Raw genomic sequence first — 901,753 nt, 5'->3', positions numbered from 1 at the left:
CGCAGCGGGAAGGTGATCGATTCGCCGCGGTCCCACGAGGAGTCGAACTGCTCGCCGGTCTCGAACTCGACGCCGACGTAGTGCACCTCGACGGTGCCGCCGGGCACCGCTTCCTTGCCTTCGCCCTCGACGAGGTCCTTGATCACGAGCTCGGTGGGCGCGGGGCCCTCCTGGAATTCGATCTCCGGCTTGGTCATTCGGCTATCCCCTTCGATAGGTTGCGTTGTCGCCAGTGACGGTGGTCGAGATCAGCGGGTGCCGATGTCGAGGTAGTCACGCTCACCGTAACCGGTGTAGATCTGGCGCGGGCGGCCGATCTTCAACGGCTCGGAGTGCATCTCGCGCCAGTGCGCGATCCAGCCCGGCAGGCGGCCCATGGCGAACAGCACGGTGAACATGCGGGTCGGGAAGCCCATGGCCCGGTAGATGACGCCGGTGTAGAAGTCGACGTTCGGGTACAGGCGGCGCGAGACGAAGTAGTCGTCGGTGAGGGCGGCCTCTTCGAGCTGCTTGGCGATGTCGAGCAGCTGGTCGTCGCCGCCGATCTTCGACAGGATCTTGTCGGCGGCCTGCTTGACCAGGGTCGCGCGCGGGTCGTAGTTGCGGTAGACGCGGTGCCCGAAGCCCATGAGCTTCACGCCGTCTTCCTTGTTCTTGACCTTGCGGATGAACTCCTTGACGTCGCCGCCGTTGGCCTTGATCTCGTCGAGCATCTCCAGCACGGCCTGGTTGGCGCCGCCGTGCAGCGGGCCCCACAGCGCGTTGATGCCTCCGGACACCGAGGTGAACAGGTTGGCGTCGGAGGAGCCGACGAGACGCACGGTCGAGGTGGAGCAGTTCTGCTCGTGGTCGGCGTGCAGGATCAGCAGCATGTCGAGCGCGGCGGCGATCTCCGGGTCGACCTCGTAGGGCTCGGCCGGGAAACCGAAGGTCATCCGCAGGAAGTTCTCGACCAGGCTCAGCGAGTTGTCCGGGTAGAGGAACGGCTGGCCGACCGACTTCTTGTACGAGTAGGCCGCGATGGTGGGCAGCTTGGCCAGCAGGCGGATGGTGGACAGCTCGACCTGCTCGGGGTCGCGCGGGTCCAGCGAGTCCTGGTAGTAGGCCGACAGCGCGTTGACCGCCGAGGACAGCACCGGCATCGGGTGCGCGTTGCGCGGGAAGCCGTCGAAGAACCGCTTGAGGTCCTCGTGCAGCAGCGTGTGGCGGCGGATGCGGTCGGTGAAGTCGTCGAGCTGGGCCTGGGTCGGCAGCTCGCCGTAGATGAGCAGGTAGCTGACCTCGATGAAGGTCGAGCGGCCCGCGAGCTGGTCGATCGGGTATCCGCGGTAGCGCAGGATGCCCGCTTCACCGTCGATGTAGGTGATGGCCGACTTGGTCGACGCGGTGTTCATGAAACCGGGGTCGTAGGTGACGTAACCGGTGCTGGACAGCAGCTTGCCGAGGTCGAGTCCGTTGTTGCCCTCGGCGGCCGTGGTGACCGTCATCGGGAACTCGCCGCCGGGGTACTGCAGTACCGCCTTGGCGTCCTCGGCGACGTTGGTGATGTTCTCAGCGGGCACGGAAGGATCCCTCTCAGGCTAGTTGAGATTCTCGCCGGGCCCTGAAACCCGGCGTGTAACCGTCAGCCCCGATGCGGTCGGCATACGGTGCGCTTGACGTAACGCTAGCTGTTGTTCGGGCGAGCTGAACAATCAGGGTTACCCTGCGGTGTTCTCACACCGGAGCCGATCGGCGGTGAGGTCTGCCGACCCGCCGTCGCGGTGGTCATCCGGTGGCGGCGCCGGAGTGCGCCCGGCTGACCTGGTACCGCACGAACGCGGGGAAGGCCAGCGCGGCCAGCACCACGCCGATCACCACCAGAACTCCACCACCGGCGGCAGCTACAGCGGTACCCAGGCTCGCTGCGGCGAAACCGTGGGCAACATCACCGATGCGCGGCCCACCTGCGACGACCACGATGAACACCCCCTGCAACCGGCCGCGCATCTCGTCGGTGGAGACATTGAGCAACATCGCCGTGCGCAGGGCGGCCGAGATCATGTCCACCGCGCCGCCCAGGGCCAGGAACGCCACCGCGATCCACAGCCACACCCCCAGCCCGAACAGGTGCCCGGTCAGCCCGACGGCCAGTCCGAACCCGACCATCGCCACGCCCCAGATCGCGATGCACACGATCACCGCCAGCCCCTGCCTGCGGATGCGCGGCACCCAGCCGGAGAACACCCCGCCCAGCACCGCGCCCGCCGAGATCGCGGCGAACAGCAGACCCAGCGCGACGCCGCCCTCGGCCGGGTCGTGGAAGGTCTCGTGCGCGATCTGCGGGAACAGCGCGCGGGGCATGCCGAAGACCATGGCGATGATGTCGACGACGAAGGAGGCCAGCAGGATGCGCTGGGCGGTGAGATAGCGGAACCCGTCGATCACCGTGCGCAGCCCGGCCCGGCGCTGGTCGCCGGTCGGCGGGAAGGACGGCAGCTTGCTCACCGCCCACAGCGTGGCGAGCAGGGCGATGGCGTCGAGCAGATACAGCGTGGGCAGGCCGAGCACCGGGATGAGCAGACCGGCCAGCACCGGACCGGCGATCATGCCGACGTTCTGCACCGTCATCGACAGCGAACTGGCCGCCGCGATCTGTTCCGGCGGCAGCATCCGCGCGATGGCGGCGCTGCGGGTGGGCTGGTTGACCGCGAAGAACGCCTGCTGCACCGCGAACAACCCCAGCACCAGCCACACATTGCTCATCCCCAGCGCGGCCTGCACCCAGAACGCGACGGCCGTGGCGCCGGTGCCCGCGGTGGTGATCACCAGCAGCGTGCGCCGGTCCATCACATCGGCCAGCGCCCCGCCCCACAGCCCGAACACCACCAGCGGCACCAGGCCGAACAGCCCGGCCAGGCCGACATAGCCGGAGCTGCCGGTGATCTGGAAGATCTGCTGCGGCACGGCGACCACCGAGAGCTGCGCGCCGACGACCGTGACGATATTGGTGGTCCAGAGCCTGCGATAGTCGCGATTGCGCAGGGGTTCGGTGTCGGCGAGCAGTTTCACTTACGGCACGTTAGCCAGTGCACCTGTAAACGTCCCACGATTTTTCTCGGTGAGATAGCCCACTCCCCGCCGCCGGTGGCGGTTATGCGGTGCGCTCGGACAGGCCAACGTCAGCCAGGAGGATCCCGGTCAGGTCGGTCGCGGGCGCGATGGTACCCTGCCATGAACTATCAGGTGTCATTACGGGGGCGATACGACGGAGATATTGCAGGCAGATCTTGATGCTCTGAGAAAAATGAGCGCAGCACTCGAGATACATGCAACTGCGATCGAGGGGATCGAGATAGCAACGGAGCTACTCATGCCAGGATCTCCGATCCAGGCAGCGGAAGCGATGGCTGAGCAAGCAGTCCTCGGCGCCTACCGCGCCATTTCGTCGAATGTGAGACGCATGGCCGAAGTAACACACATGAGCGCCACTTCGTACGAAGAAGTCGACGCATGGTTCGCGAATCAGGTTCGCACGCTCGATGGCGAAATCTGATGGCGACGATCAGTTACATCCGGGCTTGCCAACCGTCCACTATGGTCAATTATGGGTCGGACCTCGCGGCACAGAACAGCAGCTTTGTAAATTCAGTTGAACAGGTAGATCGCGATGTCGACTCAACGATGAACGGTTGGCAGGGAGACGCCGCGGCCGCAGCTTCGGGCCGTACCGTTGCGAGCAAGCTGGCTGCAACAAATATTGACGACGTTACGACACGGCTGGTTGGTCATTACCAGACCTTCGGAACCGAAATGGACGGATACCGAACCGCGCTTCTCGGGATTGTGGACAACGAGGCGGTACCCGCAGGAATGACAGTACCGGATGACGGATCAGTAATCGCACCAAAGGTTCCCGGTGCGCCGGCCAACCCTACCTCACTGATCATCCAGCGCCGGCTCGACGGACAGGCCGCAGGCTTTCAGACCCGCATCAAGGAACTCTTGCACAACTACGATGTCGCGGAGACAAAGGCAACCCAGGCCGTTCGACTGGAGGCGAGTGCCCTTCAGATCCTGACAAAGGCCCCCACCGCTCCGATCCCTGAGCCCCCTACATTTTCCATCGACGGCTTGACCTACAAGATCGGCGCACCAGAGAAGCCAAACCTTTCGACCGACAACGGATTTACTCCCGGCAACGCTACACCCGGAATTGGCGACTATATGTCGGCCGCCAAATGGAAAGCAATGCTCAATGCCGGCGAAATCGGACGATCCGACCTGGATGATGCAACCGCAGCCTACCGGCACTTCTGGGAAGGAGACGGGGCGGCTCTGGAAATCGACTACGAAGAAGCATACCGGGAAGATCCCAGCGTCAAGTCGGCCGTTGATGAAGAAATTACCCGGGCCGCGATGGCCGCAGACGCCTTCGTACGTGACGGAAACACAAACTTCCAGATCACGGGCACTGCCGCCGACGTCGGGGGCAAAGATGGCGGCTACCCAGAGACGGAGAATTGGCAGAAGACCATCGGCGCATACCAACAGTGGAGTCATTCAAATGTTCGAGTCGAGGGGGATCGAGTGGTCATGGATGTCACTGTCGAGGCGATGGACTACTACAACTTCAACAAGGGCGCCAACGACCTCGAAACTGGCGCACCGGACGATGAAAACGGACGATTCGCCGAACTGGGTTGGGCGAAAGATTTTGAGACCGGAGGGAAGTTGACTCGGACTGTATCCTGGGAAATCGGCCAACCGCCGTCGACGGCAACGGCGTTGGAAACCTCCGATCCCGAACGCAATCCAGGCAGAGAAGACCGCGCCGACAACCGCGACTCGAGCGGTGATCGGTTCCCCTCCGACAACAATTCCGATTCTGGAAGGCCGAGAAAATGACGGCGCGGCGACTGGTCTCGATCATCGCGATTGCACTGATGACGGTAGTTGGATGCTCGTCACCGGACTCGAACTCTGCCGACCAGAAAGACAAAATAAGGCACGACCCCGATCCGCTGACCAAACGGTTCCCCCTGATCGAAAACCCCACTTCGGTCAGCTGGATCACCTGGAACAATCAGGGCGGTCGCGCACCGGGACCGACAACCCATTGGATACAGGCAGTCGTAGAGTTGCAGCCTGAGGTGGCGAATGGTCTCAGAGCAAGCTTCAAACTCTCCATTTCGGAGCCAAATCAATTCGAATCGACAGTTCGCTCCAGCATTCCACCCGGACCTTACATGTCCGGGGCAGAATTCGATGAAGCATTCAGCAAAAACGGATGGAAAGTGGGTGTCCACCTGCAAGCCGATGGCAACATACTTCTGATCGATGCAGTCGATTGAGTTGGAGCTGCAAGTGATGCTTCCCCACAAGAACACCGAACTCGGCATGAAGGTCCGAAGGGCACAGGAACGCCTTGCCGATATTCGCGGCATCGGAACTTCCCGAAAAGTTCGCGTAGTTGTCGATGCCGAGAACAAACTGATCGATGTTTACGTTCCCGGGCTCGATTCGGATACCACAGATGCCATCATCGCAGCATACCGCGCCGCACTGGTCGATCAACAGCCAAAAGTAGCAGAAGCGACCAGCGAATTAATGGCCGACCCGCAATTCGAGACGGTGTCTGCTTTTGTCCAGGAGAGCTCGAACGCACCCGAATCCACATGGACAGAGGAAGACGACGACCGCTATTTCGAAGAGCGGAATAGGCGCGGATGGCGGAGCTGAATGCCCACGGCCTCGGATAGACCGGGACCGAGCTGCCGCAGTTCGCTCTCAGGGCTGTAGACGGACAACCGATACATTCGCCCCGTCGACGCGCACCACGATGCGATTGTGCAGGCGGCCGCGCCTGCCCTGCCAGAACTCCACCTCGTCGGGCCGCAGCAGGTAGCCGCCCCAGTGCGGGGGCACGGGGATGTCGTCCACGTCGGCGAAGCGGGCCGTGGTCTCGGCCAGCGCGCGGTCGAGATCGGCGCGCGAGGCGACCGGGCGCGACTGCTGGGAGGCCCAGGCGCCCAGCCGCGATTCGCGCGGACGCGCCTGCCAGTAGGCCAGCGTCACCTCGGCGGGCACGCGCTCGGTGCGCCCGCGCACATGCACCTGCCGGGCCAGCGAGGGCCAGACGAAGGTGGCCGCGGCGTAGGGGTCGGCGGCGAGCTGCTCGCCCTTGGCCGAGTCGTAGTTCGTATAGAAGGTGACGCCCTCGGGCGCCAGGCCCTTGCACAGCACGGTGCGCGCGACCGGGCGCGGCGCCGGGCCGGTCAGCGAGACGGTGGCCAGCACCATCGCGTTCGGTTCGGCCACGCCAAGGCTCCTGGCCTGGTCGATCCAGTTCCGCAGCAACGGTTCCCAGCCGCCCGCCACCCAGCTCTCGTCGAGATCGGCTTCGGTGGTGGGCACGGCCAGTGGGTCGCCGTAGTCGACGCGCATCGCGGCGAGATCGCCCGCGAGGGGTTCCGGGTCACGCATGGTCACAAACGCTACGCCGACCCCGCCGGTGGCCCTTGCCACGGCCGGGCGAGGGGCGGGGTTACCAGCGGGTATCCACAGGTCTATCGTTCAGGAAGATCGGCATTTCCCGGCAAGGAGAGTCACCATGACGGCCAGCGCGGTACCCCAGGATTTCGTCAGCGGATTGGAAGGCGTGGTGGCCTTCACCACCGATATCGCCGAGCCGGACAAGGACGGTGGCGCGCTGCGATATCGCGGCGTGGACATCGAGGATCTGGTCGCCAACCGCGTCACCTTCGGCGATGTCTGGGCCCTGCTGGTCGATGGTGCGTTCGGTCGCGGTCTGCCGCCCGCCGAACCCTTCCCGCTGCCGGTGCACACCGGTGACGTGCGCGTCGACGTGCAGGCCGGCCTGGCCATGCTCGCCCCGATCTGGGGCTACGAGCCGCTGCTCGACATCGACGACGAGACCGCCCGCGAGAACCTCGCCCGCGCCTCGGTGATGGCGCTGTCGTATGTGGCGCAGTCCGCGCGCGGCATCTACCAGCCCGCCGTCCCGCAGCGCAAGATCGACGAATGCACCACCGTCACCGAACGTTTCATGACCCGCTGGAAGGGTGACCCGGACCCGCGTCACACCGAGGCCATCGACGCCTACTGGGTCTCCGCCGCCGAGCACGGCATGAACGCCTCCACCTTCACCGCCCGCGTCATCGCCTCCACCGGCGCCGACGTGGCGGCCTCGCTGTCCGGCGCGATCGGCGCCATGTCCGGCCCGCTGCACGGCGGCGCCCCCGCCCGCGTGCTGCCGATGATCGAGGCCGTCGAGCAGTCCGGCGACGCCCGCGCCCTGGTCAAGGGCATCCTGGACCGCAAAGAGAAGCTGATGGGCTTCGGCCACCGCGTCTACCGCGCCGAGGACCCCCGCGCCCGCGTGCTGCGCGCCACCGCCCAGCGCCTCGACGCCCCCCGCTTCGAAGTCGCCGCCGCCCTCGAACAGGCCGCCCTCGCCGAACTCCGCGAACGCCGCCCCGACCGCGCCATCGAGACCAACGTCGAGTTCTGGGCCGCCGTCATCCTCGACTTCGCCGAAGTCCCCGCCCACATGATGCCCGCCATGTTCACCTGTGGCCGCACCGCAGGCTGGTGCGCCCACATCCTTGAACAGAAACAACTCGGCAAACTGGTCCGCCCCGCCGCCATCTACACCGGCCCGGGCCCCCGCACCCCCGAAGAAGTAGCCGGCTGGTCCACCATCGCCCGCTCCTGAATCACTGCACCCGAGTCGGTCCGGCCCGGTATCCCCGGCCGGACCGACTCGATTTCCCACCCGACCACCGAATCAGCATCCGCGCCGAGACCGACCAGTTCGCTGACCCGCGCAGGAGCACTTCGTGAACGCCCTGGGATCGACGACGGCGCACCGCCGTACCTCGCGACGAAGTACTGGCGGCTTTCGCCGGCCTGTCGGCGGCCGGCGAGGTAAGGGACGCCGACGCGGGCAGCGCTGTCGACGACTCGCTGTACGACCCTTACGATCGCGCCTACCAGCGTGGCGAATTCGCCCAGGAAGGCGAGTGATGGCCGAGGCTTCGCGCGGGTCGGCACCCCGATAATCTGATCTATATTCAGAGAATGGTGAAACTGGATCGGCGGACGGGGCGGGCGGGGGCGGAGATCGCGTTTGCCGATAGTGGGGGTGATGGGCCGGTTGTGGTCTTCACGCATGGTGCGGGGATGGATCACAGCATGTTCGATGCGCAGGTCGAGGCGTTGGCCGCGGGTGGGTATCGGGTGATCACGTGGGATCTGCGGGGGCATGGGGAGTCGGTGTTGGGGGCGGGGGTGCGGTTCGCCGGGGTGGATGCGGTGAGGGATCTGGCGGCGCTGATGGCGGAGTGTGGGGTCGGGCGGGCTGTGCTGGTGGGGCATTCGCTCGGGGGGAATATCGGGCAGGCTTTCGTGCGGGCGCACGGTGAGCGGGTGGCGGGGCTGGTGGTGCTGGATTCGGCGTGGAACGCGGGGCCGCTGACGTGGGGTGAGCGGGTCGCGTTGCGGGTGGCGGCGCCGTCGCTGGCGGTGGTTCCGGGGCGGGTGTTGCCGGGGGTGATGGCTCGGGCTTCGGCGATGGCGCCGGACGCGATCACCAGGGCCGAGGCGGTTTTCGCGCGGATGCCGAAGCGGGTGTTCCTGGATGTCTGGCGGGCGACGGTGTCGTTCGTCGAACCGGAGCCGGGGTATCGGTGTCCGGTGCCGCTGGCATTGATCCGGGGTGCGCGGGATCGGACGGGCAACATCGCGACCGCGATGCCGCGGTGGGCGCGGGCGGAAGGGGTTGCGGAGCAGGTGATTCCGGGAGCGGGCCATCTCGTCACCTGGGACGCGCCGGAGGAGACCTCTCGGGCGCTGCTGCGGACACTCGCGCACTGGGACCTGGCGTGCTGAGCCCGGAGCGGGAACAGTTCGTCAACGCCATGGGCGACACCCTGGCGACCTGGCACCTCCCCCGCGCGACCGGCCGCGTCTACGGCTATCTGCTCCTGCACAGCGCCCCGTCGACCTCCGAAGAACTGCGCGCCGACCTGTCCCTCAGCTCCGGCGCGGTCAGCACCGCCATCCGCGAACTGGTCTCCTGGGGCCTGGCCCACACCATTCCCAGCCCGGGCTCCCGCCGGCTACTCGTGGAAGCCGCGGGCGGCTTCGAGCAACTCCTCGCCGCCAGTCACGAACGCACCCGCGCCTTCATCCGCACCCTGCGCGCCGCCGAACCCCTCACCGACGACACCGCGACACGACGCCTCCGCGATGTCACCGCCCTGTTCACCACCTATGTCGACGCCGGAGAACGAGTCCTGCGCGAGCGTGCGCGGGAGTGAGGCTGTTGCCGAGACCCCGCGAGGGCGAGCAGGCGGTGTCAGCGCGGTTCGGGTCGCCGGTCCGGCCGGTCGGCGGACGCGCCTCGGGTGAGGGAAGCGAAGTCCAGGGCGACGGAGTCGCCCCGGTCGACGGTGAAGAAGGCGGCGTCGAGGCGGGTGCCCAGTTCTATGTAGCCGACGGCGGCCAGGGGCACGGGCTGGATCAGGCGGACTCGCCAGGGAGACGGTTCGTCCCAGGCGCGAAGCTCCAGGTCCAGGCGCAGGATGGGGTCGTCACGGCCGGTGTAGTCGGCGGCGACGGGGGCCACGGCCAGGACGGTCGCCTCGGCGCGGCGGCCGTTGGCGAGGATCTTCGCCGCCGCGCTGCGGCCGGATTCGGGGGCCTCGGGGACGAACAGGGCGACGCGTTCGCGGTCGCCCGGGTCGACCCGGCAGTCGACGAGGTCGCCGGGGCGCATCCAGGCGAGGTCCTGGCTACGCACGCGCTGGCGGACGCGGGTGTCGTAGGCGAGGCTGCCGGGGAGCTGGACGCGCACCGAGAAGCGGTATCCACCCTCCCCGCGCCGCGTGCGCACCGAGAGCACGGTCGCGCGCGCCGGCAGCCCTCTGATCAGCAGTTCCCGGCGTCCGGCCTCCGACAGCAGTCCGCGCCGCCGCCCGAATACCCAGGCACATCGGTCGAGCAGGGTCCTACCCGAGACGGCCACGGCGAGACTCATAGCGGAAGAGTAATGCGAATGCCGTTCACGCAAGGGCAAATTCCCCGCACCCGGCTGCTCAGCCCAGGGTGGTGATCCCGGCGAGGACGAGATCGATGCCCGCGAGGAACTGTTCGCGGTCGTCGTGGTCGGCCAGTTGCGCGGCGACCCGGTGGGCGAACGGATAGTCGGCGGGGTCCTGCTCCGTCCAGCGGGCGGCCACCGCGGCGAGGAAGGCGGACCGGTCGCCGCCGGGCACGGCGAGGCGGGCGTTGGCCGCGTTCTGCCCGGCGACGCCGAGGATGTAGTTCACCAGCGCGGAGGCGGCGAAGAACAGCGCCTTCTCCGGCACACCGAGACCCTCGAGCCGTCCGCCGATCCGCTCGTAGATCCGCAACACGGCGAGTTGACCCGGCGCCTGGCCCAGCTGGGTGCCGACCCACGGCCGGGCATCGATCGCGTCGAAGATCCCCAGCGCGACAGCGCGGATCGCCGCCGCGGGCTCCGCGTCCCCGACCGGGACGGCGAGCACCCGCGCGATCACATCGTCGGCGGCCGCGGCGAGCAGTTCGCCCTTGTCGGCCACATGCCAGTAGATCGCGCCGCTACCGGTTTCGAGGCGGGCCGCCAGCACGCGGAAGGTGAGCGCGCTCTCGCCCTCGGTGTCGAGGATCTCGACGGCGGTGTCGACGATGCGCTGTTTCGACAGCGCGTCGGCCCGCCGATTGGTCCGCTGACCTCTGGTCGCCATACCCCCATCTTGACACTGATGGAACGCTGTTCCAAACTGGAACGACGTTCCATACAGCTCAGGAAGGGATCCACCATGACAGTCACGATCATCGGAGCGGGCTTGGGCGGGCTCACCCTCGCCCGCGTCCTCCACGTCCACGGCATCTCCGCGACGGTCTACGAGGCCGAGACCTCCGCGGGTGCCCGCACCCAGGGCGGACAGCTCGACATCCACGAACACGACGGCCAGTTCGCTCTCGCGGCGGCCGGGCTCGTCGACGAGTTCCGCGCGATCATCCATCGGGGCGGCGCGGCCTCGCGGATCCTCGACCGGCACGGCGAGGTCCTGCTCGACGAGCCCGACGAGGACAGCAGGCCCGAGGTCCTGCGCGGCGACCTGCGCCGGATCCTGCTCGACTCGCTTCCCGCCGGAACCGTGCGGTGGGGCAAGAAGGTGACCGGCGTCGATCCGCTGGGCGGCGGACGGCACGAGGTGAGCTTCGCCGACGGCACGACCACGCGCACCGACCTGCTCGTCGGTGCCGACGGCGCCTGGTCGCGGATCCGTCCCCTGGTCTCGGCCGCGCGGCCCGAGTACACCGGCGCGATCTTCGTCGAGACCTACCTCCACGACGTCGACCGCAGGCACCCGGTCGCCGCCGCGACGGTCGGCCGGGGTGGCATGTTCGCGCTCGCGCCCGGCCAGGGCATCTCCGCGCACCGCGAGGCAGGCGCCGTCCTGCACACCTATGTCGAGCTGGCCCGCCCGGCGGACTGGATCGACGACATCGACTTCACCGACCCCGCCGCCGCGCTGGCCCGCGTCGCCGCCGAATTCGACGGCTGGGCCCCCGAGCTGGTCACCCTGATCACCGAAGGCGACACCCCGCCGGTCCCCCGCCCGATCCACGCCCTCCCGGCCGGGCACCGCTGGGATCATGTCCCCGGCGTGACGCTGCTCGGCGATGCCGCCCATCTGTCCCCACCGGCGGGCGACGGCGCGAATCTGGCCATGCTCGACGGCGCCGAACTCGCCCTGGCCCTCGTGGCGCACCCCGGCGACACCGAGGCCGCCCTCGCGGCCTACGAGGCCGCGCTGTTCCCACGCAGCGCGACCGCGGCGGTCGACGCGCACCACATCCTGGATCTGTGCCTGGGCGCGAGCGCGCCCGCCGGATTGGTCGAGTTCCTGAGCGGGGTCGGCTGAGCATGCCGGGTGGTCCGTCTCACAGGACCCCACCCACCACCACCACGGCAAACCCCCGACCACTAAACTCGCCCGCATGACCAGTGCGTTCCCGACGATTCCCGCCGACCTCAAGCCCGCCGACGGACGGTTCGGCTGTGGACCCTCCAAGGTCCGCCCGGAGCAGCTGCAGTCCCTGGTGACTGTGGGCGCCTCGGTGTTCGGCACCTCCCATCGCCAGAAGCCGGTCAAGGACGTGGTCGCGCGCGTTCGCAACGGCCTGCGTGAGCTGTTCTCGCTGCCCGAGGGCTACGAGGTCGTGCTCGGCAACGGTGGCACCACCGCGTTCTGGGACGCCGCCGCGTTCGGCCTGATCCGCGAGCGTTCGCTGCACCTGACCAACGGCGAGTTCTCCTCGAAGTTCGCCTCGGTCGCCAAGGGCAACCCGTTCATCGGTGACCCGATCGTCGTCTCGGCCGAGCCGGGCAGCGCGCCCGAGCCCGTGTCGGACCCGAGCGTCGACCTCATCGGCTGGGCCCACAACGAGACCTCGACCGGTGTGTCCATCCCGGTGTCGCGTCCGGCCGGTTCGGAGAACGCCCTGATCGCCATCGACGCCACCTCCGGCGCGGGCGGCCTGCCGGTGAACATCGCCGACTCCGACGTCTACTACTTCGCCCCGCAGAAGTGCTTCGCCGCCGACGGTGGCCTGTGGATCGCGATCATGAGCCCGGCCGCGCTGGCCCGCGTCGCCGAGATCAAGGAGTCGGGTCGCTGGACCCCGGAGTTCCTGTCGCTGCCGATCGCCATCGACAACTCCACCAAGGACCAGACCTACAACACCCCGGCGCTGGCCACCCTGCTGCTGTTCGCCGACCAGATCGAGTGGATGAACGCCAACGGCGGCCTGGACTGGACCGTCAAGCGCACGCTGGACTCGTCCTCGCGCCTGTACTCGTGGGCCGAGTCGAGCTCCTTCGCCACCCCGTACGTCACCGATCCGGCGCACCGCTCGCAGGTCGTCGGCACGATCGACTTCGACGACGCGGTCGACGCCGCCCAGGTCGCCAAGATCCTGCGTGCCAACGGCATCGTCGACACCGAGCCGTACCGCAAGCTGGGCCGCAACCAGCTGCGTGTCGGCATGTTCCCGGCCATCGATCCGGAAGATGTTTCGCAGCTGACCCGTTCGATCGACTGGGTCGTCGGCCAGCTCTGAGATAAGACCGCAATCAGCGCCGGTGCGCGGCGGAGAAATGGCTCCGCCACGCACCGGCGCTTTGCCATGTGTTCGCAATATTCGCATTCTCGAGCACCGCTAAATGATGTTGATCCATCACCAAAGTCCCTGCACAGGACCGGAATTCGGGTGGGGAGCCGATCAGATTAGCCGGAGCGGGAGCCCTCGTGCGCGATTTCGGTCGTGCGTGTCTGCTGCGGCGGGCAAGTAATGTGCACTACTGTCTAGGAAAGTGGGCGGTGTCGTAGCCGACGCGATAAGGAGGTAACGGTGCGTGAACTTCGAGTGATCGGGGTGACGCCCGACTCCACGCACATCGTGTGCAGCGACATCGAGTCCGGTACCAAGTTCCGGCTGCCCGCCGACGACAAGCTCCGCGCAGCGGCGCGCGGCGACCTCGCACGATTCGGCCAGATCGAGATCGAAACGGAGGCGTCTATGCGTCCTCGCGATATCCAGGCCCGTATTCGAGCCGGAGCGTCCGTCGAGCAGGTCCAGGCGGAATCCGGCATGCCGGCCACCAAAGTCGAACGTTTCGCCTACCCGGTGCTGCTCGAGCGTGCGCGCGCCGCCGAACTGGCGCAGAAGGCGCACCCGGTGCGGCCCGACGGCCCCGCGGTGGAAACGCTGCACGAGATCGTCACCGCGGCCTTCGCCGAGCGCGGCCACACCATCGAACAGGCCGAGTGGGACGCCTGGAAGGACGAGAAGGGTTTCTGGGTCGCGCAATTGCAGTGGCGGCACGGTCATTCCGAGATCGCCGCGCACTGGCGCTACCAGCCCGACGCGCACGGCGGCTCGGTCTCCCCGCTCGACGACCCGGCCAACGATCTGATCGACCCCGACTTCGGCCGAGCGTTGCGCGGGCTGGCCACCATCCTGCCCGAGCCGTCCACACCCGTCGTCGAGCCGCCGGTCCCGGTGGAACCGCGCCCGCGCGAACAGCTCTCGCCCACCGCGCGTCCGGCCGCCCGGCCGCAGCCGAAGTTCGACGAGTTCTACGAGCAGCGTCAGGTCGCCGCGGGCGGCGGCACGGCGGCGATCCCGGCCGCCCCGGTGCCCGCGGCGGCTCCCGCGCCCGTCCCGGCGGCAGCGGCCCCCGCGGCCGCGCCGGTGCCCGCGGTCCCGAGTCAGCCGGTGGCCCAGCAGGACAAGCCGACGGCCGACGAGCCGGTGCCGGTCGACACGCCCGCCCCGAAGCCCGCCCGCCCGAAGCGCGGCAAGGCTCCGATGCCGTCCTGGGAGGATGTCCTGCTGGGCGTCCGCAGCTCCGGCCACTAGCACCGCGGGTCCCGAGCCGGATTCCGGCACGGCGGGACAGGAGGTGGGTTCATGCGATCGGCTTCCACACTCTGGTACATCGACACCGCCGACCCGATGGCGGTGCTGAAAGAGGGCCCCGACCCCGATCCCGAGGCCGCCGCGGCCCTGGCCGGGCAGCTCTACAGCGAGCACGACGTGCGCCCGATCACGATCGGCACGCTCGAAGGCTGCGCGGCACCGGATCGCGACGAGGTCTACATCGGCTGCTATCCCGGCTTGACCGTGGTGTGCACGGCCGAGGCGGCCCTGGTGGAGCCGACGAAACTGCCGGATCTACTGGTGCGGCCGCTGGCCTCGGAGCACACCTTCCTGGTGTCGTTCGACGACCGGGTGCACTGGGGCGCGTTCGCGCAGTGGGAGCGTGGGGAGTTCCGGCGCTCGTTCAGCTCCACCCGGGTCGACATCCTCGAGAACGAGGGACTGCCGATGGTGTGGGAACGGCAGTACTGGGCCGGGGAGCATCCGGTGCCGTGGCGCGGGGCCGATCATCCGCAACCGCGCTCGCTGCCCTTCGACCCGCCGGAATTCGCCGACGCCGCCAACGACGAGTGGCTCGGTTTCCGCTATCTCGGGTCGGGCGAGGAGGAGCTGACCCCCGGCTCGCTGGCCGTGTGCGGCTTCACGCTGTACCCGAAGGGGCGCGCACCCGAGCCCGCGCCGCGACCCGCCGCCGAACCGCGCGCCAGGCACGGACTGTTCGGCTGGCTGCGCGGCGGCGACCGGGTGCGCTGATCACAGCAGGCCGCTGAGCTCGTCGACGAAGATCGCCAGCCAGCCGAGTACCAGGCCGACGGCCGCCCCCGCGAGCACCCAGCGCACCACCGGCGTGTACCGCCACCGCCACGCCGTCGGTGCCACCCCGAGCACCGCGACCGCGTTCACCGCGACGGCGAGCAGCGGATGCACCGCGGCCAGCGCGGTGCCGAAGGCGTACACCGCGACGGCGGCGAGCACGGCGACCAGCGCGATGACGGTGCACCCGGCCGCCCACGGCACCGAATCCGGTTGCGCGCGATAGGGACCGTCGGGCTTCACGAGGTGCGCACCCGCTCGTAGAAGGCCATCGCGGCGGCGGTGGCGACATTGAGCGAATCGGTCCCCGGCGACATGGGTATCCGGGCGCGCACATCGGTGGCGCGCATGGCCTCCTCGGTGAGCCCCGGGCCTTCGGCGCCGAGCAGCAGCGCCACCTTCTCCCCCGTCATGGCCGTGGCCAGGTTCACCGCCGACGGGTCGGGGGTCAGCGCGATGATCTGGAAGCCGCGCTCCCGCAACAGCTCCAGCCCGCCGGGCCAGGTCGGCAGGGTCGCGAACGGCACCCGCAGCACGTGGCCCATCGAGACCCGCACCGCCCGGCGATAGAGCGGGTCGGCCACCCGGTCGCCGAACAGCACCGCGTCCGCGCCGAGGCCCGCCGCGTTGCGGAACATCGAGCCGAGGTTCTCGTGGTCGTTGACGCCCTCGAGCACCGCCACCGTGCGCGCGCCGTCGAGCACGTCCTCGGGGGTGAGTTCGGCGGGCCGTGGCGCGACGGCGAGCACGCCACGATTGAGATGGAAGCCGACGATCTCGGCCATCACCTCGGCGCTGGCGCGGTAGTACGGGATGTCGCGGCCGGCGAGGTCATCGGCCAGCGCCTCGTGGCGTCTGGCGACACCGAGCAGCGCGCTGGGGGTGAAGCGGGAGCCGAGCATGCGCTGGACCACCACCACACCCTCGGCGATCACCAGGCCCTTGCGGCCGGGCAGGTCGGGTCTGCGATCGGCGGAGGACAGATCGCGGAAGTCGTCGACCCGGGGGTCGGCGGAATCGTCGATGTCTATCACTGCGGCCACGCGCTCATCCTGGCATGCTGGACACATGAAGGTCGTACAGTTGATCTTGAACATTCTCTGGGTGGTGCTGTGCGGCTTCTGGATGGCCCTGGGCTACCTGCTGGCGGCGATCATCTGCTTCATCCTGATCATCACCATCCCCTTCGGCGTCGCCTCGCTGCGCAACGCGGGCTACGTGCTGTGGCCGTTCGGGCGCACGGTGGTGAGCAAGCCGAGCGCGGGCGCGGGCTCGCTGATCGGCAATGTGATCTGGTTCGTCTTCGCGGGCTGGTGGCTGGCGCTGGGCCACATCACCACCAGCATCGCGCTGGCGATCACGATCATCGGCCTGCCCTTCGCCTGGGCCAATCTCAAGCTGGTGCCGCTGGCGCTGTTCCCCCTCGGACACGAGGTGGTCTCCTCCGACGACGCCCGCGCCCAGCTGTGATCACTCCGATCCGGCGACGATCTGGTTCATGATCGCGACCGCCTGATCCAGCACCGCGAGCTGCTGCGGATCGAGCACGGCCAGCTGCTCGGTCATCCACGCCTCGCGAGCGTGGGTCTCGTCGGCGATCAGCGCCCGGCCCGCGGAGGTGAGCGAGACGATGATCTGCCTGCCGTCGGTCGGGTGGGGACGGCGATCCACCAGTGCCAGGTCCGACAGCGAGGCGATGACGCGGGTCATCGACGGCGGTTGCACGCGTTCCTTGCCTGCCAGGGTGCCCGGTGTCATCGCGCCGTCGCGCGCCAGCGTGGCGAGTGCCGACAGCTGGGTGAGCGAGATCTGCGCGTCGGTACGGCGGCCGCGCAGGTGTCTCGTGAGCCGCACGATCGCCAGTGAGAGGTCACCGGCCAGGGCGCGGACGTCGGATGGCATTGTCACAGTGCAGAACTCTACGGTACGTCCGGCTGCCAGATCGGGTTTCACCCGGCTACTGTTTGGGTATGGAAGCCGGACGCGTCACCCCCGAGATTCCGCACCTGCCCCGATTCCTCGTCGACCCACGCCCGGTCGTGCTCGCCGGATTCGCCGCCTGGATCGTCGCCACCGTCCTGTCGTGGCTGGTCCCGACGCTGGCCGATGCCCGGCCGGTCTGCCTGATGGGACTCGCTGTCGGCGCGCTGGGCTCCTCGATCTTCCTCGCGCAGCGCCGGTCGGCCCGGCGCGGCGACAAGGGTGCCCAGGTCGGCCTGCAGACCGATTAGGCGCTGACCTGGAACTCCGCACTCGTCCCGACCACCGGCCGCAGGGTGCCGTCCGCTTGGAGAACGTCCACGTAGTGCACGAAGCGATGTAAACCCGGCTCGACAGATTCGGGGACATCCCAGGTGAATTTCGCGAGCGAGATCGCCGCCCCGCCCGAGCTCCAGTGGTACCGCACATCCCACTCGCCCTCGTTGGCCACCCGCACCCACTGCCCCGCACCCGTGCGGCGTTGCACCTCGAGGAAGGTGTCCCCGCGCCGCGGATTGTGCTTGGGATGGGCCGAGACGAACTCGACCGTCACCCGGTCACCGCGGCCGGTGTCGGCCGGTTGTTCGATGACGTCACCGAAATCCCGGCCCGGCGGGGTCGCGTCCGGACCGGGCACGGACGCGAAGTTCGGTTGCAGCGCGGAGACATCGCGCGGTGCCGGACCGCGCCCCAGCGCCGCGCCCGCCACGAACGCCTCGGCCACCCGGGTGAATTCCTGCACATAGCCACACAGGGTGTAGCGCCCGAACAGCGTCGAGGCTCCCTCGTACTGCTGGGCGTCGTACTCCTCCGGCGTCGTCACGTACTCGTGGTAGCTGTTGGCGTAACCCTGCAGCAGCACCTGTTCCACCGCGACACCGAGCACCGCGGCCACCGCGCGCCGCACCCGCAACCCGGCGACGATGGTGAACTCCGCGCCCGCCGCGGCCAGATACAGCTCACCGATCCGGACCAGCTGCACCGGAACCACATTCGGCACCCACGGCACCGGCGGCAGCAGCCCCAGCGGCGCGAAGATCGCCTTGGGCGCCTGCGCGTCGGCCAGCCAGGCCGGATGCGGATGGTCGATGCCGCCGAGGAAATCGACCATCGGGTTGCGCACGCCCTCCGGGATCGGCCCGCCGGGCAGGCCGGGGCCGTCCTCGACACTGCCCGCGGCCAGCGAGACACCCGCGGCGGCGGGCGAGGTGCGGCGCGGGGCACCGTCGGGAGTGAAGCGCCCGTCGACGGCCAGGTCGGCGAAGTCGACGTAACACAGCAGCGCACCGACCGCGCCGCTCATCGGGACCGCCTGTCCGGCAGCCGCTTTCGATGCCGCGTACTGACGTTCGCCGATGATGCGGGTGTTGGCGAACTCGTCGGTGGTCGGCCCGTCCCCCGGTCGCAGGTTCAGGTTCGGCGACATGTCACCGGCATTGGTCTGGGCGAAGGCGGCGATGTAGTCGGGCCTGCCGTCCAGGTGCCGCACGCCGTGTTCGAGCTGCTCGGCGGCGTAGCTGGCGTAACCCTTGTTGTCGGCGCTGATCAGGCGGTTGGCATTGGTCATCGAGGTGTTGTGGGTGGCGAACCAGGTGAGCGCGCCGACCTCGCGGCCCGCGCGCCGGAAGACCAGCGTCGTCACCGCCGGGTCGACGGCATCGGGGAACTCCGCGCGATCCTCGGCGGGATTGCGGTCGAAGGCCACCCGCGACCGGTTCATGCTCGCGTCGCGCAAGCGCGCGCGGCCCACCGCGATCGTGCCGGGCGCGTAGTCGGCGTCGGCGGCCACGATCGCCTCGACGATGCCGGCCACCTCCGCGTCGTAGACCTGCCGCTGGAATCCCAGGGTCGCCAGGGTGTAGGCGTAATCGTGCGCCGAACCGCCGCAACTCGCGTGGGTGTGGGTGGAGGTGAGTACGACATTGCGCTCGGTGTATCGATCACCGAAACGCTGTGCCAGTGCCAGCAGGACGCCACTGTGCACCGAACCGAACACCGCGCCGTTCTCCACCGCCACGTACGCGACGCGATTCTCACCGGAACCGATGACGAATGCCCGCGCGCGGGGACGCAGATGAATTCCGGCGGTGGTCTGCTCAAGTTGTGAATAGCCCATCATGCCGCATTCCGCGGCCGGTCCGGTGAGATCGGCGATCCCCGTTCCGAATTCGAACCCATCGCTTTTCGGATTTGCGCGGGCGGTGGGCGCGCCCGGCATCGACACGAGTGGCACGGCGGTGACACTCAGTGCCGACGCGGCGAGTACTGCGCGGCGGGACACGGACATCAGGCGACTCCTTCGCTACTTCCGCTCCGGAGAAAACCACATCAACTGGTCGCATGTCCAGGATTTCGGACGGATCGGCGAATTGACTGTTTGCGACGCGAGCGCTTAACTCGCACACGTGTCCTCCCGATTGAGCGTCGAAGAACGACGAGCCCACCTGATCGAGGCAGCGATCGGTCTCGCCGAGAAAAAGGGCGTCGCGGGCGTGACCACGCGCGATGTCGCCCAAGCGGCCGGCGTCTCGCTCGGAGTGGTGCATTACTGTTTCGAAAACAAGGACGCGCTGATGACCGAGCTGGTCAAAGCGCTCTCGATCGAATTGCGTGATTCGGTGGACGCCGAAGAGTCGGTGTGGGAAGACGTCGGGACCGGAAAAGAAGCGCTTCAGAAATTGGTGCGCCGCGCGCTGGAGCTGATGTGGCGCAACATCGAAGCCACTCCCGAACGTCAGCTGCTCACCTACGAGACCACCACCTATTCGCTGCGCGAAGGTGAGGCCACACCCGCCAAGATCGCCATCGCGCGCGACCAGTACGGGTTCAACGACAGCACCGTGGCCGATGTGCTCGACCACTGCCGCGAGGCCACCGAGACCACCTGGACCACCCCGGTCACCGAGCTGAGCCGGTTCAGCCTGGCCGTGATCGACGGGATCGTGCTGCGCTGGCTGGTCGACGACGACAGCGAGTCGGTACAGACCCAGCTCGACCTGCTCGCGGCCATGGTCGCCACGCACGCGAACTGAGTCAGCCGCGCGGCACCTGCACGTGCACCGCGCCGTCGGCGCTCCACCACGGCACCCGCACGGTGCCGGTGATCACGCCGCGCAGATGCACTTCCAGCGTCTCGTGCAGCACCAGGTCGCCGGAGGTGTCCGGCGGTGACCACAGCTGACGCAGCACCACCCCCAGCGGATCGGCCGCCCAGCTGGTCCGCCTGCCCGCCCCGAGGATCTCGGCGCTGACCTCCTCGGAGACCAGCGGCAGATCGAGCAGGGTGGCCAGGGCCTCGGCGGGCCCGCCCGCCACCAGCTGCCCGGCGGGCACCACCAGTCCGAAGCTGGGCTGATCCAGCACCATGGCCGTGCTCGCCGCGACGACCTCGCCCGACAGCGCGCGGACGTGGTCGGGCAGGTCGAGATCGCGCGGGTCGAGGGTGCCCTCGGCGACGGCGGCGGCCAGTCGCGTGTGGGTGCGGGCGACGACCTCGGGAGCCGGGGTGTTGGTGGGGTCGGCGAGGGCGTCGAGCAGTTCCTCGGCCAGCGCGGCCGACATCACCTCGGGCCGCACCAACAGCGGGCGCAGGGCGTCGAGGTCGCGGGCGTCGAAGCCCTCGGTGGGGAAAGCCGGGAGCAGACCGGCGAATTCGGTGTCGTCGGGGTGGCGCAGGCGGCCCAGCGCGATGCCGTCGAGGTGGGCGTGGCGGTGCAGCCACCAGGCCGTATAGCCGTCGCGGTCGGCGAGCAGGGCGCGGGTGCGCGGGTCGGCCAGCAGCAGGCGCAGGGCCGTGGCCCAGCGGTCGTCGTCGACCAGATCGAGATCTCGGACGGCGGTGAGCTCGCGCGGGTCCTCGGAAAGGCTGTCCCACCAGTCGTGTTCGTCGTCGAGGTCGTGATCGGGGCCCACCGGGTCGGGTTCGGTGAGGATCGCGAAGTCCCAGCCGACGCCGATCGCGCGCAGCGCCGCTTCGCCGTGCTCGGCGACGGTCGCGGCGGCCACGGTGCCGAACGGGGCGTCCTCGGCCAGCACGGTGGACAGCGGGGCGTCCGGGAGCAGCAGTTCGTCGGCGGGGCGCAGTTCGCCGGTGTCGTCGGGGAGTTCGAGCAGGCCGAGCCAGTGCGGCAGGTCGTGCGCGGCGGCGAACGGGGCCAGCTGGAGGACGGCGGCGACGGTGTCCGGGTCGGCCGGGTCCTGGTCGAGCAGGTCACGCAGCCCGGGGTCGGCGAGCAGGTCGTCGGCGGAGGCGCTGCGGGCGCCCAGCCGCGACAGCAGGGCGTGGGTGGCCTCCGGGTGCACCAGGCGGGCCCAGTGCACCGGCACGGCGACGGTGAGCTGGTCGTCGAGCACGACGGTGCGCGGGCCGGTCACCACCCGGCCGTCGGCCAGCGGGACGGCGAGGGCACCCAGCTCCTCGGCGATCCGGGAATCGGTGACGAAGGGTTCCAGCGCGGCGTAGAACCGTTGCCACCAGCGGGGTTCGCGATCCAGGCCGCTCGTCGTCTCGGCCAGGGCGGCGGGGCCGAGGCGGTGGACGTCGAGGGTGGAGAGTTTGTCCTGGTGCTCGCGGCCGGAGAGTTCCGGGATCAGCAGGGGGCCGGTGATGTCGGCGAGGAAGGGGGCCAGGTCCGGGGTGAGATCGGGGAAGACGGTCGCGCGGGTGGGGATGGCGAGGGCGGGGCGTCGCGGGTCGTCCGGTGTCGGCTCGTCGATCTCGCCCAGGGTTTCGCCGGATGCGCCGAGAGTGGTGTCCCAGTCGAGACCGCCCTGGTCCGGCGAGGTGTCGTGGCTCGCAGCGGTGGGGCAGATCGGGAGCCAGGGGTGGGTGCGGAGTTCGGTGATGATCGCTTCGCGCAGGAGGGTGTCGGCTTCGCTGCGGGGGAAGCCGGGGGCCGGGACCAGGGTGAGGCGGTCCTTCGGCGGGAGGGCGCGGGCGAAATCGGCATAGCCGGTGGCGATTTCGGCGAGGTGGGCGCCGGGGAGCAGGCGGCGGCGGTCGGGTTGCATGGGGATGTCGGCGACGAGCAGGGCCGGGAGGGAGAGTTCCTCGTCGGAGCGGGTGGGGGCGCGCAGGACGTCCGGGGCCGCCGGGGCCGGGCGGCCGTGGTGCAGTGGGAGCAGCCAGCGGGCGCGTTCGGTGCGGAATTGCCACCAGGTGCGGGTGTTTCCGGACGGGAGGGTGATGGACAGTTCGTCCAGCTCGCCGAGAGTGGTTACCGCGCTGGTGAATTCGTCTTCGTCGATGCGGATGCGCTGGAGGGCGGGCAGTTCCAGGAGCAGGTCGGGGGCTTCGGCGCGCATGGCGTCCAGGAGTGCGTCGGCGTCGATGCCGTCGCGCAGGTGGATGACGATCTCCGTGTCGAAACCCGCGGGCGGGGTGGTCGGGACGGGCCAGGCCAGGCGCAGCACCGGGGGTGCGAGGGCGGCCAGGTCATCCGGGACGGTGATCCCGTTGTCGTGCAAGGCGTTCAACGTGGCCGTCCGCGAGAAACGGAGGGACCCGGTGGTCGAGCGCACCTCGACCTCGTCGCCCACCGACCGCACCGCCGTGAACCCGACCCCGAACCGCCCGACCTGCGCGGCATCACCCTTGCCCGAGGCACGCAGGGCCGTCAGCGCGTGCACACCCGGGACATCCAGCGGCGCACCGGTATTCGCGATGTGCAGGCGCCCGTCGAGCACCCGCACACTCACCGCCCCGGCGACACCACCCTTGGCCGCGGCGTCGGCCGCGTTCTGCGCCAGCTCGGTGAGCAGCCGATCCCGGTAGCCCGCGGCCACCAGATCGCCCTCACTCGCAGAGTCCTCCCGCAACCGCGTCGGCGAATCCCGCCACGCGGCGAGCACACCACCCCGCAGCGCCGCCGTCCCGAACGGATCCCCCACTCCGTTCAGCGCGCCACCGGCGATCCGTGCTCCACCTCGACCGCGGGCACCTCGGCATCTCCGCCGACAGCATCGCGCGCGTCAGAACTCTGCTCGACGTGGTCGGCCTGGTCAGAGCCGGACTGATCAGGCTCGCCGGCAACCTGTCCGGACTCGGTGACCGCCTGTCCGGACTCGCCGGCAGCCGGGCTGGGATCGCCGGCATCTGCCGTCTGCGACTCCGCCGCCACGACCTCGGCGGCCGACTCGGGCGCGGCGCCTTCGGCCAGAGCCACCTGCTCGGCGGCAGCGGCTTCGACGGCTTCGGCCTCGGCGGTCTCCTGGTCGGTCAGCGACGGCTCGGCGGGAGCCTGCTCGCCCACCGACTGCGCCACGGCCACGCGCACCTGCACGTACTCCACCGCGTGATCGTCGAACGCCTCGTACCGGGGCGAACCGTTCCCGCTCGGCGCGACCACATCGGAGTGGGCGCCGCAGCCGTATTCGACGTGGACGACGTGTCCGTCCGCGCCCATCGCGTTGGCGCACACGCCGAAGGATTCGCGCAGCGCGCCGGCCAGGGGGACGTAGAAGCCGCACAGGCCGCAGGTGGAGGGGGCGGCCTTGGCCATCTCGGTGTCGGGGCCGTATTCGAGGTACCAGCGCTGGGCGGCGTCGACGCGGCCCTCCAGGCTGAGCACTTGGACACGGCCGAGGCCGACCTCGCGGGCGATGTCGTCGACGACGGGGTCGCCGGTGGCCACGTAGCCGGGAACCAGGCGCGGGTCGTCGGTGGGCGGGGCGAGCAGGTCGCCGGGGCCCAGGTCGCCGGGGCGCACGCGCTGTTCCCACGGGATGAAGTCGGGGGCGATGAGGGCGTCGGGGCCGGGCAGCAGCGCCGACTCGCTCACCGTCGCGGATTCCGCACCGGGCGGCGCGGCCACGACGACGGCCCACTGCCAGCCGCGGTAGCCGGGCAGGCTCGCCTCGAAGCGGTGGGTGGCCGCCGTCTCGTCTTCGGCGGTCACCCCCAGATGGACTCCGACCCCGTGGGGTTCGAGTTCGACGAGCGCTCGACGTGCGACTTCGGCCGCATCGGCCAGAACGGGACGCACGCCGGACTCCGAAACAGATACTGCGCTCACGGCATACATTTTGCCGTATGAAGTGCAATCGGAGTTCGTTGGCCGTCGTAGTGCTGGTCAGCCTGCTCGGCGTGGGGGCGTGTAGCGGTCCCGGCGACGGCGCGCCGCAGCGGCTGCGGGTGGAGGTGATCGGCTCGTCACCGCACGATCCACGGGCCTTCACCCAGGGGCTCGAGGTGGTCGACGGGGTCCGCTACGAAAGCACCGGCATGTGGGGCGTGTCGAGCGCGCGGGCCGCCGATCAGGCGACCGGTTCCGAGACCGCGCGGGTCGATCTGCCGGGCCGCCTGTTCGCCGAGGGGATGACCAAGGCGGGCGACATCGTCTGGCAGCTCACCTGGCAGGACGAGATCGCCATCGCCCGCGATCCGGTCACGCTGGCCGAGATCCGCCGGGTCGGTTACCCGGGCGAGGGGTGGGGCCTGTGCGCGCAGCCGGACCGGCTGATCATGTCCGACGGCACGCCGAAACTCACCTTCCGCGACCCGGTGACCTTCGCCGAGACCGGCTCGGTGACCCTGACCGGCTACCGCGACCCCAAACCCAACGAACTCGACTGCGCCGCCGACGGCACCGTCTACGCCAACAACTACCCGACCGACGAGATCCTGCGGATCGATCCCGGCACCGGCCGGGTGACCGGGGTGATCGAGGCCGGCGGGCTGCTCACCACCGAGGAACGCCAACGCACCGATGTGCTCAACGGCATCGCGCAGCTGCCGGGCACCGACCGCTTCCTGCTCACCGGCAAGTACTGGCCGCACCTTTTCGAGGTCCGTTTCGTCCCGAAATAGCACGCTGTGTCCGACACCGCCGCGCCGCGAGTGAACGCCTGTCGCCCGCGTGCGACAGAATTGGACTGTGACTACGCCCCGCGAACCATCCGGTCCCGACCGTGGTCGCCGGGACGGCACCGCCGCGGGCGCCCCGCCCGGCCGACACCCCGGCTTCGGGCAGTACCCGCCCCGCGCGGGCGACCCGGAACCGCGGCGCGCCCCGCGCAAGGTCTTCCCCCGCCCCGATCCCCCGACGGCCCGCTTCCGGGGCGGAGGCCGCGAGGACGACGCCCCCACCAGCGACTTCCGCAAGCCCGACCCGCGCCCGATCGATCCGGGCCCGCCGCGCACCCGCCCGCTCCCCCGGCCCGACGACGCGGCCGAGCCCGAGGAGATCCGGCAGCGCGTTCCGCGCAAGCTGACCGTCACCCGGGTCGCCGCCATGCGCAGCCGCGAACTCACCGAGCGCGGCATCGCCACCTTCCAGCGCGCCGCCAAGGCCGACGGCGCCGACCAGTCCGGCCTGACCGCGCTCACCTACGCCACGATGGCCAATTTCGCGCTCGACGCCGCGATCGCCGTCGCCCTGGCCAACACGCTGTTCTTCGCCAGCGCCACCGCCGAGTCGAAGGTGAAGGTGGCGCTGTATCTGCTGATCACCATCGCCCCCTTCGCGATCATCGCCCCGCTGATCGGGCCGCTGCTGGACCGGCTGCAACGCGGCCGCAGGCTGGCCCTGGCCACCACCTTCGGGTTGCGCGCGGGGTTCGCGGTGCTGCTCATCTTCAATATCGACACCTGGGGTCTGTATCCGCTGGCCCTGTGCATGATGGTCGGCTCGAAATCGTTCGCGGTGCTCAAGAGCGCGGTCACCCCGCGCGTGCTGCCACCCGATATCGACCTGGTCCGCACCAACTCCCGGCTGACCGTGTTCGGCCTGGTCGGCGGCACCATCGGCGCGGGCGCGCTGGCCGCGCTGGCCGCCCTGATCGCCGATTCCACCGGCGCGCTGATCTTCGCCGTCGCCATCGCGCTGACCGGCGCGTATCTGAGTCTGCGGATTCCGTCCTGGGTCGAGGTGACCGAGGGCGAGGTGCCCGCCACGCTGAGCTATCACGGGTCCGACGCGCGCACCGAGGTGCTCGATCCGGGCGAGCTGTCGGCCGTGCCGGCCAGGAAACGCCGTCAGCCGCTGGGGCGCGCGGTGGTCACCGGGCTGTGGGGCAACAGTTCCATCCGGGTGCTCACCGGTTTCCTGACCTTCTACATCGCCTTCGTCGCCAAGGGCTCGGGCGGCAGTCCCACCGAGCAGGCGGCGATGCTGGCCGCGGTCGGCGCGGCGGCGGGCTTCGGCAATTTCGGCGGCAATGCCACCGGCGCCCGGTTGCCGCTGGGCAGGCCGTCGCTGGTGGTGCTCGGCTGCACCGCCGCGTGCGCGGGAGTGGCGCTGTTCGCGGTGTTCACCGGCAATCTGTTCGGGGCCGTGTTCGCCGCGCTGGTGGCCTCGGCGGCCAGCGCGCTGGCCAAGGTCTCCCTCGACGCGGCCATCCAGGACGACCTGCCGCCGGAGTCGATCGCCTCCGGTTTCGGGCGTTCGGAGACGGTGCTGCAGCTGAGCTGGGTGGTCGGCGGCGCGGCCGGTGTGCTGCTGCCGATCGAGTTCTGGAAGGGTTTCGCGGTGATCAGTGTGGTGCTGGTGGCCGGGCTCGTGCAGACCTTCGCCAGCTACACCGGACATTCGCTGCTGCCGGGTCTGGGCGGAAACCGCCCGCAGCACGCCGAGCAGGAAGTACCGACAACCCATCCGTTCCGGGCAGGTCCCGGCACGGTTCCGCGAGGGACAGGAGACCCCATCCGGTGAGCAAGCTCAACGTTCGCACGACCCTGGCCCTGGCCGCGGCGGGCCTGCTGGCCGTCGCCGTGGTGACGGCCGTATGGGTCGGGATCGCGGCGTCGAAGGCACCCGCCTACCAGCCCCAGATCACCGCGTACGCCTACGGCGAGACCGTCACCGTGGAGCCGTTCATGTACTGCACGGTCCGGATGGAGGACTGCCGCTACGGCGAGACCACCCCGCTGACGGTGCCCTCGGGCCTGCCGGTGCAGCTCTCGCTGCCCGAAAAGATCTCCGGGTCGCCGTGGCTGATCCAGCTCATCTACCAGCGCCCCTCCGGCGAGCAGGTCGACCGCGTGCTGAGCTTCGCCGACTTCCCCGACGGCGCCCGCGCCATCACCGTCGACTCCCAGCCCGAACCCGACCTGCGCCTGGTCGGCATCGAGGTCCAGCTCCCGATCCTGGCCCGCGACACCGCGACCGGCCGCGAGACCTACATCCCGCACGCGGCCTGGTCGATCGTCACCCCGGAGCCGTGAGACAGCTCGGCCCCGGACAGCGGTCCGGGGCCGATTCGTCTCAGTGGTCGAGTTCGCGGGCGACCGCGCGCACGACCTCGGAGATGCGCTGGGAGAGCTTGCGATCCGGGTACTTGCCGCGGCGCAGGTCCGGCTGGACCTTCGTCTCGAGCAGCGTGATCATGTCCTCGACGAGGCCGTGCAGCTCGTCGGGCGACTTGCGCGGCCCGGCGTCCTTGCGGGCGGGCGCCGACGAGCGCTCACCGCGCACGCTGGGCGGCGCCTCGAGCAGCTTGAGGCTCAGCGCCTGCGGACCACGACGACCCGCGGCCATGCCGAACTCGACGCGCTGCCCGGGCTTGAGCCCTTCGACACCTTCGGGCAGCGCGGAGGAGCGGACGTAGACGTCCTCGCCCTCGTCTTGGGAAAGGAAGCCGAAGCCCTTTTCGACGTCGTACCACTTCACCCGGCCGGTCGGCACTGCGCTCACCCGTTCATCGTCATTCGGCACCCGAACCCCTGCGGTTCGAGTCGGTCCTGCGTTGTCGCGAAAAGAACGCGCCCCACAACATGGCGGGACGCGATGTGCTCAGAGTCTACCCCGGTGGCTATACCGCGAGCACATCAGTTTTACGGTGCACCAGTGACCAACTCACCTCGGCGTCGAAGCGATCGCCTGCTGCAACTGGCCGTCGCCCTGTTCGGGATCGGCATCCTGGCGGTGATCGGCATCTTCGTGTGGTCGATCGTGTCCGACAGCGAGCCGGGCCTGTGGCTGTACCTGCTCGCCATGCTCGCCCCGGTCGGTTTCCTGCTCGCACTGGTGTTCGCACTGTGGTCGGGACGCCGGGCCCGCTAAACATGTGACCTTCGTCACATAACAGCGGGATAACGAACTGAGCGTGCAACCGTCGCGAACACCCGGCGTGCCGACTACCAGCGCGGACGCCTCGGGGATCACCCTGAGACCACCCCGAGACACCCCGGAACCCGCCGGTTACCAAATAGTGACTTTCGCCGCTGGGCGTCGTACCGTTTCTGGCAGCCGGGGCAAACCCCGGAACCACCGGCCCGCCGCACCGAACCTCACCCCGCGGGTACCGGACCCCGATTGGAATCAGGGGTGAGGGCGGACCGGGAGACCTCTCAGTCCGGACCACATGCAGGTGCGCACGAGAGGAAGAAACCCGATATGAGTGGACGCCACCGCAAGCCGACTTCCACCGGGCGCACTGCTGCCAAGGTCGCCGTCACCGGCGCGATCTTCGGCACCGCAGCCGCGGCCCTCGCCGGAAACGCCAGCGCGGCCCCCGACTCCGACTGGGATCGCCTCGCGCAGTGTGAAGCCGGCGGCAACTGGGGTATCAACACCGGCAATGGCTACCAGGGCGGACTGCAGTTCTCCCCCTCCACCTGGAACGCACACGGTGGTGGCGAGTACGCCGCCACAGCCAACCAGGCCACCCGCGAACAGCAGATCGTGGTCGCCGAAAAGGTTCTCGCTTCCCAGGGTTGGGGTGCCTGGCCCTCCTGCTCGGCTCAGCTCGGCCTGAGCAGCGGCCCGACCGAGCGCATCGCGCCGTCGTCCCCGAGCTGGGTCCCCGAGGTCAGCGTCCCGCAGGTGCAGGACCCGAGCCAGGAAGTCTTCCAGGCCGTGGACCGCGCCCTCGAGGTCGTGCAGCAGCAGGGCATCGCCGTGCCCCAGCAGGCGCTCGACTTCGTCGCCAACGCCAAGGGTTCGCAGCTGGACCCGGCCGTGATCGACTTCTTCCAGGCGAACAAGGGCCTGCTGCCCTCCTGATCGCCCCCGCAGACAACAAGAGCCCGCATCCTCGAAGGATGCGGGCTCTTGTCTTTCCCGTCCGATTTACACCCGGTTGATGGTGGTCTGCGGGTGCACGTAGGGCAGCTGCGAGGCCGGGACGGGAAACTCGGTCTCCTCGCCGAAGGGCGAGAGGTTACCGGCGCGGGTCGACGACAGTTCGGTCACGGCGTGCTCGCCGTCGGCCACCTGCGGCCAGCCGTTGTCGACGTAGGGTTTCTTCGATTTGTTCACCACGGCCTCATTCTGGCACATGTGGCACCGGGCTCGATCGCGGCTGGCACAGCAGCTTCTCGGCCGCGAACGGTAAGCTTTATCCGATGATCGCGACGGACTCCCTCGCCGACTGGCTCGGTGCGCGTACCGACGCCCAGCTGGTGAAACTGCTGCAGTTGCGGCCCGATCTGGCGGTGCCGCTGCCCGCCTCGATGTCGGTGCTCGCGGTGCGCGCCCAGCAGCGCGCCTCGGTGCTGCGTGCCGCCGACGATCTGGACACGCTGGAGTTCGCGATCATCGAGGCGCTCGCCGCCAACGACGACGCCCGCACCATCGGCACCGCGCTCACCCCGCTCACCCGCGCGACCCTGCACGCGCAGCTCAAGGACCGGGTCACCAAGACCGCCTTCACCGCGGCGCTGACCAGGCTGCTCGACCGCGCGCTGGTCTGGCAGACCGGCGACGACCTGCACGTCACCCCGTCGGCGGTGGAGGCCCTGCCCTGGCCGCTGGGCGCCACCACCGCGCTGCCCGACGCGCTCACCGAACCCGAGGCGAATGCCGCGCTGGCGCAGGCGAGTCCGCCCGAGCGCGCGCTGCTGGAGAAACTGGCCACCACCGGCCCGCGCGGCCGCACCCGCGACGCCGCACCGGGCGCCCCCGCCGACCGTCCGGTGCAGCGGCTGCTGGCCGCGCGGCTGCTGCACCGGATCGACGACGAGACCGTGGAACTGCCGGTGACGGTGGGTCAGCTACTGCGCGGCGAACCCGTCACCGACCCGCACGCGCTGGCCCCGCCCAAGCCGTCACCGGTCAAGAATCCGCCCGCCGAGGTGAACGCGGTCGGCGCGGGCGAGGTGGGCGAGCTGCTGCGCGACTGCGCGGATCTACTCGAGGCACTGGGCAAGCTGCCCGCCCCCGCCCTGCGCGCGGGCGGGCTCGGCGTGCGCGAACTGCGCAGGCTGGCCAAGCAGACCGGCGTCGACGAACAGCGCACCGGCCTGCTGCTCGAGCTGCTCGCCGCGGCCAAGCTGGTCGAGAAGGGCCTGCCGGAGCCGCCACCGGATCTCGACACCACCGACGACTTCTGGGCCCCGACCCCCGCCGCCGACGCCTGGTCCGATGCTCCGCCCGCCACCCGCTGGGTGGTGCTCGCCCAGGCCTGGCTGGAACTGGACCGGATGCCGTGGATGATCGGCCTGCGCGACGCCGCCGACAAGCCGATCGCGGCCCTGTCGGCCGAGCTGCGGATTCCGCACGCCGTGCGCGACCGGCACGCGATCCTCGCGCTGCTGGCCGAGTTCCCCAGCGGCAGCGCCCTCACCCCCGCCGAGATCGGCAAGCTGCTGGCCTGGCGGATGCCCCGGCGGCGCAGGCACTTCCGGCTCGACGCGGTGACCGCGACGCTGGCCGAGGCCGCCACCGTGGGCCTGCTCGGGCGCGGTGCGCTGGATTCGGCGGCCCGCGCGCTGCTGCACGGCGCCGACACCAGCGTCGCCGACGCCGAGGCGGAGATGGCGGCCGCGCTGCCCGAACCGGTCGATCACGTGCTGGTGCAGGCGGATCTGACGGTGATCGCGCCCGGTCCGCTCGTCCCCGAACTGCACGGCCGGATCGCGCTGGTGGCCGATGTGGAATCGGCGGGGGCCGCCACGGTCTACCGGGTCGGTGACGCCTCGGTGCGCCGCGCGCTCGACGCGGGCCTGACCGCCGCCGAACTGCACGCCCTGTTCGCCACCCACTCGCGCACCCCGGTCCCGCAGTCGCTGACCTACCTCATCGACGATGTCGCCCGCCGCCACGGCCAGCTCCGCGCCGGGATGGCCCAGTCCTTCCTGCGCAGCGACGATCCCGCCCTGCTCGCCCAGGTCCTCGCCGCTCCGGTCGCCGAGACACTGGCCCTGCGCGCCATCGCCCCCACCGTCGCCATCGCCCAGGCCCCCCTCGGCGAACTCCTCGAGCAGCTGCGCGCGGCCGGTTTCGCCCCCGCGGGCGAGGATTCCGGCGGCGCCATCGTCGACCTGCGCCCACGCGGCGCCCGCATCGCCGTGCGCCCGCTGGCCCGCAGGCCCTATCGACCGAGCTCGCCCAGCGAGACCCAGCTGGCCCAGCTCGTCACCGAACTACGCGCGGGCGAGCGCGCCGCGGGCGCCCGCACAGGCCAGTCGGTCCGCAGCGACGGCACCCGCACCGGCACCGCCGCCACCCTCGCCCTGCTACAGCTGGCCGCCCGCGTCCGCCGCCCCGTCAACATCGCCTACGTCGATGCCCAGGGCGTAGCCACCCAACGCGTCGTGGAACCCCTCCGAGTCGGCAACGGCCAACTCGACGCCGTGGACCCCGTCACCGGCGCCACCCGCCACTTCACCCTCCACCGAATCGCCTCGGTAGCCCTCCTGGACTGAAGCCCCAAACACCCGACCACACTCCCAGCCACACCGCACACCCAGAATCCGCCATGACCGCACTCCCAACCCCGCACCCGCGACCCCGAGGAGCGGCGGCCACGAAGTGGCCGGTCGCGGCCGGGCCGCCGGTCAGGCGCCGTTGCGTACGCGACGAAGGAGCAAGCAACGGTGCCTGACCGGCGGCCCTTTGGGGCCGCGACCTCGAGCGCGCCAGCGCTCCAACAAACACAGCCCTGTACACAACCCCGGGCAAGTAAACCCCGGGTCCCGCCCCCCGAAAATCCCCTACGGCTTAGCCAAGCAGAACGTGGTCTTCGGGTCGGGGACGGTTCGGAACTGGGTGGCGTCGGCGCCGCAGAGCAGCTCGTCGGTCTCGCCGTCGATCCGCTTGACCACCTTGAACGACGCCTCCGGGGCCGTACAGGCGATCGACTCGGCCGGGCGCGTTCCCGCGTCCGTGTAGCACTGGCCTTCGGCGAAGTTCGGGGTCAGGCACAGTCCGGTCTTGGTGTCGCCGACGGTTCCGTTGAAGGTGGCCGCGTCGGCGTCGCAGTCCAGTGGCGCGGCGCCGGTGGAGGCGATGCGGTAGGCGGCGGCGCTCGACGAGCAGTCGGCGACGGTGGCCACCATCGCGTCGGCGGTGTTGTCGGTGACCTGCACGCACGAACCGGCCGCGACCGCACCGGCCGAGGTGGACGAGTCGTCACCGGAGGAGCAGGCCACGACCGCTCCGACCAGCGCGACCGTGGCGACGGGGGCGAACACGAGCCGTGCCAGCAGTCGCTTTCCTGGGATGAACACTGAAAACCTCACTCACCGAACGGTTCAGGCAGATATGACCGCCGGTGACGATACCCAAGGCCGCTACCATGGGGGAGATGAGCATCGACGATGCCGCGGCCGAGCTGTACGGGCTCGACCCCGGCGAGTTCGTCTCCACGCGCACCGAGCGCGCCGCCCAGGCCCGCGCGGACGGCGACCGCGAGCTCGCCGCCGCGATCACCGCCCTGCGCAAACCCACCGTCGCCGCCTGGACGGTGAACCTGCTGGCCCGCGACGCCCCCGCCGAGATCGCCGCCCTGCTCGACCTCGGTGACGCCCTGCGCGCGGCCCAGCGCCAGCTCTCCGGCACCGAGCTGCGCGCCCTGGGGACCCAGCGCCAGCAGGTGGTGAACGCGATGACCAAGCGCGCGGCAGAACTGTCCGCTGAGCACGGCCGCACCGCCACCGAACAGACCCTGCGCGAGGTCGGCCAGACCCTCACCGCAGCGCTCGCCGATCCGGAGGTGGCCGATCAGATCCGCACCGGGGTACTTCCGGCCACGGTCACCTACGAGGGTTTCGGTCCGGCGGGCCTGGTCGCGATCACGGGCGGGAAAGGTCGCACCGAGTCCGGCCGTTCCACCGGTAGTGGCAAGGCGGGCAGCAAAGCCGCCCGCCCCGAGAAACGGACCGGGGAGGAGATCGCCGCCGCCCGCCGCGCCGAGGCGCAACAGGAACTCGACGACGCCGAAGCCGGCCTCGAATCCGCCCGCGCCGACCGCGACGAAGCCGAATCCACCGCCGCTGAGGCGAAATCCGCTCTCGCCGCCGCCGATGACCGCGTCGCCCAGCTCCGCGCCGACCTCGAACACGCCGAACAGCAACGCCATTTCGCCCAGACCGCCGAGCACCGCGCCCGCGGCGAACTCACCGCCGCCCGAAGCCAGTTCGACAGGATGCGACGCTGGGCCGACCGGGCCCGCGCCCGCCTCGACGAATCCTGATCAGCCGCCCAGCGTGCCGGGGTACAGGAACGCGTCGCGCGGCGCCCGCGTGCCGTCCAGCCATTCGGCCAGGAAGTCCTTCAGCGGCATCGAGGTGCGTGTCTGCAGGAACTCCCGGAACTCCGGCATCGAGGCGTGCCCGTCGCGGTGGGCGGTGACGAAGTCCTTCAGGGCGGCGAAGAAGACGTCCTCGCCGATCAGCTTGCGCAGGGCGTGCAGGAACAGCGGCCCCCGGTAGTAGACCGAGGTGAACTCGTTGCCCACCCCGGGATCGGCCAGCGCGTACTCCCAGAACTCGGTGTCGTCGCGGTACTTGCCGACCGTCTCGCGGTATTTGGTGTCCACGTCGGCCCCGTCGATCCGTTCGATCCACAGGTAGTCGGCGGTGTAGCTGGCGAAGCATTCGTTGAGGCAGATGTCGGACCACTGCCGCACCGACATGGTGTCGCCCCACCACTGGTGGGCCAGTTCGTGCACCACGGTGTTGAGGTCGGTCCACGGCGCGTAGGTGGGCCGGGTCTGGGTTTCCAGCGAGAACGGGATCTCGGCGTCGACGTAGATGCCACCGGCGACCTCGAACGGGTAGGGCCCGTAGAGGTTTTCGAGGAAGTCGAGGATCTCCGGCACCCGTTGTTCGTCCTCGCGATTGTGCTCGGACTCCGGCGCGAAGGCGCTCAGCACGGGCGTGCCGTCGGGGCGCCGGTTCTCCAGGAAGGTGAAGTGGTCCACGGCCATCGTGGTGAGGTAGCCGATCACGGGCTGTCTGGTCTCCCAGGTGGTGAGCAGTTTCCCGTCGCGCACCTCGTGCCGGGTGCGCGCACCGGTGGACATCACCTCCCACCCGTCGGGCACCGAGGCACGCAGGGTGAAGGTCGCCTTGTCCAGGGGTGTGTCGTTGAGCGGATACCAGCTGCTCGCGCTGTGCGGCTGGCCCACGGCGAAGGCGCCGCCGCTGGGCGCGTAGGTCCAGCCCTCGCCCTCGGTGTCGGCCACCTCGCCCGCGTAGTCGACGACGATGCGCAGCGGCAGCCCGGCGGGCAGCGGCAGCAGCGGCGTCACCACCAGCTCGTGCTCACCCTCGCGCGCGAACCCGGCGGGCTGCCCGTTGACGGTCACCATCCGCACCTCGGGCCCCCGGAAGTCCAGATTGAACCGGGCCAGCGGCTGCACGGCCCTGGCCTCGATCCCGGCGGTGCCGCGCAGCTGATGGGTCGGCGGGTCGTAGTCGACCGCGAGATCGTAGTGGCTCACGTCGTAACCGCCGTTGCCGTCGAGCGGGTAGTACGGGTCGCCCACCCCGGGCGCGCCGATCAGCGCCGGGTCCGCCGCCGCCGGTCCCGTTCCCAGCACCAGCAGCGCGAACGCCGCGCACACCCCCGCCGGCCATCGCCTCGCACGGACGCTCTTCCCCGGTCCGGCCACGTCAGCCCAGGTCGTCGGGCAGCTGGTGGGGGTCGAGCAGGAGGCGTTTGGTGGCGGTGCGCTTGACGCGGGCGGCCAGGGCGAGGTTCTCGGCCAGCAGCCGCCATTCGATCTCGGTGATGGCGGCGGCCGCGCGGTCGATGACGTCCTGGTCGCGCGTCCCCCAGGCGATCGGCATCGCGGTGACGAGCTGCCAGCGCTCCCCCACCTGCCGGGGCGCGCGATCGGTGCGCACCGCGACCGCGGGCACCCGCTCACCCCGCCGCGGCGCGTGCCCGGGCAGCGCCCGCACCTTGCGGGTGATCAGCGCCCAGCTGCGCGTGGTGGCGGTGGGCTCGGCGATGTCGACCAGGGCGAGCAGCACGATCCCCGACGGCTCGGACTCGGTGACCACGGCGGGCACCAAAGGCCCGTCCTGGTACAGCTTTTCGATGCTGGAGCGGTGCGGCGTCCACAGCGCCACCCACAGCGCGATGATCGCGGCGAGCACACACACCACCGCCAGCAGATATCCCCAGGCCTGCCCGCTCCACACCAGCGCGACCGTGGCCGCGACGGCGAGTCCCGCCACGAGCAGGGCCAGCAGGCGCAGCCTGCGTAACCCGGTGAACGTCTCGTTGACCGCATGAGCGTGCTCTCGGTCGACCACGAATTCGAAGCGGCGCACAGTTGCCACCGTACCCCGCCCCGACCTGGGGATGAGCGCTACGCGCCGTCACCGATCGGCGGTCCGAGCAGATCATCGGCATCGGTGATGCGATACGCATACCCCTGTTCGGCCAGAAAACGCTGCCGGTGCGCGGCGTATTCGGCGTCGAGGGTGTCGCGGGCGACCACCGAGTAGAAATGCGCCTGTCCCCCATCCTGTTTGGGCCGCAGCAGCCTGCCCAGGCGCTGCGCCTCCTCCTGCCGCGAACCGAAGGTGCCCGAAACCTGCACCGCCACCGAGGCTTCCGGCAGATCGATGGAGAAGTTGGCCACCTTGCTCACCACCAGCACGGGGATCTCCCCGGACCGGAACGCGTCGAAGAGCGCCTCACGCTCCTTGTTCTTGGTCGCACCGGTGATGACCGGGGCGTTCAGGTCGATCCCGAGTTCCTCGAGCTGGTCGAGATAGGCGCCGATCACCAGCGTCGGCGCACCCTTGTGCCGCTCGAGAATCGACTCCACCACCGGGATCTTGGTGCGCGCGGTCGAGCACAGCTTGTAGCGCTCCTCCGGCTCGGCGGTCGCGTACGCCATCCGCTCGGCGTCGGTCAGGGTGACCCGCACCTCCACGCAGTCGGCGGGCGCGATCCAGCCCTGGGCCTCGATGTCCTTCCACGGCGCGTCGTAGCGCTTGGGGCCGATCAGCGAGAACACGTCGCCCTCGCGGCCGTCCTCACGCACCAGCGTGGCGGTGAGACCGAGCCTGCGCCGGGACTGCAGATCGGCGGTCATCCGGAAGACCGGCGCGGGCAGCAGATGCACCTCGTCGTAGATCACCAGGCCCCAGTCGCGGCTGTCGAACAGCTCCAGATGCTTGTACTCACCCTTGGACTTGCGGGTGATCACCTGATAGGTGGCGATGGTGACCGGCCGGATCTCCTTGCGCTCACCGGAGTACTCGCCGATCTCGTCCTCGGTCAGCGTGGTGCGCGCCAGCAGCTCACGCCGCCACTGCCTGCCCGCCACCGTATTGGTGACCAGGATCAACGTGGTCGCCTTGGCCTTGGCCATCGCGGCGGCCCCGACCATGGTCTTGCCCGCGCCACACGGCAGCACGACCACCCCCGACCCGCCCGCCCAGAACGAGTCGGCGGCCATCTCCTGATAGTCGCGCAGGTGCCACTTGCCCTCGGTGTAGTCCAGGCCGATGTCGTGCGCCTCACCGTCGACATAACCGGCCAGGTCCTCGGCGGGCCAGCCGATCTTGAGCAACATCTGCTTGATGTGACCGCGCTCGGACGGGTGCACGACGATCGTGTCGTCGTCGATGCGCGCACCCAGCATGGGCGCGATCTTCTTGTGCCGCAGCACTTCCTCGAGCACCGCGCGATCCAGGCTGACCAGGCACAACCCGTGCGCGGGATGCTTCACCAGCTGCAACCGGCCGTAGCGGCCCATGGTGTCGACGATGTCGACCAGCAGCGGCTGCGGCACCGCGTACCGCGAGAAACTCACCAGCGCGTCCACGACCTGCTCGGCATCGTGACCGGCCGCCCGCGCGTTCCACAGCGCCAGCGGCGTGATCCGGTAGGTGTGCACATGCTCGGGCGCGCGCTCGAGCTCGGCGAACGGCGCGATGGCCTGCCGTGCGTTGCCCGCCAGCTCGTGGTCGACCTCGAGCAGCAGGGTCTTGTCGCTCTGGACGATCAACGGCCCGTCGGTCACAACCTGCTCCTGTGTTTATTGGCGGCTGGTGCCGCGGGTTTTCGGCCCTGTGAGCCTCGCATCCGAGGGGCGATACTTCGGCTTCGCCGTTACGTCTCGCCCCTCGGATGCGAGGCGGCCGAAAACCGTGGTGGGTGCGTTGGGTGGGTACGTGAGGGCGGTGGTGGTTCCTTTTGCCGCCTTGTTCGATTGTACGGACTTGCACCGACACGACCTGGGGGTTCGTTTCGGGCGGACGCGGTGCCAGGCGGTCCAGCGGGTGGCGACTGGACCGCGACAGACCGGGCACGACCAGGTCAGACTCGGTGCATGTTGCAGACGACGGCGGTACTCGGGGTGGGCGCGGCCGCGCTCGGGATGGTGCTCACGCCGGGGCCGAACATGATGTATCTGGTGTCGCGGACGGTCGCGCAGGGGCGGCGGGCCGGGTTGATCTCGCTGGGCGGGGTGGCCGCCGGGTTCGGGGTGTATCTGCTGGCCGCCACGGCGGGGATCACCGCCGTGTTCGCCGTGGTGCCCGGCCTGTATCTGGCCGTGAAGCTGGCGGGTGCGGGCTATCTGCTCTGGCTGGCCTGGCAGGCATTGCGCCCGGGCGGAGTCTCGGTGTTCGCCCCGGCGGACCTGCCCCACGACCCGGCTCGCCGCCTGTTCACCATGGGCCTGGTCACCAACCTGCTCAACCCCAAGATCGCCATCATGTACATGGCCCTCATCCCCCAGTTCGTCGACCCGGCCCGCGGCGCCCTCTGGCTCCAGAGCCTGTCACTGGGCGCGGTCCAGATCACCGTCGCCCTCACCGTCAACGCCCTCATCGTCCTCACCGCCGCCACCCTCGCCGCCTTCCTCACCACCCGCCCCGGCTGGCTGCGCACCCAGCGCTACCTCATGGGCACCGCCCTGGGCACCATCGCCGTCCTGCTCGCCACCGACCGCACCCGCCCCACCCCGGCCTGACCCCTCGACCGCCACCCTCTCGGTTCGCCCGGTAGCGACGCCGCCCCGACGGGCATCAGGGCCCACCTGCTCACCCCGCCGCGATGCCGGACTACACCGGCGGCGGCACCCACCTGCTCACCCACTATGTCGCCATGTCGGCACGACCGGTGCGACGCGCCGGGGCGTGGGTGGCGGCGCGGTGACGCGGCGGGCGTGTCAGTCTGCTCGGGAGCCGGTGTGAAGGAGTGAGCGGTGAGTGGTGGCGTGCTGGTGACGGCGGTCTTGGCCGGGCCGTCGGTGACCGAGCTGGATTCGGCGGTGACGGCGGTGCATCGCGGTGGCGAGCTGATGGGGGTGATCTCGTTCGCGGCCTCGGGTGCGCTGGTCGCGGTGCGCAAACGCCTCGACCTGTTCGGGATAGCGGTGCTCGCCATCGCGACCGCGCTCGGCGGCGGCATCGTGCGCGACCTGCTCATCGGCCGCACCCCGCCCGCCGCGTTCACCGACCTCACCTACCTGTGCGCGGCCCTGCTCACCGCCCTGGTGCTGTTCTTCATCGCGCCCTCCCCGCGCCTGACCAAGGGCCCACTCGAGATCGCCGACGCCATCGGCCTCGGCCTGTTCTGCGTGACCGGCACGGTGATCGCCTACTCCGCCGACGTCGGCGCCCCCACCGCCGCGCTGCTCGGCATGACCACGGCCATCGGCGGCGGCGTCCTGCGTGACGTGCTCAGCGGCGAGGTCCCCAGCGTCCTACGTCCCGACCAGGACCTCTACGCCATCCCCGCCCTCTTCGGCGCCGCCACGACGGCCGCCCTGCTCCACTTCGACCTCTACCACGCCTGGACCGGCTTGCTCGCCGCCGCGGGCGCCATCGGCTTCCGCCTGCTCGCCCGCCACTACCAGTGGCACGCCCCCTTGGCCCGCCACGCCCGCGACTGACTCCGCCCGGCACCGTCCGCGCACGGCCGACTCAGCGACCCCACGCCCCGGAGCATCCCGCACCGAGGCGCGCGTGCTCAGCCGACCGCGATCCCCGCACGCAACCGCCGCACTCCCTCATCGATGGTCTCGTCGCGCTTGCTGAAGGTGAAGCGCACCAGGTGTTTCCAGTCCTCGGCATGATCGGCGAACACACTCACCGGCACCGCCGCGACCCCGAGCCGGGCCGGGAGCTCGCGGCAGAAGGCGAGGCCGTCGGTCGCGCCGAGCGGGCGGATGTCCGCGCACACGAAGTAGCCGCCGGAACTCGCGTGTACGCCGAACCCGGTGTCGCGCAGGGCAGCCGAGAGCCGCAGCCGCTTGTCGGAGAGCCCGTCACGCAGTGCCAGCACCCACTCGTGCTCAGCGGTGATCGCGTGCGCGACGGCGGGCTGGAACGGCCCGCCACCCACGAAGGTGAGGAACTGCTTGGCCGCGAGCACCCCGTCGAGCAGCGGCGCGGGCGCGCACACCCAGCCGATCTTCCACCCCGTCACATTGAAAGTCTTGGCCGCACTGGACACCACGACGGTGCGCTCCCGCATGCCCGGCAGCGTGGAGATACTGACGTGCTCCACACCGTCGTAGACGAGATGCTCGTAGACCTCGTCGGCCAGCACCAGCAGATCGTGTTCACATGCCAGCTCGGCGATGGCCGCCAGATCGTCGCGATCCAGCACCGATCCCGTCGGATTGTGCGGCGAATTCACCACCACCATGCGGGTTTTCGGAGTGATCGCGGCGCGCAGGCTGTCGCGGTCGAGCACGAAGCGGTCCCCGTCGGGCACCAGCCGGGCGGTGCGCCGCTGCGCCCCGGCCAGCGCGACCGAGGCGGCGTAGGAGTCGTAATAGGGCTCGATGAGTACCACCTCCTGCCCCGGCTCCACCAGCCCGAGCACCGCGGCACTGATCGCCTCGGTGGCTCCGACCGTCACCAGCACCTCGGTCGCCGGGTCGTAGGCGGTGCCGTAGCGGCGGGCCCGATCATCGGCGACGGCCTGGCGCAGGACCGGCATCCCGCGCCCCGGCGGGTACTGGTTGAGCCCGTCGGCGATGGCCGCGCGCGCCACCTCGAGCATGCCCGCGGGCCCGTCGGTATCCGGGAAGCCCTGGCCCAGATTGACCGCGTCGTGGCGCAGGGCCAGCTCGGTCATCTCGGCGAAGATCGTCGATCCGAACGGGCGCAAACGGGCGACAGTGGGTGTTTCCGGCGACATCCCCGCAGCGTATCCCACTTTTCCCCGACGTTGCCGAACGATAGCGAACACCTATGTTTCACAAACGTTTTACCCGTTTGACCTGCACTATTGTGCGTTGACCCAACCTCAGCTAGCCTCGCCGTGTTCTACCTCACACACCACATCGTGGTGGTATATCGAAAGGGGCTCCCTATGGCCTCACCCTTGCTCGACTTCATCGTGCACCCGGCCGCGTCGGAGGTCGCCGGTTCGGCACTGCAGTTCATCCACGATCATCTGATCGCCAACCCGATCGTCGACTACTTCACCGGTTCGGCGACCCCGGACAACAACATGGGTTCCTCGACAGGCGATTTCAACCTCGGCTCGTCGACCGGAAACCACAACTGGGGCTCCACCTACCCCTAGACCCGGCTGTGCGCGTCGGACCGGATCGCGCGGGTCCGGTCCGATGTCGCCGTCAGCGCAGCCGCGCGCCCGACAGCTTCGCCACATTGGCGAAATCATAAGCGGCCCAGATCTTTTCCTCGTGCACCGTGAAGCCGAGTACCCGTACCGGCCGCCCGAACGGCGAGTTCGGGTCGGTGAGCACGAGCCCCGATTGCCCGTTCACCGTGGCGGACCCCAGTTCCAGCGCCTGCTCGGCGAGATGCCTGCGCCACAGTCCCAGCGCCAGACGGGCGATCGTGTCCACTCCCGCGACGACATCCAGTGCCGTCTCGATGGTGCCGCCCGCGTCGCCCGCGAAGGTCGCCGCCGGATGCAGGCTCGCCGCGACCCCGTCGACATCACCCGCCGCCAGCGCGGCCAGGAAGCGCTGTACCGCCGCGTCGTGCACGTCATCGCTGGTGGGTGCCGGTGCCACGGCCCGCCGCCCGACCGCCAGGGCTTCCCCCACCGCCTCGCCCGGCATGTCGAGAATCGCGCCGATCTCCTCGATCGGCACACCGAACCCGTCGTGCAGCACCAGCGCGACCCGCTGCGGCGGGGTCAGCGCCTCGAGCGCCACCATCGCCGCCAGCCTGCACCGCACATCCCGCGCCACCGGATCCAGCGGCCCCACACCATCGCCGGTGACGATCGGCTCCGGAAGCCACTGCCCCACATAGCTTTCCCGGCGCACGGCCGCGCTGCGCAGATGATCGACACAGATCCGCGCGACGACTGTCGTGAGCCAGGCCCGCAGATCATCGATCTCCGACTGGTGCACCCCCGCCATCCGCAGCCAGCTCTCCTGCACGGCGTCCTCGGCGTCGCCGACGCTTCCGGTGAGCCGGTAGGCGACCGAAAGCAGATGCGCTCGATGCGATTCGAACAGGTCGGCGAGAAGTGGGGAAACCATCGCGGCCGATCCTACGGAGGACACCCCGCGCCTCCCCGACCACCCCGTGTGCCGCCCGATCAGTTCTCGCGGGCTCGGCGGGCGGTGCCTCGGTGGGGGACGACGGTGGTGGGGTCTTCGGGCCAGGCGTGTTTGGGGTAGCGGCCGCGGAGGTCGGCGCGGACCTGGGGCCAGCCGTTGCGCCAGAAGGACGGGAGGTCGGCGGTGACGGCGACGGGGCGCTGGGCCGGGGAGAGCAGGTGGAGCAGGAGGTTGGCGCGGCCGTCGGCGAGGGTGGGTGGGGTGGTCCAGCCGAAGATCTCCTGGACCTTGACCGCCAGGACGGGCTGGTCGGCGCTGTAGTCGAGGCGCACACGGCTGCCGGAGGGGACCTCGAGGCGTTCGGGGGCGAGCTCGTCCAGGCGGGCGGACTCCGGCCAGGGCAGCAGGCGGCGCAGGGCGGTGCCCGCGTCGATGCAGGTGAGATCGGCGCGGCGGCGCACGGTGGTGAGGTCGGGGGCGAGCCAGCGGTCGAGGTCGGCCAGGAGGGTGTCGTCGTCGACGGCGGGCCACGGGGCGCCGAGGGTGCGGTGCAGGAAGGCGAGACGTTCCCGCAGGCCGCGGGCGTCGTCGTCCCAGCGCAGGAGCTGGAGTCCCTCCGCGCGCAGGCCCTCGCGGACGGCGCGGTCCAGCGCTAACGGATCAGGTTGGCGCAGTGGCTTTTCCGACAGCACGATCGCCCCGAGCCGTTCCACCTGCCGGGCGACCACCGCACCGGATTCCCAGTGCACTTCCTCGGCCCGCGTCACCAACCCCGGCGCCGCCTCCCGCGCGAGATCCTCATCCGCGATGGCCGCCAACCGGATACGCCCTTCGGCCCGTCCCGGATCACGATCGGCCACCGCCACCGCCAGCCACTCCGCCTCGGCCAGCCCGGACCCCGGCGGCAAGGTCACCGCGGTACCGCCGGCCATGAGGTACGACGTCCCACCGGGCCGCCGCCGGGCCAACCGCTCCGGCTGCGCCAACGCGATCATCAACGCCGCGATCTCGTGCACCCCGCGCGCCGAATCCCCGGAAGCGGTCCGGCTCTCCGAGTGAGCGGTCCGGCTCTCCGAGTGAGCGGTCCGGCTCTCCGAGTGAGCGGTCCGGCTCTCCGAGTGCCCGGCAGGAACACCGCCCGACCTCACTGCGCCGACCGGTGTTCCAGCGTCCGCCGGAACGGAAGCGGCATTCGGCCCACTGTCCGCGCCGAGCAATCGGACCAGTCGTTGCGCCTCCTTGGTCCAGCGCGGCGGACGTTCGGAGCGCAGGGCGCGGAGGGCGGCGGCCGCGTCGGCGGTGTGGGCCAGGGAGTCGTCGTCCATCAGCACCACCATTTCGGCGGCGGCGCGAGGACCGACGTGGGCGGCGCCGTCGAGAAGAGCGCGGGCCAGGCGGGGATGCAGGCCGAGGGCGGACATGGCGCGCCCGCGGTCGGTGACGCGATCCGACGCGTCGAGGGCGCCGAGCGCGCGCAGGACGGCGCGACCCGCGGCCAGACCACCTTCGGGCGGTGCGTCCCACCAGGCCAGACCCGAACCGTCGGGCGTGCCCCAGCACGCCAATTCCAGTGCGAGCCGGGTGAGTTCGGCGGTACGGATCTCCGGCTCGGGATAGGCGGGCAGCGTCTGATGCTCGTATTCGGGCCAGCACCGCCAGGCCCGGCCGGGCGCCTCACGACCGGCCCGCCCCGCCCGCTGCTCGGCCACCGCCGCCGAAACCCGTACGGTCGCAAGCCCGGACAGCCCACGCCGATGATCGATCCGCGGCACCCGCGACAGACCCGAGTCCACCACGGCCCGCACCCCGGGCACGGTGAGACTGGATTCGGCCACCGCCGTGGACAAGACGACCCGCCGCCGCACCCCCGGCCGCAAGGCGGTGTCCTGCACCGAACTCCCCAGCCGCCCGTGCAGCGGCACCACATCGACACCATCGAGATCCCGCAACAACCCCGCCGTCCGATTGATCTCCCCGACACCGGGCAGGAACACCAGCACATCCCCCTCGGTACCGGCCAACGCGGCCCGCACACCCCGCGCCACCTGCGCCTCGACCCGCTCCCGCGTCAACGCCGGAAGATACTCCACCTCAACGGGATACGCCCGCCCCCGCACCTCGAGCACCGGACACCTCCCCGGCTCACCGGCCGACCCCACGTCCACCCCGCGTCCGCCCGCCACAGCCCTCGTCCCCGCCTGCACATCGGCGCCCTCCCCCGACCCGGCCGCGCTACCAGCGCCCTCGCCCGACCCAGCGGCGACCTCCCCCGACCTGGCCTGCACATCGGCGCCCTCCCCCGACCCGACCGCGCTACCAGCGCCCTCGCCCGACCCAGCGGCGACCTCCCCTGACCTGGCCTGCACATCGGCGCCCTTGTCCGACCCGACCGCTCTATCAGCGCCCCCACCAGACCCCGCCGACCCGTCAACGCCCTGCCCCGGTCCGACCTGCCCATCGACCTCGCCACCCTGCCCGAGCAGCGCGGCGAGACGCCCCGCCGCGACGGTGGCCGACGTGGCGAGTACCCGGAGATCCGGTCGCAGCCCGGACCGCGCGTCCAGCAGCAACGCCAGCAGTAGATCCGCGTCGAGGTGCCGCTCATGGCATTCGTCGAGCACCACCGTGCCGACTCCGGGCAGCTCCGGGTCCTGCTGCAATCGCCGCACGAGCAGCCCCGAGGTCACCACCTCGATCCGCGTTCGGGCTCCCACCTTGCGATCCCCGCGCACCGCGTAGCCGACGGTCTCGCCCACCCGTTCGCCGAGCAGCGCCGCCATCCGTGCCGCCGCGGCCCGCGCGGCCAGCCGACGCGGTTCGGCGACCACGATCCGCCCCTCGCTCGCGGCGGCCAGCGCCAAGGGCACCAGCGTCGTCTTCCCGGTCCCCGGCGGCGCGACCAGCACCGCGACCCCACGTCCGGCCAGCGTCTCGACGATCTCGTCCAGCGCGGGCCGCACCGGCAGATCGGGCAGTTCAGGCAGCTTCATCACCCACCAGTCTCCCCTGCTGCGCCGATGTCCTACTCGTCACCTCGGTGCCCCGGCCGGAAGAATCGCCGGGTCGCGAGATCGGCGGGGAGATACGCCTCGATCGCGACCTCCTCCAGCGCCACCTCGAAGGCCGCGCCGAGCGTGGTGACGGTATTGACGAAGCTGAGCTCGGCCCCTCGGAACGCGAGCCGGATGACCAGCGCGACCTCGGCGGGGTCCGGTGTCCCCGGCTCGGGCGTGGGCCCGTAGGCGACCAGTTCCTCGTGCAACGCGTGCAGCCGAGGATCACCACTGCGGGCGGCTTGGTGGGCGAGCCTGGGCAGCAGGTACGCACGCACTTCGTCCAGATTGCGAAGGCGGCGCGCGAGCCCGTCGGGGTGCAGACCCAGCCGCATCATATTGATCGGCGGACGCGTCAGCTCCGGGGCCGCACCCTCCAGGAAGACCTCCACCGCGCTGTTGGCCAGCACGAGGTTCCATCGCCGGTCCACCGCGAGCGCGGGATACGGTTCGTGGGCCAGCAGCACCTGCTGCACGGTCTCGCGCGCCCGCGCCAGATCCGGCCGGTCCAGCGGTCGCGCACGGAAGACCGGCGCGTGCCCGGCCGCCACCAGCAGCCGGTTGCGCTCACCGACCGGCACATCGAGCCGATCGGCCAGATGCAGCACCATCGCGCTGCTCGGCACGGTCCGCCCGGTCTCGACGAAACTGAGATGCCGCGCCGACACCTCCGCCGCGATGGCCAGATCCAGCTGACTCAACCCCCTGCGCCCGCGCCACTCCCGCAGTAGTTCACCGACCGATCGTTCCCGGGTCATCCCCCGAGTCTGCGCCGCCCCGCCCCCGGCAGCCACTACCCGGCGGGTAATCGACACACCCACCGCGCACCGGCGACAGTCACCCCATGACAACGAACAAGGACCTGGTAGTCGACGCCTTCCACCGCTTCGCCGCAGGCGACATCGAAGTCCTGCGCACCCTCCTGCACGCGGGCTTCATCGAACACAGCCCCGGAAACCCCAGCGGCCGAGACGCTTTCATCGACTTCATCCGCACCTCCCCCGTCGCGGCCGCCGACCTGACCCTCCACCGCGTCATCGCCGAAGCCGACCTCGTCGCCCTGCACTACCGGATGACACCCCACAACACCCCGAACCCCGTTGCCGTCGTGGACATCTGGCGACTGGAGAACAACCTGATCGTCGAACACTGGGACGTCGTCCAGCCCCTCCCCATCCCCGGCGATCACGACAGTCAGTGAAGCGCACCGGGGTTCAGGAACTGCCGACCCCACAACGCGGCCCGTTCTGCCTGAGTCAGCTGCGCCTCGTCGGCAGCATCCGCCCACCCTTGCCGGATGCTGTGGACGATCCCGTCCACGATCCCGAGGCCACGCGCGCGGGTGAGTCCATAGACGTGTGCGCAATCGACCAGAGCCGCGAGCCGACTCTCCCGCTCGCCGTCGAGGCCGTAGGCCAGCGCCTGGAAGGCGGTTTCACCGCTGCGGGGTATCGGAGAGAGGTCGTACGCCGGCGTCAGGGTCAACGTGCGCCCGTCCCAGAACGCGGCGTGGTTCCTGAGGTGGTCATCCGTATTCGAGATCGCCATGTTGAACGCGATACGCGCGTAGAGGTCGGCGCCTGCGTCGGTGCCGTGTTCACGCAAGCTCGCGAGCAGCATCGGGTAGGTGCCATAGCGCGCGGTCATCTCGCCGAGGCCGGACAGCGTCAACCCCGACACAACGCGAGCGCGCCGACCACCACCTGGTCGATCGAAGCGTTCGACCAACAGGACTCGTCGTCCGAGTGAGGAAACAACCTCGAAATCGGGCACTGTGATTCCAGCGCGGCGCGCCAGCGAGAGGGCAGCCGCCTCGGCAGGAACGACCGGAAAAGGATCCGACGATGTAGAGAACTTCGCGAGATACTCGCGCGAATCGCTCTTGATCAGAGCTTTGGGCCGGGCGCCGCCCATCGTTGTTCCATCGACGAGAGCTTCGGCCAAGGCGGGTGGCAGACTTTCTCCGGCTTCGACAACCTGCGCGGCGCGGTGCAGATCGTCGAGCGATGCGGTGTCCTCTCGCCCAGCGTATCGAGAGGAACTGGATTGGAAGTCGTTCGCACCGAATCGGTTCGATCCCGATCGAAGCAGGTAGGTCTGTTCGTCCAGTCGGGTGACATCGGCCTGATGCCCCCGTTCACCGGTGAGCGCATTGAGCAGGACTCGTCGACCCCAGGCATCGGGTGCGCCGTCACGAAGCGCGCCGGGCATCCCGAGATCCTCGGTCGGTGGGTACGCCGCGACGTCGAGGGGCAGCGTGGGCGACAAGCTCACCGCCTCCGGCCGCTCCAGGTATCGCCGACCGTATTCGAACCACAACCCGTCGGGACGACGGCGCAGTCGGCCTGCGGGGATGGGCTCCACCGCATCGGCCGTCCACGTCCAGACGTACACATCGTCAGAAGTCGAGGCCATCGTCGTCACCCTTCGTTCCGGCCGAGCGAACTCTCGCGGGCAGCAGGGCGAGGCGTTCCTCGCCGCGCAGCCGCATTCGGGTCAGTTCGGCCTGGTCGGTGACGCCGTACAACGCGACTCCGGAGATCACCGCGACGTTCAGCACGTTTCCGATCGATACCGCGGGCGATCCGGTTTCGATCGAGCTGACGGTACGCGCGGATACTCCAGCGGCAGCGGCGAGCTGGGCCGCGGTCCACCCTTTGGCGATCCGCGCCTGCCGCACCTGCTGACCGAGGACCTGGACCGCATCGGCCGCCGCGGGATGAAGTCCTATCCGCTGCCTGGGCATAACAAGACCCCTCACTCCACATGATGCAATACTTCGCATTTAATCGAGGATTTGCCTCAAAGTATTGCACATTCAGGGACGCAGGATCTCGGACACCGCCGGGGTTATGGCCTCGACATGACGATCGTTGTGGCCCCGGTGTTTTCCGGGGCCACTCGGCGGCGGTTCAGGCCTTGCGGCGGGCATCGACCGCGGCGGCGAGGCGGTCGAGTTGGGTGGCGGTGGTGGTCCAGTCGATGCAGGCGTCGGTGATGGACTGGCCGTAGGTGAGGTCGTCGGAGCGGCCGAGGGTGAGGTCCTGGCGGCCCGCGACGAGGAAGGACTCCAGCATCAGGCCGACGACGCCCTGTTCGCCGGCGGCCAGGCGGTCGGCGATGTCGGTGACCACGTCTACCTGGCGGTTGTGGTCCTTGTTGGAGTTGCCGTGGCTGGCGTCGACGACCAGGCGCTGGGGCAGCGAGGACTTCTCCAGGCGCAGCTTGGCCTCGGCGCAGGAGGCCGCGTCGAAGTTGGTGCCGTTGCTGCCGCCGCGCAGGATGACGTGGCAGTCGGGGTTGCCCGAGGTGCGGATCAGCGCGGAGCGGCCGTCGAGGTCGGTGCCGGGGAAGACGTGGCTGGCCGCGGCGGCGCGCACGCCGTCGACCGCGACCTGCACGTCACCGTCGGTGCCGTTCTTGATGCCGACCGGCATCGACAGCGCCGAGGACAGCTGGCGGTGCACCTGGCTGGCGGCGGTGCGGGCACCGATCGCGCCGTAGGAGACCAGGTCCGCGATGTACTGCGGGGTGATCGGGTCGAGGAACTCACACGCCACCGGCAGGCCGAGGGCGGTGATGTCGACGAGGACCTTGCGGCCGATGCCCAGACCGGTGTTCACGTCGAACGAGCCGTCCAGGTGCGGGTCGTTGATCAGGCCCTTCCAGCCCAGCGTGGTGCGCGGCTTCTCGAAGTAGACGCGCATCACCACGTGCAGCCGGTCGCTGAGCTCTTCGGCCTTGGCGGCCAGCTTGCGGGCGTAGTCCAGCGCGGCGGCCGGGTCGTGCACCGAGCACGGGCCGACGATCACCATCAGGCGGTCGTCGTCGCCGTTGAGCACGTCGACGGTGGCCTTGCGGCCCGCGCGCACGGTGTCGGCGAGCTCGTCGGTGATGGGGTGGACCAGGCGCACCTCAGCGGGTGAACGCAGCGGGCTCACGCTGAGGGTGCGCTGATCGTCCAGGTCGGAGTGGCGCGAATCGACATCAACTGCCGTTGTCATGGGAATCGTGGGTCCTTTTCGTTGGAAGGCCGACCCACGGAGTTCGCCACCCGTCGAGCCGGTCAGGTGTCCGGCTCGGGCGGAGGAAGTCAGCGCGCAGGGTCGCAGACCGGCCCACCCAGGGCCGGGTCGCTAAACCAGAAATATGCGCGCTGCATGTCAGGGACTCTACCACCGGCGAATCGGCGCAGTCCTGGACACGGTCTCCGGGAGTGTGGACGATCACACTCCCGGAGACCGCGTGGCTCTCCTCGGTCACGACGCGACGCGGGCCTTCGGCGCCGGTGACCGAGGAGGGGAAAGTGACTGCGCGAGTTGGGTTCAGCCCAGCTGACCGGGCACGTAGTGACCTGCCGGGGTGTGGGCGACGGCATTGAGCCGGTTCCAGGCATTGATCATCGCGATCGCGGCGATGAGGGCCGCGATCTGATCGTCGTCGTAGTGCTTGCGCACCTGCTGCCAGGTCTCGTCGGTGACCTTGCCGCCGTCGGCGACGCGGGTGGTCTCCTCGGTCAGCGCCAGCGCCGCCCGCTCGGCCTCGGTGAACACGTCGGCCTCGTGCCAGGCGGCGACCAGGTGCAGCCGCACCGAGGTCTCCCCGGCGTGGGCGGCGTCCTTGGTGTGCATGTCGACGCAGAAGCTGCAGCCGTTGATCTGCGAGGCCCGGATCTTCACCAGCTCGTGGGTCACCGCGGGCAGCGGCGAATCGTCGATCACCTTGGCCGCCATGCTCATTCGCTTGACGAAGCTGGCGGTGACCTTGTTGCCGTAGAGATCGAAGCGCGGTTCCATGTTGACTCCTTCGTCGTGTCCGTGGGGTTCACAGAGACGACGGAGCGGGACCGCGCCGTGTGACATCGCGTCAGGTGAGCCCGGTCACAGCAGGCCGCAGAGCTTCTCCGACAGCTCCCACAGCGCACCGGCCAGCCGCTGGTCGCGCGAGGCGGCCGAGCTCGACACCCGCTTCGGGTAACCCCGCAGCTCGAGCAGCCCGTCGGGACCGTAGAACGCGCCCGGCTCGATATCGGCGGTGGCGGCGAACAGCGTGGGCAGCGCGCCCTGCTCGGCGCTCTGGGCCAGCGTCCGGTTGCCCAGCCACATGAACCATTCCTGGATGGACTCGGTGTGTGACATGAGCTCGGTCGCGGCGTAGCCGGGGTGCGCGGCCACCGAGACCACCGCCGAGCCCTCGCCCGCGAGGCGGCGCTGCAGTTCGTAGGCGAAGCTCAGGTCGGCCAGCTTGGACTGGCCGTAGGCGAGCCAGCGGTCGTAGCGGCGCTGCTCCCAGTTCGGGTCGTCGAGGTTGATCCTGCCGATGCGGTGGGCATTGCTCGACACCGTCACCACGCGGTCGGTGATGCGGTCGAGCAGCAGGTTGGTGAGCGCGAAATGGCCCAGGTAGTTGGTGCCGAACTGCATCTCGAAGCCGTCGGAGGTGCGTTGCAGCGGCAGTGCCATCACGCCGGCGTTGTTGATGAGCACGTCGGCGCGCTCGATCGAGTCGGCGAAGGCGCGCACGGAGTTCAGGTTCGCCAGGTCGAGCGCGCGGACCTCGGTGTCACCGGGCATGCCCGCCGCGACCTGCTCGGCCTTGGCCGTATTGCGGCAGGCCAGGATCACCCGCGCACCCGCCGCGCTCAGTGCCCGGGCGGTGGCGGCACCGAGCCCGCTGTTGGCACCGGTGACGATGATCGTGCGGCCGGTCTGGTCGGGCATGTTCGCGGTAGTCCACTTGCTCACCCGCGGAATTCTAGTTACACCAGGCAAAAGCGCGAATCGGCAAGAGCCGGAGCGCAGTTCGCGCGAGGATCACGGTATCGACTCCTGCACGGCGGCGCTCTACGCTCGATGATATAGGGTTGCCTAACCTACGACGGACGCAAGTGAGGGCAGTACATGACGTCGACATCGGCCGCGGCAGACCTCCGCGAGGGCTATGTCCCGTTCCCGGCGGACGCCGCCCAGGAGTACCGGACTGCCGGTTACTGGTCCGGCCGCACCCTCGGTGACCTGCTGCGCGACTCCGCCGAGGCGAACCCCGCGCGCCCGGCCGTACTGGGCGACACCCCGCTGACCTACGCCGAGCTCGACGCCGCCGCCGACCGGATGGCGCACGGCCTGCTCGCCCTCGGCATCGCGCCCGGCGACCGCGTCATCGTGCAGCTGCCGAACATCCCCGAGTTCGCGACCGTGCTGTTCGGGCTGCTGCGGGCGGGCATCGTCCCCGTGCTCACCCTGCCCGCGCACCGCCGCGCCGAGATCGAGCACCTCACCGCGCTCTCGGGCGCCGTGGCCTACCTGATCCCGGACCGGCTCGGCGATTTCGACTATCGCGAGCTGGCCGAGACCGTGCGCGCGGCCGTGCCGAGCCTGCGCCATGTGCTCGTCGCGGGTGATCCCGGCGCTTTCACCGCGCTGGATTCGGTTCCCCGCGAAGGTGATTCGCTGCCTGTGGTCGATCCGTCCGAGATCGCGGTGATGCTGGTCTCCGGTGGCACCACCGGTCTGCCCAAGCTGATCGCGCGCACCCACGACGACTACGTCTACAACGCGACCGCCAGCGCCGAGGTGTGCGGCCTGACCGCCGAGGACGTCTACCTCGCGACCCTGCCCGCCGCCCACAACTTCCCGCTGGCCTGCCCCGGCATCCTGGGCACCGTGGCCACCGGCGGCGCGATCGCCTTCACCCTCGACCCGAGCCCCGAATCGGCCTTCGCCGCGATCGAACAGCACCGGGTGAGCGTCACCGCCGTGGTGCCGCCGCTGGCACAGCTGTGGAGCGCGGCGGTGGAATGGGAAGAGGCCGACCTGAGTTCGCTGCGCTTGCTCCAGGTGGGTGGCGCGCGGCTGGCCGAGGTCAATGCCCGCGACGTGGAGCCCGCGCTGCGCTGCACGCTGCAGCAGGTGTTCGGGATGGCCGAGGGGCTGCTCAACTTCACCCGCCTCGACGACTCCACCGAACTGGTGTGCACCACCCAGGGCCGCCCACTGTCCCCCGCCGACGAACTGCGCGTCGTCGACGCCGAGGGCAACGATGTGGCGCCCGGCGAGGAAGGCGAGCTGCTCACCCGCGGCCCCTACACGTTGCGCGGGTATTACCGTGCGCCCGAACACAATGCGCGCGCCTTCACTCCCGACGGCTTCTACCGCAGCGGCGACCTGGTGCGTCAGCTGCCCAGCGGGCACCTGGTGGTCAGCGGCCGGATCAAGGACGTGATCAACCGCGGCGGCGAGAACATCTCCTGCGACGAACTCGAGGAGCACCTGCTCGCCCACCCCGCCGTCCGTCACGCCGCCGCCGTCGGCCTGCCCGACGCGACCCTCGGCGAAAAGGTCTGCGTGGTCCTGGTCGTCACCGGCGACCTCCCCACCCTGGTCGAACTCAAGACCTTCCTCACCGACCGCGGCCTGGCCACCTACAAACTCCCCGACCTCGTCCGCCAGGCCGACGCCCTCCCGCTCACCGCCGTCGGCAAGATCGACAAGAAGGCCCTACGCGCCACGTCGTAGCCCTTGCGGCTCAGCCGGGCGGAAACCGCGAACCCACCGTGCGGTCGATCACAGGTGGGGGTCAGTTGTTTCCGTCGAGGAGGGGTCGGAGGGTGTGGGCGAAGGGTTCGGGCTGGCCGGGGTAGCCGGATTCGGGGCCGGTGAAGCCGCCGTGGTGGCTGGGGAACAGGACCGGCTGGTGGCCGAGCTGTTCGGCGATCGCGGTGGTGGTGCGGTGGGTGACGGTGCCTGTCGACTCTTCGCCGTAGCCCAGGACGATACGGGTGGGGGCGGTGGTGAGGGTGGGGATGTCGAGGACGTAGGCGAGGACGGGGCGGGAGCGCTCGGAGAGCAGGGGGTCCTCGCGGGTGCCGTCGTCTTCGGTGGGGAGGCCGAACATCGCGGGGTCGGGGGTGGGGGCGGCGAAGTAGGCGTCGGTGTATTCGCCCTGCCAGGAGGTCATGGCGATGAAGGCGGCCATGCCCGCGCCGAAGCCCTTGGCCGCGTAGGCGTCGCGATAGCCCTCGGCCGCGCGTTCGGCGGCCGCGGCGTCCGGGAGGGCGGTGAGCAGCGGGGGTTCGTGGGCGACCAGGGTGGTCACGTCGTCGGGGTGGGCGGTGACGAGCGCGAGCGCGACGATGGCGCCGCCGCTGCTGGCGAAGACCTGGACCGGGCCCGCGCCGAGCGCGTCGATGACGGCGTGCACGTCCTCGGCGTGGACGGCGGGGACATTGTCGACCTGCCCGTCGGTGCGAACACTGCGGCCGAGCCCGCGCGGGTCATAGGTGACCACCGTGCGGTCGGGGAAGTACGCGGCGAGCGCCGTGAAGCCACCGGCTTCCATCGGCAGCCCCACCATGAGCAGCGGCGGGCGCCCGTCGGCGGCCGGAAGCGGGCCGTGGACGTCGTAGGTGAGCGTGGCGCCGGGAACGTCGAGCTGGTGTGTGGTCATGTCCGTACCGACGGGACGGGCGCCGGAAACTCATCGGTCCCCGCGAAAGACGAACGGCGGCTCGCCAGGGAAGGGATGAGCCGCCGTTCTCGCCGGTTGGTTTCAGGCCTTGACCACGTAGGGAGCCACGCTGCCGAGCTTCTCGCAGGTCTCCTCGAATTCGCGTTCGGGGCGGGACTGGCCCACCACCCCGGCACCGGCGCGCAGCCACGCGCCCTCGCCGGTCTGGTAGACGGCACGCAGGACCAGGGTGGCCTCGAGGGCGCCGGTGGGCGAGATGCGAACCACCGCACCGGAATACAGGCCGCGGGGTTCGTGGTCGTTGCGGAAGACCGAGTCGACCCCGGCCCGCTTGGGGATGCCGGAGGCGGTGACCGAGGGGAACAGGACCTCGAGCGCGTCCCAGCTGGTGCGGTCGGGAGCCAGGGTGCCACGGACGGTGGAGGCCAGATGCTGGACGCTGCCGCGTTCGCGCACCGCCATGAAATCGGAGACGGCGGGCGTGCCGGGCACGGACACCGCGGTGATCTCGGCGAAGGAGGTCTGCACCGAGATGGCGTGCTCGACGATCTCTTTCGGGTCGGCCAGCAGATCGGCGCGCGCGGCGCCATCGGCTTCGGCGCCGAGCCCGAAGGCGCGGGTGCCCGCCAGCGGTTCGGTGGTGACCACGCGATCGTCGTCGACGGAGGCCACCAGCTCGGGACTGAAACCGGCCGCCTCCAGCCCGCCCAGGCGCAGCAGGAACGAGCGGGCGGGGGTGTTGTTGGCGCGGCCGAGCCGGTAGGTGGCGGGCACGTCGACCGCGAAAGGCAGCTCGACCTTGCGCGACAGAATCACCTTCTGATAGCTGCCGGAACGGATTTCGGCGACCGCGGTGGCGACCCGCTCCTGGTAGCCGGTGGGGTCGAGCCGCACGTCGACGGGGGTGGACTCGGGCAGCTCGGTGCCCTGCGACTCGGCGATCAGATCATGGATGTCGCAGGCCTCGGTGGGGGTGGCGCCGCTGATGCGCACACCGGCGGCGTCGATGCGCACCTCGATGCGCGGAATCATCAGGTTGACCAGGGGCGTGCGCTGGTTGAGGTGGTCGGTCGCGGACAGGGCGTAGGCGCAGAATTCGAAGCCGATCCAGCCGTAGGCGTGGCGACCGTCGAGCGGGAGTTCGGCGAGGGCGGCGTCGACGACTCCGGCGGGGCTGCCGGTCCACGCGCGCGCGGTGGTCTCCCCGTTCCAGTGCACGCGCAGTTCCCCGGCGTCGAGTTCGACCCCGCCCAGCGGGTCGGCCGCGAAGACCCACTCCCCTGGCTGCTCGTACATCACGTACTCACCGAATCGGTCAGCCGCGGCCAGCCGGGACATCGCTGCCGCTGGATCGGTCACATACTCCACCCGGATGGGCTGCTCCGTCGACGACAACGATCCTCCAAGGTAATGCTGACCTAACTTTGCCGAGTTAGGTTAGCATTACCTCGCGGGTTAGCCAGCTCCAAAATGGGTATTCTTCACCACTCCCTCACCGCGCAACGCGCTGTGGTCCAAGTTCGGTGCGCCGAGGCCGAACTGCGGCTTGAATGGAGGGATGATCGACAACGGTGGGCGGCGTGGCCGACGTTCAGGATCGTCCGCGGACTCGGTGGTCGCCCTGGTCGACGCGGCCTCGGGCGTGGAACGCGAAGTGATCGGCACCTGGATCGCCGAGGGCGGCCTCGGTGCCGAGATCGGCGCCACGGCGCCGGTGACCCAACTCGACATGGACGCCAAGGCCATCACCAAACGCCTCGTCGGCAGGCACGACGATCCGCTCGTGGTGCCGGTGCGGGTGCTGTGGCTGCCACCCGAGCGCGACGGCGTCCGCCGCGTCACCTTCGCCGACCTGGCCCTGCTGACCAACCCGCGCAAGCCCAACCGGCTGGTCCAGCGCAGGCTGCTGCGCACCGAACCCGACCGGCACCGGGTGCTGGTCGGCGCGCCCGCGCGGCTCAGCGAGCTGCGCGCCAACAACCCGGAGGCGGCCGCGCTGTTGCGCGCCGGGACGGCCGACCCGTTCGCCCGCGCGGTGGTGCGCGCGGCGGTGGTCGCGCTCGAACGCGCCGAACGCACCGTCATCGGCGATCGGTACAAGGTGCCCCAGCTGGTGGCCGAGGAGATCCTGGACTCCCCCGAATTCCAGCGCAAACTCGACTACATCGCCGAGGAGATCGGCTCCGAACCCGACCAGGTGTATCGCGGCGCGGAGAAGGCGCTGCGCGAACTGGTGGCCGCGCAGAGCAGGCTGGTCTCGGACCTGTTCACCCAGGCCATGCGGCCGGTGCACGCCTCGACCTGGAAGGTCGACACCGATCTGGGCGGCCTGGACGCGCTGCGCACCCTCAACCGCAAGTACCCACTGGTGTTCCTGCCCTCGCATCGCTCCTATGTGGACGCGTTCGTCCTCGGTGACGTGCTGGCCCGCAACGACTTTCCGCCCAATCACGTGATCGGCGGTGCGAATCTGAGCTTCTGGCCGATGGGCCCGATCGCCCGGCGCACCGGCACGGTGTTCATCCGCCGCAGTTTCGGCGACGACGAGGTGTACAAGGCTGTCGTCGAGGAGTACTTCGCCTATCTGCTGGCCAAGCGCTTCAATATGGAGTGGTACTTCGAGGGTGGGCGCACCCGCACCGGCAAGCTCCGGCCGCCCCGCTACGGGCTGCTCAATTATCTTGCCGCCGCGGTGCGTTCGCGCCGGGTGGAGGACGTGATGCTGGTGCCGGTGTCGATCACCTACGAGCGGCTCAACGAGCTGGGCGCGATCGCCAGCGAGCAGTCCGGCGGCACCAAGAAGGCCGAGGGCATCGGCTGGCTGGCCAGATATGTGCGCAGTCAACAGCATTCGGCGGGCCGGGTGTATGTGCGCTTCGGCGAACCGATCTCGGCGCGCGAAGGGCTCACCACCCACGGCGATCCCCTGGATCAGCGCCCGGTGACCATCCCGCTGCGCGACACCGCCTCCGGGGCCACCAGCCGTCCCGACGAGTCGGCGCTGGCGGAGGTGGAACGTAAAGCGGTGCAGCGCTTGGCCTTCGATATCGCGGTCGGCATCAACGAGGTCACGCCGATCACGGTGAACGCGCTGGTCACCCTCGCCCTGCTCGGTGTGCACGAGCGCGCGCTGACCCTCGGCGAGGTACGCACCGTACTCGATCCGGTCCTCGGGTACATCGACGCGCGCGGCCTGCCCAGCGGCGAACTGACCGCCCTGCGCGACGAGCAGGGGCTGCGGGTGGTGCTCGAACAGCTGGCCCTGGCCGGGGTGGTGACGGTGTATCGCGGTGGGCTGGAAGCGGTCTACGCGATCGAGCCGGGCGCGCATCTCGAGGCGGCGTTCTACCGCAACAGCGCGGTGCACTGGTTCGTCAATCGCGCCATTCTCGAACTGGCGGCGCTCACCGCGGTGGAGGCGCCCGGCGACGATCCGCTGCGCTCGGCGTGGAAGGCGGCCTTCGCGCTGCGCGATCTGCTCAAGTTCGAGTTCTTCTTCCCGGAACGCCAGGAATTCGCCGACCAGATCATCGCCGAGGTACGGCTGATCGTCCCGGAATGGGACGAGCACACCCCCGACGACCGCCTCGACCGCCAATTCCTCAACGCCCTCACCGATTCCGGCTTCGTGATGGCGCATCGCGTGCTGCGCTCGTTCTTCGACGCGCAATTGGTAGTGGCCGAAAGGCTCGTGGCACGACCCGCGGACGCGGTGATCGATCGCAAGGAATTCATCGACGAGTGCGTGGCCGTGGGTAAGCAGATGCTTTTGCAGCAGCGGCTGCACAGTGCGGAATCGGTGTCGTCGGAATTGTTCACCAGCGCATGGAAACTCGCGGAGAACCACAAACTGATCGCCCCCGCCACCGGCGACGCCGCCGCCGAATTGATCCAGCGGCGCGCGGAATTCGCCCAGCAGCTGCGTGATCTCGGTGAGCGGATCGCGCGGGCGGCCACCCTGGACCCGTCGAACCGGACGGCCCTGTGATGAGCACGCTCGAGGCGGCGGTGGCCGCGATCCGGTCGGGTCCGCAGGGCGCGCAGGTGATCGCCGCGTTCGATTTCGGGGGGACCGTGGTCGACGGGATGCCGCGCCGGGGGCTGGTCAGCCGGGTGGTGCGGCGTGGTGACGCCCGGCGCGCCGCGCTGCTGGGCGGTATCCGGCGCGGCGGTGGGGACGGCGACTACGGGCGCTTCCTGCAGGCCGTCGAGCGGACCTGGGCCGGGGTGCCCGAGGAGGAACTGGTCGCGCTGGGCCGCGACGCGTTCCGGAAGGAGATCTACGGGCGGCTGTTCCCGGAGGCGTGGCGGCTCGTCCGCGAACATCAGCTGGCCGGGCACACGGTGGTGCTGGTCAGCGAGCTGACGGTCTATCAGGTGGGCCCGGCGGCCGGGCGGCTCGGCATCGAACACGTGCTGTGCACGCGACCGGCCATCGAGGACGGCGTCCTGACCGGCCATCTCGACGGGCCGCCGCTGTGGCGTGCGGGGAAGGCCGGTGCCGTGCGCGAGTTCGCCGCGGGGCTCGGCGCCGAGGTGGGCTATGTCTACGCCGACAGCGCGACCGACCTGCCCCTGCTCGAGCTGGCGGCCGTCCCCACCGCCGTCGACCCCGATCCGGCGCTGGCCGAGCACGCGGCCGCCGCGGGCTGGGCGAGCCTCACCTTCCGCGCGCGCCGCGCCCCGCGCCCGATCGACTACCTGCGCACCGTGGCGGGCTTCGCCGCGCTGCTCGGCGGCGCGCTGACCGGAGTGCTGCGCAAGTCCTACACCCGCAGGCGCCGGGCCATGGCCGACGCGCTGCTGCACGACGCCACCACGGCGACCCTGCGCGCGATCGATGTCCGGCTGCGGGTGGTGGGCGCCGAGCACGCCCGCGCGCCACGGCCCGCGGTGTTCCTGTTCAACCATCAGAGCCAGTTCGACGTGATCATCGTGCCCAAGGTGCTCGACGGGGCGGTGACCGGCGTCGGCAAGAAGGAACTGGCCAAGCATCCGCTGTTCGGGCCGCTCATGCGGTTCGTCGGCGTCACCTTCATCGACCGCTCCGACACCGAGCGCGCCAAAGCCGCACTGGCCCCGGTGGTCTCGACCCTGCGCGAGGGGCTGTCCATCGCGGTAGCGCCCGAGGGCACCCGCTCGTACACGCCCGGGGTGGGGCCGTTCAAGAAGGGCGCGTTCCACATCGCCGTGCAGGCGGGCGTCCCGGTGATCCCGGTGGTGATCCGCAATGCCGGTGAGATCGCCTGGCGGGATTCGCCGATCGCGCGCGCGGGAATCGTGGATGTGGCGGTGCTGGCACCGATCGATGTGTCGGAGTGGGACCCGGCGGAGATGGACGACGAGGTCGAGGGCGTGCGTCGGCTCTACGAACACACGCTGCTGAACTGGCCACACGACTGACATCTGTGGTGCGCGGCGGCACCGGCGCCGCGCGGGTGGCGCGCGCAACTGGGTGAGCACGCCTGGCAGCTGTGTAGCCGCATCGGAATCGCCGACGACTGGGCGGCCGCACGGCGATGCGCGGCCGCCCAGCGGTCAACTGTCGAACAACTGCTGGCCCAAGTAGTGGCCTGGGCCGGGGACACCGGCGGGGATCGCGAAGACCGCCGATCCGATGGGGGTCGTCCATTCGTTGAGCGCGTCGAATTCCGCCAGTCGTCGCTGGACCGGCAGGAACTGGGTGTCGATATCGCGCTGGTAGGCGACGAACAGCAGGCCCGAATTCGACACCTGGCCGGGTGCCGGGGGCTCGTCGTAGTTGAAGCCGCGGCGCAGGAACCGTTCCCCGGCGTGGGTGTGCCGGGCGCGGGCGACGTGGGAGCCCGGTGGGATGACCGGGATGCCGTTGCGGTCGACCGCGGTCAGGTCCGGCTCGTCGTGCTCGGCGGTACCGGTGAGCGGGGCGCCGTCGGACACCCGGCGGCCGACGGTGAGTTCGCGGCCGTCGGCGTCGAGTTCGTCCCAGGTGTCGAGGTCCATGGCGATGCGCCGCAGGACCAGGCTCGTGCCGCCGGACAGCCAGGGTGTGGTCGCGCCGTCGTCCCAGATCAGCCGGTCGAAATCGGCCGGGGCGATGCCGACGGTGCCGTCGAGCTGGCCCATCAGGTTGCGCGGGGTCTGCCCGGGTGGGGCGTCCCGGAAACCGCGCTGCACCCAGCGCGTCCGCACCAGCGAGCGCACGTGCTTGGACAGCACGCGCGTCGCGTGGGCGACGGTGGTCGCCTCGTCGGCGCAGATCTGGAGGACCAGGTCGGCGCCGGTGTAGGCGGGGTCGAGACGGTCGATCGGGAAGGCCGGGAGCGGGCGTAACCAGGGCGGCCTGCGGTCCTCGACACCCGCGGCGGTGAACAGGCCGGGGCCGAAGCCGACGGTGATGGTCAGGCGGGCCGGTCTGGCCGCCAGTTCCGGTTCGGTGTCGGCCAGGGCCGGGCCGCCCCGGGTGAGGCGGTGGGCGTCGTCGGTCCAGATCCGGAGCAGGCCGATGATGTCGTCGCGGGTGACCTCCGGCGCGAGGTCGAAGCCCGCGAAGGTGACGTGGCCCGGCGGCGGGGTCGCGATACCGGCCTGGTGCGGGCCGTAGAACTCGACGACGTCAGCGGCCGGGTCGCGCTCCGGCTCGGCACGCGGGAGACCGGCCGCGCCCCAGCCGATTCCCGCCGCGCCGACCACACCCACCGCCGCCGCTCCCCCGCCGAGCAGACGCCGGCGGGACAGGCCCGGCTTCGGATCAGCCACCGTGGGCGGGGTTCTCGGCGCCCGGCACGTAATGCTCGTTGCCGCCGGCGAAATCGCGGATCTGGGCGGTGACCACGGAGGTGGAGCCGTCGGCGAAGGTGAGCGTGAGCGAGGTCTCCGCGCCGGTGCGCAGGGGTTGCAGCAGGTCCATGAACATGAGGTGCTCGGCGCCGGGGCGCAGGGTCACCGCGCCGTGGGCGGGGATGGTGATGCCGCCTTCCTTGGGGCGCATGGTCTTCGCGCCGGTGCTGTCGGGGACCACCTCGTGGATCTCCACCCGGGCCGAGGCGGGGCTGGTGGCGGCGACGAGGGTCACCGGTTCGTCGCCGGTGTTGGTGAGATCGCCGAAGGCGGCGGACATGCCGGAGTCGGCGGCCTTGATCCACTGGTCGCTCAGGGTGACCCTGTCGCTCTGGGCGGACGACGGCGCGGCGTCGGTACCGGTGCAGGCGGTGGCGAAGACAGCGAGGACGGACAGGGCGGTCGTGGCGCCGAGGCGGCGGGCGATGCGCGGGGTACGCGGGAACGCGGACACGGAAGATCTCCGATCGTGGGTGAGTGGACCCCGGACCGGTCGACACGGGAAATCGGTCGCCGGGAAGACGACCGGTGCCGATGCGGGTTGAGCGCCCGAAGCCGGACAGGCGGGGCGCTAAGCCGGGGTGAGGTGACGCGCGATACCGGGGACGCGCGGCGGGGCGCGCAGGCCGATGCCGGGATGCCGGAGAAGCCGGTGGAGGATCGCGCGGTCGTCGGCGCGGGGTGAGCGCGATGGCGCGGTCGGGGTGGCGAGGAAGCCGGTGAGGATGACGATCAGGCGGCGGACGCTGGTGATCGCGCGGCGGGCACCGGCTTCGGCGGCGCGGATGGCGAGGGCGCAGACCGGGACCGCGATGCCGTGCGCGAGCAGCATGGCCGCGGTGAGGTCGTGGTGGTGGGTGTGCCCGAGGGACAGGGCGGTGTGGCCGACGGCCTGGCCGCCGGTCAGCAGGGCCATGGTCGCGGCCGGTCCGGTGGCGCGGGGCAGCGCCGCGGCGACGACACCGATCAGGGCGCAGGCGGCCAGCAGCAGGGTGATCGCCGCACCGCTGGGCGCGGCACCCGCGCCGCCGAGTCCGTGGGCCAGGATCGCGACCGCACCGGCGGCAGCACCGACCGCGGCACCGCGCAGGTGCGCGGCCGGATCCGGGGGTGCGGGCACCCCGCCATGCTACGATCTCCTGTCGTAGTTGTCCGGCGCAGGTCCCTCACCAGCGTTTTCCGTTTTCCCGGAATCGAATTCGCGTACAACGCTTGACCTAAACCATTGTTCAGGTTGGATGCTCGTCTCACCACCGAATGAGGGAGAACATCATGACCACCATCGCCGCCACCGCCGACCGCACCCTGCCCGCCCTGAACCGGCCCGTCGCCGTGCTGGGTGGCGTGGTCGCCGCGGTCGTGCTGAATCTGATCGTCTGGGGCATCGGCGCCGCCGCGGGCGGATCGTTCGTCGTCACCGACGGGGACACGGTCAGCGATGTCGCACCGGGCGGGGTGGTGATCATGTCGGCCGTGCCGCTGCTGATCGGCCTGACCGCCGCGGTGCTGGTGTCCTACCTGTGGACCGGCGTGCTGCGGGTCGCCGAGGTCGTCGGCTCGGTGCTGGCCGTCGCGACCATCGGCCTGACGGTCGCCGCGGACTTCGACACCGCCTCCACCGTCGCGCTGTCGGTCATGCACGTGGTGCTGGTGCCGGTGATCGTGGTCGCGCTGGAAGGCGTGCGCCGCGGCATCGCCGCCCGCTGACCCCGGACACGACGAAGGGCCCCGCCGATCCGGCGGGGCCCTTTCGTGCGAACGCTCAGACCGAGCGGCCGAACAGCAGCTTCCACGGCATCAGCGCCGACTCGATCTGCACCTTGAAACTCATCTTCGAGGCACCCACGGTGCGCTCCTCGAACCGGATCGGCACCTCGGCGATCGTGTACCCCTTCTTGATCGCGCGGTAGTTCATCTCGACCTGGAACGAGTAGCCGTTGCTGCGGATCGAGGCCACGTCGATGGCGCGCAGGGTGTCGGCCTTCCACGCCTTGAAGCCCGCGGTGGCGTCCTTGACGCCCAGGCGCAGGATCAGGTTGACGTAGAAATTGGCCCAGGCCGAGAGGGCCTTGCGGTACCACTTCCACTCCTCGGCGGTCGAGCCGCCGGGCACGTAGCGCGAGCCCAGAACCACGCCGACATCCGGCGAGCTCAGCTTGTCGAGCATGGCCGGGATCACCTCGGCGGGGTGCGAGAGGTCGGCGTCCATCTGGATCACCACGTCGGCGCCGTCGGCGAGGGCCTGGGTGATGCCCGCGATGTAGGCGCGGCCGAGGCCGTCCTTCTCGGTGCGGTGCAGCACGCTCACCACGTTCGGCAGGTCGGCGGCCAGCTTGTCGGCCACCTCGCCGGTGCCGTCGGGTGAGTTGTCGTCCACCACCAGCACGTGCAGATCGGGGACCGGCAGCGCCGTCAGCCGCTCCACCGCCACCGGCAGATTTTCCCGCTCGTCGTAGGTCGGCACAACAACGGTAACCCTCAAGGGTCGCCCTCCCTGCTCACCTGGTAACGCCCGGCGACCCGGGTAACCGGGCGCCGCGGCATGTCATCGATTCGTTATGACGGTACTCGATCGACCTGACAGGAAACCGATCGGCCGGGCCGGGCCCTCACCACAGCCGCCCGGCGTGGACCAGCGCGTCCACCACCAGCGCGACACCGAACACCACGAAAAGCACCCGCACCACCGGCGGCCCGAAGCGGGTGATCCCCCGCACGAGCAGGCGGTACACCCGCCGCGCCCGCGGAGTCCGGCGCAGGGCCAGCGCCAGCACGATCAGCGGCAGCACCAGCGCGACCAGGCAGTACGCCGCCACGATCACCGGCCAGCCCAGCGGCAGTGGACGCTGCGCGGCCAGCAGCGCCAGCGCCGCCAGGTACGGCACCGAGGTGGGCACCTTGGCCAGCCCGAGGGTGAAGCCGACCACACCCATCAGCCACGGCCGCTCGCGCACCGGCCGCACCCAGCGACCGCCCGTGCGCGCGGTCGCGGTCACCGGCAGCGCCGCCACCCCGATCAGCCCCAGGCCGATCAGCAGTTCACCCCAGTACCGCAGCGTCGGGGTGAGCTCGAAGTCCAGCCAGCGGACCAGGAAATCGAGGCCGAGCACGGTGCACAGACCGAAGGCGAAGGAGACGGCGAAGACCCCGCCGATGAAACTGAGCACCCCGACCACCGGCGAGCGACGGGTCAGTCTCGCGTCGGCGACCACGGCGGTGGTGATGGCCACCAGCAGCACGTCGAGCGCGTCGAGGACGGCGAACCCGAGCAGCGTGATCAGCAGGACTCCCATGACTTGCGCGACCCTACTCGGCCCGACCCCGCCCACAACGGCCGCGACCTGGTTACGCTTTTCCTGGGAGCACCCGCGATCGTGAAGGGGAAGACCTCGTGGCAGAAATGTCTTTCGACCCGGCAGCGCTCGACGCCTATCAGCGTGCGGCAGCCCGGGTTTCCGAACTACTCGGCACAGCGGCAACCGACACCACCACCGCGGCGGGGGTCGATCTATCCGGATTAGGCGTGCTCGGGCGCGAATTCGCGGCCGCCTGGAGCAAGGCGGCGGGTGATCACGCCGCGACCCTGAGCACCGCGGGCAATCTGGTCAGCACCTACCAGGGCATCCTGGATCGCTTCGGCAGCGCGGTCGTCGGCATCGACACCGGACTGGCGGGCGACCTCGACGCCGTCGCGAGCGAGGTGGCGTGATGCGCACGAAATCGCTGGTCACCGAGAACACCCTGAGCACGATCACCCCCGCCGAGGCCGAGGCCAAGCTCGCGCCGGTGATCGCCCTGCTCGAGGTGCCGCTGCTGGAACTGCGGAAATCGCTGGGCACCAACACCTCCGCCGACCCCGATCCGTCGGTGGTCTCGGCACTGACCTCGGCCTCGAACGCGACCACCGCCACCGAGGACCCGCACCGCCTCGGCCTCTACGCGCTCGAGTCCACCGACACCGCGGCCCCGGCCACCCCGGCACTGCGCCAGACCGCGACGGAGGTCTCCGCGGCCGCCGACCGCGGCCAGCGGCTGAGCACCCTGCTCGGACAGGCACATTCGACCCAGGCCACCGCGGCCGCCAAGGTCGACGCGATCATCGCCGACTTCCGCGCCAAGGCCAAGGCCGCCGCACCGGCGGTGAACAGCAACAACCTCGACGCCATCGTCGAACTCGCCGAGGAGGCCATCACCGAGGCGGTCGGGGTGGTCGGCACCGCCAGCACCGACATGGACCAGTACACCCGCGACACCGAAGAGCTCACCAGCGATCTCGGCGGCACCAACGGGGTGACGGTCCCGCCCGGCGCCACCGAGGTCGCCCCCGGCGTCTACGTGCTCGGCACCGGCGGCACCTCGACCGGTGACTACAGCTTCGACGACGACACCGAGTCCACCGGCGACCCCGCCACCGATGCCCAGATCGCCTTGCAGAAGGCGCTGATCAGCGGCGGGGTGTCGCTGGGGACCGCGGCGATCGACGCGGGCGTGGAGTTCGGCACGCACCTGATCGACAAGATCGCCGAGGTCGCCATGTACGGCATCGACTCGGGCACCGAACTGGCCACCACCGGCATCGACACGCTGGCCGCGGGCGTCACCGGTGGCGACACCGCGACCGCCCCGGCGGGCACCACGCCGACCACACCCACGACCCCGTCGGGCAACGGCGGCAATTCCAGCACGCTGTTCGGCGGACTCGGCGGGACCAGCGACAAGCCGGCCACCGCCGCGCCGAGCACCCCCAGCAAGCCCGACACTCCGTCGACGGTCACGCCGACCACACCGGAGCCGTCCTACCAGGCACCCAAGACCGAGGTGCCGTTCCAGTCGCCGGGCAACAACCAGGCGCCCACCCAGCAGCCGGTGCAGGGCGGGGTGATCCCGCCCGCCGCCCGTCCCCAGCAGGATCAGGAGAGCGAACGGCCCGCCGCGCCCAAGCACGGCCAGCCGGGAGTCGTCCCGGCCCCGGCCTAGGAGGCGTGCGTGGACAACCCGTTCGGCGCGTACTTCACCTCACCGGACGCGCCACCGCCCGCCCGCCGCCGCCCGCAGGGCAAGCGACGGCGCAGGCGGCGGCGCGAGGCCGAGCCGCAGACGATCGGCACCACCCCGGAGACCTGGCCGCCGCCGGACCCGGAGCCGTTCGACGACCGGCCGGTCGCCACGCCCGTCCACGTCGAGCCGGTGTACCGCACCGACGCCGACGACGACGGGTTCACCGGCGACTGGAACGACTGGCACGACGACACCCCCGTCCCCGAGGCACCGGCGCGCCACGACGACGTGGACTGGAACGACTGGGCCACCACCACCGCCACCGAACAGAGCGGCGACCACGTCGAGATGCCGGTGCTGCCGCGGCTCAAGGACTTCGGCGGGGGCGGCACCGTCACCCGGCGGCCGCGCAAGTCCTTCGACGACGAACGCTACGACGATCCGCACGGGCGCGCGAAGGCCGCGGCGGTGATCAAGGGCGTGGTCGGCGCGCTGGTGTTCGTGGTCGCGCTCGGCCTGGCCGCCAATATCTTCCTCGGCCCCTCCGACAAGGCCGACTCCGCGAAACAGGCCGCGCTGGCGGGTGTTCCGGTGACCACGGCCGCCGAGGAGACCGTGGTCGCCCCGGCACCACCACATGCCGTGGACGGCTGCGAGTCCTTCCGCAGTTCCTCGATCACCATCAGCGCCGACCGTGGCGACACCGCGACCCCCCAGGGCGCGATCCTGGGTTTCGAATACAGCTACTACGTCGACCGTGACGCCGCCAAGGCCCGCGCCTACGTCACCGACAACGCCCATGTCGGCGACGAGGCCGCGCTGGCGGCGGGCATCGCCACCTTCCCGGCCGGGGTGAAGTACTGCATCCACATCACCCGCGCCGACACCACCGATCCGTCGGTGTGGAACGTCACCGTGCAGCAGCAGTGGCCCGGTGACACCGCCATCGAGAAGATCAACCAGACGATGCGTACCACCGAGGTCGCCCCCGGCCGCTACCGCATCACCAGCATCGATCACCGGAACTGAAGGACGCGAAAGGCCCCCACACCGGCATGGTGTGGGGGCCTTTCGTGGCGACCCTGACGGGACTCGAACCCGCGACCTCCGCCGTGACAGGGCGGCGCGCTAACCAACTGCGCCACAGGGCCTCGATGTAGTGCTGGTGCAGCGTACGCCAGGTGGGGCGTCGGGGCGTAATCGTGCTGGTCGGCTCGATAGTTGACACCCACGTCAAGTCCGATGACACTGTGATCGTGACCACACCGGGGGCTGAGTCGTCGAGGAATCCCGTGAAAGTGCTGATCGCCAATCGTGGTGAGATCGCCCTGCGCGTGCTGCGCACCGCCACCGAACTCGGGCTCGGCACCGTCGCGGTGTACGCCGAGGACGACGCGCTCACCCCGCACGTCCACCTGGCCGACGAGGCGTTCGCCCTGCCCGGCACCGGCGCCGCCGCCTACCTCGATCAGGACGCGATCCTGGCCGCCGCCAAGGAATCCGGCGCGCACCTGGTCCACCCGGGCTACGGCTTCCTCAGCGAGAACGCCGCCTTCGCGCGCGCCTGCGCGGCCGTGGGACTCGTCTTCGCCGGGCCCGATCCGGCGGCGCTGGACCTGTTCGGCGACAAATCCGCGGCCCGGCGCGCGGCGGTCGCCGCACAGGTGGCGGTGCTGCCCGCCACCGACGGACCCAGCGAGCTCGCCGAGATCCGCGCGTTCTTCGCCGCGCAGCCCGGCGGCGTCATGATCAAGGCGCTCGCCGGGGGCGGCGGGCGCGGGATGCGGATGGTGCGCGCGGCAGACGAACTCGACGACGCTTTCCGGCAGTGCGCCGCGGAGGCCCAGCTCGGTTTCGGCGATCCGGCCGTCTTCGCGGAGGCCCTGTTCGAGCACGCCCGGCACATCGAGGTGCAGATCGTGGCGGCCGACGGGGTGGCGCTCGCGGTGGGTGACCGGGATTGCAGTGTGCAGCGCCGTCAGCAGAAGCTGATCGAAATCGCTCCGGCCCAAGACCTTTCACCGGGGCTGCGCCGGGAGCTGCACGCCGCGGCGGCCCGGCTGTGCGCGAGTGTGGACTACCGGGGACTGGCCACGGTCGAATTCCTGGTCTCCGGCGGCGAATTCGTGTTCCTCGAGGTGAATCCGCGTATCCAGGTGGAACACACCGTCACCGAGGAGGTGACCGGGATCGATCTCGTCGCCGCGCAGCTCGCGCTCGCCCAGGGCGCCCGCCTCGACGACCTGGATCTGCCGCCCGGCGTCCGCGCCGAGGCCGGCGCCACCACCGGCGAACCCGCCGCGGCCGACGGCATCGCCATCCAGACCAGGGTGAACATGGAAGCACCGGCCGCCGACGGTTCCACCGTGCCCACCGCGGGCACCCTCGCCGCATTCGCCCCGCCCACCGGCCCCGGCGTGCGCGTGGACACCTTCGGCCGCCCCGGCCTCACCCCGAGCCCGCGCTACGACTCGCTGCTGGCCAAGGTGATCACCCGCACCCGCGGCCGGTCCTTCGCCGCCGCGGCGCGCAAGGCCGAGACCGCGCTGGCGGAGTTCACCGTCACCGGGCTCGGCACGAATATCGGGCTGCTGCGGAAAATCCTCGCCGACAGCACCTTCCGCTCCGGCACCGTCACCACCGGCTACCTCGCCGAACACCTGCCCGCACTGCTCGCCGGGACCGACCGGCCCGAGGTCACCGGTGCGGCCGTGGAGCTGTATCCGGGGCAGGAGGCCGTGCGCGCCCAGCTCGCGGGCACCGTGGTCGAGGTCGTCGGGGAGGACGTGGAGGTCGGCGCCGGGGCGCAACTGGTGGTGCTGGAGGCGATGAAGATGCAGCACGTGCTGGCCGCGCCGGTGGCCGCGCGGACCGTGCGGACGCTGGTCACGCCGGGTCAGGTGGTCTCCCCCGGCGACCCGCTGGTGATCATCGCCCACACCGGCGCCGACGACACCGGCGACGCCAGCGCCGACCTCGATCCCGGCAGGCCGCGCGCCGATGTCGAGGAGATCCTGGCCCGGCACCGGGTGACCCTCGACGAATCCCGGCCCGAGGCCGTCGCCAAACGACACCGCCTCGGCCGCCGCACCGCGCGCGAGAACATCGCCGACCTGGTCGACGACGGCAGCTTCGTCGAATACGGCGCGCTCACCATCGCCGCCCAGCGCAGCAGGCGCGCCGAGGACGACCTCATCGCCAACACCCCGGCCGACGGCCTGGTCACCGGCCTGGCCACCATCGGCGCCGACCGCTTCGGCCCGGCCGCCGAAGCCGTGGTGATCTCCTACGACTACTCCGTGCTCGCGGGCACCCAGGGCAAGAACAATCACGCCAAGACCGACCGCGCCTTCGACCTGGCCGCGCGCAAACGGATTCCGGTGGTGCTGTTCGCCGAAGGCGGCGGTGGCAGGCCGGGCGACACCGACTGGACCGGCATGGGCCTGGAGGTGCCCACCTTCCGCGCGCTGGGCGCGTTGCGCGGGCGGGTACCGCTGGTCGCGATCGTGTCGGGACGCTGTTTCGCGGGCAATGCCGCGCTGGCGGGCACCTGCGACGTGATCATCGCGACGCCCGACGCCAATCTCGGCATGGGCGGGCCCGCCATGATCGAGGGCGGCGGGCTGGGCGTGTACCGCCCGGAGGACATCGGCCCGATCGAGGTGCAGCGGCGCAACGGTGTGGTGGACCTGGCCGCGCGCGACGAGGCGCACGCGGTGGCACTGGCCAGGCAGTACCTCGGCTATTTCCAGGGCGCGGTGGACGAGTACGAGGAGCCGGACCCACGTCTGGCCCGGCACGTGGTACCGGAGAACCGCTTGCGCGCCTACGACATCCACCGCGCGATCGAGGCGATCGCCGATGTGGGCTCGGTACTGGAACTGCGCGCCGACTACGGCGTCGGGATCGTCACCGCGCTGATCCGGGTGCGCGGCGCGGCGTTCGGGCTGGTCGCCAACTCCAGTCATCATCTGGGCGGCGCGATCGATGCCGAGGCCGCCGACAAGATGGGCGATTTCCTCACGCTGTGCCAGTCGTTCGGGCTGCCGGTCGTCTCCCTGTGCGACACCCCGGGTTTCATGGTCGGGCCCGAGGCCGAGCGCACCGCCACCGTGCGCCGGTTCAGCAAGCTGTTCGTCCTCGGCGCCCAGCTCGACGTGCCCTTCGGCACGGTGATCCTGCGCAAGGGCTACGGGCTCGGCGCGATGGCCATGGCCGCCGGGCATCTGCGCGCGCCGGACTTCACCGTCGCCTGGCCGACCGGCGAGATCGGCCCGATGGGCCTGGAGGGCGCGGTGCGGCTGGGCTTCCGCAAGGAGCTCGAGGCGGTGGCCGATCCGGCCGAGCGCGAGACGCTCTTCGAGCAGCTGCTCACCCTGGCCTATCAGCAGGGCAAGGCACTCACCGCCGCGACCGGCTTCGAACTCGACGACGTGATCGACCCCGCGGCCACCCGTGACTGGATCGCCACCCTCCGCCGATAGTTGACGCTGACGTCAACTTCAAATAGGTTCGCTCCATGTCACTCTTCGAAGTCTCCGAACGGGCCGAGAAATACCGGGCTGACCTGCTCGATTTCATGGACAGCCACGTCTACCCGGCCGAGCCCGTCTACGCCGCGCAGATGCGCGAAGCAGGCGACCCGCACTTCCAGCCGCCGGTTCTCGAAGAGCTCAAGGCCGAGGCCAAGCGCCGCGGACTGTGGAATCTTTTCCACCCGCACCCCGGTCGTGGCCCCGGCCTGACCAACCTCGAGTACGCGCCGCTGGCCGAGATCATGGGTCGCAGTGTGCTCGCGCCGGAGGCGTGTAACTGCAACGCGCCCGACACCGGCAATATGGAAGTGCTCGAGCTGTTCGGCACCGAGGAGCACAAGCGCAAGTACCTCGAGCCGCTGCTCGACGGCACCATGGCCTCGGCCTTCGCGATGACCGAACCCGCCGTGGCCAGCGCTGATGCCACCAATATCGAGCTGTCGATGGTGCGTGACGGCGAGGAGTACGTGCTCAACGGCCGCAAGTGGTTCGCCAGCAACGCGCTGCATCCGCTGTGCCGGGTGCTCATCGTGATGGGCAAGACCGATCCCACCGCGGCCACCCACCGGCAGCAGTCGATGATGGTCGTCCCGATCGACGCGCCCGGTGTCACCGTGCTGCGTGGGCTGCCGGTCTTCGGCTACCAGGACCGCGAGGGCCACGCCGAGATCGATTTCGAGGACGTGCGGGTGCCGGTCACCGACGTGCTCAAAGGCGAGGGCGAGGGGTTCGCGATCAGCCAGGCGCGGCTGGGTCCGGGCCGTATCCACCACTGCATGCGCAGTATCGGCATGGCCGAGCGGGCGCTGGAACTGCTGTGCAAGCGGGCCCTGAGCCGCGAGACCTTCGGCAAGCCGATCGCCGCCAACGCCAATATCCGCGACTGGATCGCCGAAGCGCGCATCGACATCGAGATGATCCGGCTGCTCACGCTGAAGGCCGCGTATCTGATGGACACCGTGGGCAACAAGGAGGCGCGCACCGAGATCGCCGCGATCAAGGTGGCGGCGCCGAGCATCGCGCTGAAGATCGTCGACCGGGCCATCCAGGTGCACGGCGCCGCAGGCGTCACCGACGACTTCCCGCTGGCCATGGCCTGGGCGCACCTGCGCACCCTGCGTCTGGCCGACGGCCCCGACGAAGTGCACAAGCGCAGCATCGCGCACCAGGAACTGCGCAAGTACCAGGAGAAGAAGTGATGACCGGACTCGATCTCACCGGCCGCGCCGCCATCGTCACCGGCGCCTCGCGCGGCATCGGCCTGGCCACCGCCCAGGCCCTGGCCGCCGCGGGCGCCGACGTGGTGCTCACCTCGCGCACCCAGGAGTCCGCCGACGCGGCCGCCGCGCAGCTCGGCGGCACCGCACTGGGTGTCGGCGCGCACGCCGTCGACGAGGACGCCGCCCGCCGCTGCGTCGACCTCACCATGGAACGCTTCGGCCGCATCGACATCCTGGTGAACAACGCGGGCACCAACCCCGCCTTCGGCCCGGTGATCGACCAGGACCACGCGCGTTTCGCCAAGATCTTCGACGTGAACCTGTGGGCGCCGGTGCTGTGGACCTCGCTGGTCACCAAGGCGTGGATGGGCGAACACGGTGGGGCCGTGGTGAACACCAGCTCCATCGGCGGCTTCACCATGGAACCCGATATCGGGCTCTACAACGCCTCGAAGGCCGCGCTGATCCACCTGACCAAGCAACTGGCACTGGAACTCTCGCCGAAGATCCGGGTCAATGCCGTCGCGCCGGGTGTGGTGCGCACCAAGCTGGCCGAGGCGCTGTGGCGCGAGCACGAGCAGGCCGTGGCGGGCGCGACCGCGCTGGACCGGATCGGCGAGCCCGACGACATCGCCGCCGCCGTGGCCTTCCTGGTCTCCGACGCGGCGAGCTGGGTCACCGGCGAGACCATGGTGATCGACGGCGGTCAGAAGCTCGGCCACGCCGCGATGTTCCGGTCGGTGTCCGGTGGCTGATCTCACCGGGATCGACCCGGCCGTCATCGAGCGGTGGTTCACCGCGCTCGGCCTCGAACACGCGGCGCCGCTGCGGTTCGACCGCATCGGCCTGGGTCAATCGAATCTCACCTATCTGGTGCGCGACGGCGCCGACCGGCGCTGGGTGCTGCGGCGCCCGCCGCTGGGACACCTGCTGGCCTCGGCGCACGACGTGGTGCGCGAGGCCAGGATCATGGCCGCGCTCGCCCCGACCGACGTGCCCGTGCCCGCGGTGCTCGGCGTGCTCGACGACCCGGCGGTGTCGGAGGCGGCGCTGGTGCTGATGGAGTTCGTCGACGGACAGGTCCTCGACACCATGCCCGCCGTCGAGGCACTCACGCCCGCCCAGCGCGGCGCCGTCGCCGCCTCGCTGCCACGCACCCTGTCCCGCATCCACGCCGTCGACCTCGACACGGTGGGCCTGGCGGACCTGGCGAGCCACAAGCCTTACGCCGCACGCCAGCTCCGGCGCTGGGGCGGGCAGTGGGAGCAGTCCCGGACCAGGGACCTGCCCGAGATCGACGCGCTCACCCGCCGCCTGGCCGCCGCGATCCCCGAGCAGCGCGAGGTCACCCTCGTGCACGGAGATTTCCACCTGCGCAACGTGATCACCTCCCCCGTCACCGGCGAGGTCGTGGCCGCGCTGGACTGGGAACTGTCCACCCTCGGCGACCCGCTGGCCGACATGGGCAGCCTGCTCGCCTACTGGGTGGAACCCGGCGAGGACACCGGCGGCGATTTCCCCGCCTCGTCCCTGCCCGGCTTCCCCACCCGCGCCGAAATGTCTGCGACCTACCTGGACCTCACCGGCCGCGACCCCGCCGCCCTGCGCTACTGGCACACCCTGGGCCTGTGGAAACTCGCGATCATCGCCGAAGGCGTCCTGCGCCGCGCCCAGGACGACCCCCGCAACAGGGCCGCCGCGGGCACCCCCACCGTCGAACGCATCGACGCGGTGGTCCAGCAGGCCCTCACCGTCGCCGACGAAGCCGGCATCTGACCCACGAACGCAAAAATCCCCTCACCAGAATCTGGTGAGGGGATCGTGGTGGCCAGAGCCGGGATCGAACCGGCGACCTTCCGCTTTTCAGGCGGACGCTCGTACCAACTGAGCTACCTGGCCGCAGGCACCCATACTGAATGCCGAACGCGAAGCGCCGGAATGAATCCGGCGCTTACTTGCGACCCTGACGGGACTCGAACCCGCGACCTCCGCCGTGACAGGGCGGCGCGCTAACCAACTGCGCCACAGGGCCTTGCTGTACTGCTACACAGTCCGAAGACTGTACCCCCTACGGGATTCGAACCCGCGCTACCGCCTTGAAAGGGCGGCGTCCTAGGCCGCTAGACGAAGGGGGCTCGTCCCGGATCTCTCCGGACCGGCTTTCAACGTTTCCGTTGGGAGCTCGCATAGCTTATGACAGGTGTGCGCAGACTTCCAAATCGGCTGGTCAGGCGCCCAAACCGAGGTCGTCGAGGCGAGCCTGCGCACGCCACCCGTCGCTGCGGAAGCTCTGGATCCACAGCGGGGTCGCCATGGCCTCCACGATGACCTCGAGCACCTCGGCGAAGCGGCCGCGCAGATCGGCGGCCGAGCCGTTGGCGATCGGGTCGACCAGGTAGCGCTGGCCGGCCAGGGCCGCGGACAGGGTGCGGGTGAAGCGGTCGGGGTCGGCGTCGGCGCGCAGCTGGCCGTCGTCGATGGCACGCACCGCGAGCACGCGGGTGGCCCGGCCGACGATGCGCCCGCCGCCGTTGCCCGCGTCGCGGTGGAAATCGGGTTCGATCACCAGGCGGTACTCGGCCTGCACGATGGTGTCGTGCTCGAGCCGCAGGGCGATCTCGTCGACCATGCCGTGCAGCACGTCGAGCGGACCCAGATCGGCGCGTGCCAGCCAGCGCTCGGCACAGAACCGGTAGCGCTCGACCGCGGTCTCGAGGACCGCGCGCGCCAGATCTTCCTTGGAGTCGAAGTGGAAGTACATCGCCCCCTTGGTCGCCCGCGACCCCTCCAGAATGCGGTTGAGCGATGCCGCCGCGTATCCGCTCTTCCCGAACTCGACGGCCGCGGACTTGATTATCGCCGCGCGTGTCCGGCGTGCCCGCTCTTGCTGCCGTGCCATGCTCGAAACGCCTCCGAACGTTCGCTGACGCGAATAGTGGTTTGAATAGCCGGTACCCCACCGACTGGTATGGTTCGTCGGCCCGGGTGCGCCGCAGGGGGTGCACACTCGGGCTCCACTACCTGTGCGAACCGCCTCCTCCTGCGGTGCCGATTACCCCTTTGCCAGAAGTTCGCGTGCCCATCGCGATCACCCCGGCACCCGAACCCTCGATGAATTCCCCGGCCTGTCGCACCAGGCGTGTTCCGAAATTCACCAGGTGGTCACCGTACCCGTATTCGCGGGTCGACACGCGGCAAATGAGGCACCCGTCCGAACATCCGGACCGGATATCCACCACAGCAAACGGATAGCGACCGAATTGGTTACATCGGCTACCAATTCCACAGTGGCACAATCCGGTTGACCTGGCCTTCCGCCCTTCCGGGAACCCCCTGCAGTTCGCCGAAAGGTCGCGAGACCGGCACCCCTACCGGACCACCTCATCGACCGGACACTCCTAGCTCTTTCAAAGTTGTTGCCCGGCAACAGTATTCGATAACCCACCGAAACGGGAAGTCCGAACGTCGATGGGTACCAGCCGTTTACCGCCGATAGCGACACCCACCAGCGGCGTTACCGACCTCCGCCGGACACCACGCGACGGCACCGGGTACCGGTATTCGGCCCATCGCGGCACCGTCCGCTAGACTCCCCACCGCGCCCCTTTAGCTCAGTTGGTAGAGCTGGTGACTTTTAATCACTAGGTCGTAGGTTCGAGTCCTACAGGGGGCACCACACCGCGAGGTCCACGGATACCCTGGGCGCGACCCGGGCCTACCGGGCACCCTCTACCCAGGCGGAGCCGATGACCTCTTTCGATGATTTGCTCTCCCAAGTCCCCATCGCCCAGATCGCCGAGCAGCTCGGCGTCGACCAGGCGACCGCGACCACCGCCGTCCAGGCGACCCTGCCGACGCTGCTGGGCGGCCTGCAGGAGAACGCGGCCGCGCCCGAGGGCGCCGCGTCGCTGCTCGGGGCACTCGACAACCACGGCGGCCTCGTCGAAGGCGCGGGCGCGGTGGATCTGAACCAGGTCGACGTGGCCGACGGCGCGAAGATCGTCGACAACGTCTTCGGTGACCAGAAGAACACCGTCATCAGCGCGCTCGGCGCCACCGGCGAGACCGGCGGCAACGACCTGGTCGCCAAGCTGCTGCCGATCCTGGCCCCGATCGTGCTCGCCTACCTGGCCAAGCAGCTCACCGGCGGCGGGTCCGCACCCGCGCCACAGCCCCAGCCGCAGGCGGGCGGGGGCGGGCTCGGCGACCTGCTGGGCGGGCTGCTCGGCGGCGCGGGCTCCACCGGTGGACTCGGCGGGATGATCGGCGAGGCGCTGTCGAAGAACGCGGGCGCAGCGCTGGGCAGCGTGCTCGGCGGGCTGCTCGGCGGCAAGCGCTAACACCCTGCGGCCCGCAGCGATAGTCCCTACGCTGCGGGCCGTACACCTACACTCGTCAGCAAGACCAACCGGCATCTGCCGACGATGTGGCCGCGCACGACAATGTTTCGCATCACACCTACGGTGCCGTAAGGTATGGCCGCATCGCGACGTTCGACCGCAAGCACGACAGCGAAGGGTTTTTACATGGCAAGGGATCTGACTCAACTCGAACTGCTCACGGAGTTGGAGCCGGTTGCCGAGGAAAACGTCAACCGGCACCTGTCGCTGGCCAAGGAATGGCACCCGCACGACTACGTCCCGTGGGACGAGGGCCGCAACTTCGCGGCCATGGGTGGCATCGATTGGGATCCGGAGCAGTCCCAGCTCAGCGAGGTCGCCAAGGCGGCCATGATCACCAACCTGCTCACCGAGGACAATCTGCCCTCCTACCACCGTGAGATCGCCGAGAACTTCTCCCAGGACGGCGCCTGGGGAACCTGGGTCGGCCGCTGGACCGCCGAGGAGAACCGCCACGGCATCGTGATGCGCGATTACCTGGTGGTCACCCGTGGCGTGGATCCGGTCGCCCTGGAGAACGCCCGCATGATCCACATGACCAACGGCTTCGCCTCCCCCGCCGAGGTGGACGCGGGCTTCCTGCACTCGGTCGCCTACGTGACCTTCCAGGAGCTGGCCACCCGCGTGAGTCACCGCAACACCGGCAAGGTGTGCGACGACCCGATCGCCGACCGCATGCTGCAGCGCGTCGCCGCCGACGAGAACCTGCACATGATCTTCTACCGCAACCTCTGCGGCGCGGCGCTGGACCTGAGCCCCGACCAGGCGATCGAGGCCATCTCGCTGATCGTCGAGAACTTCCAGATGCCCGGCGCCGGGATGCCCAACTTCCGGCGCAACGGCGTGCTGATGGCCAAGCACGGCATCTACGACCTGCGTCAGCACCTCGAAGAGGTGGTGCAGCCGGTGCTCAAGAAGTGGAACGTCTTCGAGCGGACCGACTTCACCGCCCGCGGCGAGGCCACCCGCGAGCGCCTGGCCGGCTTCCTGGAGAAGCTGGGCGAGGACGTGCTGAAGTTCGAGGAGCAGCGCGACCGCATGCTGGCCCGCGAGGCCAAGAAGCGCGAACTGGCCGGCGTCTAGCCGGCACCGACGACGAACGCCGCCCGCCGAGTGATCGGCGGGCGGCGTTCGGTGTCGACGGGGGTTACTTCACCGGGAGCATGCCGTCGGTGCCGCCGCCGACATCGGTGATCTTCCAGTCCTGGCCCGCGTCCACGGTGATGGTGAACAGCACGGTGTTGCGCTGCGGGTCGGGATTCTGGGCATTGGTGGTGCTCACGTCGACGAAGGCGTCGACCTGGTAGACCTCGCCCTCGTGCGAGATCACCTTGGCGGTGATCGGGGTGGCGGCGGAGGTCCACTTCAACACGGCGAGGATCTGCTCGAGCTTGGGGCTGGCGGCGTCGAACTTGTCGGCGACCGGCTTGGCGGTGCCCGCCTTGAGGTTGGTGAGCCAGGCGTTGTAGTCCTGGTAGTTCACATTGCCCGAGCCGACGGCGTAGTCCAGGGCGATCTGCTCGGCCCTGGCGTCGTCGGCGGCCTGTGCGTCGCGGTCGGACAGTTCCGAGCGGGCGGAGCCGAGCAGGACGCCCAGGACGATGGCGATGATCGCGAGCACGGCGATCACGCCACCGCCGATCAGCGAGGAGACCCGCAGCGCGACGGTGCCCTTCTGCGGCTCGGTCGGCTCGGCCTTCTTCGTCAGGTCGGTGGCGCCTTCGGTGCTGTCGGGCATGGCTCGTCGCTTTCGATTACGGAGGTGTCGGCAGACACAGGCTACTGACGACCGACCCGAACCGGGACATCGCGTCCCAGGTAACTCGCGCCGTCGCGTTGCTCAGGACCAGCGCAAACCCGGGAAACCGGCGTCCGGGCGATATCGATCACACCCGCTGGTCTCAGGCATCGAAGCGCTCGGCGAGCCAGGCCAGCAGCGGGTCGGTGTCGGTGTGCAGCACGCCGAAGTGCGGGCTGATCGGGTTGGGCGCGGACTGCTCGTAGGTGACCTCGGTGATCCGGTCGGGGCCGTTGATCGCGCGCAGCTGGGCGACCAGCGCGGCCGTCCCGGCGGGGTTCACGCGCGGGTCGTCGGCACCCTGCACCACCCGCACCGGTGCCGCGATGGGCAGGGCGGGCTGGGTCGCGGTGAGCCGGGCGATGAGCTTCGCGAAATCCGGGCCGCCCAGCGCCTCCGGGCGCACGATCTCGGTGCCCCTGATGCCACCCCAGGAATCGGGCTCGCTCAGGCCCACCCGGCAGCGCGACTCGGTGTCGCGCAGGTACAACTCGTAGGCCCGGTCGGTGAAGATCGCGCGGGGGTCGATGCCCGGGTCGGCGGCGACCGCGCCGGTGACGAACAGCGGATGGAAGGCGAAGCCCTCGTTGGTCACCGGCGCCAGCAGGCTCGCCTGGAAACCGGCGGCGATGTTGTTGGCCGGCGCGGTGGCCACGGCGGTGACGAGTTCGAGCTCGGGGGTCCAGGTCGGCGCGTGATGGGCGGCGAACAACGCGGCCTGGCCACCCTGCGAATGACCGAAGGTCGCGAAACGCGCCGACAGCTCCGGATGCAGGGCGCGGGCGGCGCGGACGATGTCGAGCACGCCGCGCGCCTCGGACTCACCGAGCAGATACGGGTGCGGGCCGGGGGTGCCAAGCCCCTCGTAGTCGGTCATCACCACGGCGTAGCCCGCGCGCAGCAGCGCGTTGAGGACCGGCTGTGGGTCGGCGTTGAACGGGTGTGCCGGGGATTCGGCGGTATCGCGCGAGGGCGCGCACAGGTCGGCCGAGCCGAGCGTGCCGTGCGCCCAGCTCACCACCGGGTGGCCGGGCGCGGGTGTCCTCGGCAGGGCGATGATGCCGGAGACGGCGATCGGCTCGCCGTGCACCGATTCCGAGCGGTAGAGCACACGCTCGTTGACGGCGGCGTCGGCCAGGGCGGCGACGCCGGTCAGCGGGGCCGACCAGATCGGGTCACCGTGCTCACCGGCCGCGAACGCGGGCGGCTGATAGAACGCCTCGCCGTCCGGGGCGGCGAGCGCCGGGCCGCCCGCGGCGAACACCGCCGCCGCCACGGTGGCCGCGACCGCGGCCCGTCCACTGGTCGAATCGCTCATCTGTGACCCTTCTCCTACTCGGTGTGACGGACGGTACGCGGGTAATTTCGGGTGCTACCTCGGGCAATGAGACAATGGCGTGCGTGACTATCACGATGCCCCAGGCCCCCGCGGCGCTGCGGATCGGGCCGTACGCGGTCGATCCGCCGGTCGTGCTCGCACCGATGGCGGGCATCACCAATCTCGCGTTCCGCAAACTCTGCCGGGAATTCGGCAGCGACACCGCTATTTACGTCTGCGAGATGATTACCGCGCGGGCGGTGGTGGAGCGCAACGAGAAGACGCTGCACATGATGGCCTTCGACGCGAACGAGCATCCGCGCTCGATGCAGCTCTACGGCGTGGACCCCAAGACGCTCGGCGAAGCGGTGCGCATCGTGGTCGGCGAGGGCTGGGCCGATCACATCGATCTGAATCTGGGCTGCCCGGTCAAGAAGGTCACCCGGCTCGGTGGCGGCTCGGCGCTGCCCTACAAGCGCAGGCTCTTCGCCAATATCGTGCGCGAGATGGTCGCGGCGGCCGAACCGGCGGGCGTGCCGGTGACGTTCAAGTTCCGCATCGGCATCGACGACGACCACCACACCTACCTCGACACCGGCCGCATCGCCGAGGCCGAGGGCGCGGCCGCGGTCGCCCTGCACGCGCGCACCGCCGCCCAGCTGTACTCCGGTGCGGCCGACTGGTCGGCCATCGCCCGCCTCAAGGAGGCCGTCACCACCATCCCCGTGCTCGGCAACGGGGACATCTTCACCGCCGACGACGCGCTGAAGATGATGGCCGAGACCGGCTGCGACGGCGTCGTCGTCGGACGTGGCTGCCTGGGCCGCCCGTGGCTGTTCGCCGAACTCAGCGCCGCGCTGCGCGGCGAGCCGATCCCGGACGGGCCCACCCTCGGCCGGGTCGGCGAGATCCTGGTGCGCCACGCCACCCTGCTCGCCGAGCACGACGGCGAGGACAAGGCCATGCGCGACATCCGCAAGCACATGGCCTGGTACCTGATGGGCTTCCCGGTCGGCTCGCAGCTGCGGCGCAGCTTCGCGACCGTCTCCCGGCTGTCCCAGATCGAGGAGCTGGTGGCCCAGCTCGACCCGGACGTGCCCTTCCCCACCGACGCCCTCGGCCCCCGCGGCAGGCAGGGCTCCCCGCAGACCAAAGTGGTGCTGCCGGAGGGCTGGCTCGACGATCCCGAGGACGACACCGTGCCCACCGCGGCCGATGTGATGCACAGCGGAGGCTGAGCGCGAGCCAGGTCACGGGGGCAATGTCATCAGTGCGCAACGAGATCGCCAGCGGTTCGTTTGCGCACAGGAGTGGCCTCTCGTGGCGGAATCGTTATCATTGCGGACATCGTTCCTCTCCGGTCCGACCCGGAGCCGGACGATGACGCGCAGGCTGCGCCAGAGTGAGAAGTGAGGTTCGTTGGTGGGTGACGATCGGCGCGGGCGTACGCCCAGGTCCGGAGGTCGCGCCCCCTGGGAGCGCTACCCCACGGCAGAACCCACCGAGACCGAGAGCACCGGCAGGCGCTCCCGGCACGCCGACTCGGCCCCGGACTCCGGTTCCGCGCCGCTGACCGTGCAGGACCTCGTCGACCGCGTCGACAGCGAACGCACCAAACGCAGACGCCCGGCTCCCGCCCCCGAGGCCGCCCCCGCCTCCCGCGCGGGCCGCCGCGCCCGCGAACAGGCTCCCCGCCCCACCCCGCGCGCCGACATCGCGCCGCGCACCGATTCCTCCCCCGTCGCCGAGGACATCGCGGGCCGCACCGCCCCCTCCCCCGCCGACCGCACCGCGACCACCGCGCTGCCCGTCGGCGTGCGCAACGATCCGGGCGACCCGGTCACCGACATCCTGCCCGCCATCACCGACACGGCCGCGCCGCCCCAGCGGGCCAGGCCGGTCAAGACGGCGCCGCCCGCGCCACCCAAGCGGCCCGACGGGGACAAGCGCTCCGGTGCGGACGGGCATCGGCGCAGGCAGGCGCGGATGGCGGGACGCGTCTCGCTGACCTTCATGGCGGTGCTCGCCCTGGTGATCACCGGTGGCGGCTGGAGCTATCTGCAGGCGACCAACAGCGGCTTCACGCAGGTCTCGGCGCTGGACGGATCGACCGAGGACGTGCTCGACGGCGATCTGCAGCTGGGTGACGAGAACTACCTGATCATCGGCACCGACACCCGGGCGGGCGCCAACGCCGGCGTGGGCGCGGGCTCGATCGAGGACGCCGAGGGCGCGCGCGCCGACACGGTGATGCTGGTGCACGTCCCGAAGGACCGCTCGCGCGTGGTCGCGGTGTCGTTCCCCCGCGACCTGGACGTCTCCCGGCCCAAGTGCGAGGGCTGGGACAACGACAAGCCCGGGTACACGGGCGAGTTCTTCCAGCCCTTCATGGGCGACAAGCTCAATGCCGTCTACGCGCTCGGCGGCCCGAAGTGCCTGGTCGACGTCATCCGGAAGATGACCGGCCTGTCCATCGGCCACTTCATCGGTATCGACTTCGCCGGGTTCGAGGCCATGGTCGACAAGATCGGCGGCGTCGAGGTGTGCTCGACCAAACCGATCATCGACGGTGTGCTCGGCACGGTGCTGGAGTCGTCCGGCCGCCAGGTCATCAGTGGCCAGACCGCGCTGAACTACGTGCGCGCCAGGCATGTGATCGGCGAGGAACGCAGCGACTACGACCGCATCCATCGCCAGCAGCAATTCCTGTCCGCGTTGCTACGCGGAACGCTGTCGAACAAAGTGCTGCTCGACCCGGGCAAGCTGCAGGGCTCGGTGGAGGCCTTCCGCGAGCACACCTTCGTCGACGGGGTGAACACCCAGGACCTGATCCTGCTCGGCCGTTCGCTGCAGAAGGTGAGCGCGGGCGCGGTCACCTTCATCACCGCCCCGACCGCGGGCACGACCGCCTACGGCAACGAGATCCCGCGTGAGTCCGACATCAAGGCCATCTTCCGCGCGATCATCGACGACCAGCCGCTGCCCGGCGAGCAGACCGCCCCGCCGATCAGCTCGTCGAGCTCGGCTCCACCGACCGAGGCGCCCAAGATCTACGCGGTGAACCCCAGCTCGGTCTCGGTGCGGGTGTCCAACGGCTCCGGCCTGGGCGGTGTCGCCCAGCAGACGGCCAACCGGCTCGGCGCGCAGGGCTTCGGCATCTACCACGTCGGCAACTACGCCTTGGGCAGCAGCGACACCACCAAGGTGCGCTACTCCGCGGGCAACGAGGCCGAGGCCGCCACCGTCGCCAGCGCCATCCCCGGCGCCTCGATCGAGCGCGCCGACGACCTCGACGGCGGCATCGTCGACCTGATCCTCGGCTCGGATTTCGCCGGCACGGTCCGCACCCCCACCGCGGTCGGCTCCGAGATCACCGGTGCCGCTTCCGGTGAGCCGATCACCGCCGCCCCGGTGGCCCTGCCCTCGGACCTCGAGCACATGAACGCGGCCGACACCAGCTGCGATTGAGCAGCCGCGCAGCCATCCGCCATTAACCCGGCGTTGGGTGACAGCGCTGCTGGTACCCACTAGGGTCAGCTTTCATGCGTGTGATCTACAACGAGCAGATGGCCGATCTCGCCAACCTCCTCGGCGAGATGGCCGGTCTCGCCGGCCAGGCGATGGAACGGGCCACCCAGTCGCTGCTGCAGGCCGACCTCACGCTGGCCGAGCAGGTCATCGGGGAGCAGGACCGGATCTCGGTGATGATCAGCGAGGCCGAGGAGAAGGCCTTCGCGCTGCTGGCCTTGCAGGCGCCCGTCGCGGGCGATCTGCGGCAGGTGGTGAGCGCGATCCAGATCGTCAACGACGTGAACCGGATGGGCGCGCTGGCGCTGCACGTCGCCAAGGTGACCCGCCGCCGCCACCCCAACCACACGCTGCCGGAGTCGGTGAACGGCTACTTCGCCGAGATGGGCCGCATCGCGGTGAACATGGGCGCGGGCGCCAAGGAGGTGCTCGAGACGCGTGATCCCGAGCGTGCCGCCCAGCTCAACCAGGACGACGAGGCGATGGACGACCTGCACCGGCACCTTTTCACCCTGCTGATGGACCGCGAGTGGAAGTACGGCGTGGCCTCCGCCGTCGACGTCACCCTGCTGGGCCGCTACTACGAGCGCTTCGCCGACCACGCCGTCGAGATCGGCCGCCGGGTGATCTTCCTGGTCACCGGCGTGCTCCCCTCCGACGAGGACGTCGAGAACTAGGAACACGCAAAAGCCCCCGCACTCCTTCGAGGAGGCGGGGGCTTTCTCGTGGCCGGGGTTTTTCCTAGCCGAAGCGGCCGGAGATGTAGTCCTCTGTGGCGCGCTGGGTGGGGTTGGAGAAGATCTTCTCGGTGTCGTCGATCTCGATGAGCTTGCCGGGCTTGCCCTGGGCCTCGAGGTTGAAGAAACCGGTCTGGTCGCTCACGCGCGCGGCCTGCTGCATGTTGTGGGTGACGATGACGATCGTGAACTCTTTCTTGAGCTCGGTGATCAGGTCCTCGATCGCCAGGGTGGAGATCGGGTCCAGCGCCGAACACGGCTCGTCCATCAGCAGCACGTCGGGCGAGACCGCGATGGCGCGGGCGATGCACAGACGCTGCTGCTGACCACCGGAGAGGCCACCACCGGGCTTGTCGAGCCGGTCCTTGACCTCGTTCCACAGGTTCGCCCCGCGCAGCGAGCGCTCGGCGACCTCGTCGAGTTCCTTCTTGTTGCGCACGCCCTGCAACTTCAGCCCGGCCACCACGTTGTCCTTGATCGACATGGTGGGGAACGGGTTCGGGCGCTGGAACACCATGCCGATGGTGCGGCGCACGCCGACCGGGTCGATGGCCGAGCCGTAGATGTCCTCGCCGTCGAGCAGCACCGCGCCCTCGACGCGGGCGTTCGGGGTCACCTCGTGCATGCGGTTGAGCGAGCGCAGCACGGTGGACTTGCCGCAACCCGACGGACCGATGAAGGCGGTGACGCTGCGCGGCAGCACGGTCAGGTCCACGCTCGACACGGCGTGGAAGCTGCCGTAGTAGATGTTGAGATCTTTGACGTCGATCCGCTTGGCCATGGGAGTTGTCCGTTCGCTTCTATCGGTTGCGGGTGAGCAGCTTGTTGACGCCGGCGGCGGCCAGGTACAGCACCGCGATGATCAGGATCAGCGTGAGCGCCGCACCCCAGACTCGTTCGCGGCCCGCGGCCTCCGGGTTGGCCAGCTCCTGGTACATCATCAGCGGCAGCGAGGCCATATTGCCGTCGAAGATGTTCTGGTTGATCGACTTGCTGTAACCGACCAGCACCAGCACCGGCGCGGTCTCGCCCATCACGCGGGCGACCGAGAGCAGGATGCCGCTGATCATGCCGGGCGCGGCGGTCGGGACGACGATGCGCACGATGGTCTTCCACTTCGGCACACCGAGGGCGTAGGAGGCTTCGCGCAGCTCGTCGGGCACCAGCTTGAGCATCTCCTCGGTGCTGCGCACGACCACCGGCAGCATCAGCAGCACCAGCGCCAGCGAGACGGCGAAGGAGCTCTGCGGCATGCCGAGGGTGGCGATCCACAGCGCGAAGATGAACAGCGCGGCCACGATCGAGGGCACACCGGCGAGGATGTCGACCATGAAGGTGGTGACCTTGGCCAGCCGCCCGCGCCCGTATTCGACCAGGTAGACCGCGGCCATGATGCCCAGCGGCACCGCGATCACCGAGGCCATCGCCGACTGCACGATGGTGCCGTAGATGGCGTGGTACACACCGCCGCCGGTCTGGTCGGGCAGGATGCCCTTCTGCGAGTTGAACCACCAGTCCGCGGTGACGATCGCGGTGATGCCCTTGCTCACCACCAGCCACAGCACCCAGGCCAGCGGGATCAGCGCGATCACGAAGCAGGTGGTGACCAGGGCGGTGGCGAGGTTGTTCTTGATCCGCCTGCCGGTGCTGACGTGACGGAACGTCGGCGCCTTGACCGGCTTGTCGAGCAGCGTCGTGGTGGCCATCAGCCGTTCACCTTTCCGCCGGAGGCCAGGCGGGCCAGCGCGTTGACGACGAAGGTCAGCGCGAAGAGAACGAAGCCGGCGGCGATGTAGGCGCCGGTCGGCAGCGGGGAGCTGAACTCCGAGGCCGCCGAGGCGATCTTGGAGGCGAAGGTGTAGCCGCCGTCGAACAGCGACCAGTTCCCGGCCTGGCTGGCCGTGCGCAGCACCACCAGCACCGCGATGGTCTCACCGAGCGCGCGGCCCAGGCCGAGCATGGAACCGGCGATCACACCGCTGCGGCCGTAGGGCAGCACGGTCATCCGCACGACTTCCCACTTGGTGGCGCCGAGGGCCTGCGCGGCCTCGATGTGCGCGCGCGGGGTCAGCGCGAAGACCTCGCGCGCGACCGAGGTGATGATCGGCAGGATCATCACCGCCAGCACCACACCGGCGGTGAAGATGGTGCCGCCACCGGCGATCGAGACATTGCCGTCGGCGAAGAGGAAGAACCAGCCCAGCTTGTCGTTGAGGAAGTCCTGCACCGGCGCGATCTGCGGCGCCAGCACCAGGAAGCCCCACAGACCGAACACGATCGAGGGCACCGCGGCGAGCAGGTCGATCAGCATGGTGAACGGCTTGCTCAGCCGCGAGGGCGCGTAGTGCGTGAGGAACAGCGCGATGCCGACCCCGATCGGCACCGCGACGATCAGCGCGAACACCGAGCTCAGCACCGTCACCATGAACAGGTCACGGATGCCGAAGCGCAGGTTGTTCGCGTCACCGGTGGAGAACTCGGTGCTGGTGAAGAAGTTCGCCTCGTCGGCCATGAGCGAGGGGACCGCGCGGATCAGCAGGAACAACGCGATCAGCGCGATGGCGGCGACGATCGTCGCGCCCGCCGCGGTGGCCGTCCACCGAAAGATCGTCTCGGCGTCGATACGGCCGGTACGACCCGCAGCCGGGGTCTTGTCGGTTTTCGGTTCGGGCATAGTCGCAGTATCTCCGGCCGCCCGCGGGCCCGTCGAATTCGACGGGCCCGGCGCGGTCACCTCGGGGTGCATGGTCATGGCCGGCTCAGGCGATCAGGAGATGGCGTCGATCGCGGTGGTCAGCTTGGTCTTGAACGTCTCCGGCAGGGGCACGTAGCCCGCGTCGGCGAGTCCGCTCTGGCCGTTGGTGACGACCGAGGTCAGGAAGGCCTTGACGGCCTTGCTGGTGTCGGCGTCGGCGTACTTCGAGCAGACGATCTCGTAGGTCGCCATCATGATCGGGTACGCGCCCGCGGCGGTGGGCTTGTAGAACGAGCTGGTGTCGAGCACCAGGTCGTTGCCCTCGCCCTTGATCTTCACGCCGTCGATCGAGGCCGCGGCGGTCTCGGCCGACAGGGTGACCGGGTCCTTGCTCGCGGAGGTGATGATCTGCGCGATGGACAGGTTCTGCGCCTTGGCGAAGGACCACTCGTTGTAGGTGATCGAGTTCTTGGTGCTCTTGATGGCGGCCGAGGTGCCCTCGTTGCCCTTGGCACCCTCACCGACGCCGCCGTTGAAGGTCTTGCCGCCGCCCTTGCCCCACGCGCCGTCGGAGGCCGCGTCGAGGTAGAGCTGGAAGTTGTCGGTGGTGCCCGACTCGTCGGAGCGGAAGATCACGGCGATCTTCTCCGAGGGCAGCTTGGCGTTGGGGTTGAGCGCCTTGATCTCCGGGGCGTCCCAGGTGGCGACGGAGCCGTTGAACACCTTGGCGGCGGTCGGGCCGTCGAGCACGAGGTCGCTCACGCCGTCGACGTTGTAGGTGATGGCGATCGGGCCGAAGACGGTCGGCAGGTTCCAGGCCGGGGCGCCGCAGCGTTCCTGGGCCTTGGCGGGCTCGTCCTTCTTCGAGCTCAGCGGCGAGTCGGAGCCACCGAAATCGGTCTGCGCGCCGAGGAACTCGTTGACGCCCGCGCCCGAACCGGACGAGGTGTAGTTGAGGGTGAAGCCGTCGCAGTTGGTCTCGTACGCGGCGACGAAGCGCTCCATGGCGTTCTTCTGCGAGGAGGCGCCGGAGGCCTTGAGTGCCTGCTTGCCACCGCAGTCGATGCTGGTGTTGGCGACGGTGCCGCCCGCGGTGGTGTTGTCATCGCTGCCACAGGCGGCCAGGGTCATCGCGCCGACGGCGACGGCGCCGACCAGGGCGCTGGTGCGCTTGAAGTTCACTTTTCCTCCGACATTGCTGACAACTCGCTCGGTCCCTCACCGGCCCGGGCGAGTAGGGCGATGCGCGGCGCGGACAGCGCGCACATCAGGCGACGACTGTGCCGCCCAGAAGAAACGTAAGGTCGCACGGTTGACAGTTGGCCCGACGTGGATGAACGGAGAATGAACAGCCCGGCGCCAACAGGGTCACGGATGTGACGTTTGCCCTATTTTCACCGCGCGGTACCCGCTCAGCCGCGCGTTATTCAGCGTCGGCGCGGAATTCACCGTTGCTGTGAGGTGTCTCGCACCCTCAGGCGAGCGCGTAGGCGACATCCACATGCGCCGGGGCGAAGCCGAGTGTGGTGTAGGTGTGCACCGCGGCGGTGTTGTCGGCCTCGGTGTAGAGCAGCACCTCGGTGAGCCCGGTGTCGCGCAGGTACCGCAGACCGGCCAGGGTGAGCGATCGGCCCAGGCCACGGCCCTGCGCGGCGGGGTCGATGCCCACCACGTAGACCTCGCCCGCCGGGGCGGCGTCGGGGTGCGCCTTGGTCCAGTGGAAGCCGAGCAGGCGCTCGGGATCGGTGGCGTCGAAGGCCAGGAACAGCCCGGCCGGGTCGAACCAGGACTCGGCGCGGCGGGCGGCGATATCGCGTTCGGTCCAGCCGCCCTGTTCGGGGTGCCAGGCGAAGGCGGCGTTGTTCACGCGCAGCAGTTCGGCGTCGTCGGCGGGGCCCGCGTAGGTGCGCAGTTCCACGCCGTCCGGGACCGTCAGCTCGGGTAGCTCCGGAGTAGCCAGCGAGCGGCGCATCTGCCACAGCTCGCGGGCGGTGGCCAGGCCCAGACGGGCGGCGAGGGCCTTGGCGGCGGGCAGGTCACCGTGCGCCCAGACCCGCGCGCCCTCGCCCCCTTCGGCCAGCGCGGCACCGACGAGTTCGGCACCGATGCCCGCCCGGCGCGCGTCCGGGTCGACGGCCACCTCGGCCATCGCGGGGTGTTCGTCATGTGCCGCAACGAGATTCGCGTAGCCCACCAGTTCGCCGTCGCGCTCGGCCAGCAGCTGCCGGGTCGACGGGTCGGACTCGGCCAGCGAGAGCACCGCCTGTTCCGAGACCGGGGCGACCCCGTCGGCGGCCTTGGCCCGGCCGAGCAGGGCGCGCACCAGGGCGGCGGTGTCCTCGTCGATCCGATCGGTCCAGGTCAGATTTGCTGCGCCCACCTCGGCCGCCTCCTCACAGTCGCGCGCGACCACGGCCACGCCATCGCACCATCCAACACCAGCCCGGCCTCCGATACTCCCCGGCCGGCGAAGACGGACGGGTCTCGCGGCTACTTGGCGGTGCCGTTGCTGGCCGGGGTGAGCGAGTCGTCGCCGTCGATATCGTCGTCGGGGAAGCTCACCGAGTCGCCCTTGGCCGGGGTCCGGGCCGGGCGCACGGCCTTGTAGCCGACATTGCGCACGGTGCCGATGAGCGATTCGTACTCGCTGCCCAGCTTGGCGCGCAGGCGCCGCACGTGCACGTCGACGGTGCGGGTGCCGCCGAAGAAGTCGTAGCCCCACACCTCCTGCAGCAGCTGGGCGCGGGTGAAGACCCGGCCCGCGTGCTGGGCGAGGTACTTGAGCAGCTCGAATTCCTTGTAGGTGAGGTCGAGCGGGCGCCCGCGCAGCCGCGCGGTGTAGGTGCCCTCGTCGATCACCAGCTCACCCAGGGTGATCTTGCCCGTGTTCTCCGGGCTGGCCACGCCACCGTTGCGCCCGACCAGCAGACGCAGGCGCGCGTCGAGTTCGGCGGGGCCGGTGCCGGGCAGCAGGATGTCGTCCAGGCCCCAGTCGGCGTTGACGGCCACCAGGCCACCCTCGGTGAGCACCGCGACCACGGGCACCGAGGACCCGGTGCTGCCCAGCAGCCTGCACAGGCCGCGCGCGGCGGCCAGATCGGTCCTGGCGTCGACCAGGGCGACATCGGCGCTGCCTGCCTCCAGCAGCGAGGACACCTCGGTCGGCGCGGGGCGGACGTTGTGCGCCAGCAGCGCCAACGACGGCAGTACCGCGTCGGGGTTGGGGTCGGAGGTCAGTAGGAGCAGCTCCACCGGGCTCTCCTCCTATCTCGTGGCTCCGCGGACGACAGCAGCCGCGTAGCTACGTCGCCGAAACACAGGTCAGTCGTGTGCAACATTAGCGCCTGGCAGGCCATGACCTCGCACCATGTGCCCGACCCGATGTGTCGGCAGCGATAGAGTCACCCGCATGCGCAAGCTGATCATCGGGCTGCTGTGCCTGGCCGGGTTGGCGGTGGTGATCGATTTCGGCGCCGCCGCCTACACGGAATACGACGTGTCGCGGCAGCTGCGGGCCGGAGCCGAACTGTCGGCCGACCCCGAAGTGACCTTCCACGGTTTCCCCTTCGCCGCCCAGGCCCTCGGCGGCCGCTACGACAAGGTGACCCTGCGCGCGCGCAGCATGCGCCCGGACATCCCCGGCGAGATCGGCATGGAGGCCACCCTCAGCGGCCTGCACGCCCCGATCGGCCAGCTGCTCGACGGCGCGGCCCGCAATGTGCAGGTCGACTGGGTCGAGGCCAGCATGCGCATCGAGCCCACCGAACTGGGCAGGCTCTTCGGCATCCCCGACCTGCAGGTGCACACCCGCCCGGCCGACAAGTCCGACAGCACCGGCGGCTCGGGCGGTTCCGGCATGACCACCGCGGGCGCCCTCGTGCTCACCGGCACCCTGGCCACCGCGCCCAACGGCCGCGTCCTTGGCACCGGCGTCGTCCCGACCAGCACCAGCACCCGGGTCCCGGTGCAGGTGCAGGCCGATCTGCTGCTCGACGGCGACCAGGTCCGCATCCAGGCCACCGGCTTCTACCGCGACACCAGCGGCCCCACCGACACCACCACCACGACCAAGAACGAGATCCCCGAGGCCGATCAGGCGGCGGTGCTCGAGCGCTTCAGCCGTACGATCGATACCAAGGAGTTGCCGTTCGGTGTCACACCGACCGAGGTGTCGGCGCTCGGCGGCCAGATCGTCGTCGAGGGGATCGGCCGCAACGTGACCATCGACCTGGACCGATTGCAACGCAGATGATCGAACTCGCCATCCTCGCCGCCGTGGTGCTGGCCGCCGTCGCGGTCGGGCTGCTGCTGCGCCGCCGCCAGGGCGCCATCCGCCCGGCCACCCTCGACCCGCAGACCGCCCAGCGCGCCCGCCTGCTCGACGCGGCCGGGGTCACCGGTTCGGCGCCCGCGGTGCTGCACTTCTCGGCCGACAGGTGCGGCCCGTGCGACGCGGTCCGCCGCGTGGTCGCCGGGGTCACCGCCGACCTCTCGGATTCTCCGAACGCCCCGCGCGACATCGAGATCGACATCGACGCCGACCCCGCGCTGGCCCGTGAGCTCAATGTCCTGTCGCTGCCGACGACCTTCGTCTTCGACGCCGAGGGCAAGGAACGCTTCCGCATCTCCGGCGTCCCGAAGGCGGGCGATCTGCGCACCGCCCTGGAACCGCTGACGGTGTGATCCAGCTCCCGCTCGAGGGGGGCCGCGACATTTCCCGGGAAGACCGGGTAAACTACTTCTCGTGCAATCCGACCACGAGCTGATGCTCACCCGACGCCGCACAGTTGACCTGTGTCGCCTCGGTGGTTGTTGCTGCCTGTGCCGCTGATCGGTCGGCATCTCCGAGGAGATTCCTGACGCCGACCTATGTCCGCCGCGCGAGTGATCGTCTCGATCCCCCGGCGAACTGGCAGATCCGAAGTCAACTGACTCATCTCAGCGCAGGAGTTCGCACCCATGACCACCACTCTCGATTCCGCACCGCGCGTCGATGTCCGAGGGCCACGCTTCGTGGCCTGGGTGACCACCGGCGTGCTGGTCCTGGTGCTCGTCACCGCCGCCTTCTCCCCCGTCGCCGCCGCGATCCTGATCGGCCTGCAGGCCGTCGTGTTCGCGATCGGCGCGATCGGCGGCCCCGCCAAGCACCCCTACGGGCGGATCTACGCGGCGTTCGTGGCGCCGCGGCTGGGTCCGCCGACCGAGACCGAGCCCGTCCCGCCGCTGCGTTTCGCGCAGGGGCTGGGATTCGCGTTCGCCGGTCTCTCCCTGCTGGGCTTCGCGCTCGGCTCCCCGATCGTCGGCGCGGTGTTCGCCGGCTTCGCCCTGTTCGCGGCGTTCCTGAACGCGGCGTTCGGGGTCTGCCTGGGCTGCCAGATCTATCCGCTGGTGGCCCGCTTCCGCCGGCATCAAGCCCCGGCACCGAACTGATCCCCCGCAAGTCATCTCTGAAAGGAACAACATGGCTCGCTCCGATGTCCTGGTCTCCGTTGACTGGGCCGAAGAGAACCTCAACGCCCCCGGCGTCGTCTTCGTCGAGGTCGATGAGGACACCTCCGCCTACGAAGGTGGCCACATCGAAGGCGCGGTCCGCCTGGACTGGAAGACCGACCTGCAGGATCAGGTTCGTCGTGACTTCGTGAACCAGGAGCAGTTCTCCGACCTGCTCTCCGCGCGCGGCATCGGCAACGACGACACCGTCGTGCTGTACGGCGGCAACAACAACTGGTTCGCCGCCTACGCGTACTGGTACTTCAAGCTCTACGGCCACAACGACGTCAAGCTGCTCGACGGCGGCCGCAAGAAGTGGGAGCTCGACGGTCGTCCGCTCTCGCGTGACGCGGTCTCGCGCCCGGCCACCCAGTACAAGGCCGCCACCCCCGACACCTCGATCCGCGCGTTCCGCGACGAGGTCATCGCGGCCATCGGCACCAAGAACCTCGTCGACGTGCGTTCGCCCGACGAGTTCTCCGGCAAGATCCTCGCTCCCGCGCACCTGCCGCAGGAGCAGAGCCAGCGTCCCGGCCACATCCCGGGCGCGATCAACGTGCCGTGGAGCAAGGCGGCCAACGAGGACGGCACCTTCCGTTCCGATGCCGAGCTCGCCGAGCTCTACAAGGATGCGGGCCTGGACGGCGAGAAGGAGACCATCGCCTACTGCCGCATCGGCGAGCGTTCCTCGCACACCTGGTTCGTGCTGCAGGAGCTGCTCGGCCACCAGAACGTCAAGAACTACGACGGCAGCTGGACCGAATACGGTTCGCTCGTCGGTGCACCTATCGAGTTGGGAGCGTAAATCTATGTGTGCAGCACCTACCCAGGGTCAGGCCATCCCGGCCGGCGTCGACGTGGAGAAGGAGACGGTCATCACCGGCCGTGTCCTGAGCACCGACGGTCAGCCGGTGGGCGGCGCGTTCGTGCGTCTGCTCGACGGCAACGGTGATTTCACCGCCGAGGTCGTGGCCTCCGGCACCGGTGACTTCCGCTTCTTCGCCGCGCCGGGTTCGTGGACCCTGCGCGCGCTGTCCTCCTCGGGCAACGGCTCGGCCGAGGTCCGCCCCGAGGGCGCCGGCATCCACGCCGTGGACGTCGCGGTCGCCAAGTAGTACCGCCGCAAACGGCCCTGGTAGGTCTCCTACCAGGGCCGTTTGCGTATCCGTCGCCCGGACTGACTAGACTTCGGCTCGTGGTCTCATCTTCCGATCCGGCCGAGCAAGCCAGTGACGTGACCGACGCGGCCGCCCCGCGTCGCAGCGGTGACGAGGCAGTGAACGTCGCCGCCGAACGAGCCAAGGAAACCGGTGTCCGGAACATTTCCGTGCTGCCGGACCTGCCGCTGCCGCCCGACACCGCGAATCTGCGCGAGGGCCCCGACCTCAACCACGACATGCTGGCGCTGCTGCCGCTGGTCGGCGTGTGGCGCGGTGAGGGCGAGGGCAACCACCCCACCGACGGCGACTACCGCTTCGGCCAGCAGATCACCGTCTCCCACGACGGCGGCGACTACCTGGTCTGGGAATCGCAGACCTGGAAGCTCGACACCGAGGGTGCCTTCGTGGGCCCCGACCTGCGCGAGAGCGGCTTCTGGCGGGTCGGCACCGAGGGTGACGACGAGATGCTCGAACTGCTGCTCACCCACAGCTCCGGCATCGTGGAACTCTTCTACGGCACCGCCCGCACCCAGTCCTCCTGGGAACTGGCCACCGACGTGGTGATCCGCAGCCAGTCCGGCGCGGTCGTCGGCGGCGCCAAGCGCCTCTACGGCATCGTCGAGGGCGGCGACCTGGCCTACGTCGAGGAGCGAGTGGACGCCGACGGCACCCTCGAACCCCGCCTCTCCGCCCGCCTCCAGCGCTACATCGGCTGATTCCGGCCCGCGCGCTAGTTCTCGAGCGCGGTCAGGTCGATGTCCAGCGCGAACGGCACCTGGGTCGTCAATCGCTCGTGATAGATCCCCACGGGCAGGTAGCGCTCCGAAACCGGGTCCAGCTCGTAGGCGTAGACGATGACCTGGTCACCATCCCCGCGTTCCACGCGCCAGTAGTTCGGGATTCCCGCCTTCGCGTACTTGAACGGCTTGGTATCGCGATCGCGCTCCTCGGAGTCCGGCGAGACCACTTCTACGGCGACGACGACGTCCTCGGCGTAGTAGTGACTCTGCGGCTCATCCCGGACATAGGCCGCCGCGCTCACCACGAGCACATCGGGTTCCGGCATCTGCCGGTCGTTCAGTCGCACCGCCATTTCCCGGTCCGCGCGCACGCTGTCGGGGAGCTGCGCGCTCAGCTGCCCACGGAGCATGTCGACGACACGGCGATGCCACTTGCGCTGCGGGCTCACGAAGACCAATCCCCCATCGATCAACTCGGTGTGTTTCGGCAAGCCGCGCATCGCTAGAAACTTCTCCGCCGTGTACCCCCCTGGAGGCGCCAACCACGTAGGTGGCGCATCCGCATCGTCTACCTCCCCGGGTAGCGGCTCTGCGTTCATCCTCACATCGTAGCGACGTGTCACCGCTCCGAGCAGCATGTTTTCCTCCGGACATGGAGCGACCCCCGAGCCATTCGCGGGTTCCGGGGAACTCCGCGTCCCGGTCGGATGGGCCGGGGGCTCGGGGGTCGGGTGACTGCTTGGGATTCGCTCTCAGCGCACCGCTGGGGGTGATCCCACAGTGGGGCTGCTAGCGGGCAGCCACCTCACGCATCCGTTGAACATACATTCTTCAGACCACCTCCTCTCTTGTGTACCGATGAATCTAGCCGCGTGCGGCGAGGTGGGCAATTGATTTAATCGTGGCTCTGACCTGGGTGGATTCTCTCGGTCATGCGTTGCTGTGGGCCGTCGGTTCGATATGGACGGCGCCGGTGGCCGTCACCGTCACCACGGTGTCCGCGCGGTGATCGGCCGGGAGCTGGTGCGTGACCACGACGACGGTGCGCTCCGGACCCACCAGTCCGCTGTCCGCGTCGAGCAGCGCGCGCAGCAGCCGCTCCCCTTCGGCGGCGTCGAGATGCTCGGTCGGCTCGTCGAGCAGCAGGGTGTGCGCCGGGGCGACGAGGGCGCGCGCGAGCAGGATGCGCCGCCGCTGCCCACCGGAGACCGCGGCCGCACCCCCGGCGAGCGTCGTGTGCACGCCCTTCGGCAGCGATTCCAGCCACGACCCGAGTCCGACCGCGCGCAGGGCGTTCCCGGCGTCCTCCTCGGTGAGATCGCCCCGGGCCACACGCAGGTTCTCCAACAGCGAGGTGCCGAACAGGTGCGCGTCCTCGGCGAAGAACGTCACCCCCGCACGCGGTGTGTCGAACAACCCCGCCCACGCCATCAACAGAGTCGTCTTCCCGGCCCCACTGGGCCCGACCACGACCACCCGCCGCCCTTCCGGAAGGTCCACCACTGATCCGCCGGTAGCCACAGCGGCGCCACGCACCGGCCCCGCCATGGCGGCGGACTCACGCTCGGCAGCGGCAGCGCGGGTAGCCCCATCGGTAGCAGCGCGATCACGTGCGGTTGCGAGATCACGCGCGGCAGGGCTCGTGGGCGCGACCGTGTCCCGTTCGGCCTGTCGGAGGCGGTGGAGGGCGGCGCGGGAGATGGTGAGGGTGGTGGCCGCGGTGGGCAGGGCCGCGACGGCTTCGAAGGCCGACAACGGGACGAGGACCAGGATGGTGAGGGCCATGGGGGTCATACCGCCGGGGAGGCCGCCGGTGGGGCCATAGGCGGCGATGCCGACGAGGAGGGCGCCGAGCGTGCTGACACCGATGGACAGCGGGGTGGCCGCGGCGGCCCAGGCGCTGTGGGAGGCGGCCTTGTCCTCGGCTGCCACGGCCCGGCGTGATGCTTTGTCCGCCTGGTCGAGTGCCGCGTCCAGTCGTCCCGCGACCCGCAGTTCGGCGGCGTGATCGAGCACCGTCAGCGCCTCGGCGGTGAACTCACCGCGGTCCGCGCGCACCGCCCGCTCGGCCTCCCGCCCCGCCACCGCCGACAACCACGGCGCCAGCATCCCTGAAACCCCTAGCGCCACAGCCAGAATCACCGCGGCGAGCGGCGAGATGATCGCGATCAACCCCACAGCCGCCAGCGACAGCACCACCGCGACCGCCACCGGCACGAAGACCCGCACCACCACGGCACCGAGGTCGTCGATATCGGCGCCGACCCGAACCAGCACATCCCCGCGCCGCATCCCCACACCATCGCGCCGAGCACCCGACCGCTCCGAGGCGGTGCCGACCGCCAGACCGGCGCGCTCGGGATCACGCCACCACCAGATATCCGAATGTGCCAGCGCCCGATACACACTCGTCCGCGCCGAGGTCATCGCCCGCAACGCCACATCGTGAGTCGCCAACCGTTCCAGATACCGGCACAACCCCCGCGAGATCCCGAGCGCCCGCACCGCCACCACCGCGACACTGAGATCCAGCACCGGCGGCATCTGCCACGCCCGCGCGATCAACCACGCCGCCAGCGCCGCCAGCCCGAGCCCACTCCCGAGCGCCACCACCCCCCACGCGACCGCCACCGCCACCCGCCACGGCGACAACGCGAGCAACCCCCACATCTCCCGCACATCCCCCACCAACGCCCCACGCTCACGCCCGGCCACGAACCCCACCCCCATCGCTACCCTCGTCCGTCCCGTGCCCGTCCGCCACGGAGCCACCCGACAATCCCCGACCATCCACACCCTCGTCCGACTTGTGCGGGGCGCGAGCTGCTCCCGACCCATGCGCGATCTCCGCAGCACCACCCGACGCGCGAGCTCCTGTCGACCTTCGCCCGTCCAGCCCGTGAGATGCCACAGGAGCCTCACTCAGCGCGGGCATTTTTGTCGACGGCCGACTGTCGTCCATGGATTCCGGCGGACCAGCGTTCACCCGCACCACGACATCCGCCGCGGCCAGCACGGTCGGCCGGTGTCCGACGATCACCACTGTCGCTCCGCGCGCGGCGATGTCGCGTAGGGCGGTGAGGACGCCGTGTTCCGCGTCGGCGTCGAGGTGGGCTGTCGGTTCGTCGAGCAGCAGAATCGGGCGGTCGGCGGCGAGGACACGGGTGAGGGCGAGGCGCTGACGCTGGCCGAGGGACAGGCCGGTGCCGCCCTGGCCGACGACGGTGTCCCAGCGGTCGGGTAGCTCGTCCAGGACTCCATCGAAACCTGTGGCGGCACTGATCTTTTCGAGCTTCGACAAGTAGTCCGCGCCACCCTCGGCCGACCCGATACCGCCGACCCCGGCCCCCAGCAGCTCGACGTTCTCCCGCAAGGTCCCCGGCACCAGCACCGGACGCTGCGGCAACCAGGCGATCCGCCCCCACCAGTCCCCGGAATCGAGTTCGCGCACGTCCACACCGTCGACCCGAACGGACCCGCTATCGGGTTCGATCAGGCCCAGAATCGCTTGCAACGCAGTGGATTTACCGCTGCCGTTCGCCCCTGTCAGCACTGTCACGATGCCCGACGCCAGCTCGGCATCGAGCCGATCGGGCGCGACACCCGACCGTGCGCCCACCGTCAACCCGCGCAGCGTGATCGTGTGCCTTGGCCCGGATTCCGGGACCGACACACCCTGCGCCAGTTCAACGGATCGCACGGAAAGTCGCTCTCGCGCATCGCCACCCGATGCCGGGCCCGGTTCCAGCACCGCGAACGCCTTCTCCGCCGCCGCCATCCCGTCCTGCGCCGCGTGGAACTTCTCCCCCACCAGCCGCAGCGGCCAGTACACCTCCGGCGCCAGGATCAGCGCGACCAGCCCGGCATACAACGTCATGTCCCCGTACACCAGCCGCAACCCGATGGCGACGGCGATCAGCGCGACGCTCAGGGTCGCCAGGCTTTCCAGCACCATCGAGGACAGGAACGCGATCCGCAGCGCCTTCATGGTCCGCTGTCGCAGCGAATCACCCAGTGCCCGCACCTGATCCACCATGCTGGGCCCGGTGGGACCTTCGCGGCCCAGCGCGCGCAGGGTCGGCATCCCGGCGAACAGGTCGAGGATCTGATCGGAAAGCCGGGTGGTGGCGGCGAGGGTGGCTTCGGCGCGGCCCTGGGTGAGCAGGCCGATGAGGATCATGAAGATCGGGATGAGCGGCACGGTGATCACCGCGATCAGCGCCGAGGTCGGATCGTGGAAAGCGATGACCACCAGCACGATCGGTGGGACCAGGCAGGCCAGCAGCAGGGCGGGCAGGTAGCCGGTGAACCAGCCGCGCAGCCCGCTCAGACCGTTGCCGACGACGACCGCGATCTCGGTGCGCCGCGCGTCGAGCTCACGCGGCGGCAGTTCGGCCCCGGCCCGCAGCACGGCGTTCTCCAGTTCGGCCACCACCGTGCTGCCCGCCCGGTGCGCCAGCCGCGCCTGCCACCAGCTCGCCGCCGCCCGCACCGCCACGGCGATACCGAGCAGCACCAATTCGGTCGTCCACGAGGCGAACTCACGCTTACCGGGATCGGTGATCACCCCGGCCAGCACCCGCCCGAGCAGCAACGCCATCGCCACGATCGAGGCAGTGATCACCAACGCCAGCACCACCGCGATCACCAGATGCGGCCGAGCCGACCGCGCATACCGCCACAGCCGCGGATCGACGGGCTTGCGCCCACCCGCCCGACCAGCCCCTACCGCATCGGCCCGCGATGGCCCCACCACCCGGCGACCGGATCGCAGCGCCGGCTCGTCGACCGCTCGCCCCGTCGAGGAATCGGCGGCCGCATCGCCACGCGCCGGGCCCACCGGGGTCAGTCCTTACCGGTGAACGGCAGCCCGATCGGGGCCGGGATCTGTTCGACCCGGATCCGCTGACGGAACACCCAGTAGGTCCAGCCCTGGTAGATCAGCACGACCGGGGTCGCGATGAGGGCGGCCCAGCTCATCACCTTCAGGGTGTAGGGCGTGGAGGAGGCGTTGTAGACGGTGAGGTGGTAGAGCGGGTCGATGGTGGAGGGCAGCACGTTCGGGAACATGGAGCCGACGATGAGCACCGTCGCGCCGATCACCGTCAGCGTGGTGCCGACGAAGGCCCAGCCGTCGCGTCCGGTGAGGTTGGCCGCGGCGGCGAGCAGCAGACCGGCCACCGCGAGCCCCAGCATCGCCCAGGTCCAGCCGGTGCCGTAGGCGAGCTGGGTCCACAGGCCGAAGGCACCGACCACCACCGCGGTGGGTATCAGCAGCAGCCGGGCGACGCGCTCGGTGTCGGCGCGCACCTCACCCGCGGTCTTGAGGGTCAGGAAGATCGCGCCGTGCAGGGCGAACAGGGTCGCGGTGGCCAGGCCGCCGAGCAGCGCGTACGGGCTGAACAGGTCCCACACCGAGCCGACGATCTGCTTGCGCTCGTTCAGCGGCACCCCGCGCACCATGTTCGCGAACACCCAGCCCCAGGCCAGCGCGGGCACCCACGACCCGATCCCGATGCCGATATCGCACCACTTGCGCCACTTGGGATCGTTGATCTTGCCGCGGTACTCGATCGCGCAGACGCGCAGGATCAGCGCCACCAGCAACAGCAGCAGCGCCAGGTAGAACCCGGAGAACATGCTCGCGTACCACTCGGGGAAGGCCGCGAACAGCGCGCCGCCTGCGGTGATCAGCCACACCTCGTTACCGTCCCACACCGGGCCGATGGTGTTGAGCACCACACGCCTGCGGGTGTCGGAGCCCTTGCCCAGGATCGGCATGAGCATGCCGACGCCGAAGTCGAAGCCCTCCAGCACGAAATAGCCGGTGAACAGCACGCCGATCAGGACGAACCAGAATTCCTGCAGATTCACGGCGGGCTCCTAGTAGGCGAAGGACAGTTGTTCGACGGACGGCTCGTCCGGGGTGTCCGGCGCGGGCTTCGGCGTGTCCGGCCCGGCGACGACGTACCGGCGGATCAGGTAGAACCACACCACCGCCAGGGCACCGTAGAGCAGCGTGAACACGATCAGCGAGAACAGCACGGTGGTGGCGGAGTGTTCGGAGACCGCCTGCTGCACCGTCATCCGGATGTTCGGGTCACCGGTGGGATTGGGTACCACCGCCCACGGCTGACGCCCCATCTCGGTGAACACCCAGCCCGCGCTGTTGGCCAGGAACGGGGTGGGGATGGCGAGCAGGCTCAGCCAGGAGAACCACTTCTGGTCGGGCACGCGGCCACCGCGCGTCACCCAGAAACCGGCGAACACCAGCAGCATGGCACCGGCGGCGAGGCCGATCATGGCGCGGAAGGACCAGTAGGTGACGAACAGGTTGGGCCGGTAGTCACCGGGACCGTACTTGACGTTGTAGGTCTGCTGCAGGTCCTGCACACCCGCCAGCGTGACGTCGCTGAACTGCCCCTCGGCCAGGTACGGCAGCACATACGGCACCTTCAGCACGTGGATCACGCTGTCGCAGTTGTTGTGCGTGCCGACGGTGAGCACCGAGAAATCGGGGTCGGTCTCGGTGTGGCACAACGATTCCGCCGAGGCCATCTTCATCGGCTGCTGGTCGAACATGAGCTTGCCCTGGATGTCTCCGGTGAACACCAGCGCGATCCCGGCGAGCACGACCACCACCAGCGAGGCGCGGGCGGCCGGACGCCACATCGTGCGCGCCTCTTCGAGTTTCGCGGCGTCACCGCTGCGCGCGTTGCGTACCATCCACCAGCCCGCCACACCGGCGACGAACACCCCGGCGGTGAGGAACGCTCCCGCGACGACGTGCGGGAACGCCGCCAGCGTCGTGTTGTTGGTGAGCAGCGCGGTGATGCTCTCCAATTCGGCGCGCCCGGTCTCGGGGTTGTAGCGCGCGCCGACCGGATGCTGCATGAAGGAATTGGCGGCGACGATGAAGTACGCCGAGGCGTTCACGCCGAGCGCGACGATCCAGATCGTCGCCAGGTGAACGAGTTTCGGCAATCGCGTCCAGCCGAAGATCCACAGCCCGATGAAGGTGGACTCCATGAAGAAGGCGATGAGTGCTTCCAAAGCCAGTGGGGCGCCGAAGATGTCGCCGATGAAGCGCGAATATTCGCTCCAGTTCATACCGAACTGGAATTCCTGCACGATGCCGGTGGCCACGCCGAGGGCGAAGTTGATCAGGAAGAGTTTGCCGAAGAATTTCGTCAGCCGGTACCAGCGTTCGTTACCGGTGACCACCCAGGCGGTCTGCATCATCGCGATCAGTGGCGCCAGGCCGATGGTCAGTGGTACGAAGATGAAGTGGTAGACGGTCGTGATCCCGAATTGCCACCGGGAGACATCGAGCGTGTCCATCCGACCTCCAACTTCCACTACGACGACTTGTAGTAGATGTTACGCGGGGAACGGCGCTGATCAAGGGTGACGACGGACACGACGCCGAAACCCCGCAGGGGCACGCCCACCCGTGCCCCACGCACGGCTCACCAGTCGCCGATGGCACCCGGTCGTTCGATGCCCTGATCCACCAGGTCGATGATCTCCTGCGCGTTGTCCGGCGCCGACATACGCACCCCGTCCAGCTGATTCACCCGCGCGGCCAGCGTGATGCTCGACAGTAGCCAGATGCTGTCGCAGTCGAACAGGTCGGCGGTGAACAGCGACTGGTACTTGCACTCCCAGCCGGCCTTCTCCGCCACCGCGAACAGCGAGCGCTGCGTAACCCCCGGCAGCACACCGTTTTTCGCGGGCGGGGTGATCAGCTGCTTGTCGCGCGCGATCACCACCGTGGAGCGCGGGCCCTCGAGCACGCGGTGCTCGGTGCTGTGGAAGATCACGTCCTCGGCGCCCATCCGGCGGGCGAACCGCAGCGCGGCCATGTTCGTCGCGTACGACAGCGTCTTCGCGCCGAGCAGCTGCCAGGGCGCGGCCTGGGCCAGATCGATCGAGATGCCCCGCGCCAGCGACATCACCTTCACGCCCTCGGCGCGGGCGGTCGCGACACGTTCGGGGACCGGGGAGACGAGCACATACGCGGTGGGCTTCGGGTCCTCGGGCACCAGTTCCGAGCGCGGCGCGTCGAATTCCGCGTCCCGGCCGCGCGAGTAGACCAGCCGCAGCATGCCCTCTTCGTCGGCGCCCCACTCCTTGACCGCGAGCTTCACCGCCGAGCGCCATTTCGTCAGCCCCGGATCCGGCAGTTCCAGCGCCTGCGCGGAGCGGCGCAGCCTGGCGAGGTGGAATTCCAGCGCCATGGCGGTGCCGTTGCGGACCAGAATCGTTTCGAAAACCCCGTCGCCCCGCAGTGCTCCGATGTCGTCGGCATAAAGCAACGGCGCGTTCGCATCAGCGAACGCGCCGTCGAGTGTCACAAGTACCCGTTCTCCCATGTGACGAGCGTAGGCGTTATCGGTCCGTTATGCCTACGGCTGCCGGGAAACGGGCCTTCGGATCAGCCTGTCGCGATGCCCGCCTGCGGCACATGTCGGCGCACGCGCCTACAGTGGGTGTTGTGTCGCAGGTCGTCGCCCCCAGTCCTGTTCTCCATACTCCGGGTGCCGTCGCGGGCGCACCGGGCTCTCCCGACGCGGCGGTCGCCTGGCATTACGGCGATCCCTTCGGCGAGCAGAAGGCCGCGGTGCAGCGGGTCGCGGTCGTCGACCGGTCCCATCGCGGCGTGGCCACCATCACCGGCGCCGAGCGCCTGAGCTGGCTGCACACCATCACCAGCCAGCACATCGCCGCCCTGCCCGACGGACACAGCGCCGAGAACCTGGACCTCGACCTCAACGGCCGCGTCCAGCACCACTTCGTGCTCACCGACCTCGACGGCACCGCCTGGCTCGACACCGAGGCCGAGCGCGGCGCCGAGCTGTTGTCGTTCCTGCAGAAGATGGTGTTCTGGGCCGACGCCAAGCCGGTCGCCGCTCCCGATCACGCCGTGCTGAGCCTGCTGGGCCCGCAGGTGGACACCCTGCTGCCCGCGCTGGGCATCGACGCCCTGCCCGAGGTCTACCGGGCCGTGGCGCTGCCCGGTGGCGGGTTCCTGCGCCGGATGCCGTGGCCGGGCGAGCACTCCTTCGACCTGATCGTGCCGCGCGCGACCCTCGGTGACTGGTGGACGAGACTCACCGCCGCAGGCGCCCGGCCCGCGGGCATGTGGGCCTACGAGGCGCTGCGGGTGGCCGCCCTGCGCCCGCGCATCGGCCTGGACACCGACGAGCGCACCATCCCGCACGAGGCCCGCTGGATCGGCGGCGTCGACGAACACGGCGCGGTGCACCTGAACAAGGGCTGCTACCGCGGCCAGGAGACCGTCGCCCGGGTGCACAACCTGGGCAAGCCGCCGCGCAACCTGCTGCTGCTGCACCTCGACGGCTCCGCCGACGAACGGCCCGCCACCGGCGACGACATCACCGCGGGCGGCCGCACGGTCGGTCGCCTGGGCACCGTCATCGACCACTACGAACTCGGCCCGATCGCCCTGGCACTGGTCAAACGCTCGGTCCCCGCCGGCACCGAACTGGTCGCCGGATCGATGGCCGCCGCCATCGATCCCGACTCCGTCCCCGCCGACGACGGCGTACAGGCGGGCCGCGCCGCCGTCGACCGGCTGCGCGGGCGATGAGCGAGGACCTCCGGCGCGCCGACCACCCCGGGTCGGCGACTCCGGCGATCGGCCGTCCGTCTCAGCGGGTCGGTGACACCGGCCGGGTCGAGGCGGTCTGCGTGGTGCATGCCGACATCGAGGTACGCACCCGGGTCGGCCGCTCCGCGATCGACAAGCGACCGGTCGAGGGGCGCGTCCCGGTGCGAGCGCTCGGACTCGCGGGCGATCACGTCTGCGATGTCGAGCACCACGGCGGTGTCGATCAAGCCGTGTACGCCTACTCCGATGCCGACGCCGACCGCTGGGGCCACGAACTCGGCCGCACCCTGCCCGCGGGCTGGTTCGGCGAGAATCTGCGCCTGAGTGGGCTGCCGGTGAGCGACGCGGTACTCGGCGCGCACTGGGCGATCGGCGACACGCTGCTGGAGGTGAGCGCGCCCCGCGTCCCGTGCGCCGCGTTCCAGCAGTGGTCCGGTGAACGCCAGTGGGTCAAGCGCTTCACCCTCCAGTCCGACACCGGCTGCTACTTCCGGGTGCTCACCGAGGGCAGCATCGGCGCGGGCGACGAGGTGCGCGTGGTGCGCGTGCCCGAGCACGGCATCACCGTGCGTGACCTGTTCACCGGCGCCGACCACGCGCTGCTCGAACGCCTGCGCGCCGAGGAGCCGACCATCTCCGCCGACGTCCACATGCAGATCGACCGGCACACCAGGAGCAGGCGCGCGCTCGCGCAGGCAGGCGGAGGGGAGACGGCGTGAGTGTCGAACTGGTCGAAGTGGTGCGCTCCGGTTTCCGCGAGTGCGTGCACCGCGGTTCGGTCGTCGTCCTCGATCCCGACGGCACCCCCACTCTCGAGCTCGGCGAGGTCCACGGCCCGATCTTCCCGCGCTCGACCAACAAGCCGATGCAGGCGCTGACCCTGCTGCGCAACGGCTTCGACCCCGTCGACGACGCCGAACTCGCCATCACCACCGCCTCGCACTTCGGCGAGCCCGACCACGTCGCGCTGGTCCGCCGCCTGCTCGACCGCTTCGGCCAGACCGAGGCCGACCTGGCCTGTCCACCCGACCTCCCCTTCGAGGAGCAGGCCCGCGCGCTGGCCCGCACCGGCTCCGGCCCGAGCCCGCTGTACATGAACTGCTCGGGCAAACACGCGGCGATGCTGGCCACCTGCCTGATCAACGACTGGCCGCGCACCGGATATCTCGAGGTCGAGCACCCACTCCAGCAGGCGGTTCTCGCCACCGTCGCCGACGTCACCGGCGAACCCGAGACCGACCTGGGCATCGACGGCTGCGGCCTGCCGATCGTGCCCGTCTCGCTGATCAATCTGGCCCGCGCGTTCGCCGGTTTCACCACGGCCGAGCCCGGCACCGCGCCGCGCCGGATCGCCGATGCCGTGCGGGCGAATCCGCGAGTGATTTCGGGCACCAACGGCCCCGACCTGCTGGCCATGTCGAGCACCCCCGGACTCTTCTGCAAGATCGGTGCCGACGGTATGCACGCGGGCGCGCTGCCCGACGGACGCGCCTTCGCCTACAAGATCGACGACGGCCACGACCGGGCCAGGATGCCGCTGACGCTGGCGATTCTGCGCAGGCTCGGCGTCGACTGGACCGACGTCCATACCGAGCTCGCCGCCACCGCCGTCACCGGTGGCGATGCCAGAGTCGGTGTGATCCGCGCGATTCCGGGGGTGCTCTGAGACCGGGCGGTCACGGCGAAGAAGGGGCAAACGGTAGCGGTTCGGGAGTTCTTCACCCACTCCTGGGAGCGCGACCGTCTAACACACGCTAAAGTGTCTGTCAGGAAGAGTATTAATTCGAACGGGGCCGCCAACAAACCCCAGGCCGCCCCGCAGTGACGCGAGGGGGTCAGCCATGGGCCGTGGCCGGGCTAAGGCAAAGCAGACCAAAGTCGCACGTGAGCTCAAGTACAGCTCCGCGCCGACCGACTTCGCGAGCCTTCAGCGCGAGCTGTCGGATAGCACTCCGCTCTCACCACCGAGGAGCGGCGGAGTGATCTCCGATGAGCACGACGCAGACGAGTCGGCGTCCCGTTGGAACAACGAGGACGACGACTACGACAGCTGGCGCCGCTGACCGACCGTCGGTGAAGGGGGAGGCCATGCGCGGCCTCCCCCTTCAGCCGTTGTCACTCAGCGCGTCGGGCTCGCAGCAGTACGGCGAACATCCGAATAGACGACGAGCGTCCTGTGCACACACAGGACGCTCGTCGTGTTCGCCGCCTCGAGGCCCCGACCACCCCGAGCCGGGGGGTACCTACCCCTTCATCGGAGGGGTAGCCGATCCAGGCACAGCACAAACCCCGCAAACGCCGTGAGCCGGGTCGCGAAAGATCGCGACCCGGCTCAGCGCGTGACAGGGATCAGAACCGCGGGTGGTCGCCCAGCAGGATCGCGCGGGGCGCGTCGGCGTCGGCGGCCTTCTTGACCTGGCCCAGGGTCCAGCAGTCGATGTGGCGGGCGGTGAGCACCGCCAGCGCGCGGTCGGCGTCCTCGGGGGCGACGATCGCGACCATGCCGACGCCCATGTTGAACGTCTTCTCCATCTCGACCCGCTCGACGCGCCCGCGCTGGGCGATCAGCTTGAACACCGGCGCCGGGTTCCAGGTGCCACGGTCCAGCTCGGCGACCAGGCCGGCGGGCAGCACGCGCGCCAGGTTGGCGGCCAGGCCACCACCGGTGACGTGGGAGAAGGTGCGCACGTCGGTCTCGGCGATCAGCGCCAGGCAGTCCTTGGCGTAGATGCGGGTGGGCTCGAGCAGTTCCTCGCCCAGGGTGCGGCCGAACTCCTCGACGTAGCCGGTCAGCGACATACGGTCGATGTCGAGCAGGACCTTGCGGGCCAGGCTGTAGCCGTTGGAGTGCAGGCCCGAGGAGCCCATCGCGATGACGACATCGCCCGGGCGCACCCGGTCGGGGCCGAGCACCGAGTCGGCTTCCACGACGCCGACGCCGGTGGCGGACAGGTCGTAGTCGTCCGGGTCCATCAGGCCCGGGTGCTCGGCGGTCTCGCCACCCAGCAGCGCGCAGCCGGCCTTGATGCAGCCCTCGGCGATGCCGGAGACCAGCTCGGCAACCTTCTCCGGGACGACCTTGCCGATGGCGATGTAGTCCTGCAGGAACAGCGGCTCGGCGCCACAGACCACCAGGTCGTCGACGACCATGGCGACCAGGTCGAGGCCGACCGTGTCGTGCTTGTCCAGCGCCTGGGCGACGGCGATCTTGGTGCCGACGCCGTCGGTGGAGGCGGCCAGCAGCGGCTCGCGGTATCCGCCCTTGAGGGCGAACAGGCCGGCGAAGCCGCCGAGCCCACCCTGCACCTCGGGTCGGCTGGCCTTCTTCGCCAATGGTCCGAACAATTCGACGGCGCGGTCACCGGCTTCGATGTCCACGCCGGCCGCGGCGTAGGAAGCGCCGGCGCCGCTGGGGGTCTGTTCAGTCATTGTGGGGGAAAGCTCCAAACCGAATCGGCGGATAGATGCCTAGTAACTCTAAGTGATCCGCCCGTCCAGCTGTCGTGCGGCTCCTAGCTCATTGTTCCAGCTCCCCGGCGAATGTGGTGTCGCTCTCGCCCCGGCGTGCACGCTGCCGGACCGGGTCGGGAACCGGGACGGCCGCGACCAGGCGACGGGTGTAGGGGTCGACGGGGTGACGCAGGATCTGCTCGCGATCGCCCTGTTCGACACAGCGGCCCTCGCGCAGCACCACGATCCGGTCGGCCAGCTGGTCGACCACGGCCAGGTCGTGGCTGATGAACAGGCAGGCCCAGCCGCACTCGCGTTGCAGCTCGGCGAACAGTTCCAGCACCGCCGCCTGCACCGAGACATCCAGCGCGCTGGTCGGTTCGTCGGCCACCAGCAGGTCGGGGCCGAGGACCAGCGCCCTGGCCAGGCTGGCCCGCTGACGCTGCCCGCCGGACAGCTCGTGCGGATACCGTCGTTCGGTGCCCGCGGGCAGGCGCACGTCGTCGAGCAGTTGCCGCACCCGATCGCGGATGCCGGACCTGGTGCCCACCTTGTGCACGGCCAGCGGCTCGGCCACGCACTCGCCGATGGTCAGGCGCGGATTGAGCGAGCCCGCCGGGTCCTGGAACACGAACCCGAAGCGGCGCCGGATCGGGCGCAGCCTGCGCTGGGAGAGCGCGGCGATGTCCTGCCCGCGCACCAGCACCTGCCCGGCGCTCGGCCGCTGCAGGGCCGCGACGCAGCGCCCGATGGTCGACTTGCCCGACCCCGACTCCCCCACCAGCCCGAGCGTCTCCCCCGGCCGGATCACCAACCCCACCTCGTCCACCGCCCGGAACGCGGGCCGACCGAACGGCCCGGGGAACTCGACCACCAGATCGCGCACCTCGAGCACCGGCTCGGCCGCCGGATCGGGCACGGGCCGCTCGCCCGCCGCGCCCAGATGCGGGACCGCCGCCAGCAGCGCCCTGGTGTACTCGGCGCGCGGCGCGGCGAACAGTTCGTCCACCGGCGCCTCCTCGACCACCTCGCCGGCGCGCATCACCACCACCCGGTCGGCGAGGTCGGCGACCACGCCCATGTTGTGGGTGATCAGCACGATCGCGCTGCCCAGCCGGTCGCGCAGGTCGCGCAGCAGATCCAGGATCTCGGCCTGCACGGTGACGTCCAGTGCCGTGGTCGGCTCATCGGCGATGATCACCTTCGGCTCGCACGCGATGGCCACGGCGATCATCACCCGCTGCTTCTGCCCGCCGGAGAGCTGGTGCGGGTAGTAGTCCACCCGGTGTCGCGGATCGGGCAGGCCCACGGTGCCCAGCAGCTCGATCGCCCTGGCCCGCGCGGCCTTGCGGCCCATCCCGCTGTGCGCGCGCAGCGCCTCGGCGAGCTGGAACCCCACGGTGAACAGCGGGTCGAGCGCGCGGGCGGGCTCCTGGAAGATCATCGAGACCGCGCCGCCGCGCAACGCCGTCAGCTGACGTTCGGTCATCGCCGTCACCGCCCGGTCGCCGACGCGCACCAGCCCGCGCACCCGCGCGGTGTGCGGCAGCAGGCCGATCGCGGGGCGCGCGCTCACCGACTTGCCCGAGCCGGACTCCCCCACGATGGCGAGCACCTCGCCAGGGAACACCTCGTAGGACACTTCCCGCACCGCCTCGACCGGCCCACCGTCGGTGGCGAAGGTCACCGACAGCCCGTCCACCGACAGGGCGGGTGTGCGCGGCTCAGTCATCGGCCTGTTCCTTCTCCGTCGCGGTGGTGACGGCCCGCCGGGTGCGCAGCAGCGGATTCAGCGTCTCGTCGACGCTCTCGCCCACCAGCGTCATCCCGAGGACCACCAGCACGATGGCGGTGCCGGGGAAGATCGAGGTCCACCAGATCCCGTTGGACACGTCGTTGAGCGCCTTGTTCAGGTCATAGCCCCACTCGGCGGCCTGGGTGGGCTCGATGCCGAAGCCGAGGAACCCCAGCGCGGCCAGGGTGAGAATCGCGTCGGCGGCATTGATGGTGACGATCACCGGCAGCGACCCGGTGACATTGCCCAGGATGTGCCGGAACATGATCCGCGTCGTGGAGGCCCCGGTGACCCGCGCCGCGTCCACATACGGCTCGGTCTTCACCGCCACCGTCGCATTGCGCACCACCCGGAAGTACTGCGGCACATACACCACCGTGATGGCGATGGCCGCCGACAGCATCCCGCCCAGACTGCTCGACGTCCCGCCCGCCACCACGATCGAGACCACGATGGCCAGCAGCAGCGTGGGAAACGCGTAGATCGCGTCCATCACCACCACCAGCACCCGGTCCACCCAGCGCCCCACATACCCCGACAGCAAGCCGAGCGGCACACCGACCAGCAGCGACAGCGTCACCGCGACGACGATCACCAGCAGCGCGGTGCGCGCGCCGAACAGCACCCGCGAGAACACGTCCTCGCTGCGCACCGAGGTGCCGAACCAGTGCTGCGCCGAGGGCGGCTGCTGCGACACGAAAGCCACCCCGTCGGCATTGTTCTGGGCCAGCCCGTAGGGCGCGAGCAGCGGCGCGCACACCGCGACGAAGACGAACCCCGCCACCAGCACCAGCCCGGTGATCAGCGTGACCCGTTGCAGCCCGGCGGTCATCGACAGCATCCGCGCGCCCGGAATCCGGCGCCCGCCCATCAGAACCGCACCCTCGGGTCGATCAGCGCGACGACGGCGTCCACCACGAAACTCATCACCGCGACCAGCACCGCGATGAACGCCACGATCCCCTGCACCGCGATGAAGTCACGCGCCCGCAGGTACTCGGCGAGCTGGTAGCCCAGCCCCTTCCATTCGAAGGTGGTCTCGGTGAGGACCGCGCCGCCGAGCATCATCGCGACGCACATGCCCATCACCGTGACGATGGGGATCAGCGCGTTGCGCACCGCGTGGCGCCCGGTGACCACCCGCGCGGACAAGCCTCGCGCTCGCGCCGCCTCCACGAAATCGCTGCGCAGCGTCTGGATCAGGTTCACCCGCACGAGCCGCAGGAAGATGCCGCCGGTGAGCAGCCCGAGCGCGACGGCGGGCAGCACCGCGTGCTCGAGCACGTCCAGGACGTAGGACGGCTCCCCGTAGCGGATCGCGTCGACGATCAGGATGTTGGTCCGCGGCGAGACGTGCCGCAACGCCAGTTCCACCCCGGTACTGGCCCGCCCGCCCACCGGGAACCAGCCCAGCCACACCGAGAAGATCAGCTTGAGCAGCATCCCGACGAAGAACACCGGCGCCGCGTAGGCCAGCACCGCCGAGAACCGCAGCGCGGCATCGGCGGTCGAATCCCGATGTGTCGCCGCGTATCTGCCCAGCGGAACGCCCACCGCGAAGGCGATGAGCAGCCCCCAGAACACCAGCTCGAAGGTGGCGGCGCCGTAGATCACCACCACCTCGGCGATCTCCTGATTGTCCTGGGTGCGCCCGAAATCGCCGTGCAGGAAACCGGTCAGGTACTCCCAGTACTGGGTGAGGATCGGGCGGTTGAGCCCGGCGGCCTCCTTGCGCTGCTCGATCTGGTCCTGGGTCAGCCGCCCGCCCATGGCCGCGCTGATCGGGTCACCGATCACGCGCATGAGGAAGAACACCACGGTGACCAGCAGCCAGGCCGTCGGCAGGATCAGCAACAGCCGGACCAGCAGATACCGCGCCAGCGCGAGCTGCCGGGAATCGCTGCCGCGCAGCCCTTTCCGGCGCCGTACCCGCTCCGTTTCGGCGCTCACCGCGGCCTACTTGCTCAGGACGGTGAACCGGAACTTGAACGAACCGTCGAGGGTCTGGTCCACCCCCGAGACCGACGGCCGTGACACCGCGACCTGCTTGCCCGAGAGCAACGGCAGCGTCGGCAGGTGGTTCTGTGCCAGATCGGTCTGGAGTTTCTCGATCAGCGCGATGCGCTCGGCCCGATCGGGTTCGGTGGCCTCGGCGGTCAATTGCGCGGTGACACCGGCGTTCTCGAAGTGCGACTGCAGGAAGTTGTTCGGTCCGAAGAACGGCGTGAGGTAGTTGTCGGCGTCCGGGAAGTCGGGGAACCAGCCGAACTGGTAGAGCGGGTAGCCGTCGGCGGCGCGCTCCTTCTGATAGGTCACCCACTCGGTCGACTGCAGGTTCACCGTGAACAGCCCCGAGGCTTCGAGCTGCGACTTCACCGCCGCGTACTCCTCGGAGGAGCTGGAGCCGTAGTGGTCGGGGTTGTACTGCAGGTTCAGCGTCACCGGGGTGGACACGCCCGCGTCGGCCAGGAACTTCGCCGCCTTCGCCTTGTCGGGCCGCGCGCCGTAGAGCTGCTTCAACGGCTCGGCCGCACCCGTCATCCCCTGCGGCACATAGCCGTACGCGGGCTGATAGGTGCCCTTGTACACCGAGGTGGCCAGCGCCTCGCGATCCACCGAGGACGCCACCGCCTTGCGCACGGCCAGCTTCTGCTCGGGTGTCGCGCCCGGCATGGTGTTCATGTTGAAGACGATGTAGCGCAGTTCGCCGCCGGGCCCGTCGGTGACCTTCACCGACGAATCCGCGCGCAGCGAGTCGATATCGGTGGGCGTGAACGAGCGGTAGCCGACATCGATGGCACCGTTGCGCAGGTCGAGCTTGAGATTGTCGGAGGTCGCGTAGTACTTCATCGACACCGTCTCGGTGCGCGGGGTGCCGAGCACGCCCTGATAGCCCGGGTTCGCCTGGTACTCGACCAGCTTGTTCTTGTCGTAGCTGCTGATCGTGTACGGACCCGAATAACCCTTGGCGGCAACGACTTCGTCGTCGGTGGCGACGCGGTCGGCCGGGAACACCTTCTCGTCCACGATCGGTCCGGCCTGGGTCGGCAGGATGGTCGGGAAGGTCTGGTCGTCGGCGACCTTCAGCGTGAACGCGACGGTGAGATCGTCGACCACATCGGTTTTCGCGAGATTGCCCAGCAGCGAGGCAGGACCGTGCGGATCGTTGATCGCCACCATGCGGTCGAAGGAGAACTTGACACTGTTGGCGGTCAACGGATTTCCGTTGGCGAAGGTGAGCCCCGATTTGATCTTGCACGTATAGACCGTCGGAGCGGTGAACTCGCATTTCTCCGCCGCGTCGGGCTTCGGTGTGGTGTCACCTGGCGCGAAATTCAGCAGATACGAATAGATCTGGGTCTCCACCAGCAGCGAGCCGTTGTCGTAGGCGGCGGCCGGGTCCAGCGAGAAGATCTTGTCGGTGGTGCCCAGCACCAGCCCACCGGCACCATCGGTGCGACCCGAGCCGCATCCGGCGAGCGTGGCCGCGACCACGGCGGCGATTCCTACGGCGGCAACATATTTCTTCACCATCGGGCCCCGTTCTCGAACTGCGATTGAGGGGACCGTACCGGCGCCGCATTACCGCCCAGTTTCGAATGCGTCGATCGGCGGCCGGGATGCCATGAACAATTCTTACGTAATAATGTTGCGCCGCAATGTCATTCATTCGACACATGCGAAGGGCCGGTCAGGTTTATCCTGACCGGCCCTTCGACTGGGAAACCTACGGACGGCTCAACGCGTCGACGTTGACGTTCTCGCCCAGCAGCTTGGCTTCGGACTTACCCGAGAGCATCCCCTCGAGCACGTTCTTGCCGATCGCGGCCTCCTGCGGCAGCGCGATCGGGTAGTCGCCGGTGAAGCAGGCCGTGCACAGGCGCGAGGCGGGCTGCTCGGTGGCGGCGATCATGCCCTCGGTGCTGATGTAGCCGAGGCTGTCGGCGCCGATCGAGCGGCGCACGTTCTCCACCATGTCGGCGTAGCTGTCGTCGGAGCCGGTGCCGTTGGCGATCAGCTCCGCGCGCGAGGCGAAGTCGATGCCGTAGAAGCAGGGCCACTTCACCGGCGGCGAGGCGATGCGCACGTGGATCTCCAGCGCGCCCGCCTCGCGCAGCATGCGGATCAGCGCGCGCTGGGTGTTGCCGCGCACGATCGAGTCGTCGACCACGATCAGGCGCTTGCCGCGGATCACCTCGCGCAGCGGGTTGAGCTTGAGCCGGATACCCAGCTGACGGATCGTCTGGCTGGGCTGGATGAAGGTGCGGCCCACATAGGCGTTCTTCATCAGGCCCTGGCCGTAGGAGATGCCGGAGCCCTGCGCGTAACCGACGGCGGCGGGCGTGCCCGACTCGGGCACCGGGATCACCAGATCGGCCTCGATTGGATGTTCCTTGGCCAGCTTGCGACCGATCTCCACGCGGGTGGAGTGCACCGAGCGGCCGGAGATGGTCGTATCCGGACGCGCCAGGTACACGTACTCGAACACGCAGCCCTTGGGCTCGGGGTTGGCGAAGCGCATGGACCGCACGCCGTCGGCGTCGATGGCCAGCAGCTCACCCGGCTCGATCTCGCGCACGAACGCGGCGCCGACGATGTCGAGCGCGGCGGTCTCGGAGGCCACCACCCAGCCGCGGTCGAGGCGGCCCAGCACCAGCGGGCGCACACCGTGCGGGTCGCGCGCGGCGTAGAGGGTGTGCTCGTCCATGAAGGTCAGGCAGAACGCGCCGCGCAGTTGCGGCAGCAGCTCCATCGCGGCCTGCTCGATGCTCGAGTCGGCGGCGGCGTGCGCCAGCAGCGCGGTGACGATGTCGGAGTCGGAGGTGGCCCCGGTCATCTGCGGGCGGCCGTTGATCACGCCCGCGCCGATCAGCCCCAGCTCACGGGCGCGACCGGCCAGTTCGGCGGTGTTGACCAGGTTGCCGTTGTGGCCCAGCGCCAGGCCGGAACCGACGGCGGTGGTGCGGAAGATGGGCTGCGCGTTCTCCCAGGTGACCCCACCGGTGGTGGAGTAACGACAGTGCCCGACGGCGATGTGCCCCGGCATGGCGCCGAGGGTCTGCTCGTCGAACACCTGGGAGACCAGGCCGAGATCCTTGAAGACCAGGATCTGCGAGCCGTCGGAGACGGCGATACCGGCCGCCTCCTGGCCGCGATGCTGCAGCGCGTAGAGGCCGTAATAGGTGAGCTTGGCGACGTCCTCGTCCGGAGCCCAGACGCCGAAGACGCCACACTCCTCGCGGGGCTCGTTCTCGGGCTCGTCCGGAAGTGTGGATGTGCTGTCGATCGCGCGATCGGCGTGGGTCACCGTGTGCTCCCTGTTCGGGCGGGCTGGGGGCAGGTCTCATTCTACGGGTGAATCGGGCCTCGACGCGCACCACAGTGCAAACCCGGCGCAATCGACGGTGGTGATCACGCGAATTCCGGGGACACAGCTGTTACCGTGCCGATCGTGACCACCGATGGCAGTGCGCACGAACCAGCTGATTCCCCAGCGTCTCCCGTGGACAACACCGAATCGGTCGCGAAGGATTCCGATCCGGCGCGGAGCCGGAGAGCGACGTTGGACACACTCCGCATCCCACCGCGCCGCTGGCTCCGGATCGTGTTCGCGCCCACTGTCGTGCTCTCGATCGTGTTGTCCCTGCTCGGGGTGATGTACCTGGCCTACATCTCCGACCCGGAGGGAAATCTGCACGATTTCCCGATCGCGCTGGTCAACCAGGACGTCGGCGACACCATCGACGTCGACGGCCGCTCCCAGCAGGTGAACTTCGGCAAGCAGGTGGCCGAGGCGCTGGTGGCCGGGATGCCCGCCGACCAGATCGACCTGAAGGTCGTCGGGATCAGCGAGTCCGAGCGGCTGATGCGCAGCGCGCAGATCTACGGTGCCATCGTCATCCCCAGTGATTTCAGCAAACGGCTGGGCATTCTCGGCGTGGGCAGTGTGGTCGGCGGCGAGATCGAGCGCCCGATCATCACCGTGCAGACCAATCCCGGCATGGGCCCGTACTCCGCGGGCATCGTCACCCGCATCGGTGACCGCGCGATGAGCGAGGTGAACAACCAGGTCGGCCGCCAGCTCACCGCCCAGGTCCGCGACACCCTCGCCGCGACGCCGGAGGGCGCGCAGGCGCCGCAGATCTCCGGTGCCGCCCAGATCACGCTGTCCCAGCCGATCCACATCATCGAGCGGGACTGGCGACCGCTGGGCCAGGGCGCGGGCCTCGGCCTGACCGCTTTCTTCTACGCGCTGCTGATCCTGATGGCCGGGGTGGTCGGCGCGATGGCCATCCACACCATGGTCGACGCGCAACTGGGCTTCCAGCCCACCGAGTACGGCCCCTGGTACGTGCACTATCCACCCACGCCGATCTCGCGATTCCACACGCTGCTCATCAAATGGGGCGTGATGGTCTTCGTGGCGATCGTGGTCTCGCTGCTCTATCTGCTCGTCGCGAAGATCCTCGGCGTCGCCGGTCAGCAGCCGACCCAGCTGGTCCTGTTCTCGGTCCTTGCCCTCATCGCGGTCGGCTTCACCTGCATGGCCTCCCTCGCCGCCTTCGGCACCGCGGGCCTGCTCATCAACCTGGCCGTCTTCGTCATCCTCGGCCTGCCCTCCTCCAGCGGCACCGTCCCCATCCAGGCCACCCCCACCTACATCGCCTGGCTGGCCGAATTCGAACCGATGCACCAGGTCTACCTGGGCATGCGCTCGATCCTCTACTTCGAATCCGACTACACCGCCGGCCTCGGCCGAGGCATCTGGATGTCCCTCCTCGGCCTCCTCATCGCCCTCATCGGCGGCGTCGTCATCACCAAGTACTACGACTACAAGGGCCTCCACCGCGAAAACCTGGTCGACAAGAAGAAAACCGCGGCCTGACCTACCCGGTGCTCGGACGCACCGCGACGATCGGTAACCAACCCGCGATCTCCCGCGCCCGCAAGCCGGAAACCGACAGTGCTCCGGAGTCGACGGCGGTGTCGAAATCCAGGAGGCCGGTGGCCAGGAGCAGCCAGGTGCGGGGGTCGGTTTCGACGACGTTCGGCGGTGTTCCGCGCGTGTGGCGGGGGCCCTCGATGCACTGCACGGCCACGAACGGCGGCACCCGCACCTCCACCGAATGCCCCGGCGCACTCCCCGCCAACGCCCGAGCCGTCCCCTTGACCGCCGCTCCCAACTCCGCCCGCCCGGGCGCCGTCGCCTCGTCGTCCCGCAACCACCCCTGCACCGCCAACACCGCGGCCCGCACCTGCGCGGGGTCCACCACATTCCGTCCAGCCATGGCCGAAACGCTACCGACCGGCGGAGAGTGCGGGCCGCAGGCGACCTTGCTGCGGGTCGTAGCAGATCAGGCCGTGGGCTTTCGCCAGTCCGGCGACGAACGTCGACACCTCGTCGTGGTCGCCCCAGCGGATGTGGACGCTCAGCGATGAGCCGTCGGCGTCGCTGGTTGGCTGTTCGCCTTCCCAGATCATCAGGTCGAAACTCATGGGCGAGATTGCCCGGGGGCACCGACACGAGCGACAGCCGTCAGTCCAAGGGGCGGACGGTGAGGATCTGCTGGGCTACGCCGACGGGGCCGTGGTGGTCGTGGAGGACGGTGCTGGTGAGGCCCTGGCCGGTGTGGCCGAAGGTGACGGTGGTGTCGAGGCCGGTCCATGGGGTTTCGGGGCGGCGGTAGAGGTGGAGGGTGAGGTCGACGTTGGGGAACATCCACTTGGTGGGTTCCTGGCGGACGGCGATGCCGTTGGCGGTGTCGACCAGGGCGATGAAGGCGGCGACGGGGTCGACGGGCTCGCCGGCGACCAGGTCGACCCGGGTGCGCACCCACGCGGTGGTGCGGCCGGGCTGGGGTGTGCCAACGGGGCGGGTGTCCAGGGAGGCGATGTAGCCGCCGGTCCAGACCGAGGTCAGCGGCCAGGACGCGAGGGATTCCGGGGTGGGCAGGCGGTCGGGTTCGCCGCCGGCGACGCTGTCGGTGTCCTGTTCGCCGAGGAACCAGGCGCGGGCGCTGACGACCGCGCACCCGGCGATGCTGACGGTCGCCTCGACCAGTTCGATGGTGCGCCCGGGCCGCACGATCCGCACGTCGACGTCGAATTCCTCGAACCCGATCCGGCCCAGGATGTCGAAGCTGACCCGGCTCAAAGCCAGGGCGGGACGCTGCGCGCGAGCCCGCAGGATCTCGTGCACGACGAGGCCGCCGAGCGGGCTGAAGTGCTGCTCGTCGGGGTCCCATGCCCCACCCACGTGGACGGTCGGCGCGAACCGCCCCTCGCCGACGCGTACGAAATAGCTGGTCGCCTGTGTCTCCGTCACATTTCCCAACCTACGGGTCGAGTTTTGATCCTGCAAGTCGATCAATCTTCTGCACGGTCGACCAAGAGACCCGCTGGCTATGATCGGCCGATGACTACGGACGAGGCCGTCGCGTCCCCCGGCCGCGCGACACGGCGCCGCGACCGCCGCAAGGCGGAGATGATCGAGACGGCGCTGCAGATCCTGTCCACCAGCGGCTACCAGGGCATGCGCTTCGAAGACGTCGCCGAACGCTGCGATATCGCCAAAGCCACGCTGTACCACTACTTCCCGAGCAAGGACGCCCTCGTCTCCGCCGCGCTGGAGAAGCTCACCACCGACGTCCTGACCCATCTCGACGCCGCCCTCGACGCCGCCGCGGGCGAGTCCGCCACCACCCGCCTGCGCGCCCTGATCGGCGAGCAGCTGCGCGTACTCACCGTGCTGTATCCCGAGGTCGGCACCCTGTTCTCGTTCCCCGCCCCCTGGCCGGACGAGCACGCCGAAGCCATCAAGACCATGCGCCGCCGCCACGACCGGCTCTTCCGCGCGGTCGTCGACGCGGGGGTCGCCGCGGGCGAGTTCGACTGCCCCGACCCGGCGGTCGCCCTGCACTGTCTGCACGGCATCCTCAACCACGCCTCCATCTGGCTGCGGCCCGACGCCGACCCCGACGGGCACACCCGTACCGCTGTCATCGACGAATCCCTGCGGTTGTTCACCAGGTAAACCGCCTGGCGCGGGCGCGGCCGACCCGCGAGGATGGGGCGATGTCGACCCGTGAGCTGCTCGTCCTCGGTACGGCGGGGGCCGTGCCGACGCGCCGCCGCAACCACAATGGATACCTGCTGCGCTGGGACGGGCAGGGCGTCCTGTTCGATCCCGGTGAGGGCATCCAGCGGCAGATGTCGCTGGCGGGCGCGTCTGCGACCGAACTGCGCTGGGTGTGCGTCACCCATTTCCACGGCGACCATTCCCTCGGCGTCCCCGGCATCGTGCAGCGGCTGGGCCGCGACCGCGTTCCGCACGACGTGCACGCCGTGTTCCCTGCCGAGGGCGCCGAATACTGGCAGCGCCTGCGGTACGCGACCAGCTACCACGACGAGCCCTCCCTGGTGGAGCACCCGGTCAGCGGCGCCCGGGAAACGTTGCAGGGCAACGGTTTCACCATCACCGCGCTCCCGCTGGCGCACAGCATCCCCACCTACGGCTACCGCCTGGCCGAGCCGGACGGCCGCGCCCATCTACCGGCGAAACTGCGTGAGCACGGCATCACCGGCGCGGCGGTCCGTGAGCTGTCGGGCGAGCTGCTCGCCGAATGCACGACCCCCAAGCCCGGCCAGAAGTTCGCCTTCGTGATGGATACCGGCTTGTGCGACAACGTCTTCGCGCTCGCCGACGGCGTCGACCTGCTCGTCATCGAGTCCACCTTCCTCGACACCGAGACCGAACAGGCCGCCGAACGCGGACACCTCACCGCCCGCCAGGCAGGCGAGGTCGCCCGCGCGGCCGGAGTGAAAACCCTTGTCCTGACCCATTTCTCCGAGCGCTACACCGAATCCGACGACTCCTTGTTCCTGGAACAGGCAGGCTTCCCCGGCGCCGTCCTCGCCCACGACCTGGCCCGCGTCCCCCTGCCCGCCCGCCGATCCGGCCGCATCGCGCCGCCCGCGCACTAGGGTGGCCACCATACGAGGCGTGCCCGCCCTGATCGCGCTGTGCGCCCTGGCCACCGCCTGCCAGGCCCCCGACGACACCACCCCACCCGAACCGTCACCGCTGGTCGCCGCCTGCGCGGGTGACCAGCCGACCGGGCCACAGACCATCGCGGGCCCCGACCTCGCCCGCTTCGTCGCCGCCACCCCGCTGCCCCCGGATGTCCGCGTGGCGGGCGGCCAGCTGGCGTTCTCCCCGCAACAGGACGGGCTGGTCGACCTGTCCCTGGACCTCTGTCTGCCGGGCACCCCCGGCATCGACGAGCTGCGCGTGGTCGCCACCGCCCTGGCCCACGATCTCGCCGCCCACGAGCTGGGCGAACGCACCGCCGCGCTGTCGATCGCCTGCGTGTGCCCGCACGATCCCGCCACCGTCGCGGTGCGCGACCCGGCATTCCGGCAGCACCCCTGGGACGGCACGCCCTCACCGGAGGCCGAGCTCCTGACCTGGGAAATCGTGACCGGCTAGGCACGGAGACGCACAGAAGTCGTACATTCGTCCCATGAGTGTCCTCGATCCGGAACCGACGACGTTGCGGCTGCGCAGCAGCAGCGACGGGCTCACCCTCGCCGCCGACAGCTTCGGTCCCGACACCGGCCAGCTGGTCGTGATGCTGCACGGCGGCGGCCAGACCCGGCATTCCTGGAAGCGGACGGGTCGCGCGCTGGCGGCCGCCGGGATGCGGGTGGTCGCCGTCGACGCGCGCGGGCACGGCGACAGCGACTGGTCACCGGAGCGCGACTACTCCCGCACCGCCATGGTCGCCGACCTGCACTCAGTGCTCGCCCAGCTCGGCGCGACACCGGAAGCAGGCGCGGTGGTGGTCGGTGCCAGCATGGGCGGGATCACCGGCCTGCTCGCCACCGCCGACCCGGCCGGTTCCGCCATCCGCGCCCTGGTGCTGGTCGACATCGTGCCCCGCACACAGAACGCGGGCGTGGAGCGCGTGATGGACTTCCTCGGCAGGCACCGCGACGGCTTCGACACCCTCGAACAGGTCGCCGACGCCGTCGCCGCGTACATGCCGCACCGCCCGCGCCCGGACAACGCCGACGGCCTGCTGCGCAATCTGCGACAGCGCGACGGCCGCTGGTACTGGCACTGGGACCCGGACCTGATCAGCGATGTCGACGCGAACCCGCAGGACCGCGTCGCCGAGATGGAGGCCGCCGCCGAGGCGCTGACCATCCCGGTGCTGCTGGTGCGCGGCGGCAAGTCCGATGTGGTCAGCGACGAGGGCGCCGCGGCTTTCCTGGCCCTGGCCCCGCACGCCCGCATGGCCGAGATCGGCACCGCCGCCCACACCGCCGCGGGCGACGACAACGACGCCTTCACCGACGCCGTCGCCACCTTCGTCGCCACCGCCTGACCCGGCCTACCGCCGGTTCTCGATCCACCGCGCCGCCACCGGCGCCAGCGCTCCCCCGGCATTGATCGCCAGGTGCAGCAGCGCGGGCGCGGTGGCACTGCCGGACCGGCGCCGCAACCACCCGAAGACGAGCCCGGCGAGCGTGGTCGCCGCGACCGTCACCGCCACCGGGTCACCGGCCGCACGCGCCGGATGGACATGCCACACACCGAAATCGAGGGCGCCGACCACTGGGGCCGCCGGGCCGAGCTCGTCATCGAGGAGCGGGTCGAGCGTCCCACGGAAGACCGCCTCCTCCGCCAGCACCGTGCCGACGGGAATGTGCAGCGCGATCCATTCCAGCGTGGACGTCTCCGGCACCCGCTCGGCCACTTCGAGCGGCAACCGCCGTACTGCCGGAATCGACAGCGCCACAACATAACCGGCGATCACTGCGGCAGCTCCGCCCAGTCCCCAGCGAAACCCACTGGCCGACAGCCAATTCGGCCGCCCATCGAACACCCCGGAGTACAGCCCCGCGAAGGCGACATTGGCCGCCGTCCGTCCGCGCAACGGCAGTTCCAGCGCGGGGAGCACCCGATTGCTCCACAGCGGCGGAACGACCAGAGCGAGAACAGTTCTCGGCGCGCGCCACGCGCCCCGGACACCGCCCGTCACTTCACCTCCCGCTCGTAGACCTCCGCCGCTTCCAGCGCCGCCCGGATGCGGTCGACCTCCACCGCGCTCACGTCCGGCGGTGCCGCCACCGCGAGCCACCCGTCCAGCACCAGCGTCCCGTACCGGTGCCCGTGCCCGTCGACGACGCCTTGGGCATTGGTGAGATCGGCCGTGACCTGCCAGAACGTCACGAACGGCGCCCACCGCATCTGCGTCGACACATCGGTCCCGCGTGGTTCGCTCAGCCAGTCCGGCTGGGTGAAGATGAGGTCGGCCGACCACCACACGATGGGGTCGGAGGGGTGCTGGAGGTAGGCGATGCGCGGTGCGCGCCAGGTCTCGGGTGGACCGAGGTCGGTCGCGTCGTCGGCGAAGCGGACCACCAGCCCATCGGCGTACACCGGCTCCACCTGCGGCGATCCCGGATCACGGCGGTCGACGAACTGTTTCCACAGCCGGTTGGAGTTGGGCGGCCCCACCCACAGCGCGCCGTCGACCTTCTCGCGCAGATCACCGAGCCCGTCGAAGGCCTCCTCCGAGCCCTGCGAGCCCAGGCTCTCCCCGTAGACGAACAGTTTCGGCCGGTGTCCCTCCGGCTGGGCCAGCCACCGCTGGTACACCGCGTCGAACAGTTCGCGGCTCGCCGCGGCGGCCTTCTCCCGGTCGGACAGGAACGAGAGCACGCTGGGCAGATAGGAGTACTGGGTGGCCACGAGGGCGGTGTCGCCACCGTAGAGGTATTCGATCGCGCCGGCGGCCATCCCGTTGACCCACCCGGTCCCCGTGGTGGTGACCACGACCATGGCCTCACGCTCGAAAGCCTTGGTCCGGTCGAGTTCCGCGACGGCGAGTTGCGCGGCGGTCTGGTCCCCGTGCGTGGATTCCAGCCCCACATAGGCCCGGATCGGTTCGCGCGCAGGCTTTCCCGTCACCTCGGCGATGTCGTCGGCGCTCGGCCCGTTGGACACGAACCACCGGCCCTCGTAGCCGAGGGTCTGCCAGGCCGCCAGCGAGGCCGGGCTGCCGGAACGTTCGGGGCTCACCGGCCGCACCGCGTACGCGCTGTCGCGGTCGTTGCGCACACTGAACGCGGAGTTGGCGACGGCGAAGAACGCCCGCGAGGCCACACCGTTGAACAGTGTTGTCGCGAACACCACCAGCACCAGCGCCCCGGCGGCGGGCGCGAGCTCACGCGGCACCTTCACCCAGCGGTTGAGCTGACGCGCCAGCACCAGCACCAGCGTGCGCAGCGTGCGATAGGCGGCCACCACCGCGACGCCGACCGCCACACTGAGCAGCCCGGTGCGCAGGTAGGCGGGGGTGGTGGTCCCGGCCATCCCCATCAACGAGGTGATCTCGCGCTGCCAGCGCGCCGACTGGATGAGCATCAGCCCCGCGACCAGCACGCACGCGACCAGCACCGTCGCCTTGATGCCGTAGCGCAGCCGGTCCGAGGGGCTGGGGATCGGGATGCGCGCCCGCACCCACCGCCGGAAGATCCACTCCAGCACACAGCCGAGCCCGTAGCCGATCGCGGCGTTGATCCCGCTGATCAGGCCCTGGAACAGCCAGTCGCGCGGCACCAGCGAGGGGGTCACCGACAGGGCGAAGAACAGGGTCGCCAGCACCAGGCCCGGGTAGTTGAGGTCGATGACGTCCTCGGCGCGACGCAGCAACGCGGCGCCGCGCGCACGCAACGTCACGAGGGTCGAGCCTGCCGCAGACACTCCCCCAGTATGGCTGGCCGGGTTGGGCGCAGCAGGCTGTTGTGAGTGGCGGGTCGGTCACTTTCGGCGGCAACTACCCATCGCACTCGAGTAGTTTCACGCGCCCGCGCGAACAACCTGGTCAGCACACTTGTTCCCATGAGCACACCCAATGCCAAGCCGAAGAACACCTCGGCCTACATGGCCCAGGCCGCGATCGCGTTCGCCGTCAGCCTGTTCGGGACCGGCGCCGGAATCGCCTACCTGCCGCTGGACGGCTGGCAGCGCGCCTTCCTGGCGATGTCGGGCCTGTTCCTGGTGACCAGCTGCTTCACCCTCGCCAAGGTGGTGCGCGACCAGCAGGAGACCCAGTCGGTGATGACTCGACTGGACGAGGCGCGCATCGAACAGCTGATCGCCGAACACAATCCGTTCAAGTCGGTGTCGTGAGCGAACCGGGGCAGCCCCGATCGAGGGGTTCGGCGCTGCCCTGGTTCCTCACTTCAACTGCCGCTCGGTGGCCATCGACTCGATCAGATACGCCTTGATCCGCTCCGCCAATTCCGGCGTGTAGTCGGCGGGTTGGGCCACCGCGGCCCACGCGTCGGGCACCAGATTGCCGTAGTTGTGGCCGTGCCCGTCCGAAACCGTCTGCGCGCGGGGCAGATCCGCCGCGACCTGCCAGAACGTGACGATCGGATACCACGACATCGACGGCGACACATCGGGCCCGCGTTTCTCCCGCAGCCAGTCGGGCTGACCGAACAGCAGATCCGGTGACCACCACACCACCGGATCGGAGGCGTGCTGGAGATAGACGATGCGCGGATCGGTCCAGTTCGGTGACGGTTTCCCGAGCTGATCGGCACTGGCGGCGAAGCGCACCGACAGCCCGTCGGCGAAGGTCGGGGTGATCTCCTCGGTGCCGGGATCGCGGCGCCGCACGAACTCCGACCAGAGCCGGTTGGAGTTGGGCGGGCCAACCCAGAGCACGCCGTCGGTGCGGTTGCGGATGTCGGCCAGGCCGGAGAAGGCGCCCTCGGAGCCCTGCGAGCCGAGGCTCTCGCCGTAGACGAGCAGTTTGGGCCGGTTGTCCTCGGGCAGCGCCGACCAGCGCTCGTAGACCTTGTCGAAGAGCAGGCGGCCCATCGTCATCGACTTGTCGCGGTCGGACAGGAACGACAGCGCGCTGGGCAGATACGAGTACTGGGTGGCCACCAGCGCGGTGTCGCCGTGGAACATCAGCTCGATGGCCTCGGCGCTGGTCGTGTCGACCCAGCCGGTGCCGGTGGTGCTGATGACCACCAGGACCTCACGCTCGAAGGCCTTGGTCCGGTCGAGTTCGGCCACCGCCAGATCGGTCTGCGCCTCGAAACCGTCGGCCGACTCCAGGCCCGTGTACACCCGGATCGGTTCGCGGGCAGGCTTTCCGGTGACCTCCTCGATCGCCAGCGGCGTCGGCGCGTTGGCGACGAACCAGCGCCCCTCCGAACCCAGGGTGTCCCAGGCCGCGAGCGAGGCCGGGCTGCCGGAGCGTTCGGGCAGGGTCGGCTGGACCGCGTGCGCGGAGGTGTGGCTGTTGCGGGCGCCGAACGCCGAATTGGCCACGGTGAAAAAGGCTTTCGCCAACACACCATTGAACAGCAGCACCGCCGCGACGCCGACGATGAGGATGCCGAGCGGGCGGGCGAAGGAGGTGGGGATGCGCACCCACTGGTTCAGCCCGCGGCTCACCGCGCGGACCAGGCGCACGACCCCACGGGAGATCCAGATCAGCAGCCCGACCACCACGGCACCGAGCAGGGTGGTGCGCAGGTAGGCGGCCAGCGAGTCCGACACCGGTTCCATGCCCATGAGATCGGTGATCTCGCGCTGCCACCGCGCCGATTGCAGGGTGATCAGGATGGCGAACACCAGGCACACCAGCACGATCGCGGACTTCACCGCGAGCGCGGTCCAGCTCGGCCGCTTCGCCCAGAACGCCTTCGCCCGGTCCGGCCAGGTGATCCGCGGCAGGACCCAGCGCCGCCAGGCCCAGGCCAGCGCGCAGCCGAGGCCGTAACCGATGGTGGCGTTGATACCGCTGACCAGGCCCTGGAAGAACCAGCCGCGCGGCAGCAGCGAGGGCGTCATGGACCAGCCGTAGAACATGGTGGCCACGAGCAGACCGGTGTAGTTCGGGTGGAAGAACCGCTCCACCAGGTGGATCACCCGGAGCTTGCCGGAGACCGGTTCCGCGGGGGCTGCGGCCACCGCGGCGGGCGCCGAGCTCGCATCATCGATGGTCAAGCTCGACTCCTCATCGTCGGCTTACGTGTGCGCTCCGAACAGCTTAGGCAGCGTGCCCTCGAACGCCTCGCGCAATTCGGCGAGTGTCACCGAGAACTGGCCCTGCACCTCGACCGAATCCGAGCCCTGGTCGACCACGCCGATGCGCACCCACGGCAGCTGCCGCGCGTCGCACATCTTGGTGAAGCGGGTCTCCTCCGAGCGCGGCACCGCGACGAGCACGCGCCCGGCCGACTCGGAGAACAGCTGCACGAACGGGTCCGACCCCTCGGGAAGCACGATGCGGCAACCGGTTTCCCCGGCCAGCGCGGCCTCGACGACGGTCTGCGCCAGACCGCCCTCGGACAGGTCGTGCGCCGCGGAGATCATGCCGTCGCGCGAACCGGAGGTAAGGACCTCGGAAAGCAGCTGCTCGCGGGCGAAGTCGACCTTGGGCGGCACGCCACCGAGGTGGTCGTGCACGACCTGCGACCAGATCGAGCCGTCGAGCTCGTCGTGGGTCTCGCCCAGCAGGATCAGCGACTCGCCGGGCTCGAGGCCAAGGCCGGTGGGGATGCGGCGGTGCACGTCGTCGATCACGCCCAGCACGCCGACCACCGGGGTGGGCAGGATGGCGTCCTTGCCGGTCTGGTTGTAGAAGCTCACGTTGCCGCCGGTCACCGGAATGCCCAGCGCCGCACAGCCGTCCGCGAGACCGCGCACGGCCTGCTGGAACTGCCACATCACGCCCGGGTCCTCCGGCGAACCGAAGTTGAGGCAGTTGGTGACGGCCTTCGGGGTGGCGCCGGTGGTGGCGACATTGCGGAACGCCTCGGCCAGCGCCAGCTGCGCGCCGGTGTAGGGGTCGAGCTTGGTGTAGCGGCCCGAGGCGTCGGTGGCCAGGGCGATACCGCGGCCGGACTCCTCGTCGATGCGCACCACGCCGGCGTCGGCGTGCTCGGCGAGCACGGTGTTGCCGCGCACGTAGCGGTCGTACTGCTCGGTGATCCACTTGCGGCTGCACAGCTGCGGGCTGGCGATCATGGTGAGCAGGGTCTCGCGCAGCTCGTCGGCCGTCTTGGGCCGGGTGAGCGTCGCGGTGGTGTCGGCGATCAGCGCGTCCTGGGTGTCGGGACGCTGCACCGGGCGCTCGTAGACCGGGCCCTCGTGGGCGACGGTGCGCGGCGGCACGTCCACCACGGTCTCGCCGTGCCAGGAGATGACCAGGTGATCGCCGTCGGTGACCTCACCGATGACGGTGGCCAGCACGTCGTGACGCTTGCAGACGGCCATGAAGGCGTCCACGTTCTCGGGGGTGACCACCGCGCACATGCGCTCCTGCGACTCGCTCGACAGGATCTCGGCGGGGGTCATGTGCTTGGCGCGCAGCGGGACCTTGGTCAGGTCGATGTGCATACCGCCGTCACCGGCCGCGGCCAGTTCGGAGGTGGCGCACGACAGCCCGGCACCGCCGAGGTCCTGGATGCCGACGACCAGACCGGCCTTGTACAGGTCCAGACAGCACTCGATGAGCACCTTCTCGGTGAACGGGTCACCGACCTGCACGGCGGGCAGCTTCTTGCGGCCGGTGCCGGTCTCCTCGCCGGAGAAGGTGTCCGAGGCGAGCACGGACACGCCACCGATGCCGTCGAGGCCGGTGCGCGCGCCGAACAGGATGATCTTGTTGCCCGCGCCGGAGGCGAAGGCCAGGTGCAGGTCCTCCACGCGCATCGCACCCGCGCACAGCGCGTTGACCAGCGGGTTGCCCTGGTAGGAGGCGTCGAAGACGGTCTCGCCGCCGACATTCGGCAGGCCGAGGGAGTTGCCGTAGCCGCCGACGCCACGCACGACGCCGTCGACCACGCGGCGGGTGTCGGCCGCGTCGGCCGCGCCGAAGCGCAGCTGGTCCATCACCGCGATCGGGCGCGCGCCCATCGCCATGATGTCGCGCACGATGCCGCCGACGCCGGTGGCCGCGCCCTGGTACGGCTCGACGTAGGACGGGTGGTTGTGGCTCTCGACCTTGAAGGTGACCGCCCAGCCGTCACCGATGTCGACCACACCGGCGTTCTCGCCGATGCCGGCCAGCATCGAGGCCTTCATCTCGTCGGTGGTCGTCTGGCCGAAGTAGCGCAGATGAACCTTGGACGACTTGTACGAGCAGTGCTCGCTCCACATCACCGAGTACATCGCCAGTTCGGCGTCGGTGGGCCGACGGCCCAGAATCTCCTTGATGCGGGCGTACTCGTCGTCTTTGAGACCGAGTTCCTTGTACGGCTGCGGAGCATCCGGGGTGGCTGCGGCGGTGGCGACGGTGTCGACCTGCAGTGTCACGGGAGACCAGGGTCCTTTCGGCCGGGGGGAACTTGACTACGGAGTCTAATCGGCCCCGCACCTGCCGCTGCCGGAGGGCCCGGCGGATTCGAGCTGATCACACCCGCGCTTCGACCAGGCGCTGACCCGTTAGTCTGACGCCGTGAACGAAAGTCCGGGGGTTGCCGAGCAGGTCGAGCCGCCTGTTCCCGCGCGCGGGGCGGAATCGAGCGCCACTTCTTCCGGTCAGGACCGTCCGCCCGAGCCGCTGGATCCGGACCGCCAGCGCCGCTGGCTGGCCGCCGCCGTCGGGCTGTTCGTGTTCTCCGCGGCCGTCGCGCTGCTGGCGCACTGGTGGCACGGCTTCATCGACTTGCAGGTCTACCGCAACGGCGCGCGCGTGTGGCTCGACGGCGGCGATCTCTACGGCCCGATGCCCCCGGTCTACGGCCTCGGCCTGCCCTTCACCTATCCGCCGCTGGCGGCGATGTTCTTCGTGCCGCTGGCGCTGATGCCGCTGGTGGTGGCCGAGATCGTGGTGCTGGTGACCTCGCTGGTCAGCCTGGGCATCGCGCTGTGGCTGGCGCTGGTGCGGGTGCGCCCCGAACTCGACCGGATCTCGGTACTCACCGTGGTGATCGCCGGTCTCGGGCTGGCGCAATTCCTCGAACCGGTGCGCCAGACCTTCAACTTCGGCCAGATCAACCTGGTGCTGATGGCCGTGGTCGCCGTCGACGCGCTGGTCCGCAAGCCGTTCTGGCCGCGCGGCATGCTCATCGGCATCACCGTCTCGATCAAGCTCATTCCCGCCGGCTACCTGCTCTACTTCCTGCTGCGCCGCGACTGGAAGGCCGCGGCCACCCTGGTGGTCTCGGCGGCGGGCGCGGTGGGCATCGGCTTCCTGCTGTTCCCCAACGACTCGGTGCAGTACTGGTTCCACACCGTCACCGACACCGGCCGCATCGGCACCCCGTACTTCGCGGGCAACCAGTCGATCAAGGGCACGCTGTTCCGGCTCGGCCTCGACGAGACGATGGCCACCGGACTGTGGATCGCGCTGTCGGTGCTGACCGTCGGGCTGGCCGCGATCTGGATGGTGCGGCTCATCGACGCGGGCTCCGATGTGGCGGCGCTGCTGGTGAACGCCGCCGCGGTGCTGCTGGTCTCGCCGGTGTCGTGGTCGCACCACTGGGTGTGGGCGGCGCCCGCGCTGGTGATCGCGGTGGATCAGGCCACCCGGCGGCGCTCGCGCGGATTCACCGCCGTGGTGGCCCTGTTCACGCTGATGTTCATCGTCGGCCCGCAGTGGGTGCTGCCGCATTCCGAGGACAAGGAACTGGCCTGGAGCTGGTGGCAGCAGATCATCGGCAGCAGCTATGTGTGGGCCACGTTCGCGGTGATCGTGTACGCGGTGTGCACCTACCGGCCGAACAAGCCCGCGCTCGCGAGCGCCTGATCAGTCCAGCTCGACCGGGGTCAGGAAGGCCGCCAGCGCGGCCGCGTAGGCGGAAACATCCGCGGCCGCCATGAGTTCGCGGCAGGAGTGCATGGCCAGCTGCGGGGCGCCGATGTCGACGGTCGAGATGCCGGTGCGCGCCGCCGTCATCGGGCCGATGGTCGACCCGCACGGCAGATCGGCGCGATGCACGTAGCGCTGCAACGGCACCCCCGCCTGCGCACAGGCCAGCGCGAACGCGCCCGCGCCCGCCGCGTCGGTGGCGTAGCGCAGGTTCTGGTTGACCTTGAGCACCGGCCCACCGCCGATCTCGATGCGGTGCGCGGGCTCGTGCCGCTCGGGGTAGTTGGGGTGTGTGGCGTGCGCCATGTCGCCGGAGGCCACGATCGAACCGGCGAGGGCGGCGAGGTAATCCGCGCGACCACCGCCGCGCGAGAGCACGATCCGCTCCAGCACCGCGGGCAGCAGATCCGACTGGGCGCCCCGATCGGACTGGCTGCCCACCTCCTCGTGGTCGAACATCACCAGCACCGGTGACGCGGCGCCGGGTTCGTCGACGGCGGCCAGGAACGCCTGCAATCCGGCGTAGCAGGTGCCCTGGTTGTCCAGCCGGGGCGCGCTGACCAGGTCGTGCTCCCGGCCGACGATCGTGCTCGGCGCCAGGTCGTGGGTCATCAGTTCCCAGCCGAGCACATCGGCCCCGGCCACCCCGGCCCGTTCGGCGACGAAGTCCAGGAACGGCACTCCGGGTGCGCCGATGCCCCAGATGGCGTTGACGTGGCGCTGCGGGTCCAGCGTCACCCCGCGCCGGTCCTCGGACAGGTGGATGGCCAGCTGCGGCACCCGCAGGATGGGCTCGTCGATGCGCACCAGCAGATCGCGCATCCGGTCGCCCTCGCGCACACTCAGCCGCCCCGAGATGCCGAGTTCGCGATCGAGCCAGGAGTTGAGCCAGGCCCCGCCGTAGGGTTCGAGCCCGACCAGCTGCCAGCCCGCCGACGACAGGTCGGGATGCTGCTTGACCCGCAGGTTCGGGCTGTCGGTGTGCGCGCCGACCACCCGGAACGGATCGGTCGGCGCGGCGTCGAAATCGGCCCACGCGATCAGCGAACCCCCGCGCACCACATAGTGTTTGCCCCCGGCCGACTCCCACGGCTGCGCCTCCGGCAGCGGCGTGAACCCGTTGCCCTCGAGTTCGGCGGCCACCGTCGCGCACACGTGGAACGGCGACGGCGAGGCATCGATGAAGGCACACAGTCCGCTGGCAGTGGCCGCTGTCAGAGATACAGGCATGGGCCCGATCCTAGGGGCTAAGCCTCGGCGACGACCCCGAGCGCGGTGACGAGCTCGCCGTAGCGGCGGGCGCCGAGGCGGGTGCGCAGTTCCTCTTCGGCGGCCTGTTCCTCGGCCCTGATCTTGGCGACCAGGGTGGCGCCGAGGCTGCTCAGGCCGATGAGGATGCGCCTGCGGTCGTCGGTGGCGGCGACCCGGAAGATCAGCCCGCGTTCGGCGAGATTGTCGGCGTGCCGGGTGGCCGAGGACGGCGCCAGCCGCGCCTGGGTGGCCAGTTCCGACATGGTGATGCCCTCGTCGGTGGACAGCTGCGACAGGATCGCCCAGTGATCTGCCGAGAGATTGTCGGCGGTGAGCGCGGACTCCAGCCGCCGCACCCAGTTCCGCTCGGCACGGCGCAGCGCGGCATGCACTGTGGAATACCCACTTATGATGGACACCGAATGCTTTCCCACCTGCCGAAATATCCTTCGAACGACGCCGTTCGCACCAGTGGATAGAGTACCGAATGCCCACGTTCCACGAGAGCCGGGAGCAGACGATCGAGATTCTCTCGATCGTCCCGACTCAGGGTCCGGGTGGCATCATCGCCCCGTCGTGTACCGCCGCGATCTCCCTCGCGGTCGACGAGATCAACAGCGGCACCGGCATTCTCGGCCGCGAGATCCGGCTCACCACCCTCGACGGCGGCCGCCCGCCGCACGAGGTCGCCACCGAAGTGGAAGCGCTGCTCGCCACCGGCATGATCGGCGCGATCACCGGCTGGCACACCTCGGCGGTGCGCCGCGCGGTCGCGACCGCCACGGCCGGGCGCGTGCCCTACCTCTACGCGACCGATCACGAGGGGCTGCCCGACGAACGTCCCGGCGTGCTGCTGGTCGGCGAGCATCCCGATCACCAGACCGTGCCCGCCGCCGCCTGGATGGCCAGGGAACTGGGCGTGCGCCGCTGGGCGGTGATCGGCAACGACTACATCTGGCCGCGCCAGACCGTGCACGCGCTGCGCCGCGCACTGCCCTCCCCCGCCGACATCGTGCTCGAGCGCTACGTGCCGCTGGGGACCACCGATTTCCACGCCTTCCTTGACGAACCGGCGCTGCTGTTCGCCGACGCGGTGCTGGTGCTGATGGTCGGCGCCGACACGGCCCGCTTCAACCGGCAGTTCACCGCCACCGGCCTGCCCGCCGTGATGCCGCGCCTGAGCCCCGCCGTGGACGAGAACGTGCTGCTCAGCGCGGGCCCGAAGGCCAATGACAATCTCTACGTGGCCTCGGGCTTCTTCCTCGACGACCACACCGCCGACGGCCGCGACCGCCGCGCCCGCTACCGCAGGCACCAGGGCTCCTTCGCCCCCGCCCTGACCACCTTCAGCAATTCCGCCTACGAGGCAGTACACCTGCTCGGCGCCCTCGCCGACGCCGTCGGCACCCTCGACGTGGACACCCTCTCGGCCCACCTGGCCGACGGCATCACCCTCGACGGCCCGACCACCCGGCACGGCTTCACCGGCAATCAGGCCGTCGGCCCGGCCTTCCTGGCCAGAGCCGACGGCGTCGACTTCGACATCATCGACCGATTGGCCTGAATCAAGCGTTGATCAGGGTGTCCAGCACGGAGTAGAACATTCCCAGGCCGTCGTCGCTCGGGCCGGTGAGGGCCTCGGTGGCGTGCTCGGGGTGCGGCATCAGGCCAACGACGCGGCCGTTGGCCGAGGAGATGCCCGCGATCCCGCGCTGCGAACCGTTCGGGTTCTCGCCCGCGTAGCGGAACACCACGCGACCCTCACCCTCGAGCTCGTCGAGCACGGCCTGCGAGGCCTGGTAGCGGCCCTCACCCGACTTGAGCGGGATGAGGATCTGCGCGCCCTGCTCGTAGCGCGAGGTCCAGGCGGTGTTGTTCGCCTCGACCTGCAGCCACTCGTCGCGGCAGATGAAGTGCAGGCCCTCGTTGCGGGTGAGCGCGCCCGGCAGCAGCCCGGCCTCGCACAGCACCTGGAAGCCGTTGCAGATGCCGAGCACCGGCAGGCCCTGACCGGCCGCGCGCACGACCTCGCCCATCACCGGCGCGAACCGGGCGATGGCGCCGCAGCGCAGGTAGTCGCCGTAGGAGAAGCCGCCGGGCACGATCACCGCGTCGACACCCTTGATGTCGGCGTCGGCGTGCCACAGGCTCACCGCCTCGCCACCGGCCAGGCGCACCGCGCGGGCCGCGTCGACGTCGTCGAGCGTGCCAGGGAAAGTAATGACGCCGATACGCGCGCTCACGAGACCCGAACGACCTTCCAGTCCTCGATCACCGTGTTGGCCAGCAGCGCCTCGGCGATCTGCTCGAGCTCGGCGTCGGAGACACTCTCGTCCACCTCGAGCTCGAATCGCTTGCCCTGCCGCACATCCGAGATTCCGGCGAATCCCAGACGCGGGAGCGCGCCGACCACGGCCTGTCCCTGGGGGTCCAGGATCTCGGCCTTCGGCATGACCTCGACCACGACTCGTGCCACGCGTTGCTCCTCATGTGGTGTGGGGGTTTACTCCAGAAATCCTAGTTGACCCGGCCGTCGTGCCCACGTTCCGGGGTCGCGGCGGCTTAGCATCGGCTCTATGCGCATCGCCCACTTCGGTCATTCCTGCATCCTCGTGGAACTGCACGGTGTGAAGGTGCTGTTCGATCCCGGCACCTTCGCGCACGGCTTCGAGGGCATCACCGGACTGGACGCCATCGCGGTGACCCACCAGCATCCCGACCACATCGACCCCACCCGCATCGAAGCCCTGATCGAGGCCAACCCCACCGCCCGCCTGCTGTCGGACCCGCAGACCGCCCAGCAGCGCAGCGAGGGCTGGGAGCCGGTCTCGGCCGGGCAGGTGCTCGAGTTCGGTGACCTGCAGATCACCGGCGGTGGCGGACGTCACGCGGTGATCCACCCGGACATCCCGGTGATCGACAACACCGTCTTCCAGCTCGGCACCGCCGCCGACCCGGCCCAGCTCGTGCACCCCGGCGATTCGCTGTGGGTCCCGCCGGTGCCGGTCGGTGTCCTGGCCATCCCCGCGGTCGCCCCGTGGATGCGGATCTGGGACACCGTCGACTACCTGCGCGCCGTGAACCCCCGCACCGCCATCCCCATCCACCACGGGATCATCGACCCGGGCGCCCACGGCATCTACTTCGGCAGGCTCAGCGAGATGGCGCCAGCGGGCACCGAGTTCCGCGCCATCGCCCCCGAGGACCAGGCCCAATTCTGAGTCTCAGCGGTAGGTGCTGAGGAACAGCGCCTCGGCCAGGGCCATGTGCTCGATCTCGCTCGGGTCGACGCTCTCGTTGGGCGCGTGGATCAGGCACTTGGGCTCTTCCACGCCGATCAGCATGATCTCGGCCTTCGGGTAGGTGTCGGCGAAGACATTGCACAGCGGGATCGAGCCGCCCTGCCCCTCGGTGGTGACCGCGCGGCCGTAGGCGGCCTCCATCGCCGCGCCCATGGCGGCCCGGGCGGGCCCGTGCTCGGCGGCGGCGAAGGGTTCGCCGAGCGATTCGAGTTCGATGTCGAGCTGGGCGTTCCACGGCACGTGCGCGCGCAGGTGCTTGCTGAGCAGGTCGTAGGCCTGCTTCGGGTCGGTGCCGGGCGGGATGCGCAGGTTGAGCCGGGCCCGGGTGCTGGGCTGGATCGCCGCCGAGGAGCCGACCACCGCGGGCACGTCCATGCCGAGCACCGTCAGCGCGGGACGCGACCAGAGCATGTCGGAGACGGTGCCGCTGCCGACCAGGTCGACACCGTCGAGAACATCGGCGTCGGAACGGAAGTCGGCGTCGGGGTACTGCGCGCCGGTCCACTTCTGGTCGTTGGTGAGCCCGTCGATGGTGGTGTCGCCGTGTTCGTCGCGCAGGGTCGACAGCAGCTGGATCATCGCGGCCAGCGCGTCGGGGGCGGGGCCGCCGAACATGCCCGAATGCATCGGTCCCGCCAGGGTTTTCACGGTGAGCACCACATTCACCATGCCGCGCAGGGTCTGGGTGAAGGTGGGCACGCCGACGGCGAAGTTGCCGCAGTCGGCGACGAGGATGGCGTCGGCGGCCAGCAGGTCGGGGTTGGCGACGACGAACTTCTCCAGCCCGCCGGTGCCCTGCTCCTCGGAGCCCTCGGCGACCACCTTGATACCGATCGGGAAGTCCGGGCCGATGGCGCGCAGGGCGGTCAGGTGGGTGACGATATTGCCCTTGCAGTCGGCCGCGCCGCGCCCGTACCAGCGGCCGTTCTTCTCGGTCAGCGTCCAGACCGGGGTGTGCCAGGCGTCGTCACCGAGCGGCGGCTGCACGTCGTAGTGGCAGTACAGCAGCACCGTCGGGGTGCCCGCGGGGCCGGGCTTGTGCCCGATCACGGCCTTGCTGCCGTCCGGCGTCTCGTGCAGGCCGATCTCGGTGAGCCCGGCCGCGGCGAAGGCGTCGGCCACCCACTGCGCGGTCTGCTCGCAGCCCTCCGGCGGGAACTGGCGCGGATCGGCCACCGACTTGAACGAAACCAGCTGGGCCAGATCGTCTTTCGCCCGGTCCATCAGCCCGGAAATCCTGCTGCGCAGCTCTGTGTCGGTGGTCATCGATCACGCCTCACTTGGTGGTGTCGTCCAGTTTCAGGGTGTCCAGATGAGAAAGGTAGTCCGGCAGGCGATCCGGGCAGTAGACGGCGATGGTGAGCGCCACGGCCTTGACGGTGTCGTTGGGTCCGATCACCGGTCGCTGCCCCGGACCGGCCGCGCCGTTGGTGATCGAGGCCTGGTATTTCGCCTTGATCAGCGGTGAACTCGGGTCCTGGCAGACCGAACCGCCGTCCTCGCCGAGCGCGTCGGCGATCACCCGCGTCTCCGGAGCGGGCAGCCCGGCGGCGACCAGATTGTTGTGCAGCTGTTCGGCTTTGGCGTTGGCTTCGGTGCTCTCGCGGATGCCGCGGAAGGTGAGCAGCCCGATCAGCGCGAACACCACGAGCAGGACCGCAGCGGTGATGTAGATCCAGCGGCGCTTGTGGTCGGGAGCGTCTCCGGTCGTCATGCCTTCTCCCCTTCCGGGACGGCGCGTTTCCAGCTCTCACTGCGGTTTCGGTAGAACAGGTAGGGGATGAGCAGGCCGACGATGCCCATGCCACCGCCGACGATCAGCACATAGATCCACGGGCTGCCCGCGCCGAACTGGGAGGGCGGCACGAACCCGATGGCGAACGCCGCGATCGAGGACACCGCACCGAGCCCGCACAGCGCGAACAACATCGGTGCCCGATAGCCGCGCGGATGACCGGGGTTGTCGCGGCGCAGTTTGGCGGCCGCGGCGAACATCAGCACGTACATGATCAGATACACCTGCGTGGTGATCACCGACAGAATCCAGTACGCGCTGGAGACATTCGGGATGAAGGCGTAGAGCAGCGCGATGAATGTGGTGAACACGCCCTGCGCGACCAGCATGTTCTGCTGCACACCGTGTTTGTTCAGCTTGGTCAGGATCGGCGGCAGGTAGCCCTCGCTGCGCCCGATCAGCAACAGCCCCTTGGACGGTCCCGCCAGCCAGGTGAGCATGCCGCCCAGCGCCGCGGCCACCAGCGCGATGCCGACGATCGGGGTGAGGAAACCGATCCCGAAGTGGCTGAAGAAGCCGTCGAAGGCCTGCATCACGCCCGCGGTGAGACTCAGGCTGGCCGAGGGCACCACCCAGCTGATCGCCAGCGCGGGCAGGATGAAGATCACCAGTACCAGCCCCATCGCCAGGAACATCGCCTTGGGGAATTCCTTGGCCGGATTGCGCAGCGAGGAGACGTGCACCGCGTTCATCTCCATGCCCGCGTAGGACAGGAAATTGTTCACGATCAGCACCAGGCTGGCCAGACCGGTCCACGCGGGCAGCAGATGACCCGAATCCATCGGCGCCGCGGACGGATTTCCCTGCGCCAGGAACACCAGACCGAGCACCACCAGCACCGTGCCGGGAATGAGCGTGCCGATCACCAGGCCCATGCTCGACAATCCGGCCACCGTCTTGGTGCCCTGCGAGGACACATACACCCCGGCCCAGTAGACGGTGATGATCACGATCGCCACATACAACCCGTTGGACGCCAGCGAGGGATGGATGATGTAGGCGAAAGTGCTTGCCACATAGGCGAGCAGGCTCGGGTAGTAGAAGATTGTCATGGCGAACTGGCACCAGACGGCGAGAAAGCCGAGCGGTTTGTTCAGCCCCTCCCCGACCCATTTGTAGACCCCGCCCTCCCAGCCCGAGGCCAATTCCGCGGCGACCAGCGAGGTCGGCATGAGGAACAGGATCGCGGGAATGACGTAGAGGAATACGCACGCCAGACCGTAGACGGCCATGGTGGGTGCCGAGCGGAGGCTGGCCACCGAACTCGTGGTCATCAGCGCCAGGGTGACCCAGGACAGATATTTCGTCGTCGTCGCGGCTTTCGTCGCGGTGCCCGTCATCAGCGCTGCCTCCTGCTGTGTACCGCACAACCAAGGGAAACTCGCCCATGCATAGTAACTGCTGAGCATCCCGCCGGTAAGCTCGAAACGAGCGCTTATGCGATGAAATCGTGACCAGATCGACCCAGAGCAAACACCCGGCAGTGCACCCTCTCCCTGGAGGCAGACAGTGGCCGAGACTCCGGACCGCAATGACCTTTTCAGTCTTCCCGGTTTCACCCGTCCCGCCCCGCAGGGCGATTTCCCCACCCTGGAACTCACTCCCGACGTCGCCTACGAGATCGTGCACGACGAATTGATCCTCGACGGCGTCGCCCGGATGAACCTGGCGACCTTCTGCACCACCTGGATCGACGATCAGGCCCACCGGCTGATGGCCGAATCGGTGGACAAGAACATCGTCGACAAGGACGAATACCCACAGACCGCGGAATTGGAGAAACGCTGCGTGCGGATGCTCGCCGACCTGTGGCACGCCCCCGATCCGGCGACCACACTCGGCACCTCCACGACCGGTTCCAGCGAGGCCGCGATTCTGGGCGGTCTCGCCGCGAAATTCCGCTGGCGAGCGGCGGGCGGCACCGGCACGCCCAATCTGGTCTCTGGACCCGTCCAGGTCTGTTGGGAGAAATTCGGCAGATATTTCGATGTAGAACTACGTCAAGTTCCGCTGCGCGCCGACAATTACACCCTGCACCCCGACGACCTCGCGAAATACTGCGACGACAACACCATCGCGGTCGTCCCGACTTTCGGCCAGACCTTCACCGGCCTGTTCGAGGACGTCGCCGCCATCAGCACGGCCCTCGATCGCCTGCACGCCGCAGGCGGCCCCGATATCCCGATCCACGTCGACGCGGCCAGCGGCGGTTTCCTCGGCCCGTTCACCGCGCCGGACCTGGTGTGGGACTTCCGGATACCGCGCGTGAAATCCATCAATGCCTCCGGCCACAAGACCGGACTCGCGCCCCTCGGCGTCGGCTGGGCGATGTGGCGCGAGGCCGCGGATCTGCCGCGCGAGCTGGTCTTCGATGTGGACTATCTCGGCGGCAACATGCCCACCTTCAATCTCAATTTCTCCCGCCCCGGCGGCCAGGTGATCACGCAGTACTACGACTTCATCCGGCTCGGCCGCACCGGATACACCCGTGTGCAGTCCGCGATCTATCTCGTCGCCCGGCATTTCGCGCGGGGTCTGGCCGAGCTCGGGCCGTTCGAGCTGATCCACGCCGCCGAACCCGACCGTGGCATCACCGCGGTGGCCTGGAAGCTCACCGACGGCGCCGACTACAATCTCTACGACCTGTCCGACCGGCTGCGCGCCCGCGGCTGGCTCATCGCCGCCTACCCGCTGCCCGCCGACCGGCAGGACGAGACCATCATGCGGGCGGTCTTCCGGCACGGCTTCACCGTCGACATGGCCGAACTGCTGCTCGCCGATATCGGCCGCGGGCTGCGTCAGCTCGCCGACAACCCGTGGCGCACCCCGCTCACCAAGGAGCAGGCGGGCGGTTTCACCCACGACGCCGCCCCCGAAGTGCCCTGAAAGGCCACCGCCGCGCTCGATCGCCCACGCGCGCGGCGGTGGCGGTATCAGGCGGCCCGGACCGCCGGGAACGGCTCCCAGCGGTAGACCTCGCTGCGCGCACCGTGATACAGCGCCAGGTCGACCGCGTCGAGCATCGCCTGGCGCGGACCCGGCCGCTGCAACTGCGCGGCCGAGATCGCCAGCCGCAGCACCCCGCCGCGCCGGGCGGTGCGCGCCGCGCCCATCACCAGCGCCCGGCACCACCACGGTTCGGCCCGGAAACCCTCGCCGATCCCGTACACCCGCGCCCGCTGGACGGTGTCGCGTTCCAGATCGAGAATGCTGAACAGGCTCAGCGCGAGCCGGAAACCCACGTCCGGCAAGGCATCCAGCGCGCCCGCCGAAGCGTCCCAGCGCGGAGCCGCGAACAGCCGGGTGCGCAACTGCACCTGTTCCATCACCCGATCCGCCGCCGTGAGCCGCAGGGTGGCCTCGTGCCGGGGCAGACTCGCGAACTCCGCACGCCGCGTTTTGGTGGCCGCCTGGTCGTAGCCGTGCAGCACGATCGCGTCACCGTCGTGGCGCCTGCCCCGCAGCCAGGACTGCGTGGCGGGATCGTCGACGAGCCGGTACTTCCCCTTCAACCGGGGCGCCACCAGCAGCGACAGGCGCACCGCCCGCCGATCCATCTCCGCCGCGAACTCGATCGCGGCATCCCGGGTGGTGTCCCGGATCCCCGACACCGAAACGATCAGCTCAGCGTTCATGACCTGACGATGTCAGCCCGAGATGACACCCGCGTGCTGCCCCGATGACACCGCGACGAACAACTCACCACCCCTGCCAGTGCAGCACTTCCTCGCGCGGCACCCGGACCGCGGGCCGGAAATCCGTGCCGTGCGTGAAGGCCAGCGGCAGGAAGGCCGCCAGCATCACCTTGTCGTACGGCACGCCGAGGATCGCCGCGAGTTCCCGCTCCAGCGGCGCCTGCGCGGTGGTCCACACCGTGCCGAGCCCGCGAGCGCGCGCTGCCAGCATGAAGCTCCACACGGCGGGCAGGATCGAGCCCCAGGTCCCCGCCTGGATCTCCACCGAGGCGCGATCGGTACGCCCCTCGACCGCCGGGATCACGAAGGCGGGCACCCGGTGGATATTGTCGGCCAGGTAGCGCAGACCGTCGAAAACCTTTGCGGTGGAACGCGGATCGACCCGCATCCGCTCGTGATCCCTGGCCGTCAGCGGCGCCGCCTCACCCAGCGTCAATGCCCGCCGGAAGATGTCGGCGAGCTCGCGCCTGCGCCGCGCCTCGGTGACGACGAGGAAGTGCCAGCGCTGCCGATTGCGCCCGGTCGGCGCCTGCGTGGCCAGGTCGACGCACTCCTCGATCAGTTCACGCGGCACCGGCCGGTCGAAATCGAGCCGCTTGCGCACCGCCCGCGTAGTGGACAACAGCTGGTCGGGGGTCAGATCGAGGGTCATGCGCTCTCCTGGATGGACGAAGCAGATCATCTGCTGACAGATCATCTGCACTCAGATGAATCCGACCGTAGAGGCACCACCGTCTGCCGTCAAACGATCTGCGCACAGATGATTCAATGGACGCACCCGATCGAGGAGGCTCCATGTCGACCTACTTCCCCCGCCTCGCCGCCGAACGCCCCGATATCGCCCTGTGCCGCGCCTCGTCCGCCGTCGCCCGCGCGGGCGAAGCGCACGCGACCGCCCAGGGCCTCGGCGTCGGCCAGCACCTCGTCCTCAAGATGCTGGCCGAGGTCGGCCCCTGCTCCCAGCAACAGCTCGCGGTGGAACTGCGCATCGACCGCAGCGTGATGGTCAACGTCTGCGACGACCTCGAACAGTCGGGCTACGTCCGGCGCGAACGCAACCCACAGGACCGCCGCTCCTACGCCGTCACCCTCACCGAGGCCGGCCGCGATCGCCTACGCCTGGCCGAGGCCGTCACCCCCACCTTCCTCGATGACGCGTTCGCCGCGCTCACGGCGGACGAACGCGCGCAACTCACCACCCTGCTCGGCAAGCTCCTCGCCCGGATCACTTGACCCACGAGTTGTCGCTCACCCCTATGCGTCCGCCAGGCCGACCTTGTCCAGTACCCAGGCGTACTCGAAGCCGACTTCCTTCCACTTCTCGTAGCGCCCGCTCACGCCGCCGTGGCCCGCGGTCATCTCGGTCTTGAGGAGCAGTTCGCTGTCGCCGGTCTTGGTGGCGCGCAGCTTGGCGACCCACTTGGCCGGTTCCACGTAGAGCACGCGGGTGTCGTTGAGGCTGGTGATGGCGAGGATGGCCGGGTAGTCCTTGGCCTCGACGTTCTCGTAGGGCGAGTACGACTTCATGTACTCGTAGACGTCCTTGTCCGCCAACGGGTTTCCCCACTCGTCCCATTCGATCACCGTCAGCGGCAGCGACGGGTCGAGGATGGAGGTGAGCGGGTCGACGAAGGGCACGTTGGCGAGGATGCCGGTGAACAGCTCCGGTGCCAGGTTGGCGACCGCGCCCATCAGCAGGCCGCCCGCGCTGCCGCCGTCGGCGATGAGCCGGTCGGCGGCGGTGGCACCGGTGTCGATGAGATGCTGTGCGCAGGAGACGAAGTCGGTGAAGGTGTTCTTCTTCCGCAGCGTCTTGCCGTGCTCGTACCAGAGCCTGCCCATCTCACCGCCGCCGCGCACGTGCGCCACCGCGAACACCATGCCGCGATCCAGCAGCGACAGCCGCGATACCGAGAACGACGGGTCGATGCTGGCCTCGTAGGAGCCGTAACCGTAGAGCAGCATCGGCTTCGGGCCCTCGGGCAGCCCGCGGCGCTTGATGATCGAGATCGGGATGCGGGTGCCGTCGTGCGCGACCGCCCAATCCCGGTGCTGCTCGTAGTCGTTCGCGTCGTAGCCACCCAGCACCGGCTGCTCCTTGCGCAGCAGCAGCTCACCGGTGGCGGGCACATAGTCGAACACCTGCATGGGGGTGATGAACGAGGTGACGCCCACCCGCAGCGTCGGCTGCTCCCACTCCGGGCTCGAACCCGCACCGGCGGCGAACAATTCGAGGCCGAAGTCGAGTTCGGTGAGCTCGCCGTAACCGTCGGCGGTCAGCGGCCAGACCGAGATGCGCGGTAGCGCGTCGCGCCGGTAGCCGAGCACCAGGTGATCGGCGAAGGCGTCGATGTCCTCGAGCCGGACGTCTTCGCGATGCCCGATCAACAGCGTCATGGCGGACGGGTCGGTGGCGGGCGCCTCGGCGAGGACGAAGTTCTCCGCCTTCACGCCGTCGACCACGTCGTTGTGCAGGATCAGGAACCGGTCCTCGCCGCCGATCACCGCGTGCTCGGCCGAGTACTCCACGCCCTCGCGCCGCTCGAGCAGCACCCGGAACTCGCCCTCGGGATTGTCGGACTCCAGCACCCAGCCCTCGGTGGTGATCTTGGAACCGAGCCAGATCATCAGGTACTTCTCGGAGCGGGTGGCGCCCACACTGACCCAGTAGCGCTCGTCGGGCTCGTGGAAGACCGTCACGTCGGCGTCGGAACCGGTGCCGATGCGGTGACGCCACACGGTGTCGGGGCGCCACGACTCGTCGACGGTCTGATAGAAGATGTGCGTACCGTCCAGCGACCAGGTCGCCCCCGGCGCCGCGCCGGCGACCTCGTCGGGCAGCAGCTCACCGGTGGTCAGGTCCTTGATCCGCAGGGTGTAGCGCTCGTCGCCGGTGCTGTCGACGGAGTAGGCCAGCAGCTTGCCGTCGTGGCTGAGCGAGAACGCGCCGAGCGCGAAGAAGTCCAGGCCCTCGGCCAGGACATTGCTGTCGAGCAGCACTTCCTCGCCCTCGATGACGGTGTCCACCTCGAGCTGCGGCGGGGTCCACGCGTCGATGCCCTCGGCGTTCGCGTCGATAGGACAGCGGCAGTGCACGCCGTACTGCTTGCCCTCGAAGCTGCGCGAGTAGTACCAGTACTCGCCGAGCCGGGTCGGCACCGAGAGATCGGTCTCCTGGGTGCGCGCCTTGATCTCGTCGAAGATCTTGTCCCGCAGCGGCTGCAACTGGCCGGTGCGCGCCTCGGTGTAGGCGTTCTCGGCCTCCAGATGCGCGATGACCTCGGGGGATTCCTTGTCCCGGAGCCACTCGTACTCGTCGACGAACGTATCGCCGTGATGCACCCGTTCGGTGGGCACCGTCTTCGCGATCGGCGCCGACACCGACTCAACATTCTCGCCAGCCATGCGCTCCACCGTAGCCGCCGCACTCCCGCGCGGCCCGGCAACTCACCCGGTCACCGGGCCCGCGGAAGAATCTCAGGCGCCCAGCGCCGGGCCGATGACCGGCCAGGAGGCGTGCAGCGCGTCCTGCCAGTACGACCAGGAGTGCGTCCCGACCGGGTGGTAGTCGATCCTGGCGCCGATGCCCGCGACGCGCAGCCGCTGATCGAAGGCGACCATGCAGGTGTTGACGCCCAGTTCGATCGGACCACCGAGGAAGATGTTCTCCGCCAGCTGCGGCTTGATCTCGGCCTCGTGCGGGCCGGGGATGCCGGTACCGGTGGACAGATACAGCGCCTTGCCGCGCAGCCCGTCGACCATCAGGGCCGGGTCGTGCGCCGCCCATTCCGGGCTGCCGGGCGCACCCCACATGTTCACCGGATTCCCGCCGCGATTGGCGATCGAGAACATGATCGCCGCGGCCGCCATCGCGCTGTCGGGGCACGCGCTGTACCCGGCGACGGCCCGGTAGAGCCCGGGATGCCGGGCGGCCAGGATGTAGGCCGCGTTCCCGCCCATCGACAGGCCGCCGATGCCGTTGACGCCGTTGCCGTTGAACTGGCCGTCGATCAGCCCTGGCAGTTCCTGGGTGAGGAAGGTTTCCCACTTGTACCGACCGAACCGCGGGTCGTCGGCGATCCAGTCGGTGTAGTAGCTGGCCTGCCCGCCCATCGGCAGCACCACGTTGACGTTCTTGCCGCGGAAGAAGGCCTCGGCGTCGGTGGCGTTGGTCCAGGTGCTCTGGCCGATGCCCGGGTCGAGTCCGTCGAGCAGGTAGTACGTGCCACGCGAACCGCCGCCGGCCGGGTGCAGGACCTGGAGGTCGACATTGCGTCCCATCGCCGGCGAGGTGACCGTGATGGCTGTGCGGGTGGGGCTGAGCTCGTTCACCCCGACGATCTGCGCCGCACCGGCGGGCGCGGGGTGCACCACCGCCGGTCCGATCAACGCGATGGCGAAAGCCAGCACTGAAGCAGCAACACCTGTACGACGCACGTCCCACCCTCCATTACCGCATGCCAATGACAGTCCAAGGTAACCCATGAGTGGGGGAAGTCACAGCATTCGGCGTTTCGGGCGTTTCTTCAGCAAACTTCACGGTTTGCAATGACCGGTTCGCCCGAAAATGCAGGTCAGCGGGTGAGAGCGCCGCGAATCGAGCCCGCCAGATAGTCGAGATCGGCGCGGGCGGGCGAACTCGGGCGCGCCCGCAACCCGAACCCGTCACCGGGGCGGCGCGGGATCACGTGCAGGTGCACATGGAAGATCTCCTGCCCGGCCGTGACGCCGTCGGCGAGAAAGAAATTCACCCCGTCGGCGGCGACCTCGCTGTCGCGCAGGGCCGCGGCGATGCGCTGGCCGACCTGGAAGAGCTTGCCGCCCAACGCCGGATCGAGATCGGCCAGACTCGGCGCGACCACCTTGGGCACCACCAGCACATGGCCGGGTGTCACGGGCCGGATGTCCATGAACGCCAAGACATCATCGTCCTCGTAGACGTTGGACGACGGCGCCCGCCCCGCGATGATGTCGGAAAAGATCGTGTACGGATTCACAGTGTTATTTTGCGGCTGGCGCCGCGGGTTTGCGGCCCTGACGGGCCTCGATTCTTCCCTCCTCCGCTCAGTCGCTGCGCTCCTTCGCTCCGTCAGTCCAGAATCGAGGCGGGCCGCAAACCGAACGCAGACTCCCTACAAGATCGGCGACGGCGTGTAGCGCGCGGCCTCCGGGTTGGCCTCGACCAGCTTCTGCACCTGCGCCACCACCTCGGACACCTGGTCCGTGGCCGCGCCGATGAACGCCGACTTGTCGGCCAGCGCCGCGTCGAGTCCGGCGCGGTCCAGCGGCATCCGGTCGTCGGCGGCCAGGCGGTCCAGCAGGTCGGGCTCGCGGCCCTGCTCGCGCATGGCCAGCGCCACCGCGACGGCGTGCTCCTTGATGACCTCGTGCGCGGTCTCGCGTCCGACGCCCGCGCGCACCGCCGCCATCAGGATGCGGGTGGTGGCCAGGAACGGCAGGTACCGGTCGAGCTCACGGGAGACCACCGCCGGGTAGGCGCCGAACTCGGCGAGCACGGTCAGGAAGGTCTCCATCATGCCGTCGATGGCGAAGAAGGCGTCCGGCAGCGCGACGCGGCGCACCACCGAGCAGAACACGTCACCCTCGTTCCACTGCGCGCCCGACAGCTCGGCCGCCATCGAGGCGTACCCGCGCAGCACCACCTGCAGGCCGTTGACGCGCTCGCAGGAGCGGGTGTTCATCTTGTGCGGCATGGCCGAGGAGCCCACCTGACCCGGCTGGAAACCCTCGGTGACCAGCTCGTGCCCGGCCATCAGCCGGATGGTGTGCGCGAACGACGACGGCCCGGCACCCAGCTGCACCAGCGCGGAGAGCACATCGAAGTCCAGCGACCGCGGATACACCTGGCCGACGCTGGTGAACACCGAGGCGAAGCCGAGATGGGTGGCCACCTGCTGCTCGAGCGCGGCGAGCTTGCCCGCGTCACCGTCGAGCAGGTCGAGCATGTCCTGGGCGGTGCCCATCGGGCCCTTGATGCCGCGCAGCGGGTAGCGGTCGATCAGCTCGCGCAGCCGGGTGAGCGCGACGAGCACCTCGTCGGCGGCGGAGGCGAAGCGCTTGCCCAGCGTGGTGGCCTGCGCGGCGACATTGTGCGAGCGTCCGGCCATCACCAGCGTCTGGTACTCGGCGGCCCGTTCGGCCAGCCGCGCCGCGATGGCGATGCCGTGCTTGTAGACGTGCTCGAGCGACAGCCGCACCTGCAGCTGCTCGACGTTCTCGGTGAGGTCGCGGCTCGTCATGCCCTTGTGCACGTGCTCGTGCCCGGCCAGCGCGTTGAACTCCTCGATGCGCGCCTTGACGTCGTGGCGGGTCACCCGCTCGCGCTCGGCGATCGAGGCCAGATCCACGTGGTCGATGACCCGCTCGTAGTCCTCGATCACCCCCGCCGGAACCTCGATCCCCAGCTCACTCTGGGCCCGCAGCACCTCCAGCCACAGCCGGCGCTCGAGCACGATCTTGTTCTCGGGCGACCAGAGCGCGACGAGCTCCGGGCTGGCGTATCGGGTGGCGAGGACATTCGGGACGCGGGTCACGAACACTCAGTCTAGTTGGCGCACCCGCTCGGGTTGCTGGGGCATCAGGTTCGGGACCACGGGCGGGGCGACGATGTCAATCATCTCCAGCAGGCCGGCCCTGGCGGGGCGGCGGGGCTCGGATTGTCCTTCGATCAGGGCGCCGACCACCGCGCTGTCGACCACGGCGACCAGGCGGCGCAACTGCTCGGGGCGCACCACTCGGTCGGAGCGGCGCAGCACGTCGGCGAGCAGGTCTTCGAGCTGGGTGCGTAGTCGGAGCTGGACCTCACGTAACTCGGGGTGACGGGCGGAGGCGACGGACCGCTCGTAGCGGGCGATGAGCTGACCGCGCGCGTCGAGGTCGCTGTCGTCGGGGCCGACGAGCAGATCCAGCACCAGGTCGACGGTCGCCTCGGCACCGCGCCTGCGGTGGCTCACCTCGCCGACGCGGCGGCGCATGGCGTCGAGTTCGATCGCGCCGCTGAACTCGACGGCGCGGGCGATCAGATCTTCCAGGGACTCGAAGTAGTAGGTGGTCGAGGCGAGCGGAAGATCGGCCCGCGACGCCACCGACCGATGTCGCACCGCATCGAAGCCACCTTCGAGCAAGAGTTCAGCCGCCGCCGCCACCAGTGCCTGGCGACGTCGTTCGCCTTTGGGGGTCGTTGCGGTGGTCACCGTGCCATCGTGCCAGTCATCATCAGTTCAACCGTGCGCAATCGTCATCGGGGAAACGCTGGGAAATCGGGATAACTGATTTTTACCGCATCCTGGCACCGAAGTGTTCGTACTAGGGAAAGTTGTTGTCGCACATCACTGTTGACAGATGAACTGGTCAGTACTTCAGGAAGCGTCCCAACCGGTCCAGCGCTGCGGCGATGTCGTCGGTGGCGCCGGCGAAGGAGAACCGGACTGTTCGGTCGCCGTGCACGGTGTCGAAATCGAGGCCGGGTGCCAGCGCGACGCCCGTCTCGGCGAGCACCTCGGCGCACCAGGCGCGCGAATCGTCGGTCAGGTGCGTGATGTCGGCATAGGCGTAGAAGGCGCCGTCGGCGGGGGCGAGATCGGTGATGCCGAGCGCGGGCAGGCCCTCGAGCAGCAGCGCGCGGTTGGCGGCGTAGCGGCGCACGTGCCCGTCGAGCTCGTCCTTGGCCTCGGGCCCGAACGCGTGCACCGCCGCGTACTGGGAGATGGCGGGCGGGCACACGGTCATATTCGAGGCCAGGCGTTGCAGCGCCGGACGCAGATCGGCCGGGGCCAGCATCCAGCCCAGCCGCCAGCCGGTCATCGAGAAGTACTTCGACACCGACCCGATCACCACCGCGTCGCGGGAGAACTCCCAGGCCGAGGCGGTCGGCGTGCTCGCGCCGTAGGTGATGCCGTGGTAGATCTCGTCGGAGATCAGCAGCGTGCCGTGTTGTTCGCACCAGCGTGCCAGCGCGGCGAGTTCGGCCGGGTCGATCATCGTTCCGGTGGGATTGGCGGGGCTCGCGACCACCAGACCCGCGGGCGGTTCCGGCAGCGCTTCGAGCATGTCGACGGTCGGCTGGAAGCGGGTCTGCGGGCCGCAGTCGAGCTCGACGACACGACAACCCAGCGCCGTCAGCGTGTTGCGGTAGGCGGGGTAGCCGGGCCGGGCGACCACCACGGTGTCGCCCGCGTCGAAGGCCGCCAGGAAGATCAGCGTGAACGCGCCGGAGGACCCGGTCGTCACCACCACTTCGTCCGGGTGCACGTCGTAGCCGTAGGTCTCGCTGTGGTGCCCCGCGATGGCCTCGCGCAACGGCAGGATGCCGAAGGTCTCGGTGTAGCCGAGCAACTCGTGGTCGATGGCGGCCCTGGTGGCCCGCAGCACCGGCGCGGGGGCCTGGGTGGAGGGCTGTCCCGCGGCCAGGACCAGCACATCTCCGTGCGACCTGGCGCGTTCGGCTGCCGCTTTCCACACATCCATCACGTAGAAAGGGGGAATGGTCGACCGGCGCGATTCTCTGGACACTCGACAGACGGTAGAGCACCCGATTGCGCACGTTCACAGATATGGTCGGCACAATGGCTTCGACAGCGAACACGCAGCCACCGACACGGCCGGTCCGGCCGCGTCGGGAACGGGGCGCGGGGGCAGTATGCGGACATCGACGGTGAGCGCGCGGATGCGGGGCGGTGCCCGGTGAAGCCGCTGTCACGCACGCGGCGCCGGACCGCGACCGACGAGGCGCCGACCGTGCAGTCCCCGTCGACCGACGCCTCCTCGACCCGGACCGAGGCCGAACCGCCGGCGCCGTCGGCCGACCCATCCACATCCGTGCACAGCGGTCCCTCGACGCCGCCGTCCGCGACCTCCGTCGCAGGCAGGAAGCCCACCGGCCGTCCACCCCAGGCCATGGTCAACGGCCGCCTCCTCCCCGCGAACTGGCGGACCGAGCAAGCCGCGAAACCCGGTGTCACGGAACGATTCTCCACCTGGGCCGCCAGGTACCCCATCGTCGGCGAAGTCGCCGGTGAGCTGCGCAGCGGCGAAGTCCGCAAGGTGTTCTGGCAGCGGCCCCGGGCCACCGCCGAAGCGCTGTGGTCACGCAGGCCGAGCCCGGAGCGACTGCGGCACCTCGTGATCGAGCGCCGCGTGCTGATCGCCGGAATCGCCGCCGTGGCGCTGTTCGCCGCCGCCGACGGACACCTCGGCGGCGGCCTCGCCCAGCACCCACCACAGCCCGGCGAGGCTCAGCGCGTCGCCATCGCCTATCCCCCGCAGGTCCCGCCGAACCCGCAGTCGGCGGCCCGCATGCTCGCCGCCATCGCCAAGGGCGAGAAGCGCCGCGAGGCGGGCGTGGTCGCCGCCGCCACCCTGGCCACCCTCGAGCGCGCCAAAGCCGAGGCGGCGGCCGCGGCGTCGGGCGAATGGCAGCCGTGGATGGGTGACCGCGCACCGGTGGTGCCGGGCGTGCTGGTCCCCGGCTCCACCCCGTCGACCGGCGGTTTCAGCCTGCCCGCCAAGGGCGCGTTCACCTCGGGTTTCGGTTCCCGCTGGGGCACCATGCACCGCGGCATCGATATCGCCGCCCCCATCGGCAGCCCGATCTACGCGGTCGCCGACGGCACCGTCATCGAGGCGGGCCCCGCACAGGGCTTCGGCCTGTGGGTCCGCATCAAACACGACGACGGCACCATCAGCATCTACGGCCACATGTACGACTTCTTCGTCTCCCCCGGCGAACGCGTCCCCGCGGGCATGCAGATCGCCCGCATCGGCAACCGCGGCGACTCCACCGGCCCGCACCTGCACTTCGAGATCGTGCAGAACGGTCAGCACGTCGACCCCCAGGCCTGGCTGGCCGTGCACGGACTCAGCCTGACCTAGGGGTCGCGCGGGGGTACTACTTCGCGCGCTCCGGCACGACGACCTCGGTCGCGCCGATATCGGTGCGGAAGTGGCTGCCGGGCAGCTTGATCTGCGCCAGCCGCGCATAGGCGCGCTCGCGGGCCTCGGCCAGATCGGCACCGACGCCGACCACGTTGAGCACGCGCCCGCCCGCCGACACCAGCGCCTTGTCCTCGCGCAGCGCGGTGCCCGCGTGCATCACCAGGGTCTCGCCCTCGAGCGCGCTGTCCTCGGCGCCGCTGATCACATCGCCGGTGCGCGGCCGGGCCGGGTAGTTCTCGGCGGCCAGCACCACGGTGATCGCCGCGCCGTCCTTCCAGCGCGGCGGCTCGACCTCGGCCAGGCGGCCGGTGGCGGTGGCGTGCAGCAGCTCGGCGAAGGGGCTGTCGAGCAGGGCCAGCACGGCCTGGGTCTCGGGATCGCCGAAGCGGCAGTTGAATTCGACCACCGCCGGGCCGTTGGTCCCGATCGCCAGCCCCGCGTACAGCAGACCGGAGAACGCGCTGCCCCGGCGGACCAGTTCGGCCGCAACGGGTTTCACCACGTCCTCGACGATCTCGGTGAGCGTCTCGGCGGGCAGCCACGGCAGCGGCGTGTAGGCGCCCATGCCGCCGGTGTTGGGCCCGGAGTCGCCGTCGCCGACGCGCTTGTGGTCCTGCGCGGGCAGCAACGGCACCACGGTCTCGCCGTCGACCAGGCAGAACAGCGACACCTCCGGCCCGTCCAGGAACGACTCCAGCAGCACCGGATGTCCCTGTTCGAGCAGCTCGGCGCCGTGCTCGCGCGCGGCCGCGCGATCGGCGGTCACCACCACGCCCTTGCCCGCGGCCAGGCCGTCGTCCTTGACCACCCAGGTCGGGCCGAAGCGGTCCAGGGCGGCGTCGAGCTCGGCGGGGCTGTCCACGATCTCGCTGTGCGCGGTCCGCACGCCCGCGGCGGCCATCACGTCCTTGGCGAACGCCTTGGACCCTTCGATCCGCGCCGCGTCGGCCGAGGGACCGAACACCGGGAACCCGGCCGCGCGCACCGCGTCGGCGATCCCGAGCACCAGCGGCACCTCCGGCCCGATCACCACCAGGTCGGCGGACACCTCCGCGGCCAGCGCCACCACGGCCTCGGCCGAGCACGGATCGACCGCGCGCAGCTCGGCGTGCTGACCGATCCCCGGGTTGCCGGGGGCCGCGATCACCGCCGTCACCGAGGGATCCCGGCGCAGCGCCAGGACGAGGGCATGTTCACGGGCTCCGGAACCGATGACGAGTACGCGCACGCAGACAGATTAATCGAGCACAATGGAGCCAAGAGTCATCGGGGCGAAGGGGACACCATCATGGGACTGCTCGACGGAATGATGGGCAACGCGGGTCGCGTGGACCCCGCTGCCGCACAACAGGAATACGCGAAACTGTTCGGCCAGGGCGAGCAGGTCTACTCGGCGTTCCTGCTGGTCCGCGACGCGATGCTGTTCACCAACCGCCGCCTGATCATGGTCGACAAGCAGGGTGTCACCGGCCGCAAGGTGAGCTATCACAGCATCCCGTACCGCTCGATCACCCGCTTCGCCGTGGAGACCGCGGGCACCTTCGACCTCGACGCCGAGCTCTACATCTGGGTCGGCAGCAGCCAGGAACCGCTCAAGCAGCGCTTCAACCGTCAGGTCGACATCTACGAGGTGCAGGGCATCCTGTCCCACTTCGTCGCCATCTGACGCATGGTCGCCCGCTGACTCAGCGCCGCGCCGCCCGCATCGCCGCCACGGCCAGCAGCACCGCCAGCAGCCAGAGCACCGCACCCATCGGAACCGCCGGAAACCACGGCCCGATGCCGTCCGGGAACTCCGCCGCGCGCGGTACCAGCAGCCCGAGCAGCACTTGGGCGAGCACACTCACCGCCGCCAGCGCCGGCCACCAGCCCGGCCGCACGCGCCGCACCCACCACGCCGCCGCGAGCGCGGGCGCGGCCATCAGCACCGCCGTCAACGGAACCACCCAGGCCAGCTGGGTGACGACCGGCAGCGTGACAGTCGTCAACTGCACCACCCACACCACGACCACGAGCGCCGGAACCACCACGAACCCCAGCCCCAGCCACCTGCGAATCCACCGGTCCAGCCCCGTACCCACCTGCACCACAGCCGGTTCCTCCCCGCCTGGGCAAGAGCTAGGCTCGCCCGTATGGCATCCGTTTTCAGCGCGATCATCGCAGGCCAGCTGCCCGGGCGGTTCGTCTGGTCCGACGACGAGTTCGTCGGCTTCCTCACCATCGCCCCCGTCACCCAGGGCCACACCCTCATCGTGCCCCGCGCCGAACTCGACCAGTGGCAGGACATCGACCCCGAGGTCATGGCCCGCATGACCGGCGTCGCCCAGAAGGTCGGCCAGGCCGTCCGCACCGCCTTCGACGCCCCCCGCGCCGGCCTCCTCATCGCCGGCCTCGAGGTCCCCCACCTGCACACCCACGTCTTCCCCGCCTACACCATGGGCGACTTCGACATCTCCGGCGCCAACCCCTCCCCCACCCCCGAATCCCTCGACGAAGCCCAAACCAAGATCAAGTCCGCCCTCCGAGACCTGGGCCACGCAGCCAACGTCCCCGACTGACCCTCCATCCCGAGGGAACCGAATCGTCGGCCGATGCGTCTATAGAGATCGAGTGGGTGTTGTGCGGAACAAGGAGACAATGATGCGACTGGTCGGCTTGGCGGCCGCGAGCTGCGCGGTGCTCGCGCTCGTGGGGTGCTCGAAGGAGGTCGACGGGCAGCCGGAAGCGAGCGGGGCTCCGTTGACCAAGGAGCAGTTGTTCGATCCGTGCGCTACCCCGGACAGTGTGCTGTTGGCGGCGGGCGCCGATCCTGCGTCCAAGGACGACAATCCATTCTCGGTGGAGCGGGCGGAGTGGAAGGGATGCAGTTGGCGAGCCGATGGCTACTATCTCAACTTCCACTCAACTACCAAGACTATTCAAGACTTCCGCGCGAACGACTACCTGCATGACTTCCGCGACATTACTGTCGGAACCCGACCAGCCCTGCAATACCTCATGGGCGACAGGAAGCCAGTCGACCAGTGCGCCATCGCGTTCGACACCAGCAAGGGGACGGTGTCATTGACAGCCGCACTGTTCGTGGCCGACAAGTCAGGAACCGACCCGTGTCCGCTTGTGAATACTGCAGCAACGAAGTTCTTGGAAATCATCCCCGAGTAGCTGATCACTGTGCATAGAAGAGAGAGATCTCAGTAATGGCTCAGAACGAGATGGCCGACAAATTCAAAACCCTGGCTGGCGAGGCTTCCTCGGGGCAGTTGATAATCGAGTACGCCGCGGCTACGCAATGCGCGAATCTGTGCGATGCATATATTGCCGACCTCACCGATCTCTCCAACCGCACTCGACAGATGGTGTTCGTCGGTTCATTTGGCGACCTGGAATCCTCGAAAGCACTCGGCAAGAAGTTCGTCGACTTGGCCGAAGGCGGCGAGGGAACAGGGTCCTACCTCGACGCCGCCACTAAGCATATCGAGATCCTCACCCAGATGGCCGACATGTACCGCAAAGCGGGCGCGGCATACCAGAACTGCGACGAGGCAACACAACTCGCCATCAAGCAACAGACCAATAAGCTCGACTGATTTCGGGGGGAGCGACATGTCGTTCACAAGTTTCATCATCGGCCTCGCCAATCCGAGTACGACCGCCAGCACGCTGGCGAACCGTGTTGGTTCTCTATTCGACACCGATGTCGAACAGACCGATACGGAGCGAAAGGCGCAGGAAGACGGCAACAACGACCGTACACGAATCTATGCCGACAATAAGGCTCTGGCCAACGGATTCAACGGTGAGTACACCGCACCCGTCGTCCCGCAGGTGATGGAAGACTTCACCGATATGTCGCATTCGCGAATCATGGCGTATGTCGAATCGATTGATGTCGAGGCGCTGGGAACGAGCATCAATGGTTGGACCAAACTGGCTGAGGACACCGGCACCAAGGGCCAGAACTTCCATGACAACATTCAGAAGGAAATGGAGCGCGGGTGGTCGGGAAGCGCGGCCAACCAGGCGCTGGCCAGTACCAGGAGCTACCTCGCCGACGTAGACAAAGTCGAACAAGCTGCGCGGTTGATCGCGAACAAAATGGAAGAGGCCCGGTCCGGACTCCAGCAGGTCAAGTACTCCGTACCCCACGAGTCCGATGACCAGAGCAAATCCAAGCTGGGCATCGTCGCCTCCGTCCTTTCTCCGGGCACCGGACTGGTCATCGACGCGGCGAGCAACGCGCGCTCGGAGGCCGCCCAGAACGCCGCCCGCGAAGTCATGAAGACCGTCTACAAGCCGGTAGCCGAGCAATCCGACACCCAGGTCCCCAAGGTGCCCTTGCCGGTCGACCCCTCCTCCGACAAACCGGACGACGGCAAGAACAAGCCCACCGGCAACCAGAACGACAACAACAACAGCAACAATCAAAACGGCACCAAGCCGACCACCACCAACCCCACCACCGAGGACCCGACGACCGAGGACCCCACCACCGAGGACCCCTCGACCGACGACCCGAGCGACGACGACACCACCGACGACGACACGAACCCGTCGACCACCCAGCCCGACACCACCCCGGAAACCCCCACCACCACCAACCCGGGCACCACTCCCGCCGGCACCACCCCGAGTGGCCTCACCCCCGGCGGCGGCAGCCCCGGTGGCAGCCCGGGCGGCGGCAGCCCTGGCGGCACTCCCGGCGGCACCCCCGGCACCCCGACCGCAGGCACCCCGGGCTCCCCGAACGCGGCGGGCGCCGCAGGCACCGCGGGCACGGCAGGCGGCCGCAACGGCATGACGGGTATGGGCGGCATGGGCGCCCCCGGCGGACGCGGCGGCGGCAAGGACGACGAGAACGAGCACTCGGCCCCCGACTACCTGCGCGGCGTGCACGAGGAACTCCTCGGCCCCGACCGCCTGCACGTCCCGCCTGTGATCGGTGGCGACGCATGACCGACTCCTGGGAGCTGACCCCGTTCGAGTTCTGGGTCGCCTGGGAAACGCTCGGCCGCGACCGCATGCCGTGGCCGCTCACGTTCACCTCCGGCGTGGAAACCCAGGTCGAGTTCGACCAGCAGTGCCGCCGTGCCGCCGATTCCCTGATCGCCAAGATCGGCACCGACGAGTCGCTCTATCACGCCCTGCACGCCCTGGCCCATCCCGACCTGCGCGTGGAACTGTTCGGCCACCGCTTCGACGGCCGCACCCGGATGATCCGCGCGTGCGGCGCCACCGAGTCCAACACCGGTGTCGTCGCCGCCCAGATCCCCGCCGAGGAATACGGCAAGGGCGGCAACATCCTGATCTACCTGCGCTCGTCCTCGGCCGTGGTGAACCGCCTGATCGGCATCCTCCCCAAGGTCCCCCCGGGCACCACCGGCGGCTTCAACGTCCACCGCGACGAACTCACCGCCACCCCCGACCCCTACGCCCGCCACCGCTCCCCCGGCGAACAAGCCAAAACCTTCCTCACCCGCCCCTTCCGCACCTACGCAGAATTCCGCGTAGACACCGGCCCCGCCCTCGACGGCTGGAAAGAAGGCGGCACCCGCCTCCAGATAATCGACTACACCGACGACGGCCGCTACCTCATCCACGAGGAAGAACGAGTCCGAGCCACCCCCACCACCCCCGACCACCTAGCCACCGAACTCCAATCCCTCATAGACAACGCCACCCGCCCCACCACCCAATCAACCTGGTACTGAACCACATCCAGCACCACCGACCGAGGAGCGCACCATGCCCTCCTCGGTCACCTACGCCGCTGTTTGCCACAGTGCGCTGACCGGAACGGCAAGCATTTTCAGGCCTGCTTTGACCTCGATGCCTACCACTTCGCCTCTGCGGTTCTCCAGTACGGCATCGACTTCGACCTGGTCGCGTGTGCGGTAGTGGAACAACTCGACCTCTTCGTCGGACCAGCTCAATTGCCGGGCGATCTCCATCAGAACGAAGCCCTCGAGAAGCCCGCCGAGCTGTCCCGATGGCCGTCGCAGACTCCGTGCGTCCGCGCCGATCTGGTGTGCCGCGATCCCAGAGTCGACAAAGGCGAGTTTCGTACTGGTTGATCTGCCGCAGTTGAGCTGGTTGATCTGCCGCACCTGGTACCAGCAACCCGCCGTCACGAACAACACACCATGCAGAAGAAGGAGACATTTCATGCGCCTGGCCGTGACAAGCCGCGCAGTACCTACTCAGGCGGACTGCCCGAAAGTAGTCGGCTGATGAAGCAGCGCATCCTTGCCATCCTGATCACCTGCGCCTTCGGCCTCTGCCTCGGCGCCGCGACCCTCATGGCGCTGAGCCAGCCGATCAATGTGGTGGCCTATTGGGCTGGGTATGGCGACCCCGTGCAGGTGGTGATAACCGAAGGGTCTTCGGGGTGGAGCTGGGGTCGCAGCGATCCTGGCGAGGGGCGAACAGTGCTCGGGGACAGCATGGTTCGGCTCTACGACGTCAGCGTGGGCGAGACGGTCACCGCTCGTGCGCGTCTGATCAATATCGGCACCGAACCGTACCTGTATCACAGCTCCCTCAATGCGGCCGCAGACCTCGTCTGGCTCATCCCCACCATCCTTTTCGGCGCCCCCTTCGCCCTGCTGATCCTCGCGGTCGTCGCACCGAGCCGCGTCCACCACATCACGCGACGACTCCAGGCCTACAACGAACGAAAGCGCTGACCGACACACACGAATCCTGCTCATACCCTGCGGATTCGAGTCATCACCGGTCCAGATCGCAACGTGCCGAAGCAGTTTGCCGATCTGTTACCAGAGGTGTACCGTCGCGAACACAGAACGGCCCCCGGGAGTGCTACCAACACTCTCCGAGGGCCTGGGTACGAAACAGCATGCACCTGCTCGCACCGTAGGGGACACCCTACCTTGCAACGCCTCGGCGTCTCGCCCTGCCGAGCCGACGTCCTTGATGCCAGGAGTGAACACTCCCGAGCTCGGACGACCGCGCTGTCTCGTCCCAGGCCCCGGCGGGCTGCTCGATGGTCGTCACCGACGAGCCCGACCAGGGGGATCCACCAACACCCCACTACCCAGCCGTCTGCGAGTACCACCGTCGTACGCCTCGCACGTACGCACCGTGTCGGCTCGGGCGTGCACACCTTCGACACGGTCCAACCCAGCCACGCGTCCCCTACGACGCGGGGCCAGAAGTGTTGGCCGAGAGGGTCTATCGGGGCATGGCGATCGGGAGTCCGGGGCAGGGGGTTACGACACCGGCACCCCTGGGTGCTCCGATTCTCTCCTGGAGCCCTGCCCTGACGTCCGGACCGGATGACGGTTTCAGTTCGTCTACCTGGTGGTTTACGAATTCCGCAAGGAACCGGCACTGCCTGGCTTCCTAGCCTCGTCTCATGATCACAAGCATCTCGACCGCAAAGACTTTGGTGGCCATCGGGACTGCCGCGTTCACCGCGCTCGGTGGTGGGTTCGCCTCGGCCGACATCGGCATGGACACCTACGTCGACGAGGACTACCCCGACTCGTGCCTGGTGCTCCAGAATCACGCCGGGAGCGACGCCGAAGTCCGGCTCAACTACCCCATTCACGGGGGTAGCTGGACCGTGGCCCACGACGAGGTCTTCCATCTCGCCGACGATGGCTACCCGGTGATGTCACCGACTGGTGCCTGGAGCGTTCAGGTGAACCCGCCCGCCCAATTCATCTGGAATTTCGACCCCGGCTTGAACACCGGCCTGGGTTGCAACGGGTCGTGGGTTCTCACCTTCGCCTGATCGCCCGAAACCCCTGTCGGGATTTGTCCACAGTTACCGACAGGGGTTGGGATCAATGGTGTATGGCCTCGCCCAGCCGAGGCAGGAGCGAACGCTTCCAGCCCCGTTCCATCGCGTTGCGCAGCATTCTCTGCCTGCGGTTGGTGATGTCGAAGCCCGTTTGGGTGAGCAACAGGCGGGTGCCGCGGCCCTGCGGGATGAGGGACCAGTCGACAGTCCAGCATTCCGGGTGTTCGGTGCGCAGGTAGCGCCAGGTGTAGGTGAGCTGGTGGAACGAGCGCACCGCCAGGACTTCGCAGTGGATCTCCTGGCCGGGCTCCTCCGGGATCGCGAAGTGGAACCGGGCGCCGACGACCGCCACGAATCCGATCGGACGGAACAGCCAGCGCGCCAGCAGATCCGGGTCTGTCAGTGCGCGCCACACCTCCTCCGGATGTTGCGGGAAGAAGTTGCCGAGTTCGATCGCAGCGGGGTCCGACTGCGCGTCAGCGATCAATTGTCCTGCCCTTCCCGATATTTCGCCTCCATCTCGGCGGCGAGTTGTGGCTGCTCGGCTTCCATCTTCTGCACGTAGACGACCACGTCGCCGACGGTGCGCAGTGCCGACAGGTCCTCGTCGGGGATCTTCACGCTGTACTTGTCCTCGAGCTGCACGGCGATCTCCACCAGCGACAGCGAGTCGATATCCAGGTCCTCGATGAAGGACTTCTCCACCGTCACCTCATCGGCCTCGATACCCGTCACTTCCTCGACGATCTCGGCGATGCCCGCGACGATCTGTTCTTCTGTAGTTGCCATGGATCAATACGCTAAAAGCTCCACCGGGGTGGAGGTGCAAGGAATTGTGATGGACGACACACGCGTGAGCATCGGCGAATTGGCGCGCCGCTGTGGTCTCACGGTGCGCACGATCCGGTTCTATTGCGACGAGGGAATCCTGGAATCGCATCGCAGTGCGGGTGGACACCGCCTTTTCGACGCCGACAGCGCCACCGAACGACTACTGCTGATCCGCCGCCTGCGCACCCTCGGGCTCGGCCTGGAATCGATCACCGCTGTGCTGCACGGCGATCGTTCGCTGGAGGAGGCAATCGTCGCCGAAACCGCCAGTGTCGATGCGGAATTCGCGTCGCTGGCATGGCGCCGCGCCTCCTTGCGCGCCGTCACCGCCGCCCCGGCATCCCAACGCACCGCGCGACTGACCCTGCTCGCCGCAGCCCAAGACGGCGCCGCCGCCCACGATCACCTGGTGCGTTTCTGGCGCCGCATCCTCACCCCCATACCCCGGCACGACATCGACCGGTACGTGTCCTGGAACATCCCCGAGCCGCCCATCGACCCCTCCGTCGACGACATCGTCGCCTACGCCGAATTGGCCTCCCTCGCCGCAGATCCCAGCATGCAGAGCACACTGAAGCGCCATGTCTGGCGAACCCGACCCGAACTCGTCCGCGATCCGCGAACCCTCTACGACGAGATCGGCGAAATCATGGACGATGTCGTCACCCGCATCACGCAGAACGTAACCCCTCATCACGGCAGAGAACTCGACCACTTCGTCACCGCCCACGCCAACGCCCGAAACCTCCCGGACTCCCCGGAATTCCGAACCCAACTACTCGCCGACACCACCGACCCCCGAATCCACCGATACTGGTCCCTGACAGAACAATTGCTCGCACCACGCATCACAGTCGGCCGGGCCCTCCACTGGATCCACGACGCACTGGGTGCACAACTTGTTCGGCCACACTCGGCTGATCGGCGATATTCAGGAGGGTGACGGGCCCTGCCAGGGCTCGCATGGCTCGCGTGGGTCGGTGTGGCGGAGGGAGGCTGTCCAGCCGTCGGTCGATTCGCCGCGTTGGGTGATGATTCTCGGGGCGGTGCCGTCGTAGCGGAAACCGTTTCGCCACACTGTTTTACGGCTCGCCCAGTTGCCGACGACCGCGCGCCAGTACATGACTTCGATTTCTTGCGCGAAGGCGTGGTCGAGGGCCAAGGCGACCGCGCGCGTCATCAGGCCCTCCCCGCGCGCGGCGGGGTGCAGGCCGAAGCCGATCGAGGCGGTGCCGGAACCGTCCGGGCGGTAGTCGACGGAACCGCAGAAGTCGAGACGTTCCGTGCTGATCGCCCAGGTGCGCAGGGCTGTCGGCGACGGTGATTCCCAGTCGCGGGCGGTGCGCTCCAGGAAGTCCTCGGCGTCCGCACGGCCGTAGGGGGACGGCACGGTGGTGAACCGCAGCATCGCGGCGTCGCGGCACTGTTCGACCATGGCGTCGAGATCCGTCGGCCGGTGCGCGCGGAGGGTCACCACGCCGTCGGTGAGGACGGGGACGTCATCGGGGAAGCGGGTCATGGGGATATGGCAACAGGAACCCGGGCGCGCCGCAATCCAATTCCCGGCGGCGGAACGCGGTGTTCAGAAGTATTGCGCCAGGCGGGTTGTCAGGTCGGTCAGCCCCTGCTCGTCGACGCGTGGGCCGTCGGGCCAGGAGTCGATGTCGAACCAGTGGGTTTCGGGTGGGGTGCCTGTGGGGCGGGCGAAGACGTGCTGGTGGAAGTGGGGGACGCTGCGGCCGACGATCGCGGAGAAGACGGATTCGGGGGCGAGTTCGGCGCGTAGGGCGGTGGCGGCTCGGTGTGCCGCGCGGCCGACGGCGGCGGCCTCGTCGTCGGTGAGGTCGGCGAGGGTGGGTGCGTGGCGGAGGGTTTCGATGAACAGGTAGCCGGGGCGGGGTGCCGCCTGGTCCAAGGGACGGTGGGTGACCAGCACCAGGTCGTCGGCGAAAATCACCGGTCCGACCAGTGGCCCGATGCCTTGATGCTTGTCGCAGATCGGGCACGGGGCAGGCACGATCGCGAGGGTAACAGCGATGTGGTCAGGTCGCTGGTCAGCACTTTGTCGCGTACCGCCGCCAGGCCCACCAGCACTACGTGCTCCGCCCGGAGCCGGGAGCTCAACCGCCCCTCACACCACATACGTGATCGCCGCTACCACCGACAGGGCCAGCATGCCGAGGCAGTTGATCCAGAATTCGGAGCCGAGGAAGCGGGCGCGGTAGTGGGCGTAGGCGGCGCAGAGGAAATAGGCGATCACGCCGATCGCGGTGGCCAATCCGACGCCGGGGTATTTCAGGCCGGCGAGCAGGCCGGCGGTGGCTGCCAGTTTGATGGCGATCAGGGTCCACCACCAGTCGCGGGGGAAGCCGACGCCGTCGAGGCATTGCTGGATGAACTTCGGTGGACGCACGGACATGAGGGCGTCGGCGAACAGGGAGAGCGCGAGTAGCGCTGGTAGCCACCAGGGTTCTGGAGCGTGGATCATCGGGTGCCTTTCGGGTGCGTGATGACGAATTCGATGGTCTCTCGGAGTTGGACGGCCGCCTCGGGCATCGCGATGGCACCGGAGGAGGCGGTCATCAGCAGGCCGAGGTAGGCGAGATAGATGGTTCGGGCGCCGCGGGCGACCTGGTCGGGGGGCAGCGCTGTTCGGGCGAGTACGGCTTCGAGTTCGCCGAGCAGGGCCTGCGCGAGGTCTCGGAAGATCACCGACTCGTGGTTTCCGCGGACGAGGATCGCCAGGTACTCGCGGGAGAGCTCGGAGTCGAGCGCGAAATATCCGACGAAGGGTCCGAACAGTTGCAGGACGTCCTCGGCGGTCGCGGTCGTCGTCGCGGGTGCGGGTTCGGTGTGCCTGTTGTCGTGGACCGACGTGATCCAGTTCTCGAAGATCGCGACGAGCAGCGCGTCCTTGTCCCCGGCCGCCATGACGGTCCCGGTGCTCACGTCCGCTTCGGCGGCGATCTGCCGAATGGTGGTCGCCTTGAAGCCTTGGGCGCGGAAGAGCCGATCGGCTGCCGCCAAGACCTTCTGCCGCGTCGCCGCCTGCTGCTCCGACCGCGACTGAACGCGTTCATTGAACATGTTCAGTAGAATACATCGTGGTTGATCACCGCCGCAACAGGGCGCCGCAGAAACCGGCGGAAGGCACGAAAAAAGGCCCTGACCTGAGGTCAGAGCCTTTTTCTTATTGAGCCCCCTGTCAGGATTGAACTGACGACCTTCGCTTTACAAGAGCGGTGCTCTACCACTGAGCTAAGGAGGCGGGGTTCTAGCTGGGGCCCCGGAGGGCAGCGACCATCATAACCGGGCGCGGCGGCCGCGGGCATCGGTAGTGCCGCGCGGCCGGCGCGCTCGGTGTGCGGTCCCGGCGCAGTATCGGAAAGTTACTGCTCAGGACTGGGCGCGGGCCGCATCGTCGGCGGCCATCGCGTCGCGCAGGCTCTTGGGACGCATATCGGTCCAGTTCTTCTCGACGTACTCGACGCACGCGGCCCGGCTCTCTTCGCCGAACACGACACGCCAACCCGCCGGGACCTCCGCGAACGCGGGCCACAGGGAGTGCTGCTCTTCATCGTTGACCAGAACGAAGAAGCGGCCGTCCTCGTCGTCGAAGGGGTTGGTGCTCAATTTCACCTCACTGGATACTGGCGCTGTGTACGGGATCGCACCGGGTGCGAACCCCGGGCGTTGTGTCGACCCTAGCAAGGGAGACGTTACGTCTGGGCGGTTACCTCGGGCAGTGTCCGTTTCCGCCCGGCCGCCGGGTTCAGCCCGCGAAGAAGTCGAGGAGGATCTTGTTGACCGCCTCGGGCCGTTCCAGGTAGCCGTAGTGGCCGGTGTCGGGGATCTCCTGGTACCTGGCGCCGGGGATGGCCTCGGCCACCTCACGCGACAGGTACGGCGGGATCATCCTGTCATCGGCGAAGCCGATTGCCAAGCACGGCACCGTGATCGCGCGGTAGGCGGCCACCCGGTCGAACTCGTGGTCCATCGCCCGCTGGGCGCGGATACCGGGGGTGGCGGGGCCGCCGGTGAACTCGAACAGGTCCAGCCAGTCGCGCGCGGCGTTGGTGTCTGCCATGGTCGCCGGCGACAGGTTCATCACCGCGGTGAGGGCGGCCTCGAACTTGGCGGGCAGTTGCACACCGGCGGCGTCGAGGTCCTGCTCACCGGCCGAGAGGGTCTTCTGGAACTGGTCGAGACGGCCGTGACCGGCCATGAACACGGCCTTGCGGACCAGGTCGGGGCGGGCCAGCGCCAGTTCCTGGGCCACCCGCGCGCCCATCGAGGTGCCCGCGACCAGGGCGGGGCCCTCGCCGAGGAGCTCGATCAGCGCGGCGGTGTCGGCGACCAGCTCCTCGATCCGGATGCCGTCGCCGCCCTCGTAGGAGGGCGCGATGCCGCGGTTGTCGAAGGTGCACACCCGGTAGCCGGCGGCGACCAGCGCGGGCACCTGGTGCAGCTCCCACACCCGGCCGGGCGAGCCGGTGCCCATGATCAACACCACCAGCGGACCGCCACCGGCGACATCGGTGCCCTTGGTACGGTCGCCCTTGACCTGATAGTTCAGTGCGATGCCGTTCACCGTGGCCACTGGCATGAAACAAACCTCTCTGGGGAGTTGAGCTGTCCGGCACCACGGTAACGGGACAACGACGACACGGCACCGGGGCGGGGTGATCGGGCCGGGAGTTCATCGGCCGTCCACGGGAGCCCGATAGTATTGACTACTCGCACGCGAAGCGTTTGGAAACCGGGAGGACGAACCATTATGGCCGCGAAGAGCAGCGCCAACGACATCGCCGACGACGAGCTCGAGCCGCTGGCCGACGAGACCGCTCGCCAGGCACAGCGTGTCGTCGCGGCTTACGCCGAAGACGCCGACGAGTGCCGGATGCTGCTGTCGATGCTCGGCATCGGCCCCAGCTGACCCCACCCGGCGACCACAACCTCAAAGCGGGACCCTGCGACGCGCAAAGGATGCGTGAGTGGACAAGATGATCGACGACCAGTCCAACAACCGTCCGTCCGAGAACAGCGAATCCGTCGCGCCCGCCCCGAGCGGGTCGGGCTCGGGTTTCGTGGTCGTCGCCAACCGGCTGCCGGTCGACCTCGAGCGTCTGCCCGACGGGACGACCAGATGGAAGCGCAGCCCCGGCGGTCTGGTGACCGCGCTGGAGCCGGTGCTGCGCAGCAACAAGGGGGCCTGGGTCGGCTGGGCCGGGGTACCCGATGTCGAGGTCGAGCCGATCATCGAGGACGGGCTGGAACTGCATCCGGTGCCGTTGTCGGCGCAGGAGGTCGAGGACTACTACGAGGGGTTCTCCAACGGCACGCTGTGGCCGCTGTATCACGACGTGATCGTGCGGCCGGTCTACGACCGGTCGTGGTGGGCGGCCTATGTCGAGGTCAACCGCCGTTTCGCCGAGGAGACGGCGAAGGTGGCCGCCGAGGGGGCGACGGTCTGGGTGCAGGACTACCAGCTGCAGCTGGTACCCAAGATGCTGCGGATGCTGCGGCCCGATCTGACCATCGGATTCTTCCTGCACATCCCGTTCCCGCCGGTCGAGCTGTTCATGCAGATGCCGTGGCGCACCGAGATCATCGAGGGGCTGCTCGGCGCGGATCTGATCGGCTTCCATCTGCCCGGGGGCGCGCAGAACTTCCTCTACCTGGCCCGCAGGCTGGCCGGTCAGCCCACCTCGCGCGGCAATGTGGGCGTGCGGTCCAAGCTGGGCGTGGTGCAGGTCGGCTTCCGGACGGTGCGGGTGGGCGCGTTCCCCATCTCGATCGACTCCGCCGATCTGGACGAACTCTCGCGTCGGCGGTCGGTGCGCGAACGCGCGGCCAAGATCCGCGCCGAGCTGGGCAATCCCAAGAACATCATGCTCGGCGTCGACCGGCTGGACTACACCAAGGGCATCGACATCCGGCTCAACGCGCTGCAGGAGCTGCTCGAGGAGGGCCGGGTCGACCCGGCCGACACCGTGATGGTGCAGCTGGCCACCCCCAGCCGCGAGCGCGTGCAGAGCTACATCAAGATGCGCGGCGACATCGAACGCCAGGTGGGCCGGATCAACGGCGAGTTCGCCCGGGTGGGCTACCCGGTGGTGCACTACCTGCACCGGCCGATCCCCCGCGACGAGCTGATCGCGTTCTTCGTGGCCGCCGACGTCATGCTGGTGACCCCGCTGCGCGACGGCATGAACCTGGTGGCCAAGGAGTACGTGGCCTGCCACAGCGACCTCAACGGCGCGCTGGTGCTCAGCGAGTTCACCGGCGCGTCGGCCGAGCTGCGCCAGTCCTACCTGTGCAATCCGCACGATCTGGACAGCGTGAAGGACGCCATCATCGGCGCCCTCGACGACGAGCGGGACACCCGCCGCCGCCGGATGCGCTCGATGCGCCGCCAGGTGCTCACCCACGATGTGGACCGCTGGGCGCGCGCCTTCCTCGACGCGCTGTCGCAGGGCAATGTCGCCGGGTCCGCGCTGCTCAGCGACGAGGACGTGTACCCCGACTCGCCGAACTGAGCGGCACACAGCGACCTCACAGCGTCGGTCCAGCCACTTCCCAGCGTGGTGGTGGAGCATGAACCCATGAGTGGTGTGCCGCCGGAACCCGAGGCCCGGGTGCTCGTCGTCGACGACGAACCGATGATCGTGGAACTGCTGTCGGTGAGTCTGCGGTTCCAGGGCTTCGAGGTGGCCACGGCCGCCGACGGCGCCGAGGCGCTGGACCGGGCGCGCACGTTCCGCCCGCAGGCGCTGATCGTCGACGTGATGATGCCCGGGATGGACGGCTTCGGCCTGTTGCGCAGGCTGCGCAGCGACGGCATCGACGCGCCGGTGCTGTTCCTGACCGCCCGCGACGACGTGGACGACAAGATCACCGGGCTCACCCTGGGCGCCGACGACTACGTCACCAAGCCGTTCAGCCTCGAAGAGGTGGTCGCGCGGCTGCGGGTGATCCTGCGCCGCGCGGGCCAGGCGAAGCCGGAGCGGACCAGCACCCGGCTGCGCTTCGCCGATATCGAACTCGACGACGACACGCACGAGGTGTGGAAGGCGGGCGAGCCGGTGGCGCTCTCGCCCACCGAGTTCACGCTGCTGCGCTATTTCATGGTCAACGCGGGCAGCGTGCTGAGCAAACCGCGCATCCTGGATCACGTGTGGCGCTACGACTTCGGTGGCGAGGTGGGCGTGGTGGAGACCTATGTGTCGTATCTGCGCAAGAAGGTCGACACCGGCGAGCAGCGGCTGATCCACACCCTGCGCGGGGTCGGCTATGTGATGCGGGAGAAGTGAGCACCGGGCTGCGCGCCCGTCTCGCGGCGATTCCGCTGCGGGTGACACTGGTGCTGATGCTGGTGCTGCTGGCCGGGATCGGTTTGGTGGCTTCGGGTTTCGTGGTGACCACCGCGACGGAGAACTCGCTGCGCAACCGCACCGATCAGCAGCTGGCCGACGCGGCGATCGAATGGGAACGCCGGATGAGTGTGCCCGCGCCGCCGACACCACCGCAGAACACCGGCGGCCAGCCGCCGAGCCGGTACTACCTGCGCGCCGAAAGGCTCGACGGCAGCAAGACATTGGTGCTCGACCACGTGTTCGGCACCGACGCGGAACCCGAGCTGCCCGATCCCCCGGTGACGAAACCGGTGACCGTGGGCTCGACCGGCGAGTCCACCGAGCAGTGGCGGGTGCTCACCGTGCGCGGGCACAGCTCGCAGGCGACGGTGGCGCTGCCGCTCACCGAGAACATCGACACCGTGCGCGATCTCGTCGTCGTCCAGCTGATCGTGGGCGCCCTGGTGCTCACCGCGCTGGCGGTGGCCGCGTATTTCGTGGTGCGCGGCAGCCTGCGACCGCTGCGGCGGGTGGAGGCGACCGCGGCGGCCATCGCCGAGGGGCAGCTGCATCGCCGGGTTCCGGTGCGCGGCAACGACACCGAGGTCGACCGGCTGTCGCGCTCGCTCAACAGCATGCTCACCCAGATCCAGCAGGCCTTCGCCGCGACCGAGGCGTCCGAGACCGCGGCGCGCGAATCCGAGTCGCGGATGCGGCGATTCGTCGCCGATGCCAGTCACGAGCTGCGCACCCCGCTCACCACCATCCGCGGCTTCGCCGAGCTCTACCGCCAGGGTGCCACCGGCGACCCGGCGATGTTCATGAACCGCATCGAACACGAGGCCCAGCGGATGGGTCTGCTGGTGGAGGACCTGCTCATGCTGGCCCGGCTGGACGCCCAGCGCCCCGTCGACCTGCGTCCGGTGGACCTGCTCGCCCTCGCAGGCGACGCCGTGCACAGCGCCCGCGCGATCCATGCCGCCGAGGGCGCGCACCGCCCCACCACCCTCGAAATAGCCGACGGCACCGGCACTCTGGAGATCCTCGGCGACGACCACCGCCTGCGCCAGGTACTCACCAACCTGCTCGACAACGCCCGCACCCACACCCCCGACGGCACCGCGATCACCGTCCGCCTCACCCCCGCCGAGGACGAGGTACTCCTCGAAGTGGCCGACACCGGCCCCGGCCTGCCCCCCGAGGACGCCGCCCGGATCTTCGAGCGCTTCTACCGCACCGACGCCTCCCGCGCCCGCACCAGCGGCGGCACCGGCCTCGGATTGTCCATCGTCTCGGCCCTGGTCGCCGCCCACGGTGGCACGGTCGAGGTCACCAGCGAGCCGGGCGTGGGCACCACCTTCACCGTCCACCTCCCCCGCACCGAGTCTTGAGACAGGCGGAAGGTTCAGCCCTCAACGCCGCTGAAGGCAACCGAGAACAATCCACCGCCTCCGACAACACCGAACACCTGTGACCAGACGACCGCGACAGGGGCCGAGGTTATCGCGTGGATGTTCACGACGGGGACGCAATACCGAAGCTGCCGCCACATTCCGACACAATGCCATTGCATTGCCTGAGGCCGAGCACCGCATGACCGCGGTCACAGACACTCCTGGGCCGGTAGACCGGTCGCGCGATCGCAGCCCGACTGATTAGTCTCCTGTGAGCATCGACACCGTCGGCCGATGGAACCGAATCGCGTCGACTCCCGTCCAAACCATCATGATCGCCAAACACCAGAGTACCGGCGCATGACAAGCCAACCCGGTTCGACCAGCACCGACTTCGCCCTCGTTCCAGACGAGGTCAGCGATGCAGGACGTTACCTTCAGCAGGTTGCCGATACCCTTGTCAGCGGGCTCGCCTCCCTCGACACCGATATCACGGCACTGTTGTCCACTTGGAGTGGCGTTTCCGCCGATTCATTCAGTGCAGGATGGACCGAGACCAAACAGGGCGCCGACACTGTTCTCGAAGCCCTCGCCGACATGGCCGAACTGCTCGGTGTCACGAGCACGACACTCGATGACCAGGACCATTCATGGGCGGCAGACACCTCCTCCCTGTCTGGATCTCTCGACCTACCGGGACTCTGATGGTCGAGAACGCGCAACCATTTCGCGTCGATCTCGACGAACTCGAACAGATCATCGCCCGAGTGTCCGGATTCGTCGGTTTCCTCAACGACAGCCTCGACGGACTGCAGCGGAGGGTGTCGACCGTCCAACAGAATTGGAACGGCGATGCCGCAGATGCCCAGGCCGAAGCATTCCGTGAGTGGCACACCGGTGCAACCGATGTCGCCGACGGAATCGCGGTCATGCGGCAGGCCGCCGTGGACGCTCACGGCAGGTACCACGCCGCCATAGCTGCGAACCTCGCCATGCTGGGCAGGGCGTAACCGCCGATGACAACCCTGGTAGTCGACCCCACGGTATACTCACTAGCCGGGGCTTCCATGCACTCCTATGCCACCGAGTATCAGCGCGTCTACTCCGCACGGATCGCAGCCCTCAGTGGCACCGCCAATATGGGCGGCAACGTCGGCGAGTCCAAAGCGTGGGCAACTTCCTACGATTCGACTGTCATGACTGCGATGAGCATGACCGAGTTGCTCATCACCGCGATGGGGAACTACGCCAATATCCTGCGCGAGCTCGGCTACAACCACGCCTTGGCCGACTATGTCGCAGGCACCGGTCGGCTCGAACCGACCAAACCCACCCAACTGGCCCCGGCATGGGCCCCATGCCTCGTACCGCCACCATCCGCGGGTGGTCCGGGCAGTGGCCTGTTCGACGACGTCGGATTCGCGGTGTCGGCGCTCGAGGACTTCGGCGTTTCGATACCCGATGGCGAACCGCACGATCTCCTGACCGCCGCAGATACCTGGGACAAATTCGGCTCCGAGTCAGGAGTAGGCAATCTGCCAATCCTTCTGGATCAGCTCGCGAAGACCTTCGAACGCGAAACCGCACCAGACGCAGCGCTTGTTGACGACGACATCCGCGAACTGAAGAAGACTGCGGAAGGAGTCCTGACCCTCTACAACGATCTCGCCAAGTCCTGCCGCGAGCACCGTGCCGCAATACTGGAGTTCCGAACACAGCTCGGCCAGCTGCTGGTTGATCTCGCGAAGGACCTCGCCCAAGAAATCGCAGAAACAGTCCTCCTCACCGTCATCGCGGGCGCCTTGACAGCCGGATTCGGCGGCGCCGCCATCGCGGCTGCCAAGGCAGGCAAGCTCGCGCTGAAGATGCAGCAGTACGTCAACCGTGTCCTCGACGCCAAACGTACAGCCAAATTCGTCGAGAAAGTCGCCCAGACCGGCGATGATCTCGAAGCCAGACGTGCCGCAACTCAGCAGATCGCCGACCTTCTCGCGCAACGCATGGCCGATATCGCCAAGGCAGCGCGAGACAAGCTCAAGGGCTCCCTCGATTACGCGCTCGACAAGGAGGCGATGGGTCACGTCTTCGTGCCGAAGCATAAACTGGATAATCTCGTGAAGTCACTGGGCGGCGAAGAAGCGACGATGACCAAGATCATCGAGAACGTTCAGGGCGTTCCCGACGGTGTATACAATGCCTCGAATCCTCTGGTGCGCACAATCAACGGTGAGACCGTTCATATCCGTGGCGCGATGATCGATGGCGTGTTCAAAATCGGCACCGCCTACATTCCCTGACCACAGCGCAATACCGCAGGAGAACGATGAGCAGCACACCCATTCAGCCGCGCCCGCTGAGCGACCTCGAGTCCGCAGTCGTCACCAAGATGCTGTCGGCCGGTGGAGCGGGCGCCGACGAACTCCTCGCACAGATCCCACATTCGCGGGTTGTTGCGACGTGGGGTGTCGGGTCTCCCAGCATCGACCTGGCTGTGCAGCCTGGAGCTGTGCAGACAGCCTGGTCCGCAGATGGGATCTTCGCCAACGGAGCCGTCACCGACTGCAGCGGGTCCCCGGTCGGCGAGATCATTCTGTGGGTGGAGAAAGGCCTGCTGAGCAGCATCGAGTACGCCTGGTATACCGACGAGCGTCCGCGCACCCTTCCTGAACCTGCCCGGATCGAAGTGCTCTGACAGCGAGGTGCGTCGAGATCAGACCGGGGTGACCTGGGAGACCAGCCAGCGGTCGCCGGACTTGTCCAGGGAGACCCGGACCCGGCTGCCCGAGGTGGTGCCGTCGGGGGTGTCCTTGCTGGTGGTGAGCTGGTTCAGGTAGAGCAGGACGACGGCGTGGTCGGGGTCGGCGTCGACGATGCCCTCGGCCTGGGTGGTGGCCTTGACGGTGAGCTGCTTCTCCTTGGCACCGGGGGCGATGGCCTCGGTGATCAGCTTCAGGTAGTCCGAGCGGAAGGACTCGGTCAGGCCCTCGGCGGCCTTGGTCAGCTCGGTGTCGACGGTGGCGGGTTCGTAGGTGAACATGGCGCTCACCGTGTGGCTCGCCGTGCTCATGGCATCGGAGCGGGCCTGCTCGGTGCGGTCGTGCTGCCAGAGCTGGTAGCCGCTGACGCCGAGCACGGCCGCGGCGATCAGGCCGACGAACGCGAGACTTCCGAAGACGATCTTCATGCTCTGGCTCATCCGACGAACTCCACCTTCGACACGGTCATCCCGGTGTCGGCGTTCGACACGGTGACGCGGAACCGGTACTGACGCGACTGCGGTTCGGGCGAACCGTTGTTGCTCACCGTCTGCTTGGCGGCCACGAGCACCTGGGCCGAGTCCGCGTCGGCGGTGACGATGCCCGACTCGACGACCTCGCCGGTGGAGACCACATTGGCCTGCTTGACGATGTCCATGAACGGGTCGACGCGGCCGTCGAACTCGGTCTTGAAGTCGCCGGAGGCCACCGCGAGGATGCGGTCGATGTCCTCCTTGGCCGATCCGGCGCGGATGGTGGTCAGGTTGAGTACGGCCTGGCGGGCGGTCTCGGTGTACTGGGCGCGCAGGTCGTCGTTGTGGTCGACGCGGTAGGCGGTGTAGGCGGTGAAGCCCGCGCCGCCGGCGAGGCCGAGGACGAGCAGAACGGCGGCGGCCAGGGCGAGGACGCGACCGACCGAAGTCGCGGAGTCGCTGCCGACCGGTGCGGTCGCATCGCGCTCGATGTCCGCGTCGAGCCGCGCGGTGTCGGTCTCGAGCCGCACGGTGTCCTCGGCCGGCGGCACCGAAGCGGCGGCGATCTTCGCCGTGGCCTCAGTCTTGGCCGGGGCGTCGGCGAGCTTGTCCGTCTTGTCGACCACCGCCGTCGAAGTGACCCGCACCGTCGGGTCGACATCCGCGGCCAGTGATGCGGTTTCGCTCTTACCGAGTGTGACCGTGGCAGCCGTGGCATCCTCGACCGGCGGGCCCGCCGAGCGGGCGGCCCGCCTGCGCGGGCGGCGGTTGTCGTTGTCGTTCATCGTTGCTGCTCCTCCAACATCGCCTGCCAGCTGGCCGGGACCGTGCCCGAACCGTCCGTGGCGATATCACCTTGGCGGTAGGTACGTCCGTCGGTGCCCAGATAGCTGCCTGTCGACGGATCATAGGGGCGCGCTGCGGCGGGGGTCACACCACCCGTCGATGCGCCTGCCGGTGCCGAGGCCGGGGCGACCGGCTGAACCGGGCCGAACGGCGGATTGTTGCCCTCGGGCACGAACCCGGTGCGGCACAGCTCGGGCGTGGGCGCCCGCACCCCGGGCACCTCCATGCACGGGGTGTTGCGGATGCCGCGCACGGCGATGTTGGAGTCCTGCGGCACCTTGCAGTACAGCCCCGGCGGCGTGTCCATCGGGGTCAGATCGCTGGGCTGACGCCACTGGTCGGCGGGCAGGAAGCCGGTGGTGCAGGCCGGGGGGTCGTTGAGCACGGTCATGAAGTCGACCATGACGCCGTACTGGATCGGGCCGCGAATCGCGGTGCGCAGCGCGGCGATCAGCGGCGGGAACACGACAAGAAGCTGTTCGACGCTGGCGTTGTAGGTCACGCCGACCTGGCCGATACTCACCAGATTGCTGGCCAGCAGTGGCAGCGTCGGACGCAGGTCCTGGAACTGCTGGTTCACGGTCTCCATCGCGGAGGGGCTGTTGTTCAACAGGTTTCGCAGGGCGGGGTCGTGTTCGCGCAGCTGATCGGTGACGGTCGCCAGATCCGCTGTCCAGGAACGGATGTCGTCGGCGGAGCGGGTCTGGGTGTCCAGCAGCGGGCCGATCTGGTCGAGCAGCTTCTTGGTCGGTTCGATGTCGTCTTCGGCCTGCTGGATCAGCAGTGCCGCCGAGTCGATGAACCGCTGCAGGTCGGGCCCGGCGCCGTTGAAGGCGTAGAAGGCCTCGTCGATGACCTGCTTGAGGCGGGTGTCGGCGACGGTGGCCAGCAGTTTGTCGGCCTGGTCGAGCATCGCGCCGACGTCCTGGGGCAGGTGGGTGCGCTGCACGGGGATCACCGAGCCGTCGCGCAGGTGGCCGTCGGCGGGTTGTTCGCTGGGCACCAGGTCGACGTACTGTTCGCCGATCGCCGACACACTGCGCACCCACGCGCTGGAATCGGCGGGCACCTTGTAGTCGCTGTCGATCGACAGATCCGCCTCGACGCCTGCCGGGGTGAGCCGCACGGCCTCGACCTTGCCGATGTTCTGGCCGCGGTAGGAGACATTGGCGGTGGGATAGAGCCCGCCGGTGGCCTCGAGCTGCACGGTGACCGCGTACCGGCCGATGCCGAGCATCGCGGGCACCTGCAGGTAGGTACCGCCCATCACGACGAGACCGACCACGGTGAGCACCGCGAAGATCACGAGCTGGGCTCGCACGAACCGGGTGAGCTTCATCGACCCGCCCCTTCCTGGCCGGGCAGCGGCGCGGTGATACCGGGGATGGCGGGCAGGCCGGGGATCGGCGGCAGCCCGGGCACGTTCAGCGCGGGCGCGGGGGCGGGCGGTGCCGCGAAGGGCGCGGTGGCCGGGTCGCCCGCGTCGGTCGCGGTCGAGGGCGCGAACGAGCCGACCACACCCTCGACCCCGCCGAAGCGGCCACCGAGCGGGGTGCCGGTGAGCCAGTTGCTGTCGAGGCGGCTGGCGGTGAGGTCGAAGGTGATGAACAGGTTCATGTAGTCGCCCATGATGGCGTTGTCGATGTTCTTGATGGGGAACGGGAACGTCGGCAGGATGCCCATCGCCTGGACCAGGTTGTTGCCGGTGTCGGCCAGGGTCTTCAGCACCGGGCCGAGGCTGCGCAGGTTGGCGACGAGGTCGTCGCCGCTGGTCTTGATGAGCCGCTCGCTGACATCACCGAGTTCACCCAGCGCGGTGATCGCGTTGGTGATGTTCGCCGACCGGTCGGCCAGCGCCGTGAGGGCCGGATGGATCTGCTCGATCGCCTGCGCGATCACATCCTTCTGCCCGGCGAGCTTGCCCGCGAGCTGGTCCAGGCCCTCCATGGCCGCGATGATGCTGCCGGTCTGGCGTTCCAGGCCGGTGGTCAGCTCGTTGAGCTGCGGGAGCAGGTCGGCGATCTCGGCCTCGCGGCCGCCGAGCATCGCGTTGAGCTCGGTGGTGATGGTCTCTAGCTGCGCGATGCCGCCGCCGTTGAGCACCACCGACAGCGACGACAGCACCTGCTCGGTGGTCGGGTACGCCCCGGCCCGGTCCAGCGGGATGACATCCCCGCCGCGCAACTGCCCCACCGGCTCGACGGTGGTCGGCGCGGACAGCTCGAGATGGTTGCTGCCCAGCAGACTGGTCTGGCCGATCTTGGCGACCGCGTTGGCGGGCAGGTGGACATCGGGATTGAGCGAGACCGTCACCAGCGCGTGCCAGCCCTCGACCTCGATCCCGGTGACATTGCCGACCTCGACGTCGTCCACCCGCACCGGCGAATTGCGGGTCAGGGTGGTGACATTGGGCATCTGGATCCGCACCGTGTACGAACCGGGCCCGCGGCCCTCGGAGCCGGGCATCGGCAGGGAGTTGAGTCCGTCGAACTGACAGCCGGTGGTCCCGAGTGTCACGGCGACGCCGAGGGCGAGCCCGGCGAATGCGCGCCTCATCGCTGTCCTCCTGGAACGGCAAGCCCGGCAAGACCTTCGGGCACGGTGATCGGGGCGACGGCGGGCGTCTGGTTCCGCGGGGCCTGCCCGGCCAGGCTCGGCGGGCTGTACTTCAGCTGGTCGGGGAAGGCCGTGACACCGCTGGCCGGGTTGGTCATGATGGGCACGTAATTCATTGCCAGCGAACTGATCACCGGTGCCAGGAACTCCGCGCACAGGTCAGCGGACTTGTCCGAGTTGTTGTTCTCGAGCGCGCGGATCGAACCACACAGGAAGCTCAGCGGATTGGCCGTGTTGTTCAGCGCGACCGCGCCGGTCAGCGAGCCCTGGGCGGGCTTGTAGAGCTGGTAGAAGTTCACCATCGCGGTCGGGCCGGAGTGCAGCACCCGTTCGATCTCGGGCCGCTTGTCCACCAGCGTCTGGGTGACATCGGCGAGCCGCTCGACACCCTCGGTCAGTTCGCCACCGGTGCCGTCGAGGAAGCGCTTCACATCGGCCAGCGCCACGTCCAGGCTGTCGAGCCCGTTGCCGAGGTCTTCCGACGCTCCGGCCAGCACCGAGGACACCGAGGACAGCCGGCCGCTGAACTGCACGATCTGCTCATTGCTCGCCGAGAGCACCTCGACGAAGTGCTGCAGGTTGCGGATGGTGCCGAACAGGTCGGTGCGGCCGTCGGAGAGGGTGGTCAGGGTCGCGGACAGTTCGCGCAGGGTGTCGCGGAACTTCTGGCCGTTGCCGTCGAGGTTGTCGGCGGCGGTGTCGACGAAGCGGCCGAAGGAGCCCTTCTCGTCGTCACCGACCGGGCCCAGCGCCGTGGAGAGCTTGGTCAGTTCGGCCTTGATCTCGTCCCATTCCACCGGCACCGCGGTGCGCGCGAGCGGGATCTGCGCGCCGTCGGCCAGTTTCGGGCCGCCGGAGTAGGCGGGGGCGAGCTGCACGAACCGGGCCGAGACCAGCGAGGGCGCGATGATCACCGCGCGCGCGTCGGCGGGCAGGTCGACATCGTCGTCGATGCTCATGCGCACCTGCACCTGGCCCTGACCGGGTTCGATCGAGTCGATGCTGCCGACGGTGACCCCGAGGACACGCACCTCGTCGCCTTCGTAGAGCCCGGTGGTCGAGGTGAACGCGGCGGTCACCGTGTTCTTCCCGCCGCCGGTGAGGAGGTAGACGCCGAGCGCGACCAGTGCCGCGATCACCACCACCGCCACCGCGATCGTCCAGCGCGGCAGTCCGCGCACCTGCTGGGTGAAGCTCATCGCGGCGGATCCTCCTCGGCGGGAGCGATGTAGGGCGTTCTCGGGTTGGTGAAGATGTCGATCAGGTCCTGGGGCACCTGTTCGGGCCAGACCAGCGCGTCGACGAGTGGACGCAGCTCGGTACTGGTCGCGTTCACCACGTAGGCGTTGAACCACGGGCCGTTGCCGACCTGCTCGCCCAGCGCCGCGGCGTAGGGACCGAGGCCGTCCAGGGCGTCGCGCAGGTTCTGCTCGTTGCGCTGGAGCAGGCCGAGCACCGAGTTGAGGCGGTCGAGCACCGGCCGCATCTGTGGTTCGTTGTCGGCGACCAGGCCCGAGAGCTGCCTGGCCACATCGTCGACGTAGACCACGAGCTGGTTGATCGCGGCCCGGCGCCGGTCGAGCTCGCCGAGCAGTTCGTTGCCGTCGAGCAGCAGCGTGTTGAGCTGGGTGCTGCGGTCGGCCAGGATCTTGGTGACGTTCTGCGCCCTGGCCAGCAGATCGGTGAGCGCCTGGTCGCGGGTGTTGATACTGCGCGACAGGGCGGTGACGCCGTCGAGCGCGTTGCGCAGCGGGCCGGGGGTGTCGGCGAAGGCGGCCGAGAGGGTGTCGAGGGTCTGGTCCACCTGGTCCAGGTCCAGGTCCCGCACGGTGCCGCCGAGATCGCTGAGCGCCTCGTTGAGCGAGTAGGGCGAGGTGGTGCGCTCGACCGGGATGGTGTCGGCGGTGCCGATGGCGCCGGGCCCGGCGGGCACCACGTCCAGGGACTTGCGCCCGAGCACCGTGTTGGTCTTGATCGCGGCGGTCGTCTTCTCCCCCAGCACGATCGACTCGTCGAGATCGAACTTCACCAGCACCTTGTCGCCGTCGAGCGAGACCTGCCGCACCTCGCCCGAGCGCACGCCGGCCACGTGCACCGGGTCGCCCGGCACCAGCCCGCCCGCGTCGACGAACTTCGCGGTGAAGGTCGCGCCGGAGCGGATGAACGGCAGCTCGGTGAACTGCAGCGTGGCCAGCGAGATCGTCACCGCCAGCACGATGCCGACGATGCCGATCGTCGCGGCCGAGGACTTGTTCTCATTCATTGGGCGTGCACCTTCCGGTCGCCTGCAGACCCGGCATGTGAACCTCCATCGGCTGGCCGTCGGGGCCGCTGACCAGGATGTTCGTACCGCAGATGTACAGCTGCAGGAACGAGCCGTAGGCGCCGATCCGGATGAGCTTCTTGTAGGTCTCGGGCAGCTTGCCGAGCACCCAGTCGAGGTGGTCGGAGCCCTCGTCGAGGTTGGTGGCCAGGCGGCCGGTCTGTTCGATGGTGTTGCGCAGATCCGGGCGCGCCGTCACCAGCAGGTCGTTGAGTTCCTGTGTCGCACCGGCGATACGCGGTAGCGCGGCGCCGATCGGGTCGCGCTGGGCCGACAGGTCACTGACCAGCCGCTGCAATTCGTCGATGGTGGTGGCGAACTGGTCGCCCCGGTCGTCGATGGTGGCCAGCACGGTGTTCAGGTTGTCGATCACGCTGCCGATCAGCGCGTCGCGATCCGAGAGCGTCTTGGCGAAGTTGCCACCGCTGTTGAGCAGCGAGACCAGCGTGCCGCCCTGGCCCTGGAAGATCTGCAGCAGCGCCTCGGTGAGGTCGTTGACCTGGGTCGGGTCGAGTCCGCGCAGCAGCGGTTTGAAGCCGCCGAGCAGCAGGTCGAGATCCAGTGCGGGCGAGGTCTGTTCGAGGCCGATGGTGTCGCCGTCGGAGAGCCGCCGGGCCGAGCCCGGCCCTTCCAGCAGTTCCAGGTAGCGATCGCCGACGAGGTTCTCGTACTTGATCGTGGCGCGGGTGCTGGCCAGCACGGCGTACTTGCTGTCGACGTCGAACTCGACGTGCGCGTGGTTGTCGTCACCGACCTTCACCGAACTCACCGACCCCACCGGCACCCCCGCGATGCGCACTTTCGCACCGGGCAGCATGCCCGAGGAGCTGGTGAACACGGCCTGGTAGCCGGTCTCGCGGGAGAAGCGCGCCTGGCTCAGCACGATCGCCAGACCGGCGAACACCAGCGTCATCACCACGGTGAAGATCCCCAGCTTGACGGTCGTCCCCGTGTTCCTCACCGCGTCACTCCCGGCATTCCGTCCAGCAGGAGCTGGAAAACCCTTGGCAGACCGTTGAATTCGTGCGAGGTGTTCGGGGTGTACGGCGCGCCCTGGCTGGTGTCGGTCACCACGTAGTCCGAATGGCTGTTGGGCACCCGGTCGACCACGCCCTCGCAGTGCGGGCCACCGGTGGCGTTCACCTTCGGCAGGTCGTCGGGGTAGGAGTACGGCTTGGCGCCGAGCATGAAGCTGGCGTTCATGCCGACACCGGGCAGCCTGCCGCCCATCATCTCCTCGGCGATCGGCATCAGCGGGCCGAGGCCGTCGATGATGCAGCCCAGCGCGGGCGCGTAGTCGAACAGCAGGCCGGTGGTCGGGCGCAGCAGATCCAGCGCGGTCACCAGATCGTGCTCGTTCTCGCGCAGCACCGAGCCGACCGTGTCGGACAGCCCGATCACGTTCACCAGCACGTTGTCGAGCTGGCCCTGCATCTCGGCGATGGTCTGCGAGGTGACCGTCGCGTTGTCGACGGTGCGCAGCAGCGGGTCGGTGACCTCGCTGTAGAGATCGGTCACCGCGGCGGTCTTGTCCAGGTCCGACTGCAGCGTGGGCAGGTACGGATTGAGTTCGCGCAGATAGCGATCCGAGCGCACCAGCAGGTCGCCCATCTTGTCGCCGCGGCCCTCGAGCGCGGTGCCCAGCGCGGTCAGCGTGGCATTGAGCTTCTCCGGCTCGACCTGGGCGAGCACGTCGGACAGGTGCTGGAACAGGGTGTTGAACTCGACGGTCACCGAGCTCGCGGCGACCGTGGAGCCGGGTGCGAGCGAGGTCGTGGCCGGCTGCTCGGGGACGATGAAGTTCACGTACTTGGCGCCGAAGACCGTGGTCGAGCGGATGTCGACACCGGCGTTGGCGGGCACCAGCTTCAGCTGGTCGGGGTCGACCTCGAGGCGCAGCTGGGCGCCGTCGTCGTGCAGGGAGATGTCGGCGACCCGGCCGATCTCGACACCGCGCACCTTCACCTTGGCGTCGGGGTCGAGCACGAGGCCCGAGCGGGGCGCGTCGATCAGCACCGTGGCGGTGTTGGTGAAGGCACCCTGGAACAGGGCGATCGCGAGCGAGGCGCCCGCGACGAGCAGGCCGACCAGCGCGAGCGCGGCGAGCTTGCGCCCGAGCCCGCCCTGCAGTGCGGCAACGATCCGTGAGGTGTCCATCGCGCTATCCCGAGAGGTGGAAGTTGCCGGAGGTGCCGTAGATGGCCAGCGAGATCAGCAGGGTCACCGTGACCACCGCGACCAGCGAGGCCCGCACCGCGTTGCCGACCGCGATCCCGACGCCGACCGGACCACCCGCGGCGGTGAAGCCGAAGTAGGTGTGGATCAGCATCACCGCCAGCGCCATCACGATCGCCTGCGCGAACGACCAGAGGATGTCGCTGGGGATCAGGAAGGTGGAGAAGTAGTGGTCGTAGACGCCCGCGGACTGGCCGTAGATGACCACGGTGGCGAAGCGGCTGGCCAGGAAGGAGGCGATCACGGCGAGCGCGTAGAGCGGCACGATCGCGATCATGCCCGCCAGCACCCTGGTACCGACCAGGAACGGCACCGGCCGGATGGCCATCGATTCCAGCGCGTCGATCTCCTCGGCCACCCGCATGGCGCCGAGCTGGGCGGTCGCGCCCGCGCCGATGGTGGCGGCCAGGCCGATGCCGGAGATCACCGGCGCGGCGATGCGCACATTGATGAAGGCGGCGAAGAAGCCGGTCAGCGCCTCGACACCGATATTGCCGAGCGAGCTGTAGCCCTGCACCGCGATGGTGCCGCCTGCCATCAGCGTCAGGAACCCGACGATGACGACGGTGCCGCCGATGACGGCCAGCGCGCCACTGCCCATGCTGATCTCGGCGATGAGCCGGATGGTCTCGGTGCGGTAGTGCACCAGCGCGCGGGGCACCGAGGCGAGCGCCTTGACGAAGAAGATCGCCTTGTCGCCCAGGGAATCCACGGATTTCGAGGCCCGCTCGAAACGGCGGACCGTGCGCGGGAACTTACTGCGAACAATGAATGCCATCGTGGTCACCGCACCGTGAATTTCAGGCCGATCGCGGTGACCACGACGTTCACCACGAAAAGGGCCATGAAGGCGAATACCACTGTTTGGTTCACCGCGTCACCGACACTCTTGGGCCCGCCTTTCACCTGCAATCCCAGATAGCAGGCGACCATTCCGGCGATCAGGCCGAACAGGCCGGCCTTGATCTCGGAGATGATCAGTTCGGGCAGATTCGTCAGCAGCGGAATGCCGTTGACGAACGCGCCGGGATTCACGCCCTGCAGAAAGACCGAGAAGGCGAAGCCGCCGACGATACCGACCGTGCACACCAGACTGTTGAGCATCAGCGCCACGAACATCGAGGCGAGCACGCGCGGCACGACGAGCCGGGCGACCGGGTCGATGCCGAGCACCTTCATCGCGTCGATCTCCTCGCGGATGGTGCGCGCGCCCAGGTCGGCGCAGATCGCGGTGGCGCCCGCGCCCGCCACGATCAGCACCGTGACGATCGGCCCGACCTGGGTGACGGCGCCGAAGGCGGCGGCCGCACCGCTGAGGTCGGCGGCGCCGATCTCGCGCAACAGGATGTTGAGGGTGAACACCACCAGCACCGTGAACGGAATCGCGACCAGCAGTGTCGGCACGATGGAGACGCGGGCGACGAACCAGGACTGGTCGACGAATTCGCGCCATTGGAAGGGTCGGCGGAAGGTGGACCGAGCCACTTCCGCGCCGAGTTCGAAGAATCCGCCGACCGCCCGCAACGGGACAGCAAGGAGGTCGTTCATGCGGATTCCTCCTTGTTCGACGGGCGGACCGATATGCCCGCGCACCCGTACTTCACCGCCACCCCGATCTGAAGACTGCCCAAAGACTAGAACACGTTCCCGCTAATGTCTGCCGTTTGAGGAGACTCAGACCAGGACATTTTCTGGTATTTCGGATCCAAAACTGAAACGAATGCTGATCGAACTCACCCGGCCTCCTGTGAGGTGCCACACACCCCGACGCTCATGTCTACCAACACCTGGACCGCCGTACAACAGGACTCAGGTCAATGTTTCGTCGCGGCGCGTGGCGAGCCAACATCCGGCAAATCGCCGGTGCGCGGATCAGCCCAGATCGCGGAGGGCGCGAGCCGAGAAGGTGTGGTCGGCGGGACGCTCTGCGAAGTAGCCCGCCAGCGTGGCGGCCAGGTCGGCCTCGGACCACTCGGCGCCGGCCGCGTCGAAGCGCTGCTCGACCGTCGGTGCAGCCATGAGCGCCACCATCGGTCCGTAGACGACGAACACCTGGCCGTTGACCGCCTCGGCGGCGGGCGAGGCGAGGTAGGCCACCAGCTTGGCCACATGCTCGGGGGCCAGCGGGTCGACCGTGCCCTCGGGCGCGGAGTCGAAGACCGCCTCGGTCATCGCCGTCCTGGCCCGCGGGCAGATGGCATTGGCGCGCACGCCGTAGCGCGCGAGGCCGCGGGCCGCGGTGAGCGTGAGAGCGGTGATACCCGCCTTGGCGGCGCCGTAGTTGGCCTGCCCCTCCGGACCGAGCAGACCCGCCTCGGAGGAGGTGTTGATCAGGCTGCCGTAGACCGGCGCACCCGCCGCCTTGGAGGCCGCGCGCCAGTAGGCACCGGCATTGCGCGAGAGCAGGAAGTGCCCGCGCAGGTGCACCGCGATCACCGCGTCCCAGTCCTCGTCGGACATGTTGAACAGCATGCGATCACGGGTGATGCCCGCATTGTTCACCACGATGTCGAGGCCACCGAGGGCGTCCTGCGCGGTCGCGATCAGGGCGTCGGCGGTGGACCGCTCGGCGATCGAGCCGCCGACGAACTCGGCCTTGCCGCCGAGCTCGCGGATCGCGGCGATGGTCTCGGCGGCGGCGTCCTCGGTGAGGTCGTTGACGACCACCGCCGCGCCCGCCGCGGCCAGCGCGAGAGCTTCGGCCCGGCCGAGTCCCGCGCCGGCGCCGGTCACGATGGCGACCCGGCCCTCCAGTGAAGTCTGCATCACACTCATCGGGCCGACTTTAGAACGTGTTTCACTATCCGACAAGAGGCGATCACGCCAACCGCAACGCGGCCTTGGGACACTGCGCCACGGCCTCCTCCGCGTCGGCGACGCGATCGTCGGCCACGTCACCCTCGAGCACGTGCAGGTTGTCGTCGTCATCGAGTTCAAACATGTCAGGGGCGATTCCGACGCAGACGCCGTTCGCTTCGCACCGGTCGAAATCGACGATGATCTTCATGAGAGCTTCCTTCCACGCGGTCTCGGCGACACTAACCCGGGCTGTGGGTCCCGCGGAGCGGAACGGCCACCGATTCACTGTCAATACTGGAACATGTTCCAGTTGATATGCAATGATCGGTTTCGGCGGGGCTCATCCCCTGCGTCCCGCCACCCACTGTTTGGCCGCGAGAGACCGAGGTAGCAAGCATGCGCGTCGCGTATACGCCGCAGCAGGAAGAACTCCGCGCCGAGCTGCGCGAGTATTTCGGCAAGCTGATGACGCCGGAGCGGCGCAAGGCGCTGAGCCTGCAGACCGGCGAATACGGCGAGGGCGATGTCTATCGCGAGGTCGTGCGGCAGATGGGCCGCGACGGCTGGCTCACGCTGAGCTGGCCGAAGGAATACGGCGGCCAGGACCGCACCACGATGGATCAGCTGATTTTCGTCGAGGAAGCCGCCATCGCCGGCGCCCCGGTCCCCTTCCTCACCCTGAACTCGGTCGCGCCGACGATCATGCAGTACGGCACCGAGGAGCAGAAGAAGTTCTTCCTGCCCAAGATCGCCTCGGGCGAACTGCATTTCGCCATCGGCTACTCCGAGCCGGGCGCGGGCACCGACCTGGCCTCGCTGCGCACCTCGGCCGTGCGCGACGGCGACGACTTCGTGATCAACGGCCAGAAGATGTGGACCAGCCTCATCGCCTACGCCGACTACATCTGGCTGGCCGTGCGCACCGACCCGTCGGCCAAGAAGCACAAGGGCATCACGATGTTCATCGTGCCCACCGACACCGCGGGCTTCTCCTGGACCCCGGTGCACACCATGGCCGGGCCCGACACCTCCGCCACCTACTACCAGGACGTGCGGGTGCCCGCCTCGGCCATGGTCGGCCCGGAGAACGGCGGCTGGTCGCTGATCACCAACCAGCTCAACCACGAGCGCGTCGCGCTCACCTCGGCCGGACCGCTCTCGCTGGCGGTGAACCAGACCGTGGAGTGGGCCAAGAAGACCATCGGCCCCGACGGCCTGCGCGTCATCGACCAGGAATGGGTGCGGCTGAACCTGGCCCGCGTGTACGCCAAGGTCGAATACCTCAAACTGCTGAACTGGGAGATCGCCAGCCGCGCCGACCAGGGCGGAGAGGCGGCGCCCAAGCCGTGGGACGCCTCGGCCTGCAAGATCTACGGCACCGAGCTGTCCACCGAGGCCTATCGCCTGCTCATGGAGGTCGTCGGCGCGCACGGCTACCTGCGTCAGGACTCCCCCGGCGCCGCGATGCTGGGCAGGCTCGAGCGGATGCACCGGGCCGCGCTGATCCTCACCTTCGGCGGCGGCACCAACGAGGTGCAGCGCGACATCATCGCCATGACCGCCCTGCGCCAGCCCGCCTCCGCCCGCTGATCGACGAAAGCCGGTATCCCCTCATGGATTTCACTCCCACCGAAGCCCAGCTCGACCTCGCCCGGCTGACCGGCGATATCTGCGCCAAGCTCGTCACCGCCGACCGCCTGCGCGAACTCGACACCGCGGGCCGTTTCGACGAGCAGCTGTGGAAGGCGCTCGCCGACGCGGGCGTGCTGGCCGCCGCCCTGCCGGAAGACCTGGGCGGCAGCGATTTCGGCGCACTGGAACAGACCGCGATCCTGCGCGAACTCGGCAAGTCCGTGGCCGCGGTGCCGGTGCTGTGGTCGGTGGTCGTGGCCGCCGACGCGCTGGCCCGCTTCGGTGACGCCGATCAGCGCGCCCTGGCGGCTCGCGCGGGCACCGGCGAGATCGTGCTCACCGCCGCACTGGCCGAACCGCTGCACGCCACCACCGACGCGCCGGGCATCGCGGCCACCGAGGCCGACGGCTGGACCCTCACCGGCACCGCGACCACCGTCGCCGTCGCCGACCGTGCCGAGCGAATCCTGGTGCCCGCCCTGGTTTCCGGGCAGACCGCGGTGTTCGTGGTCGACCCCGCGCACGCCTCGGTGACCCGCACCGCCCAGCAGGTGGTCGACCTCGCGCCGGAGTTCCTCGTCGAGTTCTCGAACACCCCCGCCGAGCTGCTCGGCACCCTCGACACCGGCGCCGAAGTCCTGTCCCGGCTGCGCGAGCAGGCCTGGCTGGGCCTGTCGGCCCTGCAACTGGGCACCCTGGAGCGGGCGCTGGAACTCACCGCCGAGCACACCCGCACCCGCGAACAGTTCGGCAAGCCGCTGGGCTCGTTCCAGGCTGTCGCCCAGCGCCTTTCGGACGCCTACATCGATATCGGCGGCCTGCGCCTGGCCGTCACCCAGGCCGCCTGGCGCGTCACCGAGGGCCTGCCCGCCACCGAGGCCGTCCACATCGCCAAGTTCTGGGCCGCCGAAGCGGGCCACAGGGTCGCCCACACCGTCATCCACATCCACGGCGGCCTCGGCATCGACCGCGACCACATCGTCCACAACTACTTCACCGCCGCCAAACACCACGAATTCGCCCTCGGCGGCGCCACCCCCCACCTCCTCGCCTTGGGCGCAGAACTGGCGAGTTAGCTACACCCGCACACGAAAGCGGACGCAGTGGGCGTTATCGAGCGAAGCGGACGAGTTCCTTCGCGATGGCCGACACGTCGAGCTGTCCCTGACACACAGCGAGCACGAACTCCTCAGCGCGGTCCACGTCGAATGTCTCGTCGAGCGGGGCTCCATTGAGGTGCAGGAACACCCAGGTCGCATACCAGGCAAGGCGCTTGTTCCCGTCGACCAGGCCGTGATTGCGGGCGAGCGATTCCATCAGCGCTGCGGCCTTCTGCCACATGTCGGGATAGGCGTCCTGCCCGAAAACGCTCGACTGGGGCCGCGCCGATGCGGAATCGAGCAGCCCGTAGTCGCGGACATCCGGGGTGCCGAGCCGCTTGGCCAAGCTCAGCAGCTCCGACAACGTCAGATACTGCATCAGGCAAGCCTCCGGTTCAGCTCTTCACTGACCCGGAGCACATGATCTGCCGCCTCGTTGAACAATCGCGCCCGCTCGTTGATCGCCGCGACAACCGCATCGTGCGCGAACTGCTGCATACTCCGCCCTTCGGCTTCGGCGCGCTGCCTGAGCGCATCCAGTTCCTCATCGGTGAATCGCACGTTGAGACCAGCCATGCCCCGATGGTACCGCGTGGTACCAGTCGGTTCTACAGGTTTTGTCCAGCATCACCGATAGCACCCGAAGGCTCGGCGGTCAGGTAGCGCTGGATGGTCGGGGCTATGTCGGTGATGATGGCTTCGGGGCGCATTTCGACCACCGGGGGTAGGCGCAGGATGTAGCGGCACAGGGCTATACCCAGGAGCTGGGTGGCGATGAGGCCCGCGCGGCGGGGGGCGTCGGTGGGGTCGCCGACGCGGAGGACGGCGGGCAGGACCTGCTCGGCGAAGATGGCGCGGACGCGGTCGGCGACGGCGTCGTCGGTGATGGCCGTGCGGAGCAGGATGAGCAGGACCGGGTTGTCGCTGCCCTCCCAGATCGTCAGGAAGCGCCGGATCAGGCGCTTGCCCAGGGTGTCCGGTGACGCGGTGGTGAGATCGGGCAGGTCGAGGTCGATCCGCACGGCCGCCGCGAACAGGCCGTCCTTGCTGCCGAAGTACCGCATGACCATGGACGGGTCGATTTCCGCGTCGGCGGCGATGGCGCGGATGGTGGCCTTGGCGTAGCCGTCGGCGGCGAAGCGCGCGCGGGCCGCGTCGAGGATGACGGCTTTGGTGGCGTCGGAGCGACGCACCGGAGGGTTCGGCGTCTTCATGCCAACAAGTGTAGGCCAACAACTGTTGACTGCTGCCACCAGCAGGTCTACCGTTATGCCTACAAGCGTTGGCAAACAAGCGTTGACCAGGAGTCGCAGATGTCCGCCACCCAGCTCCCCGCCTTCACCTCCGTCGTCATCGTCGGCGCGGGCCCGGCCGGGCTCACCGCCGCGATCGTGCTCGCCGAGGCCGGCATCGACCACGTCCTCATCGATCGGCTGGGCGAGGGCGCGAACACCTCGCGCGCCGCCGTGGTGCATGCCAGGACTCTCGAAGTTCTCGCGGAACTGGGTCTGGCGGACGAGCTCGTGGCACAGGGCATCAAGGTGCCCACCTTCAAGATCCACGACGGTCCGAAGACCTTGGCCACCATCGGTTTCGGTGATCTGCCGACGGAATTCCCCTACACACTGATGATTCCGCAGGATGTCACCGAGGCGGTGCTGCTCGAGCGCCTGCACCGGGCGGGTGGCACGGTCCACCGGCCCTACACGATGACCGGGCTGACCGACGAGAACGGCAGCGTCACCGTCGAATACACCGATGCCGACGGAACTCCGGGCACCATCACCGCCGCGTATGTGATCGGCGCCGACGGGATGCACAGCGTGGTGCGCGAGCAGGCGGGCATCGGGTTCACCGGCGACACCTACCCGGCCTCGTTCGTCCTGGCCGACGTGCGGATGAGCTGGCCCACCCCGCGTACCGAAGTGTCCCTGCATCTTTCGCCCGAGGGTGTCACCGTGGTGGCTCCGCTGCCCGATCCCGCACAGGAACGCTACCGCGTGGTCGCCACCGTGGACGACGCTCCCGAACACCCGTCACGCACCGACATCCAGCGGCTGCTCGACGCCCGCGGCCCCGGCGGCGAGGTCCGGGTCGACGAGGTGCTGTGGAGCTCGCGTTTCCGCGTGCACCACCGCGTGGCCGAGCGGTACCGCGCGGGCCGCGTCCTGCTCGCGGGTGATGCCGCGCATGTGCACAGCCCGGCGGGCGGTCAAGGTATGAACACCGGCATCCAGGATGCCGCCGCGCTCGCGGGCCTGCTGGCGAAAGTGGTCGCGGGCGAGCCGGATTCGCTGCTCGACAGCTACGAGACCGTCCGCAGGCCGATCGCCCTGGACGTCGTCGCCTTCACCGACCGCATGACCCGCATGGCCACCCTCCGCTCGGCCCCCGCCCGCACGGCCCGCAACACCGCCCTGCGCCTGCTCACCCGCATCCCCACCATCCGCACCACCCTCGCCCACCGGCTCGCCGAACTCAGCACTCGCTAGGGAGCCGGTCGTGACGGCATCGACCGATGCGTGGTGATCAACGCGAATCGGCCCGCCCGGTGACACCGGGCGGGCCGTTCGGTGGTGGGACTACGCGGAACCCGCGTCGGCGTGCTCGTCGGCAGGCCGCTCGTCGGTCTGCGCCTTGGCCCAGCGGTAGTCGGGCTTGCCCGCGGGCGAGCGCTTGATCTCGTCGACGAACCACAGGCTGCGCGGCTGCTTGTAGGAGGCGATCTCCTGGGTGAGCACCGGCTTCAGGTCGGCCAGCGTCGGCCGCTTGCCGTCGCGACACTGCACCACCGCGACCACCCGCTGACCCCAGCGCGCGTCCTCGACCCCGACCACGAGCGCGTCGAAGACGTCCGGATGCGCCTTGAGCGCGCCCTCGACCTCCTCGGGGTAGATCTTCTCGCCGCCGCTGTTGATGCTCACCGAACCACGGCCGAGCATGGTGACCGTGCCGTCCTCCTCGACGCGCGCGTAGTCGCCGGGGATCGCGTAGCGCACCCCGTGGAACTCCTTGAACGTCGCGGCCGACTTGACCTCGTCCTTGTAGTAGCCCAGCGGGATGTGCCCGCTGCGCGCGAGCAGACCGATCACGCCCGAACCGGGCTCGACCGGATTGCCCTGCTCGTCGAGCACCTGGGTGGCCGCGTCGATCTTCACCCGCGGGCCGCCGGTGTGGGTGGCGCCCTTGGCGACCAGCGACAGACCACCGAAACCGGTCTCCGAGGAGCCGATGGAATCGGAGATCATCCGGTTGGGCAGCAGCTCGAGGAACTTGTCCTTGAGCGGCGGCGAGAACAGCGCCGCGCTGCTGGCCAGCACGTAGAGCGTCGAAAGATCGTAGGGCTCACCGGTATCCGGGTTGCCCTGCTCGAGCGCGTCGAGCATCGGCTGCGCCATCGCGTCGCCGGTGATGAAGATCAGGTTGATGCCGTGCTTGTCGACGGCCTGCCAGACCCCGTGCCCGCTGAACTCGGGGATCATCACGGCCTTGCCGCCGCCGAAGAGGCTGTGGAAGGTGGCCCACTGCGAGCCGCCGTGGATCATCGGCGGGATCGGGAAGCGCACCATCTGCGGGTTGGCCGCACCGACCTTGGCCAGCTCCCACTCGTCCTTGACGTATTCGCCGGTGACGAAGTTGATGCCGGCGCCGAGCACCCGCCACACGTCCTCGTGCCGCCACATCACGCCCTTGGGCAGGCCGGTGGTGCCGCCGGTGTAGAGCATGTAGATGTCGTCGGGCGAGCGCTCGCCGAAGTCGCGCTCACCCGAGGACGCGGCCAGGGCGGCTTCGTACTCGATGACGCCGGGCGGGGTCGGGCCGTCGGTGCCGTCCTCGACGACGACCAGCGTCTTCAGGCCGGGCACCTTGGCCCGCACGGCGTCGACCTTGTCGGCGTAGCGGCGCTCGAAGATCAGCGCGGCCATGTCCGAGTTCTCGAAGATGTGCAGTAACTCGTTCTCGACGTAGCGGTAGTTGACGTTGATCATCACCGCCCGCGCCTTGAAGATCGCGACCATCGCTTCGACGGCCTCGACGGTGTTGCGGGAGTAGATTCCGACTTTGTCGCCGGGACGCACGCCCTGTTCTTGCAGGTAGTGGGCCAGCTTGTTGGCCCGCTCCTCCAGTTCGGCATAGGTCGACTCACGATGCTCGCCGACCAGCACGATCCGGTCGGGCATCAGGTCGACGGCGTGTTCGACGAGATCGGCTATGTTGTAGCTCACAAAGTCAAAAATAGAACGTGTTACTGTTTCTGACAAGGTTTCGGCGAGACTCGCCCGCGAGTCCGCGACGTGGAGGAGAATTCGGATGGCCCACTGCCTGGTCGAGAAGCGCGACCATGTCCTCATCGTGACCATGAACCGGCCGGAGGCGCGCAATGCCCTCTCGGGCGAGATGATGGCGATCATGCGCGATGCCTGGGACCAGGTCGACAGCGATCCCGAGATCCGCGTCGCCATCCTGACCGGCGCGGGTGGGGCCTTCTGCGCGGGCATGGATCTGAAGGCGATGAGCTCGCAGCATCCGGGCGACACCGCCGCGGGCGGCAGCTGGGACCCGGCCTACCTGCCCGCGCTGCTGAAGGGCCGGCGACTGTCCAAGCCGCTGATCGCCGCGGTCGAGGGCCCGGCCATCGCCGGTGGTACCGAGATCCTGCAGGGCACCGATCTGCGCGTCGCCGGGGAAAGTGCCAAATTCGGTGTCTCCGAGGCCCGCTGGGGCCTGTTCCCGCTGGGGGGTTCCGCGGTGCGCCTGGCGCGGCAGATCCCGTACACCGTGGCCGCCGATCTGCTGCTGACCGGGCGGCACATCACCGCGGCGGAGGCCAAGGAGATCGGCCTGATCGGACACGTGGTCCCCGACGGGACCGCCCTCGACAAGGCCATGGCGCTGGCGGGCCAGATCGCCGACAACGGCCCGCTCGCCGTCCAGGCGATGCTGCGCACACTGCGCGAAACCGAGGCGATGCCGGAGAACGAGGCGTTCCCCATCGAGGCGAAGATCGGCATCGAGGTGTTCCGATCAGCCGACGCCAAGGAAGGCCCGCGCGCCTTCGCCGAAAAGCGCAAGCCGAACTTCACCGGCTCCTGAACGGCCGCGAGGGCGCCGGGCCGACCGCCCTGCGCCCTCGTCGACAAGGCAGATCTCAGCCCGGGTAGTTCATGTAGAAGGGCTCCCACTGGTGGCCGTCGGGGTCGAGGAAGGTGCGGCCGTGCATGCCGACCTCGGCTTCCTGGGCGCGCTTGTCGTCGTTGGTCTGTTCGGTGGCACCGGCGGCGACGGCTGCGTCTGTGAGGGAGTCGACCTCGGCGGCGCTGGCCAGCGAGAGCGCGTAGCCCGCGGCAGCGGTGTTGACGGTGTCGGCGATCGGGCGGGTGCTGAAGGTCGAGAAGAACGGCTTGGTCAGCAGCATCAGGCAGATGTTGTCGTCGATGACGATGCACGACGCGTTCTGATCGGTGAAATCCTCGTTCACCTTCCAGCCGAGGGCCTCGTAGAAGCTCTTGGAGCGGTCGAGGTCGGCGACGGGGAGGTTGATGAAGATCATCTTGCTGCTCATGGGTATCGGCCTTTCGGGCGTCGTTGCGGTCTCGAACATGTAGACGCGGCGCCCCCGGCGGATTAATCGGTCACCCGTGAAATCGGCGGAATCCGCCGCCGATCGTTTTCGCCCCTGTCGGCTGTCGGACCCCTGTGGCATCGTGAGGAACTATGAGCGACGCCACAACCGCCACCACCGGCCCCGACCCCGCTGTGCTGGCCGAATTCGAATCCCACCGGCGCGAGTTGTGCGCGTACGCCTACCGCATGCTCGGCTCCTCCTTCGAGGCCGAGGACGCCGTGCAGGAGACCTTCACCCGCGCCTGGCGCTCCTACGATTCGTTCGAGGGCCGCGCGAGTCTGCGTTCGTGGCTGTACAAGATCGCCACCAATATCTGTCTGGACATGCTCGATCGCCCACAGAGCCGGGCCAGACCGATGGATCTCAACGGGCCCGGCCGCCCCGATTCCCCGCTGCCCGCCCCGCAGCCCGATTACGTGTGGATCGAACCGATCCCCAACGGCCTGGCCTTCGGTGCCGACCCGGCCGAGCACGCCTCCACCAAGGACACGCTGCGCCTGGCCTTCGTCGCGGCCTGCCAGCATCTGCCCGCCACCCAGCGCGCGATCCTGATCATGCGCGAGGTGCTGCGTTTCTCCGCGAGCGAGACCGCCGAGGCGCTGATGATGTCGCCCGCGTCGGTGAACTCCGCGCTGCAACGCGCGCGAGCGACCATGTCGAAGGTGCAGCCCTCCACCGGCGACGGGTTCGACGAGTCCGATCCCGGCCAGCGCAAGCTCATCGACGATTTCGTGCAGGCGTTCGAGGCCTACGACATGGACGCGCTCACCACGCTGCTGAAAGCCGATGTGGCGCTGTCGATGCCGCCGTTCGAGCTGTGGATCTCCGGGCCGGAGAACGTGGCCGCGTTCATGCTCGGCACCGGCAGCGCCTGCCGCGATTCGCGGATGGTGCCGCTGGCCGGCGCCAACGGGCTGCCCGCCTTCGGCCACTACAAGCCGAGCGAGGAGCCGGGCGTCTGGGTGCCGTGGTCGATCACGGTGCTCGAACTCGACGGCGACACCATCGCCGGACTCAACTTCTTCCTCGACACCGAGCGGCTGTTCCCGCTGTTCGGCCTCGCACCCGAGTGGCGCGAGGCCGTCTAGCGGCGCCGGTCAGAGCAGGCGGCGCTTGTACAGCTTGCCGTTGGGATCACGCGGCAGCTCCGCGCGGTATTCCACCGTGCGGGGCAGCTTGTACTTGGCGAGCTGGCCCGCCGCGAACTCGATCAGCTCCGCGGTGAGCGCATCGTCGCCGTCGGCGCCCTCCACCGGCTGCACGAACGCCTTCACCTGCTGACCCCAATCCGGGTCGGGCACACCGAGAACCGCCACATCGGCCACCTTCGGGTGGCTCATCAGCACGCCCTCGATCTCGGCGGGGTAGATGTTGACGCCACCGGACAGGATCAGGTCCGAGCGCCGGTCGCACAGGTAGAGGTAGCCGTCCTCGTCGAGGTAGCCGATGTCGCCCACGGTGAACAGGTCACCGACGCGCGCCTCCTCGGTCTTCTCCTTGGCGTGGTGGTACTCGAAGCTGGAGGCGCCCATCTTCATGTAGACCAGGCCCTCCTTGCCCGCGGGCAGCTCGGAACCGTCGGTCTCGTCGAGGATCTTGATCACCGACCACGGCCACGCCTTGCCCACCGAGCCGGGCTTGCGCAGCCAGTCGGTGCCGTTGATGACCGTGCCGCCGCCCTCGGTCGCGGCGTAGTACTCGGTGACGACCGGGCCCCACCAGTCGAGCATCTGCCGTTTGGTCTGCTGCGGGCACGGCGCGGCGCCGTGCACCATGCTGCGCAGCGAGGACACGTCGTAGCGGGCGCGCACGTCCTCGGGCAGGGCCAGCAGCCGGTGGAACTGGGTGGGCACCATGTGGCTGTGGGTCACCTTGTGGCGCTCGATCAGGGCGAGCATGTCCTCGGCGGTCCACCGGTCCATCAGCACCAGCTTGTGGCCGAGCTGGATGGAGATGGTCGAGAAGTTGAGCACGGCGGTGTGGTAGAGCGGCGAACCGCAGATGTGCACGTGATCGTCGTAGGGGGCCAGCTCGAACAGGCTGAAGAACGACTTGTTCGGCGCCGGAACCACATCCGGGTCCGCCCCGGTGAGCGGGCGGCGCACGCCCTTGGGCCGCCCGGTGGTGCCCGAGGTGTAGAGCATCGGGGCGCCCACCGAGCGCTCGTCGGGCCGGCCGGTGTCGGCGGCGCCGAGCCACGAGACCGGCCGGAAGCCCGGGACCGTGCCCACGGCGAAGCGGGCGTCGGCCGGCAGTTCGGCCAGGTCGGCGGCCTCGGCGGCGGTCGCGGCGAAGCGCTCGCTGGCCAGGAAGGCCGCCGCCTCGCTGTCACCGAGGATGTAGGCGATCTCCGGCGCGGTGAGGTGCCAGTTCACCGCGACGATGTAGAGACCGGCCTGGTAGGCGGCGAAGTACGCGGCGATGGCCTCGACGCCGTTGTGCAGCATGCTGACGACGACGTCCCCGGTCCGCAAGCCGATCCCGCGTAGCCCGTTGGCGTAGCGGTTGGCCAGGGTGGCCAATTCTCGATAGCTGATCTCGGTGCCGTCCGGGTCGACGACGGCGATCCGCTCGGGATCGGCCGCGGCGATATTCCACAGTCCGAGGACTTCCGTTGTCTGCTGGCTGCTCATCTCATCGAATTTAGAACGTGTTCTACCGTTCGACAAGGGGTGCGATGCGGCGCAGTTGATCCGCGTCGGACACCGAGATCAGCATCATCGTCACGCCGGCGTCCTCCCATTCCTTCAACCGGGTCCGCACGTGGGCCTCGTCGCCGAAGATGGCGGTGTCGGTGATCAGCTCGTCTGGCACCGCGGCGGCGGCCTCGGCCTTGCGACCCGCCTGGAACAGCGCCGAGATCTCGTCGACTTCCTTGCCGTAGCCCATCCGTTTGTAGACCTGGGCGTGGAAGTTCAGCTCGGGCGCGCCCATGCCACCGATGTAGAGCGAGGTGATCCAGCGCATCCGCTCGATCTCGCCCGCGGGGTCGTCGGTGACGACCACCTGCGCGCTCGCCGCGATCTCGAAATCGGCTCTACCGCGCCGCGCACCCGCACGCGCGAAGCCCTCGTCGAGCCACTCGTTGTACATCCCGGCCAGCCGCGGGGCGTAGTAGATCGCGAGCCAGCCGTCCGCGATCTCGGCGGTCTGGGCCACGTTCTTCGGACCCTCCGCACCCAGCCAGATCGGCAGGTCCGCGCGCAGCGGATGCACGATCGGCTTGAGCGGTTTGCCCAGGCCGGTGGCGCCGGGGCCGGCGTAGGGCAGGCCGTAGTGCTTGCCGTCGGAGGTCACCGGCGCCTCGCGGGCCAGCACCTTGCGCACGATGTCGACGTACTCCCTGGTGCGCGCCAGCGGCTGGGCGAAGGGCTGGCCGTACCAGCCCTCGACCACCTGCGGTCCGGAGACGCCGAGGCCGAGGATGGCCCGGCCGCCGCTGAGGTGGTCCAGCGTCAGCGCGGCCATGGCGGTCGCGGTGGGGGTGCGCGCCGACAGCTGCGCCACGGAGGTGCCCAGCCGCATCCGGCTGGTGTCGGAGCCGTACCACGCCAGCGGCGTGAAGGCGTCCGAGCCCCAGGACTCGGCGGCGAAGACGGCGTCGAATCCGGTCTCCTCCGCGGCCGCGATCAATTCCCGCGTATCGGCGGGCGGCTGCGCGCCCCAATATCCGAGTTGCAAGCCAAAGCGCATTTGCCTGTCCTTCCTGGAATATCCGGCTCTTGCCACCGTCACTAGAACCTGTTCTACTCGATATCGTGACTCTGGGGAACACCGAAGTACTCTCCGCACCGCTGCGGATGAAATTCGACTACACCCGCTCCACCGGTCCGACCATCGGGCGCTTCCTCACGGAACTGCGCGCCGGCAAGGTCGTCGGGGTGCGGAGTTCCGACGGGCGCGTGATCGTGCCGCCCGCGGAATTCGATCCGAAGACGGCGGAACCGCTGACGGAATTCGTCGACGTCTCCGATGTCGGCACGGTGCAGACCTGGTCCTGGGTGGCCGAGCCGTTGCCCGCCATGCCGTTCGACCGGCCCTTCGCCTACGCGCTGATCAAGCTCGACGGCGCGGACACCGCCATCCTGCACGCGGTGGATGTGGCGAGCCCCGCCGACATCTCGACCGGCATGCGCGTGCGGGCCCGCTGGGCCGCCGAGCGCACCGGCGACATCCACGACATCGCGGCCTTCGAGCCGGGTGAGACGTCTGCTCCGGCGACGGCTTCCACCGCCGAGGCGGAGCCGGTCACCGGCATCGTGACCCCCGTCGACTACTCGGTCCAGCACACCGCCGCGCCGCAGGAAGCCGTCTTCCTGAAGGGCCTGATGGAGGGCAAGCTGCTCGGCGCCCGCGCCAAGCTGGACGGCAAGGTGTACTTCCCGCCGCGCGGCGCCGACCCACGTGACGGCTCGCCGACCGACGACTTCGTCGAGGTGTCCGACAAGGGCATCGTGACCACCTTCTGCATCGTGAACGTGCCGTTCCTCGGCCAGCGTCTGAAGCCGCCGTACGTGGCCGCGTACGTGCTGCTCGACGGCGCCGACATCCCCTTCCTGCACCTGGTGCTCGGCGTCGACGCCAACGAGGTCCGGATGGGTATGCGGGTCGAGGCCGTGTGGAAGCCGCGCGAGGAGTGGGGCCTGTCGATGGCCAATATCGACCACTTCCGGCCGACCGGCGAGCCCGACGCCGACTACGACTCGTTCGCGCACCACCTGTAGAGAGGCGCTGAAACACTGTGACCAACACAGCAACCGACATCGCGGTGGTGGGCTTCGCCCACGCACCGCACGTGCCGGAGACCTTCGGCACCACCAACGGCGTCGAGATGCTCGCGCCCTGCTTCCACGAGATCTACGAGAAGCTCGGCATCGGCGTCGCGGACATCGACTTCTGGTGCTCCGGATCCTCGGACTACCTCGCCGGGCGCGCGTTCTCGTTCATCTCCGCCATCGACTCGATCGGCGCGGTGCCGCCGATCAACGAGTCGCACGTGGAGATGGACGCGGCCTGGGCGCTGTACGAGGCGTGGGTGAAACTCCGCTCCGGACAAGCGCGGACGGCGCTGGTCTACGGTTTCGGCAAGTCCTCGGCCGGTACCCTGCGCCAGATCCTGGGTCTGCAGACCGACCCGTACCTGGTCGCGCCGCTGGGCGTCGACTCGCTGTCGCTGGCGGGCCTGCAGGCCCGCGCCGGCCTGGACGCCGGTGTCTGGACCGAGGCCGAGATGGCCGCGGTGGCCGCCCGCACCAGCGGCGGTGACATCGACAAGCTCTTGGCCGCACCGAAGCTCAACGACCCGCTGCGCGCCCACGACATCGCCCCCATCACCGACGGCGCGGCCGCGGTCGTGCTGGCCGTGGGCGACCGGGCCCGCGAACTGTGCGAGCGCCCGGCCTGGCTGACCGGCATGGCGCACTACATCGACTCCCCCGTTCTGGGTGCGCGCGACCTGACTGTGTCGGCGTCCGCCGCCAAGGCCGCGAACGCCGTCACCGGCGGTGACGCGGGCGGTTTCGACCTCGCCGAGCTGCACGCGCAGTTCACCCACGAGGAGCTGATCCTGAAGCAGGCCATCGGCCTGAACACCGACACCCGGATCAACCCGTCCGGCGGCCCGCTCTCGGGCAACCCCATGTTCGCGGCCGGGCTGGAGCGCATCGGCTTCGCCGCCCGCGAGATCATCAACGGCACCGCGAACCGCGCACTGGCGCATGCCGCCAGCGGGCCCGCGTTGCAGCAGAACCTGGTGGCTACCCTGGAGGCACGTTCATGAGCTACGCAGCTGCCGTCCTCGGCACCGGTCAGACCCATCACGTGACCAAACGGTCCGATGTCTCGATGGCCGGAATGATCCGCGAGGCCGTCGATCGGGCGCTCACGGACTCCGGCCTGACCATGGCCGATATCGACGCCGTGATCATCGGCAAGGCCCCCGACTTCTTCGAGGGCTCCATGATGCCGGAGCTGTTCCTCGCCGACGCCCTCGGCGCCACCGGAAAACCGATGCTCCGCGTGCACACCGCCGGTTCCGTCGGCGGCTCGACCGCCATTGTCGCGACCAACCAGGTGCAGGCGGGAGTGCATCGCCGCGTGCTGGCCGTGGCGTGGGAGAAGCAGTCGGAGTCCAACGCCATGTGGGCGCTGTCGAGCCCGGTGCCGTTCACCATGCCGGTCGGCGCAGGCGCGGGCGGCTACTTCGCCCCGCACGTGCGCGCCTACATCCGCCGCTCCAACGCCCCGCTGCACGTGGGCGCGATGGTCGCGGTGAAGGATCGCCGCAACGGCGCGCGCAACCCATTCGCCCATCTGCACCAGCCCGATATCACCGTGGAATCGGTCATGGCGTCCCAAATGCTGTGGGATCCCATTCGTTTCGACGAGACCTGCCCGTCCTCGGACGGCGCCTGCGCCATCGTGATCGGTGACGAGGACGCGGCCAGGGCCGTGGAAGCGCAGGGCAAGAAGGTGGCGTGGGTGCACGGCACCGCCATGCGAACCGAGCCGCTCGCCTACGCGGGCCGCGACCAGGTGAGCCCGCAGGCAGGCCAGGCCGCCGCGGCGGCGCTGTGGCAGCAGGCCGGGATCACCGACCCGCTGGAAGAGATCGACGCGGCCGAGATCTACGTCCCCTTCTCCTGGTTCGAGCCGATGTGGCTGGAGAACCTGGGTTTCACGCCCGAGGGCGAAGGCTGGAAGCTCACCGACGCGGGCGAGACGGCCATCGGCGGGAAGCTGCCGGTCAACCCATCGGGCGGCGTACTGTCGTCCAACCCGATCGGCGCGTCCGGCATGATCCGCTTCGCCGAGGCGGCCAAGCAGGTCATGGGCCGCGCGGGCGACTACCAGGTGGACAACGCGCGCAAGGCGTTCGGCCACGCGTACGGCGGTGGCTCCCAGTACTTCTCGATGTGGGTCGTCGGTAGCGAGCGTCTGTCATGAAATTCACCGTCGGCGTCGCGCTGAGCCCGCTGGACCAGCTCACCGAGCTGGCCAAGACGGCCGAGGAATGCGGATTCACCTCCATCGGCCTGCCCGACTCGCTGTTCTACATGAAGTCGCAGGCCGCCGACTACCCCTACACCCCCGACGGCAGCCGCTTCTGGGGTCCGGACACCCCGTGGGTCGATCCGCTGATCGCCGCGGCATCCATGGCCGCGGTGACCACCGACCTGCGCTTCTACACCAATGTCCTCAAGCTGGGCTCGCGCAATCCGCTGCTGCTGGCCCGCCAGGTGGGCTCGATCGCCAACATGTCGAACAATCGCTTCGGCTTCGGCGTCGGGATCGGCTGGGCACCCGAGGAATTCGAGTGGTGCGGGGTGCCCTACGAGCGCCGTGGCGCCCGAGTGGACGAGATGATCGAGGTGATCAAGCTCGTCCTCGACGGTGGCATGGTCGAATTCCACGGCGAGTTCTACGATTTCGAGTCGCTGCAGATGAGTCCGGCGCCGAGCGAGCCGGTGCCGTTCTACGTCGGCGGGCACACCGGTCCGGCGCTGCGCCGGGCGGCCCGCATCGGTGACGGCTGGACCTCGGCGATGATGAAGTTCGAGCAGTTGCAGACCACCATCGCGAAGCTCACCGAACTGCGCGCCGAATACGGCCGCACCGAGGTGCCCTTCGAGATCCAGGCCGTCTGCATCGACCGCTACGGCCGCGCCGGCTACCAGGACCTGGCCGACGCCGGTGTCACCGACACCATCGTGGTCCCCTGGCTGATGGACGGCATCGGCTTCGACGGCGAGCTGGCCGCCAAGCAGGACTCGCTGCGCCGCTTCGCCGAGAAGTACATCGCCGATCCGATCGTGGCGGTGGCGGGATGAGCCTCGACCGTTCCGCGCGCGCCGCGGGCCTGTCCTCCCAGGCCGCGGTGCGCGCCAAGGACAAGGACGCCTGGGTCGCGCTGTTCGCCGCCGACGGCATCGTCGAGGACCCGGTCGGCCCTTCGGGTTTCGATCCGGAGGGCGTCGGCCATCGCGGTCACACGGCGATCGCCGCCTTCTGGGACAAGGCCATCGCGGCCACCGAGTCGATCGAGTTCCTGTTCGAGGACTCCTTCGCCTGCGGCGACGAGATCGCTTTCACCGGCATGATCCGCACCACCATGGCGGGCCATGTCATCGACGCCGAGGGCGTGTTCACCTACAAGGTCGACGCCGACGGCAAGATCGCCGCGCTGCGCGCGTTCTGGGAAGTCGACCGGGCGATGGGCACCGCGCGCGCCGTGTCCTGATCAACCCGCACAACGTGATCGGCCCCGATACCTTTCGAGGTATCGGGGCCGATTCGCGTTGCGGTGGTCAGTGGGCGACCGGGCAGCCCTTGGTCTGGTAGTCGACCGGCAGTTCCTTGATGCCGTTGAGCCAGCCCGAACGCAGGCGCTTCGGGTCGCCCATCTTGGTGATGTCGGGCAGGTGGTCGGCGATGGCGTTGAAGATCAGATCGACCTCGAGGCGGGCCAGGTTCGCGCCGACGCAGAAGTGGGCACCGGTGCCACCGAAGGCCAGGTGCTGGTTGTCCTTGCGCATGATGTCGAACTTCTCCGGATGCTCGAAGACGTCCTCGTCGAAATTGGCCGAGCAGTACAGCATCACCAGCCGCTGGCCCTTCTTGATCTGCACGCCGCCGAGTTCGGTGTCCTCGAGCGCGGTGCGCTGGAAGGAGGTCACCGGGGTGGCCCAGCGGATGATCTCGTCGACGGCGCTGGCCGGGCGTTCCTTCTTGAAGAGTTCCCACTGGTCGGGGTTCTCCATGAACGCGATCATGCCGTGGCTGATGGCATTGCGGGTGGTCTCGTTGCCCGCGACGGCCAGCAGGATGACGAAGAAGCCGAACTCCTCGGGAGTGAGCGCCTCACCGTCGACATCGGCCTCGATCAGCGTGGTCACCAGGTCGTCGGCCGGACAGGCTTTGCGCGCCTCGGCCATCTGGTACGAGTAGCCCAGCAGCTCCATCGACGCCTTGACCGGGTCGATGTCGACATTGTCGGGGTCGTCGTAGCCGGTCATGTCGTTGGACCACTCGAAGACCTTCATCCGGTCCTCCTGCGGCACCCCGATCAGCTCGGCGATCGCCTGCAGCGGCAGTTCGCAGGCCACCTGGGTGACGAAGTCGCCCGTGCCCGCCTCGGCCGCGGCCTTGACGATGCGCTCGGCGCGCGCGGACAGCTCGGCGCGCAGGCCGTTGACCGCGCGCGGGGTGAAACCCTTGGCGATCAGCTTGCGCAGCTTGGTGTGCTCCGGGGCGTCCTTGTTGAGGATGACGAAGCGCTGCAGTTCGATCTGCTCGCGCTGGATGTCGTCGTTGAAGCGCGGGATCGCGGTGTTCTCGTAGGTGGAGAACACGTCGCTGCGCCGCGACACCTCTTTGACGTCGGCGTGCTTGCTCACCACCCAGAAGCCGTCGTCGTGGAAGCCACCGACCTCCGGCGACTGCGCGTTCCACCAGATCGGGGCCGAGCGGCGCAGCTCGGCGAATTCCTCCACCGGGACACGCTCGGCGTAGATGTCCGGGTCGGTGACGTCGAACCCGTCGGGCAGGTTCGGCAGGGTACCCGTGGCTTCGTTGCGCGGATCTACCACCAGATGTCTCCTTCGACAAACTGAAACACGTTCTACAATCATTCAAGCACAGGGGTTGCCGGTACGGAAGAACCTCGCGGTTTTACTCTGGGCTACAGAACAGAACTTGTTGCAGTTACGAGGGAGAATCAGATGGGCACACCCGTGATCGTGGAGGCCGTTCGCACCCCGATCGGCAAGCGTCGGGGGCAGCTTTCGGGACTGCACGCGGTAGAACTGCTCGGCCTGGCCCAGCGCGGCCTGCTCGACCGGGCGGGCCTGGACCCGGCCGAGGTCGAGCAGGTGATCGGCGGCTGCGTCACCCAGGTCGGCGAGCAGGGCAACAATGTCACCCGCACGGCCTGGCTGCACGCGGGCCTGCCCTGGCAGACCGGCGCGACCACCGTCGACGCCCAGTGCGGCTCGGCCCAGCAGGCCAACCACCTCATCGCGGGCCTGATCGCCACCGGCGCGATCGATGTCGGCGTGGCCTGTGGCGTCGAGGCCATGAGCCGGGTGCCGCTGGGCGCCAATGTGCCGAAGGAGGCGGGCGCGCGCCGCCCGGCCAGCTGGTCGATCGACATGCCCGACCAGTTCGGCGCGGCCGAGCGGATCGCCCGCAGGCGCGGCATCACCCGCGCCGATGTGGACCAGTTCGGTTTGCGCTCACAGCAATTGGCCGCACAGGCCTGGACCGAGGGCCGGTTCGATCGCGAGGTGCTGCCGGTCTCGGCGCCCGTGCTGGATTCCGAAGGACAGCCCACCGGCGAGAAGGTGGAGGTCACCCGGGACGGCGGCCTGCGCGCGACCACCCTGGAGGGCCTGTCGGCACTGAAGCCGGTGGTCGAGGACGGCATCCACACCGCGGGCACCTCCTCGCAGATCTCCGACGGCGCCGCGGCCGTGCTGCTGATGGACGAAACCGTCGCGCGCCGTAAGGGTCTGCGCCCGCGCGCCCGCATCCACACCCAGGTGCTCGTCGGCGCCGAGCCGGAGTTCCACCTCGACGGACCGGTGCAGGCGTGCACCCGGCTGCTGGAACGCTCGGGAATGTCGATTTCGGATATCGATGTTTTCGAGATCAACGAAGCATTCGCTTCGGTCGCCCTTTCCTGGGCCGCTGTACACAAGCCGGACATGTCTCGGGTAAATGTCAACGGCGGTGCGATCGCAATCGGGCATCCGGTCGGCTCCACCGGCTCGCGCCTGATCACGACCGCGCTACACGAACTGGAGCGGACCGGCGCCGGCACCGCCATGGTGCTCATGTGCGCAGGCGGGGCCCTGTCCACCGGCACGATCATCGAGCGCCTGTAGACTGCTCTCACCGAAACCGGGCGCCCAGGTTGAACATTCATCCCAGGGCGCCCGGAACGTGTCGTACGCCACACAATCAAGGGGGCCGGGGGGACGATGACATATCAGCTATCTTTGAGCTACCATGAGTCCATGGTGGAAGACCCCTGCGACGGGCACGAACTCGGACACCCCACGGCTCCACAAGAGTCGTTGGCGTGGCCCGCAAACGCGACCGCCGCCGCCCCTGCACGCAGGTGAGCGCCGGAAATCGCAGAGAAATCCCGAATCAGGCGTAGGTTTTCAGTTACTGAGCCGCTAATATCAATGATACGTATCCGAGATAACGACTGTTAGTACAGTGAAGGGAATTGGGCGGCTCACAATGGCTGATTTCGCGGCGCGGCTGAACAAGCTGTTCGAAACCGTGCATCCCCCGGGGCGCAAGCCGCATACCAACGCAGAGGTTGCGGCTGCGCTGACTGCCTCCGGGCATCCGATCTCGAAGCCGTATCTCTCGCAGTTGCGGTCGGGACAACGAACCAACCCGTCCGACGAGACGGTGGCCGCCCTGGCGAAGTTCTTCAAGGTCAAGCCTGACTACTTCTTCAACGACATCTACGCGGCCAAGATCGACCACGACCTGGAGCTGCTCGCGCAGTTGCAGGGCTACGGGCTGCGTCGACTGTCCAGCAGGGCATTCGACCTCTCCGAAGAATCACAGAATCTGCTCACCTCCATGGCGGAGAAGCTTCGGGCGAGCGAAGGTTTGCCCGAAATTCCGCCGGATGGAACGGAATAGGATCCACACGGCGGTCGGCCTGACGCACCTGATGGTGTCCTGGGACCGGCCGGAGAAGATCGGATACGCACAGAGAACGGGCCTGAGACGGTGCAACCCACCAGCTCAGGCCCGTTCTCTGTGACATTTGCCGCTGGTGCCGCGGTTCTCGGCAGTGGGCGAGTCAGCCTCGGGCGGCGGTGGCTTTCGGGGCGGGGCCCGCGGCGGCGGCGACTTCCTCGTACTTGGTCGCGAGGGCGAGGACCCAGCCGCGGGGGCTGACGCCGGGGGGTGGGGCGATCCAGCGGGCGTCGACGAACAGGTCACCCAGGGGGTTGCGGGCCCACTCGGCCACGACGGCGGCCCGCTCGGGGACCGAGTCCGGGGGTTCGCCCGCCGCCGGGATGACGATGCCGCTGCCGGAGAGCAGATACAGCGCGTCCATCACCTGCGCGACGTGGTCGGAGGCCTTGAGCTGGGCGGATGTCGCGTTCTGCTCGGGCGCCACCACCTCGGGGAACCGGCCGACCATCAGCTTGTGCAGCGGCCGGATGCGGCGCAGCAGCACCCGCGCCCGCCACCACAGCTCGATGACGATCGACACCGCGCCCAGCGAGATCAGCAGGCTCGCGATCTCCCACGCGGCCCAGCCCCACAGCGGCTCACCGGGCGGCGGCGGCACCGCGCCCTGCAATGCGCGACCCGCGTTGGCGACCGCGAGGATGGCGACCAAAGCCGTTCCCGCCGTGTAGATCGCGATGCCACGACCCAGGGTGGTCCAGTCCAGATTGCGCAGACCGGTGGTGACGATGAAGACCGCGCCCAGCGCGACCACGATCCAGCCGAAGGTGAACGACCAGGCCAGCGTGATCGCGATCGCCAGCGCGCCGATGCCGTAGACCACCATCGCCACCTGGCGCAGATTGCGCCGCGACACCACCGGCCAGGCCGCCGAGGCGACCACCGAGGTGGCGGTGGTGAACAGGATCCACGCCGAGACCACGATGCCGGTGGACAACCAGCCGTTGTGCACACCGCCGGGCAGCAGGTTGTCGACGGCGACCGCGATATCGGGAATGGCGACGGTCGCGGCGAGCGCGACCGCGGCCACCGCGACGACGATGGCGACGCGGGCCGTCGTGGCCGGCTTCACCAGCACGCGTCCCACTCGCGCACCCGCGGCAACCCAGACCAGCAGGGCTGTCAACCAGAGTGTCATCCGAGTGCCTCATCGAATCGAAGGACCGAGACGCCTGCGCCCCGGTTGTTGAACACGCGCAGGCGGGTCATCAGCATGGCCGCGAAGGTCTCGGCCTCCCATTCGGCGAGGTCGTCGGAGCCGTCTTCGACGATCTGCGCGTGCGCGCGCTGGCTGAGCATGTAGGCGATCAGGTCGTCGCTGACCTCGAGCGTGGTCTCCACGGTCGGGGCGCCCTCGTGGTCGAACACGATGTGGCCCAGTTCGTGGGCGAGGGTGTGGTCGCGGCTGGGCAGGGCATCGGCGAGCACGATGATGTCGCGTTCGGGATAGAACCGGCGCTGCCCGCACACACCCGGCCCCAGCTGCGCGCTGGTGATCTCGATCTCGCGGTCACGTTCCAGCGAGACCGCCGCCACCACCTCGTCGAGGGTGGTCGCGTCGGAGTCGGCGGCCACCGCGCAGACCGCGTCGACGGCGGCGGCCACGCGGCGGTAGGACCGGGAGGTGCTCTGGGTCTTGCTCCTGCTCATCGAAGATCCCCTCACGACCTCGGTCCGAAGAACTCGGCACGCGCCGCGTTCACCCGCGCCTGGGCGGCCGCGGCACCTTGGAAACTCACTGCGCCCGAACCGGTTCCGGCCAGGGTGAGCGCGATCAGACCACCGATCACCGACAGCAGCTTCGGCTCGGGCAGGCCGCTGTTGTCACTGGTGGGGACGAACTCGTGGTTGGGCTTGGCGGCCGGAGCGGGAGCGGCGGCGGGTGGCGCGGCAGGGGCAGGCGCCTCCGCCGCGGGCGGCGCTGCTGCCGGAACCGGCGCTGCCACAGCGATATTCGGTGCCGCGATCGAGGGCACGTCCGGGGCGGGCGGGATGGCGATCGACGGTAAGGCGGGGGCGGCCGGGGGCGTGGGCAGCGGGATCAGCAGCAGGAGCAGGGGGCTGGCCGAGCCGACCGCCGCGGAGCCCACGGCGGCGGAACCGGTCGCCGCCGAACCCGCACCGGCGGAACCGACCGCGGCCGAGCCGATCCCGGCGGAACCCACTGCGGCGGAACCTGTTCCGAGGACCGCCGAGCCGAGGCCGAGGGCGGCGGAGCCGGTGCCCGCGGCGGCCGAACCGACCGCGGCCGAGCCCGTCCCGAGCACCGCGGCGGCGCCCGCCGAACCGGTGGCGAGCACGCCCGCCGCACCGGCGGACCCCGTGGCCAGCACCGCGCCGACACCGGCCGAACCGGTGCCGAGGACCGCGGCGATGCCCGCCGAGCCCGTCCCGAGGACGGCGCCGACCCCGGCCGAGCCGGTGCCGAGCAGGATGCCGAGGCCCGCCGAGCCCGTGCCGAGGGCCAGACCCGCCGCGGCGGAACCGGCGCCTGCAGCGGAGCCGACGGCGGCCGAGCCGGAGGCGGAACCGGAGCCCGCTACTTCCCTGGTGGGGATGTCCTGATCGGACTGGCCCGGGATGGAGAGCGGCTGCCATTCGTCTTCGGCGACCGGGGCGCCCGCCGGGTTGCTGCCGGGCTGTCCACCGCCGGAGCCACTGGGCACACCGGGGCTGCCGTTGTCCTGGCCCAGCCCGTTGCCGCTGTCCTCGCCCTGGCCCTGGCCCTGGCCCTGGCCGGGAGTCTGGTCGGCGGCGGGGCACTTGTCGGCCGGGCCGCCGTGCCCGCAGCTGTCACGCTGACGCTCCCCCGGCGCACCGGGCAGGGTCAGTTCGGCGTGCTCTCCGGCGTCCTGACCGTTGTCGCCGCTGCTCCCCGTCCCACTGCTGCCACTTCCTGGCGCCTGGGCGGCGGGGGTGGACGGACTGCCGGGGGCGGCGACAGCGACCGCGGGCCCGAGTAGCGCACAACCTGCCAGCACACTCGCGGCGGCAAATACGCGCAACATGCGACCAACGGCCATGCGCTTGTCATCCCCTTCGTTCCCGGCGCAGCATTACCCCCGGTCGCGATTCATGCCGGGATCGACGAACAGTAGCCCATAGTAAACCCACCGCCGCTCCCCCGCAGAGGAGAGCAAAAGTCGTACAGCCCCCTGAACGCGCGTGAAATGGCAAAAGCACAGGTCCCGGGAGATTCCCGGGACCTGTGCCACAAAGTTTGCTATGCGCCGTAAACCGGCTCCGGCGCTACGCTCTTCTCGATCAGTTCGGCCACCACCGGACCCAGTTCGGCGGGGTTCCAGCGGGCGCCGCGGTCGACGGGCGCACCGTGACGCCAGCCCTGCGCGAGCGCCACCTTCCCGCCCTCGACCTCGAACATCCGCCCGGTCACCCCGGCCGACTCGGTACTGCCGAGCCACACCACCAGCGGGGAGATGTTCTCCGGGGCCATGGCGTCGAAGCCGGAATCCGGGGCGGCCATGGTGTCGGCGAAGACGGTCTCGGTCATCCGGGTGCGGGCGGCGGGCGCGATCGCGTTGACGGTCACCCCGTAGCGGCCGAACTCCGCCGACGCGGTGAGCGTGAGCCCGGCGATGCCCGCCTTGGCGGCGCCGTAGTTGCCCTGACCGACGCTGCCCTGCAGACCGGCACCGGAGCTGGTGTTGATCACCCGGGCGTCGACCGGCCGACCGGCCTTCGACTCCGCTCGCCAGTACTCCGCGGCGTGACGCATGGTGGCGAAGTGGCCTTTGAGGTGCACGCGCACCACCGCGTCCCATTCGTCCTCGCCGAGATTCACCAGCATCCGGTCCCGTACGAACCCGGCGTTGTTGACCAGCACATCCAGCCCACCGAAGGTGTCGACGGCCTGGCGGACGAGCCTGCGCGCGCCCTCCCAGTCGGCCACGTCGTCGTAGTTGGCCACCGCCTCGCCACCGGCCGCGACGATCTCGTCGACGACCTGCTGCGCCGGCGTCTCGGCGGTCTCGGCGCCGTCGAGGGCGGTACCGACATCGTTGACCACCACCCGGGCACCCGCCGCGGCGAACGCGAGCGCGTGCGCGCGACCGATCCCCCGTCCCGCGCCGGTGACGATGACCGTGCGGCCTGCGCAGATCTGCTGGTCGTCCATGTTCAAGACTCCTGTGTTCGTGCTTGTGACTCAGTGATTGGTGGTGGCGGCGTCCAGGAAGGCCGGGCGTTCGCCGCCGCCGTGGACGAGCAGGGTGGCCCCGCTGACGTGGGCGGCCAGCGGGGAGGCCAGGAAGAGGGCGGCATTGCCGACATCGGCCGGGGCGGCCAGCCTGCCCAGCGGGACGGTGCGGGCGACCGCGGCCACCCCGTCGGCGTCGCCGTAGTGCAGGTGGCTGAGCTCGGTCTCCACCGGACCGACGACCACGGAGTTCACCCGCACCCTGGGCGCCCATTCGACGGCCAGCGAGCCGGTGAGGTTGTCCAGTCCGGCCTTGGCGGCGCCGTAGGCGGCCGTTCCGGGCGAGGGCCGGTGCCCGCTGACGCTGGTGATCATCACGATCGAGCCGCCCGCGTCCTGCTTCTGCATCACCGCGTTGGCGTGCTGGGCGATGAGCAGCGGCGCGAGCAGGTTCAGCTCGACGATCTTGGCGTGGAACTTCGGGCTCGCGGCCTCGGCGAGGGCGAAGGGGGCGCCGCCCGCGTTGTTCACCACGTGGTCGATGCGGCCGTGGGTGGCCACGATCCGGTCGAACATCGCGGCCACGGCGTCGGGATCGCGCACATCGCAGCTGTGGTGTTCGGTCCCGCCGATCGGTTCGTCGGCGGGCCTGCGCGCGCAGGTCAGCACGGTCGCGCCCGCGGCGAGGAAGGCCCGGCTGATTCCCGCGCCGACGCCGCGGACCCCACCCGTCACCAGAACGATCTGCTCGGAAAGGTCGATTTCTACAGCCACCGTGTTAACCTACCAAGCAATTGCTTGCTTTGTCTCGGGTTCGCCGGGGCGCGCACGATGGGACACCGCGATGGGGATCAACCGTCACACCGAGACCGAGGGCGTCGAAGTCGTCACAGTCGACTATCCGCCGGTCAACGCACTGCCCTCCGACGGCTGGTTCGCGCTGGCCGAGGCCGTCCGGGCGGCCGGGCGCGATCCGGCGACCCGGGTGGTCGTGTTGCGCGCGGAGGGGCGGGGCTTCAACGCCGGCGTCGACATCAAGGAGATGAACGCCGACACCGGCCACACCGCGCTGATCCGGGCCAACCACGGCTGCTTCGACGCCTTCGCCGCGGTCTACGACTGCGAGGTGCCGGTGGTCACCGCGGTCAACGGCTTCTGTCTGGGCGGCGGCATCGGCCTGGTCGGCAACTCCGACGTGATCGTCGCCTCCGACGACGCCACCTTCGGCCTGCCCGAGGTCGACCGGGGCGCGCTCGGCGCGGCCACCCACCTGGCCCGGCTGGTCCCCCAGCATCTGATGCGGACCATGTTCTACACCGCGGGCAAGCTCACCGCCCAGCAACTGCACCACTACGGCTCGGTGTATCAGGTGGTGCCGCGCGCCGAACTCGACGCCGCGGCCATGGAGGTCGCCGAGAACATCGCGAACAAGGACGGCCGCGTGATCCGCGCCGCCAAGCGCGCGCTCAACGGCATCGATGTGCAGGACGTGCACCGGTCCTACCGCTACGAGCAGGGTTTCACGATGGAGCTGAACCTCGCCGGGGTCGCCGACGAGATCAGGGCGCGTTTCGACGACGATCTCGCCGCGCAGAAGAAGGAGAAGTAATCGCCATGCGCGACAAGAGGATGACGCTCGACGAGGTGGTCGGCGAGCTGCGCAGCGGCATGACCATCGGCATCGGGGGCTGGGGTTCCCGGCGCAAGCCGATGGCGCTGGTGCGCGCGCTGCTGCGCTCGGATATCACCGACCTGACCGTGGTCACCTACGGCGGGCCCGATCTGGGTCTGCTGTGCTCGGCGGGCAAGGTCCGCAAGGCGTACTACGGGTTCGTCTCGCTGGATTCGGCGCCGTTCTACGACCCGTGGTTCGCCAAGGCGCGCACCTCCGGCGCGATCACCGTGCGCGAGATGGACGAGGGCATGGTCAAGTGCGGCCTGCAGGCGGCCGCCGCCCGGCTGCCGTTCCTGCCGATCCGCGCGGGCCTCGGTTCCTCGGTGCTCGACTTCTGGGAGGGCGAGCTGAAGACCGTCCGGTCCCCCTACCCCGCCGCCGACGGCCGGACCGAGACGCTGGTCGCCATGCCCGCGCTGAATCTCGACGCCGCCTTCGTGCACCTGGACCTGGCCGACAAGCACGGCAACGCGGCCTACACCGGCGTCGACCCGTACTTCGACGACCTCTACTGCCTGGCCGCCGAACGCCGCTACGTCACCGCCGATCGCCTGGTGGAGACCGAGGAACTGGTGAAAGCCGTTCCGCAGCAGGCGATCATTCTCAACCGGATGCTGGTCGACGGCGTGGTGGAGGCACCCGGTGGCGCGCACTTCACCTTCGCAGGCAGCTATGGGCGCGACGAGAAGTTCCAGAAGCACTACGTCGCCGCCGCGGCCACCGACGAGTCGTGGGCCGAGTTCAAGGCGCGCTATCTCGATGTCTCCGAGGCCGAATACCAGGCCGCCGTCCACGCTTTCGCCGAGGAGCAGAAATGAAAGTGACCCGTGCCGAAGTCTGCGTCGTCGCCGCCGCGGAGATCTTCCGTGGGGCGGGTGAGATCATGGCCAGCCCCATGTCGACGGTCACCACCATCGGCGCGCGCCTGGCCCGGCTCACCTTCGAGCCCGATCTGCTGCTGTCCGATGGTGAGGCGCTGTTCTTCGCCGAGGTCCCTGCGATCGGCGCGAAGGCCCCTGTGGAGGGCTGGATTCCGTTCTCCAAGGTGTTCGACGTGGTCGCCTCCGGCCGCCGTCACGTGGTGATGGGCGCCAATCAGCTCGACCGGTTCGGCAATCAGAACCTCTCGGCCTTCGGCCCGCTCCAGCAGCCGACCCGGCAGATGTTCGGTGTGCGCGGCGCGCCGGGCAACACCATCAACCACGCGACCAGCTACTTCGTGCCCCGGCACAACAAGCGGGTCTTCGTCGACCAGGTCGACATCATCTCCGGAATCGGTTACGACCGCGTCGATCCCGACAACCCCGCCTTCCGCTTCCACCACCTGCACCGCGTAGTGAGCAACCTGGGCGTGTTCGACTTCGGCGGCCCCGACCACACCCTGCGCGCCCTGTCGCTGCATCCGGGAGTGAGTGCCGACGAGGTCGCCGAGAACACCTCGTTCGCGGTGGCCGGGCTGGACACCGTGGGCGAGACCCGGCTGCCCACCGAGGACGAGCTGCGCATCATCCGAACCGTGCTCGACCCCAAGGGTTTCCGGGAGAAGGAAGTGGCGGCATGAGTCGGCTTCGCACTCCGCTCACCGAGCTGGTCGGGATCGAGCATCCGGTCGTGCAAACCGGTATGGGCTGGGTCGCCGGGCCGCGCCTGGTCGCGGCCACCGCCAATGCGGGCGGTCTCGGCATTCTGGCCTCGGCCACGATGACCTTCGAGGAACTCGAGGCGGCGATCGCCAAGACCAAGTCGCTCACCGACAAGCCCTTCGGCGTGAACATCCGCGCCGACGCGACCGATGCCACCGAGCGCATCGACCTGCTCATCCGCGAGCAGGTCAAAGTGGCTTCCTTCGCGCTGGCGCCCAAGCAGGACCTCATCGCCGAGCTCAAAGACGCTGGCGTGGTGGTGATTCCGTCGATCGGCGCGGCCAAGCACGCGGTGAAGGTGGCGTCCTGGGGTGCCGACGCGGTGATCGTGCAGGGCGGCGAAGGCGGCGGGCACACCGGTCCGGTCGCCACCACGCTGCTGCTGCCCTCGGTCCTCGACGCCGTCGACATCCCCGTGATCGCGGCGGGCGGCTTCTTCGACGGACGCGGCCTGGCGGCGGCGCTGAGCTACGGCGCGGCCGGGGTCGCCATGGGCACCCGCTTCCTGCTCACCCAGGAGAGCACCGTGCCCGAGGCCGTGAAGCGGGAATACCTCGCGCGCGGTCTCCAGGACACGGTGGTCTCGGTGAAGGTCGACGGCATGCCGCACCGGATGCTCAACACCGAACTGGTCGACAAGCTGGAGCACTCCGGCGGCTGGCGCGGCCTGTCGGCGGCGGTCGGCAACGCGGCCAAGTTCAAGTCCATGACCGGCATGAAGTGGTCGACGCTGGTGCGCGACGGGCTGGCCATGCGCAAGACCAAGGACCTGAGCTGGTCGCAGGTCGTGATGGCGGCCAACTCGGCCATGCTCACCAAGGCCGGGCTGGTCGAGGGCCGCACCGACGCGGGCGTGCTGCCCGCGGGCCAGGTCACCGGAATCATCGACAGCCTGCCGACCGTGGCCGAGCTGGTCGAGCGGATCGTCGCCGACGCGGTGGCCCGCATCGAGTCGGTCGCGGCGCTGACCAGCGAACCCGCCGTCGACCAGCACTGAGAGGCGGGGGCGGTCTCACCCGCCCCGCTCAGGCGACCCGACATCGCCTGGGCACCCCGACCTGCCGTTGATCCGGCGAACCGACGCCGCCTCCCGCACCGACGGACGAGCCACCGTCCGCGGGAGGTGGCCGAGCACCGGGCAGGGTGCGCACCCACGAAGTGCGCATCCGGTCCGGTGTTTCTCGTTCCGGCGCCGGTAACGACGACGTTCTAGAATGTGATGTATATCACGTAAGGGTGGGCCCGCGGGGCTCACCGAGACATCGACCGGCGCGGAGGCCTGTCAGCAGTCGGGGGCGTAGTCCCCCACGCTGATGGGAGGTTGTGATGAGGGCGCTCGTCAGAAGGGCGATGGTGAGCACGTCGGCGGCGGCGCTGCTCGGCGCGGGCGTGGTGCTGGGTGTGGCACCCGCGCAGGCGCAGTGGCAGCCGGGCTGCGCGGCGTATCCGGTGAACAACACCGCGGCGTACTCGCAGTGTTACTGGCCCACCCGCCATCAGGTGCGCATCGAATGCAGGAATTCGTGGGGCTGGTTCGGCAGCCCGTGGGGCACCTACCAGCGGTGGGGAAACGTGGCGTGGGACGGCCAGCAGTCCTGGGCTCGCTGTGATTTCCCGGGCACGCTGGTGCGATGGGAGGTCGTGAACCCCTGGTGGTGATCCGGGTCGACCGCGGGGTGTGTCACCGGCATGCCCCGCACTCAGCGCGGGCGGACCTCGACGCGGTTGTCGTGGAACACCGCGCCGCCCGCGTAGTCGGCATCGCGTTCGGCGATGGTGGCGTTGACGGTCGCGCCGCCGGTGAACTTGGCCCAGCGGCCCTTGGTGGTCGCGGCGACGCCGGGGCGGACGCGGTCGGAGATCTCGGCGACGGCCTCGAAGGAACCACGCTCGTTGAGCACCACGACCGGTGTGCCATCCGCGATTCCGCGTGAGGCCGCGTCGTCGGGATGTAAGGCGATCCGGGATTCGCCCGCGCGGCGGCGGAGTTCGGGGTTGGAGCCGAAGGTGGTGTTGAGGAAGTAGTGGGAGGCGGCCGAGATCAGGACGAGGCCGGGACCGGTGTCGCCGGGCGGGGTGAAGCCGGGGAGGGGATCGTGGCCGGCGAGCTCGGCTCTGGCCGAGACGAATTGGAGCTTGCCCGCGGGAACGGGGCCCGGCTCGATCTTGAGGTAACCGTCGGCCCGGAGACGATCGAGGTCGTAGCCCTTCAACAATTGCCGCATCAGTTCTTCGTCGGAGTCGTAGAGCGCGGGCTCGGTTAGACCCAGCCGTCGCGACAGCCGCCGGAAAGTCTCTGTCGTGGACAGGCATTCGCCCGGCGGCTCGACGGCGGGTTCGTTCCAGACCAGGTACAGGTGGCCGTACCCGGCGAGCACATCGAGGTGCTCGGGCTGCATGGTGGCGGGCAGGACGATGTCGGCGTAGTCGACGGTGTCGGTCGAGAAGTGTTCCAGGACAACGGTGAACAGGTCGTCGCGGGACAGGCCCTCGATCACGCGGCGCTGGTCGGGATTGGAGCCGACCGGGTTGGCCGCGATCACGAACAGGGCTTTGACCGGTGGTCCCTCGGCTTCCAGCAGGGTCTCGCCGAGCCGGGTCATCGACAGGGTCCGCACGGGGTGCGGGAGCAGGTCGTCGCGGATCAGCGCCTCGAGATCGACCCGGAAGTGCCCGCTGGTCGAATAGTGCAGTCCCCCACCGGGAATCGCCCAGTCGCCGGTGACGCCGGGCAGGCAGGCGAGCAGCCGCAGCGCCATCCCGCCGCCCGCGTGCCGCTGCATACCCTGGGAGGCACGGATGGCGGTCGGGCGGGTGCGGGCGATCCGTTCGCCGAGGCCGACGATCTGTTCCTCGCTGAGGCCGGTGATCGCCGCGACGCGGGCGGGCGGGTACTCGGCGATGCGCTCGCGGAACTCGGGCCAGCCCTCGGTGTGCTCGGCCAGGTAGGCGTCGTCCTGGGCGCCCAGCGAGACGATGACGTGCAGCAGGCCCAGCGCCAGGGCCGCGTCGGTGCCGGGCAGCGGCGCCAGGTGCTCGTCGCAGCGTTCGGCGGTCTTCGTGCGCACCGGGTCGATGGCGACCAGGTGCGCGCCACTGTCCTGGATGAACTTCCAGACGTGATGGCCGGAGCTGAGCGGATTGGTGCCCCAGAGCAGGATCAGCTCCGAGTGAGCCAGGTCCTCGGGGTCCATGCCGCCGGAGGTCCCGAGGGTGTAGCGCACGCCCGCGCTGCCCGCGACCGAGCAGATGGTGGGCCGGTGATGCGAGGCACCGAGCACATTGAACATCCGGCGGCCGGGGTAGCCCTCCAGCCCCTGGAGGTAGCCGAGGCTGCCGGTGCCGTGGAACGGCCAGATCGCCTCGGCACCGAATTCGTCGATGATCCCGGTGAGCCGCGTCGCGATCTCGTCCAGCGCGGTCTCCCAGCTGATCCGCTCGAACCGCCCCGACCCCTTCGGCCCGGTCCGGCGCAGCGGATACCGCAGCCGATCCGGCGCCCCGACCTGCTCGAGATAGCGGTTCACCTTCACACACAGCGCACCGCGCGTGACCGGATGCTCCTTGTTCCCGCGCAGCCCGGTCGCCACACCGTCCTCGACGGTGACCACCCAGGAGCACGCGTCGGGGCAGTCGAGCGGGCACGCACCGAGCACCTTCACACCGCCCATCGTAGGCAGCCCCACTGGACTCCCGATGGAGCGGTGATCGAGGTCGGACGGGCCTACCTGTCCAGGCGTTCGATGATGGTGACGTTGGCGGTGCCGCCGCCTTCGCAGATGGTGAGCAGGCCGTAGCGGCCGTTGACGCGCTCGAGTTCGTGCAGGAGGGTGGCGAAGAGTTTGGCGCCGGTGGCGCCGAGGGGGTGGCCAAGGGCGATGGCGCCGCCGTTGACATTGACCTTCTCCGGGTCGGCGCCGATTTCCTTGATCCAGGCCAGGACGACCGGGGCGAAGGCCTCGTTGATCTCGATGACGTCGATGTCGTCGATGGTCAGGCCCGCCTTGTCCAGGGCCCACTGGGTGGCGGGGATGGGGGCGCTGAGCATGAAGATGGGGTCGGCGCCGCGGGCGCTGACGTGGTTGATGCGGGCGCGCGGGGTGAGGCCGTATTCCTGGACCGCCCATTCGGAGGCGAGCAGGGTGGCCGAGGCGCCGTCGGAGATCTGGCTGGCCACGGCGGCGGTGAGCGGGCTGCCCTCGCTCAGCGGCTGCAACGAGGCCATCTTCTCCAGGCTGGTCTCGCGCGGGCCCTGGTCGACGGTGAAGTCACCGACCGGCACGATCTCGGCCTCGAAGCGTCCCTCGGCGATGGCGGCGCGGGCGCGCTCGTGGCTGCGCAGCGCCCAGCGCTCCATGTCCTCGCGGGTGATGCCCCACTTCTCGGCGATCAGTTCGGCGCCGCGGAACTGCGAGACCTCACCGGTGCCGTAGCGCGTATCCCAGCCGGTGGCGCCGACGAACGGCGAGTCGAAGCCGTACTCCTTACCCGCCAGCATGGCCGCCGAGATCGGGATGGCGCTCATGTTCTGCACGCCCGCGGCCACGATGACCTCGGCGGTGCCGGACATGATGGCCTGCGCGCCGAAGTTCACGGCCTGCTGGCTCGAACCGCACTGCCGGTCGACGGTGACGCCGGGAACCTCTTCGGGGTAGCCGGCGGTCAGCCACATGGTGCGGCCGATATTGCCCGCCTGCGGGCCGATGTTGTCGACACAGCCGACGATCACGTCGTCGACCACGGCCGGATCGATCCCGGTGCGCTCGATCAGCCCGCGCAGCGCGGCGGCGCCGAGGTCGGCCGGGTGCACACCGGCCAGCGCGCCACCGCGCTTGCCGACCGCGGTACGCACCGCGTCGATCACATAGACCTGTCGCAGCGGGGTGTAGGGCCGAGCGGTCATGGGGAACTCCTAGGTGGGACTGCTCCCGGGCACGGTGAGCCCGTCGAGCACGATGGTGAGGTATTGCTGGGCAAGGTTTTTCACGGTGATCGGGCCACCGGGGGTGTACCAGCGCACCGCGACCCACACGGTGTCGCGCAGGAAGCGGAAGGCCAGTTCCACGTCGAGTTCGGGCCGGAAGCTGCCGTCGGCCACACCGGCGGTGAGCACCCGGTGCCACAGGTCGCGGAACTCGATGTTGAATTCGCGGATGTAGCCGAAGCGCTCGACATCGCGCAGGTTCTTGGCCTCGGCCTGGTAGATGGCGACGGCGGCGTGGTGCCGATCGAAGGCCTCGTAGGAGGCGAGCACCAGCGCCTCCAGGGTCTCGCGCGAGCTCAGCCCGGCGGCCGCGATCTCGCGGTAGCGGCCGAACAGGTCGTCGAGGAAGCCGCGCAGGATCTCGTCGACCATCGACTCCTTGGAGTCGAAATGGTGGTAGAGGCTGCCGGAGAGGATGCCCGCCGAGTCCGCGATATCGCGCACCGTGGTGGCGCGCAGTCCGCGTTCGGCGAACAGGTCGGCGGCGAGGTCGAGGAGTTCGGCGCGGCGCGTGCGTTTCACGGTATCGGGTGCGGTCACACCTGACATCGTACAACCAAGCAATTGCTTGGTTCCCTGAATCGGGAACCCCCGCGCCGCGCCGAGCCGATCATGCGCGCTGACTGCTCACCGAGACCACCTCACCGGTCAGGTATGAGGTGTAGTCACTGGCCAGCATGGCGATCGTTGCCGCCACTTCCCAAGGTTCGGCGGCGCGGCCGAAGGCTTCGCGCTCGCTGAGGGCGTCGAGCAGTTCGGTCGAGCTGACCTTGTCCAGGAACGGATGACGCGCGATGCTCGGCGCCACGGCGTTGATCCGCACCCCGAATTCGGCGGCCTCGACCGCGCTGCACCGGGTCAGCGCCATCACGCCCGCCTTGGCGGCGGCGTAGTGGGCCTGGCCGTGCTGGGCGCGCCAACCGAGCACGCTGGCGTTGTTGACCAGCACGCCACCGTGGCCCGCGCCACGGAAGTAGTTGAGGGCGGCCCTGGTGCAGCGGAAGGTGCCGGTCAGCGTGATGTCGAGGACCTGGTCCCACTGCTCGTCGGTCATGTCGACCACCGGCGTCTCGCCGCCGAGCCCGGCGTTGTTGACCATGATGTCGATGCGACCCAGCGCGGCGGCGGCCTCGGTGAGCAGGCGGTTCACCTGTTCGGTGTCGCGCACATCGCACACCACCGCGGCCACCTGACGCTCCGGGAACTCCTCGGCCAGCAGCTCGGCGGTCTCGGTGAGCCTGCGCTCGTGCCAGTCGGAGACGACGACATCGGCGCCCTCCTCCAGCAGCCTGCGCGCGGTGGCCGAGCCGATGCCGGTGCCCGCGGCGGCGGTGATCACGGCCTTCCGGCCGGTCAGCAGGCCGTGGCCGGGAATGGACGGGGGCGGGACGGACAGTGGACCGGTCACGGGCGGGCCTCCCGCGGCAGACCGAGCACCCGCTCGGCGATGATGTTGCGCTGCACTTCGTTCGAACCTCCGTAGATGGTGTCGGCGCGGCTGAACAGATACAGCCGCTGCCATGCGGTCATGTCGTCGTCCCCGGTGACCAGCCCGGCGGCGCCCTGCACCGCCATGGCGAGCTCGCCGAGTCCGCGATGCCAGTTGGCCCACAACAACTTCGAGACCGAGGCGCCGCCCGCGTCGTCGTGGTCCTCGCTCATGGTGCGCAGCGCGTGCGCGCGCAGCACCCGCAGCCCGACCCAGGCACGGTCGAGCCGGTCGGCGATGAGCGGGTCGCCGGCGGCGCCGGTGCGCCGGGCCAGTGCCTCGATATCGGCGAGCTCGCGGGCGAAGCGGATCTGCTGACCGAGCGTGGAGATACCGCGCTCGAAGGTCAAGGTGCCCATGGCGATTCGCCAGCCGTCACCGGGTTCGCCGACGACCAGGTCGGCGTCGGTGACGGCGTCGTCGAAGAACACCTCGTTGAATTCCGAGGTGCCGGTGAGCTGTTCGATCGGGCGCACCTGGATGCCCGGCTGGTCCATCGGCACCAGCAGGTACGACAGCCCCTTGTGCCTGTTCGAGCCGCGCTCGGTGCGCGCGATGACGAAGCACCAGTCGGCCACGTGCGCGAGTGAGGTCCAGATCTTCTGGCCGTTGATCACCCACTTGCCGTCTTCCAGGCGTGCGGTGGTGCTGACCGCCGCCAGGTCGGACCCGGCGCCCGGCTCGGAGTAGCCCTGGCACCAGAGCTCGCCGACCGAGCGCACGCCCGGCAGGAAGCGGCGCTTCTGCTCCTCGGTGCCGAAGGCCAGCAGGGTCGGGCCGAGCAGTTCCTCGCCCACGTGCGAGACCCGCGCAGGCGCGTCGGCCTTCGCGTACTCCTCATGGAAGATCACCTGCTGGCGCACGCTGGCACCGCGGCCGCCGTATTCGACCGGCCAGCCCAGGCAGGTCCAGCCGGACGCGGCCAGGTGCCGGTCCCAGGCGAGGCGCTCGTCGAAGTATTCGTGTTCGCGGCCGGGTCCGCCGGTGCCGCGCAGGTCAGCGAACTCGCCGGAGAGATTTTCGGCCAGCCAGTCGCGTATTTCCGCGCAAAACTCCGCGTCGGAGGTCGCGGTATCGGAATCTGAGGTCTGGATCACACCCACGCCGATAGGATAACCTACCAAGCACTTGCTTTGTTAGCTGCTTCGTGGAGAACAGCAACCGCACAACGGTGAGGACCCCGTGACACCCCCTGCACAAACCACCCCGCAGGCGCTGCGAGACATCGCCGCGGCGCACCCGCACGAGCCCGCCCTGATCGACGGCGCGATCCGCCTGACCTGGGCCGATCTGCTCGATCAGGTGCGCGTCGCCGCTCGCGCGCTGATCGCCCGCGGCATCGTCACCGGCGATCGGGTCGCCATGTGGGCGCCCAACACCCACCACTGGGTCGTCGCCGCGCTGGCCGCGCATTCGGTCGGCGCCGCGCTGGTTCCGCTCAACACCCGCTATGTCGCGGCCGAGGCGGCCGACGTGCTGGCCCGGGTCGACGCCGCGGCGCTGTTCGTCGCCGGGCCGTTCCTCGGGCGTGACCGGGCCGCCGAGCTGCTCGACAAGGTTCCGGATCTGGGAATCGGGACGGTCGTCGTCATCCCGGTCGAGTCCGACGCGCCGGTCACGACGACGCCGAACGCGGAGCCGGCCGAGGTAACGCCAGGCCGCGACGCCGATCCGCGAACGCCCCAGGTGACGCTGAGCTGGGACGAACTGCTCGCCCAGGCCGCGACCGTGCCCGAGGCGGTCGGCGAACAGCGGGCCGGCGAGGTCTCCCCCGACGATATCGCCGACATCCTGTTCACCTCCGGCACCACCGGCCGCAGCAAGGGCACCCTCGTGGCACACCGGCAGGCGCTGGGTGTGGTGCGCGGCTGGGTCGAGTGCTCCACCCTGCGCGCCGACGACCGCTACCTGATCATCCCGCCGTTCTTCCACAACTTCGGCTACAAGGCGGGCATCCTCGCCTGCCTGGTCACCGGGGCCACCATCGTCCCCCAGGCGACCTTCGACGTGCCCGCCGCGCTCGCGCTCATCGAGTCCGAACGCATCACCGTGCTCACCGGCCCGCCGACCATCTACCAGACCGTCCTCGAGCATCCCCAGCGCGCCGAGCGCGACCTGAGCTCGCTGCGGGTGGCGGTGACCGGCGCGGCGACCGTGCCGGTGGTGCTCATCGAGCGCATGCGCGAGGACCTCGATTTCGAGGTGGTCATCACCGCCTACGGCCTGTCCGAGTCGGCCGGTTTCGGCACCATGTGCCGCCCCGACGACGACGCCGTCACCATCGCCAACACCTGCGGCGGGCCGATCGCCGATTTCGAACTGCGCCTGTCCGAGGCGGGCGAGGTGCTGCTGCGCGGCCCCAATGTCATGCTCGGCTACCTAGACGATCCGGAGGCCACCGCCGAGGCCATCGACGCCGAGGGCTGGCTGCACACCGGCGATATCGGCGTCGTCGACGAGCGCGGCTATCTCAAGATCACCGACCGGCTCAAGGACATGTACATCACCGGCGGATTCAACGTCTATCCCGCCGAGATCGAACAGACCCTGGCCCGCCTCGACGGCGTCGCCGAATCGGCGGTGATCGGGGTGCCCGACGAGCGGATGGGTGAGGTCGGCAAGGCCGTCGTGGTCCGCAAGGCCGGATCGAGTCTGACCGAAGCCGACGTGATCGCCTTCGCCACCGGTGAATTGGCCAATTTCAAAGTGCCCCGGCTCGTGGAGTTCCGCGACCAGCTGCCCTACAGCGCGGCGGGCAAGGTACTCAAGCGTGAGCTACGTGAGGAGAAGTCGTGAGTCCCGAATCCGAAACCGACGTCGTCACCTATGAGGTGCGCGGGCCGGTCGCCGTCGTCACCATGAACCGGCCCGATTTCCGCAATGCGCAGAACTCGAAGATGACCTACGCCCTCGACGCCGCCTTCGTGCGCGCGGTCGAGGACCCGGAGGTCAAGGTGATCGTGCTGGCGGGCAACGGGAAACACTTCAGCGCGGGCCACGATATCGGCACCCCGGGCCGCGACCACCATGTGCACTACGAGAACAAGGCCGCGCTGTGGTGGGACCATGTGGACCGCCCCGGCGGCGATCAGCGTTTCGCCCGCGAGACCGAGGTCTACCTGGGCATGTGCCGCCGCTGGCGGGAGATCCCCAAGCCCACCATCGCCATGGTGCAGGGCGCGTGCATCGCGGGCGGGCTGATGCTGGCCTGGGTGTGCGATCTCATCGTCTGCTCCGACGACGCGTTCTTCTCCGATCCCGTTGTCCGGATGGGCATTCCGGGTGTGGAGTATTTCGCGCACCCGTGGGTGATGGGTCCGCGCGCGGCCAAGGAATTCCTGTTCACCGGTGACCGGTTCGGTGCCGCCCAGGCCAAGGAATGGGGCATGGTCAACCGGGTCGTGCCGCGTGACGATCTCGAATCCGAGGTGCTGGCCCTGGCCGAAAAGATCTCGGCCATGCCGCAATTCGGGCTCGCGCTCACCAAGAAGGCGGTCAACCAGGCCGAAGACCTGATGGGAATGCGCAGCGGCATGGATTCGGTCTTCGGGCTGCACCATTTCGCGCACGCCCACAATGCCGAAGTCGGCGCCGATTCGCTGGGCGGAATGAACGCCCGCTCGATGAAGGACAAAGCGTGAATCTCGAGATCGACCCGGCAGCCCAGGCTTTCCAGCTGGAGGTGCGCGAATTCCTCGCGACCCACGTTCCGCGAAAGCCGTTGCCGTCCATGGACACCGCCGAGGGTTTCGAGGCGCACCGCGAATGGGAGGCGACCCTGGCGGGCGCGCGCCTGTCGGCGGTGTCGTGGCCGCGGGAATACGGTGGCCGCGACGCCTCCATCCTGGAATGGGTGCTCTTCGAGCAGGAGTACTACGCGGCGGGCGCGCCCGGCCGCGTCGCCCAGAACGGAATCTTCCTGCTCGCACCGACCCTGTTCGAGCACGGCACCGAAGAACAGCTCGCGCGCATCCTGCCGCGCATGGCCCGCGGTGACGACATCTGGGCGCAGGCCTGGTCCGAGCCCGAGGCGGGCAGCGATCTGGCGAGCCTGCGCTCGACCGCGCGCCGCACCGAGGGCGGCTGGATTCTCAACGGCCAGAAGACCTGGAGCTCGCGCGCGTCCTTCGCCGACTGGGCCTTCGGCCTGTTCCGCAGCGACCCCGACGCCCAGCGTCACCACGGCCTCACCTACGTGATGTTCCCGCTCACCGCCGAGGGCGTGAGCGTGCGCCCGATCCCGCAGCTCGACGGCGAACCCGGCTTCGCCGAGATCTTCCTCGACGACGTCTTCGTCCCCGACACCGACGTGATCGGCGCCCCCAACGAGGGCTGGCGGGTGGCCATGGCCACCTCGAGCAATGAACGCGGCCTGTCGCTGCGCAGCCCCGGCCGCTTCAGCGCCACCGCCCAGCGGCTGATCGACCTGTGGCAGGAGACCACCGACCCGGCCGACACCGCCGCCCGCAACGCCGTGGTGGACGCCTGGCTCGGCGCCGAAGCCTACCGCCTGCACACCTTCGGCACCGTCACCCGGCTCACCGACGGCGGCCAGCTCGGCGCGGAGTCCTCGATCACCAAGGTGTTCTGGTCCGAACTCGACATCGCCATGCACGAGACCGCCCTGGACCTGCTCGGGTCGGCCGCCGAACAGCAGAGCAGGTGGACCGACGGCTATCTGTTCTCGCTGTCGGGCCCGATCTACGCCGGTACCAACGAGATCCAGCGCAACATCATCGCCGAGCGCATCCTCGGTCTGCCCCGCGAGAGCAAGCGATGACCGCGCCGTCGCGCGTGCGTGCGACCGCCATGGCACTGCCCGACCGGGCGGACACGGCCGCGCGCCGCACCGCCCGTCCCAGCACAGGAGGTCAGCGATGAGATTCGCCCTCAGTACCGAACAGCTCGATTTCGCCGCCGAGTTGCGCAAGATCCTCGACGCCGGTCAGGTGCCCGTCGCCGTGCGGGCCTGGTCCGACGGTGACACCGTCAAGGGTCGGGCGCTGCTGCGGCAGCTCGCCGAGATGGGCGTCTTCGGGTTGATCGTCGACGAGCAGTACGACGGTGCCGACGCGACGCCGGTCGACCTGGTGGTCGCGTTGATCGAGGCGGGGCGCGCGGCGCTGCCCGGTCCGGTGATCGAGTCGGCGGCGGTGATTCCCGCGCTGCTGCAACGTCTTCCGGATTCCACGGTCGCCCAGCGGTTCCTGCCCGCGCTCGCGTCCGGGGAGCAACTCGGCACCATCGCCTTCGATGACCCGCAGCGTGGGATCGCGCTCGACGCGAACACCGCCGATCTGGTGCTGGTCACGACCGGGAGTCGCGTCACCACCGGCGCGAAGTCCACGGGGGTTGCGGCTTCGGTCGACCCGGCCCGGGAGCTTTCCCAGCTCGTCGCAGATGCCCTGATCGCCGAGGGACCCGAGGTCGAGGCCGCCATCGCCTATGCCTTCGACCTGGGTGTCCTCGCTTGCGCCGCACAGCTTCTCGGCGCCGGGCGCGCGATTCTCGAGCAGACCACCGCCTATGCCAAGCAGCGCAAGCAGTTCGGTCGCGCGATCGGCGAATTCCAGGCGGTGAAGCAGCAGCTCGCCGATGTGCTGATCGCCCTGGACCTGGCCGAACCGCTGCTCTACCGCGCGGCGCTGACGCTGGACTCCGACGATCGCGCCCGCGACGTGTCGGCCGCCCTGGTGACCTGTGCCGACGCCGCCCACCGCGCCGCCCGCGCCGGCCTGCAGGTGCACGGCGCCATCGGCTACACCGCCGAATGCGACCTGTCGCTGTGGCTCACCAAGGTCACCGCGCTGCGCACCGCCTGGGGCACCGCCGATTTCCACCGTGCCCGCATCGCCGCCGCGCTGCGCACGGAAGCAGCGAGCTGATGGGCTCGCAGCGCACCGCGACGGTGCCGATCCCTGACCATCGCGAGGAGTCCCATGTCATCGAATGAACTCATCGAATTCCGTGATTCGGTGCGCGCCCTGCTGGACAAGCACGCGAACTCCGCCGCCCTGCGCACCGCCATCGACACCGATCTCGGCTACGACCCGAAGCTGTGGGCGATGCTGTGCGAGCAGGTCGGCGTCGCCGCGCTGGCCGTCCCCGAAGAATGGGGCGGCGCGGGGGCCGGGCTGGTCGAATCACTGATGGTGGTGGGCGAATTGGGCCGGGTGCTCGGCTCGGTGCCGATGCTCGGGTCGGCAGTGCTCGGGGTGCAGGCCATCCTCCTCGCCGAGGACGACCGGGCCGGCGCGCGACTCCTGCCCGACCTTGCCGACGGATCGCGCACAGCCGCACTGTGCTGGGCCGACGCCGACGGCTGGGATCACCCGGGCGTCACCGCCACCGACGGAAAGCTCGATGGCACAGCGCATTACGTGCTGCACGGCGCCCAGGCCGACCTGCTGCTGGTACTCACCGACGCGGGACTGTTCGAGACCACCGCCGACGCGGCCGGCGTCACCGTCACCCCGACGCCCGCGCTCGACCCCACCCGCCGACTCGCCACCATCACCTTCAGCGGCACCCCCGCCACCCGCATCGGCACCGGCGACCCGGCAGCCCTGCGTGCCCGGCTGCGCGATATCGCCTGGGCCGCCCTCGCGGCCGAGCAGGTCGGCGCGGCGCGCCGCTGCCTGGAACTGACCGTCGACTACACCGCCTCGCGCGTGCAGTTCGGTCGTCCCATCGGCAGTTTCCAGGCCCTCAAGCACCGCATGGCCGACATGTACGTGCTGGTGGAGTCGGCGGATTCGGCCGCTCAGGCCGCCGCGCAGGCGGTCGCCGAGAACTCGCCGTCGGCCGCCGAGGACGTCTGGGTCGCCCGCAGGCACTGCACCGAGACCTTCTCCACCGTGGCCGCCGAGACCATCCAGCTGCACGGCGGCATCGCCATCACCTGGGAGCACGACGCGCACCTCTACTTCAAGCGCGCCCACGCCACGAGCGAACTCTTCGGCACCGGCAAACGCCCGACAGCCGCCTGACCGCTCCGCGAAAGCCCTGGCTGCGCGCCCGCAGCCAGGGCTTTCCGCTGTCGTGCGCCATCTCACCGCTGCACCCCTCGATTTAGATAGTTAGCTTATGTAATAATGTGAGACGTGCAGCAGAACGAGCAGCCCTCCGCAGACGACATCGTGGTCGACCTGTTGGTCACTGCCGGTCGGCTCACCCGGTTGGCCGGGGCGATCAGCGAGGACGAGGTGCCCCGGGCGGTCCTGCGGGCTCTCGCCGTGCTCGACGAGCACGGGGGAATCCGCGTCAGCGAATTCGCCCGGATCGATCGATGTTCACAACCGGCGGCAACGGCGCTGCTGGGACGACTCGTCACCGACGGACTCGCCACCCGCACCAAGGACCCGCACGATTCGCGGGCGGTGCTGGTGGAGCTCACCCCGGCCGGCCGGACCCGCCTGGCCACCGCGCGGCGCGCCTTCGCCGCCGCCATGGCACCCGGACTCGCCGACTTCCCGCTGGATCGGCTGATCCGGCTCGACACCGATATGAACGACCTGCTGACAGCCCTGCGTGCGGTTGCCCGCGGTCGACAGTGAAGCAACCAGGAGCTCTGTATGAGTAGCAGCCCCGTGTTGACTCGCGACGACAACGCCGCGGCCACCACCCCGTCGATCGGGCAGCCCAAGGCTGTCTGGGCCGTCGCCTTCGCCAGCGTGATCGCGTTCATGGGCATCGGCCTGGTCGACCCCATTCTCAAGCCGATCGGCGAACAACTGCACGCGAGCCCGTCGCAGGTCTCGCTGCTGTTCACCAGCTATATGGCCGTCACCGGCGTCGCGATGCTGATCACCGGTGTCATCTCCAGCCGGTTCGGGGCGAAGAAGACGCTGCTGTCGGGTCTGGCGATCATCGTGGTGTTCGCGGCGCTGGCGGGGATGTCGTCCACGATCGGCGAGATCATCGGCTTCCGCGCCGGCTGGGGTCTGGGCAACGCGCTGTTCATCGCGACCGCGCTGGCCACCATCGTCGGCGCGGCCACCGGCGGCGTCGCCAAGGCGATCATCCTCTACGAGGCCGCGCTCGGCATCGGCATCGCGACCGGCCCGCTGCTGGGCGGGCTGCTCGGCGGCATCAGCTGGCGCGGACCGTTCTTCGGCGTGTCGGTGCTGATGGCCATCGCCTTCATCGCCATCGTCGTGCTCCTGCCCGACATGCCCAAGCCGGCCAAGCCGACCTCGATCACCGCACCCTTCAAGGCGCTGCGCCACCGCGGCCTGCTCACCGTCAGCATCACCGCGCTGCTCTACAACTTCGGCTTCTTCACCCTGCTCGCCTACACCCCGTTCCCGCTGGACATGGGCACCTACGCGATCGGCTTCATCTTCTGCGGCTGGGGCATCCTGCTCGCCCTGGCCTCGGTCTTCCTGGCCCCGAAACTCCAAGCGCGCTTCGGCACCCTGCCGATGATGGCGCTGTCACTGGGTCTGTTCGCCGCCGATCTGGCCGTGATGGCCATGTTCACCGAACACAAGATCGTGCTGATCGTCGGTGTCGTCATCGCCGGCCTGTTCCTCGGCGTGAACAACACCCTGATCACCGAGGCCGTCATGATCTCGGCCCCCGTCGAACGCTCCACCGCCTCGGCCGCCTACAGCTTCGTCCGCTTCGCCGGCGGCGCGGCCGCCCCCTGGGTAGCGGGCAAACTCGGCGAACACAGCATCTCCCTCCCCTTCTGGCTGGGCGCCACCTTCACCGCCGCCGCCGTAGCCGTCCTACTCCTCGGCCGCTCCGCCCTCGCCCACATCGACGCCCACGACCCCGCACCCCACAGCGTGGAAGAAGCCCAAGCCATCACCGTCGGCGACTGACCCGCAGCGCAGCCGAGCCTTCACCGCTCGGCTGCGCTGTCCACGAAGGACACTGCGCCATACTCGAATTCCGCTTGCCTGATCGCCGAAGCGACATCGTCGTGATAGGTGTCGGTGATGCAGTTCCACTCGGCATCGCAGTAGAACAGGTAGAACCCGTCCGCACCGTCATACCGAGCGATCGCAAGCCTGTCGAAACGGTCCACAAAGGCCCCGAAGACGATGTGACGTGTACGCCCCGTCGGTACCAACGCACTGATATCGGCCACCCGCAGAACCCGCGCACCGTCGATCAACACTGGAATCCGCCGCATCGAATCATCATCCACAACTGACCCGGGCCTATGTTGTGCCGGCGACCAGCTCACCCTTCTTCGCGGCTGCCACGCTAAGGACGCTCCACGGCCTCGGGCGCGTCAAGCCAGTCCAGGTCGGCGTGGCCCAGGCCGGCTGCGATAGCCGTAGCCGTCTCTTTCCATGACGTCAGCTCGGCGATCGCCAGATGCGGTTGGTCGGTGGCGAACGAGGCACGCGCAGCGTCCACCAGATCCTGCGCGCAAGACTCCCGATCCGCCGGCGACAGGGCGAGCATCCAGGGAAACGCCTTGGACATGCGCTCGGCCAGCGAGCCACGGTCGTCGAGGGTGACCGTGATGAGCTGTGCCGCGAAGCGCAGCAGGCGGGCACGGCCCTGCGCCTCACGCTGCGACATCAGAACCAGCGCTTCGCCGTCGCGCCGCGTCACCGTCACAGGATGGTTCTCGGCCTCGGCGAAGACCTCGGCGGGATGCTTGCTCAAGTCCGAGGACCGCCGAGTCGCCGCGGGTAGATCTGCTGCGATGCTCATGAACAAAGAATATTCGGAACGTGTTCGGAAGTCCAGGAGATCGTCGGCGGCGGACCGCCGCGTGGTGAGGAGATGGCCTGATTTTCGGTACGGTTGGGTGGGTTGCCGATGGGGAGGAAACGATGACCGGCGAGCCGGTGACTTCGTTCTACGACTTTCAGCTTTCGATGCTGCATGCGATGTGTGCGAGCGCGCCGGAGCAGGCCGAGGCGCTGCTGGCTCGGGTTGGGGCGACCCGGGGCGAGGCTGCGGTCGCCCAGAAGCGGTGGTGGTATGCGGGCGCGACGAACAACTTCACCACGATCGCGGAGTATGTCGCGGCCTGGGGGCCGCCGGATACCGAGCGCAGTCGAGTAGAGAATGGTCGCGAAGCCCGTTTCGCGGGATGGAATCTGACCTTCTGGCCGGGACTCCAAGTGGAGTGGTTGCAGATACAGGACCACTCGGCGCTGTTCAGGAATCTCCTGCGGCTACCGACCTCTCCCCCGCCCTCACCGACTTCAGTCGCCGATCTGACGCCCTGGTCGTGCACCTGGGCCGAGTTCCACCAAGCGCCTCTGGGGCCCACTGAGCACGTCGACGGCTTCGGCGATATCGGGACGGTGGCCTCGTTGAAAGCCACGGATCCCGAAACGGGACGCGATCGCATCTACTGGGCGCATTTCGACTGGTGCATTCTCCAGTCCGTCGAACCGGCTCCCGACGCCTATGTGTGGGGGCAGTAGGTCCGCCCCCGGGGGACGCGCCGCGAGCGTCGGCGGGACCGGTGATCGCTGGCGTACCGTCGAGAAGGTGACTGATACCCAGCGGTGGCGGGCGCGGATTGCGGGGAGTTCCAAGCGGGTGCGGGTGTATCTACGGGGGCGGTTGGTGGGTGATACTTTGCGGCCGTTGTTGGTGTGGGAGGTTCCGTACTATCCGACGTATTACGTGCCGTTTGTCGATATCAGTGCGGATCTGGAGCCGAACGGGGGTAGTGAGCATCATGACGGCCGGGGGACGGCTACGGGGTACGACGTGGTGGTGGATGGGTTGCGGGCCGAGGGGGCGGCGGTGCGGTATGCGGATTCGGCGTATCCGGATCTGAAAGACGCTGTGCGGCTGGAGTTCGGCGCGTTCGACTGGTTCGAGGAGGACGAGCCGATCTTCGTGCATCCGCGTGATCCGTATTCGCGGGTCGATATTCTCGCCAGTTCGCGGAATGTGCGGGTGGAGGTCGACGGGGTCACCGTGGCCGATTCCTCGTCGCCGCGGATTCTGTTCGAAACCGGGTTGCCCGCACGGTATTACCTGCCGCTGCCCGATGTGCGGATGGATCTGCTGACGCCCTCCGACACCCACAGCAGCTGCCCGTACAAGGGGACCGCCGACTACTGGCATGTGGAGGTGGAGGGCGCCGAGCATCGCGACATCGTGTGGATCTACCGGACGCCGCTGCCGGAGAGCCAGAAGATCGCGGGGCTGGCCTGCTTCTACAACGAGAAGGTCGACATCTTCGTCGACGGGGTGTTGCAGGAGCGGCCGGACACACCGTTCAGCTGATCACTCGGGGATCTCGAGCACGCCCTCGTCGACCGCCCATTTGATGGATTTCTCCAGCGACGGGCACGATTCCGGCCTGCCGGGACGGGCGCCGTGCGCGCTGAGCTGGGCGAAGACGGGGCAGTGGGTGTCGGGGCGTTCGGTCCACTGCACCGAGGTCTGGTGCGCGCTGGATTTGCGCACCAGCACCTGGGCCTGGCAGGCCTGACACCGCAGCGGTGTCAGGCCGTTGTCCAGGTAATGCTGCTTGTCGACCGTGGTCTGGGCACGCACCGCCGCTTGCCGCGCGGGCTGATCGGCGAAGTCGGGCGCTTTGGCCCAGGTCGGAGAAATCGACGCGCGCTGCGTCGAATCCGGTGAACGATGCGGACTGCCAGACCCCGGGGACATACCTACACGCCTGCTTCTTCGGACTCGGCCTTGCGGCGCAGGTTCTCCGCCACCTCGGCCTCCCATGCCTGGTTGGCCTTGGTGGTGTCGACCTCGAACTCGAAGCGCTGAGTCATCTTCTCGGTGACGTCGGCGGCATCGACATAGAACTGCTCGTACCAGCGGCGCAGCTGGTAGACGGGCCCGTCCTCCTCGCACAGCAGCGGGTTCTCGACCTTGGACTTGTGCTTCCAGATCTCCACGTCCTGCAGGAAGCCGTCGCCGAAGAACTCGGTCATCGAGGCGGCCAGTTTCTCGGCGGTGGCGTCGTCGATGCCCTTGGGCTTCTCCACGGCCAGGCCGTACTGCAGCACGAAGGCGTCCTGGCTGACCGGGTAGTGGCAGTTGATCAGCACGACCTTGATCTCGTATCCGCCGTAGATGTTGATCAGCGGATTGACCATGTACGACGGCCCGAAGTACGAGGCCTCCGACTTCAGCAGCGTCTCGCCGCCGTACTTGGCGGCCATGCCGATATCGGGGCGGCCCTTGGTCTCGAGGAACTGCGTGGCCACATGCCCCTCGAAGACGTTCTTGAAGTACGTCGGGAAGGCATAGTGGATGTAGAAGAAGTGCGCCATGTCCACGACGTTGTCTATGATCTCGCGGCAGTTGGAGCCCTCGATGTGCATCGTGTTCCAGGTCCACGGCGTCCAGCCGCTGTCATGAACCTCGCTGGGGTTGCCCTCGGTGTCGGTGTAGGGGCCCTCGATGTGCGGGATCGTGACGTCGGCGGGCGGCTCGTTGCCCTCGTGGTCGTGCCAGATGAACAGCTGACCATTGCGTTCGAGCGTGGTCCACTTCCTGGTGCGGGCCAGCGGCGGAACGCGGCGCGCGTACGGAATCGAGGTGCACTTGCCGCTGGCGCCCCAGCGCCAGTCGTGGAACGGGCAGGCGATGTCGTCGCCCTTGACCGTGCCCATGCTCAGGTCGCCGCCCATGTGCCTGCAGTAGGCGTCGAGCACGCGGATCTCGTCGTTGGTGTCGGTCCACACCACGAGCTTGGTGCCGAAGATCTCGATCGCGTGCGGCTTGCCGTCGCGGTAGGTCTTCGCGAGACCGACACAGTGCCAGCCGCGCGCGAACCTGGTCGGCGTGGTGCCGACGTCGAGTTCCCTCACCTTGGGGTTGACTGCCATCCCGAACCCTCCTTGTTCACTAGAACACGTTACAAAATGAGGGCGCTTCACGCCAGTTGTCCAGCGAACTTCGCTCCACGCCCCTGTTATATCCGAGGTAGGGCCATCTTCTCGACAGAAATGAGAACCTGTTCTAATCTCAGAGTCGAACAAGAACCGGTTGTCGATCCGACAAGGCAGGAGCGGGCTCCGAAATGACGCAAGAAGTGACCGAACGGGTCGAGGCACTGCTGCCGACACTGCGTGAACGCGCGCAGGAGGCCGAGGACCTGCGCCGCATTCCCGAGGAATCCATGAAGGCGCTGCAGGAGACCGGCTTCTTCCGGCTGCTCCAGCCCACCCAGTGGGGCGGGCACGCCGCCGACCCGGTCGTCTTCTACGACACCGTGCGCCGCATCGCCAGCGCCTGCGGGTCCACCGGCTGGGTGGCGGGCATCATCGGCGTGCACAACTGGCACCTCGCGCTGTTCGATCAGCAGGCCCAGCAGGACGTCTGGGGCGAGGACACCGACGTGCGGATCTCCTCCTCCTACGCCCCGATGGGCGCCGGTCAGGCGGTCGAGGGGGGCTACATCGTGCGCGGCTCGTGGGCCTGGTCCTCGGGCTCGGATCACGCCACCTGGGCGGTGCTGGGCGGTCCGGTGATCAAGAACGGCAAGCCGGTCGACTTCGGCTCCTTCCTGATCCCGCGCTCGGACTACCGCATCGACGACGTGTGGAATGTCGTCGGCCTGCGCGGCACCGGTTCCAACACCGTGGTGGTCGAGGACATCTTCGTCCCCACCCACCGCTTCCTGAGCTTCCGCGCGATGAGCGAGGGCAGCGCGCCCGGCCTCGCGCAGAACCCCGACGCGGTCTACAAGATGCCGTGGGGCACCATCCACCCCACCACCATCTCCGCGCCGATCGTCGGCATGGGTTACGGCGCCTACGAGGCGCACGTCGAGCATCAGGGCAAGCGCGTGCGCGCGGCCTACGCCGGCGAGAACGCCAAGGACGACCCCTTCGCCAAGGTCCGCGTGGCCGAGGCGGCCAGCGATATCGACGCCGCCTGGCGGCAGCTCTCGGGCAATGTCGCCGAGGAGTACGCGCTGTTGCAGGCGGGTCAGGAAGTGCCCTTCGACCTGCGCGTGCGCGCCCGCCGCGACCAGGTGCGCGCCACCGGCCGGGTGATCGCCTCGATCGACAAGCTCTTCGAGTCCTCCGGTGCCACCGCGCTGGCCAACGGCACCCCGCTGCAGCGCTTCTGGCGTGACGCGCACGCCGGGCGTGTGCACGCGGCCAACGATCCCGAGCGCGCCTACGTCATGTACGGCACGCACGAGTTCGGCCTGCCCGTCACCGACGCCATGGTGTAGCCGATGACCCAGACCGCTGAACTCACCTACGAATCGACCTCCCGGTTCGCGCAGGTCACCCCCGACCTGAAACTGCACTATCACGAGGCGGGCGTGGGCAACGGCCCCACGATCGTGCTGCTGCACGGCGGCGGGCCCGGCGCCTCGGCATGGTCGAACTTCGCCCGCAACATCCCGGTGCTGGCGCAGCACTATCACGTGATCGCGCCCGATCAGCCCGGCTACGGCAAGTCCGACAAGCCGGTCGATCACCCGCAGTACTTCGTGCACAGCTCGAACGCACTGCTGGCCCTGCTCGATCACCTCGACATCACCGAGCGCGTGCACCTGCTCGGCAATTCCCTCGGCGGCGGCGCCTCGGTGCGATTCGCCCTGGACCACCCCACCCGCGCGGGCAAACTCGTGCTGATGGGTCCCGGCGGGCTGAGCACCAACCTGTTCGCGCCCGACCCGACCGAGGGCGTCAAGCTGCTCTCGAAGTTCACCTACGAACCGACCAGGGACAACCTGGAGAAGTTCCTGCGGATCATGGTCTTCGATCAGTCGCTGGTCACCGAGGAGCTCATCGACGAGCGCTTCGCCCTGGCCAATACCCCCGAGTCGCTGGCGGCCATGAAGGCGATGGGCAAGTCCTTCGCCGGTGCCGACTTCGAGAAGGGCATGCTGTGGCGTGACGCCTACAAGCTGCGTCAGCCGGTGCTGCTCATCTGGGGCCGGGAAGACCGGGTGAACCCGCTCGACGGCGCGCTCGTGGCCACCAAGGTGATCCCGCGCGTGCAGCTGCACGTGTTCGGCGGCTGTGGGCACTGGGCGCAGCTGGAGAAGTTCGACGAGTTCAACCGGCTCACCATCGATTTCCTCGGAGACAACTGATGAGTATCCGCGCACTCGGCTACATGCGCATCGAGGCCACCGACATGGCGGCCTGGCGCGAATACGGCCTCAAGGTCCTTGGCATGATGGAGGGCACCGGGCCGAACCCCGACGCCCTCTACCTGCGCATGGACGATTTCGCCGCCCGCCTGGTGATCGTGCCCGGCGAGCGTGACCGGCTGCTCGTCTCGGGCTGGGAGGTCGCCGACGCCCGCGGACTCCAGCAGTTGCGCGAGACCCTCGACAAGGCCGGGGTCTCCTTCACCGAGGGCACCAAGGAAGAACTCGACGAGCGGCGCGTCGAGGGCATGATCCGGTTCCAGGACCCCTCCGACAACACCCTCGAGGCGTTCTACGGCGCGCAGTACCTGGGCCGCCGCTTCGTGAGCCCGTACGGCCACAAGTTCGTCACCGCCGAACAGGGCCTGGGTCACGTGGTGCTCACCTGCACCGACGACGCCGCCGCCCAGGCTTTCTACCAGGACATCCTCGGTTTCCGGTTGCGCGACTCCATGCGGCTGCCCCCGCAGATGGTGGGTCGTCCCGCCGACGGCGACCCCGCCTGGCTGCGCTTCTACGGCTGCAACCCGCGTCATCACGCGCTGGCGTTCCTGCCGCTGCCCAACCCCACCGGCATCGTGCACCTCATGGTCGAGGTGGAGAACTCCGACGACGTCGGCCTCTGCCTGGACCGCGCGCTGCGCAAGAAGGTGAAGATGTCGGCCACGCTCGGGCGGCACATCAACGACAAGATGCTGTCGTTCTACATGAAGACGCCCGGCGGGTTCGACATCGAATTCGGCTGCGAGGGACTGGAAGTCGACGACCACGACTGGATCGCCCGCGAATCCACCGCGGTGAGTCTGTGGGGTCACGACTTCAGCGTCGGGTTCCGGCCATGACCGAACAGACCCCGGCGATCGACGGCCGGCAATTCCGTAATGTGCTGGGGCAGTTCTGCACCGGCATCACCGTGATCACCGCGCTCGACCCCGACGGTGCCCCGATCGGTTTCGCCTGCCAGTCCTTCGCCGCGCTGTCGCTCGATCCGCCGCTGGTGCTGTTCTGCCCGACCAAGGGCTCGCGTTCGTGGGCGGCGATCGAGGCGGCGGGCCGGTTCTGTGTGAACGTGCTGGCCGAGGAGCAGCAGCCGACCTGCGCGCGCTTCGGCTCCCGCGAGACCGACAAGTTCGCCGGAGTCGACTGGCGCACTTCCGAATTCGGGGTGCCAGTGCTGGCCGATTCGCTGGCCACCATCGAGTGCACGGTCGATTCCGTGGTCGACGGCGGTGACCACTACATCGTCATCGGCCGGGTCCACGCGCTGGCCGAATCGGAGACCACCGGTGGGCGGCCGCTGCTGTTCTACCGGGGTCAGTACACCGGCATCGAGCCGGACAAGACCACGCCCGCGCCGTGGCGCGCGGATCTGGACCACTTCCTCACCACCACCAGTCTCGACACCTGGTTGTGAATGTCGCTGCCGCCCCGCTCATCACGCGATGAGCGGGGCGGTTCGCATGTGCACTCAGCGTGCGGCGACCAGCGCGGTGAGCAGCGTCGCGGACAGTGCCGCGGCATTGGTCTCGGGTCCGTCCCAGTCGCGGGTGGTGACCGTCATCGCCGCGGGGTCCGGTGCGCCGATGCAGTGCCGCGCGAACGCGGCGAAGAAGCGGTCCGGGTCGAGCAGGGTCTCGGGGGCGTGGACACCCGGCCTCGGCTCCTCGGCCAGGAGCAGGGCGCCGACGGCGAGTGGTACGCCGGTGTTCTCGGCCATGGACAGGCCGGGGACCTGGGACAGCGCGGTGGCCACCGTCGCGGGTGAGTCGTGACGCAGACCGGTCGCGATCGCGAACAGCGGCGGGAGGCCACCTGCCGCGACGAGGGTGGCCGGGTCGGCGGGGAGCAGGTGTTCGGCGCGGGCGGCGAGACGGGCGGCGCGGTCGAGGGTCAGCAGGCGGCGGTCGATGGCCCAGCGCAGGGCTTGCAGGGCGGTCGTGGTCGTCCGGTCGCCGACGACCACCGAGGTGGCGGCGCGGAGGCCGGGGAAGGCCAGCGGCAAGGTGACGGCCTCCGGGTGGCCGAAGCTGCGGCCCTCGCCGGTGCCGAGTCCGGGATAGTCGAGGCGGAAGCGTTCCAGCGCAGGGCGTTCGGTGCGGGCGCCGTCACGGGTGACCGGGATGTCGCCGCTGATCTGGCGCATGCCGTGGACCACGGCGGCGGTCGGTCCGGTGGTGGTGGGTTCGGTGTGCGCCGAGTGGATGTTCCAGCCGGTGACCAGGGAGTCGACCCGGTCGAGTTCGGCACCCGCCCGCACCGCGAGCAGATTGGCGACGCCGGGGCTGGCGCCCATACCGAGCAGCGCGGTGACGCCGGCGGCCTTCGCTCGCGCGTCCAGTTCCAGCATCTCGATGGTGGGCTGTGGGTCGTCGCAGATGTCGATGTAGTCGCAGCCCGCGGCGATGGCGGCGGCCAGGATCGGCGGGCCGAAACGGAAGTACGGGCCGACGGTGTTCACGACGAGGTCGGCCGCGCGCAGGGCCGCGTCCAGCGCCGGACCGTCGGTCACATCCAGGCCCAGGGCCTCGACGCCCAGTTCCGCGGCGAACGCCCCGGCCGCCGCCTCGTCCCGGTCGGCGATCGTCAGCGCGGTCACCCGGCTGTCGCCGTGCAGGACGCGCGCCGCCACGCGCCCCATCTCCCCTGCCCCACCCAGTGCCAGAACTCGCATCACTACCTCCCCATCGAATATATTGACTATCATGACAATAAATAAAGTCGGGCGCCCGAGCAAGGCCAAGGAGCGGATCGCCGAGATCCTGCGGGCGGCGCGTTCGGTGGTGGCCGCGGAGGGTTTCTCCGCGACGACGCTGTCGCGGGTGGCCACGGCGGCGGGTGTGCAGCGCACCCTGGTCCTGCACTATTTCGGCAATCGCGACGGGCTCATGCGGGCCTTCATCACCGATGCGGTGGCGGCCTACGGCGATGCGATGTTGCGGCTGGGCGCCGACGAGCCGATCGAGCGACGGGTGGCGTCGATGTTCGAGCCGGGCGCGTACGAGAGTCGCGATGATCTGGTGGTGTGGTGCGAGCTGGTCGCGCTCGCGGCCAGGGAAAGCGTTGTGCGCGAGCGCCTTCGCGAACTCTGGACTGGGCGGTGGCTGCCCGGGCTCGAGCAGCAGCTCGCCGTTGCCTACCCGGCCGCGTCACCGGATCAGGTGGCCACCACGGCGTACGCCCTGGCCTGCCTGTTCGAGGCGCACTGGGCTTTCCACCTGCAAGGCGTGGACAGTCCCGAGCGCACCGATCAGGCACAGCGGGCCGCGCGAACCCTCCTCGCCGCGCTTGCGTAGATCGCCGGGCAAACTGCTCATTCGGTGAGCACTTTGCGGCGCAGGATGGTTCCCATGAACCAGATCGAATTCCTCACCTGCGCCGACGCCCGCGAATGGGATGCCTGGCTGGCGGCCAATCACGCGACCGTGGGCGAGGTCTGGGTCCGCATCGCCAAGAAGGGCGCACCCGAACCCTCGGTGACGATCACCGAAACCCTCGACGGTGCCCTCTGCTACGGCTGGATCGACAGCCACCGCCGCCGCCTCGACGACCACCACTACCTCCAGCGCTACTCGCCCCGGCGCGCCCGCAGCCCGTGGTCGCAGGTCAATGTGGCCAAGGCCGAGGCGCTCATCGCCGCGGGCCGTATGCGGCCTGCCGGTCTCGCCACCATCGAGGAGGCCGTCGCCGACGGCCGCTGGTCCCGCGCCTACGAACGCCAGAGCACGGCCGATACCCCCGCCGACCTGCTCACCGCCCTCGCTGCGCATCCCGCAGCCCACACCGCCTACGACGCCCTCGGCCGCTCCGACCAGTACCGGCTCTTCCTGCCGGTCCTCAAAGCGACGAGCCCCACCGCCCGGGCGCGCCGAATCGCCCAGGTCATCGAGGCTCTCACAGCGTCGGTCAGACCTCTTTGACCAGCACCGCACGCGTGTAGAGCAGCGAGAATCCCCGCCCCTGCGCATTCCGCTGGGACGTCGACCCGGGCTGGGTGGTGATCACCGCCAGCTCACACCCCGCCGCTTCGGCCTCGGCCAGCCGCGCGGACAGCAGTGCCGTCTGCACCCCGCGCCGCCGATGCCCGGGCAATGTCGCCGCCCCCGCGAGCGCCGCCACCCCGCCCCCGGTCCGCATACTCGCCCCACCGGCGGGCACACCATCACGAAACGCGAGATACCGACGAGTGTTGTTGGTGGAGGCCATATCCCGCATCACCGCCGCGATCGCCTCCCGCGGAAACTCCTCGTGCGAAGCCACACCCTCGTCATCGGCATGCGCGAACCCCTCCACCACCACATCCAGCCACGTCCCCATCTCCGCACCCTCGTCCCTGCGCACCTCCACCCCGACCGGCGCCACCCAACTCCGCCCACCGAGCTCCACCCCGAGCACATCCTCGAACGACACCAACCGATACCCCCGCCCCGTCAACTCCGCCCCGATCCGCGGATCCGCCAGATGCGCCAACTCCACCTGCACCGACACCCCCACCGCCGCATACGCCCGCTCGACTTCCTCCCACTCCCCCACCGAAGGCACCCCACCGAACCCCACCCCCACCACCTTGTTCAACGGCGACCCCACCCCCGTGAAACAAGCCGCCCCGCCCCCGAACCCCCGCACAAACCCCGCCCCCTCCCGCCCCGCGGCCACCTCAGCCGCCCCGGCAATAGCCGCAGCCTCCAACCCCTCGACCCGAGCCGCCAGCTCGACCCCACAGAACAATGTCCCGACAGATTCGCCCATCCTTCACTTATAACCCCCGCGTCCAGCGAGTTTCCCGCCATCCCGGGCCTGCTCACCGGGCATGATCGTCAGGTGAAGAAGAGTTACGGTGCCGTTCCCGATCCATCGGCCAAGCACCCGTACGACATGACCGACCGCGAGTTCTTCGCCGAGTTCGCCAAGAGGACCGGGCTGTATATCGGCTATACCGATCTGCGGGGCGTATTTGCCTACATCGAGGGTTACGACATGGCCTGTCGGCGGCGCGGTGAACCAGTACTGACCGGATGGCACGAATGGCTGGTTCGGTATCAGAACCTGGAGCACAGTCCACTGGCGTGGTCGGCGCAGATCCGGCAGATCGCGCTCCCCGACCACGACTCGGTGTCTCCGCTCACCAAGGAGCAGGAGACCATCGTTCTCACAGCGATTTTCGACCTGCTCGATACTTTCCTCGCCGAGCGGGAGTCCGCGCAACAGGTATCTTGACGCGAACGGCGTGGCCCGGGGGTGCCGGGTCACGCCGTTCGGTTGAGGTGGTGGGTCAGGCTGTGGTGGCTTCGCGTTGGAGTTCGAGGGCGATGTCGATGAGTTGGTCTTCCTGGCCGCCGACCAGTTTGCGTTGGCCTGCGCGGACGAGCATTTCGGCGGCGGAGACGCCGTAGCGTTCGGCCTGGCGTTCGGCGTGGCGCAGGAAGCTGGAGTAGACGCCGGCGTAGCCCATCATGAGGGCTTGGCGGTCGAGGAGGCATTCGGTGGGCATGGCGGGGCGGACGACGTCTTCGGCGGCGTCGGTGACGGCGAAGAAGTCGACGCCGGTCTTGATGCCGAGTTTGTCGCAGACGCCGATGAAGGCTTCGACCGGCAGGTTGCCCGCGCCGGCGCCGAAGCGGCGGGCGGAGCCGTCGATCTGGGTGGCGCCCGCGCGCACGGCGTAGACGGAGTTGGCGACGGCGAGGCCGAGGTTCTCGTGGCCGTGGAAACCGACCTGGGCGTCGTCGCCGAGTTCGGCGACCAGGGCCGAGACGCGGTCGGAGACCTGTTCGAGAACGAGGGCGCCCGCGGAATCGACGACGTAGACGCACTGGCAGCCCGCGTCGGCCATGATGCGGGCCTGCTTCGCCAGCTTCTCCGGGGTGGTGGAGTGGGCCATCATGAGGAACCCGACGGTCTCCAGGCCGAGTTCGCGCGCCAGGCCGAAATGCTGGATGGAGACATCGGCCTCGGTGCAGTGGGTGGCGATGCGGCAGATGGAGGCGCCGTTGTCCTGGGAGATCTTGATGTCTTCCTTGACCCCGACACCCGGCAGCATCAGAAAGGCGATCTTGGCCTGCTCGGCGGTCTCGGCGGCGGCCTTGATCAGTTCCTGCTCAGGGGTTTTCGAGAATCCGTAGTTGAACGAGGAGCCGCCGAGGCCGTCACCGTGGGTCACCTCGATGACGGGCACACCCGAACTGTCCAGGGCGGCAACGATATTACGCACCTCGTCGACGGTGAACTGGTGGCGCTTGTGGTGCGAGCCGTCGCGCAGCGAGGTGTCGGTGACGCGGACGTCGAGTTCACCCGAGAAGGGCTTCAGGATATTGCTCATGGTCGAATCTCCTTACACCCGAGCCGAGATGATCTGGTCGGCCAGCACATCGCCCACGCGGGTCGCGGCGGCGGTCATGATGTCGAGGTTGCCCGCGTACGGCGGCAGGAAGTCGCCCGCGCCCTCGACCTCGACGAAGATCGAGACCTTCGCCATGCCGCCGGAGATCACCGACGGATCGTCGAACTGCGGGTCGTTGAGCAGGCGGTAGCCGGGCACGTACTCCTGGATCGACTTCTCCATGCCGAAGATGCTCTCGGCGATGGCGTCCCGGTCGGCGTCTTCGGGGATGGCGCAGAAGATGGTGTCGCGCATGATCATCGGCGGTTCGGCGGGGTTCAGGATGATGATGGCCTTGCCGCGCTGCGCGCCACCGATGGTCTCCACACCCTTGGAGGTGGTCTTGGTGAACTCGTCGATATTGGCGCGCGTGCCCGGACCGGCCGACACCGAGGACACCGACGCCACGATCTCGGCGTAGGCGACCGGCACGACGCGGGACACGGCCGCCACCATGGGGATCGTGGCCTGACCACCGCAGGTGATCATGTTGACGTTCGGGGCGTCGCGCAGCGAGTCCAGGTTCACCGGCGGGATCACCGCGGGGCCGACCGCGGCCGGGGTGAGGTCGACCGAACGGATTCCCGCGGCCTCGTATTTCGGCGCGTAGGCGCGGTGGACATAGGCGGAGGTGGCCTCGAACAGCAGGTCCGGCTTCTCGTCGAGGGCCAGCAGCCAGTCCGCGCCCTCGGCGGAGGTCTCCAGACCCAGCCCGCGCGCCCGCTTCAGCCCCTCCGACTCCGGGTCGATGCCGATCATCCAGCGCGGCTCGATCTTGTCCGAGCGCAGCAGCTTGTACAGCAGATCGGTGCTGATATTGCCGGACCCCACGATCGCGGCGGTGACTTTGCTGGTCACGGTGTACTCCTAGGAAGTCTGGTCAGCTGAAACGCAAACGGACAGAACCGAGTCCGGTGAACTCGGCGAGGAAGTCGTCACCGGGACGGGCATCGATGGCGCGGGTGCAGGAACCGGGCAGCACGATGTCGCCGGCCTTCAACCGCACCCCGAAGCTGGCGACCTTGCGGGCCAGCCAGGCGACCGCGATCAGCGGATCACCGAGCACCGCGTCGGAGCGGCCCTCGGCCACGACCTCGCCGTTGCGGGTGAGCACGGCGTCGATGGCGGTGATGTCGATGTCGCCGGGCGCGACGCGTTCGCGGCCGAGCACGAAACCGGCGGAGGAGGCGTTGTCGGAGATGGTGTCGGCCAGGCCGATCTTCCAGTCCTCGATCCGCGAATCGATCAGCTCGATCGCGGGGGCGAAGGCGACGGTCGCGGCGAGCACGTCGGCCTCGGTGCAGTCGGCGCCGGGCAGGTCGGCGCCGAGCACGAAACCGACCTCGACCTCGACGCGCGGCAGCAGGTACTTCGAGGTGTCGACGGGGACGTCCTCGAAGACCTCCATCTCACCGAGCAGGTGCCCGTAGTCGGGCTCGTCGACGCCCATCATCTGCTGCATGGCCTTGGACGACAGGCCGACCTTGTGGCCGACGACCTTGGCGCCGGACCTGAGCCGGCGTTGGATATTGAGCAGCTGGATCTCGTAGGCGTCGACGACGTCGATCTCGGGAAACCGGCCGACCAGCGGCGAGACGGCGACCCGCTCGTCCTCGGCACGGGCCAGTTCGTCGGCGAGTCGGGTTCGTACCGCGTCGGGCAGCACGCGGACCTCCTTGGCAGCACGGGCGGAAGCTTGTGGACTTCAAAACTGTAACCGGTTTCCCGGACAACCATCAGCCCTTCTTCCAGACAACATAGCGGAAATAGGGTCTCATTCTATAACGTGTTCTACATGAGTGAGGAATATGATGTGGTGGTCGTGGGTAGCGGCGCCGCTGGGATGACCGCCGCCCTCGCCGCGGCTCACAAGGGACTGAGCGTCGTGCTGCTGGAGAAGGCCGCGCACTACGGCGGGTCCACGGCCCGATCCGGCGGTGGCGTCTGGATTCCGGGCAACAAGGCGCTGAAAGCCTCGGGCCGTCCCGACGACCGCGACGACGCGCGGACCTACCTGCACAGCATCATCGGCGATGCGGTGCCCGCCGAGAAGATCGACACCTACCTCGATCGCGGTGCCGAGGCCTTCGACTTCGTCCTCGACCACACGCCGCTGAAGATGAAGTGGGTTCCCGGCTATTCCGACTACTACCCGGAGGCGCCGGGCGGGCTGGGCGAGGGCCGCTCGTGCGAGCCGACGCCGTTCAACGGCAAGGTCCTGGGCGCCGAGCTGGCCAATCTGGAGCCGCCCTATGCCAAGGCACCGCTGAACGTGGTCGTCATGCAGGCCGACTTCGTGCGGCTCAACCTGATCAAGCGTCATCCCAAGGGCATGATGCGGGCCATGCGGGTCGGCGCGCGCACCTACTGGGCCAAGGCCACCGGCAAGCACCTGCTGGGGATGGGTCAGGCGATCATCGCCGCCATGCGCAAGGGCCTGCTCGACGCGGGTGTTCCGGTGCTGCTCGACACCCCGCTCACCGATCTGGTGGTCACCGACGGCCGGGTCACCGGCGTGCAGGCCACCGTCGACGGGAAGCCGACGACCTTCACCGCCCGCTACGGCGTGGTGCTGGGCACCGGCGGTTTCGAGCACAACGCCGACATGCGGGCCAAGTACCAGCGTCAGCCGATAACCACTGAGTGGACAACCGGTGCCGCGGCCAACACCGGCGATGGCATCGTCGCGGGTATGGCAGCGGGTGGCACGGTGGATCTCATGGAGGACGCGTGGTGGGGTCCGACGATCTTCAAGGGCGGCAAGCCCTGGTTCGCGCTGGCCGAGCGCAATCTGCCGGGCACCATCATGGTCAACGACCGGGGTGAGCGCTTCGGCAACGAGTCAGCGCCCTATGTCGAGGCGGTGCACACCATGTACGGCGGCGAGTACGGGCAGGGGCCGGGGCCCGGCGCGAACATCCCGGCCTGGCTGGTGTTCGACCAGCGCTACCGCAACCGCTACATCTTCGCCGGGTTGCAGCCGGGTCAGCGTTTCCCGTCGCGCTGGCTGGAGAACGACTACATCGTCAAGGCCGACAGCATCGCCGAGCTGGCCGAACGCATCGGCGTGCCCGCCGACAGCCTCACCACCACGGTCGAGCGGTTCAACGGCTTCGCCATCACCGGCAAGGACGTGGACTTCGGCCGCGGCAACAGCCACTACGACCGCTACTACGGCGATCCCACCGTCAAGCCCAATCCGTGCCTGGCCGAGATCTCGCAGGGCCCGTTCTACGCGGCCAAGATCGTGCCGGGCGACCTGGGCACCAAGGGTGGCCTGGTCACCGACACCTCCGGACGCGTGCTGCGCGAGGACGATTCGGTGATCGAGGGTCTCTACGCCTCGGGCAACACCAGCGCGCCCGTGATGGGCCACACCTACGCGGGCCCCGGCGCCACCATCGGTCCCGCGATCACCTTCGCCTACCTCGCGGTGCTCGATATCGCCGCCGCCAAGGCGGCCGCGGCCGCCCCGACCTCCTAGGAGTCAGTCGATGCCGATCGATCTGCAGACCGCGCTCGGCGCGGAGCTGCCCGCCAGGGAGTTCAGCTGGACCTCCACCGACGTGCAGCTCTACCACCTGGGCCTGGGCGCGGGCGCGCGCTACACCGAGCCCGCCGAACTGCGCTACCTCACCGACGGCACCCCGCAGGTGCTGCCCACCTTCGCCACCGTCGCGCCCACCCTGGGCGAGACCGATCCGCCGCGGGTGAGTTTCCCCGGCATCGAGATCGACCTGGCCAAGGTGGTGCACGGGCATCAGGAAATCGAGGTGCACCGGCCGATCCCCGCCACGGGCAAGGCGACCAGCACCGGCCGGATCAGCGAGATCTGGGACAAGGGCGCCAACGCGGTGATCGTGCAGGAACACACCGTGACCGGCTCCGACGGCGCGCCGCTGTGGACGGCGCGCTCGTCGATCTTCGCCAGGGGCGAGGGCGGTTTCGGTGGCGAGCGTGGACCGGGCGCCAAGACCGCGCTGCCGGAACGCGCACCCGACGCGGAGCTGCTGACGCCGACGCTGCCACAACAGGCCCTGCTCTACCGGCTCTGCGGTGACCGCAATCCGCTGCACTCGGACCCCGAATTCGCCAAGGGAGCCGGGTTTCCCGCACCGATCCTGCACGGGTTGTGCACCTACGGCACGGTCTGCAAGGCCATCACCGACGCGCTGCTCGACAGCGACGCGGCCCGGGTGGCCGGTTTCCGCGCCAAGTTCGCGGGCGTGCTCTATCCCGGCGAGACGCTGCGCGTCAAGGTCTGGCGCGAGGACGATCAGCTCATCGGGGTGGTCACCGTCGCCGAACGCGACGACGCGCCCGTGCTGAGCGACGTCGCCCTGCGCATCGCCTGAGCCGAACACCCCGGTGGCGGTGCGGGATTCGCCGTCACCGTCACCGGGGTGCCCGCCGCGGCGCGGGTCGGGTGTCGGTGGGTGGTGCGATCATCCGGAGATGGCACTCACACAGACGGAAAAGCAAGAGTTTCTCGCGCGACCGCATGTGGCCGCGCTGTCGGTCGGGCTCCCCGATCGCGGACCGTTGACCGTTCCCATCTGGTACGCCTACGAGCCCGGTGGACGGCCCTGGATCACCACCCTGCCGGGGTCGACGAAGATGGCGGCGATCACCGCCGCCGGGCGCTTCGGGCTCATGGTCGACACGGTGGAACCCGAGGTGAAGTACGTCTCGGTGGAGGGCCCGGTCGCACGGGTCCAGACCTCCACCCCCGCTCAGGTGGAGGAGATGGCCGCCCGCTATCTGAGCGGCGACGCGCTCACGCAGTACCTGGCGTTCGCGCACGACCAGCTGGGCGAACACGTCACGGTGTGGCTGGAGCCCGAGCACTGGCTCGGCGCGCTCATCGGGTAGCGGACGTCTCGGCGTGCGGTCGTGCGGTGAGGCCGCCGACGAGCAGGGCGTAGATCAGCACGATGAGAATCGGCGCGGCCAGCGGCGCCCAGACGAGCTGGACCGGCACCAATGCGGCGGTGGCCGCGGCGATGGTGAACAGGATGGCCCCGCCCACCGAGGGGATCGTGGTGGGCACCACGCCGTCGGGGGCGTGCAGCACGGCCGCGTTCAACAGGTACGTGGTGGCGACCAGGCCCGTGGCGGCCGCCGCGATGACACCGATGTCGGCGAAGGCCAGCACACCGATCACCACCAGGACCGCGCCGATCGAGGCCGGGCGCCACCACCAGCTCGCGATGACCAGCGCCAGCGCGGCCAGCCCGGCCGGTGGATTGATCAGCGCGACAGCGGCCACGAGCAGCAGACCGGCGAGCAGGGCGAGGAAACGGATCATCGGCGCACCCGGACCGTGCGGCGGTGCTGGGGCAGCAGGCGCATGGCCTGGTCGAGCCGGGTCTCCTCCGGCCAGGCGATGATGTCGACACCGATGGTGCCCATGTCGCGATACATCGAGGCGCGCTCGAGCTGCCACATCTTGGCCATGGTCGGGTCGAGTCCCTCCTCGAACGGGGTGCCGCGCAGCACGTCCACCGCGACGACGACGTGGCCGCGCTTGCGCAGGTCGATCAGCGCGAGCGCGAACTGGGTGTCGAGCAGGGTGGAGAACGCGACGACGATCGCGCCGATCGGCACCGCGGCGTGCGGGGCCAGGGTGCCGGTGGTGTCGACGTGTTCGTCGCCGACGCCAAGGACGGTGTCGACGATGCGATAGAACTGCCTGCGGCCGATGTCGGGCCGCAGCCAGCGCGGCGAATCACCCAGGCACACCACGGCGGTGCGGTCACCGGCCTGCAGGGTGGACTGCACGACCTGGGCCGCGCCGCGCACCGACAGTTCCAGCGAGGCGGTGGCCGGGCCGGGCGCCTGCTGGGAGGTGTCGACGAGCACGACCACATCGGCGGAACGGTTGGTGAACCGCTCGGTGACGTAGAGCCTGCCGCGCCGCGCGCTCACCGGCCAGTTCACCGTACGCAGCTGATCACCCGGCGCGTAGGCGCGGATGTCGGCGTACTCGACGCCGGGACCGTGCTTGCGGGTCAGGTGGGTGCCGATGCGATCGGGAAGTTCGGTGCGCGGCAGGCGCATCCGCTGCGGGTCGGCGATCGGATACACGTACAGATTGGCCGCGGGCAGCTCGGCGGTGGCGACCGCGAGCCCGGCCGGGCTCAGCGCGGAAACCTTGACCTGCACCGGATACCGGCCCCAGCGCGCGGCCGAGAGCGACAGTTCCAGACCGGCGGGCGCCCCGCCGGAGTCGTGCGCGTCCTCCACCTCGAGGTTCAGGCCGTCCAGCGGCACCGGGGTCATCCGCAGCAGCGCGTGCCCGCTCTCGACGAAAGCCGCCGCGTTGCAGCCGATCACCTCGTTCTCGAAGCAGCGCACGGTGCCGCTGCCGTCGACCTGGATGCGGGTGCGGCCCTGCTGCCAGGGCGCGGTCGCGAGCACGCCGAGCATCGGCGCGGCGAAGACCACGAGCTGCCACTGGCCGCGCAGCACCGCGACGACCAGCGCCGCGGCGGCACAACCCGCCAGGATGAACACCAGGGGCGCGGGCCGCCAGCGCAGGTCGACCTCGACGGTCCTGGATTCGTCGCGGTGCTTCATGTGCTGGTGGCGCGGGGCACCGGTAGCCGGCGCAGCAGCTCGGTGATGACGTCCTCACCCCTGATCCGGCGCACCCACATCTCCGGGCGCAGCGTGATCCGGTGCGCCATCGCGGGCACCGCCAGCGCCTTCACGTCCTCCGGGATGACGTAGTCGCGCCCGAGCAGCAGCGCCCTGGCCCGCGACATCTGCACCAGATCGAGTTCGGCACGCGGGCTGGCCCCGACCTCCACCTGCGGATGACTGCGGGTGGCCGAGGCCAGCGCGACCACATAGTTCACGACATCGGGATGCACGGTGACGAACTCGACCGACTGGCGCATCTCCATCAGCCCGTGCGCGTCGACCACCTGGCCCACCTGCGGTGGGGTGGAACCGCGTTCGAGCCTGCGCCGGATCATCTGGGTCTCGTCCTGCTCGGACAGGTACCCCAGCCGCAGCTGGATGGCGAAGCGGTCGAGCTGGGCCTCGGGCAGCGGGTAGGTGCCCTCGTACTCGATCGGGTTGTCGGTGGCCAGCACGATGAACGGCTGTGGCAGCAGGAAGGTTTCGCCGTCGATGCTGACCTGGCCCTCGGCCATGGCCTCGAGCAGCGCCGCCTGGGTCTTGGGCGGGGTGCGGTTGATCTCGTCGGCGAGCAGGACATTGGTGAAGACCGGACCGCGACGGAAGTTGAACCGGCCCGAGGACATGTCGTAGATCGTCGAACCGAGCAGGTCGGCGGGCAGTAAATCGGGCGTGAACTGCACGCGGGTGAAATCCAGGCCGAGCGCGGCCGCGAAGGACCGCGCGATCAGCGTCTTGCCCAGACCTGGCAGGTCCTCGATGAGGATGTGTCCTCCGGACAGCACGGCGATCATGATGAGCTGCATCTCATCTCGCTTGCCGACCACGACTCGGCCCAGCTCACGCAGCACGGCGTCGGAGCGCTGGACGGTCACGTTCAACGGCATTGTCATCGGTGGCCTCTAACCCCTCACATCGTCTGCAATCGGCGCAGGATCTCGTCCAGCGCCTCCCTACCCGGTGCGCGACCGGTCTGGTCGCGCAATGCCGAGTTCGCCGGATCGACCCAGCGCCACAGTTCAGGACCGAACTGCAGCTGACCGGCGGCTTCGGTGGCTCTGCGGTTCTTGGCGACGCGCAGGCCGGTGGACAGTTCGAACTCCTTGGCCAGCAGGGGGCGCAGGTGGCGGTCCCAGTCGGCGCGGGTGCCGTCGGCGCGGGCGGTGAGCATCTCCGCGCGCGCGTGCCAACGGCCCAGCATCTCGGCCGGGCCGTTGTCGATGTACTCGGTCAGCGGTTCCTCGCGCACCACGCGATGTCGCAGCGACCAGACCAGCATGCCCAGCGCGACGGCCACCGGCAGGGCCACGGCGAGCAGCACGAAGTCGCGTTCCAGTCGCACGAGCGCGATCTCGATCACCACCACGGCCACCACGGCGGTGGCGATCACCGAAGAACGCCCCATCCCTTGGCTTCCCTGCTCCAACGTCACGCCGGCACCAGCCTTCGCTGTAGATCGGTGAGCACGATGCGCAGCAGCTGCTCGGCGCGCATGCGCTGCCATTCGAGCATCGAGTGCGGGCTGAAGCGCGCCTCCTCGAACAGAGCGACCAGCTCGCGGGCCGAAGCGTCGTGCAGCACACCGCTTTCGAAGGCGCGGGCGAGCACTTCCATCGGGGTGTCGGAGGCTTTCGGCCGGGCGGCGAGGTCGCTGGACAGGCCGCGTTCCATCGCCACGTAACAGGCGATGATGGCGGTGCGCGGGTCCTGACCCGGCGCGTTCATCGCGGCCAGGCCCATCTCGGCGGCGCGGGTGAGCGAATCCACCTCGCTGGGCGTGGGTTCGGGCGCGGCGGCGGTGGGCGGCGGGATCTCCCGGCGCGCGGCCACCGCGACGACCACCAGACCGACCAGCGCGACCCCGATCAGCACCACGGCCAGCACGATCGCGATCAGCATCGCGGTGCCGGTGAGGTCGTGGGCGCCGGTGGTCGGGTCGGGCGCGGGCGCGTCGGTGGGGGTGGGAACCGGGCCGGAACCCTCGGGCAGCGTCTCGGAGGCGGGCCGCATCGGGCGCGCGCCCGGCAGCAGGAACAGCGCGGTGACGCCCCCGGCGAACACCAGCGCCACCACCGCGATGGCGATCGGCGCGAGCACCGCCATCCGGCGCCACCGGAAGCGGGGCAGGGCCTCGCGTTCGTGTTGCGGCATGGCCAGCGGCAGACGATGCTGACTGGCGATCACCCCGGCGACCAGGATGACGATGGACACCAGCAGCAGCACCGGCATCACCGCGACCAGCAGCGGATTCGGCGGGCCGGACGTGCTGTCGCCGCCCGCCTCCGGCAGATAGCCCTGTAGTGCGATGGTCGCGCCGGCTACCAGTGCGATCACGACGATCGCCCGCGGTATGGGCTGATTCACCCCGATCACAGCTGTACCACCAAACCCCAGTGCCTGCACAAAACAGCCACATAGTTACATGCCGAGTGGTTCGCTCGGGAGGAAATCGGTTCTTTTGGATTACCTCCCCTTTATTGTCCTCCCGCACTAGGGCGTTTGGTGAGCGGAACAAACGACCCTCGGCAACTGCCCGAGCCTGCTCGCCGTGCGCGCGAGCTCCGTGACACCGGGTACACCCGATGTCAATTCGTCCGCTGGTTCGGCGGCGTGCACGGTGCACGGGATATCGGCGTCGTAGAGCACATCGACGAGGTTCACCAGCCGCATGGCCCAGTCCGCGGGGACCTCCCGCAGCGGTGGGACCGCGCACAGTGTCCACCGCCGGAAGCGCCTGGTCAGGGCGAGATAGTCGGCGGCGCCGGTCGGGACGCCGCACAGCTGCGTGAATCCGAAGGTCACCGCGTCGCCGTCGACGGCCAGCGCGCGGACCATGCGGCCGTTCCCCAGCTCGATGACGACACCGTCCGCTCCACGGTCGACGAACTCCGTGTCGAGGACATAGGCGCCCGCGACGAAGCCGGTGTCGCCGTGGCCGCCGAGAGTGCGGTAGTCGAGCGGGCCGTCGAGGGTGACGACGTCGAGATTGTCGAGGATGCGCGCGATGGTGGGCACGAACCGGTCGTGGAACAGCGGATTGGGCAACAGCTCGCCGGGCGCGTAGTTCGAGGTGACCACCAGGGTGCGGCGCTGGGCGAACAGGGTGTCGAGCAGTCGCGTGACCAGCATGGCGTCGCCGATATCGTTGACGTGGAACTCGTCGAAGCACACCAGATCCGCGTCGGCCAGCAGGGCCGCGACGGCGCGTTCGATCGACCCGAGTTCGTGATTGGCCGCGTGCAGGGCGGCGAAGAAGCTGTGGAAGTGGAAGCGGCGGGTGCGCTCGGAGCGCACGTCGGCGAGGAAGCGGTCCATCATCATCGTCTTGCCGCGCCCCGGCCTGCCGTGCAGGTAGAGGCCCCGATGCCGCTTGCGCGGCCTGCCGTGGCGGTCGAGCAGGGCGGCGAGCGCGTCGCCCACCGCCACCTGGGCCGGATCGAGAATCACCGTGTCGGTACCCATTGCCACCTCCTGGTCCTCTACAGTTGTAGAGGACCAGCCGACGGCCGACCAGCGAAGGTGACGATGTCCACAGACCGGCGCAGCCAGATCGTGCGCGGCGCGATCGATCTCATCGCCGCGCGCGGTATCCGCGCCCTCACCCACCGCGCCGTCGATACCCACCTCGAGCTGCCGCCCGGCTCGACCTCGTACTACTTCCGCACCAGGAACGCCCTGATCGAAGCGGTCGCCGACGGCATCACCGCCCGCTCACGCGCCGATTTCGCGGCGGCGCGCGCACTGTCGGCACTGCCGGGCGAGGCCGCGATCGGCGATCCGGTGCAGGTCGCGCGCGATATCGCCGCCTGGCTGGCCGAGCTGCTCACCGACCGCCGCAACGATCTCGTGGCCCGGCACGCGCTGCTCATCGAGGTGCGCTCCGACCCCGGCCTGCACGCGCGCCTGGCGGGCAGCCTGTTCTCCCTCGACCGCGCGACCGAGCTGTTCACCGCGCTGGGCGCCCCCGACCCCGCCCGCGCGGCGGGAGACTTCCTGGCCCTGCTCGAGGGGCTGGTCTTCGACCGCTTCGCGGGCCTGCGTGCGGACCGCCCGGTCACCGTCGCCGAGCTGGCCGGTCCGGTCTCACAGTTTCTGGCAACCGCGAATAGTGACTATTCCCAACCATATTCCGAATAGGGTTCGGCGGAATCGAGTGCGGCAATTCCGAGAGCCGAATATTCGATCAGATCGGCCGGAAGATCGTGCAGCGTAAACCACTGCAGCGCATAGCATTTTTCGGGTTCCCGATTGAAAGGCTCGCCCTGCCAACGTTCGGTCCGGAAGAACAGCCCGAGCCGCGAATCCCGGCCCGGCGCGGTGACATGGGCGACATGCACCAGCCGCAGATCGGCGGGATCGATCGCCACCCCCACCTCCTCGGCCGCCTCGCGCGCCGCCCCCACCCGCGCGGACTCCCCCGCCTCCAGCTTGCCCGAGGGCAGATGCCAGCGATTGTCGTACTTGTCGCCGCTACGACGCAGACTCAACAGAATCTGATCCCCCCGGATCAGCAGGAGATGGGCATCGACGACATGGCGTGTGATCACCCACCGAGCCTACGAACCCGCCGAGCGCGCGGTAGGCGAGAATCGCTCGATGGCAAGCGATCCCCTCATGCTGATCCACGATCCCGAACGTCTCGCCCAGGGTGAACGGGTGCTCGGCGCCGAGTTCTCCGCGATGCACCAGCGCGTTCTCGCGGTCACCGCGCTCACCGCCCGCCTCAATGCCACGCCCTTCGACGACGAACCGGCCAAGGCCGCGCTATTCGAGCAGATCCTGGGCCGCCCGCTCCCGGCGGGCGTCACCATCTACCCGCCCTTCTACACCGACCACGGTCTCAACCTGGACCTGGCCGAGCGGGTGTTCGTCAACCAGGGCTGCACGTTCCTCGACTACGCGGGCATCCGGCTCGGGCGCGGCGTGATGATCGGGCCCAAGGCCACCTTCATCACCATGGGCCATCCCGTGGACCCCGAAGAACGCCGCCGCGTCCTCACCGGCGCGCCGATCGACATCGCCGAGAATGTCTGGATCGGCGCGGGTGCCACCATCCTGCCCGGCGTCAGCATCGGGCGCGATGCCGTGATCGCCGCGGGTGCCGTGGTGGCCGACGACGTGCCCGCGGCGAGTCTGGTGACCGGGCCCAAGGCCATGGTCAACCGCACCTGGTAGCCGGCCCCGCCTATGCGGTGAGGACCAGGCCGGAGGTGGGGACGCCGGTGCCCGCGGTGACGAGGATGCGCTCGAGGGCGTCGACCTGGTTGACCGAGGTGCCGCGGATCTGGCGGACCGCTTCGGCGATGCCGTTCATGCCGTGGATGTAGGCCTCGCCGAGCTGGCCGCCGTGGGTGTTGAGCGGGAGGCGGCCGCCGAGTTCGATGGCGCCGTCGGCGATGAAGTCCTTGGCCTCGCCTCGAGCACAGAAGCCCAGTTCCTCGAGCTGCATGAGGACGAAGGGGGTGAAGTGGTCGTAGAGGATGGCCGCTTGCATGTCGGCGGCGGTCAGGCCGCTCTGGGCCCACAGCTGGTCACCGACCAGGCCCATTTCCGGCAGGCCGGTCATGGCGTCGCGGTAGTAGCTGGTCATCACGTACTGGTCGGCGCCGCTGCCCTGCGCGGCGGCGGCGATGATGGCCGGACGCTGCGGGAGATCCTTGGCGCGTTCGGCGCTGGTGACCACGATGGCCACGCCGCCGTCGGATTCCTGGCAGCAGTCCAGCAGGTGCAGCGGTTCGGCGATCCAGCGCGATTGCTGGTGCTGTTCCAGGGTGATCGGCTTGCCGTGGAAGAAGGCGTTCGGGTTCACCGCGGCGTGCTTGCGGTCGGCCACCGCCACAGCGCCGAAGTCGGCACTGGTCGCCCCGGTGACGTGCATGTACCGGCGCGCGACCATGGCCACCTGCGCGGCCGGAGTGCCGAGACCCTGCGGATAGGCCCAGCCCGCGTCGATGCCCGACGAGGTGGGCGCGGCGGCCAGCGCGGGCGAGAACTGCCCGAACCGGGCCCCGGAGCGCTCGTTGAACGCGCGATAGGCCACCACCACATCGGCCACCCCGGTGGCCACCGCCATCGCCGCCTGCTGCACGGTGGCGCAGGCCGCGCCACCGCCGTAGCCGATGTGGCTGAAGAACTTCAGGCTCGGGATACCGACGGCCCTGGCCACGGCGGCCTGGGTGTTGGTGTCCATGGTGAAGGTGGTCAGGCCGTCGACATCGGCGGGGGTGAGTCCGGCGTCGGCGAGGGCGGCGCTGACGGCCTCCGCGGCCAGGCGCAGCTCACTGCGGCCGGAGTCCTTGGAGAAGTCGGTGGCCCCGATCCCCACGATCGCCGCGTGTCCGGACAGTCCCGGCGTGGTACCACTCATTTCGCCTCCAGTGCGGGAATGTCGATGACGGCGGTGGCGGTGATGTGCTCACCGAGGCTGTCGCGGCCCCGCACGTCGAGGGTGATCCGGGTGCCGTCGATCTCGGTGACAGTGCCCGAAAGGGTCAGCGTGTCACCGGAATACAGCGGCACCCCCAACCGCAGCGCGATCGACTTCACCAGCGCGGCCGGCCCCGCCCAGTCGGTGACGAAGCGCTGCACCAGGCCGGTGTCGGTGAGGATGTTGACGAAGATGTCACTGGACCCGCGCTCGACCGCCTTGTCACGGTCGTGGTGCACGTCCTGGAAGTCCCTGGTGGCCAGGGCGGTGCTGATCACGAAGGTGGGATCGGCGTGGATCACCAGCTCCGGTAACGGGGTACCCACCGCCAGGGCGGTGAGATCGACGGTGGAGGTCATCGTGGCGTCCTTTCCGGACGGCGGCGCGCTGCGCGCGAGACGGCGCGGCGAGCTACGGGCAGGCTGGTCGATCGCGTGGGCGGCCCCGCACAGCGGTGGCGGGCGGATAGCGGGCCGGCGTCCGCGCTCATCCGGCAGCCCGCCAGTACGGGAGCACCGTGCCGTCGGGCAGCCGCTCGAAGGCCGCCCGCACCGGTGTCCCGATGGTCACCTCGGCGGGATCGATGCCGCGCAGCTCACCGAGCATGCGCACGCCCTCGTCGAGTTCGACCAGCGCCACCACGAACGGCAAGTCGCGGCCGGGCACCTTGGGCGCGTGGTGCACGACGAAGCTGAACACCTCACCGGTGCCCGCGGCGACGACGTAGTCGGTGGTCTCGGCCTTGTCCTGCCACAGCGCGGGCACCGGCGGATGACGCAGCGAGCCGTCGGGCAGACGCTGGATGCGCAGCTCACCGAGTTCGGTACCGGCCCAGAAGAATTCGGTGTCCTCGGAGATCACCGGACCCACCCGGCCCTCGGCGGCGAGCGGGATGTCGCCGGTCGCGGGCGCGTCCTTGGCGGCGGGCGCGAATTTCAGGATGCGGAACAGCATCTCGGTGACCACCTCGTCACCGACCGACCAGGTGGTGGTGAAGGTGAGGAACCAGCCGTCGCCGAGCCCGGTCCGCTTGGGGCCCTTGAACTCCGAGAGCCTGCTGGTGACGGTCACCTCCTCGCCGGGACGCAGATAGCGGTGGTAGGTCTGCTCGCAGTTGGTGCCGACCACCGAGGTGTAGCCCGCGTCGTCGAGCAGCTGAGTGGCCAGGCCGAGCGGGTCGTCGGCGGTGCGCCTGCCGTGCAGGCCGTTCATCGTCCACACCTGCGCCATGGCGGGCGGGGCGACGATCCCGGGGTGACCGGCAGCCTTGGCCGCGGCCTCGTCGACGTAGATCGGGTTGGTGTCGCCGATCGCCTCGACCCAGTTGTTGATCATCGGCTGGTTCACCGGATCGCGGCCCGCGCGCGGCGCGGATTCCCCCGCCGCCGCCAGCTCGGTCAGCGCCTCGGGGATGTCTTCGGGGGCGATGCTGTCCGGCACGCGCGGCTCCTTGCTCATCGGGGAACGCGCGGCAGTTCCAGGCCGGCCGAGGCCACCAGTTCGCGCATGATCTCGTTGACGCCGCCGCCGAAGGTGACGACGAGGTTCTGCTTGGTCCGCCGGTCCAGCCAGTCCAGCAGTTCGGCGGTGCCCGGCTCGGCCGGGTCGCCGTAGCGGCCCACGATCTCCTCGACGATCCGGCCCGCGTCCTGCAGCGCCTCGGTGGAGAAGATCTTGGTGGCCGAGGCGTCGGCGATCACGGTGTTCTGCGCGGCGGCCGGGTCGGCGGCGGCGACCTGCCAGTTCAGTAATTCATTGAGCCGCACCATGGTCCGCACGCGACCCAGCGCGCGCCGGACCTCCGGTTCACCGAGCAGATCGTGTTCGGCCGACCAGTCCTTCAACCGGTCGTAGAGCTGCTCGATCTTGCCCGAGGGGCCCAGGCTCACGCGCTCGTGATTGAGCTGGGTGGTGATCAGCCGCCAGCCGCGGTTCTCCTCGCCGATCAGCATCTCCGCCGGAACCCGCACATCGTCGAAGTAGGTGGCGTTGGTGTGGTGGGCGCCGTCGCAGGTGATGATCGGCGTCCAGGAGTAGCCGGGCTGCTTGGTATCGACGATGAGGATCGTGATGCCGCGGTGACGCGACTCGACGGTGCCGGTGCGGCAGGCCAGCCAGACGTAGTCGGCCTCGTGCGCGCCGGTAGTGAAGATCTTCTGCCCGTTGACGATCCAGTCGCCGTCGCCGTCGCGCACCGCGGTGGTGCGCAGCGCGGCCAGGTCGGTGCCCGCCTCCGGTTCGGAGTAGCCGATGGCGAAATGGATGTCACCGGAGAGGATTCCGGGCAGGAACTTGCGCTTCTGTTCGTCGGTGCCATACTTCTGCAGCGTCGGGCCCACGGTCAGCAGGGTCACCAGCGGCAGCGGCACGTCGGCGCGCACGGCCTCGTTGAAGAAGATCTGCTGTTCCATCGGGCCGAAGCCCTGGCCGCCGAACTCCTTCGGCCAGCCGACACCGAGCCAGCCGTCGCGGCCCATCCGGCGCACCACCTCGCGGTAGGCGTCGCCGTGCCGGTTGATCGCCATCTCGGCGTGTTCGGCCGGGGTGACCAGATCGGCGAAATAGGAACGCAATTCTTCGCGCAACCGCCGCTGTTCGGCGGTCAGATCGATGAACATCTTGCTCCCAGAAGGTCGAGGCGCAGCCCCGCACCGCCGAGCAGACGGGCGAGATCCTTGGCCTGTGAGTAGTACCGGTGCATCGGGTGGGTGATATCCACACCGAGCCCACCGTGCAGGTGATGACATTTCTGCATGGCGCGCGGGACTTCCGCGGCCGCCCAGTAGGCCAGCACATCGAGGTCCTCGTCGATGCGCTGACGCCGCTCGGGCGACGAATCATCCTGTGCCAGCGCCCAGCACGCCGATTCGGCCGCCACGTGCAGGGTGCGCGAGACGACGTAGAGATCGGCGATCTGCTGGGCGACGGCCTGGAACTCGGCCAGCGGCCTGCCGAACTGTTCGCGGGTGCGCACATGTTCGGCGGTGAGCGTGAGCGCGCCCTTGAGCAGCCCGTCCGCGACGGCACCGATGGTCGCCAGGGCGTGGCGGTGCAGGGTAGGCAGCGCGTCGGGCAGCAGCTGGTCGGCGGGGATCTCGACCTCGTCGAGCACCAGCGTCGCCTCCGGGATACCGGCCGATCCGGCGACCGGGATGATCTCCAGTCCCGGCGCCACCGAATCCACCAGTGCCACACCGTGATCGGTGGGCACCAGAATCCAGCGGGCCTGTTCGGCGTAGATCACCCCGACCTTGCGGCCGGTGATCCGCACGGTGTCGCCGGTGCGCACGGCCTTGGTGGTCGGCGCGGTGGTGAACGGCGCGCCCGCCTCATTGAGCGCGGCGGTGAGCACGGTGCCCTTGCCGACCTCGGCGAGCACGCGTTCGGCCACCTCGTCGGACAGCTGCGACACCAGCGGCAGCACACCGAACCCGAAGGTCGGCAGCGCGGGCACCGCGACGGCGTCGGTGGCCAGCTCCATGAGCAGCGCCGACACCTCCAGCAGGCCCATGCCGTCGCCACCGAAACGCTCGGGCACGGGGACCGCGAGCAGGCCGGAGTCGATCAGGCTGGGCCACAATTGCATATCGCGCGCCTGCTCGCGTTCGAGCAGGCTCACGACCACCTCGGCTACTGCGTCGGCGCTTTCGTCGCGGGTGAAGTCCACGGCGTCCTCCCTCATCGAGCTAACTGTCCGCATCGCGCGGCAGGCCGAGAATCCGTTCGGCGGCCACGGTCAGCAGAATCTGCTCGGTCCCGCCGGCAATCGAGAGACAGCGTGTGAGCAAGAATTCTTTCAGAGCGTCACTGTCCAGGGAACCTTCTTCGCCGGAAAGTTCGAGCGCGTATTCGGCCAGATCCTGTCGATGCCGGACGCCGACGAGCTTGCGGACGCTGGCTTGGGCGCCCGCGTCGACACCGGCCATCGCCGCCACCGCGATCCGTTGCTCCAGCAACGAACCCGCGACCGACGAGGTGATCAGGGCCCCGAAACGGTCCTCGCGCAGTTCTGTTCCCCAGCCGCCGGCCGGGAAACGGTCGAGCAGCGCTTCGAGCGCACCGCCGATTCCGCCGCCGCCCATGGCGACCCGTTCGGCCGACAGCGTCGTGCGCGCGATCTTCCAGCCGTTGTTCAGGTCACCGACCAGGCAGTCGTCGGGCACGAACACGTCGTCGAGGAAGACCTCGCTGAAGCGGTCCTCGCCGGTGATCTGCACCAGCGGGCGCACCTGCACGCCGGGCGCGCGCATGTCGACCAGGAAGTAGCTGATGCCGCGATGCTTGGCGGCACTCGGGTCGGTGCGGGCCAGGCAGATGCCCCAGTTGGCCAGCGAGCCCAGCGAGGTCCACACCTTCTGGCCGCGCAGCCGCCAGCCGCCGTCGACGCGTTCGGCGGTGGTGCGCAGCGCGGCCAGATCGGAACCGGCGCCGGGTTCGCTGAACAGCTGACACCAGGTGACCTCACCGTGCAGGGTCGGCCAGACGAAGCGCTCGATCTGCTCGGGGGTGCCGAAGCGCAGCAGAGTGGGCACGGCCCAGCCCGCGACCGCGAGATCCGGGGTCGCCAGCTCGGCGCGGCGCAGTTGTTCGGCGATCTGCAGGCAGGTCATCGGGTCGGCGCCGCGGCCGTAGGGGGCGGGCCAGTGCGGCATGACCAGGCCCGCCTCGACCAGGGCGCGCGGCTGTTCGGCGGCATCCAGGGCGGCGATGGCGGCGATCTCGGCGGCCAGCGCGGAATCGCCGGTGTCGTCACCGAGCACCCGCTCGGCGCCGGTGGTGCGCCGCTGACCGGCGCGGGTGAGCTCGGTGACGCGGGCCCGCCAGCGCGCGGAGCCGCCGAGCAGCTGCCGCAGGGCGGCGGCCCGGCGCAGGTAGAAGTGCGCGTCGTGTTCCCAGGTGAAGCCGATGCCGCCGAGCACCTGGATGGCGTCCTTGGCGGTGTCGACCGCGGCGTCCAGGGCGACCGCGGCGGCGACCGCGGCGGCGATCGGCAGTTCGGCACCGCCCTCGTCGATCGCGGCGGCGGCGTCGGCGGCGACGGCGCGGATCAGCTCGGTGCGGCACAGCATCCAGGCGCAGATGTGCTTGATCGCCTGGAAGCTGCCGATCGGCTTGCCGAATTGCTCACGGACACGGGCATATTCGACCGCGGTGCGCAGGCACCAGCCCGCGACACCCGCCAGCTCGGCCACCGCGAGGGTGACGAACAGGTCGGTGACATCGGCCTCGGGCGCGAAGCCGCGCTCGGCGGGGACGGCCACCTCGGTGGCGGCGACCCGGGCCAGCGGCACGCTGTGGTCGCCGTGGATCAGCGGGATGACGCTCACCGCCTCGGGGGCGATCAGCAGCCAGCGGGTGCCGTCGACGGTGTTGGCAGGCACCAGGATCTGGGTCTCGGTGTCGGCGCCGTAGACGAAATCCCATGCGCCGGTGACGATCCAGCCGTCTTCGTCGGTGCCGGACGCCTTGGCGGCCTGCTCGTCGGCGGGCACCGCGACCGCGCACGGGGTGCCGCCGGCCAGGGCACCACCGGTGATCAGCCCGGCCAGCGCGGTGGCCAGCACCGGGCCGCCGACCAGGTCGGCGCCGGTCTGCTCCAGCATCACGGCCAGGTCGGCGACCGTGCCGCCGAGACCGCCATTGTCCTCGTCGAGGGCGACCGCGAACAGCCCGAACTCGCTCAGCGCGGGCCAGTACCCGCGCCAGGCGCCCGTGCCGCCGGCCCGCATTGTTGCAATCGGCGGATGCGAACTCGCCCAGCCCCGCAGCGACTCGGCGGCGGCTTTCTGCTCGTCAGTGGTGGCGATGGTCACAAGAAAATCCGCCCTTCCGGCGTGGTTCCCACTCCTAGAACATGTTCTAATATCTGAGCCGGGTATAAGTCAAGACACCTACACTCGGCGATGTTCCAGCGCACAGCGGCGTGCGGCACCACGACGAGAATGCACTCAGCGAAAGGGTTTCCACGATGGACAGTCCCGCCCCCACGCCCACCGTGACGACACTGTCCGAGGACGAGCTGAGTTCCAACGCGCAGCGTGAGCGCCGCAAGCGCATCCTCGACGCCACCCTGGCGCTGGCCTCCAAGGGCGGCTACGACGCCGTGCAGATGCGCGCGGTCGCCGAGCGCGCCGATGTGGCCGTCGGCACCCTGTACCGCTACTTCCCGTCCAAGGTCCACCTGCTCGTTTCCGCCCTGGCCAGGGAGTTCGAGCAGTTCGAGGGCAAGCGCAGGCCCCTACCCGGGGACGGCCCGTCCGAGCGCATGCACGGCCTGCTCACCCAGATCACCCGGATGATGCAGCGCGACCCGCTGCTCACCGAGGCCATGACCCGCGCGTTCATGTTCGCCGACGCCTCCGCCGCCGCCGAGGTGGACCGGGTCGGCAAGGTGATGGACCGCGTCTTCGCCCGCGCGATGAGCGACGGCGAGCCCGACGACCGCCAGCTCGCCATCGCCCGCGTCATCTCGGATGTGTGGCTGTCGAACCTGGTGGCCTGGCTCACCCGGCGGGCCTCGGCGACCGATGTCACAGAACGGCTCGAGCTCACCGTCGACCTGTTGCTGGGTGATCGCGGGTAGCGCCGCAAGACCGTCACAAATCGTCCACACCTGTTGACAGGGTCGGCTGTGCCGTTTCCAGTAGGAAGATGCATAGCCGACCCCGCATATGCAAAACATCGCATCTACCGGGCGAACGCGCCTCGCCGCAGGTGACGCGCGCGCACTGATCCCGGCCGTGCCGACCCCGGCGGGCGGTGCCGATCCGGATTTGCGGCGTGGTCGCGAGCGAGCGCCCGCACAACCCGCCGCGCCGCCCGCGCGCCAGAATTGACCCAGTATTGTTCTCGGCGACCCCTGATCAACTCCCCCGATCACTAGGTTGGATGCGTGAGCGCACAGGATCTGCCCTTGGATGTCCGCCGTGCACTGGCGTCGGTTGCACGCGTGCCACGGCTCTTGGTTGCTTCGGACTACGACGGGACAATCGCCCCGATCGTGTCCGACCCGGCGAAGGCCTTCCCGCATCGGGAATCGGTGAGCGCGCTACGCGCCCTGGCGGGGCTGCCCAACACCACCGCCGCGGTGATCTCCGGCCGGGCCCTACGTGACCTGGCGGCGCTGTCTCGCCTGCCGGTCGAGGTGCAGCTGATCGGCAGCCACGGCTCGGAGTTCGACGTGGGCTTCGTGCACGCCATCGACAACGACGCGCGGCAGCTGCTGGCCGAGATCCAGTCGGCCTTCGCCAAGATCGCCGCGGAGAACCCCGGCGTGACGGTGGAGACCAAACCCGCCAGTGCCGCCCTGCACGTGCGCAATGCCAGCCCCGAGATCGGCAGGCGCGCACTGACTTCGGTGCGTCAGGGCCCGGCCTGCTGGGTGGGTGTGCAGGTCACCGAGGGCAAGGCGGTGATCGAACTCGCCGTGGTCCCGACCGACAAGGGCACGGCGCTGGACACCATCCGGCATCAGGAAAGCGCCTCGGCCGCGGTGTTCTTCGGTGACGACGTCACCGACGAGAAGGCCTTCCGGGTGCTGTCCGGTCCCGATGTGGGCATCAAGGTCGGCGAGGGCGAGAGCCTGGCCAAGCTGCGGGTGGACTCCACCGAGGCCGTCGCGCGGGCCCTGGCCTTCCTGGTCGAGGAGCGCCGTACCTGGCTGGCCGGGGCCAGCGCGCCCCGCATCGAGCGGCTGACCATGCTGGCCAGCCCGCGCTCGGTCGCGCTGCTGACCCCCGACGCCACCGTCACCTGGTTCTGCCACCCCGAGCCGGATTCGGCGGCGGTGTTCGCCCACCTGCTCGGTGGCGCGGCGGCCGGGCACTTCACCGTGGCGCCCGAACGCGCGGGCCTGCCGCTGTCGCAGCGCTACGTGGACGGCACCATGACCGTCGAAACCCGCTGGGCCAGTTTGCAAGTGGTCGACTACCTGCCGCACGACGTGGCACCCGACCGCACTGATCTGACGCGCGTCATCAGCGGTGACGCCAAGGCCGTGGTGACTTTCGCGCCGCGCCCGGAGTTCGGCCAGGTGTCGGTGGGCATCGAGGCGGTGCCGGGCGGACTGCGGGTCAGCGGCACCAACGAGCCGATGGTGTTGCGCTCCAACGGAGTTCAGTGGGAGATCGTCTCCGACGGGATCTCCGAATCGGCGCGCGCGGTGGTCGATCCGTCGCAGGCGCCCGTGGTGCTCGAATTGCGCTGCGGGACCGCCGATCTGGCGCCCTCGATGACGCCGGAACCGCAGCGTCGTCAGCTCGCCGAACAGTACTGGTCGCAGTGGGCGGCCGGATTGCAGCTGCCGCCGCTGAAGCCTGATCTGATGAAACGCTCGGCGCTGACGCTGCGCGGGCTGGTGCACCGCCCGTCCGGTTCGATCCTGGCCGCCGCCACCACCTCGCTGCCCGAGGACATCGGCGGCGTGCGCAACTGGGACTACCGCTACTGCTGGCTGCGCGACGCCTCGCTGACCGCGCAGGCGCTGGTCACCCTGGGTTCGCTCACCGAGGCCGAGGAGTTCCTGGACTGGGTGCACAAGGTGCTGGCCACCCTGCCAGGGCCCGAGCGTCTGCACCCGCTGTACACGATCTACGGCGAGACGCTGCCGCCGGAAGCCGTCATCGACCTGCTGCCCGGCTACGCGGGCTCGCGGCCGGTGCGTGTGGGCAACGCGGCCAATATGCAGGTGCAGCTGGATGTGTTCGGGCCGATCGTCGACCTGATCACCTCCATGGCGCACGAGCGCGAGCGCCAAGGCGCCACCTCCCCGGCCAAGGCGCTGCCGGATGCCGACTGGGAACTCGTGCACGCCATGGTCTCGGCGGTGCAGCGGCGCTGGACCGAGCCCGACCACGGCATCTGGGAGATCCGCGGCAACCCGCGCCACCACGTGTACTCCAAGGTGATGGGCTGGCTGACCATCGACCGCGCGCTCACCCTGGCCGAGCGCTTCGACCGGCGACCCGACCCGGAATGGGCGCAGTTGCGCGATGTCATCGCCGAGGAGGTGAAGGCCAAGGGCTGGAACGAGCAGGTGCAGTCCTACACCGCCGCCTACGACGGCACCGACCTCGACGCCGCCACCCTGCACATCGGCCTGAGCGGCCTGATCGACCCGGCCGACCCGCGCTTCGCGGCCACCGTGGTCGCCACCGAGGCCGAGCTGCGCAGCGGCGCCACGGTCTACCGCTACCACCACGACGACGGGCTCCCCGGCGGCGAGGGCGGCTTCCACCTCTGCGCCGCCTGGCTCGTCGAGGCCTACCTCCTCATCGGCCGCCGCTCCGACGCCGAGGCCCTGTTCGCCCAGCTCGTCGCCGCCGCGGGCCCCACCGGCCTGCTCAGCGAGGAGTACGACCCGGTCGCCGAACGCTCCCTGGGCAACCACCCCCAGGCCTACAGCCACCTGGGCCTGCTCCGCTGCGCCCAACTGCTGAGCCAGCCGGCGAACGTGCTCGTCTGACGATCGCCGAAAAGCCGGGTCCGGAAATTCCGGGCCCGGCTTTTCGGTGTGGTTAGTGGTGGGTACCTGTGCCTGCTAATCTAAAACGGTAACGATTTCCATTATGATCTGGGGCACAGTGTCGGCGTGCCTGGATATGAGCACGGCCAGGAGTTCCGCGTGAAGAGTCGATTCGCCCGTTTGTGTGCCGGGGTCACGGTGGGGATCGTGGCGGGGGTTGTGCTCAGCGCGTGTGGTTCCGGTGGCGAGGACGACGGGAGTGTGTCGGTCGTGGCGTCCACGAATGTGTGGGGGTCGATCGCGAGTGCGGTGGCGGGGCCGGATGTGCGGGTGACCTCGATCATCAATGATCCCGCCGCCGATCCGCATTCGTTCGAGACCTCGGCCACCGATACCGCCAAGATCAGCGACGCGGATCTGGTCGTGTTCAACGGTGGGCACTACGACGAGTTCATCGAGAAGGCGATCTCCGGTAAGGACAAGCGGACCGTCGAGGCGTTCGCGCAGCGTCCGGACAAGGGCGACGACAACGAGCACGTCTGGTACGACGTGCGCACCGTCGCCGCGGTCGCCGACAGCATCGCCGCCCAGCTCGGCGAGATCGACGGTGCCAACGCGGCCGGCTACACCGAGCGGGCCACCACCTTCAAGAACCAGCTGATCGGCGTCAGCACCATCACCGGGACCATCGCGACCCAGCATCCGAACGCGCCGGTCGCGCAGTCCGAGCCGCTCGCGCACTACCTGCTGGTGGCCGCGACCGCGCAGGACAAGACCCCGCACGAGTTCCAGGAAGCGATCGAGCAGGAGACCGACCCGGCGCCCGCCGCCGTGGCCGCGACCCGCGACCTGATCAGCGGCAAGCAGGTCAAGGCCCTGATCTACAACATCCAGACCCAGGACAAGATCACCCAGGACCTGCGCGCCACCGCCCAGTCCGCGGGCATCCCGGTCGTCGAGGTGACCGAGACGCTGCCCGAGGGTGTCGACTACATCCAGTGGCAGACCGCCAACGCCAAGGCGCTCGCCGCGGCCCTGCGCTGAGGAGTGCGCCGATGACCGAGGGAGCAGCCCTGTCCGAGACCACCGTCGCGCCCGCCGTCACCGCCGAGGCGGCCATCCGGCTGCGCGCGGCGACGCTGTCCTTCGGTGACCGGACGCTGTGGCGCAACCTCGATCTCACCGTCGCCCCGGGCGAGTTCATCGCGGTGCTCGGGCCCAACGGCTCCGGCAAGACCTCGCTGCTGCGGGTATTGCTGGGCAGTCTCGGGCTGAGTTCCGGTGACGCGCAGGTCGCGGGCAGGCAGGCCGGGCTCGGTAATCCGGGCATCGGGTACGTGCCGCAGCAGAAGACGATCGACGCCGGGGTGCAGTTGCGCGGGGTCGACCTGGTCGGGCTCGGCGTCGACGGGCATCGCTGGGGACTGGGCTGGCGGACCCGACGCGAGCGGGACCGCAAGGTGGCGGCGGCGGTCGCCGCGGTCGGCGCGCAGGCGTTCGCGCACGCGCCGCTGGAGAGCATGTCCGGTGGCGAGCAGCAGCGGCTGCGGGTGGCGCAGGCGCTGGTCGGTGACCCGTCGGTGCTGCTGTGCGACGAGCCGCTGCTGAGCCTGGACCTGGCCAACCAGCGGCTGGTCGCCGAACTGGTCGACAAGCGCAGGCGCGAGCACGACACCGCGGTGCTGTTCGTGACCCACGAGATCAATCCGATCCTGCCGCTCGTCGACCGGGTGCTGTACCTGGTCGACGGCGAGTTCCGCATCGGCACACCCGCGGAGGTGATGACCTCGGCCACGCTCTCGGAGCTCTACCGGACCGAGGTCGAGGTGCTGCGGGTGCGCGACCGGCTGGTGGTCGTCGGCACCGGCGACGACATGGACGCGCTGGGCGGGACCGCCTGATGGACAAACTCACCAAGGTGCTCGAGCAGATGTTCGACTTCGGCACCACCGCCGACCTGCTCACCTACGACTTCGTGCAGCAGGCGCTGCTGGCCTCGGCGCTGCTCGGGCTGCTGGCCGGGCTGATCGGGCCGCTGATCGTGGCCAGGCAGATGTCGTTCGCGGTGCACGGCACCAGCGAGCTCTCGCTGACCGGCGCGTCGGCGGCGCTGCTGGTCGGGGTGGGTGTCGGGTTCGGTGCCATCGCCGGGTCGGTGGTAGCGGCCGTCTTGTTCGGCTGGCTGGGTTCGCGTGCGCGGGAACGCGATTCGGTGATCGCGGTGGTGCTCTCGTTCGGGCTGGGCCTGTCGGTGCTGTTCCTGTGGCTGGCGCCCGACCGGGCCGGATCGAAGTTCTCGCTGCTCACCGGGCAGGTGGCCAGCGTCGGCTACGACGGGCTGGCCCTGCTGCTCACCTGCACCGCCGCCGTGCTGGCCGTGCTCGCGGTGGTCTACCGCCCGCTGCTGTTCGCCAGCGCCGACCCGGAAGTGGCCATCGCCCGCGGTGTCCCCGTGCGCGCCCTGTCGGTGGTCTTCGCCGTCCTGCTCGGCATCACCGCCGCCTTCGGCGTCCAGATCGTCGGCGCCCTGCTGGTCCTGGCCCTGCTCATCACCCCCGCCGCGGCCGCCGCCCAGCTCACCTCGAGCCCCCTGCGCGCCACCGTCCTCGCCGTCGTCTTCGCCGAGGTCTCCGCCGTCGGCGGCCTGCTGCTCTCCCTGGCCCCTGGCGTCCCCGTCTCCACCTTCGTCACGGCGATCTCGTTCACGATCTATCTGGTGTGCCGGGTGGTGGGCCACCGAACCCGGCACACCCGTCCCTCAGCACACCCGGTCGCCTCGCGGTGAGCCGGAGCGTGAACCCGGGATGAGGGACAGCTCGACCGCGCGATTCACCGCATCCAATCTCGAGACCGCGTGGAGCTTGGCGAAGATGTTTCGCAGGTGCCGTTTCACCGTGGCCTCGGTGATGCCCATGGTGCTCGCGATCTGACGGTTGTTGCGGGCCTCGGCCACCAGCACGAGTACCTCGCGCTCCCGAGCGGAGAGCACCGCGGGGTCGTCGGTGGGTGTGCGAAGGCTGGCCGACGACACCGACAGCGTGATGGTCCGTGGGCCCTCTCCGATCGACTGGCGAACAGCCGCGGTCAGCGTCTGTCTGCCGGTGCCTTTGTGCAGATAGCCGGACACGCCCAGTGCCAGCAGCTGCTGTACCAGCTGCTGGCCGTCGTGCATGCTCAGCACGATGATCCGCAATGCCGGGTCCTGGGCCAGCAACCGGCCCACTGTCGCGGCCGGATCGCTTTCCGGCATCTCCAGATCGAGTAAGAGCACGTCGGGGCGATGTTCTCCGGCCAGCGCGACGGTGGCGGTGCCGGTACCCGCCTGCGCCACCACATCGAAATCGGGCTCGGTGCTCAGCAGCTCGCACAGTGCTTCACGAAGCAGGGTGTGGTCGTCGGCGACGAGGATACGGATGGGGCTGTTCACTGTGGCTCCCGCGGGATCGGGATGCACAGTGTCACGTGGGTACCGCTGCCGGGCACGGAGTCGATGTTGACTGTGCCGCCGACCAGCTCACACCGCTCCCGCAGGATCAGCAGACCGCTGCCGCCGGTGGGCGGAGCGTCCACGTCGAAGCCCGTTCCGTTGTCGATGATCTCGGCGAGCACTTCGTGGGGTGCGAGGTGCAGGTGAACATCGACATCGGAGGCACCGGAGTGATCGACGCTGTTACGCAGACACTCGCGAACCATGACGAACAGTTCCTCGACGATGTCGGCAGGTATCGAGCCGTCGTCACCGTGTACCCGGATCCGCATCGGCGCGCCCGCGGTACCGAGAGAAGCGGCGAAGCCGCGTAGTGCGGTCTCCAGAGACCCGGAAACGCTTGGTGTGCGCAATTCCCCGGCCAGCTCGCGGCTGTGGGTGAGGGTTTCGACGATGGCGGCCTTGGCGAGTCGCACATGCCGCGAACCGGCGCCGTTGCCCGCCTGCTCGCACTCCACCTCGTAGAGCTCCAGCCGGCGTAACGCGAGACCGGCCGAACTGCCGATGTGATCGTGGATCTCCCGCGCGAGTCTGCGCTGCCCCAGCTCGTGCACCTCGCGCACGCGTTGGAGCAGGAAGGCGTCGTAACCGATCGCTCCCGCTTCCAGTCTCAGACCGATGCCGCGTTGCAGGGCCAGCACCGCCGCGACCAGCTCGGACTGCGGCGCACCGACCTGCTGCGCGCATTCGGCGAGCGCACGTGTGCCCAACTCGGCGAGGATATTGCCGGCGCGCACCGAATGCGCCGGATGACCACCCTGCCTGACCCGTTCCGAACCCAGGTCGTAGACGTCGGCGATGTGCCCGACCGTCGGTTCACCGAACGCGAGACTCCGGACGCAGTCGTCGAAGATGCGGCGAGCCTGGACCGCGCACTGGTCCCATGCCTCCGCGTCGGTGAGCGGGCTTGCGATCTTGTTCAGACCGGCGCGGTAGCGATCGACCAGCTCCGGAACCCGAGCGGCGAATCGCTCGGCGAATGCGGAGCTCCCGCCGGAATCGAGACGCGCCGCCGTCCTCTCAGATCCTTCGCTACTGTTCACCAGCCCCCCTCGGCCCACCCGATCGAGCTGTAGCGCGCGAATTCGGTCCTCGAGCTCGCCCGAATATTACCCGCGGCAGTACCTGGGTGGACGCCGGAAAAGCCGGTCGCCACGGGGGCCGGGCGGGCACAATGCCGACATGATCGACTTCACAGTGCCCGAGGACCTCGCCGCTCTGCGCGATCGTGTGCGCGCCTTCGTCGTCGAGCAGATCGTGCCGTTCGAGCGCGATCCACGGCTCACCCAGCACGGGCCGACCGACGAGCTGCGCGCGGAACTCGTCAGCTACAAGGTGTAGATATACGATGCGGGCCGATTGGCGCGAGCCAACCGGCCTGCCCCCGACCACGCACCATCACGTGACGGCGCAACCAGATATCGTCAGCCTTGTTGCCGACCAAGAGCTTTGGGGTGTACCGTCGCGCGCATAGAACGGCCCCCAGTAGCGCGCCAACGCTATCCGAGGGCCTGGGTACGAAACAGCACCAACCTGTTCGCACCGTAGGGGACACCCTACCTTGCAACGCCTCGGCGTCTTTCCCTGCCGAGCCGTCGTCCTCGATGCCAGGAGTGAACACTCCCGAGCTCGGACGACCGCGCTGTCTCGTCCCAGGCCCCGGCGGGCTGCTCGATGGTCGTCACCGACGAGCCCGACCAGGGGGATCCACCAACACCCCACTACCCAGCCGTCTGCGAGTACCACCGTCGTACGCCTCGCACGTACGCACCGTGTCGGCTCGGGCGTGCACACCTTCGACACGGTCCAACCAAGCCACGCGTCCCCTACGACGCGGGGCCAGAAGTGTTGGCCGAGAGGGTCTATCGGGGCATGGCGATCGGGAGTCCGGGGCAGGGGGTTACGACACCGGCACCCCTGGGTGCTCCGATCGGTTCAGGCAGCGCCGGAGGCATCCGATCAGGTCCGCAACCCGCGCGTCATCATGGGCAGATGGGAGGGGAAACCATCGCACGCTCGATCCACGTATCCGCGCGTTGTCACCCGAACAGGTCGGTCTCGACTTCCGCGAAAGGTACCGCCGCCATGATGTCGACAACGCCACGATCATCGCCCAACTGCGAGTCTGGAACACGTTTCTGGATCAGCAAAGCGGACAACCACTTTCCGAAGACCCCGAGCAGCGCTGGCTGTTGGGCACCGCACTGCACATCACCCGATGGCTGCAACAGGAACTCGGTGATCGCACCGAATGGCTGAAAGATCGAGAGCGTGCCGCACGCAAGGTCGGGCAGCGGCTGGCCGCCATGCTGTGCACGCTCGGCGAGGCCATGTCCTTCATGGCCGACAAGGCCGGCGAGCTGGCCGACCTCGCCGAAACCCTTGTCTCCGAAGGCTTCGAACTGACACCGTCGGGTCTGATCGCGCTCCCCGACCACCCTCGACAGACCGACCCGGAGTCCGTCGAACACCGACGAGCCCAGCTCTACGCCATGCTCGTTCAACTTGTCCACGAACGCGAAACCGTCCAAGCCGAAGCCATCGCGAGAATGCGGGCCGAACTCGGCGCGAGCGGCACCGGCATCCCATCGATCATCTCCGAATGCCAGCGATTCGGCATCGACCTGATCGCACCTTTCCGCCAACTGGCCGCGAACATGCCATCATCGCCCCTGCTCACAGCCGTGCAGCAGTTCATCGCCGATGCCGAACTCGCCCAACGCCTGATCGAGGACCCCGACTCCGACATCGACTTCTACCACGCGAACCTCTGACCGATCGCGCACTGGAAGCTTGACCCTCCCCCGATGACATTGATATTTTCGTGCCGCACCGGCCCGGGTGGGGCTGCATACCGAAGGGCTATGGGTGGGGGCGGCGACAGCACGTGGGGGCGGGCTCATCGCATTGATCGGTGCCGCGTTGATGGTTGCCGCATGCGGACCATCCGAAGACCGACCAGCACCGGCGAACACTTCTCCGACCTACGCGGCGGAGGTTCCGACCGGGTTCGATCCGTGCACGCAGATCCCCGACGAGGTGATCAAGTCCGAAAATCTGGTTTCGACAGGGGAGTCGAACCTGGGGTCACCCGGTGGCGTGTACTGGCGTGGCTGCGGGTGGGTCTACAAGAACGGTGACGGCTACGGGGTCGACATCACCACTACGAATCTGACCGTCGAGATGGTTCGCGCACGCAACTTCGCCGACGCGGAAGAGTTCGTCGTGGCCGGTGGGCGTCCGGCGATCGTGTCACGGCAAGACGGTAGCGACCCAGCCAAGCCGGATCTCGACACCAGCTGTGTTGCCGACATCCAGATCACCGGCGGAAGCGTCGGGATCTTCGTCAGCAATTCGAAGAAAGCCCCCGCTACCGGGCACATCCCGGCCTGCACCATCGCACGCACGCTGGCCGAGAAGATCGCACCGGCCATCCCCGCCGGAGCCTGACCGACTCAACTGAACACCAGATCGACACAGGGGGAAATTCTCGATGGCCGACACACCACTGGCACCGCTGATCACCGAAGCGAAGAACGGCAGCCTCACCGTCCGCATGGACCCTGAAGAGTTCGCCAAGATCGAATATGAATGCCAAGCATTCAAAGCCACGATCGTTCAGATCCAGAAGAAGATCGAGGGTGTCTCGCAGCTGCAGACCTGGGGTTTCGGTGACCACGATGGTTCGCAGCTCACCTCCGCGACCACGATGGCCGACCGGTTCCGCAAGAAGTCCAAAGGTCAGGAAGACGGCAACGACTTCCACACCGTCCTGCAAGAACACTGGAACGCTGTCGAGGACATCCGCATGCTCCACGTAGCCATCCGCGACCGGTTCATCGCCGAGGACGAATCCTTCGCCGCCCGCTTCACCACCGAATCCGAACGCCTGGACCAACTCCCCGGAGCGCACTGATGGCCGGGACCGAGGGCGCGAAGATCCCACCTCACACCGAACGCCCGAAAGCGTTGAAGCACAACGAGATCGTCGACCGGTTCACCCCCGTCAACGGCGACCCCGCCTTCGACGCCGTCGCCGTCTACTGGCAAGCCAAAACCGACTGGACCATCGGCCTGGAAACCTTCCGCCAACGCATGAACACCGCCATCGCCCAAGCCTGGGAAGGCAACGCCGCCGAAGCCTCCAAAACCGCCATCAACACCTACACCACCAAAGCCGACGCCCTCACCGGCACCTTCGAAACCGTAGCCCGCCTCATCTCGGACTCGGTCATGGCGGCCTCCAACACCAAAACATCACTGCCCCCACGCAAAGACGACCCCGACATCTGGGACATCAACGACCGCTGGATCAACAACGACGAGTTCGAACGCGGACGCGACGACGACGAAGAACAAGCCCAAGCGATCATGGCTGCCGCTTACGTCGCTCCCTTTGAAACCATCGACAACGGCCTGCCCATCCTCGACCACCCCACCAGCCTCGTCGACAACTCATTCGTCCCCAGCGGCGACGATGGCGATGACACCGGTGGCGGCGGAAAACCGAACCAGAACACCGACGATGGCGACGACACCACCGCAGACGACGAAACTCCGCAGGACCCGACCGACGACGGCGACGACGACGACGAAACGGCCGACGACGACACCACCGACGATGACGAGTCCGCAGGTGACGACGATGACGACTCCACCGACGACGGTGACGACGACACCAACCCGGCCGGCACCCAGCCAGCCGGCACCACCCCGGCCACAACTCCCGACACCAAACCCACTACACCCGGCTCCCCCGGTTCACCGTCCAGCCCCGGCGGCGGCACCCCCGCCGGCGGCGCCCCCGGCACCACTCTCAACCCCGGCCGCGTAACACCCGGCATGCCCACCACCATCGCCCCGGCCGCCGTCGCCGGGGTCACCACCACCGGTACTGCCAGCGGGCGCGGGATGATGTCCCCCGGCATGATGGGCGGCGCAGGCGCAGGCCGGGGCAAAGACGACGAGACGACCCATGAGATCCCGGAATATCTGATCAACGAGGAGAACACTCGGGAACTCCTCGGAGAGACCGCCAAGGCGACCCCTCAAGCGATCGGTTCACACTTCCCCGCCGCTCAAACCCGGCCGGTCGAACCCGAAGGCGGGCCCCAGTGACCGCCTGGACCCTCGACCCCGACGACTTCGCCGCCCACTGGTACAGCGAAGCCGTCGACCGCTTCCCCCGCCCCCTGCACTACCTGTCCCGCTTCACCTACCAACAAGACTTCGACAACCACCGCGCCCGACTCCTCGACACCTACACCCGTGACGACCTGGCCGAAATCCGCCGCGCGATCGACACCGTCACCACCGCCACCTGGCACATCGAAATATCAGGCAGAACCACCAAGACCCGCGACAACACCACCGCCCAATACCGCATCCACGCCACCCACAACGGCTACCGAGCCGTCATCCTCGACCAGATCATCCGCAACAACATCGACGGCCCCATCACCATCCACCTCGGCCGCCCCGAAAACCTGCCCCAACGCCTCATCAGCTACCTCCCCAAACTCGGTCCCGGTACCCACCCCGCCGTCACCTTCCCCACCCGCGACACCAAACCCAGCCACGACAGCTACTTCGAAGACGTCGCCCACAACTCCTCCCACGAACGCTACCGCCGTTTCATCGACCGCCCCACCCATGGAGGCGGCTCCGCAGCGCTCTACCAAGGCACCATCCTCGACCGCCCCACCCCAACCCACACCCTCGAATGGCGCGACTTCACCGACGACGGCCGCTACACCATCACCCGCAACCCACACGAAGTCGCATTCGATCAAACCACCTCCCAAAACCAGCGGAACGCAATTTCCCGGTGGATAGATTCTGCCACGAATCAAGCACTAGCCTTAGAGGACGAGATATGTGACGAGGCGTGGTAATTCTTGAGACCAGTCACGCCAACTCAAATGGTCAGATCGGCGAAACAAATACGAGGGGAGAAATCACGTGGCCGAGAAATTCAATGCCGTTGCGCAACAAGCCAGCGGGCTCGGAGCCATGCCCAGTGAGCTATCGACAATGCTGACTTTGGTATCGAATCTGGCGAGCATGGACAAGATCGAAGAATCCGAGGCCCGATATAGGCCTGATACGCAGGCTCAAGCAACCCGAGAAATACATTTGCTGAACCAACTAGCATGTGGCTCCGTAGACGCGATCAATTTCTCACCGACATAGGATTGCATCTTCAATGGGTACACGGAGGCATCGACCGCGGGTAAGAATTCACTACATATACTACCAAACTAGCCGATCAGCACACCAAAGAATGTATCTCACGTCGTGGTGAATTAAGGAAGACATGGCAACTCAAGGATGGTTCAATCACTATGACGACCCCGATGAGTTCGATGATGAGGTCATAGAACCGCTACAACCTGCATTTGATCGCACGCGGAGACACTCTACAGATCAGTACATCCCTTCCCGCGATAGGCCGACTGAGAGAATCAACAGCGCCGCACCTCTGCTGGAATACACTGCAGCCAATCTCCACAATCAGAGGAACCCAGCTTTCGAAGAAGGCCGTGGGTCAAAACTAGGCGATCCCAACCTATTTGCCATGAGGCTGGATTCCGATTGGCTTCCTATAGACGTCCAGGTCGATCGCAATGTACACGACCGAATAACCACAACGACTTATAACGAATCGGCTATGGGCGGCTATCACCTCGCAATTTGGGAGCGCGCCCTTCCCATGGTCGAGCAAGGTCGTACCTTTTCTTCTCTCAGATTTCAAGTTTCTCGTCGGCTTCAGATGATATCACTATTGAATACCAGGTCCCTCGCAGAATTCGTAGAACTAGAGGGTGCATATGCCGGACGGGCTATATTTAGAGCCTATGGTCCAACAACTGATTCAGGGCAACCATCCATGGTTGTGCACGCAAACCTATCCTGGATAACTCAGATTGACATTTCCGTAGAGTGGGCGGCAAGCGCCGAACCGTGGCATATCGGATCAGATATAGTCTCTTGCGCTGAAGCCATACGGCAGAAACGCCCGAAATATCACGCGAACAGCGGATGGGAAGGCCGTACGGACGATGAGCTTTTGTTAGAACTTCGGAGATACCGGGAATACCTAGGAAGGTCAGAATAGTGCCAGACTTCAGCGCGGATATGAACAGGCTCATGCAGGTCTCGGGAGTGTGGGAAAGTGCATCTAATGACCTCTCCCAGGGGCACAAGAAGGCCCAGGAAATCGAATTCAGCAATACGAGTGTTGTATGGTCAATCTTTCAACCTACCTGGGACGCCCACCTTAAAGCTATTCGGTACATGAAGTCAAGGCTCACTGAGGGTGAAGCTGCAGCCGATGAAATGTCGACTACGCTCGACCATGTCGGTAAGGTCCTACTCGAACAGGACGCTAACTTTGCCGGAGTCATTCTCCGACTGGAGACGGAGGAAGAATAGATGGGTGCGGTCAAGACACTTGATGACATAAATGCAGCACTGGCCGACTTCTCGAAACAGGTCCAAGAAGTCAGGGACTCCCCGAGTGACGTCGATAGCGCATTCCGCGCAGGACAAGCAGCTATGGTTGCCAGCCAAGTGCTATTGAATCCCAATGGGATAGGCACCGCCGTTGCCATGCAGAAAGATAAGGATAAAGTAAAGGAAAAGATCAAAGAGCTACTCACAGAGCTACAGGGAGCAATAGATGCATTACAAGCCCCACTCGCCCTTCTCAGCGCTAGCACCGAATGGCTAGCAGTACAGACTCAGGTCAACGAGGCGCGCAACTGGATATTGAATAAAGCCGATCTCCGAGGAAAATGGACCGGAGGTGCTGCCGAAGAGTACTTTGCAAAATTGCAACTCCAAATCACAGCTACCGACACCGCATCGGCCATTTGCGAGGCTGTTAGCAATCAGTTGGGCACTGTATCGGATGCCGCATGGGAATTCTATTCGAAGGTAGCTACAGATCTTGTTGCGTTCTTTACAGATTTTGCAGCTGCACTCACGAAAATATCGACTGGTATCTCAACCCCGATCGGAATAGGTGATGCGATCGACGCCCTTGTGTCGATAATTAATAAGGTAATGGAATACGGAGTCGTGCTCGGTGGAGTGCTCATGACGCAGGCGCATGCGATTAATTCAATTGATAGCAGCGTAGATAATCCGAGGTCCTTCCATCAGAACAAATGGCCGGAGATCGGTGCAGCCAAAGACTTGTCGATCGATGCCCCCGATAACGAAAGATGGGCTGCGCGTTGATAGAGCGGATCGTCGCATCGGTCGCACTGGCTGTTGCTCTATCTAGTTGCAGTCAACCCCCCTCCGGCCATCCCAGTGAACGCAGTACGCATACACTCAGCGAATTATGCGAATTTCCTCGAGAGTTCTTTCAATCGCAATTCGAAGTCGCCGAGATAGCTGCTACCGTAGTTATCGGTAAGCCGATGGAAGCCCCCATTAATGCAGGAAATGGATGCTTGTACACTGCCGAGGGCGCTTCCGTGCATGGCTACCTCGGAACGATTTCGATCTCGCGCGGCCACGGAGAGAATTCACTATCAACAGCCGAGGGTATGCCGTCGCGATACATAGAAGTCGATGGCTTCTCCGTCGCGATGTACATAAATCCGATACCCGAATTCCGCGATCCGGAAACAGCCCACCCTTCATATACGTTGAACGTCGAAATTGACAACTGGACTGGCGAATTGACGTTCGAAGGAGGTAATGACGCTGGGGCCCGAGCCGGTGCGGATATGCTGGTGCGGATGGTTCAATCGCTGAAGGGGTGATGATCGAACCCGGTAGCCATGAGCCGGATCAGTCGATATCCCATCATATGGGATATACGACAAGCGATCGACGGTGTGGTCGCTGAGCGAGCAGAATACCGGGCATGATCGACTTCACAGTGCCCGAGGACCTCGCCGCTCTGCGCGATCGTGTGCGCGCCTTCGTCGTCGAGCAGATCGTGCCGTTCGAGCGCGATCCACGGCTCACCCAGCACGGGCCGACCGACGAGCTGCGCGCGGAACTCGTCGCGCTCGCGCGGAAAGAGCGGCTGCTGACCGTGCAGGCGTCCGAGGAGTTCGGTGGGCTCGGGTTGAGTCATGTCGAGCAGGCGGTGGTGTACGAGGCGGCGGGCTGGTCGACGCTGGGGCCGGTGGCGATGAACTGTGCCGCGCCCGACGAGGGCAATATGTTCCTGCTCGGCAAGGTCGCCGACCCGGAGCAGGCCGAGCGGTATCTGCTGCCGGTGATCCGCGGCGAGCAGCGCTCGGTGTTCGCGATGACCGAACCCGACGGGGCGGGCTCCGATCCCGGTCAGCTGCGCACCGAGGCCGTCTTCGACGGCGAGAACTTCGTGATCAACGGGCGCAAATGGCTGATCACCGGTGCCGACGGGGCCAAGACCTGGATCATCATGGCCCGGCTCGCCGACAACCCGCACCTGCCCGCGGGGCCGACGCTGTTCCTGGCCGACGGCGACGCCGAGGGCATCGTCATCGAGCGGATCATGAACACGATGGACCGCAACTACGTCGGCGGGCACGCCGTGGTGCGCTTCGAGAACCTCACCCTGCCCGCCTCGGCCGTGCTCGGGCGCACCGGCGAGGCGCTGCGCTACGCCCAGCTGCGGCTGGCCCCGGCCCGGCTCACCCACTGCATGCGCTGGCTCGGCGCGGCCGAACGCGCGCAGAGCATCGCGCTGGACTACGCGCGCACCCGCACCGCCTTCGGCAAGCCGATCGGCGAGCACGAGGGCGTGTCGTTCATGCTCGCCGACAACGAGGTCGCGCTGCACCAGTGCCGGTTGACGATCTGGCACAGCTGCTGGCTGATGGACCAGGGCCAGCAGGCCAGGCACGAATCCTCGATGGCCAAGTCCTACGTCTCCGAGGAGCTGTTCAAGGTCACCGATCGCTGCGTGCAGATCCTCGGTGGCATCGGCATCAGCGACGAGACGGTGGTCGAGATGTTGTTCCGGGACATGCGCGCGTTCCGGCTCTACGACGGGCCCACCGAAGTGCACAAGTACGCGATCGGCAGGCATCTGCTGCGCGAGCGCTAGTACCATTCGGCCCATGAGTCCGGAACTGCTCGTCGACGTCGCAGGCGGCGTCGCCGTGCTCACGCTCAACCGTCCCGCCCAGCAGAACGCTGTCACCCCGACGATGGCCGCCGAGCTCAGCGCCGCGCTGCGCCGCTGCGATACCGAGGACGCCATCCGCGCCGTCGTCATCACCGGCACCGCCCCCGCCTTCTGCGCCGGGGCCGACCTCTCCGCCCGGGCCGGCGAGGTGAGCGCGACCCTTGACCCGCCGCCCTGGCAGGTCCGCAAGCCGGTGATCGCGGCGGTGAACGGGCACGCGGTCGGGATCGGGCTGGCCCTGGCCCTGCAGTGCGACCTGCGCTACTTCGCCCGCGACGCCGTCTACGGGCTGAGCCAGGTGCGCCGCGGCGTGCTGGCCGACGGCTACGCGCACTGGACCGTGCCGCGCCTGGCCGGGCTCGCCAACGCCGCCGACATCATGCTCACCGGCCGCACCTTCGACGGTGACGAGGCCAAGTCGATGGGTCTGGCCAATGCCAGCCTGCCCGCGGGCGAGGTGCTGCCCACCGCCATGTCGGTGGCCCACGACATCGCCGGTGGTCCGGCGCCGCTGCCGGTGGCGCTGTCCAAGCGGCTGATCTGGGAGAGCCTGGGCATGACCCCGGCCGTGGTCGGTCAGCTCGAGTCCGAGCTCAACGCGCACGTCGCCAAGAGCGTCGACGGCGGTGAGGCGATGGCGGCCTTCCGCGAACGCCGGGCGCCGAACTGGACCGGCAGCATCAGCGGCGAGTGGCCCGCCTGGGACGCGGGCACCGACCGCCGCGGCCTCGAGGACTGACTAGAAGTTCCCGTTGCAGGAACCGGCCAGATACAGCAGCGCGAACAGGATCATCATGATGGTCCCGACGATGCCGGCGATGTAGCCGATCAGCACCTGGGACCGCCCGCTGAGCGCGCCGTAGGACGAGTCGATCTGATTGAGCGCCCGCTTGCCGAGCACCCACGCGACCGGCCCGAAGATCCCACAGCAGAACGGGCTGAGCAGCCCGAGCACGAGGATCAGGTTCGCCTGCGGGTGCTCGACCGTCTCGCCGATCGGCTGATAGGGAATGGCCACGGATCGAATTCTACGGCGAGAGAGCGGGTTTGCGCGTCATCCGCGCACAGTCAGCCCAGACGGCGCTGTCGGGCGATGTCGGCCAGCACCACACCGGCGGCGACCGAGGCGTTGAGCGATTCGACCGGGCCCGCCATCGGGATACTCAGGATCGAGTCGCAGTTCTCGCGCACCAGCCGCGACAGGCCCTTGCCCTCGGACCCGACGACGACCACCGTCGGCATGCTGCCGTCGAATTCGTCGAGCGGCGTGTCGCCCCCGGCGTCGAGGCCGACGATCTGGAAGCCCTGCGAGGCCCAGTCCTTGAGCGTGCGGGTCAGGTTGGTGGCCCTGGCGACGGGCAGCCGCGCCGCGGCACCGGCGCTGGTGCGCCAGGCCACCGCGGTCACGCTGGCGCTGCGCCGCTGCGGGATGACCACGCCCTGACCGCCGAACGCGGCCACCGAGCGGATCACCGCGCCGAGGTTGCGCGGATCGGAGATGTTGTCCAGCGCCACCAGCAGGCCGGGCTCGCCGGAGACCTTCACCCGGTCGAGCAGGTCGTCGGGGTGGGCGTAGCGGTACGGGGGCACCTGCAGGGCCACGCCCTGGTGCAAGCCGTTGGCGCTCAACCGGTCCAGATCGGTGCGCGGCACCTCGAGGATGGAGATCCCCAGATCGGCCGCGCGCTGCACGCTCTCGGAGAGGCGGTCGTCGTTCTCGGTGCCGACCGCCACGTACAGCGCGGTGGCGGGCACGTCGGCCCGCAGACACTCGAGCACGGGGTTGCGGCCGAGCACCAGCTCCGGACCGTCGTCGGACTTGCGGCCCGCGCGCGGCACACCCGACTTACCGGTGGGCCGGTTCTGCTGTGCCGCCTTGGCTTTGGCGGCCGCGGCCGCCCGCTTGGCGGCGGGATGCTTGGTGCGCGCCTCGGCGGGCGGGGTCGCGCCCCGGCCCTCGAGGCCGCGACGGCGCTTGCCGCCGGAACCGACGACGGCACCCTTCTTGGTGCCGCCCTTCCTGATCGCTCCGCGTCGCTGTGAATTGCCTGCCATCAGTTCGCCTTTCCGCTAGCTGCGCCCAGCGACCATTCCGGCCCCTGCGGGGTATCGGTGACCTCGATACCCGCCGCCACGAGCCGATCCCGTGCGGCATCGGCTTCTGCCCAGTTCTTCTCCGCCCGCGCGCTCGCCCGGCGGTCCAGCTCGGAGCGGACCAGCACGTCGAGCGCGTCGAAGGCCGCCGAGTTGTCGGCGGGGGTGTACCACTGCGGGTCCAGCGGGTCGACGCCGAGAATCCCCAGCATCGCGCGCACCTGCCCGGCCAGCTCGACCGCGGTCTCGAGCGCGCCGGACTCCATCGCCCGGTTGCCCTCGTGCACCACGTGGTGGATCTCGGCCAGCGCCTTCGGAATCGCCAGATCGTCGTCGAGGGCGGCGGCGAATCCGTCGGTCCATTTGCCGACCGGCACCTCACCGGCGCGATCGAGCACCCGCTGCACGAACGCCTCGATGCGCTGATACGAGGCGACGGCGTCGTCGAGCGCCTTGTCGGAGTATTCGAGCATCGAGCGGTAATGCGCGCTGCCCAGATAGAAACGCAATTCCACCGGGCGCACCCGGGTGAGCACATTGGGCACCGAGAGCACATTGCCGAGCGACTTCGACATTTTCTCGCCGCCCATGGTCACCCAGCCGTTGTGCAGCCAGTAACGGGCGAATCCGTCACCGGCGGCCTTGGACTGGGCGATCTCGTTCTCGTGGTGCGGGAAAATCAAATCCATGCCACCGCAATGGATATCGAATTCGCCACCCAGATAGAACTCGGCCATCGCTGAGCATTCCAGATGCCAGCCGGGGCGGCCGGGGCCCCACGGCGAGGGCCAGCTCGGCTCGCCCGGCTTGGCCGACTTCCACAGCGTGAAATCGCGGGGATCGCGTTTGCCGCGGGTGGGGGTCTCGCCCTGGTGCACGTCGTCGAGTTTGTGGCCGGACAGCTCGCCGTAGTTCGGCCAGCTCAGCACGTCGAAGTAGACGTCACCGTCGGCGGCGTAGGCGTGCCCGCGCTCGATCAGCCGTTCCATCAGCCCGACCATCTGGGTGATGTGGCCGGTCGCGCGCGGTTCGGCCGAGGGCGGCAGCACGCCGAGCACCTCGTAGGCGGCGTCGAAGGCGCGCTCGTGGGTGGCGGCCCATTCCCACCACGGCCTGCCCGCCTCGGCGGCCTTGTTCAGGATCTTGTCGTCGATATCGGTGACATTGCGGATGAACCACACGTCGAAGTCGTGCGCGAGCAGCCAGCGGCGCAGGACGTCGAAGGCGACGCCACTGCGCACATGCCCGATATGGGGCTGACCCTGCACGGTGGCCCCACACAGATACACCGAGGCACGGCCGGGGACCAGCGGGGTGAATTCCCGCAGGGTCCGCGTGTCGGTGTCAAAAAGGCGCAAGGTCACGGCATTCGATCCTAGTCGGTGGGATGGGCGTGCGATTGACCGGCCGGTGGTCGCCGGGCGGGTCGAGCGGCGAGCGGTGGCGGCGGAGTTTCCGGCAGCCGTCAGGACTGCGGAATATCCGCCAACAGACAGGTGGCGATCGCGGCGACGCCTTCGCCACGGCCGGTCAGCCCTAATCCATCGGTGGTCGTGCCGGACACCGACACGGGAGCGTCGAGTAATTCGCCGAGAACTTTCTGCGCCTCGGCGCGGCGCGGACCGATCTTGGGCCGGTTCCCGATGACCTGCACGGCGGCATTGACCACCGAGAAACCCTCCTCGGCCAGCAGCCTGCGGACCTCGGTGAGCATGGCGGCGCCGGTGACCCCGGCCCATTCCGGGCGGCCGACGCCGAAGACCGCGCCGACATCGCCGAGACCGGCGGCCGAGAGCAGGGCGTCGCAGAGGGCGTGGGCGGCGACGTCACCGTCGGAGTGGCCCGCGCAGCCGTCGGCGTCGGGGAACAGCAACCCGGCCATCCAGCAGGGACGACCGGGTTCGATGGGGTGCACGTCGCTGCCGATCCCGACTCTCACCGGTCGACCGCCTGCTTCGCGGCGGTCTGGGCGAGTTCGGCTCGGCCGGTCGGGGCCGAGCCGGTGGCGTCAGCCGACGACGGGGTGGGTACAGCGAGGGCCGAATCCGCACGGTCCGGCGCGTACGCGGCCTGGTCGGCACGCAGGGCGTCGGCCAGCCGCAGGTCGAGCGGGGTGGTGATCTTGAAGGCGAGCGGGTCGCCGGTGACGGTGCGGACGGCGACGCCGAGGCGTTCGACCAGGCCGGCGTCGTCGGTGGCGCCTGCCTCGGTGGCGTAGGCGCGGCGCAGCAGTTCGGCGTCGAAGCCCTGGGGGGTCTGGACGGCGCGCAGGTGGGCGCGCTCGGGAGTGCCGGTGACGACGCCCTGGTCGTCGACCGATTTCACCGTGTCGACCACCGGGAGCGCCGGAACGACGGCCTGGGCGCCCGCGTGCAGCTCGGCGGCCACCCGGGCGATGAGTCGCGGCGGGGTGAGCGCGCGAGCGGCGTCGTGCACGAGGTAGAACGCCGCGTCGGGCGCGGCCGCGATCCCGGCGCGCACCGAATCCGTGCGCTCGGCGCCGCCAACGACGACCTGCACCGGCACAGGGGGCATCGAACCGCCGGTCAGTGAGGTGGTGGACAGCAGAGCGGACGCGGCATCGACCAGCTCGATGGGGACGACGACGATCACCCGGTGCACCGCACCGGACGCGATCAGCCCGTCGACCGCCAGCCGGACCATAGGTGTGCCGCCGACCGGGACGAACGCCTTCGGGGTGGACTCACCCAGGCGCACGCCACGACCGGCGGCAGGGACCAGTGCTACGACAGGTCGCACTTCTAGGAAGCCGCGGCGAGGACCTCGTCGAGCAGCGATTCGGCCTTGCCGTCGTCGGTGCCCTCGGCGAGCGCGAGCTCACCGACGAGGATCTGACGAGCCTTGGCCAGCATCCGCTTCTCACCGGCGGACAGGCCGCGGTCCTGCTCACGACGCCACAGGTCACGCACGACCTCGGCCACCTTGTTCACATCGCCGGAGGCGAGCTTCTCGAGGTTGGCCTTGTACCGGCGGGACCAGTTGGTCGGCTCCTCCGTGTGTGGCGCGCGCAGCACCTGGAAGACGCGGTCGAGACCTTCCTGGCCGACGACGTCACGGACGCCGACGTATTCGGCGTTCTCTGCGGGAACCCGAACGGTCAGGTCGCCTTGCGCAACCTTCAGGACCAGATACTCTTTCTGCACACCCTTGATGGTGCGGGTCTCGATTGCTTCGATCAGCGCCGCTCCGTGGTGGGGGTAAACGACGGTGTCTCCGACCTTAAAAATCATGTGTCCCGTGCCCCTTTCGATGTTCACAGTTTAACATGCGACTCGATAACGGCGCGATCAACTGTGCAGGTCAGGGCCACAACGAGGCCATCGTAGGGGTTGACAAGAAAGAATCGGTGTGCATTGCGTTGTGCCAGAACGGGTTAACCGCCAGCACAGCGACCGATATGCGTGCCCCGAGCACCGGGCATCGATCCGGCAACCCCGCTCCGGACACCGAACTGTTACTTCCGCGCCCGCGCGTCGCGAGCCCGGACGCCACACGCGCGGAGCCAACTACTACGCTGCCTAGTTACTACCCTCCGCTCCCCTCATCGGGACGGAGTGAGCCCGGTCGACATGGAGGACTAACCGTGACTGCCCTGAAAGCTGTGACCGCCCCGTCGGCGCGACGTCGCATGGCGACGGTTGCCGCGCTCGCCGCTGCCGCGGGCATCGCCCTGAGCGGCTGCAGTGCCGGCCAGCACACCCAGACCTCGTCGCAGGCCGCCGCCATCAACGGCAACCACGCCGAGGTGGGCGCGATCTCGCTGCGCAACGTGCACATCATCTACCCCGAGGCCGACGCCGAGCACGACAAGGGCGGCCGGGCCGTGCTGTCGCTGTCGATCATCAACGGCAGCGAGACCGTCACCGACGAGCTGACCAGCGTCAGCACCGACCTCGGCCAGATCAAGCTGACCGGCCCCGCCGGCGACAGCAAGCTGGTGCTCGCGCCGCAGCAGACCGTGGTCATCGGCCCGGTCAACGCGCCCGGCGGCCCGGCGGCCGACGACCACCACGCCGCCCCGACCACCACCTCGGCCGCGCCGACCACGGCGGGCCAGGCCGAGGGCGACAAGCCCTCCAACGACCCGGCCGCCCAGCCCGGCTCGATCGAGATCACCGGCCTGACCGAGGACATCACCCCCGGCCTGACCTACAACGTCACCTTCAACTTCAAGGACGCGGGCACCGTGCAGGTGTCGGTCCCGGTCGACGCGGCCGCGACCATCCGCGTGGAGAACGAGAAGTCCGGCCCGGCCCCCGAGGGCGCGGGCGGTCACTGAGACCGACTGTTCGACAGAGAAGCCGTCGCGGTTCGCCGCGGCGGCTTTCCTTTTTGTCGGAGCCGGTCCGTAGGGTGCGCGTGTGGCCAAGACCAAAGCTGTCTACCGATGCACCGCGTGCTCGCACGAGGTGTCCAAGTGGGTCGGTAAGTGCCCGGATTGCGGCGCCTGGGGCACGGTGAACGAGGTGGCCGTCTCGGCGGCCGCCGCGGCGCCGGGACGGCGGGCCATGCTGCCCAGCACGGCCGCCGCGCCGCTGTCGCAGATCGACGCCAAGGTCACCCGGGCGCGGTCGACGGGCGTCAGCGAGCTGGACCGGGTGCTCGGGGGCGGGGTGGTGCCCGGCTCGGTGGTGCTGCTGTCGGGTGAGCCGGGGGTGGGCAAGTCGACGCTGCTGCTCGAGGTGGCCGCACGCTGGGCCGCGCAGCGCCAGGAGACCGCGCTCTACGTCACCGCCGAGGAGTCGGCCGGGCAGGTGCGGCTGCGGGCCGACCGGACCAACGCGGTGCACGACCGGGTGTATCTGGCGGCCGAATCGGATCTGTCGATCGTGCTCGGGCACGTGGAACAGGTGCGGCCGTCGCTGCTGGTGGTCGACTCGGTGCAGACCATGCTGGCCCCGGAGGTGGACGGGGTGATCGGCGGGGTCACCCAGGTGCGCGCGGTCACCGCGGCGCTCACCTCGCTGGCCAAGGCCAGTGGGATCGCGGTACTGCTGGTCGGCCATGTCACCAAGGACGGCAATGTGGCCGGGCCGCGCACGCTCGAGCACCTGGTGGACGTGGTGCTGCAGTTCGAGGGCGACAAGAACTCCTCGCTGCGCATGGTCCGCGGCATCAAGAACCGCTTCGGCAGCGCCGACGAGGTGGGCTGTTTCGAACTGTACGAGGACGGCATCGCCTGCGTCGACGACCCGTCCGGGCTGTTCCTGCACCACCGCACCGACACCGTGCCCGGCACGGCGGTCACCGTGGCCATGGACGGCAAGCGCCCGCTGGTCGCCGAGGTGCAGGGGCTCACGGTGAAGACCGAGATCCCGCAGCCGCGGCGCGCGGTGAGCGGGCTGGACTACAACCGCGTCGCCATGGTGCTGGCGGTGTTGCAGAGCCGCGGGCGGGTCTTCCTCGGCAAGCACGACGTGTACGCCGCGACCGTGGGCGGGATGCGGCTCAACGAGCCCACCGCCGATCTGGCCATCGCGCTGGCCATCGCCTCGGCCGAGGCCGATATCGCGCTGCCCGCGGGCTGGGTGATCCTCGGTGAGGTGGGGCTGGCCGGGGAGGTCCGCAAGGTCACCGGGCTGTCCCGGCGCCTGGCCGAGGCCGAACGGCTGGGTTTCACGACCGCCCTGGTGCCGCCCGGTTCGGAGAAAACCAAGATCGGTTCCATGCGAATCCACGAGGTCGGCGACCTGCGTTCGGCACTGCGCCTGGCACAACTCCGCAAATCCCGCGCATCACGCGAACCCGTCGCCGCGGAATAATCCCGGCAAACCGCGAATTCCGCGCCGGAGCGGCCATTTCACGCCAACAACCATTGACATCGCCGACGATCTTGCGAACCCTGCAAATCGACCGAACCTGAACATGTGACCTACCGCGCACCCGGACAATGCGCGGCGCGCGCGTCAGTCGGCGAGATTGAACGGTTCGGCGGCGCTGCGGATCGAGCCGAGCTGGGCCACCACCATGTAGGCGCCCGCGGGTACCGGCAGCCGGTCGCCCGCGCACTCGGGCTGGGAGGTGGTGCCGAACCAGGTGCCCTTGTAGGACAGCTGCTGCCCGGCCGCGAGGGTCTTCGGGTCCGGCGGGCCGTCGGGGTTGCAGTCGTTGCTGGCCCACAGCCTGCGCTGGCCGTCGAGGGTGTAGACGAGGAACTGCGGGCCCGCGCCGAGATCACGGCTGCACGGCGCCGAGGAGATATTGGTGATGACGGTCCCGAACCCCGGCTGATCGCCCACCCGGTAGGTCGGCTGGCCGACGGTCACCTTCAGCGCCAGCGACTGATCCGGGCACGGCTGGGCCGCGGGCTGATCGGTGGCCGACGGGCTGGAGGTGGCCGAGCTGGTACTCGTCGCGGTCGTGCTCGAGGTGGCACTGCTCGACTCGGAGGTGGTGCTCGACGCGGCCGCACTGCTCGATTCCGCCGTGGTGGTGGCCGCCACGGGCTTCTCACCGGAGGAGTCGCCGCCGCGCGTGACCATCACGGCCAGCCAGATCACCAGCACGAGGGCGACAGCGACGATGCCGATGGCGAGCGCGCGGCGACGCCAGTAGATCTCCGGTGGCAGCGGTCCATTCGGTTCCAGCACGCCTCAACGGTAAGCGCAGCGCACGGGGGCGCGCTCGATGACCTCGGCGTGTCGGCGGCCGGAACCGAACCGCGACGCTGGTATTACCGGATTTCGCCGATGTTGCCCACGGTGCTGCGCAGCTGCGCGCGCCCGTCCTCGAGCTTGTAGGTGACGCTGGCGATCGCGAGCTGGCCGGTGGCCACCCGCTGGGAGATGATCATCGACCGCTGCATGAGCAGTCGCGAGGTCTCCTCCACGTGCCGCGCCTCGAACTCGTCGATGGTCTCGAGGCCCTCACGACGGCCGATCAGGATCGACGGGGTGACCCGCTCGACGATGCTGCGGATGAACCCACCGGGGACCTCGCCGCCGTCGAGGGCGTCGATGGTGGCCTTCACCGCGCCACAGCTGTCGTGGCCCAGGACCACGATCAGCGGCACGTTGAGCACCTCGACGCCGTACTCGATCGAGCCGAGCACCGAGCTGTCGATCACGTGACCGGCGGTCCGGACGACGAACATGTCGCCCAGGCCCTGGTCGAAGATCAGCTCGGCGGCCACCCGCGAGTCACCGCAGCCGAAGAGGATGGCGTGCGGATGCTGACCGCCGACGAGCTTGGCTCGATCGGCGGCGCCCTGGCTAGGATGCAGCAGATCACCGTTGACGAAGCGCTCGTTGCCTTCGCGCAGTGACTTCCAGGCACTTATCGGATTAGAACCAGGCATACCGACCATTGTGCACAGACCGTTGGTTACCAGCGAGTCCGCGGCGTTACGCGTCGGCAAATGAAGCCTGACGGAGGCGGAACGACAACAGTGAGTATCGACGCGGAAGTCCTGCTGGACTGGTTCTCCGACACCGCGCGCGACCTGCCCTGGCGCAGGCCCGAGGCCACCGCCTGGCACATCCTGATGAGCGAGATCATGCTGCAGCAGACGCCGGTGGTGCGGGTGGAGCCGATCTGGCGCGAATGGGTGGCGCGCTGGCCGGTGCCCTCGGCGATGGCGGCGTCCTCGCAGGCCGAGGTGCTGCGCGCCTGGGGCAAGCTCGGCTATCCGCGCCGGGCCCTGCGGCTGCACGAGTGCGCGCGGGTGCTGGCCGACCAGCACGGTGACGTGGTGCCGTCCGATGTCGACGTGCTGCTGGGCCTGCCCGGCATCGGCGCCTACACCGCCCGCGCGGTCGCCTGCTTCGCCTACGGCCAGCGAGTTCCCGTGGTGGACACCAATGTCCGCCGTGTGGTGGCCCGCGCCGTGCACGGCCGCGAGCCGGGCAACCCGTCCGCGCGCGACCTCGCCGAGACCGAGGCCCTGCTGCCGACGCCCGTCCCCCGCGCCGCGAAGTTCTCCGCCGCGCTGATGGAACTGGGCGCCCTGGTCTGCACCGCCCGCAACCCCGCCTGCGCGGGCTGCCCACTGCCGGATTGCGCCTGGGTCGCCGCCGGGAAGCCCGCCGCCACGGTGGCGCGCAAGGTGCAGAAGTACGAGGGCACCGATCGCCAGGCGCGCGGACGGCTGCTCGATGTGCTGCGCGACGCGTCGGGGCCGGTCGAACGGGTGCGCCTTGATCTCGCCTGGACCCGCGATCCCGGTCAGCGGGCGCGGGCGCTGGACTCGCTGCTGGTCGACGGCCTGATCGAACAGACCGAGGATGGCCTGTTCGCCCTGGCAGGCGAGGGCAGCTGACCCCGGACCGCGCACCGACACTGCGCCGAGCGCCGCCTCTGTGCGCCGTCGCGCTCGACGCGGGCTGCGCGCCGGACCGCCTGCGCCGACACCGCCTCGAGCACCACCGCGAGGCGCACCCGATGGCAGGCGTGTACTCCGGCGGCAGCCCTATCGGAATCAGGCGGTGCGAGTTCAGCCGAGCACGCGGGCGAGGAACCCGCCGACCAGCTCGCGGTACTCCTCGGGCCGCTCGTCGTGCACCAGATGCCCGGCACCCTCGACCCACGCGTACTCGGCATCCGGGTGCACCTCCGCCATGGTCCGCATCTGACCCGGCGGGGTGATGGTGTGCTCGCCCTCGATGAGCAGTGTGGGCATCGTGAGCGATTTCCATTCGGTCCAGAAATCGCGGGTGCCCCATTCCTCGGAGATCGCGCGGAAGGTGTCGACCTCGCCGTGCAGGCGGTAACCGTCGGCGCTGCCGGTGAAAGCGCGCAGGAAATACCGGCCCGCGACCGGCCCGAAATAGTCGAGCACCGCCTGCTCGTCCGCGAACGGCTGCGGCCAGGAGTGGATGAGTTCGGCCCAGTGCGCGGCGGTGCGGCCGGTGAAATCGGGGGCGATGTCCTCGACGACCAGCGCGCGGACCCGCTCGGGATGGGTCGCCGCGAAGACCCAGCCGTGGATGGCGCCCATCGAATGCCCCACGATCACCATCGGCTCGCCGATCCCGGCGGTGAGCCCGGCCAGATCGGCCACGAACGCCTCGGTGGTGAGCTCGGCGGGCGGGACGCGCCCGTGCCCGGCCGCGTCGACGGCGTACACGTGCCCGTACCCGCGCAACCACGGCAACTGATCGGACCAGGTCCGCGCACTGCCCATCAGCCCGTGCAGCAGCAGGATCGGGACGCCGGTTCCGCCTTCGTCGTACAACACCCTGCCGATTGTGCACCGGCCGAGAACCCGCGGCGCCAGCCGCCACGGATACTGTGAGGTCATGGCTGTTGTGAAGATCAATGCGATCGAGATCCCCGAAGGTGCCGGTCCGGAGCTGGAGAAGCGCTTCGCCGCGCGGGCCCACGCGGTGGAGAACTCCCCCGGTTTCCTCGGCTTCCAGTTGCTGCGCCCGGTCGCCGGTGACAACCGGTATTTCGTGGTGACGCAATGGGATTCGGAGGAATCCTTCGCCGCGTGGCGCGACGGTCCGGCGCGCGCCGCGCACGCGGGCAACGGTGGTGAGGGCGAGCGTCCCAAGCCGGTGTCCACCGGTGCCTCGCTGCTCGAGTTCGAGGTCGTCCTGGACGTGCCCGCCAAGGGCTGACAGCGGCGTTTCCGCTGGACATGCGGATGCGCGTATTGACGTGGGCGCCTCGCGACTGTCACAGTTCGAGGGAAAACATACGCGAGGGTGCGCGGTAATCCGGTGAGATTCCGGAGCGGTCGCGCCACTGTATCCACGTACCGGGTCCCCGGTGCCGGAGAGCCAGACACCGGCACCTTCGCACCGCTTCGACCATGGGACGCGTATCCCTGAGGAGGACCCGAATGGCGCTCGCGCATTCACCCAGCCGGTCTGCCGGCCTGGACAACCTGGCCACCGTGCTCGTCACGGTCGGTGTCGTTCTGCTCGCACTGCTCACGCTGTACCTGGTCGGATTCGATCAGGGTGCCGTCTCCCGTAGCGGCATGTACCTGCACGAGCTGATGCACGACGGACGTCACCTGCTGGGTGTCCCGTGCCACTGATCGGATCACTCAAGACCCTGCTGTTGCGCGGCCTGCTGGCCGGCCTGATCGCCGGCCTGCTGGCCGCCACAGTGGGCTATTTCGTCGGCGAGCCCCAGGTGGACGCCGCGATCGCCATCGAGGAAGCCGCCGCCGCCCCTGCCGAGCACGGTCACGAGGCGGCCGAACCCGCGGGCCACTCACACGGTGACGAGGACGAACCGCTGGTCAGCCGTTCCGGGCAGAAGGCGGGACAGTTCCTCGCCCTCGGTCTGGCCGGGATGGCCTTCGGCGCGCTGCTCGCGTCCGCGCTCAATGTCGCCCGCCGCTTCACGAGCCTGTCGGGACCGCGCCTGTCGCTGCTCGCCGCCGGATTCGCGTGGGCGGCGATCGTGGCGGTGCCGTTCTTCAAGTACCCGGCCAACCCGCCCGCGGTGGGCGACCCGGAGACCATCAACAGCCGCACCTGGCTGTGGGTCGCCGCCGTGGTACTCGGCCTGCTCGCCGTCGCGGCCTCGGTCGCGGCCTACCGGGCGCTGGCCGGGCAGCTCGACACGCTGCGGCTCATCGCGGCGGTGGTCGCGTTCGTGCTGGTCACCACCATCGGCTACATCCTGCTGCCCGGGGTGAACGAGGTGGCCGATGACTTCCCCGCGACGCTGCTGTGGCGTTTCCGGGTGGCCTCGCTGGCCGAGACCACCACGCTGTGGGTGTCGCTGGGCCTGGCCTTCGCCGCGCTCACCGAGTTCGCCTCGCGGCGTAGCACCGCGGTACCGGAGAAGGCCGCTACCGCAGGGTGATCCGCGCGGGTATCGCGTGAAGGCAGTGTCGGTGTCATGACCGACACTGCCTTTTCCGTTTCCGCGTATCGTCCCCGCGCGGTGGTCGTCGCCTTCGGCGGATTGCTCACCGCGCTCGCCGCGGGGGCGGCCGAGGGGGTGCTGCGCGCGGTGCGCGGTGGCGACGAGTTCGGCGCCACCGCGGCCGGACTGCTGCCCCGCCTCGCCCTGTATCTGGTCGTCGCCGCCGTCGCCCTGTACATGGTGCGGGGCAGCCGGATCGCGCGTGCGGTCCTGACCGTGGGCATCGGCGTGGTCGGGATGATCTCGCTGATCATCGAACCGCTGGCGGTGCTGCTGTCCACCGACGACTTCGCCGCGCTGTTCACCGGCCTGTCGCCGTCGTCGACCGTGCTGGTGAGCCTGCGGGCCGTGCACATCCTGGCGGTCGCGGTCGCGATCCCGGCCATGTACAGCCCGGCGGCGCACCGCTGGTTCACCCAGCGGTGACCGGGCTCAGATCAGTTCGGCGTCCAGCTCGATCTCTGGGACACCGCTGAGCGCCTTGCTCACCGGGCAGCCGTTCTTGGCGGCGGTGGCGGCGGTGTAGAAACCCTGCGCGTCGAGCCCGGCGGCGACGGCGCGCACGGTCAGCTTGATCTTGCTGATCTGGAACCCACCGGCCGGGTCGGGCGCGAGGGTGACATCGGCAGTGACGTCCAGGCTCTCCGGGGTGCCCCCGGCATTGGCGATCTCGGCCGAGAGCGCCATCGAGTAGCACGAGGAGTGCGCCGCGGCGATGAGCTCTTCAGGGCTGGTGCCCTCGGCGTTGTCGGCGGCGCGGCGCGGGAAGGTGACGTCGTACTTGCCCACCCCCGAGCTGACCAGTTCGACCTGCCCGGAACCATCCTGCAGCCCGCCTGCCCAGAGGGTGCGTGCGCTACGAGTCGGCATGCCAAATCCTTTCTAGGCCACGCTGCCGGTGACCTCGTCGAGTCGTTCCAGCATCTCCGGCCAGACCTGCTGGTGCAGGTCACGAATGGCCGCGGTGGGGAACCCGGAGTGCCGCAGGCGCAGCCGGATGCCGCGCGGCTGCTTGCGGAATTCGACGTCGACCACGGTCTCCACGCCTTCGGTGGCGGCGGTCACCCAGGTGAACACTACGCGCCGGTCCGGCTCGAGCGTGAGGATCCGGCCGTAGTGCGGGTTGCCCTTGTCCGCAGTGCCGGTGTCGAAATAGAGGGGCTCGCCGACGAGGGGACGCATACGCACCGAGCCGGGAACCGCCAGCCACAGATCCAAGCCCTGGGTCCAGGTCGCGTAGAGCAGACTGGGCGCGGCTTTCATCACGCGCTCGACCGTCAGCTCGTGCGGTCGTGAGGACAGGTCCGGGTGGCGAACTGGCTGGTCCATCCGTGGACTGTACCGGCTCGCGCCCCACGAACGCCGCATCGGGTGTGGCGCAGTGTCACTCGGGATTGGTGACACGGGCGAGCACGATGCCGCCCAGGATCAGCGACAGGGCCAGAATCCGGCCCGCGCTGAGCGGGTCCTTGTGCACCACGATGCCCAGCGCGATGGCGCCGACCGCACCGATTCCGGTGAACACCGCGTAGGACGTGCCGACCGGCAGCTGCTGCATGGCCCGCGAGAGCAGGTAGACCGCCAGCGAGCCCAGCGCGATGCACAGCAGGGTCGGGCCGAGGCGGGTGAAGTTCTCGGTGGGCTTGATGGTCTGCGCCCAGACGATCTCCACCAGCCCGGCCAGGCCGAGGATCAGCCAGCTCATCGCACGTACTCCACGGCCAGCTCGCGGACCCGCGCCTTGGCGGCGATCAGCGAGGTCTCGTGCGCTTCGCGCAGGTGGGCCAGGTTCGGGTCCTGCACCGCGTTGGCCAGCTCGGCGTGCACGAAGGTGGTGTCGGTGACGGCGAAGTGCCCGGCGAAGAAGTCACGCAGATAGCGCTCCTGATAGTCGAACGCCACCTTGGGCGCACCCGGCGAGTACGCCCCGCCACGCGCGCTGACCACCACGAAGCGACGCTGCCCCAACGACATTCGCGGGAAGGTGACCTGGTCGAGCCAGGCCTTCAACGCGGCGGGGATCGAGTAGTTGTACATCGGCGTGCCGATCAGGATCACGTCGGCGGCCAGCACTTCGGCCAGCAGCGGTTCGACGATCCGCCAGGCCGCTTTCGCCGCGGGTGTGGTGGCCAGGTCGGCGAGCCGGTGCAGGTCGGTGCGGCCCGCGGCCAGGACCGCGTCGCAGAGTTCGGTCCAGCCCGCGTCGATGAACGGTGTCGGCTGGGCCGCGAGGTCGCGATAGGTGTAGGTGCCGGTGGCCCCGGCCGCGCGCCAGGACTGGACGAATTCCGCGCCGAGACCCCGGCTGACGGAGGTGGGGCGGGCGCTGGCGTCGAGGTGCAGCAGGTGCGTCATGGTCGAGCCTCTCCAAATGTGGACATCATGTCCGCTTGTCGTGGAACCGACCATAGAACACAAGTGGACACCTTGTCCATATTCATTTTTCTGGGCTACAGTCGAGGACATGGAGCTTCGATCCGACCTGCTCACCGGCACCACGACGCCGCCGGAGCGCACCGACGCCGCCCGCAACCGGGCCAAGGTGCTGGCGGCGGCCGCCGAACTCTTCGCCACCCGCGACCCGCGCACGGTCACCATGGACGACATCGCCAAGGCCGCGGGCGTCGGCCGCGGCACCCTCTACCGCCGCTACCCCGATCGCACCGCCATCGCGGTGGCCCTGCTCGACGAACACGAACGCACCCTGCAACAGCACCTGCTCAGCGGCGAGCCACCCCTCGGCCCCGGCGCCCCGCCCGCCGAACGCCTGGCCGCCTTCTACGCCGCGATGGTCGAATTGCTGGGCACCCACGCGCATCTGGTGCTCGGCGCGGAGGCCGGCGGCGCCCGCTTCGCGACCGGCGCCTACGGCTTCTGGTCGGTACACGTCCGCGCGCTGCTCACCGAAGCCGCTGTGCCGCAGCCTGATTCACTGGTCGACACCGCGCTCGCGCCGCTGGCCGCCGAGGTCTACCTGCAGCAGCGCGAGCGCGGGCTCACCCAGGCCCAGATCGTCGACGGCTTGACCACCCTCGCCCACCGGCTGCTGCGGCCACACGGATCTGTCGGACCCGGCGAGTAGCGTCCGCCCCGTGACGAGCACCCACGACGACACCACCCGCTTCTGGACCCTGATCGACTCGGCCTGGGCCGCGACGGGCACCACCCCCGCCGCCGTGCTGCGCGCGGGATACGACGGGTTCGACGCCCACCTCGACGCCTTCCTGGCCCAATTGGCCACGCACGCCGAGGGTTTCACCGGCGAGGAGCTGATGGCGCTCGACCGGGTCGCCGAGCGCGCGCTCTACGACATCGACCGCGCCGACATCCAGGAGATCACCGACGGCTCCGACGACGGGTTCCTCTACGCGCGCGGGTTCATCGTCGCGCTGGGTCGTGAGTACTACGAGGCGGTGCGCGCCGATCCGAGCGCCGCGATCACCGATGCCGAGTGTGAGGAGATGTGCTATTTCTTCGCCCATCTGCATCATCTGCGCTTCGGCACCTTTCCCGATACCGGCTCGGGGATCTCGCGGGAGACGGCGTCGAATCCGGCGGGCTGGAGCTGATCAGGCCAGGTCGCGGCGGGACATGAGCCAGATCGTGCCCGCCGCGAACACCACCGCGTAAGCGGCGAGCAGGCCCAGCGATTCACCGCGGGTGAGGATGTCGAGCACCCCGGGTGTGGCCGGGCCGTTCACCGTGCGCATGGCGCCCGCGAGTGACCCGGCGGCGGTGCCGGGCAGCAGGTCGGTGACGGACTCGATCGGGCCGAAGATGTTCGCCACGCCGCGCAGCAGGTTCTCCACGACCAGCACCCAGACCAGGCCGAGCCCGACAGCGAGCGCCGGACCGCGCGCCACCGCGCCGATGAACGCACCGGCCAGCGTCCACATCCCCAGAATCGCTGTCCCGGTGAGTATTCCGAGCACCGAGCGCTCGACCGACGGCAGCGCCAGGGACTGCCCCTCGGTGGCCGCGATGAGCGCCGAGACGCCGAGGTCGACGGCGAAGGCCACACACACCAGCCCGACCACCACCAGCACCAGACCCACCAGCAACCCACCGACTGCCGCCGGTCGGCCCGGCCCCTGGGTGAACACGGTTTTCCACGTGCCCCAGCCGTAGCCGCTGCCGACCGCCAGCGCGCCGAGCAGCAGCATCAGCGCCCCGCCGAACATGGCCATGCCCTGGGTGAACACCTCCGGCACGGCCGCGGGCAGCAGTTGCCCGAGCAGCACCTCGCGGGGCAGGCCGTCCGACAGGGCACCGCTCTCGCCGGAGGTGTAGGCGAGGTAGTTGAACAGGTAGGCGAAGGTGAGATTGAGCAGCACCCAGGTGCCGAGCACGATCCAGAAGGCGGGCCAGCGCCGCAACCGCAGCGCCTCGGCGCGCAGGCTCGACCACAGATCCCTTGTCGTACCGATCATTTCGCGACCTCCATCGCTGTCATCTCGAAGAACACTTCCGCCAGGGACCTTTCGTCCACGCGCAGTTCGCTCAGGTCAGCGCCCGCCCCGACGACCGCGCGGGCGATCTCGGGGGCCCGTGCCGCCGGCACGTCGACGCGGATGCCGTCGGGCCCGGCCTGCGCGGGCGCGCCGGTGGCCCGGATGGCGTCCAGCGCCGTACGCACCGGCTCGGCGCGCACCAGAAGCGATGCGGTGCCGCGCAATTCGGCCACCGTCGACTCCGCGAGCAGCCGTCCACCGGAGATCACGCCGACGCGATGGCAGATCTCCTGCACCTCGGTCAGCTGGTGACTCGACAGCAGGACGGTGTGGCCGTCAGCGGCGAGGTCGACGATGAGGGCGCGCATGTCGGCGAGCCCGGCCGGGTCGAGGCCGTTGGTCGGTTCGTCGAGAATCAGCAGGTCTGGGTGGCCGAGCAGGGTGGCGCCGACGCCGAGGCGCTGCTTCATGCCCAGGGAGTAGGCGCGGAAGCGGTCGTTCGCGCGGTCGGCCAGACCCACCCTGGCCAGCACCCGGTCGACCTCGCTGTCGGGGTGGCCCCGGTAGCGGGCCAGGACGCGCAGGTTGTCACGGCCGGACCGATACGGGTAGAAGCCGGGGCCCTCGATGAGCACGCCGAGGCGGCGCAGGACCGCCGGGTCGCCGGGCGCGTGGCCCGCGACGGTGGCGGTGCCCGCGCTGGGGCGGATCAGGCCGGCCAGCATGCGCAAGGTGGTGGTCTTGCCCGCGCCGTTCGGGCCGAGGAAGCCGTAGATCTCGCCGGCGGCGACGCGCATGTCGACCGCGTCCACCGCGAGGTGCGCGCCGTAGCGCTTGGTCAGGCCGTTCGTGACGACGATCGCATCGTTCATGCATCGAGAATCCCCGGCGAGGTGCCGGTGCGACATCGGTCCCGGAGCGGCAATCGGCCTACGTCGCGCGGCCTACCGCCCGCGACCAGATTTACGGGTGCAGGCCGACGCGCGCGGCCCCGGTACGCAATAGGGTGACAGAGGTGGGAGCGTCTGCGAAGTGGGAGCGTGGCTCGGTCGTCGGTGACTGGGGCCTGGCGGTGGTTGTCGCGGTGATCCAGCTCGCCGGCAGTTCCGGCGCGAACGGGCATCAGACGGGGGTGCGCGCGCTCGACGCGTTCGCGTATCTGCTGCTGCTGGCCGGGCCGATCGCGCTCGGTTTCCGGCGGTTGCTGCCGGAACCCGTGCTGCTGGTGACGCTGCTGGCCGCCGTGTCGTATGTGCTGCGCGACTACGGGTACGGGCCGATCTTCCTGTCGCTGGTGATCGCCTTCCTCACCGCCGCCGTCACCGGATCACGCTGGCGCACTTATCCATTGGCCGTGCTGGGCTTCCTCACCATGGTGTGGCCGGTGCCCGCGCTGCTCGGCAGGGACACCGGTGCCTGGCAGGTGTTCGGGCTGCTCGCCTGGATCGGGGTGCTGGTCGGGATCGCCGAGGGCATCCGGCTGCGCCGCGCGGTCGTGCTGGCGCGCGAGCAGCGCGCCGAGGCGGCCCACCGCGACGAGCAGGCCCAGCAGGCCAGGGCCGCGAGCGAGGAGCGCCTGGCCATCGCGCGCGAACTGCACGACGTGCTCGCGCACAGTCTCTCGCTGATCAATGTGCAGTCCTCGGTGGCGCTCGAACTGTTCGATCGCAAGCCGCAGCAGGCGGCGGCCGCGCTGGCCACCATCAAGACCACCTCGAAAGAGGCGCTGGCCGAGGTGCACACGCTGCTGCACGCCATCCGCAGCGGGGCCACGGTGGCGCCGGAGGTGCCCGTCGAACCTGTTGCCGCCACCCCTGATTCGCCCGCACCGGTGGCGCCGCCGCGTCCCGCGCCGCGCGCGCCCGCGCCCTCACTCGACGATCTCGACACCCTGCTGGAACGCACCCGCGCCACCGGCCTCGCCGTCGAGACCAAGATCATCGGCACCCCCAAGAAGCTGCCCAGCGTGATCGATGTGGCCGCCGCGCGGATCATCCAGGAATCGCTGACCAACGTCATCCGGCACGCGCCCGGCGCCGTCGCCACCATCACGCTGCGCTACACCTCCGAAACGGTCGACATCACCGTCGACAACACCCGCCCCACCGGCACCACCGTGCGCACCGGACCCGGCGGCAACGGGATCATCGGCATGCGCGAGCGGGCGCACGCGCTCGGTGGCGCGCTGACCGCAGGGCCGCGCCCGTCCGGCGGGTTCCGCGTGGCGGCCCGATTACCCGCGCGACCTGCGGGTTCCGCGCCGACGCGGGGCAGGAGCGCGTCGGGCGACACCTCCACCGACGGAGCGACGCTTCGGGCGGGTGCGTCGGGCCACGGGTCCCGGACACCGGAGTCGCGGGCGGCCGAGAACGGGCGGGGCTCGTCCGGTGGGGAGAGTGAGGCCACCGCATGAGTGGGCAACGCGCGATCCGGGTACTCGTCGCCGACGACCAGGCGCTGGTGCGGGGCGGGTTCGTGGCCCTGCTCGACGCGCAGGACGACATCGAGGTGGTCGGCGAGGCCGACAACGGCGAACAGGCCGTGCGGATGACCCGCTCGCTGGTGCCCGACGTGGTGCTCATGGACATCCGGATGCCGATCCTCGACGGCCTCGCCGCCACCAGGATGATCGCCGACGACGCGCACCTGTCCGAGGTGCGGGTGGTCGTGCTCACCACCTTCGAGCTCGACGAATACGTCTTCGAGGCGATTCGCGCCGGCGCCTCGGGCTTCCTGGTCAAACACACCGAACCGGCCGATCTGCTGCGCGCGGTCCGCGTGGTCGCCGAGGGCGAGGCCCTGCTCTCCCCCGGCGTCACCCGCCGCCTGCTCGCCGAATTCGCCACCCACGCCAAACAACCACCCCCGGATGCCCTCGCCGCGCTCACCGACCGCGAACGCGAGGTGATGACCCTCGTCGCCGAGGGCCTCACCAACGCCGAGATCGCCGCCCGCCTCTACCTCAGCCCCGCCACCGCCCGCACCCACGTCAGCCGCATCCTCACCAAACTCGCCGCCCGCGACCGCACCCAACTCGTCGTCCTCGCCTACGAATCCGGACTGGTCCGCCCGGGCTGGCAGTAGCGCGCAAAGGATTTCCCAAGCGGCCGCTTCTAGCGTTGCCATCGACAACGACGCTGCGGGAAGGGGCTTTTCGATGGGCATGGTCTATACGTTCACCCGGGTCGATCCGGCCGATGCGGAGCGGATTTCGGCGGAGCCCGGGATCGCCTGGGATGTGCTCGAGGCGCTTCGTCATCGTGAGGGTGAACCTCGGGGTGATCTGGACAAGGCGTGGGACGGTCTGCGTCATCTGCTCGCCGCCGCCGAGGTAGTCGAGGACCTGCTGCGGGAGAACGAGGCGGTGAGTCCGGGCGATGAGACCTGCACGGTGGTGTGGAGCGTGGAGGATGTCGCCACGACCGCGCGGACACTGGCCGCGGCACCGTTCGACGTGCTGGCCGGGCATTTCGATGCCGCGGCGATGGACGAGGAGGGGATCTACCCCGAGATCTGGGAAAGCGACTGGAGTCTGGACTATCTGCGGGAGAACTACGACGCGCTGCGGGAGTTCTTCTCCTATGCGGCCGGGGTGGGATCGGCGGCGGTGGCGCGGTTCGAGTAGGGGCGGCAAACCTGGCGTTTCAGTCGGGGTGGCTGGCGTTTGAGTCGCGGGGCGGAGGCGCCGGGGGCGTTGCATCTGGCATGACTACGACCTTGACGGCCGGTGTTGGGCCGGTGGTGGGACGGCGGGCCTGGCCTGCGTTGCTCACGATGTTTCTCGGCAGTTTTTCGCTCGTGACGGCGGAGTTCCTGCCGCCGGGGGTGTTGACGACGATCGCGCGGGATCTGGGGGTGCGCGAGGGGGTCGTCGGGCTTTCGGTGAGTGTGACGGCGGTGACGGCGTTGCTGGCGGCGCTCGGGTTGGGGGCGGTGTTCCCGCGGCTGGATCGGCGCACGCTGCTGTTGGGGCTCACGATCGCGGCGGTGGCGTCGAATGTGCTGGTGGCGGTGGCGCCGAATATCGGGTTGCTGCTGGTGGCGCGGCTGCTGCTGGGTGTGGCCGTGGGCGGGTACTGGTCGATGGCGCTGGTGATCGCGGCGCAGCTGGTGCCCGCCGAGCGGCTCGGCAAGGCGATGATGATCGTGAACGCGGGCACCACGGTGGCGACGGTGGCCGGTGTCCCGCTGGGCGTGCTGCTGAGCACCTTCGCCGGCTGGCGGGTCGTGTTCGTGGTGGCGGCGGGGCTCGCGCTCGCCGCCGCGGTGACGGTGCGGCTGATCCTGCCGCCGATCGCGCCGAGGGAGGGCATCGGTTTCGCCGCGATGGGCAGCGCGCTGCGGGCCCCGGGGGTGACGCCGGGATTGGTCGCCATCGTGGCGGTCATCGGCGGGCATTTCGCCGGATACACCTACATCCGGCCCGCCCTCGCCGAACTGCTCGGCGCGGGCCCGGCCGCGATCCCGGTGCTGCTCGCGCTGTTCGGAATCGGCGGTCTGCTGGGCAATTTCGTGCTCGGGTCGCTGGCCGACAAGCATCTCGCGACCCTGCTGCTCGCCGTCCCCGCCGCCATCGGGCTGTCGCTGGCGGCGATCATCGCCTCCGGAGCCGTCCCCGCGCTGGCCTATGTCGCGGTGGTGATCTGGGGCGGTGCCTTCGGCGGCATCCTGAATCTGGTGCAGGTCTGGATATCCCGCGTGCTTCCCGACCGGATCGAAGCGGGCAGCGGCCTCGTCGTCGCCGGGTTCCAGACCGCGATCATCCTGGGTTCGGCCGTCGGCGGACGCGGCGTCGACACCCTCGGCCTGACCCCCACCTACTGGCTCGCGGCCGGTGCGGCCGTGCTCGGCGGGGTGCTCGTCCGGGCGTCGCTGGCGCGACGCTGACGGGTCTGCGGCTCAGCTGGCGGCCCGCGGGTCCCGTTCGGCGGCCTCGCCGGACGGGGCCCCGGTTTCGCGCCGCCACTGTGACGGGGTGCGGCCGGTATGACGGCGGAAGGCCCGGCCGAAGGCGGTCTCGGAGCGGTAGCCGAGGCGGCGGGCGATCGTGGCGATGGCGGCGTCGGTCTCGGCGAGCGCGTGCTGGGCGCGGTCCAGGCGCAGCTCGGTGAGGTAGCGGCCGGGGGTGCGTCCGGTGGCGGACTGAAAGCGGGCGGCGAACCCGGAGCGGGAGGCCAACGCGACGCGGGCCAGGGCTTCGACGGTCCAATCCCGGCCGGGGTCGGCGTGGATGGCGGCCACGGCCCGCGCGATGCCGGGTTCGTCGACCCGCAGCAGCCAGCGTTTCGGCGCGCAGCCCAGGGCATGCCAGGCCTCCACGGCCATCGCGGCGATCAGGGTGGCGACGCGGTCGCCCTGCACACCGAAGGGGTCGGCGCACTCCTGCACGAGGTGGCGGAACATGGTCGCGGCCAGCGGGGAATGCCGCACGAAGTCGGTCAGCAGCACCCGCTCGGGCAGGGCCGCCATGGCGCTGCCGGTGGCCGCCGGGGTCAGCCGGACGTGCAGCACGGTGCTGTCGGCGAGTGCTTGGACGGCGCAGCGGTGCGCGCCGGGGACGAACAGGAAATCGCCACACGCCAGGTCCTCCGGCACGGCCAGGCCCTCCACGCGGATCAACCCGTCGAGCACGATCAGCGCGCTCGACTCCCCCGCCGGATGCGCCCACCCGCCGGCCGCCAGCACGAACTCGTCGCGCCCGGCGAAACGCCACCGCAGCCCCGCCAGCACTTCCTCGAGGCCGCGCGCATCCGAATCGACCAGCGACACCAGACACCCCTCACGGTGGAACTCCAACGGAATCTCACGGTAGCAAGACCGTCCGATCCCGGCGCAGCACACCGAATCGCCGCCCCCGTCCCCGTGGATAATGGCCGGGTGGTGAGCGCGCGGCGGATTTCGGTGGTCGGTACATCCGGGTCGGGGAAAAGCTCGCTGGCCCGGCGGATCTCCCGGCAGCTGGGAATCCCGCACATCGAACTCGATGCCATCCACCATCGCGCCGGGTGGACTCCGCTGCCCGCCGAACAGTTCCGGGCCGAGGTCAGCGAGCGGATCGGCCCCGAGAGCTGGGTGGCCGACGGCGCGTATCACAGCAAGCTCGGCTCCCTGGTCTGGGATCGGGCCGACACCGTGGTCTGGTTCGACCTGCCCAAGGCGCAAGTGATGTTCCAGATCATCCGGCGTTCGGTGAGCCGGGCGATCACCCGCGAGGAACTCTGGAACGGCAACCGGGAGAACTGGCGCAATCTGTTCGCGCTGCGACCCGAACAGTCGGTGATCATGTGGGCGTGGACGACCTACGACCGCAACCGAACCCGCTACCTCGCCGCCCAGAACGATCCGGCCTTCGCCCATCTCACCTTCATTCGCGTGCGCTCACACCGCGCCGCCGACCGGTTCCTCGCCGACCTCACACCCCACTGACCTGCGCCGTGGACGAAACCTCTTCCGGCGAGTGAGGTCTCGTGTCGGTGCCCGCTGCTAGCTTCGGCGGACATTCAACGGGAGGAAGAGGAGTTACATCATGGGGGTGATCATGTCGTTCACCAGGGTGAGCGCCGTGGAGCTGGAACGGCTTGCGGCGACGACGGACTGGCCGGACGATTTCCTCGACAACGTGGAGCGCCACGACGACGGACCCGACGGCTACCTGGACAAGTCCTGGGCGGGCCTGGAATTCCTGCTGCTCCAGGCGAACGTCGGAGTCAGCCCTGTTCGACAACGGCCGCCCGCTCCCCGACGACAACTACTTCGCGTGGCACCCCGACGACGTCGCCGCCGCCGCGAAAGCCCTCACCCGCTTCCCATTCGACGAACTGGCCCTGTTCTTCGACCCCGTGACAATGGACGGCGCCGGGATATACCCCGCCATCTGGGCCCGCGACGGCCAGGACGCCCTGAACTACCTACGCCACCACTACGTCGCCCTCGAACAGGTCTTCCGCCACGCCGCCGAACACGGCTCCGGCCTCCTGCAACACTTCGGCTGACCCGGGAACCGGCGCGATAGGTTCGAGCCGTGGGACATTCGATCACAGCGCTTGTCGTGCCGGAAGCCATCGATACGGATGCGGCCGCTCGATGGGACCTGGTGCCGGTGCCGCTGTATGACGGACTGAGCCTGCTCCATGTGACGCACTACTACACCGCGTATTGGCAAGCCGTGCACGGTGTTACGGGACAGATGGAGCGGCCGCGCGGGATGCCCGCGCTCTTCCCGGGAGAAGACGTCATACGGGTGATCGTCGCCGACCTCACGGCACGGCTCGATCCCAGCTTCGCCGTGGTCCACACGGACTACTCGGCGGGTGTCGGTGCCCAGTGGGGTGCCGTCTGCCTTGCCGGTGCGGCGATCCGGTCCGTCTCGACCGTCAATGCCGCGCTGCGAATACTCGGCATCGTCGCCATGGCCGGGTCGGACGAATTCGACACCGTCGGGCTGGGGAGGCACCGATCGACGCCGGATTACCTCGAGCGCTACGTCGACCTCTGCGATGAACTGGGTGTGTGAGGCTCTGACGATAACGAAGTCCGCCCCCGACAACGTGTCGGGGGCGGACTTCGTTCGATCAGACGATTACTCGCCGGAGGCGGCGGCTTCGGGGGCTGTGCCCTCGCCGGCGCCGGTGAGGACGACCTCGGGCTTGTCGTCGCCCGCGGGGGCCTTGGTCAGCTTCGCCTTGCCGGTGAAGGTGAACTTGGCGTCTTCGCCGAGGCCCTCGCCGTTCCAGCCCTCGACGTCGACCACGATGGTCTGGCCGGCGCCGATCTCGCCGAAGAGGATCTTCTCCGAGAGCTGGTCCTCGATCTCGCGCTGGATCGTGCGACGCAGCGGACGCGCGCCGAGGACCGGGTCGAAACCGCGCTTGGCGAGCAGGCTCTTGGCCTGGTCGGTGAGCTCGATCGCCATGTCCTTGTTCTTCAGCTGCTTGGCGACGCGGCCGATCATCAGGTCCACCATCTGCACGATCTGCTCGCTGTTGAGCTGGTGGAAGACGATCACGTCGTCGATGCGGTTGAGGAACTCGGGGCGGAAGTGCTTCTTCAGCTCGTCGTTGACCTTGAGCTTCATCCGCTCGTAGTTCGACCCCTCGGCGTTGGACTGGGTGAAGCCCAGGCCGACGGCCTTGGAGATGTCGGAGGTGCCCAGGTTCGAGGTGAAGATCAGCACGGTGTTCTTGAAGTCGACCGTACGACCCTGACCGTCGGTGAGACGGCCGTCCTCGAGCACCTGCAGGAGGGTGTTGTAGATCTCCTGGTGCGCCTTTTCGATCTCGTCGAACAGCACCACGGAGAACGGCTTGCGGCGCACCTTCTCGGTGAGCTGGCCGCCCTCCTCGTAGCCCACGTACCCGGGAGGGGCACCGAACAGACGAGACGCGGTGAAGCGGTCGTGGAACTCGCCCATGTCGATCTGGATGAGCGCGTCGTCGTCGCCGAACAGGAAGTTCGCCAGTGCCTTGGACAGCTCGGTCTTACCGACACCGGACGGACCGGCGAAGATGAACGAGCCGGAGGGGCGCTTGGGATCCTTCAGGCCGGCGCGAGTGCGGCGGATCGCCTTGGAGACGGCCTTGACGGCGTCTTCCTGGCCGATGATCCGCTTGTGCAGCTCGTCCTCCATGCGGAGCAGACGGGTGGTCTCCTCCTCGGTGAGCTTGAAGACGGGGATACCGGTCCAGTTGGCCAGCACCTCCGCGATCTGCTCGTCGTCGACCTCGGCCACGACGTCCAGGTCACCGGAACGCCACTGCTTCTCCCGCTCGGCGCGCTTGGCGACGAGCTGCTTCTCCTTGTCACGCAGACGCGCGGCCTTCTCGAAGTCCTGCGCGTCGATGGCGCTTTCCTTCTCGCGGCGGGCGTCGGCGATCTTGTCGTCGAAGTCGCGCAGGTCCGGCGGCGCGGTCATCCGGCGGATGCGCATGCGCGCGCCCGCCTCGTCGATGAGGTCGATCGCCTTGTCCGGCAGGAACCGGTCGTTGATGTAGCGGTCGGCCAGCGTCGCGGCGGCGACCAGGGCACCGTCGGTGATGGAGACCCGGTGGTGCGCCTCGTAGCGGTCGCGCAGACCCTTGAGGATGTTGATGGTGTGCTCGACGGTCGGCTCGCCGACCTGCACCGGCTGGAAGCGGCGTTCCAGGGCGGCGTCCTTCTCGATGTACTTGCGGTACTCGTCGAGGGTGGTCGCGCCGATGGTCTGCAGCTCACCACGGGCCAGCTTCGGCTTCAGGATCGAGGCCGCGTCGATGGCACCTTCGGCGGCACCCGCGCCGACGAGCGTGTGCAGCTCGTCGATGAACAGGATGATGTCGCCGCGGGTGTTGATCTCCTTGAGCACCTTCTTCAGGCGCTCTTCGAAGTCACCGCGGTAGCGGCTGCCCGCGACCAGGGAACCCAGGTCGAGGGTGTAGAGCTGCTTGTCCTTGAGGGTCTCGGGGACCTCGCCGTTGACGATGGCCTGCGCCAGGCCCTCGACGACCGCGGTCTTACCGACACCGGGCTCACCGATCAGCACCGGGTTGTTCTTGGTGCGGCGGCTCAGCACCTGCATGACGCGCTCGATTTCCTTCGAGCGGCCGATGACCGGGTCGAGCTTGCCCTCGAGGGCGGCCTGGGTGAGGTTGCGGCCGAACTGGTCGAGCACCAGCGAAGTGGACGGAGTGCCCGCCTCACCGCGCGAGCCGGAACCCTCGACGGGCTCCTTGCCCTGGTACCCGGACAGCAGCTGGATGACCTGCTGACGGACCCGGTTCAGGTCGGCGCCGAGCTTGACCAGCACCTGGGCCGCGACGCCCTCACCCTCGCGGATGAGACCGAGCAGGATGTGCTCGGTACCGATGTAGTTGTGGCCGAGCTGCAGCGCCTCGCGCAGGCTCAGCTCCAGCACCTTCTTCGCACGCGGGGTGAAGGGGATGTGACCGGAGGGAGCCTGCTGGCCCTGCCCGATGATCTCCTCGACCTGGCTGCGCACACCCTCCAGCGAAATGCCAAGGGACTCCAGCGACTTCGCCGCCACGCCCTCGCCCTCGTGGATCAACCCAAGCAGGATGTGCTCGGTGCCGATGTAGTTGTGGTTGAGCATCCGGGCCTCTTCTTGGGCCAGGACAACGACACGCCTCGCGCGGTCGGTGAACCTCTCGAACATCGCTCCCTCACTCTCCTGCTCCGACATTCTGGCAACTGACGCCGACCGACAACTGTCGCCGTCAGCCTGCCATGAAGCCCGGGGGTTGCGGCCCCCGCCATCCACTCTAGTTGGCAGGGCATTCCGCCGCCGCCGGTCCATCCTATTGATGACCGGCGGCAACATGGTCATTCACTCATAACGCGCACGTCGCGGCATTCGTTTCCCGTGGAGTTTTGCCTACAGCGAAATATGACGGCGCGGTGTCGGGCTCAGCCGGTGAACGGCGGCACGAACTCGCACGGGACCGGCGCCTGCCGGGCCGGGTCGAGGGCGTTGAGGACGAAACCCGCCGCTCGGGGGCTGCCCGCGATGGCCATGTGCTCCGACCAGTCCTGGGCGCAGCCGTCCTGGACCACGTGCGAGGTGGCGTTCGGGCCGGGAACCAGGCCGGAGGTGTGCGGGACCACCAGTTCGTCGAGCACGGTGACCACATTGGTGTAGGTGACCCGCGGATCGTAGACACCGTCGGCGTTGAGGGCGGTCATGAACGGCGAGCCGGTGAGCATCTGCCCGCACGCCTGGCACAGCGAGCCGGCCACGGCGTCGAAGGCCGGACCGGTGCCCAGCGCGCGGCTGAAGGCGGCGATGTCGCCCGCGCCCGCCGCGTTGGTGCCCAGCCAGGGCGGGGCGATGGCGGCGAACTTGTCGACGTGCGCGCCGCCGCCGAGGCGCTTGATGTAGTAGTTGCCCACGATGTTGCCCTGGGAATGGGCCACGAAGTCGACCCGCTCGGCACCCGTGCTCGCGAGCACCCTGGCGACGAAGGCGGCGACCTCGGCCGCGCTCTGCTCGATCGGGCGCATCCCGCCGATCGCCGAGATCGGCCAGGGCACCGGGTAGGCGCCGTAGGTGAGCGAGAAGACGCAGTAGCCCTCGTTGGCCAGCAGCGGCGCGTAGACGCCCCAGTTGGTCTGGGCGGCGCCGCCGGTGCCGTGCAGCAGGACCACCGGGTTGGGATGCTCGGCCGAGGGCACGCAACCGAAGTCGTTGGAGCCGGGCAGGGAGCCGCCCGGGTTGGTCAGCTCCGGGACGATGCCGCCGAAGAAGTTGTAGTCCACCGGGTAGTCGGCGGCGGCCTGGCCGGCGCCACCCACCCAGCCCAGCACCGCGGCAGCGGCGATGACCAGCAACGATCGTGTCCTGCGTCGCATCGGCGACCCCCATCACTAGAACGTGTTCCATCATCATGGAACACGTTCCAGTAATCTCGTGGCGCTACCGGCCGGTAACCAGCGCTTGTGTCTGGGACACCACCGGGGGCGCCTCGGACCGGCCCTGCTGCACACCCGCCGCGAACAGCGCGCCACACAGCACCAGGAAGGCCGCTGTGTGCAGCACCGCGCGCACGATGTTCCAGCGCACCCAGCTCGCCTCGAAATCCGCGCGCACCGCGGCGAGGTCACCGATGGCGGCCGGGTCGCCCGCCGCGGCCAGCGCGTCGTTGAGCGGGACGTTCAGCCCGGCGGTGACGGCGAAGGCGATCACGTTGAGCGCCAAGGCGATCCCGATCCAGATCAGGGTGGTGCGATGCTCGCGGCCGAGGCTCAGCGCGGCGGCCAGCGCGGTGAAGCCGACCGTGCCGAGGAACCCGAACATGAACCAGGGGTTGATGATCACCACATTGATCTTCTGCATGACATCGATCAGCGTGCGGGCGTCGGTGCGGGCCAGCGCGGGCATCACCGAGATGGCGTAGGCGTAGAAGACCCCCGCGATCAGCCCGGTGCTGAGCAGTGCGAAAACGATGGCGGACAACCGGATTGCGTACATGGCGGGCTCCTGACTACCGATCGCGGAGCGGTGGTTCCCGGCTCCGGCGTTGGTATCAGTCAACCGTGGATCGGCCGTGGCCGACATCGTCGAGACGCTCACCCACCTACGCGAGCGTCGCGGGCTCACAGATCGTGATCGGAGATCATTCCGCTCTGCATGGCCAGGGCGGCCAGGCGGGTGCGTTTCTGGTTCTGCGGCAGATTCTCCACCCCGAACTTCGCGAAAAGTGCGCGCAGGTGGGTCTTGATCGCGTCGATCGAGAGGAACAATTCCTCGGCGATCTGCTGGTTGGAGGCCGGGGTGGCGAAACCGGTGCCGTGCTTGTACGGGCGGCACAGCGCGACCAGGACCGCGCGCTGGGTATCGGTGAGCGAGCGCATGGTGGGAATGGCCGCGGCGGCGGCATGGGTGGCGTCGTCGACCACGCCACCGAAATCGAAGAAATGCACCAGGGTGGTGCCGACGCGGATGCGGTCGCCGGGGCTCAGGCGACGACGGCCGATCAGCCGTTCACCGTTGACGAAGGTGCCGTTGCGCGAGAGGCCGTCGTCGATGATGGTCCAGTGGGTGCCCAGGTGCTCGATGGCGGCGTGCAGGCGCGAGACCTCGGCATCCCAGCCGAGCACGAGATCGGCCTGGACATTGCGACCGATGGTGAAGCGCTGCTGGGCCGGGACAAGCGGCAGTTCGTGCTGCCGACCGGTGTTGTCGGTATACCGCAGGAACGAACTGGCTGCTTCGGTCACTGTGTCTCGATACCTTACCTACCTCGGAGTCCCCCTTCAGCCCACCCATTCTATCTCCCGGCTCCCCCGCACCGGATCACGCTGTCCACCAGGGCCTTCCGATACGCCTGAGGGGCCGATTCCGCCGCAGACGACCTGCGGTGGAATCGGCCCCTCGGGCGCGGAGACGGGTGGCGCGACGAGCGCCGGCCTGCTAGTTCTTGCCGACCTCTTTGTTGTAGGCCTCGGTGATGTCGGCGGAGATGCGGCCGCGGGCCGAGACCTTGTGGCCCTTGCGGCGGGCCCATTCGCGAATGGCGGCGCTCTGCTCGCGGTCCATGGAAACGCGGCTCTTGCCCTGCGGCGCGGGCGCACCGGCGGCCTTCACCCGGCGACGGCCACTCACGCGGCGGGCGTTGGCGACCCACTCGTCCAGGCCCTCACGCAGACGCGCCGCATTTGCCTCCGACAGATCGATCTCGTACGACACCCCATCGATAGCGAACTCGATGGTCTCGTCCGCGATGGACTCACCGTCGACATCGTCGATCAGGCTAACGGTGACCTTCTTTGCCATGAGATGAACGTCCTCTCGAAATCGTCAAGCCTGCCTCCAGGCCGAATACCCGAGGCAAGAATACCCCGAAATGCGAAATTTCCAACACGAGACCTTCGCCCCGCAAATTGACTGGTCAGCGACTAGTCGGACGCACAATCGGGAACAGGATCGTTTCCCGGATTCCCAAACCGGTGAGTGCCATCAACAAGCGATCGATTCCCATACCGGTTCCGGTGGTCGGCGGCATGCCGTGTTCCATCGCGGCGAGGAAGTCTTCGTCGAGCACCATCGCCTCGTCGTCACCCGCCGCGGCGAGCCTCGCCTGGTCGACGAAGCGTTCCCGCTGGATCACGGGGTCGACCAACTCCGAATAGCCGGTGGCCAACTCGAAGCCGCGGACATACAGATCCCACTTCTCCGTAACACCGGACTCGGTGCGATGCTGACGCGTCAGCGGTGATGTCTCGACCGGGAAGTCGCGAACGAAAGTCGGCGCGTAGAGCTTGTCACCATAGGCATGTTCCCACAGTTCTTCGACCAGTTTGCCGTGACCGTAGCCCTTGCCCGTCGGAATTTCCAGACCTACCCGATCGGCGAGCGCGAGCAATTCTTCGACAGTGGTTTCCGGAGTGACCTCCACACCGATCGACTCCGACAGCGAGGGATACATCTCGACCGTCGTCCACTCGCCACCGAGATCGTATTCCGTACCGTCCGCGAGGGTCACCAGCAGGGTCCCGAAAGCCTCCTGCGCGACTTCCTGGATCAATTCCCGGATCATCGTCGCGGAGGTGTCGTAGGTGCCGTACGCCTCGTAGGTTTCCAGCATCGCGAACTCGGGCGAATGCGTCGAGTCGGCGCCTTCGTTGCGGAAGTTCCGGTTGATCTCGAAGACCTTCTCCAGGCCGCCGACCACGCAGCGCTTGAGGAACAGTTCCGGCGCGATACGCAGGAAAAGGTCCATGTCCAGGGCATTGGAGTGGGTGACGAACGGGCGCGCGGCGGCACCACCGTGGATGGTCTGCAGCATGGGGGTCTCGACCTCGAGGAAACCGCGGCGCTCGAGCGCGGCGCGCAGCGCCCGGACCACGTTCACGCGGGTGCGGGCCATCTCCCTGGCCTCCGGGCGCACGATCAGGTCGACATAGCGCTGCCGGACCCGCGACTCCTCGTTCATCTCCTTGTGGGCCACCGGCAGCGGGCGCAGCGACTTGGCCGCCATCGACCAGGACTGCGCCATCACGCTCAATTCCCCGGTGCGCGAGGAGATGACCTCACCCTGCACGAAGACGAAGTCGCCGAGGTCCACATCGGACTTCCAGGCGGCCAGCGACTCGGCCCCGACACCGTTGAGGCTGATCATCGCCTGCAGCTTGGTGCCGTCGCCCTCCTGCAGCGTGGCGAAGCACAGCTTGCCGGTATTGCGCACGAAAATGACGCGGCCCGCGACACCGACCTGCAGACCGGTCTGGGTGTCGGGCTCGAGATCGGGGTAGGCGGCCCGAATTTCGGCAAGGGTGTGCGTGCGCGGCACCACCACCGGATAGGCCTCACCCCCCTCGGCTAGCAGCCGTTCCCGCTTCTCCCGGCGAATCCGCATCTGCTCGGGGACATCACTGTCCACGGCGGAACTGACGGCGCGGCCGGTCTCGGCGGGGTTAGGGGTACTCACATCCGATAACAGTAGCCTGCGCCGAAAATGGATTTGCGCGCTCCCCGCACAAACTCCCCGGTCACCACACATCGGCACGCCCATTCCCCCGCCCGATGCAACCCACGTCACACAACCGAAACACAACACCGCGCCGGCGGGGCCTGAAACAGCACGCGGACAACACAACTCACCCCACCATCCGCGATAGCGCGCGGAGAGCGGGGTGATCGAACGAGAGGACTACAGCGAGGCCAGTGCGTCCAGTTCGCGGGCGAAGTGGGGGACGCCGATGCCGACGGTCAACATTCCCGCCGACTTCAATGCCTGGTAGCCGCCGATGAGATCGGTGGCGCGGTGCAGACCCAACTGCTGCAGCGAGGACGCGGCCAAACTCGAGGTGTAGCCCTCCGAGCAGAAGATGATCCATTCCACGTCGTGATCCACCGCCAGCGACAAGCGGGCCGAGGAGGTGGGGTCCAGGCGCCATTCCAGGACATTGCGTTCGATCACCAGCGCGCCCGGCAGCGCGCCTTCGCGGACCCGCTGGGCGGCGGGTCGGATGTCGACCAGAATCGCACCCCTGGCCAATGCGGCGGGCACGTCGTAGACATAGAGCCGTTGTAGATCCGCGCGGGCGTTCTCGAGCATCTGATCAATCGTCAAACGACTCATCACAGGTCACCTTCGGGCTGGTCGGTGAGGACGGTTTTGGTGCGCCGCAGGGTGCCGTGCCCGGTCACCTCGTAATACGACATCGCCGACAGGGGCGGGGAATAGGCGTGCACGCTGAGCGTGGGGTCGAGCGGGCCGACGGATTCGGCCGCGGCGGGGGCGCGCACCACGTCGTGCACCCAGCCGATCGGGAAAGAAGCCTGATCGCCGGCGGCGAGGGTGCGCCTGCGCAGTTCCGAACCGTTCCAGCGGAATTCCGAGAGCGCGCCGCTGAGCACGGTGAGCGCGCCGAGCGAACCGGCGTGATCGTGCAGGTCGGTGGACTTACCGGGGGTCCAGCTGATCAGCCAGACGTCGACCTCGTCGTCGTGCAGCAGGCGGGTGGCCCAGCGCTGCTCGGTGGGCCAGATGCCGTCGGCGGGTAACAGGTGGTCGTAACGGCCCGCCAGGACGTCTTCGGCGCCCTCGTCGGTCAGGCGCAGCAGGTCGGCGGGGCGCAGGCGGGTCGGCAGGGCCGAAGCGATCGCGCGGTCCAGCGGCGGCGTCGCGGAGTAGCTGTCGCGCGCAGAGGAAAGGGAAAGAACAGAGGAACGCATGAGCGCATCTCCAGAAGGTGTGGATCGGTCGAGGGGAAAACGTCAGCCTCGAACGGTCGAGGCAGGTCAGCCTCGACAACACTCCTGGGTGCTCACACGGAAATACACAAGCGTGAGTTTAGCAGGTCATGATCAGCGGAGTCGATCATGACCTGCGTCTCACTTCTTGTTGCGCTCGTAGACGTGCCGCAGGCCGGTCAGCGTCAGGTGCGGCTCGTGGGCGTCGATCGTCTCCGATTCCGGGATGATGAGCGGGGCGCCCGCGCCGGTGCCGACGACGGTGACATCGCTGCCCGCGAAGGCGTCGAATTCGTCGCGGATGCGGTCGATCAGGCCGTCGACCAGGCCCGCGAAACCGAACACCGCGCCCGACTGCATGCACTCCATGCTGTTCTTGCCCAGCACCGAGCGCGGGCGGGTGAGCTCCACCCGCCGCAGCGCGCTGCGCTCGACCAGCGCCTCGGTGGCGATCTCCACGCCCGGCGCGATCACCCCGCCGAGGAACTCGCCCTTGGCCGAGACCAGGTCCACGCAGATGGCGGTGCCGAAATCGACCACGATCGCCGGACCACCGAACTGGCGGTAGGCGGCCAGGCAGTTGACGATGCGGTCGGCGCCGACCTCCTTGGGGTTGTCCACCAGCAGCGGGATGCCGGTGCGCACACCGGGTTCCACCAGTACGTGTGGCACGTGCGCCCAGTAGCGGGCGAGCATGGTGCGCAGCTCGCGCAGCACCGGCGGCACGGTCGACAGCGCCGAGACGCCGATGACCTGGTCCAGCTCGTCCCCGACCAGGCCGCGCACCTGCATGGCGAACTCGTCGGCGGTGAGCAGCGGGTTGGTGTGGATGCGCCAGTGCCGCACCAGCTTCGCGTGGTCCCCGGAGCCGGAGATCAGGCCCAGTTCGATCCCGGTGTTGCGGACGTCGATCGTCAGCAGCATCTCGCGACCCCCGTCCGCGCTCAGGCGAACGAGAGCGAGCGCGGGGAGGTGAGCCCGGAGCCCTCGGGGGCGTGCGCCGGGTCGGAACCGAGTTCGACCGGGCGGTTGCGCTCGTCGACGAAGACCACCTTGGGGTCGTAGGCGCGCAGCTCGGCCTCGTCCATCTGGCCGTAGGCGATGAGGATGACCAGGTCGCCGGGGTGCACGAGATGGGCGGCGGCGCCGTTGATGCCGATCACGCCCGAACCGCGCTCACCGGCGATCACATAGGTCTCCAGGCGGGCGCCGTTGTCGATGTCGACGATGCAGACCTGTTCGCCCTCGAGCAGGTCGGCGGCGTCGAGCAGGTCCTGGTCGACGGTCACCGAGCCGACGTAGTGCAGGTCGGCGTGGGTCACCGTGGCGCGGTGGATCTTGGACTTCATCATGGTGCGCAACATCGTCGTCGCCTTTCTCAGAGCGCCTGCGCGGCAGGCAGGGAGTTCGCGTCGGGGTGTCCGTCGATCTGGGCGCCGAGGACGATCGGGGCGTTGTCGATCAGACGGGTGTCGCCGACCTTGGCCGCGACGAGGAGGCGGGCATTGCCCGCGGTGGGCGCTGGGCCGAGATTGGCGTCGCGCAGTTCGAGGTAGTCCAGGTCGAGGCCGTCGACCGCGTCGAGCACGCCGCGCGCGGCGGCCAGCACGGCCTCGCCACCCAGACCCGCGGCGTGCCTGCCCGCGGCCAGGGCGGCCGAGAGGGCCAGCGCGGTGTCGCGCTGTTCGGCGCTGAGGTAGCGGTTGCGCGAGGACAGCGCCAGGCCGTCGGCCTCGCGGACCGTCGGGTAGGCGACGATCTTGGCCTCGAGGTTCAGGTCGCGCACCATCTGGCGGATGAGCGTGAGCTGCTGGTAGTCCTTCTCGCCGAAGTACGCCTCCGAGGCGTGGGCGATATTGAGCAGCTTGGCGACCACGGTGAGCATGCCCGCGAAGTGCGTCGGCCTGCTGCCGCCCTCGAGCTCGGCGCCCAGCGGGCCCGGCTGCACGGTGGTGCGGGGACCGTCGGGGTACATGTCGTGGGCCGAGGGGGCGAACACCAGGTCGACGCCCTCGTTGCGCAGCAGCTCCAGATCGGAGTCCAGCGTGCGGGGGTAGGCGTCGAGGTCCTCGCCCGCGCCGAACTGCAGCGGGTTGACGAAGATCGACACGATCACCACCTGGTTGGCCAGCTTGGCCTGGCGCACCAGCTGCAGGTGACCCTCGTGCAGAGCGCCCATGGTCGGCACGAAACCGATGGTGCGGCCCGCCCCGCGCAGCGCCTTGGTCACGGTGGCGACGACCTCGGGGCTGTGGTGCACGGTCAGCGCGCCGGGCTTGTACGCGCCGGTGGCCCGGGCCCCGCCCTGGTGGTGATGCACTTCTCGGGGTTCCATCAGTGGCCTTTCTCGGCAAGCAGGTCCAGCAGGGCAGGATTGGTCTCGGCGAGCTCGGCGGTGCGCAGCGACAGGGCCCGGTAGGCCGCCGCCAGGCGCGGGTCCACCGACTCGAACGCGCGCAGATGCGCGGCCACCGCGTCGACGTCGCCACGCGCGACCGGGCCGGTCAGCGCGGCGGGGCCCCGGCGCAGCGCGTTGTCGAGCGCGGCCGAGACGAGCGGGGCGAGCAGGCGTTCGGACAGGCCGCCGGGCTGGTCGTCGACCACCGGCTGACCCAGCAGTCCCGGACCCGCCAGCGCCTCGCGCAGCGCGGCGACGGCGTCGACGATGACCGTCACCAGGTGATTGGCGCCGTGGGCGAGGGCGGCGTGATAGAGCGTGCGCTGCTCCTCGGCCACGCGCACCGGCTCGCCGCCCATCTCGATCACCAGCGCCTGGGCGATGGCGTAGCCGATCTCGTCGGCGGCGGTGACACCGAAGCAGGCGTTGGCCAGACGGTCGATGTCCTCGTCGTGGCCGGTGAAGGTCATCGCGGGATGGATGGCCAGGCCGAGGGCGCCCTGGTCGGTGAGCGGCTGCAGCACGGCGATGCCGTTGGCGCCGGAGGTGTGCGCCACGATGGTGCCCGGCCGCACCACACCGGCACCCGCCAGGCCGCGGACCAGCCCGGGCAGTTCGGCATCGGGGACCGCGAGCAGCAGCAACTCGCTGCGGCGGGCGATCTCCTCCACCGGCAGCACGGGTGATTCGGGCAGCCGCGTGCGCGCCCGGTGCACGGAGGCATCGGAGATCGCGGCGACACCGAAGACCACATGGCCGGCTCGCTCGAGCGCGACACCCAGGGCCGAACCCACGCGTCCCGCCGAGACGATTCCCACCGTCAGCCGTGCGGGCGCAGGGTCGAGACCCACGTTCGCGCCATCGGAATTGACACTTCTCGAGGTCAACATTGTCCTCTCGATCGCGTTCCAGTCCCGCGGAGCGGGTACCGGACGTTACGCATCGAGAATAGAGGGCGGCCGGTCTCTACCGCCACGGGCCGTCCCCGTGATCTATCTCTCGGGGTTCAGGAGCGGGAGGACTCGGATTCGAGGTTGGCCATGATGTCGGCGACCGACAGGCGGGGCGAGCCCTCGGATTCGGCGCGGCGGCGCCGGCGGGAGCTGGTGCCGACGGTCGGGGCGGCGGGCTGGGCGCCGATGGGCTGCTCGGCCGGGGACGCCGAGGGTTCGGGCTCGAGCTCGGAGTCCGCTGCCGGAGCGGGCGGCGCCGGGGTGTCGTCGAGGCCGTCGGTACCGATCTGCCGGGTGTGCGGGGCCGACAGGCGCGGCGGGGGTGTCTTGCCCGGACCCGACGCGGGCGCGACGAACGCCGAATCGGCCGCCGGGGCGGGCGCGACGAAGGGCGAGTCGGTGGCGGCGGACTCCTGGGCCTCGGCGTAGTCCTCCAGCGAGACCGCCGAGGTCTCGGCGGTGACCGGATCGTCGTACGGGTCGGCGAAATTGGCCGCGACGGGCTGCATGAAGACCGGCTTCAGTGCGCTGGGCGGTTGCTGCCACGGGCCGAACCAGGCCGCGTTGGCATCCACCGGGCTATCCTCGAAATCCGGCTCGATGTCGTCGAAGGCGTCGAAACTGCCCGCGGGCAGGGCATCGATGCGCACGGCGTCGGCTTGCAGGGCGACCTGCTCGGCGGGCAGGGCGCCGTCGAAGAGAACCTGCAGGTTCTGGCGCAGCAGCGTGAGCTCGGCGCGCAGCGCGGCGATCTCGGTGGCGTCGGCGCCCACCTCGGCGCGCACCCGCTGCTCGACCCCCATCTCGTACTCGCGACGCGCGTTGATCTCGCGTTCGAGCTGCAACTCGTAGACGGTCTGCAGATCACGCGCCTTGGCCTTGTCGACGGCCGCGTCCTTGCGGTAGCGGGTGGCCGCGAGCGCGCCGATCACCGCCGCCCACAAGGCCGCTACCAGGCCGATCCGGATGTATTGCACGTTCTCGCTGAAGATCAGGAAAACGCTGGCGGTCAGGCCGAGCAGGATGAGGGCGCCGATGAAGAGCTTTCCCGCGTCGTCCCGCCGTCGACGGGGCGTGGTGCTACGGGAGGGTGAAACCATGGTGGCCAGGGTAGCCGGGAATCGCTGGTCGGCGCACCGTTGTGGCCGGTGGTTCCGTTCGGAAATTGCTAGGTGGTAGCCGGTTCGTCCGGTGGATCCTCCGGTGCGCGGCAGCAGTACTCCAGCCAGAATGCCGCAGCAACCAGGGCAGAACCGGCCACCAGGCCGACGAAGGCACCGGGGATGTCGGCCGCGGCGGCGGTCACCGTGTCGCGCTGTGGGAATACCCACAGCAGGAATCCCAGCCACACACCCGCCGCCAGCGAACCCACCTGCAGCGATGCCTTCGCCAGCGCGGCCAGGCGCGCCACATTGATCGGGTGCAGTTCGCCGGGGCCGTCGCCCACCTTCTCCTCGGCGATCTTGCCCTTGATGACGAACCCCAGCGCGGCCTCGATCGCGGCGACCGGCAGCAGCGAGGCGCCCGCCGCCACCGAGATCGGCGGGAAGGCCGAATAGGCGACCCTGGTGCCGATCCAGGCCACCGCGGCGGCCAGCACCACGTTCAGCGCGAGGTCGAGCAGCCGGGTGGGTTTCAGCACGGGTGGATGCTCTCGTCGGTCAGCGTGAGCTCGGTGCGATGCACCCCGGCCCGCTCGGCCGGATCGAGCGCGGCGAGCAGCTCGGCGATCGGTGTCTCGGTGCCCGCCACCGGCAGCGTGGCGCCGGGCTGCGCGGCCAGCCACGGGACGAGCACGAAGGCGCGATGCCGCGCCTGCGGGTGCGGCAGGATCAGCGCGGGATCGGTGTCGCGCACGATCGGGGCGCCGGTGGCATCGGTGCAGGTGATCACGTCGACATCGAGCGTGCGCGCGCCCCAGCGCACCTCGCGTACGCGGCCCGCGGCCTGTTCGAGGTCCTGGCCGAAGCGCAGCCAGGCGTAGTCGTCGAAGGCCGGGTCCTCGGCCACGAGTACCGCGTTGAGGTAGTCGTCCTGGTCGACCCCGCCCCACGGCGCGGTGCGGTACACCGGCGAGACCGCGACGAGCCGCTCCCCCAGCGCGTCGGTCACGCTGCGCAGACGCGCGAGGCGATCGCCCAGATTCGCGCCGATCGACAGCACCGCGCGAGTCATCGGCGCTGGTCCGGGGCGTGGGTGCGGTAGCGGGTGGCGACCACGCGGACATCGGCGAAGGTGTGCGGGATGGGCGCGGAGGGCTTGTGCACGACGGCCTCCACGGCCTCGATGCGCGGGTCGGTCATCACGTCGTCGGCGATCTCGGAGACCACCGTCTCGATCAGATCGCGCGGTTCCCCGGCGACGATGCGGACCGCGCGTTCGGCCAGGGCGCCGTAGTCGACGGTGTCGGCCAGGTCGTCGGAGGCGGCGGCGGAGGCGAAATCGACCCACACTGTCAGGTCGACGACGAACTCCTGTCCGTCGCGGCGCTCGAAATCGAACACGCCGTGCCTGCCGAACACCCGCAGTCCGCGCAGTTCGATGCGCGAGGTCGCGGCGCGACCGGCGGGCGGGGGCAGCAGCGGTGAGTTCATCGGGTGGCTCCTCGGGCTGCGGTGGCGCGGCGCCACGTGTCGACGACGGCGATGGCGTCCAGCGAGGCGCGCACGTCGTGCACGCGCACGCCCCACGCGCCCTGGGTGGCGGCGATGGCCGAGACCGCGGCGGTGGCGGTCTCGCGGCCCGCGGGCGGGCGCGGCCCGGACGCGTCGGCCAGCAGGGCGCCGAGGAAGCGTTTGCGGGAGGCGCCGATCAGGATCGGCAGGCCGTCGGCGACGAATTCCGGCAGCGCGGCCAGCAGTTCCCAGTTGTGCTCGGCGTTCTTGGCGAAGCCGAGGCCGGGATCGAGGATCAGCTTGTCGGCGGCCACGCCCGCGGCCACGGCCAGCTCGACCTGGGCGGCCAGTTCGGCGCGCACCTCGGCGACCACGTCGTCGTAGTGGTCGGCGGGGCCGGTGTGCCGGTAGTCCGCGCCCGCGCGCCAGTGCATGAGGATCCACGGCACCCCGGCGGTGGCGACGACCTTCACCATGTCCGGGTCGGCGCGTCCGCCCGAGACGTCGTTGATCACCGCCACGCCCGCCTCCAGGGCGGCCTCGGCGACCGCGGCGCGCATGGTGTCGACGCTGGTCGGCACGCCGGCGGCGACCAGCCCGCTGATCACCGGCGCGACCCGGGCCGCCTCGGTGGCCGGATCGACCCGGTCGGCGCCGGGCCGGGTGGACTCACCACCCACATCGACGATGTCGGCGCCCGCCTCGTACAGCTCGATACCGTGCGCGATCGCCAGGTCCGGGTCCAGATACCGGCCGCCGTCGGAGAAGGAATCCCCGGTCACGTTGACCACGCCCATGACCACACAGGAGCGGCCACCGCGCGCGAGCACGCCGGAATCGCTCATTTGCGCAGGATCAGGTCCAGCGCCTCGGAACGCGAGGCGGCATTGGTCTGCAACAGGCCGCGCACCGCCGAGGTGGTGGTGCTCGCGCCGGGCTTGCGGATACCGCGCATGGCCATGCACAGATGCTCGGCCTCGACCACCACGATCGCCCCGCGCGGCTCCAGCTTGCGCATCACCGCGTCGGCGATCTGGCTGGTCAGACGCTCCTGCACCTGCGGGCGCTTGGCGTAGAGGTCGACGACGCGGGCCAGCTTGGACAGGCCGGTGACCCGGCCGTGCGTGCCGGGGATGTACCCCACGTGCGCGACACCGTGGAAGGACACCAGGTGGTGCTCACAGGTGGAGTACATCGGGATGTCACGCACCAGCACCAGTTCCTGGTGACCCTCGTCGAAGGTGGTGGAGAGCACCTCGTCGGGCTCGGTGTAGAGCCCGGCGAACATCTCCCGGTAGGCGCGGGCCACCCGCGCCGGGGTGTCGAGCAGGCCGGGACGGTCGGGGTTCTCGCCGACGGCGAGCAGCAGTTCCCGCACCGCCGCCTCGGCTCGTTCCTGGTCGAACGCACGGCCGGTCGCCAGTGCCGTCAGCTGCGACGGGCTCGTCGCGCCGAGCTCGCCAGCGGAATCGGCGCTCGACCCGTTACTAGACAACTTCTCCGCACCTCCACATGTCGACGCCGCCACTTCGTCCGGCATCCGACGATCGAGCGTAGTTGGCCACCGGTCAGCGGCGGCCGTTCGGCCCTTCCCAGTCGTTGTTCTCCGGCTCGGTACCGGGCGCGGGCTGCTCGCCCCAGCCGGCCTGGTGGCGGGGCTGCTCGGGCGGGGCCCAGGCACTGCCCTGGTTCTGCGGCGGGGCCTGCGGCTGCGGGGGTTGCTGCTGCTGGGGCTCCTCGCGCGGCGGCCAGCCCGGCGCCGACCAGCCGGCCGGGGCGCCGTAGTCGGGTCGCGAACCGTGCGTGCCGGACTGGCGCGGGAACGCCTGGGTCGGCGCGCTGGGCAGCGGGTAGCCCGACGCGGGCGGCGCGGGCTGGTACTGCGGCGGCGCCGGATGACCGTTGGCCGGTTCGAGCGGCGCACCGGCGGGCACCGGCGCGGGCTGCACCGGCGGCCACGGCTCGCCGCGCTCGGCGGCCAGCTCGCCCGGGGTCTTCACCGGCGGCTTGTCCGAGGGCAGCCGGTCACCGAAGTCGTTGAACGCGGTGATCCGCGGCCGCTTCACGACACCGGCCAGGATGGTCTCGAGGTCCTTGCGGTGCAGGGTCTCGCGCTCGAGCAGGGCCGTGGCCAGGGCGTCGAGCTGCTCGCGGTACTCGCTCAGGATCGACCAGGCCTCGGTGTGCGCGGCCTCGATGAGGTTGCGCACCTCCTCGTCGATCTCGCGGGCCACCTCGTGCGAGTAGTCGGCCTGGGTGCCCATCGAGCGGCCGAGGAACGGGTCGCCCTGCTCCTGGCCGTAGCGCACCGCGCCCAGACGCGCGCTCATGCCGTACTCGGTGACCATGCCGCGGGCGATCTTGGTGGCCTGGTCGATATCGGAGGACGCGCCGGTGGTCGGCTCGTGGAACACCAGTTCCTCGGCCGCGCGACCACCCATGGCGAACACCAGCCGGGAGATCATCTCCGAGCGGGTCATCAGGCCCTTGTCGTCCTCGGGCACGGTCATGGCGTGACCGCCGGTGCGGCCGCGGGCCAGGATGGTGACCTTGTAGACGGGCTCGATATCGGGCATCGCCCAGGCCGCCAGGGTGTGGCCGCCCTCGTGGTAGGCGGTGATCTTCTTCTCGTGCTCGCTGATGATGCGGCTCTTGCGGCGCGGGCCGCCGATGACGCGGTCGACCGACTCCTCCAGCGATTCGCCGGTGATCAGCTGACCGTTCTCGCGCGCGGTGAGCAGCGCGGCCTCGTTGATCACATTGGCCAGATCGGCGCCGGACATGCCGACGGTCCGCTTGGCCAGACCCTCGAGATCGGCGTCGGGCGAGATCGGCTTGCCCTGCGAGTGCACCCGCAGGATGGCGCGGCGACCGGCCAGGTCGGGGTTGCCGACCGGGATCTGGCGGTCGAACCGGCCGGGCCGCAGCAGCGCAGGGTCCAGGATGTCGGGCCGGTTGGTGGCCGCGATCAGGATGATGTTGGTGCGGTCGCCGAAGCCGTCCATCTCGACGAGCAGCTGGTTGAGCGTCTGCTCACGCTCGTCGTGACCGCCGCCGAGACCGGCGCCACGCTGGCGGCCGACGGCGTCGATCTCGTCGACGAAGATGATGCAGGGGCTGTTCTGCTTGGCCTGCTCGAACAGGTCGCGCACGCGCGAGGCGCCGACACCGACGAACATCTCGACGAAGTCCGAACCGGAGATGGTGAAGAACGGCACCCCGGCCTCACCGGCGACCGCGCGGGCCAGCAGCGTCTTACCGGTGCCGGGCGGGCCGTAGAGCAGCACGCCCTTGGGGATCTTGGCGCCGAGGGCCTGGTAGCGCGAGGGGTTCTGGAGGAAGTCCTTGATCTCGTAGAGCTCCTCGACCGCCTCGTCGGCACCGGCCACATCGGCGAAGGTGGTCTTGGGCATGTCCTTGGACAGCATCTTGGCCTTGGACTTGCCGAAGCCCATCATCCCGCCGCGACCGCCGCCCTGCATGCGCGACATCACGAACAGGAACAGGCCGACCAGCAGCACCATCGGGACGATGAACAGCAGCAGCTGCGACAGCCAGCTCTCCTGCTTGACGACCGTGTCGTACTCGGCGCCGGAGGCCTTCACCGCGTCGAAGATCTGCGCGGAGGTCTCCCCGCCGCCCGGGTACTTGGCGACGATCTTGGTGTTGTTGTTCGTCGCCTCGTTGCCGTTGTTCAGTTCGATACGGAGCTGCTGCTCCTTGTCATCGATCTGGACGTTCTTGACGTTGGCTTTGTCGTTCAGCTGGCTGAGCGCCACGGAAGTGTCGACACTCTCCCAGCCGCGCGTGTCATCGCTGAGAAAGCTGAACAGCCAGATCATGAGCAGGATGCCCGAGATGATCGCCAAAGTGCGAAACACTGTCTTGCGGTTCATAGAGCGTCGGCCGGACGGCCCAGTCCTTTCCGGTTATTTCTCCGGGTGTGCCTAGCGAAGCGTCGAGATCGGCGGGTTTCGGATGCGGACATGCCACGTTACCGCGTACGGTCTAGTTCGATACATCGCGCAGTTCGGCTGCTGGTGCAGTTGCACTGGTCAACGCCCGGAGAACGCCAGAGGTTCCCGAACGCTCCGGGGCTGGTTGTGGCAAGTGGCCACAATCATGTCATGCCCGTCCTATCGTGGGCGACGACACAACTACAGCGCAGGGGGTACGGACATCGTCGAGCTACGAACACCCACAGCGATTCTGCGCCACGGCCGAGGGCGGCTCACCGTCCTGCGACCGGGTACCGACGGCGAACGGGTTCTCGACGTTCCCATCGCCGACCTGCTCAAAGTGCGGCTCAACCGCCGTGCCGACGACGCGGTGGTCATCGAGATCTACCTGCGTTATCCCACCCCGGTCCTCACCGGCGTGCCCGCCGACCGCACCCCGCTGCCGGTCCTGATCGCCGAGCACGACGTGCCCGCCGCGCTGGGCATCGTCGACCGGATCAACGACCAGATCATGGCCACCCAGCGCATCGACGTGGCCGCCCCCGACCTCACCCCGCCCGCGCCCGAGTGGGGCAAGTCCGGCCCGACCCGCGCCGATGTGGAGCGGGCGGTGCGCCGGATGGCCCCGCGCAAGGAGGCCCGTTCGGCGGTCACCGCGCTCAACCGGTACGTCACCCCGGACGAATACGTGCTGGAGACGGCCATCGCGGCGGCGGCACCGCCCGCGGGTTCGGGCACCGGTCTGCTCGCGGCGACCACCACCCGGCTGTTGTTCATCTCGGTGGGCGGCGGCGAGCGCTATGCCAACGAGCTGCCGGTCCCCGCGATCCTCGGCGCCCGCACGGTCGAGGGCGCGCGCACCGCGCCCGGTGAGATCGACACCAGGCACGGCGGGTCGGGCATGGATGTCAACGACGGCAACCGCACGCTGCACTTCGCCGGCGTCGACCGGGCCGACACCGAGCGCGTCACCTGCGCGGTGAACTTCGCCGTGCGCAGGCAGGCCGCCGACGGTGCCGCGGGGCCCGCCGATCCGGGCGTGTCGCAGCTCTACGCCGAGTGGGAACTGCTGGTGGAACGGCACTCGCTGGGCATGGTCGACGACACCCAGTTCCAGCGCTACGGCCGCGGCATCCTGCGCAGCCTGTAGGGCTCAGTTCGGCTCGGGAGCTTCGGCTTCGGCCTTCTGTTCGGGCTCGTTGAGTTCGATCCGGCGCCACGGGCTGGTCGGGCGGGTCCACAGCCGCAGCAGCTCCATGCGCCGGTCGACGCCGCCGTTCTTGAGTTCGGCGAGGTCCTCGGTGGCCTGCCAGTAGGTCCAGCCGGTGAGGTAGGCGTCGCCGAACTGGCGCCAGTTGCGGTAGCGGCGCTGCGCCGGGGCCAGAGCGCGCATGGCGTACTCCCAGGCCACGTCGGCGTCGATGTATCCGGCGGTGAACGCCATCCGGGCCACCGCGACGACGCGGGCCAGGTCCCAGGCGTGGATGTCGTTGGGCAGCGGCCGGGCGAGGTGGTCGGTGAAGCCGATCTTGATGGCCTGGGCCCAGATGTCGTAGTCGCGCACCAGGGCTTCGGGGTTGTCCATGCCGCGGAAGGAGCCGACCTGGCGCAGGAAGGCGCGGTGGCGGTCGGCGCGCTCGCCGAAGCGGTCGCGTTCGCTGGCGTTGATCGAGGCCGTCACCAGGGGGTGCACCAGCGCGTAGAGCGGGGCGTGCATGCCCTCGAGCAGCTGTTCCATCGAGGCGCGGGCCTCGGTGCCGTCGGTGATGCCCCAGGCGCCGGTGAGGGTGTCGATGGCCAGTTCGCGGCGGTCACCGAGGGGATGCTCGCGTTCGGGGCCCAGCAGCATCGCGTCGTGGAAGGCGTCCCAGCGGGTGGAGTAGAAGGCGCCCAGCGACAGGGCGCGCAGTTCGTCGTCGCTGACCCCGGCGCCGGACCAGTGGTCTTCCTCGCGTTCGTCCAGTTCCGGGTAGGGAAAAGTGGTCAGCGCTGGTACTCCCCGAGCAGGCATGCGGCCGAGTCTAGTGCGGTATCCGCCGTCGCGGGCGGACAGCGAAGGCCCGTGCGTCACGAGATTTTCAGATCCCGGCTTTCTTGCCCTGACGTGAGATGCCCCACAGGTCTATGGTTCTGACATGTGTAGAAACATCACCGTCTTGCGTGGTCTGGAGCCTGCCGCCACCGAGCAGGAGATCTACGCTGCCGCCTTGCAGTACGTGCGCAAAGTCGGCGGCATCTCCGGGCTGAGCAGCACCACCAAGCCCGCTGTCGACAAAGCCGTCGCCGCCATCGCCGCGGCCACCACGACGCTGCTCGCCGAACTCCCCGACCGGCGTGTCCCCCCGCCCACCGAGCCACCCCTGCGCCGGATCGCCGCCAGGGAAGCCGAAGCGGGCGAGGGTACGGCCGCTCGATAGCCGCCGCGGGCTCCCCGGACCTCGGCGCTCCGGCGCCGGGGCGGATATCTCTGTTGTCGTCGCGCCAACTGTGCGACGCTGGGAGAAGGTGAACTGATTCACACAATGAAGTGGGGAGCACGACGGTGACCGATATATCGCAGACCGCCTCGGTGATCGAGGTCCGCAATCCCGCGACCGGGGCCCTCAGCGGCACCGTGCCGGATACCTCGCCCGACGACGTGGCCGCCGCGGTCCGGGAACTGCGCCTCTACCAGCCCGAATGGGAGGCCATCGGCCCCGAGGGCCGCAAGCAGTGGCTGCTGAAGCTGCAGGACTGGCTCATCGACAACACCGAGGACCTGGCCGCGGTCCTGCAGTCGGAGACGGCCAAGCCGCGCGTGGACGCGCTCATCGACCCGGCCTTCGCCGTCGACCTGCTCGGCTACTACGCCCGGCGCGCCGCGAAGTTCCTGTCCGACGACCACCCCTCCCCACACAGCCCGCTGGCCCGGGTGAAGAGCCTGACCGTGGCCTACCGGCCGTACCAGGTGGTCGGCGTGATCACGCCGTGGAACTTCCCGCTGGCCATGCCCGCGATCGACGTGTTCCCCGCGCTGGCCGCCGGTGCCGCGGTGATCCTCAAGCCGTCCGAGGTGACCCCGCTCTCGGCGGTGGAGCTGGCGCGCGGCTGGGCCGAGATCGGCGCGCCGCCGGTGTTCAAGGTGGTCACCGGCGCAGGCGCCACCGGTGGCGCCGTGGTCGCCAACGCCGATTACATCCAGTTCACCGGCTCCACCGCGACCGGCCGCAAGATCGCGGCCACCTGCGCCGAGCGGATGGTCCCCTACAGCCTGGAGCTGGGCGGCAAGGACCCGGCGATCGTGCTGGCCGACGCCGATATCGACCGGGCCGCGCACGGCATCGCCTTCGGCGGCATGTTCAACGCCGGGCAGGTGTGCATCTCGGTGGAGCGGGTGTATGTGGAGGCGCCGGTCTACGACGAGTTCGTCGAGAAGCTGACCGCGGCGGTGGCGGCCCTGCGCCAGGGCGCCGACGGACGCGAGTCGAACAACGATGTGGGCGCGCTGGCCAACGAGAACCAGGTGCGCATCGTGCAGCGACACGTCGAGGAGGCGGTGGCGGCGGGCGCGCGGGTGACCACCGGTGGCAAGCGCACCGGTGTCGGCACGTTCTTCGAGCCGACCGTGCTGGTGGACGTGGACCATTCGATGTCGTGTGTGGCCGAGGAGACCTTCGGCCCGACCCTGCCGGTGATGAAGGTGGCCGACGAGGCCGAGGCGATCCGGCTGGCCAACGACTCGATCTACGGCCTGTCCGCGTCGGTGTGGACCGGCGACAAGCACCGGGGCGAGCAGGTGGCGCGGCAGCTGAACGCGGGCGCGGTGAACATCAACGACGTGTTCGCCAACCTGTTCAACTTCGCCATGCCGATGGGTGGCTGGGGTCAGTCCGGTGTGGGCGCCCGCTGGGGTGGTGCCAACGGTGTGCGCAAATACTGCCGCGCCCAGGCGATCACCAAGCCGAAGCTGCCGACGATGACCAAGGAGCCGCTGTGGTTCCCGTACGACCTGAACAAGATCATCTTCTCGCTCGGCGCGATGCGCGCGGCGGGTGCGCGCGGCCTGCGCCGCATCGATCTGCCCGCCCTGCTGCGCCTGAAGAACGGTAGCTAGCAACGGATTCCGGCTGCGGCCGAGGTCTCGTCCGCAGCCGGAATCAGCGTCTCGAAACCTGTTGGTGACGAATATCACTCCCCTAACCGGTCCAGGGGCCTGAACCCCGGTCGACGGGCGATTTCCCACGCCGCCACGACGCCCGCGGCACAGCCCACAGCCAGGCACGATGTGTGAACCCCGACGCATTTGCGCTGGTCAAGCGCCCAGCTCTGCCGGATGACCCCGGGCGGCACCGATTCCGGCCCTCCACAACCGACTCGATGGTGCAACGCACCATGCCAGGCCATATGCTGTGCGTTACCAACCTGGTGACTGTTTTGATCCACCTCCGCGAACTTCCTTGCCCGTTTTGGCTGGAATTTCCCGACCGATTCTGATAGCAAGGTGCTATGGACCCGCATTTGCGCGATCTGCGGTATTTCGTCGCCGTCGCTGAGGAACTGCATTTCACCAACGCCGCCCAGCGGTTGCACATCGCTCAGCCGACGTTGTCGCGTCAGATCCGCCAGCTCGAACGCCAGCTCGACGTGGTCCTGTTCGACCGCAACCAGCGCAGCGTCGCCCTCACCGTCGCGGGCAAGGAACTGCTCGAAGGCGCCCGCAAGATCCTGGAGCTGTGGGAGGTCACCAACGTCTCCCTCCAGGAAGCGGGCGAGGTTCTGCGCGTCGGCATCCAGTCCGCGCTCGGCCGCGGCCTGCTCAACGATCTGGAGAGCGCCAGCGGCCACCGCCTGGCCCTGCACGCCGCCTCCTGGAACGACCCGTCCAGCGGGCTCGCGGGCCGTCAGGCCGACCTGGCCCTGGTGTGGCTGCCGCTGCCCGACCCCAACCGCTACCGCTGGCAGGTGCTGCGCACCGAGCCACGCTGGGTGCTGCTGCCGGAGACCCACCCACTCGCCGAGCAGGACACCATCGAATTCGCCGACCTGCTCGACGAACCGTTCGTCGCCCTGCCCACCGAAGCCGGTGCGGTGCGCGACTTCTGGCTCGGCAACGACGCCCGTGGCGGCCGCGCGGCCAAGATCGGCGCCGAGGCCGCCACCCCCGAGGACAAGCTCGAGGCGGTGAGCCTGGGCCTGGGCGTGTGCCTGCTCGCCGAGAACAATGTGCCCATGTACCGCTGGCCCGGTCTGACCGCGCGCCCGGTCGCCGGGCTCACCCCCTGCGAGCTCGCGGTGGCCTGGCGGGCCGACGACACCCGCCCGACCATCCTGGAATTCGCCGGTCGCGCCGTCGACGGCGGGTTCTCCGAGCCAGCCCCGCAGCCGCAGCCGATCGCGGTCTAGTTCGACAGTTCCAGTTGGGCGGCGAGGCCGAGCAAGGTGGCCTCGCTGCCCGGCGGACCGGCCAGCTGCGCGGCCAGCGGCGTGTGCGCCTCGGGATGGGTGCCCATCGGCACCGACGCGGCGGGCCAGCCCACCAGGTTCCACAGTCCGGTGAAGGGCGTGTAGCGCAGGCCCGCGAAGACATTGGCGCCCCACCCGCGCCTGCTCCAGCGCCGCGCCTTGGGCGGCTGCGCGGCCAGCGTCGGGGTGATCACCACATCGAAGTTCTCGAAGAAGTCGAGCATGCGGGCCTCGGTCCGGTCGACCTGCTGCGGACGGACCAGCCCGAGCCGGTGGATCAGCTTGCCCAGCGCCAGATGACGGCGCGTGCGCCGCTGCAACGCGGCCGGGTCCCGCAGCCGCTGGGCGTCGGTGAGTCCCACGCTCGGCCAGCGCAGCAGCATGCTCAGCGCCGCGTCGCCGTAGGGCAGCTCGACCGGCTCCACCAGGTGCCCGGCCGCCGCCGCGCGCGCACCCGCGGTGCGCGCCGCCGCCGTCCAGTGTCGATCCATCCGGACCAGTCGCGACGGCGGAGCCACGGCCAGCCCGACCCGTAGTCGGTGCGGGGCGCGCACCTCGGCCAGATCCGGCCGCCCCGCCATGACCGACAGCCCCAGCGCGGCATCCGACACCGTGGTCGCCAGAATCCCGTTCTCGGCCATGCCACCCCAGGAGTCGGCGCCGATCGCGCTGGGCACCGTCTGCCTGCCGGGCTTGATCCCGAAGACCCCGCACGCGGCGGCCGGTACCCGGATCGAGCCGAGCCCGTCGGTGCCGTGCGCGATCGGGACCAGCCCCGCCGCCACCGCGGCGGCCGCGCCACCGGAGGACCCACCCGGCGTGCGGCCGACATCGCGCGGATTGCGTGTCACCCGGCCGTCCTCGTCGGTGCAGGCCCACAGGCCCAGTTCCGGCATGGCCGTCAGCCCGACGATGATCGCGCCCGCGGCCCGCAGCCGCGCCACCACCGGATGATCGTCGTTCTCCGGCGCGGTCGAGGTGGCCGCCGAACCCGCGCGGGTCGCCTCCCCGGTGACCGCGATGTTCTGCTTGATCGCCACCGGCACCCCGGCCAGCGGCAGTTCGTCGAGATCGTCGCGGGCGGCCAGCTGCGCGGCCTCCACCCGGGCACGCTCGGCGCGCACCACGGTGAAGGCGTTGATCTTGCGGTTCTCCGACGCGATGCGGGCCAGGGCCTCGCTCACCACGTCGGTGGGCGTGATGGTGCCAGCGCGTACCCGTGCGGCCACTGCCGCGGCGGGGCCGCCGATCGGGTACTGGTCGGCGGGTGGGTGGGACGAATCCATCGTCACCTCAGCGTCCGTCACGCCGTCGTCGTCGACGGACTCCCATGCTACCGCTGTGAGGTCATCGTGCATCTGCGGATTCGCCCCCGTTCGCATGGACGTCGAAATTCGGGTGATCAGCTCTCGAGGCGCAAGTTATCATTTCGAGTACGGCTCGGGGGCCCATGGCGTTGGGTGTCGCACGAACCTTTAGGTCGGTTGATGAGCGATAACACCGCAAGCGGCGGACGACCCGACGAGAGTGCCGGTCGGTCGGCCGATCTGCGCGCCGACATGGTCGAGGCGTTCGCCGCGGCATGGGGCGAGGCCGATGCGCGCCCGCCCGAGATCGCCGAATTCCTGCCAGACGCGCGCACGCTGCGCAGGCACGCCCTGCACGAGCTGATCCGGGTGGATCTGCGCCATCGCTGGCTGCATCACGCCGGTGACGGGGTCGACCGCAAGCGGCTGGCGCAGTACTGCGCGGAGTTCCCCGAACTCGACGCGGCCACCCTGCCCGCCGGGCTGGTGTTCGAGGAGTTCGTGATCCGCAGGCACAGCGGTGAACGGGTCGATCCGCGCGAGTGCCTGCGCGAATACCCGCACCAGGCGGTCAGCCTGCGGGCCCTGCTCAACACCGACGACCTCGACCAGAGCACCCACCGCAGCGAACCGACGGTGAACCATCCCCCCGACCCCACTCGTACTACCGAGATGACCAGTCCGCAGCTCGACCTCACCGCCACGGCGACCTCGGCGGCCACCGCCGCGGACTCGGCCGCCGCGGACCTCGAGCCGCTGGACCGGATCGAGGTCGGCGAGCGGATCGGCGATTTCGAGCTGCTCACCGGGCTCGGTTCCGGGGCGTTCGCGCGGGTCTTCCTGGCCAGGCAGCGCTCGATGCAGCGGCTGGTCGCGGTGAAGATCTCCGCCGATCGCGGCACCGAACCGCAGACGCTGGCCCAGCTCGACCACGACTACATCGTGCGCGTGTTCGACCAGCAGCTGCTCGACACCGGCACCGCGCGCGCCGATTCACGCCGGCTGCGGCTGCTCTACATGCAGTTCCTGCCCGGCGGCACGCTGCTCGGCCTGCTGCGCTGGGTGCGCGCCACCCCGCCCGCCGAGCGCAGCGGCAAGCTGCTGCTCGACGCGGTGGACGCGGCGATGGAGGAGAAGGGCGAGATCCGGCCCACCGACTCCAGCGTGCGCGACGAACTGGCCGCGCTGAGCTGGCCGGAGACCGTGGCCTGGCTGGGCCGCAGGCTGGCCGAGGCGCTCGACTACGCCGCCACCCACGGCGTGCTGCACCGCGACGTGAAACCGGCCAATGTGCTGCTCACCGCGGAGGGCGTGCCCAAGCTGGCCGACTTCAACATCAGCTTCAGCCGCACCGTGGCCGGGACCAGCCCGGTGTCGTATTTCGGTGGGTCGCTGTCGTACATGTCGCCCGAGCAGCTCGAGGCGTGTCATCCGGGGCTGGGCCGCACCGCCGCCGACCTGGACACCCGCTCCGACATCTACTCCCTCGGCGTGGTGCTGTGGGAGCTGCTGACCGGCGCGAAACCGTTCGACGACAGCACCGCCGAGGAGGGCCACGGCGACGAGACCACCCTCGAGGCGATGCTGGAACGGCGCACCGGTGGCGTCGAGCCCAGCGCCATGGACCGCGTGCCCCCGGACTGTCCGGCCGCGCTGCGCCGCGTGCTGCTCACCTGTCTGGAGCCCGATCGCTCGCGGCGCTGGTCCGACGGCGCGGTGCTGGCCAAGCAGTTCGATCTGTGCCTGGACGAGCGCGCCCGCGACCTGGTCGACCCGCCACCCAACAGCTGGCGGCTGTGGTTGCGCAAGTGGCCGCTGCTGGTGCTGGTGCTGGCCATCGGCGTGCCCAATGCCCTGGCCTCCTGGTACAACATCCAGCACAACGAGACCCTGGTGGTGAGCAGGCTCGGCGAATCCGCCCAGCAGACCTTCATCCTCATCACCGCCGGGGTGAACCTGATCTTCTTCCCGGCGGGCGCGGCGCTGCTGATCTACCTGTCGCGCTTCGTGCTGTGGGTGCCCGGCGGCTTGCGCAAGGGCCGCCGCTACGACTCCGACACGCTGCGCCGAGCCAGACACGACACGCTGCGTTTCGGCGACCGCGCGGTGGTCGTGGCCTTCTCGCTGTGGGCGCTGGCCGGATTCACCTTCCCGATCGCCCTGCAACTGGCCAGCGGTGACGTCCCCGGCCGGGCCGTGGTGCACTTCCTGGCGTCCCTGCTGGTCTGCGGCGCGATCGCGGTGGCCTACCCGTTCTTCCTGGTGACCTACTACCTGGTCCGCTGCCTCTACCCGGTGTTCCTGCGCCACGGCGAGATCAGCGCCGACGACGGCAAATGGCTGCGCGACCTGCGCCGCCGCTGCACCTGGTACCTCGCCGTCGCCGCCTCGGTCCCGCTGCTGGCCGTCGCGGGCCTGACCTTCCTGCCCCCGGCCGACATCCCCTCGGTGATCCTCGCCGTCCGCGTCCTGTGCGTCGGCGGCATCATCGCCTTCGTCGGCTCCTATGTGCTGTTCCGCGCCCTCGAGGCCGACCTACAGGCCCTCGAGCGCGTGGTCAGCTAGGAGTAGACCGCCGGGTTCAGGGTGCCGATGTAGGGCAGGTCGCGGTAGCGCTCGGCGTAGTCGAGGCCGTAGCCGACGACGAACTCGTTGGGGATGTCGAAGCCCACGTGGGCGACGTCGACGGGGGTGCGCAGGGCGTCGGGCTTGCGCAGCAGGGTGACCACTTCCAGCGAGGCCGGGTTGCGGGTGGCCAGGTTGCGCTTGAGCCAGGACAGCGTGAGACCGGAGTCGATGATGTCCTCGACGATCAGCACGTTGCGGCCGGCGATGTCCTTGTCCAGGTCCTTCATGATCCGCACGACGCCCGAGGACGAGGTGGACGAGCCGTAGGACGACACGGCCATGAACTCGAGCTGGGTGGGGATCGGCAGTGCCCTGGCGAAGTCGGTCATGAAGAAGATCGCGCCCTTGAGCACGCAGATCAGCAGCAGGTCGCCCTCGGGGCTGTCGGGCGGGTACCGCTTCGCGACGAGCTCGGCCAGTTCCTCGATCTTGGCCTTGATCTCGTCTTCGGTGATCAGCACCGAGGCGATGTCGTCTCCGTACACGGAAGTGGGTGTCCCTTCGTGATGTCGATCCCGACCGGGCCGGTTCATTATGTGTCATCGAGACGCGGCTGTGCGCGCACCGCCAGCGTGCCATGCTCGCGCCCCACGACCAACCTGTGGGCCCGGCTTCCCCCGCCCACGGCCACGCCACCCTGCCCGCGCCAGTCGCTCACCAGCTCGTCGATCGCCTGTAGATGCGCGTTCATCAGCCCACCGATCCCCTGCTCGGCCAGCCACGCCCGCACCGCCCTGCGCCGCAGCGGCGCGGGGGCAGTGGCCAGGATCTCGATCGACAATCGCGGGCGATCGGTGTCGTCGAGGCCACTGTCGCCCACCATCGACGCCGGCGAGGTGGTCGGCACCGCCGCGCGCCGAGCCGCCGAATCCGCGGTCGCCTCCGACGCCGACGCGGGCCCGGACGCTGTCGAGGCAGGCCTGGACTCGGGCCCGGGCGGGACGGTCGCCGAGCGCAGCAGTTCGCCGGCGAGCGCGTCGAGGAGGGTGCCGTCCTCGCGCAGTTGGTCGGCGGTGCGGGCGAGCGCCCGCGCGACGCCACCGCCGAGGACGTCCTCCAGCAGTGGCAGTACCTCGGTGCGCACCCGCACGCGCGTGTAGCCGGGGTCGGCGTTGTGCGGGTCGTCCCAGGGTTCGATCCCCAGGTCCGCGCACATCCGCACCGTCTCGGCCCGCCGTACCGCGAGCAGCGGCCGCCCCCACGGCGCGTTCCAGGCCGCCATCCCCTGGATCGACCGCCCACCCGACCCGCGTCCCAACCCGAGCAGCACCGTCTCGGCCTGATCGTCGAGGGTGTGCCCGAGCAGCACCGGCCGCCCGTCCCGCACGTCCTCCAGCGCCGCGTACCGAGCCGCCCGCGCGGCCGCCTCCACACCCCCGTCCCGCCCGACCGCCACCGCCACCACGACCGCGTCCACGCACCCCAGCGCCAGCGCCTGGTCCGCCGCCCGGCGAGCCACCTCCCCCGACCCAGCCTGCAACCCGTGATCCACCACCACGGCCGTCACATCCCCGGCCTCGACCACCGCCGCCGCCACCAGTGCCAGCGAATCCGCCCCACCGGACAACCCGACGACCACCGGCACCCGGCCACCCCGCGCCGCGACCCACTCCCGCACACCCCGGCGCACCGCCAGCACCGCCGCGGTCTCCGGCAAGCGCACGTCCCCGCCGAACCGCCTACCCGTCATCGGCCGCGTCCTTCCGAAACATCACACGCCTGGGCGACACCTCGCCTACACCCGGAACGAACCGGACGGGTTCAGCGCAGAACGCGCGAGACCCAGCGGTCGGGATCGTCGATCTCGTCGAGCAGGGGCAGGGTGTCGGCGTCGGTCCACACCGTGTTGAACTCCGCGACGCCGACCCGGTCCACCACCGCGTCCACGAACTTCTTGCCGCGCACGTACTGCGCCACCTTCGCGTCGACGCCCAGCAGCGCCCGCATGATCCGCTGGATCGGGTTGGACGGCTTCTTCCTGCGCCGGTCGAACGCGGCACGGATCTCGGCGACGGACGGCACCACGGCCGGGCCGACGGCGTCCATCACGTGATCGGCGTGGCCTTCGAGCAGGGTGCCCAGCATGAGCAGCTTGTCGAGCGCCTCGCGTTGCGGCGGGGCCTGGGCGGCGCGCAGCAGGCCGACGATGCCGCGGCTGTTCGGGTCGTCGTCGGCGTCGGCGGCGCGACGCGCGCGCACCTCACCGAGCAGCCGGGTGAGCATCTCGCTCAGCGGCTCCTCGCCGACCTCGCTGAGGATGTCCACATTGGTGCGCATGTAGTCGGCGAGCCACGGCGCCGAGGAGAACTGCACCCGGTGGGTCACCTCGTGCAGGCAGACCCACAGCCGGAAGTCCGACGGGTCCACACCCAGCGCCTTCTCCACGCCGACGATGTTCGGCGCCACCAGCAGCAGCGTGCCGTCGTCCCCGGTGAACGGGTCGTACTGCCCGAGAATCGCCGTCGACAGGAAGGCCAGCATGGTCCCGGCCTGCACGCCGGCCGGTTTCCCGACGAAACGCCCGGTCAGCGAGGTCGACTCGGTGCCGGTGAGCACCGCCATGGAATCCGCCGCCGCGGCGATCCAGCCGGGCCGGTCCACGATCCTGGCCTCGGGCACCGGCCGATCGTCGAGCAACCCGCTGACCTCGCGCACCGGCCCCTCGGCCCGCACCGAGGCGGCCGCCAGCTCGGTGACGGCCTGTTCGGCTGCCTCCCGGGAGATCCTGGGTCCGGCGGGCGCGAGCGCGCCACCGGTCCGCGCGGCGAGACGCCAGTCCACCGCTGCGTTGAATCCCGACGGCTTGCCGGTCTTGTCCTCGCTCATCGCCACCCGCTCTCTCAGGAGCAACCGCAGTTGCGCAGGGCGCCCGCCACCGCGTCGAGGGCGGGCCTGCTCACCTCCGGCAGCCTGTCGTTGGACATCAGCGCGAAAGTCAGCACCCGTCCGTCACGGTCGAGCACATACCCCACCAACGCGCTGGCCACGCTCAGAGTTCCGGTCTTGGCCCGCACCCAGCCCGCGCCCTGCCGGTTCTGGGTGACGAAACGCGGCGCCAGCGTGCCGGTGCCGCCCGCCACGGGCAGGTCGTCGAGCAGCGGCGCGAGAGCCGCTGCGCGCGGGTCGGTTTCGGGCCTGGCCTGGGTGCCCGCGGGGATCACGGCCGCGTCGCCGGTGGGCCGGGCGGCGATGGCGATGATCGAGTCGAGCAGTCGCGGCGGCACCCGGTCGTCCACCGAGAGGCCGCTGTTGTCGGCCAGATGCAGTCCGCTGACATCGAATCCGGAGGTGCTCAGCACGGCGGTGGTCGCGGCGACGGCACCGGCGAAGGACGCCTCCTGCCCCGTCGCCATGGCCAGTTCGCGCCCGATCGCCTCGGCCAGCACATTGTCGGAGTGGATCATCATGTCGTGCAGCCGGACTCGCAGCGGCGCCGATTCCACCCTGGCGATCTCGGCGCCACGCTGGGCGGCCTGCCCGACCCGCACCGCGGCCGGGTCGACCCCGAGTTCGGCGGCCAGCGCGCGGCCCGCGTCCAGGGCGGGGTTCGCGCTGCGCGGGGAGTAGTCGGCCGAGGGATCGAAGCGGCCGCCGTCGAGCATGATCGGCTCGATCGGCGCGATGGAGCCCTCGGGGATGTCGATGGGGTCCCAGCCCGAGGCCATGGTCGGCCCCGCGTAGACGGAGGTGTCGACGACGATCGAGCTCACCTTCGTCCCGGCCGCTCTCACCTTCGCGGCCAGGTCGGCGACGCGCGCGCCGTCGGTGTAGTAGCCGCCGTCGGCGCGGGTGGTCAGGGTCGGATCGCCGCCCGCCACCAGCACCAGCTCGCCGGGCGCCCCGGCGGTGACCTTCGTGGTCACCCGCTGTTCGTCGGGCAGGGTCAGCAGCGCGGCCGCGACCAGCATGATCTTGGCCGTCGAGGACGGGATCATGGCCTTGACCGGGTCCTGGCTCCACAGCACCGTCCCGCTGGCCGGGTCGGTCACCTGACCGGCGAACGACCCCAGATCGGGACTGCCGACCACCGGCGCCAGCGCGGCCGCGACCCCGGCCGGAGTCGGCGCGGGCGCATTGGACCCGGCCGGTGTCACCTGCGCGGGCGCGGGCTCGCCCGTCGGCGGCGCGGCCACCGTCAAGCCCCCGTGCCGGAATTCCGGTGACCACGGCTTCGCGATGGCCGCGAACCCACCCGCGATCACCAGCACCGCGACGAACACCGCCGCCAGCCAGATCCACAACGAACGACGCCCCCGCGGCCGTGCGCTCTCGCGCTGGATGACCACGGTCGGCGCCTCACTGCCGTAGGGCGGCTGTCCCCCTCCGCGCTGATCCATCAGGCCACCCGGCCGGCCGGAATCACGAACCTCGACATGAACGCCTCACCGATCCTCGACTGTCTCGCCCGACACGCCTCGACTGCGCGCGCTGAGCCGCCTGCCGCACCGGTGTTCCAGCACACCACACTATCCTCGTTGCGCAACGGTTCCCCAGAACGATCTGGCGATTCGGCACAGATGCACTCGAACGAGCAAGGAGATGGCGTGGAGTTCGACGTCACCATCGAGATCCCCAAGGGTTCTCGGAACAAGTACGAGGTCGATCACGAGACCGGCCGGGTCAAGCTGGACCGGTACCTGTACACCTCCATGGGCTACCCGGCCGACTACGGCTTCATCGAAAACACCCTCGGTGAGGACGGCGATCCGCTGGACGCGCTGGTGCTGCTGCCCGAGTCGGTGTTCCCCGGCGTGATCGTCGAGGCCCGCCCGATCGGCGTGTACCGCATGACCGACGAGGCAGGCGGCGACGACAAGGTGCTGTGCGTGCCCGCGGGCGACCCGCGCTGGGACCACGTGCAGGAGCTCGGCGACGTCTCGGAGTTCGAGCTGTCGGCGATCAAGCACTTCTTCGAGCGCTACAAGGACCTCGAGCCCGGCAAGTTCGTGCAGGGTTCGGAGTGGCTCGACCGCGCCGAGGCCGAGAAGGTCATCGACGAGTCCTTCACCCGCCTGAAGGAATCCGGCCACTGAGCCGCTAGCTTTACGCGAAACGGGAGGTCCGAATACTTCGGACCTCCCGTTTCGTTCGGTGGCTCACCCAGGGCGCTTCACCTTGCCTACCCTCGGGCCGCCGTGTCGGCCAGCGCGCCCGCGCCGTCGGCCGCCTTGGTGTCACCGGCGGCCTGGATGCCGCCCTGCATCCGCAGCGGGACCTCCTTCCAGAACAGCACCAGCAGCAGGGCCAGTGCCGCGACTGCCGCGGCGACCAGGAACACCGTCGACATCGAGTCGGCGAAACCCACCTGGAACGGCTTGGCCAGCTGCGGGTCGAGCTGCTGGATGATCGAGCTGTCCTCGAGCACGTGCCCGGCCGCCGAGGTGTCGTGCGCGAGCAGACCCTTGGCCAGCGCGGCGTCGGCGGGGTTGTCGCTGTGCGCGCCCGCGACCACGGCCTGCTGGTAGGCCGGATCGGTGGCCGCCTGCTGCATCTCGGTGGTGATGTTGGGGGTGAGCAGCGAGAACAGGATCGACAGGAACACCGCCGCGCCCAGCGTGCCGCCGATCTGGCGGAAGAACGTCGCCGACGCGGTCGAGACACCCATGTCCTTGGGCGGCAGCGCGTTCTGCAGGGCCAGCGTGAGCGGCTGCATCAGGTTGCCCAGGCCGAAGCCGGTGAAGGCCATGAAGATCATCGCCAGCCACAGCGGGCTGTCGGCGTCGAGCAGGTGCAGCAGGAACAGCCCGGCGGTCAGCATGACCGCGCCGATCACCGGGAAGGCCCGGTAGCGGCCGGTCTTGGAGATCAATCTGCCCGACACGATCGAGCCGATCATCAGCCCGAGCACCAGCGGCAGCATCTGCAGCCCCGCCTCGGTCGGCCCGGCACCCCGCACCACCTGCAGGTACTGCGGCAGCAGCAGCATGCCGCCGAACATGGCTGCGCCGACCACGAACGAGATCACCACGCCCAGCGCGAAGGTGGTGTTGGCGAAGATCCGCAGCGGGATCAGCGCCGCGTCACCCATCCGGTTCTCCACCGCGACGAACCCGACCAGTCCGAGCGCACCGATCACGTAGCAGATCACCGACGCGGTGCTGCCCCAGCCCCATTCGCGGCCCTGCTCGGCCACGATCAGCAGCGGCACCAGCCCGACGGCCAGCACCAGCGCGCCACCGAAGTCGATGCGGTGGGTGGCGTGCGGCTTGCGCGGCAGGTGCAGCACCTTGGTCACCACCGCCAGGGCCAGCAGGCCCAGCGGCACGTTCACCAGGAACACCCAGCGCCAGCCGGTGATGCCGAGGATGGAGTCCTGCCCGGCCAGCAGCCCGCCCAGCACCGGCCCGAGCACGCTCGAGATACCGAAGACGGCCAGGAAATAGCCCTGGTAACGGGCCCTTTCGCGGGGGCTGATGATGTCACCCATGATGGCCAGCGCCAGCGACATCAGACCGCCCGCGCCCAGGCCCTGGAACGCGCGGAACGCGGCCAGCTGATACATCGAGGTGGCCAGCGTGCACAGCAGCGAGCCGATGATGAACAGCCCGATCGCGGCCAGGAAGAACGGCTTGCGGCCGAACATGTCCGAGAGCTTGCCGTAGAGCGGGGTGCTGATCGTGGCGGTGATCAGATAGGCCGTGGTGGCCCAGGCCTGCATCGAGTAGCCGTGCAGGTCGTCGGCGATGGTGCGGATCGAGGTCGACACGATCGTCTGGTCCAGCGAGGCCAGCAGCATGCCGAGCATGAGCCCGGACAGGATGGTCAGGATCTGGCGGTGGGTGAAGCCGGCGGGCGATTCCACCGGGGGCGCCGTCGTGGTCACGAATTGTTCTCCGTACAGGTCGCGCTCGGTTCCGCCGGGCGGGCGAGCAGGGTGAGGCGGGCGCGGTCGTAGTCCGCGACGAAGCGGGTCAGCAGCGCGGCGAAGCTCGCGCGGTCCTCGTCCGACCAGTCCTCGGTGACGATGGCGACGCTCTCCTGGCGCCGCGCCCTGATCCGGTCGGCCACTTCGCGGCCCTTGGTCGTCACCTCGAGGACGGTCGCGCGTCCGTCGTCGGGATCGGCGGTCCGGATGACCAGCCCCCGATCGACGAGCTGGGCGACCTGCCTGCTGACTGTCGACGCGTCCGAGTGCACGGCCTCGGCCAGCGCACCCGAACGCATCGGCCCGTCGCAGACCAGCCGGAACAGCACGACGAAACCCGCCGGGTCGATCCCCGAGCGGTCCTTGACCTGCGCCAGCGCACGATCACGCAGCCGGTGCAGCCGCACGAGCTGGGTGGCGATCACATCGATCGCCGGTTCGCTCCGACTCACTACCTCACCTTTACTTGCATCAATCAATTAGTTGTGTGATGCAAGTATGTAGACAGAACGGTCACCGGGGCAACCGTTTGAACTGCCTTTACTCGCCCTTGAACTCGGGGGCGCGCTTCTGGAACACCGCCGTGATGGCCTCGGTGAGGTCCTTCGACGGCAGGAACGCCGCGTTCCAGGTCGACACGTACCGCAGGCCCTCGGCCACCGCCGGGCTGGTCCGCTGCTCGAGCACGTCCTTGATGCCCTGCACCACCAGCGGCGGGTTCTCGGCGATCTCGCGCGCCATGGCGTGCGCGGCCGCGACCACCGCGTCCTGATCGGCGAACACCTCGTTCACCAGGCCGATGCGCTCGGCGCGCGCGGCGTCGATGTCCTTGGCGGTGTAGGCCAGCTCGCGCAGGTGGCCCTCGCCGATGATGCCGGGCAGGCGCTGCAGCGAACCCATGTCGGCCACGATGGCGACCTTGGCCTCACGCAGGCTGAACTTGGCGTCCGCGCTGGCCAGGCGGATATCGGCGGCCGCGATCAGGTCCAGGCCACCGCCGATGCACCAGCCCGAGACGGCCGCGACCACCGGCTTGGTGCACTCGGCGACGGCCGTGATCGAGTCCTGCATGTCCCGGATGACCTTGAGGAATTCGGTGCGCGGCGCGGCCTTGGCGTCGTCGGCCAGCACCGGCGCGAGCATGCCGCCCATCGCCGCCAGGTCCAGGCCGAAGGAGAAGTGTTTGCCCGCGCCGGTGAGCACCACCGCGCGTACCTGCGGGTCGGCGTCGAGCGCGCGGAAGATCTCCGGCAGCTCGCGCCAGAAATCCGGTCCCATCGCATTACCCTTGCCCGGCCCGATCAGGGTGACCTGCGCGACATGGTCGGTGGTCTCGACGGTGAAGGCTTGCCATTCAGTCATGGGTCGAGTCTATTGGCGCCCGGCCAAGTTCCTCCGAGCACCCTGGCCGAACCCCAAAATCCCGCTCCCCCGGCATATTTCCCGCAATCGCCCTACTCTGGAATCATGCGCAGGTCGTCTCTTCCGGCGGTCGCATGCCGCGTCGCCGACACGCTCATCGCCCGCGGGCACCACGGCGTCATCGTTTCGCCCGAGACGCCGACCCCCACCGCGGCCGATGCCGCCCGCGCCCTGGGCGCCGACCCGACCGCCATCACCACCTGCCAGGTCTTCCTCCTCGACGACGACCCCGTCCTGCTGCTGGTCGCCGACCACCACCAGGTCGACCTGAAACGCACCGGCAAACGCCTCGACGGCACCCTCACCCCCGCCCCCGCCGCCCTGGTCGAGCGCATCACCGGCCAGCCCATCGACGGCACCGCCCCCGTAGGCCACCCCACCAACCTCCCCACCTGGGTGGACACCGCCCTGGCCGCGCATCCGGAGATCTGGGCGGCGGGCGGTCACCCGAACACGGTGTTCCGCACCAACTTCCGCGAACTGGTCCGAATCACCGCCGGTCTGCCCCTGGACATCGACTGAGCCCGCCGGGGTGACATCGATCAAATACCCGGCGTGGCCGTAGGCGCTCCGGGTGGCCGGGCGTAGTTTGGGGCGGTGGGTGATGTGCGACCGAATCCCGGCGAATTGGTGATTCCCGACGATCTGAGCGGGATCACCGCCGAGCAGTACCGGGCGTCGATGCGCCACTATCCGGCCGGTGTCACCGTGGTGACCCTCGGCGCCGACCACGGCCCCGTCGGCTTCACCGCCACCTCCTTCGCCTCCCTGTCGCTCGAGCCCCCGCTGGTCTCGTTCAACATCGCCCACACCTCCTCGAGCATCGCGGCCCTGCGCGAGGCGGGCTCGGTGGTCATCCACTTCCTCGGCGAACACCAGCACCACCTGGCCCACCGCTTCTCCCGCACCGCCGCCGACCGCTTCACCGACCGCTCCCTGTGGACCCCCCTCGACACCGGCGAGCCCGTCCTGCACGGCACCCCCATCTGGCTCCGCGCCACCGTCCACCAACTCATCGACATCGGCGACCACACCATCGCCATCGCCCTGGTCACCCGAGTCCACGACGAAACCCACGAATCCCCCTCCGCGGCCCCCCTCCTCTACTACAACGGCAGATACCACCGCCCCACCGTCCTCGACACCTGACACAGATCGGACGACGACCGTGGCCACAAGCGAGTTCCGCGTTACCGGCGTCTTCCCCGTCAGCTACCAACCGACCCCGCACATCGTCGGATATGTCAGCGGCACCTTCACCGTCGGCGACCCGGTAGAACTACGACGAGCAGGCGAGACCATCGCCCACGGCGTCGTGGAGTGGATCGGCTTCCACACTTCTCCCGCCGGCGAGTTCTCCTTCACGCTGTCGACGAGGCTCGCCGGTCATGTCCAGGCAGGCGATGTCCTGCACGCGATGGATACGACGGAATACCTGATCGCCACCCACGGAGGCGATTCCCTGCTCGAGTCCGCGAAGCACGCGCGCGCCGGGCGAACGGTGGGACGCGAGTTGGCGGATCCGGAGGCGAGATCGTGATCGTCGCCGTCGGCGGACATTACGAGGAGTAGTCCGCCGACGCACCGCTCAGTGGACCGACGAACATCCCGGCCGGGCGGGCCGGGACGACCCGGAATCAACCGATCAGGCAAGGGGCGGCGCCCGCCTCGGAATCGGGAGTGAGGGGGCGGGTTTCGGGGGTGGGGTTCCAGAGGCCATCGGTGGCGGCGTAGTCCCAGGTGGGGCCCTGGGTGACGAGGGTGGCGACGGCGGTGATCAGGCGGTCGACGTCGGCGGGGGTGGTGCCGAGGCCGATGCTGGCGCGCAGGGCGGCGTCGAGGCCGAGGCGGGCGAGCAGGGGGTGGGCGCAGAAGCGGCCGTCGCGGACGCCGATGGCGTGTTCGGCGGAGAGGTAGGCGGCGACCTGGCCGGGGGCGTACCCGTCGACGGTGAAGGCGACGATGCCGACGGAGTCGGAGCTGTCGGACCAGATGCTGACCAGCGAGACACCGGGAAGAGCACTCAGCCCGTCACGCAGCCGGTCGGCCAGGAAGCGTTCGTGCGCAACGAGTTCGGCGGGATCGATGGCGGCCAGCGCGTCACAGGCGGCGGCGATGGCGGCCGCGCCGAGCACATTCGGCGATCCGGCCTCGTGCCGCTGCGGCGCGGGAGCCCATTGCACCGCGTCCACACCCACCGACCGCACCGCGCCACCACCGGCCAGATACGGCTCCCCCGCGTCCAGCCAGTCCCGGCGCCCGACCAGCACGCCGGCGCCGAAGGGCGCGTAGAGCTTGTGCCCGGAGAAGGCGAGGTAGTCGATGCCGGTCTCGCGCAACGAGATCCGGCGATGCGGCGCGAGCTGGGCCGCGTCGACGAGGATGCGCGCCCCGCACAGGTGCGCGATGGTGGCCAGCCGCTCCAGCGGCAGCACCTCCCCGGTGACATTGGAGGCCCCGGTGATGGCGAGCAGCGCGGCGGGCTTGCTGCACAGTTCGGCGACGACGCGGCGGATGGTCTCCTCGACGGTGTCGGCGGCCTGCACGACCCGTCGCCCGTGCGCGGTCCACGGCAGGAAGTTGGCGTGGTGTTCGATGTCGAGCACCACGGTCTCGCCGGGCACGCACCCGGCCAGCAGGTTCAGCGAGTCGGTGGTGTTGCGGGTGAACACCACCACCTGGTCGTCGTCGGCGTCGAGGAACCGGGCGACGGCGCCGCGCGAGGCCTCGTAGCACTCGGTGGAGATCCGCGAGGCGTAGCCGGCCCCGCGGTGCACGCTGGCGTAGTACGGCAGCAACTGCGAGATCCGGTCGGTGACCTGCTTCAACGCCGGCGCGCTCGCCGCGTAGTCGAAGTTGGCGTAGGTGCTGGTACCGCCCTGCACGAGCGGCACCTGGAGGTCGGCACCGGAGACGGCGGCCAGGGCACAGGTGGGGTCGATTACTGCGGTCATGACGAAATCCCGTCGGCTCAGGGACTCGTTCCCGAGGGGGATGCTCCGAGTCCGCGCTTGCCGCGCCCACTGCGGACGGCGGCCAGGTCGTCACCCGGAGCACCCCACCGCGGAGGAGGGTTGCCGACCAGCTAGCCGGGGCTTGTCGCTGGTACTCGTGACCTGTTCCGAGAGTGACAGACGATCCCCGCGGCTGTCAACCACCGCCGCGGAATCACCGTCCGACAGCCCCCGCACGCGATTGCCCCCGGATTGCCCTCGCGCGCGAACCTCCGCAACCATCGGACGACTCCACGATGGAACAGCCAAATGATTGAGTTCCCCCACTATTTGTTAGAGTGGCCGCCATGTCCTCGAACCCGAACGCCGCCCGCGGCCTGCCGCGCTACCCGGTGTACGCGCTCGCACGACTCACCAAGGCCCTGCACGCCGAGATCGACCTCCCGCTGCGCGACCACTGGGTGCTCACCTTCGTCGCCGAGAACGCCGACCTGACGCAGAAGAAGGTCGGCGAGGCGCTCGGTATCGACCGCAGCGAAGTGGTCCGGCTGGTCGACACCCTCGAGGGTGCGGGCCTGGTGGAGCGCACCCGCGACGGCACCGACCGCCGCAAATACCGGCTGCGCATCACCGACGCGGGCCGCAAACGCTGTAAGCGCACCGACAAGCTCATCGCCGAGGCCACCGCCCGGGTGCTGGCCCGCCTCGACGCCGACGAGCAGGCCACCCTGCACCGGCTCGTCCTCACCGCGCTCGGTGACGAGGCGGATCCGTCCACCTGAGCACCGGCGCGGCACGCCGCGCACGAAGTCGGAAACAACGTCCGGCGAGTACCGTTGGCATCTGGTGACCATCCCGTTTGCCCTCCGGTAACCCGACCGTGAAACAACAGACACCGATGGGGGTCAACCGATGAGAGGTGGACGCAGCGCGATGCTCGAGCCACACACCGAATTCGGGGCAGAGCTGCTCCGCGACCCGCTGCTGCGCGCCGATCTGGCCGCCGCGCCGCGCACCCTGGTCGACATCCTGACCAGCACCGCCCAGGCCCACCCCGACGCACCCGCGATCGACGACGGCACCGTGGTCCTGAGCTACCTGGAACTGGTCGCCGCCGTCGAGGCCAGGATGGCCGAGCTCACCGACGCGGGCGTGCGCCCCGGCGACCGGGTCGGCGTGCGGATGCCCTCGGGTTCGGCCGCGCTCTACGTCACCATCCTGGCGGTGCTCTACTGCGGTGCCGCCTACGTCCCCGTCGACGCCGACGACCCCGAGGAACGCGCCAAGCTGGTCTTCGGCGAGGCCCGCGTCAGCGCGATCGCCACCGGCGAGGGCATCGAGTCGGCCACCACCGCCACCGGTGACGCGCACTGGGACACCCTGCCCACCCCCGCCGACGACGCCTGGATCATCTTCACCTCCGGTTCCACCGGCACCCCCAAGGGCGTCGCGGTGACCCACCGCAATGCCGCCGCCTTCGTCGACGCCGAGGCCCGGCTGTTCTTGCAGCGCAAGCCGATCGGCCCCGGCGACCGCGTGCTGGCGGGCCTGTCGGTGGCCTTCGACGCCTCCTGCGAGGAGATGTGGCTGGCCTGGCGCCACGGCGCCTGCCTGGTCCCCGCCCCGCGCGACCTGGTGCGCACCGGCGCCGACCTGGGCCCGTGGCTCATGCGCCGCGGCATCAGCATCGTCTCCACCGTGCCCACCCTCGCCGCCACCTGGCCCGCCGAGGCGCTGGAATCGGTGCGGCTGTTGATCTTCGGCGGCGAGGCGGTGCCGCCGGAACTGGCCGAACGCCTGGCCGGTCCCGAACGCGAGGTGTGGAACACCTACGGCCCCACCGAGGCCACCGTCGTCGCGTGCGCGGCCCAGCTCGACGGCACCATGCCCGTACGCATCGGCCTGCCGCTGGACGGCTGGGACCTCGCGGTGGTCGATCCGCAGGGCAACCCCGTCCCCGAAGGCGAGACCGGCGAGCTCGTCATCGGCGGCGTCGGCCTGGCCCGCTATCTCGACCCCGCCAAGGACGCCGAGAAGTACGCGCCCATGCCCTCGCTCGGCTGGGAACGCGCCTATCGCAGTGGCGATCTGGTGCGCAACGACGACCAGGGCCTGATCTTCCTCGGCCGCGCCGACGACCAGATCAAGATCGGCGGCCGCCGCATCGAACTCGGCGAACTCGACAACGCCCTGCAACACCTGCCCGGCGTGAGCGGCGCGGCCGCGGCCATCCGGACCACCAAGGCGGGCAACAAGATCCTCGTCGGCTACCTCACCGGCGCGGGCCCCGGCTACGACCTGAAGAAGGCCAGAGAGATTCTGGCCGAACAACTTCCGGCCCCGCTGGTCCCGCGCCTGGCGATCGTCGCCGACCTGCCGACGCGCACCTCGGGCAAGGTCGACCGCGACGCCCTGCCCTGGCCGCTACCCAGCGCCGAGGACACCGCCGAACACGGCCTGCACGGCACCGCCGCCTGGGTCGCCGGACTCTGGGACGCCATCCTCGGCGCCGAGGTGACCGGCCTGGACACCGACTTCTTCGATGTCGGCGGCGGCTCGCTCGCGGCGGCCCAGCTGGTCGGCGCGCTGCGCGAACGGTATCCGCACGTCACCGTGGCCGACCTCTACGACCATCCGCGCCTCGGTTCGCTGGTCGAGCTGCTCGACGGCAGCGCCCCGGTCGACGCCGTTGACGAACGCGTCGTCACCCCCACGCCGCTGCGCGCGCAGATCACCCAGGTGCTGGCGACCATCCCGCTGACCACCCTGACCGGCCTGCAATGGGTCACCTGGCTCACCGTCGTCTCCGCCATCGCGGGCTGGTCGGGCTCGCTGCCGTGGCTGCCGCGCCTGTCGTGGTGGTGGATCGCGCTCGCGTTCATCCTGTTCATCTCGCCACTGGGCCGGATGACGCTGTGCGTCGCCGGTGCGCGCGTCCTGCTGGCCGGGCTGCGCCCCGGCACCTACCCGCGCGGCTCGGGGGTGCATCTGCGGCTGTGGGCGGCGGTGCGGCTCTCGGAGGCCAGCGGTGCCGAAAGCCTGTCCGGCGCACCGCTGATGGTCCCGTTCGCCCGCGCGCTCGGCGCCAAGATCGGCAAGGGTGTCGACCTGCACACCCTGCCCCCGGTCACCGGCATGCTCGAACTCGGCGACGGCGCCAGCGTCGAACCCGAGGTCGACCTGTCCGGCTACTGGGTCGACGGCGACCGCGTGCACATCGGCGGCATCACCATCGGCGAGGGCGCGGTGATCGGCGCGCGCTCGATCCTGCTGCCCGGCAGCAAGATCGGCAAGAAGGCCGAGATCGCGCCCGGCTCGGCGGTCTCGGGCAAGGTGAAGGCCGAGCAGGAGTGGGCGGGCTCGCCCGCGGCCAAGACCGGCAAGGCACCGCGCCGCTGGCCCGATCACGCACCCGAACGCGCCCGGCACTGGCTGCTGGTCTTCGGGGTGTCCTCGATGGTGCTGGCCGCCATGCCGGTGTTCGGCCTGGCCGTCGGCGGCACCTTCATCGCCTGGTGGGTGCGCGAGGAGACCACCATCGGCGCGGCCGCCCTGCACGGTTTCGCCATCCTGCCGGTGGCCACACTGCTGAGCCTGTTCGTCTACGCCGCGGCCACCGTGCTCGCCGTGCGACTGCTCGGCATCGGCCTGCGCGAGGGCTACCACCCCGTGCGCAGCCGCACCGGCTGGCAGGTCTGGGCCACCGAACGCCTGCTCGACTCCGCCCGCACCTTCCTGTTCCCGCTCTACGCCAGCCTGCTCACCCCGCTGTGGCTGCGCCTGCTCGGCGCGCGGATCGGCAAGAACGTCGAGGCCTCGACGGTGCTGCTGCTGCCCAAGTTCACCGTGGTCGCCGACGGCGCCTTCCTGGCCGACGACACCATGATCGCCAGCTACGAACTCGGCGGCGGCTGGCTGCGCATCGGCGAGGCCAAGGTCGGCAAGCGCGCCTTCCTCGGCAATTCCGGCATGACCGCGGTCGGGCGGCGGGTCCCCAAGAACGGTCTCGTCGCGGTGCTCTCGGCCGCGCCGAGCAAGGCCAAGGCGGGCTCGTCCTGGCTGGGCAGCCCGCCGGTGCGGCTGCGCCGGGCCGCCGAGTCCAGCGACACCTCGCGCACCTTCGACCCGCCGCTGCGGCTCAAGCTGGCCCGCGCCGTGGTGGAGACCTGCCGGCTGATCCCGGTGATGGTCACCTTCGCGATCGGGCTCGGCGTGCTGTTCGTCCTCGCGCTGATCGCCCAGCACTCCGACTACCTCGTCGCCGCGCTGGCCTCCGGCTTGGTGCTGATGGCGGCGGGCGCGCTGGCCGGTGCGCTCGCGGTGGCCGCGAAGTGGTTGCTGGTGGGGCGGATTCGCGCGGTCGAGCATCCGCTGTGGAGCTCATTCGTGTGGCGCAACGAGGTCTCCGACGCCTTCGTCGAGACCGTCGCCGCACCCTGGTTCGCGCGCGCCGCCACGGGTACTCCCGTGATGAATCTGTGGCTTCGCGGACTCGGCGCCAGGATCGGGCGCGGGGTATGGTGCGAGTCCTATTGGCTACCGGAGGCGGACCTGGTGACACTCGGTGACGGCGCGACGGTGGAACGCGGCTGCGTGGTGCAGACCCACCTGTTCCACGACCGGATCATGTCCATGGACACCGTCACCCTCGACGCGGGCGCCACCCTCGGCCCGCACTGCGTCGCCCTGCCCGCCGCCCACATCGGCGCGGGCGCCACCATCGGTCCCGCGTCGCTGGTCATGCGCGGCGATGTCGTCCCGCCCTCGACCCGCTGGTGGGGCAACCCCATCGCGCCGTGGACCGGCCCCGTCTCGACCGTGGAGTCGAGGCAGCGCGGAGCCGCCTGATGCGGAGCAAGTTCTACGAGGACCCGATCGACCCCTACCTGCCGCAGAACGGCAATCGCGGCTACCGGGTCTCGCGCTACGAGCTGGAGCTGAGCTACCGGCCCGCCAGCAACCGGCTGGCCGGGCGCGCGGTGGTCATCGCGGTCACCACCGCGGCGCGGACCTGGTTCACGCTGGATCTGTCGCAGGCGCTGACGGTGTCGAAGGTGCTGGTCAACGGGTCGAAGGTGGCCAAGTTCGCGCACCAGCAGGGCAAGCTGGCGATCACCCCGCAGCAGAAGATCCCGGCAGGCGGGGTCCTCGAGATCACCGTCGGCTACGCGGGCACGCCCAAGCCGGTGCGCGGGCCGTGGGGCGAGGTCGGCTGGGAGGAGCTCACCGAGGGCGCGCTGGTCGCCAGCCAGCCCAACGGTGCCGCCTCCTGGTTCCCGTGCGACGACCACCCGAGTTCCAAAGCGTCCTACCGGATCTCGATCACCACCGACAGCCCCTTCCACGCACTGGCCAACGGCACGCTGATCAGCAAGCAGGCCAAGGCCAGCCAGACCACCTGGGTCTACGAGATGGCCGAGCCGATGGCGACCTACCTGGCCACCATCCAGATCGGCAACTACCGCAAGTACCGGGTGGGCACGCCCGGCGAGCCGGTGCCGATGCAGGCCGTGGTGCCGCCCCGGCTGCGCGCGAACTTCGAGCACGATTTCGCGCGTCAGCCGGAGATGATGGCGCTGTTCACCGAGCGGTTCGGTCCGTATCCGTTCGAGAACTACAGCGTGGTCGTCACCGAGGACGAACTCGACATCCCGATCGAGGCGCAGGGCATCTCCATCTTCGGCGCCAACCACTGCGACGGCAGGCGCGGTTCCGAACGCCTGGTCGCCCACGAACTGGCCCACCAGTGGTTCGGCAACAGCCTCACCCTGAAGCGCTGGAGCGATATCTGGCTGCACGAGGGCTTCGCCTGTTACGCGGAATGGATCTGGTCGGAGGCCGCGGGCGGGCCGAGCGCCGACCAGCTGGCCAGGGCCGCGCGCGCCAATCTGGCCCGTCAGCCGCAGGACATCGTCGTCGGCGATCCGGGCCCCAAGGACATGTTCGACGACCGCGTCTACAAGCGCGGCGCCCTCACCCTGCACGCCCTGCGCCTGGAACTGCGCGACCACCTGTTCTTCGAACTGATCCGCGAGTGGACCGCGCGCTACCGGCATGCCACGGTCACCACCGAGGAATTCGTCGACCTGGCCGGTCACTACAGCGTGGCGCCGCTGCGCTCGCTGTTCGCGCTGTGGCTCGGCACCAAACCGCTGCCGCAGCTACCCCCGCTCGGCGGACAGGCGCATCAGAACACCAGATAGCGCTGGGCCAGTTCCTCGATGAGCGGATCGTCGGCGGGCACCATCTCCAGCGCCTCGAGATCATCGGACACCGCGATGCTGCGGGAATCGTCGCGCTCGGGGTCGGGGCCGTCCTCGGCCAGCTGGCGCAACAACTTCTGCCGGACTCGATCCTTCAGTGAATCGCGCATATCTCCACAGTGCCTGGCCGACGGCGCGGTTTCCAGTATCAGACCGGGGCGAGCCAAGTCCCCCACGGCGTGTTGCGCAACACGGAGTAGACCGCGAGCAGGCCGAAGAACGTCCACACCGTCACCGCGCTCAGGCGCGGTAGCCGCCACCCCAGACCGCGCCGGGCCCGGATCAGCCAGTCGACGACGAACACCGCGAACGCGACCACCAGCGCCACCGCCAGCAGATTGCTCTGCAACGCGTCGACGACCCGGCCGTCGGTCAGATTATGGATCGAGCGCATGCCGCCGCAGCCCGGGCAGTACACCCCGGTCAGCGCGTAGACCGGGCACAGCCCGTAGGAACCCTCCACATGCGGGTCGCGCACGTGCAGCACCACCAGCGTGGCGATCCCCGCCCCGGCGGCGAGCAGCGGCGGCGCCAGCCGACGCCACAGCGGGCGCGGGGCAGGCTCCTGACCTGCGCCGGAAAAACCTGCGGTGACGTGCGAGATGTCCACCCTGAACACGGTAGCGGCGGCCGTTGCGCACCGCCAGCACGCCGCCGTCGTGACAGTTCCCGCCACGCCGTAACTTTCCGGTGTTTTCGTGCGATTTCACAGTGTCTTCGCCCGCTGTGACCCAGTCGACAACAAATGGGACACTGTGACCCGCTAACACTAGCTAGCGCGCGTGCTTGCACTGTACGGTGGCCTACGACACAAAGGAGTGCCGACATGCTTGCGAAGTCGATGAAGACGCTCGCGGCAGCGCGAAACCTGGTCTCGCACGTAGAGACCGGCGCCCTGACCGCCCAGTACCGTGCCGCGCTGCGTAACCGCAGCTTCGCGACGGAGAGGCTCAACGCCCCCACCGTCGCGCACGAGGTCGTTCCGGTCACCACCGCCGACGGCGCGAACCTGCGGGTTCACGTCTACGGCCCCGAGACCGCCCCCACCCTGGTCCTCATCCACGGCTGGGCGTGCAGCATCGAGTACTGGAACCCGCAGATCAGCGCCTTCGCCGGCGAGTACCGCGTGGTCAGCTACGACCAGCGCGGCCACGGCGAGTCGACCCTGGGCACCGTCGCCCCCAGCGAGCACACCCTCGCCGACGACCTCACCGCCGTCCTGGACGCCACCCTGCGCCCCGACGAGCGCGCCGTCCTCGTCGGTCACAGCATGGGTGGCCTCACCATCCAGGCCTGGGCCAAGCACCACCCCGAGCAGGTCGCCGAGCGGGCCGCCGCGGTGCTGCTGGCCAATACCGCCAACGCCGACATCCGCTGGGAAACCGACATGCTGCCGGTGCTGAACAAGCAGCTCACCTTCGGTGAGTACCCGGTCACCGTGCTCGGCGCGCCCGTGCGCATGCCGCAGCCGATCAGCGAGTCGCTGCTGTTCGCGCCGCTGCCGATCCCCGCGGGCTGGCTCACCGAACAGGTCTTCCGCTACCGCATCGTCACCCCCGAGGCCACCGCCGACGAGGTCGACTTCGCGATCGGCATCATCCGTTCCTGTCGCCCGCTGGCCCGCGGCCGCCACGCCGCCGCCATGGCCGACATGGACCTGTCCGAGGGCACCGCCAACCTGAACGTCCCCACCACGGTGATCGCCGGCGCCCAGGACCGCCTGCTCCCCCAGCGCCTCTCGCGCCCCCTCATCGACACCCTGCGCCGCACCGGCCACCTCGCGGATTTCCACATCCTCCCGCACGGCCACCTCGGCAACATCGAAGACACCGCCGCCTTCGACGCCGTCCTCCGCCAGATCCTGCTCTCCGCCACGAACTCTCGGGCCACCCGCCGCAACGTCGCCGCCCGCTGACCCGAGTCAGGTCTCCTGAGCCGGTCAACGGCGATTCGCTCAGGAGCACCCCGTGAAGGGCCCTCGACCATGTCGGGGGCCTTTTCCGTTAGCCTTGAAAGGTGACTCTTCGGCACATGGCGGTGTTCGAGTACGGCGGCGAGTCGATCCACTACGCCCAGCGCGGCTCCGGTTCGCGGGTGGTCATCTTCCTCCACAACCTGGGTTCGAGTCGGCTCATCTGGGAACCGGCGATCGCCGGACTCGACGACCGTTTCACCGCGTACGCCCTGGACTTCCCCGGCTACGGCGACTCCCCGCTGACGACCGAGCCGAGCATCGACCGCCTCGTCGAGATCCTCGAGGGCTTCGTCGCCGAGATCGGTGCCGAGCGCATCGATCTGGTCGGCAACTGCGTGGGCAGCGCCGTCTCGCTGCTGTTCGCCGAGCGCAACCCGTCGACCGTCGGGTCGATGGTCCTGTTCAACCCCGCCACCGCCGCCACCCTCGCACCGACCCCGCTGGGCGTGCTCGCCCGGCTGGCGGCACGAAATGTCTTCCCCCACCGCCTGCTTCGCGCGCTCACGTTGCCGAAGCCGATCGCCGACGCGATCGTGTGGGCCCAAACCGGCACCGGCCGGGTCGCGGCGTCGAACGCGGGGACCAGGGAGCGGTTACGAGACCTGTGGACCGACAAGGGGCGCATCCTGCCCATGGCGGGCATCGCCGCCGCCGTGGCCGTGCCGTTCGAGCGCGTCGACCGGATGTCACCGGATGTGTTCGCCGACATCAACGTTCAGATGATCTGGGGTGAACGCAACAGGGTGCTCTCCGCGAAAGCGGGCCGCGAACTCGCCCACCGCCTCGGCGTCCCCTACCTCGGCCTTCCCACCGCGGGCCACCTCGCGATGCTGGAAACACCCCCGGAAGAAATCGACGACATCCTGCGCGCGACACTCACCCCTTGATCACAGCGAGGGCGAGCCCTGCCCCTTACGCCGGTACGGAGCAGAGTCAGGATTCGCGCGCCGCGATGGCGGCCTGGATCCGCCGCAGTGTGCGCAGCCCCTTCTTCGCGGCCACACTCACCATCCCGTCGAACACCGTCGACCCCCTGTCCTCGGCCATCAGCCGCTCCAGGGTCGGCACCGCGCGATCGTCCCCGGTCGACCCGAGCGCGACCGCCGCCCAATACCGCTGGTCCGGATCATCGCTCCGCGCCGCCGCACACAACCGGGGGATGATGTCCGGCGCGAACCTGGCCAGCGCACTGGCGATGTAGCCGATCCGGAAGTACCGCCGGTTCTCGAACTCGTCCCACAGCGCGGCCAGCGCCGCCTCCCCACCGATCAGCCCGAGCGCCTCGGCGGCCCGCTCCCGCATCCAGCTGTCCGAGTCCCGCAGCAGCGGCGCCAACACCGCAACCACCGACTCGTCCCCCAACTCCCCCAGCGCGATCACCGCCTGCTCCCGCGCGATCTGCTGCGAATGCTCCAGCATCGCCACCAACCCGGGAACCGCCTCCCGCACCCCCAGCGCCGCACATCCCATCGCGGCCCACGCCTGACAGTTGTACCGAGTGTCGGCGAGCGCGTCGAGCAGCGACGGCGCCAACGACGCGTCCCCGAACACCGCCGCCCGATTCAACGCCCGGCTGTATAGCGCCCGATGGTAGGCGGGATAGTCGCGAACGAGCACCCGCAGCGTGTCCTTCGCCGACCCGTCCCCCGCATCTGCCCGCTCGAGCAGAACCCGCAGGTTCTCCTCCCGGGTCTCGAGATCGCCATCCCGAAGAAGTCGCGTGTCAGCTGAGTTCACCCCGCAACGATACGGCCAGATCCCCGACCCACCGCACCATCTGCTCCCCCGCCTCGACCACCACCGTCGTGGACGCCGACCAATTCCCGTCCGCATGCCGCCACGGCCGGACTGTCCAGGTCAACCCGACATGACCCCCGGACCCGAAAACCGCCTCGACCCGCAGATCCCGGTCCACGCTCGACCATTCCCGAACGCCGTCCCAGCCGGCGAAGTCGGCACACAAACCATCGAAGAACGGGACCAGATCACACTCGCCCAGCACAGCCAACGTCACTCGATGCAGGGCCGCGCGCAGCCCGGGCCCCCCGACCTCGACACAAACCTGAACCGATCCATCGTCCCAAGGATCGACCCGATTCCCCAGCCGAACCCACGTCCCCCCACCCGGCGTTCCGAAGGACACGCCCACATCCTGGCCGCAGTCACAATCACTCACCGTATACCCCCTGAATCCACACGGTGATCACGCGAACCCTCTCTCCGACAAACGATTCCCAATCCACAGTCGTGGATGCGATCACCTACCCAGACTCGGCAACCTTTCGTGCGAGTGCGCGGGCCGCCCGTTGTCTAGCCAGAACGTGTACTCCCGAAGAGCGGTTTCGAGCCCATTGTCCAGGTACCGCGAGTAGGCGCGCAGCCCATCCGCCGCCTCACGCTCCTGATCACGATCATGAACAGACCATTCACGCTCGAGCCTTCCGAGCCATTCAGCGACCTTCGCCCGATCCGCCCACCAGTCACGGATCAGCTCGACGGTCCAATGAGCGTCGCCGTCACAGGCGTAGGCGCGGAAGGGATCGACCCACGCGGCGGACAGCAGCAGTCGGGTTTCACGAGCGTCGCGCGGCTGCCGGAACACCACTTCGCTGCCCATGCCGTCCTCGTAGACGATGTGATCCTGCGCGATCAGCCGCCCCATCCAGCAACTGTCGGTAGCGGCCCCGTAGAACGGCCCCGGCACATTGCGCCAATCCCGCTCCTCCCACAAACCACGACAGTAGTCATCCGGATCGCCCAAGCGCCGATCCTTTTCGCCAACCACCGGAAGTTCCGCGGAGGCGACGACCGTCGGCATCGGATCCCAATACATCCCGCGACCATAACCGCCAACGCACCCCGGCTCAGGCGCCGTGTAGACATTGGGGCATGGGAGCTTGGGGCTACGGAGCCTTCGACGACGACACCGCGCTGGACTTCCTCGATGCCCTCGACACAGACAAGGACATCACCGCGCACCTACAGGACCTGCTCACCCAGGCGACGTCCACCGAGCACCTGACCTACACCGTGTCCGTCTCCGCACGGGCGGTGATCGCCCTGGTAGCCGAACGTGCACAGCCCGGCGCAATCGCCGATGACACTGGTCGCGAGTACTCCCGCACCCTCGCATTCACCACGGACGAGACCCTGCGCGACCTCGCCGTTCGCGCCCTGGACCGCATCCTCGACCCACACCACAACGAGTGGCACGAGCTCGTCGCCCGGAACGGCCTGCTGGAGCCCGAGATACACACTGAATGCGCGAGCTTTCGATCAGCCCTGGCCGGAAAACAGAAAAACAGCCCGTAAAGGGCTGTTTCCGAGTGGAGCCGCCTGGGGGAATCGAACCCCCGACCTTTTCATTACGAGTGAAGCGCTCTACCGACTGAGCTAAGGCGGCGTGCCTTTCGGCGACGCGAGTCTATCGCGGGGAGGGGGTGAATGCGAAAACGGGTGGTCAGGTGGCGCGGGCGGAGATGAGGGTGGCGACCATGGCGGCGACGGCGAAGCGGGGTTTGACGTTGAGGTCGAGGGCTTCGCGGCAGGCGAGGACGGCGTCGATGCTGCGGAGCAGGCCCTCGGGGCGGACGGCGGTGGCGAGGTCGGTGATCTCGGTGGCCATGTCGGGGTGGGTGAGGGTGATGGGGGTGCCGCGGCCGGCGAAGCGCATGGCCAGGGCGTCGCGGTACATGCCGGCGACGTCGATCAGGGCGCGGTCGAGGGCGTCGCGGCCGGTGCGGGTGGCGCGGGACTTCTGGCGGCGTTCGAGGTCTTTGAGCACGCCGGCCGAACCGCGGGTGGCGGAGGCGGCGCCCTTGCCGGTGCCGCCCGCGCCGAGGGCGGTGGCGAGTTCGTCGCGTTCGCGGTCGTCACGCTCGGCGCTCATCTGCTTGGCTTCGTCGTCGGCCGATTTCACCAGTTCGTCGGCGGCGGCGTAGGCGGCGCCGGGGCGTTCGGTGGCGGTGACCAGGGCGAGGGCGCGCTTGCGGCGCTTGCGGGCGTCGTCATCGGTGGCCAGCCGACGGGCCCGGCCGACGTGGCCGCCGCTGACCGAGGCCGCCCATTCGGCGGTCTTCGCGTCGAGCTGATCGCGCTCGCGCAGTACGTGCGCGATGGCGGGTACCGACGGCGTGACGAGGTGGACGTGCCTGCACCGCGAACGCAGGGTGACGGAGATGTCCTCGGGATCGACCGAGGGCGCGCACAGCAGGAACACCGTGCGGTCCGGCGGCTCCTCGACGACCTTCAGCAGCACATTGCCCGCCGCCTCGGTGAGCCGGTCGGCGTCCTCGACCACCACCACCTGCCAGCGCCCGGTGCTCGGCCGCCGCGAGGCGACCTGCACGATCTCGCGCATCTCCTTGGTGCTGATGCTGAGCCCTTCGGGCACCACCCTGCGCACGTCACCGTGCGTCCCGGCCATCGTCGTGGTGCAGGCGTGGCACTTCCCGCACCCGACCACCTCGGGATCGGTGCACTGCAAGGCTGCCGCGAAGCACAGCGCGGCCACCGACCGACCCGAGCCGGGCGGCCCGGTGAACAGCCACGAATGTGTCATCGCCCCGGTGACGACACCGGCCCGCGCCGCCGTCGCGGCAGCGGTCAGCTCCGCCTCGACCACGTCCTGGCCGACCAATCGATCGAAGACACCTGCCACGCCAGACACCCTAGTCGCGGGCTACGACAGGTTCGACGAACGGCCCACCACGACCGGCCTCGGCCGCCGAGACCCGACGCCACGATGGGCGATGCGGCACCGGGTTGCGGATGCTGCTCCGCGCCGACCGGATACAGGACGGCGGACGACTCGCCCCTGGTCAGTCCTCGTCCGAAGCGGCGGGTTTCGCCGGGGCCTTCTTCGCCGCGGTCTTCTTGGCCGCCGTCTTCTTGGCAGCGGTCTTGGTCGCCGTCTTGGTGGCGGTCGACTTGGCCGCGGTCTTCTTCGCGGGCGCCTTCTTGGCCGCCTTCTTCGCGGTGGTCTTCTTGGCGGCCTTCTTCACCGGCCCCCGCGCGCGGCGGTCGGCCAGCAGCTCGGAGGCGCGCGCGTCGGTGATCGACTCGACCTCGTCGCCCTTGCGCAGGCTCGCGTTGGTCTCGCCGTCGGTGACGTACGGACCGAACCGGCCGTCCTTGATCACCATCGGCTTGTCGGTGGCCGAGTCCTTGCCCAGCTCACGCAGCGGTGCGGCGGCAGCAGCCTGACGACCCCGGCGCTTGGGCTCGGCGTAGAGCTTGAGCGCCTCGTCCAGGGTGACGGTGAACAGCTGCTCCTCGGTCGCCAGCGAGCGGGAGTCGGTGCCCTTCTTCAGATACGGGCCGTAGCGGCCGTTCTGGGCGGTGATCTCCTCACCGGAAGTGGGGTCGGCGCCGACCACGCGCGGCAGCGACAGCAGCCTCAGCGCGTCGTCGAGGGTGATCGTGGCCAGGTCCATCGACTTGAACAGCGAGCCCGTGCGCGGCTTGACCTCGGCGGCCTTCTTGGTGGTCTTCTTCGCCGGAGCAGCGGCCGGGTCGGGTGCGGGCGGATCGGGCAGCACCTCGGTGACGTACGGGCCGAAACGTCCTTCCTTGGCGACGATTTCGTGCCCCGACACCGGATCGACGCCGAGCGAACGGCCTTCCTGCGGCGTGGAGAACAGCTTCTCGGCGACCTCGGGTGTCAGCTCGTCGGGCGGCAGATCGTCGGGCAGGTTGGCCCGCTGCGAGATCGGATCACCTTGCGGGTCATCGGGATTGACGACCATCCGCTCCAGGTACGGCCCGAACCGGCCGACCCGGACCACGACGTCGCGTCCCTCTTCGTCGACGAACATCTTGATCGAGTTCACTTCGCGGGCGTCGATGTCGTCGAGCTGCTCGCCGACCATCTTCTTGAGCCCGCCCGAGCGCGCGACCGAGCCCTCGGCGCCGTGATCGCCACCGAAATAGAAGCTGGTCAGCCAGTTTCCGCGCTGCTCGCGGCCACCGGCGATCGCGTCGAGGTCGTCCTCCATCGCGGCGGTGAAGTCGAAGTCGACCAGCCTGCCGAAATACGCCTCGAGCAGCCCGACCACCGCGAACGCCACCCACGACGGGACCAGCGCGCTGCCGCGCTTGTAGACGTACCCGCGGTCGAGGATGGTCTTGATGATCGAGGAGTACGTCGAGGGACGGCCGATGCCGAGCTCTTCGAGCGTCTTGATCAGCGACGCCTCGGTGTAGCGGGCGGGCGGGTTGGTGCTGTGGCCGTCGGGGGTGAGCTCGACGGCGGTGACGCCCTGGCCCTCTTCCAGTGCGGGCAAACGGGATTCGGCGTCGTCGGACTGGCCGCCCGCTTCCTCGTCCACGCTCTCGACGTAGGCCTTCAGGAACCCGGGGAAGGTGATGGTGCGACCCGAGGAGGAGAACACACACTCCTCGCCGGTACGGGCGGTGCCGGTGATGCGCAGGGTCAGCGTGGTGCCGCGCGCGTCGGCCATCTGCGAAGCGACGGTGCGCTGCCAGATCAGCTCGTAGAGCTTGAACTCGTCCTGGTCGACCTTGGACGCAAGCTGGCCCGGCGTCATGAAGGTGTCACCGGACGGGCGGATCGCCTCGTGGGCTTCCTGCGCGTTCTTGACCTTGCGGGTGTACTGGCGCGGCGACGGCGAGACGAACTCCGCGCCGTAGAGCTGGGTGGCCTGCGAGCGCGCCGCCGCGATGGCCGACTCCGACAGCGTGGTCGAGTCGGTACGCATGTAGGTGATGTAGCCGTTTTCGTAGAGCCGCTGGGCCACCCGCATGGTGCGCTCGGAGGTGAAGCGCAGCTTGCGACCCGCCTCCTGCTGCAGCGTGGAGGTCATGAACGGCGGGTACGGCTTGCGCGTGTACGGCTTGGCCTCGGCGGAGGACACGACCAGATCGGCGCCGTCGAGCGCCTCGGCCAGCCTGCGCGCGTACGCCTCGTCCAGCACCACGACGCCGGAGGCCGACTTGAGCTGCCCGTCGGAACCGAAATCGCGGCCCGAGGCCACACGGTCGCCCTGGACCTGCACGAGGCGGGCGCCGAAAGTGCGCGGATTGGTCGAATCGGTGGCCTCGTCGAGGCCCGCGTCGAGCTTGGCGGCGATGTCCCAGTACTCGGCGGACCGGAACGCCATGCGCTCACGCTCACGCCGCACGATCACCCGGGTGGCCACCGACTGCACGCGACCGGCCGAGAGCCGGGGCATGACCTTCTTCCACAGCACCGGACTGACCTCGTAGCCGTAGAGGCGGTCCAGGATGCGGCGGGTCTCCTGCGCGTCGACCAGATCGTTGTCGAGTTCGCGCGTGTCGGCGGCGGCGGCGAGGATGGCCGGCTCGGTGATCTCGTGGAAGACCATCCGGCGGACCGGGACCTTCGGCTTGAGCGTCTCGAGCAGGTGCCAGGCGATCGCCTCGCCCTCGCGGTCGGGGTCGGTGGCGAGGTAGAGCTCGTCGGCGTCGGCCAGCAGGCTCTTGAGCTCGGAGACCTTGGCCTTCTTGTCCGGGCTGACCACGTAGATCGGCTCGAAGTCGTGATCGACGTCGACACCGAGGCGGGCCCAGGACTGGCCCTTGTACTTGGCGGGCACGTCGGCGGCGCCGCGCGGAAGGTCGCGGATGTGGCCGACCGAGGCCTCGACGGTGTAGTTGCGGCCCAGGTAGGGCGCGATCTTGCGGGCCTTCGTCGGGGACTCGACGATCACGAGACGACGCAGGGGACGCCCCTGGTCGGCTGAACTGCGGTCTCGTGTTGCCACCGGCGAACACCTTCCTTCTAGATCCGCGCGTCGGGTGGTCCGCTCGGTGCGCGACTGGGGCAGACGGCGCGACGTTCGGACATCGCCACCAGTGACGTTTATACCCTGCGCGCCTGGGTAGCCGCGTCGACCAGGCTACGAAGACACCCGAAAGTCATACGGATCGGGCCCGGAAACGGCTCGTCCCCCACCTCCGAAGACGGAGGTGGGGGACGGGCGTTGATGGGTTTCGCAGCTCAGGAGAGCGCGCGAACGCCGGTGGCCTGCGGGCCCTTGGTGCCCTGGCCGACCTCGAACTCGACCTTCTGGTTCTCTTCGAGGGTACGGAAGCCCGTGCCCTGGATCTCCGAGTAGTGGACGAAGACGTCAGCGGAGCCGTCCTCGGGCGCGATGAAGCCGAACCCCTTCTCCGCGTTGAACCACTTCACAGTTCCCTGTGCCATTCTGTTCCTTCTCTTTCTTACCGGAACGGCGGACAACTGGGTTCGTCCACCGGGCCCGTTCCGACCGCTGTACTGTTGGTCCCCCTGCAAGGAAATCCTGAGCACGGCGTTCGCAACATCGATCCTGCTGATGGTTGGACCTTCGATCCGTCCCTCGAACACAGAAGCTTGCGACCGAGACCCAGTGAACCATGTCTTTGAGCAATTCAACAGCCGAGTTACCGACAATTTGCAAAATTCTTGATCTTGCGAATGTGCAGGTAAGGGACACATTGGGTGAATCCGTACTTTCAGTCTGTTTGCTTCAGGATAACCGGGTGAGCTTCCAGCAAACCAGCTGTGACCCAGGTCGCTATTGGGTTACGAAATCGCAGGTCGTGGTCTCGGCACACACACGTTTCACACTTCCCGTGTCGCGGGAGAGGGGTCAGGGATGAATCCGACAGACCGGACCGGGGTTCGGCAGCCCGGAACAGGCGAAAGCTACGGTCGATCGTTGCTGAATCGTGTCCTGACAGACGTGGTCGCCGGCGCCGACCCGCTGACCCACGTCGCCGAGCTCCCCGCACAGCGCGCCAGCACCACACCGTGGCCGGAGTGGACGCCATCGGAGCTGGTCACAGCCCTGAACGCGAACGGCATCGACCTGCCGTGGGAACACCAGACCCGCACCGCCGAGCTCGCGGCCGCCGGAAACCACGTCGTCGTGAGCACCGGAACGGCCTCCGGGAAATCTCTCGGCTACCAACTGCCGGTCCTGACCGCCCTGCACGCGGACCCGCGCGCCACCGCGCTGTACCTGTCGCCCACCAAGGCGCTCGGGGCCGATCAGTTGCGGGCCGTCACCGGCCTGATCCACGACAATCCCCTGCGTGAGGTGCATCCGGCCGCCTACGACGGCGACACTCCGACCGAGGTCAGGCAGTGGGTCAGGGCCAATGCGCGGTGGATCTTCACCAATCCCGACATGCTGCACGTCGGCGTGCTGCGCTCACACCAGCGCTGGGCGCGCGTGCTGCGCAATCTTCGCTACATCGTGGTCGACGAATGCCACGCCTACCGGGGCGTGTTCGGCTCGCACGTGGCGATGGTGTTGCGCAGACTCCGCCGTATCGCCCGTTTCTACGGCGCCGACCCGGTGGTCGTACTGTGCTCGGCGACCAGCGCCGACCCCGCCGCCTCGGCGAGCAGGCTGATCGGCGCGCCGGTCACCGCGGTCACCGACGACGCCTCGCCGCGCGGGGCGCGGACCGTCGCGCTCTGGGAGCCGCCGCTGAGCACGAGCGTCACCGGGGAGAACGGTGCGCCGGTCCGGCGCACCGCGACCAGCGAGGCAGCCAAGATCATGGCGAGCCTGGTGACCGAGGGCGCGCGCACGCTCGCCTTCGTGCGGTCACGGCGCGGGGCCGAGCTGATCGCCCTCGACGCCCGGAGAATCCTCGCGGAAACAGCGCCTGAACTGCGGGAACGGGTCGCCGCGTATCGGGCGGGCTATCTGGCCGAGGACCGGCGCGAGCTGGAGAACGCGCTGTCGCAGGGCGCGCTGCTCGGCGCGGCGAGCACCAACGCGCTCGAGCTCGGCGTCGATATCGCCGGGCTCGACGCCGTGGTCATCGCCGGTTTTCCCGGCACGGTGGCCTCCTTCTGGCAGCAGGCAGGACGGGCGGGCCGACGGCTGCAGGGCTCGCTGGTGGTGCTCGTCGCCACCGACGACCCGCTCGACACCTACCTGGTGAATCACCCGGAAGCGCTGCTCGACCGGCCCATCGAGGCCACCGTCACCGACCCCTACAACCCGTATGTGCTTGGCCCGCAACTGCTGTGCGCGGCGCTGGAGCTGCCGCTCACCGACACCGAGGTGACCGAACTGCGCGCCGCGGAAGTACTGGCTGACCTGGCCGAACAGGGGCTGATCCGGCGCCGGGCAGGGGTTCGCGGGCAGGAAGGCCGCTGGCATGTCACCGCGCACAGCCACCCGCACGACGCCGTGGACGTGCGGGGTGGACTCGGCACGCCGGTGGCGATCGTCGACGCCGAGACCGGGCGGCTGCTCGGGACCGCCGATGCCGGCCGCGCGCCCGCGACCCTGCACGACGGAGCCGTCCACCTGCACCAGGGCGAGACCTATCTGGTCGACGAACTCGACCTCGACGGCGGGGTGGCCTTCGTCAACGAAGTGGATCCCGGCTTCACCACCAGCGCCCGTCAGGTGACTTCGATCCGCGTCGAGGAGGTGCTCGCCCAGCGGGTCCACGGGGGCGTCACCGTCGCATCCGCGCAGGTCGCGGTGACCAACCAGGTGGTCGGGTACCTGCGCACACTGGTCACCGGGGAAGTGCTCGACCAAGTGGAACTCGACCTGCCCGCGCACACTCTGCACACCAGAGCCGTGCTCTACACCGTGACACCGGGCCTGCTCGCCGCGGCGAGTATCACCGACGACGCGCTGCCCGGCGCCCTGCACGCCGCCGAACACGCCGCGATCGGGATGTTGCCCCTGGTCGCGGGCTGCGACCGGTGGGACATCGGCGGCGTCTCCATCGCCGAACACCCCGACACCGGCGCGCCCACGGTGTTCGTCTACGACGGCCAGCCCGGCGGCGCAGGCTTCGCCGAGCGGGGATTCGCCCAGCTCGAGGCCTGGTTGACGGCCACGCTCAGCGTCATCGGCAGTTGTGCCTGCCAGGACGGCTGCCCGTCCTGCGTGCAGTCGCCCAAGTGCGGCAACGGCAACAACCCCCTCGACAAGGACGCGGCGGGCCGCCTGTTGAGCGCGGTGCTGAGCGAGTTGCGAGCCGACGAGAAGGGCCGTTGCGAGCTGTGACACCCGCGCGGTGTTGACGCGACAACGGCGACACCTCGCCCGCCGATTACTGGTCGACTGTCCGAATTTGCGCTGACCAGCAGCGGAGGGCGAGTCAGCGATTAAAAAGGACAGGTTTTCTGTTAACTGATGCATTGCCCGGCGATACGCGCGAGTAACCACCACCATTGTTTTCATTTTTTTCGCCGTGTCATCAAAGAATGCGCATGGAATGGCATCGGAGCTATTCGGCGAATTACCGAATAGCCCGGGGCGGAACTACCACCGGCCGGTGTGAACACTTCTGTGTCACCCACTCTCGTCCACCGGACCGGCGCGGGCCGTCGCCGCGACAGTGCGCATACCGAGCACCCCGAACGACACCTCCGCCCGCACCGCCACCACCACATCCCACTGCTCGACCGCGCACCGCCCGACCGCCGCGCCCATCCGTCCCGCAACATCCCCCGCCGCCGCGCATCCGGCGTCCGCACCCTCCACCAGCCTCCCCGCCGCAGCCAGCGCGCCCAGATCGGCGGCTGCCTGCGCCCGGTGCCTGGCCGCCACCACTGATCCGACATGCCCGACCAGCAGGGTGGCGGCGATCAGTCCCGCCAGGGCGAAGCACGCGAACGCCGTCGCCCCACCTCGATCAGCCCGCATTGCTCGCCGGATCCACGCGCCGGGTGCCGTCCACCGCCCTATGCGAGGGCCGGTTCGCGATCTCGGAGTCACCCACCCCGTCACCGCGCCCCAGGGGCCGGTTCGCGACCTCCGGGGAGCACTCCCACCACCGCACGGGTCGACCCGTGACCTCCGGGTTGACCGCCCGGTCACCACACCGCAGGGATCGGATCGTGATTTCCGGGCTACCTGCCCATCACCACACAGGTCGGACCGCGACGTCCGGACTACCCGCCCATCACCACACAGGTCGGACCGCGACCTCCGGACTGCCGGTTCCATCACCGCACCCCGGGCTCGGTGATGGCGACTGCCTGGGCGTGTAGGCGGAGCCCGGGGAGCAGGGGTGTTTGTGCCGAGACTGTGGCGACTATCCGGTCGCCTTCGGTGCGGAGGTCGATCGTCGCGCCGGGTGGAGCGACGGTCTTGCCCGCAGCGTGTGCGTGGGCGGTGTCGCCTCGGGCGGCGAGGCGGGCGGCTTCGCGGGCGGCGTCCTGGCAGCGGACCTGGGTGGAGGCCGCGAGCAGGGCGCCGATACAGAGGGTGACGGCGCAGACGAGGGCAGCCAGGGCGATGGCGGCTTCCACCGTCACCGCGCCTGCGTCGCCCGCGAGTCTGCTCGGGTTCGTGCCGGTCACACGCTGGTGTTGAGCGCCTTGTCGATGATCTGGGTCAAGGCGTTGACGATGCTGTCGCCGGTCACCACCCCGTACAGCACCGCACCGAACGCCGCCGCCGCGATCGTGCCGATCGCATACTCTGCGGTGCTCATCCCGTCGTCGTCGATCAGCAGGCGAGTGAGCCTGGTGCGCGCTCCTATATATACGGTGCGAACGAACGTCATCGTGTTCTCCTCTACTTCCACACCGTGCGGCGGATCCGCAGGGTGACGATTCGGTGGCCTCGTCGAGGCCGGTCACAGCAGGCCTCCGTCGCCGAGCACCCGGTCGGCGAGGCCGATCACCACCGGGACGATGCCGAGGCAGACGAAGGCGGGCAGGAAGCACAGGCCGAGCGGTCCGCCGATCAGCACCCCCGCGCGCTCGGCGCGCGCCACCGCGGCATCCTCGACCGCCTCGCGCCGCTGGACGGCGAGTTCGCCGACCGCATCGGCCAGCGAGGCGCCGGACCGCGCGGAGCGGCGCGCCATCCTGGCCAGCGACTCGACTTCGTCGGCGCCCGGCGAACTCGCCGCATCAGCGGCCGCCCGCTCCCAGGCCGTCGCGGCATCAGCCCCGAGTGCCAGCAGATCCGCAGCCCGCAGCAGCGCGGCCCGTAGGACCGGCGGCGCCGTCGGCGCGGCGGCCCTTGCGGCGGCCGCCATGGGCAAGCCCGAGCGCAGACACGCGGCCAGCAGATCGAACGCCGAAGCCGACCCCAGCGGGTCGGCGCGCCCCGGTCGCCGGTCCTCCCGCACCACACCGACATCGGTCCCCGCCAGCGCCCGCACCCGTCGGCTGACGGCCACGCGCCCCGGCAGAACCAGAACCGCCATCGCCGCCACAACCAACGCCCCCGGCGACACTCCCCCAACCAGCTCGACCACGACACTCCCTCCCGACTCCATCGATCGATCCCCACCTGTCCACACCAGGTCTCAACCCACCGACCTGTCCTCCTGCCACCGCTGACACACGCCATCCACGCCCGGCCATCGAGCGATCCAGCCGACCGCGGCCCGCGAAAACCGCAGGCATGTCCGTCACGGTCGGCCTTCGAGCGGCCCCAGTTGTTCACACCCGGCATGTCTGCTCCTCCGGACCCGCGGCATGTCTGCTCCTCCAGCTCCCACGGTGGGTGTCGGCTCGCGGCTGTTCGACGGCCCTGACTGTCGTCATGCGGTGCTTCGGCGGGTGATGGCGTCTGTCCACAGCAATCCACAGCAGGCCAGGGTGGCGCCGAGTGGGAGGAGGAGTTGGCCCGCGGGGGAGGTGAACAGGACGCTGAGGGGGGCGGCGCCCATCAGTTGGCCCAGGGCTATGCCGATGACGGGGAGGCCCGCGAGGACGGTGGCGGAGGCGCGGGCGCCGGCAAGTGCGGCTTCGGTGCGGTCGCGGAAGCGGAGGCGGCCGAGGAGGTCGGTTCTGGCGGCGGCGAGGAGTTCGGCGAGGGCGAGGCCGTGTTGCTCGGCGACGCGCCAGGCATTGGCGATGCGGGAAAGTTCCTCGGCCACTGGCGAATCCGGATGGATCCAGCCGTCAGCGCCGGAACCACCGAGGCGGCTGCGGCCCGCACTGACGGACAGGACGCGGGCCGCTTCGCCGCGTGACTCGTTCGCAGCGGACTCGGCGGCCGCACTGGGATGCGCGCCGACCCGGAGTTCCCCGATAACCGCTTCGAGCCCGGCCAGCAGATATCCACATTCCTGTCGGCGATTACGCTCGCCGAGCCCACGCCGCCGCCGCACCGCGAAGGTGACGCCGACGATGAGGGCCGCCAGCGCGATGCCGAGGCCGAAGGCGAAAGCCGCTGCCCCGACAGCGATTCCCGCACACCACTCCACAGGAACCCGTCGCGGCGCCCGTGAACGAACCCGCCCGAACACCCGGCTGAATCTGCGCTTGTCCCCAGCCATCGGCAGGACGAGCAGCGCCACCGCACAGCAGAGCAATCCTGTCCCCATCGATCCACACCCTTCCTGACATCTACGAGAGCCCCACGACGCCTCAGCAGTCGAAACTTGGTCACTGGGGTCGCGGATGACGTTCTGTCCCATCGGCATTCGACGCACGATCACGCCGCTCCTGCCACCTACGCCGACAGCCGCTGCGGCTGGCGTTGCCGCCGACCGACGCGACAACTGTTCATCCGAGCCGCACTTCGAGCAGACGCCGCAGCTCGGCGGCGCCGGGAGTCGGGAGGTCGTCGGAGCGCCAGGCCGGGGTGATGTGGATGCCGTCGGGATCGCGCTCCAGGACGCCTATTTCGCGGAGTCCCCGGGTGCCGTCGGCTCGCCGGTGGACGTGCAGGACGACCTGGACGGCGGCGGCCAATTGGCTGTGCAGGGCCGCGCGGTCCATGCCGCCGAGGGCGGCCAGGGCTTCCAGGCGGGCGGGGACCTCCTGTGGTGAGTTGGCGTGGACCGTTCCGGCGCCGCCGTCGTGGCCGGTGTTGAGAGCGGTGAGCAGGTCGACGACTTCGGCGCCGCGGACCTCGCCGACGACGATGCGGTCGGGGCGCATGCGCAGGGCCTGGCGGACCAGATCGCGGACGGTGACGGCGCCGACGCCTTCGACATTGGCGGTGCGGGCGACCAGGCGTACGACGTGGGGATGGACGGGCGCGAGTTCGGCGGCGTCCTCCACGCAGATGATGCGTTCGGCCGGATCGACCGCGGCGAGCAAGGCGGACAGCATCGTAGTTTTTCCCGCTCCGGTGCCGCCGACGACCAGGAAGGCCAGCCGTGCGCGGACGATGTCGACCAGCAGCCGGTGGGCCGCGGGCGGTACCGACCCGGCGGCGGCGAGTGCCGCCAGGCCCTGGGTGGCCGGGCGCAGCACGCGCAGCGACAGGCAGGTGCCGTCGTGGGCGACCGGGGCGAGGACCGCGTGCAGGCGGACTCCGAAGGCGTCGCCGAGGGTGGCCTCGGTGCCGGCGAGCTTGCCGTCGACCCAGGGTTGCGCGTCGTCGAGGCGGCGCCCGGCGGCCAGGGCGAGCCGCTGGGCCAGGCGGCGGACGGCCGCTTCGTCGGCGAAGCGGACATCGGTGTGTTCGAGGCCGTGACCTCGATCGATCCACACCGAATCGGGTCCGGTGACGAGCACATCGGCCACGCGGGGATCGTGCAGCAGCGGTTCGAGCAGCCCGGCGCCGGTCATCTCGGTCTGCAACAGGCGCAGGGCGCGCAGCAGGTCGGTGTCGGCGAGGACGCCGCCTGCTTCGGCGCGGATGGCGGCGGCCAGCTGGGCCGCGTCGGGGACGCCCGTGTGTTCGGCGAGGCGTTCGCGGACGCGTTCGAGCAGTTCGACGGTGACGAAGGTGGTCATCGCCCCTCCGCTCCGGCGACAGCCAGGACCGCGTCGGCCGCGTCGCGCAGCGGGCCGCGGCGGCGCACTGTCAGCCCGCCACGTTCGAGCCGGGCGGCCAGACCCGCCTCGCCGCGCACCGCGGCCAGCAGCGGCAGCCCGAGAACTTCGGCCACCTCGGCACCGCGCAGACCACCGGGCGCGGGACCACGAACGATCAAGCCCCGGTTGGGATTTCGCTCACCCAGACATCCGGCGACCACCTCCGCTGCGGCGACCGCGCGCAGCCGGGCCGGCACGACGAGCACGACCAGATCGGCGGCATCGACCATCGCGTCGGCCGCCGAGCCGCGTTCGCCGGATACGTCACAGACCACCAGATCGCCTGCGGCCCTGCCGGATTCGATGACGGCACGCACCGCGGCGGGAGCGAGCTCGGTGGGTGGACGCTCGCCGACCGGTCCGTGTCGTCCGCCACGGACCCGCCCGCACGAGAGCACCGCCAGGCCGGGGGCCGCCGCGGGTAGCGCGCTGTGCAGGGCGGCGGCGGAGACGCGGCCGTCCTCGATGACCAGATCGGGCCAGCGCAGGCCCGCGATGTTCTCCATACCGAGGACCAGGTCGATACCACCGGCGAGCGGCGCACCGTCGATCAAGATCGTGTCGCGCCGCAGCTGGAGCGCCGCCGCGCGCAGGGCCGTGGCGGCGGCGAGAGTCGTCGCACCCGCGCCACCACCCGCACCGGCGACCGCCACGACCACCCCTTCGCCGGTGCGCAGTTCGGCGTGTTCGGCGAACTGCTCGACGAGCGCCACCGCGCCGCCGGGTAGCGCGACCACCCGTTCAGCGCCGACGGCGGTGGCGGCCTGCCAGTCGGGAACGGCCGGTTCGCCCTCGGTGACCAGCACGATTCCGGGCCTGCGCGGACAGCCCGCGGTGGTGGCGGCCGTGGCGGCCGCGGTATCGAGGATCACCAACCCGGCGGCGGACCAGGCGTGCCTGCTGACCGGCATGACCCGTTCGTCGGTGACGCGTTCGGCCGCGGCCGCCACGCGACGGACTTCGTTGCGCAAGCGGGGATCGGCGACGAGCACGAGAGCGGGCGCGAGCGCGGCCTGCGCGGGGCTGCGGGGCGGTGCGGCGAGGTTCATGCAGCTCAGCGTGGTCGAAACCGCGAACTGTCAACACCCACCCGGGGGCGATTGTGGATAACTCGGGGGTGTGGAGAACTTTCACACACCGTGCCGGAAATAGAGGACGGCCCCAGCCGGGGGGGAGGAGGCTGGGGCCGTCGGGTTCAGCCCCGGGGGGTCGGGCTGAACGCGCCTGGACCATGTCCAGGTGCCAGCAATACTACACCCATCCCCCGCCGCGGGCGCAAGTAGCGTTCGCCACCATCTTCGGGCGATTCGCGGCTCCGGCGTCCCCGGGGCAAACCCTGTGAAGTCGCTGTGCAGGGCGCCTCCTGCGGACCCGGCGGCGCGTGCCTATCCTGATGACGTGACCGACGATCGTGACCAGACATCGCCTACGGACACAAGTCTCGCCGATGCGGCGCGGGCGCCGGTGCCGGGCGGACGCGTCGCGGCGTTCTTCGATCTCGACAAAACGGTGATCGCGAAATCGAGCGCGTTCGTGTTCAGCAAACCGTTCTACGCCCAGGGTCTCCTCAACCGCAGGGCGGTCCTGGAGAGCAGCTACGCGCACTTTTTGTTCCTGCTCTCCGGTGCCGATCACGACCAGATGGAGAAGATGCGGGCAAACCTGGCCAACATGTGCGCGGGCTGGGATGTCGAGCAGGTGAAATCCATTGTGGCGGAGACACTTCACGAGCTCGTCGACCCGGTGATCTACGCCGAGGCGGCCGATCTGATCGCCGATCACAAGATCCGCGGACATGATGTGGTGATCGTCTCGGCCTCCGGCGAGGAGATCGTGACTCCGATCGCCGAGGCGCTCGGCGCCTCGCACACCGAGGCCACCCGGATGGTGGTCGAGGACGGCCGCTACACCGGTGACATCGAGTTCTACTGCTACGGCGAGGGGAAGGTGGCCGCGATCGAGAAGCTGGCCGCCAGTGAGGGTTACGACCTGTCGCGCTGCTACGCCTACTCCGATTCGGTGACCGATGTGCCGATGCTGAGCGCCGTGGGTCATCCGACGGCGGTGAACCCCGATCGCGGGCTGCGCAAGGAGGCCGCCGCGCAGGGCTGGCCGGTGCTGATCTTCTCGAATCCGGTGTCGCTGTGGTCGCGGTTCCAGGCCCCGTCGGGCACCACCGTGGCCGCCACCGCCGCGGTCGGGCTGAGCGCGATCGTGGCGGGCGCGATCAGCTACCGGTTGCTACGGAAACGTCGCTGACCTGCGTCGAGACGGCAACGCCCCCAGCACGGATCGCCGTCTGACACGCCGAAAATCGCGGTAATCGGTAATGCCTGAGAAATGCTTGATGTGAGTGCGGTCACAGTGTAAGAATGGAGGCACGGAAGGACGGAAGGCCAAGACGGAGCCGGAAGAGAAGGCATTCGCCTCCCATCCCACCCTTCCCAGCACGGACGCCAGGCACCCACGCGGAGCGCGCCGCGACAAGGGCAGCAGAGTTGTGGGCCTGCGAAATTCGGGCAGTCGTCGGCGAACGCCTCGCACAGGTTGCGGGGATGAACCGGCGGGGTTCGGATGATCGCCGAGGCCACCGAACACAACCCACCCCAGCACGCTTGGTAACCGGGTGTTCCGTGCTCAGCGGGCGGCGAGACCGAGGAATCGGTTACGCCGCCCGCTTCGATGTGCGGGTCAGTTCGCTGCGGCGGCGTCGGCGATCGAGTTGGCCTCGCGGGCACCGTCTTCCAGCGCGCCCGCGCAGAACAGCACCCAGCCGCCCACTCCCTCGGCAGTACCCATGCCGAAGCCGGCGGCGGCGTCGAGATAGGCCTGGCGACGGCGCAGCCAGAAGACCTCGGGGACGCCGAGGCTGTGCGGGTCCAGCCCGCTGGCCACCGCCACCAGCCGGGACGCACCGCGCGCGACCACGCCGTCGGCGGTGCCGAACGGGCGCAGGGTCAGCAGTTCCCCGTGCACGACCGCCGCGATCACCGGTGCGGGGGCCTTGCTGGACTGGACGGTCTGCACGAGCATGTCGAGGCGCTCGGCGACGCCGGGGGTGGTGCGCGGTCGGCCGAGTTCGAGCTGGTCGTCGACGAGGTCGGCGGCGGCGAGCAGGTGCAGGCGGGCCAGGGCCTGGAGCGGAGCGCGGCGCCAGGTGCCGACGAGGTTGTTCAGCGCGTCGCCGTCGAGGGCCTGACCCACGCGCAGGGCGCCGGCGAGGACCGGATCGCTGACCTGACCGTCGGCGGGCAGGTCGGTGCTCGCGCCCTCGATGGCGGCCGACGAGCGTGCCGCGCGGACCGCGGCTTCGGCGGCGGTGGTCGCCCAGCCGCGCCGGTTGGACCGGTGCCGGTGCACCGCGGCGAGCGCGTCGCGGGCCTTGTCGGCGGCGTCACGCACGCCGGGCAGGTCGACCAGGGGCTGCAGCGGATCAGTCACGGCATACGAGGCTACCGTTCGAGCACAGCGCCATCGACGAGGACGTGCAGCCCGCCCACCCGCGGCCACGCCCGGTCCGGCCACAGTGTTTCGGCCAGCCGCTTGGCTGCCGGGGTGTGCGCCCGGCGCCGTCGCGCTTCGAGCTCGGCCTGGCGTTCGGCATCGATCCGGTCCATCGGCGTCTCCTACCCCTGCGACTCCACACGCGGACCCCGCCCACGCTACGCCGACGAGCCGCGACCGCACGCTGAATTCCGGCCCGGCATACCGCCTCGACGCGGGTTGTGCGGTCCGGACACCGGCGGGCAGCGTCACCCACGCGCGCCACAGCCGCGGCCACCCGGCTTCACCCCGGTCAGCCGAGGAGCAGCTCCCGGCCCGGAATCGCCTCCAGCAGCGCGCGCGTGTAGTCCTGTTCCGGGGCCGCGAACACCTGATCGGTGGTCGCCGCCTCCACCACCTCGCCCGCCCGCATGACCAGCACGTTGTCGGCGATCTGCCGGACGACGGCCAGGTCGTGGGTGATGAACAGATACGTCAGGCCCAGTTCGGCCTGCAGATCGTTGAGCAGGGTGAGGATCTGGGCCTGGACCAGGACGTCGAGGGCCGAGACCGCCTCGTCGCAGACCACCAGCTCCGGTGACAGGGCCAGCGCGCGGGCGATCGCGACCCGCTGACGCTGCCCGCCGGAGAGCTCGTTGGGATAGCGGCGCAGCACCGAGGCGGGCAGCGACACCTTGTCGAGCAGGTCGCGCACCACCGCCGCGCGCTCGGCGGCGGTGCCGATCTTGTGTACCCGCAGCGGTTCCTCCACGGTGCGGAAGATCGAGTACATCGGGTCGAGCGAGCCGTAGGGGTTCTGGAAGATCGGCTGGACGCGGCGGCGGAAGGCGAAGGCGCGCTTGCGATCCAGGGTCGCGACCTGTTGTCCGTCGAAGGCGACACTGCCCGAGGTCGGCGCGAGCAGACCGAGGACCATCTGTGCCAGCGTCGACTTGCCCGAGCCGGACTCGCCCACGACGGCGGTGGTCGTGCCCCGCTCGACGGTGAAGCTCACGTCTTTCACGGCGACGAAATCGGTGGACTGCCACGGCCGGGTGCCCCGGATCTTGAACGCCTTGGTCAGGTTCCGCACGTCGAGCACGGTGTCGGGCAGTTCCTCGCGCTCGGCGACCTCCACCGCCTGCGCGCGCACCTGGGCCCGCTGCCGCGACGACGACATCCGCTGCGCGGCCAGCGAGGGCGCCGAGCGCACCAGCTTCCTGGTGTACTCGTGCTGTGGATCGCGCAGGATCTGCTGGGCCGGGCCCGATTCCACGACCCGGCCGCGATACATCACCACCAGGTGCTCGGCCCGTTCCGCCGCGAGCCCGAGATCGTGGGTGATCAGCAGGACCGCGGTGCCCAGCTCGGTGGTGAGCCCGTCGAGGTGGTCGAGGATCTGACGTTGCACGGTGACATCGAGCGCCGAGGTGGGCTCGTCGGCGATGAGCAGCTTGGGCCGGCACGACAGGCCGATGGCGATGAGCGCGCGCTGGCGCATCCCGCCGGAGAACTCGTGCGGATACTGGTTGACCCGGCGTTCGGCGTCGGGCATGCCCGCCTCGGTCAGCAGCTCGATCGCGCGCTTGCGGGCGGCGTCACCGGTGGCGATGCCGTTGGCAGCCAGCGTCTCCCGGATCTGGAAGCCGATCTTCCACACCGGGTTCAGGTTCGACATCGGGTCCTGCGGTACCAGCCCGATGCCGTTGCCGCGGATCGCGACGATCTCCTTGGCCGAGGCGGTGGTGAGCTCGGTGCCGTCGAAGCTGATCCGGCCGCCGGTGACCTTGCCGGTGCCGGGCAGCAGGTCGATGATCGCGTGCGCGGTGGTCGACTTGCCCGAGCCGGACTCGCCGACGATCGCCACGGTCTGCCCGGGGAAGACGGTGAGGTTCACCCCGCGCACGGCGGGCACCGGCTTGCCGTCGGTGGTGAAGCTGACCTCGAGGTCGCGGATGTCGAGCAGCGGTTCGGGCTCGCTCATCGGGTGCGCTCCTTCGGATCGAGCGCGTCGCGCACCGCGTCGCCGAGCATGATGAAGCTCAGGACGGTGACGGCGAGCGCGGTCGCCGGATAGAACAGGATCGGCGAGGTGCGGATCTCGCTCTTGGCCCTGGCGATATCGGTGCCCCAGGACACGATCTCGGGCGGCAGGCCGACCCCGAGATACGACAGCGTCGCCTCGGTGACGATGAAGACGCCCAGCCACAGTGTCGCCACCACGATCAGCGGGCCCGCCGCGTTCGGCAGCACGTGCCTGCCCAGCGTGCCCAGCCGGGAGACGCCCAGCGCCTCGGCCGCGGTGACGTATTCGCTGTTCTTGGCCTCGATCACCGCGCCACGGGCGATGCGCGCGGCCTGCGGCCAGGTGAAGGCGACCAGGATCAGGATCACCGTCGTCACCGTGGCCGGGCGCAGCAGTTGCAGCAGCACGATCGCGGCCAGCACCATCGGGATGGCGAAGAAGACCTCGGCCACGCGCGAGACGATCGCGTCGAGTACGCCGCCGAAGAATCCGGCCAGCGCGCCGAGCACCCCACCGACCAGCAGGAACAGCAATGCCGCGCCGACTCCCACGCTCACCGAGGCGCGGGCGCCGTAGATCGTGCGGGCGTAGATGTCACAGCCCTGCTTGTCGAATCCGAACGGATGACCCGATCGCGGGGTGTCCATGCCGTATTCACCCAGGCACAGGCGCGGGTCCTGCCCGGTGAACAGCGACGGCCAGACCACGATCAGCAGCACCAGCGCGATCAGCACCACCGCCACCAGGAACACCGGATTGCGGCGCAACCGGCGCCAGGCGTCGCCCCAGATGCTCGTCGGGGTGCCGGTGTCGGTGACCCGGTCGGTGGCGAGCACCTCCACCTCGTCGGGCGGGGCCACGAAATGCCGCTGACTCTCATGCATAACGGATCCTCGGGTCGAGCGCGGCGTAGAGCAGGTCGACGAGCAGGTTCATCACCAGGAAGATCACCACCAGCACCGTCACGAACGACACCACCGTCGGCGGCTCGCCGCGCGTGATGGCCTGGTAGAGCGTGCCGCCGACGCCGGGGATGTTGAAGATGCCCTCGGTGACGATGGCGCCCGCCATCAGCGCGCCGAAGTCGGCACCGAGGAAGGTGACCACCGGGATCATCGAATTGCGCAGGATGTGCACGGTGACCACCCGCCTGCGGCCCAGCCCCTTGGCCGTCGCGGTGCGCACGTAGTCGGCGGATTTGTTCTCCGCCACCGAGTTCCGGGTCAGCCGCAGCACATAGGCGAACGACAGCGACCCGAGCACGAACGCCGGCACGAGCAGCTCACCCAGACTCGCCTTCCCGCTGACGGTCACCGGCGCGATCCCCCACTTCACCCCGAGGAAGAACTGCGCGAGATAGCCGACGACGAACACCGGCAGCGCGATCAGCACCAGACTCGCGATCAACATCGTCGAATCGAACAGCTTACCTTTGCGCAAGCCGGCGATCAGCCCGAAGACGATGCCGAACACGCCCTCGATGAACACCGCGAGAAACGCCAGTTTGATGGTGATCGGGAAGGCGCGTTCCAGTTCGGCGCGCACCGGCCTGCCCGAGAACGAGGTGCCGAAATCGAGGGTGAGAATTCCTTTCAGGTAGTGCAGGTACTGCACGATGAACGGCTGATCGAGGTGGTACCGGGCGCGCAGGGCCGCCTCGGCCGCCGGGGTGAGTGGCTTCTCCCCGGCCAGCGCCTTGATCGGATCGCCGGGGATCAGGAACACCATCGCGTAGATCAGCAGCGTCGCGCCCAGGAACACCGGGATCATCTGGAGCAGGCGCCGCAGTATGTACCAGGCCATCGCTCCGTGTGCCTATTTCTCGATGTTCTCGAAGTCGAACAGGCCGTTCCAGGCCAATTCGGCCTTGGTCACGCGGTCGGAGCGGCCCGCGGCGGCGACGTAGTCGAACACCGGGATATCGGCCATGTCCTTGATCATGATGGTCTGTGCCTGCGCGATCAGCTGGTAGGACTCCTGCTGGGTGGCTGCGGCCATGGCGGCGTCGAAGAGCCGGTCGACCTCGGGATTGTCGTAGTCGACATTGTTGGTCTCGGAGTAGCTGTAGTACTGCGAGGACAGGAACTGCATCATCGTCGGGTAATCGCCCTGCCAGCCGTAGCGGAAGGCGGTGCCGATGGTCTTGGCGTTCACCGCGTCGCGCACGTTCTTGAAGGTCGGGACCGGATTGGTGACCGCATCGATGCCGAGGGTGTTCTTGATGCTGTTGGCCACCGCTTCGATCCAGGCCTGATGGCCGCCGTCGGAGTTGTAGGTGATGGTGTACTTGCCCGACCACGGCGCGAGGGCGTCGGCCTGGGCCCAGAGCTTCTTGGCCTGGTCGGGGTTGTAGTCGAACACCTCGGAACCGGGCAGGTCGCCCTGGAATCCGGGCAGCGTGGAGGCGGTGAAATCGCGGGCGGGCAGGCGCAGGCCGTTGAAGATCTTCTCGCTGATCTGCGGGCGGTTGATCGCCATCGAGATCGCCTTGCGGCGCAGCACGCCTTCCTCACCACCGAAATGCGGCACGGTGGTCTGGATGCCGATGTGCTGGTTCTGCGCGGTGGGCTTGGTGATCGCGCGGTCGCCGAGATCGCTCTTGTAGGAGGTCAGCGCGCTGTCGGGGATGGTGTCGAGGGTGTCGAGATTGCCCGCCTGCAGGTCGGCGTAGGCGGTTTCGAAGGACTGGTACATGACGAAGCGCAGGCCCTTGTTCTTGGCCGGGCGGCCACCGGGATAGTCCGGGTTGGGCTTCAGGTCGATCTTGACGTTGTGTTCCCAGGATTCGAAGGCGTAGGGGCCGTTGCCGACCGGGTTCTCGCCGAACGCCTTCATGTCCGCGAACGCCGACTCCGGCAGCGGGTAGAACGGGGCGTATCCGAGGGCGCTCTCGAAATCGATCGAGGGTGATTTCAATTCCACCGTGAAGGTGCGATCGTCGACCACTTTCAGGCCCGACATCGTCTGCGCGGTGGGTTTCTCGGAATTCACTTCGTCGAATCCGACAATGGGCGTGAAGACATAACTCTGCAATTGTGCGTTCGTGGCGAGTGCGCCGTAGTTCCACGCGTCGACGAATGATTTCGCGGTCACCGTGGTGCCGTCGGTGAATTTCCAGTCCGGCTTGATGGTGATGCGGTAGGACTTGCGATCGGCGGTCTCGATCCTCTCCGCCATCTCGTCGTGCGCCTCACCGGTGGCGTCGTAGTACTTGAGCCCGGCGAACAGGCGATCGACCACGCGACCACCCATGTTCTCGTTGGTATTGGTGGGCACCAACGGATTCTGCGGCTCCGCCCCGTTGGTGGTGACGATGGCCGCGTCGGCGCTGTCGTCGGCGCTACAGGCTGCCAGTGCGAGGCCCATGGCCGTGACGGTGGCGGCGAACAATGCGGTCGCTCTGGTCAATCTCAACGCGGTCTCCCGAAATAAATGAACAATTCTCGGAACCATCAGCTGAACGGTTGAGATAAAACGATAGCCCGGGAACGGCGGATCTGTCCGGGAAGTCATCGGATGAACCCACCGGCGAAACCTGCGCGATACAACCGCCGCGCGGGGCCGGGTGCGTTGACTAGTGTCGAGGGAGCAGGGCTGGCGCCCTCGCGACCGACCCGACCGCACGAGGCATGTGAGGCTGAATCGACATGACCGAAACCGCTGCAGGACACCCGGACTCGTTCCCGCCGAGCGCGGAGTTCGCCGCGTCGGCCAACGCGCACGCCGCACTGTACGAGCAGGCCGAGACCGAGCGTGACGGCTTCTGGGCCGAGCAGGCCAACCGGCTGCACTGGCACACACCCTTCACCCAGGTGCTCGACTGGAGCGACGCCCCCGTCGCCCGCTGGTTCGCCGACGGCGAGCTCAATGTCGCCTACAACTGCGTGGACCGCCACGTCATCGACGGGCACGGCGACCAGGTCGCCATCCACTGGGAAGGCGAGCCCGGCGATTCACGCGACATCACCTATCGCGAACTGCTCGACGAGGTTTCGCGCGCCGCGAACTACCTGATCGAGCTCGGGCTGGAGGCCGGGGATCGCGTCGCGATCTACATGCCGATGGTGCCCGAGGCCATCGTGTCGATGCTGGCCTGCGCGCGGCTGGGTCTCACGCATTCGGTGGTGTTCGCCGGGTTCTCCCCCAGCGCGCTGCGTCAGCGGGTCGACGACGCCGAGGCACGGCTGATCATCACCACCGACGGACAGTGGCGGCGCGGCAGGCCCGCCCCGCTCAAGGATGCCGTGGACGAAGCCCTCGGCACCGATCCGACGAGTGTCGAGCACGTGCTCGTGGTGCGCCGGACGGGTCTGGAGGTGCCGTGGACCGAGGTCCGTGACCTCTGGTGGGACGAAACCGTCTCCGTCGCTTCACCTTCCCACCAAGCACAAGCCTTCCCCGCCGAACACCCCCTGTTCATCCTCTACACCTCCGGCACCACCGGAAAACCCAAAGGCATCCTGCACACCACCGGCGGCTACCTCACCCAAACCGCCTACACCCACCACAACGTCTTCGACCACAAACCCGGCCGAGATGTCTACTGGTGCACCGCCGACATCGGCTGGGTCACCGGACACAGCTACATCGTCTACGGACCACTGGCCAACCGCACCACCCAGGTCGTCTACGAAGGCACCCCCAACTCGCCCAACGAACACCGCCACTTCGAGATCATCGAGAAATACGGCGTCACCATCTACTACACGGCACCGACGCTGATCCGCACCTTCATGAAGTGGGGGCGAGAGATCCCCGACGCCCACGACCTCACGTCGCTGCGGGTCCTGGGCTCGGTCGGCGAACCGATCAATCCGGAAGCCTGGCGCTGGTACCGCAGCGTCATCGGGGCCGACAAGACCCCCGTGGTCGACACCTGGTGGCAGACCGAGACCGGCGCCATCATGATCTCGCCGCTGCCGGGTGTCACCGCGACCAAACCCGGCGCGGCCATGCGACCCCTGCCGGGCATCTCGGCGAAGGTCGTCGACGAAGAGGGCAAGCCGGTGCAGCTCGGGGAGACCGAGGCCAACGGGTACCTGGTGCTCGACAAGCCGTGGCCGTCGATGCTGCGCGGCATCTGGGGCGATATGGACCGCTACCGGGCCACCTACTGGGAGCGCTATGCCGAGCAGGGCTGGTACTTCGCCGGTGACGGCGCCAAACTCGACGCCGACGGTGACCTGTGGGTGCTCGGCCGCGTCGACGACGTCATGAACGTCTCCGGGCACCGCATCTCCACCGCCGAGGTCGAATCGGCGCTCGTCGGGCACCCGGCCGTGGCCGAGGCGGCGGTGGTCGGCGCCAGCGACGACACGACCGGGCAGGGCATCGTCGCCTTCGTCATCCTGACGGGCGAGTCGGCGGGCACTGCGGGGCCCGGCCTGGTCGACGAGCTGAAAGCCGAAGTCGCCAAGCAGATCAGCCCGATCGCCAAGCCGCGCGAGATCCATCTGGTGCCGGAACTGCCCAAGACGCGCAGCGGCAAGATCATGCGCCGGTTGCTGCGCGATGTGGCCGAGGGACGCGAGCTCGGGGACACCTCCACGCTGGTGGATCCGGGCGTTTTCGAGGCGATTCGCGCGGGCGGCAACTGAGCCGCGCCCGGTCGGCGGCGGGTGAGCCGCCGACTGGGTCCGTTAGGATCGGTGCCAGGTGTGCCGGGAAGTCTGGTCGGCGTGCGGTCGTGAATCCGGGTGGAGGAGCGCCCGCAGCCGAGTCCACCCCTGCCGAGAGGCCCGCGCTTGATCACCCGTGTGCGATCCGAACTGACCCGCTATCTCCGAACCGAAACCGTCGGCGGAGCGCTGCTGCTCATCGCCGCCGCGGTCGCGCTGATCTGGGTGAACTCACCGTGGGGCGCGAGCTATCAGACGATGGTCGACACCCCGCTGAGCATTCCCGCGCTGCACCTGGACCTCACGCTGGCGGACTGGACCAAGGACGGACTGCTGGCCGTCTTCTTCTTCGTCGCGGGGCTGGAACTCAAACGCGAGTTCGTCGTCGGGGAGCTGGCCGATCCGAAACGGGCCGCGCTGCCGGTGGTCGCCGCGGTCGGCGGGGTGGTGACCCCGGCGGTGATCGCGCTGATCGTCGGGCACGGCGTGCCGGGCATGGACAAGGGCTGGGCGATCCCGGTGGCCACCGATATCGCCTTCGCGCTGGCGGTGCTCGCGCTGACCGGCTCGCGCATCCCGCCCAGCGCGCGGGTGTTCCTGCTGAGCCTGGCCGTGGTCGACGACCTGCTGGCGATCGTGCTCATCGCGGTGCTGTTCACCGCCTCGCTGTCGCTGCTGTGGCTGCTGGCGGCGCTGGCCTGCTGCGCGGCCTGGGCGCTGGCCCAGAAGTTCCGGCTGCACACGCCGCTGGTGTATCTGCCGATCGCGCTGGTGTGCTGGTACGCGCTGCACGAGGCGGGCATCCATCCCACGCTGGCCGGTGTCGCGCTGGGCCTGCTCACCCGGGTGCGCGCGGACCCGGGCGAGCCGATGGCACCGGCGACCCACCTCGAACACGTCGTGCAGCCGCTGTCGGCGGGGGTGTGCGTGCCGCTGTTCGCGCTGTTCGCCTCGGGCGTGCCGCTCGACGGCGCGGTGTTCGGTTCGCTGTTCACCGAGCGGTTGTCGCTGGCGATCATGCTGGGGCTGCTGCTGGGCAAGACGATCGGCATCTTCGGTGTCAGTTGGGTGACGATCCGGCTCGGCTGGGTAAAACGCCCTGCCGGACTGGGATATCGCGACATGTTCGCCCTGTCGGTACTGGGCGCGATCGGGTTCACCGTTAGCCTTCTGGTGGCGGAACTCGCGCTGGCCGATATCGGCGAGGAAGCCATCGATCTCGCGAAGGCGGCCGTTCTGGTGACCTCCATGGCAGCATCGCTGATCGGATCGGCGCTACTGTTGCGCCGAGGACGTGTGCACCAGGCGCGCCGTGACGCGGACGAACTACCACCGGACAGAGAAGGGTCGACGAAGTGAGTTACACCCAAGGCGGAAATGACGGTCGGACGGTCACTTCCATCCCGTTGACCGACGCCAATCCGCCCGGATCGGCCAGTATCGGCAGTCTGGTCCGCGATGCGACCGAGCAGATGTCGACCCTTGTGCGCGCCGAGGTGGCGCTGGCCAAGGCCGAGGTGACCGCCGAAGTCCGCAAGGGACTCACCGGCAGCGTCTTCTTCATCCTCGCGCTGACGGTGCTGCTGTTCAGCTCGTTCTTCTTTTTCTTCTTCCTCGCCGAACTGCTGGATGTGTGGCTCTACCGCTGGGCCGCGTTCCTGATCGTGTTCGCGCTGATGGTCCTCACCACCGCGTTGCTCGGCTTCCTCGGCTGGCTCAAGGTGCGCAAGCTGCGCGCGCCGGAGAAGACGATCGGCTCGCTCAAGCAGACCGCCGAGGTGCTGCCGCAGGCGCTGACCCACCGCGAGAGCGCGCCCGCGCTGGAGAAGTCGACCCGCCGATGACGCGCCGGGCGGGCCCGGTCGCACCAGCCGGACCCGCCTACTAGGCTCGATCGGCGTGTCGTCCAATTCATTCCCGGATCCGTCCAGCGTCCGTTACGACGGACCCTGGACCCACCGTGACGTGCACGCCAACGGAATCCGCTTCCACGTCGTTGAGGCCGACCCGCCCGGGCGCGCCGACGCGCCCCTGGTCCTGCTCCTGCACGGTTTCGCCGACTTCTGGTGGTCGTGGCGTCACCAGCTCACCGGGCTGCCCGACCACGGTTACCGCACCGTCGCCGTGGACCTGCGCGGATACGGCGATTCCGACAAACCCCCGCGCGGCTACGACGGCTGGACCCTGGCCGGTGACATCGCGGGCCTGGTCCGCGCGCTCGGGCACACCGAGGCGACCCTGGTCGGCCACGCCGAAGGCGGACTGGTCTGCTGGGCGACCGCCGTGCTGCATCCGCGACTGGTGCGCTCGATCGCCGTCATCGGCTCGCCGCACCCCGCCGCGCTGAAGAAGGCCGTCCTGCGCGACTCCGCCCAGCGCGCCACCTGGCTGCCCGACTTCCTGCGCTACCAGCTGCCCCGCTACCCCGAACACCTGCTCACCCGCCGCGACGGCGCCGAGGTGGAGCGCCTGCTGCGCGAGCGGGTCGGCGAGAGCTGGTCGCGCGGCGCCGAATTCACCGAAACCGCCGCCCGCATGCGCCACGCCGTCCGCATCCCCGGCGTGGCGCACTGCGCCCTGGAGTACCAGCGCTGGGCCTTCCGCTCCCAATGGCGCCCCGACGGCAAGCGCTTCATGGCGACCATGCGCACCCCCATCGACATCCCCGTCCTGGCCCTGCGCGGCGACCAGGACCCCTACTTGCTGCCCGCCACCGTCCACCGTGGCGCCCGCTGGTCCCCCGCCCGAACCCTGGTATCGATCCCCGACGCAGGGCACTACGCCCACCAGGAGAACCCCACGAGGGTCAACCAGGAACTGACCACCCGCTGGCGCGAACAGAACGGCGTCAACGGCACCCCCAAGGACGACCTGGTCTCGCCGTAGGCCAACGCACCGCGACCATGCCCGGGGCCGTCGAACAACGGCCCCGGGCCAGTACCTAACTCAGCACACAAGCACCCGTATCCACCGGCGTACTACTCGGCGCCGCCGCAGCCAGCTCCGAAGCGACCTCGTTCAACGTCAGCACATACCCCGTGTCGTCATCGGTGACAGCCGCACCGAACACAACACCCAGCACCTGCCCCTCAGTATCGACCAGCGGCCCACCCGAGTTACCCGCCCGAACCTGACCGCGCACCGTGTACACCTCACGCTCGACAGTCCCGTCACGATGAATGGTCGGCCCCGTCAGATCGAGCGTCTCGCGCACCCGCGCGGCACTGGCCGTGTAAGGACCGCCCCCCGGATACCCGAGCACGATGGCACTCTCACCCGAACTCGCCGGCCCGGGTGCCTGCGGGACGACCGGCGCCGTGAGCCCCGGTACCGCGAGCACGGCGATGTCCTTGGACGGATCGAACAGCACCACGGTCGCGTCGAGAGCACCCCGCGCGGTATCGACGGAGACACTGTTCGTACCCGCGACGACGTGCGCGTTGGTCATCACCCGTTCCGGCGCGACCACGAAGCCCGAACCCTCCAGCGCCCGCTGGCAGCTCGGCGCGACACCACGGATCCGCAGCACACTCTGCTGCAGCGACGCCGCGACAGGGCTGGCGAGCACGCTGGGGTCCGGTGGTTCCACCGCGGCGATCGGCGCGCGCCCGAACGGCCCGATGACATCGGGCAGCCCGGAGGTGTTGAGCAGCCGGGAGAACTCGTTGGGCAGCTTGCGCAGCCAGTTCGGCGCCACCTCGTTGACATCGGCGAGCACACGCGAACCGTTGATGGCCTGGGCGATGCCCGGCTGTGAGGCGGTGGCCAGCGGCAACGCCAGCAGCCAGGCCGCGACCAGCACGGTCGCCGCCTGCAACACCGCGCCGACCACGCTGTCGACCCCGCGTGCCACCGGATGCCGCATGCTCGAGCGCGCGGCCCGGCCGAGCACCATGCCCGCGACCTCGCCGACGATCACCAGCAGCACGATGAGCAGGATGCCGCCGAGCACCCGGCTGCGCCCCTCGCTGAGGTGCTGGAGGATGTGCGGCGCGATGAGGATGCCCGCGACCGCGCCCAGGGCGACGCCGAAGAACGCCAGCGCCGAGGCCACCGCCCCCTGCCGCCACCCGGTGGACGCCGCGACCAACGCGATCAACACCACCGCGATATCAAGCCAGACCGAGGCGCTCACAGTGTCATTCCGACCGCAGCCAACGAGCTCTCCAAGTCACGCACGTCGCCCCGATCCCAGTCTCGTTCCCAGCCCGCTGTTTTGATGATGCCGGCGAGGATACCGCCGGTGAGGCCCCACACCAGCATGCCGTCCACCTGGAACGCGGGGCTCTGGTAGCCGAGACTGCCACGCACCATGAATCTGTGTGCCGGATCGAGTAATTCGGTGAGCGGGACACGCACGACACGCTCGGTTTCCGCGGGATCGACGACGCCGACCGCGCTGGGTGCCCGCCAGTAGCCGAGCACCGGGGTGACATCGAATTTCGAGGGCGGGACGAACAGTTTCGGCAGCACAGCGAACGGCTGGACACCGCCGGGATCGAGCCCGGTCTCCTCGGCGGCCTCGCGCAGGGCGGTGCCGACGGGTCCGTCGTCGCCGGGGTCGGCGGCGCCGCCGGGAAAGGCGATCTGACCGCGATGCTGACGCATGGTCGAGGCGCGCTGGGTGAGCAGGACGTCGGCGTCGGCGGGCAGGCCGCTCTGGGTGCCGTCGGCGGGGTCGGCCGCGCCGCCGAAGAGCACGAGCACGGCGGCCTGGCGCGGTTTCCCGGTGATCGACATGGCCCGGCGCAGCGCGCGGGAGGTGGCGAGGGTGTCGTCGGCGTCGGGTTCGCCGGATCTGATCGCGGTGTGCAACCACGACGGGATACCGGAATCGTCGAGCCTCGTCACACCGTTCACGCCATCGCCTTCTATCCGACCGTCCGCACTGCCGCCACCCTCTGTCATACCGTGACGCCGAGTTTCGCGGACACCGTATCCGCGATGTCGGCCACGTCGGCGAAGGTTCGCACCTCCACACTCGCGATGGTGCCGTCGGCGCGCACCAGCACCGAGACCGGCAGCACCGCGGGTGCGCCGACCGCGGCGCGCACCGACGCCTGCGGATCGGAGACACCGGGCAGGGTGATGCCCAGACCGGCGAGCCGTTGCAGGGCCTTGGCCTCGTCGGGGTCGCTGTGCACGGTGAGCACCGTCAGCGCCGGGCCCGCCCGCTCGGCGAACTCCTGCAGATGCGGCAGCTCGACCGCGCACGGGCCACACCAGTAGGCCCAGAGATTGAGCAGCGCCGGTTTGCCCGCGAGGGCGGCGGCCAGGTCGACCGGAGAGCCGTCGGCCAGGCAGGTCAGCGTGAGTCCGGCCAGCGGACCCTTCCCGGATTCGGTTCCCGGGCCAGGGGCGGTTTCCGGACCAGACGTAGTCGCCGGACCAGACGTGACGGATGGACCGGGCGCAGTTGCCACACCGGGCGTGCTGGCTGGGCCAGGCGCAGTCGACGGACTCGGGCAGGACGCGAGACCGGCGGCGGCGCGGTCTTCGGCCGAGATGCTGGCCCGCGGCGGGGTCGAGCCGGTGGTCGTGGTGGTGTCGGCGCCCTCGCGCGGCCACAGCGCCACCGTCGCCGCGAGGACGAGGATCACCGCGGCCAGTACCCAGCGCACCGCGGGCCGTCGCCAGGGCGACGGGTCGACCGGATCGCTCACAGCCCGACCAGATCCAGCAGATGCTCACGCTCGGGGCCCTTGACCAGCTCCGCGGCGACCGCCGGATCGGTGGGACCGATCCCGAACGAGGGGCAGTCCGCGGCCAGCACACACGCACCGCAGGCCGGCTTGCGCGCATGACAGACGCGGCGGCCGTGGAAGATCACCCGGTGCGAGAGCATCGTCCAGTCCTTGCGCTCGATCAGCTCGCCGATCGCGTGCTCGACCTTGACCGGGTCTTCCTCCTCGGTCCACTTCCAGCGGCGCACCAGCCTGCCGAAGTGGGTGTCGACGGTGATGCCGGGAACGTCGAAGGCATTGCCGAGGATGACATTGGCCGTTTTGCGCCCGATTCCGGGCAATTCGACCAATTTCGGCAGGGTGTGAGGCAACTCACCGTCGTATTTCTCGACCAGTGCCTGGCCCAGCCCGATCAGCGAACTGGTCTTGTTCCGGTAGAAGCCGGTGGGCCGGATGTATTCCTCCAGTTCGGCCCGGTTGGCCTCGGCGTAGTCGCGCGCGCTGCGGTACTTCGCGAACAGCGCGGGAGTGGTGAGGTTCACCCGCACGTCGGTGCACTGGGCCGACAGGATCGTCGCGACGGCCAATTCCAGCGGCGTGGTGAAGTCGAGTTCGCAGTGCGCGTCGGGGAAGGCGGTGGCGAGCGTGCGGTTCATCCGGCGGGCGCGCCGGACCAGACCGACCCGCGTTTCCGCAGCTATCGACCGGTTCCGGCGCTTGCGCGCGGCGGACAGACCGGCCGTTTCCACGGCGGGCGCGACCTCGCGGGACGCTGCGGCGGAGGGGGAAACGGGCACCTGTTCACCATACGGAACCACTCCGACAACATTGCCCGTCGAGTTTGCCCGCTGTGTTCCATCTGAGACCTGGACCGTGTTTACTGCCTGTCATGCAAGGACTCGCTGTGGTGCTCTTCCCAGTGCTGTTGATGCTGTTCGCGCTGGGGATGGAGCGGGTCGAGAATCGGCTCCGAAAGCTTCTCGAACCCGACGAAGAGGTTCAGCAGTACCTGGACAATGCCAGCAACGCCGAAGTGAAAGAGCTGACGAAGCTCGGCCTGCCCGCCGCCGTGGCGCGCGTGCGCAAGCGCCGTTCCCGCACGTCCGAGATGGATGTCGCGCGGGCCAGCTGACCATTCGATTTTCCCGGGCCGATCGCCTGTTCACAGTGTGCGCACCGAGCGCAATCCACTCTTTACGTGGTGTCTGTCACTGTGGTGCCGTGATGCCGCGTAGACTGCGCTGTTGGTCGATTCGCTCGACCAGGTTCGCAAGCCATATCCCATAAGGAGCACATTCGTGGACGAGGCCCTCGCCAGAGCAGGCATCTTCCAAGGCGTCGAGCCCACCGCGGTGGCCGCGCTCGCCAAGCAGCTGCAGCCCGTAGATTTCCCGCGCGGCCACGTCATCTTCAACGAGGGCGAACCCGGCGATCGGCTGTACATCATCACCACGGGCAAGGTGAAGATCGGCCGTCGGTCCCCGGACGGCAGGGAGAACCTGCTGACGATCATGGGCCCGTCGGACATGTTCGGTGAACTGTCGATCTTCGACCCGGGCCCGCGTACCTCGACGGCCACCACGGTCACCGAGGTCCGCGCCGTGACGATGGACCGCGACGCACTCAAGTCGTGGATCGATCAGCGCCCGGAGATCGCCGAGCAGCTGCTGCGCGTGCTGGCACGACGCCTTCGCCGCACCAACAACAACCTCGCCGACCTCATCTTCACCGACGTGCCCGGCCGCGTCGCCAAGGCGCTGCTGCAGCTCGCTCAGCGCTTCGGCACCCAGGAAGCGGGTGCGCTGCGCGTGACCCACGACCTGACCCAGGAGGAGATCGCCCAGCTGGTCGGCGCTTCTCGCGAGACCGTCAACAAGGCGCTGGCCGATTTCGCCCATCGCGGGTGGCTGCGGCTCGAGGGCAAGAGCGTGCTCATCTCCGACTCCGAGCGCCTCGCCCGGCGCGCGCGCTGATCGAGCGGTAGTACGACATCCCGGCACGCCGGGACCACCGGTGCGGCTCCAGGGGAAGAGGGCCTCGTCCGCACCACGGTGGTTCCGGCGTGCCGTCGTCGTTTCAGGACTCGCGTTCGGCCCGCAGGTATTCCAGCTGGGCCTGCACCGAACTGCGGGCGGCCGGCCACAGCCGCTTGTCCACGTCGGCGTACACCTTGCGCACGATCGCGAGAGCGCCCGCGTCCTGGCCCAGTTCGGCCAGCGCCGCGCGGATCTGATCGAGCCGTTCGTGACGGTGGTTCAGGTAGTACCGCACCACCGGCTCCGCGTCGGGATGATCGGGACCGTGCGCGGGCAGCAGCGCCTTGCCCGCGCCGCGTTCGAGCAGCAGCTCGAGCGAGGACAGGAACGCGGCCAGCGCACCGGTCTCCGAGACCAGCACGGTGGTGCCACGGCCGAGCACCGTGTCCCCGGTGACGATCGCGTCGTCGAGTTCGAAACTCACCGAGTCGCCGGTGTGACCCGGAGTGCCCAGCACGGTGATCCGCACCCCGGCCGCCTCGATGACCTCCCCCGCCACGAGCACGTCGACCTCGCCGCGCAGGTACTTCGGGTCCACCGCCCGCACCGGCGTCCCGGTGGCCTTCACCAGGTGATCGATGCCGCCGGTGTGATCGGCGTGGTGGTGGGTGATCAGCGTCAGCGCGATCCGGCCGCCGGTCGCCTCGACGATGGCGGCGATGTGCTTCTTGTCCTTGGGCCCCGGGTCGACGACGACGTACTCGTCGCTGCCGGGACCGCGTAGCAGCCAGGTGTTGGTGCCGTCGAGCGTCATCTGCGACGGATTGTCGGCCAGCAGCACCGACGCCGTCGGGGTGACCGGCCTGACCTGGCTGTACGCGGGATGTTCCAGTGCCATGACGGCGTGCCTATCCGACCTCGACGATCAATTCCACCTCGACCGGCGTGTTCTTCGGCAGCTCCGACACACCGACCGCCGAGCGCGCGTGCACGCCCGCCTCGCCGAACACCTCGCCGAGGAATTCCGACGCGCCGTTGATCACGATCGGCTGGTCGGTGAATCCCGGCGCGGAGTTGACGAACCCGACGACCTTCACGATCCGCACCACCCGGTCGAGGCCGACCAGGTCGTGCACCGCGGCCAGCGCGTTGAGCGCGCACAGCCGGGCGGCCTCCTTCGCCGTCTCCACATCGACCTCGGCCCCGACCTTGCCCACCGCCGACAGCTCACCGTCGACGAAGGGCAGCTGGCCGGAGGTGTAGACCAGCGAACCGGTCTGCACGGCCGGGATGTAGGCCGCGACGGGGGCGGCGACCGGCGGCAGGGTGACCCCGAGCCGGTCGAGCGCGTCCTTCCACGCGGTGGCCACGGCTACTTCTGCCGCTTCAGGTAGGCGACGTGCTGCTCACCGGTCGGGCCGGGCAGCACCGTGACCAGCTCCCAGCCGTCGGCGCCCCACTGGTCGAGGATCTGCTTGGTCGCGTGCGTCAACAGCGGCACGGTCGCGTACTCCCACAGGGTGACTTCACTCATGGGGAGAGTTTAGGGCTCACCCCGACCGCCGCCGGGAAACGGGTTATAGGCTCGGCGACGTGGGAGCACCAACAGCAGAGCCGGTTTCGTCGGTTCCCGGACCGTCGACCGGATGGCCACAGCGCGCAACGATCGCCCGGTTGCACTACGTGACCGGCAAGGGAGGCACCGGCAAGTCGACCGTTTCGGCCGCACTGGCCCTCGCCCTGGCCGCGGGGGGACGGAAAGTACTGCTCGTCGAGGTGGAGAGCAGGCAGTCCATCGCGCAGCTGTTCGACCGGCCGCCGCTGCCACCCACCGAGACCAGGATCGCCAGTGCCGACGGCGGCGGCGAGGTCTTCGCGCTGGCGCTCGACATCGAGCACGCCTTCCTGGAATACCTCGACATGTTCTACAACCTGGGCTTCGCCGGCCGCGCGATGCGCCGGATGGGCGCCATCGAGTTCGTCACCACGATCGCGCCCGGCCTGCGTGATGTGATCCTCACCGGCAAGATCAAGGAATGCGCGGTGCGCGTCGACAAGACGGGCAAGCCCGCCTACGACGACATCGTGGTCGATGCCCCGCCGACCGGCCGGATCGCCAGTTTCCTCGACGTCACCCAGGCCATGGCCGAGATCGCCAAGGGCGGCCCGATCGCCTCGCAGGCCGACGGCGTGTCCAAGCTGCTGCACTCCGATCAGACGATGATCCACCTGGTGACGCTGCTCGAGGCGCTGCCGGTGCAGGAGACCGCCGATGCCGTCGCCGAGCTCACCGCCAACGACCTGCGCATCGGCACGGTGATCGTCAACCGGGCGGCCACCGCCGAGCTCACCCCGAGTGACCGTGACGCGGCCGTGGCAGGTGACCTGGACACCACCAAGATCGCGGCGGGTCTGGCCGAGGCCGGGATCACCCTGCCCGAGGCGGATTTCGACGGGCTGATCGCCGAGACCGTCGAGCACGCCACCGTGCTGGCCGCGCAGGACGAGAGCGCCGCCGCCCTGGCCGAGGTGGACGTGCCCCAGCTGGCACTGCCCGCCCTCGGCGAGGGCATGGACCTCGGCGGCCTCTACGAACTGGCCGAACAGCTATCCGCGCAGGGAGTGCGATGAGCGAGCAAGTGACCACCCCGCCCGCGCTGGACGTGTCGCGGATCATCGCCGACCCGAGCGCACGGGTGATCGTGTGCTGCGGTTCCGGCGGCGTCGGCAAGACGACCACCGCGGCCTCGATCGCGCTGCGGGCGGCCGAGGCGGGCCGCAAGGTCGTGGTGCTGACCATCGACCCGGCCCGCAGGCTGGCCCAGTCCCTCGGCGTGGCCGAGCTGGACAACACCCCGCAGCGGGTGGAGCTGGGTCCCGAGGTGCCCGGCGAGCTGCACGCGATGATGCTGAACATGCGCCGCACCTTCGACGACATGGTGCTCGAGCACACCAGCCCGGACAAGGCCGAGCAGATCTTCGCCAACCCGATCTATCAGACGGTGGCGTCGTCGTTCGGCGGCACGCAGGAGTACATGGCGATGGAGAAGCTCGGCCAGCTGGCCGGGCGCAAGGAGTGGGACCTGATCGTGGTCGACACTCCCCCCTCCCGCAACGCGCTGGACTTCCTGGACGCGCCCAAGCGGCTGGGCACCTTCCTCAACGGCAAGATGATCCGGCTGATCATGGCGCCCGGTCGCGGGGTCGGCCGGTTCGTGACCGGCGCGATGAGCCTGGCGATGCGTGGGGTCTCCACCATCGTCGGCGGGCAGATGCTCAAGGACGCCTCGACCTTCCTGCAGTCGCTGGAGTCGCTGTTCGGTGGGTTCCAGGATCGGGCCGAGCGCACCTTCGCCATGCTGTCCAAGCCGGGCACGCATTTCCTGGTGGTCGCCGCGCCGGAGCCGGACGCGCTGCGCGAGGCGTCGTTCTTCGTCGACCGCCTGTCCACCGAGCAGATGCCGCTGGCCGGGCTGGTGCTCAACCGGACGCACCCGGCGCTGTCGGGCCTGTCCGGTGACCACGCGCTGACCGCCGCCGACCAGCTGGCCGAGTCCGACCCGCTGACCGCGTCCGTGCTGCGCATCCACGCCGACCGCGTGGCCACCGCCAAGCGCGAACAGCGGCTGCTGCACCGGTTCACCGGCGCGCACCCCCGGGTCGCGATCGTCTCGGTGACGGCCCTGCCGTTCGAGGTTTCCGATCTCGAAGCCCTGCGCGCCGTCGGCGACCAGCTGACCGGCACAGCCGCTGCCTCCTGATTCCGTTCGGCTATAGATAACAGTCCCGTAACACCTGTCGACGGCGCCGATTCCGCAAAGTGCGCGGGCTCGGCGCCGTCTGTGGTAACGGTCCGGTCTCACCTGCTAGATAGCCACCTGGTGCTGACGCTGGGCGTTGAAGAATTCAGCCCAGGACGTGACGTCGGGATGCTGCTTGAGCAGCGCGCGCCGCTGCCGCTCGGTCATCCCGCCCCACACCCCGAACTCCACCCGGTTGTCCAGGGCATCGGCGCCACACTGCATCAGCACGGGGCAGTGACGGCAGATCGTCGCCGCCTTGCGCTGGGCCGCACCGCGAACGAACAGCTGGTCAGGGTCCACTTCCTTGCATCGCGCCTGGGCAACCCAAGCGATCCTTGCCTCGGCCTGCTCTACATCCAGTCGAGCGATGGGGGTTGTGATGTGCATTTGATGTGCCCCTTTGCAGTCCGAACACCGTTGTGCGGCGCTCCAGAATCGCGAGCGCGGATCACAGCAACCCAACTACCGCTGCGGTCCGCACCACATTCCACTTTGAGTGTTAGCTCTATCACACTGGGTTCTCAATCTAGGTAAAGGTATGGCGCTTACGCAAGACCGAGCCCCGATTTTTTGGTACGACCGTCCATTCAAATCGGCGGAAGATCGAGAAGCGGCGCTGATCACCGGCGTGCCCGGTCGCGACACGCCGATGTGATCATTTTGTTGACACGCCCGAGCAACCCCCCTGGCACCGGCCGGACATTCCCCGTCGAGCAGCACAGCAGTGAACCCCGCCACCCCACCCTTTAGGCTGGGCTCGTGCCGATCACTCAAACGCTCGCGAGGCTGGCCGGCAGCTGCGCGCTGGCCGCCGTGCTAGTCGCTGGGCTGTTGTTCCCCTTGGCCGGTGGGTTCGGGTTCATCTCCAACCGAGCCGCCGATGCCGTCGACAACGTGTCCGCGGAACTGGTGGAGGGAACGGTCCCCGCCGTGTCGACGATGGTCGACGCGGGCGGAGCGCCCATCGCGTGGCTCTACGAGCAGCGCCGCTTCGAGGTGCCCAGCGACCGGATCTCCAACAACATGAAGCTGGCGATCGTGTCCATCGAGGACAAGCGCTTCGCCGATCACAAGGGTGTGGACTGGCAGGGCACGCTGCGCGCGTTCCTGACCAACACCTCCTCCGGTGAGGTGCAGCAGGGTGCCTCGACCCTGGACCAGCAGTACGTGAAGAACTTCAACCTGCTCGTCGTCGCCAAGACCGACGCCGAACGCCGCGCCGCGATCGAGACCACCCCCGCGCGCAAGCTGCGCGAGATCCGGATGGCGCTCACCCTCGACCGCGAGCTGAGCAAGGACGAGATCCTCACCCGCTACCTGAACCTGGTGCCCTTCGGCAACGGTTCCTACGGCATCCAGGACGCCGCGCAGACCTACTTCGGCGTCGACGCCGCCGACCTGAACATCACCCAGTCGGCGATGCTGGCGGGCATGGTGCAGTCCAGCTCCAAGCTGAACCCGTACACCAACGTCCAGGGCGTCACCGACCGGCGCAACACCGTGCTCGACACGCTGATCCAGAACATCCCCAGCCGGGCCACCGAGTTCGCCACCGCCAAGAGCGAACCGCTCGGCGTGCTGCCCGAGCCCAAGGGTCTGCCACGTGGCTGTATCTCCGCGCACGAGAAGGGCTTCTTCTGCGACTACGCGCTGGAGTACCTGGCCGAGTCCGGGATCAGCCGCGAGCAGATCGACAAGGGCGGCTACCTGATCAAGACCACCCTCGACCCGGCGCTGCAGGAATCGGTGAAGCGCGCGGTCACCGACGCCGCCGACCCGAACCTCGACAACATCGCCGAGGTCATGTCGGTGGTCTCCCCCGGCCAGGACGCCCACCACGTGCTGGCGATGGCCTCCAGCCGCACCTACGGCCTCAACCGCGACGCCAACGAGACGCTGCTCGGTCAGCCGTACTCGATGGCCGGTGACGGCGCGGGCTCGATCTTCAAGCTGTTCACCACCGCCGCCGCGATGGAGAAGGGCCTCGGCATCGCCGCCCAGGTCGACGTGCCCAGCTTCTACGCCGCCAAGGGCATGGGTTACTCCAACTCCCCCGGCTGCCCCGCCGACGCGTGGTGTGTGAAGAACGCGGGCGCCTATCCCGGCTCGATGTCGGTGACCGACGCGCTGGCCACCTCGCCCAACACGACCTTCGTCAAGATGATCCAGGACGTGGGCGTCGAGCCCGCGGTGGACATGGCCGTGCGCCTGGGCATGCGCTCCTACACCAAGCCCGGCACCTCCGGCCACGGCAACTCCAGCCTGGCCGACCACATCAAGAACAACAACATGGGTTCGTTCACCCTCGGCCCGTTCGCGATCAACCCGCTCGAGCTGTCCAACGTGGCCGCCACGCTGGCCTCGGGCGGCAAGTGGTGCCCGCCCTCGCCGATCCAGGAGGTCATCGACCGGCAGGGCAAGACCGTGCCGCTGACCCAGCAGGCCTGCGAGCAGGTCGTCGACCCGGGTCTGGCCAACACCCTCGCCAACGCGATGAGCAAGGACGACGTCAGCGGTACCGCCGCGGGCGCCGCGCGGGCGGCGGGCTGGGCGGCGCCGATGTCGGGCAAGACCGGCACCACCGAGAGCCACCGCTCCTCGGCCTTCCTCGGCTTCACCAACTCGCTGGCCGCCGCGGTCTACGTCTACGGTGACAGCCCCACCCCCGGCGAGATCTGCTCGTTCCCGCTGCGCAACTGCGGCGGCGGCGATCTCTACGGCGGTAACGAACCGGCCCGCACCTGGTTCAACGCGGTGAAACCCGCGCTCGACCACTATCCGCCGCCCGCCCTGCCGCCGCTGGACGACAAGTACGTGCGCGGCGCGAACAACTCGCAGGTGCCCGATGTGGCGGGCAAGTCGCAGGGCGAGGCCACCTCGATCCTGTCCGGCGCAGGCTTCCGGGTGACGGCGGTGAACGCGCCGGGCTCGCAGGCCAAGGGCACCGTGATGGGCAGCTCGCCCAACGGCGCGGCCATCCCCGGCTCGGTGGTCACGATCTACATCAGTGACGGCACCGTCCGCGTGCCGACCACCACGGCCCCGCCCGCACCCTCGGCACCCGGGCCCGAGCTGCCAGGACTCCCGCAACTACCCCGCCTGCCACCGATCCCCATTCCGGTGCCACGCTGACGACACGCGAAGGGCCGCCGTCCATTCCGGACGGCGGCCCTTCGTCGTTCTCGCGTCAGAGGCGCGCTTTGACCGCCGCCGACAGGCGCGACCCGTCGGCCTTGCCCTCGGCGAGCGCGGTCGCGGCCTTCATGACCTGACCCATCTGCTTCATCCCCGGCCGCTCCCCGAGCTGCTCGGCGACCTGGGCGATCGCGGTATCGGCGACCTGGGCGACCTCGGCCTCGGTGAGCTGGGTCGGCAGGTACTGCTCGATCACCTCTTCCTCGGCGCGCTCGTTCGCGGCCAGCTCACCGCGCCCGTTCTGCTCGTAGATGACCGCGGCCTCGTTGCGCTTCTTGGCTTCCTTCTGCAGCAGCGCCACCACGTCGGCGTCGGAGAGTTCGCGCGCCTGCGTTCCGGAGACCTCGGCGTTCTGGATCGAGGCGAGCAACATCCGCAGGGTGGACAGGCGCAGCGTGTCCTTGGCTTTCATCGCGGCGGTCATATCCGCGCGCAGCTGCGATTTCAGTTCCGACATGCGCCTCACGGTAGCCCGTCACCACCGCAACTCTCATCACATTTTCATCGCGACCGAAATTCGTACCGTTTGTGCGGAAACACACGCGCCGTTCCGGGAGGGGGTCGCCTATGCTGGGCAAATGCCCGTTATCTCGACGTCCGCTGTCCGCCGCACCGTCTGGGGAGCCGCTGGGGCCGCCGTCGCAGGCATCGGCTATGCCACGCTGATCGAGCGCAACGCGTTCGTGCTGCGTGAGGCCACCATGCCGGTGCTCGCGCCCGGGTCGCCGACCCTGCGCATCCTGCACGTCAGCGACCTGCACATGATGCCGGGACAGCAGCTCAAGCAGCAGTGGCTGCGCGAACTCGATCGGCTCGAACCCGACCTGGTCGTGAATACCGGTGACAATCTTTCGCACCCCAAGGCCGTGCCCGCGGTGGTGCAATCCCTCGGCGCGCTGCTGGCGCGTCCCGGTCTGTTCGTGTTCGGTTCCAACGACTATTTCGCGCCGGTGCCGAAGAATCCGCTGAAGTATTTCAAGAAGGATCACCGCCGCGTCTACGGCGACCCGCTGCCCTGGCAGGATCTGCGCGCGGCCTTCACCGAACGCGGCTGGCTGGACCTGACCCACACCCGGCGCGATCTCGAGGTGGCGGGCATCCGCATCGCCAGCGCCGGCGTCGACGACCCCCATCTGCAGCGCGACCGCTACGACACGGTGGCCGGTGCGCCGAATCAGCTGGCGCAGTTGAGCATCGGCGTCACCCACTCGCCCGAGCCCCGCGTGCTCGACCGCTTCGCCGAGGACGGCTACGACCTCGTCCTGGCAGGCCACACGCACGGCGGACAGCTGGTCGTTCCCGGTTACGGCGCGCTGGTGACCAACTGCGGCATCGACAAGTCGCGGGTCAAGGGTGCCTCGCAGTGGGGCGAGCACACACAGCTGCACGTGTCGGCGGGCATCGGCACCTCCCCGTGGGCGCCCTACCGTTTCTGCTGCCGCCCCGAGGCCACCCTGTTGACGCTGGTCGGCGCCCCGCCGAAGCGTCCCTCCGCCGACACCGACCACGGCTTGTCCACCTCCGAAGCCGTCGCCCGCTAGGGTTGCGCCCCGAACGACAGATTTGTCATTAGGGGAACAATCGTGAGCAACGGATCCGACGACAGGCGCAACGACCCGACCGTGTTCGGCGGACCCGGCGCACCGCAACCCTCCGACGCGCAATGGCAGCGCCCCGGAGCCGCCCCCGCGCCGGGCACACCCGACCCGACCACCGCCTGGACCCCCGGCGGCACCGGCCTACCCCCGACCCTGCGCTGGGACGGCTCGGGCCCACCCCCCGGCCTGCCGGACCCGACCCAGTGGTCGCCCGCCGGTCCCCAGGACTGGCAGGGTCAGCCCCCGAACCCCGCCGGCTCGCCGGGCGATGCCACCCAGGTCGCCCCCTGGTCCGGCGCGAATCCGCCTGCCGGACAACCGGGCTCACCGTGGCCCGGCGCGAACCCACCCGGCGGACAGCCCGTTCCCCCCGGCGCCGATGCCACCCAGGTCGCCCCGTGGTCCAGCACCAATCCGCCTGCCGGACAACCCGGCTCACCCGGCGCCAATCCGTCTGGCGCACAGCCCGGCTCGCCGTGGCCCGGTGCGAACCCGCCCGGCGGACAGCCCGTACCTCCCAGTGCCGATGCCACCCAGGTCGCCTCCTGGTCCAGCACCAATCCGCCCGGCACCAATCCGTCTGGCGTACAGCCGGGCTCGCCATGGCCCGGTGCTGACGCAACCCAGATCGCGCCGTGGTCCGGGGCGAACCCTCCCACCGGACAACCCGGCTCACCGTGGCCGGGCGCGAATCCGGCAGCCGGACAGCCCGGCGCACCGCAGCCCGGGGCCGACGCGACTCAGCTGCGGGCTCCCGGAACGGGGTGGGCGGGGGCGCAGCCCGATCAGCAGCAGTGGGGTGCGCAGCAGTGGAATTCCGTTGTGGGACAGCCGAATCAGCAGTGGGGGCAGGGTGCGCCCGGGTGGCAGCAACCGCAGCAACCGCAGCAACCGCAGCAACCGCAGCAACAGTACGGCGAGATGCCGCCGCTCGAGCAGTACGGGAGTCAGCCGTACGGGCAGCCCGGGTACGGACAGCCGGTTCCGGCGAAGTCCGGGAGCAAGGCGGTCCTGTGGACGGTGCTCGGGGTGTCGGCGGCGCTGATCGTCGCCGGGACCGTCACCGCCGTCGCCATGTCCGGTGGCGACTCGCCCGGCACCACCGCCAACGGGAGCACCACCCCGTCGATGGTCAGCGCCCTCACCACCACCGGCGCGCCGCCGTCCACCAGCAAGGCCAAGCCGAGCACCACCACGACCAAGCCGAGCGGGGCGGCCGCCACGGTCGCGCCCGTCATCGAGGGCTATCAGGTGGTCGCCTCGCCCGACCGGGGCGCGGCCTACGATGTGCCGCCGAGCTGGAAGGTCGCCAGTGAGGGGACCATCGGCGGGTTCGGCGAGCCGCCGGGCGACTCGGTCATCGGCAAGGGCTACGCCTCCGACGGCCGCGACTACTGCCCCGACTCCACCCGCACCGTCTCCCTGCTCACCGGCTCCAAACAGGCCGACAACGCCGCCGCGGCTGCCGAGCTCGGCACCAAGACCGCCCCGCTCGCCTACGGCGGCTCCACCGGCACCCCCGGCACCGCCCAGGCCCTCACCTCGATGGACGGCAAGACCCGGGGCATGTTCGTCGAGACCACCGGCACCGTCGCCAACCCCAAGCCCGGCTGCGCGAGCACCTACTCCATCTACACCTACGCCTTCAAGGGCACCAAGGACGGCAGCTTCGTCATGGTCATGGTCGCCGACACCGGCGTCCCCGACGCCGTAGACGTCTCCCTCGCCAAACGCATCTTCAGCTCCATCCGCCCCCTCTAACCCCCACCTGACCAGCCAATTTAACGTTTCGCACCCCCACGTTGTAAGCTACTTCAGGTTCGCCTCACGGGGTGTGGCGCAGCTTGGTAGCGCGCTTCGTTCGGGACGAAGAGGTCGCAGGTTCAAATCCTGTCACCCCGACGTGTTGGTTGAGACACAGAGGAGCCCCTGACCAGTTCACTGGTCAGGGGCTCCTCGTATTTCCGGGGTCGGTTCACCATCCGCAGCCCACCGCGGCAGCGAAAATGCAGCACTACGTTCCGTTGCGTAGCGGCGACACTCGCGCGCCTCGTTACTCGGCGAGCGGACCGCCGTGTTGGTCGAGACTCGTATGTCGGGGCTATGTGTAGTGGTAGCGGCTGTGCATTGTCCAGCTCCCGACGGGGTCCTTTCGGTACTGATATATCGCCTGGGTCAATCCTGAGGCGTACTGCTCGTGGAGATCGACCAGGTCACAGATGGCTTGGACGAGTTCGTCGTCGGGGAGATTGATCGGCTGGGCGTCCGAGATGAGCGTGTATCCGACCTGCCGGTTTCGTACGGTGATCGTCAGTTCTGCGCTGGTCTCGTGCTCGTAGACATGCCGCAGCACATGACCACCGACGGCCAGGTCGAGCGGAGCCTGCTCGTCGAGCGGAACCGGGGACTTGCTCACCGAGCCGGCTCTTCCTCGGAATCACGGTTGCCACCCTCGGCGTGTTTGGCGCGGAGGGCGGCTCGGCGGGCTTGCGTTCTGGCCTCGTGGCGGGCGGTGGAGGCTGCGGAGCGGCGGGGGTTCGAGGGTTCGGTGGGGGCTGGGGGCTCGGTGGGTGGGCCGAACAGGCGGAGGCGGAGCCGGGTCAGGGCGGTGCTGGTGGCGTCCCAGAGGAACGAGGCGGCGCAGAGCAGGGCGAAGGCGAGAGCTGCCCAGAGGAACAGGTCGCCGAAGAAGGTATTGGCCAGGAACTTCACACCGGTACTCCGAGAATCCTTGCGGCACAGCCGCAGTGGTCAGAACCGGAGGATGTTACCGGGTCAGATGCCGTCGCTGCGGGGGGAGTGGCTTTCGCGGAAGGTGCCGTCGGTGACGGGGTCTTCGAAGGGGGAGTCGCGTTCCAGGGGGTTGGGCCAGTAGATGGTGACGGCGATGATCGCGATCAGGGCCAGGACTAGTAGCGCGATGGCGGAAGTGGTCATGGGCGCCCTCCTCGCGGGGAATACTTCTCCGCGGGTGTGTCGGCTGAGGTTCCCTGCGTGTTCGGGCTGTGTTGAGAAATTCTCTCGGAACTGCCGTGGCGGCGGTGAGGCTGTGAGCAAGCGATAACCTGCCGCTTACTTTCTGTCACTTGATAGAAATTACCGATCGATAGCGTATACACCCATGTCGACAAGGGTGGATGCCGCCGGACGACCGCTGCGGGAGGTCGTCTACACGGCCCTGCGCGCGGAGTTGATGAACGGGGAGATCCGGTTCGGGCAGCGCCTGACGGAGCCGAAGCTCTCGGCCCGGTTCGGGATCTCCCGGACGCCGGTGCGCGAGGCGCTGGCGATGCTGTGCGCCGACGGGCTGCTCGAGCGCGCCGAGTTCGGCTTCAGCCCCGTGCGACCCAGCCTGGCCAATATCCGCGACCTCTACGAACTGCGGCTCACTCTGGAACTGGGTGGCATGGCCGCGGTGCGCGACAACCCGGACCGCGTCCACGACGCCGAGCTGCTGCGCGCCCAGCGGCAGCGCTGGCTGGCCCTGCGCGCCGATCCGCCCGAGCAGGAACCGGGCTTCGTGGTGGTCGACGAGGAGTTCCATGTCGCGCTGCTCACCGCGGCGGGCAATGCCGAGATGGTGCGGGCGCTGGTGGCGGTGAACTCGCGCATCCGGCATGTGCGCCGCTACGACTTCATGATCAACAACCGGATCGAGACCACGATCAGCGAGCACCTCGGCATCCTCGACGCCGTCCTCGCCGACGACATCCCCGCGGCGCAGCGCCTCCTGCACGCCCACATCGGCGATTCGCTGGATGTGGTGCTGGAACGGATCACGCGCGCCATCGCCGCCATGTCCATGAGCGAGTAAGGAAAACCCATGTCCGACAACGCAACCGCCAGGGTCGCCGCCGCGTACGCGCGCATCGCCGAGGTGGACCGGCCCGAAATCTGGATCACCCTGCGCCCGCAGGCCGAGCTCACCGCCGAAGCGGCCGAGGTGGACCGGCGGGTGGCCGCGGGTGAGCCGCTGCCGCTGGCCGGGTTGCTCGTCGCGGTGAAGGACAATGTGGACGTGGCGGGGTTGCCCACCACCGCCGCCTGCCCCGAATTCGCTTATCCTGCAACAGTAACCGCCGCCGCCGTCGACCGCCTGGTCGACGCGGGCGCGCTGGTGCTCGGCAAGACCAACCTCGACCAGTTCGCCACCGGACTCGTCGGCACCCGCAGCCCGTACGGCGCGGTGCGCCACGCCGAGCATCCCGAATTGATCTCCGGCGGTTCGAGTTCCGGCTCGGCGGTGGCGGTCGCGCTGGGAATCGCCGATATCGGCGTCGGCACCGATACCGCGGGCTCGGGCCGGGTGCCCGCCGCCTTCCACGGCATCGTCGGCATCAAGGCGAGCCTCGGACTGGTCCCCGCGCACGGCGTGGTGCCCGCGTGCGCCGACTACGACGCGGTCACCGTCTTCGCCGCCGGCCTCGACCTCGCCGTCACCGCGGCGGCCGTCATGATCGGTCCGGACGAACGGGACCCGCGCAGCCGCACCTGGCCCGCCGACGTACGCCTGGCCGCAGGCGCCCGACCCACGGTCGCCATCCCCGACGACCTCACCCCACTGAGCCCCGCCTATCGCGCCGCCTTCATCGAAACCGTTGCCGCCCTGCGGGATCAGGGTGTCACGGTGCGCGAGGTCGACATCTCGCCGCTGCTGGACGCGGCCCGGCTGCTCTACGACGGCGCCATCGTCGCCGAGCGGTACGCGGCCGTCGGCGCGTTCGTCGACAAGGGCGCCGACGGCCTGGACGAGACCGTGGCGGGAATCATCAGCGCGGCAAAGGAACTGGACGCACCGTCCTTCGCCGCCGACCTGGACACCCTCACGAAGGCCAAGGCCGCCGCGAATGCCCTGCTGACCGGCTACGACGGCCTGCTGCTCCCCACCACCACCGAGCACCCCACCATCGCCGCGGTGACCGCCGACCCGGTGACGATCAACCGCCGCCTCGGCACCTACACCAACTTCTGCAACCTGCTCGACCTCGCCGCCGTCGCCGTCCCCGGCACCCCCACCGCCGACGGCCTGCCGTTCGGTGTGATGGTCGTGGTCCCCACCTTCGCCGACCAGCTCGCCGTCGACCTCGCCGCCCGCGTCACCGGCACCCCCGCACCCCTGCTGGTCGACACCGGCGTCGCGCTGGCGGTCTTCGGCGCGCACCTGCGCGGCCAGCCCCTGCACTGGCAGCTCGAACAGCTCGGTGCCCGCTTCGCGGGCGAGATCACCACCAGCGACGCCTACCGCCTGACCGCCCTGGACACCGTCCCGCCCAAGCCCGGCCTGGTCCGCCACGGCGACGGTCTCGGAGCGCCGATCCGGGGCGAACTGTTCCTGGTCTCCCCCGGCGGACTCGGCCGCTTCCTCGCCGAACTGCCACCCCCGATGGCACTGACGAGTATCGAGCTGGCCGACGGGCGCTCGGTGGTCGGCTTCGCGTGCACCTACGACGCCGCGCTCACCGCCACCGACATCACCGAACACGGCGGCTGGGTGGCCTACCTACAACGTTGACGACCGGGCCGGTCACCCCTCGTTCGGACCGGCCCGGTCGGCATACCCCGCGACACTGCTGGAACATCGCCGGTGAAGTCCGTCGGTGTGGTTACCGTCGGCAGTGATTCTTCAGCGTCTGGAAGAGCCACCTTCTGGGCTGCACCGCCGGGTCCGTCCGGTCACCCCTCGAGATCGGCCGGACCCGGATGTTCCGGTGTCTGGAAAAAGGATGCGACGGCGGTCTCTAGAGGTTCTTAAGAACAACTTGTCGCCTCGGGGAGTGATCTTCGGGATGATTGAGGGACCGATCACAGAGGGAGAACGACGATGGAGACCTTGGTCGTCTGGCTGCTGGCCAGCCTGCTCTACTGGTTCAGCAACTTCTGAGCCGCACACTCCGAGGCAGGGCCGCTCCCGGGCGGACCTGCCTCCCGCACGTAGCGCGCGTCACATCGGGGGGGCCGGAATTATTCGGCGGGGACCCTCGTTGAACCCCGTGTCGGCGTCCGAACAGCCCCGGGCCTCACCCCATCTGTCGCTTCGAGCGACCACTCGCCGAGAGGCGCTTGTGGGGCGCCGACACCCTGACGGGTCACCCACGCGGTGCCCCTTCGACTCCGAACGCCGCCAGGTCTCCCTCATCGACCTGGCGGCGTTCGTCGTCGCAGGGGGGTTACGGCGAGATGAAACTTCGGCTCGATCAGGGTCTACAGCGGCCGTGCTTTACGGGTTACGGCAGGTGGGGAGGTCTACCCTCCCCGCATGGGGCAGCGCAGGGGATTTTTCGTGGGAACAGTTGTGGCGGTTGTGGCCTCGGCGAGCCTGTTCGCCGGCCCGGCACCGGCCGCACCCGGCACCCCGGCCACCTGCGCGGTGACCTCGGAGCGCGAACTGCAACGAGCCAGTCCCGAACAGGTGGGGCTCGATCCCGGCAAGCTGACCGAGGCGTTGCAGTTCGCGGCGACGCGGAATCGGCTCAATGTGCAGGTGTTCCGGCACAACTGCCTCGTCGGGGAGGGGCTGCGCAACGAGGAGACCGGCAACGTCGCCTGGAACATCTGGAGCGTCACCAAGTCGGTGGTCTCGCTGCTCGCCGGAATCGCCTCCGATCAGGGCAGACTCGATGTGTCGGCGCCCATCGACCGCTACCTGCCGCCGGGCCTCGGTGACGCCGCCCATCGCTCGATCACCGTGGAGAACCTGCTCACCGAGACCTCCGGCATGAAGGTCGGAGTGCTCAGCGAGGGCATCACGGCGGTGATCCCGGTGGACCCGAACTCGGCGGTGCAGGCGCTGGCCGTGGAGCTGACCAACCCGCCGGGCACCACCTTCAGCTACAGCCAGCGCAATGTCGACCTGCTGTCGTATGTGATCGAGCTGGCCGTGGGCGAGCCGCTCCAGGACTTCGCGCAGCGGCAGCTGTTCGACCCGCTCGGCATCCCGCGCAGCGACTACTACTGGGCGCGCGACCGCTCCGGGCACACCTATGGCTACGCCCACCTCATGCTGCCCCCCAACGACCTGGCCAAGATCGGCCTGCTGGTCACCAACGACGGGCAGTGGGGTGGCACGCGGGTGATCTCCTCGGACTACCTGCGCCGGGCGCGCACCCCCTCGGCGGCGAATCCCTGCTACGGGTACCTGTTCTGGGTGGGGGCCGACTGCGCGGAGTCACCGGACTTCCTGCCCGCCGACACCTTCTTCATGTCCGGGCTGGCGCTGCAGAACGTCTTCTTCATCCCGAGCCTGGATCTGACGGTGATGTGGACCGGCACCTTCGGCAACCAGTCCGCTTACGGGGCGAGCGGGGTGATCGCGCACCCGGAGGAACTGCCGCACGAGTTCTTCCGCAGGCTCTTCGCCGCCTTCACCGATACGCCGGTGCCGGTGGCCGCGCCGTATGTGGAGCCGCCGCTGGACTTCGACGCGGCCAAGCTCATCGACTCGGAGATCCTGCTCGCCGTGTTCGGTGTGGGGCCGGGCGCCTATCCGGGGTGCACCGTGTTCGCGTGCCTGAATCAGCCACTGGCGGCACCGTTCTCTAGTATTCCGCCGGGCTGCGCGGTGCTGGTCTGCGTGGGCAACGATCCGCGCACGCCGGGCATCCGGTAGACGACGCAGGCCGGGCCGTCAGCGGACGGCCCGGCCTGGACGAGAGCGGACTCAGCGGTTGTTCAGCAGGACTTCCGCGATCTGAATGGTGTTGAGCGCGGCGCCCTTACGCAGGTTGTCGCCGGAGATGAACAGCGCCAGACCACGGCCGCTCGGCACACCCGGGTCCTGGCGGATGCGGCCGACCAGCGAGTCGTCCTGGCCGGCGGCGGCCAGCGGGGTGGGCACGTCGACCAGGCGCACGCCCGGTGCCTTGCCCAGCAGCTCGCGCGCCTGCTCGACCGAGATCGGCTCGGCGAACTCGGCATTGATCGACAGCGAGTGCCCGGTGAACACCGGCACGCGCACACAGGTGCCGCTGACCAGCAGGTCGGGCAGGCCGAGGATCTTGCGGCTCTCGTTGCGCAGCTTCTGGTCCTCGTCGGTCTCGAACGAGCCGTCGTCGACCAGCGCGCCGGCCAGCGGGATGACATCGAACGCGATCGGCGCGACGTACTTGTTCGGCGCGGGGAAGTCCACGGCCGAACCGTCGTGCACCAGCTTCTCGGCGTCGTCGGCGACGGCGCGGATCTGCGAGGCGAGCTCCTCCACACCGGCCAGGCCCGAACCCGACACCGCCTGGTACGACGACACGATCAGGCGCTGCAACCCGGCCACGTCGTGCAGCGGCTTGAGCACCGGCATCGCGGCCATGGTGGTGCAGTTCGGGTTGGCGATGATGCCCTTGGGCAGGGTGCGGGTGGCCTCGGGGTTCACCTCGGAGACCACCAGCGGGACGTCGGGGTCCTTGCGCCAGGCCGAGGAGTTGTCGATGACGGTCACGCCCGCGGCCGCGAAGCGCGGCGCCTGCACCCGCGACATGGTGGCACCGGCGGAGAACAGCGCGATGTCCAGACCCGACGGGTCGGCGGTCTCGGTGTCCTCGACGACGATCTCGCCACCGCGCCACGGCAGCGTCTTACCGGCCGAACGCGCGGACGCGAAGAACCGCACCTCGTCGGCCGGGAAGTTGCGCTCTTCGAGCAGCTTGCGCATGACGGCGCCGACCTGACCGGTCGCGCCGACGACTCCTACACGTACACCCATGATTCAGCGCCCCGTTCCGCCGTGGACGACGGCGGCCTCGTCGCCGCCGAGATCGAAAGCCTTGTGCAGCACCTGCACGGCCTCGTCGAGTTCGGTGTCGCGCACCAGCACCGAGATCCGGATCTCCGAGGTGGAGATCAGGTCGATGTTGACGCCCGCGTTGGCCAGCGCCTCACAGAAGGTGGCGGTGACGCCCGGATGCGACTTCATGCCCGCGCCGACCAGGGAGACCTTGCCGATGTGGTCGTCGTAGAGGACCTGCGCGAAGCCGATCTCGTCCTGACGCTTGGTGAGCATCTCCACCGCGCGGGCGCCGTCGGTCTTGGGCAGGGTGAAGGTGATGTCGGTCTTGCCGGTGTCGACCTTGGAGATGTTCTGCAGCACCATGTCGATGTTGATCTCGGCGTCGGCGACCGCGCGGAACACCTTGGCCGCGTAGCCCGGCTCGTCGGGCAGGGCGACGACGGTCACCTTGGCCTCGCTGCGGTCGTGCGCGACGCCGGTCAGGATTGCCTGCTCCACGGGAATGTCCTCCATCGATCCGAAAACTGTGGTGCCGATCTTGTCGGTGTAGGACGACCGGACATGAACGGGAACGTTGTAGCGGCGCGCGTACTCCACGCAGCGCAGCATCAGCACCTTCGACCCGCAGGCCGCCATCTCCAGCATCTCCTCGTAGGAGATGTTGTCGAGCTTCTGGGCGTCACCGACGATGCGCGGGTCGGCGCTGAAGATGCCGTCGACGTCGGTGTAGATCTCGCAGACGTCGGCCTTCAGCGCGGCGGCCAGGGCGACGGCGGTGGTGTCGGAGCCGCCGCGGCCCAGCGTGGTGACGTCCTTGCTGTCCTGGCTGACGCCCTGGAAGCCCGCCACCAGCACGATCTGGCCGTCGGCCAGCGCCTCCTGCAGGCGGCCGGGGGTGACGTCGATGATCTTGGCCTTGCCGTGCGCGCCGGTGGTGATCACGCCCGCCTGCGAACCGGTGAACGAACGCGCTTCGGCGCCGAGCGAGTGGATCGCCATGGCCACCAGCGCGTTGGAGATGCGCTCGCCGGAGGTGAGCAGCATGTCCATCTCGCGGGCGGGCGGCGCGGGGGCCACCTGCTCGGCGAGATCGAGCAGTTCGTCGGTGGTGTCGCCCATGGCCGAGCAGACCACGACCACGTCGTGGCCCTGCTTCTTGGTCTCCACGATCCGTTCAGCGACGCGCCGGATCCGCTCGGCGGTGGCCACCGAGGATCCTCCGTACTTCTGAACAACGAGAGCCACGGCAATGGTCCTTCACGATCGGGAATCGAGCTGCTATCAGCGACCAAGAGTACCGGCCGCTACACACCCGATCCGCCGCTACCTCCCCAGCCTGTGGAAAACGACACAGGCTTGTCACCTGTGGCTGACCACCGGAATCAGCCCCGCTCGAACCAGGTGACCTGCGCGCCGTTGTCGAATTCCTTGCGTCGCACGGGAGTGAACTGTGTCGGTTGGAAGACGCCGCCGAAGACCGATACGCCCGAGCCCGCGACCACCGGATAGCTCTTGATGATCATCTCGTCGATCTCGCCGAGGAGTTGACCGGCCAGGTTGCCGCCGCCGCACAGCCAGATGTCGAGACCGTCCTGCTGCTTGAGTTCGCGCACGAGCTCGACCGGGTCACCGGCGAAGATCTCGACGCCCGGGTGATCGGCCTGGCTCAGCGAGTTCGATACGACGTACTGCTTCATGTGCTGGAACGGGCTCTCGACGTGCTCGCCCGGGAGGATGTAGGTGCCGCGGCCCATCAGCACGGTGTCCCAGTGCCTGGCGGGCAGATGCGGGTCGACGCCCGCGTGCGGGCGGATGTGCGTCGGCATGGCGTCGGGGAATTCGGCGGACATCCACGCCACGTAGTCGGCCGGGGTCGGATAGAAGTCGACCTCGCCGCCGGGGCCCGCGATGTAGCCGTCGAGGGAGACGCCGATGTAGTAGACAAGCTTTCGCATGGGTACCGCCTCAGTTGTTGTACTCTGATTGAAGCGGTTTGAACGTAGTACTACGAATGGAGTGGTGTCAAGTGCGGACTAATCCGGAGCGGCGTCAAGCCCTGTTGGACGGGGCGATCGAAGTGCTCGCGGCCGAGGGGGCGCGGGGGCTCACCTTCCGCGCGGTGGACAAACAGGCCGGGGTGCCCGCGGGGACGGCGTCGAACTACTTCGCCAATCGCGACGAGCTGCTCACCCAGGCCGGCATCCGCTTCTACGAGGTCATCGCGCCCAGCGCGGAGGCGATGGCACAGGTCAGCAACGGCCCGAGGACCAAGGAGCACATCGCGGTGCTGATGCGCGAGGTGGTCAGCCGGCTGGAATCGCATCGCACCGCCTACCTGGCCCTGCTCGAACTGCGCCTCGAGGCCACCCGGCGCCCGGAGCTGCGCGCGGTGCTCACCGAGCGGGTGCGCGCCGATGTCGAGTTCAATATTCGCAATCACCTGGCATCCGGATTGCCCGGCGACGCCGATTCGGTGCTGCTGCTCTATCTGGCGCTGAACTGGCTCATCGTCGAACACCTCACCCTGCCCGGAATCTTCACCGAAGAGCAGAGCCTGGCGCTGATCGAAACCGCCGTCGAGCGGGCGATACCCGGCTGACCCGGTCATTTGACCAGACCGTAGACGTGTTGACGATCACTGGTACAACTGTGCACAATCGGGCGCGAAGACAGCGGGGGTTCGGAGGATAGACACAGATGCGCTCGAAGATCGACATCCGATTCACCGTTGAGGCTGAGATCGACCAGGTCATGGACGCGCTCCTAGCCGTCGATCAGATGGCGGAGTGGTCGACCTCCTACAGCGATGTCCGCGTCGGCCCGCGCGACGCCGACGGCAGGCCGCGCCGCGTCTTCGCCACCGCCCACTTCATGGGCAATTCCGACTCCCAGGTCCTCGAATACAGCTGGGAACCGCACCGGGTCACCTGGGATGTGGTCGACAGCAGCCGCGGCTCCAAGGGCCACGGCTGGTTCGACCTGCTCGAGGCACCCGAGGGCACCGAGATCGACTACCACGTGGAGCTGCAGCTCCCGCTGCCGATCCCGGGCATCCTGTTCAACCGCTCCCTGCGCAAGGTGCACGACGAGGCCGTCTCGAACTTCATCGATTTCGCCGAGCGCTACGCCGGGAACGCGGGTTACGCCGTCGGCTGACGTTCCCGGCGCGCATCGCCGCGGGGTGCGACGATGAGCGCCATGATCGGTACACGACGGCCGCGGTTCCGGCCGGTCACCGCGGACTCCTCGGTGACCCAACTCGAACTGTTCTTCGACCTGGTGATCGTGTTCGCCTTCACCATGGTCACCGACCTGGCGGCCCACGACACCACCGCCGTGAACGCGCTGCGCGCGGTGCTGGTCCTGGCGCTGATGTGGTGGCTGTGGATCGCCTACTCCTGGCTGGGCAATGTGGTGCGCGCCGACGAGGGGCCCGCCCGGGTCGGCATGTTCGTGGCGATGGGCGGGGCGTTCCTGGCCGCGCTCACCATTCCCGAGGCGTTCACCGACCTGCCCGGCGGCTGGTTCGGCCCGCTGGTGTTCGCCATCGCCTACCTGATCGTGCGGCTGGTGCACGTCGGGCTGTTCTGGGCGATCAGCGCCGACGACCCGCAACTGCGCGGACAGCTGCTGCGCTGGGCGCTGGGCTCGATCACCGTCGGCACCACGCTGCTGGTCGTGGCCGCGATGACCTCCGGGGTCGTGCAGATCGTGCTCTGGATCGCCGCCATCGCCGGCGACATGCTGTGGACCTGGGCCGCGGGCACCGACTGGCGGATCAACTCGGCCAAGCACTTCGCCGAACGCTACGGGCTCATCGTCATCGTGGCGCTGGGCGAATCGATCGTCTCGATCGGCATCGGGGTGGCCGGGCTGCCGATCTCCTGGCCGATCGCGGTGGGCTCGATGCTCGGGCTGGCGGTGTCGGGGCTGCTGTGGTGGCTCTACTTCGATGTCGCGGCGATCTCGATCGAGCACGCCTTCGCCCATGCCAGGGGCGCGCACCAGATCAAGATCGCCCAGAACAGCTACACCTACGGGCATTTCCCGATGATCGTCGGCGTCATCGCGCTGTCGCTGGGCCTGAAGAAGGTGCTCTACTACGTCGGCGATGCGTCGCACCACACGCTCACCGACGCGCTCTACGGCATCCCGCTGGCCGCGCTCTACGGTGGGCCCGCGCTGTTCCTGCTCGGGGTGGTGGTGGCGAAGTACTACGCGGTGAAATCGGTGTCGGTCGGGCGGGTGGTCGTGGCCGTCGCGCTGTTCGCGCTGATCCCGGTCGCGGCGAACCTGCCCGCGCTCGCCTCGCTGAGCATCCTGTGCGCGCTACTGGCCGGGCTCGTCATCTGGGAGACAGTGCACTTCGCCCAGCCGCGTGACCGGATCAGACACGCTTGACCTGACCGAGGTGATGGCGCACGCCGTGCTCGGCGGGGGTGGCGCCGCGATGCGACGGCGGCACCCTGACCCCCGACCGGACGGCGTCGTTGATCTGGTCGAGGTTCTCGCGCAGCATGTCGGCGACCAGTTCGTCGGTGCGCGGGTCGTCGAGCAGCTGGCGCAGCATGCGGTAGACCGTGTCGGCGACGAGCCGGATGATGTCGTCGTGGAACGGGATGTAGCGCAGCTTGCCGGTCTGCGGGTCGTTCTTGATCAGGTCGACGATCATCTGGTCGACCTCGGCGCGGTTCTCCTCCAGCGCCGCGGCGATGTTCTTGGTGTAGTGGCCGGTGCGCAGCACCTTGGAGACCTCGTCGAGGATGGCGATGGTCATCGGGCGCTTGATCACGTCGACGATGGTGCCCACGAACCGGTTGACGATCGTCGCGGTGACCCGCTCCCCCAGCGCCCGGTCGGCGACCCGGCCCAGTCGCAGCAGGATCACCACGATCCGGAACAGCCGGAACCCGCGGAAGATCGGGCTGGTCACCGGGATCATGCCCAGGACCTCGTACCAGTAGACGAACGGGAAGGTCCACGGCCAGCCCGCCCGGCGCCAGCGCCACAGGAATTCCAGCAGGAACACCGCGCAGATGCTCCAGTCCACCACCACGATCGCGTGATAGGTCGAGCCGGAGACCGGGAAGAAGGTGATCCACACGACCAGTGCCACCGAGATGATCGCCAGGATCAGCATGACGATGTCGGTGCGCAGCGACGGGGTCTTGGCGCGCACGTCCGGCAACGCCTCGACCCGCTCGATACCCGGTGAGACCACCCGTGCTCCTGCTGTCTGGCGGCCCGGGGCCGCGGTGTCGGGGCCACCCGGCCCGGCGCTGCTGTTGCCCACGCTAATTGGTCCCCCGCCGCGGCGCGGGCAGTTGCGGGTGCCCGATCGAGGGCGTGTTCGGCGGGCTCAGCCGCGCAGGATCGCCTCGATATTGCGTTCGGCCAGGGCGGTGATGGTCAGCGAGGGATTGACCGTCGCGGTGCTGCCGGGGATGGCGGCGCCGTCCATCACGTACAGGCCGGGGTGCCCGTGCACGCGGCCGTAGGCGTCGGTGGCCCGGCCGAGCACCGCACCACCCAGCGGATGCGCGGTGAACCGGGCGTTCGCGTCGTAGCCGAGCGCGCCGTACTCGGCCATCGCGCCCGCCTTCTCGGCGATGCGGTGGTCCACCGCGCGGGCCGCGTCGACCACCGACCGCTGGGCGGCGTCGGGCCAGTTCAGGCCGACGCCACCGGAACCGGCGTCGTAGCCGAAGCGGGCCCTGGTCGAGTCGAGCACCATGCCGAGCGAGGCCAGCGCGCCGGTCTCGAACGGGATGCCCGGGATGTACCAGTTCTCCAGGGTGAGCGGCGCGCCGGATTCGTCGTAGATCCGGCTGGCGCTGGGCACGCCCTGGCCGTGCCCGGCCACCGAGCTGGCGCCGCGGGCCAGCACCACGTCACCGTTGGTGCCGAAGCCGTCGCCGATGTGCTCGTTGAGATTGGGCAGCGCGCCGGTGGCCTGGGCCCGGACCAGCAGGGCGGAGGTGCCCACCGAACCCGCGCCGAGGAACAGCTTGTCGCAGGTCAGGGTGCGGGTGGCGAGGTGACGGCCGGTGGGGTCCAGTTTCGTCACGGTGACCACGAACTTGCCGTTGCCGTCCTGGGCGATGCTGTCGACCTGGTGGCCGGGGTAGACCTGCGCCTTGCCGGTCTCGGCCGCGTAGCGCAGGTAGTTCTGGTTCAGGTCGAACTTGGCGCCGTTGGAATTGCCCAGGTTGGAGCGGGCGGCGGTGGCAGAGGGGCGCGAGGTGCCCGCCAGTTCGCTGCGCAGTACGTCCCAGGTGAAGATCGAGTCGTTGGGCACCGGCTGGTAGCCCGCCGCACGGACCTGGTCGTCCCAGGCGCGCGAGTGCGCGAACGGCTCGGAGTGGTAGATGTCGGCGGGCATGGCGTCCAGGCGCAGCATCTGGCGCACCCGCGGGTAGTAGACGCGCTCGAGTTCGCCGAAGTCGACGACTCCGCCGAAGACCTGGTCGAAGAGCCTGCGCTCGGGCGCCACCATCGCGCCGGTGAACACCACCGAGCCACCGCCCACCGCCGCGGCCCGCCACACATCGATCCCGGCGAACTCGGTGACATCGAGCACGCCGCCGAAGGAACCGAAGCTCATCGGCACCTTGGTGACGCCGGTGAAGCTGGTGCGATGCCAGAAGCCACGGCCGTCGGGCAGGTCGTCGCCGGTGAAGATCTCGCGCCACGGGTCGTTCGGCCAGCGCGAGCCCCGCTCGAGCACCGTCGTGACGACCCCCGCCTCGGCCAGCCGCAGCGCGGTGACCGCCGCGCCGAACCCCGAGCCGATCACGAGGGCGGGCGAATGCTCCGGCGCGTCCGGAATCGGGGCGAAGATCTCCGGCACCCACGACTGGAACATCGCCTCACGCGGGTCGGCCGCCGCCGCCCGCATCGTCAGGTTCGTCCCCACGGCACCGGCGATCGTCGCCAGCCCCGCCGCCTTGAAAAAGGCACGTCTGTGCACCCGGCCACCTCCTCATCACGCATGACCGAGCCGCACAATACCGCGAAAACCCGGGCCTCCCAGGGGAGCGAAGCCAATTTGTCACCACTCACACCACCAGCCCCGCACCCGCGACCCCGAGGAGCGGCGGCCACGCAGTGGCCGGTCGCGGCCGGGTCGCCGGTCAGGCGCCGTTGCGTAGGCGACGAAGGAGCAAGCAACGGTGCCTGACCGGCGGCCCTCCAGGGGCCGCGACCTCGAGCGCGCCAGCGCTCCAACAATTCAGCTGAGCAGACGTACCACGGCGATGGTGCCCACCACCACGATCACCGCGCGCAAGACGTTCGGCGGCAGCTTGCGGCCCACCCGCGCGCCCAGCTGACCGCCGATGATCGAGCCGATCGCGATCAGCGCCACCGCCTGCCAGTTCACCTCGGCGATCGCGATGAAGATGGTCGCCGAGACCGCGTTGACGATCAGCGCCAGCACGTTCTTCACCGCGTTGAGCCGCTGGATGTCCTCGTGCACGAACACCCCGAGCAGGCCCAGTAGCAGCACGCCCTGGGCGGCACCGAAGTAGCCGCCGTAGACGCCGGTGAAATACACCGCGACCAGCAGGATCGGCCCGCCGTGCGCGGGTGCGGGGGCGTCTTCACCCCGGCGCTGCTTGACCCAGGCGGCCAGGCGCGGCTGCACCACCACCAGGATCAGCGCCGCGATGATCAGCACCGGCACGATCGCCTTGAACGCCTCGGCGGGCAGCACCAGCAGCAGCACCGCGCCGGTGATGCCGCCCAGCAGCGAGGCGGTGCCCAGCTGCAGCAGTCGCGACCGCTGTCCTTGCAGTTCGCGCCGGTAGCCGATCACCCCGCTCACCGAGCCGGGGACCAGGCCGATCGTGTTCGACACATTCGCCGTCACCGGTGGCAGCCCGAACGCCAGCAGCGTCGGGAAGGTGATCAGCGTGCCCGATCCGACGATCGTGTTGATGCCGCCGGCCGCGACACCGGCGGCCAGGACCAGGAGTTGTTCCAACCAAGTCATGCGAGTTCCTTTGTGCCGTCTCGTCGGACGCGATGGTCCGTACAAGCGTGCGTTTCGCTGAAACCGTACCGCCCGGTTGCTACCGGCCGGTTTCTCCAGGCCGCTTACCCGCCGGATGGGGTACGCGGTATCCTCGAAGGATCATGCAGCGGGCACTTCTTCTCGGCCGCCGCGACGGGTTCTGATACGGACCGGCTCCCGTCGCGGGGTTCCAACGCGCCGGTCGACCCGCTCCCACCAGGGAATCCACTCACATCCACGGAGAAACTTGCATGTCCTCGGCTGACGCATTCGTATCCGCTTCGCGCACCATCACGGCCCCCGGCAAACCCGCACCGGCCGACCAGCCCGCCTGGAACAATCAGAAGAACTCCTCGATGCCGGCCTTCCGGTACCGGCCCTTCGCCGAGGAGGTCGAGCCCATCTCGGTGCCCGACCGCACCTGGCCCGACAAGATCATCGACCGCGCGCCCGCGTGGTGCGCCGTCGACCTGCGCGACGGCAACCAGGCGCTGATCGACCCGATGAGCCCGGCCCGCAAGCGCCGCATGTTCGACCTGCTGGTGCGGATGGGTTACAAGGAGATCGAGGTCGGCTTCCCGGCCGCGAGCCAGACCGATTTCGACTTCGTCCGCGAGATCATCGAGGACGGCGCCATCCCCGCCGACGTCACCATCCAGGTGCTGACCCAGTGCCGTCCGGAGCTGATCGAGCGCACCTTCGAGGCGTGCAACGGCGCCCCGAACGTGATCGTGCACTTCTACAACTCCACCTCCATCCTGCAGCGTCGCGTGGTGTTCCGCGCCGAGCGCGACGCGGTGAAGAAGATCGCCACCGACGCCGCCGCGCTGTGCCTGGAGATCGAGCAGAAGTACCCGGACACCGAGTGGCGCTACGAGTACAGCCCGGAGTCCTACACCGGTACCGAGCTGGACTACGCCCGTGAGGTCTGCGACGCGGTCTCGGCGATCATCGCGCCGACGCCGGAGAAGCCGCTGATCATCAACCTGCCCGCGACCGTCGAGATGGCCACGCCCAACGTGTACGCCGACTCGATCGAGTGGATGCACCGCAACCTGGCCCGCCGCGATTCGATCGTGCTGTCGCTGCACCCGCACAATGACCGCGGCACCGCCGTCGCGGCCGCCGAGCTGGGCTACCAGGCCGGTGCCGACCGCATCGAGGGCTGCCTGTTCGGCAACGGCGAGCGCACCGGCAACGTCTGCCTGGTGACGCTGGGCATGAACATGTTCTCCCGCGGCATCGACCCGCAGATCAACTTCTCCGACATCGACGAGATCCGCCGCACGGTCGAGTACTGCAACCAGCTGGCCGTGGCCGAGCGCCACCCCTACGGCGGCGACCTGGTCTACACCGCGTTCTCCGGCAGCCACCAGGACGCCATCAACAAGGGCCTGGACGCCATGAAGGCCACCGCCGACGCGCAGAACGCCGACGTGGCCGACATCGTCTGGGAGGTCCCGTACCTGCCGATCGACCCGAAGGACGTCGGCCGCACCTACGAGGCCGTGATCCGGGTGAACTCGCAGTCCGGCAAGGGCGGCGTGGCCTACATCATGAAGACCGATCACGGGCTGGTGCTGCCGCGCCGCCTGCAGATCGAGTTCTCCCAGGCCATCCAGGCGATCACCGACGGTGAGGGCGGCGAGGTGACGCCCAAGGAGATGTGGGACGTCTTCGCCACCGAGTACCTGAACCCGATCCTGCCGCTGGAGCGGATCAAGCAGATCGTCACCGCCGCCGAGACCGACGGCGGCGTCGACTCCATCGTGGCCACCGTGAAGGTCGACGGCGCCGAGCAGGAGATCACCGGCTCCGGCAACGGCCCGCTGGCCGCCTTCGTCGACGCCATCGCCAACGTGGGCTTCGACGTGCGCGTCCTGGACTACAGCGAGCACGCCATGTCCGCGGGCGACGACGCCCAGGCCGCCGCCTACGTCGAGGTCGCCATCGGCGACAAGGTCGTCTGGGGCGTCGGCATCGCCACCTCCATCACCACCGCGTCCCTGCGCGCGGTCGTCTCTGCGGTCAACCGAGCAGCCGCGCGCTAGGAACTGGTAGCCGACGAAGGGTCGGGTCCGCCACCACGGCGAGCCCGGCCCTTCGCCGCGGTATCGCCGGAGGGGCCGCAGCTCCCGCACTCCCAGCCCCGCACCCGCGACCCCGAGGAGCGGCGGCGCGCAGCGCCGGTCGCGGCCGGGTCGCCGGTCAGCGCTCGAAGCGCATGCGCCGTAGGCGCGAGTCTCGAGCGCTGACCGGCGGCCCCTAGGGGCCGCGACTCGAGCGCGCCAGCGCTCCAATTAACACCGTGCTAGCGTTTTAACTGCACATTCAGGCCGACTTTCCTGCTCGAGCCGATCGAGCAAGTGGGGGAACTGTGACCGACAACGACCATAATCCGACCTCTCCGCCCTGGCTGCAGAGTCCGTCGGCTGACACGGCCGACGCTGCGTCCGGTACCGCCGGTGTGCAGACGGCGACCGAGGACAATCCCGAGAAGGCCGGTGCCGCAGCCGAATCGGCTGCCGGGGCCGGGGAAGCACAGGAGCCTACGGGCGCCGAACAGGAACCGCAGATCGGCCTGGCCGAGCAGACCGTGTTCCAGCCGGGCGGTTTCGCGCCGGGCCCGTTCGCACCGCCCGGTTATCCGTCGCCGGACCCCCATCAAAGCGGTGGCGCGCACCCGGTGGCCGCCGGGCCGGGCCAGCCCGCGCCGGGCACCGAACAGCCGTGGCCCGGCCTGGGTCAGCCGGGGCAGGCCGCCGAGCAGCCCTGGCCTGGGCCCCCGCCGACCGGTGGTGAGCAGCCGTGGCCCGCGCCGCCGCAGGGCGGTGAGCAGCCGTACCCCGGTGTGCCCCCGCAGTATCCGGGCGCCGAGCAGCAGTTCCCCGGCGCGGGCCCGCAGCCGTATCCGGGTGCCGAGGCGCAGGGCCAGTTCCCGGGCCAGGAGCCGCAGCCCTACCCCGGTGCCGAGCCGCAGGGCCAGTTCCCCGGCCAGGAGCAGCAGCAGCCGCCGCAGGACCCGCAGGGCGAGCCGATCTACAGCTGGGCTCCCCCGCCGCCGCCGATGTACCAGCCGCCCACGCAGACCGGTATGCAGCCGGTGCCCGGTGGGCCGGGCATGATGCCCGGTCAGCCCGCGCCCCAGCAGCCGGGTCAGCCGCAGTGGCAGGGTGGTCCGCCGCCGCAGCAGCAGCCGTTCCAGCCGCAGCATGTGCCCGCGCCCGGTCAGCCGGGACATTCGGTCAATGACCTGAACCTGCTCAAGCGGGCCCGCAAGGCGCCGCGCAGCGGGTGGCGCCGGGCCGTGCACAAGGTCTCCGGTGGCGTGATCAATCCGGGTGAGTCGGCCGCCGATGTGGTGCACCGCGACCTGGCCGAGCGGGTCAACCAGCCGGTGCGCGGCGATTACCGGATCGCGATCCTCTCGCTCAAGGGCGGCGTCGGCAAGACCACCACCACGGTCGGTCTCGGCTCCACCTTCGCCTCCCAGCGCGGTGACCGCGTCATCGCCATCGACGCCAACCCCGACCTGGGCACCCTGGCCCACCGGGTGCCGCGCCAGACCCGTTCGACGGTGCGCAATCTGCTCGAGGACCAGAGCATCACCCGCTACTCCGACGTCCGCGCGCACACCTCGCAGGCGCCGAGCCGGCTGGAAGTGCTCGCCTCCGAACAGGACCCGGCCGTGTCGGAGGCCTTCAGCGAGGCCGATTACCGCAAGGCGATCGGCATCCTGCAGTCCTTCTACAACATCATCCTCACCGACTGCGGTACCGGTCTGATGCACTCGGCGATGTCGGGTGTGCTGGACATGGCGAGCTCGCTGGTGCTGGTCACCTCCCCCGCGATCGACGGCGCGCGCAGTGCCTCGGCGACGCTGGACTGGCTCGATCACCACGGCTACAGCAAGCTCGTCGAGCGCACGGTCGTGGTGGTGAACGCCTCGCGGCGCGGCGCCTCGACGGTCGACCTGGACCAGCTGCGCAAGCTGTTCCTCGACCGCACCCGCGCCGTGCAGATCGTCCCCTTCGACGATCACCTCGCCGAGGGTGCCGAGATCGACCTCGAGCTGGTCAGCAAGCCCACCCGGCGCGCCCTGCTCGAGCTGGCCGCCATGGTGGCCGACGATTTCAGCTACCACGGTCAGCCGCAGTTCCAGCCCGGCCAGCCGTACCCGGGCCAGCAGCAGCCGCAGTACCAGCCGGGACAGTACTGATCGGACCCGGTCGCGGGCGGACACTCAGCCCGCTCGCGACCGGCCTCGTCGACCCGGAGCACCGGCACGATCCAGTCGCATCGACCCGCCCGCTCACCCTCGTGTTTCACCCCGCGCATTCGACCAGGCGGGTCATCCCGCGCTCACTGCCCGCGCCGCGCCCTCGAACGCGTCGAGCACCGTCGCTATGGCGGGTCGTCGGTCGGCTTGCGGTCTGGTGACGATCTCGTAGACCCGCGCGGCCCGCACTCCAGCCAGCGGCAGCACCGACAACCCCGGATGCGCGACCGCCCAGCGCGGCATCAGCGCGACACCGTAGCCCGAGGCCACTAGGGTCTCGATCACCCGGAAATCGTTGAGCCGCTGGGCGATCCGTGGCCGGACCCCGGTGATGGTGGCGATCGATTCGAGCACGTCGTCGACGGGGAACCCGCCGCGCACGCTCACCCAGGTCTCCTCGGCCAGTTCCTCGGCGCGCACCGATTCCCGCGCCGCCAGCGGATGATCGTGCGCGACAACCACATCGATCGGCTCCCGCACGAGCACCCGGGCGGCGATGCGCGGACCGGTCAGGGACGGCGCGCGTTCGTCGCGGTGGGTGAGCACGATGTCGTAGTCGGCCAGCAGTTTCGGTGCCTCGCTCGGTGGCAGGTCCTCGTCGCCCGCCACGATCTCCACGCCGGTGCCCTCCAGCGCCCTGAGCACGAGCGGGAGCAGCAGCGCGGCACCGGACGGGAACGAGGCCACCCGCACCTGGCCGCGCGGGGAGCCGCGGTAGCCGGCCATCTCGGCGACGGCGCGGTCCATGGCCGCGAGGACATCGTCGGCGCGCAGCACGAGCGCCTGGCCCGCGTCGGTGAGCCGCACGCGGCGCCCGTCGGGTTCCAGCAGGGCGACGCCTGCCTCCTTGGCGAGCACCTTCAGTTGCTGGGAGACCGCCGACGGCGTCATCGACAGCACCTCGGCCACGGCGGCGACGGTGCCGCGGTCGGCGAGTTCGCGCAGGATGCGCAGCCGCTCTATCGAGAACATGAAGTAAATCTACGTTATCGGTGCATTTTTATTCGATTGTCCTGATGCTTTGCCGACCGCACGATGAGTGCGTGACCACCCGCGACCGCCTGCTCGGCCTGACCGTCGTCGTGCTCTGGGGCCTGAATTTCCTCGCCATCCGGATCGGCCTCGACCACTTCCCGCCCTTCTTCTTCGTCGCCCTGCGCTTCGCCGTGATCGCGATCCCGGTGCTGATCTTCGTCCCGCGCCCGGCGGTGCGGACCCGGTGGCTGCTGCTCTACGGCGCCGGATTCGGCATCGCGCAGTTCGCGTTCCTGTTCACCGCCATGCGCGTGGGCATGCCGACCGGGCTGGCCTCGCTGGTGTTGCAGTCCTCGGCGCCGTTCACCGTCGTCCTCGGCGCGGTGCTGCTGCGCGAGCGGTTGCGGCCGGTGCAACTCGCGGGGCTGGCGGTGGCCGTGGCCGGGATGACGATCATCGCCGCCGACCGCTTCGCCACCGCCACCCTGCTCCCGGTGCTGCTCACCCTGGCCGGTGGCCTCGGCTGGGCGTTCGGGAACATCGGTGCCCGGCAGGCGGGTGCCGACTCCCCCGGCGTCGACCCACTGCACCTCACGCTGTGGATGTCGGTGGTGCCGGTGCTGCCGATGCTGGCGCTGTCGATGCTTGTCGAGGGCCCTGGCACCGGGTTCCGCGCGCTCGGCACCGCCGTCACCACCGCCGCCGGATGGCCCGCGCTGGCCGCGCTGGCCTATATCGCCGTGCTCGCGACGGTCTGCGGATCGGGGCTGTGGACGTATCTCATGAGTCGCTATCCGGCGGGCACGGTGGCGCCGTTGTCGCTGCTCGTGCCGGTGGTCGGCATCGCGGCGGCCTGGCTCGCGCTGGGCGAGCAGCCCTCGGCGGCGGCGCTGCTCGGCGGGGTGATCGTCATCGCGGGGGCCTTCGCCGCGACGAGCACCCGGCGCGCCGCACCCGTCCAGGAGCCGGAACCGCGCCCCCGCCTCGCCGGGGTCTGATGTCCGATTCGGCGGACGATCGCGGAAACGTGTGGCTAGCATGTGTGCCGGTCGTCCGATGCGTTTCCGGGCGACCGGTCGGTACCCTGCGGCCCGCTTTTCGCCGCGCTCTACAGTGGTAGCAAATTGCAAGCAATACTCGAACAAGGCAGCTGAACAGCGTATGGCGGAACAGCGGTGGCCCGTTTCGCGAAGGACGTTTCTTCGCGGCACGGTCGCAGCGGGGGCGGTATCGGCAGGGGCGATGGCGGGAGCGCCGGGCATCGCGCTGGGCGCACCCGGACGGCGGGTCGCGGTGCTCGGCGGCGGTGTCGCCGGGCTGACGGCCGCCCATGAGCTGGCCGAACGCGGGTTCGAGGTCACCGTCTACGAGGCGCGCGCCTTCGGCGGCAAGGCCCGCAGCATCCCGGTCCCCGGCACCGGCCGCGACGGCAGGCCCGATCTGCCCGGTGAGCACGGCTTCCGCTTCTTCCCCGGCTTCTATCAGAACCTGCCCGACACGATGCGCCGGATTCCGGTCGCGGGCAATGCCGACGGCGTGTGGTCCAACCTGATCTCCGTGCCCGAGGCCCGGTTCTCCCGCCGCGACGCCGACGACATCCTGCTCGCCCTGCCCGACGGCATCACCGCCCCGACCACGCCCGAAGCGATCCGCGAGACCCTCGCGGGCACCATCACGACGATGTCGAAGATGCCGCCCGCCGAGGCGGCCTACTTCGCCAACCGGCTGCTGGTGTTCAACAGCAGCTGCGAGGCCCGCCGCTTCGGCCAGTGGGAACACACCTCCTGGCAGGACTTCGTGCGCGGCCACGAACGCTCGCACGAATTCCGCGCGCTGGTCTCGCGCTCGCTGACCAGCATCATGGTCGCCGCCAAGGAAGACCTCGCCAGCACCCGCACCATCGGCAGCATGGGCGAACAGTTCCTCGGCAATCCGCTGGGCCTGGGCAACGACGGCGGCCTGGACCGGGTGCTCGACAACACCACCAACACCGCCTGGATCGACCCGTGGGTGCAGCACCTGCGTGGCCTGGGCGTGCGGTTCGAGCTCGGCGCGCGCGTCGAGGAACTGACCATGCGCGACCGGCGCGTCAGCGGGGCGCGCATCGGCGACGGGCGCACGGTGGAGGCCGACTACTTCGTCGTCGCGTTGCCGGTCGAGCAGGCGCGCACACTCTGGTCTGCGCAGGTGCTCGCCGCCGCACCGGAACTCGCGGCGACCGAGCGGCTGTTCGTCGACTGGATGAACGGCCTGCAGATCTATTTCCGTTCCCCGCTGAACATCTCGCGCGGGCACACCGCGTTCGTCGACTCCCCGTGGTCGCTCACCTCGATCAGCCAGAACCAGCTGTGGACGCAGAAGCTGAACACCTTCGGCGACGGCACGGTGGCCGACTGCCTCTCGGTCGACATCTCCGACTGGCACACCCCGGGAATCCTCTACGGCAAGCCCGCCGAGGAATGCACCCACGAGGAGATCTTCCGCGAGGTGTGGGCGCAGCTGGCCGAACACCTCAACGATCGCGAGCAACTGCTGCGTCCGGTCGACGTGCACTCCTGGTTCCTCGACCCCGGCATCACCTGGCAGGGCAGCCGCAACGCCAACGCCGACCCGCTGCTCATCAACACCGCGGGCTCCTGGGACGCGCGCCCGGAGCCACACGGCTCGATCGAGAACCTCTTCCTGGCCGGCGACTACGTGCGCACCGACGTTGACCTGGCGACCATGGAAGGCGCCAACGAGTCCGCCCGCGCGGCCGTCAACGCGCTGCTCGACGTGGCAGGCTCCCCGGCCGCGCGCTGCACCACGTTCCGCCTGCGCCGCACCCCCGAACTCGAACCGCTGCGCGTCATCGACGCCGACCGCTACGCCCGCGGCCTGCCGAACCTCTTCGACGAGTAGAACGCCGGTTACACCGCCCGTAACACCGCGCACATAGACTCGCGGCGTGGCAGACATCTCGGTGCGTGGGCGCCTGGCCTTGCGAGCGGCGGCGGCAGCGTCGTGGGCTTCGCAGAAGGCGGGTCGCGGCAAGGGTTCGATGATCGGCGGCCTGATCGCGTTGAAGATCGATCCGTCGATCATGACGCAGCTCGGGCGGGGCAGGCGCACGGTGCTGATCACCGGCACCAACGGCAAATCCACCACCACCCGGATGACCACCGCGGCGCTGGGCACCCTCGGCGCGGTCGCCACCCAGGCCGACGGCGCCAATATGGACGCGGGCATCGTCGCCGCGCTGAGCCTGCATCCCGGGGTGGCGCTGGCCGCCATCGAGGTCGACGAACTGCATCTGCCGCACGTCAGCGACGCGCTGGACCCGGCCGCGATCGTGCTGCTCAACCTGAGCCGCGACCAGCTCGACCGGGTCGGCGAGATCAACATGATCGAACGCAAGCTGCGCGCGGGGCTCGAGCGTCATCCCGACGCGGTCGTCATCGCCAACTGTGACGACGTGCTGGTCGCCTCGATCGCCTACGACCATCCGAACGTGGTGTGGGTGTCGGCGGGCAGCGGCTGGGCCGTGGACGCCACCAGCTGCCCGCGCAGCGGTGAGCCGATCGTCTGGGAGGGCGAGAACTGGCGCTCGACCGGCGCCGACTTCCACCGTCCGGAACCGCAGTGGTGGCTCGAGGGCGAGGACCTGTGCGGGCCCGACGGCTTCCGCGCGGCCCTGCACCTGGCGCTGCCCGGGCGCGCCAACCGCGGTAATGCCGCGCAGGCCGTCGCCGCGGCGGTGGCGCTGGGCGCCTCGCCGGCCAAGGCGACCGACGCCACCGGCACCGTGCGCGAGATCGCGGGCCGCTATCGCACCGTCACCGTCGGCGAGCACGACGCGCGGCTGCTGCTGGCCAAGAATCCGGCGGGCTGGCAGGAAGCGCTGTCGATGATCGAGCCGACCTCGGCCGGACTGGTGATCGCGGTGAACGGTCAGGTGCCCGACGGCGAGGACCTGTCCTGGCTGTGGGACGTGCGCTTCGAGCACTTCGAGGGCGTGCAGGTGGTCGCCGCGGGCGAACGCGCCACCGACCTGGCCGTGCGCCTGACCTACGCGGGCGTCGAGCACACCCTCATCCCCGATCCGCTGCGCGCCATCGCCTCCTGCCCCGCCGGGCACGTCGAGGTGCTGGCCAACTACACCGCGTTCCGCGATCTCAACCGCGACCTGGAGGCACGCAAGTGAGCGAGTCGACCATCCGTATCGGCCTGGTGCTGCCCGATGTGATGGGCACCTACGGCGACGGCGGCAACGCCCTGGTGCTGCGTCAGCGGCTGCGTATGCGCGGCTACGACGCCGAGATCATCGACATCACCCTGGCCGACCCCGTGCCCGATTCCTTCGACATCTACACCCTCGGTGGCGCCGAGGACTCCGCCCAGCGCCTGGCCACCCGCCACCTGCAGAAGTACCCCGGCCTGCAGCAGGCCGCCGCCAAGGGCGCGCCGGTGCTCGCCATCTGCGCGGCCATCCAGGTGCTCGGCAACTGGTACGAGACCTCGGCGGGCGAGAAGGTCGACGGCGTGAGCCTGTTCGACGTCACCACCTCCCCGCAGGACATCCGCGCGATCGGCGAGGTGACCACCACTCCCCTGATCCCCGGCCTGTCCGCCCCGCTCACCGGCTTCGAGAACCACCGCGGCGGCACGAAACTCGGCCCCGACGCCGCGCCTCTGGCCCGCGTCACCCGCGGTGTCGGCAACGGCGTCGGCGACGGCACCGAAGGTGTGGTCCAGGGTTCGGTCATCGGCACCTACCTGCACGGCCCCGCCCTGGCCCGCAACCCCGAACTGGCCGATCTCCTCATCGCCCAGGCCCTGAACATCCTCCCCACCGACCTGGCCCCCCTCGACCTCCCCGAAGTCGACCGCCTCCGCCGAGAACGCCTGCGCGCCTGATCAGCAGACCAGCGACGCCACGTCGTACCGCAGCGACAACGGGTCGCGGGTGACCAGGGTGAGGTCTTCGCAACGGGCCTGCGCCACCAGGATGCGGTCGAAGGGATCGCGATGGATCAGGGGAAGGCGGGCAGCCTCGATGGTGTGGCGCGCGTCGATCGGCAGCGGGAGGAATCCGCTGCCGACGATACGTTCCGGTAGATCCGCCGGGCCGGCCAGCTTGCCCGCCGCCTGCTTCATCGCGATCTCCCAGACCGAGGCGGCGCTGACGTAGACATCCGGGTCGTGGTCGAGGCGCTCGCGCAGGGCCGCGTCCAGCGTGGGGTCGTCGGTGAGCCACCACAGGATCACATGGGTGTCCAGCAGCAGGCTCATGCGCCGAAGTCGCGCGCGATGGCCGCGTTGGTCTCCGGCGAATCCCATTCGGGTGACAACACCAGCCGCCCCCGCAGCGAGCCACGACCGGTCCGGTTGACCCGGCGACTCAGCGGCACGACCTTGGCGACCGGAGTACCGGCACGACTGATCACGATTTCCTCCCCCTGCTCCACCCGCTCGATGATGCGCGACAGATTCGTCTTCGCGTCGTGGATATTGAACTGCCCAGCCGCGTGACCTGCCATGACGCCTCCTTAGCTAAGAGGTTAGCCCGCTACTGGGCCGTCGTCCACCCCCCGGCATCGGCATTCGGCTCAGGGCGACTTTTACCCTCGCTGAGCCGCCGCGTGCGCCGATAGCGTCGGGCCTCGCATGTGCCGCGACCGCCGGGGCACCGGAGGTGGAGGTGAGTCGGGTGACCGGAGTGGTGACGGCCGGGGTCGCCGGGCAACGGGAGGCGCGCACGGCGAGCAGGGCTCGGGTGCGGCGGGGGCGGTCGGTGCTGGCCGGGGTCGTGGCGGTGGGGATCGTGCTGGTGGGGTGGAGCGTCGTGACCGGCGCGGGGCTGGTTGATCCGCTGTATCTGCCGTCGCCGAAGGCCGTGTGGGAGGCGTTCGTACGGGCCAACAGCACGCATCGGATCGCCGACGGGGTGGATCGCTGGGTGGTCGGCGAGCAGAACTACTACCTCTGGGAGCACCTGCTGGCCAGCATCCAGCGGATCGCCGTGGGCGTGGGGGCGGCGATCGTGATCGGGCCGCTGGTCGGGTTCGTGATGGGGATGGTCGCGCCGGTGCGGTGGGTCACCGAGCCGGTGCTGAACTTCCTGCGGGCACTGCCGCCGCTGGGCTACATCGGCCTGCTGATCGTGTGGTTCGGCATCGGTGACACCTCCAAGATCTGGCTGCTGTTCCTGGCCGCCTTCCCACCGATCGCCGTGGCCACCCTCGACGGCGTACTCGGCGTCAAACAGGACTATCTCCACGCCGCCCGCTCGCTCGGCGCCGGGCGCGCCCAGGTGATCGCGCTGGTCGTGCTGCCCGCGACCCTGCCCAATGTCATCAGCGGCATCCGCATCGCCACCGCGTTCGCGTGGACCACCGTGGTCGCGGCCGAACTCAACAATGGCATCCCCGGCATCGGCGGGCTCGCCTATGTGGCCGGCACACAACTGAATACGCCGCTCACCATCGCCTGCATCATCGTGATCGGCGTGGCGGCCCTGCTGCTGGACGCGGCGATCGCGTTTCTCGGCACCAAAGCTGTTCCCTGGAAAGGCAAAGCATGACAACCACTGTGCGCAAGGTCGTCGCGACCTCGGCCGCGCTCGCCGCCGTTCTCGCCGTCACCGCGGGGTGCGTGGAATCGGGGCGCGGTGACACCGGCGCCGCGGCCGCGAGCTGCCCGTTCGCCGCCGACACCAGCGTCACCAGCACCGTGCGGCTGGGATACCAGGCGATTCCCAACGGCGACCTGCTGGTGAAGGACCGCGACCTGCTGCAGGTGTGCCTGCCCAACGCGAAGATCACCTGGAGCCAGTTCGCCTCCGGCGCGGATGTGGTGCAGGCCTTCGGCGCGGGCAGCCTCGATATCGGCACCCTCGGTTCCAGCCCGGCGACCAAGGCGTTGTCCGCGCCGCTGAACCTGCCGGTGCAGGTGGTGTGGATCCACGACGTGATCGGCACCTCGGAATCGCTGGTGGTCAAGGACAAGTCGGTGACCACGCTGGCCGGGCTGCGCGGCAAGAAGGTCGCCACACCGTTCGGCAGCACCGCGCACTACAGCCTGCTCGCCGCCATCGACAAGGCCGGGCTGACCGGTCAGGTGGAGCTGATCAACCTGCAGCCCGAGGCGATTCCCGGTGCGTGGCAGGGCAACCAGATCGATGCCGCCTGGGTGTGGGACCCGACCCTGTCCAAGCTGACCGCCGCGGGCGGCACGGTGCTCACCAGCAGCGCCGAGACCGCGGCCGCCGGTGCGCCCACCTACGACGTGGCCATCGCCGACAAGAAGTTCCTCGCCGCCAACGCCGCGTTCGCCACCGCCTGGGCGAAGGTGCAGAACTACGCCGTCGAGCAGTTGCGCACCCAGCAGGCCGACGCGGCCGTCTCGATCGGCGCGCAACTCGGTATCGCGCCCGACCAGGTCGTCCCCCAGCTGGCCGGATACCAGTACCTGCCCGCCGCCGAGCAGGCCGGACCGCGCTATCTCGGTGGCGGTTTCGCCGCCGACCTCACCGGCACCGCGCGCTTCCTGCTGAGCCAGGGTGGCGTCACCGCGGTCGGCAGCGAGCAGCAGTACCGCGACGGCATCGCGGTCGCCCCCGCGGCGGGCGCGGCCTCGTGAGCACCGGGCCTGCGACCGGCGACGCCGAGCGGGTGACGCTGACCGGGGTGCGCAAGAGCTACCCCGGTCCCGACGGTGACGTGGCGGTGCTCGCGCCGACCGATCTCACCATCGAGCCCGGCGAATTCGTCTGTGTCGTCGGCCCGTCCGGGTGCGGCAAGTCGACGCTGCTCAATATCCTGGCCGGTTTCCTCGCGCCGACCTCGGGCGAGGTCCGGGTGGGCGAGCGGGTGGTCACCGGACCCGATCCCGATCGCGGAGTGGTGTTCCAGCAGGCGAATCTGTATCCGTGGCTGACGGTGCGCGGCAATGTCGAGTTCGGCCCGAAAGTGCGTGGGGTACGCAAGGACGCGCGTCGCGCCGAGGCCCAGCGGCTGCTCGAGCTGGTCGGTCTCGACGAGCTCGGCGACCGCAGGCCCTACGAGCTCTCCGGCGGTCAGCAGCAGCGCGCGCAGATCGCCCGGGTGCTGATCAACGATCCGGGCATCGTCTTGATGGACGAACCCTTCGGCGCACTCGACGCCCTCACCAGGGAGCGCCTGCAGCGCGAACTGCTCGGCCTGTGGCGCGAGCGCCGCAAGACGGTCCTGTTCGTCACCCACGGCATCGAGGAGGCCATCCTGCTCGGCACCCGCGTCCTGGTGATGGACACCCGGCCCGGCCGGATCGTGCACGATGTGACGCCCGGCTTCGAGCCCGGCGCCGACTTCGACACCGTCCGGGCGGACCCCGGCTTCAGCGCCCTGCGCGACGAACTGGCCCGCCACATCTACGCCGCCCACGCCTGATCACTCGGCGGGCGCGGGTACCCGCCGCAGCCACGGCCGGGTGATGAGCCAGCCGAAACCGGCCGCCAGCGGGAACATCACCACGCCGTAGACGGCCGCGGGCATCGCCATCTCGGTACTGCCGATGACGCTGAGCGCGATGGTGATCGCGATGGTGCTGTTGTGCAGGCCGACCTCCATCGAGCAGGCGATGGCCTGCCGGGTGCGGATGCCGAGCAGGCGCGGCACCAGGTAGCCGATGCTCAGGCTGATCAGGCAGAACACCAGCGTGATCACGCCGACGTCGGCCAGCGCGTCGTCGGCGCCGCTGTCGCTGAGGATGGCGCCCACGATCACCAGCACCAGCGTCACCGCCGAGCCGATGCGCACCGGGCGTTCCATCCGGGTGGCGAAGTCCTGCGACCAGCGCCGCACCAGCATGCCCAGCGCGACGGGCACCAGCACGATGGCGAACACCTGCACCACCTTGCCGATCTGCAGGCCGATCGCGTCGGCCCCGCCGGACGGCTCGAAGTAGTCGATGGCGAAGTTGGTGACCAGCGGCACGGTGACCACCGCCAGCACCGAGTTCACCGCCGTGAGCGAGACGTTGAGCGCCACGTCCCCGCGGAACAGGTGACTGAACAGATTGGCCGTGGTCCCGCCGGGCGAGGCCGCGAGCAGCATCATGCCGACGGCCAGGATCGGCGGCAGCCCGAAGGCCAGCACCAGCCCGAACGCGATGACCGGCAGCACCACCACCTGGCAGATCAGCGCGATGGCGACCACGCGCGGGGTCTTGGCGATGCGGGTGAAGTCGGCGACGGTGAGTGAGAGCCCGAGGCCGAACATGATCACCGCCAGCGCCAGCGGGAGTCCGACGGTGACCAAGGGTGTGTTCATAGCATCCTCATCCAGCGGGTTCTGAGACGCGTTGGTCTCAAACCGGGAGGATAGCCGCAGACACCCGGTGCCGTACCCGAAATGCCGGGTTTGTCCGCTCTAGGCGGTGGCCTTCACCGCCGCGGCCGAGGTACTGGCATCGGTGCACAGATCGTGCACGAACCGCATCTTCTCCAGCACCCGGTCCGGCAGCACGAACGGATACAGGTCGTCGTGGCCCATCGAGCGGTTGACCATGTTCAGCGCCCAGGCCAGCGGCAACCACAGCTCGATGATCTTGTCGAAGCCCGCCCGGCCCACCTGCGGACGGTCCAGCGTGGCGCCCGCGGGGGCGAAGCCGAAGGCCGCGGCGGTGTCGAGGGTGTCGCGGATGTGCAGGTAGTGGGCGAAGGTCTCGGCCCAGTCCTCGGCGGCGTGCATGGTGGCGTAGGAGGACACGTAGTCGTTGTCCCAGCCCGCGGGCGCGCCCTGGGAGTAGTGGCGGTCCAGGGCCGCCTGGTAGTCGGCGTCGGGGTCGCCGAACAGTTCGCGGAAGCGGGCGAGCGCGTCGGCACCGGTGACCAGGACCGGGAAGTAGTAGTGGCCGATCTCGTGGCGGAAGTGGCCCAGCAGCGTGCGATAGGGCTCGGCCATCTCGATGCGCAGCTGCTCGCGGTGCGGGTCGTTGGCCTCGGCGAGGTCGAGGGTGACCACGCCGTCGACATGGCCGGTCAGCACGTCGGCGGTGCGGCTGGAGAGCAGGTCGAAGGCCAGGCCGTGCGGGTCGGCGTCCCGGCCGACGATCGGCAGCCCGAGTTCGGCGAGCTCGAAGATCAGGCGCCGCTTGGCCGCCTCGGCCTCGGCGAAGGCGGCGAGCCCGGCGGTGTCGGCGTCGTTGGGGCGGGTGCGGGTGAGCGCGCAGGAGACGCACAGCTTCGGGCCCGGCGCGCCGTACTCGTCGGAGACCAGCCAATTGCACTGCGCCACATGCAGGTTGTCGCAGAGCCGGAACCGGTCGCCGTCGACCACCCCGCCCACCGGATCGACCGCCGCCGCGCCCGGCGGATCACCGATCACCACCAGGGCGCGCTCGCGCAGGCTGAACCCGAGCGGGCTCGAACACGACAGGCACACCGAATTCTCGAAAGCCAGCTGCTGCCCGCAGTTCGGGCACACGAAATCACGCAAGACCTACACCTCCACCGGGGCTACATCGACCGAGACCGTGATCGTGGACTGTTTGGCGTCGGTGTAGATGATGCCACGCAGCGGGGGAACATCCTGGTAGTCGCGGCCCCACGCCACGGTCACGTACCGCTCGTCGGCGAACTGGTCGTTGGTGGGGTCGAAGGCGATCCAGCGGCCGGTGCGGTCGGTGGGATCGGTGCCGGGCAGCCAGACCGCCGCCCAGGCGTGGGTGGCGTCCACGCCGACCATGCGCTCCTTGCCCGGCGGCGGATCGGTGGCCAGATAGCCCGACACATAGCGCGCCGCCAGCCCGTGCGAGCGCAGGCAGGCCGCGCCGATGCGGGCGAAATCCTGGCAGACGCCCTCGCGCGCGGCGAACACATCGGCCACGCTCGTGCTGACCGTGGTGGAACCGGAGACATAGCGGAAATCGCGATTGATCCGGGTGTTCAGCTCGGTGACCGCCTCCAGCAGCGGCCGCCCCGGCGCGAAACTCTTGGCGGCGTAGTCGAACACCTCCGGGGTGATCTCCGGGGGCAGCAGGTCGAGGGTGAACTCGACGGCCAGCGGGCCGGTGGTCGCGTCCGGACGCGCCGACTCCCACGGGAGATCGGCACCGGCCAGCGTGGACGGGTGCTCGCCGTCGACGTCGACCAGCGATTCCCCGGTCACCTCGAGCGTCCGGTGCTCGGCGGTGACGTGGAAGAAGGTGGTCGCGTTGCCGTAGACGTCGTTGCCCACCGACCGGTCCGACGGCACCGGATCGATGACGATGTCGTGTTCGAGCAGCCGCTGCCCGGCGAATGCGCGCGGGGTGAGGAAGGCACGCCCGTAGGAGCTGGTGACCTCGTCGGAGTAGCGGTAGGTGGTGCGGTGCACCACCCGGTAGCGCCTGCTCATCCGACCATCCTGGTGTTACCCCACAGCGGCTGGATGCCCACGGGCACCGCGAGTTTGGTCGCCTCGAACGACTCCGACAGCTTGCGCAACCGCAAGTGCACCCCCTCCAGCAGTTCCACCAGCTCGGTGCGGACCCCGGCCGGGTCGGTGTTCTCCAGCTCGGCCGGGTCGACGCGGCGCAGCATGCGCTGGGCGTCGGCCAGCAGCCGCTGCGACCGCGTGGCGCCCGAACCGCCGGGCAGTGCCTGGAAGTCGGCTTCGAGCCGGTCGAGCTGATACACCAGCGAGCGCGGATTGCCCGCGTCGAACAGCAGCAGCCCGGCGAGCGCGGCCACGTGCGCCGAACCGCGATGGCGGCGCCGGTAACTCACCGCCGACTCGGTCGCCACCAGGACGGCGTCGGCGACCACGGCGTCCACCTCGGGCGGGTTCGACTGCGCCAGCGTCGATTTCAGCAGTGCGGCCAGCCCGAGTCCGCGTTCGATCCGCTTGCCGATATCCATGACGTACCAGCCGGTGTCGCGCACCAGCGATTCCGCGCCGATCCCCGACAGCGACAGCAGTGCCGCCAGCGTCAGCGAATGCACCGCCGACAGGGCGTTCTCCTGTTCGGCACTGGCCCCGCGGAATTCGGCCAGCGCGCGGTCGACGGCGCCCAGGATCATCCAGGTGTCGGCCGAGAGCTGGTCACGCACGGCGCGCGCGGCCGAACCGTAGTGGTCGACCGCGTAGGACAGGGACCCGGGCAGGTTGCGGTCGCCGGTGAGCGATGCGAGGTAGTCGAATCCGTCCGCCGAGGCGCCCGCGACCGCGCGCCGGACCTGCGCGGTGAGGTCACCCGGCTCGGGCACCGCCGCGTCGGTGTCCGCGTCCGGCTCGCCGGGCCGGTCCTCGCCCCGGCCGAGCTGGATCTGCGCGACCGGCGCCGGACCGGCGGGTGTCTCGTGCGGCAGCACCGACTCCGGCGCGGTGGTGCCGGTGGTGAGCGACAGCGCGCGCATGAGAATCGGCAGACCCTCGGCGCCGTCGTGCCAGGGACGGTAGCGATAGTCCTGGTAGATGTCGTGCGTGGCGGCCAGCAGACGGACGACCGCCTCGGCGCGTTCGCTGTAGCGGCCCATCCAGAACAGGTCGTTGAGCACACGCGGCGAGCTCACCGCCTCCACCACCGGCACCGCGCGACGCAGCCGTTCCTCGTGCGGCGCCTCCGCGCCGACCGCGGCGGCCACCGCCGGAGCCGCCCGCACCCACACGTCCTTGGCGGCCACCTTGATCACGGTGCGGCTCGGTTCCAGCCGCATCCACTGCTGCCCGAGCCCACCGGCCATCGCCGTGTAACCACCGCGCCTGGCCAGCGAGAACAGCCGCATGCCGACCGGCACCGGCGCCAGCCCGGTGGCCCCTTCCACGGCGGGCGCGACGGAGAACTCGGCGGGCTCCTGGCCCACCCACTTCCACCGCTCGGTCTCGATCCGGGCCGCGAGTTCGCCGCGTTCGGCCGAGGACAGGGTGGGCCCGACGATCGTCGTCCCGTCGACGGCCGACCGCACCACCAGCTGGTCGAGATGGCCGATCAGGTGCGCGCGTTCGGTGTCGTCACCGCCCCAGTAGGCGGGCGTACCGTCGAGTAGCAGGTCCTCGCCGAGCACCGAGCGCGCGATCCGCGGCAGGAACGCGCTCAGCGCGGGCGATTCCAGCAGTCCGCTGCCCAGCGTGTTGACCACCGTGACGGCCCCGCGCCGCAGCACCTCGACCAGCCCCACCACGCCGAGCCGCGAATCCGCGCGCAGGTCCAGCGGGTCGGAGAACTCGGCGTCGACCCGGCGCAACACCACGTCGACGCGTTCCAGGCTGCCCAGCGAGCGCATCCACAGCGCGCCGTCGCGCACCACCAGATCGGCGCTCTCGACCAGCGGGAACCCCAGTGTCTGCGCGAGATAGGCCTGGTCGAAGGCGGTTTCGGAGTGCGAGCCGGGGCTGAGCACCACCACCACCGGTTCCTCGCCGTCGGCCAGTTCGGGCGCGGCCTCCTCGAGCATCAGCCGCATGGCCCGCGCGAACGGGGTGAGCGGGCGCGGGATCGCGTGCTCGAACGCCTCGGGAATGGCCTCCGACACCACCCGCCGGTCGGCCAGCGCGTACCCCGCGCCCGAGGGCGCCTGCGCCCAGTCGGCCAGCACCCGGAACTGTCCGTCGCTCCAGCGGCTGATGTCGCAGGCGTGCAGGAACAGCTGGTGGGTGCCGGGAATGGTGATGCCGTGCGCGGCCCGCACATACCCGGTGCTGCCGAACACGATCTCCGGCGGCAGCAGTCCCGAGCTCAGCAGCCTGCGCGGTCCGTACACATCGGTGAGCACCTCGTCGAGCACCTGCGAGCGCTGCACGAGCCCGCTCTCCAGCCGGGTCCAGTCGTCGGCCGAGACCAGCAGCGGGATCGGGTCGAGCCGCCAGGGCGAGGCGGTCGCGGCGTCGTCACCGAGACCGACCTCGGTGTAGGTGACGCCGTCGTCCTCGATCTGCCTGCGCACCCGGTCCTCGATGCGCCCGATCCCGGCGACACCCTGATCGGCGAACCCCGCCGACAGCTCCGACCACATCGCCCGCACCCGGCCGTGACTGTCGACCAGTTCGTCGTAGTACCCGGCCGTCGGCCTGCCGCACCCGTCGAACCGCGCGTCGGCGTCGCCTACCGCCCGGTACCGGGCGAATTGCTCGGCCACCTGTTGATGCAGGGTCGGCACGCTCGGGGGACGGTCCAGTCGATCAGGCACCCTGGCTTGCTCCTTCGCTCGCCGATCCCTACCGGTCGCCGGCCCAGTCCCACACGGTGCGCGCGCGACGTAGATCCAGGATGCCCGGTGCGCCGACATCGGTCGACTGCGCCGCGATCTTCGCACGGAGTTCGGCCGGATCCCGGGGATTCACGGTGTGTCCCGCGGCTTCGAAGCGGCGATTGCGCCGGGACTGCGCGGCGACGGCGTTGACGGGAGCGTCGTCGAAGGCGCGGCCGCCGGGATGCACGACGTGATAGGTGCAGCCGCCGCGCGACAGGCCCGTCGCCGGGTCGACCAGGTCGAAGACCAGCGGCGCGTCGACGGTGATCGAGGGGTGCAGCGAATTCGGCGGCTGCCAGGCGCGATACCGCACGCCCGCCACCTGCACATCGGTCGTGTCGGTGGCCAGCAGCGGCACCGGCATCCCGTTGCAGGTGAGCACATACCGGCCGCGATCGGCCCCGACCACCCGCACCTGCAAGCGCTCCACCGAGGAGTCGACGTAGCGGGCGGTGCCCTGCTCGGTGGCCTGTTCGCCCAGGGTCAGCCAGGGTTCGATCGCGCCGCGCAATTCCAGTTCCACCCCGTCGACGATCGCGGTGCCGATGCGGGGGAAACGGAACTCGGTGAACGGGTCGAGCCAGCCGGTGTCGAAGTCGATGCCGTGCGCGCGCAGATCGGCGGCGACCTCGGCGATATCGGCAGTCAGGAAATGCGGCAGCAGGTAGCGGCCGTGCAGGTTCGCGCCGTGCCGGATCAGCGGCGCCCGGTAGGGCCGCTCCCAGAACATCGCCACCAGCCCGCGCACCAGCAGCGACTGCACCATCGCCATTTGGAAATGCGGCGGCATCTCGAAGCCGCGCAGTTCCAGCAGACCGAGCCTGCCGCGCGCGGAATCCGGGCTGTAGAGCTTGTCGACGCAGAATTCGGCGCGGTGGGTGTTGCCGGTGAGATCGGTCAGCAGGTGCCGCAGCGCCCGGTCGATATGCCAGGGGGCGGACCGGATTTCGGCCCCCGGAGCGGCCTTCTCGGCGGTGAGGCGGGCGATCTCGGCGAAGGCGATCTCGAGTTCGTAGAGCGCGTCCTCACGACCCTCGTCCGCGCGCGGCGCCTGCGAGGTGGGACCGACGAACCGCCCCGCGAACAGGTACGACAGCGCCGGATGACGCTGCCAGTAGGTGAGCATCGACACCAGCAGATCCGGCCTGCGCAGCAGCGGCGAACGCGCCGGAGTGGCACCGCCGAGCGTGATGTGGTTGCCGCCGCCGGTCCCGCCGTGCGTGCCGTCGACCTCGAAGGATTCGGTGCTCAGCCGTGCGAGCCTGGCCTGCTCGTAGAGGGTGCTCAGCACCTCGGCCTGCTCGGCGAAGGAAGCCGTCGCCATGATGTTCACCTCGATCACACCCGGATCGGGGGTGATCGAAAAGGTGTGCAGGCGAGCGTCACCCGGCGGGGCATACCCCTCCAGCACCACGGGCTGCTCGATCGCGACCGCCACCTGTTCGATCTTCGCGAGCAGATCCAGGAAGTCGTCGAGTTCGGCGACCGGCGGCAGGAACACGTGCAACCGCCCCGCGCGCACCTGCGCGACCAGCGCGGTGGTCGGCCGGAAATCCGCCTCTTCGACCTCGGCGGGCGGTTCCGTGCGCGACGGCCGCAGCGGCCCCTGGAACAGCGGGTCGGCCTCGGGCGGCACCGGCGGTTCGTGCCACGACACCGAATTCAGCGGAAGCCTGAGTCCCGCGGGCGAATCGCCCTCGGCCAGCACGATCCGGCCCGGACCACCATCCTCGCGGCCCCGCCGCAACTGCCAGTCCGCGCTCGCCCAGCCGGTGCCGTCCTCGCGCCGGTGCAGTGGCAGGACGAACGCGCTCGGCTCGTCGACGGCCGCGTCGAGCCTCGCGAGCAGGTCGCGCCGGGTCTGCGGGGCATCCGTCTCCGGGGCGATGTCGTCCTCGGGCGGCTCCCCCTCGGGGGCGCTGACCTTGGCGGCCAGCCGGGCCAGGGGGTCTTCGTAGGCGGGCCGTACCTGGGTCGGTGGCAGGCCGAGGGACTTCGCGACCCCGGCGATCAACGAGCGCGCGGCATCGTTGTCCGCGGGCGGTTTCTGTCGGTTGCCGGTGGTCCACGGCGAAGGATGTCCGGTGTCGAGCGAGTTCTCGACAACCGGTGTCGCGGGAGCATTCTGGGGCTGCGTGGAAGCAGGCTGTGTCGTCACCGGGGGCGAGGGGTCGTCCAGTGGCTCGACCGCCCGCGTCGCCGGGTCGATCAGCGGTTGCGTGGCGATCGGCTCTGCTGCCATCGGCGGGCGACGGCGAGCGGCCTCGCCACTTCTTCGCGCCAGGTCCGGATCGGAGGTGTCCCCTACGGTCCCCAATTGCACCGCCCCGGCCACGGTTGCCGCGTCCACTCGCTCGCCGAGTTCACCGCCCGTTTCGCCGCTGATCACGTCGGTGCTACTCGACGGCGGACGGGTCGGGGCAGCGGGGGCCGCGTCGCCCGTCGTCGAGTCCGGGCTGGTGGTGCCGCCCACTTCGCCGCCGGCCGCGCTGTCCGCTTCGCCGGTAGCGACTCGGGCCGGGCCGAGCGGCGTCCACGGGTCGGCCAGTAGATCCTGTCTGGTCCAGATCGGCTGACCGTCCGCGCGCCAGGCGATGGCGATCTCCCAGCGGGGCAGCGGTTCTCCCGGGTACCACTTGCCCTGGCGGTATTGGACGATGCCGGTGGGGGCGTAGATGCCGCGCAGGCGGTCGGCCAGGTCGACGGCGCGTTCGCGTTTGTGGGGGCCGTCGGCGTCGGTGGTCCACTGGGGGCTCATCTGGTCGTCGATGGAGACGAAGGTGGGTTCGCCGCCCATGGTCAGGCCCACGTCGGTGGCGGCCATGCGCGCGTCGACGGCGGCGCCGGAGGCGGTGATGCGGGCCCACTGGGAATCGGTGTAGGGCAGGGTGACTCGCGGGTCCTCGTGCACCCGGCGCACCACATTGCTGAATTCCAGGGTGGCCTCGGTGATCCCGGTCGCCCCGGTGATGGGCGCCGCCGCACCGGGATGCGGCGTCGCGGCCAGCGGAATATGGCCTTCACCGGCGAACAATCCCGAGGTGGGGTCCATGCCGACCCACCCGGCGCCGGGCAGATACACCTCGGTCCAGGCATGCAGATCGGTGAAATCGGCGCCGGGCCCCGACGGCCCGTCCAGCGCGGGCGTATCCGAGGTGAGCTGCACCAGATACCCCGACACGAACCGCGCCGCCAGCCCCAGCTCCCGCAGGATCGCCACCAGCAGCCACGCCGAGTCCCGGCACGACCCGAGCCCGCTGCGCAGCGTGTGCTCGGGCGTCTGCACCCCCGGCTCCATCCGCACGGTGTAGCCGACGGCATTGCGCAGCGCGTAGTTCAGCTCCACCAACCCGTCGATCGACCGAATCCGCCCCTGCGGCCGATGCACCCGCACCCACTCCCGCACCAGTTCCCCGGCATCCCCGACCGGCCGCAGGTACGGCTCCAGATCCGCCGCCAGCGCCGCCGGATAGGCGAACGGGAAATACTCCGCGTAATCCTCGACGAAGAAATCGAACGGATTGACCACCTCGAGATCCGCGATCAACCCCACGGTGATCGACAATTCCCGCGTCGGCTCCGGAAACACCAGCCGCGCAACAAAATTCCCGAACGCGTCCTGCTGCCAATTCACGAAGTGCCCCGCCGGGGACACCTCCAGCGAATAAGCCTCGATCGGCGTCCGCGAATGCGGCGCGGGCCGCAACCGCACCTCGTGCGGATGCACCTCCACGAGCCGATCGAACGAGTACGCGGTCCGGTGCTCGAGCGACACCTTGATGCCCATACCCCAGTTGACCACACCGAACCACCCCACCGCCCCCGCACAACCCCGGCGTTTCCCGACCCGAACCCCACCGAAACCCCACGGTAACGCCCTGCGCGCGGCGCCGGGACACCGAACCGGGACGGCGGGTTTGCTGCACGTAGGCTGGGCTGGTGAGCTACGACCACATCATTCTTCCGTCCGGGGTCGCCGGGTCTATCGATGAGGTGGACGCCTATCTGGCGGAGCAGGAGGGGAAGCCGGAGTCGGAGGCGATCGCGGAGATCGCGGCGGAGTTGAACGAGCGCAACAGTGAGTTGCCGGTCGATGACGTGTTTCTGAGTGTGGACACGGTGGGTGGGCCCAGTGGGGACACGCTGTATGTACCGTCGCCGTACGACGCGATCGGGTTCGTGCGCAATCTGCTGTTCGATCTCGCGACGCCGCGTGGTTACGCCGTCTACGATCCGCAGCTGAGCTGGCTGATCGATCCCGCGGGGCACATCCCGATCGCGGTGACGCATGGCGGCGCGGGCGAATTCCCGTATCTCACCGAGGAATTGGCGCACCGGTGGGTGGCGGGGCTGGCCGATCCGAATCCGTATCTGATCGTCGAGCGCGGCGAACAGCGCTACATCCAGACCTACCGCGACCCGGCGGGCCCGTACACCCTCGAATACCGCGACGGCTCGGCCGACAAGCACTTCGGCACCACCCTGGAGGACCCCGCCCAGGTCGCGCGCATCATCTGGGCCTGGGCCAACGGCGAACCCGACGCGGGCGCGGAGGTCTCCTGGACCCGCGTCGAGTTCTGATCAGAGCGCGCGGCGGCCCGACAGGGCGCGGCCGAGGGTCAGCTCGTCGGCGAATTCCAGGTCGCCGCCCATCGGCAGGCCCGAGGCGAGCCGGGTGACCGACAGTCCGGGGAAATCGCGCAGCATGCGCACCAGATAGGTGGCCGTCGCCTCGCCCTCGGTGTTCGGGTCGGTCGCGATGATCACCTCGCTGACGTCGACGCCGTCGTCCTGATTGCCGATCCGGGTGAGCAGCTCGCGAATGCGCAGCTGGTCGGGCCCGACGCCGCTGAGCGGGTCGAGCGCGCCGCCGAGCACGTGGTAGCGCCCACGGAACTCGCGGGTGCGCTCGATCGCCTGCACGTCCTTGGGTTCCTCGACCACGCAGATCATGGTGCGGTCGCGGCGCGGGTCGGCGCAGATCCGGCACAGTTCGCCGTCGGCGACGGTGCCGCACGACACACAGAACTGCACACCGTCGCGCACCTTCTGCAACGCGGCCTGCAGCCGGTCGATCTCCGGCGGCTCCACGCCGAGCAGATGGAACGCGATGCGCTGGGCGCTCTTGGGACCGACGCCGGGCAGTTTGCCCAGCTCGTCGATCAGATCCTGAACCGGCCCCTCATACATCAGAAGTCGGGCAGACCGGGCAGCGAGCCGCCGCCGAGACCGGCCGAGAGCGGGCCGAGCCGCTCGGCCGCGAGCTTCTGCGCGTTGGCCATGGCGTCGTTGATCGCGCCGATGACCAGGTCCTGCAGGCCGTCGACATCGTTGGGGTCGACCACCTTCGGGTCGATGGTCAGCGCGGTGACCTCACCGCTGACCTTGATGGTGGCCTGCACCAGCCCGCCACCGGCCTGCCCCTGCACCTCGGACTCGGCCAGCTCGGCCTGGGCCTGCATCACCGCCTGCTGCATCTGCTGGGCCTGGGCGAGCAATGCCTGCATATCGAACTGACCATCACCGGGTTGCACAGGAAGTCCTCTCTAGAAAGTCGTCGGCTCCAAGCCTAGTACGCGCGGCTTCGCCGGCGATGGTCCCACATGCGCGACCAGGGGCGCGCATACCGACCGGACCGTAACCGGCACCTGTTCAGATAACAGATTCGTTGCTGGCATTCCGCATTCGATCCGGATCGCGGTGCGCGCCCTACGATCGATCGAGGTCGGGCCAGGTCCAGCAACCCCAGGGAGAACAGATGAATGCCACCCGTGCTCGACTGTCCACTGCGGCAGCCCTGTGCGCGTCGACCGCCTGCCTGCTCTTTCTCGCCGCCCCCACCGCGTCGGCGGAGGTCACCGACTACGGACGCGGTTGCGTCGTCGACACCGGCAACCCCGGGGTGACTCTGGATTCGCTGCGGTTTCGCTGCAGCGTCACCCAGCAGGACCAGATCTATCGCGACGCGGAGGCGGGGGCCGTCCCCAACGGGGTCACCAACGGCTGGGTGACCCGCCCGCAGCAGTTCACCGGCATCGCGCCCGCCCTGTGGATCGGCAAGGTCTTCCGCACCGGGCCCGACGGCGGCACGCTGACCAACCGGGTCACCGGCGCGGGCATCGAGGCCTTCCCCGCCGACGTCTACCGGGCGCCCTCGATCCTCGACGGCAAGACCACCTGGGCACTGAACTACGCCCCCTCGCCCACCCCGCAGGTCTACGACGAGATCCGCGAGATCGCCCCCGGCGTCTGGTTCGGCTACTCGTGGTGGCGCGAGGGCGAGTGGCCCCTGCTGGCCGCCTTCGTGCTGGCCCCCGCCTGAGCCGTTGTTGACCCTCCCCCCGCTGGAGGGTGTTGGCTGGTTCCCATGACAGCCACCGTGGCGATCGGCGAATTCGCCCGCCTCACCCATCTCAGCGTGAAGACGCTGCGCTATTACCACGAGATCGAGCTGCTCGAACCCGTCGCGGTGGACGCGGGCACCGGCTATCGCAGGTACTCCACCGCGCAGGTCGAGCGCGCGCATCTGATCCGCAGGCTGCGCGATCTGGACATGCCGTTACCGGAGATCCGCGCGGTGCTGGCAGCCACCGACCCGGCCGAACGCGATGTCACACTGCGCGCGCACCTGACCAGGATGGAAGCCGAGCTGCGGCGCACGCAGGACGTGATCTCCTCGCTGCGCGCGCTACTCACCGAGCCCGCGCCCCCGCTGCGGGTGGACTACCGGGTGGAACCGGCGTTCACCGCGCTCACCCGCACCGAACTCGTCGAGCACCAGGCCATCGGGCCGTGGTGCGACGAGTCGTTCGAGCAGCTCTACACCAGCCTGATCGCCCTCGGCGTCACCCCGGGCGGCGTCGCGGGCGCGACCTATTCGACGGAGTTCTTCACCGAGGACTTCGGCACGGTCACCGCCTACGTTCCGATCCCGCCGGGCACCGAACTGGTGGTGCCCGCGGGCATGGAGGTCACCGGGTTCCCGGCGGTGCGTTTCGCGATCACCGTGCACACCGGCGCCTTCGAGGACTTCGACCGCACCTACGGCGCACTCGGCAGCCACGTCGCCGAGCACGCCATCGCCCTACCCGACGAACCGGTCCGCGAGCGCTATCTCGTCGGACCCGACCTCACCGAAAACCCGGCCGACTACCGCACCGAGGTGTGCTGGCCGATCACCGAAGGAGAAAACCGATGACCCTCGCCCTGGGCAATGTCACGTTCGACTGCCACAACGCCGCGGCCCTGGCCGACTTCTACGCCCAACTGCTCGGCGTGCCCGTCGACCCGGAAGCCTCGGAGTTCTTCGCCACCGTCGGCAAGACCGCGGAACTGTCGCCGATCCTGATGTTCATCCAGGTCGACGACAAGAATCCGGGCAAGAACGTCGTCCACCTGGACTACCACGCCACCGAATGGCGCGACTACATCGAGCGCGCGATCAGCCTGGGCGGCAAGCACATCGGCGACTTCGACGAATACGGCCAGCAGTGGGCCACCCTCGCCGACCCCGAAGGAAACCTCTTCGACATCGGCAAGGAGTAGGTCTCAGGCCAGCTCGCGCGCGAGGTTGCCGAGAACTTCTGCCTGGATCTTCTTCAGGCCCAGCGGGGCGAAGATGCCCTCGAAGATGCCGGAGATGCCGCCCGCGCCCTGCCAGGTGGTGCGGACGGTGACGCGCGATCCAGTGCCCTCCGGGGTGACGGTCCAGGTGTTGACCATCGTGGAATTGGCGTCACGCTCGGTCAGGATCGAGTCCGACACGGTGACATTCGCGCGCACGTTGCGCGAACGCTTCTCGGTGGCCTGCAGGGTCCACTCGACCACGGTGCCCGCGCCCTTGCCGCCCTCGATCACCTTGTAGTCGCGGTAGTGCGAGGAGAGGATGCGGGGGCGGACCGTTTCGTAGTCGCCGATCGCCTCGATGGTGCGCTGCGGATCCGCCGCGACCACGATCGAACTGCTGGCGCTGACCTGTCCCACTGTTGACTCCTTGTCGCCGGGTGCGATATCTCGACCGGGTTACATCCTGCCCTGTGCCCGTTCCGAACCCCCGGCCAGGGGACTTTTCGTGACGGCGCGCAACTATCCGGTGGCCGGGCGGGCGTGGGAGTACTAGCGTCGAGGGGTGGCAGTGAGTCTGTTGGGCAGAGCCGGCCACGCACCGGCCGCACGCGAGTCTGGATACCCTGCGCACCGAGAGGGCGTGGCACGACTGCTGGCAAGCTATCGCGCCATCCCTCCCGGTGCTGTCGTCCGCCTGGCGAAGAAGACGTCGAATCTGTTCCGCGCCAGAGCGGCGACCAGCGCGCCGGGCCTGGACGTCTCCGGGCTGACCCGGGTGATCGCCGTCGACCCGGAGGCCAGGACGGCCGATGTGGCGGGCATGACCACCTACGAGGACCTGGTCGCCGCCACCCTCCCCTACGGCCTGGCACCGCTGGTGGTGCCGCAGCTCAAGACCATCACCCTCGGTGGCGCGGTGACCGGCCTCGGCATCGAGTCGACCTCATTCCGCAACGGCCTCCCGCACGAATCCGTGCTGGAAATGGACGTGCTGACCGGTTCCGGCGAGATCGTCACCGCGACCGCCACCAACGAGCACGCCGAACTGTTCCACGGCTTCCCGAACTCCTACGGCACCCTCGGCTACACCGTCCGGCTGAAGATCGAACTCGAACCGGTGCAGCCGTTCGTCGCGCTGCGGCACGTGCGCTTCCACGACCTGCGGGAACTGGAAGCCGAACTGGAACGCATCGTGGTGGACCGCAGCTACCAGGGCGAACAGGTCGACTACCTCGACGGCGTGGTGTTCACCGCCGAGGAGAGCTACCTGACGCTGGGCAGGCGCACCGACGAGCCCGGCCCGGTCAGCGACTACACCGGCATGGACATCTTCTACCGCTCGCTCCAGCACGCCGACGGCGTGAAACGCGACCGGCTCACCATCCACGACTACCTGTGGCGCTGGGACACCGACTGGTTCTGGTGCTCGCGCGCCTTCGGCACCCAGAACCCGAAGATCCGCCGTTTCTGGCCCAAGAAGTACCGCCGCAGCAGTTTCTACTGGAAGCTGGTCGCGCTGGACCGCAAATACCACATCGGCGACCGGCTCGAGGCCCGCAAGGGCAACCCACCCCAGGAACGCGTGGTGCAGGACATCGAGGTGCCGGTCGGGCGCACCGCCGAGTTCGTCGAATGGTTCCTGCGGGAAATACCGATCGAGCCGATCTGGTTGTGCCCGTTGCGGTTGCGTGACAGTGCGGTCGCCGGCGCGGAATCCGATCGTCCGTGGCCGCTGTACCCGCTCGAGCCGGACCGCACCTACGTCAACGTCGGGTTCTGGTCGGCCGTGCCGACGGTGCCCGGCCAGGCGGAAGGCACGGCCAACCGCGCCATCGAGAAGACCGTGTCCGCCCTGGACGGACACAAATCGCTGTACTCGGACGCCTATTACGACGAAGCCGAGTTCGCCGCGCTCTACGGTGGCGACACCTACGCGCAACTGAAGAACCGTTACGACCCGGACCAACGACTGCTGAATCTGTATTCGAAGGCGGTGCAACGCAAGTGACGACATTCAAGGACCGAACCGATCGGGCCGTCGGCCTCACCGAGCTGGGAACCCGGCTCACCATCGCCGAGGTCTTCGAGACCCTCATCGACGGTGACATCCCGATCCGGCTCAACGCCTACGACGGCAGTACCACCGGCCCCGCCGACGCGGAGTTCACCCTCGACATCAAGACCCCGCGCGGCATCAACTACCTGGCCACCGCCCCCGGCGACCTGGGTATGGCGCGTGCCTACATCTCCGGCGACATGGTCGCCGAGGGTGTGCATCCCGGTGACCCGTACGAGATCCTCAAGACGATGCAGGGCATGAAGTTCCATCGCCCGTCGGCGTTGTCGCTGGTCACCATCGCGCGTTCGCTCGGCTGGGAACGGCTCAAGCCGATCGCCCCGCCGCCGCAGGAGACGCTGCCGCGCTGGCGCCGGATCGCACTGGAGGGCCTGCGCCACTCCAAGACCCGCGACGCCGAGGCCATCCACCACCACTACGACGTCTCCAACACCTTCTACGAGTACGTCCTGGGCCCGTCGATGACCTACACCTGCGCGGTCTACGGCGACCCCGACTGGACCCTCGAGCAGGCCCAGGAGAACAAGTACCGGCTGATCTTCGACAAGCTGCGCCTGAAGGAGGGCGACCGGCTGCTCGACATCGGCTGCGGCTGGGGCGGCATGGTCCGCTACGCCGCCCGGCGCGGGGTGAAGGTGATCGGGGCGACGCTGTCCGCCGAGCAGGCCGCCTGGGCGCAGGCCAAGATCGCCGAGGAAGGACTGTCCGACCTCGCCGAAGTCCGCTACAGCGATTATCGCGACATCCCCGAGGGCGATTTCGACGCCGTCTCCTCGATCGGGCTCACCGAGCACATCGGGGTGCACAACTACCCGTTCTACTTCGGCTTCATCAAGGACAAGCTGCGCCCCGGCGGGCTGTTCCTCAACCACTGCATCACCCGGCCCGACAACACCCGCACCACCAAGGCCGGCGATTTCATCGACCGCTACGTCTTCCCCGACGGCGAGCTCATCGGCTCGGGCCGCATCATCGCCGAGGCCCAGAACGTGGGGCTCGAGGTGCTGCACGAGGAGAACCTGCGCGAGCACTACGCGCTCACCCTGCACGAGTGGTGCAAGAACCTGGTCGAGAACTGGGACGCCTGCGTCGCCGAGGTCGGCGAGGGCACCGCGAAGGTGTGGGGACTGTACATGGCGGGCTGTCGGCTCGGCTTCCAGCGCAATGTCGTGCAGCTGCACCACGTGCTCGGCGTGAAACTCGACGCCGAGGGCCACTGGGACGTGCCCCTGCGTCCGTGGTGGACCCCGTAGCGGTCACAGCAGTTCGTCGAGGAAGTGCCCCGGTAGCTCGGTGAGGATCGGGTGCTGGTTGCCGTCGTGCGATTGCGTGCGCAGCACGTGCAGCAGGCCGACCACACCCGGTCCGGCATCGAGCAGGGGCCTGGTCCAGCCCAGCTCGGCGCAGGTGTTGAGCACCGGCAGCACCAGGCCGGTGGCCTCGCCGATCCAGCCCGCAGCGGCCAGCGTCTCGGCCAGCAGCAGGGTGGCGTCGAGTTCGGCGCGGGGTCTGCCCTGGTCGAGCATCCGGGAGTAGAGGGCGCGGGCGTGCCGGGCGGCGCGGTCGTCGGCGCGCAGGCGCTGCTGGGCCAGCAGTTCGCGGATCTGGGCGATCTCCCCGGCTTCGGCGATGAGCACCGCGGCGCCCGACTTGCGGCGCGAGCCGTTGCCGGACGGGGGCGCGGTGAAGCGGTCGACATCCTCGCCGACCGGCAGACCCAGACGCGACCGTTCGGCGCGCACCTGCGCGTCGAGGCGGGCCAGGCCGTTGCTCGCGGCCAGCCGGGCGCCCTCGTCGAGCCGGGCCGCGGCGGTGTACTGGTCGCCGAGCGCGGCCTTCACCCTGGCCCCGATGACGAAGGTCGCGACCAGGAAATCCACCGGACCGACCCGGGTGACCAGCTCGTGGCTCTCGTCGAGCAGCCGGTCGGCCAGGTCCAGGTCACCGCGCCGATAGGCCAGTTCGCCCAGCAGCGCGGCCGCCACCCGCGCCGCGTCCGAACGCGGACCGGCGCGGTCGCGCGCGGTGTCGTAGGCCCGTTCGAAACAGTCCGTGGCGGTGGCGATATCGAGCTGTTCGTAGGCCGCGTCGCCGCGGGCACACAGGCCGAAGACGGGACCGAGCGGGTCCTTGGACACGGCGTGGTATTCCTCGGCCCAGTCCTGCATCTCGGTCACGCCCGCGAAGTCGAACTCGCACAGCCGCACGAACGAGATCAGGTTGGCGGCGGTGGAGACCACCCAGGCGGGCAGCTCGGCGGGGTTGTCCAGGCAGGCGGTGAGGCGGTCGGCGACCTCGGCGGTGTCGTCGTGGGCCACCCGGTCGGCGGCGTCGAGAACCGCTGCCGCGCACCGTTGCTGAGCCAGTTCCGGTTCCGAGGCACCGCGGGCGAGCAGGTTGGACAGCCTGCCCAGCGCGGAACGCGCCGTCCCGGTCTGCTGCAGGTTCATGTTCGCCCTGGCCACGGCCATCAGCAGCTTGGACCGCGAAGTCACCTGCTGCACCGGCAGTTTCGAGACACTGCCGAGCAGGGTCGCCAGCCGGGAGCCGTCGATCAGGTCCATGCCGCCGCTTTCGAGCAGGTCGGCGGCGAGCTTGAGATCGGTGGCCGCCAGCGCGTGATCGACCGACTTGCGCAGCAGTTGATGCTCGGCGAACCAGCGAGCCGCCTTGCGGTGCAGCACCTTCGAGCGGCCGGGGTGCACGCGGTCGAGCCGGGCCCGCAGATGCTCGGCGAACAGCGGCTGCATCCGGAACCACTCCGGGTCGTGCTCGATGCGGCGCAGGAACAGTTCGCGCTGCTCGGCCTGTTCCAGCAGCGCGGCGCCGTCGGGCACGTCGGCCAGGACCGCGGCCAGCGGGCCGTTGATCCGCTCGACCACCGAGATGGCCATCAGGAATTCCAGCAGCTCCGGGTCCATGCTGTCGAGCACGTTCTCGGCCAGGTACTCGCGCATGCCGTGCCCGCCCTCGGCCAGCGAGCCGAGCAGCTGGGCCGGGTCGCCCTTGCCGCGCAGGGTCAGACTCACCAGCTGGATCGCGGCGGGCCAGCCCTCGGTGGCCGCGTGGATCTGCTCGATCTGCTCGTCGGTGAGCGCGAAACCGTTGCGCTCCACCAGGATCTGGCGGGTCTCGGCCTCGGTGAGCCGCAGTTGCGCGGCGCCGAGCTCGACCAGTTCGTCGCGCACCCGCATCCGGCTGATCGGCAGCCCGGACTGATCGCGGCTGGTCACCACGAAACGCACGTGGTGACAGCCCTTGTCGAGCAGCGCGGCCATGGCGTGGTGCACGCCCGCGTCGCGCACCCGGTGCCAGTCGTCCACCACGACCACCACCGGGCGGTCGCTGGCGTGGATCTCGTCGATCAGGGTGGCGATCACGAAGGCGACGGCGTCGGCGGGCCGTTCCTCGAGCACCTGTTCGAGTCCGGCGCCGACATCGGGACGGACCCGGCGGATGGCCTGGATGAGATGGCCGAGGAACCAGATCTCGTTGTCGTCGTCGTGGTCGATGCCGAGCCAGGCCACCGGGATGTCGCGGGCGACGAGGTCGGCGCGCCACTGCGCGGCCACGGTGCTCTTGCCGAAGCCCGCCGGGGCGTGCACCAGGGCGAGGATGCGGTTGCCGCCCGCGCGCAGCACGTCGAGCAGCCGCTGGCGGGGGAAGGGCTCGCGGGCCGGGGTGGGCGGGCGGAACTTGGTGGCGGCGGTCGGCGGCAGGGTGGTGCTGGTACGCATCGGGACCGAGGAGCCCACCGCCGGTCGCAAGGTCAGCGGCCAACTGCGGCGCGCGGTGACGGCCCGCAGCGTTTCCGGGGTGTGCTCGGCCGGTTCCTCGGTGCCGAGCAGGGCCATCTCGTCGGGCAGCTGGTCGTGGGCGCGCTGCACCTCGCGCAGGAGTTCGCCGAATTCCGCGGCGGAGGCGGGGCGGTCGGCCGGGTCGGGTGACATGGCGCGTTCGATGACGGCGGCCACGTCGTCGGGGATGTCCTGGGCGCGCAGGTCGGGGACGTTCTGGGTGGTGATCCGCAGGAACTGGGCGACCACCTTCTCCCCCGCCTGCCGTTCGAAGGCGGCGTGGCCGGTGAGCAGGGCGAACAGGGTGGCGCCGAGGCCGTAGATATCAGACTGCACGGTCGGTTCATTGCCCTTGAGCACCTCGGGCGCGGTGAACGCGGGTGAGCCGGTGATCATGCTGCTCGAGGTCTGGAAGCCGCCCGGGATGCGGGCGATACCGAAATCGGTGAGCTGCGGTTCGCCGTAGTCGCTGATCAGCACGTTCGCCGGTTTCACATCGCGGTGCAGGATGTGCGCGCGATGCGCCGACTCGATCGCCGCGGCCAGTTTCACCCCGGCGCGCAGGGTGTCCGACCAGGTCAGCGGGCCGGTGTCGTGGATGAGCCGCTCCAGCGAGCCGCGCGCGAAATACGGCATGACGATCAGCGGCAGCCCGGTCGGCGTGGCGTCGACCTGCAGGATGTCGACGATGTTCGGGTGGCCAGAGAGCCTGCCCATGGCCTGTTCCTCGCGCAGGAACCGCTCCCGGCTCTCCACATCGATCTCGGTGGACAGCACCTTCACCGCCACCACCCGGTCCAGCGCGGGCTGCCTGGCCCGGTACACCACGCCGAACCCGCCGCGCCCGATCTCCACCGCCCCGGTCAGTCCCATGGCGTCCAGCTCGGCGATCACCGCCTCGTCCGGTTCCCCCGGCGCCTTCGCCCGCTGGGTGCTGCCACCCACCGGCGACGACTCCGACGGCCCCGGCTGCATTCGGGTCGGTTCCGGATCCATGTGACCACCCCTCGAATCGACGGCGGCACCGGCGTGTGTCTACATATCCAAGCTAGCGCGATCCGGCATCCATCGGGTGGAGATTCGGTACTGCGGCGGCGTCGGTTGACATGACGATTGCCGCGCAACGCTTCTGGCTCGGCACCACCGCAACGGACTCACTCCGTCTGCTTCGGATGTCCCGGACCTGCGACGACAATCCATACGATACGAGCATCAGCATCTGGGCAATACCAAATCCGGCCACCACCGGTGACCTCGTACTGCCACTGATCGAGGGTCGCCCCGCCGATGACGTGGGTCGACAGTGCCCCTTTGAGTTGGGCCTGGCGGGAGTGGTTTTCCGGTTTGGTCGGCCGCTCGGTCAGCACGATCCATGCCTCCCATGTGCTGGCGCGAGCCGACCGGCACAACTCCTCCCAGCCCTTGGCCGCAACGGTGGTCGCGAACCGCGCTTCCCACATTCCGGGCCTGCCAGGAGGCGCGACGCGATCACCACGTTTCGGCGACACGCTAGTCCACCTCCGGTTCCGGCACACGACCGAAGTCGGTGTCGATTGGCTCCGACAGCTGTTCAACCAGTCGGGGATCGGTATAGATCTGTGCCGTGGTGCGCCAATCGCGCACCGTGCGGTGAAGCAACGACCACTCACCGAGTTCGGCGGAGGCTTGGAAAGCTCTCGCGAACTCCTTCACGAACAGCACCTGCTCTGTTTTGGGCAACAGATCGATCCACGGGAACTCATCGATCAACGCGGCCGCGGCGATATCGGCCGGCAGATGCGCCAGCACATTCCGCAGGGCACGCGCTGCAGCGATCGCACCGTCGGACTGGCCTTGCACGCGATCCTCGCGCATGAGCAACAACGCCGCGCCATCACGACGTCGTACTCGAACGTCGCCTTGATCGGCGAGCTGCGCGATCAGTTTGGGGTCGCGCTGTAGTTCGCTCCACTGCACTTCAGTCACCATGCCGCTTACCTCAGCCATCCGGGGCAGTTTTCTGAATTTTTTCAGAATTCATGTCACTGTAGGCCGGGCTGCCGTTACGCGCAACAGTGCGTAACACCGCGCAACAGGAATCACGAAGGCCCCGCCTCGCGACTGCGAGACGGGGCCGTTCGTGCTGATCAGCGCCGTGTGGGCGCTGTCAGTGACTTACTTGCGCAGCGAGGCCGGGACCTCGAAGCGGGGGCCGAACTTCGCGGCCAGCTCGTCGGCGCGGGCCACGAAGGCCTCCTGGCCGCCGGGGTAGCCCACGATGAACTGGTGCACGCCGCCGGTCCAGGCCGGGAAGCCGATGCCGAAGATCGAGCCGATGTTCGCGTCCTGGGTGCTGGTGAGCACGCCTTCGTCGAAGCACTTCTGGGTCTCGATGGCCTCGGCGAACATCATCCGGTCCTTGAGGTCCTGGAAGGTGTAGCCCTCCGGGAGCTCACGGCTGGTGTTGTAGAGCGAACGCAGCTCTTCCCACAGGCCGGTGGCCTTGCCGTCGACGTAGTCGTAGAAGCCCGCGCCGCCGGCCTTGCCCTTGCGGTCGTACTTGCCGACCAGGGTGTCGAGGACCTCGGCGGTCTTCGCGGCGGCGGCGTTGAGCTCGCCACCGGAAGCGAGGATGGCCTCGGCGGTCTCCTTGTAGATCTTCTGCATGGTGGTGAAGTTCAGCTCGTCGCTGAGCTTCAGCGGCGCGGCCGGGTAGCCCGCCTGCAGACCGGCCTGCTCGACGGTGGCCGGGTCGACACCCTCGGCGACCAGCGCGATGGCCTCGTTGATGAAGGTGCCGATCACGCGCGAGGTGAAGAAGCCACGGCTGTCGTTGACGACGATCGGGGTCTTCTTGATGGCGAGGGTGTAGTCGTACACCCGGGCCAGCGCCTCGTCGGAGGTCTTCTCGCCCTTGATGATCTCCACCAGCGGCATCTTGTCCACGGGGGAGAAGAAGTGGATACCGATGAAGTCCTCGGAACGCTTCACACCGTCGGCCAGCAGGGTGATCGGCAGGGTGGAGGTGTTCGAGCCGAGCAGCGCGTCGGCGTCGACGATGTCCTCGATCTCCTGGAAGACCTTGTTCTTGAGCTCGGGGTTCTCGAACACGGCCTCGATCACGAAGTCGACGCCCTTGAAGTCGGCGGCGTCCGCGGTCGGGGTGATGCGGGCCAGCAGCGCGTCGGACTTCTCCTGGGTGGTCTTGCCACGGGAGAGGGCCTTGGCCTCGATGGCCTCCGAGTACGCCTTGCCCTTCTGGGCGGCCTCGAGCTTGACGTCCTTGAGGACGACCTCGTAGCCGGCCTTGGCCGAGACGTAGGCGATGCCCGCGCCCATCATGCCGGCGCCGACGACGCCGATCTTCTTGATCTCACGCTTGGGCACGTCCTTGGGACGCGAGCCACCACCGTTGATGTGGTTGAGGTCGAAGAAGAACGCCTGGATCATGTTCTTGGCGACCGGACCGGTCAGCAGGCTCGTGAAGTAACGGCCCTCGATGGTCAGCGCGTTGTCGATGTCGACCTGCGCGCCCTCGACCGCCGCGGCCATGATGGCGCGCGGGGCGGGCATGTTGGTGCCCTTGATCTGCTTGCGCAGGTTGGCCGGGAACGCGGGCAGGTTCGCCGCGAAGGCCGGGGTGGACGGGGTGCCACCGGGGATCTTGAAGCCCTTCTTGTCCCACGGCTGGGCAGCCTCGGGGTTGGCCGCGATCCACGCCTTGGCGGCGGGCAGCAGCTCCTCGACCGAGGAGACGACCTCGTTGATCAGGCCGATTTCCTTGGCCTTGGTGACGCGGTGACGCTGACCCTGCAGCAGCACCTGCATCAGCGCGCCCTGCAGACCGAGCATGCGCACGGTGCGGGTCACGCCGCCGCCACCGGGCAGCAGGCCCAGCGACACCTCGGGCAGGCCGATGGCCGAACCCTTGACGTCGGCCGCGACACGGTAGTGGGTCGCCAGCGCGATCTCGAGGCCACCGCCGAGGGCGGCACCGTTGATGGCGGCCACGACCGGCTTGCCGAGCTGCTCGAGGCGACGCAGCGGGGCCTTGACGCCCTCGAGCATCTTGACGACCTCGGCCGCGTCGTCCGGGCCGACCTCGAGCATGTTCTTCAGGTCGCCGCCGGCGAAGAAGGTCTTCTTGCCGGAGGTGATGACGACACCGGTGATGTCGTCCTTCTCCGCCTCCAGGCGGTCCACGGTCGCGGCCATCGAGGTGATGTACGCGTCGTTCATGGTGTTGGCGCCCTGGCTGGGGTCGTCGATGGTGAGGACGACCACGCCGTCGGCGTCCTTCTCCCAGCCGATGATGTTGTCAGTCATAGTTTTTCGTTCTCTCCTATGAGAAGTGTCGGCCGGGGATCAGACGCGCTCGATGATGGTGGCAACACCCATGCCGCCACCGATGCACAGGGTGACCAGGCCGTAGCGCGCGTTGCGGCGCTCCAGCTCGTCGACCACGGTGCCGGTGATCATGGCGCCGGTGGCGCCCAGCGGGTGGCCCATCGCGATGGCGCCGCCGTTGACGTTGAGCTTCTCGTCCGGGACGTTGAGGTCCTTCTGGAACTTCAGCACCACGGAGGCGAACGCCTCGTTGATCTCGACGAGGTCCATGTCCTCGATGGTCAGCCCGGCGCGGTCCAGGGCCTTCTTCGCGGCCGGGGTGGGGCCGGTCAGCATGATGGTCGAGTCGGCACCGGAGGTGGCGGTCGAGACGATGCGCGCCTTCGGGGTCAGGCCCGAGTTCTTGCCCGCTTCCTCGGAACCGATCAGCACCAGGGCGGCGCCGTCGACGATGCCCGAGCTGTTGCCACCGTGGTGGACGTGGTTGATCTTCTCGATGTAGGTGTACTTCTGCAGCGCGACGGCGTCGAAGCCACCCAGCTCGCCGATGCCGGCGAAGGAGGGGTTCAGCTTGCCCAGGTCGGCGGCGGTGGTGCCGGGACGCATGTGCTCGTCGTTGTCGAGCACGACCAGGCCGTTGATGTCCTTGACCGGGACGATCGACTTGGCGAAGTAGCCGCCGGTGGTGGCCTTGGCGGCCAGCTCCTGCGAACGCACGGCGTAGGCGTCGACGTCATCGCGGGAGAAGCCCTCGATGGTGGCGATCAGGTCGGCCGAGATGCCCTGCGGCACGAAGTAGCCGTCGTAGTTGGTGGCCGGGTCCAGCGCCCAGGCGCCGCCGTCGGAGCCCATCGGCACGCGCGACATGGACTCGACGCCACCGGCGATGACGAGGTCGTCGAAGCCGGAGCGAACCTTCTGCGCAGCCAGGTTCACAGCCTCGAGGCCGGAGGCACAGAAGCGGTTGAGCTGGAAGCCACCGACGGTGTCGGGCAGGCCCGCGGTGGTCACCGCGACGCGGGCGATGTCCATGCCCTGGTCACCGACCGGGGTGACGACGCCCAGGATCAGGTCCGAGATCTGGTCCTCGTCGAGGTTGGGGAAGCGGCCACGCAGCTCCTGGATCAGACCAACAGTCAGATCGATCGGCTTGACCGAGTGCAGCGAGCCGTTCTTCTTGCCGCGGCCGCGCGGAGTGCGGATGGCCTCGTAGATGTAGGCCTCTGTGGTCATATCGGAGTGTTTCCTTCCTTGGGGTGCGGTGGCCGCACGAACGCCACGACCAGCTGTCTCGACGCCGTACAAATCCCGGCAAGCACCAGCGGAGCATAGAACCATGCCCATCCGGTGTTCCCGGCCACCCGTTCATACTACCGTGGTGTGCGAACTCCGGTTAACTTAACGTGGTCTGACGGGTGGCTGTCAACCATCCAGACTCTTGGCTCCGAGCTCGTTGCGCAGCAACGCCAGGGCGACCTCGTCCGGGTCCTGCCGGTCGCCCGGGGCCACCGGCACCGCGGCCGCGGCCAGCATCTCCTGCTCCTCCTCCGGCGTGGGCGGGGCCAGCGCGGCATCGGCCCGCCCGGAATCGCCGCCCGAGCGGGGGGTCTGCGCGCCGTAGCCCTCGTCCGGACCCGGGTCGTCGGGCAGGTCGGGGAAGTCCGGCGGCGGGATGTCGTCATCGGCCGGACGCGCCGAACCACCCGCCGACTGCCCACCCTTGGCCTGGCTCGGCCGCGAGAACCTGGGCCGCGCGGCGGGCTTGTTCTCCCCCGCCGCCCCGCGCGCGGCCTGGGCCTTGGCCTGCGGCGCCGGACGCGGCGCGGGCGCCCCGGTCTCCCAGCGCACACCCAGCTCACGCCCGAGCACCGCCCGCACCGCCGACCGCACCGCCTCGATATTGCGCGGATCGGACAACCGCTGCGCCAACGGCGGGCTCTGATGCGCGAACACGATCACGTCCCCGTCGACCCGCGACACCGCCGCCCCCGACAACAACGCCTGCAACGTCGGCCCGAACTCCCGCACCTTCGCCTTGATCTCCGGCCACGCGGCATCGACCACGGCCACCAGGTCCTCAGCGGGCGCGGTGACCTGCGGTTCCGGCGCCTGCGGCTCCGGGCGCGGACGTGAATCAGCCTGCGGCTGCGGCGCCGACCGGGGCTCCGGCTGCGGTTCGGGTCGAGACTGCGGCGCCGACTGGCGTTCCGGCTGCGGTTCCGGCCGCGACTGCGGCGCCGACTGAGCCTCGGGCACCTGCTGCGGTTCAGGCCGCGGCTGCGACTCCGGTTGAGTCCGCGGCGCCGACTGCGACTGCGGAGCCTGTGCCTGCGGTTCAGCGTGCGGCTGCGGTGCCTGCGCCTGCGGCAGAGAGTCGGACTGCGACGAAACAGCAGACGCGACAGCAGTATCCGGTTCGGGTTCCGGCTGCGGTCGCGCCGGGGCAGCGGGTGCACCCGGCGCGACGGGAGAAGCGTCGGCGACCTGACCGGCCGCGGCTGCTGCCGATGCGGCGGTCGAGGCCGCGGGCGCAGCGGCATCGGGCCCCGCTGACGCAGGCGCGGAAGTTGGGGCGTCAGGCTGCGGTGTGGCCTCTGGAGCTGGGCCGACGTTCTGCGGCACAGACGCGGGCGCAGGACCTGGGCCGCCAGATGGGGGTGCCGACGCAGACGGCGTGGGAACCGCAGACGCGGGCGGCGTTGCCGCTGGGCCCGCAGGCTCGGCGGGAACAGGGCTCAAGGGCGCCGGTTCGACCGAGCTATCCGGAGCCGGGCCGGCCGCAGGCGAGCCGGCCGGGGACGGTTCGACGGGAGCCGGGCCGGCCGCAGGCGAGCCGGCCGGGGACGGTTCGACGGGAGCCGGGCCGGCGGGGGCGGGCTTCGCGGGGGCTGCGGCCGCTTCCTTTTCGGCGCGGGCGGCGGCGAGGAGTTCGGCGCCGCGGCGGCGGTTGCCGCCGGTGGACGGGGCGGCGGGCGGCTGGTCGACGGGTTGACCGGCCTCGGAGGACGAGTCGGCAGGGGCCGGGCGAGGCGCGGAAGGGACAGCGCCGGTGGCGAATCCGCGTTCCAGGCGTTCGAGCCGTTGGAGGGTGGCGGACTCGGTGTCGGAGACCGAGGGCAACAGCATGCGGGCGCAGATGACCTCGAGCAGGAGGCGGGGGGCGGTGGCGCCGCGCATTTCGCCGAGGCCCTCGTGGAGGAGTTCGGCGTAGCGGGTGAGGGTGCCGGGGCCGAGGCGTTCGGCCTGCTCACGCATGCGTTCGAGGACGTCGCCGGGGCCGGAGACCAGGCCGCGGTCGGCGGCGTCGGGGACCGCGCGCAGCAGGATCAGGTCGCGCAGGCGTTCGAGCAGGTCGACGGCGAAGCGGCGCGGATCGTGGCCTGCTTCCATGACGCTGTCGATGGTGCCGAACAGGGCGGCGCCGTCGTCGGCGGCCAGCGCGTCGATGGCGTTGTCGATCAGCGCGACATCGGTGACGCCCAGCAACGCGACCGCGCGCGGATAGGTGACACCGTCGGGCCCGGCCCCGGCCAGCAGCTGGTCGAGCACGCTCAGACTGTCGCGCGGGGAACCCCCACCGGCCCGGATGACCAGCGGATACACCGCCTCCTCGACCGGAACGCTCTCCTGCTCGCAGATCTTGCCGAGCAGCCCGCGCATGGTGGCCGGGGGCAGCAGCCGGAACGGGTAGTGGTGGGTGCGCGAGCGGATGGTGGGCAGCACCTTGTCCGGCTCGGTGGTGGCGAAGATGAAGATCAGGTGGGCGGGTGGCTCCTCGACGATCTTGAGCAGCGCGTTGAACCCGGCCGTGGTGACCATGTGCGCCTCGTCGACGATGAACACGCGATAGCGCGACTCGGCGGGCGCGTAGAAGGCACGATCGCGCAGCTCACGGGTGTCGTCGACACCACCGTGGCTGGCCGCGTCGAGCTCGATGACGTCGAGATTGCCCGCGCCGCCCGGCCCGAGCGCCACACACGAGGAGCACACGCCACACGGTGTCGAGGTCGGCCCCTCCACACAATTGAGCGAGCGCGCGAGAATACGCGCCGAGGACGTCTTACCGCAGCCACGCGGCCCGGAGAACAGATACGCGTGACTGATCCGTCCGGTGTCCAGCGCTGTACTCAGCGGGTCGGTGACATGCTCCTGACCCACTACCTCAGCGAACGTCGCCGGTCGATACTTCCGGTACAGAGCCACGGCCAAAGGCTACCGACTGGGTCCGACACGAGGGCGGGCGGCCGAGACCTGTTCCCCTCACCCGAGCCGCTGCCAGAAAACGTGACATGAATCACATATGCACTCCGCGTCAGGAGATGTCCGAGAAAACCTGGCCGCCGAGGCGCAACAGCTGAGCAATCGCGTGTCGACGGCGAGCAGGACACCATACGAAACAGCAATCAAACCTGGTTATCACGCACAGGCAGACCTGTTCCCCGATTACGACCCACATTCTGGAGGTAACGAAACAGTCAATCGTCGTGACAGCGGCGCAAGTGGCTGGCTACCGTTGTCCTCGGCAACTTCGGTGGCCAAACCTTCATCAGGTTGGTGACCCCGGCCGGTCCCTCATCCCGACCGGGGCACAACCTTCACGCACCGTATCGCTCCCCCACCGCCGACCGGAGGAACGTTTCACCGTGCTGTCGTGTGATGACATCGCAGCCGCCTGGCTCGCCCACACCGACTTCGCAGGCGATCACGCCGCGGTCGGCCTGCTGAGCCGGGCGATCAGCCCCCAGGACTTCGACATCAAACGCGATTCGCTGCCCGTCGCCGCCGCGGCGGACCCGGCGACCGCGGCCGCCATCCTGCAACTGCTCGAACGCGGGCAGGTGCCGACGATGGCCGCCATCCGCACCCTCACCGCGCAGAACGAGATGCGCCGCGAGGCCGAGCGGATCGAACGGCTGGGCCGGCGCGCCCAGCGCAGCATCGACGAGTTCGGCCGCATCCTGGCCCGCCTCACCGCGGCGCACTGGGCCGAGCACGGCATCGGCCCCACCAGGCGCGATGTGCTGGCCGACCCCGCGATCACCGACCTGATCACCGAACGGGTCGGCGAGATCGCGCCCTCGGCGGTCAAGCATCTGTGGCTCATCGAGCGCGCGCAGCGGGCGGGCTGGATCGCCTCCAACGCGAGTCCGGGTTCGCTGTGCCCGGCCCGACGCTGGCACACGACCAAATACGGCAACCGGGTCTCGCAGAAGCCGGTCAACACCATCGGGAAACTGGTCGCCGGTTTCGTCGTGGAGCACACCGCCACCAAGGGCAGACCGCCGAGCTGGGCGGTGCTCTCGCGTGACGCGCGCGACGATCGCGGCCGCCGCGTGTTCTTCGACGTGGCCGACGCGCACGCCCAGCGCCGCTGGCTCACCACCGCCGAATGGCTGGCCGACAGCGATGACCTGCCGCTTCCCGGCCGCCGGGGCGCCAAGGCGCTGGCGAAGGAAAACCGCGCCTAGACCCCCTCCGCTCCCCGGTGTATCGGTGAGTATTCGGTAATTTCCTCGCAACGCATTCACGCGTGAAAGGAGTTACCGTGCCCGCAACGATCGATCCCGCGGCCACCGCCTGGCTACTCGCGGCCACCGCCATGGTGCTGTTGATGACGCCGGCGCTGGCCATCTTCTACGGCGGGATGGTGCGCTCCACCGGCGTGCTGAACATGCTGATGATGAGCTTCATCGCGATCCCGCTGGTCACCGTGGTGTGGATCATCGCGGGTTACAGCCTGGCCTTCGGTGACGACGCGGGCGGCGGCCTGATCGGCGACCTCGGCCACGCGGGCCTGGCCGGGATCAACCCGGATTCGGTGCGCGGCACCATTCCCGAGCTGCTGTTCGTCACCTTCCAGCTCACCTTCGCGATCCTCACCGCCGCGCTGGTCTCCGGCGCCATCGCCGACCGCGCCAAGTTCGCGGGCTGGATGGCCTTCGTGCCGCTGTGGACGCTGGCGGTCTACGCGCCGATCGCGCACTGGGTGTGGGGCCCCGACGGCTGGCTGCTGAACTTCGGCGCCCTGGACTACGCGGGCGGCCTGGTGGTCGAGATCGCCTCCGGCGCCTCGGCGCTGGCGCTGGCCCTGGTGCTCGGCCCGCGCATCGGCTTCAATATCGACGCGATGCGCCCGCACAACCTGCCGTTCGTGCTGCTCGGCGCCGGTCTGCTGTGGTTCGGCTGGTTCGGGTTCAACGCCGGTTCGGCACTCGGCGCCACCGGCACCGCGGCCGCGGTCTTCCTCAACACCCTGATCGCGGGCAGCCTGGGCATGCTCGGCTGGCTGATCGTCGAGCAGATCCGCGACGGCAGGCCGACGACCTTCGGCGCGGCCTCGGGCGTGGTGGCCGGTCTGGTCGCGATCACCCCGTCCTGCGGCGTGACCAACACCTTCGGCGCGGTGATCGTCGGCCTGGCGGCCGGTGTGGTGTGTTCCTTCGCGGTCGGCTGGAAACATCGTGCGGGCTATGACGATTCGCTCGATGTGGTCGGCGTGCACTTCGTCGGCGGCATCGTGGGCACGGTGCTGATCGGTCTGCTCGCCACCCAGGTGATGACCGGCGGCGTGAACGGGCTGTTCTACGGCGGCGGATTCGCCCAGCTGGGCAAGCAGATCCTGGCGGTGCTGGTGGTCGCGGCGTATGCCTTCGTGGTGTCGTTCGCGCTGGGCAAGGGCATCGACAAGATCATCGGTTTCCGGGTGAGCAAGGAGGACGAGACCTCCGGTATCGACTTCGCCCTGCACGCCGAGACCGCGTATGCCGAAGGCGTGCACGGCACTTCACCGCGCCGCTTCGGCGAGGGGCACTACGGTCAGGGCCGCCCGCACTGAGCCTCAGCTGACCTCGTCGGCCGGGGCCAGCCAGGTGTTGCACTCGAAATTGCGGTTCTTGGTGTAGCCGTGGTTGTACCAGTTGCCGTTGTGTTCGGGGGTGCCGTGATCGCGGTGGCGGCCGTTGCCGTCACCGCGCTGGTAGTGGTTCTTGATCGCCGAGGAGCCCTCCTGCGGCGTGTAGGAACCACCGGCTTCGGCCGAGCCGATGAACATCCCGCCGAAGCAGCTGGCCTGCAACTCCATCCGGCGCGAGGCCTCCAGCCCACCGGCGGACATGGTGCCCTGCTCGCGACGCTGGTTCGACGCCGCCTGCAACAGGCCGGTCAGACCCTGGATGTGGTGGCCGTACTCGTGCGCGTAGATCGACAGCGCCTCCATCGGCGGGAACGGCGTGCGGTAGTTGAGCAGCTCGCCCGTCGACATGTAGATCGTGGCGGACGCGCTGCAGTAGAAGGCGTCGCTCGAGGCGCTGCCACATGGTGAGGACAGCTGTGACTTGTCCTCGGCGACAACCAGTCCGGGGCTGCTGAACGGCAGGTTCGCCGCCGCCAGATTGGGCCGCCACATGTCGTCGAGGCAGGTCGCGGCCGCGGCGAAGAAGGCGCGCGCGGTCGCGGCGTCGGTGGCCCAGCGGGGCAGGTCGCAGTCCAGGTTGGTCAGGCCCCAGTCGTCGTCGCGGAACAGTGGGTGCTGACCGAGCGCGATCACCGGCTGCGGGCCTGCGGGTTTGGTGGTGGTCGGCGCGGTGGTGCGCACACTCGTCGTGGTCCGGGTGGTGGTGACCGGATTCGTCGTCGGCGCGGGCGAAAACGAGGGGGTGTAGGTGAAACTCGGTGGGGTCGTCCGCGCGACGTTGTCGGTGGACTGCTCCGACACTCCGACCGCCACCAGCAGCGCCCCGACGACACCGATCACGACCAGGATCGACAGCACCGCACCGAGCACGCCCGATCCACCACGACGCGGCGGCGGCCGATAGCCCTGCGGCGCATAGCCGTACGGCGGCGGCAACGGGCGGCCGTACGGCGCGACCGGACGGCCATAGGGCGGCGGAGCCGGACGGCCGTACGGCGGCATCGGCCTGCCATAGGGCCCGGGGTGACCCGGCGGCGGACAGTAGCCGTACGGCGGGCCACCGTACGGTCCCGGCGGACCGGTCAACTCACATCACTCGCACTGGCGATGAAGGTGTTGCACTGCGCGGTGAGATTGCGGTCCAGTCCGGCTTCGAACCACTGCCCGCCGTGCTCGGAGGTGCCGTGATCGCGCATGTCACCGGGGCCGTCACCGCGCCCGTAGGCGTCCTTGGTGGCGAGGGTGACCTGGCTCGCGGTGAGCGAATTGCCGCCCTTGGACGAGGCGATGAACATGCCGTCGAAGCAGTTGGCCTGCAACTCGACCCGGCGCGAGAGCTCGAGGCCCTTGTCCGAGCGGGCGCCCACGTCGACGCGTTCGCTGTTGGCCTTGCGCAGGATGCCGGACTGGGCCTGGATGTGATGGCCGTACTCGTGGGCGAACACCGAGAGGTAGACGACCCAGTTGTCCTTGAACATGTCGGTCTGCAACTGGCTGATCGGCATGTAGATGGTCTTGTTGGCCGCGCAGTAGAAAGCGGCGAAGTTGCTGGTCGAGCCGGTGCACGGGGTGGTGATGCCCGCGGTGGTCGCGGTGACGCTGAGCTTGGGCGACTCGAAGGGCAGATCGTTGTTCGTCAGCAACGGCTTCCACGCCGCGTCCAGGCAGGTGGCGGCCGATTCGAAGAACGCGCGCGCCTTGTCCACCTGGGTGCCCCACGGCGAGTAGTCGCAGGAGGCGGGCACCAGCGAGCCGTTGGCGTCGAGGAGCAGCGGGTTGTCGCCGGTCTTGGCGGGGGCGCTGCCGGGCTCGGGCGAATAGGTGGTGCTCGGCTTCGGGCCGACGGCCACCGAGCCGATATCGATGCCGTTGCGCACGGCATAGCGCACCAGAATGCTGACCACCGCGATGATGACCACCAGCAGCAACGAGACGAAACGGCCGCCACCTTTGCGCGGTGGCGGCGTCGGCCTGCCCGGCGGACCGTAGGGCATCGGCGGTGGCCGATACCCCGGCGGCGGGCCGTAGGAGGCGGGGCGCGGCGCATAACCCTGTGGCTGTTGATAACCCGGCTGATATCCCGGCGGCGGACCGTAGCCCGGTTGCGGGCGGTATCCCGGGGGCGGTCCATAGCCGGGAGGCGGCGGAACCCGACGTCCACCAGGCCCTGCCGGGCCATATCCGTACGGTGGTTGGGTCACGTCCCCCGTACCCCCTCGTCTAGTTCGTCGCCGACAGCCGCTGACGCAGGATAGCAAGCTGTCTAGAGTAAGCAGCCATGCTGACTTTTCGGGGGGGCGCCGCAGGCGCGCTGCTACTCGCTTCGGCGGGTCTGCTCGCGGCCGCGCCGGTAGCCCACACGGAGCCCGCGCCCGCCGGTGTCACGATCACCGCCGACCTCACCCTCACCGAGGACGGTGTGCTCCGCGTCACCGAGACCGTCGGTGTCCCCGCCGACGGCAGTTTCACGATGTCGCTGCCGCTGCGCGTGCAGATCGACGACGACGTGGAGCGCGTCTTCAAGGTCACCGATGTCACCGCGACCGGCGCCGGTACCGCGACCACGGCCAATGATCAATTCGTGGTCGAGGCGAAGCCGGGTGAATCCACGTTCACCTACTCGGTGCACAACACCGTCGCCGACGCGCCGGGCACCCAGGTATTCCATTGGCTCGGCGTCCTCAACGCCGATATCGCCGCGCTCGATGTCTCGGTGATCAGCCCCAGCTATCAAATGGGCATCGTCGACTGCAAACTCGGCCCGGCGGGCAACGCGCGCCCGTGCGCCGATGTGCACACCGAACCCGACGGTGTGCTGTATCTGACCCAGACCGATCTGCGCAAGGGTGACGCGATCGACCTCACCTTGCAGATGCCCCCCGGCACCGTGCCCGCCAACGCCGACGTGCGCGACGGCAGCGCCGCCGGTCCGTTCTCGTTCACCGCACCGGTTTTCGCCGCCTTCGGCGCGCTGCTGGCGGCGCTGGCCGCGATGATCGGCTACGTCCTGTTCGCCCGCAAGCGCGCGGCCCAGGCCGTCGCGGGCAACGACACCTTCGAACCGCTCACCCAGCAGGGCGGCCGGGTCGACTTCACCACCCCCGACGGCGTGCTGCCCGGCGAGGCGGGCCTGCTGCTCGACGAACAGGTCGATCCGGTCGACATCGCCGCCACCGTGGTGGATCTCGCGGTCCGCCGCTACCTGTGGATCGCGCCGGTGAACGCGCGCGGCGAGGACGACTGGCGGATCAGCCGCGTCAACGCGCCCGACGACCAGCTGCGCGACTACGAGCGCGTCGTCTACGACATGCTGCTGCCCGAGGGCACCGACACCGTCGCCGTGCGTGAACTGCGCGCGCCCGGACGCGTAGAGCTGGAACCGATCCGGGCCGCCATGCGCGCCGACGCCGTTGCCACCGGCGCCTTCGCCGACCCGAAGCAGCGGGCGCTGCCGCGCTGGATCGGCGCCGCCCTCATCGCGGTCGGCGCGGTGACCACCGTGGCGCTGGCGCTGACCTCCGGGCACGCGCTGGTCGGCGTCGCCATCGCGCTGGCGGGCGGGGCGGCGATGCTGCTGCCCAACTATCTGCCCACGCGCACCACCTTCGGCGACACCACCGTCGGCCGCATCCGCGCCATGCAGCGCGGCCTGGATGCCGTTGCGCGTCAGCAGATCCCGCCGATCGATCAGGAGACGGTGTTCTCCCGCGCCCTGCCCTACACGGTGATCAGCGGCCGCGCCGACAACTGGGTGCGCACCTTCCGCGACATGGACCCGTCGGCCGATTCGCAGCCGGGCCTGTACTGGTTCGCCGGCTACGACCGCGACCGCGATCTGCACCGCTTCGCGTCGCAGTTCCCGTTCTTCATCACCGCCTTGGAAGGCGCGTTCAACCCGAGGTGAACCGCCCCCGTCCGCCGGGTACTACACCCGGCGGATGGCGGCGAGCGGATCGGCGTAGAGCGCGCTCAGCGAGGTGACCACGGCGGCGAATTCCTGTACCTTGCCGCCGAATCCGCTGATCCGGATGTCGGTGGGAGGCAGCTGGGTGCTCTGGGTGAACGCGCGCGCGACGTGGCCGAGGGCGGGGCGGTAGCCGGTGAAGGCCTGGCCGCCGAGCACCACCCGGTCGGGGTTGAGCATGTCGCGCACCAGGGCCACGGTCTGGCCGAGCATGGTCGCCCGTTCGGCGAGCAGTTCCCTGGCAGGCTCGGAACCGGACTCGGCGGCCCGGTACAGATCGGCGATGGTGGTGCCCACGGTGCCGTTGTAGGCCGGGATGATGCCGCGTCCGACCGCGCGGGCCTGCAGGGCCCGGTCGCCGACGGTCACTTCCAAGCAGCCGCGCCGACCGCAGGTGCACTGCACATCCGAACCGGTGGGCAGGTGCGCGATGGAACCGGGACCGTTGCTCGGGGTGTGCACCCGGCCGTCGAGGGTGACGGCGATGCCCGCGGTCTCGCGGACGTAGAAGTACAGGCTGCTGCCGTGCTGGGTGGCGGGCAGTTCGGTGTCGGGTTCGGGGCGGCGCGCGTCGAAGGTGGGCAGCAGCAGCTCGGAGGCGGCCATGGCCTCCACGTGCGGGGCCACCGAGACGGGCAGTTCGAGCACGTCACCGAGGACCTGGCCGAGCGGAGCGCCCTTCCAGTCCAGCTTGGGGTGGTCGACGACGCCGGTGTGCGGGTCGACCCGGCCACCGATCGCGACGCCTGCCCACAGCGGGGTGCGCTTGTGCCAGCGCTGCAGGAACGCCTTGGCGCTGCGGGCCACCGTGGTGACCGCGAAATCCTGGCCGGTCTGCGGCGTCGCGATGGCGAGCCCACCGAGGATGCGACCGCGCAGGTCGGCGGCGACGATCTTGGTCGCGGCGGCACCGATGTGGATGCCGATGGTCAGGTAGGCCTCGTGGTCGATCTCGAAGGGCACCCGAGGGCGGCCCACCGCACCGGCGGCGGTGAGGTCGGGGCGCTCACGCAGCAGCCCGGCGGCGAGCAGCGAGGCGACCTGCCGGTTCACCGTCGCGATGCTCAGACCCGTTGTGCGCGCGGCATTGTCGCGCGAGACCGGGCCGGAGGCGGCGGTACGCAGCACGGCGGCGGCGGGATTGTCGCTGCGGCGCAGCTCAGGAGCTACGACGGGGCGGGAAACACGAGGACGACCGGCACCCGCCCGGGAGAGGGGGCGATCGATGGTGGGAGCAGACATATGAAGTTCCTTGCTGAAATCCCGTTGTCCCAACGGGATTGCCTACACGTGTGACGTGGCAGCACACGAGCCGGAGCGGCTCAGCTGCAGCGGCAGGAACGACACAGTTCGCGGGTCAACGGCAGACGCAAGCCCAGAGCGGCGGTCACGTAGGTGACACGCGCTGCGAGGGGATGGTTGCCGGACATAACAATCAAGTTAACACCGAATTCGCACCCATCCAAGCCGAACCGGCGGATTGTGCTGTGCGGCACACCATATCCGCAGGTCAGCCGTTTGTGACCGGCGCGCAATACAGCCCCCTCGACACGGCAACGCCCCCGCCGGCGGGACCGGAGGGGGCGTTGCGGGGTGCGCGACGGCTACTTGGTGGCCGGTGCGGTGAAGGGCTGGTTGATCGTGGTGACGTACTGGATCACGGCGCCGATCGCCACCGGAGCGGTGATCAGGATCTGGCCCGCGAGGGTGCCCAGCGCGCCGATGGCCAGGATGCCACCGATGCAGCCGATGGCCGCCGCCGGGATGAACGGACCGAACAGGCCGACGATGGTCGCCGAGGCGACGGTCGCGCCGGCGATGCCGCCCAGCACGCAACCCACGGCGCCGCCGCCCAGGCCACCCACGAGGGTGCCGATCGCGGCACCGAGGGAGATGGTGGAGGTCAGACGGCTCCAGGCAGCCTGCTCACGGTCGTACTCGGACTTCCACGGCGCCTTGTCCTCGAACGGGAGGGCGACCGGCTTGTAGACGGCCTTGGCCGGGTCCAGCTGCGGGGTCAGCACGGCCGTGTTGCCGGAGATGTCGGCCGCGATCGGCAGCTCGAACTCGTCCAGGCGGAACGACAGCGGCGTGGCCGCCACCGTGGTGCCGTCGGCCGCCTTGACCTTGAAGGCGCCTTCCTCGACGACCAGCGAGCCGGCGTCGGTGGTGATCACCGAGGTGCCGTTGACTTCCTGAGCGCTGAAATTGATCGGAGCGGCGGCCTCGGCGGCGGGGTCCGCGTAGGAGGTGCCCGCGGCAACACCGGTCGCCAGGGTCACGAGCGCCGCAACCACGGCGAGCTTCCTCATCTTCATAAACTTGCCAATCCCTCATCTGTGGTGGAGCTGTTCGAGAAGCAAGCTTCGAGCAGATCCGCGCTCGGGACGAGGGATAAAAACAGCGAGATCGGAACCCGGGAATTCAGCCCGCCGCTTTCGCCGCCGCTTTCGCCTGTTTCTTGAATTCCCGGACTTCGGCGAGGGTTTCGGCGTCGACGACGTCGGCGACCGAGCGCCGCGAGCCCTCGTCACCGTAGGAACCGGCGGCTTTTCGCCACCCGGTGGGACGCACGTCACGCTGTTTGCCGAGCAACGCCAGGAAGATCTTCGCCTTCTGCGCGCCGAAGCCCGGTAGGTCCTGCAACCGGCGCAGCACCTCCTTGCCGTCGGGATCGCCGCTGGTCCAGAGGTTGGCGGGCACCCCGTCGTAGTTCTCGATGAGGTACTGCGCGAGCGCCTGGGCCCGGCGCGCCATCGAGCGGCCGTAGCGGTGGATCGCCGGTGGCGTGGCGGCGAGTTCCTCGAATTCCGCGGGATCGGCCTCGGCGATGCGGCGCAGGTCGAATCCGCCCATTCGCTCGGCGAGTTTGCGCGGACCGCGAAACGCGTGTTCCATCGGATACTGCTGGTCGAGCAACATTCCCAGCAGCAACGCGAAATCGTCGCTACCGAGGAGTTCGTCGGCCTCGGGTTCCTGCGCAAGACACAGCGTACGAGTCATACATTCATCGTGACACATTTCACCAGTAGCCTCTGAGTTCATGATGGCGGTACCCATGACCAACTACACCCCCCGTCCAGACCGTTTCGATCAAGCGGGCCAGGACCAACTCGTCGACGCCCACGATCTGGAGGTCACCCAGCCCGGGATGCGCAGCCTGCGCGCCTGGAGTCACGACGCGCTCGCGCTGCACCCGGGCGAACGCGCCCTCGACGTCGGCTCCGGCACCGGTTCGGAGGTCTTCGCCTTCGCCGACGCGGTGGGCCCGACCGGCGCCGCGATCGGCGTCGAACCCGACCCCAACCTGCTGGCCTCGGCCGAACGCCGGTCCACCGAGTACGGCTCCCCCGCGCGATTCGTCTCCGGTGACGCCTACGGCCTGCCCTTCGGCGGCGACGCCTTCGACGCCGTGCTCTGCGAACGCGCCTTCCAGCACCTGACCGCCCCGGCCAGGGCCGCCGCCGAGATCGCCCGCGTCCTGCGCCCCGGCGGGCGCGCGGTGGTGGTCGACAGCGATTGGGCCACCGCCATCGTGCACCCCGGCGATCCGCGAGTGGTGCGCGCCGTGATCGACACCCTGATCTCCTCGACCACCAACCCGCACTCCGGGCGCAGGCTCTCGGGCCTGCTCACCGGCGCCGGCCTGGTCGTCGACGAGGTCGGCTCCCAGGCACTGGTCCAGGACCGCACCGTCGGCGCGGGCGCGCTGGTCAGCCGCATCGCCGACCTGGCGGTCCTGCGCGGCACCATCACCACCGCCGACCGCGACCAACTGCTCGCCGACCTGCGCGCGGGCGCCGAACGCGGCGACATCCACATCTCGGTCACCCTGTTCGGCGTCCTGGCACACAAGCCGGACTGACGAACCGGCCGGGCGCGGTCTGCGCGCCCGGCCGTCGGGTCAGTGCTGGTCGAGCAGTTTTTCGGTGGCGGCGAGAAGAACGCAGGTGGCCAGGCCGTCCATCGCCTTCTCCAGTTCGGGCAGCTGCGGGAAGCTGGGGGCGATGCGGATGTTCTTGTCCTCGGGGTCCTTGCCGTACGGGAAGGCCGAGCCCGCGGCGGTGAGCGCGATGCCCGCCTCCTTGGCCAGCGCGATCACCCGGGCAGCCGTGCCCTCGAGCACGTCGAGGCTGATGAAGTAGCCGCCCTTGGGCTCGGTCCACGAGGCCACCTTGGACGCGCCCAGTCGGTCCTCGAGAATGCGGCGCACCAGCGCGAACTTGGGCTCGAGCAGCGCGCGATGCTTCTGCATGTGCTCGCGCACGCCCTCGGCGTCGGTGAAGAACCGCAGGTGACGCAGCTGGTTGAGCTTGTCGGGGCCGATGCTCTTCTTCGACGCGTGCGACAGGTACCAGTCGATATTGGCCTGCGAGGCACCGAAGAAGCTCACGCCAGCACCGGCGAAGGTGATCTTGGAGGTGGAGGCGAAGACCAGCGGGCGGTTCGGGTTGCCCGCGGCGGCGGCCAGGCCGAGCACGTCCAGGACCGGGTCGGCGGTGTCGGTGAGCGGGTGCACCGCGTAGGCGTTGTCCCAGAACAGACGGAAGTCCGGCGCGACGGCCTGCATCGAGACCAGCTCGCGGACAACCTCTTCGGAGTAGGTGACGCCGGTGGGGTTGGAGTAGTTCGGCACCGCCCACAGGCCCTTGATCTGCGGGTCGTCGGCCACCAGCGCGGCGATGGCGTGGGTGTCGGGGCCGTCGTTGTTCATCGGCACGGTGATCATCTCGATGCCGAGCGCCTGGGTGATGGCGAAGTGCCGGTCGTAGCCCGGGGCCGGACACAGCCACTTGACCGTCTCCTCGGCGGCCCAGCGGCGCGGCGAGTCCGGCGTGCCGTAGAGCATCGAGAACGCGATGACGTCGTGCATGATCTCGAGGCTGGCGTTGTTGCCCGCCAGCAGCTGCTCGACCGGGATGCCGAGCAGCTCACCGAAGATGGCGCGCAGTTCGGGCAGGCCGGTGAGGCCGCCGTAGTTGCGGCAGTCGGTACCCGAGCCGTCGCGGAAGTCGCCGTCACCGGGGAGGGCGAGCAGCGACGACGATAGGTCGAGTTGTTCCGGCGAGGGCTTACCTCGGGTGAGATCCAGCGTGAGCTTCTCGGTCTGGAGCGTCGCGTAATTCGCGGTCTGGGACTCGTGCTCGGACACGAGTTCCGCGTGGCTCATCAAACCGATCTGCGTTTGCCGGGGCATCCTGGGCAGCCTTTCGAAGCAGCAAGGTGGGGTACCCGCAACGTTACCCGGGGGTTGCCCGGAATCGCTGGGGTATCCGGGGCGGGATCGGGCTCGCACGCTGCGAAGGTGCGTAGGCGCTTCGATCGGGCCGAGCCCCTCGAAAATTGAGGGGACCCCGCGCACCCGGCAGAGCCCGTTGACCCTTGCTGCCTTCCGGCCCTGGGGGAGTTCACAGGATGCGCGCCGCGCGGGATCCGTCGGCCAGTGTAGCGGTATCCGGCGCGGCTCGCGATCGGCGGGGTCGGACGACAGGTCGCTGGAGAAGGTGCGAACTGGTTACGATCGGCGCGACATGGGCAAAGGGGGGAGTTCCCCGACCAACTCAGGAGGGGTTCGCGAGTGACCGGCCAGAATCCGCCGCCGAGCGGAGACAAACCACCGTCCGATCCGACCGTGCAGTGGTGGGAGCAGCCGCGCGCCGACGCGCCGAACCCAGGGCAGGCGGACCCGACCGTGCTGCGCGGCGGCATCGGTGATCACGGCGGCTACACCCCGCCACCGCAGCCGTACCCGGGCGGCACCGGCGACCACGGCGCCTACGCCCCGCCGGTCAACCCGTATGCGAGCGCGCCGCAGCCGCAACCGCAGTTCGCCGCGCCCTACCAGGCTCCGCAGCAGCAGTGGGGCGCGCCGCCGCCGCGCCCGCCGTCCTCGGGCAACAACACCGTGTGGTGGATCGTGGGCGGCTCGGTGCTGCTGGTCGGCGTGCTGGTGATCGGCCTGGTGGTCTTCGCCGCGAACAAGGCCGAGGACGCGCTGGGGCCGGATTCGTCGAAGTGGGCGGGCAACTACGAGTTCATCGAGGGCAAGAACGCCTGCGACCTGGTCGACCTGACGGTGCTGGACCAGTGGTCGAGCACCCGCCAGACCACCACGCACACCGAACACGCCCCCTACGAGTACATCGGCGGCGGTTCCTACAACTGCTCGGCGCAGAACAAGAGCTCCGGTCGCGACGCCAACGGCGCCAACCTGAACCTGCAGGTGGAGTTCAAGACCGAGAGCGAGACCGAGTCCGACTACTCGCGCTGGAAGAGCTCCGACACCAGGACCACCGGCAAGGGCTACGAGAACGGCGCGGTCAGCGGCCTGGGTTCGGAGGCGTACTACGCCTACGAGGAGCAGACCTACAGCTCCATCCCCGACGACTACACCTACGTGGTGGCCGCGCACGACAGCAATATCTCGGTCAAGGTCGAGATCGAGGTGGAGAGCATGCGCAGCGTGGACAAGTCCACCCTGGCCGCCGCGGCCGAAGCGCAGGTTCGCAAGGTCCTCGCGGCGCTGAAGAAGTAGCAGGTCGGAGCGGGCAAGCGGGGGCCGGTTTGGCATCGGCCCCCTGCCACCCGCTATGCTGCTCCACGGAGGATTCGCCTAGTGGCCTATGGCGCTCGCCTGGAACGCGGGTTGGGTTAACGCCCTCAGGGGTTCAAATCCCCTATCCTCCGCCACAGCAGGGCCCTGATCGGTTCGCCGGTCGGGGCCCTGCTCGTTTTAATCGGTGGATCTGTCGGTGCGCACCCGTAGAGTGGGCCCGACAGTGCGGGAGACCCCCACCACACCCCTTCGCCCTGTCGCCCCTTCGGCAGAAGTGTGCGTGCCGACACAGTGAAGTGGGTACCCATCCATCGCGCCCGTCCGCAGCGGACGGCGTGCGCCGGTCGACGTCTCGTTCGTCGTCGACCGCCCAGAACTCAGAAAGAACCTTGTCAGTGAATACAGCACCTGAAACGAGCATCGGCCGCGGCGCGACCGGGCCGATCCGGTTGATGCTGCGTGACCATCAGAGCACCACCGGCCCGATCGACGGCGCCTGGTGGCCGCGAACCGACCAGCCGATGACCGAACTGCACCAGCTGGTGCACGCGGTCGGCCCGCGCATCGGCAAGCTGGCTCGCCTCGGATTCGACTGGAACACCGGCGAATCCGGCAGCGAGACCGAGCCCGGCTCGCGCATCATGCACCTGGTCGGCAGCAACGGCGCCGCCCTGGCGCTGCTCGTGGTCCCCGCCTCGACCGAGGCGCCCGCCGCGCGCAGCCAGATGCGCTGGGCGGCGGGCAAGCCCCGCGTGCAGGACCCGGCTCCGGCCGACACCGCCGCCGACGGGCCGCGCCCGCTGGCCCAGCTCTAGCGGTCGCTGGAGTAGGTCGGGTCGAAGTCGCGGGGCGCGCCGCGGCGGCTGAGCAGACGGTCGAACCACTCACCGAGCACGACACCCGAGGCCAGGGCACAGCCCACGCCGAACGCGCCGAGCAGCTGACTGAAGCCGAGCAGGGTCTCGTCCTCGAGCAGGGCGTAGAGCCCGCGGTACACCTTCAGACCGGGCAGCAGCGGGGTGATACCCGCGACCGCGACGACCAGCGGCGGGGTGAGCGCGCGCCGCGCCATCAGACCACCGGCCATACCGATCAGGGTGGCGGCGATGCCCGAGGAGATCACCGGGCCGAAGCCGATGTCCTGGGCGAGCAGGTAGGCCATGGTGCCCGCGCCACCGCTGAGCCCGGCCGCCAGCAGTGCCCGGCGCTCCGCGTAACAGGCCAGCGCGAAGGCGATCGCCGCCACCGCACCGGCGAGCAGCGTGACCGCCAGATAGCCGGTGTCGCGCCCCGCGCTCGCCGCGATCTCGGGCACCGGAATATCGAGCAGCACCGAAACCCGTAGTGCCAGGCCGATACCGGCGACGATGCCGCCGGTCATCATCACCAGTTCGAGCATGCGGGCCGCGGCGGTGATCGGCGCGCCGGTGATGGCGTCCTGTACCGAACCGACGAGCTGTAAACCACTGAGCAGCACCGTGATCCCCGCCGCGACGATCAGCGCCGCCTCGGCCCGCCAGTCGTCGCTGACCGCCGCCAGCGCGATCGCCGGTGCGGCCGCGAGGATTCCGCCGACGACATGCTGGAAGAAGATCGGCAGACCGAGCTGGTGCAGGGCCCGGTTCACCACATCGATCAGCGCGGTGGTCGCGAAGCTGATCACCGCGAGCACCACCCCGCCACCGAGCAGCACCGCGATGGCGGCGGCCAGCAGCGACCAGCCCGCGGTCGACATCCAGCGCGGATAGGGGTGGCGCAGCGAGACGATCTCGTCGAGCGCCGCGTGCGCCTGGTCGACCGGGACGGCCTGGCTGCGGATCCGGCGGGTCAACCGGTCGACCGCCGCCAGCCGGGTGAAGTCGAGCGAGCGGTTCTTCACCACCCGCATATCGCTGGCGGGCGGCAGGCTCAGGCCGCGGTCGGCCCAGATACGGATCGCGTCGAAGGTGACGTCGATGTCGCATTTGTCCAGACCATAGGTCGAGGCGATGAAGCGCACCTGCGCCGAGGTGTCCCCGACGCTGGTGCCCGCGGCCAGCACCACCTCGCCCACCCGCACCGCCAGATCGAGCACCTGCGACACCTCGGCGTCGTCGGTGAGATCGATCGGCTTGAGCGGGGTGGGCGCGGCGACGATATTGTCGGCCGTGGCACGCTGCGACGGCAGGATGAACGGTCGGCGAAACGGCCACAGGCGACGTCGACCTGGGGTTTCGATGATCGTGTCGCCCTCGCCATCGGGCTGTGGGTCCGCGCTCATACCTCGACGGTAGTAGCGCCCCGACTGTGTTCACCGTCTCGCAACGACTTCGTCAACGTGTCGGCGCGCACTCAGATGTCCTCGATCAGGCCGGTGCTGTAGGCCGTCGCGGCGAGGTGCTGCAGGCACCGCGGTCCGCATCCGTCGTGCTGAGTCAGCACGAAACGGGCCTGGCGCAGCGAAGAAATGGGAGAATCGGCCACGCAGTCGGCATGTGCGGCGCGCCAGTGGTCTTCGCGAGCACGGGCCGCGGCGCGCGATACCGGCGGGTCTGGTGCGGATGGGTCGTGCAGGGTGTGACGGTAGGGGCCGGCGATGGAGGCGATGTCTGTATGAACACCGGGACGGGGAAGGTGATCCAGGAGCGGCGGCGGTTGCTCGGGCTGTCGCAGCCCGCGCTCGCCTCCGCGATCGGGGTGAGCTCGCGGCAGATCACCCGCTACGAGTCCGAGGAGCAGTCGCCGACGCTGCCGGTCGCCATCCGGCTGGCCGAGGCGTTGCAGATCTCGCTGGCCGAGCTCGCCGGGATCGTCGACAACCGCGTCGACCTGGCGGGGCGGTGGTGGGCCGCCTGGCAGAAACCGGCCGACGCCGGCGAAAAAGTCGAGATAGCGCCGGTGACCATCCGGCACGAAGGCGACCACCTGCTGCTCGACTCCGACGCCGAATCCCCGGCGGCGCCCGACGATCCCGTCGCCCAGGTGCGCGGCGAGATGCGGGTCTGGGACGGTGACGCGCTCACCGGCTGGATGCGCGGGATGGACATCGCCTTCCCGGTCGGTGTCATCTACTACTCGCTGCATCCCCAAGGCGCTCACGCCGTCGGCTCGTGGACCACGAAGGCCGGGGTCGACGGGCTCGTGCGCGGCTGGAGCGCCCTGGCCAGGGAGAAATCCGATGCCGAGAAGCTCCTCTCGGAGCTGGTGCGTACCGACGGCACCGTCGAGTCGTGGCCGGGCACCGCGCGCTCGGCCTGAATCCGCAGCGCGATGTCGTAGACGCTGGGCCGCCCGGTATCGACCGGCGGCAGCAGTAGTAGGTAGCGGGTCAGCGCCCCGAACACGAGCAGGCCCATGACGATCCACGCGTAGATTTCCATCTGTCCCCTCCGAACGAGTCAGTACTTGCACGGGTGGCGCGGTATGGTGCTGTCGAAGCCGCCGAAGAAAAGTATGGTCGCCGTCAAGACCTTTTGGACAGCAAAAAGCGTCTACAAATGTCTACAGTTCTCTACGATGGGTCCATGTCCAGTCGGGGCGTCCAGGGGGAAGACAACAGCGCGACCGGAGCGCGGCTGCGCGCGCTACGCGAAGAGGCCGGTCTCTCGCTGACCGCGCTGGCCACCCGGGTGCCCTACAGCCGGGCCGCCCTCGGCCACTACGAAACCGGAACGCGCGCAGCCTCACCCGCGGTGATCGAGTGGTACGAACGCATCCACGCCCAGTCCCCCGCCCGCGCGGAACCACTCATCGAGATCGGTCATCCGCACCCGGACGAGTCCGGCTACTCCTGCCCGTTCCGGGTCGACGGCCTGATCGAGGGCGAGGCGGCGGGCACCGATCCGGCGACGGCGCTGCACTCGGCCCTGCAGACCATCGGCATCGAACTGGCCAGGGCGGGCAGGCGGCGTCAGCGCAGCGCGGCGACCACGGTGGTCAGGGATTCGGTCAGCAAGGCCAGGTAGCGGTCCGGATCGGGCACCGCGGCGGTATCGGAATGCACTGACAGCGTGACGGTTTCACCGATGCCGTGCACGCCGTGGGTCAGGTGCATGACCGCGCCCAGTGCGGGAAAACCGCCGGTGAACAGCACCGGGGCACCCGCGAAGGCGAGATCGGCGGCACCGCGGTTGACGCTGGAGACCACGGTGTTGCCGTCGAGTTCGGGTGGCACGCTGTCGAGATCGGCGTTGGCGACATCGCGGACGGCGAAGATCGATGGCACCGTCTCCCCCACCCGATTCTGTACCACCAGCAGCGGATTCAGCGCTCGCTCGCGGCGGGTGGCGAGTTCGTTCGCGATGAGGGCAGCGCGGGCGCGCAGGTCCGGTTCGTCGATGTGCAGGTCGATGGACAAGCCGCGGTAGTTGTTGCGCGCGGGGCCCTCGGCGGGCACGGCCATCGGCAGCGCGGTGCCGAGGCGGGCCGGAACTTCTCCGCGTTCGGCCAGGTAGGCGGGCAGCGCGACCGAAATCGCGGTCAGCGCAACGAGAGTGACGGTGTACCCGGGCAGGCGCAGGGTATCGGAATCGGTGACGAGCAACCGGACGCGATGCGCGTCGGCGGCGACCGGGGCGGCGGGATTGAGCAGGCAGGGCGCGAAGCCGGTTGCGGCCGCGGGCACTTCACCCGCGGCCGTCCGGTCGGCCAGTTCACGTTGCGCACGGTAGGCGGCGCGTCCACGCCGGACCGTCTCGAACACCTGCCGGGGAAAACGCAGTGCGCCAAGCACACTCGCGGGCAGGCCGCGCGAGGTCCATCCCCAGATCTGTCCACAGGAATCCACAGCCTGTACAAGGGTTTTCGCTGGTGATCCCGGGCCGATCCCCCGGTTGTCCACAGGCTGCTGGGAGTCGCTGTGGATAACTTCGGAAGACCCGAACAGCGAGCGGGCCAGACCGGCGGCACGGGTGCCGTCGGCCAGGGCGTGCGAGACCTGGAGCACCGCGACCAGTGCGGGTCCGAACGAGCGGGGCACGTCACGCACCCCGCGAAAGACATGCAGGCGCCAGGGATGCTCGGTCGCGGTGAGGCCGGTACCCAGAAGTTCGCCGATCCGGTCCAGCACGGTATGCCATGCCAGACCGTCGGACGGATGGGTCACGAATTGCTGGGACGTGAATTCGGCGGGCGCCCAGCGCGGATAGTCGAGATCGCCCGGAATCTCCTGTACCCGGATCCGCAGATCCGGAATGCGCGCGGAACGCGCGGCGACGAAAGCGCGGAGTTCACCGGTGGCCGTTGCGGTTTCGGCGAACGCGTAGAGCAGGAACACATCGTTGGCACTGCGTCGCGACAGCCAGAACATCGTCGCGTCGCGCGGGGCCATCCTGGTCATCCGAGCAACGATAGGCCACCCCTGAGAAGGCCCCGAGTCCTACCGACCCGGGGCCCGTACTGCCGACTCGTTGCGCACCGCGCGGCTCAGCGGCGGGCGAACTCTCCCGCGGTGACATCGGCTAGAAACGCACGCCAGTCTCCCGGTCCGAAGGCCAGCACGGGACCACGGCCACGATCCTTGGTGTCGCGGACCGCGACTTCGCCGCCGGCGAGAAAGGCCACTTCCACGCAGTTCCCATCGGGTCCGCTGTAGGTGCTCTTCCGCCACACAGCGTCCGTCACATCAACTTCCACGGCACATGCTCCTTTGCTTCATCGAGAACGGGATTACTCCTGGAATCGTCGAACATTCCGATTTACGGCGTGACCGATGAGTTACTTCGTGGCAGACACAGCACTGCCACACGGTGCGCGCAACAGATCGGCACGAACCAGCGCATCGAGGCGTTTCCGCCTCCGGGGGCTGCCCCCGCGGAAGAGACACTAGCAGGTCTTCCGCAAGTTTGCGGATGAGAATTTGCTTTCTCATATCTGTTTGCCAACCTTGCGAAGCTTCGCGTTTGCGGGGTCATTGCCAGCCCTCCTTACCCATTCCCGAACCCGTTGACACATCCGGATTTAGTTCCATGTGATTAGTCCGTGATACGTCAAATTCCGCACTGTCTCAGCCGCCCCACGAGCACCATCGGCGCCGGGCGTGGATCATGGGGGAATGATCTCCCGTGACCGCGACGCCGCAGGTCGTGCCCGCAACGACCGCCCCCGGGACCGACTCGGACGGCCACTGCCGCCCGGCAGCGCCGGTGTCGCCCGAATTCCCGACGATCTCGAGCTGGCACCCCAGCAAACTCTGACCTTCGCTCAGCAACTGCTGGACGACGGATTGGCATTCAACGCGCACGAGGTATTGGAGGCCGCCTGGAAGAACGGGCCGGTAGCCGAGCGGATGCTCTGGCAGGGTCTGGCGCAATACGCCGTCGGGATCACCCACATCCAGCGCGGCAACACCAAGGGCGCGGGTACTCTCCTGCGCCGCGCGAGCGAGCGCCTCGACGCCTATCCGGCGAATGCCCAGCAGCACGCGGTGGACCGCGCCGGGCTCATCGCGCACGCGCGCACCCTGCTCGACGCGCTCGACGCCGGTACCCCCGTCCCCGAGGACCAGCTGCGCCCGCGCCTGTGCCGCGAGCCCACCTAGACTGGGGCGATGCCCGCAGGCCGCTACGCTCCCAGTCCCTCGGGAGAGCTGCATCTGGGCAATCTGCGCACCGCGATCCTGGCCTGGCTGTTCGCCCGCACCACCGATCGCGAATTCCTGCTCCGTATCGACGATCTGGACCGTGTCCGGCCCGGGGCCGCCGAACAGCAGCTCGCCGACCTGGCCACGATCGGGATCGACTGGGACGGCCCGGTCGTACGGCAGTCCGAGCGACTACCCCACTACGCGGCCGCTGTCGCCGAACTCACCGCAGCGGGCCGCACCTATGAATGCTTCTGTACCCGGCGCGAAATCCAGCAGGCGGCCACCGCCCCGCACGGCCCGATGGGCGCCTATCCCGGCACCTGCCGCGAGCTCACCGACGACCAGCGCGCCCGGCGCCGCGCCGAAGGTCGGCCCGCCGCAATCCGATTGCGCGCCGACGTGGCCGAGTACGAGATCACCGATCTGCTGCACGGCCGATACCGCGGCGCCGTCGACGATTTGGTGTTGCGCCGCGGCGACGGTGTTCCCGCTTACAACCTGACCGTGGTGGTCGACGACGCGGCGCAGGGCGTCGACCAGGTGGTCCGCGGCGACGACCTGTTGCCCTCCACCCCCCGCCAGGGCTATCTGGCCGAGCTGCTCGGACTCGCGGCACCGACCTACGCGCACGTGCCGCTGGTCCTCAATGCCGAGGGCAGGCGACTGGCCAAACGCGACGGCGCCGTGACCCTTTCGGACCAACGCGCCGAGGGCAACACGCCGCAGGACGTGGTCGCCGCGATCGCCGCCTCACTCGGCTACACCGCCCGCACGACGGCCGAGCTCCGCGAAGTTTTCGACGCCACCCGCATCCCGGCAAAACCATGGATACTCGAGCCCGACGGGTTGTTCCGACCTGACCGATGTCCGTAACGTACGCATCGACCGATCTACAGATCATGACGAGGACTGAATTTATGACCAGCGGTGGTTACGACCCCAACCAGTACCCGCAGGGCGGTCAGCCCGGCGGCTACGGCCAGGATCCCTACGGCCAGCAGCAGCCGGGTTACGGGCAGCAGCAGCCGGGTTACGGCCAGCAGCCCGGTTACGGGCAGCAGCCCCCGGCGTACGGCCAGCAGCCCGCCTACGGCGCGGCCGACCCGTACGGCCAGCAGCAGCCCGCCTACGGTCAGGACCCCTACGGCCAGCAGCCCGCCTACGGGCAGCAGTACGGCGCGCAAGGCTTCGGCGGCGTGCTGCCCGCCGACCTGGGCACCCGCTTCGGCGCGCGCTTCATCGACGGCCTGATCGTCGGTATCCCGCTGGGCATCGTGAACTTCTTCCTGCCCGCCGGGTTCACCTCGGCCATCATCATCTCGGTGCTGTCGTCCATCGCGCTGGTCGGCTACAACGTCGCCCTCGAGGTGACCCAGGGCGCCACCGTCGGCAAGAAGCTGCTCGGCCTGCGCGTGGTCGCCCCCGGCGGCGCGCCGAACCTGACCCCCGAGCAGTCGATCAAGCGCAACGCGTTCCTGATCCCGCAGATCATCTACTGCATCGGTGGTCTGGTGACCTTCGGTCTGGCGATCTACATCGCCATCACCATCAACCAGGACCCGAACAAGCAGGGCTGGCACGACAAGCTGGCCGGCGGCACGCAGGTCGTCAAGGGCTGATACCGCTCTCGCACGAACAACAGGGGCGCTTCCGGATTCCGGAAGCGCCCCTGTTGCGTTCGGCGATCAGTACGTCGAACTCGTGTCGAATCCGCCGGCGAGCCCGAGGACGACCACGAAGACCAGGTACAGCACCCAGCCGACGATGGCCAGCGCGCCGATCCAGATACCGGCCTGCGCCATCCCCTTGCCCTCACCCCCGCGTTCCTTGATCTGGTTGAGCGCCATCACACCCAGGATGATGCCCACGATCGAGCCCAGACCACAGCTGCAGAAACCGATCAGCGAGGAGACCAGCGCGCCGATGGCCAGGCCGTTGGTGCCCTGCGGGGGCGGGTAGGCGCCGTAGGGCTGATAGCCCGGCCCCGGGTAGCCGCCGTAACCGGGCTGCTGCGGCTGCTGGGGATACTGCGGACCCGAGGGCTGCTGGTAGTTCGGGTACTGGGGCTGCGAGGGCGGCGGCGCGGGCTGCTGGTAGTCGGGCTGCTTGGACAGCGAGGGCGGCGGCTGCTGCGGGTACTGCGGCGCCGACGGGTAGCTCGGGGACTGCGGAGGCTGCGACGGCTGCGCGGTCGGGTACTGCGGCACCGAACCCGGCGCGCCGGACTCCGGCGACACGCCGGAGCCGCCGTACTGCTTCCACCACTCGTCGGAATCGCCGGGATTCGTCATTGCTACAGCGTATTCCACAACCTGCGGCCATGGCGTACCGCGACCTTGGTTGGATAGACCCCGTGACTGATGCAAACTCGCTCGACAAACCCGCCGGATCTGGGCGCCCCGCGCCGGAACACGCGGCATTCGCCCAGGCCGCGCGGGGGTTCTATCCGGTGATCGTCGCGTTCTTCACCGCGACGCTGATCATCTCCAACATCTGCGCCACCAAGGGCGTGGAGCTGTTCACCGATCTCTCGGTGAGCCTCGGCCCGGTGCAGATCCTGCCGCTGGTCACCGACGGCGCCTTCTTCCTGTTCCCGCTGGCCTACATCCTCGGCGATGTGCTCAGCGAGGTCTACGGCTTCCGCGCCACCCGCCACGCCATCTACACCGGTTTCGGCGCGCTGCTGCTCACCGTCGCGTGCTTCTGGGTGACCATCCAGCTGCCGCCCGCCGGGTTCTACGAGAACCAGGAGGCGCTGCGCACCGTCCTCGGCACCACCCCGCAGCTGGTGCTGGCAGGTCTGGCCGGGTACTTCGTGGGTCAGCTGCTCAACTCGGCCACCCTGGTGCTGATCAAGGAACGCACCAAGGAGAAGCATCTGTGGGCCCGGCTGATCGGCTCCACCGTGATCGGCGAGTTCGCCGACACCCTGATCTTCTGCTCCATCGCCGCGACCGCCATCGGCATCGACTCCTGGCAGACGTTCGTGAACTACGTGATCGTCGGCTTCGTCTGGAAGACGCTGGTCGAGGTGCTGGTCATGCCCATCACCTACCGCGTCATCGCGTTCCTCAAGAAGGCCGAACCGGGCTACGGCCCCGCCCCGGTCGACGCGTTGCACGACTGATCCGGCAGGCGGCGGAGCGGGGTGGGCTCCGCCGCTACAGCCCCGGCGCCTTGATCCGGCCCTGCCAGCGGCCGAGGAACTCCGCCTTGAACTCGTCGAAGTAGCCGCCGTCGATGCTCTCCCGGATGCGGTCGACGAGGCGGACGGTGAAGCGCTCGTTGTGGATCGTGCACAGCGTGGCCGAGAGCATCTCCTTGGCCTTGAACAGGTGGTGCAGGTAGGCGCGGGTGTAGTGCGCGCAGGTATAGCAGTCGCAGTTCTCGTCGATCGGGGTGAAATCGCGGCGGAAGCGGCTGGTGTTGATGTTGAACCGGCCCTCGTCGACGTAGATGGCCGCGTTGCGCGCCACTCGCGAGGGGTTCACGCAGTCGAAGGTGTCAGCGCCGTTCTCGACGGCGGTGAACATGTCCTCGGGTTCGCTGATGCCGAGCATGTGCCGGGGCTTGGCCTCGGGCAGCTCGTCGCAGCACCAGCCCACGATGGTGCCCAGATTGTGTTTCTCCAGCGCGCCGCCGATGCCGTAGCCGTCGAATTCGGTGCCCTGCGCGCCGCGGATCGTCTCCAGTTCGCGACAGGCTTTGCGCCGCAGGTCCTCGTACTGCGCGCCCTGGATCACCGCGAACAGCGCCTGGTAGGGGCGATGGGCGCGGGCGAGGGTGAGCCGTTCGTGTTCGTCGATGCAGCGCTGGGCCCATTCGTGCGTGCGCTGGAGCGATTTCTCCTGGTAGCCACGGGTGTTCATCAGCGTGGTGAGCTCGTCGAAGGCGAACATGATGTCGGCGCCGAGCTCGTGCTGGATACCCATCGACACCTCGGGGGTGAAGCGGTGCCTGGAGCCGTCCAGGTGTGAGCGGAAGGTGACGCCGTCGTCGTCGACGGTGGCCAGGCGCTCCTTGCCCGCCGCGATCACCTGATCGGAGCGGATGTCGACGGCCTCCATCGCCAGTACCTTCTTGAACCCCACCCCCAGCGACATCACCTGGAACCCGCCGCTGTCGGTGAACGTCGGCCCCGCCCAGTTCATGAACCGGCCCAGCCCACCGGCCGCGTCCACGATGTCGGAGCCCGGTTGCAGATACAGGTGATAGGCGTTGGCCAGCAGCGCCTGCGCGCCCAGCTCCTTCATCGTCTCGGGCAGCACGGCTTTCACCGACGCCTTGGTCCCGACCGGAATGAAGGCGGGCGTGGCGATCTCGCCGTGCGGGGTACTGATCACCCCGGTCCGGCCGTGCCGCCCACCATCGAGCCGGGCACCGACCTTGAACGCGAACTCGCTGGTATCAGCCACCCGCCCATCGTGCCAGCCGACGATGGGCGGGCCGAGCCCCGGTCCCTACAGTTCGGCCGCCGCGAACTGGGCGTTGTAGAGGTTGTAGTACGCGCCGCGGTCCTCGAGCAGGCGCTCGTGGGTGCCCTGTTCGACGATGCGGCCCTTGTCCATCACCACGATCAGGTCCGCGTCGCGGATGGTCGAGAGCCGGTGCGCGATGACGAAACTGGTGCGGTCGCGGCGCAGGGCGGCGGTGGCGTGCTGGACCAGCGACTCGGTGCGGGTGTCGACCGAGCTGGTGGCCTCGTCCAGGACCAGGATCGAGGGTTTGGCCAGGAAGGCGCGGGCGATGGTGATGAGCTGTTTCTCACCGGCGCTCACCCCGCCGCCCTCCTCGTCGATGACGGTGTCGTAGCCGTTGGGCAGCACGTGCACGAACCGGTCGACGTAGGCGGCGCGGGCCGCGGCGAGGATGTCGTCCTCGGTGGCGTCCGGGTTGCCGTAGGCGATGTTCTCGCGGATGGTGCCCTTGAACAGCCAGGTGTCCTGCAGCACCATGCCGATGCGCGAGCGCAGGTGGTCGCGGGTGATGGTGGTGATGTCGACGTCGTCGATGGTGATGGTGCCCGCGTCGAGTTCGTAGAAGCGCATCAGCAGGTTCACCAGCGTGGTCTTGCCCGCGCCGGTCGGCCCGACGATGGCGATCACGTGCCCGGGCTCGGCGACCAGCGAGAGCCGCTCGATGATCGGGGTGTCCGGCTCGTACCCGAACGACACCGCCTCGAACTCCACCCGCCCGCGATCCACCGGGCGCGGGTTCTCCACCAGCGGGTCCGGGCTCTGTTCCTCGGCGTCGAGGATCTCGAAGATCCGCTCGGCCGAGGCCACACCGGATTGCAGCAGGTTGGCCATCGCGCCGATCTGGGTCAGCGGCTGACTGAACTGGCGCGAGTACTGGATGAAGGCCTGCACCTCGCCCAGCGACAGGTTGCCGGTGGCCACCCGCAGCCCGCCGACCAGCGCGATGAACACGAAGTTCACGTTCCCGAGGAACATGATCGCGGGCATGATCAGGCCGGAGATGAACTGCGCCTTGAAGCTGGCGTCGTAGAGCTTGCGGTTGCGCTTGTCGAACTCGGCGCCCACCTCGCGACCGCGGCCGAACGCGGTGATGATCTCGTGGCCGGTGTAGGCCTCCTCCACCGAGGCGTTCACCTCGCCGGTGTATTTCCACTGGTCGACGAAGTGCGGCTTGGACCGCTTGGCGATCTGCGCGGTGACCACGATCGCCGCGGGCACGGTGAGCAGCGCGATCAGCGCCAGCAGCGGCGAGATCCAGAACATCATGATCAGGATGCCGACCACGGTGAACAGCGAGTTCAGCAGCTGGCTCATGGTCTGCTGCAAGCTCTGCGAGACATTGTCGACATCGTTGGTGACGCGGCTGAGCACGTCACCGCGCGGGGCGGTGTCGAAGTAGCGCAGCGGCAGCCGATGCAGTTTGTTCTCCACCTCGTCGCGCAGGCGCTTGACCGTGCGGTTGATGACGATATTGAGCAGGTACCCCTGCAACCAGCCGAACAGCGCGGCGGCGACATAGAGGACGAGTACCAGCAGCAGCACCCGGCGCACCGCGTCGAAGTCGATGCCGGTTCCGGGTATCACGTTCATCGCCGACAGCATGTCGGCGCGGGTGTTCTCCCCCTGCTGACGCAGCATCTCGACGGTCTGGTCCTTGGTGAGCCCCGGTTCGAGCTGCTTGCCGACGAATCCGTCGAAGACCAGGTTGGTGGCCTTGCCGAGCAGATACGGGCCCAGCGTGTTGAGCACCACCGAGGTGATCACCAGGGCGAGGATCGTGCCCACGTACACCCGTTCGGGGGCGAGCCTGCGCAGCAGCCGCTTCAGCGACGGGCCGAACGATTTGGCCTTGGTCCCCGGTGCGCCGGGAACGGGTCCGCCGGGCCTCATCGAGCCTCCTCCGCGCTGAGCTGGGACTCGACGATCTCGCGGTATTCCGGACATCGCTGCATCAATTGGTCATGGGTGCCGATGCCCGCCATGGCGCCGTCCTCCAGGACGACGATCTGGTCGGCGTCGCGAATGGTCTGGATGCGCTGGGCCACGATGATCACCGAGGCGTCGGCGGTCTCGGGCTTCAGCGCGGCGCGCAGCCGGGCGTCGGTGGCGACGTCGAGCGCGGAGAACGAGTCGTCGAACAGGTAGATGCGCGGTTTGCGCACCAGCGCGCGGGCGATACACAGCCGCTGCCGCTGCCCGCCGGAGACCGTGGTGCCGCCCTGGGCGACGGGGGTGTCGAGGCCCTGCGGCATCTCGCGCACGAAATCGGCCGCCTGGGCGACCTCGAGCGCGGCCCACAGTTCCGCGTCGGTGGCCTCGGGTTTGCCGTAGCGCAGGTTGGTGGCGATGGTGCCGGAGAACAGATAGGCCCGCTGCGGCACCAGCCCGATCTCGGCGCGCAACGCCTCCAGGTCGGCGTGGCGCACATCGGTGCCGCCCACGTAGACCGCGCCGTCGGTGACATCGATGAGTCGCGGGATCAGATTGAGCAAGGTCGTCTTGCCCGAGCCGGTGGACCCCACGATCGCGGTGGTCGTGCCCGGTTCGACGGTGAAACGCATGGCGCGCAGCACCGGCTTCTCCGCGCCGGGGAAGGCGAATTCGGCGAAGCGCAGGTCGACGGTGGCCGGGTCACCGGCGAAGGGCTGCGGCTGTCGCGGCGGCCGCACCGAGGACTCCGTCTCCAGCACCCCGCCGATCCGGTCGGCCGAGACCGCCGCGCGCGGGGCCATCATCGCCAGGAACGAGGCCATCATGACGGCCATCAGGATCTGCATGATGTAGGACAGCATCGCGGTGAGCGAGCCGATCTGCATGGTGCCGTTGTCGACGTGGTGTCCGCCGAACCAGATCACCGCGACGGCGGTCAGATTGCTGATCAACATCACGGTCGGGAACATCAGCGCCATCAGCTTGCCCACGCGCAGCGAGGCGTCGGTGAGCGAGCGGTTGGCGGTGCCGAATCGCCAGATCTCCTGCCGCTCGCGCACGAACGCGCGCACCACCCGGATACCGGTGATCTGCTCGCGCAGCACCCGGTTCACCCCGTCGATGCGCTCCTGCATCTGCCGGAATCCGGGCACCATCCTGGCCACGATGGTGCCCATCGCCAGGGCCAGCGCGGGCACCGCGATGAGCAGCAGCCAGGACAGCCCGAGGTCCTCGCGCAGCGCCATGATGATGCCGCCGACGCACATGATCGGGGCCATCACCAGAATGGTCACCGACATGACGATCAGCAGCTGGACCTGCTGGATGTCATTGGTCGAGCGGGTGATCAGCGAGGGCGCGCCGAACATGCCGACCTCGCGCGCGGAGAACGTCTCCACCCGGTGCAGCACCCCGCCGCGCATGTCCCGGCCCGCGCCCATCGCCGCCTGCGCGCCGAAGTACACCGACGCCGCCGAGGCCACGATCTGCACGCAGCTCACCGCCAGCATCCACAGGCCGGTGGTCCAGATGTAGCCGATATCGCCCTGGGTGACGCCGTTGTCGATGAGGTCGGCGTTGAGGCTGGGCAGGTAGAGCATCGCGATGACCGAGATCAGCTGGAGTACGAGGACCCCGGCCAGCTGGGCGCGGTACGGGGCCAGGTAGGTCCGCAGCAGGGAGATCAACATGATGGACGCAGGCTACCGCGTGCCGTTCACGCACGCCCCCGACTTTTACCTTCGCTATGGACAAGCTCGAACAGGCGATGAATCAGGCGCCCGCGGGGGTCCGCGGCTCGCGCCGGACCCAGGCGCCGGGGTCGGCGACCAGCTCGGCGACGAACCCCGGCAAATCGTCGGCGGCGATGTCGGCGATCGACACGTTCTCCAGCACCGCGCGGATATTGACGCGCAGCGCGATCCACACCCGCTGCAAGGGTTCGGCCGCACCGGGGTAGCGCACGTCCTCGGGACGCTGCCCGCGCACCGACGCCAGCGGCGACTCCACCGCGCGGATCACATCGGCCACCGAGATCTCGGTGGCGGGCCTGCCGAGCCGGTAGCCGCCGTCGGGCCCACGCCTGCTCAGCACGAGTTCGGCGCGACGCAACTCGGCCAGCACCGATTCGAGCACCTTGGGCGGGATCTGCGCGGCGGCCGCGATGGCCTCGGCTTTGACGACTCCGTCGGCCGCGGCGAGCTCGAGTAGCGTTCGCACCGCGAAATCGACCCTGGCGGTGATATGCACGGTTCGAACTTACGCGGTGCCGCACGCGGTCAGGACGCAGGTGGCCGCGTCCAGGAGGGTCTTCTCGACCATCTCGTCACTGGCGCCGGGGGCCAGCTCGCTCGACAGCAGCGCCACCCCGAGCACCTCGATCGCCGCGGACGCGCGCAGTTTCGACTCCTGTGTCGGCTCCGGCCCGGCCAGCCACATCCGCAGCTCACGGGTGGGTTCCATCAGGTCGGGATAGCGATCGGCGATGGCGTTGACGATGGCGGCGGTGTCGCGCACGCACAGCGCGCCCGCGTCACGGTGGCGGATCATCCCGCGTAAGTAGGTGCGCAGCACCGCGCGGATGCCCTCGTTGTCGTAGGGCACGGCGTCGATGTCGGTGACGATGTCGCGCATGTGGTCGATGATCGGGTCGATGATCGCCAGCAGCAGGTCCAGCTTCGAGGCGTAGTGGTAGTAGAGCGAGGCCTTGGTGATTCCCACCACATCGGCGACCTCGCGCAAACTGGTCTGCTCGAAACCCTTGGCGGCGAAAAGCTGGACCGCGGCGTCGCGGATCGCCTGCTTGGTGCCGCCACCTGCGGAAACGGTGTCGACGGCGTCTCGGGCAGTCATGCGCCAATCCTCCCATCATTCGGTGTGACCCGCGGCCACCCCCAATAAATCGAGGTTGCCTCTCCACTTAACTGATCGGTAGTCTACCTACCGCACGGTAGGCAAAGACAAACGACGATGTGGAGGCGGGGCACGTGTCCGTATACCTGTACAGATGGGGAAAGTTCGCTTTCCGCCGTAAATGGATCGTGTTGCCGGTCTGGTTGCTGCTGTTCCTGCTGCTGGGCGGCGCGGGTGCCGCGCTCAGCAAGCCGATGAGCAATGACTTCAGCATGCCCGAGCTCCCCTCGGCGCGCGCCAACGAGATCCTCGACAAGCACTTCCCCGGCATGTCCGAGCAGTTCGCGCTCGACGCCGTCGCCGGTACCTACGTCATCGGCGCGCCGGAGGGCCAGAAGCTCACCGACCCGGCCAACCGCGCCGCGATCGACGCCTTCATCGCCAAGCTCACCGAGCTCGACATCGTCGACCACAGCAAGCCGCTGATGAGCCCGGTCGAGGTCGCCGAGAAGATGGGCTGCCTGGCCGCGCCCGACCCGTCGCAGTGTTCGGGCGCCCCGCTCAACGTGCTGAGCACCACCGCGCCGGACACGGTCGCGATCCTGAACGTGCCCTTCGCGATCGACACCGTCACCGATGTCACCGAGGCCAACCGCGACGCCGCCTACGAGGTCGGCGCCGACGCCCGGCACGCCGGCCTGACCGTCGAGGTCAGCGGCTCGGTCGCGATGACCCAGGAACAGCCCAGCGGCAAGTCCGAGATGATCGGCATGGGCGTGGCGCTGGTCGTGATGGTGGTCGCCTTCGGTGCCCTCGTCGCGGCGGTCGTCCCGATCGTCACCGCCATCGTCGGCCTCGGCGCGGCGACCTCGCTGATCATGCTCGGCACCTCGGTCATGCAGGTGCCCGGCTTCACCACCTTCCTGGCCTCGATGATCGGTATCGCGCTGTCGATCGACTACGCGCTGTTCATCGTCTCGCGCTACAAGCACGAACTGGCCGTACGTGACTCGGCCGAGGAAGCCGCGGGTACCGCGCTGGGCACCGCCGGTTCGGCCGTGGTGTTCGCCGGTCTGACGGTCATCATCGCGCTCGGCGCGCTGGGCATCGTCGGCGTGCAGTTCCTGACCTTCATGGGTCTGGGTGGCGCCATCGCCGCGGGCTTCGCCGTGCTCACCGCCATCACCCTGATGCCCGCGCTGATGGGCGCCTTCGGCAAGTACCTGTTCCGGCCGAAGCTGCCGCTGGTCGCCCAGCACGATCCCGAGGACGAGAACTCGGTCACCAACGGCCAGCGCTTCGCCCGCCTGATCGGCAAGGCCCCGTGGGTCGCGCTGATCCTGTCGGTGCTCGCGCTCGGCGCGCTCGCCGCCCCCGCGGCCAACCTGAACCTCGGCCTGCCCGGCGAGGACAGCCTGCCCAAGACCTCCACCGTGCGTAAGGCCTACGACCTGCGCACCGAGGGCTTCGGCGAGGGCAGCAACGGCGTGCTGATGGTCGTCGCGGATCTCACCGCGGTGCCCGAGGCCCAGCGCGAGGAAGCGGTCACCGCGCTGCGCGACAAGCTCGCCTCCTATGAGCAGATGGACTACGTCACCGCGCCGCAGTGGAACGAGTCCAAGCAGGGCGCCATGCTCAACGGCGTGCCCAAGCAGGGCCCGAACAACCAGGACACCAAGGATCTGGTGGCCGAGGCCCGTGGCGCCGAAGCCGACCTGCACGAGAAGTACGGCATGGAGTACGGCATCACCGGCACCACCGCCATCTACGCCGATGTCGACCACGTGCTGCTCAGCAAGATCCTGCCGTACCTGGCGATCGTGGCCGGTGCCGCGTTCATCCTGCTGATCCTGGTGTTCCGCTCGATCCTGGTGCCGCTCACCGCAGCGCTCGGCTTCCTGCTCTCCATGGCGGCCACCTTCGGCGCGACGGTGCTGATCTTCCAGGAGGGCACCTTCGGCCTAATCGAGGACCCGCAACCGCTGGTCAGCTTCATGCCGATCATGCTGATCGGCTTGGTGTTCGGTCTGGCGATGGACTACCAGGTGTTCCTGGTGACCCGCATGCGCGAGGAGTTCGTGCACGGCAAGTCGCCCAAGGACGCGATGGTCTCGGGCTACCACCACGGTGCCCGCGTGGTGACCTCGGCCGCGATCATCATGATCTCGGTGTTCGGTTCCTTCATCCTGGAAACCGATGTCACCGCGAAGTCCTTCGGTTTCGCGCTGGCCGCCGGTGTCGCCATCGACGCGTTCGTCGTCCGCATGGTGATCGTGCCCGCGCTGCTGGTGATCATGGGCAAGTGGTCGTGGTGGATCCCGAAGTGGCTCGACCGCATCCTGCCCGACATCGACGTCGAGGGCGCCAAGCTCGAGCAGCTGCGCAACCAGAACGCCGAGACGGTGAAGCAGCCGGTGACGGTCAGCTGATCCCCGCGTGAAGTTCGCGACCCCCGCACTCCCCCGAGTGCGGGGGTCGCGTCGTTTCCGCGCCCGGGTCCTTGATCTCACGGTGGCTGGGCAGCAGACTCAGGACTTAGCTCGACCCGGCTGTATCTCCAGATCCGCTCATCGCGAGGAGAAAACCGTGTCCGTCTATCTGTACCGGTGGGGCAAGCTGGCCTTTCGCCGCAAGTGGATCGTGCTGCCCGTCTGGTTGATCTGTTTCCTGGTACTCGGCGGCCTCGGTGCCCAGCTGCAGAAACCGATGACCGACGACTTCAGCATGCCCAACCTCCCCTCGGAGCGGGCCACCGAAATCCTCGACCAGCACTTCCCCGGCATGTCCGAGGCCTTCGCCTTCGACGCGGTGACCGGCACGTATGTCATCGGCGCGCCCGCCGGGCAGAAGCTCACCGACCCGGCCAATCGCGAACAGGTGGCCGCGCTGATCGGCAGGCTCGAGCAGCTCGGCATCGTCGACCACAGCGAACCGATCGTCGACCCGATCACCGCCACCGAGGAAATGGGCTGTCTCACCGCGCAACCCGATCCCTCGACCTGTAGCGCCGCGCCACTGAACGTGCTGAACAAGACCGCGCCGGCGACGGTCGCCTACTTCAGCGTCCCGTTCACCATCACCGATTTCGCCGACATCACCGCCGAGGACCGCGACGCCGCCTACGCCGCCGGTGACGCCGCCCGCCAGGCCGGGCTCACCGTCGAGATCAGCGGCACCATCGCGATGGAGCAGGAGATGCCCTCGGGCAAATCCGAGATGATCGGTATGGCCGTGGCCCTGGTGGTGATGGTGGTGGCCTTCGGCGCGATCGTCGCGGCGTTCGTGCCGATCATCACCGCCATCGTCGGCCTGGGCGCGGCGACCTCGCTGATCTTCCTGTCCACCTCGGTGCTGTCGGTGCCCAGCTTCACCACCTTCCTCGCCTCGATGATCGGCATCGCGCTCTCGATCGACTACGCGTTGTTCATCGTCTCGCGCTACAAACACGAACTGGCCGTGCAGGACTCGGCCGAAGAAGCCGCGGGTACCGCGCTGGGCACGGCGGGTTCGGCGGTGGTGTTCGCCGGGCTCACCGTGATCATCGCGCTGGTGGGCCTGAGCATCGTCGGGGTCCGGTTCCTGACGTTCATGGGTCTGGGTGGCGCGGTCGCGGCCGCGTTCGCCGTGCTCACCGCCATCACCCTGATGCCCGCGCTGCTCGGCGCGTTCGGCAAGGCGCTGTTCAAGCCGAAGCTGCCGCTGGTCGCCCAGCACGATCCCGAGGACGACAACGTCGTCAGCAACGGCACCCGCGTCGCCCGGGTGATCGCCAAGTTCCCCGCGGTGACCATGGTGCTGGCCATCGTGGTGCTCGGCCTGCTCGCCGCGCCCGCGCTGAACCTGAACCTCGGCCTGCCCGGCGAGGACAGCATGGCCAAGACCACCACCGTGCGCAAGGCCTACGACCTGCGCACCGAGGGCTTCGGCGAGGGCAGCAACGGCGTGCTCCAGATCGCCGTCGACCTCAGCGACACCCCCGCCGACCAGCGCGCCGCCGCACTGACCGCGCTGCGCGAGAAGCTCGCGTCCTACCCGGACATGGAGTTGGTCACCGAGCCGCAGATGAGCCAGGACGGCGCGGGCGCGCTGATCAACGGCATCCCCCGCTCCGGCCCCAACGACCAGTCCACCAAGGATCTGGTGCAGTCGGCCCGCGACGCGGAGTCCGACCTCAACGAGCAGTACCGGATGTCCTACGGCATCACCGGCACCACCGCCATCTACGCCGACATCGACCATGTCCTGCTGAGCAAGATCGTGCCCTACATGGCGATCGTGGCAGGCGCGGCGTTCATCCTGCTGATCCTGGTGTTCCGCTCGATCCTGGTACCGCTCACCGCCGCTCTCGGCTTCCTGCTGTCGATGGCGGCGACCTTCGGCGCGACCGTGCTGATCTTCCAGGAGGGCACCTTCGGCCTGATCAGCGATCCGCATCCGCTGGTCAGCTTCCTGCCGATCATGTTGATCGGCTTGGTGTTCGGCCTGGCCATGGACTACCAGGTGTTCCTCGTGACCCGCATGCGCGAGGAGTACGTGCACGGCGCCGACCCGACCGACGCGGTCATCAAGGGCTACCACCACGGCGCCCGCGTGGTCACCTCCGCCGCCATCATCATGATCTCGGTGTTCGGCTCGTTCCTGCTGGAAACCGACGTCACCGCCAAGTCCATGGGCTTCGCCCTGGCCGCGGGCGTGGCCCTGGACGCCTTCGTCGTCCGGATGATCCTCATCCCGGCGCTGCTCGTGCTGCTGGGCAAGTGGGCCTGGTGGATGCCCCGGTGGCTGGACAAGATCGTCCCCGACATCGATGTCGAGGGCGCGAAACTGCGCGAGATCCAAAGCCGCGACAAGGTGGCCGTACCCGTCAGTTCTTGACCACCAAGGGTTTTCGGCCGCCTCACATCCGAGGGGCGAGACGTCACGGCGAAGCCGGAGTATCGCCCCTCGGATGTGAGGCCCAAGGGGCCGAAAACCCCGCGGCGCCAGCCGCCCATGTCACTGACTGGGTTGCGGGACCTCGCACTCGCTGACCTTCGGGTTGAGCCCGATGTAGTTGGCGGGGCCGGCCGCGGCCGTCACCGCGATGGTCGCCCAATCCGAGCACTCGCGCGGCAGCTTGGCGAAATAGTGCCGCTGACCTGCCGCGAGCAGCCCGACGGCCACCCAGCCCAGTACGACGAGAACCAAGAGCTTCCCCCCGAGCCCGATCCCGGACTTCGCGGGTGGCGGCTGTCGCCCGCGCATAATCATCGTTCCTTCCCGGATTTCGGTACTACCAGTCTATTACGCACCACAGCGGTGCAGGCCCGCTGTGGATATCGCACCAGATCCGATTTGCCAACCACGATCCGGTGCGGCAGTTTGATCGTGTGGGGGACAGCCGATCATGATTCTGCCGACCGCGCCTCCGTGGGTCGGCGACCAGTTCACCGACGCCGTTCTCCAACGAACCTGGCCGGAAGCCGTCCGGAGACTACGCCTCGCTTTCGTCGTGCTGCCGAGCGTGGTGGCGGCGACCTCTTCCCTGGGTGTCCTGGCGATCGGGCTGATGGGCGCGCCGACACCGATCCTGTTCGCAGTACTTCCGCTCCACGTCCTTGCCGTCGTGATACCCCCGCTTCTCGCCCTCCGGCGCCTGCGGCGCGGGCTGTGGCCCATGGACGCGTGGTATCGGGCATCGGACGGAATCCGGGCGCAGGCATGGATTCTCCTCATCGAGTCCGCGCTGGCCTGCTTCCTGGGATACCGCGGCTGGCCCATTCTGCCGGTCCTCGCGGTCCTGGCCTTCGTCGTCCGCCGCGTGAGCTTGTTCCTCGCCGGAAAGGCCGGAATATCCGTCCATCCAGCAGATGCCCTGTACCGTGCCGAGTCCGACGACGAAATCGACCTCCACGCCGACGGCGGATACGACGACAGGAGTCTGCTGGTCCTCGTCCGGGTCTACCTCGCAGCCGACAGGATTTCGCTTCGCTCGTGGACCATGCGACCCGAGCGGCCGACAAGATCAAACTGGCAAGGCTTCTATTTCGGCGTGGAGAACGATGTCACCCTGCTCGAGCTGCCATTCGACCACATTCGTGATGTGACCCTCTGGACATTCCCCCCGGGGTACACCCGGCACCGCTGGTTCATCGCCCCCGACGGCACGCCCCTCTACAACAACAAGATCTCCACCGCGATCCTGCTGTCGACTACCAACCCCAACCTGCCCGTATTCACCATCCCCACCGCGGACGCGGCCGTCCTGACCGAAGTCGTGCGCAGACGCATCCATCACTACCACCGCCGGTAGCCACCCGAATCCCAACCAGATGGAACCGAACCGGTCGGGCATGCGTCAGATACAGAGAAAGGGAACTTCCCTGCCGGCAGGCCCGGCGACGCGCGCGAACGGAACAGCTGATGACGACTTTCGATATCGACACCGATGAGGTGCGGCGACACGCGACGGCGATCGACGCCTACGGAGACGAGATCGAGAAGGCCGCGGACGCCGCTCGCTACCTGACGATGAGCACCGACGGCTACGGCGTCTACGGCCAGCCGGTCGCCCTCATGCTCCAGGGCTTACAGGGCATCGAGGCCGGGGCGCTCACCGCGCTCGGCGTCTCCCTGCACAGCGCGGGCGACAAGTTGCGCTTCGCCGCCGGTGTGATCGACCAGGTGGACGCCGGATTCGGCAAATCGATCGACACCTTGCGCGACGAGATCACCGACTTCCTCGACGGCATCTCGGGCGGCCAGAAGTGACCAACGATCTCATCGCCTCGAAGACCGAACTCCAGGGCAGCGCGTTCGGTGGCCTGATCGTCGGCACCGAGGGCGCCGACGCGGACAAGGGCATCACCCTGTTCGAGGGCATCAATACCGTCCTCGAGGGCATCGACAAGGACGACATGGGCCTCCAGGCGCTCGGCGTGGTCGCCGTGGGTCTCGACGGTCTGGCCGCGGGCATGGACCCGATCGGCTACGTGGCCGGTCAGCTCGTCACCTGGATGCTCGAACACGTCAAACCGGTGCGGGAGGCGTTCAACTCCCTGGCCGGCGATCCCGACCTGATCAAGTCCTACGCGCAGTCGTGGACGAACGTCGGCACCAGCCTGTCGCAGTCGGCGACGAACCTGGCGTCCTCGATCAAGAACGAGACCGCCGACTGGTCCGGCGCCGCGGGCGACGCCTACCGCACACTCGGCGCCAGCCTCACGACCCTCACCCAGGTCATGAGCAAGGGCGCGGAGGCTCTGTCGACGCTGACCACCGCCGCGGCCGAGCTGGTCAATGGCGTGCGCACCGCGGTCCGCGACCTGCTCGGCTCCCTGGCGGGCGCCCTGGTGAGCTGGGCGATCGAGGAACTGGCCTCGCTCGGCACGGCGACCCCGCTGGTCATCGCCCAGGCGACGGCGCGGATCGCGAAGGACACCGCCATCGTGGCGAAACTCCTCACCCAGCTGTCTAAGAGCCTCAAATCCATCACCACCTACCTCGCGTCGATCCGCGATCTGATCGACGGCGCGTACCGAACCATCACGTCCCTGACGTCGTCGCCCCAAGCCGCATAGCACGAAAAAGACCCCCTCACCTGGGCTAACAGGTGAGGGGGTCTTCTGGCGGTGGCGGAGGGATTTGAACCCTCGGACGGGGGTTACCCGTCACACGCTTTCGAGGCGTGCTCCTTAGGCCGCTCGGACACGCCACCGCCGACTACGATACCGGAGTGCTGCCCGGATCGTTAAATCGGCAGGTCAGCGCTGGTTTCGGAAGAAATCGTCGAGCAGGGCCACGCACTCGGTCTCCAGGATTCCGCCACGCACCTGCGGGCGGTGGTTGAGCCTGCGGTCACGCACGACGTCCCAGAGCGAGCCGACGGCGCCGGTCTTGGGTTCCCAGGCACCGAAGATCAGCTTGTCCACCCGGGCCAGCACCAGCGCGCCCGCGCACATCGTGCACGGTTCGAGCGTGACGGCCAGCGTGGCGCCCTCGAGCCGCCAGCCGTCGCCGTGCACGGCGGCCGCGGCGCGCAGGGCCAGCACCTCGGCGTGCGCGGTCGGATCGCCGGTGGCCTCGCGGGCATTGCTCGCGCGGGCCAGCTCGCGACCGTCGGCGTCGAACACGACGGCGCCGACCGGCACATCGCGCGGGTCGGCGTCGGCGGCCGCGGCGATCGCGGCGCGCATCATGTCCTGCTCGGTGGTCACCGGGGCAGTTTGTCCAGCACCGCCGCGAATTCGTTGGCGAAACCGAGACGCTGGGCGATCATGCCGAGCTGCTCGTCGGGGTAGAGGTCGGTCTCGGCGAGGATCACGCTGAGCACCGGTTCGGGCAGGCCGAGGTCGGCCAGCACGCCCAGGTCGCCCTCTTCCCACGGTTCGACGTCGTCGAGGTCGTCGGGGTCGATGTCGGGGATCTCGACATTGAGCGCGTCGAGGACATCGGCGGCGATGTCGTAGTCGATCGCCGCGGTGGCGTCGGAGACGAGCAGCCTGGTGCCGCTCGGTGCCGGACGCACCACGACGAAGAACTCGTCGTCGACGTCGAGCAGCCCGAATACCGCGCCCGAGCTGCGCAATGCCTTCAGTTCGGTCTCGGCGACCGACAGATCGTGCAGGGCATCGCTGGTGAGCGGACTACACCGCCAGGTGCCTTCTTCGCGGACCACCGCCACTGCGAACCCTTCGACGTCGAAGTCGTCGTCCGACGTCGCCCTGTTCGTGCCCGAGCGCTGTGCTGCCATGGACCAAACGGTAGTCTGTCCCGCCCGTAATGATGAACTCGTGTGCCAATCTGTTCCGATGACTCTCGACCAGCGCGGCGCTGTCTGCGTCCTCGGCACCGGTTTGATCGGCGGCTCACTGCTGCGCGCCGCCGTCGCGGCGGGGTACGAGGCGTTCGGCTACAACCGCTCCGATTCGGGTGCCGCGGCGGCGCGTCGCGACGGTTTCGACGTCACGGGCGAGCTGGAAACGGTCCTGCGCCGGGCCGCCGACACCGACGCGCTGCTGGTCCTTGCGGTCCCGATGCCCGCGGTCGCCACCATCCTCACCGCCATCACCACGCACGCACCGAAGTGCCCGCTCACGGACGTGGTAAGCATCAAGCAACCGGTCGCCGACGCGGTGCGTGCGCAAGGTCTCGACGCGAACTACGTAGGCGGTCACCCGATGGCCGGAACAGCCGAATCAGGCTGGGCGGCAACCGATCCCGAGCTGTTCCGCGACGCGGTCTGGGCGGTCGGCGTCGACGAAGGCACCCGGGTCGAGCCGTGGACCAGGGTCGTGCGGCTGGCGCTGGACTGTGGGTCGGTGGTGGTGCCGGTGATCGCGGCCGAGCACGACCAGGCCGTCGCGCGGATCTCACACCTGCCGCACGTCCTGGCCGAGGCCCTGGCCGCCGCCGGTGCGGAGGGCGGTGCGCTGGCGCTCGGCCTGGCGGCCGGCTCGTTCCGCGACGGCACCCGCGTCGCCGGGACGGCACCCGACCTGGTGCGCGCCATCTGCGAACCCAACGGCACCGCGCTGGGCCGGGTACTCGACGAGACCATCGCCGCCCTGGTCACCGCGCGGGAATCGCTGCGCGCCGACGGCACGCTCGGTGAACTCGTCGAGGAGGGTTACCGCGGGCGCACCGCCTACGACCGGCGCGAGCGGTGGGAGATCACCGGTGTGACGCCAGGAGAAGGCGATTGGCTGGGCGAACTGCGACGGGCGGGTCAGCGCGGCGGGGTGCTGCGCTCGCTCTAGCGGCACAGCCGGCAGCGAGAGCCCGCATCGGACGCGACCGGGATTCAGACGCGTTCGGCCAGCCCCGGGTAGTCGAGGACGAATCCCTCCGGGTCGACCGTGAGGGTGGCGCTGGAGACCGGGGACAGCACATTGATCCCGTCGGCGGCGCTGGAGTAGGTGAGTTCGGCCTCCTGCACCAGCAGATCGGGCAGCCGCACGTAGACGACCGGCACCTGCACATCGCCCACGGCGTTCTGCAACCCGAACCGCCGGATGGGCAGCGTGTTGAAGAACGGGCTCAGCACCACATCCACATCCAGCGCGCCGCCGAAGGTCGAGCGCACATGGCTGCCGCCCGCGTCGACGAGCCAGTAGTTCTCCTCGTCGCGCGAGATCGAGGCATGCCGCTCGCCCGCGGCGGTGGTGGTGCGCAGCGAGAGCCTGCGGGTGGCGCCCGCCTCGTCGGTGACCAGGTCGTAGGAGGCGCTGAAGGCCGGATGTTCGTCGCCCGCGCTTCCGATCATCCGGCCCGCCGCCCTGATCCGGTTCCCGTTCACCGTCACCCGCACCGATTCCATCCGGGTGTTGTCGTGGGCACGCCAGGTGAGCACCGAAGGCCACCGGGAGGCCGGTCGGATCTCGGAGGGGCCTGCGGCCGGGCCCGGGGCTGGGGACGTCACCTCTCTACGGTAAGCGACATCGGCCCCGCTGCCGTACAACACGGGCGCATCACACCAGCGAATCCCGCCAGGCGGCATGCAGACCGGCGAATCGGCCCTGCCCGGCGATCAACTCGGCCGGTGCGCCGTCCTCCACGATCCGGCCCGCGTCGAGCACCAGCACCCGGTCGGCGATCGCCACCGTCGAGAGCCGATGGGCGATGATCACCGCGGTCCGGTCGCGCAGCAGCGTCTCCAGCGCGTGCTGGACCAGCCGCTCACCCGGGATGTCCAGGCTGGAGGTGGCCTCGTCGAGCACGATCACCGCCGGGTCGGCCAGGAACACCCGCGCGAAGGCCACCAGCTGCCGCTGACCGGCCGAGAGCCTGCCGCCACGGGTCCGCACATCGGTGTCGTACCCGTCGGGCAGCGACGCCACGAACCGGTCCAGCCCCACCGCCTCGGCCGCCGCGCGCACCTCGGCGTCCGAGGCGTCGGGCCTGCCGAGACGGATGTTGTCGGCGATGGTTCCGGAGAACAGGTAGGCCTCCTGGGTGACCATCACGACGTGCCTGCGCAGATCCGCGTCGGTGAGCCTGCGCAGGTCCACCCCGTCCAGGCTGACGGTGCCGCCGCTCGGGTCGTAGAACCGGGTCAGCAGCTTGGCCAGCGTCGACTTGCCCGCGCCGGTCGCGCCCACCAGCGCCACCACCTGGCCCGCCGGGATGTCCAGATCGAACTCCGGCAGCACGCGGGTGTCGTGGTAGCCGAACCAGACGTGGTCCATCCGCACCTCGCCCCGCGCCTGCAGCAGCGCCACCGGATCGTCGGGCTCGGCCACCGACGGCTCCTCCTCGAGCACGCCGGAGATCTTCTCCAGGGCCGCCGCGGCGGACTGGTAGGAGTTGAACACCTGGGCGAGCTCGTCGAGCGGACCGTAGAACTGGTCGAGGTAGAGCAGGTAGGCCGCGAGCACGCCGAGGGCGAGGTTGCCCTCCATCACCTGCCAGGCGCCGACGAGCAGCACGATGACCGTGGTCAGCTTGCCGATGAAGTTCGACAGGCCCACGTAGTCGCCCATACCGCGGATCGCGGTGGTGGTGGCCCGCTGGTACTCGCTGTCCTCGGCGGCGAGCACCTCCTCGTTGCGGTGCTCACGCCGGAACGCCTGCACCGCCCGCATACCGCTCATGGCCTCGACGAACTGCACGATCACCCGCGCGATCGCCCCGCGCGTGCGCCGGTAGCCCGCCCGCTGCCGCCGCTGCGCCCACCGGGTCACCAGCACCAGCGGCACGAATCCGAGCAGCACGATCGAGGCCAGCATCGGGTCCAGCCAGACCAGCAGCACCGCGATGGTGACCACCGACAGGATCGCGCCGAAGGCCTGGTTCAACGCACCCTCCAGCAGTTCCTGGAGAGTTTCGATATCGCTGGTGAGCCGGGTGACGACCTTGCCCGAGGTGTAGTTCTCGTGGAACGACACGCTCAGCCGCTGGGTGTGCCGGAACGCGCGCACCCGCAGGTCGAACAGCACCTTCTGGCTCAGCGACCCCGAGGCCCGCAGGAAACAGTAGGTGGTGACACCCGAGGCGAGGGTGACCGCGGCGAACCCGGCCACCGTCGCCAGCAGCGGCGTCCAGTCGCCCTGCCTGCCCGCGCTGATGCCGTGATCGAGGCCGTAGGCGATGAACAGCGGCAGCGAGACCTTGGCCGCGTTGTCGAGCAGGATCAGCACGAAGGTGAGCAGCGCCTGCTTGCGGTAGGGCCGCACCAGATCCAGCAGCAGCCGCCGGGAACGCCCGGCCAGCACCAGGTTTCCGGTGCCGGTGACCGCGTCGTCCTCCTTGGCGATGCCACGCCAGTCGGCTTCGCGTTCCGGAACATCCTGCGCCGTGGTCGTTTCCGTACTCGTCGTCATGATTCACCTCCCATCAGTTCGCGGTAGCGCGCGTTGCCGCGCAGCAGTTTCTCGTGGGTGCCCTCGGCCACGATGCGGCCGTCGGCCAGCAGGGCCACCCGGTCGGCCAGCGCGGCCGTGGACGGCCGGTGCGCGACCAGCAGCGTGGTGGCGCCCGAGAGCACGCTGCGCAACCGGTCCTGCACGCGCTCTTCGGTTTCCACGTCCAGCGCGGAGAGCGGATCGTCGAGCACCATGATCCGGCCGCGCTCGGCGGAGTTCTCGCCGATGAGCACCGCCCTGGCCAGCGCGAGCCGCTGCCGCTGGCCGCCGGACAGGCTCATGCCCTGCTCACCGATCCTGGTGTCGAGGCCCCACGGCAGTTCGTCGACGAATTCGGTGGCCTGGGCGATGTCCAGCGCCTGGCGCACGTCGGCGTCGGTGGCGCGCGGATCGCCCAGTGCCACGTTCTCGCGCACGCTGGCCGAGAACAGCACCGGCTCCTCGAAGGCCACCGTCACCACCCGGCGCAGATCCGCCAGGCGCAGCGTGGCGATGTCGACGCCGTCGATGGTGATGCTGCCCTCGTCCACGTCGTAGAGCCGCGGAATCAGTTCCAGCAGTGCGGTCTTGCCACTGCCGGTCGCGCCGACCAGTGCCACCGTCTCACCGGGACGGATCCGTAGGGAGACGTCGTCGAGCACCGCCGTATCGGTGCCCTCGCCCGATCGCGGGTAGGCGAAGCGGACGTGGTCGATGACCAGCTCGCCGCGCACCCGCTCGGGCAGCGCGGCCGGGTGTTCCGGGTCGGTGATGTCGAGTGGGGTGTCGATGATCTCCCAGAACCGGTCGGCGGCCGTGCGCGCCTCGAACAGCTCCGACAGCAGGAAACCGGTCCAGATGATCGGCCACTGCAGGAATGTCGCCAGGGTGATGCTCGCGACCAGCGTGCCCATCGTCATCGAGCCCTGCACCACCGAGTAGCCGCCCACGCCGAGCGAGATCGCGATCGCGACGGTCGGGAAGGTCACCATGGCCGCCCACAGCGTGGCGTCCAGGCGCACCTTCTGCAGTTCGGTGCGTTGCAGTTCGCGCGAGAGCGCGGTGAACCGCGAGCCGAAGAACCGGCCGCGCCCCAGCGCCTTGAGCACGCGCACGCCCTGCGCGGATTCCTGGGCGATGGTCGCCAGATCACCGGACTGGTCCTGCGAGCGCCGCGACGCCACCTCGAAGCGCCGGACGAACCGCAGGCAGAAGCCGGTGAGCGGCAACGAGACCACCGTGAAGATCAGTCCCACTTGCCAATTCATCACGAACAGCGCGCACAACCCGGTGGGCAGCAGCACCATGTGCACCACGAGGAACGGCCCGGCGAACGCGACGAACCGGCGGATGACGCTCATGTCGTCGACCGCGCGCGAGAGCAGCTGACCGGACTGCCAGCCGTCGTGCCTGCCGATCGAGAGCGCCTGCAACTGGGTGAACAGCTTGGCGCGCATGCCGATCTCGAACAGCGTGGACGGCTTGGACACCAGCCAGCGCCTGCCCCACATCCCGAACGATTCGAGCGCGCCGAGCGCGAAGACCAGCGCCACCGGCCACAGCAGCCCGGAGAAATCACGGTGCGCGATCGGGCCGTCGATCACCTTCGCGATCAGCAGCGGGATGAGAATCGCCGTGCTGGTGGCGAGGATGGCCAGCACGTTGGCGGCGATCAGCGGCACCCGGTACGGGCGTAGGTAGGGCAGGAACCGCCGCAGCGACCGCATTCCCCCGCGCGGTGGCTGTGTGGACGGCTCCGATCTGTCGGCCTCCGATTCGGCTGCCGCCAGGTCCAATGTGACAGACAAGGTTCCCCCTTGATGTCCGGTGGATGGATGGTTCCCGGAACGGACGCCAGGTGATGTTCGCATCTGGGTCCGACAAGTTCGGTGCCTCCAGAGTCGCATCGGACCCCTGCCTGCGGCCACCGATTTTCCGCCGGGTTGGGCGGGCCCGGGTTCGCGCCCGAAGCCGCCCTCGCGTGGGCCGATACAATTCGCCGCGGAGCGAGAACGCGGCGCTGAGCAGCGCACGGCGCTGACGGAACACAGGAGGGTCGTTGACTCGGATGGTCGGGCTGTTCGCCGGTATCGGCGGGCTCGAACTCGGCCTCGCCGGAAACGGCTGGGCTACCGAGTTGCTCTGCGAGATCGACCCCGGCGCCCAGGGTGTGCTCGCCGCCCGCTTCCCCGATGTCCCCCTGCACGGCGACATCACCCGATTACGCTCGCTGCCCGCGAACACGGAGCTGGTCGCGGCGGGTTTCCCCTGCCAGGACCTCTCCCAGGCCGGCCGCACCGCGGGCATCACCGGCCGCCGCTCCGGCCTGGTGGACGAGGTCTTCCGGCTGGTCCGGCGCAAGCGCGGACCGCGCTGGCTGCTGATCGAGAACGTCCCCTTCATGCTCCAGCTCGGTCGCGGCGCGGCCATGCGCCACATCACCGCAGCGCTCGAAGAACTCGGCTACACCTGGGCCTATCGCGTCGTCGACGGGCGCGCGTTCGGACTGCCCCAGCGCAGGCAGCGGGTGCTGATGCTGGCCTCGCGTACCGAGGACCCCCGGCAGGTGCTCTTCGGCGACGACGCGGGCCCCCGCGACTACGGCGATCCCGACCGCGATCCCTGCGGCTTCTACTGGACCGAGGGCGTGCGTGGCCTCGGCTGGGCGGTGAACGCGGTGCCCACGCTCAAGGGCGGCTCCGGCCTCGGCATCGCCAGCCCACCGGCGGTGCGGCTGCCCGCGGGCGAGATCGTCACCCCGGGCATCGTCGACGGCGAACGTCTCCAGGGCTTCGCCGCCGACTGGACCGCCCCCGCCCTCGACGTCCCCGGCGTCCGGCAGGGGCACCGCTGGAAACTGGTCGGCAACGCGGTGAGCGTGCGCATGGCGAACTGGGTCGGCGAACGCCTGGCCGACCCGCTGCCCCCGCTCACCGACGGCGCACCGCTGCGTCCCGGCGAAGCGTGGCCGACCGCGGCCTGGGGACATGCGGGTGTCGTGCACCGGGTGCCGGTCTCGACCTGGCCGGTCCACGAGCCCTACGAGGACCTGAAGAACTTCCTCACCGAATCCCGCCTGCTCTCCCCCCGCGCCACCGCGGGCTTCCTGCGCCGCACCTCCATGGGCAGCCTGCGCTTTCCGCCCGGCTTCCTCGACGATGTGCGCGACCACCTCGACCGCATGGGCGGCTGGGCGGCATGACCGCGCGCCGAGACGGTCCCCGGCCCTCCGCCGCCGCGGCGGGTCGGCCGACGACCGATCCGGCGACCAGTGCGCGGATGTCCCGGCAGCGGCGGGCACATACCGCCCCGGAACTGGCGCTCCGGCGCGAACTACATCGGGCGGGACTGCGCTATTTCGTCGACCGGCCACCCATCAAAGGGCAGCGTCGACGCGCTGACGTGGTGTTTCCGCGACTGCGGATCGCGGTGTACGTGGACGGCTGTTTCTGGCATCGCTGCCCGGAACACGCGACGTCCCCGAAGAACAATGCCCAGTGGTGGGCCGACAAGCTGGCGGGCAATGTGGCCCGCGACCGCGCCACCGACGCCGCGCTCACGGCAGCGGGCTGGCAGGTGGTGCGCGTCTGGGAACACGAGGACGCCCACGCGGCGGCCGAGCAGATCGGCGCGCTCGTCCGCGCGCGCTCGGAGACCGGCTAGGCCCCGTTCAGCGCCGCCGTGCGTCGTGACGAACTCGCACTCGCACCGGCGCCTTGCGCGCCTGGGTGGCGAGATAGCCGGATACCGCCATCGCCAGGATCGTGGCGGTACTCGCCATCGCGATCACATAGCTCATCGAAGACCTCCCGGTTCGTTTACCTCCACCACCCTGCCCGGCGAACCTGACAGCAACCTGTGCGCGTTGTGATGAAACCACGCCCGCGGCCTCGCCGCGCCTGATCGGGCCTGTTCGGCGCGCACAGCACAATGGTCGATGTGACCGAACTCGCCCGGTTCTCCCGCGTCTACCCGGTGCTGATCGCGCTCGCGATCGCCGCCGCGGGCCTGTGCTACTCCTCCTGGGTACTCGAGTTCGTCCTCCCCATCCACGTCGATCCGGTCGATACCTTCCTCAGCGAACTCGATGCCGAAGGCAAGCCCTATCGCGAGGTGTTCGCGACCGCCGACAAGCTGGTCGGGCTGCTGCTGATCCCCGCCGCGCTGGGCGGCCTGCTGGTCTTCCGCCGCCGCGCGCTGACCACGACCGGCTGGCTCGCCCTGCTGTGCTTCGGCGCCTCGACCATTGCCGACGCGATGCTGCCGCTGCACGACTGCGATCCCGCGGTGAGCGACTGCGGCGACAGCGGCCTGTTCCCGCAGTTGCACCAACCGCACGCCCTCACCAGCACGCTGGCGGTGACCTCGATCGCGGTGGCGGCGTTCGCGTTCAGCGCCGCCGCCTACCGCTATCACCGCTGGGCGATCCTGCGCGAGTTCGGCGTGGTCGTGCTCCTCGTCGGCTCGGCGGCGACCATCTGGATGCTGGTGGCCGACAACCTGTCCGGCTCCTACGCCCTCGGGATCGCCCAGCGCATCCAGGTGGGCGCGATGTCGCTGTGGCTGCTCGCGCTGGCCGCCGCCGTGCTCGTCGAAGCCCGCGAGTGGACTACGTGACGGTGATCTTCACCGTGTAGCCGCCGACCTTCGCGGGCAGCTTGGTGGTGTCGACCGCGAGTACCTCGCCGGTGTCCTGCACCCCGTCGGGCAGCGTCTTGGGCTTCAGCCCGAACGGCGGCCGCTCGCCGGTGCTCGCGGCCAGCCCGAAGTCGCTGTCGTTGGCGATGTAGACGGTCTTGCCGCCGTCGAGGGTGGCGATGCCCTCGATCTTGTCGTGGCCGAAGAAGCGGCCCTTGTCGTCGAGGGAGACCAGTAAGGCCGACAGGTCGAGGTTGCCCGTCTTGGCGACCGGCGTGATGCCGACCTTGCGCAGCGCCGCGACGGCGTCGGCGGTCGGGACCACGCCGACCATGGTCTCGATCGGTTTGCCGTCGACCAGCAGACCACCCTTGGCGGCGTCGTAGGTCGCACCCGGCAGAGTCGACTGCGGGCCCACATCGGTGGCACCGGTGATGTCGATGGTCCAGATCTTCTTGTCCGACTTCGGCGCGAGATTGCCGTCGCGCTCGTCGACGAGGAAGGTCGTCGCGCTCAGCGCGGTGATCTCCGAGACCGCGACCTTGGTCTGCTTCGGGTCCTGCAACGGGTACAGGAATTCCTTCTGCGCCTTGGTCTTCAGGTCCACGGTGACGATCCGCGCGATCGGCACCTCCTTGGCCGAACCGTCCAGCCCCGGGGTCTTGATCGCGCTCTGCACGATGCCGACCAGCGTGCTGCCGTCGGGCGTGACGGTCAGGCCCTCCATACCCTGGTTGGGACTGCGCAGCGAGATCTCCTGCGGCAGACCGGCACCCGGCACCAATCGCTCGATCTCCCTGCCCTGAGCGTCGAAATGCACCAGGAACGGGCCGTATTCGTCGGACACCCAGAAGGTGCCGTCGGGCAGCGCCACCAGACCTTCCGGGTCCAGGCCGTGGTCGGTGGGCGCCAGCACGGTGCCCTGGAGATCCTTGATGGTCTCGCCGGTGTCGGCGGCCACGTCGACCTGGCCGTTGAACGGCACGCCCGCGGCATTGCGCAGGTCGATGCTCGACTGCAGTTCGGCGCGGTTGTCGACCAGCTTGAAGCGGCCGATCTTCGGCACGAAAGCCGGTGTCGGCGAGAGCTTCTCGTTCTTGCCGGGACCGTCGACATTCGGGCCGCGATCGGTGAGGCCGTAGAACTCGTCGGCGCTGCCCGGCACCGGCGTCCACGCCGAGCCGTAGCCACTGCCCTGCACGGTGGCACCGCCGTATTCGCCGAGCACCGGGATATCGGTGGTGTAGAGCCGCACCGCGTCGGTGGTGCCGACCTCGAACTGGTCGGTGCCGGTGTAGCCCGCGTCCGGGGTGTAGACGTAGGCGCCGTCGGTGCGGCGGGTCACCGAGCCGTGCTCGGGATCGACGCGCACGCCGAGCACCGCGCTGGTGCCCGCCGCGGCGACCAGGTCGTCGAGCGAGAGCACCAGCGGCTGGTCCTTGCTCGCGGTGAAACCCGCGGAACTCGGCGTCGAGCAGCCTGCCGCGAGGGCGGCCGCGGCGCAGAGCGCGGCGGTGAGGGGGAAGAGGCGTAGACCTGGTCGTGCGTTCACCTGCCCTGCGTACCGTGGTGAATCGTCCGGTAGGCGACCAGCGCGTGAATTGTCATCCAGCAGCCGGTGGATCATTCTGGCTGTCATGACCACAAGTCGGGTGAACATCTCTTCTGCCTCCGATTTCGAAGATGTCGTCGGGTACTCCAGGGCGGTGCGCGTGGGCGCTCATGTCGTCGTCAGCGGCACCACGGCCGCGATCCCCGGTGGCGGGGCGGTCGGCGGTGACGACATCGGAGCGCAGACCGAAGAGGTCCTGATCCGTATCGCCGCCGCGCTCGAGCAGGCGGGCGCGAGCCTGCGGGATGTGGTGCGCACCCGCCTGTTCGTCACCGACATCGCCCGCTGGCCCGAGGTCGCGGCCGCCCACGCCGCGGTGTTCGGTGCGATCCGGCCCGCCGCCGCCATGTACGAGGTCTCCGCGCTGATCGCCCCCGAGCTCCTGATCGAGATCGAGGCGGACGCGATCGTCGCTGACTGAATCGTCACACGCGCCCGCTCCGGCGGATCGGCGCGAAGCCCGAAATATCCCCAGTTATCCACAGGTTCGGAGTTATCCACAGGCGGCCCGGATCGGCGGCGTCCGCTCGACGCCGGCGACTACGCTCGACCCCGTGACCAGCGAAACGGCAACTCCCACCGACCTGCTCGATCAGGTCGCCGCGTCCACCGCGCGCTTCGACACCACGATCGGCACCCTCACCGAGACGGCGCTGACCGAACCGTCGCGGTTACCGGGCTGGACCCGCGGCCACCTGCTGGCACACATGTCGCGCAATGCCGACAGCCTGCTGAATCTGCTGCTGTGGGCGCGCACCGGTATCGAGATCCCGCAGTACGCGAGCGGGGCGCTGCGCGACGCCGATATCGACGCAGGCGCACCCCGCCCGCTCGACGTGCAGTACGCCGACTTCACCGGCTCCGCGCACCGCTGGCAAGCCGTCGCCACCACCATGCCCGACCCCGACTGGACCGCCGAGGTCCGCAACCGCCAGGGCGGCACGCTCACCGCCGACCAGATCCCCTGGATGCGCTTGCGCGAGACCGAGATCCACCACGTCGACCTCGGCACCGGCTACACCCCCGCCGACTGGCCCGCCGCCTTCGTGTCCCGCCTGCTCCCCGAATCCGTCATCGACCTCGCGACCAAGCTCGAACCCGCGGCCACCCCCACCTTCGACATCCAGGCCACCGACACCGACTTCATCGCCACCCTCGGCCCCGGCCGCCCCCACCACACCATCGTCGGCCCCTCCCACGCCCTCTTGGCCTGGCTCATAGGCCGCTCCCCCGGCCAAGACCTCACCGGCCCCCTCCCCCCACTTCCCGCCTGGAAGTAGGCGCGGTCCGGACCTCAGCCGTCCAGGGCCGAAGGCAACCCGGTGTCGTAGATGGACAGCACATCGGTTGCGCCCCGGAGGGCGGTGACGACCGAAGCAGCCGGGAAGACGAGCAGCTGCGAATAGTCGACCTCCCCCGACCCGGGATCCACCGGCCACGCCAACCGCTCACTGCCCAGGGAGAACTCAGCCACCACCCCCTCCTTGTTCCCCCGCGGATCCTGCCGATGCCATCCCCCACCCAGATGGACGGCAACCAACCCGTGCAACACGAAACCATCACCATGCGCGAGCCGCTGATAGCAGAGCCCGGTCGGTATCCCCGCCGAACGCAACACCGCGGCGAGCAGATGCGACTTCGCATAACAGAGCCCCACCCGCTCCCGCAGCACCTCACCCGCAGCCAACGTCACCCGAGAATCCCGAACGTCAAACGAGTGCCCGACTTCATCCCGCACCCACTCGAACGCCGCCCGCGCGAACTCGACATCATCCGCCACACCCCGCCGAAGGTCATCCACCAGCGCGAGCACCCCCGGATCATCGACCTGAACGACGGAGTCCCCCGCGAGATACGCCGCCGGAGGCAGCGCCGGACAGAGAACAGGATGGCCACTCACGCCCGACAATCTATCCCGCCACAAACGAAATCCGCCTCCTACCGAAAGCCGGTAGGAGGCGGATTGTTGTGCGCCCGAAGGGATTCGAACCCCTAACCTCTTGATCCGTAGTCAAGTGCTCTATCCGTTGAGCTACGGGCGCATGGTGGTGCATCTTCAGTTGTTACCCGGCGGACCGGGTGTGGCGGAGGCGAGAGGATTTGAACCTCCGGTCCCCGTGAAGGGACAACTCATTAGCAGTGAGTCCCATTCGGCCGCTCTGGCACGCCTCCTGGAGCCTTCTCTTTCGAGGGCACCGGTTCTTCTCGAACCGCCGGGAATGAAGATTACACGAGGCGGTGAAGTAGTCCAAAACGCCTGGTCAATCAGCGTAAATTGCTGTCGAACCAGTCGTAGATGCGGGTCTGGGAGTCGATGCGGATCTCGGTGGCGGTGTCGTCGTCGGGGTCGGGGCGATCGGCGCGGTGACTCAGGCCGGGATAGGTGATGGTGAGACTGGCCACAGGGGCGCGGGCGGCGGACTCGCGCAGTTGGTCGACGGCCTCGGGTGGGGTGGTGGGGTCGTCGTCGCCGAACAGGCCGAGCCAGGGAGCTTGCAGGCCGGGGGCGAGCGCGACGAGGGCGGCGTCCTGGCCGGGGAGCGGCTCGGTGATGCCGGGGGCGGCCACGCTCACCGCGGCGCCGATGGGCCGGGTGGTGGCGACGAGGAAGGCGGCGGTGCCCGCGGTGTCGAAGCCGAGCACGCCGATGGTGTCGGGGAAGACGCCGCGGCGGGTGAGCCAGTCGAAACCGGCGTCGAAGTCGCCGAAGAGTTCCTCGCCGAAGACGTCGTGGATGTCGTCGTCGGGGAGGCGGTCGAGCAGGTGCGGGGCGACGACGATCCAGCCCTCGAAGGCCAGCGAACGCATCAGGTCGAGCAGCTGTGGCGGGAACTCGCGCGATTCGTGCAGGACGACGATGCCGCCGCGGGCCGTGCGCTCTGGCTCGACCACGGTGATCGGCACCGCGGTGCGCGTCGCGGATTCCACCGTGTCCACACCGCCCGCCTCGCCGGTGGCCTGCTCCGGCCGTAGAGGGGCGACGTCGTCGTAAGTGCCCGGCATAAACCCAGCGTAGGCGGCGAAACCGCGGTTGGGTAGGTCTGCGCGGCCGCGCCGCGCGTCGATCGGGGCGCTCATCGTAGGGTGGAGGTGTGTCAGCGCATATCCGGCCCGATCTCGCCACCATCCCGGCCTACGTTCCCGGCCGTAACCACCCCGATGCGGTGAAGCTCGCGTCCAACGAGACGACCTTCGGGCCGCTGCCCAGCGCTGCCAAGGCCATCGCGGAGGCCGCCGAGCAGGCCAATCGCTACCCGGACAACCAGGTCACCGAGCTGCGGGGCGCGCTGGCGGAGTTCCTCGGTGTGACGGTGGCGAATGTGGCCGTGGGCTGCGGCAGTGTGGCGCTGTGCCAGGAGCTGGTGCAGATCACCTGTGACGCGCCGACCGACGAGGTGGTCTTCGCCTGGCGCTCGTTCGAGGCGTACCCGATCGTCACCCAGGTGGGCAATGCCACCGCGGTGCCGGTGCCGCTGGCCGAGGGCCACCTGCACGATCTGGACGCGATGGCCGAGGCGGTCACCGAGCGCACCAAGCTGATCTTCGTCTGCAATCCCAACAACCCGACCGGCACCGCGCACGGCCGCGCCGAACTGGAACGGTTCCTCGACCGGGTGCCCGCGCACGTGCTGGTGGTACTCGACGAGGCCTACTACGAATACCTGCGGCTGACCCCCGAGACCCACCCCGACGGCGTCGAGATCGCCCGCACCCGGCCCAACGTGGTGGTGCTGCGGACCTTCTCGAAGGCCTACGGCCTGGCGGGCCTGCGGGTGGGTTACGCGGTGGGCGATCCCGAGGTGATCACCGCCCTGCTGAAGGTGCACATCCCGTTCAGCGTGAACAAGCTCGCCCAGGCCGCGGCCATCGCCTCGCTGGAGGCGCGCGGGGAGCTGCTCGACCGGACCGACGTGCTGGTGGCGCAGCGCCACGAGGTACGCGCGGCGCTGGTGGCCGCGGGCTACGAGGTGCCGCCGAGCGAGGCCAACTTCGTCTGGCTGCCGCTGGGCGCGCGCAGCCTCGATTTCGCCGAGGCGAGCGCCGCAGCCGGGGTGCTGGTGCGGCCGTTCGCCGGGGACGGCGTGCGGGTGACGATCGGTGATCCGCGCGAGAACGAACTGTTCCTCGCTTTCGCCACGGCACCGGAGAATGCCGCGCGATTCCGTTAGTCCGGCGCACGGTCATCGGCCCTTGACAGCCAGTCACGGTGTGATTACGGCGAATTCGAGCACACTGCCAGCACACCGGCAATAGGCTGGCGCACAGCGAATTCGGGCACCGGCGACGCAGCTGTCGCCGGAACGCGCACCGGCCGGGTCCAGTGTTGCCGGCAGCTTCGTCGACGCAGCCCGGGTCCGCCCGCACGGCCCCGCACCCCGCTGCCCGACCGGAGATGTCCCGTGAACCAACGCTCGCGCCCGCTCATCTGCGAAACCATCACCGCGCCACCAGCTTTCACCGAACCGGACGCCGACCTGGAGCGCAGGCTACGCGACTGCGACGAGTTCTTCCGCTACCCCGAACTCGGCCACCTGCCCGAACGGCGGCGCCTCGACGCGCTGGCGGAATTGCGCGACACCGGCACGTACCGCCAGACCGCCGAGGAAATACTGATCGGCGCGAAATTGGCCTGGCGCAATCACGCGCGATGCGTGGGCCGCAAACATTGGCGCACGCTCAAACTCCTCGACGCCCGCCAGGTGACCTCGGCCGCGGAACTCGCCGACGTGTGCTGGGAGCATCTGCGCCTGGCCACCAATGGCGGCGCGATCCAGTCGATGGTCACGGTGGGTCCGCAGCGGGTGCCCGGACAGGGCGAATTCCGCATCGTCAGCAGTCAATTGATCCGGTACGCCGGGTACCGCAACGGGGACGGGACGGTCACCGGCGACCCGGCCAATATCGCCGCCACCGAGCAGGCGCGGGCGCTGGGCTGGTGCGGCGAGGGCACCCCGTTCGATGTGCTGCCGGTGCTGATCAGCGCGCCCGACGAGGACGTGCGGTACTTCGAGGTGCCGCGCGAACTGGTCCGCGAGGTCGACCTGATCCATCCCGACTATCCCTGGTTCGCCTCGCTGGGCCTGAAATGGCATGCGCTGCCCGCGGTCTCGAACATGGACCTCGACATCGGCGGCATCAGCTATCCGTTCGCCCCGTTCAACGGCTGGTACGTCGGCACCGAGATCGGCGCGCGCAATCTCAGCGACACCGACCGCTACAACATGCTCCCGCTGATCGCCGACCTGATGGGCCTGGACACCTCCTCGGTGCGCACCCTGTGGCGCGACAAGGCGCTGATCGAGCTCAATCACGCCGTACTGCACAGTTTCCGTGCCGCCGGGGTGCACATGGTCGATCACCACACGGTGGCCAAGCAGTTCTGCGACCACGTCCAGCGCGAGGAGGCCGCGGGCCGGCGCTGCCCCACCGACTGGAGCTGGGTCAACCCGCCGATCTCCTCGGGGCTGACCCCCACCTTCCACCGCTACTACGACGAGCCGGACATGGACGTGCGCCCGAACTTCGTCAAGCGCGAGGGCTGAACCCGCGAAGACGGCTCTGACCCGGCGTGTTTGTGGCGAACCCACTCGGGTATTTGCCTCGGAGTAGCTGACCCGGTGCGTTCCGGGCGCTGCACGAAACCGATCACCACAACACAGCGGAGCCGTCACCGCACCCGATGTGGACGGCCTCCGCACAGGTAGGAGGTTCGATCATGAGCAGACAGACCCTGGATTCGCTGATCGGCGCCACCGCGTACGACGAGCGGGGCGAGAAGATCGGCAAGGTCAAGCAGATCTACATCGACAACGCCACCGGTTCCCCGACCTGGGCGGCCGTCTCCACCGGCCTGTTCTCCAGCGATTCGCTGGTACCGCTGGCCGGGGCCGAGCATCGCGCCGACGACGACTCGCTGAGTCTGCACGTCGACAAGGAAACGGTGAAATCCGCGCCGCACCGCGACGAGGGCGGACGGATCAGCCCCGAGTCCGAGCAGGAACTGTTCCGGCACTATCACGTCGACCCGCGCGCGGCCGGGTGGAACACCTACGGGCGTCAGCCGATCCGCCCCGGCGGTGACGAGCCGATGACGCACGGTGATCCGGAGATGATCCGCTCCGAGGAGCAGTTGCGGGTCGCGACGGAGAGCGAAGAGGTCGGCACCGCGCGGTTGCGCAAGTACGTCGTGACCGAGGAGCAGAACGTGCGGGTGCCGGTCAGCCACGAGGAAGTGCGCGTGGAACGCGAACCGATCACCGACCAGGACCGTGGTCGCAGGCCCGAGATCAGCGAGGAGGAGCGCGAGGTGGTCCTGCACGCCGACCGGGTGCAGGTCGACACCGAGGCGGTTCCGGTCGAACGGGTGCGTCTGGCGGTCGACGAGGTCGACGAGGAGCGGACCGTCACCGGCACCGTCCGCAAGGAACAGGTGGAGACCGAGGGAATCGAGGACGATCGGCGCCGCGACAAGCGCTGACCGCACTGTCGGCCGCAGCCGCTCACCGTCTCGGTGGGCGGCTGCCCGCACGGCATTCCCTGGGCGGCGCAGCGGGCGTAATGTGCTGGTCAACGGGCCGAATCGGCGTGGTCCGGCTCGCTGACGACTAGCGAGGAGACCTCAGATGAGCACCGCATCAACTCCGGGATTCGATGCCGACGCGCTGCGCCGCGGCATCGAGGGCCGCGACGCGACCACCCTGCTGACGCTCTACGGCGACGACGCCGAGATCCGGATGGTCGACCACCACGACCAGCCCAGCCACCCCCGGGTCCTGCACGGCCGCGCGGCGATCGGCGCGCTGTTCGACGACGTGTGCGCCCGCAAGATGACCCACAAGCTGGAGAGCCTGCTGACCGACGGCGACCACATCGCCTTCGTCGAATCCTGCCGCTACCCCGACGGCACCCGCGTCCTGGTCCACTCCATGGCCGACCTGCGCGACGGCCGCATCGTCGACCAGACCTCGATCCAGGCGTGGGACGAGGTCAGCTGAAGTCGGCCAGGTGAGATAGACCGTGTCGATGCTGTCGAGGGCCCGGCCAGGACCATTCTCGACAAGGTGACCAGCCGGTGGGGCGTGCTCATTCTGGCGGCGATGCGGGATGGGCCGCTGACGCCGACAGGGCCGGAGGTGGCCGCGCAGTTGCACGGCCTGCTGGCGTGGGTGGAGGCCAGGGCCGAGGAGATCGTGCGGTTCGGCGGTGGCGGAGACGGAGGGATTTGAACCCCCGGTGGTTTTTACGCCACGCTCGCTTTCAAGGCGAGTGCATTCGGCCGCTCTGCCACGTCTCCCTGAGCAGGAATCGTAGCGGATCGTCGCAAGTGGGTTTGGCGGCGGCGGGGCGCGGGTGCTCGCGGTGGGGGCGTCGCGGGGGAAGGATTGGGCTATGCGCGCAATCGAGTTGAACGGGTTCGGTGGGCCCGAGGTGATGGAGTGGACCGTGACCGTCGATCCGGAGCCGGGGCCCGGTGAGGTGCTGGTCGAGGTGGTCGCGGCGGGGGTGAACCGGGCGGATGTGTTGCAGCGGCGCGGGTTCTATCAACCGCCCGCCGACGCCAGTTCGGTGCTGGGGCTGGAGTGTTCGGGGACCGTCGTGCAGCTCGGGGAAGGGGTGCGCGACTGGCAGGTGGGCGATCGGGTGTGCGCGCTGCTCAGCGGCGGCGGGTACGCCGAGCGGGTGGCGGTGCCCGCGACTCAGTTGCTGCCGATTCCGGACGGGCTCGATCTGGTCGCGGCCGCGGGCCTGCCCGAGGTGGCGGCGACGGTGTGGTCGAACCTCGTGCTGACCGCGGGGCTGCGGGCCGGGCAGCTGGTGCTGATCCACGGGGGCGGCGGTGGGATCGGGACGCACGCCATCCAGGTGGCCCGGCAGCTGGGCGCCCGGGTCGCGGTGACGGCGGGCTCGGACGAGAAGCTGGCCCGCTGCGCCGAACTCGGCGCCGAGCTGCTGATCAACTACCGGACCCAGGATTTCGTCGCCGAGATGGCGGCCCAGCCCGCGCCCGGCGGTGGCGCGGGCGCCGACGTGATCCTCGACAATATGGGCGCGGTCTATCTCCAACGCAATGTCGAGGCACTCGCGCCGCACGGGCAGCTGATCGTGATCGGCATGCAGGGCGGGGTCACCGGCGAGCTCGATCTGGGTGCGCTGCTGCGCAAGTGGGGCACGGTGCAGGCGACGAATCTGCGCGGCAGGCCGCGGGTGGGCGTGGGCAGCAAGGCCGAGGTGGTGGCCGCCGTGCGCGCGGAGCTGTGGCCGCTGGTGGCCGCGGGCGAGGTGGTGCCGGTGATCCACGCCGAACTGCCGGTCACCGAGGCGGCCAGGGCGCACGAGCTGCTCGACGAGCCGGCCACCTTCGGCAAGGTGGTGCTGCGGGTGCGCGAGTAGCTATTCCAGGGCGCTCAGCGCGCGGCCGAGCTGGTCGATCTCGTAGCGGGTGGTGTAGGGCGCCAGGCCGATGGTGACGGCGCCGCCCTCGTCGTTGACGCCGAGCGCGTCGAGCAGGCGGCTGCCGCCGTGCACCCCGCTGACCGTCCCGATCCTGGCGTCGGCCAGCTTGGCGGCCACCTTCTCGGCCTGCATTCCGGCCATCGTGAAACTGACGGTCGGGATGCGGGTGGAGGCCCGCCCGATGACGGTCAGGTTCTCGACCTTCTCCAGCACCTGCATGAGGTGGTCGAAGAGCTGGTCGTGATAGTCCTGCAGCGAGGTGATGGAGACCTCGAGCCGTTCGCGGCGGGTGCCGGTGGCACGGTCGTCGAGGCCGGCGAGGAAGTCGATCGACTCGGTGAGCCCGGCCAGCAGCGCGTACTGGTGCCCACCCACCTCGAGGCGTTCAGCACCCTTGGCATAGGGGTTGAGCGACATCGACGGGATGCGGTCGAGGAAGGCCGGGTCGCGGAAGACCAGCGCGCCCACCTGCGGACCACCCCAGGACGGCGCGCTCAGCGCGACCACGTCGGCGTTGAGGTCGTCGATGTCGATGAGCGCGTAGGGCGCGGCGCCGAACGCGTCGGCGACCAGCAGGCCACCAACGTCGTGCACGCGGTCGGCGGCCACCCGCACCGCGGGCGCCGAGCCAACGATCGGGGAGGCCGCGGTGAGCGCGACCAGGCGGGCGGTGGGGCCGATCAGTTCCTCGAACTGCCACGACGGCATCTCGCAGGTCTCGATCTCCACCTCGGCCCAGCGCACGTGCGCGCCGTAGCGGTTGGCGATGCGCAGCCAGGGCGCGACATTGGCCTCGTCGTCCAGGCGGGAGAGCACGATGCCGGTGCCGAGGCCAAGGCGCGAACTCAGTGATTCGGCCAGCCAGGCCAGCAGTACCGCCCGATCGGGTCCGAGTACGACGCCGGCCGGATCTCCACCGACCAGGTCGGCGACAGCCTCGCGGGCGGCGTCGAGGATCGCGCCGCTGCGGGTCGCCGCGCCGTGGCGGCCGATATGAGAAAACGAGGAAGTACGGAAACCCGTTGAGACGGCACGAGATACCGAATCGGGAACCAGCATCCCCGCCTGCGGGTCCAGATGGATCCAGCCGTCGCCCAGGGACGGTATCAGGCCCCGAACCCTCGCGACGTCATAAGTCATGGTGGCCACTTTAAGGGCAGCGGGCGTCGCGATGTAACCGCGTGGGGGTTTTAGCGCGAACCCGACACACACGCAATGATGGGGACATGACGCACTCGGAGGATGTCCCCGAATCCATCGTCGTGATCGGCCCCGACGGCCGTCCGGTCACGGTGCCCGCCGACTCCGACGGTGCGGCCGCCTTCACCGGGCAGGTGGTCGCCGACGAGGAGAAGTCCACCGGCGAGGCACCCGAGGAATCGCTGGCCGACATGGTCGAGCAGCCCGCCAAGGTGATGCGCATCGGCACCATGATCAAGCAGCTGCTCGAAGAGGTGCGCGCGGCTCCGCTCGACGACGCCAGCCGCTCGCGCCTCAAGGAGATCCACAAGTCCTCGGTGCGCGAGCTCGAGCAGGGCCTCGCCCCCGAGCTGCGCGAGGAACTGGAACGGCTGACGCTGCCCTTCACCGACGAGTCGGTGCCGTCGGACGCCGAACTGCGCATCGCCCAGGCCCAGCTGGTGGGCTGGCTGGAGGGCCTGTTCCACGGCATCCAGACCGCGCTGTTCGCCCAGCAGATGGCCGCGCGGGCCCAGCTCGAGCAGATGCGTCAGGGGGCATTGCCGCCGGGGATGCACGCGGGTGACCCCAAGGCCACCGGGCACGTGGGCGGGGGGCAGTATCTCTAGGCCATGGCCGGCCTCCGCACACCCGGCACCAGCGCAGGTCCAACCCTGTAAGGTCGGGGACCGTGCCCGCCGCCGCTTCCGCTCGTCCCGAAGAGAGCTCCGTGCATTCTGACGACAACTCCCCGGTGACCGAGGCCGACGTGGCCGCGGCCGCCGAGGCCGAGGCGACCGCCGACGCGCCCCTACTCGTGGCGACGCCGATGGTGTCGGACTCGCAGACCTTCAAGCGGGCCTTCCGGGACATGCGCGAGGGCATCGGTCAGCGCGAGCTGTGGCTGTCGCTGGGCTGGCAGGACATCAAGCAGCGCTACCGCCGCTCGGTGCTCGGCCCGTTCTGGATCACCATCGCGACCGGCCTGCAGGCGCTGGCCATGGGCCTGCTGTACTCCACGCTGCTGAACCAGCCGATCAGCGAGTACCTGCCGTATGTGACCGTCGGCCTGATCGTCTGGAACGTCATCAGCGCCTCGATCCTCGAGGGTTCCGATGTGTTCATCGCCAACGAGGGCCTGATCAAACAGCTGCCCTCGGCGCTGAGTGTGCACGTGTATCGCCTGGTCTGGCGGCAGTTCCTGTTCTTCATCCACAATGCCGCGATCTACGCGGTGCTGCTGGTGGCGTTCTCGATCTGGCGGGATCTGGACGCCTCGGTGCTGCTGGTGGTCCCCGCGATCGCGCTGCTGTTCCTCAACGCCATGTGGGTGTCGATCGTGTTCGGCATCTTCTCCACCCGCTACCGCGACATCGCCCCGATCCTGGGCTCGATGACGCTGATGCTGTTCGTGCTGACCCCGGTGATGTGGTCGACCAAGGCGCTGGAGAACTCGGTCGGCGGTGCGGGCGATCGCGCCAAGCTGCTCGAGATCATCCCCACCTACCACTACCTGGAGATCGTGCGCGCTCCCCTGCTCGGCGAGCCCTCGCAGTGGCATCACTGGGCGATCGTCGCCGCGATCACCGTGGTCGGCTGGATCGTCGCCATCCTGGCGATGAAGCAGTACCGTGCCCGCGTCCCGTACTGGGTTTAGGAGCAATCAGGCCATGAGCCGTGTGAGTATCGAAACCCAGCAGGCGTGGGTCGAGTTCCCCATCTTCGACGCCAAGTCGCGGTCGCTGAAGAAGGCGTTCCTCGGTAAGGCCGGTGGCGCGATCGGGCGCAACGGCTCGGACGTGGTCGTGGTCGAGGCGCTGCGTGACATCACCATGTCGCTGAAGGAAGGCGACCGGGTGGGCCTGGTCGGCCACAACGGCGCGGGCAAGTCGACGCTGCTGCGGCTGCTGTCGGGCATCTACGAGCCCTCGCGCGGCAGCGCGCGCATCCGCGGCCGGGTGGCCCCGGTCTTCGACCTCGGGGTCGGCATGGACCCGGAGATCTCCGGCTACGAGAACATCATCATCCGCGGCCTGTTCCTCGGGCAGACCCGCAAGCAGATGCTGGCCAAGATCGACGAGATCGCCGACTTCACCGAGCTCGGCGAGTACCTGTCGATGCCGCTGCGCACCTACTCCACCGGCATGCGCGTGCGCCTGGCCATGGGCGTGGTGACCTCCATCGACCCCGAGATCCTGCTGCTCGACGAGGGTATCGGCGCGGTCGACGCGGAGTTCATGAAGAAGGCGCGCACGCGGCTGCAGTCGCTGGTGGCGCGCTCGGGCATCCTCGTCTTCGCCAGCCACTCCAACGAGTTCCTCGCCCAGCTCTGCGACACCGCCATGTGGGTCGACCACGGGCAGATCCGCTTGCACGGCGGGATCGAGGAAGTTGTGCGAGCGTACGAGGGTCCCGAGGCGGGTAATCACGTGGCACAGGTGCTGCGTGAACTGGAGACCGAGAACGAACTGGAGCAGAACAAGGCATGAGCGGGCAACAGCCGAAGGCGGGTGCGGACCAGCCGAGTGTTCCGGGCGGGTTCAGCATGACCGACCGGCTGGAGGCCACGGCGGCGCCCGTCGAGCCCGCCGCGGTTCTGCCCGACGACGCCGAGCTGCCGCCGGGTGCGGAACCGGCCGACCTGACCACCGATACCGGCGCCGGCGCGCGGATCGTCGCGGTGGTCGTGACGCACAAGCGCCGTGAGCTGCTGGCCGAGTCGCTGAAGGTGCTGGCCTCGCAGTCGCGCCCGGTGGACCATCTGATCGTCGTCGACAACGCCAATGAGGACGAGGTGGCCGAGCTGGTCGCCCAGCAGCCGATCGAGGCCACCTACCTGGGTTCGCGGCACAATCTCGGCGGCGCGGGCGGCTTCGCGCTGGGCATGCTGCACGCGCTCACGCTCGGCGCGGACTGGGTGTGGCTGGCCGACGACGACGGTCGCCCCGACGGCCCCGAGGTGCTGGCCACCCTGATCGACTGCGCCCGCAGGCACAACCTGGTGGAGGTCTCGCCGGTGGTCTGCGATATCGACGAACCCGACCGGCTGGCCTTCCCGCTGCGGCGCGGGGTGGTGTGGCGGCGGCTGCGCTCGGAGCTCGGCGACGAGGACTTCCTGCCCGGCATCGCCTCGCTGTTCAACGGCGCGCTGATCTCGGCCAAGGCCGTGGACCTGATCGGCGTGCCCGATCTGCGCCTGTTCGTGCGCGGTGACGAGGTGGAGGTGCATCGCCGCCTGGTGCGTTCCGGGCTGCCGTTCGGTACCTGTCTGCAGACGGCCTATCTGCACCCCAACGGCGCCGAGGAGTTCAAGCCGATCCTGGGCGGGCGGATGCACACCCAGTACCCGGACGACCCGGTCAAGCGATATTTCACCTACCGCAATCGCGGCTACCTGATGTCGCAGCCCGGGATGCGCAAGCTGTTGCCGCAGGAATGGATCCGGTTCTCCTGGTTCTTCCTGGTGACCCGCCGCGACCCGGCCGGGCTCAAGGAATGGTTCCGGTTGCGCTCGCTGGGCCGCAACGAGCACTTCGGGAAACCGGACTAGCCCCCAGAAATCGGGGGTCGTTCCTGCTAGGTATGCGGGAGCGTTCGTCCTACGATTCAAAACGTGACTTCCACTAAGGGTTTTGCGTCCGCTGCCGCCACCGTGCTCGCCGGTGCCGCGCTGTGCCTGGCGGCACCGGGCACCGCGCACGCCGAGGACCCCTGCCAGCTCGGGTGGTCCAATGTGGGCCCGCGCAGCTGCGTGATGAACGATCTGCGCACCGCACCGGTGCTGAGCGTGGGCAACGGCATCTGCGCCAGCCTGCTCAATGTCTCGGGCACCGCGTTCGACGGACCGCTCACGTCCCCGAGCGTGGCGCCCGGCGCCACGCACAGCATCGCGCTGATCATCTCGCAGGGCTTCTCCCCGCTCGGCAACTGGGCACCGACCCTGCTGGCCTGCGATGTGAACATGGTCCTCGACTGGCGCAACCTGGACAACGGCGCCACCGGCTCGGTGACCCGCTTCATCCCCGCAGGCCAGACCAGCACCTACCCGGTCCAGGACGTGGTGGTGAACACCGGCCCCGGCCGGGTCCAGGTCACCGTCCGCACCGACAAGCCCAACCTGCCCCAGACCACCGAGGTCTTCGTCCCGTAGCCGAAAAAAGAGTTTGCCTGCGGTCCGGCCGTGGGGCAGAGTGAGGGAACCAGCGAGAGAGATGAGGAGGTGGATGTCCGTGGTGAGGATTGCCGTGCCCGGGTGCGCCGTGCGTACGCACGCCACCGCTGTGGACTCCCCCTCCAACTCTTCTCGCTGAGCCCGTCGTCGGGCTCGGCCCCGGCGAAGGATCTCCTCTCATGGTCGACCACGACCTGCTCGTCCCTTACGGCTGGACCGAAGCCGTAGCTTCCGAATATCTCCCCCTGCTCGGTGATCTCGTGCCCGCGCGCATCGTGCGGATGGATCGCAGCGAATGCGATGTGGTGACACCCACCGGCCCGGCCAGGGCCGCCTGTTCCCGCGACATCACCGGCCTGTGCACCGGCGACTGGGTCGGCCTCGACGCCGAACGCACTGTGCGGCAGCTGCTTCCACGACGCTCGGCGATCATGCGATCCTCGGTCTCCGGCCGGTCGGAGGCGCAGGTGCTGGCCACCAATGTCGACACCGTGCTGATCTGTACCGCCGCCGACGGTGACGTCGACCTGGGGCGGATCGAACGCATGCTCGCCCTGGCCTGGGAGAGCAATGCCCAGCCGGTCGTCGTGCTCACCAAAGCCGATGCGGCCGATCATGTTCCGCTCGACGAGGTGCGCGCCGTCGCGCCGGGGGCGACCGTACTGGCGGTGAGTTCGGCCGCGGCGGTCGGGCTCGACGTGCTCGGCGCCCTGCTGGACGGAACGGTCGCCCTGATCGGGCCGTCCGGCGCGGGCAAGTCCACCCTCGCCAATGCGCTGCTCGGCGCGGAAGTGTTCGCCACCAACGCCGTTCGCGCGGTGGACGGCAAGGGCAGGCACACCACCGTGCACCGGGAACTGCGCCCGCTGCCCGGCGGTGGCACGCTCATCGACACTCCCGGCTTGCGCGGCATCGGCCTGTACGACGCCGCCGAAGGCATCGGCAAGACCTTCAGCGATATCGAAACCCTCGCGCGGGACTGCCGTTTCGCCGACTGCGCGCACGAGTCCGAACCCGGGTGCGCGGTCCGCGCCGCCCTGGCCGAGGGCACCCTCACCGAACGCAGGCTGACCAGCTATCGCAAGCTGGCCAGGGAGAACGAGTGGATGGCCGCGCGCACCGACAAGCGCCTGGCCGCCGAACGCGAACGCGTGTGGCGCGATATCACCAAGCAGAACCGCAAGCTGTATCGCGAACGCGGGCGCCGCTGAATCCGCGAGCACCTCGCCTGTCGATCCGGCTAGTCCGGTTCGAAGGTGAGGTGCTCGTGTCGCGTCACGGTGTTCGTGTCGAGGTCGATCAGGTAGTCGATGGTGCCCGAGTCGGAACCGAAGTGGTTGCTGTCGTAGTACTCGTAGCTCACCATGAGGGCCCCGCCGTCGACGGGCACGGCGAGCGCGGGCCGGTTCTCCCCGCGTGACCAGCTGTGATCGATCCGCAGCTGCCCGTGGGTGCGCAGCTCGCGGCCGTCCAGGGCCAGGGTCCAGCGGTTCTCCGGGCCGTGGCCCAGGTACTCCTCGACGTAGACGGTCCGGAATCGCGCGGTGACGACCCGGCCGTCGGGCAGCAGCAGGAACGGCACCTCGCCCTCGGCGTAGAGGTGGCCCGGTTCGGGGTCGTCGTGGAGTTCGGTGTGCCAGCGGTCGTCGAGTCGTGGTGCGGGCCAGCCGTTCTCGGCCGCGGCGGCGCGCAGCGCGATCCAGTGCTCGGCGCACCTGCGCTCGTGGGCGAAGTGGATGACGTGCGAGCCGATGTAGCGCTCCTCGGTGGTGAACACCTCCGGCCCGGCCTGGTCGGGTTCGCGCACCACGACCCCGGCGGTGCGCGCGATCGTGTGCAGTTCGGCCAGCAGGAGGGCACCCGCGCCGGTTCCCCTGGCCGAGGCGGTGACCAGGAATTCCGAGATCCGCAGGCTGCCGGACCACCACTTGCTCGGGAGGGACAGGTCGTAGGTGGCGAAGCCGATCGGTGCGTCACCGTCGAGGATCAGCAGCGGCGGCGGGTCCCCTTTCCCGTAGTCGAACCGGGACAGCCTGCGCGTGCGGCGCAACAGATCGGCCGGGCGGTGAACGTCGAAATGCGCGTGCAGCTCGGCCAGCAGTCCGGTGGCCGCCTCCGCGTCGGTGGCGGAGGCGGGCCGGACGGTGTAGGTCACCGGATCAGCTCGGGTCGATCCCGTACAGGCGAGCCCAGTTCTCCCGGCTGGTGAGTTCCGGGACGGCCGCGCGGTACTCGGCCTGCAACGCGGGCAGTTCCTTGCGGAGTTTGCGCAGCGTGCGGTAGGTGCGGATGAGCAGGGCGCGGGCGCGGGCCTTGTCGCGACGGCGCACGCGGACACCGGACTGGGAGGCATCGGTGACGACCACGTGGTCGAACAGGCCGACATGCCACCAGTGCGCGTCCTCACGGGTGACACCGATCAGGCCCGGCTGGGTGCGGCCGGTCCACTGGGTGATCGCGCGCTTGATGAGCACCAGGGTGATCCGGCTCGGCTCGCCACTGGCGCGGCGGACCTGGATGTCGGCGGAGTTCACCGGCGGCGTGGCGGCCGGGTGCTTGATGGTCTCCGGGTAGTCGCCGCGCGAGGTGCGGGCGGCGGCGAGGGCGTCGATGCCGCCGTCGCGCAGCACCTTCGGGCCCTTCATGAAGTCCTCGATGCCCTGCAGCGTGGTGTGTACCAGGCCGTACTGCATGCCCACCAGGTGCTCGGCGATATAGCGGAAGAACTCCCTGGTGATCGCCTTGCCGTCGAGATCGGTGTGCAGGGCGCCGACGATGAGCGAGTTACGGGTGGAGAAGTAGCGCGCCCAGTCGTCGTAGTCCTTCCAGTAGAAGTCGGCGTGCCAGACCGCGGCATTGGGCAGGGTGACGGTGACGAAGCCGTGCTCGCGGGCCCGGATGCCGTACTCCACGTCGTCCCACTGGAAGAAGATCGGCACCGGCAGGCCGATCTTGCGCACGACCTCGGCCGGGATCAGGCAGGTCCACCAGGCGTTGTAGCCCGCGTCGACGCGGCGCTCCTGGTTCTTCTTGAGCATGGAGGTGTTGCGCAGCGCCTTGGGCACCTTCTGGCCGTGCTTGAGCTCGTGCAGGTGCACCTCCTCCGCGCCGACATTGAGGTAGTCGGGGTTGAGCAGGAACAGCATCTGCGCGCCGACCAGGGTCGGTTCGACGGTGAGGTTGGCGAAGGCCTGCAACCGCAGGACGGTCTCGGGCTCGCAGAGGATGTCGTCGTCCATGAGGATCACGTCGGCGTGATCGTTGGCGGCCGACACCTCGTAGAGGCCGCGGGTGAAGCCGCCCGCGCCGCCCAGGTTGGGCTGGCGCAGGTAACGCAGCTTGTCACCGAAGTCGGGCCGCACCTGCTGGAACAGCGGACGGTCCTGCACCAGGTCGGTGCCCTGGTCGACCACGTAGACCGCGTCGATGGCGGCCAGCACGGTCGGGTCCGAGGCCAGCGCGGCGACGGTGTGCGCGCAGTCCTCGGCGCGGTTGAACGTGCAGATGGCGATGGCGACCGGGCGCACCGTCTCGGGCGCCTGCGCGGTCCAGGCCAGCTCGCTGATGTCGAGCGAGCCGCCGATGGCGTCGAACTCGAGCCACAGCGCGCCGCCGTCGACGTACTGGTCCAGCGGGGCGCTCAGGCTGACGTAGCCGCTCGAGGTGGCCACCAGCGAGGCGATGATGCGGCGGTGGCCCGCGATGTCGGAGGCGACCAGGCGCACGTTGGCCTTGTTGCCGACGGTGAGCTGCGCGTCCACGCGCACCTCGGTGACGGTGGTCCAGCGCTGCCAGTAGCTGGCGGCGAAGCGGCCGAAGTAGGTGTTGGTGTGCGCGGTGGCACCCTTGGGCAGGTGCAGCGCCAGGCGCTCGCGGACCGCGGCGCCCCCCTTGACGACGGCGTAGAGCTCGTCGCTGACCCGGGCCGAGGGCCCGGTGAAGATGCCGCGCGCCAGCACCAGCCGTTCGGGCGCGGTGTGTTCACCCCGCAGCGAGGCGGGCGCGGCCTCGCGCCGATCGTTCGATTCGGTCACGGCTCCCGTAGCCGACTGTTCCATGAAGTCCTCGAAATTCTCGGTATCGACTGCGCCGACGCAGGTAGTCACGTAAAGAAAGGGGTGACGCGGCGGGCGGGGGTGAGGATATCAATCGCCCGGCCCCCTCGCGCCGTCAGTGAGGGGTTGCCGCACCCCGCGCGTGTTGCTCCTCGGTAGCCGCGGAGCCGGTGAAGACGAATTTGTCGTAGGCCCAATAGCGGAATACCACCGCGACGATCTGGCCGATCAAGGTGCCGGAGATATTGTCCGACAGCGGACTCGACAGATCGAGCACATAGCGGGAAAAGCCGAGGCAGCCGAGTTGCAGACCGATCGCGACGACATTGAACAAAAAGTACAGAAGGTATTCGCGCCCGGGGTTGTCGGTCTTCTTGTGCGAGAACGTCCACCACTTGTTGCCGAAGTAGGTGACCACCGTGGCCACCACGATCGCGATGATCTTGGCCGGTAGCGGGAAGTGATAGAGCACACCCTCGGAGAAGGACAACCCGCCGTCCCAGAAGACCAGCAGGTTGTAGGTGCCCGCGTCGACGAGAAACCCGACCGCGCCGACGACGAGGAACGCGGCGCCCTGCCGCAGTGCCGTCACCACCTTCGCCGTGAACGATGCGGGAGCTGGTTCGGGCAGATCGGGCTGGGACACGGGCCGACCGTACACCGATGGCCTTTCCGGTCCCGCGTTAAGCTCGCTGAACCGGGTGAGCGAACGCGCTGTGCGCTGTGTAACCTCCCGGTGTCCCATTGCTGCCGACATTCGAGGATTGACCCGGGTGGACTCCACCGAGCTTCGCATTGCCGCCGTGGTCCCCTGCCACAACGAGGAGGCTGCGGTCGCCAAGGTCGTCACCGACCTCAAGGCCGCCGTGCCGGGGATCGTCGTCTACGTCTACGACAACCTGAGCACCGACCGCACCGCCGAATGCGCCCGCGAGGCCGGGGCGATCGTGCGGTTCGAGAACACCAAGGGCAAGGGCAATGTCGTGCGCCGCGCCTTCGCCGACATCGAGGCCGACATCTACCTGATGATCGACGGCGACGACACCTACGAGGCGTCGGCGGCCCCGCTGATGATCAAGACGCTGCTCGAGGGCCCCTACGATCACGTGCTCGGTGTGCGCAAGCAGGACGACACCGACTCCAGCGCCTACCGTTCCGGCCACGAGACCGGCAACAAGGTGCTCAACGGCGTGGTCGGCAAGGTGTTCGGCGAGAACGTCGAGGACATGCTCAGCGGCTTCCGGGTGTTCTCGCGCCGCTTCGTCAAGAGCTTCCCCGCGGTCTCGCGCGAGTTCGAGATCGAGACCGAGCTGACCGTGCACTCGCTGCACCTGCGGGTGCCGCAGACCGCGGTGCAGGTGGGTTTCCGTGACCGCCCGGCGGGCAGCGAGTCCAAGCTGCGCACCTACCGCGACGGCACCAAGATCCTCGCGCTGATCCTGGGCCTGGCCCGGCACGAACGCCCCGTCGCGTTCTACGGCCTGTTCGGCACGCTGGCCTGGCTGCTCTCGGTGATCCTCACGGTGCCGATCGTGATCGAGTTCTACAACACCCACGAGGTGGCGCGGTTCCCGACGCTGTTCCTCGGGTTCACGCTGCTGCTGCTGGGCAGCCTGGCCTGGACCGCGGGCCTGATCCTCGACGGCATCCGCCGCTCCAGGCACGAGGCCGCGCGCCTGATCTACCTGCGCTATTCGGCCGTGGGTGCCGAGGAGGCCAGCACCGCCGGAGACCGTCGGTGACCACCTCCACCGAGCCGGACGCCACCGTCGAGCTCGACAAACAACCCTCCCCCGCTCCGTCGAAGAAGGACCGCGCGCTGGCCCCGGTCCGCGCGCTGACCCGCCGCTTCGGCGCCGCCACGGTCGCCTTCACGATCGTGGCCACCGTGTTCGGCGCGCTGTTCGCCGTGCTCACCCCGCCGTTCTGGGGCCACGACGAGCTGACCCAGTTCGGCCGCGCCTACCAGGTGGCGCACGGCGGGGTGTTCCCGCAGCGCATCGCCGACGATCGCGGCGTCGCCTACGGCGGCCAGATCCCGGTGAGCGTCGACGCGCTGATGGACTTCGCGTTCCGCGACTACAACGACAACCCCGAAGAACCCGACGCCATGGTGGCCGACCCGGCCGCCTACGACCGTCTCGGTGACGCCCCGATCTCCGAGGCCACCAAGCAGATGTGGTTCACCAACACCGCCGCCTACTCGCCGGTGCCGTACGTGCCCGCCGCGGTCGGCATCCGCCTCGGCGAGGCGCTGGGCCTGAGCGTGGGCGGGATGTACCTGCTGACCCGTCTGGCCGGGCTGCTCGCCTATCTCGCCGTGGTCGGCTTCGGCCTCTACGCGCTGCGCGAGCGGCGCAGCCAGTGGCTGGTGTTCACCGTCGCGGTGCTGCCGATCGCGCTGTTCCAGGCCGGTACCGTCACCGCCGACACGCTCACCAACGCCCTGGCCATCATGACCTCGGCGCTGCTGCTCAAGGCGCTGTTCGTGGGTGACCGGCTGCGCCCGGTGGAGACCGGCGCGCTGCTCGCCGCGACGATCGCGCTGCCGCTGAGCAAGCCCACCTACGTGCTGCTGGCCATGCTCGTGGTGGTCGTGCCCGCCGAGCGGCTCGGCTTCACCGGCAAGCAGCGGTTCCTGCCGTGGGCCTTCGCCGCGGTCGGTGCCGGGCTGTTCCTGGCCTGGACCAAGATCGCCGCGCCGACCGGTGACGGCATGAGCCTGATGCGCCCGCCGCACCAGTGGGGTCAGGTCCGACCGGGCGACCAGCTGAAGGGTGTGCTCACCGATCCGGTGCAGTTCGTGCACACCTTCGGCGAGAGCATCGCGTTGCGCGATCACCGCTGGTTCAACCAGTTCTTCGGCGAACTCGGCTTCGCCTATGTGGACGTGCCCGCGGTCTCGATGCTGGCCTGCCTGATCGCCTTCGCGGTGAGCTTCGGCATCGCCGAGCGGATGAGCACCGTGACGGCCACCTTCCGCCGCACGCTGATCGTCGCGCTGACGGTGCTGGCCAGCGTCGCGATGATCTACGTGACGCTGTACATGTCGTTCACGCCGGTGGACTTCTACATCATCGACGGCGTGCAGGGCCGCTACTTCGTGCCGCTGGCGATCATGGGTCTGGCCGTGGTGGCGCGCTGGGTGCCGTTGCGGCTCACCGACGCCGAGGGCACGACGCCCACGCGCGGCACCGCGATCACGGTGGTCGGCGCGTCGGTGTTCGCCCTGATCGGCGCGGCCGCGACGTACTACACCGTCGTCTGGGGCTGACTCAGAGCGTGCGCTCGCCCGCCGCCGCGTAGGCGCGTTCGGTGGCGGCCTTCTTCGGCCGCCACCACGCCTCGTTGTCGCGGTACCAGGCGATGGTGTCGGCCAGGCCGGCGCGGAAGTCGGCGTAGCGCGGCGACCAGCCCAGTTCCTCGCGCAGCAGGCTCGCGTCGATGGCGTAGCGCTGGTCGTGGCCGGGGCGGTCGGTGACGTGATCGAAGTCGTCGGGCGCGCGGCCGAACGCCTCGAGGATCATCTGGACCACACGCAGGTTGTCGAGTTCGCCCTGGGCGCCGATGAGGTAGGTCTGGCCGATCCGGCCGCGGTCGAGGACATCCCAGACGGCGCGGTTGTGGTCGTCGACGTGGATCCAGTCGCGCACCTGGTGCCCGGCGCCGTAGAGGCGCGGGCGCACGCCGTCGATGAGGTTGGTGATCTGGCGCGGGATGAACTTCTCCACGTGCTGGTACGGCCCGTAGTTGTTGGAGCAGTTCGACAGCGTCGCGCGCACGCCGAACGAGCGGGTCCACGCGCGCACCAGCAGATCGCTGCTCGCCTTGGTGGCCGAGTACGGGCTCGACGGGTTGTAGGCGGTGGACTCGGTGAAGGCCGGGTCCTCGGGGGTGAGATCGCCGTAGACCTCGTCGGTGGAGACGTGGTGGTAGCGCACGTCGTGACGGCGCACGGCCTGCAGCAGCGAGTAGGTGCCGACGATATTGGTCTGCACGAACGGCCACGGTTCGGCCAGCGAGTTGTCGTTGTGCGATTCGGCCGCGAAATGCACCACCGCGTCGACCCCGCTGACCAGATTGTCGACCAGGTCGAGATCGGCGATATCGCCGTGCACGAATTCGACGCGGTCGGCGACCGGGTCGAGCGAGGCGCGATTGCCCGCGTAGGTGAGCGCGTCCAGCACGGTCACGCCGACGTCCGGCCGTGTCGCCACGGTCTGCTGGACGAAATTCGCACCGATGAACCCGGCCCCGCCGGTTACGAGCACTCGCACCCGACCAACGATACGTGCCCGCCCGCACACCCGGCGACGGCCTGGACGAACCGCGGAAAGTGTTGCCGCGCGGACGGTCTCCAGGGTTTTATGCCGTGACGTCGATCACAGTGGAGTGGGTTAGGTTAAGACTTCGCGTCGCCATTCCTGAGAAAACGGCCGGTCAACACTCAGGTTTCCGGGTCCGCACCAGCGCCGGAGTATCAGCGGTGAACGGAATTTGAATGAACGGTCACGGCCGGTTCACCGCTCGTTAGCTGCGGCGGCTTTTGATCATCGGGTCCCCTCCGAACGCTCCGACATCGAGGTTCCACGAAAATGCTGATGAGGAAATTCGCCGCCACTTCGGCGCTGCTGATCGCTGCCATGGGTATCACCGCCGGCACTGTGAACGCCGCCCCGGCCGAGACCCCTGCCGCCCCGATCAATTTCAGCGCCCAGGAAGTCAACGGCACCTCGGTGATCACCACCGACGCCGGCTCGCTGGTCGTCGAGGAAGGCGCCTTCAAGGTCAAGGCCGCCGACGGCACCACCGTCGCCGCGACCCCGCTCTCGTTCCGTCTCGACGACTTCGAGCTCCCGATCGCCGCCGATATCTCCGGCAACACCGCCGTGCTGACCCCCCAGCTCGACCCGGCCAAGGCCGTCTACAAGCCCGTCGCCCTGCCCTTCGAGGACAAGGCCCCCTGGAAGTCCGAGTACGACCGTGAGCAGGCCGCCTGGAGCCGTCTGACCTCCACCATCTCCCTCGGTGCCGCTGTCGGCACCCTGGTCGGCGGCCTCGGCGGCGGCGCGGTCGGTTGCGTCCTGGGTGGTATCGCCGGCGCGACCGTCGCCTCGGCCACCATCATCGGCCTGTTCGGCCCGTTCATCCCCGCCGCGGCCATCGGCTGCATCGGCGGCATCCTGGCCATCGGCGCCCTGGGCACCCTGGCCGGTCAGATCCTGGTGACCGCCCCGGTCGCCATCGGCGCGATGATCCAGTACTTCGCGACCATCAACCAGCCGTTCACCGCGCCGGCCAAGTAAGCCCGGTTCGTTCGAACACGGCAGTGCCCCCGTCCGGAATCCGGGCGGGGGCACTGTCGCGTGTCAGGCCGTGCGGGCGCGCTGTGCCGGTTCCAGCGCGGCTCGCACGAACTTCGACACCCGGCCCAGCGCAGAGCGGCTCTCCGGCATGCTCGGCATGATCGACATGAAGGCGTGCACCTGGCCGCGCCACAACTCCAGCGTGTTGGGCACGCCCGCGGCGGTGAGCCGGTGGGCCATCAGCTCGCAGTCGTAGCGCAGCAGCTCGTCCTCGGCGGCGATGAGCAGCACCGGCGGCAGCCCGGCGAGGTCGGCGTTGACCGGCGACAGCGCCGGGTCGAGCGGACCGAGCTGCTCGGCGCCCAGATGCACCACCGCCTGCAACGCGCTCAGGCAGATGTAGGCGTCGCGCTCGACATTCACGTAGCCCTGCTTGGCCCGGTAGTCCAGGTCGAGCAGCGGGCTCAGGCCGACCAGCCCGGCGGGCAGCGGCAGGCCGATCTCGCGGGCGCGGATCGCGGTGGCGAAGGTGAGGAAGCCGCCCGCGGAATCACCGGCGATGACGATGCGGGCCGGGTCGGCGCCGTGCCGCAGCAGCCAGCGGTAGGCCAGCACGCAGTCGTCGACGGCACCGTCGACGGAGTTGCCCGGCAGCTGCCGGTACTCCACATTGAGCACGGGCAAGCCGGTGCGCCGGGCCAGCCCGGCCACCACCGCGCGATGGGTCTGCAACCCGCAGACCGCGAATCCGCCGCCGTGCAGGTAGAGCATGGCGCCGTGGCGCAGCGCGCGGGACCCGCCCGCGGGGCGGACCATCTCCATCTTGAAGCCGTCCATCCGGATCTGCTCGCGCTCGATGCCCTGCGGTTCGGGCCGCAGCCGCGAGAGCAGATCCACCGCGACGGCGCCGATCGGCACGGTCGTCCGGTTGATCGGCACCGTGCGCAGCAGCGGTCCGACCAGGCCGAGGCAGGCGCCCATGAGCACCCGCGAGGACGTGCTGGTCCGGCCGGAATTCACCACGATGCCCGGCGCGGGCTGCTTGCCACCGGTCTTGACCGGCGCGGCGGGGGCCAGCCCGCCCATCACTCCGGGTCCACCGATCCTGGTCGCCTTCATCGCGCACCTACCTCACAGCTGGCGCGTCGACCCCGGCCCGGAAGACCCGGTACGGATGTCGCCGCTGACATCTAACACAGTGATGTTTCACACATCGACGCTCACATAAGCAGATGCGCGCCGTCTCTGTACCGGTTATCGCCCGACACGCCCGTCCCCGAAACCTCCGTATCCGGATCGTGCTCTCTCCGGAGCCCTCGGGTTACCGACCACCACGGGTTTTCGGCCGCCTCGCACCCGAAGGGCGAGACGTAACGGCGAAGCCGGAGTATCGCCCTTCGGGTGTGAGGCCCACGGGGCCGAAAACCCCCGCGGCGCCAGCCGCCGTGAACCCTGGCAGACTCCCTTCCATGCGCGGAATCATCTTGGCGGGCGGCACCGGATCGCGGCTGCACCCCATCACGCGCGGGGTGAGCAAGCAGCTCGTCCCGGTCTACGACAAGCCCATGGTCTACTACCCGTTGTCCACCCTCATGCTGGCAGGCATCGACGACATCCTGGTGATCACCACGCCGGAGGACGCCGACGCGTTCGCCCGGCTGCTCGGTGACGGCAGCCAGTTCGGCGTCTCGATCAGCTACCGGGTCCAGCCCGAGCCCGACGGCCTGGCCAGCGCGTTCGTCCTCGGCGCGGCGCACATCGGCACCGAACCCGCCGCGCTGGTACTCGGCGACAACATCTTCCACGGCCCCGGCCTCGGCGCCAGCCTGGAGCGTTTCCACGACATCGACGGCGGCGCGGTGTTCGCCTACTGGGTCAGCGACCCGACCGCCTACGGCGTGGTGGAGTTCGAGCGGGGCCGCGCGGTCTCGATCGAGGAGAAGCCCAAGACCCCTCGCTCGAACTACGCCATCCCGGGGCTGTACTTCTACGACAACGACGTGGTCGAGATCGCCCGCGGCCTGCGCCCCTCCGCGCGCGGCGAGTACGAGATCACCGACATCAACCGCGCCTACCTCGAGCAGGGCAAGCTCAGCGTCGACGTGCTCGCCCGCGGCACCGCCTGGCTCGACACCGGCACCTTCGACTCCCTGCTCGACGCCGCCAACTACGTGCGCACCATCGAGGAACGGCAGGGCCTCAAGATCGGCGTACCCGAAGAGGTCGCGTGGCGGCGCGGCCTGATCACCGACGAGCAGCTGTGCGAACTGGCCGAGCCCATGGTGCGTTCGGGCTACGGCCGCTATCTGCTCGACCTCATCGACCGTGGAAAAGACTGGTAGCGCATGGAATTTCGAGAGCTCGCCATCCCCGGGGCCTGGGTGATGACCCCGCGCCTGCTCGGTGACGACCGCGGCACCTTCTGCGAGTCGTTCAAGGGCTCGGAGTTCGAGAAGGCGACCGGTCGCCCCTTCGAGCTGCACCAGGTGAACACCTCGGTCTCGGCCGCGGGCGGGCTGCGCGGTATCCACTACACCGAGAACCCGCCCGGCCAGGCCAAGTACGTGACCTGCGTGCGCGGCGCGTTCTTCGACGTGGTGGTCGACCTGCGCCCCGGCTCGCCCACCTACGGCCGCTGGGACTCGGTCCTGCTCGACGACGTGCACCGCCGCTCGGTGTTCCTGTCCGAGGGCCTCGGCCACGCCATCCTCTCCCTCGAGGACGACTCCACGGTCACCTACCTGTGCTCGATCGAGTACACCCCCGAGTTCGACCGCGATCTCGACGCGTTCGACGCCCGCCTGAACATCGACTGGCCCACCGAGGGCCGCGACGGCCGCCCCCTCACCTACATCCGCTCCCCCAAGGACGAGGCAGCCCCCGGGTTCTCCTGATACGCCTGAGCGGCTCCTGAAACTCGCGTTTCAGAAGCCGCCCACCACGGGTTTTCGGCCGCCTCGCACCCGAAGGGCGAGACGTAACGGCGAAGCCGGAGTATCGCCCTTCGGGTGCGAGGCCCACAGGGCCGAAAACCCCGCGGCGCCAGCCGCCTATGACACAGCTTCGAGGACCTTGGCCTCGACCACGGGAACGTCGGCTTCCTGCCTGCGGTTGCGTCGCGGCAGGAACACCGTCAGGGCGACCAGCGCGCCGACGATGGTGACGCCCGCGGCGAAGGTCAGGCCCGGCCGGTAGGTGTCGAGCATTTCCTGCGGCGTGGCACCGGCGGTGTGCGCGCCGGAGGTGACGATGGCGGTGGTCACCGCGAGCACGATGGCCGCGCCGACCTGCATGGAGGTCTGCAGCACGCCGGCCGCCAGGCCCTGTTCGTCGTCGTCGATACCGCTGGTGGCCTGCACATTGATGGCCGGGAAGCCGACCCAGCCGATGCCGATCAGCAGGATGGCGGGCAGCAGCACGGTCAGGTAGTCCGGCGCGGTGTCGACCCGCAGGAACAGCAGGTAACCCACGGCCATGACCGACATGGTGACGGCGATGACCGGCCCGGTGCCGAAGCGGTCGATCAGCTTCTCGGAGAAGAACGCCGACCCGACGACCAGGATGCCCACCGGCAGCAGCGCCATGGCCAGCTTCAGCGCCGACCAGCCCAGCGTGTCCTGCATGTACAGGGTGACGATGAACTGCCAGCTGAAGTAGGAACCGGCGACCGCGATGATGGCCAGGCTGGCCCGCACCAGCGACACCTTGCGCAGGATGCCCAGGCGCACCAGCGGGTGCTTCACCCGCTGCTCGGTGATCACGAACGCGGCGAACAGGGCGATGACGGCGAGGAACGAACCGATCGTGCGGACCGAGGCCCAGCCGACCTCCGGCGCGGTGACCACGGTGTAGACCAGCAGCAGCATGCCCGCGGTGGACAGCAGCGCGCCGAGCAGATCGTGCCCGCCTTCTTCGGCCTTACCGTCCTTGGGCACCAGGACGAAGGCGGCGACCAGGGCGGCCAGTGCGATCGGGACCGGGAGCAGGAAGGTCCAGCGCCAGCCGACGCCGGTCATCAGGCCGCCGAACAGCAGACCCATCGAGTAACCACCGGCACCGAAGACGGTGTAGATGGACAGCGCCTTGTTGCGCGCCTTTCCCTCGGCGAAGGTCGTGGTGATGATCGACAGGCCGGTGGGCGCGGTGAACGCGGCGGCCAGGCCCTTGATGAAGCGGGTGACGATCAGCAGCGTCGGGTCGCTGACCAGGCCGCCGATCAGGGAGGCGACCGCGAACACGGCCAGCGCGATGAGGAAGACCTTGCGGCGCCCGAGCAGGTCGGCGGTGCGCCCGCCGAGCAGCAGCAGGCCGCCGTATCCGAGGACGTAGCCGCTGACGAGCCATTGCAGGGTGGAGGTGGACAGATCGAGTTCGGCGCCGATGGACGGCAGCGCGACGCCGATCATCGAGACGTCGAGACCGTCGAGGAACAGAACGATGCACAGGGTGATCAGCATGCCCCAGAGGCGAAGCGGCCACCTGGTCGGATCGGTCGCCTGATCTGCGGCCGAGAGCGTTGCTGGCGAAGTCATGCGGAGGACATTACATGCGCACGCATTAAATGCCAACACATTTAATGCGGTTGCATGCACAACCACCGACCACTAAGATGAGGCCATGTCGAACCCGGCCAATACGACAGCTCGGCGCAATGAGGCGCCCACCGAGCTCGTCGGCCAGTGGCGCGAACTACTCGGCAGACACGCCGCGGTGAGCTGCGCACTGGAGAAGGCGCTCCAGAATGACCACAGCATCGGTCTCAGCGAATTCGAGACCCTGGATCGCCTGGTCGACACCGAGTGTCAGAAGGTCAGGATGACGGAGCTGGCCGGTGACATCTACCTGAGCCAGAGCGCGCTCTCGCGCGCCGTGGCCCGGCTGGAACGCGACGGCCTGGTCGAACGCACCATGTGCGTCGAGGACCGCCGCGCCATCTTCGTCCGGCTCACCGAGAAGGGCAGGGCGGTCTACGACCGGGCCCTGCCCACGCATCGCTCGATTCTCGCCGAATCCTGGGACCGGCCTACGGCGTGTCCGTAGCCGCCGCGGCGATGTCGACGAACGCGCCGCGATAACGCTCGTGCTCGGCCGCCTTGTCCAGGTAGGCCGAGCCGGCGAAGGTCTCCACGAACACCACCGACGGTTCCGGCCGGTCCAGCGATCCGTCGACGCCGAAGTCCAGGATCACGAACCGGCCCGACTCCAGCCCCGCGTGGTAGCCGGCGTCGCCGGGCAGCACCTGGATCCGGATGTTGTCGCGTTCGCCCAGCTCGCGCAGCCGCGCGCGCTGGGCCGCGCCGACCCGATCGTCACCGACGCGCCCCGACAGCACCGACTCGGTCAGCACCACGTGCAGCCGCAGCGGTGCCTCCTCGCGGGTGATCAGCGCCTGCCTGGCCTGCAGCACCCGCAGCCTGCGCTCCAGGTCGGCCTCGGTCAGGCCGGGTACCGACTGTTCGAGCAGCGCCCTGGTGTAGTCCTCGGTCTGCAGCAACGCCGGGACCAGTCCGTTGTCGTAGATCGACAGTCCCGTCGCGGCCTCCTCCAGGCCGATGTAGACCTCGAAGCCCTCCGGGATCACGTCGCCGTAGGTGGTCCACCAGCCCCTGGCCTTGGTCTCGCGGGCCAGCGCGGCCAGCGGTTCGACCAGATCCGCCGGTGCCCCGTAGACCTTGCACATCGCCTCGACATCGAGGCTGCGCAACGAGGTCTGTCCCGTTTCGATCCGCCAGATCTTGGCCTCGGACCATTCGAGTTTCGACGCGGCGGTCCGCGTCGTCATCCGCGCCTGATTGCGCAGGTCACGTAAGTGCCTGCCCAGCTGCCTGCGCGGCATGGTCGAACCGGTAACGCCTTGCGGTGAAGCCATACTTCCCCCCTGTATATCCAAATCCGGCCTCCTCCACTATCTTTCGGAGACCGCCCTACGCAGCCGACCTGACGCCGGATCCGCGTACGAATTGTTTCACATACCCGCCCTACTTCTTCTTCCTGAATCGCCAGAACTGCACGGCGCGAACGTCTTCGGAGAGCTGGTTGACCGGTTCGGCGACATCCGAGAGCGCCTGGAACAGTCCGTCGGCCAGCTCGCTGATGTGCTCGACCCGGCCGGCCAGGCGCGCGGCGTTGTCGGCGAACTCGAGCATCAGGCGCACCGAGGCGGCGATGGTGAGCCCCAGCGGCACCGCGACGAGCGCGGCGAGAATGCCCAGCAGCACCGAGGCCTTCCACATCAGCACGGTCAGCGCGATCGGCAGGCCGACACCGAAGGACACCACGCCGAGGATGTAGGCCAGCGGCAGCAGGGTCCGGGTGGCCGGGCGGCGGAACTGCACGTCGAGCAGTGAGCGCGCGGCCTCGGCGGCCCACTCCTTGGCCGAGCCGGTACTGCGAAACGGGTCATCGAAGCCCGCATCGCGTGGTATGCCTGTTTCGTCTGATTCTTCGTCACCGGAATCGATCCGCGCGGGCTTGGGCGCCGAACGCTTCACGTCAGCCTCTTTCCAAGAGAGCCATCGTGATTCGGCCTCGAACTCCTCGGCGTCCTCATCGGTCGACGGGGCGGTGCCCGGCTCTTCGGTCATGTACCGAATCCTGCCCGGTTTCACCCCCTACGCCAACCCTGGTCCGCCGCCGCCCGGCGATAGCGAAGGTGATCGAACTGAGACGAAGCAGACACTCTCGAATATTTTTCGGTAACGGCGTAACGCGACGGCCACCCCAGGCCGATACGCCCATGAACGCAGAACAGAGCTCTTCCGGGGAATGGAGAACACAGTGCGCACGACGTTTCCGACCACAACCACGGGCACCACGAAGGGTGCCGCCGCGCAGGAGTACGCCGCGCGGGGTTGGACGGTTGCCGAAACGGCCAATGGCCTGTGCCTGATCACCGACGAGAACGTCTCGGCCATCGAGATCTCCGGTGAGATGGCCGGCGAGGTCCGTCGCTTCCTGCGTGCCAACAACCTCTCCGGCCCCGTGATCGAGATCCCGGGCGCCGAGCGTCGCGAGATCCACCTGGTCACCGGCGTCCGCAAGGCCGCCATGGCGATCGAGGCGATGCGCGAGGCCGGCGTGCTCGTACACACCGACGGTGCCAGCATCCCGCTGCCGCCGACCCAGCTCGCCGCCGGTTCGGCCGCCTGGGGCGTCGCCCCCGGTGAGGCCCGCTGGATCCCGCCGGTGGTCGCCCTCGGTGCCGCGGTGCGCGCCGCCGCCACCCGCAAGCGCACCACGCTGACGGTGGCCTGCTAGGCCCCAGTTCTCCCGCAACCCGCGGTCGCGACGGGATTCCCCGCCGTCGCACCGCGGGTTTTCGGCGTTTCCGGACGGTGCCGACACGACAGGGGCCGGGCAGGCGGATCGCTCCGCCTGCCCGGCCCCTCGCCTGTCCGGTGGCTACTTCAGCCCGAGTGCCGCGCTGCCCGCGTCGAGCAGTTCCTGGATCGGGTTGCCCGCCGCGTCACCGACGGTGACGGTGGTGTCGAGCAGTTCGACCGCGGGGGTGTTCACGCTGCACGACTCGCCCTCGCCCACATAGAGGTGAATCCGCACCCGGTGGTTGCCCGGCTCGATGTTCGCCAGGACCGCCGAGGGCTTGTCGACGGTGAGGATGGTCTGCTGCAACGCCTCGTCCAGCAGCACCGTGCCCGACCAGCACGCGTCGTCGGTGTTGTTGATCGAGACGGTGATGCTGTCGGCACCGCCCACCGCCTCGGCGGTCCGCGCCGCGGAGGCGGTGCCCGCGAACAGCGTGAACGCGACGGTCGCGAGGGCGGTGGCCCCGGTGGCAAGCTTGAAAGTACGCATGATTCCCTTCCCGTAGCCCCCCACCCTTGGTGATCCTAAGTCGTGCTAACGGTCTGTCATGCCCCCAATAGTGTTGGCGTAACGCGTATTCGACTTTCCTTCGGCGTTTCCCAGCACGGGTAGCAGCGCGGCGTAAGGATGGGGCATGGCTCCACGAACGCTGCTGCGCACCTGTCCGCTGTGTGAGGCCGTCTGTGGTCTGACCCTAACCCTCGACGACAACGACCGGGTGCTCTCCGCGCGAGGCGACCGCGAGGACCCGTTCAGCAAGGGTTTCCTGTGCCCCAAGGGCGCCAGCTTCGGCAAGCTCGACGACGATCCCGACCTGGTCACCACCCCGCTGGTCCGCGACGGCACCGGTTTCCGCCCCGCGAGCTGGGACGAGGTCTTCGACCTGATCGCCACCCGCTTCGCCGCGATCCGCGACGCGCACGGCAGCGGCGCCACCGCGATCTACCTGGGCAATCCCAATGCCCACACCGTCGCGGGCGCGCTGTATCTGCCCGCGCTCATCCGCGCGCTGAGCACCCGGCACATCTATTCGGCCAGCACCGCCGACCAGATGCCCAAACAGGTCGCCGCCGGGCTCATGTTCGGCGACCCGCTCACCGTGCCGGTCCCCGACCTGGACCGCACCGATTTCCTGCTCATGCTCGGTGCCAACCCTCTCGAATCCAACGGGTCGCTGTGCACCGCGCCGGACTTCCCCGGCAGGTTGAAGGCGCTGCGAGCGCGCGGCGGACGGTTCGTCGTCGTGGACCCGCGTGCCACCAGGACCGCCGCGCTGGCCGATCAGCACCTGTTCATCCGCCCCGGCGCCGACGCCTACCTGCTCTTCGCGATCCTGCACACCCTCTTCACCGAGGACCTGACCAGCATCGATCTCGAAGTCGACGGCCTGGACGAGCTCCGCGCCGCCGCCAGGGAGTTCTCGCCCGAGGCCGTCGTGGCGCGTACCGGCATCCCCGCCGACACCATCCGCGCGCTCGCCCGCGAACTCGCCGCGGCCCCGACCGCCGCCGTCTACGCCCGCATCGGCACCTGCACCGCCGAGTTCGGCACGCTCACGCAGTGGCTGGTCGACGCGATCAACGCCGTCACCGGCAATCTCGACTCCCCCGGCGGCGCCATGTTCGCCGCCGCGGCGGCCGGTGGCATCCCGCGCACCAGGCCGTTCCGGCCGGGCCGCTGGACCAGCCGGGTGCGCGAGCTGCCCGAGGTGATGGGCGAACTGCCCGTCGCCACCCTCGCCGACGAGATCGAAACACCAGGTCAGGGGCAGATCAAGGCGCTGGTCACGGTGGCGGGCAATCCGGTGCTGTCCGCGCCGAGCGGGGCGCGGCTGGACAAGGGCTTCGCCGGGCTCGAGTTCATGGTGAGCGTGGACCGCTATGTCAACGAGACCACCCGGCACGCGCACGTGATCCTGCCGCCACCGCGCTCGGTGCAGTCGCCGCACTACGACTTCGCGCTGCTGCAGTTCGCGGTGCGCAACTACGCGCGGTACTCGCCGCCGCTGGTGCCGCTGGACGGCAGGCCGTCGGAGTCGGCGGTGCTGGCCCGGCTCGCCGCCGCCGTCAGCGGGCAGCCGCACGCGGGCACCGGCGAGCGCAGCCCGATCGCCGTGGTGGACGAACTGGTCATCGCCGGCATGCTGCACAAGGCGGACATGAGCGAGCGCCGCGACGAGCTGACCGGCGCCGACAGCACCGAACAGCGCATCGATCTGATGCTCAAGCTCGGCCCGTACGGCGAGTGGAACGGCGGCGAGCTGAGTCTGCGGACGCTGCTGGACAATCCGCACGGCATCGACCTGGGCCCGCTGCGACCACGGCTGCCCGGTGCGCTGCGCACCGCGTCGGGACGGGTCGACCTGGCACCCGCGCCGCTGCTGGCCGATGTCGAGCGGCTGCGTGCCCGGCTCGACGCCGCCGCACCGGAGATGGTGCTGATCGGGCGCAGGCAGTTGCGCTCCAACAACAGCTGGATGCACAACATCGCCGGCCTTGTCGGTGGCTCCAATCGCTGCACGCTACAGATCCATCCCGACGACGCGCACCGGCTCGGCCTCGGCGAACAGGCCGAGATCAGCTCGGCCGCAGGGGCCTTGACGGTGCCGGTGGAACTGACGACGGCGATCATGCCCGGCGTGGTGAGCCTGCCGCACGGCTGGGGCCACGCCGAGAGCACCACCCAGTCGGTCGCCTCCACCCATGCCGGGGTGAATGCCAATGTGCTGACCGATGATTCGGTGGTCGACGCGATCTCGGGCACCGCGATCTTCAACGGCGTGCCGGTGACGGTAGAACCCGCCTGATCAGTCCACCTCTGGAAACCTTTGCGCAAACCTGGTTTTCAGCGCATTCGCAACAATGGACTCGCCCCACGTTCTGTGATGCTCCCCTACACTGTGTGAGATTGCAGTCACACCAGGCGGTTCGGCTAGCAGAGGGGGCCCGATGCCCGGAAGACACGTCGGCAGCGACGGAGAACACGAGCTACAGGACACATTGGGTACCGCGGACAGGGCCGCGAAGTTCTACGACGACCAGGTGATCGACTATCTCAACGACACCATGGTCGAATTCGTCGCCCGGATGGACATGGCCTTCATCTCCACCGCGGACGCGCACGGCGAGTGCGACGCCAGTTTCCGCTCCGGGTCACCGGGATTCCTGCACGTGATCGACGAACGCACGATTGCGTACCCCGAGTATCGAGGTAACGGAGTAATGGCCAGCCTCGGCAATATCCTCGAGAACCCGCATATCGGAATCCTGATGATCGACTTCGTCCGCGACCTGATCGGGCTGCACGTCAACGGGAAGGCCCGCATGGTCGCCGAAAGCGAACTGCGCGAGACCGTCGACGGGCTGCCGCCGCCGGAGCGCGGCAAGACCTCGCAGGTCTGGGTCGTCGTCGACGTCGAGGAAGCCTACATCCACTGCCGTAAGCACATACCCCAGATGGTTCCCGTCGCCAGGCAGCAGCGCGAGTGGGGCACCGACAACATCCGCGCCAAGGGCGGCGACTACTTCGGCGTCAAGTCCGACAAGCAGGCAGAGGAACCCGCCGCGCAGGCCAGCTGACTATTTGATCTTGAAGATCACCGCGCGCTGCACGACGAAGTTGATCACCGTCGCCGTGCCCTGCGCGACGACGAAGGCCAGCGGCTGACGCCACCACTCGTCGGCCAGGGTGTAGTACATCAGCGCGTAGATGCCGACCTGCACCGCGAAGGTCACCGCGTACAGCGCCACCACGGCGAGGAAACGCGCCTTGCTCGGCTCGGCCTTGAAGGTCCAGCGCCGGTTGATCAGGTACGCGGTGGTGGTGCCCGCGATGAAGCTGATCACCTTCGCCAGGATCTCCGGCACGCCGAGCACGTTCGACAGCAGCGTGAGCAGGCCGAAGTCGACCACGGCGGAGAACCCGCCGGTGAGGCCGAACCGCACGATCTGGGTCTTCAGGTCTACGTCGGTTCCGCCGGGCTCGTCGACCAGGGGAATCTCGGCGGGAAGCGGCAGATGCGGTTGGGCTTGCACGTGAGGAAGAGTACGAGACCGGTCACGTGTCCCGCCATGCATGTAGCCTCTTAGCCGATGTCCGAGAACATTCCGACCACCGCCGACGAGCCGTTCGCGCTGCCTACGCGCACCCGTACGCTCACCGGCTGGGGTCGCACCGCACCCACCTCCGCCGAAGTGCTCTCGACCCGCGATCCCGAGCTGATCGCCAAGGCCGTGCGCATGGTCGCCGAGGACAACGACTCCAAGCCGGCGCACCTGCGACGCGGCGTGATCGCCCGTGGCCTCGGCCGCTCCTACGGCGACCACGCGCAGAACGCGGGCGGGCTCGTCATCGACATGCCGGCGCTCAACCGCATCCACCGCATCGACCGCGACTCGCGCCTGGTCGACGTGGACGGCGGCGTGAGCCTGGACCAGCTGATGAAGGCCGCGCTGCCGTTCGGCCTCTGGGTCCCCGTGCTACCCGGCACCCGCCAGGTGACCATCGGCGGCGCCATCGCCTCCGATATCCACGGCAAGAACCACCACAGCGAGGGCAGCTTCGGCAACCACGTCCGCTCGATCGACCTGCTCACCGCCGACGGCTCGGTGCGCACGATCTCGCCGACCGAGGACGCCGAACTGTTCTGGGCCACCGTCGGCGGCAACGGGCTGACCGGCATCATCCTGCGCGCCACCATCGAGATGGCGCCCACGGAGACGGCCTACTTCCTCAACGACGGTGTGAAGACCTCCACCCTCGACGAGACCATCGCCGTGCACAGCGACGGCAGCGAGGCGAACTACACCTACTCGAGCGCGTGGTTCGACGTGATGAACCCGCTGCCCAAGCTGGGTCGCGCCTGCCTGACCCGCGGCCGCCTGGCCAAGGTCGACGAGCTGCCCAAGAAGCTGCGCAAGAACCCGCTGAAGTTCGACGCCCCGCAGCTGCTGACGGTGCCGAACATCTTCCCGAGCTGGTCGGCCAACCGGCTCTCGCTCGGCGCGGTCGGCGAGGCGTACTATGCCATGGGCGGCACCTACACCGGCAAGGTGCAGAACCTGACGCAGTTCTATCACCCGCTCGACATGATCGCGGAGTGGAACCGGGTCTACGGCAACGCCGGATTCCTGCAGTACCAGTTCGTGGTGCCGACCGAGGCGGTCGAGGAATTCAAGCGGATCATCATCGATATCCAGGCCTCCGGCCACATCTCCGCGCTCAACGTGTTCAAGCTGTTCGGCGAGGGCAACGCGGCACCGCTGAGCTTCCCGATGCCGGGCTGGAACATCTGCGTCGACTTCCCGATCCGGCCCGGTCTCAACGAACTGGTCACCGACCTGGACCGCCGCGTCATGGAGTTCGGCGGGCGGCTCTACACCGCCAAGGACTCGCGGACCAGCGCGGAGGCGTTCCACAAGATGTACCCGCGGATCGACGAGTGGATCAAGGTCCGCCGCAGCGTCGACCCGAACGGCGTTTTCATGTCCGATATGGCCAGGAGGCTGGAGCTCCAGTGATCAACGCAGTTGGCAACCCGCAGACCATCCTGCTCTTCGGCGGCACCTCCGAGATCGGCCTGGCGATCTGCGCCGAGTACCTGCGCAAGAGCCCGGCCCGGGTCATCCTGGCGAACCTGCCCGGCGACCCGCTGCTCGAGCAGGCCGTCACCGGCCTGAAGGCCGCCGGTGCCACCCAGGTGGACGTGCTCGACTTCGACGCGCTCGACACCGACTCGCACCCCAAGGTCGTCGACGCCGCGTTCGCCGACGGTGACGTGGATGTCGCCATCGTGGCCTTCGGTGTGCTCGGTGACGCCGAGGAGCTGTGGCAGAACCAGCGCAAGGCGGTCATGACCGTCGGCATCAACTACACCGCCGGTGTCTCGGTCGGTGTGCTGGTCGGCGACAAGTTCAAGGCGCAGGGTCACGGCCGGTTCATCGTGATGTCGTCGGTGGCGGGCGAGCGCGTGCGTCGCTCGAACTTCGTCTACGGCTCCACCAAGGCCGGGCTCGACGGGTTCTACCTTGGCCTGGGCGAGGCCCTGCGGCCCTACGGCCCGCGCGTCACCGTGGTGCGCCCGATGCAGGTGCGCACCGCCGCGACCATCGCGCACTGGGAAGCCACCGGCAGCAAGGAAGCCCCGCTCACCGTCGACAAGGAAGACGTCGCCAAGTGGGCGGTCGCCGCCTCGGAGAAGGGCACCGAGATCGTGTGGGCGCCCGGTGAGGCGCGCTTCGTGATGTCGGCGCTGCGGCACGTCCCGCGCCCGATCTTCCGCAAGCTGCCCATCTAGTCGGGTACCCGCTCCGAATCACTGCCGCACCGTTGCTAACGGTGCGGCAGTTTCGTTTAGCGGAGAGGGTAGGGGCGGTATGTACAATTTGGGCGATGGCGAAGGCCAGATCATGTACAGGAGTACTGACATGTCGCTAACGCATATCGACATCGACGATGAGTCGCTCGAGAAGGCCAAGCGTCTTGGCGGTCATCGCACGAAGACTGCCGCGGTCGCCGCCGCCCTTGACGAATACAACGAGCGACGCGACCGGATCGCAGCGTTCGACCGAGCCATCGAGCTCGCAAAAGACTGGGACATCGAGGGTATGGAAGCCGCGCACCGCGCCGCCAAAGAGGCCTACCGGCGGTGACCGGATATCTGATCGACTCGTCGGCGATATGGCGCATGCTGCGCGGCGGTCCCGTCAGCGACAAATGGCGCGACGTCATCGCAGATGGCGCGCTGCGATCGTGCTACCCACAGCGAACGGAGTTCTTTCGATCAGCTCGAAATCTCGAAGAGTACGACGAATTCACGACGCTGTTCGATCGGACGACGCGCGATGCGGCGGTCCCGAAGTCCGCTGGTTCATGGATCCGCACTATCCAACGCCGAGCAGCACAAGGCGGCTGCGCGAACTCGTTGTCGGCCGTCGACCTGATGATCTGTGCCACCGCCGTGAATCACAACCTGACCATCGTCCACGATGACAAGGATTTCGTCACCGCGACCAGGTTCGCGACCGAGCTGCGCGAAGTCAACGTCCACGACGGGCCGCTGGAACTCGGTATCTGACTGCCCGCTGCCGATGTCGGCAGTCCATGCCGGCCCACTAGGCTGACGCCGACCGTGGAGGACAGTGGAGCCGGAGGATTGCGCGCCGATGACAACCGATGACGAGGTGCGGGCGGTGCGTAGGGTCGGCGCCGGGCTCGGCGAGGCGGTTGCGGCCGCGCTGGTGGCGCTGGTGGTGGCCGCTGTGGGGCTGTACGCGTTCTCGATGGTGCAGTGGCCCGCGTTCAACGCCTCCAATGTGACTCGCGCGCTGACCACCGTCGGGCAGGTCGTCGCGGTGGCGCTGCTGGTGGTCTCGGTGTTGCTGATCCGGCTGCGCAAGTGGCCGGTGGTCGCGAAGCTGGCGTCCTGGGTGGGTATTTCGAGCTTCGTCACCGTCACGCTCGGCATGCCGCTGGCGGCGACGAAGCTGTACCTGTTCGGGATCTCGGTGGACCAGGAGTTCCGCACCGAGTACCTGACGCGCCTCACCGACAGCGCCGCTCTGCGCGATATGACCTACGCCGACATCCCGCCGTTCTATCCGGCCGGCTGGTTCTGGATCGGCGGCCGGGTGGGCAATGTGCTCGGCCTGGACGGCTGGGAAGTGTTCAAGCCGTACGCGATCGGGCTGCTCGCCGTCTGCGCGGTGGTCGCGCTGGTGCTGTGGACGCAGCTGGTGCGCGCCGATCTCGCCGTCGGCGCGGCGGCGGCCGTCACCGCGATGACCCTGGCCTACGCCTCCCCCGAGGCGTACGGCGCGGTGCTGGTGGTGTTCATCCCGCCGGTGCTGGTGCTGGCCTGGGGTGCGCTGCATCGGTCGGCCGGGGGCTGGGGTGCGGTGCTGGGAACCGGCTTGTTCCTCGGCGTCGCGGCCTGCTTCTACACGCTGTACCTGGGGATCGCGGCATTCACCGTGGTGGTGATGGCGGTGGTCGCCGCCGGTCTCGCCGTGGCCGCACGTCGCCGGGAGGGTCGGCGCACGCTCGGTACCCGGCGAGTGAGCGCGGATTCGGCCGCGGGGGGCACCGGCGACGAGAAGTCCGCGGTGTGGCGGGCGGCGCTCGGGCCGTTCGTGCGGTTGGCCGTCATGGGTGCGATCGCGGTCGTGCTGGCGCTCGTCGTGTGGGCGCCGTATCTGCTGGAGATGCTGGGTGGGGCGAAGTTGCCCTCCGGCAGTGCTTTCCACTATCTGCCGCAGTCCGGGGCCGAGCTGGCGTTCCCGATGCTGGAGTTCTCGCTGCGGGGGGCGTTGTGCCTGCTCGGTACGGTGTGGCTGGTGGTGCGGGCCGGGTCGTCGCGGCGGGCGCAGGCGCTGGGGATCGGGGTGGTCTCGATCTATCTGTGGACGTTGCTGTCGATGGCAGCCACCGCGGCGGGGACCACCCTGCTGTCGTTCCGGCTGGAGCCGGTGCTGCTGGCGGTGCTGGCCGCGGCGGGTGTGTTCGGGTTCGTCGAGGGCGGGCGCGCGGTCTACCAGGCGCTCAACGAACCGGCTCCGCTGCGCACTGCCGCCGGAGTGCTCGCCGTGCTCGGCGCCCTGGCCTTCGCCCAGCACATCCCCACCGTGCTCACCCACGAGATCGACACCGCCTACACCGACACCGACGGCAACGGCGAGCGCGCCGACCAGCGCCCACCCTCGGCCGTCTCCTTCTACCGCGAGATCGACGCGGCGCTACAGGCCCAGACCGGCCGTCCCCGTGACGAATCCGTCGTCCTCACCGCCGACACCACCTTCCTCGCCTACTACCCCTACTTCGGCTTCCAGGCGCTCACCTCCCACTACGCCAACCCCCTGGCCGACTTCAAGGACCGCGCCGCCACCATCGCCGAGTGGAGCGAACTCCCCACCTCCGCGGCCCTGGCCGACGCGCTCGCCCACTCCCCGTGGCGCGCCCCCGACGCCTTCCTCTTCCGCCGCGACGCCGACACCTACACCCTGCGCCTCGCCGAGGACGTCTACCCCAACGACCCCAACGTCAAGCGCTACACGGTCGCGTTCCCCAAGGCCCTCTTCACCGACCCGATCTTCACCACCACCGACATCGGCCCCTTCACCCTCGTCACCGTCGACCGCTGACGCAGGGTCGACCGAACCGCACCCCGCCCGGGGTCGGTGGCCGATCCGCGGTCATGCCGAGGTGCGGCCGAGGTACTGGAGAAGGGCCTGGGTGGGAGTGGTGACAGGGGTTTCGATGACGGGACCGTAGGCGCCCCACTGACGGAGGGGTTCGGTGATCTCGGCGTCGGTTCCCGAGCCGGGGGCGGGGTGGTGGGTGCGGGCGGCGGTGAGCAGGTGGGTGGCGAGAGTGTCGGTGAGCGGGGAGGGCTGGCCGGTGGCGATGGCGATGTCCCAGGCGTGGACGGCCGCGTCGAGGGCGGCGAGGGTGGCGGCGACGGGGGTCGGGAGGTCGCCGTGCGGGAGTGGGGTGGGGACGACGGGGGTGGTGTCGGAGACGGTGGCCCAGGCGGCGGCGGTCTGGTCGACGGCCTCGCGGACGAGGGCGGCGGCGGGGATGTCGAAGGTGCCGGAGGGGGCGAAGGGGTTGTAGCTGGGGCCGGGGCCGACGCCGAGGGCGGCGGCGTAGGCGAGCTGGTCGCCCGCCGCGTGCTGGACGACCTGCGCGACGGTCCATTCCGAGCAGGGGGTGGGCAGGTCCCACTGGTCGTCGGCGACACCCGCGACCACGGCGGACAGGGCGGCGTAGGACTCGGCGACCACGTCGCGCCAGACGGTTTCGAGAGCTGCGGTGTTGTTGTTCATGACTCCAGCCTAGAAACCCATTAGGCTCGTTTCGTTCCTGATTTTTCCCGGATTTCGAGAAGGTGGGAATGGCCGCCACCACGCCCCGCGTCCTGCGCCTGCTGGCCCTGCTCCAGGACCGCGCCTACACCGGCCGGGAGCTCGCCGACCGCCTCGCGATCACCGAACGCACCGTCCGCAACGACATCTCACGCCTGCGCGAACTCGGCTACCCGGTGCACGCCGAACGCGGCGCCATCGGCGGCTACCGGCTCGGCCGGGGCGCGACCATGCCGCCGCTGCTGCTCGACGACGACGAAGCGGTGGCCGTGGCGCTGTCCATCGCGGTGGCCGCGGACGGCTCGCTCGCCGTCTCCGACCTGGGCGAACAGCTCGGCCGGGCACTGCGCAAGATCGAGCAGATCCTGCCGAAACGCTTGCAGCGCAAGGTCTCCGCGCTGCGCGAGGCCACCGAGATCGGCCCGGCCACCACCGGCTCCCGCGAACCGGACGCCCCGGTCGCCGCGGGCATCCTCACCACCCTGGCCGACGCCGTGCGGCGCACCACCGCCGTCACTGTCGACGACGGCACCGAACTCGAGCCCTACCGCCTGATCAACTGGCAGCGCCGCTGGTACCTCGTGGCCTACAGCCTGCGCACCCACGACTGGACCGCCGTCCCGGTCGCCGGCCTCACCACCGCCACCGCCACCGGCCGCGTCTTCGCCCCCCGCCGCCTGCCCGATGACGACCTGGTCGCCTTCGTCATGCGCGAGATCGCGACCAGCGCCTGGCGGGTGCACGCCCGCGTCACCGTGCTGGCCCCGGCCGAGACGGTGATCGCGCGGATCAACCCGGCGGTCGGCGTGGTCGAACCCGTCGACGAGCACAGCTGCGTGCTGCTCACCGGCGCCGACGCCATGGAGACCATCGCCATCTACCTGAGCATGCTGATGATGGATTTCCGCGTCGACGGCCCACCGGAACTCGTCGAGCATCTGCGCACACTGGCCCGTCGCTACACGGAATCGATCGCCTGACCCGCTGACCGCGGCGGCCGCGCGCACTACACTGACTGGTGCGGCACGGTCGTCGCCGGACTCCCGGCGGATGGCGAACAGAATCCGACCCGCTCCCCGGAGGAGGACGTATGTCCGATCCGTTGCACACCAGGGTGTGCCTCACCGGTATGCACTGCACCTGCCCCAGCATCAGCGTCTTCCTGGTGCCCGAGCCGCTGGTGCGCGGCGGGAAGATCCTGCACCTGCTCGAACAGGCACCGGTCAGCGGGCAGATACCGAAACCCGACCCCGACCTCATCGACCTGATCCAGGCCGCGCGGACCCCGCTGAACACCCGCGGGCTCGCGCACGTGGAGAGCGTCACCTTCACCGGCCCCCGCCACGATCCGCCCACCAGCCGCGCGGTCCTGCACGATCACCTCATCGACGACGACGATCCGTGGGGCCTCGACATCGACGATCCCACCGAGCTCGTCCGGCTCTCGCTGCTGCCCGAGCGGCGCATCGGCCCCCGGCGCATCGACGACTTCCAGGCGCATTCGGTGCGCCAGGCGATGGCAGCGGTCTACCGCTTCTTCGACGTCGACCAGGGCATCCCGCTCGTCTACCACGGCTTCGCCGATCCGGCCGACGGCTGGTTCGCGCTGCGCGCCTCGGCCGCGTGAGTGTGTCGATGGACACCGGGTAGCTACTGGTGTGCGGGTGCGCGATAGACCACAATATCTCCGGTCAGCGTGGGCAAACCGCACGAAGCACTTCGCGGGGCGGGTACGCTGCGCAATGTTGAATAGTTCGGCCGACCGAAATCAGTTTTGGTAGTGCTGATCGGTACGGATGCAGAGGTATAGCTATGACGCTCAGCAGACCGGAGCGAATCGATCTCCTGCTGACACGGCCCCATCGCCAGGACCGTGACCCAGCCCCCCGCGAGCAGCTGACTTCGCTCGTCGCGATCGAGCACGCCGTCATCGATGCCACCATCGCGATGCTGGCCCCCGGCCAGAAATTCGCGCTGCTGTGGTCGCTACAGGTGGGCGAGCACACCGTGGCCGGTGTCCAGATCAAGGAGCGCGACGGGTCGCTCACCGATCTGGTGCCGCCGCCGGAGGTGCTCGAGCACTTCGCCGACCACAAGCGGATGTCCTACGACGCCGAGGCGGGCGCCTGGCTCAGCGCGGAGATCTTCATCGCCGGGCCCACCCGCTACAAGGCCACCTACTCCACCGGCAGCATCGCCGACTGGATGCCGGAGGTCACCGCCGACGAGTTGCGCGCGGAGTTCGAGGCCTTCCCCCGGCCCGAGGCCGTCATCCCCGATTGGGCCCGCACCCAGCTGGAGTGGACCGACCGCAAGACCGGCTAGGTCGCGGCGCCGCACCGCACGTGGGTTCGATGGCTACCATCAACCCCCGTGCGACCGGACCGATCTGAACGAGCGTTCACCCGTTACCGCCTGATCGCCCTCGTGTGTGGGCTGCTCGGGTTCGTGCTTGCCCTGCTGACGCCGCTGCTGCCGGTGCGCCAGGACCGCGCGAGCCTGGAATGGCCGCAGGCCGGCGCGACCAGCGTCGAGGCGCCGCTCGTGTCGTATGTGCCGCAGCGGCTCGACGCGCAGCTGCCGTGCGCGATGCTGCGGGATCTGCCGGTCACCGAGGGGCAGCCGACCACGCTGCTCGCCACCGTCCCGGCCGAGTCCGGTCAGGGCGCCAGGGGCCTGAGCGTCACCGTGCGCGACGGCGTGCTCGCGGTGCAGGCCAGGGACGTGCCGATGCTGTCGGCCCCGATCGCCGAGATCGGCGGCTGCGAGCGCATCGACATCGTGTCCACGATCGAGGCCACCACGGTCGAGTTCGCCGGCGTGACGCGGGCGGACGGCACGCCCTTCCGCAATACCGTCACCGTGGACAAGCGGCCGCAGATCGTCGGCGTCTACACCGACCTCGGCGAGCAGGCCCTCACCGGCGCCCGCCTGCACGCCGACATCGACTCCCGGTTCACCTCCACCCCGACCACGCTCAAGCTGGTCGCGATGATCGTGGCCGCGGTCGCCACCGTGGCGGCCCTGATCGCGCTGCACCTGCTCGACACCGGCGACGGCCGCCGCGCCCGCCGCTTCCTGCCCCGGCACTGGTGGAAGGTCACCGCCGCCGACGGCGCGGTGGTCGGCACGCTGCTGCTGTGGCATGTGATCGGCGCCAACACCTCCGACGACGGCTACATCCTGAACATGGCCCGCGCCTCGGGCCCGTCGGGTTACATGGCCAACTACTACCGCTGGTTCGGGGTGCCGGAGGCGCCGTTCGGCTGGTCCTACGAGGTCCTGGCGTGGATGACGAAGATCTCCGACGCCAGCCTGTGGATGCGCCTGCCCGCCCTGCTGGCCGGGCTGGTCTGCTGGGCGGTCATCAGCCGCGAAGTCCTCCCCCGCCTCGGCGCGCGGGTCCGCCGCGACAAGGTGGCGCTGTGGACGGCCGGCCTGGTGTTCCTCGCCTTCTGGCTCCCCTACGACAACGGCCTGCGCCCCGAACCGCTGATCGCCGCGGGCGCGCTGCTCACCTGGTGCGCGATCGAACGCGCCATCGCCACCGCCCGCCTGCTGCCCGCCGCCCTGGCCATCCTGATCGCCGCGTTCTCACTGGCCGCGGGTCCGACCGGTCTGATCTGCATCGCCGCCCTCATCGCGGGCACCCGGCCGGTCATGCAGATCATCATCAAACGCGCCCAGGGCATCGCGCCCCGCCGGATCGCCGCCGACCGCGACTCAGCATCCGGCGTCGTGAACCCGTCGAACCCGAACAGCGGAGACGACCGAGCCCGCACGGGTGCCGACAGCGCGCAGAGTACTGACAGCACGCAGAGCGTCGACGGCGCGAGCGAACGCGATGCCGACCAGCGCGGTGCGAGCGAGCCCGGGCGACGGTCGCTGGGCGGCACGATCCTCCGCTACGCCGCGCTGCTGGCACCGGGTCTCGCCGCGGGCACGCTCGTGCTGATCGTCGTCTTCGCCGATCAGACTCTGGCCACCGTCATGGAAGCCACCCGCGTTCGCACGCTGGTTGGCCCGAACGTGGCCTGGTTCGACGAGCGCACCCGCTGGGACTCGCTGTTCATGCTCTCCCCGGACGGCTCGCTGGCCCGGCGCTTCGGCGTGCTGGTGATGCTGCTGTGCCTGGTGGTGTGCATCCTCCAGGTGCTGCGCAAGGGCCGCATCCCCGGCACCTCACGCGGCCCCTCGGTGCGCATCCTCGGCATCGTCTTCGCCGCGCTGCTGCTGATGATGTGGACGCCGACCAAGTGGACCCACCACTTCGGCGTCTACGCGGGCCTGGCCGGATCGCTGGCCGCGCTGGCGGCGGTCGCGGTGGGCACCAACGGGATTCGCGCGCCACGCAATCGGGCACTGTTCGCGGCGGCGGTGCTGTTCCTGCTCGCCATCACCTTCACCGGCTCCAACGGCTGGTGGTACGTCTCCAGCTACGGTGTGCCGTTCTGGGACAAGGCGCCGCTGGTGGCGGGCAAGGGCCTGTCGACGCTGTTCCTCGGGCTCAGCGTGCTCGCCCTGCTGCTCGCGCTGTACTTCCATCTGCGCGCCCCGTACCGCAGGCCCACCGGCGCGGCCCGGTTCGACCGGTTCGCGACCATGCCGCTGACCATCGCCGCCGCGCTGCTGGTGCTGTTCGAGGTGGCCTCGATGGCCAAGGGCGCGATCACCCAGTACCCGGCCTACTCCATCGCCAAGTCCAATCTCGATGCGCTCCAGGGCAATACCTGCGCCCTCGCCGACGACGTCCTGGTGGAGACCAACACCGCCGACTCCCTGCTCACCCCCTACACCGGCACCCCCGCCGACGGTCTGAGCGCCGAGTCCACCGGCTTCGACCCCAACGGCGTGGCCGACGACCTCACCGCCGACGCCGACGAGACCGTGGTCGGCGGCGCCAACTCGGTCGACAAGGATTCCGCCAACAAGACCACCAACACCACCGGCGCGGGCACCGGCGGCGGCACCAGCGCCGAAACGGGCATCAACGGCTCGACCGTCGCGCTGCCGTTCGGCTTCGATCCCGCCCGCACCCCCGTCCTGGGCTCCTACCAGGACGGCGTGCAGCAGCAGGCCAAGCTGACCTCGCAGTGGTACCGCGTCGACCTCACCGACGCCGTGCGCGAGGACCCCGGCTACCAGGCCCTGGTGATCACCGCCGCGGGCCGCATCCGCTCGGTCGACACCGACGGCGTGGTGCACTACGGCCAGGATCTGCGGGTCGAGTACGGCACCCGCGCGGAAGACGGCACCGTCGAGGTGACCGGCTCGCTCATGCCGCTCGACATCGGCCCGGCCCCGTCGTGGCGCAACCTGCGCGTGCCGATCGACCAGCTGCCCGCCGGGGTGAACGCGGTGCGCCTGGTGGCCGCCGACAACGACATCACCCAGAAGCAGTGGCTGGCGCTCACCCCGCCGCGCCTGCCGAAGCTCGCCACCCTGGACTCGGTCGTCGGTCACACCGCGCCGGTGCTGCTGGACTGGCACGTCGGCCTGGCCTTCCCCTGCCAGCGCCCGTTCGAGCACCACGACGGCGTCGCCGAGGCTCCCGAGTGGCGAATCCTGCCCGACCGGGTGGGTTCGGACGCCTCCAACGCCTGGCAGGACGACATCGGCGGCGGACCGCTCGGCTGGACCGGCCTGCTGCTGAAATCCGAGACCGTCCCGACCTACCTCGACCGGGATCTGGGCCGCGACTGGGGCTCGCTGGAGCGCTTCACCCCCTACCAGCCGGCGCCTCCGGCCGAGATCACCGTGCGTGTGGTAGACCAGTCGGGACGCGCGAAGGAACCGGCAATCCGGGCGAAGTAGACACAACGGCAGTGTAAGGGCAGTGGCGGGGCATTGCCCTCAGCCGCTTACGAAATGTTCAGTGTCCCTTAGGGTTTCGCTTTGATGAAGCACCTGTAAATGACAGTGTAAAGCTACTGTGCCTGCAGGTTTGAGCACGTACCCTGGTGGGTATGACAGGAGCCTTCGATGACATGGATCTGACAGATCTCGTCGAGCTGCTCAGCGACGACGAGAAGCACGAACTACGACCTGCCGTGATGCGGGTACTGGAGAGACTGCCTTCCCAAGAGGTATTACGCCGCGACCTCACCCGTCGCATGCTCAACGTCTGAACTCCTGACCACCACACGGCGAAGGCGCGGACCACCGAAGTGGTCCGCGCCTTCTGTGTGTCCGGGTCAGAACACCCGCAGCGGGCCGGGGCTCCAGAGCCCGGTGCGGGTCTGGGTTCCGGTCGTGAGCTGGGCGGGCGTGGCGGGCAGGTGCTGGTCGTAGCGTTCCAGCGAACCCCAGTCGCGGGCCCAGTCGTCCTTCAGATAGGTCGGGATGGTGACCCGGTTGGCCAGCATCTGCGAGAAGCCGAGCGGGCCGCCGAACTCCTGGGCCTGCCAGGTGTCGGTCGAGGAGATCGCCAGCGGCCGGTCCGGCAGGATCCGGTAGTTGGGCACCTCGGCCACGCCGTTCTTGTGCGCGAACGGACGCTGGCAGGGGAACTGCAGGCCGACGGCCCAGTCCAGCAGCACCGGCTGATCGCGGCCGATGTAGTGGTCCAGGGTCTGCAGCTTGGGCACGCGCGGCGGGGTGAAGGCCAGCCACTGGTCGCCGATCAGGATCGGGTCGTTGGCCAGGATGCGCACCGCGTTCGCCTCGGCGGGCAGGTCGGCCAGCGGCACGCGCAGGTTGCGCCACGACGGGTACGGGCCGATATCGCGGGGCAGGTAGGCCCCGAGCGCGGTGACGCTGCCGTCCGGATTGCGGGTGCCGTACTCGACCAGCAGCGACTGGCCGTACTTGTCGGCGCCGGTGTCGTCCTTGGAGGCGATGCGGCCCGCCGCGGAGATGACGATCAGCGGCGAGTCCTCGGAGCGGGCGGGCAGCCCGTACCAGGACGACTCCAGATGCGCGGGCTGCTGCACGCCCTCCTGGTAGGAACCCAGGATCGGGGTCTGCGCGGGATCGAGGCCGAAGGGCAGGGCCACGGTCGACCCGTTGACGCCGCGCGCGCCCTCACCACCGCCGGTGCCCGCGCTCTCGCCCTCGGCGAAGGCGGCGCCGACCGACTGGTTGCTGGTGTTGCCGGTGCCCGGCTTCACCTCGACGGCGTCGGCGGAGAGATCACCGGGCACGCCGTTGGGCGTGAAGGCCACCGAGTCGGTGCCGGCGAGCGGGTCGTTCGGGTCGGTGAGCGGGCGGGCCGGATCGGTGATCGGGTCGAGCCTGCCGCCGTTGGGGTCGGGTTCGACGAGCACGTCGTTGGCCAGGCCGCAGGCGTTGCCGCCGAGCGCGTCGATGTTGGAGCGAGCCAGCGAGTAGGCCGGATACTGCTGGGTGGCGCCCTTGACCAGCGAGAGCACCTCGAAGGCCACCATCAGCCCGACCACCACCGTCAGCGGGATGGCCGCGAACTTGCGGATGCGCCTGCCGCGCTTCGTGGCGACCGAGGGCACCGGTTTCACGTAGTCCTCGCGCAGCGCGTACCAGGCGACCAGGGCCAGGCCCAGACCGAACAGGATCAGCATCACGGTGTTGGAGTTGATGCCGCGCAGCGAGACGGTCTTGTCGAACCACGGCACGCCGTAGCTGGAGACGTACCAGTAGCCGTTGATGCCCGAGAACGACAGCGCCAGCACGAACAGCAATCCGGCCAGGAAGATGGCCCGGTTCTTGCGTGAGCGCAGCGCGCTCTGCGACACGGCCACCGCCGTCACCGCCGCCAGCGAACCCGCGATGCCCGCGTAGGCGCCGAAGTGGTGGGTCCACTTCGTCGGGTTGAACATCATGAAGAAGATCGTGCCGAACACGATGCCCATCAACCGCCAGGTCGGGCCCGAGGCGATACCGGGCACCTGACGGCGGCGCAGCAGCACCAGCAGTGTGGTGAACAGGCACAGCAGCATCACCAGGAAGGCGAAGCGCCGGGCCAGCGAGCCGTCGACGGTCTCGACGAACATGTAGTAGTAGCGCAGGTAGTCCTCGTACCAGGCCAGGTTCGGGCCGGTGGCCTGACGCACCCGGTTGGCCTCCTGGATACCGGCGAAGGTCTGGTCGCCGTAGACCACCACCAGCACCAGCAGTCCGGCCGAGCCGATCGGCGCCAGCAGCGGCAGCGTGCCGAACTGCCGGTGCCTGCGCACGATGATGCGCACCAGCGGCCGGATACCGGCCAGCAGCGCGGCCACACACATCAGGCCGGTCGGGGCGGCGGCCAGGGTGAAGGCCGCGATCAGCACCGCGATCCCGGCGGGCAGCAGCCGGCCGGTGGCGATGGCGCGCTCGATGGAGACCCAGGTCAGCAGCGCGCCCAGCGCCACGATCGGCTCCGAACGCAGGCCGTTGTCGAAGGGCAGCCAGAAGGCCAGGAACACCAGACCGCCGGTCCACAGCGCCACCTGACTGCGCTTGACGGCATTACCCAGACGCGGAACCACCTCGCGGCTGATCACCATCCAGCACAGGATGCCGCACACCAGCGCGGGCAGGCGCACCCACGGACTGGCCGTGGAGAACTCCGCGAACACCTGGATGACGTAGTAGTACCAGCCGAACGGCGCCTCGGGCACGCCGTACCAGCGGAAGTAGTTGGCCATGTAGCCCGCGTCGGGAGCCACCCGGACCATCGAGAGGATGTAGCCGTCGTCGGAGGTGTTGGCGCCGACGAAATGCCAGACCAGCAGCGTGCCGATCACGGCACCGTCCGCCCAGGTGGGCTTGAGCCAATTGCGCGGCAGGAACCGGCGGTGCCCGCGCCCGTCACTGCCGTCGAGCTGGGCCAGCGCGGCCAGCGCCAGCAGCGTGCACAGCACCGCGGCGACGATCGCGATCAGCTTCACCGGCGACGGGCTCGACGAGAAGCGCGAGTCGATGGTGGAGGTCAGCGAAAGTCCCTGCGGCACATCGCCGCGCAGGTCGGAGAACACGCCGACGATCTGCGGGCGCAGATCCCCGCCGAGCTGGCCCTGCACCGGCACCCGCACGGTCTCGACCGCGCCGGGCTGCCCGGCGACCGGCCGCTCGATCTCCTTGCTCAGTCCTTCGAAACTCGCGGTGGTGCGGTGCTGGTCGGAGCTGATGACGATGGCCGAGCACTGATCCATCGCGGACCGGTCGGCCGAGGCCACCACCGCGTTGCGGTCGACCACGTCCACCGCGGTGTCGGACACGCGCACGAACAGCGCCTCCAGCGCGGCGCGGTCGCCCTGCGGCGGCGCGGTCGCCAGCAGCATGCCGCCCTGTTCGGGCAGGCTCGCCACCGCCGAACACGGGATGGTGGCGTCGAGGTCGATCGGCACCTGCGACATCAGCGGCGCCTGGATATTGCCGAGCTTGCCGTTCTGCGGCCAGGTCAGTTCCGCGGTGGTCTGGGTGACCGGCAGGAACGGCGTCGCCAGCGCGAAGAGGGCACCGAGGAGTCCGGCGACCAGCGCGATCCATCGCGCGATCCGGAAGTCCTTCGCGGACGCCGCCGGTTGCGCGGGCGGCTTGGTGAGAACAGCTGTTGCGGCGTCTGGCACGGTTCGCCATGGTATCCGCACCGCCGTCATTGTGAGGGCTCGCACGCCTTCCTGCCGAACATGCACTACGGCATGGTGTGAAGTTCAAGCATTTCATTAGGATTCGCGAGCGGGTCCGCGTTTCCCGGTAATGCCTATCGGCTATCGATCGCGGCCGTGGGCGCGGGTTCGCCGCGACACAGAAGTTTGTCCACGCTACCAGTGTGTATAGCGCATATAGATAAGAACGATAGTAACTGTTACGCAAGGTAACGGCCGGGCATTTTAAATGCGGGAACCCCTCGTCGACGACGAATGGCGAAGGATTCCGAATGAAAATGTAGGCGCGAACTGCGCATTGCCGAAAACCGCCTTTTCGTACTCTTGAACACGACCGCTTCACATCTGGAAACGGTCGATCACATCGAGGAGTACGCAATGTTCGACAGCAACTTCTTCACACGTTCGGCACTGGTCACCGCGGGTTGTGCGGTGGCCGCGGCATCGTTCGGGCTCGGACCCGCCGCGGCCCAGTCCTCCACCACGGTCAGCCCCGCGGGCGCCGCGGTGCAGGCCACCAACCAGGGCTCGGTGAAGGCGGTGGCCGGCGGTGTCACCATCACCTGCACCACCTCCTCCGCGACCGGCTCCGTGCCCGCCGCGCCGAACAACACCAACCCCAGCGGCCCGGTGACCGTGCCGATCAACGCGCCCACCTTCACCGGCTGCTCCACCAGCATGTGGGGCGTGAGCGCGACGGTGACCACCAGCGGCAGCTGGTCGATCACCGGCCAGAACGGGTCGCCGGTGGCCGGCTCGATCAACGTGCCGACCGGCGGGATGGTCATCCAGACCAGCGGCCTGGCCTCCTGCAAGGTGGTCGTGGCGCCCAGCGCACCGGCCACGCTGGCGGGCACCTGGACCAACGGCAGCCCGTCGACGGTGCAGGCCACCAATTCCCCGGCACCTATCAAGGTGACCGGTGGATTCGGTTGCCCGACCAGTGCCACCACCGGCACGGTGACCGGCACTTACAAGGTCACCAATACCACCACCCCGTCGGTGCCGATCACGGTCGGCCCCTGACAATGTGACGAACCCGCGTGCGTCTCTCACTCGCACGCGGGTTCCACCACATCGTAGGCAATATGCGCGCCGGGCGCGGTGGGTAGCCGCCACGCCCGCGCGGACCCCCGTCCCTCCCGGACCCCTCCCCTCCCTAGACTCGACGCCATGACCAAGGTGAATCTCGATACCAACTACGGACAGATCGTGCTCGAGTTGGACGACCAGGCCGCGCCGAACACGGTCGCCAACTTCGTGAACTACGTGAACGCGGGTCATTACAACGGCACCGTGTTCCATCGCGTCATCCCCAATTTCATGGTTCAGGGCGGCGGCTTCGAGCCCGGCCTGAAGCAGAAGCCCACCCAGGCGCCGATCCAGAACGAGGCCACCAACGGCCTGAAGAACGACAAGTACACCGTCGCGATGGCCCGCACCAACGACCCGCACTCGGCCACCGCCCAGTTCTTCATCAACGTCTCCGACAACGCCTTCCTCAACCACTCGGCCCCCCAGGGCCAGGGCTGGGGCTACGCGGTGTTCGGCAAGGTCACCGACGGCACCGAGGTCGTCGACAAGATCGCCGCCGTCTCCACCGGCAGCGCGGGCCCCCACCAGGACGTTCCCGTCGACGACGTCATCATCGAATCCGCCACCATCGCGTAGCTTTTCGACAGTGCACCGGGCCGCCACCGAGACAATCGGTGGCGGCCCGACCGCACTCGATTAGACTTTACGCATTCAGTAGAGTCCACCTCGACGGTGTTCGGGAGGAGCGCGTGATGACTGCCGAGACAGCGCCCCCGGCCTGGATGCGCGAGCAGATCACGGCGGCGGAATACGACTCCTGGTCCGAGGAGCAGTGTGCGGGTATCGAGATCGTCGACGGGATGGTCGTCGTGAGTCCCAGCGCGTCCAAGCGCCACAATCGCCTCGCCCGGATTCTGGCGAATGCGTTGGATGAAGCCGCCGGTCCGGAATGGAACGCCGACACCGATTTCGACGTGCGGCTCCAGGATGTCCCACTGACCAACCGCCGCCCCGACGTCGTCGTCTACCGAGCGGACACCCTCGATATCAGCCCGACCCGCCCCGAGCATGTCCTGTTGGTCGTCGAGGTCGTCTTCCCCGGGCCGGAGACCACCGACCGGATCGTGAAGGTGGACCGGTACGCGAAGGCCGGCATCGCCTTCTACTGGCGCGTCGAACAAGCCGCGACCTGCGTACCGCTAATCTACACCTACATCCTCGACCCGGCGACCAGGTCCTACCGGACCGGCGACATGTTCACCGGCATCATCAAAACCACCGCACCGTTCCCGACCGAGATCGACCTCGGCAGGCTCTGATCCCGCGGAACCACAACGATACCCAGGCACATACGCGGACGGGCCGCTCCGGAGGGTTCCGGGGCGGCCCGTTCGGGGGTCTTGCCTAGAGGGGCAGGACGTGGTGTTTGCGGGGGTTGCGGACGATCTTCTTGTCTTCCAGCAGTTTCAGGGCGCGGCGGATTTCGAGGCGGGTGGTGGCCGGCTCGATGACCGCGTCGATGAAGCCGCGTTCGGCGGCGACCCACGGGGTGGCGATATTGGTGTTGTAGAAGTCGATCAGCTGCTGGCGGACCGCGGCGCGCTGGTCTTCCGGGGCGGCGGCGATCTGGGCGGCGCCGATCAGGCTGACCGCGCCCTCGGCGCCCATGACGGCCAGGCGAGCGGTGGGCCAGGCCAGGTTGATGTCGGCGCCGAGCTGCTTGGAACCCATCACGGCGTAACCGCCGCCGTAGGACTTGCGCACCACCAGCGTGATCTTCGGGACCGAAGCCTCCACGTAGGAGAACAGGAACCGGCCACCGCGCTTGATCACGCCGACCTTCTCCTGCTCCACACCCGGCAGGAAGCCGGGGGTGTCGACCACGAAGATCAGCGGGATCTCGAAGGCGTTGCACAGGCGAACGAAGTGCGAGGCCTTGTCCGAGGCGCGCGCGTCCAGCGCACCGGCCGAGGCCAGCGGCTGGTTGGCGACCACGCCGACGCTGCGGCCGTCCACGCGCGCGAACCCGGTGATGATGTTGGGTCCGGTGCCGGAGCTGATCTCCTTGAACTCACCGTCGTCGAAGATGCGCAGCAGGATGTCGTACATGTCGTACCCGGCGTTGTCCGAGTCCGGCATGATCGTGTTCAGCTCGCGATCGGAATCGGTGATCTCGGGCTCGAGGCCCGGATTCACGACCGGCGGCAGCTCCTGGCAGCTGGTGGGCATGTAGCCCAGGTACTCGCGCACCCACTGGAACGCGGCCTCTTCGTCCTTGGCCACGTGGTGGATGTTGCCGTACTCGGCCTGCGTGCGCGCGCCACCGAGCTCCTCGAGGCTGACGTCCTCGCCGGTGACCTCTTTGATGATCTTCGGCCCGGTGACGAACATGTGCGCCGACTCGGTCGCCACCACCACATCGGTGCAGATCGGTTCGTAGACCGCGCCACCGGCGCAGTTGCCCAGGATCAGCGAGACCAGCGGCACCATGCCCGAGAGCGGCTCGAGATTGGTCGCCATCCAGGCGTACCAGGCCAGCGAGCTGATCGCCTCCTGCACGCGCGCACCACCGGAGTCGTTGATGCCGACCAGCGGGATACCAACCTTGGCGGCGTACTGCATGATGCCGCACAGCTTGCGCCCGAACGCCTCACCGACCGACCCGCCGTACACGGTCTGGTCGTGCGAGAACACCGCCACCGGACGGCCTTCCACCAGGCCGTGACCGACCACGACACCGTCACCGTAGAGCGCGGTCGGGTCGCCCGGCTTGCGCACCAGCGCGCCGATCTCGACGAAGGTACCCGGGTCGAGCAGCTGGTTGATCCGGTCGCGGGCGCTGGGAATGCCCTTGCGCGCCCGCTTCTCGATCCCCTTCTGACCCGCGGGCTCTTTGGCGAGCTCCAGCCGCTCGTGTAGATCGGCCAGCTTCTCGGCGGTGGTGCTCACTTCTCTCCCTTTGCGGAAATCGCGGCCAGCTTGGCGGCGAGGTCGGCACCGATCTGGCCGATCCGCGGTTCGTCGACGATCTGGAGGTGGTCGCCCGGGATGTGGACCACCTCGAGGTTCGGGATGTACTCATCCCAGCCACCGTTGGGGCGGCGATCCGCGTAGCGCGGCTCGAGCTCGATCGCGCCGTCGTGGTAGCGATCGGCCAGGTAGAGGACCACGTCGCCGTCGTAGCGGCTGGGGTCCTTCTGCTCCAGTGCGCGGTTCTCCAGGTAGGAGTGCCGCTGATGCTCGAGCACACCGCCGGGGATCTTGGCTCCCGAGAGCTTGATCAGGTCGCTGATCATCGCGAACTGCTCGGCGTCGGTCGCGGCCGCCAGTTCCTCGATCTGCTCACGATCCAGTTCGGAGGGCACGTTGTAGGTCTTCTTGGCGAAGGCCTGGTACCGCTCCAGGCGCGCGATGCGGCCCTCGAGGGTGTTGTCCTCCGGCTCGACGGTCATCGCCAGGTCGATCAGGCCGATGTGGCGCACGTCGGCACCCTCTTCGCGCAGCATCTGACCCACCTGCAGGGCCAGCACCGCACCGAGCGACCAGCCGTACAGCACGTACGGGCCCTCGCCCTGGATCTTGCGCAGCTCCGGCAGATACTGACGGGCCCGCTCCTCGATGGAGCCCTCGACCCGCTCGAAGCCGTACATCGGGGTGTCGGCGGGCAGTCGCTTGAGCAGCGGCTCGTAGACGAGGGTGTTGCCTCCGGCGGGGTGGAACACGAACACCGGTGCGGCGGTGGAACCTTCGGTCCGTGCCCGCAGCGGACGGATGAAGCCGTCCACGTCGGCGCCGCTGTCCTGCAGGCTGCGCACGACCTCGGAGAGCTGCTCGATGGTCTCGCAATCGAGCACGTCGTCGACGGTCACCTCGGCCTTGACCCGCTCGGTGAGGCGGGCCGCCATCTTCTCGGCGACCTCCTCCTCCAGGATCGGCAGGGTGTTGAAGATGCCGCCCGGCGAGGTTCCCGTGACGACAGCCCAGGTGGCATAGGCCAGGCGCTCGGCAGCGTCACGTGGCGGAACGTTGTCCTCGTCCCCGGCCGGGGCCGAGTAGTCGACGTCCGGCAGCGCCTCGGTCGCGACCGACGGCTGCGCTGCGCTGGCGGCCTCGGCACTCCCCTGCTCGGCGACGGTCGCCGACGCGTCGACCGCGGCCTGCGACTCGGAATCGCCCGGAACCGCTTCGGTACCAGCGGTTTCCGACGGCAACTCCGCACCGGCGGCCTTGGCGGCAGCCAGCGGATCATCACCCGCGGCGATCGCGGCACGCGCGGCCTCGACGAAGTTCGCGTCGACGCCCAGCTCCACATCCTCACCGGCGGCACGCGCGGCGGCCTGCTTCTCCGCCATCGCCGCGACCTCGTCGCGATGCTCGATGGCGTAGCGCAGCACCTTCGACACCTCGTTGAGGCTGGCGTCGCGGACCGCGGAGATCTGCAGCTGCGGGATGTCGAACTCGTATTCGACGCGGTTCTTGATGCGCATCGCCATGAGCGAGTCCAGGCCGAGTTCCATCAGCGGGATCTCCATCGGGAGATCCTCGACGGCGTAACCCATGGACTCCGCGACGATCACGCACAGCCGCTGCTCGACGGTCTCGCCGCTGTCGGGGCGCCAGCGGTCGCTGGTGGCCACGGCGATCTCGGCGGCGGTCGGCTCCGGCTCGGTGACGGCCGGGAGTGCCGGGGCCACAACGGGTTCGGGCAGTGGCGCACCGGAGGTGACCACGGCGTCGAACAGCAGCGTGAAGCCGATCGGCGTCCTGGCGTGCACCTGCACCGACGCACCGCCGAGGTGCGGGGTGAGGGTGGTGGTCAGCGTGCCGGTGGTGGGCAGCGCGGCGTGCGGATGCGAGACCGTGACGGCCACGTCCGAGAGCACCTGCGCGGCAGCGGCCCGCACCAGCGCGGTCAGGTCGGTGACCGAACCCGCCTGCACCTCCCAGGCGTGGCGACCGTCGGGCATGGCGACGTGCGCGCCGGGCACCCGGCTGTCGCCGCCGGTCGCGGCGAAGGAGGCCTTGGGCCAGTACTGCTTGCGCAGGAACGCGGTGCGCGGCACCTCGGCGTAATCGCCCTGCGGCAGCAGCGAACTCAGGTCCACCGCGTGGCCGTGCACGTAGAGCTGGGCGAGCGCGCCGATGACACCGGCGGCCTCGTCCTCCTTGCGCTTGAGCGTGGGGATGAGCTGCGCGTCGTGCACGCCCGCGGCGAAGGTGGTGCCGAGGACCTGCATCAGCGCGACGGAGTTGGGCGCCAGTTCCAGGAAGGTGGTGTGCCCGGAGTCGACGGCGGCCTTGATCGCGTGGGTGAAGTACACCGACCCGCGCATGTTCTTGACCCAGTACGGCTCGTCGTGCACCGGCTCGGAACCGGCCTTGAAGAACAGGCCCTCGTGCACGGTCGAGTACAGACCGGTCTTCAGGCGGGTGGGTTCGATGCCGGCCAGTTCGGCGGCCAGCTCGCCCAGCAGCGGGTCCATCTGCGAGGTGTGGCCCGCGCCGCGGGTGGGCAGGATGCGGGCGAACTTCCCGGACGCCTCGACCTCGGCCACGATCTGCTCGACCTGCTCGCGCGGACCGCCGATGACGGTGTTGGTCGGCGCCGCGTACACGCCGACCTCCACATCGGGGAAACGCGGCAGCAGCTGGGCCACATCGTGGGCGCTGAGTTCGACCAGCGCCATATTGCGCACGTCGTCGTCGCTGAGCATCTGCTCGCCCTCGCCCATCAGGCGCGAGCGGGCGCAGATCACGCGCACCGCGTCCTCGAGGCTCAGACCGCCCGCGATGTAGGCACCGGCGACCTCACCCATCGAATGCCCGACCACCGCGGCGGGCTCGGCGCCGTGCGCGCGCAGCAGCGCGGCCAGGCCGAGCTGGGTGGTGAAGATGCCGACCTGGCAGGTGCCGACGTCGTAGTCCTGCTCGTCGTCGAGGAACATCTCGCGGATCGAGTAGCCGGCCTCGTCCTGCACCAGCTCGTCGACCTCGTCGACGGTCCGGCGGAAGATCGAGTTCTCGTTGTAGAGCTGCTTGGACATCTTGCGGTGCTGCGCGCCGAAGCCACACATCACCCACACCGGCGCCGCGGCGGCCGGAGAATCGGCGGTGAACACGCCCGCGCCCGGCTTGCCCTCGGCGATGGCGCGCAGCCCGGTGACGGCCTCTTCGTGCGTCTTGGCCAGCACCACACCGCGCGAACGGTGATGGCTGCGCTTGGCCAGCGCCCGCGCCACATCGGCCAGCGGCACGTCCTTGCCGGGGCCCTCCAGCCAGTCGGCCAGCTCGGCGGCGGCGCGCTTGCGGCGCGAGGGCAGGTAGGCGGACACGGCCAGGATCACCGGCAGCGGTTCGGCGCGATCGCCGTCCCACTCCGGCACCGGCCGCACCGGCTCGGCGGCGGCCTCGGTGATCGCGACGGCCTCGGCGACCACATCGGTGGTCTCCTCGCCCTCGATCTCCTCGGCGGCGACCTGCGCGGGGGTGACGTCCTCGACCACGGCCGGGGTGGGCACGTATTCCTGCAGGACCACGTGCGCGTTGGTGCCACCGAAACCGAAACCGGAGATGCCGACGGTCGCCACGCCGCTGTAGCGCGGGAACTCGGTCGGCTCGTCGACGACCGAGAGGTTGGCCTGCGCGAACGGGATGTAGGGGCTGGGGCCCGCGTAGTTGATGTTCGGCGGGATCACATTGTGCTGGAACGCCAGCAGCACCTTGGCGAGGGCGGGAACACCAGCGCCGGATTCCAGATGGCCGAAGTTGGTCTTGGCCGAGCCGAGCAGGGCGGGCTTGTCCGCGTCGCGGCCACGGCCGACCACACGCGCCAGCGCCTCGGCTTCGATGGGGTCGCCGATGGGCGTGCCGGTGCCGTGCGCCTCGATGTAGTCGACGGTGGTGGGGACGATGCCCGCGTCGCGGTAGGCGCGGCGCAGTACGTCGGCCTGGGCGTCCGGATTGGGCGCGAGCAGACCGTTGGAGCGACCGTCGTTGTTGACCGCCGAGCCCTTGACCACGGCGTAGATGTGGTCGCCGTCGCGTTCGGCGTCGGCCAGGCGCTTGAGCACGACCAGGCCCGCGCCCTCGGAGCGCACCATGCCGTCGGCGTCGGAGGAGAACGCCTTGATGCGGCCGTCGGCGGAGGTGCCGGGCGCGAAGCCGAGCGTCGGGAACGGCATCAGCAGCATGTTCACGCCGCCGGCCAGCGCCACGTCGGCGTCGCCGTCGCGCAGCGCGCGCACCGCCTGGTGCACCGCGACCAGGGTCGACGAGCAGGCCGTGTCCACGGTGACCGACGGGCCACGGAAGTCGTAGAAGTAGGACACCCGGTTGGCGATGATGCCGTTGGAGCTGCCCATGATCGCGTAGCCCTCGGCCGAGGCCGGGATGTCCGGGTCGGCCTCACCGAGTGCCAGCGCGGCGATCATCGCGAAATCGCTGGACGAGGAACCGATGAACATGCCCACCGGCGCGCCCTTGAGGTCGCTCGCCGGGATGCGCGCGTGCTCGAGCGCCTCCCAGGTGAGCTCCATCATCAGGCGCTGCTGCGGGTCCATCCGCTCGACCTCGATCGGCGAGGTCGCGAAGAACTCGGCGTCGAAGCCCTTGACGACCTCCTGGTCGAGGTAGCCACCCCTGGTCTTGCCTTCCGCGACGGCCGCGGCCACGGTGGGGTCGCTCAGGAACTCGGCCCAGCGGCCCTCGGGCAGCTCGCGGATCGCGTCGCCGCGACCGATGAGGAACTCCCAGGTCGACTCGGGGGTGTCGCCCGCGCCCGGCAGCCGCGTCGACAGACCGACGATCGCGATGTCGTGCGCTTCGCTCGGGGTGAAGGCGGCGGTGTAGTCCTCGTCGTTCTCGACGGCGGGCTCGGGCTCACCGTTGACGATGATCTCGGCCAGCGACCCGATCGTCGGATGCTGGTAGATCACCGTCGGGGCGAGCGAGACACCGGTGAAGTCCTCGATGTCACCGCCGAGGGCGAGGGCATCGCGCGAGGCCAGCCCGAACTCCTCCATCGGCCGGTCGACGGTGATCGCCTCGACCGACTGTCCGGTCGCGTCGGCGACCCATTTGCGCAGCCAATCACGCACCTCGGCGACCGAATGGTCACCCGGGGACGCAGTCGTTGCGCTCTCGGCAGCTGTGGTGCTGGGTCGATCGGCGCGATCTGGGGAGGCCTCGTTGTGTTCCATCAATTCCTCAAGCTACCTGTCTGCGTACAGGGCGCGCCGTGGATTGACGCCCGGCATGCTCGACATGCCGGGCGTCATCACCGAACCGGTCGGCCGATTACTCTTCTGGTGCATCGGGGAAAGCCTGCTGGGTGTAACCACCGCGCAGCGTTCCCTCGAGGTAGGCGGCCTTGCAGGCGCGCCGGGCGATCTTGCCGCTGGAGGTACGCGGGATGGAACCCGCGGGAACCAGCAGGATGTCACGCGCGGTGACGCCGTGGCGCTGGGAGACCGCCGCGCGCACCGCGTCGGCGATCGGGGCCGGGTCGGCCTTGCCCGCGCCGGGACCCCGCTCGGCCACGATGACCAGCTGCTCGGACGCGTCGTCGGCGTCGAACTTCAGGCCGGCGTGGCTGTCGGCGGCGAAGACCTCGGCAGGCAGCTGGTTGGCGGGCACCGCGAAGGCGGCGACGAAACCGGGCCGCAGCGCGGTGGAGGCCTCCTGGGCGGAGAACTCCAGGTCCTGCGGGTAGTGGTTGCGGCCGTCGACGATCACCAGGTCCTTGACGCGACCGGTGATGTAGAGCTCGCCGTCGAAGTAGACGCCGAAGTCGCCGGTGCGCATCCAGTCCGCGTCGGCGGCGGTGCCCTCGGTGTGCCCACCCGGCTGCCGCTCGGTGACCCGGTTGCGGAAGGTCTTGCTCGACTCGTCGGGGCGACCCCAGTAGCCGATGCCCATGTTGTTGCCGTGCAGCCAGATCTCGCCGACCTGCCCGTCGGCCAGCTCGCGGCCGCCGTCGGGACCCTCCACCGACTCGGGGTCGATGATCGCGGCCCACTGCGACAGGCCGACGTACCCGCAGGAGACCTGCGCGATGGCGTTCTCGGCGGACTGCTCCACGCGGACCATCCGGCCCTTGTTGAGCTCGTCGCGGTCGACGTAGATGTACTTGGCCTCGTCCTCGGCCTTGGTCGCCGAGACGAACAGCGTCGCCTCCGCCATGCCGTAGCAGGGCTTGATGGCGGTCTTGGGCAGGCCGTACGGGGCGAAGGCCTCGTTGAACTTCTTCATCGAGGACACCGTCACCGGCTCGGAGCCGTTGATCAGGCCGATGACGTTCGACAGATCCAGCGACTCGCCCGCCTTCGGCACACCGCGCGCGGCGGCGTGCTCGAACGCGAAGTTCGGCGCGGCGGCGAAGGTGCCCGCCCCGTCGGAGACCGCGGCCAGCTCGTTGATCCAGCGCGAGGGACGGCGCACGAACGCGCTCGGCGACATGATGGTGATGAACTTGCCGCCGACCGCGGGCAGGATCACCGTCAGCAGGCCCATGTCGTGGAACAGCGGCAGCCAGGTGACACCGCGCGAGTTCTCGTTCATGTTCAGCGAGTTGATCATCTGCAGCAGGTTGGTGCCGACCGCGCGGTGGGTGATCTCCACACCGGCCGGGACCCGGGTGGAACCCGAGGTGTACTGCAGGTAGGCGATGTCGTCGATCGCGGTGTCGGGGCGGATCCAGGAGTCACCGAGGGTGTCCGGGATCGCGTCGACGGCGATGATGCGCGGGCGCTGCGCGGCGGGCAGCGAGCGGAAGAACTGGCGCACGCCCGCGGCCGAGGAGGTCGCGGTGAGGATCGCCGAGGGCTCACAGTCGCCGAGCACGGCGTGCAGCCGGTCGGTGTGGCCCGGTTCGTCCGGGTCGAACAGCGGGACCGAGATGGTGCCCGCGTAGATCGCCGCGAAGAAGGAGATCACGTAGTCCAGACCCTGCGGTGCCAGGATCGCGACCCGGTCACCCGGGTTGGTCACCTGCTGCAGGCGAGCGGCCACCGCGCGCAGCCGAACTCCGAACTCCTGCCAGGTCAGCTCGTGTACCTCGCCGTCGCGTTCCCGCGAGTAGTCGATGTAGCGGTACGCGAGCGTATTCGCGTCGTTACGGGTGTGCTTCTCGACGTGATCGACCAGGGTCCGACCCTCGGGAATGACAATGTTCCCGGTCTCGTCCAGGTAGTCGTCGAAAGTCTCTTCCATTCCTTCTTCTCCTCCGAGGACCGAGCACCGGTGAATCGTTCCAACGCGCTGGGCGTTGACACCTGTGCGGCCTCGACTCGCTATCGCCACCGGCCACAGGTGCACGCCGTGCGTGTGCATCCCGACAGCCTGCGGATTTTCGAGCGGTCTGCGCGGTGACCGCTATCGGCTAGATGTTCTCAAACCAGAGTCATGTTACAGAGAACCCCCGCTCAGTCCTCCCGCAGCAGCGGAATGACAGGCGCGAAAGCATCCATCTGGGTGGGGAAGATGCCGACATACGACATCGAAGTGAGTTGGCGCACACGTTTGATCTGTTCGGCGATTTCCTCGAACGTACCGATCGCTACGTAGGGCGAATTCAAGATCTCCTCGACGGAAAGCTCCACGTCGACCTCGAGATTCGGGTGCAGGCCGCGGGCGATCGCGTTGAGCGCCATCTCCGCGGTCTTCTCCCGGTCGTCGGTGATGACGATGGCGGTGATGGCCCAGTTCAGCTCGATATCGGCGAACCGGTCACCGGCAGCGGCCTTGACGATCTCGACCTTCTCGATCGTCTTCTCCAGCGTGATGCCCGAGAGCAGACCCTTCCCGTTCTTGGTGGTCTGCGGGACGATCGAGACGATGTCGGCGTGCTTGGCCGCCAGCGCCAGCATCTTCGGGCCGCCACCACCGGTACACAGCGGCGGGCGCGGGCCCTGGCGCGGGCGCGGGGTGCCCTTGATGCCGCGCACCTGGTAGTGCTTGCCCTCGAAATTGCATTCCTGACCGCGCAGCAGCGTGTCCAGGATGGTCAGCGACTCGTCGAGCTTCTCCAGCCGGATGCCGGGGCGCTCGAACGGGATGCCCGCGTTGTCGAACTCCTCCTTGATCCAGCCCGCGCCCACCCCGACCTCGAGCCTGCCCTTCGACAGCACGTCGAGGGTGGCGAGATCCTTGGCGAGCACGACCGGATGCCGGAAGCCGTTGGCCAGCACCGAGGTGCCCAGGCGGATCTTGCTGGTGGCCTGGGTGAGCGCGCCCAGCGCGGCGATCGGGCCGATCTGGTCGCCCAGGTGATCGGGCACGAAGAAGGTGTCGTACCCGTACTCCTCGGCCTCCTGCGCGGTCTGGACGAACTTGCGCGCGCCGCCCTCCTGCTTGTTGCCCTCTCCCGCCGCTCCGAAGCGGAACGGACGCAGCGGCGTACCCAGCGCGGTCGACTCACCGACGGGTGCGGCAGCTTCGGTCATGAACTCTTCGCTCCTGGCTGTGCGATGGACTCGGGCGCAATCACCAGCGCACTTTACAGCGTGTGGGCGAAACGGAGTGCGGATGTCACAGCGAGGCATGATCCATGGCAATCATGCACCCGCTGTGACTGTGACAACTCCGTCCCGGGTGACTCAGGAATGCGGCGGATGCGGCGCGGCGTCGATGAGGCCCGCCGCCCAGTTCACCGTCCACTGGGTCGCCGTGGTGCCGTTGCCGTCGACGGTGTTGGTGGCGTAGAGGGCATGCACCGGGTTGCCCGCCGAGCGGATCAGCGCCGCCAGGCTGCCCAGCGCGTTGGCCGGGTTGAGGGCCTCGCGCGGGGCGTCGCAGATCATGTCGCCGGGCGCGCAGATGGAGTTCACCTTGGGCGCCAGCTCACCGAAACCGCCGGGTCGCGGGCCGGTCATGCTGATACCCGGCACGTTGACGCCTTTGAGCGCCACCTCCGCGCCCTCGCCGGTGGGCGGCGGGTCCCCGATCTCGGTCGGCTGCCCCGGGCCGGTGTCGGCGGTGCGGCGGCCGTCGGCGATGACGGTCACGCCGAGTACCCGGTCGGCCGGGATCGGGCCGTTGCCCGCGCCGATCTGGGCGGCGATGTCACCGGCGATCACCGCGCCCTGCGAGAAGCCCGCGATGACGAAGTTCGTCAACGGGCATTCCCGATGCCGCTGCGAGAGCACATCGGTGGCCCGCGCGGTGCCCTCGGTCCGGCTGACGTTGTAGGAAGCCTGGCCGTCGGGCGGGAAGGCGATCGGGTTCGAGAACTGTGCCACGTACGGCACGGTGTAGACCTCGAGCCGGTCGTCGGGGAACTGCGCGCGCAGCGGGCCCGACACGCTCAGCATCAGCGAGATCGGGTTGGCCTGCGGGTTGTACGGGTCGTCGGTACTGGACGACTCCCAGGTGCCCGGGATCGACAGGAACATGACGTCCGGGCAGTCCGCCGACTGCGAGCTGGGCGGCGGCGGGGTGGGCGGGGTCGGCGGCGGCTTCTCCAGCCGCCCGGCCAGCAGGTACCACAGCAGCAGGACGACGATGATCGCCAGGACCAGCAGCGCCAGCAGCGTGAAGCACCCCGCAGGCCAGAACCTGCGGGTCTGTCGATTCCGGGGCGTCACTAGCAGTAGGTCGAGGTCGCGGCCGCGATATAGACCTGGGAAGCCTTGTCGACGTCCATCTTGGATTCGTCGAAGTTGGCGTCGGACCCGGCGATCGCCGCGACGAACGGGGCGATGTCGGCGTCGGAGGCGCCGGTGGCACGGCTGGAGCAGATGTAGTTGGCCGCGGTCAGCGCGATGTCCGGGCTGGCCGGGGTGATGCCGTTCTTGCTCAGCTCATCGAGGAAGGCCTGGTCCTTGGCGGTGACCGGCGTCGCGGGGGTGGTGGCCTCGGGCGCGGTCTGCGGCTGCTCGGGGGCGCTGGTCTCCGGCGCGGCGGAGGAGCTGGGCGCGTGCTCGCCGTGCTCGTCGGCCGAGGGGGCCGGGGCCTGCGTGGACGCCGCGGGGGCGCTCGCGCTGCTGGAGAGGGTGGGCGTCTGCGAGGCGGTCGAGTCGTTGCCGCCACAGGCGGACAACAGAGCGACTGCGGCCAGCGCCGCGACCGATCCGGCTACCTTGCCAGGGATCCGATGCATGAAGATGTCTTTCCTCGATCGTTCGTCAGGGAAGCGGTCGCAGACCAGGCTAGCCGGACATCGCCCCTGTTCGGGTGCCAGGCGGCGAAGTTCAGAGAGTTCTCAGCCCGGGCTCACACCCCGTGAACTTCGGATTTGCCGTCTCGCACGACGATGAACCCGGTCTGGAAGTTCTGCTGGATGCCGCCCGGCACGGCGAACTCGTCACTCACCGGGAAACCCAGCCTGCCGTTCTCGAAACCCTGCTTGCCCCACTCCTCCATCAGCGCGCCGTTGCGCACCGACCAGGCACCCGAGAGCGGGCTCCAGTAGATGTTGCCGCCCTCGAACCGGCTGTAGCGGCCGAGGTCCTTCAGCGGCGCCTCCTCGGCGACCGGGAACCCCAGCGGGCTGTTCTCGAAGCCGAGCTGGGCGTACTTGTCGAGCACGAAGCCCTGCACGCGGTGGGCGCCGGTGGGCGCGCTGTAGAACATCGGCCCGTGTTCGAAGGCCTGCACCGCGCCGTCACGGCTGGGGGTGGCGGCCTCGGCGGCGACCGGATACCCGGCCGGACCGCGCTCGTAGCCCTGCTTGCCCCATTCCTCGAGGAACGCGCCGCGCATCACCTGGGCGCCGGTCTCCGGGGTCCAGTAGATCGAGCCGCCCTCGAAGGTCTGCATGCGGCCGCGTCCGTCGGGCAGACCCACCTCGTCACCGGTGGGCAGACCCAGCGGCGAGGCCGCCCCGCCGACACCCGCGTAGGTGCCGCCGATCCGGCCGGCCACCGCGTGCGTTCCAGTGGCCGCGGAGTGGAACACCCGCCCGTGCTGGAAGTCCTGCGCCACGCCCGCGGCCGCCGGGTACTCCGCGCTCAGGCAGCCGCCCAGCCAGTTCGCCGCCTGCGCCAGCCCGGCGATCGCCCCGCCGAGACCACAGTTGGCCCCGTTCGGGTCGGTGCCGAGCGCCGCCGCGGCCTGGCTCCAGGACTGACGCATCTCGAAGTCCCAGTACGGCCAGGTGTGCGTGCCGGAGGGCCGGTAGTTGGCCTGCACCGGAATCGACAGCTTCTCCAGCTTGGTCACGAAGTTCTCGGTGGACAGCCGGGCCAGGATCTCCAGCCCGGTGCCCGCCCAGTTCTCGCTCAGCAGCGGCATCTCGCTGAGCTGGTCGTGCGTGCCCGCCAGCCCGCTGCCGCTGGAGACGTACATGCTCACCCCGCGCAGCTTCTCGGCCAGCAGATACGGATCGTGCGCGGCCCACTCCGGACCGCCGGGCGGGCCCCACATGGCCGCGGCGTCGAAGCCGCCCGCGTCCTTGTTGGCGAAGGTGATCGCCTGCGGCATACCGAGAGTCGTGGTGGTGAGCAGCCCGGAGTAGGAGGCCACGTATTTCATCAGCCCGGGATTGCGCCCGGCCAGATTCATCGCGGCCGTGCCACCCATCGAAAGTCCTTGCACGCCACGCACATCGGTGGTGCGCCAGTCGCGTTCGAGGATGGGCGGCAGTTCCTTGGTGAGAAATGTCTCCCACTTGTAGGTGTGCCCGTTGTCGGGCGAGAGCCAGTCGGAATACCAGCTCGACTGGCCACCCACCGGCAGCACCACATTCACGTTCTTGTCGGCGTAGAAGCCTTCGGCGTCAGCGTCTTTGGTCCAGCCGTTCTCGTCGTCCTGGGCGCGCAGGCCGTCGAGCATCAACAGCATGGGGAATTTCGCGTCCGGACGCGCGTGCCAGTCCCTGGCCAGCAGCATCTGCACCTGGATCGGGGTGTTCATCGCCGCGGAGTACACCCACATCGACACCCGCCGATCCGAGAGCCACTCCACCCGCTGCACCGCCGAGGTCACCGGCTGGGCCTGCGCCTGGGCGGGCACGGCGACGACGGGCGCCAGCAGCGCCACGGTCGTTGCCGCGATTCCGAGGATCCGCCGCATGGGCGCTCGGACAGGATGTTTCGACATGCGCGACCCTCCTCATCCCCACCCACGGGACAGCCTCATCCTCGGTTGTACCGCAGTGCGCGGCGATAACCGGGACGACACGCGAAGGCCGATGACAACGAAAAGACCGGCCCACCCTGCGGGTGAGCCGGTCTGCTCGGAGTTGCTGGACGAAAACTGTCAGGCGCCCAGCGCGCCCAGGATGTGCGGACGCGCCTTCCACAGCTCGTCTTCCCAGTACTTCCACGAGTGGGTGCCGTTGGCGGGGAAGTCGAACACGGCGCTGATGCCCAGGGTCTTGAGCCGCTGCTGGAAGGCCAGCGTGCTCACGAACGAGATGGCCTCGATGCCCATGGCGTTGGCGGTGTTGTACACCCCGCCCAGGCCGGCCGGGCGGTCGTGCTGACCGGGCAGGCCGTTGGCCGAGGAGATGAACATCGGCAGGCCACGCAGCTCGGGCGCGAAGACCATCGGGTCCATCCGCAGCCACGCCGGGCTCCACGGAGCGGCCATGGAGTCGACGTTGAAGCGGCCCGCGTCGAGCATCATCACGCGGATGGCCTCACGCATGCCGGGGGCACCCCAGTTCAGCGGGCCCGAGAGCGAGGACGCGTGCTTGAACTGGTCACGGTGCAGCGCGGCCAGGCGCAGGGCGGCCGGGCCGCTCATCGACAGGCCGAGCACCGCGTTGTTGGTGCGGGAGACGCCGTAGCCCTCGAGGAAGGACGGCAGCTCCTCGGTCAGGAAGGTCTCCCACTTGTAGGTGGTCTTCTGGCCGTTGGTGTTGGAGGCCGAGGTCCAGTCGGCGTACCAGGACGACTGGCCACCGACCGGCATCACCAGGGTGACGTTGTCGTTGGAGAACTGCTGCATCGCGTTGGTCTCGAACGACCAGGCGTTCTTGTCGTCGCGGGCGCGCAGGCCGTCGAGCAGGTAGAGCGCGGCGTTGCCACCGTTGCGCGCCCACTGCACCTGGACCTTCACCGGGCCCATCTTCGAGGGCACCATGAGTTCTTCGTAGCCACCGGCCGGGGCTCGCAGCGCGGGCGCGGAAGGCGCCGGGGCGGCGAACGCGGTCGGGGCCGCCCCTGCGGCGATCGGCAGCACCAGGGCTGCTGCGCCGACAGCTAGAATTCGATTACGCCAACCACGAGGTGCTGCTGCCCGGGACGCGCCCAGATCACCCTTCGGCGCGACGGCCTTGCCGAAACGCATGTGAATTCCGCTCTCTTTCTGCTGTTGTGGCATGCCAGACAGGACTTGATCTTCGACTGGTTCCCGACAAGCCAGCCGAAACAACGATCTGGTCACACTTACGCTCGCTGGAGCGTATTCGAGTGACGAATTAGTTGCAAGACCAACAGGATCGGACTTCGGAAGCACCGGAAAATAAACGCCCGGCACACGAATGTGCCGGGCGTTCGCGCGGGTTCGGGTCAGCCGATATTGGCCGACAGGTCCGGGATCATCCGCAGGGCTTCGTCGTTCCAGTTGTTCCAGGCGTGGATGCCGAAGGGCGGGAACGAGTAGACGGCGTTGCGGGCGCCGAGGGTGGCCATGCGGACTTCGAAGGCGCGGGTGTTGGCCAGGGCGAGGGCCTCGAGGGCCATGCCGTTGACGGTGCCCATGTGCGGGCCGTCGGTGCCCGACGGCAGGCCCGAGGCGGCCGCGATCCAGAGCCGGGTGTTGTTGGCGACGAGGTTGGGCGCGAAGACGAACGGGTCCATCCGCAGCCACTGCGGGCCCCACGGCGGCGCCATGGAGTCGACGTTGTAGCCGCCCGCGTCGAGCATGGCGATGCGGATGGCCTCGCGCATTCCGGGCGCGGAGATGTTGAGGTAGCCGGAGAAGGCACCGGCGAAGCTGAACTGGTCGGGGTGGTAGGCGGCCAGGGTCAGCGCGGCCGAGCCGCCCATCGACAGGCCGAACACGCCGTTGCGGAAGCGGTTGAAGCCGAGGCGGTCGGCCAGGGCGTTGCGCAGGTCGCCGGTGAGGAAGGATTCCCACTGGTACCGGTAGCTCTTGCCGGGACCGCCGGACAGCGCGTTGGCCGCGCCGGAACCGGAGTTCGGCGCGCCGTTTCCGGGAATGCCGAAGAATTCGCTCGGGGAGTTCCAGTCGGCGTAGAAGCTGGACATGCCACCGACCGGCATCACCACATTGATATTGGCCGCGGCGAGCGCGTTGGGGATATCGGTTTCGATCTCCCAGCCGTTGAGCGTCTCCGGCGCGCGCATGCCGTCGAGGACGTAGACCACGCGCTGGGTGTTGCCGTCGGCGGCGCGCAGCACGCGCGACTTGATCGGCCCCATCCCGGAATCGACCCAGAAGTCGAAGGCCGCGCCGTTGAAACCGGCCGAGGCCGGGGCGGTGGCGCCGCCGACGGCCGTCACCACGGGAACCAGCAGTGCCATCGAGACGCCGGCGGCCAGGCGCCGCACCCACGATCCCCGGGGGACCTGCACGGACCGATCCTTGCGGCGCAGTGTTCGCATTCGACTAGACCTTTCTCGGCTGACCGTCAGCGCAAACCCCGAGCTACACGGTCGGTTCCCTCATCGGGCGTCGAAATGGATCAATCCAGGGCAAAACGGACGATTCAACCTCGACGCATGCTCACTGTGTATCAATCGCTGAACGAATGCCTACATGTTGCTGGAAAGTGACCCCGAGCACAACTCGCGGTGACCTGCCGCTCATGATTCGTCACCAGCTTTCGCTCGGATCGTGACGTAAACGAAGAAAACCGCCCGATGCGCAAGGCACCGGGCGGTTTTCCGTCGAGCGCGGTGGACTAGCCGATATTGGCGGACAGGTCCGGGATCATGCGGTTGACCTCGGTCTCCCAGTTGCGCCAGTTGTGCACGCCGGTGATCGGGAAGTCGAAGTTGGCGTTGCCGCCGCCGAGGGTGGCCATGCGCACCTGGAAGGCGCGGCTGTTCACCATGGCGAGCAGCTCGAGCGGCACACCCTGGACGATCTCCATCGGGTTGGACACGTCACCGGGGCCGGGGATACCGCTGGCCGCCGAGACCCACACGCGGGTGCCGTTGGCCACCAGGCGCGGGGCGAAGACGAACGGGTCCATCCGCAGCCACTGCGGGCCCCACGGCGGCGCCATCGCGTCGATGTTGAAGCCACCGGCGGAGATCATCGCCGCGCGCATGGCCTCACGCATGCCGGGCGCGGAGATGTTCAGGTAGCCGGAGAACGAACCGGCGAAGCTGAACTGGTCGGGGTGGTAGGCGGCCAGCGTCAGCGCGGCCGAGCCACCCATCGACAGACCGAACACACCGTTGTTGTTGGGGTTGAAGCCCAGCCTGCTCGACAGCGCGTTGCGCAGGTTGTTGGTGAGGAAGCTTTCCCACTTGTAGGTGTTCTTCTTGCCCGCGACCTGGGCGGGCGCGATCGACGACCCGGTCATCGCGGAGCCGGTGGCCGCCGAACCGGTCGAGCTGCCGCCCGAACCGGCGTCGATGCCGAAGAAGTTGCTCGGGGCGTTCCAGTCGGCGTAGAAGCTGGACTGGCCGCCGACCGGCATGACGACATTGATGTTGGCCGCGGTCAGCGCGCGGGCCACATTGGTGTCGATCTCCCAGCCGCTGAGGTCGTCGCGGGCGCGCATACCGTCGAGCGCGTACACCACGCGGCCGGTGTTGCCGTCGGCCGCGCGGAAGATCCGCGACTTGATCGGCCCCATCTCGGAATCGACCCAGAAGTCGAATCCACTGGGGTCGAACGCCGCCGACGCGGTGCCGGTGGTACCGGCCACCGACGCCCCCAGCGGCAGCACCACAGCCAGCGACACCAGCACCGACTTCTTGAGCCAGCCGGCTCCCCTGGCTCTCAGACGTCCGCCACGCATTCTGTTTTGGGCCTTTCCTCGTGCGGTTCGCGCGGAACCACGGTTGCAAATGCCGCCGACTGTCATCCGGCACACCAGTGCGCCGACGGTGGAGTTCTCGTTGACCATATCGCTACATCGATAGCCTGGCGTTACCGAAAAGTGATTTAGCGGCGAATACCACTCGTTTTGCCTGGCCAGCCGCAGGAGAGACTAGCCTCAGCGCGGCGGCTGCGGATGCGGATCGACCAATCCGCATCGCTGGATCTCGTACTTGGGCACCCGATCGATCCGGTACTTCGCGAAGCTCAGCGCGTGGCGCAGATTGTGCTTGAACCGGTCGAAGGTCAGCGGGTCGCGGGTGGAGATCAGCAGCGCCTGCGTCTGCGGGCAGCTCATCGCCGCGCGGGCCTGGGTGACCCACTTCTCGTCCATGTACCAGGGCATCCACGGATGGATGTCGACCATGCCCGAATCGACCACCACCCAGTCCGGGTAGAGGCTCTTGTCGTGGCCGATGCGCCCGTCGGCGAGCCGGTCCGAATGCGCGGCCAGCGGGTAGGCCAGGCCCATCGGATCGATCACGCGCACGTCCAGCGGGACGTTCATGCTGGTCATGCCCAGGTTCAGGAAGTAGACCGTGTGCCCGGCGCCGCCCTCGGGGATCGGCTGCGGCGGCGGGTCCAGGTACCAGAAGGTGAACGAGGGCGAGTTGAGCAGCAGGCCGCCGTTGGGGTTGGCCGCGATATCGGTGACCATCGCGCGCATGCGCGCGTAGTCCAGGTAGTCCTCGGCCAGGATCGGATGGTCGTGGCCGGTGTTGAGCACGTAGTAGACGCGCTCGTCGACGATGCCCGAGGAACTGATCTTGGTGCCGGTCTTGATGGCGGTGGTGTTGGCCGCGAACAGCGACCAGCCCACCGCGCCGAGCAGCGCGATCAGCAGCGCCACGAACGACCAGTCCTTGCGCGAGCCGTTGCGCGGCAGCCGCAGCGGCACCACGGCCACCGGCAGCAGCAGCAGGAACAGCTGGGTGAGCAGCATCCGGCCGTGCATGAAGTCACCGCCGACGCGCACCGCGTAGACGGTCAGCAGCAGACCGCTGCCCAACACCATCACCACGACCGCACTCGGCGAGCGCAGCCACGCGCGCACGCCGCGCACCGAGAGTTTCGGCAGCGCGAACCCACGCGCCACCCCGGCCACGATGCCCGCGACGAGCAGCACCAGCAGCGGAATCCACAGGTAGTACGGCCCGACCAGGTCCCACAGGTAGGTCAGGCCCTGGCCCCACTTGGCACCGCCCGCGTCCTTGGCGACCGCGGTGTTCGGGTAGGGCAGGCCGTAGTAGCCCATCCGCCAGATCTGATACGCCACCGGCACGATCCCGGCGACGAACACGATCAGCGCGCGCAGCGCGGTCGGGCCGAACCGGAACTCCGGCATCGGGGCCAGGAAGATCATGCCCAGCGCGAGCACGCCGATCAGCGTGGCCTCCGGCCGCACCAGCGGCGCGAGCCCGGCCAGGAACACCAGGCCGAGCAGGCTCGGCACCCGGACCACCGCGGCCTGGCTCCAGCGGATCATCAGCCACCACAGCAGCCCGACCCAGCAGATCACCAGCCCGCTCTCCAGACCGGAGGTGGCGTAGTCGCGCGCGGGCGGCAGCGCGATGTAGACGAGCACGCCCGCGGGCAGCAGCAGCTGGGTGGAGGTGCCACCCCACAGCCGCGCCGTGCCGAGCATGGCGAACACGACGGCCAGCAGCGAGACCGTCAGCGCGACGCCGAGCACCACGTACTCGAGGCGCGCCTGGGTCAGCCAGCTGAAGAACCAGACCACGTAGGTCCACGCGGTACTGGTGTTGGTCTCGACCCGCTCGTCCATGTTGAACACGGGCCCGTGGCCCGCGAGCAGGTTGCGCACGGTGCGCAGGACGATCAGGCCGTCATCGGCGATCCAGCGCCGCTGCCACGCGCCGACCGCGAAGATCACCGTGGTCAGCACGATCCCACCGACGAAGGTGGCGCGGGACAGGACTGTGAAACGCGCGGCCGGACGCGCCGACTCGTCGTCGCGTAGCCGCTCGTATTCGGTTGATTCCCGCTCCGCTACCACGATCTCGTCAGGTGAGATAGACAGCGACACCTACCGCTCCGATCCAGGCAATAGCGAGGAACTGCAGGATGCGGTCCCCCAGCGCGATCTCTTCGGGTTCACCGGCCTCGCCACCGTCGACGTCGACCGCGTAACGCAGGATTGCGATGGTAAACGGGATCATGGAGATCGAGTACCACTGGGTGTCGCGCAGCTCGTCCTGCTGGAACGCCCAGAGGCCGTAGAAGATCACCACGGCGGTGGCCGCCAGCGTCCAGATGAAGCGCAGGTAGGTGGGCGTGTAGTACTGCAGCGACTTGCGGATCTTGGCGCCGGTCTCCAGCGCGATCTGCAGTTCGGCGTAGCGCTTGCCCGCCGCCATGAACAGCGAACCGAACGCCATGATCAGCAGGAACCACTGCGACAGCGCGATATCGGCGGCGGCGCCACCGGCGACCGCGCGCAGCAGGAAGCCCGAGGACACGATGCAGATGTCGAGCACGGCCTGGTGCTTGAGGCCCAGGCAGTAGGCCAGCTGGATGCCGATGTAGATCGCCATCACCACGGCCAGATGCCAGGACGCCAGGAACGAACCGGCGATCGAACCGACCAGCAGCACCGCCGCCAGCGCGTAAGCCAGGTTGACAGGAACGACGCCAGCCGCGATCGGCCGGAACCGCTTGGTCGGGTGCGCCCGGTCGGCCTCGACGTCGAGCGAGTCGTTGACCAGGTAGATGCCCGAGGCCGCCATGCAGAACACCACGAACGCGATCGCGACGTGCACCAGCACGCCACCATCGCTGATCGCCTCGGGTCCCACGGCCAGCGGCGCGGCGAGCACGAGCACGTTCTTGACCCACTGACGTGGGCGGATGGCCTTGATGACGCCGCCGACCAAGGTCTTCGGCGGGCCCTTCACAACAGCCTCGTCCAGGACGGCGGCGGACGGTTCTTCGCTCATCTCAGCCAAGGTTCTTTCGGTTGCGGTCAAGGTCGGAGTCTCTTTTCGGCGGCTAGCACGGCGGCTGCCGACGCGGCCCCCAAGGCGGAACCGGCGAGCACGTCGGAAGGGTAATGCACGCCGAGCACGACCCGGGACAGCAGCATCGGCGGCACGAGCACCGCAGGCAAGGGTAGCCCGGTGAGCCTGCCGAGCAACACAGCCGCCGCCGTGGTGGAGGTCGCGTGTGAGGACGGGAAGCTCAATTTGCTCGGCGTCGACACGTTGACCTGCACCGCGGGACTGTCCGGACGCGGGCGCCGGACGATCCGCTTGATCACGATCGACGCGGCGTGCGCGCCGACCGCGCCGACCGCGACACCGGCCCACTGCCGACGGCGCGGCTTGTCGACCAGCCAACCCGCCGCGGCGATACCGACCCAGCCCAGCGCGTGCTCACCGAAGTGCGACATGCCGCGCGCGGCCGAGACGACGGCCGGGCTGGTGCCGATGGTGTTCTGCACGGTGTTGATGATGCCGACCTCGAGCGGCACCTCGATGTACTCGTCGTCGCCGCACGCGCAGGCGCACTCGCCGCCGCAGCCTTCCTCGATCAGCTCGAGCTCGGGCGTTTCGGGGTTGATCGCGTTCACTTCTCGGTTCCTGTCTGGAAGATCTTCTCCCACGCGGCCGTGCTGGTGAGTTCGGCGTGCGCGGCCCGGTAGCGCTGCTGCATCTCCGGGAAACGGGCGGTGAGCTCCTTGCGCAGGCGCAGGGCTTCCTTGAGCAGTTCGGCGGCCTTGCGCGGGTCGCGCTTGCGGTAGACCACGCCGCGGCCGTCGGCGGTGGTCACGGTGACGCCGTCGACCTGCGAGAGCAGGAACCAGCGCGCGTCCAGCGTCGGCACGTTGAGCTGCGGGGTCGCGTGCGCGGCCGGGTCGGCCTTGCGGAAGTTGTGCACCACGCCCTTGGCCAGGCGCGCGACCTTGGCGATCGGGTTGCCCGGCTCGCCGGTCGCGCCCACGCCGTGCCGGTTGGCCAGCGGCAACTCGGTCGAGGACGGCAGCACCACCGCGTCCGGGTACTCCTTGCGCATCGCGTGGATCTTGCCCAGCGCGCTCGGCAGCAGGTCGAACAGGCCCTCCGGCCCGGCCAGGAAGTCGCGGATCGCCTCGTTCTGGATGGCGACCGTGGAGTACTCCAGGCACAGCAGGTGCTTGAGCGTGGCCTTGACGGTGTTCACGATCATCGGCTTGCCGTCGCCGGGCAGGTGCAGCGAGGCCACCACCAGGCGGTTGCGCAGGTGGAAGTACGCCTGCCAGTCGATCGCGTCGTCCTTGTCCGACCAGGCCATGTGCCACACCGCCGCGCCCGGCAGGGTGATGGTCGGGTAGCCGGCCTCGCGGGCGCGCAGGCCGTACTCGACGTCGTCCCACTTGAGGAACAGCGGCAGCGGCTGACCGATCTGCTCGGCCACCTGGCGCGGGATCACACACGTCCACCAGCCGTTGAAGTCGACGTCGATGCGCCGGTGCAGCAGCTTGGAGTTGTCGCGGTCCTTGAGCGGGTACTTCGAGAAATCGTGGTCGTACTCGACGTTGGGCGCCGAGGACCACATGAAGATCCCCCGGTCGACGACCTCACCCATGCTGTGCAGGTGCGAGCGCTCCTGCAGGTTCAGCATCTGCCCGCCGACCAGCAGCGGCGACTTGGCGAAGCGCGAGAACGCGAGCGCGCGCAGGATCGAGTCGGGCTCGATCTCGATGTCGTCGTCCATGTAGACGATGAACTCGGCGTCGGTCTTCAACGCCTCGTACATGACCCGGCTGTAGCCGCCGGACCCGCCGAGGTTGGGCTGGTCGTGGATGCTCAGCCGGTCACCCAGGGTCGCGGCGGCCTCGGTGAAGCCGGGCTCGTCGACGACCTTGCGATTGCCCTGATCGGCCACGATCACACCGGCGATATTGTCGAGCACCAGCGGGTCCGAACCCAGCGCGGCCAGCGTCTTCACCAGGTCGGTGGGCCGGTTGAAGGTGGGCATGCCGACCGCGATGGTGCCGGTGCCCGGCGCCTCCTGCGCGGCGTAGTAGCCACCGGCCAGCAGCGTCACGGCGGTGTCGGTGGTGATGTCGAACCAGATCCAGCCGCCGTCCTCGAACGGGCCGAGATCGGTCTCGAACTCCACGAACACCGAGTCCGCGCCCTGTTCGACGGCGAATTCCTTGCCCTGCACGTGGATTCGCGAACCGTCGGCCTTGGAGCGGTAGACGTCGACGCGCCCGTGCCCGTCCAGTTCCAGCCGCAGCACCGCCGAGTTCAGCACACTCCAGCGGCGCCAGTAGCTCGCGGGCAGCGCGTTGAAGTAGGTGCAGAACGACACCTCCGACTCCGCGCCGATCGAGAGCGCGGTCCGGCTCGTGGCGTGCGCGCGACGCGCGTTGGTGGTGGATTCCTCCAGGTAGAGGGTCCGCACGTCCAGCGGTTCACCGGGCCGCGGCAGGATGATCCGCTGCAACAGCGCCTTGGCGCGCGTCTCGGCGGGCCGGGCCGCCTGGCTCCGGCCGTTCTCACTCGCGGCCTTTCGGCGCGGACGCGTGCTCGGCGCGGCGGCGGGGGTTTCCTGCCCGCTCGCGCGCGTCGCCTTGCGTCGGGTACGGGTGCTCGCCGACGGGGTTTCGGCCTGTCCGTTCAGCTCCGGTTCCTGCTGAGGTGCGGTCGGGGCCGCCTCCTGACCCTGCCCGCTCACGCCTGGTCCACCAGGGTCGCTCCGGACTCGAGGTGCGGGCGCAGCACGTTCTCGAACATGCTCAGCGCCGAACCGATCGCCATGTGCATGTCCAGGTACTGGTAGGTGCCGAGGCGGCCGCCGAAGAGCACCTTGTTCTCGGCGGTCTCCTGCTTGGCGAGCTCGCGGTAGGCCAGCAGCTTGGTGCGGTCCTCGGGGGTGTTGATCGGGTAGTACGGCTCGTCGCCGGTCTTGGCGAAGCGGGAGTACTCGCGCATGATGACCGTCTTGTCGGCCGGGTAGTCGCGCTCGGGGTGGAAGTGGCGCGGCTCGATGATGCGGGTGTAGGGCGCGTCGGCGTCGTTGTAGTTCATCACCGAGGTGCCCTGGAAGTCGCCGGTCTCGAGCACTTCGGTCTCGAAATCGATGGTGCGCCAGCCCAGTTCGCCTTCGGCGTAGTCGAAGTAGTGGTCCAGCGGGCCGGTGTAGACGACCGGCGCGTCCGGGCTGGCGGCGCGGATCTCGTCACGCACGTCGAACCAGTCGGTGTTCACGCGCACCTCGATGAGCTCGGAGGCGGCCATGTTCTCCAGCCACTTCGTGTACCCGTGCTTGGGCAGGCCCTCGTAGGTGTCGTTGAAGTAGCGGTTGTCGAAGGTGTAGCGCACCGGCAGGCGGGTGATGTTGCCCGCGGGCAGTTCCTTGGGGTCGGTCTGCCACTGCTTGGCGGTGTAGTCGCGCACGAACGCCTCGTAGAGCGGGCGCCCGATCAGCGAGATCGCCTTCTCCTCGAGGTTCTGCGCGTCGGCGGTCTGCACCTCGGCGGCCTGCTCGGCGATCAGCGCCTTGGCCTCGTCCGGGGTGAAGTAGCGGCCGAAGAACTGCGAGATCAGGCCCAGACCCATCGGGAACTGGTAGGCCTGCCCCTTGTGCAGCGCGAACACCCGGTGCTGGTAGTTCGTGAACTCGGTGAACTGGGTGACGTAGTCCCACACCTTCTTGTTCGAGGTGTGGAACAGGTGCGCACCGTACTTGTGGATCTCGATACCGGTCTCGGGCTCCGGTTCGGAGTAGGCGTTACCGCCCAGGTGGTAGCGGCGGTCGAGCACCAGCACCCGCTTACCCAGCAGGTTCGCGGCACGCTCGGCGACGGTCAGTCCGAAGAAACCGGACCCGACCACGATCAGGTCGTACTGGTTGGCCGGGGAGGAAGAAGGCGATGCGGCGGTCACGGGAGCCCAGCGTATCGGAAGACCGAACTTTGTCCCGGCGGAGTCACCGACCTCCCCCCGACCTGGACCGACGCCACCGCCTCAGCGGTAGGGCGGGGGCGGGGGCGGTGGGGCGTACCCGGACGGTTGACCACCGAACCCGGACGGCCCCGGCCCGGCGCCCGGCGCCTTGCCCTTGATCACGGAAACCAGCGTCACCACCAACAAGGTGCCCGCAAGTACCGCCCCGGCCCCGGTGATCCGCGTCCCCGGCTCGTCCCCGAACACCAGACCGAGCGCCCCGTGACCCCAGCCCCGGGCATGGACGACGTGATGCAGCATGATCGTGAACATCGATTCCATGCCGAACACGTTCAACGCGACATACCCCGCCGCGAACGCGCCGACAATCACCTGCCCCACCTTGACCCGCCGCGCGAGCAGCACCACGGCACCCACCCAGAGCACCGCGGCACCCAGATGCGTCAGCGTCATGGCCATCACCTTGCCCGCGTCCTTCGGATACTCGGGACTCAGCAGGTCATAGGCCTCGAACCCACCCACCGCCGCACCAGCCGCAACCACGGCGAGCAGGCCCGAGAGCACGATCCCCGCCCAGTAGGCGAACATCTCCCACCCACCCGAACGCACCGGTCGATGCCCGTACGACGGGCCTGGCACCGCATACGGCTGAACTTGCGAACTATACGGCCGTACCAGTCGGTGGCGTCAGTAGTACGGGTACGGGGGCTGGGTGTGCTGGCCTTCGCGGATCCAGCGGCCGGTGGAGCCCGCGGCGGCGAGGCAGAGGATGAGCAGGGCGAGGCCGCCGCCGATGACGGAGCCGACGAGGGCGGGGCCGGGGTCGGCGCCGCTGTCGAGGGTGATCAGGGTGGAGATGCCGACGCCGGCCAGGGCCAGGGTGGACAGGACGATCAGGATCACCCGGCCCGCGGCTTTGCGGCGGAACAGCAGGATCGAGCCGAGGAACCACAGCAGGCAGGCGCCGCCGCCGAGGATGAGCGGGACCGCCATCGCGTCCGAGGCGGCGCCGTCGATCTCCGACATGGCCGCCATGGTCACCAGCAACCCCACCCCGCCGAACATCGACAGCACCAGGGCCAGCAGGGCCGCGGTGATCGCGGTGCCACCGCCGGCGCGCGGCTGCCCGTAGCCGGGCATCGGGCCGTACGGCGCCGCGCCGTAAGCCGGTGCGCCGTAACCGTATTGGGGCCCGGGTGCCGCATAGGGCGCAGCACCGTAGCCCGGTTGCGGTGGCGCGTAACCCTGTCCCGCGTACGGGTCGTAGCCCTGCTGCGGGCCGTACGGATACCCCATGGTGTCCCCCTCCTCGAAAGTCCGACCTGGGCGAAACTATACGGTCGGTTCGACCGCCGGGTGCGGGCGAGCGAGTGTGTAGTCCGCCGTCCACGGCAGCAACGCGGGCAGCCCGACGAGCACACCGAGCGCGACCGCCGACGCCGACGCGGCCCAGCTGTGGTTCACGATCGCCGTCACCGCTCCGGGTACCCCGCCGAAGCCGAGCGCAATCGAGGAAAGCAGCGGCTCGGGCGCGAACCAGTGGATGCCGTATTCGGCGTCGTAGTCCACCAGCGTGGCCAGCAGCGCCAGCACACCCAGCGCGAGCTGGGTTCCGGCGGCCACGATCACCAGCCACCGACCGGTTTCCTCGCGCCGGGCCAGCAGCAGCCCGCCGTATCCGAAGACGAAGGCCGCCGCGAGCGCGCCGAGCAGGGTGAACAGGGCCAGCGAGTCGTCGAGCAGTTCGGCGTCACGCACGAACGCGCGCGCCAGCACCGCCGCGCCGATCAGATTGGCGATGGCCGCCAGCGCCGCGAGGCTCACCGCGACGGTCGCCGCGACCTCACCGGTTTTCGTGTTCGTCTCCCGCACGCTCAAGACCGTATCCCGTGCCGCGTCACCGCGTGACGGTCCATCGCCGCGTCGGCTCGATCAGGCTGAGCACCAGGATCACCAGGTTCAGCCCGAGCCACCAGTCCAGCACCCCCAGCCGCCACCCGTGCCCCGCCCCGTTGAGCACCACGACCAGCAAGGTCGCCGCGCTCATGGCCCCCGACACCCCGATCAGCATCCGCCGCCCGAGCATCCGCCGCCGCAGCAACAGCACCGCCCCCAGCAGGTACACCGCCCCGAGCCCGCCCACGATCCCCGCCCCCGTGTAGTCGAGCTCGATCGACCGCCCGAGCACCAGCAGCACCACCGCCGCCCCCGCGACGACCAGCCCGGCGACCCCGACCAGCACCCCCAGCCACCCGCCCACCAGCGCCGTCACCGCCCGCCGCGACCGCCCGTCCGCCTGCTGCTCCACACCTGCCCCCGTACTCGAACACCGCCGCCGTCAGTTATACGGCGCCACCGCCGATCGAGCACGGTTCGGACCATTCGGCGAATTCCGGCCGTCATCGATCCAGCGTTGCGTGCTCGGCAGGACGGCCATGATCAAGACCGCCAGCGAAACCAGCGCGGCCATCACCGCGATCGCGATCAGGCCATTGCCGCCGCTGGCTGCCGCGATGCCGACCCAGGCGAAGAAGGCGAGCCCGTTGCCCATGATCACCATCGGCAGACCGGCGGCCTGCCTGCGCAGCAGCAGGATCCCGCCGATCCCGGCCAGCACCACCAACACCGCACCGGTGGCGAGTTCCACGACATTCCAGAGCTCCGCGATATCGGCTTCGAGCTCCATCCGCGCCCGGAACTCCGCGTCCTTTATCGACACGGACAGGTAGTACGGCTCCCGGACCAGCCCGGAAACGCCCGCGAACACGCTGAGGAGTCCGTACGCGCCCCCGAGCAGCGCGCCGATCCCGGCGAAGAGCACGGACATCGGCATCACCGGCCCAGCGGCGACATAAGGGGGCACGGGCCCCGGCGGCATGTGCGGATTGTTCACTGCTCCCCCTTCGGCTCCGGATAGATGAGCCTCGATCGAACGAGCCTATCGCCGAATCCGGACAGCCGCGCGCACCGGTCGACACGCAGTCGATGCCGGTGCGCGCGTGACCTGCCACTCGTCCACGCGCCATGACCTCGCGAACTATTCGGAGGACCGCCCGGCGACGTAGGCGCGGAAGGCTTCCAGGATGTAGTCGGCGGTGCCTTCGCCGTGCACGTCGTAGTTCTTGCGGAAACGCGGGTCGGCGACGTACATCTCACCGAGGCCGAGGAGGTATTCGTCGGTGACGGGGCGGCCCTGGGTGCCCGTGGTGAGCCAGGCGACGTGGCGGGTGACGATCGACTGGACGGTGTCGCTGTCGACGGGAAGTGCTGCGGCGGCGGCCTTTCCGAAGTCGGCGGCGATGTCGCGCTGGGTTTGCAGGAAGGACGCGCGATCGGCTTCGGTCAGCGCGCTCCACCAGCGGTCGCCGCTGTCGTAAGCGTCCTTGCCCCAGCGCTCGATCACCTCGTCCTTGTACCGGGTGTGGTCGAAGCCGTCGAAAACCTCTGCGGCCATGAGGGGTTCACCTCTTTCTGTCTTGTGCAACGTGGTCGACACCGAGTCGATCTGCCGCGCGATCCGGTCCTGTTGCTGCCGAAGCAGTTCCAGGTGGGTGCGCAGCGCGTCGGCGGTGTTCTGTTCACCGGCGAGGACCTCGGCGATCACCGGGAGGCCGAGGCCGAGTTCGCGCAGCAGCAGGATGCGCTGTAGGCGAACCAGGGAGTTCTGGTCGTAGTAGCGGTAGCCGTTGGCGCCGATCCGGCTCGGTTCCAGCAGGCCGAGCTGCCCGTAGTGGCGCAGCGTGCGGCTGGTGGTGCCCGCGGCTTTCGCGAGGTCCTGGATGGCCCATTCACCCGCCATGACCAGCTCCTTTCCCGTCGGTGAGACCAGTCTGCAAGTTGACGCTACGTCAAGGTCAACCCCGATTCTCAGAACCCGATCTCGACCTCCACCGCGTCGCGTTCGGTGACCATCCGCCGGTACCGGGCGCCGAGTTCGGCGTTGCCGATGCGCGGCAGCACCAGCCCCTCGGGGATCAGCTCGGGATGGGCGTCGATCTCGCGCTGCGCGGCACTGTCCTGGATCAGCGCCCCGATCGCGAGCAACCCGACATACACCCCGGTCCCCTCGACCTCGGCGGCCAGCTGCCGCACGAACGCCCGCTGCGCGCCCAGCGCCACACCGACATTGGCCAGGTAAGGCTGCAGATGCCGCTCGGAGGCGCCGGAGGAGTACAGCAGCGCGCCGCTACCGCGCTCGATCATCCCGGGCAGCAGTTCCCGGCTGAGCTGGATCGAGGAGTACACCTTGAGCGCCAGCGGCAGCTCCAGCGCGGCCCGGTCGACGGCACGGGTCGACTCGCTGCGCACCGACATGTGCGCCGCCGCCGCGTGCACCGCGACATCGATCGGCCCCAGCTTGTCCTGCACTCGCGCGACGACCTCGCTGAGCTGCGCGGGCTCGGTGATATCGGCCGTGAACGGCTCGGCCTCGATGCCCTCGGCGCGCAGGGCGGCCGCGCGCTCGGCCCCCGCCACCGCGTCCCGGCCGATCACCGCGACCCGATAACCGTCGCGCCCGAATTCCCGTGCTGTTCCCGCACCCAGACCGGGTCCGTATCCGAAGATCGCGAGCGTGCTCATGACTACCTCACTAAGTTGAGTGTTGGTTCAAGTTATCCGCAAGGTAGCATTAAGTTGAACCTATGCTCAAGATAAATCGCGGCGCTGATTTGTAGGATCGGCGAATGCCCGAGGACAAGCCGTTGCGCAGCGACGCCCAGCGCAACCGCGACGCGCTGGTCACCGCCGCGCGCGAACTCTTCGACGAACGCGGCCTCGACGCCCCGCTCAAGGACATCGCCGCCCGCGCCGGCGTCGCCATCGGCACCCTCTACAACCGCTTCCCCACCCGCGACGATCTCATCGCCGCCGCCGTGGCCGACCGCGTCGAAGCGGGCACCCGGATCGCCGAACAGGCCCTCGAGATCGCCGACCCCTGGGAATCGTTCACGGTGCTCGTCGAGCGCATCTGCGCACTTCAGGCCGGTGATCGCGTCCTCGGCGAACTCGCCCTGCGCCACCCGCCGAGCGAGGCGCTGGCCCGCGCCCGCGAACACGGCCACGCGCTGATGCGCCGGATCGTCACCCGAGCACAGGAGGCGGGCGCCCTGCGCGCGGACTGGACCCTGGAGGACATCGCCTTCATCACCTGGTCGCACACCAGCGTGGTCGCCGCGACCGCGCGCGTCGCCCCCGACCTGTGGCGGCGCAATCTGGCCCTCATCCTGGACGGCCTGCGCGCGAAAGCCGCGCACCCCCTGCCGGTTCCGGCCCTCACCGAGGACCAGTTGATGCAGGCGATGCGCGGCTGACGACGTCTCAGCGCCCGGCGAGCGCCGGAACCTTCGGCGCGGCAGGCGGTTCGGGCCGAACGGTGTCCGATTCACGTGAAACAGTGCCGGGTGCAGCGGTTTTCACCGGTATCTGGCCGAGCACCGTGCCCACCAGCGCGATCCCCAGCCCGAGGATCTGCACCGCGGTGAGCGCCTGCCCCAGCGCGATCCAGCCGATCACGGCGGCCGAGACCGGGCTGAGCAGCCCGAGGAAGGCCACCGAGGTCGCCGACACCCGCGAGATCCCGCGGAACCACAGCCAGTAGGCCAGCGCGGTGCCGATCACGCCGATGTAGAGGTAGCCACCGGCCGCCTGCGCGTCGATGGCGGGCGGGGCGCCCTCGACGAGCACCGCCAGCGGCAGGATGAACAGGCCACCGGCGGTGAGCTGCCAGCCGGTCATCGCCAGCGGGCCGACGCCCTCGGGACGACCCCACCTCTGGGTCAGCACGGTGCCCGCCGCCATGGCGCCCGCGCCCGCCAGCCCGGCCAGCACGCCGAGCATGTCGAGTTCGGCATTGCCGCGCAGGACGACGAGCGCCACGCCGAACACGCCGATCAGCCCCGCGATCACCTTGCGGCGCGTCGGCACCTCGGCCAGCAGGACCGCCGCGAATCCGAGCGCGAACATCGGCGCCACCGCGGTGAGCACGCCCGCCACGCCGCCGGGCAGGCGATAGGCCGCCAGGAACAGCAGCGGGAAGAACACGCCGATATTGAGCGCGCCGAGGATCGCCGCGCGGCCGAGCCAGCGGCCGCGCGGGAGCACCCTGGTCAGCGCGAGCAGGACGAGGCCGGCGGGCAGGGCGCGCAGCAGGGCGGTGAACAGCGGCCGGTCCGGCGGGAGGAATTCGGTGGTGACGGCATAGGTGGAGCCCCACACGATGGGGGTGAGCGCGGTGAGCGCGAGGGTGCTCGCGGTACCGGTGGAGCGGGGTGCGGTCGTCATGTTCACTCCTGATTGATAATCTCAACGTTGAAATATCTACTCGCCGAACTAGCTCAGCGTCAAGTAGATGAATGTTGAGATATTCAATGGAGAGGTAGTTGCGATGCGGGACGCCATCGATCTGATCACCGCGCACTGGGACGTCGAGCGGCCCGATGTGGATACCGCACCGATGGCCGTGATCGGCCGGATCACCCGGCTCTCGCGCATCCTCGATCAGGAACTCAAGCGCTTCTTCGCCGGTCACGGCCTGGAATTCTGGGAGTTCGACGTGCTGGCCACGCTGCGCCGCTCCGGCGGGGACAAGGGGCTCACCGCGGGTGCCCTCAACCGCGCCGCCATGGTCACCTCGGGAGCGATCACCAATCGCATCGACCGCCTGGAGGCCAAGAACCTGGTCCGGCGTAACCCGTGTGCGGAGGACCGCCGGGCGGTCTACGTGCAGCTCACCGACGAAGGCCGCGCCCTCGTCGACCGTCTGCTGCCCCTGCACTTCGCCAACGAGGAGCGCCTGCTGGCCGCGCTCGATCCCGAGGCACGCGACCAGCTCGCCGGTCTGCTCCGCACGCTGTCAATCGGCCTGGACGACACGTCCCTCGACTGATCGCACCGGTCTGTCCGGCCGGCCCTCGCCCGTCAGGGGCGCATACCGCGCGCTCACGGTCGAGGACCCGCACTGGAGGGGACTGCGCTCAGAAGACACCTTCCGGCGCGCCGGTCTCCGGCACGACTTCGCCGGGAGCGGTGCCGTCCGGCGCGACCACCTCGGGGCCGCCATCGGCGGGCGGCACATCACCCGGTGCGGTCTCGGCAGGTGGCACGTCGCCCGGTGCGGTCTCGGCGGGCGCGACTCCACCCGGCGCCGACTGGTCGGGTTGCACCGCACCCGGCCCCGTCGCACCCGGCCCGAGCTCACCGGGCTCAGGCGTAGCCCCACCCTCCGGCGCCAACGCACCCGGCGAGTTCCCCGGCGACGCGCCGTTGGGCACAGCGCCTTCCGGCATGGTCAGCCGAGGACGCTGACCCGATCCGGAGGACGGGAGCTGGTCACCCGCGTCCGGGACCAGGGCGAGCAGGGTCGAGAAGTCGACCACCTGGGCGCCGAGAGTGGGCGTCGCGATGATGACGCCGTTCGTGTACATCCGATAGGTGCCCGCCCGTTGCGGCAGCAGCATTTCCGGGCCGATGGGTGCGCCGACGGCACTGTCGGGCCCGCCGATGCGCCGGTAGGCGGTGTCGATGACGCTCTCACCGGCCAGCGCCTCGATGGTCGGATCGGGCCGGGTCGGCGTCGACGGTGACGAGGGCAGGGTCGGGTCGACCGGGGCCGGGGGGATGGGTGCGGTCTCGATGAGATCGTCGGGGGCTGGGCCCACTTCGAAGGTCTGGATGTCGGCGGGACGGCCGCCGTCGGGGGCGGCCGAGTACTCCGAGCGGAGGATGAGTCCGTCGCGGAGCAGCACGGTGCCGGTGGTGGCGGCGACGGCCTCGGTGGTGCGCGCATCCTCGAGCACCGTGCCGGGATAGACCTGGCAGTCGGTGGTGTCGCAGGTCTGCGCGTAGGCGTAGCGGTCCTCGGCCAGGGCGTAGGAGCGGGCGGCCACGGCCTGGGCGCGCAGCGCCTCGAAGGCGCCCTGATCGGCCCAGTTGGCCTGCATCTCCGCTGGTAGCAGGCCCGCGAGGTAGTCGTCGAGGTCGACCTGGTTCACCGTGCGGTATGCCCCGCCCTCGAGCGCCACGCCGAGCGCGCCGCGATAGCCGGTGCCGTTGCACAGCGTCAGGTGTTCCTCGGCGGGCCTGCCGACACCGGCGTGCACCGGGTAGACGAACGGGTCGTCGGTGGCGGCCTGCCAGAGCACTTCGCCGTCGCAGCCCGCGGTCACCACCACATTCGCGCCGCCGTCGGGCAGCGGGGTGAGGTGGGCGGCCTCGCCGGGGCCGATGGCGCGGCCCGCGACCTGCGCGCCCGCGGCGGCGTAGGTGTCGAGGGTGGCGTCGTCCTGGGCCTGCAACCGGACGCCGATGGTGGTCTGCCCGATCTGCCCGAGTTCGGCGCCCGGGTAGTAGTGCGCGAGGATCTCCTCGGCCGTCCACCCCTCTTGCGCATTCTCGAACGCGCCGACCTGACTCATACCTCGCCCGTGACCAGCGCCGACAGTCGGCGTAATCTCCCCGGGCAGGATCTGCCACAGTCCCATCGCCCCGGCCAGCGCCAGCGCGGTCCCGCCGGCCAGCAGCGGGAGGGGCACGGTCCGCAGTACCGGCACGCTGCGGCGCCGGGTTCCACGGGTATTCCGGTTGATGAAGGTATCCGCTCTCATAGTGCGCTCCCACGGTTTCGGGGTTCGACCGGCGGAGCTCGCGTCGGCATGTCGTCGTCGCCGAGCGGGATCCGAGGGCTACATTCGAGCAATCACATAATCCTCAAGTTGAGGTTTAGATGTGTGACGTATGTTAACTAGTGTGGTGTGTGAGGCGATAGGAAGCAAGCATCACATGCCAGCGGAACACCAGGCGCCAGCCGCCACAGGCAAGGTTCGACCCTGATTGGAGTCGCACGTGCGATACCGAAAGCCGAAACGTTCCTATGTGCTCCCGGTAGTCACCACGCTCGCGGTCGCCGCACCGATCGGCGCGTTCGCACTGAGCGATTCGACCGACTACCGCAGTGCGAACGATGCCGAGGTCACCGCCGTCCCGGCCCAGCTCGCCGAGGTCGCGCTGACCTCCGCCCAGGACATCACCGTCCCGCTGCGCGAGCTGACCGGCCTCGACCTGCCCGATCTCCACCTCTCCGACCTGCAGATGCTGCCGCTGCCCACCTCGATCCCGGTCCCGCCGGGATTGCCGGTTCCGCCGGGCGTGGCGCTGCCGACCGAGATCCCGCTGCCGCCGATCCCGAGCAAAGCGCAGCCGACCCCCACCACGCAGGCGCCCGCGCCCGAGGCCGCACCCAATGCCCGTCCCCCGGTGCCGAGCACCGCGGTCCCGACGGCCCCGATCGCCCCGCCCCCGCCTGCCCCGGCCGCACCGGCCCCTGCTCCGGCGCCCCCGGCAGCCGCGCCCGATGCCCAACCGGGCCCCGCCACGGCTCCGGAATCATCCACTCCCCCAGCTCAATCCGCTCCCCAAGCAGCGCCTGCGCAAGCGCCTCCGGCCGCACCCGAGGCCGCGCCCAACGCGCAGCCACCTGCCGCCGCGCAGGCCCCGGCGACAACCTCGACCTCACAGAGCCCGGCCGCCGACGCACCGTCAGCTCCCGGCGCACCGCAATCAGAGCCCGGCGCGGGCGCTCCCACGAGCAACCCCGTCTCCCAGCACCGCCCGTCCGGCATGAAGTTCATCGCCGACCCGGCGAACCTGGAACCCGGCACCACCCCCGACACCCCCGCCCTCGCGCCGGGCGCGGTCGGGCCGGAGCTGGTCGACGAGGTCGGCGCGCAGGTCAAGGAGATCACCCAGGACACCCCGTTCAGCATGGTCGCCGTCACCGCGCGCGACCTGGCGAACACCACCACCAAGCTGCGCGCCAGGCAGCAGGACGGGAACTGGGGCCCCTGGTACAACGCCGATCCGATCGACACCAGGGCCACCGATCAGACCCCCGCCGACGCCCCCACCGGCACCGAGCCGATCTACGTCGGCGAGACCACCGCGGTGCAGATGCTGGTGACCCGCAAGCCCACCGCGGGCCCGGACCACGACCCCGCGCACCTCACCGAGGCCGCGCTCAAGGCCGTGCTGATCAACCCGGGCCGCGCCGCCATCGACGCCGCGCTCAACGACGTCGCCGCCGCGCTGCCCAACGGCGGGCCCAAGGTGATCACCCGCGCGCAATGGGGTGCCGACGAGTCGATCCGCTGCCAGGAACCCACCTACGACGACGGTCTGGGCGGGCTGACCGTGCACCACACCGCGGGCCGCAACGACTACAGCCGCGCCGAGTCGGCGGGCATCGTCCGCGCGATCTACGCCTACCACGCCGAAACCCTCGGCTGGTGCGACATCGGCTACAACGCCCTGGTCGACCAGTACGGCCAGATCTTCGAGGGCCGCTACGGCGGCCTGGATCGCGACGTGCAGGGCGCGCACGCGGGCGGCTTCAACGAGAACACCGCCGGTGTCGCGCTGATGGGCAACTACGAGAGCGAGTCGCCGAGCAACGAGTCGATCACCGCGATCGGCCGGTTCATCGGCTGGCGGGCCAAGCTGGCCGGGCTCAACCCCAAGGGCTACACCACCATGTACTCCGAGGGCACCGAGTTCACCCCGTATGCCCTGGGTGAGGAGGTCGATCTGCCGGTGGTGTTCGCGCACCGCGATGTCGGCAACACCGACTGCCCCGGCGACGCGGCCTACGCGCTGATGGATCGCATCCGCGCGATCGCGGCGGGCAACACCACCTACAGCTCCCCCGCGACGCCGTATCGCCCGCCGAGCCAGGAGGCCCGCGCCCCCGAGCCCGACCAGCAGGTGCAGGCCGCCCCGCAGGGCAATATGGCCGAACTCGGCAGGCTGGTCGACAAGCTGCTCGGCCTGTCCTCGACCAACGCGATCGCCCAGCACTGGGTGTCCAGGGGCGGTGTGAACGGTCCGCTGGGCGCGCCGACCTCGGATCTGCTCGCGGGTTCGCAGGGCAGGCAGTACGCGAAGTTCGCCAACGGTTTCGTCTACTCCGGCGAGAACGGCCAGGTCTTCGAGGTGGTCGGCGCGATCCTGGACCGCTACCTGAGCCTGGGCGCCGACTCCGGCGTGCTCGGCCTGCCGACCGGCAGTTCCTACCTGGTCCCCGACGGTCTGCGCACCGATTTCCAGAACGGTTCGCTGGTGCTCAACGAGCTCACCGGCATCGTCACCACCTTCTGGAAGACCTACGACGAGACCTACAAGTCCGAGATGAACGGCGCCAAGCCGCAACCGCCCGCCTCGGTGGTCCCGCCGACGACGACCTCCCCGGTCGCGCCTGCCCCCGCCGAACCGCAGACGAACACCGACCCGGCCGCCCCGCAGGTCCCGGCCGAGCCGCAGGCGAGCACCGGCGAACCCGAACCGGCACCGGAACAACCCCCGGTAGCCCCGGAACCCGCCACGACCGGCTGACACCCGGCCACGGCGAAGAACGGCCGGTGCCTCTCGCGAGCGAGGGCACCGGCCGTTACGCGTTCAGGACCACCAGCGTTCGAGCACCATCGCGACACCGTGGTCGACATTGCTGCCGGTGACCTCGTCGGCGGCGGCCCGCGCCTCGGGGTGCGCGTTGCCCATGGCGACCCCGTGCCCGGCCATGGTCAGCATCGGCACGTCGTTGGGCATGTCCCCGAAGGCGACGATGCCGTGCTCGTCCACCCCGATCCGCCGCGCGACCTCGGCCAGCCCGGACGCCTTGGTCACCCCGGGCACCGAGAGTTCGATCAGCCCGTGCTCGGTGGAATAGGTGATCTCGGCGCGGTCGCCGACCAGCGGCGCGAGGGCGGCGCGCATGTCCGAGGACCGCGCCGAGCTGAGCCGGACCAGCATCTTGATGGCGGGCGTGTCGATCACCTCGGCGTGCGAGACCACCGTGTCGTCGGGGTTGAGCCAGGCGTGCTCGTAGGTCGGCGAGCTGACGAACTGCGGGGTCACCGCGTCGTGCGCGCTGGCCCCGACCCGCTCGGTGGCCAGCCCGCACCCGGGTAGCGCGCGTTCGGCGAGGTCGGCCAGCCAGGCCAGGGTCGCCACGTCGAGGGTGTGCGAGGAGAGCACGCGGTCGGTGGCGCTGTCGTAGATGACGGCCCCGTTGCCGCAGACCGCGAGCGGGGCGTACCCGAGTTCGGCGACCACCGGATCGATCCAGCGCGGCGGCCTGCCGGTGGCCAGCACGAAGGTGGTGCCGTCGGAAACGAGCGCGCCGACGGCGGCTTTCGTGCGCGGCGAGACCTTGTCGGCGGCATCGATCAGGGTGCCGTCGACGTCGGTGGCCACCAGCTTCGGTTTCGGGTGCAGGGGCGTCATCCGTTCCATCCTGCCGCACGTCGCCACGCGGCGATTGCGTAGTTGTCCTTATGATCATGGCCTGAATACCCGATCCAGAGGGGACTGATGACCGGCTTCCTGTTGCGGCGCGCGCTGAACTACGTCGTGCTCCTGTTGCTGGCCTCGTTCCTGACGTTCAGCCTCGCGTCACTCACCTTCAACCCGCTCGACAGCCTCGAGCAGCGCAATCCGCGGCCGCCGCAGTCGGTGATCGACGCCAAGGCCGAGCAGCTGCATCTGGACGAGCCGATCCCCCAGCGCTATCTCACCTGGCTCGGCGGCGTGGTGCAAGGGGATTTCGGGACCACGCTGGCCGGGCAGCCGGTGAGCGAGGAACTGGGCAGGCGGGTCGCGGTGAGTCTGCGGCTGCTGATCCTGGGTTCGGTGATCGGCACCGTGCTCGGGGTGCTGATCGGCGCGGCGGGCGCCATCCGGCAATACAAGTTCAGCGATTATTTCTCGACGGTGCTCTCCCTGCTGATCATCTCCACCCCGGTCTTCCTGCTCGCGACACTGCTGAAATACGGTGCGCTGCAGTTCAACACGGCCACCGGAACCCAGTTCTTCCTCTACACCGGCGAGACCTCGGCCACCCAGATCAACGGCCTGTGGAACCAATTCGTCGACCGCGCACAGCATCTCGTGCTGCCGACGCTGGCGCTGGCCCTCTACGGCATGGCCGGATACAGCCGCTACCAGCGCAACGCCATGCTCGACGTGCTGCAGAGCGATTTCATCCGCACCGCCCGCGCCAAGGGCCTGACCCGCAACCGCGCGCTGTACAAACACGGCCTGCGCACCGCGCTCATCCCGATGGCCACCCTGTTCGCCTACAGCCTGGGCGGGCTGATCACCGGCGCCACCTTCGTGGAGAAGATCTTCGGCTGGCACGGCGTCGGCGAATGGCTGGTCGACTCGATCAACGCCCAGGACCTCTACGTGGTGGTCACGGTGACGGCCTTCGCCGGTCTGGTGGTGCTGGTCTCGGGCCTGCTCTCCGATATCGTCCTCGCTCTGCTCGACCCCAGGGTGCGTGTGTCGTGACCGAAACCGAACTGATCGCCGTCGGCGCGCCGGAGAACGCCGCGGCCGGGCGCCGCAAGCTCGTCTGGCGCCGGTTCCTGCGCAACAAGCCCGCCGTGGCAGGCGCGGTGATCCTGGTGGTGTTGTTCGTGGCCAGCTTCGCGCTGCCGCCGCTGCTGCCGTGGGACTACCAGCAGATGGACTACACCGCGCTGCTGAAACCACCCAGCCTCGAACATCCCTTCGGCACCACCCAGATCGGCCAGGACGTGCTGGCCCAGACCCTGCGCGGGCTGCAGAAATCGCTGATCATCGGCTTCTGCGTCGCGCTGTTCTCCAGCGTCATCGCCGCCACGGCCGGTGCGGTGGCGGGCCTGCTCGGCGGCTGGACCGACCGGGCCATCATGTGGTTCGTCGACCTGCTGCTGGTGGTGCCCAGCTTCATCATCATCGCGCTGTTCGCCCCGCGCACCAAGGGTTCCGGCTCGATCCTGATCCTGATCGTGCTGCTGAGCGTGTTCGGCTGGATGATCGCCGCGCGCATCGTGCGCGGTCTCACGCTGAGCCTGCGCGACCGCGAATTCGTCCGCGCCGCACGGTATATGGGCGCGCCGACGCACACGATCATCCTCAGCCACATCGTCCCCAACATCGCCTCGATCCTGATCATCGACACCACCCTCGCCGTCGGCGCGGCGATCGGCGCCGAAACCGGCCTGAGCTTCCTCGGTTTCGGTGTGCAGCCGCCGGATGTGTCGCTGGGTTCGCTGATCGCGGCGGGCACCAAGTCCGCGATCACCTACCCGTGGCTGTTCCTGTTCGCCGGTGGTCTGCTGATCACGATCGTGCTGTGCGCCAACCTCGTCGGCGACGGTCTGCGTGACGCGTTCGATCCCGGCGCACGGGGTGCGCGCAAATACCAGGCCAGGGTCGAGCTGAAGAAAGCCGAGAAGCGATGAGTACGTCGACCGCGCCCCTGCTCGAGGTGACCGATCTGCGGGTGTCCTTTCCCGGTGAGGAAGGCCGCGTGGAGGCCGTGCGCGGAGTGAACTACACCGTCGCCGACGGTGAGGTCCTCGCGATCGTGGGCGAGTCCGGCTCGGGCAAGTCGGTGTCGTCGCTGGCGGTGATCGGGTTGCTGCCCGAGCAGGCCCGCGTCCAGGGGTCGATCCGGTTGCGCGGGCGCGAGCTGCTCGGCCTGGGCGACAAGCAGATGTCGAAGCTGCGCGGGTCCTCGATCAGCATGGTCTTCCAGGACCCGCTCTCCGCGCTCACCCCGGTCTACCGGGTCGGCGACCAGGTGGCCGAGGCGCTGCTCGCGCACGGCGAGATGACCCGCAAACAGGCCGGTGAGCGCGCGATCGAGCTGCTCGACCTGGTCGGCATCCCCGATGCGCGGCTGCGCGCGCGCTCCTTCCCGCACGAGTTCTCCGGCGGCATGCGCCAGCGCGTGGTGATCGCCATGGCCATCGCCAACGATCCGGCGCTGATCATCTGCGACGAGCCGACCACCGCGCTCGACGTCACCGTGCAGGCCCAGATCCTGGCGCTGCTGCGCAAGGCCCGTGACATCACCGGCGCCGGGGTCATCATGATCACCCACGACATGGGCATCGCGGCCACGGTGGCCGACCGGGTGGCGGTGATGTACGCGGGCAAGGTGGTGGAGACCGCCCCGGTAGACGAGCTGTTCCGCGCGCCGAGGATGCCCTACACCGTGGGCCTGCTCGGCTCGATCCCGCGCATGGACGGCCCGCCGCGCACCCCGCTCATCCCCATCCTCGGTACCCCGCCCGCCATGCACGCGCTGCCGCCCGGCTGCTCGTTCGCGCCGCGCTGCCCGATCTGCGTCGACGACTGCGTCGCCGCCGAACCGCCGCTCGAGAAGGTGGCCCCCGGCCACGCGGTCGCCTGCATCCGCACCGCCGAGGTGGGCACCACCGAGCTGTTCGCGGCCTACCGCAAGGAGATTCCCGCACCGGCCGAGCCCGACCGCACCGAGACCGAGGTGGTCCTGCGGGTCACCGATCTGGTGAAGACCTTCCCACTCACCTCCGGGGTGCTGCTGCGCCGCCGCACCGGCGAGGTCCGCGCGGTCGACGGCATCAGTTTCGAGGTGCGCGCGGGCCGCACGCTGGCGCTGGTCGGCGAGTCCGGTTCCGGCAAGTCGACCACGTTGTCGCAGATCATGGACCTGGCCGCGCCGCAGTCGGGCAGCATCGAGGTGCTCGGCAACGAGGTCGCCGCGCTCACCAAAGCGCGCGTGCGCGAGATCCGGCGCAAGATGCAGATCGTCTTCCAGGACCCCAGCTCCTCGCTCGACCCGCGCCTGCCGATCTTCGACGTGCTGGCCGAGCCGCTGCGCATCGACGGGCGTTCGCGCGAGGAGGTCAACCAGCGGGTGCCGGAGCTGCTGCGCCAGGTCGGGCTGCGTCCCGAACACGCCGACCGCTACCCCTCCGATTTCTCCGGCGGCCAGAAACAGCGCATCAGCATCGCCCGCGCGCTGGCGCTGGACCCGCAGCTGCTGGTGCTCGACGAACCGGTCTCCTCGCTGGACGTCTCCATCCAGGCCGGTGTGCTGAATCTGCTGCGTGACCTGCAGGCCGAGCGTGGGCTGTCCTACCTGTTCGTCTCCCACGACCTGTCGGTGGTGCGCAATCTGGCCCACGACATCGCGGTGATGCTGCGCGGCAAAATCGTCGAATCCGGCCCGGCCGAGGAGATCTTCGCGAATCCTCGGCACGAGTACACCCGCTCGCTGATCGCGGCCGTACCGGAACCCGTGGTCAGCACCTGAGCCAGCCACGCCGATCTCCCCAGGAGGCGCCATGAGAACCCGTCGCATGCACGCAGGACGCGGCGCACGGTTGCGCTGTGCCGCCGTGGTGGTGGCCGCGGGCATGATCGTGGCGGCCTGCGGGGGCGCCGACGAGTCCGCCGAGGGGCTCACCGCCACGATCGGCACCACCAGCGACGTCAACCCGCGCGGGGTGGAGGAACTGCGCGAGGGCGGCAACCTGCGCCTGGCCACCACCTCCTATCCGGCCAACTGGAACACGCTGTCCAACGACGGCAACGAGGCCGAGATCGCCGACATCCTGCGCCCGCTCATGCCCCGCTCCTACGACATCGACGCCGCGGGCAAGCTCAGCGTGAACACCGACTACTTCACCGATATCGAGCTCACCAGCACCGACCCCATGCGGGTGACCTACACGATCAACCCGAAGGCGGTCTGGTCCGACGGCTCGCCGATCAGCTGGGAAGACATCGCCTCCCAGGCCAACGCCATGAGCGGGCGCGACAAGCGCTACCTGATCGCCATCACCAACGGCTTCGAGTTCGTCGACAAGGTCGAGCGCGGGGTCGACGACCGCCAGGCGATCCTCACCTTCACCACCCCGTTCGCCGACTGGCGCGGCCAGTTCGCGGGCAACAGCATGCTGTACCCGAAGTCGGTCACCGGCACGCCCGAGGCGTTCAACACCAGCCTCGTCGACGCCATCCAGGTCACCGCAGGCCCGTTCGCCGTCACCGCGACCGACCGCGCGCAAGGCCGGATCACCCTGGGCCGCAACCCCTCCTGGTGGGGCGCCACACCGAAGCTCGACACCATCACCTACAGCGTGCTCGACCGCTCCGCCTGGGTGCAGGCCCTGCAGAACAACGAACTCGACCTGGCCCTGCTGTCCACCATCGACGACGTGAAATCGGTGCGTGGCACCGAGGGCCTGCAGGTGCGCCGCGCCCCCGGCAACCGCTGGCGCCACATCACCTTCAACGGCTCCCCCGGCTCCATCCTCGCCGATCCCGCTGTGCGCGTGGCCATCTCGAAGGCGATCGACCGTCAGGGCATCGTCACCGCCATGCAGAACGGCCTGGTGGAGAACCCGGTGCCGCTGAACAACCACGTCTTCCTGCAAGGCCAGGAGGGCTACCGGGACAACAGCCTCGGCTTCGACCCCGAAGCCGCCGCCCGCGAACTCGACGCGCTCGGCTGGGTCCGCAACGGTGACCTCCGCGAGAAGGACGGCCGCAAGCTCGTCATCCGCGATGTCATGTACAACGACCCCACCTGGGTGCAGATCGCCCAGATCATCCAGCAGAACCTGGCCGCCATCGGCGTCGGCCTGACCATCGACACCAAGCCCGCCGCGGGCTATTTCACCGACGTCATCCAGCCCGGCGATTTCGACGCCACCCAATTCACCTTCCAGGGCGACCCGTTCCCCCTGTCGAGCCTGCGCCAGATCTACTACTACGACCCCGGCGACCTGCAGGGCAACTACGGCCGCATCGGCTCCCCCGAACTCAACGCCCTCATCGAACGCACCCTCACCGAACTCGACCCCGCGAAATCGATCGACCTGGCCAACCAGGTCGACCGAGCGGTCTTCGAGGAGGGTCACTCCCTGCCGCTGTTCCAGTCCGACGGCAGTTACGGCGCCCGCGCCACCCTCGCCAACATGGGTTCCCCCGGGTTGGCGTCGTACGACTATACGAAGATCGGATTCATGAAATGACCACCGCAACCCCCGGCAGGCGCCTACGCCGCGCCGCGATACCCCTTCTCGCGCTGACGCTGGCCCTGGGTGGCTGTGGCACCGACCCGACGATCGACACCGCGCCCAGTGATATCGGGGCGACCAGCGATATCAATCCCAAAGAGCGCGACGAGGTCGCCGAGGGCGGCAATCTGCGCCTGGCCATCCCGAACTTCCCCCCGACGTTCAACAGCTCGCACATCGACGCCGACGGTTATGTCAGCGAGGTGGTCGGCTGGACGCTGCCGGGCACCCTGAACTCCGACGCGGCGGGCAACCTCGCGGTGGACAACAACTACTACACCTCCATCGAGCTCACCGGCACCGACCCGCAGCGGATCGTCTACACGATCAACCCGAAGGCGGTGTGGTCCGACGGCTCGCCGATCACCTGGGAAGACCTGCGCGCGCAGGTCGACGCGCTGAACGGTCGCGACGTGGCCTACAAGGTGCGGGCCACGCAGGCGTACAGCAGCGTCGGGACGGTCGAGCGCGGAGTCGACGACCGGCAGGCGATCGTCACCTTCGCCGAGCACTACGCGGAGTGGAAGGGCCTGTTCAATCCGCTGTACCCGAAGCAGGTCAACCAGACGCCGCAAGCCTTCGAGGATCTCTACCGCAACGACATGCCGCTGTCGGCGGGGCCGTTCATGATCACCGATATCAACCGGCCCGAACAGCGGATCACCCTGAGCCGCAACCCGAAATGGTGGGGTGAGACCCCCAAGCTCGACAATGTCACCTACAGCATTCTCGACGCGTCCGCCCAGCTCAGCGCCCTGCAGAACAACGAACTCGACGCGGTCGAGCCGTTGAGCACGGTCGATGACATCAAGATCGCCCTGAACACCCCCGGCGTGCAGGTCCGGCGCGCCCCGGCCAACAGCTTCACCCACATCACCTTCAACGGCGCGCCCGGTTCGATCATGGCGGACCCGAAGCTGCGCATCGCGGTCTCCAAGGGCATCGACCGCCAGGCCATCGCCACCGCCGTGCAGAACGGCCTGGTCACCGATCCCAAGCCGCTGAACAACCACCTGTTCCTCGTCGGCCAGACCGGCTACCAGGACAACGCGCAGTCGGTGTCGTTCGACCCGGCAGCCGCGGGCCGGATGCTCGACGAGCTCGGCTGGAAACTCGACGGCGAGTTCCGGAAGAAGGACGGCCGGGTACTCGAGATCCGTGACGCGATTCCCCAGAACGAGACCCAGGTCCGCATCGCCACGATCGTCCAGCAGAATCTGGCCGCGATCGGCGTGAAGCTGCTCATCGAGCCCAACGGCTCCAACTTCTTCACCGGCGTGATCGATCCCGGCAATTTCGATATCGCCCAATTCGCCTGGTCCAAGAGCATTTTCCCGCTGGGCGCGCTGCCGCAGATCTACGCCTACGATCCGGCCAACAAGCTGAGCAACTTCGGCCGCATCGGCTCACCCGAGCTCAATACCCTGATCAAGGAGATCGTCGCCGAACTTGACCCGGAGAAGGCGCTCGAACTGGCCAACAAGGCCGACACGATCATCTTCGAGTCCGGCTTCTCGCTGCCGATCGTGCAGTCCGCCGGCGCGGTCGGTGCGCGCGAGAACCTGGCCAACTTCGGCGCCTTCGGGCTCAGCTCGGCCGACTACACCAAGATCGGCTTCATCAAGTAGTAGCTCCGCCACGCGCGGACAGGAAGGACCAACCATGCGAATTCGCTCGCTCGGCACCAGGTTCGCCATTCCGTGCGTGGCGATCGGCTTGATTCTGTCGGGGTGTTCCACGGACAGCGATGTCACCCCCGGCAGCGCGACGATCGGCAGTACCAACGACATCAATCCGCACGATGTGGCCGATCTGCGTGACGGCGGGAATCTGCGGCTGGTGCTCAGTTCGTTCCCGGAGACGTTCAACTACCTGCAGATCGACGGCGGGACGGACAGCACCGGCGATGTGATCGAGCCGGTGCTGCCCTCGCCCTACACCAGCAACGCGGCCGGTGAGCTGGCCATCAATCACGACTACTTCACCGATATCCAGCTCACCGGCACCGAACCGCAGCAGGTGACCTACACGATCAATCCGAAGGCGGTGTGGTCGGACGGGACGCCGATCACCTGGGAGGATCTGCGCTCGCAGGCCGCCGCGCTGAGCGGCCGCGACCCGGCCTTCCTGGTGTCGTCGACCAGTGGGTTCGAGCGGGTGGAGAAGGTGGAGCGCGGGGTCGACGACCGGCAGGCGATCGTCACCTTCGCCCAGCCCTATGCCGAGTGGCAGGGGCAGTTCAGCCCGCTGTATCCCAAGGCGACCACCGAGTCGGCGGCCGCGTTCAACGATCGCGATCGGTCCGGGCTGGCGGTGAGCGCCGGTCCGTTCCAGGTCAGCGGCATCGACCGGACGCAGAGCCGGATCACCTTGAGCCGCAACCCCTCCTGGTGGGGTGCCACGCCGAAACTCGACACCATCACCTACAGCGTGCTCGACAGCTCGGCCTGGCTGCCCGCCATCCAGAACAACGAACTCGACATCGCCTACATGTCCGGCATCGAGAACGTGACCGCCGCCAAGCAGGCGCCCGGGGTGGTGCTGCGGCGCACGCCGGAGCCGAGCTGGTCGCACATCACCTTCAACGGCGCGCCCGGTTCGCTGCTGGAGGACCCGCAGCTGCGCATCGCCATCTCCAAGGCGATCGACCGGCAGGGCATCGTCAACGCCGCGCAGAACGGTGTGGTCGACGACCCGAAGACGCTGAACAACCACATCTTCGTGCTGGGACAGAAGGGCTACCAGGACAATTCGGCGCCCATCTCGTTCGACCCCGATGCCGCGGCGAAGATGCTCGACGACCTGGGCTGGAAGCTCAACGGCGATGTCCGCGAGAAGGACGGGCGCAGACTGGAACTGCGCGATGTGATGTACCAGCAGGACGGCTGGGTGCAGACCGCGCAGATCGTGCAGCAGAATCTGGCCGCGGTCGGGGTGAAGCTGAACATCCAGACCGTCCCCGGCACCGGGCTTTTCAAGGACGTGATCGATCCGGGCAATTTCGAGCTGGCCCAGTTCAGCTGGGGCGGTAGCGTGCTGCCGCTCACCGCGCTGCCGCAGATCTACGCCTACGACCCGAACAACCTGCAGGGCAACAAGGCCCGCATCGGTTCGCCCGAACTCAACGCGCTGATCGAGCGCACCATGTCCGAGCTGGACCCGGAGAAGGCGATCGAGCTGGCCAACCAGGCTGATCAGATGATCTTCGCCGAGGGCTATTCGCTGCCGCTGTTCCAGGCGTCGGGCACCTACGCGGCGCGCGAGAACCTCGCCAACTACGGCGCGTTCGGGCTCGCCTCGGCCGACTACACCAAGGTCGGCTTCCTGAAGTGAACGCGGTGGGCGCGCTGAGTTATCCGCTGCTCGTGACGAGCGGGGCCCTGGTGGTGGTGGCCGCCTGGGTGCCGTTCGCCGATCTCGATCAGCTCAGCGCGCTCGCCGTGGTGGCCGTGGCGATTCTGGTGTTCACGGCCTATCAGCTGGGGCTGGCGCTGGGAGTGCTGCCGACCGGGCTGGTGGCGGCGGGGGCGGTGCGGGGCAAGCGGGTGCGCCAGCAGCATCGGCTGGTGAGCCGGTCGTGGCTGGAGATCACCAGTGGTGACCGGATGGTGTGGCAGCCGGTGTTCTACGCGCCCGCGCTGAGCACGCTCACCCCCACCGACCTCGAACTCACCGGCACCGCGATCACCTCCGGCGACGAGCGTTTCTACCCTTCCGGCCGGGTCCGCACCACCGAGCCGCCCGGCAAGCTCGTCGACAACCCCTCGCGGCCCGCCGACCCGCCGGTCTTCGGCATCGGCCGCCGGCTCCTGCTCGATACCCAGTCCGCCGTCGGCGCGCCCGTCATGGGCCTGCTCTGGGTCTATGTCGTGCACGACGGCATCGGCGGGTTCGTCGGCGCCACCACCGTCGCCGCGGCCACCTTCACCTGGCTCTCCGCCATCCGCGGGTCCGACCCCAGCTGATCCGTCCGCCCGCGAGATCATCGCACGCTGCCGTCGGCGGGCTGCTGTCACCGGTTCGACTCGATGATCGCCCGTTCGGGGTCAACTGGTCTGACCACTTGACCTCTTACCTGTTCGGGTGGATTATCGACGTGTGGCATGGACTCCTGTGGTGAAGCGATCGGTTTCCGGCGATGTGTTCGAGCAGATCGCCGCGGAAGTGCTGGGCGGGGAGCTGGCGGCGGGGAGCACGCTGCCCAGCGAGCGGCAACTGGCCGAGGCGCTGGGGGTTTCCCGGCCCGCGGTGCGCGAGGCGCTGCAACGGCTCGCCGCGGCGGGGCTGGTCTCGGTGCGACAGGGCGAGGCCACCACCGTGCTCGACTATCGGCGCAGCGCCGGCCTGGAGGTACTGCCCCGCCTGCTCCTGCGCGGCGACACCATCGACCCGACGGTCGCACGCAGCATTCTGGAAGCGCGCCTGCACAACGGACCCAAGATCGCCGAACTCGCCGCAACCCGCGTCCGCCGGGCCCACGCCACCGCGCCCACGGCACCCACCGCCGGATCGGCGCCCGCCTCGGCGCGGCACGACGGCGCGGCGCGAGTCGACGGTGAGCTCGTCCTCCTGCGCGACTCAGCGGAAGCGCTCGCTGCCGAGTCGGATTCACTCGCCCAGCAGCGGATCGCGCTCGAATTCTGGGATCACGTGCTCGATCTCGCCGACTCGATCGCCTTCCGGCTCATGTACTCCATGCTGCGCGCGGCCTACGAGCCCGCGCTCGCCGCCCTGGCGCCGATCATGTCCGCCGAGGTGGGCAATGGGGACGCCTATCGAGACCTGGCCGCCGCGATCAGCGCGGGCGAGCCGGAACGGGCCGCCGATTCCGCCCGAGCGCTGCTCGGACCGGCGACCATCGCCCTCATCCATGCCCTCGACGGGGCATGATCCACCCGAGGAAACATCATGACGAGTAACCGTCCGACAATGTCGTCGCACGAGACCACCCCGGCCACACGCCCGATCCGGCGCAGCCTGTCGCTGCGGGACGCGGCCCGCGAGTTCCTGCGCCACCCCTCCCCCTGGATGATCGCCACCAGCCTGGTGGTCGTGCTGGGTACCCGGCTCGCCCTGGGCGACTGGCAGCTCACCGACGCTCTCGTCCCGCTGCTGGTCCTGGCCGCGTTCCCGCTGGTCGAATGGGTCATCCATGTCACCGTGCTGCACTGGCGCCCCAGGCATCTGGGCCCGCTCACCCTCGACAGCGAGCTGGCCCGCAAACACCGCGCCCATCACACCGACCCGCGTGACGTGCCCCTGATCTTCATCCCGCCCAAGTCCCTCACCCTCACCATCGTCGCCCTGGTCGCGATCGCCCTGCTCGCCTTCCCCCGCCCCGCACTCGGCCTGACCTTCCTGCTCACGGTCACCGTCCTCGGCATCCTCTACGAGTGGACCCACTACCTCATCCACACCGACTACAAGCCGAAACACGCTGCCTACCGGGCGGTCTGGCGCAATCATCGCCACCACCACTACAAGAACGAGCACTACTGGTTCACGGTCACCACCACCAACACCGCCGACCGTCTGCTCGGCACCGCCCCCGACCCGGCCTCCGTGCCCACCTCCCCCACCGCCCGCCACCTGCACGCGAGCTGAGGCAGGCGCCCTGGTTCACCGCGCGCCGGCGAACCAGGGCCTGCTGCTCGAACGCAGCGTGAACCCGTGCAGGCGGTGCAGCCGATACCCCTCGGTCACGGCGAGCGCCGTCGCGGTCACGGCACCGCCCAGCACCAGAACGAGCCGAATCCCTTGCGGTAAGCCACTGTTCGCGTCCCCGAGCTCGACAACCACCACCGCCCATGTGGTCAGCGTGATCGCGATCGGCCCGAGCAGCGGGTGACCGTCGGAGGCGCGGAAAGCGTAGGTCGCGATGAGGAATCCGCCGCGCACCAGATACGCCGACAAGAACAACGCGCCCAGCGGCACCCCCACCAACGCCATCAGCGTGAGCACCACCTTCACCGCCGTGGACCCCCGCGAGATCTCCGCCAGCCACCCGAACACGGTCGGCGTGAGCGCCAGACCTCCGAGCACGGCCGCGAACGTGCCCATCGCGGCCAGCGGCTGCACAAGGTCCCGCGCGGTCGATCGGCGCAGGTCGGCGTGGGTGACCACCAGCAGAACCCCCATGACGAGCGCACAGACCGGCCCGATCAGCAAGGCCGCCAGCGCCGTTCGCATCACCGCGTCGCCGAACATATCCGCGAACGAGAACTGCGCGATATTCATCCCCACCGCGACATTGATCCCCAGACCCACCCAGGTCCTGGTCGCCGCCAGCTGATCGACCACCTCGTCGCGCCCGACCAGCAGCCCGCGTGGCCGGAAGTGCCGATCGGCATACCCCCACCCCGTTCGCAATGGCGTCACCACGAACGTCTCGAAGAACTCCCCCACAACCCGCCTCCCTCCGCGCGTCACCTGAGCGCCGATCCTACGGAGCGGCACCGACAAGGGAAATTCGATGCTTGACGGATGCGCGACGAGCTCGGCTTCACGCCCGAGTCGCTGACGTGGGTGTTCAACGCCTATGTCGTCGCCTTCGGCGGATTGCTGTTGCTCGGCGGCCGGTTGTCCGATCTGCTCGGCGCCCGGCGCGTGTTCGGGGCCGGGTGGCTGGTGCTGGCCGCGGGCTCGGTGCTGGCGGGGGCGGCGGGCTCGGTGGGAATCGAGCTGGCGGGCCGCGCGATTCAGGGCGCGGGTGCCGCGCTCATCGCGCCCTCCGCGCTGACCTTGCTCATGATGCTGTTCGGCGGATCGCCCGGTGAGCTCACCAGGGCACTGGCCGTGTACGGCGCCGCCGCGCCCGCCGGCGGTACCGCCGGCGTGTTCCTCGGTGGCGTGATCACCGAATACCTCAGCTGGCCTTGGGTTTTCTACATCAATGTGCCGATCGCCGTGCTCGCGCTGATCGCGGTGCCACTGCTCATGCCCGCCGCCCCCGCCCGTAAGGGGTCCATCGACATCGCCGGTTCCATCACTGTGACAGCAGGTCTGGCCGCCGCGGTGTATGCGATCGTGCAGGCGCCGGAGGCCGGCTGGGCCTCGGGGCAGACCCTCGGTGTGCTGGCCGTGGCCGGGGCGCTGCTGGCGGGATTCGTCGTGTTGCAATCGCGCCGCGCCGAACCGCTGATGCGGCTGGGCATCTTCCGCGCGCCGAACCTCGCCGCCGCCAATTTCGCACAGTTCGCGCTGGCCGCCGCCTGGGTGCCGATGTGGTTCTTCCTCAATCTGTACCTACAGCAGGTGCTCGGCTACAGCGCGTTCCCCTCGGGCGCGGCACTGCTGCCGATGACCACGCTGATCATGCTCGGCATGGTGGTGCTGGCGCCGAGGGCCATGCAGCGGTTCGGTGCCAAGCCGATGATCGTCACCGGCTTGATCGTGCTCGGCCTCGGCCTGGGCGTCATGTCACTGGTCCGGCCGACCGGAAACTTCTGGGTCGATGTCCTGCCCGCCTCACTGGTCGCCGCGGGTGGCATGTCGCTGGCCTTCATCCCCTCGCTCGGCACCGCGATCTCGGCGGCGCGTCCGGAGGAGGGCGGGCTGGCCTCGGGCATCGTCAACGTCAGCTACCAGGTGGGCTCAGCGCTCGGCCTGGCCGCGATGACGGCGCTGGCGGCCGGTTACGGGGCGGGCGAACTGGGCGATGTCACGGCACTGACCGACGGCTACTCGGCCGCCTTCCTCGGTGCGGGCGTACTCGCCCTGGCCGGCGCGGGCATCGCCGCCGCCACCCTGCGTACCCCCTCCGGCACCGGCAATTGACAAAATACCCTAGGGGGGTATGGTAATGACCAACAGCACACGCGAGGAGACGAACATGAGCACCACAACTGTCACCGTCACGGGCATGACCTGCGGTTGCTGCACCACCAAGGTGCGCGACAAGGTCGGCGCCCTGCCGGGTGTCACCGGCGTCGCGGTCGACCTGGCCACCGGCGCGGTGGCCATCGAGGGCACCGCACCCGAGCGGACCGCCCTGACCGAGGCCGTCACCGCGGCCGGTTTCCAACTCGCCGACTGAACCGGAACGGAGCATCCCGATGAACGCACCAGCCAAGTTCGCCGGATTCGCGCTCGGTCTCGCTGCGGTCTTCGGGATCGCGCTGGCCGCCGGTTCCCTGATCGGGCCGGAACCGGCCGAACCGGCCGGGCACGACGAGCATGCCGCCTCGGCCACCGAGGGCGAGATCCCGGGCGGCCTGCTCGTCACCGATCAGGGCTACACGCTGGACCTGGACCAGCCCGACACCACGACCGCGGCCCAGGCGCCGACCGCTTTCCGCATCCTCGACGCCACCGGCGCCCCGGTCACCCGCTACGAGACCAGCCACGACAAGGACCTGCACCTCATCGTGGTCCGCCGCGACATGGCCGGATTCCAGCACGTACATCCCGTGCTCGACCAGACCGGAACCTGGTCGGTCCCGCTGAACCTGAGCCGGGCCGGTGACTACCGCGTCTTCGCCGACTTCACCCCGGCGGGCGGGCAGAACCTGACCCTGGGCGCGGATCTGCGGGTCTCCGGCAACTACAACGTGAAGCCGCTGCCCGCCCCCGCCACCACCGCGCAGGTGGGCGACTACACGGTGACTCTCGACGGCACCGTCGCCCCCGGCGCGGCCTCGAAGGTCACCCTCTCGGTCAGCCGCGACGGCAAGCCGGTCACCGACCTGCAGCCCTATCTCGGCGCCTACGGTCACCTGGTCGCGCTGCGCGCGGCCGACCTCGCCTACCTGCACGTTCATCCCGAGGGCGCGCCCGGTGACGGGGTCACCCCCGCCGGTCCCGGCATCGACTTCGTGGTGAACGCGCCCAGCGCGGGTGACTACCGCCTGTTCCTGGACTTCCAGCACGAGGGCGTGGTGCGCACGGCCGAGTTCACCGTGCGGGTCGCCCAGCCGGACACCGCGCCGACCAGCGCGCCCGACCACGGCACCCCCGGCCACGGCCACTGACCCCGCACCACCCACGAGCAATCATTCAGCAAGAATCGATATCAGGAAACGATCGGAGCACCCCATGACCGCCGTGACACACCCACCGGGCACCGGCCAGGTAGAACTGGTGATCGGTGGCATGACCTGCGCTTCCTGCGCCAACCGGATCGAGAAGAAGCTCAACAAGCTCGACGGGGTCACCGCCACGGTCAACTACGCCACCGAGAAGGCGCGCGTCGACTTCACCGGCGAGGTCTCCCCCGACGACCTGATCGCCACCGTCGAGCAGGCCGGTTACACCGCGGCACTGCCCGCGCCGAAGCAGGCCGAGCCCACCGACGACGTCACCGAACCCGACCCGACCGCCTCCCTGCGCACCCGCCTGCTGGTCTCGCTGGTGCTCACCGTCCCGGTGATCGCCATGGCGATGATCCCGGCCCTGCAGTTCACCAACTGGCAGTGGCTCTCGCTGACGCTGGCCGCGCCGGTGGTGGTGTGGGGCGCGCTGCCGTTCCACCGCGCGGCGTGGACCAATCTGAAGCACGGCACCGCCACCATGGACACCCTGGTGTCGATGGGCACCCTCGCCGCGTTCGGCTGGTCGCTGTACGCGCTGTTCTGGGGCACCGCGGGCACACCCGGCATGACCCACCCGTTCGAATTCACCATCGCGCGGATGGACGGCACCGGCAGCATCTACCTGGAAGCGGCCGCCGGCGTCACCACGTTCATCCTGGCCGGACGCTACTTCGAGGCCCGGTCCAAGCGGCGGGCCGGGGCGGCGCTGCGGGCACTGCTCGAACTCGGCGCCAAGGAGGTGGCGGTGCTGCGCGGGGGCGTGGAGACGCGGATTCCGGTGGAGCAGTTGGCCGTCGGTGACGAGTTCGTGGTGCGGCCGGGCGAGAAAATCGCCACCGACGGTGTGGTCACCGAGGGCAGTTCGGCGGTCGACGCGTCCATGCTGACCGGTGAGTCGGTGCCGGTGGAGGTCGGCGTCGACGATGCCGTCACCGGTGCCACGGTGAACGTCGGCGGACGGCTCGTGGTGCGCGCCACCAGGATCGGCGCCGATACCCAGCTCGCGCAGATGGCGCAACTGGTCGAGGACGCGCAGACCGGCAAGGCCAAGGCGCAGCGGCTGGCCGACAAGATCTCCGGGATCTTCGTGCCGATCGTCATCGCGCTGGCCGTGGCCACGCTCGGCTTCTGGCTGGGCACCGGCGGTTCCGTGGCGGCCGCGTTCACCGCGGGGGTCGCGGTGCTGATCATCGCCTGCCCGTGCGCCCTCGGCCTGGCCACCCCGACCGCGCTCATGGTCGGCACCGGGCGCGGCGCGCAACTGGGCATCCTGATCAAGGGGCCCGAGGTGCTGGAATCGACCCACGAGGTCGACACCATCGTGCTGGACAAGACCGGCACCGTCACCACCGGCAAGATGACCCTGCTCGACGTGCTGCCCGCCGCGGGCGAACAGCGCGAGCGGGTGCTGGAACTGGCCGGGGCGCTGGAACATTCGTCGGAGCACCCGATCGCGCAGGCGATCGCCAAGGGCGCGCAGGACGAGGTGGGCACGCTGCCCGCCGTCGAGGGCTTCGCCAATATCGAGGGCCTTGGTGTGCAGGGCGTGGTGGACGGGCACGCGGTGGTCGTCGGCCGGGCCCGGCTGCTGGCCGACTGGTCGCAGCCGCTCGACGACACCCTCACCGCCGCCATGGCCGAGGCCGAATCGGCGGGCCGCACCGCGGTCGCGATCGGCTGGGACGGCAAGGCGCGCGGCGTGCTCGTGGTGGCCGACGCGGTGAAGCCGACCTCGGCGCAGGCCATCGCTCAGTTCCGCGAGCTCGGCCTGACCCCGATCCTGCTCACCGGCGACAATGCCCGCGCGGCCCGCACCATCGGCGCCGAGGTCGGCATCGACGAGGTGATCGCCGAGGTGCTGCCGCAGGACAAGGTCGACACGGTCAAGCGCCTGCAGGCCGAGGGCAAGGTCGTAGCCATGGTCGGTGACGGCGTCAACGACGCGGCCGCCCTGGCCCAGGCCGACCTGGGCCTGTCCATGGGCACCGGCACCGACGTCGCCATCGAGGCCAGCGACCTCACCCTGGTCCGCGGCGACCTGCGCGCCGCCGCCGACGCCATCCGCCTGTCGCGGCGCACCCTGGCCACCATCAAGGGCAACCTGTTCTGGGCCTTCGCCTACAACGTGGCCGCCATCCCCCTGGCCATGGCGGGCCTGCTCAACCCGATGCTGGCCGGCGCCGCCATGGCGTTCAGCTCGGTCTTCGTGGTGAGCAACAGCCTGCGCCTGCGCCGCTTCAAGTCGACGGCGCAGTAGGTTCCACACGTTGAGGGGCAGCCGGTCACCCGCTGCCCCTCAACCGGCGCATCTACGCGCGCCGATTTATTCGATGTAGCCGGTCTCGGTGTCGATCATGCCGAGGAATCCGCTGATGGACTCGCGATGCTCACCGATTGTCAACCGGTACGGCTCCGGATCCGGAGCCCCGGCCGCCCGTGCCGGGCCACCACCGAATCCGTATTCCTCGTTCGGTCCGGATTCCCAGGTGTAGTCCTGCCCGCCATCAGGACGCAGCCTGACCGTGAATATCTCGCCTTCGACGACGAGAGTGAAGGGGCTGTCTCCCGCGCACGGACGATAGTCGTCTGCCCACTGATCGGCGCTCATGAACCGACATTCTCACGACGCGTGCGGCGGCAGTCCTAGAACAGGGTCTGTTCGGTGGTGGAGAGGAAGAAGCCGTGGTCGGCGGCGGTGCAGCGGATGCCTTTGTCCGAGGAGGTGCAGGCGACGCCGCGGACTACGAGGGTGTCGCCGTAGTTCAGGGTGGCGCCGCCGCCCTTGGAGGTGCCGTCGACCGGGGAGCCGACGAAGATGCCCTGGCTGGTGCACAGGAATTCGCGGGTGTTGCCGTCGATGTGGACAGCGACCTTGCGGTCGGGGGAGTCGGTGCAGCCGGGGAGCTGGGGCGGGATGACATCGGCGTGCGCGAGCTGGCAGCCGAAGCCGAAGGGGGCGTCGGCGAGGATGCCGCACATGATGTTGCCGGTGGGCGACTGGAAATAGTAGTTGTCGCGCTGCTGGTAGGCGCGGGCGTCGACCGTGGCGTCGTCGCGGGTGGGCAGGTTCGGCGTGCCGGGAGCGACCGTCGGGGCCGCGGTGCCGGGCAGGATTGTCGGCGGGCCGGTGCCAGGGGGGACGGTCGTCGGCGCCGAGGTGACGACGGGGGCGGTGCTCGGCAGGACCACCGGCTCCCCGTCGCCGCTCGCGCAGGCGGTGAGCGCGCCTACGGTCAGCATCAGCGCGGCTATGGCGATTGCTGATCTCATGACATCCCCTCGATAGTCCTCCCCGACCTGTCGAAGGGGAATCGAGTGGACGGGCGAATTCGTTTCCTTCGCGTCAGAAGGTGTGCTGGTCGTCGGCCGAGATCGCGAATCCGTGGTCACCGGCGGTGCAGCGGACGCCCTGGGAGGACGAGGTGCAGGTGTAGCCGTCGACCGTGAGGGATTCGCCGTAGTTCAGTACCACGCCGCCGGCTGCCGAGCCGTCCTGTGGGATGCCGACGAAGATGCCCTGGCTGGTGCACAGCAGTTCCGACTTGCCCGCGTACAGGTGCGCGGCGACCTTGCGGTTGGGGGCGTCGGTGCAGTTCGGCAGCTTGGGCGTGATGTGGTTCGTCTGGGCGAGCTGGCAGCCGACGCCGTTGGGGGCGTAGGCGAGGATGCCGCACATGATGTTCCCGGTGGGCGACTGGAAGAAGTAGCTGCCGTCGAGCCGATACTTGCTCGCGTCGACCGGGGTGAAACGGCTGTCGACAGGCGCGGGGCTGTCCGTCGGCACGACCGTCGGGTCCGGGCTGTCCGGTGTCGCGGAGCCGGGCGACCCGGCGTCCGGTGCGCTGGACGGCTGGGCGGTGCCCGGAGCGCCGGAGGGCTGGGCGACGGTGCTCGGCGCGCTCGAACCCTGCTCGGGACCGCAGGCGGCGAGCACCCCGGTCAGTGCCACCACAGCCGCCATCATGATCGTTGCTCGCATGAAATCATCTCCGCTGGTTGAGATCCCGACTCACAGTGGAATCGCGAACAAGGGGGTTCGTCGTTACGTCCCCGCCGGTAGCACTGCTCGGTCGCTCGACGGAGAATCGAGTGACGAACGAATTCGTCGCGCCCGGAGGTGAGGCAGTGGCCCGCTACGTCTGGTACGCCGCGTACGGCTCGAACACGCACACGGCGCGGTTCGACTACTACCGCCTCGGCGGCACCCCACCGGCCACCGCGCACCACTATCCGGGGTTCCGCGACCGCACCCCACCGGCGTCCATCGCCCCGCTCACCCTGCCGGGGAGCCTGTATTTCGCCTGGCAGAGCCCGGTCTGGACCGGTGGTGTCGCCTTCTACACCGACCGGCCCGCCGCGGGCTGGCCGACCGGGGTCGCGGCGCGCGGCTATCTGCTCACCGTCGGCCAGTTCGGTGACCTGCTCGCCCAGGAGATGTACCGGCGGCCCGGCACCGATTTCGACCCGGCGCCGGTGCTGACCGAAGGCGCGGTGCGGCTCGGGCCCGGCCGGTACGAGACCGTGCTGCACGCGGGCACCGTCGAGGAGATCCCCGTGCTCACCTTCACCGCGCCGTGGCATCCGGAAACCGTTGTGCTGCAACGTCCCAGCGCGCGCTATCTCGCCATGATCGCCGACGGGCTGCGCGCCGCACACGGCTGGGACACCGAGCGGATCGTCCGGTACCTGGTGGTCCTGCCCGGGGTCGCGACCCACTGGACCGAGCCGGAACTGCGCGCCGCCCTCACCGACGGAAAGGGCCTCGACCTGCGCTGACGAAGTTTCGCGGGGCGCGCATCGGGTAGCCCATCAGGGAGGCCGAGGGAGCACCGTCATGGAGTGGTTCGCGGCATCCGAATACTGGCTGGGCAGGCTGATCTTCCAGCGCGGCCTGGCGGTGATCTACGCCGTCGCCTTCGTGGGCGCGGCGTGGCAGTTCCGCGCGCTGCTCGGCGAGCGCGGCATGCTGCCGATCCCGCGCTATCTGGCGCGCACCCCGTTCCGGCGGTCACCGAGTCTTTTCCAGCTGCACTACTCCGATCGCTTCTTCGCCGTCGTCGCCTGGACGGGGGCGGCGCTGGCGGTGGCTGTCGCGCTGGGGCTGGCGGATCTGGTGCCGCTGTGGGCGTCGATGCTGCTGTGGTTCGCGCTGTGGGCGCTGTATCTGTCGATCGTGAACGTGGGCCAGCTCTGGTACGCGTTCGGCTGGGAATCGCTGCTGCTCGAGGCCGGATTCCTGGCGATCTTCCTGGGCAACGACAGCGTGGCGCCACCACTGCTGGTGCTGCTGGCCGTGCGCTGGCTGCTGTTCCGGGTGGAGTTCGGTGCCGGGCTGATCAAACTGCGCGGCGACCCGTGCTGGCGCAAGCTGACCTGCCTGTACTACCACCACGAGACCCAGCCGATGCCCGGCCCGCTGAGCTGGTTCTTCCACCATCTGCCCCGCCCGCTGCACCGTGTGGAGGCCGCGGCCAATCACGTGGCCCAGCTCGTGGTGCCGTTCGGGCTGTTCGCGCCGCAGCCGGTCGCGAGTGTGGCGGCGGGCATCATCGTCGTGACGCAGTTGTGGCTGGTGCTGTCGGGCAATTTCTCCTGGCTGAACTGGGTGACGCTGCTGCTGGCCTGCACCGCCGTGGCCGCCGGACCGCACCCGGCGGCGCCTGCCACGCCCACCTGGTTCATTGTCGCGGTGTTCGGCTATCTCGCGCTGGTCCTCGTGCTCAGCTACCGGCCGCTGGTCAATCTGCTCTCGCCACGGCAGGCCATGAACGCCTCGTTCGAGCCGTTGCACCTGGTCAACACCTACGGCGCCTTCGGTGACATCACCCGCGTGCGACACGAGATCGTCTTCGAGGGCACCGCCGACACCCACCTCACCGCCGACACGGTCTGGCGCGAATACGAGTTCAAGGGCAAACCGGGCGACCCGAAACGCCGACCCCGCCAGTGGGCGCCCTACCACCTGCGGCTGGACTGGCTGATGTGGTTCGCCGCGCTGTCGCCTTCCTACGCGCGCTCCTGGGCGATGCCCCTGGCCCGGCGCCTGCTGCGCAACGACCCCGACACCCTGCGCCTGCTGCGCCACTGCCCGTTCCCCGACATCCCGCCCACCTACCTGCGCGCCCGCCTCTACGAGTACCACTTCAGCTCCCCCGCCGAGCTGTTCGGTGAACGCGTCTGGTGGCGCCGGACCCTGATCGGCCAGTTCCTGCCGCCGATCGGACAGCAGAAAAGCCCGGCGACATGATGTCGACCGGGCTTTTCTCGCTGAGCGGATGACGAGATTCGAACTCGCGACCCTCACCTTGGCAAGGTGATGCGCTACCAGCTGCGCTACATCCGCGTGCACCGCGAGGTCCTGTCCGGGATCGCCGGGGGCTTCGCCGTGCGAGAAGAAACATTAGCGTGTGCCCCCCGAAAACACGAAATCCGTGCGCACAGCTGGATCGGCCCGACGGTGAGATCCGGCGTCCGCCAGTCCCGCCTTAAGCCTGCGACAAGAAGGCGGAAACGTCTGTGGCACAGAGTTTTCCCAGTCCGGCGACCCCTGCCGGCCACCACGGAAGGCAACCGAATGAAGACTCTGACAACGATCGCGGCGGCGATCGCTGTGACCACGGTAACCCTGCTGGGCACCGGCCCGGCCCACGCCGACTTCACCGATCCGGTGGAGTTCACCGACAGCGGCGAGAACGTGGAGGACGGCGACTTCGCCGACTACGCGATCGACGTCGCCAACCCCGGCTCCTGTCTCGTCGTCCAGAACCACCGCTCCGACACCGTCCGGCTGCGCCTCAACTACCCCACCAGCAAGGGTTCCTGGACCTTCCGCCACGACGACGTCGGCGTCCTCACCCGCAGCGGCAAGGTGGTGAAGTCCCCCTCGGGCCGCTGGAACGTCCGCACCAACCCTCCGATCGTCTTCAACTGGGTCTACGACGCCAACCTCAACACCCGTCGAGGCTGCAACGGCTCTTGGGTGCTGACCATGAACTGAGCCTGGCCCGGCCCACATCGCTCACGTCGAGCATCCCGACTCGGCCACCTCCGCCCCGACGGCCGAACAGCCCGCGGGCTGACGCCCGGTTTCACACGTCAGCTACTCGGGGTGGCGGCGAGCAACCTCACCGAGCGCGCGGTGCGGCTCGTCGAACCACCTGGCCCGCTGGCCACCCTCGCGGACGACCTGACCGTCCTGCCCAGCCACAACATATCTCCGCGACGGACATCGGACGCGCCGACCGCGTCGTGCTCCGCGAAGCGATCTCAGTGCTCACCACGGACAGCGCACGTGCCATCCACGAATCGCGGCACGGCTCGCCGTCAGCAAACGACACCTGCGCACACTGTTCAACAACGGCGTCAGCGTCTCACCCAAACACTCCGCTGACATCGACCGCGTCCGCAGCGTCCTCGCCAACGCGGGCGAAACCCGTGGTCCCGCCTGGCCGCCCGGCTACTACGACCAGTCCCATCTCACTGCCGACTCCCGCGCCCTCATGGGCACCCTCCATGCAGCCTATCTACGCGGGATGCTGCTCACACCGAGACGCTGCTGATTACTTCGCTGAGGATCACAGCTCGATGTACCGAGTAGAGTTTACTCGGTACATCGTGCATTCCAGGTCGCAGTAGCAGAGTCGGCCGCACCTGGCCGATGCCGAGGTAGGAACCGCACCTAACGAGCACAATGCGAATTATAACCCGCCCCGCTATGGAACCATGTAGATTCCGTTGCCCTGGTGCGGAGTGCTCAAGCAGATAGCGACTCTCCGATGGCCAATGCCGACGATACGTTTTTGCATGTTTTCCGACATGATTGAGTCAACCCGCGCAATCTTCTTGCGCTCCCCCCGTGAAGCCAACAAGATGTGATCTCCAACCCTGAGCGTATGCCTAATTTCGGCAATAGCGACAGTGTTCTTTCCGAGCTTTACCTTACGGTCAATTGTTCCGAGCAATCTTAGGCGCGGCGAATGGTCAAAAGAGAGCCTGAATGCTGCAGTCATAGCACACTTCTCCATGAAGCATGCGCAGTCTGAAACCCACTCCTGCATAAGTGGAGCGGTCAGGACGTTGCTAGCCGACTGCCCATGTGCGATCGGGTTCCGCTCCGCCACCAGCGAGGCCATTCTTGACTCATAGGTTTCGGTGCGACCTGGAACTGGTTCGGTCATCCATCCCAAGTCACTATCGGTTGCTCCCAGCCTACGTAGCCAACCCCGGACAACGTTTGGCCAAACGTTTCGATCGAGGGACAACAGATCAGATTGAGACGACCATTCATTTGAGTGTATTCCCTGGATCAAACTCTTGATCGGTGCGTGAGGGTCGGCTTCCTCGGCGGCTCGGCGCACTCGGTCAAGAGTGCGCTGCTGATGCAGGGCAAGCATTTTTGGCGGCATAGCGCTCGGGTACTTATATCTAGAGCCAAGAAATTCCATGCAGCCCCGCCCAATTTCGTCTAGAGCGTATTGGCACGCGGAATACGCGAGCAGTACCCAGCTACCATAGAGATCAACCCGGTAAGAGGCCGAGCGACCTCGCGGCTGGACAGCCGATTCCGCGATGAAGTATTTCACCTCATCAAACCGGTCTATACACCGCCTCCAGGCCGGATTCATATATGGCATTTCAGTCGATGAACCCTCGGATATACTTCTCAAGCTCAATCTCCCGAGTCATTACATCGCTCCGGGTTTGCCCTCGCAGATTGAATACTTTTGAATGCTCCTGATAGAACGTCACCAAGTTTCCTTGAATCTCATCCCTATTGGAAATCAGCTCTTCGCTACGGCCCAGCAGCCGAGACAAAACGTTCATGAGGGCGTCGTAGATCGAGACGGACGGCACCGAACTCCAGTTCTCACCACGCGGGCGTCGAAAAGCACGGCGACCAAAGATGGCTTCGGAGAGGTTTATTGTTTCGACAAACAGCGTTCCGAGACTAGCAATAGTTGATTCATCGAACCCATTTCCAGCCTGGAGATAGTCGTCAAGATAGTCGCGAATATTGTCACGATAGACAATCATGCGCTGCCGGTTTGCAAAGAATCGAAGAACTAGCTCGACGTCAGTCATCTCACGCCAGGCTCGAGGGATGACGACTTGCTCATCCAGTTCATCGACAGGGAGATCCGTTAGGCCGGACAGCGCAGAATCTGCCTCAGACGCCAAACCTACGAGGCGCTCAATATCTTCAGGTATTCCCCACAGTCTCCGTAGAGCAGGAGTTTCGGCCAGCGCCTTACATTGATCATTCATTGGGCCGTCGTAGAGCGCATTTCTGACCTCTTGCGGCGAGAGTTGGACACCACCTGTATTTATTCGCCCGAAGACGAAGCGCTTGAGGCGCTCTGGGTCTTCTTCACCATGGCTGGTCTCCTTGAGAAGTACGATCGAGGAGAGATACCTCCGACTGATACCATCCCGGATCCGAGAAGGAAGCTGCACATAAGCGAGCCCTTCGAGTTCCGTCCAGTACTCCAGGCCAGACAGAGAAAAGGCATTAGAGTAGAATTCTTTTACGGCAGTCAACCGCTGAAGACCGTCCATCACCTCATAGCGGTTGAAATCGTACTCGTACAGAAAAATCGGCGGAACAGGGACGTTCATAATGAAAGATTCAACTAAGCGACTCTTCTGACCTACAGACCAGCGATGGCGACGCTGATACTCAGGGTCCAGCTTATAATTTCCCGATTCGAGCAAGCCGGTAATCGAGTCGAGTGGATAACGAGCTTGCTCAGTAACAATCCGAATTTCTCCGCGATCGTATCGATCATTAATCTGCTCATCCGAGGGTCGAGGTGCACTGACATCAGAATGCAGCCGCTTCTCGACCAGCTCGCCTGAGACAAGAGCCTCCCGCTGACGCTGGACGAGCTGGCGGCGCATCGCCTCAGCTTCTGCCCTTTCGGTCATAGATAGCTCCTTCGCTCTGTCCACGGGCAAAGCCTATGGCCAACGGATCAAAACTTCAGTGACCACGGCCGTCCGGCTTAGTCTCCATGTCATGGAGACAATATCGCATTCAGATACTGCCGAGCAGGTTGACCGAAAATCACTCTGAGCATCGCTTGCGGGTTGAACACCGCTGCAAGCTGGTATCGGCGGCAATCACGCATCGCGTACACGAGCCACGTCACCGAGCAGGCATCGGTGCCTGACCCAGTAACGCGGTGCAGCCCCGCCGGGCGGGGTGGCGGCGGATGGCCAGGCTGCCCCCTGCGATGTGGCTTCACCGAAGCTTCCAGATATGACGCCGCGGCCGCTATGTGTCGAGCCTATGCCCGCGTGCAGGCTGGCATTAGGCGTCGGGGTTCTTCCCGGCCTTGCGGGCCTGGCGTTCGGCGGCTTCGGCGTTGTCGAGGGCGGTGGCTTCTTCGAGGGTGGGGGCGGTGCCGCCGAGGCGGCGGGGGACCCAGTAGGCGCCGGGTTCGTGGACGTAGGACTCCTGCAGGTGGGCGAGCAGGGACTGCATGGTGGTGCGGAGTTCGGTGGTGAGGTCGGCGGCGGGTTCGTAGGGGTGGATGGGGGCGCCGACGGCGATGGAGATGGGGGTGTTGGTGCGGCCGAGGCGCTTGGGGAAGCCCTTGGTCCACACCCGCTGGGCGCCCCAGATGACGATCGGGATGATCGGCACGTCGGCTTCCAGGGCCATCCGGGCCGCGCCGGACTTGAATTCCTTGATCTCGAAGCTGCGGCTGATGGTGGCTTCGGGATACACGCCGACGAGCTCGCCGTCGCGCAGGTACTGCACGGCCGATTCGTAGGAGTCGGCACCGGCGGTGCGGTCGACGGGGATGTGCTTGAGGGCGCGCATGATCGGGCCGGAGATGCTGTTGTCGAACACCTCCTTCTTGGCCATGAACCTGATGTAGCGACCAGGTGTGCGCGCGGGCAGTCCCGCGTAGGTGAAGTCCATGTAGCCGGTGTGGTTGATCGCCACCACGGCACCGCCGGACGCGGGGATGTTCTCCGCGCCCTCGACAGTGAACTTCAGACCTTCGAGGAAGAAGACGGTTCGGGCCAGGCCGATGATCGACCGGTAGACGGGTTCCACAAGTCCGCTAGCGTAGTCGCCGATCGCCGCTCGCGGCAGGTCGCCGCCGTCGCCGGAACTCCCCGTAGGATCGCGGCGATGCCTCGGGTGCCGAATTCGGTTCGCGCACACCGGCCTACCCCGGCGAGTTCGCTCGCCCCGACAGTCACCGCCCGTGCTCGGTACGCGGGTGCCACGACCTAGGAATGAGGAACGTCGCAGTGCAACGCGCTCAACTGCCCGTCCCGGCCCGCCCACGTCGCGCCTTCGCGCTGGTCGCGGGGCTGACCGTCACCGCGGCGCTGGTCGCCGGATGCGATTCGGTGTCCGGTATCCCGGGCGATCCGGTCCAGGACGAGACCACGACGACGACCACCGCACCGGCCCCCGCGCCGATCGCGCCGGGCGAACCGGCCCCGAACGCCACCACCACCGCCCCGCTGCCCGGCGACGCGCCGCAGGTCGGGGCGGTCGCCGGTGAGCCGCAGGCCGTCACCGCCGTGCGCCGCTGGGCCGCCGACCTGCGCACCGGCACCGTCGCCGAACTCCAGGCCAAGTGCTGGACGATCCCACCGCGCACCGTCGCCGAGATGTACGCCGACCCGCAGAGCGTGCTGACCGCCCTGAGCAACCCCGGCACCGCCACCGCCGACACGGTGACCTGGCAGTCGGGCACCACCACGGTGACCGTGGACCGCGAGTCCGTCGCCTCGGGTTACGCCTGCGGACGCGTGTTCGCCGCCGGCGTCGAGCCCGGTTACGACGACGCCGACGCCCGCCACACCGTGCGCCGCTACCTCGCGCGCGCCACCGGCAAACCGCTCGATCCGGCCGACATCGAAGCATCTCACCCGCTGACCTGCAAGGCCGATCCCGCGACCTGGGATCCCACGGGCACCGGCAACCCCACAGCGCCCCCCTTGACAGGCGACTCGGGCAAAGTAGGCAATGTCACCTCCTACGCCGCCGAAGAGCTACGATCCGAGCAGGTTCGTGGCGACTACCTGGCGGTTCACGTTCCCGTGACCACCGCGACGGGGGAGACGAGAAATCGGACATTCACCCTCGTTCCGACAGCCGAGGGCTACTGCATCGGTGACGTAACGATTTAGCCACTACCCTGGTTGGCTGGTACTGGTAGGAGGAAACAGCTCGTGCAGATCACCAGCGTCGGACACGCAGGCTTCCATATCCGAACCACGGCCGGGACGATCCTGTGCGATCCATGGGTCAATCCCGCGTATTTCGCCTCGTGGTTCCCGTTCCCGGACAACTCGCAGCTCGACTGGGAGTCGCTCGGCGATGTCGACTACCTCTACGTGTCGCACCTGCACCGCGACCACTTCGACGCCGCGCACCTGAGCAAGTACGTCAACAAGGACGCGACCATCCTGCTGCCGGACTACCCGGTGCCGGATCTGCGCCGTGAGCTCGAGGCGCTGGGCTTCACCGACTTCTTCGAGACCCAGGACTCGGTCAAGCACACGATCACCGGACCCAAGGGCTCGCTCGACATCATGATCGTGGCCCTGCGCGCGCCCGCCGACGGCCCGATCGGCGACTCGGGCATCCTCGTCTCCGACGGCGAGACCACCTGTTTCAACATGAACGACGCGCGCCCGGTGGACATGGACGTCATCCACGACGCGTTCGGCCACATCGACATCCACCTGCTGCAGTACTCCGGCGCCATCTGGTACCCGGCCGTCTACGACATCCCGGCGCGCACCAAGGCCAATTTCGGCAAGCAGAAGCGGCAGCGCGGCATGGACCGCGCCCGTTCCTACATCGAACAGGTCGGCGCCACCTGGGTGGTGCCCTCGGCCGGTCCGCCGGTGTTCCTGGACGAGGAACTGCGCTACCTCAACGACGACCGCGGCGACGAGGGCAACATCTTCCCTGATCAGATGGTGTTCCTCGAGCAGATGGAAATCCACGGCAACGCCGGCGGAATCCTGATGATCCCGGGTTCGGTGGCCGATGTACGCGGCGCGGAGCTGGACCTGGAGCATCCGTTCGACCCCGCTCGCATCTACGGCGACAAGGCCGCCTACATCGCCGAGATGGCGCAGCGGTTCGCGCCGGTGCTGGCCGCGGAGAAGGCGTCCTGGGAGACCGGCGAGGGCTCGCTGCTGGAACCGCTGCGTGAGCTCTTCGAGCCGATCATGAAGCAGAGCGCGCTGATCAGCGACGGCATCGGCTACCCGGTGGGCCTGGTGATCGGCGACGAGACCATCGTGCTGGACTTCCCGCACCGCACCGTGCGGCTGCCGGTGGAGGGCGAGGGCCGCTACCGCTACGGCTTCCGCATCGCGCCCGAGCTGGTGCGCACCGTGCTGCGCGACAACGAGCCGGACTGGGTGAACACCATCTTCCTGTCCACCCGTTTCCAGGCGTGGCGCATCGGTGGCTACAACGAGTTCCTCTACACCTTCTTCAAGTGCCTGACCGACGAGCGCATCGCCTACGCCGACGGCTGGTTCTCCGAGGCGCACGACGACTCCGCGGTGATCGATCTCGACGGCTGGGAGGTGCAGCGCCGCTGCCCGCACCTGAAGGCCGATCTGTCGAAATTCGGTGTGGTGGAGGGCAACAACCTCACCTGCAACCTGCACGGCTGGCAGTGGGACCTGGAATCGGGCCGCTGCAAGACCTCCAAGGGCCACGAACTGCGCTCGCGCAAACTCTGACCCACCGATCCGGAACGGGCGAGACGGCTTACGTCTCGCCCGTTTTCGTGTGTCCGGCCACCGCCTTCGCTGTTTGCATAACTTGCAAACTGCCGATCTGCGGAAAATTCCGTAACGATTCGGCTACTGCGGAGCCACTGGTCTGGCTAACGTCACTCCCGAGGGTCAACAGGATCTGATGCGAGAGGAAAAACCATGGCGGACATGGACGTTGCACTCAAGGAAATGATGCTGCTGGACGGGGCGCTGGGGGCCTGCGTCGTCGACTACACCAGCGGCATGACGCTCGGCACCATCGGCGGGTCGAAGAATCTGGACCTGCAGGTCGCGGCGGCGGGCAATACCGAGGTCCTGCGCGCCAAGATGCGCACGATGGAGCAGCTCGGGCTCGAACAGGAGGTCGAGGACGTGCTCATCACCCTCGGCGGGCAGTACCACCTGATCCGGCCCACGCAGGCGCGCCGGGCCAAGGGCCTGTTCCTCTACCTCGCGCTGGACCGCACCCGCGGCAATCTCGCGCTGGCGCGCAGGCGGCTGGCCGACATCGACGCCGAGCTCGAGATCTAGACGCTCGTATCATCCCGCCCCACAGACGGTTTCAACTAGGCTCGGTGACATGCCCGGGACACAGCGGCCGCTCTATCAGATGAAGGCCGACTTCTTCAAAACCCTCGGGCACCCCGTGCGCATCCGCGTGCTCGAGCTGCTGAGCAGGCGCGAGCACGCCGTCTCGGAGATCCTGCCCGAGGTGGGCGTGGAGGCCGCGAATCTCTCCCAGCAATTGGCGGTGCTGCGCCGCGCGGGCCTGGTCACCGCCCGCAGGGAGGGGCTCACGGTGACCTACGCGCTCACCTCGCCGCAGGTCGCCGAGCTGCTCGCGGTGGCGCGCGGCATCCTGACCAGTGTGGTCGCGGTGCAGGTCGAGGCGCTCGGTCCGGCCGTGCCGGTGAGCACCTCGCGCTGAGCGACGCCTCAGTCCTCGGGTCCGCCCGCGACGTGGCGCGCGTATTCCAGGATGCGCAGGGTTTCGACGGCGTCGAGCGGGTCGACCGGCACCGGGGCGCCGTCGAGCAGGGTCGCGGCCATGCCCGCGTAGAAGGCGGGGTAGTCGCCGGGCAGGGTGGGCACGGTGCGCAGGTCATCGCCCGCGCCGAAGGTGCCCCAGGACTCGGGTTCGACCGTGCCCCAAGGTTTTCCGTCGTCCGGGCGACGACCGGCCCGCAGGTCGGCTTCCTGTGGGTCGAGGCCGGAGACGGTGTAACCGCTGGTGGAACCCAGTACCCGCAGGCGTGGGCCGAGTTGCGGGGCGACGGCGCTCATCCACAGCTGCGAGCGGGTGCCCTGGGCGTGGGTCAGCGCGATGAAGGCATCGTCGTCGGTCTCGACGCCGGGGCGGCGGCGGTCGAGTTCGGCGTAGACCTCGACGACCGGGCCGAACAGGGTCAGCGCCTGGTCCACCAGATGGGAGCCGAGGTCGAACAGGATGCCCGCGCCGTCCTCGGCGGTGCCGACCTCGCGCCAGCCGCCCTTGACCGCCGGGCGCCAGCGTTCGAAGCGCGACTCGAACCGGCGCACCTCACCGAGCTCGCCCGCGTCGAGCAGGCCGCGCACGGTCAGGAAGTCGTTGTCCCAGCGGCGATTCTGGAACACGCTCAGCGGCAGACCGGCCTTCTCGGCGGCGTCGACCACCTCCTGCGCGGCGTCGGCGGTGACGGCGAAGGGCTTGTCCACCACCACCGGCAGACCGGCGGCCAGCGCCTTCAGCGCCAGGGGCGCGTGGGTGCGGTTGGGGGTGGCGATCACCGCGAGGTCGGCGTGCTCGTCCTCGGCGAGCATCTCCTCGGCACTCGACCAGACGCGCACGCCGGGATGGTCGGCGCGGGCCTGCGCGGCCCGCTCCGCCGACGAGGTGACCACCGAGGCCACCCGCAGCCGCGGTTCGGCCGCGATCAACGGTGCGTGGAACACCGAGCCGGCCAGGCCGTATCCGACTATCGCTACCCCGAGCTGGTCCATCGCGGTCCCTTCGTGGTGGTCATCGCCGGTCGAGTATCCCCCAGGAGCTCAGCGGTCGGGCAGCTGGTCCACCACGTGGCGCAGCACGCTCGCGGCGATCGGGCAGTAGTCCTCGCGCAGGCCGTCGATGCCGTGGACGGCGACTTCGATCGACTCGGTGCCCGCGTCGGGCACCAGGTAGGCGCGGGTGCAGATTGCCCTGGAGGTGGTCTTGTCGTCGAACATCGTCAGGCCGTCGACCTCGCCGGGCCGCACACCGCTGCCCGTGGTGAGCATGCTGGTGCGCAGCAGTTTCACGCTGACGCGCAGGCGCGCGTCCCACTGGCAGGTGTGCGCGTCGGCGATGGTCGGCGCGACGGCCAGGGCGCCGATCTTCCCGGCGACGAAGTCCCGGTCGAGCAGTGCGCACGGTTCGAGAGTGGACAGCGGACCCTCGCGGTCTCCGGCGCGCGGCGCGGCGCTCAGTGTGCGCGCGATATTCGCGGCCAGGTAGTCGAGCCCGGCGCACTCCCCCGCCGAGCCCGGTTCGTTGAGGCCGATGGCGATGCCGGTGGCGGCGTCGTCACCGGGGCTCGCGATGACCCGGGAGCAGGTGGCCGAGCTGCCGTTGATCACCGCGACACTGTCGACGAGGTTCACCTGCGGGGTCAGGTACTGGTTCTTGTGGCCCAGTTCCAGGGTGATGCCATATCTTCCGGAGCCGGCCAGGCAACCCCAGGTCGAGCTCGGTTCCAGTTTCCAGGTGTCGGCGGGCAGCGCGGCCGGGGCGACGGGCACCGCGTCGCCGATGGCGGTGGTGAGCCAGGCACAGGCGTCGGTCTGGCGCAGTTGGGCCAGGGTCAGGCTGGTGACCGGGGGTTGTTCTCGGGTCGCGAAGGCGGTGATGCCCGCGACAGCCAGCAGCAGGGTCACCACGCCGAGCGCGGTGCCGATCCGGGCGCGGGGACTCGCGGCACCCCAGCGACGGCGCGTGGAAAACACTGCGCGCCTGCCGAATTCCTTGGTCGCGGCGGCCGCGGCGGTCAGCCGTTCGGGCAGCGGGCGGGCCGGTTCGGGTTCGGGGGCGGTCAGCGGTGGCAGTGCGGCCAGCAGGGCGGCGATCTCGTGTTCGCGGCGGCCGATGTCGTCGAGGACCGGAGCGGGCCACGGCGGCGGACCGCTCGGTTCGCCGCCGAGATACTCCAGGATCTGTCCGGGAGTGGGGCGCGCGGCCGGGTCCTTGCGCAGGCAGGCCGCGAGCATCTCGAACAGCGGCTCGGGCACCCGGCTCAGGTCGGGCTCGCGCTGGGCGATATTGAACAGGGTGTAGGGCACCGACGGCGCGGCGAACGGGGTGACGCCCGAGGCGGCGAAGGCCAGCACCGAGCCGAGCGCGAAGACATCGGCGGCCGGGGTGATCTCGAGACCGAGTGCCTGTTCCGGCGCCAGGAATTCCGGTGTGCCGAGGGTGGTCTCGGTGGTCGACGGCCCGTCCACGGGGGTGATGCCGATCTCGCCGAGCCGTCCGCGATCGGCCGACAACAGCACCGAGTCGGCGCGCAACCGCCGGTGGACCAGGCCCGCGCCGTGCACCGCGCGCAGCGCCGAGGCCAGCGAGGCCGCCAGCGCGCGGACGGCGGGGACCGGCAGCGGGCCGTGTTCGGCGACGGCCTGGTCGAGGCGGACGCCCGGCACGAACACCGAGGCCAGCCAGGGCTTTTCGGCATCGGCGTCGACATCGATCACGGTGGTGTTGTGCGCACCGGACACCCGCATCGCGGCAACGGCACTGTGCCGCAACCGGACCCGGAAGTCCGGCTCGCCGAGCAGTTCGCGCTGCGCCTGCTGGACCACGACCAGGGAGTTGTCGGGACCGGCGGCCAGGACCGCGTGGAAGCCGGGCGCGGAATCGAGGGCGCCGAGCACCCGGTAGCGGCCGATGGTGCCGGGCTCGCCGGGGCCGGGAGGCTGGATCGTCATGAGGTCGGCAACTTCGCGAGAGCGGGGGCGAGCAGGGTGGCGGCGGTGTCGCAGGTGTCGGGTGGCTGCGGCAGATACGAGTAGTAGGTGGCGCGGACCTGTTCGGCGCGGTCGTCGCGGGTCGGGCGGACCATGACCAACAGCTCGCAGTAGTTCGCCGACTCGTGGTCGACGAAGACCTCGCGCCCGGCGATCGTCCTGGTCGGGCGGGCCTTGCCGCCGACCACATTGTCGGGTCGCGTGCGCTCGTCGATGCCGACGGCGAAGTAGCCCTCGCGCCCGGTCGCCGCGCAACCGTGCGGGGTGCGCTCACGCACCGGGTCGCCGACGATCGGGCGGGTGACCGCGATGTCGATCAGTGAGCAGGCGTCGAGGGTGAGGACCGAACCCGGTGGGTCCTCGCGCAGCGGCGGATTCACCGCCAGGCGGCGGACCACCGCGGCCAGCGCCCGTTCGGCGGCCGGGCAGCCGTCGCCCTCGTTGACAGTCACGCTCATGGTGAGAGCCAGCGGCACACCGCTCTGGGCGACCACGATGCGATCACAGTTGCGGGCCTCGCGATGACGGCCGAGGACCGGCATCCAGTTGATCGTCGAACCCATCGACTGCTTGTTGGATGTCGACTCGGCCACCGGCACCCCGGTCTCCAGGCCCAGGTAGATCTTGCGACCGGACGGCTCGAGGTAGTAGATGTGGCAACCCGTCACGCCGCCGGGCACGAGTTCGCCCACCGCGGTGCCGATTTCGCCGACGACGTCGGGTTTCAGCAAGGCGCAGATGTCGAGCCCACGGGTCTCCTCGGGCGTCAGGGCCAGGGGCGGGTCGTCCATCGCCACCGCGGTGCCGTCGGTGCCGAGACCGCAGACCGCGATGGCGACCAGGGTCAGGGCGGAGACCACCGCGGCGACCGGGACCAGGCGCGGCCAGAGCCGTTTCGGCGGAGCGGGCGCCTGCGGTTCGGTCTGCGCGGTGCCATCGGCCCAGCGCGCCGCCTCGGCATGGGATTCGGCGATCCGCCTGCGGATGCGCACCGGCCACACCGGTTCGGCCTCGATCCGGCCCGCCAGGTCGAGCAGTTGCTCGGGGGTGGGACGCGCGGCCGGGTCCTTGGCCAGGCAGGCGTCGACGATCACGCGCACCGGCGGCGGGACGGCGCTGGTGTCGGGAGCGCTGTAGAGGACGTTGTAGAGCACCTGCGGCGTCGAAGGCGCGTCGAAGGGGCTGACACCGGTGGCGGCCATGGCCAGGATCGCCCCGACCGCGAACACATCCGAAGCCGCGGTGAGCGGGCGGCATTCGGCCTGCTCGGGCGACATGTACGCGGGCGAACCGAGGACGGTGCCGGTGGTGGTGAGCGCGAGATCGTCCTCGAGGGCGCGGGCGATACCGAAATCGATCACCCGGGGGCCGTCGTTGGTGAGCAGCACATTGCCCGGCTTGAGATCGCGGTGCACCAGGCCGGTGCGATGGATCTCGAGCAGGGCCATGGCCAGGCCGGTGGCCAGCAGCTTGAGACCGCTCACCGTCAGCTTGCCGAACTCGGCGATCATGTCCTGCAGGGCCGGACCGGCGATGTACTCCGAAGCGAGCCACGGTGTCTCGGAGTCGGCGTCGTGATCGACCACGCCCGCGGTGTAGGCGCCGGTGACCTGCTGGGAGGCGAGCACCTCGCGCCGGAACCTGGCCCGGAACTCGGGATTGCCGGTGAACTGGCGATGGATCTGCTTCACCGCCACCAGCCGCCCGTCGGGCCCCTGGCCCAGCAGCACCTGGCCCATCCCACCCTTGCCGATCACGGCCAGCAGGCGGTAGCGGCCCAGCTGGACCGGATCCTGCGCGGTCAGCGGTTTCATGCCCGCACCCCCTGTACTCACCACTGCCCGCCGAGCAGCGCGAACTGCGCGACGGCCTGACGGCGGACGTCGTCTTCCTGGTTGCTGTAGAGCCGCACCACGAACTCGCCGTGCCACACCAGGCAGGCGAAGCGCCGGGCCGAGTTGCTGGTCGGATTCGGCCGGGCCGCCCGGTAGCAGTCGATCCCGTCGACCCCGGGCACACCCCGCATGACCGAGTAGTCGGCGGCCAGCAGCGACCGGCGTTCGGTCTCGGCGAAGGCCGTCGCGGCGGGCTCGTCACCGGCGCGGTGCAGGAACTTGTTGTCCGACACCGCCACCGCGTCCATCGAGGCCGCCTCGAATTCGCGCATCCGGGCGGCGGGCTTGTCGAGCAGCAGGGCGTAGGCGCGGGGGCCGTAGAGCATGAAATCCCAGCGGTCGGGCCAGTATTCGCCGGTCTTGAGCGTGCGGGTCAGCAGATGGTCGCTGTCCAGGCGCAGGTTCGCGAGCTCGGCGGCCGGGGTGGGCACGAAGTTCTCCAGCTCGGCCAGTTGCGCGCGGTAGGTGCGCGCGAGCAGGTCGGTGAGCTGTTCCGGGTTCGGCTCGATGATCTTCGCGTACAGCCGGATGACCAGGTTCTGCCACACCAGCCAACTGCCCGCGGTGGGCACGCCGGGACGCCAGTGACTCAGCGCGGTGGGAAACTCCGGCAGCACCAGGGGCGCGTTCTCGGTATTGGCGGTGAAGTCGGCGGCGGCCATCGCCTGCGCGGCCGCGGTGGCCTGGCCCGCGTCGGGCAGCGACAGGATGGTGATGGACAGGAACGCGTCGCGCTGCTCGTCGTCGACGTAGCCGTTGCCGCCGATGGCGCCGAAACCGGCCAGCACGTCGAACGGGCCCAGCGCGGTCTTCTGCACGCCGGAGAGCAGATCGTCGACCCCGCGTACCCCGACGACCACCCCGCCGCCGCGACCCATGGTGAACTCGGGATCGATCCGGTCGGCGAACAGCACGCGCTCGCCGATGCGCGCCGACTCCACCAGCGATCCGCGCACGCGGCTGGGCAGGTCGTCGAAATCGCCGGGAATCGGGGTCAGGGCGTAGTCACCGTGATCGGGGACGACGGGCTCGTCCCCACACCCCGCGGCGAACAGCACTGTGAGCGAGAGCGCCGCCGCCAGGCAGCGCGACGGATGACGCACGAACAATCCCTCCCCGAACTCTGCGGTGAACCTATCACCTGGGCATTCGCCGCGGCTACCGCGCGGGCAACCGGCCGACGGCCTGGCGCATGAGCGGATCGGCGACCTTGCACAGGGCGCCGGTGGTCTCGTCCGGGTCGGAGACCAAGACCTCGACGATCTCGCGGTAGGACTGCCCGACATTGCGGAAACGGTGGACCCGGCGGCATTCGTGGAGGTTCATCGACGCGAAGGTCTCGTCCTCGACCAGCACGCCGTCGCCGATATCGATCACCTTCTCCTCGATCGAGGTCTGCGACCGCTGCGGCTGGGACAGCACGATCCGCACGGTGCTCTCCCCGCGCCATTCGCACGTGTGGGCCGACTGCGACGTGGGTGCGCCGAGGGCGGCGGTGTCGACGAGGGCGCACGGGTCGACCGTGGACAGGGAGGTCTGCGCGCCGGGCGCGGGGGCCAGGGTGGCGAGGGCGGCGGTGAGGCGGTCGACGGTGTGCTCGGCGAGGGCGCAGTCCGCGCGGGTGAAGGTGTCGACGGTGATGCCCCACCGATGTCCGCCGGCGCCACCGTCGACGGCGAACGCGCAGTCCTCGCCGCGGCGGGCGATGGCATAGCCGTTGACCACCTCGGCGCCTGCCGTGAAAGCCTCGGTGGCCGCGCCGATTTCGACGGCGAGCCGGGCGCCGCCGGAGCTGGCGTCGCAGCCCCAGCTCGAGGTCATCTGCCAGCGCCAGGCGGCGACCGAGGTGGCGGCCTTGGCGGCGACGTCGGCGGGCAGGGTCTCGCCGAGCGCGTCGCGGACCCAGTCGCAGGTGTCGGTGCCGCGCAGCTGGTCGAGGGCGGGGAGGGTGGCGGTGACTTCGGCCGGCGGCTTCGGGTCGTCGCCACCGCGCAGGACCACCGCGGTGAGCGCGCCAGCCAGGATCACCGCGACCGTCGCGGCGATGCCGATCCGTATTCCGGTGCGCCGCTTGCGGACCGGCGGCGCGGGCGCCATCGGGCCCGGGTGCGGGGTCGCCAGGTTCGCCGGAATGATCTGGGTCGCTTCGGGATCGGAGGTCAGCGCGACCAGATTCCTGGTCTGCTCGGCGATCTGGGTATGTACGGGCGCCGGCCACGGCTGGGCCTGGACCGGGAGGACCCCGAGATAGTCGAGGATCTGGGCGGGCGTCGGGCGGGCGCGGGGGTCTTTGCGCAGGCAACCCGCGATCAGTTCGCGCAGCGGCTCGGGGACCTGGTCGAGCTGCGGCTCGCTGTGCACGATATTGAACAGGGTGTAGGGCGCGGAGGTGGCGGCGAAGGGGCTGGTGCCGGTCGCGGCCATGCACAGCAGCGAGCCCAGGGAGAAGACATCGCTGGCCGAGGTCACCGGGGCGCTGTTGGCCTGCTCCGGGGACATGTACGCGGGCGAGCCGACGACCGCGCCCACCTCGGTGAGCGGGGCGGAGCCGAGCCCGGCCGCCTGGGCGATACCGAAGTCGATCACGCGGGGACCGTCGGCGGCCAGGATCACGTTGGCGGGCTTGAGATCCCGGTGCACCAGGCCCGCGCTGTGGATGGAGTGCAGGGCCGAAGCCAGGCCGGAGGCGAGGGTGCGCAGGGCAGGTACGGGCAGTGGGCCCAGCTCGCGGACCGCTTTGTCCAGCGGCACGCCCGGAATGAACACCGAAGCCAGCCACGGGGATTCGCTCGCGGTGTCGAAGTCCACCACGGCGGCGGTGAACGCGCCCGACACCCGCGCCGAGATCGCGACCTCGCGTTCGAAGCGCGCGCGGAACTCGCGGTCGTCGAGCAGGTGCGCGTGGATCTGCTTGATCGCCACGAAACGGCCGTCCGGCCCGGTGGCCAGCAGCACCCGGCCCATCCCGCCCGCGCCGAGCACCCCGCGGATCCGGTAGCGGCCGATCACCGGTGACTCGGTCGGCGACAACGGCTCGATCATCGCGGTAACTCCCCCACTCCTGGTTTCGCCAGCAACCTAGCATCCCGGCGCGGCGCTAGCGGGTGGGGCGCGGCGGCAGCCAGGTCGGGGTGAGCACGGCGCTGACCAGGATGACCAGGCCCAGCAGCGCGATGGTGGTGGACATCGCCAGCCACTGGGTGGCCAGCGCGACGAACGCGAACACCCCCAGCGCCACGATCTCCGACAGCAGACCCGACACCGAGGTGACGGTGGCGCGCGCCGGTCCCGCGATGCTGTCCTGGAGCCGGGCGCCCGCGATGACCTCGGCATTGAAGTCGATGCCGTAGGCGACACCGATGCCGACGAACCCGATCCACAGCATGGCCGTGCCACCCATCCCGACCGCCAGCGCACCGGCGATGAACAGCAGGCCCGCCACGAACAGCGCGATGGCGAGGGTGCGTGCCGAGACGGCCTCGGTGCGGCCCGCCAGCAGCGAACCGAGCAGCGAGCCCACCACCGTCACCGCGATCAGCAACGCCGAGGTGCTGGTGGAGGCACCGCCGGAGACGGCCAGCAGGCCGAAGTACTCGTCGAAGGCGGTGACGCCGTAGAGCAGGGCGCCGAGCAGGACACCGCGGCGGACGCGGCGCACGCGTAGGGCCTCACCCAGGCCGGTGCGGAGCATGGTCACGTAGCGGGAGGACACCGTTGCGCCGGGGTAGGTGGTGGCGGCTGCCGGGTGAACGGTGTCGTGCGCTGGCGCGAGCAGCATGTCATCGCCGGGTGTGGACGCGTCATCGTCGCCCCGCGCGGGCGCATCGTCGCGACAGGGGGGCGCGGTGTCGGCCTTGGTGGGCGACGGTGTGTCGGTCGCGGCGCGGATGATCGGCGGGGAGGTGGGCATGGCGTGGGGGCCGAGGCGGTCGGGGGTGGGTGGAGTGTCGTCGAGGTCATCGACGGCGGCTGCCGAGATGGCGACCGGCGGGCGTGGGAGAAGGAGAGCGGTGCCGGTGTGGAGTAGCGCGATGCCGACGCTGACCCAGCCGACCAGGGCGTATCCGCCGAGGGCGTAGAGCGGGGCCGCCGCCAGGATCGCCACGAGGACGGTGGATTCCTGGGCACCGCGCGACCAGCCCATGATCGAGGCGTAGGCGTTCGGGGCGCCACGGGCGACCAGGTCGTCGTAGATCAGGGCCTCGAAGGTGCCCGATTCGAGCGCGCCCGCGATGCCCCACACCACGAAACCGAGCGCGAATCCGGCGAAGGAGGGCGCGATCATCCACAGCGCGAAACAGGTGCCCTGGAGCAGGCAGCTCGCGATGAGCAGGGCGCGGCGCGAGACGGTGTCGGCCCAGGCACCCGAGGGCACCTCGAGCACGAACGCCGTCACCGACCACATGGCCAGCAGCAGCGAGATCTGGGCGGTGCTCAGGCCGTGGTCGGCGAAGAGCACACCGTAGAGGGCATAGATCGGCAGCAGGTCGCGGGTGCCCCGGAACAGCACCGCGCGCACTGTGAGGCCGCGAACGTCGACCGGGTCAGCGGCCAAGCGCCTGACCCCCGCGACGGCTCGGCGAACGAGCCGGGATCAACAGTCGTAGACCAACATGCTCATGCACACCATGGTTCGCCGGGCGCGCGCCGCACGTCAAGGGCTTTACCCGAGCGGGATCCAGCCGCTGGCCGAGAGCGAATCGTCGTCGTCGGAGGTGCCCTCGTTGAGGTCGTTGATCAGTTCCGAGACCGGGTGCGAATCGCTGTAGTGATAGCCCTGGGCCAGCGCGAAACCGAGTTCGGTGAGTACCGCGGCCTGGTATTCGGTCTCCACGCCCTCGGCGATGACCTGCAGGTCCAGCGACTTGCTGAGCGCGGCGATCACGCCGAGCAGCGGCGGCGCGGGCGAGTCCGAGCGGATCGCGGCGACGAAGGACTGGTCGACCTTGAGGATGTCGCTGGGGATGGTGGCCAGGCGGCTCAGCGAGGAGTAGCCGGTGCCGAAGTCGTCGATGGCGATGCGCACGCCCCGGTCGCGCAGGGTGTGCAGGTTGGTGATGGCGGTCTGCGACTCGGCGGCCAGTTCGCTCTCGGTGACCTCGAGGACGAGCTGGTCGGCGGGCCAGCCGGTGTCGGCGAGGATGGTCGCCACCCGGTCGGCGTAGTCGGTCTCGGCCAGTTCGAGGCCGGAGACGTTGACATTGAGGGTCAGGTCCAGCGAGGCGAAGCTCTCCTGCAGCCGCGCGGCGTCGGCGCAGGCGCGGCGCAGCACCAGTTCGTCCAGGTCGGAGATGAGGTCGTATTCCTCGGCCACCCGGATCAGGCCCTCGGTGGTGACCTCGGGCTGGGCATTGGACGACCAGCGCAGCAGCGCCTCGACACCGACCGCCTGGCCGCCGTCCTCGGTGAGGCTGACGATCGGCTGATAGTGCACGTCCAGCGCGCCGCGGTCGATCGCCTCGCGCAGTTCCACCGCCAGCGGCAGTTGCCGCGAGGACTCGAGCACCGTGCGGTTGCGGCCCGCCTGCTTGGCCCGGTACAGGCCCACATCGGCCCGGCTGATCAGCAGCGAACCCGATTCGCCCGGCTGCCAGGAGGTGACACCGGCCGAGCAGCCCATGGTCACCGCGGCGCGCAGCTGCTCGGTGAGCAGGATGGCGGCCTGTTCGGTGGTGCCGGGCAGCAGCAGCGCGAAGACGTCACCACCGAAGCGGGCCAGCACCTGATCGGGGGCGAGCAGGTCGAGCCAGGTGTCGGCGACGCGTTGCAGCACGGCGTCGCCCGCGCGGTGGCCGAGGTGATCGTTGATCTTCTGGAAGCGGTCCAGGTCGACCAGCACCAGCGACAGCCCGTGCCCGCCGCGCCCGGCCGCGTCGATCGCCGGGTTGAGCTGCTTCTCGAAGCCGCGGCGGTTGAGCAGGCCGGTGAGCACGTCGATATCGGCGTCCGAGGCCATCCGGGTGAGGATGCCGACGACCACGCCCGCGCCGAAGGTGACCCCGGCCGGGATCAGGCCCGACCACCAGGGCAGGCCGCGATCGGGCAGCACCCACAGGCACAGCGCCATCGCGAAACCGATGTGCGCGGCGGCGAAGGGCCAGGCGAAGAACAGCGCGGCATCGCAGGCGACGAAGACGTAGAACGAGGCCAGCGTGATACCGCCGACCAGGTTGGGGAAATCGTGCACCGCGACGGTGACCAGCACTGTCGCGGTCGCGAGGTAGGCGTGGTGCAGGGCGTGCGGCATGCGCGGGCCCCAGGCCAGCAGCGTGAGCCCGAGGACCAGCGCGACCGCGGCCGCGATGCCGACCAGTAACCGGCTGCCGTCCTCGACGCCCGTGACATCCAGGGCACGCGTGTCAGCCGGTGCGATCGCAGTGATGGTCAGGCCGAGGACACCGCCGAGGACGTAGAACGCCCCCGTTGTCCTGGCCATGACCTTTGCCGTCGCCAACGCCGATGCCGCCCGCACCCGGGTTCGGGTATCGCCGCGCGCCCCGATTCCTCGCACGAGCACCAGCCTAGATGTTGTCGGGTCAGGTCGTTTGCCACATGCTACAAATGCCCACCTGGCCAACAGTGAAGAGGTCTACGGTTTCAATACCTCGGTGCCGACGAACGGCACCAGCGCCGCGGGCACCCGCACCGAACCGTCGGCCTGCTGGTGGTTCTCCAGGATGGCCACGATCCAGCGCGTGGTCGCCAGGGTGCCGTTCAAGGTGGCCGCGATCTGCGGTTTCCCGTTCTCGTCGCGGTAGCGCACCGAGAGCCTGCGCGCCTGGAAGGTGGTGCAGTTCGAGGTGGACGACAGCTCGCGGTAGGTCTGCTGGGTGGGGACCCAGGCCTCGCAGTCGAACTTGCGCGCCGCCGAGCTGCCCAGATCGCCGGCCGCGGTGTCGATGACCCGGTAGGGCACATCGATGGCGGCCAGCATCTCGCGCTCCCAGGCCAGCAGGCGCTGGTGCTCGGCGTCGGCCTGCTCGGGGGTGGTGTAGACGAACATCTCCACCTTGTCGAACTGGTGCACCCGGATGATGCCGCGGGTGTCCTTGCCGTAGCTGCCCGCCTCGCGGCGGAAACACGACGACCAGCCCGCGTAGCGCTTGGGGCCCTCGCTCAGGTCGAGGATCTCCTCGGCGTGGTAGCCCGCCAGCGGCACCTCCGAGGTGCCGACGAGGTAGAGGTCGTCGTCGGCGAGGTGGTAGACCTCGGCCGAGTGCTGGCCGAGGAAGCCGGTACCGGCCATGATCTCCGGACGCACCAGCACCGGCGGGATCATCATGGTGAACCCGTTGGCCACGGCCTTCTGCGCGGCCAGCTGGAGCAGACCCAGCTGCAACAGCGCGCCGTGGCCGGTGAGGAAGTAGAACCGCGAGCCCGACACCTTGGCGCCGCGCTCCATGTCGATCAGGCCCAGCGACTCGCCGAGCTCCAGGTGATCCTTCGGCTCGAAGTCGAACTCCGGTGGGGTGCCGACGGTCTCGAGCACGATGTAGTCGTCCTCGCCGCCCGCGGGCGCGCCCTCCTGCACCACATTGGAGATGGCGCGGTGCGCGGCGTCGAGGTCGGCGTCGGCCGCGTGCTGGGCGGCCTCGGCCTCTTTGACCTTGGCGGACATGTCGGTGGCGGCGGCCAGCAGGGCCGGGCGCTCCTCCTTGCTCGCCTTGCCGATCACCTTGCCCATGGCCTTGTGCTCGGCGCGCAGGGTGTCGGCGGTGGCCACGGCGGCGCGGCGCGCGGCGTCGGCTTCCAGCAGCGCGTCGACGAGGGCGGGGTCCTCGCCGCGGGCCCGCTGCGAGGCACGCACGGCTTCCGGGTTCTCGCGCACGAATCGGAGGTCGATCATAGGAAAACAGCCTAGTAGTGCGCGCAACGGATAATCTTTCGCCCCTATGCCAAGCGGGCAGGACAGGAGCATAGTTGCGGTGTGAGTACTTCTTTCGACACCGCCGGGATAGATGCCGCACTCGCCGATCTCACTCAGGGGGAGAAGACCTGGGCCGCGACCGACCTGCGCCGCCGCCGCGAACTGCTCGACGAACTGCACGCGATCACCGCGCGCGAGGCGCAGGCGTGGGTGGACGCCGCGCGCGTGATCAAGAAGCTCGACGCCGACAGCCCGCTGCTCGGTGAGGAGTGGATGTCGGGCCCGATGACCATGCTGGCCGGCGCCAAGGCACTGAGCGAATCGCTGAGCGCGCTCGAACAGGGCCGCAGCCCGCTCGACGGTGTCGCCCTGGGCAGCGCGCCCGGCGGCCGGGTGAGCGTGCCCGCGCTGCCGCACGGCATCTACGACAAACTGCTGCTCAGCGGGTTCTCCGCCGATGTCTGGCTCAGGCCCGGCGTCGACGCGGGGACCGCGCGGCGCAAGGCGGGCCTGGCCCAGCTCGACCCGGCGGCGACCAACGGGGTCGGCGCGGTGCTCGGCGCGGGCAACATCATGTCCATCGCGCCGCTGGACACCCTCTACGAGCTCTACGCCAACAACCGCGTGGTCGCGCTCAAACTCAACCCGATCACCGACCCGCTGCTGCCGGTGTTCCAGACCATCTTCGCGCCGTTCATCGCGCTGGGCCTGGTACGCATCCTCACCGGCGGCGCGGCCGAGGGCGGTTACCTGGTGAACCATCCGCAGGTGGCGCACGTGCACATGACCGGCGGCGCGCCGACCCACGACGCCATCGTCTGGGGCACCGGCGAGGAAGGCGCGCAGCGGCGCGCGGCGGGCACGCCCGCGCTGGACAAGCCGATCACCAGCGAGCTGGGCGGGGTCGCGCCGGTCATCGTGGTGCCCGGCGAGTGGTCGGCGGCCGACCTGAAGTTCCAGGCCGAGCACGTGGCGACCATGCGCCTGCACAACGGCGGCTACAACTGCGTGGCCGCGCAGACGGTGGTGCTGGCCGCCGACTGGCCGCTCAAGCAGCAGTTCCTCACCGAACTGCGCGCCGCCGTCGACGCCGCGCCCGCCCGCACCGCCTACTACCCCGGCAGCGACAACCGTGTCGCGGGCGCGCTGGAGAGCTACCCCGACGGCGCCCGCGCCAACGGCCGCGTGCTGGCCGAGAACCTGCCCGCCACGGGCACCGCGCTGCTGCGCACCGAGTACTTCTCCCCCGTGCTCGGCGTGGTCGAACTGCCCGGCACCGGCACCGAATTCCTCGGCAACGCGGTCGATTTCGCCAACGACGAGCTGATGGGCACGCTCGGCGCCAACGTCATCGCCGATCCGGCCACCATCAAGGCACTCGGCGGCGCGCTCGACACCGCGATCGAGAACCTGCGCTACGGCACGGTCGCGATCAACTCCTGGACCGGCCTGGCCTTCCTCACCCCGCGCGCGAGCTGGGGCGCCTACCCCGGCCACACCCTCGACGACATCCAGAGCGGCGTCGGCGTCGTACACAACGCCTTCCTGCTCGACGATGTCGAGCGCACGGTGGTCCGCGGCCCGTTCCGGCCCGCCCCGCGCTCGATCCTGGGCGGCGAGTTCGCCACCACCCCGAAGCCGCCGTGGTTCGTCTCCAACAAGACCGGCACGGGCACCGGCCGCAAGCTGACCGAGTTCTACGGCGACGGCAAGATCCGCCGCCTGCCGGGCATCTTCGTCTCCGCCCTGCGCGGCTAGCCCGGCCCGCCGGGGACGCGCGCGCCCGCGTCTCCGGCACAGGTCGTGGCACAGCGGCGGACGCACTGCCATGATGGACCGCGATGTCGAAGAAGCAGAGTGAACCAGCACAGGAATCCGGGTCCGCGCCGCGTGGACGCGGCGGCTCGCTGCATCTGTCGGCGAACAAGCTGCGCTGGGGCATGCTCATCGGCGCCCTCGGCGCGGTGCTCGCCGCCCTGGTGACGATGACCGTCACCGGTTTCGACAGCGACAAGGTCGAGGCCCACCAGCCCGGCGCCGAGCCGGTGGTCAGGGACAAGGAGTTCAGCAGCGCCGCCGAAGGCGACTGCCTGAGCTGGACCAAGCCCGACCGCAGCGACCTGGTGAAGGTGAACTGCGCCGACAAGCACCTGTTCGAGGTCGCCGGGGTGATCGACCTGAGCGCCTACCCGGGCCGGGAGTTCGGCGACGGCACCCGGCACCCGGATTCGCTGCGGATGACCGAACTGCGCGACGAGCACTGCGTCAGCGCGGTGCAGCGCTACCTGGGCGGGCGCTTCGACACGCGCGGCAAGTACACCGTGAACGTGATGTCGCCGAGCCCGGCGGGCTGGCAGCACGGCGACCGGACCCTGCGCTGCGGCGTGCAGGTGGCGGCCACGACCACCAGCCCGGCCTCCACCGGCAGCATCGCCGAGGGCGACCAGTCCAAGGTCCACGACGCGGGCACCTGCCTGGGCATCAACCAGAACCTGCCGACCGATCCGGTCGACTGCGCGCAGCCGCACGCGGTGGAGATCGTCGGCACCGTCGACCTGGCCGCCAACTTCACCGGCGGGCCGCCCTCGGAGGCCGACCAGGACAAGTACGTGGAGGCCGAATGCAACCGGCTCGCCACCGACTATCTCGGCAGCCCCGACGCCATCCGCAACAAGACGCTGACGATGTTCTTCGACGTTCTCGAACCGACCAGTTGGCTCGCGGGCAGTCACAAATTGGACTGCTGGCTCGGAAAGGGTGTCGACCGTGAGGGTTTCGCGCCGATCGTCGGCTCGGCCCGCGGGGAGATCCTGATCGACGGGCAGGCACCGGTGCCGCCGCCGAACACCGGCCGCTCCACCCCGGCGCCGCTGCCCGGCGCGGCCCCGCTGCCGCCGCAGCCACAGCCGCGGTGACCGTGGCCGACCGGATGTCGCCGGAGCGGTTCGAAGAGCTGGTCGGCGATGCGCTGGACCGGATTCCGCCCGAACTGACCGAGGCCATCGACAACGTCGTGGTGCTGGTCGAGGACCGCAACGACGAGGAGCCCTCGCTGCTCGGGCTCTACCACGGAATCGCGCTGACCGAGCGAGACAGCTTCTACGCGGGTTCGCTGCCGGATACCATAACCATCTATCGAGAGGCTATTCTCGACATCTGCAGTACGGACGACGAGGTGGTCGAGGAGGTAGCGATCACCGTGATCCATGAAATAGCACACTATTTCGGGATTGACGACGACCGGTTGCATGAGCTGGGATGGGGTTAGCGAAAAAAGGGTGGGGAATCGATGGAACCGAACGTCCCGCTCTCGCGTCCTATCACTCGTAGGGGGAATTCTCGTGGTTCCCGATAGTCGCCACCAGAAGGAGTCGGGTCATGGTTGGACACGTTCTCGTAGCACCTGAAATCGTCCTCGCCGCCGCCGCCGAGCTCGATCTGCTCGCCGAACGGCTCGCCGTCGCCGCCGGTCTGGCCGGGCCGACCACCCACGTGCTCCCCTCCGGAGCCGAAGAGGTGTCGCTGCTGGCCGCCTCGCACTTCAACCGCGCGGCGGGTACCCACGACGGCGCGATGGCACAGGGCATCCTCGAGCTGCACCATGCCGCCGCGACGCTGCGCTCGCAGCTGACCACCCACATCGGCGAGGACGTGGCCCGCGCGGCCACCATCAACGCCGTCCAGGTGTAGCCGTACCCGATCCGCCGACGATCGTTCACTCAGGGGAGAAACAACAATGACCGCAGGGATCACCGGGGTCTTCTGGCTACCGCGTATGGCCGAGATCAACTCGACCACCCTCAACACCGGTGCGCACGCCGTACCGATCGCCGCAGCGGCCACGTCGTGGGGGACACTGGCCGCTGCCTGGGGTGACGCGACCTTCACGATCACCCGCGTGATCGCCGAGGTGGGCGTGGGCCTGCAGGGTGTCAACGGTCTGGCCGTGCTGGGCCGGCTCGCGCCGTTCCTCGCCTGGACCGGTCAGCAGAGCGCGATGGCCGGTGTGATGAGCGCCAAGGCCACCGCCAACGCCACCGCCTACACCGTGGCCTCGCTGGCGATGCCGAGCCTGCCCGAGATCGTGGCCACCAACGCGGCGGTCACCGCCTCGGCCAACCCGCCCGGTGTCGTCTCCGGCGCCTTCGAGGTCGCCGAGGTCGCCCGCCACGCGATGGACGTCCGCGCCGCGCTGGTGATGGAGACCTACGAGGCGGCCACCACCGCCACCGTCACCACCCCCGGCGAGTTCTCGATGCCGCCGCAGATCGCCAGCGGCGCCGGCTCGGCCACCGAGGGCGATTTCGGCGGCGACCCGATCTCCACCGCGATCGGCGCGGCGCAGGCCTTCGTGTCCAACCCGGGCGTGGTCAGCGCGGCCACCCAGGCGGCCAATGTCGCGGGCAGCGTCGTCTCCGGCGGTGTCGGCACGGCGGGCAACATCGCGTCCTCGGCGCTGTCGGCGGCCACCACCGCCGGCACCGTGCCCGCCACCGCGGCGGCGCCGGTCATGGCCGGTCTCGGCGCGGGGGCCGCGGGCGGCCTGTCCACCGTGTCGGCCGGTCTCGGCGGCTCCGCGTTCGCGCCGGGTCAGCTGAAGCTGCCCGAGGGCTGGGGTGCTCCGGCGGCCAGCACCCCCGCGGCGGCCCCGGTCACCGAATCGGTGGTCAACCGGGTCGACGGCGCGCCGGTGCGCAACAACACCGGGCACGGGGCCAACCCGCTGCTCGGCCGCGGCGCCAAGGGCGAAGACGACGACGAGCACGACGCCGTCGACTACGGCCGCTCCAACGAGCAGTTCACCGATGGGCGCTACGCAGCCGAGGGCGTGATCGGCGCCGATCTCGCCGGATCGGCCAAGTGACGGTCCTGGGCGGGGGCAGCGGGGGATCGCTGCTCGAGGCCGTCGTGCTCTCGCTCGACGAGATGCAGTTCCTCCTGGAGAAGCTGCAGTTCGACGAGATGCCCGTCGTCCTCGATGCCATGGGGCGCTACGACAACGTGACCGCGCACGACGCGGCCATGAATGCCGCCGAGGCCGTGCTCACCGAACGCGAGCTGGTGTTCGGTGACACGGTCGCGCCCGAGCTCGCCGAGCGCCTGCGGGTGCTCTACCGGCCGCAGTGGATCATCGCGCTGCGGTGGGTGGTCGCGGGCCAGGTGAATCGATTCTGTCTGGCGCAGGGCGACGACCGCGCGGTCGTCGCCCTGCGCGGGCCGGATTCCTATGTCGTCGACGATGCCGGTCTCGATCTGCCCGGCGCGGTTCTGCACGCGCTGGGGCAGACCGAGGCACTCGAGCTGTACGGGATGAACGCGCCCACCGACGATCTCGCCCCGATCTTCGGCGACACCGGTGACGCGGCAGCCACCACCGCCCGGCTGGCGAAGGTCGGCCACCCGGCCACCGACGCGCAGACACTGGCCTCGGCCCTGGTGGAGATCCACTCCTACGCCGAGATCGTCGGCGTCGCCTACGGTGACGGCACCCGCGACATCCAGGACAACCACATCGCCGTGTTCAACACGCGCGCAGGCCGTTTCATCATCACGGCCAGCGTCGCCGACGACGGGGTGAAGTGGTCGTCGATCGCCACCGGCTCGGCCGCGCGCCTGCGCACGGCCGTCGCCGACCTGATCGAATCCCTGCCGGTACGTAGCGAATTCAAGGCCGCGGCCGCCGAGAGCTGAGTACTAGCCCATCGGATCGTCGGCGGTCGGTTCGGCCTTCACCGTGAACGGCGGGGTGAACCTGCCCCAGCGCAGGCACTCCCAGCCGCCGTCCTCGGTGGGCAGCAGCTCGATCGTCTCGGTGTTGTCGAGGTGGTTGTTCGTCGTGAACGGCGGCGCCACCCCGGCCAGCGCCTTGCCGACCAGGCGCATGGCGGCACCGTGGTTCACCACCATCACGTCGCCCGCGCCGTCGCCGGTGAGGTACTCCTCGCGCAGGCCACCCAGCACGGGCAGGATCCGGTCGAGCACCTCCTGGCCGGACTCGCCGCCGGGGGCACGGGCGTCGAGTTCGCCGAGATGCCAGCCGCGGTAGATGCGCTGGAACAGGCCATGTGCCTCCGGATCGGAGCGACCGTGCAGGTCACCGACCTGGACTTCGAAGAGACCGTCGAGCACCTGGGCCGACGTACCGGTCGCCGCCTCGATGTAGCCGGCGGTCTGGCGGGCCCGCAGCGCCTCCGAGGACACCAGCACCCGCGGCGGGGTCAGCAGGCCGGAGCCGAACGCCTTCGCCTGCGCCACACCGCGTTCGGTGAGCGGCAGGCCCGGCACCCGGGTGTCGAGGATGCGGGCGACATTGCCCTCGGTCTCGCCGTGGCGCACCAGGATCAGCTTCGCGCGTGTCGTCATAGGTCGGCGACTCCCTTTCGCAGCTGGGTGAGCCATTCGGCGGCGGGCTCGTCCGACGGGGGCGGGGTGCCGACCGCCGCGGTGGCGGGCCAGGAACCGAGAAAGCGCACCCGGGCCGTGCGGTGCAGGGCCTTGAGCGTCTCGGCGACGGCCGGGTCGTCGAGATGGCCGACACAGTCGAGATAGAAGCGGTAGGTGCCCATGCCGGTACGTGTCGGGCGGGATTCGATGCGGGTGAGATCGACACCGCGGGTGGCGAATTCGGCGAACGCACGCATGAGCGAACCGGGCTCGTTGGGCAGTTCGAGCACGATCGAGGTGCGGTCGGCGCCGGTGGCCTGCGGGGCCACGCCGGGCCGGGTCACCAGCACGAAACGGGTGATGGCCTGATCGTGGTCGGCCACGCCCTCGGCCAGCGCGACCAGACCCAGCCGCTCCCCCGCCAGCGCCGTCGACACCGCCGCGTCGGCCCTGCCCGCGGCCACGTCCTCGGCGGCCGCCGCGTTGGACGCGGAGATGTAGGGCTGCGCCTCGGGCAGCGTGCGCGCCACCCACTCCCTGACCTGCGCGCCGGCCACCGGGTAGGCGGCGAGCGAGCGCACCTGGTCCAGGGTGGTGCCCGGCCGGGCCAGGATCGCGAAACTCACTTCCAGCTCGGTCTCGGCGATGATCTGCAACCGGGGGCCGATGGCCAGCGAGTCCAGGGTGGCCGGGATCGAGCCCTCGACCGAGCTCTCGATCGGGACGACGGCGGCTTCGACGTCACCGGAGCGGATCAGATCCAGCGCAGCCCCCTGGCTGGGCGCGGCGATCCGCTCGACGGGCCCGTCGAAGGCCCCCGATTGCTCGAACTTCACCAGAGCCATCTCGGTGAACGTCCCGGACGGCCCGAAATACCCAATACGTGGCACTGTGTCATTTTAGCTGTGTCTTTTGGCGGCTGGCGCCGCTGGTTTTCGGCCCTGTGAGCCTCGCATCCGAGGGGCGATACTTCGGCTTCGCCGGGACGTCTCGCCCCTCGGATGCGAGGCGGCCGAAAACCGTGGGGGTTGGGTTTCGGGGTGGCGTTGGTGGCGTCGGGTGGGGGTGTGCCGTCGCGGGAGTTGGTTGCGAGTCAGGCGGTGCTAGGGGTTTGGTGGCGTCAGATGTGCCTGTTGCGGCGCGGCGGTGCTAGGGGTCCAGGGGCGCGAGGGCGGCGGTTACTTCTTGTTCGTGTGCGGCCGGGGTTTCGATGCCGAGTAGGACGGTGCGGGTGGCTTCTATGGCGGGGGGCTTGAGGCCCTTGAGGAAGGCCAGGTCGGGGGTGGTTAGGGCGGTGGGGATGTCTTCGCCGCAGAGGGCGGCGACCGTGCCGGCGACGACGGCGAGGGCGCGGGGGCCGCTGGTGGTGCGGGCGACGAAGCCGTGGTCGGCGTGGGCGATGCCGGCCAGGAAGGCGGCCAGGTCGGGGTCGGGGATGTCGACGTCGACGGGGTCGGGGGTGCTGCCCTCGGGGCGGAGCAGGCCCGCGACCAGGCTGCGGCGGGCGGGGGTGGAGAGGGTGACCAGGACGGGTTCGTGGTCGTCGTGCGTCATCCGATCACCGTAGACGGGAATTCGCGACAGTTCATAAGGGGTGTCCTCTTGCGCGGAACGGGTTCGTAACTTAGCTTAGGTTTACCTAATCGTCAGTTCGCGGAGGTTGTCATGTCGAGCCCCACCACGATCGTCGCGCCGACCACCGCGGAGCGGGTGCGCAGCGCTTGTGCGCACGCGGAGACCGCGGTGCTCGCGTTGCCCGGCATCGATCCGGTTCCCACCACGCTGCATCACCTGCGGCGCTGTGGCGATGCCGTGATCGCGGTTCCGGCGGCATCGATCGCGGCGGCCCTGGCGGCCACGGCCAACGAGACCTCGGCGGTCCTCGAACTCACCGACCACGCGCCGCTGCCGCTGCGCGAGCCGGTGCGGGCGCTGGTCTGGCTGCGCGGCTGGGTGCGGCAGGTGCCCGCGCAGGCGCAGCGCGCGCTGGCGGTGGAGATCGCCAAGGAGTACCCGCACCCGGGCCTGCTCGACATCGGCCACACCACGACGCTGCTGCGGGTGGTGGTGAACTCGGCGGTGCTCGCCGACACCTCCGGTGCCGAATCCGTCGACCACGCCGACCTGCGCGCCGCCTCCCCCGACCCGTTCTGCCAGATGGAAAGCGCCTGGCTGCAGCACATGGCCGAGGACCACGCCGATGTCGTCGCCCAGCTCTCGCGGCACCTGCCCACCCGCCTGCGCGGTGGCATGGTGCACCCGCTGGCCATCGACCGCTACGGCCTGACCCTGCGGGTGGAGGGCCCCGAGGCCGACCACGATGTGCGCCTGCCCTTCGCCACGCCCGCCGACGACGTGGAATCGCTGAGCAAGGCCGTGCGCATCCTGGCGGGCTGCCCGTTCCTGAACGGCCTGCGCCGCATCTGATCCCGGCCTGCCTAGACTTCGCTGCAGCCGGTCGGCGCGACGCCGGCCCGACCGACAGCGAAGGAGCAGGCGCCTGAACGCCGGAGCGCAGACCCCGCCACCGCAGACCCGCGAGCTCAGCCGCCGCGAGATCCAGTGCGAGATCGTCATCGTGTTGCTGGTGACCTTCGGGCTCAGCGGCATCAGCGCGGCCCTGTCGCTGATCGACTCGGCGCTCTCACCCGGCGGCGTCGGCGGACGGACGGTCGCGCTCAACGCCTCCCGCTCCAACAACTCCCTGCTCGACCTGCTCTTCCAGCTCGTCGGCGTGACCCGGCTGCTGGCCTGGGCGGCGCTGGGCCTGTACCTGCTGTGGCGCAGCGGGATCGGCCCCTGGCTGATCGGTCTGGCCAGAATCCGGCGCGCCGATGTGCTGCCGGGGATCGGGCTGGCCGCGCTGATCGGCCTGCCCGGCCTGGCGCTGTATCTGATCGCGCACGCGCTGGGCTTCAGCGTGACCATCGTGCCCAGTTCGCTCTCGGAACACTGGTGGCGGCTACCGGTGCTCGTCGCCTCGGCGTGTGCGAACGCGGTGGCCGAGGAAGTGCTGGTGGTGGCCTATCTGCTCACCCGGCTGCGCAAGCTGGGCTGGTCGGAGAACTCGGCACTGCTCACCTCGGCGCTGCTGCGCGGCAGCTACCACCTGTATCAGGGCCTCGGCGGCGGGATCGGCAATATCGTGATGGGGATCATCTTCGGCCGCTACTGGCAGAAGACCAACAGATTGTGGCCGCTGATTCTGGCCCACGCGCTCATCGACGCGGTCGCCTACCTCGGCTACAACGTGCTGCGTGGACGCGTGTCGTGGCTGCCGTGATCGGCGTGTCGCGGCGAGTTCGGCCACTCGACCGCGTTTCGCGCTAACACCGGCGCCCCCGCGGGGTATCCAGTAGTGACCGAGCGCGCACAACCGGCCCGCGCTCCCGACGATCAGTAGAGTTTCACGGTGATGAACGGCGACGATCCACGCAGGCGCCGGGTGCCGCCACCCCAGGGCCGCCCCGGTCAGCCGCCGCTGCCACCCGCCGAAGCCGGCCCCGCGGGCGGTCGACGCCCGCCCGGCGACGGTCCGGATCCGCGCCGCACCCCGCCCGGTTACGGCCGATCTCCGGCCACCGACCGGCGCCCCCGCCAGCCCGGCGACAGCCCCGCGCCCGGCCGCGGCGACCGCGTCTCGCCACCCGCGGATCCGCACGCGCCGCCGCACCGGCTGTCCGACGACGCTCGCTCCCGCCACCCCGGCGGCGACCCCATGGCCGCACGCCGCACGCCACCGCCGGGCAGCCCCGGCCGACGCCCCGTCCCGCCACCGGCCGACGGACAGACCGTCCGCCACACGCCGCCGCCGGACCGCAGGCCCCCCGCCTCACACATCGAACCCACCCAGGTCATGCACCGCGACGGCCGTGGCGACCAGCCGCTGGCCTACTCGCAGATGCCGCGCGAGCACGTCAAACCCCGGCAGCCGCATGCCCAGCCGCCGCCGCGGCGCGAGCCCATCCGGCACGCGCCGACGCAGCGCCCGGTCCCGCACCACGACTCGCTCCCCCCGCGCCGCACGCCCCCACCGGCCGACGCGGGCAGGCAGCCGCAGCCGCCGCGGCGCAGGCGCAGGCGTCATCCGCTGCGGTGGTTCACCGTGCTGGTGGTGCTGCTCGTCGTCGGGCTCGTCGCGGGGATCGTGCACCTGGACAACTCGCTGACCCGCATCGACGCGCTCACCTCCTACAGCGACCGGGTCGGCAACACCCCCGGCACCAACTGGCTGCTGGTCGGCTCCGACAGCCGCGGTGACCTGACGCCCGAACAGGAACAGGAACTCGCCACCGGCGGTGACATCGACGGCACCGAGCGCACCGACACGATCATGCTGGTGCACATCCCCGGCTCCGGGCCGACCACGATGGTGAGCCTGCCGCGCGACTCCTACGTCAGCATTCCCGGCTACGGCAAGGACAAGCTCAACGCCTCCTTCGCGCTGGGCGGGCCGGAACTGCTGGTCCAGACCGTGGAACAGGCCACCGGCGTGCGCATCGACCACTACGCCCAGATCGGTTTCGGCGGCTTCGCGAGCGTGGTCGACACGCTCGGCGGCATCGATGTGTGCCTGGACGACCCGATCGTCGACCCGCTGGCCGGGCTCGACCTGCCCGCGGGCTGTCAGCGGCTGACCGGCCCGCAGGCCCTCGGTTTCGTGCGCACCCGCGCCACCCCGCGCGCCGATGTCGACCGGATGAACCACCAGCGGATCTTCATGTCGGCGCTGCTGAAGAAGGCGACCAGCATGGGCACCCTGGCCAACCCGTTCGCGCTGTGGCCGATGGCCACCGGTGTCGCGGGCTCGCTGAAGGTCGACGAGGGCGACCACATCTGGAACCTCGCGGCACTCGGCTGGGCGATGCGCGGCGACACGGTGACCACCAGCGTCCCGATCGGCGGCTTCGACGACACCGATGTGGGCAACGTGCTGCTCTGGGACAAGGCCAAGGCCCCGGACTTCTTCGACGCGCTCGCCAACGATCGGCCGATTCCGGAGGACCTGCTCACGCGGTAACGTCGAAGTATGGCCGAGGATCGTACGTTTTCCGACATGCTGCGCGACCAGGTCCGGCACGGTCTCACCAGTGCCCAGCAGTATCTGGCCGCCGCGGTCTACTTCGATGCCCAGCGCTTGCCCGAGCTGGCCGCGCAGACCTATGCCAGATCCGCGGCGAACCGTGGCCACGCCATGCGGATGGTGCAGTATCTGCTCGACCGCGAGGCGGGCGTGACGATCGGTGGGCTCGACGAGATCCGCCCGGAATTCGATTCCCCGCGCGCCGCCATCGCCTTCCTGCTCGACCGTGAGCGGACCACGACCGCGCAGATCAGCGCGCTGGCCGCGACCGCGCGGGAGTCAGGTGATTTCCTCGGCGAACAATTCATGCAGTGGTTTCTGCGCGAACAGATCGATGATGTCGCCGAGATGGACACTCTGTTGACGGTGCTGGACCGGCAGGACAATTTGTTCGATGTCGAGGAATTCATTCGCCGCGAACTGACCGCCGCGGTACCCGTCGATACCACCGCGCCACGCATGGCGGGCACCGCTTAGGGGACGCTCAATTAGGAAATACTTGGTTAGGGAATACTGTCCTCAATAAGGCTGCACTTGGATGACAAGCCCTCTGACCAGGGCTAATGTGGCGGCCATGTCGATTCATCCGGAACCCCCCCGCAGTAAATTCCACGGCCTGCTCCAAGATCAGATCCGGCATGAGTTCAACGCCGAACACCAGTACATCGCGATCGCTGTGTGGTTCGACAACAACGACCTGCCGCAGCTGGCCAAGCGGTTCTACGCCCAGTCGGTCGAAGAGCGCAATCACGCCATGATGATCGTGCAGTATTTCGTCGACCGGGATATCGCCGTCGATATCGCAGGCATCGACGCGGCCAAGTCGAGCTTCGAGAACGCCCGTGAGCCGATCGAGCTCGCGCTGGCCCAGGAGAAGACGGTCACCGACCAGATCGTGCGCCTGGCCAGCACCGCTCGCGAAGAGGGCGACTACCTCGGCGAGCAGTTCATGCAGTGGTTCCTGAAGGAACAGGTCGAAGAGGTCGCGCACATGACCACGCTGCTCAACATCGCCGATCGCGCCGGGTCGAACCTGTTCGACCTGGAGGCGTTCATGTGGCGCGAGCTCAGCACCACGAAGGAAGCCTCGGGCGCGCCTGCCGTCGCCGGCGGCAGCGTCTAGTTCGTGACCCCGGATTCGGCTCGCGCACCCGCGAGCCGAATCCGTCGTGTCACCGGCCGGTCAGCGCAGGGTGACCTGACGCGACCGCAGACCGTCGCGCGAACGGCGCTCGGCGCTGGTCATCTCCGCCTTCGACGCCAGGGCCTCGGCCAGGCGGGCGCCGAATTCGCGTGCGGGCGCCTCCCACTCGGTGGGGTGACGCTCGGGATCGAGGTCGAAGACCGGCACCAGCAGGCCGTGCGTGCGGAACGAGCCCGCGAAGCGCGAACCCTCGCCCATGTGCAACCCACCGGTGGCGTGCACGCGGGCCAGCGCCAGCATCAGCGCGTCCTCGTCCTCGGGACGCACCCAGCGCACGTGCGCCTTGTCGCCCGCGTCGACCCACCAGGCCGCGCCGACGCCGTCGGCACCCAGATCCAGCCGCGCCGAGGGCATGATCGCCTGCTTGGCCTGCTCGATGGTGGCCGCGACCTGCGGGTCGGGGGTGACGCCCTCGGGCACCCACCAGTCGAAGTCCTGGTGCACGGTCAGCTCGAGATCGGCGCCCGGGTCGATGACGTCGGCCAGACGCGGCCCGCCCGCCACCGACTCCGCCGAGGTCAGCGAATCCCCCGGCTCGGCCGACTGGGTCCACAGGATGGCCGCGGCGATATCGGCCGACGCGTCACCACCCTGGTACTGCATCTGCGTACCGACGAAGCCGACCGGCTCGTCGGCGGCCCGCACCAGCGCCGCCACCGCACCCGGCAGCACCGTCGCCAAGGTGACCTCACGCTGGGCGGCCACACCCGGCGCCAGCTTCAAGGTCGCGGTCGCCGACGGCACGAACTCCCGCAGCGCCACCAGATCACATTCGGCAGCAAGCCCCTCGAACGGCCGCGTCACGGCCGCAGATGCCTGCTCCTGCGCCGCACGCCGCTCGGCGAGACGCTGAGCCCGATTACTGTCGGGCTTCGGACTGTTCCGCTTGCTTTTACCCACGCGGAAAGTCTAGGGCGAGCGCCTATGGCACCGCTCACTCCCCCGTCACTCAGTTCAACACGGCTTTGGTTCGCGCGGGGTGGTTGGTGGCGATCCAGCTGACGCCCAGGTCGGCGCACAGTTTCACGTCGTCGGGGTCGTCGACCGTCCAGCAGTAGGTGGCGCGGCCCGCGGCGGCGGCCTTGTCGACCAGTTCCGGGTGTTCGCGCAGCGTCTTCACCGACGGGCCGACGGCGGTCGCGCCGACCGTGGTCGCGGCGCCGCCGCCGAGGAAACGCGAGGACTCGCCGAGCAGCACGGTGGGCAGCAGCGGCGCGGCGCGGCGGATGCGCCAGACCGCGGTGGCGGCGAACGACATCACCACCGCGCGCGAGTGGTCGGCCGAGGCGGGGGTGGCGATGCCGAAGCGCTGCAGCTCGGCGAGCACCTTGTTCTCCACCAGGGCGCCGTAGCGCACGGGGTGTTTGGTCTCGATGAACAGCTTGGTCGGCCTGCTGCGCCAGTCCAGGACCAGGCTGATCAGGTCGGCCAGGGCCAGCACGCCCTGCGGTTGTTCGGCGGTGCCGAAGTTCATGTCCTGGAGTTCGGCCAGGGTCAGTTCGCTGATCAGGCCGGTGGCGTCGGAGGTGCGGTCGACGGTGCGGTCGTGCACGCAGACCAGGTGGCCGTCGCGGGTGAGCCGGACATCGCATTCGACGCCGTCGGCTCCCTCCTGCAAGGCCAGCTCGTAGGCGGCGAGGGTGTGTTCGGGTCGGGTCCCGGACGCGCCGCGATGCGCGACCACGAACGGCGCGCGATTGCCCTGGGTCACTTGGCCACAACCTCCTCCAGCGCATTCTCGCCGGTGCCGGCGGAATCCGCGCGTTCGATCGCCGCGGGCGCACCCGGCTGGACCGGGGCGATGACGACCTGGGCGGGGTCGGCCGCGCGCACCCAGCGGTGTGCGGTGCGGGCTTCGCCGCGCAGGTCACGACCTTCGAGCAGACGCACCGTCCACAGGGTGAGCACCGCGAACGCGGCCGCGCACAGGTCGCTGAATCCGGTGAACGAGACGCCGTCGGCCTCGGCCTGCAGGGTGCCCGCGTCGCGCCACAGCGTCGCGGCGACCAGGATCAGCCCGCTGACCACCCAGGCCGCCCACCAGACCCGCACCGCGCGCAGCGCCCGCGGATTCGGGTCGGGGCCGAGCAGTTCGGTGAGGAAGACCCCGGGCCAGATCAGGTTCACCCCGGGGATCAGGCAGCCCGCGATCAGGGTCCAGCGCCTGCGCGGATCACGGTGGCCGTCGGCGGCGAAGGCGTCGCGCCGGGCCTCGATCAGCCAGGCCACCAGCGACAGCGCGGTCACCAGGGCGACGATCGGCGCGAGCGTGCCGAAGACCCACACGGCCGAGTCGGACAGCCACAGCAGCCATTCGGGGATGAGCCGGGTGCGGTTGCGCAGCAGGATCAGGTACCGGCCGTATTCGGCCAGGCCGGCCAGCAGGAAGACCTGCACGCTGGCCATGAGCAGCTGGTCACGGCGCGCGGCGAGCCCGCGCAGCGGACGGCGCGGCGCCGCGGTGGCCTGCGGCGGGGCGTCGAGCAGGCCCCAGCGCGGGGTCTCGGTGTAGTGCGGGGTGGGGCCCAGCGGAGCGGAGGTGCTCGACGCGGTGGGCCGCCGGGTGCGGTGGTCGGGCCTGCGGGCGACCCAGCGGTAGTTGCGCTGCGCGGCGGGGGCGTCGACCGTGCCGGGCGAGAGCAGCACGCCCCGGCAGCGCGGGCACCAGTGCATCGGCGCGCCCTGCACCGCCCACCGCGCGCCACAGCGTGCACATGGTTGCACCACCGAACTCACCCGCGCACCCCGTTCCGGACTAGTAGATCTTGGCTTCGTGCTCGCCGTCGGCGACCACCGGGCGGCCGGTGCGCTGCCACGCCACCATGCCGCCCGCGACGTTCACCGCCTCGTACCCGATATGGGCCAGATACCGCACGACCTCGATCGAGCGGCCCCCCTGCCTGCACACGACGTACACCTGCGCGTCGATGTCGATCTCGTCGAGCCGGGCGGGCACGTCGACCATCGGGATGTGGATCGCGCCGGGCGCGTGCCCGAGGGCCCATTCGTCGGGTTCGCGCACGTCGAGCAGCTGGGCGCCGGGGGCCGGTTCGGCGTCGTCGAACGCGGCGGGTACCGCACCCACCGGCACCGTCGGGACATCGGAGCTCGTCACGCCTCGATCCTGCCATGCCGGGCCAGGGCCCGGGCGCTCCTGTGCGGGGTCGGTGCACCGATCCCGGTTATCCACAGAATCCACAACTTGATCCACAGGTCTCAGCTATCGGTCAGCACACATTCATGAGGATCGGGCTATCAACCGATGTCGAGCCCTGGGACGACTAGCGGGAACGACCGATCCGGGACTCCCCTCCATGTCATCCCGGAGCGGTCGTTCGCCGCTGACGTCGGGATTCCGCGGTCTCAGCGGTCCCGACATCTACTTGGACGCGAGCCGACCCGATTCGGTTCCATAAAAACGACATCCGTAGAGAAAATCCTAAATCCTGGGATCTGGGCGGGCGGATCGGTAGCCTGAGCGCATGAACACGAGCAGGGGGCTACTCGACAGTTTCGACATCAACGGCCTGAATACCGCTTTGTCCGAATCCACCTGTCTCGGGGTAGAAGTGGACGCCGCGGCCGGACGGCTGCAACTCGCCTTGGAGGTGCTGACGCTACCCGCGGACGGACCCGCGCCCACCGACACCAAAGTCCTGCTCACCTTCACCGGCGTCACCCGCGTCGCCGCCTCCCTGCGCATCCAGCGCTGGGACGACATCGACGCCCGCGTCCTGCCGCTGACCCTCGACCAGCTCGACGACGCCATCGAGAGTTTCGGCGGCGGCGGCCTGCACGGCTGGGAGTTCATCGACCTCGACGACAGCGGCTGGACGCTGTGGAGCGAGCTACTCAGCTTCGACACCGTGCTCGATCAGCGCATCGCCGCGCATGTCATCGAGTTCTCCCAGGAAGAGGGCATCGACCCGCGCGAACTCGACGTGCGCGTCTGGTTCGACCGGATCACCGTCACCGACCTGGCGGGCCAGGAGATCCCGATGGCGGAGTTCATCGCCGGCGGGCGCCGCTGGTGGGCCGCACACGATTCCGGTGACGCGCGGGCATCGAAAGCCGATGTAGCACCGCCGCTGTAGCTCGAGAAAACAGAACCCGCGGCACCAGCCGCAATGACTCGGGAATGTGGAGGCGCGTGTAGAAGGTTGCAGCGAGCGGGTGTACGAATGATGGTTGGTGTGCTCGAACGGATGGGCGCACACAGCCCGACACAGGAAAGGGACAACGTGGCCGAGTACACGCTGCCGGATCTGGATTACGACTACAGCGCACTGGAGCCCCACATCTCGGGGCAGATCAACGAGATCCACCACTCCAAGCACCACGCCGCCTACGTCGCGGGCGCCAACACCGCACTCGAGAAGCTGGAAGCCGCTCGCGAGTCCGGCGATCACGGCGCCATCTTCCTGCACGAGAAGAACCTGGCGTTCCACCTGGGTGGCCACACCAACCACTCCATCTGGTGGAAGAACCTCTCCCCCAACGGTGGCGACAAGCCCGAGGGCGAGCTGGCCGCCGCGATCGACGACCAGTTCGGTTCGTTCGACAAGTTCCGCGCGCAGTTCACCGCGGCCGCCAACGGCCTGCAGGGCTCCGGCTGGGCCGTCCTGGGTTACGACACCCTGGGCCAGAACCTGCTGACCTTCCAGCTGTACGACCAGCAGGCCAACGTGCCGATCGGCATCATCCCGCTGCTGCAGGTCGACATGTGGGAGCACGCCTTCTACCTGCAGTACAAGAACGTCAAGGCCGACTACGTGACCGCGTTCTGGAACGTCGTCAACTGGGCCGACGTGCAGGACCGCTTCGCCCGCGCCGTGGGCCAGGGCAAGGGCCTCATCTTCGGCTGAGCCCCGCCTCGAAAGACCTCCCAGCGCACCGCTGGGAGGTCTTTTGCGTTGTTTGCCCAGTTCCTGGCACTCAGTGGTACTTGTGTGCCAGATGGGTTTCGGGTTATCCCTGATCTATACGGGCAAAGTCGCCCCCGGACATCGGGAGGCCATCATGACGACGCAGGGTCCGATCGGGATCACGCCGTTCCAGGCGCGCGGTCAGCTGTGTGGGTTCGTGGTCTCGGGCCGGTGGCCCGACACCACCAAGGAGTGGGCGCAGGTGCTGGTGCTCGCGGTGCGGGTGGCCTCGATGCCCGGCCTGCTGCTGACCACCACCGTGTTCGGGGTGCGCGAGGAACTGCCCGACGATCCCCAGCCCGGCACGGTCGGATTGGTGCTGGCGGAGGGGCCGGTGCTCGGCGACGAGGCGATCGAGCCGGGGCGCTTCGCCGCGCACGTGCCGCCCGCCCTGCTGATGCTGCATCCGCCGTCGGAGACGCGGCCCTCGCTGCCGGAGTGCGCGGGCGCGGCGTCGGGCTGCGTGCTGTTGCCCGGTGTGCCGCATCTGGGCCTGGAGCACCGTGCGGCGTGGGCCGAGGCCGAGCTGGACGGGACGGTCACCTCGCTGGTGAGCCGGGTCGGGATGGACCTGATCAGCGATCCCGACACCGCCGTGCTCGCGATGCTGCTGGCGGCCTGAGGCTTTCGGCGTGAGCGGTCCGGCGAACGGCTGGCAACGGCCGTCCGGACCACCGGAATCAGGGCACCCGAACTATCCGGGCCGCTCAGCCAAACTTATTGCGGCCAGGGCGATTTCGATTACACAGGGTTGGCATCTCGGCAGCTATCGGGCTAGGGTGGACAGCAGCGAAGGGGAGTAGCCCGCAATCGCACAGTCGACATACTGATCGGCGCCTCGGCGCGGTCCGGCTGTGTGAACCGGTGACCACCGGTGGGCGAGACCTTCGGCCACGAACCGATCCGCAGACCGGTGTGGCTGAAGGCGCACCCGTCTCCTCAGCCACAGGCCGGAGTGTTGTCCTGGGAGCTGAATTCATGATCACCACGATCCTGTTGAGCTTCGGCGTGCTGTTCCTCGCCGAACTCGGCGACAAATCGCAGCTGATGGCGTTGACCTTCGCGCTGCGTTATCGCTGGTGGGTGGTGCTGGCCGGGATCAGCGTCGCCAGTGTCGCGGTCAATCTCATCGCCGCCGGGGTCGGCCATTTCCTCGGTACCGCGCTACCGGCGAACGCCATCGCCGTGGTCACCGCGCTCACCCTGTTGGCCGTCGGCCTGTGGACCCTGCGCGACGCGCTGGGCGCCGCCGACGAGGCCGACGAGACCCCCGCGCCGAGCACCCGCAATGCGTTCCTGGTCGTGATCTCGGCCTTCATGCTCGCCGAACTCGGCGACCGCACCATGTTCGCCGCCGCCGCGCTGGCCTCCAACAACAGCTGGCTGGCGGTGTGGATCGGCTCGGTGGCGGGCATGGTCGCCGCGGGCGCGCTGGCCATCCTGGTGGGCAAGCTCGCGGGCAAGCACCTGCCCGAACGCGGCATCGCGATCGCCTCGGGCCTGCTGTTCCTGTTCTTCGCCGCCAAGACGGTGCTCGACGCCTTCGTGCCCGGCCTGGGTGGCTGGGGCAGTGTCGCGGTGGCCCTGCTGGCGCCCGCCGTGACCGGCGCGGGCGTTGGCGTGTGGAAGCTCAGCCGCAAGAGCGTGCCGAGCCCGGCCGATCAGCCGGCGAAGGCGTTGCCGTAGAGCGTGCCCGACCGGCTGGCCAGGGCGATCAGCTCGTCCTTGAGGCCGCGCAGGCTGTCGAGCTCGTCGGCGGCGATCCGGCCGGTGACCATGGCGCCGATCGCGGCGGCCAGGGTGGCGCAGGCGAAACGCTGCTCCTCGGTCTCGGCGCCGAGCATGGTGGCCACCACCTCGACGAAGCGCTGTTGCAGGGCCATCCGCGCCTCGATCGCGGAGGGGCCCACCGCGTAGACCTCGACCAGGAACAGCCGGGCCGAGGCGGGGTCGTCGATCATGTGGTCGAAGTAGGCGGTGAGGATGCAGTCCATCCTGGTGAGCGCGTCGGTGTCGGCGCACTCGGCGATCACCGCCTGCAGCTTGGCCGCCAGCAGGCCCGAGACGCGATCGAACGCGGCGGCGAAGCAGTCCTCCTTGGAGCGGAACAGCTCGTAGAACGTCTCGCGGGAGACCCCGGCGCGCTTGAGCACCGCCGCCACCGGCGTGCCGACGTAGCCGCCCTCGGTCATCGCCTCGCCCATCGCGACCAGGATGCGCTCACGCTGGGAGGCCACCACCTCTTCGCGGGAGAGGTGGTGCCTGCCGCGCGGCAGCGGGCGCAGTGCCGAATCGCTCATCGTCGTTCCATTCTGCGTGGACGGGCAGGCTGGGTGGTGGTGAACGGGACTTCCTCGGTGCGGGCGATCTCCACCGCGCGGTCGACCTTGTTGCCGAGCAGGCGCTGCACCACCAGTTGCGCCAAGGGTCGCACCGGCAGCACCAACGCCACCCACCAGGGCGAGACCACGGTCCTGGATCGGCGGGCGATGGCGCGTTCGAGCGCCTCGACGGCCGGTCCGATCGGCGAGATGCCGGTCAAGCTGATCTCGGCGAGCACGGTGTGCGCGGCGGCGGTGCCGAAGCCGCGCCGGGTCATGTCGGTGTCGATCTCGGCGAAATAGCTGATGCCGACCCTGGCGCCGGTCGAGCGCAGCTCGCAGCGCAGGGTGATGGCCAGCGCCTCGATCGCGGCCGCCGAGGCGCTGTAGGCACCGGCCAGCGGCAACTGGACCGCGGTGGAGATCGACGACATCATCAGCACATACCCGCCCGGTCGCGCGATATGCGCCCCCGCCGCCTGCACCACATAGGCCGCCCCGAGCACATTGACCGCCAGCGTCTCCTCCAGCACGCCCGGATCGCCGCCGATCATGGCCATCTGCTTGGCGATCCCGGCATTGGCGACCAGCACGTCGAGCCCGCCCAGCTCGGCCACCAGCGCCTCGACCACGCGTTCGACCTGCGCGCGGTCGGCCACATCGCAGTAGCGCCAAGGCGCGTCACCGCATTCGGCGGCCACCTCGGCGAGCAGTTCAGGCTCGAGCCCCAGCAGCGCTACCTGCGCCCCGTGCGCGGCCAGCCGGACCGCCAGCGCCGCGCCGATCCCGCGCGCCGCACCGGTGATCAGTACCTTGCGCCCAGCCACCGATGGCCCGGAGAACCAACTCATGACGGCACGTTACCACCGGAAAACACGCCTGTTCACCGGTAATTCACCAGCTCCTACCGGGTAGTCGGGCAGCGTGATAGGCACCACGTCCGCAACCGGCTAGGGTGCCTTTGTTGGCAGTTTGCTAATCAGAAAGGGATCACTGTGGAGATTTCGGGTTCCGCCGCCATCGTCACCGGAGGCGCGTCCGGCCTCGGTGCCGCCACCGCCAAGCGTCTGGCCGACGCGGGCGCCACCGTCTTCGGCCTGGACGTTCCGGCGTCCATCGAGCGCGCGGGCGACAATGTCCCCGCCGGTGTCACCCTGATCGCCGCCGACGTCACCAGCAACGACGAGGTCGCCGCCGCGATCGCCACCATCACCGAGGGCCCGGCGCCGCTGCGCATCGTGGTGAACTGCGCCGGTGTCGGCTGGGCCGGCCGCATCCTGTCCAAGAACGGCCCGCACGATCTGGAGCTGTTCCGCACGGTCATCACCGTGAACCTGCTCGGCACGTTCAACGTGATGCGCCTGGCCGCCGACGCCATCGCCAAGACCGAGCCGGTCGACGAGTACGGCCAGCGCGGCGTGGTGATCAACACCGCCTCGGTCGCCGCGTTCGAGGGCCAGATCGGCCAGATCGCCTACTCGGCCTCCAAGGGTGGCGTGCACGGCATGACCGTCCCCGCCGCGCGCGACCTGGCCCAGTTCGGCATCCGCGTGAACACCATCGCCCCCGGCATCATCGACACCCCGATGCTGGCCGGTGTCACCGAGGAGTACCGCAAGGGCCTCGAGGCCGGTGTCCCGTTCCCGTCGCGCCTTGGCCGCCCGGACGAGTACGCCCAGCTGGTGGAGTACATCGCCACCCACGATTACCTCAACGGCGAGACCATCCGCATGGACGGCGCGCTGCGCATGGCCCCGCGCTAGGTGGTGCTGCCGAACTGCCCGTCACCGGAACCGGTGGCGGGCAGTTCTTTTCATTCCGCCGGTACCGTTCCCACGCCGATCAGCGCGTTGGCGAACAGGGCGGTGTTCGGGCGGTAGGTGAAACCCAGGTACTCGATGGCGGCCTCGGTGCGGCGCTGCCATTCCGCCTCGCCCACTTCGTGTCTGAGCACGGTGAGCGGCGCGCTGCTGCGGGTCATGGTGTCCCACAGGGATTCCGCGTTCGGGAAGTAGATCTCGGCGGTGTGCGGGCGGATGGTGACATCGTCGAAGCCCGCCGCGCGCATCTCCGCCTCGAAGACGGCCGGATTCTCCAGTTCGCGCGCGTCGGGCCGGGGCAGCGAGGTGTTCGGGTCGCCCGCGGTGAGCGCGCCGAACAGGGCACGCATCAGCGAGGAGTCGACGGCGGGTGCCCAGGCGGTGACCACCGCGGTGGCGCCGGGGCGCAGCACGCGGCGCAGTTCGGCGAAACCGCGCGCACGGTCGGGGAAGAACATCAGGCCGAACAGTGAGAAGCCCGCGTCGAAACTCGCGTCGGCGTAGGGCAGTTCCTGGCCGTCGCCGACCTCGGCGGTGATGGTGGTGTGCCCGGCGAGTTCGGCTGCGGCGGTGAGCTGTTCGATCATCGGCGCCGACAGATCGATAGCGCTCACCTTCGCACCCCGTGCGGCCGCGGCCAGGCTCAGCAGCCCGGTCCCCGCCGCCACGTCGACGATCTCGCTCTCCGGACCGAGGCCGACGTGCTCGAGCGCGTGCGCCGCGAACGGGCCGAGCACCGGCTCGCTCGTCTGCGCGTAGCCCTCGGCCACCAGATCCCACGGTCCCGCCGCGACCGGCGTCTCCTCCGACATACGCGATCGTTCCTCTCGCACACCACCGACAATCGTTGCCCACACTACGTTTTCGCGCGCGGTGCGTCAGATCGCCCGCGCGAAGGTGATCAGCGCGCGGCCCGGACCGTTGTAGTCGGCGACCGGGCCGACGACGGTGAAGCCGAGGCTGCGATGGAAATCGATGGAGGTGAAGTTGGCCGGTGAGGTGATCGCGTGCACCTGCGCGCGGCCGTCGGCTCTGGCGATCTCGAAGAACCGGTCGTAGAGGGTGCGGCCGAGCCCGGCCTTGCGGGCGTCGGGGCGCACGGCCACGAAATGGATGTAGGCCGTGCGGGGTTGGGAGGGCGAGCCGAAACCCACAAGGAAACCGGAGATCCCGTCCTCGTCGGCGGCGACCAGACTGGTCCGGTGGAAGTGGTCGAGGAACATCCTGGGCAGGTTCTGCACGACCGTGCGCCCCCACCAGTTGTCGACCACCGCGATCAGATCGTCGTAATCATCGGGACGTGCCCGCCGGATCTCGTGCCCCGCCATGTGTTCAATGGTGCCGGGAAACGCCGCGGTCGGCACGGTGGTTCCCGGTGACCGGTGCGCGGCTGTGACCGGGGCGTGGTGCCCGGCGGACCGGGCACCACGCGCTGTCAGACCGTGCGGGTCAGGCGCTCGGTGAGCAGCTGGGCGAAGCGGGACGGGTCCTTGAGTTCGCCGCCCTCGGCGAGAACCGCGGTGCCGTAGAGCAGTTCGGCGGTCTCGGCCAGCTCGGGGACCTTGCCCTCGTCGGCATCGGACTTGCGCGCGTCGTAGGCGTCGCGCAGGCCGGTGACCAGCGGGTGGGTGGGGTTGAGCTCGAGGATGCGCTTGGACTCCGGCAGCGCCTGGCCCGAGGCGCGGTACATGCGCTCGAGCATCGGGGTGAAGTCGAAGACGTCACCGACCAGGCACGCGGGCGAGGTGGTGAGCCGGTTGGTCAGACGCACCTCCTTGGCGACCTCGTCGAGGGTCTTGCCCAGCCAGGTGAGCAGGTCGGCGAAGTCCTTGTCCTGCTGCTCGCGCAGGGCCTCGGTCTCCTTCTTCTCGTCCTCGGTCTCCAGGTCGACCTCGCCCTTGGCGATGGACTGGAACTTCTTGCCGTCGAACTCCGGCACCGAACCGACCCACATCTCGTCGACCGGATCGGTGAGCACCAGCACCTCGAGACCCTTGGCCTTGAACGCCTCCAGGTGCGGCGAGTTCTCCACCTGCGCACGGCTTTCGCCGGTCATGTAGTAGATGGCGTCCTGGCCGTCCTTCATCCGCTCGACGTACTGCGCCAAGGTGGTGAGCTCGGACTCCGAGGCGGTCGAGGCGAACGACGAGACGGTGAGCAGGGTTTCGCGGTTGTCGGTGTCGGAGAGCAAGCCCTCCTTGAGAACCCGGCCGAACTGCGACCAGAAAGTCTGGTACCTGGTCTGGTCCTCGGCGCCCTGCAGATCCTTGACCGTGGAGAGCACCTTCTTGACCAGGCGCTTGCAGATCATCTGGATCTGGCGGTCCTGCTGCAGGATCTCGCGCGAGACATTGAGCGAGAGGTCCTGCGCGTCCACCACACCCTTGACGAAGCGCAGGTACTCCGGCATCAGCTCTTCGCAGTTGTCCATGATGAACACCCGGCGCACGTAGAGCTGCACGCCGCGCTTGTGCTCGCGGGTGAACAGGTCGAACGGCGCGGTGGACGGGATGAACAGCAGGGCCTGGTATTCGAAGGTGCCCTCGGCCTTCATCGGGATGATCTCGAGCGGCTCGTCCCAGGCATGGCTGACGTGGTGGTAGAACTCCTTGTACTCCTCGTCGGAGACCTCGGAGCGCGGGCGCGTCCACAGCGCCTTCTGCGAGTTGAGGGTCTGGTCCTCGACGATGGTCTTCTCGACCTTGTCCTCGCCCTCGCCCTCCATCACCGTGCGCTCGACCTGCATGCGGATCGGCCAGGCGATGAAATCGGAGTACTTGCGGACGATCTCGCGCAGCTTCCATTCCTGCGTGTAGTCGAAGAGGTGATCGTCCTCGTCGGCCGGCTTGAGTTCGAGCGTCACCGAGGTGCCCTGCGGCGCGTCGGCGAGGGTGTCGATCTCGTAGGTGGAACTGCCCGCGGCGGCGCTCCAGCGGGTGCCCTCGGCCTCGCCCGCCTTGCGGGTGGTCAGGGTGACCCGGTCGGCGACCATGAAGGTGGAGTAGAAACCGATGCCGAACTGGCCGATCAGCTCCTCGGCGGCGGCATCGGACTTCACCTCGGTGAGCTTGCGGCGCAGCTCGGCGGTGCCGGACTTGGCGAGGGTGCCGATCAGATCGATCACCTCCGCGCGGGACATGCCGATGCCGTTGTCGCGGACGGTCAGGATGCGCTTGTCGGCGTCGACCTCCAGCTCGATGTGCAGATCGGCGGTGTCGGCGACCAGATCCTTGTCCTGGAACGTGGCCAGCTTCAGCTTGTCCAGTGCGTCGGAAGCGTTCGAGATCAGCTCCCGCAGGAACGTGTCTTTGTTGGAGTAGACCGAGTGGATCATCAGCTCCAGCAGCTGATGGGTCTCGGCCTGGAACTCGAGGGTTTCGACGTGCTCAGTCACGGCCCCGAGTTTATTACCGTCCGAAATCCGGGAGGGCGGGAACCTCGTCGGCGGCTCGGTGGGTCATCCAGTCGCGCAGGACCTGGGTGGCGCGGACGTCGTCTTCGTTGTATTCGAGCAGGCGGGTGCGCTGGGTGAGGTCGCTGGGGGCGTCGTAGCCGACGGCGCGGCGGTACCAGCCCATGGAGGCCTCGCCGCCGGCCTCGGCGTCGCGCCAGTGGAAACCGGCGACCGGGGCGATCTTCTTCAGGCCCTTGCCGTTGGGGCAGATGAACTGTTCGGTGACGGCCTGGAACATGTCGACCCATTCGATCGAGTCGACGAAGGCGCGGACCTGCTCGTGGGTGGGCACGCCGGGCATGCCGGCGAAGCGGCGGGCCGACTCGTAGAGCCACTTGTCCTCGGCGGTGCGCGAATAGCAATAGGCGGCAAAGGTTTTGCCCGCCGCGTGGGCCTGTGCGCGGACCTCCATCAGCCACGTCCAGAACTCGCCGAAGGAACGGCCCTCGTCGGTGGTGGGCAGCGGGTCCCAGGTGAGGAACGGGCGGTAGACGCCGTCGAGCAGGGTGCCCCACAGGTAGGCGCCGTCTTCCTGGTAGCTCTCCAGGTCGACGTCGACCTCCACGTCGGCGCGGCGCACGCTCACCTGCTCGAAGCGGCGCACCAGCGGCGCGCCCGCGATCCAGGCGCGTGCGGTGACCACCGCCTCGTCGAACGGGCCGTGCTGCCAGTCCTCCGGGTCCTCGCCCTCCCAGGCGGCCAGTTCGTCGATGGTGTGCACGCCGTGCCCGCGCAGCACCTCGGCCCGCGACCCCGGCGCCACCAGGCTCACGTCCCGCATGATCGCCAGCTGACCCTCACAGCTGGGCGAGCCCTCCGGGCCACGCACCCACCACGGGCACTGCCTGCATTCGGGCACCTTGGACGGCTGGGTGGGCAGGTCGCCGCGCACCACCGCGATGCGGTCGGCGTAGCGCTGGTCGTAGTCGGCCAGCACGGTGGTGAGGTCGTGCACGAGGATGCGGTCGAAGGCCAGGCCGATGGCGCCGCCGACCAGGGCGGGGCTGGCCATGCCGTAGCGCTGCAACATCCGGTACAGATGCGCGAGACGCTGCTGGTCGCGCGGTTGCGGGCGCAGCTTCACGTGTTTGTCGCGGCGCGGGGCCCAGCGGAACAGGTCGGAGGTGAGGGGGTGGAAATCGGCCGGGTCGGGACGGCGCGGGTCGGTGACCTTGTGGTTGACCACGATGATCGGGATGTATCCGCCGCGCTCGGCATCGCGCAGCAGGAACTCCACGCCACCGCGACGGCCGGTGTCGGCCTCCTGCGGCAGCAGCGCGCCCCAGATGCGCGGCACGCCCGCCTCGAGGGCGCCCATCGTCGCGGCGACCCGCTCGGCCGCGCGCAGCCCCGGGTCGATCACCACCCACTCGTCCGGGGCGGCCGCGACCAGCTCGTCGCGCACCTTGGCCCGGTGCGCGGTGGCGGCCTCGCGACGCTGCTGCACGCCCGGGTCCTCGCGCACCTCGGCGAGCAGCTCGGGATGCTGGGCGTCGAGGTGCAGGCGGTGCCTGCACCCGATCAGCGAGCGCGCGTCCAGGAAGGCGCCGCGCGATCGCGGCTCGGCACCTCGATCGGGCGCAGCGGAAGCGGGGGCCGGGCATCGCACCGGCCCGCCGTCGAAGTCGTCCTCGGCTGCACGCACGCAAGCAGTATGGTCCCTCCCCCCGACACAATGCCCAATCGCTACCCTCATCCCACTACGCTACGAAGTACGGCAGGCCACCGCGTGGTGGTGCTGCCTCATGACTTGGCGAGCATGACGGAGGGCCTGATCTCATGGGGTTGTTCAGCAAGCGTAAGCGGCGTCCCAGCCGGCGCGCGGAGGCGAAGGCGCTCAAGCACAAGGCCGCCGTGGAGGCGAAGCTGACCGCCAAGAACGAGCGCAAGGCCGCCAAGGCGGGCGAGCGCACCAGCCGCAAGGCGGTCAAGGCGCAGGCCCGCACCGACGCCAAGGTGGCCAAGGCGCAGATCGCGACGCTGCAGGCCGAGGAGAAGGCCGCCCAGAAGGTGGCGGCCAAGGCCGACCGCGAGCTGTTCAGCGCGGCCCAGATCCGCAAGTACATCGGTGTCGCGCGGGTGCTCATCCCGGTGCTGGCCCCGCTGGCCTACCGCGGCGCGACCTTCGTGCGCGGGCAGCTCGACGCGCGCAAGGCCCAGCAGCTGGGTATCGGCCTGGACCAGCTCGGCGAGTTCAGCGGGCACGGCGCGCGGCTGCAGGCGCGCATCACCAACACCGAGACCGCGCTGGACAAGATCGCCGGCGACGCCCCCGGTGACGCCGACACGAAGAAGTTCGTCGAGGCGGCCCGCTCCCGGCTGACCGATCTCAACGTCGCGGTGAACACCGCCGAGCAGATGCCCGCGCCGCGCCGCAAGGCCGTGCACGCCTCCATCTCGGCCGAACTGTCCGTGCTCGAGAACGACGCGCTCGCCCGTCTCGGCGTGCGCTGATCCCGTCGTGACCACGCCACAGCTCACCGCCCGCCTGCGCGGTGGTGGCTGTGGCGTCCTCGTCGGCGCGCTCGCCGTCGCCGCGCACGGGATCGGCGGTGGCGGGGTGCCGCGCTCGGCGGAAATCGGTCTGCTGCTGGTGGTTTCGCTGGCGGCGGGGTTGTTCGCCGGTGGCACACGCACGAGCACCGCCGGACGCCTTGCGGCACCGGGGGATTCCGCTGTCCATCGCGCGCTGCGAACTCCCGGCGCGCGGATCGGCGCGGCATTGCTGGGCGGGCAGTGGGTCGGCCACTTCGCCCTCTCGATGACGCTGGACCACCACGGCGATCTGCTCCACCTGCCCGGTACGCCGATGATCGCGGCGCATCTGCTCGCCGCCTTCGCCTGCGCCGCACTGATTCTCGCCGCCGAGCGGCTGTATCTCGTTGCCTCGAGCACCCTTCGGGCCGTGCTCGGCACCCCGGTCTCCCCCGTCGGCCCGCGCCTGGTGCGCTGGACCGGCTCCCCCGCCGCCCCGCGCGGTGCCCGTCCGAAAGGCGCGCACGCTCCGCGCGCGCCGCCCCTGTTCGCCTGATCTCCCCGGCATCAGATCTCTTCGGACAGAAGGCAATTCCATGCACAACTTCATCACCCGTGGCACCGGCACGGCGGCACTCGCGGCCGGGCTGGTCCTGGCCGCCTGCGGGTCGGCCGCCGCGCACGTCACCGTCGACGCTCCCGGCGCCGCCCAGGGCGGCTACACCGTGGCCACCTTCAAGGTGCCCACCGAATCCGAGACCGCGTCCACCACCGGACTGCGCGTGACGGTGCCCAATCTCAAGAGCGTGCGCACCGAACCGCTGGCGGGCTGGACGGCCAAGATCGAGCGCAACGACAAGGGCGAGGCGGTCGCGGCCGTCTGGACCGCCGACCCCGGCAACAAGGGTGTCGGCCCCGGGCAGTTCCAGCGCTTCGTGCTCTCCCTCGGCCCGCTGCCGAAGCAGGAGACGCTGACCTTCCCGGCCCAGCAGACCTACAGCGACGGCAAGGTCGTCGCCTGGGACCAGCCGAGCACCGGCGGCGCCGAACCCGAACACCCGGCGCCCTCGCTCACGCTGAGCGCCTCCGGCGGCGCGCACGGTGACGACCACCAGGTCGCCGCCGGTGATACCGCCGAGGATGACACCGACTCGGTCGCCCGCTGGCTGGGCGGGATCGGCCTGGCACTTGGCCTGTTCGCGGCCGCGCTGGGCCTGGGCCTGGTCTTCCGTGGACGGCGCTCGTGATGCGCGTGGATCACTGCGCCCGCGCGCCGAAGACGCGCCGCGACAGCGCCGCACCCGATGTGGTCGCCGAGATCAACCGCTCGGCCCGCAGGCGGATCGCCGGGCGGGTGCTCACCGTGCTGCTGGCCGGGCTGTTCGCCTCGGTGTTCGCGGTGGCGGGGTTCGCGAGCGCGCACTCCGGTGCGGTGAGCAGCGTGCCGGAGAACGGTTCGACCGTCGAGGCCGGGCCCGCGCGCGCCAGCATCACCTTCAACGAGGAACTGCAGCAGAGCTTTCCGTCGCTGACGGTGGTCGGGCCCGACGGCAGGCTGTGGTCGAAGGGCAAGGCCAGCGTCGAGGGCAACACGGTGAGCGTGGAGCTGGGCGAGCTGGGGCCGGTGGGTGAGTACACGCTCGCGTTCCGGGTGACCTCGGCCGACGGTCACCCCGTCAGCGGCACGCGGACCTTCACGCTGAGCAAGGCGGGCACCGGCACGCCGGGCCCGCGCCCCGGCGAGGACCAGGCCGAGGGCGGTGGCGACTCCGGCGGGATACCCGTGTGGGTGTTCATCGCGGGTGGCGTGGTGCTGTTCGGCGCGGGCCTCGCGGTGGCGCTGCTCGGTGGCCGGCGCGCGAAGTAGCCCACGATGACGATCGGTCGCCGGGAACCCGGGACGACGCCGCGGCAGTGGCGGGTCCTGGCGCCGGTCGTGGTGACCGCGCTGGCCGGGGTGCTGCTGGCCTGGGGCCTGCGCGGCGCGGGCGGGTTCCCCGGGGTGGCGTTCGCGCGCGTGGTCGCCGACGGCGCGGGCGCGGTGGTGTTCGGCCTGGCGGCGCTGCCCCGGCTCCAGGACCGGCTGACGGTGAGCTGGCGGCCGCTGGCGGTGCTGGCCGGAGTCTGGTTCGCCGCGGAGTTCACCGTGCTGGTGTGCGAGGCCGCCGAGATCGTCGGGGTGCCGGTGCGGGCGCTGGGCGCTGCCGAGTTCGGCACCTTCCTGACCAGGCTCAGCGGCGGGCAGATCGGCATCGCGATCCTGTTCTGCACCGGCGCGATCGCCTGTTACGCGGCGGTGGCCTTCCGCAGGCCGGAGTCGGCCTCGGCCGATCTGGTGCTGGTGTTCGCCGCCGTCGCGCTGGCGCTGCGCCCGATCACCGGGCACATGTCCCAGCAGGCGTTCGGTTCGGTGCTGGCCGCGGTGCACGCGCTGGCCGCCGCCTGCTGGCTGGGGCTGCTGCTGGCGATGGCGGTGGTGTTGCGCACCCGCGGCGAATGGGCCGCGACGCTGCCGCGCTATTCGGCGCTGGCCGCGCCGCTGGTCGTCACCGTCGCGCTGACCGGCCTGATCGACGGACTGGTCCGCCTCGACGGCCTCACCCCGCTGTGGACGAGCGGTTACGGGCGCATCCTGCTGGCGAAGATCGCGGTGCTGGTGGTGCTGGTCGGGCTGGGCTGGTGGTGGCGGCGCGGCTGGGTCGCCAGGGCCGCGAGTCACCGGGTGACGGCCGCGGATTCGCTGCGCAACGCCACGCTCGAGGTGGTGGTGATGGGGCTGGCCTTCGGCCTGGCCGCGACGCTGGCGGTCACCGCGTAGTCGCCTCCGTCACGTTCGCCCACAGCTCCGTTGGACGATGTACGAACCCCGCTAGAGTTGCGCTATGACCGAAGTGAGGATCGCCGAAGACTGCGCCGCGCCCGCCGAAACCGCGTTCGCCTTCATGAACGACTACCACAACCTGCCGAAGTTCTGGTACGGCCTGGAGTCCTTCACCCCGGTCACCGCGCAGACCGACGGGCTCGGCGCCACCTTCGACGGCAAGATGAAGATGGGCCCGGCCTCGCTGACCTCGCGGATCGAGGTCGTGGGCTGGGAGGAGAACCAGCTCATCGCCACCCGCTCGATCAAGGGCATCGAGATCGTCACCACCTTCCGGTTCCTGCCCAAGGGCCCCGAGCTGTGCACGATCGACGCGGTCATCGATTTCTCGGTCGGCGGCGGACTCACCGGCAAGGTGCTGGCCAAGACGATCGAGCCGTTCATCAAGATCGCCGTGCAGCACACCACCGACGCGCTGCGCCGCGAGATCGAGAAGGCCCACCAGGCCGGAGTGTGAGAAGGACGGGTCCCACCTCGCCCGCCGGACCTGACACAATCGGCTCCATGACCGAATCAGCGAATGTTGTGGCCACCGCCGATCTGGCCGATGAGATCGGCCCCGAGATCCGCTCCTGCGATACCCAGTTCATCCAGTTCGGTGGCCGGGAAGCGTTCGCCGGACGGATCACCACGATCCGCTGCTTCCAGGACAACCTGCTGGTCAAGCAGACCCTGGGCGAGCCGGGCGAGGGCAAGGTGCTCGTCGTCGACGGCGGCGCCAGCGTGCACACCGCCCTGGTCGGCGACATCATCGCCGGTCGCGGCGTGGACAACGGCTGGGCCGGCGTGATCGTCAACGGCGCGGTGCGCGACTCGGCGATCCTGCGCACCCTCGACATCGGCGTCAAGGCGCTGGGCACCAACCCGCGCAAGAGCACCCAGACCGGCAGCGGCGAGAAGGACGTCACCGTGGAGTTCGGTGGCATCAGCTTCGTCCCCGGCGACATGCTCTACAGCGACCACGACGGCGTAGTAGTCCGCGCCGAGGACTGAACCGCTCGGCGGGTGTTCGGGATCAGTTCCCGGACACCCGCACCTTGTGGCCTGCCAAGACCACCACGTCGCCGATCTGGAGTTGGCGGCCGCGGCGGAGTTCGACTTCGTCGTTGACCCGGACCAGGCCCTGGGCGATCACCGTCTTGGCCTCGGAACCCGAATCGATCAGGTTGGCCAGTTTCAGGAATTGCCCGAGCTTGATGATCTCGTCATCGATGGGCACATCGACTGGTTCCGACATGCGCTAATACTTACTCCTCCACCGAAAACCGCGTGCAACCGGCCCCGTTGCCGCGCGCACGGAACACGCCGCGCTCGCCGCCGTACCCATCCGCCGCCGATGCACGCACACTGGATGGGTGACCTCCGCGCAAACCGAGCATCCACGCGCCGCCGCGCCCCCCGCGGACCGAGCGGGCGCGCCCGCGCCGCACCGTCCGCACGGCCGCCTGTCGGAGGTACCGCACATCACCGGGCTGGTGCTCGGGGTGTTCGCGGTGCTGTGTTTTCTGTGGAGTCTGTCGCCGGCGCTGCGCTATCTGACCCACACGCCGCGCCACTACATCGACACCTATTACTTCGACGCCCCCGACACCAGTCTGGTGTGGGCGCTGGTGGTCGGCCTGCTGGCCGCCGCGCTGGCCGGGCGCAAGCGGATCGCCTGGTGGCTACTGATCGGCTATCTGGTGTTGTTCGCCCTGGCCAATATCGCCGAGTACACCGACAAGCGCGATGTCGACGCGCTGGTGGCGTGCGTGGTGCACGTGGTGGTGATCGCGATCCTGATCGCCGCGCGCAAGGAGTTCTACACCAAGGTCCGGCCGGGCGCGGCCTGGAAGGCACTCGGCGTGCTGGTCGCGGGGATCGCGGCGGGCTGGCTGCTGGGCTGGGGGCTGGTGGAGCTGTTCCCCGGCTCGCTGCCCGCCGACGGCTGGCAGCGGCCGCTGTGGTCGCTCTATCGCGTCACCGCCGCCGTGCTGGTGGACAACGAGAACTTCGACGGTATGCCGCCGCACTGGGTGAACCTGCTGCTCGGCCTGTTCGGCGCGTGCGCGCTGCTGGGCGCGGTGGTGGTGCTGCTGCGCTCCCAGCGCGCCGACAACGCCATGACCGGACGCGACGAGTCCGCCATTCGCGGCCTGCTTGCCGAGGCCGATATCGAGGACTCGCTGGGCTATTTCGCCACCCGCCGCGACAAGGCGGTGATCTTCGCGCCCAACGGCAAGGCCGCCATCACCTATCGCGTGGAGCTGGGTGTGTGCCTGGCCAGCGGCGACCCGATCGGCACCCACGACGCCTGGGAGCCCGCGGTCCGGGCCTGGTTGCGGCAGGCCGACCGGTTCGGCTGGGCACCCGCGGTGATGGGCGCCAGCGAGGCGGGCGCCACCGTCTACCGCAACGCCGGCCTGACCGCGCTGCGTCTCGGTGACGAAGCCGTCCTCGACACCCGCGCCTTCTCGCTGGCCGGTCCGCACATGAAACAGGTGCGCCAGGCCGCGAACCGCCTGCGCAAGCAGGGCTACGAGGTGCGCATCCGCCGCTGGCGCGACATCCCCGCCGAGGAGTACCCGGAGATCGTCGGCCGCGCCGACGCCTGGCGCGACACCGAGACCGAACGCGGCTTCTCGATGGCGCTGGGCCGCCTGGGCGACCCGCTCGACGGCGACTGCCTGCTGGTGGAGGCCCGCGACGGCGACGAACGGGTGCGCGGCATGCTCTCGTTCGTGCCGTGGGGCCGATCGGGTGTCTCCCTGGAACTGATGCGGCGCGACCCGAGCAGCCCCAACGGCGTGATGGAGCTGATGATCTCGCAGCTCGCGCTCACCGCCGACCAGTACAGCGTCACCCGGATCTCGCTGAACTTCGCGGTGTTCCGCTCGGTGTTCGAGGAGGGTGGGCGCATCGGCGCGGGCCCGATCCTGCGGGCCTGGCGCGGGGTGCTGCTGTTCTTCTCGCGCTGGTGGCAGCTCGAGGCGCTGTACCGGTCGAATGTGAAGTACCAGCCGCGCTGGGTGCCGCGCTTCTTCCTGTTCGAGGAGAGCAGGCAGCTGCCGCGTGTGGCCACGGCGTGCGGGCTGGCCGAGGGCTTCCTGCCGCGCCTGGGCAAGGAGCCCGACGCCGCCGTGCACACCGGCACCCATCCGTCGGTGCCCGAGAGCGTCACCGGCCTGCACGACGACGGCAGCGCGCCCGAATCCGCCACCGGCGCCGACACCGAGCAGGGACCGCGCAGGCCCGAACAGGTCCGGGTGCGCCTGGACAAACTCGGCAGGCTCACCGCCGCGGGCATCGACGCCTACCCCGTGGCCTATCCCCCGACCCACACCATCGCCGAGGCCAGGCGCTGCCCCAAGGGCACCACGGTGCGGGTGGCGGGCAGGCTGCTGCGCATCCGCGACTACGGCGGGGTGATCTTCGCGGTGGTGCGCGACTGGACCGACGAGATCCAGTTGCTCATCGACCGCGAACGTGTCGGCGCCGACCGCAGCGCCGAGTTCACCGAGTTCTTCGACCTGGGCGACCTGATCGAGGTGAGCGGCCAGCTCGGCGTGAGCCGCGGCGGCGAACTCTCGCTGCTGGCCCAGGACTGGCGGATGAACGGCAAGTGCCTGCATCCGCTGCCCGACAAGTGGCGCGGCCTGGCCGACGCCGAGGCCAAGGTGCGCCAGCGCTATGTCGACATGGCGATCGACCCGCAGACCCGCGAGGTGATGGCCAAGCGCAGCGCGGTACTGCACTCGCTGCGCGACTCCCTGCACAACTGGGGCTTCCTCGAGGTGGAGACCCCGATCCTGCAACAGGTGCACGGCGGCGCCAACGCCACCCCGTTCCGCACCCACATCAACGCCTACGACCTGGACCTGTACCTGCGCATCGCCCCCGAGCTCTATCTCAAGCGGCTCTGCGTCGGCGGCATGGAGAAGGTGTTCGAGGTGGGCCGCACCTTCCGCAACGAGGGCGTGGACTTCAGCCACAATCCCGAGTTCACGATCCTGGAAGCCTATGAGGCGCACAGCGATTACCTGCGGATGATGCAGCTGTGCCGCAAGCTCATCCAGGACGCGGCGGTGGCCGCCAACGGCGCCGAAGTGGCGCTGCGCCCCACCGAGGACGGCGGTTTCGAGTCCGTCGACATCTCCGGCGAGTGGCGGGTGAAGACCGTGCACGGCGCGGTCTCGGAAGCCGTTGGTGCCGAGGTGAACACCCGCACCGAGCTCGACCGGCTGCACGAGCTGTGCGATGAGGTCGGCGTGAACTACCAACATGGTTGGGACGCCGGACAAGTCGTGCTCGAGATGTACGAGCACCTGGTCGAGGCCCGCACCACCGAACCCACCTTCTACTGCGACTTCCCCACCTCGGTCTCTCCGCTGACCCGCTCGCACCGCAGCATCGACGGCGTCACCGAACGCTGGGATCTGGTGGCCTGGGGCGTCGAATTGGGCACGGCCTACAGCGAACTCACCGATCCGGTCGAGCAGCGCCGCCGGCTCACCGAGCAGTCCATGCTGGCCGCGGGTGGTGATCCGGAGGCGATGGAACTCGACGAGGATTTCCTGCAAGCTCTCGAACACGCCATGCCGCCGACCGGTGGTCTCGGGATGGGTGTGGACCGGATCGTCATGCTGATCACCGGCCGCAGTATTCGCGAAACCCTGCCCTTCCCACTGGTGAAACCTCGCTGATTGGGTACCCCGTCCCGGGGCGTCGACGATCCACATCGACGCCACGATCTTTGAAGTTCGGTGTCTCTCAGGCACCATCGGTCTCGGACACCGGCACCGGGAGGATGCCGGACCGAACACCTGACGGGATGGGAATTCATGTATCTGGACCTGCTGACCACGGCCTCGCTGGCCGATCCACACCTGCTGACCAGCAGTGTGGACACCCTGGCGAGCTCCGACACGGTCAACACCGCCCTCGATGTGCTGGCGAAGAAGAGCCGGGGCGGCAGCAGTAGCAGAAGTGGTGGCCGCAGCGTGGGCGGGATCCTCGGCGGCATCTGCTGCCTGGTGATCGTCGTGGTGATCGTGGTGGTCATCCTGCTGCGCAAGAAGAACAACAACAACCAGCCGCCCGCCTACAACCAGGGGCAACCGCCCTACGGCCAGCCGGGCCAGCAGCCGTTCGGTCAGCCCGGTCAGCAGCCGTACGGGCAGCAGCAGTACGGCAACACCGGTGATCAGTACGGTCAGCAGTCCTACGGCGGCAATACCGGTGATCAGTATGGTCAGCAGCCTTACGGTCAGCCCGGCCAGCCGTACGGCCAACAGCCGTACGGGAACACCGGCGGCCAGCCCTACGGTCAGCCCGGCCAACAGCCTTATGGCCAGCCCGGTCAGCCGCCTTACGGTCAGCCGGGCCAGCCGCCCTACGGTCAGCCGGGTCAACCGCCCTACGGCCAGCCCTGACCTGATCGACGGACTCGCGGCGATACCCTCGGTCGATGACGAGGCATCCCCGCGAGTCCTCGGGCGAACAGCTGTTCGCCATGGGGCTCTCCGCGACCGGTGTGGCCGGATTGTTCCTGCTGCTGCGGTTGTTCGCGGTCACCGACTACGACTGGAACGCCGCGTTCTCCCTGGTCGCCACGCTCGGCATCGGCGATGTCGCGGCCATGGTGCTCGGCACGCTGATGGCGGCGCCGATCCTGGGCGGGCTCGCGCTGGCGATCCTGTTCCCCACGGCGGTGGTCCATCAGATCGCCCTCGGCAGGCCGGGCCGCGAGAACGCGGGCAACCTGACCTGGCTGATCACCGTCACCCTGTTCTTCGTCTCGCTGCTGTGGACCTTCCGGATGTGGTGGGTGCCGGTGGTGGCCGTGCTGGTGGGCGCGGTGCTGGCCGCGCTGGTGCTGCCGCGCCGCGATCGGCGCGAGCACAGCCGTTTCGCGCACTGGTTCCTGCGCAGTTCGCTGCTGATCGTCACCGTGGCCGCGCTGATCCTGGCCGCGGTCGTGCAGGACCCGTGGGTGTCGCTGGAACGCATCCACACCAGGGACGGCGTGCTCGAGGGCTATGTGATGGAGAATCCGCCCGGCTTCCTGAAGGTGCTGCTCGAGCGGGGCCGCGAGATCGTGATCCTCGATATCGCCGATGTCACCGGCCGCGAGGAGGTGGACCCGGAGCCGTGAGGCGCCGCCGCCGGTGATGGGGCAGAGTGAGGGGCGTGCAGCTGATTCTCGTGCGTCATGCCCAGCCCGGCCGCGTGGTCGGCACGTCCACCGCCGCCGACCCGGCGCTGACCGAGATCGGCAGGCAGCAGGCCGAGCGGGTGCCCGCCGCGCTGGCCGCCCACGACATCGTCCGCGTGGTCTCCAGCCCGCAGCGCCGGGCCCGCGACACCGCCGCACCCACCGCCGCCGCGCGCGGACTCGACGTCGAGATCGTCGACGACCTCGCCGAATACGACCGCGACCTGCCCGCCTACATCCCCATCGAAGACGCGAAGACCGACTTCGCCGACGCCTACGCCCGCATCAAGGCGGGCCTCCTCCCCGAGCAGATCGACGGCCCCGCCTTCACCGCCCGCGTGCTCACCGCCGTCGACGCGCTGGTCGCGAGCAGCGCCCCCACCGACACCGTGGTCGCCTTCGCCCACGGCGGCGTGGTCAATGTGCTGCTCGCCGACATCCTCGGCCTGCCCCGCCCGCTGACCTTCCCGATCGACTACTGCTCGATCACCCGCATCCTCTACTCCCGCACCGGCGCCCGCACCGCGGCCACCATCAACGAGAACGGCCACGTCTGGGAACTGCTGCCGCGCAACCTCGCCCGTAGCGGCACCTGACCGCCAACGCAGCCCCGCACCCGCGACCTCGAGGAGCGGCGGCGCGCAGCGCCGCGTCGCGGCCGGGTCGCCGGTCAGGTGCCGCTGCGTAGGCGACGAAGGAGCAAGCAGCGGTGCCTGACCGGCGACCCTCCAGGGGCCGCGACCTCGAGCGCGCCAGCGCTCCAAATATCAAGCTTGCTGGGCGATCCAGTTGTGCATCCAGGTGATGGCGGTCTGGCCACCGCCCACCGGGTAGGAGCCGTAGAGGGTGTGGGCCTGGGAGCGGTAGAAACGCTCCAGGTCCTTGGCCCGCTGCTGGTTGGCGGCCTCGGACAGCTGCGCCTGCAGTGTCGGCACACCACCGTGGGCCATCAGGTCGTTCATGATCGCGCCCGCTTCGATCTGGTAGCGCCACAGGTTGGCCGGGTTGGCGTCCGAGCTCTGGGCCAGGAAGCCGGCGAACCGGGTGACGAAATCGTCGGTGGCGGTGGCGCAGTAGAGATCGTCGACCGCGCAGATGGTGCGCACCCGGTCGCTGATCCAGCCGAAGCCGCCGGGACGAGCGCCACCGGCGCCCGCGCCCTGGGCGTGCGGGCCGACCTGCACATCGGTCGGCGAGCGGCGCGGATCGGAGATCAGGCCGACGGCGGCGACGCGGTCGGGCCGGATCGCGCCGATGCCGGTGCCGATCTCGGCGGCCAGGTCACCGGCGGCGTCGGCGCCCTGGCTGTAGCCGACCAGCGCGATCTTGGTGTCGGCGCAGGAGGCCAGCTTCGCGGTGATCAGGCCGCGCGCGGCACTGACGGCTTCCTTCTTGGAGTTGCCGTACACATCGCCTTCCCACGGGAACGCGGTGGCGGCGTAGGTGACGTAATCGACGTCGGTATTGCGGGGTAGGCCGTTGGTGACGCCGGACAGCATGCCGGGGCCGGGCTCCTTGTCGTGGCCCGTCTCCCAGGTCCCCGGGATCGCGACGACATACAGGCTCGGGCAACCCGGTGCCGCGGAGGCACTCGTACTGCCGACCATGATTCCGGTGGTCATCGCCGCGGCAGCACCCAGCGCCGCGGCAACTTTCTTCAAACGCATGCCGCTCCAGTTCAACCTTGTCTTCCCAGACCTCGCCGCGAATCACAATAAGGCCACGCGCCCGCCGGTGCCACATGACCGGGTGTCCATGTCCGATTTCCGACAGTCGGCGAACGATCGCATGACAGCGGAACGGATCTCACCCCCGCACTGGCGGAGTCGCTGCGCGCGCGTGCAGTTGAACGTCCTCACCGTCACCGGCCGCACGCCGGCCTGACGGTGAGGCGTTCGGCCGCGGGCGCTGGACTCACACCTCGAGGTCTTCCTCGATGCCCTTGAGGCGGTGGCGGGCCAGCGCCAGGTTGCCGCGCGCGCGGTCGAGCGCGAGGTAGAGGAACAGCCCTTTGGACTTGCGGCCCGTCATCGGCCGGATGATGTGGTACTGGGTACCCAGGGTGATGAGGATGTCCTCGATCTCCTCGTTGAGGCCCAGCTGCTCGATGGTCCGCATCTTCGCGCGGACCACCTCGGTGTTGCCCGCCGCGGCGATCTGCAGGTCCAATGCCTTGGTACTGCTGAGCATTCCGAGCGCCATGCCGGAGTTGTAGTCGACGATCGCGGCGCCGACCGCGCCGTCGATCACCATCATGTCCTTGAGTGCCAGATCGATATTCGACATGTCCTACCTTTCATTTGGTGTGCTTGCCCTGGTTGTTGCCAGAGATGTTCGCCGCCGCCAGGTGTTCGGCGATGGCGCGTGCGACCGGCCGCGACTCCAGGTGGAGCCGGCCGACGTTCACTTCCGGGCCCGCCAGCACGGTCAGCGCGGTGTAGCCGGCGGCGTAGATCACCACCTGCCCCTCGGTGCCGTGCACGACGACCTCGTTGAACCCGCCCCCGTGCGCCGTGGAGGCCAACCGGAACGACAGCGACAGCTGCGCGGCGGCCAGCGCCGCCATGCCCGCGGGTTCGATGTGCGGGGGCAGGTCGTGCTCGATGAGCAGGCCGTCGCTGGACGCCACGACCGACCCGGTGAGCCGGGGCACGCGCTCGCGCAGGGACTTCAATTCGGCCAGCACCGCCGCGTTCCGTTCGGGCACGGTCATCGCCACCTCGGTCACTTTCTTTCCCCTCCAATCACCGAGCAGTTTCTTCCGCACGGTCACGCAAGCTCCTCCAACGCCGCTTTGAGCCGGATGAGTAGGTCTCGGTCCACCGGTCGCCAGCGCTCGGGTTGGTAGGGCCGGACTCCGCGGTACCGGACGGACGCGACCGCTTCCTCGTCGAGCGCGTGCCTGCCCGGCCCGCCTGTCCCGGTGAGGGGACGCGCCGACCGCGGCGGGGCGGGTACCCGCCGCGGCAGTTCGGGGACACCGCTGGTCGGCAGGGGCAGGCGCGGCGCGGCCGGGTCCGGGACCAGACCGAGGTGGCGGCGCCGCACGACGGGCGCCTCGATCAGGCCCGCGGCGGTGAGGTCGCGCACGGCGACCAAGCAGCCGTAGGTGGTGCGGCCCAGGTCGCGGGCGATGTCGGCGATGCTGCGGCTGCTGTCGACGGCGGCGAGCACCTCGGCCTGGCTGCCGGTGAGCGTCACCCGTTTCTGATCGGTGCGCCGGGCGGGAACCACCGGCTGCGAGGCGACCAGCTCCGCGGGCCACGGCCCGAATTCCGGATCACCGCGGCGGGCGCACTCGTGCACCACCGCGTGCGGTGCCACCCGGCAGACGTTCGACAGCCAATGTTCGGGCGCCGGAACGAATTCCGGCTCGGCGGGCGAGGCGAGCAGGAAATAGGCCGCGTCGTAGACCGACAGCACGGCCAGGGTCTCCAGGCGCGGGCCGTGCGGCAGCGCGTCGGGATCGCCCGCGCCCGCGCGCTGCCAGTCCTCGGCGGTGGCGACCCCGGCCTCGACCACGAGACGGTCCAGGCCGGGGGTGCGGCGACAGCCCGCGGAGGTGATCGCGCCGTCGGCGAAATGGAACTCGCCGTCACCGGCGCGCAGCACACCGGTCGATCGCTGCTGTTCCAGCCGATGCAGTTCGTCGGCGAGCGCGACGCTCATCGTTGCCCACCCGTCAGTTCGTCGAGCGCCGAGCGCAGCTGGTAGCGCGCCATGCCCAGGTTGCCGGTGTCACCGTCGAAGACCACGTGCATGAACAACCGGCCGTCGAAATCCCCGTCGACGAGGTGCAACAGGTGGAAGCCCGAGGGGCGGCACACGACGATCTCGGAGATCTCGTCGTTGTCGCGGCTGCCGGACAACGCCGTACAGCCGAGTGCGGCCCGCACCACCTCGGTGGTGCCCGCCGCGTCCTCGTGCTCGTCGACGATTCCGTGCGGCCCTGCCGCGGCAATCGCCAATCCGCTGGCCCCGTCCACCAGTGTCACGCTGCGCGCACCGGGAATATCCATGATGCGTTGCAAGCAGCCGTCGAGAGAATTCACACGCCCCGGCCCGTCATCGATCGGTTATCGAAACGAGACGCTATACCGCCCCGCAACCGCTCGCATCCTGAACGCCGGAAAATTGCTGTCCGGCAAAATGTTTGCTGGGGTTTGCTGGAAAACCGCTCGGTATCAATACTTTTGAGTAACTCCGGCCGTCATTCGCTACTCACCGGTGAACCCGAAGGTCAATCCCCCTTTTCGCGGGCCAGCGACCACCGCGCGAACTGGAGAATTGTCCACTTCGCAAACCTCGCCTTTGTGTGGACAGCCGAATTCCCCGGTCCGGACACGCGACGGGTCAGCCCGCGGCGCGCCGGTACCAGGACTCGGCTTCGCGGTGCGCGCCCTCGGATTCGAGCAGGGCGGCGAGATTGGCCATCGCGCGCGGATGACCGAGATCGGCGGCGCGACGGAAACAGCGGCGGGCCTCGGTGGTGGCGCCGCGATCGCGCAGCAGCAGGCCGAGATTGTTCATCGCGTCGATGTCGCCGTTGTCGGCGGCCTCGGCGTACCAGGATTCGGCCTCGTCGTAGTGATGGCGCTGTTCGTAGAGGCGGGCCAGGTTGTACATGGCGTCGAGATGGCCCGCGACGGCCGCGCGGTGGTACCAGGACTCCGCGTCGGCGCGATCGCCGTACTGGTAGAGCAACGTCGCCAGGTTGTACATGGCGTTGCTGTTGCCGCCCGAGGCCGCGCGGCGGTACCAGGACTCGGCTTCCTCGATGTCACCGAGCTTGTCGAGCAGCACGGCGAGGTTGTTCATCGCCCGGGTGTGGCCCGCCGCCGAGGCCTGCCGGAACCAGTATTCGGCGGCCTCGAAATCGCTGTGGTCGTAGTAGATGTTGGCCAGATTGTGCATGGCGGTACCGTCTCCGCGCTCGGCAGCGCGATGCAGGCTCGCCATCGTTCCCGGCGGCAACGGCACAGCTCCCCCTCGGATCACCGGTTACACCTCGACACGGAAAGTCTATGTGCTGCACCGGAGATCAGCCATGTCCTTCTTCCCGCCCCCGAAGCCCTTCCCGTGGAAGACTGTTCATCCCCCTACGCATCTCGCGGGCAAACCCGGTACCCCTCGCCGACCCCCTCGGCTAGCGTCGTGCCACGTCGGACGCCTGTTCGCCACCACCGACCCGGAGGACGCCCATGGGTGAACTGACCATCGAGCTCTACGGCACCCCTGTGGGCACCCTCACCGGCTCCGCCCCCGATCACGACTTCGTCATCACCCCCGACGCCCCCGATCTCTGCGCCCCCGGCTCCCCCATCCTGTCGACCGCCGTCCCCCTCACCACCACCCCCAACCGCTCCCACCGAGCCCGCAGGCAGAACTTCTTCCGCGAACTGCTCCCCGAGGGCCGTATGCGCACCCGCACCGCCGAACTGGCAGGCGTCGGCACGCACGATGTCATCGGTCTGCTCCGCCGACACGGTGGCGATCTACCCGGCGCGGTCCAGATCCGCGACCCGGAAGACACCACCGAACCCGCACTGGAACCACTGACGACCGCCGAGGTCGCGACCATGCTGGCCACCGTCGAGGACCACCCACTCGGCAACCGCCCGCCCGACGGCAGAACATCCCTGGCCGGGGTGCAGGACAAGATCGCGCTGGCCCGAACGGCGACGGGCTGGAACCGGGTCGTCGGCGGATCTCCGTCGACGCACATTCTCAAGCCCGCGTCGCCCACCGAGCCGACCACGATCTACGACGAGGAGTACGGCGCCCGATTCGTCCGGGCCGCCGGTCTGGCCGAATACGCCACCTGGACAACCGACTTCGACGGGGTGCCCGCGCTGGTGGTCGAACGGTTCGATCGGCTGGCCGACGGTTCCCGCCTGCATCAGGAGGACTTCAGTCAGGCGCTCGGGGCCTCGGGCGACCAGAAGTATCAGCGCTTCGGTGGACGCGTCACCATGGCGCGCATCGCGAACCGCCTCGGTGACCACGACGCGCTCGAACGCCTGCTGCGGATGACCACCCTCGCGGTCGCGGTCGGCAATCTGGACATGCACGCGAAGAACATTGCACTGCTCCACCGGCCCGACGGGTCGTCCACCCTCGCGCCCGCCTACGACTTCGTTCCGCAGACCCATCAGCGCAACGACGGGGAGATGGCGTTGTCGGTGGGTGGTGAGTATCGCCATCACGGCATCACCCGCGAGCATCTCGTGGCCGAGGGCACCTCCTGGGGACTCGCCGATGCGGCGGAGATCGTGGAGGCGACGCTGTCGGCCGCGCTCACCACGGTGCGCACCGAAAGTCCGCATCCGCGGGCACATCCCACGTTGGCCGCTGACATCACCCGGTTCACCACCAACTTGCTCGCGGGTCGTGCGGCCGGGGACGGCTAGCCTGCGATCGACCATGGCAGCGCGTACGCGGGTGTGGATCGTGGCTGTTCCAGCGTCGGGGGCGGGGGCGGTCGTTACGATCGGGACGCATGAGAACTCCGCGTCTTCTGCTGCTGCTCGTGACCGGGGCGACCGGTGCTTTCGTGCTTCCGGGCGCCGCTACGGTGGCGGCCGCGCCGCAGCAGTGTGCGCCGTGGAGCCAGGAGGTCGTCGCCGGTGGGTTCGGGGTGCTGGAGAATCTCGGGTTCGACGGGCGCGGGAATGTGCTGCTGTCCGAACAGGATCTGGGTGGCGGGCCGGGGGCCGTGCGGGCGTTGGGGGCCGACGGCGCGCGGACCACGCTCGCGGACGCGGTCGACGGGCCCGGCGGGATCGTGGTCGCCGGCGGCACCGCGTACTTCACCACCGGGAACACCGCGTCGGCGGCAGTGGGCGGGCAGCACACGGGAACCATCGACTCGGTGGATCTCGCGACCGGCGCGCGGGCCACGGTGGCGCGCGGATTGCAGATGCCGAACGGGCTGGCGCGCTTGGCGAACGGTGATTTCGTGGTCAGCAAGGACATCGGCGCGGGCTCGATGACCAGGGTGAGTCCGGACGGCACGACCACTCCCTTCGCCTCGGCCCTCACCTCCACCAACGGCCTCGCCGTCGACGCGCCCCGCGACCGGCTGATCGTCTCGACCACCTTCGACCCGACCACGGTGATCGCCGCCGTCGACACCACCCACCCGGACACCCCGATCACCCGCACCGAACTCCCCGGCTTCGGCCCCCTGAACTCCGCCGACGACCTCACCGTCGACGCCGACGGCACCGCCTACGTCGCACTCAACGTGGCAGGCGCGGTCCAACAGGTCGACATCGACACCGGCCACTCCTGCCGCATCGCCGAGGGCCTGCCCCTGGTCTCCTCGGTCCGCTTCGGCACCGGCCCCGGCTGGGACCCGAACTCCCTCTACGCCACCAGCTTCCTCGGCACCCTCACCAAACTGACCCCACCCCGATAACGACGAAAGGCGCTCGCGGACCGGTGGTCTGCGAGCGCCTTTCGCGTCTTAGGGGATTACCGCTGGGCGACGGCGGTCGGCGGGATGGGCGCGGGGAGCGCGGTCTCGCCTTCCAGGTACTTGTCCACGGCCGAGGCGGCGGCGCGGCCTTCGGCGATGGCCCAGACGATCAGGGACTGGCCACGGCCCATGTCGCCGGCGACGAAGACGCCGGGGATGTTGGTGGCCCAGTTCTTGTCGCGCTGGACGTTGCCGCGGCCGTCGTAGCCGACGCCGAGGTCGGTCAGCAGGCCGGGCTTCTGCGGGCCGACGAAGCCCATGGCCAGCAGCACCAGGTCGGCTTCGAGGGTGAAGTCGGTGCCTTCGACCTTCTCGAAGCGACCGTTGGCCATCTTGACCTCGTGCGCCTCGAGCCCGGTGACCTTGCCGTCCTTGCCGACGAAACGCTCGGTGTTCACGGAGAACACCCGCTCGCCGCCCTCTTCGTGCGCCGAGGAGACCCGGTACATGAGGGGGTAGGTCGGCCACGGGGTGGAACCGGCGCGCTCCTCCGGCGGACGCGGCATGATCTCGAACTGGTGGACGCTCTCGGCACCGTGGCGGTGCGAGGTGCCCAGGCAGTCGGCGCCGGTGTCGCCACCACCGATGATGACGACCTTCTTGCCCTTCGCGTGGATGGGCGGCAGGCCGTTCTCGTCGGTGATGTCGTCGCCGAGCTGCACGCGGTTGGCCAGCGGCAGGAACTCCATCGCCTGGTGGATGCCGTCGAGCTCGCGGCCCGGGATCGGCAGGTCACGGGCGATGGTGGCACCACCGGCGAGCACGATCGCGTCGAACTGCTCGCGCAGCTGCTCGGCGGTGATGTCGACGCCCACGTTCACACCGGTCTTGAAGATGGTGCCCTCGGCCTCCATCTGGGCGAGGCGACGGTCGATGACCGCCTTCTCCATCTTGAACTCCGGGATGCCGTAGCGCATCAGGCCGCCGATGCGGTCGTCGCGCTCGAACACGGTCACGGTGTGACCGGCCCGGGTGAGCTGCTGGGCGGCGGCCAGACCGGCCGGGCCCGAACCCACGACGGCGATCTTCTTGCCGGTCAGCCTGGTCGGGTACACCGGGGTGACCCAGCCCTCGCCGAAGGCGTTCTCGATGAGCTCGACCTCGACCTGTTTGATGGTGACCGGCTGCTGGTTGATACCGAGCACGCAGGACGCCTCACACGGCGCCGGGCACAGGCGGCCGGTGAACTCCGGGAAGTTGTTGGTGGCGTGCAGGCGGTCGATGCCCTCGCGCCAGCCACCCTTGTACACCAGGTCGTTCCACTCGGGGATCAGGTTCCCCAGCGGACAGCCGTTGTGACAGAAGGGGATACCGCAGTCCATGCAGCGGCTGGCCTGCTTCTGCAGGGTCTCGTGGGAGAACTTCTCCTCGTAGACCTCTTTCCAGTCCAGCAGTCGCAGCTCGACGGGGCGGCGGGCAGGCAGTTCCCGCGAGGTGTTCTTCAAAAAGCCTTGTGGGTCAGCCACGAGCCGCCTCCATGATCGCTGCGTCGACATCCTTGCCGCTCTTCTCGGCTTCGGAGATGGCGAGCAAAACCTTCTTGTATTCGCGGGGCATGACCTTCACGAAGTGGTTCACCTGCTGGGACCAATCGCTCAGGATGCGCTCGGCCACAGCCGATCCCGTTTCGTCGCGGTGGGTCGCGATGATGTCGCGCAGCCAGGTGAAGTCGTCACCGGAGAGCTGCTCGATCGCCTCGGACTGATCCGGGTTGACCCGCTCGGGCAGCGTGCCCTCGGGGTCGTAGACGAACGCGACACCACCGGACATACCGGCGCCGAGATTGCGGCCGGTACCGCCGAGGATGACCACCCGGCCACCGGTCATGTACTCGAGCGCGTGGTCGCCCACACCCTCGACGACCGCGGTGGCACCGGAGTTGCGCACGCCGAAGCGCTCGCCCGCCACACCGTTGATCAGGATCCGGCCGCTGGTCGCGCCGAACATGATCACGTTGCCCGCGATGATGTTGTCCTCGGCGACGAAGCCCTCCGGCGCGGTGAGCGCCGGGCGGACCACGATGTGACCACCGGACAGGCCCTTGCCGACGTAGTCGTTGGCGTCACCCTGCACGCGCAGCGTGATGCCGGCCGGGACGAACGCGCCGAAGCTGTTGCCCGCCGAACCGTTGAAGGTGATGTCGATGGTGTCGTCGGGCAGGCCCGCGCCACCGTAGAGCTTGGTCACCTCGTGGCCGAGCATGGTGCCGACCGTGCGGTTCACGTTGGTGATCTTGGTTTCGATCTTCACCGCCTGGCCACGCTCGAGCGCGGGGGCGCTCTGCGCGATCAGCTCGTTGTCCAGCGCCTTGTCCAGACCGTGGTCCTGGGTGCCGGTGCAGCGGGTGTCCTGGTTCATGAACGCCGTCTCCGGCATGTCCAGGATCGGCGACAGGTCCAGCTTGGCGGCCTTGAAGTGCGCCTTGGCCTTGGTGGTGTCGAGCAGGTCGACCCGGCCGACGGCCTCGTCGAGCGTGCGGAAGCCCAGCTCGGCGAGCAGCTCACGCACCTCCTCGGCGATGAACAGCATGAAGTTCTCGACGAACTCCGGCTTGCCGGAGAAGCGCTCGCGCAGCACCGGGTTCTGGGTGGCGATGCCGACCGGACAGGTGTCGAGGTGACACACGCGCATCATGATGCAGCCCGAGACGACCAGGGGCGCGGTCGCGAAACCGAACTCCTCGGCGCCGAGCAGGGCGGCGATCATCACGTCGCGGCCGGTCTTCATCTGACCGTCGACCTGGACGACGATGCGGTCGCGCAGGCCGTTGAGCAGCAGGGTCTGCTGGGTCTCGGCCAGGCCGAGCTCCCAGGGGCCGCCCGCGTGCTTGAGCGAGGTCAGCGGCGAGGCGCCGGTGCCGCCGTCGTGGCCCGAGATGAGCACGACGTCGGCGTGCGCCTTGGACACACCGGTGGCGACGGTGCCGACACCCGGCTCCGCGACAAGTTTCACGTGAATCCGCGCCTGCGGGTTCGCGTTCTTCAGGTCGTGGATCAGCTGGGCCAGATCCTCGATCGAGTAGATGTCGTGGTGCGGCGGCGGGGAGATCAGGCCGACGCCCGGCGTGGAGTGCCGCACCTCGGCGACCCACGGGTACACCTTGTGCGCGGGCAGCTGGCCGCCCTCGCCCGGCTTGGCACCCTGGGCCATCTTGATCTGGATGTCGGTGGCGTTGGTCAGGTAGTGCGCGGTGACGCCGAAGCGACCCGACGCGACCTGCTTGATCGCCGACCGGCGCCAGTCGCCGTTCTCCTCGACCTCGAAGCGAGCGGGGCTCTCGCCGCCCTCACCCGAGTTCGAGCGCGCGCCGAGCCGGTTCATCGCGATGGCGAGGGTCTCGTGCGACTCCGCCGAGATGGAGCCGTAGCTCATCGCGCCGGTGGAGAAGCGCTTGACGATCTCGCTGGCCGGCTCGACCTCGTCGATCGAGATCGACTCGCGGGCGTTGGTCTTGAACTTGAACAGACCGCGCAGCGCCGCCAGTCGCTCGGACTGGTCGTCGACGAGCTTGGTGTACTCCTTGAAGACCGAGTACTGCCCCGAGCGGGTCGCGTGCTGCAGCTTGAACACGGTGTCGGGGTTGAACAGGTGGTACTCGCCCTCGCGACGCCACTGGTACTCGCCGCCGACCTCGAGCTCGCGGTGCGCGCGCTCGTTGCGGTTCTCCAGGAACGCCACGCGGTGCCGGGCGGCCACCTCGGCGGCGATCTCGTCGAGACCGATGCCGTCCAGCGGCGAGCGCAGGCCGGTGAAGTACTCGTCGACCAGGTCCTGGGCCAGGCCGATGACCTGGTACAGCTGGGCGCCGTTGTAGGAGGCCAGGGTGGAGATGCCCATCTTCGACATCACCTTGAGCACGCCGTTGCTGGCCGCGGTGCAGTAGTTCGCGACGGCCTTGCGGAAGTCGGCGGTGCGGTCACCGGTGCTGCCGGGGATCGCCAGCGAGCCGCGCTCGAGCATGTCCTCGATGGTCTCGAAGGCCATGTACGGGTTGATCGCGGCGGCGCCGAAGCCCACCAGCATCGCCATGTGGTGCACCTCGCGGGCGTCACCGGCCTCGACGACCAGGCCGACCATGGTGCGGGTGCGCTCGCGCACCAGGTGGTGGTGCACCGAGGAGGTGAGCAGCAGCGACGGGATCGGCGCCAGCTTCTCGTTGGACTCGCGGTCGGACAGCACGATGATGCGCGCGCCGCCGTCGATCGCGGCCGAGACCTGGGTGTTGATCGCGGTCAGCGCCGCGCGCATGCCCGCGCCGCCCTCGGCGACCGGGTACAGGCCACGCACGACCACCGAACGCAGGCCGGGGTGGCTGCCGTCGTCGTTGATGTGGACCAGCTTGGCCAGCTCGTCGTTGTCCAGGATCGGCTGCTCGAGCGCGATCTGCTTGCAGGACTCCGGGCCGGGGTGCAGCAGGTCGGCCTCGGGACCGATGTTGCGCTTGAGGCTGGTGACGACCTTCTCGCGGATGGCGTCCAGCGGCGGGTTGGTGACCTGCGCGAACAGCTGCGAGAAGTAGTCGAACAGCAGGCGCGAGCGGTTCGACAGCACCGCGATCGGGGTGTCGGTACCCATCGAGCCCAGTGCCTCGCCGCCGGTCTTGGCCATCGGCGTGATCAGCAGGTTCAGGTCCTCGGTGGTGTAGCCGAAGATCTGCTGACGGATCAGCACGCGGTCGTGCGACATGTGCACGTGCGGGCGGTCGGGCAGGTCGGCCAGGCGGCTGACGCCCTCGTCGAGCCACTGCTGGTACGGCTGCGCCGCGGCCAGCTCGCCCTTGATCTCGGCGTCGGTGAGGATGCGGCCCTGCTCGGTGTCGACCAGGAACATCTTGCCCGGCTGCAGGCGGATCTTCTGGACCACGGTGGCGGGGTCGATGTCGAGCACGCCGACCTCCGAGGCCAGCACGACCAGGCCGTCCTCGGTGACCCAGATGCGGCCGGGGCGCAGGCCGTTGCGGTCGAGCACGGCGCCGATCTTCGTGCCGTCGGAGAAGCAGACGGCGGCGGGGCCGTCCCAGGGCTCCATCAGCATCGAGTGGTACTCGTAGAACGCCCGCAGCTGCGGGTCCATGCTCTCGTTGCGTTCCCAGGCCTCGGGAATCATCATCATGACGGCGTGGTGCAGATCGCGACCGCCCAGGTGCAGCAGCTCGAGCACCTCGTCGAAACGGGCGGTGTCGCTGGCACCCGGGGTACAGACGGGGAAGATCTTCTCCAGGCGGTTCTTGCCCGCCTCGTCCTTGCCGAACACGTCCGAACGCAGCAGCGCCTCCCGCGCGCGCATCCAGTTCTCGTTACCGGTGACGGTGTTGATCTCACCGTTGTGGGCGACCCGGCGGAACGGGTGCGCCAGCGGCCACGAGGGGAAGGTGTTGGTGGAGAAGCGCGAGTGCACGATGCCGATGGCCGACTCGACGCGCTCGTCCTGCAGGTCCAGGTAGAACGCGCGCAGCTGCGGCGTGGTGAACATGCCCTTGTAGATGAAGGTCTCGCCGGACAGGCTCGGGAAGTACACCGACTCCTTGCCGACCGCGCCCTCGCCCGAGCCGGACTTGCCCAGCTCGTGCTCGATCCGCTTGCGGATCACGTAGGCGCGACGCTCCAGGTCCATGCCGGAGAGCTGCTCGGCCGAGTTCTTCGGCGAGCCGATGAAGATCTGCCGGAAGGTGGGCATGGCGTCGCGCGCCAGCGCACCCAGCGAGGACTCCTCGATCGGCACCTCGCGCCAGCCGAGCACGGCCAGGCCCTCTTCGACGACGATCTTCTCGACGCCGTAGGCGGCACGCGCGGCTTCGCGACGGGCCTGCGGCAGGAAGGCGATACCGGAGGCGTAGGAGCCGACCGGGGGCAGCTCGAAGTCGACCACAGCGCGGAAGAACTTGTCCGGGAGCTGGATCAGGATGCCCGCGCCGTCACCGGAGTTCGGCTCTGCGCCCGCGGCACCGCGGTGCTCCAGGTTCAGCAGCGCCGTGATGGCCTTGTCGACGATGTCGCGACTGCGTCGTCCGTGCATGTCGGCGACGAACGCGACGCCGCAGGCGTCGTGCTCGAATGCCGGATCGTAGAGCCCGGTGACACCGGGTGACCTGTGGCCAGGAAGTTGCGTCATGCCTCTGCCTTCAAGAAAGTCGGCTGTCGATGAATCGGCCGCCCGTTGGATTGGGCCCTATCGTCGTTTCGCCTCCGTCAAGACTGCGTCCGTACGATCCGAAAACCAGCTACGGTGATGGTTTGCGGCGTGCAGTCACGTCTCCAGTTGTCCACCCGCTTCGTTGACGTAGTGGGTGCTCAGAGGTAACGGAACGTTGACACGTTCCTCACCTCCGCGCGGGTTTCACCCGCTACTGTTGGCCCGGTTTCACCGGACCCCGAACAGGTGGTTGTGCCGAACAGGGGTGTGCTCGGCGTAAGAGCAAACGATAAGTCAGACCGTGAGCCCAACCAACTAAGGTTGTGCTAATAACCTTGTCTAGCTGGGGTTTGTAACGGCGGCTTGCTTCGTCGCGCGCGTCGTCCAGTGTAAAGCAGAGCGGGTGCTGGATCGATCCCGGACAACCCGTGCCGACCTGCGCGAACACTGTGGGCGAGCAGGCCCGAAACAGCCACCGGCACCGGGCCGAAAGCTGAACTCACCTGCACCGCAGCAGATTTCCCTTTACGCCCGGACGCCAAACCTGGGACCTCCGCTAACCGGGGTAGGTCACGGTGAGATATATCCGACAGCGCCTTCGACATGCGGGGTAGTCATCCAACCGTTCGGTCTGTATTTCCGAGATGTGCCGCAGCACACTCCTGGCTAACGATTTCGGAGTGTCGTTCGCCACATCGGGCAGGTATCAGACCGTCCGGTATGGCTCGCCAGGCTCGACACGCCGAGGTGGACGCGACGAACCGCGGGCGCCGCGATGTATCAGACGTCCAGTTGTGAGGCTGACCACAAAGAGGCCGTCGGCGCTCGGTGTGGCGGGTCGGGGCCTGTCACGCTGGCACAACGAATCCATGACAGTTTCGCCATGCCATGTGGAGCGCACGACCCGGGGAGAACCTATGACCGGCACACTCACCTGGCTCGGCGGAGGGCTCGCCTCGCCGCGGCGCGGCACGCCGGATACCGGCGCGGAGCAGGCCGTCAGCCAGGAACAAGCGGGATATGCCGTCACCGGGGCCGCGGTGGCGCTGTTCGGCGTGGTCACCGGGCTCGTGCTGGTGGCGGCGCTGGGTGCGGCCGAGGGGATCGCCTGGCCGGTCATCGTGGTCCTCGCGCTGCTGGGTGCGGCCGGGGCGCTGGCGCTGGGCCGGGCGCTGGCGAGCACGCCGCTCACCGCATCCGGCGACGGGACAGCGGCGGCCGACCGCCGCGGGACCGCGACCAGGATCGTCGTCGGGGTGGCCGCGGGCGTGCTGGTGGCCGAACTCGCCTCGACCGTGCTGCTCGGCGGGACCGTCGACCGGGAGCTGGACGTGCGCGCCCAGGACAGCGCCGAACAGGCCCCCGTGGTGGTGGCCGCGCGCGGTGAGCTGGACCGGGCCACCGCAGAACGCGCCGCGCTGGACGCGACCATCGCCGAGGCCCAGGCCGATATCGACACCGCGCTGGTCATCGCGCGCTGCGAGTTCAACCCCACCCCGCAGTGCCCGCAGACCCGGATCACCGGCGTGCCCGGACGCGGCCCGGAATCGCAGACCGCCAACGACATGCTCGACGACGCCCGCAAGCAGCTGGCCGCCGCCCAGGGCCGCACCGAGGCCCTCGACACGGCCGTGCGCACCGAGACCGCCGACCTCGCCACCGCCCGCACCCTCGCCTTCGCCGACGCCGACCGCGGCCTCGGTGCCCGCTGGCTGGCCATGAACGGCTACACCGCCGCGCACGCCGGTGCCGCCGCGCTGCGCCTGCTGGTGCTGGTGATCGGCGTGCTGCTGGCCCTGCTGCCGCTGCTGCTGCGCTGGTGGCGCGGGGAGACCGCGCTGGACCGCCGCCTCGGTGCCGCCGAGATCGCCGACCGGGCCGAGCGCGCGGCCGACGCCGCCATCGCGGTGCAGCGCGCCGAGGTCCGCACCGAGACGGCCGCGCTGCGCGCCGAGCACGAGCTCACCAGCGCGCGCCTGGCCATCGAAGCCGATACCGTGATCGACCGGGAACGTCAGCGCACCAGGATCATCGCCGCGATCGGCGGCTTCGAGCTCGGGTTCACCGAGCCACACCGAAAGGACGACTCCGTGGCTCTGGAGCCGAATGTGACACCGCAGCTGCCCGCCGGCTACCTCCCGAACGCGTTGCCGCAGGCAGGGGCGCCGCAGGCCGGTGCGCTGGTGCCCGTGCAGCAGCCGGTGAGCGCGCCCGCCGCGCCCGCGCAGGCCCCGGCCGGTGGTGGTGGCCTGGAGCTGCCGATCATCGGCACGGTGCCGTTCACCGATACCGCCGCGCGCTGGATCCGCCCGCTGGTGCCCTCCTTCGTGGCCAATGCCATCGACTCGGCGACCCACCCGCTGCGCACCGCGCGGCAGGCTTTCGAGGAGGTGGAGGAGGTCACCTTCACGCTGCGCCGCACCCGCAAGGTCACCGTCGACACCCAGGACTCGCAGGCACCGCAGCAGCCGCAGATGACGGCGCCCGCCGGGTACCAGCTGCCCGGCCAGCCGGTGCAGGGCTACCTGCCCGCGGGCTACCAGCAGCCGCAGTACAACGCGTACGACCAGCCCAACCCCTACGCCCAGCAGATCGCCTCGACCGTGGTCGACGCTCCCTCGACCCGGTACCACCCGGACCCGCGCCAGTACCCGGCCGCGCCGACCTACCAGGCGCTGCCCGCGAGCCAGGGCACCGGGCTGCCCGCCGCGGACGGGCAGGGGGAGATCGCCGGACGTACGGTCGACGAGCTGCCCGGCGGCGGCCGTCGTCAGCTCCCGCCCGCACGCTGAGCCGCGTGTTCAGTGAACAACTGTTCTCTGAACACACCGAACGCCCTTCCGCGCACCCATCCGGGCGTGTGGCGGCCCGAAACGGATCACTGACTGGTCATATAGCCGCCATCGGTGATCAGTGACCTGGACTACACCTCGCCGCCGTGTCCGAATCTCGGTTTACAGTGCGTGAGTGATCCACAGCGACGGACCGAAGGGCGGGGCGCGCACCGCGCCGTGGGGCTCGCCGCTGCTCGGACCGGTCGAGGAGAAATCGTCCATCCGGCGGGTCCGCGTGCAGCTGCTGCTGACCCTGCCGCTGCTGGTGGCCAATCTGATCGGCATCGCGATGATCGTGGTGCTGGCCGGATTCGTGCTGCCGGGGCCGACGGTGTTCACCTGGGACCTGCTGCTCATCAACGCCGTCTTCACGCCGCTGTGCGCGGTGCTCGCGCTGGTGATCGGCACCGTCTGGGGGACGGTGGCCGGGCTGCGCACCATGCGCTGGGCCATCGACCCCGACCGCGTGCCGACCCCGGCCGAACAGCGCGTCACCGTGTCGGCGCCGCGCTGGATGGTGTTGCAGCAGGCCGTGCTGTGGACATTGGCGCTGGTCACGCTGACGGTCGTCTACGGAATCGCCGATCCGGCGCTGATTCCCAAGGTGGCGCTGTCGATCGGGTCGGCCGGGATCGTGGTGTGCGCCAACAGCTACCTGATCATCGAGTTCGCCCTGCGCCCGGTGACCGCGCGCGTGCTCCAGGCCGACCCGCACCGCCGCCGCGGCATCGGCATCTTCGGCCGGACCATGCTGTCGTGGCTGGTCGGCGTGGGTATCCCGGTGGCGCTGTCGATGGTGGTGGCGGTGTGGGCGCTGGCCGATCCGGCGGTGAGCAAGGCCCGGCTGGCGGTGTGCGTGCTCAGCCTCGGCGGCTCGGCGCTGCTGTTCGGGATGCTGCTGATGGCGCAGGTCGTCGCCGCGACCGTGGCCCCCATCAAGGGCGTGCGCCAGGCGCTGCGCCGGGTGGAGGACGGCGATCTCGACACCGAGGTCACCCTCTACGACGGCACCGAGCTCGGTGACCTGCAGAGCGGCTTCAACCGCATGGTGCACGGCCTGCGCGAACGCGCCATGATCGAGGACCTGTTCGGCAAGCACGTCGGCCACGACGTGGCCATGGCCGCCATCGCCTCCCGGCCCGTCCTCGGTGGCACCGAGACCGAGGCCGCCGCCCTGTTCATCGACATCATCGGCTCCACCACCATGGCCGCCACCCGCCCCGCCCCGGAGATCGTCGGCATCCTCAACCGGTTCTTCGACATCGTCGTCGACGAGGTGGAACGCCACGGCGGCCTGCTCAACAAGTTCGAAGGCGACGCCGCCCTGGCCGTCTTCGGCACCCCCGCGCCCCTCGACGACCTGGCCGGCGCCGCCCTGTCGTGCGGTCGCGCCATCCAGCGCCGCCTGCGCGAAGCCTCCGACCTCGACGCGGGCATCGGCGTCGCCGCGGGCCGCGTCGTCGCGGGCAATGTGGGCACCCACAACCGCTACGAGTTCACCGTCATCGGTGACGCCGTCAACGAGGCGGCCCGCCTGTGCGAGCTCTCGAAGAACTACGACGAACGCCTCCTCAGCTCCGCCACCACCCTCTCCGCCGCCGCAGGCACCGAGTCCGCCCACTGGACCCTCGCCGAGACGGTCACCCTGCGCGGCCGCCTGAAACCCACCCGGCTGGCACTGCCCGCGGCATCGGCCGCCGTCCCATAGACTCCAGGCGTGCGTTCTGCCGTCGATGCGGTCGGCGCCGTCGGGGGCGTCGATCCGGCACGGCCGCCGACGGTTCCGATCCGGCCCCTGGCTTTCCGCGAACTGCTCGACGAGCCGTTCGCCCTCATCCAGGCCCACTTGCGCCCGCTCGCCGTGCTCGGTGGGAGCGCGCTGGTGCTGGCCGTGCTCGCGGTGCTCGGATTCACCGGACTCGTCTCGCATCTGACCGGCGGCTCGAACCTGGGCACGATGTGGGCGGTGCTGCTGGCGACCCTCGGGTGCGGGTGGCTGGTGCGGCTGGTGCTGCGCGGCACGACCGTCGCCCTGGCGCTGGCCGATTTCCGGGGCGTCCGCTTCGGGTTGCGCGCGGGCCTGCGCACCGCCACCGACCATCTCGGCCCGCTGGTGCTGGCCCAGCTGATGTTCTCGCTGCTCGGTGTGGGGGTCCTGGTGGTGGGCAGCCTGCTGATCGTCACCTATCCGCTGGCGCTGCTGTGGCTGTCGTATGTGCGGGCGGGGCGGTTCCTGGTGGAGCCCGCGATCATCGGTGAGCACGCGGGTTACGGTGCCGCCGTCGCCCGTTCCAAGGAGCTCACCGCGCGCGCCGAGTGGCGCATCGCCGGGCTGTGGCTGTTGCAGCGGCTGCTGTTCGCGGTGCTCGCGGTGCCCGCGTTCGGCATCCCGTTCTTCCTGTCCGACTTCTCCGGCACGCACCGGTGGGCCTTCTTCGCCCTGCTGGTGAGCGGATGGCTGCTGGTGGTGGTCGTGGCCGAGATCGTCGAATCGGCCAGTCGCGCGGTCTGCTACATCGATCGCCGGTGCGTGCGCGAGGGCCTCGACATCGAGATCCCGGGTGGTCTCGGATGAGCGACACCGACTTCGGCCCCGCGCCGCACCACGATTCGTCCCCGGGCCGGGCCGACGCGCCGGGCACGCCTCCCCCGCCCCGCCTCGCCTCGGCCGCCGATCACCGCGCCGCCGCGGAACTCGCCGCGAGCCGCCGCGATTACGACAACGCCCTGCGCGAACGCTTCCGCGCCGTGCTGCGCGCCCTGGAACAGGCGGGCACCCTGCCGGTGCGCCGCTCGCGCACCGCGCAGGAGACCGCCGACGACGCCACCACCGTGCTGCCGCTGGAGCAGTCCACCGAATTGCACCCGGCGGCACGCAGTTTCGACGAGGTCGTCTACGGCGGCCGCACCGCCACCGAGGACGAATACCGCCGCCTCGAATACGCCGACCGCTACTCCCAGGGCGCACCGCCCCCGGCACCCGAGCCGGTCGAACTCGAGGTCACCGAGCGAGAACCCAAGCAGCGCAGGCAACTTCCCCCGCTGCCCGACCTGCTGCGCAACCCGAAGTTCTGGGCCGCGCTCGCCGCGGGCCTGGCGATCGCGCTGCTGCTCTACGCCACGCTGCAATCCTGCGGTGCGCCCAACGCCCCCACGCCGCCCACCCCGCCGGATCTGCCGCCCCCACCGACCGATGTCCCCGATCCGCCGCGCGACGATTTCGATCCCGATTTCGGCTCCGGCAAGGATTCGATCTTCAGCTCGCTGCCCGGCTGGCTCGCCTTCGGCGGCCTCCAGTTCCTGCTGGCCTTCGCCGCGCTGATCGCCTGGCGCAGCCGCAGGCGTGGCGCGCTGGTCGGCGAGCCGCGCCCGGTGGAGGTGCCCGCCAACGAACTGCTCGCCGGGCAGGCGGGGCTGTACCGCCGCTCCGGCGACCTCGCCCACGTGGCCCAGATCCTGCGCGCCGCGACCCTGCGCCGCATCCGCCCACGCCTGGGCGAACTCACCGACGACCAGCTGGTCCACACCGCGGCCGCGCGCCTCGGCGTCCCCGCCCAGCAGCTCGGCACCGTCCTGTTCGGCGACGTGCCGGACGAGGACACCCTCTATCACGTTGCCGCACACCTCGAATGGATCGAGACGGAGCTCGCATGACCGACAACACTGTCCTGCAGAAATCGCCGAGCGCGGCGGACGCCGGTGCGGCACTGGCCGCCTTGCGCACCGAGATCGGCAAGGCCGTGGTCGGCAACGACCAGGCCGTGCTGTATCTGGTGCTGGCGCTGCTGTGCCGCGGCCACGTGCTGCTGGAAGGTGTTCCCGGCGTGGCGAAGACGCTGCTGGTGCGCGCGCTGGCCACCTCGCTGGACCTCGAGCACGCGCGGGTGCAGTTCACGCCCGACCTGATGCCCGGTGACGTGACCGGCTCGCAGATCTACGACCCGCATTCGGCGGAGTTCACCTTCCGCCGCGGCCCGGTGTTCACCAATCTGCTGCTGGCCGACGAGATCAACCGCACCCCACCGAAGACCCAGTCCTCGCTGCTGGAATCCATGGAGGAGCGCCAGGTCTCGGTCGACGGACAGCCGCGACCGCTGCCCGATCCGTTCGTGGTGATCGCCACCCAGAACCCGATCGAGCAGGAGGGCACCTATCCGCTGCCGGAGGCGCAGCTGGACCGCTTCCTGTTCAAGATCGACATCCGGCTGCCCGAGCGCGACGACGAGTTCCGCATCCTGCAGCGGCACGCGAGCGGTTTCGACCCGCGCGATCTCGGGGCGGCGGGCCTGCGCCCGGTGGCCGGGCCCGCGCACATCGCCGCCGCGCGCGCCGCCGTCGCCGAGGTGACGGTGAGCCCGGAGGTGCTGGCCTACATCGTCGACCTGTGCCGGGCCACCCGCTCCTCCCCCGCCGTCGCGCACGGTGCCTCCACCCGCGGCGCGACCGCCCTGCTGGCCGCCGCGCGCGCCTTCGCCTGGCTCAACGGCCGCGCCTACGTGACGCCCGACGACGTGAAGACGGTGGCCGTGCCGGTGCTGCGGCACCGCCTGCAGTTGCGGCCGGAGGCCGAGCTGGACGGGGTCAGCAGCGAGGGCGTGCTCTCCTCGCTGCTGGTCTCGGTGCCGGTGCCGGTGTAGCGACGTGGTCGTCACGGGACGGTTCGCGCTGCTGGCCACGGCCGCGGCGGCGCTGGTGATGTTCGCGGTGCCCTCGGCGTGGGGCGTGCTCGGCGCTTGTCTGCTGCTGGTCGTGGCGCTGCTCACCGATGTCGGCCTGACCGCGCGCGCCGACGCGCTCACGCTCACCCGCGATCCGCTGACGATCGTGCGGCTCGGGCGCGGCACCGAGGTGGAACTGGTGGTCACCAATACCGGCACGAGCACCGTGCGCGGCCTGCTGTGGGATTCCTGGCCCGACAGCGCGCGTCCCGACCTGCGTACCCATCAGCTGAACCTGGCCCCGCGCACCCGGATCCGGTTGCGTACCAGTCTGACTCCCACCTATCGCGGCGATCGCGTTGCGGGCCCGGTGACGCTGCGGCTGCTCGGCCCGCTCGGGCTGGCCGGACGGCAGCGGCGGGTGGAGGTCCCCGCCCGGGTGCGCGCGCTCCCCGCCTTCCGCAGTGAGCGGCTGCTGCGCTCGAAGGTGAAGCGGCTGCACCATCTCGAGGGCCGCAATGTCGCCAACATCCGCGGACAGGGCACCGAATTCGATTCCTTCCGCGAGTACGTGGCAGGCGACGACGTGCGCAGCATCGACTGGCGGGCCACCGCCCGCGCGACCGACGTGCTGGTGCGCACCTGGCGGCCCGAACGCAACCGGCACGTGCTGATGGTCCTCGACACCGGCCGGGCGGCCGCCGGTCGGGTGGGCGCGGGCACGCGGCTGGACGCCTCGATCGAGGCGGCGCTGCTGCTGGGTGGGCTGGCAGCGGCGGCGGGCGACACCGTCGATCTGCTGGCCTACGACCGCACGGTGCGCGCCGAAGTGAGTGGCGTGGCCGGTCACCAGTTGCCGCTGAGACTTATGCACACCCTCGCCGGAGTGACTCCGCGCCTTGTGGATACCGATACCGGCGGCCTGGTGCGCACGGTGATCTCCCGGGTCCGCAAGCGCGCGCTGATCGTGTGGTTCACCGGTCTGGACGGCCCGACGGTCACCGAACACCTCCTGCCCGCGCTGCCGACGCTCACCCGGCGGCATCGGGTGTTGATAGTTTCGGTCACCGACCCGGACATCGCCGCCGCCGCCCGTGACCGCACCACCGCGGAGGCTGTGTACAAAGCCGCCGCCGCCGAGACCGTGCTGGCGGAAAGGGCCGTTGTGCAGGAGTCCTTGCGCCGTCGCGGGGTGGCCGTGGTGACCGCGGCACCGGATCGGCTGCCCGAAGCACTGGCCGACGAGTACCTGGAACTGAAGCAGTCCGGCTCCCTGTGAATTTCCGGTTGTCCACTGGCACTCACAGTTCATGCACCGGTTCACCAACAGGTTGTCCACAGGGCTGAGTTATCCACAGGGTCAGTGGCGCGAAAGTTGTTGGCGCCGAGCCAGAACCGCGCCGAGCACGTGATACGGGGGATAACCCGTGGGCGGCGCGCACCGCATCGCCCGGCAGACCGCCTCGACCAGCGCTGTCCCCAGGTGGTGCTGGGCGGGCGGGGTGAGGGTGCCCAGCCGGGACAGATACTGGCGCATCGCGGCGGCCAGCTCGTCGGAGACGGCGGCGGGATCGAGCTGGGTGGCCCACCCGGACAGCCACGGCGGTGCGGCGGCGAGCGCCGGGCGCGGCATGGCCTGGCGGGTGTGCACGACCACGGTGCCCGCCAGTACGTCACCGACGCGCCTGCCCTGTGCCGAGCACAGCGAGGTGATCACCGCGACCGCGCCGAACGCGCCGAGCATCCAGAAATCCACCATCGCACCGGCCAGCCCACGGGTGAGCGCGTGCCGGAAGTCGATCGGGCCCGCGTCGGCGCGCACCACCCGCAGCCCGAACGCGGCCTTGCCCAAGGAGCGTCCGCGCGAGACGGTTTCGCTGCACACCGGGTAGCCGACCAGCACCGTCACGATGGTGACCACCCCCAGCACCGCGAACCAGGCCGAATCGGCGTCGGCCGCGGAGAGCACGAGAATGCCCACGTAGACGAGGGAGAACGCCAGGAAGAGTTGCAGCACGAGGTCGAGCAGGAAGGCGCCGGCGCGGCTGGGGATACGCGCCAGCGGCAGTTCCAGCGCCACCGCTTCGCCGGTGGTGAATTCGGCCATGTGGCTAGCATTCCCGATATGGACACCGATGCCTACAGCTGGGCGCATCAACGGTCGTGGCATCGGCTCGATCAGCTGGTCCGCCAGCGCAGGCTCAGTGGCGCCGAGGCCGACGAACTGGTCCGGCTCTACCGCGCGAGCTCCCAGCAGCTGGCCAGGCTGCAGGGCCACCATCCCGATCCGGAGCTGGTGGCCGGGCTCAGCGCCCTGCTCGCCAGGGCCCGCGGCCGGGTGCTCGCGGCGCGCACACAGCCCTGGCGCGAGGTGGGCCGGTTCTTCACCCACCACTTCCCCGCGGCTGTGTACAGAGCGTGGCCGTGGTGGGTGGGGACAACTGTGATCTTCCTGGCCGTGGCAGGGGTGATCGCGGTGCTTGTGGACAACTCCCGCGCCGCCCGCTCAGCCCTGGGGATACCCGAGGGCGACCTGTCGACCATCACCGGACCTGGGGGTTCGTTCGAGACCTACTACTCCGAGCACCCCAACGAAGCCTTCGCCGCACAGGTGTGGACCCACAATTCCTGGGTCTCGGCCATCGCGTTGTTCACCGGCGTGCTGATCCTCCCGGCTGTGTACGCGATGTTCATGAACGCGCTGAATCTGGGGATAACCGGTGGATTGATGGCCGACGCGGGCCGGCTCGACTCGTTCTTCGGCTTCATCCTCCCGCACGGCACCCTCGAGCTCACGGCGCTGTTCGTCGCGGGCGGGGTGGGGTTGAAGCTGGGCTGGACGCTGGTCGACCCGGGACGGGTCAGCCGGGCCGCCGCGATGGCCCGCCAGGGCAGGGCGACCGCGACGGTGGCGCTCGGCCTGGTGGTCGTACTGCTGGTGTGCGGCCTGCTGGAGGGCTTCGTGACGCCGAGCGGGCTGCCCGCGCCCGTGCGCATCGCCCTCGGCTTCACCGCCGAGGCGCTGTTCCTGTGCTACGTCTTCGGGATCGGCAGGCGGGTGGCCGGGGAACAGGACGCGCGCGCCGCCGCTCCCGCCGCACTGCCCGACCCGGCCGCGCGCTGGCTGATGGCGCCGGTGGACAACACCCTCGAACGGGCCTGAACTCGCATCTGTACGTGCATTTGCGCGGCAGGCAACTCCGAGCACACCGGAGGCGGGACAGCGCCGGACAATCGGCAGCTACGCAAGGTAACGAGAAGGTTTCGAACTCCCCCATTTGAGTTCCGCTGGCCGCAGCGAGTCGAGCTCAGCTGCGGCCAGCGTTGCCGTTAACTGTACACAATCGTTATGCCCACGCAACCCCCAACGCGCAGGTCCGGCGTAAGAATTGCGAAGTGGCAAACACGTGTGGAGTCAGTGATTTCCACACCCGCAGCAAACTTCCGGCGGCACCCGGATCGCGGTGCGGGCGGCACCGGGAATTCATCTTCCGCAAACCTTCGACAACTCGTGGGGCACCGATCGTTGCCGTGTCATCGGATTGTTCGCGCTGGTTGCCCGGATCACATCGGCGCCGGGCGCATAGCCGATCACCTGCGGGTTCGGCAACGAGTTTTCGGTTTGCCGAGATCTTGACGCTTTAAAAGAAACCTTAAGTTTGTTTACAACGCTGCAAACATGACCAGCGATCAGCAATCCAGGCCCAACACCTTCCCGGAGGTCATGAACCGGTCGGATCACCGGTTGCGAACGGGCCGCCGAACGGTACGAAATCGGCCGGGAAACGCCCCGGAACCGGCCCGGTCGAGCACACTGTGACCTTCGCCTCATCACGGCCGATGAGGGGTGTACGCGCCTCCTACGATGGGCAGATGACCGGGGTCAAGGATCGCCTGCTCACCACCATCGCCGACCAGCTCGGTAATCCACACGGCCTGCTCGGCAAGGGCGTCGCCTTCGTCCTCAACCGGGGGAACAAGCGCGCCATCAGCGCCGCCGTCGACGCGGCCGCCCCGCGTCCCGGTGCCACCGTCGCCGACATCGGCTTCGGCGGCGGCGTCGGCCTGGGTCTGCTGCTCGACCGTGTCGGCACCGAGGGCACCGTCCACGGCATCGAGCCCGCGCCCGACATGCGTGAGCGCGCGCGGGCCCGCTTCGCGATGGAAACGGCGGCGGGCCGCCTGACGCTCACCGACGGGTCCCTCACCGCACTCGGCCTGGCCGAGGCGAGCCTCGACGCAGCCATCACCGTCAACACCCTCTATTTCCTCGACGATCTGCCCGCCGCCTGTACGGAACTCGCGCGGGTCCTGCGCCCCGGCGGGACGGTCGTCGTCGGCATCGGCGATCCCGAGGCGATGGGCAAGATGCCTTTCACCGCTTATGGATTCACCCTTCGTCCGGTCGACGATGTCATCGCGGCATTGACCGCGGCGGGCCTGACGGTGGAACACACCACGTTGCCGAATCCGCCGGTCCCGCACCATCTGCTCATCGCCAGGAAGTCCTGACTCCACCGCTTTCCCGAGCGTGCTGTTCCCGCTTTCGCACCTCTTGACCGACCGGTCGGTCATCCGTACCGTCGGTGCATGGAGATCCGCACCAGCCTTGTCGCGCGGCGACAGGACACCCGATGACGGCCCCGGGCAGCACGACGCACACCGTGTCGACGCCCTATGGCGAGGTGGCCGTGCACCTCAGCGGCCGCGCACCCGGCCGGGCACCGGGACTGCTACTGCTGCATGCCAATCCGGGTGATCACCGGGATTTCGATCTGCTCGCCGAAGCACTGCGCCCGGACTGGGCTATCGCGGCCGTGGACTGGCCCGGGTACGGCGCATCGACCGTCACCGATCCCGGCGCGATCGATGTCGAGGCGCTCGGCCTGATCGCCGAGTCGGTGGTGGAGTCGTTGCGCGCCAACGGCTTCCATTCCTTCACTGTGATCGGTAACAGTGTCGGTGGGTACGCGGCGGTGCGACTGGCCCAACGCGCGGCGGCGCACATCCGGGGACTGGTGCTGGTGCAACCGGCCGGGTTCGTGCCACGGAATGTGGTGACCAGGGCGGTGTTCCGCCTGATGGCGGCGCCCGCGCTCGCGCGGTTCGCGGTGGTTCCGTGCGCGCGGATGTATCTGGGTTCCACCCGCGCGGCGGGGGTGCGGCCGATTCTCGAACGGGCGCGGCGGGTCACGGGTGATCCGGCGCGGTTCGCGGTCTATCGCCGGTTGTGGCGCAGTCTCGACGACCCGCGCGTCGACCTGCCCGCCGCCGGGCCGCTGCTGCCGCAGACACCGACGCTGGTGGTCTGGGGACGGCGCGATCCGGTCAATCCGTGGCTGCTCAGCAGGCGCGGGGTGGCGCGGGCGCTGCCGGGGGCCGAGGTGGCCGTGCTGGCGGCGCGGCACGAACCCTTCGCCGAGCAGCCGGAGCTGTTCGCGGACGCGGTGCGCGGGTTCCTGGCCGCGCGCGCGGAGTTGTCGTCGTGAGGCCGGCCGAGCCCGGCCGCCGGGCCCTGCTCGACGCGGGCAGGCAGCTGCTGGCCACCGCGAACCTGGGCAAGCTGTCGGTCAACGCGATCACCGCCGAGGCGGGCATGGCCAAGGGCAGCTTCTATCAGCACTGGCGCAGCCGCGAGGACTATCTGCTCGCCCTGCACGGCGCCTTCCACGACGACCTCGCCGCGCGCGTCGACACCGCCGTCGCGCGACTGGCGCCCGGGGAAGAACGCCTCGCCGCCGTCGTCACCACATACTTGGACGGCTGCCTGGCCGAACCGGCGACCAAGGGCCTGCTGGTGCAGGCCCGCACCGACGCGGGCTTGCAGAGCGCGGTCTCGGCCCGCAACGCCACCGCCGCCGATCTGCTGCGCACCGACCTGGCCGCCCTGGGCTGGGACGATCCGCGACCGATCGCGGTGCTGCTGGTCGCCGCGATCGCCGAGACCGCGCTGCTGGAACTCGACGCCGCCGCCCCACGCCCCGACCTGCGCGCGGCCCTGCTGCGCCTGGTGCGCCGCTGACCCCCGAAACGACAAGAGGCCCGATCCGAAAGGGATCGAGCCTCTTGTCTCTGTGGGCGAAGGGGGACTTGAACCCCCACGTCCTTACGGACACTGGCACCTGAAGCCAGCGCGTCTGCCATTCCGCCACTCGCCCGAGCGACTGGAAAAACTTAACATGCCCGGTGGGCAAAAATAAAATCGAGCCTCTGACCTGCGACGTTGTGAGCGAACACGGTCTGGGAACCGGGGCGGTTCGCCGGGAGTTACAGGGTTGGAGGATCGTGGATATCATGCAAGGAACGTGGTCGCGTCCGGACACGCCGTAACCAGCGTGTCCACCGGCTGGATACGTGCACCGAAGGGAGGGCTGTGATGGGCATCGTGTCGAGATTCGAGCGTCGCCTGCAAGGCGCCGTCGGTGATGTGTTCGCGCGGGTGTTCGGCGGCAGCGTCGTGCCCCAGGAGGTGGAGGCCGCGCTGCAGCGCGAAGCCGCTGATCACATCCAGGATCTGGGCGGCGGGCATCGGCTCGCGCCCAACAATTATGTGATCACGATCAACTCCTCCGATCACGGCAAGCTCGATGCCGATCACGACCTCACGACCAAAGCGTTCGCCAAACATCTGCAGGATTACATCCGCGAGCAGGGCTGGCAGACCTACGGCGAAGTACACGTGGCGTTCGAGGCATCACCTACGCTGCACACCGGACAGTTCAGAGCGAGCGGCCACGTCGACCCCGACGCCGGTCGCGGGACCGCCCCACCTCGCCCCGAACAGCCACAACGACCCGCACACCCGCAACCAGGAGCTGGCCCCATGACGCACAACTCAGGCTACGAGCCGAGCCGAGAGCCCGCGGAGTCCGATCCACGCAATCGCGGGTACGCGCCGCCGCCCGCCGGACGTGGGGCAGCTCCAGGGGGCGCCTACCCCGACGAATACGGTCACGCGGGTGCCGGCTACGGCGCGCCCGACGCCCAGGGTGGCTACGGCGACGCCGCCTACGGCCAGCAGGGTGGCGAGTACCAGAACGGCTACGACCAGGGCGGCTACGGCCAGCAGGGTGGTTACGGCGGCGGCCAGCAGGGCTACGCCGAACCCGGCTACGACCAGCAAGGCGGCTACGGCCAGCAGGCCTACAGCCAGCAGGGTGGCTACGGCGGCGGCCAGCAGGGCTACGCCGAACCGGGCTACGACCAGCAAGGTGGCTACGGCCAGCAGGGCTACGACCAGCAGGGTGGCTACGGCCAGCAGGCGGGGTACGGCCAGCAGGGCTACGCCGAACCGGGCTACGACCAGCAGGGCGGCTACGGCCAGCAGGGCTACGCCGAACCCGGCTACGGCCAGCAGGGTGGGTACGGCGGCGGCCAGCAGGGCTACGCCGATCCGGCCTACGGCCAGGAGGAGCAGGGCGGCTACGGCCAGCAGGCGGGGTACGGCCAGCCGCAGGGCGGCGGGTACGGCCAGCAGGCCGGCGCGGGCTACGGCGCGCCCGCCCAGTCCAGCTACTCGGCCACGCTGCAGCTCGACGACGGCAGCGGCCGCACCTACCAGCTGCGCGAGGGTTCCAACATCATCGGCCGCGGGCAGGACGCCCACTTCCGGCTGCCCGACACCGGTGTGTCGCGCCGCCACATCGAGGTGCGCTGGGACGGCCAGACCGCGATGCTGTCGGACCTCGGTTCCACCAACGGCACGCTGGTCAACGGCTCGCCGGTGCAGGACTGGCAGCTCGCCGACGGCGACGTCATCCGGGCCGGACATTCCGAGATCCTGATCCGGATCGTCTGATCCCGTAAGCTGCGCGGTGCACGTCACGAGTCGACGCTGTCGGCCCTATGATGCTGCCATCACACGCACGGCCCCGACCTCGGGGCCCGCAAGCCAGCACGCCGGTGGGGGTGGTTCGCCCCGCACCTGCCGTACCGACGTACCCGGGCGAACAGGAGGTGGAACGCCGTGCAGGGATTGATCCTGCAATTGACCCGCGCGGGGTTCCTGCTGCTGCTCTGGTTGTTCGTCTGGGCCGTTCTGCGGACCTTGCGCAGCGATATCTACGCGGCATCCGGCATACGGATACAGCCCAGGGCCACTCGCGGCGCACGCGGGTCCATGGGACTGCCCTCCTTCAGCCGAGGCCAGAAGGGCGCCAAGTATCTAGTGGTGACTCATGGTTCACTCGCCGGCACTCGGATCACACTCGGCACACAACCGGTCCTCATCGGCCGCGCCGACGATTCGACGCTGGTACTCACCGACGACTATGCCTCGACCAGGCACGCGCGACTGTCTCAGCGTGGTGACGACTGGTACGTGGAGGACCTCGGCTCCACCAATGGCACCTATCTCGACCGCGCGAAAGTCACCACCGCCGTCCGTGTTCCGCTCGGCACTCCTGTCCGGGTCGGCAAAACAGTGATCGAGCTGCGATCGTGACACTTGTTCTGCGCTACACAGCGCGAAGCGACCGCGGACTCGTCCGGGGCAACAACGAGGATTCGGTCTACGCGGGCGCACGGCTGCTCGCACTGGCCGACGGCATGGGTGGACACGCCGCCGGTGAAGTCGCCTCCCAGTTGATGATCGCCGCGCTGGCGCACCTCGACGACGACGAGCCCGGCCAGGACATCCTCGGCAAGCTCGATCGCGCCACCCGCTCCGGCAACGCCGCCATCGCCGACCACGTCGAGGCCGAACCCGAACTCGACGGCATGGGTACCACGCTCACCGCCATCCTGTTCGCGGGCGGCAAGCTCGGCATGGTGCACATCGGCGACTCGCGCGCCTACATGCTGCGCGACGGCGAACTCGCCCAGATCACCCGCGACGACACCTTCGTGCAGTCGCTGGTCGACGAGGGCCGGATCACCCCCGAGCAGGCGCACACCCATCCGCAGCGTTCGCTGATCATGCGCGCCCTCACCGGCAACGAGATCGAGCCCACGCTGATCATGCGCGAGGCGCGCGCCGGTGACCGGTATCTGCTCTGCTCCGACGGCCTCTCGGACGTGGTGAGCGACGAGACCATCGGCAACACCATGCGCGAGGGCAACACCGACGAGTGCGCCGACCGGCTGATCGAGCTGGCGCTGCGCAGCGGCGGGCCCGACAACGTCACCGTCGTGGTCGCCGATGTGATCGATCTCGACTACGGGCAGAGTCATCCGATCGTCGCGGGCGCCGCCTCCACCGAGGAGGAGGAAGACACCCCGCCGCCCAACACCGCCGCGGGCCGGGCCGCCGCCATGCGCCCGCCGCGCGCGCAGCCGCGCCGGGCCGCCGCCGCGCCCCCGCCGCCGGAGACCAAGTCGCACAAGCTGCGCTGGCTGCTGCTGTCGGTGGCGCTGATCGCCGCGGTCGCGGTGGGTCTCGTGGTGGGCTACAAGATGATTCGCAGCAACTACTACGTGGGCGCCGACCACGATCAGGTCGTGGTGATGCGCGGGCTGCCCGGCTCGATCCTGGGCTACTCGATCCACGATGTGGAGCTCACCGGCTGCGTCAACAGCAAGGGCGAGCTCACCCTCGTCGACGCGGGCGCCACCCCGCCCAGCGGCTGCAAGAAGCTCATGGTCAGCGATCTCAAGCCGACCGGCCGCGATCAGGTGCAGAAGGGCCTGCCGCCGGACTCGCTGGACAAGGCGCGCGACAGCATGAAGGTGCTGGCCGCCAAGGAACTGCTGCCGCCGTGCCCGAAGAAGGAATCGGTGCCCCAGCCCGGTGTGCTGCTGCCGACCGAGGTCCCCCCGGTGACCCCGGGTGTCCCCACCCCCGGTCCCGATCAGCCCGCGACGCCGACCACCACCCCGGCGCCGCCGACCACCACCACCCCCGCCCCCCCGACAACTCCGCAGATCTCAGGGGAGAACTGCCGGGTGACGGACTGATGTCCGCACCGGCACCGCCGTCGGCCGGGGCGTTCCCCAGCCCCCCTGGCGGATTCGCGCCAGCGCCGCCCCCGTCGACGCGACGCAACCAGGAGTTGCTGTTGCTGGCGGGTGCCGCGGGGATCACGACGGTGTCGCTGTTCATCGTGGAGGCGAGCCAGGAGCAGTCGGTCACCTGGGACATCGCCAAGTACGGGCTGGCCTTCCTGGCGCTGTTCGGCGTCGCGCATCTGGCGGTGCGCCGGTTCGCGCCCTTCGCCGACCCGCTGCTGCTGCCGATCGTGGCGCTGCTCAACGGCCTGGGCCTGGTGCTGATCCACCGCCTCGACCTCGCCGACGCCGAGAAGGCGATCTACGACTCGAGCCCGATCCCCTCCCCCGACGCCAACCAGCAGATCATGTGGACCGGCCTGGGCATCGTGGTGTTCATCAGCCTGCTGATCGTGCTGCGCGACTACCGCACGCTGGCGCGCTACACCTACACCCTCGGCCTGGTCGGGCTGATCGCGCTGGCCATCCCGGCCCTGCTGCCGAGCCGGTTCTCCGAGGTCAACGGCGCCAAGATCTGGATCCGGCTGCCCGGCTTCAGTGTGCAGCCGGGCGAATTCGCCAAGATCCTGCTGATCGTGTTCTTCGCCGGTGTGCTGGTGGCCAAGCGTGAGCTGTTCACCGCGGCGGGCAAGCACTTCCTCGGCATGGACTTCCCGCGCCCGCGCGACATGGGCCCGGTGCTGATCGTGTGGGTCGTCTGCATCGGCGTGCTGGTGCTGGAGAAGGACCTCGGCACCTCGCTGCTGATCTTCGGCACGGTGCTGGTGATGATCTACATCGCCACCGAGCGGGTGGGCTGGCTGATCATCGGCGGCGGCCTGCTGGCGCTGGGTTTCGTGTTCGCCTACCAGCTGTTCGGGCACGTGCGGGTGCGCGTGGACACCTGGCTGCACCCGTTCGACGACTACCACAACACCGGCTACCAGATCTCGCAGTCGATGTTCGGCTTCGCGACCGGCGGGCTCGCCGGGACCGGGCTGGGCAGCGGACGCCCGCAGCAGGTGCCCTTCGCCAAGACCGACTTCATCGTCACCACCATCGGCGAGGAGCTCGGGCTGATCGGCCTGGCCGCGGTGCTGATGCTGTTCCTGATCTTCATCGTGCGCGGCCTGCGCACCGCGCTGGCCGTGCGTGACAGCTTCGGCAAGCTGCTGGCGGCGGGCCTGTCGTTCACGATCGCGATCCAGATCTTCGTCGTCGTCGGTGGCGTCACCAAGCTGATCCCGCTCACCGGCCTGACCACGCCGTTCATCTCCTACGGCGGTTCGTCGCTGCTGGCGAACTACGCGCTGCTCGGACTGCTGATCAAGATCTCCGACGCGGCCCGCGCGCCGGCGCCGGCCCGCAAGCGCGCGCCCGCCCCGATCGCCGACGCGGCCACCGAGATGTTCAGACGGGAAGGCAGGGCCAGCGAATGAACACACCCCTTCGCCGGGTCGCCGTCGCCGTGATGGTGATGGTGGTCGCGTTGCTGGTCAACGCCACCTACCTGCAGGTGGTCAAGGCCGACGATCTGCGCAGCGATCCGCGCAACTCCCGCGTGCTGCTCGACGAGTACTCGCGCCAGCGCGGCCAGATCTCCGCCGGTGGCACCGTGCTGGCCAGCTCGGTCGCCACCGACGACCGGTACAAGTACCTGCGCCAGTACCCCTCGCTGCCCGACGCCTACGCGCCGGTCACCGGTTTCTACTCGATGCAGTACGGCAAGACCGGCCTCGAGCTGGCCGAGGACCCGCTGCTCTCGGGCAACGACTCGAGCCTGTTCGGCACCCGCCTGGTCGACATGTTCTCCGGCCGCGATCCGCGCGGCGCCAACGTGCTGACCACGCTGAACCCGCTGATGCAGCAGGTCGCCTACGAGCAGATGACCTCCAAGGGCTACACCGGCGCGGTGGTCGCGATCGAGCCGAGCACCGGCAAGATCCTGACCATGGTGTCCACGCCCAGCTACGACCCCAACCAGCTCTCCGGCCACGACGGTGCCGCGGGCCGGGCGGCCTGGGAGCAGCTGAGCACCGACGAGAGCCAGCCGATGCTCAATCGCGCGGTCTCGCAGACCTACCCGCCGGGCTCGACCTTCAAGACCGTGGTCACCGCGGCCGCGCTGTCCAACGGCATCGCCGGGCCGAACGACCAGTTCACCGCCGCGCCCAACATCACCCTGCCCGGCACCAGCACCACGCTGGAGAACTACAACGGCAGCACCTGCGGTGACCAGCCGACCGCCAGCCTCTACGAGGCGTTCCGGCGCTCGTGCAACACCGCGTTCGTCGAACTGGGTGTGAAGGTCGGCGCGTCCAAGCTCAAGGACGAGGCCGCGGCGTTCGGCATCGGCCCGCACCGGGGTGTCCCGGTGCCGGTCGCCGAGTCGACCGTCGGCTCGATCCCGGACAACGCCGCGCTGGGTCAGTCCAGCATCGGCCAGCGCGATGTCGCGGTGACCCCGCTCGACGTCGCGGTGATCGCGGCGACCATCGCCAACGGCGGCACCCGGATGCAGCCGTACCTGGTGGATTCCACCCAGGCGCCCGATCTGTCCGAGCTGAGCAAGACCGAGCCGGTCTCGGTCGGACAAGCCGTGACCGGGCCGGTAGCGTCGACGCTGAAAGACCTGATGATCGCCTCGGAGAGCAATACCGCGGGCGGTGGCCGCTCGCCGTACCAGATCGCGTCCAAGACCGGTACGGCCGAACACGGCAGCAATCCCCGTAACACCCCGCCACACGCCTGGTACATGGCCTTCGCGCCCGCGCAGAACCCGAAGATCGCCATCGCGGTGATCGTCGAGAACGGCGGCGACCGGGCACTGGCGGCGACCGGCGGCTCGGTGGCCGCTCCGATCGCCAGGTCGGTACTGGACGCGGGCCTGGCAGGGGGCTGAACGAAATGAGTGTGCGAGTGACAACACGGGGGCCCCGATGCTGAACAACGGCGCCATGATCGCTGACCGCTACCGCCTGCAACGGCTCATCGCCACCGGTGGCATGGGTCAGGTGTGGGAAGCGATGGACACCCGGCTCGACCGCCGGGTGGCGGTCAAGGTCCTCAAGACCGAGTTCTCCGCCGACCCGACCTTCCGTCAGCGGTTCCGGGTCGAGGCGCGCACCACCGCGCAGCTCAACGCCCCCGGCATCGCGGGCATCTACGACTACGGCGAGACCACCGATCCCTCCGGCGGCGAGACCGCCTACCTGGTGATGGAGCTGGTCCAGGGCGAGCCGCTCAACGCGGTGCTCAACCGGATGGGCAGGCTCTCGGTCGTCCAGGGTCTGGACATGCTCGAGCAGACCGGCCGGGCACTCGAGGTCGCGCACGCCGCGGGCGTGGTGCACCGCGACGTGAAGCCGGGCAATATCCTCGTCACCCCGACCGGTCAGGTGAAGATCACCGACTTCGGCATCGCCAAGGCCGTCGACGCCTCGCCGGTGACCAAGACCGGCATGGTGATGGGCACCGCGCAGTACATCGCGCCGGAGCAGGCCGTCGGCGAGGACGCCACCGCGGCCAGCGACGTGTACTCCCTCGGCATCGTCGGCTACGAGGCGCTGGCCGGCGTGCGCCCGTTCACCGGCGAGGGCGCGATCACCGTCGCGATGAAGCACGTGCGCGACGCCCCGCCGCCGATGCCCGCCGACCTGCCCGCGAACGTGCACGAGCTCATCGCCATCACCATGGCCAAGGACCCCGCGCAGCGCTACAGCAGCGGTGGCGAGTTCGCCGACGCCGTGGCCGCCGTGCGCGCCGGGCACATGCCGCCCCCGCCCTCGGGTGCCGCCCAGCCGATGACCGGGGCCACCCGGGTGCTGCCGCCCGGCCCGACCATGGCCATCCCCGCCGCGGCAGGCGCCGAATACGACGGCGCCACCATGCGTTTCGGCAACCAGCCCAACGGTGGCTACGGTGGCCCGCCCACCCAGGCCGCCGCCGCGCCGGTCGCGGCGGCGCCCGCCCACGACAGCCGCAACAACCAGAAGTGGCTGATCGCCCTCGGTGTCGGCGCGCTGCTGCTCGGCGGCGGTGTGCTGTGGCTGCTGTTCGGCGGCGAGCCCAACCGCGGCACCGGCACGACCACGACCACGGTGCAGACCACCCAGCCGGTACCCCCGCCGGTGACGACGAAATCGGCGCCGCCGGTGATCGTTCCGCCGTCCGAGGCGCCGACCACCACCCAGGCCCCGAGCCCGACCACCACGACGGAACCGCCGAGCACCACCACGGAACCGCCGACCACCACGACCGAGCCGCCGACCACCACCACGCCCAAGCCGTCGACCACGACGCCGCCGAAGACCACCAAGCCCACGCCGACGACGACCCAGCCCGCGGCGGGCACCACCACGGTCCGCGGTCCGCGCCTGCCCACCTTCGATTTGCCCTTCCCGGACGACGACAACGTCGTGGGCCCGAACATAGGACAGCCATGACCACCCCGAAGAATCTCTCCTCTCGGTACGAGCTGGGCGAGATCATCGGGTTCGGCGGCATGTCCGAGGTGCACAAGGCCCGCGACGTGCGCCTCTCGCGCGATGTGGCGATCAAGGTGCTGCGCGCCGACCTGGCCCGCGATCCCACGTTCTACCTGCGCTTCAAGCGCGAGGCGCAGAACGCGGCCGCGCTGAACCATCCGGCGATCGTGGCCGTCTACGACACCGGCGAGGCCACCGTCGACGGCGGGCCGCTGCCCTACATCGTGATGGAGTACGTCGAGGGCGACACCCTGCGCGACATCGTGCGCGGCAAGGGCCCGCTCGCGCCGCGCAAGGCGATGGAGATCGTGGCCGACGTGTGCGCCGCGCTCGATTTCAGCCACAAGGCCGGGATCGTGCACCGCGACATGAAGCCGGCCAACATCATGATCAACCGCGCCGGTGCGGTGAAAGTGATGGACTTCGGCATCGCGCGCGCGATCGCCGACAGCTCCAACCCGATGACCCAGACCGCCGCGGTGATCGGCACCGCGCAGTACCTCTCGCCCGAGCAGGCACGCGGCGAGACCGTGGACGCGCGTTCGGATGTGTACTCGGTGGGCTGTGTGCTCTTCGAGATCCTCACCGGGCAGCCGCCGTTCACCGGTGACTCGCCGGTCGCGGTGGCGTACCAGCACGTCAAGGAGGACCCGCCGCTGCCGTCGTCGGTGAATCCCGGTGTGCCGCGCGAGCTGGACTCGGTGATCCTCAAGGCGATGGCCAAGAACCCGGCCAACCGCTACCAGACCGCCGCGGAGATGCGCGCGGATCTGATCCGGGTGCTCGGCGGGCAGAAGCCGAGCGCGCCGATGGTGATGAACGACGAAGATCGCACCACCATCATGGATTACGACGACGAGCCCGCGCCGCGCAGTTTCCGTGACCGCCGCGAGGACACCTCCGAGCAGGCCGCGATCGCCCCGCCCGCCGAGGGCCGCAATCGCACCGGCCTGATCGCGCTCGGGGTGGCCGCCGCGCTGGCGGTGGCGTTCGGGCTGTTCTGGGTGCTGGTCGGGCCGGGCAGCAAGCCCGACCAGATCGCCGTGCCGGACGTATCCGGCCAGTCCAAGCAGCAGGCGCAGTCCGCGCTGGTCAAGGCCGGTTTCCAGGTCGCCACCGAGGACAAGCCGGACAGCCGGGTGATGCCGGGCAACGTGATCGCGACCCAGCCGCTGGGCGGTTCGCGCATCGACGAGGGCAGCACCGTCACCGTGCAGGTCTCGACCGGGCCCGCGCAGGTGCAGGTGCCCCGGCTCGAGGGCATGACCCAGGCCGCCGCCGAGCAGTCGCTCAACGCGATCGGGCTGAGCATCGACCCGCAGGTGCAGCGCAAGGCGTCGAGCATCGCCGAGACCGACAAGGTGGTCGAGACCGAACCGCGCGTCGGCACCTGGGTCAGCATCGATCTGCCGATCACGCTGATCATCGGCAGCGGGCCCGAGCAGGTCAGGGTGCCCGATGTGGTTGGCCAGGACATCGCGGTCGCCCAGCCGAACCTGGTGGCCGGGGCCGGCTTCAAGGTGACGATCGAGAACGTGAAATCCGCGCAGCCCAAGGGCACGGTCCTGTCGACCAGCCCGGGCGGCGGCAGCAACGCGGAGAAGGGCTCGACCATCGTCGTGCAGGTCTCCGACGGCGACCGGATCGACGTGCCGGATCTGAGCGGGCTCACCCCGGTGCAGGCGCAGGAGAAGCTGCGGGCGCTGGGCTGGACCGGTCAGCTGAGCCAGACCACGGTGATCACGCTCGACGGCAGCGCCTCGGGCAAGATCGTCGGGCAGAGCCCGGCGGCGGGGTCGACGGTGACGGTCAACGGCAATGTGGTGTTGCAGGTGGGAGCGTCGCCGATCCCGCGCTAGCGCGAGGTCTCGATTGCGTGGAGAACCTTCCTGCCCCGTCGCCACGGGCGCAGAATGAGGCTGCTCATCCCAACCAGCAACGCTGACCAGGAGGACGCCTCATGACCATGGCCAGGGACATCATGAAGCCCGGCGCGCAGTGGATCACCCGTGGCGACACCGTGGCAACCGCCGCGGCCGCGATGGCCGATCTCGGCGTGGGCTCGCTGGTCGTCGCCGACGACAACGAGCGCATGTGCGGCATCATCACCGATCGCGACATCGTGGTGAAGTGCGTGGCGCTCGGGCTGTCCCCCGAGACGACGACCGCGGCCGAACTGTGTGAGTCGACGCCGCGCTGGGTCAGCGCGGACGCCGATGTGGAAGAGGTGCTCGATCAGATGGAGGGGCACCGGGTCAAGCGCATGCCGGTGATCGAGAACAAGCGCCTGGTCGGCATGATCAGCGAGGCCGATCTGGCCCGCCACCTCGACGACAACCAGCTCGGCGAGTTCGTGACGGCCATCTACGGGCGGCCCTGACCGCTCAGCTCAGGTCCAGATGGGAGTTCATCGACCTGGCCTCGGCGGCCAGGTCGGTGAGCTCCAGCACCCGCACGCCGTGCTCACGGAGTTTGTCCACACCCTCGCAGGCGGCGACGAACAGGCTCGGCTCGCGCCAGGCGATCACCACGGTGGGGATGCCCGCGGCCAGGATGCGGTCGGTGCAGGGCAGGCGGGTCGCGGTGGCGCGGGTCGAGCACGGTTCCAAGGTGCTGTAGATGGTGGCCCTGGTCAGGCGGGGGTCGTCGGGGTCGAGCTTGTTCAGCGCGGATTCCTCGGCGTGCACCTTCTCGTCGGTCTCGCGCGAATAGCCCGCGGCGATCTCGACCCCGTCGGCGACGATCACCGCGCCCACCGAATAGGCCGTCGAGCTGGGCGGGCACTGCCGGGCGAGCTCGATCGCCCTGTGCATGAAGCGGTGGTCGGTGTCGCCGTCGCTCATCGAGATCCCCTGCCGGTCGAAGTTATCCACAGCTTTCACCAGATGTGGAATCTGTCATGTTCAGGTGTGCACGGTGGCGCCGGACAACGTGTGAACAGCGGCATATCCGCAGGTCATGGTGATGATTTCACGCACAGGACCGGTTAGTCGACCGGGTTGTCCCCAGGGTTGACCAGGTAGTTGAGCACAGCGACATCCCCAAGTTGTTCCACATGCGTCAACCGCAGCCTGCGCTGTGCGCCGCCGGGGAACAACGCCGGTCCGACGAAGCGCGGAGCGGCCGTGTCGCCCACCAGGATCGGGGCGATCGCCAGGCGGATCTCGTCGGCGAGGCCCTCGGCGAGGAAGCCGGTGTGCATGCCGGTGCCGCCCTCCACCATCAGCCTGTGGATACCGCGCGCGCCGAGATCGTCGAGCAGGTCCGCCAGCGCGGGCCGGTCACCGAGGACGACCACCTCGGCCAGCCCGGCGAGCCGCGCACCCAGCCGCGCCGCCCCCGCCGCACCGGTGTAGACGAGCTTCTCGCCGCCGGTGTGCCAGAACTTCAGTGCGGGATCGAGCTCGCCGGTCTCGGTGACGGTCACCTTCACCGGATACTCCGGCTTGCCCGAGGCCACCCGCACGGCCCGCCGCTCGGCACTGTTCACCAGCAGGCGCGGATTGTCGGCGCGCAGGGTGCTGGCACCGACGAGGATGGCGTCGGACTGGGCACGCACCTGATCGACCCGATCGAAGTCGGCGCTGTTGGACAGCAGCAGCCGGTGCGCGCTCGTGTCGTCGATGTACCCGTCGAGACTGGCCGCCACCGACAACAGAACCCACGGCCGCTCGCTCACTGGAAGACCAGCGCCGCGACCTCCGCCTCGAGTGCGGAGACCAGCGCCTCCGACGGCCGCTCGCCGCAGACCTCGAGCCAGTTGGCCAGCATCCGGTGCCCGCCCTGGGTGAGCACCGACTCCGGGTGGAACTGCACGCCGTGGATCGGCAGGGTGCGGTGGCGCATGGCCATCACGATGCCGCTCTCGGTGTGGCCGACCACCTCGAGCTCCTCGGGCATGGTCTCCGGGAGCACGGTCAGCGAGTGGTAGCGGGTGGCGGTGAAGGGATCGGGCAGACCGGCCAGCACGCCGGAGCCCAGGTGGTAGACCGAGCTGGTCTTGCCGTGCAGCAGCTCGGGCGCGCGGTCGACGGTGCCGCCGAACGCCTCGCCGATGGCCTGATGCCCGAGGCATACGCCCAGCAGTGGCGTGTGGTGCTTCGCGGCGGCGTGGACCAGCGGGATGCTCGCGCCCGCGCGGTCGGGGCTGCCGGGGCCGGGGCTCACCAGCACGCCGTCGAAGCTGCCGCCTTCGTCGCCACGGGTGAGCAGGGTGTCGAGATCGGCGAGGCGCGGGTCGTCGTTGCGCCAGACCACGGCCTCGGCACCAAGCTGGCCGAGGTACTGCACCAGGTTGAACACGAAGCTGTCGTAGTTGTCGACGACCAATACACGCATGGGTCGAGGGTACGTGCCGACCCCGTAGGTCGTCGCATCCATTACCTGGTGGGATAGCCTAGAGGTTACTTATACGCCGAATTCGAGGACGTCATGCCCAAGTCCAAGGTCCGCAAGAAGGCCGATTACACCCCGAGCCCCGCCAGCCGCACGCCGGTGAAGGTGAAAGCAGTGGGTCCGTCGCCGGTCTGGTACGTCGCGATCATGCTTGGCTTCATGCTCGCCGGCCTGGCCTGGCTCATCGTCTACTACCTGGCACAGGAGCACATCGGCTGGATGTACGACCTGGGCGCCTGGAACTTCCTGATCGGCTTCGGCCTGATGGTCGTCGGCCTGATCATGACCATGCGATGGCGCTGACCAGCCCCGCTGCGGATTACACCTGTGTAATTCATGCACACCTGTGGATGAAGCTGTGGACAACTCGAGGAGTAATGGGGAGACACGCCGCGTGAGCACAGGTCAGTCCGCTGCCGGCACATCGTGGACCACACCGCTGGCGGGCCTGCTCGCCGTCGCCGGCGGCGGAATTCTGCTGGTCGTGGCGACGATTCTCGCCTCCGACGGCCCGAGCAGGCTGCTCGTCGGCCTCGCCGCGTTCGCCGTACTGGCGATGACGGTGCTCGGCATCCGGCAGCGTCCCCGGCTGACCATGATCCCCGGCCCCGCGCCGCGCCTGGTGGTCGGCACACTCACCGGTCCCCAGGAATACCCGCTGGACCGCATCGACCGGATCCGGATGGTCTCCTACCGCCGCCTCGGCCGCAAGAGCGCCATGCTCGAGGTCGACGTCCGGCACAACGACACCGAGCGCCTGCTGATCTTCGGCCGCTGGGACCTGGGCACCAACCCGCACGACGTCTACGACGCGCTGGTCGTCAACGGGTTCGCCTCGGTGACCGACTGAGCAAGGTTTCACGTGAAGCAAAGAACTCCCCGCCGCGAAGACGCGACGGGGAGTTCTTCGTCAGGGGCTTCAGTCGATGGTGATGCCGGAGATCACCACCGGGTCCTCCGGGCGGTCGTTGCGGTCGGTCTTCACCGAACCGATCGCCTCGACGACCTTGCGGGAATCGGGGTCGATCACCTCGCCGAAAATGGTGTTCTTGCGGTTGAGGTGCGGCTGCGGGGCGACCGTGATGAAGAACTGCGAGCCGTTGGTACCCGGCCCGCCATTGGCCATCGCCAGCAGATACCCGCGATCGAATTGCAGTTCGGGGTGGAACTCGTCGTCGAATTCGTAGCCGGGACCACCGCGGCCGGAGCCGGTGGGGTCGCCGCCCTGGATCATGAACCCCGGGATCACCCGGTGGAAGATGGCACCGTCGTAGAACGGACCGGATTCCGTGCCACCGGCGTTGATGACGGTATACGGCGCGGCGCCTTCGACCAGATCGACGAAGTTACGCACCGTCTCGGGGGCGTGATTACCGAAGAGCGCGATCTTGATGTCACCGTGGTCGGTGTGCAGCGTCGCCACGGCCGTCTGGTTGGGTGAGGTCACGCAGTTATGGTGCCACCGCGACGGCGCGAGGCCGGGAACCTCGCGGGAGCGTCTCGTAGAGTGGTCGCATGAAGCTTCGTAACCCGCTCATCGCGTCGCTCGCGATCGCCGGCGCGGGCGCGCTGGCCTGGTTCGCCCGCAGCAAGCGCCCGCAGTTGCCCGAGCCCGCCGCCGAGCCCCCGCGCCTCGGCTACTCCCGCAACGGCTCCGCACCGGCCCCCGCCTCGGAGACCGGCGCGCACTGAGCCGTCAGCGGCTCACGGACTTCTTGTACTGCAACTGAGCCAGCGGCACGAACACCGCCAGGATCACCACGATCCAGACCAGCGAGGTCACCACCGGATGCTGCATCGGCCACGCCGTGGAGGGCGGGGCCAGCGGACTGGTGTTGCCGAACAGATCACGAACCGCCTGGGTGAGCGCCGACATGGGATTCCATTCGGCGAACACCCGCAACGGGCCCGGCAGGTCCTCGATCGGGACGAAGGCGTTGGACAGGAACGTCAGCGGGAAGATCACCATGAAGCTGGCGTTGTTGAACACCTCCGGCGCCCGCACCAGCAGCCCGACCACCGCCATCATCCACGACAGCGCGTAGGCGAACAGCAGCATCAGCACATAGGCGAGCACCGCGTCGAGGAACGAGCCGCGGATGCGCCAGCCGACGACCAGGCCGGTCAGCGACATCACCACCAGGCTCACCACATTGATCACCACATCGCTGATCGTGCGCCCGACCAGCACCGCCGAGGGCGCCATCGGCAGCGAGCGGAACCGGTCGATGATGCCCTTCTGCATGTCCTCGGCCAGGCCGGCACCGGTGAACGAGGCACCGAAGACCACGGTCTGCACGAAGATGCCCGCGATCAGGAATTCGCGATACCCGCCCTCCATGCCGGGGACCTTGATCGCCGAGCCGAAGATGTAGGCGAACAGCAGCACGAACATGATCGGCGAGAGCGTGGTGAAGATCAGCACGTCGGGCACGCGCTTGATCTTGATGACATTGCGTTTGGCGATGGTCAGGCTGTCGCTGACCACCATCCGCAGCCGCTCCCCCAGCCCGGGTTGAACGACCTGCGCGGTCTCGGTGCCGGCACTCATCGGTCCCGTCCTTCCGTGGCGCCCGCCTTCTCGATGTCCACCCCGCCGGTGACCACGTCCTCGGCTTCGTGCCCGGTGAGGGTGAGGAAGACGTCGTCGAGCGAGGGCCTGCGCAGGGCGACATCGTTGATGGTGACCTTGTGCTCGGTGAGCCTGCCGATCGCGGTGACCAGGTCCTGGGAGCCGTCGGCCACCGGGACGGTGATCCGGCGCAGGCCGGGTTCGAGGTGGATCTCGCCGTCGGCGAGCCCGGTCAGCACCTGCTGGGCGGTGGCCAGCTGGTCGACGTGGGCGACGGTGAGTTCGATCCGGTCGCCGCCGACGAGGGCCTTGAGTTCGTCGGCGGTGCCGCGCGCGATCACCGTGCCGTGGTCGATCACCGCGATGGAATCGGCCAGCCGGTCGGCCTCGTCCATGTACTGGGTGGTGAGCAGCAGGGTGGTGCCGCCTGCCACGAGCTCCTCGATGACATCCCACAGGTCCAGCCGCGCACGGGGGTCCAGGCCGGTGGTCGGCTCGTCGAGGAACAGCACCGGCGGGTTGGCGACCAGCGCGCCCGCGAGGTCCAGGCGTCTGCGCATGCCACCGGAGTAGCCCTTCACCGGCCGGTCGGCGGCGTCGCTGAGCCGGAACCGGTCGAGCAGTTCGCGCGCGCGTTCCTTGCTGCGCTGGGTTCCGAGGTGATAGAGCCTGCCGACCATCTCGAGATTCTCGAAGCCGGTGAGGTATTCGTCGACCGCGGCGTACTGGCCCGAGGCGCCGATGTGTGAACGCAGGGCCTGTGGATTGTGGATGACATCTATCCCGGCGACGGTGGCGCGGCCTTCGTCGGGGACGAGCAGGGTGGTGAGTACGCGAACGGTCGTGGTCTTCCCCGCGCCGTTCGGGCCGAGTAGCGCGGTGACGGTACCTTCCGGGACGGACAGATCCAGCCCGTCGAGGGCAGTCAGCTGCCCGTACCGTTTGACCAGACCCTCGGCGACGATTGCGTCGGGCATGATTCTCCCTGGTGTCGTAGGTTTCGCATGCTGCTGGACCTCAGTATCGCGGGACCCACCGACAAGTCGCATCCCGATTTCCGGGTGTCCCACAACCCCACGTGTACACCGATGTTCGACATGCCGAGCGTGTGCGACACGCGGCGAATCGGACTGATTTTTCGTCACTCGTCACAACGTCACGCGGGCGCGTTCGGGGCGGGCTATCGCGTACGAACAGGAACATGTTCACCGCGATTCCTTCGTAAAACCTTGCGTACCAGCTGATTCAGCGCTCGGTAAAGCAACTGTCGGGCGACCGATCGGCACCGCCACGGCGTCCACGGCATCCGGCGCGGACGCACACCATCCACCGCCGCCGAAAAATATCGAAAACTGCTTCGTTGCGCGTACGCGAATTCCCCATATATCGCGTAGGATCGTTCACGTCGGCCCCTCCCCCCCGGGCCGACCCTACGCGGGCCTCGGCTAACTCCCCCCCTTCGCCGAGGCCCGCTCCCCATTTTCCGGCAAGGTCGCAGCTCGGCCACTCGGCTACGGCGCACCTCGACCCGGCACCGTCACAGTCCAGCCACGATCCCGCGATCGTCCGGCAACCGGGGCTATCGTCGCCGCATGGTGCCTGCCCGTGGCGCGATCGTGGCGGTGGTCGTCTCGATGACGATCCTGGTTGGCTGCGCCGATTCCGGCGACGACGACCACGCGAGCCCCCCGACCACCACGGCGGCGCTCCCGCCGAACCAGGTCGCCGGTGTCGACCTCCCCGACGACGCGGTCGACCACGCCGTCGGCGAACTCGACGGGCTGGTCGAGTCGCTGATGGCCGACACCCACATCCCGGGCATGGCCGTGGCCGTGGTGCACGGCGGGAAGACCGTCTACGCCAAGGGTTTCGGTGTGCGCCAGGAAGGCAGGCCGGACAAGGTCGACGCCGACACCGTCTTCCAGCTCGCCTCGGTCTCGAAATCGGTGGCCGCGACCGTGGTCGCGAGCCAGGTCGGCGCGGGCCGGGTCGACTGGACCACCCCCGTCGTCGAGCACCTGCCCGGCTTCGCCCTGGCCGACCCGTCGACCACCGCCCAGCTCACCGTCGGCGACCTGCTCGCACACCGCAGCGGCCTGCCCGACCACGCGGGCGACCGGCTCGAGGACATCGGCTACGACCAGGCCGCCATCCTGGACAAGCTGCGCCTGGAACCCCTCGCACCGTTCCGGATCACCTACGAGTACACCAATTTCGGCTACACGGCCGGCGCCGAGGCGGTCGCGGCCGCGGCGGGCACCGACTGGGCCCAGCTCTCGGCCGACGCCGTCTACACCCCGCTGGGCATGCAGTCGACCAGCTCCCGCTTCGACGATTTCCAGGCCCGCCCCAACCGCGCCGTCGGCCATGTGGACATCGACGGACAGTGGGTGGCGCGCGCGGTGCGAAATCCCGACGCGCAATCCCCCGCCGGCGGGGTGAGTTCCTCGGTCGAGGACATGGCCCGCTGGCTGAGCATGCTGCTCGCCGACGGCGCCCCCATCGCCCCCGCCGAGGCGCTGCTGCCCGCGATCACCCCGCAGGTGATCTCCTCCCCCGCCACCGATCCCGCCGCCAGGGCGGGCAACTACGGCTTCGGTTTCAACGCCTCGGTCTCGCCCGCGGGCCGCACCGTATACAGCCATTCCGGCGCGTTCTCCCTCGGCGCGGCCACCAACTTCCTGGTGATCCCCTCGGCCGATGTCGCCATCGTCGCGCTCACCAACGCCGCGCCGATCGGCGTCCCGGAGGCGCTCACCGCCGAATTCGCCGATCTGGTGCAGTTCGGTGAGATCCGCGAGGACTGGCGCGCGTTGTTCCACGACGCCATCGCCCCGCTCAACGACCCGGAAGGCGATCTGGCGGGCAAGCAGGCACCGGCGAATCCGGCTCCCGCCCAGCCCCTGCCGAGCTACGCGGGCACCTACGCCAACGAGTTCTGGGGCCCGGCGACGATCGCCGAGACCCCCACCGGCCTGACCCTCACCATCGGCCCCGCGGGCCAGAGTTTCCCGCTGCGGCACTGGGAGGGCGACACGTTCGCCTTCGAACCCACCGGCGAGAACGCCCCGCCCGGCAGCCTGTCCTCGGTGGTCTTCCGCGACGACACGGTCACCATCGACTTCTTCGACGAGGACGGCCTCGGCACCTTCACCGGCGGCTGATCACCCCAGCGAGTCCCAGGCGGCCCGCAAGCGCGCGGCCCTGACCTTGCCCGCCACCCCGAGCAGCGGGGCGTCACGTTCCCATCGGCGCCTGACCTCCGGGTCGACCCGGTCCCACAGAGGTTCGAGTTCGGCCCGCAGGCGGGTCAGCCGCTCGAAGACACCGCCCAGCGCGATGTGTACCCCCGCCGACGCGGGGTTCTCACCCCCGAGACCACGCACGCCCGCAAACACCGCCAGCAGCTGTTCTACGGCCTCCGCGGGCCACTGCGCCTGCCCGGCCACCCGCAGCAGCTGACCGAGCACAGCGGCGAGCACATGGACGTCCTCGACGGTCCGGAACGGTTTGAGGTAGTCGGTGTAGCCGTCACCGGGCAGCAGCGCACCGGGCGCGGCGTCGAACTCGACACTCGCGTGCGGGATCTCGGGCGCGAACGGCAGCTCCGGCAGCGGTGTCACCACGGTCGCCGCACCGGCGGGCACCAGGACGGCACGCAGCGCGGGCCTGCCGTCGGGCCGCTCCCCCGCGCGGGCGATCACCAGGAACCGGGTGGCGAAGGTGCCGAGCGTGGCGAAGGACTTGGTGCCGGTGACCAGACCGTCCTCGGTGACCGTGGTGGCGATGGCCGAGGGCCGCCCACCGCCAGCCTCGGTGGCGCACATGGACACCAGATCGGCGGGATCGAGCGCGGGCACCAGCGCGCGCAGCGCTTCCTGATATCCGCCGAGGAAAGCCGGTCCCGTTCCCGCGCTGCCGAATCCGGCGATCACGGCACGGTCGAGCGAATTCGGGAAATCGGCGGCACGGGCGCGGTGCGCGGCCAGGGCGGCGGGCACGTCGAGTGCGTCGGATTCGCCGGGAACGGCGGAGACGAGAAAATCGAAAACCGAGGAATTCACAGAAGTGGAGCCTAGGGGAATCGAACCCCTAACCCCTGCCTTGCAAAGGCAGTGCTCTGCCAATTGAGCTAAGGCCCCTTGCTGGCGTCAACCAGTTGGCACACCCGAATCAGCGGGTGGTGACCTCTTTCCAGAGGTCAGCGTCATCGCGCTTGCGGAATTTGGTGATACCGATGAGAACCGCGATCACAACACCGACCGTGAGGACAATCTTCATGATTCCCACCCTACTGTGATGTTCGGGAGTGGGCCTAGGAGGACTTGAACCTCCGACCTCTTCGTTATCAGCGAAGCGCTCTAACCGCCTGAGCTATAGGCCCGAATGCGTTCCGATCCCCTGCCGGAGCAGTGAACCGCAACGAGAAACGAGACTACCCCACTGCCCCACCGAGTACCAAAACGGCCGGTCAAACCCGGTTTCCCGGGCCTGACCGGCCGTGCGCCACAGAACCGGCGACTAGTCCGGATCGGCCAGGGTCACCTGGATGCCACCGACCAGATCGCAGCACTGGTTGTAGATGAACACCCCGACCGTGGCCAGCGCGGTGAACAGCACCACGTTGATCAGCCCGATCACACCGGCGTAGCCGAAGATGGTGCCCGCGTCGATCAGGCTCGTCGAGCTGCTGCCCTCGGAGTTGAGCATCTCGCCCAGCGAGTTGTCCAGGTTGTCCCACACGCCCATGCCCGCCAGCACGATGTAGAGCAGGCCGACCGCGACCATCCACACGAAGAACAGCGCCACGCTGATCACCAGCGTGATCTTCAGCGTCGACCACGGGTCGATCCGGCGGATCTGCACGGTCGCGCGTAGCGGCTCACCCGAGGCGGCGGCCGCGATGGCCACCGGCACCGCCGGCGAGACCGACCCCGCGGCCGCGGCCCTGGCGCTGGGCCCCGGCTGCGGCGGCACCTGCGCCATCGGCAGCCCAGGAGGCGCGGGCGGCGCGTCCGGGGTGGGATGGCGCACCTCGGACAGGTCCGGCATGTCCTTGACCAGCTCGGGGCGCGCGATGCTGCGGGTCGGGCCGTCGATGCCGACCGACTTCACCATCGCCGCTTCCTTGCGCGCCGCCTTGGCCGCCAGGTCGGCGGTCGTCCTGGCATTGGACGCGCCGCTGCCCTTCAGACCGCCGCCCGAGGACGGCTGCGGCGCCGAAGACGGCCTGCCCTGGCTCGGCGACTCGCCGGGCCGGTACAGGTTCGACTGCGGCTCACGCTGCGGCAGCTGGGCCCACCCGTCCTGGTAGGGCGACTTGCTGCCCTTGCCGTTGTCGAACGATTCGCCACCGGCGGCACCGGACTCCGGCGCCGGGGCGCCTTCACCCTGGCCGCCCTGGCGTGGGATCGGCCGCGGCTGGATCGGAGACGAGGCGACCCGCTCGGTGACGCCGTTGGTCTGGTTCCGATCGTCGTTCGACTGATTCGGTGTGGTCAATGGAATCCTCAGATCCGTTCGTTGCCGCCGCTGTTTGGGTTATTGCTCCGAGGCCGCGTCGCCGGTGAGCTGATCGGGATCGGGCTCGTCGGCGTTGCGCGCGATCGCTAGCAAGGTATCGCCATCCGCGAGGTTCATCAATCGCACGCCCTTGGTCTGGCGTCCAGCTTTACGAACTTGCTTGGCAGCGGTGCGGATGACGCCACCACTGGAAGTGATCGCGTACAACTCGTCCTCGTCGTCGACGATGAGCGCTCCGACCAGGCTGCCACGCTTGGGATCGTATTGGATTGTCAATACGCCTTTTCCACCGCGACCCTGCGCGGTGTACTCCTCGATCGCGGTGCGCTTGGCGTAACCGCCCGCGGTCGCGACCAGCAGATAGGTCCCCTCGCGCACGACATTGAGCGAGAGCAGCTCGTCGTCGGCGTTGAAACGCATGCCCTGCACACCCGAGGTGGCCCGGCCCATCGGCCGCAGCGCCTCGTCGGTGGCCGCGAAGCGGATCGACTGACCGTGCGCCGAGACCAGCAGCAGGTCGTCGTCGGCCGAGCAGAGCACCGCGCCGACCAGCTCGTCGTCGTCGCGCAGGTTCACCGCGACGATGCCGCCGGAGCGGTTGGAGTCGAAATCGGTGAGCTTGGATTTCTTCACCAGGCCCGCGCGTGTCGCGAGCACCAGGTACGGCGCGTCCTCGTAGGTCTTGAGCTGGATGATCTGGGCGATCTTCTCGTCCGGCTGGAAGGCCAGCAGGTTCGCCACGTGCTGACCGCGCGCGGTCCGGTTGGCCTCGGGCAGCTCGTAGGCCTTGGCCCGGTAGACGCGGCCCTTGTTGGTGAAGAACAGCAGCCAGTCGTGGGTGGAGGAGACGAAGAAGTGCTTGACGATGTCGTCCTGCTTGAGACCAGCGCCCATCACGCCCTTGCCGCCGCGCTTCTGCGAGCGGTACAGGTCGGTCTTGGTGCGCTTGGCGTAGCCGGTCTCGGTGATCGTGACGACCACGTCCTCGCGGGCGATCAGGTCCTCGTCGGCGACGTCACCGTCGTTGGCGATGATCCTGGTGCGGCGGTCGTCGCCGTACTTCTCGACGATCTCGGCCAGCTCGTCGCGCACGATCGCGCGCTGGCGCTCGGGCTTCTCCAGGATGTCCTTGTAGTCGGCGATCTCGAGTTCGATCTTGGCCAGATCGTCGACGATCTTCTGCCGCTCCAACGCCGAGAGGCGACGCAGCTGCATGTCCAGGATCGCGGTGGACTGGATCTCGTCGATGTCGAGCAGCTGCATCAGGCCGGTGCGCGCGGTGTCGGTGTTGGCCGAGCGCCGGATCAGCGCGATGACCTCGTCGAGCATGTCCAGCGCCTTGACCAGGCCGCGCAGGATGTGGGCCCGCTCCTCGGCCTTGCGCAGCAGGTAGCGGGTGCGCCGGACGATGACGTCCAACTGGTGATCGGTGTAGTACCGGATCATCTGGTCCAGGCGCAGCGTGCGCGGCACCCCGTCGACGATCGAGAGCATGTTCGCGCCGAAGCTGGTCTGCAGCTGGGTGTGCTTGTACAGGTTGTTCAGCACGACCTTGGCGACCGCGTCGCGCTTGACCGTCACCACGATGCGCATGCCCGCGCGGTCGGAGGACTCGTCGTGGATGTCGGAGATGCCGGCGATCTTGCCGTCCTTCACCTGCTCCGCGATGGAGTTGATGAAGTTGTCGGTGTTGACCTGGTAGGGCAGCTCGGTGATGACGATCTGGGTCTGCCCGCGGCTGCCCTCCTCGATCTCCACCACACCGCGCATGCGGATGGAACCGCGGCCGGTGGTGTAGGCGTCGTGGATGCCCTGGCCGCCCACGATCAGGCCGTGCGTCGGGAAGTCCGGGCCCTTGACCCGCTCCATGCACGCGGCCAGCGTGGATTCCTCGTCGGCGTCGAAGTTGTCCAGCGCCCAGTAGATGGCCTCGGCCAGCTCGCCCAGGTTGTGCGGCGGGATGTTGGTGGCCATGCCGACCGCGATGCCGTTGCTGCCGTTCATCAGCAGGGCGGGCACGCGCGCGGGCAGCACGGTCGGCTCCTGCGAGCGACCGTCGTAGTTGGGGACGAAATCGACCGTCTCGTGGTCGATCTCGCGCAGCATCTCCATCGCCAGCGGCGTCAGGCGGCACTCGGTGTAGCGCATGGCGGCCGCGCCGTCGTTGCCGCGCGAACCGAAGTTGCCCTGGCCGTCGACCAGCGGGTAGCGCAGCGACCAGGGCTGGGCCATGCGCACGAGGGTGTCGTAGATCGACGAGTCGCCGTGCGGGTGGTAGTTACCCATGGTCTCGGCGACCGGACGCGCCGACTTCACGTAGCCGCGGTCGGGGCGGTAGCCGTTGTCGTACATCGCGTAGAGCACGCGCCGGTGCACCGGCTTGAGGCCGTCGCGCACATCGGGCAGCGCGCGGCCCACGATCACGCTCATCGCGTAGTCGATGTAGCTGGACTGCATCTCGTTCTGGATGTCGACCGGTTCGATCCGGTCGCCTGCGCCGCCGTTCGGGGGCAGTGTGGTCTCAGTCATGAAGAGGTCTCCGTTGGAAGGCTCGGGGCGACGGCAGTTGCGAAGTGGGGGTCAGGGGTTCGAGTCCCCTGACCCCCGCCTCACTACACGTCGAGGAAGCGGACGTCCTTGGCATTGCGGGTGATGAAGCTGCGACGCGCCTCCACGTCCTCGCCCATCAGCACGGAGAACAGCTCGTCGGCCGCGGCGGCGTCGTCGAGCGTCACCTGACGAAGCACCCGGACCGAGGGGTCCATGGTGGTCTCCCACAGCTCCTTGGCGTTCATCTCGCCCAGACCCTTGTAGCGCTGGACGCCGTCGTCCTTGTTGATCTTCTTGCCCGCGGCCAGACCGGCCTCGAGCAGGCCGTCGCGCTCGCGGTCGGAGTAGGCGAACTCCGGCTCGCTGCGCTGCCACTTGAGCTTGTACAGCGGCGGCTGGGCCAGGTACACGTGCCCGTGCTCGATGAGCGGGCGCATGAACCGGAACAGCAGCGTGAGCAGCAGCGTGGAGATGTGCTGGCCGTCGACGTCGGCGTCGGCCATCAGCACGATCTTGTGATAGCGCAGCTTGGCGATGTCGAACTCGTCGTGGATGCCGGTGCCGAAGGCGGTGATGATCGACTGGACCTCGTTGTTCTTGAGGACGCGGTCGATGCGGGCCTTCTCGACATTGATGATCTTGCCGCGCAGCGGCAGGATCGCCTGGTACATCGAGTCGCGGCCGGACTTGGCCGAACCACCGGCCGAGTCGCCCTCCACGATGTAGATCTCGGACTTGCTCGGGTCCTTGGAGCGGCAGTCGGCCAGCTTGCCCGGCAGCCCGCCCAGGTCGGTGGCCGACTTGCGGCGCACCAGCTCACGCGCCTTGCGCGCGGCCACGCGGGCCTGCGCCGAGGACACCGCCTTCTGCACGATGGTCTTGGCGTCGGCCGGGTTGGCCTCGAACCAGTGCGTCAGGTGCTCGTTGCAGGCGCGCTGCACGAACGACTTGACCTCGGTGTTGCCCAGCTTGGTCTTGGTCTGGCCCTCGAACTGCGGCTCGCCGACCTTGACGCTCACGATGGCGGCCAGGCCCTCGCGGATGTCGTCACCGGTGAGGTTGCCGTCCTTCTCCTTGAGGAGCTTCTTCTCCTTGGCGTACTTGTTGACCACCGTGGTCAGCGCCGCGCGGAAGCCCTCTTCGTGGGTGCCGCCCTCGTGGGTGTTGATGGTGTTGGCGAAGGTGTGCACCGACTCGGAGTAGCCCGAGTTCCACTGCATCGCGACCTCGAGCTCGTGGCCGGTGCCCTTGCCGGTGAAGCCGACCACCGAGTTGTGGATGGCGGTCTTGGTGCGGTTGATGTGGCGAACGAAGTCGACCAGGCCGCCCGGGTAGTGATAGGTGCGGGTCTTGACCTTGGGCTCGACCGGCGCCTCGACACCCTCCTCGGCGTGTTTGGGCGCCTCGGCGGTCTCGCTCACGACCTCGTCGGTGACGTCGGATTCGCTGACCCGCTCGTCGGTGAGGGTGATGGTCAGGCCCTTGTTGAGGAAGGCCATCTCCTGCAGGCGGCGCGAGACCGTCTCGAAGTTGTAGGTGGTGGTCTCGAAGATCTCCGGGTCGGCCCAGAACCGGATGGTGGTACCGGTGCGCTTGGTCGGCTCGCCCTGGATCAGCTTGCCCGGCTTGGCGTCCTTGTAGGTCTGGGACCAGTGGTAGCCGTCGTTGTCGATCTCGGCTTCCAGCTTGCTCGACAGCGCGTTGACCACCGAGATACCGACACCGTGCAGACCACCGGAGACGGCGTAGGAGTCGGAGTCGAACTTGCCGCCCGCGTGTAGCTGGGTCATGACGACCTCGACGGTCGGGATGCCCTGGGCGTGCATGCCGGTGGGGATACCGCGGCCGTCGTCGACGACCTCCACGCCACCGTCGGCCAGCAGGGTCACATCGACGCGGGTGGCGTAGCCCGCCATCGCCTCGTCGACCGAGTTGTCCACAACCTCCCAGATGAGGTGGTGCAGACCGCGCTCACCGGTGGAACCGATGTACATACCGGGGCGCTTGCGTACCGCCTCGAGACCCTCGAGGACCGTGATGGAGGAGGCACCGTAGCCCTGCTTGTCGCCCGATGCGTTGGAATCGTTGGCAGCCACTTGTCGGTAGCTCTCCTTACTTGCTGATCCCTGGCGCCGGGCAGCACACGAGCGGCTGCACAGCACGCGCCGAGGGTTCGCCGCTGGTTACGTCACCATCCTACTGGTAAGCCCAACTTACAGTGCACCTACGACACCCCTGACGACGCCGTGAATGCAAGAAATCGATCCACGCCGGGATGTTTCCGCCACTTGTGGAATTTTGCCGTTCGTGAGAGCGAATAGGGTCGCGTCCGGACTACCCGTAGGTGTCGCGCGGTCCGCGGCCCTTGATGTGGCGTTCACCTTTGCGCCAGCTCGGCGCCGCCGGGCCGGTGATGCGCAGCTGGGTGACCACGCCCTGACCGACCGCCGCATTGATCTTGGCCAGGATCTGGCCCTGCAGCATGCGCAGTTGGGTGGCCCACGCGGTGGACTCCGCCGCGATCTTGAGGATGCCACCCTCCAGCGTCACCGGTGTGGCGTGCGCGGCGATGTCCTCGCCGACCACACTGGCCCAGCGCCCGAACACCATGCCCTCGGCCACTTTTCCCGACCAGCCACGGCTCTTGGCGATCGAGCCGGCCAGCGAGGACAGCAGCTGGGGATCGCGCGGGTCGGGACCGGCGCCGGACCAGCCGCTGCGCCGCCTGCCCCCGGCCCGCAGCTTGCGCACCGGTGAGGCCCTGCCCTGCCCGACCGACTTGCCGCTGGCTTTGGCCGCGGCCCTGGCCTCCTCGAGCGCCCGGCGTGCCAGATCGATCCCGCGCAGCTCCGGTGCCGGTTCTTCCTGCACAGGTTTTCCGCCTTCCGGGTCGCTGGGGGCTGGGTGTGCACAGAGTCTACGCGCGGGCACCGACAGGTTCCGGGGCGCGCCGAGGCGCTATATGTCCAGGATGTCGCCGGTTTTCCACAGGGTCTGTTGATAACTATCGTTACCTGTGCATATCTTCTGGTTCCGCGACCGGCTCGGTGACGATGCGCGAGACCCGCCGGTCGGCCTCGCCGGTGGTCTGCACTCGCAGCGGCTCGGCCGCCAGCTCCTGTGGCACATCCTCGGCTACCGCGGCCGTGATCAGCACCTGCTCGGCACCCGCGGCCACCTCGGCCAGCGCGGTCCGCCTGCGCCGGTCCAGTTCGGCGAACACGTCGTCGAGCAGCAGCACCGGCTCGGTGCCCGCGCTGCGCAGCAGCTCGAACGAGCCCAGCCGCAGCGCCAGCGCGAACGACCAGGACTCACCGTGGCTGGCGAAGCCCTTGGCGGGGGCGCTGCCCAGCAGAAGCTCCAGGTCGTCGCGGTGCGGGCCGACCAGGCACACCCCGCGATCGAGTTCCCTGCCGCGCGCCGCGGCCAGTTCGTCGAGCACGATCGCGTGCAGCCGGGTCACGTCGTCGTCCTCGGGAACCCGGGCCGGATCGAGCAGCTCCGGCGGCAGATACCCCGAACGGTAAGCGATTGCGGCGGGCCGTGATTCGGGCGCGATCGACCGATACGACTGCGCGAGAAAGGGATACAGGTCGTGTACCAGCCGCAGCCGCTGCGCCAGCAACACCGCGGCGTGCTCGGCCAGATGCCCGTCCCACACGTCCAGGGTGCTCAGATCGGCGCGCGAACGAACCTGGCGCCCAGCGGTTTTCAACAGGGCCGAGCGCTGACGCAGCACCTTGTCGTAGTCGGCGCGCACACCCGCCAGCCTGGGCAGCCGGGCTGTGCACAACTCGTCGAGGAAGCGCCGCCGCTCCCCCGGGTCGCCGCGCACCAGCGCCAGATCCTCCGGCGCGAACAGCACGGTCTGCAGGATGCCGAGGATCTCCCTGGACCGGCGCACCGGCGAGCGGTTGATCTGCGCGCGATTGGCGCTGCCCGCCTTGAGCTCCACGTCGACCCGCAACTCGCGGCCCAGATTCACCACGGTGGCCCCGATCCGGGCCTGGGTGGCGCCCATCCGGATCAGCGGGGCGTCGGCGGAGACCCGATGCGAACCGAGGGTGGCCAGGTAGCCGACCGCCTCGAGCAGATTGGTCTTGCCGTTGCCGTTGGACCCCAGCAGCACCGTGCGCCCTGGGGACAACTCCAGCTCGGCGTGTTCCCACGACCGGAAATCACGCACCGACAGCGCACGGATGAACATGCCGGGTTACGCGGGCGGGCCGGCTCAGCCGGGCAGCCGGACCGGCATCAACAGGTAGATGTACTGGCTCTCCAGCGCCGCGAACGCCCCGGACTCGAGCACCTTGGGCTCCTCGTCGGAGGCGGGCAGCAGCACCGCGGGACGGCTGGGGGTGGTGAACCCGAAGGTGACCCGCTCCGCGTGCAGCGCCGACAGGCCCTCGGTGAGGTAGCCGGGGTTGAACGCGATGGTCAGCGGCTCGCCGCGGAAATCGGCTTCCAGCCATTCCTCGGCGCGGCCCGCGTCGTCCCCACCCGCCGACAGCAGCACGCCGTCTGTGGAGAACTCCAGGCGCACCTGGGCACCGCGCTCGGCCACCAGGGCCACACGCTTGATGGCCTCCGACAGCGCCGCCACGGGCAGCGTGGCGATGGAGGTGTGCTCCTTGGGGAGCAATTGGCGGAACTTGGGGAATTCGGCGTCCAGCAGGCGCGTGGTGGTGCGCCTGCCCGCGTTGACGATGCCGAGCAGGCCGTCGCCCCCGCTGCCCAGCGACAGCTGCACGGGCGCCTCGGCGGCACCGAGAGTCTTGGCGGCCTCCGACAGCGTGCGCGCGGGGATGAGCACCGCGGTCTCGATGTCGGGGCGGGTGGGCTGCCACTGCAGATGACGCACGGCCAGCCGGAAGCGGTCGGTGGCGGCGAGCACCACGTCGTTGCCCTCGATCTCCACCCGGATACCGGTGAGCATGGGCAGGGTGTCGTCGCGACCAGCGGCGACGGCGACCTGGCCGACCGCGGCGGCGAAGACATCCACACCCAGTTCACCGGTCTGTGAGGGAACCTCGGGCAGCTGGGGATAATCCTCGACCGGCATGGTCGGCAGGGAGAACTTGGCGCTGCCACAGGCGATGAGCACCCGGGTGCCGTCGACGGAGACGTCCACCGGCTTGTTCGACAGCGCCTTGGTGATGTCGGCCAGCAGGCGGCCCGAGACCAGCACCTGGCCGGGACCGGCGACCTCGGCCGCGACACGCATCTGCGCGGAGACCTCGTAGTCGAATCCGGAGACCGTCAGGCCGTTCTCGTCGGCCACCAGCAGGACACCGCCCAGGACCGGCACGGGAGGCCGGGACGGGAGGCTACGGGCCACCCAGGCCACCGACTCGGCGAAATCCTCCCGGGCGACCCGAAACTTCATGCTCGCAAGCTCCATCGCCCGATGTGTCCTCTCCGAGTGTCGAATCCGTGGTGCGGGTGTGTTCAGCGGAGTTGAGGTGCTGCGTCGACCGCGCACTGAGTCTCGCACAACCAGCCGACAACCAAACGGTACCCGGGCAACGCGTGAAGTCCGCACCGACCCTCCCGGTGGATACCGGCCTGTCCGGCCACCCCCTCTCCTCCTTGCCGCCTGTGAGTGGAGCACCGCCCGAGCCGAGCCTCCCGATCCGAGTTTCCACACACCCTGTTTTCAAGAGATCTTCCTAAGAATGAGAACTGAAGTAGTAATAGGCACTGTGGAATCTGTGGATTTCGCCCGTTTCCGCAGGTCAGGGGGCACGTCGGCATGGGGATGAGCGTGGAGTGACTCGAGGATGAATCGGAGCCGTCTGTGGACGGCCGAAGTTGTCCCACATCCATCCTCGAGTTGTCCTCGAGTTGTTCCACCGGATTCACCCTGTTGTTCACACCCTGGGGCACCCTGGGGGCAACCCCGTGGATTCCTCGAGGACTCCACACGGATTCCTCGAGGAATCCACAGGGCGGTTTCGGCAGCGCCGCAGGTCAGCGTGGTCATCGGCCTGTGAGTGCGGCGACCTGTGGAAGATGTGGACAACTCCCTGTGAGTAGATTCTCCCCACCCGATCCCCAGCCCCTGTGGGTGAACCGGTGCACAACCGGTGGATTCCTCGAGGATTCCACAGGGATTCCTCGAGGAATCCACAGGGCGAAAAAGAACACCGCCCCAGGTCAGGGCGGTGTTCGGGGTTGGGGATGAAATCAGCGCGAACGCTGCTTGATCCGGGCTGTGAGTTCTTGGACCTGGTCGTAGACCCGGCGCCGCTCGGTCATCTCCTTGCGCACCTTCTTCTCCGCGTACATCACCGTGGTGTGGTCGCGCCCGAAGGCCTGGCCGATCTTGGGCAGCGACAGATCGGTGAGCTCGCGGCACAGGTACATCGCGATCTGGCGGGCCTGTGCCAGCGGACGCGCCTTGCCGGGCCCGGTGAGCTCTTCCAGGGTGGTGTTGAAGTACTCGGCGGTCACGGCCATGATCGTGGCCGCGTTGATCTCGAGCGCGGCCGTATCGGGCATCAGGTCGCGCAGCACCACCTCGGCCAGCGACAGGTCCAGCGGCTGACCGTTGAGCGAGGCGAAGGCCGTCACCCGGATGAGCGCGCCCTCGAGCTCGCGGATATTGCGCTCGACCCGGCTGGCGATGAGCTCGAGCACGTCGTGCGGCACGTCGAGCCGGTCCATCCGCGCCTTCTTGCGAAGGATCGCGATGCGGGTCTCCAGCTCGGGCGGCTGCACATCGGTGATCAGGCCCCACTCGAAGCGGGTGCGCAGCCGCTCCTCCAGCGTGGCCAGCTGCTTGGGCGGGCGGTCCGAGGAGACGACGATCTGCTTGTTCGCGTTGTGCAGGGTGTTGAAGGTGTGGAAGAACTCCTCCTGGATGCCTTCCTTGCCCTCGATGAACTGGATGTCGTCGACCAGCAGGATGTCGGTCTCGCGGTAGCGGCGCTTGAACGCGACCTTGCGGTCGTCGCGCAGGCTGTTGATGAAGTCGTTGGTGAACTCCTCGGTGGAGACGTACTTCACCCGCATCCCGGGGAACAGCCGCTGGGCATAGTGCCCGGCCGCGTGCAGCAGGTGCGTCTTGCCCAAACCCGAAGCGCCCCAGACGAACAGCGGGTTGTAGGCGCGCGCGGGTGCCTCGGCGATGGCGACCGCGGCGGCGTGCGCGAAGCGGTTGGAGGCGCCGATGACGAAGGTCTCGAAGGTGTACTTGGCGTTCAGGCTGGCCGAGGACGAGGGCTGCGGCGGCGCCTCGGGCGACTTGCTGAAGTAGGTCGGCCAGTTGTCGCGGGCGTCGACCACCGGCTCGTCGTCGGCGGGTTCGGCGCCGGGCTGGCCCGGGAACGGGGTGTCGGGCACGGCGTCGACCGGGGCGTCCTCGACCCGTGCGGAGGCGGGCTCCTCGGACTGCGGGCGGCCGCGGCCCGGCGCGCGCTGCGCCGGATCGGGGGTGAACAGCGACTCCTGGCCGGGCGGGATGTGCTCGCGGCGCGGCGAGCCACCCTGCTCGCGGCGCGGCGCGGCGGCCGGCTCGGGTGCGCGCTGCTCGGGGCGCCCGCCACGGAACTCCGCGCGGCCGCCGAACTCGCCACCGGCGTAGTCGGAGACGGGATAGGGCGTGGTCGGCTCGTAGTCGGTGCCGGGGAATTCGGTGCGCTCGGCCGGGTACTCGGCGCCCTTGTATTCCGGTGCCTGCTGGTACTCGGACTGCGGCTGGTAGTCCTGCTGTGGCTGGTACTCGGCTTGCGGCTGGTACTCGGACTGCTGGTACTCCGGTTCGGCCGGGTACTCGCGATGGCCCTGGTAGTCCTGGCGCTCGCCGTACTCGGCGGGCTGGCCGGGATACTCGCCGCGGCCGCCGTAGCCGTTGGCGTAGTCGCCACCCTGGGGATACTCGGGCGCGGACTGGTACTCGAACTCGCCCGTGCCGTAGCGCGGCCTGCCGTACTCACCGCGCGCGGCGTAATCGGGAACGCTGAAATCCGGGCCGGGGTAGCCCGCGGGCGGACGGGTCTGTTCGCGGGGGCGCTCGGGCCTGCTGGTCATCCTCGCGTGCCGGGGCGCGCTGCCGCTGCGCTCCCCCGCGGCCGGGATCGGCGCGGCGATGCGCACGCCGAGTCCTTCGACCTGCGGGCCGAGCCTGCGGCCCAGCGAACGCAGGATCGGTTCGCGCAGATCGCGCTCGATCGCTTCCTGGGCCAGGGACGAGGGAACGGACAGCAACGCGAAGCCCTGCGCGACGGTCAGCGGCTTGACCAGTTTCAGCCACGCCTGCTGGGCGCGGCTGACCGCGGGAATGGCGCCGTCGGCCGAACCGGTGGTGAGCTCGGCAACAACCTCCGGCCATACCGTGGCCAGCACGTTCTGCTCGTCATCCATGCGGAGTCCTCCCCGGACCGGTTCGTTGGAGCACCGAATATGCCACTCCGGCCGTTTATCCACACAATTATCCACAGATGTGGACAAACCTGGGGATAGGAGAATTCTGCCAGCGTGTGGCAGTGAATGGGGCTGGACCTGCGGTTCTGCAGCAATCGCCCGGCTACAGAGGCTAGCTGGCCGAGCCGCCGAAGGCCAGAGGTGTGGAAGAACTCACGAAAAGTGTCGTGGATACGCGGGTGGTCCCGGGCGTGTCGGGCGACGCAGGCGCGGCCGGCCCGCGGGTCACGGTGGGCGCGGGGCGCTGGGGGCCGAGTTTGACCCGGTGTAGCGGTATCAGTACCCTCAGACAGTCACCCCTTGGCGCGGTGGCGGCTCTGTGCTGCACGTCGATCGCCAAGGCAATCTGCGCGTAGACCGCGGTCCGCTGCGCAGAGATCCGAATCACCGAAAACTTCGGGTACCTGACCGGTGCCCACCAACTCGAGGAGTGTTGACCGTGGCCAAGGGCAAGCGGACGTTCCAGCCGAACAACCGTCGTCGGGCGCGCGTGCACGGCTTCCGCCTCCGGATGCGCACCCGTGCGGGTCGCGCCATCGTTTCGGCGCGCCGCCGTAAGGGCCGTGCCGAACTGACTGCCTGATCGCGCGTAGTCGGACGCTCGGGTGTTGCCTGAGCCGTATCGGTTGCACCACCGTGCCGAATTCTCCCGCACGGTGCGCCGCGGTCAGCGAATCGGGAGGCGAGATCTCGTCGTACATGCGTTCACGCACACGTACGACGATGTCGCCGACGGCGATTCGCTGGTCCGCGTAGGCGGTCCGCGGTTCGGGCTGATTGTCAGCAAGGCGGTGGGTAACGCGGTGGTTCGCCACCGGGTCGCCCGCCGCCTGCGTCATATGTGCGGCCAGGTGGTCGACGAACTCCCGGTCGGCACCGACGTCGTGATCCGGGCCCTGCCCGGTGCGGCGACCGCCGACTCCGCCGAGCTGCTGCGCCAGCTGCGCACCGGTCTGCGCAAGCTGGGCTTGCGGCAGGCGCCGGAGCCCGCGCTCGGTCGCACCTCGGCCGGTGACCGGTGATGCGCAGGCTCACCCGGCTACCCGCCGACGCGCTGATCTTCCTGATCGAGCTGTACCGGAACTATGTCTCCCCCACCCGGATGCCGATCTGCCGGTTCACCCCCACCTGCAGTGAGTACGCGGTGACCGCCCTGCGGACGCGCGGCCTGCTCGTCGGCTCGGTGCTGACGGTCGTGCGCCTGGCCAAATGCGCACCCTGGCACCCTGGAGGGTGGGATCCCGTGCCGGAGCGCGGGTCGAATGCCTTCACAAAGTCATCGCCCGTGCTGATCGGCGATACGAACGACGGGAGTACCTAGAGCCGTGCTCGACATCATCTATTGGCCGGTATCCGCGATTCTGTGGTTCTGGCACAAAGCCTTCGGCTTTGTCTTCGGAGCCGACAGTGGCCTGGCCTGGAGCCTGGCCATCGTCTTCCTGGTCTTCACGCTGCGGCTCGTGCTGTACAAGCCGTTCGTCAAGCAGGTGCGTACCACCAAGCAGATGCAGGAGCTGCAGCCCCAGATCAAGGAGCTGCAGAAGAAGTACAAGAACGACCGCGAGACCATGGCGCGGGAGATGCAGAAACTGCAGAAGGACCACGGCTTCAACCCGCTCATGGGCTGTCTGCCGGTGCTGGTGCAGGTGCCGGTCTTCCTCGGTCTGTTCCATGTGCTGCGCTCGTTCAACCGCACCGGTCACGGCTTCGGCCAGCTCGGCTTGACCCCGGAAGAGAACGCCAATCTCGGCAACTACATCTTCTCGGCGCACGATGTCCAGTCGTTCCTGAGCGCGCGCATCTTCGGCGCGCCGATCGCCGCCTTCATCACCGCGCCGACCAACGAGCTCGAAGGTTTCGCCGACTGGGGTGGCACCCCGACCCGGCTGAGCATCGCGCTCGTCGCGGTTCCGCTGATGGTGATCGCCGGTCTGGCGACCCACTTCAACGCCCGCGCCTCGGTGCAGCGGCAGACGCCCGAGGCCGCCGCCAACCCGCAGGCCGCGATCATGAACAAGCTGTCGCTGTGGGTCTTCCCGCTCGGCGTCATGGTCGGTGGCCCCTTCCTGATGATCGGCATCCTGATCTACTGGGTGGCCAACAACATCTGGACCTACGGTCAGCAGCACCTGGTGTTCGGCCGGATGGAGAAGGAAGAAGAAGAGAAGAAGGCCAAGAAGCTGGAGCTGCGCGCGCAGAACGCGCCGAAGCCCGGCGCCAAGCCGGTCGACGTCCGCAAGAAACAGGACGCCCCGGCCGCCGACGACTCCTCGGCGAACGGCACCGCCGCCACGAACGGCACCCCCAAGCAGTCGGCCAAGCAGGGCGGCCAGCGCAGGCCCGGCGGGCAGAAGCGGCCGGGCAACCGCGGCCGCGCGAACCAGAAGCGTAAGCGCTGAGTGGCGACCAGATAGAGGAATCCAATGACTGTTGAGACCGAGACCGACGGAGGGGACGCCACTGTGGCGACGACTGTTGACGTCGTGAACGACGCCGAAGAAGCGTTGATCGAAGAGGGCGAGATCGCGGGCGACTACCTCGAGCAGCTGCTGGACGTGCTCGACTTCGACGGCGATATCGACCTCGATGTCGAGGGCGACCGCGCCATCGTGAGCATCGACGGCGGTCGCGATCTGACCAAGCTCGTCGGCCGCAACGGCGAGGTGCTCGACGCGCTGCAGGAGCTGACCCGCCTCGCGGTACAGCAGGCGACCGGCGTGCGCAGCCGCCTGATGCTCGATGTGGCCGGCTGGCGCGCGCAGCGTCGCGCCGATCTGAGCGAGCTCGGTGTGGCGGCGGCCAAGCGGGTGCTGGAGTCGGGCAAGCCCGAGGCGCTCTCGGCCATGACCCCCTTCGAGCGCAAGATCGTGCACGACGCCGTCGCCGATATCGAGGGCGTCGCCAGCGAGAGCGAAGGTGTGGAGCCGAATCGTCACGTGGTGGTCGTGCCCGAGTAGGCTGATTTCGCCGCGACCACGATTGCTGTGGATAGGGCCTCCGGTCACGGACCGGGGGCCTTATTCATGCCCGATGCTCCACTCGGAAGGATGTTTCACGTGGAACGAGAACTGGGTGCGCTGTCCGCCGATTCGGAACCGCCCGCCGCTGCCGCTCGGGTCTTCGGCGACCGCCTGGACCTCGCGCGCCGCTACTACGCGGCGCTGGCCACCGCCGGGGTGGAGCGCGGGCTGATCGGTCCCCGGGAGGTGCCCCGGCTCTGGGAGCGTCACATTCTCAATTGCGCCGTCGTCGGTGAGCTGATCGAGGAGGGCGCGTCGGTGGTCGATATCGGCAGCGGCGCGGGACTGCCCGGCATCCCCCTCGCCATCGCCCGGCCGGATCTGCGCATCACGCTGGTCGAGCCGCTGCTGCGGCGAACCGTGTTCCTCAGTGAGTTCATCGAGGAGGCCGGTCTGGAGGTACGGGTGGTCCGCGGGCGTGCCGAGCAGTCCGGCGTGATCAAGGAAGCGGGTGGCGCGGATGTCGTCACCTCGCGGGCCGTGGCCCCGCTCGCCAAGCTCGCGCACTGGTCGCTCCCCCTGCTGCGCGACCACGGACGGATGCTCGCCCTCAAGGGAACCAGTGCCGCCGAGGAACTCGAGCGCGACGGCGCCGAGTTGATTCGCGACGGCGCGACCGATCTGCGGGTGGTCGGGTGCGGCGCGGGCATCGTCGAAATCCCGACCCTGGTGATCAGCGCGGAACTGCTCCCCCGTGCCGAACGTCCGACGCGTCGCGCGGGACGCAAAGCGGTCGGGGTGGAGAAGAAGGCGCGGAAGCGCCGGGAGCCGGGCACCGACTGAATTTCTTCCGCGCGACCCGATCAATGGGTTTCGTAACGTGACAAAATCGCCCGAGGGTAGTTGCCTAGGCGGCTGCAGCGCGAAATTCGGTTGCTGCGACGAGGAGTCGCAACGGGTGGGTGAGAGCGGCGCTGCGTGAACGGATTCCGTGTGCCGGGGGTCTCGTGTTTCACGTGGAACGCGGGTCCGTTCGGTCGACTCATCCACCCCTCGCTCCCCCGACGTTTCCCGTGAAACAACGGTCCGGGAAGCGGAATTCGACACATCTGGGCGTGTCCTTCTCGCCGTGCCGCGATTCAGCTTTCCTAACTGTCATCCTGCTGGCAAGCTGTTCACAGTCGGGCGTGCGCGTCTGTGCCACGGTGATGTGGACGACGCCACGCCGAACGTATATGCGATGACACGGCGCCGACGCTCGGTCGGGTACGTGATCTGAAGTATCTCGGGTTAGGAGCTGTCTATGTCGAGCGGTCCGGCGAATGTTTCACGGGAAACAGCGTCGCGGGTCCCGGGGATGCTGGATTCCAGCAGCTTCGACGCGGAGACGTTCGGGAACACTCCTTTCGGGCACATCTCCCCGGCCGAGACCCCGATCGCGGCGGAAGCGCAACGCGCCAGCCAGATTCTGCATCCAGGAAAGGTCACTGTGCCGAAACCCCGCGAGCAACGGATCATCACCATCGCCAACCAGAAGGGCGGCGTCGGTAAGACGACGACCACCGTCAACCTCGCTGCCGCGCTAGCGCATCAGGGGATGACGGTCCTCGTGGTCGATCTCGATCCGCAGGGCAACGCGAGTACGGCGCTCGGCGTCGCGCACCACTCCGGGGTGCCGTCCAGCTACGAGCTGCTGATCGGTGAGGTGGCGGTAAAGGACGCGATCCAGCAGAGCCCGCACAGCGAGCGACTGCTGTGTGTGCCCGCCACCATCGACCTCGCCGGCGCGGAGATCGAGCTGGTGTCGATGGTCGCGCGCGAAGGCCGCCTGAAGACGGCGATCCACGAAGCGGCCATCGCGGGCTACGACATCGACTACGTCCTGATCGACTGCCCGCCCTCGCTCGGCCTGCTCACCGTCAACGCGCTCGTGGCGGCCAAGGAGGTGCTGATTCCGATCCAGTGCGAGTACTACGCGCTGGAGGGTGTCGGCCAGTTGATCCGCAATATCGGGCTGGTGCAGTCGCATCTGAACCCCGAACTCCACGTGTCGACCGTGCTGCTGACCATGTACGACGGCCGCACCAAGCTGGCCGACCAGGTCGCCGAAGAGGTGCGCAACCACTTCGGGGACGTGGTGCTGAAGTCGATGATCCCGCGCAGTGTGAAGGTTTCGGAGGCGCCGGGCTACGGGATGACCGTGCTCGATTACGATCCGGGTTCTCGCGGCGCCATGAGCTACATGGACGCGGGCCGCGAATTGGCGGCCCGTGCTCAGCTCGCGCAAGACGCGTCGTAGTTGTGTTGGAACGAGGAAGGGATCGGTAGCCGATGAGTCAGGCGAAAAAGGGCGGTCTCGGTCGCGGTTTGGCCGCACTGATCCCGACGGGTCCGGCCTCGACGCCGGGGCTCAGCAGTGCCGCGGCGAGCGTGATCGGGATCAACCCGATCGGCCCGCAGCCGGCCGAGTCGTTCCTGCGTCGCGTTCCGGATGCCGAACCGGAGCCCGCCGTGGAGCCCGAGGCCGAACTGGTCTCCCCCGGCGACGCGGTCTACCGCGAGATCCCGGCCGACCAGATCGAGCCGAACCCGAAGCAGCCGCGCTCGGTCTTCGAGGAAGAGGCGCTCGCCGAGCTGGTGCACTCGATCCGCGAGTTCGGGCTGATGCAGCCGATCGTGGTGCGGCGCGTCGAACCGGGTGTCGACAAGTTCCAGTTGGTCATGGGCGAGCGCCGCTGGCGCGCCTGCCAGGAAGCCGGACTGGAGACCATTCCGGCGATCATCCGCGATACCGCCGACGGCTCGATGCTGCGCGACGCACTGCTGGAGAACATCCACCGCGTGCAGCTGAACCCGCTCGAAGAGGCGGCCGCCTATCAGCAGCTGCTCGACGAATTCGATGTCACGCATGAGGAACTGGCTTCGCGAATCGGCCGGTCCCGACCCGTCGTGACGAATATGATTCGACTGCTGAAGCTGCCGATTCCGGTGCAGCGTCGGGTGGCGGCCGGAGTTCTCTCGGCCGGCCATGCCAGGGCGCTGCTCGGTCTGGATGCCGGAGCCGACGCACAGGAAGTGTTGGCGGCGCGGATCGTCGCCGAGGGACTCTCGGTGCGAGCCACCGAAGAAGCGGTGACGCTCGCCAACCGCAACCCCTCGGACGTCGCTCCCCCGGCGCCGAAGCGCAAGCCGATTCACATGCCGGGTCTGCAGGAAGTGGCCGAGCGGCTGTCGGGTTCTTACGACACTCGTGTCACGGTCAGCCTCGGTAAGCGTAAGGGCAAGATCGTAGTCGAGTTCGGCTCCGTCGAAGATCTCGAGCGCATTGTGGCGCTGATGGAGCAAGCAGGCCCTGAAACGTCACTGTGACGAGAGAGACGGCATTACTGTGGATAGTGATGTGGCGTGAGCGTGGACGAATCGGATAGCTGGAGGCTGAGCAAAGCAGTGTCGACCAGCGTCACGACATTGACTCTCGACGGGCTCGATCGGCTCCCGGCGCATACCCGGCGGTGTGTGTTCTGGGAGCTCGATCCGGCGGTCGCGGCCGACTCGCACGCTTTCAGTGATCCGGTGTTCGAAAAAGAAGCCTGGCTGTCGACCGTGATGCTCGAATGGGGCTCGTGCGGTCAGGTGGCGCAGGTCGACAACAATATCGCCGGCTGCGCGCTGTACTCGCCCCCGAGTGCGGTGCCGCGGTCGTCGCTGTTCCCCACCTCCCCCGTGAGCCCGGACGCGGTCCTGCTGACCACGCTGCAGGCCGAATTCCCCTACGACGAGGCCGATGTAGCCCACCGCCTCGTCCAGGCCGTGGTGGCCGATCTGGTGCGTCGTGGCGTGCGCGCGCTGGAGGCCTTCGGCATTCGCAACGGTCCGCCGGCCAGCTCACTGGCCGACCGTGGGCTCGGCTCGTCGATGCGGCTGATGGAGCGGATCGCGGCTCCGCTGCGCGATCCGGCCGCCGCCACCCAGTGCACTCCCGAAACCTGCATGATCGACGCCGACTTCCTCACCGATGTCGGTTTCGAAGTGGTGGCACCGCATCACCGGTTCCCCCGGCTGCGGTTGGAGCTCGACTCCGATCACGGCTGGAAGGAAGACGTCGAGCACGCCCTGGACCAACTGCTCGCCCAAGCGCAGCTGCGGCTGGTGACCAGCGGCCAGTCCTAGAGCGGAACGAGAACGGCCCCCGCGGAATCTCGCGGGGGCCGTTCTGGTGTTCGGGGGTCAGACGCGCGGGGCGGGGACGTTGCCCGACTCCGCGGCGGCCAGTTCCTCGGCCAGCAGTTCGGCGAAGGTGTAGGTGCCGGTGGGCTGGTCGTCCTGGCCGAGCAGGTAGAGCCGCTTGACCGAGATGAGGATGGCTTCGGCGATCACGTCGCGCATGCGCGGGTTGGCCAGCACCGAGGCGTCGTACTCGTTGGTGAGGTAGCCCAGGTCGACCTGGACCGTCGGCATCTTGGTGAGCCGCAGCAGATCCCAGGTGCGCTGGTGGGTCCGGCAGTCCTGCACCGAGGTGCGGGCGACGACCTCGCGCTGGATGAAACCGGCCAGCACCTGCCCGATCATCGACACCGAGCCGTGCGAGTTGCCGAAGTAGAAACCGGCCACGCCCTTGGCGGACGGGTTGTCGCTGGTGGCGCAGCGCAGCGAGATCATCAGATCGGCGTCGAAGGCGTTGGAGGTCTCCGCGCGTTCGGCGTCGGTAGGGTTGGCGCCCCACGGCCGCGACAGGAAGGTCTCCATGCCGGTGGCGGCCATCCGGCCCTCCAGCCGGGAGGCCAGGTCCCAGAGGATCTCCGACTCGTAGACGTCACCGAACTCGGTGGGCACCGCGAAACCCTTGTCGGCACCGCCGAATCCGGGATCGATCACGATCCGCTTGCCGGTGAGCTGCGGGCCCGCCCGGTGCACCACCTCTTCCTCGGCGATGCGGTGCGGGTTGCCGCCGGTGACGCGCGCGCCAAGCAGATCCAGCGAGCGCAGGGTGTCCGGGCCGCAGATGCCGTCGGCGGACAGCCCGATCTCGCGCTGGAACGCGCTGAGCCCGTCGTGGGTGTGCGGGCCGAAATAGCCGTCCACCCGGTACACGTAGAAGCCCAGGTCCTGCAGCTTGCGCTGCAGGGTCGCCACATCGTCGCCGTAGAGCGGCGCGGACAGCTGGTAGATCAGCGTGCGAGCACCCAGGCGGTAGGAAGCTTCCTTCAGCGCGCGATAGGTGGCCGGACCGACCACACCGTCGACGAGCAGGCCGCGTTGCTGCTGGAACGCGCGCACCGACGAATCGAGCGGGCGGTCGAACACCGCGTCGGTGTCCTTCCAGGAGTCACCGTGCGGCGAATGCAGGAAACCGAGGCTGGCGAGGGTGCTCCGAACCTCTGCTACGGCTGGTCCTGAATCGCCGTGACGAAGTCGGTGCATGCGTGAGAGCCCTTTCCTTCGGCCGGAGCGTCGCCTCGATTGTCTCAGACCCGGGGCCTATTACGGGAATCCCCGGGTCCAGGCATCCTACGGCGCGTCGGCCGGTAGGAGGTGCTTTTGTCAGATGCCGTCAGGCGCTCAGATGAGGCCGTCGAGCTCGCGCAGCAGCGCCGCCTTGCCCTTGGCACCGACGATCTGCTTCACCGGCTTGCCGCCCTGGAACAGGATCATGGTCGGCAGCGACAGGATCTGGTAGTCACGCGCCGTGCCGGGGTTGGCCTCGGTGTCGAGCTTGGCGATCGTCAGCTTGTCGGCGTGGCTGCCCGCGATCTCCTCCAGCACGGGGGCGACCATCTTGCACGGTCCGCACCAGTCGGCCCAGAAGTCGACCAGGACCGGCTTCTCGCTGAGCAGTACGTCGTCGGCGAAGGACTGGTCGGTCACGGTGATGGTGTTGGCGCTGTCGGCCATGGGGGTGTCTCCTTGCTGCGGGTGGAACTAGTTGGCGGAGCCGTCGGCGTTGGCGAGGGTGTTGGCGGTGATGTCACCCTGCTCGGCCAGCCAGCGCTCGGCGTCGATCGCGGCGCGGCAGCCGGTGCCCGCGGCGGTGATCGCCTGCCGGTAGGTGTGGTCGACCAGGTCGCCCGCGGCGAACACGCCCGCGATGTCGGTGGCGGTACCCGGATCACGCACCTGCACATAGCCTTCCGCGTCGAGCGCGACCTGGCCCTTGACCAGTTCGCTGCGCGGGTCGTGGCCGATGGCGACGAACAGGCCGGTCGCGGCGAGCTCGGACTCCTCGCCGGTGCGGGTGTCGCGCAGGGTCAGGCTGCTGACGCTGTTCTCGCCGTTGACCTTCACGACCTCGGCGTTGAGCACGAACTCGATCTTGTCGTTGGTCTTGGCCCGCTCGAGCATGATCCGCGAGGCGCGGAACTCCTCGCGGCGGTGCACCACGGTGACGCTGGAGGCGAACTTGGTGAGGAAGATGGCCTCTTCCATGGCGGAGTCGCCGCCGCCGACCACCACGATGTCCTGGCCCTTGAAGAAGAAACCGTCGCAGGTGGCGCAGGCGCTCACGCCGCGGCCGAGCAGATCCTGCTCGCCGGGGACGTTCAGATAGCGTGCGGCCGAACCCATCGCGAGGATCACCGCGTAGGCCTCGAAGGTCTCCTCGCCCACGGTGACCTTCTTGATCGGGCCGGACAGGTCGATCGCGTCGACGTCCTCGGTGCGCAGGTCGGCGCCGAAACGCTTGGCCTGCTCGCGCATCTGCTCCATCAGGTCGGGGCCCATGATGCCCTCGCGGAAGCCGGGGAAGTTCTCCACCTCGGTGGTGGTCATCAGGGCGCCACCGAACTGGGTGCCCTCGAACACCAGCGGCGCCAGTTCGGCGCGAGCGGCGTAGACGGCGGCCGTGTAGCCGGCGGGGCCCGATCCGACGATGATCAGGTCGCGAACTGGCGTGCTCATGGGGGCCTTCCGAAAGACGAGCTGGGGACGTGTCGGTCAACAACAGCCTAAACGGTGTTGTTCCCGGCGCGACGGGGCTCCCGCGACGTGGGCGGATCAGCCGATGTCGCGCACGGCGAGCTGCTCCGGCGCGCCGGTGCCGCAGCCGGGCCCCACGACCAGCGCGGTAATGGTCGGCGCGGCCGGACCCTGCACCAGCACCAGGACCGCCTCGCCGCCGCGGAAGGTGATGCTCGACGCACCGAGCACCCCGCGATCGATGCCGTTGGCCTGCACGCAGCGGGTGAGCGCCGTCTCGTCGGACAGCGGGCCGCGCACATCCCGTTTGCCGAGTGCGCTGAGCGCCGCGGCGGTGGTGAGTTCGTCACCGGACGGGTCGGGGGCCGGGGCGGCGGTGGGGGTGCCGTCGGTGGTGTCCAGGGTGCTGAACACCACGCCCGCACCGCCCACCGCGACCACCGCGACGGCGGCCGCGGCCAGCAGACCCATCCGGCGCCGGGAGCGGGATCGGTAGGCGTCCAGCGAGATCGGCGCCTCCACCGGCGTCGGGCTCCGCGGCGCGGTGCCGAGTCGCTCGGTGGGACCGTCGTCGAGGGCGGTGGAGAGTCGCTCGGTGGGGCCGTCGTCGAGTTCGGCGGCCGGTGCGGTGGTGAGCCGTTCGGTGGGCCCCTCCCCCGCGTCGAGTTCGGCGACGAAGCGGAACATGCGGTCGGCCACGTCGTCGGGCATGCGGTGCACGACCCTGTCGTCGGAGCCCAGGGCGCGTAGCCGCGCGTTGACGTCGTCGAGTTGGTTCAGGTAGCGCAGCGCGTCGGGGTCGGCGCTGACCTGGGGCCACAGTTGCTCGCTGAGTTCGGGCGCGAGATTGTCGGCATGCAGATCGGCCAGCAGTTCCGACGGGAACGGCGGCTGCGGCACGGATCGGGCCACCCTCGCACCTCCCCTGTTCTGTCGATATCGGATCGCAGGATTTACATCGCTGACTTGTTCGTCACTGTTAATGACGCATCTCGACTAGATCCGGTTCCCTGGATCCCGGAAAAATTCCAAACGTTCTTGCAAACGTACGCGCGCTCGGGAGCAACGGCTCTTGATCGTGCCCTCCGCCACGCCGAGCGCGGCGGCGGTCTCGGCCACACTGCGGCCTTCCATCTCGGTCATCACCAGGGCCAGGCGCTGGTCTTCCGGCAGCGTGAACAGCGCCTCGGCGACCACGGTGGACAGCTCGTACTCGGCGAACTCGTCGCGCGGCTCGACGGCCTCGGGCATGGTGTCGGGAGTGATGGAGAACGCGCGACGGGTCTTGTTGCGCCGGATCCGGTCCAGGCAGGCGTTGACCACGATGGCGTGCAGCCAGCTGCGCACCTCGGCCTCGGCGCGGAACGAGCTCGCGGTGCGATGGGCCGAGAGCAGGGCGTCCTGGAGCGAGTCGGCGGCGTCCTCGCGGCTGTAGGAGGTGCGCAGCGCGGTCTGCCACAGATGGTCCTTGTGCCTGCGCAGCAGCTCGGCGAAGGCGTGCGGCGGCTCGCCGCGCACATGGGCGGCCAGCAGCTGCTTGTCACTGCTGTTCTCGAGGAACGAGCGATCTGCGGGCGCGATCGACCGCGTGCTCCCCCCGCGGACTTGCTCGTTGACTTCCGGCGACAACACCTGACCCCTTGGACAGCGCTCATTACGGCGACTTCACGTCGGCGAACGAGGCCGAACCATCACCTGACTACACGCAACGTCCAGGATCGACGTCGACAGATCCTGGGTAGCCCCCTACGGGAGCGCGGGTGTGATCATATCGCCGATAACAATCGCGCACCAACCGGACCGCGGTTCGATGACGGTGGGCTCTCGATCCGGAAACACACGTCCACCTGCGCTGATGGCGGTGGGAACGGGAATCTAGGGCGCGGCGTCGAAGCGGACGTCGGCGATGGCGGTCTGGAACTGACCCCCCGAATTCGCCAGTCCGGTGATCCAGACGAGCACGAAACGTGCCGCCTGGTCGGTCTGCACGGCGATATCGGTGACGCCCTCACCGAGCTTGGCCGAACCGATCAGCTGGGTCTGGTCGAGCGTGGGCGCCTCGGTGGGCGAGGTGCGGATCTCGACGGTGCTGCCCGCGCTGGGCGAGTTGATCGAGACATTGGTGAGCTTGGCCGGGGTCGGCAGGGTGGCCAGCAGGCCGACGCCCTTCTTGAGCGCCGGGAACTGCTGGAAGTACTGGTCGGTGCGCCACAGGGTGGCCGGGTTCTGATCCAGGATCGCGCCCGCCGACGCGGCGCCGTCGGGGGTGCCCTCCGGGGAGAACACTGTGGCACCGGTGACCGGCACCGGCACCCCGGCGGGCGTGGCGGCCTCGGGGTCCTCGGCGGGCGGTGCCGACGCGGCGGGCGGCGGCACGCTCGAGGTGAGCCCGATATTGATCTGCTGGTCCAGCGGCTTGTCCGACGCGCCGGGCGCGAAGATGCTGACCATCCACCAGATCAGGATGCCGACCACCAGCGCGGCCAGCACGCCGAGCCCGACCATGATCCACATCATCCGTTTCGAGCGTTCCCGCTCGGCGGCGAGCAGTTCCGGATCGGCCAGCGAGTCGGGACCGGAGGCCACCGCGCGCTGACCCAGCCGCAGCACCGGGATGAAATCGGTCTTCTGATCGACCACCGAGGCCTGTTCGAGCACGTGCTGCACCGTCGCGGCCGTGCGCACACCCTTGTTGGACTCCAGCGAGCGCACCGCGACCGCGGAGATCTCGAAGGGCACCTCGGGCCGGATCTGGCGCGGCTCCACCGGCGTGCCGTCGGGGCCGAAATCGGCCAGACGCAGGCCACCGATGGTGGCCGCCGTGCCGGTGACCCCACCGACCCGGATCGGCCAGCGCGCGGTGATCAGCGCGTAGAGCATGGCGCCGAGGCCGCGCACATCGGACTGGGCGTCGGAATCGCCGAGCGTGCCGGGGAAGGCCAGCACGGCGTCACCGGAGGCGCTGATGCGGATGCGGTCGGGATGGTCGATCGAGAGCGAGCCGCCGCCGCGATGGGCCAGTTCGGCCGCCGAGGCCAGCGCCCGGATGGCCCGGGCGGCGCCGATCGGCGAGGGCACCGTCTCGGCCATCTCGCGCAGCGAGCGGCCCGGGGTCCACTCGGCGACGACGATGCCGCCGGAACTACCGCGGACCACGTCGAGCACCCTGGCCAGGCCGGGCGAGTTGATCCGGCCCAGGCGCAGCGTGCGCGACAGGATGGCCTGCGGGCCGTCGTGGCCGGAGTTCTCGCCGGACTTCTGGTCGGCGTCGACGAAGGTGAGCGCGACCTCGCGGTCGAGTTTGATGTCGAGGGCCTGCCAGAACTTCAGCCCGCGCGCCCCACCGTGACCGGCCAGCAGGCGGTAGCGACCACCCGCGACGGACGCGCCCGGAATGAGCTTGGGTCCGCGCTGCGCGCGCCGGGCATCGGCGGGCGGAACCGGGATCGGGAGCATGCCGGTGTCGTGGGTCGGATCGTGGGGGGGCATGGCCTGACCCGCCGAGTTGTTATGCGGCGATTCGGCCTCGTCGGGCGTGTCGGGGCGTTCGGATCCCGTGGCATCGGACGCGGCGGAATCGACATCGGTGGACATTCCTCCCGCTGCGCGCGCCGCAGAATCAGCGGCCGGGTCGCCGCCCACCGCGTCATCGCTCACCCTCGGTCCTCCTTCGAGCTGATCTTTCGAGGTTATGGCGAATTCGCCACCCGTATCGGTCTGCCGAACAGCGTACGGGAACTGTGCCTGACCGGTGATGTCAACAGCACCCGGCCGGATGATGGGCAACACCATGGTCTGGGTGTCCATCGAATGCTCGTAGGACGGGAAGCCGTAGGTGTCGGGCCTGCGCAGGACGGTGGTCGCGTAGATGTCGTCGGAGGGCGACTCGTCCAGGCCCAGATCCGGTGCGGGCGGGGTGATGCCGAGCCTGCGCGAGATCGCCACGGTGATCGCCACGACCTCGGGAATCCCGGCCAGGCGCATGAGCGCGAAGGCCACCGAGAACATCACCAGCGCGCCCACGCTCACCCGCAGCAGCGAGGCCGGGCCGCCGGAGAGCTGGTTCATCCTGGTCACCGTGTCGACGATGAGCATCACCGCGCCACCGGCCACCGAGGCCAGCAGCACCCGGGTCACCGTGCGGCCCACATTGGCCATCCGCAGATCGCCCAGGCTGCGGTGCAGCAGCATGCCGCCGATCACCGCGCCGGCGGTGAAACCGAGGCCGGTCGCGACGCCGAGGATGATCACCACGTCGTCGCTGTCGCGGGCCAGGACCGGGGCCAGGGCCGAGAACAGGATCTTGATCGTGGTGATGCCGAGGATGATCCAGGTCGGCGTCCACGCCTGTTCGCGGGCGTAGAACACGCGCAGGTGGATCAGCACCAGCGAGTACGGGATGAGCGAGAAGGCCGACCAGCTCACCGCCGCGCCGAGGCGCTCGGCGTCACCGGCGAAACGGGCGTAACCGTAGAGCGCCTCGCCGACCTGCGGGCCCGCGAGGGTCAGGAAGGTGACCACCGGGATCAGGGCGATCATGGTCAGGCGGGTGGCGACCGAGAGATCGTCGACCACGGCCGGGGTGTCGTCGGCGGCGGCGTTGCGGCTCAGGCGCGGCATGATCGCGGTCAGCAGGGTGACGCCGAGGACGCCGTAGGGCAGCTGCAGCAGCAGCCAGGCGTTCTGGAAGATCGCCGGGCCCGCCTCGTCGGCCGAGGACGCGATGTGGTTGGCCACGACCAGGCCGACCTGGCTGATCAGCACGTACAGGATGATCGCGCCGCCCATCTTGCCGAACTGCTTGAGGCGCGTGTCCACACCCCACAGCGGGCGCAGGTTGATCCCGTGGCGGCGGATGGCGGGCAGCAGGCTCAGTGCCTGGGTGGCGACACCGGCGGTGATGCCGATGCCGAGGACCAGCAGTTTCGGGTCGCCCATCTTGACCGGGTCGAGGCTGATCTCACCGGGCGTCAGCGCGTAGACGGCCAGCACCACCAGCACGACCAGGTTGTTCAGCACCGGCGCCCAGGCGCCCGGTTTGAACGCCTGTCTGGTGTTGAGGATGGCTGTGAACAGCGCGGACATGCCGTAGAACAGGATCGCGGGCACCAACAGATAGGTGAGCGCGGTGGTGAGCTGGGTGTTCACCTTGCCGTCGGCGGCGACGAACACATGGGTGGCCAGGATCGGGGTCGCGGCCATCGTCAGCACGGTGGCGGCGAAGAGCACGGTGAACGCGGCCGTCACCAGGCGGCGCACGAAGGCGGCGCCGTTGTCGGCGTCCTCCTGTTCGGCGCGGATGAGCGTGGGTACGACGATCGCGGTGAGCACGGCGCCGAGCACCAGCTCGGCGATCATGTTCGGTATCAGGTTGGCCGAGGTGAACGCCGAGGCGATGGCCGGGCCGAGCACCGTCAGCAGCAGCAGCTGCTTGGCGAACCCGGTGATCCGGCTGATCAGCGTCGCGACGGCGATCGACCCGGAATCCTTGAGCAGCTTGGCGTTGGCGCTCTGCGTGGTCTCGGCCGGCTTCTCGGCCGCCTGCACCTTCGCCGGGCGGGCGATCCGCTGCGTCTTGGCCGCGGCATTGTCCTCGACGGGGTGCTTGCGCAGGTCCTGACGCCGCTCGGACTCGGCACCGGCAGGCGTCCCCGGCATTCCCGGATAGGAAGGCGGCGGAACGGTCCGCCGCCCTTGGCGGGGAGGCTCGACAGGACCGGACCTGCGCCGGTCGGGAGCATCGGGATACTGACCGCGCGGCTGACCACCCGCAGGCTGGTCACCCCGGGGCCGACCGGCCTCCACATCGGGCCGCTGCTGCCGGGGAATCGCTCCCGACTGCGCGCCCTGCGGCGGCACATCACCGGGACGCTGTCGCGGAATCTCACCCGGCGGTATCCCTCGCGCGGCGAGCGGTCGCTGCGAGGGCTCACCGGGCAGGCCACGGGATTCTGGTCGCGGCTGACGTGGGAACTCGCCGGACTGGGCACCTGGCGTCGCGCCGTCGGGCCGACGGGGAGAGTCACCGGGCAGGCCGCGCACGCCCGGGCGTGCGGGGCCGTCGGGACGCCCAGGGCCATCAGGCCGCGCAGCAGGGCCCGGACGCTCGGGGGCGGGACGCTGCTGTGGGAACTCGCCTGACGGCGGGCCGAGCGGGCGTGCGGGCCCGCGACCGGGCTGTTGTGGGGGGGTGCCAGGGCGATCGGGGTATCCCGGGCGGCGGGACTCCGGCTCGCCGGGGTGCGACGGGCGACCAGGCGCAGTCCCAGGGCGGAGGCCCTGGTCGGGACCAGCGGCACGGTGGGCGTCGCCGCCAGGGCTGTACTGCTGCGGTGGCATGCCCGGACGACCTGCTTGACCCGGCGCCGGGCGCTGCTGGGGGAACTCCCCCGACGGCGCTCCGGGAACACGCGGCAACTCCCCCGAACGATTCGCGGGTCCGGGCTGACGCCGAGGATCTCCGTCGGGCAGGTTGCGATAGGCCGACGGTGGCTGCGGCGCCCCGGGGTCCGCAGAATCGGGGCGATATCCACCGGGTGCCCGGGATGGACCGGGAGCAGCGGAACCCGGGCGGTATCCGGCGGGCGGTTGCGGACCCCGCCCGGCGCCGGACTGCTGGTCGGCTCGCGAGGACGAGCTCGGGTCGGGTCCGACCGGGCGACGGTATCCGCCGGGCACCTGGGATTCACCGGGGCCGGTGGGCACGGGCCGGAATCCGTCCGGTGCGGGCGCGTCGAAGTCGCCCGGGCCGGGGCCGTATCCGGGGCGGCCGTCCGGTGTGGGCGGGGCCGGGCGGGCGCCCGGCGGGCGGTGGGGGGCGCCGGGGTCGGGGCGGTGGCCGAACGGCGGGGGTTCGGCGCGGTGGGGCTCGCCCGGAGGGGTGCCGGGGCGCTGGCCCGCGCCCGGGTGACCGGGGTGGGGGCCGTTGGGGGGCACGCGGCGGTCGGCGGGGCGGTCGACGTGGGGCAGGGTGCCGTCGTGGTCGCCGCCGCTCATGCCACGTTCCCAGGGCGCGGCGGCCGCGCGGCGGATGGCCTGCGGGTCGTCGCGTCGGTCGTCGTCGTGCCGATGAGCGGATTCATCGTCGCCCATCATGCCTCCTGTACCCGGTGCGACCCGCGGATCCCGCCGGTCCGGTGAGCGTTTCGCTCACCCGTGCCACTGTCCGTTTCTTCTCTGTCATGGTGCCCCGTCGCCGCGTCAGGCGCGGGCGTTCACTGCCCTTGCAGCCGTTGCCTCGCCCGGCGCAGCCGCCCGGCCCGCTCCACCGTCTCCGGGGCGAACCCTTCGTCGGCGGGATCGGGTTGTCCGCGGAAGCGCCGCAGCAGTCGGCGCCCGGCCAACAGCAGCAGCAATATTCCGGCACATGCGGTAATTATGGCCAAGGCCTGGCCGTAGGCATTCGAGCGCACCGACACCGACGTCGCCTCGCCTAGCGCGATTCCGTCCGGAGTGGTAAGGGCGATCGGAATGACCAGCTTACGGCTGTCGCTCACCTCGGTCGGGATCTGGAACGACCGCGTCCCGGACGGCGGAAGCAGCTGTTCGCCGATATCGGTGATGTTCGTCTCGGCGGGCGCCTCGATCCGGAACATCACCCGGATGGCGACGGGCAGTTCATTGCGCGCCACCAGCAGCAACGGGCTCTGCTCGGAGGCCAGCGTGTACACCCCGCCCGGCGGCAGCACCGAGACCGAACCGAACATCGTGTCGAGTTCCTCGGTGGCCTGCTCGACGCGGCGCTGCGCGTACTGATCGGCCAGCGTGCTGTTGTCGGCCCTGCGGTCGGACAGGCTCAGCGTGCGCAGCAGGTCTTCGCGCACCGGCGTCATGAACGCGTGCGGGGTGAGCTCGGCTTCGGGCAGTTCCACCAGTGCCCGCATCAGCTCGCTCACCCGGGCACCCTGATCGCGCACCGGCCCGATGAAGTGCTCGGGCACCCCGTCCTGGGCGGCGCGCGGCAGGTATTCGAGGGTGAACGGGCGCGGGTCGGGCGCCTGGCTGACCAGATCGGTGAACCCGCGCAGACTCGCCAGATTGTTGCGCGCCAGCAGCTCCACCTGTTTGAGCAGCGCGACGCCTTCTTCCTTGCTGGCACCCCACTGCTGCGGCGGCATGAGCAGCTGCGAGCGCGGGCGGTCGGGGGCGGGGTTGAGCGAGGTCCAGGCCAGGGCGCCGAGCGCGTCCTGGAGCCGGGCGGCGCGCGAGTCGTAGGTGACGTCGAAGCGCACCTTGGCCGGGGTGAACGACGGGGTGGGCGGGTTGGAACCCACGGCGGCCAGCGCGGTCGCGGTCCAGATGTCGTAGGTCGCCACGTGCAGGGCCGGGTCCACCGGCGGGGTGGTCGCGGTGGGGTCAGTGGGCGCGGGTGGTTCGGTGCTCACCGCGGGCACCCGCACCATGTCCGGCACGGCCTGTTCGCCGCCGACGACCATGTCGGGTTCGTTGGCCGCCGGGGCCGAGGTGAGCGTGTCCTCGGCGTCGACGGGCATGCCGTCGGTGGTCACCGCCGTGCCTGCCAGCACCGCGGTGGTGTAGCCGTGGCCGCGCAGCAGCTGACCGGCCGGATCGTCGATGCTGCCGGAGTCGGGCAGCCCGACCCCGCGCACCGAGCGGGTGCCGAGGATCGCGTCGACCACGTCGGCCGGGGCCAGCAGCGCCCGCGCCGAGAGCCCCGGATCGTTGACGGCGGCCAGCGCCGACAGGTCTACCTGGGCATATGGCAGCGCCACCGTGCACATCGAGCCCGCCAGCGCGCGCAACCGGTCCAGCCACGCCTGCGCGTTGGCCGCGCCGGTGCCCTCCCTGGTCGCGCCGTCGGGGTCCGAGGGGCTGGCCAGCACGCGGTACCCGCGCGTCATCGTCTGCACGGTGGACACCAGGTCCGGGTCGATCGCGATACACACCGCGCTCGCCACGCTCTTGTCCTTGCCCGGCGCGGGTGCCACCGATTCCAGCGCCGCGACCAGCTGTTCGAGCCGTCCGCCCTTGCCCAGCGAGACCGCCAGTTCGTCGTCGAGCAGCTCCACCTGGCCGTGCACCGAACCGGGCCTGCCCGCCACCATGCGCGGGCGGTCGGCCAGCGGCCACAGCAGCGTGGTCGCCACCGGGGTGGCCTCGGGCGGTGTCGTCACCGGCAGCGACTCGGTGCCGCTGGTCGCGGTGCCCACCGGCGGCAGCCCGAGCACCGGCAGCAGGAAACGGGCGTCGTCGAGCCGGGCCTGGGTGCCGTAGGCGGGCTCGCCGTTGACATTGAGCAGCAGCGGATACACCCCGGGATCGGTCAGCCCGAGCGAGGCGCCGTCACCGCCGGCCCGCAACGCGATCCGCACCGAGAACTGCTTGCGCTGCCCGGGGCTCAACCGCTCGGCCACATCCTGGAACGGCCCGGTGACCTCGTAGTTCACCTGATCCAGCCGCAACGAGCTGCGCAGCCCGCTCGGCGAGTGCACCGCACCGGCGCGCTGGATGCGCACGCTCACGTCGTCGACATCGCGGTCGCCGATATTGGTGACCGTGCCGGAGACCGTCAGGATCGGATCGCTGGCGGTGGTGACGGTGCCGGGGGCCACCGCGTCCAGGGTCAGCTTCAGGAACTGCGGTGTCGCCTGCCCGCTGGATTGCGCGTGCGCGACCGCCGGAAGCAGCGAGACCGAACCCAGGATCGTCAGGACCGCCGTGATCAGCCGGAACAGTCCACCCGTCATCGCTTGCCGGTCTCCATCCGGTCGATCAATCGGTTCGCCACTTCGGCCAGGCGCCGCTCGTCGGCATAGGCCAATCGGGAATCCAACTCGCTCAACGGGACCCACGCAACCTGGGTGACCTCCACATCGGCGTCGGAGAGCTCACCGCCGAGCGAGCGCAGCAGGAAATGGTGCACGGTCTTGTGTACCCGTCTGCCCTCGGTGACGAACCAGTAATCGATACTGCCCAGTTCGGCGACCACCTCGCCGTTGATCCCGGTCTCCTCGGCGACCTCGCGCATGGCGGTCTGCTCGGAGGTCTCGCCCTGTTCGATATGGCCTTTGGGCAGCGACCACAGCAGCCGTCCGCGCCGGTCGGTCCGCCCGATCAACGCGGCGCAGCGCAGCTCACGCGGCCCGTCGAGCCCGTCGACGACCAGTCCGCCCGCCGAGGTCTCGCGCACCGTACGCATGCGCGGCTTACCGCCGTTGGCCGCCGATCCGCGGCGCCGCGGCTGGCGGCGTCGACTGTTCGCGCGATCGGCCGGAGGAGACACCAAGCAAGCTTAGCTGTGCCGAACAGTAAGCTTCCTATTCGTGGTTTCCCCCAACGTCGCCCCTGATGCCGTGGCGGATCGCCGTGCCCGTCTGCTGGCCGGTGCGGCGGTGACGCTGGGCAGGCTCTCCGACGTGCTGAACCCGTTGGGCGCGATGTTCGCCGAGCGTGGGCACGCGCTCTACCTGGTCGGCGGCAGTGTGCGCGACGCGGTACTTGGCAGGCTGGGCAACGACCTGGACTTCACCACCGACGCCCGCCCCGAGGTCGTGCAGGAACTGATGCGCGGCTGGGCCGACCACCTGTGGGACACCGGCGGCCTGGCCTTCGGTACCGTCTCGGCGGCCAAGGACGACCAGCAGCTCGAGATCACCACCTTCCGCGCCGACACCTACGACCGGGTCTCGCGCAATCCCGAGGTCACCTTCGGCGACACCCTCGAAGGCGACCTGGTCCGGCGCGATTTCACCGTCAACGCGATGGCCGTGAAGATCGCCGCCGACGGCTCGCTGGAATTCGTCGACCCGCTCGACGGCCTCGACGCCCTGCTCGACGGCGTCCTCGATACCCCCGCGCTGCCCCAGGATTCGTTCGACGACGACCCGCTGCGCATGCTGCGCGCGGCCCGCTTCGTCGCCCAGCTGGGTTTCGAGGTGGCCCCGCGGGTGCGCACGGCGATCGTGGAGATGGCCGAACAGATCGACCGGATCACCGCCGAACGCGTGCGCACCGAGCTGGACAAGCTCATCGGCGCCGACCATCCGATCGACGGCATCAACCTGATGTGCGACACCGGCCTGGCCCAGCGCGTGCTGCCCGAGGTGCCCGCGATGAAGCTCGAGATCGACGAGCACCACCAGCACAAGGACGTCTACCAGCATTCGCTGACCGTGCTGGCCCAGGCCATCGACCAGGAGGAGGGCGACCCCGACCTGGTGCTGCGCTGGGCGGCGCTGCTGCACGACATCGGCAAGCCCGACACCAAGCGCAACGAGCCCGGCGGCGGGGTGAGCTTCCACCATCACGAGGTGGTCGGGGCGAAGATGGTGCGCAAGCGCATGCGCGCGCTGAAGTACCCGAAGGCGTTCACCGAAGAGGTTGCCCGCCTGGTGTTCCTGCACCTGCGCTTCCACGGTTACGGCAAGGGCCAGTGGACCGATTCGGCGGTGCGCCGCTACGTCACCGACGCCGACGACCTGCTCGACCGCCTGCACAAACTGGTCCGCGCCGACTGCACCACCCGCAACAAGCGCCGCGCGGCCGCCCTGCGCTCCACCTACGACGAGCTGGAGGAGCGCATCGCCGCGCTGCGCGAACAGGAAGACCTCGCGCGCGTGCGCCCGGACCTGGACGGCAACGCCATCATGGAACTGCTCGGCCTCGAGCCGGGCCCGCAGGTCGGCAAGGCGTGGAAATACCTCAAGGACCTGCGCCTGGACCGCGGCCCGATGACCCGCGAGGAAGCCGAAGCGGCCCTGCGGGAATGGTGGGCTCAGCAGAACTGACCTGAAAGCTGAACAGCCCGGCGCAGTACCTTGGCCTGGGCCCAGCAGAACTGACCTGAAAGCTGAACAGCCCGGCGCAGTACCTTGGCCTGGGCCCAGCAGAACTGATCAGAACACGATCAGTTCGGTCCCCGCGACGATGGCCGAGCGCATCTGCGCCAGGTCGAACGAGCCGGTGGTCTCCGGCAGCTCGATGCGGAACTTCACCACGTCCCCGCGCCGGTGCGCGTAGGAGATGCTCGCCCGGTTGGGCAGGTCGTCGAGCAGCAGCGCGGGCGCCTGTACGGCGCGGCGGGGCAGGCGGATGCCGTGCCAGCTGGCCTTGCGGATATCGATGGTGAGCAGGTTGTCGTAGACCTGCGCGTCCACCACGGCGCTCATCTTGCGGGTGCGATGATCGGCCACGATCTGCCCGCGTTCGTCGAGGCGCACCCGCCATTCCAGGTTCTGCGCGTCGACCCATTCCACCAGCGCGCCGATCTCGATGCTGCCCTCGATGTCGAGCTGCTGGACCCTGACCTTGGTCGGCACTCCGGGGATCAGCCGCACGCCGTGCGCGATCACGGTGACCGTCTCGAACGGGTGCGAGTCCCAGACCAGGTCGGAGAGCACCGTCTTGGACTGGAAGTGGGCACCGCGCCTGCGCACCTTGAGCACGTCGAGGGTGGCGGTCAGTTCGTGCCCGAGCAGCGTCGCGGTGACCTCCTGGCCGCCGAATCGGCTCAGGATTCCCTCGCTGAGCACCGTGATCAGCACATCGGGCATGAGCGCGGTGACGGTGCCGGAGCCCAGGTCGGCGACCGGATCCGCCCAGGACGTGGTGAAGCCGAGCCACTGGTCGATCCACGACGGGTCGAGCAGGCGTCTGCCCAGGTCGACGGCGCCCGACAGTGACCAGGACTTCGGATCGAAATACGTGGCCATGATGGCTCTGAGCGTACTGGCCCGCGCCCCCGGCGGCTATGGTCGACGCATGCCGCTGGACCTGAACAGTGATCTCGGTGAAGGCTTCGGCCCGTGGCGAATGGGTGACGACGCCGCCGTCCTCGACATCGTGACCAGCGCCAATATCGCCTGCGGCTTCCACGCGGGCGATCCGTCGATCATGCGCGCCACCTGTGAAACGGCCGTCGCCAAGGGCGTGCGGATCGGCGCCCACGTGGGTTATCGCGATCTGGTGGGCTTCGGCCGCCGCGATATCGCCATCGCCCCGGCCGAGCTGCGCGACGAGGTGCTGTATCAGATCGGCGCGCTGTCGGCCTTCGCCCGGGCCGCCGGCGACCGCGTCCACTACGTGAAACCCCATGGCGCGCTGTACCACGCGGCCGCCCGTGACCCGCTGCTCGCCGACGCCGTGCTCGCGGCGGTGGCCGAATCCGGGCCCGGCCTGGCCCTGCTCGGCCCGGCCGGAACCGAACTGGAGAAGGCTTCGGCCCGGCTCGGGGTGCGTTTCGTCGGCGAGGGTTTCGCCGACCGCGCCTACACCGCGACCGGCACGCTGGCCCCGCGCGGTGTTGCCGGAGCGGTGCTCGCACCCGACGACGCCGTGGCACAGGCGGTTTCCCTTGCGCTGTCGGGGACCGCGCGTACCGTAGACGGTCCCGGTACGGTCGCCGTGTCCGTGGCGAGTGTGTGCGTGCACGGCGATTCCCCTGCCGCGGTGGAGATGGCCCGCCGGATCCGCGGGGCGCTCGACGAGGCGGGGATACCGGTGGAGCCGTTCAGCTGAGGGTGGGAGGCAGGATGGACGACTGGAACGCGCGGATCCGGCCCGCGGGTGACCGCGCCATGCTCATCACGCTCGATGACCCGCGTCCGGTGCAGCGCTTGGCCTCGGCCCTGCGTGTGCATGCCATCGCCGGCGTCCAGGATGTGCTGCCCGCCGCGGAGACGGTGCTGGTCACCCTGCACGCGGTGAGCTACGGCGTGCAGGTGCGCCGCGAGCTGCTCGCCCTGCTAGAGCGCCTGGATCAGGAGCCACCGCAACCGGATTCGCCCGATGTTTCCCGTGGAACAGCCGCCGTCGACGTGCCCGCCGAGGACATCGTGGAGATCCCGGTCCGCTACGACGGCGCCGACCTGCCCGAGGTCGCGCGTCTGCTCGACCTCTCCCCCGCCGAGGTGATCGCCGCGCACACCAGCACGATCTGGCGGTGCGCCTTCGTCGGTTTCGCCCCCGGTTTCGGCTACCTGACCTCGCCCGACGGCAGGCTGACGGTCCCGCGCCGCGACCGCGCCCGTACCGCCATCCCACCCGGCGCGGTGGCGCTGGCGGGCGGCTACTCGGCGGTGTATCCCCGGGGCACCCCGGGTGGCTGGCAGCTGATCGGGCGGACCGATCTGCGGATGTGGGTGGTCGAGCGCGACCCGCCCGCGCTGGTGCGGGCGGGTTCGGCGATTCGTTTCGTCGAGACCACCCAGGATTGACACCGAGGGCTGCTCAACGACGCGCCGCCTCGACAGCGAATCGGGGAGTACGAGCATGCTGATCTTCATCGAGCGGGTGGGGCCGCTCGCGACGATCCAGGACCTGGGCAGGCCGGGCTGGTTCGATTCCGGCGTCGGCCAGGCGGGCGCCGCCGACCGCGCCGCGTTGCGCCTGGCCAACCGCCTGGTCGGCAATCCGGAGGACCTGGCCGCCATCGAGGTGCTGCTCGGCGGGCTGGCCCTGCGCGCCGACGGCCATCTCACGGTCGCCGTCACCGGCGCGCCCGCCCCAGCGACCGTCGACGGCGTTCCGGTCGGCCATGCCAGCGTCCTCGAACTCGACGAGGGCAAGGTGTTGCGGCTGGGCCTGACCGGCAGCGGATTGCGCAGTTACGTGGCGATCCGCGGCGGTATCGCCGTGCCGAAGGTGCTCGGTTCGCGCAGCCGCGACACCCTGTCGGGCATCGGCCCCGAGCCGCTGCGCGCGGGCAGTCAGTTGCCGGTCGGTCCCCCGCCGCGCACCCTGCCGACCGTCGAGTTCGCGCCGGTTCCGGTGCCCCCGGAGGTGCTCGCGGTGCGCGCGTTGCCCGGCCCGCGCGCGGACTGGTTCAGCGATCCCGACCTGCTGTTCCGCGGTTCCTGGACGGTCTCCACCGATACCGATCGCGTCGGCGCCCGCCTGGATCGCCTCGACGGCCCGCCGCTGACCCGCGCGATCACCGGCGAACTCCCGGCCGAGGGCGTCGCGCTGGGATCGGTGCAGGTGCCGCCGAGCGGACAGCCGGTGGTCTTCCTCGCCGATCATCCGATCACGGGCGGCTATCCGGTGATCGCGGTGGTGCTCGACGCCGATGTCGACCGGGTGGCCCAGGCCCGCCCCGGAGACCGATTACGTTTCGTGCCCGTGCGTTGAGCGTTCAGCGCAGCCGGGCGTGCATGAGATAGACGTTGTAGCTGTCCCAGGCCGACATCGTGAAGTACAGGTCCTTCGCGGTCGACCACGGATGGATGAACCCGCCGTAGGCCTTGGGATAGTCCTCGGTGGACAGCAGCGGCACCGTGTCGGTCCAGCGGCCCTGCGGTTCGGCGGCCGTGCGCAGCACGATCTTGCCCGCGGCCGAGTCCAGATAGACCATCTGCCACTGCCCGCTCTCGGCGTCGAAGCGCACCGACAGTTCGCTGGCGGTGCCAAGGGCCAGCGGGGTCGCCGAATTCTCCGCGGCGGGCGCCCAATCGCCGTCCACCCAGTACTGGTAGGCGGTCTTGTTGAGCACATCGGCCTTGCGCACGCGAGCCAGCCCGATCATCCCGACCCGCCCGTTGGGTGTGCCGAACAGGTAGACGTAGTCGCCGTGCGGCACCATCGCCGCCACCTGGAACTTGCCCAGCCCGAACAGGTTCTCCCAGCGGGCGTGCTGATCCTTGGTCCAGGTCTGGCCGCCGTCGTCGGAATAGGCCAGACCGCCGTAGTTGGTGAGCCACATGCCCGGGATCCGCGACCAGTGGTTCACCGACATGTAGCTCATGAACTGGCGCTTCCCCAGGGCGAAACCCGAGGTGGGGATGGTGGTGGTCTCCCAGTTCTTGATCTTGCGGCTGCCCAGCAGTTCGGCCGCGTGACAGGGCTTGTCCTGCACCATCGAGTCGATGACCAGCCCGTCGGACAGGTCGCGATCGGTGCTGTAGGCCAGCACGTTCGAGCGCCAGTCGGCGGTGTCGGCGCCCGCGCCGCCGTAGGCCCAGCCGTCGCCGAAGGTGTCACCGAAGACCATCGCGACCTTGCCCGGTTCGGTCTCCCAGAACAGGCCGAGGTCGGTGCCGTCGACCTGCCAGCGCTTGTCGGTCCGGTTGGCCGACCCGTGCCCGGTGACCTGCTCGACCAGGCGCACCGACTCCACCACCGCGGGCGCGACGGCCGCGCGCACCGGTCCGGGTTCGATCGGGCGCACCACGGGTTCCGGTGCGGGCTGGGCGGGTTCGCCGTCGCCACCGGGCACCGGGATCGGGATGGGCTCGATCTCGGGCTTGATCCGGATGCGCGGCAGGAAGTCGGCCGAACCGGTGGAGGTCTCGGCGGATTCGGTTTCCGGCTTCGGCGTGTCGGTGACCTCGGGGCACGGGTTGCGGCACGGGTCGGTGGGCAGCGGTGCCTGCGCGACGCGCGTGTTGTCGTGCGGCGGATCGGGCACCGGCACCGGCGTGAGCTGCGGTATCGGGATGGGGATGTCGAAGCTCGGCGGCAGGGGCGGCAGCGGCGGGGCGGGCGGTGCCGAGGGATCGGGCAGCCGGTTGGCCGGGTCGAAACCCGTTTCCCCGCAGATGTTCACCGGCGGCGGCGCCCAGGGCAGCGGTGCCGCGTGCGCCGGGGCGGCGAGCACGGCGGCGAGAAACACACCCAGCGCTGCTGATCTCTGCGGTGTAGTGCGCACCTGGTACTCCCTCGAATCGGTGTCCGGCCAACACCTCTGCTGCGCGTAGAACTTACCGGAACCGATCGCCTTCGCCGTGCGTCCAACCAGTTGTGAACGAAATCGAGTACGACCTCGGAACCGGGTTCGCGCACGAGGCCGAGCAGGCCCTGGCCGAGACCACGCACGCCGACACGCTCTGGCTCGACTTCGACGGCGATGCCGCCCTGTGGGATTGCGAGCCGTTCCCGCTACCCGACTGCGATCCACCGCTCGACGCCGTCGTGGCGAGCGTCGGGCACACCGCCCTCGACCTGTTCCCCGATATCCCGCTCGGCGTCGACCATCGCAGCGTGCTGGCGCAGGAGCCGGTGCGGCCGGTCAGCGTGCCGCCCTGGCTCGCCGGGAGTTGAGGCCGACGGCCACGATGCCCAGCGCGTAGACCCCCGCCCCGGTCAGCACCACCGCCAGGGAGCGGCCGTCGGCGGGGATCACCAGCGCGGTCGCCGCGATGGCGAGCACGAAGGTGATGTTGAAAACGGTGTCCTGCAGGGCGAACACCTGGCCGCGACGGTCGTCGGCGATGTCGATCTGCATGCTCGCGTCGCCGGTCAGCTTGATCGTCTGCCCAGCCAGGCCGAGCCCGAACGCGCCCGCCAGCAGCATCCGGTGCGCGTGGTCGTTGCCCGCGGCGGCCACCGCGATCGGGGTCACCAGCGTGAGCTGCACCGCGATCGCGGCCACCAGGCCGACGAGCACGGTGCGCGGCCTGCCCAGGCGCGGGATCAGGATGGGCGCCAGCAGCGCGGCCAGCAGCATGCCCGCCGCGGCGAAGCCGATCGCCACCCCGAATCCGACCAGCCCGCCGGTCATCTGGGCGTCCCCGCTGGGCTGGCGCAGCACCAGCACCATGATCAGCGTGTTCATCCCGAACACCACCCGGTGCGCGCCGATGCCGATCATCGCGGTGGTCACCTGCGCCGAGTCCCACACCGCCCGCGCGCCGGTGCGCAGGCCGGTCGCGATGGCGTGCACAGTGCTCTCCGAACGGGCCGAACCGCTTTCGGGCCCGAGTATCCGCGCCGGGAATCCGATCGCCAGCATCGCGCCGACCACCGACCCGGCGCCACTGAGCGCCACCGCCACCGCCGAGGCGGTGTCCCCCGCGCCCAGCGCCGCGATCACCGCCACCGCGGTCGCCGCGCCGACCCCGGCGCAGGCCGAGGCCACCGTGGCCAGCAGCGAGTTCATCGGCACCAGCCAGCGCTGTTCGAGCACCCGCGGCAGCGCCGCCGACACGCCCGCCAGCACGAACCGGCTGATCCCCACCGTCGCCAGCGCCAGCAGCAACAGCGGCGTCTCCCCCGCTCGGGCGAACAATCCCAGCGCCGTCGCCGCGATCAGCAGCGCCCTGGCCACGCTCGCCACCAGCAGCACCGTGCGCCGGTCCCAGCGGTCCAGCAGCGCACCGGCGTAGGGCCCGAGCACCGAATACGGCAGCAGCAGCACCGCGAATCCGGCGGCGATGGCCAGCGGATCGGTCTCGCGTTCGGGGTTGAACAGGATCGCGCCCGACAGCGCCGCCTGGAACATGCCGTCGCCGAACTGGGCCGCCAGCCGCAGCAGCGCCAGGCGTGGCATCTGCGGGTTGCGGCGGATCAGCGGACGCGGATCGCGCAGCATGTCGCGGATCGGGATCGGCCGCTCACCCGCCGGTTCGGAGCCGTCAGGGCGATGAGTCGACACGTCGTGAGGATAGTGGTGCCAGAATTGGGGGGTGATGCCCACACCGACCACACCCAGGATCGAGCTGCACCGCGGCGGCGACCGGTCGAAGACGCGCATCTCCTGGCTCGATTCCAAGCATTCGTTCTCCTTCGGCGAGCACTACGACCCCGACAACACCCACCACGGCCTGCTGCTGGTGAACAACGAGGACGTGGTGCTGCCCGGCGAGGGCTTCGACACCCATCCGCACCGGGACATGGAGATCGTCACCTGGGTGCTCGGCGGCAGCCTGGTGCATCAGGATTCGCTGGGCCACAGCGGCGTCATCTATCCGGGCCTGGCCCAGCGGATGAGCGCGGGCACCGGCATCCTGCACTCGGAGAAGAACGATTCCTGGCGCCTGGACGGGAAACTCCCCGAGCACGACGAGCCGGTGCATTTCGTCCAGATGTGGGTGGTGCCCGACGAACCCGGCGTCGACCCGGGCTATCAGCAGCTCGAGATCGACGCCGAACTCGCGCGCGGCGAGCTCGTCACGGTGGCCTCGGGCCTGCCTCGCTACCGTGACCGCACCGCCATCGCGATCAATTCCTCGCACGCGGCCATGCACGTGGCCCGGATGCCCGCCGACAGCCCCGGTGTGACCCTCCCGGAGGCTCCTTACCTGCATGTCTTCGTCGCGCGCGGCGAGGTGGAGCTCGAGGGTGTCGGTGTGCTGGCCCAGGGTGACGCCGTCCGGATGACGCGCACCGGCGGTCAGCGGGTGCGCCCGCACGGGGCCGCCGAGATCCTGGTGTGGGAGATGCACGCCCGGCTGGGCGAGACTTCGCGCGGTTAACGCCCGCGTGGCCGACCCGCGATGACGTCGTGGGCACGATGAGAGGGGAACAGATGTCGTATCAACCGCCGGGGCAGTACCCGCCGCCACCGGGTCAGTATCCGCCGCAGGGCGGCCAGTACGGCCAGTACCAGCAGCCCCCGGGCAAGGGCCTGGCCATCACCGCGCTGGTGCTGGGCATCATCGCCCTGCTGCTGTCGTGGACGGTGTTCGGCGGCATCGGTTTCGGCGTGCTCGCGCTGCTGTTCGGCATCATCGCGCTGGTCAAGGTGCGTTCGGGCAGTGCGGGCGGCGGCGTGATGGCCGGCTTCGGCCTGGCGCTGGGTCTGATCTCGATCCTGATCGCGGTGCTCGTCGGCGTCTTCTTCTGGAAGGTCGTCGAGGACACCGGCGGCGTCGACTACATCGACTGCGTGCAGAAGGCTGGCAACGACCAGGACGCCATCCAGAAGTGCATGGACGATTTCTCCAGCACGATCGACAGCAAGTTCCCGACTACGCCGACCCCGGCTCGCTGAGCAGGGCAGCCGAACGGGCATTGGTCCTGGTGGCGGCGACTATCTGGGCGAAATCCGGCCGATAGTCGCCGTCCGGTACCTGCATCCACCGGCGATATCCGCTGCGTTCGTCAGCCGGTGAGGGCAGCACGATCTCACTGCCCGGCAGCGCCACCGAGGCGCAGACCCGGAACAGCTCGGCGAACAGCACCGTGTCGAGGTAGGAATTGTCGGTGGGGCCGGTCAGGAAGGTCCAGCGGCCCGAGCGCGGATGGGCGATGATCGGCCCGCAGCGCTGCCCGCGTCCGGTGAGCAGCCCGCGCACCCGCTCGCCCAGCGGCGAGGGCATCACCACCGCGCCCACCGCGCCGATCTCGAGCATGATCCGGCCCAGGGTCGAGTCGACCACCCCGTAGAGCCCGTTGTGCTTGCGGTAGTGACGGCACCGCGCCAGCGCGTCCTGGGTGGCCGTGTATTCCTCGGCCACGGTGTACCCGCCCTTGTCATCTGTGCGCGACGTGCTCATCACGACCTCGTCTCCGTCGACGGTGGACTCGATGTAGCTGGTTATTCGCTCGATCGGGAAGTTCCGGTGTCCGACCACCGGGTGCAGCGGGAAACTTTTCTATAACGCCAGGACACGAGAGAAATTTGACGTTCAGAACAGCCTAGTGCCGCACAACCCGCCTGACAATAGTCAGTAGCTGGTGTGTTCATCGGGGTACGATGTGGCCGCATGGCCCCTGTTTCGCCGACCGTCGCGCGCTGGGAACTCGTCCTGCGCCTGCGTGAGTTGCGCGAGCAGCGCGGCTTCGACTCGGCCGGATTCGCGCGCCGCGTGGGCTTCACCCCCGCCAACTGGTCGCACGTGGAGAAGGGGCGGCGGGTACTCACCCGCACCACCATCGAGCCCGTTCTCGACGTCCTCGACGTCACCCCCGACGAGCGCCGCGAACTGCTGGCGCTGCTCGAGGCCAGCAAGCAGCGCGGCTGGTGGTCCACCTCCTCGGCGCTGATCGGCCCCGAGCTACAACGCCTCTACGGCATGGAGGCGGGCGCGCAGAGCATCCGCAGCTACGACAGTCTGCTGGTGCCCGGCCTGCTCCAGACCGAGGCTTATGCCAGGGCGCTGATCAGCGCCGATGTGATGATCCGGCCGGTCCAGGTGGATCAGCTCGTCGCCATCCGGATGCGCCGCCAGCAGCGTCTGCGCGGTCCGGACCCGCTCGAGCTGACCGCGGTGCTCGGCGAGGCGACCCTGCGTCAGCAGACCGGTGGTGCGCCGGTGCTGCGCGAGCAGCTGCGGCACCTGGCCGCGCTGGTGCGCGAACTCGACACCGTGGAGGTGCGCGTCATCCCGTTCAGCGCGCCGGAGGGGGCGGTGCTGGGTGGTTCCAGCTTCCATCTGCTCGACTTCGCAAGCGATCAGCTACCTACCTTCGCGTGGGCCGAGAGCGCGGTGTTCGGCGGCCATGTCGACGACGCCGAACAGGTGCGCGATCTGGGCTTCGCCTATGTGCGTGCCCGCGAGCAATCCCTGTCCCGCACCGAATCTCTGGCCCTGATCAGCGAGTATGCGAGCGTGTAGGATTCGGGGTATGTCCACCACCGCTCGACGCCGCCCGGCCGAACACGGCTGGTTCACCTCGTCACGCTCCAACAACGGCAACCAATGTGTCGAGGTCCGTTTCGATGGCGACATCGTCCAGATACGCGACAGCAAATTCCGTCGCAACCCGCGCAACCTCGGCTCGGACGAGCCCATCATCACCGTCGGCGCCGCCCTGTGGACAGCCTTCCTGCACTGCCTGCTCACCGGCCGCCGCCACCCCGACCTGGTCGCCCACGTGAGCCTCGACGGCTCGGCCACCCTCCGCCACGACGACATCCTGCTCCACTTCACCGCCCCCGAATGGGAAGCCTTCGTCGCGGGCGTGCGCGACGACGAGTTCGTCTGCGCATAAGTCCGGCTTCACGGTGCTCGGCCGCCTTGATCTGGACTGACCGAAGGGTGCGACGAAGGAGTGCCCGTAGGGAGGGAAGATCAAGGGAACAGGCCGAGGACCCGCGGCGCCAGCCGCCAATGTCACTGCATACTGGGTCCTGTGACCTCCGATCTGAACACCCCTTCCGGTATCGACCTGTCCTTCCGTGACCAGGATGTGCGCGTTCAGGACGATCTGTTCGCGCACGTCAACGGGCAGTGGCTGGCCGAGTACGAGATCCCCGCCGACCGTGCCGTCGACGGCGCCTTCCGCACGCTCTACGACCAGGCCGAGCTCGACGTGCAGGCCATCATCACCGAGAGCGCCGCGGGCTCCTCCGACGACGCCGTCGCCCGCAAGATCGGTGACCTGTACTCGAGCTTCATGGACACCGACGCGGTGGCCGCGGCCGGGCTCGCCCCGATCGCCGACGACCTGCGCGCCATCGCCGAGGTCGCCGACGCGAGCGCCTTCGCCGCCCTGCTCGGCGGGTTGCAGCGCACCGGCATCCGCGGCGCGGTGGCCTACTACGTCGACACCGACGACAAGAACTCCACCCGCTACCTCGTGCACGCCACCCAGTCCGGCATCGGCCTGCCCGACGAGTCGTACTACCGCTCCGAGGAATTCGCCGAGATCCGCGACGCCTACCGCGCCCACATCACCAAGATGTTCACCCTCGCCGCCGCCGATCCGGCCCTGGCCGGGCTGCTGCCCGCCGACCCCGCCGACGCCGCCCGCCGCGTCTTCGAGGTCGAGCGCACTCTCGCCGCGGGCCACTGGGACGTGGTGCGCCGCCGCGACGCCGAGAAGAGCTACAACCTCACCACCTTCGCCGATCTCGCCGCCGCCCACCCCGCCTTCGACTGGGCCGCCTGGGTCGAGGCCGTCGCCACCGGCCTGGACCGCAGCGGCGCCGAACTGTTCGCCGAACTCGTCGTGCGCCAGCCCGACTACCTCACCGCCTTCGCCACCGCCTGGTCGGAGCTGCCGCGCGAGGACTGGCAGGCCTGGGCCGCCTGGCAGGTGCTGCACGGGCGGGCCGCGCTGCTCACCGACGCCATCGTCGAGGAGAACTTCGACTTCTACGGCCGCACCCTCACCGGCGCCCAGGAGAACCGGGAGCGCTGGAAGCGCGGGGTGTCGCTGGTGCAGGAGCTGCTCGGCGAGGCCGTCGGCGAACTGTATGTGGCCCGGCACTTCCCGCCGCAGGCCAAGGCCCGCATGGTCGAGCTGGTGGCCAATCTCCAGGAGGCCTACCGCCGCAATATCGCCGAGCTGGAGTGGATGGGCCCCGACACCCGCGCGGCCGCGCTGACCAAGCTGGAGAAGTTCACCCCCAAGATCGGCTACCCCGACACCTGGCGCGACTACTCCGCCGTCGTGATCGACCCGGCCGACCTGGTGGGCAACTACCGCCGCGGTTACGCCGCCGACCACGACCGCGACCTGGGCAAACTGGGCGGTGAGGTGGACCGCGGCGAATGGTTCATGACCCCGCAGACGGTGAACGCCTACTACAACCCCGGCATGAACGAGATCGTCTTCCCGGCCGCCATCCTGCAACCGCCGTTCTTCGACATGAACGCCGACGACGCCGCCAACTACGGCGGCATCGGCGCGGTGATCGGTCACGAGATCGGCCACGGCTTCGACGACCAGGGCGCCAAGTACGACGGCGACGGCAACATGCAGGACTGGTGGACCGACGCCGACCGCGCCGAGTTCGGCAAGCGCACCAAGGCGCTGATCGACCAGTACGACGTGCTCTCCCCCGCCGACCTGGCCGACGAGCACACCGTCAACGGCGAGTTCACCATCGGCGAGAACATCGGCGACCTGGGCGGCCTGTCCATCGCCCTGGCCGCCTACAAGATCTCGCTCGACGGCGCCGAGGCCCCCGTCATCGACGGGCTCACCGGCCTGCAACGCGTGTTCTACGGCTGGGCCCAGGTGTGGCGCACCAAGGCCCGCCAGGAGGAGGCCATCCGCCGCCTCGCCGTCGACCCGCACTCCCCGCCGGAGTTCCGCTGCAACGCGGTGGTCCGCAATATCGACAGCTTCTACGAGGCCTTCGACGTCAAGCCCGACGACAAGCTGTTCCTGAAGCCCGAAGAGCGCGTGAGCATCTGGTGACCCGACGACCCCACCGGCCGCCGCCGCGGCCGGTAGGGTCGGAAATCCTTGCACCGGAGAGGGATTCCCCCATGCGCGTACACCAGGTAGCCGACGATGTGTTCACCATCCGCGGCACCGACGTCAACATGTTCCTGCTCCGCGACGGCCGCGACCTCACCCTCATCGACGCCGGCTGGCACGGCGACGCCGCCCTGATCGAGAAATCGATCCGCTCCCTCGGCCACCGCCCCGAGGACATCCAGGCCGTCCTGCTCACCCACGCCCACCTCGACCACGTGGGCGCCCTCAACCATCTCCACCGCCGCTACGCCATCCCCGCCTACACCAGCCCCACCGAGGTCCCGCACGCCCACGGCGACTACCACGAGTCCGCCACCCCCCTCGACGTCATCAAACGCCTCACCGACCGCGACACCCTCGCCTGGGCCGCCCGCATCACCGCCGCGGGCGGCCTCCGCAAGAACCCGGTTCCCCACATCCACCCCTTCCCCACCGAAGGCCCCCTCGACCTCCCCGGCCACCCCGTCCCCGTCCCCACCCCGGGCCACACCTCCGGCCACACCGCCTACCACCTCCCGGAAGTAGGCGCGATCGCTACCGGCGACACTCTCGTCACCGCCCATCCCACCGCGAAAACCACAGGCCCCCAACTACTCCCCTGCTTCTTCAACCACTCCACCCCCGCCACCCTTACGGCCTTGGACTCCCTGGAATCCCTCGACGCCCCCTTGGTCCTTCCGGGTCACGGCCGCCCTTTCACCGAGGGCATAGCCGAGGCAGTAGCCCGAGCCCGAGCTCACGCCATCACACTGCTGAGTTGATTCGCAGACCAGGCACAGCCTCCGAAGGTGTTGACGCGTGATAGGGCGCAGCGGCTCCTCTGACGGGCGGCGACTGCGTGGGTGAGGCGCATCGCCCATGGAGCTCGCTCGGTCGCGCGTTTCGCGCTGGTCAGCTAGCAGACAGATCGGCGATGTCCGGCCAATGCGGTGGCCGAACCGATGCTGGGTCGAGGACCTGAATGCGGCCCCCGCGCGTCGGGTCGATGCCGTTGAGCGAGATGAGACGTTGCCCGCGAGACTCCTCGAGCGCGGCGATCGCGTGGGGCAGCCCGGCGCAGACTGTCGCTATCGCCGTACCGAGGCCGACCAGGCCACCGTGCTTGTTGTTCTGCCGGTACTCGATCCGGTGCAATCCCGAGCGGGCGATTGCTTCGACCTCCATCGGTCGCTTCATCTGTTTCGTGTCGTTGGTGACCATGACGTCGAACCCGGCGGAACGCGCGCGGTCATAAAGGGCGACGTCCTTGGTCCCAGCCCACCCCGGCAGGTCGTGGACGTGGTCGATTGCGTGCTGCTTCACAAGAATCCGAATGATGTCAGCCATCGGCCGTGGCACATTTTCATCGAGGAGCAGTCTCAAGAAGCGACCGCCGGAGTGGGGCGGTCGCCATAGCTGTCGACGTAATCGGCGAAGTCTGCGGCATCGCGTGCGGCTTCCGGGCTGACTGCTGGGTAGTAGTCGGCGATCTGCTCGGGTGGCACACCATCACGGACAAGTGCGGCGACATCCGCGGACGGCACGCGCGTTCCTTCGATCATCGGTTCACCGCCGCGTACAGCTGGGTCGACGGAGACGTGGGTACGCGGTGTGAGCAGGGCTGGAATGTGCCGTCCATTACGGTAGAACGGCTCCAAGACCTCGACCATCTCGTGAATGACGGTCTGCGTGCGAGCGAGCACGAGGTCTGTAGCTCCGTCCAGCTCTGCCAGGTAGATGGTGTCCCGGTCAGCGACCAGTCGATACTGGGACAGATGATCACGTTCGCCGAGACCGTCGCGGAGAGTGTCGAGGGCACGTCGGATCCGCTGCAATGACGCCTCCTGGCGCAACCGAACACACGTGCGCAGCGCGACGACGTCTCTGAAGGAGTAGAGGATCGGTCGGCTGGCAGAGATCTCAGGAGTGAGGACCGGTGCTCGATTGGGGAACGAGCGCCGCCAGTGCGCGAGCTGACGCAGCGTTGCACCCGATAGCGCGGCAGTCAGCTTCGGTTCATACGACAGTGGTCTCACCTCCCTACTCGTCGAGGTGAACCGTACCCCAACGAGATGAGCTTCGGCGAGATCATCGGCCCAGGTCCGGGCCGGGATCGGGGCATTGGCGATGGATGGTGGAGCGGTGGGCCGTGTCGGTGGGGTGAGATAGGGTCTCGAGGGTGATTACGGGCGAACTGCGCAGCAAGATCGACAGTCTTTGGGACGCGTTCTGGTCGGGTGGGATCTCCAATCCGCTAGAGGTGATCGAGCAGATCACCTATCTGATCTTCCTGCGACGGCTCGACGACTCGCAGATGCTCAAGGAGAAGAAGGCGCAGCGCACCGGCAAGCCGATCGAGCGGCCGATCTACACGCCTGAATTCGACCATCTGCGCTGGTCGAAACTGCTCGGCAAGCATCCCGACGTGCTGTTCCCGATGTTCGGTGACGAGATCTTTCCGTGGTTGCGCGAGCTCGGCGGCACCGACAGCGGCGATGAGTCGACCTACGCCCATCACATGCGCGACGCGCGTTTCACCATCCCCACCCCGAACCTGCTCGGCAAGGTCGTCGACCTGATCAACGAGCTGCCGCTCAACGACGGCGACACCAAGGGCGACCTGTACGAGTACATGCTCGGCAAGCTCGCCACGGCCGGCCAGAACGGCCAGTTCCGCACCCCGCGCCACATCATCGGCCTGATCGTCGCCATGATGAACCCCGGGCCCAACGACGAGATCTGCGACCCGGCCAGCGGCACCGCCGGTTTCCTCGTCGGCGCCGCCGAGTACATCGCTCAGCACCACAGCGAAGCCCTCTACGACCCAGAGACTCGCGCGCACTACGACAACGGGATGTTCCACGGCTTCGATTTCGACCGCACCATGCTGCGTATCGCCAGCATGAACATGCTCATGCACGGCGTCGAGCAGCCAGACATCCGATACCGGGATTCGTTGGCGCAGAGCGCATCCGGTGAAGCAAACAAGTACTCGATGATCCTGGCGAACCCCCCGTTCGCGGGCAGCCTCGACTACGAGTCGACGGCCAAGGACCTCCTGGGCATCGTCAAGACCAAGAAGACCGAACTCCTCTTCCTGGCCCTGTTCCTGCGCCTGCTCAAGCCCGGCGGCCGCGCCGCCGTGATCGTCCCCGACGGCGTGCTGTTCGGTTCCACCAAGGCGCACAAGGACCTTCGCAAGATGCTGGTCGAAGACCACAAACTCGACGCGGTCGTGAAGCTCCCCAGCGGCGTCTTCAAGCCCTACGCCGGTGTCTCCACCGCCATACTGTTCTTCACCAAGACCAACAGTGGTGGAACGGATTCGGTGTGGTTCTACGAGGTCACCGCCGACGGATACAGCCTCGACGACAAGCGCACACCGCTCCTCGGCGAAACCAAGCTCGGCGCGGTACCAACCGCCGAACTGACCGCCGACGACCTCACCCGCAACAACCTGCCAGATGTGCTGTCCCGGTACGCATTGCGCAATGCATCGGAGCAGGAACGCTCACGCACGGCCCAGAGTTTCTGCGTACCGCGCGCGGACATCGCCGCCCAGGATTACGACCTTTCCCTGAACCGGTACAAGGAGATCGTCCACGAGGAGATCGAACACCGGGCTCCGCTGGAGATCATCGAGGAATTGGAGATGATCGAGGGCGAGATTCAGCAGGGACTGTCGGATTTGAAGGGGATGCTGGGGTGAGTAGAATTGTAGCTCTGGGGGAAGTCGCCGAGATCAATCCAAGGCTAAGAACCAGGCCACAGCTAGATGATCTTGTGTCGTTCCTCGGTATGGCGGATGTCGATGCTGAATACGGCACGACATCCAGGGGTGTCGCAAAGAAATTCGGCGAAGTTGCCAAAGGCTATACGCAATTTGAAAACGGTGACATTCTCGTTGCGAAGATTACGCCATGCTTCGAGAATGGCAAGATAGCACAAGCAGGGCTGGATGAGAATAACGGGGCCGGTTCGACCGAGTTCCATGTCGTCCGCGCTGATCTTGCGAGGCTTGATCGCCGGTATCTCCTGCATTTTCTGCGGCAGCCCTATATCCGAGTTGCAGGCGAACGGCGAATGACCGGTAGCGGCGGGCAACGGCGTGTGCCGGAAGCATACATATCGCATCTCAAGCTCCCGCTCCCGGAGATCAGCGAGCAGCGACGGATTGCTGAGGTGCTGGATCGGGTGGATGAGCTGCGGGCGAAGCGCCGCCAGTCCATCGCCCTCCTCGATGACCTCGCTAGATCGATTTTCCTCGACATGTTCGGCACCCCGTCGACAAGTCCTCATGGATGGCCAATTATTGAGCTCGGCGACTTGATTGTGGATGGTCCTCAAAATGGAATGTATAAGCCGGCGTCCGATTATGGAAGTGGAACTCCGATCGTCAGAATAGATTCATTCTATGACGGTGTTATTACCAAATTGCCATCGTTGAAGCGGGTTGATACTTCTATCGACGAAAGGCTTAAGTACGGGCTATCTGCTGGTAATATTTTGATAAATCGTGTAAATAGCATTGAGTATCTAGGAAAGTCGGCGCTGGTTCCGGACCTGACTGAGGAAACGGTATTCGAGTCGAATATGATGCGAATCGCGGTTGATTTAGATAGGATGACTCCGCGCTACCTTGTCAAGGCGCTGTGCGCATCTGACGTGAGACGTCAGATACTTTCTCGAGCAAAACGCTCCGTTAATCAGGCAAGCATAAATCAGGCCGATGTGCGAGGTTTGAGGCTAGTCTGCCCGCCGCTGTCCGTACAGGTAGAATTTGCGGAACGGGTTGCCCACATCGACAGGCAGCAGCGACTCAAATTGCAAGCTTTAGACCAGCTCGATTCTCTCTTCTCCTCCCTGCAGTCCCGTGCCTTCCAGGGCACGTTGTGGAAGGATGACCCCAAGGATCAAGAGGGGGAGTAACTTTCGTGAGCAACTTCGAGTTCCTGCGGGCGGAATGGCCCTCGCTGTTCACCGAGGCGATCCGGGCCGAGCGGGCGGGGATCGCCGATCCGCGGGTGGCCTGCATCGCCGCGCGCAGGACCATGGAGTTGGCGGTGGGGTGGCTCTACGATGCCGAGGCCACGCTGAAGAAGCCCTTTCACAATGATCTCAAGGGCAAGATCAGCGAGGCGACCATGGTGGCGCTCGTCGGGACCGATCGGCGGGCCAAGATGGATCTGATCCGCACGGTCGGCAACGACGCGGTGCACGGGACCAAGCCGATCTCGGACAAGACCTCCCTGCCGTTGCTGCGCGAACTGTTCCAGGTGATGTTCTGGCTGGCGCGCAACTACGCGAACGATCCGCTCAATGTGCCCCCGCCGCACCTGGCGTTCGACACCGACAAGGTGCCGCGCCCGCTCACCGCCGCGGACCGCCGCAAGAAGCAGGCAGAGGCGCAGGCGATGCTCGCCGAATACGAGAAGCAGCGCGCGGAATTGGCGGCGCAGCGCGACGCCAACGCCGATCTCGAGGCCGAGCTCGCGCAGTTGCGGGCACAGGTGGCCGCGGCGAAGAAGGCCAATCAGGCCGTCCCGGACGAGCACGACTACACCGAGGACAAGACCCGCGAGTTCTACATCGACCGGCTGCTCGCCGAGGCCGGGTGGGCGCTCACCAATGCCGAGGACCGTGAGTACCCGGTCACCGGCCTGCCGAACAAGACCGGCAAGGGGCGCGTGGATTACGTGCTCTGGGATGACGATGGCAAGCCGCTCGGCCTGGTCGAGGCGAAGCGGTCGGCCAAGGACCCCGATCTGGCGGGCAAAGAGCAGGCGCGGCAGTACGCCGACGCGCTCGAGAAGGCCACCGGGCAGCGGCCGATCATCTACTACACCAACGGTTTCGAGACCTGGATATGGGACGACGCCTTCTATCCGCCGCGCAAGGTCCACGGTTTCCACACCAAGGACGAACTGCGTCTGCTCGTGCAGCGACGCGCCGGTCGCAGGCCGTTGGCGACCGAGACGATCAACGCCGAGATCGTCGAACGGACTTATCAGACCAGGGCGATTCGCAAGATCGGTGAAACGTTCGAGCAGCAGAACCGCCGCCAAGCACTGCTGGTGATGGCCACTGGCACCGGCAAGACCCGCACCGCTATCGCGCTGGTGGATCTGCTCGCCAAGGCCGACTGGGTGAAGCGGGTACTGTTCCTGGCCGACCGGCAGGCCCTGGTGAACCAGGCGGCCAACGCGTTCAAGGCGCACCTGCCGGGCCTCACGCCGGTGAACCTGCTCACCGACAAGAGCGAGACCGGCCGGGTCTATGTCTGCACCTACCAGACGATGATGGGGCTCGCCCAGGAGTACGACTCGGCCGGGGTGAAGCGGTTCGGCCCAGGGCATTTCGACCTGGTGATCATCGACGAGGCGCACCGGTCGGTGTATCAGAAGTACGGCGCGCTGTTCACCTACTTCGATTCGCTGCTCGTCGGTCTCACCGCGACCCCGCGCGACGACATCGACCACAACACCTACCAGCTGTTCCACCTCGAAGACGGCATGCCTACCGACTACTACGACCTCGACGACGCGGTAGCCGAGAATCACCTGGTGCCGCCAACTGTCGTCGAGGTGCCGTTGCGCTTCCCGACGCGCGGTATCCGCTACGACGAGTTGTCCGAGGCGGAGAAGCAAGAGTGGGAGGCCATTGACTGGGCCGCCGACGATGACGACATCCCCGACGAGATCGCCGCCGACGACCTCAACAAGTTCCTGTTCAACGCCGACACCGTCGACAAGATGCTGGAAACGGTGATGGACTTCGGACTCAAGGTGCCCGGCGGCGAACACATAGGCAAGACCATCCTCTTCGCGCGAAACACCAAGCACGCCAAGCTGATCGCCGAGCGCTTCGACATCCTCTACCCGCACTATCGCGGTGGCTTCGCCAGCATCATCACCAGCCAGGCCGACAACGCGCAGAGTCTGATCGACGCCTTCGAGAAGCCTGACACCGCACCGTTTCTCGCGATCTCGGTCGACATGCTCGACACCGGCATCGACGTGCCCGCCGTGGTGAACCTGGTGTTCGCCAAGACAGTTCGATCCAAGACCAAGTTCTGGCAGATGCTCGGCCGTGGCACCCGGCTGTGCAAGGACCTGTTCGGGCCGGGACACGACAAGACCGGATTCGTCGTGTTCGACCTCGGACGCAATGTCGAGTACTTCAACCAGAACCTGCCCACCGCCGAAGGGCGGGCCACGGTGTCGGTGCGGGAGAAGGTGTTTCGTCAGCGCGTCGCTTTGCTGGCCGCCCTCGACCAGGCCGCCGACCCGGGCGCCGCTCCGACGGATGTTCCCGATACCGAACCGCACAACGTCGGCGATCTGCGCTGGCAGGTGGCACGCACGCTGCGTGAACAGATCGCGGGGATGAACCGCGACAGCATCGAAGTGCGCGGTCATCTGCGCCACGTCGAGGCCTTCAGCGAGCCGGGCGCGTGGCAACGGATCACCATCGACAAGCAGTCCGAACTGGACCAGCTCGCCTCGCTGCCGACCGAAACCGTCGAAGCGGGCAATACGACACCGGCCAAACGGTTCGACTACCTCCTGCTGCGGCTGCAATACGCCCACCTCACCGGCGAGCCGGGATACCTCGCGTTGAGCACACAGGTGCGCGAGCTCGCGACCGAACTGCTGAGTCCGCAGCTCCAGAACATTCCGTCGGTCGCCGCGCAGCACGACTTCCTCACCGACATCTGCGACGACAGCTGGTGGGAAGACGTCACGCTGCCGATGCTCGAGTCCGTGCGTCGCCGCCTGCGCGGGCTCGTCGGCAACATCACCGCCAAGCCGCGCAGCCCCATCTACACCGACTTCGAGGACGAACTCGGCGAACTGTCGCTCAAGGAACTGACCGCACTGGCCGGCCTGCACGACAAGAAACGATTCAAAGCCAAGGCCCGCGCCTACCTCACCGAGCACGCCGATCATGTGGCCGTGCAGAAGCTGCGCCGCAACCGTCAGATCACCTCCGTCGACGTGCGGTATCTCGAAGGCATCTTCCTCGATGAAGGGTTCGCCACCAGCGAGGACATCGCCGAGGCGAAGGCCGCCCACGACGGCGAACTCGGCCTGTTCCTGCGCTCGCTCACCGGGCTGGAGGAGCAGACCGCCCGCGAATCCTTCGACGCGTTCCAGTCGGGCCGCACGCTCACGGCCAACCAGCTCGACTTCCTGGACCTGCTGGTGAAGGTGATCGTCGCGAACGGCATCGTGGAGGTGGGATCGCTCTACGATCCCCCGTTCAGCCAGCGCTATCCCCACGGCCCCGATGTCGTGTTCCCCGATACCGCCGACCTGGACGAAATCGAGGCCATCCTCGGTCGACTACGCGCTACAGCCATCCCCGTCGACGCCAATACGGCATAGTTCGCAGCGGTCCAGCCCCGGCACCATTGGCGGACTACCCGACGACGATCCCGAAGCCGAACATCCATGCCGTAATGATCCCGACGTTCCCCAGAACCGCGACAGGCAACAACGGCCACCGTCGTTTGCCGAACAGGATCGACAACGCGATCCCGGCCGCTGCTGCCATCAGTGAACCGCCGAGCATCATCACGACACCCAATGTGGGGTTGGCGTCACAGGGCGGATCTGCACGGCACATGTCGGCCGATGCCAACATCCACGGTCCGATGAACAGTGTGATCGTCAACAGCACAGTCGGAACGAGTATCCACAGCAGCCACGACAGGATGATGTCGGTCATCCGCAGCCACCCGAGCCGTGTCGGAGGATGCTGGGCCATGGTTGGATAGCCTTGCGGCACAGAGTTGTTCATCGTGTGAATCGGCTCATGTCTTCGTTGTACTCCCGGTACTCGTCCAATGCTCGATCCACCTCACGAGCGACGAGGTGCGCGACCGTCGAGGCATTCGCCGGGGCGACCGTTCGGGCGCGAGATCCGGTCTCGACGTAGCGCCCATCCGGGCGGTCGTGCCATTGAACGGTGGCGATTCGTGGCGGCGGCTTGCCCTGAGTGGACCGTGGGCCGCGGAAGACTTGAATGAGCCCGGCCGAGCTGCACGGCTCTTCGCGCCAACGGCGGTAGCGATCCCGCGGGTTCGTGCCCTCGATGATCGTCACAACGGTCGGGTCGCTGGGACGAAGGTCCCGCTCGTCGAATCGTTCCACCGGCCTCGTCCCGGCAGGTGTATCCGGGAGCGCAGTGGCGACACTGTGTGCGAGACGGTCGGCTCCGACGAGGCCGACGCGCACCTTGCCTCCATCGGAGGACTGCCGAACGACCGCCGCGTGCTGGTCGTGGCGGGCCGCTATCGCCCGCAGTGGCCCGCGTTTGTCGTACCCGTGAACCTCTACCCACGCTTCGGGGGCCGTCAACACCGCGAACGTCCGGTCCAGTTGCTCCGCGGCGTCCCAGTCGAGCCGTCCCTGTTCCGACCATTCACGCCGTACGTCAGCGCGGAACTGTTCGAGCTGATTCATGTGGCTGAAGCGGCTCAGGTAGTGCAGCGGGAACAGCATGCGGTCAGCGGCAGGGCCGTACCAGAGAGCAGCGAACTCCTCGATCTCGAACGCCCACGTCGTCACCGGTCACCGACCACGGGGGGAACGTACTTGATGACGCCGAGTAGTTCGTCGGTGTGGTCACCATGGTTCAGGCTGACCTTCTTGTTGGCCTTTTCCTGGTCATCGCCTCGTCCCGCCGGCCGTCCAGAGGCGCCGGGCATACCGTGCATTCCTGACCCGGCGCCGTGCGCGGCTACAGGAACGGCGCCGCGAGCTGTTGGCGCGGTCGAACCGGGTGTCGCGCCGGACGGAGGGAGCGCGGTACCGGGGGCAGGCAATCCGTTGGCAGGCGCGCGGGTGCCAGGTATACCCGCAGGACCTCCCAACCCACCCAACGAGGGAGACCCCGAGCGGCCGAGTTCCCCGGTGCCAGGGGTGATGTTCGGTGTGCTTGCGGTCGGTGTGCCTGATGATGTGGTTGGCGAAGTGGATGCTGCCTGCGTTTCTCCGTCCCGATCGGCTGTCGGCTCCGAAGTCGTCGGTTCCGTCGCTGCTGGTGTCGTCTCGTCCGGCTCCGGACCACTGCTCTCTGAGGGGGTATCTGCGGCAGGTGGAGTCTCCGCAGGAGTACCACTTCCCGGGCTGGAAGGGTTCGGCGTTCCTGCTGAACCAGGGCCGGACGGCCCGCCGGTTCCGGGATGCCCCTCGCTTCCAATCGACATGGCAGGTGGAAACGTCGGTATCTTGGAGTCTTGGTGCTGAAAGCCAACTATGTAGCGTTCCTGCATTATTCGACGCGCTTCCGCTTGCGCGGTATCCGCTTCACGAGTCTGTCGGTCGTAGCCTTCCGGGTCGGCGGTCTGGTCGGCGGTCACCGTGACGACAGGGGGCAGAAACGATTTCGTCATAACCGCCGTCATCGCCACACTGCTGACCACTACAGAGACCTCATCGAACAACTCATCCAGCTGGCTCGAACTGTCGCAGTACCGAGCGATTGCAGTAACTGCTGCGTCAGCAGAGGCGCCAATCCAGTTGCCGTCCACAGCTGTTCGTACTTGTGCCAGCATGACATCGCTCGAATCTCCAAGATCGGCGTGCGCTTGCTTCCAGGACTTCACCATATTGCTCGTGCTGTTGATGACCGAGTTGAACGCGTCGACGATCTGCTGGTGAGTAAGGCCGTCGACATTTTCTGGATTAGTTATGCTCGGTTGGTCGTACTCGGTGGTCATGTATTACTCCCCGATATCCAGCCCTTGAGCCGACGCTAGTTCTTTGAACTTCGCGGCGAACTCGGCATCGGACACTTCGTAGCTTTTGCGGATGGTGCGGAACAAGGTCAAGAGCTCCTCGGCAGCAACGCGATGCCCTTCCAGGGTGTCATACGCGTTGTTGGGCCCGTCCGCAGCTTTTTCCCGGAAACGGCGTACCAGGGTCTGAGCTGATGTGAGAACAGCTGCCTGCTCCCCGATTCCCCATACCTCCTGGTCAGCGACCGCTCGAATCGCCGACTTGATCTGAGCGATCTTGAAAATTCTTTCCTCGCATGCCTTTTCGAGTACAACGAAGGTGGCCGCGTCCGCCCGCAGTGAAAGGTTCCCCGACTCGACCTGCTCTATGAGATTGCCGATGTCACTCTTCGTCATCTCGCCCCCTTGCTGTTCGGTTCATCTGTCACGCACCCTCTGGAATGTAAGGGATTACGTTGTTGACGAATGTGGACAGCAATTCGCATGAGTCCGTGCCTCCGGTCTTCGAGCTCGCTGGATTCGACAGATCGAACTCAAGGCTTCCGGTGGCCATCTCGAGGTTGAGCACACAGCTCTCTGCTCCCTGCTTCGGGAAGAGAACATAGAATGCCGCAGTCCTGTCGCCGAATTGAACTTCGCGATACGAATCAGCGAACTTGTTGTCGATGTCATCGAGAGTTACTGTTGTTCGCACAATTCGGACGTCGTAGGCTTGACCTCTGAGCTTGAAGTACGCGCATCCGTGGGTTCGGATCTGCCCGTTGTCGAAGTCCTCGGCGTCCCCGCGCGTCAAATTCTCGCGCTTGAGGAATTCCTCAGGAATGTCAATGCACGGATCGAAGTCCGCCGATTGGGCGGAGGTGGTCGACGCTGTGGTCTCGGTCGCCGCTGTCGATCCGGGATCGCTACTGCACCCCGTCACCAGTACGGCACAGGAAACCAGTAGTCCGACCGGCAATGATCTCACCTTGCGGGTAGCGCTGAACATGACAAACCTCTGCTCTCGATTGCAGGGGACCGGGCGGGACGGCCCCGCACCGAAGTGGGGACTCGGGTCCGTCAACGGACCTCCACGACGTTCTCCGGGAGCCCGGCGACGATCGCGGCGACGTTGTACGTCGTCACCCGTGGAACTTCCTGACCGAGGGAGTTGGTCCCCGCACGCGGATACTCGCTGTGACCGGCCGCGCCCGGCAGTTCGCGGGTGCTGCCGTCGTAAGACTTCGAGTCGTGCGTCTCCAGTTGAGTGAAGTTGGGGTTCCTGGCCGGATCGGAACCGAAGCCGCCGTTGTCCGCCGAGATCCACGCGCCTGCCGCGCCGCCAACGGTACCCACCGGTCCTGGCAAGGATGATCCGGCCTGCGCGATCTTCGGCCCGTCCTGTGCCCACTTGATCGGGTCGTCTTCGGTCCGCATGACGTAGGCACGCCCGTCATCGAGGCCGAGTTCCTTCGGCGTCTCCGCGGCGATACCCGGGGAACCATAGACGACCATGTCGCTGACCGGGTGTTCGCCGGATTGAAGTGCGAGACCGGTGGTCAACGAGCCGTAGGAGTGCCCGACAGCCGTGATGTGCGGTTCCTCACCACCCGTATGTGATGCTTCGAGCCCGTTGTAGAAGCGGTTGAGCAGTTCGCCGCCCTCGGCGGCCTGTCCTAGCTGCCCGACCTCAGAGCCACCCACCATTTGTCCAGCCAGGTCTTGTCCCGCGATCTGGGGCGGGTCGTACCCGATCCAGGCTACGGTGGCGACGGTCTCGTCACCTCTGTCCTTCTGGCTCAGTTGGAACGACGCCTCCTGCTGGAGAGCCGCGGCTTCGGTGGTCATGCTTTCGATTCCGCCCCGAACGTGTGTGTTCAGCCCCGGGGTGGTCACCGATACGTGCTTGGACTTGTCCGGGTCGCCAACCGAGACCGCCGCTCGGGTCTGACGCCCGCTGGTGGTGTCGAGCAAGATGAGCTTGCGTTCGGTGGCTTCGCTGGTTGCAGGCTGATTGGCAGCCCGCTCCACGGCCTTCAAGTCATCCAGTTTGGCTGTCGCGGCGCGGTACTGGTCGCTGTCGGTGCCGAACTGGGCCGCGACCGTTTGCTGGTCACCTTCGGCGAGCGCTATCAGACCTGGAAGCCGATTCCGGTTCGCCGCATCGCGAGCTTCCACCGGGATGCCATCCCGATTGCCGATCACCTCGGGGTGGGTCGTGATCAGCGCGTTTTTCTGCGCTTCGGTGAGGCTGTTCCACCAGTGCCTGTTGGTTTCGACGCTGGCATCGGAGGCTGGTACCTCACCGATGTTCACCGACGAACTCAGCTGGGTGACGCCCTGAGTGTTCAGGTTCTTGAACGCATCGTGAATGGCGGACTCTGTGCGAAGGTCGGCGGCGAGCAGGTCCGCAAGCGCCTGTTTGATCGTGACCGAGCGGTCGGCGCCGTCGGCAACCAGATTGTGCCAAGCCTGCATGGCTCTCGCGGACCCCAGACGCGCGACGAGCGTGGTGTACATCTTCGTGCTCGGCGTCACCGTGCCGTCGTCGGCGACATCGTAGGTGTTCGCAACAGCATCATCCACGTGCTTGATGACGGTCTGTCGATGGGCTGAGATGTCTTGTGCGCCTGCGGTGGCGGCGGTTGCGCCTATGTCCAGCGCAGCGGCGATCTTCGCGGCATCGGTGTGAATCGTCGCGACTCGGGTACGCATCGCGTCCGCGGCTTCGCCTGCCCAATAGTCGCCCGATCCCGCCGCCTCCGTCGTCACCGGTGTCACGTCGCGCATGAGCTGCTGGGCAGCCAGTTGCCAGGCGACCCCATGCAGTCCGAGCGTCTCCGGTTTCCATGCCCTAGCGCGTGAAACAGTCATAGCTGCAACAGAGTTCGGATCAGGGCTCATCGCACGCCCTGCTCGATACGGGTGATGTCGGTTGCGATCGCTTCGTCCTTGCCGGTGAACTCACCGACCGCGTGCAACGTACTCGAACTGACAGCAAGGAAGTTCCGCTGAACCGCCGCGAGCGCATCACGGACAAGGCCGGCCGAGGTACCGCACATCGCCGCAACCAACGAACCGGGCATATCAGTGCTCAGGAGCTCGGTGTTGCCGTCGAAGTTGACACCGAGCACGTCGTAGGCGGCGGTGTCGAAGCCGGTACCGAGCGTGCGCACGCGGTCCGGATCGAAATCGAGCGTGGTCATATCGTCCCCTCCAAACAGGCAGTCCGACTCCCGTTCCGGCTGCTTGCGGGCGATTCTGCCATACTGTTTGCACACTAGTGCTGGGTCGAAGGCCGGGGGATGGGATGGCTTCGGACGCGAATCAGGTGGATCTGCTCGCCTTCGCGCTGAGCGAACAGCGGACGATCATGACCGACCCGACGAACTCGGTGACTGTCGAGCTCACCGCTGATGGGGCGATCAAGGCAGTCCGCTTGTCCGAGAGCGGCCACCGGATGACATCGGCGATGGTCGCTGAACTGATCGTCTCCCTGCATACCGCCGGGCTGGCGCAAGCTCAGGCATCGCTCGAAGCGGCACTGGCGGGAAGCCTGCCCACCCACTCGGCGGTGCCGGTGTCAACGCCTGATCCAGCTCCGTCGTTTGTAGCTTCGGCCGTTGATCACCTTCCAGCTGCGGATGTTTCGGTTCCAGTCAGCGGCATGTGGTCAGCGCCTGCGGAGACTCGTTCATCGAGTCGCCCACCTACCGATCAAGTAGTGAGTGACCCCCCGAAGGCGGCTCCGTTGCCGAACGTCCTTCCGGCAGTTCCCGACCCGCGAACGGCTGACGCCGCGCCGTGGCCGTCTGAGCCGGACCATGCGAGCGAACCTGACGACGAGGACAGCTACTTCCGCAGCTTCAGCGTCTTCGAGCACGACGATCACCGAAAGCGCTGAGTCGTACGTACACAGATAGATGACGAAGTTTGACGTCCTCCCTGGCATGGTCGGCCGGGGATTCCTACCAGCGCCGGTGGCGCTCTTGGTGGGTTCCTGTTTCATCGAGTCGTGCTCCCCGCTAGGCGGACAGGCTTACAGTCTCTCCGCAGGCGTTTCGCCTCTCCGCCCGTCCGGCGGCGAGGATGTTCTTCGCGGCATTCAAGTCCCGGTCGTGGACCGCCCCGCACGGGCAGGCCCAGGTACGGACCGACAAGGGTTTGGGCCCGTCGACTCGTCCGCAGTCCGAGCAGGTTTGTGACGATGGGAAGAACCGATCCACCTTCACCACCGCCCGCCCGTACCGTCGAGCCTTCTCCTGTATCAGGCGCAGGAACATGCCCCACCCGGCATCGTGCACCGACTTCGCCAACCGAGTCCGTGCCAGGCCCCTCACGCACAGATCCTCGACGTAGATCGCTTGGTTCTCGCGGATCAGGGTCGTGGACTGTTTGTGCGCGAAATCGAGTCTGGCGTCACGCACCTCGGCGTGTGTACGGGCAACCTTGATCCGAGCCTTGGCCCGGTTGTTGCTGCCTACGGCTTTGCGGGACAGATCCTGCTGTGCCTTGCGGAGCTTGCGTTCGGCGCGGCGCAGGAACTTCGGTGAGATGATGGTCCTGCCGTTGGAAAGGACCGCGAACGTGGTCAACCCCAGGTCGATACCCACCTCGTCGGCGGTGACCGGCAACGGCTCGTCGGTCGCTTCGACGACGAACGAGGCGAAGTAGCGTCCGGCCGCGTCCTTGATGACCGTCACGCTCGACGGCTCCGACGGCAGTACGCGCGACCAGCGGACCGGCACATCGCCGATCTTGGGCAGTCGGAGCTTCCCACCTCCGGTGACAGCGAAGTGGGCGTTGCGGGTGAACCGGATGGCTTGCCGGTTGTCGCGACGGGAGCGGAATCGGGGTTCCCCCACCCTCGGACCTCTACGTTTCCCGGTGATCGAGGCGAAGAAGTTGCGGTAGGCGGTGTTCGCGTCGGCGAGGGCCTGCTGCAACACCACCGACGACACGTCGCTCAGCCATGCGCGTTCGGGTGTCCTCTTCACTGCGGTCAAGGCTTTCGACAGTTCCGCGTCTTTCGGGTACGGCAGTCCCTCCCGTCGAGCCTGCTTGCGCGTGTGGATCGCGTCGTTGTAGACGACCCGGGCACATCCGAACGCGCGTGCCAGTGCCACCTGTTGCCCCGGTGTGGGGTTGAGGCGGAACCGGTATCGGAGCTGCACACCGGAACAATAGCATTGGCCTATAACCGATTTGAACGTCGCGTCGGACTCGTCCCCGTCGAATCCGGTGGACTGTCGCCGCTCTGGAAATTGCGAACGCCGCCAAAGCTTGGGAACGAACGAATTATATTGTGCCCGAACAATTTTCAAACCAATTGGACGGCCTGTGAGAGTCAGAGCTGGCACTGCGGTGGTGCTGAAGGTGACCGCATTGGTGACGATTTTTCAAGAGGCGACGCGACGCGGCGCTCCTCATGATGATTTCCGAAACCGCTTGGTTTCGCAATAGGGCCGGCGATGGTGCAATGGGTGAACGACTTCGGAGCCCGCGTCCGGAGGACTCGTACAGCAAAAAGCCGAACAACACGACCTGGTTTGATCGTATTGTTCGGCTGTTCGGGTGGATCAGTTCAGCGGATCAGTTCCAGTCGCCCAGACCGTCACCGGCGCTGAGGGTTCCGCCCTGGGTGTTCGACACGATCACCGCGTCGCCCCGGTGCGAGTTCTCCAGGAACCACTTGGCGTTCTCGGTGCTCACGTTCAGGCAGCCGTGGCTGGCGTTGGAGTAGCCCTGCTGGCCGACCGACCACGGCGCGGCGTGCACGAAGATGCCGCTGTTGGACAGGCGGGTGGCGTACTCGACCTCGAGCTTGTACCCCTCGGGATCGGTGACCGGGACGCCGTAGGTGGAGGAGTCCATGGTCATCTTCTCGAGGCGCTCACCCACGATGTAGGTGCCGTTGGGGGTCTCGTGCCCGGTCTTGCCCAGCGAGGTGGGCATCTCCTTGACGACCTCACCGTTGACGGTCACGGTGATCATCTTGGTGTTGTCGTCGACGTAGGAGACCACCGCGTCACCGATGTGGAAGGAGCTGGTTGTACCACCCGCGACGACGTTGACGTCGGTGTTGGCGGGCCAGAACTCGGCCGGCTTCCAGCGCACCTGCTTGCTGCTGGTCCAGTAGAAACCGCCGGGCGCGTTCGTGCTCGAGGTGACCGTGATGGCCTTCTCGGCGGCGGCGCGGTCCTCGACCGGCTCCTGGAAGGTGATGATGATGGGCTGTGCGACGCCCACGGTCTCGCCGTCGGCGATATTGATGTTCGGCGGCGCGAACGGCGCCACGGCGGCGGGCTGGTCGACGGTGGGCTGGGTGGAGCCGCTGCCGATGCCCGGGAGCACAGGCTGCGCCTGCGCGGACACGGTGACCAGCGCGCCGGACACCGCGATCGCCGCCGACAGCAGCAGACCCCGGCGCAGCCAGCGCGATTGCCGCGTATTTGCCTGGAAGTGCATAGGTTTCTCGTCCATTCCATCTCTCGTCACCACGCCCGGCGCGGCACGAGATCTTCGTGATTGACGCGGAGACCGCAGCGGTGGGTCTCCACGGGGTAACGACGCCCCGACCCTGACCGTCCATTCCTACCCGCCCGAGGTCACCGCGTGCCAGCCGTCGCGGTGAGCGATAACAGCTCGGCAACTATGTGCCCTGGGTCACATAACATGTTGTTATCCACCGGCTTTCGGTAAACGCCACGCTCACGGCGGTGAGTCGCGCGCGGTGTGCGTCAGCAGGGGTGAAACACATCCGTGTGAGTCTCAAACCCGGCGTGAGAGAGATCACTGCGCCGGTGTGAACTGGATCGCCCGATCCGGGGCGCTCGCGAGATTCCGGGGCACCGAGCGGGGGCGGCGACCGAAGGTCAGGGCCGGGGTGGGGCGTAAGCGGACCGTGGTCAGCAGGGTTGCCAGGACGACCCGCAGCTCGTAGTCGGCCAGGGTCGCCCCGACACAGCGCCGGTGCCCACCGCCGAAGGGCGCGAACGCGAACGGCGGGATCGGGCGGTCGAGGAAGCGGTCGGGATGGAACAGCCGAGGGGCGGGCCAGGTCGCGGGCCTGCTGTGCAGCACGCCGACGGCCAGGCCGATGGTCTGGCCCGCCGCCAGGTCGAGCCCGCGCCAGCGCCACGGTGCGGTGAGGGTGCGCAGGACGATGGGCACCGGTGGGTGCAGACGCAGGGTCTCCTGGCAGACGGCGTCGAGCAGGTCGGTGCCGTCGAGTGGGTCGGCACCCGCCAGTTCGGCGGTGGTTCTGCTGAGCAGGCCCGGTTCGCGGTGCAGGTGGTAGAGCGCCCAGGTCAGCGTGGTGGCGGTGGTCTCGTGACCGGCCACGATGAGGGTGCGCAGTTGGTCGCAGAGGTCGGTGTCGGTGAGGGCGGTGCCGTCGTCGTAGCGGATCGACAGGAGCAGGTCGAGCAGGTCGCCGGTGCCGGGACCCGCCGCGCGCCGCCGGGCGATATCGGTCAGCAGGAGCTCGTCGAGCCGTGCCCTGGCCGTCGTGAACCGGTCCCACGGGCCGAAACCGGCCAGGCCACGGCGTAATACGGGGGCCACCAGCAGTGGTGTGGTGAACGCGTCGAGGAAGGCGGTGACCGCGCCCGCGTACTCGTGGTCGCGGTGGTCCGCGCTGCCGAAGACGGCGGTCAGGATGACGCGGCGAGTGATGGTGCGGGACAGGACGAGTGCGTCGATGGGCCCGGAAGTACCAGGTCCGCACGCTGTTTCGAGGGCCTCGACGGTGGTGTCGCGAATGGTCTCGCCCAGCGCGCGCACGCGGGGACCGTGCAGCGCGGGCGCCAGCATCGCCCGGTCGGCGCGGTGCCGCTCGCCGGAACTGAGGATGAGCGAGGCGGCCCCGACCATCGGCTCGATCGGATTCGGCCGTGGCGGCGTGACCAGGGGAATCGGTGCCCGGAACAGTTCGCGCGCGCCCTCGGGGGTCCCGGTGAACAGCACCGGCGGGAACCCAGGGAAACCGACCGCGAACGGGTCGCCGGTGGCGGCGCGTCGGCGCAGGTAGGACTCGAAATCGCGACCGGCCGCCAGCGCGTGCAGCAGCGCCCACCGGGGCGGGGCGACGCGCTGCGCGGTCATATCGGGCTGCGCGGTCATATCAGCAGGTACGAGGCGCGGAGCCGCCCGGTTCACTCGGCCACCCTCCGTCGCCGGACTGCGGGGCGGCCGAGTGCGGTCACCGCGCCGCCAGCTTGTGGACGGTCCCCTGGGCGATGGCCGCCAGTTTCGCCAGGCGGGCGTCACCCAGTGCGGTGACGGCGTTGCCCAGCCGGTTGGTGACGAAGGCGATGGACATGCGCAGGTCGGGGTCGGCGTAGGCGCCCGAGCCGCCGATGCCGTAGTGGCCGAAGGCGTGCCGGGGCTGCTGCTTGGTCATCAGGACCGGGCGGTGGTAGCCGAGGGTGAAGCGCAGCGGCAGGCCCAGGACGTAGTCGCGGCTGTCGGTGTGCTGGGTGCGGTTGATCGTGGCGATGGTCTCGGCCCGCAGGAATTGGACCGGGGTGGCGCCGTCGTAGACCACCCCGTCATTGGCCAGCGCGCCGTACATCCTGGCCAGCGCCCGCGCGGAGAACACGCCGTTCCAGCCGGGCATCACCGCGTCGTGCACGCGTGGGTCGCGCACCAGTTCGTCGAAACTCTCCGGCATCCCGGCCTCGGCCAGCCCGCGGATCGGGCGCACCCACGACAGGACCGAGGAGGCGGTGTTCCAGCGGATTCCCGGCGGCGCCAGGTGGGGGAAGATCCTCGCGATCCGGTACCGCTGGTCCGCGGGCACCTGGAACCAGAACTCGTCGGTGCCCAGCGGCACGGCCACCTCACGCCGCAGGACCTCGGTGAACGGTTCCCCGGTGACCCGCCGCACGATCTCGGCGACCAGCCAGCCGAAGGTGATCGCGTGATAGCCCGAGGTGCGGATGCGGCGGGGGTCGGCGGGGCTCTCGGCCAGCGCCGCCACCACCGCGTCGTAGTCGAGGATGCCCTCGCGCCCCGGGACCAGCCCGCGCACCCGGTGCAGGCCCGCACGGTGCGAGAGCACATCGCGCACGGTGATCTCGGCCTTGCCGTGCGCGGCGAACTCCGGCCAGTACCGCGCGACGGGCGCCTCGTAGTCGAGGAGTCCGCGCTCGGCGAGCCGGTGCAGCACGGTCGCGGCCACGCCCTTGCCGGTGGAGAAGGCCAGGGCGACGTTCTCCCCGTCCCAGCGCTGGTCCTTGCCCGCCCAACCCGCCCACACATCGACGACGGGCTTGCCGTCCAGATAGACCGCCAGCGCCGCGCCACCCCGGCTGGGCTGGGGAAACATGCCGAAGAAGTGGTCGGCCAGCCGGACGAAACGCGGGTCGACGAGCATCTGGCGTGGTGCGGCGAGGATCTGCTCGCCGGGACGAACTGTCACCATCTCCGCCTCACTTCCGATGCGGGGCCGGCCCGGGGGCCGGAAAATCCAAGGGTAGCCCAGCGAACCGGCTTCCAGATGGAGTCGACGCCGGTGGCTCCGGTGGTGTATTCACAATGGGTGTTTGCAGATCTGCCCATCGGCCGGTTCGTCGGCGCGCTCGCCATCACGGTGACCGCGTTCGTTTCGACCGGGTGCGGTGGCACCATCGACGGTCACGCGCAGCCCGCGATCGACGTCGTCCCCGCGACCAGCGGCGCCCCGACGACCACCACCAAGGCGGGCAAGCCGACCACCAGCAAACCGGCCCCGACCTCGAGCCGCGGCGGCACCACCGATTTCGACGCCGAGATCGGTGACTGCGTGGCCCTGGGTGGCACCGTCGACGACGCGACCATCGACAAGGCCTCCTGCGGCAGCCGCGCGTCGAACTACAAGGTCATCGGCAAGGCCAAGACCAGCAGCGGCTGCGTGAGCGACCGCGACAACTTCTACGCCGAGACGCTCAACGGCATCGAGACCGGCGCGTTGTGCCTCGACATCGACTGGGTGGTCGGCGGCTGCATGGACGTGGGCGGCGACGAGCCCTCGCGGATCGAGTGCACCGAGTCCGGCACCGAGCCGGTCAAGGTCATCACCATCCGGAACGGTTCGGACAGCGTCGACGACTGCCCCGATGCCGCCGACTCGGGCTTCAAGTACGCCGAGCGCCGCATCGTGGTCTGCGTGCAGAGCCTCTAGCTCGTCAGGGGTTAGCGTGGAGAGGTGCCCGCGACCCGCACGGTTCGGCTGAACTCGGCCACCGGCCGGTGGATTCTGCTCGCCACCGTGCTGGGGTCGTCGATGGCCTCGCTCGACGCCACCGTCGTCTCGGTGGCGTTGCCGCGCATCGGCGAATCCCTGCACACCGATGTGGCCGGGCTGCAATGGACCGTCAACGGTTACACCCTCACCCTGGCCTCGTTCATCCTGCTCGGCGGCTCGCTGGGCGACCGGCTCGGGCGCAGGCGGGTGTTCGTCTGGGGTATCGCCGGATTCGCGGTCACCTCGCTGCTGTGCGCGGCCGCGGTGAACATCGAGATGCTGGTCGCGGCGCGATTGCTCCAGGGTGTGGCGGGCGCGCTGCTCACGCCGGGCAGCCTCGCGCTCATCTCCGCCTCGATCGATGAACAGGACCAGGGCAGCGCGATCGGCCTGTGGTCCGGGTTCAGCGGGGTGGCGGGCGCGTTCGGTCCGCTGCTCGGCGGCGGGCTGATCGACCTGGTCGGCTGGCGGGCGATCTTCCTGCTGAATGTGCCGCTGGCGGTGGTCGTGGCCCTGGTCGCGACCCGGTGGGTACCGGAGAGCCGCGATCCGGAAGCGACCGCGCGGCTGGATGTGCCGGGCGCGGTGATCGTGGCCGTCGGGCTCGGCGCGCTCACCATGGGCCTGATCAACGCGCACCTGCCGCTCACCCTGGCCGGGGTGGCGGCGCTGCTGGTGTTCGTGGTGGTGGAGCTGCGCAGCCCGAATCCGCTGGTCCCGCCCGCGCTGTTCCGTTCGCGGGTGTTCACCGCGGCCAATCTGGTGACGCTGGTCGTCTACGCGGCGCTCGGCGGTGTCTTCTTCCTGCTGGTACTGCAATTGCAGCTGGTCGCGGGGTATTCGCCGATGGCCTCGGGTGCGGCGAGCCTGCCGGTGACGCTGCTGATGCTGGTGCTCTCGGCCCCGGCGGGCCGCTGGGCGCAACGCCACGGACCGCGCCTGCCGATGACGGTGGGTCCGCTGCTCGCCGCCGCCGGGGTGTTCGCGCTGCAACGAGTCGGGCCCGACGCGCACTATCTCACCGATGTGCTGCCGGGTGTTTTCGTCTTCGGCCTCGGCCTTTCGGTGCTGGTCGCGCCGCTGACCGGCGCGGTGCTGGCGGCGGTGCGCGTCGGCGAGGCGGGCATCGCCTCGGGGGTGAACAACGCCGTCGCCCGCACGGCCCAACTCCTGGCCGTGGCCGCGCTACCGGGCCTGGCCGGATTGTCCGGTGCCTTCGACGACCCGGTCGCCTTCGCCACCGGTTTCGACACCGCGATGCGCTGGTGCGCGCTGTTGCTGCTGGTAGGGGCGGTGATCGCGGGGATCGGCCTGCGGGTCCCGCGTCAGGAACCCGCCCCCGACCGCGTCGACTGCCTACCCCACTGCGCCGGCGCCGACGGACCCGCGCTGGCGCCGACCGTCTCGAAATGACCACCACGGTTCGCGGCCCGTCTCGCGTCCGAGGGGCGAGACGTCACGGCGAAGCCGGAGTATCGCCCCTCGGACGCGAGACCGCCAGGGGCCGCGAACCCGCGGCGCCAGCCGCCTTCTACACAGGGTGATATCCGGCGCCTTGGGCGCCTCGGGCGTTCATGTCGTTCATGATGGCGTTCATATTGGTGCCGACCTCGGGGCCGAAGCAGGCCACCGCCAGATAGGCGTTCACCATCCCGACCAGCGTCGAGCCGATCACCACCGGCGCGCCGGAATCGCCTTCCACCACGCACATCTGCGACCAGGTCTCCATGTTCGTCTGGAAGACGTCACCCCAGGCGATGCCGCAGGTGTTGCCGGTGGTCCGGCCTTCCTTACAGACGATGTTGGGGAACTGGGCCGGTGCGCCGACCCCGGTGATGGTCACGTTGCCGATCCGGTTGACCGGCACGATCCGGCCGGGCGTGAACTCGATGACCGCGTAGTCGAGGTCGGCGTTGCTGTAGACGAAGCGCCCGATCTGGCCGTAGCCGGGATCGACCTCGGCGGCGACCGAGGCGCCCGCGTCACCGCAGTGGCCCGCGGTGAGCCCGACGAGGCGGCCCGCGCCGTCGTGTCCGACCGTCGTGAGGGTGCATTGGAACGCGTTGTCGATGACGATGCCGGACCCGCCGCCTAGCACCGGGGGTCCGGGTTGAGCCTGGGAAGCGCCCGCGCCGGTACCGATCAGCGCGGCACCGAGGGCGACGGCGAAGGCGGCGTTGGCCACCTTGGCGAGTTTGCTGAACATGTCCCTCCAGACGTCGGAAGCCCGCACGATATCAATTCGATCTGGCTATCGTGCCTGTATTACGTCCCGGGCGCGCCCCGTCGATGCGCCGGTCGGCACACTCTCCGCGAACAGTGTGTGGTTGCTGCCTACCAGGACCCGGGTTGCGACACTCCGCGATAGCGAATGTCTATCGAAATTGTGATCAACCGTCCATTTCGAGGCGGCCTCGTGATTGGTTCCGGTATTCCGGCGAGCCGTTCGTTATGAATGACAGTTTTCCGCAATATTTGTTTCCCGCGACCGTCGGTACTGGGAAACCATGTCCGAAACGACATCCGGCGGAATCGAACATGCATTGACAATTACGGGCTGTATGGTCCGGGATGGCAGGGCTCATAGCAGTTCTGGACAGTGACGTCGATCTATGACTGCGCTCACATGTCGGTGGTGTGTTCTGCGCTACTCCGTAGTAAGGTGCGTCAAGCAAACAAGTCGTCGGGGTGTTGATGACCTGGCGTCGAGAGGGGTATTAGCAGTGCAGTCGACCAAGAGTCCGCCCACACGTTCACGAGTCAGTGAAGCTGTCGACTGGACCAAGGGCCTTTGGGACGACCATCCGAAGAAGTCCCTCGAGACGTTCGGTCGACAGATCACGATGGGTATCGAGGCGATCACGGAGTTGATCGTCGCGATCTTCCGCAGGCGCTTCCCCTTCGACGAGTTCGTCCGCCAGTGCGCGTTCATGGCCAACGTCGCCGCCGCGCCCACCCTGCTCGTCGCCATCCCGATCGCGGTCATCGTGTCGATCCAGGTCGGCGCGGTCGCCGGTCAGGTCGGCGCGACCTCGTTCATCGGCGCGGCCAACGGCCTGGGCATCATCCAGCAGGGCGCGCCGCTGGTCACCTCGATCATGATCGCGGGCGCGGTCGGTTCGGCGGTCTGCGCCGACCTCGGCTCGCGCACCATCCGCGAAGAGATCGACGCGATGAAGGTGATGGGCGTCGACCCCCTGCGCAGGCTGGTCGCCCCCCGGCTCGGCGCGGCGATGCTGGTCAGCCTGCTGCTGTGTGGCTTCGTGGTCTTCGTCGGCTTCATCACCGGCTACATGTTCAACATCTTCGCCCAGGCGGGTACGCCCGGTTCGTACATGAGCACCTTCGCCTCCTTCGCGGTCACCCGCGACCTGGCGGTGGCACTGCTCAAGTCGGTGATCTTCGGCATCATCGCCGCGATCATCGCCTGCGACTCCGGCCTCAACGCCCGCGGCGGCCCCGGCGGTGTCGCCAACGCGGTGAACTCGGCGGTCGTGAGCTCGATGGTCATGCTGCTCGGCGTCAACGTCGCGATCACGCAGATCTACGCCGCTGTCTTTCCCCCCCAGGTGGTCTGAGCCATGTCATCAACGTACGTACCTCCGCTGCTACGGCCCATACGCCAGCTCAAGGCCGCAGGCCGGGCGCCGATCGACCTGCTCGCGCGCCTCGGCCACCAGGTCTTCTTCTTCCTGCGCTCGGTCGGCTCGATCCCGCTGGCGTTCAAGCAGTACCCCAAGGAGATCTGGCGTCTGCTCTCCGACGTCACCTGGGGCAACGGCAATATCGTCGTCGGTGGTGGCACCATCGGCGTCATCCTGATCATCAGCGCCTTCGGCGGCATGACGGTGGCCATCCAGGGCTACACCTCGCTGAACCTGCTCGGCCTGAGCCCGATCACCGGTGCCATCTCGGCCTTCGCCACCACCCGTGAACTCGGCCCGCTGCTCGCGGCGCTGGCGTTCGCGGCACAGGCGGGTTGTCGATTCACCGCCCAGCTCGGCGCGATGCGCATCTCCGAGGAGATCGACGCGCTCGACTCGATCGCCATCCGCCCGCTGCCCTACCTGGTCAGCACCCGGATGATGGCGGCGGTCATGGCCATCGTGCCGCTGTACTGCATCGGCCTGGCCACGGCCTACCTGGCCTGCTCGGTCACCGTCGGCCTGATCGGCGGCACCGCGCCGGGCACGTACTCGCACTACTTCTACCAGTTCCTGGTACCGACAGACGTGCTGTACTCCCTGCTCAAGGCGATCATCTTCGTCATGATCACGACCTTCATCCAGTGCTACTACGGCTTCTTCGCCTCCGGTGGTCCCGAAGGCGTCGGCGTGGCGGCGGGTCGCGCGATCAAGATGTGCATCATCCTGGTCGTGTTCGCCGACCTGTTCATGACATTGGCGATCTGGGGCGTCGACCCCGGAATCAGAATCTCGGGGTAGCGCGCGATGATCATCGATCCCAGTGGGCGCGGACCCACCATGAAACAGCTGTACATCGCGGGTGCCTGCGGTGTCGCGGTGTTCGCCGTGATCCTCGGCTTCCTGATGGCCCGCTACCAGGGCTATTTCGTGCCGAAGGTCAACGTCGTGGCCAACCTGTCGACCACCGGTGACGGTCTGCCGTCCAAGGCCGACGTGAAGTTCCGCGGCGTGCTCGTCGGCGCCGTGAAGGACGTCGAGATCGCCAACAAGGGCGCCGAGCAGAAGGTGAACATCGAGCTCAAGCCCGAGTTCGCCGGCGACATCCCGAACAATGTCACCGCCCGCGTCGTGCCGAGCAACCTGTTCGCGGTCACCTCGGTGGAGCTGGTCTTCAACGGCCCGTCGAGCCAGTACCTGAAAGAGGGCTCGCAGATCCCCGAGGACCGCAGCGAGGGCACCATCGCGCTGCAGGACACCCTCACCACGGTGCGCGACATCCTCGACCAGGTCGACCCGGTACAGCTGGGCCGCGTGCTCGGCACGCTCACCCAGGCCCTCGACGGCAGCGGCCGCGTCCCCGGTTCCACCATCCAGCGCCTGGACCACTGGCTGACCACCGTCGCCGAAGCGGGCCCGAACCTGGGCGGCATGCTCGACAACTTCTCCGCCTCGGCGCACGCGCTCAACCAGTCGGCGCCGGAGCTGATGGACGTGCTGGGCAGCTCGGTGCAGACCGCCACCACCATCGCCACCAAGCGTGATCAGCTGATCGCCCTGCTGGCCGGTGCGAGCGCCACCACCGACCAGGTCAACGACCTGTTCGCCAGCAACCCCGATGTCGGCAAGGAGGTGACCGTGGGTATGAACGCGACTCTCGGCGCCCTGGCCGCCGACCCGGGCTCGATCACCAAGACCTTCCAGGTCTTCGGTCCCTCGCTGGCCAAGCTGAACACCACCTTCCACGGTGGCCCGGCCAACCAGATGGTGTGGAACGCGGGTCTGACCTTCACCCCGTACAAGCCCAACACCGTCGCGGACTGCCCGCGCTACGGCGACCTGCTCGGCCCGAGCTGCTTCACCGCTCCCGCCGAGGTCTCGCTGCCGCCGCTGCCGGAGAACCTGCGCCCGCGGGCGCTGGACTCCGCCGCCGGACTGCCGCCGCTGCAGATGATCCCGGGCCTGCCCGACATCCCCGGCCTGACCTCCCCCGGCGCGCCGATGCAGACGGCCCAGGGCACCGAGGTGAAGCCGTTCGCCGGCACGCCGCTCGAGGGCCTGGTGCCCTCGATCCAGATCCCGGGCCTGCCCGGTGTGCTGGGTGGCGCGCCCGCTCCGGCGGCCGCGCCGGAACCGGCCGCCACGCCGGAACCGGCGACGGTGCCCGCGGGCACCCCGATCTCGTACACCGGCGACGCGGCGATGTCGAAGCTGCTGGGACGTGAACCGAACGTCTCGGAGTATCTGCTGCTCGGTCCGATCATGAAGGGCGGAACCCTGCACGTGTCCGAAAACGGGGGTGGCGCATGAGTATCCGCAAGCCACTGATCGGGTTCAGTATCTTCGCGCTCGTCTCGCTGCTGGTGACGGTCGTCGTGTGGAACACGCTGGCCCGCACGGTCGACGGTGACACCCGCAAGTACACCGCGATCTTCACCGATGTGCTCGGCCTGCGTCCCGGCGACGACGTCCGCATGGCGGGCGTGCGCGTGGGCAAGGTCGAGAAGATCGAGCTCGACGGCAAGAACGACGCCAAGGTGTCGTTCATCGTGCAGAGCGACCAGCCGGTCTTCGACGACACCAAGGCCCTGGTCCGGTACCAGAACCTGATCGGCCAGCGCTATGTGGCGCTGGCCCCGGGCCAGGCGCCGAGCCCGCAGGAGCTGCGCAGCGGGGCCACCATCCCGCTCGACCGCACCGAACCGTCCTTCGACATCTCCGCGCTGCTCAACGGTTTCCAGCCGCTGTTCCAGGCGCTCGAGCCCGCCGAGGTCAACGCGATGTCGGAGACGCTGATCCAGGCGCTGCAGGGCGACGGGGTCTCGCTGTCGGCGTTCATCGTGCAGGCCGCGCAGCTGGCCACCGATTTCCAGCGTCGCGACGCGATCCTGTCCGACGTGATCACCAACCTGTCCGGTGTGATGGCCGGGTTGGCCAAGCGAGGGGATGAATTGGAGACCCTGATTACCCAGACCAGGGCATTGATCGGCGGTCTCTACGACCAGGGCCAGTCGCTGCAGGCGTCCACCGTGACGCTGGCGGACGCGACCACCTCCCTGGTCGGCATGATGAGCAAGATCCAGCCCAAGCTGGCGATGGCGCAGAACTCGACCACCGCCGCGCTGAACCTGCTGCTGGCCAACGGCGCCAAGCTCGACCAGGCCGCCATCGACATGCCGTCGATGCTGGCCGACCTCGGCCGGATGACCTCCGAGGGCGCCTACGCCAACGCCTACCTGTGCGGCCTGGACGTCTCGCTCTACGGCGTGCTCTTCCCGCGTGGCATCTTCAGCCAGATCGGTGGCACCAGCCATTCGGAGGTGTGCCGATGAGCAAGATCAAGGCCACGTTCCTGGGCAACCGCAATTTCTGGCTCGGTGTCATCGGCTCGCTGGTGATCGTGCTGCTGCTGGTCGGCTCGACGGTCTACCAGTTCATCGGCATCGGCAAGCAGACCATCGAGGCGCAGTTCGTGCAGGCCGCGGGCATCAAGGTCGGTGACAAGGTCGCCGTGTCCGGTGTGCAGGTCGGCACCGTCTCGGGGGCGAAGATCGAGGGCGATCACGTGGTGGTCAGCCTCGATGTGGACAGCTCGCTGAAGTTCGGTCCCGACGCGCACGCCGCGATCAAGATGGCCACGCTGCTCGGCGCGCGCTACGTCGACCTGCAGCCCGGCGACGGCTCGGGCCTGAAGGACGACGTCATCCCGCGCGCCAACACCGACGTGCCGTACAACATCGCGGACGTGGTGCAGGTCGGCACGCCGAAGTTCGAGGAGCTCGACACCAAGCTGCTGGCGCAGTCGCTCAACACCATCAACTCCCAGCTCGGCGATTCGCCGGAGCTGGTCGCGCAGGCGCTCGACAGCGTCGGCGCGGTGGCCAAGGTGATCGACCAGCGCAAGTCCGATGTCGACGGGCTGCTCAAGGACCTCAACCGGGTCACCCAGCTGCTGGCCGACAACCGCAACTCGATCCTGCTGGTGATCACCCAGGGCGAGGCCATCGCCAACCGGGTGATGGAGCGGCAGAGCCTGCTGCGCCAGCTGCTCGACAACATCGCCACGCTGACCCGTCAGCTCGAGGAGATCGGTGCCGAGAACGGCAACCAGATCGGTGACACCATCGGCCAGCTCAACACCATGGCCGAGGGCTTGCAGAAGAACAAGGACAACCTCGACCGGCTGCTGCAGATCGGCCAGCCCACGGCGCGCTACTTCAACAACGCGCTGGGTAACGGCAACTACGGCGAGGTCTCGCTGCCGTGGCTGTTCCCCGACAACTGGCTGTGCTTCGTTCAGGTGATCCAGGGGTGCGCAGGATGAAACTGACCAACAAGCTCCGTGGCGCGCGCACCGTCGCGCGGACCATGATGATCGGCGCCACCGCGCTGGTACTGGGCAGCTGCTCGCTGCTGCCCAGCCAGTTCGACGACGCGCTCGGCCGCTCGACCAAGATCACGGCCGATTTCGAGAACATCGCAGGCATGTACGAGGGCAACGAGATCATGGTCCTCGGCCTGGCGGTGGGCACCGTCGACAAGATCGTGCCCAAGGGCACCTACGTCGAGGTCCACATGACCGTCGACGCCGGGGTCAAGATCCCCAAGGACGCCATCGCGGCGATCATCTCGCCCTCGATCGTGACCGACCGCCACATCGAGATCACCCCGCCCTACACCGGCGGTGACACCCTGAAGTCCGGTGACCACCTGCCCAAGGCACGCACCAGGACCCCGGTCGAGCTGGACACGATGATCAAGACCATCGACCAGTTCTCCGCGGCCCTCAAGCCCGAAGAGGGCCAGGAGGGTCTGGGCCCGCTCTCGGGTCGGGTGCTCTACCCGGTGCTCAACGGCAACGGCCAGAAGATCCGCGAGACCCTCGACGCGCTCTCGGGCGCGCTGAAGGTGGGTATCGACAACAAGGACGCCATCTCCAACATCATCATCAAGCTCAACGAGCTGACGACGATGCTGGCCGACAACGACCAGTCCGTGCGTGATTTCAGCGACCGGATGACCGCGATGTCGGGGCTGCTGGCCGAGCAGGCACCCGGTTTGCAGGCCACTCTGGATCAGCTCAACGCGTTCCTGGCCAACACCTCGGTCACCTTCTCCGACCACGCCGACGAGCTGTCGGCCTCGCTGACCGGGCTGACCAATGTCAGCAACCAGTTGCGCGCCAACTCCGGCGCGATGGTCGAGATCGTCGACGTCGTCCCGCTGCTGATGCAGAACATCGACGGCGCGATGAACAAGGAGAAGGGCTTCGTCCGGCTGCACGGCCTGATCGGCACGTTCCTCTCCGGCGAGATCGTCAGCGTGTTCTGTGAGCGGATCCAGCTGAAGTCCGACGGCTGCCGCACCGGGAACGTGCAGGATTTCGGCCCCGACTACGGGCTCACCGCCGCACTGCTTGGACTCACGAAATGACCCTACGTATGACGACGAAAGCCCGCCGCGCGATGCTGTCGGCGGCCGCGCTGGCCACGGTGGTCATCACCACCGGTTGCAGTTTCACCGTGGAAGACCTGCCGCTGCCCACCCCGGGCGCCGAGGGTGACACCTACACCCTGCACGCGGAGTTCGAGAACGCGCTGAACCTGCCCGACCAGGCCAAGGTGAAGATCGGCGGCTCCGATGTCGGCGTGGTGTCTTCGATCAAGACGAAGAACTTCCAGGCCGTCGTCGACATGGAGATCAGCACCGACATCACGCTGCCCAAGGGCAGCACCGCCGAGCTGCGCCAGGCCACTCCCCTCGGTGACGTGTTCATCGCGCTCAGTGAGCCCAAGACCCCGTCCACCGGCGGCACCCTGGCCGACGGCGACACCCTGACCAGGGATTACACCTCGGCCGGTGCCACCGTCGAGGAGCTGCTGATCTCGGTGTCGATGCTGTTCAACGGCGGCGGCGTCGCCAGCCTGAGCCGGCTGGGCACCGAACTGGGCTCGATCCTCAACGGTCACGGCGGCGAGCTCGCGCACCTGATCACCGAGATGACCGGCGTGGTCGGCGAACTCAACGCCAACAGCGCGCGGGTCGACACGGTGCTCACCGAGTTCAACACCCTGGCCAACACCATCGAGGTGAACAAGGGCCAGCTCGGTCAGGTGGCCGACACCCTGCCGCAGGCGATCGGCGCCATCGCCGAGAACAACCGGGCGATCGGTGACCTGCTCACCAAGCTGTCCACCGCCAGCGCGGCGCTGGGCGACTACTCCAACACCACCGGTGATCAGCTCGCCGATCTGCTCACCAACCTCGACAACCTGATGAACGCACTGGCCGCCTCGGGCGACAGCTTCGGCTACGTCCTCGACCAGCTGCACGCGATCCGCCCCGGCGCGAACGCCACCTTCCAGGGCAAGTCGCTGGCGCCGTACGCGACGCTGACCAACCTCGACATCGGGTTGCTCACCGATCCGGCCAACAGCAAGTTCCCTGATCTGAAAGACGTGAACGATTTCGTCGGCAGCTTCATCCAGGTGCTGCAGATCGTCCAGGGCCGAGTGGGAGGCCACAATTGAGCCGGCTGAAGAGTCTCAAGTTCAGCAAGGTCCTGCTGGCCAACGGCGCACTCGTGCTCGTGCTGCTGGTCGGCGCGACCTACCTGCTGGTCAATGTGATGCGGGTGAACCCGTTGCGCTCGGAATACGACGTGACGGTCAACCTGGATCGTTCCGGCGGTCTGCAGCCGGGCAACGACGTGACCCTGCGCGGGCACCGCATCGGCAAGGTCACCTCGATCGAGCTGATCAACGAGGGGCAGTCGATCGCGGCCAAGGCGCAGATCGACAAGAGCTACAAGATCCCGGTCGACACCACCATCCAGGTGGCGGCCCTGTCGGCGGCCGGTGAGCAGTACATCGACTTCCGGCCCAAGAGCGATGTCGGCCCGTTCCTGGCCGACGGCGCGGTGATCCAGTTCAACCCGGACCAGATCAAGACCCCGGTGCCGGTGTGGGCGGTGCTCGACGACACCAGCGCGCTGATCGGGCAGGTCAACCCGGAGCAGTTCAAGACCATCCTCAACGAGCTCGACATCGCGCTCGGGGCCGGTCCGGATCAGCTGCGCGGTCTGATCAACGGCGTCAGCCTGGCCGTGGCCGGCCTGGACAACCTGCTGCCGCAGACGGTGAACCTGATCAAGAACCTGCGGGTGATCGCCGAGACCACCTCGCACGCCCAGCCGGATCTGCAGACGCTGACGCAGAACTCGGGCGCGCTGCTGACCCAGTTCAACAACGCCAACGCCGAGCTGCAGGGCATCCTGGACAACGCGCCGGGGCAGTTCGAGGCGCTGGGCGCGGTGCTGGACCAGACCGCCGATCCGATCAGCGCGCTGGCGGCCAACTTCGTCGCCATCACCAAGGCGGCGCAGCTGCGTCAGCCCGCTCTGCGGTTGCTGTTCCCCTCGCTGGCACTGGGTCTGGAGTCGATCTCGGTGCCCGCTCACGACGGTGAGTTCCACACCATCATCGACATCTGGCCGCGGCCGGTGTGCAACTACGACACCGAGTACCGTCGCAACGAAGAGGTCCAGGACGGGTCCATCCCCAGGTGGAACTACTGCACCAACCCGCCCGCCGACCAGCAGATCCGTGGTTCGGCCAACGCGCCGCGCCCGAATGTGCCCAACAACGGCGCGCAGATGCCGCCGGGTGTCGACCCGAACGAGCGGACGCCACGCCCGGTCAACTGATGAGTTGCTGCCCGGTTCGGACGCCACGCGACCGGACCGGGCATACTCGCGGGAGAGCGTGTGGCCCGGCTCACGGGCTTCACGAAGGAAATCGGTGCGATCTATGTGCCGGGAAAGAGCAGGATTGATTCGATGACCAGCGACGACGCCGAGAGCAAGAAGGACGCTGCCGCGGCGGACAAGCCCGATCTGGCGAAGGACGCCCCCACCGTCAAGGGTGCGGCGGCCACTCCCGAGGTCGACCAGGCCACTGTCAAGGCAGAAACCGTGACCGAGGCGAAGGCCGCCCCCGCGGCGCCCGCCCCGAAGACCGGGCCATCGAGCTCGACCGGCTGGATCGCGGCGGGCATCGCCGGCGTGGTCGCTGTCGGAGCGATCACCGCCGGTGTGGTGTTCTTCCTGCAGAACAGCAACAAGGCCGACAAGCTCGACGCCATCGCCGACTCGACGAAGGCGGCCTGCGACTACGGCAACATCCTGGCCAATTACGACTACTCGCAGAACCTCGACGCCTACATCGAGTCGATGAAGGCGGGCGCCACCGGCGACTACCTGAAGGAATTCAGCGACGCCAGCGAGGCGCTCAAGGGCGCGATGGTGCAGGCCCAGGTGAAGTCGCGCGGTGAGGACGTGCAGTGCGCCTACATCTCGGGCAGCACCGACGACGTCAAGGCCATGGTCACCATGACCCAGTACCGCACCAACTTCACCCAGCCCGAAGCCGACCGGATGATGTTCGCCATCGAGATGACCCTCGAGCGTTCCGGTGACGGCAAGTGGCTGGTCAGCAAGCTGGATTCGCCGCTGCTCAAGAACAGCAGCGTGCCCGGCGGCGGTGCCACCGCCCCGGGTGCCTCGGGTTCGCAGGCGCCTACGACGCCCGCTCCGGCTCCGGCGCCCGCGCCTGGGAACTGATCCCACGCGAAACGCCGCCGGCGGCAGACTGCGATCGTCTGCCGCCGGCGGCTTTTTCGTGCGGGTTCACTCCGGTCGCACTCGTCAGAACAGGGTCAGTGCCCCTGGCGCCGCCGGTGCGACCGGCTTCCCTGTGGTGGCCCGCGGTTCGGTGGTCTTGGTGGCAGGGGCCGGGTGTTCGCGCCCGGTCGCCGACGCCTCGCGCGCGGCGAGGCCCGCCAGGGTGTCGGCCTGCTCGTTGAAGTAGTTGCCCACGTGCCCGCGGACCCAGCGGAAACGCACCGGTCCTTCGCGGGTGGTGATGGCCCGGTCGATCTGCTTGATGATCTCGACGTTCTTCACCGCGCCGCCGGTGGAGGTGCGCCAGCCGTTGCGCCGCCAGCTGGTGATCCACTCCGAGGCGCATTTGATGGCGTAGAGCGAGTCGCTTTCGATGAGCATCGGCTCGCCGCCGGGATGGGCGAGGATGGCTTCGAGTACCGCGCGTAGCTCGGCGATCTGGTTGGTACCGGTGATCGCGCCCCCGCTGGCCGATGGCCCCTGATGATTCACCCAGGCCCAGCCGATCGCCCCGCCGGGATTACGCAGGCAGGACCCGTCGGTGCTCACGATGATCATGACCGCCACCCTAGGCGATCCGGCCGACAAGATCGGTACCGTGGAATGCCTCTATCTCCCTTCGCAACCGCGACTCCGTGCGGCGCAGTGCCGATTTCGCGGCCGCGTCGATCAGGCCGTGGCACAGGCGGCCGAACACACCGCGTGGTGGTGGATAGTCGGCTTCGCAGGTCAGCACCGACCGTTCGTAGCCGAGTGGGTCGAACCGCAGTGTCACGGTTCCGTATACCCGCCCACGCAGGGTATACCCGATCACCGCGTTGCGCCGGTATTCGGTGATCTCGCAGGTCGTGCGCACCGGGATCACGCCGAGCAGGCGGACTTTCATGGTGCGCACGGCGCCGAGACCGCTGCCGGGGGTGCCGGGGGTGTCGATGGCCCGCACGCCGTACATCCACTGCGGGGCGTGCTGGAAATCCTCGGCGTAGGCGAACGCCGCGTCGACGGGTGCGCCGACGTCGCTCGCGTACCTGATGTGGCCCATCGGCCCTCCCTGATGACGGATGGCGCCAAAAGTACTACAAATCTCCTCTTTATTTACCGTTATGCCGCGAACAGCTGGTCGACCACGTACTCCGCGATCGGCATCGCCGAGGTCGCGGCCGGTGAGGGCGCGTTGAGCACATGGATCGAGCGCGGGGTGCGCTCGATGAGGAAGTCGTGCACCAGGGTGCCGTCGCGCAGCACCGCCTGCGCCCGGATGCCCGCGCGGTGCGGCAGCAGATCGGCGACGGTGAGTTCCGGGCAGTACTTGCGGCATTCGGCCAGATAGCCGCGCTTGAACAGCGAATTGCGCAGCTCCCTGGCCCCGGTCCGCAGATGCGCGCGGGCCACCCGGTGCAGGCCGGGGAAACCGAGCGCCTCACGCGCGTCGCGGGGATTCACGCTGCCCTTGCGGTAGCCCTCCCTGGACAGGCCGAGCACCGCGTTCGGGCCGACGGTGAGTTCGCCGTCGATGGTCGGGCTCAGGTGCACGCCCAGGAACGGCAGCGCGGGGTCGGGCACCGGATAGATCAGCGTGGAGACCAGCCCGGCGCGGTCGGCGGGCAGCCGGTAGTACTCGCCGCGGAACGGCACGATCCGGAAATCGGTGCGGATGCCCGCCGCTCGCGCCAGCCGATCGGCCTGTAGGCCCGCGCAGACCACCAGCGTGCGCGCGGTGATCGAACGGGTCGGCCCGGAAACGGTGACCGCCGAATCGGATTCGCTGATCGCCTCGACCGGCGTCTCGAGCAGGATCTCGCCGCCCATCTCCCGCACCTGCGCGGCCAGCACCGCGGTGACGCGGGTGTAGTCGATGATCCCGGTGTCGGGCACGAACAGCGCGCTCACCCCGCGCACGTGCGGTTCCCGGCGTTTCAGCTCGGCCGCGTCGACCGCGCTCACCCGCACGTCGTTGTCGATGGAGCGCCGATAGAGCGCGCGCAGGCGTTCGTCCTCGACGGAATCGGTGGCCACCAGCAGTTTTCCGCACTCGCGGAAGGGAATGTCGTTGGCGGCGGCGAACTCCTTGGTCCAGCGCGCGCCCGCCCGGCACAGCCGCGCCTTCAAACTGCCCGGTGGATAGTAGATCCCGGAGTGGATGACGCCGCTGTTGTGGCCGGTCTGGTGCGTGCCGAGGCGCGATTGCTTGTCCACCAGCACCAGGCTCGCGCCGGGGCGGGTACGCAGCAGGCGGTGCGCGGTGGCCACGCCGACGATGCCGCCGCCGAGCACACAGAAGTCGTAGGTCACACGCCGACGGTAGCCGGGTCCGCTGCCGCCTCGGCCGGTGCCGGATCGGACTGCGGCACGGCCGGATCGGTGGCGGGCTGCTGGACCCGCTGCACGCGCAGCGTGTGGGTGCCCAGCGTGGGGTCGGTCAGCACGAACACCACTTCGCCACGGCGGGTGTCGAGTTCGGTGCGCAGCGCGGTGGTGCCGGTCGGATCGGTCGCGATGCCCAGGTATTTCGAGGCCGTCGCGCCGAGATTGGTGTCGACGGTGAACGCGACGGTGTTCGGCTGCGCGGGCGCGACCTGCGCGCCGAGGTAGGTGGTGCCCACGCGCACCCGGCCGGCCAGCGACTGGTCGGGCTTGGCCGCCAGTTCGGACTGGTGCACGGCCGCCCGCGTCGCCGTCTGCTCCACACGCCCGGTGCTGAAGGCCAGCTCGACGGGTTCGCTGGAGCGGCGCGGTGTGGCGTCCTCGGCGAGGATCGGGCGCGGATGGCCGGGATTGCGGCTGGTACCCGGGTCGGCCTGCTCGGTGGTGGGTGGCGTCAGCTCGGGCATGTGATTGACGATGTAGGCGCCCGCGGCGACGGTGAGGCAGAGGCTGGCCGTTCCCGCTGCGACGATGGCGCCCAGACGGACGAGCTGAGCAGGGCGATGTGCGGCCACGATGCGTTCCTTCCTGTACCTGTGGGATTTCCCGAGGTGACGGGCCCGCATCGTTGAAAGCCACGCGCTGATACCCACGGTACGGGGTAACTACCCCGGCTACCCGTTCCGTGTCGTGAGATCAGAGCCACATCTGAAACAGTGTCGTATCAATACAGGTCATCGCGCATTTCGACCCCCTGCCGGGTTTCTCACACCCCGCCCACGGGTACTCCTCCCAAGCAGGCGAGCGTCATTCGCGACTGCCACGGAGGTCAAACCCCCGGCCAACGATGTCCGGGGCAGTCGACACGAATGGCGCTCCAAGACTGACGCTCGCCTGTGTTTATCGGAGCGCTGGCGCGCTCGAGTCGCGGCCCCTGGGGGCCGCCGGTCAGCGCTCGAGACTCGCCTTCGGCATGCGCTTCGAGCGCTGACCGGCGACCCGGCCGCGACCGGCGCTGCGCGCCGCCGCTCCTCGGGGTCGCGGGTGCGGGGCCGGGAATGTGGTCAGGCGAACTGGCCCTCTGTGCGGCCTTCGCCGGGTGGGCCCGCGAAGGCTTGGGCGATGGTGAGCCAGTGTTCCGCGTCGGGGCCTTCGGTGATCAGGGTGGTGTCGGCGCGGTGGCGGCGTTGGGTGGTGACCAGGCAGAAGTCGATCGCGGGGCCGGTGACGCGCTGGGTGGCGTCGTCGGGGCCCCAGGTCCACAGGGAGCCGTCGGGGGCGGTCAGTTCCACCCGGAATTCTTCGGCCGGGCCGGATTCGCCGTGGACGGTGTAGGCGAAATTCCTGGTGCGGACGCTGATGTGGGCCACGGTGCGCAGGCGGGCGGTGGGGGTGCGGGTCACGCCGAGGGCGTCGGCGACGTCCTGGCCGTGCGCCCAGGTCTCCATGATGCGCGCGGAGATCATCGAGGCGGGGCTCATCGGCGGGCCGAACCACGGCAGCTTGGTGCCCGCGGGCACGGCGGCGAGGGCGGCGGCGAGCTGGACGCGGCCGGTCTGCCAGCGGGGCAGCAGCTCGGCGGGTGGGAGCTGGGCGAGTTCCTCGGCGGCCTCGTCGACGAAGGTGAACATCTTGGGCGCGGCCTCGGTGAGCAGCGCGGCGAAGCGTTCGCTGTCGGTGGCGGCGATGATCGAGACCTCGTCGGTCCAGGCCAGGTGGGCGATCTGGGTGGCGATGTCCCAGCGCGGTGCGGGGGTGGGGGTCTTCCACTGCTCGGCGGTCAGCGGTGCGACCAGGTTCTCCAGGTCGGCGCATTCGGCGGCGAAGTCGTCGAGGAGCGCTGCGAGATCAGCCATCTGTTCCCTTGCCGGATCATGGCGCGACCGGGACCGGTGCGCCGTCCACCCAAGAATCGCAGCGGGCCAGAAAAAATGCAAGCACGCGTGCTTGTTATTGCGGAGGTGCTACCAGCCGAAGGTCAGCAGGTGGATCGCGCCGACGGCGATACCGAGCACACCACCGTGCAGATACAGCAGCCACGCGTCCTGCTCCACGGCCGCGTAGAACATCTCCATGAACTCGCCGGGCGTGAGTTTCTGCAGCTTGCGGTCGGCGAAGGCGTCGATCTTCTTGGCCTGCTCGCGCACGAACTTCTCGTCCTCGACCATGCTCGGCGCCAGGCTCAACCCCGCCCCCGCGCCCGCGGTCGCCAGATTCTCGTAGCCCTTGCGGCCCATGGCCGCGCGCACCATGAACGCGGTCGGGCCCAGCTGCTGGTGGATCTCCTCGGCCACCACCCGCTCGATCAGCTGCCGGGTCTTGTCGCCGTTGGGCCCCTCGAGCAGCTCGTTGGACAGGTTCTCCACCGTCAGCACCTGGTAGGCCAGGATGTGCGCGAGATCGGTGGCCGCCTGCGGCTGGCGCTTGGCCAGCAGCGCCTGGCGCCACAGATACTTGTAGCGCGGCTGCGGATCGCCCGGCTCGAAGACCATCTTGATCGCGATCACGTTCACCGTCACGCCGATCATGGCCGAGGCGAACAGCACGATCACCCACGCCGGAATCGCCGAGACGTACGGGATCTGCGGATGCACGTGCAGATACAGCGCCAGGATCAGTCCGAACGGCGCGCCCAGCAGACCGATGCGCGCCATGAACTTCAGTTCCGGCGCCGCGATGGTCGTGGTGAGGTCCTTGAGGATGTACGGGTTCTTCTCCAGGTACCGGATGACGAAGTTCTTCACATCCAGCAGCTGGTCGATATTGTCGCCCAGGTTCGCGAACGCGCGCCGGCTCAGCGCGGGCAGCTGCCGGTCGACGCGCTGGTAGACGGCCTGCTTGACCTGCCGTGGCAGCGACCGCCACAGATCCGGGTTCTCCCGGTACATGATCTCGTCGACGATCGGCTGCACCTGCGGGCGCGCCCGTTCGGCCAGATAGTCGCCGATACCGTCGAGGTCGAGCTCGTGGATGAAGTCGCGCGGGCTGCCGATGCGCATCAGCGCCTTGTCCACGCAGATGCTGGCCATCTTCTCCGCACGCGCCGGGATGAAGCCCTGGAAACCGAGCCTGCGCCCGTCGCCGGAGAAGGTCGGCAGCACCTGCACGCGCCGGGGCAGGTACGGGTAGAGCACGTGCAGCAGCGGCACCCGGAAGCCCTTGAACTGCACCGGCCAGAACAGCATGAGCACGCCGGTCCAGTTGGTGAGCCAGCCCGCCAGCGCGCTGAAGATCGGGAAACTCACCAGATCGACCACGAATTTCGACTGCCCCGTCAGCTCCTCCCAGTTGATGAAGAGGCCGGAGGCGAGTGTGGTCATCGAGGAGCCCCCTAGTGCTGACGTGCGCAAAACGCGAAGAATCTACAAGAACGTGAGGATAAGCCAATCACATTGTGGGCCGATAGACTGCCTACTGGTCGAACGAAGCGTCACCTTCCCCCGTCCTCGGTAGTTGGGAGTCGTCGTGAGCACAGTTCCGCAGCACCATCGCACCCGCCCGGTGGCCGTGATCGGCGCGGGCACTCTCGGCAGACGCATCGCGCTGATGTTCGCCACCAGGGGCGGCACCGTCCGGATCACCGACCCGAATGCCGAGCAGGGCGCGGCCGCGGTCGACTTCGTCACCGAGCACCTGCCCGCCGTCGCCGCGCAGGTCGCCGACGGCTCCCCGGGAAAAGCCGAATACGTCGGTGACCAGCAGGACGCGGTCTCCGGCGCCTGGCTGGTGGTGGAGGCAGTCCCCGAGATCCTGGACCTGAAGAAGAAGGTCTTCGCCCAGCTCGACACCCAGGCCGACGCCGACGCGATCCTGGCCTCGAATTCCTCCTCCTACGCCAGCCGCCTGTTCACCGAGGGCCTGCCCAGCGCCGACCGCATGCTCAACACCCATTTCTATATGCCGCCGCAGTCGACCGTGCTGGACGTGATGTCCAACGGGCAGACCTCCCAGGACATCCTCGATTTCGTCTTGAACACCTTCGGCGAATACGGCCTGCACCCGTTCCTGTGCCGTCAGGAGAGCACCGGCTTCATCTTCAACCGCATCTGGGCCGCCATCAAGCGCGAGGCGCTCGAAGTCGTCTACGAGGGTGTGTCGATCCCGGCCGATGTCGACGCGATGTTCGCGCTGAACTTCGGTACCAAGGCGGGCCCGTTCCGGATGATGGATCAGGTCGGCCTGGACGTGGTGCTCGATATCGAGGAGCACTATCGCAAGGAGAACCCGAATCTGCCCGAGGGCCCGGTGAAACTGCTGCACCAGTACGTCGACGCGGGCAAGCTCGGGGCCAAGACCGGCGCCGGCTTCTACGACGACTACCCGCGGCCGAAGCAGTCCTGAGATGACCGAGCTGCTGGCGCTCGACCTGAAAGCCGGTGTCATCCACGCGGTCTCACTGGACGGACGCCGTGTGCGCACCGTGGTCGACGGCCTGGGCCAGGTGCCCGACGGCATCGTCGTCGATCAGCTGCGCGGCCATATCTATTGGACGAACATGGGCCTGCCCGACCCCGGCGCCGCACCGGGCACCGAGCCGGAGTTCTTCACCCGCAACGGTTCTCTCGAACGCGTCGATCTCGACGGCGGCAATCGCACGGTGCTGGTACCGCCCGGCGCCTTCACCACCGGCAAGCAGCTCACCGCCGATTTCGAAGCGGGCAGGCTGTATTGGTGTGATCGGGAGGGGATGGCGGTGCTCACCTGCGATCTGTCCGGCGCCGACCTGCACCCGCTGGTCGTCACCGGCAGCGGCGAGCGCGACGCGCGGATCACGCGCAACTGGTGCGTGGGCGTCTGCGTGGATACCGATCGGCGCCAGATCTATTGGACGCAGAAGGGCGCGGCCAAGGCAGGCGACGGCCGCATCTTCCGCGCTCCGCTGGACCTGCCGCCGGGCGCCGACCCCGCCGCCCGCACCGATATCGAACTGCTCTGGAGCGACCTGCCCGAACCCATCGACCTCGAACTGCACGGCAGCACCCTGCTGTGGACCGACCGCGGCGCCGAACCCGAGGGCAACGCGCTCTACCGCGCCGAGGTCCGTCCCGAACACGGCACTCCGTCGATCGTCTCGCGCGGCTATCGCGAGGCGATCGGCCTGGCGGGCTTCGGTTCCCACTGCTACGTGAGCGACCTCGGCGGCTCGATCCGCGCCGTCGACACCGCGGCGGGCACCGACATCACCCTGGCCCGCCTCGGCAGCCCGCTCACCGGCCTCGCCCTGGCCGACCTGCCGTAGTCCGCTGCCCTGGGCAGTGTCACCACTGCCGCGGGGTGCCGATGTGGGCGAATTCCGCCCTGCGAGGCGCTGAACTGCGGTGATACTTGTTCGATGCAGATTCCGGCGGTCGGACGGCAGACGGAGATCGCGCGGTTGCGGGCAGCGGTGCTCGCCACTGCGGCAGGGGCGAGCCGGGTCGTGCTGCTGCGCGGCCCGGCCGGAATCGGCAAGACCTGGTTGACCGAGCGCGCCGCCGAACTGGCCGCCGCCGCGGGCTTACGGATCGCGCGTGGCGCCGCCCTCGACGACACCGGCGCCTGCCCGCTGCGGGTCTGGACGTGCGCGGCCGGTGCGGTACCGGGACTGTCCGCGGCACTGCGCACGGTCGGTGAATCCGGGAACACGGTGCCGGTCCGCCGATTCCGGATGTACTCGGCGGTGGCCGCCGCGCTCTGCGCGTCCGCCGAGGACAGCGGACTGGCGCTGATCCTGGAAGACCTCCACTGGGCCGACCCGTCCTCCCTGGAACTGCTCACCCACCTCGTCACCACCGAGCCGCGTGCCCGTCTGCTGATCCTGGCCACCATCCGGGAACCCGCCGGAAACGCCCTGCTCGCCGAACTCCCCGACTGGCTGTGCAGGCCGAACGTCGAGTGCTGCACCCTCCCAGCGCTTTCCGAGTCCGAGATCGGCACCTGGATCGAACAGTGCGGTGGTACAGCGGAGCTCGCTCCCCGCGTTCGCGATCTGACCGGGGGCAATCCCCTACTGATCCACCTGGTCTCGGATTCGGGCTTCGACATCACCGCCGGCGAGCGATGTCCGGGCTCGCTCGTCTCCTGGATCGGCGCTCCTGGTTCAGTGATTCGAGGTGAATTCGCTTCGGTCTCTTCGGAGGCGAGGGGCAGTATCTCGCCTGATGCCGCCCGTGTGCCTGTGTCAGATGCCGAACTGCCCGATGTCCGCAGTGTGGTTCTCGGCCGACAACAGCGGTTGGCCCCCAGCGACAGTGCGCTGCTGAGTGCGGCGAGTGTGCTCGGTGAGCAGATCGATACCGACGTGCTGGCCCACCTCACGGGGGCGCCAACCGCGCAGGCGGAGCAAGAGGTGCGGCAGATGATCGCGGCCGCTACCGAGGCCGGGCTGGTGCGCGACTTCGGCGATGGCGCACCCATTTTCGTCCACGCCGTGGTCCGGGACGTGCTGTACGCGGAGCTGCCCTGCGCGCACCGCGCCGAACTGCATCGGTCCGTGGCCGAGGCGCTGGCCGATCGCGCGGACACCGCGATCGCCGGGCTCATCGCGACACATTGGCGTGCGTCCGGCGCGATGACATCGGCCGCCCTGCGCTGGTTCCGCCGCGCCGCCCATGCCGCACGCACGGCCGCGGCCTACCCACTGGCGATCCGCTTCGGCGAGTGGGCGCTCGAGGCCGCGCGCACCGCCGACGACGCCACGCGCGCCGAACTGCTCCTCGACCTCGCCCGCGACGAGTTCGACGCGGGCTGGATCGCCACCAGTCTCGACCACAGCATCGCCGCCGCGTCCCTCGCCGACGAGATCGACCGCCCGGACCTGATCGCCGAGGCGGCACTGGTCGTCCACGATGTATCCACCCCAACTGTCCTGGCTGAATTGAACCTGCTGTGCAGCAGGGCTCTACGTCGGCTCGACCCCCGCCTGCACCCCGACCTGATCGCCCGGCTACTGGCCCAGCACGCTCTGTTCGCAGCAGACCGCGGCGCGGGCAGAGAGGCCGCGATGCTGTCCGAACAGGCGCTGTACGCGGCCGACCGATGTACCGATCCGGAGGTCGTATTCGACGCGGTCCGCGCCGGATACGCGACCCGGTCCGATCTCCGATTCCTCGACGAGCGCACCGAACTCGCCGCCCGCTCCCTCACCATCGACCACCCACCCGCGCAGCTCTGTGGACATCTGTGGACAGCTGACACCTGCCTGCAACGCGGCGATCTCACCGCCGCCGACACCGCTATCGACCACCTCGCCGTACTCGCGGACAGCCAGCCACTCGCCCGCTGGCACCTCCTGCGACTACGCGCCGACCGTGCCCTACTAGTGGGCGATCTGGCCGGCGCACGGGAATACGACACCACCGCAGCCGATTTCGCCGAGCCCCTAGGCGACCCCGCGCTCGCCGCCCGGCACGAAATGTTCCGCCTCGTCGACGCCGTCCTCACCGGCCATATAGACGAGAACGAACTCCGCACAGCCACACAGCCGTTCGCCCCGCCCCCGAAAACCCCGTTCGCCCGCTTGCGTATCCCGATACTGCACGCCCTGTCCGGTGACCTCGCCACCGCCGCCACCCTCTTCGCTCCCCTGCGCGATCTCCCCGACACCCTCGAACCGGGCCCACACCGCCTCGCCGCCCTCTACGGCACCGGAGTACTGGCCGAACTGCTCGCCGACACCGACACCGCCGACCGTGTCTACCGAGCCCTGTCCGGCCACGAAGACCACTACGCCGCCGACGGCACCCCCTTCCCCTACCTCGGCTCCCTGGCCCGCATCCGCGCCGACAACGCCCGCGTCGCAGGCCACCTCGACGCCGCCGTGGACCTCTACCACCACGCCCTCACCCAAGACGCGGCCATCCAGGCGCACCCCTACCTCGCCCTGACCCACCTCGCCCTGGCCCGCACCCACCTGGCCCGCGCCGACCTCCCCACCGCCCACACCGCCGCCACCACAGCCGCCGCCACCCTCCGCCACCTCGGCCTGACCAACCACCTCCACACCGCCGAGACCCTGCTGCGGCGAAACTGGAACAGGTTGCCGTCCGATTGCCCGCCGGTGCGGTGACCTACTCACCGGTAGTCGAGTGACCAGAACATATTTGTCGACAAGCCCCCTGGATACCTACGCTGCGGAATCATTGATCGATGACATCACTGCAGGTGATGGCGGTCTCAAAAATTCAGGCGTTGCGATCTGGGTCACTATTGTGTCAAACTCTCGGACCACACTGTGGAGCCGACCGGTCTCACAATGTCCGGAAAGGGAGAGGGTTGAGCTTGCGGCACGTGCGCGAAGTTGCCACCCTCTCGTCGGCTGGGTACGAATCAGTCCGTCACGATGAGCGACAGGGCCGCCCCGGTGAGCAGTTCCACCAGCTCGCCGACCGGGGGGCGCGACTCGCGCAGCAGCCATTCGTGCGCCATGCCGTTGACCGCGCCGGTGATCAGCGCCGTCGTCAGCTGGGCGTCACCGCCACGCAGGCGGACGCCGATGCCCTCGAGCGCGGCATCGATCAGGGCCGCCCAGGAGTGCCTGCGGGTGCGCCTGCGGTCCTCCATCCGGTCGCTCACCCCGACCACCTCGATGAGCGCGACCTGGGCCCGGTACGGGTCCGAGCCGAGCGATTCGAGGTAGGCCGCGAAACCCGCCCGCAGCGCCGTCTCCGGATCGGTCGGCTTGGGCAGGGCGACCAGCACGGTCGCGACCGCGGTCGCCGCGTCGTCCTGGATCCGGTCGTAGGCCGCGAGCAGGACGTCCTCGCGGGTCTCGAACTCCTCGTAGAACTGCCGCTTGGACAACCCCGCCGCGGCACACACCTCGGCGAGCGAGCACGTGGCGTAGCCGCGCTCGGCGAAGATGCGCGTTGCTGCTTCCAGGAACCGCTGACGCCGCTCGGCTTTACGCGCGACGACCGTACGACCCCCATACCGTCTGTCCGCTGTAGTCACCTCTCCAAAGTATCTGAAACCCGGGATCACACTGACATTTCCGGTGTGCTTTATCCATCCCACGACAAGAAGGACGGCTGACCAGTGCTGCGCACCCGAGGATCGCGGACCGCTTTGTCTGCATTCGTACTAGCGGTGAGTGCTTCACTCGCTGCTCCGACGCCGACGATGGCTGCCCCGCAGCCTGCCGCGGCACAGCCGAGCGTTCCGGCGATCCCGGAGAACGTGTCCTCCGAGGTGCTGGCCGCCCTGGCACCGACGATGGTAAGCGCCATCTCGGCGCCCGCCCCCATCGCCGACGGCGCGCAGGGCGCGATCCTGGCGCAGGCGCGCGTACTGCTGGCCACCCCCGGCATTCCCGCGCAGGTCAAGGCGACCCTGGAGAAGGTCATCACCTTCCTCGACGGCAGCGGTGGCGGCGGCCCCGACCTGCCGCCCGCCGACGGCCCGGTGATCTCGCAGTTCCTGTACCCGACCATCGGTAAGGGCTGCATCGGCGCGTCCTCGGACTCGGTCGGCACCGCGCTGGCCGTGGCCGGCCCGGCCGAACTGCCGCCGCCGGGACCCGCGGCGGGCCAGACCGGCTTCGTCTTCACCGCCCTGGGCACCAAGACGCCCACCGCGACGCAGAACCCGCCGATGACCGTGCAGTGGATCAATCTCGACACCCGCCGCACCGGCAACGCGCCGCTCACCACCGCGGCGGGCATCAACCCCGACGGCCCCGCCACGCTGTCGGCCATCGCCGACACCGGTTCCGGCCGGGTCGCCGCGGTGATCTCCGGATCGCTGACCACGACGACCGCCGACGCCGAGGTCCGCACCTGCTCGTTCGCCCCGACCGTCGGGTTCTTCTCGGTCGCCTGAGCCGACCGCCACGTATTGGAGTTTCGATCTTTATGAAGTTCGCCGTTCCCGGCCTGATCAGTGGGCTGGCAGGCGCGGTTCTCGGGGTGATTGTCGTCATCGGCATCTCCGCGGCCGCGCAGCAGAATTCCATTCCCGCACCGGAGACCACCGCTGACCCGGGCTCCTCGGTGCTGGGCAACGTGCAGTACGGCAGCCGATGAGCGGCGCGCGCAGGACCATCGCCTGCATCCTCGTCGGCCTCGGTGCGCTGCTGCTGGCAGCCGCCGCCATGATCCCCACCTACACCGTCGGCAAGGTCGCCAAGACCCCGCTGGACCTGCGCATCACCACCGTGGCCAAGAGCGTGCCCGGCGAGGAAAGCATCGTGCTGGACTCGAAGTCGCTCGCCGCGCCGGAGGGTGCGGCCAAGATCGACACCAACGTGCCCCTGCTCTCGCAGCGGTTCCTGACCGTCGAGGAGCCCTCGGGCGCCGACGAGATGACGGTGCAGGCGGGCCAGACGCTCAGCCGCACCGACCGCGACGGTGACACCGGTCTGCTGACCGCCTCGATCGACCGCGTCACCATCGACCGCGTCACCGGTGAGCCGATCGACGCCTCGCCCAACGGCTCCATCGCCACCGGCGTCGACAAGTCCGGCGCCCCGGTGGCCGACGCCTCGCAGCGCGTGGGTCTGCAGTACCGCTTCCCGATCGGCACCGAGAAGAAGTCCTACCCGTACTTCGATCTCAACGCCCGCGCCACCTTCGACATCGACTTCGTCGAGGAGTCGCAGATCGACGGCGTGCCGGTGTACCACTTCCGCCAGACCATCCCGGTCACCAACATGTGGGACGTCACCCCGGCAGCCACGCACCGCCTGACCCTGCCCGCCTTCAAGTGGGGCCTCGAGGGCGAGGAGCCGGTCACCATGACCCGCTTCTACACCAACACCCGCGACGTGTGGGTCGAGCCGAAGACCGGCGCGGTCCTCAAGGGCGGCGAGCACCTGCACCTGTTCTACGGCCGCAGCGCCGACAAGGTGGACGTCACCGCGCTCAAGTCGCACCTGGTCTTCGACCAGCCGACCATCGACGCGCAGATGGAAGTCACCCAGCAGAGCCTCGACAAGCTCTCCCTGTTCGGCACCACCCTCCCGATCATCCTGGGCATCCTCGGCGGCATCACCCTCATCGGTGGCATCGTCCTCGGCGTCCTGAGCGCCCGCACCCGCGGCCGCCTGATCGACCCCCCGACCGAAAGGTTCGACCGAAACCTCTGACCCCCTGCAGATGACCGCCCCGGTCTCCCGGCCCCACCCCAGCCGGAAGCCCGGGGCGTTCTCTGTTTCCGGGCCGATCGGCTGTAGCGCCGTGTAGCACCACGCGCTACATTCGAGGGATGAAGGTGATCTCGCAGCGCGAACTGCGCAACAACTCGGCGGCGGTGATGGACGCGGTCGAGGCCGGGGAGACCTTCCGCGTCACCCGCAACGGTGTCGAGGTCGCGGAGGTCCGGCCGGTCGGCAGACGTCGGCGCCGCACGGCTGCCGAGCTGGTCGAGCGCCATCGCAAGCTGCCTGCGGTCGACTACGCCGCGATGCGGCGCGAGGCCGACGAGTTCTTCGGTACCGAGGACCGCATCGGTGACGACGACCCCTGGTCCGGGCGGTGACGGCCCGGCATCCCGCGGGCGTCCTCGACACCTGCGCCTATCTCGACCTCGCCGTGCTCGATCCAGCGCTGCTGCCGGAGATTCCCGAGATCACCGCGATCACGCTGGCCGAGCTCAATCAAGGCGTGGCGATGGCGAAGGACCCGGCGACGCGCGCGGCGCGGTCCGAGCAGCTCGGTGCGGCGATCGTCGAATTCGACCCGCTGCCGTTCGACGAGGCCGCCGCGACGCGCTACGGCACGCTGGTGGCCCTCACACTCGCCGCGAAGCGCGATCCCCGTCCCCGCCGGATGGACCTGCTCATCGCCGCCATCGCCTCGGCCAACGACCTGCCGCTCTACACCCGCAACACCGCCGATTTCCGCGGGCTGGACAGCATGGTGGAGGTCGTCGGGCTCTGATCGTTCGCCGTGAGTGAACCGGCCGGGTGGGCGGAACAAAGAGCGGGGTGGCCATGTTGAGTGGGGAAAGCTCAACTTTGGAAGGGTCGATATGACTACAGCTCAGAACCTGCCGGTGCTGTTCCTCACCGATCCGATCGTGCTGCCGGGCATGGTCGTGCCCATCGAACTGGACGAGTCCGCGCAGGCCGCGATCGACGCCGCACAGGCGGGCAAGACCGGTGCGGTGCTGGTCGCGCCCCGGCTCGACGAGGGGTACGCGTCCTACGGTGTCGTCGCCACGATCGAGCAGGTCGGGCGGATGCGCGGGGGTGCGCCCGCCGCCGTGCTCAAGGCCGAGCGTCGCGCGCGGATCGGGCACGGCGTGACCGGCCCCGGCGCCGCCCTGTGGGTGGAGGCCGAACCTGTCGAGGACGTCACCCCCGACGAGCGCACCATCGAACTCGCCGCCGAATACAAGAAGCTGGTCGTCGCCGTGCTGCAACGGCGCGAGGCCTGGCAGATCATCGACATCGTCAACCAGCTCGACCGCCCGGAGGCCATCGCCGACACGGCTGGTTACGCGCCGTACCTGTCCGACGAGCAGAAACGCGAACTGCTCGAGACCCCCGATGTCGCCACCCGGCTGACCAGGCAGATCGACTGGATCAAGGCGCACATCGCCGAGGTCGAGGTCACCGACAAGATCTCCGAGGACGTCCGCGACGGCATGGAGAAGAGCCAGCGCGAGTTCCTGCTGCGCCAGCAGCTCAACGCCATCCGCAAGGAACTCGGCGAGGACGAACCCGACGGCGCCGACGACTACCGCACCCGCGTGGAGAACGCCGACCTGCCCGACCACGTGCGCGCCGAGGCGCTGCGCGAGGTGGGCAGGCTGGAACGCGCCAGCGACCAGAGCCCGGAATCCGGCTGGATCCGCACCTGGCTCGACACCGTGCTCGACCTGCCGTGGACGGTGACGACCGAGGACAACACCGATGTCGCGGCCGCGCGCGCCGTGCTCGACGCCGACCACCACGGCCTCGACGAGGTCAAGGACCGCATGGTCGAGTACCTGGCCGTGCGTGCCCGTCGCGCCTCGCGGGGGCTCGAGGTCGTCGGCGGCCGTGGCTCCGGTGCCGTGATGGTGCTGGTCGGCCCGCCCGGTGTCGGCAAGACCTCGCTGGGTGAGTCCGTGGCGAAGGCGCTGGGCCGCGAGTTCGTGCGTGTCGCCCTTGGCGGTGTGCGCGACGAGGCCGAGATCCGCGGTCACCGGCGCACCTACGTGGGCGCGCTGCCCGGCCGGATCGTGCGCGCGGTGAAGGAGGCGGGTTCGATGAATCCCGTCGTCCTGCTCGACGAGATCGACAAGGTCGGCTCCGATTTCCGGGGTGACCCGGCCGCGGCGCTGCTCGAGGTCCTCGACCCCGCGCAGAACCACACCTTCCGCGACCACTACCTGGATCTGGACCTCGACCTGTCGAACGTGCTGTTCATCGCGACGGCCAATGTCATGGACACCATCCCCGGCCCGCTGCTGGACCGGATGGAGCTCATCACCGTCGACGGCTACACCGAGGCCGACAAGGTGGCCATCGCCCGCGACTTCCTGGTGCCCCGGCAGCTGGAACGCAACGCGCTGACCGCCGAGGAGGTCTCGATCACCGACGCGGCGCTGCGCGAGATCGCGGCGAACTACACCAGGGAAGCCGGTGTGCGCCAGATGGAACGGCTCGTCGCGAAGGCGTTGCGCAAGGCGGCGACCCGCCTGGTCACCGCCGAACGCGCGGACACCTCGCTGGTCGATCACGGCACGCTCGGCGAGGGCGCCGTGCTCGGCTACGACCCGGAACTCGGCTACGACAAGGTGATCGACATCGAGTCCCCGGGTCCGGTGGGCGCGGCGACGAGTTCGACCATCGACGTCGGCAACCTCACCGACTACCTGGGCCGCCCCCGCTTCACCCCGGATTCGGTGGAACGCACCGCCGTCCCCGGTGTGGCGACGGGTCTGGCGGTCACCGGCGCCGGTGGCGATGTGCTCTACATCGAGGCCAATGCCGCCGAGGGCGAGCGCTCGCTGACCCTCACCGGCCAGCTCGGCGACGTCATGAAGGAGTCGGCGCAGATCGCCCTCACCTACGTGCGTTCGCACCTGGAGGAGATCGGGATCGAGCCGAAGGTGCTGGATCGCAATATCCACGTCCACTTCCCGGCGGGCGCGGTGCCCAAGGACGGGCCGTCGGCGGGCGTCACCATGGTGACGGCGCTGGTCTCGCTCGCCCTGGGGCGTCCGGTGCGCGGTGACGTGGGGATGACCGGCGAGGTCACCCTCAACGGCCGGGTGCTGCCGATCGGCGGCGTGAAGCAGAAGCTGCTGGCCGCGCAGCGCGCCGGGTTGAAGACGGTGTTCATCCCGGCCCGCAACGAACCGGATCTCGACGAGGTCCCGGCCGAGGTGCTGGCCGCCCTGGAGGTGCGTCCCGTCGCCGACGTGGCCGACATCCTGGCCTACGCCATCGAGCCGATCGCCGAACCGGCGGCCGGTGGGCTGGCCTTCACGGCCTGATCCGCGTCCGAGGGCGGCGTCATCCCGGCGATGACGCCGCCCTCGTCGTGTCAGCGGCTCACGGTCGGCGGCAGCGGCGCGGGTTCCTCGGGTCGCACCACCGGCAGCTGATCGGTCTCGTAGGTGTCCTGCTCCTCGCCGAATTCGTCGTCGTACTCGTCGTCGAATTCCTCGTCGGCCGACACCTCGGCCGAGGGCGCCAGATCCTTCTCCACCCGCCGTGTGGTGCCCTGCGCCACCGCCACCAGCACCGGCTCCTCCCCCTCGGTCTCGGCGTAGACATCGCAGTGGGTGACGGCCTGGCGCCGGGTGGCCCCGAGCACGGTGGCGTGCACGCGCAGCCGCTCGCCCTGCGCGGGACGCAGATAGGTGATGGTGAAACCGCCGGTCAGGACGTTGGGGCCGAGGACGGTGCCCGCCGCGAAGGTGAGCGCGTTGTCGGCCGCGTAGGCGAGCACGCCGCCGTGCACGAAACCGAACTGCTGACCGTGTTCGGGCTGGATCTCGATGATCAGAGTGGCCGCGCCGTCGCCGAATTCGGTGAGTTCGGTGCCGACCAGCCGGGCGAACGGCTGCGCGGCCAGTACCTGGCGGGCCAGGTCGAGGTCGAGGGTGGTGGCTTCGGTCGGCATCGGGTGTTCCGTTCTTCGAGTTGCGTGGCGCATAGAAAGTATTCGGCGCCCTCGACTCGCCGGTGTCATACGCGAACGGCGACGACATCGGTTGGCGCGCTACGGATATTGCCATCCGCCGATGAACCCGCGGTGTCCGCGCCCGACCGCCCGGTCCCCGGCCCGGGGCGCGGCGGCACCGGATCGCCGGTGCGGTGCGGTAGAACTGCGTGCGTGCCCCAGTGGCTGCTGCACGTCGATCTCGACCAGTTCCAGGCGGCGGTGGAATTCCGGCGCCGTCCCGAGCTGCGCGGACAGCCGGTGATCGTGGGCGGGGAGGGTGATCCGGCGCAGCCGCGCAAGGTCGTCACCTGCGCGTCCTATCCGGCCAGGGCCTTCGGGGTGCGCGCCGGGATGCCGCTGCGCACGGCCCAGCGCAAGTGCCCCGACGGGGTGTTCCTGCCGGTCGACATGGACGCCTACGAGTCCGCCTCCGCCGAGATCATGGCCACCCTCGCCCGGGTCGCCGGCGCGGTCGAGGTGTGGGGCATGGACGAGGCGTTCGTCGCCACCGACGACGACCCCTGGGAGCTGGCCGCGCGCATCCGCACCGCCGTCATCGGCCTCGGCCTCACCTGCTCGGTCGGCATCGGCGACAACAAACTCACCGCCAAGCTCGCCACCGGCTTCGCCAAGTCCACCGGCAAGACCTCCGCCGAACCCGAACACGACCCGGGCGCGGCCGCCGGGATCTTCCAGCTCACCGCCGCCAACTGGACCGACCTCATGGGCCACCGCCCCACCGACGCGCTGTGGGGCGTCGGCGCCCGCATCGCCAAGCGCCTGGCCGCCCTCGGCATCGACACCGTCGCCGACCTCATGGCCGCCGACCGCGAACGCCTCGCCGCCGAATTCGGCCCCACCACCGGCCCGTACTTCTGGGTCCTCGGCCACGGGAAAGGCGATACCGAACTCGTCACCACCCCACGAATCCCCGTGGGCCGCAGCAAGTCCGAGACCTTCCCGCACGACCTCACCGATCCCGCCGAGATCCACCGCGAGGTCGCCCGGATCGCCGGCGAGGTCGCCGAGGAGATGATCGAGCACCACCGGATCAGTACCCGGGTAGCGGTCACCGTCCGCACCAAGACCTTCTACACCCGCAGCAAGCAGCAGAAACTCCCCGAACCCACCGACGATGTCACCACCATCGTCGACACCGCCCTGGCCATCATCGCCCGCTTCGACCTCGATCGCCCCGTCCGGCTACTGGGCGTGCGCCTGGAACTCCTCCCACCCGATCCGGCCGATTGACTCGTATGCTCGGATCCATGGATTTTTCCGCGATGGTGGCCCGTGAGTCCGAAGGTGGGATCGTTCTCGCTCGTGAGCAGGTCGGGGAGGATTTCCTCGGCGCCGGTGAGGTGACGATCAAGGTCCACTACTCGAGCGCCAACTACAAGGATTACCTGGCGATCACCCCGCGCGGCGGCGTGGTGCGGGAGTACCCGATCGTGCCGGGCATCGACCTCGCCGGTGAGGTGATCGCCTCGGAGACCGAGGAATTCGCCGTCGGCGACCAGGTGATCGCGCACGGCTATGAACTCGGCGTCTCCCGCAACGGCGGCTTCGCCGAATACGCCCGCGTGCCCGCTGACTGGGTGGTGCGCCTGGACGGCCTGAGCACCCGCGAGGCCGCCACCATCGGCACGGCCGGTTTCACCGCCGCGCTGAGCGTGCAGGCCCTGCTCGACCACGGCCTGACCCCCGACGACGGCGCGGTGCTGGTCACCGGCGCGACCGGCGGTGTCGGCACGGTCGCCATCGACATCCTCTCCGGCCTCGGCTTCGAGATCATCGCCTCCACCGGCAAGACCGACGCGGGCGACCTGCTCGCCGAGATCGGCGCCAACGAAGTGATCGGCCGCCTGCCACTGGACCCCGACGCCAAACCCCGCCCGCTGAACAAGGCCAACTGGGCCGCCGCGGTCGACAGCGTCGGCGGCGCCTCACTGGCGCACGTCCTCAGCGCCATCGGCTACGGCGGCGCGGTCGCCGCCAGCGGCCTCACCGGCGGCGCCGACCTACCCACCACCGTGCTCCCCTTCATCCTGCGCGGGGTGAGCCTGCTCGGCATCGACTCGGTCCAGCTACCGATCGAGAAGCGCCGAGCCCTGTGGACCGCCCTGGGCAAACAACTCCGCCCCCAACACCTTTCGTCGATCGAGTCCTACGCCCCGATCACCGAGGTCGCCACCGTCCTCCAGTCGATCAAGGCCGGCGGCCACTCCGGCCGCACCGTCATCGGAGTCGCGGGCGAGTTCTGAGACCACGCCGCCGGACTCAAACTGTGGCCGGTGCGGTGACCGGTTCGTCGGCGAACTGGGTGCGGTAGAGCTCGGCGTAGCGGCCGTCGGCGTTGAGGAGGTCGGCGTGGGTGCCGCGTTCCACGATGCGGCCCTGTTCGAGCACCACGATCTGGTCGGCCGCGCGGATGGTGGAGAGGCGGTGGGCGATCACCAGTGCGGTGCGGCCGGTCAGTGCCTCGGTGAGGGCCTCCTGGACGGCTGCCTCGGAGGTGGAGTCCAGGGAGGCGGTGGCCTCGTCGAGGATCACCACGCGGGGCTGCTTGAGCAGCAGGCGCGCGATGGTCAGGCGCTGGCGTTCGCCGCCGGAGAGGCGGTAGCCGCGTTCGCCGACGACGGTGTCGAGCGCGTCGGGCAGCGAGCGGATCAGGTCGCCGAGGCGGGCGCGGTCCAGTGCGTCCCACAGTTGGGTCTCGGACGCCTCCGGCCGGGCCAGCAGCAGATTCGCGCGGATGGTGTCGTGGAACAGGTGCCCGTCCTGGGTCACCAGGCCGACGGTGTGCTGGATCGACTCGGTGGTCAGGTCGCGCACATCGGCGCCGTTGAGCCGCACCGCGCCGGAGTCCACGTCGTAGAGCCGGGAGACCAGTTGCGCGATGGTCGATTTGCCCGCGCCGGAGGAGCCGACCAGCGCCACCAGCTGTCCGGGCTCGGCCCGCAGCGACACCTCGTGCAGCACCTCGACCCCGCCCCGGGTGTCCAGCGTGGCGACGTCCTCGAGCGAGGCCAGCGACACCTTGTCCGCCGACGGGTACCCGAAGTCCACCCCGTCCAGTTCCACCGCGACCGGGCCCTCGGGCACCGCGACGGCGCCGGGCGCGTCCTCGATCAGCGGCTTCAGATCCAGCACCTCGAAGACCCGCTCGAAGCTCACCAGTGCCGACATGATCTCCAGCCGGGCACTGGCCAGTGCGGTGAGCGGCGTGTAGAGCCTGGTCAGCAGCAGCGACAGCGCCACCACCGAGCCCGCGTCGAGGCTGCCGCGCAGCGCGTACCAGCCGCCGAGGCCGTAGACCAGGGCCAGGGCCAGCGCGGAGACCAGGGTCAGTGAGGTGACGAAAGTGGTCTGCAGCATGGCGGTGCGCACGCCGATATCGCGCACCCGGGTGGCCCGCTGGGCGAACTCCGCGGACTCCTGATCCGGCCTGCCGAACAGTTTCACCAGGGTGGCGCCGGGGGCGGAGAACCGCTCGGTCATCTGGGTGCTCATGCTGGCGTTGAGGTGGGCCGCTTCGCGCTGCATGGCGGCGAGCCGGTTGCCCGCGCGCCGGGCGGGGATCACGAACACCGGCAGCAGGACCAGCGCCAGCAGGGTGATCTGCCAGGAGATGCTGAGCATCACCGCCAGCGTGAGCACGAGGGTGACCAGGTTGGTGATCACGCCGGAGAGGGTGTCGCTGAAGGCGCGCTGCGCGCCGATCACGTCGTTGTTGAGCCTGCTCACCAGCGCGCCGGTCCTGGTGCGGGTGAAGAACGCGACCGGCATCTTCTGCACGTGATCGAACACGGCGGTGCGCAGGTCCAGGATCAGGCCCTCGCCGATGCGCGCCGAGAGCCACCGGATGACCAGCCCGAGCCCGGCGTCGAGCACGGCCAGGCCCGCGATGGCCAGCGCCAGCAGCACCACCGTGCGCGGGGCGGAACCGCCGACGATGTCGTTGACCACCCGCCCGGCCAGTACCGGAGTGGCCACGCCGAGCACCGCGGCCACGATGCTGAGCAGCAGGAACCCCGAGATCCGGCGCTGATGCGGACGGGCGAAGCGCACGATGCGGCGCGCGGTGGCCAGGCGGAACGGCCGGTCTTCCTCCGGCGCGTTCATCCGCCGGTACATCTGGCTGTAGGCCACGGATTCGATACTCACTGCCACCCTCCTCGACGCTGTCCGCCCATCGAACACCTGTGCACCGACACTAAAACCTCAACAAAGGTTGACTTCAAATACTTTCCGGTGACCGTCGGTTCCGCTCACCGCGAAACCGGGGCAATAGGCTGGTCGGGTGGACGACGAGCGGAGTGCTGAGCGGCTGGCGCGAGCCCTGCGCGCCCGGGTCACCGGCGAGGTCGACGCCTCGCTCCGCCGCCGGATCGAGTACTCCGCCGACGCCTCCAACTACCGGGTGCGCCCCCGGCTGGTCGTCTTCCCGCGCGCCGACGACGATGTCGCGGCGACCGTGCGCTTCGCCGGGGAACACGGGCTGGCGATCACCGCGCGCGGCGCGGGCACCTCGGTGGCGGGCAATGCCATCGGCCCCGGCATCGTGCTGGATTTCAGCAGGCACATGAACGCGGTGCTCGCGGTGGACGCCGAGGCGGGCACCACCCGCGTCCAGCCCGGTGTCGTCCTGTCGGCCCTGCAACACCGCCTGCGTCCGGCCGGACTGCGCTTCGGGCCGGACCCCTCGACCCAGGACCGCTGCACACTCGGCGGGATGATCGGCAACAACGCCTGCGGCCCGCACGCGCTGGCCTGGGGCCGCACCGCCGACACCGTGCGGGAACTGCGCGTGATCGACGGCACCGGTTCCGAACGGGTGCTGGGCACCGATCTGTCCGCGGTGCCCGGTCTTTCACGATTCACCGCCGATCGGCTCGCGGTCCTGCGCACCGAGCTCGGCCGCTTCGAACGGCAGGCGTCGGGCTACGGCCTGGAACATCTACTGCCGGAACGTGGTTCGTCGGTGGCGAAGGCGTTCGTCGGCTCGGAGGGGACCTGCGGGGTGCTGCTCGACGCCGAACTCGCCCTCGCGCCGCTGCCCACCGCGACGGTGCTGACCGTGCTCGGCTATCGCGATATCGCCACGGCCGCCGACGATGTCGCGGCGGTGCTGAGCTGCGCGCCGATCGCGGTGGAGGGCATCGACGCCGGGCTGGTCGACGTGGTGCGCGCGCATCGCGGGACCGTCCCCGAACTGCCGCGCGGGCGGGGCTGGTTGTTCGTGGAGACCGCCGGTGCGACGGCCGCCGAGGCCCTCGCCGCCGCCGAACTACTCTGCCGCACGGCCCATTCCGACGACCACCGCATCGTCACCGATCCCCGGGCGACAGCGGCACTCTGGCGGATCCGGGCCGACGGCGCGGGCCTGGCCGGACGCACCCCCGACGGCAACCCGGCCTGGCCCGGCTGGGAGGACGCCGCCGTCCCACCCGAGAACCTGGGCACCTACCTGCGCGAATTCGCCGCGCTCACCGGCGATTACGGGATCGGCGGCCTGCTCTACGGCCATATCGGTGACGGCTGCATCCATGTGCGACTGGATCTTCCGATCACCGACGCGCCCCAGCGGTTCCGCTCGTTCCTGTTCGACGTGGCCGAGCTGGTGGTGCGCCACGGTGGATCGCTGTCCGGCGAACACGGTGACGGCCGGGCCCGATCCGAACTGCTCGAGGTGATGTACTCCCCCGCCGCCCGCGCGGCCTTCGCGGGCTTCAAGTCCCTGTTCGACCCCGGCGACATCCTCAACCCCGGCGTCCTGGTGCGCCCCGCCCCGGTCGACGCCGACCTGCGGGTCGCCGGGCTGCCCCCGGTCCCCGCCAGCGGCTTCGCCCTGCTCGACGACTCCGGCGATCTGTCCACAGCTGTGCACAGATGTGTAGGAATCGGCAAGTGCCGCGCCGACACCCGCGCCGCGGGCGGTTTCATGTGCCCGTCGTACCTGGCCACCGCCGACGAGAAGGACACCACCCGCGCCCGCGCCCGCGTCCTCCAAGAGGTGGTCCGCGGCGAACTCGATTGGCGCGCAGCAGCCGTCGAACAATCCCTGGACCTGTGCCTGTCCTGCAAGGCCTGCGCCTCCGACTGCCCCGCGGGCGTCGACATGGCCACCTACAAATCCGAAACCCTGCACCGCCGCTACCGAGGCCGCCTCCGCCCCCTCGACCACTACGTCCTCGGCCAACTCCCCCGCTGGCTCACCGCCGCCCAGCGTGCTCCGCGCCTGATCAACGCCCTGTTGGCCCGCCCCCGTCTGCGCCGCCTCGCCATGCGCACCGCCGGCATCGACCCCCGCCGCCCGGCGCCGCCCCTCGCCGTCATCCCCTTCCACAACCTCTGGCAAGACCTCGGCGGCAACACCCGCACCGAACCCCTTACCAGCGCCCACCACCAACTGCGACCGAGCGCGCCGTCCCCTGCCCGCAGACCATCGCCCGCCCCGGACCCGGACCTACTGCCCGGTCCGGTCGCTGCCCCGGACGGACCGCGCGACCCGTCCATCGGCAGCGATGTCAGCACCCCTCCGGGCAGTCCGGCCGTGTCCGGTGTGCTCGGGACCAGCGGACCGGCGACCCGGGAGCGTCCCGAGATCATGCTGTGGGTGGACTCGTTCAGCGACACGTTCGCGCCGAACAACGCGCTGGCGGCGGCGGTGCTGCTCGAAGACCTCGGTTACCGGGTGCGGATTCCGGAACGGCGGGTGTGCTGCGGGCTGACCTGGATCACCACCGGACAGCTCGACGGCGCCCGCAAACGCCTGCGCGCCGCCCTCGACGCGCTGGCCGAGCATGTCGCCTCCGGCGGTCTGGTCGTGGGGCTCGAACCGTCCTGCACCGTCACCCTGCGGGCCGACCTGCCCGAACTCCTCCCGGACGACCCGCGCGCACGACAGACCGCGGCCGCCGTCCGCACACTCGCGGAGTTCCTCCTGGCGCACCCCGACTGGCAGCCGCCGCGACGTCCGGGCGAGACCGTCGTCGTCCAGCCGCACTGCCACCAGCACGCTGTGGGCGGGTTCGCGGCCGAGCGGGAGTTGCTCGCGAGGATGGGCGTCACCGTCGAGGAACTGGCGGGGTGCTGCGGGCTCGCGGGCAACTTCGGCATGCAGAAAGGCCACTACGACGTCTCGGTGGCCGTCGCCGAGAACGCGCTGCTCCCGGCCCTGCGCGCCGCACCGGCGGGCACGGTGTTCCTCGCCGACGGCTTCTCGTGCCGCACCCAGGCCGAGCAGCTGGCAGGCGTCAGCGGCGTACCACTGGCCTCCTACCTGCTCGGAGTGGCCGAGCGGGACTAGCTTCCGCCGGGCAGGGTCCCCGGCGGAATGTGGTACCCCGAACTCCCCGCCGACCCACTCCCCACCGCCGCCAGCAGCCAGTTGAGCGCATTGGTGATCATGAATTACCTCCTGCGGCGAAGCGGATGCCAGCTGTTTGCCGACGTGTGCTAATCGCAGTCAACGTGGCGAATATTACGAACGGGCCTCGGCACGGGATCGGACGCGCACAATGGTCACGTGCGTGATCAGACCCTCGACCCCGGCCCGGTGACGGCCGCGCTGTCCAGGACCGTCCGGTCGAGCCGGCCTTTCGATGTGGGCCTCACCATCACCCCGCTGCGGCGCGGCGGCGGCGACCCGTGCCACCACATCGACGCCGACGGCGCGCACTGGCACGGCTCGCGCCTGCCGAGCGGCGTGGTCACCTACCGCCTGCGCCAGGACGGCCGCGACGGCGCGCACGCCACCGCCTGGGGTCCCGGCGCCGCGGAATTCCTGGACCGGCTCGAGCACATGCTCTGCCTCGAGGAAGACCTCACCGACTTCGCCCCCGAGCACCCCAAGCTGGTCGAAGCCCATCGCGTGGTGCCGGGCCTGCGCATGCTGCGCACCGGGCTGGTCTTCGAATCGCTGGTGCCTGCCATCCTCGAGCAGAAGGTGCACACCAAGTCCTCGTTCGCGTCCTGGCGCGCGCTGGTGCGCGAGTTCGGCACCCGCGCGCCGGGGCCCGCGCCCGCCGGGCTGATGGTCGCGCCCGACGCGCACACCTGGCAGCGCGTCCCGTCGTGGAAGTTCCATCGCGCCAATGTGGGCCCGCAGCGCGCGCAGACCATCGTGCGCGCGGCCCGGGTCGCCGACTCGATCGAGCGCACGGCACAGCTACCGCCTGCCGAGGCGGCGCGCCGGTTGCGCAGCCTGCCCGGCATCGGTGTCTGGACGGTTGCCGAGACCGCCCAGCGCGTCTTCGGTGACGCCGACGCGCTCTCGATCGGTGACTACCACCTCGCCGCGGTGGTCGGCTGGAGCCTGCTGGGCCGCCCGATCGACGACGCGGAGATGGTCGAGTATCTGGAGCCGCTACGTCCGCACCGCTACCGCGCGGTGCGCCTGCTCGCGCTGAGCGGCCAGGCCCACAAGCCGAAGTTCGGGCCGCGCACGGCGATCACCGACCACCGCCACCACTAGCGGATCGCGCGCTCGTCGAGCACGCACCGCCCCGACTCGACCAGGGTGTTGCGCGCCCGCCTGCGCACCCGGCACTCGTCGACGAAGCAGTCGATGTGCAATTGCATTGCGGCATGGGCGCGTTCGGAGTCCATCGGACCCGGGTCCTCGTCGCAACCCAGCAGTGCAGCGGCGATATGTCGGTTCACTTCGCTCAATTGCATGACCCCAGCACAGCACGCAACCACCCGGCTACCTACGAGTACACGCCGATCGAGATAATTCGCGCGAATTCCCAGCACAAGATCCAAGGGGGAGTGCAGGATTCCCCATAGTGGACGAATTCCGCCGTCACACCGGGGCTGTGGGCTGTGGCGGATTGCGAACACAGGAGGAGTGGGGCTGTGGCATCGAATACCTCGACCGGAACATCTGCGCCGTCGGCGGGCGTCTCCTCGACCCTGCCACGTCGACAACTCGGCCGCTACCTGCGGGATTGGCGCACGCAGGCGGGTCTGACGATCGCCGAGGCGGCCAAGCTGATGGAGTGGGGCGCCAGCACGCTGCAACGGCTGGAAAAGGGCCAGGCCGACCGGATCCGGACCATCGACATCGGCGAACTGTGCCGGATCTACGGCATCCCCGACGATCTCGCCGAGGGGCTCACCGGGCTGGCCCAGCAGGCGGCGGTCAAGAGCTGGTGGCACGCCTACGGCGATCTCATTCCCGAAAACTTCGACATCTATGTGGGATTGGAGGCCTCGGCGCACCGGTTGCGCGCCTATCAGTCGGAGCTGGTGCCCGGCCTGTTGCAGACCGCCGACTACGCCCGCGCGCTGAATCAGCTGGGCTATCCCCAGGATTCGGTCGACGAGCTGGACCGAAGAGTCGCCTTGCGGCTGCAACGGCAGGCGCTGATCACCCGTAAGCATTCTCCGGCCGACATCGACGTGGTTTTGCACGAATCGGTATTGCATCGCATCGTCGGTGATGCAAAGGTGATGGCTGCGCAGTTGCGCCACCTTGCCGACACGAGTACCCGAGGCAATGTGACGCTGCGTATCCTGCCGTTTGCCGCCGGTGTACCACTCGGAGTCTCCACCGGACCTTTCACGGTTCTCGAGTTCGGCACCGACAGCAAGGGGCAACCGGTCGAACCACCGGTGGTGTACGCCGAAGGCTTCACCGGCGATCTCTACCTGGAACGACGCACGGATGTCAGAAGGTACGACCGGGCTCACGAGTGCCTCCAGCGTCATGGGCTGGATATTCAACCGAGTAGACACCTGCTGCGGCAGGTCGCGAAGGAGTATGTGGCATGAGTTTCGATCTCGTCGGCGCACACTGGTTCAAGAGCACGCGCAGCGGTGCGGGCAAGGACTGCGTCGAAGTCGCTTTCCTCTACGGCGGTCACGTCGGGGTGCGCGACAGCAAGAATCCGGCCGGTCCGGCGCTGGTCTTCGACGGTGCGAGCTGGGACGCGTTCACCCGCGGTATCGACGCAGGCGCGTTCGCCCGATGAACACCAAGCGCGCCGTCGACACCTCCGGCGCCACCTGGCTGCGCTCGGGCACCGCCGGGGAGGGCAGCAGCGTCGAGGTGGCGATGCTGGCCGATGGCTACGTGGCCCTGCGGGACGGCAAGAATCCCGAGGGTCCGGTGCTGATTTTCACCCCGAGCGAATGGTCGGCGTTCACGGCGGGCGTGCAAGACGGCGAATTCGATCGCCCTTGATCACGTTTGGATCACTGTCCGGCGGGTAGTCCTCCATCATGGACCGAGGGTTGAAGAAAATGCCACCCCGGTACCGGAGGCTGGCGCCGGAGGACGGCGTGGAACGCCTGATCGTGCTGCTGCTTTTCGCAGTGTCCGCGATGGGAATCTACGTACTCACCGCCTCGTTGCTCTCGGCGCTGTTCATCGGATTACTGGTCGGATCAGTCGCTGTGGGGACTGTCGCTGTCTTGTAGGCAGACGTCGCCGCGGGGTTCGTTGCTCGGCGAACCCCGCGGTGTCTGCTGACTTACCGTCTGAACAGTTTGTTACCGAGCCAGACGATCGGATCGTATTTCCGATCGGCGACGCGTTCCTTCAACGGGATCAGCGCGTTGTCGGTGATCTTGATGTGTTCCGGGCACACCTCGGTGCAGCATTTGGTGATATTGCAGTAGCCAAGACCCGCGTCGTCCTGGGCCAATTCGCGCCGGTCGGCGACATCGAGCGGATGCATCTCGAGTTCGGTGATCCGCATCAGATACCGCGGGCCCGCGAAGCCCTGCTTGTTCTCGTCGTGGTCGCGCACCACGTGACAGGTGTTCTGGCACAGGAAACACTCGATGCACTTGCGGAACTCCTGGGAGCGTTCCACATCCACCTGCCGCATCCGGTAGTCGCCGGGCGCGAGATCCTTCGGTGGCGTGAAAGACGGTATCTCCCTGGCCTTCTCGTAGTTGAACGAGACGTCGGTGACCAGATCCTTGATGATCGGGAAGGTGCGCATCGGGGTGACGGTGATGACCTCCTCGGGGGTGAAGGTCGACATCCGCGTCATGCACAGCAAACGCGGCCGCCCGTTCACCTCCGCCGAGCACGAACCACATTTGCCCGCTTTGCAATTCCAGCGCACCGCCAGATCGGGGGCCTGGGTGGCCTGCAGGCGGTGGATGATGTCGAGCACCACCTCGCCCTCGTTGACCAGCACGGTGAAGTCGTGCAGGCCGCCGCCGTCGATGTCGCCGCGCCAGACCCGGAACCGGGCGTCGTACCCCATCGTCACGCCTTTCCCTCGGCCGCCGGATGGACGGCCAATTCCTGCTGGGTGTAGTACTTCTCGAGCTCGCTGAATTCGAACAGGGCGAACAGGTCCTCGCGCATGGGTGTCTGCGCGGCGGAGGTGACGCTCACCAGCGGCACCGGTTCGTCGGCCGTCGCCGGGTCCACCGCGCAGACCAGCAGCGTGTTGCGCCAGTCGGGGTTCATGCCGGGATGGTCGTCGCGGGTGTGCCCGCCGCGGCTCTCGGTGCGGCGCAGCGCGGCCTCCGCGACACACTCGCTGACCAGCAGCATGTTCGCCAGATCCAGCGCCAGATGCCAGCCGGGATTGAACGCGCGCCCGCCCTCGACGGTGACGTTCGCGTACCGGGCGCGCAGCTCGGCCAGGGTCTCGATGGCCGTGCGCACCTCGTGTTCCTTGCGGATGATGCCGACCAGATCGTTCATCGTGTGCTGGAGCTCGGCGTGCAGGGTGTAGGGGTTCACGCCCGCGCCGGTCGTGGGCGGGTCGAAGGGCACCAGCGCGGCGGTCGCGGCGGCGGTGATGTCGGCCTCGGCGGGGGCGGGGCGGGTGGTGAGGCGCTGGACGTAGGCGGCGGCGCCCAGTCCGGCGCGGCGGCCGAAGACCAGCAGGTCCGACAGCGAATTGCCGCCGAGCCGGTTGGAGCCGTGCATGCCGCCGGAACACTCGCCCGCGGCGAACAGGCCGGGGGTGAGCGCGGCGCCGGTATCGGGGTCGACCTCGATACCGCCCATCACGTAGTGGCAGGTCGGGCCCACTTCCATGGGCTCGGCGGTGATGTCCACATCGGCCAGTTCCTTGAACTGGTGGTGCATGGACGGGAGCCTGCGCACGATCTCGTCGGCGGGCATGCGTGAGGCGATGTCGAGGTAGACACCGCCGTGCTCGGTGCCGCGACCGGCCTTGACCTCCTCGTTGATGGCGCGGGCGACCTCGTCACGGGGGAGCAGGTCGGGGGTGCGGCGCGCGGAGTCGTTGTCGCGCAACCACTGATCGGCCTCGGCCTCGGTCTCGGCGTACTGGCCCTTGAACACCGGCGGGATGTAGTCGAACATGAACCGCTTGCCCTCGGAGTTCTTCAGTACCCCGCCGTCACCACGCACGCCCTCGGTGACCAGGATGCCCTTCACACTCGGCGGCCATACCATGCCGGTGGGATGGAACTGCAGGAACTCCATATTGATCAGGGTCGCGCCCGCGCGCAGGGCCAGCGCGTGGCCGTCGCCGGTGTACTCCCAGGAGTTCGAGGTCACCTTGTAGGACTTGCCGATTCCGCCGGTGGCCAGCACGATCGCCGGTGCCTCGAACAGCACGAAGCCGCCCGACTCACGCCAGTAGCCGAAGGCGCCGGCGATCTTGCCGTTGTCGGTGAGCAGTTCGGTGACGGTGCATTCGGCGAAGACCTTGATCCTGGCCTCGTAGTCGCCGGTGTCGGCGTAGTCCTCCTGCTGGAGCGAGACGATCTTCTGCTGCATGGTGCGGATGAGTTCCAGGCCGGTCCGGTCACCCACGTGGGCCAGGCGCGGATAGGTGTGCCCGCCGAAGTTGCGCTGGCTGATCCGCCCGTCGGGGGTCCGATCGAACAGCGCGCCATAGGTTTCCAGCTCCCACACCCGCGCGGGCGCCTCCTGCGCGTGCAGTTCGGCCATGCGCCAGTTGTTGAGGAACTTGCCGCCGCGCATGGTGTCCTTGAAATGGGTCTGCCAGCTGTCCTTGTCGTTGGCATTGCCCATCGAGGCCGCGCAGCCGCCCTCGGCCATCACCGTGTGTGCCTTGCCGAACAACGACTTGCACACCACCGCGACCGAAAGTCCTTGTTCGCGTGCCTCGATCACCGCGCGCAGGCCCGCGCCGCCCGCGCCGATCACCACGACGTCGTAGTCGTGCCGTTCCACTTCTGACATCGGTGAAGCTCCTCGATTCGGGCGCGGGTCAGTCGACGAACCGCAGGTCGGAGATGGTTTGGCTGGCCACGAGCATCACGTAGAAGTCGGTGAGCACCAGCGTGCCCAGCGTGGTCCAGGCCAGGGCCATGTGGCGGGTGTTGAGCTTGGAGATCTGCGTCCAGAACCAGTACCGCACCGGATGCGCGGAGAAGTGCTTGAGCCGTCCGCCCGCGATGTGCCTGCACGAATGACACGACAGCGTGTAGGCCCACAGCAGGATCACATTGCCCAGCAGCACCAGATTGCCGAGGCCGAAGCCGAATCCGCCGCTCGCGCCGTGGAAGGCGGTGAGCGCGTCGTAGCTGTTCACCAGCGACACCAGCACGGCCACATAGAAGAAGTAGCGGTGCGAGTTCTGGATGATCAGCGGCAACCGGGTCTCGCCGGTGTAGCGCGCGTGCGGTTCGGCGACCGCGCAGGCGGGCGGGGAGAACCACACCGAGCGGTAGTAGGCCTTGCGGTAGTAGTAGCAGGTGAGCCGGAAACCGAGCAGGAACGGCAGCACCACGAAACCGAGCGGAATCCACATCGGCAGTTCGGGGAACGGGGTGCCGAAATGGCTCGAGCCGGGCACGCACGAATCGCTCAGGCAGGGGGAGTAGAACGGCGTGAGGTAGTGGTACTGCGGCACCCAGTAGGCCGTGCGCACAAACGATCTGATCGTCGCGTAACCGATGAACGCGCCGAGACCGAGCGCGGTGAGCAGCGGCGGCAACCACCAGCGGTCGGTGCGCAGCGTGCGCGCGGAGATGCGGGCTCTGGTCCTGCTGAACACACCCGTTCCCGTGGTGCGGGTGGTATCCGGTGCGGCACTCACGATGGATGCCTCGCTGATCTCGGTGTGCGGCGGTCGAATCATGCCCCACCGCGGCGGATTGTGATGTGGAGCACCATACGCCTGTGTTCGCGCCGCTCGAGCCGGGTCTCACCCATCCGCTCGAGAGGAATGCCGGTGATCTCTGTCACAACGTAACCCCTGCGACTGTGTGTCATCCCGGTGCAACAAAGCTGTGGTGCCCTGTGCGCATGAGAAGAGCCGCGATCGTGGCACCCGTGCGGACACCCAGTGGGGTGGCGGGTGGCGCGCTGTCGGGAATGCCCGCCGAGTGGCTGGCGACCACGGTCCTGTCGGCCGTGATCGAGCGCTCGGGCATCGACCCGCTCCGCATCGAAGACGTCGCCATGGCCTGTGTCGACGGTGGCCTGGCGCGGGTACCCGCGATCGGCGCGCTGGCCGCGCGCGGCGCCGGACTACCGCATTCGGTGCCCGGCTTCCTCACCGACCGCCACGGCGCCAGCGGCCTGCAGGCGGTGATCACCGCCGCGATGATGGTGCAGACCGGCGCCGCCGACGTGGTGGTCGCGGGCGGGGTGGAGTGCACCGCCGCGCCGACCGGCCCACCCGGCGGCGCCGACGGCCTGCGCAACGCCGAGGACCTGGCCCGCTACTACGGCATCGACCGGCAGGCCGCCGACGAATTCGCCGTCGCCAGTCATCGCAAGGCGGCGCGGGCCTGGCGGCAGGGCTCCTTCGGCGCCGAGGTGGTGCCGGTGGGGGTGGCCGGGTTCGGTGAGCACCGGATCAGCCGGGACGAGGGTGTGCGCGACGACCTGTCCACCCACACCCTGGCCGGGCTGGCGCCGCTGCTGCGTGAGGGTGTGGTGACCGTCGGCAATATGAGCGCGCACCGGCTCGGCGCGTCGGCCTGCCTGGTGGTGGCCGAGGACCGGCTCGCCGAACTGGGCCTGACCCCGATGGCCTTCCTGGCCGGCTGGGCCGCAGCGGGCTGCGACAGCGACGGACCCGCGCTCGGCGCGGCGCCCGCGGTGGCCAAACTGCTCGGCCGCACCGGTCACTCGATCCACGAGGTGGACCTGCTCGAGATCAACGAGGGATACGCGGTGGAGGTGCTCGCCCTGGCCGCCGCCTGGGACCTCGACCCGCTCGACCGCCTCAATGTGAACGGCTCCGACCTGGCCCTCGGGCACCCGGTCGGGGCCACCGGCCTGCGGATCATGACCACGATGCTGCACGAACTGAGCCGCACCGGCGGCCGCTACGCCCTCGAGGCCATCGCCCTCGGTCACGACCACGGCATCGCCGCGCTGTTCGAATCGGCCGAGGTGGACGCCCCCGCCGAGACCCCGCGCGGTGCGCGATTCCACGGGTCGGCCTCGCGCCGTTTCGGCCGCCACCGGGCCTGATCGGCGTCTGCGCTACGGATGGTCGGTTCTCGGCCGCCTTGATCTGGACTGACCAGAGGGTGCGAAGGAGTACCCGGCGGGAGGGAAGATCAAGGGAACAGGCCGAGAACCCGCGGCGCCAGCCGCCAATGAACACAGCGGCCCTGGGTTCAGGGCCGCTGTGCTGGTGAAACAGGTCTGCTTACTTGGTTCTGGGCCGGGAGTGGAAGCCGAGGCCCTCGTCCTGTGCACCCATCCAGGCCGCCTCGTCGGACTTGCTGTCCGGGACGTAGATCGGCTCGGAGCGGCGGGGGACGGCCAGTTCCGGCGGTGGTGCCTGCTCGAACTCCTCGGCATCGATGACGAGCCGCTCGAGGTCGTTCTCCAGCCGGCGCACGGTGGCCGCGTCGCCGTAGTTGGAGCGCAGTGCGCCGATCGATTGCCGGAGCTGACCGACCGCGTAGCGCAGTTCCGCGATATCGCTGCGTGTCATCGTTACCTCCTGTGTATATGGCGGGCACGCCGACTCGTCCGATCACCAGGCATGCCCGTGAAATCCCGGGCCGCACTGCACCGAGTCGTGTGACTCACCACACAACGTGATCTCCACCACAGTAACCGAACTTTTCGGATCACGCCCGGGGTTACCCCGGATTCCGCGGTTGCCATCCGGTAACTCCGGGTGTTCAGCCCGCCACGGCGTACCGTTCGCGCAGCCCCGAACCCGCCCGCTCGACCAGCGCGGCAATCGAGTGGGCAACCTCCTCGGCGCACTCCAGGATCACGCTGTGCCCGGCTCCCTCGATCCGCACCAGCTCCGCGCCTGCCAGCTGTGAGGCCAGCACCACCGAGTGGGTGAACGGCACCATGAGGTCGGCCGATCCGGCCAGCACCAGGGCGGGCAGGTCGCCCAGGTGGGCCAGGGTGCGGGCCTCGTCGAAGTCGAGCAGCGAGGTCAGGAAGGCGGCCACGGTGAGCAGTGAGGTCTCCCCGAGCACCGCCGTGGCGATCGAGGCGACGCGCGGGTTCACCCGCCGGGTGCCCGCGCCCGCTTCGCGGAGCAACGGTCCGAAGATCCAGCGCGACAAACGCTTCGAAGCCTGCATCACCCGCGGAGCACGTACCACCGCGTGCTGCAGGGAGACCACCGCGTGCCGGTTGAGCAGCCTGCCCAGGCCCACCTCGCTGATGCCGCCCGCGGCACCGGCGATCAGCGCGATCCCGGCCACCCGCGCGCCGATCGCGGCGGGGAACAGCCGCGCGTAGGCCAGCAGCACCATCGCGCCCATCGAGTGGCCGACCAGCACCACCGGCCCGGCCGGGGCCACCGCGCGCAGCACCGCGTCGAGGTCGGTGGCGAGCTGGTCGATGGTGTAGGTGGCGTGGTGGGCGTGCCCGGATTCGCCGTGGCCGCGGTGGTCGTAGAACACCATCCTGGTGTCGGTGTCCCAGTGCCGCAGCAGTTGTTCGCGCAGGATCTTCCAGGATTCGGTGTGCAGGCAGTGGCCGTGGACGAAGACCACGGTGAGTGGCGCGTCCTCGGCACCGAAGGCCCGGACCGCGATCGGGACGCCGTCGTCGGCGACCACTGTCGCGCGGCGGCCGTCGAGGTCTGCGGTAGCGAAGGTCTTGGACATGGCGGCCTCCTCCGGTCCGGCGGGACGCACCGTCACGGTGTGTACCTGCTGGGATTTTCGGACTGGATTTCCATCGCGTTAGCCGGTCAACCCTCGCGTTATCCAGCCGATGCGCAACCGATCCCGGGCGCCCCTCCACCGTTATGCAGGGAAATCTACGCCCTTCTAGGACATTGCCTAGAAAGTTTCAGATTCTGCTGTCAGACCCTGTTCGCAGGGTTGTCTGCGTGATTCTGCGATTTCCACTAGAGAACGGAAGACAGTCATACGCTCCGCAGATAGCGGCCGAAGTGCGGGACGGTGAAGCCGATCGTGCCGCGTTCGGCGGAGTAGATCAGGCCCTTCTTGATCAGGCCGTCGCGGGCGGGGGAGACCGAGGCGGGCTTGCGGCCGAGTTCGGCGGCCACCGCCGACGTGGCGACCGGGCCGTCGTCACCGGACAGGTCGGCCATCGCGCGCATGTACTCGCGCTCGGCCGGGGTGGCGCGCTCGTAGCGCGAACCGAAGAAGCCCACGGCCAGTTCCTCCTCGGCCGCGGGGGAGGCCACCGCCACGTCCTCGGCGGTGATGGGTGATTCGGGGGCCTGATCCCAGGCGGCCTTGCCGTAGGCCTGCACGAAATAGGGGTAGCCGTCGGCGCGCTGGTAGAGCGAATCCAGGGCGCCCTCGGTGTACTTCACCTCCTCGCGCTCGGCGGGCGCGATCAGCGCGAGGTCGGCGGACTCGCGGTCGAGCCGGTCGATGCGGTGATAACTGAACAGCCGCTCGGAGTAGCTCTTGGACGCCGAGAGCACCGCGGGCAGATGCGGCAGGCCGGCACCGACCACGATCAGCGGCGCACCGTCCTGGCTCAGCTCGTGGCAGGCGCCGCAGATGGCCGACACGTCGGCCGGGCCGAGATCCTGCATCTCGTCGATGAAGATGCCGATGCCCACCCCGATCGCCGCGGCCAGCGCGGCGGCCTCCTTGAACAGCTCGATCAGGTCGATCTCGATGTCACCGGAATCGGCGCGGCCGGTCACCGCGGGCACGTCGATACCCGGCTGCCAGCGTTCGCGCATGCCCTTGTCGGCGGTGGCGCGCAGCGCGAAGGCCTTGAGGATGCCGAGGAAGTCGTCGACCTGTTCGGGATTGCGGTGCGACATCGCGATCGCGCGCACCGCCATGTGCAGCGCCGAGGACAGCGGCCTGCGCAGATCCTGATCCGGCCTGGCCTCGATCTTGCCGGTGCCCCAGCCGCGTGAGACCGCCGCCGAGCGAAGCTGGTTGAGCAGCACGGTCTTTCCCACGCCACGCAGACCGGTGAGCATCACGCTGCGCTCGGGCCTGCCCCGCGCGACCCGTTCCAGGACGATGTCGAAGGCGGCCAGTTGCTTGTCGCGCCCGGCCAATTCGGGGGGACGCTGACCGGCGCCGGGAGCATACGGATTGCGCACGGGGTCCATGCCGGACAACCGTAGCGCGTCGGCACAGCGGAATCTCGGTAACTCTGGGCCGTGTCCTAGATACTGCTAGCGATGCCGAGACAACCCGCCCGACCGGAACGGAGACCGATGTCCGAGGAGCCGCTGCCCGACGCCGATCCGTCGATCGCGACCGCCGCCGAGATGGTCGCGCGGGAGTGGCTGCTGCCGCCGGACGCGCACCTGGCCGAGACCGTCAAGCAGGTGGTGCTCGGCATGATCGAGCAGGGCTTCGAGGACCCGCAGATGATCGCCGCCTTCGCGATCGGCCCGGCGGTGATCGCCCTGGGCAGGCTCGAGACCGACCTCGCCGACGCGCGCCGCCGCATCGATCAGCTGGAGCGGGCGCTGCGCGAACGTGATGGGGCGACGCTCGGCGACACCGATTCGTGACGCGCGGCGACACGCCGGTCGTGCCCCTGGTTTCCTGGGCATTCGCGCGTGCGGGAAAACAAGTTGCGCGCTTCGCTGGACAGTGTGCATCACAGGCCGTAATCTTCTCGTGACTTAGTGGAGTCTGTCGCTTCGTCAGAGAAACGGCGCCATTGAGTCACCGCCGAAAATCGTCGTCGCCCAGCGATTTCGATGCCGGTGGTGGAGCAGCAAGATCGGAGACTCGTCTCGGTGGGTAAACACAGCTTGCAGCGGGATTCTCGACTGCCGAATTCCGTCAAGGGTGCGCTCGTCATGGGTGCGGTGGCCGCCACGACCGGTGCGATGCCCGCGATTTCGCAGGCCGCCACGATCAACATCCCCGGCCTCGGCAGTTTCGATCTGCCGCCGGAGCTCGAGCAGCCGGCCCAGCAGCTGGAGACCCAGCTGCAGTCGATGGTCGCGCCGCAGGGCCAGGCCGCTCCGCAGCTGCCCAGCATCGAGTTCGACAACCCGTTCCAGCAGCAGCAGCAGCAGACCGCGGGCAACATCGCCCTCGACGCCGCGCGCACCAAGCTGGGCGCCCAGTACAACTGGGGCGCCGCTGGCCCGTCGAGCTTCGACTGCTCCGGCCTCGTGCAGTGGGCCTACCGGCAGGCCGGTGTGGAGCTGCCGCGCACCAGCTTCGAGCAGTCGCACGTCGGCGCTCCCGTCTCCTTCGACAACCTGCAGGCCGGTGACATCGTGATCACCAACGGCGGCGGCCACGTCGGCATCTACGCCGGCGACGGCAAGCTGCTCAACGCCGTGCAGTCGGGCACCCCGGTGTCCTACACCCACCTCAGCGCCGACGACGTCGTAACGGCTCGCCGTATCGTCTAAGGGGTGTCCCCCGCAGAACAACGCTCGACCACCCAGGCCCGTGTGGATTCATGGACCTGGGCGGTGCGCTTGTTCAAGACCCGCTCGGCCGCCGCGGAAGCGTGCCGGGCCGGGCATGTGCGCGTCAACGGTGTGACGGTCAAGCCCGCGCAGCAGATCAAGCTCGGTGACGAGATCAGGATCCGGCACGCGGGGATCGAGCGCATCGTCGTCGTCGAGCGCATCATCCACAAGCGGGTCGGCCCGCCGGTCGCGGCACAGTGCCTGATCGACCGCAGCCCGCCGCCACCGCCCAAGGAAGTCCTCGCCACGCTGCCGCAACGCGATCGCGGCGCGGGCAGGCCGACCAAACGCGAACGTCGTGAAACCGACCGGCTGATGGGCCGTACCGACTAGCGCGGCATGCCGGCGAGTTTAGCGGGAATCTCGATGTTCTCGTCGGCCCAGTACAGCGCGCACACCCGGTGGTAGCCGTCGGCGATCAGCATCGGCACGTTCGCCCGGCAGTCGCCGCGCACCAGCAGCACCGGCGAGAGCTTCTTGCCCTCGGTGACCTTGAGCAGATCCCGGCGCACGTGCGGATTGTCCGGGGTGAGGGCTTCGAGCTGGGAGGCGCGCAGGATGTCCTTGGCCTTCTTCACCACCATCGGCGCGCTGCGCAGATCGGCCACGATCGCGGCGACCACCGCGTCCTCGGCCAGCAACGCGAGATAGTCGGCGGCGGCCGGATAGTCGTGCTCCTCCGGCGTGGACTTCCACTGCACCTGCACGAGTTGGGTTGCCATCGGACCATCATCGGTCACCGCGCGCCCGATAGCCGGAAAGTCGCCGGGTGTTCCGCCGGGAAACTTCGGTGGTCGCGCCCGGGGTGATCGCCTACGGTGGCAACTATGGCCGACCGCACGAGAATGTTATCCACGCTTCTCGCCTGCTGTGTCGGTGCCACCAGTACGGTCCCGCGGCTGCTGTGGCCGCGCGGGAGAGACGCGCGGTTCCTGGCGGCGCTCGAGTGCGCGCCGCTGCCGCCCGCCTACAACACCGTCTCGCTCACCGCGCTCAACCAGGCGCGGCTCTCGGCGCCGACCACGATCGTCGCCGAGGGCGTGCGCAGCCTGGGCACGACGCCGCTGACGATGTCGGCGTTCCTCATCCGTCATCCGGGGGCCACCTTCCTGGTCGACCCGGCCCTGTGCACCGGCGTGCACGAGCGGGTGCTGCCCGAACTGCCGTTCCCGATGCCGCGGGTGGTGGCCCCGCCGCACCCGGTGCACGGGCTCACCGAGGTACTGGCCGAGCACGATCTGACCGGCGTCGACATCGATTTCGTGCTCCCCACCCACCTGCACTGGGACCACGTGTCCGGGCTCTACGAGCTGCCCGGCTGGGTGCCCATCCGGGTGCCCGGCGTCGAATACCGCTGGGCGATGGGCGGTCCGCGCGCCCCGCTCGGCGTCGCCCGCGGGCCCCTGCTCGGCCGGGTCTTCGACCTCTACGAGCTCGACGGCCCGCCGGTGCTCACCTTCGCGCGCAGCCACGACCTGTTCGGCGACGGCTCGGTGATCCTGGTCGACCTGGCGGGCCACACCCCCGGCAGCGTCGGTGTGCTGCTCGCCGTCGACGACGGCTCCCGCGTGCTGCTGGCGGGCGACGCGGTCTTCACCACCTTGCAGATCCGCCTGATCCGCGAAATCGCCCCGCTGCTGGGCGAACTCACCGACGCCGACCGCACCGCCGCCTTCCGCGCCATCCACCGCCTGCACGCCCTGCCCGACGACATCGAGGTCATCCCGGCCCACGACCACGCCGCCGTCCACGCCCGCACGACCCCTCTCCCCACCTGACCCCGCGCTACCGCCCGCCGCACCGGTGCCTCCGCCCCGGCCGACCGCCGTCCGGCCTGTGCTCCGTCAGCTCGCGGCCAGCCCGGCTGACATATCGGCATACCCAGGCCGCCAGCCCAGTTCCTCGTGGGCCAGCTCGCTCGAGACGCGCATCGACGTGTCGACCATGAGCGCGCCCAGGTAGGGGATGGCCAGGCGGATGGCCCAGGCGGGCAGGCGGATCGGGCGGGGCGTGCCGTGGGCGCGGGCGACCTCGGTGAAGAACCGCTCCCAGGTGATGGGGGAGTCGTCGGCGATGTTGTAGGCGCGGCCCGCGGTGCCGTGTTCCAGGGCGGCGACCGTGGCGGCGGCCGCGTCGTCGACGTGCACCCAGCTGTTCACCCCGCCCGGCCCGCGCGGCCCGACCGGCGCGTGCTTGCGCATCAGCCCGGCGAACAGATCGCTGAACGTGCCGGGCCCGTAGAACAGCCCGTACCGCAACGCGATCCCCTCCACACCCGCCGCCTCGAACACCTGTTGTTCCCCGTCGACGCAGGCACGCACCACCTCGTCGGCCACCCCGCCGTCGTACACCCCGAACCGGTCGCGCTCGGTGAGCGGTCGCGGGCCGTGGTCGTGATAGCCGTAGCCGAGGATCAGCGACTGGGTGAGGAAGCGGCGCGCGCCCACCACCTCGGCGGCGGCCAGCAGGTTGGCCGTGCCGACCGTGCGCAGCAGCCCGGTGGGATCGTCGGCCGGAATCCGGCGCGTGGCCTTCACCTTCCGCAGCGCGGTGGCCTCGTGCAGCACGGCGTCGGCGCGCACGCCGTCGAGCGCGCGCAGCAATCCGTCGCGGTCGAGCGCGTCGGCGGTGACCGGCTCGGCACCCAGCTCGCGCACCAGCGGATGCGCGCCGGGGGAGCGCACGACGGCGGTCACCGAGTGACCGTTCGCGGTCAGCGCCCGGATCAGTGGACGGCCGATGGCGCCGGTCGCGCCCGCCAGTAGAACCCGCATGATGATTCCTTCCGGTTGTGCGATATGGCCTTCGGCTACAGGACGCGCCACGACACGCTTTTGTGACGGCTTGTGACCCGCCTCACGTGCGATGTCACGGCGGGTCGACGGCGTGTCGGTGTGTATCGTGCGGCTCATGCGAGTCGACGGTCGGGAGATTCCGGTGACGGGAAGTCTCCTGCAGCCGCTGATCCGGCGTACCAGTGACATCGTCCGGGTCGTGCTGGCCGGGATCGGTGTCGCCGTGGTGATCGCGGGCTCGCTGGTCACCCGGCCGGAGTGGCTGGCCCTGGAGAGCTCGGTGTCCAACATCGTGAACTTCCTGAGCCCGGACCAGGCCACGATGGTGTATCTCGTCTACGGAATGCTCATCCTGGCACTGCCGTTCGCCATCCTCATCGAGCTGATGCTGCGCAGGCAGTGGAAGCTGCTGGCAGGCTACGCCGCCGCCGGACTGCTCGCGGTGCTGGCCCTGTCGATCACCGGCTCCGGCATCTCCACCCCGAAATGGCATCTGCCCGTCCCCGACCGGTTCGACACCTTCCTCTCGCAGTTCCTCGACGACCCGCGCTGGATCGCCATGCTCGCGGCCATGCTCACGGTGTCGAGCCCCTGGCTGCCGGTGCGGCCGCGGCGCTGGATGTGGTTCCTGCTGTTGATGTTCGCGCCGATGCACCTGGTGGTGAGCTCGGTGGTGCCCGCGCGGGCCATGCTGGGGCTCGCGGTCGGCTGGCTGGTCGGCGCGGTGATCGTCTGGCTGGTCGGCACGCCCGCGCTGGAGGTGCCGCTGGAGGCGGCGGTGCGGGTGCTCGCGCGGCGCGGTTACACCGTGCGCTCGTTCCACGTCGACCGGCCCGCCGGGCGCGGCCCGCTGCTGCTGGCCACCGAGGTCGACGGGCCCGAGTCCGAGATCGTCGTCGAGATGTACGGCAAGAACCAGCGCAGCTTCGGCGCGATCCGTCAGCTCTGGCGCTGGATCACCTTCCGCTCCAGCGAGACCGCGCCGCTGCACGGGTCCATGCACCGCGCCGTCGAGCACCGCGCGCTGCTCGGCATCGCCATCGGCGAGCTGGGGATGGCCGACTCGCACCAGGTCGCGGTGGCCGGGCTGGAACGTGGCTGGATGCTGTTCGCGCACACCGTCCCGCGCGGCACACCGTTGCGCAAGCTCTCGGCCCAGGTGCTGCCCGGGGTGTGGCGTTCGCTGCTGCGCCTGCACGAGAACCAGATCAGCATGGGCGATCTGCCGCCCGACTACGTGCGGGTCTGCCAGGGCGACACCCTCTTCGGCGGCTTCGCCTTCGCCGAGTACGGCGCCTCCGACGCGCAACGCCAGTCCGATATCGCCCAGTTGCTGGTCACCACCACCTCGCTGTTCGGCAAGCACGAGGCGGTGTCCTCGGCGATCGAGGTGCTCGGCGAGGCGGCGGTGATCACCGCGGCCCGGCGGCTGACCAAGTCGGCCATGCCCACCGGCATCCGCAAGGCGGTGCCGCAGTGGACCAAGGTGGTGGCGACCGCGCGCGAGGAGGTGCGCGCGCAGACCGGCCACGACCGCATCCAGTCCGAGCAGCTCACCCGCTTCAACCGCAACCAGATCATCCAGCTGGTGCTGCTGGTCGGCCTGGTCTATGTGGCCTACCCGTTCTTCAGCCAGGTGCCCACCTTCTTCAGTCAGCTGCGCACGCTGAACTGGTGGTGGGCGCTGTTCGGCCTGGTCATCTCCGGCCTGACCTATCTGGGCGCCGCCGCGGCCCTCGGCGCGTGTGCCGACGGCCTCGTGCGCACCCGCGACCTGATCCTCGAGCAGCTGGCCAACACCTTCGTCGCCACCACCACCCCGGCCGGGGTCGGCGGCCTGGCGCTGAGCGTGCGGTTCCTGCAGCAGGCGGGCATGTCGACGCTGCGGGCCACCGCGGCGGTCGCGCTGCAACAGTCCATGCAGGTGATCACCCATCTGGTGCTGCTGGTGATCTTCTCGGTGGTGGCGGGCACCTCGACCAATCTGGCCCACATCGTGCCCGACGCGACCGTGCTGTATCTGGTGGGCGGGCTCGTCGGTGGGTTGATCGGCGCGTTCATGTTCGTGCCCAAGCTGCGCCGCTGGGTGAACCACTCGGTGCGGCCGCAGCTGATGGAGGTGCTCGGCGAGCTGGGTGACCTGGCCAAGGACCCCAAGCGGTTCGCCATCATCGTGGCGGGCTGCGGTGCGATCACCCTGGGTCAGGCGCTGGCGCTGTGGGCCAGTGTCGAGGCCTTCGGCGGCGGCACCGATTTCGTGGCGGTCACCATCGTCACCATGATCGGCGGCACGCTCGCCTCGGCCGCGCCGACGCCTGGCGGTGTCGGTGCCGTGGAGGCGGCGCTGATCGGTGGTCTCGCGGCCTTCGGTGTGCCCGCCGAGATCGCCGTGCCCGCGGTGCTGCTCTACCGGGTGCTCACCTGCTGGATTCCCGTCGGCCTCGGCTGGCCGATCATGCGCTGGATGGGCAACAAGCACATGATCTGAGCCCTGTCTGATCCAGAACCGGCGCTGGTCGTGCCCCATCGCCCCCGCTCGGCCGGGTGGTTGCGCGGGATTCCGGTGGTTGCCGGGGGATCGCTGAACATGCTGTTCGGTTGGTTCCACACGTCGATCGGCCGACCGACGTGAACCATCCCACAGCACCCGCTGGTACGTGCGAGGTGCGGTTTCAGCGCCTAAACTGTCTGGGACGTAACCGGAGCATGATCGAAAGGTGTTTTCTCGATGGGATCCCGGACGGTGGTCGCCGACGTCGCCGATGAACTGGCGCGTCGTGTCGCCACCGGCGAGTACCGGCCCGGCGAGCTGATGCCGTCGGTGCGTCAGGTCGCCGACGAGTTCGGGATGAACCGGGCCACCGCGCAACTCACCCTCGGCAGGCTCGAGTCCTACGGCTTCGTCGAAGCCCGCCGCGGCAAGGGCTTCACCATTCGCGACGTGCGCGAAGAGGGCGGCATGGATTCCTACCGCCACCTGTTCCGCTTCTCCATCACCGCGCCCGCCGTGGCCGCCGAGATGTTCACCGACATCGTCGCCGTCGAACGCGGCATCGTGCTCGAGGCCCTGCTGGCCTACACCGCCGCCGAGAAGGTGCTCGAGCCGGGCGAGCTCGCCGCCGCCGTCGACGAGCTCGAGGCCATGGCCCGCCACGCCGTGCCCGACTACCCGGCCATCATCGCCACCGAGATCGCGCTCATCCGCAAGGTGCTCGGCGCGCTCGGCATGAGCATGCAACGGGCGGTGCTCAATTCGATCGCCGACATGGTCGTGGAGGTGCCCGAGGCGGTCACCGCCTACTTCGCCGTCGCCGCCGACCTGCACGTGCTCGTCTGGCGCGCGCTGCTGGCGGTGTGGGACGCCGAGTCCGCGCCCAGCGAGGCCCAGCTCGCCCTGTTCGAGGACCTGTTCGCGCTCTACCACGAGAAAGTGGTGGCCCGCTTCGACGAACTCGTCGGCGTGACGGGCGTCGAGGAGACCGCCGCGACAGCCTGAGCCCCGCCCGCTCAGCTGTCTGGGTCGCGGTCGTGATGCCACGGCAGGTGCCTGCCCTGCGGCAGCATCGAATCGAGAATGGTGCCCACATGCGGTGCCCGCGTGGCCATCAGCCCGGAGCCCACCATCACCCCGAGCGCGATCGACATCACCGACAGCAGTGCCGACACCAGCACCTCGAGCCCGCCCGGCGCCGTGGCACCGGTGGTGTGCAGCACCAGCTCCGACACCCCGGTCAGGCTGATCCCACCGGGCACCAGCATCCAGAACGCGGGCAGGAAGGCCACCTGCCGCGGCGGCGCGTTGGTGCGGCCCTGGATCAGGTAGGCGGCGGGCACCGCGATCAGCCCGCCCAGGAACGCGCCGGTCAACGGCCCCGACAGCGTCTTGCCGACGAACTGCGCGGCATAGGTGACATACAGGACCAGCAGCAGCCAGCCCATCGAGTTCTGCGGCGCGCTCGACCGCCACGAATGCCCGAACCCGATCAGCAGCACCCCGAGCAGCGGCGCCCACCAACCCAATTGGGCACTGCTGATCGGTGAGTCCGCCAGCGGCCCGAGCACGCTGATACCCACATAGATGCCGAAGGCGAGCAGGAACAGCATGTTGATGCCGTAGACCACCCGGCTCGCCCCCGCGACCATCGACCCGGTCGCCAGCTCGATCGTCCCGTTGGTCAGCATCGCGCCGGGCAGCAGCGTCGCCACGGCCGGGATCAGCAGTTGCTCGGGTTGCCCGCCCGCGAGCGCGCCGGGAAACCCGAAGGCCAGCGCCGCGACCAGCGCCGCGGCGAGTACCGGCAGGGCCATCGAGAGCAGGCGTACCTTGTCGGCGAGCTGGGTGAGCACCCCGACCACCAGCCCCAGCACCACGTACCCCACCAGCGCGCGGGCACCCGGATTGAGCATCATCCCCAGGCCGACGGTCAGCACCACCTGCCCGAGCAGGATCAGCCAGGGCGGACTGCCGGGCTTCGCGGCCAGCAGCTCGTCGAGCTCCCTGGAGGCCGCGGTGGGCGGCGGCGCGTCCTTCTCGATCTTGTCGATGAGCCGGTAGAGGCCGGCGATCTGGTCCAGCGGCAGCGTGCCCACCCGCGCGTCGAGCATGTCGATCGCGGAACCCTCGTCGGTGCGCACCCGCACGAACACCGCCGTCGGCAACACCATGAAGTGGAGATTGTCGGTGCCGTAGCGGCGCGAGAGCTGGTCCAGGATCTCCTGCACCCGCGCCGAGGTCTCACCCGCCCCGACCAGCGCCACCCCCAAGCGGCACACCAGATTCAGCAGGTCGGCAGGGACGGGCGGCTCGGCCGGTGGCTTCGGCGTTGGCGGCGTCGGCAGGGCCGCCGTGTACTGGGCCCGAGCACTCTCGATCGCGTGCCGGACCCGGAACCGCGCAGCCTCCCAGCTGCTGTACCTGTGCTCCGAAGCCATGTCACCGCCGTCCGCAACCGTGGGGTCGTGGTGCGGGCGGCGATCACGGGTTCGCCCGCCATCGCGAGTCTAGGCCAGGCACGCGGGGCGGGCGGGACCTGTCAACCGTTGAGTTTGGTGAGGCGGTCGTAGGCGGTGACGTACTCCTCGACCAGCCGGTTGATCACATCGGCACTGCGCTCGACCTTGTTCATCATGCCGACCACCTGGCCGACCGGATTGAAGTTCACGTCCTTGGCGGCCTCGGGGTAACGGTGTCCGCGCTTCACGCCGTCGAGGGCGACCATCATCTGCAACGGCATGGGCAGCGGGTCGGGCGTCTCGGCCGATTCCCACGCGTCGGTCCAGTCGTTGCGCAGCATGCGGCAGGGCTTGCCGGTCCAGGATCGCGAGCGGATGGTGTCGTGGCTGGTGGCCTCGATGTAGGTCGACATCTGCGCGGGCGGCACATTGGCCTCCTCGACGGTGAGCCACAGCGACCCGGTCCAGGCGCCCTGCGCGCCCATGGCCAGCGCGGCCGCGACCTGCGCGCCGTTGCCGATGCCACCGGCGGCCAGCACCGGGGTGTCTCCGATGGCCTCGATGACCTGCGGCCACAGCACCAGCGAGGACACCTCACCGCAGTGCCCGCCGCCTTCGGTGCCCTGACACACCACGAAGTCGAGCCCGGCCGCCTTGTGGTTCATCGCGTGCTTGACCGAGCCGCACAGCGCGCCGATCACCCGCCCCGACTCCTGGATGCGACGCACCACGTCTTCGGGCGGGGTGCCCAGCGCGTTGGCGACCAGCTTGGCCTTGGGGTGGTTCAGGATCACGTCGACCTGCGGTCCCGCGGTGGTCGCGGTCCAGCCCAGCAGCTCGTTGTGGTGCTCGCCCTCGGGCAGCGCGGGCACATCGTGGTCGGCCAGGATCTGCTGGGCGAAGTCGCGGTGCCCCTGCGGAACCATCTGCGCCAGCTGCTTTTCCAGCTGTTCGGGGCTGAGCCCCTCGACGCCCTTGCCCTCGTACTTGGACGGGATCACCAGGTCGACGCCGTAGATGCCGTTGACGTGCTCGTCGAGCCAGGCCAGTTCCACCTCGAGCTGTTCGGCGGTGAAGCCGACCGCGCCGAGCACACCGAGCCCGCCCGCGTTGCTCACCGCGGCCACCACGTCGCGGCAGTGGGTGAAGGCGAAGAGGGGGAACTCGATGCCGAGCTGTTCGCAGAATTCGGTACGCATACCGAACTGTAACACGTTCTAGTTTATTCGAGAATGGTCGATTTCAGGTCGCCGCGTCCTCCAGCGCGGCCAGCGAATCCTCCAGATGATCGAGCAATCGGTGCAGGTCGGGCAGGGTGCGGCGGCATCCGACCAAGCCGAAATCGAGATTGTCGCCGTGCGAGGTGAGGGTGATGTTCACGGCCTGGCCGTCCAGCGGGATGGACAACGGATAGCCCGCGTCGAGCCGGGCCCCGTTCCAGTACATCGGCTCCCGCGACCCCGGCACATTCGAGATGACGATATTGAACGGCGGCGTCCCCAGCGCGGCGAAACCCGGCAGCAGCAGCGCGGCCATCGGGCTGAGCATCAGCCCCGCCACCGCCAGCGTCTGCGCCGGGCTCAGCGAGCGGTACACATCCTTGCTGCGCCGCGTCGACTCGCTCACCACCCGCAGTCGCTCCAGCGGATCGGCGATATCGGTGCCCAGATTGCACAGCAGCGCCGCGATCTTCACGCCCTGGGTGTCGGTGTCGTCGGCATCGCGCAGCGACATCGGCACCATCGCGATCATCGGCTTGTCCGGCAGCGCGTCGCGCTCGAGCAGATACGCGCGCAGCGCCCCCGCCGACATGGTCAGCACCACATCGTTGACCGTGGTGCCGGTCGCCTTCTTCACCTGCTTGATCCGGTCCATCGACCAGGTGCGCACCGCGCATTTGCGCGCCCCGCCGATCGGCACGTTGAACAGCGTGTTCGGCGCCGCGAACGGCAGCGTCAGCTGCTGTTCGAGCAGGCCGGTGCGGGCCGCGCGCATCAGCGCCGCGGTCGACGAACTCGCCGCCGACAGCCCGCCGAGCACCCCACCCATCCGGGAACGCCCGCGCCGGTTCTCGGGCCGCGGCTTGCGCGGCAGGTTCCACGGCACGGCCACCGCCGAATCCGGATCGGTGCTCAGCGTCCGGCGCAGCAGCCGCTGCGCGGAGACCCCGTCGATCAGCGCGTGGTGCATCTTCGAGTACAGCGCGAACCGGCCGTCGGCCAGGCCCTCCACGAAATGTAGTTCCCACAGCGGACGATGCCGGTCCAGCAGCGCGCTGTGCAGGGTGGAGGTGTGATCGAGCAGCTGACCCATGGTGCCCGGCGCGGGCAGGGCGCTGCGCTGGACGTGGAAGTCCAGGTCGATCTCCTCGTCCTGGGTCCAGGCCAGCTGGGGTGCGCCGAGCCAGGTGGCCGGGCGCTTGCGGAAGGTGGGCCGGAAGTTCCTGTCGGCCAGCAGGATGTCGCGGAACTCGCGCAGATAGTCCGGCCCGGCGTCTTCGGGCGGCTCGAACAATTGCAGTGAGCCCACATGCATCGGATGCTCGCGCGACTCCGCGAGCAGGAACAGCGCATCCAACGGTGCGATGAATTCCATGACAGATCGCCCCCTGACGAGAGTGGTTCGGTGCAAGTCTGTAGACGATCGACCACGCTGTCGGGTCGGCACGGCGAACTTTCGCCTGCCACTTCCCAAGTTACCCGCCGGTCGCGCTCACGTCAGCCGAACGACGCGGTGAGGGCTCACACCTGCGCGGGCTCCGCCTGCCGCTGCGCCACCGGCTCATCGGCCACGGGTGCGGTCTCGGGCGTACCGGCCGGCGGCTCGGTGTCGGCGGTGACGACCCGCAACACCGCGGTGTGGTGCTCCTCGGGAGCGAGCGCCGGTTCGGGCGCGGCCGTGGGTGTTTCGGCGACCGGCTCGGCGACGGGCGCCTGCGCAGTCGGAACCGGCGGCGCCGCAGGACCTTTCGAGGCGATCTCGATCCCCAGCTCCAGCCGGGTGATCTCCACCAGCGCACGCTCCTGCTCGGCGGCGTGGCGCATGGCCTTCTGCCACAGCGAGGCCATCTCCTCGAGCTCCTCGACGGTGGCCTCCACATCGATGTGCAGCTTGAGCCGCTGCATGGTGATGTGCTGGGCGGCGGTCAGCGTGCGCAGCAGATCTTCGCACTTGTTCGGGATGCGGCGGTGCGCCACCACGCGCAGCCGGGTGAGTGTGCCGCCCGGGCGATCCCAGATCACCTTGTGGATCTGCGCGCCCACCCCGTCGATCTCCTCGGCGGTGACCAGATCCCACTCGCCGCAACTGGCCAGATCGCCGCGCACCGAGGCCGAGGTCTCCAGGATCGAGGCCACCGCCGCGAGCACCGCCTCGCGCCGCCACGCCTCGTGATCGCGCTGGTCACCCACCATGTTCGACAGCTCGACATGACGCTGTGCGGCGTCGAGCGCCTGCCTGCCCCGCTCGTCGGCGGCCGCGATGCCCTCGCGGTGCGTGCGGTTGTTGGCGAACACGCCGACCAGTACAGCGCCGGCGACAGGGAGCGAGCCGAGGAGAGGGAGCCACTGAGTCACCCGCCGATCATTGCATCGCGACAAGCATCAGTCACCATGATCGGCGCGTTGCCCGAAGATCGCACCGGGGTGTCGCCCTCGCCGACGCCGTCCGGAAGCGACGAAGTCCCCGGTGCGGCAACCAGTTCGGTCGTCGCGCCGGGGACTTTCGTTCTCGCTGTTGTCAGTTCGCCGGAGTCGTGGTGGTCGGCTCGCCGGTGGTGGTGGTCGGGGCCGCCGTGGTGGTGGGGGCCGGGGACGTGGTGGTGGTCGTCGGCGCGGGAGCGGCGGCCTGGTTGGTCGCGGGCTCCGGTGCCGGGGCCGGGGTGGTGGTGGTCGGCTCGGCCGTGGTGGTCGACGGCGTGGTCGTCGTGCCCGTGGTCGAGGTGGTGGTCGGCGGCGTCGTGGTCGTCGTCTTGCTGGTGGTCGACGGCGCGGTGGTGGTGGTCTTGCTGGTGGTGGTCGACTTCTTCGTCGTGGTCGAGGTCGGCGCCGCGGTGGTGGTCGTGGCGGGCTTGGTCGGCGCGGCCAGCGCGGCGGTCACGTCCTCGTCGGCGGGCGCGGACTTCTTGTCCACCGGCTCACCGGCCTGGGCCTGCTTGGCCAGGTGGGTCAGCCAGGCCGCCGCGTACTCCGCCGAGGTCAGCGGTTTGCCGTTGGCCGCGTCGGAATCACGCCAGTAGTCGAAGTGGTGACCGGTGCCGTTCGGGCCGAGGGTCAGCTGGTACGGATCGCTCATCGCCACCGGAATGGTGTTCTGGTTGGTCACGATCAGCCCGACGATCTCGTTGAACACCTTCTGCGGCAGATACGCCAGCGGCGAGACCTGCTCGGCCGCGATCGTGTCCGCCTGCGAGGGCGCCTTGGTCTCGCCCGGCTTGTAGTCCGGATCGGAGACCTTGAGCAGCACCTCGAGGAAGGTCTCGTCGCTGGCCATCCAGTTCGGGTTGGCGGCGATGTCGGAGAAGGCGGCCATCGCGATGCGGCCCAGCGTGAACGCCATGTCCTGGCCGGTAGCCGGGGTCAGGCCGTCGCGCTGCAGGTCGTCGATATTGATCTGGCGGCCCACATTCGCGGCCAGTTGCAGCAGCGAGATGTTCTCCGGCGCCGCGCAGGTCAGGTCGCCCTCGGAGCAGAAGGAGGCGATCTTGCCGTTGAGCGCGCCGAAGTCACCGCCCGTGGTCACGCCCTTGCCCGAGATCGGGTCCACACCGTTCTGGTACTTCTGGTCGAAGCCGTCCGGGTTGGCGAAGGGGTCCTCCGCGCCGATGAACGGGCCGTCCCCGGCCGCGCGACCGGCGTCGGCGAACATCACCACGCCCAGCACGTCGTCGGGGTCGACGACGGAGTAGCCGTCGGCCGGGTCGTCGTTGCCGATGCCCTCGGCCACCCGACGCACCACATCGGCGCCCTCGCTGTAGCCGACGATGGAGAACTTGGTGTCCGGGCAGGCCGCCGAGATCTCCCGCATCACCTGCTGGGTGTTGGCGACGCCGGTGTTCACGGCGTCCTCGTAGGTCCGCATGTCGGCCGGGTAGGCGATGTAGACCGCCGCGTACTGGCCGTCGGCCACCGCGCTGGCGGGCGCGTTCACCACCGGGTCCACCCAGACGCTGCTGTGGTCACCCGACAGCGCCGCGGGCAGCGGGTTGCCGTTGGCGTCGAGCAGCATGGCCGTGGTGCCCTCGACCGGGGTGTCGTTGCGCCCGGCCACCGAGATGGTCACCATCTCGCGGCACTCGGTCACCGAGGTGGTGAGCTCGTAGCTGGGGGACTCGGGTTGCTGCGACGTCACCGCGAACGACGCCGCGACGATCGCCGCGACACCCAGGGTCGCCGGCGCGGCGACAGCCGATGCGATGCGATGTTTCGCAAGGAACTCACGCAGATTCATGTCATGATCCCGTTCGAATGACCTACAGGTGGGCAGGCCCCCCGACGGGCCGCATGTCACGAACTCTGTCGTGGGCCACCTGCGGATCGTTACTACCGCGAAGAGCAGTCACGTGCCCCGGCTTCTGGGGGCACGGCAGTGGGCAGGGGGGAAACGCGCATGTCAGCGACGCTGGTGAAGGGTCAGAACGGGCCGGTGGGCACCGATGTCGTGGTTGTCTCGGCACGGGTGAACGCACCGGTGACGGTCGCGGCGCTGCTCGTCACCGAGCAGGGCCGGGTGCGCTCCGACGGCGATCTCGTCTGCGAGTACCAGCCGTTCGCGCCCGGTGTGCGATTGCAGGGCGGGACCATCACCGTCACGTTGTCCCAGGTGCCCGCCGAGATCGCCCAGGTCAGAACGGTGATCGCGCTCGCCGATCCCGCAGGCGGCTTCGGCCGGACCGCGCCGCCCTCGGTGCTCGTCGCCGGTGCCGACGGGACGGTCCTCTACGACTTCCACATCGACGGGCTGAGGACGGAGTCGGCGCTGCTGGCGGTCGAGTTCTATCGACGTCAAGGCGCCTGGAAAGTCCGCGCGCTCGGCGCGGGCTACGCGGGCGGGTTCGGTGCGCTGGTCGGTGATCACGGCGGACGATTGATCGAGGCCCCGCGTCCAGCGGTCCCGCAGCATCCGGCCGCCGCGCCGTATCCTGCCGGTCCGGCGAGTCCGCATTCTGCCGGTTCAGGTCCCGCGGGTCCGGGTGCGGCTGCGGCTGCGGCAGGGTCGGGATCCAGGGCATCGGCGGCTGCGTCGGGGTATCCCGGCGCGCCCGGTAGCCCGGCTGCCGCGCCGGGCCTGCCCCGCCATCGGCCCGTCAGCCTGGCCAAGGGCCAGCAGGTCACCCTGCGCAAAGACGGCGGCGCCGCCCTGACCTTCGTCCGCATGGGCCTGGGCTGGGACCCGGTCATGCGCGGGCGCCTGTTCGGCCGCCGCCCGATCGAGATCGACCTCGACGCCTCGGTCGCCATGTTCGCCGAGCACACCCTCGTCGACCTCGTCTGCTTCGGCCAGCTCACCTCCAGGGACGGCGCCATCCGCCACCAGGGCGACAACCTCACCGGCGAGGGCGACGGCGACGACGAGGTGATCCTGGTCGACCTGGTGCGCGTCCCCGTGCACGTCACCACCCTGCTCTTCTTCGTCACCTCCTACCAGGGCCACACCTTCGAACAGGTCACCAACGCCTTCTGCCGCCTCGTCGACAACACCACCGACCGCGAACTGGCCCGCTACGCCCTCACCGGCGGCATGCCCTACACCGCCATCGCCATGGCGAAGGTCTCCCGCTCCGGCCGCGAATGGACCATGCGCGCCATCGGCGAACCCTTCCAGGCCCGCACCCCCGGCGACGCCATCCCACAGCTGGGCCAGTTCCTGCTGCGCTGAGCTCACCCGATCCCGGCCACCTCCCGCACCGAATCCGCGATGGCCGGGAAGTCCTTGCGCAGGATGGCACCGTGATTGCTCGGCACCTTCGCGGCCACGCGGATGTTCGGATTGCGCGAGGTCACCGCGTCGAGCCCGGCACGGATGCGCTCCTGCTCGTCACCCTTGCTGCCGAAGGAGGCACCCGAGGCCACCACATAGCGCACCGGCGTGCTGATCGCGTCCAGCACCGGACCCAGCTCATCGGTACGCGAGTACCTGCCCAGCTCGATATTGCTCTCGGCCTGCTGCGCCGCGGTCATCCGCGGTGCCAGCCCCGTCGGCCGTAGCAGCGGCATGAACCAGCTCAGCCGCTTGAACAGTGTGCGGATGCGCTCCTCCATGGCGTCGTCGAGCCAGTCGTAGGGGAAGGCGCCGTCCACGAGCACCGTGCCGATCGTGCGCTCCGGATTCCGCGCCGCCCAGTGCGCCCCCACGACGGCCCCGTAGGACCACCCCACCAGCACCGCCCGCTCCACACCCCGCGCCGCCAGCACCGCGTCGACATCCCGCACCGCCGCCTCGAACGAATAATCCGACGACAACCCCGACTTCCGCCCCCGAGCCCGCTCGTCGAAGGTGATGTGCCGGAACCCGTCCCCCAACTCGGCGATCGTCCTCCGCCAGTACCCCTGCGTGGCGAACTGCCCGTTCAGATAAACCACCGCGATCCCGTCACCCCCGGTATCGGTGACGGCCAACGCCGTATCGTCGACGCTCACCATCCCGGTCCACGTGCTGGTCGGTTCGATGTGTCGCGCGGTCATGGAAACCACCCCTCTCGGTCGTGCTCGTTGATTGAGACCACTGTCGCGCCCGCACCTGACACCGCCCTGACACGTCCCTGACGCCCGCTGACGCCCGGAATCAGCTGTTCGAGCGATGCGTGTACCGGCGAATTCCGGGACAGTCGAATGCCAGGAAGGTGAGGCGATGGCCGACTGGGACGGCGCGGGCTACGCGCACATCAGCGGACTCCAACGCGCGATGGCCACCGACGCCGTGTCCGCGGTCCCGGTCGCGGGCACCGAGCGTGTACTCGACGTGGGTTGTGGCGACGGCTTCGTGACCCGCCTGCTCGCGGCACGCGTACCCGCCGGTTCGGTACTCGGCCTCGACCCGTCACCACGCATGATCAAGACCGCCCGCACCGCCGACGATCAGCTCCGCAATGTCGACTTCCAGGTCGGCGATGTCACGACGATGACCTGCACCGGCGAGTTCGACCTCGTCGTCTCCTTCAACGCCCTGCACTGGGTGATCGACCAGACCACCGCCTACCAGCACATCGCGGCGGCCCTGACGCCCCACGGCCGGGCACTGGTGCAGTACGTCTGCGCAGGCCCGCGCCCGAGCATCGAGGACACCGCCATGGCCGTCACCGCCGACCCGCGCTGGTCACCGGCCTTCACCGACTTCCCCCGCCCCTACCTCCACCTCGACCCCGCCACCCTGCCCACGATCGCCGCCGCCGCGAACCTCGTGGTCCTCGCGCAATCGGTGACCGACCGCACATGGGACTTCGGCTCCCGAGAAGCCTTCACCCAGTGGTGCACAGTCGGATTCACCGATTGGACCGCCCACCTACCCCCCACGGAAATCCCGCCCTTCGTCGCCGAGGTGGTCACCCGCTACGAATCCCTCACTGGCACACCAGGACTGTTCCGATTCCTCCAGCTCCGAGCCGAATTGTCACACCCCACACCCGAATAGCCCTCACCAGATATCAACCCACTGCGGCCGCGGCGCCACATCGAACCCAGCCGCCCGCCCCCGCACCAACATCGGCAACTCCGCCCCCACCGGAAACCGATCCATCAACGCCGAGGCCGTGGACTTCCGCAGTTCATTGAAAGCGAACTCCTTCTTCATCCCATATTCCGCCCCGGTCGCCGGATGCGTGAACCGCACCTCGAGCCGAACCCGATGCGTCGACAACGGATTGTTCGACGACCGCGTCACCCGCCGCCCGGCCCCGACCACCGTAGCGACGACCGCCTCACCATTCCTGCGCAGATAAGCCCGCCGACCCCACCACACCACCCCCAACACGAACGGCCAACTCACCAACCCGAACACCAACCCGACAATGAGCGCCACCCCGATCAACGCCCCACCATCCCGCTGCCCCACCCACACCACCCCCCGCAACACCAACGAGAAATACCCCACCGCCGCCACCGCAGACACCACCCAATACCCGAACACCACAGGGTTGACCAGCACCTTCATCTTCCCCACCCCGCCCCCGATCCGCCTATCCGACAAGCCACAACGATCGTAACCAGCCCTTCCGACAAGCAGCGTCGTCAGCGAAACTGTTCACAATGAAGCAAGAGTTGCGCGTCGCCGCTTACGCGGTGTGCGTCCGCGAATCCGAAGGCGCAGCCGAAATCCTGCTCGCCCGATGGATAGCACCGGACGGCAGTAAACAGTGGACCCTCCCAGGCAGTGGAATGCACCACGGCGAGAACCCGATCACCACAGCGATCCGCGAGGTCACCGAGGAAACCGGCTACATCGCCGAGCCCATCACCCTCCTCGGCATCGACTCGATGAACCGCCGATACCCACGCCCCCACGGCGAATTCGCCGATTTCCACGGCCTCCGAATCGTGTACGAAGCCCACATCACCGGCGGCGACCTACGCAACGAAACCAACGGCTCCACCGACCTGGCAGCCTGGCACCCGATCGCCGACATCACCCACCTCGACCGAGTCGACCTCATCGACACCGCAATCGAATTGTGGCGAACCAGACCACCTCTCGGCCGCGCAAACGGCAGACCGATACCGCTCACCTCAAGTGTTGGGACGTGAACCTGCAGAAATCCGACCCGGAATCGGTTGCCGCGCAGTACGACCGGATGCTCGATGCCCTGACTGAGAAGCTCCCGAAAGTCGCCGCCCACCTGGATGCTGCCCGCGCTGACCTGCTCGCCTTCACCAGCTTCCCGAAACAGATCTGGCGCCAGGTCTGGTCAAACAATCCTCAGGAACGGTTGAACAAGGAAATCCGGCGCCGCACCGACGTCGTCGGGATCTTCCCCGACCGGACCGCGATCATCCGCCGCGTGACCAAATCGGGTCACGCGGCGATCATCCCGATACACCACGCATTTGGACTTGACCGACGAGGCCGCGACTCACATCGCGGCCTCGACCGAGCCCGTACCAGCGAGACGGATCTGAAAGACCCAGTAGCTCCTGATGCGATGACGTCATCTCATCGAAGGACCTCCCACGCCAAACGGAGTAGAGAGACGGTTAGGACCCCATATCGACGGACGAATCGGGTCATTCTGCGGCGAGCGGAGGGACTGATGACCAGCTGAGTATGTGTTCGCATGGAACCATGATCAGATCCGGCGTATCCGGGGAGACGATTGTTGACACTGTGCCTTGTCGGCGTCCATGTCGATCCATGTCGCCAACCTGTCCGTTGGCAATAGTTGACATCGAAAGGTTCTCGGAATGCCCCCGATATCGATGCCCGAGGAGTCCTCGGTGCCACCTGGACCGCACCGGGACCTTCTCGTCGCCCTCCATGAGCTGTACGGCCGAGCGGGCTCACCCTCGCTACGGCGTCTCAGTGGCATCGACGTGGACGGACCGGGGACGCTGAGTCACGAGCAGGTTCGAAAAATACTCCAAGGCAAGGCTGTTCCGAGATGGCAGGTTATGGAGACGCTGGTGCTCGCCCTTCTGTCATTGTGCGGTGGGTTCCCTAGGCACCCAGCTCTCGAAGTCGATCGTTTTCGGGCATTGTGGCGAGCGGCCGACGCCGGCGAATACGGGATGTCCGAGATGGCTGTCCACCCCGGAGCTCCGGACAGCACCAGGGGCGACGGCAGCAAATGGGTACCCGACGACATCGCACGACTCATGATCAATCCGATCTATGCCATCGAGATCGCTGAGGACCTGGCGTTGCCGCACGAGCCGATATTTTCGGAGGAGGAGTGGATCGCCGTCAACCTGAGAACTCTTGCCGAGATCGGTCCCGAAGCCTACCTGCGTACTCTCCTGGACATCCTGCGTGGCAACTACATCGCCGGAGGTGCCCCCGAGGGTTACTGTGAGCACGGTGAAATCGATGCAGATACCGCTGACGAGTATGTGTGTCAACAGATACTGGATCGACTCCGGACGGAACCGGGAATTCTTGCACGGTCGATCAACGCGCTTCGGAACACACCGGACCATTCGGATGATCCGATGTTGCAGGAGGAGGTCGACCTCTTGGAACAGAGACCGGATGTCATGTGGGAGGTTCTCAGCGCATCGGATCAGACTTGGACGGGTATGACGATCGAGGCGCAGAGGCTGATACTGATCTATCTGGTCGAAAAGATCCTGATCGGCCCGCCTGGGCAGCCGATTGATGTACAGGTGACGATCGTATGGAGGATCCCGCAGCCATAGCAGGTCCGAAAGTCATTCGGCCACCGATAAACCCTGACTGTGGATACCAACCAGATACCGATCAGCCCCTGGCCATATCCACGAACCGGCTCAGATGCAGCTGATGCGCCACGGTAATGGTCGCGGTGGGGCCGTTACGGTGTTTGCCGACGATGAGGTCGGCCTCGCCGCCACGCGGGTCGTCACGTTCGAACGCATCGGGCCGGTGCAGCAGGATGACCATGTCGGCGTCCTGCTCGAGCGAGCCCGATTCGCGAAGGTCGGAGACCATGGGCCGCTTGTCCGTTCGCTGTTCCGGACCACGGTTCAGCTGCGAGATCGCGATCACCGGAACCTCGAGCTCCTTGGCGAGCAGTTTCAGATGTCGCGAGAATTCCGAGACTTCCTGCTGCCGGGATTCGACCTTCTTACCCGAGCTCATCAGCTGGAGGTAGTCCACCACAACGAGTTTCAGATCGTGGCGCTGCTTGAGCCGCCGCGCCTTGGCCCGGATCTCCATCATCGTCAGGTTCGGCGAATCGTCGACGAACAACGGCGCCTCACTGATCTCACTCATCCGCCGAGCCAGCTTGGTCCAGTCGTCATCACTCATACGCCCAGAGCGCATGTCACCGAGCTTGATCTTCGCCTCGGCCGAGAGCAGACGCATCACGATCTCGGTCCGGCTCATCTCGAGCGAGAAGATGACGCTGGCCATTCCATGCTTGATCGAGCAACTCCGCATGAAATCCATGCCTAGCGTGGAATTGTGGGTCGGCACCATCGAGTGACCCGCGAGATACAGGTGGTCGGCATTGTCGACCTCGACGCAGCGGACCGGCACGGACTCGATCCGCCGAACATCCACGATATAGCGGGAATTCGACCGAGTCGTATTACGCGCTGCGCGACGTTCCTTGTGTAGCAGCGCCTTTCGGTACAGCCCGAAGACTTCGTCGTCGGTGGCGAAGGTGAGGGTGAAGCAGGTCGACGTCTGCTCCGATCGTCCACGGACCCGCTTGGTGGAAACACCACAGCGATAACCCAAACTGACGACGAGCTCCCGCACATCGCGGAACAGCCGCTCATCGGTGACAGCGAACTGCACCGACCCGCCATGGGTGACGGTGCCATCGGTATCGAGCAGCCCGGCGAGCAGCGCCCGGCGCTGCGCCTCCGATCCACGCAGATAACTCATCGGAATGTGCTTGTCGCCGAGCACACCCAGTGCCGGGAGAGTCAGCTGGAAGCGGCCGGGAGCTGACGGTGAGGGCGTGGCGATGATGCCTTCGCCTTCGATCCGCGCGACGATCTCCGGGTCGAAGCAGGTGAGCTGGGCGGCGGCGGAGGTGCCGTCGCCCAGCCAGGCGCCGAGGGTGTACGGCGGTACCAGCAGATCCTGCGTGGGCAGTTGCAAGGGCCGGGTGTTGGTGACCGAGTGGTTGAGGCGGCGGTCGGCGGTGGCGCAGCGCAGGGTGTTCGCGATCTCGGCGGTGGTGCGCACCCCCGGGGCGGTCGGGTTGCGGCGTGGGCGGCCCGCTGCCGCATCCTGGGCCGAGCGCCGGGATTCGCGGGTATCGGTGAGCCACTGGTGCTGTTCGTCGGCGATGAGCACGGTGCCGTCGGAGAATTCGACTTCGTAGCACGGCCGGTCGGTCATGACCTCGGTCGCCGCGACGACGCGCGTGGGGTGCCCGTCGGCATCGAGCAGTTCGTCGCCGACGCGCACCTCGCCCATCGTCGTCCACCCGGACGGGGTCGGCAGGGGGGTGTCGAGCGCGAGTGCCTTGCCCACACCAGGTCGGGCGGCGACGATGATCATCTGGCCTGCGTGGAGGCCGTTGGTGAGTTCGTCGAGTTCGGTGAAGCCGGTGGGGACGCCGAGGGAGATGCCGCCGCGGGAGGCGATGGAGTCGATTTCGTCCATGGTGGGCTGGAGGAGTTCTTCCAGCGGGGTGAAGTCCTCGGTGGTGCGGCGCTCGGTGACCTCGTAGATCTCGGCCTGGGCGCGGTCGACGACCTCGGCGACATCCTGGCCGTCGGCGCCCGCGTAGCCGAACTGGACGATGCGGGTGCCCGCCTCGACGAGGCGGCGCAGGATGGCCTTCTCGGCGACGATCTCGGCGTAGAAGCCGGCGTTGGCGGCGGTGGGGACGGTCTGGGTGAGGGTCACCAGGTAGGGCGGGCCACCGATGCGCTTGAGTTCGCCGCGGCGGTCGAGACCGGCGGCGACGGTGACGGGGTCGGCGGGCTCGCCGCGGCCGTACAGGTCGAGGATGGTGTCGTAGACGGCCTGGTGCGCGGGACGGTAGAAGTCGCCGGGGCGCAGCACCTCGACCACGTCGGCGATGGCGTCCTTGCTCAGCAGCATGCCGCCGAGCACCGACTGCTCGGCCGCCATGTCGTGGGGTGGCTGCCTGCCGAAGTCCTCGCCGGGGGGCTCGGGCGGGAAGTCGGTATGCGCGCGGTCACCGGTGGTAGTCACCAGAATCGACCGTCCTCTCTGCCCACAGAACCGGGGGTTTCACATCGATGAACTCGTTGTACTCCCGGGCTCCGACACGAAGTCAGCAATCGGTTGCCTGCGTGATTCCCGGGGTCGCGCGCAGGGCGATGCGACGAACCTAGGCGACGTTTTCGGGATGCGCCAAGCCGACCTGTGCACACAACTGTGGATAACTTGGGGGTAGTTCACCCAGAGTTGTGCAGCTCCTGTGGAAAACATGGGGAAAACCCAGGTCAGTGCGGTGGAATGCCCTGCTAGGCCCGGTAATACCCAACTCTCGACCTGTGGATGAAAGAAGTTCCGGCGTGTCGGTAAAGGTGAACAGCCGGGCGTGTTGGGTAAACAGCGGTCGTGCACGGTATGACCGGAGTCACAAATGTGCCGGTCGGTTTCCACGGTAATCCACAGGCGGAATAACAGGAGGTCAGCGAGTTGCCGACCGAGGGCCACCTGGGGTGGCTCACAACGCCCTGACGGGCGGTTACCGGTCAGCTAACGCCGCTGAAGGCAAGGGAAACCACCCCCATGCGAACACAGGGGTGGTTTCCCAGCGAACTCAGTTCGCAGCAACCTCGAGGTTGAACTTGGCAGCCACATCGGGGTGCAGGTGCACCACGATGCCGTGCTTGCCGGTCGCCTTGATGTGCGACTTCGGCAGCTCGATGCTGCGCTTGTCCACCACGGGGCCACCGGCGGCCTTGATGGCGCCGGCCACATCGGCGGTGGTGACCGAACCGAACAGCTTGCCGCTGTCGGCGGTCTTCACGGCCAGCGACACCGACTCCAGGCCCTCGATGGCCTGCTTCAGCTCGTTGGCGTGATCCAGGTCGCGCACCTTGCGGGCGTCCTGGGCGCGACGGATGCCCTCGACCTGCTTCTGGGCGCCACGGGTGGCCACGATGGCCAGGCCGCGGGGCAGCAGGAAGTTGCGGCCGTAACCGTCCTTGACCTCGACGAGGTCGCCCGGCGCACCGAGGTTGTCGACATCAGCGGTGAGGATGAGCTTCATCTGTCTGACTCCCTTTCTCAGCGAGCGGTCGACACGTAAGGCAGCAGGGCCACCTCACGCGAGTTCTTGACGGCCACAGCGATGTCACGCTGATGCTGCACGCAGTTGCCGGTGACGCGGCGAGCGCGGATCTTGCCGCGGTCGCTGACGTACTTGCGCAGCAGCGTGGTGTCCTTGTAATCGATATTGACGATTCCGGACTTCGCTTCCTTGCAGAAAGCGCAGGCCTTCTTCTTCAGTACCTTTTCGCGCGCGGGCGCTTTAGGCATGGTCTTCTCTCCGTACTATGAGTGCCGTTCCTCAGAACGGCGGTTCGTCATCCATGCGGCCGCCGCCCCCGAAGGAGCCGGCCGCGGGCGCGCTACCCCACGGATCGTCGTTGCCTGCGTTGCCGCCGCCCGACTGTCCGCCGCCGTTGTTGGCGTTGTAGCCGCCTGCGCTCGCACCACCACCGGCATTACCGGAACCACCACCGAAGCCGCCGCCTCCGCCGCCGCGACCGGCCTTGGAGACCTTGGCCGTCGCGTAGCGCAGCGAGGGGCCGACCTCGTCGACCTCGAGTTCGACGACCGTGCGCTTCTCACCCTCGCGGGTTTCGTAGGAGCGCTGCTTGAGCCGTCCGCTCACGATCACGCGAGCGCCTCGGGTCAGGCTCTCGGCGACATTCTCCGCTGCCTCACGCCAGATGTTGCAGCGCAGGAACAGGGCCTCGCCGTCTTTCCATTCGTTCGAATTGCGATCGAACACGCGGGGAGTCGAAGCGACGGTGAAATTCGCCACCGCTGCGCCCGCGGGCGTGAAACGAAGCTCGGGGTCTGCCGTCAAATTGCCGATGACGGTGATGACCGTGTCGCCTGCCATGGGGTTCCTCCTGCTCGGGGTGCAGTCCGCATCTCGGGATTTTGCGCTCGAGCCTAAAGCTAGGCTCTGACACGAAATTCGAGAAGTGGTTGCGGACTACTTGTCGTTGCGCAGAACCTTGGTGCGCAGCACCGTCTCGTTCAGGCCCAGCTGGCGATCGAGCTCGTTCACGGTGGCCGGGGTCGCGGTCAGTTCGACGACGGCGTAGATGCCTTCGGCCTGCTTGGCGATCTCGTAGGCGAGCCGGCGACGGCCCCAGATGTCGACCTTGTCGACCTTGCCGCCCTCGGTCTTGACGACGTTGAGCAGGTTATCCAGGGACTGCCCGACGATGCGCTCGTCCAGGCTGGGGTCGAGGATGACCATCACTTCATATTGACGCACGGACCAATCACCTCCTGTGGACTAGGAAACGGCCATGGACTTTCCATGGCAGGAGGGTTCGTTGCGTCAGCAACCCGCCAAGGCTACCTGAGCGCCCCGGCCGCGACGAAATCGATCTTGCGCGCGGGTTGTCCCCCGGTGCTCGCCGCCGCCACGCATAGGGTGGTCGCCATGACGACCGACCCGCAGCACCGCGCGGCACCGCGCGCGGCGCGGGCCACGGTGCTGGCTTTCGTCGTTCTGCTGTTGTGTGGGCTCACGCTCACCATGGCCTATGCCAACAAGGCGCGCTGTGCCGGTGGACCGGTCGATGAATACGGTCGCAGTCTGGTATTCGATGTGCGCAAGGACAGGGATGTCTGTTATTCCGACATCCAATTCCTGTGGCAGGGACGCGAAATCGACAATCACGTGTTCCCCTACGTCGACGGCGCCATCACCGACGACGGCGTGCTCGTCGGTGGCGCGGTGGAGTATCCGGTGCTCAGCGGGCTGCTCATGTGGCTGGGGGCGATCGGGGTCGACAACGACGCCGACTTCCTCTGGCACTCGGCGCTGCTGCTCGCGCCCTTCGCGCTGCTGACCGCCTGGCTGCTGGCCCGGATGGCGGGCCCCGCCGCCCTGCTCTGGGCGACCGGACCACCGCTGGTGTTCTACGCCTTCCACAACTGGGAACTGCCGGTGGTGGCCATGTCGGTGGCGGCGGTGGCGGTGCTCGCGCTGCCGTCGCGAATGAATGTGCGCACCCGGGGGATCATCGCCGCGGTGCTGCTGGCGCTGGGTTTCTGCCTGAAGATCTACCCGGGCATCTTCGTGATCCCGCTGGCGATCTACGTGCTCACCGAGGGCGCCCCGCGCGACGGGCGGCGGCTGCGCGAACTCGATGTGGCGGGCGCGGCGCAGACCCTGCTGGCCGCGATGGCCACGGTGGCCGCGGTGAATCTGCCGTTTGTGCTGGCCGGGGTGGAGGGCTGGCGGGCCTCGGTGACCTTCCAGCGGCTGCGCCAGGCCGACATCACCACCAATTCCATCTGGTACTGGGGTCACCAGGCGATCTTCGGGCGCGACGCCGAGACCACCCAGACCTGGCACGACTTCGTCGCGGTGGCCTCACCCGGGCTGATGGCCGGGGCGTTCGCGCTGGCGCTGTGGCTGGGGTGGCGCCGCTGGACCCCGGCCGCGCCGTTCCCGTGGGTGGGTGTGAGCGCGGCGATGCTGGCCGGTTTCCTGCTTTTCCACAAGGTGCACTCACCCCAGTACACCCTGTGGATAATCCCGTTCCTGGTGCTGCTCGAGGTGCCCTGGTCGATGGTCGCGGCGTATCTGGTGGCCGACGCGGCGGTGGGCATCGGGGTGTTCCGCTACTTCTGGTCGATGGGTCAGGGCGAGGGCTGGGAGGCCCTCGAAGGGGTCGTGCAGTTCGGCGTCTGGTTGCGCAGCGCGCTGCTGCTGGCGCTGTTGTTCGTGTTCCTGCGGGCCCGGCTGCGCGGCGCGGTCCCGGCCGCCGCGCCGCCGCGCGTGCTGGAACCGGTGGCCTGACGGACGACGACGGCGGCGGTTCCCCGGAGGGAGCCGCCGCCGTCGTCGAGCACGAACCGATCAGCTGACCGGCGCGGTCTCCTTGGCCTCGTCGACCTCGTCGGGCTCGGCCTTGCGATTGCGCACGATGCTCGTGATGAGCGCCGCGCCGATGAACGCCACGCCGACCAGGCCGGTGATCAGCTCGTCGACGTGCACGCCGATCGACACCAGCAGGATCGTCGCCAGCGCGCCGATCGCCCAGTGCGCGCCGTGCTCGAGGTACACGTACTCCGAGAGCGTGCCCTGGCGGACCAGGTACACCGTGATCGACCGGACGAACATCGCGCCGATCAGGCCGAGGCCCAGCGCGATGATGATCGGGTCGGAGGTGATGGCGAACGCGCCGATCACGCCGTCGAAGGAGAACGACGCGTCGAGCACCTCGAGGTAGAGGAACAGGAAGAACGCGGCCTTACCGGTCGCCTTGACCAGCGTGGACGGTCCACCCTGCGGGCCCTCTTCGAGCTCCTCGGTGTGGAACATCGAGCCCAGACCGTCGACCAGGATGTAGACGATCATGCCGAGCAGACCGGCGACCAGCACGGTCGAGCGGTCGTCGTCGGCGGCGAGGAACTCCGCCACCAGCACCAGGCCGGTACCGGCGACGACCACCGAGAGCATGTCGAGCTTGCCCGCCTTGGCCAGCGGCTTCTCCAGCCAGCTCAGCCAGGTGATCTCACGCTCTTCGAAGATGAAGTTCAGGAACAGCAGCGCGAGGAACATGCCACCGAACGCCGCGATCTGCGGGTGCGCGTCGGTGAGCAGGGTCTCGTAGCTGGGGCTGCCGTCGGGGAAGTACGCCGCGTCGTCTGCGGGCGGGTTGAGCGCCAGATCGAACGCTTGGACCGGGTTGAGTCCGGCGGTGATCCACACGATCGCCAGCGGGAAGACCAGTCGCATGCCGAACACGGCGATGACGACGCCGATGGTCAGGAAGATCCGCTGCCAGAACTCGCTCATCCGCTCGAGGACGGTGGCGTTGATGACAGCGTTGTCGAACGACAGCGACACCTCGAGAATGCCGAGGATCGCACACAGTGCCAGGGCGGTCGCGCCACCGTAGAGGTAGGCGACGACCAGCGAGACCACCGTGATGACGATGGACAGGCCGAAGATGCGCGTAATCACGCGGAGGGACCTTTCTGTGTCACACGAACAGGGGGCCCGAAAATGTCGAGCCCCCTATCCGCGATGGTGACTAGACGTTGACGCCGTAGTCGCGGGCGATGCCGGCCAGACCGGAGGCGTAACCCTGCCCGATGGCGCGGAACTTCCACTCGGCGCCGTTGCGGTACAGCTCGCCGAAGACCATAGCGGTCTCGGTCGAGGCGTCCTCGGACAGGTCGTAGCGCGCCAGCTCGGTGCCGTTGGCCCGATCCACGACGCGGATGTAGGCGTTGCGCACCTGGCCGAACGACTGCGAGCGGGTCTCGGCGTCGTAGATCGAGACCGGGAAGAAGATGCTCTCGATGGTCGGCGGGGTGTTGGCCAGGTCGACGTTGATGACCTCGTCGTCGCCCTCGCCCTCACCGGTGGTGTTGTCACCGGCGTGCTCGATGGCACCCTCCGGGGACTTCAGGTTGTTGAAGAACACGAAGTGCTTGTCGGAGACGACCTTCTTGTCGGCGCCGGTGGCGATCGCGCTCGCGTCGAGGTCGAAGTCGGTGCCGGTGGTGGTGCGCACGTCCCAGCCGAGGCCGACCGCGACCGCGGTCAGGTTCGGGGCCTCTTTGGTCAGCGAAACATTGCCGCCCTTGGACAGACTGACACCCATGCGGGAATCCCTTCGGTTAGTCCGGTGTGTCGTTTCCCAGCATGTCCGAATCGCCGGGTACGGCTACGACAGTAATAGGTTTCGCGGATCTTGCGTAGGAACCGTCTGCAGCCCAGGTGAAGCGGGGGAATCTCCTACCATCGGGCAGTGTGCGCCCGGCGACGGCGCACGGTTGGGGAAAGGACGTGACGGTGACACCTCGCAGACGCGGCTGGTTCAGGTCCGGGGCGGATCATGGCTGGATCAGTGGTGCGCGAGCCGCGACGTCGGCGGCGTTCCTCGACATGGATCGCAGACAGACGGCGGCGGAGGCGGGTGTGGTGGCCAGCGAGCAGGTCTTCCCGGAACGCCGGGTCGAGGCGCTGTGGGAGCCGGTGCGGGCGCGCTGTTACGCGGCCGCGGGCGCCTACCTGAGCTTCACCGACGAACTCGACGCCGCCGAGGCCGCGGGGACGCCGATCCCCGACGGTCCCGCCAGGGCCGACGCGCTGGTCCGTCAGCTCACCAAGGCCGCGCGCGGGGTCGACGACTTCTATCACGCTCAGCGCGCGGGGCTCGAGCACGCGGCGAGCGTGCGCAGCTCGGTGCCGCAGTTGCTCCAGCAGGTCCGCCAGGACGGCGAGCGGGCGCTGGCGGCGGCGCAGTCCTCGGGGTTCGCGGCGTATCCGTCGATCGTGGCCGGTGTCGCCCGGCTGAATGAGGCGCTGGTCACAGCCTCGGCGGTGGACCCGCTGAGCGCGGTCGCGGCCGCGCGCGAGGCCGCGGCGGGGGTGCAGCAGGCCACCAAGGATCTCTCGGATGCGTTGGCGCAGGCCCCTTCTCGCGCCGAGGCGGCGAGCAAGGCGGTCGCCTCGGTGACCACCCGGCTGGCCGCGGTGCGCAATCGCGGGGCGGCGCTGGGCCCGGCGTACTCGGCGTTGCTGCGTGAGTTCAACGCTGCGAGTTCGGCGGATCTGACCAACAATGAGCGAGACAGCCGCCGCGACATCGACGCCGCAGACGTTGCGCTGGCCGGAGCGCGGGTCGCGGCCGCCGACCACGACCCGGAGACCGCCCTTGACCTGACCGCCACCGCGCGTGAGCACCTCGCCGAGGCCGAGCAGCTCGTCGACGCCGTCACCCGACGGCTGGATCTGCTGCGCGGGGTGCGTGCCGACCCCGACGCGAAGGCCCGCACCGTACGATTCCGGCTGCGGGACGCGCAGATGCTCGCGGTCGACCGAGGACTGGTCGCCGAGTGGGGTTCGGTGCTCGACGCGCAAGCCGAACGCCTCGATCGCATAGCTTCCGGACTGACGGGTCGTCATCCAGACTATTGGGCGTACGTGACGGAACTGGATACCGTCGCGACGTTCATCGCCGGAGTGGTCGACCGCATGAGAAAACACGACAGCACATAGGACCTTCAGCAGAGATGACTTGGCACGAATGAGGTGGGGGGAATGACCGCGGGGTACGCCGTAGCGACAGAGGTTTGCCTGCACAAGCAGGTGCCGCTGCGACATTTCCGTCAGCTACAGGGCCCACGCAGCCGTGAGCTGTTCCTGGTGGAACCCGAGCCGCTGGTCGGCTCCGATGACCGCGAGCTACTGGCCACCGCGCTCGGCGCGACCCTGTACGTCCCCGCGACCAGGCCCGACCTGGCCGCCACGATCCGCAGACGGGCCGCGCGCGGCGTGTGTTCGATGGTCATCGACCTCGAGGACGCCGTCGCCGATCACCAGGTCGAGGCCGCCGAACAGCACGCGGTGGACACCCTCGACCTGCTCGCGCACAGCCGCGACCCCAATCCGCTGCTGTTCGTGCGGGTGCGCGAGCCACGGACCGTCGTGGAGCTGGCCGAGCGGCTCGGCCGCGGCGGCGAGGTGCTCACCGGCTTCGTCTTCCCCAAGTTCGACGCCGTGACCGGGCGCGCCTACCTCGACGCACTCGACCGCGCGAGCCGGGTACTCGGCCGCCGCGTCTACGGCATGCCGGTGCTCGAGTCGGCGAACCTGGTGCACCGCCAGACCCGCGACGAGCAGCTGGCCGCCATCGCCGAGCTGCTGGCCGCGCACCGGGAGCGGCTGCTGGCCGTGCGTATCGGCGCCACCGACATGTGCTCGACCTTCGGCATCCGCCGCGACCGCGACCTCACCATCTACGACGTGCGCGTGGTCGCCGACGTGATCGCCGACATCGTCAACTATCTCGGCCGCGCCGACGGCACCGGCTTCATCATCACCGGGCCGGTGTGGGAGTACTTCGCCGATCACGAGCGGATGTTCCGGCCGCTGCTGCGCACCGCGCCGTTCGAGGAGTCCGACGCGGTGCCGTTCCGGCAGTACCTGGTCAGCCGCGATCTGGACGGCCTGCTGCGCGAGATCACGCTGGACCGCGCCAACGGCATCCAGGGCAAGACGGTGATCCACCCCTCGCACGTGGCCGCCGTGCACGCGCTGTCGGTGGTGACCCACGAGGAATACGCCGACGCGCTGCACATCATGGAGGCCGACGTCGGTGGGGTCGCGGCCTCGGAATACCGCAACAAGATGAACGAGATGCGCCCGCACCGCAGCTGGGCCCGCCAGACCCTGGTCCGGGCCCGCGCGTTCGGAGTCGCGAACAAGGGAGTGTCCTTCGTGGATCTGCTGACAGCGATGATCGCCGAATGAGCGCGGTCGAAACCCCCTGGGCCACCGCCCAGTTGGGCATCGAACTGCACCACACCGAGTCCTTCGCCGCCGGTGTCGCACCATCCACCGGCGAGCTGACGATCGGCGGGCTGGTCGTCCCCGGCCTGCGGCGCAATCCGCGCCGCGCGCATCTGCTGGTGTCGACGGTGCTGGGCAAGCATCTGCCGACCGATCCGCGCGTGGTGATCGGCGCGGGGGAGCGGCTGGCCGATCTCGTGCGCGAGAAGCTCGGTGAGCGCGAACCGGTGGTGCTCGGGTTCGCCGAGACCGCGACGAGTCTGGGCCACTGCGTCGCCGCGCGCCTCGATGCCGCCTGCTACCTGCATTCCACCCGCAGGCACGAGCCGCGCGCCACCACGCTGACCGGTTTCGAGGAGGGGCATTCGCACGCCACCTCGCATCTGCTCCAGCCCGCGCCGGCGAGCATCTTCGTCAACGACCAGCCGCTGGTGCTCGTCGACGACGAGATCTCCACCGGTGACACCGCCATCGACGCCGTGCGCGCCCTGCACGCCTTCGCCCCGCGCGCGCACTACGTCCTGGCCTCCCTGGTCGACATGCGCACCCCCGCCGATCACGCCAAGTTCGAGGCCGTCGCCGCCGAGCTCGGCGCCCGCATCGACACCGTCTGCCTGGCGGCGGGCCGCACCGAACTGCCCGACGGCCTGATCGGCACGGTCACCGCCCTGCCCGACCCGCAGCTCAATCCAGTTGCCGCCCAGCGTGGTTCGTCGGGCCGCATCGAGCTGACCTGGCCTTCGGAGGTCCCCGAGGGCGGCAGGCACGGCACCCTGCGCTCGGACTCCGGCGCCTTCGACCTGGCCCTGAAGTCGGCCACCGCCGAACTCGGCGCCCGCCTGGACGCGGAATTCCCCGGCCGCCCGGTGATCGTGCTCGGCCACGAAGAACTCATGTACCTCCCGCTGCGCCTGGCCGCCGAACTCGCCGCCGCGGGCACCCCCACCCGCTTCCAGACCACCACCCGCTCCCCGGCCTACGTCCTCGACGAACCCGGCTACCCCCTGCGCCGCGGCTTCCGCTTCACCGCCCCCGAACCCGACCCCACTGCCGCCCGCTACCTCTACAACGCCCAGTGGCCCGACAGCACCGAGCCGCCACTGCTGCTGTTCGTCCTCGACCCACCCGCCGACACCCCCGAACTGGTCGCCCCCGGCGGCCTGGTCGACGTCCTCACCGCTTCCGGCGCCGACGTCCTGCTCGCCGTCGTCCCCGGCGCCGACCCCCGCGCGCTGGACGCCTACCGCACCGCCCTGGCCATGCCGGTCGAAAGTGCCGGGTCGAACTCTGCCAGCAGCGACACCGCGCCGATCGCGGCTGCCCCGTCGACCTCCCTTCCCCCGCTGCACGGACCCGAATTCGGTTCCTACGCAGCCGAAGACGTCTCCTGGCTGCTCAAGGACCTCTCCGACGTCGACCTGGAAGCCGATGTGGCCGAACGGGAGCAGCGCATCCAGGCCGGTCTCGCGCACTACGCCGAATCGCTGCCGGTGGAGTTCCAGCCCGACGCCGAGTACCGCGAGCTGTTCGACCAGGTGCTGGCCGAGAGCGCCGAGCGGCTGGCGCTGGCGGTGGCGACCGTCGCCGAACTCGTTGTCGCCGAACGCGGTACGGACATCGTGCTGGTGTCGCTGGCCAGGGCGGGTACCCCGGTCGGTGTGCTCATGCGCCGGTGGCTGGCCAGTGGCATCGGCCGCCCCGCGCTGGAGGTGCCGCACTACGCGGTGTCGATCGTGCGCGACCGGGGGATCGACGCGGCGGCGCTCGATTACCTCGCCCAGCATCATGATCCGTCCTCGATCGTGTTCGTGGACGGCTGGACCGGCAAGGGTGCCATCACCCGGGAACTCACCGAAGCCCTCGACGCCTACCACGCGGCGGGCGGCGCGAGGTTCGACGACGAGCTGGCCGTGCTGGCCGACCCCGGCAACTGTGTGCGCACCTACGGCACCCGTGACGATTTCCTCATCGCCTCGGCGTGCCTGAATTCCACTGTCTCCGGACTGGTTTCGCGCACCGTGCTCAACGACACGCTCATCGGTCCCGGTGAGTTCCACGGCGCCAAGTTCTATCGCGAACTCGCCCACGCCGATGTCTCCAACCAGCTGATCGATGCCGTCACCGCCGCGTTCGGCGCCATCGGCGAGCAGGTGCCCGCGGCGGTCGCCGCCATCCGGGAATCCGATCGCACCCCGGACTGGTCGGGCTGGGCGTCGGTGGAGCGGGTGCGGGCCGAATACGGCATCAGCACAGTCAATTTCGTGAAGCCCGGGGTCGGCGAGACGACCCGGGTGCTGTTGCGCCGCGTACCGTGGCGGGTGCTGGTTCGGGACGCGGACGCGCCGGAGCACGCCCACATCCGCCTGCTCGCCGCGGCGCGCAATGTCCCGGTGGAAGTGGTACCCGACCTGGCCTACTCCTGCATGGGCCTGATCAAGGAGCTACCCCGGTGACCGCAACGGCACTGTTCGCCACCGATCTGGATCGCACGATGATCTTCTCGCGCAACGCCTTCGGTGGCGCGGAGGAGATCGAGAAGGAGTGCGTCGAGTACTACGAGGGCGAGCCCCTGTCGTACATGACCACCACCGCCGTCGCGAGCCTGCGCACGCTGGCGGGTCGCGCGCCGGTGATCCCGACGACCACCCGCACCATCGAGCAGTTCCAGCGGATCACCCTGCCGGGCGCGCCCTGGCGCTACGCCATCACCAGCAACGGCGGCAATATCCTGGTCGACGGCATCCCCGATCCGGCCTGGCGCCTGGGGATCGACGACCAGGTGCGTGCCTCGGGCGCCACCCTCGCCGAGGTGGGCGCCGAATTACGCGCCCGCATCGACGATTCCTGGGTCACCAAGTACCGCGAGGCCGACGAGCTGTTCTGCTACCTGGTGGTGCGGATCGACGCGGTGCCTACCGGCTTCCTGGCCGAGTGGGACACCTGGTGCCGCGCGCACGGCTGGTCGGCCTCCCAGCAGGGCCGCAAGATCTACACCATGCCCGACGCGGTCTGTAAGAGCCTGGCCGTCACGGAGGTGCGCCGGCGCCTGGTCGACGCGGGCGAATTAACCGAAGGCGCGGCGCTTTTCACCGCCGGTGACGGTGCCCTCGACGCGCCCATGCTCGAGATCGCCGACGCCGCGATCCGCCCCCGGCACGGCGAGCTGGAGGAACTGGACTTCACCGCCCCCGCGCTCACGGTCACCGAGACGGCGGGCATCCTGGCAGGTGTCGAGATCCTGGACTGGTTCCACACCGCCGCCGAGCGCGCCGCGCTGCCGGTCGCCGATCCGGCCTGACGCTCGGGAAAACCCGGCACGGCATACGGTCACTCCCGGGGGAACAGGCCCTCGGCCAGGACCGGCCAGGACGCCTTGAAGTCGTCCTGCCAGTAGCCCCACGAGTGGGTGCCGCTGTCGCGGAAGACGAAGGTGCCGGGGATGCCGAGCTGGTCGAGCCGCGCGCGCAGATTCTGCGCCGAGAGCCACACCGCGCCCTCGATCAGCGCGCCCAGTGCGACGGTCTTGGGGGTGTCGGCGGGCTTCTCCATCCGGAACGGCCCGCCCGGCTGGTCGTGGATGCCGGGAATGCCATTGCCGGTCGACACGAAAAGATGTGTGCCGCGCAGCTTCTCGGCATTCACCAGCGGATCGTTGGCGGGCCAGCCGGGTCCGTCGAGCGGGCCCCACATGTTGCGCACGTCGCCACCGCCGTACATCTCCACGGTCATCTTCACCGCCTGGCGCCCGGCGAGATCGCTGACCTGGGTGAGCCCGCTGTACACCGCCGCGCTGCGGAACAATCCGGGATGGGCGATGGCCAGATTCAGCACCGGCACGCCCGACATCGACAGTCCGGCAATGGCATTGACGCCATTGGTGCCCAGGGCCGCGTCGATCAGCGGTGGTAGTTCCTCGCCGATGTAGGTCTGCCATTTGTTCACCCCGAGCACCGGGTCGGGTTTTTCCCAGTCGGTGTAGAAGCTCCACGCGCCGCCGATGATCTGCACGACATTGACGTCCTTGTCGGCCAGGAAGTCCAGGGCGTCGGTGCGCAGCTGCCAGGACGCGCGGTCCATCCCGCCGCCGGCGCCGTTGAGCAGATACAGCGCAGGCTTGGGCGCGCTGGTGTCGGCGGGGCGCTGCACGTCCACGGGGAAGGTCTTGTCCATGGCCGCGGAGTGCACGTACAGGCGCAGGTGCCGGGCGTCGGTGACCTCGATCCTCTCGATGTAGGACCCGTCGGGCGCGGTGGCGGCGGTGATGTCGACGCCCGGCGCGGTGGCCGGGACCGCGAACGCGGCGGTCCCGCTGACGAAGGACACCGTGACGGCGCACAGCGCGGCCGCCACGATCCGTCGGATGCTGCGACGCTGCACTGCGCCCACTCCTCTGATCGAACTCCCACCGGCGTGGTTCTCCCGGCGGAGCTCACCGTAGCGGTACCGGCACCGCTGGCGTCAGATTTTGGCGCGTTCTCGTTTCACATCAGTACTGGTGCTGCTGACCAGCCAACTGCTGGGTGATCACGCCGTGGATGCGCTGCAGGCCGCCCACGCTGATCCCGCTCTGCAACTGGCCCTCGATCGTGCGGACCAGCGCGTTGTCGCTCATGATCTTCTCGGTCGACTGGATCAGCACCGTCCCGGCGCCGGTGAAATCGAACTGGCGCTCCTCGCCGGAGTTGGCGCCCATCCTGGCCGCGCCCGCCGCCAGGAACCCGCTGATCCAGCCCTGGTCGTAGTGGTGGCTGGGCGAGGGGCAGTCGGCCCAGCCGACCAGCGACTCCGGGTCCACCCGCAGCGGCGGCTCGGCGAAGATCACCGGGCCGTTGGAGGAGGCCAGGAACTTGCCGGTGCCGATCAGGGTGAGGAAGCCGGGCACGATCGACTGCTTGAGCGCCAGGCCGGGCTCGAAGGCGAGCAGGTTGGCGGCGCGGATGGTGAGGTTGCCGTCGTCGAGATCGAAGGAATTGATGTCGTAGCCGCGGTCGCCGATGATCAGCTTGCCGTGGCCCTCGGCCACCACATAGTCACCGGTGAACAGCGGCGCCGAGAACTGGCTGCTCACCATGTTCATCAGGTGGCCCTGCAGATTGTGGGTGAGCAGCTGGAACTGGATCTGCCCGTAGTAGGCGATCATCGCGCCCTTGCGCATGAACCACGGACCGGTCAGGTCGATGCAGTAGGCGTAGTCGTTGCCCGGAATGTTGTCGCTGGCACCGAGATTCATCGGGGACAGGATTTGGCTCATCGGTTCACAACTTCTCTTCGGAGGCCTGCACGTACACCACACCCTGGCCGTGGCAATGCAGCTGCATCGCCTCGCCCGCGCCGCGGCCCACCGCGTCGCGCCAGCTCATCGCGGCCTTGAGCTCGGTCTGCACATTGCCGTAGGCGGCCACGAACGCCTGCGGGTCGACGACCACCGGATTCGGCCCGCCCACCTGCAATTCCAGGAATCCGCCGTGCGCCAGCAGCACCGCCGCGCCGTGGCCGCTGAGCTGGGTGGTGAACATGCCCTGGCCGGTCGCCACGCCGGCGGCCGCGCCGCGCAGGGCGCCCATCAGACCGCCGCCGCCCCCGCCGCCGCCGGAACTGGCCACCGAGACCACCGAGGCCTGCAACCCGGCGGTGTTGGCCAGCAGCCGCGAGGCCTCCGCGCGCAGCACCGCACCCGGCTGCATCTGCACCACGTGCACCTCGAGCCCGGCGAAACCGTAATGGACGACGCCGTTTCCGCGCGCGAGCATGGTGCGCTCGTGCTCACCGGCCATCATCGCCCCGGCCATCCGCATCAACCCGCCACCACCCGCGCCGGGACCGGCGCCGGGGATCTGGTGCGGTGCGAACGCGACCTGACCGGTGTAGAACAGCATCGCGCCGGTGCGCGCGACCACGCCGCCCGCCTGCCCGACGTCGACCTTGACGACCTTGCCGTTGACCTTCTCGAACATCGCCCGCCTACCGTTCCGCCGGCTGGATCAGCACCACGCCCTGGCCGTCCCATCGCAGCGAGAACGCCTCGCCGGCGTCGTGGCCGACCACCGTCCGCCACGACACATCGGTGACGAAGGACTGGTTCAGATTGCCGCGCGCGGCGACGAACGCGTCCGGGTCCACGATCAGCGGATACTGCGGCGAGACCTCCAGATGGATCAGCGGCCCACCGGCCGACAGCAGCGCCACCTGGCCCTGACCCGACACCGTCGTGGTGAACAAGCCGTTGCCCGAGGACATCCCGCCCACTCCGGCGAAGCGCACATCGGTGCGCAGGTTGCCCGCGAAGGCGAGCAACTGCTGCGACTCCACCTGCAAGGTCTCGTTGTTCAGGTTCACCACCGTGACGTTCTGGCCGTTGACCGCGAAGAACACCCGGCCGTTGCCCGCGCACTCCATCAGCGACAGCTTCTCGCCGGTGGCGCGGCGCTTGAGCCCGGCGAGCACGCCCTCACCGCCGCCGAACCCGGCCGATTTGAACTGGACATTGCCTTCGTAGGCCACCATCGAGCCGGCGATCGCGCGGATGCTCGTCCCCGCGAGATGCGCCTCGATCACCTTCTTCGACTGTTCGAACAATTGCGCCATGACCGGCCCTGATGCCCCTTCTCCGCTAGTGCGAGGTCACCCTAACCGATTCCGGCCGAACCTGCGGTGGCCGCGGAGCGGGGACGCCACCCGCCGCTTTCTCGTAGAGTGACTAGCAAGACCACCGGCAAGCCATAACGACAAGCGAAGGGTCAACCTTGTCCGCAACACTCGCCAAGGGCCAGAACGGACCACTGGCCGTCAGTGACGTCGTGATCTCGCTCCAGCTCACGGCTCCGGCCGATCTGTCCGCACTCCTCGTCACCGAGCAGGGCAAGGTCAGGACCGACGCAGATTTCGTCTTCTACAACCAGCCCAGCGGGCCGGGTGTGGATCTGCGGCCGGGTCCGGCGGGTCAGCCCGCCTCCCTTGCCGTTTCGCTGCCGTCGGTGCCCGCCGACATCGATCAGATCCGCGCCGTCATCACCCTCGACGACGCCACCAGCAACTTCGGCCGCTCCGCGCCACCCACGGCGATCGTGTCCGACGCCGCCGGAAATCAGTTGTTCGAGTACCGGATCGAGGGGCTGAACGCCGAGTCGATCGTCATCGCGCTCGAGCTGTACCGGCGTCAGGGCAGCTGGAAGGTGCGCGCGGTCGGTCAGGGGTACGCCGGGGGGTTCGCCGCGCTGGTGACCGATCACGGTGTGCAGGTGGATGATTCGCCCGCGCCCGCCGCCGCCGCGCAGCCGGTCGCGCCGCCGCCTCCGCCGCAGGCACCGCCCGCCTATCCGCAGCAGGCCGCGCCGAGCTACCCGCAGCAGGCCGCGCCCGCCTACGCCCCGCCCGGCGGCGGCTACCCGCCGCCGGCGCCCCCGCAGCAGCCGCCCACCGGTGGTGGTTACCCGCCGCCGCCCGGTGCCGGGTACCCGCCGCCCACCCAGGCCGCGCCCCCGCCGCCGCAGCAGCCGTCCGGCGAGATCAGCCTGAGCAAGAACGGGCCGGTCAGCCTGCAGAAGGGCCAGCGGGTCACGCTGCGCAAGGAGGGCGGCGCCGCGCTGACCTTCGTGAAGATGGGCCTGGGCTGGGACCCGGTGCAGACCCGCGGCATGTTCGGCAACCGCACCGTCGACATCGATCTCGACGCCTCGGTGTGCCTGTTCGCCGACAACAACCTCGTCGACGTGGCCTACTACGGCCAGCTGTCGTCGAAGGACGGTTCGGTGCGCCACCAGGGCGACAACCTCACCGGCGAGGGCGACGGCGACGACGAGATGATCCTCGTCGATCTCACCCGCATCCCCGCGCACATCTCCACGCTGCTGTTCATCGTCACCTCCTACAAGGGGCACACCTTCGAGCAGGTGCAGAACGCCTTCTGCCGCCTGATCGACGGTGGCAACAACGGCGAGCTGGCCCGCTACACCCTCGCGGGCGGCATGCCGTTCACCGCGATGGCGATGGCCAAGGTGTACCGGGTGGGTGGCGACTGGAAGATGCAGGCGCTCGGCGAGGGCTTCCACGCCAAGCACCCCGGTGAGGCCGTTCCGCAGCTCGGCCGGTTCCTGGGCGGGAACTGAACGATCGTGATCCAGCTCGAGGCGGGGCAGAACATCGGGCTCACCGCCGATATCGTGCGCTTCACCGCGCGGACCGCGGGCGCTGTCGAACTCGGCGCGCTCGCGGTCGGCGAGGATCTGCGGGTTCGTGACGAACTCGGCCACGTGAGCGCGGCCCGGCCCGCGGCGCCCGGCGTGCGCTACGCGGGCGACGCGGTCGAACTGACGCTCACGCAGGTCGGGGCCGACACCCATGCCGTGCTGCTCTATGTCGTCGCCGGGCAGGTGCTCGGCGCCGTCACCGCGGCGCTGGCCGAGAACGGCAGTCCGGCAGCCGAATTCGCCATCACCCCCAGCGCCGGGGAGAGCGCGCTGATCTGCCTCGAGGTGTATCGGCGCGGTGGCGGTTGGAAACTGCGCGCGCTGGGCCAGGGCTATGCCGGTGGCAGCGCGCAGTTGCTGAGCACGCACGGTGTGCCGGTGCCGGTGCCCGCGCAGGCCAGCGCGCCGACCCAGACCGCGCCGCGTCCGGCCGCCCCGCCCGCGTCGGGCATCCCGCTCGAGATCGACCACGGCCTGCAGCGCATGTGGATGATCTTCGAGGACGCCGCCCGCTCAGCCGCCGCGCTGGTCTCGGCCCGCGACTACGCCACCAAGCGCCTCGACCAGGAGATGTCGGAGGCGGTGTCGAACCCGGCGACCCGCAACACCCCGGCCGCCGACGCCGCCAGGGCCGCCGCCCAGCGCCGCTACGACGAGCTGGTCGCCCTGGCCGACGCCGATCACCGGCGCGACAGCGATCAGCTCGGGCTCGAGATCGCCGAGGCCGACGCCGTCATGCCCGCCGCGCTGGCGTCGTGGCTGGCACCGGCCTGGACCACCCGCGCCCAGCGGGCCGACGGCATCCGGCTCGGCGAGCTCTACGCGCTGGACCGCGGCGCGCTGCGCGTGCCGTATTGCGTTCCGGTGCCGTTGAACCGGCCGCTGTGGGTGGACACCGAGTCCAGCGCCGCCGCGTCCCGGGTGGTCGGCGCGCTGCTGGCCCGGCTGGTCGCCGCGCTGCCGGACAAGCCGACCAAGGTGGACCTGATCGACCTCTCCGGTGGTCTGCGCGGGCTGGCCGCACCGCTGGCCCCGCTGCTGGCGGGTCCGGTGATCAGCGACCACAGCGACATCTCCGCCCGGCTCGGCGAACTCGCGCACGCCGCCGAACTCGCCGAAATCGCTTACCACAGTGGACAAGCCGTGCCACCGGCCGAACACCGCATCCTGGTGGCCGCCGATTTCCCGCACGGGTACCAGGCCAGCGATGTGGTGCACCTGGGTCAGCTGATGGTGCGCGGCGACCTGATCGGGCTGTCGCTGGTGGTCGTCGGCAGCGGCGGCACCGAGTTCGCCGACGGCGCGCTGGCGCTGCTGGCCCAGTCCTGCCGTCACCTGCCGACCATCCCCGGCACGCCGCTGTTCGATCCGTGGACGGGCAACCCGTGGGAACTCGACCTGGACATGCTCCCGGCCGAACCCGAACTACAGGCGCGCTACCTGCGGATGTAGCCGGCGCACCGGCCGGGCTACTCCAGCATCGAGGCCGGACGCGAGCTGGTGCAGGCGTGGCGGGGGCGCAGGAATTCCGGCAGCCAGGCCAGCAGCGGGTCGGGGGCGCGGTCGAGGATGCCCCCGGCCGGGTCGTCGACGAATTCGCGGCGGACCAGGTCGTCGCCGGGTTGCAGGATCTGGTGCACGATCAGCGCGCACAAGCCCAGCACCGCCAGGTCGCGCAGCACCACGGTGCCGGTGAACCACTGTTCGGGCAGGCCCTTGGCGTCCTCGCCGAGGTAGTAGTACATGCGCGGGGCCCAGACGAGCGCGTCGATCGTCATCCAGGCCAGCAGGATGCGCCGATGCGGCAACGCGAGCACGGCCAGCGGCACCAGCCACAGCGAGTACTGCGGGCTCCACACCTTGTTGGTCAGCAGGAACGCGGCCACCACCAGGAAACACAGTTGCGCCACGCGTGGGCGCCGGGCCGCGGTGAGCGCCAGGTAGGCGATGCCCGCGCAGGCCAGCGCGAACAGCAGCAGCGAGACGGAGTTCAGCACCGTCGGCGGCTGGCCGTGTTCGAGCTGTCCGTCGAAACCGCCCCAGCCGGTGAACGAGGTGATCACGTTGTAGATCGAGTCGGGGTCGGCGTGGCGGGTGGTGTTGAGGCGGAAGAACTCCCGCCAGCCCTCGGGATAGAGCGCCGCGATCGGCAGGTTCACCGCGATCCAGGTGCCCGCCGCGGCGCACACGGTCAGCGTGGCGGCCCCGAGCGGGCGCAACGCGAAAAGATGGGTCCGCGCGGGGGTTTCGCGCAGGTAGACGCCCAGCGCGTCCAGGCTGTCGATATCGCGCAGCCGCAGGCCCGCACGCGCGGCGGGCTGACGCTGCATCGGGTCCGCGCGCAGACACAGCACCACGATCGGGCCGAGCAGCAGCAGCGGATACAGCTTCGCGGCGCCGCCGAGACCGAGCAGGATGCCGGCCAGCACCGGTTTGCGCCGGGCCCAGGCCAGCAGGCCGGTGGCCGCGAACGCCGTGGCCAGCGCGTCGAAATTGGTGAAGGCGTGCACGATCACCAGCGGCGAGACCGCGATCAGCGCGGCGTCCCAGACCCGGCGCCCGGCTAGTCGCGAGGAGGCCCACACGGTGATCAGCCAGCCCATCGACAGCCCGAGCGCGACGATGTTGAAGTACACCACCACAGAGAGCGCGCCCGGCAGCGGCAGATGGTCCCAGGCATTGGCGATCTGCGCCGCCGCGTACTGGTAGAGGCCCGAGAGCACTGGATACTCCATGTACCTGGTCTCGGTGCCGCCGTCGGGGGTCTTCTCGATCCAGAACTTCTTGTACGGGAAGGCGCCCTCGTCGAGGCGTTCGGCGCCGTAGAGCGGCACCGTGTCCGAGTAGCACATGGCCACGTACTGGCGGCCGTTGCTCCAGTCGAGCATCAGCCCGCCCGCGCCGTCGTCGGTCTGCTGGATGCAGCCCGCCTTGGCGAACCAGCCCAGCGCCAGGAACACCACGGTGAAGGCGAACATCACCCGCAGCGGCGTCCAGAACCGCACCCGGCCGATCAGCGCGTGCTCACCGACCGGCCCGCCGACCACGCTCGACAGCTGCGCTGTCAGCGAATCGTTGCGGCTGGGCCGGTCGCGCGCGTCGGCCGAACGCAGGTCGGCGGCGAGCGTGGCGGGCGCGACGTACTGCACCGCACGGCCCGGCCGGTTACCACTCGACGCCGGCGGGTCCGTGAGTTGCTGATCGGTCACGACATTCGAGGCTACCGGTGACTATCGCGAACGGGTCGGTGTGGCTCCCGCGCCGCTGCTCTCGTCGTCGTTGCCGCCACCGGCGCCCGGCCTGGTGGTCGGGGTGGCGCCGTTGTTGCCGCCGGTTCCGCCGTTGCCGGGCGAGCCGCCCTCCGGCGGGGCCACCGGCTGACCGGGCAGCGGGCCCGCGCCGGTCGTCTCCGGTGTCTGTTGCGACTGCGGCGTCGCGGGCTGCTGCTGCACACCGGGCACCGGGATGCGCACGCCGGGGAAGATCTCCACCTCCGAGGGCACGATCACCGGCGGAGCGAAGGTCGGGGCGGTGGTGGAGGGCGCGGTGTAGGGCGCCGACCACTCGGGCACACCGGCCTGACCCTTGATCGGGGCGGGCTTGGGGAACGACTCGTTGCTCGTGCCCGACAGCGCGCCGTCCATCGTGGCCTTCCAGATATCCGACGGCAGACCCGAACCGTAGATGCTGCCGCCACCGTAGTTGCGCAGCGGATCGCCCTGCTCGGTGCCGACCCACACCGCGGTGGACAGCGACGGGGTGTAGCCGACCATCCAGGCGTCACGGTTGTTGCCGGTGTCGCCGAGCTGGTGGGTACCGGTCTTGGCCGCCGACTCCCGGCCACCGGCCAGGTTGTGGTTGCGCGAGTAGGCCGCGATCGGCTTCATCGCCGCGGTGACGTTGTCGGCCACGGCCGCGCTGACCCGCTGCTCACCGGCGGGCTCGCCGCGGTCGAGCAGCACCTGCCCGTCGGCGGTGACGACGCGCTGCACGAAGTGCGGGGCGTGGTAGACGCCCGAGGCGGCCAGCGTGGCGTAGGCGGAGGCCATGTCCAGCGGCCGGGTCTGGTACTGGCCCAGCACGATGCCGTTGTTCGGACCGGCGCCACCGGGCTCGGTCAGCGTCTCGCCGATGCCCGGCAGTTCCTCGGGAATGCCCAGCTTGTAGGCCATCTCGCGGATCTTCTGCGGGCCGCCCTGCATGTCGAGCTGCATGCGGTAGAAGCTGGTGTTCAGCGAGCGCTTGAGCGCCTCGGCGATGGTGCACATGCCACACGACTCGCCCTCGACATTGCCGATCTCGATGCCGTTGACGGTGATCGGCGAGCTGTCGTAGAGCTGCGAGAGCGGGATGCCCTGCTCGAGGTTGGCGGCCAGGCCGATCACCTTGAACGAGGAACCGGTCGGCAGGCCGGCATTGGCGAAGTCGAAGCCCTGGCCGTCGTTGCCGCCGTAGTAGGCACGCACGGCGCCGCTGCGCGGGTCGACCGAGACCACCGCGGTGCGCAGGTTCTCCGGCTCACCGTCGAGGTTCTTCTGGGCCGCGTTGACCGCCGCCTCCTGCGCCTTCGGGTCGATCGTGGTGGTGATCTGCAGGCCCTCGGTGTTGAGCTGCTGCTCGCTGATGCCCGCGGCCGAGAGTTCCTTGAGCACCTGGTTCTTCACCAGGCCGCCCGGGCCCTCGTCCTCGTCGCCCTCGTTGAGCGAGGCCAGCGTCACCACCTGCGGGTACTGCATCGAGGCGCGTTCGGCGGCGGGCAGGTTGTTGCCGCTGACCATGCCGTCGAGCACGTAGTTCCAGCGCGACTTGGCGCCCTCGGGGTTCTTCTCCGGGTCGAGCAGCGAGGGCAGCTGGATGGTCGCGGCCAGCACCGCGCCCTCGGCCACGGTCAGTTCCTGCACCGGCTTGCCGAAGTACGCCTTGGCGGCGGCGTCGATGCCGTAGGCGCCGCGGCCGAAGTAGATGGTGTTGAGGTAGGCGGCGAGGATGTCTTCCTTGCTCCACTGCCGCGCCATCTTGGCCGAGATGACCAGCTCGTGCATCTTGCGCGTCATCGACCGCTCGTCACCGACCAGCGCGTTCTTCACGTACTGCTGGGTGATCGTGGAACCACCACCGGCGCTTTCCTTGCCGAGGACGTTGTCGCGGGCGGCGCGGGCGAAGCCGGACACCGAGAAACCGGGGTTGGTGTAGAAGTCGCGGTCCTCGGCGGCGATCACGGCATTGCGCACGTGCGGCGGGATCTGATCGATCGAGACCTCGGTCCGGTTGCCCTGTGGCGGAACCACTTTGCTGATCTCGGTGGTGCCGTCGGCGGCGTAGATCATGGCGACCTGGTTGGTCTCGAGGTCACCGGGCTTGGGCACCGACACGGCCGTGTAGGCGACCAGGAACACCGCGCTCGGCACGACGACGGCCAGCGCCATCAGCACGTACATGGTCCGGCGGATCGCCCGCCAGGGGAACTTCTTCTTGGTCACCGAACCATCACTACCGGAGCCGTGGTCGCCCCCGCCACCGTCGCGGCGGTTGCGCGGACCGGTCGGCGGCGGGGTGCCGCCGGTGCCCGTCGCGCGGCGTTCACCGGTGGTCGGGCCGCCGGGACGGCGTCCGGCACCGGGCCGTGCGCCCGCCGCCGCGGCACCCGCGCGGGTGGTGCGGTTCACATCGTCGGCGCCGTCGCGCACGGTGCGTCCGGCGCCGGTCTGCCCGGCGCGCACAGTCGGTTCGTCGGGCGTTCCCGGACGCGGAAGTTTCTGCGTGGCCCCGGCCGCGGGCACACCCCCGGGACGACCCGGCTGCGGCGGCCTGCCCGGCCCGCCCTGCGGACCGTTCGGACGCGGCCCGCCCACGCGCTGCGTCGGCCCGCTCTGCGGCCCGTTGACGCGCTGAGTGGGCCCGTTCCCCGGACCACCGGCGCGCTGGGTGGGGTCGCCCCCGCCCGCCCGCTGGCCCGGACCGCCCTGCGGGCCGCCGGGACGCTGTGGCGGCGGACCCGGCCGACGTGGCGGCATGCCACCCGGCGGCGGTCCCTGTTGACGATTCGGCGGCGGCCCGCCCTGCGGACCGCGGCCACCGGGCACCGGCCCGCGTCCGCCCGGTCCGGGAGCGCCCTGGCCGGGTCCGCCCTGGCGCGGCCCGTTCGGCGGCACCGGCCTGCGCGGCGGCTGACCACCGCGCGGATCGTCACCGAAGGGGGAGGGCTCGTAGGGCGAACTCACTGACCAGATCTCCATAACTCGTAAGGTTCAACCGGCACACGACATCCGCGCCGGAGGACCGGCGCGGATACCTTGCACCCTGAACAGCAGTGCCTCACGGGGGTGGCGCTGTCACTCGGCGACAGAGCGCCGCCCCGCTCGCGAATTCGTCCGGCGCCGGGCCGGCGCGGGCGCCGATCCGAGCACATACGACTGCACCAGGTGGTTCCAGCTGCACGAGCGGCACACCTCGACGACATGCACCGAGAACTCCTCGTTCGACTCCGCCATCCTGATCAGTTCCTCCGGGGTCCGAGCCGAGCCGGCCGCTTGGCCGAGCCCGTCGCCGAACACCCAGGAAACCAAGGTCAGCTGCTCTTTCCGGCAGATCGGGCAGGTGACCTCACTGCCCCGGCCGTGGAACTTGGCGGCCCGGAGCAGGTACGGATTCGCGTCGCACACCTCGGCGACACCCACCCGGCCCGCGTAGACGTCGGCCAGCAGCGACCGGCGCCGGAGCGCATAGTCGACCACCTGCCGCTGAATTCGCACGATCACCAGAGTAGCGGGGTTTGAATCGGGCCGTCGTGGGCACCGCAGCATCGGTCCGGCCACCCCGCCTGCCGCATGCCGGTGCGCGGCAGGGTGTTTTCGCAGGTGAGGTGCACCAGCGCAACGGCCGATTCCGGCCGGTCCCCGTGCGCCGCCCGCCCGGCGCCGCGGGCGCGTGAGATCGATCGCGCGCCGATGTCGACCGTGCTTGACGCCGACGATGGCGTCCGGGCCGTCTCCGGCGCCGCGCGCGGACTCCTCACCAGCGGTAACGGAGTGATGTGCGTCATTCGGCTATGCGTTGTTATATCGGCCCGATATAGTTGGTACTCGCATCCATCGGTTAGGTCTGTTCGGTCTGTCGGGCCGACATAGTGCAGGGAGTGAGGTCGGCAGTGCTCGAATTGGCGATTCTCGGCCTGCTCCTGGACGCGCCCATGCACGGCTACGAGCTGCGTAAACGGCTCACCGGCCTGCTCGGTGCGTTCCGGGCCTTCTCCTACGGGTCGCTCTACCCCACGCTGCGCAGAATGCAGTCCGACGGGTTGATCGCCGAGGAGATTCCGGAGGGCGCGACCGCGCGCCGTGCGCGCCGCGTCTACCGGCTGACGCCGGTCGGGCGGGAACGGTTCAACGAACTCCTCGCCGACACCGGTCCGCAGAACTACACCGATGACGGCTTCGGCGTTCACCTCGCCTTCTTCAGCCGCACCCCTGCCGAGGCAAGGATGCGGATTCTGGAAGGCAGGCGGCGCCAGGTCGAGGAGCGCCGAGAGGGACTGCGCGAGGCGATCAAACGGGCTTCCGGCTCGCTGGATCGCTACACGAGCCAGCTCCACCAGCTCGGATTGGAATCAAGCGAGCGCGAAGTGCGCTGGCTCAACGAGTTGATTGCGGCGGAGCAATCGACGAAGGCGGCACCACAGAAAGAGGGAAAGAGCGGCCATGAGTGATGTCAACAAGGTTGGGTCCGGCGAAGTTCGCGTCGCGATCGTCGGTGTGGGCAACTGCGCGTCGTCGCTGGTGCAGGGCGTGCAGTACTACAAGGACGCCGACGAGAACTCGACCGTTCCCGGCCTCATGCACGTCAAGTTCGGTCCCTATCACGTCAAGGACGTGAAGTTCGTCGCCGCGTTCGATGTCGACGCCAAGAAGGTCGGATTCGACCTGGCCGAGGCGATCTTCGCCAGCGAGAACAACACCATCAAGATCTCGGACGTGCCGCCGACCGACGTGACGGTCCAGCGCGGCCCGACCCTCGACGGCATCGGCAAGTACTACGCGCTGACCATCGAGCAGTCCGAGGCCCCGGCGGTCGACGTCGTCAAGGCGCTCGAGGATGCCCAGGTCGACGTGCTGGTCTCCTACCTGCCGGTGGGCTCCGAAGAGGCCGACAAGTTCTACGCGCAGTGCGCCATCGACGCGAACGTCGCCTTCGTCAACGCGCTGCCGGTGTTCATCGCCTCCGACCCGGTCTGGGCGCAGAAGTTCGTCGACGCGGGCGTGCCGATCGTCGGTGACGACATCAAGTCCCAGGTCGGCGCGACCATCACCCACCGCGTGATGGCCAAGCTGTTCGAGGACCGCGGCGTGGTGCTGGATCGCACCTACCAGCTCAATGTCGGCGGCAACATGGACTTCAAGAACATGCTCGAGCGTGATCGCCTGGAGTCCAAGAAGGTCTCCAAGACCCAGGCCGTCACCTCGAACCTCACCGGTTCGCTGGCGGGCAAGGTGCACGACCGCAACGTCCACATCGGTCCCTCGGACTACGTGGAGTGGCTCGACGACCGCAAGTGGGCCTACGTGCGCCTCGAGGGCCGCGCCTTCGGTGACGCCCCGCTGAACCTGGAGTACAAGCTCGAGGTGTGGGACTCGCCCAACTCGGCCGGCATCATCATCGACGCCGTCCGCGCGGCCAAGATCGCCAAGGACCGCGGCATCGGCGGACCCGTCATCCCGGCCTCGGCCTACCTGATGAAGTCCCCGCCGGAGCAGATCGCCGACGACGTCGCCCGCACCCAGCTCGAAGCCTTCATCATCGGCGCCGAGTAGGACATACGGCACAAGGGCCGGGCCCCACGGAAATCCGTGGGGCCCGGCCCTTTTCGGTCGCTCAGTCCAGCGAGACGTACACCTCGACGCTGGTCGGGCCGGTGTAGCGCTCGAGTTCGGCCGTGTGGGAGCGGGTGATGGTGCCCGCGTTCTCGGCCTTGATCACCTGGGCCCAGGCGGTGCGCAGCAGGTCGTAGGGCTTGTCGGAGACGACGAACTTGGCGTAGCGGCCCGCGGGGACGCGGGTGAGCACATCGCCCTCGTCGATGTCGTCGAGGCCCTCGACCTCGTAGCCCAGCACCGCGACGGCGTGGTCGTTCTGGCCGATGTAGGCGGCGGCGCGCGGCACCGTCTTCTCCCGGGAGAGGTAGCGGTCCCAGGTGAAGTTCACCAGGTCCAGGTCGCGGGCGGTCACCTCGCGACCGGTCAGCGGCACGGTGAGTCCCGCGATCAGCCCGTCGTCGAGGGTGACGATCTCGAAATCGACAGCCATGGTTATTCGCCGCCCTTCTCGCCGTTCAGCGACACGAAGATCTCCACCGAGTGATCGTCGGGGTACAGCTCGTAGTCACCGGCATAGGCGCGGTCGAACTCCCCGGCCGCCTCGGCGTCCCAGATCTGGCGCCACAGCGCGACGATGACATCGCCCCGGTTCTCACCGCTGGCGGCGAAACGGGCATAGCGGCCCCCGGGGATGCGGGCGAGCACGTCACCGACCTGGAGATCGGCGAGGGTCTTGCACTCGTAGCCGACGATATGGGTCAGGTAGGAGTTGATCTCCGCGGCGAAGTCGACGTACCCGGTCGCGACCGGTCCCGGTAACTGCGGCCGCGCCAGCAGATGCCTCCACGCCTCCACCACTTTGGCTCGCCGCGGACCCTCGACGGCGAGCGCCGGGCTGCGGAGCACCGTGCCCGCGATCAGCGTCTCGGGACGGTCAACGACATTGAAATCCACCTGCGTAGCCCCTATGTCTAGTCTCGTCGTCGCTCGAGCGCGTCCATCTTCCCGCATCGCTACGACAGGTTCCGCGCCGGGCTCGTTCGCGCTCTGGCCAACGATGTTGCCATGTCCGCTCGAGCGCGGGGTCCCGGTGGCCAATCCGTGATCTACCGACCCCCGCCGCCGAGGCCGGGGAAGAGTTCTCCTTGCTGTTCCGGCTGCGGCGCGGGCGGAATGATGATCACCGGAGGCGCGGTACGCGGCGCGGAGGTGGGCGGGTCGAACAGGCCGGGCGTCGAGGTCGGCGGGGTCACCGGGTCGGTGATGCCGGGCCCGGCCGCCGGTGGGGTGATGATCAGTGGCGGCGGGCTGCGCCTGCTGGTCGGCGGATTGAGGATGTCGTAGTCGCCGCCGGTGCGCGAGGGCGCCGGGCCGGTCGGATTGCCCAGCGGCGGCACCTCGAACTGCTCGACCGGTGTTCCGGCCAGGGCGGTGTCCATCACCTGCTTCCAGATGTCGGAGGGCAGGCCGGAGCCGTAGATCGCGCCGCCACCGCCGGTGCGCAGCGGCTGCGGCTGCTCGGTGCCCACCCACACCGCCGTCGACAGCGAGGGCGTGTAGCCGATCATCCAGGCGTCCTTGTTGTCCTTGCTCTCGCCCAGCTGGGTGGTGCCGGTCTTGGCCGCCGACGGCCTGCCCTCGGCCAGGCCGTGCCCGTTGGAGTAGTTGGCGATGGGCAGCATGGCCTGGGTGGTGTTGTCGGCGATGCTCGCGGGGATGCGCTGCTCGGGCTCGGGCACCCCGCGCCCGACCCCGTAGTCCGCCCCGCGATCCAGCAGCACCGTGCCGTCACCCTTGGTGACCCGCTCGACGAAATACGGCTGCCGGTAGACACCGCGATCGGCCAGCGTCGCGTACGCGGAGGCCATGTCGATCGGACGGACCAGGTACTGGCCCAGCACGATCCCGTTCAGCGGCGGACCACCCGCCTCGGTGAGCGTCTCGTGCTCGAGTCCCGGAATGTTCTCCGGGATGCCTGCCAGGTGGGCGGCCTGGGCGATCGAGCGTGGCCCGTCGGCCATGGTCATGGTGAGCCGGTAGAAACTGGTGTTCAGCGAGCGCTTGAGCGCCTCGGTCAGCGGGCACTGCCCGCAGGAATCGCCGCTGTCGTTGGTGATCTCGGTGCCGCGGTCGCGGATCGGGGAACTGTCGATCGCCCTGGTCACCGGGATGCCCTGCTGCTGGGCGGCCACGAGCGCGAAAACCTTGAACGAGGAACCGGTTTGCAGTGGCGCGTTCGCGAAATCGAAGCCGGTGCCGTCCTCGCCGCCGTAATAGGCGCGCACCGCGCCGCTGCGTGGGTCGATCGAGACCACCGCGGCGCGCAGTTGCGGTGGCTGCCAGGACAATCGCTCGCGCACCGAGTCCACCGCGCCGGCCTGGGCGGCGGCGTCGATGGTGGTGGTGATCTGGAGGGCGCCGGTGTTGATATCGGAGTCGGTGAGGCCCGCGGCGCGCAGTTCGCGCAGCACCTGGGTGCGGATGTGGCCCTCGGGCCCGAGCGCGGTGGGTTCGGCGGGCAGGTCGGCCAGCGGCAGGATCGTCGGGAACTCGGTGGCGTCGCGGTCGCCCGGGGCGAGCACGTTCATCTCCACCATGCCGTCGAGGACGTACTGCCAGCGCGCCCGCAGCTGGTCGAAGTGGGTTTCCGGGTCGAGCACCGAGGGCGAGCGGATCACCGCGGCCAGTACCGCGCCCTCACCGAGACTCAGTTCCGGCACCGGTTTGCCGAAGTACGCCTTGGCCGCCGCGGCGATGCCGTAGGCGCCGCGCCCGAAGTAGATGGTGTTGAGGTAGGCGGCGAGGATGTCTTCCTTGCTCCACTGCCGCGCCATCTTCGCCGCGATGATCAGCTCACGCATCTTGCGGGTGACGGTGCGCTCGGAACTCAGGAAGGCGTTCTTCACGTACTGCTGGGTGATCGTGGAACCACCGCCCGCGTTGTCGTTGCCCAGCACATTGTCGCGGGCCGCGCGCAGGAAGCCGCTGGTGGAGTAGCCGGGATTGGTGTAGAAATTGCGGTCCTCGGCGGCGAGCACCGCGTCACGCACCGGAATCGGCACGTCGGTCAGCGGGATCGGTATCCGGTTGCCCTTGGGCGGAATGAATTTGGTGAGCTCGGTGGTGCCGTCGGAGGCCAGCACGGTGGCCGGTTGCTCCACGGCGACCTCGGCCGGTTCCGGGATCTCCGCACTCCAGTAGATCGCCGCGAACAGCAGCGTCGGCACGCAGAAGAAGATGATGAACAGCGCCAGCAGCAGCCGCCGGATGCGTTGCGCCCTGGTGCGCGGTGGACGGGTGGGCGGCCGCGGATCGTCGTCGTAGGGATCGACGGAGGCCAATCGGGCGGCCTGCGCGCGCCGGGCGGCCCCTTTGCGTGGCTGGCCGCGTGCTGCACCGTCGGAGGCCACGACCATCCCCTTCCCGCGCGAGGAGAACACCTGTCCAGCAATGCAGGCGACTCTACCCGGCGCGGACCGCCGAACCCGGGAACCGCGAGGGGGGCGGCGACCGTGCCGCCCCCGGCCGTCAGCTCTTGACGCCGCCCGCGGTGAGCCCGGAGATGATCCGGCGCTGGAAGATCAGCACCATGATCACCAGCGGCACCGTGACGATCACGCCCGCCGCCATGATCGCCGCGTACGGCTGCACCAGCGGGTCGTTGCCGGAGAAACTGGCGATGGCCACGGTCACCGGCCGGGTGTCCTCACCCGAGAGCAGCCGGGCCAGCAGGTACTCGTTGACCGCGGCGATGAAGGCCAGGATCGCGGTGGTGAACACCGCGGGCGCGGCCAGCGGCAACATGATCAGCCGGAACGCCTGCGCCTTGCTCGCCCCGTCGATGCGCGCGGCTTCCTCGAGCTCCCACGGCAGTTCGGCGAAGAACGAGGCCAGGATGTAGACCGTCATCGGCAGCACGAAGGAGATGTTCGGGATGATCATCGCCTGGTACTCGCCGATCCAGCCCAGATCGGTGAACAGCTGGAACAGCGGCGTCACCAGCACCACGGCCGGGAACATCGACGCCGACAGGATCAGCCCCGACACCAGGTACTTGCCCGCGAAGGTCATCCGCGCCAGCGCGTAGGCCGCCAGCACACCGAGCACCAGCGCGATCACCGTGGTCGCCGACCCGATGATGACGGAGTTCAGCAGCGCCTTGCCGAAGTCGTTGCCACGACTGGTGTCGAAGGCGTTGCGGAAGTTCTCCAGCGTCAGATGCGTGGGCCAGGGCGTGGAGTCGAAGGTGTGTGCCGGGTCGCGGAAGGCCACCACGGTCATCCAGTAGAACGGGCCGAGGCCCCACACCAGCACGATCAGCACGCCCAGATACATCCGGACGGTTCCGAGGCGCTTGCGCCACGACACCGGCTGTACCGCGGGCGCTTCGGCCTGCACGGTCGGCTCTTTGGTCATCGAGATGCTCATCAGTTCGCCTTCCGCTGTTCTTCCTGGGTGCGAACAGCGTTGGCGCCCAGCACCTTCACCAGCACGAACGCGATGGCGAAGACCAGCAGGAAGGTGATCGTCGACAGCGCCGCCGCGCTGTTGGGACCCTGACGCACCTGATCGACCACCAGGATCGACAGCGTGCTCGTGGCCGGGTTGGCGCCGGTCATGATCGCGGGCAGGTCGTACATGCGCAGCGCGTCCATGGTGCGGAACAGCACCGCGACCAGCAGCGCGGGCTTGAGCAGCGGCAGCGTGATGTGCACGAACCGCTGCCACGCCGACGCGCCGTCGACCTTGGCCGCCTCGTACACGTCATTGGGGATCACCTGCAGGCCGGCCAGGATCAGCAGCGCCATGAACGGGGTGGTCTTCCAGACATCGGCGAAGATCACCGCGAACCGCGCGGCCCACGGGTCCGAGGTCCACAGGATGTGGGTGCCGAGAATCCGGTTCACCACACCGTCGTACTGGAACATGAACTCCCACAGCCGCGCGGTGACGGCCGTCGGGATCGCCCACGGGATCAGCACCGCCGCGCGCAGCAGCGCCCGGCCGCGGAAGGTCTTGCCCATCACGATGGCCATGCCGAGGCCGAGCACGGCCTCCAGCGACACGGTCACCACCGTGAAGAACAGGGTGACCCCGACCGCGGCCCAGAACTGCGAACCCAGCGTGCCGGTCGGGCACGACTCGGTGCCCGAGAGCGTCGCGCACTGCTGCAGCAGCCAGTGCGTGTAGTTGCTCAGCCCGGCGCTGCCGCCCTCGACGAACATGCCGGTGGCCGGGTCGATTCCGGCGTCCTTCTGAAAGGACATCCAGAGCGCCTGGAACACCGGATATCCGATGACCACCGCCAGTGCCACGAGCACCGGCGCGACGAACAGCCATGCCTTGCCGGATCGTCGCAGTTCCAGCGCAAGCCCGCGCTGCTTGGCTCCCGAAGGATCCGACACCGTTAACTACTCTCCTACGGTCTGGTCGGGTCCGCTGCCTGCGCTACGAACCGGAACCTGCGGTCTCGATTCCCTTTTGCATTCCGGCCACCGCGTCGTCGACCGACTTCGTGCCGTTGAGGGCAGCATAGGCGTTGTCCTGGATGGCCTTCGACACCGCGGGATAGAACGGAGTCACCGGACGCGGCACCGCGCTGGCGATGGATTCCTTGAGCGCGGGCAGGTACGGCATCTTGGCGATCAGGGCCGGGTCGTCGTAGAGCGAGGCGCGCACCGGCGGCAGGGCGCCGGAGGCGATGATCTGCTGGGCCTCTTCGCTGATCAGGAAGCGCACGAAATCGGCGGCGGTGGCCTTGTTCTTGGAGAACGCGCTGATCGCGGCGTTGTAGCCGCCCAGGGTCGAGGCGCCGACACCGGTGTTGCCGGGCAGCGGGGCCACGCCGAACTTGTCCTTCACCACCGAGGAATCGGCGTTGGCCTGGCCGTAGAGGTAGGGCCAGTTGCGCAGGAACAGCAGCTTGCCGGACTCGAACGCGCTGGCGCTCTCACCCTCCTTGAAGGTGATGGCTTCCTTGGGGATGTCACCGTTCTTGTAGGCGTCGACGAGGACCTTCAGGCCCGCCTTCGACTCCGGGCTGTTCACGGTCGGGGTCTTGCCGTCGGCGCCGACGAAGCTGCCGCCGTAGGCGTTGATGATCTCGGCGGTGTTCACCGTCAGGCCCTCGTAGGGGAACAGCTGACCGGCGTAGCAGCCGATGTTGTTCTCCTTGGCCACCGGGCACTGACCGAGCATCTCGCTCCAGGTCTTCGGCGGGGTGGGCACCAGGTCCTTGCGGTAGTACAGCAGGCCACCGTTGGTGTTCTTCGGCGCCGCGTACAGCTTGCCGTTGTAGGTGGCGCTGGCCACGGTCGGCGCGAGCAGCGGCGCGGTGTCGATCGCGAAGCTGTCCTCGAGCGGCTGGATCCAGCCCTTCGCCGCGAACTCCGCGGTGTTCGGCACATCGAGGGCGACCACGTCGTAGCCGTCCTGCTTGGCGCGGAAGTGCTCGGCCAGATCGTCGTGCTGCTGGGTGCCGTCGGCCGACTGCTCCTTGAAGGTCACCTGCTCGTCCGGATGCGCGGCGTTCCAGCGATCGATGAGCTGGCGGACCACACCGGTCTCGGTGGTGTCCTTGCCCTCCACGTAGGTGATCGGGCCACGGCCGGTCAGATTCTGGCCCAGCGCGTTGCCCCCGTCGTCGCTGGAGCAGGCGGTCGCGAACGACGCGGTCAGCAAGGCGATCGAGGCAGCAGCCATCGCCGCTCGGGGGACAAACTTCAAGGCCATCGCAGACACTCCAGGGTAGAGACAGTGAGCAGCAGCACACCATGCGGTGCAACAGGCAACATACAGTATTTGTGGCGGCGCGGGCGCCGCGTTGTTCGCGGCCCCTGGGGGGCCGCCGGTCAGGCACCGCGGCTTGCTCCTTCGTCGCGTACGCCGCGGCGCCTGACCGGCGGCCCGGCCGCGAACCGCCGCTTCGCGGCGATCCCTCCTCGGGGTCGGGATGTGGTGGTCGGGTGTGCTTGTTATGGCGGGATCGGGTTTGTCGGGGTGGTGACCTACCCTCGGTGGGGTGACCACTGGATCGCCTGCCGGGCCGGACCGGATGCTCACCCGGATCGGGGGTTTGCTGCGCAAGGCCGAGTCCACCGACAACGCGCACGAGGCCGAGGCGTTCCTGGCGGCGGCGCAGCGGTTGGCCACGAAGTCTTCCATCGATCTGGCGGTGGCGCGCTCGCACGTCACGCAGCGGGAGCGCAGGTCGGCGCCGGTGCAGCGGATCGTCCCGATCGGGGAGCCGGGTCGTAAGGGGCTGCGGACCTATGTGCAGCTGTTCGTCGCCATCGCGACCGCCAATGATGTGCGCTGCGATGTCGCCCGCAGCTCCGCGCAGGTCTACGCCTACGGGTTCGCCGCCGATATCGACACCTGCGAGGCGCTCTACGCGAGCTTGCTGATCCAGATGGTGCGGGCCTCGGATCACTACATCAAGTCCGGTGCCTATCGCGAGGCGACGGTGGTCAAGGTGGTCACCGAGAAGCGGCTCGGGCGCACCGTGCGGCGCAAGGTCGAAGCGCCGGTCGCGGGGGTCACCGCCCGGCTGAACTTCCAGATGGCCTTCGCCGCGCGGGTCGGTGCCCGGCTGGCGCAGGTGAAGGCCGAGGTCGTGGCCGAGGAATCCGTCGCGGTCTCGACCGGCACCGCGCTGGCCTTGCGTGACAAAGAAGTGGCCCTCACCGATTTCTACACCGCCACCTCCGAAGCCCGCGGCACCTGGCGCGGCCCGCAGACCTCCACCGGTCACTCCGCTGCCGCTCGGCGGGCTGGTGACCGGGCGGGACGATCGGCGCGACTGGGCACGTCACCGGAGCTGCCCGCGGCCAAGGGAAAGCTCGGCCGGTGAGCCCCGCCGGCGCCCGCGACACCCAGCGGGCGAAGGTCTACGACGCGGAGCAGTTGGTGCGCGGGGTATTCGACCGCGCGGACGAATCCGGCCATCGCGGTATCGATGTATACGGCTCGCACTTGACGCTGCCCGTCGAGCGGAAATTCGCGTCGGTCGAATCGGTGCAGTCCTATGCCGACAGAGTGCTGGCCTTGAATTGGGTGCGCGCGCGATGGGACCGCGCGGCGGAACCGATTCTGGTCCGCGCCCGGTCGGGTGCCTCGGCGGCGCACTACGAGCCGGAGGCTGCGGTCATGGCTGTTCCGCTGCACACCGGCTCGCGTGCCTGGGCCCTGCGCGAGCTGGTCGTTCTGCACGAACTCGCCCACCATCTGGCCCCGCCCGCTGGCGAGGCGCCGCACGGTCCCGAATTCTGTACCCGCTACCTGGAATTGGTCGACAGTGTGATCGGCCCCGAAGCCGCCCTGCTCATCCGGGCGACATTCTCCGGCTGCGGCGTCCGTTTCGGCTGACCGCGGCGATCAGTCCTCGGCGACGCGGACCTCGACCTGGATATTGCCGCGGGTGGCATTGGAATACGGGCACACCTGGTGGGCCTGGTCGGCCAGCGCCTGCGCGTCCTCGCGGGACAGATGCGGCAGCGAGACCTCCAGGGTGACGGCGAGCTCGAAGCCGCCCTTGTCGTTCGGCCCGATCGAAACCTGGGCGCCGACAGCCGAATCCGCGATATTCGCGCCCGCCTTCTTGCCGACCAGGCGCAGCGCGGAGTGGAAGCAGGCCGCGTATCCGGCGGCGAAGAGCTGCTCGGGGTTGGTGCCGGCGCCGTCGCCGCCCATCTCCTTCGGCGGTGCCAGCACCACGTCGAGCTTGCCGTCGGTGGTGCGCGCGGTGCCGGTGCGGCCTTCGCCGCTGGCCAGGGCTTCGGCGGTGTAGAGGACCTGCATGGGAGCTCTCATTTCTCTGTGAGGGTGTCGGTGAGTTTGCGCAGCAGTGCGCGCAGGGCGACGACCTCCTCGCCGGACAACCCGGCGAGCTGGGCCATCTCGGCCGGGATCCGGCACGCCTCGGCGCGCACGGCCCGCCCGCGTTCGGTGAGCACGATGTCGACGCGCCGCTCATCGGCGGCCGCCCGCCTCCGCTCGACGTACCCCGTCGCCTCCAGCCGCTTGAGCAGCGGCGACAGAGTCCCCGAGTCCAGGTCGAGCGCCGTCCCGAGCTCGCCGACACTGCGTGCGTCGCGCTCCCAGAGCGCGAGCATCACCAGATACTGCGGATAGGTCAGCCCGAGCCGTTCCAGCTTGGGCCGGTAGACCGCCGTCATCGCCCGCGAGGCCGCGTACAGGGGGAAGCACAGCTGCTCGTCGAGGGTGAGTCCATCGGTCATGCCAACACGGTAGCGCACAACTAAGTTGTACACAACCTAATGCGGCTCACGTCTCGTCGAGCAGCGCGCGCACGCGTTCGTAGCGCCGCGACCACCAGTCGACCCGCTCGGGATCGGGGTGGCGGTACTTCTCCAGCAGGGCGGGGTCCGGTTCCGGCGGCACTGTGGGGACGGGGAGCCACCCGTCCACCGGCAGCAGGGACTCCGTGACGAGGTCGCCCTCGAACAGCGCGAGAGTGCCCAGCCCGCAGGCGAATTCGAGCGAGGGCAGCACACCGGCCAGCGCCAGCTGGGCCGCGAGACCGATACTGGTCTCCAGCGCCGACGACACAACTGTCGGCAACCCCGCCGCCTCGGCCACCGCGGCCGCCCGCCGCACCCCGCCCAGCGGCGTGCATTTCAGCACCGCCACATCGGCGGCTCCGGCCACCGCCACCCGCATCGGGTCCTCGGCCCGCCGGATCGACTCGTCGGCCGCGATCGGCACCGTCACCCGCCGCCGCACCTCGGCCAGCTCCTCGACGGTCGCGCACGGCTGCTCCACATACTGCAAACCGCCTGCGGCCCGGTCGAGCTCACCGATGTGCCGCACCGCCGTCGCCACATCCCACACCGCGTTCGCGTCGACCCGGATCGCCCCGTCCCCGATCGCCTCCCGCACCGCCGCCACCCGCGCGAGATCCTCACCCAGCGACTCCGGATGATCGGCGACCTTCACTTTCGCCGTAGCGCAACCGGATTCGCGAACGATCCGCGCCGCCCGCGCCGGATCCACCGCGGGCACCGTGCAATTCACCGGAATCCGGTCCCGCACCGGCGCGGGCCACCCGACCTCGGCCTGCTCCACCGCCGTCGCCAGCCACCCCGCCGCCTCCCGATCCCCGTACTCGGTGAACGCGCAGAACTCACCCCATCCCCGCGCCCCACGGATCAGCATCCCCTCGCGCACGGTGATCCCCCGAAACCGCGTACGCAGCGGAATCGCATAAACGAACGTATCGGCGCCCATCGCCCGATCGTACGAGGATGGATTCAGAGCCTTTCGTAGATGGTGGCGTTGGCCAGCCCGCCCGCTTCGCACATCGTCTGCAGGCCGTACCGCGCCTCACGCTGATGCAGCGCGTGTACCAGTGTCGTCGCCAACCGCGCACCGGAGGCGCCCAGCGGATGACCGAGCGCGATGGCCCCACCGTTGACATTGACCCGGCTCATGTCGGCACCGGTGTCCTGCGCCCAGGCCAGCACGACCGGCGAGAACGCCTCGTTGATCTCGACCAGGTCGATATCGGCCAGCGTCAACCCGGCCCGCCGCAGCACCTTCTCGGTCGCCGGAATCACCGCGGTGAGCATGAGCAGCGGGTCGTCCCCGGCGACGGCGAAACTGTGCACCCGGGCCAGCGGCCGCAGACCCAGCTGGGCGGCCCGCTCGCTGGTCATGATGAGCACCGCGGCGCTGCCGTCGCTGACCTGGCTGGCCGAGGCCGCGGTGATCTCCCAGCCGATCTGCGGGAACCGGGCCGCCATCGCGGGGTCGTAGTAGGCGGGCTTCAGCGCGCCCAGGGTGTCGAGGGTGCTGCCGGTGCGGATGCCCTCGTCGGCGGAAAGGCCGTGCAGCGGAGCGAGTTCGGCGGCGAAGAGGCCGTCCTTGGTAGCGCGGGCGGCCTTTTCGTGGCTGCCGAGCGCGAATTCGTCGAGCTGGGTGCGCGACAGACCCCAGCGCGCCGCGATCAGCTCGGCGCTGATGCCCTGCGGCACCAGGTCTTCGGGATAGCGCTCGGCGAACCCGACCCCGGAGATATCGGCCGCCCCGATGACATTGGCGCCCATGGGGACCCGTCCCATCGACTCCACTCCGGCGGCCACCACGATGTCGTAGGCGCCCGCGATCACGCCCTGCGCGGCGAAGTGGATCGCCTGCTGGCTGCTGCCGCACTGCCGGTCGACGGTGGTGGCAGGTACCGATTCGGGATACCCGGCGGCCAGTGCCGCGCGCCGGGTCATGTTCACCCCTTGCTCGCCCACCTGGGTGACCACCCCGCCGATCACGTCGTCGACCAGCGCGGGATCGATACCGCTGCGTTCGATCACCGCGCGCAGGCTGTGCGCGAGCAGGTCGACCGGGTGGACGTCGTGGAGTGCGCCGGTGGGCTTGCCCCGGCCGATGGGGGTGCGTACCGCTTCGACGATGACCGCGTCGCGCATGGGAGGAGTCCTTCCCTCTGGCTCAAGTGAACAATAGCCAGGATAGGCGCTAACTATCATCAACTCAAGTCAGAAATGGGTATGATGTCCGGTATGGCAGCCGTGATGGAAGGACCCCTGGCCGATCTGAACCGGTGGAACACCGAGGGCTGTTCCATCGCCAGAGCCATGGACCTGATCGGCACCCGCTCGGCGATGCTCATCCTGCGCGAGGCCTATTACGGCACCCGTCGCTTCGACGGCTTCGCCCGCCGCGTCGGCATCACCGACGCCGCCGCGGCCGCCCGGCTCCGCAAACTCACCGCGGCCGGACTCCTGGAGAAACGCCCCTACCAGGAGGAAGGCAAGCGCACCAGGAACGAATACGTGCTCACCACGATGGGCCGCGATCTGCTGCCCGCCGTGGTCGCGCTGTGGCAGTGGGGCGACACCTACCTGCAGCCCGGCCCGCCGCCGCTGCTGCGCGTCGACGCCGAGACCGGCGAGCCGGTCACCGTCGACCTGCGCACCACCGACGGCAAACCGGTCGACCTGGAACAGCTGACGGTGCGCGTCAACGAGGACTACCTGCGCGCCCGCAAACGCCCCGAAGGCTGACCCGGCCCACGGCGCATCGCCGCGGGCCGGACGTCCTCAGCGCAGCCGGGCGCCGGTCTCGGGATGGAAGAAGTACACGTGCTCGGGATCGGCGGTGAGCTCGAGCTGCTCGCCCTTGGCCGGGGGATTGCGCCAATCCACCCGCGCCACAATGGATTCCCCGGTCTGCCCGCTCGCGCCCTCGGACAGCGCGCGCCCGTAGACGTAGGCGTCGGAGCCGAGCTCCTCGACCACGTCCACCTCCATCCGCAGACCACCCGAACCCACCTCCAGGTGCTCCGGCCGGATACCGAGCACCACCGAACCCTCGGCCGCGTCCGCCGCCGCGCGCGGCACCTTGAACGGGGATCCACCGATGGTGACCGCGCCGTCGGTCACCGGCAGTGTGAACAGGTTCATCGCGGGCGAGCCCATGAACCCGGCCACGAACATGTTCGCCGGGTCGCGGTAGAGGTCGCGCGGTGACGCGCACTGCTGCAACAGCCCGTCCTTGAGCACGGCCACCCGGTCACCCATGGTCATCGCCTCGACCTGGTCGTGGGTCACATACACCGTGGTGGTGCCGAGGCGGCGCTGGAGCTGGGCGATCTGGGTGCGGGTCTGCACGCGCAGCTTGGCGTCGAGGTTCGACAGCGGCTCGTCCATCAGGAACACCTGCGGCTGGCGCACGATCGCGCGGCCCATCGCCACGCGCTGACGCTGACCGCCGGAGAGCGCCTTGGGCTTGCGGTCCAGGTACTGCTCGAGATCGAGCAGCTTGGCCGCCTCGAGCACCCGCTCGTCGCGTTCGGCCTTGGCCACCTTGGCCAGCTTCAGCGCGAAACCCATGTTCTCCGCCACCGACATGTGCGGGTAGAGCGCGTAGTTCTGGAACACCATCGCGATGTCGCGATCCTTGGGTTCGGCGTGGGTCACGTCGTCCTCGCCGATGAGGATGCGTCCGCCGTTGACCTCCTCGAGGCCCGCCAGCATGCGCAGCGAGGTGGATTTGCCGCAGCCCGACGGCCCGACGAGGACCAGGAACTCGCCGTCGGCGATCTCCAGGTCGAGGGCGTCGACGGCGGGTCGGTTCGCGCCGGCGTAGAGCCGGGTGGCGCGGTCGAAGGTCACGGTAGCCATGCGTAGATCAGTCATCCCATCCCGGCAGGAACGTGCCGGACGATCCGAGAACAGGGTCGCCGTGGATGGTAGCGGCCGACCGGAGCCGCTGCCCGTTTCCGGGTAGCCTCGAACACGGCCCACGCCCGCGAGTGCACAGGAGCACGGATGAGTCGTCGCGTTCGAATCGGAGTTCAGCTGCAACCCCAGCACGCCGCCGACTACGGCCGCATCCGCGACGCGGTGCTGCGCGCCGAGGACGCCGGGGTCGACATCGTCTTCAACTGGGACCATTTCTTCCCGCTCACCGGCGACCCGAACGGCCCGCATTTCGAGTGCTGGACCATGCTCGGCGCCTGGGCCGAACAGACCGAACGCGTCGAGCTCGGCGCCCTGGTCACCGGCGGCGGCTACCGCAATCCCGACCTGCTCGCCGACATGGCCCGCACCGTCGACCACATCAGCGGCGGCAGGCTCATCCTCGGCCTCGGCGCGGGCTGGTTCGAACGCGACTACGACGAGTACGGCTACGAATTCGGCACCCCCGGCACCCGCCTGGCCCTGCTCAAAGACAGCCTGGCCCGCATCTCCGCGCGCCTGGGCAAACTGAATCCGCCCCCGCTGCGCCAGATCCCGATCCTGATCGGCGGCAAGGGCGAGCGCAAAACCTTGCGCCTGGTCGCCGAATACGCCGACATCTGGCACTCCTTCTCCGACGTCGAATCCCTCGCCCACCGCAACCAGGTCCTGGCCACCCACGCCGCCGCCGCGGGCACCGACGAGTCCCGCATCGAACGCTCGGTGCAATGGCTCGGCCGCCCCGAAGCCGACGCCCTGCACGCCGCAGGCGTCACCCTCTTCACCGTCGGCGTCTCCGGCCCCGACTACGACCTCACCACCGTCCGCGAGGCCATCGACTGGCGCGACGGCGTAAACCCCGAACTACTCGAGGGCCTGGCCTGAGCTAGTCGTATTCCAGCCAGGTTTCGCGCTGGAAGTACTCGTCGTCGGCGTCATCGTCCTCGGGGGTCGGTGCGGAACGCGTCGTCGCGGGGGTGGTGTTCCAGCCGTGTTCAGCGGGCTGCGGCTGGGCCTGACCGGCGGTCTGCTGCTGTTGAGGTGACGGCGGCACCTGACCGAGCGCGTCGACGTACTCCTCGCGCCGGGCCCGCAGCCGTGGGTCGTTCTCGAGCCGCGCGACCGCCGCGATCACTGCCGCGCGCGACTCGGCCAGCGCCGCGGCATGCAGTCGGACGATCGTCGCGACGAGTGTGTCCGGGTCCAGGCGCCGCGCGGCATCGGTGAGCTGAACCGACTCCAGCGCACCGTCCGCGCCCACTCGCACGGTGGCGATATCTCCCCCGGCCGCGGCGCTGGCGGGCTGGTTCAGGCCGCTGTGCAGCCGCCCGATATCGGCGTCGAGTGGATCGAGCGCGCCGGTCATGTGATGCCTCCCCTGGTCGATCATCCCGTTCCGCAATGCCATCTATAGATGGCATCAGCCGGTCGATGCAATCTATAGTTGGCACGGTCGATTGCGGTGGGGCATGACGTTGACGCCCCCGTGGGGAGGGAATCGAGTGAGTCCGACACCGAGCGCTGAACAGTTCGACCTGGACCCCGACGCGGTGCGCGCGCTCGCCGCCGGGATGGGGACAGCCGGCCAGGAAGTCCAGGTCATCGGCAAAGGCGGGGCCCTCGCCGACGGCGTCTACGAGTGCATGCCCAACGGCGACACCCCGCAGGCGTACCAGCTCGCCGCGCGCCGCGCCGACAAGGCGATGGCCGCCGTCGGCACCGCCCTGGCCGAACTCAGCGGCAAAACCGTCGCCGCCGTGATCACCTTCCAGCAGCAGGACGAAGCCCGCGCCGGCGCCCTGGCCGGGGTGACTCCCCGATGAGCCAGCACCTCACCGTCCCCCAGGTCGAATCCTGGAAGCCCGCCGCGTTCGCGGCCCAGGCCACCGAATTCGCCCGCCAGGCAACCGAACTCCGCACTGCCGTCCAAACCCAGTACCTGGCGGTAGACGCCTCCCGCGACACCTTCCGCCGAGAAACCGGCGACGCGATGCGCACCCGCTTCGACGAGATCCGCACGAAATCCCTCCTCATCGCCGACGCCCTCGACCGCGGCCGCGACGCCGCCACCGCCGCCCAGTGGACCATCAGCTCCGCCCAGGGCTTCCTCGCGGCGAAGAAGGCCGACGCCCTCGCCAAAACCTTCGAAGTCCACGACGACGGCACCTGCGTGATCTCCGAAACCGCCAAGCAGCGCCTGTATTCCGCGATAGCGAGCCAATCCACCGACCCGACAGCCATCGCCGACAAATACACCGTCGGCATGGCCGCCTTGCAACTCGACGCCAACACCCACACCGCCGCCGTCCAAGCCGCCCTGACCGGCGCGATGAACGCCGACACCGCCGCCAAATCCGCCATCGAGTCCGCCTTCGAAAACCTGCCGACCCCAGACTCTTTCGGCAACGCCACCACCCCGGCGGCGGTCACTCCACAGCCCCCGGTCAATGGCACACCGCAGGAGAACCGGCGATGGTGGGACTCGCTGACGGCCGCCCAGAAAGCCGAGATGCAGGCCACTTCGCCAAGGATCATCGGCAACCTCGATGGATTGCCCGTCGACGTGCGGGACACGGCGAACCGGGCGATGATCCCGGACGAGAAGACCCGCCTCGCGGACGAACTGACCGAGTTCCAGAACGCCATGACGGCGGCCAGCGCTACCGGAGACATGTCCGGGGTCGCAGCGGCACAAACCGGGCTGGACCGCACAGAACAGAAACTGAAGGACCTCGCGGCGGTGGAAACCGCCATCGGGCAGAGCGCGAATTCGACCAATCCTCCGCGTTATCTGATGGCGCTGGATATGGAATCCGGCCGACAGGGACGGGCGGCGGTATCTGTCGGTAATCCCGATACGGCAGACCACATTTCGGTGACCACGCCCGGACTCGGCTCGAACCTCGACGAGACCCTGCTCGGCGGTGGGGAACCGAAAAACCCCAACGGCGGCATGGTGGGCGAGGCGCAGAATCTGATCAAGACGTCCGAAGCGCAGCTGAAATCGGCAGGCCGGGACGGCGAGCAGGTCGCCTCGATCGCGTGGTTCGGCTATGACCCGCCGCAGGGTGGAATGTCGAGCTGGTCCGACGTCGAGCCGGACATGATCAACGTGCTCAATGAGGGCCGAGCGCAGGAGGCGGCGCAACCGCTGTCGTCGTTCTACGCGGGTCTCGATGTGGCCAGTGAGAACAACGATCCACACATCACCGCGCTTGGCCATTCCTATGGGTCATTGGCGACAAGCCTCGCCCTGCAGGAAAAGGGCGGCGGAGTCGACGATGTGGTGTTCTACGGCTCGCCCGGACTGGGCCGCGAAGTACCGATGCACGGGGCCCTGGCGCCGGTCCCGGGGATTCTGGCGGAGGCGGGTATCAACGACGCCGTTTCCGGTGCGAGCGATCTCGGATTGCCCGACAACCACGTCTATGAGATGACAGAACACGGCGACCCCGTCGCCAATAGCGATGGATTCGGTCGCAGCCCACACAAGATGGACTGGGTCACCCATTTGAGCACCGACCCGATCACCGTTGGCGGCCAGCACTACGAGAGCGGCTCGGACAACCCGCACTCCGAATACGGGCGCACCGGGTCGAACGGCAACCTGAACCGTTCCGGGTACAACCTGGCCGCGGTGGTCGCCGGTCTCCCCGAGTTGGCCACCGACCCGAAGACCGACCGGTGACCCGCCGGACAGGTTTGCGGGCCATGGTGTCGATCGGCTGTCTGCTCGCCGTTGTGCCACTCGCCGGGTGTGATGCGGCGCGCACCCACCCGGAGATCACCGGTCCGGCGGAAACCGCTGCCGCGGAGCAACGGCTGCGCGAATTGCCCAGTGTGGAAACGGAATTCGTCAGGATGCGCGCGCTGACGGTGGAACTCGGCGCGATCGCCGCCGAAATAATCCCGGGTGCCGTCTTCGAGTGGTCGCGCAGCGACTTTCTCAATACTCAGCAGTGCCCCGCACCCTACGACCAAACGGGCGGGCAGATGATCACCCTCGAGAGTTATCGGACAACTGAGCCGGTGGCGGTCTCCGATGAAATGTGGCAGCGGTTCACAGGCCGAGCCCGGGAGGTCGTCGTCGGCGTCGGAGCGACACCCACCGACCCGGCGGCGGATTCGCAGGCGAGTGGTCTGACGTTTCGCAGCACGGGGAACGGAACCGAAATCTCGATCGGCAGGAGTCGCGGGGTCACGGTCAGTGCCCATATCGGTTGCCGTCTGCCCGAGTCGGAATTCGCCGGCGATTCTCAGCCGGATGGACCCACCGACCGGGACCGAACCGCCGCGGCCGAACAGAGTCTCCTCCAGCGCCGTGATCTCGACTCCGAGCTCGCGGATATGCGATCCGCTGTCGAGGAGATCGGCGCCGCCGCCGATGGCTTCCTCCATACCGAGAGTTTCGCGTGGGAGCGCGGAGCCTCGAACCAGCCGAAACCGTGCGAACGGCCCTACGACCAGACCAAGGGGGCCACGCTCGAACTGGGCGACTACGAGGTCGAGGTCGTTTCCCTCTCGGCCATTCCCGACACCGGTTGGCAGCAGGTCACCGACCGCGCCCGCGATGTCGCCGCCCGCTTCGGCGCGGCCCTTCCGCTGGTCAGCGTGATGCCCGGTAACTATTTCCAGAACTTCGTCAACGAGGAGGACGGCGCCCGCATAACCGTGCGCAAAGACCAGAACACCGTGACGATCTCGGCCCGAACCGGCTGCCGCCTCGCCGCTGAGAAACCCAGATGAGCTGGAAATCGGAGAGATTCCATGACTATCGATGACACTTCGCCGACCGGTCTCTGGCAGGCGGCCTGCGATGGGCGATTCCGGCTCGAGGCCGATGCGGCGCGGGAATGCGCGGCGCATTACGCCTGGCTTGCCGACCAGATCGACCTACGTATCGCCGAAGCCGAAAAGCTCAGCAAGCTAGCGGGATTCGGTGGGTTCGATTCGGCACAGCAACTCCAGTCCGGATTCGAGCAGAAGGCCGATCAAGGGGTCATCGCGATGCGGAGCGTCAAAGTGGAGTGTCGCGAGCTGCAAGCGGCGGTGCTTCGCGCGGGCGGTTTGCTCGCTGAACAAGACTTTTCGACGGCAGTCGCCATCGTCGGACGGACGGAGTCCCTGTCATGACGAATTGGCGCGCGGGATTCGCTTGTGGCGCGGTGGTGGCGGTTTGTAGCTGGGTGGCCGGGTGCAACGGGGAAGCCACCATCGATCAGCCGGATGGGGCGAGCAGTGGCGCACCCTCGAGTACCACCTCCGCGACCCGGCCTACGCTTACCGCCGCGAAGTTGCAGCCGCCATCCCAGGACAACAAATACACCCAGGCGGGTGGTCGGCCGAAGGTCGTGGTCGATCCGTGCACCTGGATTCCCGACGACATCGTCGGCACCATCGGTATCGATCCCGCGACTCGTCAGCGCGGTCGAGATCTCGTCGCCGAATATACGTTCCTGACTTGCGATTTCGCCAGCGCGACGTCGGGCGCCGACTGGTTTCTTTCGGTCGAGTCCGGAAACGTCTCGCTCGATGAAGTCCGGCAGAAATACGCCGGGAAAACAGAGAACATCGAAATCAATGGGCGCGAGGCGGTGCGGACGGTGAAGGTCGGCGACCAAACCTGCGACGTCGACCTCGAAACCTCTGTCGGGTACCTCGGTGTCGGAGCGTCCTATCACGGTATTCCGGGGACGAATTCACAGACTCCCTGCGACAAGGCGATGGAATACGCCCGCGCTCTCGAACCGGTGATCGGCGATGGCAACTGACATGTTCCAGACGAAGGGTGGGGGCCTGTGACAGGGGAGATTCCGTTGATCCCGGGGGTGATCGGGATGACGACCGCACAGCAACCGGTGTCGACGGCCGAGACGGCGGCGGCGTTCGATGCGGCGACCGGGACGCAGCGCAAGGCGGCGGGGATCGGGGTGGGGGCGGCGGGGGCCGATCCCGCGTATATCCAGGCGATGGAGGAGTTCGCCGCCATGCCGCATGCGGAGATCTACCGGCGTGCGCAGGAGATGCAGCCGGGGGTGATGGCGCAGACCGCCGAGACGTGGAAGGCGATCAGTACCGCGCTCACCGGCAATGTCATCGGCCTCACGGCCAAGGTGAACGCGACGATCGCGCGGGGCTGGGAGGGGCGGACGGCGGAGGCGATCGGCGCGGCCACGCAGGCGTTGACGGGGCGGTTGACCGAGTTGCAGAACGTGACGCAGGCGGTGGCGTGGCGGGTGGAGGCCGCCGCGTTCGGTGCCGAGGTGGTGAGGGCGCAGATCCAGCCGCCGCCTGCCGCGGTGTCGGGGCCCGCGGTGCCCGGTGCCGAGAACCCGGTCGACGCGGTCGGTGCGACGCAGGCGCAGTCCGAGGCGTGGCAGGCGGCCATCTGGACGATGCGCAACAACTATCAGCCGACGTATGAGCCTGCGGGGCAGGGTGTTCCGGTGTTTCCGACCTCGAATAGTCTGGGTGGCAACGAGGTTCCGGTCGGCGTGGGCGGAGGTTTGCCCACCTCGAATGGGTCGCAGGGTGGCGCCGACGCAGCCACCACCACCGATCCGGCTGTCACCGATCCGGCCCAGTCACCCGGTGACGACGACAGCACCGGCACTGCGGCTGAACAGAATTCGACGGCCGGCGACGACTCCACCGACGACTCCACCGGCAACAACTCGACCAGCGACGATCCGACCACCGATGACGAGACCACCGCGGCCGGCACCCAGCAGCCGTCCACGAGTTCCCCGACAACCACCGGTACCCCAGGCGGCACCCCATCAGGCAACCCGGCCGCCCCGGGTTCGCCCGGCGCGGGCAGTCCCGGATCAGCCCCCGGCACACCGAGCCCAGGCCCCGGCACGGGCAGTCCGGTCGTGCCAGGCGCCCCGGGCACCGCTGCCAGAAGCGGTGCACCGGCCGCGAACACCCGCACCACCCCGGGCCTGCACGGCATGCCGGGCATGGGCGCCCCCGCCGCCCGCCAGAACCAGAAGGCCGACGACGAGCACCAAGGCCGCCCGGAACTGCGCATCCACCCCCGCAATCGCGTCGACCTGGTCGGCCCGCCCCAGGGCACGGTCCCTCCCGTCCTCGGCGCCAAGGCACCCGAGCGTCGACGCACCACCGATCGCGAGTCGCCGTAGTGCGGTGGGCGTTCACCGGTGACGAGTTCCTGTATGTGTGGGGCGAGAGCGGCAGCGATCGGGTTCCCGCGCCGCTGACGGTCGTGCCGTCGGTCGCATGGCGGCACGAATGGGAGGCCGTGGTGGCGCGGTTGCGCGAGCGGCTGCCGGTCGCGCGGGATCCGGATCTGTCCGCGGTGGTGCGGCTGGCCGCGGCGCCGGAGCTCGCCGTCACCGTGATCGGTTCGCGCAACGGCACGCCGATCCGGTTGTACTGCGCGGTGACCCAGCGGAGCGCGGTGGCGCTGGCTCAGCTGCCCGATTCCGACGATGACCGCACCGTGGTGGTGCGTGCCGGGAGTCCCGCGTCCGTCCCGGTCTGGGTGTCGCGGTTCGCCGGGCAGCGGCGGGCCGGTGCCGTGCCGCCGCTGACGGAATCGGTTGCCGCGCTCACCACCCCCGCGCAGGCGGTGGCGCTGGACTACGGGGAGGTGTCGACCGCCGACCGCGTGCACGATCTGCTCGCGGAACCGCGCTCCGGCGACGGCCACGTGGAGGTCGTGCGGGGCAGACCCAGATCGCCGGAGCCGGTCCGGCGGCACCTGAGTTGGTTCGATGTGGCAGGCGACGGCCGCTACGCCTACCGCTACCGGCACGGTGACCTGATGGTCGAACCGTGCTCGACCGCGCGGTTCGAGCAGGTCCTCGCGCGGATGACGGGGCTGGGCTAGCCGTGGCGTGACCCCGGCGACACGGTGCTTGCGGCAGTGTTGCCGATCACCGCGCAGGCGCGCGTACGCTGCCCGGAGCGCGGTAGCGGCTAGGGTCTATCGCCATGGCGAAGGTGCGTGCTGTGCGGACTCGGGCGCGGATCGCCGCGCTGTTACTGCTCGTCGGCGTGGCCGCGACCGGCTGCGGCGGCGACACCGAGACCCGCGATCTGTGTTCCCCACCCGGACCCGCCGCGGCCGCCGCCGCCCCGACCAACCTGGCCGCGGGCGAGACCGCGGGCGCGGACCGCTACACCACCGCGACCACGGTCCCGCTCGACTCGATCGATCCCCGCGCGCTCGGCCTGCTCACCCCGGGCAAGCTCAGCGTCGGCACGCTCTCGGACGCCCCGCCCAGCATCTGTGTCGACAGTTCGGGCAGCTTCACCGGTTTCGACAACGAGCTGCTGCGCGCGATCGGCGCGAAACTCGGCCTGCAGGTGGAGTTCTCGGGGACCGAGTTCGCCGGGCTGCTGGCCCAGGTCTCGGGCAAGCGCTTCGATGTGGGTTCGTCGAACATCACCACCACCGACGCGCGGCGTGAGCTGGTCGGGTTCACCAACGGCTACGACTTCGGCTATTTCTCGCTGGTGGTGCCGCAGGGCAGTGCGATCAAGGGCTTCGGCGATCTCGGGCCGAGCAGCCGGATCGCGGTGGTGCAGGGCACGGTGCAGGACGAATTCGTCGTCAACCAGCTGCATCTGGACCCGGTGAAGTTCCCCGACTACAACACCGCCTACGCGAACCTGAAGTCCGGCCAGGTCGACGCGTGGGTCGCGCCGTCGGCCCAGGCCGAGGGCGCCATCGCGCCCGGCGACGGAATCATCATCTCGCAGAACACCTTCAGCCTGGACAACTTCGTCGGCTACGCGGTCGCCAAGAACAACCAGCCGCTCATCGACGCGCTCAACGCGGGCCTGGACGCCGTGATCGCCGACGGCACCTACGCGCGCCTCTACACCGACTGGGTGCCGCGCGAACTCCCGCCCGGCTGGAAGCCCGGCTCCAAAGCCGCACCGGTACCGCAACTTCCGGACTTCGCCGCGCTCGCCGCCGAACGCGGCACCGACGAGCCCGAGCAGGCCGCGCAGAAGTCCACGCTGGAACAGCTCGGCGACACCTTCTTCGACTGGTCGCTGTACCGCAAGGCCTTTCCCGACCTGATCAAGACCGGTCTGCCCAATACCCTGATCCTGGCGGTGGTCTCGGGCGTGCTCGGCACGGTGCTCGGCATGATCCTCGCGGTCATGGGTATCTCGCGCACCCGCTGGCTGCGCTGGCCCGCCCGCGTCTACACCGACATCTTCCGCGGGCTGCCCGCGGTGGTGATCATCCTGCTCATCGGCCTCGGCATCGGCCCGGTGGTCCGCAATGTCACCGGCGGCAATCCGTACTGGCTGGGCGCGGTGGCGCTGGCGCTGCTCGCCTCGGCCTATATCGGCGAGATCTTCCGCTCCGGCATCCAGTCGGTGGAGCCCGGCCAGCTCGAGGCCGCGCGCGCCATCGGCTTCGGCTACCGCCAGGCGATGACGCTGGTGGTGATCCCGCAGGGCGTGCGCCGGGTGCTGCCCGCGCTGATGAACCAGTTCATCGCGCTGATCAAGGACTCCTCGCTGATCTACTTCCTCGGCCTGCTCGCCTCCCAGCGCGAGCTGTTCGCCGTGGGCCGCGACCTCAACGCCCAGACCGGCAATCTGTCCCCGCTGGTCGCGGCGGGCCTGATGTATCTGGTGCTGACCATCCCGCTCACCCACCTCGTGAACTACATCGACCGGCGGATGCGCACCGGCAAACCGGCACCCGCCGCCCCCATCGACCCGGTCGAGACGGCCGTCATCACGGAAGGGCGCTGATGAGTGCATCCTTGACCGGCTCCGGGCTGAACCTCACCCTGGGCGGCAACCACATCCTGCGCGGCGTCGACATCCACGTCGAGGCGGGCCACGCGACCACCGTCATCGGCCCGTCCGGCTCCGGCAAGTCGACCCTGCTGCGGGTGCTCAACCGCCTGCACGAACCCGATTCCGGTGACGTCCTGCTCGACGGCAAGTCGGTCCTGCGCGACAACCCCGACAAGCTGCGCCAGCGCATCGGCATGGTGTTCCAGCACTTCAACCTCTTCCCGCACAAGACCGTCGCCGACAACATCGCGCTGGGTCCCCGCAAACTGCGCGGCCTGTCCGCCGAGCAGGCCCGCGCGCTGGCGGTGGAGCAGCTCGAGATCGTCGGGCTGGCCGACAAGGCCGACGCCCGCCCCGGATCGCTGTCGGGTGGTCAGCAGCAGCGTGTCGCCATCGCCCGCGCGCTGGCGATGAAACCCGAGCTCATGTTCTTCGACGAGGCCACCTCGGCACTGGACCCGGAGCTGGTCAAGGGCGTGCTCGCGCTCATGGCCGACCTCGCCTCGGGCGGCATGTCGATGATCGTGGTGACCCACGAGATGGGCTTCGCCCGCAGCGTCTCCGACAGCGTGGTGTTCATGGATCAGGGCGTGGTGGTGGAGACCGGCACCCCCGACGCGCTCTTCGACGACGCCCAGACCCCGCGCCTGCGCCGCTTCCTCGACCAGGTCCTCTGACCAGGTCGAACGGGGTCGCGGCAACCCATGCGCAACTGCTAATGTCGGCATCGTTCCAGCTCCACTGACGAGTACAGGAGAGCACGATGACCACGGCACACGCCGAACATCTCGAACATACCCATATCCACGGTCCCACCTGCGGACATGTCGCCGTTCCCCACCAGGATCACGTCGACTACGTCCACGACGGGCACCTGCACCGCGAACACGACGGTCACTTCGACGAGTGCGAAGCCTCAGCACACGTCGAGCACACCGCCCACGATCACGAGCACGGGCCCGGCTGCGGTCACGTCGCGGTCCCGCACGGCGACCACGTCGACTACATCCACGACGGTCACCGTCACGCGGCCCACGACGGCCACTACGACGACCACTGACCGACCGGTAGTACCCCGGCCTCGACCGCCCATCCGGCTCGACCAGCGCGACGCCGGTGGGTGATCGGGGCCGTCGTCGTCCGGTCCGGTTCGCTCCGGAGCTCGGCGGTTCAGTCGCTCACGGTGGCGAAGGCCGCCCAGAGCAGGGGAGAGTTCGCCGGGGTCGGGTCGGACTGCCAGTCCGCCAGGCGGCCGCGCTGCCAGGCCAGCAGGGTGGGGATGGGGGTGGCGGTCTCGTGGGCGGCGTCCACGGCGCAGACCGCGGCCTGGAGCGGATGCGTGGTGGTGGCGGTGAGGGTGTGGAAGGCGTGGTCGGTGGGCAGCGGCCAGCGCGTCGCGGTGACCAGTTCGGCGCCGGCCGCCAGCGCCGCCGTGGTGAGTCCGAGCGCCTCGGTGAAGCGCAGGTCACCGCCGCTCTCGCAGGCGATGAGCGCCACCCGGCTCGGCATCGGCCACAGCTCGCGGCCCGCGACCGGCGCGGCGTCGATGGTGTGGGTGCCCAGCAGCAGGTCCTTGGCCGAGAGCGGCCGGTGGGTGCGTTGCGCGGCGGCGAAACCCCGGGTCTCGGCGGTGCAGCTGAGGTGCAGTTGCGCGTGTTCGCTCTCGCCGGTCTCCGGTGCGGGCGCGGTGACGTGGCCGACGTAGACGAGCCTGCTCGCCCCGGCCCGCAGCGCCGTCGAGAGCCAGGCGCGGTCGGTGTCGGCGCGCCGGAACAGGTCGACCGGATCGCGCACCACGGGCACCAGCCGATCGCCGTAGCTCGCGAAATGCTGGGTCACCGCGGTATCCGCGTTCGGTCTGCCCAGGACGGAACCGAGCTCCGAATCCGCGCGGAACCCGGGGACCCGGGGATCGAGCACGGCGACCACCGGCAGGTCACGGGTCTTGTTCCAGCGGTGCACGATCCGGCCCTGCGCGCGCACCACCGACACCGGCGCCAGCAGGCTCACATCGGCGATGTCCAGCAACCGCACCTTCGGGTCGGGCGCGATGATCTCCCACGGCACCTGCGCCAGCCGGGGAGACGGCTGGATGCGCAGGTGCGGTCGGATGCCTCGCTGCCACATCTCGTAGAGCTGCACGGCCAGGCCGTAGGGGAGCAGTGTGCGCGAGAGATCCTGTGCCAGCGCGTGTTCCGCGGCGGGGTCGACCAGGGCGCCGCGAGTCATGATCCGGTGCAGGTCACCGGGGTGGGCCGGGTCGGGTACCGCCTCGGTGAGCTTGCGCAGGGCTTCGCGCACCTCGTCGCGGGGGAGCGTCGCGACGCCACGCGCGGCGGCGTCGTCGACCCAGCGCCAGGACACGTACACATCGCCCGCGTCCGCCATCCGGATCAGCGCGGTCGGCGCGTCACCGTGCGCGGGGGAAGGGTGCGACCGATCTCCCGGGAACTGATCGTCGGCGGGCTCGTTCACAGGGTGATCACCCGCTTGTCGCGGACCGGGCGGCCGTAGCGGTGCTCGGCGTAGGTGATGAAGTCCGCCAGGAGTATTCGGCCGTTGTCGGCGAGCAGCGGCGGGGGCGCGACGGGGATTCCGGCGGCCGAGGCCACGTCCGCGAGCGCGCTCCCGAGTTGCAGTGTGGCGGTGGATGGTTCGGTAGGTGCGTCGAGCAGGTCGAAACCGAGGCGAGGTGTGACCGGTTCGGAGAAGGCGATGGGATCGAGAGCCGTTCCGGCGCACTGGCTGTCGATGAGGTCGCTGACCAGCTGCGCGTCACCGGTGCGAGCCGCGCAGTGGAAGGCCAGTCGCATGGCGGGTTCGGCGATCTCGCGGTGCCAATGTTCACGCTGATTGCCGTTGGGCAGGGTGTGGCGCACCGCATCGATGGCGAGGGCGGCGGGGACGGCGAGATTCACCGCCCGTGCCAGCGATTGCGGGTCCGGCTGGGCCGCAAGGTCGTTGACGTCCGACAGCAGTTCGGCGTGCCAGTAGTCGAGTTGAGCGCAGTGCATGCCGAGACCGTGCGCCGAGTACACCGCGAACGCCTCGGCCAGCAGTTCCTCACCGCGCGGGAGATCGCCTTCGGCGCAGGTGATCGTCGCCAGCCGGAGCCGGACATCCGCCGCGTCGAGGACCGCGCCGGTGGCGTCGAACCGCGCCAGCGCCTGCTCGTAATGCGTTCGGGCGGCGTCGATATCGCCGCGCCCTTCGGCGACAAAGCCCCTGGTCTTGGCGCCGATACCGGACCAGTGTCCGAGCCCGGCCGCCTCGAAGGCCCGCCGGCTGGCCCGCAGTGGTTCCTCGGCCTCGTCGAAGCGGCCCATCCGCGCGAGCATGATGGCCAGGTTCTGCTGGGATTCGGCCACCGAATCGGTCGCCCCGGCCGCCTCGAAGGCCGCCACACCCTGGCGCGCGAAGTCGATCGCCAGCTCCCGCCGTCCCGTCTCGAAGGTGCCCGCTGCCAAGTTCATCAAGGGATGGCCGACCAGTTCGGGCGCGAAACGCTCGGTGACACCCAGCGATTCGTGGGCGAGGTCCGCGGCCTGTGCCCACTGCTGCCGATGCAGGGCCACCGCCGTCAGCGAGAGCAGGCAGGCCACGCGCAGAAAGCCCTGGTCGGGATCGTCGGCCAGCAGTGCGCGTGCCTCCTCCAGCACCTCCTGCGCCGCGTCGAGCTCACCCAGATGCTGGAGGGCCTGCGACAGGTTCACCAGTGCGGCGGGCCGCTGATGGGCAGCGTCTTCGGGCAGGACGGCCAGCGCGGTGCGGAACAGTGCCACCGCGCGCCGATGATCGCCGAGTTCATCGGCCATGCTCGCGGCATTGATCAGTGCCGCGCAACGCAATCGCGGTGCCGCGCCCTCGGCGGCCTGCTCGAAGATGGCCAGCGCCGCACCCACCTCACCGCGCTGATAGGCCGCGTATCCCGCGGTGAGCTGCGCGTCGTCCTGCTCGGACGCCCTACCGGTAGCCGCCATCGCCTCCGCTCCCGTCCGTCATCAGAAGTCCCCTTCCTCAGCCGCTGTCTCCGCCGCCAACCGGGGGAAACCGTTCGCGCCGGTCAGCCGCTCCCGTGCGAAGCCGCGGATTCGTTCCCGCTGGGCGGATTCGTCCTCGGGCGGGTCCGCGGGGCCCACCCCCGGAACGAACACGTCGACCGTCACCACGCTGTCGGCCCCGTCCGGAAGCTGGACATGGCCGACCCACGAATCGCCCTGTAATCGCAAGGCCACGGCGAGGGTGCGCGTCGGCGCGTCGAAGTCCGAGCCACCGGACGTGACAGCCGGTCCGGTGTCGGGCAGATCGGGGATGGGTGTGTTCGTCTGCCCGGCGAGCCGGGTCGCGCCGGTGACGGCACCGACGTAGGCGACCGGCCGCAGGTGCGCGGGAATCGGTTCCCGGCAATCCGGCGCGGCGACGACCGAGACGCGGACCGTCGAGACTCCGGCCGCTCGCGAGACCTCCCAGGTCACCGCCTGTTCGCTCGCGTCGAGGATGCCGGGCGGGCACCGCCGCCAGTCCCACCCGCCGGTCCCGCGCGCCAGTATCAGCCCGCCCGTTGCCACCGCGCCACCGGCCGCGAGCGCGTAGTCCTCGCGCCGCCCTTCCCGCCGCGTGGGCTCAGAAGCTGGTGACGTAGGTGAAGCCGTTCGTGCGGAACCACTCTCGCGCGCGAGGCTCGGATCAGCCGTGCCGGTCAGGTCCGTGCCGGAGTCGAGCCGTGACGTGTGGTCATCCGACCGAGCCCGACCGCCGTAGGGCACCTGTGCGTCCGCACCCCCGGCCACCATCTCGCAGCGCTCGGTCAGTGCGGCCAGCTCGCTGGTCAGGAGGTTGTGGTCGAGGGCGGGGATGGCGTCGATCGTCGACGCGGGCCACCAGCGAGTCACCCAGTGGGCGTAGGCGAGTCGACGGAGATCGGTGATCAGGTCCGGTTGTGCGGGTTCGGCTGTGAGCGTCTGGGGATGATCGTCGGCAACCGCCACAGCGACGGTTTCGCCGTAGACCGCCCACAGCCAGTCCTGTGCCGCGACGCGATCATCGAGGACCGCGCCCGGCAACGCCTCGTCCGAATGCAGACTCCAACTCAGATGTCCGCCAACGACTTCGATCACGAGCACATCCAGACCCGGCGCCGCGTCCGTGACCAGAGGGGCACCGTCGGGCGTCAGGACGAGCAGCCCACCTTCGTCGCGCACCTGGACAACGCCCATCAGCTGGCCCTCGCTTCCACGCCCGCGACGACCCCGGCGGCCAGCGCCTGCTTCACCCGATCCCGATGATCCAGCATCACCGACCGCGCCACCCCGTCCAGCAGATCCCACAGCTCATCCGGCCCCCACACCGGCAGCTCCCGCACATCCCGCCCGTGCAACCGCACCCACAACCTGCGCAGATACGGTCGCCACGGCACCCGCAACTCCGCCGCCACCACACCGAGCCCCCCGAATTCCCCCGCCGATCCGGCTGATCCGATGTCAGCGCTCTCGCGCCCCACCAAGTGCACCGTGAGCCGCCGTGCCTGCAGGACGTACGCCTCCCGCCGCCACCGAGCATTGATCACCTCGTGCGCCCGCGACATGCCTCGCCGCTGAGCCGCTCGCGGTCCACCACTCACGCAGACCCGCTCGCGATCGATCGGACCGGCACCGACCCGGCTGCAAAGCCGACCGGGGTCGGCCGTGCCGCGTGAATCGGCCATGCCGCCTGGATCGGCCGCGCCGTGCGGATCACGCACACCACTCGGATCGCTCGGGCCGATCGGGGAAAGGCCCAGTGCCAGTTCGGAACCCGCTGCCGCCGCGACTCGCAGCGATTCGTCCAACAACCCCCATGGCGCACAACTGCGCGAGATCTCCCGGGACACCAGGTCGGGAATCTCGGGCAGATCCGTGCGATCCACACTCCCCTGCAACACTGTGAACACCCGTTCGTAGACGGTCCGGTCGAATGGCAAGCCGAGATTCGCGGTGGACGCCGAGGCGCCCAGGTGCGGCTGACGCGGGCACGGATGACGGGTGAGTCCCAGCTCATCGGCACCGTCGACGGCATGGATCTGCCACAGGGCGATGCCACGGTGGGTCCCGGTGCGGTTCTCGACCAGGTCGTCGAACAGCGGACCCGCATCGGCGGGATCCCCGGCGCGGGCCAGTGTGCACGCGTCGAGTAGCTCGAGGAGTTCGGTGGCTCGATCGCGGGCGCCGTAGTCGGCCACCGGCCGTCGCGACCAGGCCAGGGTCAGGAGTTCGGCGAGCTCGGCGGACCGATGAGGTTCGGTGACAAAGGTTTTCAGGGCCGCGGTGGTGCGTCCGCCGGTGCTCTCGTGGATCTCGCGCAGGGCTGAGGCCGCGATCTCTCGCCCGCGCTCGCCCTCGGGCTCGCCGTGCATCGTCGCCAGTTCGAAGCATCGCTGGAAGTACAGATCCTGGGCATTGCCCTCGGCGATCCGCAGGGCCCGGCGCACCTGCTTGAGCAGGACGAACCAGGCCGCGCAGGCGCGCAGGGTGTCGGACCGGGCGTGCACGAGGGCGGTCAGCAGGGCCACACCGTCGGCGTCGAGCACGGTGGGCGCGCACAGCGGATGCTGCACCGGCCGGATGACCAGCGGGTCGAGGATCAGCTTCACCGTGCGCCGCAGCGGCCCGCCGGGCGCGCCGCTGAGCGCCTCGACACCGTCGAGACCGCGCCACACCTCGTCGAGCACCATGGCGCGGGACCTTCGCATTCGACCAGGTTAATGGCATTTCCGGCGGACAGCGGGGAGAAAAGTTGGGATCGGTAGGTGGCGCGCGATTTCTACCTTTCTCCCAACGGGTCACCCACAACGGCCCGCGACACCGAGAGAACGGAAACACCATGAACGCCAAGCTGATCGCCGCCCTCGCCGCCTCCGCCACCGCCACCGCGCTGTTCGTCACGGGATGCGGTGACTCCGGCGACACCGCCGCCCCGAGCGGTCCGGGTTCGGCCGCGCCCGCCGCGGGCAAGTCTTCCGCGAGCGTCGACGGCAAGGAGTTCGCCGCGAAGTTCGACACCACCTGCGCCCAGCAGGCGGGCACCCTGGCCCTCGCGCTCACCGACACCGCCAACGCCACCTACGGCAGCCTCTCGGTCAGCGCCTCGCTCGCGGGCGACACCGTGCAGGCGGTGGCTATCGCGGGCAGCCAGGGCGGCGCCAACGGCCTGCCCTACGCCGTGGGCTACGGCAACGGCCAGCCGGGCGGATCGGCCCAGCTCAGCAAGGACGGCAACACCTACCGGATCACCGGTGAGGGCGTCGGCGCCCCCGACCTCACCAACCCGCTGGCGGGCCCGGCGACGGTGAAGTTCGACATCACCTTCGCCTGCTCGACCATCGTCGGCGCCTGATCCCACCCGCGACCCGGTCGCACTCGTCTTCAGGAGAAATCATGAAATCCAAGATCCGTGCGGCCGCGGTCGCGTTCGGGGTACTCGCCGTCGGCTACTACCTCTACTACGGCCTCACCTACACCCCCGACGAGTTCACCGGGGCCGTGCTCGGCTGGGTCGGGCCGCAGATGGCCCTGCCGATCATGGCCGCGACCATCGTCCCGATCGCCTTCGCCTTCACCGGTGACGGCATTCTCGAGGCGTTCACCGGCCGCAACAGTTCGGAGTTCCGCGACGGCGCGGTCGGCATCGGCACGATCACTTCGTTCCGGCAGACGGGCGTGTCGGTGAACGACCAGCCGCAGGTCAGGATCGAATTCCGGGTCGAAGGCGCGGACGGGAAGGTCTTCGACTCGCACGCCAAGATGATCGTGCCGCTCACCGAACTCGCGCTCTTGCAGCCGGGCGTGGTGCTGCCGGTGCGCTACCTGCCGGGCCGCACCGACAAGGTCGAGGTGGATCGTTCCGGCGACAACGGCGCCGCTCAGCGGGCGATGAACGAGTCGCTCATCCGCAAGGGCATCACCACCCGCGCCAAGCTCGACATCGCCGAGCGCGGGCTGGCTGCCCAGGCGGTGGTGCGCCGCCTCGACGTGCCCGGTCGTCTTCGCGGCGGCTACACCGAGGTCGTGCTCGGGCTGGTGGTGACCCGCCCGGACGGCAGTACCTTCGAGACCAGGGCTGAGAAATTCCTGCCGCCGACGGCGGTCGGGCTGGTGCAGGTCGGCCGGATCGTGCAGGTCCACTACCTGCCCGGCAACGAACAGGAGGTGGTGATCGCCCTGCCGGTCAACGCGGGATGACCCAGTTTTGGTCGAGCGTTCATCTTCGCGTTCCCGGCGCCTCGCCTGGGCTGCTTACCGTGCCGGAGTCCGCACTACCCGGGAGTCACCGTGAGTCCGAAACCGCTCGCCCTGTTCGTCACCCACGACGGCCAGTCGGCACGCGCCGCCCTGACCTGTGAATACAAGTGTGGCAACGCCTGTTTCCACGAGCCGCCGAACACCTCCGACGGCGCCTACTTCGGTGACATCGTCAGCGGCCTCAACCGCCGCGGCCTGATCAAGGGCGGCGCGGCCGCGGTGCTGGCGATCGGCGCGGTGAGCGCGCTGGCCGCCTGCGGTGACGACACCTCCGGCACGGGCGACACCCCGGCGGGCGGCGGCGCTCCCGCCACCGGCACCGACTTCACCGCCGTCACCCCCAACAAGGACGACGCGCTGGTCATCCCCGAGGGCTACGAGCAGCAGGTGGTGCTGCGCTGGGGCGATCCGCTCTTCGCCGACGCCCCCGCGTTCGACTTCGACAACCAGACCGCGGCCGCGCAGCTGAAGCAGTTCGGCTACAACAACGACTTCGCGGCGCTGCTGCCCATCGAGGGCCAGGCCAACAGCTTCCTGCTGGTGGTCAACCACGAGTACACCA

Annotated in this window: 856 protein-coding genes, 17 tRNA genes, 1 other RNA gene, 6 pseudogenes and 1 riboswitch (2 of these 881 running past the window's edge); of the genes and pseudogenes, 424 read left to right on the top strand and 456 right to left on the bottom strand. The window is 69.1% G+C overall.

Translation table 11 applies throughout. The annotated features are described in order from the left end of the window. The 3 genes from ACFC06_RS21435 to ACFC06_RS21425 form a co-directional block, all read right to left on the bottom strand. Positions 1-197 carry the 5' portion of an FKBP-type peptidyl-prolyl cis-trans isomerase gene (locus ACFC06_RS21435; RefSeq protein ID WP_375933884.1) on the bottom strand. Its footprint begins 163 nt before the window's first position, so the window shows 197 of its 360 coding nt (coding positions 1-197); it begins with the start codon at positions 195-197; the stop codon falls past the left edge of the window. Between the two features lie 51 nt (positions 198-248). Then, positions 249-1,562 carry a citrate synthase gene (locus ACFC06_RS21430; protein WP_375933881.1) on the bottom strand — a complete coding sequence of 438 codons (1,314 nt, stop codon included), beginning with the start codon at positions 1,560-1,562 and terminating at the stop codon, positions 249-251. A 205-nt stretch (positions 1,563-1,767) separates the two neighbouring features. Then, a complete protein-coding gene (locus ACFC06_RS21425; protein WP_375933878.1) occupies positions 1,768-3,051 on the bottom strand; it encodes an MFS transporter in 1,284 nt (427 codons plus the stop codon). Positions 3,052-3,286: 235 nt separating this feature from the next. On the opposite strand from ACFC06_RS21425, the gene ACFC06_RS21420 reads away from it, so the two are divergent. From ACFC06_RS21420 to ACFC06_RS21405, 4 genes are read left to right on the top strand one after another with little or no spacing between them, the layout of a single operon-like run. Continuing rightward, positions 3,287-3,535 (top strand): hypothetical protein, encoded by a 249-nt coding sequence (locus ACFC06_RS21420; protein WP_375933875.1) that lies wholly within the window; start codon positions 3,287-3,289, stop codon positions 3,533-3,535. Next, positions 3,535-4,887, top strand: coding sequence for a hypothetical protein (locus ACFC06_RS21415; RefSeq protein ID WP_375933872.1), 1,353 nt, complete (start codon positions 3,535-3,537; stop codon positions 4,885-4,887). The genes ACFC06_RS21420 and ACFC06_RS21415 overlap by 1 nt, the downstream gene beginning before the upstream one ends. After that, the gene (locus ACFC06_RS21410) at positions 4,884-5,333 is read left to right on the top strand and encodes a hypothetical protein (RefSeq protein ID WP_375933869.1); all 450 of its coding nucleotides are present in this window, start codon (positions 4,884-4,886) and stop codon (positions 5,331-5,333) included. The genes ACFC06_RS21415 and ACFC06_RS21410 overlap by 4 nt, the downstream gene beginning before the upstream one ends. Then, positions 5,320-5,721, top strand: coding sequence for a hypothetical protein (locus ACFC06_RS21405; protein WP_375933866.1), 402 nt, complete (start codon positions 5,320-5,322; stop codon positions 5,719-5,721). Before ACFC06_RS21410 ends, ACFC06_RS21405 begins: the two co-directional genes overlap by 14 nt. 48 nt (positions 5,722-5,769) lie before the next feature. On the opposite strand, the gene pdxH is transcribed toward ACFC06_RS21405, so the two are convergent. Then, complete coding sequence (pdxH, locus tag ACFC06_RS21400) at positions 5,770-6,465, bottom strand: pyridoxamine 5'-phosphate oxidase (protein WP_375933863.1); 696 nt, start codon at positions 6,463-6,465, stop codon at positions 5,770-5,772. A 127-nt stretch (positions 6,466-6,592) separates the two neighbouring features. On the opposite strand from pdxH, the gene ACFC06_RS21395 reads away from it, so the two are divergent. The 3 genes from ACFC06_RS21395 (at position 6,593) to ACFC06_RS21385 (ending at position 9,323) form a co-directional block, all read left to right on the top strand. Next, positions 6,593-7,717, top strand: coding sequence for a citrate synthase 2 (locus ACFC06_RS21395; protein WP_375933860.1), 1,125 nt, complete (start codon positions 6,593-6,595; stop codon positions 7,715-7,717). A 365-nt stretch (positions 7,718-8,082) separates the two neighbouring features. Beyond that, the gene (locus ACFC06_RS21390) at positions 8,083-8,892 is read left to right on the top strand and encodes an alpha/beta fold hydrolase (protein ID WP_375933857.1); all 810 of its coding nucleotides are present in this window, start codon (positions 8,083-8,085) and stop codon (positions 8,890-8,892) included. After that, positions 8,886-9,323, top strand: coding sequence for a GbsR/MarR family transcriptional regulator (locus ACFC06_RS21385; protein ID WP_375933854.1), 438 nt, complete (start codon positions 8,886-8,888; stop codon positions 9,321-9,323). Before ACFC06_RS21390 ends, ACFC06_RS21385 begins: the two co-directional genes overlap by 7 nt. Positions 9,324-9,361: 38 nt before the next feature. Here ACFC06_RS21385 and ACFC06_RS21380 read toward each other — a convergent pair whose 3' ends face one another. Both ACFC06_RS21380 and ACFC06_RS21375 read right to left on the bottom strand, forming a co-directional pair. Beyond that, the gene (locus ACFC06_RS21380) at positions 9,362-10,042 is read right to left on the bottom strand and encodes a hypothetical protein (RefSeq protein ID WP_375933851.1); all 681 of its coding nucleotides are present in this window, start codon (positions 10,040-10,042) and stop codon (positions 9,362-9,364) included. Between the two features lie 58 nt (positions 10,043-10,100). Continuing rightward, complete coding sequence (locus tag ACFC06_RS21375) at positions 10,101-10,772, bottom strand: TetR/AcrR family transcriptional regulator (protein WP_375933848.1); 672 nt, start codon at positions 10,770-10,772, stop codon at positions 10,101-10,103. Positions 10,773-10,847: 75 nt separating this feature from the next. On the opposite strand from ACFC06_RS21375, the gene ACFC06_RS21370 reads away from it, so the two are divergent. From ACFC06_RS21370 to ACFC06_RS21355, 4 genes are all read left to right on the top strand, one after another. After that, positions 10,848-11,960, top strand: coding sequence for an FAD-dependent oxidoreductase (locus ACFC06_RS21370; RefSeq protein WP_375933845.1), 1,113 nt, complete (start codon positions 10,848-10,850; stop codon positions 11,958-11,960). Positions 11,961-12,036: 76 nt separating this feature from the next. Then, positions 12,037-13,158 (top strand): phosphoserine transaminase, encoded by a 1,122-nt coding sequence (serC, locus tag ACFC06_RS21365; protein WP_280345863.1) that lies wholly within the window; start codon positions 12,037-12,039, stop codon positions 13,156-13,158. Positions 13,159-13,449: 291 nt separating this feature from the next. After that, positions 13,450-14,460, top strand: coding sequence for a septation protein SepH (gene sepH, locus ACFC06_RS21360; protein WP_375933842.1), 1,011 nt, complete (start codon positions 13,450-13,452; stop codon positions 14,458-14,460). 51 nt (positions 14,461-14,511) lie between these two features. After that, complete coding sequence (locus ACFC06_RS21355; RefSeq protein ID WP_375933839.1) at positions 14,512-15,234, top strand: DUF6928 family protein; 723 nt, start codon at positions 14,512-14,514, stop codon at positions 15,232-15,234. Here the strand turns inward: ACFC06_RS21355 and ACFC06_RS21350 are convergent, their stop codons facing one another. Both ACFC06_RS21350 and ACFC06_RS21345 read right to left on the bottom strand, forming a co-directional pair. Then, positions 15,235-15,537 carry a DUF2537 domain-containing protein gene (locus ACFC06_RS21350; RefSeq protein WP_375933836.1) on the bottom strand — a complete coding sequence of 101 codons (303 nt, stop codon included), beginning with the start codon at positions 15,535-15,537 and terminating at the stop codon, positions 15,235-15,237. It abuts the gene before it with no gap. Further along, positions 15,534-16,337, bottom strand: a complete 804-nt coding sequence (locus ACFC06_RS21345) for a TrmH family RNA methyltransferase (protein ID WP_375933833.1) — start codon at positions 16,335-16,337, stop codon at positions 15,534-15,536. The genes ACFC06_RS21350 and ACFC06_RS21345 overlap by 4 nt, the downstream gene beginning before the upstream one ends. 25 nt (positions 16,338-16,362) lie before the next feature. On the opposite strand from ACFC06_RS21345, the gene ACFC06_RS21340 reads away from it, so the two are divergent. Next, on the top strand, positions 16,363-16,764 hold the full coding sequence (locus ACFC06_RS21340) for a YccF domain-containing protein (protein ID WP_375933830.1): 402 nt from the start codon (positions 16,363-16,365) through the stop codon (positions 16,762-16,764). Here the strand turns inward: ACFC06_RS21340 and ACFC06_RS21335 are convergent, their stop codons facing one another. Further along, the gene (locus ACFC06_RS21335; protein WP_375933825.1) at positions 16,765-17,196 is read right to left on the bottom strand and encodes a MarR family winged helix-turn-helix transcriptional regulator; all 432 of its coding nucleotides are present in this window, start codon (positions 17,194-17,196) and stop codon (positions 16,765-16,767) included. Between the two features lie 68 nt (positions 17,197-17,264). Between ACFC06_RS21335 and ACFC06_RS21330 the strand changes: the two genes are divergently transcribed. Beyond that, complete coding sequence (locus ACFC06_RS21330; protein WP_375933822.1) at positions 17,265-17,525, top strand: DUF2530 domain-containing protein; 261 nt, start codon at positions 17,265-17,267, stop codon at positions 17,523-17,525. Here ACFC06_RS21330 and ACFC06_RS21325 read toward each other — a convergent pair. Then, positions 17,522-19,561 (bottom strand): neutral/alkaline non-lysosomal ceramidase N-terminal domain-containing protein, encoded by a 2,040-nt coding sequence (locus tag ACFC06_RS21325; RefSeq protein ID WP_375933819.1) that lies wholly within the window; start codon positions 19,559-19,561, stop codon positions 17,522-17,524. The genes ACFC06_RS21330 and ACFC06_RS21325 overlap by 4 nt on opposite strands. A gap of 118 nt (positions 19,562-19,679) precedes the next feature. On the opposite strand from ACFC06_RS21325, the gene ACFC06_RS21320 reads away from it, so the two are divergent. After that, on the top strand, positions 19,680-20,306 hold the full coding sequence (locus tag ACFC06_RS21320) for a TetR/AcrR family transcriptional regulator (RefSeq protein WP_375933816.1): 627 nt from the start codon (positions 19,680-19,682) through the stop codon (positions 20,304-20,306). Position 20,307: 1 nt separating this feature from the next. On the opposite strand, the gene ACFC06_RS21315 is transcribed toward ACFC06_RS21320, so the two are convergent. Continuing rightward, entirely contained in the window at positions 20,308-23,163 is a 2,856-nt protein-coding gene (locus ACFC06_RS21315) for a sacsin N-terminal ATP-binding-like domain-containing protein (protein WP_375933813.1), read from the bottom strand. A gap of 5 nt (positions 23,164-23,168) precedes the next feature. Next, positions 23,169-24,296 carry a DUF3027 domain-containing protein gene (locus ACFC06_RS21310; RefSeq protein WP_375933810.1) on the bottom strand — a complete coding sequence of 376 codons (1,128 nt, stop codon included), beginning with the start codon at positions 24,294-24,296 and terminating at the stop codon, positions 23,169-23,171. 8 nt (positions 24,297-24,304) lie between these two features. Between ACFC06_RS21310 and ACFC06_RS21305 the strand changes: the two genes are divergently transcribed. The 3 genes from ACFC06_RS21305 to ACFC06_RS21295 all read left to right on the top strand — a co-directional run bounded on the left by ACFC06_RS21305 (position 24,305) and on the right by ACFC06_RS21295 (position 27,436). After that, positions 24,305-25,081, top strand: a complete 777-nt coding sequence (locus ACFC06_RS21305; RefSeq protein WP_375933807.1) for a glutaminyl-peptide cyclotransferase — start codon at positions 24,305-24,307, stop codon at positions 25,079-25,081. A gap of 67 nt (positions 25,082-25,148) precedes the next feature. Continuing rightward, on the top strand, positions 25,149-26,924 hold the full coding sequence (locus tag ACFC06_RS21300) for an MFS transporter (protein WP_375933804.1): 1,776 nt from the start codon (positions 25,149-25,151) through the stop codon (positions 26,922-26,924). Then, positions 26,921-27,436 (top strand): DUF2771 domain-containing protein, encoded by a 516-nt coding sequence (locus ACFC06_RS21295; RefSeq protein WP_375933801.1) that lies wholly within the window; start codon positions 26,921-26,923, stop codon positions 27,434-27,436. The genes ACFC06_RS21300 and ACFC06_RS21295 overlap by 4 nt, the downstream gene beginning before the upstream one ends. A gap of 40 nt (positions 27,437-27,476) precedes the next feature. Here ACFC06_RS21295 and ACFC06_RS21290 read toward each other — a convergent pair whose 3' ends face one another. Continuing rightward, complete coding sequence (locus ACFC06_RS21290; protein ID WP_375935683.1) at positions 27,477-27,896, bottom strand: cold-shock protein; 420 nt, start codon at positions 27,894-27,896, stop codon at positions 27,477-27,479. A 162-nt stretch (positions 27,897-28,058) separates the two neighbouring features. On the opposite strand from ACFC06_RS21290, the gene ACFC06_RS21285 reads away from it, so the two are divergent. Beyond that, complete coding sequence (locus ACFC06_RS21285) at positions 28,059-28,274, top strand: hypothetical protein (protein ID WP_375933799.1); 216 nt, start codon at positions 28,059-28,061, stop codon at positions 28,272-28,274. Between the two features lie 333 nt (positions 28,275-28,607). Then, entirely contained in the window at positions 28,608-29,216 is a 609-nt protein-coding gene (locus ACFC06_RS21280) for a transglycosylase family protein (protein WP_375933796.1), read from the top strand. Positions 29,217-29,282: 66 nt separating this feature from the next. On the opposite strand, the gene ACFC06_RS21275 is transcribed toward ACFC06_RS21280, so the two are convergent. Next, the gene (locus tag ACFC06_RS21275) at positions 29,283-29,474 is read right to left on the bottom strand and encodes a hypothetical protein (protein ID WP_278264671.1); all 192 of its coding nucleotides are present in this window, start codon (positions 29,472-29,474) and stop codon (positions 29,283-29,285) included. An 83-nt stretch (positions 29,475-29,557) separates the two neighbouring features. Between ACFC06_RS21275 and ACFC06_RS21270 the strand changes: the two genes are divergently transcribed. Then, positions 29,558-31,858 (top strand): helicase-associated domain-containing protein, encoded by a 2,301-nt coding sequence (locus ACFC06_RS21270; protein ID WP_375933792.1) that lies wholly within the window; start codon positions 29,558-29,560, stop codon positions 31,856-31,858. A 288-nt stretch (positions 31,859-32,146) separates the two neighbouring features. Here ACFC06_RS21270 and ACFC06_RS21265 read toward each other — a convergent pair whose 3' ends face one another. Next, entirely contained in the window at positions 32,147-32,662 is a 516-nt protein-coding gene (locus ACFC06_RS21265; protein WP_375933790.1) for a hypothetical protein, read from the bottom strand. 77 nt (positions 32,663-32,739) lie between these two features. On the opposite strand from ACFC06_RS21265, the gene ACFC06_RS21260 reads away from it, so the two are divergent. Then, the gene (locus ACFC06_RS21260; protein ID WP_375933787.1) at positions 32,740-33,627 is read left to right on the top strand and encodes a hypothetical protein; all 888 of its coding nucleotides are present in this window, start codon (positions 32,740-32,742) and stop codon (positions 33,625-33,627) included. Here ACFC06_RS21260 and ACFC06_RS21255 read toward each other — a convergent pair whose 3' ends face one another. Genes ACFC06_RS21255 through ACFC06_RS21245 form a run of 3 tightly spaced genes read right to left on the bottom strand, consistent with a single transcriptional unit; the run spans position 33,628 to position 37,422 of the window. Continuing rightward, a complete protein-coding gene (locus ACFC06_RS21255) occupies positions 33,628-35,001 on the bottom strand; it encodes a M1 family metallopeptidase (RefSeq protein ID WP_375933784.1) in 1,374 nt (457 codons plus the stop codon). A 49-nt stretch (positions 35,002-35,050) separates the two neighbouring features. Continuing rightward, the gene (locus ACFC06_RS21250) at positions 35,051-35,716 is read right to left on the bottom strand and encodes a DUF3239 domain-containing protein (protein WP_375933781.1); all 666 of its coding nucleotides are present in this window, start codon (positions 35,714-35,716) and stop codon (positions 35,051-35,053) included. 38 nt (positions 35,717-35,754) lie between these two features. Beyond that, the gene (locus tag ACFC06_RS21245) at positions 35,755-37,422 is read right to left on the bottom strand and encodes a DNA repair helicase XPB (protein ID WP_375933778.1); all 1,668 of its coding nucleotides are present in this window, start codon (positions 37,420-37,422) and stop codon (positions 35,755-35,757) included. A gap of 309 nt (positions 37,423-37,731) precedes the next feature. Here ACFC06_RS21245 and ACFC06_RS21240 point away from each other — a divergent pair, with 309 nt between their 5' ends. Both ACFC06_RS21240 and ACFC06_RS21235 read left to right on the top strand, forming a co-directional pair. After that, entirely contained in the window at positions 37,732-38,376 is a 645-nt protein-coding gene (locus tag ACFC06_RS21240) for a LysE family translocator (protein ID WP_375933775.1), read from the top strand. A gap of 330 nt (positions 38,377-38,706) precedes the next feature. After that, positions 38,707-39,300: a trimeric intracellular cation channel family protein gene (locus tag ACFC06_RS21235; RefSeq protein ID WP_375935680.1), complete on the top strand. Its 594-nt coding sequence runs from the start codon at positions 38,707-38,709 to the stop codon at positions 39,298-39,300. Between the two features lie 77 nt (positions 39,301-39,377). Here ACFC06_RS21235 and ACFC06_RS21230 read toward each other — a convergent pair whose 3' ends face one another. Further along, positions 39,378-40,556 (bottom strand): pyridoxal phosphate-dependent aminotransferase, encoded by a 1,179-nt coding sequence (locus tag ACFC06_RS21230; RefSeq protein ID WP_375933772.1) that lies wholly within the window; start codon positions 40,554-40,556, stop codon positions 39,378-39,380. 174 nt (positions 40,557-40,730) lie between these two features. Here ACFC06_RS21230 and ACFC06_RS21225 point away from each other — a divergent pair, with 174 nt between their 5' ends. Further along, positions 40,731-40,946 (top strand): hypothetical protein, encoded by a 216-nt coding sequence (locus ACFC06_RS21225; protein ID WP_278264679.1) that lies wholly within the window; start codon positions 40,731-40,733, stop codon positions 40,944-40,946. A 52-nt stretch (positions 40,947-40,998) separates the two neighbouring features. Here ACFC06_RS21225 and sigJ read toward each other — a convergent pair whose 3' ends face one another. Genes sigJ through ACFC06_RS21210 form a run of 3 tightly spaced genes read right to left on the bottom strand, consistent with a single transcriptional unit; the run spans position 40,999 to position 45,712 of the window. Next, on the bottom strand, positions 40,999-41,880 hold the full coding sequence (gene sigJ / locus ACFC06_RS21220; RefSeq protein WP_375933769.1) for an RNA polymerase sigma factor SigJ: 882 nt from the start codon (positions 41,878-41,880) through the stop codon (positions 40,999-41,001). Positions 41,881-41,939: 59 nt separating this feature from the next. Next, positions 41,940-44,891 (bottom strand): ATP-dependent helicase C-terminal domain-containing protein, encoded by a 2,952-nt coding sequence (locus ACFC06_RS21215; RefSeq protein ID WP_375933766.1) that lies wholly within the window; start codon positions 44,889-44,891, stop codon positions 41,940-41,942. A 32-nt stretch (positions 44,892-44,923) separates the two neighbouring features. Then, positions 44,924-45,712, bottom strand: coding sequence for a helix-turn-helix domain-containing protein (locus ACFC06_RS21210; RefSeq protein WP_375933763.1), 789 nt, complete (start codon positions 45,710-45,712; stop codon positions 44,924-44,926). An 86-nt stretch (positions 45,713-45,798) separates the two neighbouring features. On the opposite strand from ACFC06_RS21210, the gene ACFC06_RS21205 reads away from it, so the two are divergent. Further along, positions 45,799-46,155 (top strand): nuclear transport factor 2 family protein, encoded by a 357-nt coding sequence (locus ACFC06_RS21205; protein WP_375933760.1) that lies wholly within the window; start codon positions 45,799-45,801, stop codon positions 46,153-46,155. On the opposite strand, the gene ACFC06_RS21200 is transcribed toward ACFC06_RS21205, so the two are convergent. The 5 genes from ACFC06_RS21200 to ACFC06_RS21180 form a co-directional block, all read right to left on the bottom strand. Further along, positions 46,149-47,369 (bottom strand): type II toxin-antitoxin system HipA family toxin, encoded by a 1,221-nt coding sequence (locus ACFC06_RS21200; protein WP_375933757.1) that lies wholly within the window; start codon positions 47,367-47,369, stop codon positions 46,149-46,151. The genes ACFC06_RS21205 and ACFC06_RS21200 overlap by 7 nt on opposite strands. Then, complete coding sequence (locus ACFC06_RS21195; protein WP_375933754.1) at positions 47,353-47,700, bottom strand: helix-turn-helix domain-containing protein; 348 nt, start codon at positions 47,698-47,700, stop codon at positions 47,353-47,355. The genes ACFC06_RS21200 and ACFC06_RS21195 overlap by 17 nt, the downstream gene beginning before the upstream one ends. Before the next feature lie 166 nt (positions 47,701-47,866). Next, the gene (locus ACFC06_RS21190) at positions 47,867-48,958 is read right to left on the bottom strand and encodes a 3-deoxy-7-phosphoheptulonate synthase (RefSeq protein WP_375933751.1); all 1,092 of its coding nucleotides are present in this window, start codon (positions 48,956-48,958) and stop codon (positions 47,867-47,869) included. A gap of 321 nt (positions 48,959-49,279) precedes the next feature. Beyond that, the gene (locus ACFC06_RS21185; protein ID WP_375933748.1) at positions 49,280-49,750 is read right to left on the bottom strand and encodes a carboxymuconolactone decarboxylase family protein; all 471 of its coding nucleotides are present in this window, start codon (positions 49,748-49,750) and stop codon (positions 49,280-49,282) included. 84 nt (positions 49,751-49,834) lie between these two features. Further along, positions 49,835-50,698 carry an oxidoreductase gene (locus tag ACFC06_RS21180; protein WP_375933746.1) on the bottom strand — a complete coding sequence of 288 codons (864 nt, stop codon included), beginning with the start codon at positions 50,696-50,698 and terminating at the stop codon, positions 49,835-49,837. Positions 50,699-50,854: 156 nt separating this feature from the next. Here ACFC06_RS21180 and ACFC06_RS21175 point away from each other — a divergent pair, with 156 nt between their 5' ends. Further along, positions 50,855-52,468 carry a (2,3-dihydroxybenzoyl)adenylate synthase gene (locus tag ACFC06_RS21175; RefSeq protein ID WP_375933743.1) on the top strand — a complete coding sequence of 538 codons (1,614 nt, stop codon included), beginning with the start codon at positions 50,855-50,857 and terminating at the stop codon, positions 52,466-52,468. Between the two features lie 61 nt (positions 52,469-52,529). Here the strand turns inward: ACFC06_RS21175 and ACFC06_RS21170 are convergent, their stop codons facing one another. Then, complete coding sequence (locus tag ACFC06_RS21170; RefSeq protein ID WP_375933740.1) at positions 52,530-53,399, bottom strand: alpha/beta fold hydrolase; 870 nt, start codon at positions 53,397-53,399, stop codon at positions 52,530-52,532. A 102-nt stretch (positions 53,400-53,501) separates the two neighbouring features. After that, positions 53,502-54,788 carry a salicylate synthase gene (locus ACFC06_RS21165; protein ID WP_375935677.1) on the bottom strand — a complete coding sequence of 429 codons (1,287 nt, stop codon included), beginning with the start codon at positions 54,786-54,788 and terminating at the stop codon, positions 53,502-53,504. Positions 54,789-54,978: 190 nt separating this feature from the next. Between ACFC06_RS21165 and ACFC06_RS21160 the strand changes: the two genes are divergently transcribed. Together ACFC06_RS21160 and ACFC06_RS21155 are read left to right on the top strand one after the other, a co-directional pair. After that, on the top strand, positions 54,979-57,408 hold the full coding sequence (locus ACFC06_RS21160; RefSeq protein WP_375933738.1) for a glycerol-3-phosphate 1-O-acyltransferase: 2,430 nt from the start codon (positions 54,979-54,981) through the stop codon (positions 57,406-57,408). Then, positions 57,408-58,823, top strand: coding sequence for a 1-acylglycerol-3-phosphate O-acyltransferase (locus tag ACFC06_RS21155; RefSeq protein WP_375933735.1), 1,416 nt, complete (start codon positions 57,408-57,410; stop codon positions 58,821-58,823). Before ACFC06_RS21160 ends, ACFC06_RS21155 begins: the two co-directional genes overlap by 1 nt. A 135-nt stretch (positions 58,824-58,958) precedes the next feature. Here ACFC06_RS21155 and ACFC06_RS21150 read toward each other — a convergent pair whose 3' ends face one another. From ACFC06_RS21150 to ACFC06_RS21140, 3 genes are all read right to left on the bottom strand, one after another. Then, positions 58,959-60,158 (bottom strand): Dyp-type peroxidase, encoded by a 1,200-nt coding sequence (locus ACFC06_RS21150; protein WP_375933733.1) that lies wholly within the window; start codon positions 60,156-60,158, stop codon positions 58,959-58,961. Beyond that, complete coding sequence (locus tag ACFC06_RS21145) at positions 60,151-60,693, bottom strand: copper chaperone PCu(A)C (protein ID WP_375933730.1); 543 nt, start codon at positions 60,691-60,693, stop codon at positions 60,151-60,153. The genes ACFC06_RS21150 and ACFC06_RS21145 overlap by 8 nt, the downstream gene beginning before the upstream one ends. A gap of 117 nt (positions 60,694-60,810) precedes the next feature. Beyond that, positions 60,811-61,359, bottom strand: a complete 549-nt coding sequence (locus ACFC06_RS21140) for a hypothetical protein (protein ID WP_375933727.1) — start codon at positions 61,357-61,359, stop codon at positions 60,811-60,813. Between the two features lie 152 nt (positions 61,360-61,511). Here ACFC06_RS21140 and ACFC06_RS21135 point away from each other — a divergent pair, with 152 nt between their 5' ends. Next, positions 61,512-61,946 (top strand): DUF6069 family protein, encoded by a 435-nt coding sequence (locus tag ACFC06_RS21135; protein WP_375933724.1) that lies wholly within the window; start codon positions 61,512-61,514, stop codon positions 61,944-61,946. A 55-nt stretch (positions 61,947-62,001) separates the two neighbouring features. Here the strand turns inward: ACFC06_RS21135 and ACFC06_RS21130 are convergent, their stop codons facing one another. Continuing rightward, on the bottom strand, positions 62,002-62,721 hold the full coding sequence (locus ACFC06_RS21130) for a polyprenol monophosphomannose synthase (RefSeq protein ID WP_375933721.1): 720 nt from the start codon (positions 62,719-62,721) through the stop codon (positions 62,002-62,004). Between the two features lie 127 nt (positions 62,722-62,848). After that, on the bottom strand, positions 62,849-63,532 hold the full coding sequence (locus tag ACFC06_RS21125) for a GAP family protein (RefSeq protein WP_375933719.1): 684 nt from the start codon (positions 63,530-63,532) through the stop codon (positions 62,849-62,851). Positions 63,533-63,630: 98 nt separating this feature from the next. Here ACFC06_RS21125 and ACFC06_RS21120 point away from each other — a divergent pair, with 98 nt between their 5' ends. The 3 genes from ACFC06_RS21120 to ACFC06_RS21110 are packed head-to-tail and all read left to right on the top strand — an operon-like array spanning position 63,631 to position 66,266. Further along, positions 63,631-63,948: a hypothetical protein gene (locus tag ACFC06_RS21120; protein WP_375933716.1), complete on the top strand. Its 318-nt coding sequence runs from the start codon at positions 63,631-63,633 to the stop codon at positions 63,946-63,948. Beyond that, positions 63,948-65,216: a hypothetical protein gene (locus tag ACFC06_RS21115; RefSeq protein WP_375933713.1), complete on the top strand. Its 1,269-nt coding sequence runs from the start codon at positions 63,948-63,950 to the stop codon at positions 65,214-65,216. The genes ACFC06_RS21120 and ACFC06_RS21115 overlap by 1 nt, the downstream gene beginning before the upstream one ends. A gap of 9 nt (positions 65,217-65,225) precedes the next feature. Continuing rightward, entirely contained in the window at positions 65,226-66,266 is a 1,041-nt protein-coding gene (locus ACFC06_RS21110) for a hypothetical protein (RefSeq protein WP_375933710.1), read from the top strand. A gap of 45 nt (positions 66,267-66,311) precedes the next feature. Here the strand turns inward: ACFC06_RS21110 and ACFC06_RS21105 are convergent. Then, positions 66,312-66,388: transfer RNA gene (locus ACFC06_RS21105), tRNA-Asp, on the bottom strand. Between the two features lie 141 nt (positions 66,389-66,529). On the opposite strand from ACFC06_RS21105, the gene ACFC06_RS21100 reads away from it, so the two are divergent. From ACFC06_RS21100 to ACFC06_RS21085, 4 genes are read left to right on the top strand one after another with little or no spacing between them, the layout of a single operon-like run. Next, positions 66,530-69,721, top strand: a complete 3,192-nt coding sequence (locus ACFC06_RS21100; RefSeq protein ID WP_375933707.1) for a carboxyl transferase domain-containing protein — start codon at positions 66,530-66,532, stop codon at positions 69,719-69,721. Positions 69,722-69,756: 35 nt separating this feature from the next. Then, the gene (locus tag ACFC06_RS21095; protein ID WP_375933704.1) at positions 69,757-70,971 is read left to right on the top strand and encodes an acyl-CoA dehydrogenase family protein; all 1,215 of its coding nucleotides are present in this window, start codon (positions 69,757-69,759) and stop codon (positions 70,969-70,971) included. Next, complete coding sequence (locus tag ACFC06_RS21090) at positions 70,971-71,747, top strand: SDR family oxidoreductase (protein WP_375933701.1); 777 nt, start codon at positions 70,971-70,973, stop codon at positions 71,745-71,747. The genes ACFC06_RS21095 and ACFC06_RS21090 overlap by 1 nt, the downstream gene beginning before the upstream one ends. Next, positions 71,740-72,768, top strand: coding sequence for a phosphotransferase family protein (locus ACFC06_RS21085; protein WP_375933698.1), 1,029 nt, complete (start codon positions 71,740-71,742; stop codon positions 72,766-72,768). Before ACFC06_RS21090 ends, ACFC06_RS21085 begins: the two co-directional genes overlap by 8 nt. 46 nt (positions 72,769-72,814) lie before the next feature. On the opposite strand, the gene ACFC06_RS21080 is transcribed toward ACFC06_RS21085, so the two are convergent. The 4 genes from ACFC06_RS21080 to ACFC06_RS21065 all read right to left on the bottom strand — a co-directional run bounded on the left by ACFC06_RS21080 (position 72,815) and on the right by ACFC06_RS21065 (position 73,891). Next, positions 72,815-72,891, bottom strand: a tRNA-Phe gene (locus tag ACFC06_RS21080). Positions 72,892-72,950: 59 nt separating this feature from the next. Next, positions 72,951-73,024 (bottom strand) — tRNA-Asp (locus ACFC06_RS21075). A 30-nt stretch (positions 73,025-73,054) separates the two neighbouring features. Further along, positions 73,055-73,127, bottom strand: a tRNA-Glu gene (locus tag ACFC06_RS21070). 92 nt (positions 73,128-73,219) lie between these two features. Further along, positions 73,220-73,891 carry a TetR family transcriptional regulator gene (locus ACFC06_RS21065; RefSeq protein ID WP_278264704.1) on the bottom strand — a complete coding sequence of 224 codons (672 nt, stop codon included), beginning with the start codon at positions 73,889-73,891 and terminating at the stop codon, positions 73,220-73,222. A gap of 701 nt (positions 73,892-74,592) precedes the next feature. On the opposite strand from ACFC06_RS21065, the gene ACFC06_RS21060 reads away from it, so the two are divergent. The 3 genes from ACFC06_RS21060 (at position 74,593) to ACFC06_RS21050 (ending at position 76,475) form a co-directional block, all read left to right on the top strand. Continuing rightward, a tRNA-Lys gene (locus ACFC06_RS21060) sits at positions 74,593-74,668 on the top strand. A gap of 70 nt (positions 74,669-74,738) precedes the next feature. Further along, the gene (locus ACFC06_RS21055; RefSeq protein ID WP_375933695.1) at positions 74,739-75,332 is read left to right on the top strand and encodes a DUF937 domain-containing protein; all 594 of its coding nucleotides are present in this window, start codon (positions 74,739-74,741) and stop codon (positions 75,330-75,332) included. A 186-nt stretch (positions 75,333-75,518) separates the two neighbouring features. Beyond that, complete coding sequence (locus tag ACFC06_RS21050; RefSeq protein WP_375933692.1) at positions 75,519-76,475, top strand: acyl-ACP desaturase; 957 nt, start codon at positions 75,519-75,521, stop codon at positions 76,473-76,475. Positions 76,476-76,539: 64 nt separating this feature from the next. On the opposite strand, the gene ACFC06_RS21045 is transcribed toward ACFC06_RS21050, so the two are convergent. Both ACFC06_RS21045 and ACFC06_RS21040 read right to left on the bottom strand, forming a co-directional pair. Further along, positions 76,540-77,130 (bottom strand): hypothetical protein, encoded by a 591-nt coding sequence (locus ACFC06_RS21045; protein WP_375933690.1) that lies wholly within the window; start codon positions 77,128-77,130, stop codon positions 76,540-76,542. A gap of 163 nt (positions 77,131-77,293) precedes the next feature. Then, on the bottom strand, positions 77,294-78,508 hold the full coding sequence (locus ACFC06_RS21040) for a lipase family protein (RefSeq protein ID WP_375933688.1): 1,215 nt from the start codon (positions 78,506-78,508) through the stop codon (positions 77,294-77,296). A 95-nt stretch (positions 78,509-78,603) separates the two neighbouring features. On the opposite strand from ACFC06_RS21040, the gene dusB reads away from it, so the two are divergent. From dusB to phoU, 3 genes are all read left to right on the top strand, one after another. Continuing rightward, complete coding sequence (dusB, locus tag ACFC06_RS21035) at positions 78,604-79,746, top strand: tRNA dihydrouridine synthase DusB (protein ID WP_375935674.1); 1,143 nt, start codon at positions 78,604-78,606, stop codon at positions 79,744-79,746. Between the two features lie 184 nt (positions 79,747-79,930). Further along, positions 79,931-81,976, top strand: a complete 2,046-nt coding sequence (locus ACFC06_RS21030) for an LCP family protein (RefSeq protein WP_375933685.1) — start codon at positions 79,931-79,933, stop codon at positions 81,974-81,976. A 74-nt stretch (positions 81,977-82,050) separates the two neighbouring features. After that, positions 82,051-82,713, top strand: coding sequence for a phosphate signaling complex protein PhoU (gene phoU, locus ACFC06_RS21025; protein WP_375933682.1), 663 nt, complete (start codon positions 82,051-82,053; stop codon positions 82,711-82,713). A 64-nt stretch (positions 82,714-82,777) separates the two neighbouring features. Here phoU and pstB read toward each other — a convergent pair whose 3' ends face one another. From pstB to ACFC06_RS20995, 6 genes are all read right to left on the bottom strand, one after another. Further along, positions 82,778-83,554, bottom strand: coding sequence for a phosphate ABC transporter ATP-binding protein PstB (gene pstB, locus ACFC06_RS21020; protein ID WP_278264711.1), 777 nt, complete (start codon positions 83,552-83,554; stop codon positions 82,778-82,780). A 19-nt stretch (positions 83,555-83,573) separates the two neighbouring features. Beyond that, a complete protein-coding gene (gene pstA, locus ACFC06_RS21015; protein ID WP_375933678.1) occupies positions 83,574-84,479 on the bottom strand; it encodes a phosphate ABC transporter permease PstA in 906 nt (301 codons plus the stop codon). Beyond that, complete coding sequence (gene pstC / locus ACFC06_RS21010) at positions 84,479-85,447, bottom strand: phosphate ABC transporter permease subunit PstC (protein WP_375933675.1); 969 nt, start codon at positions 85,445-85,447, stop codon at positions 84,479-84,481. Before pstC ends, pstA begins: the two co-directional genes overlap by 1 nt. 93 nt (positions 85,448-85,540) lie before the next feature. Then, positions 85,541-86,650, bottom strand: a complete 1,110-nt coding sequence (pstS, locus tag ACFC06_RS21005) for a phosphate ABC transporter substrate-binding protein PstS (protein WP_375933672.1) — start codon at positions 86,648-86,650, stop codon at positions 85,541-85,543. Positions 86,651-86,942: 292 nt separating this feature from the next. Further along, positions 86,943-87,833, bottom strand: a complete 891-nt coding sequence (gene mshD / locus ACFC06_RS21000) for a mycothiol synthase (RefSeq protein ID WP_375935671.1) — start codon at positions 87,831-87,833, stop codon at positions 86,943-86,945. A 125-nt stretch (positions 87,834-87,958) separates the two neighbouring features. Then, positions 87,959-88,720, bottom strand: coding sequence for a winged-helix domain-containing protein (locus tag ACFC06_RS20995; protein ID WP_375933669.1), 762 nt, complete (start codon positions 88,718-88,720; stop codon positions 87,959-87,961). Positions 88,721-88,877: 157 nt separating this feature from the next. On the opposite strand from ACFC06_RS20995, the gene ACFC06_RS20990 reads away from it, so the two are divergent. From ACFC06_RS20990 to ACFC06_RS20965, 6 genes are all read left to right on the top strand, one after another. Then, a complete protein-coding gene (locus ACFC06_RS20990; RefSeq protein ID WP_375933666.1) occupies positions 88,878-89,720 on the top strand; it encodes an LmeA family phospholipid-binding protein in 843 nt (280 codons plus the stop codon). After that, on the top strand, positions 89,717-90,151 hold the full coding sequence (locus ACFC06_RS20985; RefSeq protein WP_375933663.1) for a thioredoxin family protein: 435 nt from the start codon (positions 89,717-89,719) through the stop codon (positions 90,149-90,151). The genes ACFC06_RS20990 and ACFC06_RS20985 overlap by 4 nt, the downstream gene beginning before the upstream one ends. Positions 90,152-90,427: 276 nt before the next feature. Then, the gene (locus ACFC06_RS20980; protein ID WP_375933660.1) at positions 90,428-90,898 is read left to right on the top strand and encodes a DUF4395 domain-containing protein; all 471 of its coding nucleotides are present in this window, start codon (positions 90,428-90,430) and stop codon (positions 90,896-90,898) included. Between the two features lie 31 nt (positions 90,899-90,929). Further along, the gene (locus ACFC06_RS20975; protein WP_375933657.1) at positions 90,930-91,763 is read left to right on the top strand and encodes a sulfurtransferase; all 834 of its coding nucleotides are present in this window, start codon (positions 90,930-90,932) and stop codon (positions 91,761-91,763) included. Between the two features lie 4 nt (positions 91,764-91,767). Continuing rightward, entirely contained in the window at positions 91,768-92,073 is a 306-nt protein-coding gene (locus ACFC06_RS20970; RefSeq protein ID WP_375933655.1) for a DUF1416 domain-containing protein, read from the top strand. A gap of 80 nt (positions 92,074-92,153) precedes the next feature. Further along, a complete protein-coding gene (locus tag ACFC06_RS20965; RefSeq protein WP_375933652.1) occupies positions 92,154-92,834 on the top strand; it encodes an FABP family protein in 681 nt (226 codons plus the stop codon). A gap of 14 nt (positions 92,835-92,848) precedes the next feature. Here the strand turns inward: ACFC06_RS20965 and ACFC06_RS20960 are convergent, their stop codons facing one another. From ACFC06_RS20960 to ACFC06_RS20935, 6 genes are all read right to left on the bottom strand, one after another. Further along, positions 92,849-93,457 carry a Uma2 family endonuclease gene (locus ACFC06_RS20960; RefSeq protein WP_375933649.1) on the bottom strand — a complete coding sequence of 203 codons (609 nt, stop codon included), beginning with the start codon at positions 93,455-93,457 and terminating at the stop codon, positions 92,849-92,851. Between the two features lie 331 nt (positions 93,458-93,788). Next, complete coding sequence (gene cydC, locus ACFC06_RS20955) at positions 93,789-95,528, bottom strand: thiol reductant ABC exporter subunit CydC (RefSeq protein ID WP_375935668.1); 1,740 nt, start codon at positions 95,526-95,528, stop codon at positions 93,789-93,791. Positions 95,529-95,559: 31 nt separating this feature from the next. Further along, on the bottom strand, positions 95,560-97,611 hold the full coding sequence (gene cydD, locus ACFC06_RS20950) for a thiol reductant ABC exporter subunit CydD (protein WP_375935665.1): 2,052 nt from the start codon (positions 97,609-97,611) through the stop codon (positions 95,560-95,562). A 92-nt stretch (positions 97,612-97,703) separates the two neighbouring features. Then, positions 97,704-98,732 (bottom strand): cytochrome d ubiquinol oxidase subunit II, encoded by a 1,029-nt coding sequence (gene cydB / locus ACFC06_RS20945; protein WP_375933646.1) that lies wholly within the window; start codon positions 98,730-98,732, stop codon positions 97,704-97,706. Positions 98,733-98,741: 9 nt separating this feature from the next. Further along, positions 98,742-100,199 (bottom strand): cytochrome ubiquinol oxidase subunit I, encoded by a 1,458-nt coding sequence (locus ACFC06_RS20940; RefSeq protein WP_375933643.1) that lies wholly within the window; start codon positions 100,197-100,199, stop codon positions 98,742-98,744. Positions 100,200-100,327: 128 nt separating this feature from the next. Continuing rightward, a complete protein-coding gene (locus tag ACFC06_RS20935; RefSeq protein WP_375933640.1) occupies positions 100,328-101,233 on the bottom strand; it encodes an aminodeoxychorismate lyase in 906 nt (301 codons plus the stop codon). A gap of 92 nt (positions 101,234-101,325) precedes the next feature. Here ACFC06_RS20935 and ACFC06_RS20930 point away from each other — a divergent pair, with 92 nt between their 5' ends. The 4 genes from ACFC06_RS20930 (at position 101,326) to ACFC06_RS20915 (ending at position 104,555) form a co-directional block, all read left to right on the top strand. Next, on the top strand, positions 101,326-102,471 hold the full coding sequence (locus tag ACFC06_RS20930; RefSeq protein ID WP_375933637.1) for a YgfZ/GcvT domain-containing protein: 1,146 nt from the start codon (positions 101,326-101,328) through the stop codon (positions 102,469-102,471). Next, positions 102,468-103,211, top strand: a complete 744-nt coding sequence (locus tag ACFC06_RS20925) for an MOSC domain-containing protein (RefSeq protein WP_375933634.1) — start codon at positions 102,468-102,470, stop codon at positions 103,209-103,211. Before ACFC06_RS20930 ends, ACFC06_RS20925 begins: the two co-directional genes overlap by 4 nt. Next, positions 103,208-104,158, top strand: coding sequence for an asparaginase (locus ACFC06_RS20920; RefSeq protein WP_375933631.1), 951 nt, complete (start codon positions 103,208-103,210; stop codon positions 104,156-104,158). The genes ACFC06_RS20925 and ACFC06_RS20920 overlap by 4 nt, the downstream gene beginning before the upstream one ends. A gap of 175 nt (positions 104,159-104,333) precedes the next feature. Then, positions 104,334-104,555, top strand: a complete 222-nt coding sequence (locus ACFC06_RS20915; protein WP_278264730.1) for a DUF3073 domain-containing protein — start codon at positions 104,334-104,336, stop codon at positions 104,553-104,555. 286 nt (positions 104,556-104,841) lie between these two features. Here the strand turns inward: ACFC06_RS20915 and purM are convergent, their stop codons facing one another. The 6 genes from purM to purF all read right to left on the bottom strand — a co-directional run bounded on the left by purM (position 104,842) and on the right by purF (position 113,045). Then, positions 104,842-105,921, bottom strand: a complete 1,080-nt coding sequence (purM, locus tag ACFC06_RS20910; RefSeq protein ID WP_375933628.1) for a phosphoribosylformylglycinamidine cyclo-ligase — start codon at positions 105,919-105,921, stop codon at positions 104,842-104,844. A gap of 88 nt (positions 105,922-106,009) precedes the next feature. Beyond that, entirely contained in the window at positions 106,010-107,674 is a 1,665-nt protein-coding gene (locus ACFC06_RS20905; protein ID WP_375933625.1) for a dipeptide ABC transporter ATP-binding protein, read from the bottom strand. After that, the gene (locus ACFC06_RS20900) at positions 107,667-108,608 is read right to left on the bottom strand and encodes an ABC transporter permease (RefSeq protein WP_375933622.1); all 942 of its coding nucleotides are present in this window, start codon (positions 108,606-108,608) and stop codon (positions 107,667-107,669) included. The genes ACFC06_RS20905 and ACFC06_RS20900 overlap by 8 nt, the downstream gene beginning before the upstream one ends. Beyond that, on the bottom strand, positions 108,608-109,618 hold the full coding sequence (locus tag ACFC06_RS20895; RefSeq protein ID WP_375935662.1) for an ABC transporter permease: 1,011 nt from the start codon (positions 109,616-109,618) through the stop codon (positions 108,608-108,610). Before ACFC06_RS20895 ends, ACFC06_RS20900 begins: the two co-directional genes overlap by 1 nt. 75 nt (positions 109,619-109,693) lie before the next feature. Next, positions 109,694-111,271 (bottom strand): ABC transporter substrate-binding protein, encoded by a 1,578-nt coding sequence (locus tag ACFC06_RS20890; RefSeq protein WP_375933620.1) that lies wholly within the window; start codon positions 111,269-111,271, stop codon positions 109,694-109,696. A gap of 193 nt (positions 111,272-111,464) precedes the next feature. After that, positions 111,465-113,045, bottom strand: coding sequence for an amidophosphoribosyltransferase (gene purF / locus ACFC06_RS20885; RefSeq protein ID WP_375933617.1), 1,581 nt, complete (start codon positions 113,043-113,045; stop codon positions 111,465-111,467). Between the two features lie 255 nt (positions 113,046-113,300). Here purF and ACFC06_RS20880 point away from each other — a divergent pair, with 255 nt between their 5' ends. Beyond that, entirely contained in the window at positions 113,301-114,623 is a 1,323-nt protein-coding gene (locus ACFC06_RS20880) for a YhgE/Pip domain-containing protein (protein WP_375933614.1), read from the top strand. Position 114,624: 1 nt separating this feature from the next. Here ACFC06_RS20880 and ACFC06_RS20875 read toward each other — a convergent pair whose 3' ends face one another. Genes ACFC06_RS20875 through ACFC06_RS20865 form a run of 3 tightly spaced genes read right to left on the bottom strand, consistent with a single transcriptional unit; the run spans position 114,625 to position 116,063 of the window. After that, positions 114,625-115,026 (bottom strand): sterol carrier family protein, encoded by a 402-nt coding sequence (locus tag ACFC06_RS20875; protein ID WP_375933611.1) that lies wholly within the window; start codon positions 115,024-115,026, stop codon positions 114,625-114,627. Positions 115,027-115,036: 10 nt separating this feature from the next. Then, positions 115,037-115,234: a hypothetical protein gene (locus tag ACFC06_RS20870; RefSeq protein ID WP_375933608.1), complete on the bottom strand. Its 198-nt coding sequence runs from the start codon at positions 115,232-115,234 to the stop codon at positions 115,037-115,039. A gap of 40 nt (positions 115,235-115,274) precedes the next feature. Continuing rightward, a complete protein-coding gene (locus ACFC06_RS20865) occupies positions 115,275-116,063 on the bottom strand; it encodes a thioesterase family protein (protein ID WP_375933605.1) in 789 nt (262 codons plus the stop codon). 90 nt (positions 116,064-116,153) lie between these two features. Here ACFC06_RS20865 and ACFC06_RS20860 point away from each other — a divergent pair, with 90 nt between their 5' ends. From ACFC06_RS20860 to ACFC06_RS20845, 4 genes are read left to right on the top strand one after another with little or no spacing between them, the layout of a single operon-like run. Further along, entirely contained in the window at positions 116,154-116,771 is a 618-nt protein-coding gene (locus ACFC06_RS20860; protein WP_375933602.1) for a TetR/AcrR family transcriptional regulator, read from the top strand. Positions 116,772-116,812: 41 nt separating this feature from the next. Continuing rightward, the gene (locus ACFC06_RS20855) at positions 116,813-117,721 is read left to right on the top strand and encodes a ribonuclease Z (protein ID WP_375933599.1); all 909 of its coding nucleotides are present in this window, start codon (positions 116,813-116,815) and stop codon (positions 117,719-117,721) included. A gap of 19 nt (positions 117,722-117,740) precedes the next feature. Next, on the top strand, positions 117,741-118,226 hold the full coding sequence (locus ACFC06_RS20850; protein WP_375933596.1) for a hypothetical protein: 486 nt from the start codon (positions 117,741-117,743) through the stop codon (positions 118,224-118,226). 34 nt (positions 118,227-118,260) lie between these two features. Then, positions 118,261-119,127: an alpha/beta fold hydrolase gene (locus ACFC06_RS20845; protein ID WP_375933593.1), complete on the top strand. Its 867-nt coding sequence runs from the start codon at positions 118,261-118,263 to the stop codon at positions 119,125-119,127. Between the two features lie 6 nt (positions 119,128-119,133). On the opposite strand, the gene ACFC06_RS20840 is transcribed toward ACFC06_RS20845, so the two are convergent. Both ACFC06_RS20840 and ACFC06_RS20835 read right to left on the bottom strand, forming a co-directional pair. Beyond that, positions 119,134-119,784 (bottom strand): lysostaphin resistance A-like protein, encoded by a 651-nt coding sequence (locus ACFC06_RS20840; protein WP_375933591.1) that lies wholly within the window; start codon positions 119,782-119,784, stop codon positions 119,134-119,136. After that, entirely contained in the window at positions 119,781-121,487 is a 1,707-nt protein-coding gene (locus ACFC06_RS20835; protein ID WP_375933588.1) for an alpha/beta hydrolase, read from the bottom strand. Before ACFC06_RS20835 ends, ACFC06_RS20840 begins: the two co-directional genes overlap by 4 nt. A gap of 162 nt (positions 121,488-121,649) precedes the next feature. Between ACFC06_RS20835 and ACFC06_RS20830 the strand changes: the two genes are divergently transcribed. Further along, positions 121,650-121,940, top strand: coding sequence for a YiaA/YiaB family inner membrane protein (locus ACFC06_RS20830; RefSeq protein WP_375933585.1), 291 nt, complete (start codon positions 121,650-121,652; stop codon positions 121,938-121,940). Positions 121,941-121,988: 48 nt separating this feature from the next. Here ACFC06_RS20830 and ACFC06_RS20825 read toward each other — a convergent pair whose 3' ends face one another. Both ACFC06_RS20825 and purL read right to left on the bottom strand, forming a co-directional pair. Continuing rightward, on the bottom strand, positions 121,989-123,779 hold the full coding sequence (locus ACFC06_RS20825) for an alpha/beta hydrolase (protein ID WP_375933583.1): 1,791 nt from the start codon (positions 123,777-123,779) through the stop codon (positions 121,989-121,991). Between the two features lie 21 nt (positions 123,780-123,800). Next, complete coding sequence (gene purL, locus ACFC06_RS20820) at positions 123,801-126,092, bottom strand: phosphoribosylformylglycinamidine synthase subunit PurL (protein ID WP_375933580.1); 2,292 nt, start codon at positions 126,090-126,092, stop codon at positions 123,801-123,803. Positions 126,093-126,234: 142 nt separating this feature from the next. Here purL and ACFC06_RS20815 point away from each other — a divergent pair, with 142 nt between their 5' ends. Then, positions 126,235-127,527: a glycosyltransferase 87 family protein gene (locus ACFC06_RS20815; protein ID WP_375933577.1), complete on the top strand. Its 1,293-nt coding sequence runs from the start codon at positions 126,235-126,237 to the stop codon at positions 127,525-127,527. Here ACFC06_RS20815 and ACFC06_RS20810 read toward each other — a convergent pair whose 3' ends face one another. After that, positions 127,528-128,820, bottom strand: coding sequence for a M18 family aminopeptidase (locus tag ACFC06_RS20810; RefSeq protein WP_375933574.1), 1,293 nt, complete (start codon positions 128,818-128,820; stop codon positions 127,528-127,530). 17 nt (positions 128,821-128,837) lie between these two features. Beyond that, positions 128,838-129,260: a MarR family winged helix-turn-helix transcriptional regulator gene (locus ACFC06_RS20805; protein ID WP_375933572.1), complete on the bottom strand. Its 423-nt coding sequence runs from the start codon at positions 129,258-129,260 to the stop codon at positions 128,838-128,840. Positions 129,261-129,328: 68 nt separating this feature from the next. Between ACFC06_RS20805 and ACFC06_RS20800 the strand changes: the two genes are divergently transcribed. After that, a complete protein-coding gene (locus ACFC06_RS20800) occupies positions 129,329-130,405 on the top strand; it encodes a substrate-binding domain-containing protein (RefSeq protein WP_375933569.1) in 1,077 nt (358 codons plus the stop codon). 1 nt (position 130,406) lies between these two features. Here ACFC06_RS20800 and purQ read toward each other — a convergent pair whose 3' ends face one another. Both purQ and purS read right to left on the bottom strand, forming a co-directional pair. Then, entirely contained in the window at positions 130,407-131,084 is a 678-nt protein-coding gene (gene purQ / locus ACFC06_RS20795) for a phosphoribosylformylglycinamidine synthase subunit PurQ (protein WP_375933566.1), read from the bottom strand. Beyond that, the gene (gene purS / locus ACFC06_RS20790; protein ID WP_022565847.1) at positions 131,081-131,317 is read right to left on the bottom strand and encodes a phosphoribosylformylglycinamidine synthase subunit PurS; all 237 of its coding nucleotides are present in this window, start codon (positions 131,315-131,317) and stop codon (positions 131,081-131,083) included. Before purS ends, purQ begins: the two co-directional genes overlap by 4 nt. A gap of 100 nt (positions 131,318-131,417) precedes the next feature. On the opposite strand from purS, the gene ACFC06_RS20785 reads away from it, so the two are divergent. Further along, on the top strand, positions 131,418-132,062 hold the full coding sequence (locus tag ACFC06_RS20785; protein WP_375933563.1) for an MBL fold metallo-hydrolase: 645 nt from the start codon (positions 131,418-131,420) through the stop codon (positions 132,060-132,062). 3 nt (positions 132,063-132,065) lie between these two features. Here the strand turns inward: ACFC06_RS20785 and ACFC06_RS20780 are convergent, their stop codons facing one another. From ACFC06_RS20780 to ACFC06_RS20770, 3 genes are read right to left on the bottom strand one after another with little or no spacing between them, the layout of a single operon-like run. Beyond that, the gene (locus ACFC06_RS20780) at positions 132,066-133,409 is read right to left on the bottom strand and encodes a dipeptidase (RefSeq protein WP_375933560.1); all 1,344 of its coding nucleotides are present in this window, start codon (positions 133,407-133,409) and stop codon (positions 132,066-132,068) included. 10 nt (positions 133,410-133,419) lie between these two features. Then, on the bottom strand, positions 133,420-133,857 hold the full coding sequence (locus tag ACFC06_RS20775; protein ID WP_375933557.1) for a hypothetical protein: 438 nt from the start codon (positions 133,855-133,857) through the stop codon (positions 133,420-133,422). Beyond that, positions 133,854-135,278, bottom strand: a complete 1,425-nt coding sequence (locus ACFC06_RS20770; protein ID WP_375933554.1) for an APC family permease — start codon at positions 135,276-135,278, stop codon at positions 133,854-133,856. The genes ACFC06_RS20775 and ACFC06_RS20770 overlap by 4 nt, the downstream gene beginning before the upstream one ends. 169 nt (positions 135,279-135,447) lie before the next feature. Here ACFC06_RS20770 and ACFC06_RS20765 point away from each other — a divergent pair, with 169 nt between their 5' ends. Then, entirely contained in the window at positions 135,448-136,824 is a 1,377-nt protein-coding gene (locus tag ACFC06_RS20765) for a glutamate decarboxylase (RefSeq protein ID WP_375933551.1), read from the top strand. Positions 136,825-136,871: 47 nt separating this feature from the next. Here the strand turns inward: ACFC06_RS20765 and ACFC06_RS20760 are convergent, their stop codons facing one another. Next, a complete protein-coding gene (locus tag ACFC06_RS20760; RefSeq protein WP_375933548.1) occupies positions 136,872-137,573 on the bottom strand; it encodes a DUF2334 domain-containing protein in 702 nt (233 codons plus the stop codon). A gap of 64 nt (positions 137,574-137,637) precedes the next feature. Next, positions 137,638-138,285, bottom strand: coding sequence for a nitroreductase family protein (locus tag ACFC06_RS20755; RefSeq protein ID WP_375933545.1), 648 nt, complete (start codon positions 138,283-138,285; stop codon positions 137,638-137,640). Positions 138,286-138,428: 143 nt separating this feature from the next. On the opposite strand from ACFC06_RS20755, the gene ACFC06_RS20750 reads away from it, so the two are divergent. Further along, positions 138,429-138,866 carry a MarR family winged helix-turn-helix transcriptional regulator gene (locus ACFC06_RS20750; protein ID WP_375933542.1) on the top strand — a complete coding sequence of 146 codons (438 nt, stop codon included), beginning with the start codon at positions 138,429-138,431 and terminating at the stop codon, positions 138,864-138,866. A gap of 21 nt (positions 138,867-138,887) precedes the next feature. On the opposite strand, the gene ACFC06_RS20745 is transcribed toward ACFC06_RS20750, so the two are convergent. From ACFC06_RS20745 to ACFC06_RS20720, 6 genes are all read right to left on the bottom strand, one after another. After that, complete coding sequence (locus tag ACFC06_RS20745; RefSeq protein WP_375933539.1) at positions 138,888-141,038, bottom strand: S9 family peptidase; 2,151 nt, start codon at positions 141,036-141,038, stop codon at positions 138,888-138,890. 72 nt (positions 141,039-141,110) lie between these two features. Further along, positions 141,111-142,043 (bottom strand): alpha/beta hydrolase, encoded by a 933-nt coding sequence (locus ACFC06_RS20740; protein WP_375933536.1) that lies wholly within the window; start codon positions 142,041-142,043, stop codon positions 141,111-141,113. Positions 142,044-142,207: 164 nt separating this feature from the next. Continuing rightward, positions 142,208-142,630, bottom strand: coding sequence for an HIT family protein (locus ACFC06_RS20735; RefSeq protein ID WP_375933533.1), 423 nt, complete (start codon positions 142,628-142,630; stop codon positions 142,208-142,210). A gap of 135 nt (positions 142,631-142,765) precedes the next feature. Further along, positions 142,766-144,187, bottom strand: coding sequence for an adenylosuccinate lyase (gene purB, locus ACFC06_RS20730; RefSeq protein ID WP_375933530.1), 1,422 nt, complete (start codon positions 144,185-144,187; stop codon positions 142,766-142,768). A 6-nt stretch (positions 144,188-144,193) separates the two neighbouring features. Then, positions 144,194-144,847 (bottom strand): TetR/AcrR family transcriptional regulator, encoded by a 654-nt coding sequence (locus ACFC06_RS20725; protein WP_375933528.1) that lies wholly within the window; start codon positions 144,845-144,847, stop codon positions 144,194-144,196. A 157-nt stretch (positions 144,848-145,004) separates the two neighbouring features. Further along, complete coding sequence (locus tag ACFC06_RS20720) at positions 145,005-146,165, bottom strand: pyridoxal phosphate-dependent aminotransferase (protein WP_375933525.1); 1,161 nt, start codon at positions 146,163-146,165, stop codon at positions 145,005-145,007. Between the two features lie 171 nt (positions 146,166-146,336). Here ACFC06_RS20720 and ACFC06_RS20715 point away from each other — a divergent pair, with 171 nt between their 5' ends. Continuing rightward, positions 146,337-147,524 carry a peptidoglycan DD-metalloendopeptidase family protein gene (locus ACFC06_RS20715; protein WP_375933522.1) on the top strand — a complete coding sequence of 396 codons (1,188 nt, stop codon included), beginning with the start codon at positions 146,337-146,339 and terminating at the stop codon, positions 147,522-147,524. A gap of 16 nt (positions 147,525-147,540) precedes the next feature. On the opposite strand, the gene purD is transcribed toward ACFC06_RS20715, so the two are convergent. Continuing rightward, positions 147,541-148,815 carry a phosphoribosylamine--glycine ligase gene (gene purD / locus ACFC06_RS20710; protein WP_375933519.1) on the bottom strand — a complete coding sequence of 425 codons (1,275 nt, stop codon included), beginning with the start codon at positions 148,813-148,815 and terminating at the stop codon, positions 147,541-147,543. Positions 148,816-148,875: 60 nt separating this feature from the next. Here purD and ACFC06_RS20705 point away from each other — a divergent pair, with 60 nt between their 5' ends. Next, positions 148,876-149,253, top strand: coding sequence for a PH domain-containing protein (locus ACFC06_RS20705; RefSeq protein WP_278264774.1), 378 nt, complete (start codon positions 148,876-148,878; stop codon positions 149,251-149,253). A gap of 19 nt (positions 149,254-149,272) precedes the next feature. Here the strand turns inward: ACFC06_RS20705 and ACFC06_RS20700 are convergent, their stop codons facing one another. Next, on the bottom strand, positions 149,273-149,677 hold the full coding sequence (locus ACFC06_RS20700; RefSeq protein WP_375933516.1) for a hypothetical protein: 405 nt from the start codon (positions 149,675-149,677) through the stop codon (positions 149,273-149,275). 42 nt (positions 149,678-149,719) lie between these two features. Between ACFC06_RS20700 and ACFC06_RS20695 the strand changes: the two genes are divergently transcribed. The 5 genes from ACFC06_RS20695 (at position 149,720) to ACFC06_RS20675 (ending at position 153,295) form a co-directional block, all read left to right on the top strand. Beyond that, positions 149,720-150,145, top strand: coding sequence for an HIT family protein (locus tag ACFC06_RS20695; RefSeq protein ID WP_375933513.1), 426 nt, complete (start codon positions 149,720-149,722; stop codon positions 150,143-150,145). A gap of 82 nt (positions 150,146-150,227) precedes the next feature. Continuing rightward, entirely contained in the window at positions 150,228-150,749 is a 522-nt protein-coding gene (locus ACFC06_RS20690; RefSeq protein ID WP_375933510.1) for a DUF3558 domain-containing protein, read from the top strand. 35 nt (positions 150,750-150,784) lie between these two features. Further along, a complete protein-coding gene (locus ACFC06_RS20685) occupies positions 150,785-151,174 on the top strand; it encodes a hypothetical protein (RefSeq protein WP_375933507.1) in 390 nt (129 codons plus the stop codon). 16 nt (positions 151,175-151,190) lie between these two features. Next, entirely contained in the window at positions 151,191-152,540 is a 1,350-nt protein-coding gene (locus ACFC06_RS20680) for a hypothetical protein (protein WP_375933504.1), read from the top strand. After that, positions 152,537-153,295: an ESX secretion-associated protein EspG gene (locus ACFC06_RS20675; protein WP_375933501.1), complete on the top strand. Its 759-nt coding sequence runs from the start codon at positions 152,537-152,539 to the stop codon at positions 153,293-153,295. The genes ACFC06_RS20680 and ACFC06_RS20675 overlap by 4 nt, the downstream gene beginning before the upstream one ends. A gap of 51 nt (positions 153,296-153,346) precedes the next feature. Here ACFC06_RS20675 and ACFC06_RS20670 read toward each other — a convergent pair whose 3' ends face one another. Next, complete coding sequence (locus ACFC06_RS20670) at positions 153,347-153,724, bottom strand: DUF4143 domain-containing protein (RefSeq protein WP_375933499.1); 378 nt, start codon at positions 153,722-153,724, stop codon at positions 153,347-153,349. A gap of 90 nt (positions 153,725-153,814) precedes the next feature. Here ACFC06_RS20670 and ACFC06_RS20665 point away from each other — a divergent pair, with 90 nt between their 5' ends. After that, complete coding sequence (locus tag ACFC06_RS20665; protein WP_375933496.1) at positions 153,815-154,270, top strand: hypothetical protein; 456 nt, start codon at positions 153,815-153,817, stop codon at positions 154,268-154,270. A 689-nt stretch (positions 154,271-154,959) separates the two neighbouring features. Further along, positions 154,960-155,340, top strand: a complete 381-nt coding sequence (locus tag ACFC06_RS20660; RefSeq protein WP_375933493.1) for a hypothetical protein — start codon at positions 154,960-154,962, stop codon at positions 155,338-155,340. 52 nt (positions 155,341-155,392) lie between these two features. Here the strand turns inward: ACFC06_RS20660 and ACFC06_RS20655 are convergent, their stop codons facing one another. Together ACFC06_RS20655 and acpM are read right to left on the bottom strand one after the other, a co-directional pair. Beyond that, complete coding sequence (locus ACFC06_RS20655; RefSeq protein ID WP_375933490.1) at positions 155,393-155,836, bottom strand: SRPBCC domain-containing protein; 444 nt, start codon at positions 155,834-155,836, stop codon at positions 155,393-155,395. Further along, a complete protein-coding gene (gene acpM / locus ACFC06_RS20650; RefSeq protein ID WP_375933487.1) occupies positions 155,833-156,138 on the bottom strand; it encodes a meromycolate extension acyl carrier protein AcpM in 306 nt (101 codons plus the stop codon). The genes ACFC06_RS20655 and acpM overlap by 4 nt, the downstream gene beginning before the upstream one ends. On the opposite strand from acpM, the gene ACFC06_RS20645 reads away from it, so the two are divergent. After that, a complete protein-coding gene (locus ACFC06_RS20645; RefSeq protein ID WP_375933484.1) occupies positions 156,104-157,123 on the top strand; it encodes a MerR family transcriptional regulator in 1,020 nt (339 codons plus the stop codon). The two genes, acpM and ACFC06_RS20645, sit on opposite strands and share 35 nt — an antisense overlap. Here the strand turns inward: ACFC06_RS20645 and ACFC06_RS20640 are convergent. The 7 genes from ACFC06_RS20640 to ACFC06_RS20610 all read right to left on the bottom strand — a co-directional run bounded on the left by ACFC06_RS20640 (position 157,112) and on the right by ACFC06_RS20610 (position 160,786). Then, positions 157,112-157,699 (bottom strand): GNAT family N-acetyltransferase, encoded by a 588-nt coding sequence (locus ACFC06_RS20640; protein ID WP_375933481.1) that lies wholly within the window; start codon positions 157,697-157,699, stop codon positions 157,112-157,114. The two genes, ACFC06_RS20645 and ACFC06_RS20640, sit on opposite strands and share 12 nt — an antisense overlap. Positions 157,700-157,762: 63 nt before the next feature. Further along, on the bottom strand, positions 157,763-158,197 hold the full coding sequence (locus ACFC06_RS20635) for an HIT family protein (protein WP_375933478.1): 435 nt from the start codon (positions 158,195-158,197) through the stop codon (positions 157,763-157,765). 114 nt (positions 158,198-158,311) lie between these two features. Next, positions 158,312-158,668, bottom strand: coding sequence for a DoxX family protein (locus tag ACFC06_RS20630; RefSeq protein WP_375933476.1), 357 nt, complete (start codon positions 158,666-158,668; stop codon positions 158,312-158,314). Further along, positions 158,665-159,267 (bottom strand): TetR/AcrR family transcriptional regulator, encoded by a 603-nt coding sequence (locus ACFC06_RS20625; protein ID WP_375933473.1) that lies wholly within the window; start codon positions 159,265-159,267, stop codon positions 158,665-158,667. The genes ACFC06_RS20630 and ACFC06_RS20625 overlap by 4 nt, the downstream gene beginning before the upstream one ends. Before the next feature lie 109 nt (positions 159,268-159,376). After that, positions 159,377-159,448: transfer RNA gene (locus ACFC06_RS20620), tRNA-Thr, on the bottom strand. A gap of 128 nt (positions 159,449-159,576) precedes the next feature. Continuing rightward, positions 159,577-159,813: an MbtH family protein gene (locus tag ACFC06_RS20615; RefSeq protein ID WP_022565839.1), complete on the bottom strand. Its 237-nt coding sequence runs from the start codon at positions 159,811-159,813 to the stop codon at positions 159,577-159,579. Between the two features lie 139 nt (positions 159,814-159,952). After that, a complete protein-coding gene (locus tag ACFC06_RS20610) occupies positions 159,953-160,786 on the bottom strand; it encodes an alpha/beta fold hydrolase (RefSeq protein ID WP_375933470.1) in 834 nt (277 codons plus the stop codon). A 171-nt stretch (positions 160,787-160,957) separates the two neighbouring features. Here ACFC06_RS20610 and ACFC06_RS20605 point away from each other — a divergent pair, with 171 nt between their 5' ends. From ACFC06_RS20605 to ACFC06_RS20570, 8 genes are all read left to right on the top strand, one after another. Beyond that, positions 160,958-161,116, top strand: a complete 159-nt coding sequence (locus ACFC06_RS20605) for a hypothetical protein (protein WP_019044795.1) — start codon at positions 160,958-160,960, stop codon at positions 161,114-161,116. A gap of 58 nt (positions 161,117-161,174) precedes the next feature. Next, positions 161,175-162,719: a trehalose-6-phosphate synthase gene (locus ACFC06_RS20600; protein WP_375933467.1), complete on the top strand. Its 1,545-nt coding sequence runs from the start codon at positions 161,175-161,177 to the stop codon at positions 162,717-162,719. A 66-nt stretch (positions 162,720-162,785) separates the two neighbouring features. Beyond that, on the top strand, positions 162,786-163,493 hold the full coding sequence (locus ACFC06_RS20595) for a response regulator transcription factor (protein ID WP_375933464.1): 708 nt from the start codon (positions 162,786-162,788) through the stop codon (positions 163,491-163,493). A 56-nt stretch (positions 163,494-163,549) separates the two neighbouring features. Then, positions 163,550-164,926 (top strand): sensor histidine kinase, encoded by a 1,377-nt coding sequence (locus ACFC06_RS20590; protein WP_375935660.1) that lies wholly within the window; start codon positions 163,550-163,552, stop codon positions 164,924-164,926. A gap of 297 nt (positions 164,927-165,223) precedes the next feature. Further along, positions 165,224-165,634, top strand: a complete 411-nt coding sequence (locus tag ACFC06_RS20585) for a WXG100 family type VII secretion target (RefSeq protein WP_375933461.1) — start codon at positions 165,224-165,226, stop codon at positions 165,632-165,634. Further along, positions 165,634-165,939 carry a WXG100 family type VII secretion target gene (locus ACFC06_RS20580; protein WP_375933458.1) on the top strand — a complete coding sequence of 102 codons (306 nt, stop codon included), beginning with the start codon at positions 165,634-165,636 and terminating at the stop codon, positions 165,937-165,939. Before ACFC06_RS20585 ends, ACFC06_RS20580 begins: the two co-directional genes overlap by 1 nt. A gap of 57 nt (positions 165,940-165,996) precedes the next feature. Continuing rightward, the gene (locus ACFC06_RS20575; RefSeq protein ID WP_375933455.1) at positions 165,997-167,226 is read left to right on the top strand and encodes a hypothetical protein; all 1,230 of its coding nucleotides are present in this window, start codon (positions 165,997-165,999) and stop codon (positions 167,224-167,226) included. A 26-nt stretch (positions 167,227-167,252) separates the two neighbouring features. After that, on the top strand, positions 167,253-167,621 hold the full coding sequence (locus tag ACFC06_RS20570; protein ID WP_375933452.1) for a hypothetical protein: 369 nt from the start codon (positions 167,253-167,255) through the stop codon (positions 167,619-167,621). A gap of 18 nt (positions 167,622-167,639) precedes the next feature. Here ACFC06_RS20570 and ACFC06_RS20565 read toward each other — a convergent pair whose 3' ends face one another. The 12 genes from ACFC06_RS20565 to ACFC06_RS20510 all read right to left on the bottom strand — a co-directional run bounded on the left by ACFC06_RS20565 (position 167,640) and on the right by ACFC06_RS20510 (position 179,185). Continuing rightward, a complete protein-coding gene (locus tag ACFC06_RS20565; RefSeq protein ID WP_375933449.1) occupies positions 167,640-168,125 on the bottom strand; it encodes a h domain protein in 486 nt (161 codons plus the stop codon). Next, on the bottom strand, positions 168,122-168,943 hold the full coding sequence (locus tag ACFC06_RS20560) for a hypothetical protein (RefSeq protein WP_375933446.1): 822 nt from the start codon (positions 168,941-168,943) through the stop codon (positions 168,122-168,124). Before ACFC06_RS20560 ends, ACFC06_RS20565 begins: the two co-directional genes overlap by 4 nt. Beyond that, positions 168,940-170,343 carry an MCE family protein gene (locus tag ACFC06_RS20555; protein WP_375933443.1) on the bottom strand — a complete coding sequence of 468 codons (1,404 nt, stop codon included), beginning with the start codon at positions 170,341-170,343 and terminating at the stop codon, positions 168,940-168,942. Before ACFC06_RS20555 ends, ACFC06_RS20560 begins: the two co-directional genes overlap by 4 nt. Next, a complete protein-coding gene (locus ACFC06_RS20550) occupies positions 170,340-171,560 on the bottom strand; it encodes an MCE family protein (protein WP_375933440.1) in 1,221 nt (406 codons plus the stop codon). The genes ACFC06_RS20555 and ACFC06_RS20550 overlap by 4 nt, the downstream gene beginning before the upstream one ends. Then, positions 171,557-172,819 carry an MCE family protein gene (locus ACFC06_RS20545; protein ID WP_375933437.1) on the bottom strand — a complete coding sequence of 421 codons (1,263 nt, stop codon included), beginning with the start codon at positions 172,817-172,819 and terminating at the stop codon, positions 171,557-171,559. Before ACFC06_RS20545 ends, ACFC06_RS20550 begins: the two co-directional genes overlap by 4 nt. Further along, positions 172,816-173,883, bottom strand: coding sequence for an MCE family protein (locus ACFC06_RS20540; RefSeq protein WP_375933434.1), 1,068 nt, complete (start codon positions 173,881-173,883; stop codon positions 172,816-172,818). The genes ACFC06_RS20545 and ACFC06_RS20540 overlap by 4 nt, the downstream gene beginning before the upstream one ends. Then, complete coding sequence (locus ACFC06_RS20535; RefSeq protein ID WP_375933431.1) at positions 173,876-174,904, bottom strand: MCE family protein; 1,029 nt, start codon at positions 174,902-174,904, stop codon at positions 173,876-173,878. Before ACFC06_RS20535 ends, ACFC06_RS20540 begins: the two co-directional genes overlap by 8 nt. Next, entirely contained in the window at positions 174,901-176,100 is a 1,200-nt protein-coding gene (locus tag ACFC06_RS20530) for an MCE family protein (protein WP_375933428.1), read from the bottom strand. Before ACFC06_RS20530 ends, ACFC06_RS20535 begins: the two co-directional genes overlap by 4 nt. 4 nt (positions 176,101-176,104) lie before the next feature. Next, positions 176,105-176,956, bottom strand: a complete 852-nt coding sequence (locus ACFC06_RS20525; RefSeq protein ID WP_336086583.1) for an ABC transporter permease — start codon at positions 176,954-176,956, stop codon at positions 176,105-176,107. A gap of 5 nt (positions 176,957-176,961) precedes the next feature. Further along, positions 176,962-177,726, bottom strand: coding sequence for an MlaE family ABC transporter permease (locus tag ACFC06_RS20520; protein WP_375933424.1), 765 nt, complete (start codon positions 177,724-177,726; stop codon positions 176,962-176,964). 324 nt (positions 177,727-178,050) lie between these two features. Beyond that, on the bottom strand, positions 178,051-178,953 hold the full coding sequence (locus tag ACFC06_RS20515) for a 3-oxoacyl-ACP reductase (protein WP_375933421.1): 903 nt from the start codon (positions 178,951-178,953) through the stop codon (positions 178,051-178,053). Positions 178,954-178,996: 43 nt separating this feature from the next. After that, complete coding sequence (locus ACFC06_RS20510; RefSeq protein ID WP_375933418.1) at positions 178,997-179,185, bottom strand: ferredoxin; 189 nt, start codon at positions 179,183-179,185, stop codon at positions 178,997-178,999. Positions 179,186-179,373: 188 nt separating this feature from the next. Between ACFC06_RS20510 and ACFC06_RS20505 the strand changes: the two genes are divergently transcribed. Both ACFC06_RS20505 and ACFC06_RS20500 read left to right on the top strand, forming a co-directional pair. Beyond that, positions 179,374-180,567 (top strand): acyl-CoA dehydrogenase family protein, encoded by a 1,194-nt coding sequence (locus tag ACFC06_RS20505; RefSeq protein WP_375933415.1) that lies wholly within the window; start codon positions 179,374-179,376, stop codon positions 180,565-180,567. 23 nt (positions 180,568-180,590) lie between these two features. Continuing rightward, positions 180,591-181,685 (top strand): acyl-CoA dehydrogenase family protein, encoded by a 1,095-nt coding sequence (locus tag ACFC06_RS20500; protein WP_375933412.1) that lies wholly within the window; start codon positions 180,591-180,593, stop codon positions 181,683-181,685. A gap of 34 nt (positions 181,686-181,719) precedes the next feature. Here ACFC06_RS20500 and ACFC06_RS20495 read toward each other — a convergent pair whose 3' ends face one another. From ACFC06_RS20495 to ACFC06_RS20485, 3 genes are read right to left on the bottom strand one after another with little or no spacing between them, the layout of a single operon-like run. Beyond that, positions 181,720-182,091, bottom strand: a complete 372-nt coding sequence (locus tag ACFC06_RS20495) for a type II toxin-antitoxin system death-on-curing family toxin (protein ID WP_375935657.1) — start codon at positions 182,089-182,091, stop codon at positions 181,720-181,722. Continuing rightward, positions 182,088-182,285: an antitoxin Phd gene (locus tag ACFC06_RS20490; protein WP_358152882.1), complete on the bottom strand. Its 198-nt coding sequence runs from the start codon at positions 182,283-182,285 to the stop codon at positions 182,088-182,090. The genes ACFC06_RS20495 and ACFC06_RS20490 overlap by 4 nt, the downstream gene beginning before the upstream one ends. Positions 182,286-182,317: 32 nt before the next feature. Next, entirely contained in the window at positions 182,318-182,923 is a 606-nt protein-coding gene (locus tag ACFC06_RS20485) for a TetR family transcriptional regulator (RefSeq protein WP_375933408.1), read from the bottom strand. A 99-nt stretch (positions 182,924-183,022) separates the two neighbouring features. On the opposite strand from ACFC06_RS20485, the gene ACFC06_RS20480 reads away from it, so the two are divergent. Next, positions 183,023-184,201 (top strand): FAD-dependent monooxygenase, encoded by a 1,179-nt coding sequence (locus ACFC06_RS20480; protein ID WP_375933405.1) that lies wholly within the window; start codon positions 183,023-183,025, stop codon positions 184,199-184,201. 90 nt (positions 184,202-184,291) lie between these two features. Here the strand turns inward: ACFC06_RS20480 and ACFC06_RS20475 are convergent, their stop codons facing one another. Continuing rightward, positions 184,292-185,935: an acyl-CoA synthetase gene (locus ACFC06_RS20475; protein ID WP_375933402.1), complete on the bottom strand. Its 1,644-nt coding sequence runs from the start codon at positions 185,933-185,935 to the stop codon at positions 184,292-184,294. Between the two features lie 85 nt (positions 185,936-186,020). Between ACFC06_RS20475 and ACFC06_RS20470 the strand changes: the two genes are divergently transcribed. Beyond that, complete coding sequence (locus ACFC06_RS20470; protein ID WP_375933399.1) at positions 186,021-186,803, top strand: crotonase/enoyl-CoA hydratase family protein; 783 nt, start codon at positions 186,021-186,023, stop codon at positions 186,801-186,803. Positions 186,804-186,858: 55 nt separating this feature from the next. Here ACFC06_RS20470 and ACFC06_RS20465 read toward each other — a convergent pair whose 3' ends face one another. Then, complete coding sequence (locus tag ACFC06_RS20465; protein WP_375933396.1) at positions 186,859-187,272, bottom strand: VOC family protein; 414 nt, start codon at positions 187,270-187,272, stop codon at positions 186,859-186,861. Positions 187,273-187,424: 152 nt separating this feature from the next. Here ACFC06_RS20465 and ACFC06_RS20460 point away from each other — a divergent pair, with 152 nt between their 5' ends. Beyond that, positions 187,425-188,423: a sigma-70 family RNA polymerase sigma factor gene (locus ACFC06_RS20460; RefSeq protein WP_375933393.1), complete on the top strand. Its 999-nt coding sequence runs from the start codon at positions 187,425-187,427 to the stop codon at positions 188,421-188,423. A 9-nt stretch (positions 188,424-188,432) separates the two neighbouring features. On the opposite strand, the gene ACFC06_RS20455 is transcribed toward ACFC06_RS20460, so the two are convergent. Further along, on the bottom strand, positions 188,433-189,968 hold the full coding sequence (locus tag ACFC06_RS20455; RefSeq protein ID WP_375933391.1) for an acyl-CoA synthetase: 1,536 nt from the start codon (positions 189,966-189,968) through the stop codon (positions 188,433-188,435). 22 nt (positions 189,969-189,990) lie between these two features. Further along, the gene (locus ACFC06_RS20450) at positions 189,991-191,028 is read right to left on the bottom strand and encodes an LLM class F420-dependent oxidoreductase (RefSeq protein ID WP_375933388.1); all 1,038 of its coding nucleotides are present in this window, start codon (positions 191,026-191,028) and stop codon (positions 189,991-189,993) included. A gap of 65 nt (positions 191,029-191,093) precedes the next feature. Here ACFC06_RS20450 and ACFC06_RS20445 point away from each other — a divergent pair, with 65 nt between their 5' ends. From ACFC06_RS20445 to ACFC06_RS20425, 5 genes are read left to right on the top strand one after another with little or no spacing between them, the layout of a single operon-like run. Further along, positions 191,094-192,059 (top strand): Zn-ribbon domain-containing OB-fold protein, encoded by a 966-nt coding sequence (locus tag ACFC06_RS20445; RefSeq protein WP_375933385.1) that lies wholly within the window; start codon positions 191,094-191,096, stop codon positions 192,057-192,059. Positions 192,060-192,076: 17 nt separating this feature from the next. After that, positions 192,077-193,114 (top strand): thiolase domain-containing protein, encoded by a 1,038-nt coding sequence (locus ACFC06_RS20440; protein ID WP_375933382.1) that lies wholly within the window; start codon positions 192,077-192,079, stop codon positions 193,112-193,114. Further along, a complete protein-coding gene (locus tag ACFC06_RS20435) occupies positions 193,111-194,280 on the top strand; it encodes a thiolase domain-containing protein (protein ID WP_375933379.1) in 1,170 nt (389 codons plus the stop codon). Before ACFC06_RS20440 ends, ACFC06_RS20435 begins: the two co-directional genes overlap by 4 nt. Beyond that, positions 194,277-195,164, top strand: a complete 888-nt coding sequence (locus ACFC06_RS20430; RefSeq protein WP_375933376.1) for a TIGR03619 family F420-dependent LLM class oxidoreductase — start codon at positions 194,277-194,279, stop codon at positions 195,162-195,164. The genes ACFC06_RS20435 and ACFC06_RS20430 overlap by 4 nt, the downstream gene beginning before the upstream one ends. Then, positions 195,161-195,574, top strand: coding sequence for a nuclear transport factor 2 family protein (locus ACFC06_RS20425; protein WP_375933373.1), 414 nt, complete (start codon positions 195,161-195,163; stop codon positions 195,572-195,574). Before ACFC06_RS20430 ends, ACFC06_RS20425 begins: the two co-directional genes overlap by 4 nt. A gap of 67 nt (positions 195,575-195,641) precedes the next feature. Here ACFC06_RS20425 and ACFC06_RS20420 read toward each other — a convergent pair whose 3' ends face one another. Beyond that, positions 195,642-196,922, bottom strand: coding sequence for a cytochrome P450 (locus ACFC06_RS20420; protein WP_375933370.1), 1,281 nt, complete (start codon positions 196,920-196,922; stop codon positions 195,642-195,644). 132 nt (positions 196,923-197,054) lie between these two features. Here ACFC06_RS20420 and ACFC06_RS20415 point away from each other — a divergent pair, with 132 nt between their 5' ends. Together ACFC06_RS20415 and ACFC06_RS20410 are read left to right on the top strand one after the other, a co-directional pair. Further along, entirely contained in the window at positions 197,055-198,218 is a 1,164-nt protein-coding gene (locus tag ACFC06_RS20415; protein ID WP_375933367.1) for a steroid 3-ketoacyl-CoA thiolase, read from the top strand. Positions 198,219-198,582: 364 nt separating this feature from the next. Beyond that, positions 198,583-198,999 (top strand): helix-turn-helix domain-containing protein, encoded by a 417-nt coding sequence (locus ACFC06_RS20410; RefSeq protein WP_019044759.1) that lies wholly within the window; start codon positions 198,583-198,585, stop codon positions 198,997-198,999. 163 nt (positions 199,000-199,162) lie between these two features. Here ACFC06_RS20410 and ACFC06_RS20405 read toward each other — a convergent pair whose 3' ends face one another. The 5 genes from ACFC06_RS20405 to ACFC06_RS20385 form a co-directional block, all read right to left on the bottom strand. Further along, positions 199,163-200,197 (bottom strand): hypothetical protein, encoded by a 1,035-nt coding sequence (locus tag ACFC06_RS20405; protein WP_375933363.1) that lies wholly within the window; start codon positions 200,195-200,197, stop codon positions 199,163-199,165. Further along, the gene (locus ACFC06_RS20400; protein WP_375933360.1) at positions 200,194-200,709 is read right to left on the bottom strand and encodes an ImmA/IrrE family metallo-endopeptidase; all 516 of its coding nucleotides are present in this window, start codon (positions 200,707-200,709) and stop codon (positions 200,194-200,196) included. The genes ACFC06_RS20405 and ACFC06_RS20400 overlap by 4 nt, the downstream gene beginning before the upstream one ends. An 11-nt stretch (positions 200,710-200,720) precedes the next feature. After that, a complete protein-coding gene (locus ACFC06_RS20395; protein ID WP_375933357.1) occupies positions 200,721-202,082 on the bottom strand; it encodes a hypothetical protein in 1,362 nt (453 codons plus the stop codon). Between the two features lie 200 nt (positions 202,083-202,282). Continuing rightward, entirely contained in the window at positions 202,283-203,194 is a 912-nt protein-coding gene (locus ACFC06_RS20390) for an SDR family oxidoreductase (RefSeq protein ID WP_375933355.1), read from the bottom strand. 30 nt (positions 203,195-203,224) lie between these two features. Next, entirely contained in the window at positions 203,225-203,989 is a 765-nt protein-coding gene (locus ACFC06_RS20385; RefSeq protein ID WP_375933352.1) for an SDR family oxidoreductase, read from the bottom strand. A gap of 70 nt (positions 203,990-204,059) precedes the next feature. Here ACFC06_RS20385 and ACFC06_RS20380 point away from each other — a divergent pair, with 70 nt between their 5' ends. The 5 genes from ACFC06_RS20380 (at position 204,060) to ACFC06_RS20360 (ending at position 208,192) form a co-directional block, all read left to right on the top strand. Continuing rightward, positions 204,060-204,824 carry an enoyl-CoA hydratase family protein gene (locus tag ACFC06_RS20380; protein WP_375933349.1) on the top strand — a complete coding sequence of 255 codons (765 nt, stop codon included), beginning with the start codon at positions 204,060-204,062 and terminating at the stop codon, positions 204,822-204,824. Positions 204,825-204,829: 5 nt separating this feature from the next. Beyond that, positions 204,830-205,708, top strand: coding sequence for a CoA transferase subunit A (locus tag ACFC06_RS20375; RefSeq protein WP_375933346.1), 879 nt, complete (start codon positions 204,830-204,832; stop codon positions 205,706-205,708). Continuing rightward, the gene (locus ACFC06_RS20370) at positions 205,705-206,451 is read left to right on the top strand and encodes a CoA-transferase subunit beta (protein ID WP_375933343.1); all 747 of its coding nucleotides are present in this window, start codon (positions 205,705-205,707) and stop codon (positions 206,449-206,451) included. Before ACFC06_RS20375 ends, ACFC06_RS20370 begins: the two co-directional genes overlap by 4 nt. Next, positions 206,448-207,530 carry an NAD(P)H-dependent flavin oxidoreductase gene (locus ACFC06_RS20365; protein WP_375933340.1) on the top strand — a complete coding sequence of 361 codons (1,083 nt, stop codon included), beginning with the start codon at positions 206,448-206,450 and terminating at the stop codon, positions 207,528-207,530. Before ACFC06_RS20370 ends, ACFC06_RS20365 begins: the two co-directional genes overlap by 4 nt. Positions 207,531-207,859: 329 nt before the next feature. Further along, on the top strand, positions 207,860-208,192 hold the full coding sequence (locus tag ACFC06_RS20360) for a hypothetical protein (RefSeq protein WP_375933337.1): 333 nt from the start codon (positions 207,860-207,862) through the stop codon (positions 208,190-208,192). A 41-nt stretch (positions 208,193-208,233) separates the two neighbouring features. Here the strand turns inward: ACFC06_RS20360 and ACFC06_RS20355 are convergent, their stop codons facing one another. The 5 genes from ACFC06_RS20355 to ACFC06_RS20335 form a co-directional block, all read right to left on the bottom strand. Beyond that, positions 208,234-210,204, bottom strand: coding sequence for a molybdopterin-dependent oxidoreductase (locus ACFC06_RS20355; protein WP_375933334.1), 1,971 nt, complete (start codon positions 210,202-210,204; stop codon positions 208,234-208,236). A gap of 53 nt (positions 210,205-210,257) precedes the next feature. Then, positions 210,258-211,436 (bottom strand): acetyl-CoA C-acetyltransferase, encoded by a 1,179-nt coding sequence (locus ACFC06_RS20350; protein WP_375933331.1) that lies wholly within the window; start codon positions 211,434-211,436, stop codon positions 210,258-210,260. Between the two features lie 9 nt (positions 211,437-211,445). Next, positions 211,446-212,066, bottom strand: coding sequence for a TetR/AcrR family transcriptional regulator (locus ACFC06_RS20345; protein WP_375933328.1), 621 nt, complete (start codon positions 212,064-212,066; stop codon positions 211,446-211,448). Positions 212,067-212,127: 61 nt separating this feature from the next. After that, positions 212,128-212,925 (bottom strand): SDR family oxidoreductase, encoded by a 798-nt coding sequence (locus ACFC06_RS20340; protein WP_375933325.1) that lies wholly within the window; start codon positions 212,923-212,925, stop codon positions 212,128-212,130. Next, a complete protein-coding gene (locus tag ACFC06_RS20335) occupies positions 212,922-214,109 on the bottom strand; it encodes an acyl-CoA dehydrogenase family protein (protein ID WP_375933322.1) in 1,188 nt (395 codons plus the stop codon). The genes ACFC06_RS20340 and ACFC06_RS20335 overlap by 4 nt, the downstream gene beginning before the upstream one ends. Positions 214,110-214,188: 79 nt before the next feature. Between ACFC06_RS20335 and ACFC06_RS20330 the strand changes: the two genes are divergently transcribed. The 7 genes from ACFC06_RS20330 (at position 214,189) to ACFC06_RS20300 (ending at position 221,834) form a co-directional block, all read left to right on the top strand. Next, positions 214,189-215,802, top strand: coding sequence for a FadD3 family acyl-CoA ligase (locus tag ACFC06_RS20330; protein ID WP_375933319.1), 1,614 nt, complete (start codon positions 214,189-214,191; stop codon positions 215,800-215,802). Beyond that, entirely contained in the window at positions 215,799-216,647 is an 849-nt protein-coding gene (locus ACFC06_RS20325; protein WP_375933316.1) for an enoyl-CoA hydratase, read from the top strand. Before ACFC06_RS20330 ends, ACFC06_RS20325 begins: the two co-directional genes overlap by 4 nt. Further along, the gene (locus tag ACFC06_RS20320) at positions 216,644-217,786 is read left to right on the top strand and encodes an acyl-CoA dehydrogenase family protein (protein WP_375933313.1); all 1,143 of its coding nucleotides are present in this window, start codon (positions 216,644-216,646) and stop codon (positions 217,784-217,786) included. The genes ACFC06_RS20325 and ACFC06_RS20320 overlap by 4 nt, the downstream gene beginning before the upstream one ends. 97 nt (positions 217,787-217,883) lie before the next feature. Beyond that, positions 217,884-218,891 (top strand): acyl-CoA dehydrogenase family protein, encoded by a 1,008-nt coding sequence (locus tag ACFC06_RS20315; protein ID WP_375933310.1) that lies wholly within the window; start codon positions 217,884-217,886, stop codon positions 218,889-218,891. A gap of 54 nt (positions 218,892-218,945) precedes the next feature. Beyond that, complete coding sequence (locus ACFC06_RS20310; RefSeq protein WP_375933307.1) at positions 218,946-219,995, top strand: acyl-CoA dehydrogenase family protein; 1,050 nt, start codon at positions 218,946-218,948, stop codon at positions 219,993-219,995. Between the two features lie 114 nt (positions 219,996-220,109). After that, on the top strand, positions 220,110-220,562 hold the full coding sequence (locus ACFC06_RS20305) for a MarR family winged helix-turn-helix transcriptional regulator (protein ID WP_375933304.1): 453 nt from the start codon (positions 220,110-220,112) through the stop codon (positions 220,560-220,562). A gap of 18 nt (positions 220,563-220,580) precedes the next feature. Further along, on the top strand, positions 220,581-221,834 hold the full coding sequence (locus ACFC06_RS20300) for an MFS transporter (RefSeq protein ID WP_375933301.1): 1,254 nt from the start codon (positions 220,581-220,583) through the stop codon (positions 221,832-221,834). A gap of 20 nt (positions 221,835-221,854) precedes the next feature. On the opposite strand, the gene ACFC06_RS20295 is transcribed toward ACFC06_RS20300, so the two are convergent. After that, entirely contained in the window at positions 221,855-222,148 is a 294-nt protein-coding gene (locus tag ACFC06_RS20295) for a hypothetical protein (RefSeq protein WP_375933298.1), read from the bottom strand. Positions 222,149-222,222: 74 nt separating this feature from the next. Further along, a complete protein-coding gene (locus ACFC06_RS20290) occupies positions 222,223-222,681 on the bottom strand; it encodes a prevent-host-death protein (RefSeq protein ID WP_375933295.1) in 459 nt (152 codons plus the stop codon). A 122-nt stretch (positions 222,682-222,803) separates the two neighbouring features. On the opposite strand from ACFC06_RS20290, the gene ACFC06_RS20285 reads away from it, so the two are divergent. Further along, positions 222,804-223,406: a hypothetical protein gene (locus ACFC06_RS20285; protein ID WP_375933292.1), complete on the top strand. Its 603-nt coding sequence runs from the start codon at positions 222,804-222,806 to the stop codon at positions 223,404-223,406. A 67-nt stretch (positions 223,407-223,473) separates the two neighbouring features. After that, the gene (locus ACFC06_RS20280) at positions 223,474-224,223 is read left to right on the top strand and encodes a DUF427 domain-containing protein (RefSeq protein WP_375933290.1); all 750 of its coding nucleotides are present in this window, start codon (positions 223,474-223,476) and stop codon (positions 224,221-224,223) included. On the opposite strand, the gene ACFC06_RS20275 is transcribed toward ACFC06_RS20280, so the two are convergent. Together ACFC06_RS20275 and ACFC06_RS20270 are read right to left on the bottom strand one after the other, a co-directional pair. Continuing rightward, positions 224,224-224,613 (bottom strand): hypothetical protein, encoded by a 390-nt coding sequence (locus ACFC06_RS20275; RefSeq protein ID WP_375933287.1) that lies wholly within the window; start codon positions 224,611-224,613, stop codon positions 224,224-224,226. A 2-nt stretch (positions 224,614-224,615) separates the two neighbouring features. Further along, a complete protein-coding gene (locus ACFC06_RS20270; RefSeq protein WP_375933284.1) occupies positions 224,616-225,791 on the bottom strand; it encodes a Rieske 2Fe-2S domain-containing protein in 1,176 nt (391 codons plus the stop codon). 194 nt (positions 225,792-225,985) lie between these two features. Between ACFC06_RS20270 and hsaA the strand changes: the two genes are divergently transcribed. Genes hsaA through hsaB form a run of 4 tightly spaced genes read left to right on the top strand, consistent with a single transcriptional unit; the run spans position 225,986 to position 229,496 of the window. After that, positions 225,986-227,149 carry a 3-hydroxy-9,10-secoandrosta-1,3,5(10)-triene-9,17-dione monooxygenase oxygenase subunit gene (hsaA, locus tag ACFC06_RS20265; protein WP_375933281.1) on the top strand — a complete coding sequence of 388 codons (1,164 nt, stop codon included), beginning with the start codon at positions 225,986-225,988 and terminating at the stop codon, positions 227,147-227,149. 3 nt (positions 227,150-227,152) lie between these two features. Beyond that, complete coding sequence (gene hsaD / locus ACFC06_RS20260) at positions 227,153-228,022, top strand: 4,5:9,10-diseco-3-hydroxy-5,9,17-trioxoandrosta-1(10),2-diene-4-oate hydrolase (protein ID WP_375933279.1); 870 nt, start codon at positions 227,153-227,155, stop codon at positions 228,020-228,022. Further along, positions 228,019-228,924: an iron-dependent extradiol dioxygenase HsaC gene (gene hsaC, locus ACFC06_RS20255; RefSeq protein ID WP_375935654.1), complete on the top strand. Its 906-nt coding sequence runs from the start codon at positions 228,019-228,021 to the stop codon at positions 228,922-228,924. The genes hsaD and hsaC overlap by 4 nt, the downstream gene beginning before the upstream one ends. Next, entirely contained in the window at positions 228,921-229,496 is a 576-nt protein-coding gene (gene hsaB, locus ACFC06_RS20250) for a 3-hydroxy-9,10-secoandrosta-1,3,5(10)-triene-9,17-dione monooxygenase reductase subunit (RefSeq protein WP_375933276.1), read from the top strand. Before hsaC ends, hsaB begins: the two co-directional genes overlap by 4 nt. A 54-nt stretch (positions 229,497-229,550) precedes the next feature. Here hsaB and ACFC06_RS20245 read toward each other — a convergent pair whose 3' ends face one another. Beyond that, the gene (locus ACFC06_RS20245; RefSeq protein ID WP_375933273.1) at positions 229,551-230,753 is read right to left on the bottom strand and encodes a saccharopine dehydrogenase family protein; all 1,203 of its coding nucleotides are present in this window, start codon (positions 230,751-230,753) and stop codon (positions 229,551-229,553) included. 31 nt (positions 230,754-230,784) lie between these two features. Here ACFC06_RS20245 and ACFC06_RS20240 point away from each other — a divergent pair, with 31 nt between their 5' ends. After that, complete coding sequence (locus tag ACFC06_RS20240) at positions 230,785-231,375, top strand: TetR/AcrR family transcriptional regulator (RefSeq protein WP_375933270.1); 591 nt, start codon at positions 230,785-230,787, stop codon at positions 231,373-231,375. Between the two features lie 54 nt (positions 231,376-231,429). Then, the gene (locus ACFC06_RS20235; RefSeq protein ID WP_375933268.1) at positions 231,430-231,999 is read left to right on the top strand and encodes a YdeI family protein; all 570 of its coding nucleotides are present in this window, start codon (positions 231,430-231,432) and stop codon (positions 231,997-231,999) included. Here ACFC06_RS20235 and ACFC06_RS20230 read toward each other — a convergent pair. Continuing rightward, complete coding sequence (locus ACFC06_RS20230; RefSeq protein WP_375935651.1) at positions 231,986-232,645, bottom strand: GNAT family N-acetyltransferase; 660 nt, start codon at positions 232,643-232,645, stop codon at positions 231,986-231,988. The genes ACFC06_RS20235 and ACFC06_RS20230 overlap by 14 nt on opposite strands. Positions 232,646-232,900: 255 nt before the next feature. Here ACFC06_RS20230 and ACFC06_RS20225 point away from each other — a divergent pair, with 255 nt between their 5' ends. Continuing rightward, entirely contained in the window at positions 232,901-233,296 is a 396-nt protein-coding gene (locus tag ACFC06_RS20225) for a hypothetical protein (protein WP_375933265.1), read from the top strand. Between the two features lie 55 nt (positions 233,297-233,351). On the opposite strand, the gene dmpG is transcribed toward ACFC06_RS20225, so the two are convergent. From dmpG to ACFC06_RS20210, 3 genes are read right to left on the bottom strand one after another with little or no spacing between them, the layout of a single operon-like run. Further along, positions 233,352-234,398 carry a 4-hydroxy-2-oxovalerate aldolase gene (gene dmpG, locus ACFC06_RS20220; protein ID WP_375933262.1) on the bottom strand — a complete coding sequence of 349 codons (1,047 nt, stop codon included), beginning with the start codon at positions 234,396-234,398 and terminating at the stop codon, positions 233,352-233,354. A 12-nt stretch (positions 234,399-234,410) separates the two neighbouring features. Further along, complete coding sequence (locus ACFC06_RS20215) at positions 234,411-235,316, bottom strand: acetaldehyde dehydrogenase (acetylating) (protein WP_375933259.1); 906 nt, start codon at positions 235,314-235,316, stop codon at positions 234,411-234,413. 22 nt (positions 235,317-235,338) lie between these two features. After that, positions 235,339-236,124, bottom strand: coding sequence for a 2-keto-4-pentenoate hydratase (locus tag ACFC06_RS20210; protein ID WP_375933256.1), 786 nt, complete (start codon positions 236,122-236,124; stop codon positions 235,339-235,341). Positions 236,125-236,253: 129 nt separating this feature from the next. On the opposite strand from ACFC06_RS20210, the gene kstD reads away from it, so the two are divergent. The 3 genes from kstD (at position 236,254) to ACFC06_RS20195 (ending at position 239,330) form a co-directional block, all read left to right on the top strand. Further along, on the top strand, positions 236,254-237,942 hold the full coding sequence (kstD, locus tag ACFC06_RS20205) for a 3-oxosteroid 1-dehydrogenase (RefSeq protein WP_375933253.1): 1,689 nt from the start codon (positions 236,254-236,256) through the stop codon (positions 237,940-237,942). Between the two features lie 10 nt (positions 237,943-237,952). Beyond that, positions 237,953-238,813, top strand: a complete 861-nt coding sequence (locus tag ACFC06_RS20200; RefSeq protein ID WP_375933250.1) for a MaoC/PaaZ C-terminal domain-containing protein — start codon at positions 237,953-237,955, stop codon at positions 238,811-238,813. Between the two features lie 100 nt (positions 238,814-238,913). After that, complete coding sequence (locus tag ACFC06_RS20195; RefSeq protein ID WP_375933247.1) at positions 238,914-239,330, top strand: pyridoxamine 5'-phosphate oxidase family protein; 417 nt, start codon at positions 238,914-238,916, stop codon at positions 239,328-239,330. Here the strand turns inward: ACFC06_RS20195 and ACFC06_RS20190 are convergent. From ACFC06_RS20190 to zapE, 6 genes are all read right to left on the bottom strand, one after another. Continuing rightward, the gene (locus tag ACFC06_RS20190; protein ID WP_375933244.1) at positions 239,320-239,766 is read right to left on the bottom strand and encodes a hypothetical protein; all 447 of its coding nucleotides are present in this window, start codon (positions 239,764-239,766) and stop codon (positions 239,320-239,322) included. The two genes, ACFC06_RS20195 and ACFC06_RS20190, sit on opposite strands and share 11 nt — an antisense overlap. Then, positions 239,763-241,037: a DUF58 domain-containing protein gene (locus ACFC06_RS20185; protein ID WP_375933241.1), complete on the bottom strand. Its 1,275-nt coding sequence runs from the start codon at positions 241,035-241,037 to the stop codon at positions 239,763-239,765. Before ACFC06_RS20185 ends, ACFC06_RS20190 begins: the two co-directional genes overlap by 4 nt. Next, complete coding sequence (locus ACFC06_RS20180) at positions 241,034-241,996, bottom strand: MoxR family ATPase (protein WP_278260457.1); 963 nt, start codon at positions 241,994-241,996, stop codon at positions 241,034-241,036. The genes ACFC06_RS20185 and ACFC06_RS20180 overlap by 4 nt, the downstream gene beginning before the upstream one ends. A gap of 17 nt (positions 241,997-242,013) precedes the next feature. Beyond that, the gene (locus tag ACFC06_RS20175) at positions 242,014-242,508 is read right to left on the bottom strand and encodes a hypothetical protein (RefSeq protein WP_375933238.1); all 495 of its coding nucleotides are present in this window, start codon (positions 242,506-242,508) and stop codon (positions 242,014-242,016) included. Between the two features lie 23 nt (positions 242,509-242,531). Further along, positions 242,532-243,437, bottom strand: coding sequence for a DUF4129 domain-containing protein (locus ACFC06_RS20170; protein ID WP_375933235.1), 906 nt, complete (start codon positions 243,435-243,437; stop codon positions 242,532-242,534). Positions 243,438-243,593: 156 nt separating this feature from the next. Then, complete coding sequence (gene zapE / locus ACFC06_RS20165; protein WP_375933232.1) at positions 243,594-244,565, bottom strand: cell division protein ZapE; 972 nt, start codon at positions 244,563-244,565, stop codon at positions 243,594-243,596. A 63-nt stretch (positions 244,566-244,628) separates the two neighbouring features. On the opposite strand from zapE, the gene ACFC06_RS20160 reads away from it, so the two are divergent. Then, positions 244,629-245,240 (top strand): TetR/AcrR family transcriptional regulator, encoded by a 612-nt coding sequence (locus ACFC06_RS20160; RefSeq protein WP_375933229.1) that lies wholly within the window; start codon positions 244,629-244,631, stop codon positions 245,238-245,240. Here ACFC06_RS20160 and ACFC06_RS20155 read toward each other — a convergent pair. Continuing rightward, positions 245,216-245,650, bottom strand: a complete 435-nt coding sequence (locus ACFC06_RS20155) for an NUDIX domain-containing protein (RefSeq protein WP_375933226.1) — start codon at positions 245,648-245,650, stop codon at positions 245,216-245,218. The genes ACFC06_RS20160 and ACFC06_RS20155 overlap by 25 nt on opposite strands. A gap of 49 nt (positions 245,651-245,699) precedes the next feature. Here ACFC06_RS20155 and ACFC06_RS20150 point away from each other — a divergent pair, with 49 nt between their 5' ends. Next, positions 245,700-246,278 carry a DapH/DapD/GlmU-related protein gene (locus ACFC06_RS20150; RefSeq protein ID WP_375933223.1) on the top strand — a complete coding sequence of 193 codons (579 nt, stop codon included), beginning with the start codon at positions 245,700-245,702 and terminating at the stop codon, positions 246,276-246,278. Between the two features lie 10 nt (positions 246,279-246,288). On the opposite strand, the gene ACFC06_RS20145 is transcribed toward ACFC06_RS20150, so the two are convergent. The 6 genes from ACFC06_RS20145 to ACFC06_RS20120 form a co-directional block, all read right to left on the bottom strand. Further along, complete coding sequence (locus ACFC06_RS20145; protein ID WP_375933220.1) at positions 246,289-247,470, bottom strand: lipid-transfer protein; 1,182 nt, start codon at positions 247,468-247,470, stop codon at positions 246,289-246,291. Continuing rightward, complete coding sequence (locus tag ACFC06_RS20140; protein WP_375933217.1) at positions 247,467-247,889, bottom strand: MaoC family dehydratase; 423 nt, start codon at positions 247,887-247,889, stop codon at positions 247,467-247,469. The genes ACFC06_RS20145 and ACFC06_RS20140 overlap by 4 nt, the downstream gene beginning before the upstream one ends. Positions 247,890-248,016: 127 nt before the next feature. Then, positions 248,017-248,970, bottom strand: a complete 954-nt coding sequence (locus tag ACFC06_RS20135; protein WP_375933215.1) for a bifunctional MaoC family dehydratase N-terminal/OB-fold nucleic acid binding domain-containing protein — start codon at positions 248,968-248,970, stop codon at positions 248,017-248,019. Positions 248,971-248,984: 14 nt separating this feature from the next. After that, entirely contained in the window at positions 248,985-250,148 is a 1,164-nt protein-coding gene (locus tag ACFC06_RS20130; protein ID WP_375933212.1) for an acyl-CoA dehydrogenase family protein, read from the bottom strand. Continuing rightward, on the bottom strand, positions 250,133-251,212 hold the full coding sequence (locus ACFC06_RS20125; protein ID WP_375933209.1) for an acyl-CoA dehydrogenase family protein: 1,080 nt from the start codon (positions 251,210-251,212) through the stop codon (positions 250,133-250,135). Before ACFC06_RS20125 ends, ACFC06_RS20130 begins: the two co-directional genes overlap by 16 nt. A gap of 4 nt (positions 251,213-251,216) precedes the next feature. Then, a complete protein-coding gene (locus tag ACFC06_RS20120) occupies positions 251,217-253,343 on the bottom strand; it encodes an acyl-CoA dehydrogenase (RefSeq protein ID WP_375933206.1) in 2,127 nt (708 codons plus the stop codon). 155 nt (positions 253,344-253,498) lie between these two features. Here ACFC06_RS20120 and kstR point away from each other — a divergent pair, with 155 nt between their 5' ends. From kstR to ACFC06_RS20095, 5 genes are all read left to right on the top strand, one after another. Continuing rightward, positions 253,499-254,113 (top strand): cholesterol catabolism transcriptional regulator KstR, encoded by a 615-nt coding sequence (gene kstR, locus ACFC06_RS20115; RefSeq protein ID WP_278260470.1) that lies wholly within the window; start codon positions 253,499-253,501, stop codon positions 254,111-254,113. A 309-nt stretch (positions 254,114-254,422) separates the two neighbouring features. Continuing rightward, the gene (otsB, locus tag ACFC06_RS20110; protein WP_375933202.1) at positions 254,423-256,993 is read left to right on the top strand and encodes a trehalose-phosphatase; all 2,571 of its coding nucleotides are present in this window, start codon (positions 254,423-254,425) and stop codon (positions 256,991-256,993) included. 159 nt (positions 256,994-257,152) lie between these two features. Beyond that, positions 257,153-258,037 (top strand): metal ABC transporter solute-binding protein, Zn/Mn family, encoded by an 885-nt coding sequence (locus ACFC06_RS20105; RefSeq protein WP_375933199.1) that lies wholly within the window; start codon positions 257,153-257,155, stop codon positions 258,035-258,037. Between the two features lie 11 nt (positions 258,038-258,048). Beyond that, a complete protein-coding gene (locus tag ACFC06_RS20100) occupies positions 258,049-258,894 on the top strand; it encodes a metal ABC transporter ATP-binding protein (protein WP_375933196.1) in 846 nt (281 codons plus the stop codon). Continuing rightward, positions 258,894-259,778: a metal ABC transporter permease gene (locus ACFC06_RS20095; RefSeq protein WP_375933193.1), complete on the top strand. Its 885-nt coding sequence runs from the start codon at positions 258,894-258,896 to the stop codon at positions 259,776-259,778. The genes ACFC06_RS20100 and ACFC06_RS20095 overlap by 1 nt, the downstream gene beginning before the upstream one ends. Here the strand turns inward: ACFC06_RS20095 and ACFC06_RS20090 are convergent. Together ACFC06_RS20090 and ACFC06_RS20085 are read right to left on the bottom strand one after the other, a co-directional pair. Continuing rightward, positions 259,752-260,420, bottom strand: a complete 669-nt coding sequence (locus tag ACFC06_RS20090) for a response regulator (protein WP_375933190.1) — start codon at positions 260,418-260,420, stop codon at positions 259,752-259,754. The two genes, ACFC06_RS20095 and ACFC06_RS20090, sit on opposite strands and share 27 nt — an antisense overlap. Beyond that, positions 260,417-261,523 (bottom strand): sensor histidine kinase, encoded by a 1,107-nt coding sequence (locus tag ACFC06_RS20085; protein WP_375933187.1) that lies wholly within the window; start codon positions 261,521-261,523, stop codon positions 260,417-260,419. Before ACFC06_RS20085 ends, ACFC06_RS20090 begins: the two co-directional genes overlap by 4 nt. 139 nt (positions 261,524-261,662) lie before the next feature. Between ACFC06_RS20085 and ACFC06_RS20080 the strand changes: the two are divergent. The 10 genes and pseudogenes from ACFC06_RS20080 to ACFC06_RS20035 all read left to right on the top strand — a co-directional run. Further along, a pseudogene (locus ACFC06_RS20080) lies at positions 261,663-261,809 on the top strand (acyl-CoA dehydrogenase); the annotation flags it as partial. Between the two features lie 707 nt (positions 261,810-262,516). After that, positions 262,517-263,254: a hypothetical protein gene (locus ACFC06_RS20075; protein WP_375933184.1), complete on the top strand. Its 738-nt coding sequence runs from the start codon at positions 262,517-262,519 to the stop codon at positions 263,252-263,254. Between the two features lie 67 nt (positions 263,255-263,321). Beyond that, a complete protein-coding gene (locus tag ACFC06_RS20070) occupies positions 263,322-263,930 on the top strand; it encodes a DUF3558 domain-containing protein (RefSeq protein WP_375933181.1) in 609 nt (202 codons plus the stop codon). Positions 263,931-263,973: 43 nt separating this feature from the next. Next, on the top strand, positions 263,974-264,396 hold the full coding sequence (locus ACFC06_RS20065) for a hypothetical protein (protein WP_375933178.1): 423 nt from the start codon (positions 263,974-263,976) through the stop codon (positions 264,394-264,396). Further along, entirely contained in the window at positions 264,396-265,598 is a 1,203-nt protein-coding gene (locus tag ACFC06_RS20060; protein ID WP_375933175.1) for a hypothetical protein, read from the top strand. Before ACFC06_RS20065 ends, ACFC06_RS20060 begins: the two co-directional genes overlap by 1 nt. Next, positions 265,595-266,374: an ESX secretion-associated protein EspG gene (locus ACFC06_RS20055; protein ID WP_375933172.1), complete on the top strand. Its 780-nt coding sequence runs from the start codon at positions 265,595-265,597 to the stop codon at positions 266,372-266,374. The genes ACFC06_RS20060 and ACFC06_RS20055 overlap by 4 nt, the downstream gene beginning before the upstream one ends. A 1,540-nt stretch (positions 266,375-267,914) precedes the next feature. Next, on the top strand, positions 267,915-268,724 hold the full coding sequence (locus tag ACFC06_RS20050; RefSeq protein ID WP_375933169.1) for a hypothetical protein: 810 nt from the start codon (positions 267,915-267,917) through the stop codon (positions 268,722-268,724). Beyond that, on the top strand, positions 268,709-269,257 hold the full coding sequence (locus ACFC06_RS20045) for a hypothetical protein (RefSeq protein WP_375933166.1): 549 nt from the start codon (positions 268,709-268,711) through the stop codon (positions 269,255-269,257). Before ACFC06_RS20050 ends, ACFC06_RS20045 begins: the two co-directional genes overlap by 16 nt. A 104-nt stretch (positions 269,258-269,361) precedes the next feature. Then, the gene (locus ACFC06_RS20040) at positions 269,362-270,537 is read left to right on the top strand and encodes an acyl-CoA dehydrogenase family protein (protein WP_375933163.1); all 1,176 of its coding nucleotides are present in this window, start codon (positions 269,362-269,364) and stop codon (positions 270,535-270,537) included. Positions 270,538-270,550: 13 nt separating this feature from the next. Then, a complete protein-coding gene (locus ACFC06_RS20035; RefSeq protein ID WP_375933160.1) occupies positions 270,551-271,357 on the top strand; it encodes an enoyl-CoA hydratase/isomerase family protein in 807 nt (268 codons plus the stop codon). Here the strand turns inward: ACFC06_RS20035 and ACFC06_RS20030 are convergent, their stop codons facing one another. The 6 genes and pseudogenes from ACFC06_RS20030 to carD all read right to left on the bottom strand — a co-directional run bounded on the left by ACFC06_RS20030 (position 271,358) and on the right by carD (position 275,963). After that, positions 271,358-271,636 (bottom strand): DUF4190 domain-containing protein, encoded by a 279-nt coding sequence (locus tag ACFC06_RS20030; RefSeq protein ID WP_375933157.1) that lies wholly within the window; start codon positions 271,634-271,636, stop codon positions 271,358-271,360. A gap of 50 nt (positions 271,637-271,686) precedes the next feature. Beyond that, positions 271,687-272,673 (bottom strand): 23S rRNA (guanosine(2251)-2'-O)-methyltransferase RlmB, encoded by a 987-nt coding sequence (gene rlmB, locus ACFC06_RS20025; RefSeq protein WP_375933154.1) that lies wholly within the window; start codon positions 272,671-272,673, stop codon positions 271,687-271,689. Next, entirely contained in the window at positions 272,673-274,076 is a 1,404-nt protein-coding gene (gene cysS / locus ACFC06_RS20020; protein WP_375933151.1) for a cysteine--tRNA ligase, read from the bottom strand. The genes rlmB and cysS overlap by 1 nt, the downstream gene beginning before the upstream one ends. Positions 274,077-274,177: 101 nt before the next feature. Continuing rightward, entirely contained in the window at positions 274,178-274,651 is a 474-nt protein-coding gene (gene ispF, locus ACFC06_RS20015; RefSeq protein ID WP_375933148.1) for a 2-C-methyl-D-erythritol 2,4-cyclodiphosphate synthase, read from the bottom strand. 143 nt (positions 274,652-274,794) lie between these two features. After that, positions 274,795-275,472 (bottom strand): annotated as a pseudogene (gene ispD, locus ACFC06_RS20010) (2-C-methyl-D-erythritol 4-phosphate cytidylyltransferase); the annotation flags it as partial. A gap of 2 nt (positions 275,473-275,474) precedes the next feature. Next, the gene (carD, locus tag ACFC06_RS20005) at positions 275,475-275,963 is read right to left on the bottom strand and encodes an RNA polymerase-binding transcription factor CarD (RefSeq protein ID WP_019044685.1); all 489 of its coding nucleotides are present in this window, start codon (positions 275,961-275,963) and stop codon (positions 275,475-275,477) included. 353 nt (positions 275,964-276,316) lie between these two features. On the opposite strand from carD, the gene ACFC06_RS20000 reads away from it, so the two are divergent. After that, positions 276,317-277,012: a hypothetical protein gene (locus ACFC06_RS20000; RefSeq protein WP_375933145.1), complete on the top strand. Its 696-nt coding sequence runs from the start codon at positions 276,317-276,319 to the stop codon at positions 277,010-277,012. A gap of 82 nt (positions 277,013-277,094) precedes the next feature. Continuing rightward, positions 277,095-278,495: a DNA repair protein RadA gene (gene radA / locus ACFC06_RS19995; protein WP_375933142.1), complete on the top strand. Its 1,401-nt coding sequence runs from the start codon at positions 277,095-277,097 to the stop codon at positions 278,493-278,495. A 144-nt stretch (positions 278,496-278,639) separates the two neighbouring features. Here the strand turns inward: radA and ACFC06_RS19990 are convergent, their stop codons facing one another. Further along, positions 278,640-279,323: a hypothetical protein gene (locus ACFC06_RS19990; protein WP_375933139.1), complete on the bottom strand. Its 684-nt coding sequence runs from the start codon at positions 279,321-279,323 to the stop codon at positions 278,640-278,642. 83 nt (positions 279,324-279,406) lie between these two features. Continuing rightward, positions 279,407-280,030: a carbonic anhydrase gene (locus ACFC06_RS19985; RefSeq protein ID WP_278260518.1), complete on the bottom strand. Its 624-nt coding sequence runs from the start codon at positions 280,028-280,030 to the stop codon at positions 279,407-279,409. A 90-nt stretch (positions 280,031-280,120) separates the two neighbouring features. Here ACFC06_RS19985 and ACFC06_RS19980 point away from each other — a divergent pair, with 90 nt between their 5' ends. Beyond that, positions 280,121-280,990, top strand: coding sequence for an A/G-specific adenine glycosylase (locus ACFC06_RS19980; RefSeq protein ID WP_375933136.1), 870 nt, complete (start codon positions 280,121-280,123; stop codon positions 280,988-280,990). Between the two features lie 174 nt (positions 280,991-281,164). Here the strand turns inward: ACFC06_RS19980 and ACFC06_RS19975 are convergent, their stop codons facing one another. Continuing rightward, the gene (locus ACFC06_RS19975) at positions 281,165-281,908 is read right to left on the bottom strand and encodes an alpha/beta fold hydrolase (RefSeq protein ID WP_375933133.1); all 744 of its coding nucleotides are present in this window, start codon (positions 281,906-281,908) and stop codon (positions 281,165-281,167) included. Between the two features lie 61 nt (positions 281,909-281,969). Between ACFC06_RS19975 and ACFC06_RS19970 the strand changes: the two genes are divergently transcribed. The 4 genes from ACFC06_RS19970 (at position 281,970) to ACFC06_RS19955 (ending at position 283,986) form a co-directional block, all read left to right on the top strand. After that, complete coding sequence (locus ACFC06_RS19970) at positions 281,970-282,293, top strand: antibiotic biosynthesis monooxygenase family protein (RefSeq protein ID WP_375933130.1); 324 nt, start codon at positions 281,970-281,972, stop codon at positions 282,291-282,293. A gap of 224 nt (positions 282,294-282,517) precedes the next feature. Continuing rightward, a complete protein-coding gene (locus tag ACFC06_RS19965) occupies positions 282,518-282,718 on the top strand; it encodes a CbtB-domain containing protein (RefSeq protein WP_375933127.1) in 201 nt (66 codons plus the stop codon). After that, on the top strand, positions 282,709-283,497 hold the full coding sequence (locus tag ACFC06_RS19960; protein WP_375933124.1) for a CbtA family protein: 789 nt from the start codon (positions 282,709-282,711) through the stop codon (positions 283,495-283,497). The genes ACFC06_RS19965 and ACFC06_RS19960 overlap by 10 nt, the downstream gene beginning before the upstream one ends. A gap of 36 nt (positions 283,498-283,533) precedes the next feature. Continuing rightward, positions 283,534-283,986, top strand: a complete 453-nt coding sequence (locus ACFC06_RS19955) for a hypothetical protein (RefSeq protein WP_375933122.1) — start codon at positions 283,534-283,536, stop codon at positions 283,984-283,986. 6 nt (positions 283,987-283,992) lie between these two features. On the opposite strand, the gene ACFC06_RS19950 is transcribed toward ACFC06_RS19955, so the two are convergent. From ACFC06_RS19950 to ACFC06_RS19935, 4 genes are read right to left on the bottom strand one after another with little or no spacing between them, the layout of a single operon-like run. Continuing rightward, on the bottom strand, positions 283,993-284,430 hold the full coding sequence (locus tag ACFC06_RS19950) for an OsmC family peroxiredoxin (protein ID WP_375933119.1): 438 nt from the start codon (positions 284,428-284,430) through the stop codon (positions 283,993-283,995). 12 nt (positions 284,431-284,442) lie between these two features. After that, positions 284,443-284,889: an SRPBCC domain-containing protein gene (locus tag ACFC06_RS19945; protein WP_375933116.1), complete on the bottom strand. Its 447-nt coding sequence runs from the start codon at positions 284,887-284,889 to the stop codon at positions 284,443-284,445. A 55-nt stretch (positions 284,890-284,944) separates the two neighbouring features. Further along, a complete protein-coding gene (locus ACFC06_RS19940) occupies positions 284,945-285,265 on the bottom strand; it encodes a DMT family transporter (RefSeq protein ID WP_375933113.1) in 321 nt (106 codons plus the stop codon). After that, positions 285,262-285,915, bottom strand: coding sequence for an FMN-dependent NADH-azoreductase (locus ACFC06_RS19935; RefSeq protein ID WP_375933111.1), 654 nt, complete (start codon positions 285,913-285,915; stop codon positions 285,262-285,264). Before ACFC06_RS19935 ends, ACFC06_RS19940 begins: the two co-directional genes overlap by 4 nt. Before the next feature lie 109 nt (positions 285,916-286,024). Here ACFC06_RS19935 and ACFC06_RS19930 point away from each other — a divergent pair, with 109 nt between their 5' ends. Together ACFC06_RS19930 and ACFC06_RS19925 are read left to right on the top strand one after the other, a co-directional pair. Beyond that, complete coding sequence (locus ACFC06_RS19930) at positions 286,025-286,642, top strand: TetR/AcrR family transcriptional regulator (RefSeq protein WP_375933108.1); 618 nt, start codon at positions 286,025-286,027, stop codon at positions 286,640-286,642. A 10-nt stretch (positions 286,643-286,652) separates the two neighbouring features. Beyond that, positions 286,653-287,129 (top strand): DUF4240 domain-containing protein, encoded by a 477-nt coding sequence (locus tag ACFC06_RS19925; protein WP_375933105.1) that lies wholly within the window; start codon positions 286,653-286,655, stop codon positions 287,127-287,129. Here ACFC06_RS19925 and ACFC06_RS19920 read toward each other — a convergent pair whose 3' ends face one another. Together ACFC06_RS19920 and ACFC06_RS19915 are read right to left on the bottom strand one after the other, a co-directional pair. After that, positions 287,130-287,990: an ABC transporter permease gene (locus tag ACFC06_RS19920; RefSeq protein WP_375933102.1), complete on the bottom strand. Its 861-nt coding sequence runs from the start codon at positions 287,988-287,990 to the stop codon at positions 287,130-287,132. Beyond that, positions 287,987-288,883, bottom strand: a complete 897-nt coding sequence (locus tag ACFC06_RS19915; protein WP_375933099.1) for an ABC transporter ATP-binding protein — start codon at positions 288,881-288,883, stop codon at positions 287,987-287,989. Before ACFC06_RS19915 ends, ACFC06_RS19920 begins: the two co-directional genes overlap by 4 nt. Before the next feature lie 143 nt (positions 288,884-289,026). On the opposite strand from ACFC06_RS19915, the gene ACFC06_RS19910 reads away from it, so the two are divergent. From ACFC06_RS19910 to ACFC06_RS19895, 4 genes are all read left to right on the top strand, one after another. After that, positions 289,027-290,424, top strand: a complete 1,398-nt coding sequence (locus ACFC06_RS19910) for a sensor histidine kinase (protein WP_375933096.1) — start codon at positions 289,027-289,029, stop codon at positions 290,422-290,424. Then, positions 290,421-291,095, top strand: a complete 675-nt coding sequence (locus ACFC06_RS19905) for a response regulator (RefSeq protein ID WP_375933093.1) — start codon at positions 290,421-290,423, stop codon at positions 291,093-291,095. The genes ACFC06_RS19910 and ACFC06_RS19905 overlap by 4 nt, the downstream gene beginning before the upstream one ends. A 73-nt stretch (positions 291,096-291,168) precedes the next feature. Next, a complete protein-coding gene (locus ACFC06_RS19900) occupies positions 291,169-291,636 on the top strand; it encodes a DUF1877 family protein (protein WP_375933090.1) in 468 nt (155 codons plus the stop codon). An 80-nt stretch (positions 291,637-291,716) separates the two neighbouring features. Beyond that, positions 291,717-292,898 (top strand): MFS transporter, encoded by a 1,182-nt coding sequence (locus ACFC06_RS19895; protein WP_375933087.1) that lies wholly within the window; start codon positions 291,717-291,719, stop codon positions 292,896-292,898. 12 nt (positions 292,899-292,910) lie between these two features. Here ACFC06_RS19895 and ACFC06_RS19890 read toward each other — a convergent pair whose 3' ends face one another. Beyond that, complete coding sequence (locus ACFC06_RS19890; RefSeq protein WP_375933084.1) at positions 292,911-293,780, bottom strand: helix-turn-helix domain-containing protein; 870 nt, start codon at positions 293,778-293,780, stop codon at positions 292,911-292,913. Positions 293,781-293,912: 132 nt separating this feature from the next. Between ACFC06_RS19890 and ACFC06_RS19885 the strand changes: the two genes are divergently transcribed. The 4 genes and pseudogenes from ACFC06_RS19885 to ACFC06_RS19870 all read left to right on the top strand — a co-directional run bounded on the left by ACFC06_RS19885 (position 293,913) and on the right by ACFC06_RS19870 (position 295,524). After that, the gene (locus tag ACFC06_RS19885; RefSeq protein WP_375933081.1) at positions 293,913-294,437 is read left to right on the top strand and encodes a hypothetical protein; all 525 of its coding nucleotides are present in this window, start codon (positions 293,913-293,915) and stop codon (positions 294,435-294,437) included. Positions 294,438-294,537: 100 nt separating this feature from the next. Further along, a pseudogene (locus ACFC06_RS19880) lies at positions 294,538-294,705 on the top strand (DUF1877 family protein); the annotation flags it as partial. 19 nt (positions 294,706-294,724) lie between these two features. Further along, complete coding sequence (locus ACFC06_RS19875; RefSeq protein WP_375935646.1) at positions 294,725-295,003, top strand: DUF1877 family protein; 279 nt, start codon at positions 294,725-294,727, stop codon at positions 295,001-295,003. 29 nt (positions 295,004-295,032) lie between these two features. Then, on the top strand, positions 295,033-295,524 hold the full coding sequence (locus ACFC06_RS19870; protein ID WP_375933078.1) for a hypothetical protein: 492 nt from the start codon (positions 295,033-295,035) through the stop codon (positions 295,522-295,524). A gap of 66 nt (positions 295,525-295,590) precedes the next feature. On the opposite strand, the gene ACFC06_RS19865 is transcribed toward ACFC06_RS19870, so the two are convergent. The 19 genes from ACFC06_RS19865 to ftsH all read right to left on the bottom strand — a co-directional run bounded on the left by ACFC06_RS19865 (position 295,591) and on the right by ftsH (position 314,059). Further along, positions 295,591-298,158 carry an ATP-dependent Clp protease ATP-binding subunit gene (locus tag ACFC06_RS19865; protein WP_375933075.1) on the bottom strand — a complete coding sequence of 856 codons (2,568 nt, stop codon included), beginning with the start codon at positions 298,156-298,158 and terminating at the stop codon, positions 295,591-295,593. A 251-nt stretch (positions 298,159-298,409) separates the two neighbouring features. Then, on the bottom strand, positions 298,410-299,351 hold the full coding sequence (locus tag ACFC06_RS19860; RefSeq protein ID WP_375933072.1) for an esterase/lipase family protein: 942 nt from the start codon (positions 299,349-299,351) through the stop codon (positions 298,410-298,412). 64 nt (positions 299,352-299,415) lie between these two features. Continuing rightward, the gene (locus ACFC06_RS19855; protein ID WP_375933070.1) at positions 299,416-299,970 is read right to left on the bottom strand and encodes a DUF1772 domain-containing protein; all 555 of its coding nucleotides are present in this window, start codon (positions 299,968-299,970) and stop codon (positions 299,416-299,418) included. Between the two features lie 125 nt (positions 299,971-300,095). After that, positions 300,096-300,719, bottom strand: coding sequence for an FHA domain-containing protein (locus ACFC06_RS19850; RefSeq protein ID WP_375933068.1), 624 nt, complete (start codon positions 300,717-300,719; stop codon positions 300,096-300,098). 193 nt (positions 300,720-300,912) lie between these two features. Further along, positions 300,913-301,275 carry an Lsr2 family protein gene (locus tag ACFC06_RS19845; RefSeq protein WP_375933065.1) on the bottom strand — a complete coding sequence of 121 codons (363 nt, stop codon included), beginning with the start codon at positions 301,273-301,275 and terminating at the stop codon, positions 300,913-300,915. A 115-nt stretch (positions 301,276-301,390) separates the two neighbouring features. Further along, positions 301,391-302,857, bottom strand: coding sequence for a lysine--tRNA ligase (lysS, locus tag ACFC06_RS19840; protein WP_375935643.1), 1,467 nt, complete (start codon positions 302,855-302,857; stop codon positions 301,391-301,393). 294 nt (positions 302,858-303,151) lie between these two features. After that, positions 303,152-303,583, bottom strand: coding sequence for a rhodanese-like domain-containing protein (locus tag ACFC06_RS19835; protein WP_375933062.1), 432 nt, complete (start codon positions 303,581-303,583; stop codon positions 303,152-303,154). Next, positions 303,583-304,179, bottom strand: coding sequence for a cysteine dioxygenase family protein (locus tag ACFC06_RS19830; RefSeq protein WP_375933059.1), 597 nt, complete (start codon positions 304,177-304,179; stop codon positions 303,583-303,585). The genes ACFC06_RS19835 and ACFC06_RS19830 overlap by 1 nt, the downstream gene beginning before the upstream one ends. Positions 304,180-304,338: 159 nt before the next feature. Next, complete coding sequence (locus ACFC06_RS19825) at positions 304,339-305,121, bottom strand: type III pantothenate kinase (RefSeq protein WP_375933056.1); 783 nt, start codon at positions 305,119-305,121, stop codon at positions 304,339-304,341. Between the two features lie 20 nt (positions 305,122-305,141). Continuing rightward, positions 305,142-305,561 carry an aspartate 1-decarboxylase gene (gene panD / locus ACFC06_RS19820; RefSeq protein WP_375933053.1) on the bottom strand — a complete coding sequence of 140 codons (420 nt, stop codon included), beginning with the start codon at positions 305,559-305,561 and terminating at the stop codon, positions 305,142-305,144. Between the two features lie 14 nt (positions 305,562-305,575). Continuing rightward, the gene (gene panC, locus ACFC06_RS19815) at positions 305,576-306,532 is read right to left on the bottom strand and encodes a pantoate--beta-alanine ligase (RefSeq protein WP_375933050.1); all 957 of its coding nucleotides are present in this window, start codon (positions 306,530-306,532) and stop codon (positions 305,576-305,578) included. Continuing rightward, a complete protein-coding gene (locus ACFC06_RS19810; RefSeq protein ID WP_375933047.1) occupies positions 306,532-307,485 on the bottom strand; it encodes a Rossmann-like and DUF2520 domain-containing protein in 954 nt (317 codons plus the stop codon). Before ACFC06_RS19810 ends, panC begins: the two co-directional genes overlap by 1 nt. Before the next feature lie 116 nt (positions 307,486-307,601). Then, positions 307,602-308,648, bottom strand: coding sequence for a DUF6779 domain-containing protein (locus tag ACFC06_RS19805; protein ID WP_375933045.1), 1,047 nt, complete (start codon positions 308,646-308,648; stop codon positions 307,602-307,604). A gap of 68 nt (positions 308,649-308,716) precedes the next feature. Further along, positions 308,717-309,190 (bottom strand): DUF3180 domain-containing protein, encoded by a 474-nt coding sequence (locus ACFC06_RS19800; RefSeq protein ID WP_375933042.1) that lies wholly within the window; start codon positions 309,188-309,190, stop codon positions 308,717-308,719. After that, positions 309,184-309,723, bottom strand: a complete 540-nt coding sequence (gene folK / locus ACFC06_RS19795) for a 2-amino-4-hydroxy-6-hydroxymethyldihydropteridine diphosphokinase (protein WP_375933039.1) — start codon at positions 309,721-309,723, stop codon at positions 309,184-309,186. Before folK ends, ACFC06_RS19800 begins: the two co-directional genes overlap by 7 nt. Beyond that, positions 309,720-310,142 carry a dihydroneopterin aldolase gene (gene folB, locus ACFC06_RS19790; protein WP_375933037.1) on the bottom strand — a complete coding sequence of 141 codons (423 nt, stop codon included), beginning with the start codon at positions 310,140-310,142 and terminating at the stop codon, positions 309,720-309,722. The genes folK and folB overlap by 4 nt, the downstream gene beginning before the upstream one ends. Continuing rightward, on the bottom strand, positions 310,139-311,008 hold the full coding sequence (gene folP, locus ACFC06_RS19785; RefSeq protein WP_375933034.1) for a dihydropteroate synthase: 870 nt from the start codon (positions 311,006-311,008) through the stop codon (positions 310,139-310,141). The genes folB and folP overlap by 4 nt, the downstream gene beginning before the upstream one ends. Continuing rightward, complete coding sequence (gene folE, locus ACFC06_RS19780; protein WP_375933031.1) at positions 311,005-311,703, bottom strand: GTP cyclohydrolase I FolE; 699 nt, start codon at positions 311,701-311,703, stop codon at positions 311,005-311,007. The genes folP and folE overlap by 4 nt, the downstream gene beginning before the upstream one ends. A gap of 28 nt (positions 311,704-311,731) precedes the next feature. Beyond that, positions 311,732-314,059: an ATP-dependent zinc metalloprotease FtsH gene (gene ftsH, locus ACFC06_RS19775; protein ID WP_375933028.1), complete on the bottom strand. Its 2,328-nt coding sequence runs from the start codon at positions 314,057-314,059 to the stop codon at positions 311,732-311,734. A gap of 403 nt (positions 314,060-314,462) precedes the next feature. Between ftsH and ACFC06_RS19770 the strand changes: the two genes are divergently transcribed. Further along, positions 314,463-315,272, top strand: coding sequence for a hypothetical protein (locus ACFC06_RS19770; protein ID WP_375933025.1), 810 nt, complete (start codon positions 314,463-314,465; stop codon positions 315,270-315,272). A 3-nt stretch (positions 315,273-315,275) separates the two neighbouring features. Here ACFC06_RS19770 and ACFC06_RS19765 read toward each other — a convergent pair whose 3' ends face one another. Beyond that, positions 315,276-316,133 carry a DUF1266 domain-containing protein gene (locus ACFC06_RS19765; RefSeq protein WP_278260563.1) on the bottom strand — a complete coding sequence of 286 codons (858 nt, stop codon included), beginning with the start codon at positions 316,131-316,133 and terminating at the stop codon, positions 315,276-315,278. Between the two features lie 124 nt (positions 316,134-316,257). On the opposite strand from ACFC06_RS19765, the gene ACFC06_RS19760 reads away from it, so the two are divergent. The 3 genes from ACFC06_RS19760 to ACFC06_RS19750 all read left to right on the top strand — a co-directional run bounded on the left by ACFC06_RS19760 (position 316,258) and on the right by ACFC06_RS19750 (position 319,504). After that, entirely contained in the window at positions 316,258-316,539 is a 282-nt protein-coding gene (locus ACFC06_RS19760; protein WP_375933022.1) for a DUF2277 domain-containing protein, read from the top strand. A 125-nt stretch (positions 316,540-316,664) separates the two neighbouring features. After that, positions 316,665-318,215: an aldehyde dehydrogenase family protein gene (locus ACFC06_RS19755; protein ID WP_375933019.1), complete on the top strand. Its 1,551-nt coding sequence runs from the start codon at positions 316,665-316,667 to the stop codon at positions 318,213-318,215. Positions 318,216-318,607: 392 nt separating this feature from the next. After that, entirely contained in the window at positions 318,608-319,504 is an 897-nt protein-coding gene (locus ACFC06_RS19750; RefSeq protein ID WP_375933016.1) for a LysR family transcriptional regulator, read from the top strand. Here ACFC06_RS19750 and ACFC06_RS19745 read toward each other — a convergent pair. After that, on the bottom strand, positions 319,501-320,850 hold the full coding sequence (locus ACFC06_RS19745) for an amidase (protein WP_375935641.1): 1,350 nt from the start codon (positions 320,848-320,850) through the stop codon (positions 319,501-319,503). The two genes, ACFC06_RS19750 and ACFC06_RS19745, sit on opposite strands and share 4 nt — an antisense overlap. 273 nt (positions 320,851-321,123) lie before the next feature. Here ACFC06_RS19745 and ACFC06_RS19740 point away from each other — a divergent pair, with 273 nt between their 5' ends. Beyond that, positions 321,124-323,436, top strand: coding sequence for a serine/threonine-protein kinase (locus ACFC06_RS19740; protein WP_375935638.1), 2,313 nt, complete (start codon positions 321,124-321,126; stop codon positions 323,434-323,436). Here ACFC06_RS19740 and hpt read toward each other — a convergent pair. The 4 genes from hpt to ACFC06_RS19720 all read right to left on the bottom strand — a co-directional run bounded on the left by hpt (position 323,433) and on the right by ACFC06_RS19720 (position 327,836). Beyond that, positions 323,433-323,984: a hypoxanthine phosphoribosyltransferase gene (gene hpt, locus ACFC06_RS19735; protein ID WP_278260567.1), complete on the bottom strand. Its 552-nt coding sequence runs from the start codon at positions 323,982-323,984 to the stop codon at positions 323,433-323,435. The two genes, ACFC06_RS19740 and hpt, sit on opposite strands and share 4 nt — an antisense overlap. Positions 323,985-324,031: 47 nt before the next feature. Continuing rightward, positions 324,032-325,189 (bottom strand): tRNA lysidine(34) synthetase TilS, encoded by a 1,158-nt coding sequence (tilS, locus tag ACFC06_RS19730; RefSeq protein ID WP_375933013.1) that lies wholly within the window; start codon positions 325,187-325,189, stop codon positions 324,032-324,034. Between the two features lie 71 nt (positions 325,190-325,260). Further along, positions 325,261-326,325 carry a zinc-dependent metalloprotease gene (locus ACFC06_RS19725; protein WP_375933010.1) on the bottom strand — a complete coding sequence of 355 codons (1,065 nt, stop codon included), beginning with the start codon at positions 326,323-326,325 and terminating at the stop codon, positions 325,261-325,263. Between the two features lie 14 nt (positions 326,326-326,339). Then, positions 326,340-327,836, bottom strand: coding sequence for a D-alanyl-D-alanine carboxypeptidase/D-alanyl-D-alanine-endopeptidase (locus ACFC06_RS19720; protein WP_375933007.1), 1,497 nt, complete (start codon positions 327,834-327,836; stop codon positions 326,340-326,342). Positions 327,837-328,043: 207 nt separating this feature from the next. Between ACFC06_RS19720 and ACFC06_RS19715 the strand changes: the two genes are divergently transcribed. Next, on the top strand, positions 328,044-328,532 hold the full coding sequence (locus tag ACFC06_RS19715) for an inorganic diphosphatase (protein ID WP_278260571.1): 489 nt from the start codon (positions 328,044-328,046) through the stop codon (positions 328,530-328,532). An 86-nt stretch (positions 328,533-328,618) separates the two neighbouring features. Here ACFC06_RS19715 and ACFC06_RS19710 read toward each other — a convergent pair whose 3' ends face one another. From ACFC06_RS19710 to ACFC06_RS19700, 3 genes are all read right to left on the bottom strand, one after another. Then, the gene (locus ACFC06_RS19710) at positions 328,619-330,322 is read right to left on the bottom strand and encodes an MDR family MFS transporter (RefSeq protein ID WP_375933004.1); all 1,704 of its coding nucleotides are present in this window, start codon (positions 330,320-330,322) and stop codon (positions 328,619-328,621) included. Beyond that, positions 330,319-330,816: a MarR family winged helix-turn-helix transcriptional regulator gene (locus tag ACFC06_RS19705; RefSeq protein WP_375933001.1), complete on the bottom strand. Its 498-nt coding sequence runs from the start codon at positions 330,814-330,816 to the stop codon at positions 330,319-330,321. Before ACFC06_RS19705 ends, ACFC06_RS19710 begins: the two co-directional genes overlap by 4 nt. An 88-nt stretch (positions 330,817-330,904) precedes the next feature. Then, the gene (locus ACFC06_RS19700) at positions 330,905-331,726 is read right to left on the bottom strand and encodes a crotonase/enoyl-CoA hydratase family protein (protein WP_375932998.1); all 822 of its coding nucleotides are present in this window, start codon (positions 331,724-331,726) and stop codon (positions 330,905-330,907) included. 105 nt (positions 331,727-331,831) lie between these two features. Here ACFC06_RS19700 and ACFC06_RS19695 point away from each other — a divergent pair, with 105 nt between their 5' ends. The 3 genes from ACFC06_RS19695 (at position 331,832) to ACFC06_RS19685 (ending at position 333,326) form a co-directional block, all read left to right on the top strand. Further along, positions 331,832-332,308: a YbaK/EbsC family protein gene (locus ACFC06_RS19695; RefSeq protein ID WP_375932995.1), complete on the top strand. Its 477-nt coding sequence runs from the start codon at positions 331,832-331,834 to the stop codon at positions 332,306-332,308. Positions 332,309-332,467: 159 nt separating this feature from the next. Next, positions 332,468-332,935, top strand: coding sequence for a flavin reductase family protein (locus ACFC06_RS19690; protein ID WP_375935636.1), 468 nt, complete (start codon positions 332,468-332,470; stop codon positions 332,933-332,935). Between the two features lie 19 nt (positions 332,936-332,954). After that, entirely contained in the window at positions 332,955-333,326 is a 372-nt protein-coding gene (locus ACFC06_RS19685) for a hypothetical protein (protein ID WP_375932992.1), read from the top strand. Positions 333,327-333,423: 97 nt separating this feature from the next. Here ACFC06_RS19685 and ACFC06_RS19680 read toward each other — a convergent pair whose 3' ends face one another. After that, positions 333,424-334,740: an aminotransferase class V-fold PLP-dependent enzyme gene (locus ACFC06_RS19680; protein ID WP_375932989.1), complete on the bottom strand. Its 1,317-nt coding sequence runs from the start codon at positions 334,738-334,740 to the stop codon at positions 333,424-333,426. 48 nt (positions 334,741-334,788) lie between these two features. After that, positions 334,789-334,903, bottom strand: a riboswitch (SAM riboswitch). 184 nt (positions 334,904-335,087) lie between these two features. Here ACFC06_RS19680 and ACFC06_RS19675 point away from each other — a divergent pair. The 3 genes from ACFC06_RS19675 to ACFC06_RS19665 all read left to right on the top strand — a co-directional run bounded on the left by ACFC06_RS19675 (position 335,088) and on the right by ACFC06_RS19665 (position 340,943). Beyond that, positions 335,088-335,522: a MarR family winged helix-turn-helix transcriptional regulator gene (locus ACFC06_RS19675; protein ID WP_375932986.1), complete on the top strand. Its 435-nt coding sequence runs from the start codon at positions 335,088-335,090 to the stop codon at positions 335,520-335,522. Between the two features lie 151 nt (positions 335,523-335,673). Beyond that, the gene (locus tag ACFC06_RS19670; RefSeq protein WP_375932983.1) at positions 335,674-339,588 is read left to right on the top strand and encodes a Pls/PosA family non-ribosomal peptide synthetase; all 3,915 of its coding nucleotides are present in this window, start codon (positions 335,674-335,676) and stop codon (positions 339,586-339,588) included. Continuing rightward, complete coding sequence (locus ACFC06_RS19665) at positions 339,588-340,943, top strand: M1 family metallopeptidase (RefSeq protein ID WP_375932980.1); 1,356 nt, start codon at positions 339,588-339,590, stop codon at positions 340,941-340,943. The genes ACFC06_RS19670 and ACFC06_RS19665 overlap by 1 nt, the downstream gene beginning before the upstream one ends. Here ACFC06_RS19665 and ACFC06_RS19660 read toward each other — a convergent pair. Next, positions 340,928-341,113 (bottom strand): hypothetical protein, encoded by a 186-nt coding sequence (locus ACFC06_RS19660; protein WP_375932977.1) that lies wholly within the window; start codon positions 341,111-341,113, stop codon positions 340,928-340,930. The genes ACFC06_RS19665 and ACFC06_RS19660 overlap by 16 nt on opposite strands. 38 nt (positions 341,114-341,151) lie before the next feature. Next, positions 341,152-341,613, bottom strand: a complete 462-nt coding sequence (locus ACFC06_RS19655) for a DUF2752 domain-containing protein (protein WP_375932974.1) — start codon at positions 341,611-341,613, stop codon at positions 341,152-341,154. A 216-nt stretch (positions 341,614-341,829) separates the two neighbouring features. Here ACFC06_RS19655 and ACFC06_RS19650 point away from each other — a divergent pair, with 216 nt between their 5' ends. After that, the gene (locus ACFC06_RS19650) at positions 341,830-342,918 is read left to right on the top strand and encodes an alpha/beta fold hydrolase (protein WP_375932971.1); all 1,089 of its coding nucleotides are present in this window, start codon (positions 341,830-341,832) and stop codon (positions 342,916-342,918) included. A gap of 101 nt (positions 342,919-343,019) precedes the next feature. Next, a complete protein-coding gene (locus ACFC06_RS19645; RefSeq protein ID WP_375932968.1) occupies positions 343,020-343,865 on the top strand; it encodes an alpha/beta fold hydrolase in 846 nt (281 codons plus the stop codon). 46 nt (positions 343,866-343,911) lie between these two features. Here ACFC06_RS19645 and ACFC06_RS19640 read toward each other — a convergent pair whose 3' ends face one another. The 3 genes from ACFC06_RS19640 to ACFC06_RS19630 all read right to left on the bottom strand — a co-directional run bounded on the left by ACFC06_RS19640 (position 343,912) and on the right by ACFC06_RS19630 (position 345,811). After that, positions 343,912-344,715 (bottom strand): HEAT repeat domain-containing protein, encoded by an 804-nt coding sequence (locus tag ACFC06_RS19640; RefSeq protein WP_375932965.1) that lies wholly within the window; start codon positions 344,713-344,715, stop codon positions 343,912-343,914. After that, positions 344,702-345,121 carry a DUF6228 family protein gene (locus tag ACFC06_RS19635; RefSeq protein WP_375932962.1) on the bottom strand — a complete coding sequence of 140 codons (420 nt, stop codon included), beginning with the start codon at positions 345,119-345,121 and terminating at the stop codon, positions 344,702-344,704. The genes ACFC06_RS19640 and ACFC06_RS19635 overlap by 14 nt, the downstream gene beginning before the upstream one ends. 114 nt (positions 345,122-345,235) lie before the next feature. After that, positions 345,236-345,811 (bottom strand): ferredoxin, encoded by a 576-nt coding sequence (locus ACFC06_RS19630; protein ID WP_375932959.1) that lies wholly within the window; start codon positions 345,809-345,811, stop codon positions 345,236-345,238. A gap of 56 nt (positions 345,812-345,867) precedes the next feature. Between ACFC06_RS19630 and ACFC06_RS19625 the strand changes: the two genes are divergently transcribed. Next, positions 345,868-346,290, top strand: a complete 423-nt coding sequence (locus tag ACFC06_RS19625; RefSeq protein ID WP_375932956.1) for a DUF4259 domain-containing protein — start codon at positions 345,868-345,870, stop codon at positions 346,288-346,290. 15 nt (positions 346,291-346,305) lie between these two features. Here the strand turns inward: ACFC06_RS19625 and ACFC06_RS19620 are convergent. The 4 genes from ACFC06_RS19620 to ACFC06_RS19605 form a co-directional block, all read right to left on the bottom strand. Then, positions 346,306-346,381: transfer RNA gene (locus ACFC06_RS19620), tRNA-Thr, on the bottom strand. 57 nt (positions 346,382-346,438) lie between these two features. Continuing rightward, positions 346,439-347,638 carry a DNA polymerase III subunit delta' gene (locus ACFC06_RS19615; protein WP_375932953.1) on the bottom strand — a complete coding sequence of 400 codons (1,200 nt, stop codon included), beginning with the start codon at positions 347,636-347,638 and terminating at the stop codon, positions 346,439-346,441. 160 nt (positions 347,639-347,798) lie between these two features. Beyond that, positions 347,799-350,723, bottom strand: coding sequence for a type I DNA topoisomerase (gene topA, locus ACFC06_RS19610; RefSeq protein WP_375932950.1), 2,925 nt, complete (start codon positions 350,721-350,723; stop codon positions 347,799-347,801). A gap of 236 nt (positions 350,724-350,959) precedes the next feature. Then, positions 350,960-351,166, bottom strand: coding sequence for a cold-shock protein (locus ACFC06_RS19605; RefSeq protein WP_019044597.1), 207 nt, complete (start codon positions 351,164-351,166; stop codon positions 350,960-350,962). 433 nt (positions 351,167-351,599) lie between these two features. Here ACFC06_RS19605 and ACFC06_RS19600 point away from each other — a divergent pair, with 433 nt between their 5' ends. Continuing rightward, positions 351,600-353,990 (top strand): DEAD/DEAH box helicase, encoded by a 2,391-nt coding sequence (locus ACFC06_RS19600; RefSeq protein WP_375932946.1) that lies wholly within the window; start codon positions 351,600-351,602, stop codon positions 353,988-353,990. Positions 353,991-354,278: 288 nt separating this feature from the next. Here the strand turns inward: ACFC06_RS19600 and ACFC06_RS19595 are convergent, their stop codons facing one another. The 7 genes from ACFC06_RS19595 to ssd form a co-directional block, all read right to left on the bottom strand. Further along, on the bottom strand, positions 354,279-354,632 hold the full coding sequence (locus tag ACFC06_RS19595) for an Rv3654c family TadE-like protein (protein WP_375932943.1): 354 nt from the start codon (positions 354,630-354,632) through the stop codon (positions 354,279-354,281). Between the two features lie 302 nt (positions 354,633-354,934). Then, complete coding sequence (locus tag ACFC06_RS19590; protein ID WP_375932940.1) at positions 354,935-355,291, bottom strand: TadE family type IV pilus minor pilin; 357 nt, start codon at positions 355,289-355,291, stop codon at positions 354,935-354,937. After that, the gene (locus tag ACFC06_RS19585) at positions 355,288-355,497 is read right to left on the bottom strand and encodes a DUF4244 domain-containing protein (protein ID WP_375932937.1); all 210 of its coding nucleotides are present in this window, start codon (positions 355,495-355,497) and stop codon (positions 355,288-355,290) included. Before ACFC06_RS19585 ends, ACFC06_RS19590 begins: the two co-directional genes overlap by 4 nt. 72 nt (positions 355,498-355,569) lie before the next feature. Further along, positions 355,570-356,148, bottom strand: coding sequence for a type II secretion system F family protein (locus tag ACFC06_RS19580; RefSeq protein ID WP_375932934.1), 579 nt, complete (start codon positions 356,146-356,148; stop codon positions 355,570-355,572). Between the two features lie 339 nt (positions 356,149-356,487). After that, a complete protein-coding gene (locus ACFC06_RS19575) occupies positions 356,488-357,276 on the bottom strand; it encodes a type II secretion system F family protein (RefSeq protein ID WP_375932931.1) in 789 nt (262 codons plus the stop codon). Between the two features lie 181 nt (positions 357,277-357,457). After that, complete coding sequence (locus ACFC06_RS19570) at positions 357,458-358,639, bottom strand: TadA family conjugal transfer-associated ATPase (protein ID WP_375932928.1); 1,182 nt, start codon at positions 358,637-358,639, stop codon at positions 357,458-357,460. Continuing rightward, positions 358,636-359,769, bottom strand: coding sequence for a septum site-determining protein Ssd (gene ssd / locus ACFC06_RS19565; protein ID WP_375932925.1), 1,134 nt, complete (start codon positions 359,767-359,769; stop codon positions 358,636-358,638). The genes ACFC06_RS19570 and ssd overlap by 4 nt, the downstream gene beginning before the upstream one ends. A gap of 415 nt (positions 359,770-360,184) precedes the next feature. Between ssd and ACFC06_RS19560 the strand changes: the two genes are divergently transcribed. Beyond that, positions 360,185-360,979, top strand: coding sequence for an HAD-IB family hydrolase (locus ACFC06_RS19560; protein WP_375935633.1), 795 nt, complete (start codon positions 360,185-360,187; stop codon positions 360,977-360,979). Positions 360,980-361,411: 432 nt separating this feature from the next. On the opposite strand, the gene ACFC06_RS19555 is transcribed toward ACFC06_RS19560, so the two are convergent. The 6 genes from ACFC06_RS19555 to ACFC06_RS19530 form a co-directional block, all read right to left on the bottom strand. Then, positions 361,412-362,161 carry an oxidoreductase gene (locus ACFC06_RS19555; RefSeq protein WP_375932922.1) on the bottom strand — a complete coding sequence of 250 codons (750 nt, stop codon included), beginning with the start codon at positions 362,159-362,161 and terminating at the stop codon, positions 361,412-361,414. Positions 362,162-362,172: 11 nt separating this feature from the next. Then, positions 362,173-362,337, bottom strand: a complete 165-nt coding sequence (locus ACFC06_RS19550; RefSeq protein ID WP_375932919.1) for a hypothetical protein — start codon at positions 362,335-362,337, stop codon at positions 362,173-362,175. Between the two features lie 179 nt (positions 362,338-362,516). Continuing rightward, on the bottom strand, positions 362,517-364,187 hold the full coding sequence (locus ACFC06_RS19545) for a dipeptide ABC transporter ATP-binding protein (RefSeq protein ID WP_375932916.1): 1,671 nt from the start codon (positions 364,185-364,187) through the stop codon (positions 362,517-362,519). After that, entirely contained in the window at positions 364,184-365,113 is a 930-nt protein-coding gene (locus tag ACFC06_RS19540) for an ABC transporter permease (RefSeq protein WP_375932913.1), read from the bottom strand. Before ACFC06_RS19540 ends, ACFC06_RS19545 begins: the two co-directional genes overlap by 4 nt. Beyond that, positions 365,106-366,032, bottom strand: a complete 927-nt coding sequence (locus ACFC06_RS19535; protein ID WP_375932910.1) for an ABC transporter permease — start codon at positions 366,030-366,032, stop codon at positions 365,106-365,108. Before ACFC06_RS19535 ends, ACFC06_RS19540 begins: the two co-directional genes overlap by 8 nt. 12 nt (positions 366,033-366,044) lie before the next feature. After that, on the bottom strand, positions 366,045-367,595 hold the full coding sequence (locus ACFC06_RS19530; protein WP_375935630.1) for an ABC transporter substrate-binding protein: 1,551 nt from the start codon (positions 367,593-367,595) through the stop codon (positions 366,045-366,047). A gap of 281 nt (positions 367,596-367,876) precedes the next feature. Here ACFC06_RS19530 and acs point away from each other — a divergent pair, with 281 nt between their 5' ends. The 4 genes from acs (at position 367,877) to ACFC06_RS19510 (ending at position 372,733) form a co-directional block, all read left to right on the top strand. Further along, positions 367,877-369,826 carry an acetate--CoA ligase gene (gene acs / locus ACFC06_RS19525; protein WP_375932907.1) on the top strand — a complete coding sequence of 650 codons (1,950 nt, stop codon included), beginning with the start codon at positions 367,877-367,879 and terminating at the stop codon, positions 369,824-369,826. A 147-nt stretch (positions 369,827-369,973) separates the two neighbouring features. After that, positions 369,974-371,206: a Na+/H+ antiporter NhaA gene (nhaA, locus tag ACFC06_RS19520; protein ID WP_375932904.1), complete on the top strand. Its 1,233-nt coding sequence runs from the start codon at positions 369,974-369,976 to the stop codon at positions 371,204-371,206. Further along, on the top strand, positions 371,203-371,691 hold the full coding sequence (locus ACFC06_RS19515) for a phage holin family protein (RefSeq protein ID WP_375932902.1): 489 nt from the start codon (positions 371,203-371,205) through the stop codon (positions 371,689-371,691). The genes nhaA and ACFC06_RS19515 overlap by 4 nt, the downstream gene beginning before the upstream one ends. A 55-nt stretch (positions 371,692-371,746) precedes the next feature. Beyond that, entirely contained in the window at positions 371,747-372,733 is a 987-nt protein-coding gene (locus ACFC06_RS19510; protein ID WP_375932899.1) for an alpha/beta fold hydrolase, read from the top strand. Between the two features lie 55 nt (positions 372,734-372,788). Here the strand turns inward: ACFC06_RS19510 and ACFC06_RS19505 are convergent, their stop codons facing one another. Genes ACFC06_RS19505 through nth form a run of 4 tightly spaced genes read right to left on the bottom strand, consistent with a single transcriptional unit; the run spans position 372,789 to position 376,187 of the window. After that, positions 372,789-373,982, bottom strand: coding sequence for a MarP family serine protease (locus ACFC06_RS19505; protein WP_375932896.1), 1,194 nt, complete (start codon positions 373,980-373,982; stop codon positions 372,789-372,791). Continuing rightward, a complete protein-coding gene (locus ACFC06_RS19500) occupies positions 373,979-374,707 on the bottom strand; it encodes an NUDIX hydrolase (protein WP_375932893.1) in 729 nt (242 codons plus the stop codon). The genes ACFC06_RS19505 and ACFC06_RS19500 overlap by 4 nt, the downstream gene beginning before the upstream one ends. A gap of 44 nt (positions 374,708-374,751) precedes the next feature. Continuing rightward, complete coding sequence (locus tag ACFC06_RS19495) at positions 374,752-375,510, bottom strand: redoxin family protein (protein WP_375932890.1); 759 nt, start codon at positions 375,508-375,510, stop codon at positions 374,752-374,754. Continuing rightward, positions 375,507-376,187 carry an endonuclease III gene (nth, locus tag ACFC06_RS19490; protein ID WP_375935627.1) on the bottom strand — a complete coding sequence of 227 codons (681 nt, stop codon included), beginning with the start codon at positions 376,185-376,187 and terminating at the stop codon, positions 375,507-375,509. Before nth ends, ACFC06_RS19495 begins: the two co-directional genes overlap by 4 nt. A 233-nt stretch (positions 376,188-376,420) precedes the next feature. Between nth and ACFC06_RS19485 the strand changes: the two genes are divergently transcribed. Continuing rightward, a complete protein-coding gene (locus ACFC06_RS19485; RefSeq protein WP_278260629.1) occupies positions 376,421-376,663 on the top strand; it encodes a hypothetical protein in 243 nt (80 codons plus the stop codon). 166 nt (positions 376,664-376,829) lie between these two features. Then, complete coding sequence (locus ACFC06_RS19480; protein ID WP_040703546.1) at positions 376,830-377,504, top strand: Crp/Fnr family transcriptional regulator; 675 nt, start codon at positions 376,830-376,832, stop codon at positions 377,502-377,504. Positions 377,505-377,607: 103 nt separating this feature from the next. On the opposite strand, the gene ACFC06_RS19475 is transcribed toward ACFC06_RS19480, so the two are convergent. Genes ACFC06_RS19475 through ACFC06_RS19465 form a run of 3 tightly spaced genes read right to left on the bottom strand, consistent with a single transcriptional unit; the run spans position 377,608 to position 379,041 of the window. Then, positions 377,608-378,405 (bottom strand): MBL fold metallo-hydrolase, encoded by a 798-nt coding sequence (locus ACFC06_RS19475; RefSeq protein WP_375932886.1) that lies wholly within the window; start codon positions 378,403-378,405, stop codon positions 377,608-377,610. 10 nt (positions 378,406-378,415) lie between these two features. Further along, positions 378,416-378,877 (bottom strand): RidA family protein, encoded by a 462-nt coding sequence (locus ACFC06_RS19470; protein ID WP_375932883.1) that lies wholly within the window; start codon positions 378,875-378,877, stop codon positions 378,416-378,418. Between the two features lie 2 nt (positions 378,878-378,879). Continuing rightward, positions 378,880-379,041, bottom strand: a complete 162-nt coding sequence (locus ACFC06_RS19465) for a DUF4177 domain-containing protein (protein WP_019044568.1) — start codon at positions 379,039-379,041, stop codon at positions 378,880-378,882. A 59-nt stretch (positions 379,042-379,100) separates the two neighbouring features. Here ACFC06_RS19465 and ACFC06_RS19460 point away from each other — a divergent pair, with 59 nt between their 5' ends. Together ACFC06_RS19460 and ACFC06_RS19455 are read left to right on the top strand one after the other, a co-directional pair. Then, positions 379,101-380,138, top strand: a complete 1,038-nt coding sequence (locus ACFC06_RS19460; RefSeq protein WP_375932881.1) for an ArsA family ATPase — start codon at positions 379,101-379,103, stop codon at positions 380,136-380,138. Further along, positions 380,135-381,268 (top strand): ArsA family ATPase, encoded by a 1,134-nt coding sequence (locus ACFC06_RS19455; protein ID WP_375932879.1) that lies wholly within the window; start codon positions 380,135-380,137, stop codon positions 381,266-381,268. Before ACFC06_RS19460 ends, ACFC06_RS19455 begins: the two co-directional genes overlap by 4 nt. Before the next feature lie 105 nt (positions 381,269-381,373). Here ACFC06_RS19455 and ACFC06_RS19450 read toward each other — a convergent pair whose 3' ends face one another. Further along, a complete protein-coding gene (locus tag ACFC06_RS19450) occupies positions 381,374-381,697 on the bottom strand; it encodes a WhiB family transcriptional regulator (RefSeq protein ID WP_056821932.1) in 324 nt (107 codons plus the stop codon). Positions 381,698-382,069: 372 nt separating this feature from the next. Between ACFC06_RS19450 and ACFC06_RS19445 the strand changes: the two genes are divergently transcribed. After that, on the top strand, positions 382,070-384,442 hold the full coding sequence (locus tag ACFC06_RS19445; RefSeq protein WP_375932875.1) for a penicillin-binding protein: 2,373 nt from the start codon (positions 382,070-382,072) through the stop codon (positions 384,440-384,442). 55 nt (positions 384,443-384,497) lie between these two features. On the opposite strand, the gene ACFC06_RS19440 is transcribed toward ACFC06_RS19445, so the two are convergent. After that, positions 384,498-384,962, bottom strand: a complete 465-nt coding sequence (locus tag ACFC06_RS19440) for a GatB/YqeY domain-containing protein (protein WP_375932872.1) — start codon at positions 384,960-384,962, stop codon at positions 384,498-384,500. A 121-nt stretch (positions 384,963-385,083) separates the two neighbouring features. Here ACFC06_RS19440 and ACFC06_RS19435 point away from each other — a divergent pair, with 121 nt between their 5' ends. The 3 genes from ACFC06_RS19435 (at position 385,084) to ACFC06_RS19425 (ending at position 388,005) form a co-directional block, all read left to right on the top strand. Beyond that, positions 385,084-386,046, top strand: a complete 963-nt coding sequence (locus tag ACFC06_RS19435) for a metallophosphoesterase (RefSeq protein WP_375932869.1) — start codon at positions 385,084-385,086, stop codon at positions 386,044-386,046. Positions 386,047-386,088: 42 nt separating this feature from the next. After that, on the top strand, positions 386,089-387,864 hold the full coding sequence (locus ACFC06_RS19430; protein ID WP_375932866.1) for a hypothetical protein: 1,776 nt from the start codon (positions 386,089-386,091) through the stop codon (positions 387,862-387,864). 67 nt (positions 387,865-387,931) lie between these two features. Beyond that, a tRNA-Pro gene (locus tag ACFC06_RS19425) sits at positions 387,932-388,005 on the top strand. A 199-nt stretch (positions 388,006-388,204) separates the two neighbouring features. Here ACFC06_RS19425 and ACFC06_RS19420 read toward each other — a convergent pair. From ACFC06_RS19420 to ACFC06_RS19410, 3 genes are all read right to left on the bottom strand, one after another. After that, positions 388,205-388,519, bottom strand: coding sequence for a hypothetical protein (locus tag ACFC06_RS19420; protein WP_375932863.1), 315 nt, complete (start codon positions 388,517-388,519; stop codon positions 388,205-388,207). Continuing rightward, positions 388,516-388,815 (bottom strand): hypothetical protein, encoded by a 300-nt coding sequence (locus ACFC06_RS19415; RefSeq protein WP_375932860.1) that lies wholly within the window; start codon positions 388,813-388,815, stop codon positions 388,516-388,518. Before ACFC06_RS19415 ends, ACFC06_RS19420 begins: the two co-directional genes overlap by 4 nt. Positions 388,816-388,878: 63 nt before the next feature. Then, on the bottom strand, positions 388,879-389,040 hold the full coding sequence (locus tag ACFC06_RS19410) for a hypothetical protein (protein WP_375932858.1): 162 nt from the start codon (positions 389,038-389,040) through the stop codon (positions 388,879-388,881). A 184-nt stretch (positions 389,041-389,224) separates the two neighbouring features. On the opposite strand from ACFC06_RS19410, the gene ACFC06_RS19405 reads away from it, so the two are divergent. The 3 genes from ACFC06_RS19405 (at position 389,225) to ACFC06_RS19395 (ending at position 393,709) form a co-directional block, all read left to right on the top strand. Then, the gene (locus tag ACFC06_RS19405; RefSeq protein ID WP_375932856.1) at positions 389,225-389,917 is read left to right on the top strand and encodes a GntR family transcriptional regulator; all 693 of its coding nucleotides are present in this window, start codon (positions 389,225-389,227) and stop codon (positions 389,915-389,917) included. A 9-nt stretch (positions 389,918-389,926) separates the two neighbouring features. After that, the gene (atzF, locus tag ACFC06_RS19400; RefSeq protein ID WP_375932853.1) at positions 389,927-391,615 is read left to right on the top strand and encodes an allophanate hydrolase; all 1,689 of its coding nucleotides are present in this window, start codon (positions 389,927-389,929) and stop codon (positions 391,613-391,615) included. A gap of 744 nt (positions 391,616-392,359) precedes the next feature. Continuing rightward, positions 392,360-393,709: a serine hydrolase domain-containing protein gene (locus ACFC06_RS19395; protein WP_375932850.1), complete on the top strand. Its 1,350-nt coding sequence runs from the start codon at positions 392,360-392,362 to the stop codon at positions 393,707-393,709. Positions 393,710-393,760: 51 nt separating this feature from the next. Here ACFC06_RS19395 and ACFC06_RS19390 read toward each other — a convergent pair whose 3' ends face one another. The 3 genes from ACFC06_RS19390 to ACFC06_RS19380 all read right to left on the bottom strand — a co-directional run bounded on the left by ACFC06_RS19390 (position 393,761) and on the right by ACFC06_RS19380 (position 396,774). Beyond that, positions 393,761-394,795 carry an aspartate-semialdehyde dehydrogenase gene (locus ACFC06_RS19390; protein WP_375932847.1) on the bottom strand — a complete coding sequence of 345 codons (1,035 nt, stop codon included), beginning with the start codon at positions 394,793-394,795 and terminating at the stop codon, positions 393,761-393,763. Between the two features lie 3 nt (positions 394,796-394,798). Next, positions 394,799-396,064, bottom strand: coding sequence for an aspartate kinase (locus tag ACFC06_RS19385; RefSeq protein ID WP_278260645.1), 1,266 nt, complete (start codon positions 396,062-396,064; stop codon positions 394,799-394,801). Between the two features lie 137 nt (positions 396,065-396,201). Then, complete coding sequence (locus tag ACFC06_RS19380; protein ID WP_375932844.1) at positions 396,202-396,774, bottom strand: dihydrofolate reductase family protein; 573 nt, start codon at positions 396,772-396,774, stop codon at positions 396,202-396,204. Between the two features lie 71 nt (positions 396,775-396,845). Between ACFC06_RS19380 and ACFC06_RS19375 the strand changes: the two genes are divergently transcribed. From ACFC06_RS19375 to ACFC06_RS19365, 3 genes are all read left to right on the top strand, one after another. Then, entirely contained in the window at positions 396,846-397,418 is a 573-nt protein-coding gene (locus ACFC06_RS19375) for a TetR/AcrR family transcriptional regulator (RefSeq protein ID WP_375932841.1), read from the top strand. 98 nt (positions 397,419-397,516) lie between these two features. Beyond that, positions 397,517-397,975 carry an SRPBCC family protein gene (locus ACFC06_RS19370; protein WP_375932838.1) on the top strand — a complete coding sequence of 153 codons (459 nt, stop codon included), beginning with the start codon at positions 397,517-397,519 and terminating at the stop codon, positions 397,973-397,975. 42 nt (positions 397,976-398,017) lie between these two features. Further along, positions 398,018-399,220 (top strand): low temperature requirement protein A, encoded by a 1,203-nt coding sequence (locus tag ACFC06_RS19365; protein ID WP_375932835.1) that lies wholly within the window; start codon positions 398,018-398,020, stop codon positions 399,218-399,220. On the opposite strand, the gene ACFC06_RS19360 is transcribed toward ACFC06_RS19365, so the two are convergent. From ACFC06_RS19360 to ACFC06_RS19350, 3 genes are all read right to left on the bottom strand, one after another. Further along, positions 399,207-400,112, bottom strand: coding sequence for an ion transporter (locus ACFC06_RS19360; protein ID WP_375932832.1), 906 nt, complete (start codon positions 400,110-400,112; stop codon positions 399,207-399,209). The two genes, ACFC06_RS19365 and ACFC06_RS19360, sit on opposite strands and share 14 nt — an antisense overlap. Before the next feature lie 66 nt (positions 400,113-400,178). Further along, complete coding sequence (locus ACFC06_RS19355; RefSeq protein WP_375932829.1) at positions 400,179-401,789, bottom strand: GMC oxidoreductase; 1,611 nt, start codon at positions 401,787-401,789, stop codon at positions 400,179-400,181. 261 nt (positions 401,790-402,050) lie between these two features. Next, positions 402,051-402,812: a sulfite exporter TauE/SafE family protein gene (locus ACFC06_RS19350; protein WP_375932826.1), complete on the bottom strand. Its 762-nt coding sequence runs from the start codon at positions 402,810-402,812 to the stop codon at positions 402,051-402,053. A gap of 272 nt (positions 402,813-403,084) precedes the next feature. Here ACFC06_RS19350 and leuA point away from each other — a divergent pair, with 272 nt between their 5' ends. Then, entirely contained in the window at positions 403,085-404,884 is a 1,800-nt protein-coding gene (gene leuA, locus ACFC06_RS19345; protein ID WP_375932824.1) for a 2-isopropylmalate synthase, read from the top strand. Positions 404,885-405,300: 416 nt separating this feature from the next. Then, the gene (locus tag ACFC06_RS19340) at positions 405,301-407,052 is read left to right on the top strand and encodes an AAA family ATPase (RefSeq protein WP_375932821.1); all 1,752 of its coding nucleotides are present in this window, start codon (positions 405,301-405,303) and stop codon (positions 407,050-407,052) included. Between the two features lie 132 nt (positions 407,053-407,184). Here ACFC06_RS19340 and ACFC06_RS19335 read toward each other — a convergent pair whose 3' ends face one another. Beyond that, positions 407,185-408,084, bottom strand: coding sequence for a LysR family transcriptional regulator (locus ACFC06_RS19335; protein ID WP_375932818.1), 900 nt, complete (start codon positions 408,082-408,084; stop codon positions 407,185-407,187). A gap of 71 nt (positions 408,085-408,155) precedes the next feature. Here ACFC06_RS19335 and ACFC06_RS19330 point away from each other — a divergent pair, with 71 nt between their 5' ends. From ACFC06_RS19330 to ACFC06_RS19315, 4 genes are all read left to right on the top strand, one after another. Then, positions 408,156-409,085 carry an EamA family transporter gene (locus tag ACFC06_RS19330; RefSeq protein ID WP_375932815.1) on the top strand — a complete coding sequence of 310 codons (930 nt, stop codon included), beginning with the start codon at positions 408,156-408,158 and terminating at the stop codon, positions 409,083-409,085. 244 nt (positions 409,086-409,329) lie between these two features. Then, complete coding sequence (locus tag ACFC06_RS19325; RefSeq protein WP_375932812.1) at positions 409,330-410,988, top strand: FAD-dependent oxidoreductase; 1,659 nt, start codon at positions 409,330-409,332, stop codon at positions 410,986-410,988. Positions 410,989-411,034: 46 nt separating this feature from the next. Then, positions 411,035-412,270 (top strand): MurT ligase domain-containing protein, encoded by a 1,236-nt coding sequence (locus ACFC06_RS19320; RefSeq protein ID WP_375932810.1) that lies wholly within the window; start codon positions 411,035-411,037, stop codon positions 412,268-412,270. Then, positions 412,267-412,983 (top strand): type 1 glutamine amidotransferase, encoded by a 717-nt coding sequence (locus ACFC06_RS19315; protein WP_375932807.1) that lies wholly within the window; start codon positions 412,267-412,269, stop codon positions 412,981-412,983. Before ACFC06_RS19320 ends, ACFC06_RS19315 begins: the two co-directional genes overlap by 4 nt. Here ACFC06_RS19315 and ACFC06_RS19310 read toward each other — a convergent pair whose 3' ends face one another. Together ACFC06_RS19310 and ACFC06_RS19305 are read right to left on the bottom strand one after the other, a co-directional pair. Next, complete coding sequence (locus tag ACFC06_RS19310) at positions 412,984-413,358, bottom strand: type II toxin-antitoxin system VapC family toxin (protein ID WP_375932804.1); 375 nt, start codon at positions 413,356-413,358, stop codon at positions 412,984-412,986. Then, complete coding sequence (locus tag ACFC06_RS19305; protein ID WP_375932801.1) at positions 413,355-413,606, bottom strand: type II toxin-antitoxin system Phd/YefM family antitoxin; 252 nt, start codon at positions 413,604-413,606, stop codon at positions 413,355-413,357. The genes ACFC06_RS19310 and ACFC06_RS19305 overlap by 4 nt, the downstream gene beginning before the upstream one ends. Before the next feature lie 236 nt (positions 413,607-413,842). Between ACFC06_RS19305 and ACFC06_RS19300 the strand changes: the two genes are divergently transcribed. Genes ACFC06_RS19300 through ACFC06_RS19290 form a run of 3 tightly spaced genes read left to right on the top strand, consistent with a single transcriptional unit; the run spans position 413,843 to position 416,495 of the window. Further along, positions 413,843-414,649 carry an ABC transporter permease gene (locus ACFC06_RS19300; RefSeq protein WP_375935624.1) on the top strand — a complete coding sequence of 269 codons (807 nt, stop codon included), beginning with the start codon at positions 413,843-413,845 and terminating at the stop codon, positions 414,647-414,649. After that, complete coding sequence (locus tag ACFC06_RS19295) at positions 414,646-415,707, top strand: glycine betaine ABC transporter substrate-binding protein (RefSeq protein WP_375932798.1); 1,062 nt, start codon at positions 414,646-414,648, stop codon at positions 415,705-415,707. The genes ACFC06_RS19300 and ACFC06_RS19295 overlap by 4 nt, the downstream gene beginning before the upstream one ends. Further along, on the top strand, positions 415,704-416,495 hold the full coding sequence (locus tag ACFC06_RS19290) for an ABC transporter ATP-binding protein (RefSeq protein ID WP_375932795.1): 792 nt from the start codon (positions 415,704-415,706) through the stop codon (positions 416,493-416,495). Before ACFC06_RS19295 ends, ACFC06_RS19290 begins: the two co-directional genes overlap by 4 nt. On the opposite strand, the gene ACFC06_RS19285 is transcribed toward ACFC06_RS19290, so the two are convergent. The 5 genes from ACFC06_RS19285 to ACFC06_RS19265 all read right to left on the bottom strand — a co-directional run bounded on the left by ACFC06_RS19285 (position 416,496) and on the right by ACFC06_RS19265 (position 426,065). Continuing rightward, the gene (locus tag ACFC06_RS19285; RefSeq protein WP_375932792.1) at positions 416,496-417,377 is read right to left on the bottom strand and encodes a bile acid:sodium symporter family protein; all 882 of its coding nucleotides are present in this window, start codon (positions 417,375-417,377) and stop codon (positions 416,496-416,498) included. A 99-nt stretch (positions 417,378-417,476) separates the two neighbouring features. After that, positions 417,477-418,544 carry a putative zinc-binding metallopeptidase gene (locus tag ACFC06_RS19280; RefSeq protein WP_375932789.1) on the bottom strand — a complete coding sequence of 356 codons (1,068 nt, stop codon included), beginning with the start codon at positions 418,542-418,544 and terminating at the stop codon, positions 417,477-417,479. Between the two features lie 3 nt (positions 418,545-418,547). Further along, on the bottom strand, positions 418,548-419,444 hold the full coding sequence (locus ACFC06_RS19275; protein ID WP_375932787.1) for a transglutaminase N-terminal domain-containing protein: 897 nt from the start codon (positions 419,442-419,444) through the stop codon (positions 418,548-418,550). After that, positions 419,441-422,215 (bottom strand): circularly permuted type 2 ATP-grasp protein, encoded by a 2,775-nt coding sequence (locus ACFC06_RS19270; RefSeq protein ID WP_375932784.1) that lies wholly within the window; start codon positions 422,213-422,215, stop codon positions 419,441-419,443. Before ACFC06_RS19270 ends, ACFC06_RS19275 begins: the two co-directional genes overlap by 4 nt. A 28-nt stretch (positions 422,216-422,243) precedes the next feature. After that, complete coding sequence (locus tag ACFC06_RS19265) at positions 422,244-426,065, bottom strand: transglutaminase family protein (protein WP_375935621.1); 3,822 nt, start codon at positions 426,063-426,065, stop codon at positions 422,244-422,246. Between the two features lie 152 nt (positions 426,066-426,217). On the opposite strand from ACFC06_RS19265, the gene ACFC06_RS19260 reads away from it, so the two are divergent. Further along, positions 426,218-426,859: a hypothetical protein gene (locus ACFC06_RS19260; RefSeq protein ID WP_375932781.1), complete on the top strand. Its 642-nt coding sequence runs from the start codon at positions 426,218-426,220 to the stop codon at positions 426,857-426,859. Here ACFC06_RS19260 and recR read toward each other — a convergent pair whose 3' ends face one another. After that, complete coding sequence (gene recR / locus ACFC06_RS19255; RefSeq protein ID WP_071925851.1) at positions 426,860-427,468, bottom strand: recombination mediator RecR; 609 nt, start codon at positions 427,466-427,468, stop codon at positions 426,860-426,862. Then, positions 427,468-427,812, bottom strand: coding sequence for a YbaB/EbfC family nucleoid-associated protein (locus tag ACFC06_RS19250; RefSeq protein WP_375932778.1), 345 nt, complete (start codon positions 427,810-427,812; stop codon positions 427,468-427,470). Before ACFC06_RS19250 ends, recR begins: the two co-directional genes overlap by 1 nt. A 224-nt stretch (positions 427,813-428,036) precedes the next feature. On the opposite strand from ACFC06_RS19250, the gene ACFC06_RS19245 reads away from it, so the two are divergent. Genes ACFC06_RS19245 through ACFC06_RS19235 form a run of 3 tightly spaced genes read left to right on the top strand, consistent with a single transcriptional unit; the run spans position 428,037 to position 429,823 of the window. Then, positions 428,037-428,600, top strand: a complete 564-nt coding sequence (locus ACFC06_RS19245) for a hypothetical protein (RefSeq protein WP_375932775.1) — start codon at positions 428,037-428,039, stop codon at positions 428,598-428,600. A gap of 45 nt (positions 428,601-428,645) precedes the next feature. After that, positions 428,646-429,476, top strand: coding sequence for a MerR family transcriptional regulator (locus tag ACFC06_RS19240; RefSeq protein ID WP_375932772.1), 831 nt, complete (start codon positions 428,646-428,648; stop codon positions 429,474-429,476). Beyond that, entirely contained in the window at positions 429,473-429,823 is a 351-nt protein-coding gene (locus ACFC06_RS19235) for a VOC family protein (RefSeq protein WP_375932769.1), read from the top strand. The genes ACFC06_RS19240 and ACFC06_RS19235 overlap by 4 nt, the downstream gene beginning before the upstream one ends. 3 nt (positions 429,824-429,826) lie before the next feature. On the opposite strand, the gene ACFC06_RS19230 is transcribed toward ACFC06_RS19235, so the two are convergent. Next, positions 429,827-430,261: an SRPBCC family protein gene (locus ACFC06_RS19230; RefSeq protein WP_375932766.1), complete on the bottom strand. Its 435-nt coding sequence runs from the start codon at positions 430,259-430,261 to the stop codon at positions 429,827-429,829. 151 nt (positions 430,262-430,412) lie between these two features. Between ACFC06_RS19230 and ACFC06_RS19225 the strand changes: the two genes are divergently transcribed. Together ACFC06_RS19225 and ACFC06_RS19220 are read left to right on the top strand one after the other, a co-directional pair. Beyond that, positions 430,413-431,852 carry an FAD-binding oxidoreductase gene (locus ACFC06_RS19225; protein WP_375935618.1) on the top strand — a complete coding sequence of 480 codons (1,440 nt, stop codon included), beginning with the start codon at positions 430,413-430,415 and terminating at the stop codon, positions 431,850-431,852. Further along, positions 431,849-433,174 (top strand): class I SAM-dependent methyltransferase, encoded by a 1,326-nt coding sequence (locus ACFC06_RS19220; RefSeq protein WP_375932763.1) that lies wholly within the window; start codon positions 431,849-431,851, stop codon positions 433,172-433,174. Before ACFC06_RS19225 ends, ACFC06_RS19220 begins: the two co-directional genes overlap by 4 nt. Positions 433,175-433,177: 3 nt before the next feature. Here the strand turns inward: ACFC06_RS19220 and ACFC06_RS19215 are convergent, their stop codons facing one another. From ACFC06_RS19215 to ACFC06_RS19190, 6 genes are all read right to left on the bottom strand, one after another. Then, positions 433,178-436,714 (bottom strand): protein kinase, encoded by a 3,537-nt coding sequence (locus ACFC06_RS19215; RefSeq protein ID WP_375932760.1) that lies wholly within the window; start codon positions 436,712-436,714, stop codon positions 433,178-433,180. A gap of 158 nt (positions 436,715-436,872) precedes the next feature. Beyond that, positions 436,873-437,226: a hypothetical protein gene (locus ACFC06_RS19210; protein ID WP_375932757.1), complete on the bottom strand. Its 354-nt coding sequence runs from the start codon at positions 437,224-437,226 to the stop codon at positions 436,873-436,875. A 1-nt stretch (position 437,227) separates the two neighbouring features. Then, on the bottom strand, positions 437,228-437,686 hold the full coding sequence (locus tag ACFC06_RS19205; RefSeq protein ID WP_375932754.1) for a hypothetical protein: 459 nt from the start codon (positions 437,684-437,686) through the stop codon (positions 437,228-437,230). A gap of 186 nt (positions 437,687-437,872) precedes the next feature. Next, entirely contained in the window at positions 437,873-440,023 is a 2,151-nt protein-coding gene (locus ACFC06_RS19200) for a 3-hydroxyacyl-CoA dehydrogenase NAD-binding domain-containing protein (RefSeq protein WP_375932751.1), read from the bottom strand. Between the two features lie 39 nt (positions 440,024-440,062). Next, a complete protein-coding gene (locus ACFC06_RS19195) occupies positions 440,063-441,277 on the bottom strand; it encodes an acetyl-CoA C-acetyltransferase (protein ID WP_375932748.1) in 1,215 nt (404 codons plus the stop codon). Between the two features lie 189 nt (positions 441,278-441,466). Beyond that, positions 441,467-444,247 carry a DNA polymerase III subunit gamma and tau gene (locus ACFC06_RS19190; protein ID WP_375932745.1) on the bottom strand — a complete coding sequence of 927 codons (2,781 nt, stop codon included), beginning with the start codon at positions 444,245-444,247 and terminating at the stop codon, positions 441,467-441,469. 440 nt (positions 444,248-444,687) lie between these two features. Between ACFC06_RS19190 and ACFC06_RS19185 the strand changes: the two genes are divergently transcribed. Together ACFC06_RS19185 and ACFC06_RS19180 are read left to right on the top strand one after the other, a co-directional pair. Then, positions 444,688-445,512 carry a hypothetical protein gene (locus ACFC06_RS19185; RefSeq protein WP_375932742.1) on the top strand — a complete coding sequence of 275 codons (825 nt, stop codon included), beginning with the start codon at positions 444,688-444,690 and terminating at the stop codon, positions 445,510-445,512. Between the two features lie 77 nt (positions 445,513-445,589). Next, entirely contained in the window at positions 445,590-446,879 is a 1,290-nt protein-coding gene (locus tag ACFC06_RS19180; RefSeq protein ID WP_375932739.1) for an ammonium transporter, read from the top strand. A gap of 3 nt (positions 446,880-446,882) precedes the next feature. On the opposite strand, the gene ACFC06_RS19175 is transcribed toward ACFC06_RS19180, so the two are convergent. Both ACFC06_RS19175 and ACFC06_RS19170 read right to left on the bottom strand, forming a co-directional pair. Next, a complete protein-coding gene (locus ACFC06_RS19175; protein WP_375932737.1) occupies positions 446,883-447,959 on the bottom strand; it encodes a neutral zinc metallopeptidase in 1,077 nt (358 codons plus the stop codon). 80 nt (positions 447,960-448,039) lie between these two features. Then, positions 448,040-448,951 carry a neutral zinc metallopeptidase gene (locus ACFC06_RS19170; protein WP_375932734.1) on the bottom strand — a complete coding sequence of 304 codons (912 nt, stop codon included), beginning with the start codon at positions 448,949-448,951 and terminating at the stop codon, positions 448,040-448,042. 284 nt (positions 448,952-449,235) lie between these two features. Between ACFC06_RS19170 and ACFC06_RS19165 the strand changes: the two genes are divergently transcribed. Beyond that, positions 449,236-450,861: a DUF2207 family protein gene (locus ACFC06_RS19165; protein ID WP_375932731.1), complete on the top strand. Its 1,626-nt coding sequence runs from the start codon at positions 449,236-449,238 to the stop codon at positions 450,859-450,861. A 21-nt stretch (positions 450,862-450,882) separates the two neighbouring features. Here ACFC06_RS19165 and ACFC06_RS19160 read toward each other — a convergent pair whose 3' ends face one another. From ACFC06_RS19160 to ACFC06_RS19150, 3 genes are all read right to left on the bottom strand, one after another. Continuing rightward, positions 450,883-452,163, bottom strand: a complete 1,281-nt coding sequence (locus tag ACFC06_RS19160) for an ROK family transcriptional regulator (protein ID WP_278260686.1) — start codon at positions 452,161-452,163, stop codon at positions 450,883-450,885. 362 nt (positions 452,164-452,525) lie between these two features. Then, a complete protein-coding gene (locus ACFC06_RS19155; protein WP_375932728.1) occupies positions 452,526-453,239 on the bottom strand; it encodes a hypothetical protein in 714 nt (237 codons plus the stop codon). 106 nt (positions 453,240-453,345) lie between these two features. Continuing rightward, positions 453,346-453,924, bottom strand: coding sequence for an HhH-GPD-type base excision DNA repair protein (locus ACFC06_RS19150; protein ID WP_375932725.1), 579 nt, complete (start codon positions 453,922-453,924; stop codon positions 453,346-453,348). Positions 453,925-453,979: 55 nt separating this feature from the next. Here ACFC06_RS19150 and ACFC06_RS19145 point away from each other — a divergent pair, with 55 nt between their 5' ends. Then, positions 453,980-454,786 (top strand): methyltransferase domain-containing protein, encoded by an 807-nt coding sequence (locus ACFC06_RS19145; protein ID WP_375932722.1) that lies wholly within the window; start codon positions 453,980-453,982, stop codon positions 454,784-454,786. A gap of 39 nt (positions 454,787-454,825) precedes the next feature. Here ACFC06_RS19145 and ACFC06_RS19140 read toward each other — a convergent pair whose 3' ends face one another. Together ACFC06_RS19140 and ffs are read right to left on the bottom strand one after the other, a co-directional pair. Continuing rightward, on the bottom strand, positions 454,826-456,118 hold the full coding sequence (locus ACFC06_RS19140; protein ID WP_375932719.1) for an aminotransferase class I/II-fold pyridoxal phosphate-dependent enzyme: 1,293 nt from the start codon (positions 456,116-456,118) through the stop codon (positions 454,826-454,828). A 146-nt stretch (positions 456,119-456,264) separates the two neighbouring features. Beyond that, positions 456,265-456,359: signal recognition particle sRNA small type (gene ffs / locus ACFC06_RS19135), an RNA gene on the bottom strand. Positions 456,360-456,499: 140 nt separating this feature from the next. Here ffs and ACFC06_RS19130 point away from each other — a divergent pair. The 3 genes from ACFC06_RS19130 (at position 456,500) to ACFC06_RS19120 (ending at position 458,292) form a co-directional block, all read left to right on the top strand. Further along, complete coding sequence (locus tag ACFC06_RS19130) at positions 456,500-457,456, top strand: hypothetical protein (protein ID WP_375932716.1); 957 nt, start codon at positions 456,500-456,502, stop codon at positions 457,454-457,456. 67 nt (positions 457,457-457,523) lie between these two features. Beyond that, a tRNA-Ser gene (locus ACFC06_RS19125) sits at positions 457,524-457,611 on the top strand. Between the two features lie 261 nt (positions 457,612-457,872). After that, positions 457,873-458,292 (top strand): DUF5994 family protein, encoded by a 420-nt coding sequence (locus ACFC06_RS19120; RefSeq protein WP_375932713.1) that lies wholly within the window; start codon positions 457,873-457,875, stop codon positions 458,290-458,292. Here ACFC06_RS19120 and ACFC06_RS19115 read toward each other — a convergent pair. Both ACFC06_RS19115 and ACFC06_RS19110 read right to left on the bottom strand, forming a co-directional pair. Continuing rightward, the gene (locus ACFC06_RS19115) at positions 458,289-459,737 is read right to left on the bottom strand and encodes a threonine/serine exporter ThrE family protein (protein WP_375932710.1); all 1,449 of its coding nucleotides are present in this window, start codon (positions 459,735-459,737) and stop codon (positions 458,289-458,291) included. The genes ACFC06_RS19120 and ACFC06_RS19115 overlap by 4 nt on opposite strands. Positions 459,738-459,808: 71 nt before the next feature. After that, positions 459,809-459,940 (bottom strand): hypothetical protein, encoded by a 132-nt coding sequence (locus tag ACFC06_RS19110; RefSeq protein ID WP_375932707.1) that lies wholly within the window; start codon positions 459,938-459,940, stop codon positions 459,809-459,811. A gap of 129 nt (positions 459,941-460,069) precedes the next feature. Between ACFC06_RS19110 and ACFC06_RS19105 the strand changes: the two genes are divergently transcribed. Both ACFC06_RS19105 and ACFC06_RS19100 read left to right on the top strand, forming a co-directional pair. Then, on the top strand, positions 460,070-460,714 hold the full coding sequence (locus tag ACFC06_RS19105; protein ID WP_375932704.1) for a helix-turn-helix transcriptional regulator: 645 nt from the start codon (positions 460,070-460,072) through the stop codon (positions 460,712-460,714). Between the two features lie 266 nt (positions 460,715-460,980). Continuing rightward, positions 460,981-461,421 (top strand): helix-turn-helix domain-containing protein, encoded by a 441-nt coding sequence (locus tag ACFC06_RS19100; RefSeq protein WP_375932701.1) that lies wholly within the window; start codon positions 460,981-460,983, stop codon positions 461,419-461,421. Here the strand turns inward: ACFC06_RS19100 and ACFC06_RS19095 are convergent. Next, entirely contained in the window at positions 461,367-462,794 is a 1,428-nt protein-coding gene (locus ACFC06_RS19095; protein WP_375932698.1) for a WS/DGAT domain-containing protein, read from the bottom strand. The two genes, ACFC06_RS19100 and ACFC06_RS19095, sit on opposite strands and share 55 nt — an antisense overlap. An 86-nt stretch (positions 462,795-462,880) precedes the next feature. Then, entirely contained in the window at positions 462,881-463,090 is a 210-nt protein-coding gene (locus tag ACFC06_RS19090; protein WP_375932695.1) for a DUF397 domain-containing protein, read from the bottom strand. Positions 463,091-463,508: 418 nt separating this feature from the next. On the opposite strand from ACFC06_RS19090, the gene ACFC06_RS19085 reads away from it, so the two are divergent. The 3 genes from ACFC06_RS19085 to ACFC06_RS19075 are packed head-to-tail and all read left to right on the top strand — an operon-like array spanning position 463,509 to position 465,658. Then, positions 463,509-463,994, top strand: a complete 486-nt coding sequence (locus ACFC06_RS19085) for a DUF309 domain-containing protein (protein ID WP_375932692.1) — start codon at positions 463,509-463,511, stop codon at positions 463,992-463,994. A gap of 9 nt (positions 463,995-464,003) precedes the next feature. Further along, positions 464,004-464,912, top strand: a complete 909-nt coding sequence (gene gluQRS / locus ACFC06_RS19080) for a tRNA glutamyl-Q(34) synthetase GluQRS (protein WP_375932690.1) — start codon at positions 464,004-464,006, stop codon at positions 464,910-464,912. Positions 464,913-464,956: 44 nt separating this feature from the next. After that, a complete protein-coding gene (locus ACFC06_RS19075; RefSeq protein ID WP_375932687.1) occupies positions 464,957-465,658 on the top strand; it encodes an RDD family protein in 702 nt (233 codons plus the stop codon). Positions 465,659-465,724: 66 nt separating this feature from the next. Here ACFC06_RS19075 and ACFC06_RS19070 read toward each other — a convergent pair whose 3' ends face one another. Continuing rightward, positions 465,725-466,330, bottom strand: a complete 606-nt coding sequence (locus tag ACFC06_RS19070; protein ID WP_375932684.1) for a DUF4190 domain-containing protein — start codon at positions 466,328-466,330, stop codon at positions 465,725-465,727. A 53-nt stretch (positions 466,331-466,383) separates the two neighbouring features. Here ACFC06_RS19070 and ACFC06_RS19065 point away from each other — a divergent pair, with 53 nt between their 5' ends. Continuing rightward, a complete protein-coding gene (locus ACFC06_RS19065; protein WP_375935615.1) occupies positions 466,384-467,166 on the top strand; it encodes a queuosine precursor transporter in 783 nt (260 codons plus the stop codon). Between the two features lie 34 nt (positions 467,167-467,200). Here ACFC06_RS19065 and tgt read toward each other — a convergent pair whose 3' ends face one another. The 5 genes from tgt to ACFC06_RS19040 form a co-directional block, all read right to left on the bottom strand. Further along, on the bottom strand, positions 467,201-468,454 hold the full coding sequence (gene tgt, locus ACFC06_RS19060; protein ID WP_375932681.1) for a tRNA guanosine(34) transglycosylase Tgt: 1,254 nt from the start codon (positions 468,452-468,454) through the stop codon (positions 467,201-467,203). 45 nt (positions 468,455-468,499) lie between these two features. After that, positions 468,500-470,407 carry an ABC transporter ATP-binding protein gene (locus ACFC06_RS19055; protein WP_375932678.1) on the bottom strand — a complete coding sequence of 636 codons (1,908 nt, stop codon included), beginning with the start codon at positions 470,405-470,407 and terminating at the stop codon, positions 468,500-468,502. Then, positions 470,404-472,137 carry an ABC transporter ATP-binding protein gene (locus ACFC06_RS19050; RefSeq protein WP_375932675.1) on the bottom strand — a complete coding sequence of 578 codons (1,734 nt, stop codon included), beginning with the start codon at positions 472,135-472,137 and terminating at the stop codon, positions 470,404-470,406. Before ACFC06_RS19050 ends, ACFC06_RS19055 begins: the two co-directional genes overlap by 4 nt. Before the next feature lie 82 nt (positions 472,138-472,219). Beyond that, a complete protein-coding gene (locus tag ACFC06_RS19045) occupies positions 472,220-472,696 on the bottom strand; it encodes an RrF2 family transcriptional regulator (protein WP_375932672.1) in 477 nt (158 codons plus the stop codon). A 9-nt stretch (positions 472,697-472,705) separates the two neighbouring features. Further along, positions 472,706-473,299, bottom strand: a complete 594-nt coding sequence (locus tag ACFC06_RS19040; protein WP_375932669.1) for a TetR/AcrR family transcriptional regulator — start codon at positions 473,297-473,299, stop codon at positions 472,706-472,708. A gap of 134 nt (positions 473,300-473,433) precedes the next feature. Here ACFC06_RS19040 and ACFC06_RS19035 point away from each other — a divergent pair, with 134 nt between their 5' ends. Together ACFC06_RS19035 and ACFC06_RS19030 are read left to right on the top strand one after the other, a co-directional pair. Continuing rightward, positions 473,434-475,728 carry an MMPL family transporter gene (locus ACFC06_RS19035; protein WP_375932666.1) on the top strand — a complete coding sequence of 765 codons (2,295 nt, stop codon included), beginning with the start codon at positions 473,434-473,436 and terminating at the stop codon, positions 475,726-475,728. Positions 475,729-475,885: 157 nt separating this feature from the next. Further along, entirely contained in the window at positions 475,886-478,174 is a 2,289-nt protein-coding gene (locus ACFC06_RS19030) for an MMPL family transporter (RefSeq protein WP_375932663.1), read from the top strand. A gap of 120 nt (positions 478,175-478,294) precedes the next feature. On the opposite strand, the gene ACFC06_RS19025 is transcribed toward ACFC06_RS19030, so the two are convergent. Then, entirely contained in the window at positions 478,295-478,543 is a 249-nt protein-coding gene (locus ACFC06_RS19025; protein WP_375932660.1) for a hypothetical protein, read from the bottom strand. A gap of 142 nt (positions 478,544-478,685) precedes the next feature. Here ACFC06_RS19025 and ACFC06_RS19020 point away from each other — a divergent pair, with 142 nt between their 5' ends. From ACFC06_RS19020 to ACFC06_RS19010, 3 genes are all read left to right on the top strand, one after another. After that, positions 478,686-479,591, top strand: coding sequence for a hypothetical protein (locus tag ACFC06_RS19020; RefSeq protein ID WP_375932657.1), 906 nt, complete (start codon positions 478,686-478,688; stop codon positions 479,589-479,591). Between the two features lie 110 nt (positions 479,592-479,701). After that, entirely contained in the window at positions 479,702-480,049 is a 348-nt protein-coding gene (locus tag ACFC06_RS19015; protein ID WP_375932654.1) for a type VII secretion target, read from the top strand. Then, on the top strand, positions 480,046-480,858 hold the full coding sequence (locus ACFC06_RS19010) for a WXG100 family type VII secretion target (protein WP_375932651.1): 813 nt from the start codon (positions 480,046-480,048) through the stop codon (positions 480,856-480,858). Before ACFC06_RS19015 ends, ACFC06_RS19010 begins: the two co-directional genes overlap by 4 nt. Before the next feature lie 46 nt (positions 480,859-480,904). On the opposite strand, the gene ACFC06_RS19005 is transcribed toward ACFC06_RS19010, so the two are convergent. The 3 genes from ACFC06_RS19005 to ACFC06_RS18995 form a co-directional block, all read right to left on the bottom strand. Then, positions 480,905-480,995, bottom strand: a tRNA-Ser gene (locus tag ACFC06_RS19005). A 46-nt stretch (positions 480,996-481,041) separates the two neighbouring features. Then, a complete protein-coding gene (locus ACFC06_RS19000; RefSeq protein WP_375935612.1) occupies positions 481,042-481,476 on the bottom strand; it encodes a nucleoside deaminase in 435 nt (144 codons plus the stop codon). A 14-nt stretch (positions 481,477-481,490) separates the two neighbouring features. Next, positions 481,491-482,030 (bottom strand): tRNA adenosine deaminase-associated protein, encoded by a 540-nt coding sequence (locus ACFC06_RS18995; protein WP_336084837.1) that lies wholly within the window; start codon positions 482,028-482,030, stop codon positions 481,491-481,493. Positions 482,031-482,088: 58 nt separating this feature from the next. On the opposite strand from ACFC06_RS18995, the gene ACFC06_RS18990 reads away from it, so the two are divergent. Then, a complete protein-coding gene (locus ACFC06_RS18990) occupies positions 482,089-483,036 on the top strand; it encodes a prephenate dehydrogenase (RefSeq protein WP_375932648.1) in 948 nt (315 codons plus the stop codon). Between the two features lie 44 nt (positions 483,037-483,080). On the opposite strand, the gene ACFC06_RS18985 is transcribed toward ACFC06_RS18990, so the two are convergent. From ACFC06_RS18985 to ACFC06_RS18975, 3 genes are read right to left on the bottom strand one after another with little or no spacing between them, the layout of a single operon-like run. Beyond that, entirely contained in the window at positions 483,081-483,698 is a 618-nt protein-coding gene (locus ACFC06_RS18985) for a putative glycolipid-binding domain-containing protein (RefSeq protein ID WP_278260715.1), read from the bottom strand. Positions 483,699-483,747: 49 nt separating this feature from the next. Further along, complete coding sequence (locus ACFC06_RS18980; RefSeq protein ID WP_375932644.1) at positions 483,748-485,598, bottom strand: ABC transporter ATP-binding protein; 1,851 nt, start codon at positions 485,596-485,598, stop codon at positions 483,748-483,750. Next, positions 485,595-487,346: an ABC transporter ATP-binding protein gene (locus ACFC06_RS18975; protein WP_375932641.1), complete on the bottom strand. Its 1,752-nt coding sequence runs from the start codon at positions 487,344-487,346 to the stop codon at positions 485,595-485,597. The genes ACFC06_RS18980 and ACFC06_RS18975 overlap by 4 nt, the downstream gene beginning before the upstream one ends. Positions 487,347-487,687: 341 nt before the next feature. Here ACFC06_RS18975 and ACFC06_RS18970 point away from each other — a divergent pair, with 341 nt between their 5' ends. Further along, positions 487,688-488,821: a DNA cytosine methyltransferase gene (locus ACFC06_RS18970; RefSeq protein WP_375935610.1), complete on the top strand. Its 1,134-nt coding sequence runs from the start codon at positions 487,688-487,690 to the stop codon at positions 488,819-488,821. Next, positions 488,818-489,282, top strand: coding sequence for a very short patch repair endonuclease (locus ACFC06_RS18965; RefSeq protein WP_375932638.1), 465 nt, complete (start codon positions 488,818-488,820; stop codon positions 489,280-489,282). The genes ACFC06_RS18970 and ACFC06_RS18965 overlap by 4 nt, the downstream gene beginning before the upstream one ends. Positions 489,283-489,289: 7 nt before the next feature. Here the strand turns inward: ACFC06_RS18965 and ACFC06_RS18960 are convergent, their stop codons facing one another. Then, the gene (locus ACFC06_RS18960) at positions 489,290-489,418 is read right to left on the bottom strand and encodes a hypothetical protein (protein ID WP_375932636.1); all 129 of its coding nucleotides are present in this window, start codon (positions 489,416-489,418) and stop codon (positions 489,290-489,292) included. Positions 489,419-489,558: 140 nt separating this feature from the next. On the opposite strand from ACFC06_RS18960, the gene ACFC06_RS18955 reads away from it, so the two are divergent. Beyond that, on the top strand, positions 489,559-490,236 hold the full coding sequence (locus tag ACFC06_RS18955) for a DUF998 domain-containing protein (RefSeq protein ID WP_375932633.1): 678 nt from the start codon (positions 489,559-489,561) through the stop codon (positions 490,234-490,236). Here the strand turns inward: ACFC06_RS18955 and ACFC06_RS18950 are convergent. Next, positions 490,229-491,809 (bottom strand): esterase-like activity of phytase family protein, encoded by a 1,581-nt coding sequence (locus tag ACFC06_RS18950; protein WP_375932630.1) that lies wholly within the window; start codon positions 491,807-491,809, stop codon positions 490,229-490,231. The genes ACFC06_RS18955 and ACFC06_RS18950 overlap by 8 nt on opposite strands. 85 nt (positions 491,810-491,894) lie before the next feature. On the opposite strand from ACFC06_RS18950, the gene ACFC06_RS18945 reads away from it, so the two are divergent. Further along, positions 491,895-492,290 carry a RidA family protein gene (locus tag ACFC06_RS18945; RefSeq protein WP_375932628.1) on the top strand — a complete coding sequence of 132 codons (396 nt, stop codon included), beginning with the start codon at positions 491,895-491,897 and terminating at the stop codon, positions 492,288-492,290. 133 nt (positions 492,291-492,423) lie between these two features. Further along, the gene (locus ACFC06_RS18940; RefSeq protein WP_375932625.1) at positions 492,424-493,149 is read left to right on the top strand and encodes a maleylpyruvate isomerase family mycothiol-dependent enzyme; all 726 of its coding nucleotides are present in this window, start codon (positions 492,424-492,426) and stop codon (positions 493,147-493,149) included. 14 nt (positions 493,150-493,163) lie between these two features. Here the strand turns inward: ACFC06_RS18940 and ACFC06_RS18935 are convergent, their stop codons facing one another. The 4 genes from ACFC06_RS18935 to ACFC06_RS18920 all read right to left on the bottom strand — a co-directional run bounded on the left by ACFC06_RS18935 (position 493,164) and on the right by ACFC06_RS18920 (position 494,872). Beyond that, positions 493,164-493,769 carry a transglutaminase family protein gene (locus tag ACFC06_RS18935; protein ID WP_375932622.1) on the bottom strand — a complete coding sequence of 202 codons (606 nt, stop codon included), beginning with the start codon at positions 493,767-493,769 and terminating at the stop codon, positions 493,164-493,166. Positions 493,770-493,838: 69 nt separating this feature from the next. Then, a tRNA-Arg gene (locus ACFC06_RS18930) sits at positions 493,839-493,911 on the bottom strand. A gap of 40 nt (positions 493,912-493,951) precedes the next feature. Next, positions 493,952-494,041, bottom strand: a tRNA-Ser gene (locus ACFC06_RS18925). A gap of 93 nt (positions 494,042-494,134) precedes the next feature. Then, positions 494,135-494,872: a dienelactone hydrolase family protein gene (locus tag ACFC06_RS18920; RefSeq protein WP_375932619.1), complete on the bottom strand. Its 738-nt coding sequence runs from the start codon at positions 494,870-494,872 to the stop codon at positions 494,135-494,137. Between the two features lie 89 nt (positions 494,873-494,961). Between ACFC06_RS18920 and hisC the strand changes: the two genes are divergently transcribed. The 5 genes from hisC (at position 494,962) to ACFC06_RS18895 (ending at position 499,095) form a co-directional block, all read left to right on the top strand. Beyond that, the gene (hisC, locus tag ACFC06_RS18915; RefSeq protein WP_375932616.1) at positions 494,962-496,038 is read left to right on the top strand and encodes a histidinol-phosphate transaminase; all 1,077 of its coding nucleotides are present in this window, start codon (positions 494,962-494,964) and stop codon (positions 496,036-496,038) included. A gap of 255 nt (positions 496,039-496,293) precedes the next feature. Beyond that, on the top strand, positions 496,294-497,412 hold the full coding sequence (locus ACFC06_RS18910; protein WP_375935607.1) for a nitric oxide synthase oxygenase: 1,119 nt from the start codon (positions 496,294-496,296) through the stop codon (positions 497,410-497,412). 173 nt (positions 497,413-497,585) lie between these two features. Next, positions 497,586-498,347 (top strand): PRC and DUF2382 domain-containing protein, encoded by a 762-nt coding sequence (locus ACFC06_RS18905; RefSeq protein ID WP_375932613.1) that lies wholly within the window; start codon positions 497,586-497,588, stop codon positions 498,345-498,347. 145 nt (positions 498,348-498,492) lie between these two features. Then, positions 498,493-498,864 carry a nuclear transport factor 2 family protein gene (locus ACFC06_RS18900; RefSeq protein ID WP_375932610.1) on the top strand — a complete coding sequence of 124 codons (372 nt, stop codon included), beginning with the start codon at positions 498,493-498,495 and terminating at the stop codon, positions 498,862-498,864. Positions 498,865-498,930: 66 nt separating this feature from the next. After that, positions 498,931-499,095: a hypothetical protein gene (locus tag ACFC06_RS18895; RefSeq protein ID WP_375932608.1), complete on the top strand. Its 165-nt coding sequence runs from the start codon at positions 498,931-498,933 to the stop codon at positions 499,093-499,095. Here ACFC06_RS18895 and ACFC06_RS18890 read toward each other — a convergent pair. Further along, a tRNA-Ser gene (locus ACFC06_RS18890) sits at positions 499,074-499,163 on the bottom strand. The two genes, ACFC06_RS18895 and ACFC06_RS18890, sit on opposite strands and share 22 nt — an antisense overlap. Before the next feature lie 95 nt (positions 499,164-499,258). Between ACFC06_RS18890 and ACFC06_RS18885 the strand changes: the two genes are divergently transcribed. Further along, entirely contained in the window at positions 499,259-500,260 is a 1,002-nt protein-coding gene (locus tag ACFC06_RS18885) for an NAD(P)H-quinone oxidoreductase (protein ID WP_375932605.1), read from the top strand. Here ACFC06_RS18885 and ACFC06_RS18880 read toward each other — a convergent pair whose 3' ends face one another. Further along, positions 500,261-501,463 carry a cysteine desulfurase-like protein gene (locus tag ACFC06_RS18880; RefSeq protein ID WP_278260731.1) on the bottom strand — a complete coding sequence of 401 codons (1,203 nt, stop codon included), beginning with the start codon at positions 501,461-501,463 and terminating at the stop codon, positions 500,261-500,263. An 86-nt stretch (positions 501,464-501,549) separates the two neighbouring features. Here ACFC06_RS18880 and ACFC06_RS18875 point away from each other — a divergent pair, with 86 nt between their 5' ends. The 6 genes from ACFC06_RS18875 to rsgA all read left to right on the top strand — a co-directional run bounded on the left by ACFC06_RS18875 (position 501,550) and on the right by rsgA (position 506,884). Next, positions 501,550-502,131, top strand: a complete 582-nt coding sequence (locus tag ACFC06_RS18875) for a bacterial proteasome activator family protein (protein WP_375932600.1) — start codon at positions 501,550-501,552, stop codon at positions 502,129-502,131. Positions 502,132-502,331: 200 nt separating this feature from the next. Further along, positions 502,332-503,159, top strand: a complete 828-nt coding sequence (locus tag ACFC06_RS18870; RefSeq protein WP_375935605.1) for an ABC transporter permease — start codon at positions 502,332-502,334, stop codon at positions 503,157-503,159. 13 nt (positions 503,160-503,172) lie between these two features. Then, positions 503,173-503,991, top strand: coding sequence for an ABC transporter ATP-binding protein (locus tag ACFC06_RS18865; RefSeq protein WP_375932597.1), 819 nt, complete (start codon positions 503,173-503,175; stop codon positions 503,989-503,991). Next, on the top strand, positions 503,988-505,052 hold the full coding sequence (locus ACFC06_RS18860; RefSeq protein WP_375932594.1) for a glycosyltransferase: 1,065 nt from the start codon (positions 503,988-503,990) through the stop codon (positions 505,050-505,052). Before ACFC06_RS18865 ends, ACFC06_RS18860 begins: the two co-directional genes overlap by 4 nt. Positions 505,053-505,115: 63 nt before the next feature. After that, a complete protein-coding gene (locus ACFC06_RS18855) occupies positions 505,116-505,652 on the top strand; it encodes a hypothetical protein (protein ID WP_375932591.1) in 537 nt (178 codons plus the stop codon). A 200-nt stretch (positions 505,653-505,852) separates the two neighbouring features. Beyond that, a complete protein-coding gene (rsgA, locus tag ACFC06_RS18850; protein WP_375932588.1) occupies positions 505,853-506,884 on the top strand; it encodes a ribosome small subunit-dependent GTPase A in 1,032 nt (343 codons plus the stop codon). A 29-nt stretch (positions 506,885-506,913) separates the two neighbouring features. On the opposite strand, the gene ACFC06_RS18845 is transcribed toward rsgA, so the two are convergent. From ACFC06_RS18845 to ACFC06_RS18835, 3 genes are all read right to left on the bottom strand, one after another. Further along, positions 506,914-507,828 carry a GNAT family N-acetyltransferase gene (locus ACFC06_RS18845; RefSeq protein ID WP_375932585.1) on the bottom strand — a complete coding sequence of 305 codons (915 nt, stop codon included), beginning with the start codon at positions 507,826-507,828 and terminating at the stop codon, positions 506,914-506,916. A gap of 4 nt (positions 507,829-507,832) precedes the next feature. Continuing rightward, complete coding sequence (locus tag ACFC06_RS18840) at positions 507,833-509,731, bottom strand: glycosyltransferase (RefSeq protein WP_375932582.1); 1,899 nt, start codon at positions 509,729-509,731, stop codon at positions 507,833-507,835. Positions 509,732-509,843: 112 nt separating this feature from the next. Next, the gene (locus tag ACFC06_RS18835) at positions 509,844-510,374 is read right to left on the bottom strand and encodes a GtrA family protein (protein WP_375932579.1); all 531 of its coding nucleotides are present in this window, start codon (positions 510,372-510,374) and stop codon (positions 509,844-509,846) included. Positions 510,375-510,501: 127 nt separating this feature from the next. Here ACFC06_RS18835 and ACFC06_RS18830 point away from each other — a divergent pair, with 127 nt between their 5' ends. Both ACFC06_RS18830 and ACFC06_RS18825 read left to right on the top strand, forming a co-directional pair. Then, positions 510,502-511,470 (top strand): glycosyltransferase, encoded by a 969-nt coding sequence (locus tag ACFC06_RS18830; RefSeq protein WP_375932576.1) that lies wholly within the window; start codon positions 510,502-510,504, stop codon positions 511,468-511,470. Continuing rightward, positions 511,467-513,002: a DUF2142 domain-containing protein gene (locus ACFC06_RS18825; protein WP_375932573.1), complete on the top strand. Its 1,536-nt coding sequence runs from the start codon at positions 511,467-511,469 to the stop codon at positions 513,000-513,002. Before ACFC06_RS18830 ends, ACFC06_RS18825 begins: the two co-directional genes overlap by 4 nt. 1 nt (position 513,003) lies before the next feature. Here the strand turns inward: ACFC06_RS18825 and rfbB are convergent, their stop codons facing one another. Further along, positions 513,004-514,005, bottom strand: coding sequence for a dTDP-glucose 4,6-dehydratase (gene rfbB / locus ACFC06_RS18820; RefSeq protein ID WP_375932570.1), 1,002 nt, complete (start codon positions 514,003-514,005; stop codon positions 513,004-513,006). A 318-nt stretch (positions 514,006-514,323) separates the two neighbouring features. Here rfbB and ACFC06_RS18815 point away from each other — a divergent pair, with 318 nt between their 5' ends. Next, entirely contained in the window at positions 514,324-515,034 is a 711-nt protein-coding gene (locus ACFC06_RS18815) for a hypothetical protein (protein WP_375932567.1), read from the top strand. A gap of 63 nt (positions 515,035-515,097) precedes the next feature. Here the strand turns inward: ACFC06_RS18815 and ACFC06_RS18810 are convergent, their stop codons facing one another. Next, the gene (locus ACFC06_RS18810) at positions 515,098-516,153 is read right to left on the bottom strand and encodes an alpha/beta hydrolase (protein ID WP_375932564.1); all 1,056 of its coding nucleotides are present in this window, start codon (positions 516,151-516,153) and stop codon (positions 515,098-515,100) included. Between the two features lie 350 nt (positions 516,154-516,503). Here ACFC06_RS18810 and rfbA point away from each other — a divergent pair, with 350 nt between their 5' ends. Both rfbA and ACFC06_RS18800 read left to right on the top strand, forming a co-directional pair. Continuing rightward, complete coding sequence (rfbA, locus tag ACFC06_RS18805) at positions 516,504-517,376, top strand: glucose-1-phosphate thymidylyltransferase RfbA (RefSeq protein WP_375932561.1); 873 nt, start codon at positions 516,504-516,506, stop codon at positions 517,374-517,376. Positions 517,377-517,379: 3 nt separating this feature from the next. Then, positions 517,380-517,928, top strand: a complete 549-nt coding sequence (locus ACFC06_RS18800) for a dTDP-4-dehydrorhamnose 3,5-epimerase family protein (protein WP_375932558.1) — start codon at positions 517,380-517,382, stop codon at positions 517,926-517,928. A gap of 156 nt (positions 517,929-518,084) precedes the next feature. On the opposite strand, the gene ACFC06_RS18795 is transcribed toward ACFC06_RS18800, so the two are convergent. Further along, positions 518,085-519,566 (bottom strand): MFS transporter, encoded by a 1,482-nt coding sequence (locus ACFC06_RS18795; protein ID WP_375932555.1) that lies wholly within the window; start codon positions 519,564-519,566, stop codon positions 518,085-518,087. Positions 519,567-519,651: 85 nt separating this feature from the next. Between ACFC06_RS18795 and ACFC06_RS18790 the strand changes: the two genes are divergently transcribed. Then, positions 519,652-520,074 carry a MarR family winged helix-turn-helix transcriptional regulator gene (locus ACFC06_RS18790; protein ID WP_375932552.1) on the top strand — a complete coding sequence of 141 codons (423 nt, stop codon included), beginning with the start codon at positions 519,652-519,654 and terminating at the stop codon, positions 520,072-520,074. On the opposite strand, the gene ACFC06_RS18785 is transcribed toward ACFC06_RS18790, so the two are convergent. Together ACFC06_RS18785 and ACFC06_RS18780 are read right to left on the bottom strand one after the other, a co-directional pair. Beyond that, positions 520,058-520,903 carry a helix-turn-helix domain-containing protein gene (locus ACFC06_RS18785; RefSeq protein WP_375932549.1) on the bottom strand — a complete coding sequence of 282 codons (846 nt, stop codon included), beginning with the start codon at positions 520,901-520,903 and terminating at the stop codon, positions 520,058-520,060. The two genes, ACFC06_RS18790 and ACFC06_RS18785, sit on opposite strands and share 17 nt — an antisense overlap. Before the next feature lie 109 nt (positions 520,904-521,012). Further along, positions 521,013-521,618: a DUF4282 domain-containing protein gene (locus ACFC06_RS18780; protein ID WP_375932546.1), complete on the bottom strand. Its 606-nt coding sequence runs from the start codon at positions 521,616-521,618 to the stop codon at positions 521,013-521,015. Positions 521,619-521,799: 181 nt separating this feature from the next. Here ACFC06_RS18780 and ACFC06_RS18775 point away from each other — a divergent pair, with 181 nt between their 5' ends. Continuing rightward, positions 521,800-522,291 carry a hypothetical protein gene (locus ACFC06_RS18775; RefSeq protein ID WP_375932544.1) on the top strand — a complete coding sequence of 164 codons (492 nt, stop codon included), beginning with the start codon at positions 521,800-521,802 and terminating at the stop codon, positions 522,289-522,291. Between the two features lie 144 nt (positions 522,292-522,435). Here the strand turns inward: ACFC06_RS18775 and ACFC06_RS18770 are convergent, their stop codons facing one another. After that, positions 522,436-522,846, bottom strand: a complete 411-nt coding sequence (locus ACFC06_RS18770) for a hypothetical protein (protein ID WP_375932542.1) — start codon at positions 522,844-522,846, stop codon at positions 522,436-522,438. A gap of 145 nt (positions 522,847-522,991) precedes the next feature. Here ACFC06_RS18770 and ACFC06_RS18765 point away from each other — a divergent pair, with 145 nt between their 5' ends. After that, positions 522,992-525,163, top strand: a complete 2,172-nt coding sequence (locus tag ACFC06_RS18765; protein ID WP_375932539.1) for a molybdopterin-dependent oxidoreductase — start codon at positions 522,992-522,994, stop codon at positions 525,161-525,163. Between the two features lie 142 nt (positions 525,164-525,305). Then, positions 525,306-525,935 carry a pyridoxamine 5'-phosphate oxidase family protein gene (locus tag ACFC06_RS18760; protein WP_375932537.1) on the top strand — a complete coding sequence of 210 codons (630 nt, stop codon included), beginning with the start codon at positions 525,306-525,308 and terminating at the stop codon, positions 525,933-525,935. Here ACFC06_RS18760 and ACFC06_RS18755 read toward each other — a convergent pair whose 3' ends face one another. Further along, complete coding sequence (locus ACFC06_RS18755; RefSeq protein ID WP_375932534.1) at positions 525,936-526,433, bottom strand: GtrA family protein; 498 nt, start codon at positions 526,431-526,433, stop codon at positions 525,936-525,938. Between the two features lie 27 nt (positions 526,434-526,460). Here ACFC06_RS18755 and ACFC06_RS18750 point away from each other — a divergent pair, with 27 nt between their 5' ends. The 5 genes from ACFC06_RS18750 (at position 526,461) to ACFC06_RS18730 (ending at position 531,494) form a co-directional block, all read left to right on the top strand. Beyond that, positions 526,461-527,876, top strand: coding sequence for an FAD-binding protein (locus ACFC06_RS18750; protein ID WP_375935602.1), 1,416 nt, complete (start codon positions 526,461-526,463; stop codon positions 527,874-527,876). Next, positions 527,873-528,652 carry a decaprenylphospho-beta-D-erythro-pentofuranosid-2-ulose 2-reductase gene (locus ACFC06_RS18745; protein WP_375932531.1) on the top strand — a complete coding sequence of 260 codons (780 nt, stop codon included), beginning with the start codon at positions 527,873-527,875 and terminating at the stop codon, positions 528,650-528,652. The genes ACFC06_RS18750 and ACFC06_RS18745 overlap by 4 nt, the downstream gene beginning before the upstream one ends. 130 nt (positions 528,653-528,782) lie before the next feature. Continuing rightward, positions 528,783-529,007 carry a type II toxin-antitoxin system VapB family antitoxin gene (locus ACFC06_RS18740; protein WP_375932529.1) on the top strand — a complete coding sequence of 75 codons (225 nt, stop codon included), beginning with the start codon at positions 528,783-528,785 and terminating at the stop codon, positions 529,005-529,007. Continuing rightward, positions 529,004-529,432 (top strand): PIN domain-containing protein, encoded by a 429-nt coding sequence (locus tag ACFC06_RS18735; RefSeq protein WP_375932527.1) that lies wholly within the window; start codon positions 529,004-529,006, stop codon positions 529,430-529,432. Before ACFC06_RS18740 ends, ACFC06_RS18735 begins: the two co-directional genes overlap by 4 nt. Before the next feature lie 88 nt (positions 529,433-529,520). Continuing rightward, positions 529,521-531,494: a galactan 5-O-arabinofuranosyltransferase gene (locus ACFC06_RS18730; protein ID WP_375932525.1), complete on the top strand. Its 1,974-nt coding sequence runs from the start codon at positions 529,521-529,523 to the stop codon at positions 531,492-531,494. Positions 531,495-531,545: 51 nt separating this feature from the next. Here ACFC06_RS18730 and ACFC06_RS18725 read toward each other — a convergent pair whose 3' ends face one another. Beyond that, positions 531,546-532,178, bottom strand: a complete 633-nt coding sequence (locus ACFC06_RS18725) for a TIGR03086 family metal-binding protein (RefSeq protein WP_375932522.1) — start codon at positions 532,176-532,178, stop codon at positions 531,546-531,548. A gap of 68 nt (positions 532,179-532,246) precedes the next feature. Between ACFC06_RS18725 and ACFC06_RS18720 the strand changes: the two genes are divergently transcribed. The 5 genes from ACFC06_RS18720 to ACFC06_RS18700 all read left to right on the top strand — a co-directional run bounded on the left by ACFC06_RS18720 (position 532,247) and on the right by ACFC06_RS18700 (position 538,345). Beyond that, entirely contained in the window at positions 532,247-533,197 is a 951-nt protein-coding gene (locus ACFC06_RS18720) for a helix-turn-helix transcriptional regulator (protein ID WP_375932519.1), read from the top strand. A gap of 110 nt (positions 533,198-533,307) precedes the next feature. Beyond that, positions 533,308-533,844 carry a hypothetical protein gene (locus tag ACFC06_RS18715; RefSeq protein ID WP_375932516.1) on the top strand — a complete coding sequence of 179 codons (537 nt, stop codon included), beginning with the start codon at positions 533,308-533,310 and terminating at the stop codon, positions 533,842-533,844. A 185-nt stretch (positions 533,845-534,029) separates the two neighbouring features. Then, complete coding sequence (locus tag ACFC06_RS18710) at positions 534,030-534,542, top strand: hypothetical protein (RefSeq protein ID WP_375932513.1); 513 nt, start codon at positions 534,030-534,032, stop codon at positions 534,540-534,542. A 48-nt stretch (positions 534,543-534,590) separates the two neighbouring features. Further along, positions 534,591-538,031 (top strand): arabinosyltransferase domain-containing protein, encoded by a 3,441-nt coding sequence (locus ACFC06_RS18705; protein WP_375932510.1) that lies wholly within the window; start codon positions 534,591-534,593, stop codon positions 538,029-538,031. 173 nt (positions 538,032-538,204) lie between these two features. Next, complete coding sequence (locus ACFC06_RS18700) at positions 538,205-538,345, top strand: hypothetical protein (RefSeq protein WP_375932507.1); 141 nt, start codon at positions 538,205-538,207, stop codon at positions 538,343-538,345. A 66-nt stretch (positions 538,346-538,411) separates the two neighbouring features. Here the strand turns inward: ACFC06_RS18700 and ACFC06_RS18695 are convergent, their stop codons facing one another. After that, entirely contained in the window at positions 538,412-541,744 is a 3,333-nt protein-coding gene (locus tag ACFC06_RS18695; protein ID WP_375932504.1) for an arabinosyltransferase domain-containing protein, read from the bottom strand. Between the two features lie 417 nt (positions 541,745-542,161). On the opposite strand from ACFC06_RS18695, the gene ACFC06_RS18690 reads away from it, so the two are divergent. The 3 genes from ACFC06_RS18690 (at position 542,162) to ACFC06_RS18680 (ending at position 544,137) form a co-directional block, all read left to right on the top strand. After that, positions 542,162-542,809 (top strand): hypothetical protein, encoded by a 648-nt coding sequence (locus ACFC06_RS18690; RefSeq protein WP_375932501.1) that lies wholly within the window; start codon positions 542,162-542,164, stop codon positions 542,807-542,809. Positions 542,810-542,956: 147 nt separating this feature from the next. Beyond that, positions 542,957-543,454: a peptidylprolyl isomerase gene (locus tag ACFC06_RS18685; protein ID WP_375932498.1), complete on the top strand. Its 498-nt coding sequence runs from the start codon at positions 542,957-542,959 to the stop codon at positions 543,452-543,454. A gap of 116 nt (positions 543,455-543,570) precedes the next feature. After that, positions 543,571-544,137, top strand: coding sequence for a Uma2 family endonuclease (locus ACFC06_RS18680; RefSeq protein WP_375932495.1), 567 nt, complete (start codon positions 543,571-543,573; stop codon positions 544,135-544,137). Between the two features lie 85 nt (positions 544,138-544,222). On the opposite strand, the gene ACFC06_RS18675 is transcribed toward ACFC06_RS18680, so the two are convergent. From ACFC06_RS18675 to ACFC06_RS18570, 22 genes are all read right to left on the bottom strand, one after another. Then, entirely contained in the window at positions 544,223-545,767 is a 1,545-nt protein-coding gene (locus ACFC06_RS18675) for an acyl-CoA carboxylase subunit beta (protein WP_375932492.1), read from the bottom strand. Then, the gene (pks13, locus tag ACFC06_RS18670) at positions 545,764-551,016 is read right to left on the bottom strand and encodes a polyketide synthase Pks13 (protein WP_375932489.1); all 5,253 of its coding nucleotides are present in this window, start codon (positions 551,014-551,016) and stop codon (positions 545,764-545,766) included. The genes ACFC06_RS18675 and pks13 overlap by 4 nt, the downstream gene beginning before the upstream one ends. Before the next feature lie 97 nt (positions 551,017-551,113). Then, the gene (gene fadD32 / locus ACFC06_RS18665; protein ID WP_375932486.1) at positions 551,114-553,027 is read right to left on the bottom strand and encodes a long-chain-fatty-acid--AMP ligase FadD32; all 1,914 of its coding nucleotides are present in this window, start codon (positions 553,025-553,027) and stop codon (positions 551,114-551,116) included. A 212-nt stretch (positions 553,028-553,239) separates the two neighbouring features. Beyond that, positions 553,240-554,259, bottom strand: coding sequence for an LLM class F420-dependent oxidoreductase (locus ACFC06_RS18660; RefSeq protein ID WP_375932483.1), 1,020 nt, complete (start codon positions 554,257-554,259; stop codon positions 553,240-553,242). 153 nt (positions 554,260-554,412) lie between these two features. Beyond that, positions 554,413-555,399 carry a cutinase family protein gene (locus tag ACFC06_RS18655; RefSeq protein ID WP_375932480.1) on the bottom strand — a complete coding sequence of 329 codons (987 nt, stop codon included), beginning with the start codon at positions 555,397-555,399 and terminating at the stop codon, positions 554,413-554,415. After that, positions 555,399-555,914: a DUF732 domain-containing protein gene (locus ACFC06_RS18650; protein WP_375932477.1), complete on the bottom strand. Its 516-nt coding sequence runs from the start codon at positions 555,912-555,914 to the stop codon at positions 555,399-555,401. Before ACFC06_RS18650 ends, ACFC06_RS18655 begins: the two co-directional genes overlap by 1 nt. 113 nt (positions 555,915-556,027) lie before the next feature. Beyond that, positions 556,028-557,854, bottom strand: a complete 1,827-nt coding sequence (locus tag ACFC06_RS18645; protein ID WP_375932474.1) for an alpha/beta hydrolase-fold protein — start codon at positions 557,852-557,854, stop codon at positions 556,028-556,030. Between the two features lie 159 nt (positions 557,855-558,013). Next, positions 558,014-559,048, bottom strand: a complete 1,035-nt coding sequence (locus ACFC06_RS18640) for an alpha/beta hydrolase (protein WP_375932471.1) — start codon at positions 559,046-559,048, stop codon at positions 558,014-558,016. A 221-nt stretch (positions 559,049-559,269) separates the two neighbouring features. Continuing rightward, positions 559,270-560,328: an alpha/beta hydrolase gene (locus ACFC06_RS18635; protein ID WP_375932468.1), complete on the bottom strand. Its 1,059-nt coding sequence runs from the start codon at positions 560,326-560,328 to the stop codon at positions 559,270-559,272. Between the two features lie 299 nt (positions 560,329-560,627). After that, complete coding sequence (locus ACFC06_RS18630; protein WP_375932465.1) at positions 560,628-561,698, bottom strand: alpha/beta hydrolase; 1,071 nt, start codon at positions 561,696-561,698, stop codon at positions 560,628-560,630. Positions 561,699-561,896: 198 nt separating this feature from the next. Beyond that, positions 561,897-563,825, bottom strand: coding sequence for a flagellar motor control protein ZomB (zomB, locus tag ACFC06_RS18625; protein WP_375932462.1), 1,929 nt, complete (start codon positions 563,823-563,825; stop codon positions 561,897-561,899). Continuing rightward, complete coding sequence (locus ACFC06_RS18620; RefSeq protein ID WP_278260783.1) at positions 563,803-564,735, bottom strand: decaprenyl-phosphate phosphoribosyltransferase; 933 nt, start codon at positions 564,733-564,735, stop codon at positions 563,803-563,805. Before ACFC06_RS18620 ends, zomB begins: the two co-directional genes overlap by 23 nt. A gap of 26 nt (positions 564,736-564,761) precedes the next feature. Continuing rightward, a complete protein-coding gene (locus ACFC06_RS18615) occupies positions 564,762-565,274 on the bottom strand; it encodes a phosphatase PAP2 family protein (RefSeq protein ID WP_278261178.1) in 513 nt (170 codons plus the stop codon). Positions 565,275-565,363: 89 nt separating this feature from the next. Next, positions 565,364-567,232, bottom strand: a complete 1,869-nt coding sequence (locus ACFC06_RS18610) for a glycosyltransferase (RefSeq protein WP_375935599.1) — start codon at positions 567,230-567,232, stop codon at positions 565,364-565,366. Between the two features lie 224 nt (positions 567,233-567,456). Next, positions 567,457-568,671, bottom strand: a complete 1,215-nt coding sequence (glf, locus tag ACFC06_RS18605) for a UDP-galactopyranose mutase (RefSeq protein WP_375932458.1) — start codon at positions 568,669-568,671, stop codon at positions 567,457-567,459. A gap of 81 nt (positions 568,672-568,752) precedes the next feature. Next, complete coding sequence (locus tag ACFC06_RS18600) at positions 568,753-569,280, bottom strand: hypothetical protein (RefSeq protein WP_375932455.1); 528 nt, start codon at positions 569,278-569,280, stop codon at positions 568,753-568,755. Positions 569,281-569,379: 99 nt separating this feature from the next. Beyond that, complete coding sequence (locus ACFC06_RS18595; protein WP_375932452.1) at positions 569,380-569,988, bottom strand: hypothetical protein; 609 nt, start codon at positions 569,986-569,988, stop codon at positions 569,380-569,382. Between the two features lie 36 nt (positions 569,989-570,024). After that, positions 570,025-570,564 (bottom strand): hypothetical protein, encoded by a 540-nt coding sequence (locus ACFC06_RS18590; RefSeq protein ID WP_375932449.1) that lies wholly within the window; start codon positions 570,562-570,564, stop codon positions 570,025-570,027. Positions 570,565-570,589: 25 nt separating this feature from the next. Then, positions 570,590-571,000, bottom strand: a complete 411-nt coding sequence (locus ACFC06_RS18585) for a hypothetical protein (RefSeq protein ID WP_375932446.1) — start codon at positions 570,998-571,000, stop codon at positions 570,590-570,592. A 30-nt stretch (positions 571,001-571,030) separates the two neighbouring features. Further along, the gene (locus tag ACFC06_RS18580) at positions 571,031-571,519 is read right to left on the bottom strand and encodes a hypothetical protein (protein ID WP_375932443.1); all 489 of its coding nucleotides are present in this window, start codon (positions 571,517-571,519) and stop codon (positions 571,031-571,033) included. A gap of 210 nt (positions 571,520-571,729) precedes the next feature. Beyond that, entirely contained in the window at positions 571,730-572,491 is a 762-nt protein-coding gene (locus ACFC06_RS18575) for a MerR family transcriptional regulator (protein WP_375932440.1), read from the bottom strand. Positions 572,492-572,559: 68 nt separating this feature from the next. Continuing rightward, a complete protein-coding gene (locus tag ACFC06_RS18570; protein ID WP_375932437.1) occupies positions 572,560-573,273 on the bottom strand; it encodes an SDR family NAD(P)-dependent oxidoreductase in 714 nt (237 codons plus the stop codon). A 104-nt stretch (positions 573,274-573,377) separates the two neighbouring features. Here ACFC06_RS18570 and ACFC06_RS18565 point away from each other — a divergent pair, with 104 nt between their 5' ends. Continuing rightward, entirely contained in the window at positions 573,378-574,004 is a 627-nt protein-coding gene (locus ACFC06_RS18565; protein WP_375932434.1) for a TetR/AcrR family transcriptional regulator, read from the top strand. A gap of 7 nt (positions 574,005-574,011) precedes the next feature. Here the strand turns inward: ACFC06_RS18565 and ACFC06_RS18560 are convergent, their stop codons facing one another. After that, a complete protein-coding gene (locus tag ACFC06_RS18560; RefSeq protein ID WP_375932431.1) occupies positions 574,012-574,974 on the bottom strand; it encodes an EamA family transporter in 963 nt (320 codons plus the stop codon). Positions 574,975-575,077: 103 nt separating this feature from the next. On the opposite strand from ACFC06_RS18560, the gene ACFC06_RS18555 reads away from it, so the two are divergent. Beyond that, complete coding sequence (locus ACFC06_RS18555) at positions 575,078-575,578, top strand: MarR family winged helix-turn-helix transcriptional regulator (protein WP_375932428.1); 501 nt, start codon at positions 575,078-575,080, stop codon at positions 575,576-575,578. An 88-nt stretch (positions 575,579-575,666) separates the two neighbouring features. Here the strand turns inward: ACFC06_RS18555 and ACFC06_RS18550 are convergent, their stop codons facing one another. Next, positions 575,667-577,295, bottom strand: coding sequence for a SpoIID/LytB domain-containing protein (locus ACFC06_RS18550; protein WP_375932425.1), 1,629 nt, complete (start codon positions 577,293-577,295; stop codon positions 575,667-575,669). A gap of 268 nt (positions 577,296-577,563) precedes the next feature. Here ACFC06_RS18550 and ACFC06_RS18545 point away from each other — a divergent pair, with 268 nt between their 5' ends. Further along, positions 577,564-580,074 (top strand): N-acetylmuramoyl-L-alanine amidase, encoded by a 2,511-nt coding sequence (locus ACFC06_RS18545; RefSeq protein ID WP_375932422.1) that lies wholly within the window; start codon positions 577,564-577,566, stop codon positions 580,072-580,074. 63 nt (positions 580,075-580,137) lie between these two features. Here the strand turns inward: ACFC06_RS18545 and ACFC06_RS18540 are convergent, their stop codons facing one another. Next, the gene (locus ACFC06_RS18540; RefSeq protein ID WP_375932419.1) at positions 580,138-580,965 is read right to left on the bottom strand and encodes an HAD family hydrolase; all 828 of its coding nucleotides are present in this window, start codon (positions 580,963-580,965) and stop codon (positions 580,138-580,140) included. An 87-nt stretch (positions 580,966-581,052) separates the two neighbouring features. On the opposite strand from ACFC06_RS18540, the gene ACFC06_RS18535 reads away from it, so the two are divergent. The 9 genes from ACFC06_RS18535 (at position 581,053) to ACFC06_RS18495 (ending at position 592,184) form a co-directional block, all read left to right on the top strand. Further along, complete coding sequence (locus tag ACFC06_RS18535) at positions 581,053-582,030, top strand: ABC transporter permease (protein ID WP_375932416.1); 978 nt, start codon at positions 581,053-581,055, stop codon at positions 582,028-582,030. After that, the gene (locus ACFC06_RS18530) at positions 582,027-582,968 is read left to right on the top strand and encodes an ABC transporter permease (protein WP_375932413.1); all 942 of its coding nucleotides are present in this window, start codon (positions 582,027-582,029) and stop codon (positions 582,966-582,968) included. Before ACFC06_RS18535 ends, ACFC06_RS18530 begins: the two co-directional genes overlap by 4 nt. Next, positions 582,965-584,809, top strand: coding sequence for a dipeptide ABC transporter ATP-binding protein (locus ACFC06_RS18525; protein ID WP_375932410.1), 1,845 nt, complete (start codon positions 582,965-582,967; stop codon positions 584,807-584,809). Before ACFC06_RS18530 ends, ACFC06_RS18525 begins: the two co-directional genes overlap by 4 nt. 31 nt (positions 584,810-584,840) lie before the next feature. Beyond that, positions 584,841-586,535: an ABC transporter family substrate-binding protein gene (locus tag ACFC06_RS18520; protein WP_375932407.1), complete on the top strand. Its 1,695-nt coding sequence runs from the start codon at positions 584,841-584,843 to the stop codon at positions 586,533-586,535. Further along, the gene (locus tag ACFC06_RS18515; protein ID WP_375932404.1) at positions 586,532-588,208 is read left to right on the top strand and encodes an ABC transporter family substrate-binding protein; all 1,677 of its coding nucleotides are present in this window, start codon (positions 586,532-586,534) and stop codon (positions 588,206-588,208) included. The genes ACFC06_RS18520 and ACFC06_RS18515 overlap by 4 nt, the downstream gene beginning before the upstream one ends. Before the next feature lie 34 nt (positions 588,209-588,242). Further along, positions 588,243-589,913, top strand: coding sequence for an ABC transporter family substrate-binding protein (locus ACFC06_RS18510; RefSeq protein ID WP_375932401.1), 1,671 nt, complete (start codon positions 588,243-588,245; stop codon positions 589,911-589,913). Further along, positions 589,910-590,545, top strand: a complete 636-nt coding sequence (locus tag ACFC06_RS18505; protein ID WP_375932398.1) for a hypothetical protein — start codon at positions 589,910-589,912, stop codon at positions 590,543-590,545. The genes ACFC06_RS18510 and ACFC06_RS18505 overlap by 4 nt, the downstream gene beginning before the upstream one ends. Positions 590,546-590,678: 133 nt before the next feature. After that, entirely contained in the window at positions 590,679-591,470 is a 792-nt protein-coding gene (locus tag ACFC06_RS18500; RefSeq protein ID WP_375932395.1) for a FadR/GntR family transcriptional regulator, read from the top strand. A 39-nt stretch (positions 591,471-591,509) separates the two neighbouring features. Continuing rightward, entirely contained in the window at positions 591,510-592,184 is a 675-nt protein-coding gene (locus ACFC06_RS18495; protein ID WP_375935596.1) for a sterol desaturase family protein, read from the top strand. A gap of 15 nt (positions 592,185-592,199) precedes the next feature. Here the strand turns inward: ACFC06_RS18495 and ACFC06_RS18490 are convergent, their stop codons facing one another. Continuing rightward, a complete protein-coding gene (locus tag ACFC06_RS18490) occupies positions 592,200-592,985 on the bottom strand; it encodes a hypothetical protein (protein ID WP_375932392.1) in 786 nt (261 codons plus the stop codon). A 75-nt stretch (positions 592,986-593,060) separates the two neighbouring features. Here ACFC06_RS18490 and ACFC06_RS18485 point away from each other — a divergent pair. From ACFC06_RS18485 to ACFC06_RS18470, 4 genes and pseudogenes are all read left to right on the top strand, one after another. Beyond that, a pseudogene (locus ACFC06_RS18485) lies at positions 593,061-594,356 on the top strand (MFS transporter); the annotation flags it as partial. Positions 594,357-594,411: 55 nt separating this feature from the next. After that, positions 594,412-594,615: a heavy-metal-associated domain-containing protein gene (locus ACFC06_RS18480; RefSeq protein WP_375932389.1), complete on the top strand. Its 204-nt coding sequence runs from the start codon at positions 594,412-594,414 to the stop codon at positions 594,613-594,615. Positions 594,616-594,634: 19 nt separating this feature from the next. Then, positions 594,635-595,549 (top strand): hypothetical protein, encoded by a 915-nt coding sequence (locus ACFC06_RS18475; protein WP_375932386.1) that lies wholly within the window; start codon positions 594,635-594,637, stop codon positions 595,547-595,549. 64 nt (positions 595,550-595,613) lie between these two features. Further along, a complete protein-coding gene (locus ACFC06_RS18470) occupies positions 595,614-597,866 on the top strand; it encodes a heavy metal translocating P-type ATPase (RefSeq protein WP_375932383.1) in 2,253 nt (750 codons plus the stop codon). A gap of 66 nt (positions 597,867-597,932) precedes the next feature. Here the strand turns inward: ACFC06_RS18470 and ACFC06_RS18465 are convergent, their stop codons facing one another. From ACFC06_RS18465 to ACFC06_RS18455, 3 genes are all read right to left on the bottom strand, one after another. Beyond that, the gene (locus tag ACFC06_RS18465) at positions 597,933-598,217 is read right to left on the bottom strand and encodes a hypothetical protein (RefSeq protein ID WP_375932380.1); all 285 of its coding nucleotides are present in this window, start codon (positions 598,215-598,217) and stop codon (positions 597,933-597,935) included. 35 nt (positions 598,218-598,252) lie between these two features. Next, the gene (locus ACFC06_RS18460) at positions 598,253-598,879 is read right to left on the bottom strand and encodes a DUF6636 domain-containing protein (RefSeq protein ID WP_375932377.1); all 627 of its coding nucleotides are present in this window, start codon (positions 598,877-598,879) and stop codon (positions 598,253-598,255) included. 73 nt (positions 598,880-598,952) lie between these two features. Continuing rightward, positions 598,953-599,588 (bottom strand): hypothetical protein, encoded by a 636-nt coding sequence (locus ACFC06_RS18455; RefSeq protein ID WP_375932374.1) that lies wholly within the window; start codon positions 599,586-599,588, stop codon positions 598,953-598,955. 110 nt (positions 599,589-599,698) lie between these two features. Here ACFC06_RS18455 and ACFC06_RS18450 point away from each other — a divergent pair, with 110 nt between their 5' ends. Together ACFC06_RS18450 and ACFC06_RS18445 are read left to right on the top strand one after the other, a co-directional pair. Next, positions 599,699-600,385 carry a histone deacetylase gene (locus tag ACFC06_RS18450; protein WP_375932371.1) on the top strand — a complete coding sequence of 229 codons (687 nt, stop codon included), beginning with the start codon at positions 599,699-599,701 and terminating at the stop codon, positions 600,383-600,385. 58 nt (positions 600,386-600,443) lie between these two features. Beyond that, a complete protein-coding gene (locus ACFC06_RS18445; protein WP_375932368.1) occupies positions 600,444-601,856 on the top strand; it encodes a lipase maturation factor family protein in 1,413 nt (470 codons plus the stop codon). 23 nt (positions 601,857-601,879) lie between these two features. Here the strand turns inward: ACFC06_RS18445 and ACFC06_RS18440 are convergent. Continuing rightward, positions 601,880-601,952: transfer RNA gene (locus ACFC06_RS18440), tRNA-Gly, on the bottom strand. Positions 601,953-602,183: 231 nt separating this feature from the next. Here ACFC06_RS18440 and ACFC06_RS18435 point away from each other — a divergent pair. Beyond that, on the top strand, positions 602,184-602,606 hold the full coding sequence (locus ACFC06_RS18435) for a hypothetical protein (protein WP_375932365.1): 423 nt from the start codon (positions 602,184-602,186) through the stop codon (positions 602,604-602,606). A 715-nt stretch (positions 602,607-603,321) separates the two neighbouring features. Here the strand turns inward: ACFC06_RS18435 and ACFC06_RS18430 are convergent. The 3 genes from ACFC06_RS18430 to ACFC06_RS18420 all read right to left on the bottom strand — a co-directional run bounded on the left by ACFC06_RS18430 (position 603,322) and on the right by ACFC06_RS18420 (position 606,674). Then, the gene (locus ACFC06_RS18430) at positions 603,322-604,233 is read right to left on the bottom strand and encodes a HEPN domain-containing protein (RefSeq protein WP_375932362.1); all 912 of its coding nucleotides are present in this window, start codon (positions 604,231-604,233) and stop codon (positions 603,322-603,324) included. A 10-nt stretch (positions 604,234-604,243) separates the two neighbouring features. Continuing rightward, positions 604,244-605,533 carry a DUF262 domain-containing protein gene (locus ACFC06_RS18425; RefSeq protein ID WP_375932359.1) on the bottom strand — a complete coding sequence of 430 codons (1,290 nt, stop codon included), beginning with the start codon at positions 605,531-605,533 and terminating at the stop codon, positions 604,244-604,246. Positions 605,534-605,918: 385 nt separating this feature from the next. Next, positions 605,919-606,674 carry a lysophospholipid acyltransferase family protein gene (locus ACFC06_RS18420; RefSeq protein ID WP_375932356.1) on the bottom strand — a complete coding sequence of 252 codons (756 nt, stop codon included), beginning with the start codon at positions 606,672-606,674 and terminating at the stop codon, positions 605,919-605,921. A 200-nt stretch (positions 606,675-606,874) separates the two neighbouring features. Between ACFC06_RS18420 and ACFC06_RS18415 the strand changes: the two genes are divergently transcribed. From ACFC06_RS18415 to ACFC06_RS18400, 4 genes are all read left to right on the top strand, one after another. Beyond that, the gene (locus tag ACFC06_RS18415; RefSeq protein ID WP_375932353.1) at positions 606,875-607,765 is read left to right on the top strand and encodes a hypothetical protein; all 891 of its coding nucleotides are present in this window, start codon (positions 606,875-606,877) and stop codon (positions 607,763-607,765) included. 42 nt (positions 607,766-607,807) lie between these two features. Beyond that, positions 607,808-609,343 carry a Rieske 2Fe-2S domain-containing protein gene (locus ACFC06_RS18410; protein WP_375932350.1) on the top strand — a complete coding sequence of 512 codons (1,536 nt, stop codon included), beginning with the start codon at positions 607,808-607,810 and terminating at the stop codon, positions 609,341-609,343. Positions 609,344-609,538: 195 nt separating this feature from the next. After that, positions 609,539-609,910, top strand: coding sequence for a hypothetical protein (locus tag ACFC06_RS18405; RefSeq protein WP_278260818.1), 372 nt, complete (start codon positions 609,539-609,541; stop codon positions 609,908-609,910). Positions 609,911-609,959: 49 nt separating this feature from the next. After that, positions 609,960-610,307 (top strand): ArsR/SmtB family transcription factor, encoded by a 348-nt coding sequence (locus ACFC06_RS18400; RefSeq protein ID WP_375932346.1) that lies wholly within the window; start codon positions 609,960-609,962, stop codon positions 610,305-610,307. A gap of 8 nt (positions 610,308-610,315) precedes the next feature. Here ACFC06_RS18400 and ACFC06_RS18395 read toward each other — a convergent pair whose 3' ends face one another. The 8 genes from ACFC06_RS18395 to serS form a co-directional block, all read right to left on the bottom strand. Beyond that, positions 610,316-611,359, bottom strand: coding sequence for a Gfo/Idh/MocA family oxidoreductase (locus ACFC06_RS18395; protein ID WP_375932343.1), 1,044 nt, complete (start codon positions 611,357-611,359; stop codon positions 610,316-610,318). 48 nt (positions 611,360-611,407) lie between these two features. Then, a complete protein-coding gene (locus tag ACFC06_RS18390) occupies positions 611,408-613,318 on the bottom strand; it encodes a protein kinase (RefSeq protein ID WP_375932340.1) in 1,911 nt (636 codons plus the stop codon). Further along, positions 613,315-615,171 carry a serine/threonine-protein kinase gene (locus ACFC06_RS18385; RefSeq protein ID WP_375932337.1) on the bottom strand — a complete coding sequence of 619 codons (1,857 nt, stop codon included), beginning with the start codon at positions 615,169-615,171 and terminating at the stop codon, positions 613,315-613,317. Before ACFC06_RS18385 ends, ACFC06_RS18390 begins: the two co-directional genes overlap by 4 nt. Positions 615,172-615,188: 17 nt before the next feature. After that, positions 615,189-616,355: a hypothetical protein gene (locus ACFC06_RS18380; protein WP_375932334.1), complete on the bottom strand. Its 1,167-nt coding sequence runs from the start codon at positions 616,353-616,355 to the stop codon at positions 615,189-615,191. 55 nt (positions 616,356-616,410) lie between these two features. After that, a complete protein-coding gene (locus ACFC06_RS18375) occupies positions 616,411-618,294 on the bottom strand; it encodes a protein kinase (protein WP_375932331.1) in 1,884 nt (627 codons plus the stop codon). Between the two features lie 55 nt (positions 618,295-618,349). Next, the gene (locus ACFC06_RS18370) at positions 618,350-619,762 is read right to left on the bottom strand and encodes an MFS transporter (RefSeq protein ID WP_375932328.1); all 1,413 of its coding nucleotides are present in this window, start codon (positions 619,760-619,762) and stop codon (positions 618,350-618,352) included. Positions 619,763-619,915: 153 nt separating this feature from the next. Next, positions 619,916-621,688 carry a putative bifunctional diguanylate cyclase/phosphodiesterase gene (locus ACFC06_RS18365; protein WP_375932325.1) on the bottom strand — a complete coding sequence of 591 codons (1,773 nt, stop codon included), beginning with the start codon at positions 621,686-621,688 and terminating at the stop codon, positions 619,916-619,918. A gap of 153 nt (positions 621,689-621,841) precedes the next feature. After that, a complete protein-coding gene (gene serS, locus ACFC06_RS18360; protein ID WP_375932322.1) occupies positions 621,842-623,098 on the bottom strand; it encodes a serine--tRNA ligase in 1,257 nt (418 codons plus the stop codon). Between the two features lie 81 nt (positions 623,099-623,179). On the opposite strand from serS, the gene ACFC06_RS18355 reads away from it, so the two are divergent. From ACFC06_RS18355 to ACFC06_RS18330, 6 genes are all read left to right on the top strand, one after another. Continuing rightward, on the top strand, positions 623,180-624,877 hold the full coding sequence (locus ACFC06_RS18355) for an aldehyde dehydrogenase family protein (protein WP_375932319.1): 1,698 nt from the start codon (positions 623,180-623,182) through the stop codon (positions 624,875-624,877). Positions 624,878-624,960: 83 nt separating this feature from the next. After that, a complete protein-coding gene (locus ACFC06_RS18350) occupies positions 624,961-626,034 on the top strand; it encodes a septum formation family protein (protein ID WP_375932316.1) in 1,074 nt (357 codons plus the stop codon). A 2-nt stretch (positions 626,035-626,036) separates the two neighbouring features. Further along, a complete protein-coding gene (locus ACFC06_RS18345) occupies positions 626,037-626,387 on the top strand; it encodes a metallopeptidase family protein (protein WP_278260830.1) in 351 nt (116 codons plus the stop codon). A gap of 110 nt (positions 626,388-626,497) precedes the next feature. Further along, entirely contained in the window at positions 626,498-626,809 is a 312-nt protein-coding gene (locus ACFC06_RS18340; protein WP_336084712.1) for a PE family protein, read from the top strand. A 46-nt stretch (positions 626,810-626,855) separates the two neighbouring features. Next, positions 626,856-627,983 (top strand): PPE domain-containing protein, encoded by a 1,128-nt coding sequence (locus tag ACFC06_RS18335; protein WP_375932312.1) that lies wholly within the window; start codon positions 626,856-626,858, stop codon positions 627,981-627,983. Beyond that, entirely contained in the window at positions 627,980-628,810 is an 831-nt protein-coding gene (locus ACFC06_RS18330) for an ESX secretion-associated protein EspG (RefSeq protein ID WP_375932309.1), read from the top strand. The genes ACFC06_RS18335 and ACFC06_RS18330 overlap by 4 nt, the downstream gene beginning before the upstream one ends. 3 nt (positions 628,811-628,813) lie before the next feature. Here the strand turns inward: ACFC06_RS18330 and ACFC06_RS18325 are convergent, their stop codons facing one another. The 3 genes from ACFC06_RS18325 to ACFC06_RS18315 form a co-directional block, all read right to left on the bottom strand. After that, positions 628,814-629,482 carry a histidine phosphatase family protein gene (locus ACFC06_RS18325; protein WP_375932306.1) on the bottom strand — a complete coding sequence of 223 codons (669 nt, stop codon included), beginning with the start codon at positions 629,480-629,482 and terminating at the stop codon, positions 628,814-628,816. Then, a complete protein-coding gene (pheA, locus tag ACFC06_RS18320) occupies positions 629,479-630,393 on the bottom strand; it encodes a prephenate dehydratase (protein ID WP_375932303.1) in 915 nt (304 codons plus the stop codon). Before pheA ends, ACFC06_RS18325 begins: the two co-directional genes overlap by 4 nt. A 259-nt stretch (positions 630,394-630,652) precedes the next feature. Beyond that, entirely contained in the window at positions 630,653-631,057 is a 405-nt protein-coding gene (locus ACFC06_RS18315; protein ID WP_375932300.1) for a hypothetical protein, read from the bottom strand. 111 nt (positions 631,058-631,168) lie between these two features. Between ACFC06_RS18315 and ACFC06_RS18310 the strand changes: the two genes are divergently transcribed. The 5 genes from ACFC06_RS18310 to ACFC06_RS18290 all read left to right on the top strand — a co-directional run bounded on the left by ACFC06_RS18310 (position 631,169) and on the right by ACFC06_RS18290 (position 635,709). Further along, positions 631,169-631,930: a DUF2470 domain-containing protein gene (locus ACFC06_RS18310; RefSeq protein ID WP_375932297.1), complete on the top strand. Its 762-nt coding sequence runs from the start codon at positions 631,169-631,171 to the stop codon at positions 631,928-631,930. Positions 631,931-632,003: 73 nt separating this feature from the next. Beyond that, entirely contained in the window at positions 632,004-632,786 is a 783-nt protein-coding gene (locus ACFC06_RS18305) for a CPBP family intramembrane glutamic endopeptidase (protein ID WP_375935593.1), read from the top strand. 573 nt (positions 632,787-633,359) lie between these two features. Further along, entirely contained in the window at positions 633,360-634,523 is a 1,164-nt protein-coding gene (locus tag ACFC06_RS18300) for an LCP family protein (protein ID WP_375935590.1), read from the top strand. Between the two features lie 9 nt (positions 634,524-634,532). Continuing rightward, complete coding sequence (locus ACFC06_RS18295; RefSeq protein WP_375932294.1) at positions 634,533-635,063, top strand: ferritin; 531 nt, start codon at positions 634,533-634,535, stop codon at positions 635,061-635,063. Positions 635,064-635,160: 97 nt separating this feature from the next. After that, complete coding sequence (locus ACFC06_RS18290; protein ID WP_375932292.1) at positions 635,161-635,709, top strand: ferritin; 549 nt, start codon at positions 635,161-635,163, stop codon at positions 635,707-635,709. 60 nt (positions 635,710-635,769) lie between these two features. Here ACFC06_RS18290 and ACFC06_RS18285 read toward each other — a convergent pair whose 3' ends face one another. Genes ACFC06_RS18285 through ACFC06_RS18270 form a run of 4 tightly spaced genes read right to left on the bottom strand, consistent with a single transcriptional unit; the run spans position 635,770 to position 638,905 of the window. Next, positions 635,770-636,690, bottom strand: coding sequence for a DUF5926 family protein (locus ACFC06_RS18285; protein WP_375932289.1), 921 nt, complete (start codon positions 636,688-636,690; stop codon positions 635,770-635,772). Between the two features lie 49 nt (positions 636,691-636,739). Further along, positions 636,740-637,501 (bottom strand): glycerophosphodiester phosphodiesterase, encoded by a 762-nt coding sequence (locus ACFC06_RS18280; RefSeq protein ID WP_375932286.1) that lies wholly within the window; start codon positions 637,499-637,501, stop codon positions 636,740-636,742. Continuing rightward, the gene (locus ACFC06_RS18275; protein ID WP_375932283.1) at positions 637,498-638,526 is read right to left on the bottom strand and encodes a DUF4328 domain-containing protein; all 1,029 of its coding nucleotides are present in this window, start codon (positions 638,524-638,526) and stop codon (positions 637,498-637,500) included. The genes ACFC06_RS18280 and ACFC06_RS18275 overlap by 4 nt, the downstream gene beginning before the upstream one ends. Before the next feature lie 19 nt (positions 638,527-638,545). Then, positions 638,546-638,905 carry a rhodanese-like domain-containing protein gene (locus ACFC06_RS18270; RefSeq protein ID WP_375932280.1) on the bottom strand — a complete coding sequence of 120 codons (360 nt, stop codon included), beginning with the start codon at positions 638,903-638,905 and terminating at the stop codon, positions 638,546-638,548. Positions 638,906-639,272: 367 nt separating this feature from the next. Between ACFC06_RS18270 and ACFC06_RS18265 the strand changes: the two genes are divergently transcribed. The 4 genes from ACFC06_RS18265 (at position 639,273) to ACFC06_RS18250 (ending at position 642,401) form a co-directional block, all read left to right on the top strand. After that, positions 639,273-639,884 carry a hypothetical protein gene (locus ACFC06_RS18265; protein WP_375932278.1) on the top strand — a complete coding sequence of 204 codons (612 nt, stop codon included), beginning with the start codon at positions 639,273-639,275 and terminating at the stop codon, positions 639,882-639,884. A gap of 147 nt (positions 639,885-640,031) precedes the next feature. Next, the gene (locus ACFC06_RS18260) at positions 640,032-640,655 is read left to right on the top strand and encodes a superoxide dismutase (RefSeq protein ID WP_375932275.1); all 624 of its coding nucleotides are present in this window, start codon (positions 640,032-640,034) and stop codon (positions 640,653-640,655) included. A 154-nt stretch (positions 640,656-640,809) separates the two neighbouring features. Continuing rightward, a complete protein-coding gene (locus ACFC06_RS18255) occupies positions 640,810-641,337 on the top strand; it encodes a peptidase (protein ID WP_375932272.1) in 528 nt (175 codons plus the stop codon). A gap of 356 nt (positions 641,338-641,693) precedes the next feature. Beyond that, positions 641,694-642,401, top strand: coding sequence for a TMEM165/GDT1 family protein (locus tag ACFC06_RS18250; RefSeq protein ID WP_375932269.1), 708 nt, complete (start codon positions 641,694-641,696; stop codon positions 642,399-642,401). Here ACFC06_RS18250 and ACFC06_RS18245 read toward each other — a convergent pair. After that, the gene (locus tag ACFC06_RS18245; protein WP_375932266.1) at positions 642,377-643,015 is read right to left on the bottom strand and encodes a TetR/AcrR family transcriptional regulator; all 639 of its coding nucleotides are present in this window, start codon (positions 643,013-643,015) and stop codon (positions 642,377-642,379) included. The two genes, ACFC06_RS18250 and ACFC06_RS18245, sit on opposite strands and share 25 nt — an antisense overlap. Beyond that, complete coding sequence (locus ACFC06_RS18240; RefSeq protein ID WP_375932263.1) at positions 643,012-643,887, bottom strand: SDR family NAD(P)-dependent oxidoreductase; 876 nt, start codon at positions 643,885-643,887, stop codon at positions 643,012-643,014. Before ACFC06_RS18240 ends, ACFC06_RS18245 begins: the two co-directional genes overlap by 4 nt. 144 nt (positions 643,888-644,031) lie before the next feature. Between ACFC06_RS18240 and ACFC06_RS18235 the strand changes: the two genes are divergently transcribed. Continuing rightward, positions 644,032-644,799: an SDR family NAD(P)-dependent oxidoreductase gene (locus ACFC06_RS18235; protein ID WP_278260850.1), complete on the top strand. Its 768-nt coding sequence runs from the start codon at positions 644,032-644,034 to the stop codon at positions 644,797-644,799. 50 nt (positions 644,800-644,849) lie between these two features. Here the strand turns inward: ACFC06_RS18235 and ACFC06_RS18230 are convergent, their stop codons facing one another. The 4 genes from ACFC06_RS18230 to ACFC06_RS18215 all read right to left on the bottom strand — a co-directional run bounded on the left by ACFC06_RS18230 (position 644,850) and on the right by ACFC06_RS18215 (position 649,955). After that, positions 644,850-645,668: a class I SAM-dependent methyltransferase gene (locus ACFC06_RS18230; protein ID WP_375932260.1), complete on the bottom strand. Its 819-nt coding sequence runs from the start codon at positions 645,666-645,668 to the stop codon at positions 644,850-644,852. Between the two features lie 66 nt (positions 645,669-645,734). Next, the gene (locus ACFC06_RS18225) at positions 645,735-646,184 is read right to left on the bottom strand and encodes a GNAT family N-acetyltransferase (protein WP_375932257.1); all 450 of its coding nucleotides are present in this window, start codon (positions 646,182-646,184) and stop codon (positions 645,735-645,737) included. A gap of 107 nt (positions 646,185-646,291) precedes the next feature. Next, on the bottom strand, positions 646,292-648,250 hold the full coding sequence (gene htpG / locus ACFC06_RS18220; RefSeq protein ID WP_375932254.1) for a molecular chaperone HtpG: 1,959 nt from the start codon (positions 648,248-648,250) through the stop codon (positions 646,292-646,294). Positions 648,251-648,263: 13 nt separating this feature from the next. Next, complete coding sequence (locus ACFC06_RS18215; RefSeq protein ID WP_375932251.1) at positions 648,264-649,955, bottom strand: TM0106 family RecB-like putative nuclease; 1,692 nt, start codon at positions 649,953-649,955, stop codon at positions 648,264-648,266. Between the two features lie 134 nt (positions 649,956-650,089). On the opposite strand from ACFC06_RS18215, the gene ACFC06_RS18210 reads away from it, so the two are divergent. From ACFC06_RS18210 to rraA, 7 genes are all read left to right on the top strand, one after another. Further along, entirely contained in the window at positions 650,090-650,764 is a 675-nt protein-coding gene (locus ACFC06_RS18210) for a DUF6474 family protein (protein ID WP_375932248.1), read from the top strand. Positions 650,765-650,771: 7 nt separating this feature from the next. Beyond that, on the top strand, positions 650,772-651,341 hold the full coding sequence (locus ACFC06_RS18205) for a hypothetical protein (protein WP_375932245.1): 570 nt from the start codon (positions 650,772-650,774) through the stop codon (positions 651,339-651,341). Between the two features lie 40 nt (positions 651,342-651,381). After that, positions 651,382-652,032 (top strand): YcnI family protein, encoded by a 651-nt coding sequence (locus tag ACFC06_RS18200; RefSeq protein ID WP_375932242.1) that lies wholly within the window; start codon positions 651,382-651,384, stop codon positions 652,030-652,032. Positions 652,033-652,127: 95 nt separating this feature from the next. Next, on the top strand, positions 652,128-652,652 hold the full coding sequence (locus ACFC06_RS18195; protein WP_375935587.1) for a copper resistance protein CopC: 525 nt from the start codon (positions 652,128-652,130) through the stop codon (positions 652,650-652,652). A 6-nt stretch (positions 652,653-652,658) separates the two neighbouring features. Continuing rightward, entirely contained in the window at positions 652,659-653,603 is a 945-nt protein-coding gene (locus tag ACFC06_RS18190) for a copper resistance D family protein (protein WP_375932239.1), read from the top strand. 64 nt (positions 653,604-653,667) lie between these two features. Continuing rightward, complete coding sequence (locus ACFC06_RS18185; RefSeq protein WP_375932236.1) at positions 653,668-654,123, top strand: SRPBCC family protein; 456 nt, start codon at positions 653,668-653,670, stop codon at positions 654,121-654,123. A 47-nt stretch (positions 654,124-654,170) separates the two neighbouring features. Then, positions 654,171-654,659 (top strand): ribonuclease E activity regulator RraA, encoded by a 489-nt coding sequence (gene rraA, locus ACFC06_RS18180; RefSeq protein WP_375932233.1) that lies wholly within the window; start codon positions 654,171-654,173, stop codon positions 654,657-654,659. A gap of 22 nt (positions 654,660-654,681) precedes the next feature. Here the strand turns inward: rraA and ACFC06_RS18175 are convergent, their stop codons facing one another. Beyond that, on the bottom strand, positions 654,682-654,903 hold the full coding sequence (locus ACFC06_RS18175) for an RNA-binding S4 domain-containing protein (protein ID WP_375932230.1): 222 nt from the start codon (positions 654,901-654,903) through the stop codon (positions 654,682-654,684). A gap of 118 nt (positions 654,904-655,021) precedes the next feature. On the opposite strand from ACFC06_RS18175, the gene lysX reads away from it, so the two are divergent. From lysX to ACFC06_RS18155, 4 genes are all read left to right on the top strand, one after another. Beyond that, the gene (gene lysX, locus ACFC06_RS18170) at positions 655,022-658,348 is read left to right on the top strand and encodes a bifunctional lysylphosphatidylglycerol synthetase/lysine--tRNA ligase LysX (RefSeq protein WP_375932227.1); all 3,327 of its coding nucleotides are present in this window, start codon (positions 655,022-655,024) and stop codon (positions 658,346-658,348) included. Positions 658,349-658,486: 138 nt separating this feature from the next. Continuing rightward, positions 658,487-659,077, top strand: a complete 591-nt coding sequence (locus ACFC06_RS18165; RefSeq protein WP_375932224.1) for a hypothetical protein — start codon at positions 658,487-658,489, stop codon at positions 659,075-659,077. A 35-nt stretch (positions 659,078-659,112) separates the two neighbouring features. Further along, complete coding sequence (locus tag ACFC06_RS18160; RefSeq protein WP_375932221.1) at positions 659,113-659,799, top strand: hypothetical protein; 687 nt, start codon at positions 659,113-659,115, stop codon at positions 659,797-659,799. 35 nt (positions 659,800-659,834) lie between these two features. Then, complete coding sequence (locus ACFC06_RS18155; RefSeq protein ID WP_375932218.1) at positions 659,835-660,455, top strand: histidine phosphatase family protein; 621 nt, start codon at positions 659,835-659,837, stop codon at positions 660,453-660,455. 171 nt (positions 660,456-660,626) lie between these two features. Here ACFC06_RS18155 and ACFC06_RS18150 read toward each other — a convergent pair whose 3' ends face one another. Beyond that, the gene (locus tag ACFC06_RS18150) at positions 660,627-661,481 is read right to left on the bottom strand and encodes a cutinase family protein (protein WP_375932215.1); all 855 of its coding nucleotides are present in this window, start codon (positions 661,479-661,481) and stop codon (positions 660,627-660,629) included. Between ACFC06_RS18150 and ACFC06_RS18145 the strand changes: the two genes are divergently transcribed. Beyond that, positions 661,474-661,743 (top strand): hypothetical protein, encoded by a 270-nt coding sequence (locus ACFC06_RS18145; protein WP_375932212.1) that lies wholly within the window; start codon positions 661,474-661,476, stop codon positions 661,741-661,743. The genes ACFC06_RS18150 and ACFC06_RS18145 overlap by 8 nt on opposite strands. 30 nt (positions 661,744-661,773) lie before the next feature. Here ACFC06_RS18145 and ACFC06_RS18140 read toward each other — a convergent pair whose 3' ends face one another. The 5 genes from ACFC06_RS18140 to ACFC06_RS18120 all read right to left on the bottom strand — a co-directional run bounded on the left by ACFC06_RS18140 (position 661,774) and on the right by ACFC06_RS18120 (position 664,773). Next, positions 661,774-662,145 (bottom strand): hypothetical protein, encoded by a 372-nt coding sequence (locus ACFC06_RS18140; protein WP_278260867.1) that lies wholly within the window; start codon positions 662,143-662,145, stop codon positions 661,774-661,776. 10 nt (positions 662,146-662,155) lie between these two features. Beyond that, complete coding sequence (locus tag ACFC06_RS18135) at positions 662,156-662,587, bottom strand: roadblock/LC7 domain-containing protein (protein ID WP_375932209.1); 432 nt, start codon at positions 662,585-662,587, stop codon at positions 662,156-662,158. Between the two features lie 41 nt (positions 662,588-662,628). Beyond that, entirely contained in the window at positions 662,629-663,528 is a 900-nt protein-coding gene (locus tag ACFC06_RS18130) for a hypothetical protein (protein WP_375932206.1), read from the bottom strand. Then, the gene (locus ACFC06_RS18125; protein ID WP_375932203.1) at positions 663,525-663,878 is read right to left on the bottom strand and encodes a hypothetical protein; all 354 of its coding nucleotides are present in this window, start codon (positions 663,876-663,878) and stop codon (positions 663,525-663,527) included. The genes ACFC06_RS18130 and ACFC06_RS18125 overlap by 4 nt, the downstream gene beginning before the upstream one ends. A gap of 334 nt (positions 663,879-664,212) precedes the next feature. Beyond that, positions 664,213-664,773 carry a tetratricopeptide repeat protein gene (locus ACFC06_RS18120; RefSeq protein ID WP_375932200.1) on the bottom strand — a complete coding sequence of 187 codons (561 nt, stop codon included), beginning with the start codon at positions 664,771-664,773 and terminating at the stop codon, positions 664,213-664,215. A gap of 287 nt (positions 664,774-665,060) precedes the next feature. Between ACFC06_RS18120 and ACFC06_RS18115 the strand changes: the two genes are divergently transcribed. Continuing rightward, positions 665,061-666,269, top strand: coding sequence for a type II toxin-antitoxin system HipA family toxin (locus ACFC06_RS18115; protein ID WP_375932197.1), 1,209 nt, complete (start codon positions 665,061-665,063; stop codon positions 666,267-666,269). Positions 666,270-666,358: 89 nt separating this feature from the next. Continuing rightward, positions 666,359-667,279: an SMP-30/gluconolactonase/LRE family protein gene (locus ACFC06_RS18110; protein WP_375932194.1), complete on the top strand. Its 921-nt coding sequence runs from the start codon at positions 666,359-666,361 to the stop codon at positions 667,277-667,279. 56 nt (positions 667,280-667,335) lie between these two features. On the opposite strand, the gene ACFC06_RS18105 is transcribed toward ACFC06_RS18110, so the two are convergent. Further along, positions 667,336-668,805, bottom strand: coding sequence for a glutamate synthase subunit beta (locus tag ACFC06_RS18105; protein ID WP_375932191.1), 1,470 nt, complete (start codon positions 668,803-668,805; stop codon positions 667,336-667,338). Then, on the bottom strand, positions 668,798-673,450 hold the full coding sequence (gltB, locus tag ACFC06_RS18100; RefSeq protein WP_375932188.1) for a glutamate synthase large subunit: 4,653 nt from the start codon (positions 673,448-673,450) through the stop codon (positions 668,798-668,800). The genes ACFC06_RS18105 and gltB overlap by 8 nt, the downstream gene beginning before the upstream one ends. Before the next feature lie 938 nt (positions 673,451-674,388). Here gltB and ACFC06_RS18095 point away from each other — a divergent pair. The 6 genes from ACFC06_RS18095 (at position 674,389) to ACFC06_RS18070 (ending at position 682,242) form a co-directional block, all read left to right on the top strand. Further along, complete coding sequence (locus ACFC06_RS18095; protein ID WP_375932185.1) at positions 674,389-676,263, top strand: DUF4407 domain-containing protein; 1,875 nt, start codon at positions 674,389-674,391, stop codon at positions 676,261-676,263. Positions 676,264-676,438: 175 nt separating this feature from the next. Next, entirely contained in the window at positions 676,439-678,013 is a 1,575-nt protein-coding gene (locus tag ACFC06_RS18090) for an adenylate/guanylate cyclase domain-containing protein (protein ID WP_375932182.1), read from the top strand. A 9-nt stretch (positions 678,014-678,022) separates the two neighbouring features. Beyond that, positions 678,023-678,880 carry a hypothetical protein gene (locus ACFC06_RS18085; RefSeq protein WP_375932179.1) on the top strand — a complete coding sequence of 286 codons (858 nt, stop codon included), beginning with the start codon at positions 678,023-678,025 and terminating at the stop codon, positions 678,878-678,880. Continuing rightward, positions 678,877-679,959: a DUF4129 domain-containing protein gene (locus ACFC06_RS18080; RefSeq protein WP_375932176.1), complete on the top strand. Its 1,083-nt coding sequence runs from the start codon at positions 678,877-678,879 to the stop codon at positions 679,957-679,959. The genes ACFC06_RS18085 and ACFC06_RS18080 overlap by 4 nt, the downstream gene beginning before the upstream one ends. Beyond that, positions 679,956-680,942, top strand: coding sequence for an AAA family ATPase (locus tag ACFC06_RS18075; RefSeq protein ID WP_375932173.1), 987 nt, complete (start codon positions 679,956-679,958; stop codon positions 680,940-680,942). The genes ACFC06_RS18080 and ACFC06_RS18075 overlap by 4 nt, the downstream gene beginning before the upstream one ends. A gap of 4 nt (positions 680,943-680,946) precedes the next feature. Next, a complete protein-coding gene (locus tag ACFC06_RS18070; RefSeq protein ID WP_375932170.1) occupies positions 680,947-682,242 on the top strand; it encodes a DUF58 domain-containing protein in 1,296 nt (431 codons plus the stop codon). Positions 682,243-682,323: 81 nt separating this feature from the next. Here ACFC06_RS18070 and ACFC06_RS18065 read toward each other — a convergent pair whose 3' ends face one another. Then, positions 682,324-683,070, bottom strand: coding sequence for an RDD family protein (locus ACFC06_RS18065; protein ID WP_375932167.1), 747 nt, complete (start codon positions 683,068-683,070; stop codon positions 682,324-682,326). An 18-nt stretch (positions 683,071-683,088) separates the two neighbouring features. Here ACFC06_RS18065 and ACFC06_RS18060 point away from each other — a divergent pair, with 18 nt between their 5' ends. The 4 genes from ACFC06_RS18060 (at position 683,089) to ACFC06_RS18045 (ending at position 686,985) form a co-directional block, all read left to right on the top strand. Beyond that, a complete protein-coding gene (locus ACFC06_RS18060; RefSeq protein WP_375932164.1) occupies positions 683,089-684,126 on the top strand; it encodes a stage II sporulation protein M in 1,038 nt (345 codons plus the stop codon). A gap of 710 nt (positions 684,127-684,836) precedes the next feature. Further along, on the top strand, positions 684,837-685,475 hold the full coding sequence (locus ACFC06_RS18055; RefSeq protein WP_375932161.1) for a class I SAM-dependent methyltransferase: 639 nt from the start codon (positions 684,837-684,839) through the stop codon (positions 685,473-685,475). Positions 685,476-685,597: 122 nt separating this feature from the next. Continuing rightward, a complete protein-coding gene (locus ACFC06_RS18050) occupies positions 685,598-686,452 on the top strand; it encodes an alpha/beta fold hydrolase (protein WP_375932158.1) in 855 nt (284 codons plus the stop codon). Next, positions 686,449-686,985 (top strand): TetR/AcrR family transcriptional regulator, encoded by a 537-nt coding sequence (locus ACFC06_RS18045; RefSeq protein ID WP_375932155.1) that lies wholly within the window; start codon positions 686,449-686,451, stop codon positions 686,983-686,985. The genes ACFC06_RS18050 and ACFC06_RS18045 overlap by 4 nt, the downstream gene beginning before the upstream one ends. 53 nt (positions 686,986-687,038) lie before the next feature. Here ACFC06_RS18045 and ACFC06_RS18040 read toward each other — a convergent pair. Further along, positions 687,039-687,121, bottom strand: a tRNA-Leu gene (locus ACFC06_RS18040). 218 nt (positions 687,122-687,339) lie between these two features. Here ACFC06_RS18040 and ACFC06_RS18035 point away from each other — a divergent pair. From ACFC06_RS18035 to ACFC06_RS18000, 8 genes are all read left to right on the top strand, one after another. Continuing rightward, the gene (locus ACFC06_RS18035) at positions 687,340-688,761 is read left to right on the top strand and encodes a DUF3662 and FHA domain-containing protein (RefSeq protein WP_375932152.1); all 1,422 of its coding nucleotides are present in this window, start codon (positions 687,340-687,342) and stop codon (positions 688,759-688,761) included. Positions 688,762-688,929: 168 nt separating this feature from the next. Further along, positions 688,930-689,406 (top strand): FHA domain-containing protein, encoded by a 477-nt coding sequence (locus ACFC06_RS18030; protein ID WP_278260896.1) that lies wholly within the window; start codon positions 688,930-688,932, stop codon positions 689,404-689,406. Next, positions 689,403-690,857, top strand: coding sequence for a PP2C family protein-serine/threonine phosphatase (locus tag ACFC06_RS18025; RefSeq protein ID WP_375932148.1), 1,455 nt, complete (start codon positions 689,403-689,405; stop codon positions 690,855-690,857). Before ACFC06_RS18030 ends, ACFC06_RS18025 begins: the two co-directional genes overlap by 4 nt. Continuing rightward, on the top strand, positions 690,857-692,326 hold the full coding sequence (locus tag ACFC06_RS18020; RefSeq protein ID WP_375932145.1) for an FtsW/RodA/SpoVE family cell cycle protein: 1,470 nt from the start codon (positions 690,857-690,859) through the stop codon (positions 692,324-692,326). The genes ACFC06_RS18025 and ACFC06_RS18020 overlap by 1 nt, the downstream gene beginning before the upstream one ends. After that, positions 692,323-693,789, top strand: coding sequence for a peptidoglycan D,D-transpeptidase FtsI family protein (locus ACFC06_RS18015; RefSeq protein WP_375932142.1), 1,467 nt, complete (start codon positions 692,323-692,325; stop codon positions 693,787-693,789). The genes ACFC06_RS18020 and ACFC06_RS18015 overlap by 4 nt, the downstream gene beginning before the upstream one ends. 37 nt (positions 693,790-693,826) lie before the next feature. Continuing rightward, positions 693,827-695,332: a protein kinase gene (locus tag ACFC06_RS18010; protein ID WP_375932139.1), complete on the top strand. Its 1,506-nt coding sequence runs from the start codon at positions 693,827-693,829 to the stop codon at positions 695,330-695,332. Continuing rightward, complete coding sequence (gene pknB / locus ACFC06_RS18005; protein ID WP_375932136.1) at positions 695,329-697,233, top strand: Stk1 family PASTA domain-containing Ser/Thr kinase; 1,905 nt, start codon at positions 695,329-695,331, stop codon at positions 697,231-697,233. The genes ACFC06_RS18010 and pknB overlap by 4 nt, the downstream gene beginning before the upstream one ends. Positions 697,234-697,334: 101 nt before the next feature. After that, positions 697,335-697,754, top strand: a complete 420-nt coding sequence (locus ACFC06_RS18000; RefSeq protein ID WP_278260902.1) for a CBS domain-containing protein — start codon at positions 697,335-697,337, stop codon at positions 697,752-697,754. Positions 697,755-697,758: 4 nt separating this feature from the next. On the opposite strand, the gene ACFC06_RS17995 is transcribed toward ACFC06_RS18000, so the two are convergent. The 3 genes from ACFC06_RS17995 to ACFC06_RS17985 form a co-directional block, all read right to left on the bottom strand. After that, positions 697,759-698,247, bottom strand: coding sequence for a deaminase (locus ACFC06_RS17995; protein ID WP_375932133.1), 489 nt, complete (start codon positions 698,245-698,247; stop codon positions 697,759-697,761). A gap of 113 nt (positions 698,248-698,360) precedes the next feature. Then, on the bottom strand, positions 698,361-699,053 hold the full coding sequence (locus tag ACFC06_RS17990) for a RibD family protein (RefSeq protein ID WP_375932130.1): 693 nt from the start codon (positions 699,051-699,053) through the stop codon (positions 698,361-698,363). Continuing rightward, positions 699,050-699,712, bottom strand: coding sequence for an aminodeoxychorismate/anthranilate synthase component II (locus ACFC06_RS17985; protein WP_375932127.1), 663 nt, complete (start codon positions 699,710-699,712; stop codon positions 699,050-699,052). Before ACFC06_RS17985 ends, ACFC06_RS17990 begins: the two co-directional genes overlap by 4 nt. A gap of 93 nt (positions 699,713-699,805) precedes the next feature. Between ACFC06_RS17985 and crgA the strand changes: the two genes are divergently transcribed. After that, positions 699,806-700,072, top strand: a complete 267-nt coding sequence (crgA, locus tag ACFC06_RS17980) for a cell division protein CrgA (RefSeq protein ID WP_278260906.1) — start codon at positions 699,806-699,808, stop codon at positions 700,070-700,072. 91 nt (positions 700,073-700,163) lie between these two features. Beyond that, entirely contained in the window at positions 700,164-700,619 is a 456-nt protein-coding gene (locus tag ACFC06_RS17975; RefSeq protein ID WP_375932124.1) for a PH domain-containing protein, read from the top strand. Between the two features lie 69 nt (positions 700,620-700,688). Here the strand turns inward: ACFC06_RS17975 and ACFC06_RS17970 are convergent, their stop codons facing one another. Further along, positions 700,689-701,216, bottom strand: coding sequence for a peptidylprolyl isomerase (locus tag ACFC06_RS17970; protein ID WP_375932121.1), 528 nt, complete (start codon positions 701,214-701,216; stop codon positions 700,689-700,691). Positions 701,217-701,284: 68 nt separating this feature from the next. Between ACFC06_RS17970 and ACFC06_RS17965 the strand changes: the two genes are divergently transcribed. Then, positions 701,285-701,461, top strand: coding sequence for a hypothetical protein (locus tag ACFC06_RS17965; protein ID WP_375932118.1), 177 nt, complete (start codon positions 701,285-701,287; stop codon positions 701,459-701,461). A gap of 4 nt (positions 701,462-701,465) precedes the next feature. Here ACFC06_RS17965 and ACFC06_RS17960 read toward each other — a convergent pair whose 3' ends face one another. Then, positions 701,466-702,260: an ABC transporter permease gene (locus ACFC06_RS17960; protein WP_375935584.1), complete on the bottom strand. Its 795-nt coding sequence runs from the start codon at positions 702,258-702,260 to the stop codon at positions 701,466-701,468. A gap of 56 nt (positions 702,261-702,316) precedes the next feature. Beyond that, positions 702,317-703,318 (bottom strand): ATP-binding cassette domain-containing protein, encoded by a 1,002-nt coding sequence (locus tag ACFC06_RS17955; protein WP_375932115.1) that lies wholly within the window; start codon positions 703,316-703,318, stop codon positions 702,317-702,319. A 615-nt stretch (positions 703,319-703,933) separates the two neighbouring features. Between ACFC06_RS17955 and ACFC06_RS17950 the strand changes: the two genes are divergently transcribed. After that, positions 703,934-705,505 (top strand): serine hydrolase, encoded by a 1,572-nt coding sequence (locus ACFC06_RS17950; protein WP_375932112.1) that lies wholly within the window; start codon positions 703,934-703,936, stop codon positions 705,503-705,505. Here ACFC06_RS17950 and ACFC06_RS17945 read toward each other — a convergent pair whose 3' ends face one another. From ACFC06_RS17945 to dnaA, 11 genes are all read right to left on the bottom strand, one after another. Then, positions 705,506-706,405, bottom strand: coding sequence for an acyl-CoA dehydrogenase (locus ACFC06_RS17945; protein WP_375932109.1), 900 nt, complete (start codon positions 706,403-706,405; stop codon positions 705,506-705,508). Between the two features lie 5 nt (positions 706,406-706,410). Then, positions 706,411-706,483, bottom strand: a tRNA-Ala gene (locus ACFC06_RS17940). Positions 706,484-706,514: 31 nt separating this feature from the next. Further along, on the bottom strand, positions 706,515-706,622 hold the full coding sequence (locus tag ACFC06_RS17935) for a DLW-39 family protein (protein WP_278260913.1): 108 nt from the start codon (positions 706,620-706,622) through the stop codon (positions 706,515-706,517). A gap of 29 nt (positions 706,623-706,651) precedes the next feature. Then, positions 706,652-706,725: transfer RNA gene (locus tag ACFC06_RS17930), tRNA-Ile, on the bottom strand. Between the two features lie 137 nt (positions 706,726-706,862). Beyond that, positions 706,863-707,843 (bottom strand): DUF3566 domain-containing protein, encoded by a 981-nt coding sequence (locus tag ACFC06_RS17925; protein ID WP_375932106.1) that lies wholly within the window; start codon positions 707,841-707,843, stop codon positions 706,863-706,865. Positions 707,844-707,882: 39 nt separating this feature from the next. Next, positions 707,883-710,393, bottom strand: a complete 2,511-nt coding sequence (gyrA, locus tag ACFC06_RS17920) for a DNA gyrase subunit A (RefSeq protein WP_375932103.1) — start codon at positions 710,391-710,393, stop codon at positions 707,883-707,885. An 83-nt stretch (positions 710,394-710,476) separates the two neighbouring features. After that, positions 710,477-712,510 (bottom strand): DNA topoisomerase (ATP-hydrolyzing) subunit B, encoded by a 2,034-nt coding sequence (gyrB, locus tag ACFC06_RS17915; protein WP_375932100.1) that lies wholly within the window; start codon positions 712,508-712,510, stop codon positions 710,477-710,479. Between the two features lie 238 nt (positions 712,511-712,748). Next, the gene (locus ACFC06_RS17910; protein WP_375932097.1) at positions 712,749-713,285 is read right to left on the bottom strand and encodes a DUF721 family protein; all 537 of its coding nucleotides are present in this window, start codon (positions 713,283-713,285) and stop codon (positions 712,749-712,751) included. A gap of 139 nt (positions 713,286-713,424) precedes the next feature. Continuing rightward, a complete protein-coding gene (recF, locus tag ACFC06_RS17905; RefSeq protein WP_375932094.1) occupies positions 713,425-714,621 on the bottom strand; it encodes a DNA replication/repair protein RecF in 1,197 nt (398 codons plus the stop codon). A gap of 24 nt (positions 714,622-714,645) precedes the next feature. Further along, positions 714,646-715,815, bottom strand: a complete 1,170-nt coding sequence (gene dnaN / locus ACFC06_RS17900; RefSeq protein WP_375932091.1) for a DNA polymerase III subunit beta — start codon at positions 715,813-715,815, stop codon at positions 714,646-714,648. A gap of 785 nt (positions 715,816-716,600) precedes the next feature. Further along, on the bottom strand, positions 716,601-718,778 hold the full coding sequence (dnaA, locus tag ACFC06_RS17895; protein ID WP_375932088.1) for a chromosomal replication initiator protein DnaA: 2,178 nt from the start codon (positions 718,776-718,778) through the stop codon (positions 716,601-716,603). A 499-nt stretch (positions 718,779-719,277) separates the two neighbouring features. On the opposite strand from dnaA, the gene rpmH reads away from it, so the two are divergent. The 9 genes from rpmH (at position 719,278) to ACFC06_RS17850 (ending at position 725,968) form a co-directional block, all read left to right on the top strand. Further along, on the top strand, positions 719,278-719,421 hold the full coding sequence (gene rpmH, locus ACFC06_RS17890; RefSeq protein WP_005516618.1) for a 50S ribosomal protein L34: 144 nt from the start codon (positions 719,278-719,280) through the stop codon (positions 719,419-719,421). Between the two features lie 22 nt (positions 719,422-719,443). Further along, on the top strand, positions 719,444-719,860 hold the full coding sequence (gene rnpA / locus ACFC06_RS17885) for a ribonuclease P protein component (RefSeq protein ID WP_375932085.1): 417 nt from the start codon (positions 719,444-719,446) through the stop codon (positions 719,858-719,860). Then, entirely contained in the window at positions 719,860-720,159 is a 300-nt protein-coding gene (gene yidD, locus ACFC06_RS17880) for a membrane protein insertion efficiency factor YidD (protein WP_375932082.1), read from the top strand. Before rnpA ends, yidD begins: the two co-directional genes overlap by 1 nt. A 4-nt stretch (positions 720,160-720,163) precedes the next feature. Then, the gene (gene yidC, locus ACFC06_RS17875) at positions 720,164-721,237 is read left to right on the top strand and encodes a membrane protein insertase YidC (protein WP_375932079.1); all 1,074 of its coding nucleotides are present in this window, start codon (positions 720,164-720,166) and stop codon (positions 721,235-721,237) included. Between the two features lie 24 nt (positions 721,238-721,261). Then, a complete protein-coding gene (locus tag ACFC06_RS17870) occupies positions 721,262-721,795 on the top strand; it encodes a protein jag (RefSeq protein WP_375932076.1) in 534 nt (177 codons plus the stop codon). A 90-nt stretch (positions 721,796-721,885) separates the two neighbouring features. Continuing rightward, positions 721,886-722,641, top strand: a complete 756-nt coding sequence (gene rsmG / locus ACFC06_RS17865; protein WP_375932073.1) for a 16S rRNA (guanine(527)-N(7))-methyltransferase RsmG — start codon at positions 721,886-721,888, stop codon at positions 722,639-722,641. 460 nt (positions 722,642-723,101) lie between these two features. Further along, complete coding sequence (locus tag ACFC06_RS17860) at positions 723,102-724,097, top strand: ParA family protein (protein ID WP_375932070.1); 996 nt, start codon at positions 723,102-723,104, stop codon at positions 724,095-724,097. Positions 724,098-724,129: 32 nt separating this feature from the next. Then, positions 724,130-725,167 carry a ParB/RepB/Spo0J family partition protein gene (locus ACFC06_RS17855; RefSeq protein WP_375932067.1) on the top strand — a complete coding sequence of 346 codons (1,038 nt, stop codon included), beginning with the start codon at positions 724,130-724,132 and terminating at the stop codon, positions 725,165-725,167. A gap of 78 nt (positions 725,168-725,245) precedes the next feature. Beyond that, positions 725,246-725,968 (top strand): GNAT family N-acetyltransferase, encoded by a 723-nt coding sequence (locus ACFC06_RS17850; RefSeq protein WP_375932064.1) that lies wholly within the window; start codon positions 725,246-725,248, stop codon positions 725,966-725,968. A 57-nt stretch (positions 725,969-726,025) separates the two neighbouring features. Here ACFC06_RS17850 and ACFC06_RS17845 read toward each other — a convergent pair whose 3' ends face one another. The 6 genes from ACFC06_RS17845 to ACFC06_RS17820 all read right to left on the bottom strand — a co-directional run bounded on the left by ACFC06_RS17845 (position 726,026) and on the right by ACFC06_RS17820 (position 734,368). Continuing rightward, positions 726,026-727,219, bottom strand: a complete 1,194-nt coding sequence (locus ACFC06_RS17845; RefSeq protein WP_375932061.1) for an N-acetylmuramoyl-L-alanine amidase — start codon at positions 727,217-727,219, stop codon at positions 726,026-726,028. Positions 727,220-727,357: 138 nt separating this feature from the next. Then, entirely contained in the window at positions 727,358-727,690 is a 333-nt protein-coding gene (gene trxA, locus ACFC06_RS17840; protein ID WP_071931034.1) for a thioredoxin, read from the bottom strand. Positions 727,691-727,717: 27 nt separating this feature from the next. After that, positions 727,718-728,692 carry a thioredoxin-disulfide reductase gene (gene trxB, locus ACFC06_RS17835; protein WP_375932056.1) on the bottom strand — a complete coding sequence of 325 codons (975 nt, stop codon included), beginning with the start codon at positions 728,690-728,692 and terminating at the stop codon, positions 727,718-727,720. A 96-nt stretch (positions 728,693-728,788) separates the two neighbouring features. Beyond that, positions 728,789-729,622, bottom strand: a complete 834-nt coding sequence (locus tag ACFC06_RS17830) for a hypothetical protein (protein WP_375932053.1) — start codon at positions 729,620-729,622, stop codon at positions 728,789-728,791. Between the two features lie 84 nt (positions 729,623-729,706). Beyond that, positions 729,707-730,291, bottom strand: a complete 585-nt coding sequence (gene sigM, locus ACFC06_RS17825; protein ID WP_375935582.1) for an RNA polymerase sigma factor SigM — start codon at positions 730,289-730,291, stop codon at positions 729,707-729,709. 294 nt (positions 730,292-730,585) lie between these two features. After that, positions 730,586-734,368, bottom strand: coding sequence for a murein biosynthesis integral membrane protein MurJ (locus ACFC06_RS17820; protein ID WP_375932050.1), 3,783 nt, complete (start codon positions 734,366-734,368; stop codon positions 730,586-730,588). Positions 734,369-734,404: 36 nt separating this feature from the next. Here ACFC06_RS17820 and ACFC06_RS17815 point away from each other — a divergent pair, with 36 nt between their 5' ends. After that, positions 734,405-734,851, top strand: a complete 447-nt coding sequence (locus tag ACFC06_RS17815; RefSeq protein ID WP_375932047.1) for a hypothetical protein — start codon at positions 734,405-734,407, stop codon at positions 734,849-734,851. Positions 734,852-735,924: 1,073 nt separating this feature from the next. Here ACFC06_RS17815 and ACFC06_RS17810 read toward each other — a convergent pair. After that, complete coding sequence (locus ACFC06_RS17810; RefSeq protein ID WP_375932044.1) at positions 735,925-738,417, bottom strand: DUF6049 family protein; 2,493 nt, start codon at positions 738,415-738,417, stop codon at positions 735,925-735,927. Next, complete coding sequence (locus tag ACFC06_RS17805; RefSeq protein ID WP_336084593.1) at positions 738,414-738,869, bottom strand: NUDIX hydrolase; 456 nt, start codon at positions 738,867-738,869, stop codon at positions 738,414-738,416. Before ACFC06_RS17805 ends, ACFC06_RS17810 begins: the two co-directional genes overlap by 4 nt. A gap of 124 nt (positions 738,870-738,993) precedes the next feature. On the opposite strand from ACFC06_RS17805, the gene ACFC06_RS17800 reads away from it, so the two are divergent. Further along, positions 738,994-740,457, top strand: coding sequence for a CCA tRNA nucleotidyltransferase (locus tag ACFC06_RS17800; RefSeq protein WP_375932041.1), 1,464 nt, complete (start codon positions 738,994-738,996; stop codon positions 740,455-740,457). 108 nt (positions 740,458-740,565) lie between these two features. On the opposite strand, the gene ACFC06_RS17795 is transcribed toward ACFC06_RS17800, so the two are convergent. Next, positions 740,566-741,381 carry a hypothetical protein gene (locus tag ACFC06_RS17795; protein WP_375932038.1) on the bottom strand — a complete coding sequence of 272 codons (816 nt, stop codon included), beginning with the start codon at positions 741,379-741,381 and terminating at the stop codon, positions 740,566-740,568. A 49-nt stretch (positions 741,382-741,430) separates the two neighbouring features. On the opposite strand from ACFC06_RS17795, the gene ACFC06_RS17790 reads away from it, so the two are divergent. Genes ACFC06_RS17790 through ACFC06_RS17780 form a run of 3 tightly spaced genes read left to right on the top strand, consistent with a single transcriptional unit; the run spans position 741,431 to position 743,797 of the window. Beyond that, a complete protein-coding gene (locus ACFC06_RS17790; protein ID WP_375932035.1) occupies positions 741,431-742,186 on the top strand; it encodes a LamB/YcsF family protein in 756 nt (251 codons plus the stop codon). A gap of 14 nt (positions 742,187-742,200) precedes the next feature. Then, on the top strand, positions 742,201-742,884 hold the full coding sequence (locus tag ACFC06_RS17785) for an allophanate hydrolase subunit 1 (RefSeq protein ID WP_375932032.1): 684 nt from the start codon (positions 742,201-742,203) through the stop codon (positions 742,882-742,884). A gap of 55 nt (positions 742,885-742,939) precedes the next feature. After that, the gene (locus ACFC06_RS17780; RefSeq protein WP_375932029.1) at positions 742,940-743,797 is read left to right on the top strand and encodes a biotin-dependent carboxyltransferase family protein; all 858 of its coding nucleotides are present in this window, start codon (positions 742,940-742,942) and stop codon (positions 743,795-743,797) included. A 4-nt stretch (positions 743,798-743,801) separates the two neighbouring features. Here ACFC06_RS17780 and ACFC06_RS17775 read toward each other — a convergent pair whose 3' ends face one another. Then, a complete protein-coding gene (locus ACFC06_RS17775; protein WP_375932026.1) occupies positions 743,802-745,313 on the bottom strand; it encodes a DUF4185 domain-containing protein in 1,512 nt (503 codons plus the stop codon). A gap of 92 nt (positions 745,314-745,405) precedes the next feature. Here ACFC06_RS17775 and ACFC06_RS17770 point away from each other — a divergent pair, with 92 nt between their 5' ends. Further along, a complete protein-coding gene (locus tag ACFC06_RS17770; RefSeq protein ID WP_375932023.1) occupies positions 745,406-745,705 on the top strand; it encodes a hypothetical protein in 300 nt (99 codons plus the stop codon). On the opposite strand, the gene ACFC06_RS17765 is transcribed toward ACFC06_RS17770, so the two are convergent. Further along, complete coding sequence (locus tag ACFC06_RS17765) at positions 745,674-746,975, bottom strand: MFS transporter (protein ID WP_375935579.1); 1,302 nt, start codon at positions 746,973-746,975, stop codon at positions 745,674-745,676. The genes ACFC06_RS17770 and ACFC06_RS17765 overlap by 32 nt on opposite strands. A gap of 97 nt (positions 746,976-747,072) precedes the next feature. Here ACFC06_RS17765 and ACFC06_RS17760 point away from each other — a divergent pair, with 97 nt between their 5' ends. After that, positions 747,073-747,858, top strand: coding sequence for a pirin family protein (locus ACFC06_RS17760; RefSeq protein ID WP_375935576.1), 786 nt, complete (start codon positions 747,073-747,075; stop codon positions 747,856-747,858). A 53-nt stretch (positions 747,859-747,911) separates the two neighbouring features. Next, positions 747,912-748,376, top strand: a complete 465-nt coding sequence (locus ACFC06_RS17755; RefSeq protein ID WP_375932020.1) for a DUF4190 domain-containing protein — start codon at positions 747,912-747,914, stop codon at positions 748,374-748,376. On the opposite strand, the gene ACFC06_RS17750 is transcribed toward ACFC06_RS17755, so the two are convergent. Further along, positions 748,354-748,881, bottom strand: coding sequence for a hypothetical protein (locus ACFC06_RS17750; protein ID WP_375932017.1), 528 nt, complete (start codon positions 748,879-748,881; stop codon positions 748,354-748,356). The two genes, ACFC06_RS17755 and ACFC06_RS17750, sit on opposite strands and share 23 nt — an antisense overlap. 210 nt (positions 748,882-749,091) lie before the next feature. On the opposite strand from ACFC06_RS17750, the gene ACFC06_RS17745 reads away from it, so the two are divergent. The 4 genes from ACFC06_RS17745 to ACFC06_RS17730 all read left to right on the top strand — a co-directional run bounded on the left by ACFC06_RS17745 (position 749,092) and on the right by ACFC06_RS17730 (position 753,300). Next, positions 749,092-749,943, top strand: coding sequence for a helix-turn-helix domain-containing protein (locus ACFC06_RS17745; RefSeq protein WP_375932014.1), 852 nt, complete (start codon positions 749,092-749,094; stop codon positions 749,941-749,943). A gap of 10 nt (positions 749,944-749,953) precedes the next feature. Continuing rightward, positions 749,954-750,319 (top strand): DUF397 domain-containing protein, encoded by a 366-nt coding sequence (locus ACFC06_RS17740; RefSeq protein ID WP_375932011.1) that lies wholly within the window; start codon positions 749,954-749,956, stop codon positions 750,317-750,319. A gap of 141 nt (positions 750,320-750,460) precedes the next feature. Then, the gene (locus tag ACFC06_RS17735) at positions 750,461-752,476 is read left to right on the top strand and encodes a M13 family metallopeptidase (RefSeq protein WP_375932008.1); all 2,016 of its coding nucleotides are present in this window, start codon (positions 750,461-750,463) and stop codon (positions 752,474-752,476) included. Positions 752,477-752,547: 71 nt separating this feature from the next. Continuing rightward, positions 752,548-753,300 (top strand): MBL fold metallo-hydrolase, encoded by a 753-nt coding sequence (locus ACFC06_RS17730; RefSeq protein WP_375932005.1) that lies wholly within the window; start codon positions 752,548-752,550, stop codon positions 753,298-753,300. Between the two features lie 130 nt (positions 753,301-753,430). Here the strand turns inward: ACFC06_RS17730 and ACFC06_RS17725 are convergent, their stop codons facing one another. Next, positions 753,431-753,901: a hypothetical protein gene (locus tag ACFC06_RS17725; protein ID WP_375932002.1), complete on the bottom strand. Its 471-nt coding sequence runs from the start codon at positions 753,899-753,901 to the stop codon at positions 753,431-753,433. Further along, positions 753,898-754,554, bottom strand: a complete 657-nt coding sequence (locus tag ACFC06_RS17720) for a DUF433 domain-containing protein (RefSeq protein ID WP_375931999.1) — start codon at positions 754,552-754,554, stop codon at positions 753,898-753,900. Before ACFC06_RS17720 ends, ACFC06_RS17725 begins: the two co-directional genes overlap by 4 nt. A gap of 143 nt (positions 754,555-754,697) precedes the next feature. On the opposite strand from ACFC06_RS17720, the gene ACFC06_RS17715 reads away from it, so the two are divergent. Genes ACFC06_RS17715 through ACFC06_RS17705 form a run of 3 tightly spaced genes read left to right on the top strand, consistent with a single transcriptional unit; the run spans position 754,698 to position 760,905 of the window. Next, on the top strand, positions 754,698-756,227 hold the full coding sequence (locus ACFC06_RS17715) for an N-6 DNA methylase (protein WP_375931996.1): 1,530 nt from the start codon (positions 754,698-754,700) through the stop codon (positions 756,225-756,227). Then, positions 756,224-757,447 (top strand): restriction endonuclease subunit S, encoded by a 1,224-nt coding sequence (locus ACFC06_RS17710; protein ID WP_375931993.1) that lies wholly within the window; start codon positions 756,224-756,226, stop codon positions 757,445-757,447. The genes ACFC06_RS17715 and ACFC06_RS17710 overlap by 4 nt, the downstream gene beginning before the upstream one ends. A 5-nt stretch (positions 757,448-757,452) precedes the next feature. Next, the gene (locus ACFC06_RS17705) at positions 757,453-760,905 is read left to right on the top strand and encodes a DEAD/DEAH box helicase family protein (protein WP_375931990.1); all 3,453 of its coding nucleotides are present in this window, start codon (positions 757,453-757,455) and stop codon (positions 760,903-760,905) included. A gap of 34 nt (positions 760,906-760,939) precedes the next feature. On the opposite strand, the gene ACFC06_RS17700 is transcribed toward ACFC06_RS17705, so the two are convergent. From ACFC06_RS17700 to ACFC06_RS17670, 7 genes are all read right to left on the bottom strand, one after another. After that, positions 760,940-761,248 (bottom strand): hypothetical protein, encoded by a 309-nt coding sequence (locus ACFC06_RS17700; protein WP_375931987.1) that lies wholly within the window; start codon positions 761,246-761,248, stop codon positions 760,940-760,942. A 68-nt stretch (positions 761,249-761,316) separates the two neighbouring features. Continuing rightward, positions 761,317-762,090 (bottom strand): ESX secretion-associated protein EspG, encoded by a 774-nt coding sequence (locus tag ACFC06_RS17695; protein WP_375931984.1) that lies wholly within the window; start codon positions 762,088-762,090, stop codon positions 761,317-761,319. Continuing rightward, positions 762,087-763,244 (bottom strand): hypothetical protein, encoded by a 1,158-nt coding sequence (locus ACFC06_RS17690; protein ID WP_375931981.1) that lies wholly within the window; start codon positions 763,242-763,244, stop codon positions 762,087-762,089. Before ACFC06_RS17690 ends, ACFC06_RS17695 begins: the two co-directional genes overlap by 4 nt. A gap of 3 nt (positions 763,245-763,247) precedes the next feature. Beyond that, positions 763,248-763,658, bottom strand: coding sequence for a hypothetical protein (locus ACFC06_RS17685; protein WP_375931978.1), 411 nt, complete (start codon positions 763,656-763,658; stop codon positions 763,248-763,250). A 28-nt stretch (positions 763,659-763,686) separates the two neighbouring features. Next, positions 763,687-764,250, bottom strand: coding sequence for a DUF3558 family protein (locus tag ACFC06_RS17680; RefSeq protein ID WP_375931975.1), 564 nt, complete (start codon positions 764,248-764,250; stop codon positions 763,687-763,689). 71 nt (positions 764,251-764,321) lie between these two features. Beyond that, positions 764,322-766,115, bottom strand: a complete 1,794-nt coding sequence (locus ACFC06_RS17675) for an alpha/beta hydrolase (protein ID WP_375931973.1) — start codon at positions 766,113-766,115, stop codon at positions 764,322-764,324. 26 nt (positions 766,116-766,141) lie between these two features. Beyond that, entirely contained in the window at positions 766,142-766,447 is a 306-nt protein-coding gene (locus ACFC06_RS17670) for a hypothetical protein (protein WP_375931970.1), read from the bottom strand. A gap of 104 nt (positions 766,448-766,551) precedes the next feature. Between ACFC06_RS17670 and ACFC06_RS17665 the strand changes: the two genes are divergently transcribed. Then, positions 766,552-767,145, top strand: coding sequence for a hypothetical protein (locus tag ACFC06_RS17665; RefSeq protein ID WP_375931967.1), 594 nt, complete (start codon positions 766,552-766,554; stop codon positions 767,143-767,145). Positions 767,146-767,266: 121 nt separating this feature from the next. Here ACFC06_RS17665 and ACFC06_RS17660 read toward each other — a convergent pair whose 3' ends face one another. The 4 genes from ACFC06_RS17660 to ACFC06_RS17645 all read right to left on the bottom strand — a co-directional run bounded on the left by ACFC06_RS17660 (position 767,267) and on the right by ACFC06_RS17645 (position 772,668). Beyond that, positions 767,267-768,415, bottom strand: coding sequence for an RNA-guided endonuclease InsQ/TnpB family protein (locus tag ACFC06_RS17660; RefSeq protein WP_375931964.1), 1,149 nt, complete (start codon positions 768,413-768,415; stop codon positions 767,267-767,269). A 418-nt stretch (positions 768,416-768,833) separates the two neighbouring features. Further along, the gene (locus tag ACFC06_RS17655) at positions 768,834-769,724 is read right to left on the bottom strand and encodes a L,D-transpeptidase (protein WP_375931961.1); all 891 of its coding nucleotides are present in this window, start codon (positions 769,722-769,724) and stop codon (positions 768,834-768,836) included. 309 nt (positions 769,725-770,033) lie between these two features. After that, positions 770,034-771,365, bottom strand: coding sequence for a cytochrome P450 (locus ACFC06_RS17650; RefSeq protein WP_375931958.1), 1,332 nt, complete (start codon positions 771,363-771,365; stop codon positions 770,034-770,036). A 79-nt stretch (positions 771,366-771,444) separates the two neighbouring features. Next, positions 771,445-772,668 carry a serine hydrolase domain-containing protein gene (locus ACFC06_RS17645; RefSeq protein ID WP_375931956.1) on the bottom strand — a complete coding sequence of 408 codons (1,224 nt, stop codon included), beginning with the start codon at positions 772,666-772,668 and terminating at the stop codon, positions 771,445-771,447. A 117-nt stretch (positions 772,669-772,785) separates the two neighbouring features. Between ACFC06_RS17645 and ACFC06_RS17640 the strand changes: the two genes are divergently transcribed. Both ACFC06_RS17640 and ACFC06_RS17635 read left to right on the top strand, forming a co-directional pair. Continuing rightward, positions 772,786-773,406: a hypothetical protein gene (locus tag ACFC06_RS17640; protein WP_375931953.1), complete on the top strand. Its 621-nt coding sequence runs from the start codon at positions 772,786-772,788 to the stop codon at positions 773,404-773,406. Positions 773,407-773,430: 24 nt separating this feature from the next. Further along, positions 773,431-774,882 carry an MFS transporter gene (locus ACFC06_RS17635; protein WP_375931950.1) on the top strand — a complete coding sequence of 484 codons (1,452 nt, stop codon included), beginning with the start codon at positions 773,431-773,433 and terminating at the stop codon, positions 774,880-774,882. 118 nt (positions 774,883-775,000) lie between these two features. Here the strand turns inward: ACFC06_RS17635 and ACFC06_RS17630 are convergent, their stop codons facing one another. Then, positions 775,001-775,675, bottom strand: coding sequence for a S1 family peptidase (locus tag ACFC06_RS17630; protein ID WP_375931947.1), 675 nt, complete (start codon positions 775,673-775,675; stop codon positions 775,001-775,003). A 517-nt stretch (positions 775,676-776,192) separates the two neighbouring features. Here ACFC06_RS17630 and ACFC06_RS17625 point away from each other — a divergent pair. The 9 genes from ACFC06_RS17625 (at position 776,193) to ACFC06_RS17585 (ending at position 785,733) form a co-directional block, all read left to right on the top strand. After that, positions 776,193-777,047: an MlaE family ABC transporter permease gene (locus tag ACFC06_RS17625; protein ID WP_375931944.1), complete on the top strand. Its 855-nt coding sequence runs from the start codon at positions 776,193-776,195 to the stop codon at positions 777,045-777,047. Positions 777,048-777,050: 3 nt separating this feature from the next. Continuing rightward, complete coding sequence (locus tag ACFC06_RS17620; protein ID WP_375931941.1) at positions 777,051-777,914, top strand: MlaE family ABC transporter permease; 864 nt, start codon at positions 777,051-777,053, stop codon at positions 777,912-777,914. A gap of 6 nt (positions 777,915-777,920) precedes the next feature. Next, positions 777,921-779,423, top strand: a complete 1,503-nt coding sequence (locus ACFC06_RS17615; protein WP_375931938.1) for an MlaD family protein — start codon at positions 777,921-777,923, stop codon at positions 779,421-779,423. After that, positions 779,420-780,445, top strand: coding sequence for an MCE family protein (locus ACFC06_RS17610; RefSeq protein WP_375931935.1), 1,026 nt, complete (start codon positions 779,420-779,422; stop codon positions 780,443-780,445). The genes ACFC06_RS17615 and ACFC06_RS17610 overlap by 4 nt, the downstream gene beginning before the upstream one ends. After that, a complete protein-coding gene (locus ACFC06_RS17605; protein ID WP_375931932.1) occupies positions 780,442-781,437 on the top strand; it encodes an MCE family protein in 996 nt (331 codons plus the stop codon). The genes ACFC06_RS17610 and ACFC06_RS17605 overlap by 4 nt, the downstream gene beginning before the upstream one ends. Continuing rightward, entirely contained in the window at positions 781,434-782,546 is a 1,113-nt protein-coding gene (locus tag ACFC06_RS17600; protein ID WP_375931930.1) for an MCE family protein, read from the top strand. The genes ACFC06_RS17605 and ACFC06_RS17600 overlap by 4 nt, the downstream gene beginning before the upstream one ends. An 8-nt stretch (positions 782,547-782,554) precedes the next feature. Then, on the top strand, positions 782,555-783,643 hold the full coding sequence (locus ACFC06_RS17595) for an MCE family protein (RefSeq protein WP_375931927.1): 1,089 nt from the start codon (positions 782,555-782,557) through the stop codon (positions 783,641-783,643). Beyond that, a complete protein-coding gene (locus ACFC06_RS17590; RefSeq protein WP_375931924.1) occupies positions 783,640-784,818 on the top strand; it encodes an MlaD family protein in 1,179 nt (392 codons plus the stop codon). The genes ACFC06_RS17595 and ACFC06_RS17590 overlap by 4 nt, the downstream gene beginning before the upstream one ends. Positions 784,819-784,950: 132 nt before the next feature. Beyond that, positions 784,951-785,733: a hypothetical protein gene (locus tag ACFC06_RS17585; RefSeq protein ID WP_375931921.1), complete on the top strand. Its 783-nt coding sequence runs from the start codon at positions 784,951-784,953 to the stop codon at positions 785,731-785,733. 84 nt (positions 785,734-785,817) lie between these two features. Here the strand turns inward: ACFC06_RS17585 and ACFC06_RS17580 are convergent, their stop codons facing one another. The 6 genes from ACFC06_RS17580 to ACFC06_RS17555 all read right to left on the bottom strand — a co-directional run bounded on the left by ACFC06_RS17580 (position 785,818) and on the right by ACFC06_RS17555 (position 791,477). Further along, positions 785,818-786,351, bottom strand: coding sequence for a ribonuclease H (locus ACFC06_RS17580; protein WP_375931918.1), 534 nt, complete (start codon positions 786,349-786,351; stop codon positions 785,818-785,820). 10 nt (positions 786,352-786,361) lie between these two features. Beyond that, positions 786,362-786,835: an SRPBCC family protein gene (locus ACFC06_RS17575; protein ID WP_375931915.1), complete on the bottom strand. Its 474-nt coding sequence runs from the start codon at positions 786,833-786,835 to the stop codon at positions 786,362-786,364. Positions 786,836-786,894: 59 nt separating this feature from the next. Continuing rightward, positions 786,895-788,085 carry an L-2-hydroxyglutarate oxidase gene (lhgO, locus tag ACFC06_RS17570; RefSeq protein WP_375931912.1) on the bottom strand — a complete coding sequence of 397 codons (1,191 nt, stop codon included), beginning with the start codon at positions 788,083-788,085 and terminating at the stop codon, positions 786,895-786,897. Then, positions 788,082-788,732 carry a hypothetical protein gene (locus ACFC06_RS17565; RefSeq protein WP_375931909.1) on the bottom strand — a complete coding sequence of 217 codons (651 nt, stop codon included), beginning with the start codon at positions 788,730-788,732 and terminating at the stop codon, positions 788,082-788,084. The genes lhgO and ACFC06_RS17565 overlap by 4 nt, the downstream gene beginning before the upstream one ends. 489 nt (positions 788,733-789,221) lie before the next feature. After that, on the bottom strand, positions 789,222-790,013 hold the full coding sequence (locus ACFC06_RS17560; protein WP_375931906.1) for a TIGR03084 family metal-binding protein: 792 nt from the start codon (positions 790,011-790,013) through the stop codon (positions 789,222-789,224). Between the two features lie 108 nt (positions 790,014-790,121). Beyond that, positions 790,122-791,477, bottom strand: a complete 1,356-nt coding sequence (locus ACFC06_RS17555; RefSeq protein ID WP_375931903.1) for a hypothetical protein — start codon at positions 791,475-791,477, stop codon at positions 790,122-790,124. Positions 791,478-791,622: 145 nt separating this feature from the next. Between ACFC06_RS17555 and ACFC06_RS17550 the strand changes: the two genes are divergently transcribed. The 3 genes from ACFC06_RS17550 (at position 791,623) to ACFC06_RS17540 (ending at position 796,204) form a co-directional block, all read left to right on the top strand. Then, positions 791,623-792,498 carry a 3-hydroxyacyl-CoA dehydrogenase family protein gene (locus ACFC06_RS17550; protein WP_375931900.1) on the top strand — a complete coding sequence of 292 codons (876 nt, stop codon included), beginning with the start codon at positions 791,623-791,625 and terminating at the stop codon, positions 792,496-792,498. Between the two features lies 1 nt (position 792,499). After that, positions 792,500-793,396 (top strand): hypothetical protein, encoded by an 897-nt coding sequence (locus ACFC06_RS17545; protein ID WP_375931897.1) that lies wholly within the window; start codon positions 792,500-792,502, stop codon positions 793,394-793,396. 93 nt (positions 793,397-793,489) lie between these two features. Continuing rightward, entirely contained in the window at positions 793,490-796,204 is a 2,715-nt protein-coding gene (locus tag ACFC06_RS17540) for an AAA family ATPase (RefSeq protein ID WP_375931894.1), read from the top strand. Positions 796,205-796,464: 260 nt separating this feature from the next. Here the strand turns inward: ACFC06_RS17540 and ACFC06_RS17535 are convergent, their stop codons facing one another. Then, a complete protein-coding gene (locus ACFC06_RS17535; RefSeq protein WP_375931891.1) occupies positions 796,465-797,088 on the bottom strand; it encodes a TetR/AcrR family transcriptional regulator in 624 nt (207 codons plus the stop codon). A gap of 84 nt (positions 797,089-797,172) precedes the next feature. On the opposite strand from ACFC06_RS17535, the gene ACFC06_RS17530 reads away from it, so the two are divergent. The 6 genes from ACFC06_RS17530 to lon all read left to right on the top strand — a co-directional run bounded on the left by ACFC06_RS17530 (position 797,173) and on the right by lon (position 802,560). Next, complete coding sequence (locus ACFC06_RS17530) at positions 797,173-797,955, top strand: hypothetical protein (RefSeq protein ID WP_375931888.1); 783 nt, start codon at positions 797,173-797,175, stop codon at positions 797,953-797,955. Between the two features lie 32 nt (positions 797,956-797,987). After that, complete coding sequence (locus ACFC06_RS17525) at positions 797,988-798,158, top strand: DUF2613 domain-containing protein (RefSeq protein WP_375931885.1); 171 nt, start codon at positions 797,988-797,990, stop codon at positions 798,156-798,158. Next, entirely contained in the window at positions 798,155-799,219 is a 1,065-nt protein-coding gene (locus ACFC06_RS17520; protein ID WP_375931882.1) for a DUF3068 domain-containing protein, read from the top strand. Before ACFC06_RS17525 ends, ACFC06_RS17520 begins: the two co-directional genes overlap by 4 nt. 119 nt (positions 799,220-799,338) lie before the next feature. Next, the gene (locus ACFC06_RS17515; RefSeq protein WP_375931879.1) at positions 799,339-799,611 is read left to right on the top strand and encodes a type II toxin-antitoxin system Phd/YefM family antitoxin; all 273 of its coding nucleotides are present in this window, start codon (positions 799,339-799,341) and stop codon (positions 799,609-799,611) included. Then, the gene (locus ACFC06_RS17510) at positions 799,608-800,012 is read left to right on the top strand and encodes a type II toxin-antitoxin system VapC family toxin (protein WP_375931876.1); all 405 of its coding nucleotides are present in this window, start codon (positions 799,608-799,610) and stop codon (positions 800,010-800,012) included. The genes ACFC06_RS17515 and ACFC06_RS17510 overlap by 4 nt, the downstream gene beginning before the upstream one ends. Before the next feature lie 91 nt (positions 800,013-800,103). Next, complete coding sequence (gene lon, locus ACFC06_RS17505) at positions 800,104-802,560, top strand: endopeptidase La (RefSeq protein WP_375931874.1); 2,457 nt, start codon at positions 800,104-800,106, stop codon at positions 802,558-802,560. Between the two features lie 203 nt (positions 802,561-802,763). On the opposite strand, the pseudogene ACFC06_RS17500 reads toward lon, so the two are convergent. Beyond that, positions 802,764-803,192: pseudogene (locus ACFC06_RS17500) on the bottom strand (PaaI family thioesterase); the annotation flags it as partial. A 213-nt stretch (positions 803,193-803,405) separates the two neighbouring features. Between ACFC06_RS17500 and ACFC06_RS17495 the strand changes: the two are divergent. Both ACFC06_RS17495 and ACFC06_RS17490 read left to right on the top strand, forming a co-directional pair. Continuing rightward, positions 803,406-804,485, top strand: a complete 1,080-nt coding sequence (locus tag ACFC06_RS17495) for a DNA polymerase IV (protein ID WP_375931871.1) — start codon at positions 803,406-803,408, stop codon at positions 804,483-804,485. Between the two features lie 17 nt (positions 804,486-804,502). Beyond that, on the top strand, positions 804,503-805,498 hold the full coding sequence (locus ACFC06_RS17490; RefSeq protein ID WP_375931868.1) for an acryloyl-CoA reductase: 996 nt from the start codon (positions 804,503-804,505) through the stop codon (positions 805,496-805,498). 16 nt (positions 805,499-805,514) lie between these two features. On the opposite strand, the gene ACFC06_RS17485 is transcribed toward ACFC06_RS17490, so the two are convergent. Next, positions 805,515-807,401, bottom strand: a complete 1,887-nt coding sequence (locus ACFC06_RS17485) for an ABC transporter ATP-binding protein (RefSeq protein WP_375931865.1) — start codon at positions 807,399-807,401, stop codon at positions 805,515-805,517. A gap of 136 nt (positions 807,402-807,537) precedes the next feature. Here ACFC06_RS17485 and ACFC06_RS17480 point away from each other — a divergent pair, with 136 nt between their 5' ends. After that, the gene (locus ACFC06_RS17480; protein ID WP_375931862.1) at positions 807,538-810,546 is read left to right on the top strand and encodes an FAD-linked oxidase C-terminal domain-containing protein; all 3,009 of its coding nucleotides are present in this window, start codon (positions 807,538-807,540) and stop codon (positions 810,544-810,546) included. A 219-nt stretch (positions 810,547-810,765) separates the two neighbouring features. Then, the gene (locus tag ACFC06_RS17475; RefSeq protein ID WP_375931859.1) at positions 810,766-811,713 is read left to right on the top strand and encodes a DNA-3-methyladenine glycosylase family protein; all 948 of its coding nucleotides are present in this window, start codon (positions 810,766-810,768) and stop codon (positions 811,711-811,713) included. Here the strand turns inward: ACFC06_RS17475 and ACFC06_RS17470 are convergent. Then, entirely contained in the window at positions 811,710-811,901 is a 192-nt protein-coding gene (locus ACFC06_RS17470; protein WP_375931856.1) for a hypothetical protein, read from the bottom strand. The two genes, ACFC06_RS17475 and ACFC06_RS17470, sit on opposite strands and share 4 nt — an antisense overlap. 195 nt (positions 811,902-812,096) lie before the next feature. Here ACFC06_RS17470 and ACFC06_RS17465 point away from each other — a divergent pair, with 195 nt between their 5' ends. Genes ACFC06_RS17465 through ACFC06_RS17455 form a run of 3 tightly spaced genes read left to right on the top strand, consistent with a single transcriptional unit; the run spans position 812,097 to position 813,426 of the window. Further along, positions 812,097-813,014: a helix-turn-helix domain-containing protein gene (locus tag ACFC06_RS17465; RefSeq protein ID WP_375931853.1), complete on the top strand. Its 918-nt coding sequence runs from the start codon at positions 812,097-812,099 to the stop codon at positions 813,012-813,014. Further along, entirely contained in the window at positions 813,011-813,214 is a 204-nt protein-coding gene (locus tag ACFC06_RS17460; protein ID WP_375931850.1) for a DUF397 domain-containing protein, read from the top strand. The genes ACFC06_RS17465 and ACFC06_RS17460 overlap by 4 nt, the downstream gene beginning before the upstream one ends. Beyond that, on the top strand, positions 813,211-813,426 hold the full coding sequence (locus ACFC06_RS17455; protein WP_375931847.1) for a DUF397 domain-containing protein: 216 nt from the start codon (positions 813,211-813,213) through the stop codon (positions 813,424-813,426). Before ACFC06_RS17460 ends, ACFC06_RS17455 begins: the two co-directional genes overlap by 4 nt. Positions 813,427-813,715: 289 nt before the next feature. Here the strand turns inward: ACFC06_RS17455 and ACFC06_RS17450 are convergent, their stop codons facing one another. Genes ACFC06_RS17450 through ACFC06_RS17440 form a run of 3 tightly spaced genes read right to left on the bottom strand, consistent with a single transcriptional unit; the run spans position 813,716 to position 817,291 of the window. Continuing rightward, positions 813,716-814,462 carry a succinate dehydrogenase/fumarate reductase iron-sulfur subunit gene (locus ACFC06_RS17450; protein WP_375931844.1) on the bottom strand — a complete coding sequence of 249 codons (747 nt, stop codon included), beginning with the start codon at positions 814,460-814,462 and terminating at the stop codon, positions 813,716-813,718. A gap of 2 nt (positions 814,463-814,464) precedes the next feature. After that, on the bottom strand, positions 814,465-816,390 hold the full coding sequence (locus ACFC06_RS17445; RefSeq protein ID WP_375931842.1) for a fumarate reductase/succinate dehydrogenase flavoprotein subunit: 1,926 nt from the start codon (positions 816,388-816,390) through the stop codon (positions 814,465-814,467). Between the two features lie 28 nt (positions 816,391-816,418). Further along, on the bottom strand, positions 816,419-817,291 hold the full coding sequence (locus ACFC06_RS17440) for a hypothetical protein (RefSeq protein WP_375931839.1): 873 nt from the start codon (positions 817,289-817,291) through the stop codon (positions 816,419-816,421). A gap of 167 nt (positions 817,292-817,458) precedes the next feature. Between ACFC06_RS17440 and ACFC06_RS17435 the strand changes: the two genes are divergently transcribed. Next, complete coding sequence (locus tag ACFC06_RS17435) at positions 817,459-818,637, top strand: acetyl-CoA acetyltransferase (protein ID WP_375931836.1); 1,179 nt, start codon at positions 817,459-817,461, stop codon at positions 818,635-818,637. A gap of 181 nt (positions 818,638-818,818) precedes the next feature. Here ACFC06_RS17435 and ACFC06_RS17430 read toward each other — a convergent pair whose 3' ends face one another. The 3 genes from ACFC06_RS17430 to ACFC06_RS17420 form a co-directional block, all read right to left on the bottom strand. After that, the gene (locus tag ACFC06_RS17430; protein ID WP_071930967.1) at positions 818,819-819,109 is read right to left on the bottom strand and encodes a hypothetical protein; all 291 of its coding nucleotides are present in this window, start codon (positions 819,107-819,109) and stop codon (positions 818,819-818,821) included. A 193-nt stretch (positions 819,110-819,302) separates the two neighbouring features. Further along, complete coding sequence (locus ACFC06_RS17425; protein ID WP_375935573.1) at positions 819,303-820,253, bottom strand: alpha/beta fold hydrolase; 951 nt, start codon at positions 820,251-820,253, stop codon at positions 819,303-819,305. Between the two features lie 263 nt (positions 820,254-820,516). Then, positions 820,517-821,698, bottom strand: a complete 1,182-nt coding sequence (locus ACFC06_RS17420; RefSeq protein WP_375931831.1) for an AAA family ATPase — start codon at positions 821,696-821,698, stop codon at positions 820,517-820,519. Positions 821,699-821,806: 108 nt separating this feature from the next. Here ACFC06_RS17420 and ACFC06_RS17415 point away from each other — a divergent pair, with 108 nt between their 5' ends. The 3 genes from ACFC06_RS17415 (at position 821,807) to ACFC06_RS17405 (ending at position 823,366) form a co-directional block, all read left to right on the top strand. Beyond that, positions 821,807-822,109: a hypothetical protein gene (locus ACFC06_RS17415; RefSeq protein WP_375931829.1), complete on the top strand. Its 303-nt coding sequence runs from the start codon at positions 821,807-821,809 to the stop codon at positions 822,107-822,109. 294 nt (positions 822,110-822,403) lie between these two features. Continuing rightward, positions 822,404-822,970, top strand: a complete 567-nt coding sequence (locus ACFC06_RS17410) for a C40 family peptidase (RefSeq protein ID WP_375935570.1) — start codon at positions 822,404-822,406, stop codon at positions 822,968-822,970. 3 nt (positions 822,971-822,973) lie between these two features. Then, positions 822,974-823,366, top strand: a complete 393-nt coding sequence (locus tag ACFC06_RS17405; RefSeq protein ID WP_375931826.1) for an RNA-binding S4 domain-containing protein — start codon at positions 822,974-822,976, stop codon at positions 823,364-823,366. Here ACFC06_RS17405 and ACFC06_RS17400 read toward each other — a convergent pair. Further along, a complete protein-coding gene (locus tag ACFC06_RS17400) occupies positions 823,363-823,755 on the bottom strand; it encodes a hypothetical protein (RefSeq protein ID WP_375931823.1) in 393 nt (130 codons plus the stop codon). The genes ACFC06_RS17405 and ACFC06_RS17400 overlap by 4 nt on opposite strands. Positions 823,756-823,878: 123 nt before the next feature. On the opposite strand from ACFC06_RS17400, the gene ACFC06_RS17395 reads away from it, so the two are divergent. Continuing rightward, positions 823,879-824,811 carry an MBL fold metallo-hydrolase gene (locus ACFC06_RS17395; protein ID WP_375931820.1) on the top strand — a complete coding sequence of 311 codons (933 nt, stop codon included), beginning with the start codon at positions 823,879-823,881 and terminating at the stop codon, positions 824,809-824,811. Between the two features lie 66 nt (positions 824,812-824,877). Here the strand turns inward: ACFC06_RS17395 and ACFC06_RS17390 are convergent, their stop codons facing one another. Further along, positions 824,878-825,807 (bottom strand): NAD-dependent epimerase/dehydratase family protein, encoded by a 930-nt coding sequence (locus ACFC06_RS17390; protein WP_375931817.1) that lies wholly within the window; start codon positions 825,805-825,807, stop codon positions 824,878-824,880. Between the two features lie 136 nt (positions 825,808-825,943). Between ACFC06_RS17390 and ACFC06_RS17385 the strand changes: the two genes are divergently transcribed. Further along, positions 825,944-828,316, top strand: coding sequence for a YbhN family protein (locus ACFC06_RS17385; RefSeq protein ID WP_375931814.1), 2,373 nt, complete (start codon positions 825,944-825,946; stop codon positions 828,314-828,316). 240 nt (positions 828,317-828,556) lie between these two features. Next, a complete protein-coding gene (locus tag ACFC06_RS17380; protein WP_375931811.1) occupies positions 828,557-829,324 on the top strand; it encodes a FadR/GntR family transcriptional regulator in 768 nt (255 codons plus the stop codon). A gap of 11 nt (positions 829,325-829,335) precedes the next feature. On the opposite strand, the gene ACFC06_RS17375 is transcribed toward ACFC06_RS17380, so the two are convergent. The 5 genes from ACFC06_RS17375 to ACFC06_RS17355 all read right to left on the bottom strand — a co-directional run bounded on the left by ACFC06_RS17375 (position 829,336) and on the right by ACFC06_RS17355 (position 836,229). Next, on the bottom strand, positions 829,336-830,760 hold the full coding sequence (locus ACFC06_RS17375; protein WP_375931808.1) for a threonine/serine exporter ThrE family protein: 1,425 nt from the start codon (positions 830,758-830,760) through the stop codon (positions 829,336-829,338). A 101-nt stretch (positions 830,761-830,861) separates the two neighbouring features. Then, entirely contained in the window at positions 830,862-831,980 is a 1,119-nt protein-coding gene (locus ACFC06_RS17370; protein WP_375931805.1) for an NAD(P)H-dependent flavin oxidoreductase, read from the bottom strand. 43 nt (positions 831,981-832,023) lie between these two features. After that, complete coding sequence (locus ACFC06_RS17365) at positions 832,024-833,376, bottom strand: wax ester/triacylglycerol synthase family O-acyltransferase (RefSeq protein ID WP_375931802.1); 1,353 nt, start codon at positions 833,374-833,376, stop codon at positions 832,024-832,026. A 146-nt stretch (positions 833,377-833,522) separates the two neighbouring features. Further along, positions 833,523-834,296, bottom strand: coding sequence for a hypothetical protein (locus ACFC06_RS17360; RefSeq protein WP_375931799.1), 774 nt, complete (start codon positions 834,294-834,296; stop codon positions 833,523-833,525). Positions 834,297-834,519: 223 nt separating this feature from the next. Beyond that, positions 834,520-836,229 carry a cutinase family protein gene (locus ACFC06_RS17355; RefSeq protein WP_375931796.1) on the bottom strand — a complete coding sequence of 570 codons (1,710 nt, stop codon included), beginning with the start codon at positions 836,227-836,229 and terminating at the stop codon, positions 834,520-834,522. Between the two features lie 159 nt (positions 836,230-836,388). Between ACFC06_RS17355 and ACFC06_RS17350 the strand changes: the two genes are divergently transcribed. Next, on the top strand, positions 836,389-837,657 hold the full coding sequence (locus ACFC06_RS17350) for a TerD family protein (protein ID WP_375931793.1): 1,269 nt from the start codon (positions 836,389-836,391) through the stop codon (positions 837,655-837,657). Between the two features lie 2 nt (positions 837,658-837,659). On the opposite strand, the gene ACFC06_RS17345 is transcribed toward ACFC06_RS17350, so the two are convergent. Further along, entirely contained in the window at positions 837,660-838,463 is an 804-nt protein-coding gene (locus tag ACFC06_RS17345; protein WP_375931790.1) for an alpha/beta hydrolase, read from the bottom strand. Between the two features lie 166 nt (positions 838,464-838,629). Here ACFC06_RS17345 and ACFC06_RS17340 point away from each other — a divergent pair, with 166 nt between their 5' ends. After that, on the top strand, positions 838,630-839,409 hold the full coding sequence (locus tag ACFC06_RS17340; protein ID WP_375931787.1) for a class I SAM-dependent methyltransferase: 780 nt from the start codon (positions 838,630-838,632) through the stop codon (positions 839,407-839,409). A gap of 3 nt (positions 839,410-839,412) precedes the next feature. Here the strand turns inward: ACFC06_RS17340 and ACFC06_RS17335 are convergent, their stop codons facing one another. After that, positions 839,413-839,928 (bottom strand): hypothetical protein, encoded by a 516-nt coding sequence (locus ACFC06_RS17335; RefSeq protein ID WP_375931784.1) that lies wholly within the window; start codon positions 839,926-839,928, stop codon positions 839,413-839,415. A gap of 95 nt (positions 839,929-840,023) precedes the next feature. On the opposite strand from ACFC06_RS17335, the gene ACFC06_RS17330 reads away from it, so the two are divergent. The 3 genes and pseudogenes from ACFC06_RS17330 (at position 840,024) to ACFC06_RS17320 (ending at position 842,123) form a co-directional block, all read left to right on the top strand. Beyond that, positions 840,024-840,518 (top strand): NUDIX hydrolase, encoded by a 495-nt coding sequence (locus tag ACFC06_RS17330; protein ID WP_375931781.1) that lies wholly within the window; start codon positions 840,024-840,026, stop codon positions 840,516-840,518. 14 nt (positions 840,519-840,532) lie between these two features. Continuing rightward, a pseudogene (locus ACFC06_RS17325) lies at positions 840,533-840,775 on the top strand (transposase); the annotation flags it as partial. 397 nt (positions 840,776-841,172) lie between these two features. After that, complete coding sequence (locus ACFC06_RS17320; protein ID WP_375931778.1) at positions 841,173-842,123, top strand: hypothetical protein; 951 nt, start codon at positions 841,173-841,175, stop codon at positions 842,121-842,123. A 61-nt stretch (positions 842,124-842,184) separates the two neighbouring features. Here the strand turns inward: ACFC06_RS17320 and dnaB are convergent, their stop codons facing one another. From dnaB to rpsF, 5 genes are all read right to left on the bottom strand, one after another. Beyond that, positions 842,185-844,503 (bottom strand): replicative DNA helicase, encoded by a 2,319-nt coding sequence (gene dnaB / locus ACFC06_RS17315; protein WP_375935567.1) that lies wholly within the window; start codon positions 844,501-844,503, stop codon positions 842,185-842,187. A gap of 661 nt (positions 844,504-845,164) precedes the next feature. Further along, on the bottom strand, positions 845,165-845,617 hold the full coding sequence (gene rplI / locus ACFC06_RS17310; RefSeq protein WP_375931775.1) for a 50S ribosomal protein L9: 453 nt from the start codon (positions 845,615-845,617) through the stop codon (positions 845,165-845,167). 17 nt (positions 845,618-845,634) lie between these two features. After that, positions 845,635-845,886, bottom strand: a complete 252-nt coding sequence (gene rpsR / locus ACFC06_RS17305; RefSeq protein ID WP_056823934.1) for a 30S ribosomal protein S18 — start codon at positions 845,884-845,886, stop codon at positions 845,635-845,637. Positions 845,887-845,917: 31 nt separating this feature from the next. Beyond that, positions 845,918-846,478: a single-stranded DNA-binding protein gene (locus tag ACFC06_RS17300; protein WP_218718404.1), complete on the bottom strand. Its 561-nt coding sequence runs from the start codon at positions 846,476-846,478 to the stop codon at positions 845,918-845,920. A gap of 96 nt (positions 846,479-846,574) precedes the next feature. Further along, complete coding sequence (gene rpsF / locus ACFC06_RS17295; protein WP_375931770.1) at positions 846,575-846,862, bottom strand: 30S ribosomal protein S6; 288 nt, start codon at positions 846,860-846,862, stop codon at positions 846,575-846,577. Between the two features lie 171 nt (positions 846,863-847,033). On the opposite strand from rpsF, the gene ACFC06_RS17290 reads away from it, so the two are divergent. Continuing rightward, a complete protein-coding gene (locus tag ACFC06_RS17290; protein ID WP_375931767.1) occupies positions 847,034-848,401 on the top strand; it encodes a hypothetical protein in 1,368 nt (455 codons plus the stop codon). Positions 848,402-848,461: 60 nt separating this feature from the next. Here the strand turns inward: ACFC06_RS17290 and ACFC06_RS17285 are convergent, their stop codons facing one another. Together ACFC06_RS17285 and ACFC06_RS17280 are read right to left on the bottom strand one after the other, a co-directional pair. After that, positions 848,462-849,571 carry a DUF475 domain-containing protein gene (locus ACFC06_RS17285; protein ID WP_375931764.1) on the bottom strand — a complete coding sequence of 370 codons (1,110 nt, stop codon included), beginning with the start codon at positions 849,569-849,571 and terminating at the stop codon, positions 848,462-848,464. Positions 849,572-849,641: 70 nt separating this feature from the next. Then, complete coding sequence (locus ACFC06_RS17280; protein WP_019049996.1) at positions 849,642-850,217, bottom strand: TerD family protein; 576 nt, start codon at positions 850,215-850,217, stop codon at positions 849,642-849,644. A 284-nt stretch (positions 850,218-850,501) separates the two neighbouring features. Here ACFC06_RS17280 and ACFC06_RS17275 point away from each other — a divergent pair, with 284 nt between their 5' ends. Genes ACFC06_RS17275 through ACFC06_RS17260 form a run of 4 tightly spaced genes read left to right on the top strand, consistent with a single transcriptional unit; the run spans position 850,502 to position 856,208 of the window. After that, positions 850,502-851,617 carry a hypothetical protein gene (locus ACFC06_RS17275; RefSeq protein ID WP_375931761.1) on the top strand — a complete coding sequence of 372 codons (1,116 nt, stop codon included), beginning with the start codon at positions 850,502-850,504 and terminating at the stop codon, positions 851,615-851,617. A gap of 42 nt (positions 851,618-851,659) precedes the next feature. Next, positions 851,660-852,871: an HpcH/HpaI aldolase/citrate lyase family protein gene (locus ACFC06_RS17270; RefSeq protein WP_375931758.1), complete on the top strand. Its 1,212-nt coding sequence runs from the start codon at positions 851,660-851,662 to the stop codon at positions 852,869-852,871. Beyond that, complete coding sequence (locus ACFC06_RS17265; protein WP_375931755.1) at positions 852,868-855,363, top strand: phosphoribosyltransferase; 2,496 nt, start codon at positions 852,868-852,870, stop codon at positions 855,361-855,363. Before ACFC06_RS17270 ends, ACFC06_RS17265 begins: the two co-directional genes overlap by 4 nt. Before the next feature lie 38 nt (positions 855,364-855,401). After that, the gene (locus ACFC06_RS17260; RefSeq protein ID WP_375935564.1) at positions 855,402-856,208 is read left to right on the top strand and encodes an HAD family hydrolase; all 807 of its coding nucleotides are present in this window, start codon (positions 855,402-855,404) and stop codon (positions 856,206-856,208) included. Between the two features lie 29 nt (positions 856,209-856,237). Here the strand turns inward: ACFC06_RS17260 and ACFC06_RS17255 are convergent, their stop codons facing one another. From ACFC06_RS17255 to ACFC06_RS17240, 4 genes are all read right to left on the bottom strand, one after another. Beyond that, positions 856,238-857,287, bottom strand: a complete 1,050-nt coding sequence (locus tag ACFC06_RS17255) for an alpha/beta hydrolase (RefSeq protein WP_375931752.1) — start codon at positions 857,285-857,287, stop codon at positions 856,238-856,240. Between the two features lie 109 nt (positions 857,288-857,396). Next, positions 857,397-858,161: an AIM24 family protein gene (locus ACFC06_RS17250; RefSeq protein WP_375931749.1), complete on the bottom strand. Its 765-nt coding sequence runs from the start codon at positions 858,159-858,161 to the stop codon at positions 857,397-857,399. 4 nt (positions 858,162-858,165) lie between these two features. Continuing rightward, the gene (locus ACFC06_RS17245) at positions 858,166-858,864 is read right to left on the bottom strand and encodes an AIM24 family protein (protein WP_375931746.1); all 699 of its coding nucleotides are present in this window, start codon (positions 858,862-858,864) and stop codon (positions 858,166-858,168) included. 7 nt (positions 858,865-858,871) lie between these two features. After that, positions 858,872-859,495 (bottom strand): AIM24 family protein, encoded by a 624-nt coding sequence (locus tag ACFC06_RS17240; RefSeq protein WP_375931743.1) that lies wholly within the window; start codon positions 859,493-859,495, stop codon positions 858,872-858,874. 158 nt (positions 859,496-859,653) lie between these two features. Here ACFC06_RS17240 and ACFC06_RS17235 point away from each other — a divergent pair, with 158 nt between their 5' ends. Beyond that, positions 859,654-861,015, top strand: coding sequence for a TerD family protein (locus ACFC06_RS17235; RefSeq protein ID WP_375931740.1), 1,362 nt, complete (start codon positions 859,654-859,656; stop codon positions 861,013-861,015). 6 nt (positions 861,016-861,021) lie between these two features. Next, a complete protein-coding gene (locus tag ACFC06_RS17230) occupies positions 861,022-862,548 on the top strand; it encodes a TerD family protein (protein WP_375931737.1) in 1,527 nt (508 codons plus the stop codon). Positions 862,549-862,565: 17 nt separating this feature from the next. Here ACFC06_RS17230 and ACFC06_RS17225 read toward each other — a convergent pair whose 3' ends face one another. The 3 genes from ACFC06_RS17225 to ACFC06_RS17215 form a co-directional block, all read right to left on the bottom strand. Further along, positions 862,566-864,245, bottom strand: coding sequence for a glycosyltransferase family 87 protein (locus ACFC06_RS17225; RefSeq protein WP_375935561.1), 1,680 nt, complete (start codon positions 864,243-864,245; stop codon positions 862,566-862,568). Between the two features lie 81 nt (positions 864,246-864,326). Next, complete coding sequence (locus ACFC06_RS17220; protein ID WP_375935558.1) at positions 864,327-866,534, bottom strand: transglycosylase domain-containing protein; 2,208 nt, start codon at positions 866,532-866,534, stop codon at positions 864,327-864,329. Between the two features lie 894 nt (positions 866,535-867,428). Then, positions 867,429-867,848 (bottom strand): DUF5318 domain-containing protein, encoded by a 420-nt coding sequence (locus ACFC06_RS17215; RefSeq protein WP_375931734.1) that lies wholly within the window; start codon positions 867,846-867,848, stop codon positions 867,429-867,431. Between the two features lie 395 nt (positions 867,849-868,243). Here ACFC06_RS17215 and ACFC06_RS17210 point away from each other — a divergent pair, with 395 nt between their 5' ends. Then, positions 868,244-868,801, top strand: coding sequence for a PadR family transcriptional regulator (locus ACFC06_RS17210; protein ID WP_278261035.1), 558 nt, complete (start codon positions 868,244-868,246; stop codon positions 868,799-868,801). Continuing rightward, entirely contained in the window at positions 868,794-869,903 is a 1,110-nt protein-coding gene (locus ACFC06_RS17205) for an inositol-3-phosphate synthase (protein WP_375931731.1), read from the top strand. The genes ACFC06_RS17210 and ACFC06_RS17205 overlap by 8 nt, the downstream gene beginning before the upstream one ends. A gap of 61 nt (positions 869,904-869,964) precedes the next feature. Here ACFC06_RS17205 and ACFC06_RS17200 read toward each other — a convergent pair whose 3' ends face one another. The 6 genes from ACFC06_RS17200 to ACFC06_RS17175 form a co-directional block, all read right to left on the bottom strand. Further along, positions 869,965-870,396 (bottom strand): GyrI-like domain-containing protein, encoded by a 432-nt coding sequence (locus ACFC06_RS17200; protein ID WP_375931728.1) that lies wholly within the window; start codon positions 870,394-870,396, stop codon positions 869,965-869,967. A gap of 2 nt (positions 870,397-870,398) precedes the next feature. After that, positions 870,399-870,860, bottom strand: coding sequence for a GyrI-like domain-containing protein (locus ACFC06_RS17195; RefSeq protein ID WP_375931725.1), 462 nt, complete (start codon positions 870,858-870,860; stop codon positions 870,399-870,401). A 152-nt stretch (positions 870,861-871,012) separates the two neighbouring features. Then, positions 871,013-873,322 (bottom strand): transglycosylase domain-containing protein, encoded by a 2,310-nt coding sequence (locus tag ACFC06_RS17190; protein WP_375931722.1) that lies wholly within the window; start codon positions 873,320-873,322, stop codon positions 871,013-871,015. 112 nt (positions 873,323-873,434) lie between these two features. After that, on the bottom strand, positions 873,435-874,241 hold the full coding sequence (locus tag ACFC06_RS17185) for a carbohydrate ABC transporter permease (RefSeq protein WP_375935555.1): 807 nt from the start codon (positions 874,239-874,241) through the stop codon (positions 873,435-873,437). A 92-nt stretch (positions 874,242-874,333) separates the two neighbouring features. Next, complete coding sequence (locus ACFC06_RS17180) at positions 874,334-875,311, bottom strand: carbohydrate ABC transporter permease (RefSeq protein WP_375931719.1); 978 nt, start codon at positions 875,309-875,311, stop codon at positions 874,334-874,336. A 43-nt stretch (positions 875,312-875,354) separates the two neighbouring features. Further along, the gene (locus ACFC06_RS17175; protein WP_375931716.1) at positions 875,355-876,638 is read right to left on the bottom strand and encodes an ABC transporter substrate-binding protein; all 1,284 of its coding nucleotides are present in this window, start codon (positions 876,636-876,638) and stop codon (positions 875,355-875,357) included. A gap of 322 nt (positions 876,639-876,960) precedes the next feature. Here ACFC06_RS17175 and ACFC06_RS17170 point away from each other — a divergent pair, with 322 nt between their 5' ends. Together ACFC06_RS17170 and ACFC06_RS17165 are read left to right on the top strand one after the other, a co-directional pair. Beyond that, entirely contained in the window at positions 876,961-877,758 is a 798-nt protein-coding gene (locus ACFC06_RS17170; protein WP_375935553.1) for a DUF2786 domain-containing protein, read from the top strand. After that, on the top strand, positions 877,755-878,273 hold the full coding sequence (locus tag ACFC06_RS17165; RefSeq protein ID WP_375931713.1) for a TIGR04338 family metallohydrolase: 519 nt from the start codon (positions 877,755-877,757) through the stop codon (positions 878,271-878,273). The genes ACFC06_RS17170 and ACFC06_RS17165 overlap by 4 nt, the downstream gene beginning before the upstream one ends. A 9-nt stretch (positions 878,274-878,282) precedes the next feature. On the opposite strand, the gene ACFC06_RS17160 is transcribed toward ACFC06_RS17165, so the two are convergent. From ACFC06_RS17160 to ACFC06_RS17145, 4 genes are read right to left on the bottom strand one after another with little or no spacing between them, the layout of a single operon-like run. Next, positions 878,283-878,705, bottom strand: a complete 423-nt coding sequence (locus ACFC06_RS17160) for an organic hydroperoxide resistance protein (RefSeq protein WP_375931710.1) — start codon at positions 878,703-878,705, stop codon at positions 878,283-878,285. Between the two features lie 8 nt (positions 878,706-878,713). After that, positions 878,714-879,145, bottom strand: coding sequence for a MarR family winged helix-turn-helix transcriptional regulator (locus ACFC06_RS17155; RefSeq protein ID WP_375931707.1), 432 nt, complete (start codon positions 879,143-879,145; stop codon positions 878,714-878,716). A gap of 46 nt (positions 879,146-879,191) precedes the next feature. Further along, complete coding sequence (locus ACFC06_RS17150) at positions 879,192-880,154, bottom strand: o-succinylbenzoate synthase (protein ID WP_375931704.1); 963 nt, start codon at positions 880,152-880,154, stop codon at positions 879,192-879,194. Positions 880,155-880,177: 23 nt separating this feature from the next. After that, positions 880,178-881,347: a thiolase family protein gene (locus ACFC06_RS17145; RefSeq protein ID WP_375931701.1), complete on the bottom strand. Its 1,170-nt coding sequence runs from the start codon at positions 881,345-881,347 to the stop codon at positions 880,178-880,180. Between the two features lie 93 nt (positions 881,348-881,440). Here ACFC06_RS17145 and ACFC06_RS17140 point away from each other — a divergent pair, with 93 nt between their 5' ends. Then, positions 881,441-881,944: a winged helix-turn-helix transcriptional regulator gene (locus ACFC06_RS17140; RefSeq protein ID WP_375931698.1), complete on the top strand. Its 504-nt coding sequence runs from the start codon at positions 881,441-881,443 to the stop codon at positions 881,942-881,944. 36 nt (positions 881,945-881,980) lie between these two features. On the opposite strand, the gene ACFC06_RS17135 is transcribed toward ACFC06_RS17140, so the two are convergent. Beyond that, on the bottom strand, positions 881,981-883,063 hold the full coding sequence (locus ACFC06_RS17135) for an ABC transporter ATP-binding protein (RefSeq protein ID WP_375931695.1): 1,083 nt from the start codon (positions 883,061-883,063) through the stop codon (positions 881,981-881,983). Positions 883,064-883,210: 147 nt separating this feature from the next. Between ACFC06_RS17135 and ACFC06_RS17130 the strand changes: the two genes are divergently transcribed. Then, the gene (locus tag ACFC06_RS17130; RefSeq protein WP_375931692.1) at positions 883,211-884,005 is read left to right on the top strand and encodes an LLM class F420-dependent oxidoreductase; all 795 of its coding nucleotides are present in this window, start codon (positions 883,211-883,213) and stop codon (positions 884,003-884,005) included. Position 884,006: 1 nt separating this feature from the next. Here the strand turns inward: ACFC06_RS17130 and ACFC06_RS17125 are convergent, their stop codons facing one another. After that, positions 884,007-884,528 (bottom strand): hypothetical protein, encoded by a 522-nt coding sequence (locus ACFC06_RS17125; protein ID WP_375931689.1) that lies wholly within the window; start codon positions 884,526-884,528, stop codon positions 884,007-884,009. A gap of 94 nt (positions 884,529-884,622) precedes the next feature. Between ACFC06_RS17125 and ACFC06_RS17120 the strand changes: the two genes are divergently transcribed. From ACFC06_RS17120 to ACFC06_RS17075, 10 genes are all read left to right on the top strand, one after another. Continuing rightward, positions 884,623-884,943 carry a hypothetical protein gene (locus ACFC06_RS17120; RefSeq protein WP_375931686.1) on the top strand — a complete coding sequence of 107 codons (321 nt, stop codon included), beginning with the start codon at positions 884,623-884,625 and terminating at the stop codon, positions 884,941-884,943. After that, positions 884,940-886,808, top strand: coding sequence for an alpha/beta hydrolase (locus ACFC06_RS17115; RefSeq protein ID WP_375931683.1), 1,869 nt, complete (start codon positions 884,940-884,942; stop codon positions 886,806-886,808). Before ACFC06_RS17120 ends, ACFC06_RS17115 begins: the two co-directional genes overlap by 4 nt. Before the next feature lie 23 nt (positions 886,809-886,831). Next, positions 886,832-887,866 carry an LppA family lipoprotein gene (locus ACFC06_RS17110; RefSeq protein WP_375931680.1) on the top strand — a complete coding sequence of 345 codons (1,035 nt, stop codon included), beginning with the start codon at positions 886,832-886,834 and terminating at the stop codon, positions 887,864-887,866. Positions 887,867-887,887: 21 nt separating this feature from the next. Next, positions 887,888-888,253: a hypothetical protein gene (locus ACFC06_RS17105; RefSeq protein ID WP_375931677.1), complete on the top strand. Its 366-nt coding sequence runs from the start codon at positions 887,888-887,890 to the stop codon at positions 888,251-888,253. Beyond that, a complete protein-coding gene (locus tag ACFC06_RS17100; RefSeq protein ID WP_375931674.1) occupies positions 888,250-888,891 on the top strand; it encodes a DUF3558 domain-containing protein in 642 nt (213 codons plus the stop codon). Before ACFC06_RS17105 ends, ACFC06_RS17100 begins: the two co-directional genes overlap by 4 nt. A gap of 66 nt (positions 888,892-888,957) precedes the next feature. Next, entirely contained in the window at positions 888,958-890,265 is a 1,308-nt protein-coding gene (locus ACFC06_RS17095) for a hypothetical protein (RefSeq protein ID WP_375931671.1), read from the top strand. Beyond that, positions 890,265-890,975 (top strand): hypothetical protein, encoded by a 711-nt coding sequence (locus ACFC06_RS17090; RefSeq protein WP_375931668.1) that lies wholly within the window; start codon positions 890,265-890,267, stop codon positions 890,973-890,975. The genes ACFC06_RS17095 and ACFC06_RS17090 overlap by 1 nt, the downstream gene beginning before the upstream one ends. Positions 890,976-891,079: 104 nt before the next feature. Continuing rightward, a complete protein-coding gene (locus tag ACFC06_RS17085; RefSeq protein WP_375931665.1) occupies positions 891,080-892,867 on the top strand; it encodes an ABC transporter substrate-binding protein/permease in 1,788 nt (595 codons plus the stop codon). After that, the gene (locus tag ACFC06_RS17080; RefSeq protein WP_375931663.1) at positions 892,867-893,592 is read left to right on the top strand and encodes an amino acid ABC transporter ATP-binding protein; all 726 of its coding nucleotides are present in this window, start codon (positions 892,867-892,869) and stop codon (positions 893,590-893,592) included. Before ACFC06_RS17085 ends, ACFC06_RS17080 begins: the two co-directional genes overlap by 1 nt. An 86-nt stretch (positions 893,593-893,678) precedes the next feature. Then, entirely contained in the window at positions 893,679-893,975 is a 297-nt protein-coding gene (locus ACFC06_RS17075) for a hypothetical protein (protein ID WP_375931661.1), read from the top strand. Between the two features lie 110 nt (positions 893,976-894,085). Here ACFC06_RS17075 and ACFC06_RS17070 read toward each other — a convergent pair whose 3' ends face one another. From ACFC06_RS17070 to ACFC06_RS17055, 4 genes are all read right to left on the bottom strand, one after another. Next, entirely contained in the window at positions 894,086-895,303 is a 1,218-nt protein-coding gene (locus tag ACFC06_RS17070; RefSeq protein ID WP_375935550.1) for a CHAT domain-containing protein, read from the bottom strand. A gap of 83 nt (positions 895,304-895,386) precedes the next feature. Beyond that, positions 895,387-896,895 carry a tetratricopeptide repeat protein gene (locus ACFC06_RS17065; protein ID WP_375931658.1) on the bottom strand — a complete coding sequence of 503 codons (1,509 nt, stop codon included), beginning with the start codon at positions 896,893-896,895 and terminating at the stop codon, positions 895,387-895,389. A 21-nt stretch (positions 896,896-896,916) separates the two neighbouring features. After that, positions 896,917-898,131 (bottom strand): hypothetical protein, encoded by a 1,215-nt coding sequence (locus ACFC06_RS17060; protein ID WP_375931655.1) that lies wholly within the window; start codon positions 898,129-898,131, stop codon positions 896,917-896,919. After that, on the bottom strand, positions 898,131-899,642 hold the full coding sequence (locus ACFC06_RS17055; RefSeq protein WP_375931653.1) for a hypothetical protein: 1,512 nt from the start codon (positions 899,640-899,642) through the stop codon (positions 898,131-898,133). Before ACFC06_RS17055 ends, ACFC06_RS17060 begins: the two co-directional genes overlap by 1 nt. 131 nt (positions 899,643-899,773) lie before the next feature. Between ACFC06_RS17055 and ACFC06_RS17050 the strand changes: the two genes are divergently transcribed. From ACFC06_RS17050 to ACFC06_RS17040, 3 genes are all read left to right on the top strand, one after another. Next, positions 899,774-900,286 (top strand): lipoprotein LpqH, encoded by a 513-nt coding sequence (locus tag ACFC06_RS17050; protein ID WP_375931650.1) that lies wholly within the window; start codon positions 899,774-899,776, stop codon positions 900,284-900,286. Positions 900,287-900,327: 41 nt separating this feature from the next. Continuing rightward, positions 900,328-901,131, top strand: a complete 804-nt coding sequence (locus ACFC06_RS17045) for a hypothetical protein (protein ID WP_375931647.1) — start codon at positions 900,328-900,330, stop codon at positions 901,129-901,131. Positions 901,132-901,221: 90 nt separating this feature from the next. Next, a protein-coding gene (locus tag ACFC06_RS17040) for a PhoX family phosphatase (RefSeq protein ID WP_375931644.1) crosses the window boundary here: on the top strand, positions 901,222-901,753 show its 5' end (the start). The gene runs 1,526 nt beyond the window's last position; the window shows 532 of its 2,058 coding nt (coding positions 1-532); it begins with the start codon at positions 901,222-901,224; its stop codon lies beyond the right edge, outside the window.

The sequence above is a fragment of the Nocardia sp. NPDC056064 genome (assembly GCF_042266925.1).
In the GTDB taxonomy this organism is placed as follows: Bacteria; Actinomycetota; Actinomycetes; order Mycobacteriales; family Mycobacteriaceae; genus Nocardia.
Note: the sequence above shows the minus strand (reverse complement) of the source record. Positions and strands in the feature narration are given on the sequence as shown.

What these genes read in the sequence shown, in the direction of transcription:
- ACFC06_RS17070 (WP_375935550.1), bottom strand. Translation starts at nt 895,303, where the DNA reads ATGGCGGACGCGGGCGATGTGTACGTGTCCTGGCGCTGGGTCGACGAC.
- ACFC06_RS18540 (WP_375932419.1), bottom strand. Translation starts at nt 580,965, where the DNA reads ATGACGCCCCTGCACCCGAAACCGAAGCTGGTGGCCACCGACGTCGAC.
- ACFC06_RS18000 (WP_278260902.1), top strand. Translation starts at nt 697,335, where the DNA reads ATGACCATGGCCAGGGACATCATGAAGCCCGGCGCGCAGTGGATCACC.
- ACFC06_RS17760 (WP_375935576.1), top strand. Translation starts at nt 747,073, where the DNA reads ATGCCCACACCGACCACACCCAGGATCGAGCTGCACCGCGGCGGCGAC.
- panC (WP_375933050.1), bottom strand. Translation starts at nt 306,532, where the DNA reads ATGGAACCCCGAGAAGTGCATCACCACCAGGGCGGGGCCCGGGCCACC.
- ACFC06_RS21390 (WP_375933857.1), top strand. Translation starts at nt 8,083, where the DNA reads ATGGTGAAACTGGATCGGCGGACGGGGCGGGCGGGGGCGGAGATCGCG.
- crgA (WP_278260906.1), top strand. Translation starts at nt 699,806, where the DNA reads ATGCCCAAGTCCAAGGTCCGCAAGAAGGCCGATTACACCCCGAGCCCC.
- ACFC06_RS21225 (WP_278264679.1), top strand. Translation starts at nt 40,731, where the DNA reads ATGGCCTCACCCTTGCTCGACTTCATCGTGCACCCGGCCGCGTCGGAG.
- ACFC06_RS18455 (WP_375932374.1), bottom strand. Translation starts at nt 599,588, where the DNA reads ATGCGAGCAACGATCATGATGGCGGCTGTGGTGGCACTGACCGGGGTG.
- ACFC06_RS18945 (WP_375932628.1), top strand. Translation starts at nt 491,895, where the DNA reads ATGACCACAAGTCGGGTGAACATCTCTTCTGCCTCCGATTTCGAAGAT.
- hsaB (WP_375933276.1), top strand. Translation starts at nt 228,921, where the DNA reads ATGACCGAACAGACCCCGGCGATCGACGGCCGGCAATTCCGTAATGTG.
- ACFC06_RS19725 (WP_375933010.1), bottom strand. Translation starts at nt 326,325, where the DNA reads ATGAGCGAGGACAAGACCGGCAAGCCGTCGGGATTCAACGCAGCGGTG.
- ACFC06_RS19295 (WP_375932798.1), top strand. Translation starts at nt 414,646, where the DNA reads ATGACAACCACTGTGCGCAAGGTCGTCGCGACCTCGGCCGCGCTCGCC.
- rsmG (WP_375932073.1), top strand. Translation starts at nt 721,886, where the DNA reads ATGTTTCACGTGGAACGAGAACTGGGTGCGCTGTCCGCCGATTCGGAA.
- ACFC06_RS19570 (WP_375932928.1), bottom strand. Translation starts at nt 358,639, where the DNA reads ATGACCACCTTCGTCACCGTCGAACTGCTCGAACGCGTCCGCGAACGC.
- zapE (WP_375933232.1), bottom strand. Translation starts at nt 244,565, where the DNA reads ATGGGTACCGACACGGTGATTCTCGATCCGGCCCAGGTGGCGGTGGGC.
- ACFC06_RS19155 (WP_375932728.1), bottom strand. Translation starts at nt 453,239, where the DNA reads ATGAAGATGAGGAAGCTCGCCGTGGTTGCGGCGCTCGTGACCCTGGCG.
- ACFC06_RS20900 (WP_375933622.1), bottom strand. Translation starts at nt 108,608, where the DNA reads ATGGGCGGGCGCCGGATTCCGGGCGCGCGGATGCTGTCGATGACCGCC.
- ACFC06_RS19760 (WP_375933022.1), top strand. Translation starts at nt 316,258, where the DNA reads ATGTGTAGAAACATCACCGTCTTGCGTGGTCTGGAGCCTGCCGCCACC.
- ACFC06_RS18640 (WP_375932471.1), bottom strand. Translation starts at nt 559,048, where the DNA reads ATGCGTTTCGGCAAGGCCGTCGCGCCGAAGGGTGATCTGGGCGCGTCC.
- rsgA (WP_375932588.1), top strand. Translation starts at nt 505,853, where the DNA reads ATGGTCGACCACGACCTGCTCGTCCCTTACGGCTGGACCGAAGCCGTA.
- ACFC06_RS19670 (WP_375932983.1), top strand. Translation starts at nt 335,674, where the DNA reads ATGCTCGAGCCACACACCGAATTCGGGGCAGAGCTGCTCCGCGACCCG.
- ACFC06_RS18885 (WP_375932605.1), top strand. Translation starts at nt 499,259, where the DNA reads ATGCGCGCAATCGAGTTGAACGGGTTCGGTGGGCCCGAGGTGATGGAG.
- ACFC06_RS20490 (WP_358152882.1), bottom strand. Translation starts at nt 182,285, where the DNA reads ATGGCTGGTCTCAACGTGCGATTCACCGATGAGGAACTGGATGCGCTC.
- ACFC06_RS20300 (WP_375933301.1), top strand. Translation starts at nt 220,581, where the DNA reads ATGAGTAGCAGCCCCGTGTTGACTCGCGACGACAACGCCGCGGCCACC.
- ACFC06_RS18785 (WP_375932549.1), bottom strand. Translation starts at nt 520,903, where the DNA reads ATGGCTTCACCGCAAGGCGTTACCGGTTCGACCATGCCGCGCAGGCAG.
- ACFC06_RS20390 (WP_375933355.1), bottom strand. Translation starts at nt 203,194, where the DNA reads ATGGACGACCAGCAGATCTGCGCAGGCCGCACGGTCATCGTCACCGGC.
- rfbA (WP_375932561.1), top strand. Translation starts at nt 516,504, where the DNA reads ATGCGCGGAATCATCTTGGCGGGCGGCACCGGATCGCGGCTGCACCCC.
- ACFC06_RS20610 (WP_375933470.1), bottom strand. Translation starts at nt 160,786, where the DNA reads ATGCCAGTGGCCACGGTGAACGGCATCGCACTGAACTATCAGGTCAAG.
- ACFC06_RS20045 (WP_375933166.1), top strand. Translation starts at nt 268,709, where the DNA reads ATGGGCTGCGCGTTGATAGAGCGGATCGTCGCATCGGTCGCACTGGCT.
- ACFC06_RS17650 (WP_375931958.1), bottom strand. Translation starts at nt 771,365, where the DNA reads ATGACCGCGCAGCCCGATATGACCGCGCAGCGCGTCGCCCCGCCCCGG.
- ACFC06_RS20515 (WP_375933421.1), bottom strand. Translation starts at nt 178,953, where the DNA reads ATGAGTGTGATGCAGACTTCACTGGAGGGCCGGGTCGCCATCGTGACC.
- ACFC06_RS19335 (WP_375932818.1), bottom strand. Translation starts at nt 408,084, where the DNA reads ATGTTCTCGATAGAGCGGCTGCGCATCCTGCGCGAACTCGCCGACCGC.
- ACFC06_RS19105 (WP_375932704.1), top strand. Translation starts at nt 460,070, where the DNA reads ATGAACACCGGGACGGGGAAGGTGATCCAGGAGCGGCGGCGGTTGCTC.
- ACFC06_RS17445 (WP_375931842.1), bottom strand. Translation starts at nt 816,390, where the DNA reads ATGTCAGAAGTGGAACGGCACGACTACGACGTCGTGGTGATCGGCGCG.
- ACFC06_RS17370 (WP_375931805.1), bottom strand. Translation starts at nt 831,980, where the DNA reads ATGCGTACCGAATTCTGCGAACAGCTCGGCATCGAGTTCCCCCTCTTC.
- ACFC06_RS19100 (WP_375932701.1), top strand. Translation starts at nt 460,981, where the DNA reads ATGTCCAGTCGGGGCGTCCAGGGGGAAGACAACAGCGCGACCGGAGCG.
- ACFC06_RS19380 (WP_375932844.1), bottom strand. Translation starts at nt 396,774, where the DNA reads ATGCGAAAGCTTGTCTACTACATCGGCGTCTCCCTCGACGGCTACATC.
- ACFC06_RS19410 (WP_375932858.1), bottom strand. Translation starts at nt 389,040, where the DNA reads ATGACCACTTCCGCCATCGCGCTACTAGTCCTGGCCCTGATCGCGATC.
- phoU (WP_375933682.1), top strand. Translation starts at nt 82,051, where the DNA reads ATGCGTGTGATCTACAACGAGCAGATGGCCGATCTCGCCAACCTCCTC.
- ACFC06_RS19855 (WP_375933070.1), bottom strand. Translation starts at nt 299,970, where the DNA reads ATGTACGCAATCCGGTTGTCCGCCATCGTTTTCGCACTGCTCAGCACC.
- ACFC06_RS18535 (WP_375932416.1), top strand. Translation starts at nt 581,053, where the DNA reads ATGACCGGCTTCCTGTTGCGGCGCGCGCTGAACTACGTCGTGCTCCTG.
- ACFC06_RS17965 (WP_375932118.1), top strand. Translation starts at nt 701,285, where the DNA reads ATGAAGCTTCGTAACCCGCTCATCGCGTCGCTCGCGATCGCCGGCGCG.
- ACFC06_RS18365 (WP_375932325.1), bottom strand. Translation starts at nt 621,688, where the DNA reads ATGGCCAGGACAACGGGGGCGTTCTACGTCCTCGGCGGTGTCCTCGGC.
- ACFC06_RS19085 (WP_375932692.1), top strand. Translation starts at nt 463,509, where the DNA reads ATGATCTCCCGTGACCGCGACGCCGCAGGTCGTGCCCGCAACGACCGC.
- ACFC06_RS19025 (WP_375932660.1), bottom strand. Translation starts at nt 478,543, where the DNA reads ATGCGCGGGCGACAGCCGCCACCCGCGAAGTCCGGGATCGGGCTCGGG.
- ACFC06_RS18800 (WP_375932558.1), top strand. Translation starts at nt 517,380, where the DNA reads ATGGAATTTCGAGAGCTCGCCATCCCCGGGGCCTGGGTGATGACCCCG.
- ACFC06_RS18510 (WP_375932401.1), top strand. Translation starts at nt 588,243, where the DNA reads ATGCGAATTCGCTCGCTCGGCACCAGGTTCGCCATTCCGTGCGTGGCG.
- ACFC06_RS21380 (WP_375933851.1), bottom strand. Translation starts at nt 10,042, where the DNA reads ATGAGTCTCGCCGTGGCCGTCTCGGGTAGGACCCTGCTCGACCGATGT.
- ACFC06_RS18080 (WP_375932176.1), top strand. Translation starts at nt 678,877, where the DNA reads ATGAGCGACACCGACTTCGGCCCCGCGCCGCACCACGATTCGTCCCCG.
- gyrA (WP_375932103.1), bottom strand. Translation starts at nt 710,393, where the DNA reads ATGACTGAGACCACACTGCCCCCGAACGGCGGCGCAGGCGACCGGATC.
- ACFC06_RS18715 (WP_375932516.1), top strand. Translation starts at nt 533,308, where the DNA reads ATGTCCGATCCGTTGCACACCAGGGTGTGCCTCACCGGTATGCACTGC.
- ACFC06_RS17415 (WP_375931829.1), top strand. Translation starts at nt 821,807, where the DNA reads ATGTCCGAGGAGCCGCTGCCCGACGCCGATCCGTCGATCGCGACCGCC.
- ACFC06_RS17490 (WP_375931868.1), top strand. Translation starts at nt 804,503, where the DNA reads ATGGATTTTTCCGCGATGGTGGCCCGTGAGTCCGAAGGTGGGATCGTT.
- ACFC06_RS19845 (WP_375933065.1), bottom strand. Translation starts at nt 301,275, where the DNA reads ATGGCAAAGAAGGTCACCGTTAGCCTGATCGACGATGTCGACGGTGAG.
- ACFC06_RS20350 (WP_375933331.1), bottom strand. Translation starts at nt 211,436, where the DNA reads ATGACCGCTCGGCCCTACACCCCGCTGCGACAGGTCTATGTGATCGAC.
- ACFC06_RS19240 (WP_375932772.1), top strand. Translation starts at nt 428,646, where the DNA reads ATGACAGCCACCGTGGCGATCGGCGAATTCGCCCGCCTCACCCATCTC.
- ACFC06_RS18650 (WP_375932477.1), bottom strand. Translation starts at nt 555,914, where the DNA reads ATGCATCGGATCCCTGGCAAGGTAGCCGGATCGGTCGCGGCGCTGGCC.
- ACFC06_RS18020 (WP_375932145.1), top strand. Translation starts at nt 690,857, where the DNA reads ATGTCCGCACCGGCACCGCCGTCGGCCGGGGCGTTCCCCAGCCCCCCT.
- ACFC06_RS20625 (WP_375933473.1), bottom strand. Translation starts at nt 159,267, where the DNA reads ATGTTCAATGAACGCGTTCAGTCGCGGTCGGAGCAGCAGGCGGCGACG.
- ACFC06_RS19200 (WP_375932751.1), bottom strand. Translation starts at nt 440,023, where the DNA reads ATGACTGACAACATCATCGGCTGGGAGAAGGACGCCGACGGCGTGGTC.
- ACFC06_RS18815 (WP_375932567.1), top strand. Translation starts at nt 514,324, where the DNA reads ATGCTGATGAGGAAATTCGCCGCCACTTCGGCGCTGCTGATCGCTGCC.
- hsaA (WP_375933281.1), top strand. Translation starts at nt 225,986, where the DNA reads ATGACGCAAGAAGTGACCGAACGGGTCGAGGCACTGCTGCCGACACTG.
- ACFC06_RS18200 (WP_375932242.1), top strand. Translation starts at nt 651,382, where the DNA reads ATGCACAACTTCATCACCCGTGGCACCGGCACGGCGGCACTCGCGGCC.
- ACFC06_RS17690 (WP_375931981.1), bottom strand. Translation starts at nt 763,244, where the DNA reads ATGACCACCGAGTACGACCAACCGAGCATAACTAATCCAGAAAATGTC.
- ACFC06_RS17790 (WP_375932035.1), top strand. Translation starts at nt 741,431, where the DNA reads ATGCCGCTGGACCTGAACAGTGATCTCGGTGAAGGCTTCGGCCCGTGG.
- ACFC06_RS19175 (WP_375932737.1), bottom strand. Translation starts at nt 447,959, where the DNA reads ATGCCGCCGTACGGCCGTCCGGCTCCGCCGCCCTATGGCCGTCCGGTC.
- ACFC06_RS18210 (WP_375932248.1), top strand. Translation starts at nt 650,090, where the DNA reads ATGGGGTTGTTCAGCAAGCGTAAGCGGCGTCCCAGCCGGCGCGCGGAG.
- ACFC06_RS20845 (WP_375933593.1), top strand. Translation starts at nt 118,261, where the DNA reads ATGAGTGTCCTCGATCCGGAACCGACGACGTTGCGGCTGCGCAGCAGC.
- ACFC06_RS19405 (WP_375932856.1), top strand. Translation starts at nt 389,225, where the DNA reads ATGTCGACAAGGGTGGATGCCGCCGGACGACCGCTGCGGGAGGTCGTC.
- ACFC06_RS20830 (WP_375933585.1), top strand. Translation starts at nt 121,650, where the DNA reads ATGAGCACACCCAATGCCAAGCCGAAGAACACCTCGGCCTACATGGCC.
- ACFC06_RS18335 (WP_375932312.1), top strand. Translation starts at nt 626,856, where the DNA reads ATGACCGCAGGGATCACCGGGGTCTTCTGGCTACCGCGTATGGCCGAG.
- pks13 (WP_375932489.1), bottom strand. Translation starts at nt 551,016, where the DNA reads ATGGAACACAACGAGGCCTCCCCAGATCGCGCCGATCGACCCAGCACC.
- ACFC06_RS17385 (WP_375931814.1), top strand. Translation starts at nt 825,944, where the DNA reads ATGCGAGTCGACGGTCGGGAGATTCCGGTGACGGGAAGTCTCCTGCAG.
- ACFC06_RS18565 (WP_375932434.1), top strand. Translation starts at nt 573,378, where the DNA reads ATGCCCGAGGACAAGCCGTTGCGCAGCGACGCCCAGCGCAACCGCGAC.
- ACFC06_RS17240 (WP_375931743.1), bottom strand. Translation starts at nt 859,495, where the DNA reads ATGGCGCAATTGTTCGAACAGTCGAAGAAGGTGATCGAGGCGCATCTC.
- ACFC06_RS20870 (WP_375933608.1), bottom strand. Translation starts at nt 115,234, where the DNA reads ATGAGTTTCGACCTGATGATCTGGGAAGGCGAACAGCCAACCAGCGAC.
- ACFC06_RS18095 (WP_375932185.1), top strand. Translation starts at nt 674,389, where the DNA reads ATGACCGGCACACTCACCTGGCTCGGCGGAGGGCTCGCCTCGCCGCGG.
- ACFC06_RS19070 (WP_375932684.1), bottom strand. Translation starts at nt 466,330, where the DNA reads ATGACGAATCCCGGCGATTCCGACGAGTGGTGGAAGCAGTACGGCGGC.
- ACFC06_RS20695 (WP_375933513.1), top strand. Translation starts at nt 149,720, where the DNA reads ATGGCATCCGTTTTCAGCGCGATCATCGCAGGCCAGCTGCCCGGGCGG.
- ACFC06_RS19465 (WP_019044568.1), bottom strand. Translation starts at nt 379,041, where the DNA reads ATGAGTGAAGTCACCCTGTGGGAGTACGCGACCGTGCCGCTGTTGACG.
- ACFC06_RS17380 (WP_375931811.1), top strand. Translation starts at nt 828,557, where the DNA reads ATGGGATCCCGGACGGTGGTCGCCGACGTCGCCGATGAACTGGCGCGT.
- ACFC06_RS20875 (WP_375933611.1), bottom strand. Translation starts at nt 115,026, where the DNA reads ATGGCTGGACGGAATGTGGTGGACCCCGCGCAGGTGCGGGCCGCGGTG.
- cydC (WP_375935668.1), bottom strand. Translation starts at nt 95,528, where the DNA reads ATGTGGGGGTTGCTCGCGTTGTCGCCGTGGCGGGTGGCGGTGGCGGTC.
- ACFC06_RS19680 (WP_375932989.1), bottom strand. Translation starts at nt 334,740, where the DNA reads ATGACCGCAGTAATCGACCCCACCTGTGCCCTGGCCGCCGTCTCCGGT.
- ACFC06_RS21230 (WP_375933772.1), bottom strand. Translation starts at nt 40,556, where the DNA reads ATGTCGCCGGAAACACCCACTGTCGCCCGTTTGCGCCCGTTCGGATCG.
- ACFC06_RS19630 (WP_375932959.1), bottom strand. Translation starts at nt 345,811, where the DNA reads ATGTATTGGGATCCGATGCCGACGGTCGTCGCCTCCGCGGAACTTCCG.
- ACFC06_RS19535 (WP_375932910.1), bottom strand. Translation starts at nt 366,032, where the DNA reads ATGGCCTGGTACATACTGCGGCGCCTGCTCCAGATGATCCCGGTGTTC.
- ACFC06_RS20770 (WP_375933554.1), bottom strand. Translation starts at nt 135,278, where the DNA reads ATGACGGGCACCGCGACGAAAGCCGCGACGACGACGAAATATCTGTCC.
- ACFC06_RS19390 (WP_375932847.1), bottom strand. Translation starts at nt 394,795, where the DNA reads ATGGGTGTACGTGTAGGAGTCGTCGGCGCGACCGGTCAGGTCGGCGCC.
- ACFC06_RS20925 (WP_375933634.1), top strand. Translation starts at nt 102,468, where the DNA reads ATGAGCGAGGACCTCCGGCGCGCCGACCACCCCGGGTCGGCGACTCCG.
- ACFC06_RS20040 (WP_375933163.1), top strand. Translation starts at nt 269,362, where the DNA reads ATGATCGACTTCACAGTGCCCGAGGACCTCGCCGCTCTGCGCGATCGT.
- ACFC06_RS19015 (WP_375932654.1), top strand. Translation starts at nt 479,702, where the DNA reads ATGACGACTTTCGATATCGACACCGATGAGGTGCGGCGACACGCGACG.
- ACFC06_RS19765 (WP_278260563.1), bottom strand. Translation starts at nt 316,133, where the DNA reads ATGCCTGCTCGGGGAGTACCAGCGCTGACCACTTTTCCCTACCCGGAA.
- ACFC06_RS18225 (WP_375932257.1), bottom strand. Translation starts at nt 646,184, where the DNA reads ATGGCGGGGCACGAGATCCGGCGGGCACGTCCCGATGATTACGACGAT.
- ACFC06_RS18795 (WP_375932555.1), bottom strand. Translation starts at nt 519,566, where the DNA reads ATGACTTCGCCAGCAACGCTCTCGGCCGCAGATCAGGCGACCGATCCG.
- serS (WP_375932322.1), bottom strand. Translation starts at nt 623,098, where the DNA reads ATGATCGACCTCCGATTCGTGCGCGAGAACCCGGAAGCCGTGCGTGCC.
- ACFC06_RS18125 (WP_375932203.1), bottom strand. Translation starts at nt 663,878, where the DNA reads ATGGATATTCCCGGTGCGCGCAGCGTGACACTGGTGGACGGGGCCAGC.
- ACFC06_RS19900 (WP_375933090.1), top strand. Translation starts at nt 291,169, where the DNA reads ATGGGCATGGTCTATACGTTCACCCGGGTCGATCCGGCCGATGCGGAG.
- ACFC06_RS20375 (WP_375933346.1), top strand. Translation starts at nt 204,830, where the DNA reads ATGCGCGACAAGAGGATGACGCTCGACGAGGTGGTCGGCGAGCTGCGC.
- ACFC06_RS18645 (WP_375932474.1), bottom strand. Translation starts at nt 557,854, where the DNA reads ATGTCGAAACATCCTGTCCGAGCGCCCATGCGGCGGATCCTCGGAATC.
- ACFC06_RS20450 (WP_375933388.1), bottom strand. Translation starts at nt 191,028, where the DNA reads ATGCGCTTTGGCTTGCAACTCGGATATTGGGGCGCGCAGCCGCCCGCC.
- ACFC06_RS20575 (WP_375933455.1), top strand. Translation starts at nt 165,997, where the DNA reads ATGCACTCCTATGCCACCGAGTATCAGCGCGTCTACTCCGCACGGATC.
- hsaD (WP_375933279.1), top strand. Translation starts at nt 227,153, where the DNA reads ATGACCCAGACCGCTGAACTCACCTACGAATCGACCTCCCGGTTCGCG.
- ACFC06_RS18870 (WP_375935605.1), top strand. Translation starts at nt 502,332, where the DNA reads ATGGTGTCGGACTCGCAGACCTTCAAGCGGGCCTTCCGGGACATGCGC.
- ACFC06_RS17320 (WP_375931778.1), top strand. Translation starts at nt 841,173, where the DNA reads ATGCCCCCGATATCGATGCCCGAGGAGTCCTCGGTGCCACCTGGACCG.
- ACFC06_RS17780 (WP_375932029.1), top strand. Translation starts at nt 742,940, where the DNA reads ATGCTGATCTTCATCGAGCGGGTGGGGCCGCTCGCGACGATCCAGGAC.
- atzF (WP_375932853.1), top strand. Translation starts at nt 389,927, where the DNA reads ATGTCCGACAACGCAACCGCCAGGGTCGCCGCCGCGTACGCGCGCATC.
- ACFC06_RS17115 (WP_375931683.1), top strand. Translation starts at nt 884,940, where the DNA reads ATGAGCCAGCACCTCACCGTCCCCCAGGTCGAATCCTGGAAGCCCGCC.
- ACFC06_RS19720 (WP_375933007.1), bottom strand. Translation starts at nt 327,836, where the DNA reads ATGGATCAGCGCGGAGGGGGACAGCCGCCCTACGGCAGTGAGGCGCCG.
- ACFC06_RS21115 (WP_375933713.1), top strand. Translation starts at nt 63,948, where the DNA reads ATGCGCACGAAATCGCTGGTCACCGAGAACACCCTGAGCACGATCACC.
- ACFC06_RS18185 (WP_375932236.1), top strand. Translation starts at nt 653,668, where the DNA reads ATGACCGAAGTGAGGATCGCCGAAGACTGCGCCGCGCCCGCCGAAACC.
- ACFC06_RS19945 (WP_375933116.1), bottom strand. Translation starts at nt 284,889, where the DNA reads ATGGACCAGCCAGTTCGCCACCCGGACCTGTCCTCACGACCGCACGAG.
- ACFC06_RS18230 (WP_375932260.1), bottom strand. Translation starts at nt 645,668, where the DNA reads ATGTCGGAGGAGACGCCGGTCGCGGCGGGACCGTGGGATCTGGTGGCC.
- ACFC06_RS19835 (WP_375933062.1), bottom strand. Translation starts at nt 303,583, where the DNA reads ATGAGTCGTTTGACGATTGATCAGATGCTCGAGAACGCCCGCGCGGAT.
- ACFC06_RS20405 (WP_375933363.1), bottom strand. Translation starts at nt 200,197, where the DNA reads ATGACACTCTGGTTGACAGCCCTGCTGGTCTGGGTTGCCGCGGGTGCG.
- ACFC06_RS19170 (WP_375932734.1), bottom strand. Translation starts at nt 448,951, where the DNA reads ATGCCCTACGGTCCGCCGGGCAGGCCGACGCCGCCACCGCGCAAAGGT.
- ACFC06_RS20645 (WP_375933484.1), top strand. Translation starts at nt 156,104, where the DNA reads ATGCCCGCGACGATCTGTTCTTCTGTAGTTGCCATGGATCAATACGCT.
- ACFC06_RS17680 (WP_375931975.1), bottom strand. Translation starts at nt 764,250, where the DNA reads ATGTTCAGCGCTACCCGCAAGGTGAGATCATTGCCGGTCGGACTACTG.
- folE (WP_375933031.1), bottom strand. Translation starts at nt 311,703, where the DNA reads ATGCCGGACGAAGTGGCGGCGTCGACATGTGGAGGTGCGGAGAAGTTG.
- ACFC06_RS20975 (WP_375933657.1), top strand. Translation starts at nt 90,930, where the DNA reads ATGGCTCGCTCCGATGTCCTGGTCTCCGTTGACTGGGCCGAAGAGAAC.
- ACFC06_RS20690 (WP_375933510.1), top strand. Translation starts at nt 150,228, where the DNA reads ATGCGACTGGTCGGCTTGGCGGCCGCGAGCTGCGCGGTGCTCGCGCTC.
- ACFC06_RS19485 (WP_278260629.1), top strand. Translation starts at nt 376,421, where the DNA reads ATGCAAGGACTCGCTGTGGTGCTCTTCCCAGTGCTGTTGATGCTGTTC.
- ACFC06_RS20980 (WP_375933660.1), top strand. Translation starts at nt 90,428, where the DNA reads ATGACCACCACTCTCGATTCCGCACCGCGCGTCGATGTCCGAGGGCCA.
- ACFC06_RS17205 (WP_375931731.1), top strand. Translation starts at nt 868,794, where the DNA reads ATGAGTGATGTCAACAAGGTTGGGTCCGGCGAAGTTCGCGTCGCGATC.
- ACFC06_RS17335 (WP_375931784.1), bottom strand. Translation starts at nt 839,928, where the DNA reads ATGAAGGTGCTGGTCAACCCTGTGGTGTTCGGGTATTGGGTGGTGTCT.
- ACFC06_RS20285 (WP_375933292.1), top strand. Translation starts at nt 222,804, where the DNA reads ATGACCGGCGAGCCGGTGACTTCGTTCTACGACTTTCAGCTTTCGATG.
- ACFC06_RS17150 (WP_375931704.1), bottom strand. Translation starts at nt 880,154, where the DNA reads ATGGGCGCCGATACGTTCGTTTATGCGATTCCGCTGCGTACGCGGTTT.
- ACFC06_RS20705 (WP_278264774.1), top strand. Translation starts at nt 148,876, where the DNA reads ATGGGACTGCTCGACGGAATGATGGGCAACGCGGGTCGCGTGGACCCC.
- ACFC06_RS20370 (WP_375933343.1), top strand. Translation starts at nt 205,705, where the DNA reads ATGAAAGTGACCCGTGCCGAAGTCTGCGTCGTCGCCGCCGCGGAGATC.
- ACFC06_RS17700 (WP_375931987.1), bottom strand. Translation starts at nt 761,248, where the DNA reads ATGACCGACATCATCCTGTCGTGGCTGCTGTGGATACTCGTTCCGACT.
- ACFC06_RS19165 (WP_375932731.1), top strand. Translation starts at nt 449,236, where the DNA reads ATGCTGACTTTTCGGGGGGGCGCCGCAGGCGCGCTGCTACTCGCTTCG.
- ACFC06_RS17540 (WP_375931894.1), top strand. Translation starts at nt 793,490, where the DNA reads ATGCAGATTCCGGCGGTCGGACGGCAGACGGAGATCGCGCGGTTGCGG.
- ACFC06_RS20860 (WP_375933602.1), top strand. Translation starts at nt 116,154, where the DNA reads ATGACTACGGACGAGGCCGTCGCGTCCCCCGGCCGCGCGACACGGCGC.
- ACFC06_RS17985 (WP_375932127.1), bottom strand. Translation starts at nt 699,712, where the DNA reads ATGCGTGTATTGGTCGTCGACAACTACGACAGCTTCGTGTTCAACCTG.
- ACFC06_RS20035 (WP_375933160.1), top strand. Translation starts at nt 270,551, where the DNA reads ATGAGTCCGGAACTGCTCGTCGACGTCGCAGGCGGCGTCGCCGTGCTC.
- ACFC06_RS18840 (WP_375932582.1), bottom strand. Translation starts at nt 509,731, where the DNA reads ATGGAACAGTCGGCTACGGGAGCCGTGACCGAATCGAACGATCGGCGC.
- ACFC06_RS20810 (WP_375933574.1), bottom strand. Translation starts at nt 128,820, where the DNA reads ATGCCTGTATCTCTGACAGCGGCCACTGCCAGCGGACTGTGTGCCTTC.
- pknB (WP_375932136.1), top strand. Translation starts at nt 695,329, where the DNA reads ATGACCACCCCGAAGAATCTCTCCTCTCGGTACGAGCTGGGCGAGATC.
- ACFC06_RS17805 (WP_336084593.1), bottom strand. Translation starts at nt 738,869, where the DNA reads ATGCGTACGGTGCGCGAGACCTCGGCGGGCGGACTGGTCGTCGACGGG.
- ACFC06_RS20890 (WP_375933620.1), bottom strand. Translation starts at nt 111,271, where the DNA reads ATGGTGAAGAAATATGTTGCCGCCGTAGGAATCGCCGCCGTGGTCGCG.
- ACFC06_RS18790 (WP_375932552.1), top strand. Translation starts at nt 519,652, where the DNA reads ATGTCGAACCCGGCCAATACGACAGCTCGGCGCAATGAGGCGCCCACC.
- ACFC06_RS19245 (WP_375932775.1), top strand. Translation starts at nt 428,037, where the DNA reads ATGAATGCCACCCGTGCTCGACTGTCCACTGCGGCAGCCCTGTGCGCG.
- gltB (WP_375932188.1), bottom strand. Translation starts at nt 673,450, where the DNA reads ATGACGCAACTTCCTGGCCACAGGTCACCCGGTGTCACCGGGCTCTAC.
- ACFC06_RS18075 (WP_375932173.1), top strand. Translation starts at nt 679,956, where the DNA reads ATGACCGACAACACTGTCCTGCAGAAATCGCCGAGCGCGGCGGACGCC.
- ACFC06_RS17520 (WP_375931882.1), top strand. Translation starts at nt 798,155, where the DNA reads ATGAGCGGCGCGCGCAGGACCATCGCCTGCATCCTCGTCGGCCTCGGT.
- ACFC06_RS19930 (WP_375933108.1), top strand. Translation starts at nt 286,025, where the DNA reads ATGGAGCTTCGATCCGACCTGCTCACCGGCACCACGACGCCGCCGGAG.
- ACFC06_RS20100 (WP_375933196.1), top strand. Translation starts at nt 258,049, where the DNA reads ATGACCGAGGGAGCAGCCCTGTCCGAGACCACCGTCGCGCCCGCCGTC.
- ACFC06_RS17935 (WP_278260913.1), bottom strand. Translation starts at nt 706,622, where the DNA reads ATGAAGATTGTCCTCACGGTCGGTGTTGTGATCGCGGTTCTCATCGGT.
- serC (WP_280345863.1), top strand. Translation starts at nt 12,037, where the DNA reads ATGACCAGTGCGTTCCCGACGATTCCCGCCGACCTCAAGCCCGCCGAC.
- ACFC06_RS17175 (WP_375931716.1), bottom strand. Translation starts at nt 876,638, where the DNA reads ATGGCCTTGAAGTTTGTCCCCCGAGCGGCGATGGCTGCTGCCTCGATC.
- ACFC06_RS21155 (WP_375933735.1), top strand. Translation starts at nt 57,408, where the DNA reads ATGAGCACGCTCGAGGCGGCGGTGGCCGCGATCCGGTCGGGTCCGCAG.
- ACFC06_RS17600 (WP_375931930.1), top strand. Translation starts at nt 781,434, where the DNA reads ATGAAACTGACCAACAAGCTCCGTGGCGCGCGCACCGTCGCGCGGACC.
- ACFC06_RS20560 (WP_375933446.1), bottom strand. Translation starts at nt 168,943, where the DNA reads ATGAACGACAACGACAACCGCCGCCCGCGCAGGCGGGCCGCCCGCTCG.
- ACFC06_RS21090 (WP_375933701.1), top strand. Translation starts at nt 70,971, where the DNA reads ATGACCGGACTCGATCTCACCGGCCGCGCCGCCATCGTCACCGGCGCC.
- ACFC06_RS17750 (WP_375932017.1), bottom strand. Translation starts at nt 748,881, where the DNA reads ATGAGCACGTCGCGCACAGATGACAAGGGCGGGTACACCGTGGCCGAG.
- ACFC06_RS18110 (WP_375932194.1), top strand. Translation starts at nt 666,359, where the DNA reads ATGAGAACTCCGCGTCTTCTGCTGCTGCTCGTGACCGGGGCGACCGGT.
- ACFC06_RS17820 (WP_375932050.1), bottom strand. Translation starts at nt 734,368, where the DNA reads ATGCCGGGGACGCCTGCCGGTGCCGAGTCCGAGCGGCGTCAGGACCTG.
- ACFC06_RS19310 (WP_375932804.1), bottom strand. Translation starts at nt 413,358, where the DNA reads ATGAGCCTGCTGCTGGACACCCATGTGATCCTGTGGTGGCTCACCGAC.
- ACFC06_RS17765 (WP_375935579.1), bottom strand. Translation starts at nt 746,975, where the DNA reads ATGCTGCGCGATCCGCGTCCGCTGATCCGCCGCAACCCGCAGATGCCA.
- ACFC06_RS21160 (WP_375933738.1), top strand. Translation starts at nt 54,979, where the DNA reads ATGATCGACAACGGTGGGCGGCGTGGCCGACGTTCAGGATCGTCCGCG.
- ACFC06_RS18525 (WP_375932410.1), top strand. Translation starts at nt 582,965, where the DNA reads ATGAGTACGTCGACCGCGCCCCTGCTCGAGGTGACCGATCTGCGGGTG.
- ACFC06_RS20430 (WP_375933376.1), top strand. Translation starts at nt 194,277, where the DNA reads ATGAAATTCACCGTCGGCGTCGCGCTGAGCCCGCTGGACCAGCTCACC.
- ACFC06_RS19595 (WP_375932943.1), bottom strand. Translation starts at nt 354,632, where the DNA reads ATGCGGGCTGATCGAGGTGGGGCGACGGCGTTCGCGTGCTTCGCCCTG.
- ACFC06_RS19095 (WP_375932698.1), bottom strand. Translation starts at nt 462,794, where the DNA reads ATGACCAGGATGGCCCCGCGCGACGCGACGATGTTCTGGCTGTCGCGA.
- ACFC06_RS18315 (WP_375932300.1), bottom strand. Translation starts at nt 631,057, where the DNA reads ATGACGCACGACGACCACGAACCCGTCCTGGTCACCCTCTCCACCCCC.
- ACFC06_RS20760 (WP_375933548.1), bottom strand. Translation starts at nt 137,573, where the DNA reads ATGAACGCTGAGCTGATCGTTTCGGTGTCGGGGATCCGGGACACCACC.
- ACFC06_RS20195 (WP_375933247.1), top strand. Translation starts at nt 238,914, where the DNA reads ATGGCACTCACACAGACGGAAAAGCAAGAGTTTCTCGCGCGACCGCAT.
- ACFC06_RS19695 (WP_375932995.1), top strand. Translation starts at nt 331,832, where the DNA reads ATGCGCAGGTCGTCTCTTCCGGCGGTCGCATGCCGCGTCGCCGACACG.
- ACFC06_RS20145 (WP_375933220.1), bottom strand. Translation starts at nt 247,470, where the DNA reads ATGAGTGGTACCACGCCGGGACTGTCCGGACACGCGGCGATCGTGGGG.
- ACFC06_RS19580 (WP_375932934.1), bottom strand. Translation starts at nt 356,148, where the DNA reads ATGGCGGTTCTGGTTCTGCCGGGGCGCGTGGCCGTCAGCCGACGGGTG.
- ACFC06_RS20150 (WP_375933223.1), top strand. Translation starts at nt 245,700, where the DNA reads ATGGCAAGCGATCCCCTCATGCTGATCCACGATCCCGAACGTCTCGCC.
- ACFC06_RS17580 (WP_375931918.1), bottom strand. Translation starts at nt 786,351, where the DNA reads ATGATCATCGTGAGCACCGACGGGTCCTGCCTGCGTAATCCCGGCGGG.
- ACFC06_RS20680 (WP_375933504.1), top strand. Translation starts at nt 151,191, where the DNA reads ATGTCGTTCACAAGTTTCATCATCGGCCTCGCCAATCCGAGTACGACC.
- ACFC06_RS17145 (WP_375931701.1), bottom strand. Translation starts at nt 881,347, where the DNA reads ATGCGCGACGCGGTCATCGTCGAAGCGGTACGCACCCCCATCGGCCGG.
- ACFC06_RS20960 (WP_375933649.1), bottom strand. Translation starts at nt 93,457, where the DNA reads ATGAACGCAGAGCCGCTACCCGGGGAGGTAGACGATGCGGATGCGCCA.
- ACFC06_RS18010 (WP_375932139.1), top strand. Translation starts at nt 693,827, where the DNA reads ATGCTGAACAACGGCGCCATGATCGCTGACCGCTACCGCCTGCAACGG.
- ACFC06_RS20160 (WP_375933229.1), top strand. Translation starts at nt 244,629, where the DNA reads ATGTCCACAGACCGGCGCAGCCAGATCGTGCGCGGCGCGATCGATCTC.
- ACFC06_RS18635 (WP_375932468.1), bottom strand. Translation starts at nt 560,328, where the DNA reads ATGCGAACACTGCGCCGCAAGGATCGGTCCGTGCAGGTCCCCCGGGGA.
- ACFC06_RS20190 (WP_375933244.1), bottom strand. Translation starts at nt 239,766, where the DNA reads ATGATCCGTTTCCTCGCCCTGCTCGCCGGTCTGCTGCTCGTGGCCGCT.
- ACFC06_RS20125 (WP_375933209.1), bottom strand. Translation starts at nt 251,212, where the DNA reads ATGAGGGAGGACGCCGTGGACTTCACCCGCGACGAAAGCGCCGACGCA.
- ACFC06_RS18760 (WP_375932537.1), top strand. Translation starts at nt 525,306, where the DNA reads ATGCCCGGAAGACACGTCGGCAGCGACGGAGAACACGAGCTACAGGAC.
- ACFC06_RS17245 (WP_375931746.1), bottom strand. Translation starts at nt 858,864, where the DNA reads ATGTTCGAGAAGGTCAACGGCAAGGTCGTCAAGGTCGACGTCGGGCAG.
- ACFC06_RS21200 (WP_375933757.1), bottom strand. Translation starts at nt 47,369, where the DNA reads ATGGCCTCGACTTCTGACGATGTGTACGTCTGGACGTGGACGGCCGAT.
- ACFC06_RS17665 (WP_375931967.1), top strand. Translation starts at nt 766,552, where the DNA reads ATGGCTTCGGACGCGAATCAGGTGGATCTGCTCGCCTTCGCGCTGAGC.
- ACFC06_RS18875 (WP_375932600.1), top strand. Translation starts at nt 501,550, where the DNA reads ATGACGCACTCGGAGGATGTCCCCGAATCCATCGTCGTGATCGGCCCC.
- ACFC06_RS20435 (WP_375933379.1), top strand. Translation starts at nt 193,111, where the DNA reads ATGAGCTACGCAGCTGCCGTCCTCGGCACCGGTCAGACCCATCACGTG.
- fadD32 (WP_375932486.1), bottom strand. Translation starts at nt 553,027, where the DNA reads ATGGAAGAGACTTTCGACGACTACCTGGACGAGACCGGGAACATTGTC.
- ACFC06_RS18390 (WP_375932340.1), bottom strand. Translation starts at nt 613,318, where the DNA reads ATGACGATCCAGCCTCCCGGCCCCGGCGAGCCCGGCACCATCGGCCGC.
- trxB (WP_375932056.1), bottom strand. Translation starts at nt 728,692, where the DNA reads ATGAGCACGCCAGTTCGCGACCTGATCATCGTCGGATCGGGCCCCGCC.
- ACFC06_RS20455 (WP_375933391.1), bottom strand. Translation starts at nt 189,968, where the DNA reads ATGAGCAGCCAGCAGACAACGGAAGTCCTCGGACTGTGGAATATCGCC.
- ACFC06_RS20970 (WP_375933655.1), top strand. Translation starts at nt 91,768, where the DNA reads ATGTGTGCAGCACCTACCCAGGGTCAGGCCATCCCGGCCGGCGTCGAC.
- ACFC06_RS19395 (WP_375932850.1), top strand. Translation starts at nt 392,360, where the DNA reads ATGGGGCAGCGCAGGGGATTTTTCGTGGGAACAGTTGTGGCGGTTGTG.
- ACFC06_RS21135 (WP_375933724.1), top strand. Translation starts at nt 61,512, where the DNA reads ATGACCACCATCGCCGCCACCGCCGACCGCACCCTGCCCGCCCTGAAC.
- ACFC06_RS19195 (WP_375932748.1), bottom strand. Translation starts at nt 441,277, where the DNA reads ATGACCACAGAGGCCTACATCTACGAGGCCATCCGCACTCCGCGCGGC.
- ACFC06_RS17605 (WP_375931932.1), top strand. Translation starts at nt 780,442, where the DNA reads ATGAGCAAGATCAAGGCCACGTTCCTGGGCAACCGCAATTTCTGGCTC.
- ACFC06_RS17060 (WP_375931655.1), bottom strand. Translation starts at nt 898,131, where the DNA reads ATGGGCGTTGTCCAGGTGCGCGACGAAGGTGGGCTGCTCGTCCTGACG.
- ACFC06_RS20520 (WP_375933424.1), bottom strand. Translation starts at nt 177,726, where the DNA reads ATGAACGACCTCCTTGCTGTCCCGTTGCGGGCGGTCGGCGGATTCTTC.
- ACFC06_RS20140 (WP_375933217.1), bottom strand. Translation starts at nt 247,889, where the DNA reads ATGACCTCCACCGTCGATCTCACCGCCCTGGCGGTGGGTACCCCGTTA.
- ACFC06_RS18385 (WP_375932337.1), bottom strand. Translation starts at nt 615,171, where the DNA reads ATGAAACCGCTGACCGCGCAGGATCCGGTCCAGCTGGGCCGCTACCGC.
- ACFC06_RS19475 (WP_375932886.1), bottom strand. Translation starts at nt 378,405, where the DNA reads ATGGCACTGGAACATCCCGCGTACAGCCAGGTCAGGCCGGTCACCCCG.
- ACFC06_RS19700 (WP_375932998.1), bottom strand. Translation starts at nt 331,726, where the DNA reads ATGACTGAATGGCAAGCCTTCACCGTCGAGACCACCGACCATGTCGCG.
- ACFC06_RS18470 (WP_375932383.1), top strand. Translation starts at nt 595,614, where the DNA reads ATGACCGCCGTGACACACCCACCGGGCACCGGCCAGGTAGAACTGGTG.
- ACFC06_RS18550 (WP_375932425.1), bottom strand. Translation starts at nt 577,295, where the DNA reads ATGAGAGCGGATACCTTCATCAACCGGAATACCCGTGGAACCCGGCGC.
- ACFC06_RS20130 (WP_375933212.1), bottom strand. Translation starts at nt 250,148, where the DNA reads ATGTTCATCGATCTGACCGCCGAACAGCGGCGGTTGCGCGAAGAATTG.
- ACFC06_RS20410 (WP_019044759.1), top strand. Translation starts at nt 198,583, where the DNA reads ATGGCTGATTTCGCGGCGCGGCTGAACAAGCTGTTCGAAACCGTGCAT.
- ACFC06_RS19830 (WP_375933059.1), bottom strand. Translation starts at nt 304,179, where the DNA reads ATGCGTTCCTCTGTTCTTTCCCTTTCCTCTGCGCGCGACAGCTACTCC.
- ACFC06_RS20745 (WP_375933539.1), bottom strand. Translation starts at nt 141,038, where the DNA reads ATGGCTGGCGAGAATGTTGAGTCGGTGTCGGCGCCGATCGCGAAGACG.
- ACFC06_RS21175 (WP_375933743.1), top strand. Translation starts at nt 50,855, where the DNA reads ATGACGTCGACATCGGCCGCGGCAGACCTCCGCGAGGGCTATGTCCCG.
- ACFC06_RS17365 (WP_375931802.1), bottom strand. Translation starts at nt 833,376, where the DNA reads ATGGAATTCATCGCACCGTTGGATGCGCTGTTCCTGCTCGCGGAGTCG.
- ACFC06_RS17555 (WP_375931903.1), bottom strand. Translation starts at nt 791,477, where the DNA reads ATGACCACACTCGCCTCCGGCCTCTTCATCAACTGGGAGGAGCTGACG.
- ACFC06_RS21040 (WP_375933688.1), bottom strand. Translation starts at nt 78,508, where the DNA reads ATGAGCGATTCGACCAGTGGACGGGCCGCGGTCGCGGCCACCGTGGCG.
- ACFC06_RS17560 (WP_375931906.1), bottom strand. Translation starts at nt 790,013, where the DNA reads ATGGCTGATCTCGCAGCGCTCCTCGACGACTTCGCCGCCGAATGCGCC.
- ACFC06_RS17250 (WP_375931749.1), bottom strand. Translation starts at nt 858,161, where the DNA reads ATGAGCCAAATCCTGTCCCCGATGAATCTCGGTGCCAGCGACAACATT.
- ACFC06_RS18250 (WP_375932269.1), top strand. Translation starts at nt 641,694, where the DNA reads ATGATCACCACGATCCTGTTGAGCTTCGGCGTGCTGTTCCTCGCCGAA.
- ACFC06_RS19020 (WP_375932657.1), top strand. Translation starts at nt 478,686, where the DNA reads ATGATTCTGCCGACCGCGCCTCCGTGGGTCGGCGACCAGTTCACCGAC.
- ACFC06_RS20915 (WP_278264730.1), top strand. Translation starts at nt 104,334, where the DNA reads ATGGGCCGTGGCCGGGCTAAGGCAAAGCAGACCAAAGTCGCACGTGAG.
- ACFC06_RS20940 (WP_375933643.1), bottom strand. Translation starts at nt 100,199, where the DNA reads ATGGACACGCTCGATGTCTCCCGGTGGCAATTCGGGATCACGACCGTC.
- ACFC06_RS21210 (WP_375933763.1), bottom strand. Translation starts at nt 45,712, where the DNA reads ATGACCCGGGAACGATCGGTCGGTGAACTACTGCGGGAGTGGCGCGGG.
- ACFC06_RS17135 (WP_375931695.1), bottom strand. Translation starts at nt 883,063, where the DNA reads ATGGCTACCGTGACCTTCGACCGCGCCACCCGGCTCTACGCCGGCGCG.
- ACFC06_RS18580 (WP_375932443.1), bottom strand. Translation starts at nt 571,519, where the DNA reads ATGTCCGTGCTCTTCGCCGGGATCGGCGCGCTGCTCGGGGGCGCGTAC.
- ACFC06_RS18395 (WP_375932343.1), bottom strand. Translation starts at nt 611,359, where the DNA reads ATGGACCAGCTCGGGGTAGCGATAGTCGGATACGGCCTGGCCGGCTCG.
- ACFC06_RS19865 (WP_375933075.1), bottom strand. Translation starts at nt 298,158, where the DNA reads ATGTTCGAGAGGTTCACCGACCGCGCGAGGCGTGTCGTTGTCCTGGCC.
- ACFC06_RS20580 (WP_375933458.1), top strand. Translation starts at nt 165,634, where the DNA reads ATGGTCGAGAACGCGCAACCATTTCGCGTCGATCTCGACGAACTCGAA.
- ACFC06_RS17950 (WP_375932112.1), top strand. Translation starts at nt 703,934, where the DNA reads ATGGTGCCTGCCCGTGGCGCGATCGTGGCGGTGGTCGTCTCGATGACG.
- trxA (WP_071931034.1), bottom strand. Translation starts at nt 727,690, where the DNA reads ATGGCCGACAGCGCCAACACCATCACCGTGACCGACCAGTCCTTCGCC.
- ACFC06_RS18055 (WP_375932161.1), top strand. Translation starts at nt 684,837, where the DNA reads ATGACCGGGGTCAAGGATCGCCTGCTCACCACCATCGCCGACCAGCTC.
- ACFC06_RS19205 (WP_375932754.1), bottom strand. Translation starts at nt 437,686, where the DNA reads ATGGTGACTGAAGTGCAGTGGAGCGAACTACAGCGCGACCCCAAACTG.
- ACFC06_RS17730 (WP_375932005.1), top strand. Translation starts at nt 752,548, where the DNA reads ATGCGCGTACACCAGGTAGCCGACGATGTGTTCACCATCCGCGGCACC.
- ACFC06_RS18120 (WP_375932200.1), bottom strand. Translation starts at nt 664,773, where the DNA reads ATGCACAATCTGGCCAACATCTACTACGACCACAGCGATTTCGAGGCC.
- ACFC06_RS19305 (WP_375932801.1), bottom strand. Translation starts at nt 413,606, where the DNA reads ATGGCAGGTCACGCGGCTGGGCAGTTCAATATCCACGACGCGAAGACG.
- ACFC06_RS17050 (WP_375931650.1), top strand. Translation starts at nt 899,774, where the DNA reads ATGAACGCCAAGCTGATCGCCGCCCTCGCCGCCTCCGCCACCGCCACC.
- ACFC06_RS17450 (WP_375931844.1), bottom strand. Translation starts at nt 814,462, where the DNA reads ATGGGGTACGACGCCCGGTTCCGGGTCTGGCGCGGCGACATCGACGGC.
- ACFC06_RS18810 (WP_375932564.1), bottom strand. Translation starts at nt 516,153, where the DNA reads ATGAAGGCGACCAGGATCGGTGGACCCGGAGTGATGGGCGGGCTGGCC.
- ACFC06_RS17185 (WP_375935555.1), bottom strand. Translation starts at nt 874,241, where the DNA reads ATGTATCTGGGCGTGCTGATCGTGCTGGTGTGGGGCCTCGGCCCGTTC.
- rpsR (WP_056823934.1), bottom strand. Translation starts at nt 845,886, where the DNA reads ATGCCTAAAGCGCCCGCGCGCGAAAAGGTACTGAAGAAGAAGGCCTGC.
- ACFC06_RS18265 (WP_375932278.1), top strand. Translation starts at nt 639,273, where the DNA reads ATGAACACGAGCAGGGGGCTACTCGACAGTTTCGACATCAACGGCCTG.
- ACFC06_RS19810 (WP_375933047.1), bottom strand. Translation starts at nt 307,485, where the DNA reads ATGTTGACCTCGAGAAGTGTCAATTCCGATGGCGCGAACGTGGGTCTC.
- ACFC06_RS18555 (WP_375932428.1), top strand. Translation starts at nt 575,078, where the DNA reads ATGCGGGACGCCATCGATCTGATCACCGCGCACTGGGACGTCGAGCGG.
- ACFC06_RS20525 (WP_336086583.1), bottom strand. Translation starts at nt 176,956, where the DNA reads ATGGCATTCATTGTTCGCAGTAAGTTCCCGCGCACGGTCCGCCGTTTC.
- ACFC06_RS18700 (WP_375932507.1), top strand. Translation starts at nt 538,205, where the DNA reads ATGGATCTGACAGATCTCGTCGAGCTGCTCAGCGACGACGAGAAGCAC.
- ACFC06_RS17740 (WP_375932011.1), top strand. Translation starts at nt 749,954, where the DNA reads ATGTCCACCACCGCTCGACGCCGCCCGGCCGAACACGGCTGGTTCACC.
- ACFC06_RS19040 (WP_375932669.1), bottom strand. Translation starts at nt 473,299, where the DNA reads ATGACTGCCCGAGACGCCGTCGACACCGTTTCCGCAGGTGGCGGCACC.
- ACFC06_RS17455 (WP_375931847.1), top strand. Translation starts at nt 813,211, where the DNA reads ATGAACACCAAGCGCGCCGTCGACACCTCCGGCGCCACCTGGCTGCGC.
- ssd (WP_375932925.1), bottom strand. Translation starts at nt 359,769, where the DNA reads ATGAACCTCGCCGCACCGCCCCGCAGCCCCGCGCAGGCCGCGCTCGCG.
- leuA (WP_375932824.1), top strand. Translation starts at nt 403,085, where the DNA reads ATGTCCTCGGCTGACGCATTCGTATCCGCTTCGCGCACCATCACGGCC.
- ACFC06_RS19625 (WP_375932956.1), top strand. Translation starts at nt 345,868, where the DNA reads ATGGGAGCTTGGGGCTACGGAGCCTTCGACGACGACACCGCGCTGGAC.
- ACFC06_RS17045 (WP_375931647.1), top strand. Translation starts at nt 900,328, where the DNA reads ATGAAATCCAAGATCCGTGCGGCCGCGGTCGCGTTCGGGGTACTCGCC.
- ACFC06_RS18780 (WP_375932546.1), bottom strand. Translation starts at nt 521,618, where the DNA reads ATGACCGAAGAGCCGGGCACCGCCCCGTCGACCGATGAGGACGCCGAG.
- ACFC06_RS18685 (WP_375932498.1), top strand. Translation starts at nt 542,957, where the DNA reads ATGACCAAGGTGAATCTCGATACCAACTACGGACAGATCGTGCTCGAG.
- ACFC06_RS19805 (WP_375933045.1), bottom strand. Translation starts at nt 308,648, where the DNA reads ATGGTTTCACCCTCCCGTAGCACCACGCCCCGTCGACGGCGGGACGAC.
- ACFC06_RS21125 (WP_375933719.1), bottom strand. Translation starts at nt 63,532, where the DNA reads ATGGGAGTCCTGCTGATCACGCTGCTCGGGTTCGCCGTCCTCGACGCG.
- ACFC06_RS17340 (WP_375931787.1), top strand. Translation starts at nt 838,630, where the DNA reads ATGGCCGACTGGGACGGCGCGGGCTACGCGCACATCAGCGGACTCCAA.
- ACFC06_RS20505 (WP_375933415.1), top strand. Translation starts at nt 179,374, where the DNA reads ATGCGCGTCGCGTATACGCCGCAGCAGGAAGAACTCCGCGCCGAGCTG.
- ACFC06_RS20345 (WP_375933328.1), bottom strand. Translation starts at nt 212,066, where the DNA reads ATGTCAGGTGTGACCGCACCCGATACCGTGAAACGCACGCGCCGCGCC.
- ACFC06_RS19600 (WP_375932946.1), top strand. Translation starts at nt 351,600, where the DNA reads ATGAATCCGACAGACCGGACCGGGGTTCGGCAGCCCGGAACAGGCGAA.
- ACFC06_RS17435 (WP_375931836.1), top strand. Translation starts at nt 817,459, where the DNA reads ATGAGAAGAGCCGCGATCGTGGCACCCGTGCGGACACCCAGTGGGGTG.
- ACFC06_RS18995 (WP_336084837.1), bottom strand. Translation starts at nt 482,030, where the DNA reads ATGGCAGCACAGCGCTCGGGCACGAACAGGGCGACGTCGGACGACGAC.
- ACFC06_RS20595 (WP_375933464.1), top strand. Translation starts at nt 162,786, where the DNA reads ATGAGTGGTGTGCCGCCGGAACCCGAGGCCCGGGTGCTCGTCGTCGAC.
- ACFC06_RS18900 (WP_375932610.1), top strand. Translation starts at nt 498,493, where the DNA reads ATGAGCACCGCATCAACTCCGGGATTCGATGCCGACGCGCTGCGCCGC.
- ACFC06_RS19940 (WP_375933113.1), bottom strand. Translation starts at nt 285,265, where the DNA reads ATGAGCTGGCTGATCCTCGGCCTGGCCGGGCTGGTGGAGATCGTCTGG.
- ACFC06_RS17345 (WP_375931790.1), bottom strand. Translation starts at nt 838,463, where the DNA reads ATGACCGCGCGACACATCGAACCGACCAGCACGTGGACCGGGATGGTG.
- ACFC06_RS18520 (WP_375932407.1), top strand. Translation starts at nt 584,841, where the DNA reads ATGAGAACCCGTCGCATGCACGCAGGACGCGGCGCACGGTTGCGCTGT.
- ACFC06_RS18965 (WP_375932638.1), top strand. Translation starts at nt 488,818, where the DNA reads ATGACCGCGCGCCGAGACGGTCCCCGGCCCTCCGCCGCCGCGGCGGGT.
- ACFC06_RS19860 (WP_375933072.1), bottom strand. Translation starts at nt 299,351, where the DNA reads ATGCGACGCAGGACACGATCGTTGCTGGTCATCGCCGCTGCCGCGGTG.
- ACFC06_RS20660 (WP_375933493.1), top strand. Translation starts at nt 154,960, where the DNA reads ATGATCACAAGCATCTCGACCGCAAAGACTTTGGTGGCCATCGGGACT.
- ACFC06_RS18130 (WP_375932206.1), bottom strand. Translation starts at nt 663,528, where the DNA reads ATGAGCGTCGCGCTCGCCGACGAACTGCATCGGCTGGAACAGCAGCGA.
- recF (WP_375932094.1), bottom strand. Translation starts at nt 714,621, where the DNA reads ATGTTCATCCGTGCGCTGTCGGTGCGTGATTTCCGGTCGTGGGAACAC.
- ACFC06_RS20855 (WP_375933599.1), top strand. Translation starts at nt 116,813, where the DNA reads ATGTCGACCCGTGAGCTGCTCGTCCTCGGTACGGCGGGGGCCGTGCCG.
- ACFC06_RS18425 (WP_375932359.1), bottom strand. Translation starts at nt 605,533, where the DNA reads ATGACCGAAAGGGCAGAAGCTGAGGCGATGCGCCGCCAGCTCGTCCAG.
- ACFC06_RS17745 (WP_375932014.1), top strand. Translation starts at nt 749,092, where the DNA reads ATGGCCCCTGTTTCGCCGACCGTCGCGCGCTGGGAACTCGTCCTGCGC.
- pstA (WP_375933678.1), bottom strand. Translation starts at nt 84,479, where the DNA reads ATGGCCACCACGACGCTGCTCGACAAGCCGGTCAAGGCGCCGACGTTC.
- ACFC06_RS18015 (WP_375932142.1), top strand. Translation starts at nt 692,323, where the DNA reads ATGAACACACCCCTTCGCCGGGTCGCCGTCGCCGTGATGGTGATGGTG.
- ACFC06_RS19075 (WP_375932687.1), top strand. Translation starts at nt 464,957, where the DNA reads ATGACCAGCGGTGGTTACGACCCCAACCAGTACCCGCAGGGCGGTCAG.
- ACFC06_RS20590 (WP_375935660.1), top strand. Translation starts at nt 163,550, where the DNA reads ATGCTGGTGCTGCTGGCCGGGATCGGTTTGGTGGCTTCGGGTTTCGTG.
- ACFC06_RS17390 (WP_375931817.1), bottom strand. Translation starts at nt 825,807, where the DNA reads ATGCGGGTTCTACTGGCGGGCGCGACCGGCGCCATCGGCCGTCCACTG.
- ACFC06_RS17410 (WP_375935570.1), top strand. Translation starts at nt 822,404, where the DNA reads ATGGGTGCGGTGGCCGCCACGACCGGTGCGATGCCCGCGATTTCGCAG.
- ACFC06_RS20630 (WP_375933476.1), bottom strand. Translation starts at nt 158,668, where the DNA reads ATGATCCACGCTCCAGAACCCTGGTGGCTACCAGCGCTACTCGCGCTC.
- ACFC06_RS18970 (WP_375935610.1), top strand. Translation starts at nt 487,688, where the DNA reads ATGGTCGGGCTGTTCGCCGGTATCGGCGGGCTCGAACTCGGCCTCGCC.
- ACFC06_RS17065 (WP_375931658.1), bottom strand. Translation starts at nt 896,895, where the DNA reads ATGGCGGCTACCGGTAGGGCGTCCGAGCAGGACGACGCGCAGCTCACC.
- ACFC06_RS20675 (WP_375933501.1), top strand. Translation starts at nt 152,537, where the DNA reads ATGACCGACTCCTGGGAGCTGACCCCGTTCGAGTTCTGGGTCGCCTGG.
- ACFC06_RS18975 (WP_375932641.1), bottom strand. Translation starts at nt 487,346, where the DNA reads ATGCGGTCGCTGCGGCGGTTCCTGCCCTACCTACGCCCGTACCGGGTG.
- ACFC06_RS18190 (WP_375932239.1), top strand. Translation starts at nt 652,659, where the DNA reads ATGACGATCGGTCGCCGGGAACCCGGGACGACGCCGCGGCAGTGGCGG.
- ACFC06_RS20235 (WP_375933268.1), top strand. Translation starts at nt 231,430, where the DNA reads ATGAACCAGATCGAATTCCTCACCTGCGCCGACGCCCGCGAATGGGAT.
- carD (WP_019044685.1), bottom strand. Translation starts at nt 275,963, where the DNA reads ATGATTTTTAAGGTCGGAGACACCGTCGTTTACCCCCACCACGGAGCG.
- ACFC06_RS20930 (WP_375933637.1), top strand. Translation starts at nt 101,326, where the DNA reads ATGTCGGCGCACGCGCCTACAGTGGGTGTTGTGTCGCAGGTCGTCGCC.
- ACFC06_RS17220 (WP_375935558.1), bottom strand. Translation starts at nt 866,534, where the DNA reads ATGTACGTGCTGATGGCGCTGGCCGTCGTCGTGCCGAGCGCGGTGTTC.
- ACFC06_RS18400 (WP_375932346.1), top strand. Translation starts at nt 609,960, where the DNA reads ATGCCCGGGACACAGCGGCCGCTCTATCAGATGAAGGCCGACTTCTTC.
- ACFC06_RS17960 (WP_375935584.1), bottom strand. Translation starts at nt 702,260, where the DNA reads ATGGTGGTCAGCGACAGCCTGACCATCGCCAAACGCAATGTCATCAAG.
- ACFC06_RS19985 (WP_278260518.1), bottom strand. Translation starts at nt 280,030, where the DNA reads ATGCCTGGTTCTAATCCGATAAGTGCCTGGAAGTCACTGCGCGAAGGC.
- ACFC06_RS18680 (WP_375932495.1), top strand. Translation starts at nt 543,571, where the DNA reads ATGACTGCCGAGACAGCGCCCCCGGCCTGGATGCGCGAGCAGATCACG.
- ACFC06_RS18865 (WP_375932597.1), top strand. Translation starts at nt 503,173, where the DNA reads ATGAGCCGTGTGAGTATCGAAACCCAGCAGGCGTGGGTCGAGTTCCCC.
- ACFC06_RS19970 (WP_375933130.1), top strand. Translation starts at nt 281,970, where the DNA reads ATGGCTGTTGTGAAGATCAATGCGATCGAGATCCCCGAAGGTGCCGGT.
- ACFC06_RS18325 (WP_375932306.1), bottom strand. Translation starts at nt 629,482, where the DNA reads ATGACGACACGCGCGAAGCTGATCCTGGTGCGCCACGGCGAGACCGAG.
- ACFC06_RS21045 (WP_375933690.1), bottom strand. Translation starts at nt 77,130, where the DNA reads ATGCCCGACAGCACCGAAGGCGCCACCGACCTGACGAAGAAGGCCGAG.
- ACFC06_RS18300 (WP_375935590.1), top strand. Translation starts at nt 633,360, where the DNA reads ATGCACCGCGACGGCCGTGGCGACCAGCCGCTGGCCTACTCGCAGATG.
- rraA (WP_375932233.1), top strand. Translation starts at nt 654,171, where the DNA reads ATGACCGAATCAGCGAATGTTGTGGCCACCGCCGATCTGGCCGATGAG.
- ACFC06_RS17420 (WP_375931831.1), bottom strand. Translation starts at nt 821,698, where the DNA reads ATGGACCCCGTGCGCAATCCGTATGCTCCCGGCGCCGGTCAGCGTCCC.
- ACFC06_RS17200 (WP_375931728.1), bottom strand. Translation starts at nt 870,396, where the DNA reads ATGGCTGTCGATTTCGAGATCGTCACCCTCGACGACGGGCTGATCGCG.
- ACFC06_RS19575 (WP_375932931.1), bottom strand. Translation starts at nt 357,276, where the DNA reads ATGGGGACAGGATTGCTCTGCTGTGCGGTGGCGCTGCTCGTCCTGCCG.
- ACFC06_RS18050 (WP_375932158.1), top strand. Translation starts at nt 685,598, where the DNA reads ATGACGGCCCCGGGCAGCACGACGCACACCGTGTCGACGCCCTATGGC.
- ACFC06_RS20540 (WP_375933434.1), bottom strand. Translation starts at nt 173,883, where the DNA reads ATGAATGAGAACAAGTCCTCGGCCGCGACGATCGGCATCGTCGGCATC.
- ACFC06_RS19115 (WP_375932710.1), bottom strand. Translation starts at nt 459,737, where the DNA reads ATGAGCGCGGACCCACAGCCCGATGGCGAGGGCGACACGATCATCGAA.
- ACFC06_RS21235 (WP_375935680.1), top strand. Translation starts at nt 38,707, where the DNA reads ATGGGGGTGATCTCGTTCGCGGCCTCGGGTGCGCTGGTCGCGGTGCGC.
- ACFC06_RS18570 (WP_375932437.1), bottom strand. Translation starts at nt 573,273, where the DNA reads ATGAGCACGCTCGCGATCTTCGGATACGGACCCGGTCTGGGTGCGGGA.
- ACFC06_RS18575 (WP_375932440.1), bottom strand. Translation starts at nt 572,491, where the DNA reads ATGGCGGGTGAATGGGCCATCCAGGACCTCGCGAAAGCCGCGGGCACC.
- ACFC06_RS17280 (WP_019049996.1), bottom strand. Translation starts at nt 850,217, where the DNA reads ATGGGTGTCAGTCTGTCCAAGGGCGGCAATGTTTCGCTGACCAAAGAG.
- ACFC06_RS20290 (WP_375933295.1), bottom strand. Translation starts at nt 222,681, where the DNA reads ATGAGCATCGCAGCAGATCTACCCGCGGCGACTCGGCGGTCCTCGGAC.
- ACFC06_RS21410 (WP_375933869.1), top strand. Translation starts at nt 4,884, where the DNA reads ATGACGGCGCGGCGACTGGTCTCGATCATCGCGATTGCACTGATGACG.
- panD (WP_375933053.1), bottom strand. Translation starts at nt 305,561, where the DNA reads ATGTTGCGCACCATGATGAAGTCCAAGATCCACCGCGCCACGGTGACC.
- acpM (WP_375933487.1), bottom strand. Translation starts at nt 156,138, where the DNA reads ATGGCAACTACAGAAGAACAGATCGTCGCGGGCATCGCCGAGATCGTC.
- ACFC06_RS18460 (WP_375932377.1), bottom strand. Translation starts at nt 598,879, where the DNA reads ATGAGATCAGCAATCGCCATAGCCGCGCTGATGCTGACCGTAGGCGCG.
- ACFC06_RS19690 (WP_375935636.1), top strand. Translation starts at nt 332,468, where the DNA reads ATGCGCCACTATCCGGCCGGTGTCACCGTGGTGACCCTCGGCGCCGAC.
- ACFC06_RS17425 (WP_375935573.1), bottom strand. Translation starts at nt 820,253, where the DNA reads ATGTCCAAGACCTTCGCTACCGCAGACCTCGACGGCCGCCGCGCGACA.
- ACFC06_RS18920 (WP_375932619.1), bottom strand. Translation starts at nt 494,872, where the DNA reads ATGCCGGGCACTTACGACGACGTCGCCCCTCTACGGCCGGAGCAGGCC.
- ACFC06_RS18480 (WP_375932389.1), top strand. Translation starts at nt 594,412, where the DNA reads ATGAGCACCACAACTGTCACCGTCACGGGCATGACCTGCGGTTGCTGC.
- ACFC06_RS21190 (WP_375933751.1), bottom strand. Translation starts at nt 48,958, where the DNA reads ATGACAACGGCAGTTGATGTCGATTCGCGCCACTCCGACCTGGACGAT.
- ACFC06_RS21195 (WP_375933754.1), bottom strand. Translation starts at nt 47,700, where the DNA reads ATGCCCAGGCAGCGGATAGGACTTCATCCCGCGGCGGCCGATGCGGTC.
- ACFC06_RS18065 (WP_375932167.1), bottom strand. Translation starts at nt 683,070, where the DNA reads ATGGCCGAATTCACCACCGGCGAAGCGGTGGCGCTGGAACTGCCGCTG.
- ACFC06_RS20755 (WP_375933545.1), bottom strand. Translation starts at nt 138,285, where the DNA reads ATGACCCTCGATCTGACCCCCGACCAGCTGTTGTCCACTACGCGGGCG.
- ACFC06_RS20200 (WP_375933250.1), top strand. Translation starts at nt 237,953, where the DNA reads ATGCCGATCGATCTGCAGACCGCGCTCGGCGCGGAGCTGCCCGCCAGG.
- ACFC06_RS19550 (WP_375932919.1), bottom strand. Translation starts at nt 362,337, where the DNA reads ATGGACCGGATCGATGCCGAACGCCAGGCCGAGCTCGAAGCGCGACGG.
- ACFC06_RS17795 (WP_375932038.1), bottom strand. Translation starts at nt 741,381, where the DNA reads ATGGCCACGTATTTCGATCCGAAGTCCTGGTCACTGTCGGGCGCCGTC.
- ACFC06_RS17675 (WP_375931973.1), bottom strand. Translation starts at nt 766,115, where the DNA reads ATGACTGTTTCACGCGCTAGGGCATGGAAACCGGAGACGCTCGGACTG.
- folB (WP_375933037.1), bottom strand. Translation starts at nt 310,142, where the DNA reads ATGAACTCACCGCTGCTGCCCCCGCCCGCCGGTCGCGCCGCGACCTCG.
- ACFC06_RS19455 (WP_375932879.1), top strand. Translation starts at nt 380,135, where the DNA reads ATGAGCGAGCAAGTGACCACCCCGCCCGCGCTGGACGTGTCGCGGATC.
- ACFC06_RS18990 (WP_375932648.1), top strand. Translation starts at nt 482,089, where the DNA reads ATGACTCTCGACCAGCGCGGCGCTGTCTGCGTCCTCGGCACCGGTTTG.
- dnaA (WP_375932088.1), bottom strand. Translation starts at nt 718,778, where the DNA reads ATGGATGACGAGCAGAACGTGCTGGCCACGGTATGGCCGGAGGTTGTT.
- ACFC06_RS18475 (WP_375932386.1), top strand. Translation starts at nt 594,635, where the DNA reads ATGAACGCACCAGCCAAGTTCGCCGGATTCGCGCTCGGTCTCGCTGCG.
- ACFC06_RS20065 (WP_375933178.1), top strand. Translation starts at nt 263,974, where the DNA reads ATGGCCGACACACCACTGGCACCGCTGATCACCGAAGCGAAGAACGGC.
- ACFC06_RS20460 (WP_375933393.1), top strand. Translation starts at nt 187,425, where the DNA reads ATGAGCGACGCCACAACCGCCACCACCGGCCCCGACCCCGCTGTGCTG.
- ACFC06_RS19825 (WP_375933056.1), bottom strand. Translation starts at nt 305,121, where the DNA reads ATGCTGCTGACGATCGACGTCCGCAACACCGGGATCGAACTGGGCCTG.
- ACFC06_RS21185 (WP_375933748.1), bottom strand. Translation starts at nt 49,750, where the DNA reads ATGGAACCGCGCTTCGATCTCTACGGCAACAAGGTCACCGCCAGCTTC.
- ACFC06_RS21205 (WP_375933760.1), top strand. Translation starts at nt 45,799, where the DNA reads ATGACAACGAACAAGGACCTGGTAGTCGACGCCTTCCACCGCTTCGCC.
- ACFC06_RS17355 (WP_375931796.1), bottom strand. Translation starts at nt 836,229, where the DNA reads ATGAATCTGCGTGAGTTCCTTGCGAAACATCGCATCGCATCGGCTGTC.
- ACFC06_RS20240 (WP_375933270.1), top strand. Translation starts at nt 230,785, where the DNA reads ATGACAATAAATAAAGTCGGGCGCCCGAGCAAGGCCAAGGAGCGGATC.
- ACFC06_RS19435 (WP_375932869.1), top strand. Translation starts at nt 385,084, where the DNA reads ATGCCCGTTATCTCGACGTCCGCTGTCCGCCGCACCGTCTGGGGAGCC.
- ACFC06_RS17645 (WP_375931956.1), bottom strand. Translation starts at nt 772,668, where the DNA reads ATGGTGACAGTTCGTCCCGGCGAGCAGATCCTCGCCGCACCACGCCAG.
- sigJ (WP_375933769.1), bottom strand. Translation starts at nt 41,880, where the DNA reads ATGGTTTCCCCACTTCTCGCCGACCTGTTCGAATCGCATCGAGCGCAT.
- dusB (WP_375935674.1), top strand. Translation starts at nt 78,604, where the DNA reads ATGCCCCAGGCCCCCGCGGCGCTGCGGATCGGGCCGTACGCGGTCGAT.
- ACFC06_RS19950 (WP_375933119.1), bottom strand. Translation starts at nt 284,430, where the DNA reads ATGCCGACTCGTAGCGCACGCACCCTCTGGGCAGGCGGGCTGCAGGAT.
- ACFC06_RS21355 (WP_375933839.1), top strand. Translation starts at nt 14,512, where the DNA reads ATGCGATCGGCTTCCACACTCTGGTACATCGACACCGCCGACCCGATG.
- ACFC06_RS17620 (WP_375931941.1), top strand. Translation starts at nt 777,051, where the DNA reads ATGTCATCAACGTACGTACCTCCGCTGCTACGGCCCATACGCCAGCTC.
- ACFC06_RS20425 (WP_375933373.1), top strand. Translation starts at nt 195,161, where the DNA reads ATGAGCCTCGACCGTTCCGCGCGCGCCGCGGGCCTGTCCTCCCAGGCC.
- ACFC06_RS18770 (WP_375932542.1), bottom strand. Translation starts at nt 522,846, where the DNA reads ATGCGTACTTTCAAGCTTGCCACCGGGGCCACCGCCCTCGCGACCGTC.
- folP (WP_375933034.1), bottom strand. Translation starts at nt 311,008, where the DNA reads ATGAGCGATTCCGGCGTGCTCGCGCGCGGTGGCCGCTCCTGTGTGGTC.
- pstC (WP_375933675.1), bottom strand. Translation starts at nt 85,447, where the DNA reads ATGCCCGAACCGAAAACCGACAAGACCCCGGCTGCGGGTCGTACCGGC.
- ACFC06_RS17300 (WP_218718404.1), bottom strand. Translation starts at nt 846,478, where the DNA reads ATGGCAGGCGACACGGTCATCACCGTCATCGGCAATTTGACGGCAGAC.
- ACFC06_RS20470 (WP_375933399.1), top strand. Translation starts at nt 186,021, where the DNA reads ATGGCCCACTGCCTGGTCGAGAAGCGCGACCATGTCCTCATCGTGACC.
- ACFC06_RS20480 (WP_375933405.1), top strand. Translation starts at nt 183,023, where the DNA reads ATGTCCGCCACCCAGCTCCCCGCCTTCACCTCCGTCGTCATCGTCGGC.
- ACFC06_RS18435 (WP_375932365.1), top strand. Translation starts at nt 602,184, where the DNA reads ATGAAGACTCTGACAACGATCGCGGCGGCGATCGCTGTGACCACGGTA.
- ACFC06_RS17545 (WP_375931897.1), top strand. Translation starts at nt 792,500, where the DNA reads ATGACCGAGCTGCTGGCGCTCGACCTGAAAGCCGGTGTCATCCACGCG.
- ACFC06_RS18240 (WP_375932263.1), bottom strand. Translation starts at nt 643,887, where the DNA reads ATGAGTTGGTTCTCCGGGCCATCGGTGGCTGGGCGCAAGGTACTGATC.
- ACFC06_RS20510 (WP_375933418.1), bottom strand. Translation starts at nt 179,185, where the DNA reads ATGAAGATCATCGTCGATTTCGACCGGTGCGAAGCGAACGGCGTCTGC.
- ACFC06_RS21260 (WP_375933787.1), top strand. Translation starts at nt 32,740, where the DNA reads ATGAGCATCGACGATGCCGCGGCCGAGCTGTACGGGCTCGACCCCGGC.
- ACFC06_RS19660 (WP_375932977.1), bottom strand. Translation starts at nt 341,113, where the DNA reads ATGCGCGATTCACTGAAGGATCGAGTCCGGCAGAAGTTGTTGCGCCAG.
- kstD (WP_375933253.1), top strand. Translation starts at nt 236,254, where the DNA reads ATGAGTGAGGAATATGATGTGGTGGTCGTGGGTAGCGGCGCCGCTGGG.
- ACFC06_RS17085 (WP_375931665.1), top strand. Translation starts at nt 891,080, where the DNA reads ATGGCGAAGGTGCGTGCTGTGCGGACTCGGGCGCGGATCGCCGCGCTG.
- ACFC06_RS17755 (WP_375932020.1), top strand. Translation starts at nt 747,912, where the DNA reads ATGTCGTATCAACCGCCGGGGCAGTACCCGCCGCCACCGGGTCAGTAT.
- ACFC06_RS19920 (WP_375933102.1), bottom strand. Translation starts at nt 287,990, where the DNA reads ATGATCGGTACGACAAGGGATCTGTGGTCGAGCCTGCGCGCCGAGGCG.
- ACFC06_RS17260 (WP_375935564.1), top strand. Translation starts at nt 855,402, where the DNA reads ATGATCTTCTCGCGCAACGCCTTCGGTGGCGCGGAGGAGATCGAGAAG.
- pstB (WP_278264711.1), bottom strand. Translation starts at nt 83,554, where the DNA reads ATGGCCAAGCGGATCGACGTCAAAGATCTCAACATCTACTACGGCAGC.
- ACFC06_RS19150 (WP_375932725.1), bottom strand. Translation starts at nt 453,924, where the DNA reads ATGACTCGTACGCTGTGTCTTGCGCAGGAACCCGAGGCCGACGAACTC.
- ACFC06_RS18630 (WP_375932465.1), bottom strand. Translation starts at nt 561,698, where the DNA reads ATGCGTGGCGGACGTCTGAGAGCCAGGGGAGCCGGCTGGCTCAAGAAG.
- ACFC06_RS18755 (WP_375932534.1), bottom strand. Translation starts at nt 526,433, where the DNA reads ATGCATGGCGGGACACGTGACCGGTCTCGTACTCTTCCTCACGTGCAA.
- ACFC06_RS19675 (WP_375932986.1), top strand. Translation starts at nt 335,088, where the DNA reads ATGTCCTCGAACCCGAACGCCGCCCGCGGCCTGCCGCGCTACCCGGTG.
- ACFC06_RS18035 (WP_375932152.1), top strand. Translation starts at nt 687,340, where the DNA reads ATGGGCATCGTGTCGAGATTCGAGCGTCGCCTGCAAGGCGCCGTCGGT.
- ACFC06_RS19050 (WP_375932675.1), bottom strand. Translation starts at nt 472,137, where the DNA reads ATGTTGATCTCCCTGCTGCGGACCTACCTGGCCCCGTACCGCGCCCAG.
- ACFC06_RS19915 (WP_375933099.1), bottom strand. Translation starts at nt 288,883, where the DNA reads ATGAACGATGCGATCGTCGTCACGAACGGCCTGACCAAGCGCTACGGC.
- ACFC06_RS18060 (WP_375932164.1), top strand. Translation starts at nt 683,089, where the DNA reads ATGGACACCGATGCCTACAGCTGGGCGCATCAACGGTCGTGGCATCGG.
- ACFC06_RS17190 (WP_375931722.1), bottom strand. Translation starts at nt 873,322, where the DNA reads ATGGTCGTGGCCTCCGACGGTGCAGCACGCGGCCAGCCACGCAAAGGG.
- ACFC06_RS17845 (WP_375932061.1), bottom strand. Translation starts at nt 727,219, where the DNA reads ATGCACCGACTTCGTCACGGCGATTCAGGACCAGCCGTAGCAGAGGTT.
- dnaB (WP_375935567.1), bottom strand. Translation starts at nt 844,503, where the DNA reads ATGGCGGCCGAGCAGTCGGTGCTCGGCGGCATGCTGCTGAGCAAGGAC.
- ACFC06_RS17400 (WP_375931823.1), bottom strand. Translation starts at nt 823,755, where the DNA reads ATGGCAACCCAACTCGTGCAGGTGCAGTGGAAGTCCACGCCGGAGGAG.
- ACFC06_RS17785 (WP_375932032.1), top strand. Translation starts at nt 742,201, where the DNA reads ATGGACGACTGGAACGCGCGGATCCGGCCCGCGGGTGACCGCGCCATG.
- ACFC06_RS20365 (WP_375933340.1), top strand. Translation starts at nt 206,448, where the DNA reads ATGAGTCGGCTTCGCACTCCGCTCACCGAGCTGGTCGGGATCGAGCAT.
- ACFC06_RS17350 (WP_375931793.1), top strand. Translation starts at nt 836,389, where the DNA reads ATGTCAGCGACGCTGGTGAAGGGTCAGAACGGGCCGGTGGGCACCGAT.
- lysS (WP_375935643.1), bottom strand. Translation starts at nt 302,857, where the DNA reads ATGCGGATTCGCCGGGAGAAGCGGGAACGGCTGCTAGCCGAGGGGGGT.
- ACFC06_RS18690 (WP_375932501.1), top strand. Translation starts at nt 542,162, where the DNA reads ATGTTCGACAGCAACTTCTTCACACGTTCGGCACTGGTCACCGCGGGT.
- ACFC06_RS17585 (WP_375931921.1), top strand. Translation starts at nt 784,951, where the DNA reads ATGACCAGCGACGACGCCGAGAGCAAGAAGGACGCTGCCGCGGCGGAC.
- ACFC06_RS19325 (WP_375932812.1), top strand. Translation starts at nt 409,330, where the DNA reads ATGGCGGGAGCGCCGGGCATCGCGCTGGGCGCACCCGGACGGCGGGTC.
- ACFC06_RS21420 (WP_375933875.1), top strand. Translation starts at nt 3,287, where the DNA reads ATGAGCGCAGCACTCGAGATACATGCAACTGCGATCGAGGGGATCGAG.
- ACFC06_RS19545 (WP_375932916.1), bottom strand. Translation starts at nt 364,187, where the DNA reads ATGAGCGAGCCCGAACCGCTGCTCGACATCCGCGACCTCGAGGTCAGC.
- ACFC06_RS20295 (WP_375933298.1), bottom strand. Translation starts at nt 222,148, where the DNA reads ATGCGGCGGATTCCAGTGTTGATCGACGGTGCGCGGGTTCTGCGGGTG.
- ACFC06_RS18255 (WP_375932272.1), top strand. Translation starts at nt 640,810, where the DNA reads ATGACGACGCAGGGTCCGATCGGGATCACGCCGTTCCAGGCGCGCGGT.
- ACFC06_RS17275 (WP_375931761.1), top strand. Translation starts at nt 850,502, where the DNA reads ATGGATCGCAGACAGACGGCGGCGGAGGCGGGTGTGGTGGCCAGCGAG.
- recR (WP_071925851.1), bottom strand. Translation starts at nt 427,468, where the DNA reads ATGTATGAGGGGCCGGTTCAGGATCTGATCGACGAGCTGGGCAAACTG.
- ACFC06_RS18725 (WP_375932522.1), bottom strand. Translation starts at nt 532,178, where the DNA reads ATGAACAACAACACCGCAGCTCTCGAAACCGTCTGGCGCGACGTGGTC.
- ACFC06_RS18880 (WP_278260731.1), bottom strand. Translation starts at nt 501,463, where the DNA reads ATGACTTATGACGTCGCGAGGGTTCGGGGCCTGATACCGTCCCTGGGC.
- purM (WP_375933628.1), bottom strand. Translation starts at nt 105,921, where the DNA reads ATGACTGAACAGACCCCCAGCGGCGCCGGCGCTTCCTACGCCGCGGCC.
- ACFC06_RS20550 (WP_375933440.1), bottom strand. Translation starts at nt 171,560, where the DNA reads ATGAGGCGCGCATTCGCCGGGCTCGCCCTCGGCGTCGCCGTGACACTC.
- ACFC06_RS21170 (WP_375933740.1), bottom strand. Translation starts at nt 53,399, where the DNA reads ATGACCACACACCAGCTCGACGTTCCCGGCGCCACGCTCACCTACGAC.
- ACFC06_RS20315 (WP_375933310.1), top strand. Translation starts at nt 217,884, where the DNA reads ATGAGATTCGCCCTCAGTACCGAACAGCTCGATTTCGCCGCCGAGTTG.
- ACFC06_RS21095 (WP_375933704.1), top strand. Translation starts at nt 69,757, where the DNA reads ATGTCACTCTTCGAAGTCTCCGAACGGGCCGAGAAATACCGGGCTGAC.
- ACFC06_RS17525 (WP_375931885.1), top strand. Translation starts at nt 797,988, where the DNA reads ATGAAGTTCGCCGTTCCCGGCCTGATCAGTGGGCTGGCAGGCGCGGTT.
- ACFC06_RS19450 (WP_056821932.1), bottom strand. Translation starts at nt 381,697, where the DNA reads ATGCACATCACAACCCCCATCGCTCGACTGGATGTAGAGCAGGCCGAG.
- dnaN (WP_375932091.1), bottom strand. Translation starts at nt 715,815, where the DNA reads ATGGAGCTTGCGAGCATGAAGTTTCGGGTCGCCCGGGAGGATTTCGCC.
- ACFC06_RS20270 (WP_375933284.1), bottom strand. Translation starts at nt 225,791, where the DNA reads ATGGCAGTCAACCCCAAGGTGAGGGAACTCGACGTCGGCACCACGCCG.
- ACFC06_RS17270 (WP_375931758.1), top strand. Translation starts at nt 851,660, where the DNA reads ATGACCGCGGGGTACGCCGTAGCGACAGAGGTTTGCCTGCACAAGCAG.
- lon (WP_375931874.1), top strand. Translation starts at nt 800,104, where the DNA reads ATGACTACAGCTCAGAACCTGCCGGTGCTGTTCCTCACCGATCCGATC.
- ACFC06_RS19935 (WP_375933111.1), bottom strand. Translation starts at nt 285,915, where the DNA reads ATGACGCACCTGCTGCACCTCGACGCCAGCGCCCGCCCCACCTCCGTC.
- ACFC06_RS20585 (WP_375933461.1), top strand. Translation starts at nt 165,224, where the DNA reads ATGGAACCGAATCGCGTCGACTCCCGTCCAAACCATCATGATCGCCAA.
- ACFC06_RS20530 (WP_375933428.1), bottom strand. Translation starts at nt 176,100, where the DNA reads ATGGACACCTCACGGATCGTTGCCGCACTGCAGGGCGGGCTCGGGCGC.
- ACFC06_RS17855 (WP_375932067.1), top strand. Translation starts at nt 724,130, where the DNA reads ATGAGTCAGGCGAAAAAGGGCGGTCTCGGTCGCGGTTTGGCCGCACTG.
- rplI (WP_375931775.1), bottom strand. Translation starts at nt 845,617, where the DNA reads ATGAAGCTCATCCTCACCGCTGATGTCGACAACCTCGGTGCGCCGGGC.
- ACFC06_RS19745 (WP_375935641.1), bottom strand. Translation starts at nt 320,850, where the DNA reads ATGGATTCGTCCCACCCACCCGCCGACCAGTACCCGATCGGCGGCCCC.
- ACFC06_RS18620 (WP_278260783.1), bottom strand. Translation starts at nt 564,735, where the DNA reads ATGAGCGAAGAACCGTCCGCCGCCGTCCTGGACGAGGCTGTTGTGAAG.
- ACFC06_RS19650 (WP_375932971.1), top strand. Translation starts at nt 341,830, where the DNA reads ATGCTTGCGAAGTCGATGAAGACGCTCGCGGCAGCGCGAAACCTGGTC.
- ACFC06_RS21405 (WP_375933866.1), top strand. Translation starts at nt 5,320, where the DNA reads ATGCAGTCGATTGAGTTGGAGCTGCAAGTGATGCTTCCCCACAAGAAC.
- ACFC06_RS21270 (WP_375933792.1), top strand. Translation starts at nt 29,558, where the DNA reads ATGATCGCGACGGACTCCCTCGCCGACTGGCTCGGTGCGCGTACCGAC.
- ACFC06_RS20685 (WP_375933507.1), top strand. Translation starts at nt 150,785, where the DNA reads ATGGCTCAGAACGAGATGGCCGACAAATTCAAAACCCTGGCTGGCGAG.
- ACFC06_RS19000 (WP_375935612.1), bottom strand. Translation starts at nt 481,476, where the DNA reads ATGATGCGCGCCGCGATCGCCGCGGCCGCCGACGCCGACCCGCGCGAT.
- ACFC06_RS19605 (WP_019044597.1), bottom strand. Translation starts at nt 351,166, where the DNA reads ATGGCACAGGGAACTGTGAAGTGGTTCAACGCGGAGAAGGGGTTCGGC.
- ACFC06_RS19350 (WP_375932826.1), bottom strand. Translation starts at nt 402,812, where the DNA reads ATGACTTGGTTGGAACAACTCCTGGTCCTGGCCGCCGGTGTCGCGGCC.
- tilS (WP_375933013.1), bottom strand. Translation starts at nt 325,189, where the DNA reads ATGACGGGTAGGCGGTTCGGCGGGGACGTGCGCTTGCCGGAGACCGCG.
- ACFC06_RS17655 (WP_375931961.1), bottom strand. Translation starts at nt 769,724, where the DNA reads ATGGACGAGAAACCTATGCACTTCCAGGCAAATACGCGGCAATCGCGC.
- ACFC06_RS21065 (WP_278264704.1), bottom strand. Translation starts at nt 73,891, where the DNA reads ATGGCACGGCAGCAAGAGCGGGCACGCCGGACACGCGCGGCGATAATC.
- ACFC06_RS17685 (WP_375931978.1), bottom strand. Translation starts at nt 763,658, where the DNA reads ATGACGAAGAGTGACATCGGCAATCTCATAGAGCAGGTCGAGTCGGGG.
- ACFC06_RS18980 (WP_375932644.1), bottom strand. Translation starts at nt 485,598, where the DNA reads ATGACGACGAGTACGGAAACGACCACGGCGCAGGATGTTCCGGAACGC.
- ACFC06_RS21050 (WP_375933692.1), top strand. Translation starts at nt 75,519, where the DNA reads ATGGCAAGGGATCTGACTCAACTCGAACTGCTCACGGAGTTGGAGCCG.
- ACFC06_RS20775 (WP_375933557.1), bottom strand. Translation starts at nt 133,857, where the DNA reads ATGACGACCGGAGACGCTCCCGACCACAAGCGCCGCTGGATCTACATC.
- ACFC06_RS17395 (WP_375931820.1), top strand. Translation starts at nt 823,879, where the DNA reads ATGTTATCCACGCTTCTCGCCTGCTGTGTCGGTGCCACCAGTACGGTC.
- ACFC06_RS18730 (WP_375932525.1), top strand. Translation starts at nt 529,521, where the DNA reads ATGACAACCGATGACGAGGTGCGGGCGGTGCGTAGGGTCGGCGCCGGG.
- nth (WP_375935627.1), bottom strand. Translation starts at nt 376,187, where the DNA reads ATGAACCGCACGCTCGCCACCGCCTTCCCCGACGCGCACTGCGAACTC.
- ACFC06_RS20395 (WP_375933357.1), bottom strand. Translation starts at nt 202,082, where the DNA reads ATGGCCGTTGGTCGCATGTTGCGCGTATTTGCCGCCGCGAGTGTGCTG.
- ACFC06_RS17130 (WP_375931692.1), top strand. Translation starts at nt 883,211, where the DNA reads ATGAGTCGTCGCGTTCGAATCGGAGTTCAGCTGCAACCCCAGCACGCC.
- ACFC06_RS17670 (WP_375931970.1), bottom strand. Translation starts at nt 766,447, where the DNA reads ATGACCACGCTCGATTTCGATCCGGACCGCGTGCGCACGCTCGGTACC.
- ACFC06_RS19665 (WP_375932980.1), top strand. Translation starts at nt 339,588, where the DNA reads ATGCGGAGCAAGTTCTACGAGGACCCGATCGACCCCTACCTGCCGCAG.
- ACFC06_RS20750 (WP_375933542.1), top strand. Translation starts at nt 138,429, where the DNA reads ATGTCGACCTACTTCCCCCGCCTCGCCGCCGAACGCCCCGATATCGCC.
- ACFC06_RS19365 (WP_375932835.1), top strand. Translation starts at nt 398,018, where the DNA reads ATGATCGGTACACGACGGCCGCGGTTCCGGCCGGTCACCGCGGACTCC.
- ACFC06_RS18140 (WP_278260867.1), bottom strand. Translation starts at nt 662,145, where the DNA reads ATGTCGAATATCGATCTGGCACTCAAGGACATGATGGTGATCGACGGC.
- ACFC06_RS17440 (WP_375931839.1), bottom strand. Translation starts at nt 817,291, where the DNA reads ATGATTCGACCGCCGCACACCGAGATCAGCGAGGCATCCATCGTGAGT.
- ACFC06_RS18465 (WP_375932380.1), bottom strand. Translation starts at nt 598,217, where the DNA reads ATGAGCGCCGATCAGTGGGCAGACGACTATCGTCCGTGCGCGGGAGAC.
- ACFC06_RS20570 (WP_375933452.1), top strand. Translation starts at nt 167,253, where the DNA reads ATGAGCAGCACACCCATTCAGCCGCGCCCGCTGAGCGACCTCGAGTCC.
- ACFC06_RS21055 (WP_375933695.1), top strand. Translation starts at nt 74,739, where the DNA reads ATGACCTCTTTCGATGATTTGCTCTCCCAAGTCCCCATCGCCCAGATC.
- ACFC06_RS20400 (WP_375933360.1), bottom strand. Translation starts at nt 200,709, where the DNA reads ATGAGCAGGAGCAAGACCCAGAGCACCTCCCGGTCCTACCGCCGCGTG.
- kstR (WP_278260470.1), top strand. Translation starts at nt 253,499, where the DNA reads ATGGACAGTCCCGCCCCCACGCCCACCGTGACGACACTGTCCGAGGAC.
- ACFC06_RS20095 (WP_375933193.1), top strand. Translation starts at nt 258,894, where the DNA reads ATGGACAAACTCACCAAGGTGCTCGAGCAGATGTTCGACTTCGGCACC.
- ACFC06_RS20185 (WP_375933241.1), bottom strand. Translation starts at nt 241,037, where the DNA reads ATGAAGCACCGCGACGAATCCAGGACCGTCGAGGTCGACCTGCGCTGG.
- ACFC06_RS18115 (WP_375932197.1), top strand. Translation starts at nt 665,061, where the DNA reads ATGGGTGAACTGACCATCGAGCTCTACGGCACCCCTGTGGGCACCCTC.
- ACFC06_RS20935 (WP_375933640.1), bottom strand. Translation starts at nt 101,233, where the DNA reads ATGGGAGAACGGGTACTTGTGACACTCGACGGCGCGTTCGCTGATGCG.
- ACFC06_RS18445 (WP_375932368.1), top strand. Translation starts at nt 600,444, where the DNA reads ATGGAGTGGTTCGCGGCATCCGAATACTGGCTGGGCAGGCTGATCTTC.
- ACFC06_RS17095 (WP_375931671.1), top strand. Translation starts at nt 888,958, where the DNA reads ATGACGACCGCACAGCAACCGGTGTCGACGGCCGAGACGGCGGCGGCG.
- ACFC06_RS18600 (WP_375932455.1), bottom strand. Translation starts at nt 569,280, where the DNA reads ATGTTCGCCTACTGGGCGGGGATCGTGCTCTCGGGCCTGCTCGCCGTG.
- ACFC06_RS21280 (WP_375933796.1), top strand. Translation starts at nt 28,608, where the DNA reads ATGAGTGGACGCCACCGCAAGCCGACTTCCACCGGGCGCACTGCTGCC.
- ACFC06_RS21240 (WP_375933775.1), top strand. Translation starts at nt 37,732, where the DNA reads ATGTTGCAGACGACGGCGGTACTCGGGGTGGGCGCGGCCGCGCTCGGG.
- ACFC06_RS21310 (WP_375933810.1), bottom strand. Translation starts at nt 24,296, where the DNA reads ATGTATGCCGTGAGCGCAGTATCTGTTTCGGAGTCCGGCGTGCGTCCC.
- ACFC06_RS20180 (WP_278260457.1), bottom strand. Translation starts at nt 241,996, where the DNA reads ATGACAATGCCGTTGAACGTGACCGTCCAGCGCTCCGACGCCGTGCTG.
- ACFC06_RS17460 (WP_375931850.1), top strand. Translation starts at nt 813,011, where the DNA reads ATGAGTTTCGATCTCGTCGGCGCACACTGGTTCAAGAGCACGCGCAGC.
- ACFC06_RS21370 (WP_375933845.1), top strand. Translation starts at nt 10,848, where the DNA reads ATGACAGTCACGATCATCGGAGCGGGCTTGGGCGGGCTCACCCTCGCC.
- ACFC06_RS19140 (WP_375932719.1), bottom strand. Translation starts at nt 456,118, where the DNA reads ATGCCCCGGCAAACGCAGATCGGTTTGATGAGCCACGCGGAACTCGTG.
- ACFC06_RS18775 (WP_375932544.1), top strand. Translation starts at nt 521,800, where the DNA reads ATGGAGAACACAGTGCGCACGACGTTTCCGACCACAACCACGGGCACC.
- ACFC06_RS17860 (WP_375932070.1), top strand. Translation starts at nt 723,102, where the DNA reads ATGTCGAGCGGTCCGGCGAATGTTTCACGGGAAACAGCGTCGCGGGTC.
- ACFC06_RS20060 (WP_375933175.1), top strand. Translation starts at nt 264,396, where the DNA reads ATGGCCGGGACCGAGGGCGCGAAGATCCCACCTCACACCGAACGCCCG.
- ACFC06_RS17330 (WP_375931781.1), top strand. Translation starts at nt 840,024, where the DNA reads ATGAAGCAAGAGTTGCGCGTCGCCGCTTACGCGGTGTGCGTCCGCGAA.
- ACFC06_RS20275 (WP_375933287.1), bottom strand. Translation starts at nt 224,613, where the DNA reads ATGTCCCCGGGGTCTGGCAGTCCGCATCGTTCACCGGATTCGACGCAG.
- ACFC06_RS17155 (WP_375931707.1), bottom strand. Translation starts at nt 879,145, where the DNA reads ATGACCGATGGACTCACCCTCGACGAGCAGCTGTGCTTCCCCCTGTAC.
- ACFC06_RS20785 (WP_375933563.1), top strand. Translation starts at nt 131,418, where the DNA reads ATGCGCATCGCCCACTTCGGTCATTCCTGCATCCTCGTGGAACTGCAC.
- ACFC06_RS20415 (WP_375933367.1), top strand. Translation starts at nt 197,055, where the DNA reads ATGGGCACACCCGTGATCGTGGAGGCCGTTCGCACCCCGATCGGCAAG.
- folK (WP_375933039.1), bottom strand. Translation starts at nt 309,723, where the DNA reads ATGACTCGCGCGGTGCTGTCGATCGGCGCGAATCTGGGCGATCGCCTC.
- ACFC06_RS19905 (WP_375933093.1), top strand. Translation starts at nt 290,421, where the DNA reads ATGAGTGGGCAACGCGCGATCCGGGTACTCGTCGCCGACGACCAGGCG.
- ACFC06_RS17160 (WP_375931710.1), bottom strand. Translation starts at nt 878,705, where the DNA reads ATGCAGGTCCTCTACACCGCCGAAGCCCTGGCCAGCGGCGAAGGCCGC.
- ACFC06_RS19540 (WP_375932913.1), bottom strand. Translation starts at nt 365,113, where the DNA reads ATGCATGAGAGTCAGCGGCATTTCGTGGCCCCGCCCGACGAGGTGGAG.
- ACFC06_RS19055 (WP_375932678.1), bottom strand. Translation starts at nt 470,407, where the DNA reads ATGAGGCCCGGCGGACCCGTTCCCGGCGCACCGGGGACCAAGGCCAAA.
- ACFC06_RS19530 (WP_375935630.1), bottom strand. Translation starts at nt 367,595, where the DNA reads ATGGGCCTCGCACTGGCAGCCTGTAGCGCCGACGACAGCGCCGACGCG.
- ACFC06_RS20360 (WP_375933337.1), top strand. Translation starts at nt 207,860, where the DNA reads ATGAGGGCGCTCGTCAGAAGGGCGATGGTGAGCACGTCGGCGGCGGCG.
- ACFC06_RS19740 (WP_375935638.1), top strand. Translation starts at nt 321,124, where the DNA reads ATGGTCGAGGCGTTCGCCGCGGCATGGGGCGAGGCCGATGCGCGCCCG.
- ACFC06_RS17610 (WP_375931935.1), top strand. Translation starts at nt 779,420, where the DNA reads ATGAGTATCCGCAAGCCACTGATCGGGTTCAGTATCTTCGCGCTCGTC.
- ACFC06_RS20905 (WP_375933625.1), bottom strand. Translation starts at nt 107,674, where the DNA reads ATGACTGAGCCGCGCACACCCGCCCTGTCGGTGGACGGGCTGTCGGTG.
- ACFC06_RS17100 (WP_375931674.1), top strand. Translation starts at nt 888,250, where the DNA reads ATGACGAATTGGCGCGCGGGATTCGCTTGTGGCGCGGTGGTGGCGGTT.
- ACFC06_RS20050 (WP_375933169.1), top strand. Translation starts at nt 267,915, where the DNA reads ATGGGTGCGGTCAAGACACTTGATGACATAAATGCAGCACTGGCCGAC.
- ACFC06_RS20245 (WP_375933273.1), bottom strand. Translation starts at nt 230,753, where the DNA reads ATGCGAGTTCTGGCACTGGGTGGGGCAGGGGAGATGGGGCGCGTGGCG.
- ACFC06_RS20985 (WP_375933663.1), top strand. Translation starts at nt 89,717, where the DNA reads ATGATCGAACTCGCCATCCTCGCCGCCGTGGTGCTGGCCGCCGTCGCG.
- gluQRS (WP_375932690.1), top strand. Translation starts at nt 464,004, where the DNA reads ATGCCCGCAGGCCGCTACGCTCCCAGTCCCTCGGGAGAGCTGCATCTG.
- ACFC06_RS20175 (WP_375933238.1), bottom strand. Translation starts at nt 242,508, where the DNA reads ATGGGGCGTTCTTCGGTGATCGCCACCGCCGTGGTGGCCGTGGTGGTG.
- ACFC06_RS17630 (WP_375931947.1), bottom strand. Translation starts at nt 775,675, where the DNA reads ATGTTCAGCAAACTCGCCAAGGTGGCCAACGCCGCCTTCGCCGTCGCC.
- ACFC06_RS17870 (WP_375932076.1), top strand. Translation starts at nt 721,262, where the DNA reads ATGACTGTTGAGACCGAGACCGACGGAGGGGACGCCACTGTGGCGACG.
- ACFC06_RS21415 (WP_375933872.1), top strand. Translation starts at nt 3,535, where the DNA reads ATGGCGACGATCAGTTACATCCGGGCTTGCCAACCGTCCACTATGGTC.
- ACFC06_RS19275 (WP_375932787.1), bottom strand. Translation starts at nt 419,444, where the DNA reads ATGAGCAGGCGCTACCGGGTGGTGCACCGCACCACCTACCGCTACTCC.
- ACFC06_RS18405 (WP_278260818.1), top strand. Translation starts at nt 609,539, where the DNA reads ATGGCGGACATGGACGTTGCACTCAAGGAAATGATGCTGCTGGACGGG.
- ACFC06_RS20800 (WP_375933569.1), top strand. Translation starts at nt 129,329, where the DNA reads ATGCCCACGTTCCACGAGAGCCGGGAGCAGACGATCGAGATTCTCTCG.
- ACFC06_RS18860 (WP_375932594.1), top strand. Translation starts at nt 503,988, where the DNA reads ATGAGCGGGCAACAGCCGAAGGCGGGTGCGGACCAGCCGAGTGTTCCG.
- ACFC06_RS20780 (WP_375933560.1), bottom strand. Translation starts at nt 133,409, where the DNA reads ATGACCACCGACACAGAGCTGCGCAGCAGGATTTCCGGGCTGATGGAC.
- ACFC06_RS18430 (WP_375932362.1), bottom strand. Translation starts at nt 604,233, where the DNA reads ATGAATCCGGCCTGGAGGCGGTGTATAGACCGGTTTGATGAGGTGAAA.
- ACFC06_RS21215 (WP_375933766.1), bottom strand. Translation starts at nt 44,891, where the DNA reads ATGAAGCTGCCTGAACTGCCCGATCTGCCGGTGCGGCCCGCGCTGGAC.
- ACFC06_RS18375 (WP_375932331.1), bottom strand. Translation starts at nt 618,294, where the DNA reads ATGATCGAGCCGTTGTCGCCGACCGAGTCACCGGTGATCGGCCGCTAC.
- ACFC06_RS17265 (WP_375931755.1), top strand. Translation starts at nt 852,868, where the DNA reads ATGAGCGCGGTCGAAACCCCCTGGGCCACCGCCCAGTTGGGCATCGAA.
- ACFC06_RS20545 (WP_375933437.1), bottom strand. Translation starts at nt 172,819, where the DNA reads ATGAGCTTCACCCAGCAGGTGCGCGGACTGCCGCGCTGGACGATCGCG.
- ACFC06_RS18740 (WP_375932529.1), top strand. Translation starts at nt 528,783, where the DNA reads ATGTCGCTAACGCATATCGACATCGACGATGAGTCGCTCGAGAAGGCC.
- ACFC06_RS20380 (WP_375933349.1), top strand. Translation starts at nt 204,060, where the DNA reads ATGGGGATCAACCGTCACACCGAGACCGAGGGCGTCGAAGTCGTCACA.
- ACFC06_RS18765 (WP_375932539.1), top strand. Translation starts at nt 522,992, where the DNA reads ATGGCTCCACGAACGCTGCTGCGCACCTGTCCGCTGTGTGAGGCCGTC.
- ACFC06_RS18660 (WP_375932483.1), bottom strand. Translation starts at nt 554,259, where the DNA reads ATGACCGAAGCTGCCGCACCCGTCGGTGAGTCGACCGCGCTGGGTACG.
- ACFC06_RS18175 (WP_375932230.1), bottom strand. Translation starts at nt 654,903, where the DNA reads ATGTCGGAACCAGTCGATGTGCCCATCGATGACGAGATCATCAAGCTC.
- ACFC06_RS19160 (WP_278260686.1), bottom strand. Translation starts at nt 452,163, where the DNA reads ATGTCTGCTCCCACCATCGATCGCCCCCTCTCCCGGGCGGGTGCCGGT.
- ACFC06_RS18595 (WP_375932452.1), bottom strand. Translation starts at nt 569,988, where the DNA reads ATGGGGTATCCGTACGGCCCGCAGCAGGGCTACGACCCGTACGCGGGA.
- ACFC06_RS20485 (WP_375933408.1), bottom strand. Translation starts at nt 182,923, where the DNA reads ATGAAGACGCCGAACCCTCCGGTGCGTCGCTCCGACGCCACCAAAGCC.
- ACFC06_RS19440 (WP_375932872.1), bottom strand. Translation starts at nt 384,962, where the DNA reads ATGTCGGAACTGAAATCGCAGCTGCGCGCGGATATGACCGCCGCGATG.
- ACFC06_RS18295 (WP_375932294.1), top strand. Translation starts at nt 634,533, where the DNA reads ATGGCCGAGGATCGTACGTTTTCCGACATGCTGCGCGACCAGGTCCGG.
- pdxH (WP_375933863.1), bottom strand. Translation starts at nt 6,465, where the DNA reads ATGCGTGACCCGGAACCCCTCGCGGGCGATCTCGCCGCGATGCGCGTC.
- ACFC06_RS19750 (WP_375933016.1), top strand. Translation starts at nt 318,608, where the DNA reads ATGGACCCGCATTTGCGCGATCTGCGGTATTTCGTCGCCGTCGCTGAG.
- ACFC06_RS18350 (WP_375932316.1), top strand. Translation starts at nt 624,961, where the DNA reads ATGTCGAAGAAGCAGAGTGAACCAGCACAGGAATCCGGGTCCGCGCCG.
- ACFC06_RS18160 (WP_375932221.1), top strand. Translation starts at nt 659,113, where the DNA reads ATGACGAGGCATCCCCGCGAGTCCTCGGGCGAACAGCTGTTCGCCATG.
- ACFC06_RS17375 (WP_375931808.1), bottom strand. Translation starts at nt 830,760, where the DNA reads ATGGCTTCGGAGCACAGGTACAGCAGCTGGGAGGCTGCGCGGTTCCGG.
- ACFC06_RS20565 (WP_375933449.1), bottom strand. Translation starts at nt 168,125, where the DNA reads ATGAGCCAGAGCATGAAGATCGTCTTCGGAAGTCTCGCGTTCGTCGGC.
- ACFC06_RS20310 (WP_375933307.1), top strand. Translation starts at nt 218,946, where the DNA reads ATGTCATCGAATGAACTCATCGAATTCCGTGATTCGGTGCGCGCCCTG.
- acs (WP_375932907.1), top strand. Translation starts at nt 367,877, where the DNA reads ATGACCGAAACCGCTGCAGGACACCCGGACTCGTTCCCGCCGAGCGCG.
- ACFC06_RS18495 (WP_375935596.1), top strand. Translation starts at nt 591,510, where the DNA reads ATGTCGTCGCACGAGACCACCCCGGCCACACGCCCGATCCGGCGCAGC.
- ACFC06_RS17430 (WP_071930967.1), bottom strand. Translation starts at nt 819,109, where the DNA reads ATGACACGCAGCGATATCGCGGAACTGCGCTACGCGGTCGGTCAGCTC.
- ACFC06_RS20605 (WP_019044795.1), top strand. Translation starts at nt 160,958, where the DNA reads ATGGCCGCGAAGAGCAGCGCCAACGACATCGCCGACGACGAGCTCGAG.
- ACFC06_RS17810 (WP_375932044.1), bottom strand. Translation starts at nt 738,417, where the DNA reads ATGACGGGTGGACTGTTCCGGCTGATCACGGCGGTCCTGACGATCCTG.
- ACFC06_RS18560 (WP_375932431.1), bottom strand. Translation starts at nt 574,974, where the DNA reads ATGACGACCGCACCCCGCTCCACCGGTACCGCGAGCACCCTCGCGCTC.
- ACFC06_RS19895 (WP_375933087.1), top strand. Translation starts at nt 291,717, where the DNA reads ATGACTACGACCTTGACGGCCGGTGTTGGGCCGGTGGTGGGACGGCGG.
- ACFC06_RS18310 (WP_375932297.1), top strand. Translation starts at nt 631,169, where the DNA reads ATGTCGAGCCCCACCACGATCGTCGCGCCGACCACCGCGGAGCGGGTG.
- ACFC06_RS19265 (WP_375935621.1), bottom strand. Translation starts at nt 426,065, where the DNA reads ATGGGCATCAAGGTGTCGCTCGAGCACCGGACCGCGTACTCGTTCGAT.
- ACFC06_RS21340 (WP_375933830.1), top strand. Translation starts at nt 16,363, where the DNA reads ATGAAGGTCGTACAGTTGATCTTGAACATTCTCTGGGTGGTGCTGTGC.
- ACFC06_RS21395 (WP_375933860.1), top strand. Translation starts at nt 6,593, where the DNA reads ATGACGGCCAGCGCGGTACCCCAGGATTTCGTCAGCGGATTGGAAGGC.
- ACFC06_RS17575 (WP_375931915.1), bottom strand. Translation starts at nt 786,835, where the DNA reads ATGGGCCACATCAGGTACGCGAGCGACGTCGGCGCACCCGTCGACGCG.
- ACFC06_RS20640 (WP_375933481.1), bottom strand. Translation starts at nt 157,699, where the DNA reads ATGACCCGCTTCCCCGATGACGTCCCCGTCCTCACCGACGGCGTGGTG.
- ACFC06_RS17955 (WP_375932115.1), bottom strand. Translation starts at nt 703,318, where the DNA reads ATGCCCGACGCAATCGTCGCCGAGGGTCTGGTCAAACGGTACGGGCAG.
- ACFC06_RS17125 (WP_375931689.1), bottom strand. Translation starts at nt 884,528, where the DNA reads ATGGCATTGCGGAACGGGATGATCGACCAGGGGAGGCATCACATGACC.
- ACFC06_RS20355 (WP_375933334.1), bottom strand. Translation starts at nt 210,204, where the DNA reads ATGGGCGGTGTGAAGGTGCTCGGTGCGTGCCCGCTCGACTGCCCCGAC.
- ACFC06_RS18515 (WP_375932404.1), top strand. Translation starts at nt 586,532, where the DNA reads ATGACCACCGCAACCCCCGGCAGGCGCCTACGCCGCGCCGCGATACCC.
- ACFC06_RS17140 (WP_375931698.1), top strand. Translation starts at nt 881,441, where the DNA reads ATGGCAGCCGTGATGGAAGGACCCCTGGCCGATCTGAACCGGTGGAAC.
- ACFC06_RS19585 (WP_375932937.1), bottom strand. Translation starts at nt 355,497, where the DNA reads ATGACGTTCGTTCGCACCGTATATATAGGAGCGCGCACCAGGCTCACT.
- ACFC06_RS21305 (WP_375933807.1), top strand. Translation starts at nt 24,305, where the DNA reads ATGAAGTGCAATCGGAGTTCGTTGGCCGTCGTAGTGCTGGTCAGCCTG.
- ACFC06_RS17515 (WP_375931879.1), top strand. Translation starts at nt 799,339, where the DNA reads ATGAAGGTGATCTCGCAGCGCGAACTGCGCAACAACTCGGCGGCGGTG.
- ACFC06_RS21335 (WP_375933825.1), bottom strand. Translation starts at nt 17,196, where the DNA reads ATGCCATCCGACGTCCGCGCCCTGGCCGGTGACCTCTCACTGGCGATC.
- ACFC06_RS20500 (WP_375933412.1), top strand. Translation starts at nt 180,591, where the DNA reads ATGGATTTCACTCCCACCGAAGCCCAGCTCGACCTCGCCCGGCTGACC.
- dmpG (WP_375933262.1), bottom strand. Translation starts at nt 234,398, where the DNA reads ATGAGCAATATCCTGAAGCCCTTCTCGGGTGAACTCGACGTCCGCGTC.
- ACFC06_RS19370 (WP_375932838.1), top strand. Translation starts at nt 397,517, where the DNA reads ATGCGCTCGAAGATCGACATCCGATTCACCGTTGAGGCTGAGATCGAC.
- ACFC06_RS20555 (WP_375933443.1), bottom strand. Translation starts at nt 170,343, where the DNA reads ATGAAGCTCACCCGGTTCGTGCGAGCCCAGCTCGTGATCTTCGCGGTG.
- ACFC06_RS17110 (WP_375931680.1), top strand. Translation starts at nt 886,832, where the DNA reads ATGGTGTCGATCGGCTGTCTGCTCGCCGTTGTGCCACTCGCCGGGTGT.
- ACFC06_RS17105 (WP_375931677.1), top strand. Translation starts at nt 887,888, where the DNA reads ATGACTATCGATGACACTTCGCCGACCGGTCTCTGGCAGGCGGCCTGC.
- ACFC06_RS17080 (WP_375931663.1), top strand. Translation starts at nt 892,867, where the DNA reads ATGAGTGCATCCTTGACCGGCTCCGGGCTGAACCTCACCCTGGGCGGC.
- ACFC06_RS18960 (WP_375932636.1), bottom strand. Translation starts at nt 489,418, where the DNA reads ATGAGCTATGTGATCGCGATGGCGAGTACCGCCACGATCCTGGCGATG.
- ACFC06_RS17290 (WP_375931767.1), top strand. Translation starts at nt 847,034, where the DNA reads ATGACGACCGACCCGCAGCACCGCGCGGCACCGCGCGCGGCGCGGGCC.
- ACFC06_RS21330 (WP_375933822.1), top strand. Translation starts at nt 17,265, where the DNA reads ATGGAAGCCGGACGCGTCACCCCCGAGATTCCGCACCTGCCCCGATTC.
- ACFC06_RS17075 (WP_375931661.1), top strand. Translation starts at nt 893,679, where the DNA reads ATGACCACGGCACACGCCGAACATCTCGAACATACCCATATCCACGGT.
- ACFC06_RS18150 (WP_375932215.1), bottom strand. Translation starts at nt 661,481, where the DNA reads ATGACCACCGGAATCATGGTCGGCAGTACGAGTGCCTCCGCGGCACCG.
- ACFC06_RS18245 (WP_375932266.1), bottom strand. Translation starts at nt 643,015, where the DNA reads ATGAGCGATTCGGCACTGCGCCCGCTGCCGCGCGGCAGGCACCACCTC.
- ACFC06_RS19965 (WP_375933127.1), top strand. Translation starts at nt 282,518, where the DNA reads ATGGCGCTCGCGCATTCACCCAGCCGGTCTGCCGGCCTGGACAACCTG.
- ACFC06_RS20465 (WP_375933396.1), bottom strand. Translation starts at nt 187,272, where the DNA reads ATGAGCAGCAAGATGATCTTCATCAACCTCCCCGTCGCCGACCTCGAC.
- ACFC06_RS21325 (WP_375933819.1), bottom strand. Translation starts at nt 19,561, where the DNA reads ATGTCCGTGTCCCGCCGCGCAGTACTCGCCGCGTCGGCACTGAGTGTC.
- ACFC06_RS18710 (WP_375932513.1), top strand. Translation starts at nt 534,030, where the DNA reads ATGACGCTCAGCAGACCGGAGCGAATCGATCTCCTGCTGACACGGCCC.
- ACFC06_RS19285 (WP_375932792.1), bottom strand. Translation starts at nt 417,377, where the DNA reads ATGAACACACCCTTGGTCACCGTCGGACTCCCGCTGGCGCTGGCGGTG.
- ACFC06_RS20665 (WP_375933496.1), top strand. Translation starts at nt 153,815, where the DNA reads ATGAAGCAGCGCATCCTTGCCATCCTGATCACCTGCGCCTTCGGCCTC.
- ACFC06_RS18340 (WP_336084712.1), top strand. Translation starts at nt 626,498, where the DNA reads ATGGTTGGACACGTTCTCGTAGCACCTGAAATCGTCCTCGCCGCCGCC.
- ACFC06_RS17055 (WP_375931653.1), bottom strand. Translation starts at nt 899,642, where the DNA reads ATGCGAAGGTCCCGCGCCATGGTGCTCGACGAGGTGTGGCGCGGTCTC.
- ACFC06_RS18905 (WP_375932613.1), top strand. Translation starts at nt 497,586, where the DNA reads ATGAGCAGACAGACCCTGGATTCGCTGATCGGCGCCACCGCGTACGAC.
- ACFC06_RS18165 (WP_375932224.1), top strand. Translation starts at nt 658,487, where the DNA reads ATGTATCTGGACCTGCTGACCACGGCCTCGCTGGCCGATCCACACCTG.
- ACFC06_RS17595 (WP_375931927.1), top strand. Translation starts at nt 782,555, where the DNA reads ATGACGACGAAAGCCCGCCGCGCGATGCTGTCGGCGGCCGCGCTGGCC.
- yidD (WP_375932082.1), top strand. Translation starts at nt 719,860, where the DNA reads ATGCGCAGGCTCACCCGGCTACCCGCCGACGCGCTGATCTTCCTGATC.
- ACFC06_RS17170 (WP_375935553.1), top strand. Translation starts at nt 876,961, where the DNA reads ATGCTCACCCGGATCGGGGGTTTGCTGCGCAAGGCCGAGTCCACCGAC.
- ACFC06_RS20990 (WP_375933666.1), top strand. Translation starts at nt 88,878, where the DNA reads ATGCGCAAGCTGATCATCGGGCTGCTGTGCCTGGCCGGGTTGGCGGTG.
- ACFC06_RS18290 (WP_375932292.1), top strand. Translation starts at nt 635,161, where the DNA reads ATGTCGATTCATCCGGAACCCCCCCGCAGTAAATTCCACGGCCTGCTC.
- ACFC06_RS17615 (WP_375931938.1), top strand. Translation starts at nt 777,921, where the DNA reads ATGATCATCGATCCCAGTGGGCGCGGACCCACCATGAAACAGCTGTAC.
- ACFC06_RS19955 (WP_375933122.1), top strand. Translation starts at nt 283,534, where the DNA reads ATGACCGACACTGCCTTTTCCGTTTCCGCGTATCGTCCCCGCGCGGTG.
- ACFC06_RS19215 (WP_375932760.1), bottom strand. Translation starts at nt 436,714, where the DNA reads ATGGATCCGGAACCGACCCGAATGCAGCCGGGGCCGTCGGAGTCGTCG.
- ACFC06_RS21375 (WP_375933848.1), bottom strand. Translation starts at nt 10,772, where the DNA reads ATGGCGACCAGAGGTCAGCGGACCAATCGGCGGGCCGACGCGCTGTCG.
- ACFC06_RS18720 (WP_375932519.1), top strand. Translation starts at nt 532,247, where the DNA reads ATGGCCGCCACCACGCCCCGCGTCCTGCGCCTGCTGGCCCTGCTCCAG.
- ftsH (WP_375933028.1), bottom strand. Translation starts at nt 314,059, where the DNA reads ATGAACCGCAAGACAGTGTTTCGCACTTTGGCGATCATCTCGGGCATC.
- ACFC06_RS19235 (WP_375932769.1), top strand. Translation starts at nt 429,473, where the DNA reads ATGACCCTCGCCCTGGGCAATGTCACGTTCGACTGCCACAACGCCGCG.
- rlmB (WP_375933154.1), bottom strand. Translation starts at nt 272,673, where the DNA reads ATGGCAGGCAATTCACAGCGACGCGGAGCGATCAGGAAGGGCGGCACC.
- ACFC06_RS19145 (WP_375932722.1), top strand. Translation starts at nt 453,980, where the DNA reads ATGACCAACTACACCCCCCGTCCAGACCGTTTCGATCAAGCGGGCCAG.